The 922746-nt window shown below is 36.4% G+C and carries 792 protein-coding genes, 15 tRNA genes, 3 rRNA genes and 4 pseudogenes (2 of these 814 running past the window's edge); 447 read left to right on the top strand and 367 right to left on the bottom strand.

The window, feature by feature from the left end:
* Nucleotides 1–28, top strand: partial view of a hypothetical protein gene (locus E1750_RS10840; RefSeq protein WP_133276796.1) — the 3' portion only. Its footprint begins 263 nt before the window's first position; the window shows 28 of its 291 coding nt (coding positions 264–291); the start codon falls outside the window, past its left edge; the stop codon is at nucleotides 26–28.
* A gap of 166 nt (nucleotides 29–194) precedes the next feature.
* Here E1750_RS10840 and E1750_RS17760 read toward each other — a convergent pair.
* From E1750_RS17760 to E1750_RS10825, 4 genes are all read right to left on the bottom strand, one after another.
* Nucleotides 195–265 (bottom strand) — tRNA-Cys (locus tag E1750_RS17760).
* A 116-nt stretch (nucleotides 266–381) separates the two neighbouring features.
* Nucleotides 382–741 (bottom strand): dihydroneopterin aldolase, encoded by a 360-nt coding sequence (gene folB / locus E1750_RS10835; RefSeq protein WP_133276795.1) that lies wholly within the window; start codon nucleotides 739–741, stop codon nucleotides 382–384.
* 4 nt (nucleotides 742–745) lie between these two features.
* Entirely contained in the window at nucleotides 746–1045 is a 300-nt protein-coding gene (locus E1750_RS10830) for a type II toxin-antitoxin system RelE/ParE family toxin (protein ID WP_133276794.1), read from the bottom strand.
* Nucleotides 1038–1271, bottom strand: a complete 234-nt coding sequence (locus E1750_RS10825; RefSeq protein WP_133276793.1) for a hypothetical protein — start codon at nucleotides 1269–1271, stop codon at nucleotides 1038–1040. Before E1750_RS10825 ends, E1750_RS10830 begins: the two co-directional genes overlap by 8 nt.
* 109 nt (nucleotides 1272–1380) lie before the next feature.
* Between E1750_RS10825 and E1750_RS10820 the strand changes: the two genes are divergently transcribed.
* The 4 genes from E1750_RS10820 to E1750_RS10805 all read left to right on the top strand — a co-directional run bounded on the left by E1750_RS10820 (nucleotide 1381) and on the right by E1750_RS10805 (nucleotide 4763).
* Nucleotides 1381–3504 carry a glutamine--tRNA ligase/YqeY domain fusion protein gene (locus E1750_RS10820; RefSeq protein ID WP_133276792.1) on the top strand — a complete coding sequence of 708 codons (2124 nt, stop codon included), beginning with the start codon at nucleotides 1381–1383 and terminating at the stop codon, nucleotides 3502–3504.
* 279 nt (nucleotides 3505–3783) lie between these two features.
* On the top strand, nucleotides 3784–4137 hold the full coding sequence (locus E1750_RS10815) for a YtxH domain-containing protein (RefSeq protein ID WP_133276791.1): 354 nt from the start codon (nucleotides 3784–3786) through the stop codon (nucleotides 4135–4137).
* A gap of 18 nt (nucleotides 4138–4155) precedes the next feature.
* Nucleotides 4156–4506 (top strand): competence protein, encoded by a 351-nt coding sequence (locus E1750_RS10810; RefSeq protein ID WP_133276790.1) that lies wholly within the window; start codon nucleotides 4156–4158, stop codon nucleotides 4504–4506.
* 2 nt (nucleotides 4507–4508) lie between these two features.
* On the top strand, nucleotides 4509–4763 hold the full coding sequence (locus E1750_RS10805) for a DUF6327 family protein (RefSeq protein WP_133276789.1): 255 nt from the start codon (nucleotides 4509–4511) through the stop codon (nucleotides 4761–4763).
* Between the two features lie 34 nt (nucleotides 4764–4797).
* Here E1750_RS10805 and E1750_RS10800 read toward each other — a convergent pair whose 3' ends face one another.
* Nucleotides 4798–5799: an SPFH domain-containing protein gene (locus E1750_RS10800; protein WP_133276788.1), complete on the bottom strand. Its 1002-nt coding sequence runs from the start codon at nucleotides 5797–5799 to the stop codon at nucleotides 4798–4800.
* Nucleotides 5800–5875: 76 nt separating this feature from the next.
* Here E1750_RS10800 and E1750_RS10795 point away from each other — a divergent pair, with 76 nt between their 5' ends.
* On the top strand, nucleotides 5876–6514 hold the full coding sequence (locus tag E1750_RS10795; RefSeq protein ID WP_133276787.1) for an outer membrane beta-barrel protein: 639 nt from the start codon (nucleotides 5876–5878) through the stop codon (nucleotides 6512–6514).
* A gap of 86 nt (nucleotides 6515–6600) precedes the next feature.
* Here the strand turns inward: E1750_RS10795 and gltX are convergent, their stop codons facing one another.
* Nucleotides 6601–8112 carry a glutamate--tRNA ligase gene (gltX, locus tag E1750_RS10790; protein WP_133276786.1) on the bottom strand — a complete coding sequence of 504 codons (1512 nt, stop codon included), beginning with the start codon at nucleotides 8110–8112 and terminating at the stop codon, nucleotides 6601–6603.
* Between the two features lie 75 nt (nucleotides 8113–8187).
* Nucleotides 8188–8997 carry a Fic family protein gene (locus E1750_RS10785; protein WP_133276785.1) on the bottom strand — a complete coding sequence of 270 codons (810 nt, stop codon included), beginning with the start codon at nucleotides 8995–8997 and terminating at the stop codon, nucleotides 8188–8190.
* A gap of 75 nt (nucleotides 8998–9072) precedes the next feature.
* Here E1750_RS10785 and E1750_RS10780 point away from each other — a divergent pair, with 75 nt between their 5' ends.
* The 5 genes from E1750_RS10780 to E1750_RS10760 all read left to right on the top strand — a co-directional run bounded on the left by E1750_RS10780 (nucleotide 9073) and on the right by E1750_RS10760 (nucleotide 16798).
* On the top strand, nucleotides 9073–12429 hold the full coding sequence (locus tag E1750_RS10780) for a DUF4175 family protein (protein WP_227873875.1): 3357 nt from the start codon (nucleotides 9073–9075) through the stop codon (nucleotides 12427–12429).
* A complete protein-coding gene (ybeY, locus tag E1750_RS10775) occupies nucleotides 12426–12845 on the top strand; it encodes an rRNA maturation RNase YbeY (protein WP_133276784.1) in 420 nt (139 codons plus the stop codon). Before E1750_RS10780 ends, ybeY begins: the two co-directional genes overlap by 4 nt.
* Before the next feature lie 273 nt (nucleotides 12846–13118).
* Complete coding sequence (gene mnmG, locus E1750_RS10770) at nucleotides 13119–14990, top strand: tRNA uridine-5-carboxymethylaminomethyl(34) synthesis enzyme MnmG (protein WP_133276783.1); 1872 nt, start codon at nucleotides 13119–13121, stop codon at nucleotides 14988–14990.
* A 150-nt stretch (nucleotides 14991–15140) separates the two neighbouring features.
* Complete coding sequence (locus E1750_RS10765) at nucleotides 15141–15989, top strand: class I SAM-dependent methyltransferase (protein ID WP_133276782.1); 849 nt, start codon at nucleotides 15141–15143, stop codon at nucleotides 15987–15989.
* Nucleotides 15990–16234: 245 nt separating this feature from the next.
* A complete protein-coding gene (locus tag E1750_RS10760) occupies nucleotides 16235–16798 on the top strand; it encodes an OmpH family outer membrane protein (protein WP_133276781.1) in 564 nt (187 codons plus the stop codon).
* Between the two features lie 82 nt (nucleotides 16799–16880).
* Here the strand turns inward: E1750_RS10760 and E1750_RS10755 are convergent, their stop codons facing one another.
* Nucleotides 16881–17399, bottom strand: a complete 519-nt coding sequence (locus E1750_RS10755; RefSeq protein ID WP_133276780.1) for a fasciclin domain-containing protein — start codon at nucleotides 17397–17399, stop codon at nucleotides 16881–16883.
* Between the two features lie 267 nt (nucleotides 17400–17666).
* On the opposite strand from E1750_RS10755, the gene E1750_RS10750 reads away from it, so the two are divergent.
* The 4 genes from E1750_RS10750 to E1750_RS10735 all read left to right on the top strand — a co-directional run bounded on the left by E1750_RS10750 (nucleotide 17667) and on the right by E1750_RS10735 (nucleotide 22792).
* Complete coding sequence (locus tag E1750_RS10750) at nucleotides 17667–19934, top strand: helix-turn-helix domain-containing protein (protein WP_133276779.1); 2268 nt, start codon at nucleotides 17667–17669, stop codon at nucleotides 19932–19934.
* A gap of 135 nt (nucleotides 19935–20069) precedes the next feature.
* Nucleotides 20070–21725: a sensor histidine kinase gene (locus E1750_RS10745; protein WP_133276778.1), complete on the top strand. Its 1656-nt coding sequence runs from the start codon at nucleotides 20070–20072 to the stop codon at nucleotides 21723–21725.
* A complete protein-coding gene (locus tag E1750_RS10740) occupies nucleotides 21722–22354 on the top strand; it encodes a response regulator (RefSeq protein WP_133276777.1) in 633 nt (210 codons plus the stop codon). The genes E1750_RS10745 and E1750_RS10740 overlap by 4 nt, the downstream gene beginning before the upstream one ends.
* 114 nt (nucleotides 22355–22468) lie before the next feature.
* Nucleotides 22469–22792 (top strand): hypothetical protein, encoded by a 324-nt coding sequence (locus tag E1750_RS10735; RefSeq protein WP_133276776.1) that lies wholly within the window; start codon nucleotides 22469–22471, stop codon nucleotides 22790–22792.
* A gap of 71 nt (nucleotides 22793–22863) precedes the next feature.
* On the opposite strand, the gene E1750_RS10730 is transcribed toward E1750_RS10735, so the two are convergent.
* A complete protein-coding gene (locus E1750_RS10730; protein WP_133276775.1) occupies nucleotides 22864–23811 on the bottom strand; it encodes an HU domain-containing protein in 948 nt (315 codons plus the stop codon).
* A gap of 102 nt (nucleotides 23812–23913) precedes the next feature.
* Between E1750_RS10730 and dprA the strand changes: the two genes are divergently transcribed.
* Complete coding sequence (dprA, locus tag E1750_RS10725; protein ID WP_133276774.1) at nucleotides 23914–25026, top strand: DNA-processing protein DprA; 1113 nt, start codon at nucleotides 23914–23916, stop codon at nucleotides 25024–25026.
* A gap of 319 nt (nucleotides 25027–25345) precedes the next feature.
* On the opposite strand, the gene E1750_RS10720 is transcribed toward dprA, so the two are convergent.
* The 3 genes from E1750_RS10720 to trpS form a co-directional block, all read right to left on the bottom strand.
* Complete coding sequence (locus E1750_RS10720) at nucleotides 25346–25897, bottom strand: hypothetical protein (protein ID WP_133276773.1); 552 nt, start codon at nucleotides 25895–25897, stop codon at nucleotides 25346–25348.
* 14 nt (nucleotides 25898–25911) lie between these two features.
* Nucleotides 25912–26829 carry a hypothetical protein gene (locus E1750_RS10715; protein WP_133276772.1) on the bottom strand — a complete coding sequence of 306 codons (918 nt, stop codon included), beginning with the start codon at nucleotides 26827–26829 and terminating at the stop codon, nucleotides 25912–25914.
* A gap of 452 nt (nucleotides 26830–27281) precedes the next feature.
* The gene (trpS, locus tag E1750_RS10710) at nucleotides 27282–28253 is read right to left on the bottom strand and encodes a tryptophan--tRNA ligase (protein ID WP_133276771.1); all 972 of its coding nucleotides are present in this window, start codon (nucleotides 28251–28253) and stop codon (nucleotides 27282–27284) included.
* A 285-nt stretch (nucleotides 28254–28538) separates the two neighbouring features.
* Here trpS and trhO point away from each other — a divergent pair.
* From trhO to E1750_RS10620, 17 genes and pseudogenes are all read left to right on the top strand, one after another.
* Nucleotides 28539–29564 (top strand): annotated as a pseudogene (trhO, locus tag E1750_RS10705) (oxygen-dependent tRNA uridine(34) hydroxylase TrhO); the annotation flags it as partial.
* 115 nt (nucleotides 29565–29679) lie between these two features.
* Nucleotides 29680–30066: an IS200/IS605 family transposase gene (gene tnpA, locus E1750_RS10700; protein WP_133276770.1), complete on the top strand. Its 387-nt coding sequence runs from the start codon at nucleotides 29680–29682 to the stop codon at nucleotides 30064–30066.
* Nucleotides 30067–30486: 420 nt separating this feature from the next.
* Nucleotides 30487–31728 carry a peptidase U32 family protein gene (locus E1750_RS10690; RefSeq protein ID WP_133276769.1) on the top strand — a complete coding sequence of 414 codons (1242 nt, stop codon included), beginning with the start codon at nucleotides 30487–30489 and terminating at the stop codon, nucleotides 31726–31728.
* Nucleotides 31728–31958 carry a ferredoxin gene (locus E1750_RS10685; RefSeq protein ID WP_133276768.1) on the top strand — a complete coding sequence of 77 codons (231 nt, stop codon included), beginning with the start codon at nucleotides 31728–31730 and terminating at the stop codon, nucleotides 31956–31958. Before E1750_RS10690 ends, E1750_RS10685 begins: the two co-directional genes overlap by 1 nt.
* A 248-nt stretch (nucleotides 31959–32206) precedes the next feature.
* The gene (locus tag E1750_RS10680) at nucleotides 32207–33604 is read left to right on the top strand and encodes a hypothetical protein (protein ID WP_133276767.1); all 1398 of its coding nucleotides are present in this window, start codon (nucleotides 32207–32209) and stop codon (nucleotides 33602–33604) included.
* A 187-nt stretch (nucleotides 33605–33791) separates the two neighbouring features.
* Entirely contained in the window at nucleotides 33792–36854 is a 3063-nt protein-coding gene (locus tag E1750_RS10675) for a SusC/RagA family TonB-linked outer membrane protein (RefSeq protein ID WP_133276766.1), read from the top strand.
* Nucleotides 36855–36864: 10 nt separating this feature from the next.
* A complete protein-coding gene (locus tag E1750_RS10670; RefSeq protein WP_133276765.1) occupies nucleotides 36865–38484 on the top strand; it encodes a SusD/RagB family nutrient-binding outer membrane lipoprotein in 1620 nt (539 codons plus the stop codon).
* 26 nt (nucleotides 38485–38510) lie between these two features.
* Nucleotides 38511–39365 carry a DUF4397 domain-containing protein gene (locus E1750_RS10665; protein ID WP_133276764.1) on the top strand — a complete coding sequence of 285 codons (855 nt, stop codon included), beginning with the start codon at nucleotides 38511–38513 and terminating at the stop codon, nucleotides 39363–39365.
* Between the two features lie 289 nt (nucleotides 39366–39654).
* A complete protein-coding gene (locus E1750_RS10660; RefSeq protein ID WP_133276763.1) occupies nucleotides 39655–41004 on the top strand; it encodes a PSP1 domain-containing protein in 1350 nt (449 codons plus the stop codon).
* Nucleotides 40988–41467, top strand: a complete 480-nt coding sequence (locus E1750_RS10655; RefSeq protein WP_133276762.1) for a gliding motility lipoprotein GldH — start codon at nucleotides 40988–40990, stop codon at nucleotides 41465–41467. The genes E1750_RS10660 and E1750_RS10655 overlap by 17 nt, the downstream gene beginning before the upstream one ends.
* A gap of 9 nt (nucleotides 41468–41476) precedes the next feature.
* Entirely contained in the window at nucleotides 41477–43789 is a 2313-nt protein-coding gene (locus E1750_RS10650; RefSeq protein WP_133276761.1) for a penicillin-binding protein 1A, read from the top strand.
* A 165-nt stretch (nucleotides 43790–43954) separates the two neighbouring features.
* Entirely contained in the window at nucleotides 43955–44776 is an 822-nt protein-coding gene (gene blaOXA / locus E1750_RS10645) for a class D beta-lactamase (protein WP_133276760.1), read from the top strand.
* 33 nt (nucleotides 44777–44809) lie between these two features.
* On the top strand, nucleotides 44810–45508 hold the full coding sequence (locus tag E1750_RS10640; RefSeq protein ID WP_133276759.1) for a CoA transferase subunit A: 699 nt from the start codon (nucleotides 44810–44812) through the stop codon (nucleotides 45506–45508).
* Nucleotides 45509–45558: 50 nt separating this feature from the next.
* On the top strand, nucleotides 45559–46062 hold the full coding sequence (locus E1750_RS10635) for a hypothetical protein (protein ID WP_133276758.1): 504 nt from the start codon (nucleotides 45559–45561) through the stop codon (nucleotides 46060–46062).
* Nucleotides 46063–46181: 119 nt separating this feature from the next.
* A complete protein-coding gene (locus E1750_RS10630) occupies nucleotides 46182–46838 on the top strand; it encodes a CoA transferase subunit B (protein ID WP_133276757.1) in 657 nt (218 codons plus the stop codon).
* 48 nt (nucleotides 46839–46886) lie between these two features.
* Nucleotides 46887–47273, top strand: coding sequence for a hypothetical protein (locus E1750_RS10625; RefSeq protein ID WP_133276756.1), 387 nt, complete (start codon nucleotides 46887–46889; stop codon nucleotides 47271–47273).
* 129 nt (nucleotides 47274–47402) lie between these two features.
* Nucleotides 47403–48149 carry a lysophospholipid acyltransferase family protein gene (locus E1750_RS10620; RefSeq protein WP_133276755.1) on the top strand — a complete coding sequence of 249 codons (747 nt, stop codon included), beginning with the start codon at nucleotides 47403–47405 and terminating at the stop codon, nucleotides 48147–48149.
* A 38-nt stretch (nucleotides 48150–48187) separates the two neighbouring features.
* Here the strand turns inward: E1750_RS10620 and recA are convergent, their stop codons facing one another.
* The 9 genes from recA to E1750_RS10575 form a co-directional block, all read right to left on the bottom strand.
* Nucleotides 48188–49192: a recombinase RecA gene (gene recA, locus E1750_RS10615; protein ID WP_133276754.1), complete on the bottom strand. Its 1005-nt coding sequence runs from the start codon at nucleotides 49190–49192 to the stop codon at nucleotides 48188–48190.
* A gap of 74 nt (nucleotides 49193–49266) precedes the next feature.
* Nucleotides 49267–49821 carry a helix-turn-helix domain-containing protein gene (locus tag E1750_RS10610; protein WP_133276753.1) on the bottom strand — a complete coding sequence of 185 codons (555 nt, stop codon included), beginning with the start codon at nucleotides 49819–49821 and terminating at the stop codon, nucleotides 49267–49269.
* An 11-nt stretch (nucleotides 49822–49832) separates the two neighbouring features.
* On the bottom strand, nucleotides 49833–50177 hold the full coding sequence (locus E1750_RS10605) for a type II toxin-antitoxin system HigB family toxin (protein ID WP_133276752.1): 345 nt from the start codon (nucleotides 50175–50177) through the stop codon (nucleotides 49833–49835).
* Between the two features lie 110 nt (nucleotides 50178–50287).
* Nucleotides 50288–50926, bottom strand: a complete 639-nt coding sequence (locus tag E1750_RS10600; protein ID WP_133276751.1) for a hypothetical protein — start codon at nucleotides 50924–50926, stop codon at nucleotides 50288–50290.
* 88 nt (nucleotides 50927–51014) lie between these two features.
* Nucleotides 51015–51317: a helix-turn-helix domain-containing protein gene (locus tag E1750_RS10595; RefSeq protein WP_227873874.1), complete on the bottom strand. Its 303-nt coding sequence runs from the start codon at nucleotides 51315–51317 to the stop codon at nucleotides 51015–51017.
* A gap of 1 nt (nucleotide 51318) precedes the next feature.
* Nucleotides 51319–51657: a type II toxin-antitoxin system RelE/ParE family toxin gene (locus tag E1750_RS10590; RefSeq protein ID WP_133276750.1), complete on the bottom strand. Its 339-nt coding sequence runs from the start codon at nucleotides 51655–51657 to the stop codon at nucleotides 51319–51321.
* A 91-nt stretch (nucleotides 51658–51748) separates the two neighbouring features.
* Complete coding sequence (locus E1750_RS10585; protein ID WP_133276749.1) at nucleotides 51749–52258, bottom strand: acyl-CoA thioesterase; 510 nt, start codon at nucleotides 52256–52258, stop codon at nucleotides 51749–51751.
* Between the two features lie 225 nt (nucleotides 52259–52483).
* The gene (locus E1750_RS10580; protein WP_133276748.1) at nucleotides 52484–52867 is read right to left on the bottom strand and encodes a DoxX family membrane protein; all 384 of its coding nucleotides are present in this window, start codon (nucleotides 52865–52867) and stop codon (nucleotides 52484–52486) included.
* A 4-nt stretch (nucleotides 52868–52871) separates the two neighbouring features.
* Nucleotides 52872–54020: a DNA polymerase III subunit gene (locus E1750_RS10575; RefSeq protein ID WP_133276747.1), complete on the bottom strand. Its 1149-nt coding sequence runs from the start codon at nucleotides 54018–54020 to the stop codon at nucleotides 52872–52874.
* Between the two features lie 601 nt (nucleotides 54021–54621).
* On the opposite strand from E1750_RS10575, the gene E1750_RS10570 reads away from it, so the two are divergent.
* From E1750_RS10570 to E1750_RS10545, 6 genes are all read left to right on the top strand, one after another.
* Nucleotides 54622–55077: a hypothetical protein gene (locus E1750_RS10570; RefSeq protein WP_133276746.1), complete on the top strand. Its 456-nt coding sequence runs from the start codon at nucleotides 54622–54624 to the stop codon at nucleotides 55075–55077.
* A 154-nt stretch (nucleotides 55078–55231) separates the two neighbouring features.
* On the top strand, nucleotides 55232–56521 hold the full coding sequence (locus E1750_RS10565; protein ID WP_133276745.1) for a hypothetical protein: 1290 nt from the start codon (nucleotides 55232–55234) through the stop codon (nucleotides 56519–56521).
* Nucleotides 56522–56579: 58 nt separating this feature from the next.
* Entirely contained in the window at nucleotides 56580–58058 is a 1479-nt protein-coding gene (locus tag E1750_RS10560) for a T9SS type B sorting domain-containing protein (protein WP_133276744.1), read from the top strand.
* 1 nt (nucleotide 58059) lies between these two features.
* A complete protein-coding gene (locus E1750_RS10555; protein ID WP_133276743.1) occupies nucleotides 58060–60843 on the top strand; it encodes a PorP/SprF family type IX secretion system membrane protein in 2784 nt (927 codons plus the stop codon).
* A gap of 118 nt (nucleotides 60844–60961) precedes the next feature.
* Complete coding sequence (locus E1750_RS10550; RefSeq protein ID WP_165698036.1) at nucleotides 60962–70921, top strand: T9SS type B sorting domain-containing protein; 9960 nt, start codon at nucleotides 60962–60964, stop codon at nucleotides 70919–70921.
* 43 nt (nucleotides 70922–70964) lie between these two features.
* Nucleotides 70965–71927 carry a PorP/SprF family type IX secretion system membrane protein gene (locus E1750_RS10545; protein WP_133276741.1) on the top strand — a complete coding sequence of 321 codons (963 nt, stop codon included), beginning with the start codon at nucleotides 70965–70967 and terminating at the stop codon, nucleotides 71925–71927.
* Here the strand turns inward: E1750_RS10545 and E1750_RS10540 are convergent.
* Entirely contained in the window at nucleotides 71924–72691 is a 768-nt protein-coding gene (locus E1750_RS10540; RefSeq protein ID WP_133276740.1) for a hypothetical protein, read from the bottom strand. The two genes, E1750_RS10545 and E1750_RS10540, sit on opposite strands and share 4 nt — an antisense overlap.
* A gap of 210 nt (nucleotides 72692–72901) precedes the next feature.
* Between E1750_RS10540 and E1750_RS10535 the strand changes: the two genes are divergently transcribed.
* The 4 genes from E1750_RS10535 (at nucleotide 72902) to E1750_RS10520 (ending at nucleotide 77733) form a co-directional block, all read left to right on the top strand.
* Nucleotides 72902–74089: a phosphoglycerate kinase gene (locus tag E1750_RS10535; protein ID WP_133276739.1), complete on the top strand. Its 1188-nt coding sequence runs from the start codon at nucleotides 72902–72904 to the stop codon at nucleotides 74087–74089.
* A gap of 109 nt (nucleotides 74090–74198) precedes the next feature.
* Complete coding sequence (locus E1750_RS10530) at nucleotides 74199–76256, top strand: LysM peptidoglycan-binding domain-containing protein (RefSeq protein WP_133276738.1); 2058 nt, start codon at nucleotides 74199–74201, stop codon at nucleotides 76254–76256.
* 48 nt (nucleotides 76257–76304) lie between these two features.
* Entirely contained in the window at nucleotides 76305–77276 is a 972-nt protein-coding gene (locus E1750_RS10525) for a DUF4837 family protein (protein WP_133276737.1), read from the top strand.
* Nucleotides 77277–77286: 10 nt separating this feature from the next.
* Complete coding sequence (locus E1750_RS10520; RefSeq protein ID WP_133276736.1) at nucleotides 77287–77733, top strand: GNAT family N-acetyltransferase; 447 nt, start codon at nucleotides 77287–77289, stop codon at nucleotides 77731–77733.
* Between the two features lie 158 nt (nucleotides 77734–77891).
* Here E1750_RS10520 and E1750_RS10515 read toward each other — a convergent pair whose 3' ends face one another.
* The 6 genes from E1750_RS10515 to E1750_RS10490 all read right to left on the bottom strand — a co-directional run bounded on the left by E1750_RS10515 (nucleotide 77892) and on the right by E1750_RS10490 (nucleotide 82278).
* The gene (locus tag E1750_RS10515) at nucleotides 77892–78683 is read right to left on the bottom strand and encodes an OmpA family protein (protein ID WP_133276735.1); all 792 of its coding nucleotides are present in this window, start codon (nucleotides 78681–78683) and stop codon (nucleotides 77892–77894) included.
* Nucleotides 78683–80320, bottom strand: coding sequence for a S41 family peptidase (locus tag E1750_RS10510; protein WP_133276734.1), 1638 nt, complete (start codon nucleotides 80318–80320; stop codon nucleotides 78683–78685). Before E1750_RS10510 ends, E1750_RS10515 begins: the two co-directional genes overlap by 1 nt.
* 2 nt (nucleotides 80321–80322) lie before the next feature.
* Nucleotides 80323–81207 carry a DUF4349 domain-containing protein gene (locus E1750_RS10505; RefSeq protein WP_133276733.1) on the bottom strand — a complete coding sequence of 295 codons (885 nt, stop codon included), beginning with the start codon at nucleotides 81205–81207 and terminating at the stop codon, nucleotides 80323–80325.
* Between the two features lie 62 nt (nucleotides 81208–81269).
* Entirely contained in the window at nucleotides 81270–81674 is a 405-nt protein-coding gene (gene rnpA, locus E1750_RS10500; RefSeq protein ID WP_133276732.1) for a ribonuclease P protein component, read from the bottom strand.
* Between the two features lie 137 nt (nucleotides 81675–81811).
* Nucleotides 81812–82084 carry a type II toxin-antitoxin system YafQ family toxin gene (locus tag E1750_RS10495; protein ID WP_133276731.1) on the bottom strand — a complete coding sequence of 91 codons (273 nt, stop codon included), beginning with the start codon at nucleotides 82082–82084 and terminating at the stop codon, nucleotides 81812–81814.
* On the bottom strand, nucleotides 82084–82278 hold the full coding sequence (locus E1750_RS10490) for a hypothetical protein (RefSeq protein WP_133276730.1): 195 nt from the start codon (nucleotides 82276–82278) through the stop codon (nucleotides 82084–82086). The genes E1750_RS10495 and E1750_RS10490 overlap by 1 nt, the downstream gene beginning before the upstream one ends.
* A gap of 209 nt (nucleotides 82279–82487) precedes the next feature.
* On the opposite strand from E1750_RS10490, the gene E1750_RS10485 reads away from it, so the two are divergent.
* The 4 genes from E1750_RS10485 (at nucleotide 82488) to E1750_RS10470 (ending at nucleotide 85936) form a co-directional block, all read left to right on the top strand.
* Entirely contained in the window at nucleotides 82488–83222 is a 735-nt protein-coding gene (locus E1750_RS10485; protein ID WP_133276729.1) for a lysophospholipid acyltransferase family protein, read from the top strand.
* A 111-nt stretch (nucleotides 83223–83333) separates the two neighbouring features.
* Complete coding sequence (locus E1750_RS10480; protein ID WP_133276728.1) at nucleotides 83334–84068, top strand: lysophospholipid acyltransferase family protein; 735 nt, start codon at nucleotides 83334–83336, stop codon at nucleotides 84066–84068.
* 66 nt (nucleotides 84069–84134) lie between these two features.
* Complete coding sequence (locus tag E1750_RS10475; protein WP_133276727.1) at nucleotides 84135–85121, top strand: acyl-ACP desaturase; 987 nt, start codon at nucleotides 84135–84137, stop codon at nucleotides 85119–85121.
* A 161-nt stretch (nucleotides 85122–85282) separates the two neighbouring features.
* Complete coding sequence (locus tag E1750_RS10470; protein ID WP_133276726.1) at nucleotides 85283–85936, top strand: HD domain-containing protein; 654 nt, start codon at nucleotides 85283–85285, stop codon at nucleotides 85934–85936.
* Nucleotides 85937–86051: 115 nt separating this feature from the next.
* Here the strand turns inward: E1750_RS10470 and E1750_RS10465 are convergent, their stop codons facing one another.
* The 8 genes from E1750_RS10465 to E1750_RS10430 all read right to left on the bottom strand — a co-directional run bounded on the left by E1750_RS10465 (nucleotide 86052) and on the right by E1750_RS10430 (nucleotide 94453).
* On the bottom strand, nucleotides 86052–86447 hold the full coding sequence (locus E1750_RS10465; protein WP_133276725.1) for a hypothetical protein: 396 nt from the start codon (nucleotides 86445–86447) through the stop codon (nucleotides 86052–86054).
* Nucleotides 86448–86525: 78 nt separating this feature from the next.
* Nucleotides 86526–87644, bottom strand: a complete 1119-nt coding sequence (locus E1750_RS10460; RefSeq protein ID WP_133276724.1) for an ATP-binding protein — start codon at nucleotides 87642–87644, stop codon at nucleotides 86526–86528.
* A gap of 112 nt (nucleotides 87645–87756) precedes the next feature.
* Complete coding sequence (locus E1750_RS10455; RefSeq protein WP_133276723.1) at nucleotides 87757–89439, bottom strand: hypothetical protein; 1683 nt, start codon at nucleotides 89437–89439, stop codon at nucleotides 87757–87759.
* 82 nt (nucleotides 89440–89521) lie between these two features.
* Nucleotides 89522–90304 (bottom strand): enoyl-CoA hydratase/isomerase family protein, encoded by a 783-nt coding sequence (locus E1750_RS10450; protein ID WP_133276722.1) that lies wholly within the window; start codon nucleotides 90302–90304, stop codon nucleotides 89522–89524.
* Nucleotides 90305–90311: 7 nt separating this feature from the next.
* A complete protein-coding gene (locus E1750_RS10445; protein ID WP_227873873.1) occupies nucleotides 90312–91784 on the bottom strand; it encodes a sensor histidine kinase in 1473 nt (490 codons plus the stop codon).
* A gap of 82 nt (nucleotides 91785–91866) precedes the next feature.
* Nucleotides 91867–92424 (bottom strand): CopD family protein, encoded by a 558-nt coding sequence (locus E1750_RS10440; protein WP_133276721.1) that lies wholly within the window; start codon nucleotides 92422–92424, stop codon nucleotides 91867–91869.
* Between the two features lie 76 nt (nucleotides 92425–92500).
* The gene (gene hemH / locus E1750_RS10435; protein WP_133276720.1) at nucleotides 92501–93538 is read right to left on the bottom strand and encodes a ferrochelatase; all 1038 of its coding nucleotides are present in this window, start codon (nucleotides 93536–93538) and stop codon (nucleotides 92501–92503) included.
* A 42-nt stretch (nucleotides 93539–93580) separates the two neighbouring features.
* Complete coding sequence (locus tag E1750_RS10430; protein WP_133276719.1) at nucleotides 93581–94453, bottom strand: helix-turn-helix domain-containing protein; 873 nt, start codon at nucleotides 94451–94453, stop codon at nucleotides 93581–93583.
* A 228-nt stretch (nucleotides 94454–94681) separates the two neighbouring features.
* Between E1750_RS10430 and hemA the strand changes: the two genes are divergently transcribed.
* The 22 genes from hemA (at nucleotide 94682) to E1750_RS10320 (ending at nucleotide 116396) form a co-directional block, all read left to right on the top strand.
* The gene (hemA, locus tag E1750_RS10425; protein ID WP_133276718.1) at nucleotides 94682–95986 is read left to right on the top strand and encodes a glutamyl-tRNA reductase; all 1305 of its coding nucleotides are present in this window, start codon (nucleotides 94682–94684) and stop codon (nucleotides 95984–95986) included.
* 56 nt (nucleotides 95987–96042) lie between these two features.
* Entirely contained in the window at nucleotides 96043–97038 is a 996-nt protein-coding gene (gene hemC / locus E1750_RS10420) for a hydroxymethylbilane synthase (RefSeq protein WP_133276717.1), read from the top strand.
* Nucleotides 97039–97121: 83 nt separating this feature from the next.
* Nucleotides 97122–97667: a hypothetical protein gene (locus tag E1750_RS10415; protein ID WP_133276716.1), complete on the top strand. Its 546-nt coding sequence runs from the start codon at nucleotides 97122–97124 to the stop codon at nucleotides 97665–97667.
* A gap of 53 nt (nucleotides 97668–97720) precedes the next feature.
* Nucleotides 97721–98404, top strand: a complete 684-nt coding sequence (locus tag E1750_RS10410; RefSeq protein ID WP_133276715.1) for a uroporphyrinogen-III synthase — start codon at nucleotides 97721–97723, stop codon at nucleotides 98402–98404.
* A gap of 49 nt (nucleotides 98405–98453) precedes the next feature.
* Nucleotides 98454–99482: a uroporphyrinogen decarboxylase gene (gene hemE, locus E1750_RS10405; protein ID WP_133276714.1), complete on the top strand. Its 1029-nt coding sequence runs from the start codon at nucleotides 98454–98456 to the stop codon at nucleotides 99480–99482.
* 128 nt (nucleotides 99483–99610) lie between these two features.
* Nucleotides 99611–100162 carry a hypothetical protein gene (locus E1750_RS10400; protein ID WP_133276713.1) on the top strand — a complete coding sequence of 184 codons (552 nt, stop codon included), beginning with the start codon at nucleotides 99611–99613 and terminating at the stop codon, nucleotides 100160–100162.
* A gap of 123 nt (nucleotides 100163–100285) precedes the next feature.
* Complete coding sequence (locus E1750_RS10395) at nucleotides 100286–100666, top strand: hypothetical protein (RefSeq protein WP_133276712.1); 381 nt, start codon at nucleotides 100286–100288, stop codon at nucleotides 100664–100666.
* Between the two features lie 38 nt (nucleotides 100667–100704).
* Nucleotides 100705–101244 (top strand): GNAT family N-acetyltransferase, encoded by a 540-nt coding sequence (locus E1750_RS10390; RefSeq protein ID WP_133276711.1) that lies wholly within the window; start codon nucleotides 100705–100707, stop codon nucleotides 101242–101244.
* A gap of 97 nt (nucleotides 101245–101341) precedes the next feature.
* Entirely contained in the window at nucleotides 101342–101965 is a 624-nt protein-coding gene (locus tag E1750_RS10385) for a DUF3667 domain-containing protein (RefSeq protein WP_165698035.1), read from the top strand.
* Between the two features lie 60 nt (nucleotides 101966–102025).
* Nucleotides 102026–102859 carry a BRO family protein gene (locus tag E1750_RS10380; protein WP_133276709.1) on the top strand — a complete coding sequence of 278 codons (834 nt, stop codon included), beginning with the start codon at nucleotides 102026–102028 and terminating at the stop codon, nucleotides 102857–102859.
* Nucleotides 102859–103761, top strand: coding sequence for an oxygen-dependent coproporphyrinogen oxidase (gene hemF, locus E1750_RS10375; RefSeq protein WP_133276708.1), 903 nt, complete (start codon nucleotides 102859–102861; stop codon nucleotides 103759–103761). The genes E1750_RS10380 and hemF overlap by 1 nt, the downstream gene beginning before the upstream one ends.
* Nucleotides 103752–104696, top strand: coding sequence for a DUF4421 family protein (locus E1750_RS10370; RefSeq protein ID WP_133276707.1), 945 nt, complete (start codon nucleotides 103752–103754; stop codon nucleotides 104694–104696). The genes hemF and E1750_RS10370 overlap by 10 nt, the downstream gene beginning before the upstream one ends.
* 24 nt (nucleotides 104697–104720) lie before the next feature.
* Nucleotides 104721–105716, top strand: coding sequence for a porphobilinogen synthase (gene hemB, locus E1750_RS10365; RefSeq protein ID WP_133276706.1), 996 nt, complete (start codon nucleotides 104721–104723; stop codon nucleotides 105714–105716).
* Nucleotides 105717–105719: 3 nt separating this feature from the next.
* The gene (locus E1750_RS10360) at nucleotides 105720–106100 is read left to right on the top strand and encodes a c-type cytochrome (RefSeq protein WP_133276705.1); all 381 of its coding nucleotides are present in this window, start codon (nucleotides 105720–105722) and stop codon (nucleotides 106098–106100) included.
* A 189-nt stretch (nucleotides 106101–106289) separates the two neighbouring features.
* Nucleotides 106290–108164: a beta-N-acetylhexosaminidase gene (locus E1750_RS10355; RefSeq protein WP_133276704.1), complete on the top strand. Its 1875-nt coding sequence runs from the start codon at nucleotides 106290–106292 to the stop codon at nucleotides 108162–108164.
* A 7-nt stretch (nucleotides 108165–108171) separates the two neighbouring features.
* Nucleotides 108172–108651, top strand: a complete 480-nt coding sequence (locus E1750_RS10350; protein WP_133276703.1) for a methylated-DNA--[protein]-cysteine S-methyltransferase — start codon at nucleotides 108172–108174, stop codon at nucleotides 108649–108651.
* A 149-nt stretch (nucleotides 108652–108800) separates the two neighbouring features.
* On the top strand, nucleotides 108801–111098 hold the full coding sequence (locus tag E1750_RS10345; protein ID WP_227873872.1) for a glycoside hydrolase family 3 N-terminal domain-containing protein: 2298 nt from the start codon (nucleotides 108801–108803) through the stop codon (nucleotides 111096–111098).
* 51 nt (nucleotides 111099–111149) lie between these two features.
* Nucleotides 111150–111863 carry a 3'-5' exonuclease gene (locus E1750_RS10340; RefSeq protein ID WP_133276701.1) on the top strand — a complete coding sequence of 238 codons (714 nt, stop codon included), beginning with the start codon at nucleotides 111150–111152 and terminating at the stop codon, nucleotides 111861–111863.
* Between the two features lie 11 nt (nucleotides 111864–111874).
* On the top strand, nucleotides 111875–112327 hold the full coding sequence (locus E1750_RS10335; protein WP_133276700.1) for a hypothetical protein: 453 nt from the start codon (nucleotides 111875–111877) through the stop codon (nucleotides 112325–112327).
* The gene (locus tag E1750_RS10330; protein WP_133276699.1) at nucleotides 112314–113753 is read left to right on the top strand and encodes a nucleoside recognition domain-containing protein; all 1440 of its coding nucleotides are present in this window, start codon (nucleotides 112314–112316) and stop codon (nucleotides 113751–113753) included. Before E1750_RS10335 ends, E1750_RS10330 begins: the two co-directional genes overlap by 14 nt.
* A gap of 240 nt (nucleotides 113754–113993) precedes the next feature.
* Complete coding sequence (gene tnpA, locus E1750_RS10325) at nucleotides 113994–114455, top strand: IS200/IS605 family transposase (protein ID WP_133276698.1); 462 nt, start codon at nucleotides 113994–113996, stop codon at nucleotides 114453–114455.
* A gap of 339 nt (nucleotides 114456–114794) precedes the next feature.
* Complete coding sequence (locus E1750_RS10320) at nucleotides 114795–116396, top strand: fumarate hydratase (protein WP_133276697.1); 1602 nt, start codon at nucleotides 114795–114797, stop codon at nucleotides 116394–116396.
* A gap of 119 nt (nucleotides 116397–116515) precedes the next feature.
* Here the strand turns inward: E1750_RS10320 and E1750_RS10315 are convergent, their stop codons facing one another.
* Both E1750_RS10315 and E1750_RS10310 read right to left on the bottom strand, forming a co-directional pair.
* Nucleotides 116516–116926 (bottom strand): BrxA/BrxB family bacilliredoxin, encoded by a 411-nt coding sequence (locus E1750_RS10315; RefSeq protein WP_133276696.1) that lies wholly within the window; start codon nucleotides 116924–116926, stop codon nucleotides 116516–116518.
* A 109-nt stretch (nucleotides 116927–117035) separates the two neighbouring features.
* A complete protein-coding gene (locus E1750_RS10310) occupies nucleotides 117036–117791 on the bottom strand; it encodes a transporter (RefSeq protein WP_133276695.1) in 756 nt (251 codons plus the stop codon).
* 98 nt (nucleotides 117792–117889) lie between these two features.
* Here E1750_RS10310 and E1750_RS10305 point away from each other — a divergent pair, with 98 nt between their 5' ends.
* The 5 genes from E1750_RS10305 (at nucleotide 117890) to proC (ending at nucleotide 123888) form a co-directional block, all read left to right on the top strand.
* On the top strand, nucleotides 117890–119761 hold the full coding sequence (locus E1750_RS10305; protein ID WP_133276694.1) for an Nramp family divalent metal transporter: 1872 nt from the start codon (nucleotides 117890–117892) through the stop codon (nucleotides 119759–119761).
* A 372-nt stretch (nucleotides 119762–120133) separates the two neighbouring features.
* Complete coding sequence (locus tag E1750_RS10300; RefSeq protein ID WP_133276693.1) at nucleotides 120134–120445, top strand: DUF4286 family protein; 312 nt, start codon at nucleotides 120134–120136, stop codon at nucleotides 120443–120445.
* A 440-nt stretch (nucleotides 120446–120885) separates the two neighbouring features.
* On the top strand, nucleotides 120886–121665 hold the full coding sequence (gene rsmA, locus E1750_RS10295) for a 16S rRNA (adenine(1518)-N(6)/adenine(1519)-N(6))-dimethyltransferase RsmA (protein WP_133276692.1): 780 nt from the start codon (nucleotides 120886–120888) through the stop codon (nucleotides 121663–121665).
* Nucleotides 121655–123064, top strand: coding sequence for a magnesium transporter (mgtE, locus tag E1750_RS10290; protein WP_133276691.1), 1410 nt, complete (start codon nucleotides 121655–121657; stop codon nucleotides 123062–123064). The genes rsmA and mgtE overlap by 11 nt, the downstream gene beginning before the upstream one ends.
* Before the next feature lie 47 nt (nucleotides 123065–123111).
* Nucleotides 123112–123888, top strand: a complete 777-nt coding sequence (proC, locus tag E1750_RS10285) for a pyrroline-5-carboxylate reductase (protein ID WP_133276690.1) — start codon at nucleotides 123112–123114, stop codon at nucleotides 123886–123888.
* Between the two features lie 69 nt (nucleotides 123889–123957).
* On the opposite strand, the gene nhaA is transcribed toward proC, so the two are convergent.
* Nucleotides 123958–125133 carry a Na+/H+ antiporter NhaA gene (gene nhaA, locus E1750_RS10280; RefSeq protein WP_133276689.1) on the bottom strand — a complete coding sequence of 392 codons (1176 nt, stop codon included), beginning with the start codon at nucleotides 125131–125133 and terminating at the stop codon, nucleotides 123958–123960.
* Between the two features lie 278 nt (nucleotides 125134–125411).
* On the opposite strand from nhaA, the pseudogene E1750_RS10275 reads away from it, so the two are divergent.
* The 4 genes and pseudogenes from E1750_RS10275 to E1750_RS10265 all read left to right on the top strand — a co-directional run.
* Nucleotides 125412–126350 (top strand): annotated as a pseudogene (locus E1750_RS10275) (2-hydroxyacid dehydrogenase); the annotation flags it as partial.
* A complete protein-coding gene (locus tag E1750_RS18015) occupies nucleotides 126324–126761 on the top strand; it encodes a VOC family protein (RefSeq protein ID WP_394346305.1) in 438 nt (145 codons plus the stop codon). The pseudogene E1750_RS10275 and the gene E1750_RS18015, both read left to right, overlap by 27 nt.
* A gap of 37 nt (nucleotides 126762–126798) precedes the next feature.
* Nucleotides 126799–127182, top strand: coding sequence for a DUF4234 domain-containing protein (locus E1750_RS10270; RefSeq protein ID WP_133276688.1), 384 nt, complete (start codon nucleotides 126799–126801; stop codon nucleotides 127180–127182).
* On the top strand, nucleotides 127157–127621 hold the full coding sequence (locus E1750_RS10265; protein WP_133276687.1) for a DUF2752 domain-containing protein: 465 nt from the start codon (nucleotides 127157–127159) through the stop codon (nucleotides 127619–127621). Before E1750_RS10270 ends, E1750_RS10265 begins: the two co-directional genes overlap by 26 nt.
* 52 nt (nucleotides 127622–127673) lie before the next feature.
* Here the strand turns inward: E1750_RS10265 and E1750_RS10260 are convergent, their stop codons facing one another.
* Complete coding sequence (locus tag E1750_RS10260; protein ID WP_133276686.1) at nucleotides 127674–129476, bottom strand: GNAT family N-acyltransferase; 1803 nt, start codon at nucleotides 129474–129476, stop codon at nucleotides 127674–127676.
* Nucleotides 129477–129594: 118 nt separating this feature from the next.
* Between E1750_RS10260 and E1750_RS10255 the strand changes: the two genes are divergently transcribed.
* From E1750_RS10255 to E1750_RS10235, 5 genes are all read left to right on the top strand, one after another.
* Nucleotides 129595–130359 (top strand): exodeoxyribonuclease III, encoded by a 765-nt coding sequence (locus E1750_RS10255; RefSeq protein WP_133276685.1) that lies wholly within the window; start codon nucleotides 129595–129597, stop codon nucleotides 130357–130359.
* A gap of 47 nt (nucleotides 130360–130406) precedes the next feature.
* Nucleotides 130407–131348, top strand: a complete 942-nt coding sequence (locus E1750_RS10250; protein WP_133276684.1) for an OmpA/MotB family protein — start codon at nucleotides 130407–130409, stop codon at nucleotides 131346–131348.
* A gap of 93 nt (nucleotides 131349–131441) precedes the next feature.
* Nucleotides 131442–131756 (top strand): nucleotidyltransferase family protein, encoded by a 315-nt coding sequence (locus E1750_RS10245; RefSeq protein WP_165698034.1) that lies wholly within the window; start codon nucleotides 131442–131444, stop codon nucleotides 131754–131756.
* Nucleotides 131746–132093: a HepT-like ribonuclease domain-containing protein gene (locus E1750_RS10240; RefSeq protein ID WP_133276682.1), complete on the top strand. Its 348-nt coding sequence runs from the start codon at nucleotides 131746–131748 to the stop codon at nucleotides 132091–132093. The genes E1750_RS10245 and E1750_RS10240 overlap by 11 nt, the downstream gene beginning before the upstream one ends.
* Nucleotides 132090–133127 (top strand): aldo/keto reductase, encoded by a 1038-nt coding sequence (locus tag E1750_RS10235; RefSeq protein ID WP_133276681.1) that lies wholly within the window; start codon nucleotides 132090–132092, stop codon nucleotides 133125–133127. The genes E1750_RS10240 and E1750_RS10235 overlap by 4 nt, the downstream gene beginning before the upstream one ends.
* 162 nt (nucleotides 133128–133289) lie before the next feature.
* Here the strand turns inward: E1750_RS10235 and E1750_RS10230 are convergent, their stop codons facing one another.
* The 4 genes from E1750_RS10230 to panC all read right to left on the bottom strand — a co-directional run bounded on the left by E1750_RS10230 (nucleotide 133290) and on the right by panC (nucleotide 138091).
* The gene (locus E1750_RS10230) at nucleotides 133290–135251 is read right to left on the bottom strand and encodes a transglycosylase domain-containing protein (protein ID WP_133276680.1); all 1962 of its coding nucleotides are present in this window, start codon (nucleotides 135249–135251) and stop codon (nucleotides 133290–133292) included.
* A gap of 18 nt (nucleotides 135252–135269) precedes the next feature.
* Nucleotides 135270–136631: a DNA repair protein RadA gene (gene radA / locus E1750_RS10225; protein WP_133276679.1), complete on the bottom strand. Its 1362-nt coding sequence runs from the start codon at nucleotides 136629–136631 to the stop codon at nucleotides 135270–135272.
* A 216-nt stretch (nucleotides 136632–136847) separates the two neighbouring features.
* Nucleotides 136848–137198: an aspartate 1-decarboxylase gene (gene panD / locus E1750_RS10220; RefSeq protein ID WP_133276678.1), complete on the bottom strand. Its 351-nt coding sequence runs from the start codon at nucleotides 137196–137198 to the stop codon at nucleotides 136848–136850.
* Nucleotides 137199–137212: 14 nt separating this feature from the next.
* Nucleotides 137213–138091 carry a pantoate--beta-alanine ligase gene (gene panC / locus E1750_RS10215; RefSeq protein WP_133276677.1) on the bottom strand — a complete coding sequence of 293 codons (879 nt, stop codon included), beginning with the start codon at nucleotides 138089–138091 and terminating at the stop codon, nucleotides 137213–137215.
* Between the two features lie 78 nt (nucleotides 138092–138169).
* Here panC and E1750_RS10210 point away from each other — a divergent pair, with 78 nt between their 5' ends.
* The 14 genes from E1750_RS10210 (at nucleotide 138170) to E1750_RS10145 (ending at nucleotide 163235) form a co-directional block, all read left to right on the top strand.
* Nucleotides 138170–138976, top strand: coding sequence for a glycogen/starch synthase (locus E1750_RS10210; RefSeq protein ID WP_133276676.1), 807 nt, complete (start codon nucleotides 138170–138172; stop codon nucleotides 138974–138976).
* Nucleotides 138977–138997: 21 nt separating this feature from the next.
* Complete coding sequence (locus E1750_RS10205) at nucleotides 138998–140608, top strand: DUF4270 domain-containing protein (RefSeq protein WP_133276675.1); 1611 nt, start codon at nucleotides 138998–139000, stop codon at nucleotides 140606–140608.
* A 9-nt stretch (nucleotides 140609–140617) separates the two neighbouring features.
* Entirely contained in the window at nucleotides 140618–142465 is a 1848-nt protein-coding gene (gene glmS / locus E1750_RS10200) for a glutamine--fructose-6-phosphate transaminase (isomerizing) (RefSeq protein WP_133276674.1), read from the top strand.
* A gap of 269 nt (nucleotides 142466–142734) precedes the next feature.
* Entirely contained in the window at nucleotides 142735–145614 is a 2880-nt protein-coding gene (locus E1750_RS10195; RefSeq protein ID WP_133276673.1) for a TonB-dependent receptor, read from the top strand.
* A 35-nt stretch (nucleotides 145615–145649) separates the two neighbouring features.
* On the top strand, nucleotides 145650–147176 hold the full coding sequence (locus E1750_RS10190) for an SGNH/GDSL hydrolase family protein (protein ID WP_133276672.1): 1527 nt from the start codon (nucleotides 145650–145652) through the stop codon (nucleotides 147174–147176).
* A 247-nt stretch (nucleotides 147177–147423) separates the two neighbouring features.
* Nucleotides 147424–148935, top strand: coding sequence for a F0F1 ATP synthase subunit beta (gene atpD / locus E1750_RS10185; protein WP_133276671.1), 1512 nt, complete (start codon nucleotides 147424–147426; stop codon nucleotides 148933–148935).
* A gap of 84 nt (nucleotides 148936–149019) precedes the next feature.
* On the top strand, nucleotides 149020–149304 hold the full coding sequence (locus tag E1750_RS10180) for a FoF1 ATP synthase subunit delta/epsilon (RefSeq protein WP_133276670.1): 285 nt from the start codon (nucleotides 149020–149022) through the stop codon (nucleotides 149302–149304).
* Between the two features lie 329 nt (nucleotides 149305–149633).
* Entirely contained in the window at nucleotides 149634–152135 is a 2502-nt protein-coding gene (locus tag E1750_RS10175) for a glycoside hydrolase family 9 protein (protein ID WP_133276669.1), read from the top strand.
* 62 nt (nucleotides 152136–152197) lie between these two features.
* On the top strand, nucleotides 152198–153391 hold the full coding sequence (locus E1750_RS10170) for an aminotransferase class I/II-fold pyridoxal phosphate-dependent enzyme (protein WP_133276668.1): 1194 nt from the start codon (nucleotides 152198–152200) through the stop codon (nucleotides 153389–153391).
* A gap of 42 nt (nucleotides 153392–153433) precedes the next feature.
* On the top strand, nucleotides 153434–153835 hold the full coding sequence (locus tag E1750_RS10165) for a GxxExxY protein (protein ID WP_133276667.1): 402 nt from the start codon (nucleotides 153434–153436) through the stop codon (nucleotides 153833–153835).
* A 38-nt stretch (nucleotides 153836–153873) separates the two neighbouring features.
* Nucleotides 153874–154494, top strand: coding sequence for a dethiobiotin synthase (gene bioD / locus E1750_RS10160; protein WP_133276666.1), 621 nt, complete (start codon nucleotides 153874–153876; stop codon nucleotides 154492–154494).
* 89 nt (nucleotides 154495–154583) lie between these two features.
* Nucleotides 154584–155855, top strand: coding sequence for an adenosylmethionine--8-amino-7-oxononanoate transaminase (bioA, locus tag E1750_RS10155; RefSeq protein ID WP_133276665.1), 1272 nt, complete (start codon nucleotides 154584–154586; stop codon nucleotides 155853–155855).
* Between the two features lie 120 nt (nucleotides 155856–155975).
* Nucleotides 155976–157130: a beta-ketoacyl synthase N-terminal-like domain-containing protein gene (locus E1750_RS10150; RefSeq protein WP_133276664.1), complete on the top strand. Its 1155-nt coding sequence runs from the start codon at nucleotides 155976–155978 to the stop codon at nucleotides 157128–157130.
* Nucleotides 157131–157349: 219 nt separating this feature from the next.
* Nucleotides 157350–163235, top strand: a complete 5886-nt coding sequence (locus E1750_RS10145) for a T9SS sorting signal type C domain-containing protein (protein ID WP_133276663.1) — start codon at nucleotides 157350–157352, stop codon at nucleotides 163233–163235.
* Nucleotides 163236–163344: 109 nt separating this feature from the next.
* Here the strand turns inward: E1750_RS10145 and E1750_RS10140 are convergent, their stop codons facing one another.
* Complete coding sequence (locus E1750_RS10140) at nucleotides 163345–163821, bottom strand: regulatory protein RecX (RefSeq protein WP_133276662.1); 477 nt, start codon at nucleotides 163819–163821, stop codon at nucleotides 163345–163347.
* A gap of 331 nt (nucleotides 163822–164152) precedes the next feature.
* Between E1750_RS10140 and E1750_RS10135 the strand changes: the two genes are divergently transcribed.
* The 3 genes from E1750_RS10135 to E1750_RS10125 all read left to right on the top strand — a co-directional run bounded on the left by E1750_RS10135 (nucleotide 164153) and on the right by E1750_RS10125 (nucleotide 182400).
* Complete coding sequence (locus E1750_RS10135) at nucleotides 164153–173371, top strand: HYR domain-containing protein (RefSeq protein WP_133276661.1); 9219 nt, start codon at nucleotides 164153–164155, stop codon at nucleotides 173369–173371.
* A gap of 531 nt (nucleotides 173372–173902) precedes the next feature.
* Nucleotides 173903–177340 (top strand): T9SS sorting signal type C domain-containing protein, encoded by a 3438-nt coding sequence (locus E1750_RS10130; RefSeq protein ID WP_165698033.1) that lies wholly within the window; start codon nucleotides 173903–173905, stop codon nucleotides 177338–177340.
* A 254-nt stretch (nucleotides 177341–177594) separates the two neighbouring features.
* Nucleotides 177595–182400 (top strand): T9SS sorting signal type C domain-containing protein, encoded by a 4806-nt coding sequence (locus E1750_RS10125; RefSeq protein WP_165698032.1) that lies wholly within the window; start codon nucleotides 177595–177597, stop codon nucleotides 182398–182400.
* A gap of 103 nt (nucleotides 182401–182503) precedes the next feature.
* On the opposite strand, the gene bioB is transcribed toward E1750_RS10125, so the two are convergent.
* From bioB to pth, 4 genes are all read right to left on the bottom strand, one after another.
* On the bottom strand, nucleotides 182504–183604 hold the full coding sequence (bioB, locus tag E1750_RS10120) for a biotin synthase BioB (protein WP_133276658.1): 1101 nt from the start codon (nucleotides 183602–183604) through the stop codon (nucleotides 182504–182506).
* Between the two features lie 125 nt (nucleotides 183605–183729).
* The gene (locus E1750_RS10115) at nucleotides 183730–184692 is read right to left on the bottom strand and encodes a bifunctional riboflavin kinase/FAD synthetase (protein ID WP_133276657.1); all 963 of its coding nucleotides are present in this window, start codon (nucleotides 184690–184692) and stop codon (nucleotides 183730–183732) included.
* A 98-nt stretch (nucleotides 184693–184790) separates the two neighbouring features.
* Entirely contained in the window at nucleotides 184791–186878 is a 2088-nt protein-coding gene (locus tag E1750_RS10110; RefSeq protein ID WP_133276656.1) for a T9SS type A sorting domain-containing protein, read from the bottom strand.
* A gap of 122 nt (nucleotides 186879–187000) precedes the next feature.
* The gene (pth, locus tag E1750_RS10105; protein ID WP_133276655.1) at nucleotides 187001–187627 is read right to left on the bottom strand and encodes an aminoacyl-tRNA hydrolase; all 627 of its coding nucleotides are present in this window, start codon (nucleotides 187625–187627) and stop codon (nucleotides 187001–187003) included.
* A gap of 231 nt (nucleotides 187628–187858) precedes the next feature.
* On the opposite strand from pth, the gene E1750_RS10100 reads away from it, so the two are divergent.
* Nucleotides 187859–188989 (top strand): ATP-binding protein, encoded by a 1131-nt coding sequence (locus tag E1750_RS10100; protein ID WP_133276654.1) that lies wholly within the window; start codon nucleotides 187859–187861, stop codon nucleotides 188987–188989.
* A 120-nt stretch (nucleotides 188990–189109) separates the two neighbouring features.
* Here E1750_RS10100 and E1750_RS10095 read toward each other — a convergent pair whose 3' ends face one another.
* Nucleotides 189110–189718, bottom strand: a complete 609-nt coding sequence (locus E1750_RS10095) for a 50S ribosomal protein L25/general stress protein Ctc (RefSeq protein ID WP_133276653.1) — start codon at nucleotides 189716–189718, stop codon at nucleotides 189110–189112.
* Between the two features lie 77 nt (nucleotides 189719–189795).
* A complete protein-coding gene (locus tag E1750_RS10090; RefSeq protein WP_133276652.1) occupies nucleotides 189796–190737 on the bottom strand; it encodes a ribose-phosphate pyrophosphokinase in 942 nt (313 codons plus the stop codon).
* Nucleotides 190738–191139: 402 nt separating this feature from the next.
* On the opposite strand from E1750_RS10090, the gene E1750_RS10085 reads away from it, so the two are divergent.
* Together E1750_RS10085 and E1750_RS10080 are read left to right on the top strand one after the other, a co-directional pair.
* Nucleotides 191140–191219 (top strand) — tRNA-Leu (locus E1750_RS10085).
* A 236-nt stretch (nucleotides 191220–191455) separates the two neighbouring features.
* Nucleotides 191456–192580 carry an SDR family oxidoreductase gene (locus E1750_RS10080; RefSeq protein ID WP_133276651.1) on the top strand — a complete coding sequence of 375 codons (1125 nt, stop codon included), beginning with the start codon at nucleotides 191456–191458 and terminating at the stop codon, nucleotides 192578–192580.
* A gap of 34 nt (nucleotides 192581–192614) precedes the next feature.
* Here the strand turns inward: E1750_RS10080 and E1750_RS10075 are convergent, their stop codons facing one another.
* Nucleotides 192615–193487 carry an AraC family transcriptional regulator gene (locus E1750_RS10075; protein WP_133276650.1) on the bottom strand — a complete coding sequence of 291 codons (873 nt, stop codon included), beginning with the start codon at nucleotides 193485–193487 and terminating at the stop codon, nucleotides 192615–192617.
* Between the two features lie 184 nt (nucleotides 193488–193671).
* Here E1750_RS10075 and E1750_RS10070 point away from each other — a divergent pair, with 184 nt between their 5' ends.
* Complete coding sequence (locus tag E1750_RS10070) at nucleotides 193672–194265, top strand: FimB/Mfa2 family fimbrial subunit (RefSeq protein ID WP_133276649.1); 594 nt, start codon at nucleotides 193672–193674, stop codon at nucleotides 194263–194265.
* Nucleotides 194266–194320: 55 nt separating this feature from the next.
* On the opposite strand, the gene E1750_RS10065 is transcribed toward E1750_RS10070, so the two are convergent.
* The 25 genes from E1750_RS10065 to aspS form a co-directional block, all read right to left on the bottom strand.
* Nucleotides 194321–195313: a Gfo/Idh/MocA family protein gene (locus tag E1750_RS10065; RefSeq protein ID WP_133276648.1), complete on the bottom strand. Its 993-nt coding sequence runs from the start codon at nucleotides 195311–195313 to the stop codon at nucleotides 194321–194323.
* 83 nt (nucleotides 195314–195396) lie between these two features.
* Nucleotides 195397–195735, bottom strand: a complete 339-nt coding sequence (locus tag E1750_RS10060) for a type II toxin-antitoxin system RelE/ParE family toxin (RefSeq protein ID WP_133276647.1) — start codon at nucleotides 195733–195735, stop codon at nucleotides 195397–195399.
* Entirely contained in the window at nucleotides 195711–195875 is a 165-nt protein-coding gene (locus E1750_RS17755) for a hypothetical protein (RefSeq protein ID WP_165698031.1), read from the bottom strand. Before E1750_RS17755 ends, E1750_RS10060 begins: the two co-directional genes overlap by 25 nt.
* Nucleotides 195876–196038: 163 nt before the next feature.
* On the bottom strand, nucleotides 196039–196920 hold the full coding sequence (locus tag E1750_RS10055; protein ID WP_133276646.1) for a hypothetical protein: 882 nt from the start codon (nucleotides 196918–196920) through the stop codon (nucleotides 196039–196041).
* A complete protein-coding gene (locus tag E1750_RS10050) occupies nucleotides 196920–198353 on the bottom strand; it encodes an MBOAT family O-acyltransferase (RefSeq protein WP_133276645.1) in 1434 nt (477 codons plus the stop codon). Before E1750_RS10050 ends, E1750_RS10055 begins: the two co-directional genes overlap by 1 nt.
* Nucleotides 198354–198430: 77 nt before the next feature.
* Nucleotides 198431–199804, bottom strand: a complete 1374-nt coding sequence (locus E1750_RS10045) for an NADH-quinone oxidoreductase subunit N (RefSeq protein ID WP_133276644.1) — start codon at nucleotides 199802–199804, stop codon at nucleotides 198431–198433.
* Between the two features lie 90 nt (nucleotides 199805–199894).
* Nucleotides 199895–200263, bottom strand: a complete 369-nt coding sequence (locus tag E1750_RS10040) for a four helix bundle protein (protein ID WP_133276643.1) — start codon at nucleotides 200261–200263, stop codon at nucleotides 199895–199897.
* 78 nt (nucleotides 200264–200341) lie between these two features.
* Nucleotides 200342–201784 carry a complex I subunit 4 family protein gene (locus E1750_RS10035; RefSeq protein ID WP_133276642.1) on the bottom strand — a complete coding sequence of 481 codons (1443 nt, stop codon included), beginning with the start codon at nucleotides 201782–201784 and terminating at the stop codon, nucleotides 200342–200344.
* Between the two features lie 13 nt (nucleotides 201785–201797).
* A complete protein-coding gene (nuoL, locus tag E1750_RS10030) occupies nucleotides 201798–203669 on the bottom strand; it encodes an NADH-quinone oxidoreductase subunit L (protein ID WP_133276641.1) in 1872 nt (623 codons plus the stop codon).
* Between the two features lie 6 nt (nucleotides 203670–203675).
* The gene (nuoK, locus tag E1750_RS10025) at nucleotides 203676–203996 is read right to left on the bottom strand and encodes an NADH-quinone oxidoreductase subunit NuoK (RefSeq protein ID WP_133276640.1); all 321 of its coding nucleotides are present in this window, start codon (nucleotides 203994–203996) and stop codon (nucleotides 203676–203678) included.
* 1 nt (nucleotide 203997) lies between these two features.
* Nucleotides 203998–204540: an NADH-quinone oxidoreductase subunit J family protein gene (locus tag E1750_RS10020; protein WP_133276639.1), complete on the bottom strand. Its 543-nt coding sequence runs from the start codon at nucleotides 204538–204540 to the stop codon at nucleotides 203998–204000.
* On the bottom strand, nucleotides 204540–205085 hold the full coding sequence (locus tag E1750_RS10015) for a NuoI/complex I 23 kDa subunit family protein (protein WP_133276638.1): 546 nt from the start codon (nucleotides 205083–205085) through the stop codon (nucleotides 204540–204542). The genes E1750_RS10020 and E1750_RS10015 overlap by 1 nt, the downstream gene beginning before the upstream one ends.
* 149 nt (nucleotides 205086–205234) lie before the next feature.
* Nucleotides 205235–205822, bottom strand: a complete 588-nt coding sequence (locus E1750_RS10010) for an ORF6N domain-containing protein (protein ID WP_227873871.1) — start codon at nucleotides 205820–205822, stop codon at nucleotides 205235–205237.
* A gap of 104 nt (nucleotides 205823–205926) precedes the next feature.
* Complete coding sequence (gene nuoH, locus E1750_RS10005) at nucleotides 205927–206979, bottom strand: NADH-quinone oxidoreductase subunit NuoH (protein ID WP_133276637.1); 1053 nt, start codon at nucleotides 206977–206979, stop codon at nucleotides 205927–205929.
* Entirely contained in the window at nucleotides 206972–208021 is a 1050-nt protein-coding gene (locus tag E1750_RS10000) for a 2Fe-2S iron-sulfur cluster-binding protein (protein WP_133276636.1), read from the bottom strand. The genes nuoH and E1750_RS10000 overlap by 8 nt, the downstream gene beginning before the upstream one ends.
* A gap of 57 nt (nucleotides 208022–208078) precedes the next feature.
* Nucleotides 208079–208315, bottom strand: coding sequence for a DUF2442 domain-containing protein (locus E1750_RS09995; protein WP_133276635.1), 237 nt, complete (start codon nucleotides 208313–208315; stop codon nucleotides 208079–208081).
* Nucleotides 208296–208580 carry a DUF4160 domain-containing protein gene (locus E1750_RS09990; RefSeq protein ID WP_227873870.1) on the bottom strand — a complete coding sequence of 95 codons (285 nt, stop codon included), beginning with the start codon at nucleotides 208578–208580 and terminating at the stop codon, nucleotides 208296–208298. Before E1750_RS09990 ends, E1750_RS09995 begins: the two co-directional genes overlap by 20 nt.
* Nucleotides 208573–209940 carry an NADH-quinone oxidoreductase subunit NuoF gene (gene nuoF / locus E1750_RS09985; protein WP_133276634.1) on the bottom strand — a complete coding sequence of 456 codons (1368 nt, stop codon included), beginning with the start codon at nucleotides 209938–209940 and terminating at the stop codon, nucleotides 208573–208575. Before nuoF ends, E1750_RS09990 begins: the two co-directional genes overlap by 8 nt.
* A 1-nt stretch (nucleotide 209941) precedes the next feature.
* Entirely contained in the window at nucleotides 209942–210472 is a 531-nt protein-coding gene (locus tag E1750_RS09980; RefSeq protein WP_133276633.1) for a complex I 24 kDa subunit family protein, read from the bottom strand.
* A 50-nt stretch (nucleotides 210473–210522) separates the two neighbouring features.
* Complete coding sequence (locus E1750_RS09975) at nucleotides 210523–211761, bottom strand: NADH-quinone oxidoreductase subunit D (protein WP_133276632.1); 1239 nt, start codon at nucleotides 211759–211761, stop codon at nucleotides 210523–210525.
* Nucleotides 211762–211793: 32 nt separating this feature from the next.
* Nucleotides 211794–212315 (bottom strand): NADH-quinone oxidoreductase subunit C, encoded by a 522-nt coding sequence (locus tag E1750_RS09970; protein WP_133276631.1) that lies wholly within the window; start codon nucleotides 212313–212315, stop codon nucleotides 211794–211796.
* Between the two features lie 4 nt (nucleotides 212316–212319).
* Nucleotides 212320–212868, bottom strand: a complete 549-nt coding sequence (locus tag E1750_RS09965; protein ID WP_133276630.1) for an NADH-quinone oxidoreductase subunit B — start codon at nucleotides 212866–212868, stop codon at nucleotides 212320–212322.
* A 136-nt stretch (nucleotides 212869–213004) separates the two neighbouring features.
* Complete coding sequence (locus E1750_RS09960; RefSeq protein WP_133276629.1) at nucleotides 213005–213370, bottom strand: NADH-quinone oxidoreductase subunit A; 366 nt, start codon at nucleotides 213368–213370, stop codon at nucleotides 213005–213007.
* 222 nt (nucleotides 213371–213592) lie between these two features.
* Nucleotides 213593–213787 carry a cold-shock protein gene (locus E1750_RS09955; protein ID WP_035634121.1) on the bottom strand — a complete coding sequence of 65 codons (195 nt, stop codon included), beginning with the start codon at nucleotides 213785–213787 and terminating at the stop codon, nucleotides 213593–213595.
* Between the two features lie 128 nt (nucleotides 213788–213915).
* Complete coding sequence (aspS, locus tag E1750_RS09950) at nucleotides 213916–215673, bottom strand: aspartate--tRNA ligase (RefSeq protein ID WP_133276628.1); 1758 nt, start codon at nucleotides 215671–215673, stop codon at nucleotides 213916–213918.
* 153 nt (nucleotides 215674–215826) lie between these two features.
* Here aspS and E1750_RS09945 point away from each other — a divergent pair, with 153 nt between their 5' ends.
* Nucleotides 215827–216522 (top strand): hypothetical protein, encoded by a 696-nt coding sequence (locus E1750_RS09945; protein ID WP_133276627.1) that lies wholly within the window; start codon nucleotides 215827–215829, stop codon nucleotides 216520–216522.
* 273 nt (nucleotides 216523–216795) lie between these two features.
* A complete protein-coding gene (locus E1750_RS09940) occupies nucleotides 216796–217809 on the top strand; it encodes a TlpA family protein disulfide reductase (protein ID WP_133276626.1) in 1014 nt (337 codons plus the stop codon).
* Nucleotides 217810–218182: 373 nt separating this feature from the next.
* Here the strand turns inward: E1750_RS09940 and E1750_RS09935 are convergent, their stop codons facing one another.
* From E1750_RS09935 to E1750_RS09900, 8 genes are all read right to left on the bottom strand, one after another.
* Nucleotides 218183–218986 carry an aldo/keto reductase gene (locus tag E1750_RS09935; protein WP_394346304.1) on the bottom strand — a complete coding sequence of 268 codons (804 nt, stop codon included), beginning with the start codon at nucleotides 218984–218986 and terminating at the stop codon, nucleotides 218183–218185.
* A gap of 154 nt (nucleotides 218987–219140) precedes the next feature.
* Nucleotides 219141–220274: an adenylyltransferase/cytidyltransferase family protein gene (locus E1750_RS09930; protein ID WP_133276625.1), complete on the bottom strand. Its 1134-nt coding sequence runs from the start codon at nucleotides 220272–220274 to the stop codon at nucleotides 219141–219143.
* A 318-nt stretch (nucleotides 220275–220592) separates the two neighbouring features.
* Nucleotides 220593–224066: an efflux RND transporter permease subunit gene (locus E1750_RS09925; RefSeq protein ID WP_133276624.1), complete on the bottom strand. Its 3474-nt coding sequence runs from the start codon at nucleotides 224064–224066 to the stop codon at nucleotides 220593–220595.
* 108 nt (nucleotides 224067–224174) lie between these two features.
* Nucleotides 224175–225314, bottom strand: a complete 1140-nt coding sequence (locus E1750_RS09920; protein ID WP_133276623.1) for an efflux RND transporter periplasmic adaptor subunit — start codon at nucleotides 225312–225314, stop codon at nucleotides 224175–224177.
* Nucleotides 225315–225415: 101 nt separating this feature from the next.
* Entirely contained in the window at nucleotides 225416–225877 is a 462-nt protein-coding gene (gene tnpA / locus E1750_RS09915) for an IS200/IS605 family transposase (RefSeq protein WP_133276622.1), read from the bottom strand.
* 123 nt (nucleotides 225878–226000) lie between these two features.
* On the bottom strand, nucleotides 226001–227338 hold the full coding sequence (locus E1750_RS09910) for a TolC family protein (RefSeq protein WP_133276621.1): 1338 nt from the start codon (nucleotides 227336–227338) through the stop codon (nucleotides 226001–226003).
* Nucleotides 227338–227934: a TetR/AcrR family transcriptional regulator gene (locus tag E1750_RS09905; protein ID WP_133276620.1), complete on the bottom strand. Its 597-nt coding sequence runs from the start codon at nucleotides 227932–227934 to the stop codon at nucleotides 227338–227340. The genes E1750_RS09910 and E1750_RS09905 overlap by 1 nt, the downstream gene beginning before the upstream one ends.
* Before the next feature lie 109 nt (nucleotides 227935–228043).
* Nucleotides 228044–228559 (bottom strand): YceI family protein, encoded by a 516-nt coding sequence (locus E1750_RS09900; protein ID WP_133276619.1) that lies wholly within the window; start codon nucleotides 228557–228559, stop codon nucleotides 228044–228046.
* Nucleotides 228560–228742: 183 nt separating this feature from the next.
* On the opposite strand from E1750_RS09900, the gene E1750_RS09895 reads away from it, so the two are divergent.
* Both E1750_RS09895 and E1750_RS09890 read left to right on the top strand, forming a co-directional pair.
* Complete coding sequence (locus E1750_RS09895; protein ID WP_133276618.1) at nucleotides 228743–229717, top strand: polyprenyl synthetase family protein; 975 nt, start codon at nucleotides 228743–228745, stop codon at nucleotides 229715–229717.
* Between the two features lie 67 nt (nucleotides 229718–229784).
* Nucleotides 229785–230135 carry a hypothetical protein gene (locus tag E1750_RS09890; protein WP_133276617.1) on the top strand — a complete coding sequence of 117 codons (351 nt, stop codon included), beginning with the start codon at nucleotides 229785–229787 and terminating at the stop codon, nucleotides 230133–230135.
* Here E1750_RS09890 and E1750_RS09885 read toward each other — a convergent pair whose 3' ends face one another.
* Both E1750_RS09885 and E1750_RS09880 read right to left on the bottom strand, forming a co-directional pair.
* Nucleotides 230136–231467 carry an alkaline phosphatase D family protein gene (locus tag E1750_RS09885; RefSeq protein WP_133276616.1) on the bottom strand — a complete coding sequence of 444 codons (1332 nt, stop codon included), beginning with the start codon at nucleotides 231465–231467 and terminating at the stop codon, nucleotides 230136–230138.
* A gap of 81 nt (nucleotides 231468–231548) precedes the next feature.
* The gene (locus E1750_RS09880) at nucleotides 231549–232088 is read right to left on the bottom strand and encodes a hypothetical protein (RefSeq protein WP_133276615.1); all 540 of its coding nucleotides are present in this window, start codon (nucleotides 232086–232088) and stop codon (nucleotides 231549–231551) included.
* A gap of 119 nt (nucleotides 232089–232207) precedes the next feature.
* Between E1750_RS09880 and E1750_RS09875 the strand changes: the two genes are divergently transcribed.
* From E1750_RS09875 to E1750_RS09865, 3 genes are all read left to right on the top strand, one after another.
* The gene (locus E1750_RS09875) at nucleotides 232208–234985 is read left to right on the top strand and encodes a 2-oxoglutarate dehydrogenase E1 component (protein ID WP_133276614.1); all 2778 of its coding nucleotides are present in this window, start codon (nucleotides 232208–232210) and stop codon (nucleotides 234983–234985) included.
* A gap of 46 nt (nucleotides 234986–235031) precedes the next feature.
* The gene (gene odhB, locus E1750_RS09870; RefSeq protein WP_133276613.1) at nucleotides 235032–236261 is read left to right on the top strand and encodes a 2-oxoglutarate dehydrogenase complex dihydrolipoyllysine-residue succinyltransferase; all 1230 of its coding nucleotides are present in this window, start codon (nucleotides 235032–235034) and stop codon (nucleotides 236259–236261) included.
* A gap of 89 nt (nucleotides 236262–236350) precedes the next feature.
* Nucleotides 236351–237598: a TCR/Tet family MFS transporter gene (locus tag E1750_RS09865; protein WP_133276612.1), complete on the top strand. Its 1248-nt coding sequence runs from the start codon at nucleotides 236351–236353 to the stop codon at nucleotides 237596–237598.
* On the opposite strand, the gene E1750_RS09860 is transcribed toward E1750_RS09865, so the two are convergent.
* Nucleotides 237561–237998 (bottom strand): retropepsin-like aspartic protease, encoded by a 438-nt coding sequence (locus tag E1750_RS09860; protein ID WP_133276611.1) that lies wholly within the window; start codon nucleotides 237996–237998, stop codon nucleotides 237561–237563. The genes E1750_RS09865 and E1750_RS09860 overlap by 38 nt on opposite strands.
* Before the next feature lie 92 nt (nucleotides 237999–238090).
* Between E1750_RS09860 and E1750_RS09855 the strand changes: the two genes are divergently transcribed.
* From E1750_RS09855 to E1750_RS09840, 4 genes are all read left to right on the top strand, one after another.
* Nucleotides 238091–238858 (top strand): TatD family hydrolase, encoded by a 768-nt coding sequence (locus tag E1750_RS09855; RefSeq protein WP_133276610.1) that lies wholly within the window; start codon nucleotides 238091–238093, stop codon nucleotides 238856–238858.
* A gap of 60 nt (nucleotides 238859–238918) precedes the next feature.
* The gene (locus tag E1750_RS09850) at nucleotides 238919–240055 is read left to right on the top strand and encodes a 1-acyl-sn-glycerol-3-phosphate acyltransferase (RefSeq protein ID WP_133276609.1); all 1137 of its coding nucleotides are present in this window, start codon (nucleotides 238919–238921) and stop codon (nucleotides 240053–240055) included.
* On the top strand, nucleotides 240045–241073 hold the full coding sequence (locus E1750_RS09845; RefSeq protein WP_133276608.1) for an asparaginase: 1029 nt from the start codon (nucleotides 240045–240047) through the stop codon (nucleotides 241071–241073). The genes E1750_RS09850 and E1750_RS09845 overlap by 11 nt, the downstream gene beginning before the upstream one ends.
* Before the next feature lie 63 nt (nucleotides 241074–241136).
* Nucleotides 241137–241223 (top strand) — tRNA-Ser (locus tag E1750_RS09840).
* A gap of 104 nt (nucleotides 241224–241327) precedes the next feature.
* Here the strand turns inward: E1750_RS09840 and mtgA are convergent.
* Entirely contained in the window at nucleotides 241328–242068 is a 741-nt protein-coding gene (gene mtgA / locus E1750_RS09835; protein WP_133276607.1) for a monofunctional biosynthetic peptidoglycan transglycosylase, read from the bottom strand.
* Between the two features lie 128 nt (nucleotides 242069–242196).
* Here mtgA and E1750_RS09830 point away from each other — a divergent pair, with 128 nt between their 5' ends.
* Nucleotides 242197–244098 carry a S9 family peptidase gene (locus E1750_RS09830; protein ID WP_133276606.1) on the top strand — a complete coding sequence of 634 codons (1902 nt, stop codon included), beginning with the start codon at nucleotides 242197–242199 and terminating at the stop codon, nucleotides 244096–244098.
* A 77-nt stretch (nucleotides 244099–244175) separates the two neighbouring features.
* Here the strand turns inward: E1750_RS09830 and accC are convergent, their stop codons facing one another.
* The 6 genes from accC to pdxA all read right to left on the bottom strand — a co-directional run bounded on the left by accC (nucleotide 244176) and on the right by pdxA (nucleotide 249180).
* Nucleotides 244176–245522 (bottom strand): acetyl-CoA carboxylase biotin carboxylase subunit, encoded by a 1347-nt coding sequence (gene accC, locus E1750_RS09825; protein WP_133276605.1) that lies wholly within the window; start codon nucleotides 245520–245522, stop codon nucleotides 244176–244178.
* Nucleotides 245523–245618: 96 nt separating this feature from the next.
* On the bottom strand, nucleotides 245619–246095 hold the full coding sequence (accB, locus tag E1750_RS09820; RefSeq protein WP_133276604.1) for an acetyl-CoA carboxylase biotin carboxyl carrier protein: 477 nt from the start codon (nucleotides 246093–246095) through the stop codon (nucleotides 245619–245621).
* Between the two features lie 22 nt (nucleotides 246096–246117).
* Nucleotides 246118–247116 carry a beta-ketoacyl-ACP synthase III gene (locus tag E1750_RS09815; RefSeq protein ID WP_133276603.1) on the bottom strand — a complete coding sequence of 333 codons (999 nt, stop codon included), beginning with the start codon at nucleotides 247114–247116 and terminating at the stop codon, nucleotides 246118–246120.
* Between the two features lie 174 nt (nucleotides 247117–247290).
* A complete protein-coding gene (rpmF, locus tag E1750_RS09810; RefSeq protein WP_007137315.1) occupies nucleotides 247291–247485 on the bottom strand; it encodes a 50S ribosomal protein L32 in 195 nt (64 codons plus the stop codon).
* A 9-nt stretch (nucleotides 247486–247494) separates the two neighbouring features.
* Nucleotides 247495–248046 carry a YceD family protein gene (locus tag E1750_RS09805; RefSeq protein WP_133276602.1) on the bottom strand — a complete coding sequence of 184 codons (552 nt, stop codon included), beginning with the start codon at nucleotides 248044–248046 and terminating at the stop codon, nucleotides 247495–247497.
* A 90-nt stretch (nucleotides 248047–248136) separates the two neighbouring features.
* On the bottom strand, nucleotides 248137–249180 hold the full coding sequence (gene pdxA, locus E1750_RS09800) for a 4-hydroxythreonine-4-phosphate dehydrogenase PdxA (protein ID WP_133276601.1): 1044 nt from the start codon (nucleotides 249178–249180) through the stop codon (nucleotides 248137–248139).
* Nucleotides 249181–249237: 57 nt separating this feature from the next.
* Between pdxA and E1750_RS09795 the strand changes: the two genes are divergently transcribed.
* Nucleotides 249238–249825: a riboflavin synthase gene (locus tag E1750_RS09795; protein ID WP_133276600.1), complete on the top strand. Its 588-nt coding sequence runs from the start codon at nucleotides 249238–249240 to the stop codon at nucleotides 249823–249825.
* 471 nt (nucleotides 249826–250296) lie between these two features.
* Here the strand turns inward: E1750_RS09795 and E1750_RS09790 are convergent.
* Together E1750_RS09790 and mce are read right to left on the bottom strand one after the other, a co-directional pair.
* Nucleotides 250297–250370 (bottom strand) — tRNA-Ile (locus E1750_RS09790).
* Nucleotides 250371–250514: 144 nt separating this feature from the next.
* Nucleotides 250515–250916 carry a methylmalonyl-CoA epimerase gene (gene mce / locus E1750_RS09785; RefSeq protein WP_133276599.1) on the bottom strand — a complete coding sequence of 134 codons (402 nt, stop codon included), beginning with the start codon at nucleotides 250914–250916 and terminating at the stop codon, nucleotides 250515–250517.
* Between the two features lie 149 nt (nucleotides 250917–251065).
* Here mce and rbfA point away from each other — a divergent pair, with 149 nt between their 5' ends.
* Together rbfA and E1750_RS09775 are read left to right on the top strand one after the other, a co-directional pair.
* Entirely contained in the window at nucleotides 251066–251458 is a 393-nt protein-coding gene (rbfA, locus tag E1750_RS09780) for a 30S ribosome-binding factor RbfA (RefSeq protein WP_133276598.1), read from the top strand.
* Between the two features lie 3 nt (nucleotides 251459–251461).
* Nucleotides 251462–252661 (top strand): ABC transporter permease, encoded by a 1200-nt coding sequence (locus E1750_RS09775; protein WP_133276597.1) that lies wholly within the window; start codon nucleotides 251462–251464, stop codon nucleotides 252659–252661.
* A gap of 128 nt (nucleotides 252662–252789) precedes the next feature.
* Here E1750_RS09775 and dusB read toward each other — a convergent pair whose 3' ends face one another.
* Complete coding sequence (gene dusB, locus E1750_RS09770) at nucleotides 252790–253782, bottom strand: tRNA dihydrouridine synthase DusB (RefSeq protein WP_133276596.1); 993 nt, start codon at nucleotides 253780–253782, stop codon at nucleotides 252790–252792.
* A gap of 103 nt (nucleotides 253783–253885) precedes the next feature.
* Between dusB and E1750_RS09765 the strand changes: the two genes are divergently transcribed.
* From E1750_RS09765 to E1750_RS09745, 5 genes are all read left to right on the top strand, one after another.
* Nucleotides 253886–255091, top strand: coding sequence for a helix-turn-helix domain-containing protein (locus tag E1750_RS09765; protein WP_133276595.1), 1206 nt, complete (start codon nucleotides 253886–253888; stop codon nucleotides 255089–255091).
* 119 nt (nucleotides 255092–255210) lie between these two features.
* Nucleotides 255211–255564 carry a hypothetical protein gene (locus E1750_RS09760; protein ID WP_133276594.1) on the top strand — a complete coding sequence of 118 codons (354 nt, stop codon included), beginning with the start codon at nucleotides 255211–255213 and terminating at the stop codon, nucleotides 255562–255564.
* Nucleotides 255565–255601: 37 nt separating this feature from the next.
* Nucleotides 255602–256267: a GIN domain-containing protein gene (locus tag E1750_RS09755; protein WP_133276593.1), complete on the top strand. Its 666-nt coding sequence runs from the start codon at nucleotides 255602–255604 to the stop codon at nucleotides 256265–256267.
* Between the two features lie 29 nt (nucleotides 256268–256296).
* Nucleotides 256297–256779 carry a DoxX family protein gene (locus tag E1750_RS09750; RefSeq protein WP_133276592.1) on the top strand — a complete coding sequence of 161 codons (483 nt, stop codon included), beginning with the start codon at nucleotides 256297–256299 and terminating at the stop codon, nucleotides 256777–256779.
* A 1-nt stretch (nucleotide 256780) separates the two neighbouring features.
* Nucleotides 256781–257140: a hypothetical protein gene (locus E1750_RS09745; protein WP_133276591.1), complete on the top strand. Its 360-nt coding sequence runs from the start codon at nucleotides 256781–256783 to the stop codon at nucleotides 257138–257140.
* A 2-nt stretch (nucleotides 257141–257142) separates the two neighbouring features.
* Here E1750_RS09745 and E1750_RS09740 read toward each other — a convergent pair whose 3' ends face one another.
* Nucleotides 257143–257520, bottom strand: a complete 378-nt coding sequence (locus E1750_RS09740) for a DUF4345 domain-containing protein (protein ID WP_133276590.1) — start codon at nucleotides 257518–257520, stop codon at nucleotides 257143–257145.
* A gap of 210 nt (nucleotides 257521–257730) precedes the next feature.
* Here E1750_RS09740 and lepA point away from each other — a divergent pair, with 210 nt between their 5' ends.
* The 6 genes from lepA (at nucleotide 257731) to thiL (ending at nucleotide 263012) form a co-directional block, all read left to right on the top strand.
* Nucleotides 257731–259527, top strand: a complete 1797-nt coding sequence (lepA, locus tag E1750_RS09735; RefSeq protein WP_133276589.1) for a translation elongation factor 4 — start codon at nucleotides 257731–257733, stop codon at nucleotides 259525–259527.
* Between the two features lie 48 nt (nucleotides 259528–259575).
* Nucleotides 259576–260190 (top strand): hypothetical protein, encoded by a 615-nt coding sequence (locus E1750_RS09730; RefSeq protein ID WP_133276588.1) that lies wholly within the window; start codon nucleotides 259576–259578, stop codon nucleotides 260188–260190.
* Nucleotides 260190–261188 carry a DNA adenine methylase gene (locus E1750_RS09725; RefSeq protein ID WP_133276587.1) on the top strand — a complete coding sequence of 333 codons (999 nt, stop codon included), beginning with the start codon at nucleotides 260190–260192 and terminating at the stop codon, nucleotides 261186–261188. Before E1750_RS09730 ends, E1750_RS09725 begins: the two co-directional genes overlap by 1 nt.
* A 151-nt stretch (nucleotides 261189–261339) precedes the next feature.
* A complete protein-coding gene (locus E1750_RS09720; RefSeq protein ID WP_165698030.1) occupies nucleotides 261340–261561 on the top strand; it encodes an addiction module protein in 222 nt (73 codons plus the stop codon).
* A 3-nt stretch (nucleotides 261562–261564) separates the two neighbouring features.
* Nucleotides 261565–261867: a type II toxin-antitoxin system RelE/ParE family toxin gene (locus E1750_RS09715; protein WP_133276585.1), complete on the top strand. Its 303-nt coding sequence runs from the start codon at nucleotides 261565–261567 to the stop codon at nucleotides 261865–261867.
* A 95-nt stretch (nucleotides 261868–261962) separates the two neighbouring features.
* Nucleotides 261963–263012 carry a thiamine-phosphate kinase gene (thiL, locus tag E1750_RS09710; RefSeq protein WP_133276584.1) on the top strand — a complete coding sequence of 350 codons (1050 nt, stop codon included), beginning with the start codon at nucleotides 261963–261965 and terminating at the stop codon, nucleotides 263010–263012.
* Between the two features lie 46 nt (nucleotides 263013–263058).
* Here thiL and E1750_RS09705 read toward each other — a convergent pair whose 3' ends face one another.
* From E1750_RS09705 to E1750_RS17930, 4 genes are all read right to left on the bottom strand, one after another.
* Nucleotides 263059–263757: a response regulator gene (locus E1750_RS09705; RefSeq protein ID WP_133276583.1), complete on the bottom strand. Its 699-nt coding sequence runs from the start codon at nucleotides 263755–263757 to the stop codon at nucleotides 263059–263061.
* Nucleotides 263758–263768: 11 nt separating this feature from the next.
* The gene (locus E1750_RS09700) at nucleotides 263769–265802 is read right to left on the bottom strand and encodes an ATP-binding protein (protein WP_227873868.1); all 2034 of its coding nucleotides are present in this window, start codon (nucleotides 265800–265802) and stop codon (nucleotides 263769–263771) included.
* A gap of 134 nt (nucleotides 265803–265936) precedes the next feature.
* Nucleotides 265937–266191 (bottom strand): 3-oxoacyl-ACP reductase, encoded by a 255-nt coding sequence (locus E1750_RS09695; protein WP_133276582.1) that lies wholly within the window; start codon nucleotides 266189–266191, stop codon nucleotides 265937–265939.
* Nucleotides 266192–266371: 180 nt separating this feature from the next.
* A complete protein-coding gene (locus E1750_RS17930; RefSeq protein WP_227873867.1) occupies nucleotides 266372–267361 on the bottom strand; it encodes a LytR/AlgR family response regulator transcription factor in 990 nt (329 codons plus the stop codon).
* 376 nt (nucleotides 267362–267737) lie between these two features.
* Between E1750_RS17930 and E1750_RS09680 the strand changes: the two genes are divergently transcribed.
* Entirely contained in the window at nucleotides 267738–268268 is a 531-nt protein-coding gene (locus E1750_RS09680) for a DUF3575 domain-containing protein (RefSeq protein WP_133276581.1), read from the top strand.
* 90 nt (nucleotides 268269–268358) lie between these two features.
* Here E1750_RS09680 and E1750_RS09675 read toward each other — a convergent pair whose 3' ends face one another.
* Complete coding sequence (locus E1750_RS09675; protein WP_133276580.1) at nucleotides 268359–269900, bottom strand: glycine--tRNA ligase; 1542 nt, start codon at nucleotides 269898–269900, stop codon at nucleotides 268359–268361.
* Nucleotides 269901–269997: 97 nt separating this feature from the next.
* On the opposite strand from E1750_RS09675, the gene E1750_RS09670 reads away from it, so the two are divergent.
* Together E1750_RS09670 and E1750_RS09665 are read left to right on the top strand one after the other, a co-directional pair.
* Complete coding sequence (locus E1750_RS09670; RefSeq protein ID WP_133276579.1) at nucleotides 269998–270681, top strand: ComF family protein; 684 nt, start codon at nucleotides 269998–270000, stop codon at nucleotides 270679–270681.
* 128 nt (nucleotides 270682–270809) lie between these two features.
* On the top strand, nucleotides 270810–272480 hold the full coding sequence (locus tag E1750_RS09665) for an Ig-like domain-containing protein (protein ID WP_133276578.1): 1671 nt from the start codon (nucleotides 270810–270812) through the stop codon (nucleotides 272478–272480).
* Here E1750_RS09665 and E1750_RS09660 read toward each other — a convergent pair.
* The 6 genes from E1750_RS09660 to E1750_RS09635 form a co-directional block, all read right to left on the bottom strand.
* Nucleotides 272469–273236 (bottom strand): amidohydrolase, encoded by a 768-nt coding sequence (locus E1750_RS09660; RefSeq protein WP_133276577.1) that lies wholly within the window; start codon nucleotides 273234–273236, stop codon nucleotides 272469–272471. The genes E1750_RS09665 and E1750_RS09660 overlap by 12 nt on opposite strands.
* Before the next feature lie 131 nt (nucleotides 273237–273367).
* Nucleotides 273368–274129: a succinate dehydrogenase/fumarate reductase iron-sulfur subunit gene (locus E1750_RS09655; RefSeq protein ID WP_133276576.1), complete on the bottom strand. Its 762-nt coding sequence runs from the start codon at nucleotides 274127–274129 to the stop codon at nucleotides 273368–273370.
* Nucleotide 274130: 1 nt separating this feature from the next.
* A complete protein-coding gene (locus tag E1750_RS09650; protein ID WP_227873988.1) occupies nucleotides 274131–274439 on the bottom strand; it encodes a HepT-like ribonuclease domain-containing protein in 309 nt (102 codons plus the stop codon).
* 28 nt (nucleotides 274440–274467) lie between these two features.
* Complete coding sequence (locus E1750_RS09645) at nucleotides 274468–274758, bottom strand: nucleotidyltransferase family protein (RefSeq protein ID WP_133276575.1); 291 nt, start codon at nucleotides 274756–274758, stop codon at nucleotides 274468–274470.
* An 8-nt stretch (nucleotides 274759–274766) separates the two neighbouring features.
* Nucleotides 274767–276776 (bottom strand): fumarate reductase/succinate dehydrogenase flavoprotein subunit, encoded by a 2010-nt coding sequence (locus E1750_RS09640; protein ID WP_133276574.1) that lies wholly within the window; start codon nucleotides 276774–276776, stop codon nucleotides 274767–274769.
* A gap of 101 nt (nucleotides 276777–276877) precedes the next feature.
* Nucleotides 276878–277543, bottom strand: a complete 666-nt coding sequence (locus E1750_RS09635) for a succinate dehydrogenase cytochrome b subunit (RefSeq protein WP_133276573.1) — start codon at nucleotides 277541–277543, stop codon at nucleotides 276878–276880.
* 484 nt (nucleotides 277544–278027) lie between these two features.
* Here E1750_RS09635 and E1750_RS09630 point away from each other — a divergent pair, with 484 nt between their 5' ends.
* Entirely contained in the window at nucleotides 278028–279320 is a 1293-nt protein-coding gene (locus E1750_RS09630) for an aminopeptidase P family protein (protein WP_133276572.1), read from the top strand.
* Nucleotides 279321–279380: 60 nt separating this feature from the next.
* Here the strand turns inward: E1750_RS09630 and E1750_RS09625 are convergent, their stop codons facing one another.
* Nucleotides 279381–279743, bottom strand: a complete 363-nt coding sequence (locus E1750_RS09625; RefSeq protein WP_133276571.1) for a PIN domain-containing protein — start codon at nucleotides 279741–279743, stop codon at nucleotides 279381–279383.
* The gene (locus E1750_RS17750; RefSeq protein ID WP_165698029.1) at nucleotides 279733–279900 is read right to left on the bottom strand and encodes a hypothetical protein; all 168 of its coding nucleotides are present in this window, start codon (nucleotides 279898–279900) and stop codon (nucleotides 279733–279735) included. The genes E1750_RS09625 and E1750_RS17750 overlap by 11 nt, the downstream gene beginning before the upstream one ends.
* A gap of 251 nt (nucleotides 279901–280151) precedes the next feature.
* Between E1750_RS17750 and E1750_RS09620 the strand changes: the two genes are divergently transcribed.
* Both E1750_RS09620 and E1750_RS09615 read left to right on the top strand, forming a co-directional pair.
* On the top strand, nucleotides 280152–280952 hold the full coding sequence (locus tag E1750_RS09620) for a TIGR00266 family protein (RefSeq protein ID WP_133276570.1): 801 nt from the start codon (nucleotides 280152–280154) through the stop codon (nucleotides 280950–280952).
* Nucleotides 280953–281091: 139 nt separating this feature from the next.
* Complete coding sequence (locus E1750_RS09615; protein ID WP_133276569.1) at nucleotides 281092–281874, top strand: alpha/beta fold hydrolase; 783 nt, start codon at nucleotides 281092–281094, stop codon at nucleotides 281872–281874.
* Nucleotides 281875–281916: 42 nt separating this feature from the next.
* On the opposite strand, the gene E1750_RS09610 is transcribed toward E1750_RS09615, so the two are convergent.
* From E1750_RS09610 to E1750_RS09590, 5 genes are all read right to left on the bottom strand, one after another.
* Nucleotides 281917–284694 carry a PD-(D/E)XK nuclease family protein gene (locus tag E1750_RS09610; RefSeq protein ID WP_133276568.1) on the bottom strand — a complete coding sequence of 926 codons (2778 nt, stop codon included), beginning with the start codon at nucleotides 284692–284694 and terminating at the stop codon, nucleotides 281917–281919.
* 68 nt (nucleotides 284695–284762) lie between these two features.
* Nucleotides 284763–286247: an OmpA family protein gene (locus E1750_RS09605; protein ID WP_133276567.1), complete on the bottom strand. Its 1485-nt coding sequence runs from the start codon at nucleotides 286245–286247 to the stop codon at nucleotides 284763–284765.
* 113 nt (nucleotides 286248–286360) lie between these two features.
* Nucleotides 286361–287551: a glycine C-acetyltransferase gene (gene kbl / locus E1750_RS09600; RefSeq protein WP_133276566.1), complete on the bottom strand. Its 1191-nt coding sequence runs from the start codon at nucleotides 287549–287551 to the stop codon at nucleotides 286361–286363.
* 27 nt (nucleotides 287552–287578) lie between these two features.
* Entirely contained in the window at nucleotides 287579–290743 is a 3165-nt protein-coding gene (locus E1750_RS09595) for a UvrD-helicase domain-containing protein (RefSeq protein WP_133276565.1), read from the bottom strand.
* A 150-nt stretch (nucleotides 290744–290893) separates the two neighbouring features.
* Nucleotides 290894–291961 (bottom strand): type I restriction endonuclease, encoded by a 1068-nt coding sequence (locus E1750_RS09590; protein ID WP_133276564.1) that lies wholly within the window; start codon nucleotides 291959–291961, stop codon nucleotides 290894–290896.
* 189 nt (nucleotides 291962–292150) lie between these two features.
* On the opposite strand from E1750_RS09590, the gene E1750_RS09585 reads away from it, so the two are divergent.
* Complete coding sequence (locus tag E1750_RS09585; RefSeq protein WP_133276563.1) at nucleotides 292151–292369, top strand: helix-turn-helix domain-containing protein; 219 nt, start codon at nucleotides 292151–292153, stop codon at nucleotides 292367–292369.
* A 112-nt stretch (nucleotides 292370–292481) separates the two neighbouring features.
* On the opposite strand, the gene ade is transcribed toward E1750_RS09585, so the two are convergent.
* On the bottom strand, nucleotides 292482–294107 hold the full coding sequence (gene ade / locus E1750_RS09580; RefSeq protein ID WP_133276562.1) for an adenine deaminase: 1626 nt from the start codon (nucleotides 294105–294107) through the stop codon (nucleotides 292482–292484).
* Nucleotides 294108–294342: 235 nt separating this feature from the next.
* Here ade and recJ point away from each other — a divergent pair, with 235 nt between their 5' ends.
* The 7 genes from recJ to E1750_RS09545 all read left to right on the top strand — a co-directional run bounded on the left by recJ (nucleotide 294343) and on the right by E1750_RS09545 (nucleotide 302571).
* Nucleotides 294343–296040 carry a single-stranded-DNA-specific exonuclease RecJ gene (recJ, locus tag E1750_RS09575; protein WP_133276561.1) on the top strand — a complete coding sequence of 566 codons (1698 nt, stop codon included), beginning with the start codon at nucleotides 294343–294345 and terminating at the stop codon, nucleotides 296038–296040.
* A gap of 10 nt (nucleotides 296041–296050) precedes the next feature.
* Complete coding sequence (locus tag E1750_RS09570; RefSeq protein WP_133276560.1) at nucleotides 296051–297274, top strand: cytochrome c3 family protein; 1224 nt, start codon at nucleotides 296051–296053, stop codon at nucleotides 297272–297274.
* Between the two features lie 29 nt (nucleotides 297275–297303).
* Nucleotides 297304–298578, top strand: coding sequence for an MFS transporter (locus E1750_RS09565; RefSeq protein WP_133276559.1), 1275 nt, complete (start codon nucleotides 297304–297306; stop codon nucleotides 298576–298578).
* 139 nt (nucleotides 298579–298717) lie between these two features.
* On the top strand, nucleotides 298718–299602 hold the full coding sequence (locus E1750_RS09560; protein WP_133276558.1) for an IS982 family transposase: 885 nt from the start codon (nucleotides 298718–298720) through the stop codon (nucleotides 299600–299602).
* A 302-nt stretch (nucleotides 299603–299904) separates the two neighbouring features.
* The gene (locus tag E1750_RS09555) at nucleotides 299905–301338 is read left to right on the top strand and encodes a sensor histidine kinase (protein WP_133276557.1); all 1434 of its coding nucleotides are present in this window, start codon (nucleotides 299905–299907) and stop codon (nucleotides 301336–301338) included.
* Nucleotides 301338–302015 carry a LytR/AlgR family response regulator transcription factor gene (locus E1750_RS09550; RefSeq protein WP_133276556.1) on the top strand — a complete coding sequence of 226 codons (678 nt, stop codon included), beginning with the start codon at nucleotides 301338–301340 and terminating at the stop codon, nucleotides 302013–302015. The genes E1750_RS09555 and E1750_RS09550 overlap by 1 nt, the downstream gene beginning before the upstream one ends.
* A gap of 109 nt (nucleotides 302016–302124) precedes the next feature.
* Nucleotides 302125–302571, top strand: coding sequence for a DUF2062 domain-containing protein (locus E1750_RS09545; RefSeq protein WP_133276555.1), 447 nt, complete (start codon nucleotides 302125–302127; stop codon nucleotides 302569–302571).
* A gap of 16 nt (nucleotides 302572–302587) precedes the next feature.
* On the opposite strand, the gene E1750_RS09540 is transcribed toward E1750_RS09545, so the two are convergent.
* The 6 genes from E1750_RS09540 to E1750_RS09520 all read right to left on the bottom strand — a co-directional run bounded on the left by E1750_RS09540 (nucleotide 302588) and on the right by E1750_RS09520 (nucleotide 306982).
* Nucleotides 302588–303484: an AraC family transcriptional regulator gene (locus tag E1750_RS09540; RefSeq protein WP_133276554.1), complete on the bottom strand. Its 897-nt coding sequence runs from the start codon at nucleotides 303482–303484 to the stop codon at nucleotides 302588–302590.
* 353 nt (nucleotides 303485–303837) lie between these two features.
* The gene (locus E1750_RS09535) at nucleotides 303838–304683 is read right to left on the bottom strand and encodes a DUF5829 family protein (RefSeq protein WP_133276553.1); all 846 of its coding nucleotides are present in this window, start codon (nucleotides 304681–304683) and stop codon (nucleotides 303838–303840) included.
* A gap of 46 nt (nucleotides 304684–304729) precedes the next feature.
* Entirely contained in the window at nucleotides 304730–305482 is a 753-nt protein-coding gene (locus E1750_RS09530) for a UDP-2,3-diacylglucosamine diphosphatase (RefSeq protein ID WP_133276552.1), read from the bottom strand.
* A gap of 70 nt (nucleotides 305483–305552) precedes the next feature.
* A complete protein-coding gene (locus tag E1750_RS09525) occupies nucleotides 305553–306005 on the bottom strand; it encodes a 6-pyruvoyl trahydropterin synthase family protein (protein WP_133276551.1) in 453 nt (150 codons plus the stop codon).
* A gap of 32 nt (nucleotides 306006–306037) precedes the next feature.
* Complete coding sequence (locus E1750_RS17745; RefSeq protein ID WP_165698028.1) at nucleotides 306038–306214, bottom strand: hypothetical protein; 177 nt, start codon at nucleotides 306212–306214, stop codon at nucleotides 306038–306040.
* A gap of 3 nt (nucleotides 306215–306217) precedes the next feature.
* Nucleotides 306218–306982: an enoyl-CoA hydratase/isomerase family protein gene (locus E1750_RS09520; RefSeq protein ID WP_133276550.1), complete on the bottom strand. Its 765-nt coding sequence runs from the start codon at nucleotides 306980–306982 to the stop codon at nucleotides 306218–306220.
* A gap of 105 nt (nucleotides 306983–307087) precedes the next feature.
* On the opposite strand from E1750_RS09520, the gene E1750_RS09515 reads away from it, so the two are divergent.
* From E1750_RS09515 to E1750_RS09475, 9 genes are all read left to right on the top strand, one after another.
* Nucleotides 307088–307161: transfer RNA gene (locus E1750_RS09515), tRNA-Ala, on the top strand.
* A gap of 357 nt (nucleotides 307162–307518) precedes the next feature.
* Complete coding sequence (locus tag E1750_RS09510) at nucleotides 307519–307833, top strand: HPF/RaiA family ribosome-associated protein (RefSeq protein WP_133276549.1); 315 nt, start codon at nucleotides 307519–307521, stop codon at nucleotides 307831–307833.
* A 196-nt stretch (nucleotides 307834–308029) separates the two neighbouring features.
* Nucleotides 308030–310534: an AsmA family protein gene (locus tag E1750_RS09505; protein WP_133276548.1), complete on the top strand. Its 2505-nt coding sequence runs from the start codon at nucleotides 308030–308032 to the stop codon at nucleotides 310532–310534.
* 98 nt (nucleotides 310535–310632) lie between these two features.
* A complete protein-coding gene (trmB, locus tag E1750_RS09500) occupies nucleotides 310633–311310 on the top strand; it encodes a tRNA (guanosine(46)-N7)-methyltransferase TrmB (protein ID WP_133276547.1) in 678 nt (225 codons plus the stop codon).
* A 27-nt stretch (nucleotides 311311–311337) separates the two neighbouring features.
* Entirely contained in the window at nucleotides 311338–311970 is a 633-nt protein-coding gene (locus E1750_RS09495; protein ID WP_133276546.1) for a LysE family transporter, read from the top strand.
* 2 nt (nucleotides 311971–311972) lie between these two features.
* Complete coding sequence (locus E1750_RS09490) at nucleotides 311973–312305, top strand: MGMT family protein (protein ID WP_133276545.1); 333 nt, start codon at nucleotides 311973–311975, stop codon at nucleotides 312303–312305.
* Nucleotides 312306–312483: 178 nt separating this feature from the next.
* A complete protein-coding gene (locus E1750_RS09485) occupies nucleotides 312484–313608 on the top strand; it encodes an Mrp/NBP35 family ATP-binding protein (protein WP_133276544.1) in 1125 nt (374 codons plus the stop codon).
* 42 nt (nucleotides 313609–313650) lie between these two features.
* Nucleotides 313651–313890 (top strand): NifU family protein, encoded by a 240-nt coding sequence (locus E1750_RS09480; RefSeq protein WP_133278116.1) that lies wholly within the window; start codon nucleotides 313651–313653, stop codon nucleotides 313888–313890.
* 107 nt (nucleotides 313891–313997) lie between these two features.
* Nucleotides 313998–314324: a 2Fe-2S iron-sulfur cluster-binding family protein gene (locus E1750_RS09475; protein ID WP_133276543.1), complete on the top strand. Its 327-nt coding sequence runs from the start codon at nucleotides 313998–314000 to the stop codon at nucleotides 314322–314324.
* A 22-nt stretch (nucleotides 314325–314346) separates the two neighbouring features.
* On the opposite strand, the gene E1750_RS09470 is transcribed toward E1750_RS09475, so the two are convergent.
* The 7 genes from E1750_RS09470 to E1750_RS09440 all read right to left on the bottom strand — a co-directional run bounded on the left by E1750_RS09470 (nucleotide 314347) and on the right by E1750_RS09440 (nucleotide 320837).
* On the bottom strand, nucleotides 314347–315090 hold the full coding sequence (locus E1750_RS09470) for an SGNH/GDSL hydrolase family protein (protein WP_133276542.1): 744 nt from the start codon (nucleotides 315088–315090) through the stop codon (nucleotides 314347–314349).
* A 137-nt stretch (nucleotides 315091–315227) separates the two neighbouring features.
* Nucleotides 315228–316406, bottom strand: a complete 1179-nt coding sequence (locus E1750_RS09465) for an acyl-CoA dehydrogenase family protein (protein WP_133276541.1) — start codon at nucleotides 316404–316406, stop codon at nucleotides 315228–315230.
* A 139-nt stretch (nucleotides 316407–316545) separates the two neighbouring features.
* On the bottom strand, nucleotides 316546–317949 hold the full coding sequence (locus tag E1750_RS09460; RefSeq protein WP_133276540.1) for a carbohydrate porin: 1404 nt from the start codon (nucleotides 317947–317949) through the stop codon (nucleotides 316546–316548).
* Between the two features lie 64 nt (nucleotides 317950–318013).
* The gene (locus E1750_RS09455) at nucleotides 318014–318682 is read right to left on the bottom strand and encodes a hypothetical protein (protein WP_133276539.1); all 669 of its coding nucleotides are present in this window, start codon (nucleotides 318680–318682) and stop codon (nucleotides 318014–318016) included.
* Between the two features lie 218 nt (nucleotides 318683–318900).
* The gene (locus tag E1750_RS09450) at nucleotides 318901–319614 is read right to left on the bottom strand and encodes a tRNA1(Val) (adenine(37)-N6)-methyltransferase (RefSeq protein ID WP_133276538.1); all 714 of its coding nucleotides are present in this window, start codon (nucleotides 319612–319614) and stop codon (nucleotides 318901–318903) included.
* A 101-nt stretch (nucleotides 319615–319715) separates the two neighbouring features.
* Complete coding sequence (gene rimM, locus E1750_RS09445; protein ID WP_133276537.1) at nucleotides 319716–320240, bottom strand: ribosome maturation factor RimM; 525 nt, start codon at nucleotides 320238–320240, stop codon at nucleotides 319716–319718.
* A 15-nt stretch (nucleotides 320241–320255) separates the two neighbouring features.
* Nucleotides 320256–320837, bottom strand: a complete 582-nt coding sequence (locus E1750_RS09440) for a 30S ribosomal protein S16 (RefSeq protein WP_133276536.1) — start codon at nucleotides 320835–320837, stop codon at nucleotides 320256–320258.
* Between the two features lie 254 nt (nucleotides 320838–321091).
* Here E1750_RS09440 and E1750_RS09435 point away from each other — a divergent pair, with 254 nt between their 5' ends.
* Nucleotides 321092–321598 (top strand): DUF6252 family protein, encoded by a 507-nt coding sequence (locus tag E1750_RS09435; protein ID WP_133276535.1) that lies wholly within the window; start codon nucleotides 321092–321094, stop codon nucleotides 321596–321598.
* A gap of 91 nt (nucleotides 321599–321689) precedes the next feature.
* On the top strand, nucleotides 321690–322031 hold the full coding sequence (locus E1750_RS09430) for an RNA recognition motif domain-containing protein (RefSeq protein WP_133276534.1): 342 nt from the start codon (nucleotides 321690–321692) through the stop codon (nucleotides 322029–322031).
* Nucleotides 322032–322142: 111 nt separating this feature from the next.
* Here the strand turns inward: E1750_RS09430 and leuB are convergent, their stop codons facing one another.
* From leuB to leuC, 5 genes are all read right to left on the bottom strand, one after another.
* Nucleotides 322143–323204 (bottom strand): 3-isopropylmalate dehydrogenase, encoded by a 1062-nt coding sequence (gene leuB / locus E1750_RS09425; RefSeq protein WP_133276533.1) that lies wholly within the window; start codon nucleotides 323202–323204, stop codon nucleotides 322143–322145.
* Nucleotides 323205–323293: 89 nt separating this feature from the next.
* Entirely contained in the window at nucleotides 323294–324829 is a 1536-nt protein-coding gene (locus E1750_RS09420) for an alpha-isopropylmalate synthase regulatory domain-containing protein (protein WP_133276532.1), read from the bottom strand.
* Nucleotides 324830–324870: 41 nt separating this feature from the next.
* Entirely contained in the window at nucleotides 324871–325173 is a 303-nt protein-coding gene (locus E1750_RS09415; protein ID WP_133276531.1) for an antibiotic biosynthesis monooxygenase family protein, read from the bottom strand.
* A gap of 108 nt (nucleotides 325174–325281) precedes the next feature.
* Complete coding sequence (gene leuD, locus E1750_RS09410) at nucleotides 325282–325878, bottom strand: 3-isopropylmalate dehydratase small subunit (RefSeq protein ID WP_133276530.1); 597 nt, start codon at nucleotides 325876–325878, stop codon at nucleotides 325282–325284.
* A 170-nt stretch (nucleotides 325879–326048) separates the two neighbouring features.
* Nucleotides 326049–327443, bottom strand: coding sequence for a 3-isopropylmalate dehydratase large subunit (leuC, locus tag E1750_RS09405; RefSeq protein ID WP_133276529.1), 1395 nt, complete (start codon nucleotides 327441–327443; stop codon nucleotides 326049–326051).
* A gap of 665 nt (nucleotides 327444–328108) precedes the next feature.
* Here leuC and dnaE point away from each other — a divergent pair.
* The 5 genes from dnaE (at nucleotide 328109) to E1750_RS09380 (ending at nucleotide 336255) form a co-directional block, all read left to right on the top strand.
* The gene (dnaE, locus tag E1750_RS09400; protein WP_133278115.1) at nucleotides 328109–332689 is read left to right on the top strand and encodes a DNA polymerase III subunit alpha; all 4581 of its coding nucleotides are present in this window, start codon (nucleotides 328109–328111) and stop codon (nucleotides 332687–332689) included.
* A gap of 161 nt (nucleotides 332690–332850) precedes the next feature.
* Complete coding sequence (locus E1750_RS09395) at nucleotides 332851–334302, top strand: ATP-binding protein (protein WP_133276528.1); 1452 nt, start codon at nucleotides 332851–332853, stop codon at nucleotides 334300–334302.
* Between the two features lie 436 nt (nucleotides 334303–334738).
* Nucleotides 334739–335056: a thioredoxin gene (gene trxA / locus E1750_RS09390; RefSeq protein ID WP_133276527.1), complete on the top strand. Its 318-nt coding sequence runs from the start codon at nucleotides 334739–334741 to the stop codon at nucleotides 335054–335056.
* 100 nt (nucleotides 335057–335156) lie between these two features.
* Nucleotides 335157–336095 (top strand): DUF58 domain-containing protein, encoded by a 939-nt coding sequence (locus tag E1750_RS09385; protein WP_133276526.1) that lies wholly within the window; start codon nucleotides 335157–335159, stop codon nucleotides 336093–336095.
* Between the two features lie 86 nt (nucleotides 336096–336181).
* A tRNA-Asp gene (locus tag E1750_RS09380) sits at nucleotides 336182–336255 on the top strand.
* 179 nt (nucleotides 336256–336434) lie between these two features.
* Here the strand turns inward: E1750_RS09380 and E1750_RS09375 are convergent.
* The 4 genes from E1750_RS09375 to E1750_RS09360 form a co-directional block, all read right to left on the bottom strand.
* The gene (locus tag E1750_RS09375; RefSeq protein WP_133276525.1) at nucleotides 336435–337181 is read right to left on the bottom strand and encodes a coiled-coil domain-containing protein; all 747 of its coding nucleotides are present in this window, start codon (nucleotides 337179–337181) and stop codon (nucleotides 336435–336437) included.
* Nucleotides 337182–337515: 334 nt separating this feature from the next.
* Complete coding sequence (locus E1750_RS09370) at nucleotides 337516–337947, bottom strand: hypothetical protein (protein ID WP_133276524.1); 432 nt, start codon at nucleotides 337945–337947, stop codon at nucleotides 337516–337518.
* Nucleotides 337944–338399, bottom strand: coding sequence for a putative periplasmic lipoprotein (locus tag E1750_RS09365; RefSeq protein WP_133276523.1), 456 nt, complete (start codon nucleotides 338397–338399; stop codon nucleotides 337944–337946). The genes E1750_RS09370 and E1750_RS09365 overlap by 4 nt, the downstream gene beginning before the upstream one ends.
* A gap of 824 nt (nucleotides 338400–339223) precedes the next feature.
* A tRNA-Leu gene (locus E1750_RS09360) sits at nucleotides 339224–339305 on the bottom strand.
* Between the two features lie 107 nt (nucleotides 339306–339412).
* Here E1750_RS09360 and E1750_RS09355 point away from each other — a divergent pair.
* Nucleotides 339413–340801, top strand: a complete 1389-nt coding sequence (locus tag E1750_RS09355) for a dipeptidase (protein WP_133276522.1) — start codon at nucleotides 339413–339415, stop codon at nucleotides 340799–340801.
* 96 nt (nucleotides 340802–340897) lie between these two features.
* Here E1750_RS09355 and E1750_RS09350 read toward each other — a convergent pair whose 3' ends face one another.
* Nucleotides 340898–342253, bottom strand: a complete 1356-nt coding sequence (locus E1750_RS09350) for a saccharopine dehydrogenase family protein (protein ID WP_133276521.1) — start codon at nucleotides 342251–342253, stop codon at nucleotides 340898–340900.
* Nucleotides 342254–342415: 162 nt separating this feature from the next.
* Here E1750_RS09350 and E1750_RS09345 point away from each other — a divergent pair, with 162 nt between their 5' ends.
* Nucleotides 342416–342799 (top strand): DUF423 domain-containing protein, encoded by a 384-nt coding sequence (locus E1750_RS09345; RefSeq protein WP_133276520.1) that lies wholly within the window; start codon nucleotides 342416–342418, stop codon nucleotides 342797–342799.
* Between the two features lie 212 nt (nucleotides 342800–343011).
* Nucleotides 343012–344112, top strand: coding sequence for a DUF4407 domain-containing protein (locus E1750_RS09340; protein WP_133276519.1), 1101 nt, complete (start codon nucleotides 343012–343014; stop codon nucleotides 344110–344112).
* 74 nt (nucleotides 344113–344186) lie between these two features.
* Here E1750_RS09340 and E1750_RS09335 read toward each other — a convergent pair whose 3' ends face one another.
* The 10 genes from E1750_RS09335 to ruvC all read right to left on the bottom strand — a co-directional run bounded on the left by E1750_RS09335 (nucleotide 344187) and on the right by ruvC (nucleotide 351524).
* The gene (locus tag E1750_RS09335; protein ID WP_133276518.1) at nucleotides 344187–345530 is read right to left on the bottom strand and encodes an OmpP1/FadL family transporter; all 1344 of its coding nucleotides are present in this window, start codon (nucleotides 345528–345530) and stop codon (nucleotides 344187–344189) included.
* Nucleotides 345531–345737: 207 nt separating this feature from the next.
* A complete protein-coding gene (locus tag E1750_RS09330; protein ID WP_133276517.1) occupies nucleotides 345738–346424 on the bottom strand; it encodes a PH domain-containing protein in 687 nt (228 codons plus the stop codon).
* A 101-nt stretch (nucleotides 346425–346525) separates the two neighbouring features.
* A complete protein-coding gene (locus E1750_RS09325) occupies nucleotides 346526–346894 on the bottom strand; it encodes an MmcQ/YjbR family DNA-binding protein (RefSeq protein WP_133276516.1) in 369 nt (122 codons plus the stop codon).
* Nucleotides 346891–347292, bottom strand: coding sequence for a GNAT family N-acetyltransferase (locus tag E1750_RS09320; protein ID WP_133276515.1), 402 nt, complete (start codon nucleotides 347290–347292; stop codon nucleotides 346891–346893). The genes E1750_RS09325 and E1750_RS09320 overlap by 4 nt, the downstream gene beginning before the upstream one ends.
* A 162-nt stretch (nucleotides 347293–347454) precedes the next feature.
* Nucleotides 347455–348048: a hypothetical protein gene (locus tag E1750_RS09315; RefSeq protein ID WP_133276514.1), complete on the bottom strand. Its 594-nt coding sequence runs from the start codon at nucleotides 348046–348048 to the stop codon at nucleotides 347455–347457.
* Nucleotides 348038–348508 (bottom strand): RNA polymerase sigma factor, encoded by a 471-nt coding sequence (locus E1750_RS09310; protein WP_133276513.1) that lies wholly within the window; start codon nucleotides 348506–348508, stop codon nucleotides 348038–348040. The genes E1750_RS09315 and E1750_RS09310 overlap by 11 nt, the downstream gene beginning before the upstream one ends.
* Nucleotides 348509–348670, bottom strand: a complete 162-nt coding sequence (locus tag E1750_RS17740; protein ID WP_165698027.1) for a hypothetical protein — start codon at nucleotides 348668–348670, stop codon at nucleotides 348509–348511.
* A 21-nt stretch (nucleotides 348671–348691) separates the two neighbouring features.
* The gene (locus E1750_RS09305) at nucleotides 348692–349543 is read right to left on the bottom strand and encodes an alpha/beta fold hydrolase (protein ID WP_133276512.1); all 852 of its coding nucleotides are present in this window, start codon (nucleotides 349541–349543) and stop codon (nucleotides 348692–348694) included.
* Nucleotides 349544–349683: 140 nt separating this feature from the next.
* Complete coding sequence (hemW, locus tag E1750_RS09300) at nucleotides 349684–350925, bottom strand: radical SAM family heme chaperone HemW (protein WP_133276511.1); 1242 nt, start codon at nucleotides 350923–350925, stop codon at nucleotides 349684–349686.
* 2 nt (nucleotides 350926–350927) lie between these two features.
* Nucleotides 350928–351524: a crossover junction endodeoxyribonuclease RuvC gene (ruvC, locus tag E1750_RS09295; protein WP_227873866.1), complete on the bottom strand. Its 597-nt coding sequence runs from the start codon at nucleotides 351522–351524 to the stop codon at nucleotides 350928–350930.
* Between the two features lie 54 nt (nucleotides 351525–351578).
* Here ruvC and E1750_RS09290 point away from each other — a divergent pair, with 54 nt between their 5' ends.
* On the top strand, nucleotides 351579–352523 hold the full coding sequence (locus tag E1750_RS09290) for a lysylphosphatidylglycerol synthase domain-containing protein (protein WP_133276510.1): 945 nt from the start codon (nucleotides 351579–351581) through the stop codon (nucleotides 352521–352523).
* Nucleotides 352520–353641 (top strand): glycosyltransferase family 2 protein, encoded by a 1122-nt coding sequence (locus E1750_RS09285; protein ID WP_133276509.1) that lies wholly within the window; start codon nucleotides 352520–352522, stop codon nucleotides 353639–353641. Before E1750_RS09290 ends, E1750_RS09285 begins: the two co-directional genes overlap by 4 nt.
* Before the next feature lie 132 nt (nucleotides 353642–353773).
* Here E1750_RS09285 and E1750_RS09280 read toward each other — a convergent pair whose 3' ends face one another.
* On the bottom strand, nucleotides 353774–354250 hold the full coding sequence (locus E1750_RS09280) for a hypothetical protein (protein ID WP_133276508.1): 477 nt from the start codon (nucleotides 354248–354250) through the stop codon (nucleotides 353774–353776).
* A 42-nt stretch (nucleotides 354251–354292) separates the two neighbouring features.
* A complete protein-coding gene (locus E1750_RS09275; protein WP_133276507.1) occupies nucleotides 354293–354664 on the bottom strand; it encodes a hypothetical protein in 372 nt (123 codons plus the stop codon).
* Between the two features lie 57 nt (nucleotides 354665–354721).
* On the opposite strand from E1750_RS09275, the gene E1750_RS09270 reads away from it, so the two are divergent.
* The 4 genes from E1750_RS09270 to E1750_RS09255 all read left to right on the top strand — a co-directional run bounded on the left by E1750_RS09270 (nucleotide 354722) and on the right by E1750_RS09255 (nucleotide 359584).
* A complete protein-coding gene (locus E1750_RS09270; RefSeq protein ID WP_133276506.1) occupies nucleotides 354722–355222 on the top strand; it encodes a DUF456 domain-containing protein in 501 nt (166 codons plus the stop codon).
* Nucleotides 355223–355492: 270 nt separating this feature from the next.
* A complete protein-coding gene (locus E1750_RS09265; protein ID WP_133276505.1) occupies nucleotides 355493–357430 on the top strand; it encodes an alpha-L-fucosidase in 1938 nt (645 codons plus the stop codon).
* Between the two features lie 230 nt (nucleotides 357431–357660).
* Nucleotides 357661–358722, top strand: coding sequence for a family 43 glycosylhydrolase (locus E1750_RS09260; protein ID WP_133276504.1), 1062 nt, complete (start codon nucleotides 357661–357663; stop codon nucleotides 358720–358722).
* 199 nt (nucleotides 358723–358921) lie between these two features.
* Complete coding sequence (locus tag E1750_RS09255; protein ID WP_133276503.1) at nucleotides 358922–359584, top strand: queuosine precursor transporter; 663 nt, start codon at nucleotides 358922–358924, stop codon at nucleotides 359582–359584.
* 86 nt (nucleotides 359585–359670) lie between these two features.
* On the opposite strand, the gene E1750_RS09250 is transcribed toward E1750_RS09255, so the two are convergent.
* Nucleotides 359671–360048, bottom strand: a complete 378-nt coding sequence (locus E1750_RS09250; protein WP_133276502.1) for a heavy-metal-associated domain-containing protein — start codon at nucleotides 360046–360048, stop codon at nucleotides 359671–359673.
* A 108-nt stretch (nucleotides 360049–360156) separates the two neighbouring features.
* Here E1750_RS09250 and E1750_RS09245 point away from each other — a divergent pair, with 108 nt between their 5' ends.
* Nucleotides 360157–361023: a DMT family transporter gene (locus E1750_RS09245; protein WP_133276501.1), complete on the top strand. Its 867-nt coding sequence runs from the start codon at nucleotides 360157–360159 to the stop codon at nucleotides 361021–361023.
* A 137-nt stretch (nucleotides 361024–361160) separates the two neighbouring features.
* On the opposite strand, the gene E1750_RS09240 is transcribed toward E1750_RS09245, so the two are convergent.
* Nucleotides 361161–363209, bottom strand: a complete 2049-nt coding sequence (locus tag E1750_RS09240; protein ID WP_227873865.1) for a M16 family metallopeptidase — start codon at nucleotides 363207–363209, stop codon at nucleotides 361161–361163.
* A gap of 12 nt (nucleotides 363210–363221) precedes the next feature.
* Nucleotides 363222–364547 (bottom strand): M16 family metallopeptidase, encoded by a 1326-nt coding sequence (locus E1750_RS09235; protein WP_133276500.1) that lies wholly within the window; start codon nucleotides 364545–364547, stop codon nucleotides 363222–363224.
* Between the two features lie 269 nt (nucleotides 364548–364816).
* Here E1750_RS09235 and rplU point away from each other — a divergent pair, with 269 nt between their 5' ends.
* Nucleotides 364817–365242 carry a 50S ribosomal protein L21 gene (gene rplU / locus E1750_RS09230; RefSeq protein ID WP_103806943.1) on the top strand — a complete coding sequence of 142 codons (426 nt, stop codon included), beginning with the start codon at nucleotides 364817–364819 and terminating at the stop codon, nucleotides 365240–365242.
* A gap of 23 nt (nucleotides 365243–365265) precedes the next feature.
* Nucleotides 365266–365532, top strand: a complete 267-nt coding sequence (gene rpmA / locus E1750_RS09225; RefSeq protein WP_133276499.1) for a 50S ribosomal protein L27 — start codon at nucleotides 365266–365268, stop codon at nucleotides 365530–365532.
* A 115-nt stretch (nucleotides 365533–365647) separates the two neighbouring features.
* Here rpmA and cysK read toward each other — a convergent pair whose 3' ends face one another.
* Nucleotides 365648–366559: a cysteine synthase A gene (cysK, locus tag E1750_RS09220; RefSeq protein ID WP_133276498.1), complete on the bottom strand. Its 912-nt coding sequence runs from the start codon at nucleotides 366557–366559 to the stop codon at nucleotides 365648–365650.
* 152 nt (nucleotides 366560–366711) lie between these two features.
* Here cysK and E1750_RS09215 point away from each other — a divergent pair, with 152 nt between their 5' ends.
* Both E1750_RS09215 and E1750_RS09210 read left to right on the top strand, forming a co-directional pair.
* Entirely contained in the window at nucleotides 366712–367005 is a 294-nt protein-coding gene (locus tag E1750_RS09215) for a nucleotidyltransferase family protein (protein ID WP_133276497.1), read from the top strand.
* Nucleotides 366995–367342, top strand: a complete 348-nt coding sequence (locus tag E1750_RS09210) for a HepT-like ribonuclease domain-containing protein (protein ID WP_133276496.1) — start codon at nucleotides 366995–366997, stop codon at nucleotides 367340–367342. Before E1750_RS09215 ends, E1750_RS09210 begins: the two co-directional genes overlap by 11 nt.
* A gap of 6 nt (nucleotides 367343–367348) precedes the next feature.
* Here the strand turns inward: E1750_RS09210 and E1750_RS09205 are convergent, their stop codons facing one another.
* The 5 genes from E1750_RS09205 to ahcY all read right to left on the bottom strand — a co-directional run bounded on the left by E1750_RS09205 (nucleotide 367349) and on the right by ahcY (nucleotide 371094).
* On the bottom strand, nucleotides 367349–367567 hold the full coding sequence (locus E1750_RS09205; RefSeq protein WP_133276495.1) for a hypothetical protein: 219 nt from the start codon (nucleotides 367565–367567) through the stop codon (nucleotides 367349–367351).
* Nucleotides 367568–367754: 187 nt separating this feature from the next.
* Nucleotides 367755–368246, bottom strand: coding sequence for a hypothetical protein (locus tag E1750_RS09200; RefSeq protein WP_133276494.1), 492 nt, complete (start codon nucleotides 368244–368246; stop codon nucleotides 367755–367757).
* 168 nt (nucleotides 368247–368414) lie between these two features.
* Nucleotides 368415–368660, bottom strand: a complete 246-nt coding sequence (locus E1750_RS09195) for a hypothetical protein (RefSeq protein WP_133276493.1) — start codon at nucleotides 368658–368660, stop codon at nucleotides 368415–368417.
* A 176-nt stretch (nucleotides 368661–368836) separates the two neighbouring features.
* Nucleotides 368837–369535, bottom strand: coding sequence for a hypothetical protein (locus E1750_RS09190; RefSeq protein WP_133276492.1), 699 nt, complete (start codon nucleotides 369533–369535; stop codon nucleotides 368837–368839).
* A 242-nt stretch (nucleotides 369536–369777) separates the two neighbouring features.
* Nucleotides 369778–371094, bottom strand: a complete 1317-nt coding sequence (ahcY, locus tag E1750_RS09185) for an adenosylhomocysteinase (protein WP_133276491.1) — start codon at nucleotides 371092–371094, stop codon at nucleotides 369778–369780.
* A 230-nt stretch (nucleotides 371095–371324) separates the two neighbouring features.
* Between ahcY and E1750_RS09180 the strand changes: the two genes are divergently transcribed.
* The 15 genes from E1750_RS09180 to E1750_RS09110 all read left to right on the top strand — a co-directional run bounded on the left by E1750_RS09180 (nucleotide 371325) and on the right by E1750_RS09110 (nucleotide 398884).
* On the top strand, nucleotides 371325–371960 hold the full coding sequence (locus E1750_RS09180; protein WP_133276490.1) for a 4'-phosphopantetheinyl transferase family protein: 636 nt from the start codon (nucleotides 371325–371327) through the stop codon (nucleotides 371958–371960).
* A 50-nt stretch (nucleotides 371961–372010) separates the two neighbouring features.
* Complete coding sequence (locus E1750_RS09175; protein ID WP_133276489.1) at nucleotides 372011–372739, top strand: geranylgeranylglyceryl/heptaprenylglyceryl phosphate synthase; 729 nt, start codon at nucleotides 372011–372013, stop codon at nucleotides 372737–372739.
* A 211-nt stretch (nucleotides 372740–372950) separates the two neighbouring features.
* Entirely contained in the window at nucleotides 372951–373583 is a 633-nt protein-coding gene (gene pnuC / locus E1750_RS09170) for a nicotinamide riboside transporter PnuC (protein WP_133276488.1), read from the top strand.
* Nucleotides 373535–375655: a DUF4301 family protein gene (locus E1750_RS09165; RefSeq protein ID WP_133276487.1), complete on the top strand. Its 2121-nt coding sequence runs from the start codon at nucleotides 373535–373537 to the stop codon at nucleotides 375653–375655. The genes pnuC and E1750_RS09165 overlap by 49 nt, the downstream gene beginning before the upstream one ends.
* A gap of 2 nt (nucleotides 375656–375657) precedes the next feature.
* Nucleotides 375658–376059, top strand: a complete 402-nt coding sequence (gene arfB, locus E1750_RS09160; RefSeq protein ID WP_133276486.1) for an alternative ribosome rescue aminoacyl-tRNA hydrolase ArfB — start codon at nucleotides 375658–375660, stop codon at nucleotides 376057–376059.
* An 84-nt stretch (nucleotides 376060–376143) separates the two neighbouring features.
* Nucleotides 376144–376344, top strand: a complete 201-nt coding sequence (locus tag E1750_RS09155; protein WP_133276485.1) for a hypothetical protein — start codon at nucleotides 376144–376146, stop codon at nucleotides 376342–376344.
* On the top strand, nucleotides 376341–376607 hold the full coding sequence (locus tag E1750_RS09150) for a type II toxin-antitoxin system RelE family toxin (RefSeq protein ID WP_133276484.1): 267 nt from the start codon (nucleotides 376341–376343) through the stop codon (nucleotides 376605–376607). The genes E1750_RS09155 and E1750_RS09150 overlap by 4 nt, the downstream gene beginning before the upstream one ends.
* A 228-nt stretch (nucleotides 376608–376835) precedes the next feature.
* The gene (locus E1750_RS09145; RefSeq protein ID WP_133276483.1) at nucleotides 376836–379049 is read left to right on the top strand and encodes a TonB-dependent receptor; all 2214 of its coding nucleotides are present in this window, start codon (nucleotides 376836–376838) and stop codon (nucleotides 379047–379049) included.
* 446 nt (nucleotides 379050–379495) lie between these two features.
* Nucleotides 379496–386140 carry a polyketide synthase gene (locus tag E1750_RS09140; protein WP_227873864.1) on the top strand — a complete coding sequence of 2215 codons (6645 nt, stop codon included), beginning with the start codon at nucleotides 379496–379498 and terminating at the stop codon, nucleotides 386138–386140.
* Nucleotides 386141–386347: 207 nt separating this feature from the next.
* Nucleotides 386348–389497 (top strand): non-ribosomal peptide synthetase, encoded by a 3150-nt coding sequence (locus tag E1750_RS09135; RefSeq protein WP_133276482.1) that lies wholly within the window; start codon nucleotides 386348–386350, stop codon nucleotides 389495–389497.
* Nucleotides 389498–389741: 244 nt separating this feature from the next.
* Nucleotides 389742–393683 (top strand): non-ribosomal peptide synthetase, encoded by a 3942-nt coding sequence (locus tag E1750_RS09130; RefSeq protein ID WP_165698026.1) that lies wholly within the window; start codon nucleotides 389742–389744, stop codon nucleotides 393681–393683.
* Between the two features lie 79 nt (nucleotides 393684–393762).
* Nucleotides 393763–396363, top strand: a complete 2601-nt coding sequence (locus E1750_RS09125; RefSeq protein ID WP_133276480.1) for an amino acid adenylation domain-containing protein — start codon at nucleotides 393763–393765, stop codon at nucleotides 396361–396363.
* Nucleotides 396350–397153, top strand: coding sequence for a 4'-phosphopantetheinyl transferase family protein (locus E1750_RS09120; RefSeq protein WP_133276479.1), 804 nt, complete (start codon nucleotides 396350–396352; stop codon nucleotides 397151–397153). Before E1750_RS09125 ends, E1750_RS09120 begins: the two co-directional genes overlap by 14 nt.
* Nucleotides 397154–397278: 125 nt before the next feature.
* Entirely contained in the window at nucleotides 397279–398514 is a 1236-nt protein-coding gene (locus E1750_RS09115; RefSeq protein WP_133276478.1) for a metallophosphoesterase, read from the top strand.
* 73 nt (nucleotides 398515–398587) lie between these two features.
* Nucleotides 398588–398884, top strand: coding sequence for a thioredoxin family protein (locus tag E1750_RS09110; protein WP_133276477.1), 297 nt, complete (start codon nucleotides 398588–398590; stop codon nucleotides 398882–398884).
* On the opposite strand, the gene E1750_RS09105 is transcribed toward E1750_RS09110, so the two are convergent.
* Nucleotides 398881–399534 carry a polysaccharide deacetylase family protein gene (locus E1750_RS09105; protein ID WP_133276476.1) on the bottom strand — a complete coding sequence of 218 codons (654 nt, stop codon included), beginning with the start codon at nucleotides 399532–399534 and terminating at the stop codon, nucleotides 398881–398883. The two genes, E1750_RS09110 and E1750_RS09105, sit on opposite strands and share 4 nt — an antisense overlap.
* Before the next feature lie 78 nt (nucleotides 399535–399612).
* Nucleotides 399613–402885 (bottom strand): glycosyltransferase family 117 protein, encoded by a 3273-nt coding sequence (locus E1750_RS09100; protein WP_133276475.1) that lies wholly within the window; start codon nucleotides 402883–402885, stop codon nucleotides 399613–399615.
* Nucleotides 402886–403116: 231 nt separating this feature from the next.
* On the opposite strand from E1750_RS09100, the gene E1750_RS09095 reads away from it, so the two are divergent.
* Nucleotides 403117–403187: transfer RNA gene (locus tag E1750_RS09095), tRNA-Gln, on the top strand.
* Between the two features lie 94 nt (nucleotides 403188–403281).
* Here E1750_RS09095 and E1750_RS09090 read toward each other — a convergent pair.
* On the bottom strand, nucleotides 403282–404106 hold the full coding sequence (locus E1750_RS09090; protein WP_133276474.1) for a universal stress protein: 825 nt from the start codon (nucleotides 404104–404106) through the stop codon (nucleotides 403282–403284).
* 180 nt (nucleotides 404107–404286) lie between these two features.
* On the opposite strand from E1750_RS09090, the gene rimP reads away from it, so the two are divergent.
* From rimP to infB, 3 genes are all read left to right on the top strand, one after another.
* A complete protein-coding gene (gene rimP, locus E1750_RS09085) occupies nucleotides 404287–404751 on the top strand; it encodes a ribosome assembly cofactor RimP (RefSeq protein ID WP_133276473.1) in 465 nt (154 codons plus the stop codon).
* A 13-nt stretch (nucleotides 404752–404764) separates the two neighbouring features.
* The gene (gene nusA, locus E1750_RS09080) at nucleotides 404765–406018 is read left to right on the top strand and encodes a transcription termination factor NusA (protein WP_133276472.1); all 1254 of its coding nucleotides are present in this window, start codon (nucleotides 404765–404767) and stop codon (nucleotides 406016–406018) included.
* A 166-nt stretch (nucleotides 406019–406184) separates the two neighbouring features.
* Nucleotides 406185–409061 (top strand): translation initiation factor IF-2, encoded by a 2877-nt coding sequence (gene infB / locus E1750_RS09075; RefSeq protein WP_133276471.1) that lies wholly within the window; start codon nucleotides 406185–406187, stop codon nucleotides 409059–409061.
* Nucleotides 409062–409136: 75 nt separating this feature from the next.
* Here the strand turns inward: infB and E1750_RS09070 are convergent, their stop codons facing one another.
* A complete protein-coding gene (locus tag E1750_RS09070; protein WP_133276470.1) occupies nucleotides 409137–410234 on the bottom strand; it encodes a Fic family protein in 1098 nt (365 codons plus the stop codon).
* A gap of 184 nt (nucleotides 410235–410418) precedes the next feature.
* Here E1750_RS09070 and E1750_RS09065 point away from each other — a divergent pair, with 184 nt between their 5' ends.
* Both E1750_RS09065 and E1750_RS09060 read left to right on the top strand, forming a co-directional pair.
* Nucleotides 410419–412200, top strand: a complete 1782-nt coding sequence (locus tag E1750_RS09065) for a 1-deoxy-D-xylulose-5-phosphate synthase (RefSeq protein ID WP_133276469.1) — start codon at nucleotides 410419–410421, stop codon at nucleotides 412198–412200.
* A gap of 23 nt (nucleotides 412201–412223) precedes the next feature.
* Nucleotides 412224–413339, top strand: a complete 1116-nt coding sequence (locus E1750_RS09060; RefSeq protein WP_227873863.1) for a DUF3078 domain-containing protein — start codon at nucleotides 412224–412226, stop codon at nucleotides 413337–413339.
* Between the two features lie 3 nt (nucleotides 413340–413342).
* Here the strand turns inward: E1750_RS09060 and E1750_RS09055 are convergent, their stop codons facing one another.
* The 7 genes from E1750_RS09055 to E1750_RS09025 form a co-directional block, all read right to left on the bottom strand.
* Nucleotides 413343–414689 carry a deoxyguanosinetriphosphate triphosphohydrolase gene (locus E1750_RS09055; protein WP_133276468.1) on the bottom strand — a complete coding sequence of 449 codons (1347 nt, stop codon included), beginning with the start codon at nucleotides 414687–414689 and terminating at the stop codon, nucleotides 413343–413345.
* A 339-nt stretch (nucleotides 414690–415028) separates the two neighbouring features.
* Nucleotides 415029–415661: an NYN domain-containing protein gene (locus tag E1750_RS09050; protein WP_133276467.1), complete on the bottom strand. Its 633-nt coding sequence runs from the start codon at nucleotides 415659–415661 to the stop codon at nucleotides 415029–415031.
* A 134-nt stretch (nucleotides 415662–415795) separates the two neighbouring features.
* Nucleotides 415796–418201: a ribonucleoside-diphosphate reductase subunit alpha gene (locus E1750_RS09045; RefSeq protein WP_133276466.1), complete on the bottom strand. Its 2406-nt coding sequence runs from the start codon at nucleotides 418199–418201 to the stop codon at nucleotides 415796–415798.
* Nucleotides 418202–418303: 102 nt separating this feature from the next.
* A complete protein-coding gene (locus E1750_RS09040; protein ID WP_133276465.1) occupies nucleotides 418304–419254 on the bottom strand; it encodes a hypothetical protein in 951 nt (316 codons plus the stop codon).
* The gene (locus E1750_RS09035) at nucleotides 419251–419532 is read right to left on the bottom strand and encodes a hypothetical protein (RefSeq protein WP_133276464.1); all 282 of its coding nucleotides are present in this window, start codon (nucleotides 419530–419532) and stop codon (nucleotides 419251–419253) included. Before E1750_RS09035 ends, E1750_RS09040 begins: the two co-directional genes overlap by 4 nt.
* Nucleotides 419533–419586: 54 nt before the next feature.
* The gene (locus E1750_RS09030) at nucleotides 419587–420564 is read right to left on the bottom strand and encodes a ribonucleotide-diphosphate reductase subunit beta (RefSeq protein ID WP_133276463.1); all 978 of its coding nucleotides are present in this window, start codon (nucleotides 420562–420564) and stop codon (nucleotides 419587–419589) included.
* A 265-nt stretch (nucleotides 420565–420829) separates the two neighbouring features.
* Nucleotides 420830–421396 (bottom strand): DUF3109 family protein, encoded by a 567-nt coding sequence (locus tag E1750_RS09025; RefSeq protein ID WP_133276462.1) that lies wholly within the window; start codon nucleotides 421394–421396, stop codon nucleotides 420830–420832.
* A gap of 590 nt (nucleotides 421397–421986) precedes the next feature.
* Between E1750_RS09025 and E1750_RS09020 the strand changes: the two genes are divergently transcribed.
* From E1750_RS09020 to E1750_RS09010, 3 genes are read left to right on the top strand one after another with little or no spacing between them, the layout of a single operon-like run.
* Nucleotides 421987–422562, top strand: coding sequence for a MarC family protein (locus tag E1750_RS09020; RefSeq protein ID WP_394346299.1), 576 nt, complete (start codon nucleotides 421987–421989; stop codon nucleotides 422560–422562).
* Nucleotides 422563–422609: 47 nt separating this feature from the next.
* Nucleotides 422610–422813: a hypothetical protein gene (locus E1750_RS09015; protein WP_133276460.1), complete on the top strand. Its 204-nt coding sequence runs from the start codon at nucleotides 422610–422612 to the stop codon at nucleotides 422811–422813.
* A gap of 2 nt (nucleotides 422814–422815) precedes the next feature.
* Nucleotides 422816–423424, top strand: a complete 609-nt coding sequence (locus E1750_RS09010) for an FAD-dependent oxidoreductase (protein WP_133276459.1) — start codon at nucleotides 422816–422818, stop codon at nucleotides 423422–423424.
* 2 nt (nucleotides 423425–423426) lie between these two features.
* Here E1750_RS09010 and E1750_RS09005 read toward each other — a convergent pair whose 3' ends face one another.
* The 3 genes from E1750_RS09005 to E1750_RS08995 are packed head-to-tail and all read right to left on the bottom strand — an operon-like array spanning nucleotide 423427 to nucleotide 426027.
* A complete protein-coding gene (locus E1750_RS09005; protein WP_133276458.1) occupies nucleotides 423427–424995 on the bottom strand; it encodes a S41 family peptidase in 1569 nt (522 codons plus the stop codon).
* 1 nt (nucleotide 424996) lies between these two features.
* Nucleotides 424997–425425: a deoxycytidylate deaminase gene (locus E1750_RS09000; RefSeq protein ID WP_133276457.1), complete on the bottom strand. Its 429-nt coding sequence runs from the start codon at nucleotides 425423–425425 to the stop codon at nucleotides 424997–424999.
* Nucleotides 425426–425433: 8 nt separating this feature from the next.
* Entirely contained in the window at nucleotides 425434–426027 is a 594-nt protein-coding gene (locus tag E1750_RS08995; protein WP_133276456.1) for a HupE/UreJ family protein, read from the bottom strand.
* A 200-nt stretch (nucleotides 426028–426227) separates the two neighbouring features.
* On the opposite strand from E1750_RS08995, the gene E1750_RS08990 reads away from it, so the two are divergent.
* Entirely contained in the window at nucleotides 426228–426662 is a 435-nt protein-coding gene (locus tag E1750_RS08990) for a TerB family tellurite resistance protein (RefSeq protein WP_133276455.1), read from the top strand.
* A gap of 48 nt (nucleotides 426663–426710) precedes the next feature.
* Here E1750_RS08990 and E1750_RS08985 read toward each other — a convergent pair whose 3' ends face one another.
* The 3 genes from E1750_RS08985 to E1750_RS08975 form a co-directional block, all read right to left on the bottom strand.
* A complete protein-coding gene (locus E1750_RS08985) occupies nucleotides 426711–427919 on the bottom strand; it encodes a BaiN/RdsA family NAD(P)/FAD-dependent oxidoreductase (RefSeq protein WP_133276454.1) in 1209 nt (402 codons plus the stop codon).
* Nucleotides 427920–428167: 248 nt separating this feature from the next.
* Nucleotides 428168–428575 carry a GxxExxY protein gene (locus E1750_RS08980; protein WP_133276453.1) on the bottom strand — a complete coding sequence of 136 codons (408 nt, stop codon included), beginning with the start codon at nucleotides 428573–428575 and terminating at the stop codon, nucleotides 428168–428170.
* Nucleotides 428576–428701: 126 nt separating this feature from the next.
* Entirely contained in the window at nucleotides 428702–429361 is a 660-nt protein-coding gene (locus E1750_RS08975) for a glycerophosphodiester phosphodiesterase (protein ID WP_133276452.1), read from the bottom strand.
* Nucleotides 429362–429515: 154 nt separating this feature from the next.
* Between E1750_RS08975 and E1750_RS08970 the strand changes: the two genes are divergently transcribed.
* Nucleotides 429516–432227, top strand: a complete 2712-nt coding sequence (locus E1750_RS08970; protein ID WP_133276451.1) for a M16 family metallopeptidase — start codon at nucleotides 429516–429518, stop codon at nucleotides 432225–432227.
* A 78-nt stretch (nucleotides 432228–432305) separates the two neighbouring features.
* On the opposite strand, the gene E1750_RS08965 is transcribed toward E1750_RS08970, so the two are convergent.
* From E1750_RS08965 to E1750_RS08935, 7 genes and pseudogenes are all read right to left on the bottom strand, one after another.
* Nucleotides 432306–433958, bottom strand: a complete 1653-nt coding sequence (locus E1750_RS08965; RefSeq protein WP_133276450.1) for an alpha-amylase family glycosyl hydrolase — start codon at nucleotides 433956–433958, stop codon at nucleotides 432306–432308.
* A 77-nt stretch (nucleotides 433959–434035) separates the two neighbouring features.
* Nucleotides 434036–436453: a glycoside hydrolase family 31 protein gene (locus E1750_RS08960; RefSeq protein WP_133276449.1), complete on the bottom strand. Its 2418-nt coding sequence runs from the start codon at nucleotides 436451–436453 to the stop codon at nucleotides 434036–434038.
* Between the two features lie 62 nt (nucleotides 436454–436515).
* Nucleotides 436516–438354, bottom strand: coding sequence for a glycoside hydrolase family 13 protein (locus E1750_RS08955; RefSeq protein ID WP_133276448.1), 1839 nt, complete (start codon nucleotides 438352–438354; stop codon nucleotides 436516–436518).
* A gap of 194 nt (nucleotides 438355–438548) precedes the next feature.
* Nucleotides 438549–440855: pseudogene (locus E1750_RS08950) on the bottom strand (glycoside hydrolase family 65 protein).
* A 73-nt stretch (nucleotides 440856–440928) separates the two neighbouring features.
* Entirely contained in the window at nucleotides 440929–441582 is a 654-nt protein-coding gene (gene pgmB, locus E1750_RS08945; protein ID WP_133276447.1) for a beta-phosphoglucomutase, read from the bottom strand.
* A gap of 208 nt (nucleotides 441583–441790) precedes the next feature.
* On the bottom strand, nucleotides 441791–443122 hold the full coding sequence (locus tag E1750_RS08940; RefSeq protein ID WP_176582353.1) for an MFS transporter: 1332 nt from the start codon (nucleotides 443120–443122) through the stop codon (nucleotides 441791–441793).
* A gap of 671 nt (nucleotides 443123–443793) precedes the next feature.
* Entirely contained in the window at nucleotides 443794–444831 is a 1038-nt protein-coding gene (locus E1750_RS08935; RefSeq protein ID WP_133276446.1) for a LacI family DNA-binding transcriptional regulator, read from the bottom strand.
* Nucleotides 444832–445060: 229 nt separating this feature from the next.
* On the opposite strand from E1750_RS08935, the gene E1750_RS08930 reads away from it, so the two are divergent.
* The 5 genes from E1750_RS08930 (at nucleotide 445061) to E1750_RS08910 (ending at nucleotide 455592) form a co-directional block, all read left to right on the top strand.
* Nucleotides 445061–448147 carry a SusC/RagA family TonB-linked outer membrane protein gene (locus E1750_RS08930; RefSeq protein WP_133276445.1) on the top strand — a complete coding sequence of 1029 codons (3087 nt, stop codon included), beginning with the start codon at nucleotides 445061–445063 and terminating at the stop codon, nucleotides 448145–448147.
* 16 nt (nucleotides 448148–448163) lie between these two features.
* Nucleotides 448164–449765 carry a RagB/SusD family nutrient uptake outer membrane protein gene (locus E1750_RS08925; RefSeq protein ID WP_133276444.1) on the top strand — a complete coding sequence of 534 codons (1602 nt, stop codon included), beginning with the start codon at nucleotides 448164–448166 and terminating at the stop codon, nucleotides 449763–449765.
* Between the two features lie 17 nt (nucleotides 449766–449782).
* Complete coding sequence (locus E1750_RS08920; protein WP_133276443.1) at nucleotides 449783–450868, top strand: SusE domain-containing protein; 1086 nt, start codon at nucleotides 449783–449785, stop codon at nucleotides 450866–450868.
* 70 nt (nucleotides 450869–450938) lie between these two features.
* The gene (locus E1750_RS08915; protein WP_133276442.1) at nucleotides 450939–453815 is read left to right on the top strand and encodes an alpha-amylase family glycosyl hydrolase; all 2877 of its coding nucleotides are present in this window, start codon (nucleotides 450939–450941) and stop codon (nucleotides 453813–453815) included.
* A gap of 226 nt (nucleotides 453816–454041) precedes the next feature.
* On the top strand, nucleotides 454042–455592 hold the full coding sequence (locus E1750_RS08910) for a T9SS type A sorting domain-containing protein (RefSeq protein WP_133276441.1): 1551 nt from the start codon (nucleotides 454042–454044) through the stop codon (nucleotides 455590–455592).
* A 695-nt stretch (nucleotides 455593–456287) separates the two neighbouring features.
* Here the strand turns inward: E1750_RS08910 and acs are convergent.
* Both acs and E1750_RS08900 read right to left on the bottom strand, forming a co-directional pair.
* Complete coding sequence (gene acs / locus E1750_RS08905) at nucleotides 456288–458195, bottom strand: acetate--CoA ligase (protein WP_133276440.1); 1908 nt, start codon at nucleotides 458193–458195, stop codon at nucleotides 456288–456290.
* A 293-nt stretch (nucleotides 458196–458488) separates the two neighbouring features.
* A complete protein-coding gene (locus E1750_RS08900; RefSeq protein ID WP_133276439.1) occupies nucleotides 458489–459049 on the bottom strand; it encodes an acetate uptake transporter in 561 nt (186 codons plus the stop codon).
* 355 nt (nucleotides 459050–459404) lie between these two features.
* Here E1750_RS08900 and ppdK point away from each other — a divergent pair, with 355 nt between their 5' ends.
* Nucleotides 459405–462161 (top strand): pyruvate, phosphate dikinase, encoded by a 2757-nt coding sequence (gene ppdK / locus E1750_RS08895; RefSeq protein WP_133276438.1) that lies wholly within the window; start codon nucleotides 459405–459407, stop codon nucleotides 462159–462161.
* A 519-nt stretch (nucleotides 462162–462680) separates the two neighbouring features.
* Here ppdK and E1750_RS08890 read toward each other — a convergent pair.
* Nucleotides 462681–463928, bottom strand: a complete 1248-nt coding sequence (locus tag E1750_RS08890; protein ID WP_133276437.1) for an ABC transporter permease — start codon at nucleotides 463926–463928, stop codon at nucleotides 462681–462683.
* Between the two features lie 164 nt (nucleotides 463929–464092).
* On the opposite strand from E1750_RS08890, the gene purH reads away from it, so the two are divergent.
* From purH to E1750_RS08855, 7 genes are all read left to right on the top strand, one after another.
* Entirely contained in the window at nucleotides 464093–465619 is a 1527-nt protein-coding gene (gene purH / locus E1750_RS08885; RefSeq protein ID WP_133276436.1) for a bifunctional phosphoribosylaminoimidazolecarboxamide formyltransferase/IMP cyclohydrolase, read from the top strand.
* Nucleotides 465620–465673: 54 nt separating this feature from the next.
* Nucleotides 465674–466702 carry a rod shape-determining protein gene (locus E1750_RS08880; RefSeq protein WP_133276435.1) on the top strand — a complete coding sequence of 343 codons (1029 nt, stop codon included), beginning with the start codon at nucleotides 465674–465676 and terminating at the stop codon, nucleotides 466700–466702.
* A gap of 57 nt (nucleotides 466703–466759) precedes the next feature.
* On the top strand, nucleotides 466760–467587 hold the full coding sequence (gene mreC / locus E1750_RS08875) for a rod shape-determining protein MreC (RefSeq protein ID WP_133276434.1): 828 nt from the start codon (nucleotides 466760–466762) through the stop codon (nucleotides 467585–467587).
* Nucleotides 467580–468086, top strand: a complete 507-nt coding sequence (locus E1750_RS08870) for a rod shape-determining protein MreD (protein WP_133276433.1) — start codon at nucleotides 467580–467582, stop codon at nucleotides 468084–468086. The genes mreC and E1750_RS08870 overlap by 8 nt, the downstream gene beginning before the upstream one ends.
* Nucleotides 468083–470020 carry a penicillin-binding protein 2 gene (gene mrdA, locus E1750_RS08865; protein ID WP_133276432.1) on the top strand — a complete coding sequence of 646 codons (1938 nt, stop codon included), beginning with the start codon at nucleotides 468083–468085 and terminating at the stop codon, nucleotides 470018–470020. The genes E1750_RS08870 and mrdA overlap by 4 nt, the downstream gene beginning before the upstream one ends.
* Before the next feature lie 4 nt (nucleotides 470021–470024).
* Nucleotides 470025–471260 carry a rod shape-determining protein RodA gene (gene rodA / locus E1750_RS08860; protein WP_133276431.1) on the top strand — a complete coding sequence of 412 codons (1236 nt, stop codon included), beginning with the start codon at nucleotides 470025–470027 and terminating at the stop codon, nucleotides 471258–471260.
* 146 nt (nucleotides 471261–471406) lie between these two features.
* Nucleotides 471407–471808, top strand: a complete 402-nt coding sequence (locus tag E1750_RS08855) for a hypothetical protein (protein ID WP_133276430.1) — start codon at nucleotides 471407–471409, stop codon at nucleotides 471806–471808.
* A gap of 158 nt (nucleotides 471809–471966) precedes the next feature.
* Here the strand turns inward: E1750_RS08855 and E1750_RS08850 are convergent, their stop codons facing one another.
* Together E1750_RS08850 and E1750_RS08845 are read right to left on the bottom strand one after the other, a co-directional pair.
* Nucleotides 471967–472806, bottom strand: coding sequence for a DNA/RNA non-specific endonuclease (locus tag E1750_RS08850; RefSeq protein WP_133276429.1), 840 nt, complete (start codon nucleotides 472804–472806; stop codon nucleotides 471967–471969).
* An 11-nt stretch (nucleotides 472807–472817) separates the two neighbouring features.
* Nucleotides 472818–475082 (bottom strand): carboxy terminal-processing peptidase, encoded by a 2265-nt coding sequence (locus E1750_RS08845; RefSeq protein WP_133276428.1) that lies wholly within the window; start codon nucleotides 475080–475082, stop codon nucleotides 472818–472820.
* Nucleotides 475083–475274: 192 nt separating this feature from the next.
* On the opposite strand from E1750_RS08845, the gene surE reads away from it, so the two are divergent.
* The 4 genes from surE (at nucleotide 475275) to E1750_RS08825 (ending at nucleotide 479880) form a co-directional block, all read left to right on the top strand.
* Nucleotides 475275–476069: a 5'/3'-nucleotidase SurE gene (gene surE / locus E1750_RS08840; RefSeq protein ID WP_133276427.1), complete on the top strand. Its 795-nt coding sequence runs from the start codon at nucleotides 475275–475277 to the stop codon at nucleotides 476067–476069.
* Nucleotides 476070–476140: 71 nt separating this feature from the next.
* Nucleotides 476141–476413, top strand: a complete 273-nt coding sequence (locus tag E1750_RS08835; RefSeq protein WP_133276426.1) for a hypothetical protein — start codon at nucleotides 476141–476143, stop codon at nucleotides 476411–476413.
* A 45-nt stretch (nucleotides 476414–476458) separates the two neighbouring features.
* Nucleotides 476459–477571, top strand: coding sequence for a lipid-A-disaccharide synthase (gene lpxB, locus E1750_RS08830; protein WP_133276425.1), 1113 nt, complete (start codon nucleotides 476459–476461; stop codon nucleotides 477569–477571).
* 272 nt (nucleotides 477572–477843) lie between these two features.
* Complete coding sequence (locus tag E1750_RS08825) at nucleotides 477844–479880, top strand: ComEC/Rec2 family competence protein (RefSeq protein ID WP_133276424.1); 2037 nt, start codon at nucleotides 477844–477846, stop codon at nucleotides 479878–479880.
* Nucleotides 479881–479882: 2 nt separating this feature from the next.
* Here the strand turns inward: E1750_RS08825 and E1750_RS08820 are convergent, their stop codons facing one another.
* The 5 genes from E1750_RS08820 to E1750_RS08800 all read right to left on the bottom strand — a co-directional run bounded on the left by E1750_RS08820 (nucleotide 479883) and on the right by E1750_RS08800 (nucleotide 487692).
* Nucleotides 479883–480344 (bottom strand): thioredoxin family protein, encoded by a 462-nt coding sequence (locus E1750_RS08820; protein WP_133276423.1) that lies wholly within the window; start codon nucleotides 480342–480344, stop codon nucleotides 479883–479885.
* Nucleotides 480345–480387: 43 nt separating this feature from the next.
* On the bottom strand, nucleotides 480388–482193 hold the full coding sequence (locus E1750_RS08815; RefSeq protein WP_133276422.1) for a peptide MFS transporter: 1806 nt from the start codon (nucleotides 482191–482193) through the stop codon (nucleotides 480388–480390).
* Between the two features lie 6 nt (nucleotides 482194–482199).
* Nucleotides 482200–483711 carry a peptide MFS transporter gene (locus E1750_RS08810; RefSeq protein ID WP_133276421.1) on the bottom strand — a complete coding sequence of 504 codons (1512 nt, stop codon included), beginning with the start codon at nucleotides 483709–483711 and terminating at the stop codon, nucleotides 482200–482202.
* A gap of 77 nt (nucleotides 483712–483788) precedes the next feature.
* A complete protein-coding gene (locus E1750_RS08805; RefSeq protein WP_133276420.1) occupies nucleotides 483789–485465 on the bottom strand; it encodes a peptide MFS transporter in 1677 nt (558 codons plus the stop codon).
* Between the two features lie 52 nt (nucleotides 485466–485517).
* Complete coding sequence (locus E1750_RS08800; RefSeq protein WP_133276419.1) at nucleotides 485518–487692, bottom strand: S9 family peptidase; 2175 nt, start codon at nucleotides 487690–487692, stop codon at nucleotides 485518–485520.
* A 152-nt stretch (nucleotides 487693–487844) separates the two neighbouring features.
* Between E1750_RS08800 and E1750_RS08795 the strand changes: the two genes are divergently transcribed.
* The 4 genes from E1750_RS08795 to E1750_RS08780 all read left to right on the top strand — a co-directional run bounded on the left by E1750_RS08795 (nucleotide 487845) and on the right by E1750_RS08780 (nucleotide 490680).
* Nucleotides 487845–488096, top strand: a complete 252-nt coding sequence (locus E1750_RS08795) for a hypothetical protein (RefSeq protein WP_133276418.1) — start codon at nucleotides 487845–487847, stop codon at nucleotides 488094–488096.
* Entirely contained in the window at nucleotides 488086–488367 is a 282-nt protein-coding gene (locus E1750_RS08790; RefSeq protein WP_133276417.1) for a type II toxin-antitoxin system RelE/ParE family toxin, read from the top strand. The genes E1750_RS08795 and E1750_RS08790 overlap by 11 nt, the downstream gene beginning before the upstream one ends.
* Before the next feature lie 9 nt (nucleotides 488368–488376).
* Nucleotides 488377–489699, top strand: a complete 1323-nt coding sequence (locus tag E1750_RS08785; RefSeq protein WP_133276416.1) for a hydroxymethylglutaryl-CoA reductase, degradative — start codon at nucleotides 488377–488379, stop codon at nucleotides 489697–489699.
* A 63-nt stretch (nucleotides 489700–489762) separates the two neighbouring features.
* Nucleotides 489763–490680 carry a GYDIA family GHMP kinase gene (locus tag E1750_RS08780; protein ID WP_133276415.1) on the top strand — a complete coding sequence of 306 codons (918 nt, stop codon included), beginning with the start codon at nucleotides 489763–489765 and terminating at the stop codon, nucleotides 490678–490680.
* Between the two features lie 55 nt (nucleotides 490681–490735).
* Here the strand turns inward: E1750_RS08780 and E1750_RS08775 are convergent, their stop codons facing one another.
* The 6 genes from E1750_RS08775 to E1750_RS08750 all read right to left on the bottom strand — a co-directional run bounded on the left by E1750_RS08775 (nucleotide 490736) and on the right by E1750_RS08750 (nucleotide 496996).
* Nucleotides 490736–492835, bottom strand: coding sequence for a peptidylprolyl isomerase (locus tag E1750_RS08775; RefSeq protein WP_133276414.1), 2100 nt, complete (start codon nucleotides 492833–492835; stop codon nucleotides 490736–490738).
* Nucleotides 492836–492944: 109 nt separating this feature from the next.
* A complete protein-coding gene (locus tag E1750_RS08770) occupies nucleotides 492945–494204 on the bottom strand; it encodes a hemolysin family protein (protein WP_133276413.1) in 1260 nt (419 codons plus the stop codon).
* Nucleotides 494205–494206: 2 nt separating this feature from the next.
* A complete protein-coding gene (locus E1750_RS08765) occupies nucleotides 494207–494401 on the bottom strand; it encodes a hypothetical protein (protein ID WP_133276412.1) in 195 nt (64 codons plus the stop codon).
* Nucleotides 494402–494413: 12 nt separating this feature from the next.
* Complete coding sequence (gene lptC / locus E1750_RS08760; protein ID WP_133276411.1) at nucleotides 494414–494968, bottom strand: LPS export ABC transporter periplasmic protein LptC; 555 nt, start codon at nucleotides 494966–494968, stop codon at nucleotides 494414–494416.
* 49 nt (nucleotides 494969–495017) lie between these two features.
* Entirely contained in the window at nucleotides 495018–496268 is a 1251-nt protein-coding gene (locus E1750_RS08755) for a hypothetical protein (RefSeq protein ID WP_133276410.1), read from the bottom strand.
* A complete protein-coding gene (locus E1750_RS08750; RefSeq protein WP_133276409.1) occupies nucleotides 496265–496996 on the bottom strand; it encodes a type III pantothenate kinase in 732 nt (243 codons plus the stop codon). The genes E1750_RS08755 and E1750_RS08750 overlap by 4 nt, the downstream gene beginning before the upstream one ends.
* Nucleotides 496997–497093: 97 nt before the next feature.
* Between E1750_RS08750 and E1750_RS08745 the strand changes: the two genes are divergently transcribed.
* From E1750_RS08745 to E1750_RS08735, 3 genes are all read left to right on the top strand, one after another.
* Nucleotides 497094–497166, top strand: a tRNA-Phe gene (locus tag E1750_RS08745).
* Between the two features lie 52 nt (nucleotides 497167–497218).
* Nucleotides 497219–497500: a GIY-YIG nuclease family protein gene (locus E1750_RS08740; protein ID WP_133276408.1), complete on the top strand. Its 282-nt coding sequence runs from the start codon at nucleotides 497219–497221 to the stop codon at nucleotides 497498–497500.
* A gap of 100 nt (nucleotides 497501–497600) precedes the next feature.
* On the top strand, nucleotides 497601–497882 hold the full coding sequence (locus E1750_RS08735) for a GIY-YIG nuclease family protein (RefSeq protein WP_133276407.1): 282 nt from the start codon (nucleotides 497601–497603) through the stop codon (nucleotides 497880–497882).
* A gap of 85 nt (nucleotides 497883–497967) precedes the next feature.
* Here the strand turns inward: E1750_RS08735 and E1750_RS08730 are convergent, their stop codons facing one another.
* The 4 genes from E1750_RS08730 to tamL form a co-directional block, all read right to left on the bottom strand.
* Nucleotides 497968–498939 carry a tetratricopeptide repeat protein gene (locus E1750_RS08730; RefSeq protein ID WP_133276406.1) on the bottom strand — a complete coding sequence of 324 codons (972 nt, stop codon included), beginning with the start codon at nucleotides 498937–498939 and terminating at the stop codon, nucleotides 497968–497970.
* Between the two features lie 242 nt (nucleotides 498940–499181).
* Nucleotides 499182–500036: an acetyl-CoA carboxylase, carboxyltransferase subunit beta gene (gene accD, locus E1750_RS08725; RefSeq protein WP_133276405.1), complete on the bottom strand. Its 855-nt coding sequence runs from the start codon at nucleotides 500034–500036 to the stop codon at nucleotides 499182–499184.
* Between the two features lie 81 nt (nucleotides 500037–500117).
* A complete protein-coding gene (gene fbaA, locus E1750_RS08720; RefSeq protein ID WP_133276404.1) occupies nucleotides 500118–501185 on the bottom strand; it encodes a class II fructose-bisphosphate aldolase in 1068 nt (355 codons plus the stop codon).
* 64 nt (nucleotides 501186–501249) lie between these two features.
* Nucleotides 501250–503802: a translocation and assembly module lipoprotein TamL gene (tamL, locus tag E1750_RS08715; protein WP_133278110.1), complete on the bottom strand. Its 2553-nt coding sequence runs from the start codon at nucleotides 503800–503802 to the stop codon at nucleotides 501250–501252.
* A gap of 35 nt (nucleotides 503803–503837) precedes the next feature.
* Here tamL and E1750_RS08710 point away from each other — a divergent pair, with 35 nt between their 5' ends.
* Complete coding sequence (locus E1750_RS08710; protein WP_133276403.1) at nucleotides 503838–504569, top strand: TrmH family RNA methyltransferase; 732 nt, start codon at nucleotides 503838–503840, stop codon at nucleotides 504567–504569.
* 81 nt (nucleotides 504570–504650) lie between these two features.
* On the opposite strand, the gene porT is transcribed toward E1750_RS08710, so the two are convergent.
* From porT to E1750_RS08690, 4 genes are all read right to left on the bottom strand, one after another.
* Nucleotides 504651–505388 (bottom strand): type IX secretion/gliding motility protein PorT/SprT, encoded by a 738-nt coding sequence (porT, locus tag E1750_RS08705; protein ID WP_133276402.1) that lies wholly within the window; start codon nucleotides 505386–505388, stop codon nucleotides 504651–504653.
* Between the two features lies 1 nt (nucleotide 505389).
* The gene (gene ubiE / locus E1750_RS08700) at nucleotides 505390–506121 is read right to left on the bottom strand and encodes a bifunctional demethylmenaquinone methyltransferase/2-methoxy-6-polyprenyl-1,4-benzoquinol methylase UbiE (protein ID WP_133276401.1); all 732 of its coding nucleotides are present in this window, start codon (nucleotides 506119–506121) and stop codon (nucleotides 505390–505392) included.
* 122 nt (nucleotides 506122–506243) lie between these two features.
* Nucleotides 506244–506729 (bottom strand): dihydrofolate reductase, encoded by a 486-nt coding sequence (locus tag E1750_RS08695; RefSeq protein ID WP_133276400.1) that lies wholly within the window; start codon nucleotides 506727–506729, stop codon nucleotides 506244–506246.
* Nucleotides 506730–506735: 6 nt separating this feature from the next.
* A complete protein-coding gene (locus E1750_RS08690) occupies nucleotides 506736–507074 on the bottom strand; it encodes a 2TM domain-containing protein (RefSeq protein ID WP_133276399.1) in 339 nt (112 codons plus the stop codon).
* 240 nt (nucleotides 507075–507314) lie between these two features.
* Between E1750_RS08690 and E1750_RS08685 the strand changes: the two genes are divergently transcribed.
* Complete coding sequence (locus E1750_RS08685) at nucleotides 507315–507611, top strand: isoamylase early set domain-containing protein (protein WP_133276398.1); 297 nt, start codon at nucleotides 507315–507317, stop codon at nucleotides 507609–507611.
* Nucleotides 507612–507692: 81 nt separating this feature from the next.
* Here E1750_RS08685 and E1750_RS08680 read toward each other — a convergent pair whose 3' ends face one another.
* The 6 genes from E1750_RS08680 to E1750_RS08655 all read right to left on the bottom strand — a co-directional run bounded on the left by E1750_RS08680 (nucleotide 507693) and on the right by E1750_RS08655 (nucleotide 512487).
* A complete protein-coding gene (locus E1750_RS08680; protein WP_133276397.1) occupies nucleotides 507693–508118 on the bottom strand; it encodes an HIT family protein in 426 nt (141 codons plus the stop codon).
* 85 nt (nucleotides 508119–508203) lie between these two features.
* Complete coding sequence (locus E1750_RS08675; RefSeq protein ID WP_165698025.1) at nucleotides 508204–508872, bottom strand: DUF4844 domain-containing protein; 669 nt, start codon at nucleotides 508870–508872, stop codon at nucleotides 508204–508206.
* A 111-nt stretch (nucleotides 508873–508983) separates the two neighbouring features.
* Nucleotides 508984–509808 carry a thymidylate synthase gene (locus E1750_RS08670; protein ID WP_133276395.1) on the bottom strand — a complete coding sequence of 275 codons (825 nt, stop codon included), beginning with the start codon at nucleotides 509806–509808 and terminating at the stop codon, nucleotides 508984–508986.
* Nucleotides 509809–509870: 62 nt separating this feature from the next.
* Nucleotides 509871–510494: a bifunctional nuclease family protein gene (locus tag E1750_RS08665; protein ID WP_133276394.1), complete on the bottom strand. Its 624-nt coding sequence runs from the start codon at nucleotides 510492–510494 to the stop codon at nucleotides 509871–509873.
* A gap of 164 nt (nucleotides 510495–510658) precedes the next feature.
* Nucleotides 510659–511624: an electron transfer flavoprotein subunit alpha/FixB family protein gene (locus tag E1750_RS08660; protein ID WP_133276393.1), complete on the bottom strand. Its 966-nt coding sequence runs from the start codon at nucleotides 511622–511624 to the stop codon at nucleotides 510659–510661.
* 116 nt (nucleotides 511625–511740) lie between these two features.
* Entirely contained in the window at nucleotides 511741–512487 is a 747-nt protein-coding gene (locus tag E1750_RS08655) for an electron transfer flavoprotein subunit beta/FixA family protein (RefSeq protein WP_133276392.1), read from the bottom strand.
* Between the two features lie 239 nt (nucleotides 512488–512726).
* On the opposite strand from E1750_RS08655, the gene E1750_RS08650 reads away from it, so the two are divergent.
* From E1750_RS08650 to E1750_RS08575, 16 genes are all read left to right on the top strand, one after another.
* Nucleotides 512727–513704 carry a pyruvate dehydrogenase complex E1 component subunit beta gene (locus E1750_RS08650; protein WP_133276391.1) on the top strand — a complete coding sequence of 326 codons (978 nt, stop codon included), beginning with the start codon at nucleotides 512727–512729 and terminating at the stop codon, nucleotides 513702–513704.
* 111 nt (nucleotides 513705–513815) lie between these two features.
* On the top strand, nucleotides 513816–516302 hold the full coding sequence (locus E1750_RS08645; protein ID WP_133276390.1) for a DUF5686 and carboxypeptidase-like regulatory domain-containing protein: 2487 nt from the start codon (nucleotides 513816–513818) through the stop codon (nucleotides 516300–516302).
* The gene (locus E1750_RS08640; RefSeq protein ID WP_317126140.1) at nucleotides 516286–516906 is read left to right on the top strand and encodes a DNA-3-methyladenine glycosylase family protein; all 621 of its coding nucleotides are present in this window, start codon (nucleotides 516286–516288) and stop codon (nucleotides 516904–516906) included. Before E1750_RS08645 ends, E1750_RS08640 begins: the two co-directional genes overlap by 17 nt.
* 96 nt (nucleotides 516907–517002) lie before the next feature.
* Nucleotides 517003–517530: an inorganic diphosphatase gene (locus E1750_RS08635; RefSeq protein ID WP_133276389.1), complete on the top strand. Its 528-nt coding sequence runs from the start codon at nucleotides 517003–517005 to the stop codon at nucleotides 517528–517530.
* Nucleotides 517531–517664: 134 nt separating this feature from the next.
* Nucleotides 517665–520241, top strand: coding sequence for a sodium-translocating pyrophosphatase (locus tag E1750_RS08630; RefSeq protein ID WP_133276388.1), 2577 nt, complete (start codon nucleotides 517665–517667; stop codon nucleotides 520239–520241).
* Between the two features lie 112 nt (nucleotides 520242–520353).
* The gene (gene ruvB, locus E1750_RS08625; RefSeq protein ID WP_133276387.1) at nucleotides 520354–521376 is read left to right on the top strand and encodes a Holliday junction branch migration DNA helicase RuvB; all 1023 of its coding nucleotides are present in this window, start codon (nucleotides 520354–520356) and stop codon (nucleotides 521374–521376) included.
* A gap of 80 nt (nucleotides 521377–521456) precedes the next feature.
* Nucleotides 521457–521810: a four helix bundle protein gene (locus E1750_RS08620; RefSeq protein WP_133276386.1), complete on the top strand. Its 354-nt coding sequence runs from the start codon at nucleotides 521457–521459 to the stop codon at nucleotides 521808–521810.
* A gap of 2 nt (nucleotides 521811–521812) precedes the next feature.
* The gene (queG, locus tag E1750_RS08615; RefSeq protein WP_133276385.1) at nucleotides 521813–522829 is read left to right on the top strand and encodes a tRNA epoxyqueuosine(34) reductase QueG; all 1017 of its coding nucleotides are present in this window, start codon (nucleotides 521813–521815) and stop codon (nucleotides 522827–522829) included.
* Between the two features lie 80 nt (nucleotides 522830–522909).
* Nucleotides 522910–523344, top strand: coding sequence for a CBS domain-containing protein (locus E1750_RS08610; RefSeq protein ID WP_133276384.1), 435 nt, complete (start codon nucleotides 522910–522912; stop codon nucleotides 523342–523344).
* A gap of 153 nt (nucleotides 523345–523497) precedes the next feature.
* Nucleotides 523498–525783, top strand: coding sequence for an NADP-dependent malic enzyme (locus E1750_RS08605; RefSeq protein WP_133276383.1), 2286 nt, complete (start codon nucleotides 523498–523500; stop codon nucleotides 525781–525783).
* A gap of 88 nt (nucleotides 525784–525871) precedes the next feature.
* On the top strand, nucleotides 525872–526453 hold the full coding sequence (gene ruvA, locus E1750_RS08600; RefSeq protein WP_133276382.1) for a Holliday junction branch migration protein RuvA: 582 nt from the start codon (nucleotides 525872–525874) through the stop codon (nucleotides 526451–526453).
* Between the two features lie 36 nt (nucleotides 526454–526489).
* The gene (sov, locus tag E1750_RS08595) at nucleotides 526490–533632 is read left to right on the top strand and encodes a T9SS outer membrane translocon Sov/SprA (protein WP_133278108.1); all 7143 of its coding nucleotides are present in this window, start codon (nucleotides 526490–526492) and stop codon (nucleotides 533630–533632) included.
* A 162-nt stretch (nucleotides 533633–533794) separates the two neighbouring features.
* Nucleotides 533795–534175 (top strand): glycine cleavage system protein GcvH, encoded by a 381-nt coding sequence (gcvH, locus tag E1750_RS08590; protein ID WP_133276381.1) that lies wholly within the window; start codon nucleotides 533795–533797, stop codon nucleotides 534173–534175.
* Nucleotides 534168–534554 (top strand): VanZ family protein, encoded by a 387-nt coding sequence (locus E1750_RS08585; RefSeq protein ID WP_165698024.1) that lies wholly within the window; start codon nucleotides 534168–534170, stop codon nucleotides 534552–534554. The genes gcvH and E1750_RS08585 overlap by 8 nt, the downstream gene beginning before the upstream one ends.
* Before the next feature lie 20 nt (nucleotides 534555–534574).
* Entirely contained in the window at nucleotides 534575–535318 is a 744-nt protein-coding gene (gene deoC, locus E1750_RS08580) for a deoxyribose-phosphate aldolase (RefSeq protein WP_133276379.1), read from the top strand.
* A gap of 214 nt (nucleotides 535319–535532) precedes the next feature.
* A complete protein-coding gene (locus tag E1750_RS08575; protein WP_133276378.1) occupies nucleotides 535533–537656 on the top strand; it encodes a gliding motility protein RemB in 2124 nt (707 codons plus the stop codon).
* Between the two features lie 511 nt (nucleotides 537657–538167).
* On the opposite strand, the gene E1750_RS08570 is transcribed toward E1750_RS08575, so the two are convergent.
* The 4 genes from E1750_RS08570 to serB all read right to left on the bottom strand — a co-directional run bounded on the left by E1750_RS08570 (nucleotide 538168) and on the right by serB (nucleotide 540724).
* On the bottom strand, nucleotides 538168–538503 hold the full coding sequence (locus E1750_RS08570; RefSeq protein WP_133276377.1) for a type II toxin-antitoxin system RelE family toxin: 336 nt from the start codon (nucleotides 538501–538503) through the stop codon (nucleotides 538168–538170).
* The gene (locus E1750_RS08565) at nucleotides 538493–538702 is read right to left on the bottom strand and encodes a hypothetical protein (RefSeq protein WP_133276376.1); all 210 of its coding nucleotides are present in this window, start codon (nucleotides 538700–538702) and stop codon (nucleotides 538493–538495) included. The genes E1750_RS08570 and E1750_RS08565 overlap by 11 nt, the downstream gene beginning before the upstream one ends.
* A 218-nt stretch (nucleotides 538703–538920) precedes the next feature.
* A complete protein-coding gene (locus E1750_RS08560) occupies nucleotides 538921–539127 on the bottom strand; it encodes a DUF2283 domain-containing protein (protein WP_133276375.1) in 207 nt (68 codons plus the stop codon).
* Between the two features lie 361 nt (nucleotides 539128–539488).
* Entirely contained in the window at nucleotides 539489–540724 is a 1236-nt protein-coding gene (gene serB / locus E1750_RS08550; protein WP_133276374.1) for a phosphoserine phosphatase SerB, read from the bottom strand.
* Between the two features lie 208 nt (nucleotides 540725–540932).
* Here serB and E1750_RS08545 point away from each other — a divergent pair, with 208 nt between their 5' ends.
* Together E1750_RS08545 and E1750_RS08540 are read left to right on the top strand one after the other, a co-directional pair.
* The gene (locus E1750_RS08545; RefSeq protein ID WP_133276373.1) at nucleotides 540933–541280 is read left to right on the top strand and encodes a type II toxin-antitoxin system RelE/ParE family toxin; all 348 of its coding nucleotides are present in this window, start codon (nucleotides 540933–540935) and stop codon (nucleotides 541278–541280) included.
* The gene (locus E1750_RS08540; protein ID WP_133276372.1) at nucleotides 541267–541569 is read left to right on the top strand and encodes a helix-turn-helix domain-containing protein; all 303 of its coding nucleotides are present in this window, start codon (nucleotides 541267–541269) and stop codon (nucleotides 541567–541569) included. The genes E1750_RS08545 and E1750_RS08540 overlap by 14 nt, the downstream gene beginning before the upstream one ends.
* A 292-nt stretch (nucleotides 541570–541861) precedes the next feature.
* On the opposite strand, the gene clpX is transcribed toward E1750_RS08540, so the two are convergent.
* The 7 genes from clpX to E1750_RS08505 form a co-directional block, all read right to left on the bottom strand.
* Nucleotides 541862–543094 (bottom strand): ATP-dependent Clp protease ATP-binding subunit ClpX, encoded by a 1233-nt coding sequence (clpX, locus tag E1750_RS08535; RefSeq protein WP_133276371.1) that lies wholly within the window; start codon nucleotides 543092–543094, stop codon nucleotides 541862–541864.
* An 80-nt stretch (nucleotides 543095–543174) separates the two neighbouring features.
* Nucleotides 543175–543846, bottom strand: a complete 672-nt coding sequence (gene clpP / locus E1750_RS08530) for an ATP-dependent Clp endopeptidase proteolytic subunit ClpP (protein ID WP_133276370.1) — start codon at nucleotides 543844–543846, stop codon at nucleotides 543175–543177.
* A gap of 95 nt (nucleotides 543847–543941) precedes the next feature.
* Nucleotides 543942–544511: a hypothetical protein gene (locus tag E1750_RS08525; RefSeq protein WP_133276369.1), complete on the bottom strand. Its 570-nt coding sequence runs from the start codon at nucleotides 544509–544511 to the stop codon at nucleotides 543942–543944.
* A gap of 156 nt (nucleotides 544512–544667) precedes the next feature.
* Nucleotides 544668–545993 carry a trigger factor gene (locus E1750_RS08520; protein WP_133276368.1) on the bottom strand — a complete coding sequence of 442 codons (1326 nt, stop codon included), beginning with the start codon at nucleotides 545991–545993 and terminating at the stop codon, nucleotides 544668–544670.
* Nucleotides 545994–546110: 117 nt separating this feature from the next.
* Nucleotides 546111–546455, bottom strand: a complete 345-nt coding sequence (locus E1750_RS08515) for a phage holin family protein (protein WP_133276367.1) — start codon at nucleotides 546453–546455, stop codon at nucleotides 546111–546113.
* A gap of 198 nt (nucleotides 546456–546653) precedes the next feature.
* Nucleotides 546654–547415, bottom strand: coding sequence for an alpha/beta fold hydrolase (locus tag E1750_RS08510; RefSeq protein ID WP_133276366.1), 762 nt, complete (start codon nucleotides 547413–547415; stop codon nucleotides 546654–546656).
* A 72-nt stretch (nucleotides 547416–547487) separates the two neighbouring features.
* A complete protein-coding gene (locus E1750_RS08505) occupies nucleotides 547488–548201 on the bottom strand; it encodes a pyridoxine 5'-phosphate synthase (RefSeq protein ID WP_133276365.1) in 714 nt (237 codons plus the stop codon).
* 100 nt (nucleotides 548202–548301) lie between these two features.
* Here E1750_RS08505 and E1750_RS08500 point away from each other — a divergent pair, with 100 nt between their 5' ends.
* The 8 genes from E1750_RS08500 to murI all read left to right on the top strand — a co-directional run bounded on the left by E1750_RS08500 (nucleotide 548302) and on the right by murI (nucleotide 557108).
* Entirely contained in the window at nucleotides 548302–548961 is a 660-nt protein-coding gene (locus tag E1750_RS08500; RefSeq protein WP_133276364.1) for a CBS domain-containing protein, read from the top strand.
* Between the two features lie 48 nt (nucleotides 548962–549009).
* Nucleotides 549010–549894, top strand: coding sequence for an NAD kinase (locus tag E1750_RS08495; RefSeq protein ID WP_133276363.1), 885 nt, complete (start codon nucleotides 549010–549012; stop codon nucleotides 549892–549894).
* Nucleotides 549895–550108: 214 nt separating this feature from the next.
* Complete coding sequence (porG, locus tag E1750_RS08490) at nucleotides 550109–550738, top strand: type IX secretion system protein PorG (RefSeq protein WP_262709731.1); 630 nt, start codon at nucleotides 550109–550111, stop codon at nucleotides 550736–550738.
* A 4-nt stretch (nucleotides 550739–550742) separates the two neighbouring features.
* Nucleotides 550743–551483, top strand: a complete 741-nt coding sequence (locus E1750_RS08485) for an isoprenyl transferase (protein WP_133276361.1) — start codon at nucleotides 550743–550745, stop codon at nucleotides 551481–551483.
* Nucleotides 551416–554184: a BamA/OMP85 family outer membrane protein gene (locus E1750_RS08480; RefSeq protein WP_133276360.1), complete on the top strand. Its 2769-nt coding sequence runs from the start codon at nucleotides 551416–551418 to the stop codon at nucleotides 554182–554184. The genes E1750_RS08485 and E1750_RS08480 overlap by 68 nt, the downstream gene beginning before the upstream one ends.
* Before the next feature lie 35 nt (nucleotides 554185–554219).
* A complete protein-coding gene (locus E1750_RS17980) occupies nucleotides 554220–555707 on the top strand; it encodes an OmpH family outer membrane protein (RefSeq protein ID WP_133276359.1) in 1488 nt (495 codons plus the stop codon).
* A gap of 16 nt (nucleotides 555708–555723) precedes the next feature.
* The gene (locus E1750_RS08470) at nucleotides 555724–556224 is read left to right on the top strand and encodes an OmpH family outer membrane protein (protein ID WP_133276358.1); all 501 of its coding nucleotides are present in this window, start codon (nucleotides 555724–555726) and stop codon (nucleotides 556222–556224) included.
* Between the two features lie 107 nt (nucleotides 556225–556331).
* Nucleotides 556332–557108, top strand: a complete 777-nt coding sequence (murI, locus tag E1750_RS08465; protein ID WP_133276357.1) for a glutamate racemase — start codon at nucleotides 556332–556334, stop codon at nucleotides 557106–557108.
* Between the two features lie 222 nt (nucleotides 557109–557330).
* Here the strand turns inward: murI and E1750_RS08460 are convergent, their stop codons facing one another.
* A complete protein-coding gene (locus E1750_RS08460; RefSeq protein WP_133276356.1) occupies nucleotides 557331–557849 on the bottom strand; it encodes a gamma carbonic anhydrase family protein in 519 nt (172 codons plus the stop codon).
* Between the two features lie 28 nt (nucleotides 557850–557877).
* Nucleotides 557878–558876: a PorP/SprF family type IX secretion system membrane protein gene (locus tag E1750_RS08455; RefSeq protein ID WP_133276355.1), complete on the bottom strand. Its 999-nt coding sequence runs from the start codon at nucleotides 558874–558876 to the stop codon at nucleotides 557878–557880.
* A gap of 159 nt (nucleotides 558877–559035) precedes the next feature.
* Between E1750_RS08455 and E1750_RS08450 the strand changes: the two genes are divergently transcribed.
* The 5 genes from E1750_RS08450 (at nucleotide 559036) to E1750_RS08430 (ending at nucleotide 563879) form a co-directional block, all read left to right on the top strand.
* Entirely contained in the window at nucleotides 559036–559935 is a 900-nt protein-coding gene (locus E1750_RS08450) for a NifU family protein (RefSeq protein ID WP_133276354.1), read from the top strand.
* Between the two features lie 44 nt (nucleotides 559936–559979).
* A complete protein-coding gene (locus E1750_RS08445) occupies nucleotides 559980–561995 on the top strand; it encodes a thioredoxin domain-containing protein (RefSeq protein ID WP_133276353.1) in 2016 nt (671 codons plus the stop codon).
* A gap of 50 nt (nucleotides 561996–562045) precedes the next feature.
* The gene (locus E1750_RS08440) at nucleotides 562046–562399 is read left to right on the top strand and encodes a hypothetical protein (protein WP_133276352.1); all 354 of its coding nucleotides are present in this window, start codon (nucleotides 562046–562048) and stop codon (nucleotides 562397–562399) included.
* Between the two features lie 109 nt (nucleotides 562400–562508).
* A complete protein-coding gene (locus E1750_RS08435) occupies nucleotides 562509–563336 on the top strand; it encodes a mechanosensitive ion channel family protein (RefSeq protein WP_133276351.1) in 828 nt (275 codons plus the stop codon).
* A 15-nt stretch (nucleotides 563337–563351) separates the two neighbouring features.
* Complete coding sequence (locus tag E1750_RS08430) at nucleotides 563352–563879, top strand: hypothetical protein (RefSeq protein ID WP_133276350.1); 528 nt, start codon at nucleotides 563352–563354, stop codon at nucleotides 563877–563879.
* A 10-nt stretch (nucleotides 563880–563889) separates the two neighbouring features.
* On the opposite strand, the gene E1750_RS08425 is transcribed toward E1750_RS08430, so the two are convergent.
* The 9 genes from E1750_RS08425 to E1750_RS08385 all read right to left on the bottom strand — a co-directional run bounded on the left by E1750_RS08425 (nucleotide 563890) and on the right by E1750_RS08385 (nucleotide 572426).
* Nucleotides 563890–564192 carry a type II toxin-antitoxin system RelE/ParE family toxin gene (locus E1750_RS08425; protein WP_133276349.1) on the bottom strand — a complete coding sequence of 101 codons (303 nt, stop codon included), beginning with the start codon at nucleotides 564190–564192 and terminating at the stop codon, nucleotides 563890–563892.
* Nucleotides 564182–564415, bottom strand: coding sequence for an addiction module protein (locus E1750_RS08420; RefSeq protein WP_133276348.1), 234 nt, complete (start codon nucleotides 564413–564415; stop codon nucleotides 564182–564184). Before E1750_RS08420 ends, E1750_RS08425 begins: the two co-directional genes overlap by 11 nt.
* 42 nt (nucleotides 564416–564457) lie before the next feature.
* A complete protein-coding gene (gene tsaB, locus E1750_RS08415; RefSeq protein ID WP_133276347.1) occupies nucleotides 564458–565126 on the bottom strand; it encodes a tRNA (adenosine(37)-N6)-threonylcarbamoyltransferase complex dimerization subunit type 1 TsaB in 669 nt (222 codons plus the stop codon).
* Nucleotides 565127–565215: 89 nt separating this feature from the next.
* Nucleotides 565216–566508 carry an efflux RND transporter periplasmic adaptor subunit gene (locus E1750_RS08410; RefSeq protein WP_133276346.1) on the bottom strand — a complete coding sequence of 431 codons (1293 nt, stop codon included), beginning with the start codon at nucleotides 566506–566508 and terminating at the stop codon, nucleotides 565216–565218.
* Nucleotides 566509–566513: 5 nt separating this feature from the next.
* On the bottom strand, nucleotides 566514–567872 hold the full coding sequence (locus tag E1750_RS08405; RefSeq protein ID WP_133276345.1) for a TolC family protein: 1359 nt from the start codon (nucleotides 567870–567872) through the stop codon (nucleotides 566514–566516).
* Nucleotides 567873–567954: 82 nt separating this feature from the next.
* Nucleotides 567955–569070 carry an efflux RND transporter periplasmic adaptor subunit gene (locus E1750_RS08400; RefSeq protein WP_133276344.1) on the bottom strand — a complete coding sequence of 372 codons (1116 nt, stop codon included), beginning with the start codon at nucleotides 569068–569070 and terminating at the stop codon, nucleotides 567955–567957.
* A 149-nt stretch (nucleotides 569071–569219) separates the two neighbouring features.
* The gene (locus E1750_RS08395) at nucleotides 569220–570485 is read right to left on the bottom strand and encodes an ABC transporter permease (protein WP_133276343.1); all 1266 of its coding nucleotides are present in this window, start codon (nucleotides 570483–570485) and stop codon (nucleotides 569220–569222) included.
* A 2-nt stretch (nucleotides 570486–570487) separates the two neighbouring features.
* Nucleotides 570488–571732 (bottom strand): ABC transporter permease, encoded by a 1245-nt coding sequence (locus E1750_RS08390; RefSeq protein ID WP_133276342.1) that lies wholly within the window; start codon nucleotides 571730–571732, stop codon nucleotides 570488–570490.
* Nucleotides 571725–572426: an ABC transporter ATP-binding protein gene (locus tag E1750_RS08385; protein WP_133276341.1), complete on the bottom strand. Its 702-nt coding sequence runs from the start codon at nucleotides 572424–572426 to the stop codon at nucleotides 571725–571727. The genes E1750_RS08390 and E1750_RS08385 overlap by 8 nt, the downstream gene beginning before the upstream one ends.
* A 168-nt stretch (nucleotides 572427–572594) precedes the next feature.
* Between E1750_RS08385 and E1750_RS08380 the strand changes: the two genes are divergently transcribed.
* The 3 genes from E1750_RS08380 to E1750_RS08370 all read left to right on the top strand — a co-directional run bounded on the left by E1750_RS08380 (nucleotide 572595) and on the right by E1750_RS08370 (nucleotide 577537).
* A complete protein-coding gene (locus E1750_RS08380) occupies nucleotides 572595–574016 on the top strand; it encodes a DUF4403 family protein (RefSeq protein ID WP_394346303.1) in 1422 nt (473 codons plus the stop codon).
* A gap of 178 nt (nucleotides 574017–574194) precedes the next feature.
* Complete coding sequence (locus tag E1750_RS08375) at nucleotides 574195–574767, top strand: RbsD/FucU domain-containing protein (RefSeq protein WP_165698023.1); 573 nt, start codon at nucleotides 574195–574197, stop codon at nucleotides 574765–574767.
* 4 nt (nucleotides 574768–574771) lie between these two features.
* Nucleotides 574772–577537, top strand: a complete 2766-nt coding sequence (locus E1750_RS08370; RefSeq protein ID WP_165698022.1) for a GH116 family glycosyl-hydrolase — start codon at nucleotides 574772–574774, stop codon at nucleotides 577535–577537.
* Between the two features lie 24 nt (nucleotides 577538–577561).
* Here the strand turns inward: E1750_RS08370 and E1750_RS08365 are convergent, their stop codons facing one another.
* The 10 genes from E1750_RS08365 to E1750_RS08320 form a co-directional block, all read right to left on the bottom strand.
* Nucleotides 577562–577864 (bottom strand): hypothetical protein, encoded by a 303-nt coding sequence (locus tag E1750_RS08365; RefSeq protein WP_394346302.1) that lies wholly within the window; start codon nucleotides 577862–577864, stop codon nucleotides 577562–577564.
* A complete protein-coding gene (locus tag E1750_RS08360) occupies nucleotides 577854–578396 on the bottom strand; it encodes a DUF420 domain-containing protein (protein ID WP_133276338.1) in 543 nt (180 codons plus the stop codon). The genes E1750_RS08365 and E1750_RS08360 overlap by 11 nt, the downstream gene beginning before the upstream one ends.
* Before the next feature lie 2 nt (nucleotides 578397–578398).
* The gene (locus E1750_RS08355; protein ID WP_133276337.1) at nucleotides 578399–579085 is read right to left on the bottom strand and encodes an SCO family protein; all 687 of its coding nucleotides are present in this window, start codon (nucleotides 579083–579085) and stop codon (nucleotides 578399–578401) included.
* 11 nt (nucleotides 579086–579096) lie between these two features.
* Nucleotides 579097–579738, bottom strand: a complete 642-nt coding sequence (locus E1750_RS08350; RefSeq protein ID WP_133276336.1) for a hypothetical protein — start codon at nucleotides 579736–579738, stop codon at nucleotides 579097–579099.
* A gap of 77 nt (nucleotides 579739–579815) precedes the next feature.
* Complete coding sequence (locus E1750_RS08345; protein ID WP_133276335.1) at nucleotides 579816–580166, bottom strand: cytochrome C oxidase subunit IV family protein; 351 nt, start codon at nucleotides 580164–580166, stop codon at nucleotides 579816–579818.
* A 19-nt stretch (nucleotides 580167–580185) separates the two neighbouring features.
* Nucleotides 580186–581163: a cytochrome c oxidase subunit 3 gene (locus tag E1750_RS08340; RefSeq protein WP_133276334.1), complete on the bottom strand. Its 978-nt coding sequence runs from the start codon at nucleotides 581161–581163 to the stop codon at nucleotides 580186–580188.
* Nucleotides 581164–581205: 42 nt separating this feature from the next.
* Nucleotides 581206–581793, bottom strand: coding sequence for a cytochrome c oxidase subunit 3 (locus E1750_RS08335; protein ID WP_133276333.1), 588 nt, complete (start codon nucleotides 581791–581793; stop codon nucleotides 581206–581208).
* A gap of 2 nt (nucleotides 581794–581795) precedes the next feature.
* The gene (gene cyoE / locus E1750_RS08330; protein WP_133276332.1) at nucleotides 581796–582698 is read right to left on the bottom strand and encodes a heme o synthase; all 903 of its coding nucleotides are present in this window, start codon (nucleotides 582696–582698) and stop codon (nucleotides 581796–581798) included.
* Between the two features lie 140 nt (nucleotides 582699–582838).
* Complete coding sequence (locus E1750_RS08325) at nucleotides 582839–583054, bottom strand: hypothetical protein (protein WP_133276331.1); 216 nt, start codon at nucleotides 583052–583054, stop codon at nucleotides 582839–582841.
* Nucleotides 583055–583453: 399 nt separating this feature from the next.
* The gene (locus tag E1750_RS08320; RefSeq protein WP_133276330.1) at nucleotides 583454–584977 is read right to left on the bottom strand and encodes a GH3 auxin-responsive promoter family protein; all 1524 of its coding nucleotides are present in this window, start codon (nucleotides 584975–584977) and stop codon (nucleotides 583454–583456) included.
* A 220-nt stretch (nucleotides 584978–585197) separates the two neighbouring features.
* Between E1750_RS08320 and E1750_RS08315 the strand changes: the two genes are divergently transcribed.
* Together E1750_RS08315 and E1750_RS08310 are read left to right on the top strand one after the other, a co-directional pair.
* Nucleotides 585198–585992, top strand: a complete 795-nt coding sequence (locus tag E1750_RS08315) for a DUF2797 domain-containing protein (protein ID WP_133276329.1) — start codon at nucleotides 585198–585200, stop codon at nucleotides 585990–585992.
* A gap of 363 nt (nucleotides 585993–586355) precedes the next feature.
* A complete protein-coding gene (locus E1750_RS08310) occupies nucleotides 586356–587513 on the top strand; it encodes an ATP-binding protein (protein WP_133276328.1) in 1158 nt (385 codons plus the stop codon).
* Nucleotides 587514–587594: 81 nt separating this feature from the next.
* Here the strand turns inward: E1750_RS08310 and sppA are convergent, their stop codons facing one another.
* Nucleotides 587595–589355: a signal peptide peptidase SppA gene (gene sppA / locus E1750_RS08305; protein ID WP_133276327.1), complete on the bottom strand. Its 1761-nt coding sequence runs from the start codon at nucleotides 589353–589355 to the stop codon at nucleotides 587595–587597.
* A 137-nt stretch (nucleotides 589356–589492) separates the two neighbouring features.
* On the opposite strand from sppA, the gene folK reads away from it, so the two are divergent.
* Nucleotides 589493–590635: a 2-amino-4-hydroxy-6-hydroxymethyldihydropteridine diphosphokinase gene (gene folK / locus E1750_RS08300; RefSeq protein ID WP_133276326.1), complete on the top strand. Its 1143-nt coding sequence runs from the start codon at nucleotides 589493–589495 to the stop codon at nucleotides 590633–590635.
* Here folK and gldC read toward each other — a convergent pair.
* Nucleotides 590624–590959 (bottom strand): gliding motility protein GldC, encoded by a 336-nt coding sequence (gene gldC / locus E1750_RS08295; protein WP_133276325.1) that lies wholly within the window; start codon nucleotides 590957–590959, stop codon nucleotides 590624–590626. The genes folK and gldC overlap by 12 nt on opposite strands.
* Nucleotides 590949–591917, bottom strand: coding sequence for a gliding motility lipoprotein GldB (gene gldB / locus E1750_RS08290; protein ID WP_133276324.1), 969 nt, complete (start codon nucleotides 591915–591917; stop codon nucleotides 590949–590951). The genes gldC and gldB overlap by 11 nt, the downstream gene beginning before the upstream one ends.
* 210 nt (nucleotides 591918–592127) lie before the next feature.
* On the opposite strand from gldB, the gene nadE reads away from it, so the two are divergent.
* On the top strand, nucleotides 592128–592934 hold the full coding sequence (gene nadE, locus E1750_RS08285) for an NAD(+) synthase (RefSeq protein ID WP_133276323.1): 807 nt from the start codon (nucleotides 592128–592130) through the stop codon (nucleotides 592932–592934).
* Nucleotides 592935–593023: 89 nt separating this feature from the next.
* Nucleotides 593024–593653 carry a response regulator transcription factor gene (locus E1750_RS08280; RefSeq protein WP_133276322.1) on the top strand — a complete coding sequence of 210 codons (630 nt, stop codon included), beginning with the start codon at nucleotides 593024–593026 and terminating at the stop codon, nucleotides 593651–593653.
* Here E1750_RS08280 and dnaG read toward each other — a convergent pair.
* The 5 genes from dnaG to E1750_RS08255 all read right to left on the bottom strand — a co-directional run bounded on the left by dnaG (nucleotide 593650) and on the right by E1750_RS08255 (nucleotide 599231).
* The gene (dnaG, locus tag E1750_RS08275) at nucleotides 593650–595626 is read right to left on the bottom strand and encodes a DNA primase (protein ID WP_133276321.1); all 1977 of its coding nucleotides are present in this window, start codon (nucleotides 595624–595626) and stop codon (nucleotides 593650–593652) included. The two genes, E1750_RS08280 and dnaG, sit on opposite strands and share 4 nt — an antisense overlap.
* Nucleotides 595627–595739: 113 nt before the next feature.
* On the bottom strand, nucleotides 595740–596804 hold the full coding sequence (locus E1750_RS08270) for a hypothetical protein (RefSeq protein ID WP_133276320.1): 1065 nt from the start codon (nucleotides 596802–596804) through the stop codon (nucleotides 595740–595742).
* A 68-nt stretch (nucleotides 596805–596872) separates the two neighbouring features.
* Nucleotides 596873–597568 carry a hypothetical protein gene (locus tag E1750_RS08265; protein WP_133276319.1) on the bottom strand — a complete coding sequence of 232 codons (696 nt, stop codon included), beginning with the start codon at nucleotides 597566–597568 and terminating at the stop codon, nucleotides 596873–596875.
* Nucleotides 597555–598115, bottom strand: a complete 561-nt coding sequence (locus tag E1750_RS08260) for an RNA polymerase sigma factor (RefSeq protein ID WP_133276318.1) — start codon at nucleotides 598113–598115, stop codon at nucleotides 597555–597557. Before E1750_RS08260 ends, E1750_RS08265 begins: the two co-directional genes overlap by 14 nt.
* Nucleotides 598116–598253: 138 nt before the next feature.
* Entirely contained in the window at nucleotides 598254–599231 is a 978-nt protein-coding gene (locus E1750_RS08255; RefSeq protein ID WP_133276317.1) for a polyprenyl synthetase family protein, read from the bottom strand.
* Between the two features lie 312 nt (nucleotides 599232–599543).
* On the opposite strand from E1750_RS08255, the gene E1750_RS08250 reads away from it, so the two are divergent.
* Nucleotides 599544–600410 (top strand): hypothetical protein, encoded by an 867-nt coding sequence (locus E1750_RS08250; RefSeq protein WP_133276316.1) that lies wholly within the window; start codon nucleotides 599544–599546, stop codon nucleotides 600408–600410.
* Nucleotides 600411–600460: 50 nt separating this feature from the next.
* Here the strand turns inward: E1750_RS08250 and rlmN are convergent, their stop codons facing one another.
* Nucleotides 600461–601501: a 23S rRNA (adenine(2503)-C(2))-methyltransferase RlmN gene (gene rlmN / locus E1750_RS08245; protein ID WP_133276315.1), complete on the bottom strand. Its 1041-nt coding sequence runs from the start codon at nucleotides 601499–601501 to the stop codon at nucleotides 600461–600463.
* A gap of 91 nt (nucleotides 601502–601592) precedes the next feature.
* Here rlmN and E1750_RS08240 point away from each other — a divergent pair, with 91 nt between their 5' ends.
* Genes E1750_RS08240 through E1750_RS08230 form a run of 3 tightly spaced genes read left to right on the top strand, consistent with a single transcriptional unit; the run spans nucleotide 601593 to nucleotide 602780 of the window.
* Nucleotides 601593–601859 (top strand): hypothetical protein, encoded by a 267-nt coding sequence (locus tag E1750_RS08240; protein ID WP_133276314.1) that lies wholly within the window; start codon nucleotides 601593–601595, stop codon nucleotides 601857–601859.
* Complete coding sequence (locus E1750_RS08235) at nucleotides 601849–602139, top strand: type II toxin-antitoxin system RelE/ParE family toxin (protein WP_133276313.1); 291 nt, start codon at nucleotides 601849–601851, stop codon at nucleotides 602137–602139. Before E1750_RS08240 ends, E1750_RS08235 begins: the two co-directional genes overlap by 11 nt.
* Nucleotides 602139–602780: an O-methyltransferase gene (locus E1750_RS08230; protein ID WP_133276312.1), complete on the top strand. Its 642-nt coding sequence runs from the start codon at nucleotides 602139–602141 to the stop codon at nucleotides 602778–602780. Before E1750_RS08235 ends, E1750_RS08230 begins: the two co-directional genes overlap by 1 nt.
* 41 nt (nucleotides 602781–602821) lie before the next feature.
* Here E1750_RS08230 and E1750_RS08225 read toward each other — a convergent pair whose 3' ends face one another.
* The 5 genes from E1750_RS08225 to E1750_RS08205 form a co-directional block, all read right to left on the bottom strand.
* A complete protein-coding gene (locus E1750_RS08225; RefSeq protein ID WP_133276311.1) occupies nucleotides 602822–603385 on the bottom strand; it encodes a phosphatase PAP2 family protein in 564 nt (187 codons plus the stop codon).
* Nucleotides 603385–603828, bottom strand: coding sequence for a Sec-independent protein translocase subunit TatA/TatB (locus E1750_RS18010; RefSeq protein ID WP_133276310.1), 444 nt, complete (start codon nucleotides 603826–603828; stop codon nucleotides 603385–603387). Before E1750_RS18010 ends, E1750_RS08225 begins: the two co-directional genes overlap by 1 nt.
* A 72-nt stretch (nucleotides 603829–603900) precedes the next feature.
* Entirely contained in the window at nucleotides 603901–606144 is a 2244-nt protein-coding gene (locus tag E1750_RS08215; protein WP_133276309.1) for a M1 family metallopeptidase, read from the bottom strand.
* 46 nt (nucleotides 606145–606190) lie between these two features.
* Nucleotides 606191–606694, bottom strand: coding sequence for a DUF6702 family protein (locus E1750_RS08210; RefSeq protein WP_133276308.1), 504 nt, complete (start codon nucleotides 606692–606694; stop codon nucleotides 606191–606193).
* Between the two features lie 71 nt (nucleotides 606695–606765).
* A complete protein-coding gene (locus E1750_RS08205) occupies nucleotides 606766–607500 on the bottom strand; it encodes a hypothetical protein (protein WP_133276307.1) in 735 nt (244 codons plus the stop codon).
* 156 nt (nucleotides 607501–607656) lie between these two features.
* Between E1750_RS08205 and pepE the strand changes: the two genes are divergently transcribed.
* The gene (gene pepE, locus E1750_RS08200; protein WP_133276306.1) at nucleotides 607657–608367 is read left to right on the top strand and encodes a dipeptidase PepE; all 711 of its coding nucleotides are present in this window, start codon (nucleotides 607657–607659) and stop codon (nucleotides 608365–608367) included.
* 34 nt (nucleotides 608368–608401) lie between these two features.
* Here the strand turns inward: pepE and E1750_RS08195 are convergent.
* Nucleotides 608402–608474, bottom strand: a tRNA-Gly gene (locus E1750_RS08195).
* A gap of 208 nt (nucleotides 608475–608682) precedes the next feature.
* Between E1750_RS08195 and E1750_RS08190 the strand changes: the two genes are divergently transcribed.
* Entirely contained in the window at nucleotides 608683–610302 is a 1620-nt protein-coding gene (locus tag E1750_RS08190; protein WP_227873984.1) for a L,D-transpeptidase family protein, read from the top strand.
* Here E1750_RS08190 and E1750_RS08185 read toward each other — a convergent pair.
* Nucleotides 610297–611019, bottom strand: coding sequence for a murein L,D-transpeptidase catalytic domain family protein (locus tag E1750_RS08185; RefSeq protein WP_133276305.1), 723 nt, complete (start codon nucleotides 611017–611019; stop codon nucleotides 610297–610299). The genes E1750_RS08190 and E1750_RS08185 overlap by 6 nt on opposite strands.
* A 189-nt stretch (nucleotides 611020–611208) precedes the next feature.
* Here E1750_RS08185 and E1750_RS08180 point away from each other — a divergent pair, with 189 nt between their 5' ends.
* On the top strand, nucleotides 611209–613638 hold the full coding sequence (locus tag E1750_RS08180) for a DUF5916 domain-containing protein (protein WP_133276304.1): 2430 nt from the start codon (nucleotides 611209–611211) through the stop codon (nucleotides 613636–613638).
* A gap of 294 nt (nucleotides 613639–613932) precedes the next feature.
* Nucleotides 613933–615450, top strand: a complete 1518-nt coding sequence (gene gpmI / locus E1750_RS08175) for a 2,3-bisphosphoglycerate-independent phosphoglycerate mutase (protein WP_133276303.1) — start codon at nucleotides 613933–613935, stop codon at nucleotides 615448–615450.
* A 52-nt stretch (nucleotides 615451–615502) separates the two neighbouring features.
* Here gpmI and E1750_RS08170 read toward each other — a convergent pair whose 3' ends face one another.
* On the bottom strand, nucleotides 615503–616777 hold the full coding sequence (locus E1750_RS08170) for an acetyl-CoA hydrolase/transferase family protein (protein ID WP_133276302.1): 1275 nt from the start codon (nucleotides 616775–616777) through the stop codon (nucleotides 615503–615505).
* A gap of 324 nt (nucleotides 616778–617101) precedes the next feature.
* Here E1750_RS08170 and E1750_RS08165 point away from each other — a divergent pair, with 324 nt between their 5' ends.
* From E1750_RS08165 to E1750_RS08080, 18 genes are all read left to right on the top strand, one after another.
* Nucleotides 617102–617764, top strand: coding sequence for a hypothetical protein (locus E1750_RS08165; RefSeq protein ID WP_133276301.1), 663 nt, complete (start codon nucleotides 617102–617104; stop codon nucleotides 617762–617764).
* A gap of 61 nt (nucleotides 617765–617825) precedes the next feature.
* Entirely contained in the window at nucleotides 617826–618608 is a 783-nt protein-coding gene (locus E1750_RS08160) for a DUF2490 domain-containing protein (protein ID WP_133276300.1), read from the top strand.
* 7 nt (nucleotides 618609–618615) lie between these two features.
* Complete coding sequence (locus E1750_RS08155) at nucleotides 618616–619425, top strand: Fic family protein (protein WP_133276299.1); 810 nt, start codon at nucleotides 618616–618618, stop codon at nucleotides 619423–619425.
* Between the two features lie 103 nt (nucleotides 619426–619528).
* Nucleotides 619529–620203: a TetR/AcrR family transcriptional regulator gene (locus tag E1750_RS08150; protein ID WP_133276298.1), complete on the top strand. Its 675-nt coding sequence runs from the start codon at nucleotides 619529–619531 to the stop codon at nucleotides 620201–620203.
* A gap of 3 nt (nucleotides 620204–620206) precedes the next feature.
* Nucleotides 620207–621865: a peptidase domain-containing ABC transporter gene (locus tag E1750_RS08145; RefSeq protein WP_133276297.1), complete on the top strand. Its 1659-nt coding sequence runs from the start codon at nucleotides 620207–620209 to the stop codon at nucleotides 621863–621865.
* A gap of 4 nt (nucleotides 621866–621869) precedes the next feature.
* Nucleotides 621870–623219: an HlyD family secretion protein gene (locus E1750_RS08140; RefSeq protein ID WP_133276296.1), complete on the top strand. Its 1350-nt coding sequence runs from the start codon at nucleotides 621870–621872 to the stop codon at nucleotides 623217–623219.
* Complete coding sequence (locus tag E1750_RS08135; RefSeq protein WP_133276295.1) at nucleotides 623219–624628, top strand: TolC family protein; 1410 nt, start codon at nucleotides 623219–623221, stop codon at nucleotides 624626–624628. Before E1750_RS08140 ends, E1750_RS08135 begins: the two co-directional genes overlap by 1 nt.
* Nucleotides 624629–624669: 41 nt before the next feature.
* Complete coding sequence (gene map / locus E1750_RS08130) at nucleotides 624670–625488, top strand: type I methionyl aminopeptidase (RefSeq protein WP_133276294.1); 819 nt, start codon at nucleotides 624670–624672, stop codon at nucleotides 625486–625488.
* A 73-nt stretch (nucleotides 625489–625561) separates the two neighbouring features.
* Complete coding sequence (locus tag E1750_RS08125) at nucleotides 625562–626869, top strand: AAA family ATPase (RefSeq protein ID WP_133276293.1); 1308 nt, start codon at nucleotides 625562–625564, stop codon at nucleotides 626867–626869.
* On the top strand, nucleotides 626859–627371 hold the full coding sequence (locus tag E1750_RS08120) for a hypothetical protein (RefSeq protein WP_133276292.1): 513 nt from the start codon (nucleotides 626859–626861) through the stop codon (nucleotides 627369–627371). Before E1750_RS08125 ends, E1750_RS08120 begins: the two co-directional genes overlap by 11 nt.
* Nucleotides 627372–628136: a class I SAM-dependent methyltransferase gene (locus tag E1750_RS08115; RefSeq protein ID WP_133276291.1), complete on the top strand. Its 765-nt coding sequence runs from the start codon at nucleotides 627372–627374 to the stop codon at nucleotides 628134–628136.
* Nucleotides 628137–628143: 7 nt separating this feature from the next.
* Nucleotides 628144–631050: a DEAD/DEAH box helicase gene (locus E1750_RS08110; RefSeq protein ID WP_133276290.1), complete on the top strand. Its 2907-nt coding sequence runs from the start codon at nucleotides 628144–628146 to the stop codon at nucleotides 631048–631050.
* 69 nt (nucleotides 631051–631119) lie between these two features.
* Nucleotides 631120–631950 (top strand): restriction endonuclease, encoded by an 831-nt coding sequence (locus E1750_RS08105; protein WP_133276289.1) that lies wholly within the window; start codon nucleotides 631120–631122, stop codon nucleotides 631948–631950.
* A gap of 53 nt (nucleotides 631951–632003) precedes the next feature.
* Complete coding sequence (locus E1750_RS08100) at nucleotides 632004–633374, top strand: MBL fold metallo-hydrolase RNA specificity domain-containing protein (RefSeq protein ID WP_133276288.1); 1371 nt, start codon at nucleotides 632004–632006, stop codon at nucleotides 633372–633374.
* A 59-nt stretch (nucleotides 633375–633433) separates the two neighbouring features.
* Nucleotides 633434–633859, top strand: coding sequence for an HYC_CC_PP family protein (locus E1750_RS08095; RefSeq protein ID WP_133276287.1), 426 nt, complete (start codon nucleotides 633434–633436; stop codon nucleotides 633857–633859).
* Nucleotides 633860–633932: 73 nt separating this feature from the next.
* The gene (locus E1750_RS08090; protein WP_133276286.1) at nucleotides 633933–635960 is read left to right on the top strand and encodes a TonB-dependent receptor plug domain-containing protein; all 2028 of its coding nucleotides are present in this window, start codon (nucleotides 633933–633935) and stop codon (nucleotides 635958–635960) included.
* Between the two features lie 76 nt (nucleotides 635961–636036).
* Complete coding sequence (locus tag E1750_RS08085) at nucleotides 636037–636390, top strand: heavy-metal-associated domain-containing protein (protein ID WP_133276285.1); 354 nt, start codon at nucleotides 636037–636039, stop codon at nucleotides 636388–636390.
* Between the two features lie 163 nt (nucleotides 636391–636553).
* Nucleotides 636554–637231, top strand: a complete 678-nt coding sequence (locus E1750_RS08080) for a DedA family protein (RefSeq protein ID WP_133276284.1) — start codon at nucleotides 636554–636556, stop codon at nucleotides 637229–637231.
* Between the two features lie 56 nt (nucleotides 637232–637287).
* Here E1750_RS08080 and E1750_RS08075 read toward each other — a convergent pair whose 3' ends face one another.
* Nucleotides 637288–639660: a hypothetical protein gene (locus E1750_RS08075; RefSeq protein WP_133276283.1), complete on the bottom strand. Its 2373-nt coding sequence runs from the start codon at nucleotides 639658–639660 to the stop codon at nucleotides 637288–637290.
* Between the two features lie 675 nt (nucleotides 639661–640335).
* Complete coding sequence (locus E1750_RS08070) at nucleotides 640336–641154, bottom strand: N-acetylmuramoyl-L-alanine amidase-like domain-containing protein (RefSeq protein WP_133276282.1); 819 nt, start codon at nucleotides 641152–641154, stop codon at nucleotides 640336–640338.
* Nucleotides 641155–641224: 70 nt separating this feature from the next.
* Here E1750_RS08070 and E1750_RS08065 point away from each other — a divergent pair, with 70 nt between their 5' ends.
* Nucleotides 641225–641719, top strand: a complete 495-nt coding sequence (locus E1750_RS08065) for a GNAT family N-acetyltransferase (protein ID WP_165698021.1) — start codon at nucleotides 641225–641227, stop codon at nucleotides 641717–641719.
* Nucleotides 641720–641846: 127 nt separating this feature from the next.
* Here the strand turns inward: E1750_RS08065 and pruA are convergent, their stop codons facing one another.
* The 5 genes from pruA to xrtF all read right to left on the bottom strand — a co-directional run bounded on the left by pruA (nucleotide 641847) and on the right by xrtF (nucleotide 646536).
* Nucleotides 641847–643475, bottom strand: coding sequence for an L-glutamate gamma-semialdehyde dehydrogenase (gene pruA, locus E1750_RS08060; protein WP_133276280.1), 1629 nt, complete (start codon nucleotides 643473–643475; stop codon nucleotides 641847–641849).
* Nucleotides 643476–643759: 284 nt separating this feature from the next.
* Complete coding sequence (gene apaG / locus E1750_RS08055; RefSeq protein ID WP_133276279.1) at nucleotides 643760–644146, bottom strand: Co2+/Mg2+ efflux protein ApaG; 387 nt, start codon at nucleotides 644144–644146, stop codon at nucleotides 643760–643762.
* Nucleotides 644147–644225: 79 nt separating this feature from the next.
* Nucleotides 644226–645479, bottom strand: coding sequence for a type IX secretion system plug protein (locus E1750_RS08050; protein ID WP_133276278.1), 1254 nt, complete (start codon nucleotides 645477–645479; stop codon nucleotides 644226–644228).
* 81 nt (nucleotides 645480–645560) lie between these two features.
* Nucleotides 645561–646004 carry an exosortase F system-associated membrane protein gene (locus E1750_RS08045; RefSeq protein WP_133276277.1) on the bottom strand — a complete coding sequence of 148 codons (444 nt, stop codon included), beginning with the start codon at nucleotides 646002–646004 and terminating at the stop codon, nucleotides 645561–645563.
* Nucleotides 645979–646536 (bottom strand): exosortase family protein XrtF, encoded by a 558-nt coding sequence (gene xrtF / locus E1750_RS08040; RefSeq protein WP_133276276.1) that lies wholly within the window; start codon nucleotides 646534–646536, stop codon nucleotides 645979–645981. Before xrtF ends, E1750_RS08045 begins: the two co-directional genes overlap by 26 nt.
* A gap of 72 nt (nucleotides 646537–646608) precedes the next feature.
* Between xrtF and E1750_RS08035 the strand changes: the two genes are divergently transcribed.
* The 17 genes from E1750_RS08035 to E1750_RS07950 all read left to right on the top strand — a co-directional run bounded on the left by E1750_RS08035 (nucleotide 646609) and on the right by E1750_RS07950 (nucleotide 667601).
* Nucleotides 646609–647064 carry a GAF domain-containing protein gene (locus E1750_RS08035; RefSeq protein WP_133276275.1) on the top strand — a complete coding sequence of 152 codons (456 nt, stop codon included), beginning with the start codon at nucleotides 646609–646611 and terminating at the stop codon, nucleotides 647062–647064.
* 36 nt (nucleotides 647065–647100) lie between these two features.
* A complete protein-coding gene (locus E1750_RS08030; RefSeq protein WP_133276274.1) occupies nucleotides 647101–648132 on the top strand; it encodes an energy transducer TonB in 1032 nt (343 codons plus the stop codon).
* A 233-nt stretch (nucleotides 648133–648365) separates the two neighbouring features.
* On the top strand, nucleotides 648366–648800 hold the full coding sequence (locus tag E1750_RS08025) for a DUF2452 domain-containing protein (protein WP_133276273.1): 435 nt from the start codon (nucleotides 648366–648368) through the stop codon (nucleotides 648798–648800).
* Between the two features lie 47 nt (nucleotides 648801–648847).
* The gene (locus E1750_RS08020; protein ID WP_133276272.1) at nucleotides 648848–650353 is read left to right on the top strand and encodes a cryptochrome/deoxyribodipyrimidine photo-lyase family protein; all 1506 of its coding nucleotides are present in this window, start codon (nucleotides 648848–648850) and stop codon (nucleotides 650351–650353) included.
* Nucleotides 650353–651072, top strand: a complete 720-nt coding sequence (locus tag E1750_RS08015; protein ID WP_133276271.1) for a YqjF family protein — start codon at nucleotides 650353–650355, stop codon at nucleotides 651070–651072. Before E1750_RS08020 ends, E1750_RS08015 begins: the two co-directional genes overlap by 1 nt.
* 6 nt (nucleotides 651073–651078) lie before the next feature.
* Complete coding sequence (locus tag E1750_RS08010) at nucleotides 651079–651216, top strand: DUF2256 domain-containing protein (protein WP_133276270.1); 138 nt, start codon at nucleotides 651079–651081, stop codon at nucleotides 651214–651216.
* Nucleotides 651217–651303: 87 nt separating this feature from the next.
* Nucleotides 651304–652839 carry a cryptochrome/photolyase family protein gene (locus E1750_RS08005; RefSeq protein WP_133276269.1) on the top strand — a complete coding sequence of 512 codons (1536 nt, stop codon included), beginning with the start codon at nucleotides 651304–651306 and terminating at the stop codon, nucleotides 652837–652839.
* Nucleotides 652836–654131 carry a DASH family cryptochrome gene (locus tag E1750_RS08000; protein ID WP_165698020.1) on the top strand — a complete coding sequence of 432 codons (1296 nt, stop codon included), beginning with the start codon at nucleotides 652836–652838 and terminating at the stop codon, nucleotides 654129–654131. Before E1750_RS08005 ends, E1750_RS08000 begins: the two co-directional genes overlap by 4 nt.
* 61 nt (nucleotides 654132–654192) lie before the next feature.
* Nucleotides 654193–655149: an energy transducer TonB gene (locus tag E1750_RS07995; RefSeq protein ID WP_133276267.1), complete on the top strand. Its 957-nt coding sequence runs from the start codon at nucleotides 654193–654195 to the stop codon at nucleotides 655147–655149.
* A 115-nt stretch (nucleotides 655150–655264) separates the two neighbouring features.
* Complete coding sequence (gene rpsO / locus E1750_RS07990) at nucleotides 655265–655534, top strand: 30S ribosomal protein S15 (RefSeq protein ID WP_133276266.1); 270 nt, start codon at nucleotides 655265–655267, stop codon at nucleotides 655532–655534.
* A gap of 210 nt (nucleotides 655535–655744) precedes the next feature.
* Nucleotides 655745–657880, top strand: coding sequence for a polyribonucleotide nucleotidyltransferase (locus E1750_RS07985; RefSeq protein WP_133276265.1), 2136 nt, complete (start codon nucleotides 655745–655747; stop codon nucleotides 657878–657880).
* 178 nt (nucleotides 657881–658058) lie between these two features.
* A complete protein-coding gene (locus tag E1750_RS07980; RefSeq protein ID WP_133276264.1) occupies nucleotides 658059–658454 on the top strand; it encodes a hypothetical protein in 396 nt (131 codons plus the stop codon).
* Nucleotides 658455–658510: 56 nt separating this feature from the next.
* Complete coding sequence (locus E1750_RS07975; protein ID WP_227873983.1) at nucleotides 658511–660250, top strand: tetratricopeptide repeat-containing sensor histidine kinase; 1740 nt, start codon at nucleotides 658511–658513, stop codon at nucleotides 660248–660250.
* Nucleotides 660243–660989, top strand: a complete 747-nt coding sequence (locus tag E1750_RS07970; RefSeq protein WP_133276263.1) for a LytR/AlgR family response regulator transcription factor — start codon at nucleotides 660243–660245, stop codon at nucleotides 660987–660989. The genes E1750_RS07975 and E1750_RS07970 overlap by 8 nt, the downstream gene beginning before the upstream one ends.
* Before the next feature lie 593 nt (nucleotides 660990–661582).
* Nucleotides 661583–662446 (top strand): sigma-70 family RNA polymerase sigma factor, encoded by an 864-nt coding sequence (locus E1750_RS07960; protein WP_133276261.1) that lies wholly within the window; start codon nucleotides 661583–661585, stop codon nucleotides 662444–662446.
* A 378-nt stretch (nucleotides 662447–662824) separates the two neighbouring features.
* On the top strand, nucleotides 662825–663487 hold the full coding sequence (rpe, locus tag E1750_RS07955; protein WP_133276260.1) for a ribulose-phosphate 3-epimerase: 663 nt from the start codon (nucleotides 662825–662827) through the stop codon (nucleotides 663485–663487).
* Nucleotides 663488–663734: 247 nt separating this feature from the next.
* Nucleotides 663735–667601 (top strand): SdiA-regulated domain-containing protein, encoded by a 3867-nt coding sequence (locus E1750_RS07950; RefSeq protein WP_133276259.1) that lies wholly within the window; start codon nucleotides 663735–663737, stop codon nucleotides 667599–667601.
* Between the two features lie 73 nt (nucleotides 667602–667674).
* On the opposite strand, the gene E1750_RS07945 is transcribed toward E1750_RS07950, so the two are convergent.
* From E1750_RS07945 to mraZ, 17 genes are all read right to left on the bottom strand, one after another.
* Nucleotides 667675–668487 (bottom strand): zinc-dependent peptidase, encoded by an 813-nt coding sequence (locus E1750_RS07945; RefSeq protein WP_165698019.1) that lies wholly within the window; start codon nucleotides 668485–668487, stop codon nucleotides 667675–667677.
* Between the two features lie 49 nt (nucleotides 668488–668536).
* A complete protein-coding gene (locus tag E1750_RS07940) occupies nucleotides 668537–668956 on the bottom strand; it encodes a CBS domain-containing protein (RefSeq protein ID WP_133276257.1) in 420 nt (139 codons plus the stop codon).
* A 123-nt stretch (nucleotides 668957–669079) separates the two neighbouring features.
* Nucleotides 669080–669153 (bottom strand) — tRNA-Arg (locus E1750_RS07935).
* Nucleotides 669154–669247: 94 nt separating this feature from the next.
* A complete protein-coding gene (locus tag E1750_RS07930; RefSeq protein WP_133276256.1) occupies nucleotides 669248–669697 on the bottom strand; it encodes a GatB/YqeY domain-containing protein in 450 nt (149 codons plus the stop codon).
* A 195-nt stretch (nucleotides 669698–669892) separates the two neighbouring features.
* Nucleotides 669893–671899 carry a cell division protein FtsZ gene (gene ftsZ / locus E1750_RS07925; RefSeq protein ID WP_133276255.1) on the bottom strand — a complete coding sequence of 669 codons (2007 nt, stop codon included), beginning with the start codon at nucleotides 671897–671899 and terminating at the stop codon, nucleotides 669893–669895.
* Between the two features lie 39 nt (nucleotides 671900–671938).
* Nucleotides 671939–673318 (bottom strand): cell division protein FtsA, encoded by a 1380-nt coding sequence (ftsA, locus tag E1750_RS07920; RefSeq protein ID WP_133276254.1) that lies wholly within the window; start codon nucleotides 673316–673318, stop codon nucleotides 671939–671941.
* A 3-nt stretch (nucleotides 673319–673321) separates the two neighbouring features.
* Entirely contained in the window at nucleotides 673322–674047 is a 726-nt protein-coding gene (locus tag E1750_RS07915; RefSeq protein WP_133276253.1) for a cell division protein FtsQ/DivIB, read from the bottom strand.
* Nucleotides 674034–675383, bottom strand: coding sequence for a UDP-N-acetylmuramate--L-alanine ligase (gene murC / locus E1750_RS07910; protein ID WP_133276252.1), 1350 nt, complete (start codon nucleotides 675381–675383; stop codon nucleotides 674034–674036). The genes E1750_RS07915 and murC overlap by 14 nt, the downstream gene beginning before the upstream one ends.
* A 44-nt stretch (nucleotides 675384–675427) precedes the next feature.
* Nucleotides 675428–676516 (bottom strand): undecaprenyldiphospho-muramoylpentapeptide beta-N-acetylglucosaminyltransferase, encoded by a 1089-nt coding sequence (gene murG / locus E1750_RS07905; protein WP_133276251.1) that lies wholly within the window; start codon nucleotides 676514–676516, stop codon nucleotides 675428–675430.
* 35 nt (nucleotides 676517–676551) lie between these two features.
* A complete protein-coding gene (locus E1750_RS07900; RefSeq protein WP_133276250.1) occupies nucleotides 676552–677880 on the bottom strand; it encodes an FtsW/RodA/SpoVE family cell cycle protein in 1329 nt (442 codons plus the stop codon).
* 96 nt (nucleotides 677881–677976) lie between these two features.
* Complete coding sequence (murD, locus tag E1750_RS07895; RefSeq protein WP_133276249.1) at nucleotides 677977–679317, bottom strand: UDP-N-acetylmuramoyl-L-alanine--D-glutamate ligase; 1341 nt, start codon at nucleotides 679315–679317, stop codon at nucleotides 677977–677979.
* Nucleotides 679318–679401: 84 nt separating this feature from the next.
* Nucleotides 679402–680631 (bottom strand): phospho-N-acetylmuramoyl-pentapeptide-transferase, encoded by a 1230-nt coding sequence (mraY, locus tag E1750_RS07890; protein ID WP_133276248.1) that lies wholly within the window; start codon nucleotides 680629–680631, stop codon nucleotides 679402–679404.
* Between the two features lie 4 nt (nucleotides 680632–680635).
* A complete protein-coding gene (locus tag E1750_RS07885) occupies nucleotides 680636–682099 on the bottom strand; it encodes a UDP-N-acetylmuramoyl-L-alanyl-D-glutamate--2,6-diaminopimelate ligase (RefSeq protein ID WP_165698018.1) in 1464 nt (487 codons plus the stop codon).
* Entirely contained in the window at nucleotides 682096–684102 is a 2007-nt protein-coding gene (locus E1750_RS07880) for a penicillin-binding protein (RefSeq protein ID WP_133276247.1), read from the bottom strand. Before E1750_RS07880 ends, E1750_RS07885 begins: the two co-directional genes overlap by 4 nt.
* Nucleotides 684093–684443 (bottom strand): FtsL-like putative cell division protein, encoded by a 351-nt coding sequence (locus tag E1750_RS07875; RefSeq protein ID WP_133276246.1) that lies wholly within the window; start codon nucleotides 684441–684443, stop codon nucleotides 684093–684095. The genes E1750_RS07880 and E1750_RS07875 overlap by 10 nt, the downstream gene beginning before the upstream one ends.
* On the bottom strand, nucleotides 684440–685336 hold the full coding sequence (gene rsmH, locus E1750_RS07870) for a 16S rRNA (cytosine(1402)-N(4))-methyltransferase RsmH (protein ID WP_133276245.1): 897 nt from the start codon (nucleotides 685334–685336) through the stop codon (nucleotides 684440–684442). Before rsmH ends, E1750_RS07875 begins: the two co-directional genes overlap by 4 nt.
* The gene (gene mraZ / locus E1750_RS07865; RefSeq protein WP_133276244.1) at nucleotides 685323–685793 is read right to left on the bottom strand and encodes a division/cell wall cluster transcriptional repressor MraZ; all 471 of its coding nucleotides are present in this window, start codon (nucleotides 685791–685793) and stop codon (nucleotides 685323–685325) included. The genes rsmH and mraZ overlap by 14 nt, the downstream gene beginning before the upstream one ends.
* Before the next feature lie 379 nt (nucleotides 685794–686172).
* On the opposite strand from mraZ, the gene E1750_RS07860 reads away from it, so the two are divergent.
* Genes E1750_RS07860 through yihA form a run of 4 tightly spaced genes read left to right on the top strand, consistent with a single transcriptional unit; the run spans nucleotide 686173 to nucleotide 688232 of the window.
* Nucleotides 686173–686946, top strand: a complete 774-nt coding sequence (locus tag E1750_RS07860; RefSeq protein ID WP_133276243.1) for an alpha/beta fold hydrolase — start codon at nucleotides 686173–686175, stop codon at nucleotides 686944–686946.
* Nucleotides 686947–686981: 35 nt separating this feature from the next.
* Nucleotides 686982–687284, top strand: coding sequence for a nucleotidyltransferase family protein (locus E1750_RS07855; protein WP_133276242.1), 303 nt, complete (start codon nucleotides 686982–686984; stop codon nucleotides 687282–687284).
* On the top strand, nucleotides 687281–687622 hold the full coding sequence (locus E1750_RS07850; protein WP_133276241.1) for a HepT-like ribonuclease domain-containing protein: 342 nt from the start codon (nucleotides 687281–687283) through the stop codon (nucleotides 687620–687622). The genes E1750_RS07855 and E1750_RS07850 overlap by 4 nt, the downstream gene beginning before the upstream one ends.
* Nucleotides 687612–688232 carry a ribosome biogenesis GTP-binding protein YihA/YsxC gene (gene yihA / locus E1750_RS07845; RefSeq protein ID WP_133276240.1) on the top strand — a complete coding sequence of 207 codons (621 nt, stop codon included), beginning with the start codon at nucleotides 687612–687614 and terminating at the stop codon, nucleotides 688230–688232. Before E1750_RS07850 ends, yihA begins: the two co-directional genes overlap by 11 nt.
* A 95-nt stretch (nucleotides 688233–688327) precedes the next feature.
* On the opposite strand, the gene E1750_RS07840 is transcribed toward yihA, so the two are convergent.
* From E1750_RS07840 to E1750_RS07830, 3 genes are all read right to left on the bottom strand, one after another.
* Entirely contained in the window at nucleotides 688328–692806 is a 4479-nt protein-coding gene (locus tag E1750_RS07840) for a T9SS type B sorting domain-containing protein (protein WP_133276239.1), read from the bottom strand.
* 70 nt (nucleotides 692807–692876) lie between these two features.
* Nucleotides 692877–693440, bottom strand: coding sequence for an RNA methyltransferase (locus tag E1750_RS07835; RefSeq protein WP_133276238.1), 564 nt, complete (start codon nucleotides 693438–693440; stop codon nucleotides 692877–692879).
* Between the two features lie 72 nt (nucleotides 693441–693512).
* Nucleotides 693513–693980 carry a DUF1573 domain-containing protein gene (locus E1750_RS07830; protein ID WP_133276237.1) on the bottom strand — a complete coding sequence of 156 codons (468 nt, stop codon included), beginning with the start codon at nucleotides 693978–693980 and terminating at the stop codon, nucleotides 693513–693515.
* 152 nt (nucleotides 693981–694132) lie between these two features.
* Here E1750_RS07830 and mutS point away from each other — a divergent pair, with 152 nt between their 5' ends.
* From mutS to E1750_RS07815, 3 genes are all read left to right on the top strand, one after another.
* Complete coding sequence (gene mutS / locus E1750_RS07825) at nucleotides 694133–696739, top strand: DNA mismatch repair protein MutS (RefSeq protein ID WP_133276236.1); 2607 nt, start codon at nucleotides 694133–694135, stop codon at nucleotides 696737–696739.
* Between the two features lie 146 nt (nucleotides 696740–696885).
* Nucleotides 696886–696958, top strand: a tRNA-Gly gene (locus tag E1750_RS07820).
* Between the two features lie 331 nt (nucleotides 696959–697289).
* Nucleotides 697290–697375, top strand: a tRNA-Leu gene (locus E1750_RS07815).
* A gap of 68 nt (nucleotides 697376–697443) precedes the next feature.
* Here E1750_RS07815 and gldA read toward each other — a convergent pair.
* Nucleotides 697444–698340, bottom strand: coding sequence for a gliding motility-associated ABC transporter ATP-binding subunit GldA (gene gldA, locus E1750_RS07810; RefSeq protein WP_133276235.1), 897 nt, complete (start codon nucleotides 698338–698340; stop codon nucleotides 697444–697446).
* A 184-nt stretch (nucleotides 698341–698524) separates the two neighbouring features.
* Here gldA and E1750_RS07805 point away from each other — a divergent pair, with 184 nt between their 5' ends.
* From E1750_RS07805 to queA, 17 genes are all read left to right on the top strand, one after another.
* On the top strand, nucleotides 698525–699121 hold the full coding sequence (locus tag E1750_RS07805) for an outer membrane beta-barrel protein (protein ID WP_133276234.1): 597 nt from the start codon (nucleotides 698525–698527) through the stop codon (nucleotides 699119–699121).
* Between the two features lie 105 nt (nucleotides 699122–699226).
* Nucleotides 699227–700480 (top strand): dicarboxylate/amino acid:cation symporter, encoded by a 1254-nt coding sequence (locus E1750_RS07800; RefSeq protein WP_133276233.1) that lies wholly within the window; start codon nucleotides 699227–699229, stop codon nucleotides 700478–700480.
* A gap of 35 nt (nucleotides 700481–700515) precedes the next feature.
* The gene (locus E1750_RS07795) at nucleotides 700516–701436 is read left to right on the top strand and encodes a M28 family metallopeptidase (protein WP_133276232.1); all 921 of its coding nucleotides are present in this window, start codon (nucleotides 700516–700518) and stop codon (nucleotides 701434–701436) included.
* 365 nt (nucleotides 701437–701801) lie between these two features.
* On the top strand, nucleotides 701802–702665 hold the full coding sequence (locus tag E1750_RS07790) for a prephenate dehydratase (protein ID WP_133276231.1): 864 nt from the start codon (nucleotides 701802–701804) through the stop codon (nucleotides 702663–702665).
* 107 nt (nucleotides 702666–702772) lie between these two features.
* On the top strand, nucleotides 702773–703915 hold the full coding sequence (locus E1750_RS07785) for a pyridoxal phosphate-dependent aminotransferase (RefSeq protein WP_133278102.1): 1143 nt from the start codon (nucleotides 702773–702775) through the stop codon (nucleotides 703913–703915).
* Between the two features lie 3 nt (nucleotides 703916–703918).
* Nucleotides 703919–704770 (top strand): prephenate dehydrogenase, encoded by an 852-nt coding sequence (locus E1750_RS07780; protein WP_133276230.1) that lies wholly within the window; start codon nucleotides 703919–703921, stop codon nucleotides 704768–704770.
* 74 nt (nucleotides 704771–704844) lie between these two features.
* Entirely contained in the window at nucleotides 704845–705924 is a 1080-nt protein-coding gene (locus tag E1750_RS07775; protein WP_133276229.1) for a bifunctional 3-deoxy-7-phosphoheptulonate synthase/chorismate mutase type II, read from the top strand.
* 100 nt (nucleotides 705925–706024) lie between these two features.
* Nucleotides 706025–706549 carry a hypothetical protein gene (locus E1750_RS07770; RefSeq protein WP_133276228.1) on the top strand — a complete coding sequence of 175 codons (525 nt, stop codon included), beginning with the start codon at nucleotides 706025–706027 and terminating at the stop codon, nucleotides 706547–706549.
* A 339-nt stretch (nucleotides 706550–706888) separates the two neighbouring features.
* Nucleotides 706889–707866, top strand: coding sequence for a ribosome small subunit-dependent GTPase A (rsgA, locus tag E1750_RS07765; RefSeq protein WP_133276227.1), 978 nt, complete (start codon nucleotides 706889–706891; stop codon nucleotides 707864–707866).
* A 133-nt stretch (nucleotides 707867–707999) separates the two neighbouring features.
* Nucleotides 708000–708452 carry a D-aminoacyl-tRNA deacylase gene (gene dtd, locus E1750_RS07760; protein ID WP_133276226.1) on the top strand — a complete coding sequence of 151 codons (453 nt, stop codon included), beginning with the start codon at nucleotides 708000–708002 and terminating at the stop codon, nucleotides 708450–708452.
* A 50-nt stretch (nucleotides 708453–708502) separates the two neighbouring features.
* Nucleotides 708503–710413 carry a DUF3857 domain-containing protein gene (locus tag E1750_RS07755; RefSeq protein ID WP_133276225.1) on the top strand — a complete coding sequence of 637 codons (1911 nt, stop codon included), beginning with the start codon at nucleotides 708503–708505 and terminating at the stop codon, nucleotides 710411–710413.
* Nucleotides 710414–710418: 5 nt separating this feature from the next.
* Nucleotides 710419–712446 carry a DUF3857 domain-containing protein gene (locus E1750_RS07750; RefSeq protein WP_133276224.1) on the top strand — a complete coding sequence of 676 codons (2028 nt, stop codon included), beginning with the start codon at nucleotides 710419–710421 and terminating at the stop codon, nucleotides 712444–712446.
* Nucleotides 712447–712450: 4 nt separating this feature from the next.
* Entirely contained in the window at nucleotides 712451–714442 is a 1992-nt protein-coding gene (locus tag E1750_RS07745) for a DUF3857 domain-containing protein (RefSeq protein ID WP_133276223.1), read from the top strand.
* 89 nt (nucleotides 714443–714531) lie between these two features.
* Complete coding sequence (locus tag E1750_RS07740; protein ID WP_133276222.1) at nucleotides 714532–715146, top strand: hypothetical protein; 615 nt, start codon at nucleotides 714532–714534, stop codon at nucleotides 715144–715146.
* Nucleotides 715147–715205: 59 nt separating this feature from the next.
* Nucleotides 715206–715553, top strand: coding sequence for a nucleotide pyrophosphohydrolase (locus E1750_RS07735; RefSeq protein WP_133276221.1), 348 nt, complete (start codon nucleotides 715206–715208; stop codon nucleotides 715551–715553).
* Between the two features lie 123 nt (nucleotides 715554–715676).
* The gene (gene aroA, locus E1750_RS07730; RefSeq protein ID WP_133276220.1) at nucleotides 715677–716960 is read left to right on the top strand and encodes a 3-phosphoshikimate 1-carboxyvinyltransferase; all 1284 of its coding nucleotides are present in this window, start codon (nucleotides 715677–715679) and stop codon (nucleotides 716958–716960) included.
* Between the two features lie 150 nt (nucleotides 716961–717110).
* On the top strand, nucleotides 717111–718160 hold the full coding sequence (gene queA / locus E1750_RS07725; RefSeq protein ID WP_133276219.1) for a tRNA preQ1(34) S-adenosylmethionine ribosyltransferase-isomerase QueA: 1050 nt from the start codon (nucleotides 717111–717113) through the stop codon (nucleotides 718158–718160).
* 198 nt (nucleotides 718161–718358) lie between these two features.
* Here queA and E1750_RS07720 read toward each other — a convergent pair whose 3' ends face one another.
* Complete coding sequence (locus E1750_RS07720; RefSeq protein WP_133276218.1) at nucleotides 718359–719009, bottom strand: flavin reductase family protein; 651 nt, start codon at nucleotides 719007–719009, stop codon at nucleotides 718359–718361.
* 159 nt (nucleotides 719010–719168) lie between these two features.
* On the opposite strand from E1750_RS07720, the gene E1750_RS07715 reads away from it, so the two are divergent.
* Nucleotides 719169–721556, top strand: a complete 2388-nt coding sequence (locus E1750_RS07715) for a penicillin acylase family protein (protein ID WP_133276217.1) — start codon at nucleotides 719169–719171, stop codon at nucleotides 721554–721556.
* Between the two features lie 55 nt (nucleotides 721557–721611).
* Here E1750_RS07715 and E1750_RS07710 read toward each other — a convergent pair whose 3' ends face one another.
* Together E1750_RS07710 and E1750_RS07705 are read right to left on the bottom strand one after the other, a co-directional pair.
* The gene (locus E1750_RS07710) at nucleotides 721612–721977 is read right to left on the bottom strand and encodes a cupin domain-containing protein (RefSeq protein ID WP_133276216.1); all 366 of its coding nucleotides are present in this window, start codon (nucleotides 721975–721977) and stop codon (nucleotides 721612–721614) included.
* A 111-nt stretch (nucleotides 721978–722088) separates the two neighbouring features.
* Nucleotides 722089–723609 (bottom strand): helicase HerA-like domain-containing protein, encoded by a 1521-nt coding sequence (locus E1750_RS07705; protein ID WP_133276215.1) that lies wholly within the window; start codon nucleotides 723607–723609, stop codon nucleotides 722089–722091.
* A 370-nt stretch (nucleotides 723610–723979) separates the two neighbouring features.
* Here E1750_RS07705 and E1750_RS07700 point away from each other — a divergent pair, with 370 nt between their 5' ends.
* The 10 genes from E1750_RS07700 (at nucleotide 723980) to E1750_RS07650 (ending at nucleotide 732912) form a co-directional block, all read left to right on the top strand.
* The gene (locus tag E1750_RS07700; RefSeq protein ID WP_133276214.1) at nucleotides 723980–724801 is read left to right on the top strand and encodes a MotA/TolQ/ExbB proton channel family protein; all 822 of its coding nucleotides are present in this window, start codon (nucleotides 723980–723982) and stop codon (nucleotides 724799–724801) included.
* A 69-nt stretch (nucleotides 724802–724870) separates the two neighbouring features.
* Entirely contained in the window at nucleotides 724871–725479 is a 609-nt protein-coding gene (locus E1750_RS07695; RefSeq protein WP_133276213.1) for an ExbD/TolR family protein, read from the top strand.
* A gap of 19 nt (nucleotides 725480–725498) precedes the next feature.
* Nucleotides 725499–726065, top strand: coding sequence for an ExbD/TolR family protein (locus E1750_RS07690; protein ID WP_133276212.1), 567 nt, complete (start codon nucleotides 725499–725501; stop codon nucleotides 726063–726065).
* A gap of 41 nt (nucleotides 726066–726106) precedes the next feature.
* Nucleotides 726107–726898: an energy transducer TonB gene (locus E1750_RS07685; protein WP_133276211.1), complete on the top strand. Its 792-nt coding sequence runs from the start codon at nucleotides 726107–726109 to the stop codon at nucleotides 726896–726898.
* A gap of 232 nt (nucleotides 726899–727130) precedes the next feature.
* Nucleotides 727131–728054 (top strand): PstS family phosphate ABC transporter substrate-binding protein, encoded by a 924-nt coding sequence (locus E1750_RS07675; protein ID WP_133276209.1) that lies wholly within the window; start codon nucleotides 727131–727133, stop codon nucleotides 728052–728054.
* Nucleotides 728055–728066: 12 nt separating this feature from the next.
* Nucleotides 728067–729737, top strand: coding sequence for a tetratricopeptide repeat protein (locus E1750_RS07670; protein ID WP_133276208.1), 1671 nt, complete (start codon nucleotides 728067–728069; stop codon nucleotides 729735–729737).
* Nucleotides 729738–729847: 110 nt separating this feature from the next.
* On the top strand, nucleotides 729848–730480 hold the full coding sequence (locus E1750_RS07665; RefSeq protein WP_133276207.1) for a 7-carboxy-7-deazaguanine synthase QueE: 633 nt from the start codon (nucleotides 729848–729850) through the stop codon (nucleotides 730478–730480).
* Between the two features lie 45 nt (nucleotides 730481–730525).
* Complete coding sequence (locus E1750_RS17915) at nucleotides 730526–731278, top strand: DUF2059 domain-containing protein (RefSeq protein ID WP_227873982.1); 753 nt, start codon at nucleotides 730526–730528, stop codon at nucleotides 731276–731278.
* Nucleotides 731279–731305: 27 nt separating this feature from the next.
* On the top strand, nucleotides 731306–731704 hold the full coding sequence (locus E1750_RS07655; RefSeq protein ID WP_133276206.1) for an energy transducer TonB: 399 nt from the start codon (nucleotides 731306–731308) through the stop codon (nucleotides 731702–731704).
* Nucleotides 731705–731754: 50 nt separating this feature from the next.
* Nucleotides 731755–732912: an aminotransferase class V-fold PLP-dependent enzyme gene (locus tag E1750_RS07650; RefSeq protein ID WP_133276205.1), complete on the top strand. Its 1158-nt coding sequence runs from the start codon at nucleotides 731755–731757 to the stop codon at nucleotides 732910–732912.
* Between the two features lie 46 nt (nucleotides 732913–732958).
* On the opposite strand, the gene E1750_RS07645 is transcribed toward E1750_RS07650, so the two are convergent.
* Nucleotides 732959–733663: a class I SAM-dependent methyltransferase gene (locus E1750_RS07645; RefSeq protein WP_133276204.1), complete on the bottom strand. Its 705-nt coding sequence runs from the start codon at nucleotides 733661–733663 to the stop codon at nucleotides 732959–732961.
* A 94-nt stretch (nucleotides 733664–733757) separates the two neighbouring features.
* Here E1750_RS07645 and E1750_RS07640 point away from each other — a divergent pair, with 94 nt between their 5' ends.
* A complete protein-coding gene (locus E1750_RS07640; RefSeq protein WP_133276203.1) occupies nucleotides 733758–734252 on the top strand; it encodes a YkgJ family cysteine cluster protein in 495 nt (164 codons plus the stop codon).
* Nucleotides 734253–734315: 63 nt separating this feature from the next.
* Here the strand turns inward: E1750_RS07640 and E1750_RS07635 are convergent, their stop codons facing one another.
* Entirely contained in the window at nucleotides 734316–735488 is a 1173-nt protein-coding gene (locus E1750_RS07635) for an exo-beta-N-acetylmuramidase NamZ family protein (RefSeq protein ID WP_133276202.1), read from the bottom strand.
* Nucleotides 735489–735566: 78 nt separating this feature from the next.
* On the opposite strand from E1750_RS07635, the gene E1750_RS07630 reads away from it, so the two are divergent.
* The 7 genes from E1750_RS07630 (at nucleotide 735567) to rrf (ending at nucleotide 743049) form a co-directional block, all read left to right on the top strand.
* Entirely contained in the window at nucleotides 735567–736802 is a 1236-nt protein-coding gene (locus tag E1750_RS07630) for an ABC transporter permease (RefSeq protein ID WP_133276201.1), read from the top strand.
* Between the two features lie 305 nt (nucleotides 736803–737107).
* Entirely contained in the window at nucleotides 737108–737248 is a 141-nt protein-coding gene (locus tag E1750_RS17735) for a hypothetical protein (protein WP_165698017.1), read from the top strand.
* A 538-nt stretch (nucleotides 737249–737786) separates the two neighbouring features.
* Nucleotides 737787–739298, top strand: a 16S ribosomal RNA gene (locus E1750_RS07625).
* A 154-nt stretch (nucleotides 739299–739452) separates the two neighbouring features.
* Nucleotides 739453–739526: transfer RNA gene (locus E1750_RS07620), tRNA-Ile, on the top strand.
* Nucleotides 739527–739634: 108 nt separating this feature from the next.
* Nucleotides 739635–739708 (top strand) — tRNA-Ala (locus tag E1750_RS07615).
* A gap of 203 nt (nucleotides 739709–739911) precedes the next feature.
* Nucleotides 739912–742797 (top strand): 23S ribosomal RNA (locus E1750_RS07610).
* A gap of 143 nt (nucleotides 742798–742940) precedes the next feature.
* Nucleotides 742941–743049 (top strand): 5S ribosomal RNA (gene rrf, locus E1750_RS07605).
* Together the 16S, 23S and 5S rRNA genes with 2 tRNA genes alongside form the textbook arrangement of a ribosomal RNA operon.
* 589 nt (nucleotides 743050–743638) lie before the next feature.
* Here rrf and E1750_RS07600 read toward each other — a convergent pair.
* Nucleotides 743639–746431 carry an AsmA family protein gene (locus E1750_RS07600; RefSeq protein WP_227873981.1) on the bottom strand — a complete coding sequence of 931 codons (2793 nt, stop codon included), beginning with the start codon at nucleotides 746429–746431 and terminating at the stop codon, nucleotides 743639–743641.
* A gap of 127 nt (nucleotides 746432–746558) precedes the next feature.
* Nucleotides 746559–747140, bottom strand: a complete 582-nt coding sequence (miaE, locus tag E1750_RS07595; protein ID WP_133276200.1) for a tRNA-(ms[2]io[6]A)-hydroxylase — start codon at nucleotides 747138–747140, stop codon at nucleotides 746559–746561.
* Nucleotides 747141–747245: 105 nt separating this feature from the next.
* On the opposite strand from miaE, the gene E1750_RS07590 reads away from it, so the two are divergent.
* On the top strand, nucleotides 747246–748493 hold the full coding sequence (locus E1750_RS07590; protein WP_133276199.1) for a glycosyltransferase: 1248 nt from the start codon (nucleotides 747246–747248) through the stop codon (nucleotides 748491–748493).
* Nucleotides 748494–748526: 33 nt separating this feature from the next.
* Here E1750_RS07590 and E1750_RS07585 read toward each other — a convergent pair whose 3' ends face one another.
* Entirely contained in the window at nucleotides 748527–748748 is a 222-nt protein-coding gene (locus E1750_RS07585) for a DUF2683 family protein (protein WP_133276198.1), read from the bottom strand.
* 250 nt (nucleotides 748749–748998) lie between these two features.
* On the opposite strand from E1750_RS07585, the gene E1750_RS07580 reads away from it, so the two are divergent.
* Both E1750_RS07580 and E1750_RS07575 read left to right on the top strand, forming a co-directional pair.
* On the top strand, nucleotides 748999–752004 hold the full coding sequence (locus tag E1750_RS07580; protein ID WP_227873980.1) for a restriction endonuclease: 3006 nt from the start codon (nucleotides 748999–749001) through the stop codon (nucleotides 752002–752004).
* Nucleotides 752005–752008: 4 nt separating this feature from the next.
* On the top strand, nucleotides 752009–753952 hold the full coding sequence (locus E1750_RS07575) for a site-specific DNA-methyltransferase (RefSeq protein WP_133276197.1): 1944 nt from the start codon (nucleotides 752009–752011) through the stop codon (nucleotides 753950–753952).
* Nucleotides 753953–753984: 32 nt separating this feature from the next.
* Here the strand turns inward: E1750_RS07575 and E1750_RS07570 are convergent, their stop codons facing one another.
* The 6 genes from E1750_RS07570 to porU all read right to left on the bottom strand — a co-directional run bounded on the left by E1750_RS07570 (nucleotide 753985) and on the right by porU (nucleotide 763721).
* Nucleotides 753985–755229: an NAD(P)/FAD-dependent oxidoreductase gene (locus E1750_RS07570; protein WP_133276196.1), complete on the bottom strand. Its 1245-nt coding sequence runs from the start codon at nucleotides 755227–755229 to the stop codon at nucleotides 753985–753987.
* A gap of 109 nt (nucleotides 755230–755338) precedes the next feature.
* Nucleotides 755339–756982, bottom strand: coding sequence for a 2-oxo acid dehydrogenase subunit E2 (locus E1750_RS07565; RefSeq protein WP_133276195.1), 1644 nt, complete (start codon nucleotides 756980–756982; stop codon nucleotides 755339–755341).
* Nucleotides 756983–756989: 7 nt separating this feature from the next.
* On the bottom strand, nucleotides 756990–757988 hold the full coding sequence (gene pdhA, locus E1750_RS07560) for a pyruvate dehydrogenase (acetyl-transferring) E1 component subunit alpha (RefSeq protein ID WP_133276194.1): 999 nt from the start codon (nucleotides 757986–757988) through the stop codon (nucleotides 756990–756992).
* 152 nt (nucleotides 757989–758140) lie between these two features.
* Entirely contained in the window at nucleotides 758141–758623 is a 483-nt protein-coding gene (locus E1750_RS07555; protein ID WP_133276193.1) for a cytidine deaminase, read from the bottom strand.
* Between the two features lie 66 nt (nucleotides 758624–758689).
* The gene (porV, locus tag E1750_RS07550) at nucleotides 758690–759859 is read right to left on the bottom strand and encodes a type IX secretion system outer membrane channel protein PorV (protein ID WP_133276192.1); all 1170 of its coding nucleotides are present in this window, start codon (nucleotides 759857–759859) and stop codon (nucleotides 758690–758692) included.
* Between the two features lie 37 nt (nucleotides 759860–759896).
* On the bottom strand, nucleotides 759897–763721 hold the full coding sequence (gene porU, locus E1750_RS07545; protein WP_133276191.1) for a type IX secretion system sortase PorU: 3825 nt from the start codon (nucleotides 763719–763721) through the stop codon (nucleotides 759897–759899).
* 210 nt (nucleotides 763722–763931) lie between these two features.
* Between porU and gldJ the strand changes: the two genes are divergently transcribed.
* Together gldJ and E1750_RS07535 are read left to right on the top strand one after the other, a co-directional pair.
* Nucleotides 763932–765629 (top strand): gliding motility lipoprotein GldJ, encoded by a 1698-nt coding sequence (gene gldJ, locus E1750_RS07540; protein WP_133276190.1) that lies wholly within the window; start codon nucleotides 763932–763934, stop codon nucleotides 765627–765629.
* A 64-nt stretch (nucleotides 765630–765693) separates the two neighbouring features.
* Nucleotides 765694–766977, top strand: coding sequence for a UDP-N-acetylmuramoyl-tripeptide--D-alanyl-D-alanine ligase (locus E1750_RS07535; RefSeq protein WP_133276189.1), 1284 nt, complete (start codon nucleotides 765694–765696; stop codon nucleotides 766975–766977).
* A 37-nt stretch (nucleotides 766978–767014) separates the two neighbouring features.
* Here the strand turns inward: E1750_RS07535 and E1750_RS07530 are convergent, their stop codons facing one another.
* Nucleotides 767015–768013 (bottom strand): GntR family transcriptional regulator, encoded by a 999-nt coding sequence (locus tag E1750_RS07530; RefSeq protein ID WP_133276188.1) that lies wholly within the window; start codon nucleotides 768011–768013, stop codon nucleotides 767015–767017.
* A gap of 276 nt (nucleotides 768014–768289) precedes the next feature.
* Here E1750_RS07530 and galK point away from each other — a divergent pair, with 276 nt between their 5' ends.
* The 11 genes and pseudogenes from galK (at nucleotide 768290) to E1750_RS07475 (ending at nucleotide 777329) form a co-directional block, all read left to right on the top strand.
* Nucleotides 768290–769456, top strand: coding sequence for a galactokinase (gene galK / locus E1750_RS07525; protein ID WP_133276187.1), 1167 nt, complete (start codon nucleotides 768290–768292; stop codon nucleotides 769454–769456).
* A gap of 5 nt (nucleotides 769457–769461) precedes the next feature.
* The gene (locus E1750_RS07520) at nucleotides 769462–770511 is read left to right on the top strand and encodes a UDP-glucose--hexose-1-phosphate uridylyltransferase (RefSeq protein WP_133276186.1); all 1050 of its coding nucleotides are present in this window, start codon (nucleotides 769462–769464) and stop codon (nucleotides 770509–770511) included.
* 3 nt (nucleotides 770512–770514) lie between these two features.
* A complete protein-coding gene (galE, locus tag E1750_RS07515; RefSeq protein ID WP_133276185.1) occupies nucleotides 770515–771531 on the top strand; it encodes a UDP-glucose 4-epimerase GalE in 1017 nt (338 codons plus the stop codon).
* A gap of 71 nt (nucleotides 771532–771602) precedes the next feature.
* Nucleotides 771603–773291: a sodium/sugar symporter gene (locus tag E1750_RS07510; RefSeq protein ID WP_133276184.1), complete on the top strand. Its 1689-nt coding sequence runs from the start codon at nucleotides 771603–771605 to the stop codon at nucleotides 773289–773291.
* A gap of 141 nt (nucleotides 773292–773432) precedes the next feature.
* Nucleotides 773433–774503: an aldose epimerase family protein gene (locus tag E1750_RS07505; RefSeq protein WP_227873979.1), complete on the top strand. Its 1071-nt coding sequence runs from the start codon at nucleotides 773433–773435 to the stop codon at nucleotides 774501–774503.
* A gap of 146 nt (nucleotides 774504–774649) precedes the next feature.
* Complete coding sequence (era, locus tag E1750_RS07500) at nucleotides 774650–775531, top strand: GTPase Era (protein ID WP_133276183.1); 882 nt, start codon at nucleotides 774650–774652, stop codon at nucleotides 775529–775531.
* An 88-nt stretch (nucleotides 775532–775619) separates the two neighbouring features.
* Entirely contained in the window at nucleotides 775620–775823 is a 204-nt protein-coding gene (locus E1750_RS07495; protein WP_133276182.1) for a hypothetical protein, read from the top strand.
* Nucleotides 775820–776269, top strand: coding sequence for a PIN domain-containing protein (locus E1750_RS07490; RefSeq protein ID WP_133276181.1), 450 nt, complete (start codon nucleotides 775820–775822; stop codon nucleotides 776267–776269). The genes E1750_RS07495 and E1750_RS07490 overlap by 4 nt, the downstream gene beginning before the upstream one ends.
* 30 nt (nucleotides 776270–776299) lie before the next feature.
* Nucleotides 776300–776425 (top strand): annotated as a pseudogene (locus E1750_RS17910) (GTPase Era); the annotation flags it as partial.
* A 44-nt stretch (nucleotides 776426–776469) separates the two neighbouring features.
* Nucleotides 776470–776865 carry a hypothetical protein gene (locus E1750_RS07480; RefSeq protein ID WP_133276180.1) on the top strand — a complete coding sequence of 132 codons (396 nt, stop codon included), beginning with the start codon at nucleotides 776470–776472 and terminating at the stop codon, nucleotides 776863–776865.
* A gap of 164 nt (nucleotides 776866–777029) precedes the next feature.
* A complete protein-coding gene (locus tag E1750_RS07475) occupies nucleotides 777030–777329 on the top strand; it encodes a hypothetical protein (RefSeq protein ID WP_133276179.1) in 300 nt (99 codons plus the stop codon).
* Here the strand turns inward: E1750_RS07475 and E1750_RS07470 are convergent.
* Complete coding sequence (locus tag E1750_RS07470) at nucleotides 777306–777605, bottom strand: type II toxin-antitoxin system RelE/ParE family toxin (RefSeq protein ID WP_133276178.1); 300 nt, start codon at nucleotides 777603–777605, stop codon at nucleotides 777306–777308. The two genes, E1750_RS07475 and E1750_RS07470, sit on opposite strands and share 24 nt — an antisense overlap.
* Nucleotides 777602–778114 carry a hypothetical protein gene (locus tag E1750_RS07465; protein WP_133276177.1) on the bottom strand — a complete coding sequence of 171 codons (513 nt, stop codon included), beginning with the start codon at nucleotides 778112–778114 and terminating at the stop codon, nucleotides 777602–777604. Before E1750_RS07465 ends, E1750_RS07470 begins: the two co-directional genes overlap by 4 nt.
* A 340-nt stretch (nucleotides 778115–778454) precedes the next feature.
* Between E1750_RS07465 and der the strand changes: the two genes are divergently transcribed.
* From der to E1750_RS07450, 3 genes are all read left to right on the top strand, one after another.
* The gene (der, locus tag E1750_RS07460) at nucleotides 778455–779765 is read left to right on the top strand and encodes a ribosome biogenesis GTPase Der (RefSeq protein ID WP_133276176.1); all 1311 of its coding nucleotides are present in this window, start codon (nucleotides 778455–778457) and stop codon (nucleotides 779763–779765) included.
* Nucleotides 779766–779920: 155 nt separating this feature from the next.
* Nucleotides 779921–782686 carry an outer membrane beta-barrel protein gene (locus E1750_RS07455; RefSeq protein WP_133276175.1) on the top strand — a complete coding sequence of 922 codons (2766 nt, stop codon included), beginning with the start codon at nucleotides 779921–779923 and terminating at the stop codon, nucleotides 782684–782686.
* Between the two features lie 61 nt (nucleotides 782687–782747).
* The gene (locus E1750_RS07450) at nucleotides 782748–783191 is read left to right on the top strand and encodes a hypothetical protein (RefSeq protein WP_133276174.1); all 444 of its coding nucleotides are present in this window, start codon (nucleotides 782748–782750) and stop codon (nucleotides 783189–783191) included.
* Between the two features lie 71 nt (nucleotides 783192–783262).
* Here E1750_RS07450 and E1750_RS07445 read toward each other — a convergent pair whose 3' ends face one another.
* The 7 genes from E1750_RS07445 to E1750_RS07415 all read right to left on the bottom strand — a co-directional run bounded on the left by E1750_RS07445 (nucleotide 783263) and on the right by E1750_RS07415 (nucleotide 788002).
* A complete protein-coding gene (locus E1750_RS07445) occupies nucleotides 783263–783991 on the bottom strand; it encodes a DUF2490 domain-containing protein (protein ID WP_133276173.1) in 729 nt (242 codons plus the stop codon).
* 65 nt (nucleotides 783992–784056) lie between these two features.
* Entirely contained in the window at nucleotides 784057–784470 is a 414-nt protein-coding gene (locus E1750_RS07440) for an RrF2 family transcriptional regulator (protein ID WP_133276172.1), read from the bottom strand.
* A 74-nt stretch (nucleotides 784471–784544) separates the two neighbouring features.
* On the bottom strand, nucleotides 784545–785381 hold the full coding sequence (locus E1750_RS07435) for a TPM domain-containing protein (RefSeq protein WP_133276171.1): 837 nt from the start codon (nucleotides 785379–785381) through the stop codon (nucleotides 784545–784547).
* Between the two features lie 3 nt (nucleotides 785382–785384).
* Nucleotides 785385–785822 (bottom strand): TPM domain-containing protein, encoded by a 438-nt coding sequence (locus tag E1750_RS07430; protein WP_133276170.1) that lies wholly within the window; start codon nucleotides 785820–785822, stop codon nucleotides 785385–785387.
* 93 nt (nucleotides 785823–785915) lie between these two features.
* Complete coding sequence (locus E1750_RS07425) at nucleotides 785916–786509, bottom strand: LemA family protein (RefSeq protein WP_133276169.1); 594 nt, start codon at nucleotides 786507–786509, stop codon at nucleotides 785916–785918.
* Between the two features lie 87 nt (nucleotides 786510–786596).
* Entirely contained in the window at nucleotides 786597–786929 is a 333-nt protein-coding gene (locus E1750_RS07420; protein WP_133276168.1) for a MerR family transcriptional regulator, read from the bottom strand.
* 95 nt (nucleotides 786930–787024) lie between these two features.
* Complete coding sequence (locus tag E1750_RS07415; protein WP_133276167.1) at nucleotides 787025–788002, bottom strand: M23 family metallopeptidase; 978 nt, start codon at nucleotides 788000–788002, stop codon at nucleotides 787025–787027.
* 391 nt (nucleotides 788003–788393) lie between these two features.
* Here E1750_RS07415 and alaS point away from each other — a divergent pair, with 391 nt between their 5' ends.
* Entirely contained in the window at nucleotides 788394–791024 is a 2631-nt protein-coding gene (alaS, locus tag E1750_RS07410) for an alanine--tRNA ligase (protein ID WP_133276166.1), read from the top strand.
* A gap of 78 nt (nucleotides 791025–791102) precedes the next feature.
* Here alaS and E1750_RS07405 read toward each other — a convergent pair whose 3' ends face one another.
* Nucleotides 791103–791513, bottom strand: a complete 411-nt coding sequence (locus tag E1750_RS07405) for a hypothetical protein (protein WP_133276165.1) — start codon at nucleotides 791511–791513, stop codon at nucleotides 791103–791105.
* A gap of 294 nt (nucleotides 791514–791807) precedes the next feature.
* On the opposite strand from E1750_RS07405, the gene E1750_RS07400 reads away from it, so the two are divergent.
* From E1750_RS07400 to E1750_RS07345, 13 genes are all read left to right on the top strand, one after another.
* Nucleotides 791808–792596 (top strand): hypothetical protein, encoded by a 789-nt coding sequence (locus E1750_RS07400; RefSeq protein ID WP_133276164.1) that lies wholly within the window; start codon nucleotides 791808–791810, stop codon nucleotides 792594–792596.
* 9 nt (nucleotides 792597–792605) lie between these two features.
* Nucleotides 792606–793580 carry a GSCFA domain-containing protein gene (locus tag E1750_RS07395; RefSeq protein ID WP_394346301.1) on the top strand — a complete coding sequence of 325 codons (975 nt, stop codon included), beginning with the start codon at nucleotides 792606–792608 and terminating at the stop codon, nucleotides 793578–793580.
* Nucleotides 793581–793664: 84 nt separating this feature from the next.
* Nucleotides 793665–794165, top strand: a complete 501-nt coding sequence (locus E1750_RS07390) for a hypothetical protein (protein ID WP_133276163.1) — start codon at nucleotides 793665–793667, stop codon at nucleotides 794163–794165.
* Nucleotides 794166–794200: 35 nt separating this feature from the next.
* Nucleotides 794201–794533 (top strand): hypothetical protein, encoded by a 333-nt coding sequence (locus E1750_RS07385; protein WP_133276162.1) that lies wholly within the window; start codon nucleotides 794201–794203, stop codon nucleotides 794531–794533.
* Between the two features lie 27 nt (nucleotides 794534–794560).
* A complete protein-coding gene (locus tag E1750_RS07380; protein WP_133276161.1) occupies nucleotides 794561–796393 on the top strand; it encodes an outer membrane protein assembly factor BamB family protein in 1833 nt (610 codons plus the stop codon).
* Nucleotides 796394–796514: 121 nt separating this feature from the next.
* The gene (locus E1750_RS07375; protein ID WP_133276160.1) at nucleotides 796515–797948 is read left to right on the top strand and encodes a PD40 domain-containing protein; all 1434 of its coding nucleotides are present in this window, start codon (nucleotides 796515–796517) and stop codon (nucleotides 797946–797948) included.
* Between the two features lie 90 nt (nucleotides 797949–798038).
* A complete protein-coding gene (locus E1750_RS07370; RefSeq protein ID WP_133276159.1) occupies nucleotides 798039–799223 on the top strand; it encodes a T9SS type A sorting domain-containing protein in 1185 nt (394 codons plus the stop codon).
* A 101-nt stretch (nucleotides 799224–799324) separates the two neighbouring features.
* Nucleotides 799325–801097 carry an SBBP repeat-containing protein gene (locus tag E1750_RS07365; protein WP_133276158.1) on the top strand — a complete coding sequence of 591 codons (1773 nt, stop codon included), beginning with the start codon at nucleotides 799325–799327 and terminating at the stop codon, nucleotides 801095–801097.
* Between the two features lie 48 nt (nucleotides 801098–801145).
* Nucleotides 801146–802648 (top strand): T9SS type A sorting domain-containing protein, encoded by a 1503-nt coding sequence (locus E1750_RS07360; RefSeq protein ID WP_133276157.1) that lies wholly within the window; start codon nucleotides 801146–801148, stop codon nucleotides 802646–802648.
* A gap of 115 nt (nucleotides 802649–802763) precedes the next feature.
* Nucleotides 802764–802937 carry a hypothetical protein gene (locus E1750_RS17730; RefSeq protein WP_165698016.1) on the top strand — a complete coding sequence of 58 codons (174 nt, stop codon included), beginning with the start codon at nucleotides 802764–802766 and terminating at the stop codon, nucleotides 802935–802937.
* A 42-nt stretch (nucleotides 802938–802979) separates the two neighbouring features.
* Nucleotides 802980–804911, top strand: a complete 1932-nt coding sequence (locus E1750_RS07355) for a tetratricopeptide repeat-containing sensor histidine kinase (protein WP_133276156.1) — start codon at nucleotides 802980–802982, stop codon at nucleotides 804909–804911.
* Complete coding sequence (locus tag E1750_RS07350; RefSeq protein ID WP_133276155.1) at nucleotides 804908–805555, top strand: response regulator; 648 nt, start codon at nucleotides 804908–804910, stop codon at nucleotides 805553–805555. The genes E1750_RS07355 and E1750_RS07350 overlap by 4 nt, the downstream gene beginning before the upstream one ends.
* Nucleotides 805556–805605: 50 nt before the next feature.
* Nucleotides 805606–806226 (top strand): DUF4230 domain-containing protein, encoded by a 621-nt coding sequence (locus tag E1750_RS07345; protein WP_133276154.1) that lies wholly within the window; start codon nucleotides 805606–805608, stop codon nucleotides 806224–806226.
* A gap of 2 nt (nucleotides 806227–806228) precedes the next feature.
* Here E1750_RS07345 and E1750_RS07340 read toward each other — a convergent pair whose 3' ends face one another.
* Together E1750_RS07340 and E1750_RS07335 are read right to left on the bottom strand one after the other, a co-directional pair.
* On the bottom strand, nucleotides 806229–808262 hold the full coding sequence (locus E1750_RS07340) for a urocanate hydratase (protein ID WP_133276153.1): 2034 nt from the start codon (nucleotides 808260–808262) through the stop codon (nucleotides 806229–806231).
* Nucleotides 808263–808279: 17 nt separating this feature from the next.
* Nucleotides 808280–808468, bottom strand: coding sequence for a DUF5522 domain-containing protein (locus E1750_RS07335; RefSeq protein ID WP_133276152.1), 189 nt, complete (start codon nucleotides 808466–808468; stop codon nucleotides 808280–808282).
* A 28-nt stretch (nucleotides 808469–808496) separates the two neighbouring features.
* On the opposite strand from E1750_RS07335, the gene E1750_RS07330 reads away from it, so the two are divergent.
* The 4 genes from E1750_RS07330 to hemL all read left to right on the top strand — a co-directional run bounded on the left by E1750_RS07330 (nucleotide 808497) and on the right by hemL (nucleotide 811972).
* Complete coding sequence (locus E1750_RS07330) at nucleotides 808497–808823, top strand: hypothetical protein (RefSeq protein ID WP_133276151.1); 327 nt, start codon at nucleotides 808497–808499, stop codon at nucleotides 808821–808823.
* A 65-nt stretch (nucleotides 808824–808888) separates the two neighbouring features.
* Nucleotides 808889–809794 (top strand): 1-aminocyclopropane-1-carboxylate deaminase/D-cysteine desulfhydrase, encoded by a 906-nt coding sequence (locus E1750_RS07325; protein WP_227873978.1) that lies wholly within the window; start codon nucleotides 808889–808891, stop codon nucleotides 809792–809794.
* The gene (locus E1750_RS07320; RefSeq protein WP_133276150.1) at nucleotides 809787–810593 is read left to right on the top strand and encodes a glucosaminidase domain-containing protein; all 807 of its coding nucleotides are present in this window, start codon (nucleotides 809787–809789) and stop codon (nucleotides 810591–810593) included. The genes E1750_RS07325 and E1750_RS07320 overlap by 8 nt, the downstream gene beginning before the upstream one ends.
* Nucleotides 810594–810685: 92 nt before the next feature.
* Entirely contained in the window at nucleotides 810686–811972 is a 1287-nt protein-coding gene (hemL, locus tag E1750_RS07315) for a glutamate-1-semialdehyde 2,1-aminomutase (RefSeq protein ID WP_133276149.1), read from the top strand.
* A 78-nt stretch (nucleotides 811973–812050) separates the two neighbouring features.
* Here hemL and E1750_RS07310 read toward each other — a convergent pair whose 3' ends face one another.
* Nucleotides 812051–812515, bottom strand: coding sequence for a hypothetical protein (locus E1750_RS07310; RefSeq protein WP_133276148.1), 465 nt, complete (start codon nucleotides 812513–812515; stop codon nucleotides 812051–812053).
* Nucleotides 812516–812703: 188 nt separating this feature from the next.
* On the opposite strand from E1750_RS07310, the gene E1750_RS07305 reads away from it, so the two are divergent.
* The 9 genes from E1750_RS07305 (at nucleotide 812704) to E1750_RS07265 (ending at nucleotide 820098) form a co-directional block, all read left to right on the top strand.
* A complete protein-coding gene (locus tag E1750_RS07305) occupies nucleotides 812704–813177 on the top strand; it encodes a c-type cytochrome (RefSeq protein WP_133276147.1) in 474 nt (157 codons plus the stop codon).
* Between the two features lie 31 nt (nucleotides 813178–813208).
* Nucleotides 813209–815185 carry a Sec-dependent nitrous-oxide reductase gene (gene nosZ / locus E1750_RS07300; RefSeq protein ID WP_133276146.1) on the top strand — a complete coding sequence of 659 codons (1977 nt, stop codon included), beginning with the start codon at nucleotides 813209–813211 and terminating at the stop codon, nucleotides 815183–815185.
* Between the two features lie 115 nt (nucleotides 815186–815300).
* Entirely contained in the window at nucleotides 815301–815891 is a 591-nt protein-coding gene (locus E1750_RS07295) for a hypothetical protein (protein WP_133276145.1), read from the top strand.
* Nucleotides 815888–816310, top strand: coding sequence for a nitrous oxide reductase accessory protein NosL (locus tag E1750_RS07290; protein WP_133276144.1), 423 nt, complete (start codon nucleotides 815888–815890; stop codon nucleotides 816308–816310). The genes E1750_RS07295 and E1750_RS07290 overlap by 4 nt, the downstream gene beginning before the upstream one ends.
* Before the next feature lie 57 nt (nucleotides 816311–816367).
* Nucleotides 816368–817597: a nitrous oxide reductase family maturation protein NosD gene (locus E1750_RS07285; RefSeq protein WP_133276143.1), complete on the top strand. Its 1230-nt coding sequence runs from the start codon at nucleotides 816368–816370 to the stop codon at nucleotides 817595–817597.
* A gap of 122 nt (nucleotides 817598–817719) precedes the next feature.
* A complete protein-coding gene (locus E1750_RS07280) occupies nucleotides 817720–818112 on the top strand; it encodes a four helix bundle protein (RefSeq protein WP_133276142.1) in 393 nt (130 codons plus the stop codon).
* A 52-nt stretch (nucleotides 818113–818164) separates the two neighbouring features.
* The gene (locus E1750_RS07275) at nucleotides 818165–818908 is read left to right on the top strand and encodes an ABC transporter ATP-binding protein (protein ID WP_133276141.1); all 744 of its coding nucleotides are present in this window, start codon (nucleotides 818165–818167) and stop codon (nucleotides 818906–818908) included.
* Complete coding sequence (locus tag E1750_RS07270; RefSeq protein ID WP_133276140.1) at nucleotides 818905–819672, top strand: ABC transporter permease subunit; 768 nt, start codon at nucleotides 818905–818907, stop codon at nucleotides 819670–819672. The genes E1750_RS07275 and E1750_RS07270 overlap by 4 nt, the downstream gene beginning before the upstream one ends.
* 54 nt (nucleotides 819673–819726) lie before the next feature.
* A complete protein-coding gene (locus E1750_RS07265) occupies nucleotides 819727–820098 on the top strand; it encodes a group III truncated hemoglobin (protein WP_133276139.1) in 372 nt (123 codons plus the stop codon).
* 76 nt (nucleotides 820099–820174) lie between these two features.
* Here E1750_RS07265 and E1750_RS07260 read toward each other — a convergent pair whose 3' ends face one another.
* The 3 genes from E1750_RS07260 to E1750_RS07250 form a co-directional block, all read right to left on the bottom strand.
* On the bottom strand, nucleotides 820175–820729 hold the full coding sequence (locus E1750_RS07260; protein WP_133276138.1) for a fasciclin domain-containing protein: 555 nt from the start codon (nucleotides 820727–820729) through the stop codon (nucleotides 820175–820177).
* A gap of 79 nt (nucleotides 820730–820808) precedes the next feature.
* Nucleotides 820809–821972 carry a hypothetical protein gene (locus E1750_RS07255; protein ID WP_165698015.1) on the bottom strand — a complete coding sequence of 388 codons (1164 nt, stop codon included), beginning with the start codon at nucleotides 821970–821972 and terminating at the stop codon, nucleotides 820809–820811.
* A 54-nt stretch (nucleotides 821973–822026) separates the two neighbouring features.
* Nucleotides 822027–822620, bottom strand: coding sequence for a Crp/Fnr family transcriptional regulator (locus E1750_RS07250; protein ID WP_133276136.1), 594 nt, complete (start codon nucleotides 822618–822620; stop codon nucleotides 822027–822029).
* A 150-nt stretch (nucleotides 822621–822770) separates the two neighbouring features.
* Here E1750_RS07250 and E1750_RS07245 point away from each other — a divergent pair, with 150 nt between their 5' ends.
* The 3 genes from E1750_RS07245 to E1750_RS07235 all read left to right on the top strand — a co-directional run bounded on the left by E1750_RS07245 (nucleotide 822771) and on the right by E1750_RS07235 (nucleotide 826553).
* Nucleotides 822771–823148 (top strand): hypothetical protein, encoded by a 378-nt coding sequence (locus E1750_RS07245; protein ID WP_227873977.1) that lies wholly within the window; start codon nucleotides 822771–822773, stop codon nucleotides 823146–823148.
* 83 nt (nucleotides 823149–823231) lie between these two features.
* A complete protein-coding gene (locus tag E1750_RS07240; RefSeq protein WP_133276135.1) occupies nucleotides 823232–824071 on the top strand; it encodes a hypothetical protein in 840 nt (279 codons plus the stop codon).
* Between the two features lie 484 nt (nucleotides 824072–824555).
* Nucleotides 824556–826553 (top strand): TonB-copper family protein, encoded by a 1998-nt coding sequence (locus E1750_RS07235; protein WP_133276134.1) that lies wholly within the window; start codon nucleotides 824556–824558, stop codon nucleotides 826551–826553.
* Between the two features lie 5 nt (nucleotides 826554–826558).
* Here E1750_RS07235 and E1750_RS07230 read toward each other — a convergent pair whose 3' ends face one another.
* From E1750_RS07230 to nadA, 3 genes are all read right to left on the bottom strand, one after another.
* Entirely contained in the window at nucleotides 826559–827764 is a 1206-nt protein-coding gene (locus E1750_RS07230; protein WP_133276133.1) for a BamA/TamA family outer membrane protein, read from the bottom strand.
* 82 nt (nucleotides 827765–827846) lie between these two features.
* Nucleotides 827847–829373, bottom strand: a complete 1527-nt coding sequence (gene nadB / locus E1750_RS07225) for an L-aspartate oxidase (RefSeq protein ID WP_133276132.1) — start codon at nucleotides 829371–829373, stop codon at nucleotides 827847–827849.
* Between the two features lie 3 nt (nucleotides 829374–829376).
* On the bottom strand, nucleotides 829377–830303 hold the full coding sequence (gene nadA, locus E1750_RS07220; protein WP_133276131.1) for a quinolinate synthase NadA: 927 nt from the start codon (nucleotides 830301–830303) through the stop codon (nucleotides 829377–829379).
* 237 nt (nucleotides 830304–830540) lie between these two features.
* Here nadA and E1750_RS07215 point away from each other — a divergent pair, with 237 nt between their 5' ends.
* Nucleotides 830541–832352 carry a hypothetical protein gene (locus tag E1750_RS07215; protein WP_133276130.1) on the top strand — a complete coding sequence of 604 codons (1812 nt, stop codon included), beginning with the start codon at nucleotides 830541–830543 and terminating at the stop codon, nucleotides 832350–832352.
* Between the two features lie 84 nt (nucleotides 832353–832436).
* On the opposite strand, the gene E1750_RS07210 is transcribed toward E1750_RS07215, so the two are convergent.
* Genes E1750_RS07210 through ric (E1750_RS07190) form a run of 5 tightly spaced genes read right to left on the bottom strand, consistent with a single transcriptional unit; the run spans nucleotide 832437 to nucleotide 836660 of the window.
* On the bottom strand, nucleotides 832437–832868 hold the full coding sequence (locus E1750_RS07210; RefSeq protein WP_133276129.1) for an RrF2 family transcriptional regulator: 432 nt from the start codon (nucleotides 832866–832868) through the stop codon (nucleotides 832437–832439).
* 25 nt (nucleotides 832869–832893) lie between these two features.
* Complete coding sequence (locus tag E1750_RS07205) at nucleotides 832894–833610, bottom strand: anaerobic ribonucleoside-triphosphate reductase activating protein (RefSeq protein WP_227873976.1); 717 nt, start codon at nucleotides 833608–833610, stop codon at nucleotides 832894–832896.
* Nucleotides 833567–833737 (bottom strand): anaerobic ribonucleoside-triphosphate reductase, encoded by a 171-nt coding sequence (nrdD, locus tag E1750_RS17970; RefSeq protein ID WP_108723451.1) that lies wholly within the window; start codon nucleotides 833735–833737, stop codon nucleotides 833567–833569. The genes E1750_RS07205 and nrdD overlap by 44 nt, the downstream gene beginning before the upstream one ends.
* A 37-nt stretch (nucleotides 833738–833774) precedes the next feature.
* Nucleotides 833775–835886 carry a ribonucleoside triphosphate reductase gene (locus tag E1750_RS07195; RefSeq protein WP_133276128.1) on the bottom strand — a complete coding sequence of 704 codons (2112 nt, stop codon included), beginning with the start codon at nucleotides 835884–835886 and terminating at the stop codon, nucleotides 833775–833777.
* A 42-nt stretch (nucleotides 835887–835928) separates the two neighbouring features.
* The gene (gene ric, locus E1750_RS07190; RefSeq protein WP_133276127.1) at nucleotides 835929–836660 is read right to left on the bottom strand and encodes an iron-sulfur cluster repair di-iron protein; all 732 of its coding nucleotides are present in this window, start codon (nucleotides 836658–836660) and stop codon (nucleotides 835929–835931) included.
* A 350-nt stretch (nucleotides 836661–837010) separates the two neighbouring features.
* On the opposite strand from ric (E1750_RS07190), the gene E1750_RS07185 reads away from it, so the two are divergent.
* The 11 genes from E1750_RS07185 (at nucleotide 837011) to E1750_RS07135 (ending at nucleotide 849214) form a co-directional block, all read left to right on the top strand.
* A complete protein-coding gene (locus tag E1750_RS07185) occupies nucleotides 837011–837445 on the top strand; it encodes an RrF2 family transcriptional regulator (protein WP_133276126.1) in 435 nt (144 codons plus the stop codon).
* A 68-nt stretch (nucleotides 837446–837513) separates the two neighbouring features.
* A complete protein-coding gene (gene ric / locus E1750_RS07180; protein WP_133276125.1) occupies nucleotides 837514–838236 on the top strand; it encodes an iron-sulfur cluster repair di-iron protein in 723 nt (240 codons plus the stop codon).
* Nucleotides 838237–838612: 376 nt separating this feature from the next.
* Nucleotides 838613–839875, top strand: a complete 1263-nt coding sequence (locus E1750_RS07175) for an alginate export family protein (RefSeq protein ID WP_133276124.1) — start codon at nucleotides 838613–838615, stop codon at nucleotides 839873–839875.
* A 132-nt stretch (nucleotides 839876–840007) separates the two neighbouring features.
* A complete protein-coding gene (locus E1750_RS07170; protein ID WP_133276123.1) occupies nucleotides 840008–841483 on the top strand; it encodes an MFS transporter in 1476 nt (491 codons plus the stop codon).
* A gap of 64 nt (nucleotides 841484–841547) precedes the next feature.
* On the top strand, nucleotides 841548–843140 hold the full coding sequence (locus E1750_RS07165) for a magnesium transporter MgtE N-terminal domain-containing protein (RefSeq protein ID WP_133276122.1): 1593 nt from the start codon (nucleotides 841548–841550) through the stop codon (nucleotides 843138–843140).
* A 117-nt stretch (nucleotides 843141–843257) separates the two neighbouring features.
* The gene (locus E1750_RS07160; protein WP_133276121.1) at nucleotides 843258–844307 is read left to right on the top strand and encodes an MFS transporter; all 1050 of its coding nucleotides are present in this window, start codon (nucleotides 843258–843260) and stop codon (nucleotides 844305–844307) included.
* A 116-nt stretch (nucleotides 844308–844423) separates the two neighbouring features.
* Nucleotides 844424–846640 (top strand): molybdopterin oxidoreductase family protein, encoded by a 2217-nt coding sequence (locus E1750_RS07155; protein ID WP_133276120.1) that lies wholly within the window; start codon nucleotides 844424–844426, stop codon nucleotides 846638–846640.
* 16 nt (nucleotides 846641–846656) lie between these two features.
* Entirely contained in the window at nucleotides 846657–847226 is a 570-nt protein-coding gene (locus E1750_RS07150) for a 4Fe-4S dicluster domain-containing protein (protein WP_133276119.1), read from the top strand.
* Nucleotides 847227–847304: 78 nt separating this feature from the next.
* Nucleotides 847305–847820: a Rieske (2Fe-2S) protein gene (locus tag E1750_RS07145; protein ID WP_133276118.1), complete on the top strand. Its 516-nt coding sequence runs from the start codon at nucleotides 847305–847307 to the stop codon at nucleotides 847818–847820.
* An 18-nt stretch (nucleotides 847821–847838) separates the two neighbouring features.
* Entirely contained in the window at nucleotides 847839–848087 is a 249-nt protein-coding gene (locus E1750_RS07140) for a DUF6755 family protein (RefSeq protein ID WP_133276117.1), read from the top strand.
* Nucleotides 848088–848284: 197 nt separating this feature from the next.
* Complete coding sequence (locus E1750_RS07135; RefSeq protein WP_133276116.1) at nucleotides 848285–849214, top strand: glycerophosphodiester phosphodiesterase family protein; 930 nt, start codon at nucleotides 848285–848287, stop codon at nucleotides 849212–849214.
* Nucleotides 849215–849282: 68 nt separating this feature from the next.
* Here E1750_RS07135 and E1750_RS07130 read toward each other — a convergent pair whose 3' ends face one another.
* The gene (locus E1750_RS07130) at nucleotides 849283–851790 is read right to left on the bottom strand and encodes a M14 family zinc carboxypeptidase (RefSeq protein WP_133276115.1); all 2508 of its coding nucleotides are present in this window, start codon (nucleotides 851788–851790) and stop codon (nucleotides 849283–849285) included.
* 344 nt (nucleotides 851791–852134) lie between these two features.
* Here E1750_RS07130 and E1750_RS07125 point away from each other — a divergent pair, with 344 nt between their 5' ends.
* Both E1750_RS07125 and E1750_RS07120 read left to right on the top strand, forming a co-directional pair.
* Nucleotides 852135–852317, top strand: coding sequence for a hypothetical protein (locus E1750_RS07125; RefSeq protein WP_133276114.1), 183 nt, complete (start codon nucleotides 852135–852137; stop codon nucleotides 852315–852317).
* 84 nt (nucleotides 852318–852401) lie between these two features.
* Nucleotides 852402–852590: a hypothetical protein gene (locus tag E1750_RS07120; protein WP_133276113.1), complete on the top strand. Its 189-nt coding sequence runs from the start codon at nucleotides 852402–852404 to the stop codon at nucleotides 852588–852590.
* 154 nt (nucleotides 852591–852744) lie between these two features.
* Here the strand turns inward: E1750_RS07120 and lysS are convergent, their stop codons facing one another.
* Nucleotides 852745–854448 (bottom strand): lysine--tRNA ligase, encoded by a 1704-nt coding sequence (gene lysS / locus E1750_RS07115; RefSeq protein ID WP_133276112.1) that lies wholly within the window; start codon nucleotides 854446–854448, stop codon nucleotides 852745–852747.
* Between the two features lie 341 nt (nucleotides 854449–854789).
* Here lysS and lipB point away from each other — a divergent pair, with 341 nt between their 5' ends.
* Complete coding sequence (gene lipB / locus E1750_RS07110) at nucleotides 854790–855494, top strand: lipoyl(octanoyl) transferase LipB (protein ID WP_133276111.1); 705 nt, start codon at nucleotides 854790–854792, stop codon at nucleotides 855492–855494.
* 110 nt (nucleotides 855495–855604) lie between these two features.
* Here the strand turns inward: lipB and E1750_RS07105 are convergent, their stop codons facing one another.
* The 4 genes from E1750_RS07105 to E1750_RS07090 all read right to left on the bottom strand — a co-directional run bounded on the left by E1750_RS07105 (nucleotide 855605) and on the right by E1750_RS07090 (nucleotide 858978).
* Complete coding sequence (locus tag E1750_RS07105) at nucleotides 855605–856219, bottom strand: hypothetical protein (protein WP_133276110.1); 615 nt, start codon at nucleotides 856217–856219, stop codon at nucleotides 855605–855607.
* Between the two features lie 220 nt (nucleotides 856220–856439).
* On the bottom strand, nucleotides 856440–857321 hold the full coding sequence (locus E1750_RS07100; protein ID WP_133276109.1) for a hypothetical protein: 882 nt from the start codon (nucleotides 857319–857321) through the stop codon (nucleotides 856440–856442).
* A gap of 149 nt (nucleotides 857322–857470) precedes the next feature.
* Entirely contained in the window at nucleotides 857471–858079 is a 609-nt protein-coding gene (locus tag E1750_RS07095; RefSeq protein ID WP_133276108.1) for a hypothetical protein, read from the bottom strand.
* A 200-nt stretch (nucleotides 858080–858279) separates the two neighbouring features.
* On the bottom strand, nucleotides 858280–858978 hold the full coding sequence (locus E1750_RS07090; protein WP_133276107.1) for a ribonuclease HII: 699 nt from the start codon (nucleotides 858976–858978) through the stop codon (nucleotides 858280–858282).
* A gap of 298 nt (nucleotides 858979–859276) precedes the next feature.
* Between E1750_RS07090 and E1750_RS07085 the strand changes: the two genes are divergently transcribed.
* Nucleotides 859277–860686, top strand: a complete 1410-nt coding sequence (locus E1750_RS07085; RefSeq protein ID WP_133276106.1) for an APC family permease — start codon at nucleotides 859277–859279, stop codon at nucleotides 860684–860686.
* Nucleotides 860687–860848: 162 nt separating this feature from the next.
* On the opposite strand, the gene ald is transcribed toward E1750_RS07085, so the two are convergent.
* Entirely contained in the window at nucleotides 860849–861967 is a 1119-nt protein-coding gene (gene ald / locus E1750_RS07080; protein ID WP_133276105.1) for an alanine dehydrogenase, read from the bottom strand.
* A 201-nt stretch (nucleotides 861968–862168) separates the two neighbouring features.
* On the opposite strand from ald, the gene E1750_RS07075 reads away from it, so the two are divergent.
* Nucleotides 862169–862627: an Lrp/AsnC family transcriptional regulator gene (locus E1750_RS07075; RefSeq protein ID WP_133276104.1), complete on the top strand. Its 459-nt coding sequence runs from the start codon at nucleotides 862169–862171 to the stop codon at nucleotides 862625–862627.
* Nucleotides 862628–862870: 243 nt separating this feature from the next.
* Here the strand turns inward: E1750_RS07075 and E1750_RS07070 are convergent, their stop codons facing one another.
* The gene (locus E1750_RS07070; protein ID WP_133276103.1) at nucleotides 862871–864265 is read right to left on the bottom strand and encodes a S1C family serine protease; all 1395 of its coding nucleotides are present in this window, start codon (nucleotides 864263–864265) and stop codon (nucleotides 862871–862873) included.
* A gap of 544 nt (nucleotides 864266–864809) precedes the next feature.
* On the opposite strand from E1750_RS07070, the gene dapF reads away from it, so the two are divergent.
* The 5 genes from dapF (at nucleotide 864810) to E1750_RS07045 (ending at nucleotide 868894) form a co-directional block, all read left to right on the top strand.
* Nucleotides 864810–865613: a diaminopimelate epimerase gene (dapF, locus tag E1750_RS07065; RefSeq protein WP_133276102.1), complete on the top strand. Its 804-nt coding sequence runs from the start codon at nucleotides 864810–864812 to the stop codon at nucleotides 865611–865613.
* A gap of 39 nt (nucleotides 865614–865652) precedes the next feature.
* The gene (locus E1750_RS07060) at nucleotides 865653–866183 is read left to right on the top strand and encodes a GNAT family N-acetyltransferase (RefSeq protein WP_133276101.1); all 531 of its coding nucleotides are present in this window, start codon (nucleotides 865653–865655) and stop codon (nucleotides 866181–866183) included.
* A gap of 11 nt (nucleotides 866184–866194) precedes the next feature.
* Nucleotides 866195–867235 (top strand): endolytic transglycosylase MltG, encoded by a 1041-nt coding sequence (mltG, locus tag E1750_RS07055; protein ID WP_133276100.1) that lies wholly within the window; start codon nucleotides 866195–866197, stop codon nucleotides 867233–867235.
* Entirely contained in the window at nucleotides 867232–868149 is a 918-nt protein-coding gene (locus E1750_RS07050) for a DUF2279 domain-containing protein (protein WP_133276099.1), read from the top strand. Before mltG ends, E1750_RS07050 begins: the two co-directional genes overlap by 4 nt.
* A 109-nt stretch (nucleotides 868150–868258) precedes the next feature.
* Entirely contained in the window at nucleotides 868259–868894 is a 636-nt protein-coding gene (locus E1750_RS07045; RefSeq protein ID WP_133276098.1) for a peptidoglycan-binding protein LysM, read from the top strand.
* A gap of 295 nt (nucleotides 868895–869189) precedes the next feature.
* Here the strand turns inward: E1750_RS07045 and E1750_RS07040 are convergent, their stop codons facing one another.
* From E1750_RS07040 to dnaA, 4 genes are all read right to left on the bottom strand, one after another.
* The gene (locus E1750_RS07040) at nucleotides 869190–869912 is read right to left on the bottom strand and encodes an SAM-dependent methyltransferase (protein ID WP_133276097.1); all 723 of its coding nucleotides are present in this window, start codon (nucleotides 869910–869912) and stop codon (nucleotides 869190–869192) included.
* Nucleotides 869913–869944: 32 nt separating this feature from the next.
* A complete protein-coding gene (locus E1750_RS07035) occupies nucleotides 869945–870538 on the bottom strand; it encodes a Uma2 family endonuclease (protein WP_133276096.1) in 594 nt (197 codons plus the stop codon).
* A 90-nt stretch (nucleotides 870539–870628) separates the two neighbouring features.
* On the bottom strand, nucleotides 870629–871096 hold the full coding sequence (locus E1750_RS07030) for a low molecular weight protein-tyrosine-phosphatase (RefSeq protein WP_133276095.1): 468 nt from the start codon (nucleotides 871094–871096) through the stop codon (nucleotides 870629–870631).
* A 6-nt stretch (nucleotides 871097–871102) separates the two neighbouring features.
* Nucleotides 871103–872530 carry a chromosomal replication initiator protein DnaA gene (gene dnaA, locus E1750_RS07025; RefSeq protein WP_133276094.1) on the bottom strand — a complete coding sequence of 476 codons (1428 nt, stop codon included), beginning with the start codon at nucleotides 872528–872530 and terminating at the stop codon, nucleotides 871103–871105.
* 185 nt (nucleotides 872531–872715) lie between these two features.
* On the opposite strand from dnaA, the gene E1750_RS07020 reads away from it, so the two are divergent.
* A complete protein-coding gene (locus E1750_RS07020; RefSeq protein WP_133276093.1) occupies nucleotides 872716–873117 on the top strand; it encodes an acyl-CoA thioesterase in 402 nt (133 codons plus the stop codon).
* A 46-nt stretch (nucleotides 873118–873163) separates the two neighbouring features.
* Here E1750_RS07020 and E1750_RS07015 read toward each other — a convergent pair whose 3' ends face one another.
* The 3 genes from E1750_RS07015 to ribD all read right to left on the bottom strand — a co-directional run bounded on the left by E1750_RS07015 (nucleotide 873164) and on the right by ribD (nucleotide 875514).
* A complete protein-coding gene (locus E1750_RS07015; RefSeq protein ID WP_133276092.1) occupies nucleotides 873164–873775 on the bottom strand; it encodes an IMPACT family protein in 612 nt (203 codons plus the stop codon).
* 94 nt (nucleotides 873776–873869) lie between these two features.
* Nucleotides 873870–874478 carry an HAD family hydrolase gene (locus E1750_RS07010; RefSeq protein ID WP_133276091.1) on the bottom strand — a complete coding sequence of 203 codons (609 nt, stop codon included), beginning with the start codon at nucleotides 874476–874478 and terminating at the stop codon, nucleotides 873870–873872.
* The gene (ribD, locus tag E1750_RS07005) at nucleotides 874471–875514 is read right to left on the bottom strand and encodes a bifunctional diaminohydroxyphosphoribosylaminopyrimidine deaminase/5-amino-6-(5-phosphoribosylamino)uracil reductase RibD (protein ID WP_133276090.1); all 1044 of its coding nucleotides are present in this window, start codon (nucleotides 875512–875514) and stop codon (nucleotides 874471–874473) included. The genes E1750_RS07010 and ribD overlap by 8 nt, the downstream gene beginning before the upstream one ends.
* Before the next feature lie 117 nt (nucleotides 875515–875631).
* Here ribD and E1750_RS07000 point away from each other — a divergent pair, with 117 nt between their 5' ends.
* Nucleotides 875632–876165: a GNAT family N-acetyltransferase gene (locus tag E1750_RS07000; protein ID WP_133276089.1), complete on the top strand. Its 534-nt coding sequence runs from the start codon at nucleotides 875632–875634 to the stop codon at nucleotides 876163–876165.
* Nucleotides 876155–877060, top strand: coding sequence for a peptide chain release factor N(5)-glutamine methyltransferase (prmC, locus tag E1750_RS06995; protein ID WP_133276088.1), 906 nt, complete (start codon nucleotides 876155–876157; stop codon nucleotides 877058–877060). The genes E1750_RS07000 and prmC overlap by 11 nt, the downstream gene beginning before the upstream one ends.
* Nucleotides 877061–877181: 121 nt before the next feature.
* Here prmC and E1750_RS06990 read toward each other — a convergent pair whose 3' ends face one another.
* Nucleotides 877182–878423, bottom strand: a complete 1242-nt coding sequence (locus E1750_RS06990; protein ID WP_133276087.1) for an ABC transporter permease — start codon at nucleotides 878421–878423, stop codon at nucleotides 877182–877184.
* Between the two features lie 180 nt (nucleotides 878424–878603).
* Between E1750_RS06990 and hisS the strand changes: the two genes are divergently transcribed.
* Nucleotides 878604–879974, top strand: a complete 1371-nt coding sequence (gene hisS / locus E1750_RS06985) for a histidine--tRNA ligase (protein WP_133276086.1) — start codon at nucleotides 878604–878606, stop codon at nucleotides 879972–879974.
* Between the two features lie 68 nt (nucleotides 879975–880042).
* On the opposite strand, the gene E1750_RS06980 is transcribed toward hisS, so the two are convergent.
* The 4 genes from E1750_RS06980 to E1750_RS06965 all read right to left on the bottom strand — a co-directional run bounded on the left by E1750_RS06980 (nucleotide 880043) and on the right by E1750_RS06965 (nucleotide 892139).
* Nucleotides 880043–880240: a hypothetical protein gene (locus E1750_RS06980; RefSeq protein ID WP_133276085.1), complete on the bottom strand. Its 198-nt coding sequence runs from the start codon at nucleotides 880238–880240 to the stop codon at nucleotides 880043–880045.
* Between the two features lie 150 nt (nucleotides 880241–880390).
* Nucleotides 880391–886138, bottom strand: a complete 5748-nt coding sequence (locus tag E1750_RS06975; RefSeq protein ID WP_133276084.1) for a choice-of-anchor D domain-containing protein — start codon at nucleotides 886136–886138, stop codon at nucleotides 880391–880393.
* Nucleotides 886139–886471: 333 nt separating this feature from the next.
* On the bottom strand, nucleotides 886472–886684 hold the full coding sequence (locus E1750_RS06970; RefSeq protein ID WP_133276083.1) for a hypothetical protein: 213 nt from the start codon (nucleotides 886682–886684) through the stop codon (nucleotides 886472–886474).
* Nucleotides 886685–886736: 52 nt separating this feature from the next.
* The gene (locus tag E1750_RS06965; protein WP_133276082.1) at nucleotides 886737–892139 is read right to left on the bottom strand and encodes a reprolysin-like metallopeptidase; all 5403 of its coding nucleotides are present in this window, start codon (nucleotides 892137–892139) and stop codon (nucleotides 886737–886739) included.
* An 824-nt stretch (nucleotides 892140–892963) separates the two neighbouring features.
* Between E1750_RS06965 and E1750_RS06960 the strand changes: the two genes are divergently transcribed.
* Both E1750_RS06960 and dnaJ read left to right on the top strand, forming a co-directional pair.
* Nucleotides 892964–893554: a nucleotide exchange factor GrpE gene (locus tag E1750_RS06960; protein WP_133276081.1), complete on the top strand. Its 591-nt coding sequence runs from the start codon at nucleotides 892964–892966 to the stop codon at nucleotides 893552–893554.
* 81 nt (nucleotides 893555–893635) lie between these two features.
* Entirely contained in the window at nucleotides 893636–894751 is a 1116-nt protein-coding gene (gene dnaJ, locus E1750_RS06955) for a molecular chaperone DnaJ (RefSeq protein ID WP_133276080.1), read from the top strand.
* Nucleotides 894752–894863: 112 nt separating this feature from the next.
* Here dnaJ and E1750_RS06950 read toward each other — a convergent pair whose 3' ends face one another.
* Complete coding sequence (locus E1750_RS06950; RefSeq protein ID WP_133276079.1) at nucleotides 894864–895202, bottom strand: type II toxin-antitoxin system RelE/ParE family toxin; 339 nt, start codon at nucleotides 895200–895202, stop codon at nucleotides 894864–894866.
* Nucleotides 895192–895410, bottom strand: a complete 219-nt coding sequence (locus E1750_RS06945) for a hypothetical protein (RefSeq protein ID WP_133276078.1) — start codon at nucleotides 895408–895410, stop codon at nucleotides 895192–895194. Before E1750_RS06945 ends, E1750_RS06950 begins: the two co-directional genes overlap by 11 nt.
* Nucleotides 895411–895601: 191 nt before the next feature.
* On the opposite strand from E1750_RS06945, the gene E1750_RS06940 reads away from it, so the two are divergent.
* The 8 genes from E1750_RS06940 (at nucleotide 895602) to abc-f (ending at nucleotide 903654) form a co-directional block, all read left to right on the top strand.
* The gene (locus E1750_RS06940) at nucleotides 895602–896525 is read left to right on the top strand and encodes an ABC transporter ATP-binding protein (protein WP_133276077.1); all 924 of its coding nucleotides are present in this window, start codon (nucleotides 895602–895604) and stop codon (nucleotides 896523–896525) included.
* A 74-nt stretch (nucleotides 896526–896599) separates the two neighbouring features.
* Nucleotides 896600–897916 (top strand): ABC transporter permease, encoded by a 1317-nt coding sequence (locus E1750_RS06935; protein WP_133276076.1) that lies wholly within the window; start codon nucleotides 896600–896602, stop codon nucleotides 897914–897916.
* Between the two features lie 70 nt (nucleotides 897917–897986).
* Nucleotides 897987–899150: a sigma-54-dependent transcriptional regulator gene (locus tag E1750_RS06930; protein WP_133276075.1), complete on the top strand. Its 1164-nt coding sequence runs from the start codon at nucleotides 897987–897989 to the stop codon at nucleotides 899148–899150.
* 87 nt (nucleotides 899151–899237) lie between these two features.
* Nucleotides 899238–899933 carry a DEAD/DEAH box helicase gene (locus E1750_RS06925; protein ID WP_133276074.1) on the top strand — a complete coding sequence of 232 codons (696 nt, stop codon included), beginning with the start codon at nucleotides 899238–899240 and terminating at the stop codon, nucleotides 899931–899933.
* A gap of 30 nt (nucleotides 899934–899963) precedes the next feature.
* On the top strand, nucleotides 899964–900179 hold the full coding sequence (locus tag E1750_RS06920) for a DUF2007 domain-containing protein (RefSeq protein ID WP_133276073.1): 216 nt from the start codon (nucleotides 899964–899966) through the stop codon (nucleotides 900177–900179).
* Between the two features lie 80 nt (nucleotides 900180–900259).
* Complete coding sequence (locus E1750_RS06915) at nucleotides 900260–901063, top strand: Cof-type HAD-IIB family hydrolase (RefSeq protein WP_133276072.1); 804 nt, start codon at nucleotides 900260–900262, stop codon at nucleotides 901061–901063.
* Between the two features lie 110 nt (nucleotides 901064–901173).
* Entirely contained in the window at nucleotides 901174–901875 is a 702-nt protein-coding gene (locus E1750_RS06910; RefSeq protein ID WP_227873975.1) for an alpha/beta hydrolase, read from the top strand.
* Between the two features lie 144 nt (nucleotides 901876–902019).
* Nucleotides 902020–903654, top strand: a complete 1635-nt coding sequence (gene abc-f, locus E1750_RS06905) for a ribosomal protection-like ABC-F family protein (protein WP_133276070.1) — start codon at nucleotides 902020–902022, stop codon at nucleotides 903652–903654.
* A 65-nt stretch (nucleotides 903655–903719) separates the two neighbouring features.
* Here abc-f and E1750_RS06900 read toward each other — a convergent pair whose 3' ends face one another.
* The 4 genes from E1750_RS06900 to E1750_RS06885 all read right to left on the bottom strand — a co-directional run bounded on the left by E1750_RS06900 (nucleotide 903720) and on the right by E1750_RS06885 (nucleotide 908038).
* Entirely contained in the window at nucleotides 903720–904877 is a 1158-nt protein-coding gene (locus E1750_RS06900) for an ABC transporter permease (RefSeq protein WP_133276069.1), read from the bottom strand.
* A gap of 3 nt (nucleotides 904878–904880) precedes the next feature.
* Complete coding sequence (locus tag E1750_RS06895; RefSeq protein WP_133276068.1) at nucleotides 904881–905834, bottom strand: HlyD family secretion protein; 954 nt, start codon at nucleotides 905832–905834, stop codon at nucleotides 904881–904883.
* A gap of 57 nt (nucleotides 905835–905891) precedes the next feature.
* Nucleotides 905892–907280, bottom strand: a complete 1389-nt coding sequence (locus E1750_RS06890) for a TolC family protein (RefSeq protein ID WP_133276067.1) — start codon at nucleotides 907278–907280, stop codon at nucleotides 905892–905894.
* Nucleotides 907281–907546: 266 nt separating this feature from the next.
* Nucleotides 907547–908038, bottom strand: a complete 492-nt coding sequence (locus E1750_RS06885) for a YybH family protein (protein WP_133276066.1) — start codon at nucleotides 908036–908038, stop codon at nucleotides 907547–907549.
* Nucleotides 908039–908314: 276 nt separating this feature from the next.
* On the opposite strand from E1750_RS06885, the gene E1750_RS06880 reads away from it, so the two are divergent.
* Nucleotides 908315–909499, top strand: a complete 1185-nt coding sequence (locus tag E1750_RS06880) for a hypothetical protein (protein ID WP_133276065.1) — start codon at nucleotides 908315–908317, stop codon at nucleotides 909497–909499.
* A gap of 62 nt (nucleotides 909500–909561) precedes the next feature.
* On the opposite strand, the gene E1750_RS06875 is transcribed toward E1750_RS06880, so the two are convergent.
* The gene (locus E1750_RS06875; protein WP_133278093.1) at nucleotides 909562–909846 is read right to left on the bottom strand and encodes a GNAT family N-acetyltransferase; all 285 of its coding nucleotides are present in this window, start codon (nucleotides 909844–909846) and stop codon (nucleotides 909562–909564) included.
* Nucleotides 909847–910406: 560 nt separating this feature from the next.
* Here E1750_RS06875 and E1750_RS06870 point away from each other — a divergent pair.
* Nucleotides 910407–911072, top strand: coding sequence for an alpha/beta hydrolase family protein (locus E1750_RS06870; protein ID WP_133276064.1), 666 nt, complete (start codon nucleotides 910407–910409; stop codon nucleotides 911070–911072).
* An 82-nt stretch (nucleotides 911073–911154) separates the two neighbouring features.
* On the opposite strand, the gene E1750_RS06865 is transcribed toward E1750_RS06870, so the two are convergent.
* Nucleotides 911155–911670, bottom strand: a complete 516-nt coding sequence (locus E1750_RS06865; RefSeq protein ID WP_133276063.1) for a DUF2892 domain-containing protein — start codon at nucleotides 911668–911670, stop codon at nucleotides 911155–911157.
* A gap of 164 nt (nucleotides 911671–911834) precedes the next feature.
* On the opposite strand from E1750_RS06865, the gene rpmH reads away from it, so the two are divergent.
* The 4 genes from rpmH (at nucleotide 911835) to carB (ending at nucleotide 915617) form a co-directional block, all read left to right on the top strand.
* A complete protein-coding gene (rpmH, locus tag E1750_RS06860; RefSeq protein ID WP_008464848.1) occupies nucleotides 911835–911996 on the top strand; it encodes a 50S ribosomal protein L34 in 162 nt (53 codons plus the stop codon).
* Between the two features lie 99 nt (nucleotides 911997–912095).
* Nucleotides 912096–912260 (top strand): hypothetical protein, encoded by a 165-nt coding sequence (locus E1750_RS17725; protein WP_165698014.1) that lies wholly within the window; start codon nucleotides 912096–912098, stop codon nucleotides 912258–912260.
* Nucleotides 912250–912741 carry a DUF6169 family protein gene (locus E1750_RS06855; RefSeq protein ID WP_133276062.1) on the top strand — a complete coding sequence of 164 codons (492 nt, stop codon included), beginning with the start codon at nucleotides 912250–912252 and terminating at the stop codon, nucleotides 912739–912741. Before E1750_RS17725 ends, E1750_RS06855 begins: the two co-directional genes overlap by 11 nt.
* Nucleotides 912742–912764: 23 nt before the next feature.
* Entirely contained in the window at nucleotides 912765–915617 is a 2853-nt protein-coding gene (gene carB / locus E1750_RS06850; RefSeq protein WP_133276061.1) for a carbamoyl-phosphate synthase large subunit, read from the top strand.
* Between the two features lie 24 nt (nucleotides 915618–915641).
* Here carB and E1750_RS06845 read toward each other — a convergent pair whose 3' ends face one another.
* The 6 genes from E1750_RS06845 to E1750_RS06820 form a co-directional block, all read right to left on the bottom strand.
* Nucleotides 915642–916454 (bottom strand): LapA family protein, encoded by an 813-nt coding sequence (locus E1750_RS06845; RefSeq protein ID WP_133276060.1) that lies wholly within the window; start codon nucleotides 916452–916454, stop codon nucleotides 915642–915644.
* Nucleotides 916439–916915 (bottom strand): hypothetical protein, encoded by a 477-nt coding sequence (locus tag E1750_RS06840; protein WP_133276059.1) that lies wholly within the window; start codon nucleotides 916913–916915, stop codon nucleotides 916439–916441. The genes E1750_RS06845 and E1750_RS06840 overlap by 16 nt, the downstream gene beginning before the upstream one ends.
* A 20-nt stretch (nucleotides 916916–916935) precedes the next feature.
* Entirely contained in the window at nucleotides 916936–917397 is a 462-nt protein-coding gene (locus E1750_RS06835) for a tRNA (cytidine(34)-2'-O)-methyltransferase (protein ID WP_133276058.1), read from the bottom strand.
* A 64-nt stretch (nucleotides 917398–917461) separates the two neighbouring features.
* A complete protein-coding gene (locus E1750_RS06830) occupies nucleotides 917462–918028 on the bottom strand; it encodes a pseudouridine synthase (RefSeq protein ID WP_133276057.1) in 567 nt (188 codons plus the stop codon).
* 87 nt (nucleotides 918029–918115) lie between these two features.
* Nucleotides 918116–918397 carry a type II toxin-antitoxin system RelE/ParE family toxin gene (locus E1750_RS06825; protein ID WP_133276056.1) on the bottom strand — a complete coding sequence of 94 codons (282 nt, stop codon included), beginning with the start codon at nucleotides 918395–918397 and terminating at the stop codon, nucleotides 918116–918118.
* Nucleotides 918394–918621, bottom strand: a complete 228-nt coding sequence (locus tag E1750_RS06820) for a hypothetical protein (RefSeq protein ID WP_133276055.1) — start codon at nucleotides 918619–918621, stop codon at nucleotides 918394–918396. The genes E1750_RS06825 and E1750_RS06820 overlap by 4 nt, the downstream gene beginning before the upstream one ends.
* Nucleotides 918622–919112: 491 nt before the next feature.
* Here E1750_RS06820 and rmuC point away from each other — a divergent pair, with 491 nt between their 5' ends.
* The 3 genes from rmuC to E1750_RS06805 all read left to right on the top strand — a co-directional run bounded on the left by rmuC (nucleotide 919113) and on the right by E1750_RS06805 (nucleotide 921479).
* The gene (gene rmuC / locus E1750_RS06815; RefSeq protein ID WP_133276054.1) at nucleotides 919113–920483 is read left to right on the top strand and encodes a DNA recombination protein RmuC; all 1371 of its coding nucleotides are present in this window, start codon (nucleotides 919113–919115) and stop codon (nucleotides 920481–920483) included.
* Nucleotides 920484–920495: 12 nt separating this feature from the next.
* On the top strand, nucleotides 920496–920861 hold the full coding sequence (locus E1750_RS06810; RefSeq protein WP_133276053.1) for a 6-phosphogluconate dehydrogenase: 366 nt from the start codon (nucleotides 920496–920498) through the stop codon (nucleotides 920859–920861).
* 78 nt (nucleotides 920862–920939) lie between these two features.
* Nucleotides 920940–921479, top strand: coding sequence for a YceI family protein (locus tag E1750_RS06805; RefSeq protein ID WP_133276052.1), 540 nt, complete (start codon nucleotides 920940–920942; stop codon nucleotides 921477–921479).
* 5 nt (nucleotides 921480–921484) lie between these two features.
* Here E1750_RS06805 and E1750_RS06800 read toward each other — a convergent pair whose 3' ends face one another.
* Nucleotides 921485–922396, bottom strand: coding sequence for a TIGR01777 family oxidoreductase (locus E1750_RS06800; RefSeq protein ID WP_133276051.1), 912 nt, complete (start codon nucleotides 922394–922396; stop codon nucleotides 921485–921487).
* Between the two features lie 120 nt (nucleotides 922397–922516).
* Here E1750_RS06800 and E1750_RS06795 point away from each other — a divergent pair, with 120 nt between their 5' ends.
* Nucleotides 922517–922746: the beginning of a TetR family transcriptional regulator C-terminal domain-containing protein gene (locus tag E1750_RS06795; protein ID WP_133276050.1), read on the top strand. Its footprint extends 430 nt past the window's final position; the window shows 230 of its 660 coding nt (coding positions 1–230); it begins with the start codon at nucleotides 922517–922519; its stop codon lies off the right edge, out of view.

The raw sequence follows: 922746 nt of genomic DNA, 5'->3' as shown, positions 1-922746 counted from the left end.
AAAAGCAATAAATTTTATTTGGACATAAAATTATAAAAATTAACTATAATATATAGAGTTCATTTCTTGTCCAATACTAACAATTAAAACCAAGTTAGATTAGTTTCTTTATTTTGTATCTATATCATAAATACAACATCCTTTTCCTAAAAATTAAACATAAAAAAACCTCTCAAAAAGAGAGGTTAATTCAGAGGCATCGTCCGGATTCGAACCGGAGTAGGAGCTTTTGCAGAGCCCAGCCTAGCCGCTCGGCCACGACGCCAATTATTTATTGGTGTGCAAATATAAGTAAAAGTTTAAAAGTTTAAAGTTTAAAGTTTAAAAAATTTTGTTTCCTAAAATCTGAAATCAAAAATCGTTAATCTACAATCAAAAATCCTAATTCCTGTATTCTTCCATTTCTATCGTAACAGCTTCAACATCACCGCCAATAGGAGGATTCAGTTTAGAAACTGCCAAAGTAATTCTAGAAATAGAAGCTACTTCATCAAAAATTCTTTTGATAATTCGGTGAGCAACGTGTTCCAAAAGTTGTGATCTAATCGCCATTTCTTCCTCGACAATGCGGTTCAACAGCACATAATCTACCGTATCTTCCAGCTGATCCGAAAGAGCTGATTTACGTAAATCGGTTTTCACTTCTAAATCAACCGAATAATCAGAACCTATTTTTCCTTCTTCGATTAAACAACCGTGATAGGAGTAAGTACGGATGTTTTTTAGTTTTATAATTCCCATTTTTTTATTTAATTTTAGTTGAAAAAGGTAATATATGGTCGCTGATTATTGCTTCGATGTAAACAATTTTATTTTCTTCATCAACTTTAAAAAAGACTTTATAAGGAAATTTTTGTACAGGAATTTTTCTGATATTACCGAAATCAGTTTGATAAAAGGGATTTACTTTTAAAGATTCAATTACTTTTCTGACTTGATAATAAAATTTATCTCCTAGTTCATTTGATAAACTTTTATAATATAGAGCTATTTCATTCAAATCTTGTTCAGCCCAAAAAAGCATTTCAATAGCATATTTATCCATTGAAATTCCATTTTTTGTCTAAATCTTTCTTTACCTCTTCCCAGCTTCTGTAATCCTCTGGTTTTGAAGTTTTTATTCTATCCAAAACTATATCTTGTTGCCATTGAGGAACTGACTTATCTAAATTTTCAAATTCTTCATCAACCGAAACTTCTGGTTTATCTTTTAAATATTCCATAAAAGTATGGTAGAAATCATCTGGAAAACTAACTTTTACTTGTCTCATAACATTTGATGTTTATACAAAAATAGGAATAAATTTAATTCGAAGTCTATTATCTCCAAGTCTATTATCTATCATCTATTTTTTTACCTTTGCTAAAATTACAAAAATTATGTACACCGAAGAGAAATCACTTCATTTTATAGAACAAATTATCGAAGACAGTTTAGCTAGCGGTTTTCCACAAGATAAATTACGTTTCCGTTTTCCGCCTGAACCTAATGGCTATTTACACATTGGCCACGCAAAATCCATTTGTTTGAATTTTGGTTTGGGTTTAAAGTACAATGCTCCAGTCAATTTGCGTTTCGACGACACCAATCCAGCCAAAGAAGAGCAGGAATATGTGGATGCCATCAAAGAAGATTTGCTTTGGTTAGGCTTCAATTGGGCTGAAGAACGATATGCATCTGATTATTTTCAGCAGTTGTACGATTGGGCCATTTTGATGATAAAAAAAGGAAAAGCCTATGTTGACAGTCAATCTTCGTCAGCTATGGCGGCTCAAAAAGGAACACCAACCCAACCAGGAGTTGACGGACCGTATAGAAGTCGTTCAGTGGAAGAGAATTTGAGGTTGTTCGAAGGAATGAAAAACGGAGATTTTCCTGAAGGAAGTCACGTTTTACGTGCCAAAATAGATATGGCTTCGACCAATATGTTGATGCGTGATCCATTGATGTACAGAATATTACACCGTCATCATCATAGAACGGGAGACGATTGGAATATCTATCCAATGTATGATTATGCACACGGCGAAAGCGATTATATCGAGCAAATATCACACTCGATTTGTACATTAGAATTTGTGATGCACAGAGAATTATACAATTGGTTTTTAGACCAAATTTATGACGATACTTTAGTTAGACCCAACCAATATGAATTTGCGCGTTTGAATTTGAATTACACGGTAATGAGCAAAAGAAAATTATTGCAATTGGTTCAGGAAAATATAGTCAACGGTTGGGATGATCCAAGAATGCCAACGATTTCAGGTTTAAGAAGACGAGGGTATACACCATCTTCAATTCGAAAATTCTGTGATGTTATTGGTGTTGCCAAACGTGAAAATATCATTGATGTTTCGCTTTTGGAGTTTTGTTTGCGTGAAGATTTGAACAAAACGGCTCCAAGGGTTATGGCCGTTTTAGATCCAATAAAAGTCGTAATTACCAATTATCCTGATGGAAAAGAAGAACTTTTGGATGCTGAAAATAACCAAGAAGATGAATCGGCAGGATTTAGAAAAGTACCTTTTTCGAAAGAATTATACATCGAAAGAGACGACTTTTTGGAAGTGGCTCCAGCCAAATTTTTCCGTTTGTCTTTAGGTAATGAAGTGCGATTGAAAAATGCATATATCATTAAAGGAGAATCTGTTGTAAAAGATGCAGCTGGAAATATTACCGAAATTCACGTGACTTATGATACCGATTCTTTGAGCGGAAGTGGGAGTGAAGCATCTAAAAGAAAAGTGGCTGGAACCTTGCATTGGGTTTCCATCAAACACGCTATCGAAGCCGAAGTTCGTCTGTATGACCGACTTTTTATAGACGAGGCACCCGACAGTCATAAGGAGAAAAACTTCCTTGATTTTATGAATGCTAACTCGCTGCAAATCGTAAAAGGATTTGTAGAACCAAGTTTGTCTTCGGTTAAATCTGGAGATAAATTTCAGTTCCAACGCATTGGATATTTCAATGTAGATAAAGATGCAACTGCTTCTAAATTAGTTTTTAACAAAACGGTTGGACTCAAAGACGCTTGGGAAGAAAAAGGCAAAAAAGAGGAAAATAGCATCAATAATTCTTTGAAAGAAATCAATAAATATTTCAAAGTTGCCACAAGAGAAGAACGAATTGGGATTCGAAAAGCGATAGGGCAGACCTTGTCCGGAATTGCCAATTACAGTTTGCTGCAAAATTCATTCAAGAAGAATATCAACAACAATAAAAGTTCTTTGTTGTTTGCACAGTTTGTTTTGAAATATTCCAGCTTGAAATTTTCAGATTTTGATAAAGAGGATTTAACTAAATTGTATTTAATGTCTTTGAGAAGCGAATCGACTTTTGTTCGTTCGAGAGCACTTTTGAATTTATTGAATTTAGATTACGATTCTGATTTTGTAAATTCTTTCAAAGAAGAAATTTTGAAATTAAAATCCAATCCGACTAAATCAACAACCGAAAGAGAAGTCGAATTTATCGAACAAGTTTTAAATAAAGAATAACTATAGAAAGCGCTTTTAGGAGCGCTTTTATTTATTATATGTTTTTACGATTGTTTTATTAAATTTTATCAGTTTTATCAATCAAAAACGGCTTTCATAAGTTGATTTTAAAACGTTTTTTTAAGTTTTACATACTTTTTATCATTACGAAAAAGTTCTTAAAAATAAAGCGGTTTATTTGAGTTTTGTGTCGAATTTATTTCACTTTAACGCCTTATTAACATTAGTGTGTTGATAAAGTTTGTAACTTTAGGTATTATTAATTTAAATTCTAAAGCGATGTCAAATAATGCAGGAAATTCAGTATTGGCACTTTTATTAGGTGCAGCGATTGGAGCAGGAGTAGGAATTTTATTTGCTCCAGATAAAGGTTCAAAAACCAGAGAAAAAATCAAAGATGGTTTTGATGATGTGAAAGACAATTTGAAACACAAATACGAAGACGTGACACATCAGTTGCGAAAAAGATTTGAAGGATCCAAACACGATTTAGAAGAAACTTATGAAGAAATGGTTTCTAATATGAGTTACAAAACCGAAGACGTTATTTCTTTTTTGGAAACTAAATTGGCCGATTTGAAAGAACAAAACGCCAAGCTTCAAAAAAAACAAATGGCGAATCACGAAAATTAAATTCTTAAATACTAATTTATGGCTTTTGAAGAACTAAAAGAACATACCGAAGACATTCAAAAACAAGCGAAAGAGTATATCGAAAACAGCCTAGCCTATTATAAGTTATGGGGTTTTAAGGTGGCGATGAAATCGACCACGATGATGTTGAAATTCGCTTTAATTGCAATGAGTTTGATGATGGTTTTGTTGTTTTGTTCTATAGCTGGAGCTTTTTTTATCGGCGAAGCCTTAGATAGTACTGCATTGGGATTTTTGATAGTAGGAGGCGTTTATTTGGTTTTCTCGGGACTTTTATTTTTAGTTAAAGATAAAATCGTTGAAGGACCTATTTTGGAGAAATTTTCAGAAATCTTTTTTAACGACTAACTATGGGAACCAAAAAATATTCGTCCTACGCGCAAATTGATTTAGAGTTGGAAATTCTAAAAGTGGAGAAAGAACTCAATCTAAAAAGAATAGTTTTAGATGTTGAAAAGACAAAAGAAAGTATTTTGCCGCTAAATCTTATTAAAGGATTTGTTGGAGATTATAAATCGATTCTTTCGAACTATTCAGGAACGATAATCAACATAGCAGTTCCAATTTTAATCAATTGGTTCTTAAAAAGAAAAAGAGGCCGTTAAGCCTCTTTTTTTTGCGTAAAAATTGTTTATGATTTTATGCTTGTTCCGTTGGATTTGGATTTTCTGCTGGATTTGAAGTATCCGACGGATTATAATCAATCGCTGTAGTGCCTTGTTTTTTCACTCTTTTGGGTTGATTTTTCATTTGTTCGCCAATAATATTCGACGCTGTGAAACTGGTGACCATACTGTTGAGCATATCGCTGGCAGCTTGAGGAGAGTTAGGCAACAATATTAAATTGGAATTGGTGTCAGCTCCAATGGCTTGTAAAGTATCATAATGTTGGGTAATTACGATTAATGCGGAAGCTTCTTGTGAGTTGATTCCAACTTGATTTAGGACTTCAACACTTTCTACCAATCCTCGTGCAATTTCCCTTCTTTGATCAGCAATTCCCTGACCTTGCAATTTTTTACTTTCCGCTTCCGCTTTGGCTTTAGCCACAATTCTAATTCTTTGCGCTTCCGATTCGAACATTGCTGCGGTTTTTTCTCTATCGGCAGCATTGATGCGGTTCATTGCATTTTTTACTTGAATATCAGGGTCAATGTCAGTCACCAAAGTGTTGATAATATCGTAACCATAAGTCATCATCGCTTCGTTTAATTCGCGTTTCACGCCAATAGCAATATCATCTTTACGTTCAAAAACATCATCAAGAATCAATTTTGGAACTTCGGCACGAACCACGTCAAAAACGTAAGCGGTAATCTGATCGTGAGGATATTCCAGTTTGTAAAAAGCTTCATAAACGTGTTCTTGAATGACTTTGAACTGTACCGAAACTTTCATTTTGATAAAAACATTGTCTTTTGTTTTGGTTTCAATCATAACATCCAATTGTTGAATTCTAAGATTAACACGACCGGCAATTCGGTCAATTAATGGAATTTTTAATTGAAGACCTGAATTTCTCACGCTCAGGAATTTCCCAAAGCGCTCAATGATAACAGCGGTCTGTTGTTTGACAGTAAAAAAGGAGGACAGAAAAATAAAGAGTCCGAGGACCAAAATAACAATAAAAAAAGGATCCATAAAAATATAATTTAGGTTAAAAATCACTGTTAAATTACAAAAAAACTTTAGGTTTGCCGATGTTTAAAGCTATTTTATGAAAAAGATATATTTTACCGCTGTTTTTTTACAGATTACATTGTTTTGTTTTTCACAATATGATTATCGAGATTCCAACCGAATCGGAATTTGTTTTGGTGTGAATCAATTTACTTTAAACACAAACGATTTTCAAACAAAAGCCGGTACAGGTTGGAACGGTGGACTTTCGATGCGTGGCAATTATTATAACAATTGGGATATGGTGTATGCGATACAGTTTAGCGAAAACAATTTTTCGGTTGCCACAAACAGCGGATTTATTACCGAAGACACCAATTATAAATTAGCGTCTGCTCAAATTTCATTGATGTGGAGTTATAAAATTATCGAAAGCCATTTAAGTATAGAAATGGGACCATTGGTTCAAATTAATGGAAAGCTTGATGTGGAAAATGACAAAGAAAACAATATCATTACAGGAACTACTTTGTTGGCGAAAGATATTGTGGATATTTCTAAATTTAATTTTTATCCTGTAATAGGAATCACCGCCGGAGTTCGTCACTTTCGGCTGAATGTTTCTTACCAATATGGTCTAAACAATATACTTGGAAATTTAAACAGTCAAAATTTAGGTTATAATTTTAAAGGAAATCCAGGAATTTTGAATGGAAATTTGATTGTTTATTTATAAAGAAATACATCAATATTTTTAAATAAGAAAGCACAAAGGGTACTAGAATAATAGTGAACTTTGTGCCTTCTTTGTGAACTTTGTGTTTATTTTAAAGAATCTATTGCTTTTTCGATTCTTTGAATCGTTTCTTCTTTTCCAATGAGTTCCACGATGTCAAATAGGTGAGGACCTTTCAAAGCGCCAACTAAACTCAAACGAAACGGCTGCATTACTTTTCCCATTCCAATTTCGTTTTTCGTCATCCAATCTTTTACTATGGTTTCGATATTCAAGGAGGTGAAATCGGTTATTTCTCCAAGAACTGAAATCAATTCTTGCATCAAAGTTGGAGTTTCTTCCTTCCAATTTTTTCTTGCTTTTTCATCATAAGATATTGGTGCCACAAAAAAGAAATCACTCAAATCCCAAAATTCTGAAACGAAATTGGCCCGTTCTTTTATTAGTGAAACTATTTTTTCCAACTTAGCCAATTCGTAGGAATCTATACCTTTATCAGCAACAATAGGAGCAAAGGCTTTTGCCAAATCTTCATCATTTTGTTTCACTAAATATTGGTGGTTGAACCATTTGTTTTTCTCTGGGTCAAATTTAGCGCCCGCTTTGTGTACTCTATTCAAATCAAATTTTTGAACTAATTCTTCTAACGAAAATAATTCTTGTTCTGTTCCATCATTCCATCCCAATAAAGCTAAAAAGTTAACTACAGCTTCCGGAAAAAATCCTTTTTCTCTGTAACCTGATGAAACTCCTTCTGCAGTTTTCCATTCTAATGGAAACACAGGAAATCCTAATTTATCGCCATCACGTTTGGATAATTTTCCGTTTCCAATCGGTTTCAAAATCAATGGTAAATGTGCAAATTCAGGTGCTTCCCAACCAAAGGCTCGGTACAATAAAACGTGTAAAGGCATAGAAGGCAACCATTCTTCACCACGAATTACGTGAGAAGTTTCCATTAAATGATCATCAACAATATTCGCTAAATGATACGTAGGCATTCCATCACTTTTGAACAAAACTTTATCGTCCAAAAGATTAGTTTCAAACTTCACTTCGCCACGTATAATGTCTTTCAAATACAAAGTTTCGTCAACTGGAGTTTTAAAGCGAATTACATAATCTTCACCAGCAGCAATTCTTTTAGCGGATTCCTCAGCAGAAATTACTAATGAAGTATCCAGTTTTTCACGATTATGCCAATTGTAAATAAATGTTTTTCCTTGCTCTTCGTGTTGTTTTCTGTGCAAATCCAATGCTTCAGCAGTATCAAAAGCATAATACGCATTTCCGGAATTGATTAATTCATCAGCATATTGTTGGTACAAATGCTTTCTTTCGGATTGTTTATAAGGACCAAATTTTTCATTCTTTCCAATGGTTTCATCTGGAGCAATTCCTAACCATTCCAAGGCTTCCATAATGTATTCTTCGGCACCAGGAACAAAACGATTTTGATCCGTGTCCTCAATTCGAAGAAAGAAAACACCGTTGTTTTTTTTGGCAAACAAATAATTGAATAGGGCAGTACGCACTCCGCCAATATGTAAAGGTCCCGTTGGACTTGGTGCAAAACGCACTCGAATTGGGTTTGACATTTTATAAATTTTGGTGCAAAGATAATTAGAAGTTAGAAGTCAGAAGTGGGAAGTGGGAAGTTTTTGGAGAATAATTTATAGCATCAATCGAAATCCTTTAAAATCTTTTTTAATTTTTGAAAACGCTTCGATATCATCATTCATTTTTTTGGACAGCGTTTCAATAATGTAATTTTTCACCAAATGGGGTTTGGAATCGTAATATTGTTCCACGAGTAAACTATTGTAATTTAGATTTTCGGTGTCATAAGAAAACAGGGGAAAACCTTCTTTCATCAATAAAAAGTTGATTAAAAGTCGTCCAGTTCTTTTATTTCCGTCAACAAAAGGTTGATGAATCCAAATTTCTTGTGCCAAGAAAACCACTTTATCCAAAACCGAAGATTCACTTTTATTAACATTTTCAATCAAGTTTTCCATATTTTTCTGAACATCTTTAGGAGAACTTAAAGGTATTATCTTTTCTTTTTCAACGCCATTTTGTTTTATAGAAATCACGTTTTGACTAGCCTTAAATTGATTTTGTAGTTGTCCTTTTTCTTTGGCGTTCCTATAATAATCCTCATTCCAAAGACTTCCAATACTCAACCAATTCAATTCTAAAATCAATTTTGTGGATAATTCTTCTTTGTTTTTTACCGCCAAAAGCATTCTTTTCAATGCTCTGTACATTCCTTTTTGTTCTAAAATATCCGAATTTCTGATGTTATTTCCAGAAATGGTGTCGCTTTTGAATAATTCGGTAGTTTGCAAAAGTGATAATTGATTGCCTTCTAATCGGTTTGTGGTATAAACATATTCAAACAATTGTGCTTGCTCTTCTTCGAGAGAAGGAATCACATTTAATGATTTATACTTTTTTAATAATTCGATTAGTTTTTCCATTTTGTTAAAAATTAACTATTGTAAAAATACGCTTTTTTTCGATTATAATATTTTTAACATTGACTAAATTTAAAAATGGTTACTTTTAGCGGTTATAAAAAAACGTCATCAATTTTGGAACAATCGAAGCTTATATATCAAAAGCTAGAACTTTTTATTAGGAAGTTTTACACCAACGAACTGATTAGGGGAATTATTTTCTTTATCAGTTTGGGTTTGCTGTATTTTCTTTTTACGCTTGTGGTAGAATATTTTCTTTGGCTTAAGCCAATGGGAAGAACATTTTTGTTTTGGACTTTTATTGGCGTGGAAATTTTCCTCTTGTTCCGATTTATTTTATTTCCAATATTCAAACTATTCAAACTCCAAAAAGGGATTGATTATAAACAAGCATCTGCGATTATTGGAAATCATTTCACTGAAGTAAATGATAAACTGACGAATTTTCTTCAATTGTCGGATGCTGATTTGCATCAGAATAAATCGGAATTGTTATTGGCTTCGATAGAGCAAAAGGCAAATTCACTGCAGCCAATTCCTTTTGGAAATGCTATTAATTTTAATTCAAATAGAAAATATTTGCCTTTGGCAATCCTGCCAATTTTGTTTTTTGCATTTTTTTATGTTTCTGGAAATAGTAAAATACTTTCTCAAAGTTTGGATAGGGTAGTGCATTTCAAAGAGCAATTCATTCCTCCAGCTCCATTCGAATTTTTAGTTTTGAATCCAATTTTGCAAACCGAACAAAACAAAGATTTTATCATTCGAATACAAACTCTAGGAAAAATTGTTCCTGAAAATGCGATGATTTTTATTGGTGACGAAAGTTATTTTATGGAATCCACTAAAGCCGGAGAATTTCAATACCGAATTGAAAAACCAATAGCAAACGTTTTGTTCCACGTGGAGGCGAATGAGGTTTCTTCATCCGATTATGAGTTGAATGTGGTTACCGTTCCATCGATTGCCAATTTTGAAATGATTTTGAATTTTCCTTCTTATCTTAAAAAGAAACAGGAGATTATCAAAGGAAACGGAAACGCCATCGTTCCTGAAGGCACTCGTGTTACTTGGCAAATCAATACTTTGGCAACACAAAATGTAGTTTGGAAAAATTTGACTACCAGTTTTTCTTTTTCTAAATCGGATAACGATTTTACTTTATCGAAACAAATGGCTCAAAACACAGAATACCAAATTCTGACTTCTAATGAAATAGTAAAGGATTACGAGAGATTAAATTATCAGATTTCAGTAATCAAAGACCAGTTTCCAACTATCAATGTAAACAACGCTCCAGATAGTCTTAAAATCGACAAAAACTATGTTTTAGGACAAATTTCAGATGATTACGGCTTATCTAAACTTCAGGTGGTTTATTATCCTAAAAACAGGCCTGAATTGGTTAAACGTGGAACTATTGCAGTAAAATCTAATTTGTACGATCAGTTTATTTTTTCTTTTCCTAGTTCGCTTCCAGTAGAACAAGGAGTTTCTTATGAATATTATTTCGAAGTTTTTGACAACGATGCGATTCATAATTTCAAAAGCACGAAGTCATCTGTTTTCTCCAATCGTATTGCTACGGATGAAGAGAAGGATGATCTGCAATTCCAGCAGCAAAATGAGAGCATTAATGGTTTAGAAAAGTCATTGAAAAATCAGGACAAACAAATTTCCGAGATAGATAAATTGCAAAAATCCGGAAAGGAAAAAGAAAACTTTGAATTTAAAGACCAACAAAAAATAAATGATTTCATTAAGCGGCAAAATCAGCAAGATAAAATGATGAAGGAATTTGCTGAGAAAATGAAAGATAATCTTGACAAATCTAAAACGGACAAAAAAGACGAGTTCAAGGAAGAGCTACAAAAAAGATTAGATAATGTCGACAAAGATTTGGAGAAAAATAAAAAATTATTGGATGAACTGAAAGAGCTTAACGATAAAATCCAACAAGAGGATTTGATGGAGAAAATGGATAAGTTCAAACAAACTGCCAAAAATCAATCGAAAAGTTTGGAGCAATTGGTTGAATTAACCAAGAAATATTATGTTCAAAAAAAGGCAGAACAATTAAAAGATAAATTGGATAAGCTTTCGGAAAAACAAGAAGATTTGTCGAACAAAGACAAAGAAAACACTAAAGAAAATCAAGACGAAATCAATAAAGAGTTCGATAAAATTCAAGAAGATCTTCAAGAATTAGATAAAGAAAATAAGGAATTAAAAAAGCCTTTAGATATTCCCAATGACAAAGAACAAGAAAAAAGCATTGACGAAGATTTGAAAATTGCTTCAGATGAATTGCAAAAAGATAAGAAAGCATCGGCCAAACCGAAACAGAAAAGTGCTGCCAAGAAAATGAAGCAAATGTCCGAAAAAATGGAGCAAAGTATGGAAAGCGGTGAGATGGAACAAATGGAGGAGGACGTTGCGATGTTACGTCAAATTCTGGATAATCTTTTAGCTTTTTCTTTTTCCCAAGAAGACCTTATGACGAAATTCAAGAGTGCGAAAGTAGGTTCTCCAGCTTTCAATAAAAATCTTAAAATCCAACAAGATTTAAAATTGCAGTTCAAACATATTGACGACAGCTTGTTTGCAATGTCTTTGCGAAATCCAAAATTTGGTGAAAATATTACCAAAGAAATTGGCAATGCGCAATACAATTTAGATAAATCATTAGAGACTTTTGCAGATGCTCAAATTCCAAAAGGAGTTTCACATCAGCAATACACGGTATCTTCTGCTAATAAATTGGCTGATTTTTTATCTGACATTTTAAACAATATGCAAATGTCAATGTCTGGCGAAGGTCAGGGAAAACCCAAGCCCGGTCAAGGCGAAGGAATGCAATTGCCTGACATTATCAAAAAGCAAGAAGGTCTTGCCGAGAAGATGAAGGACGGAATGAAAAAAGGGCGGAAGCCCGGAGAAAAACCGGGCGAAGGCAAAGAAGGAGATAAAGGGAAAGAAGGCAAGAAACCAGGTTCTGAAGGTGAAAATGGTGAAGATGGTGAAGGCGATGCCAAAGCGATTATGGAAATTTACAAAGAACAAAAACAGCTTCGTGATGCTTTGCAAAAGGAATTGAGTAAACAAGGATTTGGCGGAAACGGACAGAATGCTTTAGACCAAATGAAGGAAATTGAAAAGCAATTATTAAACAAAGGATTTAAGAATGAAACGCTTCAAAGGATCTTAAATGTGAAGCAAGAATTATTAAAACTGGATAGCGCTATTCAACAACAAGGTCAAGAAAATAAACGACAATCTGAAACCAATAAAAAAGAGTTTTCTAATCAATCGAAACCCTTGCCGCCGGCATTATTGGATTATTTAAATAGCGTAGAAATATTAAATAGACAATCCTTACCTTTGCGCTCGAATTTTAACCAAAAAGTTCAAGAATATTTCGATAAAAAATGATAGAGTTTAATTACGAAACCGAATTTGCGCTAGACAATGAAGCGGCAATAAGCAACTGGATTTCTGACGTAATAGTATCTGAAGATAAAAAATTAGGAGAAATTAATTATATCTTTTGTGATGACGAGTATCTGCTACAGATAAATAAAGAGCACTTACAACACGATTATTATACTGATATTATTAGTTTTGATTACACTATTGGCAATGAAATCAGTGGCGATATGTTTATTTCCATTGAGAGAGTAAAAGATAATGCGGTTGATTTTAATGTTTCTTTTGAGGATGAATTAAGGAGGGTGATGGTTCACGGCGTGTTGCATTACTGTGGTTATAAAGACAAATCAGAAAGTGATGTGGTTTTAATGAGAAGTAAAGAGGATGAAAAATTAGCAATGTTTCACGTGGAACAATAAAGATTTTTGATCTTCGATTAACGATTTTTGATTTCAGATTTTGTGTGATTAAATAAATACTTTACATATCTTTTTCCTTATGGATAATATTTGTAAATTGTTTCACGTGGAACAAAATTAGAATCAAGTTTTTTAAGATATCTGAAATCAAAAATCGTTAATCTGAAATCATAAGCCAACTGTTTCACGTGGAACAAATATATAAATCAAAGATTTAGTTTTTTAGAAAGTAAATCTAAATTCAAAAATCGTTAATCAACAATCAGAAATCAAATGTTTCTAGAAGAATATGATGTAATTGTGGTTGGTGCAGGTCACGCAGGTTGTGAAGCTGCAGCTGCAGCGGCTAATTTGGGTTCGAAAACTTTGCTGGTGACGATGAGTTTGCAAAACATTGCACAAATGTCCTGCAATCCTGCAATGGGGGGAATTGCCAAAGGACAAATTGTTCGGGAGATCGATGCGCTTGGGGGGTATTCAGGAATTGTTTCGGATAAGACTGCGATTCAATTCAAGATGTTGAACAAATCCAAAGGACCTGCAATGTGGTCGCCAAGGGTTCAAAGTGATCGAATGCGCTTTTCTGAAGAATGGAGATTGATGCTCGAAGGAACACCAAGTCTTGATTTTTACCAAGAAATGGTAAGCGGTTTAATTATCGAAAATGGTAAAGTTAACGGTATTCGAACTTCGCTTGGAATCGAAATCAAGTCCAAATCTGTTGTTTTGACTAATGGAACGTTCCTGAATGGTTTGATTCATATCGGAGAAAAACAATTCGGCGGAGGAAGAGCAGGCGAGAGCGCTGCTTATGGAATTACCGAAGATTTAGTGAAAGCGGGATTTCAATCGGGAAGAATGAAAACAGGAACGCCACCGCGTGTAGACGGACGTTCCTTGGATTATTCTAAAATGAATGAAGAAAAGGGAGATGCTAAGCCTGATAAGTTTTCGTATTCAGATAGTACTTCGCCTTTGGTTCATCAGAAATCGTGTCATATGACTTATACTTCACTCGAAGTTCACAATATTTTGAGAGAAGGTTTTGATCGTTCGCCAATGTTCAACGGAAGAATTCAATCACTTGGACCAAGATATTGCCCATCTATCGAAGACAAGATAAATCGTTTTGCCGATAAAGAAAGGCACCAATTATTTGTAGAACCTGAAGGGTGGAATACTTGTGAAGTTTATGTGAATGGGTTTTCCACATCCCTGCCGGAGGATATTCAGTTTAAAGCTTTGAGTTCTGTTGTTGGTTTTGAAAAAGTGAAATTTTTCCGTCCTGGATATGCAATAGAATATGATTATTTTCCACCAACACAATTAAAACATACCTTGGAAACTAAGTTGGTCGACGGATTATATTTCGCTGGACAAATAAATGGAACCACTGGATATGAAGAAGCGGCTTCTCAAGGATTGATGGCGGGAATTAATGCGGCATTAAAAGTTCAGGAAAGAGAACCTTTTACTTTAAAAAGAGACGAAGCTTATATTGGCGTCTTAATAGATGATTTAATTACTAAAGGAACAGAAGAACCATACAGAATGTTTACTTCCCGTGCAGAATTCCGAACTTTATTGCGTCAGGACAATGCTGATTTCAGATTAACGCCAATGTCGTATGAAATTGGTTTGGCTTCCGAGAAACGTTTGCGTCGAATGGAGCACAAATTGAATGAATCCGAAAAAATGGTGGCTTTTTTCAAAGAAACTAGTGTAACTGTAGCTGAAGCTAATCCAATTTTGGAGTCAAAAGACACTGCGTTAATTACCCAAGGAGACAAGATGTTTAAAGTGTTTTCGCGTCCACAAATCGATTTGGAAGATATTATGAAGTTCGAGAAGGTAGCTAATTATGTCACTGAAAATAATTTGGATCAAGAAATTTTGGAACAAGCCGAAATTCAAGTGAAATATTCAGGTTATATCGAGAAGGAAAGAAACAACGCCAATAAACTGACTCGTTTAGAAGACGTAAAAATCCCTGAAAATTTCGATTACAACAAAATCAAATCAATGTCAATAGAAGCAAAGCAGAAATTGAGCAAGATTCGTCCCGTGACAATTTCACAAGCTTCAAGAATAAGTGGAGTGTCGCCAAGCGATGTTTCCGTCTTGTTGATTTATATGGGTAGATAATTTCAGATTTCAGAGTATAGATTTCAGATTGCATATTAATCTGAAATCAAAAATCGTTAATCTACAATCTTAAATCAAATTGTTCCACGTGAAACTACTTTGCGAAGGCTTGGTATTATTGAGAATTTAAAAAAAGAATAGAATAAATAAATGGACATTTCAAACAAAAAACATTTCCTTACTGTAAAAGATTATTCCGTTTCGCAAGAAACGTTCGATTTGTATTATGACGAAACTTTGGATATGCTAATTACGCATCCGCAACCGAGTTTGGAAAATTTGGGTAAATATTACGAAAGTGAAGATTATATTTCCCATACCGACAACAAGCGTTCTTTGTTTGAAAAATTATACCATTTTATAAAAAGTATTGCTTTAAAAAACAAACTCAATTTAATCAATTCACTTCAGCCACAAAAAGGAATGATTTTAGACATTGGAGCTGGAACAGGAGATTTTTTATCAGTAGCCAAAAATGATGGTTGGCAAACTGTAGGTGTGGAGCCAAGTGAAAGAGCAAAATCTATTGCGATAAACAAAGGAGTGTCCTTCGTTGAAGAAACTAGCGAATTAGAAAATCATTCTTTTGACGTGATTTCGATGTGGCACGTTTTAGAACACGTTCCAGATTTAGATAAACAAATCAAAGAATTGAAACGATTGTTGAAACCCACAGGAAGCTTAATTATTGCCGTCCCTAATTTCAAATCTTTCGACGCGAAACATTACGGAAAATTTTGGGCAGCTTTTGACGTGCCGATTCATTTTTGGCATTTTTCTAAAACAGCAATACAATTACTTTTCAAAAAAGAAGAAATGAAACTGGAAAAAGTCTTGCCAATGAAATTTGATTCTTTTTATGTGAGCTTACTTTCCGAAAAGTACAAATCTGGAAAAATGAATTTTATTAAAGCTTTTTTCATTGGATTACAGTCGAATTTAAAAGCAAAGAAGGATTTCGAGTATTCTTCACACATTTACATCCTAAAAAACAACTAAAAATCATTTTAAGGACTTTTAAGAGGTGTTTTTATAGCTGAAAGCAATATTTATTGTGTTTTTAGAGAAATGCGATTATTTCAAAGCTATTAAAGTCAATTCTTATAGGTTCAAATTATTAAATATGAAATTACAATAACAAAATCTTATGCTTAAATAGTTTCAGCATTTTTCTATCTTTTTGCTAATGCTGTGTATTTTTTTCTATTTTTGTTATCAAATCTAAAATTCAGAAAATTTATCAAATGAAAAAATCAGTATTAATTATTGCCCTTGCTATTTCGATAGTTTCTTGCAATAATAAACCAGCGGCAGAAGTTAAAGAAGTAAAAACAGCTTATGTAGACACTTCGGTTTTAATGAAGGAATACACAGCAACAAAAGACCTTGACGCGAAATACAAAGCCAAAGGAGAGGAAAAAGGAAGACAACTTCAAGCAGAAATCAACAGATTCAAACAAGAAGCTCAAAATTTTCAAGCACAAGCCCAAGCCAACGGTCAAGAATGGGCTCAGAAAAAAGGAGCAGAATTACAAAGAAGAGAACAACAACTAGCCCAAGCCCAACAAGCTTTAGCACAACAATTGCAACAAGAAGGTGGGACAGAAATGGACAGTTTAGTTTCGAATGTGAAAAAAGCCATCAAAGCTTACGGTAAAGAAAAAGGCTATACTTACATATATGGAACAGGAGATTCTAACGCTAGTATTTTGTATGCGGAAGACAAATTAGATATCACAAAAGATATTATCAAATTGTTGAATGATAAATACAATTCTTCCAACAAAAAAGAGGAAGTTAAAAAGTAATATTTTAGCTAAAAACAAAAAACGTTTTCAAATTTTGAAAACGTTTTTTTTTAACCTTTATGAATTAGCAGATTGTCATTTACTACTTTGGCAATACAACAGAATCAATAACGTGAATTACTCCATTTGACGATACAATGTCTACCGCTGTAATTGTCGATTTGTTCCCTTTTTCATCAGTTAGAATAACGTTCTTGCCATCAATTGATCCAACCAGTTTCCCTCCTTGAACTGTGGTTAAAGTTGCAGAACCTTTTCCAGCTTTGATAGCTGCTACAACAGCTTTGCTGTCTAAATTACCTGCAACTACGTGGTAAGTCAAAATAGCTTGTAATTTTGCTTTGTTTTCAGGCTTTAACAAGGATTCGACAGTTCCCTTAGGAAGTTTTGCAAAAGCTGCGTTTGTTGGCGCAAAAACTGTAAATGGACCTTTACCAGAAAGAGTTTCTACTAATCCTGCCGCTTTTACGGCTGCTACCAATGTGGTATGATCCTTAGATGCAATTGCGTTTTCAACTACTGTTTTGGAATTTTGAGCAATTGCGGTAATTGCGCTTAAAGTTGTAAAAAATACAACACCTAATACTTTAATAGATTTCATAATTTAATTTGTTTAATTGTTTTTAAATTTTATTAAACAAAAGTAGGATAATAATTCTTTGGTAAATGTAGTTTAACATATATTTATAGGATGTTTGATATTTGCCTACTATAAAGATCGCTCTGAAAATTAGCAGAAATTTTTTTGGTTTGTTAGTTACGACCTCTGTCAATATTTTTTATCGAATAGATTATCCAGTTTTATCCTTTCGTATTCACAGGATTGACAAACAATATTTTATATTTGTTATTTTTTAATATACGCCTTATGCAAGCTATTTCCGAAGCCGCCTTTTACACTTTAAAGTTTATCAATCAAACGCACCGTTCCGTTTTTCTCACCGGAAAAGCGGGAACAGGTAAGACCACCTTGCTTCGCGAAATTATTCAAACCACACATAAAAATACGGTGGTGGTGGCGCCAACAGGAATTGCTGCTTTAAATGCCGGTGGCGTTACGATTCACTCAATGTTTCAGTTGCCTTTTGGTGGGTTTATTCCCGAAAATTCATCACCTCATTTTTCCGAAAACACTAAATTTGAAACCAAAGCCACTTTGCGTAGGCATTTTAAAATGAGTGGTTTAAAAAAATCGGTGATTCGAAATATGGAATTGCTCATTATCGATGAAGTGAGTATGCTTCGTGCCGATTTATTGGATGCGATGGATTTTATGATGCAAACCGTCCGGAAAAAAAACAGGCCATTTGGCGGCGTTCAAGTACTATTTATTGGTGATTTGTTGCAATTGCCGCCCGTAATTCGCGATGAGGAATGGCGTATCTTGCGTAATTATTACAAAGGAAAATTCTTTTTTCATTCGCACGTCATTCAGCAAAATCCACCTTTATACATAGAATTGTCGAAAATTTTCAGGCAGACCGACGATGTTTTTATTTCGATTTTGAACAATTTGCGAAACAATAAAATCTCTTCTGAGGACGTCCTAAGCTTGAACAAATACGTTAATCCAAACTTTGATTTGAAAGCCAATAAAGGCTACATTACATTGACGACTCACAATGCCAAAGCCGATGCGATAAATGCCCAAGCCTTGGAAGATTTAGAAGGAAAACAGGTGGTTTACAAACCTTCGATCGTAGGGGATTTTCCAGATAAAATTTTTCCGGTTGACGAAGAATTAAAATTGAAAGTAGGAGCACAGGTAATGTTTGTAAAAAACGATTTGTCCTTTGAAAAAAAATATTTTAATGGCAAAATGGGAATGATAGAATCGCTTTCGAAAGAGGAAATTTTGGTTCATTTTCCCGAAGAAAATACCACCATCGAAGTCGAAAAATACGAATGGGAAAACATTCGCTACAAAGTCGATGAATTGACGAAGGAAATCGAGGAGGAGGTTTTAGGCACTTTTGTTCATTATCCCATCAAACTCGCTTGGGCAATAACGGTTCATAAAAGCCAAGGACTAACCTTTGACAAAGCTGTGCTTGATGTTTCGCAAGTTTTTCTTCCCGGACAAGCTTATGTAGCTCTATCGCGTTTACGCTCTTTAAACGGTCTAGTTTTGCTTTCGCCGCTGCAAATGAATGGTATTTCGAACGATCAAGAAGTGATGGATTATTCATTGAACAAAGCTTCGGATGAACTATTGAAAAATTCTTTGCATTTTGAAACCAAAAATTTTATCCTTAACTACTTGATCAACAGTTTCGATTGGACTGAATTGGCACAAGAATGGCGCAATCACAAATTCAGTTATTTAGAAAACTCCGAAAGTTCGGCCAAATCGAAACAGGCAATCTGGGCAGCAAAACAATTGGAAGCCATCGACAGGCTTATGGATCCATCCCAAAAATTCATTCAGCAATTGAATAAAATTTTCAGCACGGAAACAGTAGATTTGAATCACGTTTCGGAACGTTTTCAGGCGGCTTACAATTATTTCATTAAACCAATGGACGATTTGGTTTTTGAAATTCTTTGGAAAGTCGAAGAAGTCAAACGGCTCAAGAAAGCCAAAGCTTTTTATGATGAATTAATGGTGTTAGAAGAACTGCAAACCAAAGTGGTTTTGCGATTAATGAAAGCCAAATTATTGATAGAAACTGTCGTTGCCGGCGAAACGATTTCGAAGGAACGTTTAACTTCGGAACCCATCAAGAAGTATATTCGCCATAAAACCGAGGCTATTCAAGCGCAGTTCAAGGAAGTAAATGTCACTTTGATTGAAGATGAAGCCGATGTGGAACGCTACACCAAAAAGAAAAAAGAGCCGAAAGCACCCAAAAAATCTACGATTCAAGAAACCTACGAATTGTGGTTAGAAAAGAATTCTATTAAGGAAATTGCTGCGATTCGAAAATTTACCGAGGAAACCATTTTAGGACATTTAACCAAGTTGATAATTGCTAAAACCATCAGTATCAACGATGTTTTGCCCGAGGATAAAATCCAGGAATTGACCGAGGCTTTTTATGGCTACAAAGAAGAATCGATTTCGCCTCTGAAAGAAAAATATGGTGATAAATTCAGTTGGGAAGAATTGCGAATGTTTAAGGCGAGTTTGAATTAAATGATTGAACTCGAAAAACGGATTAATTTTATTTATTGAAGTATATTTACAAAACTTAAAATGATGAGGCGTTTCTATTTTATTTGAATCCAGCTCATTAAACAAAATAATGTTTCATTATTAAAATATATCTTAGTGAGCATCAGAACCTTGATATTGATTATAATTAACAGTCTAATTGCATTTGTAATTGTTGTTTTGGCTTTTGTTTCCTATCAAGAATTTTCAAAGGTTTTAGATGATCGTGTTTTGCAGCAATTAAATTCTATTAAAACACTCAAAAAAAAACAGATTGAACATTTAATAAAATCGGAATGGGAAAGGTTTGAGACGATCGAATTCTACAACCAAAATGTTGATAGTTCAATAATTCTTCTTCCTGCTAGTATAAAAATCAGCAGTGGAATTCACGATTTTACACCTTATTGTATTGATAAAAGAACAGCAATCGGTTTTGTATCTAAGACTAAAGGAGGTACAAAAATCAAAATTTTAGATAACAACAAGTTAAAAAAAATACTATTCGAACGAACAGGAATGGGGAGCAGTGGCGAATCCTACCTCGTCGGTAAAGATTTTCGATTGCGATCTCAATCTCGTTTTTATCCTGATAAAATCCCTTACACCCTTTCTGTTAAAAAAGAAAACGTTGCGAACGCTTTTAAAGGGAAAAACGGCAGAGGTGTTTTTGAGGATTACAGAGGTGTCGCGGTATACAGTGTGTCAAGCCCTCTAGAAATCCCTAACCTAAAAATGGTAATTCTTTCTGAAATTGATGTTGATGAAGTTACTTTGCCTTTAAAAAAATTAAGGGAAAGGTTGGTAATTTTAACTTTTGGTATTTTTCTTTTAGCTGTTTTTTTCTCACTTTTTCTTACAAGAATTATTAGCAGCCCAATAAAAAATATGCAAAAAAGTCTCCGAATTATGGCAGAAGGAGATTACAATCAAACGAATGAATTTATAAAAAATTCTAATGAGATAAAGGAAATGTTTGATGCGCTGGCGAATTTGAAAGTTTCTTTACAAGGCGCCGTAAAATTCTCCGATGCTATTGGTAAAATGAATTTAAATACCGATTATCAGTTAAAAAGTCCTAATGATTTGCTAGGCAAAAGTCTTTTAGCGATGAGAGATAAGTTGATAGAGTTTAGAAATAATGAAGAGAACACCCAAATTTTAGCCAAACGAATGTTAGTTAATAGTTTAGAAAACGAAAGACGACGATTATCACGAGAACTCCACGATGGAGTAGGCCCGTATTTAACCTCTTTGAAGCACTATATTGAAAATAAAGTTGAAAATGAATCGACGAAAACGGAAATGAAAAAAATTGTGGATGACACTATTTCTGAAATCAGATTGATGTCGAATGCTTTAATGCCGGCTTCCATAGATGATTTTGGAATAGGAGCAACCTTAACTAATTTTATAGAAAACCTTAAAAAATCAACTACTGTTAGTATCGAATTCGAAGATCTAACACAACAAGATAACTCAAACATTACCAACCATCAAGCCATTAATCTTTTTAGAATTAGCCAAGAGCTTATCAATAATTCTTTAAAACACGCTAATGCTAAAAACATCCGAATTACACTTTCAGAATTCGATGATTTTATTTCTCTTTTTTATTTTGATGACGGAATTGGTTTTGATAGCAGCACCGTCAAATTAGGTTTAGGAATTAGTAACATCAAAGAACGTGTTGAAATTTGCAATGGTACAATTGCAATCCATTCAATACCTGGAAAAACAACTTTTGAAATTGAATTACCCATAGAATTATGAACGAAATCAAATTAATAATTGCCGATGATCATCAGCTTTTTCGAAATGGGATCGAAGAACTACTTAGAAAGTATGACGATATACAGATCGTTAAGAGTCTTGCTGACGGATTTGATTTTATAGAGCTTATAAATAGCCAGTTTGATGCCGATATTGTATTGCTAGATATTAGTATGCCCACTGTGGATGGCTTTCAGGTTTTAAAAGAATTAAAAGCCTCAAACTCTACTATAAAACCGATTGTTATTTCGATGCACAATGACGGTAATTATATCGCAAAGTGCGCTAAAATGGGCGCTTACAGCTATCTTTTGAAAAACACAGATGAAGCTGAATTAATTTTAGCAATACGAACCGTTAGTCAAGGACGAAAATATTTTAGTGCCGAAATATCAGAAAAAATGATCAATTTCATGGCAACTAGCAGCATTAGTGAAAATGTTTTATCCAATAAAGAAACCGAAGTTTTAGGATTAATTTCCAAGGGATTAACAACCAATGAAATTGCTGCTAAACTTTTTGTTAGTTCGAGAACAATAGAAACCCATCGCGCCAATATTTTGAAAAAATTAGAGGTTAAAAATACTGCCGAACTCATAAAAAAAGCGACAGAAATGAATTTGCTATAACACATTATAGCCAAGCCTATCCGTATTTATACGGATATAAAAAGGTTAGTTTCACAGATTCCTAAAGACCTATTACTGATCGTAACTTTGTCAAGTACAAAAAAAGTAATAGTTATGAAAAAGTTAGCATTAATTTTAGGAGTTTTATTCCTGTCAGTAGGTGCATTTGCACAAGAAGGTAAAAATGTAAAAAAGAATGATTTAACAGGTCCTGCTTATAAAAATTATCAAGTTTGGATGGATAAATCAGAGCCAGTGAAAATTTATTCACAAAATAGTATAGCATCATTAGAAGGGCCAGCGTATAAAAACCAGCAACCTTCGAAAGAGACTCCAAAAGAAAACTTAGTAGAAGTGAAAATAGGTGGTAGTGAAAGACAAAAATTAACTGGACCTGCTTATAAAAACTACGGGCCTTGGACTCAAGGGTATAAATAAGTACAAGACTATATAGTCCGTTTGAAATAGCATAAAAAAAGAAACCCATTCATCTCGAATGGGTTTCTTTTTTATAGTGACTCAATCAATATCCAAGCATCGGGATTGACGGTATTTCGGATTTCTTGTTTCGCTTTTTCAGCTTCGGCAAAAGTGGCATAACTTCCGTAAAGAACAGGATATAATCCGTATTTATTTTGAGGAATTCTTCTCGCTTTATACCCTTGATCGGATAATTTTTGGAATACTTTTTCAGCATTTTTTTCTTCTCTGAAAGCACCCGCCATAATATGATACGACATTTTCGACTCTTTTACTGTAAGTGTTACAGCCGGAATTGGGTTTTCGATAAAGAAAGTGGCTTCTTGAATTTTGTTTTGAACTTGTTTTTGAACCGATTTTTCAACCATAATCGTTTCTTGGGCAATATGGTCTTGATAAGCTGGATATCCAACTGCGCCAGCAATACCCAATCCTAAAACAAAAACCGCTGCATATTTCAAATATACGCTTGCTCTTCTTCTTTCTGGAATAAGTTTGATAACTTCATTTTCCTCAATATTTTCTTCGAGAGCTTCGATTTTTTCTTCGAAAATTTCTCTTTTCACTACTGGCGAAACAAAAGCACTCAGTCCAAAAGAACTCGTCAAATAGTTGGTTTGCTCTGAAGGGGTGAAAACTAAATTATGATCAGCATTTAGGGAAAAATTACCCACATTTTTGATGGCAAAATATCCAGTTTCTTGCAAAGCTTTTTTCCAATTGAACACCTCATATTGAATTGCACTTACGGCATACTCATATGAAGTTTTTTCGGCCTGAGCAATATGATTGGCCAACAATCCATCGTTGTTTTTCAGATGGGCATTGAAAGAAATCACTTTTTTTGGAGGAAAAAAGGAATGGGAATTTTCAATTAATTGAGCGGACTCAATTTCAGTCAAAAAAGCTCCAAAACCAGGAACGGTTACACATTGGTAACGGTATAAAAGCTGCGAGATATAAGATTCGATGTTCATAGTTACAAAGTTATACATTGAAAATAGTTATCAAAATTTTATTCACAATTTTTATTAACAATTCCCATTTATTTTTATACTTTTCAACCTCAATTGATTAGTATGACAGACCAAGATTTATTTCATTTATTAGCTCTGCAACAAGTAGAAGGCGTTGGCGATATTATTGCCAAAAAATTAATCACTCATTGCGGTAATGCAACAGAAATTTTCAAAACAAAAACTTCTCAACTTGCCGTTATTGATGGAATTGGTTCTGTTTTATTGAAAAATTTAAAAGACAAATCGATTTTCGAAAAGGCGGAACAAGAACTTCAATTCATAAATTCAAACAAAATCAAGGTTTCCTATTTTCAGGACGAAAGTTATCCAGATCGGCTTAAACATTGCATCGACGGACCTGTTATTTTATTTACTTCAGGAAATATAGACCTCAAAAACAAGAAAACCATCAGTATTGTGGGAACGCGACAAATCACTTCCTACGGAATGGAGTTTTGCCGAAAATTGATTGAAGATTTGGCTCCACTTGAACCAGTGATTATTAGTGGTTTTGCTTATGGTGTCGATATTTTTGCACATCAATTGGCGATGGAACACAATTTGCAAACCATAGGTGTTGTAGCGCACGGTTTGAACCAAATTTACCCCAAAAACCACAAGAAATATGTTTCCAAAATGGAACAAAACGGTGGTTTTATGACCGAATTTTGGAGTTCTTCCAATCCCGAAAAGGAAAATTTTGTTCGTAGAAACCGCATCGTAGCGGGAATTTCAGAAGCCACAATCGTTATCGAATCTGCCGAAAGAGGCGGATCTTTAATTACAGCAAATATTGCCAACGAGTACAATCGCGATGTTTTTGCCGTTCCCGGTAGAACAACAGACAAATACAGTCAAGGCTGCAACAACTTGATAAAAACCCAAAAAGCAAACGTTTTGACAAGCGCCGCCGATTTAGTTTATATCCTGAATTGGGAGATTGCTTCGCAGGCTCGCAATGACAAAAAAGCGGTGCAAAAACAACTTTTCGTCACGCTTGAACCCGAGGAACAAAAAGTATATGATTTCCTCCTAAAAAACGGAAAAGAAATGATGGATATTATTGCCTTGAAATGTGATTTTCCGATTTATAAAATCTCGGGAATGCTCCTGAATATGGAACTGAAAGGTGTAATTCGGCCTTTGCCGGGGAAATTATTTGAGGCGATTTAATTTTGAAACATGTAAGTCATAAAAGGTTTAAATTTAATTGATTTATGGAACAAATTATAACTTATATGTTTTCTTACTAAAACCCCAATTTTTCTCTTAATCTAGCCAAAATGCCTTTGCTAATATTATCTTTTGTGTAAAGCTTTCTATTCATATCAACAAAAGTCCTAATATTTTTTTATGATTTAGCATTTTCTCTTTTTCATTCTTTTCAAGATTACATAACCTATGATTATGAAAAAAAACACTATAAATAGTACATGTGTATTAAGAATAATAAAATAATAATTACCGATGTTGATGTCCATAGAATTTTGCTTTAAAAGTTAATAATTCTGTAATAGTCTATGAAAAAAGCATTAAAATATGTAAAGTTTTCTTCTGTTCTTATTTTAGGAATTGTTTTTAATAATTTGTCGTCAGGGAATTCATAATAAAAGATATTTTGATTTAATTCATTTTTTATTAAATTGACCAAATCTAACACTTGACCAGAATAATCCTTATTAATGGAAATTTCGCTTTTGTTTAAATTGATATTTCCTTCTAGTTGTCTAATATGAAAAAAAGGTATTAAATGACTAATGTAAACAGATATTACATTTGATTTGTTAGAATCCAATATAATTTGAAAATTATATGACGGAAAATTTGAGCCCATTTTGAATTCGACTATTGATAATGGCTTAATTTTTTCATTTAATTTTTTTAAAAATAGTACTAACTCATCATCATCACATGAATGATTGAGATATACTTTTTTCATATAGAGCCTATGTTCTGTAGTATCATTATAATCTAAATCAAAAATAGATTTGTCTTTAGGATAGTAAAGATAAGCGATATTGTTCAAGAAATTTTCAATTAGCATATTTATATATAAATTTAATCGCAATCATCTGGTAGAAACCAATAAGCTTCGTAATCTTTAATTTCTCCACTAAAACCTAAAGGAGGAGTAAAACTGGCTCTACCACCAATAACATGTGTCCCATTAGTCATTTCATCTCGTATATACTCCCAAAGTTTTGCTTGTACTTGAGATTGAGATGCATCTGTAGCCAAAAAATAATATTTTGCTCTATTAATAGCGGTTCCTAATGCCAATGCTGTTAATTCAGCTGCTCTACCAGGAGATACATTTCCTCCGTTAGATGCTGAATTAATTGGCATCTCAAAATAGATGGGCTGAGGGAATAATATTGGAACAGCATTAAATGCTCCAGTAGCAAGGTCGCGGTAACCTATTACAGCTACAATGTTTTTAGTTGCGGAAGATTGCCAATTACTACCAATGGTAGAGTAGTTAAATGCTTGACAGCTAGGAGGCATTGGGGCAGGTTCAGGTTCTCCACCACCTCCATCACTAGGGGGAACCTGTTCAGGGTGGTTAGATCCAGAACATGCCCACCAAGTATATAACAGTGTTTCTCTTCCTGTTTCAAGATCGATTGAGAACCTGCCCCATAATTGACATTCGACAGCACTGGTTTTTGATGTTTTTGAAGGCTCTTTATATGCTGATTTTTCTTTATTTAGAATTAATTTATTGTTTATGTCATATAAGTGAAAACTATCTTTATTATAGCCATAACTATTTGTAGCAATAAATACTTTTAAATTATAATCGAAAGTGTTGTTCGATTTATTTTTGGTTACAAGAAGAAATGGATATAAATATTTTGATGAATTTGGATTTTTTAATCTCTTAATCAAAATGGGCTTGTTTGATAAAATTGGAATAGATAAGGTGTCGTTTTCAAAATAACCCTTTTCCCAATCTATTTCATTCGAAAAATACAAATTAGTTTTTAATTTAATTGGTGTGTTACTAAAATGTTATCTAGCCAGATTGATATTAATTAAATCAGCTTTGGCTTCACTAGCTGGATCTTCATTTGTACAGGAATTTAAGAATAACAAAGCGTAAACACTCATAAGTGTTACAATAAAAAAGACTTTTTTCATAATTATTTGGTTAAAGTTGTGAAGACTCTATTTCAGCAGCCTTACCAAAAGTATGAAATAAAAATTTATAACTTACCTTAGTAGGTGTTTTTTATGTTCTTTTTTATTACGGAACTCAAAAGCGTGATTCGACCTTTGCCGGGGAAAATGTTCGAGGCGATAAAAGATGATTACACTTGTAGAATAGTTACAAAACATTTGACACAAATTTTGACAAATTAATCTGTGCTAATTTGTGACCCGAGCGATAGAACAGGCAAAGCAAATCTGTGTCATAAATTGAATTCTTATTCAAACCCCAATTTTTCTCTCACTCTTCCTAAAACACCATTAGCTACAACTCCTGCTTTTTCTGCACCAATTTTCAATAAAGCATCTACTTCGGCGAGGTTGTTCATATAGTAATTGTATTGCTCTCTTTCTACTTTGAATTTTTCTATAATCAATTCAAATAAGGCTTGTTTGGCATGACCGTAACCATAATTTCCAGCCAAATAATTTTCTCTCATTGTTGTGATTTGCGCTGCATTTGCCAATAAAGAATAAAGTGCAAATGCATTGCAAGTATCTGGATTTTTAGGTGCTTCAAGTGGAGTACTGTCCGTTTCGATACTCATTATTTGTTTGCGTAAGGCCTTGTCTTCAAGGAAAATATTGATGTAATTATTGGCCGATTTGCTCATTTTTCCACCATTAGTTCCTGGAACATACATCGTGTCTTTTTGGATTATGGCTTCAGGAATTACAAAAGTTTCCCCCATTTGATGGTTGAAACGGGAAGCTACATCACGGGTTATTTCTAAATGTTGCAATTGGTCTTTTCCAACTGGAACAAATTGGGCGTCATACAATAAAATATCGGCAGCCATAAGCATTGGATAGGAAAACAAACCCGCATTGACGTCTTCCAATCTATCGGCTTTGTCCTTGAAAGAATGTGCTAATGTCAATCTTTGGAAAGGAAAAAAACAACTCAAATACCAAGACAATTCGGCTGTTTGTGGCACATCGGACTGACGATAAAAAACCACTTTTTCTACATTCAAACCGCAGGCAAGCCAAGCCGCTGCAGTACTGTAGGTGTTTGCTCTTAATGTCTTTCCGTCTTTTATTTGGGTTATCGAATGCAAATCGGCAATGAAAAGAAAAGATTCGTTTGCAGGATTATTTGATAATTCAATTGCAGGTATGATTGCACCAAGTAAGTTTCCTAAATGTGGAGTTCCCGTACTCTGAACTCCGGTGAGTATTTTTGCCATTGTAATTTTTTCTAACCGCAAAGTTCAAAAAGAAAGCGGATTTTGGATTTAAATAGGATGCAAAAATAAGTAAAATCTATTTAAAAAGGTAGAAGTGGGAAGCTAGAAGTGGGAAGTTTCATTTGTTGCTATTTATTGTTTTTTATCTGGCATATGTAATTTGCATATCATCATTGGTGTTTGCGACCAATTATCAGTTATGCTCATTTTATATTTCAATTTTAAAATTAAAATCTAAAATCCCTACCTTTGCAAAAAATTTTCTCAACTTAATCTGTTTATAGCATGCAACTGTACAACACCTTAAGCGCAGAAGAGCGAGCCCACTTGATTGATGAGGCAGGAAAACAGCGACTCACGTTGTCTTTCTATGCTTATGCGCATTTACAAAACCCAACCGAGTTCCGAAATGAATTATTTCTTGCTTGGAATCCTCTCGATGTTTTAGGCCGAATTTATGTTGCCAATGAAGGAATCAACGCCCAGTTATCACTTCCGGCAGATCATTTTTATGCGTTCAAAGACACCATAGAAAAGTACGATTTCATGAAAGGCATTCGGCTGAATATCGCCGTTGAACACGATGACTATTCTTTTTTGAAACTCACCATAAAAGTCCGCGACAAAATTGTTGCCGATGGATTGGTAGACGAAACTTTTGATGTGACCAATATTGGAATCCACTTAAAAGCTAAGGAATTCAACGAATTACTAGAAGACCCGAATACGATTGTGGTCGATATGCGGAATCATTATGAAAGTGAAATTGGTCATTTTACCAATGCCATAAAACCCGATGTGGACACTTTTAGAGAAAGTTTGCCCATTATCGAAAACCAACTATCGGAACACAAACATGACAAAAACCTTTTGATGTATTGCACCGGCGGCATTCGATGCGAAAAAGCCAGCGCTTATTTCAAACACAAAGGTTTCGAAAACGTCTATCAACTCGAAGGCGGAATAATTGAATACACACGACAAGTCAAAGCCGAAGGTTTAGAAAGCAAATTCATAGGCAAAAATTTTGTTTTCGATCACCGCTTGGGCGAAAGAATTACCGATGATATTGTGTCGCAATGCCATCAATGCGGAAAACCTTGTGATGTGCATACGAATTGTGCGAACGAAGGTTGTCACCTGCTTTTTATCCAATGCGAAGAATGCAAAACCGCTATGGAAAACTGTTGTTCATCGGAATGTAAGGAAGTCATTCATCTTTCGGAAGAGGAACAAAAGGAGATTCGTAGAGGTATTAAAAACGGAAATAAAATTTTCAAAAAAGGAAAATCTGATGTTTTAACTTTTAAAAAATAAATTATTATGTTCCCACGGTTGAAACCGTGGGCAATGAAAAAACTAAAGAAGAATTTCACTAAAACCATAACCCACGGTTTCAACCGTGGGAAACTAACAAAGAAAACACATGCCAAACTCGTATAATAAAATATGGATTCATGCCATTTGGGCAACAAAATTTAGAAATGAATTGATTGATTTTTCAATTGAAAAACAGGTTTATAGTTATATTCGTGAGGAATTAATTGAACTTGGATGTCCGGTTAGAATAGTTAATGGAATGCCAGATCATGTTCATGCTTTATTTTTATTAAACCCACAAAAAGCTATTACAGATGTTATTAAACAGGTTAAAGGAAGCTCTTCTCATTCTATAAATGGAGAAAACCTAATTCTTGAAAAATTTGCTTGGCAAACTGGTTTTGCTGCTTTTTCGGTCAGTGAATCTCAACTGGAAACGGTCTATAATTATATTAAAAATCAAACTCGTTGGGTGAAATTATTAAATTTTTAGAAATAGTAAAATTGAAACGCATAGAATCATAGAAAAAAGAGTTGGATAGCCCAGTTCTTGGGTTCACATAGCTATGATTTACTAAAATCAAGCGAAGCGTCTTAATAAAATTAATAAAAAACTATGATTCTATGTGTTTAAAAAAAATTAAATTGAATTACACCCAACGGGTTAAAAATCAAAAAAAACATCATTTAAACAAAAATGGTCAAGAGGAATATGATGAGTTTGTAAAATTACACGGATTATCTTGATTAATTTTTTGCTTAATTTTTCCAGATTAAAACTTTGGACAATGGTAAAAACAAATATATCATTCAATCAAAACCATAACCCAAGGCTTCAGCTTTGGTAAGCAGAAAGAACAACAAACATAACCCACGGTTTCAACCGTGGGAGATAGACATAATAAAAATTAATATGACAACAACTAATAAAATAGAATTAATGGCTCCGGCCGGAAACTTCGAATCGCTTCAGGCAGCCATCGATAATAATGCGGATTCGGTTTATTTTGGTGTAGAGCAACTGAATATGCGCGCTAGAGCAACGGTAAATTTCACTATGGATGATTTAAAAGAAATAGCCCGTCGTTGCGAAGCCAAAAAAATAAGAACGTATCTAACTTTAAATACCATCATTTATGACCACGATTTATCGGTTGTAAAAACCTTATTGGCCAAAGCCAAAGAGGCAAACATTACTGCCGTTATCGCTTCAGACCAAGCTGTGATTGCGATGGCGAGGGGCATTGGAATGGAAGTCCACATTTCGACGCAGTTGAATATCACCAATATCGAAACCATAAAATTCTACAGTTTATTTGCTGACACTATGGTTTTGAGTCGCGAATTAAGTCTGCGACAAGTAAAAAAAATCACGGAACAAATCGAAAAAGAACAAATTAAAGGACCAAACGGAAAATTAGTAGAAATCGAAATTTTCGGTCACGGCGCGCTGTGTATGGCGGTTTCCGGAAAGTGTTATTTGAGTTTACATTCGGATAATTCCTCGGCCAATCGTGGGGCTTGCAAACAAAATTGCCGCAAGAAATACACACTTACGGACCAGGAAACGGGTTTCGAAATTGAAGTGGACAACGAATATTTGTTGTCGCCAAAAGATTTATGCACCCTAGATTTCCTTGATCAAGTGATCGATTCTGGCATTCAAGTGTTGAAAATCGAAGGTCGTGGTCGCGCCCCAGAATATGTAGCAACAGTCATCAAAACCTATCGTGAAGCCATTGATAGTTATTACGAAGGCAGCTTTTCGAAAGAAAAAGTGGCGGTTTGGATGGAAGCTTTGGGTACGGTTTACAATCGTGGTTTTTGGTCAGGCTACTATTTAGGGCAAGAATTGGGCGAATGGAGCGATGTTTCGGGTTCGATGGCCACTCAGAAAAAAGTTTATGTGGGAAAAGGAACCCATTACTTCCCAAAAGCCGAAATTGGACAATTCAAAATTGAGGCTTATGACATTCAAATTGGAGATAAAATATTAGTAACTGGACCAAGTACGGGAGCTCAAGAAATGATTATCGAAGAAATGTATGTCAATGATATTGCAGCTGACAAAGCTACCAAAGGTGATGATTGTACGTTCAAATTGCCTTTCAGAATTAGAATGTCGGACAAATTATATAAAATAGTAGAAGCCTAATGGTTATAGTAACGCTTCAAAGAGCCAAATGCATTGGCTGCAATTATTGTGTAGAAATGGCTCCTGTTCAATTTCAAATGTCCAAAAAAGACGGGAAATCAGTTTTGATTAAAAGCGTCAATGCTAAAGGTTTTTTTACACTCAAATCGCCCGATCATTCCATAGCCGAAAGTTGTGAACTGGCCGCCAAAGCTTGCCCTGTCAAAATAATTTCTGTGAAGGAAACATAGGTATTTCTTTGATAGTCAATTGTAACGATTGAATTTATTAGCAAAATTAATTCTGGTTTTGATTGAAAATGTGTTGCTAAAACTGTACCTTTGAGTAGTACAAGTTGCAGCAATCTATTTCAATTATGTCGAAAATTAGTGCTCATAGTTGTAGAATTCTCTGTTTTATCACAATATTTTTATTGTGTTTGTCGTCTTTTGTTGCCTTTGCGCAATCTACGGAGAAACAAATTATACGGGTCGAAAAAATGGAATATGCTTTCAATCCAAACCTGATTGTAAACTATATTGACTTTGCTCCCATTTATACCTCCCGCGTTGTTTTGGCTAATGATTCTGTAGTGGCTGAAAAAATGAGGCTCAGTGTGCTTTCGGCCCTAAACAATCGATGGAATTCAACAGTTCTAAATCCTAAATGGGATCTGAATGCAGGATTTTTATTCAATAAACCGCCACGATTTAAATCAAAATTGCGAAAAGGAATTCCCGGAAGTTGGCATTTATTCTTGCAAGTTATTGACAACGGTCCTTATCCAATAGACGATGAACATTTCAAACCATTTCAAACTTTTCCTCTTCTAGAAACTTTAGACAAAGCCCCATATCATTTAAAAATCAAAGCCGTTATTTACGATGGTTCAAATGAGGCAGTTCTTTTTTCGAATGAAATGACGGTCAATTTGAAAAGAACAAAAATTCCGGTCGGACAAGTTTTGATCCAAAAAGTTCCCGCACTTACTGATTCTTTTTTACAAGCTTTTGATACTGCTATACAACAATTTTTTGCAGCAACTGAAACTCCATCAAAGACCTTAACACTTGATATTACTCCAGCTTGCTTGTTTTTAGGGGTTGACAAAACATTGGCCAAAGCCCAAAAATTAAACTTCGTTTCCAAAAACGATTCGGTTATCGAACAAATTCAATTGAAAAAAGAATGGGTGATGCTGAAGAATCATACGGTGCAAACGGGTCGGAAAAATAATTTTGAAAGCAATTTATTCAATTCTTCACTTACTCTTTTGACCGGCTTGGAGACCGATAAAATTAGAGAACGCGAATATCAAACTATTTTTGGGTTTACTGATTTGAAGGATAGTATTTCCTATTATTGTACTATTCCGTTTATAGAATCGGTCCGAGAAGAAAAATCACGTGAAGTTAGCAGGGATGATAATGGGCACAAAAGTTATACTACTTATTTGAATGGAAACAGAACAGTTACTCGAGTTGTTGACTCTAAAAGAACTCATTTTTTAGTGCGTGACCAAGACACCATAGGTAGTTTTAGGTTTATTTCCGGAAACGGTTCCAATTTCAAAAATACTATTCCCCAATGTTGGGATGGTAAAAAAGAATCTACAATAACTGATATTCCAAAATCGTGGTTTGCGATGATTTCAAACCAAAATAGTTATCCAAATCCGTATATTTTAGAAGGCGAAATCTATAAAACCCCGTTTAGAATTGAAAAATGTCTGGCGGGAAATCAAATAAACATTCAAATCAATAATCAAGACATTGCCAGCCTAAAAATTTACAATAACCTACCCGTTTTGGGTTTGTTATATGTTCCCATAGCAGACGAAAAAGTATTTTCGGTTGTATTAATGTTTTCGTCGCTGCCATTTGGTTCCTTAAACTAAAAGCATTCCTCAAGACAAAACAATGGCCTTTACATATTTGACTATCATACATTATTAGTCAATAATCAACACTTTTTTTAAATAAATAACAATTTTAATCAAAATTGTTATGATTTTGTTTTCAATATCTTGCTAACTAAATTTTTTTTATTAAGTTTACATAACTAATTAAAAAATTTAACTAACTATGAAGAAAAAGTATTTATTACTACTACTGTTTTTTGCTGGAATCCTTACAGGTTTTTCGCAAGACATAACAGTAAAGGGTAAAGTATCTGACCCGAGTGGCAATGCGTTACCGGGAGTTAATGTTCTTATAAAAGGAACAAAAAATGGTTCCTCAACAGGAGGTGATGGAACCTACTCCATCAAAGCTCCAAAAGGAGCTATCTTAGAGTTTTCATTCATTGGTTTTGACACCAAAGATGTGAAAATTTCTGGACCTTCAATGAATATTGTTTTGAACGAAGGTTCACAAACCTTAAAAGAGGTTACTGTAACTGGATCATTGGGTATTAAACGAAGTAAAAGCTCTTTAGGATATGCAGAACAAACTGTGGCCGGTAAAGATATCGAGCAAACTCAGCGTCCCAACTTCATTAATTCCTTACAAGGTCGTGTGGCTGGTTTATCAGTTGTATCTACTTCTGGAGCGCCAGGAGCATCAGCTGCTGTAACTCTACGTGGTGTAGGATCTTTGAGTGGAAACAACTCCCCGCTATATATAGTAGACGGTTTGCCAGTTTCAAATCAAACGTTGAACCAAGGATTGTTGATATCTGATCAGCCTAACCGTAACCAAGATTACACCAATCGTGGTGCCGACATTAATCCAGACGATATCGAATCTGTTACTGTACTAAAAGGACCAGAAGCAGCGGCATTGTACGGAATTGAAGCAGGAAATGGGGCTATTATCATCACCACCAAAAAAGGAAAAGCAGGAGTTGGCTCGGTTGAATTTTCGTCCAACACCCGTATAGAACAAGTATATCGTTTTGCTGATACACAAACGGTTTACCAAAGAGGGACAAATGGTTTGAATTCAACGGTTAATACTCAATCATTCGGTGAGCGTTACGCGCCTGGAACTAAATTATACGACAATGTTTCTAATTTCTTTGAAACCGGTATTGCACATCAAAACAACCTAACTTTTACAGGCGGTACGGAAGCTTTAACTTATCGTTTGTCTGTTGCAGATTTAAAACAAACAGGAGTTGTACCCACAACGGCTTACGATCGTTTGAACATTACATTAAACGGATCGGCCAAAATAGGTAAAAAGTTCAAGTCAGATGCTAACTTTTTATACTCAAAGTCAACCAACATTAAAGCCTCAAAAGGAGGTGGGAGTTTCTTAAACAGTTTATATTTGTGGCCAGCAAATGACGATGCAAGAAATTATTTGCAAGCTGATGGCGTAACTAGAAGAAGAATTACAGATTTATCAGTTTCTACTGAAATTGACAACCCCTACTGGGAGGTGTTCAAAAATCCTGCCGAAGACAGAACCAATCGTATGGTTTCTAACATTGGCTTGGTTTATGACCCTGCTTCTTGGTTAAGTATTACAGGTAGAGCTGGTTGGGACGTTACTGCTCAAGAAGGATTTAGAGCAACACATCCTCAATCAAATGCTGGATTATCTACTGGTGGTTTTATAGAAAATTATGTTTCGAACACCACTAATACGAATACTAATATTTTTGCACAAGCACGAAAATCATTCGGAAAATTTAGCACAAAATTAATAGTAGGTAATGCCATCAATTACAATTATCAAACTGTAAATTCGACTTCAGGGTCTAAATTTTTAGAGCAAGATTTCTTGTCAATTAACATCACTGATCCAACAACACAACGTTCTCAGCAACGAATCATTCGTAAGAAAGTGATTGGTTTCTATGGCGAGGCTACTGTTGATTATGACAAAATATTGGCCTTGACCTTGACAGGACGTAAAGACTGGACATCTACTTTGCCTTATGGCGATAATGATTTCTTTTATCCTTCGGCATCCTTAGCATTTAATTTTGCCAATATTGGCTCATTGCGCGAAAGCGATTGGCTAACAGTTGGAAAATTACGAGCCTCTTATGCTCAAGTTGGTAAAGATGCTTCAGCTTATGACATTCTATCTAATTTTCAGCCGCAACTAACTACTGGAGCAGGTTTTGCTTACGGTGTAACTGGTGCTAATGCAGATTTAAAGCCCGAATTCAAAAAATCATACGAGATTGGAACCGAGCTTAAGTTTTTCAAAAACCGTTTGGGCTTAGATGTTGCTGTTTATCGTCAAGAAACCGAAGATCAAATTATTCGTAACTTGCGCTTAAGCTACGGTACAGGTTTTGTGGTACAATCGTTTAACTTCGGTACAACTCGAGTTGAAGGCCTTGAGGCCACTCTTACCGCTATTCCTATTCAGACAGATAATTTTGATTGGAATATGATGCTTAACTTTACCAAAACTGATAGCGAATTGTTGAGTTTGCCATCAACCTTACCTGAATATTATGTGTCTGATACTTGGCTATATTCCAATGTGAGAGCCGGCGCAAGAGTTGGCAGTCCTCTGACCACGCTAACAGGAGATAATTATTTGTTTAACAATGCAGGTCAACCGCTAATTTCTGGTGCTAATGGAATGCCTTTAGAAAATAATAATTGGCCCGTTATTGGAGACAGAAATCCTGATTTTGTAATTGGCTTCCAAAATACCTTTAATTATAAAGAGTTTAGTTTAAGCTTCCTATTAGATATTCGAAAAGGTGGAGATGTTTATAATGGAACTGAATTGTTACTTTATTCTAACGGTCTTTCGACTAGAACATTGGATAGAGAAACCCCAAGAGTGCTAAATGGCATCGTTAGAGATGGTTTAGAAAATTCAGCGACACCAACTCAGAACAACATTCAAGTAACTCCTTATTACCAACAAGACTATTATACTACAAACTTTGTTGACGCAGATTTTATCGAAAAAGATGTCAACTGGTTGCGCTGTAGAGATATTACTTTATCCTACCGATTGCCAAGTAGATTTTTTGCAAAAAGTACGTTCTTCAGATCTATTGGAATTAACTTTACAGTAACAGATGCCTTTATGGTTACCAATTACACAGGAGCAGATCCAGCAGTAAACGGTCTTAACGCATCGACAGGTGGTGCCGGTGGTGCCGGTATGGACTATGGTGTGCTTTCGACGCCAAGAGGATTTAACTTTAATATGAAATTTGGATTCTAAAATATAGATTATGAAAAGAACAATGAAAATAAAAACATTATTAGTAGCTGCGGGCTTTGCTTGCGCTGCCATAAGTTGTGATGACATCACTGATTTAAATGTCAACCCGAGTTTTCCTACGGAAGTATCTCCTGTTAGTTTAATTGCTCCAATTCAGCAGCAGATGGCTAGAGGAATTCAATTTGATTCTCGATATTTAGGAAGTTACACACAGTACCATTCCGTTTCAACTGCAGGAAATGTTTGGGATAGATTAGGTTATTCACAAAACACGGATGCAGGTGGAGAGATTTGGAGAATGACCTATTTTGCTATGGGACTCAACATCACTCGTTTGCAAGAAGGAGCGATAGAAGCACAGCGTTATGACATTTTAGGCGCTTCGAAAGCTATGCGCGCTTGGTCGTGGCAAGTTACAACCGACTACCACGGTGATTTATTGAAGTTTGACCAAGTATTTACCCAACGTTTAACTTTCGACTATGATAACCAAGAAACCGCTTATGCCGAAGTGCAAAAAGTGTGTGCCGATGCTCTCGCAGATTTAGCTCGCACAGATGGCGGCGTAAATGCCTCTTACATGGCACAAGGCGATAAAGTGTACTCAGGCGATCGTTCTAAATGGATTAAGTTCGTCAATGGGATATTAGCTAGAAATGCAAATAATATTTCTAATAAATCGACTTATAACCCTGACAAAGTTATCGGATTCGTAGACAAGGCCATGGCAAGTTCTGCGGACGATTTCGTTATTAAATTCAATGGAAATATTACTGATGATTCGAACTTTTATGGACCATTGCGCAACAACTGGTCAAGTTTCCGTCAAACAGATTTTATTGTGAGAGCAATGGATGGAAGCATTTTTACAGGGGCAATTGACCCTAGAATGGCTAGAGTACTTGCGCCATCAGTGGGTTCGTCTGAAACAGCTCCAGCTAGTGCTGCAAATCCTGATCCTACAAAATACACTTACAATGGCAATCCTCTAAACACGCTTGCAGCTACCACTGGAACATCCAGAATCCCTAATTTATGGGGTACTTACTCTGTAGGGCTTTCTACTGATATTGGACGTTATTTATTCCGTAACAATGTAGATTTCCCGATAATGACTTACGTCGAAATGCAATTTATTAAAGCAGAAGCCCAATTCCGAAAAGGAGATAAAGCCGCTGCGCTTATTACCTATAAAAATGCTGTTTCAAACAGTATCGATTTTGTAAATAAATATACTATTGCAAGAACTACATTCCCAATTACTACTGCGATTTCTGCAGCTGAAAAAGCAGCTTTTTTAGCGAATGTAAATTTGATTCCAACAGATAATACAAAATTGACTCTTAGTATGATTATGATGCAAAAATATGTAGCATTGTACGGTTTTGGTTATTTAGAAACTTGGACTGATATGCGTAAAGCACGATATGGTACTGATATTTATCCAACATTAAATACCGTTCCTAATCCTGCCAATGGTGGTTTGTTCTTGGACAACAATGGTAAATTACCATACAGAGTTCGTCCACGATATAATTCAGAATACGTTTGGAATTTTGGCGCACTTCAAGCTATCGGAGGAGATAAAATTGATTACCATACTGTAGAAATGTGGTTCATGCAACCCTAATTAGTGTAATTCTTAAAAAAAAGTAAATGAAAAATAAATTTATAAAATTAACAAGAGCACTTTTACCTGCTTTGGTAGGTATTGCATTATTATCTTGTGATGATGAGCACGTGTTTCAACAATTAGAACAACCTGTAGCTGAAAATGCTGCAAGTGTAAAGTTTATTCACACCGCAGTTGGACCAGCAGGAACCAATTTTACCATAAATTACTTCGGTAATGATAATGTAAAATACACTCCGGTGGCTATTTCGACTGGTTTGCCAGTAGGTTTTGGTATTGGGGGTACATTCCCAGCATCAATTAATTACAGCTCTGTATTGGCAGGAAATCAAAAAATGAAAGTGGTTATCCCTGCGACTACTACAGTTCCTGAAAGTCTATTATTGACTCAGGATTTGAACTTAGAGGCGGGAAAACGCTATTCTAACTTTTTAGTTGGCTTTCCAACGTATACCAATTATACCATTGCAGATGATTTTAGTGTAGCATCAAATTCTACCTTATGCTATGTTCGTTTCATCAACGCAATTACCAATACACCCACTGCTGGATATGATCTTGTTGTTACTAAAACTGTACCTGCAACATCTACAACTCCTTCGGTTGTAAAGGAGGTCGCAAAATTTAGCAATATTGGTTATTTGGCTGGAAGCACTGCATTTATAGCAATGGAACCGAACTTGCAAACTGAATCAATTGCTTATGCAGTTCAATTGCGCACAGCGGGGACTACAACTGTAATTGCCTCAACGACAATTACCCCAAGAAGTAGTAGAATATATACTTTTTTCTCTAGAGGCTTCGTAGGAGGCTTATCTGCCGGAGCACCAAGCACGACAGTTAATGTTCCAGCGATTACTTTTTACACGAATAGATAATATTGTTTTGGTTAAGTACTTAAAGCCATCTTAGTTTTCTAAGATGGTTTTTTGTTTTAAATTTTTTAAACTTTTCAAGAATTCAACCTATTTCAAATCCTTGTTACCCCAGTTTGGTGGGATAAATAACACTTAAAATGTATTTCTTCAAACCTCTATTTCCGTAAAAAGAAATGGAGGTTTTTTGTTTTCGAAAACTTGAAAATCTAAAACTAAAAAAATACTATCTTTACAAACTTAAACGTTTAAGAACTTAAATTGCGCCCGTCGCAATACGACATATAAAATTATGGCATGTACAAGTTGTTCAACTTCTGATGGAGGCGCTCCAAAGGGTTGTAAAAATAATGGGACCTGCGGCACCGATAGCTGCAACAAATTAACGGTTTTCGACTGGCTTTCTAATATGAGTTTGCCCAACGGAGAAACCCCTTTTGACTGTGTGGAAGTTCGTTTTAAAAACGGAAGAAAAGAATTTTTTCGCAATACCGAAAAGCTAACTTTAAGCATGGGCGACATTGTCGCAACCGAAGCCTCTCCGGGCCACGACATAGGAATTGTGACCCTAACAGGCGAATTGGTTCGAATTCAAATGAAGAAAAAAGGTGTAAATCATAGCAGTACCGATATTCCTAAAGTCTATCGTAAAGCATCCCAACGGGACATCGATATTTGGTCAGCAGCACGTGATAAAGAAGAGCCGATGAAGGTTCGTGCTCGTGAGTTGGCCATAGCCCAAAAACTTGAAATGAAAATTTCTGATATCGAATTTCAAGGCGATGGATCCAAAGCGACGTTTTATTACACAGCCAATGACAGAGTCGATTTTAGACTTTTAATCAAAGACTTTGCAAAAGAATTCAGCACCAGAGTCGAAATGAAACAAGTTGGTTTGCGTCAAGAAGCGGCTCGTTTGGGCGGAATTGGGTCTTGCGGTCGAGAACTGTGTTGTTCCACTTGGCTCACTGATTTTAGAAGCGTAAACACCTCGGCAGCGCGTTACCAACAATTGTCTCTAAACCCTCAAAAACTGGCTGGACAATGCGGTAAATTAAAATGTTGTTTGAATTACGAACTCGACACTTATATGGATGCTCTAAAAGGGTTTCCAGACTTTGACACCAAATTAATCACCGAAAAAGGAGACGCAGTTTGTCAAAAACAGGATATTTTCAAAGGCTTGATGTGGTTTGCTTACACCAATGATTTTGCCAATTGGCACGTTTTAAAAATTGATCAGGTCAAAGAGATTATAGCCGAAAACAAACTTAAAAATAAAGTGGCTTCGCTCGAAGATTTTGCCATTGTAATGGTTCAAGAACCCGAAAAACACTTTAATAACGCCATGGGTCAAGAAAGTTTAACCCGTTTTGACCAACCTAAGAAAAAGAAAAAGCCGAATAAAAAACGCAAAAACGGGGATAATGCTATTGTTGCCAACTCCACCAATGAGGCCAATACAAAGAATGGCGCCAACAATAATGCGAATAGGAACAACAATAACAGACCCAATAATAACAAACAAAATCATAATAATAACAGGCCAAACAACAACACAAAACAGAACAATCCGAGTGAGAAAAAACCTGTTGTTGCCAGAAAACCTATAATTATTACTAAAAATGAGAATAAGGAATAGTGCCGTACTAGTTTTAGTTGTAATTCTCTTTTTTTCCTGCGACAAAAAAAGAGTTTTCGACGAATATAAATCCGTGGGAACAGCTTGGCACAAGGACAGTGTCGTAAGTTTCGATTTACCCCAATTAGATTCGACTAAACGATACAATCTTTTTGTAACTTTGAGAGACAACAACGACTACAAGTTCAACAATCTCTTTTTGATCGTGGGCTTAGAATTGCCCAACGGCTTTACAAAAGTAGACACACTGGAATATCAAATGGCCAATCCAGACGGTTCGCTAATGGGAGATGGTTTTTCAGACATCAAAGAAAATAAACTTTTTTTCAAAGAAAAAGTACGATTTAGAGGAAAATACAAAGTAAATATCAAACAAGCGGTTCGCGAAAACGGAAAAGTTCCCGGTGTAACAGCTTTGGAGGGTATTACAGAAGTTGGTTTTAGAATAGAAAATATAGAATAAGAAGGTATTATGGCTAGTCAAAAAAACAATATTCAAACAAAAAAAGTAGAAAAAGACATCAACTACTACAAAAATAAATTCTGGAAAATCTTCTTTTATGGACTAGGAGGATTGTTATTATTTTTCCTTTTTGCCTCTTGGGGACTTTTCGGATCTATGCCTTCATTCGAAGATTTAGAAAACCCGGATTCTAATTTAGCCACTGAAATTATCTCTTCAGATGGAGTCATTTTAGGTAAATATTTCGAAAAAAATCGCTCTCAATTAAAATATTCCGACTTGCCCAAAAACCTCGTTGATGCGCTAGTTGCAACCGAAGATGTGCGTTTTTACGAACATTCAGGTATCGATGGCAGAGGAACTCTAAGAGCTGTTTTTAGCCTGGGAACAAGCGGAGGAGCATCGACTTTGACCCAACAATTGGCCAAACAATTATTCCACGGTGAGGGCTCCAAGTTCCTTCCTTTTAGGATGGTCCAAAAAATCAAGGAATGGATTATTGCCATTCGATTGGAAAGACAATACACTAAAAACGAAATCATTGCGATGTATTGCAATGTCTATGATTTCGGTAATTATTCGGTAGGAGTAAGTTCAGCTGCACAAACTTATTTTTCAAAAGCTCCCAAAGATTTAACCATAGACGAATCGGCAATCTTGGTTGGAATGTTCAAAAACTCCGGTTTATACAATCCGGTTAGAAATCCGCAAGGTGTGAAAAACCGTAGAAATGTAGTGCTATCTCAAATGGAAAAGGTTGGAATTATTTCCGAAGATCAAAAGCTTAAACTACAAGCTTTGCCCATCACTCTACGTTTCAAATTAGAAAGTCACCGCGAAGGAACCGCAACCTATTTCCGAGAATATTTGCGCGATTATATGAAAAAATGGGGAGAGGAAAACAAAAAAGCCGATGGGTCCGATTATAACATTTACAAAGACGGTCTAAAAATATACACTACCATAGATTCCAGAATGCAATTGCACGCCGAAGAAGCCGTTGAAAAACACATGGCAAACCTACAAGAACAATTTTTTGAAGAAGCCAAAACCAACAAAAATGCTCCTTTTGTAAATATTTCGCAGGCAGAAACCGACCGAATTATGAAACAAGCCATGAAGGCTTCCTATCGTTGGACAGTAATGGCTGAAATGGATAAATCCGAGGAAGAAATCATCGCCTCTTTCAGTCAAAAAACCAAAATGAAAGTATTCACTTGGAAAGGAGAAAGAGACACCATAATGACGCCTTTAGATTCTATTCGATACTACAAACACTTTCTACAATCGGGTTTAATGGCGATGGAACCGCAAACCGGAAACATCAAAGCTTGGGTGGGCGGTATCAATTACAAATATTTCCAATACGATCACGTAGGACAAGGCGCGAGACAAGTAGGCTCCACATTCAAACCTTTCGTTTATGCCACAGCCATCGAACAATTGGGAATGTCACCTTGCGATACGATTCTCGACGGCCCATTTATGATTCGAAAAGGACGCCACCACGTAACCGAAGATTGGGAACCAAGAAACTCCAACAACAGTTACCGCGGAATGGTGACTTTGAAACAAGGATTGGCCAACTCCATCAACACCATTTCAGCAAAATTGATAGACAAAACAGGTCCAGAAGCCGTTATCGAATTGACACACAAATTGGGTGTAAAATCTCAAATTCCGGCGCAACCTTCGATCGCCTTAGGAGCAGTTGACATCACCGTCGAAGATATGGTGGCAGCCTACGGAACCTTTGCCAATCAAGGGGTGTATGTAAAACCGCAATTCATTTCACGTATTGAAGACAAAAGCGGTGTAATCATCTACGAACCCATTCCAGAATCGCACGATGTATTGAACAAAGACATTGCTTTTGCGGTAATCAAATTGCTCGAAGGAGTAACCGAAAGTGGTTCAGGAGCAAGATTACGTACGCAGGGTGGCGGAAGCGGCGACAATCGCTGGACAGGTTATCCGTATATGTTTACCAATCCAATTGCGGGTAAAACCGGAACCACTCAAAACCAATCCGATGGTTGGTTTATGGGAATGGTACCCAACCTAGTTACCGGAGTTTGGGTAGGTTGCGAAGACCGTTCGGCACGCTTCAAAAGCCTTACTTATGGTCAAGGAGCAACAGCCGCACTCCCGATTTGGGCCTATTTTATGAAAAAATGCTATGAAGACGAAAACCTCAAAGTGTCCAAAGAGCCCTTCGATAGACCTGCCAATCTTTCGATAAAAGTGGATTGTTACACCCGACGCGCCGTTGTGAAAGATACGACAGCCGTAGAAGAAGAAACAGAGGAATTCGAAATGTAACAGTCATTGCGAGGAACGAGGCAATCTCACTGGTTTTTGATTTGTTTAATAAGGAGCTATTTCCTGCTCTTCGTTACAATCTTATGTGCCGAACACCGGCACATAAGGATTTACACTGCTATCAGGGCTAGGGCATTTGTTTTCAAAACATAAACTAAAATATTAATGAAAAGAATAGTTTCTATTTGGATTCTTTTGATGAGTTTAACGATGACTTGTCAAACAAAAAACAGTCCGGAAAAAGAAACTCTTGTTCCTGAATTCAGCAAAATTCTAGACAGTTTAAAAGTTAAAGGAGCCGTATTAATCTACGATTTTTCAAAAAAAACCTATTATTCCAATGATTTTTCTTGGGCAAAAAAGGGTAATATTCCAGCATCAACATTTAAAATTCCCAATTCTATTATTGCGCTTGAAACAGGCGTTATAAAAAATGATTCCGCTATTTTTAAATGGAATGGAGAACAAAGATGGAATAAAAAATGGGAACAAGACTTAACGTTCAAAGAAGCATTTCAATTTTCTTGCGTGCCTTGTTATCAGGAAGTGGCACGAAAAATTGGTGTCGAAAGAATGAAAACCTATCTTAAGAAAATCAATTATAAAGAAATGATTTTTGATAGTTCAACCATCGACAATTTTTGGCTAGAAGGTGAATCTAAAATAACGCAAACCCAACAAATTCAGTTCCTAAAAAGATTCTATTTTTCAGAATTACCTATTTCAAAAAGAACAGAATCAATAGTAAAAAACATACTATTAATCGAGAAAACCGATGCTTATACCTTAAGCGGCAAAACAGGTTTATCCGTAAAAAACGAATGGTATAATGGTTGGTTCGTTGGTTATTTTGAGGCAAAAAACAAGGTTTATTTCTTTGCTACCAACCTTGAACCCATCAAAAAGGAAGCCTATAACGACGAATTTCTATCAGCTAGAATTATGGCGACGAAAACAGCTTTCAAAACCCTTAAAAATTTGAAATAAAATGCTTTTAATTGTTTAAATTAGTAACCAATTATGATCAACAAGAAAGTAAATAACGTTCAAGAAGCACTCCAAGGAATCGAAAACGGAATGACCCTTATGCTGGGCGGTTTCGGTTTATGTGGTATTCCCGAAAACTCCATTGCTGAACTCGTCAAAAAAGAAACCACCAATCTTACCTGTATTTCCAACAATGCGGGAGTCGATGATTTTGGTCTTGGACTGCTTTTGCAAAAACGTCAAATCAAAAAAATGATTTCTTCCTACGTTGGCGAAAATGCCGAATTCGAACGCCAAATGTTGACCGGTGAACTCGAAGTAGAACTCATTCCACAAGGAACTTTAGCCGAAAGATGTCGTGCTGCCCAAACCGGAATTCCTGCTTTTTTCACTCCCGCAGGTTTCGGAACCGAAGTCGCCATTGGCAAAGAAACCCGAGAATTCAACGGAAAAATGCACATAATGGAATTGGCTTTCAAAGCCGATTTCGCCATTGTAAAAGCTTGGAAAGGCGACACCGCAGGAAATCTAATTTTCAAAGGAACCGCCCGAAATTTCAATCCCTGTATGGCAGGTGCCGCAAAAATCACCATCGCCGAAGTCGAAGAATTAGTTGAAGCCGGAATGCTAGACCCCAACCAAATTCACATTCCCGGAATATTCGTGCAACGCATCTTTCAAGGCGAAAAATACGAGAAGAGGATTGAGAAAAGGACAGTGAGGGAAAAGTAGACTTCAGTTTTTAGTAATCAGTTCAATAAAAAGAAAAAAGTAAATTACAAATGAAAGAATACAACATAATACTTTTAATTCTTATACTTGCTTTTATTGGTTGTAAAAACGATAACGTTTCTAAAAAGAGCAAAACAGTTGAAGTAAAATCTAAGCCTATAAAAATTGATCAAAAAAACACTTTTACTGAGTTTTCTCAGAAAGATTATTCTTTAGTATTTCAATATTCTGCCGAGGAAGTTAATCAAGTAGTAGGAATAAATATTCTTGATAAAAAAACTATTAAATTTCATTTGGTGACTGAAACGCTTCCTTGTGATAAAGAATATTGGGGCATTGCAGAAAATAAAAATTGGAATCGTGATGGTGAAATTGATGAAGATGAAGATGATGGGTATTTTGTGGATGAGTACTTTAAAGAAGAAAAAGAATATCTTGTTGGAATTAGATTAGCTACCGATTTGAGTAAAGTAAAAATCAAATATGTCCAAAAAGACAGTTTAGAAACAGACTGTTTACCGATTGCAGGAATTATTATGAAAAGGATAAAATGAATATTATTTTTATTACAAAAACTTTAATGACCTTAAACCCCTCATATGGTTCTATAAAAATCTACGGTTCAGTTTGAAAAGAAAACTTATATGACTTATATGTTTCAAAAAACAAAACTATGCTAACAAAAGAAGACATCGCCAAACGCATCGCCCAAGAAGTCAAAGATAAATACTTTGTTAACCTCGGTATTGGTATTCCAACTTTAGTAGCCAACTATATCCCAAAAGGAATTGAGGTCGAATTTCAAAGTGAAAACGGCGTTCTCGGAATGGGACCTTTCCCTTTTGAAGGCGAGGAAGACGCTGACTTAATCAACGCCGGAAAGCAAACCATCACCACCTTAAAAGGTGCTTCTTTCTTCGATTCTGCAATGAGTTTCGGAATGATTCGTGGGCAACACGTCGATTTGACGATTCTTGGTGCGATGGAAGTAGCCGAAAACGGCGATATTGCCAACTGGAAAATCCCCGGAAAAATGGTCAAGGGAATGGGCGGCGCGATGGATTTAGTCGCTTCTGCCGAAAATATTATCGTGGCTATGATGCACGTGAACAAAGCGGGAGAAAGCAAAATCCTCAAAAAGTGTACTTTGCCTTTAACAGGCGTTGGTTGCGTAAAAAAGGTCGTAACCGAGTTAGCCGTTCTCGAAGTAACTCCAAATGGTTTTAAGCTCTTAGAACGCGCGCCAGGCATTTCTGTAGCCCACATCATCGCCTCTACTGAAGCTGATTTAATCATCGAAGGCGAAATTCCGGAAATGGTGATTGATTAATTTTTTTCTAACTTTACAATAATTAAAACTTCGCTTAATAGTCAAATTATGAAACGTTTTTTTAAAATAGTACTGCTCGCTATTGTATTGCAAAGTTTTCAATGTTCGGATTCGAATGAAGCCGACGATTCCATCACTGCTTCACAATTAGAAACCAAAAAACAGGAGATTCAAAATTACATCAACAGTTTTAGTTGTTCCGAATCTTTGGGTTGCGGATTTATTGCTTTTGGCTCAAAACCGTGCGGAGGCCCTTTGTCCTATTTGGTTTTTCCCAATAGTGTCAACCTGCCTAAACTGCAAGAAATGGTAAAAGCTTACAATGAAATGAACCGCCTTTATAATATACAAACTAATGCTGTGTCAGATTGTATGGTTGTTGCTCCTCCAACCGAAGTCAAATGTGTCAATGGCGTTTGCACCATTATCAAGTAAAAACTATAGTTTATAAACACTCAAAAGACAGGTTTAGTCGTGTTTTTTTGTGTTAGCTATCGGAAACTTCGAGAAAAACTTTACACCCTTTTTCGTTAGACCTAAACAGTTTTTCTTACTTTTGGCACTATGAGAGGAATAAAAATTATTTTTTGGATACTGTGGCGGATTTGGTTTTATGTCTTGATGGCGATTCCTATTTTGGTGATGTTTCCTTTTTTAGTCTTGTCCATTTTGACCGAAAGCGGCTATCCCTACTTCTTCAAAATGGCGCGAATTTGGGCAAGAATTATTCTTTTTGGCATGGGATTTTATTACAAAATTGAACGAGAACAGGAATTGGAAAAAGACACAAGTTATATGCTCATTGCCAACCACACTTCGATGACCGACATTATGTTGATGCTCGCTACGGTTAGAAAGCCTTTTGTTTTTGTGGGTAAAATGGAATTAGTTAAAATTCCCATTTTCGGGTTTTTCTACAAACGTACTTGTATTTTGGTGGATCGATCCAATTCCAAAAGCAAACACGGCGTTTTCGAAAGGGCTCAAAAACGAATTCTTCAAGGACTCAGTATTTGTATTTTTCCCGAAGGTGGCGTAACAGATAATAAGCATACGGTTTTGGATCCATTCAAAGACGGAGCTTTCCGATTGGCCATCGAACATCAATTGCCCATTGTTCCGATGACTTTTGGCGATAACAAGGAACGATTTTCTTTTAATTTTTTTAGCGGAAGCCCCGGTTTAATGAGAGTAAAAGTACATTCCTTTATCGAAACGGAAGGAAAAACATTGGTCGATAAGAATGACTTAAAAGAACAATCTTGGCAAATAATCCACAAACAATTATTGGTTTTTCAGAAGGAAACGTAAAAAAAAAAGAGTTCACCGCGGCGAAATCTTTTCTAATTTTAAGCATTATTTTCTTTGATCTTAGCCTTGATTTTTTCTTCTAATTCATCGGCTAATTCTGGATTGTCTTTGATTAAGGCTTTTACCGCATCGCGACCTTGTCCTAATTTGGTGTCACCATAACTGAACCAAGAACCCGCTTTTTTGATGATTTCAAATTCAACGGCCAAATCTAAGATTTCACCTGTTTTCGAAATTCCTTCGCCATACATAATATCAAATTCCGCAACTTTAAAAGGTGGAGCGACTTTGTTTTTCACCACTTTCACTTTGGTTCTGTTTCCAAGAACATTTTCACCATCTTTGATTTGTGTCGAACGACGAATATCCAATCGTACCGAAGCGTAAAACTTCAAGGCATTTCCACCCGTAGTTGTTTCAGGATTCCCGAACATTACGCCAATTTTCTCTCTCAACTGATTGATGAAGAAAACGGTACAATGTGTTTTGCTGATGGTTCCTGTCAGTTTTCTCAAGGCTTGTGACATCAAACGAGCGTGAAGGCCCATTTTAGAATCTCCCATTTCGCCTTCGATTTCACTTTTTGGTGTCAAAGCAGCCACCGAGTCAATCACGACAATATCAATTGCTCCAGAACGAATCAAGTTTTCGGCAATTTCCAAAGCTTGTTCCCCGTTGTCTGGTTGTGATATGATTAAATTTTCGATGTCAACGCCTAATTTTTCAGCATAATTTCTATCGAAAGCGTGTTCAGCATCTATGAAAGCGGCAATTCCTCCGGCTTTTTGAGCTTCGGCAATGGCGTGCAAAGTCAAAGTCGTTTTTCCCGAAGATTCTGGACCGTATATTTCGATGATTCTTCCTTTTGGATAGCCGCCTACTCCAAGGGCTAAATCGATTCCCAAAGATCCTGAAGAAATAGTTTCCACTTCTTCGATGGCTTTGTCGCCCATTTTCATTACGGTACCTTTTCCGTATGTTTTATCTAGTTTGTCAAGTGTAAGTTGTAGGGCTTTTAATTTGGCTTCTTTTTCTGAACTCATCGTTTCTCGTATTTAATTTTGTGCTTATCTTTTTGTAAAAATACTTCTTTTTTTGGAAGTGGCAAGGACTAATGTTAAACCAAAACCAAATCTTTTTTTCCTAATATTAATTTAGGCTTGTTAATTTTTAAAATCGATGATTTAATTTTTTCACTCTCTTTTTGTGGAATGGTTGTAAGGATTAAATCTTCTAATTTTATGCCGAATAATTTGTGAATTATGATTAAATCTTTGAGGTTAAAAGGATTGATTCCGTTGATTAATTCTGAAATATACGATTTACTATGTCCTAAAATTTGTCCTAAATCTTGTTGATTGATACCCAGTTCAGTCAGTTTTGATTTTATAATTTTTTTTCTGTTTGCCAAAAATTGTCTTTCCTGTTCGGCGATTAATTCGGCGGCGTCACTTTCTTGAATTTTTTTGTCTGTTATTTTGGAGTCCTTATTCCAAATGACTTTTTCGTATTCTTTAATTATCGCACGAAGTTGCGTTCTGCTTTGGGCCAATTCTGGGTTTTCTTTGGATAATACCCGTAATTTTCTTTCTATTATAAGCGCTTGCTCTAGTTCTAATTCGTTGGAAATAAACCCTTTTTGAAGTATTTTTTGGTAGGATTGTGTTTTCATAATTGTCTAAATTAATTGATCCATTCTCTTTCTTTCAACCATTTTTTGATGGTGTTTTTGTTGTTTCGAAATGTTTTTTCGTATTCGTCGTGCGAACCGGCCCAAACAATTGTTGCTTCACCGTTTTCTTCAAATTCTATCAACAGCAATGTTCGATGAATGTTGATGTCAAAAAAATAAAATCCATCACTATGCACACAATCAGCGTCGGGTCTTATCTTGAAAATATCGGATTGGTTGGTGAATTCGTTTTCTTCCAAGACTTTGATTAGATTTTCAATAGAAGCGATTAAAGGAATATTTCCCTTGTTTTTTCTTTTGAGTTTTTCTAAAATTTTCTTGCCGACAATTTCCATTAAAATCTAAATGCTAAAAACAAAGGTACAAAAAGTTCTAAAATAATTAGAACTTTTTTAATTATTTTTTTGAATAACTATAGTGTTCAAATATGTAACAATTGGACCAGTTATAATTCGTATATTTCTATGTTTTTGTGTTTTAATAATGTTCTTATCACACTGTGTAAAACATTTGTATTCCAATCTTCTTTATAGCTATAACCCCTATTTATATCAGAAGGATTGTCAATTGAATAGATTGAAAAATAAGAATTGTAAGCTCTTGTTCGAATTTTATCCCACGGAATTGCGATTTTTTTTTGATTGAAAACACCACTTACATTTAGTTCAACCCCGTTTTTTTTAACTAAAACATCGCCAATTGAAAATTCCTCATCGTTGAGATGCTTGTCAATGAAATCATTAACAATATCTTCAAAATAATAATTCCATAATTCGGTTAGAATATCACTATAAAGCTTATGAAGAATATTCTTTTTTCTACCAAAATACGATTTGAAACTAATTTTTATAACCTTGTTTTCTTTATTTCGAACAAATATTTGATATTCTCTTCCATAAGTAAATTCAAATCGAATCCAACGAATGCCAAACCTATAATCGGTTATTTCTTCTTTTTCAAAAAATGTAAACAACTTATTTCCGAAATCCTTGTCTTCAAAACTGAAGTTTTTCTCATTAAAAATTAACCGTCTTAGTTTGCCGTCAGTAAAACTTCGTTTGAAAACAAATTCTTTTTCTTCCATTGTATAAGTATGTTTTTAAACAAACAACGCCTTCAATTCGGTAGCATCGTGTGGATTTAATTTTCTTACCAGGACAAAAAGTTGAATTCTATTTAAAAGAAAAATTCACTTTTTTTCCAAGTCCAATTTCTAAAAGTTTGTATAGTGTTGATAGTTGGATATCGCTATGTCCGTTTTCAATTCTGGATATGAAACTTTTTTTGGTTCCCGTTTTTTCTGCAAGCTGTTCTTGAGTCAGATTAGCTAGAAGCCTTTCTTCTTTAATCATTTCGCCAATTGAAAATGCTTTTGCTTTAATTTCAAACTCGGCACGTTTTATAGAGCCAACTTCTCCATAACGCCTGTCCAAATGTTCTTCGAATGTTGTGGTGTTTTTTATCTTTGTTTCCATTTTATTTTTCATTAAAATATTCCGTTTTTAATTTCTCTGCTTTGTCAATTTCAGATTTTGGTGTCTTTTGCGTTTTCTTTTGAAAACCATTAAATAATACCACCAAGCGTCCTTCGTCAAAACAGCAAAATATTCTATAAATATTGTTGCCTAGTTCTACTCTAACTTCATAAAGTCCATTAGTTCCTTCTATGTGTTTCAGGAATTTTCTTGGAACTCTTTCAATTACAGTAATTAAAAAAAGGACTTCATCAATTTTATTTTTCGCTTTTTCGGTTTGCTTTTCAAAGAAATCTTCGAAGTAGTTTTTGTAAAAATGAATTTTCCTAATTTTTTCCATTAGGCAAAGTTAACTAATTGTGGAACAAAAAAGAATGTGTTTATTGTTTATTTTTTTCAAATATTAAGAAAGTCCTTAAAAATAGTTTGTTCTAAACAAACAACGCCTTCAATTCGGTAGCATCGTGAGGATTCAATTTTCCCGCTAAGACTAGACTCAATTGTTTTCTTCTCAAAGCGTCATCGTAGCGATTTTTTTCTAGTTTGGTTACCGGAACAATCTGCGGAACTTCAATTGGTTTTCCGGTTTCGTCAACGGCTACAAAAGTATAAATGGCTTCATTGGACTTAATTCTTTCACCAGATTTTTTTTCTTCAATCCAAACATCGAGGTAAATTTCCATCGAAGTGTTGAAAGCCCGAGAGACTTTGGCCTCAATAATGACCACGCTTCCCAGGGGAATAGCTTTGTTGAAAGCGACATGATTTACCGAAACGGTAACGGAAATTCTACGAGAATGTCGGCCTGCGGCAATACTTGCAGCTCGATCCATACGAGCCAATAATTCGCCGCCAAAAAGGTTGTTCAACGGATTCGTTTCGCTTGGCAAAACCAAGTCAGTCAATACAGTCAAAGACTCTGAAGGGTGTTTAGAAATCATAATTCGTTTTATAAAGTTATTGCACCGCAAAGGCACAAAGGCGCAAAATTTTTATTCTTATTACTACTGAATTTTTCTTGTTTTTTGTTATTCCGTTGGAATCTCAGATAGTGGCTTGATTTTGTTGCGATTCCTGCGGTCTTGAGAGCTTCGCCCGAACTGACGAAGCAGTGACAAATTAGAGACCTATATTTTTTTTGCCACAAGTATTGAAATTGCCTTTTTCTAACTGAACAATAGAACCGCTATTATGGCTGGAATAAAATAGATTACAATCGTTCTGGCTCCATCATAATCTTTAGCCAATCGCTGTCCGAAAAGCAACATCAGCAAAGTAATACTCGAAAAAACAGCGCCATATAATCCAAAAGTTCGTCCGTTGCTGACGAATAATTCGATACAGCCTACCACGCACAAAATGCCAGAAATCAATTCCAGCACCAAAATGTGCCCCAGGGCAAGAGCCACGACGTTTTTGAGACGTGTTTTGGCAAAGTGTTCTTTCAAAAAATCCAAATTATCTTTCCAATAAAACAATTTGTCATAACCGGATTGAATAAAAGTAATGGCTAAAAAAGCCAAAAGCAAAATGGAAGCGGCATTGCTCATAAACTTATTTTTTGTGTATTAAACGCGTGAGTTTGATGGATAAATCGGTCAGGATTATTTTGGCATTACCGTTGCGTTCAATGTGATACATCGCATCGGATAATTCGTTAAATATGTCGTTGATATTATTACCGTTGACAAATGGAGCAAATTTGGCTATTGTAAAATTTGGGACCGTAGGCTCCATATAAACCAAACTTGGCGTTTCATAATTAAGCAGCAAGGCCTGACGGAAAATATCAATACAATAGTGAAGAAATTTCTTTTGGGTTTCTCTTCCCAAAGCGGCAATTTGTTCACTCCATTGAATTAAATCAGCAATAACAGCGGGATTTCCTTTGGCCTTGAACGCCGCACGAACCCAAACGACAAACCATTGTTCGAAAGGGAATTCTTCGCTATCATCTTTGAGCAAATGCAAAGCCTTGTTGTAATTTCCTTGCGCTTGATGCGCTATTTTTGTAGCCAATTTGGTCTCGATATTTTCTCGAGAAACCAAGGCATCGGCGATGACTTTTTCGCTCAAGCCATTGAATTGCAACACCTGACAACGCGAACGTATGGTTTGAATAATATCTTCCTCATTTTCGGTGATTAAAATGAAAACTGTTTTTTCGGGTGGTTCCTCAAGTAATTTCAACAGCTTATTGGAGGCTGCAATGTTCATTTTATCTGCCATCCAAACGATCATGATTTTATAGCCGCCTTCGTAGGATTTTAAAGAAAGTGATTTTAGAATTTCCTGAGCATCATCAACTCTTATTTCGCCTTGTTTGTTTTGAACCCCCAAAACCGAATACCAATCGAACAAACCCCCATAAGGATTGTGGAGTACAAATTGTCGCCAATCTCCAATGAAATCAAGGCTTTTGGGTTTGGTTTTGACATCTTCGGTACTGACCGTTGGATACACAAAATGCAAATCGGGATGGGCAATTTTTTGGAATTTGAGATTGCAAGATTCATTTGAACCTGAATTTTCTCCATCCTGATTTTGACACAAAATGTATTGCGCATAAGCGATTGCCAATGGCAAAGTGCCACATCCTTCTGGTCCTACAAATAATTGTGCATGAGGAATTCTACCCAAATTGGCACTTCGTGTCAAGTGATTTTTTATATGTTCCTGTCCTAAAATTTCTGAAAACTGCATAAGGCAAATATAGCATAAAAAGTGGCAATACAGCATAGCATTCTAGTTATCTCTTTCTACTAAAATGCGTTATTTACTTCGTCTAGTTGGAGCATGTACCGCATTGAATTGTAGATTATTATTATCTAGAAAAAGGGTTTGATTTTTTTATGGATTTTAGTAAATATCGATAAAAGTCAAATTTATACGATGAAATACAAAAAAATGATAGGCAACGAAAATTATATAAAATTATTGTAGTTTTTTATAGATGTTTTGGTGAAATTTTATAAAAATGAATCAATTTAGGAGATATTTAGGTGGTGTTATTTCCAATTCTTACAAAATCAAAAAACAAAATAATCGACAAAATATATAAAAAAAACGATAAAATACTTAAATTATATTTTTTTGTAATCCTTTTAGTTAAATTTTATCATTTTTTTATCAATTTAGTAATAAATACTATAAATTTGTTTTTGTTAACATTATGCAGCGCTCAATTTTGAAATGAACACAACCGATAATTGGCTGCTAAAAGCGATGATGATATGCAACCCGAGGTTTTGGGGACAAGCGAGGCAAGTACTGCTGATCTAGTAAAATTAATAACTATTACAATATGAAAAGAAAAAGTTTAATTTTTAGTGTTTTTTTGACGATGATGTTTTGTTGCATTAGCGCTCAAAATAAAAATTCAAATGCGCCGCAAAGCATTTTAAGTAGATCTGCAAATATTAAAAAATATTATGATCTTAAAGAATTAAAAGAACTAAACAAAGGACAATTAATAGAGTTGTACACGGAACGTATGAAGGTTCTTGTGAAAGTATTGCCGTACATCGCTTTAGTCAAAAGATTTGGCGTTACTATGGCCGATGTGGGCATTCCGATGGATTCACAAAACAAAAAAAACTTTGAAAATCAAGAAGCAGCTATCGAAGATTTTCTCAAACAAACGGTTGAATTTCAGACCAAAATAATGCCGTATTCGGATAAAAATAATCTCATAACCGCTATTTTATTTTATGAAAGTACATTGAAGTCTTGGTATGAGATCGGCGAAGCGAATGAATAGCGAATGAATCATTCGAGTTCGTAAACTGACTTTGAATATCTGCTACAGCTTAATAGGCTGTTTTTTCATCTCAACTTAAATGTAAATTTTAAAAAACACAGGCAAAATAATTATACCTGCTTCAAGAAAGAATGTTAAATATAAATATGAACCCATGAAAAATTCTACTCGACTAATTGGAATGTTACTTTTAGTAATGTTTAGTGTGAACGCACAACAAGAAAAAGGAATTGTAGGGCTAACCAATTGGCTAACCAATTGGACTGAATTCAACCCTAACAAAGTTGATTATGGCGAAGCCAATGAAATATTGGCGGGATATATAACTCAGGACACCAAGTTGTATAAAAAAAATATTTATGAATTACAGGGTAATGTTTACATCGCCAATAATGTAACGCTTACCATCGAACCGGGAACGGTAATCATTGGTAATTATGAATCTAATGGAACCCTAATAGTCACAAAAGGCGCAAAGCTTATTGCAGACGGATCCGAGACGGATCCCATCGTCTTCACTTCCAATAGAAGCACCAAAAAAGCGGGTGATTGGGGTGGCATTATTGTATTAGGAAATGCGCCGACTAATAGATACGGGAACGCTGCTAATGTAAATTATGAATTAGATCCTTCACTATCCTCTTACGGCGGAAACGATTCAAACTCAGATTCAGGTATTTTAAGATATGTAAGAATCGAATATGCCGGAAAAAAAGTAAAAACCATTGGCAATCTGAACGCACTCTTGCTGGCCGGAATTGGCAAAAAGACCATTTTAGATAATATTATGGTGAGTTATTCTGCTGGAAATTCATTTGAAATCGACGGAGGGGAACTCAGTGTAAACAAATTGGTTTCCTTTAAATCCATTTCGAATGACTTTAAATTCAATTACGGAACCCAGTGTAATATAACCAATTCGTTGGCGGTTCGCTCTTCGTATTTGTCAAGTACCACAGGGTCGCGATGTATTGAGGTGGCTTCCTACACCAAAAAAGAAGAAGTTGATTTTACTAAAAATCAAACCTTGGTTACTGCTACCAATTTGACAATGGTCAATAACAGCAATAATTTGGTCAATGATATTCAAACCGGATTGATAAAAGAAGCCATTTATGTTGGCGAAAACACCACTCTTGATTTCAAAAAAACAGTGATTTCAGGATTTAATCCCGCAATTTTATTGAATTCAAATATATATATCAATGACGAAAATCTAAAAAAAATAAAATTAGTTGAAACCTATTTCAATTTATGCAAGGGCAATATTTTTTCAGAATACAATTCGAACAATGAAGATTTAGAAAACTGGTATGGCAATGTTGCCTTTTTTAATGTGTATTCAAAAGCTGAAAATCAGGAAACATTTATTGACTTTTTCAATTCAAAAATTCCAGATTACAGATTGCGAATGGGCAAAATTACTGCATCAAACGAAGACTAAAAGCGCCTTTGTTTAAAATAAAATATAAACTTGTTCGGCGAGCAGCAAATCTACTATTATGAATCGTTTTTTACCCAAGCATGTAGGAGTCAGGACAGACTTTGCAATAAAAATGGTATGCGCTATAGCAATCGTTTTTATTGGGAAAAACGAGGTATTTTCTCAAACAATAATTCCTGAGAAATTGCCTTTTACAAAGATTTGTTCACAAGCTAATTTTAATAGTTTTGAAGCCACATTTAAATATTCAGGTTTTCCCGCCTCGACGACTTTTTCGGTAGAACTTTCAGATGATAAAGGAAGTTTTTCAGCTCCTATCGCCACAACAACAATTGCTACCGCAGATGTATCCGCCTCAGAAAAAACAATCACATTTGCGGTTCCTACGACTATAAAAGGGTCTGAAACCTATAAGTTAAGAGTAAAAAGCGCCACTGGAATTTACAGCGGTGATTTTTATTCTTTTGATCAAAAAACATCATTCCCAGTTTATTTCAAGAAATTTTCTCAGCCGTTTTACATCAACAATCAAATGCCAAACCTAAGTCTTTGTAATGGCGGAAGCGTAAACCTAAGTATTGACAATCCTACGCCAAGCAACCCGAGCAGTTCCCCGGCCAATTTCTCGGAATTAAAATACAATTGGTATAAAAATAACGTTTTGATTCCCGGACAAACAGGCAATTCGCTGAATGTAAACGCCCTAGGACTTTATTATGCAGAAATAAATTATGGCTCCTGTACCGATGTAAACATTCGCTCACAAGAAGTCACCGTTAGCGGAACAGCAGGAAATGTTTCTGCAATTACTTCTAGCCTTTCGAACCCATTTTGTCCAAGTGCCGGAGCCACAACGCTCACAGCAACAGCAGGAAATACTTATGTTTGGAAAAAAGATAATGTTGTAATTCCAGGGGCAAACGCTCAAACCTATCAAACCAACTCAGCGGGCAAATATTCTGTCGATGTAGATTTTGGAGGCTGTAAATCTACGGCTACCATCGATTTACAAGTGAATACCATCTCGAGTTCTATCAATGTTCCAGAAATTAGTTCAATAAGTGAAGGAGGAACAAAAAATGTAATTGTTACTACCACTGCATTGAATCCAGTTTATAAATGGTATGCAAATGGACTTTTGATTCCAGGGGCTACCTCAAACTCCTATACTGTGACCAATACTGGAGCGTACAAAGTTAGTATTACTCAAAATTCGGGATGTATCATTACAGACGAAATTGCATTTACTGTAAACTCTATTGTTGACACAAATGCCGTTGAAATTCCCAATTTAATAAGCCCCAACAACGATGGTGTAAACGATGTGTGGAGCATTCCGCAAGCGTATTTGAGTGGAACAAATACCGAAATTCTTATCATGAATTCCTATGGAGATATCGTATTCCAAACCAATAATTACCTCAATAATTGGCCGGAAAGCGACATCACTTTTAAAAATATCAACCCAGTATTCTATTATATCATTACAACTTCTGACGGAAAATTAAAAAAAGGCTCGATTACCATTGTGAAATAAAATGAATAAATGTTTTATAGCCATATTACTTTTTTTAGGTGCAATGCAAACCCTCTTTTCGCAAGAAGATGGAGTTGTTGCACTGACACTTCCTGTGAGAAACTCATTAAAATTTAATCGGTACACCATCAATCCCACCTTTAGTTTTGTTCGGGAACAAAGTCCAGTACTTAGTTTTTATAACAAAAAGCAATGGGCACAATTTCAAGATGCCCCGCAAACCTATTTGTTTAGTTATTCCGGTCGATTGTTAGAAAACGAAGGCGCTTCAATTGGCTTTTTCCAGCAAAATTATGGCGTATTGACCACTTTTGGAGCTATGGCAAATTTTGCACATAATATCGCATTACAAGAAGATAGCAATTTGACTTTTGGTATCAATTTAGGGTTTTATAAAAGCGGCTTGGATGCAGGCAAAGTGATCACCAACTATCCCGATCCTGCTTTAAACAACATCCCCAAAAACAGCTTGATCACGGTGAGTCCGGGAATCAATTATGGAACCTATTTTTTTGATTTTGGTCTGGCGCTGAACAATCTTGTTTTATACAATCTTAAAACATCAGAAATAATCAAAGAAGATCCCGAAAAAAGCATCGTAGCTCATGTGATGTACACAGGTTTTATCGATTCGTATGGGTTTTTCGATAGAAGCAAATTTTCAGGATTGATAAAAACCGAATTCAAAAAAGACAAAACCATTGTTTCAGGACTCGCGATGCTCAGCTTAGTAAAAGGAATTTGGGCGCAAGCAGGATACAATTCGGTCTACGGTATTTCAGGCGGAATTGGGTTAAACATCACACCCAGAATAGCAGTAGAGTACAATTATGAAACAGGCACCGGAAACACTTCCACTTTTGGAGCTTCGCATGAAATAGTTTTCGCCTATAAATTTAAAAGCAAATCCTACGACTACGGCGAAGATGAGGATGAAGGATCAATTATTCCGGCCGCTGGAACTAGAACGCCTACTTCAGGAAAACCTATTTCCGACACATCGCACCAAGAATATCTTCAGTATAAAGAACAAAAAGAAGCTAAAATTAAGGCTGATGCCGATGCTAAAATTAAAAATGATGCTGCCGCTAAAGCCAAACTAGCCCAAGACGCTAAATTGAAAGCCGATGCCGATGCAAAAGCTAAATTATTGGCCGATGCTAAAATTAAAAATGATGCTGCCGCTAAAGCCAAACTAGCCCAAGACGCTAAATTGAAAGCCGATGCCGATGCAAAAGCTAAATTATTGGCCGATGCTAAAATTAATAATGATGCTGCCGCTAAAGCCAAACTTGCCCAAGACGCTAAATTGAAAGCCGATGCCGATGCAAAAGCTAAATTATTGGCCGATGCTAAAATTAAAAATGATGCTGCCGCTAAAGCCAAACTAGCCCAAGACGCTAAATTGAAAGCCGATGTCGATGCAAAAGCTAAATTATTGGCCGATGCCAAAATTAAAAACGATGCTGCCGCCAAAGCCAAACTAGCTCAAGATGCTAAATTGAAAGCCGATGCCGATGCAAAAGCTAAATTATTGGCCGATGCTAAAATTAAAAACGATGCTGCCGCCAAAGCCAAACTAGCTCAAGATTCTAAATTGAAAGCCGATGCCGATGCGCAAGCCAAACTATTGGCAGATGCCAAACTAAAAGCCGATGCCGATGCTGCCGCCAAAGCCAAACTAGCTCAAGATGCTAAATTGAAAGCCGACGCTGATGCGCAAGCCAAACTATTGGCCGATGCCAAACTAAAAGCCGATGCCGATGCTGCCGCCAAAGCCAAACTAGCTCAAGATGCTAAATTGAAAGCCGATGCCGATGCGCAAGCCAAACTATTGGCCGATGCCAAACTAAAAGCCGATGCCGATGCTGCCGCCAAGGCTAAACTAGCCGAAGAGGCAAGAGTAGCCGCATTGCCCAAAGACGAAAACGCAAAATCTTTAGATAAATTGACTAAAATAGTTGCCGATTCCAAAAAGGAACAACAAGTTTTATTGCAACAACTCAATGAAAAAGTATTGAATAAAGAAAAAGATTTGAAAGATTTAAAAGAAGAAAATGACCTGAGCGACAAAGGAATTTATAAAGAACCGAAAGCATTCAAGAGTGTTTCGGCCGAAAATTTGGAATTAGAAAATTTAAAATCCCAAATCGAATTGGTCAATCAAAATCAGCAAAACAAACTGGTTGAATTAGACAATTTATACAAAGAGCGAATTAAAAAAGCGGGGAATACCCCTGATGAAACCAATAAATCTTATTTGAAAACAATCGACGAGCTGAAAGCAGCGCATTTGACAGCGATTCGTTCCAATCAAGATTTAATTCTAACATTAGAAAAAATCAAGGTTGACACGGAAATTGAGAAAAAACGAAGAATCAAAAAAGCAGCTTTCGCTACCAATCAAGACCGCTATTTACAAGACGTGTACACTTTAAAACGAATCAAAGAGAAAACGCCTCTTAGTACAACACCACTCAAAGAAGCTGATTTTGATTTTGGAGAAAAACAGTCGAATGTACTCGTCTTGAAAGATATTAAAAACAAAGAAAAAGGATACTATTTGGTTATTGCTGTCCACGAAGATGTCGCAAAAAGAGATGAATTTTTGACAAAAACCGTGGCCTCCGGACAATCTAATATCGATTTCTTATACGATGTAAAATCAGGAAAATATTTTATTTACTATGATAAATTTGACTCCATCGGCGAGGCGCAAATGGCAATAGAAAACAAGGAAAATAAACCGTACAACAGCAAAATGTCTATGGTAAAAATTGAATAAAGAGAGGTTAAAATCCTTTCGAAAAGCCGTATAAAACAGAATTAATCTTATGCAGAAAACAGACTTTGAGCCCCAAAGAAGTCCATTTGAAGCGAAGAAAGCAATAAATTTAACTATCATGAAAAAACCTACTTTTTCAAGAGCCGCTTATGGTATAGTACTCCTAGTATTACTTTTAGGAAATTTGTCCTTTGGGCAAAATTTGGTTCCTTTTAGTGTTCGATACCCAGCCAAAGTACCGGGAGCAAGTGTAACCCTGAAGGGAGATATTCTTCAGATTGGTAATAACATTCTTAGTTTGCATAAAACCAATGACTACAATGGTACTTCTGATGATGAAAAGCAAAGTAATATAGTTGATGTAGATATCGATACCGATGCCACTACCTATAATTCGAGCAGTGCCGATTTAGTAGTTCCGAATCCGAGTTGTTACAAAGTAAAATACGCAGGCTTGTATTGGGGAGCCACGGTGGCGGGTGATATCAATATGACTCCTGTACGACCCATATTGAATGTAAAATTCAAAATGCCCACCGGCGGCTATGTCGATCTTGTAGGAGAAAAAATTTATAGAGGTACGGGAACTTGCCAAAACACCAATCAATATGCCTGTTATGCCGATGTCACCGCGTTGATTACGAGTCTAGGCGTAGGCAATGCTGGAGGAACTTATACGGTTGCTAATATTTCGACCCGAATAGGAGACCATAATGGTGTAAATTCGGAGGGGTTTTCTGGAGGTTGGTCGCTTTTTATTATTTATGAAGACCCTAATTTAAATAGCAAAAACATAACGACCTTTGATGGATTCAGCGGAATTGGGGTAAAAGGCATTAATCCCACGACCTGTGCCGACTTAAGTCCTTCGGTAGTTTATGATAAAGTAGATATCCCGGTATCAGGATTTCAAACCATACCTGTTGGTCCGGTTGTTTCGAAATTTGCTTTCGCAGTAATCGATGGTGATTTGGGTAACACTGGCGATTACATTCAATTTAAAGGTAGCGCTGCTGCTGCATTTTCTGGGAATATAAGTCTTTCATCTATTGCTCCGGTGACTGTTCTTAGACCTGCCACAAATTTTTTCAATAGTACAGTTACCATTTTTAATAATACAACAAATTCTCCCGAAATCTTTTTGGCGAGAAATCCTAAAAGTACCAATACCTTAGGTTTTGACGCAGGGATTTTCAAAATTCCAAATGCTTCCAATGCCATAATTCCCAATAATGAAACTTCGGCAACAATTCGAATTGGAACAAAACAGGAAATTTTTTATCTGTATTCTACCGCCTTTGCAGTTGATGTCATCGAGCCAAAAATTGTACTTACAAAAACGGTCTGGAATACTTCAGGGGTCAATATCGGCAATCAAACAGTTAATTTAGGTCAATTTTTAGATTACAAAATTACTTTTCAAAATACCGGAAACGACAACGTTACTGTTTTTGAAATAAAAGATATTTTACCAATCAATGTGATTTATTCTGGGCCTTCCTCTTTAACCTTACCGGCTGGAGTAACGCTTAAAAGTTGGGTTCCCGCCACAAGAACCCTTATTTTCAGCATTGATCCTTCAAAAGTTCAAGTAAAAACAACGCCAACTTCTATTCCGGTAACTTCGCCTTTGTACACCATCGTGATGCGAGTGCAAGTGGTCCCTGATTGTACTTTGTTGAGTAATGCGTGTTCGAACATTATCAATAACAAGGCATTTGCAAGTTATACCGGAGAGATTAATTCGGTTCCTTTTTCAGAAGAAAGTTTTGACACCAATTCCGGCTGTTTGTTAATTCCGCAAGCCACAAACTTTTTAGCCAATGTAGATGGTTGCGTTTATAAATATCCAGCTATTTTATGCGGCGCAAGTGTCGATATCAAAGCTGGCGATGGATACAACATTTATTCTTGGTCGAAAAGTCCCTTTTTGGCCGATGGCACTCCAACAGGTGCAGTTATTGGTAAGAATCAAACCCTTACCGTTACTGCTCCGGGTACTTATTATGTTTATGACACTGCCGTGGCGCCCTGTCGTTCGATTATGCAAGAGTTTACCGTGACTCCTTTTGGTGGAACCTTGACCAATCCTGTAATTCCATTTGCCGATGAGGTCTTGACCTGTCCGAATGACGGAAAAAAACTTCCTAACATTTTTTTATGTGGAGCCAATGCTATTAGAGATATTAAAACAGGCATTTCGGATGGTTCTGTAATCGTCTGGGAAAAATTAAATGAGGCTAGCTGTGCGGCGATTGGAAACACAAGTTGTGCCAATGAAAGTACTAGTTGCAGTTGGACTCAAGTGGGAACAGGACCAAATTTTCAAGTCAATGCTTCGGGTCAATATAGAGTTACTTTGAACTATGCAGGTGGATGTTTTAATCGGTATTATTTCAATGTGTATCAAAATTTACTCAATCCTACCGTAACCTCTAATGATATTATTTGTTCAACACCCGGAAAAATTACGGTTGGTGGCGTTCCTTCAGGATATGAATATAGTTTAAATGCAGCTGGCCCTTGGGTACCAACAAATGTGTTTCTTATAAATAGTCCTGGGAATTATACCGTTTATATCAAACAAACGGCTGTTAGCACTAATCCTTGTATTTTTTCTGTGCCCAATGTTCAAATTCGTCAAAGAAATTTTACGGTGACACCCATTATCAATCAACCTCTTTGCCACGGAGATAAAGGCAATGTAACCCTACAAATAAATGATGTACGTCCACAATATTATGTAACCGTAAGACAAGCTGGAGTAACCATTTTCAGTTCTGGTCCAGATTCAAGCAATTCCTACCACTTTAATAATCTAAATTCAGGCACCTATGATTATACCGTAACAACCGATGATGGATGTACAGCTACTTTAAGTGCAACAATAGTAGAGCCACCGGCAATTACAGCTACAGCAGTATTGACAAAGCCCTTGACTTGTACAGATGGCGAAATTACAGTTAGTCCGATAGGGGGTACGCCGCCCTATTCTTATTTTGTAAATAGTACTACCGTATTTCAAGGAACCCCTCAAATAGCAGTAAGCAATCCGCTTCCGCCAGGTGGAGTTTATACTATAAAAGTAGTCGATTCGAATAACTGTGAAACTACGACTTCAATTACAGTAGCGGCATCTTTGCCTCCTGTTTATTCGATTACTAAAACAGATTTGCAATGTTCTGGAACAAATACTGGAGGTATTACCATAAATGTAAGTAATACAAATGGCAATAATCTGAGATACAGCTTAGACAATGGGGTAACATTTTTCAATTCGAATGTATTTAGCAACTTGGTTGCAGGCAATTATGTGGTAATCGTCGAATATGCTTTGGCTGGTAATGTCTGCTTATCTGCCCCACAAACGATTACAATTGCACCCATAGCCCCTCTTACTGGCACTGCTACTATGACAGCTGCTTATACTTGCCTTCAAACTGCGACGATTACTGCTACAGCTAGCGGAGGAACCTCCCCTTATTTGTACAGTATCGATGGGGTGAACTTTGTATCGAGTCCTATCTTCTCTGGTTTGACAGCAGGAACCTATACAATTACTGCAAAAGACTCCAAAAATTGTACGGTTACCATCAATCCTGCTATCGTAATAGCTTCGGTAAAAGGGCCAACCGATTTAACAATAACAGCCACCGATTTGATTTGTCCCGAAAATGTGTCGCACGTAAATATTGCGGCTGTTGGTGGTCTTTCGCCTTTGCGATACAGAATAATTAGCGCACCGGCGACGTACACTATTACGTCGGTGCCAAGTCCTTATAATTCGGATGGGGAGTTCAAATATTTACCTGAAGGAGTTTATGTATTTGAGGTAAAAGACAGAAACGACTGTGTTTATCAAGAAACCTATAATCTTGTCCCTATTCCCCCTATTTCAGTTTCAGGAAAACTAATAAACAATGTGAAATGTTATAATACAGCAACAGGATCAATGCAATTTGATGTAGTTGGAAATTTTACAGGAGGAAGTAAAGTGTACTCCTATAGCATCACAGGACCGGTGAGTAGCTCGGCTAGTAATCAAACGGCTCCTACTATAATTGTAAATAATTTACCTGCTGGTATTTATATTTTCACTGCCACCGATAAGAAAACAGGCTGTACAGATAGTGCAACAGTAACCATAAGTCAACCCGCATTACCTTTAACTATAAGCAACACGGTTACCCCTATAAAATGCAATTCGAATGGTAGCGTTGTGATTGATGCCACCGGAGGATGGGGAGGAAACAATTATACCCTTTTGCAACCCAATGGAACCCAAATCGGACCTCAAACCAATAACGGTTTTTACAATTTAACCCAAACTGGAACCTATACGGTGAGTGTTACAGATGCTAACGGCTGTACAACCACTGCTACTTTTACATTGAATCCAGCTTTACCGCCTGTGGTCAATATCGCAGGTTCTGATTTGTGTTATGATTCCGTAAATCAAGCCACAATTATTGTCAATGCTTCTGGAGGGGTAAGCCCATATCAGTATAGTATCGATAATGGTATCCGTTTTCAAACAAGCAACACCTTTGCCAATTTAACTCCTGGAAATTATACTGTCCTTGTCAAAGATGACTTTGGTTGTACCTCAACAGCTCTGATTCAAAATATTGCACCGCAGTTGACAGTAAATACAATTTTAACCAAAGATTTAGACTGTTCAGCATCGCCAAACGCTCAGATTACAGGAACTATAACAGGAGGCACATCAGGATACAATTATTCGGTTTCTATAAACGGAGGTCCTTATAGCGCTCCCGTTGCTGTGATTGGAACTACATTTACTTATGCTGTGAATGCGGCATCAATATCCGCAGCTACAACTTATCAATTTCAAGTGACAGATGTAAATAATTGCCCTGCACTATCAGGAATAATTACCATCAATCCCCTTTCGCTACCAGACATTTCAGCAGTAACCCAAACGCAACAAATCTATTGCAATGGAGATAATTCGGCTGCCATAAATGTTGCTATAAATACAACTGTTGGCACTGGACCGTTTGTAATAAACGTATTGAATACTTCCACTGGCACTAATTATGGCACACAAACAACAGGTTTGGCTGCTGGTAATTATACCATTACTATTACTGATTCCAAATTGTGTACCGCTATAAAATTGATTACCATAAATGAGCCCGCTGCCTTAACTGCTGTAGTCAATCATACCGATATTACTTGTAATGGAACAGGAACCTCGATGGGGTCGATTTCAGGTACTCCAACAGGCGGTGTAGGACCATATACTTATACCATTACTAACAATGTTGGAGCTGTTGTAGGCCCTCCAACAATTGCCGGTGGAATTTATACTTTTGACATTTTGAATTTTGGAGTATATCAATTGAGCTTTACCGACGCCAATTCTTGTACGGTTACAAACAGCATTAATATTGCTTCGCCTCCTTCGGATTTAAATATTAATACTGCAGCAGGTCCACCATCTTGTTCCTCGGCATCAGTTATAGTAAGTGTAAACCCAATCATTGTAGGAGGGCCTTATCATTTTGCATTATTTCCTATATTATCCGCTTCGACTCCTCCTTATGAGTACGCATCGAATATGGGTTCTTATCAAAATGCAGATGTAGGATTCCCACTTCAGGCTACATTTTCAGGATTAAAACCTGGAGTAATCTATTCCTTTATCGTTTATGATGAAGCGACCAATTGTTATTATTTTAAACAAGCAACTTCACCAACCCAAACTTCATCTACCCTGACAAGTACTGTTAGTCCAAAAAATGTAAGTTGTCTTGGTGCAAATGATGGTTCGGTTGATTTTACATTTACAAATACCTATCCCGCATTGACGAATGTAACCTATCAAATATTTAATTCACAAACTAATTTGCCCACCACAATCCCTATTGGAACAGTGGTAGGATTAAATGGTGTTGGGATAACAAGTTCTGTTTCCAATGTTGGTCCTTTGGCTCCAGGCACTTATTATATTTTATTCCAAGAAAATAGCGGTGGCGCAAATAATGGCTGTACCAATGCTTCCGCAACATTTACAATAACCGAATCTTCATCGGCACTTGCGGTTAGTGCATCGGTTATAAAAAATCAAAATTGTACTGTTCTGGGGCAAATCAATGTGCTTGGACAAGGCGGAACCCCATCGTATACTTATCAAGTGTTGCCTGCGAGCAGTCCAGCGCCTGTAGCGAGTTCGCCCGGATGGCTTACCACAACCACATTCAATTTGGCCGGAAGCCTTTCAGGAGTTAATTATATAGGGTATGCAAAAGACGCCAATGGTTGTATAATAGGTACGCCAATTAGTATGTTTTCGGACCCAGTACCCATTATTGCAGCCTCAATAAACAATCAATGTTCTGCAACCGAAGGTAATTTTGCTATAAATGTTACGATGCCAACTTTAGGAATTGCACCCTATACTTTTAGCATAGATGGAGGTGCTTTTCAAGCGCAAACCGCTCCGTTTACCATTTCTAATTTGTCCTCTGGTGTGCATACTGTAGAAGTCAAAGATCGAAATGGCTGCGGTAATAAGGTGACTATAACCATTTTTAAACCACTTGGATTGACGCCAACGCTGACTTCATTGCCAACTTGTGCTACAAATGATGGAACTATTACAGTTGCAGGTGTAGGCGGGACAGGAATATATAGTTATGCGATTAGCCCTAGTGCACCTTCTATAACTTTGTCTGGAAATGTGTTTTCGGGAGTTCCAGCAGGAGCATATACTGTTACCATAACGGATTTAACCAGCTTATGTACCAAATCGGCGATAGTAAATTTACCTGTTCCAACTCCGGTTAGCTTCACTACAGCAGTTACCAATGTCAGCTGCAATGGCGACACCAACGGAACAATTACAGTTGCATTATTGCCGGGCAACAACAATCCGACTTATACTTATGAAATTATTTCACCTATAATTGTTGCTCCTCAAAGTTCGAATGTCTTTACAGGATTAGCCGCTGGAACCTATACTGTCAGAGTCAATTCGAGTAGAGGATGTTCCGCAACAGACAGTTCAGTAACGATTAATCAACCTTTGGCATTGGCAGTCGATCCATCAACAGCATTTACTCCGTTTGGTTGTCTGGCAAACAACAGCTTTAACGATGCGACTCTTACCATCAATGCCGCTGCTGGTTCGGGAACAGCGCCTTACACTTATAGTTTAGATGGAACAAATTATTTCCCTACTAATACCTTTACCATCGTCGATAATGGAACCGCTTACAATTTACCCATTTACATCAAAGACACTAAAGGCTGTTTAGCAACAAGTACCATCGCCATTACTCCTTTGCCCAAAATAACTGCTGCTACGGTGGGAATTTTGAGTCCTATAGATTGCAACAACACTGGTTTAGTATCGGTAACAGTTACCGGAGGATCGGGTAATTTCAGCTATCAAATATTACCCAATGGCTTGCCTCAAGTATCAAATAGCTTCACTGTTGTAAATCCGGGAAGTTATTATTTCAGGATAAGTGACAATACAACGGGTTGTTATTTCGACACTTCTGCTTTTGTGGTGGCTCCATTCGACACTATCGATGTTGTGGCTACTCCAATAACTCCTGTGACGTGTTTTGGAGATTCGAACGGCGAGCTTAGTATTGCTATTACAGGATATACTGGGGATTATTCGTATCAAGTTTTGGATAGTTCCAATGCGGTAGTTGGATCAGGTTTTGGTACTACAGCTACAAATCCAACTACTATTTCAGGAATCAAAGCGGGTAATTTCACGGTAGTTGTTACCGAGACAAATCCACCGTTTTGTGTAAAAACTTCGAATACCTTTACCATAGAATCTCCTGCTGTACCACTTTCGATCATCGCAACTCAAACCTCGAGTGTAACTTGTACTAATAATCAAGGCGCAATAAATGCGACTGCAACTGGTGGATGGGGTTCCTTAACTTATGAACTGGTGGGTCCAATAAATGTTCCATATTCAGCTAATGGATTGTTTTCCAATTTGATCGCAGGAAGTTATACCGTAAATGTAAAAGACAGTAAAGGATGTATTAGATCCTCCTTGCCAATAAATCTTAGTTTGCCAGCGCCTATTTCGATAGTTGCATCAGCAAATACTTCCGTTTTATCTTGTTATGGCGATACCAACGCCAGCATCACCGTTAGCAGCACAACGGGTGGTCAAGGCAGTAATTATTCCTATAGTTTGAATACTATTTCGGCAACACCTCCTACAAGTTCTGGACCACAAACCGCAACTGTTTTTGCTGGTTTAGGCGTTGGAACCTACACCATAACTGCCACAGATGGATGGAATTGTACTGCTGTTTCTACCCCTATTAGTATTTCTCAGCCCACAGAATTAAGTGTCAGCTTGGTATTGGCTAGTTCGCAAACTTGTTTGAGTCAAGCTAGGCTGCAATTGAGTGCTTCAGGCGGAACGGCTCCTTATCGCTATAGCTCTGATGGCATTTCGTATTCCACAACGAGCTTCAATTCTTCTGTTACAATTGCTGTTGCTCCCGGAACCTATCGCTATTATGTGCGGGATGCAAACAACTGTACAAGTTTTATTTCGAATGATATTGAGATTGTTCCAATACCAACCTTGTCTATTAATTTAGACATAACTAATGCAAAAATAAATTGTTTTGGAGACAATACCGGAGTTATTGTGGCTAAAGCAGAAGGCGGACTTGGGAATTATGTCTACACCTTATTGAATGGAAGTGGCACTGCCATAAGTCCTGCGCCAGTTCAATCTAGTCCGGGGGTATTCGTCCAACTTGCGGCCGGATCGTACCAAGTAAAAGTAGATAGTGGCGATTGTGTTAAAACTACGGCAACTATTACCATAAATCAACCTACATTGCCTTTAGTGGCGCCCTATTCCATAACAAATGTGACTTGTAGTGGAGCTGGAAATGGACAAATCGTTATTAATGCCTCAGGAGGAACTGGAACAATTAAATATGCTATTTCTCCAAATTTGGATCAGTTTTTTGATACAAACCTATTCAAAGATCTAAACCCAAATAACTATACGGCAATTGTTCAGGACGTTTTAGGCTGTTATGTTACTTTTAATTTCACCATCAGTGAGCCTCTGCCTTTGCAAGCAGCAACTGTTTCGGGATCCATTATTCCCGAGATTTGTTCCGGAGATAGTGATGGCCAATTTAGTATCGATATAAGCGGTGGAACATCGCCATACAAAGTAAGTTTAGACCAGCAAAACGGACCTTTTACCACTGGAGTTTTGGGTCAAACCCTTTTTGATTTCAAAAATATAAACGGAGGTTCTCATATTGTTTACGTTGTAGATGCGATGAACTGTAGCTATACTCTTCCCGCCGTACTTCCTGATCCGGTGACTTTAAAACCTGTGGCAATTGTAGATTATGATTGTTTGAATAATTTACCCAACAATACTGTTACGGTCGCCATTGACCCTAGCGTTTTGCCGGTAGATGTCGATTATGCTTTAGACGGAATACCACCATACCAAGCAAGTAATGTGTTTACAAAAGTGCCTGCAGGAGAGCATTTCATAAGTGCAAGACACACTAACGGCTGTATTCAGCAAACCCAAAAGTTTACTATTCTTCAAGTAAATCCGTTGGCAGTAAGCTTAGTAAATGGTGGAATAAATGAAATCGTTGCCACTACCACGGGCGGCTCAGGAAATTATCATTACACTTTTAATGGCGAATCCACAGGAACGACTAACACTTATATTATTTACAAAACTGGAAGTTACACCGTTGATGTTGTCGATGCTGAAGGTTGTACTGCGACCGATACCAAGGCTTTTACTTATATTGATATCGACATTCCAAACGTATTTACACCCGATGGTGATGGCAATAATGATACTTGGGGACCAACAAAAACCACCAATTACCCAGATTTAATCTACCATATTTATGATCGTTATGGGCGTAAAATTGCTACTTATAATGAAGGTCAATTTTGGGATGGAAAATACAATGGTTTCGAACTGCCATCCGGAGATTATTGGTATTTGCTAAAACTAAATAATGATAAAGACGAAAGAGAATTTGTGGGGCATTTTACTCTTTATAGATAATTCATATTCTAAGACTTATTTGTCTCAATAAAAACAAATTGTAATGAAAAAATTATTGCTATCCCTACTGCTACTCACCATAACTACCAGTTTTAGTCAAGAGTTAAACCTACCCGTTGCCACTCAATATTTGGCAGACAATCCATTTGTGATTTCGCCGACTTTTGCCGGCATAGGAGATAATTTTAGAATTCGAGCCAACGGGATGAAGCAGTGGGTGGGAGTTAAGGATTCGCCCCAAAATCAATCGGTTTATGCTGATTTCAGAATAGCCGATCAATCGGGGGTGGGTGCCTCATTTTACAATGATCAAAACGGCTATACGAGTCAAACAGGTGCCAAATTCTCTTTTGCGCATCATATCATTTTAGAATATTACTCTAGGCAATATTTGTCTTTTGGAATATCTTTTAATATCAATAATTTTAAAATTGATGTTAGCCAATTGGTCCCAAACACCTACGATCCAAACCTCAAAGACGATAGATTTACATCAAATAAAAACTTCGATGTTAGTTTCTTATATCGAAACAAAGAATTTTATTTGAGTTTTAATGCCGCGAATATTTTGGATAAAAACATTGATAATTTTTCGGGAATAAAGATTGAGCCTAGTACACTACGCAATTATCAATTGTATTCGGGATATGTAATTAAGACCCAAAATTGGACTGAATTGGAGCCTTCTGTTTTCTTTCAATATTACGAAAGCGATCGCCGTTCCAGCACCGATATTAACGTAAAATATAGAAAATACAACAACAACAATGATTATTATTGGGGGGGAATTACCTATCGTTTTTTAAATGATCAAATTCTTGCTCCCTTGACCGTAGGGCCTATGGCTGGATTTAAAAAGTCAGGCTTTTATTTTGGATATTCCTATCAAGTTACCTTAAATGAATTGGCAGGGTACAACTCCGGGACCCATATGGTTACGGTAGGTTTCGATTTTCTTGCTAACATTAGTAATTGTCCTTGTGCCCAAAGTCCGGTTCACGATTAATTTTGATTCAATTGCTGCATCAAAGCCAATTCCGTATCCAACTTGATTAATCCCCTTCTGGGTCGATCTAAGTCCAAGGTAATGTAGATTACAACACAAATTAAAAAGCAAAATCCAAAGATATATTTGCGATTAATTTTTTTCTCTAGTCCTGAATTATAGCCCATAAAAAAAGAAATAATTACCGAAAAAATCAACGATAAATACACAATGGTTTCGGGAACTTTCGAATTCAAGACCATATTCGATTTGGCTGCGCTATCGAGCATCTGATTTAATGCAGGCAACATCATATTCGATTGAATAAAATAGTCTTTGTCTTTGGCGTAAAACGCGGCTCTTTTCCAAAGTTTATCGCCAGCAAGCGCCGCTTCTTTCAAAGATGCAGCGAGTTTGGCTTCGTCATTGTCTAAAAGATAATACTCTTTGCGGGATTTCAAATACGACTGAAAGTCTTTTTGGAATTCAACCTTAATGCTATCGGGGTAAATATCCGAGCGTAAAACGGCTGTTCCAATACAGTTGGCTTCATCAATTAAATTGTCTTTTCTGTTTTCGTATCGGGAACCCGCCATCGCAAAGGTAAACCCTAAAATCAAGGCCAATAATCCTAACAAAGACGAGGAAATTTCAGCATTTTTATTATCTGATTTTGTTTTTCGTAACCCAATTCGATAGCCTGTACCCACAGCGATGAGCATCGAAAAAAACAAAATTAACACAATTATACCGGCATCGATATCATTTAAGAAAGAGTGAATCATAAGGTTGATAGTAAAAGAGGTTTGTGAAAAATTAAAACATAAAGATAAGCGTTTTAGCTTAAAATCAAATACGCAAATTTTTTTTAAATATATAACGTTTTCGCTAATAGACCTTGGCAATTTTTAAAAGATTCTTATTTTTTAGTTCCTGAAAAGTTATATCTTTGTTTTTCTTTCAAAATAATTAAATAGTAATAAAAATAATTTCTAATGAAAACAATAAACGATTTCAATTTCAAGAACAAAAAAGCCATAATTCGCGTTGATTTTAATGTGCCTTTGGATGAAAATTTCAATGTAACCGATGCCACTCGAATCGAAGCCGCAAAACCAACCATCGATAAAATCCTTGCCGATGGCGGAAGTGTTATTTTAATGTCGCATTTGGGAAGACCAAAAGGAGTAGAAAGAAAATATTCATTGGGCCATATCGTAAAAAAAGCAACTGAAATTTTAGGTCAGGTAGTATACTTTTCGCCTGATTGTATCGGAAAAGAAGCTGAAAAAGCTGTAGCAAATTTGCAGCCGGGACAAATTTTATTATTAGAAAACCTCCGTTTTTATAATGAAGAAGAGGCGGGAGATGTTGATTTTGCCAAAGAATTAGCCTCGTTTGGTGATATTTATGTCAATGATGCCTTTGGAACAGCCCATAGAGCGCACGCTTCGACAACCATCATTGCGCAGTTTTTCCCAGTTGAAAAATGTTTTGGATTGTTGTTGGCTAAAGAAATCGAAAGCTTAAACAAAGTTTTAAAAGATTCTCAAAAACCAGTAACCGCAGTTCTTGGAGGTTCTAAAGTGTCTTCTAAAATTACTGTAATCGAAAATATTTTGGACAAAGTTGATCATATGATTATTGGCGGAGGAATGACTTTTACTTTCGTTAAAGCCTTGGGCGGAAAAGTAGGCAATTCTATTTGCGAAGACGACAAACAAGAATTGGCTCTAGAAATCTTGAGATTAGCCAAAGAAAAAGGGGTTCAAATTCACATTCCCGTAGATGTCGTTGCCGCCGATGATTTTTCAAATGATGCCAATACACAAATAGTAGATGTTCGCGAAATTCCAGATGGATGGGAAGGATTAGATGCAGGACCAAAATCCTTAGAAAACTTCAAAAAAGTAATCTTAGCATCGAAAACGATTCTATGGAATGGACCTTTAGGGGTTTTCGAAATGGAAAATTTTGCTAAAGGAACTATCGCACTTGGAGACTATATCGCAGAGGCGACTGCCAATGGAGCTTTCTCACTTGTAGGAGGTGGAGATTCGGTTGCAGCGGTAAAACAATTTGGTTTCGAAGACAAAGTAAGCTATGTTTCTACCGGTGGAGGAGCAATGTTGGAGATGCTAGAAGGTAGGATTTTACCCGGAATTGCTGCTATTTTGGACTAAAAATTGCGTTTTTAACAATATTTAGTGAAATTTATAGTTATAACATATTAAATTTGCAACAAATAATTTTTTATAATTGTTTGTTGCATAATATGTTGATTATAAAATTATGAAGATAAAATATATAGCCCCACTCCTTTTTTTGTTTTTTTCCTTTCAATCGTTTTCGCAAAAGCACTCTGATAACAAATCGATTACAAAAACAGAAACCCAAAATGTCTATTTAGATTCCATCAAAAAAACGTTTGTTAATGACGCTCTTGCGGCTTGTGTTGACAGCCTTTGGTTGAAAGAATTAACAAATATCGATTTGTACACTGACCTTTCTGCCGATATTCAAAACATCAATATCGACGAAAAAGTAGACTACGAATTATCTACCGAATTGCTGAAACAAAGACTTGCAGCAATGGATGCAAAGTCGCCATTCAACATAGAATACAATCCCGGGCTAGAAAACATCATTAAATCCTTTTTGAAAAACAGAAAAAAATCATTCGGTCGATTGATGGCCATTTCAGAATATTATTTTCCTATGTTCGAAGAGGCTTTGGCCAAACAAAATATTCCTTTAGAAATCAAATATTTAGCCATCGTAGAATCGGCTTTAAACCCTAAAGCTGTTTCCAGAATGGGAGCCACTGGGCTGTGGCAGTTTATGTACCACACAGGAAAACAATACCATCTGACTATTGACTCTTATGTCGATGAACGCAGCGATCCCCTAAAATCGAGCGAGGCAGCTGCCAATTATATGGCAACGATGTACGGAATTTTTGGCGATTGGGATTTGGTTTTGGCTTCCTATAATTCCGGCCCGGGTAACGTTACTAAGGCAATTCGTCGTTCGGGTGGACAGCAAAATTATTGGAACATTAGAAAACATCTTCCGCAAGAAACACAGGGTTACGTTCCCGCTTTCCTAGCCACAATGTATATTTATGAGTACCATAAAGAACACGGAATCAAGCCGGACAGAGCCTTGGTTCAGCATTTTGCTACGGATACCATTATGATTAAAAAGCAAATGTCGTTCAAACAAATTTCCGATTTGCTCGATGTTCCCGTGGCAGAATTGCAACTTTTGAATCCGTCTTACAAAAGGAATGAAATTCCATTTTATCAAGATCAGCCTCATTTTTTGAGATTGCCAAAAGACAAAACTTCGCTTTTTGTTTCAAACGAAGACAAAATATATGCTTATGTGCAACGCGAAGCGGATTTTCGTGAAAAACCATTTCAGGTTCAAAAAGCCATTGTTTCGAATGATACTTTAAACTATACCACGCAAAGGGTTACACTTCCGAAAACCAAATATTATACCGTGAAACGCGGCGATAATTTAAGCGAGATTGCAGACAAATACAGTGTTACCGTTTCCGATATCAAAAGATGGAATAAATTAAAAGGAAGCACGGTGTCTCGCGGAAAAAGTTTGAAAATAGTGACCAATGAGACCGTCGTTCAAACAGTTAGAAAGGAGCCGAAAACCAACTCAGCTCCTGTAGAAATAAAAAACACCCAACAACTTGCTAATGCTGAAACAAAAATTAGCAAAGAAGATAAAGCAAACAAAACGATTAAAAACGATACTTTGGCTACAGATGTTGCGACAACTTATGTGGTTCAGAAAGGGGATAACCTAAGCAGTATTGCCAAAAAGAACAACGTTACAGTTGCCGACATCAAAGAGTGGAACCATCTTACAAGCGCATCCATTCAGTTAGGAATGTCGCTTCAAGTTTCAAAAATTGTAGAAGCTCCAAAAGAAGAAATAGCGGCGAATACAAAGACAGAAAATGTAGAATATATCGTTAAAAAAGGAGACAATCTTGGAAATATCGCCAAAAAATTCGGCAGCACTTTAGAGGATTTAAAACTTTGGAACAATTTGAATGACAACAATATTGTCTTAGGCGCTTCGTTGATTGTAGCCAAAAGTGAAGTGGCGATAGAAAAAGATTTGGTTGCCTCCACTTTCAGCAAAAAAGAAAATTTAGTTTCTGTTTCCAAAAGCAAAAACACCGATTATTTAGTCAAAAAAGGAGATTCATTGTATAGTATATCCAAAAAATATCCTGGCGTAAGTATTTCAGATATTAAAAAATGGAACAACATCAACGGGGAAGAACTTAAACCCGGAATGAAACTTAAAATAAACGGATAATACAATAATCTTATCTAACTTTGGGGTTTATTACAATATTGAAAAATAATGAATAAAGCCCATTTTTTATACCTTTTAGTTTCCTTTATCCTTTTTTCTTGCCACAAGAAAGAGGACAATTTGCCCCGAAAAGCCATCGGAAATATCAATACGATTTCCGTAATTATAGACGATCAGTTATGGAATGGCGAGATTGGCGAAAGTATTCGAAGCAAATTCGCTTCTCCCATCATTGGACTGCCTCAAGAGGAGCCACTTTTTACCATAAACCAATATCCTGCTAAACTGCTCGAAGGATTTATGACCGATAGTAGAACCATTATCGTCGTAAAAAAGGGCCTTAAAACCTTTTTTGAAATCAAGAAAAATCAATATGCGGCACCTCAAAATGTGTTTCACATCTCAGGGAAAACTAATGGTGAAATTTTAGAAATCATCGAAAAAAATGCTGCGCACATCATTCAAATCATCAAGGAAACTGAACTTACCGAAAATCAGCGGATTATCAATCAGTCGTTATTGAATACCAAACGTATTACCAACGCTTTTCATATCAACTTAAATGTTCCCAAAGGGTATTTGTATGCGCTTGAAAAACAAAATTTTATTTGGCTAAAAAAGGAAATTATCAGCGGAAATAGCAGTGTTTTGATTTATCAAGTGCCCATAAATTCGATTAAAAACACAGAAAATCTAATTGCCAACATCATAAAAACCCGCGATTCTATTGGTAAATTATATATATTTGGCACTGAACCCGGCTCCCATTTGGTTACTGAAGAAGGCTACTCACCCTATCTTTTTAAAATGCAATTGGATGGCAAACAAACTTATGAAATCCGCGGAACTTGGGAACTCAAAAACGATTTTATGTCTGGCCCATTTGTAAATTATGCCATTGTGGATCAGAAAAACAAGAGAGTATTAATTTTAGAAGGTTTTTGCTATTCGCCTTCGAAAGAAAAAAGAGATTCTATGCACGAGTTAGAGTCTATCATTAAGTCGATTAAAATTTTATAAAAATATGCCAATGAGTCTACAATGGGAAATAAAGGAATTCGAAAGCCTTACGGTCAACGAATTGTACGATATGCTGAGATTAAGAAGTGAAATTTTTGTGGTCGAACAAACTTGTGTTTATTTGGATTTAGACGGAAAAGACAAAAAAGGATTGCATCTTATGGGAAAATTCAAAGGAAAAATCGTGGCTTATTCTCGACTTTTCCAACCTGGAATTTCTTTTGACAATGCTTCAATTGGACGGGTTGTTGTCGATGCTAATTACCGAGACCGGAAATGGGGTCACGAATTAATGCAAAAAGCTATTGCCGGAATCCATAAGCACTTTGGCGAAAGCAAAATCACCATTGGAGCGCAATTGTACCTAAAAAAATTCTACGAAAGCCACGGATTTGTTCAAACCAGCGAAATGTATTTGGAGGATGATATTCCTCATATCGAGATGAAAAGGGAGTAGTTATAATTGGCTTAAGTCTACATTTACAATTTTTGTCATTTCGACCAACGGGAGAAATCACATAAGGAGAGCAACTAATGTGATTTCTCCCGCGTCGAAATGACAACAAAATCACATAATTAATTTTTAACAAATACTGTAAATAATAGAATTAGGCGTCATAATCGAGTAATAAACAATTCTACACGACGATCTTGGGCATCTTCAAGACCAAGCGGAAACTGATTTCCATATCCTTTGTAGGACATTCGATACGGATTGATCCCTTTGGAACGAAAATATAAAAACACCTTTTTGGCTCTGTTTTCGGAAAGATCGCGGTTTTGCGTTTCATTATCTATCGCGTCCTTGTATTTGGCCGAAGTACAACAAACGTGGCCTTTGATTTCGAATCGAACCGTTTTGTGTTTTTTTAAAATGAGAACCGTTTTGTCAAGTTCTTTTTTCGCAGTCGATGAAAGTTCACTTGAGCCCATATCAAATATAATGCGTTCTAGAACAATGTTGTCCCCAACTTTTGGGTTTTCCGGAAAAGCGGTATAAAATATTTTTTTAACAAATATCAAATCGACACGCCGGTTTTTATCACGGAATTCTTTTATATTTTTTTCGGAATTTTTATCCAAATCCACCTTACCTCGACCTTCGCAGATGTAAATTTTGTTTTGAGAAATACCTTTTGACATTAAAAATTGTTGCACAAAATCGACCCGCTTTTTCGATAATTTATCATTATAATCAATCGTTCCCCGATCGTCACAATAACCATAAAGCTGAATAGCCTCGTATTTTGAAAAATCTTTGGTGTTGATTATTGCAGTAATTGGCGCAAGATTATTGGGCGCCAAAGTGTATTTGTCAAATTCAAAATAGACCGATTGCACCGAATTTTCCTGAGCCGATAGAAAGCCAAAACAAAGTAGAATTAGTATTTGTAGGCGGCTGTTCATTACATTTTCAAGATGCTTTTATATTCAGAACTGTTATTCAAAACCGTTGTCGCTTTCTTGATTTCCGAATTGTTTTTTAAATAATATTGGTACAATCCTTCTTGATATTGGTAGCGTTTGATGATTTCGTCAAGAATTAAATTTTTGATTTCTGCTTTGTTTTTATCCAATAAAGTCTCTTCACTTTTTTGGAGCGCCAAGAGGAATTGCTGGTATTCTACTGTAATACTTTCGTCAATTTTTTCTTTTTTGGCTGTAGCCAAAGTGTTTTTCAAAGCCAATTCGGTTTCGGTATCAAAAGTATATTTCTCCGTTTTTAGAAATTGTTTGAAATTTTGAAAATCCGCATCCGAAAAAGTTGGAATTTTTTCTCCAAGAGTAGGATTTTTATAATAATAGCTCGTCACATAATTGAAAATTCCGTCGTTTTTGAGCAAAGCATTTGCAATTGGACTCGTTTTGGTTTCCTCCAATTCAATGTCGGGCTGGATTCCACCACCATCATACACTGTTCTCCCTTTTCGAGTTTTGAATGCGGTATAATTCTTGGCTTCGGTTTTTGTAGCGATTCCATTTTTGTCTTTGTGTGCATAATCTAATGCTTGAATACATCTTCCGGAAGGCGTGTAATAGCGCGAAATGGTCACTTTCAGTTGAGTGCCATAGGTTAAATCTACCGGCCGTTGTACCAAACCTTTTCCGAAACTTCGGCTGCCAATAACGACGGCACGATCTAAATCCTGCAAAGCTCCCGAAACAATTTCCGATGCCGAAGCGCTTTTTCCGTTGACTAAAATGGCCAAAGGAATTTCGGTGTCCACAGGTTCTTTGGTGGTTTTGTAGGTATTGTTGTGTTTCTCGATTCTCGATTTTGTGGTGACAATAATTTCGTTTTTGGGTACAAACAAATTGCAAATATTCACCGCTTCGTTCAGCAGTCCTCCCGGATTTCCTCGCAAATCAAGAACAATTCTTTCGGCTCCTTCTTTCTTCAATTGTTCCAAAGCTTGTTTGGTTTCATAAGAGGCTTTCTGATTGAAACGCGCCAAAACGATATAACCTGTTTTGTCGTCTATTTTGCCAAAAAACGGCACCGATTTAACTTCTACTTCATCCAAAACGATTTGAGCCGTATTGGTTTTGCCTTGTCGAAGGTATTTGACCTCGATTTTGGTGTTTTTGGCACCACGGAAAAGCTGTGAAGCGTCATCCTTGAAGTCGGCAAGAAGAACATCGCCAATTTGAATCACTTCGTCACCCGCTTTGAGACCCGCTTTATCCGCAGGAAAATTTTTATACGGTTCCTTGATGATTAATTTATCGTTTTTTCGAGTAATGACCGAACCAATTCCGGTGTACTCGCCTGTATTGTTGATCTTAAATTTAACTACGTCTTGTTCGTTGAAATAAACCGTGTAGGGATCTAAACTAGCCAACATTCCTTTGATGGATTTGTCCATCAAATCGCCTGGATTGGTCTCATCGACATAGTTTTTGTTCAACTCTTTGAAAAGGGTTGTGAATATTTCGATTTGCTTGGCAATTTCAAAAAAATCGTCTTTGAAACTAACGCCAACAAACAAAAATGCCGAAGCAATCGCCGGAAGAATATATTTTTTTTTGAAAAGAGAAGTCATTTTTATGTCGTTTTTTTCTTAAATCGTTTTCTAATAAAGTACACTGCTGCGGCTAAAATAATCAGAAAAGGCCAAATACTTAATAATCCGATGAAGAAACTTGAAATAGAATTGAAACCAGAACTGATGGCATTCCAAATTTTTGAACCATACGAAATTGTTGCACCAGCTTCATCGGCTACTGTTTTGTAGAATTCGATGGTTATCGTGCTCATCGAAATTTGACTTTGCATATACCGTAATTGTCCTTCTTTGGCTTCGATTTCTTCTCTAATGGCCGAAAGTTGGGCTTCGATTTCCAACATTTCCGAAACCTTGTTTGCTTTTTTCAAAAGTTCAAGATAGCGGGCTTCGAGTACTTTTTTGGCTTTCAAACGGGCATCAATGTCAATGTATTCTTCGGTTACGTCTTGCGATGAAATTTCTTTGTTATCGAAATAAGAAACGCCTTTTGAAATATCACTTAAAAAACCATCGAAATTTTTGCTGGGCACGCGAACGATTATTTTTCTGAAAATCGAGCCATAATCTTTTCCTTCGGTGTCATTTTGAATGATGGCATTGTGTTTTTTCACAGCCGTAATCATTTGGTTGTAAGTTGCCCCTAAATCATTGGTTTCAAATTTAATATCGCCCGTTTTGATGATTTTTTGTTGGATTTTTTCTGCAGCAACTTCATCAGCATTTGCAACAACCGGTTTAACGAATTTTACATGGTCAACATTTGGTGGTGGAGGTGGTGGGACATTTAGGTTTTCATTTACACTAATTTCATCTTTTGCATCTGCGTAAGCGTCAGCAACGATCATCTGGTCTGGAGCCTCCTCCGCTTTTTTACAACTAGAAAATGACACAATAAACACGAATAGGAAGAAAATATTTTTCATAGGATATGATTTAGTATATAATAACGTAAAAATAATGAATATTCGTATGAAAAAACGCTGGTTTATTCCTGATTTTTTAACTGCTGCACAAACTTTTCAAAGAGTTGAATCGTTTTGGTATTGATTTCATCGTAAGTCAATCGCTCCTTGGTTTGGTAAAAAAACATAAAAGCATATTTTTTGTCCAAATTGTCAGTCAGAATGTGTTTGTTCAATCGATAGGTTTCGCGAAGTACCCGCTTGAAATAATTGCGATCTACAGCCTTTTTAAAGTGCTTTTTGGAAACAGAAACACCCATTTTTAGCTTTTGTTCCGTCCCGAATTCTCGGGATTCGGGAATGCCATAATCACTTTCCACAAAAACCAGTCGCAAAGGATATTTGGACACGGATTTGCCTTTGGAAAAAAGCAAATCGATCGTGATTTTGCTTTTAAGCTTTTCGGACTTAGGGTAAGTGAAGTTCATTATTTTTTGAAAAAGGCAATGATTTTAGAAAGCAAAGGTACGATTAAAATGATAGCAGCTTGGAAAAGCAAAATATGATATATTTGAATAATTTCAATTTTTGGATTGCTTTCAAAAAACAGTTTCCGAGGTTTGGGCTAAAACAAATCGCTGTGTGTTCCTGTATTGATAAATAAAAGAGTAAGTTCATTGTCATTTTGTAGCCATATTAAAAGCCAATCGCCTTTGATATGACATTCCCAACAATTTTCATAATTCCCCGACAATTTATGCGGTTTGTATTTTTGGGGTAGAGTTCCTGTTTTTTCTAAAATGGAAACTACTTCAACTAATTTAGAAAGATCGTAACCTCTTTTTTTACAAAGTTTTACTTCTTTGTCAAATTGCCTAGTCGTTTTTACGATGTACATTAATCGTTGAGATTTTTAAAATAGTCAGCGGCACTTTTATGAGTAGTAACACGTCCTTTTTTTACATCTTCCAAAGATAAATCTATAGCCGATTTACGATCGATTGTTTTAAAAACGCCCAATGAAAGGATATAGGCAACTGTCTTTTTTGCTAGAAGGTTACGAGCGTCATAAGATAATGTTATTGTTGCCATAGCAGTAATTTTAGTAGTACAAAGATATAAAATATTTTAAAAATTGATAATTAGATAAAATTAGGTTTTTTAAGTAAGCCAATAATTTTTTTTTTAAATTATTTTTAAAATAGCAAAGGTACAATTAGATCCAAAACCGCATATTTGTTTGGGATTACAATTGAAGGCGAATAAAATTTAGTACTTTTGTGTGTAATTTTTTTTAGCATATGAATACAATTTTGTTATACCCAATAACACTTGTCTATTATTTAGCCTATTTGGTGGTTTTGTGTACAATTCATCCCCTGCAATGGATTGCTTTTAAAGCTTTTGGAGCAAGCGGATTGCAAAAATCGTTCGATTATACTGCCTATTTTACAATGAAATGCACGCATATTTTAGGTACAAGATACACTTTCGAAAACAGAGAATTAATCCCCAAAAACGTACCCATAATATTTGCCGCCAATCATCAAAGTTTGCTGGATACAGCAGGAATTATTTGGTATTTGCGAAAATTTAATGTCGCATTTGTAACCAAAAAAGAATTGGGCAAAGGCATTCCGGCGATTTCTTATAATTTACGTCATAACAACTATGTGCTTATTGACCGAAATAATCCCAAACAAGCCATCCCAAAAATAAAATCTTTAGCGGAATACATCGAAAAAGAAAAACGCTCCGCCGTTATTTTCCCTGAAGGAACCCGAAGCAAAACTGGAGAACCTTTAGAATTTGCCGAAAGCGGAATGAAAATTTTATGCAAATATGCACCTTCAGCCTACGTAGTTCCCATAACCATCAATAATTCTTGGAAAGTATATCAATACGGTTATTTTCCATTGAGTATGGGTCATCATCTTAAATTTACCGTTCACAAACCCCTTAAGGTAAGCGATTATGGCTTCGCTGAAATAATGGAAAAGACCGAAAAAACCATTATTGAATCAATTAAAGTTTAATTTTCACCCAATTTTTATTTTATGATAATCGATTATGGAGCTGGAATGTTGAGTCTTTCGAAAAAACCAGATTCAAAATATATTTCATAATTTCGCCAAAACATTAAAAAAATGCAAAAAATTATATCCTACCCACTGTCATTTATTGCAATTCTGTTGTTCCTATTGACCTTATTGATTTTTCACCCTATTCAGTGGATTTGTTTTAACATATTTGGCTATCAAGCCCACAAAAAAAGTGTGGATTACCTGAATTTTTTCTTGCTTAAAATTGGATATGTTTTGTTTAATAATTTTGAAATCAAAGGAAGAGAAAACATTCCTGCGGGAGTTCCTATTATTTTTGTAGCCAATCATCAAGGGATGTACGATATTATTGGTATGATTTGGTTTTTGAGAAAATTTCATCCAAAATTCGTTAGCAAAGCCGAATTAGGCAAAGGAATTCCAAGTGTTTCGTATAATTTAAGACACGGCGGTTCGGTTCTTATTGATAGAAAAGATCCCAAACAAGCCATTCCGGTGATCAAAGGATTGTCTGAATACATCGAAAAAAACAAACGCTCAGCAGTAATTTTTCCGGAAGGAACCCGCAGCAAAACCGGAAAACCAAAAGAATTTGCACAAAGCGGATTGAAAATATTGTGCAAATATGCCCCTTCTGCCTATGTTGTACCCATTACCATCAATAATTCGTGGAAATTCTTCAGATATGGTGCTTTTCCCTTTGGTTTGGGGAATCACATTGGCTTTACCATACATACTGCATTGGCCGTTAAAGAGTACACTTTTGAGGAAATATCTGAAAAAACCGAAAATGCTATCGTTCAAGGCATAAAACTTTAAAAAAGTGTACATTTGCAAATTCTTGGGTAAATCTGTGGCCTAAAACTCATTAAACCAAAAACAAAAATGTCAATAAAAAACATAAGACTAGAAGTGATGCAATTTCTAGAGAAAAATGTCAGCGCCTACGTTGACCAGTATTTAATTCCAGTTGAAAAGATTTGGCAACCTTCTGATTTTTTGCCTAATTCAGAAAGCGATAATTTCCTTGAAGAAGTAAAGGAACTAAGAGAAATATCCAAAGATTTGCCTTACGACTTTTGGGTTGCAATGGTAGGTGATATGATTACCGAAGAAGCTTTGCCAACCTACGAAAACTGGTTGATGGAAGTGGAAGGGGTAGATAATGAAGCTAGAAATGGGTGGTCTAAATGGGTGCGCCAATGGACCGGTGAAGAAAACCGTCACGGTGATTTATTGAACAAATACCTTTATTTATCGGGTCGTGTGAATATGCGCGAAATCGAAATGACAACGCAACATTTGATCAATGATGGATTCGATATTGGAACCGGAAGAGATCCTTATAAAAACTTTGTGTATACCAGTTTTCAGGAATTGGCGACTTATGTTTCGCACAATCGAGTATCGCAATTGGCCAAAAGTTATGGTGACACCAAATTAGCCAAAATGTGCAAAATGGTCGCAGGTGACGAGATGCGTCATCACTTGGCGTATAGCGAATTTGTGAACCAAATTTTCAAAATTGATCCAAGTGAAATGATGCTTGCTTTTCAATATATGATGAAAGCCAAAATCGTAATGCCAGCGCATTTCTTGAGAGAATCGGGACAAAAAATTAGTTCTGCTTTTGAACATTTCTCAGATTCGGCACAACGAATTGGAGTGTACACCGCCAACGATTATGTGGATATTATGCAAAAGTTGATCGATAAGTGGGAGATCGAAAAAATAGGCAATTTGACCGATGAAGCTGAAAAAGCGAGAGATTATCTGATGAAATTACCAGCTAGAATGGCGAGAATTTCAGAAAGATTGGTCATTCCACAAGAGTCATTTCAATTCAAATGGGTAGAACCTGCGCGATTATAGATTGCAGAATGTAGATTTCAGATTGGTTGGAATGCAAAGTTGATTTTAGGATTAACTTATTTGAAATTGCCATTGCTACTAAAATTGATTAAAATATTGAATTGCTGATTTTTGAATTTAAAACTTTAAAAATCAGCTTTTTTTATAAAAAAACTTGAAATATGGGTTATTCAGAAATAGTCAACAAAACCATCCTTTTTGTAAAGTCAAAGCTGGAAAATGCCGAAGGCGGACACGATTGGTTTCACATTGAACGAGTGTATAAAAACGCCTTGTTAATTGCCGATGGTGAAGTTTGTGATGCTAATGTGGTAAAATTAGGGGCTTTGCTACACGATATTGCCGACAGTAAATTCCATAACGGAGACGAAACTATTGGGCCCAAAATAGCCCGAGAATTTCTTGAAAGTGAAAATGTTGACGAAGCCACGATTCAGCACGTGATTAACATCATAGAAAACGTCTCTTTTAAAGGTGGAAATGCTGAAAAGTTATTCTCTTCTATCGAATTGGATATCGTTCAGGATGCCGACCGTTTGGACGCTATTGGCGCCATTGGCATTGCCAGAGCGTTTAATTATGGAGGTTTCAAGAACAGACCTTTGCACAATCCGAATATTGCTCCAAAACTCAGTATGAGTAAGGAAGAATATAAAAACAGTCAAGCACCAACAATCAATCATTTCTACGAAAAATTATTGTTGCTAAAAGACAAAATGAATACTGAAACTGGAAAACAAATAGCCAAAGAAAGACACCGATATATGGAAGGTTTCCTTTCGCAGTTTTATGCAGAATGGGACGGGGAGAAGTAGGATTTTAGCTTGTAGAATAATGATTGTCGAATTCAGATGTATCTTCACAAAATCAAGAATCTTTATTTATCAACACTAAATCTGAAATCAAAAATCGTTAATCTGAAATCATCAATCAAATTCCTTTTTCCTTCATTTCCAAAATCACATCCGAAGCATTCTTGAAAGTGGGTGCTTGCTCGATAATACTTCCCACGCGTTTTTTGTTGAGTTTGAATGTAAAATCGCCTTCGGTGGTAAATAGAATTGCAGTCAAAAACGGATTGTTCATATACGGAGCCAAAACAAAAAAAGCTTCTTCCAGTGAATGGAAACTTTCTATTTCTTCGGTTTTGTAACGTGCAGTAATAGACATACTAAGGACATCATTGTTCAAAACTGGGCGCACATAAATGTTCTTCAATTCGGTATCGCCAATGGTTTTTGCCAAAGTTAATTTGGCGTAAGTATGGTTTTCGATACTTTCTTTTACTTTTTCCCAGAATTGCGCAAATACAGGTTGGAAGGACATAGGTTGATTTTTTTTAATTTTTAATAATTGATTGTCAATTCAAACCTATTAGGTTTTAAAAACCTCATAGGTTTTGATTCAAATCAGATAATCCCAAAAGTTCTCTTTGTGAATCACTTGAGTTGTTTTTGGATGATACTTTTCGGTAAAAGACTTTGTAAATCGCACTTTCTGATTCGGATTGTATTTGATTTCAAAAGCCTCAATTTCGGTATTTTTTATCTCCAAATAATCAATTTCGGCTTGTTGGGTATTTCTCCAAAAATAAGTGTCTATAAACTGATTTTCATAGCCTAGTTTTTTCTTTCTTTCGCTGATTACAAAGTTTTCCCACAATGCACCAAAATCATCCCTCAACTCAATTGGGTTAAAGTTCTTGATAATTCGATTGCGTAAACCATTATCCCAAAAATATACTTTTCTCCCTTTTTTGAGTTCGTTATCTTGGTTTTGGCTATAGGCATTTAAGCTAAAAACAATAAAGTTTTTCTCCAGAATATCAATGTATTTTTCCACCGTCAATCGGTTTAATCCTAAATCATTGGCTAGAGAATTATAACTAATTTCGCTACCAATTCGGTACGCCAACATTTGTACCAACCGATGTAAAGTCGCAGATTTTTTTACGCCTTCCAAGTTCAGAATGTCTTTATAGAGAAAACCTTCGACCAAATCATTGAGGATTTTTTCTTCTTTTCCTGGATTACTGACCACTTCGGGATAATAGCCATAAACCAAACGATGCGGAACCAATCGGGTTTCTTCGATAAAATTAGAATGTTTGACCATTTCGCCGTAACTCAAAGGAAAAAGCTGTAATTCTTCTTTTCTCCCAACCATCGATTCCTTGGTTTTGTCTGCTAGTTCAAACGCGCTACTTCCAGAGGCGATCACTTGAATTTCGGGATAATTATCGACCATTCGCTTGATGAGTAAACCAATATTGTGAATCATTTGCGCCTCGTCAATAACCAATATTTTACTATCTCCAATTAAGGCTTTTAGCCTGTCGGTAGTGATGTTTTCTAGTAAAAGTTGAGTGTCGGGTTCATCTCCATTGAGCAACAAATAGGATTGGTCCTTAATGGTGTTTTTTATCAAAGAGGTTTTGCCTACTTGTCTTGCGCCAAATACCAAGATTGCTTTTCCTTTAAAAAGATAGCTGTCAATTTCGGTTTGGGAGGTTCTATTTATCATTTTGCACTCATTTACAATGCAAATATATAATAATTTGATATTACAATATCAAAAAAATATAATAATTTGATATTACAATATCAAAAAAGTATAATAATTTGATATTTTAAATTTACAAAGTTACTTTTAAAAGCTGTTTAGTACTTCCTTTTCTTCCTAAAAAGAAAATGGAATTTCCGGATTTAATGCCGTTTGCAACCATAAATGGAACTTCATTTTCGTCATCGTCAAGGATTTTTTGGTATTCGAAATCTCCTTTTTCATTAATTCGGATGAGGTTTACATTTCCAATTCCTTTAAATTGAATTCGATTGTTACTAATTTCTTTAATCTTTTCTTTGGCATTGATAAAGAAAAACACATCGTTAGTCTGATTTAATACCGAAGTATAGGATGTAAAACTAGAGCCGTCACCTGTTTGTCGCTTGTTAATATTTCTAGCCCAAATCAAATCACCTTTAGCACTAAGCTTTATACTAACAATATCGTCTAAATGATTGTAAGTTTGTTCGTAAATACCTCCATAGTTTATACCAACACTCACTCCTCCAAATGTCGTTCCTCCGTAATTGAACCCACCAACATTCGTTCCTCCCATACTAGGCGCACCCATTCCTGCAGAAAAACCTCCGCCACTTGAAGTGGTGTATGCTTCCTCAGCATTTAGGATAATTTCATTTTCTGCAGTTATTAATATATTTTTAAACTTTAAAGATTTTAGCTCCTTATCCTTAACTCTGCCGTACTTGTCCATAAGAAATTGTTCTGTGAATTTGCTAAATTTTGAAAAGCGAACTTCAAGAGTATTGGGGTCAATTTCAAAATAACTAACTCCTCCAAAATATTTGTCTTTTATGTCCGAGTAAAAACCGATACAAACCAATTTTTCTTTAAAAAAAAGGGTTTTCAATGAGCCTACAAATTGGTCACCAATATCAAAGGTTTTAGAAAAATCTTTTTCACCTTCGAATTTTGTTAATTCATATTGATATTTTCCACCTTCAGTTTTGGATTTTGCCTCTTTGGATATGGATTTACTTAGTAGGAAAATGGAATTTCCATCCTTGGACAAATCAATATTTTGAAAAATATACTTGCGATCTGCGACTTTTTTAATAAAAATCCGATCTATTTTTTTTGTTAATTGGTTATCAAATAGAAATAATTTTAAGGCTTCCGAACCAGTACTACTCATAAAATCTATGGCAATAGAAAATGAATTTTCATCAGACATTAGCGCAATTCCACTCGAGGTATCCGAAAAATAGCCATTGTTTTTATTGGCCATTTTTTTATCGTTTTTTTCGTAACAAATATCATTAAGTGAGAAGCTTCCATATTGTTTTAATTCATCACGAGTTAATCTAAATAACTCTTTACTTTCTGGTTTAAAATTATTTTTGCTTATTGAATTTGCATTACATATATAGGCTTTTTGATTTATGTCATAATACATATCAATAATTCTGAAAACAGTTTCCGTCTTAACAATACCCAGAGTGGAGGCATATTTATGTCCGTTGGTATGTGTTATTTGAAAATCGTATTCATTAAGTAGTTTTAGATTACTATCATAATGTTCAAAATAAAAACCTCTATTTGGTGAAATTCCTTTACCGTTATAGGAACGAACAATCAAAAACCCGCCAGTTCCATCTGCTTCAGATAACACAATTTGAGATTCCTTATATTCATCTTTAAACACTTCGCTTTTTTGAATTTTAAAGGGAATTTCTTGAGCAAAACTCGAAATAAACAACAACATAAATAACGACAAACAAATAATTTTTTTCATAAATAACTATAAATATTTTCTTAAACAGAAATGCAACTGAACACTAATCCCGAAGCCTCGGAACTGAACACCGCCAACTTTTTTATTTCCCTGTAAACTCCGCCTTTCTTTTCTCTAAAAAAGCGGTTGTTCCTTCTTTGAAATCATCAGTAGCAAAACAAGCTCCAAAATTTTTGATTTCAACATCAAAGCCATTGACTCCAGAAGTATAATTCGCGTTAACAGCTTCGATAGCTTTAGCAATAGCCACAGGGGAATTTCGCATTATTTTTTGAGCAATTCCCGTGCAGAAGCCAATAAGTTCCGATTGAGGTACGACTTGATTCACTAAGCCGTAATTTTTTGCGGTTTCGGCATCAATCATTCCGGCAGTTAGAATCATTTCCATCGCGCGACCTTTACCAATAAGTTGCGGCAAGCGCTGCGTTCCACCATAACCCGGAATCACGCCAAGTGAAGTTTCCGGTAAACCCATTTTAGCATTATCCGAAGCGATTCTAAAATGACAAGCCATAGCCAATTCTAATCCTCCACCAAGGGCAAAACCATTGATGGCAGCGATTACAGGAGTTTTCATATTTTCTATAAAATCGAATAAAAGTTGTTGCCCTTTTGCCGCTAGTTGTTCTCCTTCTTCAGTAGAAAAATGAGCAAATTCGGCAATATCGGCACCAGCCACAAATGCTTTTTCTCCGCTTCCGGTAATGATAACCACGCGAACATCTGGATTGTTATCAATTAATGCTAAGGTTTCGTGCAATTCTTGAATCGTGGCTTTGTTTAGTGCATTTAACTTATCGGGACGATGGATAAAAATGGTGGCAATGCCTTTTTCCTGTTCTAAAATGATATTTTCTAATGTCATATTGAATTTATTTATTGGTTATTGGAAGCGAAACAGTAAATGTGGTTCCTTTTCCTTTTTGTGATTCAAGGTTAATGGTTCCTTTGTAGTTTTCGATTATATTTTTGATGATACCAAGTCCCAAGCCCATTCCGCTGGATTTGGTGGTGAATTTAGGTTCAAAAATCCGATTGAAATCTGCTGCTGCAATTCCAATTCCATTGTCAGCAACCGTGATGATGACATTGTCGAACACTTTTTTGATATTGACACAAACGGCCTTGTTCTCTTGGTTTTCGGGAAAAGCTTGAATGGCATTTTTGACCAAATTGGTAATGATTCGTATGAGTTGTGTACGGTCTATTTTCGAAATAATTTCTTTTTCTTCGGCCTTAAAATGGATATAATCTTCGTTAAAGATTTCCATAGTCAGTTCGACCACCTCTACCACATTCAAGGTTTCGTCTTGTTGCGCCGGCATCGAAGCAAAGTTCGAAAATGCCGAAGCCACAGAACTCATCGTATCGATTTGCTGAATCAAGGTTTCAGAATAATCGTTGATTTTTTGTTTCAAGTTCGGGTCGTTCGGGTCGAATTTTCGCTGAAAACTTTGCACCGTCAATCGCATTGGCGTCAGCGGATTTTTGATTTCGTGCGCTACTTGTTTGGCCATTTCTTGCCAAGCTTCTTCGCGTTCGCTTTGAGCTAATTTCAAGGCGCTTTCTTCGAGTTCATCGACCATTGCATTATATGCATTAATCAAAAGGTTGATTTCTTTGCTGCTGGCTTCGAGGACGATTTTTTCGTTTTTCTGGTTTAAACTGGTTTCGCTTAATTTGTCCGAAATGGTTTTCAGCGATTTTGTAATGTAAGAAGACAAAAAATAAGCCACTGCAAAAGCCACCAAAAGCATAAAACTATACACTTGCGCCAAACCAATCAAGAAATTTTTAAGTTCTGTTTGGTAATAACTATCGTCCTCGACATAAGGCAAATTCAGGATTCCGAGAGGTTTGAATTTATCGTCTTTTATTAAACTATAGGAAGAACGATTCTTTTTGCCGTCGCTATTTTTAATGTCAACATAGCGTTTTTCAATAGAAGATTGAACTAGTTTTAGAATGTATTTTGGAATGGGTGGAGCTGCAGCGTCGATAGAAAATCTCGATTTCGAAGATTTTAATAAATGCCCATCCAAGTCATAAATGTTGATTTCGAGGTTGTGAATGTCTGATAATTCGTGAATTTTATCTTTGAATATCAGTGCTAAATTATTGGGCGTAAGCGGATAAGTAGTGTTAGTTAGTACGTAATTGATGTTCTCTTTGATGGCTCCTTCTTTGTATTCTAATCGCTCTTGATGGTACTGTTTTGCTTTATTCTTGAATTGAAAAATCGAAATGGATGCCAATAATACTGAAGCTACAATAATCATTACAATCATCGAAAGGAAAATCCTGATTCGCAACGAAAGCATTGATATCTTGAAGTTTTTAAGCATATTTTTTATTTTACCACAAAGACACAAAGAAGGCACAAAGTTCACAAATTTTTATAGTGTTCTTCGTGCGTCCTTTGTGAACTTAGTGGTTAGATTTTCTCTCACGAATTCGTTTATAAAATTGAAATCCCAACATAATCAATACGGAAAACAATATAATTCCGACCACGCCATAAATCCAATTGACGGCGTTTTTCAGGATGACCAAAAATACTACGGCAAACAGTATAATTGTAGCACCTTCGTTCCACAAACGCATATAATTTGTAGTGTATTTTACTTCGTCGTTTTGCAATTCGAGGTATATTTTATGGCATTTATAATGGTACAAATACAGCACAAAAATGAAGCCAAGTTTTACGTGCATCCAAGGCATTTGCAACCAAGCTTTTCCAATATCCGTAAAAAACAACATCCAAAACGCAAAAATACTCGCCAAAACCGCTGATGGCCAGGTGATAATGTACCACAAACGATAGGTCATTATTTTGTATTGTTTTTGCAAAATCTCCTTTTCGGGCGATGGTTTGTCGTTGGCCTCAATTTGATACACAAACAAGCGAACAATATAAAATAGTCCAGCAAACCAAGTGATGACAAAGATGAGGTGGAGGGATTTTAGGTAGTTGTATAGTTCCATTTGAATATTTATTTGAAGATTTGACAACTTTTTAAAAGTTGTCAAATCTGTTTAGTGCTTAAGTACGTTAACAACTTTAAACATTTCCCCCTTTGGGGGTTAGGGGGCTCCAATCATTAATCCAATTCGCAACCGTTTCACACCATTCATCAGCATCATTCAAACAAGGAATGGCCATAAAATTTTCGCCTCCGTTTTCCTTAAATTGGTGATTGGCTTCCATTGCAATTTCTTCCAATGTTTCCAAACAATCCGAAACGAAGGCCGGCGTAACTACTGCCAAATTCTTGATGCCTTTCTCCGGCATTTTGTTGACCTCAACATCGGTGTAAGGCGTTAGCCATTTGTCTCCAGCCAAACGAGATTGAAAAGTCTGGCTGTATTTTCCTTCCGGGATTCCCAAAAGTTTTACCACTTGTTTCGTGGTTTCGTAACATTGATGACGGTAGCAAAAGTCGTGTGCTGGTGAAGGCGTGTTGCAGCAAGAACCGTCAATTTTGCAGTGCGATTTAGTGATGTCTGTTTTGCGAATGTGTCGCTCCGGTATTCCGTGATAGGAGAACAATAAATGATCGTATTCAAAACCTTTCAAATGCGATTGAATAGAATCGGCAAGGTTTTTTAGATAGTCTGGTTTGTTATAAAAAGCCGGAACAATCGTAAATTTCATTTCCGGAAAATACTTTTTTCTATGCTCTTCGGCCAATTCTAAAATGGTCGTTGTCGATGCCATTGCGTGTTGTGGATACAACGGAAAAAGCATCACTTCGTTCACGCCTTTGTCGTGTAATTCCTGTAAACCAGATAAAAGCGAAGGATTTCCGTAACGCATTGCCAATGCAACCGGAATGTCAACTAGTTTTTTGACTTTTTCGTGCATTCTTTTGGAAATCACCACAAGCGGCGAACCTTCGTCCCACCATATTTTGGCATAAGCTGCCGCCGATTTTTTAGGCCTTGTTTGAAGAATAATACCTCGAACTAATAATGCACGCAACAAAAATGGAACATCAATCACGTATTTGTCCATCAAAAATTCATCTAAATACGGTTTTACATCTTTTGCGGTTGGGCTTTCTGGTGAGCCTAGGTTGACTAATAGTACTCCTTTCATATATTTTTAGATTTTTTCAGTTTTTTAGATTTTTTCAATTCCCTACATATTCGGATTAATAGCCATCAAATATTTTTTTGGAGTGGTGCCAAATTTTTTCTTGAAAGCCGCAATAAAATGACTTCCGGTGCTGTAGCCAATTTTTAAGCCCACTTCATTCACATTGTAAGAACCGCTGTCCAATAATTTTCGAGCTGAATCCATTTTATAATCGAAAAGAAAGCCATAAACCGTATCGCCATAAATTTGTTTGAAACCCATTTTTAGCTTTTTCAAGGTCAGTCCCACTTCATCGGCTAATTCCTGCAATCCCGGAGGTTCAGCCATATTGGCAAGAATTATCTCCTTGGCTTTTTTTATTTTCAAGACATTTTCTTCATCGATCAAAAACGGACATTGTTCGGCGTTTGGATCTTCGGTTCTATTGAAATACAGACTCAATAATTCGTATCCTTTGGCTTTATAATATAGGTTTTTTATTGACGGATTCAGATTGTAATGGAATAATTGGGTCAAAACAATCGCCATCGATGGACTAATGTCGCCTTCTTTATAATATTTTTTATCCTTATTATCCTCACTCAAAAAAGTTACGTAATTGGCTTCGGCTGAAAACAGATTATGAAATTTTTGAATGGAAATAATAACCGAAATCACCCAAGAATTTGGAGCGATTTCTAGGTTCAAGGGCAATTCTTTTTGCGGATTGTACAGCAACAGAGACTTTTCTTCTTTCAAATCCAAAGCATAGCTTCCTTGATTGAATAGAAACTTGGCTTTTCCTTTGAGTCCAAAGTGAAATTGAATCAATCCGCTTTTTACTTCGCGTTGCGTGCCATACACTTCATCACTGTCGTTTTGGAAACGGAATAAGGTAAAATCATCTTCAATTGTTATAATATCTTGCGAACTCATTGCGACATTTTTTTTTAATTAATATGATAATTATCAGGTATTTGTTAATAAATAAAATTTACATTTGTTTTATAAATGCCTGATTTCATTACAAAAATACTGTTTTTATAATTAATTTATTAGATTTTTAAACAAAATTCATTTGGCGATACAAATAGTACTTTAAGCGTTGTTTTAATAAAAACCATAAGTATAACTTTGCCAGTCCGATTCAGAAATAGATCATTTATGGAAAACCTAAACCTACCTAAACACAAAACTTTCTACTCCATAGGATTGAGTTACAAGAAAGCAGACGCCGAAGTGCGAGGTAAGTTTAGTCTTGATGCCAAAGCAAAAACCAACGTATTGCAGCAAGCCAAAGAAGAAGGCATCGAGAGTTTAATCGTGACATCTACCTGCAATCGCACCGAAATTTATGGCTATGCCGACCACCCGTTTCAATTGATAAAATTGGTTTGCGAGAACAGCAATGGCACTGTAGAAGAATTTCAAAAAGTAGGATTTGTCTATAAAAGCCAAGAAGCTATCGACCATTTGTTTCGAGTGGGAACAGGGTTAGACAGTCAAATTCTCGGCGATTTCGAAATTATTGGCCAGATAAAAAACAGTTTTGAAGAGTCTCGTTCCTTGGGTTTAATCAATGCTTTTCTCGACCGATTAATCAATACCGTTATTCAAACCAGCAAAAGAATTAAAAACGAAACCGAAATTAGTTCGGGCGCCACTTCTGTTTCTTTTGCCGCAGTTCAATACATTATTCGCAATGTTGAAAATATTGGCAATAAAAACATTCTGCTTTTTGGCACCGGCGAAATAGGTAGAAATACTTGCGAAAATTTAGTTAAGCATACTAAAAATGAGCAAATTACCCTAATAAACAGAACCAAAAGTACCGCCGAAATTTTGGCTGGAAAATTGAATTTAATTGTAAAAGATTATTCCGATTTACATCTCGAACTTCAAAAAGCCGATATCTTAGTTGTGGCAACTGGCGCACAAAATCCAACCATCGACAAAACTTTGTTGAACTTAAAAAAGGACCTTTTGGTCTTGGATTTGTCCATTCCAAAAAATGTAAATGCCAATGTGCAACAAATTCCCGGAGTCACTTTAATCCATATGGATTATTTATCCCAAATGACGGATGATACGCTCGAAAGAAGAAAACAGCACATTCCAGCTGCCGAAGCCATTATCGAGGATATGAAATTGGAACTTTATACTTGGATGAATGGCCGAAAATATGCGCCAACCATTCACGCATTGAAAGCCAAATTGAACGACATTGTTGCTGGAGAATTGACTTTTCAACGTAAAAAACTATCCAATTTCGACGAAGAACAAGCCGAATTGATCGCCTCTAGAATTATACAAAAAATCACCAATCAATTCGCCAGTCACCTCAAAGACGAAAACACTTCGGTTGATGATAGCATCGAGTTTATCGAAAAAGTATTCCAAATAGGACTGCAAACTCCACAAAAAACAACTTCGGCTGCCGAAGAAAAATACAAAATCAATCTGTCATAGTAAAAATCTAAACAAACCTTAATATCTTTATGGTTTAAAAAAAGAAAAAAGGTTTAATGAATTCAAAAAAAACAATTCGAATTGGAACTCGCGATAGCGAATTGGCGCTTTGGCAAGCCCATACCGTTCAAAAAAAATTAAATGATTTAGGCTATAAAACCGAAATTATTGCCGTAAAATCGCAAGGCGACATCATCCTTGACAAACCGCTTTACGAACTCGGAATCACCGGAATTTTCACAAAAACACTCGACATCGCTATGCTAAATGGCCAAGTCGATATTGCTGTGCATTCGATGAAAGACGTGCCAACGGCTTTGCCTATTGGGATTGTTCAAGCGGCGGTTCTCGAAAGAGCCAATACGTTGGATATTTTGGTTCACAAAGGAAACCTAGATTTTCTCGAAGGAAACGCAACCATCGCCACCGGAAGTTTGCGTCGTCAAGCCCAATGGCTGCATAAATATCCCAATCATACGGTAGTCGATTTGCGTGGAAACGTGAATACTCGAATGCAAAAACTGAACGAGAGCGATTGGAGTGGAGCCGTTTTTGCCGCTGCAGGTTTGGAAAGATTAGGCCTCACCCCCAGCCCCTCTCCAAAGGAGAGGGGAGCAAGTAGTGCTTCATTCACCATAAAAAGCCCCTCCTTCGGAGGGGTTGGGGAGGCTCTAGATTGGATGATTCCAGCGCCAGCTCAAGGAGCAATGGTAGTTGTTGCGATGGGAAATGATGAATTCACTCTCGATGCAATTTCTCAACTTAACGATATTGAAACTGAAATTTGCACCTATATAGAAAGACAATTCCTTAAAACACTCGAAGGCGGTTGTACTGCACCCATTGGCGCTTTGGCAAGATATTGCGAATTGGAAGACACCTTTGTTTTCAAAGGCGCGTTGTTGTCTATTGACGGAAAACAGAAATTGGAAATCGAAAAAATTGTGCCCGTTGAAGAATGGAAGAAATTAGGGTTCAATTGTGCCAGTGAGATTCTGGAAAACGGCGGAGCGGAGCTGATGAAAGTTATTAAGGAGAGTTTGAAGAAGTAAGTAGAAATTATTAAAATGGTTTTTGATGTTTTTTATTTGAGCAGAAATAATTTGTTTAATAATCTAAAAAAGAAACATTGTAAATGGTGAATGATTTTTTTAAACCTTTAATGGTAAATTTAACGGGCAAAATAGGCTGTCATTATGATGTTGAAAGTGTTTTACCTGCACATAATTTGGTTATAAAACCTTTATTAGAAAATAGTAGTTTTTCATATGTTTATGGTTTAAAAAAAAATGATGAAATAGTTAAACTTAATTCAGATATATTAATAAACGAAAAAGGAAAATATAAAATTGACATTTCAAAAGAATGTATAATTGGTCACGAAAAACTTTGGAATGCAACACGTTGGAACAGAGGTTCAATAATAATTGTGATTGAGAAAGATAAAATAAATTTTTCCGAAATTTTTAAAAACACATTCTATTTAGGGTTATTAAACACACCAAATTCTGGAAATACAATTTCAGCAATAAAGAAATGTAGAGAAGAAGCTGAAAAAGATAATATTGCAATCTGTTTTTCTGCATCTAACGGAATTGAATGGATTCAAATTTATGCAAAAGACAATACTTTTGCAGAAATTTTAAAAAATGCAAGAAGTAATTGTAAAATGATAAATTAAGACAAATCAATTCGCAAATAGCTAAAAAAGGGTAGCTATAGAACTTAAATTAAATGACTAAGCAACTCACCATTCTATCCACAAAAATACTGTCGAACGAACAACGACAAGCTTTTATTAATGCCAAAATTGATCTTTTGGAAGACAATTTTATAGCAATAACCAACACGGATTTTGAATTAAGCAATATCAATCAAAACCTTATTTTTAGCAGTCAAAATGCGATTTTAAGTTTGATGGAACAACCCCATTGGGAACAATTGCAATCTAAAACCGTTTTTTGTGTAGGTTTAAAATCCAAAGAATTATTAGAAAAAAATGGCTTTACGGTTGCCGTTTATATGGATTATGCATCGGAATTGGCCGAAATTATTACGTTGATTTACAACAAAGAAAGCTTTACGTTCTTTAGCGGGAACTTACGCAAAGAAACCTTGCCCCAAGCACTTAAAGCAGCTGCTGTAGAGTTTAACGAAATCGAAACTTATCAAACCAAGTTAACACCTTTTAAAATTTCTAAGGAAGAAAAATTTGATGGCATTATGTTTTTCAGTCCCTCGGCCGTGGAAAGTTATTTGAAGGATAACAAAATAAAAAACGAAATTTGCTTTTGTATTGGCGAAACCACTGCTGAAGCATTAAAAGGGGTTACTAAAAATATTGTTTTACCAGAAATTCCTTCAACAGAACTTTTGATAGAAGAAGTAATCCAAAAATTCAATCTCGATATTAATTAAACAATAAAAATGCTTTGCGCCTTAGCGTCTTAGCGGTAAAAAAAGAAAAATGATAAAGAACGATTTATTTTTAAAAGCATTACGAGGAGAAACTGTTGAACGCCCACCCGTTTGGATGATGCGTCAAGCCGGAAGATATTTGCCTGAATTCAGAGCATTGCGTGATAAATATGATTTTTTTACTCGTTGCGAAACACCGGAATTGGCTGCAGAAATCACCGTACAACCCATTCGCAGAATTGGACCAGATGCAGCGATTTTGTTTTCGGATATTTTGGTGGTGCCAAGAGCGATGGGAATTCACGTGGAATTGAAAGACAATTTGGGGCCGATTATCCCGAATCCAATCCGCACAATGGAACAAGTCAATCAAGTTTTTGTGCCAAACATTCAAGAAACTTTGGGTTATGTGATGGATGCCGTGAAATTGACCAAAGAAATGTTGAACGATGAGGTGCCATTAATTGGTTTTGCTGGTTCGCCTTGGACGATTTTCTGTTATGCTGTAGAAGGAAAAGGCTCGAAAAGTTTTGATACTGCCAAAGGATTTTGTTTCTCAAACCCAGTTGCGGCTCACACTTTATTACAAAAAATCACAGATACTACTATTTTATATTTAAAAGAAAAAGTAAAAGCAGGTTGCAATGCTATTCAGATTTTTGATTCTTGGGGCGGAATGCTTTCGCCAGTCGATTATCAGGAATTCTCTTGGAAATACATCAACCAAATCGTGGAAGCTTTGGCAGATGAAACACAAGTCATTGTTTTCGGAAAAGGATGTTGGTTTGCGCTTGGGGAAATGGGAAAAAGCAAAGCTGCTGCACTTGGAGTAGATTGGACTTGTACGCCGAGAAACGCCCGTTATTTGTCAGGTGGAAACATCACTTTGCAAGGAAATTTCGATCCGTCAAGATTGCTTTCGCCAATTCCTGTCATCAAGAAAATGGTTCACGAAATGATTGACGAATTCGGAAAAGATAAATATATTGCCAATTTAGGTCACGGAATTTTGCCCAATATTCCTGTAGATCACGCCAAAGCGTTTGTGGATGCGGTGAAGGAGTATAGACAAAAGTAGGTGATTCGCAGAGTTTCCTGCAAGGTTTTTTTCAAACCTTGTAGGTATATTGAGAACCATCATATTGAAAGTGATACCTACAAGGTTTGAAAAAAACCTTGCAGGAGAAACAACCAAATTTTAGAACTATGAAATTAGAAGTTTTAGAAAAAGACGGGTATTATCATATTTATAATAGAGGTATAAATGGGTGTTTAATTTTCGAAAATGATGAAAACAAAAAATTCTTTCTGAAACAATTTTCAAAATATCTATTGGGTAAAATCTCGATATTTGGGTATTGTTTGATGGATAATCATTTTCATTTGGTTATACGATTAAATGATGATGAAAAAATAGTAACCCAGGCTTTTTCGAATTTTTTTAATTCATATGCAAAAGCTTTTAATAAAGATATTGATAGGACAGGAAGTCTTTTTGAAAAACATTTCAAGCGAATAAGACTCAGCGATGAAGTGTATTTAAAACAATTGATACTGTATGTGCATTTGAATCCGAAACATCATTTAGGTTTTGATTTTAAAGAATATAAGTTCTCTTCTTATCAAGCATTTATTTCAGATAAAGAAACAAAAATTGAGAGAGAAGAAGTTTTAAGATTGTTTGGAGGTTTAGAAAATTTTATATTTTGTCACAATCAAAGAAAAGATTTTTTAACTGAAAAACATACTTTTGAGTAAATGGAAGTATTTTGTCTCCTGCAAGGTCTTTTTTGACCTTGTAGGTATGTTTAGAAAGGCCAGCTAAAAAGTAACACCTGCAAGGTTTAGAAAAAAACCTTGCAGGATAACATACAATATAAAATGCTAAACAAAGGCTTACGAGATCAGGAAAGTATTCGAATAGACAACATTCTAAAGGTTTTGCATTCAATGACTTTTGTGCCTAAGTTTTGGAACTTGGAAGATTTGTTGCTTCTCGAAAATGAGTTGAAAGATTTGGGAATGAATGTCGAAAGTCTTAATGATTTCGACGAAAAGCAATTGATTTTCAATTTGGAGCGACTTCATTTTGACTGGAATCATTTCGAAATATTCGCCGATTTCTTGATGGCTTTTTCGAAAGAAAGTCAGTTTGATTTTTCAGGAAAAGCCATTGCCATTTACGATTATGTCCAAAAGGAAAGCAAGGTCTTTTCGTTTGGAATTTTTAATAAAATAGCTGCTGCGAAAGCAAATTTATAATTAGAATGAATGAGTAATTTCAATCCATGCAAAAGCTTATGAAATTTAACAATTGGAGAACCGAAACTATTGACAAGATTCTTCCTGAAGAGTTTTTCGAACTTATATCTAAAAACAAAACGCATATTGAGAAGACGTTTCCTGTTACAGTTTCTAACTGTTTGGATCTTGCCAAAGCAACAGATTTTATAGATAATAATATACAGAAACAGGAAAAAAAAGAAAATTATTTTTTCTATATTAGAAATAATGAAACAAATAATTTGATAGGATATGTTTGTATTAAGAACATAAAATTAGATATTTCAAAATGCGAATTAGCTTATTTTATTGACGCAACTTTTGAAGGGCAAGGCATTATTTCCAAAGCGGTTTCACAAACCATTGAATTTTGTTTTGAGGAATTAAAAATGAATAAAATATTTATTTGTACTTCAAAAGTCAATAAAGCTAGCCAACAAATTGCATTAAAACATAAGTTTATACAAGAAGGGATTTTGAGAGAAGAATTCAAAAACCACGAAGGAGTTTTAGAAGACATTAATTATTACGGACTATTGAAATCAGATTGTAAATAAAATGACAAATTGTATAAACTGTAACCATCAAATTGTAGATGACTTTTGTTCAAAATGTGGACAACCAAAGAATATTAAAAGAATTAATTTTCAATATATGGTTCATGAAATTGAGCATCTTCTTCATTTTGAAAAAGGGTTCCATTTTACGGCTTGGCAATTAATAATTAAACCAGGTAAAACTATTCGAACCTATTTATTTGAAAATAGAAATAAATATGTAAAACCAATCGTTTATTTGTTTTTTGCATCTTTACTTTTCACTTTGTTCACCTCAATTTTTCACATTCAATATACTTACTTAAATGTGGGTTACATAGAACCATTAAAAGACAAAGTAAATTTAAAAACCATTGACAATTGGTTAATTAGTCATATTGCATACACCAACATTATTGTTGGATTCTGTATAGCACCTTGGTTAGTATTATTATATAGAAATAGAAAATTCAATATTTTCGAAATGATTGTATTGATGTCCTATGTTTTAGCGACAGGTTTACTGGTTATTGTACCACTAATTACGTTAGTTAAAATTACAAGTGCTTTTAGTAATTTGACTATTTTCTTTATTATTTATCAAATTTGGGCAATCGGACAGTTTTTTGGAGAGAAAAAGATATTGAATTACTTAAAATCTATGTTAGCATTTGTTTTAGGTGTACTAACTCACGTTGCCATCTTTTTTGTTATTGGATATATTAATAAATATTATATGTAATCCATGAAAGAACAGTTTTACCAATACATACAAAACCTTCAAGACCAAATGATTTAAATTATGACCAAAGAAACTGCCATTAAACTATTCGAACAAAAACAAATTCGTTCTATTTGGAGCGATGAAGAAGAAAAATGGTACTTTTCTATCATTGATGTATTGCAAGTTTTGATTGAAAACGATAGACCAAGAAAATATTGGAGTGATTTAAAATCCAAATTAATAAAAGAAGGAAGTGAAGTGTCCGAAAAAATCGGACAGTTTAAACTTCTTGCCGAAGATGGAAAGATGAGGTTAACTGACATTGCCGATACCGAACAATTGTTTCGTTTAATACAATCTGTTCCATCAAAAAAGGCGGAACCTTTCAAACTGTGGTTAGCTCAAGTGGGAAGGGAACGAATTGATGAAATTGAAGATCCAGAATTGGGTTTTGACCGACTTATGGGAACCTATCTCAAAAAAGGATATTCGAAAGAATGGGTAAACCAACGTCTAAAAAGTATTGAAGTAAGAAAAGACCTTACAGATGAATGGGACAAACGAGGAGTGAAAAAAGGACAAGAGTATGCCATTCTTACCGATGAGATTACCAAAGCTTGGAGCGGTTTATCGGTCAAACAATACAAGAATCACAAAGGGTTAAAAAAGGAAAATTTGCGCGACAATATGAGTAACCTTGAATTGGTTCTCAATATGTTGGCAGAAGCTACCACAACAGAAATTAGCAAGGAAAAGAAACCTAAAACTTTTGTTGAAAATAAAAAAATTGCCAAGCAAGGAGGCACAATTGCGGGAAATACACGCAAGCAAATTGAAGAAAAGACAGGCAAAAAAGTAGTCAATACCTTGAATGCTGCGAATTATTTGGAAAAGAACAAGGAATTAGAATAATGAAAAATAAATTCTACCAATACATACAAACCCTTCAAGACCAAATCTGCAAAGGATTGGAAGATGTTGATGGCACAACTAAATTCCGTGAGGATATCTGGAAACGACCAGAAGGCGGAGGCGGACGAACACGCGTGATCGAAAATGGAGCAGTTTTCGAAAAAGGCGGCGTCAATATTTCTGCCGTTCACGGAAAATTACCAGATTCGATGCAAAAATTGTTCAACGTGGGCGAAGCTGATTTCTTTGCTTGTGGATTGAGTTTGGTTTTGCATCCTAAAAATCCAATGGTGCCAACGGTTCACGCGAATTGGCGCTATTTCGAAATGTATGATGACAATGGAAAAGTCATTCAGCAATGGTTTGGTGGCGGACAAGATTTAACGCCTTATTATTTGTTTGAGGAAGATGCCAAACACTTTCACCAAACCTGTAAAACGGCTTGCGATAAACACAATCTGGAATTTTATCCAAAATATAAAAAGCAATGTGATGCCTATTTTTGGAACGCACATCGCAATGAAGCTCGAGGAATTGGCGGTTTGTTTTTCGATTATTGCAAAGCATCCGAAGAGATGTCAATGGAAAATTGGTTCAATTTCGTAACCGAAGTTGGCAACAGTTTTCTCGAAGCTTATGTTCCAATTGTGGAGAAAAGAAAAAATGTAGTATATTCGGATGCCCATAGAACTTGGCAGGAAATCCGTCGCGGTCGTTATGTCGAATTCAATTTGGTACATGACAAAGGCACGCTGTTTGGCCTAAAAACCAATGGCAGAATCGAAAGTATCCTGATGAGTTTGCCGCCACACGTACAATGGGTTTATGACCATCATCCTGAAAAAGGAAGCGAAGAAGAGAAACTAGTGGCAATATTAGAAAATCCTAAAGAATGGGTATAAAAACGTTTTGCTTTATTGTATTTGGGGGACTTTTTGGCTGCTACGCTCAAGAAAAACCTCTTTCAAATCCGTATTTCAAAGCGTACGATGATAATGTAATCGCCAGTATGTACTACTTGGATGTGTCCAATACTTTTCGGTTTGTAACTTCCATTTCTGATGGCAGCACATTAAAAGTAGATTTGATTCCCAATCATCGACAACAGATAGGCATGAGTGTTTCTTATAAATTTGTTGACGTTTCATACGGTATATCGCCTCAGTTTTTTAATGCCAATAAGGATAATGGTGACTCAAAACTTTTTAACATCAGTACCCGATTTATTGTAAAGCAATGGATGCAGACCCTTACTTTTATTAACCAAAAAGGGTTTTATGTGAATGAATTTGAAGTAAAATTCCCGTTTTCAGACATGAGATCGACCAAAATAGGAGGCATCACATCCTATATTTTTAATCCCAATTTTTCGCTCAAAACAATAGCCAATCAAAAGCAATGGCAGACCAAGAGTTCAGGTAGTTTTGTGCCTAATTTTGCCATTTTTTACACCAATCTTGATTTGAATGATGGGCCGCCCTCATCACAAAGTGATATTTTAGAAATTGCGTTATCACCTTCATACTATTATAATTTTGTCATTAATAACCAATTTTTAATATCGGCGGGAGTAGCTGTCGGCGGAGGAATTAATAAGGTAGACAGCCATATTTCGGGTGTTGTAGAATCGAACATAAGTCTTAAAACAGGCTATAATACCGATTCTTTTTTTGCGTTTTTAAATCTTAACTATTTCGCATTTGGCCAAAATAGCAATGCCAACATACAATTAAATGACAATATTTCGAGTATAAATTTCACAGTAGGGTATCGTTTTGCCCCACCAAAAAAGGTTGAAAAAATATTTGAAACAGTTCATCAAAAAACAGGGCTTTAAAACAAAATCTAAAATTTATTAAATATGTTTCCATTACACAGAGGTAGAAGATTAAGAACCAATGAAAGCATTCGTTCCTTGGTGCGTGAAACGACATTAAATCCAAGTGATTTTATGTTTCCAATGTTTATTGCCGAAGGCGATAATGTAAAAGTTGCAATTCCCTCGATGCCGGGAATTTTCCGTCGTTCGATAGATTTAACCGTTGAAGAAGTCAAAGAAATCTATGCTTTAGGAATTCGAGCGGTGAATATTTACGTAAAAGTAAGCGAGGATTTGAAAGACAATACCGGAAAAGAAGCTTGGAATCCAAACGGATTGATGCAACAAGCCATCAAAGCCATCAAAAAAGCTTGTCCTGAAATGATTGTGATGCCTGATGTGGCGTTAGACCCTTATTCGATTTATGGTCACGACGGAATTATTGCCAATGGCGATGTCGAAAACGATGCGACCAATGCTGCTTTAGTAAAAATGGCCGTTTCCCACGCACAAGCCGGAGCCGATTTCGTTGCCCCATCTGATATGATGGACGGCCGAGTTTTGCGTTTGCGCGAAGGATTGGATGCCGCAGGATTTCACAATGTGGGCATAATGAGTTATTCGGCCAAATACGCTTCGGCATTTTACGGGCCATTCCGCGATGCTTTGGACAGTGCGCCACGCGAAGCTGAGGTAGAAGTACCAAAAGACAAAAAAACCTATCAGATGGATTATGCCAACCGCATCGAAGCCGTCAAAGAAGCACTTTCAGATGTCGAAGAAGGCGCCGATATGGTGATGGTAAAACCCGGAATTGCCTATCTTGACATCGTTCGCGAAGTCAAAAATGCCGTGAATGTTCCCGTGACAGTTTTTCACGTTTCAGGCGAATATGCGATGATCAAAGCCGCTGCCGAAAGAGGTTGGCTCGATCACGATAAGATTATGATGGAACAACTTATGTGTATCAAAAGAGCGGGTGCAAGTTTAATTTCGACTTATTTCGCCAAAGAAGCGGCGATAATTTTAAATCAATAAAAAATGAAAAAAATTGTCTTTTTATTTGCCGTTTTAGCATTTGTCTCTTGCAAAAAAGAGAGTGAGGAATCCTTTGGAAAGTCTGGAACTACAACCGAAGTTCAAAAACCCGAAGCCTTAGGAAAAACTCTTTTTGAAGGAAAAGGAGCCTGCGTAGCTTGCCACAAACCCGATATAAAGCTGGTTGGGCCGAGTCTACAAGACATTGCCAAAATTTATAAAGAAAAAAATGGCGATATGATTAGTTTTCTAAAAGGCGAAGGAAAACCTATTGTCGATCCGTCGCAATACGAAGTGATGAAAGCTAATTTTGCCGTAACAAAAACATTTACAGATGAGGAATTAAAAGCCTTAGAAGCCTACGTATATTCGCATTTAAAATAATTTAAGTGTAGTATTGAGGGCAATAATGAGGAGCTTTTTCCTTCTGTCCACTATATCTTTTAGGGCGAACCCCGCCCTAAAAGGATGCCGTTACCATAAGGGCTAAGAAGAAACAAAAACCATTTCTATCGAAGTGGTTTTTTGCTTTTAATAAATCATTATATTTGAATACAGTATAAAACATAGATAATGAAATTAAAATCCTCAATTGCGCTGTTTTTTCTAATGGTTTTTAGCCTAAAAGCACAACACTCCATTATCCCAAATCCAGTTAGTTATGTTTCACAACAAGGAAGTTTTGTTTTAAACTCAAAAACAAAAGTCTATTTAGTAAACTCCAATCCCGAACTCAACAAGATTGTAAAATTGCATTTTAGTTCCGATTCCGGAAAAGGATACTCCGTCTCCGAGGAACGGCCCGCTAATAATGCCAGCCTCATCCGAATTGAATTAAACAAAATTTCGGAGCAAACCCTCGGAAAAGAAGGCTACTCACTTGAGGTTGGCGAGAAAGAAATTGTCTTAAAAGCAAATGCTGTCGCAGGATTGTTTTATGGGCTACAAACCTTCGATCAATTGGTTCCTATTGCTAAAAGTGCTGAAGAAAACATCGCAATTCCAGCTTGTAAAATCAAAGATTATCCGCGCTTTGGTTGGCGAGGATTAATGCTCGATGTAAGTCGGCATTTTTTTACCAAATCCGAAGTAAAAGAATACATCGATTGGATGGCAAAATATAAATTTAATACGCTGCAGTTGCACCTGACCGACGATAACGGCTGGAGAATCGAAATCAAAGGTTTGCCAAAACTGACCCAAATAGGCGCTTGGCGTGTAGCACGTTTTGGCTCATTTGGAGAAAGAGAGGCGCCAAAAGAAGGAGAGAAAACGCCCTACGGAGGTTTTTACACTCAAGACGACATTAGAGAGATTATTCGATATGCATCAGAGAAACAAATTACGATTGTACCCGAAATTGATGTACCAGGACATTCTATGGCCTTGCTGGCAGCCTACCCAGAATTATCTACCCTAAAAGAACCCAAAATGGTCAATCCAGGTTCCAAATTTGCCGAATGGCACGGCGATGGTACTTTTACAATGACTATTGAAAATTCTTTGAACCCAGCCGACGAGAAAGTATATTCTGTTTTGGACATTATTTTTGGAGAAATTGCTTCTTTATTCCCCGGGAATTATATTCATTTAGGTGGCGACGAATGTTATCACGGCTATTGGGAAAAGGACGAAAATTGTAAGGCGCTGATGAAAAGAGAAAATTTAAAAGACGCCAAAGAATTGCAAAGCTATTTTATCAAAAGAGTCGCCAAAACTATCAATTCCAAAGGAAAAAAAGTCATTGGGTGGGACGAAATTCTTTACGGAGGCCTAGCAGATGGAGCCGCCGTTATGAGCTGGAGAGGAATTGAAGGTGGAATAAAAGCATCCCAATTAGGGCATGAAGCAATTATGTCGCCCAACACTTTTGCTTATTTAGATTATGTTCAAGGAGACCCTTCGGTTGAGGTGCCCATTTACAGCAAATTGTCATTAAAAAAAACCTATGAGTTTGAACCAGCGCCTGAAGGTGTCGATTCAAAATTCATTTTAGGAGGTCAAGCAAACCTTTGGACCGAAGAAATCCCAACCATTCAGCACGCTTTTTACATGACTTATCCAAGAGCTTTCGGTATTAGCGAATCGGTTTGGAGTCCTTATTCGACCAAAAATTGGGAAAATTTTTCAGCTAGAGTCGAACAGCATTTCAAAAGATTCGATGCCATCGAAAAACCTATTTCTAAAGCAGTCTACGATCCAATTGTTACCACCAAAATGGTCGATGGAAAAATGATGTGTACGCTAGCCGCTGAATTGTCAAATGTAGAATTGTATTATACTATCGATGGTACTTTTCCGGCCAAATATTCTCCAAAATATACTCATCCTTTTGAGATTCCTAAGGGAGACATCACCTTTAGAGTGGTAGCCTATCGAAATGGAGTCCAAATAGGCAGAATGCTGACCATTAGTAGAGATTTACTTGAAAAAAGACTTGGGAAATAAAGCAAAAATGGAAACTGCATTCATTAAAACCCCTTTAGGAATTGCCAAAATAACGGGTGACCTAGAAGGCATTTCAGTAATTTCCGTTTCTGATGAAGGAACTATTTCTACAACAATTCCAGAAGTTTTACTAGAACCCATTGCTCAACTTCAGGATTATTTCGAAGGAAAAAGGACTGATTTCACTTTCAAATTAAATCCATCGGGAACCGAATTTCAACAAAAAGTCTGGGCAGCATTACTCGAAATTCCCTTCGGGAAAACAATGTCGTATCTAGAATTATCTAAGAAATTAGGAGATGTCAAAGCCATTCGTGCCGTGGCTTCCGCCAATGGAAAAAACCCATTATGGATTGTCGTTCCTTGCCACAGAGTCATCGGAACCGATGGTTCGCTCACAGGTTATGCAGGCGGTTTGTGGCGCAAAAAATGGTTGCTGGAACACGAAAATCCCACGAAGCAACAAGTGCTGTTTAATGGCCTATAAATTAAATGTATATTTGAAATATAAAAAACTAGATTATCGATTATTCTGAAAACCAATTCAAAAAATTATATATTTATTATTCATTTCTTATGAAAAAAACTGTTTATGTACTGCTATTTCTCTTTGAAACTTGTTTTATTTCTGCCCAAATGCCGATATATAAAGACCCAAAACAACCCATAGACGTTCGCGTAAGCGATCTCTTAAGTAAAATGACACTAGACGAAAAAGTGGCTCAAACCATGAGTATATGGCAAAAACGAAGCGAGTTTTTGTATGATGCAAATGGTAATTTTGATATTGAAAAAGCCAAAAAAAATATGTCATTTGGAATAGGAGAAATTAATCGTCCTAGCGAAAATCCAAATGGTTCTTTGAATGGAAGTTATGGTCGAAATCCTAAAGAAATGGCAGCAATTACCAATGCAATTCAAAAATTCTTTGTCAATAATACGCGTTTAGGAATCCCTGTTCTATTTCACGAAGAAGCACTTCACGGTTTACCAGCCAAAGATGCTACTAGTTTTCCTCAGTCTATAGCTCTGGCTTCGACTTGGGATGATGATTTAATAAAGCGTATTTTTACTTCAGTAGCTGCTGAGGTACGCTCTCGTGGAGCTCATCACGTTTTGGCGCCCGTAATTGATATTGCTCGTGATCCTCGATGGGGACGTTTTGAGGAAACTTATGGAGAAGATCCTTTCTTGGTTTCTCGAATGGGTGTTGCCGCAGTAAAAGGATTTCAAGGAGAAAATACGACAAACGGAATAGATAAAAATCATGTTATGGCTACTCTGAAACATTTAACAGGTCATGGACAGCCAGAAGCAGGAAATAACACTTCCCCTGCAAACTTAGGTGAGAGAGAAATAAGAGAAGCCTTTTTGCCTCCATTTTTTGCCGCTATTAAGGAAGCAAATGCGCAGTCTGTAATGGCTTCCTACAACGAAATTGATGGAGTTCCTTCGCACGCCAACACTTTTTTACTTAAGAAAATTTTGAAAGACGAATGGGGTTTCAAAGGCCTAGTGGTATCTGATTATGGTGCCATTTCGGAACTTCAAAGTCGCCATCATTTGACAGAAACTCAAGCCGAAGCGGGAATTTTGGCATTCAAAACGGGAGTCGATATTGAAACTCCGGATATTACGACATACCAATATTTGAAGCCAGCAATTGAGTCTGGAAAATTAGCTATAGAAATTCTTGATGAAACCGTTTCTAGAATCTTAAAAGCAAAATTTTCAATGGGGTTATTCGAAAATCCTTATGTAGATGTTGCCAATGCTGAAGTGGTTTCAAACATGGAATCAAGCAAGAAATTAGCGAAAGAAGCTGCCGATAAAGCCATTGTTTTGTTGCAAAATAACGATGTTTTTTTACCTTTGAATTTATCTAAAATTAAAACAGTAGCCGTTATAGGCCCCAATGCAGATCGCAAACAATTGGGTGGATATAGTGATTCTCCCAAATACGTTATAACATTATTGGAGGGAATAAAAAATAAAGTTGGGAATAAAGTAAAAGTGTCTTATGCCGAAGGTTGTCGGTTGATTGAAGAAAACCAATGGAACAGATGGTACAAAGATGCTATAACACCTACCGCAGAAACTGACAATAAAGCCCGTATCGAAGAGGCTGTAAAAGTTGCTGAAAATGCTGACGTTATCATTTTAGCACTTGGTTCAGATGAAGCATTAAATAGAGAAGGATGGGCAGAAAATCATTTAGGAGATCGATCCAGTATTGAACTTTTTGGACAGCAAAATGAATTACTAAATAGATTGTCAAAATTAGGAAAACCAATCGTTGTTACCTTATTTAACGGAGCTCCATTGGCCATTCAAAATGTACAAGAAAAGGCAAAATCTATTTTGGAATGTTGGTATTTGGGTCAAGAAGGAGGCAATGCCGTTGCAGATGTTTTGTTGGGTAATGTAAATCCAAGTGGTAAATTACCAGCAACTTTCCCACGAACTACAGGTCAAATTCCAGCCTATTACAATCATAAACCAACGGCTCGAAGAGGCTATCACTTCGAAGAAAATTCCCCGCTTTATAATTTTGGTTTTGGTTTAAGTTACACTAGTTTTACTTATTCTAAACCAGTTTTGAACAAGAACACAATCAAAATTGGTGAGAGTTCATCTATAAGCGTAACAGTTACAAATATTGGAAAAACAGACGGAGATGAAATCGTTCAAATGTATATTCACGATCTGGTGAGTTCAGTAACCGTTCCCGTGAAAGAATTGAAAGGATTTAAAAGAGTTTTGTTGAAAGCTGGAGAAAGCAAAACAATCACTATCGATATTACACCAGATACACTTTCGCTATGGGATTTGTCAATGAAATATACAGTAGAAGCTGGTGATTTTGAAATCTTGGTAGGCAGTTCATCAGCTGATAAAGACTTGCAAAAAGTGATTTTGAAAGTAGAAAACTAGTAGTATTTTTAAAAAAATAACTAACCTAAAATCTTTAAAAACATTTGCCTTATGATAGAAAAAATCAACCTCAACAACATCTTGTTTCTCGATATCGAAACAATTCCAGAAGTAGCCGATTTTAATTCTTTGGATGATGAAATGAAAGCACTTTGGGAAAACAAAACCCAATACCAGCGCAAAGACGAATACACACCAGAAGATTTTTATGACCGTGCCGGAATTTGGGCAGAATTTGGAAAAATAGTCTGTATTTCTGTGGGTTATTTTACTATCAAAGGTGATGTTCGGAATTTTCGTGTGACATCCTTTTTTGGAGATGAAAAGAAAATTCTGCACGATTTCATCAATCTGTTGAACAATCATTTCAACCAACCGCAACACGTTTTGTGTGGTCATAATGCAAAGGAATTCGACATTCCGTTCATCGCACGCCGAATGATTATTAACAACATTGCCATTCCCAACAAGCTGAATTTGTTTGGCAAAAAACCTTGGGAAATTCCGCATTTAGACACTTTGGAATTGTGGAAATTTGGTGATTACAAACATTTTACTTCCTTGAAATTAATGTGTAAAGTCCTTGGAATTCCTTCTCCAAAAGGCGACATCGACGGCAGTCAAGTAGGTCACGTTTTTTATGTGGACAAAGACATCGATCGTATTGTAACTTATTGTGAAAAAGATACGATTGCTGTGGCACAGATTTTCCTTCGGTTAAGGCGCGAAGATTTATTGATTGAGGAGGAAATTATTCACGTTTAAACAATTTCAAAATGTATAAAAAAATTATTCTTTTGGGATTAAGTCTTCTTGGATTAATTTCATTATTCCTGCCTTATAATAAATCTATTGCGATCGGTTGTGGTTTGGATGGTGAGTGCTCAACCTCTTATTATTTTGATCCTTTTATTAAGTGTTTATATGACTTTTTTACCTTATCATCCTTCTCTTATTTGGATATTTTTGGTTTTTTCTTGACTATTCTAGTAATTTTTTCAATTGTGTTTTCACCTGTTTTACTATTTTTTAATAGAAAAAATGTTAGTTTGTTATTGATTGTTTTAACATTAGGACTAATGTTAATTTCTATTTACAATTCTTACGATATGCTGGGATATGGTTGCTATGTAATTCTTTTTCAACAAAGTGTTCTTTTGGTTCTTACTATTCTTTTTAAAAAACAAAATATTACATTTACAAAAATTATAGATTATGGTATTAAGTAGATTTTGGTTGGTTATTTTCATTTCGTCGATTGCATTTGTGATTTTCAGTTTGTTTTCTGGCAACAGTTATACGATTGACAATGTTTTGAATGGAAAAAAAGACGATCCTATTTTGATTTCTGAAAAATATATCGATCAGATTCCTATTTTTATAAAAGACAGCATCAATAAATCGGAAGAAAAGACCTTTATTATCAATAGAGATACACTAAATGCTGATACTACTTATGTGTATAAAAATAAAGTAGTTAAAATTTTTAGTGGTGTTCAAAAATCTGATGGATTATTGCCCACTTGTAAAAGCACTTTACTCGATTTGATCTTGCCATTGATGGCCTATTTAGCCTTTTTCTGTGGCTTGATGGAACTTTTAATCATTTCGGGAGTGTCAGAAAAACTGGCAAAAGCCCTGAGTCCGGTATTTGTAAAAGTGTTTCCAAGTATTCCCAAAAATCACCCTTCGATTTCCTATATGACTTTAAATTTTGCTGCCAATTTCTTAGGGTTGGATTCCGCTGCTACTCCTTTTGGATTGAAAGCTATGGAAAGTTTACAAGAAATAAATCCCGAAAAAGATAAGGCCAGCGATGCGCAAATTATGTTTATGTGTTTGCATGCTTCAGGACTTACTTTAATTGCAACTTCTATTATTGGGTATCGCGCTGCCGCCGGCGCCAGCAATCCTGCCGACGTGATGTTGCCTTGTATTATTACCTCTTTTATTGGCACCATTGCTGCTTTCTTGATTGTTGGAATCAAACAAAAAATTAATTTCAAAAGTGCTTCTTTAGTTACTGGTTTAATGGTGCTAATAGCGGCCATTATCGGACTTTTAATGTACGTAAACCATCTCGATTTAATTGGCAAAAACTATTTCACTTCTAATCTTTCGGCTTTAATATTAGTAAGTATTATCATTTTTACCTTGATTTTTTCTTTCCTTAAAGAAAAGAAATTTACCGAGGCCAATACGACTGTTTATGAAGCCTTTGTGGTAGGCGCCAATAATGGTGTAAAAACAGGAGTTACTATTTTTCCTTATGTTCTGGGAATGTTGGTGGCAATTTCGTTATTTAGAAACAGTGGACTATTTGAAATTATTAGCAATTGGATTGCTTTTGCCTTTTCGAATATGGGAGTGAGCAAAGAAATCACTGATGCTTTGCCCGTAGCCTTATTAAGACCTTTTAGTTCTGCAGGTTCAAGAGGGTTTTTGATCGATTCGATGAATACTTTTGGTGCCGATTCTATGACGGGAAGATTGAGTAGTATTTTTCAATGCAGTGCCGAAAGTACCTTTTACGTGATTGCGGTTTACTTTGGTTCTGTCAATATCAAAAATACCCGATACGCTTTAGGAACGATGCTTTTAGTGGACGTGATTTGCGTGATTACAGCAATTTTTGTGGCGAGCTGGTTTTTTTAAAATTATAGGTTAGGCAAAAAAAAAGTGTCGAGCCGATGGCTCTTTTTTGATTGTGGTTTGCAGATGAAACTGGACTGAAGTCCAGCCTTACAAAATATGTCGAGCCGCTGGCTCTCAGAAACGCAATAGTTCCGTAGGAACGACAAATAGTAGCAACGGATTTTAATCCGTTGATGTAGCAACGACACATATTGTAGCAACGGATTTTAATCCGTTGATGTAGAAATATAAAAGACAATTATGGCAAACACCTATCATCAAGTTTATATTCAGGTTGTTTTTGCGGTAAAATACCGTGAAGCTATTATTACCAATGAATGGAAATCTACATTATTTGGCGTAATTGGCAATTTGATAAATGGAACAGGGTCTAAAACAATAATTGTTAATGGTGTTGAAGATCACGTTCATTGTTTTTTAGGTTTAAAACCAACAGTTTCTATTTCGGAACTAATGAAAACGGTGAAAGCCAAATCATCAAAATATATTAATGACCATCATTTGACCAAATCTAGATTTGAATGGCAGGAAGGTTATGGAGCTTTTTCTTATAGTCATTCTCAAATTGATGCCGTTTACAAATATATTCTTAATCAAGAAGAACATCACAAGAAACAAACTTTTAAAGAAGAATATTTGGAATTTTTAGATAAATTTCAAGTAACTTTTGATGAAAGATATGTTTTTGAAGACTTAATATGAGCCGAGCCTACGGCTCTTTTTTTTATGTTTTATTGTTTTCAACGGATTAAAATCCGTTGCTACAAAATGTACCGAGCCGACGGCTCTAAGAAGCCTGTAAAAATGTAAAAGTTCCGTAGGAACGAGATATCTTGTAGCAACGGATTTTAATCCGTTGGCGTATGATGAAACATATTGTAGCAGCGGTTTTAATCCGTGGGGAAATATTAATGTTGTCATTTTTATGGATTCAAATCATTTAATTTAAATCAATTCTAAAACATTAGTTGATATAAATCAGGTTTGACTATGGATACATTTCTTATCTTTGGCAATCTAAAATTTTAAATACCTTACATTATGGACTTTATATATCAGGATCCTTACCCCATTTTAAAAGACGATACCCAATACCGTAAAATCACGTCTGATTTTGTAAAAACTGAAAAACTAGGCGATAGAGAAATCTTGACAGTTGAACCAAAAGGATTGGAATTATTGGCTCAGGAAGCCTTGAATGACGTTTCTTTTATGTTGCGAACAGCACATTTAGAAAAATTAAAAGCCATTCTTGACGATCCAGAAGCGACGGACAACGATCGTTTTGTGGCTTATAATTTATTGCAAAACGCAGCGGTGGCGATTGACGGTGAATTGCCTTCTTGTCAGGACACCGGGACGGCGATTGTAGTGGCTAAAAAAGGCGAAAATGTATACACAGGTGTCGATGATGCCGAATGGCTTTCTAAGGGGATTTTTAACACTTATCAAGAAAGAAACCTTCGTTATTCTCAGATTGTACCCATCAGTATGTTTGAAGAGAAAAATTCAGGTTCGAATCTTCCGGCGCAGATTGATATTTATGCCAAAAAAGGAGCGTCGTACGAGTTTTTGTTCTTGGCAAAAGGCGGTGGCTCTGCCAATAAAACCTATTTATACCAACAAACAAAATCGCTATTGAATGAAAAATCTTTGGATGCTTTCATTCGTGCCAAAATAATGGATTTAGGAACTTCGGCTTGTCCGCCCTATCACTTGGCTTTAGTGATTGGAGGAACTTCTGCGGAAGCAAATCTAGCTGCCGTTAAAAAAGCCTCGGCAGGTTATTTTGATCATTTGCCAACTTCTGGAAATATGGCCGGTCAGGCATTCCGTGATTTAGAATGGGAGAAAAGAGTACAGTTAATTTGCCAACAAAGCGCCATTGGAGCTCAATTTGGAGGTAAATATTTCACGCACGATGTTCGCGTTATTCGTTTGCCACGCCACGCTGCTTCTTGTCCGGTTGGAATGGGAGTTTCGTGTTCTGCTGATAGAAATATTAAAGGAAAAATCACGAAAGATGGTATTTTCGTAGAACAATTAGAAGTAAATCCGAGCCAATTTTTGCCGGAAATAGCGCCACATTTGGAACCAGCAGTCGAAATTGATTTGAATCAACCTATGGCTGATATTCTGAAAAAACTATCACAATATCCGATTAAAACACGTTTGAAATTGAACGGAACTTTGATCGTAGCTCGTGATATTGCTCACGCCAAAATCAAAGAATTATTGGATGCGGGTAAACCAATGCCAGAATACTTCAAAAACCACCCTGTTTATTACGCAGGACCGGCAAAAACACCAGAAGGAATGCCATCAGGAAGTTTTGGACCAACAACAGCGGGTAGAATGGACGTTTATGTAGAAGAATTCCAAAAGAATGGAGGCAGTATGGTGATGCTTGCCAAAGGAAACAGAACTAAAACCGTTAAAGATGCTTGTAAAGCTTACGGTGGATTCTATTTGGGATCTATTGGAGGTCCTGCGGCTATTTTGGCCAAAGAGAACATCCTTTCGGTTGAAGTAGTTGATTTTGAAGAATTAGGTATGGAAGCCGTTCGAAAAATCACCATCAAAGATTTCCCTGCTTTTATTATCACCGACGATAAAGGAAATGATTTCTTTGAGAATTTGTAATCGTTAACCTAGCTCAAATTTAAAACCTCAAATTCGCAAATTTCATTGAAATCTGCGCATTTGAGGTTTATTTTTAGTTTTGTTTTTGTAAAAAGGAGGTTTTTTAATACCTAAAATTTTTAGCAAAACTCGTTGAAAGCATCTTTCAAATTGTCTGCTATCATTTCAGCAGGTCGTCCTTCGATGTGATGACGCTCTAGCATATGAACCAATTCGCCATCTTTGAACAAGGCAATGCTTGGCGATGAAGGAGGAAAAGGGAACATATGTTGTCTCGCAGCATCAACAGCTTCTTTATCAACTCCAGCAAAAACAGTCACTAAATGATCTGGTTTTTTGGTGTTGTCTAAACTCATTGCCGACCCTGGGCGAGCATTTCTTGCAGCACAACCACAAACCGAATTTACAACCACTAATGTTGTTCCTTCTGTTTTTATTGCGGCATCTACCGCTTGGGCACTATGTAAATCTTGAAAACCAACGGAAGTTAATTCAGCTTGCATTGGTAAAACCATTTCTTGTGGATACATATTTTTATTTTTTTAGATTAAAATTAGAAAGTGGCAAAGTTACAAAGATTCAAACCAAGTTGTAAGTTTGAATAATAAAGTTTTGTTATAGTTTGATAGCATCTTCTAACTAGGTTTTAAATCGAAACGAATAGCCCAAAGCAAGGTAATATTCCGGAGAATTGGCCGATAAACCAAATCCTCCTGAAACATCAAATTGATGATTAGGATTGAATAAATAGGTCAAACCGAGATCAAACCGGTGATCTGCCTCCCCAATTTGTGGTATAAATCCATAGAATTCGATGTAAGCCCCTATCTTTTCCGTCAACGAATATCCTGTTGTTAAGGTGTAGATAAAAGTGGGTTTTTTGTCAATTCCATTCCATTCGGCGCCCAAATTATAACTTAGGGTTTGCCTATCGCTTAGGGTGTGTTGCATCGTAAATCGAAATTCAGGATAATAATAATTGGCTCGATAATCACTCGAAGCTACTTCAGGGAATCCAATATGGGCAATCAGTGAAGTGGTTGGAATGATTCCTTTTTCTTCTAAAAGTCTTGTTTTGAAGCCAATTAAAATGGGGTTAATGCCAGAATAATTGAGTTCGTTTTCTCTAGAAATTACAAATTCGGTAATCAATCGCAATTCAAAATAATTGGTGATCCCAAAACGAGTTAAGGTCGAAGGCACAACAATTAGTTCGGATTGGAAATTATTCTTTTCATAGGAAAACCCATTTTCAAGCTGAAAATAGTGTCGGGGTGTAATAAATGGACATTCCGTTTGATCAGGCCTGTCAGTTTGAATAGAAGGTAAATCTTGGGCAATCAAATTGGTGTTTAGAACGGGCAACAAGAATAATAGAAAGAGCGATTTTTTCATTTTTTTCTATTTGAATTATTTTTTAGACAAATCTAAAAAAATAATTACTCATACAAAATCTTTTTGTATATATTTGCCTTACTAATTCAATTTCAGTCATGAGCAAATCTTTAGAAGAAGTAAATCAATCGGTAGCCACACAAAATAAAACCTCGACTTTCAGAAAAATTCTTGCCTTTTTTGGCCCCGCTTATTTAATTAGTGTGGGGTATATGGATCCCGGAAACTGGGCGACTGATATTGCTGGTGGAAGTCAGTTTGGGTATGCCTTACTTTGGGTTTTGTTAATGAGTAATATGATGGCCTTGCTTTTGCAAAGTTTGAGTGCCCGATTGGGGATTGTAACCCAACGTGATTTAGCGCAAGCTTCTCGCGAAACCTATTCGCCTTTTATCAATTATATTCTTTATTTTTTGGCTGAAATTGCCATTGCGGCTTGCGATCTAGCTGAGGTTTTGGGAATGGCAATCGGAATCAATTTATTGTTCGACATCCCGCTGATTGATGCAGTAATTATTACCGTTTTGGATACATTTTTATTGCTTTTCTTAATCAATAAAGGCATCCGAAAAATGGAAGCATTCATTATCGCATTGGTCGCTATCATCGGAATTTCATTTATTTTCGAAATGATTTTTGCCCAACCCGAGATGGGTAAAGTGGTGCAAGGGTTAATTCCGTCGATGCCTAATTCGGCTGCGCTTTACATCGCCATCGGGATTATTGGAGCTACGGTTATGCCTCACAATTTATATTTGCATTCTTCTCTTGTTCAAACCCGAAAATTTGACCGAAGTGTGGCGGGTATCAAACAAGCTTTGAAATACAATTTAATCGATAGTACGATTGCATTGAACCTAGCTTTTTTTGTCAATGCCGCGATTTTAATATTGGCAGCAGCCACATTCTACAAAAATGGAATGTTTGAAGTGGCCGAAATTCAAGATGCGCATCAGTTTTTGGCCCCAATTTTAGGTACAAAATGGGCCCCAATTTTGTTTGCCGTTGCCTTGATTGCGGCAGGACAAAGCTCCACCATTACGGGAACTTTGGCAGGACAAATCGTGATGGAAGGCTATTTAAATCTAAGGATTCAGCCTTGGGTAAGAAGAATTATTACCCGATTGATCGCGATTGTGCCTGCGGTAATAGTTATTTCTATTTTTGGCGAAAGCGTAACCGGAAAATTGCTGATTTTGAGTCAGGTTATTTTGAGTTTGCAATTGGGTTTTGCTATTATTCCGCTGATACATTTTGTATCGGATAAATCAAAAATGAAAGGTTTTCACATTAGTACATTGACTCAAATTGGTTCTTGGATTGTAGCTACCATTATTGTTTCCTTGAATGTAAAATTGGTGTATAATGAAATTGTGGGCTGGCTCGAAACTGCGGAAAATCCAATTGTTTTGTGGCTTACAGTGGTGCCTATGGCTTTCGGATTTTTGATTTTGCTGTTGTATATCGTGTTCAAACCTTTTATAACCAAAACTAAACTTGAATTTCAAAATCACTCTCCACATAATTTAGATCTCCAATTTTCAGATATTGCAAGGTATAATACAAAGCGTATTGCTATTACGGTCGATTTCACTTCTGCCGATGCGGTAGCGATAAACAGTGCCTTTGAATTGGGCGGAATCGAAGCTAAGTACACCTTGATTCACGTAGTAGAAACGGTGGGAGCGATGGTTTACGGTAAGAATATCGAAGATCACGAAACCTTAATTGACGAAAAATTATTGGCCGAATACAAGGAAATGCTTTCTGAAAAAGGATTTAAGGTGAAAACCAAATTAGGTTTTGGCAAACCTTATAAAGTAATTCCAGCGATCATCAACAAAGGAGGTTTTGATGTTTTGGTAATGGGTACGCACGGTCACACGGGTTTCAAAGATTTACTTTTTGGAACTACTGTCGATAAGTTGCGACACCAGATTTCGATTCCGCTATTTATTGTGAAAATTTAAATGAAAGTATTAAAAAAAAGAGTGTTTAGTATGTAATGAGTGTACTTTAAATTATCAATATTCTGATTTATAGTTGTTCAATTATTTTTTTGATACTTTATTTCATTTCTAGCCATTCAATTTCTATTTTGTGAAAGTGCAAAATTTATAAAACCATTGGTAAATCAACCATTATTCAATCCTTACAGTTGAACATAATATTTTCCATTTTCGTAAAAATTTACAATTTCTTTTGTAAACTCATCACGGTAGGCGCGGTGTTTCCTAATTTCTTTTAAATTTGCATTCATATAAAATGATTTTTATGGTTACCCCATTTCAGGGAAGTACAAATATCTTGGTACTTAAAGCTTCAACTTTAATATTTTTTAAATGATAATTTACAACGTTACCACAAACATACACGAAAGTGTTCACGACCAATGGATGATTTGGATGCAACACAAACACATACCGGAAATGCTGGCCACGGGAAAATTCTCTTCGGCCAAAATGGCACGCGTTTTAATTGAAGAAGAAATGGGAGGAATCACTTATTCGGTTCAATACACGACGGACAGCAAGGAAACTTTGCAAAAATATTACTCGGAAGATGCACCAACATTGCGTCAAGAAGGAGGTAAATTATTTGGAGAGAAAATGTTATCTTTCAGAACAGAATTAGAAGTGATTTTGGAGCGTTAAAAAGTGCTCAGTGGTCAGGTTTTAGTGTTCAGTTGAGATGGCAGTATTTAAAGATCAAATCATAATATGCGCCGAGCCTCGGGCTCTTTCTCTCTTGTTTAGCGTTGCTAACTGGACTAAATCCAGCTATACAAAATGTATCGAGCTGCGGCCTCTTTGAATCGCAAAAGTTCCGTAGGAACGATTCATATTGTAGCAACGGATTTTAATCCGTTGATGTGGGAACCAGCAATATTGTAGCAAGGATGCTAATCCGTTGATGTGGGAACCAATAAAATTGCAGCAGCGACCGGAAAGTGATCGTGGTTTATCCGTTGGACAGAAATAAATTTTAGATTGTATTTTAGTATTCAAATTATATAACGTTTCCCCCTTCGCGTCTTTGCGGTAAAATAAATTTAAAATTTAAGCGAGATTGCTTCGTGCCTCGCAATGACAATATGGAAAAAGTAAAAGCCAAAAAACACCTCGGGCAACATTTCTTGAAAGACGAAAGCGTAGCAAAAGCCATTGCCGACACCTTGAGTCTCGAAGGTTATGATGACGTATTAGAAATCGGTCCGGGAATGGGCGTTTTGACCAAGTATTTATTGGAAAAACCAATCAACACCTACGTTATCGAAATCGACACGGAATCGGTGGATTATTTGGATGCCAATTATCCCAAATTGCACGGAAAAATCATCTCTAAAGATTTCTTGAAATACGATGTCAACGAAGTTTTTGGCGGAAAGCAGTTTGCTATTATAGGCAATTTTCCCTATAATATTTCCACACAAATTGTCTTTCGCACTTTAGAATTGCGCGATCAAATTCCAGAATTTTCGGGTATGTTCCAGAAAGAAGTCGCCGAACGCATCTGCGAGAAAAAAGGGAGCAAGACCTATGGAATTCTTTCGGTTTTGGCACAAGCCTTTTACGATACTGAATATTTATTCACGGTCGATGAGCACGTTTTTATTCCGCCACCTAAGGTGAAATCGGGAGTGATGCGCATGCGAAGAAAAGAAAATTACAGTTTGCCTTGCGGTGAAAAATTATTTTTTACGGTGGTCAAAACTGCTTTCCAGCAACGCAGAAAAACCTTGAGAAATAGTTTAAAAACACTAAATTTGTCCGATAGTTTAAGAGAGGACGAAGTTTTTAACCTGCGTCCGGAACAACTTAGTGTCGAGCAATTTATCGCTCTGACCCAAAAAATAGAAGCCGATGGAGTTTAAAATCAGCAAAGAGCTAATTCAAGAATTAGAGCAACTTATTCAAAGTAAAAACGACCAGCAATTGGAAGTTTTATTGAATGATATGCACCATGCTGATTTTGCCGAAATACTAGATGAGGTCAGTATTGAGGAAGCAACCTATATTTTCAAGGTGTTGGATTCTGAAAAAACTGCTGAAATACTTCTGGAATTAGAAGACGATTTGCGCGAAAAAATATTGAGTCGACTGTCGCCAAAAGAAATCGCCGAAGAACTTGACGAACTCGAAACCAATGACGCCGCTGATATTATTGGAGAACTTTCAAAGGATAGAAAAGCGGAGGTAATATCTGAACTGCAAGATATTGAACATGCCAAAGGTATTGTTGATTTGTTGCGTTATGACGAAGATACTGCGGGTGGGATTATGCACAAAGAATTGGTTAAAGTCAACGAGAATTGGAACGTGATGACTTGCGTCAAGGAGATGCGAATTCAAGCCGAAAACATTTCCAAAGTACATTCCATTTACGTTGTTGATGATGATAATAAACTCAAAGGGCGTTTGTCTCTGAAAGATTTGTTGACAGCACCAACAACAAAAACGCCTATCAGTGAATTTTACATTCGAAAACTCAATTATGTAGATGTTGAAACGGCCGATGTCGAGGTGGCTCGAATAATGGATAAATATGACCTCGAAGCTATTCCTGTTGTAGATGAATTAGGGCGTTTGGTCGGTCGAATCACGATAGATGATGTGATTGATGTTATAAAAGATGAGATAGAAAAAAGAGATACCGAAGATATTCAAAAGTTTGGGGGTTTGGAAGCTCTTGAATTACCTTATGTTCAAACTAGACTTTTCGAAATGGTAAAAAAACGCGCCACTTGGCTTGTTGTTTTATTTCTTGGAGAAATGTTTACTGCCTCAGCTATGGGATTTTTTGAAGGAGAAATAGAAAAAGCAGTCGTTTTGGCATTATTCGTACCTCTTATTATTTCGAGTGGCGGAAACTCAGGTTCACAAGCTGCGACTTTGATTATTCGCGCCATGGCATTGAAAGAATTAGATCTAAAAGATTGGTGGTTTGTAATGAAAAAAGAAATCGCTTCCGGATTTTTATTGGGTTCTATATTGGGAATTGTGGGATTTATTCGAATTATGATTTGGCAGCAGACCGGATTGTATCAATATGGAATTCATTGGTTTGCTGTTGCAATGACGGTTTCCATTTCCTTAGTATTTATTGTTTTATGGGGTACACTTTCAGGCTCTATGATTCCCTTTTTATTAAAAAAACTCAAGCTAGACCCTGCCACTTCATCAGCGCCATTTGTGGCAACTTTAGTTGACGTTACTGGTTTGGTCATTTATTTTACAATCGCCTCATTATTATTGAAAGGCAAATTATTATAAAAAACCAGAATTATCTATTAGCGAACAACCAACAACTTAAAATTAAAATGAAAGTACATATTATCGGAGGAGGAAATCTTGGAGTTTCCATCGCATTGGGATTAACTCGATTTTCGAAAGGGCACCAAATCACAGTTACAAGACGAAATACAACAAGCATTCTCTATTTAGAAGAATTGGGTGTGACCGTTTCTAAAGATAACAAACACAACATTCAAGAAGCGGATGTGATAATTCTGACTATAAAACCGTATCAGGTAAGTACGGTCTTGGCAGAAATCCTTCCAGTAATTTCCAATAAAGTAATCGCTTCGGGCGTAAGCGGGTTATCGATTGAATCCCTTCAAAATAAAATAGGCGAATCGAACAGTGCTATTCGAATTATGCCCAATATTGCGGCTCAATTTGGCGCATCGGCAACCTGTATTGCTTTCAATGAAAAACACGCCATTCAAGCTCAAAATGTGGTAGACCTTTTCCAAGATTTAGGAACTGCACCTATAATCGACGAGAAATTGATGGATGCGGCAACGGTTTTGGCGGCTAGCGGAACGGCTTTTGCCTTACGTTATATTCGCGCTTCGATGCAAGCTGGAATCGAAATTGGTTTTGATTGGAAAACGGCTTTGGCCATTTCTGCCCAAACCGTAAAGGGAGCTGCCGAAATGATTATGGAAGAAAATATACATCCAGAACAATTGATTGACCGAGTTACAACTCCACAAGGCTGCACGATTGCGGGATTGAACGAAATGGAAATGCACGGATTCAGCTCGTCACTCATTAGAGGAATTAAGACCTCTTTGAAACAGATTAAGGGATAAAAAATGGTAAAAAATCAAAAAAGGGAATTGACTTTATGTTCAATTCCCTTTTTGTTTTTTATAAACATGCTATATAATCTTTGGTTTTTTAAGTTGTTTTGGGACAGCTTCGTTCAAAGTAAATTTCAGCCAAAGAAAACCCATAGTTCCCGCCACAAACGAGGCAATCAAAATTGCAATTTTAGAATAGGTAATCACTTCCTCTCCGTCATTTTTGAAGGCCAATAGTGTAATAAATATAGACATTGTAAACCCAATTCCACCCAGCATTCCAGCGCCAATAATGCTTTTCCATTTTAAATCTTGTGGCAATGCACACAGACCTAAACTCACGCCAATAAACGAAAAAAGAAAAATTCCCAAAGGTTTTCCCACTACAAGTCCAACAAGAATTCCAATTGAATTGGAGTGGCTCAAACCTTCACTCCAATTCGAATCGATGGCGATGCAGGTATTGGCAATAGCAAACAAAGGCAAAATGATAAAAGCCACAGGTTGGTGTAGCAAATGCTGCAAAATATAAGAAGGCGATTTCTTGCTGCCATCACCAAAAGGAATGACAAATGCCAATAGAACTCCAGTAATCGTTGCGTGAACACCCGAATTTAGCATAAAATGCCACATCGCTACGCCGCCAATTAAATAAGGAATTAGATTGTAAACCTTCATCCGATTCAGAATAAATAAAAACCCCATAATGCCCAAAGCAATGGCTAAATTGACAAATGCAATAGAGGTTGTGTAGAAAACCGCAATCACGATAATGGCTCCCAAGTCGTCAATTACGGCGAGGGCAGTCAGAAATATTTTTAATGAAGCAGGTACGCGACTTCCTAAAAGCGATAAAATTCCTATGGCAAATGCAATATCTGTCGCCATTGGGATTCCCGCTCCGTTTTGGGTTATGGTTCCATAATTCAACAACAAAAATAAACCAGCTGGGACAAGCATTCCGCCAAGAGCACCAAAAATAGGTAAAGCCGCATTCTTGATACTGGACAATTCTCCAAGATAGATCTCTCGCTCTAATTCCAATCCAATCAATAGGAAGAAAATTGCCATCAATCCATCATTAATCCAATGCGTGATGGAATGATGCCCAAATTCTGTGGACCAAAACGAAATATATTGGGTTTGAATGGAGGAATTAGCAAGAATAAGAGACAAAATCGTTACAAAAAGAAGAATAAGTCCGCCTGCTTTTTCGCTGTGAAAGAAGGAGTTAAAGGTTTTTGTTAATTTCATATTTTGATTGTTATTTCTTTTCTATTTAACAAACTTACGCAATTGCAACTCTAAATCCTTGTTAACTATTAATTTACAGACAAAAACGAGCCAGTAATTTGTCATTCTGACGAAGGAAGAATCTCATTTTGTTGATCAGTTTTGTTGGGATTCTTCCTTCGTCAGAATGACAAAGTTATTCAATAAAAATTTAAAATAAAACGGTTTAAATCCATTTACAAATCGAAAAATCGCAATTTTTTTGTTATTTTGGTAAATCAAAATTAGAAATACATTTTATGGACATCAAAATCCTTCATATCGATAGCAATCACCCACTGCTTTGGAATCAATTACAAGAAGCGGGATTTATAAATCACGAAGATTTCACTTCTTCGAAAGCGGAAATCGAAGCCAAAATTCAAGATTATCAGGGAATTGTCATTCGCAGCCGATTCAAAATCGATAAAACATTTTTGGACCAAGCGACCAATTTGCAATTTATTGCGCGAGTGGGTGCCGGTTTGGAAAGCATCGATTGTGAGTATGCATTGTCGAAAAATATTCAACTTATCGCCTCTCCCGAGGGCAATAGAAATGCCGTTGCAGAACATAGTTTGGGAATGATTTTATCACTTTTTAATAATTTGAATCAAGCCGACAGCGAAATAAAATCAGGTCATTGGAACCGAGAAAAAAACCGTGGTCACGAACTCGATGGCAAAACGGTAGGCATCATCGGCTATGGTAATATGGGAAAATCTTTCGCCAAAAAATTGCGAGGTTTTGAGGTTGAAGTTTTGTGTTACGATATTCTGGAAAATGTGGGCGATGCCAATGCCAAACAAGTTTCACTCGAAGAATTACAACAAAAAACCGATGTTTTAAGCTTGCACATTCCTTGGACACCCGAAACGGATAAAATGGTTGATGCCGATTTTATCAATGCTTTTGCCAATCCGTTTTGGATTATCAACACTTCGAGAGGGAAAAATATTGTCACCGCCGATTTAGTCGAAGCGATGAAAAAAGGAAAAATTCTCGGAGCTGGTTTAGATGTTTTGGAATATGAAAAGTTGTCCTTCGAAACACTTTTTACACACAAAGAAACTCCTGTAGCCTTTCGATATTTATTAAAAGCCAAAAATGTAATTCTCTCTCCACACATCGCCGGTTGGACATTCGAAAGTCACCAACGATTGGCACAAGTGATTGTCGATAAAATAAAAGCAAAATACTTTGCGAAACCCAATGAAACCGAGACGGAAAAAAGAGTTACTGGAATTGGCGGGTTTTTCTTTAAAGCCAAAGATTCCAAAGCACTTGTAGCTTGGTATGGCAAACATTTAGGTTTGCAAACCGATGATTATGGGGCTACTTTTTGGTGGAAAGATACTGCTGGAAACGATTGCTCAACCCAATGGTCGCCTTTTGCGAATGACACAAACTACTTCGAGCCAAGCCAAAAAGAGTTTATGCAAAACTTCAGAGTGCACGATTTAGAAAATTTATTAAAAAAATTATCAGAAGAAGGTGTAACAGTTGTAGGAGAAATGGAGACTTACGATTATGGAAAATTTGGCTGGATTTTAGACCCAGAAGGAAATAAAATTGAACTTTGGGAACCAATCGACAAAGCATTTCAATAATTTTTATATTTTTACCTAAACTATTAAAAATCAACCTATGGAAAACACCATTACCGAACATTGGAATCAGCCCAATAACCCAATTCCCGTATTCAAAGTCGATCCAGTCATTGTTTTAATACTCGGATTTATCACTTGCGGATTGTATCATATCTATTGGAATATCAAAGTGGCCGAAGTGTTGAATGCAGTCACAGGCCGCGAAGTAATTTCGTCGCCAATTGCTATTTTTGCAGGATGTTGTTTTCCTATCAACGTTTATTTCTTTTATTTAGCTGGAAGAGAAGGGTTGCCAGAAGTGTACAGACGCATTGGTTATCCGCAAAAAGACGATTCCACCTTATTGATTGTTTTAGGATTTTTCTTCCCGATGGCAGCTGCCATGATTGTTCAAAATGACATCAATAAATTATACAATTAATACCAAGTCAAAACGTAAAATTTACGGAATCATCGGCGCTTTCATAACGTTGATGGTTCCGTTTTTTTTAATCTATTTCGATCAGAATGCGCATCTTGAAACGGATCAGTCTTTGTGTCCGCTGAAAATGCTAAGTGGTTTTCCTTGTCCGGGTTGCGGAATGACAAAATCATTGGTTTATTTTTATGAAGGAGATGTATACAAAAGCTTGTATTTCAATATTTTTGGACCCTTGGTAGTTGCGTTTTGTGTTGCGACAATTATAGTTCTTAGCACAGAATTAATAACCAACAAGGAATATTTCAATCAGCTTCTTTTTAATAAAAAATTGGCCTATGGATTGGCTATTTTTCTAGCAAGTTATCATTTTATTAGAATTATTTATTTTATAAAAAATAATTCTATTGATGATATTTTGCGTCAATCGATTTGGAGGTAAAACCAATAGAATCTAAAATCTGCTCCCGAAGCCTCGGGACTGAAATCTAAAATCACTCTTCTTTCTCAGTCAATTTTCGTTCTAATTCTGCTTGAAATTCTTCCATAACTGGTTTTACGGTACTGTCCGGAAGGTCCGAAATTCGAATGTACATTAAACCGTCAATAGCGTTGTTGAACAATGGGTCCACGTTAAAAGCAATGACACGCGCATTTTGTTTGATGTATTTTTTGATTAAAACAGGCAAACGCAAAGCGCCGGGCTCTAATTCATCAATCAATTTGTCAAATTTATTCAAATCGGCTTCGGCTTCATCAAAAATAAAGTCCTTGTCGGCATCTTTTAGTTTGACTTTAAATTCTTTTTTAGGGTGAATGTATTGGGCAATGTAAGGATCATAAAAATTCGATTTCATGAATTCAATCATCAATGATTTCGAGAAATTCGAAAATTGATTGCTAATACTTACACCGCCAAGTAGGAATTTATGTTCAGGATGACGTAGCGTGATATGAATAATTCCTTTCCAAAGCAGGAAAAGAGGCATTGGCTTTTGTTGGTATTCTTTGACGATAAAGGCGCGTCCCATCTCGATTGAATGGTGGAGCATATCGTACAATTCGGGTTCAAATCGGAACAAATCGGTCAGGTAAAAGCCTTCAATGCCGTAATTGGGATAAATTTCTGAACCCAATCCCATTCTATAGGCTCCGGCAATTTTTTTGGCATCGCCATCCCATAAAAACAAATGACGATAATGGGTGTCGTAGGAATCAATATCGATAGATTCGTTCGTGCCTTCGCCAACTTCTCGGAATGTAATTTCGCGCAAACGACCAATTTCGTGCAGCAAATTGGGCATTTCTTCGGCTTTGGCAAAGAACACTTCGTAGTTTTTGCTTTCCAATAATCGGCAATCTTTTTCGCGTAAGGAATTTATTTCCGAAAGCATTTTATCTTCACTGGCGGCGCGAACTATTTGCTTCGGATTCTTGGGCAGTTTTAAATTGGGTTTGGGTAAAAAAGGAGTTTCTTTTTCGAACGGATTGGCCAACATATAGGTTTTTCGTCTCAAAAATTCTGAAAACTCTTCGATGGTGGTGAGTTCATTTTGCTCTGCTACCGAAATGGGTTTTCCGATACGAACTTTTATCACTCGATTTTTTTGAGTCAACAATTCCGAAGGCAATTTTGCGGTGCGCAAAGTGTCGCTTATTTTCGAAAGGAAATAAAATAAACTGCTGTTTTTAGCATGAAAATAAATGGGTACAACAGGAACTTGTGCTTTTCGAATGACTTTTATGGCGCCTTCTTCCCATTCTCTATCCACCATTAGTTTGCCGTCTTTATAGGTCGAAACCTCCCCGGCTGGAAACATTCCTAGGGGTTTTCCGTCTCTCAAATGTCGCAAGGTTTCCTTGATTCCAATCACGCTCGATTTGGCATCTTTGTGATTTTCGAAAGGATTGACTGGCATAATATACGGTTTCATCGGGTCGATACGATGCAAGAGAAAATTGGCAATGATTTTGAAATTAGGTTCTTTTTCCAACATTAATTTCAAAAGCAAAATACCGTCAATGCCACCCAATGGATGGTTAGAAATAGTAATATAAGCGCCATCTTTAGGCAAACGTTTGAAATCTTCTTCAGGAATTTCGAATTTGATTTGGAATTCATCTAAAATAGCATTCAAAAACTCCACTTCGCTCAAGTGTTTGTTTCTGTCGTATATTTTATTTAAGGTAGAAATTTTTAAAACTTTCATCAACAACCAACCCGAAAAAGTACCTAAAAGGCCGTACTTATCCGTATTTATTGCTTTGGCCACTTCTTTTGCGGTTACTAAACCCATATCTAGTTTATGATTTTTTGAGCAGGTAACAAAGATAGCAAAAAACTCCATTTTCTATCATTTTTAGCTATCAATCTTTATACTTTTGATTACTTTTGAAACTTAAATATAAAAAAGTATGAAAATCATTTCCTATAATGTCAACGGTATTCGATCCGCAATTTCCAAGGGTTTTATCGATTGGTTGCAACAAGCCGATCCCGATGTGATTTGTCTTCAGGAAATTAAGGCGACTCCTGAGCAAATTCCACTATTAGATTTTGAATTGGCGGGCTATCCTTTTCATTATTGGTTTCCAGCCACCAAAAAAGGCTATAGCGGTGTGGCTATTTTGTCGAAAACAAAACCTAATAATGTGGTTTACGGAACCGGAATCGAGCATATGGATTTCGAGGGAAGAAACATTCGGGTCGATTTTGACGATGTATCGGTGATGAGTTTGTACCTTCCATCGGGAACTAATATCGAAAGACTCGAGCACAAATTTATGTTTATGGATGATTTTCAAAACTATATTAACGAGCTTAAAAAAGAAGTTCCAAATTTGGTAATTTGCGGTGATTACAACATTTGCCACGAGGCAATTGACATTCACGATCCTATTCGCAATAAGAAAGTTTCAGGATTTTTACCCGAAGAAAGAGCTTGGTTGGACGGTTTTATGAAAAGCGGATTCATTGACAGCTTCCGACATTTAAACAAAGAACCTAATAATTACACTTGGTGGACAATGCGATTTCCTTCGGCAAGATTAGAAAACAAAGGTTGGCGCATCGATTATTGCTTAGTTAGCGAACCGTTAAAACAAAAAATCAAAAGAGCCGTTATATTACCGGAAGCCAAACATTCTGACCATTGTCCGAGTTTGGTGGAAATAGAATAAATTTAGCCAACCCTGACAGGGTTAAATAACTAAAAACAAAATTTAAAATGATAAAAAGAATTTCCCTCGGATTGCTGATTGTAGCCCTATCAACTTCTTGCGTTTCTAAGAAGATTTACAATGATTTAGAAAATAAATATGCCGATTTAAAGAAAGAAAACCGCAGCATTTCGGATGAAAATGCGGAGTTGCTCCAATCAAAAAACCAACTCGAATTAGAGCGTGACGCTTTGAATAAAGAGTTGGCCAAAGTCAAATCGGAACGCGAAAAAGCAGTTGCGGATTATGCGGCTTTAAATAAAAAAATGGATGTCCTAAAAGCGTCTTACGCTGCATTAGAAAAAAACAGCGATGAATCTTTGAAATCTAATATGGCTAAAAACCGTGAATTATTGGAGCAATTGGGAGCCAAAGAAAAAGCTTTAGCGAGAGAACAAGAAGAATTGAACAAAAAAAATCAACGTTTGCAAGAGTTAGAAGCTTTGATTGCGGCCAAGGAAGAAAGTATGCGAAAACTCAAAGAAACGCTTTCGAAAGCCTTGAATAGTTTTGAAGGGAAAGGCTTGACCGTAGAACAAAAAAACGGAAAAGTGTATGTTTCTATGGAAAATAAATTACTCTTCAAATCAGGAAGTTGGGCCGTTGGAACAGAAGGTAAAACCGCTGTTGTCGAAGTAGGGAAAGTGTTGGGTGATAACCCTGATATTTCGGTTTTGATTGAAGGACACACCGATGATGATCCTTTTGGAGGCTCAGGACCCATTGCCGACAACTGGGATTTATCAACCAAAAGAGCAACGGCAATTGTTGCTATTTTAAGCGAAAATAAAGCGGTCAACAAACAAAATTTAACCGCTGCCGGTCGAGGTGAATTCTCGCCATTGGCAAGCAATGCTACCGCCGAAGGAAAAGCCAAAAACCGTAGAATCGAAATTATCTTGACTCCAAGATTAGATGAAATTTCTAAGATGTTGCAAGATCTAGATTAAGAAAGCAGAAATTTAAAACTATTTAAACAAAGGTTCGTGATTTTTATGCGAACCTTTTGTATTTTTACCACCCTAATACTAAATAACGACAATATGATACATCCAAATTTTCAACCGAATATGCCTATCATAATTGATTTATTTAAAAAATATAATATACAAAACGCTTATTTTTTTGGTTCAGTTCTTACTGAAAAATTTGATAACGAAAGTGATTTGGATATTTTAATAAATTTTAAACCTGAAATCACCGATCCCTTACTAAAAGGTGAATTAATGTGGGATTTGCAATTTGCGATTGAAGATGCTTTTCATCGAAATGTCGATTTATTGCAAGAAACAACCCCTAAAAATCCCTATTTTATTAAGGAACTTCAAGAAACTAAACAGCTAGTTTATGAACAATAAGTATTATCAAGCGTTGCAAGCTATAAAAACGAGCATCGACAATATTGAGAACTTTATTGGAAATCCAAAATCGTTTGAGTTATATGATGGAAACATACTTGTTCAAGCAGCAGTGGAAAGGAATTTAGAAATAATTGGCGAAGCCACAAAACGACTTTTGGATATAGATCCAGCAATTGCAATTTCTAATACTCGCAGCATTATCAATACTCGAAACAAAATAAGCCACGGATATGACGAGATTGAAAACCCGCAAATATGGGGAATTATTATCAATCACCTGCCCCGATTAAAAACAGAAGTTGAAAACTTATTAAACGACGGAATAAACAAATGAAATACACCACTTTACCCAATACAGATATAAAAGTTAGTAAAATTTGCCTTGGCACAATGACTTTTGGAGAACAAAATACCGAGGCAGAAGGTCACGCCCAAATGGATTATGCCCTCGAAAATGGAGTCAATTTTTTCGACACTGCCGAAATGTATTCTATTCCTTCCAATCCAAAAACCTATGGCAGCACCGAGAAAATCATTGGAACTTGGTTTCAAAAAACCGGAAATAGAGATCAGGTAGTTTTGGCCTCTAAAATTGCTGGTCCTAACCCAAATTTCGGGTATATGCGGGAAAAAGTAGATTTTTCGGCAGCCAGTTTAAAATTTGCATTAGATCAAAGTTTAAATCGCCTTCAAACGGATTATATCGATTTGTATCAATTGCATTGGCCAGAACGCAAGACAAATTTCTTTGGGCAACGGGGATTTAAAGTACAACACGATGCTTGGGAAGACAATATTCAAAGCGTCCTTGAAACATTGGATGGTTTTGTCAAAGCAGGAAAAATAAAACATATTGGACTGTCGAATGAAACACCTTGGGGAATTATGCGTTTTCTGGAGGAAAGCAAATACCAAAATCTCCCAAGAATAAAAACCATTCAAAATCCGTATTCCTTATTGAATAGACTGTTCGAAACAGCTTCGTCAGAGATTTGCATTCGCGAAAATGTAGGTTTGTTGGCATATTCGCCAATGGCTTTTGGGGTATTATCCGGTAAATTTTTGTCAGGCGAAAAACATCCTAAATCAAGGCTCAGTTTGTTTCCTCAATTTGCCAGATACAATAGCGCACAATGTGCCGAAGCTACTCGATTGTATAATGAAATTGCGGTCAAAAACGGATTGACATTGACAGAATTGTCTTTGGCATTTGTAACCCAACAAGCTTTCTTGACTAGTACCATAATTGGCGCAACAACGATGGAACAATTAAAAGAAAATATCGCCACTTTTGATGTGGTTTTATCCGATGAAATCTTGAACGAAATTAATGCAGTTCAAGCAAGTATTCCGGATCCTGCTCCTTAATTTTTTAACCACAAAGTAAAATAAGAAGACACAAAGGCCGCTAAGAAATTTTTTAGAGGCTTTGTAAACCCGACAGGTTTCAAAAACCTGTCAGGTTTATTTGTATAAAAATACAACCTTTTTGTGAGCTTCGTGCCTTCTTCGTTTCTTTGTGGTTAAATTTTAAAACTCAAACGGCTCTTCCACAGCCAAAGAATCGACTGCAACTGAATCTTGCACCTTGATGTTCAAAAGGGAATGGGCATTTCCTGTCAACTGCAACGGATTGGCTATTCCTATGGTGTCTTCGGCAGTTAGAATTCCACGGCGTAACATCAAATTGCTTAGGAATTTTTGTTGTTGGTTGGCGAACGATTTCAGGTTTCCTTCGTTGTCAAATTGCCACATAAATTTCTTGGGTTTTGGAACGATGGTCGCTAGAAATAAACATTCTTTCAACGTTAAATCGGCTGGAGTTTTCTGGAAATAGAATTGTGCTGCTTCACCAATCCCATAGACATTGGGTCCCCATTCGATGATGTTAAAATACACTTCGAGCATACGTTCTTTGCTGGCAATTCGATTATTTTCGAGAATGTAAACCAACAGGATTTCTTCCAATTTTCGGGAAACTGTTTTTTCTCGGGTCAGAAATACATTTTTAATTAATTGCATACTGATGGTACTCGCGCCACGAGAAAATTTCTTGGTGCGAATGTTTTTGAGAATCGATTGCTTGAAAGCTTCGTTGATAAAACCCCGATGGGAGAAAAAAGAAGGGTCTTCAGAGGTTAAAACGCATTTTTGCAAATAAGGCGAAATTTGATCCAAAGGCGTGTAATTTGGATTATCAGAACCTACTAAAACAGGGCGTTGTTGCACGTTTTGAATGATGGCTCGATAGACAAATTCGCCGTTGAGTTTGTTCAGATTGGCTTCGCCGTATTTGGTAATTCGTAGATTTTCTTTCTTCAGTTTGCTGTCAAACACCAGTTTGTTAGGTTTGTTTTTATTGAACATAAAATCCAGTTTGTATTCGAAATTGCCTTGGGCTTCCATCCCTTGAAAATGAGTGAACAAACCATCGGGAAGCGAAACGATAAAATCTTGTGCTTTCATCTTCGGAATCGCCACTTTTAGTTTGTAAATAGTGTCTTTTTCGGTTTCGTATGCCAGATAAGGATGAAATTTTACTTTGTTGAATTGAATGGTCGAACTACTGTCAACCGAGACAAAATCGGAACCTAAGAGAAATCGATAATCGAATTTGGCATTTTTGATGACGACATCTTTGCTGGCAATTTTCTTGTGATTGATCATCAAATTGGCAATCGAAGCAAAACCGTCGATATGCAATTCTCCTCCCGATTTATCAATGTTTTGAATGTTGAGGCGAATGGAATCGAAGCTCGATTTCAGGCCGAAGCGTTCGTCAAGATAAGGCACTTTTATGGCGCCTGTGTCGATATTGAAGAATCGTATATCGGCTGTTTTGTTCCTAGGATCGGCCATTCCAGCGATGCGAATTCGTTGTGTAAATGCTTTGGTATTTACATTAATTTGAGTTTCTAATTGCTTGTTTTCTAATCGCAGTTTTTCGAAATTGATAGTCGTTTTTTTGCCATTATCATCGAAACGAAACGAAAGTTGTTCTACTTTCATATCGGTCGGCACTAAATTCAACACCTTCGAAATGATTCGAAAGGCAAATTGGGCGTAATCTCTTTTTTCGTTCGAATGGGTTTCGTTTTCTTCCTTTTTTAAGAATGCATCAAAATTGCGTCCCTTTTTATTTTTGACCAATTGTACATACCCTTTTTCGATTTCTAAGGTTCCTAATTGTACATCGCCCACCAACAATCGCCATAAATTAATGCTAGTTTTCATTTTATGGATATGGAAAAGCGTGTCGGCATTTTTGGGAACTAAAATTATTTCTGAAAAATTCAAACCCGAAAGTCCAACAAATTCAGCCTTTTTTATGGTAAAAGTACTGTTGTATTCGCTAGCCATTTTGAAGGAAGCTTTGGCAATGGTTTGCTCCAATAATTCATTTCTAAAAACAACAAGAGCTATAATTAGTGCTAAAAAAGTGGCTGCAATTATTTTTGCAGTTAGTATTAATTTTTGTTTTCGGGTTCTCATAAGGGGAAATAGGTATACTTATCCAAATAACTCACTCGCTACATCTTCAATCTTCGCTACCAATCGAATTTTTATAATGGTGTTTTTCAAGGCAATTTTATTGTATTTGGATACAAAAATAGTTGAAAACCCAAGTTTTTCGGCTTCTTGAATGCGCTGATCCACACGGTTTACCGGACGAATTTCACCTGATAAACCAACTTCTCCCGCAAAACAAAAATCTTTGTTCACCGCAATATCTTCATTGGATGATAAAATTGCTGCGACAACTGCCAAATCAATCGCAGGATCATCTACCGAAATTCCGCCAGTTACGTTCAAGAAAACATCTTTGGCGCCAAGCCTAAAACCTGCTCTTTTTTCTAATACGGCTAGAATCATATTCAGTCTTTTGGCGTTGTAACCCGTTGTGCTGCGTTGTGGCGTTCCATAAACCGCCGTGCTCACCAAGGATTGAATTTCAATCATCAACGGACGCATTCCTTCGAGCGTAGTGGCGATGGCAGTTCCCGATAATTCCTCGTCTTTGTGTGAAATCAATATTTCGGATGGATTCGAAACTTCACGCAAACCGTTGCCCAGCATTTCGTAAATTCCGATTTCGGCAGTAGAGCCAAAACGGTTTTTGAGCGAACGCAAAATGCGATACACGTGATTTCTATCGCCTTCGAATTGTAAAACAGTATCGACCATATGTTCTAAAATTTTCGGCCCGGCAATATTTCCGTCTTTGGTAATATGACCAATCAGAATCACGGGAACATTCGATTCTTTAGCAAATTTTATCAACTCTGCAGTCGTTTCCCGAATTTGAGAAATGCTTCCCGGAGTCGATTCGATATAATCGGTATGCAAGGTTTGAATGGAATCGATGATGACGATTTCAGGTTCGATGGCTTCAATTTGTTTGAAGATGTTTTGGGTTTTGGTTTCGGTAAGAATGTAGCAATTATCGCTGTTTGGCGTGATTCTTTCGGCACGCATCTTAATTTGTTTTTGGCTTTCTTCGCCCGAAACATAAAGGGTTTTATAAGGAAGTTTTAATGAAATTTGTAACAAAAGTGTGCTTTTTCCAATGCCAGGTTCGCCTCCCAAAAGGATTAAAGAACCGGGAACAATGCCACCACCCAACACACGATTGAGTTCGCAATCGAGTGTGTTCATTCGCACTTCTGGAGCGGAATCAATTTCGTTGACGCGCAAGGGTTTCGAAACTCTTTTCGAATCGGAATTTGTGGGTTTCCAACTGGATTTTTCTTCTTTTTGAATGATTTCTTCGACGATGGTGTTCCATTCTTTGCAGGAATTGCATTGTCCTTGCCATCTAGAATATTGGGCGCCACAATTTTGGCAAAAAAAGGAAGTTTTTACTTTTGACATTTTTTACAACTAAATTAAATCCAAATTTAGTCTAAAGTAAATGGAAATAAAAGATTTTAATTTATTTTTAAGTTTCAACTGTAAATGGTGCGAACGTTGATTTTTTTTAAAACCATTAAGGACATTAAGTTCGCTTCACTCGTTCCATTAAGCATACTGCAAACCTTAATTTTCTTATCCCGAAACTTCGGGACTAAATGGTTTAAAATTATAGATTTAGGTCAAAGAATTGTCGTTTTCGTTTGGGAAAACAATCCAAGGTTTGAAGGTTTTGGCTTCTTCGAACTCTAGCGTTGCATACGAAATGATGATGATAATATCGTCTTTTTGCACTTTACGAGCCGCTGGACCATTGAGGGTTATTGCACCAGAATTCTTTTCGCCAACGATGACATAAGTTTCGAATCGTTCGCCATTATTGATGTTTACAATCGATACTTTTTCGCCTTCGATCAGGTTTGCAGCTTCCATTAAAGCTTCGTCAATAGTGATGCTACCGATGTAATTTAAATCGGCTCCTGTAACTTTTACACGGTGAATTTTAGATTTTACTACTTGTATTTGCATGGCGCAAAAGTAAATTAATTTAATGAAATGGTGTCAATCAATTTGATTTTGTTAACAAAAACGGCAATAAATGCGCGATATTTCCTGTTTTTGTTTTTTCGCAAACAAGGCAAAAGGGTGTCCTCATCAGCGATTTGAAAATATTCTAAAGTAAAAGTGGGATGATTTTCGAATGCTTTTTGAACCCACTCGGTTACGGTTTTGGCACTAGAATTTTCAAATTTTTCTTTTGCTTTGGATAAAGTTTCAAAGATGATGGCCGCTTCTTGTTTTTCTTTTGGTGAAAGCAGTTCATTTCGAGAACTCATCGCTAGTTTGTTGGGCTCTCGAAAGATGGGGCAGCCAATCACGTTGACATTCATTTTGTTTTTAGCCACCATTTTTTTTACAATTTGCAATTGTTGAAAATCTTTTTCGCCAAAATAAGCGTTGGTAGGTTGCACAATTTCGAAGAGCCGTTTGACAATAGTGCCCACGCCATCGAAGTGTCCCGGTCTGAAGCGGCCTTCCATCTGATGTTCTAAACCGTCAAAATCGAAAGCTTGCGAAGCCGGTTTGCCCTCATAAATATCTTCAACTGCTGGGGCATAAACGATGATTTCGGGATTTAAAGCCTTGATTTTTTTTAGGTCTTCCTCTAAAGTTCTGGGGTATTTTGCTAAATCCTCGGGGTTGTTGAATTGGGTTGGATTGATAAAAATACTCACGACTGTGATGGGATTGTTCGCCATAGATTCTTGCATCAATGACAAATGACCTTGGTGTAAGGCACCCATTGTTGGGACAAAACCAATGGTGGATTCTGGGGTTGAAATAGATTTTAAATAGTCTATCAAAACTGCTTTTCCGTAGAAAATAGGCATAGGTGTTTTGTTGAAATAATTTGCAAACATAATATTTTAGTCCATAACTGCATAAAATTTTGTAATTTTGCATGGTTTTTATTGCCAATAAATTAAGTAATTTACAATATGGAAGATAAGAGGATATTATATGTATCATCTGAAGTGGTGCCTTATCTAGCTGAAAATGAGGTCTCTTCAATGTCTTACGAAGTGCCAAAAATGATCAATAATCAAGGCGGACAAATTAGAATTTTCATGCCGCGATATGGCAATATTAACGAAAGAAGACATCAATTACACGAGGTAATTCGACTTTCTGGGATGAATTTGGTAGTAAATGACTTAGATATGCCCTTGATTATAAAAGTGGCATCGATACCTAAAGAAAGAATTCAAGTATATTTTATCGATAATGACGAATATTTCAAACGGAAAGCCACATTTACGGATGAAGATGGAATGTTGTTTCCGGATAACGACGAACGTGCTATTTTCTTTGCCAAAGGCGTTGTAGAAACCGTAAAAAAATTGAATTGGGTTCCCGATATTATTCATGTTCATGGTTGGATGGCTGCTATGTTACCCATTTATATGAAGCATTTTTATAAAAATGAGGCTTTATTTTCGGATACCAAAATCGTAACATCGGTTTACAGCCAGTCTTTCGAAGGAGCTTTAGACATAGAAATGATCAACAAAATAAAATTTGATGGTGTGCCGCTTGATTCCATTTCAGATTTGGAAACCCCAGATTACGAAAATATTATGAAGGCTACCATTAATCATTCTGATGGGGTAATTATCGCTTCAGACAACCTCACTTCAAGTTTAACAAAATTTATAGAATCTTCAGGAAAACCTTTTTTACCTTTCGCCTCGAAAGATAAATTCGCTGAAACGTATTCTAACTTTTATAAAAATTTTGTTCTATAAATTAAATATTTTAAGGTAAACATGCATAATAATTCTTTTTTTAAGACCCTATTATTTTTTGTAAGTGTCGTTCTTTTTGTTTCCTGTGATAAGGAATATAGTGCCGTTGGAGATGCGTTAATTGGTGAAAATAATTTTGACTTGGTTAAATACAATTCGGCTGTGGCTGCTCATAATGAAAAAATTACTGCCATCCAATCCAATGGTCTTCAAGTCAATGCTTTGGGTATTTATGACAATCCTGCTTTTGGGAAAACCACAGCAAATTTTGCAACACAATTAACATTAGCATCGGTAAATCCTACGATTGGTCTTAATCCAGTTATTGACAGCGTGATGATAGATGTGCCCTATTTCAGCACAGTTCTTTCTACAGATGTGAGCGGGAATCGGACGTATGAGTTAGATTCTATATATGGAGCATCATTGGCTAAAATAAAATTGAGTGTATACGAATCAGGGCGTTATATGGGGACTCAAAGCGGTACGCCTCAAACTTTTTACACCAATCAAAATACAGAATTTGATAATTTAAAAATTGGAAATCGCTTGAATGACGATGCCAATACAGCACAAAACGACGCTTTTTTCTTTAATCCGAGAGAAAATCGATTCAAATCAACTACTTCTGCAGGAACAGAAGTAATCACAAGAACAGCGCCAAGTATGCGTATGCGATTGAACACTGCTTTTTTTAAAGATAAAATCATCAACGCTCCAGCGGGAAGTTTAACCACCAATGATGTTTTTATCAATTACTTCAAAGGATTGTATTTCAAAGTAGAACAATCAGGCGCTGATAAAGGAAGTCTGGCCATGATTAATTTTGCAAAAGGAACCATTACTGTTAAATATAAGGAAGAAACTTCGGCTACCGATAAAACACTCATCGATAAATCGATTGTACTCAATTTGTCCGGTTCCACGGCAAGTTTACTCGAACAAAGCAATACCAATGCCGATTATGGAACTGCCACAGCCAATCCAAATCGAGTTTTGGGCGATGAAAAATTATATGTAAAAGGAGGCGAAGGTTCCTTGGCCGTTATCGATCTATTTGAGAAAAAAGATTTGATAGGCTATGATAAAAACGGAAATCTAACAGGACCGAATGGAGTTTCAGACGAATTGGACAACATTAGAAAAGAAGGATGGCTGATCAATGAAGCTAGCTTGGTATTTAATATTGATGCCACAGCGATGAAAGATAGCTTCGAGCCACAACGAATTTATCTGTACGATTATACGAACAGTCGCCCGATTATCGATTATTTTTTGGATGGTACAACTGCTACCAAACCCAAAAAATCAAGATTGGTATTTGATGGTAATTTAAATTATAGTTCGGATACCAAAAGAGGATCCAATTATAAAGTTAGGATTACCAACCATATTAGAAATTTGGTAAAATATGCCGATTCTACCAACATTAAGTTGGGTGTGGCAGTTACAGAAAGCATTGATATTGCGAATTCTTATTCGCTGAAAACACCTTCAATTTGGATTGCCCAAGCACCAAAATCGAGCGTGATGAATCCTTTGGGAACAATTCTTTACGGAGGAAGATCAAGCTCGAATCCTACAGACAAAAACTTGCTAAAACTGGAAATATATTATACAAAACCTAAATAAACCAAAACTATGTGTGGAATTGTTGGCTACATAGGCTACAGAGAAGCTTATCCTATCGTAATAAAAGGATTGAAACGACTAGAATACCGGGGCTATGATAGTGCTGGCGTAATGCTGTTTGACGGCGAGAAAATCAAACTATCAAAGACTAAAGGAAAGGTTGTAGATCTTGAAGCAAAAACTTCGGAGGAAATTTCCACCAATGGAACCATCGGAATGGGGCATACCCGTTGGGCAACTCACGGTGTTCCGAATGATGTGAACTCACATCCTCACGTTTCAAACTCAGGAGATTTGGTAATTATCCACAATGGAATTATCGAAAATTATGCACCTCTAAAAGTGGAGTTAATCAAAAGAGGCTACGTTTTTCACTCCGATACCGATACTGAAGTGCTAGTTAACCTTATCGAGGAAGTTCAAAAAAAGGAAAATCTAAAATTAGGAAAAGCAGTTCAAGTGGCCTTGAATCAAGTATTCGGAGCTTATGCAATAGCTGTTTTTGATAAAAAGAATCCTGACGAAATTGTGGTTGCCCGATTAGGAAGCCCATTGGCCATAGGAATTGGAGAAGGTGAATATTTTATAGCTTCTGATGCATCGCCATTTATCGAATATACTTCGAATGCAGTCTATTTAGAAGACGGCGAAATGGCAAATATTAGGTTGCATAAACCCATGAAAGTTCGAAAAATCAAAGATGACTCTTTGGTTGATCCTTATATTCAAGAGCTTCAAATGAACTTGGAGCAGATCGAAAAAGGAGGTTACGACCACTTTATGTTGAAAGAAATTTATGAACAACCTAGTGTTATTACCGATACTTATCGAGGAAGACTTCATGCCAACGAAGGCATTATTCAAATGTCAGGAGTCGAAGATAATCTAGAAAAATTCTTAAACGCGGAGCGTATCATTATCGTGGCTTGCGGAACTTCTTGGCATGCTGGTTTAGTCGCCGAATATATTTTTGAGGAGTTTACCAGAATCCCTGTCGAAGTAGAATACGCATCAGAGTTTAGGTATAGAAATCCAATTATCAACCGACGCGATGTAGTAATTGCTATTTCGCAATCGGGTGAAACTGCGGATACAATGGCAGCCATCAAATTGGCCAAAGAAAAAGGCGCTTTTGTTTATGGAGTGTGTAATGTTGTGGGTTCTTCGATTTCGAGAGAAACTCATGCTGGTTCCCATACCCACGCAGGACCAGAAATTGGCGTGGCTTCCACCAAAGCCTTTACGACACAAATTACCGTGTTGATTATGATGGCATTGCGTTTGGCTAAGGCCAAAGGAACATTGTCTAATACTGATTTCCACAGGTATTTGCAAGAATTAGAAATTATTCCTGACAAAGTGAAAGAGGCTTTAGAGACCAATGCTAAAGCTAAAGAAATTGCGAAGGTTTTCAAAAATTCCCATAATTGCTTGTACTTGGGAAGAGGATATAACTTTCCGGTAGCCCTTGAAGGAGCTTTGAAGCTAAAAGAAATTTCCTATATTCACGCCGAAGGGTATCCTGCAGCCGAAATGAAGCATGGACCTATCGCCTTGATTGACGAGCACATGCCAGTGATCATAATCGCGCCTAAGCAAGGACATTATGACAAAATAGTAAGTAATATTCAAGAAATTAAGTCGCGAAGCGGAATTATTATTGCAGTTGTAACAAAAGGAGATACACAAGTACGTGGTTTAGCCGATTATATAATTGAAATTCCAGATACATCCGATGCCTTTTCGCCATTGATTACTACGATTCCTTTGCAATTATTATCCTATCATATCGCAGTGATGCGAGGTTGTAATGTCGATCAGCCTCGTAATTTAGCTAAATCGGTTACTGTCGAATAAGTAATTTATAAATACTTTCATACAAAGCGAGATTTTTGTCTCGCTTTTTTTTGGCCTTGTTTTTTTAAGAATCCACCAATTTCAAAATCTATTATTGTATGCGTGCATAATAAATCGCATTATTTTAACTTAAAAAGCGAAATTAATTTAATGGTTTTTAAAATTGCTAATTATAGTGGAATTATATATTATTAAAAATATTTGCTGTTTTTTTAATAATATCAAAAATATTTGTACTTTGGACGCATTAACTAACAAAATTCAAACAAATGAGAAGCTATTTACTTATTTTGTCATTGTTTTTTTGCGGCATTTCTTTCGCCCAAAATACGATAACAGGCACAGTTACAGAAACTAACAATCAACCCATTCCCGGCGTCAACATAAAAGTCGTTGGTGATAAGGCTGGAACGGTCACGGATGCTGAGGGAAAATTTACATTAACAACAGCACTAAACCCCCCATTCACCATCGAAGTAACTAGCGTGGGACACCAAACCAAAAAAGTAAGTGTTACTTCCAGCAATCAAAATATTGCAATTAAACTGGTGGATTCTGAGACAACTCTAGACGAAGTTGTGGTTTCGGCATCAAGAGCACCTGAAAGGGTTATGGAATCTCCGGTAACCATCGAAAGAATGGGTCTTAAGGACATCAGAAAAGCAGCGGCGCCAAGTTATTATGATGGTTTGGAAAATCTTAAAGAAGTACAAATGAACACGAGTAGTTTGACTTTCAAGTCTATCAATACTCGTGGTTTTGCCACAGTTGCCAATACTCGTTTTATGCAGTTGGTGGACGGAATGGATAATTCCTCTCCATTATTAAATTTTGTACTGGGCAATCTAATAGGTGTATCAGAAATTGATATTCAAAACGTGGAGTTATTACCCGGAGCTTCTTCGGCTCTTTATGGGGCAAATGCTTTCAATGGGATTATGTTTATGAATAGTAAAAGTCCGTTTACGTATCAAGGGATTTCCACTTATTTGAAATATGGAGCTACAAGCCAAGAAGCAGCCGGAACCAATAGTTTTTATGATTTTGGTATTCGAATGGCACACACTTTCAACAAATATTTTGCAGCCAAGGCCAACTTCACTTATATGCAAGGAACCGATTGGTTTGCTGTAAATTATGATGATAAAACGCGCCAAGGCGAGGGAATTACAAGAAGTGATGTGAATTATGATGGTATCAACGTCTACGGTGATGAAGCGTCAACAAACATCAAAGCGGTTGGACAGGCATTGGCAGAGAGAGGTTTAATCCCAGCAGCAGCCGTTAATTTGTTGCCTAATTACAATGTAAGTAGAACTGGTTATAATGAAGTGGATTTGACTGATAACAAAGCAGGGAACACAAAAATGGATTTTTCTTTTCATTTGAGACCACTGGGAGACGAAAGACTTGAGGTTATTTGGCAAAGTAAATTTGGTTTTGGAAATGCAGTTTATCAAGGGGCAAATCGATACTATTTGAATAATTTTTACATGTCGCAACACAAAATAGAAGTTAAAGGTAAAAACTTTTTTGTAAGAGGTTATACCACTACTGAAGACGGTGGAAAATCGTATGACATGCAATTTACAGGACTTAATGTAAATAATAAATGGAAAGATAATACTACCTGGTTTGGTCAGTATGCTGGAACGTTCGTGCAAGCCACTTTAGCTGGTCAAACGCCTGAAAACGCTCATATTTTGTCGAGACAAGTGGCTGATACGGGTCGATTCCTTCCCGGAACTCCTGCATTTCAAAATGCTTTCAATCAAGTTATCGCAGATCCAGATGTGCTGACAGGTTCTAAATTGGTAGATAATTCTAGAATATATCACGCTGATGCCAATTATAATTTTAAAGACATCATTAAATATGGCGAAATTCAAGTTGGGGGATCCTACCGACAATACCAATTGAACTCTTATGGTAGAATTTATACCGATGATAATGGTCCGATTAACTACGACGAATATGGTGTATATGCTCAATTTCAAAATAAATACTTAGAAGATCGTCTGAAATTTACAGGTTCAGTTCGTTATGATAAATCTCAAAACTTTGACGGAAGTTTTTCGCCTAGAGTTTCCTTAGTTTATGCCGGTGGGGCGCAAAAGCAGCACAATTTTAGAGCATCTTATCAAACTGGTTTTAGAAACCCAAGTACACAAGATCAATATATTGGTTTCAACGTGGGAAGTGCCGTATTAATAGGTTCGGCTCCTGACAATTTATTGAGATACACCGAAACTAGACCGGTTGCTAATGGTTCGCCAGCAGTGGGGCAAATTTACGCTGGAGGTTCATCTGTAACGATCACGGGTGAAAATGCTTATCTAAATTCCTACACTAGAGCATCGGTCAATCAATTTGCAGCCTTTATAGCAGCCAATCCTGGTAATACTCCTGGCGCAGCAGCATTACTTAGAGTAACTAATGTAAGCAATGTAAAACCGGAAGAAGTTCAGGCTTTCGAACTCGGGTATCGTTCTCAATATGAAGGAGTAAATATTGATCTTAATGGATATTATAATATTTACAATAATTTTATTGGTAATACTGTTTCTGTCGCTCCTTTGTATGGAACGGTTAGCGAAACTTTCAATTTTGCTCAAGGAGCAGCAGATCCAATTCCTTACGCGAGCAATCCCGCGGTTCAGACACTACACGCTCTAGGAAATGGCAATATAAGAGCCTTTCAGTTGTATACCAATACGGATTTAAAAATCCAATCTTTAGGCTTTGGAATCGGTCTTTCTAAAAGAATGTTTGGGTATTATGATTTCGGAATTAATTATAACTACGCACAATTTGATTTTGATCAAGCCAAAGATCCTGGCTTCGAAGCTGGTTTCAACACACCAAAGCATAAAATTAGAGCCTCTATTGGAAATGAAAAATTATTCAAAAACTTCGGATTTAACGCTAGTGTTAGATGGAATACTGAATATTTATGGGAATCAACCATGGTTGACGGTATGATCGAATCGGCAACAGTACTTGATGCTCAAATAAACTATGGCCTTCCAAAATTAAAATCTGTAGTAAAACTAGGTGCCACCAATCTTGGAGGGAAAGATTATATTCAAGTATTGGGAGCGGGTGCTGTTGGTCAACAATATTACATTTCTTGGACCATTAATCCGTAATTCAATCAGTCAACAACAAATAAAAATATAAGATTATGATAAAAAATTTCAAATGGTTACTATTGGTTGCCGCAACCTTTGTAGCATGTAATAATAATGACGAAGAGGTTGTTGTATATAATACATCCGATGGGATGATGCCAACTGCCGGAAGTGCTAATTTTTCAAAATTTGTTTCCTTAGGTAATTCATTAACTGCCGGATATTCGGACAATGCTTTATTTATCGATGGGCAAAAATCATCCTATACCTATATTATGGCGCAGCAGTTTGCAACAGTTGGTGGTGGAGAGTTCAAAGTTCCATTAATGGCCGATAACATTGGGGGTTTCAAAGTTAATGGCGTACCTGTGGCAGGTCCAAGATTGGCTTCAACCGGAGGAGCAGCTCCAGTGCCAGTAGCAGGAACTCCATCAACAGAGATTTTAACATCGATAGTTACTGGCGGACCCTATAACAATTGTGGTGTGCCAGGAGCCAAAAGTTTTCATCTACTTTCTCCCAGCTACGGAAGTGTAGCGGGACTTTCGACAGGAACGGCAAATCCGTACTATGTTCGTTTTGCGCCTAATGCTACTACATCTGTTTTGGCTTATGCCGTTTCTCAAACGCCAACCTTCTTTTCACTTTGGATAGGGAATAATGATGTTTTGGGGTATGCAACTTCAGGTGGAGATGGTTCCAATCCGATTACTCCATCAGCTGGAGCAGCAGGAGTTGGTTTCGATGCCACTTATGATGCTTTGGTCAATACGATTACAGCAGTCTCTCCAAAAGGAGTCATAGCCAATATTCCTTATGTGAACTCATTGCCATTCTTTACTTTTGTAGCAACAAATCCTGTTCCATTAAATGCTACTCAGGTTGCATCTTTGAATCAATTATGGGGTGGTTTAAATGCTATTTTGGCATCAGCTAATCAACCAGCACGTTTCCAAACACTAACTGTAAGTTCAACTAATCCACTTCTCATTGCAGACGATATGCTATCCTATGATGCAACACCTTTATTTACAGCAGCTTTACAAGGGCCTCCGTTTAATTTTCCAGCAGCTACAGCTGGTTTTTTAGGTACTTTGTATGGAAAAGCACGTCACGCTAGTGCAGCAGCAGCAACTAGGGATTATGTAGTATTGAGTTCAGCAGGCACAATTGGAACTACGCAGCCAGGATTTCCGCCAAACAATAATACCATCGGTGTCACTTATCCAATGGAAGATAAAGCGATTTTAAGCGCGGGAGAAACGGCATTAGTAAAAACTGCAACAGATGCCTATAATGCTAAAATTAAAGCGGTAGCCACCGCCAAAGGATTGGCTTTTGTAGATACCAATGCCTTGATGTCGCAAGTGTCTAGTACTGGAATTTCTGGAAATGGCTTCACCGTTACTGGAGCCTTTATTACAGGTGGAGGGTTTTCAACCGATGGGGTTCATCCGTCTCCTAGAGGGTATGCCTTAATTGCAAATGAATTTATTAAATCCATAAATAAAACTTACGGATCGAATTTAAAAGGTGTCGATCTAGGTAATTATAGAATATTGTTTCCGAAGACGCTTTAATTAGAATTCAATTGCTAATGATACAAACCATCACTCTTAAAGTGGTGGTTTTTTGGTTTATAGACTTTTTCATCCTTTTTTGCGGCGCTTTTATATACTTAAATGAAAGCTATAGTTTTTTTATAAAAAAAGTATTGATTTTTATATTTTAAAAAATTACCTTTGCGCACTGAAAAAGCATTTAGCCAATAGTTACAGCTAAGTGTACTTCATAAATCAGAATAGCTATTTAATAAATACATAAGCAATGTCAAAAGTAATAGGAAAAGTTGCCCAAATCATCGGACCAGTTGTCGATGTAGTTTTCAACGGTAAAGATGTTGAACTTCCAAAAATTTATGATTCATTAGAAATCACAAAAAAAGACGGAACTATTTTAGTTCTTGAAGTACAATCTCACATTGGTGAAAACACAGTTCGTACCATTTCGATGGATTCAACAGACGGTTTGAGCAGAGGTTATGAAGTAGTTGGAACAGGAGCTCCAATTCAAATGCCAATTGGCGCAGATGTTTTCGGTCGTTTGTTCAACGTTATCGGAGATGCTATTGATGGTTTAGGAAACTTACCAAAATCTGGCGAAAATGGAATGCCTATTCACAAACAAGCTCCAAAATTCGAAGATTTATCCACTTCATCTGAGGTTTTATTTACAGGTATCAAAGTAATCGATTTGATTGAGCCTTATGCAAAAGGAGGAAAAATTGGATTGTTCGGTGGTGCAGGTGTTGGTAAAACGGTATTGATTCAAGAGTTGATTAACAATATTGCAAAAGGTCACGGTGGACTTTCTGTATTCGCTGGAGTAGGAGAAAGAACACGTGAAGGAAATGACTTGCTTCGTGAGATGTTGGAGTCAGGAATTATAAAATACGGTGAGGAATTCATGCACTCTATGGAAAATGGAGGTTGGGATTTGTCTAAAGTAGATATGCCAGGAATGAGAGAGTCTAAAGCTACTTTCGTTTTCGGTCAAATGAATGAACCTCCTGGAGCTCGTGCTCGTGTGGCACTTTCAGGATTGTCTATTGCAGAATATTTCCGTGATGGAGCAGGTTCAGATCAAGGAAAAGACGTATTGTTCTTCGTAGATAACATCTTCCGTTTTACACAAGCAGGTTCTGAGGTATCGGCACTTTTGGGTCGTATGCCATCTGCGGTAGGTTACCAACCAACTTTGGCAACAGAGATGGGAGCGATGCAAGAGCGTATTACATCTACAAACAAAGGATCTATTACATCGGTACAAGCGGTTTACGTTCCTGCGGATGACTTAACGGATCCGGCGCCAGCAACAACATTTGCTCACCTTGATGCAACAACTGTATTGTCACGTAAAATTGCTGAGTTAGGTATTTATCCAGCGGTAGATCCATTGGATTCTACTTCTAGAATATTAGCGCCTCACATTATTGGTGATGAGCATTACAACTGTGCACAAAGGGTAAAAGAAATTCTTCAAAAATACAAACAATTGCAAGATATCATCGCGATTTTGGGTATGGAAGAGCTTTCTGAAGACGATAAATTAGCAGTATCAAGAGCGAGACGTGTACAACGTTTCTTGTCACAACCTTTCCACGTAGCAGAACAATTTACAGGTATTCCTGGAGTTTTGGTTGACATTAAAGACACCATCAAAGGATTTAATATGATCATTGATGGAGAATTAGACCACTTGCCAGAAGCCGCTTTCAACCTTAAAGGGACTATTGAAGACGCTATCGAAGCAGGAGAAAAAATGTTGGCAGAAGCGTAATTAAGTTGGAAGTCAGAAGTTAGAAGTTAGAAGTAAGATGCTTCTCTTCCATCTTCCATCTTCCATCTTCTAACTCTATAAAATATGTTATTAGAAATAGTATCCCCAGAAGCAAAATTATTTTCAGGCGAAATCACTTCCATTTCACTTCCCGGAGTCGATGGGTATTTTCAAATGTTGAATAACCACGCTCCAATAGTTTCATTACTTCAAAAAGGATTGGTGAAAATTGCAGCTTCAAGTTTCAGTTTTACCGACGAAGCAACCGAAGCATTGTTCACTAAAGTAAACGATCAGAACTACACATTAGCGATCAATTCTGGAACTATCGAAATGAAAGACAATAAAGTTATTGTTTTAGCCGACTAAGACAATTTGAATATAAAGAACTAAAAGCCAAGCAGTGATGTTTGGCTTTTTTGTTTTTTATTAAAAACTTTAAAAGCGGATTGTTTTGCTAAGAGCTTAGATAAATATCTTGGCGATGTACTTTTAATTATTGTAAACGCTGACTTAATAATATAAATGTTTAATTGTATTAAAGATTTGGGTAAAATTAATTCATTATGCTTCTGTGAATTTTATATTAATTGAAAGTAAATAATGAATCATAAAATGAATTTTAAGTATTAAAAACTAACATTTTGTTTATATAAATTTGGAGGTGTTATTTTTAATATTCTATAAATCAGCAAAAAATGAAGAAAATTTTAGTCTTATTGCTTTTTTCTCAAATCAATTTTGTGGCAAGTCAGATTGTGTATAGTGATAACTTTAATCAAGGAATCAACAATACAGCATACCCTTCTGCTGCTTATAGTACTAGTTTGGTAAGCGAAAATTTGCGAATAGTAGGCAATGGAACCGCGGGTGCTTATGCCGCGATAAGCTATGGTATTCACGATAACGGGGCTTTGAAGGATATCAATATATCAGGTAATAACAAACTTTATATTAAAGTTAAAGGAACAGGTGGTGCTAGTTTACGTATCGATTTGCAAGACAGAGCAGGTTTTGTAACCAATAGAAACGCCTCGTCCATCAGTTTGACTACAACATATCAAATTTTTGAGATACTTTACACTGGAAAATTTCAGGATGGTGGATATGGAGGTAGCCCTTGTACTAGTGCGGCTGCACCTTGCACGGTTAACAATACTACAATAAAAAATATAATATTTTTTGTAAATGATGCTACAGGAAAGTACAATGGAACCATTGACATCGATTGGATTTCATTTGGTCAGCCCTTAGAGGTTATTGCTCCCCCAATTTTTATACGCGCGAATCAAGTAGGTTATTTCAAAAATAGAGATAAAGCGGTAAATTTACTATCTACTACCGCCTTCGGACCACAAAATTATAAAGTATTCAATAGTAGTAATGTAGTCATTTTATCTGGAGTGTCGCCGTCAAGCTCCTATTGGTCTGACGCAGATTTGAATGGTGCAAAAATAGATTTATCTTCAATTGGCACAAATGGTACATATACCGTTAAAACAGATCAGTCCGAGATGACAATAACCATTGCCGACAATCCTCTTGAAGAATTATCCAATGCTTCGATACGCTATTTTTATTATAACAGAGCTTCATCCGAAATCACACCCACCAACGGCGGTGCCTGGGCAAGAAGTTCGGGAACGCCAGATGATTTGGTAAAAGTGCATTCATCAGCCGCTACACCAAATCGACCAACAAATACAACTATTGCATCACCCAAAGGATGGTATGATGCTGGTGATTTGAATAAATATATTGTGAATAGTGGTATTAGTACCTATACTTTGCTAGCAGCATTTGAAAATTATAAATCTCATTTTATAACCAAAAATTTAAATATTCCAGAATCTACAAATAATTTACCTGATATTCTTGATGAAGCGATTTGGAATTTAGATTGGATGCTGACCATGCAAAATAGAGTGTCCGATGGTGGTGACGGATCTGTCTACCACAAATTGTCAGGATTAGGTTTTGAAGGAGTGATAATGCCAGCCAATTATAATTTGCAACGTTATGTTATTGGAAGATCGACCTCCGCAGCACTAAATTTTGCGGCAGTAATGGCTATAGCTTCTAGAATTTTTTCCGATTATAATACGCAGAAGCCGGGCTATAGCGCAACTTTACTAGCGGCAGCGAAAGAAGCCTATACTTGGGCAAAAAACAACCCGTCTATGTATTTTACTGCAAATCCTAGTGGTGTTTCAACAGGAGCGTATGAAGATAATAATGTAAATGATGAGTTCCAATGGGCGGCAGTCGAATTATTTATTAGTACGGGAGAAGCCCAATATAACAACGATGTAAATTATTTTTATCTCACCAATCAAGGCGTTCCTAGTTGGCAGAGTACAAGTACTTTAGGGATATTGTCCATTGCAAATAACCTAACCAACCCCAATGTTGTGCAATTAAATACAACTCAAGTGTTAAATAAGTTAACGGCAATTGCAAATACATTAAAAAATAATGTTGCCAACAATGTAGTCGAAACCACGATGGACAATTATGACTATAATTGGGGAAGCAACGGGATGGCAGCCAATCAAATAGTTGTTTTATTAAGTGCTTACAAAGCGACCAATGACAGTTCATATTTGAATGCAGCCTATAAAGCTATGGATTATTTATTGGGAAGAAATGCGGTTGGAATTAGTTTTGTAACTGGTTTCGGAGAAAGTTCTCCACTAAAACCACATCATCGAATTTCTGAAGCTGATGGTATTGCATTGCCAGTGCCGGGCATGTTAGTTGGAGGGCCTCAGAACTCAAATAATGCAGACGGTTGCGCCTATGCAAGTACTACAAAAGCCGGAAAATATTCAGATACTTGGTGTTCCTATTCCACTAATGAAGTCACCATCAATTGGAACGCACCATTAGCTTACGCAACAAATGCTTTGCAATACTATCAAAATCAATCGTTAGCCATCAATGAAAATAAATCGACACCATTGAATAATTTGATTATCTATCCAAATCCCACAAAAGGGGATCTTCATATTGGAAGAAATAATAATTTTAATGATGTTTTAACCATTGATGGTTTTGATGTCAATGGGAAAACAGTTTTTAAAAAAGTACTTTCAAAAGACGAATCTGTTATCAATATTCATAGCCTAACCAAGGGAGTTTATTTTTTAAAAGTTAGTGATAAAGAGAAAGTAAATACAATAAAAATTCTAAAAGAATAATTTTATACTTAAGCTAATAATCGATTTTCTATTCGGATTTTTTTTTGTCTAACTTTGCCCTTATGAAGTTTCCAAAAAATCTCACCGCTAAACTTGAAACCCGTAAGCATAACAACGCTTTGCGAAAATTAGCTGCACCAAATGATTTAATCGATTTTTCGTCTAATGATTACATTGGTTTTTCGAAAAACAAAGCTATTTTTGAGGAAACGCACCAGTATTTAATGGATAACAATTGCATTCAAAACGGCGCTACAGGTTCTCGATTAATCTCAGGAAATCACAAAGTGTATCAAGAAGCGGAAGACTATATCGCAAAATTTCATCAAACGGAATCGGCCTTAATTTTCAATTCAGGTTACGATGCCAATGTGGGTTTTTTCAGTTCTGTTCCCCAAAAAGGAGACTTGATTTTGTACGATGAATTGTGTCACGCCTCTATTCGCGACGGAATTCAACTTTCGAACGCCAAAGCCTATAAATTCAAGCACAACGATTTTGAAGATTTAGAACGATTGATTGTTAATTTCAATGAGAGCAACAAAAGCAATAGGTCAAACTCTTCCATCTTCCATCTTCCATCTTCCATCTTTATCGTAACCGAATCCGTTTTCTCTATGGATGGCGATTGTCCGAATATGGAAGAATTGATCGCCGTTTCTAATAAATACAATTGTTATTTAGTGGTTGACGAAGCACATTCACTAGGGGTTTTTGGCGATCCCGAAGTCTCGGGAGGAGAAGGATTGGTTCAAATGTTAGGTTTGCAAGACCAAGTTTTTGCCCGAATAATGACTTTCGGAAAAGGATTAGGTTGTCACGGTTCCGCTATTATGGGCAATCAGGAATTAAAGGAATATCTCGTCAATTTCGCCAGAAGTTTTATTTACACTACGGGGCTTTCGCCACATTCGGTTGCCACGATTTTAATTGCCTACCAGCATTTACAATCAGAAAAAGAAAGCATCGAACAACTTAGAGATAATATCGTTCATTTCAATCAAGAAAAGAACCTATTGGGATTGAAACCACTATTTGTCAGAAGTAAATCGGCCATTCAATCGGCCATCATTCCGGGTAATCAAAACGTAAAATCCATCGCTGGTCAACTTCAGGAAAAAGGTTTTGATGTCAAAGCCATTTTGTCGCCAACTGTCCCCGAAGGACAAGAGAGATTACGATTTTGTTTGCACAGTTACAATTCGGCAGCAGAAATATCAGAAGTGCTAGGGTTGTTGAGCACTTTTGTATATTAGCCCACAGATTAAACGGATTTTACAGATTAACACGGATAAATAATGTCAAATTTACTTCATAAAGGAACTACGGATTCGATTTTAAAGACTTATTATGATGTTTATAACCAGTTAGGGTATGGTTTTTTAGAGAAAGTGTATCAAAATGCAATGTACTTTGAGTTAAAATCTTTAGGGTATAAAGTGGAAGCACAGAAACCAATTAAAGTCTATTTCAAAAATCAGTTAATTGGAGAATATTTTGCAGATTTATTGATTGAAGGCAAAGTAATTGTTGAACTAAAAGCTTGTGAACTCCTTATGAAGGTTCACTCCGCTCAATTAATGAATTATCTCAAAGCAACTGAAATTGAAGTCGGCTTATTGTTAAATTTTGGAGAAGACCCGGAATTTAAACGTATAATATATACAAACGATAGAAAACAAAATAAAAAAAATCCGTGATAATCCATTAAATCCGTGTCATCTGTGGCCCAATTTCTATGAAACTATTTATAACAGGAATATCAACCGACGTAGGCAAAACAGTTGCCTCAGCTATTATTGTCGAAGCGCTCCAAGCGGATTATTGGAAACCCATCCAAGCGGGAGATTTGGATAATTCGGACAGTCATAAAGTTAAATCCCAAATCTCAAATTCCAAATCCCAAATTTTTGAAAATAGCTATAAACTCAACACCCCAGCGAGTCCACATTATTCCGCCCAAGTCGATGGAATTACAATTGATTTGCATAAAATAACCGAACCTACTACGGAAAATCATTTAGTAATTGAAGGTGCTGGAGGAGTATTGGTTCCATTAAATGACAATGATTGTGTTATCGATTTAATCCAAAAAGACTATAAAGTGATTGTCGTTTCCAGACATTATTTGGGAAGCATCAATCATACTTTGCTGACCATCGAAGCCTTAAATAACAGAAAAATTAAGGTGGCAGGAATTATTTTTAGCGGAGGAGAAAATAAAGCGACAGAATCCATAATTTTGAATAAAACAGGAGTCAAATGCATTGGAAGAATCGAACAAGAACCTTATTTTGATCAAAATGTTATTAAAGAATACGCCGATTTGTTTCGAGAGAATCTTTTAAAATTAGACTAAAGAGAAGAGAACATAGAAAATAGATTTTATCTTTGTACCTCATTGAGACTAGTCTTTTCTCTATATTCTTTTCTCTATATTCTCTAAAAATGACTTTACAAGAAAAAGACAGCCAATACCTTTGGCATCCTTATACCCAACATAAAACGGCAGCACTTCCTATTGCAATAAAAAGAGGAGAAGGGGCTTTGCTTTGGGACGAAAACAACAAAGAATACATCGATGCCATCGCTTCTTGGTGGGTGAATCCGTATGGCCATTCCAATAAATTTATTGCCGATGCGATTTACAAACAACTAACCACCCTGGAACACGTCCTTTTCGGAGGATTTACGCACGAACCAGCGATAATTTTGGCCGAAAAGTTAATCGAAATTTTGCCCAATAATCAACAAAAACTATTTTTTTCGGACAATGGTTCGACTGCTGTAGAAGTGGCAATCAAAGTGGCTTTGCAATATTTTTTTAATAAAGGCGAAAAGAAAACTACGATAATCGCTTTCGATAATGCTTTCCACGGTGATACTTTTGCCGCAATGGCAGCTAGTGGCATTTCCTTTTTTACTGAGGCTTTTCAAGGAATGCTGATTGATATTGTTCGAATTCCCGTTCCAATCAAAGGGCGCGAACAAGACAGTTTCGATGCTTTGGCGAAAGCCATAAAAAATCATAATTGTGCCGGATTTATATTCGAACCTTTGGTACAAGGAGCGTCAGGAATGGTGATGTACGAACCAGAAACTTTGAATAAATTAATCCGAATTTGTAAAGAAAACAATGTACTCACGATTGCCGATGAAGTGATGACGGGTTTTGGTAAAACAGGAAAGACTTTTGCCTGTGATTATCTAACCGAACAACCTGATATGATGTGTTTGTCGAAAGCTTTGACAGGTGGGACAATTCCGATGGCAATTACGACATTTACAAAAGACATTTTTGATGCTTTTTATGACGAAGACATCAATAAAGCCTTGTTCCACGGACATACTTTTACGGCAAATCCAACAGGTTGTGCGGCGGCTTTGGCGAGTTTGTCATTGTTGCAAACCCAAGAAATGCAAGACAATATTGCTAGAGTAAACAAAAGACATTTGGAGTTTCAAAAACATATTGAATCGCATCCAAAAGTGACAACAACTCGCGTGCTCGGAGTCATTTTTGCTCTGGAAATACAAACCGAAACTGCCGCAAGTTACTATGGAAGTTTGCGTAATAAACTCTACGATTTCTTTATCGAAAATGGTGTGGTGTTGAGACCTGTGGGGAATATTGTTTACATTTTGCCTCCTTATGTCATCACAGACGAACAATTGCAAAAAGTGTATCAAGTAGTCGAAAAAGCATTGGAAATAGTTTAAATTTGCTGATAATTAAAAGACACGAATTCCACAGATTTCCACAAATTATTTTTTAATTCGTGAAATTTAAGAAGAATAAATTCGTGCTAATTCGTGAAATTCGTGTCAAAAAGAACAGCCTTGTCAAAAATTATCTCCATAACATCCATAGCATCCATTTCTCCGTTGGGGAATGACCCAAAGATGATTTGGGAAAATTATAAAAACAACCACCACTGTTTTACCGAACATTTTTTGGACCATAAAAACACCTTGGTTGCCAAATTGGATTCCGATTCCAATGCACTCGTTGAGGATTTAAGGCAATCGGATGTTAAATACAAGTCTTTAGATGCCTCTGTTTTGTATGCGATGGCAGCATCGCGTCAGGCGATTGTTAATGCGGGTTGGACTTCTAGCGACGGTTTCGGAATTAATATTGGTTCTTCTCGTGGCGCTACAGATTTATTTGAAAAACACTTTCAAGAATATTTAGAAACGGGTAAAGCTCAAACTTTGGCATCGCCTACAACTACTTTGGGCAATATTTCCTCTTGGGTTGCCCACGATTTGCAAAGTACAGGTCCCGAAATTTCACATTCCATTACCTGTTCCACGGCTTTGCACGCTTTGTTGAATGGAGTGGCTTGGCTTCGTGCTGGAATGGCGGACAAATTTCTGGTTGGCGGAAGCGAAGCGCCTTTGACCGACTTTACTGTCGCCCAGATGAGAGCCTTAAAAATTTATTCGAACAGTCAAGACGAATGGCCTTGTCGTGCTTTAGATTTAGAAAAAAAGCAAAACACTTTGATTCTTGGAGAAGGTGCCGCAGTGTGTTGCTTGGAAATTGGGCGTAAAGAAAACGCAATCGCTTATGTAGAAGGTATCGGTTATGCTACAGAAATTTTGGAACACAATATTTCCATTTCGGCAGAAGCGACTTGTTTCCAAAAATCGATGAAAATGGCTTTAGGAAATACCGATTTATCCGAAGTTGACGCCATCGTAATGCACGCACCAGGAACCAAAGCCGGCGATTTGACCGAATACAAAGCCATCCAGAAACTATTTGGAACTAATTTGCCAATGCTTACGACCAACAAATGGAAAATTGGACACACTTTTGGTGCTTCGGGAATGTTGAGTGTGGAAATGGCCATTTTGATGCTGCAACATCAGGAATTTATCGGCGTACCCTTTGCCGAAGTTCCAAAACCAAGAAAACAAATCCGGTACGTACTTATAAATTCGGTTGGTTTTGGAGGTAATGCGGTAAGTATTTTGTTGGGAATTTAACCAATAGAAAGGTAAAACGATCTTATTTGTAGGCGTTGCCATTTGCTATAAAAATTAACCCAAGCAACAGCAGTGCTTTTTTTTGATTGATTTACTACCTCTAAATGATTGATTTGACAAGTTTACAATCGATTATTATGATGATCTTGCAACCTCAATAGAATTGCTGATGCGGATGTGCCCCCACGTCGCAAAGCAATTAAATTTTCAATAGGATATATGAGAATATATTTACTTAACCTAAAAATGCGTGTTGCATTATTTTTTTTAATGATATTTTGTTTTGTATGTTCAACTTACGGGCAGACTTCAGGAGATTATCGGTCAGTATCATCTGGTAATTGGTCAACAGTAGGCACTTGGCAAAGACACAACGGAACTTCCTGGGTGGTCGCACCTGATTATCCTGGTCAATCTCTTCCCTGTAGAGTTTTTATAAGTGATAACACGACGGTGACCGCAGATGTAAGCATCTTTTCAAACAAACCCACAAGACTAGAATTTACTCCACTTGCCACTAACGCAGTTTTGAATATTAACCCAAATATTTCTATTGAGATCAATGGGAATGTGGTCATAGCTTCGCCGGGATCAGGAGTAAATTATGGGGACGCCATATTAAATGTGGGTGCAGGAAGTCTTGCTATAGGAGGGATTTTAAGTTTGAATGATACTCAGGGTCCAAATAACGATTGCGAACTTAGAATTGGTTCTGGCTCAGTAACAGTTTTGGGTACAGAGGCGCGTATGTTGGGTGTGGCTAATGAGAACGCGATTATTTTTGATGGTTCAGGTTTTTTCGTAACCAATGCGTCGACGATTTCTTTAAGTGGAGGTTCTCTTGTTGCTGGAACAGGAACGGTAGAATTTAATGGGACGGGTGTTCAAACGATAAATAATTATAATTTTAATAATTTAGTTTTATCGGGTTCAGGAATAAAAACAATCGTGTCCGGGGCGACCATCGCTAATAACTTAACTATAACAGGTACAGCAAAAGCTAGAATAACATCCAATTTTACAATTCCATCACTTATTTTTTCAGCAATAGGACAAACGGCATCCACTTACGGCTCTACCCTTTCTGTTGCTGCTGTGAAAAACGATACTTATTTTGATAATACCACGGGAGGGACAGGAATTATTACTGTTACAAACATTACACCAGACATTACACCGACAATTGGAACTTACACCTACACGGGAGTACCACAAGGGCCAAATACTGCCACTAATACTGGAACAGGAACAAGTTATACTTATAGTTATCAAAATTCAGGGGCGGCTGCTTATGGGCCAACAGCAATTCCTCCTACCAATGCGGGGAATTATACAGTAGTTGCTACGGTAGCCGCCAACGGTACTTATGCCTCCAGAACTTCAGCCCCAACGTTATTTACCATAGCAAAAAAGAATTTAACAATTACAGCTAATAGCGACTCAAAATTAGTGGGTCTTACCTATACAGTGGGCGCCAATTCAACTGCTTTTTCTTCGTTTGGTTTACAAAATGGCGAAACTATAGGAACAATTACTACCGCTAGCACAGGAGCAATAAATACTGCTATTGTTGGTTCATATCCTATTGTTCCATCAGCTGCTGTAGGAGGAACATTTAGCGCTGCAAATTATACTATTGGTTACACTAATGGCACATTGACCGTTTCGAATGCCTCTACCGGAGATTATAGATCAAGAGTTAGTGGCGTTTGGACAGATGTGAACACTTGGGAACGATGGGATGGTTCGGCTTGGGTAACTCCACCTGCCACATATCCATCGCAAACAACTGGAACAGGGGTGGTTTATATTAGCGACGGACACGCTGTTACTAGCGGAACGATTTTTGTTCCTGATGCAAATAGAGCATCGAGAATAGAACTTTCCGCGGGAACTGCTACTAGTTCACTAACTATTGATGGTACAAGCACACTTGGGGCATCTGGTGGAATAAGAATAAGACCAAGTACGTTAACGGGTGTTACTAGAACGATTAATGTAGGGAATGGGCGTCTTAATGCCGGAAATATTCTGATAGAGGATACAGGCAATGATGGTATCGATTCCGAAATAATAATAGGAAACGGTACCGTATACTTAGGAAACGGAAATGCCGCAATGGGAGGTAATAGTTTACGAAATGCGATTCGTTTTAGTGGCAGCGGCACTTTACAACTAGATGGCGGTAGTGGTCAAATTTTAGGGGGAACAATAGTTGCTGGTTCAGGACGGGTTTCCTTTTCAGATAGTGCAAATCAAAACATTGGTGCATATTCTTTCAACAATCTAACCTTGACGGATGCTGGTGTAAAAACAATTAATGCAGCTGCAACTATTACAGGTACTTTGACCATCTCTGGTTCTGCAAAGGCACAATTACCAACAGGTGCAAATATTCCAGTTAATTCCTTGATTCTTGATACTGATGGTAAACTACTCGGTTCTTGGGGTTCGACCGCATCTTCCCCTACACCGACATACAACGATGATTCGCATTTTAACACCAACACAACGGCTGGTATAATAACCGTTACCAAGTCTACTCCAAATATAATCCCACTCAGTTCCTATGTTTATAATGGCAACCAGCAAGGTTCAGCCAGCATTAGTGGAACAGGCACACCCACATTTAGTTATGTTAATTCGGGGGGGACAACCTATGGTCCTTCAGCAACACCACCTACTAATGCAGGTAATTATATTTTAAGTGCTAGTGTCGCTGCTAATGGTGATTTTGTAGCAAGAACTTTCGTTGATGCTCCTTTTTCTATAGCAAAGGCTCCCCTAACTATAACAGCGAATAATGGTCTAAAGGAATATCTAGATACATTTACCGTAGGTGCAGTTTCTACAGCTTTTACCTCTACTGGATTACAAGCTGGTCAGACTATTGGTACAATAACAACTGCTAGTACAGGTGCAGTAGGCAGTGCATTAATAGGAACGTATCCGATAGTGCCAACGGCTGCTATTGGTGGAACTTTCGCTGCCTCAAATTATACAATTACCTATACTGACGGAGCTTTAACTGTAAATCCTAGGATTGGGGATTACAGATCTGTGAGCAGTGGCAATTGGAATAGTTTAACAACTTGGGAAAGATGGACAGGATCTGCTTGGGCCACACCAATTGCTGCTGAAGGATATCCTGGACAAATTGTAGATCTACGAGTTGTTCATATACAACCTGGTCACAATATTAATGGTAACATTACAACCGTAGATCCAAGAAGAATTCGAGATCTGATATTTTTGGATGGCCCTAGCGCTAGCTCACTATCCATAATTGGCGGCAATTCGATAAAAGTTAATAACCAAGTAATAGTTCGATCAGGCGCAAATAGAGATATTAACGTAGGCGTTGGTTTCTTAAGTGTTGGCTCATTTAATTTTACTGATACAGGAAGCGATAGTATTGTTTCTAAATTGACTATAGGGACAGGGATAGTATTCGCTTCGGGCAATTTGGTTATGAATGGCTCTGCCCAACGCAATGTGGTTGAGTTTACAGGTTCTGGCTCATTGCAGTTTATAAATAGTGGTACAATGACTGGGGGATCACTCATTCCAAGCACGGGAACGGTATATTACAATTCGACTGGAAATCAAGCAGTTGGAACGTATGCGTACACTAATTTAGTTTTAGGTAATAATGGGATAAAAACAGTTTCAGCGACTACAACCATAGCTGCAAATTTAACAATAAATGGTACCGCATCTGCGAGCCTAAATACAGGCACAGTTTACACCATTGATTCGCTAACTCTCGGTTGTTTAGGAAGAGAAGATGGAAGTTGGGGTTCAACTAGTCCTATACCTATGCCAGCTTACACCGATGATACTTATTTTGAAAACACCACTGGTTTTTTAAATGTTGCAACAAATACAAGGCCACAACATGCTACTTTAGTAGTACAAACTTGTGAATTTCCCGGAAAAATTACAGTTAGTCCACCACCCATTATTGGAGCTACAAGTTATACTGTAGACGGAACTGTCCCCGATGTTGCGTTAATAACAAATACCAGCGGAGTCTTTTCAGGTCTAGCGCCAGGAGTTTATCAAGTTTATACCACTAGTGCTTGCGGAAATTCGCAACCAACATTGATTACGATTAACCCATTACCAACTAAGACTTGGAACGGGACCTCTTGGTCACCATCTGGTGCCCCAACGGCGGACCATAACATTGAATTTACTGGAAATTATTCAGAAAACACAGATGTCACCGCTTGTGCTTGTACGGTAAATTCCGGAACAGTAACTTTTCCGACGGGAAGGTATTTAAAATTAGGAGGTAAACTTACCGTAAATACACCTGGAACTTTAACTTTCGAGAATAATGCCAGTTTGGTGCAAACCACTAATTATATAGGAACGAATAATGGAAGCATCACCTACAAGCGAAATTTTAGCGGTGGACAATTTGATTATACCTACTGGTCATCGCCTGTTGCAAATCAAAAATTACTAGATTTATCCCCTTTAACAAAGTTGGATAAGTTTTATTCTTTTAATCCAACAGCAAATGATTGGGATCAAGCAGCCGATCCAGCAACTACGAATATGGCCATAGGAAAAGGATATATTATTCGTGGTGTGCCATCTGGCCCTTTGGTAAATTCATTCATTGGAGAACCTGTTAATGGAAATCAAAGCATCGCAGTTGTAGGCGGAGCATCCTCGAATCTTATTGGAAATCCCTATCCATCGGCGCTAGATGCAGATGCTTTTATCTTGGCAAATGCAAGCGCTATCGATGGAACCCTTTATTTCTGGACACATAATACTCCAATTGCTATTGGTACACCCAATCCAGGAACGGGACTTTATGCCTATTCAGGCAATGATTATGCAACTTATACTCTCGCAGGAGGCGTAGCAACTAAAGCAGGAAATACAACCCCTGAATGGGTAGATAGTAATAAAAATAGAGTGGTAGATTCAGGTGAATTTACAGACAACAATGGCAATGGCACATTAGATAAGGGGGAATGGATCGATGCCAATGTAATAGGTACATTGGAAACAGGGGAATGGACTGATTATAATAAAAACAATTTTGCCGAAACAGGAGAGTGGACGGATATTGATAAAGATGGTCGATTGGACTTGGGGGAGTGGACGGATTCAAATAACGATTCTGTTAAAGACTTTGGCGAATGGACGGATACAGACGGAGATGATGTTTTCGATACCGGTGAATGGGTCGATGCTAGTCCTGATAAAGTATTGGATTTGGGGGTCGAACAAATTTCTAATAAACCTACAGGCTATATTGCAGCTGGACAAAGTTTTTTTACCACTAGCACAAGTGCCGGAGGACCAGTAAACTTTACCAATGCTATGCGAGTAGACGGCTCAAGTCCTTCAAACAATTCCGATTTTTTTAAAACTAGAAATCTTAAAACTAAAACAAATACCAGCATCGAAAAAAATCGTGTTTGGTTGAACCTGACCAATTCAAAAGGTGCTTTCAAGCAAACTTTAGTCGGCTACATAACGGGAGCAACGAATTCTTGGGACAACCTGTATGATGGCGAAAGTTTTGATGGCAATGATTTTCTTGATTTCTATAGTATCAATGAGGAGAAGAATTTAACCGTGCAAGGTCGTGCTTTGCCATTTGACGAAAATGATGAAGTTAGCCTAGGATATAGAATTGACGTTGCAGGTAGTTTTACAATTAAAATTGATGAAGCAGATGGTTTGTTGAAAAATCAAGAGGTGCTTCTTGAAGACAAATTGACAAAAAACATCGTTAATCTCAAAGCGCAAGACTATATATTTAGCACCCTTGCCGGAACATTTAATGACCGTTTTGTACTCCGTTTTAAAGATAATACTTTAGGACTAAAAGATCCGGAAGTCCAATCCAGTCAGGTGTTGGTTTCCATCAAGAACAAACAGATAAAAATCAATTCTTTTGCCGAAACCATAGAAAAAGTCACAATCTTCGATTTAGCCGGAAGACAAATCTATCAAAAAGACAAACTAAGCAGTAACGAATTAATACTCGCGGATTTTATTAGCAGCCATCAGGCTTTGATTGTGAAAACAACTTTAGAAAATGGCAGTACGGTTTCGGATAAAATTATTTATTAGCTAAAGTAAACCAATAAAAAACCGGTTGAACCATTTTTTATGGTTTAATAGTCAAAAATAGTTGGTGATTTTTGATCTGCAATGCGGCCACTAAATACTCTAAAACTGATTACTGAGCACTATTTTCTAATTCCTTGACTTTATCATAAACTAAATTACTTTCAAAACCACGGCGAAGCAGATAATCACAGAATTTTTTTCGCTTTTTCAAGCCATTAGTTTCTCGAATGGAATCCCAATGCCTTTCGGCCAATGTGTGAAAGGTTTCCAAATATTCTTCGGGAGTGATTTCTTTTAGCGCAATATTGATGAGGGTTTGTGATATGTTTCTGAACTTCAATTCATTCACAATCCTAATTTTCCCCCAATGTTTGATTCGGTGTTTCCCTCTGGCAAAACTGCAAGCAAAACGCTCTTCACTGATAAAGTTTTCAGCAATGAGATGCACCATTATTTGGTCGATTTCGTCTGAATCCATTTTCATCGTCCACAATTTAGAAACGACTTCATCGTGACAACGTTCCTGATAGGCACAGAAATTTTCTATTTTGTGTATGGCTTCTTTTATAGTGAAAACGTCTTTCATTTAATTGATTCAAGTTTTGTGCTGAAAAACAGCGGTATAAATCATGGTGAACAAAGGTATTATTTTAAATTTTGTACAGAAATATTTTTATTATCACCAAAATTCAGTACTAAAACCGAAAACGATGTATTTTGTCGATTATATTATAGAATAGAGTAAAATTATTTTAACTTTAATAACTATTAGATGCTGATTTATAGCAATCTATGTGTTAAAAATTAAAAGTGTAATCCTTCAAACTAGTACAGCTAATTTTATTTTGGCGAACTACATTTTTTAAATGTATAAGTGGATCTTGTTTTAAAGAATAGTAATATTAAAATAAGTTGCTATGAAAAATTTTTACTTCTTCATTCTATTATTTTTCAGCTATTGTATTTGTTTTGCTCAAGACTTTGGTCAATTTGCCTCTGGAATACGGATTAATGGTTCAATATACAATACTACTGGTGATATTGGAATAACCCCTTTCCAAGACGCAAACTTAGGGACTTTTGGTGCCAATTCCCCTTGTGCTAAAATAACGGCTGGGGAAATTAAAACTTGGAAAAACATTTCGGCAAATGTGTGCGGTGCTAAAATTTATTGGAGAGTTTATCCAACTAGTGCTTCACCTTCAGGAAGTTTTAATTTTATTATCCTTCCTTTTGGTTCTAATTGTTCATCCGGTGTTTTTGCTGATGGCGTCGGTACTTGCAATACCGGTGACCAAAAATGGAAAGACTATTCGTTAAATATTGATTTCATTAGCGGTCTGGGCCCAAACAATTATATTCTTGAAATCTATTATGAATATACAGGTTCAAATTCGAGTACTTCAACTTGTGAAGCAACAAAATTCATTAGTAATTTCGGGTCAAATTTTAAGGCAAATTTTACAATAACAAGTCCAACAATTAGTTGTCCAGCGAATATTACTCAAAATATTGATTCAGGATTATGTTCAGCAAGTATCGTAACACAAAATCCCACAATTGGTGACAATTGTTTCATTAACAAACTGACATGGGAATTAACTGGTGCGACAACAGGAATTTCGCCTGCTACTGGAATTAATTATTTAGGGACTCAAGTATTTAATAAAGGAATTACTACTGTGACTTATATAGCTTCAGATGCTGCCGGTAACTCTGCATCTTGTAGTTTCACGGTGTCTGTAGTCGACAATCAACCACCAACCATAGCCACATTGGCTGCAATAACTGTCAATGCGGATTCAGGCATTTGTACCTATGCTAGTTCACAATTACCAGCTCCAACTGCATCTGATAATTGTACAACGGTAACCGTAACTCGTTCACCAGCGACTTTGTCAAAAGGGACAAACACAGTAACTTGGACCGCCACAGATGGAGCTGGCTTAACTGCGACTTCAACACAAACAGTGACCGTAGTCGACAATCAAGCTCCAACCATAGCCACATTGGCTGCAATAACTGTCAATGCTGATTCAGGCGTTTGTACCTATGCTAGTTCGCAATTAACTCCACCAACTGCATCTGACAATTGTACAACGGTAACTGTAACTCGTTCACCAGCGACTTTGTCAAAAGGGACAAACACAGTAACTTGGACAGCCACAGATGGAGCTGGCTTAACTGCGACTTCAACACAAACAGTAACTGTAGTCGACAATCAACCACCAACCATAGCCACATTGGCTGCAATAACTGTCAATGCTGATTCAGGCATTTGTACCTATGCTAGTTCGCAATTAACAGCTCCAACGGCTGCTGACAATTGTACAACGGTAACTATAACTCGTTCACCAGCGACTTTGTCAAAAGGGACAAACACAGTAACTTGGACCGCCACAGATGGAGCTGGCTTAACTGCGACTTCAACACAAACAGTGACTGTAGTCGACAATCAACCACCAACGATAGCCACATTGGCTGCAACAACTGTCAATGCTGATTCAGGCATTTGTACCTATGCTAGTTCGCAATTAACAGCTCCAACGGCTGCTGACAATTGTACAACGGTAACTATAACTCGTTCACCAGCGACTTTGTCAAAAGGGACAAACACAGTAACTTGGACTGCCACAGATGGAGCTGGCTTAACTGCGACTTCAACACAAACAGTGACCGTAGTCGACAATCAACCACCAACCATAGCCACATTGGCTGCAATAACTGTCAATGCTGATTCAGGCGTTTGTACCTATGCTAGTTCGCAATTAACTTCACCAACTGCATCTGATAATTGTACAACGGTAACTGTAACTCGTTCACCAGCGACTTTGTCAAAAGGGACAAACACAGTAACTTGGACCGCCACAGATGGAGCTGGCTTAACTGCGACTTCAACACAAACAGTAACTGTAGTCGACAATCAACCACCAACCATAGCCACATTGGCTGCAATAACTGTCAATGCTGATTCAGGCGTTTGTACCTATGCTAGTTCACAATTAACAGCTCCAACGGCTGCTGATAATTGCACAACGGTAACTGTAACTCGTTCACCAGCGACTTTGTCAAAAGGGACAAACACAGTAACTTGGACCGCCACAGATGGAGCTGGCTTAACTGCGACTTCAACACAAACAGTAACTGTAGTCGACAATCAACCACCAACCATAGCCACATTGGCTGCAATAACTGTCAATGCTGATTCAGGCGTTTGTACCTATGCTAGTTCACAATTAACAGCTCCAACTGCATCTGATAATTGTACAACGGTAACCGTAACTCGTTCACCAGCGACTTTGTCAAAAGGGACAAACACAGTAACTTGGACAGCCACAGATGGAGCTGGCTTAACTGCGACTTCAACACAAACAGTGACCGTAGTCGACAATCAAGCTCCAACGATAGCCACATTGGCTGCAATAACTGTCAACGCTGACCCAGGCATTTGTACCTATGCTAGTTCACAATTAACTCCACCAACTGCATCTGATAATTGTACAACGGTAACCGTAACTCGTTCACCAGCGACTTTGTCAAAAGGGACAAACACAGTAACTTGGACTGCCACAGATGGAGCTAACTTAACTGCGACTTCAACACAAACAGTGACTGTAGTCGACAATCAAGCTCCAACCATAGCCACATTGGCTGCAACAACTGTCAATGCTGATTCAGGCATTTGTACCTATGCTAGTTCGCAATTAACAGCTCCAACGGCTGCTGACAATTGTACAACGGTAACTATAACTCGTTCACCAGCGACTTTGTCAAAAGGGACAAACACAGTAACTTGGACTGCCACAGATGGAGCTGGCTTAACTGCGACTTCAACACAAACAGTAACTGTAGTCGACAATCAACCACCAACCATAGCCACATTGGCTGCAATAACTGTCAATGCTGATTCAGGCGTTTGTACCTATGCTAGTTCACAATTAACAGCTCCAACGGCTGCTGATAATTGCACAACGGTAACTGTAACTCGTTCACCAGCGACTTTGTCAAAAGGGACAAACACAGTAACTTGGACTGCCACAGATGGAGCTGGCTTAACTGCGACTTCAACACAAACAGTGACCGTAGTCGACAATCAACCACCAACCATAGCCACATTGGCTGCAATAACTGTCAATGCTGATTCAGGCGTTTGTACCTATGCTAGTTCACAATTAACTCCACCAACTGCATCTGATAATTGCACAACGGTAACTGTAACTCGTTCACCAGCGACTTTGTCAAAAGGGACAAACACAGTAACTTGGACTGCCACAGATGGAGCTGGCTTAACTGCGACTTCAACACAAACAGTGACTGTAGTCGACAATCAACCACCAACCATAGCCACATTGGCTGCAATAACTGTCAATGCTGATTCAGGCGTTTGTACCTATGCTAGTTCGCAATTAACTTCACCAACTGCATCTGATAATTGTACAACGGTAACTGTAACTCGTTCACCAGCGACTTTGTCAAAAGGGACAAACACAGTAACTTGGACTGCCACAGATGGAGCTGGCTTAACTGCGACTTCAACACAAACAGTGACCGTAGTCGACAATCAACCACCAACCATAGCCACATTGGCTGCAATAACTGTCAATGCTGATTCAGGCGTTTGTACCTATGCTAGTTCGCAATTAACTTCACCAACTGCATCTGATAATTGTACAACGGTAACTGTAACTCGTTCACCAGCGACTTTGTCAAAAGGGACAAACACAGTAACTTGGACCGCCACAGATGGAGCTGGCTTAACTGCGACTTCAACACAAACAGTGACTGTAGTCGACAATCAACCACCAACCATAGCAACCTTAACAGATATCACCGTTAATGCTGACCCAGGCGTTTGTACCTATGCTAGTTCGCAATTAACAGCTCCAACGGCTGCTGACAATTGTACAACGGTAACCGTAACTCGTTCACCAGCGACTTTGTCAAAAGGGACAAACACAGTAACTTGGACCGCCACAGATGGAGCTAGCTTAATTGCGACTTCAACACAAACAGTGACCGTAGTCGACAATCAACCACCAACTGCTATCTGTAAAAATATTTCGGTTAGTTTGAATGCCCTTGGAACTGCAAGCATAACAGCTGCTGACATCAATAATAATTCAACAGATAATTGTGGTATCGCTAGTTTGGTGGCTAGCAAAACTACTTTTAATTGTGCCAATTTAGGAACGAATTCAGTAACATTAACCGTCACAGATACCAGTGGAAACGTAAATTCTTGTACGTCAACGGTTACCGTTGTTGATGCAATTGCTCCTGTAGCTCTTTGCAAACCGTTTACATTAAATCTTGATGTTGCGGGAAACGCCACACTCCTAGCAACTGATATTAATAACGGATCATCGGATAATTGTTCTTTTACGAGAACCATCAGCAAAGCGAATTTCGACTGTAGCAATATTGGAGCCAATACAGTAACATTAACAATTACAGATGCTGCTGGGAATTCTTCGAGTTGCAACGCAACTGTAACTGTACAATCAAGTCTAGCAATTACTGCCACCTCTAATAGCGTGGTTTGTGCAGGTAATACATTAAAATTATTTGGCAATATTACATCGGGTGCCTTTGGAACTCCAACTTATTCTTGGGTTGGTCCTTTGGGATTTAGTTCTACTTCGCAAAATCCTAGTATTCCCAATGTATCTATGGGTGCAGCTGGAACTTATACGCTGACCGTTATTAATGGGAATGGATGTACAGCTTCACAAACGACAACTGTACTAGTAAATCCTGTTCCTAATGTGAGCATCAATCCTAGCTTTGCATCGGGTTTTGTTAAGAAATTTACGGGGTCGTTAGTTCTGTACACTTATACAGTTACAAATGTTGGCTTAGTATCTGATTCATTCAATTTGTCATACATTGCAGATTCTGATCCGATGGATGTAACAATGGACGTACGATTTCTTACGATGGGAGGAGCTGTAATTACTTCCACTCCAATGATTTCAGCGGGTGGGAATTACACTTTTCAATTAGAACTTTCTGTACAAGGTAATCAACCTAGGGTTTATAATCATACAGTGCTTATTGCAACTAGTAATTTATGTTCAAACTCTTCTGTTTCAGCGGATGCTTACACCTATGAATATAATGGAAACCAACCGCCGGCCGACAATGGCTCACAGCTAGAGATTTCTAAAGTGGCAATTGACAATACAACCGGAGTAGACATCACTAATGCTATTGTAGGAGTACCCTTTAAATATAAAATTACAGTGGTAAACAACAGTAACGGAGACGATGCTACAAATGTAGTTATTAATGACCTAGTGCCAGCATCCCTTTCTATAACTGATAATGGCGGAGGTATACAAACTGGCAATTCAATTAGATGGAATGTTGGATCTTTAACTAAAAAAAGAGCTGGGCAAAATACGGTTCAAAAAATTATTACAGTGGTGCCTAGTTGTAGTTCACTGCTATCAGTAAGCAATACAGCCAATGTTATAAGCAGCCCACCAGACAATGGTCAAGGTATCGGTGCTGCAACAGTTATTACTAACATTACTGATAATATTCCACCAACTGCAAATTGTAAACCAATCACTGTTTATCTTAATTCTGCTGGAGTGGCAACCATCACTGAGTCTATGATTAATAATGGTAGTACAGATAATTGTTCTATTCAATCTGTTACGATTGACAAATCCACTTTTAACTGTTCAAATTTGGGGGCTAATAACGTAATTTTAACGGTCAAAGATATTTCAGGAAATAGTGCTACCTGTACTTCAATAGTAACGGTGGTGGACAATCTGGCACCCGTTTTCACAAGTTGTCCAACGAATCCTGCATCTTTATGCGCAGATAATGCAACTTCATATACAAAAGTCGGTACAAGTTGGAATGCACTGGCAACAGACAACTGCACCTTTTCACTAGTTTATACTTTATCAGGAAGTACAACGGGAACTGGAACAAGCCTAAACGGAGTTGCGTTTAATGTAGGTACAACAACCGTTACATGGAAAGCTACGGACTCAGCTGGAAATGTTTCCAATTGTATATTTACTGTTACGATAAATGGTTTGCCAATTATTACCACACAGCCTATTACAGAGTTAGAATGCGAAGGAAATATAGTTACTTTTAAAGCTTTAGCATCAGGCTCAGGACTGACTTATGTATGGCAACGAAAATTACCTGCAGAGGCTGTTTTTAGCACCATTCCAGCTGAGGGAAATGTTTCTTATCCTAGTCCTGGTGAAATTCGGCTCCAAAATGTAGGTAGTGTAATGTCTCCTAGTGGAACACAATACCAAGTTATAATTACTAATAGTAACGGTTGTAGTATAACTTCCTCCGTAGCAACACTTTTAGTAAATGAAGTCACTGGAATTTCTCCGTCTGCAACAAATGTTACCCAATGTTATGGAACCAATTATTCCTATACCGTTTCAACATCTGCCCCACCTCCGGGATCGGTTGTTTCGTATCAATGGAAAAGTTCTGTAGCTTCAGGAGTATGGAATCCTGTGGTTGATGGAGTTCATTACTCAGGAGCTACAACGGCAACATTAAACATATTAAACGGTACTCCAGCACAATCAGCAGCGTACAAAGTGCAGGTCATTTTTACTTCTTCAGCCTCAACTTGTACTGTTACTACGGCTTTGACTAGACAGATTACTTTTCTCCCAGAAGTCACACCCCCAGTAGCTGCAATCACCCAACCCGATTGTTTTACTGCTACAGGAAGTATCTTATTAAGCGGTTTGCCTGCCATTGGAACTTGGACTTTAACAAGGACTGGCACTTCAGGTGCAACAACGACTGGAACAGGTTTTAGTACAACAATTTCTGGATTAACTGCAGGAACATACAATTTTACCGTGTCAAATGGAACTTGTACTTCCTTGCCTTCAGCAAATGTGGTAATAAACGTGCAGCCAGGCACTCCATTACGACCAACAATTGTTTCTTATACTTTACCAACATTTGCTGATAACGATGGAACCATAACATTAGGGGATTTACCATCGGGGAATTGGGTGCTAAATCAAATAAAAAATGGAGTAACAACAACCATTAGCGGTTCAGGTTCTCCATACACACTAACTGGACTATCTAATGGAAATTATGAATTTGAAGTAGTTGCCTTGTGCACTTCTCCAAGATCGCAGCTAACCCCTTTAACACCGATTCCCTATAATCCTCTAGTTTCTCCTGCTACAGATTTGAACTGTACTGGATTTACTGCTAATTGGCCTGCAACATTTGCCGCTACTGCTTATTTGCTAGATGTATCTACAGTCAGTAATTTTGCCTCTTTCATTTCGGGATATCAAGATAGAAATGTGGGTAATGTCTTGTCATTTGTTGTTTCAGGTATGCCAACGGGTCCTTTATATTATAGAATTCGCGCTAAAAATGCAACTTTAATAACTCTATATTCTGCTACAATAACAGTGACTCCACTTATCAATACCTATTCGGCAGGATCCTGGTCTTTGGGCACTCCACCGCCAACAATTGGAACACAAAACCTTGTTTTCAATACAGGATTTACGGCCACTGCTGATTTAGCGGGATGTTCATGTACTGTAAATTCAGGTAATGTAATTGTAAATTCAGGTATAACTGTAACCCTAAATAATGAAGTTAAAGTTTTAGGCGGCTCACTAACTTTTGAAGATTCCTCCAGTTTGGTGCAAATAAATAATGTTGCAAATACTGGAAACATAACATACAAACGCAATACCACCAGAATCACAAGAATGGATTATACCTATTGGTCTACTCCAGTAATGCCTCATACTTTAGGTAGTGTATCGCCGAATACCTCTGTGGACAAGTATTATTCCTTTAATTCCAATTTAAATGATTGGAAACAAGAATCAGCAGCTACGGCTATGGTTCCTGGGGTAGGTTATATCATTCGTGGCCCGCAAAATTTCACTATTAATAATCCTGCGTTTTATGAAGCACCTTTTGTCGGTGTGCCTAATAATGGACCTTATGCCGTTTCAGGAATTATTGCTGATAGATCGTATCTTTTAGGAAATCCATACCCATCAGCTTTAGATGCAGATGCTTTCTTAGACACCAATCAAAATGTGCTCGACGGAACGCTATATTTTTGGACGCACAATACACCAATAGCTGTTGGCACACCTGATCCGGGCACTGGAGTATATGCTTATTCAGGAAATGACTATGCTTCCTATAATCGGACAGGTGGTGTTTCTACAAAAGCTCAAGCACCTAGTAGTCTTACTCCGTTCACGGGAATAAACGATAATATTCCTTCAGGGAAAATTGCCTCAGGCCAAGGATTCTTCGGAGGGTCTAAAGTCACTTTGCCAAGCGGTCCTATGATTGTTTACGATAATAGCATGCGAGTAGGAGTAGGAACAATTACAGGAAACAATTCTCAATTTTACAAAACAAAAAATCCAAAAGCGAAAATTTATGTTCTCGAAAAACACCGCATTTGGCTAGACTTAACTAATACTCAAGGTGCTTTCAAGCAAACACTTGTGGGTTATGTTACTGAGGCGACTAACGACTATGAAGGACGATTTGACGGCGAAAGTTATGATGGAAACGATTTCCTTGATTTCTATAGTATTCTTCAAGATAAGAACTTAACCATTCAAGGACGAGCCTTGCCATTTGATCAAAATGATGAAATACCTCTTGGATATCGCGTAGCTGTCGGAGGAACTTTTTCAGTAGCCATTGGACAAGTGGATGGTTTACTATTAAATCAACCGGTGTTTATTGAAGATAAATTGAACAATACAATTCATAATCTAAAAGGAGGAAAATACACATTCACCACGGATGCAGGAACCTTTGATGATCGTTTTGTTTTGCGTTATACCGATAAAACGCTAGGCATAGATGAAGTGGTGGTTAACGACGGAATTATTGCATTATATTCGAACAATTATAAAACTTTAATTATTCGAAACACCCTTCAGGACGCCACCGTGAATTCGGTGACACTGTACAGTTTATCCGGTCAAAAAATCAGCTCTTGGGATGTAAAAGGTAGGGAGCAAACTAGTATTCAGATTCCAATTAAGAACTTGCCTACCGAAATTTATGTGGTTAAAATCAAAACCACGCAGGGCGATTTCAGCAAGAAAATTATTGTCAAATAATAGCAGTGGAAACCTTGCTTGACCACTTGAAAATTGTAGATGTCCTCATTCGATGGGGAATAACTGTGCGAATCTAGATGGAATCTTTTAAAGCAATAACAATATTCAAAAAGAACCCAAAAGCCCTGTCAGTGTTTCATTCCCTGACAGGGTTAATTTTTTAATATAAACCGCTTATTGCCATATTTTTTTTGCTTTAAATATATTCAACCATATTTCTTTCAATTTTTTTAACAGTATTTGTCTTCAATGGACCGCATTTCATTGACAAAGCATAGTGCTTTAACGACTAAAATGGCGCTTCACCGAATAAATTTTTAGGGAAATAAATTAGAAAGTACCTTTGTTTTTTTAAAGGATTGAATTCCCAAATTTATTTATTTTTTAATGCAGATTGGCAATAGTTCCCCATCAAAAACGAGGCAAGTTACCCCTATGAATTTATCAACCTACTTCCATTCCTTAATAAATTCTATATACACATCACAACCTTCAAAAGCTAGTCGCTGGATATTAGTGGCTTTTTTTGTTATGTTTCAAACAGTATCGTTTGGGGCTACAATTACTAGTACTGGGGCAGGAGGTAATTGGAATTCAGGTTCAACTTGGGTTGGGGGTGCAGTTCCAAGTTCGATTGACGATGTCGTGATTGCAGGTGTTGCTACGGTTTTAATAAATGCCGATACTACTATTTCAATTAATTCATTAACCGTTAATGGTACATTACGTACAGGAAATAACACCATCACTGTAGGAGTTACAAATAATGTTGTCGTAAATATAGGCGGAACTTTAGATTTGGAAAGTAATAAGGATGTTTTTCTTAAGGTTTTTGGGGATTATTATAATAATGGTTCTACAGATTTTTGGAAGGCATACGCAATTATTGCTGGTGATTTTATTAGTTCAGACACGTCTACTCTACAAGGAAACGGAAGGATTGCTGTGGGAGGTGATTTTATTGGTCTAATAACAATTACAGGGGGAGGTACTTCAGGTGAAGGAGAATTATGGCCAGTAAACCCAAATGCAACAGTTAGTATAGGGCCGGGGACTGTAGGTTCTGGCGTAGTTGCTGGAAATTTACCAACAGATCCTGTTTTAGGAGGATTGATTAACGAAGTAATATACGGGGGCACTTGTACGTCATTTTCCTTAACTACTCCACAAGACGTTGCTTTATGTACGGGAGCTACATCAACAAGTTTTACTGTAGCAGTAAGTCCAATTAGTTCGCCAACTTTTGTTTGGCAAGTTAATGCTGGAGGAGGTTGGGTTGATGTAATTAATGGAATAAATTATAGCGGAAACAATACTAATACGTTGATTGTTAGCAATGTAAATAATTCTTTTAATAATTACAGATACAGAGTTAAAGTAAAACAAGGATCTTGCACTAAAAACAGTAATACTGCAACACTGAATTGGGGATCAGAGGGAGGTGCATTAACTCCAATTTTGACAACAGTTTGTTCTGGACTGAATTCTACTACAATAAAATTAAATGGTCAAATTGGAAATATTTTGAGATGGGAATCTTCCACTAATAATTTTTCTACAGTTTCTTCAATTACAAACACAAGCCCTACTTTGTTAGTTTCTAATTTAAGCGCCTCGACAGTTTATAGAGCGGTAGTTCAAAGCGGTAGTTGTCCCTCTGTATATTCGTCGATAGCAACTGTTAATGTTAATGCTAGTACAGCAGCAACTCCTACTGCAATTTCTGCTACGAGTGTTGGGTGCGATACGTTTAATGCGAATTGGAACTCGCAAACTAATGTTTTGAGATACTATTTGGACGTATCAACAGTTAATGCATTTACTAGTTTTGTGGGAGTATACAATAATTTAGATATAGGAAATGTTAACTCTTATACAGTCACAGGTCTAAGTTCAGGGGTAACCTATTACTATAGAGTTAGGTCAAATAATGCTTGTGGAACTTCCTCCTCTTCAAATACGATCAGTGTAAGCTTAAATCTATCCTCAGTTGGTGGAACAGTAACAGGCGGAACGACAATTTGTTCGGGAAATACAAGTGGCTTATTGACCTTGTCAGGACAAACAGGGACTGTAGTTAAATGGCAATCGTCTGTAAGTCCATTTTCTATTTGGACCGATATTGCTAATACTGCAACAACCTATACTTCAGGAGCTTTGACATCGACAACACAATTTAGAGCTGTAGTTCAAAGCGGGAGTTGTGCTATCGCAAATAGCGCACCAACAAATGTAACTATATCTTCATCCAACTCCTGGGTTGGCACAACCAGTTCTAGCTGGTTTACAGCTACAAACTGGTCTTGTGGTAGTATTCCAACAGCTGCTTCTGATATAACGATCCCAAGTGGTACAACATTCAAACCAATTGTAAATGATACTAGTAAAATAGCCTTAGCCAATACTATAACTGTAAATTCAGGCGGTAGTTTGACTGTAAATGGCGGCAACACCCTAAAAGTGACAGACAAAGTAACCAATAATGGTGGAACAATCACCTTCGAAGATTCGGCAAGTTTGGTGCAAATAAATACCGTAACCAATGCAGGAAACATATCCTACAAGCGAAATTACACTGGTGGCGAAATGGATTATACATATTGGTCATCTCCGGTAGTCTCGCAAAATTTATTAGCACTATCTCCTACAACAAAACAAGACAAGTTTTTGTCTTTTAACGGAACAGATTGGGTTCAGGAAGTCCCGTCAGCAACCACGATGATAGTTGGAAAAGGCTATGCCATCAGAGGTGTACCACCGCCATCAGGTCCCCCAGTAGGTTTTGGTACTCTTACATTTAATGGAGTCCCTAATAATGGAACTAAAACTATTCCGGTTGTTGGAGCTGCATCGTCTAATCTTATAGGGAATCCGTATCCATCTGCGATAGATGCAGATAAATTTATATTAGCAAATAGTACTGTTATAGACGGAACACTTTATTTCTGGACACACAACACCCCAATTGCAATTGGGACACCTGATCCAGGAACTGGAGTTTATGCATATTCTGGCAATGATTATGCCACCTATACTTTATCAGGAGGAGTTGGAACCTCTGGGAATTTTAATGATATTAATGGAAATGGAATTTTGGATAGTGGAGAAGAAGTAGTTTCTAATAGACCAACAGGAAAAATTGCGGCAGGCCAAAGTTTTTTCACAACTAGCACTACAGCCGGCGGTACAGTTACGTTCACAAACGCAATGCGATTAGATGGTTCGGGAAATCCATTGAATAATTCTAATTTTTATAAAACTAAAAATCCTAAAGCCAAAACAGACGCCACTATTGAAAAACATCGAGTTTGGCTAAACTTAACCAATGAACAAGGAGCGTTCAAACAGACTTTAGTAGGATACATAACAGGTGCTACCAATACTTGGGACAAATTGTATGATGGCGAAAGTTTCGATGGCAATGATTTTCTGGATTTCTATAGTATAAACGAGGACAAGAATCTAACCATTCAAGGACGCGCTCTACCATTTGATGAAAATGATGAGGTGTCTCTAGGGTATAGAATTGCAGTAGCCGGAACTTTTACAATAAACATTGACGAAACCGACGGAAAACTAGCCAATCAAGACGTATACCTTGAAGATAAATTAACCCATACAACCATTAATTTAAAAAACGATAAGTATACATTCAGTACGCTTGCCGGTACCTTTGACGATCGTTTTGTGCTGCGGTACACCAATAAAACACTCGGAACCACTGATTTTGATGCTACTGAAAAAACTGTTTTGGTTTCAGTCAAAAACAAACAAATTAAAGTCAGTTCCTTTGGTGAAACTATCGATAAAGTAATCATTTTCGACCTGCTCGGACGAAAACTTTATCAAAAAGACAGCATCAACAGTAGCGAGTTTCTCTTAACAGATTTTAAAGCAAGTCACGAAACCTTGATCATTAAAACAACATTACAAAACGGAAGCATTAGTACTGAAAAAATAATGTATTAAAAACCAGATTTTAAAGTAAAATTGATCCCACTAGTAACTATAAAGCAGTTGTTAGTGGGATTTCTAATTCAAGGAAGTCTACAATTATCAGAAACGCCCATTCTTCCGATATTATTTATTCTTTTATGGATTACGATGGTGAAAGTGAGTTTGTAGTTAACAAATATTTATTTTTTTACTTTTTTAAAAAGGCTCTGAAAATCAATTATATTTGCATTCAATTCTTACTATTTACCATCAGTATTCAACTTATTATGAAAGCACTTTCCTTTTCTAAAAACAGATGTAGCTCTTTATTGGGGCTTATTTTTTTGCTATTCGCCACAGCAATTGCTACTGCAGCCACAAGAACAAGTACAGCAACCGGAGGGGCTTGGGCAACAGGTTCTACTTGGGTGGGGGGTGTTGCTCCTGCCGCAGGGGACGATGTAATTATAGCCACTACTGGCGCTAATAGCGTATCATTAGGAGCAAATGCTTCAATAACCAATGTCACCATAAATGCGGGAGCCACTTTGAATATTGCAAATAGAAGGCTGACTGTTGCTGGTTTTTTTACCAACAATGGAACGGTTACAGGAACTACTGGTCAAGTAAATCTAACAGCAGCTGGTAATTTCAACAATTCAGGTAGTTTCAATTTAACTACTGGTCGAATTTCAACGACCACTGGAAATTTTTCCAGCACAGGTTCATTGACCTATTCTGGGGCGGGTTTTTTGGTGTTAGGAGGTGCTTTTACGTATTCTGGAATCTTTACATTAGGTGCAGCGCAAGTGCAATTTATTGGCAATGCTGATCAATCTATTCCGGCATTTACTACTACAGGAATAGTTAGTATGCTCAAAACAGGAGGTACTGCCACTCTTACAGGAAATGTAACAGCTGGTGGTCTGACCTTAAATGGCGCAGGAGGAACATTAGATTTAGTTTCAGGCACCCACACTTTTTCGGGTGCATGGACAAGAACCAATGGAAATTTAAATGGTGGTTCAAGTTTGTTACGAATTGGGGGTAGTGCCACAGGTACAGGAGGAACCGGAATTTATAATTTAGGAACCGGAACAGTCGAATATTATGGAGGTGTTAATCAAACAGTAGCTCCCGTAATCTACAACAATTTGACACTGACAGGTACAGGAACAAAATCCATAGCAACGGCAACCACCACAGTTAATAAAGTACTTGCTATGGAAGGGCAGGCAGTTGCGTCGGCGGCACCAACGTATGCTGCCACAGCTACATTACAATATAATATTGCTGTGGCTCGAACTATCGGAGCAGAATGGATTACCCCATTTGCTGCTGCTGGTGGTGTAGTTATTAATGGAAATCAAAATACAACCCTAAATGGGGCCAAAGTTTTTAATGCAGGAATACCATTGACCATAAATAGTGGCGCAAAATTATTGACCGGAGCAAATAGTTTATCGCTTGGAGGCGATTTTATTAATAATGGAGGAACATTTACTTCAACCGGTCCAATCATTATTACCAATACAATGGCGACCCAAAGTATTGCAGGTTTTACCACAACAGGATTGGTATCGATGACTAAAACTAGCGGTACTGCAACTTTTACCGGAAATGTGAGCGGAGCAGGAATAACGATGAATGGAAGCGGTGGAACTTTGAATTTAGGATCCAGTTTAACACATACTTTTTCGGGAGCAGTCAATTTAACGGCAGGAACTTTAAACGGAGGCTCAAGTCTATTAAATGTTAATTTTACTGGGATAGCCTGGACAGGAACAGGATCCAATTTTAATGCTGGAACAGGTACCGTCAATTTTGGTGGAGCTGGTCAAACATTGTCAACGTCTTCTACATTTAACAATTTAACTTTTTCTGCCTCAGGAACAAAAACACTAACCGGATTGCCTACGGTAAACGGAATTCTTTCGATGGAAGGAACTTCTTCAGTTTCGGCAGCGCCAACTTATGGAGCCGCCGCTACATTGCAATATAATAGAACCCTTGCTCAAGTGACGGGCCCAGAATGGATAACTACATTTACCGCAACAGGTGGTGTGAGAATTACGAATATTGGGGTTATTACGGTCGCAACGGCCAATAAAGTCTTTAATTCAACCGTTCCTTTGAATATAGAAAGTGGCGCCACTTTGGCTAATGGCGGTTTTGCTATTTCTGGAGGCTCAACATTAAATGTTGCCGGTACTGGTGCGCTTCTGCTGAGTGGGTCAAGCATTTTTCCTGCTTTTGCAACTATTATTTTAGCGTCAAATTGTACTGTAAATTATAATGGTGCAGCACAAACTGTAGCGGTTCAAAATTATGGGAACTTATTGTTGAGTGGTTCAGGAAATAAAACCTTCGTCGGAGCGACTGCTATTGCTGGTGGACTTGGAATTAGTGGTACAGCAGTGGCTATTTTATTGAATGGCACCACTTCTACTTCCGCGTCATTAACTTTAGGAGGAGTGCTTCAAACGGCTTTGGGTTCTTATGGAGGTACTGGTTCTACGGCAACGAACAAGAATGGTACTTGGTTTGGAGCCACTACCACTGGGATTATAAACATTTTAACCGTTTGTTTACCTGGAACTTGGCTAGGAATTACCAACACCGATTGGAATACCGTAACAAACTGGTGCGGGGGGAATATTCCAAATGCGGGAACTAATGTAACCATCGGAATGGCTTCAAACCAACCGGTTATAGGAGTTTTGGGAGGGCTTTGCAATACTATAACTATTACAGCTGGTGCAACATTGACTATTTCTGGCTCAAACACTCTTAACCTGAGCGGCAATTGGACCAATAACGGGACATTTACTTCTAATACAAGTACCGTAATTTTCAATGGAACTACCAATCAAACAATAGGAGGATCAAGTGCGACAACCTTTACTAATCTAACTAATGCTAATAGCACTGCCATTCTTTCTGCCGCCTCACCCATTACTATTAAAAACATTTTGTCTGTTACCAATAGTACTTCGGTATTAGATATGGGAACTTTCGCTTTAACCGATGGAGGCGCTTTTTCGAATACTGGTAGTGGTACAATCAAAACTTCAAATACTTCGATAACACCGATACCATCAGGTAAAACTTGGACAAACAGTATATTTTATTCGAATCCAACCGGCGGACAAACCATTGTAGCCGGCATCTATAACGGGAATCCGTCATTAGAATTAGATAATACCTCTGGAACTCAAACTGCCTCAGGGAATATTGTCACAGGAGGTCAATTGAACATCGATAATGGTGGTAGTCCAGTTTTTGATATGAATGGAAATAATTTAACTGTTAATGGTTTAAATATTTTAAATTCTAATTCGGTTTTGGATATGAGAGGAGCAACATTGACCTATTCTTCGGCTTTAGCTATGGACGGTACAGTACGTTTTTCAGGTGCAACAAACGCGAAACCTTTTGCTTCGGGAACAGTAGAGTACTATGGTGCAACACAAACGGTAACCAATGGAAGCTACTTCAATCTACTGTTTTCAGGTGCAGCAGGTGTATATCAAATGACAACAGATATTGATGTGGTTAATAAATTAAATATTACAAACGGTGCGGTTACGCTAAAAGAGGGTTTAACTTTGTCCGTGGGAGATGCCGTTACGGTAGTTGTTCCTGGAACACTAACTATAGAAAACAATGCTAGTTTATTGCAAACTATTTTTACAGGAGCTAATGTTGGAGATGTAATTGTAAAACGAAATACTACTCCGGTCCTTGAATACGATGCTACTTTTTGGTGCTCGCCGACAACAGGAACACAGACACTACTCGATTTCTCGCCTGGCACTGATTCAGACAGGTATAACACTTACGACAGTGTGAATGATGTTTATGTTAACGAAAATGCTGCAACAGCAGTTTTCGGAAAAGGAATAGGCTATTCTATCCGTTGTCCAGCGACAACGCCCTCAACAGGTCCAGGAATTGTGATTCCACACCAATTTGTGGGAGTACCCAATAATGGAACATTCACCGTTCCACTTTTGACTCCTCCTGGTGATATTGGATTAAGCTTAATAGGGAATCCCTATCCATCAGCGCTAAATGCAGAGGATTTTATTACTGAAAATTTATATGATGCTACATTAAATCCAACAAACACCTTGAATGGTACGTATTACATATGGACTCATAATACGCGTTTGACAGGAAATGATTTCACAGGAGATGATTATTTTACTTGCAACATTTCAGGACCAACAGGGTTTGCTAATTTTGGAACAGGAAACAATACGCTTCCTACTGGCTTTATTGCTTCAGGGCAAGGATTTTTTGTAGAAAATGAAATCGCTGGAAATTTAAAGTTCAACAATTCAATGCGAGAAACAAAAAACAATGCTAATTTTTATAAAACTAAAAATAGTAAAAGAAGTGCCGATCTTGAACGTCATAGAATATGGATAAATATTACAGACAGTGCTCTAACAACAGGAAATCAAACTATGGTAGGTTACATCGAAGGTGCCACTAACAATTATGAATTTGGGTTTGATAGTTATTTATTTGACGATACAAAACCCTTATTAATTTATAGTATGCTTGGAACAGATACGATGGCGATACAAGGTAGAGCATTGCCTTTTTCGAATTCGGATACGGTGCCCATTGGATATTACACAAAAATAGCTGATAATGTGACCATCGCTATAAACAGTGTTGATGGCCTGTTTCTAGACAATCAAGATATTTTTCTGGAAGATAAAGTATTAAATGTAATTCACGATTTAAAATCAGACCCTTATATTTTTGCCTCTGCTGCGGGAACTTTTAATAATCGATTTGTATTGCGTTACACGGATGGAACCCTAGGTAACAAAGACTTTAAAGCAGAATCAAATAAAGTGGTTGTGTCTATAAAAAATAAGCAAATCAAAATTAATTCCTTTGGTGACACTATTGATAAAGTAACCATTTTTGACTTGCTCGGTCGACAAATTTATCAAAAGAACAAAGTGAATAGCAATGAACTATCTATTACTAATGTAGCGTCAAGTTCTCAAACGTTTCTAGTGAAAACTACTTTACAAAATGGTCAGATAGTGACAGAGAAAATCGTGTATTAATAATTGGAGAAACTTCACAAAAAAATCCCGCTAATTACGAATTTGTAACTAGCGGGCTTTTTATTTTAAGATAGGATAAATAATTTAATTATCCGTTTTGTTCTTAATTTTTAAGAGCCTCTTTTCCTTTGATAGTAGCTTCCACATTTCTTTCAATCGTATGTCCCGGGCGAGACCATTTTGGTTTTTCGCCAAGTGGAGCAAATTGAGAATCAGCTGCTTCTACCGTTTCGCGTTGGTGTACTTTAGCGAAAGGAGCCTGATTTTTCAGACCTAATATTTCGAACATTTTCATGTCTTCATTCAAATCATTGTTGGGTGTGGTAAGCAATTTGTCTCCTGAAAAAATAGAATTGGCTCCAGCAAAAAAGCATAATGCTTGACCTTCACGGCTCCAATTGATTCTTCCAGCCGAAAGGCGTACTTGGGTCTCTGGCATCACAATTCGGGTAGTGGCAATCATTCGTATCATTTCCCAGATTTCAACCAATTTTTCATCTTCAAGAGGCGTTCCTTCAACAGGAACCAACGCATTGATAGGCACAGATTCGGGCTGTGGGTCAAGGGTAGAAAGTGCTACTAGCATTCCAGCACGATCCTCGATGTTTTCTCCCATTCCGATAATTCCACCACTACAAACGGTAATATTGGTTTTGCGCACATTCTCGATGGTTTGCAAACGGTCTTCAAAAGCGCGAGTCGAAATCACTTCTTTATAATACTCTTCAGAACTATCAATATTATGATTATAGGCATACAATCCTGCTTCGGCCAATCGTTGGGCTTGATTTTCGGTAATCATCCCAAGGGTGCAGCACACTTCCATATCCATTTTGTTGATGGTACGCACCATTTCAAGAACTTGGTCAAATTCAGGGCCGTCTTTTACATTTCGCCAAGCAGCTCCCATACAAACTCGGGACGAACCACCTTCTTTCGCTTTGGTAGCTTGCACTTTTACGTCTTCGACAGTCATAAAAGGATTGGTTTCAATGTTAGTATGATAGCGTTTGGCCTGCGGACAATAGCCACAATCTTCAGAGCAACCGCCTGTTTTCAATGATATCAAAGTTGAAATCTGAACCACATTGGGGTCGTGATTTTCTCGGTGAATTGTCGCTGCGTCATAAAGCAACTCCATTAAGGGTTTGTTATATATAGCGATAATTTCTTCTTTGGTCCAGTCGTGTCTTGTAGTACTCATCGATTTTATTTTTTGTGCGTCAAAAGTAATTAAATTGTTCTAATTAAGCAAAGATGCTGTCCTGAAATAAGGGAACGAGCGATAAGTTGATTTTCGTAATAGCCGAAGGTTTCAACTGTTGGCGATTATTTTTGATTTTGCGAAGTATTATACTTTTTTATAAACGCTAATGAGGATTCTTTGTCTTTTTCTAATTGAATTTTTAACAAGGCAACGGAGTCGAATTTTTGTTCTGACCGCAAATGTTTTAGAACGGAAACTCTTATTTCTTGGTCGTACAAATCCCCGTCAAAGTCAAAATAATGTACTTCGATAGCTAGTTTGTCACCGGCAACGGTTGGATTGAATCCAATATTCATCATACCAAAAACTACTTTGTCATGGATAATACTTTTTACAACATACACTCCTTGCGCGGGAATAAGTTTGCTGTTTTCTTCGATTTGAAGGTTGGCAGTCGGGATTCCGATTGTTCTTCCCAATTGTTTTCCTTTGGTTACAATTCCTGTAATGAAGTATTCGTAGCCCAAATAATCATTGGCTAAGCCAATATTTCCTTCCATCAAAGCCTTTCTGATTTTGGTCGAACTTATGGAAACTTCCTCTATTTCCTGAACTGATATCTGTTCAACTTCGAAATTATATTGTTTGCCAAAAACGATAAGGTCGTCGATATCTGCCGTTCTATTTCTGCCAAAGCGGTGATCGTGACCAATAATTATTTTTTGGATATGGAATCGATCTACCAATACCGTTTTTACAAATTCCTCGGCAGTAAGTTGCGAGAATGCAGTGTCAAAGGGATGAATAACCAAATTCTGAACGCCAATAGAGGCTAATAAATCTATTTTTTCGCTAATTGTGTTGAGGATTTTTACTTCCGATTCCCCTTGCAATACCATTCGCGGATGCGGATAGAACGTGAGCACTAGACTTTCGTATTTTTCTCCCGAGGTGTGGGGATTGGTATTCTGCGTTAGTTTTTCTACTATTTTTCGGTGGCCCAAGTGGACACCATCAAAAGTACCCAGCGTAAGAATGGTTTTTTTTGAGCAATAGAATTCATTTATAGAATTGAAAATCTTCAAAGCATTTGTTTTTAGAATGCTGCAAATTTATGCTTTTAAAGCAGATAAAAAAAAGAGGATTGATACAAATCAATCCTCTTCATTCTAATGCATTTAAGCTATTCTTTAATAAATTGCAGTGTTTTGGTTTGACTGTCTTTGTCAATAATTATAAAATAAACGCCTTTACTCAAAGCGGAGGTGTTTATCGATAAATCACTTGCTGCAGCAACTTCCTTTCGGCTTATGATCTGACCTAAGCTGTTGTTGATAGTTAGGCTCTTAGGTAAGCCATATTCGCTCGGAATGTTCAGGTTGATATAATCTTTAGTAGGATTCGGATACAGGTAAATATCATTTGCGCTATCAAATGATGTGGTTCCTAAAGTGTTTGTCGTAAAATGCCAACGGCTTAATTGGCCATAGGAGGCTCCAGAGGCAATAGTAGTTGATCCTGCTGCTGATTTAATATTGTAAAAACCATTTCCACCTAAGCAGCAAATTCCATCAGCTTGTGAATCTTGTATGGTGAAAGTATAACATTGGTTGTTGGCTAACGTCCAGTTTTGTGTTATTAAAGCAGGCAATGGCAAAATCTCACTTGGTTTATCAGTGTATGGACCACCGCTATAAATGATTATTCCATCTTTATCTTTTAAATCCCAAGTGATTTCGGAGCCATAGAAATCCTGTTGCAAATTGAATACATAATTAGTAAAATTATAATTCACCGGAGAGAATGGTTCCGTATCAGTATTGTTGCTTGCTCTTTGGTCTGCGCTGCTATTGGTTGTTCCGATGCTTGCGGTCAAAATGCCATAGGAAGCAGTGTTAAGCAAAGTAACCATTGTAGATTGATTTGGTGCTAACGAACCTGTCCAGGCTTGCACTTGATTTGTTCCTCCTGCGATAGCATAATTTATTGTAACTACGGTCAGCGTAGTTGTACCTCGATTAGAGAGTGTTATTTTTTTATTGGTTGGTGCTGGCAAAGAAGCGCAATCTGACACATTTACCAAAGAATAATCTTTTTCAATTTGTAGTTCAGCATCATTGGCAAACAAGGGAATTGCAGTCCCTTTAGTCGAAGTTTTGAGGCTTACTCTTCGGGGAGAATTAGCCATCACGGTGGTGATCCTTGTTTTTTGGTCCGTGGTAAAAATGTTCATACAAGTATCATTAGTATAATCCATGTAGTTTTCAGGCATATCATTACCGGTCGAAGCTGCACAAGTATCATACGTACCACAGGAATAGTGCTCCCATCCTACTTGTGGAGTATCTGCGCAATAATCGGTAGCGGTACAATCTGGTTTATTTGTACTTTCATCACCATTCCCATCTCCCCAAATGTGTCGAAGTCCAAGGAAATGACCTACTTCGTGAGACATTGTTCGTCCTTTGTTATAGGGTGCCGCCAATATAAAGCCAGACCCAAAATCGTTGCTGCCAAAAACATCAAAACTTGCCACTACACCATCCGTATTTGCCGCGCCATTTGTAGAGCTGATCCCAGGCAAGGTCGAAGAGTCTGGAAATTGAGCATAGCCTAGCAAGGTGTTGTCTGTGAATTTTACCGTCCACATATTGAGATATTGGTTCGGATCCCAAATTGTCGCCGGTTTTACTGTAGATTCAAGATCAACGTCTTCCCAGGATGGCTGTGCAAAATTTATTCTTTCGATGCCATTAGTGGGGTTTCCGTTTGGATCTACTTTTGCAAGAACGAATTCAATTTCAACATCCGCTCCAACGAGATTTGCATTGAATCCCGGAGTACCTGCTTGTCTTCTATAATCTTGGTTTAAAACAGCAATCTGCGATTCTACTTGAGCATCACTAATGTTGGGAGCAGTACCAATGGCCTGACCGCTATGGATGATGTGAACCACTACAGGAATTGTAATTACCGCTGCTGTTTTAGCATTGGTTCTTGTGGCCATTTGTTTTTTTGCTAATGGAGCTAGCCAACTTTCAAACTGGTTTTCTTTGGACCTTTGTGGGTTTTTTTCTTGCAGAAATTGCTCGTATTCTGTCGAGATACATCTGATTTTTCCATTAGTTGGATTGGCAACAGCATTTTTTACCTCCTTGCCAAAGATAATTCTGTTTGTTGATGTTTTGTTTTGGCTATAGGCATTGCCAAGAATCAACAATCCAAAAAGGGCTAAAGTGAAGCGGGCAGAAACGGCAGAAAATATTTTCATACAACTTAATTTTTTTCAAAGATAAAAATTTGGACAAAAATATGGTCATTCGAACAGGTTTTAGATATAATTTAACAGTATCTACCTTCAAATGAGTGGTTTAAACCCTATAAAATGCTGATTTATTTGCCGTTGTAGGCCGACATGGTGTTTTCTATTCCTGCAGTTCCAAAGGATTTTATGATTTCCGATGCCAATTCTAATCGTTCCGGAAGAGCCGTTTTTTCGGTTTCATCCCATTCGCCAAGAACATAATCGACTTGTTTTCCTTTTTTGAATTCATCGCTGATGCCAAAACGGAAACGAATATAATCGGTGGTGTTTAATGTGGCTTGAATACTCTTTAGGCCATTGTGTCCGCCATCACTGCCTTTTTTTCGTATGCGTATAGCGCCAAACGAGAGATTTAAATCATCAGTAATCACCATAATATTTTCCAGAGGAATTTTTTCCGTATCCATCCAATATTTTACGGCTTTCCCGCTCAGATTCATATAAGTATTGGGTTTCAAAAGCAGAAAAGTTCTTCCTTTGAACTTGTATTCGGCAACTGCACCGAGTTTCATAGTTTCGAAGCTGACACCTTCTTTTCTAGCCAAAAAATCGAGCGCTTTAAAACCGATATTGTGTCGGGTGTTGACATATTCGGCACCAATGTTGCCCAAGCCGACGATTAAAAATTTCTTCATATTATCTATTTTGTCCTCTGTTTTTGTGTTCGAAAACAAGTTATTGAACCAATTTATCATTTTACAAAAGTAATAAAACTCGAACTGAATTCAATCCTGACTAAGTTCAAAACCCTTTTTAGGTAATGTAAATGAAGAAAATGGTGTTGAATTTATCGAAACGAAGCATAACAATATTTTATAAAAATTAATTTCCGTCACCATATTGACGCAATTAAATCAAATTACGTCAGTAATATGACGAAATTTGATAAAATTATATATATTTGTATCCTTAAGAACCTGGAATTTATGGAAATAAACAGATTAGCACTCGACTTAATTTTGCAAAAACTGCAGCCCAATAAAGTAATCGTTTTACTAGGTGCAAGGCGTGTTGGAAAAACGGAACTTATAAAAAAGCTGATTGAAAAAGTAGATGAAAAAGTGCTTTTTTTGAACGGCGACGATATAGAATCGCATAGTTTGTTAGAAATTCAGAGTACCGCAAATTTCAAAAGATTGCTTGGCGATACTAAATTTTTGATAATTGATGAAGCACAAGAAATACCTGCTATCGGAAAAAAACTAAAGTTAATGGTTGATACCATTCAAGATTTAAAAGTTTTGGTTAGCGGTTCATCAGCTTTTGAAATCAATAATCAATTGGGGGAACCATTAGTAGGACGCATGAAGACCATCAATTTATATCCAATAGCACAAATGGAATTTTCTAAAACCGAAAATTTTCTAGATACTCGCAACAATCTCGAAGATCGACTACTACTGGGTAGTTATCCTGAATTGAGTCATATTACTAATCGTGAGGCGAAAATAAGCTATTTGAAAGAATTAGTAAATACCCAATTGTTAAGGGATATTTTTGTTTTTGAAGGCATTAAAAAAAGAGACAAAATCATTGCTTTACTCCAAATAGTTGCCTTTAGGATCGGAAGTGAATTATCACTAGAAAGTATAGGGCGTGATTTGCAAATTAGTAAAAACACCGTTGAAAAGTATTTGGATTTGTTTAGCAAAGTCTTCATTATTTATAGTGTTTCTGGTTTCAGCCGCAACAGAGATAATGAAATCACCAAAATGAAGAAATGGTATTTTGTAGATAATGGTGTCAGAAATGCTATTATCAATTCGTTTAACCCATTAAATATGAGAGAGGACGTGGGCAAACTCTGGGAAAATTATTTGAATTCCGAAAGAATCAAAAAAATGAGTTATACCCAAAATTTTGTTTACCACTACTTTTGGCGCACCCATACTAAACAAGAAATAGACAGAATAGAAGAAAAAAATGAACAATTAGCCGCCTTTGAATACAAATACGGAAAAGCTAAAGCAAAAATCCCACCCGAATTTGCAAAGTCTTATCCAGAAGCGACTTTCGAAATTATCAATCAGGATAATTATTTAGATTATATAATGTAACGTGTATTTGTTTTCTTGGAGAGGCAGTTGTGTTGATGGTGGTTTTTTTGTAAAAACTCCCTAAAACAAAAAAAGCACCAGTTGTAGAACTGATGCTTTTTTGAAAAATTTCGAAAAATATTATTTTTTCTTTTTCCCTGCAGGTGCTTTTGCTGCTTTTGCTGCTTCTTGAGCTGCTTTCATAGCCGCACGTGAGATCTTCACTTGACAGATTACGGTGTTGTCTGGGTGCATTAACTTGAAGTTGTTTGTTTCAACTTTAGTTACATACAATTTGTTACCCATTTGAAGTTCTGAAATATTGGCTTCGATAAAATCTGGTAGATTTTTTGGCAAAGCTTTTACTTTAAGTCTTCTTTGGTTTAGACGTAAATCACCTCCTAATAATACACCTGGTGATGTTCCAACAATTTTAACTGGAACTTCCATAGTGATTTCTTTGCTTTCGTTTAATTGAAAAAAGTCAATGTGTAAAATTTTGTCAGATACTGGGTGTACCTGAATGTCTTGTAATACAGCATTGAAAGTTTTATCACCAAGATCTATCACAACAGTGTGTGCGTTTGGAGTGTAAACTAAGCTTTTGAATGCTCTTTCGTCTGCTGAGAAATGAACTGCTTGATTTCCTCCGTATAACACGCAAGGAACCGCTCCAGCATTACGTAAGGCTTTAGTAGCAACTTTGCCCACGCTTTCTCTTTCTGATCCTTTAATTGTAATCGATTTCATTTTAAAAAATTTATATAGTTATTATTAAACTCTTGTTGTTCTAGCGGTTTTGACTTCCAGCTTCCTACTTCCTTTTCCTACATCAAAAACTTCCCGCTAATGGAATTGTTGTGGTGTACCATGTACATTACTTCGGCAAAAAGAGGCGCACAACTCACCACTCTTATCTTTTTGGATTCCTTCTTTAATGGAATAGAATCGGTAACAATTAATTCGACTAATTTCGAATTTTCAATTTTTTCGTAGGCACTACCAGATAAAATGGCGTGAGTACAAATAGCTCTTACGCTTAATGCGCCTTTGTCGATCATCAAATCGGCGGCTTTCGCCAATGTGCCTCCGGTATCGATCATGTCGTCTACCAAAATTACATTTTTACCTTTTACTTCACCAATCAGCTCCATAGTGTCGATAATGTTGGCAGCTTTTCGTTGTTTGTAACAAATTACCACTTCCGACTCTAAAAATTTAGAATAGGCATAAGCTCTTTTGGAACCTCCCATATCTGGCGAAGCGATGGTTAAATTCTCTAAGCCCAAACTATTTACGTACGGCAAAAAGATGGTCGAGGCAAAAAGGTGATCTACTGGTTTTTCAAAGAATCCTTGAATTTGGTCGGCATGCAAATCCATGGTCATAATTCTTGTTGCACCGGCAGTTTCTAATAATTTAGCCACTAATTTAGCTCCAATCGGAACCCTCGGTTTGTCTTTTCTGTCCTGTCTTGCCCAACCAAAATAAGGCATTACTGCTGTAATATGTCTTGCCGAAGCACGTTTTGCAGCATCAATCATCAGTAACAATTCCATCAAATTATCGGCATTTGGGAATGTTGAGCAAACAATAAAAACGCGTAAACCACGAATCGATTCCTCGTATGACGGCTGATATTCTCCGTCACTATATCTTGACATTGTCGCTTTTCCTAAAGGAATTCCATATTCCTTGGCAATTTGCTCAGCGAGATGTACACTTTGTGAACACGCAAAAATTTTAGCTTCTGGCTCTAAATGGGACATTTAGTATGTTGTTTTTTATTCGATGCGATTGTTGAATTTTGTGTTGAATTCAAAAAAATATAAAAGCCTCGAATGTAGTTAGTTAGTGTGTTTCGTTTTATCGAGGTGCAAATTTAAGAATAAAATCGAACTCTGAAAGGAAAATTTCGAGTATTTTTATTTGAATCTTTAATTTTATTATTACATTTGCACCGTGTTAAAGGAAAAAGATGTTTAGCTACCACTAAATATCTCTTTATTGCGTGAAATAACTGTCGTTATTTCTGTCTGCTAAGCCCAGATGACTGTTTTACTTTTATTTTTTAAAATAAATCAGAAATTCTTAAAGCTGCAATTGCCCGGATGACTGTTTTACTTTTATTTTTTTAAAAATAAATCAGAAGTTCTTAAAGCAACTAATTTGCCCGGATGGCGGAATTGGTAGACGCGCTGGTCTCAAACACCTGTGGGAAACCGTGCCGGTTCGACTCCGGCTCCGGGTACAAAGGTCGCCTTTTTGGCGGCCTTTTTTTGTTTTTATAATCAATATTACGAGTACATCGCCAAGAATTGCAGAAAATGTGTCACAACTTTTCGTCCTTTAATAAAGGATATTGCATTAAAAAAAATATTTGTAGACAGAAAGAATCCATAAAAGTAGGCACAAGAAATCCACTTAAAATTTCTAGAGATAGTAAAAACAGAGTATTACATTTACCAATAATAGACCTTATTTTTTATGAAAGTTATACTTACGGGGGCGACAGGGGTTTTAGGGTCGCATATTATGTATGAGATTTTAGAATCTTTTGTTCAAAATGGCATTGATGGTACATTGTATTTAATTTCGCGTGCTAAGGGAAAGGTTTCTGCTAAAGAACGAATCAGCAAATTATTGTCTAGTAGTTATACACCAAAAAATCTCAAAGAAATAGGATTAGAAACGTTACATCAATATATCCAATTAATCGATGTCGATTTGAGCGAAGTTCCGGAAGCTTATTCTAATATAATACAGGGTGCTTATTTTATTCATTCCGCGGGTTTTGTCAATCTTTCGACCGATGAAGAACAACGAGATAAAATTTTTGAAGAAAATACTGCTTTCACCAAAACTATTTTCGAAACCTTTAGCCCTTTTATAACCAAGTTTATCTACATCAGCACTGCCTTTTCATCAGGGGAACGAAGCGGGATTATTGGGAATGATTTTCACAACCTAGATTTTGAACCTAGATTCAGAAATGCCTATGAAAACGCCAAATTCGAATCGGAAAAGTTTGTCATCGAACAAAGTAATTCTTTGGGATTGCCTTTTCAGATTTTGCGTCCGAGTGTGATTGGAGGAAAAATGATGGGAACAGAAAATAATTATTTTATTCCGAAATTTATGGTTTTCTATCTTTTGGCAAAGTTCTTCCATTTTACAGCTAACAAAAGTAGTAAACAATTAAATGTTCGCTTTATTGTTAATAGCGCGACAGGTTTAAACATCATTCCAGTGGATTATGTAGCCAAAATAATTTTCAATACTTTTCAACGTGAGGACATACAACAACTTAACATTGTGAATCGTACTAGTTTCAATATCGTGAGTGGATTGGAGTTAATTATGAATGAGGTAGGCTACTCTAATTTTTCGACCGTTTCGGACACTTTCGATTTCGATTATCAGAATTCTATCGAGAAAATTTATTATGAAAGTATTGGTAAACATTTGAAACCTTACTTTATTACCGATGCAAATGAATACGATACCAGTATGCTGCAATCGATTTTACCTATTCCGAATGTAGATGCTACTGCCTTAACCAATATGATACATTATGCTCGAATGCATAAATTTAAGGACATAAAGGTGTAATTTAAAAGTTGATTTTTTGATGAGTTCGAGCCGTTTATTTTAGAACTGAACGGTGTTCCTTGCGGTATTGCGAGGCGCTCTTGCCTGTAAATTCCTGAAAGGTTTTATTGAAATAGCTAAAATTATTGAATCCGCTTTCGAAACAAACTTCGGTTATACTAATTGGTTTTTCGGCCAATAGTTTCGATGCGTGAACCAAACGGTACTCATTGACAAACTTCGTAAAGGTTTTTTTGGTAATTTTTTTGAAATAGCGACAAAGCGAAGGAACCGTCATACTTACTAGCTCCGCGACTTCCTCAAGAGTAATTTGTTCTTGAAAATTATCTTTGACATAATTAAAAATAGTGTTGATTTTGTCATTGTCCTGCATTTGCAAGTTCATCGAAAAACCTTCGGCATTCAAAACTTTGAATTCGGTGGCTTCTTCCAATTCGTTTAAAATAGAGAGTAAGGTGAGCAGTCTTTCAAACGGTAACTGATCGGCCATTAGTTCTACTTTTTTTCCCAATCTTTTTTTGGTTTCACCTATAAAGACGAGGCCCGTTTTGGCTCTATTGAAAAGGTTATTGATGTTTTTTAACTCTGCCGTTCCAAAAAAGGTATTACCCAAGAAATCGGGTTTCATTTGGATTATAGTTTCTTTCGAATTCCCTGTTTTCTCGTCGGTAAATCCACAATGTGGTAAATTACTGCCTATTAGAATTAAACTTCCGCTAGTGTAATACGAGATATGACTCCCTATTTGGCGTTTGCCAGAACCACCGTTGACATAAACCAATTCGATTTCGGGATGGTAATGCCAAAAGTGAGCGGTGCTATTTTCGTTATCTAAATATTGTGACAAAGTAAAAGAACTTCCGAAGGATGGCTCTATAATTTCTAAGGTTGGGACAATGTTTTTCATACTGTTATTTTTAAAAACAATACAAAATTAACTCAAAATAACACATAATTACCAAATTTAACCTATTTCGTTTTCGTAAATGGTAATATAGTATATAAATAGGAAAAATGAGTGTTGTTTTGCTCTAAAGTACCGCTATATCTTTGCAGCAAACAAAATCATTATAAACTTAAAAATTAAAATTATGAAAAATGTATTTAAATTTAGTTTAGTGTTGGGAGTAGCATTATTCACTATGAACGTACACGCTAGTGATGTTGATTTTTCACTGGGCGTAAAAAAGGCAGAAGGTAAAATGATCACTTTTGCATTTACTGATATTAAAAAAATGGAGTTGACAATTTACGATGCTAAAAATGTCTTAATCTATACTGAAAAGTTGAATTCTGAGGAATTTATCAGTAGAACCTATGATTTGAAAGATTTGCCAGAGGGAGAATACTTTTTGGTAGCCGAATCGGAATTAAAAATTACTACTTATAAAATTTCGGTTGTAGGTGAAAAAGCTGAATTATCAGAAACTCCTATTTCGGAAGAATTTAAACCTGTGTTTATAAAAGAAAATGGGTTTGTAAAAGTGAACTTTTTAAATTTGGATGAATCGGCAACGGTAATCAAAATTTACGATCGTGATGATGTTTTAGTATTCGATAGTGGTGAGATGAATGATCAAAAAATTGCTAAGATTTTTGATATTTACAATCTTGATAATGAAGAGTATACCATTGCGCTTACAGATAACAATAAGACTTTTACTAAAACATTTTCTAAGTTATAGTAGCTTATCATACGAAACAAAGCAGCTCCATTTTTGGAGCTGTTTTTTTTTAGGGCTATAGGTTTCCCAATATTTTATCCATCACCCAACTGGTTTTTACAGCCGAAAAATCGGAAGAAGGATGCTGGCTGTTGCCCAGCAGCTGTTCGCGAATTCGTTCCACATGATGCAATTGCACGTTTTCAGGATGTTCGATAAACAGTTCCGTTTCCCCTTGGTCATTGGAAAGTATTATCGGGTCATTCTCGAAGATCGAAAAGGATATTTTGCCTTTGCTACCGGCGATTTCAACAATATCTTCTCGTTTTTGGCTGCCAAAATTCCAATTTCCATTTCCAGTGACTCCCGATTCGTGAAGCCAACAAGCCGTGATGGCATCTTTGGCGGAATACAAGCCTTGTTGGTTCAAACTATAACCCGAAACTTCCTTGATTTCACCCAAAAGAAATCCAAATAAATCCAAACCGTGACTTGCCAAATCATCAAAATATCCTCCAGGAGCCACTTTGGCATCGGTACGCCAATTGTACTCTCCCGACAAATCTTGTTCTGAAGCTGATTTGGTCAAATTCCATCGAATAGATCGCAGTTCTCCTATTTCATTATTATCAAGCCAAGTTTTTATTTGTTCGAAACGTGGTAATGTCCGTCTGTAATATGCCGTGAACAAGGGAATATTTTTCGCTTTAAAAGCTTCGTATATTTCGAGACTTTCTTTGTAACTAGGTGCCAATGGCTTTTCGATACAACAAATTTTCCCTACAGCAGCTACTTTTAAACCATAAAAATGATGTGTATCTGGTGGTGTGGCAATATAAATGGCGTCAATTTCGGGATCATTGATTAATTCATCTGCCTCCGAGTAGAATTTATTGATGCGGTGTCTTTTCGCATAATCGGCGGCTTTAACTGCATCTCTACGCATTACGGCTTCGATTTTGAAACCTGCAGTTTTTTGATAGGCTGGACCGCTTTTTAGTTCCGTCACATTGCCGCATCCTAAGATTCCCCAACGGATTGTTTTTGTATTTTCGGTGTTGTTTGGCATTCGAATATTTTTTTGTAAAAATAACAGAATAGCCGATAGTAGGAGTGAGGATAATGGATTATTTTGGGGGCGGTTGATAAAAATTAATCAACTTTGATACTTCTGGATTCCTTGATAGATTTTGGGGAACGACTACCGTGAAAAGCTCTCAAAACTTCAATTCTGTTTGGTGTAATCCTATAAATGATAAGATAGGAACCAAAAATGATATTCCGGTATTTTTTAGATTTAGTCTCTAAATGACGACATTCTGGATGCAGTAAATAATTTGTTGATAAATCTTCTAATGAAGCGTAAATTTCCGCAATAAAATAGTCGGCTAATTTTAATCCAAAAGTTGCCCAGCCGTATTCGTGAATAGAAGGAAGGTCAATGAAATCAAAAGGTTTTGAGGTTACTACTTTACGGCTTTCTTTCTCCATTCCTCGAAATGTTTTTTAGATTCATCTAAAGTATAAAAAACACCTTCCTCAGCCTCTTTTATCATAGAAGCGAATTTCTTTTGAGACATTGGTTTGCCTGGTGTGGCAAGATTGTTAGAATTTTCGTTTTTAGTTTTCATAAATGGAATGCTACTTATTTTCAAATGTATAAAAATAGTTCCAATAAATTATTTTTTTAGGGAATATATTCGGAATGAGAAAATTAGAGGTATATTGTTTTTTATGCATTTGTGTACACAGAAAAGATTTTCGCGCTAGCAGGATTGTCTGTCATTCTAATTTTTATTTCGTTGCAAAAAATTTCTCTATCACAACCTCCGTAAACATTCTCGCTCCCGCGTCATTCATATGGCCGCAGGAAGAGAAATAGTGGTCGCCTTGTACTGCATTTTCCAAATTGTGAATTTCAGGATAAATTTGGTTTGCTTTTGCAAAATAATCCAATCCTTTAACATTGGTACACATTGGCGTCATCACGGCGATTAGATTGTAATTATTTTGCTTGCAAATTTGTTTGATTTCCTCGTAATATTTATTGCGAATGGGTTTCAAAGCTCGGATATCATTTTTCATATTTCCGGGTTTGTTGCTTGTCAATGGATGATATCCTAAATGGTCCAAAATATTGGTGGGTTTGTCCGTTGCAGTTTGGTACATTTCACGGAAACCAATTAGCGCATCAAAATCGACATAACGATAAAAAGGAATATAGTACCACTCATTAAAGTTTTCAAGTTTTGAAAAATGATCTTTGATGACTTCGGAATGATGGATGTACGGCAAGAATTTTGCTGCAATCGCATCAGATTCTTTTTCGTTGCAAAGCCCTAAATCAGCTTCCAAAATCACGGTTTTGATTTTATAGTTGCGTTCTGCCATCAATTTTAGCATTAGCGAAGCTTCGAATAAATGCGCACCACTCATTCCGTAATTGAAAGTTTTAAGCCCTTTATTTTCAAATAATTCAGGCACAAAATGATTGTTGGCTCTGGAAGAACCCAAAATTACGACATCATAATTTTCAGCTTTCGAATTGAAAACCTTTTCCACTTTTCCACGTTGGGAAGAATGTAAATATACGGTTGTATATGCCCAATCTAGAACTACTAAAAGCACTAAAATAGTGAGTAGAATTTTGGCGACTACTATTATAAATTTCCTCATTAGAATTGAAAATAGATGAATTCTTTATAATCGGCATAAGTACCCAAAGCGATAATTGCCAAGAGACACAAAGTCATTTTCAGCCAGCTGTATTTTCCTGATATGGGTTCTATTTTGTAACGGCTGTTCCATTCTACCAAGACGAAAGCAAGAACCAGCAAAAGCAATTCGTGACTATACCGTTGGTTTTGAAGGAATTGTGAAGTAAAATTTCTGTTGGAGAAAATTTTACCGATGTAATCAAAAGCAATATGAATGGTGTTTGCCCTGAAAAATATCCAAGCGATACAAGATAACAAAAAGGTGGAGAGAATGCTAAAAAACACCTTTATCGAATTGAAATCCCAATGCAACTCGGCCGTTTCCATATTATTTCGGTTGGTTCCCAAAAGTAATGATGGCAAGAAATACATCGCATTGATAAATCCCCAAGCCAAGAAAGTCCAATTGGCTCCGTGCCAAAAACCGCTCACAACAAATATGATGAATACGTTGCGCACTTGTTTGATTTTGCTGCCACGGCTTCCGCCAAGGGGAATGTACAAATAATCCCGAAACCAAGACGATAATGAAATGTGCCAACGACGCCAAAACTCGGCAATGTCTCTCGAAAAATAGGGGTAATTGAAATTGCGCAATAAGTCCAATCCAAACAATTTTGACATTCCCAAAGCCATATCCGAATAGCCTGAAAAGTCGCCATAAATTTGGAACGCAAAATAGACCGCACCTAAAATCAGTGACAAGGAATTCATCGATGTGTAATTGTCAAAAATGGCATTTGCATAAGTTGCACAAGTGTCGGCAATGACGACTTTTTTGACCAATCCCCAAATAATTTGGTAAACGCCTTCTTTGGCTTTTTCGAAATCGAAGGTTCTTTTTAGTTTTATTTCAGGAAGTAAATGCGTGGCTCTTTCGATGGGTCCAGCCACCAAAAGCGGAAAATAACTCACAAACAAGGCATAATCCACCACATTTTTCTCGGATTGAATTCTTTTGTAATAAATATCAATTACATAGGACAGACCGTGAAAAGTGTAGAAAGAAATCCCGACGGGAAGAATCACATCTAGCAAAAGAGGGCTAGAATGGATGCCAATATTGTTCAACGCTTCCGAAAAGGAAAACGCAAAAAAGTTATAGTATTTGAATATGGCCAAGAAGCCAAGATTAAAGACGATACTTAGCCAGAACCAAAAATTTCGTTTGTTTTCTTGGGTGTTTTTTTCGATTTGAATTCCTGTAATATAACACAAAAGCGTGGAGAAGAGCAATAAAAATAAGAAGCGCCAATCCCAACAAGAATAAAAATAATAACTCACTACCACCAGAAATGTATTTTGAGCAGTTTTGGTTTTGCTAAAAACAAACCAATAGAGTAGAAAAACTATGGGCAGAAAAATAGCAAAAGTTAGCGAGTTGAAAAACATATTTACCTGTATAATGAAGACAAAAACCACCAAAATTGCTCTTGATGGTTTCTGAATAATTTATTTTCTATTTTGTATTAACAACCCAACAAATCCAACACAGCCGATGGGTAAAGACCTAAAACAATGTTCAGAACTATCGCAATAACGGCAACAGCTGAATACACAAATGGAGTTTTTGTAGTTTCTTCATTAGGCTCTTTGTTGTACATCGCCAAAATCAATTTGAAATAATACCCCACACTGATGATGGAGTTTATTACTGCTGCAATTACTACTATTAAATAACCTGCTTCAATGGTTTGAGTAAACAAAAACATTTTGGCAAAAAATCCAGCAAAGATTGGAATCCCCGCCATCGAAAGCAAAGAGGCTGTGAGTACCGCCGCCATCAATGGGTTGTTTTTTCCTAGCCCATTGAAGTTGGTAATATCTTCGTTGTTTTTGTTTTTACAAACATATAAAATCACTGCAAATGCCGCAATTCCAGATAGGGCATAAGCGGAAGTGTAATACAATAAATTGCTTGCCGAATTACTTATATTGAGCAAAGTCATCAACATAAAACCGGCGTGCGATATTCCAGAATAAGCCAACATACGTTTCACATTGTTTTGTCTTAAAGCCATCACATTTCCAACAGTCATTGAAGCAATAGAAATAACGATGATAATATTGATGTACGCATCGGAAAGATCGGCGTTCATGGCAGTTAGCAATTTATACAAAGTAGCCATTGCCACCACTTTTACCAAAGTACTCATCGTCGCAGTCGATAAAGTCGGAGCGCCTTCGTAAACATCAGGAGCCCAGAAGTGAAATGGAACAGCTGCTATTTTGAAAAACATTCCAATAGTCACTAATGAAATTCCGATTGGAAACCAAATCGGTAATTCGGCAGAACGAGACCATTCTGTGATTTCGGCAACATCAAAAGACCCCATTGCACCGTAAATAAAGCAAATCCCAAATAAGATGATTCCTGAAGCAAACGAACCCATCAAGAAATATTTCATTCCCGCTTCGTTACTTTTGATATTCAAACGGTCGCTTGCGGCTAAAATATATAGAGAAATAGAAAGGATTTCGATGCCAAGAAAGAACATTGCCAAGTTTCCGAAAGATACCATTGCCACCGCACCCGCGAGCATAAATATTTTTATAGCAATAAAATCGGATATTTTGGTTTGATGATTTTCGTAGAAATCGTGCGCTAAAGCAATCAAGAAAGCGGTTAGCACAATAAACAAAGCCGAAAATACAGCTGAAAATTTACTGACCACAATCATATTGTTGTAGTAAGTTGCAGGAGTGTTGTATTCGATGTAGGTGAATCTAAGAACTGCCAATAGTCCAATAATCGTTATAGGAACAATGGCTTTTCTAAAATTTAAAATTTCAAACAAAAGAGTTAATACTCCAAGTGCCGTGATTGCTATTAATGTGTTCATTTTTTGATTTTTTGATTTAGGACTTACGATTTAGGATTTGTGAAATTGGATTATAATTTACAAAAACCCTAACTCTTAATTTTCCAAACCCTAATTTTTTATATTATTTTTTTCTTTTACAGTTTTTATTCCAGCCGAAAAAATGGCAACCAATTCATCCGCTTCTTTAATTAATTTCTCAAGCTCAACATTATCACATTTTAGTTCCAATCCTTTTATAAACTCTAACCAAAACAAACTTTCATCAGCTTCTTCATCTACAATTTTTAATTTATTCAAAAAATCAGCACTTGATTTACCTCTACATACTGCTCTATAATTTGCAGCAACTGATGAGGAAGATTTAAAAAGTTGAAAAGAAATCACATCAACTGCTTTGCAATTATCTAATGACATTAAAAATTTAAAAACATTTAAGGCAAATTGTTTCGTTCGATTTTTAAGTTCTTCTTTAGTCATAATTCAAAAAATTAATTTAAAATTCTACTTTACTTATCCAACAAAAATCCTAATTCTTAAATCCTGAATCCTAATTTTTTAATTAAATCTATTGATCTGAGTTAAAATATTTTCTAAACTTGGCGTTATCAATTCCATAATGGGCTTTGGATACAATCCAAAGAAGAACAAAACCGAGATGATCATTACTAAAGACAAACCTTCGTTGAAAGTTACATCGGCAAATATTTTAGCATTCGTTTCACCCAACATCACGTGTTGAAACATTTTCAACATATAATATGCCCCTAAAATTATAGTAGTTCCTCCCAATACGGCAAACCAAATATTGACTTGCGATAGGCTATATAAAACGGTAAATTCTCCAACAAAATTGAATGTCGACGGCAAAGCAACTGATGCCAATACCAATATCATAAACATCGAAGTAAATTTTGGCGATTGGGCGCGAATTCCTCCCATATCGGCAATTTTTCTAGTTTCGTATCTTCTGAAAATAATTTCTGCTACAAAGAATAAACCAACTACAACAAATCCGTGTGCTATCATTTGTAAAACCGCACCGCGCAATCCGTCAAGTGTTAAGGTGTAAGCTCCGGCAGCAATCAATCCAACGTGTGCCATCGAGGAATAAGCCAATAATTTTTTCAAATCTTTTTGTCGTAAGGCTACAATCGAACCATAAATTACTCCTGCTATTCCTAAGCCGATGAATACGTTCATATATTCTTTGGCAGCCAAAGGCGCAATAGGCAATTGCCAACGGATAACACTATACAATCCCATTTTTAGCATAATCCCTGAAAGCAACATCGTTCCCACAGTAGGTGCTTTTTGATATACTTTTGCCTGCCAAGTATGAAAGGGAATCAATGGAATCTTGATGGCATAGGCCAAGAAGAAAGCCATAAAGATCCAAAACTGTTCAGTTGAAGATAAATTGAGTTTTGTCAAATCGCTAATTAAAAAACTGCCTGCTTTTTGATTCAGATAAACGAAAGCTACTAGCATAAACAAAGAACCAGCTAGGGTGTAAATAAAGAATTTTACCACTGCTTTTTTGCGTTCTTCGGCATCGCCATTGCCCCAAATCAAGGCAATAAAATAAATAGGTATTAAGGCCAATTCCCAGAAAACATAATATAAAAGTCCGTCTGAGGCAAGGAAAGTTCCCGACATAGCAAAGGACATAAATAGTATTAAACTATAAAATGCTTTCGCATTGGTGTATGTGTTTCCAAAAGAGGAAAAAATGATAATTGGAGTCAAAGCAGTGGTCAACAAAAGCATCGCCAAGGCCAATCCATCCGCTTGAAAGGCTAAATAAATTTTAGGATTGTTAATCCAAAGTTTTGTAAAACTTATTTCTTGGCCTAAATTGTATTGGCTTAGCAAACAAATAGCTCCTGCAAAAGCGGTCAAGCCAACAAGCAAAGCTACTTTTGGAGCCCATTTATCGCCTGAAAAATAAGTTGCAAATGCGCCAAGCAAAAGAATAATTAATAGTGTAGTTACATCCATTATGTAAAAATTATTATAAAAATAAATAAGTTAATATGGCTATAATGCCTATGACAAATGCAAACAAAAAGAAACCAATACTTCCATTGTTTACTTTTCTGCCGTGTCCAGCTAATTCATAAGTCGCTTTACCCAATCCAAAAACAATGGCCGAAAGTGTTTTTTCAACATATTCTCTAAAGAAATAAGATAATGCATTGATTGGTTTTACAAAAACAGCATCGTAAACTTCATCAACATAATATTTGTTGTATAAAACTTTCGCAAAACCGGTGATTTCAGTATCTTCACTTGGAATAGTATTATCTTTCAGGTATTTTTTGTAAGCAATTCCAATCCCGATTAACGCGCCAACGGTAGCAATCGCCATCAACATATACTCTGTAGAACCTAAAGTATGGGCTTCGTGGGACCCTTTCGAAAAGATTGGAGCCAAAAATTCGTTCAACCAGCTGTGGCCTGGCAAACTAATGATTCCTCCAAAGAAAGATAAAATAGCCAAAATAATTAATGGTACAGTAATCAAACTTGGACTTTCGTGTAAATGGTGTTTTTGTTCCTCAGTTCCTCTACACGAGTTGAAGAACGTTAGATAAATCAATCTGAACATATAAAAAGCAGTCATTATCGATGCAATCGAACCTACAACCCATAAAGTTGGACTAGCGTGAAAAGCGGTCATCAAAATTTCGTCTTTAGACCAGAAACCGGCCAAAGGAAAGATACCGGAAATCGCCAGTGAAGCGATAAGCATCGTCCAAAAAGTGATGGGCATCGCTGTTTTCAAACCACCCATTTTGCGCATATCTTGTTCACCGTGCAGTCCGTGAATTACTGAACCGGAACCCAAGAACAAACAAGCTTTGAAGAAAGCGTGTGTGATTACGTGGAAGACAGCTACTTCATAAGCGCCCAATCCTAATGCCAAGAACATTAAACCCAATTGCGAAACCGTAGAATAAGCCAAAACTTTCTTGATATCGTTTTGAACCAATGCAATCGTTGCGGCAACTAATGCTGTTGTTGCTCCGACAATTGCGATAATGTTTTGTACACTTGGCGCCATATCGAACAAGAAGTTCAATCGAGTTAGCATAAAGATACCTGCAGTAACCATTGTGGCAGCGTGAATCAATGCCGAAACGGGAGTCGGTCCAGCCATCGCATCAGGCAACCACGTATATAAAGGAAGTTGTGCCGATTTACCAGTCGCTCCAATAAATAAAGCTAATGCTGCCAATGCAATCCACAAATCATTGATGTCAGCTGCTGAGGTGATCGCCGTTTTTAAAGTTGTAAAATCTAAAGTGTTAAACATAGTCCCAACAATAAAAATTCCAATCAAAAACCCTAAATCACCAATTCTATTCATAATGAAAGCCTTTTTAGCGGCATCATTGTAGTCTTGGTTTTTATACCAAAATCCAATCAATAAGTAGGAGCAAAGACCAACGCCTTCCCAACCAATGAACATTACCAATAAATTACTTCCAATAACCAAAGTAATCATAAAGAAAATAAAGAGGTTCAAATAGGCGAAAAACGAATGCATTTTTTCGTCATCGTGCATATAACTGATAGAGTATAGGTGAATTAACGACCCAATTCCTGTTACAAACAACAACCATATCAATGACAAAGGATCAATCAGAAAACCGAAATTGATATCGAAACTTTGAACCGAAATCCAATCAAATAAATCGATAACAATCGGTTCTTGACCTGCGCTATCGAATAAATATAAAGTAACCGCAAAGGAAATCGCAACCGAAAGCGTTCCTACGATTCCCACGATGCTTTTGCCGGCATTTTTACCCAGAAAAACATTAAATAAAAACCCTAAAAAAGGAGCTAATAGTAAGACTAAAACTAAATTTGTATTCATCGATTATTATCCTTTTAAATTTTTTAATTTTCCAACATCAATAGTGCTCATATTTCTAAAGATGGATACTAAAATCGCCAATCCAACTGCAACCTCGGCAGCAGCAACCGCCATCGAGAAAAACACAAAAATTTGTCCTTGTGCATCTTGATGATAAGTTGAAAAGGCCGCGAACAAAAGGTTTATGGCATTCAACATAATTTCAATAGACATAAAAACAACAATTGCATTTCGTCTGTACAACACTCCAAAAACACCAATACAAAAAAGTATAACGGTCAGGAAGATATAATTTTCAATACCAACTTGGTTTAAAATATTATCCATATTATTTTTCTAATTTTTCTCTTTTAGACAATAGAACCGCACCAATCATCGCTACCAAAAGCAGTACAGAAGCAAATTCAAACGGCACCATATATTCGTTAAGCAATAATTTGCCTAACACTTGTATCGATTGATAATCTTCGCCAGTCACTTCATAGCTGTCATCCGCAATAGGTTTCGAATTCATAAAAATGGCAATCAAAACCAAGCACATCAAACAGAACAAAACAATAGCGCCAAGTCGAGTTACCCTAGGCTTGAACACCTCATTTTCTTTGTTCAAATTCATCAACATGATGGTGAACAACATCAAAATCATAATTGCGCCAATATAAACAATCAAGTTTACAAAGGCCAAAAATTGTGCATTTAGTAACAGATAATGTCCTGAAATCGAGGTGAAACAAATGACTAAATAGATAGCGTTGTGCATTGGTTTTTTGCTGTAAATAGTCAAAAATGCCGTTGCCAATGTAATAACAGACAACACACAAAACATAATTTGTATGGCGGTTGCGTTTGCTATATCTGGAATCTGTATCATTAGTTAACGTTTTTAAGTTGAGTATTATGGATAGCCATTTCTAAAGGCATGACTAATTTATCCTTTCCGAAAATAAAGTCTTCTCTGGAGTAATTCGCAGGAACCAATTCCTTCGAAATAGTCAAATAAATGGCGTCTTTCGGACAAGCTTCTTCACACAAACCACAAAAAATACAACGCAACATATTGATTTCATAAATCGAAGCATATTTTTCTTCGCGGTACAAATGTTTTTCGTCTGCCTTACGCTCTGCAGCTACCATAGTTATAGCTTCGGCAGGACAAGATAAAGCACATAAGCCACAAGCAGTACAGTTTTCGCGGCCTTGTTCATCGCGTTTTAACATGTGTTGACCGCGATACACCGGGCTAAATTCCCGAACTTGCTCCGGATAATTAATGGTTGCCTTTTTTCTGAAAAAGTGTTTAATAGTAATCCACAGGCCTTTTACGATGGCGATGAGATACATACGTTCGAAAAACGTCATCTCCTTGTTGGAAACTAGCTTTTTTCTACCGGAAAGTGATATTTCTTGTATTGACATTTAGATTTTAGATATTTGATTTAAAAATCTGATTTTCTTTTTATTTTTTGGAGCTTATTCCTGCTCTTCACTGTATCTTTTGTTCTGAACCCCAGAACAAAAGGATGCCGTTGCGATCAGGGCTAGTACTTTTTTTTATAAATCACGTTTTATTTTTTATAACCTATTTTATTTCGTTCCACTTTATTTTCATTCTTTTCCATCATTTCATCGAGATAAGAAAAAACCAATTCAATGTTCTTGTCGTGGTTATTAAGTTTCTTCTTTATTTCTTCGATTTCTAATTTAACACTTAAATTATTTGTCAAAAATTCTCGCATTTTTATAAAAGCTTCAACAATTTTAATGCTGAATTCTATCGCTCTGTCTGAGCTTAATACGTTTCCCAACATCATTGTTCCGTGTTCTGTGAAAACATACGGCAATGTTGAAGAAAATTTTAATTTATTGAGGTGGTCACAATTTGCGACCAGCTGTTCTTTTTCAATTGCTGTCAATTGAAACATAAAATTAGTCGGAAACCGTTTTATATTTCTTTTGACTTGTTGGTTCAATTGTTTAGTCGAAACACTATAAAGCGTTGCTAAATCAGAATCAACCATTACTTTTTGATTTCTAATCAGCAAGATTTTGCTCATTATGAATTCTTCTGTAACAACTAATTCTTTGCCCATAAAGTATAATACTTTTTTATTTCTTGAGGTAGTCACAGATTGTGACCACCTCAATTTGTTCATTTGCAGAATATTAACCCTTGAATCAGATTAATTTTCTATAAGTGGTCACAATCTGTGACCACCTTCTTTTTTATTTTTAAATTTTAAAACAGTCATTAGACTATTTAAAACCCGAAATAAGCTAACAGTTCTCCTCTCAAAAGCACAATCCCAGTAATCATAATATTGATAATCGACAGCGGAATCAAAATTCTCCATCCCAAATGCATCAATTGATCGTATCTAAATCTTGGAATAGTCCAACGAACCCACATAAAAAAGAAGATAAATCCACATAATTTCACAAACAAAGCTCCCATTCCTAATACATTGGCAAGGTTCACTCCATAGTTTTCAACTACCCAACTCATTCCCGGATAATTGTAGCCTCCGAAGAATAAAACTGCCAAAATCGTTGAAGAAACAAACATATTGGCGTATTCAGCAAAAAGGTAAAAACCCATTCGCATCGAGGAATATTCGGTATGATAGCCACCAATTAATTCGGTTTCACATTCGGCTAAATCAAATGGAGTTCGATTGGTTTCGGCAAAGGCACAAATCAAGAATATCAAAAAGGAAATAGGTTGGTAAAAAACATTCCAACCCAATCCGGCTTGTTGCTCCGAAATTTCTTTTAGGCTCAATGTTCCGGTCATCATTAGTAAAGCTACAATCGACAATCCCATTGCCACTTCATAAGACACCATTTGAGAAGCGGCGCGAACTGCTCCGATCAAGGAGAATTTATTGTTCGATGCCCAACCTCCAATCATAATGCCATAAACTCCAACAGAAACAATACCGATGATGTACAAAAGGCCCACATTAATATCAGTAGCTTGTAGCAAAATATCTCTCCCGAAAAGATGCAGTCGATCTCCCCAAGGAATCACTGCGCTGGTCATCAACGCGGTTGCCATTGCAATTCCTGGCCCAACTCTAAACAAAAATTGGTTGGGTGTATCAGGCGAAAATTCTTCTTTGGCAAATAATTTCAATCCATCGGCAAGCGGTTGAAATAATCCTCCCCAACCTGCGCGATTAGGACCCACCCTGTCTTGAAGAAATGCAGCCACTTTTCGTTCAGCCCAAGTTGAATACATCGCCATAAGCATCGTAACGGCGAAAACAACAAGAATTACAACGCTTTTTTCTATGATAAATGTACTATCCATTTTTCTCAGAATTTAATGGGTTACCGTCTATTTTTTCGTTGTAATCAATCTCAGCCATACTTATTTTTTTCCTGTCTTTTTCTCTTCCTAAAAGAATAGTTTCTTCTGTGTTTATGACTACTTTTTCTAATTTTTGAGTATAATTGTTCTGATTGATTACGGAGTCTTTTTCAAATTTTCTTGGTCCTTCAATAACCCAGTCGTTCAAATCTTTGTGGTCAAAACGACAACTGTTGCAAATGAATTCTTCAATTTCATGATACTCGTCTTTTCTGCCAGTCACTCTTTGAATCTCATTTCCAAACATCCAAACCGTTGTTTTTCCGGAACATGTTGGGCAATCTCTGTGAGCGTCATAAGGTTTATTGAACCATACTCTAGATTTGAATCTAAAAGTTTTATCGGTCAAAGCACCAACGGGACATACATCAATCATGTTTCCAGAAAATTCATTGTCGATTGCCTTTGAAATACAGGTCGAAATATTCGAATGATCGCCTCTGTCCATCACTCCGTGTACTCGGTCGTCTGTAATTTGGTCAGCCACCATCACACATCGATAGCAAAGAATGCAACGATTCATATGCAATTGAATATTCGGACCAATATCTTCTGGTTCGAAAGTTCTTTTCTCTTCTATGAAACGACTTTCTGATTTTCCGTGCTCAAAACTTAAGTTTTGCAAATCACATTCTCCCGCTTGGTCACAAACTGGGCAATCCAAAGGATGGTTGATCAACAGAAATTCGGTCACCGCTTTTTGCGCTTCCTGAACTCTAGGCGAAGATTTGGTTTTCACTTCCATTCCGTCCTGACAACCTGTTACACAAGAGGCCATCAATTTTGGCATGGGTCTTGGGTCGGCTTCACTTCCTTTGGAAACTTCCGATAAACAACAACGGCATTTTCCGCCGCTTCCTTCTAGTTTCGAATGGTAGCACATCGCAGGTGGAACTACTTCTCCTCCAATCATTCTGGCTGCTTGCAGGATGGTGGTTCCTGGGGCTACCTCAATCTCATGACCGTCTATGGTTACTTTCATAATCTTGTATCATTACTCCTTAAGAAATAAAAATGGAGTTTATATTAATTTTTTATATTATTCTAACAAACTTTCTACTGACAGGTCTTCATCTATTTCTTCCCAGTGAATTCCCTGCCCGTTACCAATAAAACGCCAGTTGTTTAGTTGCTTTTCTGTGGCTGATCTTAATTTTGAAAACCATTCTAATGGTACCGAAAGCTCTCTGCCGTCTTCTAAAAAAACAATCATTTTAGAATTTGAAAAAGCAACATTAATTGCGTTTTTTGATTTATTAATTATTAAAGAATTCATCCCATTTTTGTATTAATAGTTCTTTGTTTTCTTCAACTAAATTACGTATTTGTTTTAATTCGCTAGCGTTAAACCGATACGATTTTACTAATTCTACAAATTCGATATTGAATTTGGCGGTCTTTTCTCCTTTTTCAACGTGAACGTGTTTTGGCAAATGCTCATTGCTATAAAAGAAAAATCGAAATCCATCTATGTAAATTATTGTTGGCATATTTTCGCTTCTAACTTCTAATTTCCAACATTCGACTTTTAAATTATACATTAGCTTTAGAAACCAAATGCTTCACACTTTCGAAAGGTTCAGCAACGAAATGGTTTCTATTTTTTATTTTTTCTGGGAAACGAATATGATATTCAAACTCCTCTCTAAAGTGTCGAATGGCTGCTGCCACTGGCCAAGCAGCTGCGTCACCCAATGGACATATTGTGTTTCCTTCTATTTTACTCTGAATGCTCAACAATAAATCGATATCTTCTTCACGACCGTGACCGTTTTCAATTCTGTGCAATACTTTTTCTAACCAACCCGTTCCTTCACGACAGGGCGAACATTGTCCGCACGATTCGTGGTGGTAAAAACGAGAAAAATTCCAAGTATTTCTCACGATGCAAGCGGTATCATCATAAACGATAAATCCTCCAGAACCCAACATGGAACCCGTTGCAAAGCCTCCGTCACTCAAACTTTCATAAGTCATCAAACGGTCTTCGTTATTGGCTGTTTTATAAATTAAATGTGCTGGTAAAACAGGAACTGATGATCCTCCGGGAACAAAAGCTTTCAAAGGTCTGTCAGAACTCATTCCACCTAAATATTCATCAGAGTTCATAAATTCGTATACGCTCAATCCCATTTCGATTTCGAATACGCCTTGGTTTTTGATGTGTCCTGAGGCCGAAATCAATTTGGTTCCAGTAGAACGACCGATACCAATTTTAGCATAATCGGCACCTGAATTATTCACAATCCAAGGCACTGCAGCGATAGTTTCGACATTGTTTACCACCGTTGGATTGGCCCAAAGTCCAGAAACTGCCGGGAATGGTGGTTTGATACGCGGATTTCCTCTTTTTCCTTCCAATGATTCAATCAAGGCGGTTTCTTCTCCACAGATGTAAGCTCCACCACCAATTTGAACGTAAAGTTCTAAATCGTATCCGGTTCCTAAAATATTTTTTCCTAACCAGCCTGCTGCTTTCGCCTCGGCAATGGCTTTTTCTAAAATTTTGTATATCCACATATATTCGCCACGGATATAAATGTAAGATAGATTTGCGCCCAGAGCATAACTAGATGTAATCATCCCTTCAATCAATAAATGAGGGATATATTCCATCAAATAGCGGTCCTTGAAAGTTCCTGGCTCTGATTCGTCGGCGTTGCAAACCAAATGTCTCGGTTTTCCTGATTTTTTATCAATAAAACTCCATTTCATTCCAGCAGGGAAACCTGCACCACCACGACCTCTTAGTCCAGAAGTTTTCACTTCTTCAACCACTTCGTCAGGCGTTAATTTTTTCAGAGCTTTTTCCACAGAAGCGTAACCACCTTCTTTACGATACACTTCGTAGGTCTTGATCCCTGGAACATTTATTTTGTCTAATAATATTTTCTGTGACATATTATTTATCGTGTAACGTGATTTTATTATCTCTACAATCAGCTATAATCTGATCTACTTTTTCTTTGGTTAAGTGTTCTTTGTAAAAATCACCCAATTGCATCATAGGAGCGTATCCACAGGCACCTAAACATTCAACACCTCTTACTTCAAATAGCCCATCTGGAGTAGTTTCGCCAATTCCAACACCTAATTTTTCGCAGGTATAATCCATCAAATCTTCAACGCCATTCAAACAACAAGGCGAAGTTTGGCAAAACTCAAACATATATTTGCCAATAGGTCGTCTGTTGAACATCGTGTAAAAGGAAACTACCTCATAGACTTCAACAGGTTTTATCGAAAGTATTTCGGCAACCTTGTCTTGCAATTCAATACTCAACCAGTTGTCGTGCGCATCTTGAACTTCGTGCAAAACAGGCAATAAAGCTGATTTTTGTTTTCCTTCGGGATAATGACTGATCAATTCATTGATGCGGGTCATCAACGACTCAGTTATGTTTATTTCTTGTGTGTAATGTGTTCTTTCCATTTTTCTTTTAAATCTGAAATCTAAAATCGTTAATCAACAATCTGAAATCTTTATGCGTCTAATTCTCCGGCAATAACATTTAAACTGGACAAAATAACAATCGCATCCGAAAGCATAGCGCCTTTAATCATTTCGGGATACGCTTGATAATAAATGAAACAAGGTCTGCGGAAGTGCAGTCTGTAAGGGGTTCTGCTTCCGTCGGTTACCAAATAGAATCCTACTTCTCCATTTCCACCTTCGACAGCGTGATAGACTTCGGCAACCGGAACCGGAACTTCGCCCATTACAATCTTGAAATGGTAAATCAAAGATTCCATGTCAGTATAAACATCTTCTTTTGGAGGTAAATAATATTCAGGAACATCGGCATGAAATACATTTCCTTCCGGCATTTTTGCCAATGCTTGACGGATGATGCTCAAACTTTCCCAAACTTCTGCATTACGAACACAAAAACGGTCGTAAGTGTCTCCAGATTTTCCTACGGGAACGATAAATTCAAAATCGTCGTAAGAGGAGTAAGGATGCGCCACACGAACATCATAATCGATTCCGGCTGCACGTAAATTTGGACCGGTAAATCCGTAAGCCATTGCCATTTCGGCAGTAATTGGACCTACGTTTACGGTTCTATCAATAAAAATTCTGTTTCTTTCGAACAAGTTTTCAAATTCTTTCCAAGCGATCGGAAAGTCTTTCAAAAACACATCTAATTTTCGGAATGCCTCTGGAGACCAATCTCTTTCGAAACCGCCCATTCTTCCCATATTGGTTGTCAAACGAGCCCCACAAATTTCTTCGTAGATTTCGTAGATTTTTTCTCTAAATTGGAAAACATACAAAAAGCCAGTATAAGCACCGGTATCTACGCCAAGAATGGAATTACAGATTAAATGGTCTGAAATTCTCGCCAATTCCATCACGATAACCCTTAAATATTGGACTCTTTTGGGGATTTCTATATCCAATAATTTTTCTACGGTCATCCACCATCCCATATTGTTAATAGGAGAAGAACAATAATTCATTCTATCGGTAAGCGGAGTGATTTGATAAAAAGGACGGTTTTCGGCAATTTTTTCAAAAGCGCGATGAATGTATCCAATAGTGGGTTCGGCTTCCACGATTTTTTCTCCATCCATCAACAAGATGTTTTGAAAAATACCGTGCGTCGCTGGGTGAGTAGGCCCCAAATTCAGGATTGAAAGCTCGCTTCCGTCTTCGTTATGGCGCTCTTTCATTATTTTAGCATATCGATGCTCCGGTGGTAATAATAGTTCTGACATTTATGGAATGTGAAAAATTATATGATTTTTTTCTATCTATTTGATTGTGTTCTTCCAAAGAATCTATCGTCTTTGTCTGTTCTACCGCCATCTTCCATCGGGAATTCTTTGCGCATGGGGTGAGAAACCATTTCATCCATATTCAAAATACGTTTCAGATTAGGATGCCCTATGAAATTGATTCCATAAAAATCCCAAGTTTCTCTTTCCATCCAATTGGCTCCCGGAAATATGGTGGTTAATGTTTTTATTTCTGGCCTCGAACCATTAATAAAAGCCTTGATTTTAATACGTTTGTTTTCATACCAATTGTGCATATGATAAACAACGGCAAACTCTCTGTCTAAAGGGTTATCTGGATAATGAACTCCGCAGATATCGGTCAGGAAATGAAAACGTAATTCTGAATCATTTTTCAAAAAAAGTACAATGGCTGTGATTTTATCAGCGGTAACTTCAAACGAGAAAACATCTTTTTCTTGATTGAAATGAAAAACATTTTCGCCAAATGTTTCTACTAATTTGTCTTGAATTGCTGTGGTTTCTAGGCTCATGTTCTTATTTTATATTATAAGATTGCAATAATTCTTGATATTCAGGCGAACTTCTTCTTCGAACCGATTCGCTTTTTACCAAATCTTGTAATCGCATTACACCATCTACTATTTGTTCTGGTCTTGGCGGACAACCCGGTACGTATACATCTACAGGGATCACTTTGTCAATTCCTTGTAAAACAGAATAAGTATCGAAAACACCTCCTGAAGAGGCGCAGGCGCCAACAGCAATTACCCATCTTGGTTCAGCCATTTGTTCGTAAACCTGACGCAAAATAGGTCCCATTTTTTTAGAAATAGTTCCCATCACCAGCAACATATCGGCTTGTCGAGGTGAAAAACTCACGCGCTCGGAACCAAAACGTGCCAAATCATAATGAGAGGCCATTGTAGCCATAAATTCAATTCCGCAACAAGATGTAGCAAAAGGCAATGGCCAAAGCGAATTAGCTCTTGCTAATCCTACAACATCGTTTAAAGTTGTTGCAAAAAAGCCTTCTCCTGAAACTCCTTCAGGCGGGGCAACCATTTTTATATTTGAATCGCTCATCTTAATTTTAGATTTTAGATTTTTGTGAATATTAAAAGTAAAATCATTTTACAATCATTTTATTAATTTGAAAAATCCAAAATCTGGTAATTCCTCAAATTTTTTATTTTAATTCCCCTTTGGGATTAGGGGGCTTTTACTCCCAGTCCAGCGCTTTCTTTTTGATGATATAGAAAAATCCTATCAAAAGCAAAGTCATAAAGATGACCATTTTTACCATTCCGTCTAGTCCTAAGTCCTTGAAATTTACCGCCCAAGGATAAAGGAAAACGACTTCAATGTCGAAAAGCACAAAGAGAATGGCCACCACGAAAAATTTTACAGAGAAAGGGATTCGGGCATTACCTATAGATTTGATACCGCACTCAAAGTTTTCATCTTTGATTTCAGAGGTTCGTCTAGGGCCTAATTTTCCAGAAATTATAATTATTCCCACAACAAATCCAACTGCCAAAAGCATTTGCATGAGAATGGGTAAATAATCGATTTGACTTGTTTGCATAATGATTGGTGGTTTAGTAAAAATATCGTTGCAAAGATAAGTTTCAAGACATTATAACACAAACTAAAAAATGGATTTTAAATAGAAATAAAACACAATTAACGTATAATTATACATTGTTTAGTCTGATTTAAGTAAAAAGTAGTACTGAAAAACAAAAAAGCGTCCCGATTTAACGGGACGCTCTAAACATTCGTAGGCAATAAAAATGAATTTTTATGCTTAGATAACTGCTACTTTCGCAGCAACTTTTCCTTTTCTTCCTTCTTCTTCTTCATAACTTACTCTGTCTCCTTCGCGAAGTTCTTCCGCGCTGATTCCTGAAGCATGAACGAAGATGTCTTTTCCTGTTTCTTCGTCTGTAATGAATCCGTATCCTTTAGATTCATTGAAAAATTTAACTGTACCTGTACGCATTGTAATAGTAATAATAATTTATAATGTGGCAAATGTAATATTTAATATAATACGAAATATAATATTGCAAAGATTTTATTAAAATATTTGATATTCAACGATTTCATGCAAATATTATCGACGAACGGTTAATTATCGAGTTTAATCTTTAATTCTTTCAATTGTAAGTCATCAATCACCGATGGAGCATCAATCATCACATCTCGTCCCGAATTATTTTTTGGAAAAGCAATAAAATCACGGATGGTTTCTTGTCCGCCAAGAATTGACACCAATCGGTCCAATCCGAAAGCCAATCCGCCGTGTGGTGGTGCTCCATATTGAAAAGCATTCATCAAGAACCCAAATTGATCTTCAGCTTGTTTGGGGGTGAATCCTAGATATTTGAACATCAATTGTTGCGTAGCTTTATCGTGGATACGAATCGAACCGCCGCCAATTTCGTTTCCGTTCAAAACCATATCATAAGCATTGGCACGCACTTTCCCAGGATTGGTTTCTAATAATTGCATATCTTCAGGTTTGGGCGATGTAAAAGGGTGATGCATCGCGTGATAACGACCACTTTCTTCGTCTAATTCTAATAGCGGAAAATCAACCACCCAAAGTGGGGCAAATTCATTCGGTTTTCGTAATCCTAAACGATTGGCTAATTCCATTCTAAGGGCAGAAAGTTGCGTTCTGGTTTTGTCTGTAGGACCAGAAAGAATTAGTAGTAAATCGCCAGGTTTTGAATTGCATTTTTCAGCCCAATTTTTCAAGACTTCTTCGTTAAAAAATTTATCAACGGACGATTTTAGAGTTCCATCTTCATTGTATCGAACATAAATCAAACCTTTTGCTCCAATTTGAGGGCGTTTGACCCAATCGGTCAACTCATCCAATTGTTTACGAGTGTAATGAGCGCAATTTTCAACATTTATGGCCAACACTATTTCTGAATCGTCAAAAACAGGAAAACCTTTCGGTTCAAATGGTCCCCCTTCGGGAGTTAAAGGGCAAAATTCCATTCCGAAACGAATGTCCGGTTTGTCATTCCCATACATTTTCATTGCGTAATCATAGGTAATTCTCGGGAATTTTTCTACTTCGATTCCTTTGATTTCTTTCAATAAATGACGAGTCAATCCTTCGAAAACATTCAAAATGTCTTCTTGTTCTACAAATGCCATTTCGCAATCGATTTGTGTGAATTCCGGCTGACGATCGGCACGCAAATCTTCGTCGCGGAAACATTTCACGATTTGGAAATATTTATCCATTCCGCCCACCATCAACAATTGTTTGAAGGTTTGTGGCGACTGAGGCAAAGCATAGAATTGTCCTTCGTTCATTCGAGACGGAACGACAAAATCTCTGGCGCCTTCGGGAGTCGACTTGATTAAATAGGGAGTTTCTACTTCACAAAAATCCAAATCAGATAAATATTTTCGCACTTCCATCGCTACTTTATGGCGGAAAAGCAAATTGTTTTTTACAGGATTACGACGAATATCGAGGTAGCGGTATTTCATTCGAATGTCTTCACCTCCATCGGTTTCGTCTTCAATGGTAAAAGGTGGAGTGATCGATGAATTCAGTATATTTAGTTCAGTTACTAAAATTTCGATATCGCCGGTTGCCATATTGGCGTTTTTGGCTTCGCGTTCGATTACGGTTCCTTTGGCTTGAATTACGAATTCACGACCCAAGGTCTTTGCCAATTCAAAAACAGTTTTGTCGGTACGACTTTCGTCAAAAATCAATTGGGTTATCCCGTAACGATCGCGTAAATCGACCCAATTCATAAATCCTTTATCGCGCGTTTTTTGAACCCAGCCGGCAAGTGTAACTTCGGTATTGATATGTGAGGCATTCAACTCACCACAATTGTGACTTCTATACATAATCTAAATTTTAGACTGCAAAAGTAAAAACAAAAATCAACTTAATCTCCAAAACTCTCAACTTCATTAAAATATTCTATAAATTACTTTTGGATGTAGGAGCTGGATAAAAATAAATTATATTTGACTTTTTAAAAATTTAAATCCAACCTAATGAAAAAAACTATTCTTCTATTTTTGCTGGTTTTAACTCAAATTGGGGTCGCCCAAGAAAAAATATGGTTCAAAACCTACAGTGATACAATTTCTTTGGTCAATGATGGACAAGCGATAACCAAAGCGTTTACTGCCGATATTAAATCCATTAAGAAAGACTTCACTTTTAACATAAAAACGGTTTTGCACACCACTCCGTATCTTATTTATTTTTACAAAGATGCTGCCAATATTCCGTTTTGGGATCAAGTAATTCCAGAACAAAAGCAATTCTTTAATGAAATTGCAGGTAGTGAAGCCGAGGGAAAAGCCATTTTTGGGTTGTTTTTTAACGGATTCTATTTGCCTCACGAATTGGGTCATGCGTTTGAATACCAGCTCCAAGGGGAAACGATTGGTGGCTATCAAGGGGAATATTTTGCCAATACAATCGCCATTTTGTGGTGGAGAAAGCAGCATCGCGAGGCCGAATTAAAGCAATGTTATGAAGCTGCCAAAAAAATGTGGGCTAAATTACCCAACCCAATACCCGTAGGTTCAACTATTGAGGAGTATTTCACTAAAAATTATGAGCAAGCTTCGCAAAATCCTTATGTGTACGGCTACATGCAGTTCAAACAATTTATTGAAATTTATGAAAACCAAAACCTGCCTGATTTTGATACTTTCATCAAGCAGCAATTCAAAAAATAGTTTAGTCTTATCACCTTTCGTGCTGCAAGGTTCAATCAAAAAATGTAGCCAGCGGGCTGATGTATTAAAATTGAAAAGCTCGATTTTCCTGCTTTGCTAAATTATTATAAAACTATTTGATTTGTGGGTCGATTCTAGAATAGTAGGCAAGTATTTTGCTTTTTTTCTTTTCGAACTGGACTAATCCAATTGATACGTGGTAAAATAGTGTTAACATAAATTGGACTTTCCGAAAAAAAAGTAGTTTTGAACCTACTTTAAAAAACAGACATTATGAAAAATTTTTTCCTATTGGCATTTGCAATAATAATCAGTGGTTGTATCAATGCTCAAAATAAAAAATATATGACTTTTCAGGCAGAAATAGCCGATAGATTTGGGGATTATATTTCGTTTACCAACGATCAAAACAAATTGGTCAAAAAAATCCAAGTCAACAAAAATGGGACTTTCAAAGATACTTTGAGTGTTGCAACGGGTAGATACCTTTTTTCAGACGGAAATGAATATACCATAGTGTATCTCAAAAATGGTTTCGATTTAAAGATGAAGTTGGATACTAAAACTTTTGACGAATCGATTGTTTACTCTGGCAAAGGAGCTCCTGAAAACAACTTTTTGGCCAAGAATGCTTTATTTGAGGCAAAAAGCGATATTGCAAGCTTACTTACAGCTCCTGAAGCTGACTTTTTTGGAGGATTAGACAAGAAAAAAGCCGATGATTTGAGTCGTTTAGAAGACAAAAAATTGGATCCTGAATTTGTTAGCCTTCAAAAGAAAAGTATCGACGATAATTATAATGCAGTAGTCAAATATTACAAAAAAAATTACGAAGCTAATTTGGCCAAAAGCAAATTGAATAACACGATTTCGGCACCTTTTGAATATGAAAATCACAAGGGTGGAAAAACGAAATTAGAAGATTTGAAAGGGAAATATGTGTATATCGATGTATGGGCTACTTGGTGTGGTCCTTGTCGAGCCGAAATTCCTTCGTTGAAAAAGGTAGAAGAAAAATATCACGGTAAAAATATTGAATTTGTGAGTATTTCGGTCGATGTTGATAAAGACCACGAGAAATGGAAAACTTTTGTTAGCGAAAAACAATTAGGAGGGATACAACTTTTTGCCGACAAAAACTGGAATTCTGATTTTATGAAGAGTTTTGGAATTAATTCTATTCCAAGATTTATTTTGATTGATCCCGCCGGGAAAGTTGTAAAATCAGATGCGCCTAGACCTTCGTCAGCTGAATTGATAAAACAATTGGATTCGCTGTTGAACTAGTTGTAAGACTAGTTTTGACAAAAAGATAAAATGATTTGATTTTTGTAAAATTCAGTCAAATTCTTCGTCGAATATTTTTTTGGTAAAAACTATTTTTTTAAATTTACTACAGAGAAAGACGTTCATGATGACAGAAATTTGAGTGATAATTTAGAAAACAAATAGCTCTTTCTGTGTATTAAATCAATACTGTAGCGTCTATAAAAAAATCGGCTGTCGCAAGTTTTTGCAACAGCCGATTTTGAGTTTAATAATGGTCTAGTTTTGCTTGATTCCAAAATTAGATGATTTTGTTTTGTATAGTTTTTTTTCAAATAGACACTTAATTAGGGTCTGCAGAAACTAAAAACGCTAAAAAAAGAATTTATTTTTCTCATTTCCACTCCGGAAATTGAGTAGTATTTATATCCATCGATGCTATGGTTTGCATATCAGACGCCGTAAGTTCAAAATCAAAAATATTTAGATTTTCAATCATGTGTGCTTTTTGGGAAGATCTTGGGATGGCAATAACTCCCCGCTGGTAGTGCCATCTTAAGCATACCTGCGCAATACTCTTTTCATATTTTTTGCCGATTGCAGCGAGTGTAGGATTGCTAAATATTCCGCTGCGGCCTGCAGCTAGGGGAGACCAAGCTTCCATTTGTGTTGCAGAACCTTTCAAGAAAGGATATAAAATACTTTCTTGAAGAAAGACATTGGTTTCGATTTGGTTGATTGCAGGTACAATTTTAGCATAAGACATTAACTCCTTTAGTTGTTCAGGGTCAAAATTGCTCACGCCAATGGCTCTAATTTTACCTGCGGCGACAAGCTCTTCCATTGCCTGCCAAGACCCTTTTACATCTCCTCTCGGTCTATGGATGAGATAAAGATCAAGATAATCTACCCCTAATTTTTTTATGGAAGTTTCAAATGCTTTTTTAGTTTTTTCATAACCCGCAAAGTCAACCCAAAGTTTTGATGTTACAAACAATTTCTTTCTATCAATGCCACTTAGCCTGATTCCTTCTCCTACGGCGGCTTCATTGCCGTAAATATGAGCAGTGTCAATCAGACGATACCCTACTGAAATGGCTTCGGAAACACTTCGAACACCTACCGCATCAACAAGGGTATTTGTACCAAATCCTAGTCTTGGCATTTTTATTCCGTTGTTGAGAGTCACCGTTGGAATTGAAATTTCATTGTGGTTTTCGTGATTGGCGGCAAATAGCTCTGAACCTCCTAAGCCTATAAAGATTGTTGCTGCAGTAAATCTTGAAGTTATTTTTAAAAAGTCTCTGCGGTTTACCTCTTTACTGTTTTTTTTCATCATTTCTAATTTTTGATTATCTTCTAATCCTTATTTGAATGGCGTTTCCGATAGGGTTTTCACTAAAGAAAATTAAATAGCCACCACCACCAGCACCGCTTACTTTCCATCCTAAAATATCTTTTTTGTACACATCGATTTGAGCTAGAATATCTGGTGTTACCATATTTGGGAACATAGAAATTTGAGCTTCAAAGCTTTGCGTCATTGCTTTTCCAACAGCTTGTGCGTCCTGCTGTTGCAATGCTTTCCAACACGCATCGGTAGCTTTGCTTAACCATTGTGCTCCTTTTTCGTCTATTTGTGTATTTGCTAACACATCGTAATCCATTTCACGGGGATACAGTGGAATCATCCAAATGCGTTGTTCAATCCATTCTAACAAATCAGGTACCATTAACGTTTGTATGTCTGAAGGCCAATAAGTTCCTTCGTACAAATATTTATTTAAACCAGGCATTGTGATCCCAAGCGCATCTTGAGAGCCACTAACATATTTAGTTCCTGGAGGATTCTCAAAACAAAACAGGGTTTTTGCCAGCTTTTCTTTATCGCCATCAGGGATATCGGTATGCCAAAGTTCAATGGCTTTTTTTCGACTGCTGGTCGACATTCCGCTGCGGTCGTTAAATTCAAAATCGGGTTCAACACAAATTGTAATTACTGAACCACTTGCATATTTGCTCACATAGGGTTGATCGAGCCAACCTCCAGCAATATCAATACGATACGGTATTCTGCATTCTTGACGCAATGCTGTTGTGGAACGAGCGGGTAAATTGCCGTGAGGTATGCGTTTGCTAACGACGTATTCGATATTCATTTCTTTACACAACGCTTCTTTTTGAGGCGTATGGCCATCGGTGTTTACAAAGAAAATATCGGGTTTTAACGTATGTAGTTCTTCTAAAAAATCGAGTAATCCGCTTCCACGATTGATCCAAGCTTCTTTTACCACTTTTAATGAGTTAACCATGTACAACCGCTCCGAGTCGGGATTGATGGTTTTTCGAGCTTTCAATTCGTTGATGGTTTTATCCGAACCAATGCCTACATATAAATCGCCATGTTGCGCTGCCTCTTCAAAAAAGGCTATGTGTCCGCTATGTAGCATGTCATAACAACCACTTACAAATACTTTTTTATTCATTTTTTGTTATTAAGTTCAGAAATAATTATTTTTTTTCTAAAATGCAGTTCCTAAGGTCTTTTCGTCAAAAAAACGCTAAGGGCACAAAAGACCAAAAATACAAATTTTGAGCTATGAATTTCGGGTATGAGAAGTTATTTTTCTGGAGTGGAAAATCATCTTTATTAAAAATAGTTCCTTGAGTTGGGGTACCACAGCCTAAGCTTTGAGCACGCTTTGAGTACGCTTTGAGTGGGAGTTGTTATAACTGTGAAGACAAAAAACAAAAAAACCACCCAAAATAGAATCTTGAGTGGTTTTGAAATTTATGTTGAAAAGTTATTCCGCAGTAACTCTAGCCAATCTTCTATCACGCAACCAGTATTTGGTTCTTTTTACTAAATAGAACATAACCGGAACCATAATTAGTGTCAATACTGTGGCATACGTCAATCCGAAGATGATGGTCCAAGCCAAAGGTCCCCAGAATATTACGTTGTCACCCCCAATGAAAAAGTGAGGATTGAAATCGGTAATCAAGGTAAAGAAGTCAAAGTTCAATCCAATTGCCAAGGGAATCAATCCTAAAACTGCCGTTAAAGCCGTCAATAACACCGGACGCAAACGCGATTTTCCAGATTCGATGATGACTTCTTTGATTTCTTCTAAGTTTAAATCGTCGTGGCTTTTCAGTTTTTTATCGGTAACTTTTTTGTCTAATAATAAAACGAAGAAATCCATCAGTACGATTCCGTTTTTCACTACAATACCAGCCAGCGAGATAATTCCCATCATCGTCATTAGGATCACAAAATCCATTCCTGCAATGACATAACCATAGAAAACACCACTAAAACTCAAGATAACCGTGAACAAAATCACCACTGTTTTCGAAACCGAATTAAATTGAAGTACAATGATCAGCGTAATCCCTGCCAGCGCCAAGAACAATGCGTACATCAAGAAACTTTGATTTTTACCTTGCTCTTCTTGAACTCCAGAGAAGGAATAGCTAACATCAGCCGGCAATTCATAATGTTGCAATTCAGACTGAATTTGTTTGGTAATTTCATCCCCATTAAAACCGGTCAAAACATTCGAATAAATAGTCATTATTCGTTTTTGGTTTTTTCTTTTAATCTGATTGTAGGTTTTTGTTTTCTCAGTTTGAGAAATTGCCGAAATCGGAATTTGCTGAATTTGTCCGTTATTTTGGTTTCTGAAGGTCAACGATTGATTGAAAAGTATGTTTTCGTTCTTGCGCTGATCGTCCTGCATACGCATCACAATGTTGTAATCGTCATCGCCTTCTTTGTAAGTCGAAATTTCTTGACCGTAAACCGAACGACGCAAGGCAAAACCCAATTGTCCGGTTGAAACTCCCATACTTCCGGCGTTTGCTCTATCTACTTTTACCTGTAGTTCAGGGCTGTCTCTGTTGACGTCAATACTTAGTTTTTCGATACCAGGAATGTTTTTCGAATTGACAAAAGCAATCATTTTATCGGCTTCTTTCAACATCAATTCATAATCGCTACCTTTCAATTCGATACTAATAGGATAACCCGCTGGTGGTCCATTGGCATCTTTTTCGACCGTAATAGTGGCTCCCGCAATACCTTTAACTTTGGCGCGGATTTCCTCTAAAATATCCGCTGTATTAATCCCCTGACGGAACTTGAATTCAGAGAAACTGACGGTAACTTTTCCTTTGAAGGGTGTTTCTGCCGCTGAACCAGCATCGACATTTGGATTTCCAGCACCTATTCCCACTTGCGATACAATAGATTCGGCAAGGAAGTTTTTGTCGGTTTTGGGATCTACGTATTTTTCTAAAATACTAATGACTTGTTTCTCTACAAAAAGGGTTGCTTTGTTGGTTTTTTCGATCGAGGTTCCTTGTGGATATTCGATATAAGCAATCACCTGATTGGGAATATTATCCGGGAAAAACAATACTTTTCTCGGGAAAACCCCTAGTAAAATAAAAGAGAAAAACAACATTCCAATAATAGACACTAAGGCAATCCAAGAATTTCTCTTCGTTAGAATTTTGGCTAAAAACACTTTGTATTTCTCTTCCATTCTAGGGAAAAAACTGTGTTGGAAATCTTGTGTCCATTGGTACAATTTAAGGAAATACAACCACATTAGGCCTGTTGCCATCAACAATAAATGTCCAATTCCTCTTAAGAATTTACTGTCATACGTGTATTTTGACCCAATAAATGCCAAGAATATTCCGAAAGCCAAAAATAGAATCGTATAGAATTTCAAGCTCTTTTTCGAAATATTTCTATCTTCGGTATCCATCGAACCTCCCGTCATTGCTGCATTGACTACCATTGCCACAAATAAGGATGCGGTAAGCGTTACGGTCAAAGTCATTGGGAAATATTTCATAAATTTACCCATCGTTCCAGGCCATAAAGCGAATGGTAAAAACGCCATCAAGGTGGTCGCTGTCGAAGAAATTACAGGCCAAGCGATTTCGCCAATACCCACTTTGGAAGCGGTTACTCGATCCATTCCTTTTTTCATATTGGCAAATACGTTATCGACAACCACAATTCCGTCATCGACTAGCATACCTAATCCCATTACTAATCCAAACAATACCATTGTGTTCAGGGTTAATCCTAAAGCCGAAAGTATAGCAAAAGCAATCATCATCGATAACGGAATTGCTGCTCCTACAAACAAGGAATTTCGCAATCCCATTGTAAACATCAACACAATCATTACCAGAATTATCCCAAAAATAATGTGATTCGACAATTCATCCACCTGATGTTCCACACGAGAAGATTGGTCGTTGGTCATTTCGATTTTCAAGTTCTTTGGCAAATAAGTACCTTGGGCTTTTTCGATTCGTTCTTTCACCTGTTCGATTGCCGAAATCATATTTTGTCCCGAACGTTTTTTCACGCTAAGCATTACTACTTCGGTACCTTTTTCGCGAGCGTAAGTCGTTTTTTCTTTCTCTTTGAAACTCACTACCGCAATATCTTTTAGGTACACTGTTCCGCCATACGACTTCACGATGATATTCTCCAATTCTTTCGGGTCTTTGATTTCGCCCACGATTCGAATGTTATTTCTAGAACCTTGCGAAACCAAATTTCCTCCAGAAAGCGTCATATTTTCATATTTTACCGCATTCTGAATTTCGTCGAATGTCACTTGTGCAGCGGTCATTTTGAAAATATCTACCGCAATTTCTACTTCTTTGTCATCGACACCGAGGATATCCACTTGTTTCACTTCGGAGATTTCTTCGAGATCATCTTGAATTAGTTCTCCGTATTTTTTAAGCTGTTGGGTAGTGTAATTTCCTTGCAGATTGATGTTTAAAATGGGTACTTCCTCCGAAATGTTCAATTCGAATACATTGGGTTCGACCTTGCTGCCGTTGTCTAGATTGGGCCAATCCGTTTCGGCTTTGGCATTATCAACTTTGTCTTTTACTTTAACTTTGGCCGCATCAATAGAAACGTCGTCATCGAACTCAGCGATGATCATTCCGTAATCTTGAAACGAGCTCGAAGTGACTTTGGTGACACCACTAATGTTTTTGATTTCTTTTTCTAATGGTTTGATGACCAATTTCTCGACATCTTCGGCAGAATTTCCGGGAAATACTGAGGAGATATACACTTTGTTTTCGATGATTTCTGGGAAATCCTCGCGAGGCATTGTGATATAGGCATATACTCCGGTAATGACAATTAAAGCCGTTATGATATAAACGGTGACGCGATTGTCTACAGCCCAGTTTGAAATGCCGAATTTTTTATGGTTTATACTGTGCATTTTTTTATTTTTAGTTTAAAGTTTACTATTGTTTAAAGTTTAAGGTTTAAGGTTGTTTAAAATTGTTTAAGAGTTTAAACAATTAACCGATTAAACAATTAACCATTTTTAGAAATTAAGTTTCATTCCTTCAGAAACCGCATTGGCTCCCTCGGTAACAATGATGTCATTGGCCGATAGTCCGTTCAAAATCTCGGTTACATTGTCTGAAGATTGTCCAAGTTTTACGATTACTTTTTTGGCAACTCCTGTTTTTCCATTTGAATTGGTTACGATGTACACGTATTTGTTTTTTACATTATCTTCTTGAATCACATTAGTTGGAACAACTACGGCGTTTTTGCTTTCGTAATCGGTGATTTTAAGATTGGCTACTTGGTTCGGACGCAATAAATTATCAGGATTTGGAACGCCCACTTCAATACCAAAACTACGGTTGCTAGGATTGACAAAATTCCCAATTTGACGCACTCTTCCTTTATACGTTTTACCCAAAGATGTCAATAAAACATCCACTTCGGTGCCTATTTTTAACTTACCAATGTAGGTTTCAGGAACTGAAGTTGACACAAACATATTCGACAAATTCACGATACGCATCAATCCTTGTTGGCTTGGAGCTACCACTTGACCTTTTTCGACAAAAACTTGATCTATAGTTCCTGTAAATGGGGCTTTTATGATGGTTTTTGCTAATTGCGCTTTGGCTTGAGCCACGCCACGCTGAGCCGAAATCATTTGGGTTTGCGCTTGTAAATATTGCATTTCAGAACCAATTTTTTGATTCCACAGATTTTTTTGACGCTCGAATGTCGTTTTTGCCAAAGCATATTGATTTTCCAAGCTTGCCACTTGTTGACTCAAGCCAGCATCGTCAATTTTACCTAAAACTTGGCCTTTCGATACTCTTTGACCTGCTTTGGCATTCAACGAAATCAATGTTCCTTGATATTCGGGTTGGACCAAAATGTTTTCTTTAGTATCTACGCTACCTTGAATTTCAAGATAATGACTAAAAATGGTGTCTTTTAAGCTAAGAACAGAAACTAAGGCTTCGTCTTTTTTGACGTCTAAGGTGGATAACGCTTCATCAATTTTGGCTAAATCGGCTTGGATTACGGCTTTTTTGGCCTGAAGTGCCGAAACATTTTTAGAAGCAATTAAAGTGTCAATATTGGCATTGTCTTCTTTCTTTCCGCAAGAAAACAATGAAATTGAAAGTACTGTTAGTAGAATTATTTTTTTCATATTTTTAAGATTTTTTTGTTTTTGTTTTGTTCCATTAGGAACTTTATGTTGGTAGAAATTTGTATTAGTGATTGTGTTTTGTCCCGTAGGGACTATACTTTTTATATTAATTCCTTGAAAATGTATTTTTCGTCATATTCAATTTCAAAATTTTGCAATATTTCTAAATATTCTTCTAGAAAGGATTTTGTTTTGTGATGTTCTTCTTGATTTTGAATGTATCTGATAACATTATTAATTTGTGATTTGCTATATGAAAAAGCGCCATAACCCTCTTGCCATTCGAAATGTGTCTTCGTTAATTTATTTTCGTTAATCCATTTTGAGGAACTTTGCTTAACATCTTTCATCAAATCTGAAATAGATTGTGCAGGCCTAATGCCAATCAATATATGTATATGATCAGACATACCATTTATTGCCAATAATTTGTGGCTATTGTTTTGTGTTATTCCTGTTATGTATTTGTATAATTCCTCTTTCCATTCTGATTGAATAGTTCCTAGTCTATATTTTACTGCAAACACAAAATGAATGTGAATTTGGGTATAGGTATTTGCCATATTTATATAGTCCCTACGGGACAAATTTTTTAATTAATCATTTATTTGCTACCAACATTTAATCCCGACGGGATGAAAAAAATAGCATCGATTTTATATTTCAATATTCATAATCAAGAATTATTATTTATTAATTATTTTTTCTAAAGCGGCTTTTTTGTTGATGACATCGACCATCGATTGCAGGTATTTTTGCTGATTGGTGTACAATTGTCGTTGGGCGTCATTGTAGTCAAAACTTGACGACAATCCTTCAGTAAACTTTATTTGTTGCTTTTTTTCGATTCTTTCCGCAAGGTTCAAATTCGATTTGGCTGTGGCGTATTCTTCGATGCTAAATTCATAATCGCTTTTGGCGGCGGCATATTGTAATTTCAATTTTTGTTCCGCTTCTGACAATTGCGTTTTGGCCTGATCCAAAGCTATTTTGGCTTGCTGCGTTCGAGAACTTCTGGCCAAACTGCTGAAAATAGGCACATTCAAGCTTACGCCAACATTGGAATAATTGAACCAATTTTGGTTTTGAGTAAAAAACTGAAACTCATCCTTGAATGCAGTGTACCCAAAATTGACATTCGCTGCTAAGGAAGGCAAGGCTTTGCTTTTTTGTAATTTTAATTCCAATTCTCTTTGTTCCTGAAAATTCATAGCCATCTGATAATTGATGTTGTCATTGACATTAAAATCTCCGTTTATAAAAGCCATATCCAGATTAGAAACGGTTAATTTATCTAAACTGTCTGTCAGTTGCAAGGCGTCGTTAATGTCGACTCCTAAAGTGATTTTTAACATTTTGTACGCCACTTCAGCCAATCTTTTGTTGTAATTCAATGTGCTGTTGATGGAGGTGAGCGTGATTTGTAATTGCTCTACGCTTTCTTCTTCAATCAAGCCGTTTTTGAACGTAGCCTTAGTATCGGACAATGTTTTTTCTAAAGTGGCTTTATTTTTTTCGAGAATAGCGATGCTCTCTTCCGCTAATAAAACACTGCCGTACGCATTGATGACCGCCTCTTTAATTTCGGTATCGGTTTTAACTTTGGCATTTTCGTAATATTTCAAATAGGTTTTGGATGCTTGCAAAGCCACGATATACGAACCATCAAAAATCAATTGACTCAAAGTAGAGCGAGCGATCATATTGTGTTTGGTTCCAAAAGCAACTTCGGCATATTCGCCGGGATTTCCGCCAAAAAATTCCGCAGGTACTACTGATTTTTGCAATACAAAATTGTTAGTGTAATCCAAGCCTGCATTGATTTGGGGTAAACCTGCTGCGGTAGTTTCCCATTTTTTTTCTTTCGAAGCTTCGATATCTCTGCCTGCATTGATCGCCGAATAATTGTTGGTCAAGGCGTGACTTATGGCTTGTTCTAGGCTGAAAGTAAAGCTTTTCTTCGTTTCTTGCGCTTTTGCCGTAAAGGCCAAAACGATTAGGGGTATTAAAAATAATTTCTTCATTATAGGTGATAGTTTTCTAATTGTTTTTCTAGTTCGATAATTCCTGTTGGTGTTGCCATCGCTCGGGTATGATATTCTAAGGCTTGTAATTCGAGTTCATTCAATTCTTTTTCGGAACTGGTGTTACCGTGAATGCTAAAAATTAAGTTGTAATAAAAGCCAACATAAGTTTCTACGAGTACATTTTTTCGGTACAAACCTTGGTTGATTCCTTGTTCGATATTTTGTTTGAAAACAGCATTGCATTCGTTGATTTCTCTTGACATTACTTTGTCATAGATTTCAGGATAATGTTTTTTTAATTGATAGGAAGGGGAGGATTCACTAGCGTTAAACATTTCTTTGAACATCTTTCTGATTTTAAAATTTTCTTCGATGGCATTGTATTTTTGCGCTACAATAACATCAATACTTTGATGAATGGCTTTGTGCACGATTTCTGTAGTTTCGGCAATTAGAATTTCCTTATTGCAGAAATATTTATAAATGGTTTTTTTAGAAATACACATTTCGCAAGCAATATCGTCCATCGTGACGCTCTTGAAACCAAGTTTCAAGAACAAGTCGGTTGCTTTTGCTATAATTTTTTCTTTCATTTTTTTACTCAACTAGGGGTAAATCTTATTATTTGTAAATGTAATACGGAAACTTTTAAACGTAATATCGTTTCCAAAATAGTTACAATAACTTAACCTGTGGCAGTTCTTATATTGTAAACTCTAAATTGGCTTCTAGTTTTAAATTTTTTCCAAAACCAAACTTTTCTTTCGAATGATTGAAATTTTTGTCCAATCCAAAATCATTGCGGTTGATATCTCCTTTAATTTCGAAAGCCGCTTTTTTGGTTCCATTGTAATTGTTGATTCCAATAAATTCGGCATCAAGTTCAACCATTTTGGTCACATCTTTGATCGTCAAATAGCCTTTGAAAAAACTAATATTATTCTTGAATTTTTGAAAAGAGGTCGATTTGAACCGAATCAATGGTTTTTTAGTAGAGGAATTGCTGTTTTTATTTTGCAAGGATTCCACTGTTTTTGGGGAAGTAAACGAATTACTGTCTAAAGAAAATTCTACGGACGCATCTTCAATCTGATCCGCCACTAGGGACACAAAACCATCAAAATGATTGGTGTTGCCGCCTAAATAGGTTATTGTAGCATCTTTCGTTTTGATTAGCACATCAGATTGGTCCGAATCAAGAGTCCATTTCGTTGCCATAATTGGGTGGTTTTATTAAGCTAAACTGTTTTTTGTTTTAAAATATGCCGCAAATATATATAGGAAACTTTGAATACCAAAATAGTTTCCAAAGTATTTTTAAAAAATTATTCTAAATTTAAACTAATCCGTTTTTTAATTTAGTTTACATACTCTAAATTTGGAATTTAAAACTCAATCTACATGCTTCCCATCCTCGAATACCAAGAACAATTTTTACACTATTTAGCACAACAAAATTTCGACAAAGAACCTAGAAATCTATACGAGCCTGTAGATTATATTTTGCAACTTGGCGGTAAAAGATTGCGCCCTGTTTTGACCTTAATGACCGCCGATGTTTTCGATGTGGATTACAAATTGGCTTTGCCCGCGGCGATGGCGGTAGAAGTTTTTCATAATTTTTCCTTGGTGCACGATGATATTATGGACGATGCCCCTTTGCGACGGGGAAATACTACAGTGCACGAAAAATGGAATGTCAACACAGGAATTCTTTCCGGCGATGCAATGCTCATTTTGGCGTACCAATATTTCGAAAACTACCAACCTAAAACCTTCCGAAAACTGGCCAAATTGTTTAGTAAAACTGCCCTCGAAGTCTGCGAAGGTCAACAATATGATGTCGATTTCGAAACGCGGACCGATGTTACGATTCCTGAATATTTGAAAATGATTGAATATAAAACGGCTGTTTTGGTCGCTGCCGCAATGAAAATGGGAGCAATTATTGCTCAAACTTCTAAGGAAAACTCTAGATTAATTTATGATTTTGGGTTGAATCTCGGACTAGCTTTTCAGTTGCAGGATGACTATTTGGATGCTTTTGGCGACCCAAAAACCTTTGGCAAACAAGTAGGAGGGGATATTATCGAAAACAAAAAAACCTATTTGTATCTCAAAGCTTTAGAATTTTCGAAACCAAAGGAGCAAGAACAATTAGCGCAATTGTTTTCTCTCCAATTAGAGGATAGTTCCGAAAAAATTGAAACCGTCAAAGAAATTTTCAACAGAACGGGTGCTGCTCAAGCCACTCAAAAAGCCATTGAGGATTATACCTTGAAAGCCTTTGAAACCCTTGAAAAAATTGATGTTTCTCAAGATAAAAAAGAACTCTTGAAAGCTTTTGGTGATAATTTAATGAATAGAAAAGTATAAAAATTCATCAGGTGGCTGATTTCAGAAGGCAAATCTGAAATCTGCAACCTGCAATCTGCAAATTAAAATGTACATCCAACCAAAAAATATTGATTTACTGCTCGTCGAAGCCGAGAAGGAAGCATTGTACCTCAAATTGATTGAGCAAATCAATAAGGATTTTAATTTGGCCAACGAAGGAGTAGATTTCCCAAAAAGCATCTCGCCCGAAGAATTGAAAATTCAACTGCACGAAAAAATCTACCGGTTGATTCAGTACAAATTTGCCGAATATTTGAATCTACTTTACATTATAGACGTTTCCGAGGACCAAATAAAAAAATTGGATGGTTCGGATTTAGTAGTTCTAGCCGAAAATGTTGCCTTTTTAATCCTGAAAAGAGAATGGCAAAAAGTGTGGTTTAGGAATAAATATTAGCTACTGTAATTCCTTTTTAAGAATCACTTTATTCCATAATTCATTCCCGTTGATGTCAAATAAACTAAGTTTCATTTGCCGGTTCTCTTTATTTCCAGAGAACGAGATGATCCCAAAATTATGTTGAATAAATGCACTACCCTGAACTTTGTAGGAGTTGTTTTCCTTCAATGCTTTCTCCGATACCAAACCTGCGGTAAGCGGCGAAACCGTCCAATCGTATAGAGGATAAGTGCCTTCGCGAGGCAACATCGACATTTCAGCAAAGTGGCGATCCCCAGTCAAAAAGAAAACACCTTTTATTTTGTTGGCTGTAATTTCTTTGAGCAGTTTTTCTTTTTCTTCGGGATAATGTCCGTAGTTTTCGCTGTCTGGAACTGAATTGATGACTTGTCCGCCGATAACAATTAGTTTAAAACCAGCATTCGATGCGCTTAGAGCATCAATTAACCATTCGAATTGTGTCGTACCCAACATCGTTTTATCGCCAGTTGTTCTATCCTGAGGGGATCTAAAAAAACGATCGTCTAACAAGAAAAACTGTGCATCGCCCCAATTGAAGGTGGAGAAAACACCTTCGGTTTGTGATACTCCGATGCCATAACTTTTATTGGCCCAAAAATCTTTAAAGGATTTTTGCGTAATGTGTTTGTTATAAAAACTTCGGTCGCTATCGTTCGGGCCGTAATCGTGGTCATCCCAAATGGCATAATTTTGAGTTTTTGCCAACAAAGGTTGTATTTCCTTAATCGAACGCGAGTGGGTGTTGCGATGGTAAATCCCTGTTTTGCTGTCCCAATCGGCTTCTCGAAGGTAGGTGTTGTCTCCACCCCAAATCATTATGTCCGGATTTTTTTTGGTCAAACTTTCAAAAATAGAATAGCCGCTTCCATAGGGTTTTCCCGGTCGGTCCAAATCCGTTTCGTTGATGTACATGCAACTGCCAAAAGCTACCGTAAAATCGGGTGCATCTTCGCGCCATTGCCACAATTTTTTGGAAGAAAACGAAGTTTCATAGGGTAAAACCAGCTTTTTATTGTTGAGATACAGATTGTATTTGTATTTTTTCCCAGGTGTGAGCTTGTCTAAAATGATGTGATAGGTACAGCCATTTTCTTTAGCCGAATTATAGGTATCCGAATAGAAAATGGTGGTGGGTTTGTCTATTGCAAAATATTCTATTTTTACAGGAACATTCTCCTTGGTTTGCAGCCAAATCACCGCTTCTTTCATTTCGCAATAGCCCACCATCGGTCCCGATTGCAATAGATTATTTTGGGCCGAAAGGCTCGCCGATATATACAGAAAAACGAATAAAATATAATGTCTCATAACAATGGATTTAAAAGCTAAAAAAAAACAAAAGTAAGCATTGACCAAGGGTTTTAGGTTAGGCACAGGTTATGTTTTCGATTAAAAATAAGCTCTAACAAATGGAACAAATGGTTCTGCATCATAACGATCATCCTGCAAAAGATTGTAGCCCACCCCAATGGTAACATTACCGGTTCGATATCCAGCACCTACAATCAAACTGGTGTCCCAATAATCATCTGAATAATTCGAAAAACCTTCTTCTTGATAATTGACACGAGATTGATTTAATCCTACTGATAATTGAATTTGAGGTATTGGATTCACCAAAACAATCGTACTTATGCCGTACACAAACGATGAATAATAATTATTTGACGCCACATAATTCAGGTTCAAACCTGCTCCGAGAGCCACTGTTGGGTTGAAATTATAAATAGCACTTGGCGCTATAAAAATATCGGTGTAGCCTGATGAAAAATTTAATCCTAAGCCACCGCCAAACTGCACATTTTTCCAAAAATTACTCGGTTGGCTGGGAAGATTTGTAGGACCTTGTGCCACTGAAGAATTGAACTGATGGAGGAAAAGCAAAATAAATAATGATCTAAAAAGGGAAAAATGATGATTTTTTTTCATGGTTTAATGATTTTTTTAACATTTTATTACGTAAAAGTACGTAAAAAAATATATTATGTGTATTGATTTATTGTACTTTTGCCAAACTATTTTTAACAAAAAGCATATTAATTACAATTATGGATAGGTTTTCATTCTTAAATGCGGCTCATACCGAATTTTTTGCACAACTTTACGATCAATATTTAGAAAATCCAGATAGCGTTGAGCCAAGTTGGAGAGGCTTTTTTCAAGGTTTCGACTTTGGAATGGCAACCTACAATGGCGAAAATCCAGTAGCTCAACCAGAAGTTCAAACAGTTGCAGCGCCAGAGAACAATGCTGGCACAGAAAAACTACTGAAAGAATTCAAGGTGATTAAGTTGATTGATGCCTACAGAACCCGAGGTCATTTGTTCACCAGAACCAATCCGGTACACAAAAGAAGAACCTATTCGCCTACCTTAGATTTAGAAAATTTTGGACTTTCTAAAGCGGATTTATCCACTGTTTTTGATGCAGCAAGAACCATTAAAATTGAACCCTGTAGTTTGGCTGAAATTTTAGGTCATTTGGATAAAATTTACTGTCAATCCATCGGGGTGGAGTATATGTATATCCGGAACCCCAATGATATCAAGTGGATTCAGAGTAAAATCGGTCACAACGACAACCAACCCGATTTTTCTGTTGAAAAAAAGAAAGCCATTTTACACAAATTAAACCAAGCGGTAGCTTTTGAAAACTTCTTGCACACTAAATATGTGGGTCAAAAACGATTTTCACTCGAAGGAGGAGAATCAATCATTCCTGCTCTCGATGCCTTAATCGAACAAGCAGCCGAAAAAGGAGTAGAACATTTCGTAATGGGAATGGCACACCGCGGCCGATTGAATGTTTTGGCTAATATTTTCGGCAAATCTACTCAAGATATTTTTAGCGAATTTGATGGCAAGGATTACAACGACCAAGAATATTTTGATGGGGATGTAAAATACCATTTGGGTTTAAGTGCCGAGAAAAGAACGAGCTCAGGAAAAACCATTAATATCAATTTGGCACCCAATCCATCGCATTTGGAAACGGTTGGAGCTGTAATTGAGGGAATAACAAGAGCACAGCAAGATAAATATTTTCCAAACGACTTTTCCAAAGTATTGCCGATTGCCGTGCACGGTGATGCAGCAATCGCAGGTCAAGGACTATTATATGAAATCATTCAAATGTCGCAATTGGATGGGTATAAAACAGGTGGAACCATTCACGTTGTGATCAACAATCAAGTTGGTTTTACTACAAACTACCTTGACGCCCGATCATCGACCTATTGTACCGATGTGGCCAAAGTAACTCTTTCGCCCGTATTGCACGTCAATGCCGATGATGCCGAAGCCGTTGTTCATGCGATGTCCTTTGCTTTAGACTTCAGAATGGAATTTGGTCGAGACGTTTTCATCGATTTGTTAGGCTATAGAAAATATGGTCATAATGAAGGTGACGAACCTCGTTTTACACAACCCATTCTTTATAAAATCATTGCCAAACATAAAAATCCGAGAGATATTTACGCTGAAAAATTGTTGGCCGAAGGGGTTATCGACAGCACTTACGTAAAAGAATTGGAAACCGAATACAAATCGGATTTAGAGGTAAGTTTAGAAGAATCTCGTAAAAAAGAGTTGACGATAATCACTCCATTCTTGCAAAACGAATGGAAAGGTTTCGAAAGAGCTGGTATATCTCAAATGCTAACTAAAGTAGATACCTCGTACCCAAAAGCAGGGCTTACGGCTGTCGCCAATGCCATTTGTAATTTGCCAACCGATAAAAAATTTATTAGCAAAGTTCAAAAATTGATCAACGATAGAAAAACTATGTTTTTCGAAACCAACAAACTAGATTGGGCTATGGCCGAACATTTAGCGTATGGTTCGTTGCTAAGAGAAGGTTTTGATGTTCGTATTTCGGGTCAAGATGTCGAGCGCGGTACTTTTTCCCACCGTCACGCTGTTGTGAAAGTCGAAGATTCAGAAGAGGAAGTGGTTTTAATTAACCGTTTAGAAGGCAAAAAAGGGAAATTCAACGCCTTCAATTCACTATTGTCAGAATACGGAGTTTTAGGATTTGATTACGGATACGCCTTGGCAAATCCGAATGCGTTAACCATATGGGAAGCACAATTTGGAGATTTTTCTAATGGAGCCCAAATCATGATTGACCAATATATTTCTTGTGGAGAAGATAAATGGAACAATCAAAACGGTATCGTTGTACTTTTACCCCACGGTTACGAAGGGCAAGGAGCAGAGCATTCATCAGGTAGAATGGAGCGTTTCTTGCAACTCTGTGCCAGACAAAATATGTATGTTGCTGATTGTACAACACCAGCCAACTTCTTTCACTTATTGAGAAGACAAATGAAATTGAAATTCCGTAAACCACTTATTGTGTTTACACCAAAAAGTTTATTGCGGGATCCAAGAGTTGTATCAAGTATCGAAGAATTGGAACACGGTTCTTTCCAAGAAACCATCGATGATGAAACCGTAAATAAAGCAGAGGTTAAAACCTTAGTTTTCTGTACCGGTAAATTCTATTATGATATTACTGCCGAAAGAGAAATCAGAGCCAGAAAAGATGTAGCTGTAGTGAGAATCGAACAATTATTCCCGTTGCCTGCGGACCAATTGAAAGCCATTATCGCCAAATATCCAAATGCCGATGACTATGTTTGGGCACAAGAAGAACCAAAAAATATGGGAGCTTACGGATATATGCTAATGAATTTCAATTTAGTAAAGTGGAGATTGGCTTCCTTACGAGTTTCCTCGGCATCAGCCTCGGGAAGTTATACAAGATCTAAAAACCGTCATGCCAAAGCGATTAAAATGGTTTTCGAAAAAGATTATGTCAGATAGAATAAATATATATAAGAATTAAGATTCATAATTTAATATAAATAAGATGATTTTAGAAATGAAAGTCCCATCACCAGGGGAATCTATAAAAGAAGTTGAAATCGCAACTTGGTTAGTAAAAGATGGAGATTATGTCGAAAAAGATCAAGCCATTGCCGAGGTTGATTCGGATAAGGCAACACTTGAATTGCCTGCCGAAGCCAGTGGAATCATCACTTTGAAAGCAGAAGAAGGTGATACAGTAGCTGTTGGCGCCATTGTGTGTCATATTGATACTGATGCTGCAAAACCATCTGGTTCAGCACCAGTTGCCGAAGTTAAAAAAGAAGAAGCTAAAGTGGTTGAAGTAAAGAAAGAAGAAGTAAAAGTAGCGGCTCCAGTTGCCCCAACATCTTACGCTTCGGGAACTCCTTCGCCTGCTGCTAGAAAAATATTAGACGAAAAAAATATTCAACCTTCTGATATTATCGGAACTGGAAAAGACGGAAGAATTACCAAAGAAGATGCTATCAATGCTGTTCCATCTATGGGAACACCGACGGGTGGAAATCGTGGTTCAGAACGCACCAAATTATCGATGTTACGCCGAAAAGTTTCGGAACGATTGGTGGCTGCCAAGAATGATACGGCTATGTTGACTACCTTCAATGAAGTGAATATGACCCCAATCAATACTTTGCGAAATGAATATAAAGATGCGTTCAAAGCGAAACACGGCGGACTTGGTTTAGGATATATGTCGTTTTTTACCAAAGCAGTTACAAGAGCCTTGCAACTGTATCCAGATGTAAATTCGATGATGGATGGCGATTATAAAATTGCCTATGATTTCTGTGATATTTCAATAGCAGTTTCTGGTCCAAAAGGATTGATGGTTCCGGTAGTTCGCAACGCTGAAAACTTAACTTTCCGCGGCATTGAAGCCGATATCAAACGTTTGGCCTTGAGAGCTCGTGACGGTCAAATCACCGTTGATGATATGACAGGTGGAACTTTTACCATCACCAATGGTGGTGTTTTTGGTTCGATGTTGTCTACTCCTATTATCAACCCACCACAATCCGGAATCTTGGGAATGCATAACATTATTGAGCGTCCAATTGCTGTAAATGGCAAAGTAGAAATTCACCCAATGATGTATGTGGCGCTTTCGTATGACCACAGAATTATTGATGGCCGTGAGTCGGTTGGTTTCTTAGTGGCAGTGAAAGAAGCCCTAGAAAATCCAGTTGAATTGCTTTGTGACAACAATCCGAAAAAAGCTTTCGAATTGTAGTAGTATCAAATTCATAAATAGCAAAAATCCGTTTAGTTTTATTTCTAAACGGATTTTTTGTTTATTTGTCTTATTAACCAATATTTTTTATGGCATCAAATAAAAAACAAGCAGCAATAGGTTTTATTTTCATCACCATGTTAATTGATATTACGGGTTGGGGCATCATCATTCCTGTAATTCCAAAATTAATCAAAGAACTTATTAATGGTGATATTAGCGAAGCTGCAAAATATGGCGGTTGGCTCACCTTTGCCTACGCTATTACCCAATTTATTTTTGCGCCAATCGTCGGAAATCTAAGCGATAAATATGGTCGAAGACCTATTATTTTAATTTCATTATTTGGGTTTTCACTCGATTATTTATTATTAGCCTTTGCGCCAACCATTTTGTGGATTTTTATTGGTCGAATTTTGGCCGGAATTACCGGAGCCAGCATTACCACTGCTTCGGCTTATATTGCAGATGTGAGTACGCCACAAAACCGAGCTAAAAATTTTGGTATGATTGGCGCTGCTTTTGGATTAGGTTTTATCATCGGACCAGTCATTGGTGGATTTTTAGGACACTATGGTTCTAGGGTTCCGTTTTATGCTGCAGCAGCTTTGTGTATGATTAATTTTCTTTACGGTTATTTTATTTTACCAGAATCCTTATCTAAAGAGCACCGCCGTGAATTCGACATTCGTCGTGCCAATCCGATTGGAGCTTTCAAAAGCCTTCAAAAACATCCTTCGCTAATAGGGCTGATGGCGGCCATATTTTTATTGTATGTGGGTTCCCACTCCGTACAAAGCAACTGGAGTTATTTTACCATGTATCGATTTGATTGGGACGAAAAAATGGTTGGTCTTTCTTTAGGTTTAATAGGATTGCTTGTGGGTATTGTTCAAGGAGGCTTGGTTCGTTGGATCAATCCACGATTAGGCAACGAAAAAAGTATTTATTTAGGGATGGCATTATACACCATCGGATTATTTTTGTTTGCCACCGCCGATCAAAGTTGGATGATGTTTGCCTTTTTAGTTCCTTATTGTTTGGGAGGCATTGCCGGACCTGCTTTACAGTCGATTATAGCAAGTAAAGTGGCTCCATCTGAACAAGGTGAGATACAAGGTACAATGACCAGTTTGATGAGTGCTTCCACTATTATTGGACCTCCCATGATGTCCACCGTATTTTATTATTTCACGCACAAAGATGCGCCGTTTCAATTTGCTGGGGCGCCCTTTGTTTTAGGTGGTTTTCTAATGTTGTTGAGTACGATTATGGCTTATTTTTCGTTCAAGAAAAATGCTAAAGTAAGTATAAACAATGATTATAATAATCAATAATTCCTTTTCCTTTCATTAATATATCGGCACCAATAATGCCGTGAACAGGTTGGGCTTTGTAAGCAATCAAGGCTTCATTTACGTGAGATAAATCAAAAATTACTAGGTCGAATTTTTTGTATTTCCAACGGTTCATTTGCAAGGTATTGCCGGTCGCAATTTGAGTAAACATTCCTGTTGCTCCAGCTCCCGAAGCTTGCGTTTTCGAGTCATTGGCTTGAAGTTGAAATAACTCGATACTTTCAAAACCAATACAACTATTCGATGCGCCCGTGTCGAGAATAAAATTACCTTTCACGCCATTTATTTTGGCTTTAATGAGCAAATGTTGGGTTTTCGAGACCTTGAATTTTATTTTTTTGTATTTTTCTTTTTTGAGAATATAGGGAAGATAGTTCATACACAACGATTGAAAGTCAAAAGTAATCTAAAAATGAATAAAAGCGGAATTCAATACTTCAAAATTATACCTTTGCGGCTAAAATAAATTTGATGATCATTACCGATACACATACCCATTTATATTCGAATGAATTTGATGAAGATCGCAATGAAATGATTCAGCGCGCCATTGATGCTGGGGTTTCTCGGTTTTTTATTCCCGCCATTGACTCAGCTTATACCCAATCGATGTATGAATTGGAAAAAGGGTATCCCGAAAACATTTTTCTAATGATGGGTCTGCATCCCACACACGTCAAGGACAATTATCTCGAAGAATTAAAACACGTAGAAGAAGAATTGTCCAAAAGGAAATTCTTTGCCGTGGGCGAAATTGGAATCGATTTGTATTGGGATAAAACGCATTTGCCACAGCAGCAAGAGGCCTTTAGAAAACAAATTCAATTGGCTAAACAGTACAAATTGCCCATCGTGATTCATTGTAGGGAAGCTTTTGATGAAATTTTCGAAATCTTGGAAGCGGAAAAATCAACGGATTTGTTTGGAATTTTTCATTGTTTTTCGGGAACGTACGAACAAGCATTACAAGCCATTTCCTATAATATGAAATTGGGAATAGGTGGAGTAGTAACCTTTAAAAACGGAAAAATAGATACGTTTTTGGATCAAATCGATTTGAGTCATATCGTCCTAGAAACCGATTCGCCTTATTTAGCGCCTGTGCCGTATCGAGGGAAACGCAACGAAAGTAGTTATTTGGTCAATGTAGTGCACAAATTATCAGAGATTTATAAAGTATCAGCAGAAGAAATTGCAAGAATTACAACTGAAAATTCTAGGCTTATTTTTGGGATTTAACGTAGAATTCAACTATTTTTGATAAAAAATTTGTTCATTTGCCCTAAAAAACATCCTAATATGTCAAAATTTGACGCCATTCGTCCATTTTATGAAACTGAGGTAAACGACGCCATTCAAGAAGTGGTTCATCACCCGATGATGAAAGCCTTGATGAATTTTACTTTTCCAGAAACTCAGGACGAAGTATGGAAAGAGCAGCTGCTTCGCACGCATTCGACAAGGGATTTTCAATGCAACTTTATTTACAAGTCGCTACAAAAAGTACTAGAAAAAACATCCGATGGCTTGACGACTTCAGGGTTTGAGAAGCTAGAAAAAAACACTTCGTACTTATTTATCTCCAATCATCGCGACATCCTTTTAGACACTTCGCTGCTCAATGCTTGTTTGTTTGAACACAAACTGGTGATGACTGCCTCGGCTATTGGGGACAATTTGGTACAAAAATCATTTTTGAGAAAATTAGCCAGACTGAACCGTAATTTTTTGGTTCAAAGAGGCTTGTCACCGCGTGAAATGTTGCAAAGCTCCAAATTATTATCGGAATATATCAGTAAATTGTTGCAACACGAAAATCGTTCGGTTTGGATAGCACAACGCGAGGGCAGAACCAAAGATGGAAATGACGCTACGAACCCAGGAGTACTGAAAATGTTGGCCATGGCTGCTGACGAAGCGGAATTGATGGATTATTTCAAGAAAATAAAAATCGTTCCAGTTTCGATTTCCTATGAATATGATCCGACAGATGCTTTGAAAATGCCGCAACTGATGGCCGAAGCCAAACAAGAGATCTATGTCAAAGAAAAAAATGAAGACTTCGTCAATTTGATGAGCGGAGTGATGGGGCAAAAACGCCGTATTCATCTTCATGTTGGAGCCGTTTTGAGTACTGAATTAGATGAAATCAAAGGGCAACACGAAAATTCGAACAAGCAAATTCAAGCATTGGCACAGCTCATCGATGATTCTATTTTAAGCCATTATAAATTGTGGCCTACCAATTATATTGCCTACGATTTATTGCATAAAACTACTCAGTATAGTCATTTTTACTCCGAAAACGAAAAATCACTTTTTGAGCGAAGATTAGAAATGCGAATCGATCACAGTAATCCTCTGGCATTGCAAAGTTTCTTGGCGATGTATGCCAATCCCGTAGTCAATAAAATGAAGTACGAAAATGCAATCTAAAGCCAAAATTCTTTTGATTTATACCGGTGGCACAATCGGTATGATGAAGGATTTTGAAACAGGAGCACTCAAGGCTTTTAATTTTGGCAAATTGTTGCAAAAAATCCCAGAATTAAAACAATTGGATTGCGATATTGAGACAGTATCTTTCGATGCTCCCATCGATTCTTCGACTATGAATCCTGAAAAATGGGTTGAAATTGCCACCATCATCGAACAGAATTACGCCGTTTTTGATGGCTTTGTGGTGCTTCACGGTTCCGATACCATGTCCTATTCTGCTTCGGCTTTGAGTTTTATGCTCGAAAACTTGTCGAAACCTGTCATTTTTACGGGTTCGCAATTACCCATCGGCGATTTAAGAACCGATGCTAAGGAAAATCTAATCACTGCCATTCAGATTGCTTCTTTGCAGGAAAATAACCAACCCCTAGTGCGAGAAGTCTGTCTTTATTTTGAATACAAATTGTATCGAGGTAATAGAACGACCAAGATCAATGCCGAAAATTTCAATGCTTTTATTTCGCCCAACTATCCTATTTTGATAGAGTCGGGAGTGAATTTGAAGACATTTCCAGAATTGTTTTTGCCGAAATCGAACGATAAAAAGCTTAGGATTCACAAAAACTTGAATACTGGTGTTGTTATTATAAAAATGTTTCCTGGCATAAGCGAAGCGGTTCTATCAGCCATTTTTTCAATTACAGATCTCAAAGGTGTTATTTTAGAAACCTATGGTGCTGGAAATGCGCCGACCGATACTTGGTTTTTGGCTTTATTAAAAAAAGCGGTTGCGACTGGATTACACATCGTCAATGTGACCCAATGTTCGATAGGAAGTGTGAATATGGGAAAGTACGAAACCAGTACTGCATTGAAAGAAATAGGAGTGATTTCGGGCAAAGACATCACCACCGAAGCGGCGATTACCAAATTGATGTATGTGTTGGGACAAAATAGTTCTGCTGATGATTTTAAAACTTTATTCGAAACTTCATTGCGTGGAGAAATTTCATAAAAAGCGAATTTTAATTTTCTAAAGTCGAATTTTTTAGTGTTCTTTGCAACCTCAAAAATAAATAGAGAGGTGTCCGAGTGGTTGAAGGAGCAAGCCTGGAAAGTTTGTATATGGGTAACTGTATCGTGGGTTCGAATCCCATCCTCTCTGCAAAAGAAAATGCCTTTAGAATCGTATGATTTTAAAGGTATTTTTTTATGAGTAGCTGTCAGATACGATTCTCATAAAAAAAGCTAAGTCCAAATTGGCAAAAATTAATATTCAATTTTACCAATATGACGCATTATTCGAACAATTTTAGCTTTTCGGTTATTGATGTAAGAAGAGGAACTTGTTGCTGAATATTTCCTCGGATTGGGCAAAATGGCTGCGATGCCAGCCGCTTGTATTTTGGTTAAACTTTTGGCATCTTTTCTGTACCAATGCTGGGTGGCTGCTTGCGCTCCATAAATACCATTCCCCATTTCGATACTGTTGAGATAGACCTCCATAATGCGCTCTTTACCCCAAATTAGTTCGATTAAAACCGTGAAATATGCTTCCAATCCTTTTCGGAGATAACTTCTGCCTTGCCACAGAAAAACATTCTTGGCTGTTTGTTGCGAAATAGTACTTCCGCCCTTTATTCGTCGGCCTCTTTCGTTGTTTTTGTATGCTTTTTGCATAGCTGTAAAATCGAAACCATTGTGCGTCAAAAAAGTACCATCCTCACTAGCTATTACCGCTTTTTGAAGATTAGTCGAGATATTTTCAATGGGTTCCCAATCGTGGTTAAAATAATTTTCTTTGCCCGCTGATTTATTTTCTATGGTTCGAATCAGCATCAAAGGGGTGAATGGAACGGGAACAAATTTGTAGAGAACTACAAAAAAAATAGACAACCCAAAAAACCATAGCGTGGCTTTAAGTAGAAAACGAGTGACTTTACTCCTAAAAGTTCCCGCGTCTTTTTTTGCTGAGGTTTTTGTTTTTTTTGATGTTATTTTTGTTGCCATTAATCTGAAGCTGAATTTTTGTAAAAGTAAAAAAAAATGATTCAGTTTTACACAATTGAGTTTAAATTACTTCTAATTATTAGGAGTAAAATTTGTATTTTTAAAGCTTTAAAATTCCAAAATTCACAATGAAAAAAACAGCACTTATAACCCTGACAATAATGAGTTTAAACGTAATGGCGCAAAATGTAATGTCTCCCGACTTACTTTTAAAACTAGGAAGAGTATCCTCTTTAGGTATTTCTAAAGATGGAAAAAACATTATTTACAAAGTAGACATTCCTTCTGCCGAAGAAAATAAATCGACTTCTAAATGGTATTCTTTGCCCATAAATGGAGGAAATGCAACCGAAGTGGCTTCGACTAAAGAGCTATTGAATGATAAAAACGTTTCTCCAGACGGGAAATATATTGTTTATAATGAAGAAATCAAGATGGACAAAGTTCACGGAAAAGATTTTTATCCAGAACTCGAAAAATCGAATGTTCAAATCTACAATGGTTTGGATTATCGCCATTGGGACAAATGGAACGAAGGCAAATTCAACCACGTTTTTTATAAAGAAAACAAAGAAGGTGCTGCAGGAATTGACATTTTGAAAGGCGAAAATTATGATAGTCCACAAAAACCTTTTGGCGGTGACGAAGATTATATTTGGTCACCTGACAGCAAAAGCATTCTATATGTTTGCAAGAAAAAAGCGGGAACTGCTTATGCTATTAGCACCAATACCGATATTTACGAATACAATCTAGAAACGAAACAAACTATCAACCGAACGGAAGGGAACCTGGGTTATGATACAAATCCTAGGTTTTCTCCAACTGGGAATTTGTCTTGGCTGCAAATGAAACGAGACGGCTACGAAGCCGATAAAAATGACATTATTGTTAGTTTCAAGGGGATGAATATCAATTTAACAGCGCATTGGGACGGAACCGTAGAGAGTTTCTTGTGGAGTCAAGATGGTAAAAAAGTGTATTTTCAAGCACCGATTGATGGAACAATTCAACTTTTTGAGGTCGATTTTCCAGGTTTGACCAAAAAATCACCCCAAGTAGTTCAATTGACCAATGGCGATTTCGATATTTCTGGTTTAATTGGTTTGTCTGGTGATACAATTCTTGTTACCCGAACCGATATGAATCACGCAGCCGAAATTTTTTCGTATAATCTAAAGAAGAAAACTTGGCTTCAATTATCAAATGTCAATACGGAAACCTACAAATCATTGGCGTTAAGCAAAACAGAAAAAAGATATGTCACCACGACCGATGGTAAAAAAATGTTGGTTTGGGTGGTTTTTCCCCCGAATTTTGACGCTACAAAAAAATATCCAACCTTGCTGTATTGTCAAGGTGGGCCACAATCTCCGTTGACACAATTCTACTCTTTCCGATGGAATTTTCAATTAATGGCGGCCAATGGTTATATTGTAGTAGCACCCAATCGTCGCGGAATGCACGGTCACGGTGTGGAGTGGAACGAACAAATCAGCAAAGATTGGGGTGGACAAGTGATGGACGATTACCTATCGGCGATCGATGATGTAGCCAAAGAAAAATATGTAGACAAATCGCGTTTGGGTTGTGTAGGGGCCAGTTATGGGGGTTATTCTGCCTTTTATTTAGCTGGGATTCACAACAACAGATTCAAAACATTTATTGCTCACGATGGGGTTTTCAATACCCAAAGTATGTTTGGTACTACCGAGGAAGTTTTCTTCAATTATTGGGATTTTGGCGGAGCCTATTGGGAAAAGGATAATGCGATTGCCCAAAAAGCATATACAAAATTCAATCCAATTAATTTTGTATCCAAATGGAATGCACCTATTTTAATTATTCAAGGGGGAAATGATTTTAGAGTGCCAATTGGTCAAGCGCAAGAAGCGTTTCAAGCAGCACAAATGCTAGGAATAAAAAGTAGATTTCTCTATTTTCCCGAGGAAAATCATTGGGTTTTAAAGCCGCAAAATGCGCTGGTTTGGCATAGAGAATTTTATAAATGGTTGAAAGAAACCTTGTAAAAGCAGCTTTTTTTTACTTACAAAAAACCCCGTTTTCCATCAGAAAACGGGGTTTAATTACTATAATTGTATTGTTTTTATTCTAGATTATTCATCTTAAAACTGTCCATAAAGGCAGTGGTGTAATCCCCAGCTATGTATTTTGGATCATCCATCAATTGTCTATGGAACGGAATAGTTGTTTTAATTCCTTCAATTACAAATTCATCCAAAGCTCTTCGCATTTTGCTAATGGCTTCTTCACGGGTTTGTGCCGTTGTGATTAATTTGGCAATCATCGAGTCGTAATTTGGCGGAATGGTATAGCCTGAATACACGTGTGTGTCAAGACGAACACCGTGGCCACCGGGCATATGAAGTGTTGTTATTTTTCCTGGTGAAGGTCTAAATTCATTGTAAGGATCTTCAGCATTGATTCGGCATTCGATAGCGTGTAATTGCGGCAAATAATTTTTACCAGAAATTGGCACACCAGCAGCAACTAAAATTTGTTCTCGAATCAAATCATAATCAATAACTTGTTCGGTAATTGGGTGTTCTACTTGAATACGGGTATTCATTTCCATAAAGTAGAAATTACGGTGTTTATCGACCAAAAATTCTACGGTTCCTGCGCCTTCGTATTTAATGAATTCAGCTGCTTTTACGGCTGCTGCGCCCATTTTATTACGCAATTCGTCAGTCATAAATGGTGAAGGTGTTTCTTCGGTCAATTTTTGATGACGTCTTTGTACCGAACAATCTCTTTCCGAAAGGTGACAGGCCTTGCCAAAAGAATCACCAACAATTTGAATTTCGATATGTCTGGGTTCTTCGATAAGTTTTTCTAAATACATTCCGTCATTTCCAAAAGCTGCTGCTGATTCTTGACGAGCACTTTCCCAAGCTTTAAGCAAATCCTCTTCGGCCCAAACGGCGCGCATTCCTTTACCTCCGCCACCTGCGGTAGCTTTCAGCATTACCGGGTAACCCATTTCTTTGGAAAGTTTTTGTGCTTGTTCAAAAGATTCTAGTAAACCGTCAGAACCGGGAACGCAGGGAACTCCTGCGGCTTTCATTGTGGCTTTGGCAGAAGCTTTATCTCCCATTCTGTCGATCATTTCAGGAGAAGCGCCAATGAATTTTACACCATGTTCTTGGCAAATTTTAGAAAATTTGGAATTTTCAGAAAGGAATCCATAGCCTGGATGTATCGCATCTGCATTGGTAATTTCGGCAGCGGCAATGATATTCGACATTTTTAAATAGGATAAATTGCTCGGTGGCGGTCCTATACAAACTGCTTCGTCAGCAAATTTTACGTGCAAACTATCGGCATCTGCTGTAGAATAAACAGCTACGGTTTTGATGCCCATTTCTCGACAAGTTCGAATAATACGAAGTGCTATTTCCCCCCTGTTTGCAATTAATATTTTTTTAAACATAATCTTTTAATTAGATAATTAGACAATAGTCCATTAGACATTAAATTATGAAGCAAGAATAGAACTTCCAACTTCTAACTTCTAACTTCTAACTTTTTATGAGGGATCTACTAAAAACAATGGCTGATCGTATTCTACCGGGGACATATCATCTACTAAGATTTTAACTATTTTCCCAGAAACTTCAGATTCGATTTCATTAAATAATTTCATTGCTTCGATAACACAAAGTACATCACCTTTTGCAACAGTGCTTCCCACCTCAACAAACATAGGTTTATCTGGAGATGGTTTTCTATAAAAGGTACCAATCATAGGCGATTTTACTGTGACATAATTTGAGTTTTCAACCGCTGGAGCTGCTGGAGTGGCAGGCGCTGGGGCTATTTGCTGAGGAACTGCAACAGGTTGTAGCGCAGGTTGAGCCGGCATTTGAACATAAGTAGCTTCAGAAACGTTTCCTTCTAGAGTTGTTCTAATGGTGATTTTTACATCATCCATTTCTAATTTAACTTCGGCAACACCAGAATTTGCTACGAATTTGATTAGATTTTGAATTTCTTTTAAATCCATAATTGTTTGTTTTAATTTAATTTTATTTTTTGTCGTAAGCCCATTTTAGATAAATAGATCCCCAAGAGAATCCTCCGCCAAAAGCGGCAAATATAATTGTATCTCCTTTTTTAAACAAATGTTCAAAATCGCTAAGAACTAAAGGAAGAGTTGCCGAAGTAGTGTTTCCATATCTTTCGATATTCATTAATACTTTTGAATCTTCTAAGTTCATTCTGCTAGAGATGGCATCAATAATTCTCTTGTTGGCTTGGTGCGGTACTAGCCAGGCAACATCATCATTGGTCAAATTATTTCTTTGCATTATAATATCGCAAGCGTCCGACATATTGGTAACAGCGTATTTAAAAACTGTTTTACCGTCTTGGATAATATTGTGCTGATTGTCTTTTATGGTTTGCTCGGAGGCAGGAAATAGTGAACCGCCGGCTGTCATTTTCAAAAATTCTCTTCCGTCACCATCTGTTCGCAAGTATTCGTCTTGCAATCCTAAACCTTCATAATTGGGTTCGAATAGTGCGGCTCCAGCGCCATCGCCAAAAATAATGCAGGTGGCTCTATCGGTATAATCGACAATCGAGGACATTTTATCTGCACCAATGAGTAATACTTTTTTATATCTTCCAGATTCTATGTAGGCTGCAGCGGTTGACATTCCGAACAAAAAACTAGAGCAAGCGGATTGTAAATCGTAAGAAAAAGCATTTGTAGCGCCAATTTTGGTGGCAACATACGCCCCAGTCGAAGCCACGGGCATATCGGCAGTTGCGGTAGCCAATAGTACCAAATCTATTTCTAATGGGTCGATATTCGCTTTTTCAATAAGGTCTAAAGCGGCGTTTATAGCCAGAAATGAGGTTCCTTTAGTATCATCTTTTAGAATTCTTCTTTCTTTGATTCCTGTTCTAGTGGTAATCCACTCATCATTGGTGTCCACTAAGGTTTCAAGAATTTTGTTTGTCAGCACGTAGTCCGGAACGTAGGCTCCAACAGCTGTGATTGCGGCTGTGATTTTATTCATTATATTCTATTTTTTCTAGCCAAATGCTATTATTTAAATAAATTTCTAAAGGACTCGAAAATTACAATTTTTTTTTTAATCCTTCTTATTTTAATAGTTGTAATTTAACAGAAATTATAAACAACAAAAAAACTCCCACATGGTGAGAGTTTAAATATCATTTACAAAAAAGTATTAAGCAACAGCTACAGATTTATCTATAACAACTTGCCCTCTGTAATACATTTTTCCTTCATGCCAATAGGCTCTGTGGTATAAATGTGCTTCTCCTGTAATTGGACAAGTTGCGATTTGCGCTACAGTAGCTTTGTAATGTGTTCTTCTTTTATCTCTTCTTGTTTTGGAGATTTTTCTCTTAGGATGTGCCATTTTACTATATTATTTATCCGTTAATAGTTGCTTTAATTTGTCCCAACGTGGGTCAATATTTTCTTTGTTTTCTTCTTTTTTATGCTCTTTTTTTACTTCTTTTACTGTCATTTCCTTCAGCTTTGTCAGGGCTTCAGTTTGCAAACTCCCGTCTTTTATTCCGGGGTGAATTCGTTTTAGAGGAACTGAAAGCACAATCATTTCATAAATATATTGTGAAATATCGATTTGAAACTCTCCGTGTGGCAAAATGAGCAACTCTTCGTTGTCATTATTAAAAGCATCTCCAAAACGCACTATCAATTTCATCTTACCTTTAACAGGCAAATCAAATTCTTCGTTTGTCATATCACAAGGCACATTAACAGTTCCTTTGTGCTTAAAAGCCAACTCTAAAAAGTTGTTTTTTTTCTCTAAAACTACATTTACTTTGATGTCTGAATTATTAAATTCTTGATAATCAAAGATTTCAAAGAACGCCTTATGTATTTGATACTCAAAATGATGTTTCCCTAGCTTTAATCCTATAAAAGGAATTAAATATTCTTTCGTCTTGTTCATTTCAACAACAATTTGCCCGAAACTTCGGGAGTGCAAAGATATAAAATTATTGGAAATCTAATAATCTTATTTATCTTTTTTTATTTATATCTATTTTTCTTTTGTTTTCAGCGGTTTTTGACTGATTTCAGCGTACTCATTTCGGGAATTGAAAACATCAATAGCCAAATAAACTGCTTCTTTGAACGAATTATAGTCTGCAATGCCTTTGCCCGCGATGTCGTAAGCCGTTCCGTGATCAGGCGATGTTCTAATTTTATTTAAACCTGCCGTATAATTTACTCCGTTTCCGAAAGACAATGTTTTGAAGGGGATTAGTCCTTGATCGTGATAAGTTGCAATTACCGCATCATATTTATCATATTGATGACTCCCGAAAAAACCATCGGCGGCAAAAGGACCAAAAACTAATGTTCCTTTTTCGAATATTTTTTTTAAGGTTGGTTTTAAAATGGTATCATCCTCTTTTCCGATAACGCCTCCATCTCCGCAGTGCGGATTTAGACCTAAGACGGCAATTTTAGGTTTATTGATGCTAAAATCTTGAATTATGGTCTTTTTTATAGTTTCAATTTTTTTGACAATCAGTTCTTCGGTAAGATGCGATGCAACATCATTCAAAGGAATATGATCCGTCAATAGTCCCACTCTGAGATTGTCTTGAACCATCAACATTAACGCATTGCCTTCTAGTTCTTGATCCAGATAATCGGTATGTCCTGGAAATTTAAAATTTTCAGCTTGAATATTGTATTTGTTTATTGGTGCCGTCACTAAAACATCGATTTTTCCTTCCTTAAGGGCTTTTGTGGCGGCTACAAATGATTTGGTGGCATATTTTCCGACATTTTCGTCATTTACTCCAAAATTGATATCTACACCTTCTTGCCAGACATTCAAAACATTGATTTTTCCTAAAACAATTTGATCCAATCGATCAATACCTTGGAGCATCACGGTTGATTCAAGGGTCTTTTTTATAAAAGAAAGAATTTTTACATTGGCAAAAATTACCGGCGTACACAATTCTAACATTCGAGAATCTTCGAATGTTTTTAGAATAATTTCGCTTCCAATACCGTTTAAATCTCCAATTGAAATTCCAACTATTATATTTTCTGCTTTTTTTGTCATGACATCAGGGATTTATTGCTAATTTTGAAGTGCAAATTTAGTAAAATAAAATAAGAAATGTTTACAGGAATTATAGAATCCCTTGGCAAAGTTCAAGAAATTAAAAAAGACAAAGACAACGTTCATATTACTATCGAATCCTCCATCGCTGATGAACTTAAGATTGATCAAAGTGTTGCCCATAACGGAATATGCATGACGATAGTGGCTATCGACAACAACCTATATACAGTAACAGCTATTGCCGAAACCATAAAAAAAACAAATTTAGCACAACTTAATGTGGGTGATAGTATAAATTTGGAACGAGCAATGCGATTAGGTGATCGACTTGATGGTCATATTGTACAGGGACACGTAGATCAAGTGGGTACGTGTATTGTAGCCAATGAAACCAATGGCAGTTGGTACTACACTTTTGAATATGACGATGCTATCGGCAATATTACCATAGAAAAAGGTTCTATTACGGTAAATGGCGTGAGTCTAACGGTTGTAGATTCGAGAAAAAACCAATTTAGTGTAGCTATTATCCCGTATACTTATGAGCATACCAATTTTAATTCGTTTGAAATTGGTACTAAAGTAAATCTTGAATTCGATTTGATTGGGAAGTATATTTCAAAATTACATTCTAATAAATAAGAAGACAATAGTTCAAAAACAAAAAACTCCAACTTACATTGGAGTTTTTGTTTTTATATTGTAATTGTGAATGAAATAAATTCCTATAACTATGGCAAACAAGATGAAGATTAAAATGTTTTCATCTATAGGTAGACCAGGCGGCGGGGGCGGTTTCTTATGATTGGGAGCGGGTGGAGTAGGTCCTGCCACAGCAATAAGACTACCCAAAAGGAATAGCGCAGTAACAATAAACTTATTTGCAATAATTTTCATAATTTATTTAGAAAATAAATCGTTTTATAGAATAAAAAGTAGATTAAATGAATATATAACTTAAATATCTATAAAATAGTGTTCGCAAAGTTATTTTTATTTACCAATAAAACAATAGGCTCATCGTTTAAACGCACGTTTTTGACGATTAAATACAATAATTTAACACAAAAATAAAAAAAACCCCACAAAAACAAAGATTTGAAGGGTTTACTGTGGTCCCACTTGGAATCGAACCAAGCACCTACTGATTATGAGTCAGTTGCTCTAACCGAATGAGCTATAGGACCATTTATGCGGTTGCAAAAATAGTATTAATTTATATTTATTGCAACTATTTTTGAAGTAGTTTTCTCAATCGTATAAATAATATAATCCCTTATGACGAAACTTCTTGATTATTAGATTTCTTCAATACTATGTGGTAAATAAAATTATTTAATTTCTTGACACAATTCGATCAAGACACCGTTTGTGCTTTTTGGATGCAAAAAAACAACTAGTTTATTGTCTGCTCCTTTTTTAGGAGTTTCATTCAAAACAATAAAGCCTTCATTTTTGAGCCGATTGACTTCTGAAAAAATATCCTCAACATCAAAGGCGATGTGGTGAATGCCTTCTCCTTTCTTGGCAATAAATTTTGCAATAGGGCTTTCGGGATTTGTTGCTTCCAGCAGTTCTATTTTGTTAGGTCCACTGCTAAAAAAAGCGGTCTTAACCCCTTCGGATGCCACTTCTTCCTCTTTGTAAGCGGGTGCTCCAAATAATTTTTCATAAATTTTTGCTGTTTCATTTAAATTGGAAACGGCAATTCCGATATGTTCAATTTTTCTCATTTTTTTCGCAATTTTCAACGCTTTGTAATTATCCAAAGCTATCCGTAAATATAAGTAAAATAAGGCTTCGATAGTGCGCTTTTATTGTTAATAATCTAAACTTTAAGGCATAAATCTTTTGGGGCATAAAAAATTTGTATTTTTGCACAATGGAAACAAATAGACAGAAAAAAATAGGAGGCGTTATTCAAAAAGATTTGGTCGACATTCTTCAAGGTGAGGTGAGAAAAAACAGAGTGGCCAATTTGATAATTTCGGTATCTAAGGTTAGTGTAACTACAGATTTATCGGTAGCAACCGTATATTTAAGCATTTTTCCACAAGAAAAAGCCCAAGAAACTTTAGCCGGAATAAAGGCCAATTCTAAATTAATAAAACACGATTTGTCTCAAAGAGTGCGCCTGCAATTGCGTAAAGTCCCGAATTTGGTTTTCTTTTTAGACGATTCTTTAGATTATATCGAAAAAATAGATAATGCGCTTTCTAACAAAGAAAATCCCATTGAAAATCGTGATCTTTTAGACAAACGCAAGTTTCAATAAAAATTGAATTTCTCCCTCTACATAGCCAAACGTTATATTTTTAGCAGCAGTAAAAACAATGCTATCAATATTATCAATCGCATTGCCAGCATGGGAATCATCGTAGGTGCGATGGCGTTGTTCGTGGTATTATCTGTCTTTAGCGGATTGAAAGTTTTTAGTCTTTCGTTCTCGAATGATATCGACCCGGATTTAAAAATCAGCAGCACTTTAGGAAAATCTTTTCTAATTTCACCAACCCAAGAAACGCAAATTAAGAACATTGGAGGGATTGCTTCGTACAGTAAAATAATCGAAGAACGGGTTTTATTCACTTTCGACGGCAAACAAGAAGTTACCTATTTGAAGGGGGTCGATGCGAATTACAACAAGGTGAATGCCATAAAAAAAACGCTGTATAATGGCGAATGGTTACAACCAGACACCTACGAAGTTGTAGCGGGTTACGGAATCGCTACTGCTTTTTCGATGGGATTGCTGGATTATAATAATTCACTGGAAGTTTTAGTGCCAAAACCAGGCAAAGGAGCAATAGAAAATCCTGAAGATGCTTTCAACAAAGTAACCGTGATTCCTGTTGGAATTTATGCCATCAGCGAAGATTTAGATTCTAAATACGTCTTTGCAGATTTGGGATTGGCACAAGAATTACTGGAATATAAACCCAACCAAATTTCGGGGATAGAGTTAAAGATGAAGAAAGACGCCAATGAAACAGTCGTCAGTAATTCATTACAAACTATTTTTGACAACAAAATTACAGTCAAGAACAGAGCTCAACTTAACGAATCCTTGTATAAAATGTTGAATACCGAAAATCTTGCGGTTTATTTGATATTTACCTTGGTCATCGTAATTGCGCTTTTCAACCTGATTGGTGCATTAATTATGATGATTTTAGACAAGAAAGGAAACCTAAAAACACTACTCAATCTTGGAACCGAAATCAAAGATTTGCGCAAAATATTCCTCCTGCAAGGCACGTTATTGAGTGTTTTTGGTGGAATTATTGGATTGCTTTTAGGAATTGCAATCGTCTTGCTACAGCAACATTTCGAATTGATAATGATTACACCAACACTGGCTTATCCAGTGATTTTTTCTATCGAAAACGTATTGATTGTTTTGGCAACCATTGTCACGCTTGGCTTCATTGCTTCGTTGATTGCCAGTAGCAGAGTGAGTAAGAAATTGTTGGATTAAAACTGAATACAATCCAGCCTTAGAAAATAACCAATCCAATGGCTCTTGTAGTAGAGTAAGAGTTCCATTTGAATGACAAATTTTGTAGCAACGGATTTTAATCCTTTGAAATGTAGGTAAAATGATTTTTATACCAGTTCATATCCGACATACGCTTCCTCAATCTCATTCAAATGAACAAATAATTCTTCGGGTTTATCGAGCGTTACCAGCTTTTGTCTAAAAGTTTTAAAAGAATGAATTCCTTTAAAATAATTCGTATAATGCGGACGGGTTTCTACAATTCCGAGTCGTTCGCCCTTCCAATCCATTGCCCAAGTTAGGTGATTCCGAACGGCTTCGACTCTATCGGAAACAGTTGGTTTGGCCAAATGTTCGCCTGTGTTGAAGTAATGTTTGATTTCGTTGAAAATCCAAGGATAACCAATGGCGGCGCGACCTATCATAATGCCGTCTATTCCGTATTTGTTTTTATATTCCAATGCTTTTTCAGGAGAATCAATGTCGCCGTTCCCGAAAATAGGCATCGTGATTCTAGGGTTGTTTTTCACTCTAGCAATGTGCGACCAATCGGAATGGCCTTTGTACATTTGGGCACGAGTTCTAGCGTGAATACTCAAAGCGGCAACACCAATGTCTTGCAAACGCTCGGCAACTTCATCAATATTGATGGAATCATCGTCCCAACCCAAACGGGTTTTTACGGTAACCGGCAAATGCGTGCTATCGATAACGGCTTGCGTTAAGCGAATCATTAAATCGACATCTTTTAGAACTCCTGCACCTGCTCCTTTGCAAACTACTTTTTTTACTGGGCAGCCAAAATTAATATCAATTATGTCCGGGTTTACTGTGGAAACTATTTTTGAACTAAGCGCCATCGCTTCTTCATCTCCTCCGAAAATCTGGATTCCAACCGGCCTTTCGTAATCGAAAATGTCTAATTTCATTCGGCTTTTGATGGCGTCACGAATTAATCCTTCAGAGGAAATAAATTCGGAATACATCAAATCGGCGCCGTGCATTTTGCACAATCTACGGAATGGTGGATCGCTCACATCTTCCATAGGTGCTAGAAGTAACGGAAAGTCAGGGAGTTCTATGTTGCCAATTTTTATCAAGACTAATTTTTTTGCAAAGATAGTTAAGATTCATTAGTAATAAAATTTAATATTGGGAATGCTATTGTAACCATTTTAAAGTTATTTTTACAAAAACTTCATTATGCTTTTTCAGTTTGGTTTTTATAGTTCGCTCTTGCTTATTTCTTTTTCACAGGGAATCATTTATGGTGTATTATTGTTGGTAAAAGCGGTTAAAACTGAAAACAAATCCAACTATTGGCTCAGCCTTTTTATTTTTTTATGTAGTTCATACATTGCACCTTGGATGCTTGGTTTTGCCGGTTGGTATGACAATCAACCGTATCGAGATTTCCTGTTTTATACCCCTTTTCAGCATTTATTCCTGATTGGGCCTATTATTTTTTTTTACACTCAAAGTTTGTTAAATCCTTCTTTTAAATTTACAAAAAAGGAAGCGTTTCATTTAATTCCCGGATGCGCCTACCTTTTATACAGCCTAATAATTTGGGTGTATGACAAATTCATTTTTGGCGATTATTACTTCTATAAGGACGGCGCAGATAAAGATTTTGCAAATTGGTACCAAAATCTTGGATTGTTGTCTATGATTATTTATTTTGTTCTGAGTATTCGGTATTACAACATTTACAAAAAACTAATATTTCAGGTGGTGAGTTTTGCAGATGCTATTTTGTTTAAATGGGTAAAAACCTATTTAATTGCTTTTTTGGTGATGCTACTTTTGCCAATTGTTTTTGATATTATTGGATTAGTGTATCCAGAAATCCAGTCGTATCAGGGAAGTTGGTGGTTTTTTCTCCTTTTTTCGATTGTAATGTATTACATAGCGATTACAGGTTATTCCAATCCTATAAACTCAACAATTCCTTTCAAAATGTCATTTTTTGATAAGAATCCTATTGTACTATTGAATGAAAATCAAACCAATCCATCAGAAAGTATAATTGATATTGAACACGAGGTTTTTGAAGAAACAAATTCGCCCGAAATCACTTATTGGAAATCGAAAATTGAAATCGCAATCCAAGGTGAAAAACTGTTCGAAAATCCCGAATTGACTCTTACTGATGTTGCGAAAAAATTAGAAACCAACGCAGCGGTCATTTCCAAAACAATCAACCAAGGTTTTCAAATGAATTTTAATGATTGTATCAATAATTATCGGACTGAAGCGGTCAAAATCAAATTTGCCAACGGCGAGCACAAAAAATCTACCTTATTAGGAATTGCTTTTGACTGCGGATTTAATTCAAAAGCTACTTTTAACCGTGCTTTCAAAAAAAACACAGGAAAAACGCCAAAAGAATTCTTAGAATCACTGTAATACTAGTAAAAACAATACTTCACAGAAACTATACAATTGGTCTCAAATCATAATTTGAAGCGATTGGTAGCGGTCAATTGCCCAATTTTGCCCTGTTATTAATCATTAAAATTCAAATTATGAAAACAATTATTGCCGCTTTGGCTCTCTTAATTTTGACCACTTCTTGTGGTGTTTTTGGCTCTTTAAATTCAAATACATCCATTAAACCTAAGGAAACTTTTGTTTTAGGAAACAACAAACACGGTAGTTTTAAAACACGGTTAAAAAATGAAGGGGTAACAACCTTAAAAATTTATAAAGCACCAATTGATGGCGGAACTCATTCCCCTATCTTGATAAAACCGCAAGAATCTATAACCGTTAAAACAGAAAAAAACGCCGCCTTAATTATAGAAAATACAGGAGATGAATATGCCTCTGTAACATTGAAAGTAAAAGGCGATTTGAATTTAGGTATGACTTATAAGTAATCCAAACAAATAGTAATAATCAAATAAAAACAGCATTATGACAAAATTAATTATCGCAATAGTATTGACATTATCATCAATTTTTGCAAACGCACAACTTAAAGGTTCTGGTAAAATTATCAGCAAAACCTACAACTACAAGAACTTCGACAAAGTCAGTTTTGAAGATTTAGACGGTAAAATCGAAGTCGAAATTGGAAAACCTTGGAGTATTACTGTAACCATCGATGAGAACCTCGAAAATCTATTAACTTTTACCGAAAATCAATCTGAAATGGAATTAAAAGTTCGGTTTAAAGAAAACAAGAACAATAAAATGTATATTGAAGAGACAAATTTCAAAATCAAAATAACGATGCCCGAAGCCAGTGTTATAAAAAATACTGGGAATAGTGATATGGTAGTCAAAAATGTTTTTGGCCGCTACTTTAGATTAGAAAATACTGGAAATGGCGATAGTAAAATTAGCGGAACAATAGATTCTTTAGATATTAACAAAACCGGAAATGGCGATGTAAATACCGAAAATTTAATAGCAAAAAAAGCAACTTTAAAAAGTACCGGAAACGGAAATCTAATTGTAAATGTTTCTGAGGAACTTTCGGCAAAACTTACTGGAAATGGAGATATCATCAACAAAGGAAAAGCCAAATTTGATGCCAATTCTAAAAAATCAGGCAACGGAGATTTAATCGTAAACTAGAACTTCAAACACACTTAAAACTATTAATTATGACGATTTTACAAAAAATAACAAAACCAATTCTTTTGCCTCATTGGGCGCAAGATTTAATTTTAATGATTCCAAGAGTTGTTTGCAGCTACCTTTTAAGCGTTGAATTTGGATCGCCAAAATTTGGGTTGCCGTGGTCCAATCCAGATTATGGATTAGGATTATTTGAAGTCGCCTTCTGGTTTCCAGAAGATGTCGCTCAATATGGCGGAATTTTTGCAATTTTCCCGGGGTTTTTCGCTTGGATGGGTGCTTTTTCTGAGGGTTTTGGCGGAATTATGCTAGCCTTGGGAATACAAACTCGAATCGCATCTTTTCTCATTCTATGCACAATGCTAGTGGCTATTTTTATGCAACAAATTCAAAATGGCTTATGGAATTGTTTGCCCGCAATGGGTTTCCTCTGGATTGGGGTCTTCTATTTGATTGTAGGATCAGGAAGATTTGGAATTGATTATTTACTAACTAAAAATAGATTTTAAAATGAAATTCTTAACTATCATCGCCGCCGCAACTTTTTTATTCTTTGCTACAAGTTGTGTACAAAAAACAAAAAAGCGAACTGTGGTCTATACTGTTGATGTATCAAAAGTAAATAATGTCGAAAAAGTAGGTATTCGCGGTTGGGATGCTCCTTTGTCCTGGAACGAAGATTTTCCTATGAAAAAAACTACCAAATCGCATATTTACCAAGTTGCCATAACAAGCAATACCGGCAGAATTTGCACACAATTTAAGTTTGCTGTAAATGATATTATTGAAGAGGGTGAAAACCGAAAAATCTATTTCGATGCTAAAAAAGATACCACTTATGTTTCCTTGACCTTTGGCAAAAAGGAGTGAAACTATTCAACGGAATCGGAACACCTCTTGTATTGAAACAAGGCATAACCTCCTAAAATCAACTCACCCGCTGTTCCTACTATAAAAATGGGCGTAGGTAATCCGTCAATTATCATAGCGATAATACGCCCAAATGCAAGACCTAACATAAAAATCATATTCGAAATTGTAGCAATTTTCCAAAAAGCAGACTTCAAAATTCCAATCGTCCATAGCGTTGCAAAAGCGAAATACAAACCCATTATAGCCTTAAAAATGGAATGTTCGTCAAAAGATGAAATTTCGACATCAAATAGGAGGCTGGGATGAAATCCGTAAACCATCGCTATTGCAAAAACAATAAGGGCGGAAATAATAAGATGCAACTGTATAAAAATCATCGCTGTAGTAATCTAAAAAAGATTTAAAATCTAAATGTATCAAAAAATAGCATTCACGAACCAAAATATTTAAAATTTAGGACAGGAATCATTCTTAAAATTTGACTCTAAAAAAAGAGTATCCGCAAAAACTTCGGCTAATAATATAAACTTTGCGTTATATTTGCAACCTAAATGCAGTAGCATTGGCTAAAATTACAGGAAAAGAGAATGAAAAACATACGGAATTTTTGCATTATTGCACACATTGATCACGGAAAGAGTACGCTTGCTGATCGACTTCTTGGCGCTACACAAACTGTAACGGCTCGTGAGGAAAAGGCACAATTGCTGGATAATATGGACCTGGAACGCGAACGTGGGATTACCATAAAGAGTCACGCGATTCAGATGGAATACAAATACAAAGGCGAGGAATACATCCTCAATTTGATTGATACTCCGGGTCACGTTGATTTTTCGTATGAAGTTTCCCGTTCGATTGCGGCTTGCGAAGGGGCGCTTTTGATTGTGGATGCAGCGCAAAGCATTCAGGCACAAACCATTTCGAATTTGTATTTGGCTTTGGAAAACGACTTAGAAATTATTCCTATTCTGAACAAAGTCGATTTACCAAGTGCTAATCCAGAGGAAGTAAGCGACGATATTGTCGATTTATTAGGATGCAAAATCGATGAAATCATTCACGCTTCGGGAAAAACAGGCTTGGGTGTCGAAAATATTTTGGCAGCTATTATTGAAAGGATTCCTCCCCCAAAAGGCAATGTTGATGAACCGTTGCAAGCTTTGATATTTGACTCGCATTACAATCCTTTTCGCGGAATTGAAGTTATTTTCCGTGTAAAAAACGGCGAAATCAAAAAAGGTCAGAAAATAAAATTTATGGCCACCGACAATGAATATTTTGCCGACGAAGTGGGGACATTGAAATTGAATCAGGTGCCAAAAAATGTGATATCTGCTGGTGATGTGGGCTATTTGATTTCAGGTATTAAAGAAGCGAAAGAAGTAAAAGTTGGTGATACCATTACCGATGCTAAAACGCCAACCACCAATATGATTCAGGGTTTTGAAGATGTGAAACCAATGGTATTTGCCGGAATTTATCCTGTAGATACGGATGATTTTGAAGAGTTGAGAAACTCCATGGAAAAACTCCAATTGAATGATGCTTCCTTAGTATTTACAGCCGAAAGTTCGGCCGCTTTAGGTTTTGGTTTCCGTTGCGGATTCTTAGGAATGTTGCATATGGAAATCATCCAAGAACGATTGGAACGTGAGTTCGATATGACCGTAATTACTACCGTTCCCAACGTTTCCTATCTGGCGTATACCAAAAAAGAACCAGAAAAATCTTTTGTCGTAAACAACCCATCGGATTTGCCAGAACCTTCAAAACTAGATCGAGTTGAAGAACCATACATCAAGGCTACAATCATCACAAAATCAGATTTTGTGGGGAACGTAATGTCTTTGTGTATTGAAAAACGCGGACTAATTACCAACCAAACCTACCTAACAACGGAAAGAGTAGAGTTAAATTTCGATATGCCACTAGCCGAAATTGTATTCGATTTTTACGACCGTTTGAAAACCGTTTCCAAAGGATATGCTTCCTTTGACTATTCTCCTATTGGAATGCGAACTTCCAAATTGGTGAAACTTGATGTGCTATTAAATTCGCAATCGGTTGATGCGCTTTCGGCTTTAATTCACGAAAGTAATGCCTATGATATCGGTAAAAAAATGTGCGAGAAATTGCGACAATTAATTCCAAGACAACAATTTGATATTCCGATTCAGGCAGCAATCGGAGCCAAAATCATCGCCCGTGAAACCATAAAAGCACTTCGTAAAGACGTTACTGCCAAATGTTATGGTGGAGATATCTCGCGTAAACGTAAATTATTGGAAAAACAGAAAAAAGGAAAAAAACGGATGAGACTGGTTGGAAATGTTGAAATTCCACAAGAAGCATTTATGGCTGTTTTGAAGTTGAATGATTAGAAAAAGTGTCAGTATCGGATTGTAAAAGTTGTTATCTAAATTCAAAAAATGGATTTTATTAGACTTGAATCACAGTTAAAAGAACGATTACAATTTCCCTATTTTTGGGGTAGAAAACAATCAGACGATTGGGATGCCAAAACAAATTTCATTTATTCAACCTATACTTTCGAAAAGTTAATTGAGGTTACGTCAAATTTTACCCAAGATGAAAAAAATTATTCCTTCAACCGATGGTATAATTTTTGGTCCGCAATGGCAGTTGAAAAAATGTTTTCTTTGCATAAAAAGGTGGCGCCTAACCTAAATAAATATGACAAATTAATCGATTTTTCTATCAACAAAATTTCCTTTGACCATAAAACCTCGATATTCCCAAAAGGGTTCAATAAACCGATTGATTATGCCAAAAAAAATCCATCTGAACTAATAACTTGGCTGTATCTGAACCAAAGCCAAGACGGAAGAAAACATCTTGAAAATAGATTGTTCCTTGTGATGTATGATCAAAACGGGGCGCATTGGAAATTAAAATCGGAACTGGGATTAATTAAAAATAAAATCGATGAGTATATGGCTCAATTCGATGAAAATAACCTTATTTCTATCACATTAGAAAGTAAAAAAATCATATCCGACATCATTTGGATAGAAAATGAATAATGAATTATATAGGCTCAAAACAAAAACTTTCTTCATTCATTTCAACCACAGTAAATTCAACTGTTGGCGGTGATTTATCACAAAAAACGTTTTGCGATTTGTTCGCGGGAACCGGTATTGTAGGTCGAAGCTTCAAGAAAGACGTCAAGAAAGTAATCAGTAATGACCTAGAATACTACAGTTTTGTGCTGAACAAAAATTATATCGAAAACCACGAATCATTCGATTACTCTGCTTTGATTGAAGAATTGAATGCATTACAGGGTGTTGAAGGTTTTGTTTTTAATGAATATTCTGAAAACGGAACATCAAAAAGATTGTACTATTCTGAAAATAACGGAAAAAAAATTGATGCCATTCGTCAAAAAATTGAATATTGGAAAACTTCAAATCAAATCCATTCGAATGTATATTATTTTCTTTTAGCTTCTTTGTTAGAAAGTGCCGACAAAGTCGCTAATACTGCTTCGGTTTATGGCGCCTACTTGAAACACATTAAAAAATCAGCACAAAAAGAATTGATTTTAGAGCCTGCATTGTTCGAAATTAATGCCAACAAACACGAAGTTTATAATGAAGATAGCAATGCTTTAATCCAAAAAATAGAAGGCGATATTCTGTATTTAGACCCACCTTACAATGCGCGTCAGTACGGGGCTAATTATCATATTTTGAATACTATAGCAAAATATGATTCCTTTATTCCAAGAGGGAAAACTGGTTTGCGCGAATACAACCGGTCGAATTATTGCAGCAAGTCTCAAGTGAAAAAATCATTTGAAGATTTAATAAAAAACGCTTCTTTTCGCTATACTTTTCTAAGTTACAATAACGAAGGCCTCATGTCTGCAGAGGAAATTAGAAACATAATGTCGAAATATGGCCAATATGATTTGGCTACAACCGATTACCAAAGATTTAAAGCCGACAAAACCGAAAATCGTAATCATATTGCCAACAGCACCACTGAATTTCTACATATTTTAGAAAAAAGCTAAGACCAAAAAATGGGTTTGATAGATCGAAAAGTGTTTGTGTATGTATTAAGTTTTTGGATTAAAGAGAATTAGGTAGTAAGATTATAAAATGGTGATGAAAATTATTAGTTTATTTTGTTTGTGGTATTATGTTTTCACTAACTTTGTTTTTATGGAAACAATTAAACTGAACATCGATTTGAATGTCAATCAATTGATTGAAGCTGTGAAACAACTTTCGCCTAAAGATCGATTGAAAGTGAATGATGCCATTTGGAATGATACTATGGAAATACCCGTTGAACATCAACGAATTGTTTTAGACCGGATGGCAAAAGCAAAAACCAATCCTGAAAGACTTTTAGATTGGGACGAGGTATCAAAAGGGCTTTAAAACTTGAGATTTCATTTTAAAATAGATACGGATGCTTTAAATGACATCGAAGAAACATTCGAATGGTATGAAATGCAGTCGAAAGGATTGGGGTTGCGTTACAAGAATCAAGTGAAAAAGCAAATTAATGCTTTGAAAAAAAATCCATATCTCTTTAGTATAAAATACAACCAAATTCGGTGTAGAAAAATTGAAAAATTTCCATTCTTGATTCATTTTTTAATCAATGAAAACACAAAATTTGTTACTGTTTTTGCCGTTTTTCACACTTCAAGAAATCCAGAAATTTGGAATAATAGACGCTAATAATGCAAACTTTAGCGGCGTAAATTATCAGTTTATAATTTAAAAATTTACCTTCTCTTATTTGTACCTTTGCAAAACTCAATAATAAAACTACAATGATAGAAGATAAATCACCGCAACGCACAAGTATCGCTCAACTTGGAGAATTTGGATTAATTGACCATTTGACTAAAAACTTTCAAATTAACCAATCTTCGACATTCAAAGGGATTGGCGATGATGCAGCTATATTGGATTTCAAGGACAAAAAAGTAGTAGTTTCTACTGATATTTTAGTCGAAGGTGTCCATTTTGATTTGAGTTATATGCCTTTAAAGCATTTGGGATATAAAGCCGTTGTAGTCAATGTGTCCGACATTTGTGCAATGAATGCCAAAGCGACACAAATTCTAGTTACGATAGCTGTTTCCAACCGGTTTCCACTTGAGGCTCTAGAAGAATTGTTCGAAGGAATTACACTCGCAGCCAATGAATATAAGGTAGATGTTATAGGTGGTGACACCACTTCTTCTCAAAAGGGAATGATCATCAGCGTCACTGTTATTGGCGAAGCAGACGAGAATGAACTTGTCTATAGAAACGGAGCTGGACAAACCGATTTACTCGTTGTCACAGGGGATATCGGCGCAGCCTATATGGGATTGCAAGTATTGGAGCGCGAGAAACAAGTTTTTCAGGTAAACCCTAATTCGCAACCTGATCTGGATGCGTATGCTTATTTAATAGAGCGCCAACTGAAGCCTGAGGCTCGAAAAGACATTCGGACATTATTACACGCCTTAGAAATAAAACCAAGCGCGATGATTGATATTTCGGATGGATTGTCGTCGGAAATTATGCATTTGTGTAAACAATCGAATGTAGGTTGCAATTTATATGAAGACAAATTACCACTTGACCCTCAATTTATGAATGTTTGTGAAGAATTCAATCTTGATGCCACAACCGTAGCCATCAACGGTGGCGAAGATTATGAATTGCTCTTTACCATAAAAATGGAAGATTTCGAAAAAATAAAAGGAAATCCAAACTTTACCATTATTGGTCATATGACTCAAGAAAGCGAAGGAATCCATTTGGTAACTCGCGCCAATACCCGAATTCCTTTGAAAGCTCGTGGCTGGAATGCTTTGAGTGAAGAATAAAAAAAACGGCTTCTAAAATGCCGTTTTTTGGTTAATTTTATAAATACTAAAACAATATACCTCTGTCTTTAGCTTCTCGCACTAAGCCAATATCGGTTTCGTCTTTTGTATTTAGTAATTTTTTCAAATTCATTTTTCTTTTTTCGATGGCGCTCAACGAAATGGGGATGTATTGCGGAATATCTTTGGTTTTTGTTCCTTTAGACAGATGAAAAAGAATTTGTTTATCAAAAAGATCAATTTCAATTGTTTCAAATTCGGACTGATCGAGCATTTTTTGGATGGATTGGCTGTAATAAATTTCATTATTGATCACCTTGTTAAAGCCAAAAAGAAGTTCGTCGAAAGTCAAATCATTTTTGATAACTAATCCAAGTGGATTTATTGCCTCTATTATCGTTCTGATTTTGAGCAATTCGGTGTACATTGTGAGCAAAATAATTTTGCAATTGGGCATGTATTCATTCAATAATTTAGCTAAATCTTCGCCTGAAAAAATACCTTTTTCATCATAAGAAGGCATGCTAATATCTAAAAAAGCGATGTCAAAAGCCCTTGTTTCTGGGTTTGTTATGACATTATACCCTGATTCGCAATCTTTTGCTTCGGTAATGAAAAACTCATATTCCTTAGGATTGTATCGGGTAATCGCATTTTTGTACCCCTGAATTATAAATGGGTGATCATCTACAATCAATATGTTGTTTTTGATTGTTTCTATTTCAGTAGTTGAATCCAATGTCATTGTATTGTGATTTATGATTTTTTAATGGGTACGGCGACCATAATTTTTGTTCCCTCTCCTTTTTTTGATTGAATTTCAAAAGTACCTTCGCATTCATTTATTCTAGAAAGCATGTTTTGCAGCCCGATTCCCTTTTTCTTCTTTTTTACATTAAATCCAACACCGTCATCGCTAATATGCAAAAACAATTCGTTATTTCCTTTTTTAAATTCAACTTTTATGTTGCGAGCGTTAGCATACTTATTGATGTTCTGAATGGATTCCTGAACCACACGGTATAAATTGATTTTGATCGCGTTACTCATCAAATCCCATTTGATAGTGGAATCAATTGAGGAAACCAATTTTGCCTTGAACGTCTTTTTTTGTTCTTCGAGTAGTTTTTCTACTATGGCCACGAAGTTATTAATTAAATCCGATTTTTCCCTACTCAAATCATGTGAAATTTCGCGGATATCTTGTTCGATATTTTTCAATTCCGTTAAGTAGCTGTCTCTCTGCTCTGACGCAAGCTCATCATTGAATTTATTCAAACTGTCTAAGTTCATTCGAACCCCAAACATTCTGCCCAAAACCCCATCGTGCAATTCTTGCGCCACACGTTTTTTCTCAATCACCCGAATAGTTTCAACATCATTTTGTTGCGAAATCATCAAATTATAGATTTCCTCGTTAGCCTTTTGTTGCTCTTGCTTGTATAATAATTCTCTGTTTTTGGCCTTTTGTGCTTTGATGATATACAAAAACAAGCCTAATATTAAGATGCCGCCAAAAATATAAACCAAGTTCCGGTTTTGAACCGTCAAATCCGTGTTTTCTTGTTTGATTTCATCGGTTTCATATTCAATACGTGAAAATTTATCTGCAATTTTTCGGTCTGCTTTTTGTAAACTATCGTTAATATGAATGTATTCTTTGTTGTATTCTGTTGCTTTTGTTGGTTCTATGATTGCCAATTGCTTGAGTGGCAATAAATAATTTCTTTTGTTTTTTGAGTTTTTTGCAGTTATCATTGCCTCGTTTGAATATTTCGACGCTTTTACCTTATCCCCTTGGGCAGCAAAGTACTCAGATAAACGTATTTGATTAACAATAATACCTGTAGTTAACTTCAAGCTATCTCTTAGTCGTAAAGATTCGTAAAAAAGACCAGGTAGTCCTTTTTTTTCTTTTAACTTAAAGCGAGAATAGCCTAAATTATCTAATAGCATAGCATATAATGGTGGTTTGTATAGTAAAATGTCTTGTTTTTGTTTTAGACCTTCTTCAAAATAGGGTATGGCTTGCTTGTCTTTGTTGAGATTCTGATAAACTAAACCTAAATTATTCAAGGATGTGGCTCTAGATTGGAACTCTATGGGGGTAGGGGCTTTATCTAGTCCTTGTAACGCTTTGTTATGGTATTCAATCGCTTTGGCAAATTCTCCAAGTTCATTGTATATTAATCCTAGAAGGTTATTGGATTCATAAACAATATCATTTGCTGTTTCTCCTTTGATAGCTTTTAAAGCTTTAAAAACAGAGATTTCACTACCTAGTAGGTCACTTTCATTAAATTGAAGTAAAGCTATATTTAGTCGAGTTCTGGAAGCGTTGTAATTTTCTTTGAGATTAAGATACTGTTTCTCTGATTTAAAATAATTTACAAAGGCTGAGTCGGAAACTCCTTGGGAACCATAATAATCACCTAAGTAACTATAAGCTTTGGCCATACTAAGGCTGTCCCTACTAATTTTTGCCTTTTGCAAAACAATGTTGGCAATTTCACGGTATTTATTCCAATCGTTTAAGTTATAATACCGATTGGCTATTCTAAACAAATTGGTTCTTTGTAAAGAATCGTTATCCTGCTCGATAACTATATTGAAGGCTTTTTGTATGTATTCCTGTCTCTTCTTTGTAGTAGCGCCAAAATCATTTGCTTTGGTGAGGTAGCTAGAAAGACTATCCTCTGGGGAATTTGAAAGTGAATTAACTGCACTTTTCTTGGTACATCCAAGAACTGTCAGTAGAGAAATTATTATTATGTAATAGTTTTTTTTCAATTAGTATTTTTGAGTATTGTCAAAAATACTAAATAAAACATATAAACATAAAAAAAGGTTATCAATAATTTTGACAACCTTTAAATATATAGTAGAAATTAAAAGAACGTTAATTTAATGTTCTAGTTAAAAAATTAATCTAATCTTACATTTCCTCCAGCCATTCCTGAACCAACAGCATCTAGTCTTACATTGCCTCCAGCCATTCCTGAACCAACAGCATCTAGTCTTACATTGCCTCCAGCCATTCCTGAACCAACAGCATCCAGTCTTACATTGCCTCCAGCCATTCCTGAACCAACAGCGTCAGTTTTTGTTTCAGGTGTTGTGAAAGACGTTAATATCATTACCAAAATTAGTAGTCCGCTTGTTAAAATTGATTTTTTCATAATGTGGGGTTTTTATATTGTTAATAAGGTTTTACTTAGTTGTGTGTCCAATGACTACCACTGGATCACGGTGTAAAACTACATAGCATATTTGTATTAACGCACTGAAAACGGGCGTTTATGGTAGAATGCGTTCGTTTGATAGTGAATGACCCTCAAATTTGGGTGGATGAATATTTCTTATATTTCCAAATAATTGCCATTGGCAAAATCCGAGATAATGGCATCGATGTTTTCCTTGTAAGATTTAGAAAACGGGATTTTTGTAGTAGTGTTTTTGATATAGCAGACGGCATTTCCGGTATGAATTCTAGAAATGTAACTGCTATTTACAATATAACTGTTGTGAATTCTTGCAAATGGAGCCGATAAAATGCCTTCAAAATGTTTCAATGTTTTGAAAGCGGTAACCATTTCACCCGTATTTAAGTGAATATCCGTTGAGTTATTATCGGCTTGGAAATAGCAAATGTCTCTTGCGTCGATGTACCGATAGTCGCCGTAGGATTTGATACATAGAATAAGTGGTTGTTCTGAGATGGGAACGAGCCTCTGTTTTGGAATATGTAGAATGGTATCTTCTTCAGACGATGACTCTTCGTCAGGACTATTAGTTGTTTCAAGATCGGCTGGTTCTTCGAAAGTAGATGTTTCAAGAGCAGTTGTTTCTTCAGGAATGGGAGCTGTCTCCTCCTGTTTGTCTTCTTCAAAATTATTTAGAGGTAGTTCTGGTTTTGGAACAGTTGGCTCGTTGAATATTTGTTTTTCAACTACGAAAGAAGAAGGCTCTTCGTCAACTGTTTTTTTTATTTTTAAAATAAATTTTATAAAATCGATTCTTTGCACCGGTTTAATCAAATAATCCGCTACTTCATACTGTATAGCGTCAAAAGCTAGTTCTTTTTTAGAAGTGGTAATAATTACTTTCGGAACAACCTTAAGATACCGATACAACTCGTTGATGAGCGCCAATGACAGGTTAGTCGATGTATCGGCTGGATCAATTTCGAGGAAAATTAATTTGGGATTGTGTTCTAGAATTAGATGGAGACCATCGGCATAGTTATTGGCCGAAGCTACAAAGACAAGCTCCGAAAAACCATCAGCAATCGCTTTAGTTTTCAAAACACTTTCTTGATTGTCGTCAATAATAATGTACGGAAAATTCATCAATGTTTTGTCCTAATTCGTTAGGCATAACATTAGATTCTCGAAGAATACACTTCAAATTATTAAGTATTTCTGGTAGTTTTGGGGAAACTAGTTCAATAGAATCTCATATTTTTTCTTAAAAAAACCCTATTTAACAAGCTAAAAATAAGCATTTACCTCTTTTTCTATTTAAGTTGTTAATATTTTATTAACAAATGTTAACAGAATTGGATGAAGTGCAAATAAATCCGATAAAGTACACAAACTCCGTTGATGTAGTTGCTATTTATTAATATGTTAAAATTCATATTTTAATGTAGAAATCATAATATTATATGTAAAATCTGAACAATTTCATTTAAATTTGAAAACAAATTAAAATCAATCAAAAAATATGAAAAAATTATTAGTAGTACTTAGTTTGTCTTTTTTTACAATTGGTTATAGCCAAGAAAAGCCAAAAGCTGATTTTCCTAAAAATGAAATCAAAGGCAATGCCTTATTCTTAGTCGCGGGTGCCTTTGAGGCCACTTATGAACGAATTATTAATGAGGAAACTAGTTTTGGTGCTTCTGTTTTTTTAGCAATTACAGAAGATTTTGACACTAAATTTGCTTTGACACCTTACTATCGCTTCTACTTTGGCCAAAAACCGGCAGCTGGATTTTTTGTGGAAGGTTTTGGAACTTTAAATTCATATGAGGATTCTTTTTACACGGGCGAAAATAGTTCTTATAATTATTATAAAGAAGTTTCCAGAACTGATTTTGCCCTAGGATTTGGTTTAGGTTCTAAGTGGATCACCAAAAGTGGATTCTTGTTTGAAATAAATGCTGGTGTGGGTCGAAATTTATTCAATAGTAGCGATACTGATCACGAAATTGTTGGTCGAGGGGGAATTACATTAGGTTATAGATTTAACTAAAAAATGCTCCATTTTAGGTGAAGCATCTTTCGAATTAAGTATACATAAGACCTCAAAGGTTTCAAAAACCTTTGAGGTCTATTTTTTAAACTACATCTTCATTAACCAATTTTTCATCGAAACTTCATTTTCGATGATTGATTTCAAGTCGGTAATCGCCACGCGATCTTGTTTCATTGAATCCCTATGACGAATTGTTACCGTTTGATCTTCGATAGTTTGATGATCGACAGTAATGCAGAAAGGAGTTCCCAAAGCATCTTGTCTTCTGTAACGTCGTCCTACGGCATCTTTTTCGTCATACGCTACATTGAAATCCCAACGTAAATCATCGATGATTTTATGAGCGATTTCAGGCAATCCATCTTTTTTAACTAATGGTAAAATAGCTGCTTTTGTTGGTGCTAAAACGGCTGGTAATTTCAGAACCGTTCTTGTTGAACCATCCTCTAAAGTTTCTTCTTTTAAGGAAGTGGCAAAAATCGCCAAGAACATTCTATCTAGTCCTACAGATGTTTCCACCACATAAGGAACATAATTTTGATTCAATTCAGCATCGAAATATTGTAATTTTCTGCCTGAATATTGTTCGTGCGCTTTCAAATCGAAATCGGTACGAGAGTGAATTCCTTCTAATTCTTTGAAACCAAAAGGGAAATCGAATTCGATATCAGCAGCTGCATTCGCGTAATGCGCCAGTTTTTCGTGATCGTGAAAACGGTATTTTTCTTTTCCTAAACCTAGAGACAAATGCCAATTCAAACGTGCGTTTTTCCAATGTTCGTACCATTGCATTTCTTTTCCAGGTTGCACAAAAAATTGCATTTCCATTTGTTCGAATTCACGCATACGGAAAATGAACTGTCTAGCTACGATTTCATTTCTAAACGCTTTTCCAGTTTGTGCAATACCAAAAGGAACTTTCATTCTTCCTGATTTTTGAACGTTTAAGAAATTTACAAAAATTCCTTGAGCTGTTTCCGGACGCAAGTACAAATCCATTGCGGTATCGGCAGAAGCGCCTAGTTTGGTACCAAACATCAAGTTAAATTGACGCACTTCGGTCCAATTTCTAGAACCGGATTCTGGACAAGCTATTTCTAATTCTTCGATTAAGGCTTTTACATCTTCCAAATCACCAGCTCCTAAAGAACGGCCCATTCTTTCGAGGATTTCTCTTTCTTTGGCTAAATATTCAACCACTCTTGCATTGGTGGTGATGAATTCTTGTTCATTGAAAGCGTCTCCAAAACGAACTTTCGCTTTTTCGATTTCTTTTTTAGCTTTTAGATTTAGCTTTTCGGCATAATCTTCAATCAAAACATCGGCTCTGTATCTTCTTTTGGAATCTTTATTATCGATTAAAGGATCGTTGAAAGCATCGACGTGACCTGAAGCTTTCCAAGTCGTGGGATGCATCAAAATTGCCGCGTCAAGGCCAACGATGTTATCGTTCATTTGAACCATCGCTTTCCACCAATATTCGCGTATGTTCTTTTTTAATTCTACTCCGTTTTGTGCATAATCATAGACTGCACTTAAACCATCGTAAATTTCGCTTGACGGAAAAATAAATCCGTATTCTTTTGCGTGCGAAATCACATTCTTAAATAAATCTTCTTGTTTTGCCATAGTGGTGCAAAAATATAAAAAGTGAACTTAAAAAAAGAAACATTTTTGAAGTTTGAAGCATCGATTTTGCTATTTTTATAAATAATATCTCTAATTTATGTTGCAAAGCCTAATCAATCTCTTTTTTCCGCCAGTTTGTGCTGGATGTCATTCGTTTTTGGTGTCGAATGAAAAAGTGATTTGCACGGTTTGCCGACATAATATTCCGTTGACGAATCATCATTTGAATCCTGAAAATGAGGCTTTCAAAAAATTTTATGGTAGAATTCCAGTTGAACACACCTCTGCATTATTGTATTTTCATCAAAAAGGAATCGTTCAAGAATTAATTCATAACCTGAAATATAAAGGTCAAGAGCAGATTGGTACTGTTTTGGGTGAATGGTATGCTGAAGATTTGAAAAATTTGGAAATCATGCAATCGGTAGATGAAATTATTCCTGTGCCTTTGCACAAACGAAAGTTGAGAGAACGGGGTTATAATCAGGTTACCAATTTTGGAAAAACGCTTTCCGTTGCTTTGGATATTCCATTTGATTCCAATATATTGGTTCGAAATGTATATTCGAAAACCCAATCCAAGAAAAATTTATTGAATAGAAGTGAAGGTATAGACACTATATTCGATGTTGTTTTCACCGAAAAAGACCACAATAAACATTTCCTCTTGATTGACGATGTGCTCACGACTGGTTCGACTTTGGAAGCTTGTTCGCACGCCTTATTGAAAATTCCCGGTGCACGAATTAGTATTGTTTGTATGGCAATGGCGCATAGCTAAGTTTCTATAAATCTCAGCCCTGTCAGGGTTTTGAACCCTGACAGGGTTAAAGCGGCTAATAATTTCATAAAAATTTCAATTACAGCGAATATAATTGTTATTTTGTAGTTTCTAAATATTCTTGCATTATGTTGAAAAACAACTCTAAATATTTTCTATTTCTATTCGTATTAATTATGGCAAGTTGTGCTAAAAGAGGTAGCATTACGGGCGGTTCGAAAGATACACTAGCTCCGATTTTGAAGGCCAGTTTTCCTAAAAACTTCAGCACCAACTTCAAAGGAAGCGAAATCAAATTGACTTTTGACGAATTTGTCAAGTTGAAAGATATAAAGAAGCAGTTAATTATTTCGCCGCCGATGAAGAACGAGCCACTAATTTTACCCACGACTGCAAGTAAAACTATAACGGTGAAAATAAACGACACTTTGCAGCCCAACACTACGTATAGCTTCAATTTTGGGCAAAGTATAGAAGACAACAACGAAGGAAATCCTTATAATCAGTTTAAATATGTGTTTTCTACTGGCAGTATTATCGATTCGTTAACTATTACTGGAACGGTAAAAGATGCCTATACAAAAGATGTGGAATCCTTCGTTTCGGTGATGCTGTATGAGGTTAATGATAAATTTAATGATTCGGTGGTTTACAAAGAATCGCCAAGATATATTACCAACACGCTAGACAGTTTGAAGATTTTTAAATTAGAGAATTTAAAAGTCGGAAAATACCTGCTTGTAGCGATGAAGGATTACGGTTCTAATAATAAATTTAATCCTAACAAAGACAAAATAGGATTTAAGAAGCAGTTTATTACCATTCCGAATGATACTGTTTTTGAACTGAAATTATTCAAAGAAGTGCCTCCTTTTAAAGCCCAAAAACCTTTTCAAATATCAGGAAACAGAATCATTGTTCCTTATGAAGGAAAGGCAAATGGAATTAAATTAGCGTTAAAAAATAAAAACGCCGATTTGTCAACAATTGTGACCCAGTTTCCCAAAAAGGATTCGCTACAAATTTGGATTAAGCCTGCGAAAACCGATTCTCTGTCATTGGCAATTTCAAAAGAAAAATACGCTAAGAATTTTAGCTTTAAAATCAAAGAACAGAAAAAAGACAGCTTGAATATTACCACTACGCAAAATAGTAATGTTAGTTTTAGGAGTAAATTTATTTTAGAAAGTGCAACCCCGTTGGTAAAAATTGACAATTCCAAAATGAAACTCATTACTAAAGATTCAACGGCGGTGGCTTTCACGACCAAATACGATGAATTTAATCAACAGCTACAATTTGATTTTAAAAAAGAGTTTTCAGAAAACTATACGATTATAATGATGCCCGGCGCAGTGACGGATTATTTGGATCAATCGAACAAAAAGAATTCCTTTAGTTTGAACACTAAAAGTGTCGAAGAATATGGCAATCTGAAAGTGAGTTTGCAAAACGTAAAACGTTTTCCTGTATTGATTCAGTTGACCAACAAGACCGGCGAAGTTTTAGCAACAGAATATAGCGAAAGCAATACAAAAGTCGAATTTAGCTTGATTGACCCATCGCTTTTTTCTCTTAGAGCAATTTATGACGACAATAAAAATAAGGAATGGGATTCAGGAAATTTCCTAGCGAAACGGCAGGCCGAAGAAATAATTTATTTTTCGAAGGAAATAGATGTTCGCGCTAATTGGGATGTAGAACAAGTTTTTGATTTAAGTATTCCGTATAGTCCGGAACCTATAAAAAAGGTGAAGCCTAAGAAAGACCTGAAAAAAAAATCTAGATCAAGTTTTTAGTTCAAAGGAATCTTTGTCGTTAAGGAAGTCTAGTTTGTTTCTGGTTTCTTGCAATTTTTCTTTATTTAATGTTACGATGAAAATTCCATCGGTTTCTTGTGGTTTGAGAACGTCATTTCCAAGAAAATCAACAACTTGTGAATGTCCATTGTATTCATAATTGTTATCGTCAAAACCCGTTCTGTTTACCCCGATAGTATAACACATATTTTCGACCGAGCGTGCTTTGAGTAAAATATCCCAGGCATTCACGCGAGGTTTTGGCCAATTGGCAACATATAGCAATAGATCATAATGTTCGACATTTCGTGCAAAAACAGGAAAACGCAAATCATAGCAAACCAGCGGACAAATTTTCCAGCCGAGATATTCCACAATTAATTTTTGCTTGCCTGAAGTATAGACTTGGTTTTCGCCCGCTAAGGTAAACAGGTGTCTTTTGTCATAAAATTTGATCTCTCCTGACGGAAAAACAAAAACCAATCTGTTGTAGAAATTATTAGTTTCCTTCATAATCAAACTCCCCGTAATCGCGCTATTCTTGGCTTTCGCCAACGATTGCATCCACGAAACAGTTTCGCCTTCCATTGTATCAAAAACAAGCTCAGGATTCATTGTAAATCCGGTGGTGAACATTTCGGGAAGTACAATCAAATCGACATTTTCAGCAATGGTGTTGATTTTTTCTTCGAAAAGATTTCGGTTGGCTTTTGGGTTTTCCCAAGTTAAGTTGGATTGGATTAAGGCTACTTTCATTTTATAAAATTACTAAAAAATGGCACACAGATGACACCGATCAAACAGATTTACATAGATTTCAAATTTAATCTAACAAAAAAACGCCTCGATTTCTCAAGACGTTTATGTTATAAACTGTTTTTGAAATACTATTTCAAACTTGCAGAAAGATATTCTCTGTTCATACGAGCGATGTTTTCTAAAGAAATTCCTTTTGGACATTCAATTTCGCAAGCTCCAGTGTTGGTACAATTTCCAAAACCTTCCAAATCCATTTGACGAACCATATTCAATACACGATCAGTGGCTTCAATTTGTCCTTGTGGTAATAAAGCATATTGAGATACTTTTGCTCCAACAAATAACATGGCTGAGCCATTTTTACAAGTAGCTACACAAGCACCGCATCCGATACAAGCTGCTGCTTCAAAGGCTTTGTCTGCATCCTTTTTGTTCACTAGAGTGGCATTCGCATCGATTGTGTTTCCAGAAGTATTTACAGATACGAATCCACCGGCTTGTTGAATTCTTTCGAATGAAGATCGGTCTACTACTAAGTCTTTTACTACTGGGAAAGCAACACTTCGCCAAGGCTCAATCACGATGGTATCGCCATCATTGAACATTCTCATATGCAATTGACAAGTGGTGATTCCTGTGTCTGGTCCGTGCGCTCGTCCGTTGATATACAAAGAACACATTCCGCAAATACCTTCACGACAGTCGTGGTCGAATGCTACTGGCTCTTTTCTTTCGTTTACTAGTTGTTCGTTCAATTGGTCTAACATTTCCAAAAACGAACTGGCTGTAGAAACATCATTCAATTTGTATGTTTCCATTTTCCCATTAGCTTTGGCATTTTTCTGACGCCAAATGTTTAGGGTTATATTGATATTTTTTGCTGCACTCATTTTATTCTATTTCTTTAATTAAATTGTCTATTTGAAATTCTAATTCGTTTAAATATTTTGTTATAATTTCCCAAACTATTTCATAATCAACACCAGTATAATCGTGAATCATTCGGTTTCTTAAATTTTTCATATCAGCCCACAATATTTGAGGGGTTCGAATTTTAAAATCCTTATCTATATTTGAACTTGCTTCTCCGATGATTTCAAAATTCCTAACAACCGCATCAACTGTTTTTCTATCTTTTGTAAAATCTTCATAAGAATACCCTTTGGTATACTCTTGAATTCTTTGGGAACACTCTTGAATGTCTTGAAGTAATAATTTTTAATCTCTTTTAGACATAGATTAAATCGGGCTTAATAAATTCAAAATATCGTGGTTTAATGCCATTTCTCGAAGCAACATCAGTTTTTATACCTAAATAATCTTCGATTTGATCTGCCATTCGGAAAAATTCAATACCCATTTTTCCATTCAATTCAATCATCACATCCACATCGCTATCTTCGGTTTGCTCATTTCTGGCATACGAACCAAACAAAGCAATCGCTGCAACAGGATATTTTTGTTGCAGAATTGGCTTTAGTTCCGTTAGCTTTGTTTTTATGTCTAATTGAGTTCTCATTCTAAAGACTACTTATAGTTACGAGCCGCTATTTTGATAAATTCGTAATTCAAATCTTCTTTATGCAGTTCCTCTTTGCTGATGTCATCGCCTTTGTATTCCCAAGCTCCAACAAATTTAAAGTTCACGTCATCACGAAGTGTTTCTCCTTCTGCATCTTGGTATTCTTCACGGAAGTGACCTCCACAAGATTCGTTTCTTTGTAAAGCATCGATAGCCATCAATTGTCCTAATTCGATAAAATCAGCTACACGAAGTGCTTTTTCTAATTCTGGATTCAATTCGTCTGCGCTTCCAGGAACGTAAACATCTTTCAAAAATTCTGCTTTCAAAGCTGCAATTTCTGATATAGCTTCTGTTAAACCTTTCGCAGTTCGTCCCATTCCAACTTTATTCCACATAATCAAACCTAAACGTTTGTGGAAATGATCCACAGTTTTAGTTCCGTTATTGTTTAAGAATTTGTCAATTGAATCTTTAACATTCTTTTCGGCAGCTGCGAATTCTGGCAAATCAGTAGAAATTTTTCCAGTACGAATATCATCAGCTAAATAATCTGAAACCGTGTAAGGCAATACAAAATAACCATCAGCAAGACCTTGCATCAAAGCCGAAGCTCCTAAACGATTCGCTCCGTGATCCGAGAAATTAGCTTCTCCTGCAACGAAACAACCTGGAATAGTAGATTGTAAATTATAATCGACCCAAACACCACCCATTGTATAGTGCACCGCAGGATAGATTTTCATTGGCGTTTCATAGGGATTCTCATCGGTGATTTTCTGGTACATAGTAAACAAGTTACCATATTTTTCTTCTAACCATTTTTTACCTAAAGTCACGATTTCTTCTTGCGAAGGATTGTGATTTCCTTTAGCGAAAGCCGCTTGTTTTCCTTTAGATTGAATCTCAGTAGAGAAATCCAAATAAACCCCTTCGTTGGTATCGTTAGCTTCGATACCGTGACCAGCGTCACATACTTCTTTGGCCGCTCTCGAAGAAATATCTCTAGGAGCCAAATTTCCGTAAGATGGATATTTTCTTTCTAAATAGTAATCTCTATCTTCTTCGGCTATTTGTGAGGCTTTCAATTTTCCTTCACGAATGGCTGCTGCATCTTCTTTTTTCTTAGGAACCCAAATACGTCCAGAGTTTCTTAACGACTCCGACATCAAAGTCAATTTAGATTGATTGGTTCCGTGAACTGGAATACAGGTTGGGTGAATTTGAACATAACAAGGATTGGCAAATAAAGCACCTTGTTTGTGCACTTTCCAACCAGCTGTAACATTCGATCCCATAGCGTTGGTCGAAAGGAAATACACATTTCCGTATCCTCCGGTTGCAATAATGACAGCGTGAGCAGAATGTCTTTCTAATTCTCCTGTAACCAAGTTACGAGCTATGATTCCGCGAGCTTTTCCATTTACTTTTACCAATTCCAACATTTCGTGGCGATTGTACATCTCTATTTTTCCTAGACCAATTTGTCTAGAAAGCGCAGAATAAGCTCCTAATAACAACTGTTGTCCAGTTTGTCCAGCTGCATAAAAAGTACGTTGCAATTGAGTACCACCAAATGAACGGTTGTCTAAATATCCTCCGTAATCACGGGCGAATGGCACTCCCTGAGCCACACATTGGTCGATGATATTTCCAGAAACTTCAGCTAAACGGTGTACGTTTGCCTCACGCGCTCTGTAATCTCCACCTTTGATTGTATCATAAAACAAACGATAGATACTGTCTCCATCATTTTGATAATTTTTTGCAGCATTGATTCCTCCTTGCGCAGCAATCGAGTGTGCACGACGTGGAGAATCTTGGTAGCAAAATGCTTTGACATTATAACCCATTTCAGCAAAAGAGGCTGCAGCAGATGCTCCTGCCAAACCTGTTCCTACTACGATAATGTCTATTTTTGGTCGGTTGTTTGGAGCAACTAACTTTAAGTGATCTTTATAATCAGTCCATTTTTGTGAAATGTGACCTTCAGGTATTTTAGAATCTAGTTTCATAAGTTGATAGTTATTTTTTTTATCGGTCTTATGTAATTCGCATAACTAAACTGATTTTTAGCAAACCATTTGAACTATGCTCATTTCATTATAGATTGATATTAATGATTAAAATGATGAAATAGTGCAATGAAAATAAATCCAAAAGGAACTACAATTGCAAAAGCGTAGCATATAGAATGCAATGATTTTCCAATTTTATTATCAAATCCTATTGATTGCAAAGAAGAAGTGAATCCGTGCCAAAGGTGAACCGACAGCAACAAGAAAGCAATACTATACAATCCGGTGCGAACTGGACTCACGAATTTATGAATCAATTCTTCATAGTATCTCGTTTCGTTAATTTCATTTACCGCGATGTACTTATAATTCATTTCGGCAAACCAAAAATCGTACATATGCAAGCCTAAAAAAGCCAACACAACCACTCCGGAAATAATCATATTTCTGGAAGCCCAAGAGGCATTTGCAGCTCCATTATATTTCACATAAGCAACGGGTCTAGCGCTTCTATTTTTTAGTTCTAAAACAAAACCCATAACAAAGTGAAAAACAACTCCAGCAATTAAAACCGGTTGCATAACAAATTGGATTAAAGGATTGTACCCCATAAAATGTGACATCGCATTAAACGATTCGGCACTAAAAACCGAAACCATATTAATAAAAAAGTGGAGCGATAGAAACATAATCAAAAAAAGTCCTGAAAGCGCCATTGCCACTTTTTTAGCTATTGACGACTTCAATATTGCAGATTTTGCCATAAGTAATTTGAATATAATTTGTTAAAAATGTACGCAAAAATAAAGGAAATCCAAGTGATGCACAACCTTTTTTCGTTATTTATAATTATTCTTTTTTTCTGAATTTAACTTAAAATTAAAGCCGCTAACAACCCGTAAATCAGTAAATAATGCGAAATTTACAAATAAACCAATTAATGTTCCTAAGTTTTAGTTTTAATTTAATATTTGTTTAATTTTATACTTGGGCAATTATTTTCTCCGAAACCCCTTTTTTATTGCCAAAGTTTCTACTTTTGAATACTCAAATTTGTATTGAAATGAAATTAGCTTTTCCGAAATGCAATTTAATCGCCTATAAAGCTTAGAATAATTGCAGATGACCAATAAAAAACAATAAATATTTACATATGAAATCGCCATTAACAAAAAGTTTGAGCAAGCAAACCTCTTGGAGTAAAAAGGCGATACCTTGTCTAACCAATAAAAAACAAAATTTATACCTATGAAATACCATCAAATAGACCGACAACTTTACATAAAAAATCGCGCAAAATTCACGGCTCAAATGAAGCCAAATAGCGTAGCAGTTTTCAATTCAAACGACATTTATCCCGTTTCGGCCGACAGCACGTTGCCTTTTGCACAACATCGTGATATTCTCTATTTGAGCGGCGTTGACCAAGAAGAAAGCATTTTATTGCTTTTTCCGGATGCGCCGTATGAAAACCAAAGAGAAATGCTTTTCCTAAAAGAAACCAGCGAACACATTGCCATTTGGGAGGGCGAAAAACTAACCAAAGATCGCGCTTTTGAAGTTTCGGGAATAAAAACCGTGCATTGGTTGCAAGATTTCGAGAAAGTTTTATTCGAAATGATGACCTATTCCGATACGATTTATATTAACACCAACGAGCATTATCGCGCCACCGTTGAAACTGAAACCCGAGAAGCCCGTTTTGTAAAATGGTGGAAAGCCAAATATCCTGCACATCAGGTTGCCAAAAGCAATCCGATTTTGCAACGAATACGTTCCGTTAAAGAGACTGAAGAATTAGATTTAATTCAAACTGCCTGCGATATTACCGAAAAAGGGTTCAGAAGACTACTTCCTTTTGTAAAACCCAATGTGATGGAATACGAAATCGAGGCCGAACTGATTCACGAATTTATTCGCAATCGTTCCAAGGGTTTTGCTTATACTCCTATTATCGCTTCTGGAAATAATGCCAATGTTTTGCACTATATCGAAAACAACCAACAGTGCAAAGCCGGAGATTTAATTTTATTGGACGTTGCCGCCGAATACGCCAATTATTCCAGCGATTTAACCCGAACAATTCCTGTTTCAGGACGTTATTCCGACAGACAAAAAGCGGTTTACAATGCCGTTTTGAGAGTAAAAAATGAAGCTACTAAAATGCTTACTCCCGGAACACTTTGGAAACAATATCATTTTGAAGTAGGTAAATTAATGACTTCGGAGTTGCTCGGATTAGGGCTTATCGATAAAGCCGATGTGCAAAACGAAAACCCAGATTGGCCAGCCTACAAAAAATATTTTATGCACGGCACTTCACACCATATGGGATTGGACACCCACGATTACGGAAAACTAACTGAACCGATGCAAGCCAATATGGTTTTCACCGTAGAACCTGGAATCTACATTCCTGCCGAAGGATTGGGAATTCGATTAGAAGACAATGTGGTGGTTCAAAAAACGGGGGAGCCATTTAATTTAATGCGCAACATTCCGATTGAAATTGAGGAAATTGAAATGCTTATGAATTCTTAAATTAGATAAAAGAGAATAGAATATACAAAATAGACGGTTTGCAGCGATGCGAACCGTTTTTTATTCCAATAAAATCAGGTCGATTTCTTTAATTTTTTTAAAACCTTTATCAGATGTAATCAAAGGGATTTGAAAAATAATAGCTGTAGAAGCGATGATTGCATCGGGAAGCTTTATCGAATGCTTTTGTTTTAATAAAATCGTTTGATGTTTGATGTCGTCATTAAAATTAAAAATAAAAGAATCTTTCAAGAGATGTTTTAGAGCATTTTCTTCATTTTTAGAAATATTTTTATGCCCTAGAAGTTCAATTTCTGAAATAAAAGAAACTCCAAAAACATACTCTAAAAATGGCTCAATAAATGGTTTTCCTTCGTGAAGATTGATTAAAAAATTAGTGTCTGCCAAAAAATCAATCTTCATTTTTTCTTTTCTCTAATTGATATTCAAGTCCATCCAAATCCCTTTTTAGTTTCCCAAAATGAGCAGACAAATTACCTTTAGAGACAGGTTTTACTTTTTTTTCTAAAAAAGACTCGATTTCTTTTTTAGCATTTTTCTTTTTTATAATCAAAACCATAATTCAAATTTTTTTATAAAATTAGCGAAAATTTGCTTTCAATTTCCAAAATAGATTCTTAAAATCATTAAATGTTTTTCAAATCACTATTTAAGATTTTCTTAACGAGCAGTAATTTAAGCAATTTTTTATTTAACAAATAATTAATGTGCTTCAGATTGTTATTGCGCGATTACTTTCAAAATCCACAAAAAAACAGTAACTTTTACATCCTTTTTTAGACCTATTGTTTAATTCAAAAAAAGATAAAAATGAAAGCACACGAAATAGATTTCCAAATTTTTGGAGAAGAAATGCAATATGTTGAAATCGAATTAGACCCACAAGAAATTGTCATTGCCGAAGCAGGAAGCTTTATGATGATGGACAATAATGTCCAAATGGAAACCATTTTTGGCGATGGTTCCCAACAACAAACGGGGATTTTCGACAAATTGCTCAGCGCAGGAAAACGCGTTCTTACTGGTGAAAGCTTGTTTATGACCGCCTTTATCAATCAAAATAATTTCAAAAGCAAAGTTTCGTTTGCTTCTCCTTATCCCGGAAAAATCCTTCCTATTGATTTGACACAATTTCAAGGGAAATTCATCTGTCAAAAAAGCTCCTTTTTATGTGCGGCCAAAGGCGTAGCAGTGGGAATCGAATTTTCTAAAAAATTAGGTCGTGGCTTTTTTGGTGGAGAAGGTTTTATTATGCAGAAAATCGAAGGAGACGGAATGGCATTTGTGCATTCAGGTGGAACTTTGGCGAAAAAAGAACTTGGAGAGGGCGAGATTCTAAAAGTAGATACGGGTTGTCTTGTAGGTTTCACTCAGAATATAGATTATGATATTGAATTTATAGGCGGAATTAAAAATTCAATTTTTGGTGGCGAAGGTTTGTTTTATGCCACGCTGCGAGGTCCCGGAACGGTTTACATACAGTCATTGCCTTTCAGCCGCCTAGCCGATCGAATTATTGCTTCGGCACCAAGAGCGGGAGGAAATAGTCGTGAGGAAGGCAGTTTACTTGGTGGATTAGGAAATTTATTGGACGGGGATAATAAATTTTAAAACGTTCTAGATGATAATTATAAACGGTTTGCTGAGATGTGAGCCGTTTTTATTTTACCATATAAGTCATATAAGAAAAACTTAATTGACTTATATGGTTTAAAAATTTTAGCCTTATTTTTGCTCCAAGTTTAAAACAATGAATCAAATCCTATACAAAAACACGAAAATCTCCTATTCCGATTCTGGAAAAGGCAATGCTATTGTATTGCTTCACGGATTTTTGGAAAACCAAACGATGTGGCAGGATTTGGTTCCTGAATTCAGTAAAAAAAACCGCATCATCACCATCGATTTGTTGGGTCACGGCGAAACAGACTGTTTGGGTTATGTTCATTCTATGGAAGACAACGCCGAAGTAGTTCAGTCCGTTTTGTCAAAATTACGAATCCGAAAAGCGATTTTTGTTGGGCATTCTATGGGCGGTTATGTAGCTTTGGCTTTCGCCGAAATGTTTCCTAAAATGGTAAAAGGCTTGGTTTTACTCAATTCGACTTCCAAGGCTGATAGCGAGGAACGAAAAGCCAATCGGGATCGTGCCATCAAAGCGGTGAAGAAAGAGTATGCTACTTTTGTCCGACTTTCTATCTCCAATTTATTTAGCGAAGAAAATCGCGAAAGAATGACAGACGAGATCGAAAAAGTAAAAATTGAGGCTTTAAAAACTCCTTTGCAAGGCATTGTCGCTTCGCTCGAAGGAATGAAAATCAGGAACGATCGCGAACCTATTTTGCATTCAGCGACTTTTCCAATGCTATTGATTTTAGGTAAAAAAGACGGCGTTTTAAATTATGAAGACAATCTACAGCAAATTGAAAATACAACTGTAAAGCTAGTCACTTTTCCCGACGGACATATGAGCTATATTGAGAATCGAGATGCACTGAAAGCCGTTTTATTGGAGTTTTTTAAAAGTGTTTAAAATCACTTCGCGAACTTCGCGAAACCTTTGCGCGCTTTGTGGTTAAACTTTTTCTTCGAAAGGTTTTGTTTCATCCAAAATTTCATCCAGCAACAAAACCATCTGTTCTAGATATTCATTTAAAATTGCTGTGTCTATGGTCGTGTTTTCTTCTTTTCCGTCTTTGAAATTGAAAGGTAAAAACCCCGATTTCAAGTTTTTGAACGAAATAATTCCCGCTTCTATCGGTTTTCCATTCGCTTCATTTTCATACATAAAAGCATACGCTAAAATCTGAATTATCTTGTCATTTTTGATTTCTTCTGTTAATCCGTTCCAAGATATAAGCCTAACATTAGTTTTTTCGACTTTGCCGGTTTTATAATCGATAATTCTTATCCTTGTCGTTCCATTTTTTGGCGTGCGTTCTTCGATTCGGTCTACTGTTCCTTTGATTTTTATGGGAAATGGCAGACTTGGATGTTCCAAAATTCTTTCACAATCTTTTTCTAGATGAAGAATTTTTATCGCATCTCCTTTTTTGAGGCTTTCCAGTTCGACTTTCAAAAAATTAGAAACATTCCGTTTGGCCACTTCAAATGCCAGAAGATTTCTTCCTTTTTTGATTTCGCCTTCTTTGTAAACCAATTTGAATTGTTTCAAGACTTCTGCGTCCAAAAGTTTGAAGCAAGCTAAAATATCATTTTCAGACAAAAACTTGCCGATAAATGGAGTGTATAAAGCTTCCAAGGTTCCGTGAATAATTGTTCCCAACGTATTCAAAGCGATATTTTCCTCGACTTCTTCCACTTCACTAATGCGCAAAACCCTTTGGAAATAAAACTGTATGGGGTTTCGGACAAAACTGGTTAAACCCGTTGGTGAAAAACCTCTTTCGGCTATTTCTTTCAAACGCAGCATCACCGATTCCGATTTTGGAATTACGATAGGTTCATAGGCGGTTTCGGGTAAAACAGCATTGTAAATTTCGTGAGTAAGTATATGTTTATCTTGTTTTTCGACTTCCAATTGGGTAATAAAGCGGCTTTTTTCACCGGCATCCAAACCTTCGCTTTCAGTATTGTATAGTAAATAAATGTTTTTGGCGCGTTGCAACAAATGGTAGAAATGATAGGTGTAAATAGCATCTTTTTCTTTGAAAGTCGGTAAACCCAATTCCCGTTTCACGTCATAGGGAATGAATGAATTTTGGGCTTTTCCTGCTGGAAATTTTCCTTCATTCATTGAAGTGATAATTACGGTTTCAAAATCCAAAACACGACTTTCTAAAACGCCCATAATTTGCAACCCATTTAATGGTTCCCCTTCGAAAGAGACTTCAGCTAAATCTATGACTTGTTTGTAAATGGAATGAAGAGTTTCGATTGTATCGATGTGTGAATGTTTCGAGTAGTAATTAATGAGTTTGTTTATTGTTTTGAAAAGGCTATAAACAAAAGCTTTAGCGATTTTCTCCTCTTCATTATCCTTGTTTAAATTAGATTTGATGGTTAGTAATAAACTAGAAATCGCTTCTAAAACAGGAATCGAACCGGCTTCCCATTTTTGGAATAATAAATGAAATAAATCAGAAGGATGTGGTTGCAATGCCATCAATTTATGATGAGGAATAAAGGTGTAATTGTTCTGATTAATAAATGCAACGACCGCATTTGCGTTTGCATAAGGTTCTATCAAAGGATGTGTCAAAACATCCAATACATCTTTATAATACAGGACGTAGCTTTTGGCATTTCTAGCCAAAGCATTCGCGTGCATTTTGAATAATTTTGCAATTAAAAGCTGTGCGGGGTTGTTCTTGCTGGAGTATCCCATCGTGATATTCAATGCGCCAACTGTTGAGGGTAAAGAATACAAAAGGGGTGTCAGCAGGTTTTCCTCTCCAAGAACCACGGCAACTTTGTCCAATGTTGTATTTGGATTATCCTTGATAATAGTTTCTATAATGTTGCCGGTAATTTTGGCTTGACCAATACTTTTTGGTGTGCCAATAACTTGAATGTTTTTAGACATTGAAAAATCGTCCACAATCCATTCGAACGGGTTCGATTTATAGTGCTTCCAACTTGATTTGAATCGTCGTACAAATAGTCCTGCGTCGTGATATGGATCGTTTAGAAAAGTTTGATCTGCATCCCAGAAGATTTCTGCTTGCTCCGATGCGATTAAATGCTGGATAATGCGCTCTTCGGCAGCATTTAAAGCGTTGAAACCTGCAAAAACATAACTACTGTCTTTTACAGTATTCGAAAAATGATTGAGATTATTTACGGCTTCTCGGTAGATTAAGCCTTGATAACCTATGCCTTTATGTAGCAAATGATCGTAAAGTGATTGGTAGTAATTGGGTAATAATTTCCAGAAATTGATATACTTTTCTAGCAATTGGGTTTTGTTTTCGACTTCTATTCCCCATCTCTTGATGTCTTCAATGTCTTTTAAGTACGAAAGGACGTGTACGGGGTCTAATAGATAGCGATCGATTTCATTGAAATCTTGTAATAATGTTTTAGCCCAAATCGCAAAAAGCTCAAAAGATTCTTGTTTTGGTTTTTCGGTAGCCGATAAGTAAACTTCATAAAATTCGAACAGTAATTCTATCGCATCAATACTACGTATGCCTGCAATGTCTTGAATAAATTCTTCAATACTAACAATCTTTGGAGAAAAGATAGTAGTCGAAACTTGTTTTTTTAGGGCTTCTACAAGAAAGACCTTGGCTCGCTTGTTGGGCAAAACCACTATGGTACTGGATAATTTTTCTGAATAATTATCGATTAAAACTTTGGCAACTTTATCTAAAAAAGAAATTTCTATCATTTTATAAATATAAAAAAAGCCGTTCAATTAAGAACGGCTTTTTAATAAATATATTAGGTTATCTTATCTTATTTAAGATTAACTTTCATTCCATCAACACCACCAACGTAGATAACTTCAGTTCTTCTGTTTTTAGCTCTACCTTCTTTAGTTTTGTTGCTAGCAACTGGTTTGCTTGGACCATAACCTTTAGAAGTGATGTTCTCAGGTTTAATTCCGTTTTGAACCATTAAATCAACAACTGCTTTAGATCTGTCTTCAGAAAGTTTTTGGTTTAATTTTGCACCACCTGTACTATCTGTATGTCCTTGAACTTCCCATTTAGCTGTAGGATAGTTTTTAAGAATATTTTTAATAGCATCTAAACTCTCATTAGATTTTACATCAGCTGTATTGAAAGTTGCTTTTCCTAAATTGAAGTTGATAGCTCTAGCTTGAGTTCTAAGTTGCTCGACAACTTCTTGAGTTACTTCTGGACAACCTTTGTTGCTAGCAGGACCAGCTACGATAGGACAATTATCTTCTAAATCTGGCACACCATCTTTATCAGCATCCAATACTGGACAACCACCATTCGATTTTGGACCAGCTACAGTAGGACATTTGTCATCTTTGTCAGCAAGACCATCACCGTCAGTATCAGGACAACCTTGGAAAGCAGCTAAACCAGCAGTATCTGGACAAGCATCATCTTTGTCAGCAATTCCGTCTCCGTCTTTATCAGGACAACCATTCAAAGCAGCTAAACCAAATTCAGTTGGACAAGCATCGCTTCCGTCAATGATTCCGTCACCGTCAGTATCAGGACAACCGTTGAATTGTTTTAAACCAGCAACTTCTGGACAAGCATCATCTTTGTCATAGATTCCGTCTCCGTCAGTATCTTTACCTCCAAATTGGAAAGTAATACCTAAAGAGTGTTGGAAATGAGAAGGCGCTTTAGGAGCATAGATATCTCCCATTTCAGAACGATCTTGACCAAGTAATTGAGAAACTTTATAAACAGTTGCTAATTGCAAACCTACATTTTCAGTAAACCAGAAAGTTAAACCTGCTCCTGGATTCACAGATCCGAAACTGTTATCTCCTAACCAAGTATAACCTCCACCAAGACTTAACGAAGGGTCAATAGTTTTAGAACCGATTAGAGACATAAAGCTATATTTCGCGCTTAATTCTACACCATAATACATTAAATCTCCAGGGTTAGTAGTTACATAACCTGCAGAATTATGATCAGGGTTTGACGGATCAAAAACAACAAATTTATCAATTTTGTTGATAGATCCTTTAAGTCCAACTGAGAAATTATTTCCAATTGCTCTTTCTAAACTAAGATAAGATACAGAAGGAAGAATGTTCCAGTTTTGACCTACAAGAAATGCTTGAGATACGTGAGAATCTAACCAGTTGTTTCCTCCACCAGCGCTAGCTCGTGTGTCAACTGCATTTACCCCAAACGAAAGAGCCCAAGGATTGTTACTGTTTTGTGCTTGAGAGCTCATGGCAAACACCATCATTACAGCAAGTAAAAGTTTGTTAAGATGTTTCATACTTAATAAGTTTAATTACAATTTAGTTAATTTTAAAGCAAAAGTAACACGTAATTTTTTAACTACAAAATAAAAAGTTAAAAAAAATACAAAAAAAAGCGTAAAAAATGGAATTAAATGACATTTAGACTTTTTCCAACCTCCACAAAGGCTTGAATTGCACTATCGAGGTTGTTTTGGCTATGAGCGGCAGACAATTGCACCCGAATTCGTGCCTTATCTTTAGGAACCACCGGAAAAAAGAAACCAATTACATAAATTCCCTTTTTTAATAACTCGTTGGCCATAGTTTGCGCTAATTTTGCATCATATAACATTACAGGGACAATAGCCGAATCACCCTCTATAATATCAAATCCTGCTTTTTTCATTCCGGATTTGAAATAATTCGTGTTCCATTCCAGCTGGTCTCTGAGAGTAGTATCTTTTTCTAATAATTCGAAAACCTTTATTGAGGCTCCTACAATAGCTGGTGCCAATGAATTCGAAAACAAATAGGGTCTTGATCGTTGACGCAGGAGTTCGATGATTTCTTTTTTGGCTGTAGTATATCCTCCCATAGCGCCACCAAGTGCTTTTCCTAATGTGCCAGTTATGATATCTACTCTTCCCATTACCCCTTTGGCTTCAAGCGTTCCTTTTCCCGTTGTACCAATAAATCCTGCAGCGTGACATTCGTCTACCATAACCAATGCATCATACTTATCGGCTAGGTCACAAATTTTATCCAAAGGCGCTACCAGTCCGTCCATAGAGAAAACTCCATCGGTAACTATTAACTTGAAACGAGCTCCTGTTGCATTGGCTTTTATCAATTGCTGCTCTAAATCTTCGATATTGCTATTTTCATAGCGATAACGTGCTGCTTTGCACAATCGAACTCCGTCAATAATCGAGGCGTGATTCAAACTATCTGAAATGATGGCGTCATTTTCATTTAATAAAGGCTCGAATACTCCCCCGTTGGCATCAAATGCTGCAGCATAAAGAATGGTGTCCTCGGTGCCGTAGAATTCCGAAATCTTTTTTTCCAAGGTTTTGTGAATATCCTGTGTTCCGCAAATAAATCGAACTGAAGACATTCCGAAACCGTGTGTATCCATCGCATCTTTTGCAGCTTGAATCACTTCGGGATGGGATGAAAGCCCCAAATAATTATTGGCGCAAAAATTCAGTACTGTTTCTCCATTTACCGTAATTTCGGCTCCTTGCGGTGAAGTGATGATTCTTTCTCGTTTGAAGAGGCCGTTTTCTTCAATGGTTTGAAGTTCAGATTGAAGGTGTTCTTTTATTTTTCCGTACATATTTTTTAAATTTTATTTCAAAGTTTTTTACAAATTTATCACATTGATTTCTTCTCCTATATATACAATCGATTTTTTTAACACTTTGTAACCCATTAATTCAATGGCATTTTGATAATTTTCTAATTGTAATCGATGTTTAGCGTTGTACAGTCCTGTTTTATAATCCAATAAATAAACCTCCTTGGCTTTAGTCAAAACCATTCGGTCAGGTTTTATCGTTTTGCCTTCTTTTTGAATAATAGTTTGCTCATTCAAGACTTGGCTGCCCTCTTCAAAACAAATTGAAAGCTCGGAATGATTCACAATCTCTTGAATCGTTTTACAAACTACCTCTTTTTGATTGACTGTAATCAAACCACTTTCGATGGCTTTGGTAATGGCCAAATCGACATCCTTTTTAGTTGCTACAAAAGATAAAACTTCGTGAACAACATTTCCGTACTCGATCGCTTCTTGTTGGTGAGTTCCCCACATTATCGATTCTTTTTGAGCGATTTTAATGTTTTTTGAATCCAAAATTGCTGCTACCTGCGGAATGGCTTTGAATTCTTTTTGTGCTTTGGTTGCTGAGGAAATTCGTTCTGAATGCCCAAAATCATACGCTAATTGCGTTTCATCAAAATTGGATTCTTTGGTTAAATAATCAATAAAAAAACTGGCCATATTATTGGGGTAGTTTCCTTCTTTATTAGCCTTGAAAAGGCTCGAAATAACATACAATTGTTCTTCGGCACGGGTCAGTGCCACATACAAAACATTGATATTATCCAGCAATTGTTCCTGCGATTTTTCGATATAGGTTGCTTTGGCGGCTGTGCCAAAACCCTCTACGGCCTTGCTATTATCAACTAGTACTTTGGGCAAACCAAATTCTTCCTGATCGGCCGAAAGCCATAGTTTATCTTTTTTTTGTAAGCTATAATTTTCTTCGGCAAACGGAAAAATAACCACAGGAAATTCAAGCCCTTTTGATTTGTGAATACTCATAATCTGCACCGCATCGCTTCCTTCGGGTGATGGAATCTTGAATTTATCCGAACTTTTGTCCCAATACTCCAAAAAATCGCTGATTCCTGCATTATTTCGAACATCTTTTTCCAAAACAATGTCAAGAAAATGCTGAATGTAAGCCGTATTTCTTTTTGAAGGCAAAACGGCTTTGATAATGGTTTCTACGGCCTCATACAAGGATTTTTTTCGAATATCAGAGAAGGCAAGTGAAACGCCAAAAGTCATAAGCCATTCCTCGAAATCAACCTCATTCATTTTCATTCCTGCTAAGATAAAGTCGTGAATTGGCATTTTTTCTCGATTATTTCGTGCCAAATATTCTAAGAAATACGCTTTTGATTCCGCATCCTTATTGTTTTTTAAGTATCTCAAAAAGTGCAAGATAAATCGAACTTCGGTAGCATTTTTTATCAATAAAGATTCGGACGAAAGCATCGGAATGCCCTGTTCAACCAAGTAATTTGCAATCGCTGTTCCGTTTTTATTATGACGTACTAATACCACAATATCGCTGAATTTGAATCCTTTTTGCTTTACTTCTAGAATTGTTTTTAGAGTTGCCCTAACATACAAATCCATTTTGTTTAATTCCTCTTCCTCTTCTGAATCAGCCTCTTTTTCGATTAGTGGAAGAAAAGAAATATTGACATAACCACCAGTTTTGCTGTTGCTTTTTTGGTAGCTATGGTTTTCGTACAAATCTTTGTAATCTCGTCCCGAACCTTCGGGATCGAATTTATGGGACAACATTTGAAAAAAACGATTGTTAAAATCGATAATTTGCGAATAGGAACGGTAATTTTTATCTAAATGTTCTAAAACTTTTTCGGGATTATTGAACGGATTATAACTTTTGCTCAATTCGATAAACTGCTCGGCTTTTCCGCCACGCCAGCGGTAAATAGACTGTTTTGGATCGCCTACAATCATCAAGGTTCCTTTTTCACCGTCGAATTCACTCGAGGTCGCATTATCAATCAGCGGAATCAGATTCTGCCATTGCATTTCGGAAGTATCTTGAAATTCATCGATGAAAAAATGGCGGTAACGTTCGCCCAAGCGCTCGTAAATAAATGGCGCAGGCTGGTTTTGAATTTCACTATGAATTTTGGTATTGAACTCGGAAATAGAAAGTACGTTTTGTTCCTTCTGAATTTTATCCAATTCTTTGCTGACGGTATTTAGCAAAGACAGTGGCGTTATGTTTTTCAGGAAGGCTAGGTAAAAATCTCTTTGTTCGAAATTTTTATAAATTCCTGCGAGAATTTGCAATAGTTCTGGAATTATATTTTCAATAATTGCTCGGTCCTTGGCGGTTTTATTGATGGAAATATCCTCAAATTCACGAAACAATTTATTTTTCGGATTGAATTTTCGTTCTGCAATACTCTGAAGATGATTTGGAAACGTTCCTCTCGAAAAGGATTTGATATCAATGGCATTTTTTTCAATCAATTGCAAAGCAGTTTCAGCCAAGGATGCATTTTCCTCTTCTAATACTTTGGATACTTCGGCGAGTTTCTTTTTTATTTCGACAAAGTCGGTGATCGTTTTATCTTTAAAATGCGCTATTTCTTCGCGATTATTTTCGTTTTGAATTAACTTGCCTACTTCAAAAATTTCTCTGGAAATATCCCAAGACTTATCATCATCGGTTTTTTCCATCGTGAAATCGACGAGCAATTTGGTCAATGTTTCGTCTTCGCCTGCCTGCGCAATCAAGGCATCGACGGCCTCCGTCAATAGATTATCACTTTCCAAAGAGACTTCAAAATTCATTTGCAAGCCTAAATCGTGAGCAAAAGCACGAATCACTTTGTGGGTGAATTTATCGATTGTCGAAATATCAAAAGCCGCGTAATTGTGAATAATATGCTTGATGATTTGCTGTGATTTAGTTTTGATTTGGACGATAGATAGTTGGGTTTCTTTGGCCAAATCTTGCATCAAATCCTGTGCTTTTTGACTTGGTTCGTCTTTGGCAAATTCAGATAAACTGCCCACGATTCTACTTTTCATTTCGTGAACCGCTTTGTTGGTAAACGTTATGGCGAGAATGTTGCGATAGGCATCATTTTTAGGCGCGACAAGAATAATTTTCAGGTATTCTTTCACCAGCGCATAGGTTTTTCCGGAACCTGCCGATGCGTCGTATATGGAGAATGAGGGTCTTTGCATTGTGATTTTTGATTAATCAGGATTAAAAGTAATACAAAGATTGCTAACTTTCTATTGTTTTTAAATCTTAATCTTTGAAGTCAATAAATTCCACAAAAAAACCTTTGGCTTGGCCAAAGGCATTTGTTTGCATTTCAATGAAAAAGATTTTTACTTTTCGTATAACTCAATAGTCTTCAAAAGTTCTGCGGAAAACTTAAAAATATCGTCCAAGGTTTCTATTTCATTTTTAGTCTCTTTTTTGTTTTCATCGAACAATCCGACGAATTTTTTTCCTCCATTTAAGTGCAATCGGCAAACTACTTTTCGATTATTGTCATCCAGAAAAATGGCAAAATAGGACTGTGCATCTCGATAAGTAATTCTTGTTGCTGGAATTTTTTGTCTTAAAATTGTCTTTACGATTAAAAAGCCTTCAAGTTCTTCTTCGGTTGTATTCACTTTGCTAATATCTTCCAGATTTTGTTCTGCAGTAATTTCATTTGAAGTTTCAGATTTATTTTTTTCATCCTCTTTTGACAAGGCATTTTTCAATCTTTCGGTTATTAAATCACTGATGTATTGTTGAATAGATTTTTTTGTCAATTCTGTAAATTGCTCTAAAACTCTTGCAGTTACAACACTAGGGTAAACTTGTTTCGCAAAATGTTTGACAAATTCTGGAGTTGGTTCTGTAAGTTCTTTGTTCAGCAAATGTTTCAGTTCGTTCATAAATTTCATTTCGCTTGCGGTATTTACAATGCTTTCTGCATCAAAATTTGCTTTGTGAAATTTTTTCAATTCCTCAATTTGATTGTCTTTTATTTCTGTAATATTAAATTCTAAAAATGGTTTTTCATCCATTTTATTTGGCATCACTAAATCGGAATAAAATCGATAAACGATTCCATTTGTCAATAAGCCGAACTTTGCTTTTGAAACGTGAAAATATCTTAAAAGTTGTCCGTCGTGAACATTCAAATTTTGCCTCCAATCTTTACATTCAACCAAAATTGTTGGATTTCCATCTTTGAAGATTGCATAATCAATTTTCTCCCCTTTTTTAATTCCTATGTCTGCGATAAATTCAGGAACTACTTCCAGTGGATTAAAAACATCATATCCTAAACTTTGTAAGAAAGGCATAATGAATGCATTTTTTGTCGCTTCTTCGGTTTGGATGTTGTCTTTATGCTTTGTTCTGTCTGCAATTAATTTAAGTTGGTCTTTTAAATCCATGGTTATGATCTTTTAGTTGTTAATTAGTTCGTCCCTTTTTCAAATTTTCACTCAAATTTATCAAGATGAAACCGCAATACTTTACGGCTTTCCACATTTGAGCAAAATAATTTTATAGTTATCGTAAATGATAACCATATTAGACAAATATATAACAAATTTTGACTTGTCGTAAATGATAATTAAAGTTTGAAAGAATCTATACAAATACAGGTTGGCAAACGAATTCAGAAGATCCGAAAAGAGAAAAATATCTCTCAACAGGATTTGGCTGCCAAATGTAATTTTGAGAAAAGTAATATGTCTAGATTAGAAGCTGGAAGAGCAAATGCAACACTTTCGACCCTCGAAATAGTGTCCAAAGCTCTAGAAATAAATACAATCGAATTATTCAAGTTTAACGATTAGTAAAGATTTAATCCGTTTCAAAAAGTTGTCAAAATTTTAAGACATCGCAAAATGATCGAGGATCTTCCAATGTCAATACTAAAAAAAACTTTGCGACCTAGCGTCATTGCGGTTAATTCTCCACCACCAAGTCCACAAACGAAAAAGTATTTCCGCTAAATAATCCTTTATCGGATAATTTCAAATCGGGAATAACGAGCAAAGCCATAAACGAAAGCGTCATAAAAGGTGCTTTCAAATTGCTTCCGAGCGCTTTCGCCATTGCATCAATTTCCTGATATAATTTGCCAGTTTCCCAACCGTTTTTGTCGCTCATAATTCCCGCAACGGGCAAGGGTAGGATTTTGTTTTCGGCTCCATTCACGGCGCAAACTCCACCCGTATTTTTTATAATTAGATTGACGGCATTGCAAATATCTTCGTCTGAAGTTCCAACCACAACAATATTATGACAATCGTGCGCCACAGAACTAGCAATCGCCCCTTTTTTCAAACCAAAATTCTTGATGAAAGCAATGGCTGGTTTTGTATTTTCATAACGATTCACAACCGCCATTTTCAAGATGTCGTTTTCCGTGTCTGAAACGATTTTCCCATCAACAATAAATGATTGATGATGAATTTCATTGGTAATCAATTGGCCTTCCAAAGCTTCGATAACTCTAATTTTTGAACCTGACCCTGAAACGGCAAAATCACTCATTTCTTTGGAAGTAATGTTAAAATTATTTGGGGTTTCAAAGGGAATATGTTTTACAAATGATTCACCATTATTGGCAATTAATTCGCCATTGATATAGGTTTTCAACACTTTAAAATTAACCAAATCTTCAACCACAATAAAATCGGCAGCATCCTTTTCTTGCAATAAACCCACGTTCATTTTGTAATGATTCACGGGATTTACACAAGCGGCTTGCAGGATTTTGAAAATGTCAATTCCTTTGGCAACAGCACGAGCACAAAGTAAGTTGATGTGGCCTACAATCAAATCGTCGGGATGTTTGTCGTCGGAGCAAAACATCATATTCTCATAATTTTCTGGAAGTAAATCGATGAGTGCTTCAAAGTTTTTAGCGGCACTTCCTTCGCGAATGAGGATTTTCATTCCAAGGGATAATTTTTCTTCGGCTTCTTCAAAAGTAAAGCATTCGTGGTCGGTAGAAATTCCTGCTGAAATGTATTTTTTTATCGGTTCGCCTCGTAGTCCCGGAGCGTGACCATCAACGGGCTTATTGAAATGTTTTGCCCACGCAATTTTTTTCAAAACCTCTGCATCATCGAATAAAACGCCGGGATAATTCATCATTTCCGCCAAATAATAAATATCGGGCGAAGCCATCAATTCCTTGATTCCTTCTGAATCGATGGTGGCTCCAGCAGTTTCGAATATGGTAGCAGGAACGCAAGAGGGAGCTCCAAAATGAAATTTTAAGGGGACTTTTTTGCCGTTTTCGATCATGTAAAAAACGCCAGATTTACCTAAAACATTGGCAATTTCGTGTGGATCGGATATCGTGGCGACCGTTCCGTGAAGCACGGCAATTTTTGCAAATTCAGAAGGAACGAGCATCGAACTTTCGATATGAATGTGGGAATCGATAAATCCGGGAAGAATATAGTGTTTTTTATCGTGATTTTTTTCGATAATCGATATGATTTTCCCGTTTTCGACCGTGATTTCTCCAGCATAAATGCGTCGGTTTTGGATGTCGACAATTTGTCCCTGAATTTGCATTTGAAATGATTTAAAAATAGCAATTCAAAAGTACTGCGATTTTGTATTTTTTCTGAAGGCTTTCCCAAATATTTACAATTTATTTTCTTTTGAACTGTTATGATTCATCAGCCTTAAACCGTGAATTGAACTTAATCTTAAAGGTTTTTCTGTTTTTAAAAATAAAATTGATTAATATTGTTTTAGATTTTAATTTTCCCTCAAACAGCATCAACTTTTAAACTATAAACCCTAAATGCGCTGGACCATCAAACCAAAACCTTCTGAAGAAAAGGTCAAATTACTTGCTGAAGCTTTGAACGTCGAGGAATTTGTAGCAACACTTTTGGTTCAACGCGGTATTGAAACTTTCGAACAAGCCAGACAATTTTTTCGTCCCACTTTGGCCGATTTGCACAATCCATTTTTGATGAAAGATATGGAAAAAGCGGTTGAACGCATTGAATTGGCTATCGAAAAAGGCGAAAATATTCTTGTTTTCGGAGATTACGACGTCGATGGAACGACTGCTGTTTCTTTGGTTTCCTCTTATTTGAAAACCTATTATCCGAATGTCGCTACCTATATTCCCGATCGTTATGACGAAGGTTATGGCATTTCTTTCAAAGGAATTGATTTTGCTGACGATAATGATTTTTCGCTGATTATAGCTTTGGATTGTGGTATAAAATCTATCGATCATATCGCTTACGCCAATGAAAAAAACATCGATTTTATCATTTGCGATCACCACCGACCAGGGAATTCGTTGCCCGAAGCCGTGGCGGTTTTGGACCCAAAACGGGAGGATTGTACTTATCCTTATGATGAATTATGCGGTTGTGGCATTGGTTTCAAATTGATTCAGGCATTGGGTGAAAACCGAAACCAAACCATTGAAGATTTGACACCCTATTTGGATTTGGTAGCGACAGCCATTGCTGCCGATATTGTTCCGATGACGGGCGAAAACAGGATTTTGGCTTATTTTGGTTTGCAAGTCATCAATTCTGATCCGAGACCTGGATTTAAAGCTTTGATTCATCAAATAAAAAAGAAAACTTTAGATATAACCGATGTTGTTTTTATCATCGCACCCAGAATTAACGCAGCAGGGCGAATCAAACACGGGAATCACGCTGTGGAGTTATTGACGGAATTTGACTTTGAACAAGCCCAACAATTTGCATCCGAAATTGAAGCTTATAATTCCGAGCGGAAAGATTTAGACAAACAAATTACCAAGGAAGCGCTTAATCAAATCATAGAAAATAGCGAAGAAAAACGTTTTACGACGGTGGTTTTTCAGGAAGATTGGCACAAAGGTGTGATAGGAATTGTGGCTTCGCGATTGATAGAAACCTATTATCGTCCGACCTTAGTTTTTACTAAAAGTGGTGATAAATATGCGGCTTCGGCACGCTCTGTTAAAGGATTTGACGTCTATAATGCCTTGGAAGCTTGTTCGGAACATTTAGAACAATTTGGCGGACATATGTACGCTGCCGGAATGACTTTGTTGGAAGAAAATTATTTGGCTTTCAAAAACGCCTTCGAAAAAGAAGTGGAACGAACGATTCATCCCGATATGTTGACGCCAGAAATTGCCATTGATGCCGAAATTAATTTAACGGATATCACGCCAAAACTGACGCGGATTTTGAAACAATTCGAGCCTTTTGGACCTCAAAATATGACGCCTGTTTTTGTGAGCAGAAAAGTAAATGATACAGGTTATGCCCAAAGATTGGGAGCCGATGAAGAACATTTGAAACTGTATGTGCGTCAATCCCGAAGTCTCGGGACGGAAGGAATGGCTGCTATTGGTTTCGGATTAGGAAATAAAATAGAATTGACTACGAATAAAAAGCCGTTTGAAGCGGTTTATTGTATTGATGAAAATGAGTGGAATGGCAAAACTTCCGTTCAATTGCGGTTGAAAGATATTAAGTAAATTGGCTCTAATGAAAAGAATGATCAAGTCTTTATTTTCGGTTTCATTGCCCTTTGTGCTGCTTTTGCTATTGTCAAATTGCGCCCATCAAGACAAGGAATATGTTGACTTGCGAGGTAATCAATATGCAGGTTCGGAAAGCTGTATGGAATGTCATCCAAAAATTTATAATGAGGCGCTGAAAAGTTCCCATTATAAAGCGTCGGCAGCGGCATCGATCAAAAATGTTTTGGGGAATTTTAGTCCAGGTTATAACACCTACAGCTATGACAAGGATACCAAAATGGTAATGGAAAATAGAAATAACGAATTATTTCAGGTGTATTACAAGAACGGTAAAGAAATAAAAGCGTATCGTTTTGATATTGTAATGGGAGCCAAAAACGCACAAACATCATTGTTTTGGGACAAAGACATTGTTTATGAATTGCCCTTGTCTTATTATACTTCAGTTAATAATTGGGGTACGAGTCCAAGTTATCCGCCCAACCAACCCAGTTTTAGTCGCGCGATTTCGATTGATTGTTTTGAATGTCATAGTTCCAATATAGAGCTGAAGCATAAAAATACTGAAACCGAAAATTATTTTGGAACCGAAATGAAAATGGAAACCATGAAAAAGGAATCTGTGATTTTTGGTATTGATTGTGAGCGATGCCACGGCCCAGCAAAAGCGCATGTAGATTACCACAAGGAAAATCCTGGATTAAAATTGGCGAAACATATCGTTACACACCAATCGCTTAATAATCAGCAAAAATTAGCGCGATGCGTGATTTGTCATTCGGCAGCCACGAATTTAGAGTCTCGGTTCAAATTTGTTCCGGGAAAATCAATGGCTGATTTTTATAACGTTTCTATTCCGAATCCTGCTGCTAATTCCGATGTTCACGGCAATCAATATGGTTTGCTTTCTCAAAGTAAATGTTTTCTTGAAAGTAAAACGATGGATTGCACCAGCTGTCACGATTCGCATACGACGGAAATAGAAAGCCTGTCGCGACAATCCGAAAAATGTTTGAGTTGCCATAGTGAGGTCAAGAAAAATTTTTGCCCAATCAAAGTTCCTAGTGGATTTGCTTTGAAAGACAATTGCATTGATTGCCATATGCCCAAAAAAGCGTCGGGAGTTATTGGGTTTTACCTTTCAGGAAAGTCCGAAATGTCTCCTTATTTGTTGCGAACGCACAAAATTGGTATATATCCAGAAGAAACTCAGAAAAAAAATTTCTAAAAAGAAATAGTAGATAGGAAATAAAAATTATGGAAGTTAAAGTTAGAGATGCCTACGCAGCCTTGCGATATAGAGAATTCAATCTATTTTTATTATTGCGTTTCGTCATGGTTTTCGCCTGGTCGATGCAGTTTATCATTATCGAATGGGAAGTTTATAGTTTGACCAAAAGTGCCCTTTCACTGGGGATGATTGGATTAATGGAAGTAATTCCCGCTATCGGAATGGCTTTGTTTGCTGGACATATCGTCGATCAAAAGGAGAAAAAAGGAATGCTTTTGAAATGTATTTTCGGATTTGCAATTATAAGCCTCGGGTTGTTTTTATTGACTTGGCCCAAAATAGTAAGCGAATGGTCGACGGAAACTATTTTATATTCTATTTATTTTCTGGTCTTTTTAGGTGGTTTGGTGCGCGCTTTTCTGGGGCCAAGTGTTTTTTCGCTAATGTCTTTAATCGTTCCTAAAAAAGCCTATCCCAATGCAGCCACTTGGAGTAGTTCGGTTTGGCAAATTGGTTCGGTTGTTGGGCCTGCAGTGGCGGGATTTTCGATTACCTGGATTGGCGTGCATTGGTCGATGTGTGTTATTTTTGCGTGTTCTGTCTTGGCTTTAATGTTGTTGACTCAAATTTCAAAAAAACCTATTTTGAATCCAAAAATTGGAGAACCGGTGATGGAAAGTTTGAAAGAAGGCATAAAATTCGTTTATACTAATAAATCAATTTTAGGAGCTTTAACGCTTGATATGGTGGCGGTACTTTTTGGTGGAGCTGTAGCGCTTTTGCCTATTTTTGCCCAAGATATTTTGAAAGTGGGCCCCGAAGGATTCGGAATTTTAAGGGCTGCGCCAGCGGTGGGAGCTTTATTAACCATGTTTGTTTCGGCGCATTTGCCTTTTTATAAAAATGCCGGAATCAAGTTGTTGGCAGCTATTTTTGGGTTTGGAGTTTGCATTATTGTTTTTGGACTATCGACTTGGTTTTGGTTGTCGGTTTTTGCCTTGTTTATGAGTGGCGTTACTGACGGTATTTCGGTAGTAATTCGACAAACGATTTTGCAGCTCAAAACACCCGATTCTATGCGAGGTCGAGTAGCGGCGGTAAATTCGATTTTTGTAGGTTCATCGAATGAATTAGGTGCTTTCGAAAGTGGATTGACGGCTAAATTGATGGGCACAGTGACTGCGGTTGTTTTTGGCGGAAGTATGACACTTTTAATCGTAGTTTTTACAGGGATTAAATTGCCGGGATTTAGAACTCTGGATTTGCAAAAAGACTTGGACGAACACGAAAATCACAAATAATTAAATGTTTACCATATAAGTAGCATATAAGTAAGTTATAACCCGTTGGGTGTAATTATTTGAAGTAAAATAAATTGAATAAATATTGGTCAAGATACTGAAATTCAGTATCTTGAAGTCGCCAAACAAACCAATATTTATGTCAAATATAGTAAAAAAATATTTAAGAGTTTTAGAAGTTATAAGTTCTTTAAATTGTGAATTAGAATTTAAGACTGGTGTCGGAAGAAAACATAAAATGTCTGATTTAGAGATAGTTGCATTAAGTTTAACTGCGGAATTTATGTCAATTGACAGTGAAAATTCTTTATTTAAAGAGATAAATAAACAACAAATTCCTAACTTAATTGACCGAAGTCAGTTCAATAAAAGAAGGAGAAAATTATTTTTCTTTTTAGAAGAAGTTAGATTAAAATTAGCATCTCATTTTTTAGAATTTGAAAATTATTTCATTGTTGATAGTATGCCATTGGAGATATGCAAATTTGCTCGTCATAACAGAATTAAAATCTGTAAAAAAGATTTTGAAACTGCTCCGTCTAAAGGATTTTGTGCCTCACAAAACAATTGGTTTTATGGTTATAAACTTCACGGTGTTTGTTCAATAAATGGTGTTTTTCATTCATTAGATATTACAAAAGCTGAAGTTCACGATGTCAATTTTTTAAAAAATATAAAAGAACAAATGTCTGATTGTGTGGTTCTTGGCGATAGAGGATATTTATCTGAATCAATTCAGTTAGATTTATTTCAAACAGTAAATATCAAATTGGAAACGCCAAAAAGAACAAATCAAAAAGACTATACGCCTCAACCTTATGTCTTTAGAAAATCAAGAAAAAGAATTGAAACATTATTTTCACAATTGTGTGACCAGTTCAAAATTAGAAACAATTATGCTAAATCTTTTGAAGGATTTAAAACACGGATTTTAGCAAAAATAACGGCATTAACATTGGTTCAATTCATCAATAAATTTATTTTTGATAGACCAATAAATAATATTAAGAATCAAACAATTTAATTACACCCAACGGGTTAAGTTATATTCTACTTATATAGTTTTAAAAATCAAACTTCTTCACTACAAAAGTCTCGCAATCAAAATCACCATAAGTAAAATAACTAATCTAATTGACTAGATTCACATATTCGGAGTTTTCACCAACTATGTTTATAAAATTCCACAAAGATTTTACTTGAAAACAATATAGTATAACTTCCCTTGCCCAAACTATCCCATTTTATTTTTAATGCAGTTTTGTAATTCTAGTTTTACGCTATAATTCTTTTAAACAAAACTATATTTACGAATAAATTATCTTTATGGAAGCAATAAAACTTTTTACCCAAAAAAACAAAAAAGGAATCATTCATTTGGTTGTTTTTGCCATCGCTATTTCTCTTATCATAAGTGTTTTTTCTCATTTTATGTACAACCTTTCGAAATCATATACAGCCTTAGGTGCGATTCTTTATTTTTATATCCATTCGCGGTTTTTACTACCAATACTGATCGAAAAAAAGGCTTTAAAAATGTATTTTTCACTAACATTAGGTTGTTGCATCTTCTTAAGTGTAGCCATTTGTTGGTTTATGGCTTTACACTCCAGTTTTGTTACTTTTCATGAAGATTATTCACCGACTCATCCAACAGATTTTTTAGACAAGGCTTCAATAATAAACTTTCTTTCTATCTTTTTTCCAATACTTATCATAGTCGGATTCTGTTCATTTATATACTATCTGTTAATTCATGACATAAAAAGTTTTTCTCCCCATTTAGAAATCCTTTTCAATCAAATATTCCTGATGAGTATTTTTTATTTTGCTGTATTTACACCTCAAATGGGAACTAAAGAAAACCTATCCGTAGCGCTACTATTATCCGTATTTTATATTAATACTTTTTTAATCACACCTGTTTTATTGGAAGAAAAAAAGAAATTCCGTTACAGTTTTTTATTGATTTTACTTTCTTCCGTTTTCTATATTTTAATATACAAAATTTTAAGTAACCCTTTTCGAGATACTAATTCTGGAGAAGATGTTTTCTATGTATTTCTTACCTTGAGTTCTATCTTATTCATAACACTATTTTTATCTTTCCTATACGGCTATATTCGTATCAAAATAAAAGCAAATCAAAAGTCATTTGAATTAAAATTAGAAGCCAAAGAATCGGAGTTAAGTTTATTAAAATCTCAGGTCAATCCTCATTTTTTATTCAACTCACTAAATACTTTGTACGCCACAGCTTTGACCGAAAATGCACCAAAAACAGCGGAAAGCATCGCCAAATTGGCCAGTTTGATTCGGTACATGCAAGAGGATATCAATAAAGATTTTATTCCACTTCAAAATGAAATCAAATACCTTCAAGATTATATTGCTATTCAAAAATTACGTTGTGCGGTTGAACCGGAAGTTGAAATACAATTTGAAAATTTTGAAAATCATTCTATTAGTCCTGGACTATTGATTCCCTTTGTTGAAAACGCATTTAAATACGGAATTGACCCATCTACGCTTTCAAAATTAAAAATTTCTGTAGTTTGTGATGACAACAAAATAACTTTCGAATGCATCAATAGTTATGATGAAAATTATAAAACCTATTATAAGGAACAAGGATTTGGTATCGGAATCGAAAATGCAAAACAACGATTGGAGTTAGTTTATCCAAAAAAGCATACTTTTGAAATAGTAAAAGAAAATGGTAACTTTTCTATTAAAATAGTTATAAATACTTCAATATAATGATAATAGCCATTGCAATAGACGATGAACCCAAAGCGATTGAGGTTATAAAATTCCATACCTCTAAAATGGAAAATTTAGATCTGATTGCTCACTTTTACCAGCCAAAAGAAGCGATAGCGTTTTTAAAGCAAAATCCTGTTGATTTGATTTTTTTAGATATCAATATGCCTAATATGTCTGGATTGGAAATGTTGGGAGCGTTACGATTAAAACCAAATGTGATTTTCACAACAGCATATGCTGATTTTGCTCTCGAAAGTTATTCTTATGGTGCGATAGATTATTTACTAAAACCATTTGAGTTTGACCGATTTCAAATAGCGGTACAAAAAGTAGAAGAGCGCATTTCGTTTCAAAAAAATAAAAATCCTTTCTTTTTTATAAAAGATGGCTTTAAAAATATTAAAATCAAATTCGACGAAATTTTATATATCAAAGGTTCTGGTAATTACTTGGATATTGTCCTGAAAGAAAAAACATACTGTCCAAGAATGACTTTTATTGAACTCATTGAAAAGTTACCCACATCGGAATTTGTGAGAATACATCAATCGTATATTGTTAATGTAAACACTATTGATAGAATTGAAAACAATCACGTTTATGTAGAGAAACATGAAATCCCTATAAGTGGGAGTTATAGAGAATTATTTTTCAAACGATTAAATTTATAAAGTAGCTAGTATTTCTTCACTTCAAAAGCCACTTCATCAAAAACGTGATAAATAAAAAAACTAATTTAGATTTGCAAAAAAATTGAAGGAACATGAAAACCATAAATAATTGAAAGCTAGATTAAATAAAGTAAAAGACAAAACTACCGCACTTTTAAAGCAAGGTTTAACTCCAAAGGAATTGAGTCAGAGCATTATTGTTTCGGGATTGCTTTCGATTATTCCGATTCTTGGCGTCAGTACTTTTATGATTACTACAGTTGGTCTGAAGCGAAAATTGAATTTACCCCTAATGATTTCGCTCAGTTATTTGATGTGGCCAGTTCAGATTTTTTTGATAATTCCTTTTATAAGAGTTGGCGAATTTATTTTTTCTGTTCCTCGCAATCATCATACAATCGAAGAAATTATCAGTTCTTTTCAAAGTAGTTTTTTTCAAACTCTGAGTCAGCTTTCCTTTGAATTACTTTGTGGTTTGGGCGGTTGGCTACTAACCGCAGTTCCAGTTGCTATTGGAATTTATTGGGTGTCGCTTTTGTTTTTGAAAAGAAATTAAACAGACAAGTAATTTATTATTCAATTGGAATATAAAAATCAACAATAGCGATTTTTTCAGGATGCTCATTGAAGTTGTTGTGGTAAATTTCAAATGGATTTCGGTCTGCTTTTTTATATCCATTTTCGTTCATCCAAATAAAAAGACCCGTCCAAGATTTTTCAAATTCATCGAGTCCAATTTCAAAATGACCTACTATACACTTCCCTTTTTCGATAGTGGTCAAGCCAATTTCGCCCTCAATTTCGGTTTTTTCGTCTAAAATAAGGCAAGCACTCCTCCGCACTTTATCGGGTTCGGTGATTTTGTAACTGTCGTAATAAATGGTTGCCATTTTCGAATCTTCCTTCAAAAGACCTTTTGGGATTGCCCACTGAACGAGTTTGGCGTACGCATTTTCTAGGCCAATGTGTCCAATGTGCGTGATATAAGCCAAATCCAATTTTGGCATTTCTTTGATTTCAACTTTTGCATTCATTTTAATCCAATTGATGAGGTTAATACTGTTGCAAATGTATTCTTCAAATAATCCATTTTCTTGTCCATTCTTGCTTTCAACTTGACTAATCTTGCTAAGTTTTGGCTTTGATTTTTTAAATTCAGAAGGACTGAGTCCGTAAAATTTTTTGAATGTTCGTGTAAAAGAAGAGTTGCTGTTAAATCCGTATTGAAGAGAAAGTTCGGTAATACTTACGGTTTTTTGATGCAAAAGTGTCGATGCTGTTTTTTCAATTCTTTTGCGAGTAATGTAGGCATTTAGCGTTTCATTAGTTATCGCTTTAAAAATGCGATGCAAATGAAATGGAGAATAAAATCCAATTTTAGCAATGGTTTCTAAGGATAATTCCGAGTCCAGATTTTCATCAATATAAAGTAATATGGCATTTATTCTTTTGATGTAATCTTCGTTCATTTTATTGGCTCTACTAAGTTGTGAATGAAATATTTATATAAAAATGTAGTTATTAACCCGTTGGGTGTAATTCAATTTAATTTTTTTAAACACATAGAATCATAGTTTTTTATTAATTTTATTAAGACGCTTCGCTTGATTTTAGTAAATCATAGCTATGTGAACCCAAGAACTGGGCTATCCAACTCTTTTTTCTATGATTCTATGCGTTTCAATTTTACTATTTCTAAAAATTTAATAATTTCACCCAACGGGTTAGTTATTAATCTAATTCAGCATCTATTTTTTTAGTTGGCAGACTGCCATTTATGCGTCTCAAAAAAAAATGGCTCACCAAAAGTGAGTATGGTCTTTTAATTGAAAAAAAATGTGCCTGATTTTTTATTAATTTTTAAAACGACTTTTTTTGAGATGTTAATTTCTCTGTTTTTATAGGTATTAATGAGTCGGAGTTTTAAATTGACAATTTCAACAGTATCCATCGTTTCATCTATGGTGTAGTAAATGGTGAAATCTTTGCTCCCGAATGCGTTTCTTTTTTTTCTCATGTTGTTTAACAAACAAAACTCTTCCAGCAACTTGAGGTCTTTTGTGTTAATTTTAATGTTTATAGATTCAAATTTTGAAAATTCTCGTGGATAAGTTCGTCCTTTCGAAAGTTTTTTATTAAAACTCTCATAAGTCATAGTATGTGTAATTTCGTACTTATCGAACCCCAAGTATTCTAAATATTCGCTTCGATATTCGATAGTGCTTAATTCTAGGTTAGTTTTATTGTCATGCAACTTAATTGAAGAATACCAAGGAATTGAATCTTCTAATTTTATTTGATCGGTGATTAATGCGATACCTTGCTTTCTAGCTTTTTTGATTAGTTCAAGTTGCTCGCCAATTTTTTTAGTTTTAAATTCAATGCCAATATCTCCGAATTTATCTCCGAATTTGCCGTTTTCATTAGGCTGAAATAATTCTAAGGTGGCCGATTTTCCGATGAAATATTTTCCTTTATAAGATTCTTTGTTTGTGGTAGTACTTATTTCTTTGCAAATAAATAAGGTATCTTTTATAAAACTATTGGTAAATATGTTGTTGTAAGTTTCGGAGTCAATACACAATATTATTGTGTTGCAATCAGGTAATTTTCGCTGCTGTGTGAACGCTACGTTAACAACTAGTAATGTTATTATTATGAATTTCATGAAATAAGCGTTAATTAAAATTCGGCATTGCAACAATTAAATGATATTATAAAGCAAACTTCTTCAATTCAAAAGTTTCTCCATCAAAAACACCGTAGGTAAAATAACCAATCCAATCGCCTAGATTCACATATTCGGAGTTTTCGCCAACAGCAATTTTCATTGGCAAATGACGGTGCCCAAAAACAAGGTAATGGTACTGTTTGGTTTCCAGTTTTCTTTTGGCATACAAAATGAGCCATTCATTTTCTTCGCCCAAAAATTTCACATCTTCATCGCCTGAAATGAGTTTATTTTTTACCGATAGATAATGACCTAGTCGCACACCAATATCGGGATGCAACCAACGGAATAACCATTTCGAGAGTGGATTCGTAAAGACTTTTTTCATTCGTTTGTAGCCTTTGTCGCCAGGGCCTTTTCCGTCGCCGTGACCAATTAGGAAGGTTTTTCCGTTGAAAGTATATTCCTGATTGTCTCGATAAATAGGAATGTTCAATTCTTTCTGAAAATAATCATTCATCCACAAATCGTGGTTGCCCACAAAGAAATAAATAGGAATTCCGCTGTCACGAATTTCGGCCAATTTGCCTAAAACTCGAACAAAACCTTTGGGAACCACTGTTTTGTATTCGAACCAGAAATCGAATAAATCGCCCAACAGGAAAATCGCTTCTGCATCTTTTTTGACTTCGTCGAGCCAAGCCACAAATTTTTGTTCTCTCGGGAAACTCAATTCAGCAGTGGGCGCACCAAAATGCTGGTCGGAGGCAAAATATATTTTTTTGTTGGGTGTCATTTAAGAAATGTAGCTTTTCGAAATTTGAATTAATATTTTGGAATTTGGAATTTAAAAAATTTGGAATTTCTTAATGATTATCACTGGCGAACCATTCGGCAAAGGATGATTCTGTTTCTTGTAATTTCAAAGAAAAAAGATTGATATTTTCAGGCAATCTACTAATAATCCTTTTCGAAAAATCGACTACCATATTTTCGCTTGTAGGCTGATAATCGACCAGAATTACGTGATGTCCGCGAGATTTTAGTTCATTGGCCAATTCGATATGTGGGGTGTTTTGATTGAAAACGGTAGCGTGATCAAATTGATCTACGATTTCCTCTTTTACAATTTTTTTCAAATCAGTAAAATCAATCACCATTCCATTTTTTACGTTCGACATATCGTTGATGGGTTCGCCTATAACCGTAACTGATAATTTGTAACTGTGTCCGTGTACGTTTTTGCACTTACCATCATAACCGTAAAGGGCGTGACCGGTTTCGAAACCAAACTGCTTAGTAATCCTGATTTTGCTCATTTTATTTTTATTTGTGTGCAAATTTAGTGAATCTACTCCTTTCTATCCGATTTTTTTGCCCGATAATACATCCAGTAGGCGAGACCGGCTAACACCACCAGAGGAAGAAATGAGCCGATAAGTACGCCAAGTTGATAGGCGTCGTCGGGTGAATTTTTTATTTTTTCTTCGATAGTCGGTTGTTGCAAAAGTAAAATCAGGGCCTTCATTATTTATTTTTTAAATTGATTCAAAGCATTTCTAGAAAAATCAGAAAGCACTAGTTTTCCCGAAATTTCTGCCCTTTCGTATAATAAAGTATTCCAATTTTCGGTTCCCTCCCAAAACACTTTCTTCATTTCGATCAATGCTTCAGGATTGTATTTTGCTAATTTATTGGCGAAAGCCTCGATTTCAGTATCTAATTCGGTTGTGGTTTCAAAAACTTTGGCAAATAACCCTTTATCGTTTGCCCAAGCGGCTGTTTTCCATTCGGTTTCCAAAGTCATTTCAGTCATAGCAGTTTTTCCAATTTTTCGACTAACAGCGGGTTCTATCACAAAGGGTCCAATCCCTATAGCTAATTCCGATAATTTTATAGCACTTTCTTGGGTCGCCATAGCATAATCGCAGGCGGCAATAATACCAACGCCTCCGCCAACCGCTTTTCCCTGAATTCGACCTATAATTATTTTCGAACAGTTGCGCATGGCATTCAATACATTGGCAAAACCCGAAAAAAATTGGGTGGCTTCTTCTGCATTGGATACAGCCAAAAGCTCATCGAATGAAGCGCCCGCGCAAAAGGCTCCTGAACCGCTACTTTTTAAAATAATTACGGAAACAGTAGAATTATTGCTCAAAGAATGGAGTTCATTAGTCAATCGATTCAGCAATTCAGTCGGAAAAGAATTGCTCGCAGGATGACCGAATTCCAAGGTTGCGATAGTATTTTCGATTGTAGTTATAATAGAACCGTTTGGGTTTTGAGATTGCATTGGATTGATTTTGATGTAAAGTTAAAAATATTAAGTAAAGCAAGTTATTTTTTTTTGAAATTTGGATTGTGCTGTAATTATGTGTTATATTTGCGCAACAATTTTGGGGATGTAGCTCAGCTGGTTAGAGTGCTTGCCTGGCAGGCAAGAAGTCGTGGGTTCGAGTCCCATCTTCTCCACAGTTTAATTAGAATTTTAAAAACCCTTCCTTTTCTATGAGAATTGGAAGGGTTTTTTAATTTAGTTTTTTGGTGATAATCCTATTATCGAACTACTTATGTTAATTATCCTGACATGCATCTGAATATTGGTTCTTTTTCTTTTCATATTTTGACATTTATTGTTTTTTATCCGTCCTGTTTAGTTCGCAGATCATCATTGCTGATTATCTCATCGATTACTACTTTATTTTGGTATTCGATGATTTTTAATTGTGACTAATTATTGCTTATGCTCATTTCATAAAGTTTTATTAACACCACCGTTTTTGTAAAAGTATCTTACTATTTTTGAAACAATCAATAAATAATTTACTTATGAAAATTCAATTTAATACAGACAAGAATATTGAAGGTCACGAAAGATTGGAAAAATTTTTTAGTTCCGAATTAGAAAAAGATTTGGCGCGTTTTGATGATAAAGTGACTCGAATTGAAGTGCATCTTGGTGACGAAAATAGTGATAAAGGCGGAGTTAAAGACAAACGTTGTATGATTGAGGCTCGACCCGTAAAGTTGCAACCTATAGCAGTAACCGCTTTCGGTGATTCAATCGAAAAGGCCTTTTTTCTAGCCTCAGAGAAAATTAAAAAAGTCTTGAGCACCGCATTCGACAAACAACAAGTACGCTAAATAGCAATAGAAGTGTTTTTTGTTAATTCGACAGGAACAGTCTAGAAAGTCTTACTTTTTAGACTGTTTTTTTATTTCTATTCGGCAGCGTAAGGACTATTATTTCTTTTGTTTTAATGGAAGCGAAGTTTGTTACCCAGAAAACCATGTATTAGTAAATAAAATACTATCTTTAGGCTTGATAAAATGAAGTATAATGAAAAAATTATTCGACAAAGTAAAGCGTTTGTTTTCTTCTAAAGGATTTAAAAAAGTATTCAAAATTCTTCTGTATTTCGTTCTTGGGTTGTTTGCTTTGATTGTCATCAGCGCCATCGGTTTGCGAATTTATTTCGAGATGAATAAAACGGAGATCGTTGGGAAAATCAACACTCAAATCAACGAAAACATCAATGGCGAAGCCAAAATCGGGGATATTGGGTACAAGTTTTTAATCGGATTTCCTAATTTTACGGTTGTTTTAAAAGAGGTCGAACTGAAAGACAGTTTGATTGCCATTCATAAAAGGCCAGTCCTGAAAGCAGGAGAAATTGAAGTGCGTTTGAATGTTTTAAAGTTGTTAAAAAAAGAAGTCAACATTCGTAAAATAGTCATCATCGACGCCAAAATTGATTTGTTTGTAGACAAAAACGGAGTCAGCAATTCCAATATTTTTAAACCTAAAAAATCAAAAACTAAAAAGTCGAATAACACCACGACAATCAATGAGGTTTACCTGAAAAATGTCAACTTTATTTCCGAAAACCAAAAGGGGAATAAATTGTTCCATTTTGATGTAAAATCCCTAAAATGCAAAATTCTCTACACCGAACAAGGATGGAAAACCGATGTTCGGCTAAATACTTTTGCCAAGAGTTTGGCGTTCAATTCTCTGAAAGGAAGTTTTGTCAAAGACCAAGAGATTAGCGGTGACTTAATCGTTAATTTTTCTCAAGAACTAAATAAAATTAGTATCGTTACTCAAGGCTTTAAAATTGGTGAGGATGATTTTAAAATAAAAGCTAATTTCAATGTTGGAAAAGGAAATTCTCTTTTTGACATTGATATCAGAACCCAAATTAAATGGGGGAATGCTTCCAAATTGTTGGCCAATAATATCAGTTCAAAACTAAATAAGTTTGCACTAAATGATCCACTGCAGGCTTCGTGTGTGATCAAAGGCGATATGAGCGTAAAAGGCGATCCGGAAATTGTGGTCAATGCAGAGATCAAGGATGACGAATTGACAACACTGCAAGGCGTGGTAAAAGAATGCAGTTTCCACGGAAAATTTACTAATAATTATAAAAATGGCTTGGGTTGTAATGACGCGAATTCTGCCGTAATCGTCACTGATTTCAAAGGGATTTATAAAGAAATTCCGGTTAGTATTCCATCGGCGATCATCAATAATTTAGAAAAACCTGTGGCGACGGGTAAATTGAATACCAATTTTGAGCTGCCCAAATTAGGCAGTTTCATAGATGAAGATTTCATCACCTTTACTGGCGGAAAAGTCAAAGTGAATTTTGATTTTAAAGTGGATATCGTAGATGTAAAATTGCACAAACCTAAGTTTACAGGGGCAATCATTGTAAAAAAGGGAACACTTTCAGTAAAAACTAAAAACATGCATTTTCAAAATACCGATATCGAACTCTATTTTACTGAAGAGGCTTTATTGATTAAGAAAATCAAATTTCAGAACAAGGTCAACACTGTTTTTATGGAGGGCAGGGTGGATAATTTCCTCAATTTGTATTATGATGATCCGGAAAAATTGAATTTAAATTGGAAAATTTATAGCCCATATTTAGATCTTAAACAAATTGTTGGTATTTTGACCTATAATCATCAAGGGAAGCAGCCAGCAGTATCCAAAAGTAAAAAACCATCTTATGATCTTCGAGAGGTACTCCGAAAAGCGCAGGCCACACTAGAGATTCAAGTAGATAAGTTGACATACAAAAAAATGATTGCCGATGATTTTAAGGTTAAAATTGTTTTAGCAAAAAAAGGTTTGTTTGTCAATAATGTTTCAATTCAAGGTTCTACAGGCAGTACATTAAATTTTGATGCGCAAGTAATTCCGCAGGGGAAAACGGTACTTTTTAAAACCAATATACAATTAACAGACGGAAATGTGTCTCGATTTTTAGCCTCGTTCAATAATTTTGGAGTAAAATCGTTTACGCCCAATGATATCAAAGGGAATCTTTCATTCAAGGCCTCACTCATTGGAGTTCTAAATCAAGATCGAGAGTTACTGCCAAACACAATAAACGGAAACCTGGTGTTTAGAATTAAAGATGGAGCCTTATCCAATTTTGAACCGATCCAAAAAATAGGAAAAATTGCCTTTCCCAATAGAGATGTTAAAAATATTACCTTTAGTGATTTAGCAGCTTCAGCCAGTATAAAAGGAAACTTGGTAGACCTAAAAGACTTAAAAGTCACTTCTAATGTTTTGAATATTGATGCTAAAGGAACCTATTCGTTAGCGAATTCAGGTACAAATCTAGCGGTGAAAATACCTTTGCGAAATCCAAAAGACGATTACAAAATAGCCGATCAAAAGGGAAGGGATGCAGTACGATACAAAGGCATTGTTGTTAATTTGCTTGTGGTTGACGGAAAAGATGGACAAACTAAAATAAAATTAGGCAAGCCGTCAGACGATAAATCTAAAGAAGAACAACCGAAAACTACTAAGACAAAATAGTATTTATACAACAGCGCAATTTCAGCTAATAAATTCCCTAATTTTGCCAACTTAATTATTAGATCAAATAATTCGGTATTTAAATATTCAATAGTAGCGTGGGAAGTAAAAATAAGTTAAAAAGATTCAAGGAAAACGAAACGTTCAACAATGTTTTTCAACCAAGTAGAGAGGAAGTCGTAGGCGATTTATTTCCGCTCAGAGGCAAATGGAATGCCGATTTTTTCAAAAATGAGAATCCAATAGTTATCGAATTGGGCTGTGGCAAAGGAGAATATTCCGTTGGTTTGGCTGAGAAATACCCTGCTAAAAACTTCGTTGGTATCGACATCAAAGGTGCTCGTTTTTGGCGCGGTGCCAAAACTGCTGTCGAAACAGGCTTGCATAATGTGGCTTTCATTCGTACCCAAATCGAATTAATCAATCATATTTTTGCTGAAAATGAAGTAGACGAAATTTGGATAACTTTCCCTGATCCGCAAATCAAATACAAACGCACCAAACACCGAATGACCAATTCGGAATTTTTGCAATTGTATAAAAAAATCCTCAAAAAAGACGGCGTTGTCAACCTGAAAACCGATAGCGAATTTATGCACGGATACACTTTAGGATTACTTCACGGCGAAGGTCACGAAGTATTGTATGCCAATCATAATGTGTATGTAAACGAAGGAAGTCCAGAGGAAGTTACTGCTTTTCAGACTTTTTATGAAAAACAATATTTGGAAATAAACAAAGCCATAACCTACATTCGATTTAAGATAAAGGATTAGCCATTTTTTACAGCTGTGACATTATAGATGAATTACATAACGCCATTTTTTTTCGGTTTTCTTAGTGCTGTTGTCGGGATTATTCCGCCGGGTTTGATTAATATGACTGCGGCCAAAGTGAATCATAAAGAAGGTAAAAAGAATGCATTGTGGTTTGTGTTTGGAGCGGTCTTCATCATTGCTATCCAGGTTTTTTTCTCTATTATATTTGCAAAAATTATTCATCGAAGACCCGATTTGGTTGCATTATTACGCGAAGTTGGTCTGGGCATATTTTCAACTTTGACGGTTTATTTTTTTTGGTTGGCCAAAAAACCCAAGGATAAAACCAAAAAACTCGGTGCCAAAAGCGTAACAAAACGATTTTTTCTTGGGATGTTGCTCTCTGCGCTCAACTTTTTCCCCATACCGTACTATGTTTTTGTTAGTATTTCCTTGGCTTCGTATCATTTATTTTCATTTGACACGACTTCCATCTTAATCTTTGTCAACGGAGTTGTAATAGGTTCGTTTTTGGTTTTTTATTTTTACATTTCGTTTTTTAACAAAATTGAAAGTAAAAGGGATTTCATTATGAAAAACATGAATACCATAATTGGCAGTATTACGGGCTTGATTTCAATCATTACTTTGTTCAATATTTTAGAATATTATTGGTAAAATTGGAAAAATCAAACGACAATTTTTTTGAAAAAGTGTATGCGATTGCACGGCAAATTCCATACGGAAAAGTGACAAGCTATGGCGCTATTGCAAAAGCATTAGGAACCGCTCGATCGGCCAGAATGGTGGGTTGGGCAATGAATGCAGCCCACAATCTCGAGGATGTTCCAGCACATCGCGTGGTGAATAGAAAAGGATTACTTACCGGAAAACACCATTTCGAAGGGACAAACCTAATGCAACAATTATTGGAAAGTGAAGGAATTATCGTGGTAGAGAATCAAATTATAGATTTCGAGAAGCATTTTTGGATACCTGAAATCCAGATTTAATATTTTTTTGAAATAAAACCAATAAATCTAGCAATCAACGCTACAATAAATCCTTATTAAAACATTTATTTTAACAACTTTTCTTGGTATCTTTGCACTCGTAAAATTATAATAGAATCAGTTTAAATAAAAATATTATTTCAATAGAATCTGTTCAATTGTAAACGATAAAAAAGAAATGAAGTTAGATAAAAAAGATATTCTTCAAGCTTTAGAAACTATTACTGTTGCTGGAGAAGGAAAAAACATGGTCGAAAGCGGTGCTATTGCCAACGTGGTGACCTTTGCCGATGAAGTTATTATAGATTTGGTATTGCACGTACCTGCTATGCACATTAGAAAACGTGCCGAAGACGACATTAAAAAGACGATTTTAGAAAAGGTTTCTCCTGAGGCCAAAATCACCATCAATGTCAAAATAGAAGCACCCGAAAAAACGATAGCTCCAGACAAATCTATTCCTGGAATCAAAAATATTATTGCTGTTGCTTCCGGAAAAGGTGGGGTTGGAAAATCTACTGTGACAGCCAACTTAGCGGTATCTCTTTCTAAAATGGGTTTTTCGGTTGGAATTCTCGATGCCGATATTTACGGGCCATCAATGCCCATAATGTTTGATGTGGAAAGTGCAAAACCTTTATCTGTAGAAATTGATGGAAAATCAAAAATGAAACCTATTGAAAATTACGGGGTCAAAATTCTTTCTATCGGATTTTTTACGCCTCCAAGTCAAGCCATTATTTGGCGTGGGCCAATGGCTTCAAAGGCGTTGAACCAAATGATTTTTGATGCAGATTGGGGCGATTTAGACTTTTTACTAATCGATTTACCTCCGGGAACAGGCGATATTCATTTGTCGATTGTTCAAGCTTTGCCTATCACAGGTGTAGTGGTGGTCAGTACACCACAAGCCGTAGCACTTGCCGATGCCCGAAAAGGAGTTTCGATGTTCCTTTCGGAAGCTATCAATGTGCCCGTTTTAGGAATTATTGAAAATATGGCTTATTTTACACCTGCTGAATTGCCTGAAAATAAATATTATATCTTCGGGAAAGAGGGAGCAAAAAATCTTGCCGACGATTTACAAGTATCCTTTTTAGGAGAAGTTCCATTAGTGCAATCGGTGAGAGAAGCCGGAGATTACGGACGTCCAGCAGCACTACAATCGGATTCAATTATTGAAGATGTTTTCAACGAAATTACCAGAAATGTGGTGCAAGAAGTGGTGAGTAGAAACGCCAATTTACCCGTTACCGAGGTGGTCAAAATTACCACTATGGCGGGATGTTCTTCTAAAAAATAGTTAGTATACATGAAAAATGAGGTCGTAAATAATGAAAATCAAATGAATACAGAAGAATTAACTGCTAATGTATTAACTGCACTCGATGAAATTCGACCTTTTTTGAATTCGGATGGAGGTGATATTCAGCTTGTATCTATCGAAGCCGGTAAACACGTCACTGTTCGATTGCAAGGGGCATGTACGCATTGCAGTGTGAATCAAATGACACTAAAAGCCGGTGTGGAAACTACAATCAAGAAGTATGCACCACAAATCGAAACTGTTGTCAATGTGGCATAAATAAAATTTTTAAAACGACCACGCTTGGTGCTTGCACGAGCTTGGTCGTTTTATTTTTTGTAAAAACGAATAGTTCGAGTTCCGAACCTAGAACGCCTTGTTAAGAAATGGATATTACAATTAAAATAAAAAACCGAAAAGGTGAACTACACGAAGTAAAAGCCCCGACGGATATGTCATTAAATTTGATGCATATTGTGCGCGCTTATGAACTGGAACCTAACGGAACCATCGGTTTGTGTGGAGGAAATGCCATGTGCCATACTTGTCAATGCTATGCCACTAATAACGTAGATTTACCTGAAAAGAAAGAAGCGGAACTAGCCACCCTTTCGAGATTACCCAATGCCAAAACCAATAGTAGGTTGAGTTGTCAAATTCCTGTAACTCCCGCTTTGGAAGGACTCGAAATAGAAATAGCACCCTTGTTTTAGAGATTTGTTTTGTAGTGCAACTTCAATTGTGAATTACCAAATTAGCTTTTGGAAATAGTCGCGTTACAAAATTAGAATAGGCCAATTCCGAGGGATGTAAACCGTCCGAAGCGACCAACAACGGATTTATTAAACCCTGCCTAGTAATGTCTGTAATAGTGATGAACTCGATGTTTCTCTCGGTGCAATATTTTTGTGCAAAAGCATTATAATTGTCAATTTCAGTAGAAACCTTGGATGGGTTCGTAAGTGACTTTCCAAAAGGGGTATACGCATAATCCGGAATCGAAACTACAATTACATTCGATTTGTCTCCTCTTGCTAGGGAAATCGCTTTTGTTACTAATTCAGGAAATTCATTTTCATATATCGTAAAGGGTCGGTTTTGATATTGGTTATTAACTCCAATAAGCAAAGTAACTAAATCATAATTCGAAGGAAGATTTTGACTGTTTATCGCCGAAATTAAATTGGTTGTAGTCCATCCCGTCGTTGCTATAATTTTTAGCGCGTAGGTGTTTTTTGGATTCTGATCGCCTAGTTTTTTTCGTAATTGTTCGGGAAATCTGCACGTTTCACAAACACTTTGGCCTATTGTATAGCTGTCGCCCAGTGCCAAATAATTCAACTCTCGCGGTAGATTTGTATCTACTGCAACCGGTGGTGCAGTGATGGGTTTTGCTGGTGTGATCGGATCGTCACTGGTACAATTGGCGAAAGCGAGGACAAACCATAAAGCGGCTATCTTAACAATGCTATTTTTCATTACAACTACCATTTTATAATCGATTTCGTTTATGAATCTCTGCTAGAAACACTTAGGTAATTGTAAAATTAAAAAGCTTCTCGTTACCAAGAAGCTTCTGTACTATAATTTATGAATAGTTTAATAGTTGTTTACCACTATTTGAATGCTGGAATGCCTGTAATGTCTAGTCCGGTAATCAATAAATGGATGTCATGCGTTCCTTCGTATGTAATTACCGATTCTAAATTCATCATATGGCGCATAATCGAATATTCGCCCGTGATTCCCATTCCGCCCAGCATTTGTCTGGCTTCTCGGGCGATATGAATTGCCATATCTACATTATTTCTTTTCGCCATCGAGATTTGTGCAGTTGTCGCTTTGCCTTCGTTTCTCAATACACCTAATCGCCAAGTCAGTAATTGTGCTTTGGTGATTTCGGTAATCATTTCGGCTAATTTCTTCTGTTGTAATTGGGTTCCGGCTATGGGTTTGTCAAACTGAATTCTTTCTTTGGCATAACGCAAAGCGGTGTCATAACAATCCATTGCTGCGCCAATCGCTCCCCAAGCAATGCCAAAACGAGCGGAATCCAAACATCCCAACGGTGCTCCCAATCCTGATTTATTGGGCAATAAATTTTCTTTGGGTACTTTTACATTATCAAAAATCAATTCGCCGGTTGCCGAAGCACGAAGCGACCATTTATTATGTGTTTCTGGAGTTGTAAATCCTGCCATTCCGCGTTCTACAATCAATCCGTGAATTCTTCCTTCTTCATTTTTGGCCCAAACTATGGCAATATCTGCAAAAGGTGCATTCGAAATCCACATTTTGGCACCATTCAAAAGATAGTGGTCGCCCATATCTTTGAAATTGGTAATCATACTTCCCGGATCGGAACCGTAATTGGGTTCAGTCAAGCCAAAGCAACCCATAAATTCACCAGAAGCCAATTTGGGTAAATATTTCATTCGTTGTTCTTCATTTCCGTATTTCCAAATGGGATACATTACCAAAGAGGATTGAACCGAAGCGGTAGAACGAACGCCCGAATCGCCTCTTTCGATTTCCTGCATAATCAAACCATACGAAATATGATCTAAACCGGCACCACCATATTCCTCGGGAATATAAGGGCCAAAAGCACCAATATCGGCCAAACCTTTGATGATTTGTTTTGGAAATTCAGCTCTTTGAGCGTAGTCTTCTATAATGGGAGAAACCTCCCGTTTTACCCATTCGCGAGCCGAATCACGGACTAATTTGTGTTCATCGGTCAGTAAATCATCAAGATGGTAATAATCGGGTGCTTGAAATAAGTCTGGTCGCATAATTCAAATGTTTATTTCACAAATCTACAGAAAGAAATATAACAAAACAATAGCAAAAAGTTATATATCTAAATCTTTCTGATTTTGAAGACCAAGATGAAACGGTTCTTAAAAAATATTTAAAAGGCACAATAGCCTTTTACCAAATCCAATATTCCATTTTAACGCCGATGTATTGTCCCCAGTTTTTGCTGCCACTTTGTGCCAAATAAGGAGAATAAAGATTGTCCGCTGCGAATTGATTATAATGAGCAATACTATAAACGAATCTAAAATGAGGTCGTTCCCAAACATCTCGGTTGGCAGTTGGAACCAAGGTTGGGGCGATAGTAAATTTGGTCATTTGAGCAAAATCCTGAGTACCATCTTTGCGCCAAGCAAAATCGAGTTCGTGCAATACATGAAACCAATCAGTGACATAATACGTTCCCCTCGCTCCAAAGGAAATGTCTTGTTTTCTGTTGAATAACATTTGTTTCCCTAAATAATCGGGTGCTTTGTTGAGGCTGTCGCTCGCGCCTCTGCTTTTGGTGTAAATGGCATAGGCATTCAGAGAATATTTTTTACTTAAATTCAACAAAAATGTTTCCGTAAATGCAAAAGAATTGGCTTTCCTAAAGCTGTTGGTTTCCAGGTTTGGTGCGCCATAAGTGGTGTAAGTTCGGCTGCTACCTCCATCGCCACCATTGGCAATTCCCGAACCATAACGCAGGCTGATCGCATTAAAAGAGCCCGGAAGTTTGGTCGAAATGCTTTTGTTGTATTTGGCTCCCAAAACAAATCCATAATCTGCGGGATAACTGTATTCTGAAGTGGCATCTTTGGCTATTCCTGATGGAAGGCGTTGGAATTCACCCATCAATTTCACATATCCTTGTTTGACTTGAATTTCGTGTTCTAAAATCGAAATGTATCTGTTTCGCAATCCTAATGTTGGCGTTCCGTTGACGATATTCAGATAGAAGTTGGGTGGCAATGTCGAAGTTGTATCAATAGAACCCGTAAAAATAACCGAGAACTTAGTGTTTTTATGCTGTATCCCCACGCCTTGTCCGGAATGATCATCAAAGTAAAAATGGTCGATAATGTGAATGTCATCGCCGCGGAACAATCTCGCACCGGCCCAAACACTCCATTCACTACCGTTGATATTTTTGGCTTCGGCAAACAATTCGGGTAAAGCGGTCGTGATGCCACCAAACGATTTGTTGGACACATTGCCTATGAGTTGTCCTTGCGTGGTGTAAAAAGCAAAACGTGCTTGCACACTGATTTTGGTAGATTCTTTCCCAGCAATTTTAGGATTAAAGTGTAATCCTGTTGCCAATTCTAAGTAATCATTTTCTTCGAATCGACCGCCAATAGACCCCATTCCGTTGAGGTTGAGCGATTGTGGGAAAGCGGCTTCTGTTCCTAAACCATAACCTATTCCCGCTCTACCATAACTACCAATAGAAAATAATTTGTTAGAAATAACAGGTGATTGGGCAAATAATCCCAGTGAGAAAAATAAGGTCAAAAAGAGGAGGAGTTTTGGTTTCATAGTTTTTGGTAAGTTGGTTAGGGTTATTATGTTTTTATTTGAAGCGTGCATTGAGCGACTAGCTTTATTGTATTCTTGTAATCTTTTCAGAATCTGATGTTACAAATCCTTTCACATAAATATTGTCTTTTTTTATGGTTATACTGATTGTAAAATGAGATTTGTCTTTGACTATTTGATTTTCGGATATATTGAATTCTACAACTCCATTTCCCTCTCCACTTGCTGTTATATTCAGACTTTCCATATTCAAAGAAATAATTTCGTTTACTGTAAATTCAGCGTAATTATTTATAACACTTTTCAATGTGAACACTTTGGTTATTAATACTTTAACTTGTTCTCCATTGACTGGGATATTCATTGGTATTTTATGTTCAAAACTATCTCCAATTTTAAGCGGATTTTTTGGAAAATCAATATCTGGCTTTAAATCTTTAAAAGCAGATTTTACTGCATTTTTTGTTGGCTCGTTCAGGTTTGGATTAATTATAGTATCAATATTAAATTTATTATCCTCAGAAAGTAAACCAATAATTATTGTTTTAGATAATGGACTTAATCCTTCTTTTCCATCTCCAGAAACAATTACTTCTCCAAACTTCATTGTTGCAGGAAACAGACCGCTTTTATTTGCTTTTTTAGTACTAGTAACTCTTGTAATCCTTGATATACTTTGACTTTTGGTTGTTTTGTTGTTTACGGTTGTTTCGTTAATTGAAGAAATATCCATTTGCAATGAATAAGTTTTCTCTGGATGGACTTTACTCTGAAAGCTAAAAGTGTCTTGGCTATAAGAATAAGAAGTTATTAGAATTAAAAAAAGGATTAGAATTTTTTTCATAGTTCTTAGGTAATGGCTTTTCTAAAGCTTGTTGCTATTCAAACCAAATTTAAGAAATTATCTATTAAATAAATTAAAATTGTCGAGAAATTATTCAAAGGGTAGCATTACATCTTCAAATAAAAATCCTTTGTCAAGGCGATGTATTCTGGAGTGTAAATGTGTCGAGAAGTTTCGATGATTAATTCATCAATAGGGAAGTTGGTAATTTCATTTCGGCCAAAAGCCAAAAGACTGCGTTTGATTTCGGAAGTGGGCGTTCCTTTTACGCGAGTAATTTTTATGGGAAACAATTCCTGTCCTTTGGCTAAAGTCAAGAAAGTGGACTCTTCTTTGAAAGGAATAATAACGGAGAAAATCCCGTTTTCAGAAAGTAATAAAGCGGCAGCTTCAATCAAATCTTCGAAAGGCATTGCATCTTGAAAACGCGCCAAATCGCGTTGGTCGTTACTGGATTTGTAATCTTCGCTATAAAAAGGAGGATTGGAAACGATTAAATCGTACTCGTCTTCGGGTTCTTCGACAAATTCGTCCAAGCCAGCGTGAAAACAAAACAAACGGTCATTCCAAGGGGAATTTTCAAAATTATCGGTTGCTTCTTCGTAGGCTTCTTCGTCAATTTCTAAAGCATCGATTTGTTCTGCCGAACTTCTTTGCGCCAACATCAAAGCAATGATTCCAGTTCCTGTTCCAATGTCTAAAATGCTGAAAGGATTGTTTTCAAGAGGAGTCCAAGCACCAAGAAGAACGCCATCGGTGCCAATTTTCATTGCTGTTCGGTCTTGTTCAAGAGAGAATTGTTTGAATTGGAATTTGGACATAAAGATTTCAGATTTTTCAAAAATTAAACCATTAAGAAAATTAAGGGAATTAAGAAAAAAACTTAATGAACCTTGATTTTCTTAATGGTTCAAAAAAAATATTAAATATACATCTCGATTAATCCTTCCGGTAAATCCATAATGACTTTTTTGTTTTCTCGGTCAATTTTTACCAAGAAATGGTCAATCATCGGAATCAGGATTTCTTTTCCGTCTTTTAAAACTTCAAATAGCGGTTGAGCCGTAGTGTCGTTGATGGATTGAATTTCACCAACAAATCCCAAACGCTTGTCTTCGACTTCAAAACCAATTACTTCGTGGAAATAGAATTTGTTGCCGGTAAGTTTGGGCAACATTTTAAGGGGAAGATATAAATCATTTCCAAGAAGAGCATCGGCTTCTTCTTCGGTGTTTACATCTTCGAAACGAATTCGGAGAAAATCGTTTTTGTGTAGCGAGCTAGTTTCAATAAAAAAAGGAACCAAGTGTTTGTTGCATTCAACAAACACTGATTCCAAGTTTTCGTATAACTCCGGTTCGTCTGTGTCTAAATAGGCTAGGACTTCCCCTTTGAAACTAAATTTTTTGGCGATTTTGCCTAAATAGAAACAATCTTCTTTACGCATTTTCGCCTACTAAAATTATGCTTCTGGTGTTTCTTCAGTTGCTTCTTCAGCAGCAGGAGCTTCTTCTGTTACTTCTTCAGTAGCAGCTTCAACTTCAGCAACTTCTTCTTCAACAGCAGGAGTTGCAGCAGCAATAGCATCTGCTTCTGCTTGTGCAGCAGCAGCTAAACGTTTTGCGTTTACTTCTTGTTCTGCTTTGAAAGCTTTGGCTTTAGCATCAGCTTGCGCTTTAGTTAAACCGTCTTTTTTAGCATCCACTTTTCCAGCTTTTGCTTCTAACCAAGCCGCTAATTTTGCATCAGCTTGTTCTTGAGTCAAAGCTCCTTTACGAATACCTCCATCAAGGTGGTGTTTCAATAAAGCTCCTTTGTACGAAAGAATTGCTTTTGCGGTATCAGTTGGTTGAGCACCATTGTGCAACCATTTTACTGCGCTATCCAAGTTCAATTCGATAGTTGCAGGGTTTGTGTTTGGATTGTAAGTACCAATTTTTTCTAGGTATTTACCATCTCTTTTTGAGCGAGCATCTGCTGCTACAACCCAGTAAAACGGTTTTTGTTTTTTACCGTGTCTTTGTAATCTAATTTTTACTGACATAATCTAATGATTAAATTTTGAGGTACTCGACCTCGATTAATTAAGGGTGCAAAGATACACTTTTTATCAATAAATACTAATTCAATTTGTATTTTAATGAATAGTAATGTATTATGTCGATTTTTCAGCTAAATTTTCTGTTCACTTTCGATTTATAATTTAAAATACTATACTTTTGTTTTGATAAATGGTGCAAAAATTATGAATTGCGCTTAGCGAATTCCATTTTCAAATAAAAAAAATAGTATCTTCAAATGAAAAAACAGTTTCTATATTTATTTCTAATCCTTGCTTCTGTTTCTTGTACTGACGAAGTAAAGTTCAATAATCCTGCTTTTGAAGGACAGAAAGACAATGTTTTTTGGAGAGCTGTTGATACTAAAGCTTCTATTGGTGTTGGCGGTGCCTTAAAGATTGAGGCCTATACCAGAAATGAAGTGGTCACCTTGAAAACGACTTCTGCAAACGTTGGAACCTATTTTTTGGGAACTGGCTCTCTTAATACAGCTTCTTACGTTTTGAAAGATGCTAGTGGAACAGTTACTTTTTCGACTGGAGCGGGAATTGGCGAAGGCGAAGTCGAAATTGAAGAATTTGATGCTGTAAATAAAACAGTTTCGGGGACTTTTAAATTTAATGCGGAGAATGTTGATAACAATCCACTCGCTGGACCTTTTTTGAATTTTCAGTACGGTCATTTTTATAAAATACCGCTAATTGGCTCGGATGCAACTCTGATAACAGCCCCCGCAATTCCTTGATTTTTAAATAAAAAAAGCATAAATAAGCTAATGTATAGTAGATTAGTAAAAAATAAGACTACATTTGCCACAATATACTAAATAAGTACTTATGAATATTTTTGTTGGAAGCCTTCCGTTCAGTATTGAGGAAGCAGATTTAAGAGAGTCTTTCGAGGCTTACGGTGCAGTTGATACTGTAAAAATTATTACTGATAAATTTACTGGAAGAAGTAAAGGATTCGGTTTTGTTGAAATGCCAAGCGACGAAGAAGCTCAAAAAGCTATCGATGAGTTGAATGGAGCGACTGTACAAGGTCGTACTATTGTTGTGAATAAGTCTGAGCCAAAACCAGAAGGCGAAAGAAGAAGTTATAATAACAACCGTGGTGGAGATTCACGCGGAGGTTATGGAAACAATCGCGGTGGTGGCGATAGAGGAGGAAGATATTAATATTTTTTTTCAATCATAAAAAAAAGGTGTCAATGAAAATTGACACCTTTTTTGTTTTGTTTTATGATGATAGAGACGTTGCGATGCAACGTCTCTACAGATAAATTCTATTTATAAATTGGCCACCAACCAATCGCCAACTTCACTAGTCGAATAGGATTTGGCGCCGTTAGCTACTAAATCTTCGGTGACAACTCCTTGTTCTAATGATTTGTTGACAACCGCTCTAATGGCTTCGGCTTCGGCTTTCAATCCGAAAGCGTCTTCAAACATCATCGCTGCTGATAAAACAGTCGCCAATGGATTAGCAATATTCAATCCTGTCGCCTGTGGATACGATCCGTGAATGGGTTCGTACAATGAAGTGTGTTCTCCCACAGAAGCTGATGGCATCAATCCCATAGAACCTGAAATAACGGAGGCTTCGTCAGTCAAAATATCTCCAAATAAATTTTCAGTAATTAATACGTCATAAGAGTTTGGCCATTGCACCAATCGCATAGCAACAGCATCAACAAATTCATAAGAAACGGTCACTTCTGGATAATCTTTTTCCATCGCTTGCACGGTTTCTCTCCACAAACGTGAGGTTTCTAAAACGTTGGCTTTATCTACACAACACAATTTTTTAGAACGTGTCATAGCTAATTCGAAACCTTTTTTTGCTAAACGTTGTACTTCGGCTCTGGTGTAAACACAGTTGTCGAAAGCTGTTTCTCCACCGTCTTTTCTTCCTTTTTCACCAAAATAAATCCCTCCGGTTAATTCTCTTAAGAAAACCAAATCTGTTCCTTCGATTCGTTCTCTTTTTAATGGAGAATTGTCAATCAAAGACGGGAACGTAAAGGTGGGACGCACATTGGCAAACAAACCTAATTTTTTGCGCATCAACAACAAACCTTGCTCTGGTCTAACAGGAGCACTTGGATCGTTGTCGTATTTTGGATGTCCGATAGCGCCAAACAAAACGGCATCAGCTTTCATACAGATGTCGTGCGTTTCGTCAGGATAAGGAACTCCAACGGCATCTATGGCACAAGCTCCTGTCAATGCAGGTGTCCAACTGATCTCGTGGTTGAATTTTTTAGCAATAGCATCTGAAACTTTTACAGCTTCATTTACAACTTCTGGTCCGATTCCGTCTCCGGCTAAAAGGGCAATGTTTAATTTCATTATTTTGATAGTATAATTATTATTTATTTTTTATTCCAAAACAGTTCGGAAATTACTTCGTCAATTGGCACTTTGTTCTCGAGTGGAATTTAATTTTTTGAATTTACTCCATCTATGTTCAACATTTTTTGGGTTGCTTTAATGGCAGCTACAGTTTGGTCGGAATCCAATCCTCGGGTCTTGAATTCTTTTATGCCATTGGTCCAAGTGATAATCGTTTCGCAAAGCGCATCCGAACTGCTTCCGGGTGGAATTCGAACGGCATAATCGATTAGTTTAGGCAAAGTCATCTTTTTACTTTTATATATTTTGGTCAAAGCATTCATAAAAGCATCAAATTGTCCGTCCCCTTGGGCATTTTCTTCAATAATTTCGCCGTCAATTTTCAAACATAGTGTGGTTGAAGGTCGCATTCCTTTGGAGTGAACTAACACATAAGACTCAATAACGATTTTATCTTCGTAGGTTTGACTGTCTAAAACATCGGAGATGATGTAAGGCAAATCTTCTTTGGTAACTGTTTCTTTTTTGTCGCCTAATTCAATGATACGTTGGGTAACCAATTTCAAATCTTCTTGATTGAGTTGTAATCCTAATTCCTGAAGATTTTTTTCGATATTGGCTTTGCCTGAAGTTTTTCCCAAAGCATATTTTCTTTTTCTACCAAAACGCTCTGGAAGCAAATCATTGAAATACAGATTGTTTTTATTGTCGCCATCGGCGTGAATACCGGCAGTTTGAGTAAAAACATTGTCGCCTACAATAGGTTTGTTGGCAGGGATTCTGTAACCCGTAAAAGTCTCAACCAATTTACTCACCGAGTACAAAGACGATTCTTTTACCCTGATTTTTACCTCGGGCATAAAATCATTGATCACGGCAACGGTGCTTTCAAGAGGCGCATTTCCAGCTCGTTCTCCCATTCCGTTTACCGTTACGTGCAGTCCGTGAATACCTGCTTTTACGGCTTCAATCGAATTGGCAACACTAACATCGTAGTCGTTATGAGCGTGGAAATCAAAATGAATATTTGGGTATTTCGGGATGATTTTTGAAATAAAAGCAAAAACTTCTGATGGAATAAGTACGCCTAAGGTATCAGGCAACAAGATTCTTTTGACCGGTTGCTGTGTTAAAAAATCCAAATATTGAAAAACATAGTCAGGAGAATCGCGCATTCCGTTACTCCAATCCTCTAAATAAACATTGGTTTCAATGTTGTTTTCTTTGGCTGATGCTATGGTTTGAGCAATTTCGGCAAAATGTTGTTCCGGCGTTTTCTTTAATTGATAAGTCAAATGGTTTAAGGAACCTTTGGTCAATAAGTTTTGAACTTTTGCTCCTGATTTTTTCATCCAATCTATCGAAAGTCCGCCATCGACAAAGGTTAAAACTTCAACGCGATGGGCATATCCTTTAGATTCAGCCCAAGACATAATGCCTTTTACGCCTTGAAATTCGCCTTCGCTTACTCGAGCCGAGGCAATTTCGATTCTGTCCACATTTAATTCTTCCAGCAAAAGTTGCGCTATGGTTAATTTCTCTGCTGCTGAAAACGATACTCCCGAGGTTTGTTCCCCGTCACGAAGCGTCGTGTCCATTATTTCAATTGTTCTTCTTTCCATTGTAATGTGATGCTAAGCAATCGGTAATGAAAACTTATTTGTTATTTTTTATTCTCTAAAATCATTTCAAAATGTTCCACTATCGGAAACGGATCGTAATAATGATGGAGTAATTTTTTCCATTCTAAATAGTGGCCGGATTGTCTAAAACCAATTGTGTGGTCTTCTAGTTTTTCCCAATCAACTAGTAAAATGTATTTGTTTTCTTGTTCGATGCACTTTCGTAAACTATGTCCATAATATCCTTGAATTGAACTTATAAATTGACTGGCAATCTCAAAATCTTTTTCAAATTGTTTTTCCTCTCCTTTTTTTACCAAAAGGGTCGCTACTTCTAGAATCATAATTTAATGTATTCCTTATGTTTTTGTAAACCATTAAGAGATTAAGAAAATTAAGTTTTTGTCTAAATGAACTTTAATCTTTTAATGGTTAAATTTTTACAATTTCAATTAATAAGGCAATTGGTCTGCAAATTCCACAATCTCTTTTTTGATATTTTGCAAATAATCGATATCATCAAAACCGTTGAGCATATTGTTCTTTTTGTAACCGTTGATGTCAAAAGATTCTTTTTCGCCAGTACTTTTAAGAGTAATAGTTTGTTCAGGAAGGTTGATTTCTAATTCTGTTGTTGGATCAGCTTCAATTGCTTTGAAGATTTTGTCTGCAAATTCAACGCTTACCTGAACTGGCAAAACGCCAATATTCAAACAGTTATTTCTGAAAATATCAGCAAAAAAGCTAGAAACTACCGCTCTAAATCCGTAATCGTAAACCGCCCAAGCCGCGTGTTCTCTCGAAGAACCAGAACCAAAGTTCTTTCCGCCAACAAGGATTTTTCCGCTATAAGTTGGGTTATTTAAAACGAAATCAGTTTTTGGAGAACCGTCATTATTGTATCTCCAGTCACGGAAAAGGTTGTCGCCAAAACCAACACGTTCTGTCGCTTTCAAAAAACGAGCAGGAATAATTTGATCCGTATCTACATTTTCTATAGAAAGTGGAACTGCGGTACTTGTAAGTATATTAAATTTATCGTAAGCCATTTGATTTGTGATTTTTGATTAACGATTTTTGATTTTTGATTTTCCTTATTGAAAATAAATCTTTAATCGCTAAAAAATTTGTAAAATGTATTTTGTAAAATTATGTTTATAAATATGTAAATTGGGTGAAATCTGAAATCAAAAATCGTTAATCTACATTCTGAAATCTTTTAAATAAGCTCTCTTGGATCGGTCAAAACGCCTGTAACAGCAGCGGCAGCAGCCATATACGGACTTGCCAATAAAGTTCTTGCACCTGGACCTTGACGACCTTCAAAGTTTCTGTTGGAGGTACTTACCGCATATTTTCCGGCAGGAACTTTATCATCATTCATCGCTAAACAAGCCGAACATCCCGGCTGACGCAATACAAAACCGGCTTGGTTTAAAATATCGAGAATTCCTTCTTCTTTGATTTGTGCTTCGACCACGTGTGAACCTGGAACCAACCAAGCGGTTACGTTTGCCGCTTTTTGTCTTCCTTTTACAATCGAGGCAAAAGCTCTAAAATCTTCAATTCGGCCGTTGGTACAACTTCCCAAGAATACGTAATCAATTGGTTTTCCAATCATCGCTTCACCTTGATTGTAACCCATATAAGCCAAAGATTTTACATAAGTTTCTTCGCCTTCGGCAACATCTTTTGCTCCCGGAATACTTTTAGAAATGCCTAATCCCATACCAGGATTGGTTCCGTAAGTAATCATTGGCTCAATATCTGCAGCGGAGAAAGTAATTTCTTCGTCGAAAGTAGCATCGGCATCGGTTTTCAATGTTTTCCAATAGGCAACTGCTTTGTCCCAAGCTTCTCCTTTTGGCGCATATAAACGACCTTCCAAATAATCGAAAGTGGTTTGGTCAGGGGCGATCATTCCGCCGCGAGCACCCATTTCGATAGTCAAATTACAAACCGTCATACGACCTTCCATTGTCATATTTTCGAAAACACCTCCAGCATACTCTACAAAATATCCTGTAGCACCAGAAGTTGATAATTTCGAAATGATATAAAGCGCCACGTCTTTCGGAGTCACTCCCAATTGAAGTTCACCGTTTACGTTGATGCGCATTTTTTTAGGTTTTGGCTGCATAATACATTGCGTAGAAAGCACCATTTCTACCTCAGAAGTTCCAATTCCGAATGCAATTGCTCCGAAAGCGCCGTGAGTAGAAGTGTGTGAATCGCCACAAACAATGGTGGCACCCGGCAAAGTAATTCCGTTTTCAGGACCTACCACGTGCACAATTCCATTTTTTTGATTTCCTAAACCCCAGTGGCTAATGCCATATTCTGCAGAGTTTTCTTCCAAAGCCTTCAACTGATTGGCAGACAAAGCGTCTTCAACCGGCAAGTGTTGGTTTATAGTTGGTGTGTTGTGATCGGCTGTTGCAAAAGTGCGTTCTGGGTATAAAACCGAAATTCCTCTTTCTTTCAAGCCTAAAAAAGCAACAGGACTCGTAACTTCGTGAATGAAATGACGGTCGATAAAGAACACGTCCGGTCCATCTTCAATTTGACGCACCACGTGCGAATCCCATACTTTGTCGAATAATGTAGTACTCATTTTAACTATTTTTTAAATGTGTTTCTGGTTTTTTAAAACAATGGGAGCAAATTTAATAAAAGAATAGTAGTGGTCAATGTGTATAATTTATTTATATACGATGCCCAAAATGGTTTTACGACAGCATCCAGTGTCTATTTTTTAGATTGGGTTGCACTGGGCTACTTTTATTTCGACTTTAATTTTTAGTCCAGTCTTTACGGTAGGTTCGAATTCTACTGATTTTTAGGTTTGCGATTTTATCAAAATTATATTTAAAATAGCTGTTTTTGTTGAAAAATATTTATTGACAAGTAAAATATGATTCATAATCTACAATCATTAGGCTGTGATTGGTTTTATTCAATTGTTTGATAAAGTTGCTTTTCTAGGTTTTTATTTGAAAAAATGACTCCTAAAATCGCTTTTTTTAGTAGAGAAAGAATCGTTTTTTTTGATAAAATACTACGACATCCAAGTACTAGATTTTAATGAATTATATCATTTTTAGGTTTTGTCTTTTGTTAATAACTTCCAAAAGGTTTTCGTCTAAAAAAATCTAAATTTGAATTTCATTATTTGAATTCACTATTAATTTTAAAACGTTTATAACCAGTTAAAAAAACCAGTCAAAAACTTTTCAAGTTTTGGCTCCCTCTCCTTTGGTGAGGGCTGGGGTGAGGCTTATGTACTTAATATTCGATACCGAAACTACAGGTTTACCTAAAAAATACACCGCACCTATTTCTGATACAGACAACTGGCCAAGATGTATTCAAATTGCTTGGCAGTTACACGATGATATGGGTAGAGTCATCGAACATCAGGACTTTTTGGTCAAGCCTGAGGGATTTAATATTCCTTATGATGCCGAAAGAATTCACGGTATTTCGACTGAATTGGCGCAAGCCGAAGGTGTTCCATTAGCCGAAGTTTTAGAAAAATTCAATATTGCTTTATCGAAAGCCAAATTTATTGTGGGTCAAAATCTAGGTTTTGATGTCAATATTATGGGTTGCGAATTTTATAGATTGGGTGTCGAAAGTCCAATGAGTTCGATGCCAATTCTGGACACTTGTACCGAGGTGACCGCCTCCTTATTGAAATTGCCAGGAGGTCGTGGTGGAAAATTCAAACTACCAACATTAACAGAATTACACCAATATCTTTTCAACAAACCTTTTGCAGAAGCACACAATGCTACTGCCGATGTCGAGGCAACCACGCGTTGCTTTTTCGAATTGATTCGTACCGAAGTTTTTACCAAGCAGGAACTAGAAGTTGAACAGGAATATTTCGAGGATTTTCAATTAAAAAATCCCAGAGAAATTCAACTTATCGGATTGCAGCACATTAATCTAAAGGAAGCATCCGATAAAATTCGTCAGCAATTAGGGGGTAAGCAAACGGCAACCATTTCGAAACAGGAACTTTCGGATAACAGACAAAGTTTAATCGACACTGATTTTGTGCATTTACACAACCATACTCAGTTTTCGGTTTTGCAATCGACCATTAGTGTTGCTGCCTTAGTCAAAGCGGCTTCACAACAGAAAATGCCTGCAGTGGCAATGACCGATCACGCCAATTTGATGGGGGCTTTTCACTTTGTTCGTGATATTTTATATCATAATAAAGCGGCCGAAACTAAAAATAAGGAAGCCGTAGAAAAAGGCGAAGAACCAACCGAAGTTCCAATGAAGCCTATTGTGGGTTGTGAATTTTTTGTTTGCGAAGACCATAAAAATAAGTCCGTCAAAGATAATGGCTATCAAATTGTGCTCTTGGCAAAGAATAAAAAAGGCTATCATAATTTGGCTAAAATGTCCTCCATTGCGCACACCGAAGGTTTTTACTATGTGCCCAGAATAGACCGAAAAGTCATTCAACAATACAAAGAAGACATCATTGTTCTGTCGGGAAATCTCTATGGTGAAATTCCTAGTAAGATTTTGAATTTGGGCGAAAACCAAGCCGAAGAAGCCTTGCTGTGGTGGAAACAAGAATTTGGCGACGATTTTTATATTGAAGTAATGCGTCACAATCAGGAAGACGAAAATCGTGTAAATGAAGCCTTAATTTCATTGGCAAGAAAGCACGGGGTCAAAATTGTGGCAACCAATAATACTTTTTATATAGAGAAAGATAATGCCAATGCGCACGATATTTTATTGTGTGTAAAAGAAGGCGAAAAACAATCTACGCCAATAGGTCGTGGACGAGGCTATCGTTTTGGCTTGCCCAATCAGGAATATTATTTCAAGTCAGGCGAGGAAATGAAGCAACTTTTCAATGATTTGCCGGAAGCGATTTTGAATATTTCCGAAATTGTCGAAAAAATTGAAATTTACAACTTGGCTCGTGAAGTTTTGCTTCCAAAGTTTGAGATTCCAGCAGAATTTAATGTTCCCGAAGATGCCATCGATGGTGGAGTTCGAGGCGAAAATGCCTATTTGAAACACCTTACTTTTGAAGGTGCAAAGCTAAGGTACAAGGAAATTACTCCAGAAATTCAGGAACGATTGGATTTCGAATTGATGACTATTGCCAACTCAGGTTATCCGGGTTATTTCTTGATTGTGCAAGACTTTATCGCCGAGGCTCGAAAAATGGGGGTTTCTGTAGGTCCTGGTCGGGGTTCTGCCGCAGGTTCGGTGGTGGCCTATTGTTTGAAAATCACCAATATCGACCCGTTGATGTACAATCTGCTTTTCGAAAGATTCTTGAATCCGGACAGGGTTTCACTTCCCGATATTGATATCGATTTTGATGACGAAGGACGTAGCAGCGTAATGGATTATGTGATTCGAAAATACGGTCAAAAACAAGTAGCGCAGATTATCACTTACGGTAAAATGGCCACCAAATCGGCAATTCGCGATACGGCTCGTGTGTTGGATTTGCCTTTATTCGAAGCAGATAAAATAGCCAAATTAATTCCGGGGATGATGCCGTCCAAATGGAATTTAGCTCGTTTTTTGAACGAAAAAGAAGAGTTAATCAAGAAGACAGTTCGGCCTGAGGAATTTGAAAAAATAAAGGAATTAATTGGTCTGGCCAATGAAGACGATTTAGGTGGAGAAACCATTCAGCAAGCCAAAGTTTTAGAGGGAAACCTTAGAAATACTGGAATTCACGCTTGTGGGGTGATTATTACGCCTAGTGATATAACCGATTTTGTGCCAGTGGCAACCGCCAAAGATTCGGATTTATTTGTCACACAATTTGATAACTCGGTGGTAGAAAGTGCGGGTTTGTTGAAGATGGACTTCTTGGGTCTGAAAACCCTAACATTGATTAAAGACACTGTAAAACTGGTCAAATACAGAAGCAATATTGATCTGAATCCAGACGAATTTCCGATTGATGATGCCAAAACCTACGAGCTTTTTCAACGGGGTGAAACGGTGGGGATTTTCCAATATGAAAGCCCAGGAATGCAAAAATATATGAAGGAATTGAAGCCTACGGTTTTTCCTGATTTGATTGCGATGAATGCGCTGTATCGCCCGGGACCAATTGCGTATATTCCGAGTTTTATTAAACGGAAAAATGGCGAAGAGCCTATAGAATATGACTTGGACGATTGCGAAGAATTATTAAAAGATACCTATGGAATCACCGTTTACCAAGAACAGGTAATGCTTTTGTCCCAAAAATTGGCAGATTTCTCCAAAGGTGATGCTGACGTTTTGCGTAAAGCAATGGGGAAAAAGATGATTGATGTGTTGGCGAAAATGGAACCCAAATTCATCTCGCAAGCGATGGCAAAAGGACACGCCAAAGACAAATTAGAAAAAATTTGGAACGACTGGAAAGCCTTTGCGGAATATGCGTTCAACAAATCGCATTCTACTTGTTATGCTTGGATTGCCTACCAAACGGCTTATTTGAAAGCGAATTATCCAGCCGAATATATGGCAGCAGTTTTGTCGAATAATATGAGTGATATCAAGCAAGTCTCCTTTTTTATGGAGGAATGTAAGCGAATGGGATTGAAGGTTTTGGGGCCTGATGTAAACGAATCCTATTATAAATTCACAGTAAATGACGATTATGCCGTTCGTTTCGGGATGGGAGCGGTAAAAGGAGTGGGTTCTGGAGCCGTGGCGACCATTGTCGAGAACAGAAAAACCACAAAATACAAATCGATTTTTGATTTGACCAAACGTATCGATTTGCGTGCGGCGAATAAAAAAGCATTAGAAAATCTAGCTTTGGCTGGTGGTTTTGATTCCTTTACCGGGGTGACTCGAGCACAATACTTCCACGATGACGGCGATGGAATTACGTTTTATGAAAAGGCCATTCGCTATGGAGCGAAGTTTCAGGAAAACGAAAATTCATCGCAGGTGAGTTTGTTTGGCGAAAGCAGCGATGTGCAAATTGCCGAACCTGTTGTGCCTCCATGTGAAGATTGGAGTACCATGGAAAAACTCGCCAAAGAAAAAGAAGTGGTCGGGATTTATATTTCAGGACATCCCTTGGATGATTTCAAATATGAGATGAAATATTTTTGCAATTCTAGGCTGGAGTCGCTCAAAGATTTGAACCAATTTGTGAACAAGAATTTAACTTTTGGCGGAATAATTAGTAATGTTCAACACCGAATTGCCAAGAATGGCAAGGGCTGGGCTATTTTTAATCTCGAAGGGTACGACGAAAGTTACGAGTTCAAAATTTTTGGAGAAGAGTATATGAAATACCGTCATTATTTAATTCCCAATAGTTTTACCTATATAAAAGTATTAATTAAAGAAGGTTGGCCAGATAAAGAAACTGGAAAAAAAGGGGAGCCTAAGATTCAGTTTTCTGAATTTAAAATGCTGCAGGATGTGTTCGAAAATTTTGCCAAAAGAGTCAGTGTTTTTTTGGATGTCAAAGACTTGAATCCAGAATTGATAGCTAAAATGAGTGCCGTTTTTCAGGCCAATAAGGGGAATAATGCAGTCACATTTGATGTTATAGAGCTCGAATCCGCAAGGAAACCGGGCGAAATGTTGGTCAATGTTCCAAAATTAGAAGAAAGCACAAACACAGACTTGTTCGAAGATGAAATTCCGGATGAGGCCGTAATTTTTGCAGACGATTTTTCTGAAGAAGAGGAAATGGATATGGGCGAGCCTACTGCTTCGGTTGAATCGGCAGCAGAGGAAACCAAAGTGATTACTCGGATTTCGATGCCCAGCCGCAAATTGAAAGTAAAGATTTCGAATGAACTTTTATTCGAATTAGAGAAGTTGCAACTTAATTTTAAGTTGAATTAAAATACTTACTTTTGAATTATTAAAAGAAATACTCTCTTAGCAAAAGTTCAAATTAGTTTGAAGACTTACAAATCTTATTTGATGGTTATTTGATAAAGAAGCAATATATTTACACGAACCCCTTATAAATAAAGGAAAGTTTATTTGACGGTTATTTGATTATGGAGGAAGAAAAGTTAATAAATATAGTAAATGATTTGGTAAAACAACCTAGAGAGAGTGAATGGGTTGAATTTAAATATAACTATCATTCAGCAGAAGAAATAGGAGAACGAATAGCTGCATTAGCTAACGGAGCTTGTTTGCATAATCAACCATTTGGTTATCTTGTGTATGGAATAGAAGATAAAACACATAAAATAATAGGAACAACTTTTAATATTAAAACAGCTAAAAAAGGCAAAGAAGATATTGAAAGTTGGTTAATAAATAGGCTAGAACCTAAAATTGATTTTAGAACCCACTATTTTGAATACACAAAGGATATAAATATCTCATTACTAATTATTCCAAGTTCGGTAAATAGACCTATAAGTTTTCTTCATAAGTCCTATATAAGGATATCAAGTTATACAAGAAACCTAAATGAGTTTCCAGAAAAAGAAGCTAAAATATGGAGAAAAGAGCCTGTTAAACCTTTAGAAGAAATACTAATAAAGCAAAAGCTAACTTCCAGCGAAGTTATTAATTTGCTTAACACACCAACTTATTTTGATTTATTAAAACTGCCTTATCCTAACAATCAAGAAGCAGTTATTGAAAAATTTGTTTCTGAGAAATTTATAAAAAGGAACAAAGAGCTGTATGACATAACAAAATTAGGAGCAATTTTATTAGCTAAAAATCTAGACGAATTTGAAGAAGTAGGCAGAAAAGCCGTTCGCGTTATTGTTTACAAAGGAAGCAACAAGATTGATACGGTTAGAGAACAAATAGGAAAACGAGGGTATGCAGTAGGTTTTGAAGGGTTAATCGATTGGATTAACGGTCAACTTCCAGCAAATGAGGAAATAGGTAGAGCTTTACGAAGTGAATCTAGAATGTATCCTGAAATCGCAATAAGGGAACTTGTGGCAAATGCTATTATTCATCAAGACTTTAGTGAAAAAGGGTTTCCAATGATAGAGATATTTTCCGATAGAATTGAAATTTCAAATCCAGGACTTCCATTAATAACACCACAACGATTTATTGATGAATATATATCAAGAAATGAAAGATTAGCTGATGTATTGCGAAGATTTGGTATGTGTGAAGAAAAAGGAAGTGGGATTGATAAAGTGATTTTTTATAATGAAATGTACCAATTGCCAGCTGTTGATTTTATTATTTCTGAAAAGCGGACAAGAGTTACGATGTTTAGCTATAAAGACCTTAATAATTTAGACAAGAAAGATAAAGTAAGAGCTTGTTACCAACATGCTTGTTTGCGATATGTTTCGAATGACATAATGACAAACCAAAGCTTAAGAGAGCGTTTTCAAATAGAAGAACAGAATTCAGCTATTGCCTCACGAATAATTAAAGAGACTTTAAATGAAGGATTGATTAAAGATGATGATCCGTCAAGCAATTCAAGAAAGTATAAAAGATACATTCCTTTTTGGGCTTAAGAATTATTCGACAAAAAATGAAACTATTATTCCAAAAAAAGTTTGAGTTAAAAATCAATAAATTCAGAATAGATGGATTTATAAACAAAAAAAGCAATCTTTAACGCCCCGTGCCACTACTGGCAACCTCTGCAAGTGCAGATTGTACAACGTTAAAATTGCTGCTGCAAATTATAGAAAAAATGCTATAATATAGGAATAAAAGGCAATAAAAAATTAACAAAAGTTGTATTATTTTAATTATTTCTGCACCAATAAGACCAGCCACGCTTCACATTTGAACAGCGCGCGCGGGCTGGTTTTCGATTTTTTAGACAACTAAATGGATAAATTAAACCAATTTATAAATAGGCAAATGCAATGCAAGTTTGGGTAGCCAACTCAAATGTTTCCGTATCTTTGCAGTACAGAAAATCAAATTTTAAAAAATAAAAATATGGCATTAGCAATTACAGATGCTACTTTTGAAGAAGTAGTGTTGAAATCAGACAAACCAGTTATGGTAGATTTTTGGGCAGCTTGGTGTGGACCTTGTAGAATGGTTGGCCCAATCATTGATCAACTTGGCGAAGAATATGAAGGTAAAGTAGTCGTAGGTAAAGTAGATGTTGATGCAAATCAAGAATTCGCTGCCAAATATGGCGTGAGAAACATTCCAACTGTGTTGGTTTTTCATAATGGAGAAGTAGTAGGAAAACAAGTTGGAGTTGCTCCTAAACAAACATATGCAGACAGTTTAGACGCTTTGTTGTAAACTAAAGATCATTATTCTTAAAGATAGGTTTGACGAAAGTCAAGCCTTTTTTTATAGTCTTAAATTTTTTAATCATTCAATCTTTTAATACATTTGGTATATGAAGATCGAATCCCAAATAGAAAAAATTTCCAGTTTCCAGCATCTTGAAATGTTGGCGAATCAAATTGTGGAAGGCTTTATTTCGGGGATGCACAAAAGTCCTTTTCATGGTTTTTCGGCTGAATTTGCAGAGCATAAAGTGTATAATGTGGGCGAAAGTACCAAACATATCGACTGGAAATTGTTTGCTAAAACCGATAGACTCTACACCAAAAAATTTGAGGAAGATACTAATTTGCGGTGTCATATTATTATCGATAATTCCTCGTCGATGCATTATCCAAAATTGGACAACAAAGAACTATTTTACCAAAATAAGATAGGTTTTTCGGTTTTGGCTTCGGCAGTTTTGATGAATATTCTAAAGAAACAGCGCGATGCTATTGGTTTAAGTGTGTTTTCAGATTCCTATGAATATTATTCGCCAGAAAAGGGTAGCGATCGCCATCATCGAATGATATTGAATGCGCTTGAAAATTTACTAGAGCGACCCAAAGTTCAAAAAAGAACAGATACCATTACCTTTTTGCATCAAATAGCCGAAAAAATTCATCGGCGCTCGATGATTATTCTTTTTACCGATATGTTTCATCCCGAAGCTTCAGGAGGCAATGAAGAAGCCTTATTTACTGCCTTGCAACATTTGAAACACAACAAACACAAAGTAGTTTTATTTCACGTCATCGACAATAAAACCGAGTTGAATTTCGATTTTGATAACGCGCCAAGAAAGTTTATTGACCTTGAAACAGGAGATGAGGTAAACATTTTTGCCGATAATGTGAAGGAAGAATATGAAAAAGGAGTCCATAATTACTTCAAAAAATTGGCTTTGACCTGTTCCCAGAACAAAATTAAGTACGTTCCGGTAGGTGTTGCCGATAGTTTTGATAAAATATTGACCACATATTTGGTTGAAAAACAAAACTTTGGATAAAACGGCAAAAAAATATCAAATGTTTTTTGAATAAACACTTGTAGAAACAAAAATCTATAGTATATTTGCAACCGCAATAAAGCAGAGGTTTGGTAGTTCAGTTGGTTAGAATACATGCCTGTCACGCATGGGGTCGCGGGTTCGAGTCCCGTCCAGACCGCTAAATTGGGGAGAAGCGATTCAGAGATGAATCGCTTTTTTGCCCCATAAAAGCATCTAAAATAGTTGTGTTGTTTTCGCTACGACTTTGTAACTCGTAGCACGGTTTAGTAGTTAGACCAATGAAAAGCTGTCCACTTTGTGGGGAGCTTTTTTGATTTATGGAGTTTTCTTGTCATTTCAATTTACGGTGGTTAACTTTTTCAAGTCAATAGGCTCTCCATTCACATTGTAAAATTCATATTTAAATTTCAACTTGCCATCTATTTCTTCAATTTCAACTTGCATCTGATATGAACCATCGGCCCATTCCACAATGACATCATAACAATAATTGCCAAATCCAAAACTACTTGGAAGGTTGCTTGAGTAAATCAGTTTTTTCGATTTAAGATTCAAAGTATGAATCTCAATGTTGTCATAAGAGCCAATATCTTCGTTGTCAATTGGGCGGTTCATGAAATCAAGCTCTCCCTTGGTTTTCTTCGTTTTTCCTTTTTCTTTTGGTTCGTTATAAACATCTTTGATAGAAAAAATTACATCCTTCAGTGCGTTTTTGCCAATATTCATAATTATAAACCTAATTTGATGGCTGTACATTAATCGATGAACCTTTTTTTTGTTTCCTTCTACTGTCACGCCTTCGCCAAGATCAACACTCGTAATTTCTAAAACAGGGATATTATGTGCTTTGGGATGCCCAAAGGGTTCTGAAGTAAAATTTTTGATATTTTTTTCAGATTCAAAAATCTTCCTAGTTTTCTCACTTAATTCTTGATTTAAACGTTCAATTTTTTTATTTGCCTTTTCAAGTTCCTTTTCGGCAAGATCTACTTTTTCATTGGCATCAAAACTTCCATTGAAGAAAAAATAGATGGAAAGTCCCATCAAAACAAAGCCTAGGAATGCCAGTATTAATGTTAACATAAGTGATTTTTTTTTCATTACAAAAATTGGTATGAGAATTATTAAATTCTAAATTATTTTCGATATAAAAATATGTTAAAATACTTTATTCAATACACTATATATCAATATAATGTAAATTTTTTATTAACTAAAAAAACTTTAACAAAACTGAAAGACTATACGCAGCAAATTCTTAGGAAGATTAGAGACTATTTTAGGTATTAATTCTATATTTTGTAGAAACTTCAAACACAAAGTGGTTTAATCATTTTCTATGAATATAATTGAGTAATACTAGTAATACTCAAAAAAAGTAAAAATGAATTTAGGTTTAATGGTTATTTTATTGTGTTTATTTTGAAATACCCATTTCATTAATATAGTATGGACTATTGACAAATTTCTCATTATTTTCCATTTGAATATAGAATGGGTATTCCGCAAAGGCTAATAAATATTGGTCATATAATACACTTATTGCATACAAGCTTGTACTAACTTCTATTTTTTGGCCTTGGTTATTTGAGCAAAAATAATTATTATATCCATCGCCATTAAATTCGGCTCTATCGATATGATACTTTTTCACTACATCAAAAGTAGTAATTTCGATAGTTGAAGTTTTGGAATTAATTTCAACACAAATACAATTATTATTGGATATTTCCTCACCCGTTAGGATATTTGCAATTGTTCCATTATTGATATTTTCACCAATAATGAGGTCTTGAGCATTGCTATTTAAACTAAATAGTGCTATTGCAAAAAAAAGTACTTTTTTCATTTTTGATTTTTTTTCATTTTTTTGACTGTAGCATAATTTTTAGTTTTAGTGGGTTTTATTTTATAAACATAATAAGCAAATTCTTGTTCGGGCATTTCGGTATATCCAATAATTCCTTGGTCATTAACATCATCAGAATAGCAAATTTTTATTTTTTGAAGTTCGTTAGAACACATTACTATTTTATCATTGATTAATTTTCCATTAACATCATACCATTTATAATCATATTTTTCAGTAATATTATACATTACTTGACCATTTTCGATGGTAAGGGTGACAACACCTAGTTTAAAATCAATTATAAATTTTGAAGTTAATTCCGAGTTTATGACTTCGCCTGTTTTTAAATTTGTACAAACACCATTTTCATTTGCTTCGGCATAAATTGTTTCTTGAGCATTTACACTTAATCCTATTGCTAATAAAGCAATCATTACTAATTTTTTCATTTTTCATTTTTTAATTAATGATTTAGACTAAATCTCGTACTTATACCAAACTAGACCTACTTAGCAATTATTTAACAACAAATTTTATTATTTATTGTAATGATATATATTCAATATTGTATGATGCAAAAGTGCAAAGTTTATCAATTAAGGTAATAACCAAAATACAGGTATTTATGACCAATATTACATTTTTAGTCTTTTGAAATTTTTGGCTTTAATTATAACCATAATGGTGCGGAAGTGTTAACAATCCTAAAACAGTGAGAAATGTTTAGACACAAGGTAATACCCCCGAATACAGAGCAAAAAATTAACCGAGAAAGTTTATTTTATAGGGGGAGGGGGTCTCTTTAATGAATTTATTTTTTGAAAAGTTTTAGGGTTTTTTATAAAACTAGTTTATATGTCGCAAAAAAAAGCAATTTTTAGATTACAATGTTTACAGACAACATAAGCCTATAGCAGCCCTTTTTTAATTTGAAGAATTTAACGATTTCTGTGTCGTATTTATTTTTCGACCTAAAGCCATAATATTACAAAACAAAAAAAGGAATAAGAATTCAATAGCAGTTGGGGAATTCTTTCTGTTTAATATTTATATATTAATCACAACGCTAAAATAAAAATAAATTGAAATAAAAAACGGTAGTTGTTCAGGCTACCGTTTTACGTTGTTCAAACGTTGGTTTAAAATAGGCATCGTAAACCTATTACAAATATATAATTTTTTTATTGTTTTTAGAATTGTCGGGCAATAGTCGGGCAACTCTATAAACTAAAAAATGCAACTATCTAATATTAAGATAATTGCATTTTAAAAGTGCGGATAATAGGACTCGAACCTACACGCCTTGCGGCACCAGATCCTAAGTCTGGCATGTCTACCAATTTCACCATATCCGCGAAAATGTGAGTGCAAATATAAGCATAAGTTCTAACTTTCAAAGTAATTTATTAAAAAATATTCAAGGTCTTTTTTGTACTTTTGAAACTCTAAAAATTATCAAATTATGGAAACCATAAAATCATACGTTGATGAACACAAAAATCGTTTCATCGACGAATTAATCGAATTATTAAAAATCCCTTCTGTTAGCGCCGATCCAGCTTACCATCAAGATATTATCACTACTGCCAATGCTGTAAAAGCTAGTTTAGAGCAAGCCGGTTGCGATTTTGTAGAACTATGCGAAACGCCTGGAAATCCAATTGTGTATGGCGAAAAGACAATAAATAAGGACTTGCCGACCGTTTTGGTTTACGGACATTATGATGTACAACCCGCCGACCCTATCGAATTATGGACTTCTCCAGCATTCGAACCTGTGATCAAAAAAACCGAAATTCATCCTGATGGCGCCATTTTTGCTCGTGGTTCTTGCGATGACAAAGGTCAAATGTTTATACACGTGAAAGCATTCGAATATATGATTCAATCCAATACATTGCCTTGCAACGTGAAATTTATGATTGAAGGCGAAGAAGAAATAGGCTCTAAAAGTTTGGGTTGGTTTGTAGAGCGCAATCATGAAAAACTCAAAAATGACGTCATATTAATTTCTGATACCGGAATGATTTCGAACCAACAACCTTCAATTACCACAGGTTTGCGTGGTTTGAGTTATGTAGAAGTTGAAGTAACGGGACCCAATCGCGATTTACATTCTGGATTGTATGGTGGTGCTGTTGCTAATCCCATTAACGTTTTGGCAAAGATGATTGCTTCGCTTCACGACGAAAATAATCACGTAACCATTCCTGGTTTTTATGACAAAGTCGAAGAATTATCATTGGAAGAAAGAGCCGAAATGGCCAAAGCACCTTTCAATTTAGAAAACTACAAAAAAGCATTAGACTTGAATGATATCTATGGTGAAAAAGGCTATGTAACCAATGAAAGAAATTCTATCCGACCAACACTTGACGTAAACGGAATTTGGGGCGGATATACTGGAGAAGGTGCTAAAACTGTTATTGCGAGTCAGGCTTTCGCCAAGATTTCGATGCGATTGGTTCCGAATCAAGATTGGGAAGAAATCACCGAATTGTTTACCAAACATTTCATTAGCATTGCTCCAGCAGGAGTGAAAGTAAAAGTAAAACCGCATCACGGCGGACAAGGTTATGTAACACCAACGGACAGCATTGGTTACAAAGCCGCCAATAAAGCCTACACCGAAACCTTTGGAGTTCCAGCCATTCCAGTACGTTCCGGAGGAAGTATTCCAATCGTCGCCTTGTTCGAAAAAGAACTAAAAAGCAAAACCATCTTGATGGGATTTGGACTAGACAGCGATGCCATTCACTCGCCAAATGAACATTTCGGAATATTTAATTACCTCAAAGGAATTGAGACGATTCCGTTGTTTTTTAAATATTTTGTGGAAATGAGTAAGTAGGTTTTTGCCGCAAAGGCCCGAAGTCACTAAGAAAAATTCAAAATCCGTTCATTCTTAACTGAGTGAACGGATTTTTTGTTTAGTCCAAAATATTTTTCAAGCATTATATCCTAAATAAGGAACCGTTTCCTCCTTGAATACAACCCCATATTCTTCTAATTCTTTCAAAATAGGCAAATACACTTCTTCTCGAATCGGCAATTGCACTCCGGGAGTTTTTATCTTTCCGTTTAGGATTAACAAGGTTGCCATTGCAACGGGTAAGCCGACAGTTTTTGCCATTGCAGTATAGGTTTGGTCTTCGCCAAGGCAAACCATTTTGGAATCAATTTGAAGTTTTTTGCCGTTCAGCTCGTAGCCAAATTTATGATACATCACAATCATATCTTTGTCGTTGGGTTGCAATGTCCAACTATCGCTCAAGATTTTTTCGAGAATTTGAGCTGGAGTGGCATCTTTTAAACCTACTAATTTGTCGGGATTGAATAAATCCAATTCTAGCAATTTGTCCCACATAATATCGTCTTGATCAATTTTCAGAATCAAACGCATCTTGATTTCGACAGAATCAGTCGGGTGATAGGGCAAGAATGAATTCACGAATTGCCGATAACTCATAGTTTCGGAACCTTCCATTACATAACTATCATCGGTCATTCCGAGTTGCACAAACATATTCCAGGCTTTGGAAAAACCCACTCTGCGAATGGTTCCTCTGAACAAAGTCAATACGTCATTCAATCCATAAACATCCAAATATTTCAAGGAATCACGGTTCGAATAGGCTTCAAATTTACCATAACCTTCAACCTCAAGGAATTCGGTTCTGCGGAACAAATTGCAATAGGGAATGTATTTGTAAGTTCCTTCCTGAAGAAATTTTGCAGCGCCGCCTTGTCCGGCAAGAACTACATTTCGTGGGGCCCAAGTGAATTTGTAATTCCACAAATTCGTATCCGATTCTGGGGCAACTAGTCCACCACAGAAGGATTCAAACAAAAGCATTTTTCCTCCTTTAGCCTTGATTTCATCAATCACTTTCATCGCGCTCATATGATCAATCCCGGGATCGAGACCAATTTCATTCATAAAAATTAAATTGTTTTCTTGTGCCAAAACATCTAATTCCTGCATTGCATCGCTTACGTAAGAAGCAGTAACCATATGTTTTTTATAGGCGATACAATCTCGGGCCACTTCAATATGTAGATGTGCCGGCAACATCGAAATGACGATATCTGCTTTTTGAATGGCTTCTTTTCTTTGAATTTGGTCAAAAATATCTAATGAAATGGCAGTTGCATTGGGATGATTATTCGTTTTATTCTGTGCAGTTTCTAATGATAAATCTCCAATAAGGAGCTGCAAATTCTCTTCATCTGATTTGTTTAAAAGATATTGAATCAAGGAAGAGGCTGATCTTCCAGCGCCGATAATTAGAATTGTTCTCATTTTGCATATATTTAACACAAACATACATAATTGTTGTATTTATAACAAATGATAGTTGACTAAAAACTAAAAGAAACCAAATAGTATTGCAATTAAAGTATCGCATTTATTTTTTTAGTTATGGCAGAATACGATACTTTTGCAAGACAAAATCTAAAAAAAATGGACAAAAAAATAATTTCTACAGCTGCAATTTTTGGAATGTTGGCGATCATCTTAGGAGCATTTGGCGCCCACGCCTTAAAAAAAGTTTTGTCTATTGATGAACTAGCTACATTTGAAACCGGAGTTAAATACCAAATGTACCACGCCTTGTTTCTCTTGTTTATTGGGCTATCAAGCCTTGCAGAAAAAGCAAAGAAAACAATTTATAATTTAGTGGTTATTGGCGTGATTTTCTTTTCGGGTTCAATCTATTTATTGGCTACAAACGGACATTTTATTCCTTTTGATTTTAAAGTCATTGGATTCGTAACTCCTATCGGCGGCTTGTTACTAATCTTGTCTTGGGGCGTTTTATTAGTTACTATTTTAAAGAAAAAATAATACTATTTTCAAGGGTTGAAACCTAGAAATTTCTCAATTTCATTAGTCTTTTTAAAAGAACGAGTCACGCCAGAACGTGGCTCTTTGCTTTTTTACATAAAGATACTGCCAACAACAAAATGTAACTTTCTCCGTTATTAGGCTACTAATTACAATCAATCAAAATCAATCACTCCTGTGCCCGTAAAGTGGCACACTAAATCAAAATCAAAATGCTACAACAATTTTTCATCCTCTGTTCCGGAGCCGATAAAAATCTCCTCGAAGGTTGCTCTGCAGGCGAAAAAACCAAATATGTAGGTATTGGCGCCACTGTTTTCTTCACTGCCGTTATGGCTTTCATTGCCAGCTCTTATGCGCTGTTCACGGTTTTCGACAATCCGTTTATTGCGATGGGATTTGGTATTGTTTGGGGATTGTTGATTTTCAATTTAGACCGATTTATTGTTTCTACTATTCGAAAAAGAGATCGTTTCAAAAGCGAATTTTTGCAAGCCAGTCCGCGAATTGTTTTGGCAATAATCATTGCTATCGTGATTTCGAAACCCTTAGAAATAAAAATTTTCGAAAAGGAAATCAATACTGTTTTATTGAAAGAAAAAAATGCTATGGCTTTGAATAACAAAAAAGAAGTCGCCAATTATTTCAAATCGGATGTAGATAAAAACAAAGCAGAAACTGACAGGTTGAAAGCAGAAATTGCTTTAAAAGAAAAAGAAGTAAATACTTTATACGAAACCTATATTTCTGAGGCCGAAGGAACGAAAGGTACAATGAAATTAGGCAAAGGACCCGTTTTTAAAGAGAAAATAGCCAAACATAATTTGGCTTCCGCCGAACTGGATTCTATCCGAAAAAACAACTTGGCTAAAATTGCTGTCAACGATAAAAAAGCTCTTACGCTTCAAGCTGATTTAGACAAAAAAGTTTCAGAAACCCAACCTATAATCGAAGGTTTTGATGGTTTAATGGCGCGAATCAACGCGTTGAATAAACTGCCATTGATTCCGTCTTTGTTTATAATGTTGTTGTTTTTGGCTATCGAAACTTCGCCAATCATCGCCAAATTGTTGGCGGCAAAAAGCGAATACGATTATAAGTTGGAAGATTTAGAAACAGCACTCAAAGCAACTTTAGCGCAAGACAAATACCAGCGCGATTTGTTGGTAAAAACTAGCGCATCGATGCATGATAAAGTGTATGAAGACATTGCGCAGGACAAAAAACTCTACGATTTGCAACGTCAAAAAGCAACTGAATTATTAGAACTTCAAGCGCATAATTTTGTGGAAAAACAGAAACAAACGATGTAATTTAATCCAAAATAAAAAGCGGCTCTGCCATAGAAACCGCTTTTTACTATCAATTGAACTAAAAGAATTCCTCGTTATTTAGAAAATTTATATGAAATTCCGACCATTATTAAATCGGTTGTCATATCATAAGCTACATAAGAGGCAGGAATAGCGCCATTTGGATTAGACGGAGAAATAGCCATTGGATTAAGGATTTGTCCGTAAGTTTTTCCATCGCTCACACCGTGGTGATACATTGCGTCTAATGAAATATTTTTGCTGGCATTATAACTAAATCCAAATTGGAATGCGTTGGCAATTATGGCTGTTGCTGGAATGTTGAAAAAGGCTACATCATAATTTATAGGATTTGAGCTGTAAGTATAGCCTAATCTCAAAGGTAATTTTTCGATTCCTTTATATTGAATACCTGCCGAAAAGATAGATACATTATCCCAACCGAAACCTTTCACTGAAGCTGTTTCTGTCCAACCTGTTTCCGAAAAGCCATTGGTGTTTTTATAATCTACAATTCTATAATCCATGGCTAAATCAAAATCACTTTTTGAATACCCAAGTCCGAAAGATAAAATAGCAGGATAATCCATATCGAATTTATTGCTGCCTGTTGTATTGTCTAAATAGGTGTTTTCGAATTCAAAATCGCTCATATTTTGAGTTGTTTTATAGGAAACGCCCGCTTTGAATCCAGTTTTGGTATCATAAAACAAACCAAATTGTGCTCCAAAACCAGTAGTTGATGCTTTATTAGTCGATGGATAACCTGCCATTGATGGATTTGCTGTTGGGTTAGGCATCAATTCTAAGGTTCCATAATTGAAGGTAGGTTCGATACCAACGGATAATTTATCGGTTATTTCATAGGCCCAAGTTAAACCTATTTGCAACAACATATAATCCGATTCTACTCTGCCAAAACCACTCGCTTGTTGCGGATAATTTACAGGATTAGAATTTTTTGTTGAGTCAAAGCTTGAGCTCAATGGGTTATTGGTTTCTTCAGGAAAGGTGACACCAAATCCACTAATTCCAAAAGCAGAAAATCCAAAGCTATGTTTGCTTCCTTCTTTCCCCCAAACCATTGCTAAAGCGGGCATGGGAGAAACTCCTCTATCATCTTTTGTAGTTCCGCTTACAGCAGGAGAACCAGGTCCCATTGCTCCTGCAGGCAAACTTGAACTTAATTCGGGTGAAGAATAAAATAGTCCGATGTCAAACTTAATAATTTTGTCGTTGAATGCCGAAATAGAGGCTGGATTCCATTGCAATGCTCCAGAAATATCTAGTGGTTGCGCCGTTGATGCGCCTCCCATCGACATATTGAAAGCGCCGACGCCCTGCATAATATGACCCGCTTGCGAAAAAGCAAAGGTCGAAAAGAGTACTAATCCAAATTGTAAAATAATTTTTTTCATGGTTAAAGGTTTTGATTACTATTTTGAATTCTTACTAAAGGAATGGGTTTAATTATAGTAGAATAAAACCCATTGATTTAATAGGTTAAATGTAATTCAAGTAAACAATTACAAGTGTAACTTATGTTACACAACCAAACAAAATATCAAAAAAAATCCCGATAAATGAGAATTTATCAGGACTTCTGGTCGAAAATAGGGTTTGAATTACATATAACTCAAAATTTGCTTTTTAAAAGCGTCATATTCGCCTTGTAAAATCAATCCGTTATCGAGGAGTTTTTTATAGTTTTGAAGCTTGGCAAAAAGTTCGTCTTGCGATAATTCACTTGACAACTTTTCTGTGACAGTAGCTGTGTTTTCAGCAATCGGTTCTGTATAGTTTGAAACCGCGGGCATCAATTCAGCAAAACTCACCACTTCTTCCGCTTCTACTTCTTCGATTTCTTCTGGTATAAATACGGGAATTTCCGTTTTAACCTCTTCGGCAACGACAGGGTTTTTCAACAAATCCAATTGCTCTTTGGCGAAAGTAGAAATCTTTCTAGCTTGAATTTTAGGGATATAATCGATAGAAACTTGGATTTGTGTTTTCGTCGAAAATGAAAATTCGGAACCTAAAATGTTTTCTTTCATAAAAGTTCCTTCAATTTCGTCCCAAGTAAAATCAGTAAAATTCATCGAAAGCCCCATATTTTTTGGCTGACAAATGATGATTCTTTTATTGGTGACCACGATACTGTCAGGGAAAACGGTAATAGCCGGTTTTTTTTGCACGGCGATGTATCCTATTTCTTCGTTTTTCATCAATAAATCATTCAGTTTGGAAGTGATTTTTTCGATGGCTTTTGGGTCTTGCTCTTCGTTTAAGAATTTTTTAAGATTATCAATCATATTATTTTATTTGAATTGTGTTCAGAAATTTTTAGCAAAAGTAATGCCTAATTTTCTACTTCTCAATACAATTTTTTTCAAAAAATACACGAAGTTTTGAATTAATCCATTTCAAGAATTTCTGCTTGTGTTTTTTTGGTTAAACTATTAAAAATCAAATCATAAGAATCATCTATCAATTCCTTGATAAATTTATCGGGTAATTCGTTGTTTATGACAACCGTATTCCAATGTGTTTTGCTCATATGAAATGCCGGCTGAACGTCGCCGTATTGGCCGCGTAATTCTTGTGCATAATCGGGATTACACTTCAAATTTGCGGAAGGCTCGCCTTTTTCCCATTGCAATAAAGAAGAAAGCGCAAACATTTTTCCACCCACTTTAAAAACTAAAGTATCGTGATCGAACGGAAAATGTTCGGTAGCTCCTTTTTTTGAAAGGCAATATTCGTAGTAGGTTTCTAGGTTCATATCGTTATTTTTTCCATCATTTTTTCTGGATGTGCCAATGCCTTAAAACCGAATTTCTCATATAAATAGTGGGCATCAGATGTTGCCAATCGCCAAATTTTAACCTCTTTTAAAACCGGTTCTTTCATCATTGCATCAATTAATATAGAAGAATATCCTTTTCCTCGCTGTTCCTCAGCTATAAAAACATCCATCAAATAAGCAAAAACCACATAATCTGTGACCACTCTGGCAAACCCAATTTGGACATCATTTAAATAAATACCAAAACAAACTGAACTGTCAATAGTGGTTTGCACTTCGTCAATAGTTCTTCCAGCTGCCCAATAAATGTCCTTCAAAAAGTTTTGAATGAAGGGAATATTTAGTTTTGTTTTATCGGTTGAGATTGTAATCATACTTAATTATTTTAAACACTAAGGACACAAAGTAGGCACTAAGGACACAAAGCTTAGCGAACTTAGTGCCTACTTTGTGTTCTTAGTGGTTAATCCAATTCCAAATTTAAGTAAAACAAATCACGCGCAATTCCATCCGTTAAAAATTTTCCTTGTTTATTATCATTTTTGAATTAACTGATTGTTTATTTTTTCAAATTTTTCAATTAATTCATTTAATGATTTTTGTTGCTTTTTAATTGTTTTGGGTCTAAAAACAAACCAATTTAATGCAATCCACGCCAAAGTAACGCCATAGGTAACTGTTGCCCAAAGCATTGTCATACGACAAGTATATTCATACATATACAAACAAATCCCAATACTCAACAAAATAAAATATGCATTCAAAATTGTTGTTTGTAAAAAACGTTCTTTCTCTTTTAATTTTAGTAATTGTTGTAAATGTTGTGACGTATCCATTTCATAATTATTACTTTTCAAGAAAGTTGCCATTTTATTATAAACAAATAGATATAAAAACATTGCAAGTATTATGCATACAATACCAATCTTACTTGTGATGAATTCTGGTTTATAATAATACCAAATAAACAATAAAAAAGCAGTTGTAAATAATAAAGTAATATTTGCCAAAAGCAGTTTTCGAAAACTCTTCTTTTTGAATTCTTTTGTTTTTTCAAATAGTTCTTTGGGGTCTGGAATATCCATTTTTTGTTTGTTCCATAACTCTTTAAAATCAATATTAGTGTTCATAGTTTTCAAATTTTTTAGTCAATTTTTCTTTAATACGGTGAATCTTTACTCTAACGTTTGATTCAGAAATACCAACAATAGAAGCTATTTCCGCTTGTTTAATATCTTCCAATTCTAATGAAATGATTAAACGGTCAATCTCAGGTAATTCAGCAATGCATTGATACAAAAAATTATATTTTGGTTCATTATTAATTGATGGTACTTCTTCTAATTCTAGCGGCAAATCAGACTTAGCCATCCTATTTTGTTTTTCAATTTGTCGCAAACAATGATTGGATGCTATCCGGAAAATCCAAGTTCCTATTGAAGATTCGTTTCTGAAATCTGGTAATTTTTGCCAAACGGTTATAAACGTTTCCTGCGCAATATCTTTTGCCCAATCATGATCGTTTACGTATCCCATACACAAACGGAATATTCTTTGCCAATAGGTTTTGTATATTTCTTCAAAATCCATTTATAGGTCTTTTGATTTTTTAGTTTTTTTTGCAATAATCATCATTACAAATATAGCTATGCCAATAGCAAATCCAACTGCAGTGTCTTTTAATGCTACACCCATTGCGGTGCCAATTCCTGCTGACATCGCAAGTATCGAAATTGTAAATGGTTTTTTCATTTTAATGTTTTTTTTAATTAATTATTTGGTTATAAAAGTATTAAGTTCATTGTCATACCAATCTTTATCATCGTACATTATAAAGTGTAAGCCTTTGGTGGCATAGACTAATTGAGCCGTTTTAAGGTTTTTGTATTGATCGTTCATTGCAGGTTTTATATTGGCAAAACTTGGCTCTAACAACACTAATGTTGGACATATTATGCCAGCTATTTTTTCTCTCAAATCAGTATTTGAAAAATCACAAAACATTTCGGCAAATGTTTTTCTATCCGATTTTATTGTCCAATTTAAAACCAAATCTTGTTTTGAAGTATCTGCCAATAATTGAGGCATCATCATTTTTTGCATTTGATAAAATTGATCTTCAGATACTGCCATCATTCGGTTTACTGTTTCACTACAATCGTTGTTTGCATTTGACTTAAAAGAAGTATTCCACACTGCAGACAAGCAAGGCAACGCATCAACAACAATTATTTTCGAAAGTAATTCAGGATAATCAGCAGCAATAGCCATTGCCAACCCACCGCCCATACTGTGTCCAATTACTATTGGCTTGTTTATTTTGTTTTGTTTGATAAAATCTGCAATATCTTTTTCCCAGTTATTGAAGGTGGCATTGTCCCGTGGAGGTGTTCCCGCAAAACCTGCCATTGTCAGAGTGTAACAAGTGTGCGTTTTTTCAAAATTGATTTTGGTCTCATTCCAAACTTCCGAGGAACAACCAAAACCAGGAATAAAAATAATGGCTTGATTTCCTTTTCCAGAAACTTTTACATCAAAAGAATAGGGCTTGCTTTGAGCATAACTTTCAGAATAAAATAGTGCAATAAAAAGCGTAAGTACAAAAGATAATTTAATTGATTTCATAATAATTGTTTTTTAGTTATTTGCCCTTTTGATACGATAGATTTCAAAATGTTACAATACAACTAAAAAAAACAAATTTATCCTCGATAAATTAAATTACCCTTCAAGTCAAGTTTAAATAATATTCTCAAAAAATACTGCTAAATAGGATTAATAAAAAACAAATCACTCGCAATTCCATCCGTCAAAAATTTTCCTTTTTTGGTTGGTTTTAGAATCTTCTCGATACTTCCCGATTGCATCGGGACACTCGAAGTGACGATTTCAAGCAAACCGTCATTTATAAATTTCTGCGATTGCTTTTGCAAATAGTCTGAATATTCGTTTCCAAATTCGTCCGAAATTCTATCCAAAGAAACGCCCCAAATGGTTCGCAATCCTGTCATAATATATTCGTTGTAACGGTCGGTTTTGGATAAAATTTCCATTTCGTTGGGTAATTTATTTTCACCCAAAGATTTCAAATAAATAGCATTATTCGAAACATTCCAACTCCTGGAAATGCCATCATAACTGTGCGCCGAAGGACCAATCCCGATGTATTTTTTTCCCAACCAATAGGCCGAATTGTTCTTCGAAAAATAATTCTCTTTCCCGAAATTCGACAATTCATAATGGATAAAACCATTTGCTTCAAGTGTTGCGACCAAAATCTGAAAATGTTCTTGCGCTAAATCATCGTTTGGTTTTCCGATTTTACCAGTTTGGATAAGTTTGTTCAAAGCGGTTTTGGGTTCGACCGTCAAGGCATAACTCGAAATGTGCGGAATGCCATAACTCAACGCTGTTTCAATGTTTTTCTTCCACTTTTCGTTGCTCATTCCTGGAATTCCATAAATCAAATCGAGGGAAATGTTGTCGAAATATTGAGTTGCGATTTCAAGACATTTTCTTGCTTCCGCCGAATTATGGGCGCGATTCATCATCGTTAAATCGTCTTCAAAAAAAGATTGAATTCCGATAGATAGCCGGTTGATTCCAATTTTTGAAAGTGCAATCAAATAATCTTCAGACAAATCATCGGGATTGGCTTCGAGCGTGATTTCGGGATTTTCTGAAACTTTGTAGTTCTTATAAACTTCTTCAATCAAAAATCTGCAATCTGCAATCTGCAATGTAGAAGGTGTTCCGCCACCGAAATAAATGGTTTCTATCATTTCCTCTTTGTCACTTCGAGCGGAGTCGAGAAGCCCATTTTTTCTCATTTGAATTTCTTTAGCCAAGGCCAAAACCATTTCGTCTTTCTTTTTCATTGAAGTTGAAAAATGAAAGTCGCAATAATGACAAGCCTGCTTGCAAAAAGGGATGTGGATGTAGATAGCCCCACCCGACCTCCCCGAAGGGGAGGAGGTGAAACTGGAAATGTATTTTGAATATAACATTCTTATTGATTCTTTTTAGGAACATTAATCGACAAACTATTTCCCCCTTTGGGGGTTAGGGGGCTATTCTGCTTCACAAAAGCATCCCAACCGGTATAACTTTTCGCACCAACCACTTTTCCTGAATTGAAAAAATGACAAACTGCGGCCGCTAATCCATCGGTAGAATCTAGATTTTTTGGTAATTCTTTTAAGCCTAAAAGTTGTTGGAGCATTTTTGCAACTTGTTCCTTGCTAGCGTTTCCGTTGCCGGTGATGGCCATTTTTATTTTCTTGGGTTCGTATTCGGTGATGGGAATGTCTCTCGAAAGTCCCGCCGCCATTGCCACGCCTTGCGCTCTTCCGAGTTTCAACATTGATTGTACATTTTTTCCAAAGAAAGGTGCTTCAATCGCTATTTCATCAGGATTGTGTGTGTCAATTAGTTCGATGGTGCGTTCGAAAATGATTTTCAATTTTTGATAATGGTTGTCATATTTAGACAATTGCAATTCGTTGAGTTGAATAAATTGCATATTTTTTCCTACTACTTTTATGATTCCAAAACCCATAATGGTGGTTCCAGGGTCGATTCCTAATATGATGCGTTCGTTTGCCAAAAGATTTGTTTAAAGTTTAAAGTTCAAAGTTTAAAGTTTTGTTACTTTGCAACAATGATTTCAATATCCCACAAAGCTAAACAATTCCTCATACTTCTTATCAAACTTTTGATTGTTGGCGGTGCATTTTATTTTATTTACATCCAATTGGCGAATAACGACAAACTGGATTGGGAGAAATTCATCATTTTGTTCAAAAAAAACCAATCGATTGCTGGAATCAGCTTTATCTTGTTGTTGAGTGTTTTGAATCGCTTTTTCGAAATTTTGAAATGGCAGAATTTGGTTTCTTATCTTCATAAAATTTCTTTGCTAGAATCCACTAAGCAAGTTCTAGGTGCTTTGACTGCTGGATTATTTACTCCAAACGGTCTGGGAGAATATGCTGGAAAAGCATTGTTTTTTGATAAAAAATCCACCAAAAAAATTATATTTTTGAATTTGATTTGCAACGGAATCCAAATGATTTTATCTGTAGTTTTTGGTATATTTGGATTGTTATATTTCAATGCCAATTACAATATCATTACTTCAAAAACAGTTCTAATTCTGTTTGGAATTTGTTTTTTGCTTTTTGGAATTTTATTTTTTTCGAAGAAAATAGATATCAAAGGGTATTCCATCGAAAAACTGATTCATAAAATCAATGAAATTCCGAAAACCATTCATCAGAAAAATATCTTTTTGGCAGTTTGCCGATACTTGGTTTTTTCACATCAATATTATTTTTTGTTCTTGGCTTTTGATGTCGATTTGCCTTATTTGACAATGATGGCAACCATTGCGAGTGTATATTTTCTAGCTTCTTCTTTGCCTACATTCCAGTTTTTGGACTTTGCTGTCAAGGGAAGTGTTGCCGTTTATTTCTTTGGAATATTAGGAATCAACGAATGGATTGTGGTTTTTATAAGCACGCTGATGTGGTTTTTGAATGTAGTTTTGCCAGTTATTATTGGGAGTTATTATGTAATGAATTTCAAAACTAAAATAACACAATGATTCTTGTTTTATACATAATTATGCTGCTATATTGTCTGTCAATAATTGCCCTAATCTATGGATTTACCAAAGTCAATTCCTTTGATTCTCTTTGGCTAGAGCCAAAAACAAAATTCACGATTATTGTTCCTTTTCGGAATGAAGCGGAAAATCTGCCAAGTCTCTTAGACAGTTTTTCAAAATTGAGTTATCCGATGGAATTTTTTGAGGTAATTCTGGTTGATGATGATTCAGATTATAGATTGCAGATTGCAGATTGCAGACCCGACACACAGCGAACTGGCGAAGCATTTCAGGTTTCAGTCATAAAGAATATTCGAATTTCGAATTCGCCAAAGAAAGATGCGATTTCAACAGCAATACAATTGGCTAAAAATGATTGGATAATCACAACTGATGCAGATTGTGTTGTTACCAAAAACTGGTTGTCAACATTGGACAATTATATTCAGCGTCACGATGTTTCGATGATTGCGGGTGCTGTGACTTATGATTATGAAAATTCTTTTTTACATCATTTTCAGCAATTGGATTTGGCCAGTTTGCAGGGCGCAACGATTGGGAGTTTTGGCATAGGAAAAGGATTTATGTGCAACGGTGCTAATTTTGCTTACACCAAATCTTTTTTTCAAGACTTGAATGGTTTCGAGGGAAATGATAAAATTGCTAGTGGTGACGATGTGTTTTTGTTGCAAAAAGCTATGGCAAAATGCCCCGCGAAAGTTCAGTATTTAAAATCTGAAAATAACATTGTCATTACAAAGCCGGTGAACGATTGGAAATCCTTGTTTCATCAAAGAGTGCGTTGGGCTTCGAAAACAAGTTCGTATCAAAGCAGGTTTGGGATTGGTTTGGGATTGGTCGTTTTCGGTGGGAATATTGGTTTGTTGTTTGTTGTTTGTTGTTTGTTGTTTGGGATTGGGAACATTTTTTTAATGTGTTTTTTGCTGTTGGCGAAATTTTCAGTTGACTTTGTTTTAATACATAAAACGAATGGTTTCTTAAAAAGCAAAACGCAATTTTTTGTAATAAGCAGTTTGTTGTATCCTTTTTTTAGCGTGAGTGTGGCTTTGTATGCAGCGTTTGGAAAATACGAATGGAAAGGGAGGCGATTTTAGGACTCCTAAAGCCCTAGCCCAGATGGAAACGGCATCCTTTTGTGGCGTCCCGAAACTTCGAGAGCCACAAAAGATATAGTGAACAGATGGAAGATGCTCCAGATTCCTACTTTCGTCGGAAATGACAAGCTCTTACTCCACCTTTAAAATAACCGGAAGGATAAATTGTGTTTTTACAGGAATTCCGCGTTTGATGGCAGGATTTATTTTTGGGAAATTGATTAAACGCGCTTTGAGAATACTATCGATTTTGATGGTGTCGTAGGCTACGGAATCCTTGGGAAATTGAGGTTCAAACTCTAAGGTTGAATTGGGCAAAATGGTCACTTTTACTTCGATGGTATCGAGTTCGGGATACAGAATCGACAAGGTATCTACTGCTAATTTTTCTTGAATGAGCTGGGTCATCACTTCAAAAAAACATTCTTTACGTTGGGCTTTGTTTTCAATTTTTTCGCAATAAACTACCGACGGAAATTCATCAACTTCTTTCCAATTGATGGCTTTGAGTTCTTTTTGTAATAAATCCTTTTCTGAAGGCACTTGCTTGTCGAAGTACTGACAGGAATTAAAAAGTAAAAAGAGTATCAAAAAATAAAATGGCCTCAATGTTTTGCTTTTGAATTGGAATAATATTTTATAAAAATACAATTATTTCTTTTGTGTTGGCTTCGAAAGCAAATAATCTTCGTATTTTTCGGATAGCCACTTCTTTTTACTTGCGGCTGCCACCTCTTTCTCTTTGGGATACAATTTGGCTAATCGATCTGAATAAGTACCGATTTGTACAGTATAAGTGTAAAATTCTTGCTTCGTTAAAAGGATATTGGGATCGAATTTTTTCTCATTAAATTCGAAAAATAATTTTTCGAAATCTTTCATTGTATAATTCAATACCTTTGTTTTATTCGCTTTGTAGATGGAGTCCTTCAAAACGTCGTCGGCCGTATTTTGTGTCTTTTCTTGCGCCGAAACCGAGTTCAGAAAAGCAAATAGGAATGCGAATAGTATAATTTTTTTCATGGTGGATTTGAGATGGAATTTCAGTTCTTAATTCACAAATTTACATAATTTTATTTTATGGATTTAGTGCTGCTAATTATCGGTTTTGTGTTAATGATTTTAGGTATTTTTGGCAGTTTTATGCCAGTTTTGCCTGGTCCAAGTTTGAGTTGGTTGGGATTGGTATTGCTTTATTTTACTACCGCAATTGAAGTAAATTACTGGATTCTTGGTATTAGCCTTGTGATTACAGTCCTAATTTCGGTGTTGGATTATGTGATTCCAGCCAAGGGAACCAAAAAATTTGGCGGTAGTTCGTATGGTATTTGGGGAACGAATATTGGATTGGTTGTAGGTATTTTTGCTCCGATTCCTTTTGGTTTTATCATTGGACCTTTTTTAGGTGCTTTTATCGGTGAACTGATGTACGATTACAAAGACCACGGCCGCGCTCTGAAAGCTGCCACGGGTTCTTTTATTGGGTTTTTAGCTTCTAGCTTTATGAAATTTGTCGTTTGTATGGTGTTCTTGGGACTTTATATCTGGATTGTCTGGGAGCATAAGGCTATCCTTTTTTGAAAATTTCAACTTTATGCAATCAAAAATCGTAAACAATATAGATTGCAAATTTAAACTGCTGTCAAGAGTGTGCAAAGCGAATCTTTAAGCTAATAAATTATCTTTTCAAAAAATCTAAAAGGGTCGGATTTAATGCTTATGTAGCCCAGTTATTTTACTAAAAATAGAAATTGACTTAGCTAACGCCCTTTTTTGACCTACTAGACACATTTTGCCATTTGAAAAATAGCTATTTTTACTAAGTTGTAAATATTTATTATTGGTAGTTCGATGAGAAAAAATGTACTGTATCGGTGTTTGTGTTGCTTTACCCTATTAGCCATTCCCGCAAATTTGGATGCTCAAACCACAGCTTCAAAAGCTGCTTCAGAATTAAAACCTTTGACCAATTCAGATTTTGAAACGGGTGATTTGACGGGTTGGAAGCATTGGAGAACCAAATTTTGTAGTATATCTAAGGACGCCTATTCTGGCAAATATGCCTTGCAAGTTGGTCCTGAAAGAGCTTTTGGAGTACAGGAGGTCAAAGTAAAACCCAATAGTCTTTATCGAATTTCCGCTTTTGTAAAAACCGACTCGGGAGCTGAAGAAATTCAGCTTAAGATCAGTGATTATGGTGGTGCTTCGCTATCTGTTTCTAGTGCTTTGACTGCATACACTAAGGTAAGTCTTGATTTTCAAACAGCCTTTTCGTCGGACAATCTGTTGATTTCTTTTATACATCCTACAGGCAATGGAAGTGGTTTCGCCGATCAAATCGAATTAACTTATTTAGGGGAAGCTCCTGCGCCTAAGATTCAAGAGTTTGTGAAGATTCCGGAAAGAATATTAAAAGAGGATGTGGGCGTTTCGCAATTGCCTAATGAAAAAATGAAATGGTTTCTCGATGATAAGTTCGGTATGTTTATTCATTGGGGCGTTTACGCTGCCATGCCCGAGGGTTCAGAATGGGTAAGACATACAGAAGCCTGGGGTCAGGAATATTATCAAAGAAGGGCGCGGGATCCAAAAAAAGGCTTTACTGCCGCTAAATTTGATGCTTCGCAATGGGCTGATATTGCAAAAAAAGCGGGGATGAAATATATGGCAATGACTTCTCGTCATCACGATGGTTTTGCACTTTTTGACAGTAAACATCCTTCGAGCTGGACTAGCAAAAAAGACCTTGGACGTGATTTAGTAAAAGAATACACCGATGCTGTACGAGCATCGGGACTACACGTAGGATTGTATTATTCTCCGATGAGTTGGCGTTATCCGGGCTATTATGATGTAACTGGAAAAGATTGTAAGCCTAATGTATGGGGCTATAAGACAGCTGCTTGGCATAAAGCCGATGCCAAAGATATGAAAGAGGAAGTGTATGAGCAGGTTACAACACTTTTTAATGATTATGGAAAAATAGATTATATGTTTTGGGATGGTGGTTGGTTAAGCCAAACGGTAAATCGTGAGGTGGAACTCGCCTTTTGGGATCCGGGAAAATATCAAAATCCCAATAATGAGTGGCCTATTAATGAAAAGTTTATTACCAAAGAAGAAGGCACTAATAAGCCATTGGGTATTATGGGCTTGGTGCGTAAATTTCAACCTGATTTGGTGGTTAATGAACGTTTCTCTTGGGTGGGTGATGTTCATGCTGAAGAAGGAGGTAGCGCCACTTCTGGTGATATTCGATACGAGCAATATGGCGAAAAATGTTTAAGTCTTCAAAAAGGGGGTTGGGGATACAGACCCAATGGAAAAGTTTTCAGTTTTGAAGAGGTAGCCGTTTTTTTATCAAACTGTGTGGTTAGAAACATCAATTTACTGTTGAATGTTGCACCAGACCGAGAAGGTGTTATACCACAAAATCAGCAAGAGGTGCTTTTTCAAACAGGTAAATGGCTGTCAAAGGTCGGTGATGGAATTTATGGTACTCGCGGCGGTCCGTGGCAACCACTATTTGGGGAGTATGGCTTTACCTTCAAAGGCAATAAAATCTATTGTCACATTTATGAAGGATACCGTGATTTTAAATCGGGAACTTTTACAACCCAGTCGCTAGCTAATAAAAAAGTAACGAAAGTGATTAACCTTTACGACGGAAAAGAATTGCTGTGGACCAAAAATAAAAACAAAACCATAACCATAGCGGGAGTGGATTACAGCTTAAATTCAGCTGCCACATTGCTAGAAATTACGCTGGCTGAGCCCGTATTTAAATAAATGGTGCCATTAGTTCTTGTAAGTAAGGTCCAAGCGATTAAGATAGAAATTTTCAAACATTTTAAACCATTAAGACTTAACAACTGAAGAAAGCGTAATTGCTTTAGACGTCCTAATAGCTTGGAAAACAATTAGTATGTACAGCATTTCAAGTTCAACTAAGTTTTAAAATGGTGCTGTTATTTACGGATTTTATATACTATTTTTAAAAATAATACCTTCCAAAAAATATGAAACGAATTTTAATTGTGGCGTTGCTGATCTATTTTTCTAGTGTAATGCAAGCGCAGCAAACCAATTTTAAACCAGCTCAAGTTTGGTTAGACAATAACGGAACCCCCATAAATGCGCACGGTGGCGGTATTCTTTTTCATAATAACACCTATTATTGGTATGGAGAGCACAAGCTGGAAGGGAAATCGGAAGCGCAGTTTGCCGATGGCGGCATACATTGCTATTCATCTGCTGATTTAATCAACTGGAAAGATGAGGGTTTGGTTTTAAGCGTAGATTATAAAAATTCAAAAAGCGATCTTTCTTATGGATGTATTCTCGAAAGGCCGAAAGTCGTTTACAATAAAAAAAACAAGCAGTTTGTAGCCTATTTTAAACTGTACTTAGCCGGCCTGGGGTATGTAACAAGTAATGTAGGAGTTGCCGTTGCCGATCAACCGACGGGACCATTTATTTTTCATCATAAATTTCATGGCGCTGATTCACCCAATGGTTCAGGTGATTTTTCGATGTTTAAAGATGATGATGGTAGTCTTTATCACTTAACAGTTCGCAAACCTGACAAAGCTTTTGTCATTGCCAAGATGGATAGTGACTACTATTATCCCGAAAGTAAATACACCATTTGCAGAGGTATTGAAGCCCATACTGAAGCTCCGGCGGTCATAAAAAGAAACGGAGTTTATCATCTGTTGGGTTCTGGTTCAACGGGTTGGAAACCCAACCCAGCACGATATTATACGGCTAAAAACATACTTGGCGAATGGACAAACCAAGGCAATCCTTGTGCTGGTTATAATCCTTTAGATAATCTTGGGGTTGAGAAAAACTTTGGCTCACAGTCAACATTTATTTTGCCTGTCCAAGGTAATGAGGATAGTTTTATAGCTATGTTTGATATTTGGCAACCCGATAAACCTATTACAGGCAGGTACATTTGGCTACCTATTGATTTCCTTGAGGGAAAAATCTCAATCACATGGAGAGATTCTTGGAATTTGAATGTGTTTAAAAATGCTGTTGGACAGCAAATCGATACTATTCCCACAAAGAATTAAAGCAGTTTTTGGATGTTGGTGGAAGTCACTGAACTAATTGTTTTCAAGCTGCAATAGGGTTAGAAAAAAGTTTGGCAAAATGGCGAGATTGTCTCGTATTGCCTGATACTGTTAATTTGAATTAGTAGTGATAAGTAGTAATAATTTTTTTAAACTTACTATTTCAAAAAATACTACTTTTGATTTCAAATCAATTTTTATGTTCGAGTCCAAAAAAGATATTGTGTACGTTATTCTGGCCGGTATATTCATTACCAATGCTGTTGTTGCGGAATTGATAGGGGGAAAGCTTATTCATGTAGGTTCGGCGGTGATGAGTATTGGAATTCTACCTTGGCCAGTAGTTTTTGTAACAACCGACTTAATCAATGAATATTTTGGCGAAAAAGGAGTGCGTAAACTTTCCTTAATTACCGCAAGTTTGATTGGGTATTGTTTTATCCTGCTGTATTTTGCGATACGAATTCCAGCTGCTACCGGAATCAGTACAGTGAGTGACGCTCAATTTTTTGCCGTTTTTGGTCAAAGTCAATGGATTATTGTGGGGAGTATAACCGCTTTTTTAGTTTCACAACTTATCGATGTTACTATTTTTCATTTTCTTAAAAACAAAACGGGAAATAAAATGATTTGGCTCAGAAGTACCGGTTCTACAGTGATTTCTCAGTTGTTCGATAGTTTTATCGTTCTCGGTATTGCCTTCTGGGCAACAGGAATTATGACCACCGACGTTTATATAACTTCTGCCTTTACTGGTTATTTTGTAAAGTTGATTATAGCCATCGGTATGACGCCTATGGTTTATTTAGGTCATTATTTAATCGAACATTTTTTAGCAAAAAAACATCCAACTAACTCATAGTACTAAAATTTAAATTTGCAGTCATCAAAATAAAAAAGCTTCTCCATCGAGAAGCTTTCTTTATAAAACTAACTTAAGGTTTCGTTTTACAATTTCATATTAGAAACTTTATATGTTTTGCCGTCGGCGACGGCTTCGACAACTTTAGTTAATTTTTCAGGGTTTAGTACTGTTTTGTCAAAAGAAACAGTGGCCAATTCTTTATCAAAATCTACTGTAGCATTTTGAACACCCTCAAGGCCATTTAATTCTTCCTGAATGGTTTTGGCACATCCTATGGCACAAGTCATGCCTTTGATGGTGAAACTTGCTGTTTGTAAGTTTGCGACGGCAATTTCTTTTTTCACTTTTGGTGCTGCTGTTCCAGTTGCTGCATCTGAAACGGCTTCAGTTGATTTTTCTTTACAACCCACAAATAAAAGGCTTGCAAGTAGCATTGCTGATATGGATTTGATTACATTCATTTTTATTGGGGTTTAAATATTTAAAAATTCAATTTTAGTAAACAAATTTACTAAAAAAAGTGCCGGTAATTCATAAAATAATTACAATTTTGAGCCAAAATTTAGTTTATGAATTCGAAACAGTTGAAATGGGTGTACCTGATAACGCTTGCCTTAATTTGGGGGAGTTCTTTTATCTTGATTAAGAGAGGTTTAGTGGGGTTGACGCCTTTGCAATTAGGTTCGTTGCGGATTATTTTTGCAGCCATTTTTTTGTTGCTAATTGGATTCAAAAGTCTATGTAAAATTCCGCTACATCAGTGGAAATATATCGCTTTGACGGCTATGTTGGGCACTTTTGTTCCGGCTTTTCTTTTTGCAATTGCGCAAACTCAAATCGACAGTTCTGTCAGTGCAATTCTGAATTCGCTTACGCCTTTAAATACCATGATTTTAGGCGGGTTGGCTTTTGGTTTGAGTTTTAAAAGGGCTCAGATTTTGGGGGTGATTATTGGATTAATAGGAACATTTTTGTTAATTATAAACGGAGCTATTCATCATCCGGAGCAAAATTATTATTATGCAATTTTGGTTATTATAGCCTCGATTTGTTATGCAACGAATGTCAATTTAATCAATAAATATTTATCCGATTTGAGTCCGCTGAGTATTAGTACCGGTAATTTTTCGGTTTTGTTGTTTCCTGCTTTAGCGATTTTGTTTTTCTCTGGTTTTTTCGATCTAATAGCGGTCGAAAGTGTTCAGCATTCGGTATTGTTTATTATGATTTTAGGTGTTGTGGGAACGGGAATTGCCAATATACTTTTCTTTAAAACAATACAAATTTCATCGCCTGTTTTTGCCACTTCGGTAACGTATTTAATTCCAATAGTTGCTTTTTCTTGGGGATTATTAGATAAGGAAATGCTGACTCCAGTGCAGTTTTTAGGAGCTTTTATTATTTTGGCTGGGGTTTATTTGTCGGCTAAGAAGTAGTTTTCAGGTTGCAGATTGGCAGATTTCATGCATGCAGATTTCAGATTTTAAACAATTATAAAAAACAAAAACCTCTTGAGAAATCAAGAGGTTTTCGCTGTACTAATTTCTAACTTCTGTCTTCCGACTCCCAACTTCTATTGGAAATCAGCGTCAGATACTCCTTCATTGATTTTTATTTCGGACATTTTTATATCCAATTCGAAACCGACATTTTGGATGATATTGAAAGGAACTTTTACACCTTTTACTTCCCTGTAATCTAAGTAGGTAGTCATTTGAGTCATTTTATTTGCGCCTTGCTCCACTGTCTTGGCTTCAGCAACTTTGAGTCCTGATTTGGTATCATAATACATCGTTGTTTTTCCGTTTGGAATTGCATAAGCATCATTTCCGTTGATGGTTTCAATGCCGCTAATTGCAAGTCCAGTTTTCTTGGCAAGTTGTAATTCTTCAAATGGTGTTGCACTAGCTTTCATTTCAGCTAAAGCATCTCCTTCAACGTTTTTTCGTTGTCCTTGTTGCTCCACATAAGCTCCTTTTTCGTTCACTACTTGTTTCATCAAACTCATTGGTCCCATTGCAATTTCAACTTTAATTTTGCCTTTTGCATCAATTTTATTGGTAAATGTCAACGGTGATGGCGCTTGCGGAATTGTTGTAGATCCGGCCATTGCAATTGTTTTTACAGAAGCAACTGCTTTTTCGCCACCAATAGCTTTGATGTAATTATCCAAAACGGTTTTGGCTGTTAGACCTGCTGGAATTTCTTTTTTAGCAACGGGTTTTTCTATAGGATTTCCGTATTTGTCAAAATAAAATATTGGAATTTTTAGTTTTTCCAGGCCTGGAATCACATCTGAGCCTTTACCTGTGATTACAATTCGAGTGTTGTCGACTAGGAAATATTTATTGGCGGCAAGCTGCACCTGCTCGGGAGTTACGGCATTTATGTTTTTGATGTAATTCTCATAAAAGTCTGCTGGAAGATCTTCGGTTTCAATGTTTAAAGCATATCGAGCAATAGTTTGAGGTTTTTGAACTTGCATTACAAAACGACCAATGTATCGTGCTTTGACGTCATTTAGCGCTTGTTCGGTAACTTTTTCGGTTCTAATTTTTTTGATTTCATTAATAAATTCAATTACTGAACTGTCAGTAACCATATTTCTAACAGCTGCTGTTGATATCACTTTCGAATCATATTTTCCAGATCCAATTTCTGCATAGGCGCCATAAGTCCAACCATGTTTTTCTCTTAAATTTTGGAATAAATAACTCTCTCCTCCGCCACCAAGAATGTACGTTGCAATTGCAGATGAAAAGAAATCAGGATCGCTCATTTTTAAATTTATAGTATTTACTAGGGCAATTTCAGATTGCACAGCAGCGGGCATGTCTATAAAATTTATTTGAGTAAATTCAACATTTTTTGGCGAAGGATAGGTCGTTTTTGGAGTGCTTCTTTTTTCCCATTTACCAAATAATTTTTCAACAAAAGGTTTTATTTTATTGTATTTTACATCTCCAATGATAACTAGATACGCATTTTCAGGAACAAAATAATTGCGATAATTAGCTTCAACGTCAGGAAGTGTTATGTTATTGATTGTTTCTGCTGTTACAAATTCACCAAATGGATGATTTTTTCCAAAGGCTAAAGCACTAGTAACTCTATTGGAAATTGCTGTAACACTCTTTTCTTGAGTCTTAAGGGCTTCAAGCATTTTAGCTTTTTCTTTATCAAATTCTACTTGTGTAAAATTAGGATTTAAGGCGCCTTCTGCCATTAATTCTAGGATTCGATCGGCATATTTAGAAAGAGAACTTGCATAAGCTCCACTTGCGCTAAAGTTGACATTCGCACCTAAAAAGTCTATCTCTTCGTTAAAAACGTCTTTGGATGTTTTTTTAGAGCCATTTCCGATTAAACTGCTGGTAATTTGGTCGATACCTTTTATTTTACCTTCTACAAATGGGGCATTATCTAAAGTAAGATTATAGGTTACTCTAGGCAATTTGTGGTCTTCGACAACCATTACTTTCAAACCGTTTGAAAGGACAAAGGTTTGTGGTTTTTTGATGTTTACCACTGGCGCTTTTCCAGGTTTTGGTTGCGGACGGTCTTGTGCTTGCATAATTCCGGTTATGAACAGAATGAATAATAATATACTTGTATTTTTCATGATAGGGATGTCTTAGTTTTTAGCTTTATCAGTTGAAGGAACGTAGTCTAAAATCAATCGCTGATTTGGATTTAAATACTTTTTGGCTACTTCCCGAATTTCTTCTCGGGTTATAGAATGGTATAATTCAATCTCTGAATTAATCAAATTGATGTCTCCGTAAAGCATATAATATTTTGCTAAGTTTTCAGCAATTCCTTCAAGGTTAGAATTCGCATTTACAAATTGATTGTCAAAAGTGTTTTGTAGTTTTTGATAATCTTTTTCGGAAATCAGATCGGTTTGAATTTTAACAATTTCCTCATCCATTTCTTTTAATAGGTCTGTCAATGTATATGGAGCCATTGGTAATCCAAGGATCATATACGTGCCATAGTCTTCTTGACTTAAGCCAAAAGCAGCAATTTCTAATGCCATTTTCTTCTCGTCGACGATTTTCTTGTACAATTTTGAACTTTTTCCGCCACTTAAATAGGAAGAAATTAAATCCAAAACCCTAGCATCTCTAGTTTTCATCGATGGGGTTCTGTATGCGGTTATAACTGCTGGAATTTGAATATTTGGGTCTTGGTAAGTAGCTTTTATAGTCTTTGTTATGGGTTCTTCGGTAAAAATTTGTTTTTTCACAACTTCGCCACTTGGAATAGCACCAAAATATTTTTTTATCCATTCTTTGGCTTGAGCAATGTCAATTTGACCTGCAACGACTAAAACAGCATTTTTAGGAACATAGAATTTTTTGAAAAAGGCTTGAAATTCTTCTAATTTTGCTGCGTCTAGGTGTTCCATTGAGCCAATAGGTGACCATCGATACGGATGATTAATAAACATATTTTTCTTGACCTCAGTTTGCCAGTTACCATAAGGTTGATTGTCAAAACGCGTCCGCTTTTCTTCTTTAATAACCTCATTTTGAGTATCGACTCCAATCTGATTAATGACAGGATGCAACATTCTTTCCGATTCCATCCAAAGCCCTAATTCTAGATTGTTCGATGGGAATACTTCGTAATAGTACGTTCTGTCATCTGTAGTGTTGGCGTTGTTTATGCCTCCATTTGACGATACTTTTTTCATCCATTCGCCGCGTTTAATATTTTTAGTCCCCTCGAAAAGTAAATGTTCAAAAAAGTGTGCGAATCCTGTTCTTTCGGGGTTTTCGTCTTTTGCACCTACATGATACATTACCGAAGTTACGACCGCCGGAGCGGAAGAATCGTTGTGCAAAATAACGTGTAATCCGTTATCTAAAGTATATTCTTCAAAATCTACTTTCTGTGCCGAGGCAATTCCTCCCAGCAATAGTGCAGCACTTAACGCCATTATTGATTTTTTCATAAGGATTAATAAATTTTATTGTTTGCAGTTGGTAATCGAAAGCTGTTTTTCGTTACATCAAAAATACTTTTTTCTTGAGCGTGAAGACATTTTTTTTCTGCTTTATACAAAATTTAACAATTGTTGAGTGAAAATACAGGGTTTGCTGTGGGCAAAACTGCTTAAAAACAGCAGTTTACCCAATTCAACTATTTTTTTATAGGAACTAATTGCAGAATAAATATTTCTTTGTATATTTGCAGCCTTAAAAATTTATAAAACAATTTGTTATGTATGCAATCGTAGAGATAGCAGGGCAACAATTCAAAGTTAGCAAAGACCTAAAGGTTTACGTTCACCGTTTGGCAAATGAAGAAGGAACAAAAGTTTCTTTCGATAAAGTGTATTTGTTAGACGACAACGGATCAATCACGATAGGCGCCCCAGCTATAGAAGGAGCTTCAGTAGAAGCCAAAGTGTTACAACACTTAAAAGGAGATAAAGTAATCGTTTTCAAAAAGAAAAGAAGAAAAGGTTACAAAAAGAGAAACGGTCACCGTCAGTATCTTACCCAAATTGTAATCGAAGGTATTTCAGTATCAGCTCCTAAAAAAGCCGCTGCTAAAAAAGAAACTGTTGAAGTAGCTGCTGAAGAAGTAGAAGCTCCAAAAGTAAAAAAGGCTCCAAAAGCTAAAAAAGAAGAGACACAAGAATAATAACAATATAAAACTAGTACGTCATGGCTCACAAGAAAGGTGTCGGTAGTTCCAAGAATGGTAGAGAATCAGAATCGAAACGTTTAGGTGTTAAGATTTTTGGTGGACAAGCTGCTATTGCAGGGAACATCATCGTAAGACAAAGAGGTTCAAAACATAATCCAGGTGAAAACGTTTACATTAGTAAAGATCACACCCTACACGCAAGAGTAGATGGAGTTGTTCAGTTCCAAAAGAAAAGAGATAATAAATCTTATGTATCAATCCTTCCATTCGAAGTTGAAGCATAATTAATTTTCTCCATGTATTCAAAAACCCGTTTCGTCAGAAGCGGGTTTTTTTGTTTTAAAAAAAGCTGCAATCTAAAAGCTTCTAGGCTTTCAAAGGCTGTAAGCTTTGTAAAGGTTAAAACAACCCTTCGATTGATAAGTATCTTTCGCCAGTATCGTAGTTGAAAGTAAGTACAACCGCTCCATCAGGAATCGTCTCTAGCTTTTTGGCAACGGCTGCTAATGAGGCGCCAGTCGAAATTCCGACAAGAATTCCCTCCTCTTTTGCAATTTTTTTGGCGAATGCAAAAGCATCGTCTTTGCTGACTTGTATTACTTCGTCAATGTATTGACCGTGATAGTTGGCTGGAATAAACCCAGCTCCAATGCCTTGCAAAGGATGAGGTCCGGGAGTTCCACCACTCAATACGGGAGACAATTCGGGTTCAACTGCAATTACTTTCAAATTAGGAAATTTAGCTTTCAGCACTTTTGCAACACCCGTGATGTGTCCGCCAGTTCCAACACCTGTGATGATATAATCTAAACCACCTGGGAAATCGGCAAGAATTTCTTGAGCAGTAGTTCTTTCGTGAACTTCAACATTGGCTGGATTGTCAAATTGTTTTGGTGACCAAGCATTGGGTGTTTCTAAAACTAATTCGGCAGCTTTTTCGATTGCCCCTTTCATCCCTTTCTCGCGAGGCGTAAGCACAAATTCGGCTCCGTAAATTTCCATTAATTTTCTGCGTTCTACACTCATTGATTCTGGCATTACCAAAATCACTTTGTATCCTTTGACCGCAGCAACTAAAGCTAAACCAATTCCTGTATTTCCAGATGTTGGTTCGATAATTACGCTGTCGGCATTCAGTAAACCTTTGCTTTCGGCATCTTCTATCATTGCTAAAGCAATTCTATCTTTGATGCTGTTTCCGGGATTTGATTTTTCTAATTTAATCCAAATTTCTTTGCTGTTTCCAAACAACTTGTTGATTTGAACCACAGGTGTGTTTCCGATGGTTTCTAAAATGCTTTTCGCTTTCATATTTTGTTTTTTTATGATTGAAATAAAATAGTTATCATTTTTTAAGTAATGGCTAATTTACGTAAAAATAAACTTTAGATGAGAGGGAGGAGAAAATCAATTTGTTATTTGTTTTGAATTTTTAATTAAATTTGTAAAAACCAACTAAAAACATGAGTCTAACTACTTCTCAAATCAATATTATAAAGGATTTTTTTTCAAAGCAACCCGTTTTGAAAGCCTATCTCTTTGGTTCGTACGGAAGAGGAAGTGAAAACAAAGACAGTGATATTGATTTATTGGTAGAACTAGATTACAGCCAGCCCATTGGTTTAGAATTCATTCAAATGCAATTGGATTTGCAAAAATTACTGTCTAAAAAAATAGATTTAGTTTCGGCCCGAGGACTCTCAAAATACATTCAGCCTATTTTGGATAAAGAAAAAAAACTAATTTATGCAAGATAGATTAGGCGATACTGTTCGCTTGCATCACATCGTAGATGCTATAAATGAAATAGAAAACTATATACAAGATGTGGATTTTGATCATTTTGTAAAAAACTCGATGATGTTTAACGCTAGTTTACGTCAACTCGAAATAATTGGAGAAGCTAGTAACCGACTGTCTGAAAAGATTTTAAACGATAATTCTTCTATCCCTTGGGCAAGAATTATTGGTCTTCGAAACCTTGTCATTCACGAATATTTTGGTATAGATGATTTGACCATTTGGGATGTCATCAAAATAAATCTTCCTGATTTAAAAGAGAAAATTTTGGTTTTGCTGGAAGAGATGAGGTAGATTAATTTAGAATTGCAATATATTTTTGGAATCTACTTTGGTGTAGTTTTCTTCTCTGTACGCAAAATCTTGAAAGTTTTTATGATGTTTTTCTAACCTTTCGATTATTTCGGGATTCGTAATTTCTTTATTTTGTTCAATTACTTCTACATCAAATGCCTTCAAAATTTTTTTGATGATGGCAATCTGAGAAATGTCTGTTATGTTTACAGAAAGTGTAGTCATTTGGATAAGTAATCAATTGAAATACCTGTATTTAAAATATTTTGAGTTTGTTGGTGGGAGCTTGATTGTTTAAAAAAAATCCTAGACTTTTGGGAGATAGGAGTTTTGGGGTTTTATGTTTATGAAGTTGGTATGCTTTGGACAGTTGTGAGATAAATCTGCATAGTTGGTTTCGTTTTTCCTAGTCTTATAGGCTAATTTGAAATTGAGGTTTCCCAAACGCATCATTTTTTTGCCCAATAATAGGTGAAAAAAATGGATAGTCGTCATCATTCCTATACATTAAAAAATAGAAGCCTTCAAAACTTTTTTTCAATATCCCATTAGTAGTAAAACCTTTTTGTTTTTCCATTTGATAAATTATATAATCATAATTTTCTTGGGAATTTGTGTAATAATTTCTCACTTCTAAGTCAATATATTTTTTTGTGTTTTCATCCCAATATTTTTGAGTTTTATATTCAAATGAGCAAAGGTTTTCATTATCAGACCATTTATATACTGTAAATTCTGTTGAACCTCCATCAACTTTTGATGTTTTTTTTAATCCTTTATTTTGTAAAAAGCCATCTAATGTTGATAAATCACATTTTCTCAATAATATTAAATCGTTAAAATTTAGAGTATTTTGAGCAAAAGAAATATTTGAAATAATAAAAATAAAGAACATTTTTTTCATAGAGTAAAGATTTATGAAATTAATTATTCCATTACTTTAATGGAATGAAAATTTAAAATTATGATAGAAAAAGATTAATAATGAACTTAAAAATCATCAACATTATTAAAAAAAAATGACAATTTTGAAAGTGAAACAAAAACTACGAATTTCGTATAGTTATTTAGATCAAAGCTTTAACTCTTTTATTAAAAAATTAGAATTGTATGACCAAATTGCATAGACTTTAAATTCTGAATTTTTTGAATATAACTTAGAAGAATTATCATTAAATTTTGTGGTTCTAAAATCTACTAAATAATTAGTAAAATCTTTTTCGTTTGAAGGAACAATAAACACTTTATATGTTTTGTCTTCTATAGTTTTTGTTTCTCCAATTTCGTTTTTTAGATATGAAGCTTCTTCAAATGTCATATTATTTTATTTTTAGTTGTTATTTTATTTTTAGTTGTGTCAAACTTTAGCATAACGCCAGCTTAAAGAAGGTGGAGAAAAGTATTCTCGTAAAACTTGAAAGATATAAAATAAACTTTAAATCTGACATTGAAAACACAATTGCTTATCCCTTATAAAATTTATTTGATTCAATTTTATTCAAAATTTAATCTAATTTTTATTGATGATTCCTTATTAACCCATTTCTCAACAGTTTTAATTAGGTTCTCTATTTTACGAAAATATTCTTTAATTGTTAAGGAGTTATCATCGTCAAGAATCATCCAGTTGTTTTCATTAAAGTTATTTTTACTTAAATCAGTTTCTTCTTCAAAAGACAGAAAAACACATTTTTTTTGATCAAAATCAAAATCTCTAGTGAGATTTCGATATGTAAAAATATTAAGTTCATTTTTGATATCAATTGGAAAAAGAGGGTGGTTAATAATTTCATTTAATCGGTTGGTTTTACCGTAATAAAAACCCGATTTAACCATTATTCTTTTATTTTTTGAATTATCATCAACTAAATATTTAATTCTTTTACTTGCATAAATTGGTTTAAGAATGACGGTTCTTTCTTCAGTAAAAATATACATAAATAGTTTTATTTTTTTTAATTCTTCTAAATATTCAATTACAATATCATTTTGTTTATCAAGGATTTTTTTACTTGTACCGAAACGATCATAGAGTAAATATGCGATATAAACAGATATAAAGACTTGGGTTACATTTATAACTTCAATGATTTTAGAAACATTATCCGAAGAAAGATATTCATTTAGAACAAGTGTCGAAATTATAATAATTAGCAAAATTAAAAAGATAAAGATATAAATAAATTTTCTCATAAAGGTGGCATTAAATTGGCAGCTGAGATTCCTAATAGGTGTCTGTAATACTATACTTCTGCTAAAGTACATTAAATTTCTACAAATATAACTTCTAGATTTTTAATAACTTTACGGGAAGTCGTAAAGGCAATTTATTTTAAAAAAAAATAATTCAAAAAAAACCCTCACATCCCGAAACTTCGGGACTGCAAGGGTTCTAAAATTATAAGAGGAGATTCCCGCCTGCGCGGGAATGACAGTTAATACCTGTAATACTCCGGTTTAAAAGGTCCTTCAACCTTTACACCAATATAATCGGCTTGATCAGAACGCAAAGTTTCTAGTTCAACGCCTAGTTTAGCTAAGTGCAACATCGCTACTTTTTCATCTAAGTGTTTTGGTAGCATATATACTTCATTGTTGTAAGCCGCGCTGTTTTTCCACAGTTCGATTTGAGCTAGAGTTTGGTTGGTAAATGAGTTACTCATTACAAAACTTGGGTGACCTGTAGCACAACCCAGGTTTACCAAACGACCTTCGGCCAAAATGATAATGTCTTTTCCAGCAATTGTATATTTGTCCACTTGTGGTTTGATTTCGATTTTTGAAGCACCGTGGTTTTTGTTCAACCAAGCCATATCAATTTCGTTATCAAAATGTCCGATGTTACAAACGATAGTTTTGTCTTTCATTTGTTCGAAATGAGAACCCAAAACGATGTCTTTATTTCCAGTTGTAGTGATGATGATATCCGCATTACCTACAACTGTATCTAATTTTTTTACTTCATAACCGTCCATTGCAGCTTGCAAAGCACAAATCGGGTCAATTTCGGTAACCGTTACAATGGATCCAGCACCTCTAAAAGAAGCAGCAGTTCCTTTTCCAACATCACCGTAACCACAAACCACAACTCTTTTTCCTGCCAACATAATATCGGTAGCACGACGAACGGCATCAACTGCAGATTCTTTACAACCGTATTTGTTGTCAAATTTAGATTTAGTAACTGAGTCATTCACGTTGATAGCTGGCATTGGTAAAGTTCCCGCTTTTACTCTTTCGTATAATCTGTGAACACCAGTAGTAGTTTCTTCAGACAATCCTTTGATTCCAGAAACCAATTCTGGGTAACGATCAATCACCATATTAGTCAAATCGCCACCGTCATCCAAAATCATATTCAATGGTTTTCTGTCTTCGCCAAAGAACAATGTTTGTTCGATACACCAATCAAAAGATTCTTCGTCAAGACCTTTCCAAGCATAAACTTGAATTCCAGCAGCAGCAATCGCAGCAGCAGCCTGATCTTGAGTGGAGAAAATGTTGCAAGAAGACCAAGTCACTTCAGCGCCAAGAGCGATTAGTGTTTCAATCAAAACTGCAGTTTGAATCGTCATATGTAAACATCCAGCAATACGAGCACCTTTAAGCGGTTGTTCGTCTTTGTATTCTGCACGAAGTGCCATCAAACCTGGCATTTCAGCTTCGGCTAATTCAATTTCTTTTCTTCCCCAAGCCGCTAGAGAAATGTCTTTTACTTTGAAAGCCACATAAGGCATAGTCGTTGTACTCATTTATAGTATATTTGTAATTGTAAAATTTTTTGCAAATTTACGCAATAACTTTAGAATTTAAAAAGCATTCGGGAACATTTATGAAATGTTTAATAGCCTAATCTTTTGAATTTTAATGAAATAATTTATTTTTTTAAGGAGCTAATCCTGCTGTACACTATATCTTTGTTGCCGAACACCGGCAACAAAGGATGCCGTTTCCATCAGGGCTATGAAATTTCGTTGTCACTATGCCACTTTATAAAACGATTAACTATAATTCCACAACTCAAATCCTAGTTTGGGAAATCACCGAATCCCTAGAGGAATTATTGGGCAATGTAGTGCTGAAAGAAAAAACCCAACTTCGATTAAACGCAATGAAATCCGAAATGCACCGACGGGCTTTTTTGAGTGTGCGTTTGCTTTTGCAGGAAGTTGGTTATACAGATTTCGAATTGCATTACGACCAATTTGGAAAACCTTATTTCAATGATGGAAAACACGTTTCCATCACACATTCGCATCATTTTTCGGCGATTATTATCAGCGATGAAACCGTAGGCATCGACATCGAAATGCAAAGAGAAAAAATCATTCGGATTGCCGATAAATTCGTAAACAAAATTGAATTGAATCGCCTAAGACGTTTTGATGCCGAAGATTATATCAAAAAATTGACGGTAAAATGGGGAGCCAAAGAGGCAATCTTCAAAATCCGAAACGAAAAAGGAATTTCTTTCAAAGACCATATTCAAGTCAATTCATTTGAAATCGGCGACCAAAAAACAACCGCAATTCTTGAATTCGAAAATATAAAACAAGTATTCTCCATTTACTTTGAAGAATTCGAGAAATTTACTTTAGTGTATGCCTTTGAAAATTAAAAATTAATCCGAGCCAATCTGTAAAAATCCGTTTTATCTGTGCGCCAATAATGACAAACATCTACAACAACATTCTAAAATCAAAAGCCAATAACGAGAAATTGCTCGCCATTCTTCTCGATCCCGATAAAATCGATTTGAATACGGTTCCAGTTTTGGTAGAAAAAATCAATCAATCACCCGCAACCCACATCTTCATTGGCGGCAGCGTAGTACACAACAATATAATCGACGAATTGATTCTACAAATAAGGCAGTTCTCGCAGGAGGCCTTGCCGATTGTTCTTTTTCCTGGAAATCCATCGCAGATTTCAAACCAAGCCGATGCTATTTTGTTTCTTTCATTAATTTCGGGCAGAAATCCTGATTTTTTAATCGAACACCAAGTCAAAGCAGCTCCAATCTTAAAAAATACCAATCTCGAAATTATTTCCACTGGATATATTCTCATTTCAAGTGGAACCCAAACTGCCGTAGAACGCGTGAGTCAAACGAAACCTTTAGACAGAAATAATTTTGATTTAGCATTGGCAACTGCCCAAGCCGGCGAAATGTTAGGCAACAAACTCATTTATCTCGAGGCTGGAAGTGGAGCGAAAAACGCCGTTCCTATGGAAATGATTAAAAAAGTATCTCAAAACATCAATATTCCATTAATTGTAGGCGGTGGAATTGTAGATTTGCAAGGAATTCAAAATGCCTATTATGCAGGAGCTGATTTGGTGGTTATTGGAACAGCGTTCGAAAAGGATGTTAATTTTTTTAATCAAAAAACGTAGAGACGTTGCACTGCAACGTCTAAACACATTATAAAGGCATTGCATTGCAATATCTATACACATTATAGAGACGTTGCACTGCAATATCTAAACACATTATAAAGACGTTGCAGTGCAATATCCATACACATTATAAAGGCATTGCATTGCAATATCTATACACATTATAGAGACGTTGCACTGCAACGTCTCTACCGAAAATGAAAATTAAATGATCGAATATTTTTTTTCTCAATACAAAACCTACGAAACTATCGATATTGCGCTCGAAATTACGGGAGCAATCTTCGGTTTAATCAGTGTTTGGTTCGCCAAGAAAGATAATATTTTGGTATTTCCAACAGGCTTAATTAGCACATCAATTTATGCTTATTTGCTTTGGCAATGGGAGCTTTTGGGTGATTCAATGATAAATGTGTACTATTTTATAATGAGTATTTATGGTTGGTATCATTGGACACGTAAAAAAGGGAATGCGGTCGAGTTTCCTATTGCTACAATGACCAATAAAGAAAAAATGGCTGCAGTCTTTATTTTTGTGTTAACAATCATTTTCGTTAGTATTGTATATCTTTATTTTGATAAATTTACAAATTGGTATTCCTATATCGATACTTTTTTGACTGGACTATTTTTTGTCGGGATGTGGCTGATGGCAAAACGAAAAATCGAAAATTGGATTTTTTGGATCATTGGCGATATTATTTCCATTCCTTTGTATTTTGCAAAAGGATATACATTTACTAGTTTTCAGTTTTTAATTTTTACAATTATTGCTATATATGGTTATTTAGAATGGAAAAAAATCTTAAACAAGTCCGAAATATTGGAGATTCAGAAATAATAAAAATAGCCCTTTTCGGTCCAGAATCTACTGGAAAAACTACTCTAGCAATTCAACTCGCTGAGCATTTTGAAACCGCTTGGGTTCCTGAGTTTGCGCGTGATTATCTTCAAAAAAAATGGGATACGACCAGAAAAATATGCGAACTAAGCGATATGCTTCCCATTGCTTTTGGTCAAACACAACTAGAAAACGAAAGTCTTTCAAAAGCAAAATCTTTCCTTTTTTGTGATACCAATTTAATGGTGACCAAAGTTTTTTCAGAAGTTTATTATAATTATTGCGATCCACTGCTGGACAAAGCCGCACGAAAACACGAATACGATCTATTTTTTCTAACCGATATTGATGTCCCTTGGGAAAAAGACGATTTGAGAGATAAACCCGAAGGTAGAGCCGCTGTTTTTAAGGCTTTCAAACAATCATTGATCGCTAACAAAAAACCATTTATTGTTCTTAGTGGCGATAAAGAGTCTCGTTTAAAAAAAGCAATCGGCATTCTTGAAGAACTAGAAAAAGCAAAAAAACTTGGGTTTACCTCGGCAGATTTTCTTCAAGTAAGAGAACATGGTATCCCATTAAAAAAGATATTCAGACAAATTGATTATTACGAAAATGGCATTGCCAAAGCAGTTTTGGTCAAACCAGCGCTAGTTTCTAGTGGTATTGTAAAATATTCAGATCAGGAGATTAATCAAAAAGCGCAATTTTTTGATGCCAACAAAACGAATTTGAAATTAATAAAATTCGTGCCCGCTTCAGGTGCTGCAAGCAGAATGTTTCAATTTTTGAACGAGTTTCTGAATGAATTTGATTTCGAGAAGGAGAGTATTAATGCGTATATCAATAGAAAAAAAGCTGCTGAATTGCCCGTTTTTATAGTTGGATTAGATAAATTTCCTTTTTTTGAAGAGATATCCTCAAAATTAAAAGAAGTACATTCTAATTTTAATACTTTAGATAGAGAAACGAAAAATTTCTATTTTATTAAAATGATGCTTTCGACCGAGTATTTTAATTATGCGAACCAGCCCAAGGCGACACTCCCTTTTCATAAGTACAAACAGCATATAGCCACGCCTATCGAGGAACATTTGTATGAATGTACCAGGTATTCGAGTGCGTACGGTCATTCAAATTTGCACTTTACTGTGACCGAAGCGCATCAAACTGGTTTTGAAAAGGTCATTGAAAATGTAAAAAGAAAAGTCGAAACAGAAACTCAAACTCAAATAGAGGTTAGTTTTTCGTATCAAAATAAAGCCACCGATGTCCTTGCTGTTGACGATTCGAACCGACCTTTTCGCGAAGCAAGCGGAAAATTACTTTTTAGGCCGGGAGGACACGGAGCCTTGATTGAAAATTTGAATAATCTGGAAGGGGATGTGATCTTTGTCAAAAACATCGATAATGTTATTCAAAGTCATGTCGAGATTAATACTTTATATAAAAAGGGATTGGCTGGAATTATGATAGAATTGCAACAACAGATTTTCGATTATTTGCGCGCTATCGATGAGGGCCAAGAAATTGATGTGAAAGAAATTGTTGCATTTGCCAAGACCCGATTAAACAGTAAAGTGTCCAAAAAAGTTTTTAAATACACCTTAGAATATCAGAAACAATATATCAAAAAAATGTTGGAAAGGCCCATTAGAATTTGTGGGATGGTGAGAAACGAAGGTGATACCGGTGGAGGTCCGTTCTGGATTCGAAATCAAAAAGGCACTGTTTCTTTACAAATTATCGAAACCTCGCAAATAGACTTGAAAAATGTAGAACAAGCCACAATTTTTTCTCGTTCCACCCATTTTAATCCTGTTGATTTGGTTTGCGGCATCAAGAATTACAAGGGGATTAAGTTTGATTTATTAGATTTTGTCGATGCCAATAGCGGTTTTATTGTGAAAAAAAACAAAGACGGAAAGCCTTTAAAGAGCTATGAATTACCAGGATTATGGAATGGTGCGATGGCAAAATGGATTAGTGTTTTTGTTGAAGTCCCTTTAATTACATTTAATCCCGTAAAAACCGTCAACGATTTGCTGAAGGAACCGCATCAACCACAATAATTTTGGAAACCGAAAAAATCATATCCGAGTTAGAATTCAAAGCCGTGCGCAGTAGTGGAGCTGGTGGACAAAACGTGAATAAAGTTTCCTCGAAAGTAGTACTGTCTTTCGATTTGAAAAATTCCCAAGCCTTGTCAGAAGAGGAGAAAGCCTTGTTGGAAACTAAACTTTTTTCGAGATTAACATCCGAACAAATATTGATTTTGAATTGTGACGAAGACCGAAGCCAACTTAAAAACAAGGCAATTGTAATAAAACGTTTTTTGGATATAATCACTGCTGGACTCGTAGTTCCAAAAATTAGGAAAGCCACAAAAGTCCCTAAATCAGTTATTCGAAAAAGAATCAAGGACAAAATGAATCTATCCGAGATAAAGAAATCGCGCAGGAAACCAGATTATTAATTGTTTCAAAAACTTTAAACTTTAAGCTTGGAACTTCAAACAAATAATTATTTATTGTACATTTGTTTTGCAAATTTGATAAAAATGGAAACATTACTTATAAACACCAAAAACTCTAGTAACGCTAAATTTATTTTAGAGTTAGTCAAAAAACTTGGAGAAGAAGGAAGAATTTTAAGTGCTGAACAACAGGAGGATTATTTTCTTGGAGCGATGATTTTAAATGAAAAAACAGGGGAAAAAGTTTCAAGAAATGAAGTTTTTGAAAAACTAAACAAAAAATGATTGTAACTTTTGACAAAAGTTTTAGTAAAAGTTTAGATAAGATTGGAAACGCAATTGCATTAAAAAATACTTCAAAAGCAATTGAAAAATGCGAAATGGCAAAAAATATTTCAGAAATTCCTAACCTCAAAAAATTAAAAGGATACAAAAATTATTATCGCATAAAAATTGGCGATTATAGAATTGGTGTTGAAATTGAAAATGAAACAATCGATTTCATTTTGATTACGCATAGAAAAAATATTTACAATCTTTTTCCGTGATTTTTTTCAAAATTGTTTAACAATTAAAATTTTGTCTATATTTGCAACCGTCTCAAAGGGGTGCTCTAAATTACGAGCTGAGATTATACCCAACGAACCTGAACAGGTAATGCTGTTAAGGGAAATAGATTTCAAGATGAAGTGCACGTCATTCGAAAAATCTGAACAAATCATTTTTTAATTTAACAAAAGAATAATTCCCCCTTTTATTCGTAAAACTATTTACGGATGAACCATTTATTTTATGCACAAAGTACAAAGACGAAACCTTCTAATTTCTTGTTAATTCGTCTATTTTCTATTTTCTATTTTCTATTTTCTATTTTTTCTTTCTCACAAGAAAAACAAAAAGACACCACCAAAGTAAGTCAACTCGATGAAGTCCTAGTTTCGGCGGTTCGAGTCACCACAAAAACGCCAGTAAGTTTTAGTAATTTAACCAAAAAAGAGATTGCACCTCGCAATTTGGGGCAAGATATCCCGGTTTTGATGAACTATTTACCCTCAGTTGTTACTACCTCTGATGCTGGAAACGGGGTGGGATACACCGGAATCCGGGTTCGTGGTAGCGATGCCACCCGTGTAAACGTAACTATCAACGGAATACCCTACAATGACTCCGAAAGTCACGGAACCTATTGGGTCAATATGCCTGATTTTGCCTCTTCACTAGAAAGTATTCAATTGCAACGCGGTGTAGGAACTTCGACCAATGGAGCGGGCGCTTTTGGAGCCAGTTTGAATATGCTAACAGATAATTATGCCGTGAAAAGCACAGGCGAAATTTCGACTTCATTTGGGAGTTTTAACACCAATAAAAATACCGTAAAATTCAGTACTGGCCTTATGAACGATCATTTTGAGCTGGCAGGGCGTCTGTCTACGCTAAAATCGGATGGTTATGTTGATAGAGCGAGTTCCAATTTGAAATCGTATTTCCTACAAGGAACCTATGTGGGCAAAACGACTTTAATAAAAGCCCTAGTTTTTGGAGGCCAAGAACGTACTTATCAATCTTGGAACGGAATCGATGCCGCTACCTTGGCAACGGATAGAACCTATAATTCAGTAGGAGAGAAATTCGATAGTAATGGCGTTTTCGAAGGGTTTTATAATAACCAAGTCGATAATTACAATCAAGACCACTATCAATTGCATTGGAACGAAAAAATCGCCAACCATTGGAGTACAAATCTAGCTTTGCATTACACCAAAGGGAAAGGATATTATGAAGAATTTGTTGATGATTGGAAATATACAAATGTTTATTATGCCGATGATTCACAGTTTACTTTTCTGGGATTAGATCCAATTACCGTCGACGGAAAAACCATAACTTCGACAGATTATACTCGCAGAAAATGGTTGGATAACGATTTCTACGGTACGACATTTTCTGCTAATTATAAAGCTGAAAAATTAGATTTCATATTCGGTGGAGGATATAATAAATACGAAGGCGATCATTTTGACCAAATTCTTTGGGCGCAATTTCCTTCCAATAGTCAGCCGGGTGCTATTTATGATTCGAGTTATTCGACTAAAGCCGACGGTACTGTTTTTGCAAAAGCCAACTATCAGATTTCAAGTAAAATAAGCTTATTTGGCGATTTACAAGTCCGAAATGTACACTACAAGACCGCTAGTATTGAAACGGGAGTGGTCAATGATAATTTCAATTTTTTCAATCCTAAAGCGGGTTTGAATTATGATATAAACACAAAAAACAAATTGTATTTATCGTATGCCAGAGCCAATAGAGAGCCAAATAGGTCAGATTATCAAAACGGAAATCCAAAACCTGAAAAGCTCAATGACTATGAATTGGGTTGGAGGTTCAAGTCAGAAAAAATTCAACTCAACTCTAATGTCTACTATATGGGTTACAAAGATCAATTGGTTTTAACGGGAGAGCTCGATAATGTGGGTAATCCGATTCGTCAGAACAGTGGCGACAGTTACCGATTGGGATTTGAGGTTGAAGCGGTAATTCAACTTTCTGAAAAATGGCTATTGCAGCCCAATTTTACCTTTAGCAGCAACAAGAATGTCGATTTTATTTCGGATGTAAATGGCAGTTTAACCAATTTGGGCAATACCAATATTGCGTATTCACCTGATTTTATTGCCGGAAATATGTTCACTTTTTTGCCAATTCCCGCCGTTCGATTGAGTTTGTTATCTAAATACGTCAGCGAACAATATATGAACAATCTTGACGATGCCAGTGGCAAATTGAAGGATTATTTTGTAAATGATTTGAATGCCACTTATGAAATTGCGACCAAATCAATTTTTAAATCTATTGCGATTACAGCCTTGGTCAATAATATTTTTAATGTAGATTATATTTCCAATGGAGCCGATTATGGTGGTGGATATGTGTATTATTACCCTCAAGCAGGAACTAATTTTCTGGTGGGGTTGACGTTGAAGTTTTAATTTTTTTTAATTTTTTGTTTAAATCCTGATGGTCTAAGGCTGTCAGGATTTTTAATTATAAACCCGCTACAGATCCCATTTACTTCAACTCGATTTTGTCTCAAAGGGCATTGTTGGCCAATACTTTGGCCCGAAAAAGGATGTACTCGACATTGTCGCAACAGCACCGGGATTAGGGTGTACGCATTAAAAATGATTTAATAAGAATTAGTATGCAAATTCTAGCATAAGACTTAAAAAAATTAAAAAAAAAATTTGCAAGAAAAGAAATCATTTTTTGACAGTTACTAATAATAATCTAAAAAATGTTATTCAACGATTTTTATAGCTTTATATAGAAAATCTAAGTTTTACTGAATTTATTTTCTTTTTTTTGTATAGACTAATTTATCCTCTTGGGATGGCTGGTTCATTTAGGTCCTAAATTTAATTTTACAATAATTAAAATGATTACACCTACTAGCAATAGCTCAGATAAAGGCATTAAAGGCCCCACTATGCAGTACCCGAACAGTACGCTGCACGAGCTTTTTGCTGAGCGAGCCAAAATACAGCCAGATTTTATAGCACTTGAATTTGAAGACAAACAATTTACTTATAATGATGTAAGTGAAATGGCGAATCAAATGGCTAATTATCTGTGGTCTCAAGGTTTGCGACCTGGTCAAATAGTTGGAATTGCATTAGATAGAACACCAGAATTGATTGCCTGCTTTTTTGCAGTATTACAATGTGGCTCCTCGTATGTGCCTATCGACACTTCATATCCAGAGGAAAGAATTAAACTAATAATTGAAGATGCTGAGGCGGCTATTTTTATTAGTAAAAAGGCGAACTTAATTTATTCTAAAAATACATCGTCTTTTGCAATTGAAGATGTTTTAGAATCAATGTCCATCTTGCCAGCAATTCCTTTGGACTTAAAAGTGAGCAGCTATTCAACGGCTTATATAATGTATACTTCCGGCTCTACCGGAAAGCCAAAAGGGGTTCAGGTGGCACATTACAATTTAATCAATGTGATTTATTCGATGGCCAAGGCGCCCGGAATGCAAAGCGATGATAGAATTTTTGCGGTAACAAGTATTTCGTTTGATGCGATGGTAGTAGAAACATTTCTGCCTTTATTATTTGGTGCTTGTATTATTCTTGTTAATGAAGAAACCAAAAGAGATGGAAATTTGTTGTTAAAGAAAGCTGTAGAAGATAAAATCACCATTTTATTTCAAACACCTAGCATGTGGCAAATTCTTATCGACACTGGTTGGGCAACCCCATTGCCTATTAAGGCTTTTACAGGCGGAGAATCCTTAACAAGATCTTTAGCCGATGACATACTGGCCAGATGTGATGAATTATGGAACCATTATGGCCCTACAGAAACATCTGTTTGCTCGCTAATTTCTCAAGTTTTTGCAAATAATGAACCGGTTACCATTGGAACGCCAGTGGCAAACACAACTATTTATTTGCTAGATTCCAACAAAAACGTTGTAAATCCTGGCGAAGTTGGCGAAATTGTAATCGCAGGTGATGGAGTGTCTTTAGGCTATTTAAACCGCCCTGAACTCAACAATGAAAAGTTTTTGACGAATCCTTTTGAAAACCTTTCGCATAGCAAAATGTACTTTTCTGGTGATCTGGGAAAGCTTTTGCCTAATGGGCACCTTCATTGTCTTGGAAGGATAGACGATCAGGTGAAGATTAGAGGAAACCGTGTTGAATTAGGAGAAATCGAGTCAATTATTAATAATCTTCCTGAAATTAAAAAAGCCGCAGTCATAGTGAGCAATCGTATGGGTGCCGAACCAAGTTTAGTTGCTTACCTTCAGTCGATAGACGCCAAGCGAGATACCAGCAGTATTCGTCAAAAACTTGAAAATCTGCTTCCTGCATTTTTGATACCATCATTTTTTATGTGGGTTTCTGATTTTCCATTGACCACAAATGGAAAAATCGATAAAAAAAACTTACCTGCTCCAGAATACCTTCGACCAGATTCAGCGCCAATTTTAAGGAAACCAACAACAAAAATTGAAAAAGAAATTGCAAAAGTTTGGACTGAAATGCTACAAATACCAATTATTGGCATTGACGATAATTTTTTTGAATTAGGTGGTACTTCTCTTTTGGCTCAAAGAGTAGCAACTAAATTAAGACAACACTATAATTTACAAATACCTGTAACCAAAATATACCAATATCCAACCATAGCTGAATTGTCTCATTTTTTGACTTCCGATACAATGCAAGTTGAGTATTTAAATTCTTCGAAACCTAAACAACAAAGACACTCTAGTGATGTAGCCATTATTGGCATGTCAGGAAGGTTTCCAGGAGCTGATTCTATCGAAGAATTATGGGACATTTTAAAGGTTGGCAAAGAAACCATTACTTTTTTTACCGAAAATGAAATTGACCCAAGTATTCCTGAATCATTGCGTAATGATCCTCTATATGTTGCCGCTCGCGGAATTTTACCAAAAGCTAACACATTTGATGCCGATTTTTTTGGAATAAATCCAAAACTAGCAGAAGTCATGGATCCGCAACAACGTTTGTTTTTGGAAATTTCATGGGAGGCTCTTGAACAAGCGGGTTATTTACCGCGACACTTTACCGGGTTGATAGGTATCTATGCAGGTGCAGGGACCAATACCTATTATAAAAAAAACATTCTTAATAATACCGATGTTTTAGAGCAAATTGGACATACACAAGCCGAGACTGTAAATGAGAAAGATTATATTGCGACAAGAACGGCCTATCATTTGAATATAAAAGGGCCTGCTGTCAGTGTTCATTCCGCTTGTTCCACTTCTTTACTTGCTATTGCTCAAGCAGCTGAAGCTATACGAAATGGACAATGCGAAATCGCTCTTGCGGGTGCCTCAAGTATAACTTCGCCGGTTTTTAGCGGCCATTTGTATCAGGAAGGATCAATGTTAAGTGCGGACGGCCATTGTCGCGCCTTCGATGCTTCCGGCAAAGGAACCGTTTTTAGCGATGGAGCCGGAGTGGTCCTTCTAAAAAGTTTGGAAAGTGCTGTAAATGATGGTGACAAAATCTATGGCGTGATCAAAGGGATTGGAATTACGAATGACGGCGGAAACAAAGGCAGTTTTACAGCCCCAAGTGCCGAAGGGCAAGCCGCTGCTATTAGTAGCGCACTAAAAGACGCGCAGCTTTCACCAGATACTATCAGCTATGTAGAAACGCACGGTACGGCAACACCTATAGGCGACCCGATAGAGATTGAAGGTCTCACAATAGCTTATGGTAACCAACCTAGAAATGGATATTGCGCAATTGGATCGATAAAAACCAATATGGGGCATCTTACGGCAGCTGCTGGAGTCGCAGGGTTAATAAAAACAATCTTGGCCATGAATAATAAACTTATTCCTGCATCACTTGGTTTTGAAAAGCCTAATCCAGCAATCGATTTTGAAAATAGTCCTTTTTATGTAAATGCTAAATTAAGTAGTTGGAATTCCGATACCCCCTTAAGAGCTGGCGTGAGTTCGTTTGGAGTCGGAGGAACTAATGTGCATCTTATTGTCGAAGAGTATCCTATTGAGCAAAAAGTTTCAAGTTCAAGTCGACCAGTCCAATTACTGATGTGGTCCGCAAAATCTGATGTTAGCCTAAAAGGATATGCAACTGAATTAGGTAAATTTATACAATCAAAGCCCGATATACAATTGGCTGACATCGCTTATTCACTAAATAAAACACGTGATACTTTTGCACATAGAAGTTTCCTTGTGTATAGCGACAGCGGTGCAGCAAGTCAAGAATTACTTTCGAAAGAAAATAGCACATTAAAAACTGCTGTTTTAAAAGTTGTTCCCAGTGAAATCGTATTCCTATTCCCAGGACAAGGAGCACAATTTTCGCAAATGGGAATGAATCTTTATAAAAACGAAACTGTTTATAAGGAAGCTGTAGATAAATGTTCTGAGTTTTTATTGGACGAATTAAAACTAGACATTCGTGAAATTTTATTTCCAGAAATAGTTACCGCTGACACAGAAGCTAAATTGAAAGACACTCGTTTCACACAGCCTGCTTTATTTGTAACTGAATATGCGCTATCTCAACTTTGGTTAAGCTGGGGAATTAAGCCTACAGCGTATTGTGGTCACAGCATTGGCGAATTTGTCGCAGCCCATTTAGCGGGAATATTTAGTTTAGAAGATGCACTTCATTTAATTGCAACAAGAGGTCGATTGGTAAGTGAGCTTCCTCAAGGCAGTATGCTGTCGGTAAGACTTTCAGAAGATAAATTGAAGGAAATTCTTCCAGAAACCCTTTCCATAGCTGCAATAAATTCTAATGTTATCTGTGTTGTTTCGGGTGAAAATGAAACAATTGCAGAATTTTCAAATGTATTGGATCAAAAGGAGATTGCGAACAAGCTGTTATTTACCAGTCACGCGTTTCATTCCAAAATGATGGACCCTATTTTGGAAATTTTTGAAGCTGAAGTAAAAAGAACACAACTACATAAACCGAATCTGCCTATCGTGTCTACTGTAACAGGAACTTGGTTGAAGGATGATGAAGCTACAAATCCGCAGTACTGGACGAACCATCTACGCAATACCGTGCGATTTGCGGATGCCACAAATACCTTGTTAAAATTAGAAGACATTTTGTTTTTAGAAGTGGGCCCAGGACAAACGCTAACTGCTTTGACAAAACAGCAAGGAGCAGGCAAAATAATTCCTGCTTTTACTAGTTTACTCTTACCTAAAAACCAAGAAACGGAATATCATAGTATTTTAAACACCCTCGGGGAGCTTTGGCTTCAGGGGATTAATCCTGATTGGGATGTCTTTTATGCATCTCAAAATAGACAAAAAGTGAATTTGCCAAGCTACGTTTTTGATCGTAAATTATGCTGGGTAAATCCGCCGATGGCTCAATTGCAAATTTCACGTGCTATTCCTATTGAAAATCAAAATTTAATCAGTTCTGTAGAAGATAATAAGTCTATGAGAAAATCTACCATCCTTGACAAAATAGCGTCCATAGTCAGCCAAACATCAGGTGTAGATTATCCTCAAGATGCATCTTCTTTGAGTTTTCTTGACCTTGGACTAGATTCATTGACCCTTACGCAGCTTGCGATCCGATTAAAGAAAGATTTTAAACTCTCTATTAGCTTTCGACAACTAAACGAAGAATTTAGTTCGCCATCGCTTTTAGCAGATTTCTTAGATCATCAGCTTCCGAAGGAAGAATACAACGAAAGCCTTTCATTGCAATCCATTCCTACCTCAGGTTTGCATAGTACCAGCAACCAGAACACGCCATTGAACAATCAAAATAATTCAACTTTAGATGCAATCGTACAACAACTCCAGCTATTAGGAAAACAAATAGAACTGCTTCAAGGAAATAGTGCGTCAGACTATAAAAATGAAATAGACAAGACACCTTATGGTTCACAGAAGGAGTTAATCACATCAGCAGCTATAGAAGAAGTACGCACTCCCGAAGAAATTGCAGAACATCAAAAACCATTTGGAGCAGCGCCTCGAATAGAAAAGCAAGCAAAGGAATTGAGCTATTCGCAAAAAGAATATCTCGACAAGCTTATTGCTAGTTACACAAAAAAAACAGCTGCCAGCAAAAGTTCTACTCAAAAATACCGACCAATAATGGCCGATCCTCGGGTGGTTACAGGCTTTAAACCTTTAACTAAAGAGATAGTGTATCCCATTGTTGTTGAGAAATCAAGTGGAAATCGACTTTGGGACTTAGATGGCAATGTTTACCTTGATGCTTTAAATGGATTTGGATCATGCATGTTTGGTCATCAAGCCGATTTTATAAAAGAAGCCCTTCATCACCAAATTGAAACTGGATTTGAAGTTGGACCACAGCACCCTTTGGCAGGTGAAGTTTGCGAGCTACTCTGCGAATTTACCAAACACGATCGAGCTGCCCTATGCAATACCGGATCTGAGGCCGTGTTAGGAGCTATGCGTATCGCGAGAACAGTAACAGGCCGATCGCTGATTGTTGCCTTTTCGGGTTCGTACCACGGTATAAATGATGAAGCGCTGGTACGCGGTTCAAAAAAATTAATAACATTCCCTGCTTCGGCTGGAATACTGGCTGAATCTGTTCAGAATATGTTAATTTTAGAATATGGCACACCAGAAAGTTTGCGGATCATTGCCGAAAGAGCAGCTGAAATAGCAGCTGTGCTTGTTGAACCGGTACAGAGCAGGAGACCCGAGTTTCAACCCGTAGCATTTTTGAAAGAACTTAGAGAACTGACTGCAAAATTTAGTGTTGCCCTGGTATTCGATGAGGTTATCACAGGTTTCCGAATGCATCCTGGTGGCGCTCAAGCCTTATTTAATATCCAAGCCGATATTGCAACTTATGGGAAAGTGATTGGCGGAGGACTTTCAATAGGAGCCATTACCGGTAAACGAAAATATTTGGACGCTTTAGATGGTGGGCATTGGGATTATGGCGATCATTCTATTCCCGAAGTTGGGGTAACTTATTTTGCTGGTACCTTCGTAAGACATCCGCTAACACTTGCGGCTTCCAAAGCATCACTTTTGCATCTAAAAGAACAAGGTCCTGCATTACAAGAACGGTTAAACGATATGACAAGTCGTTTAGCATCTGAATTGAACTCCGAGTTTATACAAAAAGGTTTGCCAATGGTTGTGAATCATTTTGGCTCTTTATGGAGGCTAAAATTTAATGATGACGTGCTTTATGGTGATTTATTATTTGCCTCGCTACGAGAAAACGGGATTCATATTTATGACGGATTCCCTTGTTTTATGACAGAAGCTTTTGAAGATAAAGATGTTTTGCAAATCATCAATACTTTCAAAAAATGTATTGAGGAAATGGTTTTGGCAGGATTTTTTGGCAATACTAAATCCGAATCCGAAAGGGTACTAAAGGAATCCGAATCAGAAACAAATAAGGCCGTAATTATTGATAATCCGCCAATGCCTGGCGCAAGATTAGGACGAGATGAAGATGGCAATCCAGCGTGGTTTATCGAAGACCCAAATGCTGAAGGAGAATATATTAAAGTTGCTATTTAAAAAATTTAAAATAGTTGACATTTAAACTTTTAGTAAGATTATATTTGTAAAAAAAATATGGATAGTAAGAGCGCTTCAACAATTAAAAAAACATTGTTTATCCCAAGTATAGGAGAAGTAAAAAAGTAAGGAATCAATAGTGCGCTTATCAAAAAACAGTAATGATTGTTACCTTTAATTACCCGAACCAAAAATTTATTAAATCAAATGAATAACCCAGAAGAAAGACCAAAGTTTAATCCTTTTGCAGGTCCCGAAATAGAAAAAGCCATTTATACCACAAAATCACAATCTGAAATATGGACAGCTTGTTCTTTTGGGGGAGATGATGCAAACAAAGCGTATAAGCTGTCATTTACCATAAATTTTGACGGACTATTGCAGATTCCAGCAATGGAACGAGCTATTCAGACTATTGTAAATCGCCACGAGTCACTTCGTGCCGCTTTTAGTAAAGATGGCCTTTATATGTCTATTTTCAAAGAACTGTCTGTTGGTATCAAAAAATTGAATCTTTCCAATTTAGATCAAAAGGAGCAAGATGACGCATTTGAAAAATATAAAGACCAAGACGCTCATTATATTTTTGATCTTGTTAATGGTCCCTTGATTAAAGTGGGCTTAATTACGTTTTCCGATACTAAACATAGTGTAGTATTGACAGTGCACCACATCATTTGCGACGGTTGGTCAATTGGAATTATATTACAAGAATTAGGGATAATTTATTCTGCTATAGTTGAAAACAAAACTCCGTTATTACCAGAATTGACAGCTTTTAGCACGTATGCAAATGAGGAGCAATCATTTTTGAATAGCAATGAATTTGTCGAGACAGAAAAGTATTGGCTCAATATGTATGAGAAATCGGTACCTATGTTGAGTCTACCAACAGATAATCCTAGACCCTCACCACGAACTTATGAAAGCGGGCGTTCAGATTTTAGATTAGATTCAAATTTATCATTAGCAGTTAAAAAAACCGGATTAAGCGTTGGTGCTAGTTTTGTTACCACTTTATTGGCCGGATATGAGGTTTTTTTATACCAATTAACGGGGCAAAGTGATTTGGTAGTCGGCGTTCCTTCTGCAGGACAGCCTACAAACGGCATGGACAACTTAATTGGCCACTGCGTGAATTTATTACCATTACGAAGTAACCCAACGCCAACTATTAGTTTTATAGACTACTTAAAGAAACGTAAAACAGAACTGTTTGATGCAGATGATCATAAACATTTTAGTTTTGGACAACTATTAGAAAAGCTTAATGTGCCACGTGATCCCTCAAGAATACCGCTGGTTCCTATTACTTTTAATTTGGATCTTGGTATGACAGATGGTGTTGCTTTTTCTAATCTTAATTTCGAGCTAATAAACACTCGTAAATATTTCGAAAATTTCGAAATATTTCTTAACGCGACAGGTAGCGATAGCAATCTTGTTTTCGAATGGTCGTATAATAAATTCCTTTTTAGTCCAGAAACTATAAAAAAAATGATGGAATCGTATGTAGAAGTGTTGCAAAATATCGTTACGGACCCATCACAAACCTTGGAACAAATTACTTTTCAGGATTACACAAGCATCTATTCCAAATTAAATGATACAGAAGTTGTCTATCCTAACTTATCATTATCAGAATTGCTGAGCAAACAAGCCGAAATCTCGCCCAACAACGTTGCTCTTGAATACGATAATACAAAAATAACCTACTACGATTTGCAAATTAGAGCAAATCAGTTTGCACATTTCTTAACTGCTCAGGGAGTTCAATCGGGTGATTATATAGCGGTCTCCTATCCACGTAGTCCAGAATTAGTATATGCAATTTTAGGAATTATTCAATGTGGAGCAGCTTATTTGCCGCTGGATCACGAATATCCAGCCAAGCGTGTCGAATATATGATGGAAGACTCAGCAGCCAAATTTTTGGTCACGAGTAAAGCATTGTCTTTGACCTTGCCCAAATGTCCGAATACTCTTTTAATAGATGATGCTATGGCATCCTTAGATCAGTACCCAACAACAAAACTTCCGGTAGAAGTAAATCCAGAAAATGTTTTATATCTGTTGTACACATCCGGTTCTACTGGCAAACCAAAAGGAGCCAAAATATCCAATAGAAACGTAGTCAATCTGCTTTTTGCCTTAGAAAATGCGCCAGGCATAAAAGAAACAGATAGAGTTCCCTTTATTTCCACAATTTCTTTTGATATTGCCAGTTTTGAATTGTTTTTTCCTTTATTCAAGGGCGCTACAGTGGTCTTGCCTGATCACGAAACATCCAAGGATGGAACCTTATTGTACGAAATGCTCGAAAGGGAAAAAATATCACTGATGGTAGGTACGACAACTACTTATGTTATGCTCTGTGATGCCGGATGGTCTAAAAAATTACCTATAAAAATATGGTGCTGCGGCGAACCACTGCCTATACCAGTGGCAAAAGAACTATTGAAAAGAGGGGATGAGCTTTGGAATTTGTACGGTCCAACGGAAGTCACTATTTTTTCCTCTTGCAAACATATAAAATCTGAAGAAACATTGATTTCAGTGGGAGGTCCCATTGCAAACATGCAATATTACATTGTGGATGAACAGTTAAATCTGCTACCGCCGAATACCGTGGGCGAAATTGCCATAGGTGGGGTTGGAGTTGGAAAAGGATATTTAGGAAGACCAGAATTGACAGCCCAAAAATTTATTCCAAATAAATTTTCTACAGCAGTAGGAGATATCATGTATCTTTCAGGTGACATAGGAAAATTACTTCCGACTAATGAAGTGGTATGTTTAGGACGAGTAGACCATCAAGTTAAAGTGAGAGGGCATCGAATAGAAATTGGTGAAATAGAACAGGCCTTATTATCAATCGACGGCATTAAGTCAGCCATTGTTTTAGCAAAAACAGATATATTGGTTGCTTTTGTTACAGTAAATTCAGAAATCATAAATGAGCTTGAGGCAGTTCGAATCTGGCGAAATGAATTGGCATCACAATTACCCGCTTTTATGCTGCCGCACGAATTTCATATTTTAGATAAAATGCCGACCACACTAAATGATAAAGTAGATCGAACGGCTCTTTTAGAATATAAACCTAATGCAGAAAGTAAAGAAGAATATACCGGTCCCCGAACGGATCAGGAAATGTTGGTAGCCGAAATTTGGGAGGAACATCTCAAAAAAGAGCGTATCGATATTTTTAGCAACTTTTTTGAAATAGGAGGGCACTCTATTATTGCAGTAACAATTGTGGTTAAAATTCAGAAAAAGACCGGTATACGCATTCCGCTTTCTGCGGTATTCCAAAATCCAACAATTGAAGAATTTGCAAAATTATTAAATAAATAAAATAAAGGATAACAATTTTAAAAACTAACCTATTGGATATGAATAATTTAAAAACAGTTTTTATTATTTTCGTTTTCAATAAAGAGATAGAAAAATATACCTAATTTAAATTTTATTATACTAATTTTGATTTAGGTATTAATCAAAAATTTACATAAGCAGAGTTTCTATTTAAAAATCCAATCGCAATTTGAAGATTACAATGAAGGATCAACCTCAAAATACAATTTTAAATCAAGCACAGATGCTCTCTACAGATTCCGAAAGTGTAATTTATACTACAAAGTCGCAATCTGAAATATGGACTTCTTGTTATTTCGGCGGCGATGATGCAAATAGGGCTTTTAATCTTTTGTATGCCTTAGAGTTTGATGGCCTCTTGAATATTCCCGCAATGGAACTTTCAATCCAAACTTTGGTCGATCGTCATGAGTCACTTCGTGCGACTTTTAGTCCTGATGGTGTTTATATGTCCATTTTCAAAAAGCTGGCTGCTACTATCCAAATTCTAGATATAACTGATATGGATCTTGAGTTGCAAAAAACTGCTTTTGAGAACTTTACCAACGAAGAATCCTGTTTTGTTTTTGACCTTGTCCACGGACCACTTTTTAGAGTAGGAATAATCAAATTTTCTGACAATAAAAATAGTTTAATACTTAATATTCATCATATTATTTGCGACGGTTGGTCGATAGGACTTATATTGGAAGAATTAGGTGTTATTTATTCCGCCTTAGTTGAGAATAAAACACCACAATTAGCAGAACCAAATTCTTTTAGTGACTATGCAGAGGAGGAACAATTATTTTCGAATAGCAATGAATACAAGGAGGTAGAAAAGTATTGGTTTTCCCTTTATGAGCAATCTGTTCCTGTACTAGATCTTCCAACTGACAATCCTCGGCCATCGCTTCGCACGTATGAAAGCAAGCGATTAGACTTTTCATTAGATGCGCAGCTACTAGACTCCATAAAAAAAATTGGTTTTAGCGCAGGCACAAGTTTAATTACTACTATATTAGCTGGCTTTGAAATCTTTTTGCATCAAGTAACTGGCCAGAATGACATAGTAATTGGGGTTCCTGCGGCGGGACAGCCCGTAACTGGAATGAACGATTTAGTGGGTCACTGTGTCAATTTACTTCCTTTAAGAAGTAATCCTGTGCCAAACACCAGTTTTATAGAGTATCTTAATAAACGAAAAATCGAATTATTTGACGCTTACGATAACCAGCAACTTAGCTTTGGTCATCTGCTACAAAAGCTCAACGTAGCCCGTGATCCCTCTAGAATTCCTTTGGTGCCGGTGGCATTCAACCTAGGCTTAGGATTGACAGAGGACGTCGTCTTTTCAAATCTTACTTTTAAATTAAAAAATACGGGGCATTCTTTTAATACTTTCGAAATTTTTGTTAATGCTAGTGGTACCGAAAAAGATCTTGTTTTAGAATGGTACTTCAACAAGAATCTTTTCAAACCCGAAACCATCCAGAACATGATGGCCTCGTTTGAACTAGTACTAAAAAGAATAGCCGAAGACCCTTCACAAAGTATTGAACAAATAACATTTTCGGATTATCGACACAAAAAATTTGAAATAATTGGGTCGAAAATGGACTATCCTAAGAGTACGTTGCATGAACTTTTTGCCCAAAAAGCGGCAGAAGCTCCGATGGCAATAGCCCTTGAATTCGAAAACCAGAAGGTCACTTATGGAGAGTTAAGTACAAAGATCAATCAAATGGCAAATTACCTGTGGTCGCAAGGTTTGCGGCCAGGCCAAATTGTCGCAATATCTTTAGATAGAACGCCCGAACTCATTGCAACTCTTTTTGCTGTAGTACAATGTGGCGCTTCCTATGTGCCAATTGATACGAATTATCCAGATGCTCGACTCAACTTGATGATTGAAGATTCAGATGCAGCCTTTTACATCGGCTTAACCGCTAAAGAAAACTTTCCAAACAATGCAGTGGCACTTACTATTTCCTCGATTTTGGAATCGATGGTTGATTTTTCTTTAGAACCAGTAAATCTTAAGGTTCCCACAGAATCTGCTGCCTATATTATTTACACTTCAGGATCTACAGGAAAACCCAAGGGAGTTCAAGTGGCACATTGCAACGTTATTAACCTCGTGTATTCGATGGCTAAAGAACCAGGAATATCAGCGGCCGATAAAATCTTTTCGATCACGACCATCTCATTTGACGCTATGGTGATGGAAATTTTCTTACCACTACTACACGGAGCTTGTGTGGTACTAGTCGATGAAGAAACGAGAAGGGATGGAAATCTATTACTAGAAAAAGCTGAAAAGGACAATATCACAATGATGTGGGGAACATCGAGTATATGGCATATCCTCATCGATTCCGGTTGGAAAAAACCATTAAATATCAAAGCGCTTATTGGCGGAGAACCAGTGCCTATGCCATTGGCTCACGAATTACTTTCAAGATGTAAAGAATTGTGGAATATATATGGCCCAACAGAAACCACCGTCTGCTGTTTTCTTACCCAAATAACCGTCGAAGATGATCCAATAACCATCGGTACACCTATAGCTAATACAACTGTTTATTTGCTCGATGCCAATAGAAAACCCGTAAATGAAGGGCAAGTAGGAGAAATAGTAATAGCAGGTGATGGAGTTTCTTTAGGATATCTCAATAAGCCTGAACTTACTAATGAGCGTTTTTTGACTGATACATTCAACACCGTATCAGGCGGCAAAATGTACCTTTCGGGTGATTTAGGAAAACTCCTACCCAGTGGTAAGATGCAATGTTTAGGACGTATCGATCATCAGGTAAAAGTGAGAGGATATCGAATAGAATTAGGCGAAATAGAGCAAGCACTATTGTCTGTCGATGCAGTAAAATCGGTAGTTGTTATTGCTGAAAAAGACATTCTAATTGCATTTATTGAAGCTGATCGTAAAATCAAAAATGAGCAGGAGCAAATTCGATTATGGCGCAATGAATTGGCCTCACAACTACCCTCGTTTATGGTTCCGCACGAATTTAATATCTTAGACCAATTGCCTACTACACTGAGCGGCAAAATTGACCGCAAAGCATTATTAAATTATAAATCAGATAAAGTAGTTGAATACACAGCGCCTCGAACCGAAACGGAACTAATTGTAGAAAACATTTGGAAAGAAAGTTTGAACCGAGACAATATTGATGTTTTTAGTAATTTCTTTGAAATAGGGGGACATTCATTAATCGCAGTTAGAGTAATGAACAAAATCGAACAACAAACGGGAAAAAAATTGCCACTTTCGGCTTTGTTTGAACACTCTACTATCGAAGAGCTCGCTAAACTAATAGACACTGATCGTGAAATTTATTCTGACTATTTAGTACCTATCAAACCAAATGGTACCAAACCTCCTCTTTTTATGGTGCACGGCGGCGGGCTCAATATTTTAAATTTCAAGCATGTGATTAGCCATTTCGATGATGATCAACCTGTATATGGCATTCAAGGGATTGGACCTAATGGCTATGAAAATTGGTTTCAAAGTATCGAAGAAATGGCAGCTCGTTATCTTGAATCAATTGTAAAAATCAATCCCACTGGGCCTTACGCCTTAGCTGGATTTTCGTTTGGAGGTGTCGTAGCCTTTGAAATGGCTCGTCAGTTAAAGCAAGATGGCAAAAAAGTAAGTATTGTTGCTTTGTTAGACTCGTATGTAGATGCATCTTTTTATTATCCCTCGCTGTGGCAAAAAAACCTCCTAAGATATTATGATCGCACGTACAGAAGGCTGGATTACCTATTTCAAATGCTCACCAGTTGGAAAGCATTTAAGTTGAGAACCCAAGCCAAAAAAGAGCATATCCTAAAAATGTATTTTGGTAAAAAGGACGTTTTGTCTGAAGAGGAAGCTTTGGCACTTGAAGAATTTGCTATTGCGAATAGTAGGGTTTACAAAATTGTGAATCGCTATCAACTACAACCACAGGATTTTGAAGTAGATCTATTTCGAGCCAAAGATGATTTAGAGTACAAAATAGACGCCGAGCATATGGGATGGAAAAAAGCAGCCTTGAAAGGGGTGCATATCCATAATGTTCCAGGTAATCATCTAAGCATAGTAGACCCTCCAAATGATAAAGTCTTAGCAAGAATGGTACAAAATATTTTAGATGAAAGGCACGCAAATAGTTGATTTTTTATTTCTAGTGAAAATATAAAGAAGTTTCAATAGCGTTCGATTAGAACTTGGAATCGCATTCAAAAAAATATCTATGATACAACCAATAGCTAGTATAAATAGTAAGGAAACAGACACCATAGTAGATCTTTTCGTGCAACAAGTGGCGCGAACTCCAGATGAAATAGCGGTTGTTTTCAAAGATCGACAGCTTACTTATGGTGAACTAAATACGCTATCAAATCAGCTTGCTCACTATTTAATCCTTGAAAAAAGTCTAGTTAGCGGTGATTTTGTTGGACTGATGCAAGACCGAAGCGAAATGTTGATTGTCAGTATATTGGGCATTCTTAAATCAGGCGCTGCCTATGTCCCAATAGATCCGACCTATCCCAAACAAAGAATAGAATATTTGCAACATGACTGCAATTGTAAATTTACCTTAGATAATGAATCTATTGCCAATTTTTTAGCGGCAAAAGAAAATTATGCTGCTACTGCCCCTTCTGGGGTATCTTTAAAACCGAACGACTTGGCCTATATAATATATACTTCAGGAAGTACCGGTAAACCTAAAGGAGTAATGATTGAACATCAAAATCTTTTGCATTACTTATGTAGTGTTAGTGACTATATTGATGCCAATTCCAACCATTCCGGCTGTTTCGCACACCTTTCCTTATCTTTTGATGCGAGCATTACCGAAGTTTTTCTCTCGCTACTATTTGGCAAGAAAATAGTTGTAAGTTCAGGAACTGGATTAAAAATTTTTGATGATGTTAATTTGTTAAAGTATGCCCCTTATGATTTTATAAAACTAACGCCTTCGCACATAAGCATACTACTTTCTGTCATAGGTAAAGAGCCCCGAAACCAACTAGTTACTAAATTTATTATCGGAGGCGAAGCCTTATACAATTATCATATTAATCAATTCAGATTAGCGGGCATAGATGCCAAAATCGTTAATGAATACGGACCAACTGAAGCCACGGTGGGATGTAGTGTCTATGAATTCAATATTTTTGATACTCCCCAAGCTAGTGAAAGCATTCCTATTGGTAAACCAATTTCAAATAGTCAAATTTATGTTTTAGATGAAAATAAGAATCTTTCGCCAGCGGGAGAAATAGGTGAAATTTACATCGCAGGCAACGGAATAGCAAGAGGATATTTTAATCGTGAAGAGCTAACTTCAAAGAAATTTTGCAATAACCCATTCGACGCTAGAACCAAAATGTATAAAAGTGGGGATTTAGCGAAATGGTTACCCGATGGTAATCTTATGTTTTTTGGAAGAATTGATGAACAGGTCAAAATTACAGGGCATCGCATTGAATTAGCCGAAATCGAGGCTGCTTTAATAGCGATACCACAAATAAAGCTTGCTTGTGTGGTACTCGATGCGCATGTGGGTTCCGAACCACGTCTTATTGCCTACCTTCAACCCACAAATAGTATAGATAAACATCCTAATCTCCGTGAAGAATTATCCAAAGTGGTACCAAGTTTCATGATTCCTAATATTTTTATGTGGGTCAGCGATTTTCCGCTAACTACAAATGGAAAAATTGATAAAAAAAGCTTACCTGCCCCAGAATATATCCGAGAAAATGTAGATACACAACTAAGAAAGCCAGGAACGGAAATTGAAAAAGAAATCGCAAAAATGTGGAGTGAAGTTCTTCAGCTAAAAGAGATTGCAATTGATGACGATTTTTTTGAAATGGGTGGAACCTCAATTATGGCAGTACAAGTTGTAGCTGAGATAGAAAAAAGCACGGGCAAACGTTTTCCTTTATCCGTATTGTTTGAATATTCAACTGTAGAAAAATTTGCTAAACTAATAGATGAAGATGCTGAACATCAAGCAGATTGTATCGTTCCCATAAAATCAAACGGAAGCAAAGTACCTCTTTTTATGGTTCACGGCGGTGGTCTCGATGTTTTGTATTTTGCCAATATGAGTAAACACTTAGATGAGGATCAACCTTTTTATGGCATCCAAGGTGTTGGCACTAAGAGTTTCGATGATTGGTACACCTCTGTCGAAGATATGGCAGCAAATTATATTGAAGCAATACTTAAAGTAAACCCAAATGGCCCATATGCAATAGCCGGTTATTGTGTCGGTGGAATAGTCGCATTTGAAATTAGCCGACAATTGCTGCAACAGGGAAAAAACGTTAGTTTAACCGCAGTTCTGGACTCCTACGCTGATTCCTCCTACTACTATAAAACATACCAACAAAAAAAAATAATTAGACACTATCTTCGCACGCGAAGACGACTACTGTATTTAACAGAAATGCTCACGAGTGTGAAGGCTTTTAAGAAGCGATTAAATGCCAAAAAAGAGTATATCCTCAAGAAACATTTTGAGGAGAATAATACGCTATCAGAGCAGGACGAACTGGCATTTCAGCGATTTGTGGAGGCGACAGGAATGATGCATCGTATCCTTGACCAGTATCATCTAAAGCCACAAAGTGTAAAAATAGATGTGCTACGATCCAAAGATGATAATATGCGCGGGGTAAGTCCAAAACACTTGGGTTGGAAAAAAGCGGCACGTAAAGGAATTATAATACACGATATACCGGTTAGTGATTTCGATATGCGAATAGCTCCCCACGACAAAATTTTAGCTACCATGCTTCAAGATCTTTTAAACGAAAGACATGCCGGAATCTAAACTTTTTATTTCAGCTATTACTATAGAAGAACAGAAAGCTTCGTCACTCAACACTTATTCATTGGGCCCAGATGATGTGCTAATTTATACGTTGCATTTGCCAGAATACATTGAATTAACAAAAGAGTTAATTCATTTTCTAAATGCCGATGAACTGGATCGAGCCAACCGATTTTATAGAGAAAAAGACCGAAATCAATTTATTATTTGTAGGTCTATTTTGAAAATTATTTTAGCGGAGCACGCCAATACAGAGTTAAAAAACATTACCCTTGATTATCACTTTAATAAAAAACCATACCTTGGTTCGCACCCTTGGCTGCATTTTAATATTTCGCATTCCGAGGACTTCGCGGTGATTGCCATTTCGAAATGCAAGTTGGGAATCGATGTCGAATTTGTATCTAAAGATTTCGACTACCTGCCGCTCCTTCCCGAAGTCTTTACCGAAAATGAAATTCTATTTGTACAAGAGGCCGAAAATAAGGAATATGCATTTTATTGTCTATGGACCCGAAAAGAAGCCTTTGTAAAGGCAATAGGCCAGGGAATCAATGATGATTTTAAAATTGTTCCCGCACTAAATGGGCAATATAATATTCAGTCGGCAGAAGCCAATTCTGATCAAAACTGGTACATTTATGGTGTTGAGTTGGCAGAATGCTATTTGGCCGCAGTAGCTTTCCAAAGCTTACCAACAGGTTCAAAAAATATAAAAGTCTGTACTGTGCCAAAAACAGTTGAAGATTTATTAGAGTTAACAAAATCAACAGATACTAAATCTCAATAGGAAACAATTGAAAAAGAGAATGCACTTTTTTGAAAAAGCAACTATTCTTACTAGTTAAAGTTTTTATAATGAAGTCATTTCGTTTCTTCATTCTTCGTTAATTTGCACAAAAATTTAGATCCTAGATGTTATCACGCCTTTTAATTCCTTTGGTGTTGCTTTTTGTAATTGAAATCTATGCGTTTCAGGCATTTCGAACCGTAGTGAAAGCGAAACCATTTGTAGTTTCCTATATCGTAGTAAGTGCCTTAGTCTTAGCTTATATTATTTATTCATTTACGCAATTTGATCGTAAAATTGGACAAACGCCACAAACCATGCAAACGATGGGCTTGCTCTTGATGGTGTATTTGCCTAAAATCATTTTGACTTTAGTATTGTTTGGCGAAGACATTTATCGCGTAGGCTATGGAGCCATCAATCATTTTGCGAATTTCGATGACAATACTAATTTTCTTGCTTCAAGGCGAAAATTTGTCAGTCAGATTGGATTAGGGATTGCCGCTGTACCTTTTTTATCGTTAATCTATGGTATTACCACCGGAAAATACAATTATAAAGTCATCAAGCAGGCCATATTTTTCCCTGATTTGCCCGATGCTTTCGACGGTTTTACGATAACCCATATATCCGATGTGCATAGCGGTAGTTTTGACAATCCGGACAAAATTAATTATGCTATTGATTTAATCAATGAACAAAATTCGGATATGATTCTGTTTACTGGCGATATTGTCAATACTCATGCCAAAGAAATGCACCCTTGGATAGATACTTTCAAAAGAATTAAAGAACACAAATACGGAAAGTATTCTGTTTTGGGCAACCACGATTATGGCGAATATGTTTCTTGGCCAACTGAAGCAGACAAAGAAGAAAATTTCCAAAACATTAAAAAATTATATGGCCAAATCGATTTTAAATTGATGTTGAACGAGCATACCTTTATCGAAAAAGAAAATGACAAAATAGCCTTGGTTGGAGTAGAAAATTGGGGAACAAATTTCAAAAAGGTAGGCGATATTAATTTGGCTTCGGCTAATTTGGATAAAGATGATTTTAAAATATTGATGAGTCACGATCCAAGCCATTGGGATTGCGAAGTGAAAAATCATCCTAATAATTATCATTTAACCTTGTCTGGTCACACACATGGAATGCAGTTTGGAATAGAAATTCCGGGCGTAATTAAATGGAGCCCCATTCAATACATTTATAAACAATGGGCTGGTTTGTATGAGAATATGGGAAGGTATATCTATGTAAACCGAGGATTTGGTTTTCATGCCTATCCGGGAAGGGTTGGGATTATGCCCGAAATCACTGTAATCCAACTAAAAAAAGGTAAGAATGTGGCATAATTCGTTTAAAATGCTACATTTGTAAAATAAAAGCTTTTTTCAATAGATTTAAAAAATTAAATTCATTGGTTTTATGTCAAAATTTGGAGAACTTATAAGCACCCAAGTCCCTGTGTTGATCGATTTTTACACAGATTGGAATGAATCATCCGTATCGATGCATCCTGTAATTAGAGATGTTGCCGCAGCTTTGGGCGATAAGGCCAAAGTGATCAAAATTGATGTGGATAAAAATCAAGAGTTAGCCGAAGCATTGCGCATCAAAGGACTTCCTACTTTGATGATTTATAAAGGGGGTCAAATGATATGGAGACAATCAGGAGAACTCGATGCCAATTCGATCATCAATTTGGTTCAGGAACACTTTTAGGTCAATTTTTCAAAAACAAATCCTTTTTTAGTTAAAATTTCTAAAACTTTAGGCAAAGTGTATTCCAATCTTGGAAAACCTTTTACGCTGTCGTGAAAAACGATAATACTTCCTGATTTGGTGTTTTTCAATACGTTTTCAGTACATTTTTCAGCCGAAATAGAAGTGTCGAAATCAGCGCTCAAAACATCCCACATTATTATTTTATAGCCTAGTTCTCGCAGTTTTTTGGCTTGTGAGGATTTTATTTTGCCGTAAGGCGGACGGAAGAGTTTGTTGTTTGTTGTTTGTTGTTTATGGTTTGCAGACTGACCACTAATCGCCGAACACTGAATACTATTTTCTAAATATTTAGCGGTCGATGTTTTCCAACCATTCAAATGATCAAACGTGTGATTTCCTACAGTATGTCCGTTAGCAATTACTTTCTCGAAAATTTGAGGATGTTTTTCGATGTTGTTGCCAATGCAGAAAAAAGTTGCTTTGGCTTTGTATTTTTCTAATTCTTGCAAAACCCATTCGGTTATTTGGGGCGTTGGACCATCGTCGAATGTCAGGTAGATTTTGTTTTCAGCATTGGGGATTTCCCAAACATAATTGGAAAATAGTCTTTTAATAAAACGGTTTGTTTTTACCCAATAGAAATCCATTATTCGAATGTTTAAATGCAATAAAAAATGTAGCGTTATTATGTAATAGCGCTACATTTGGTTTTTGATTCAATAAATTTATTCTCTATCTCGTCCAAAACGGTCAAACATTTTAATATAGGTATTAAATGCCGGTCTGCTTTGGTTGTACATTTGCACATCGCCACTTTCTTTCATTACCGTCAATAAACTTCGGTAGCGTTCGATATCAGTAACGATGTCAACGGCTAAATCGACTTGATCCGCCGAGCTTAGCGTGCCATAATAATTCAAGTTTTCGTGGTATTTTCCAATCAATTTTTTGAGCAATTGTTGCGCTTTTGCTTTTTCACCTACTTCATAATAGCCGCGTGCAAAGGGTTCTATCATCGAATAATAACCAAATTTTTCGACAGGCATTTCCGTAATCGACAATTCGATTACTTTTTTGGCTTGGTCTAGTTTTCCTTCGGCAATTAACTTGTCCATTAATCTGGACAGCACCGAGCGGTATGAAATGCTGTTTTTTCTGGTTTCAGGGTCGTGATAAATGTCTCCTTTGCTATTACCCCAATCCCATTTCATTACAATAGAATACATTTTGTCGGCATCAAGACCTCCCATATCCATTGGGTTTGTGTCTTTGTCAATTTTCGTTTTTAAAGGAACCAATTTGTAAATCATCCCTTCCAGTTGAAGGTAGTTTTTCATCCAAAGGTAATCTTCGTCCTCAAAAGCACCGGGACTAAAATAAACAGGTCTTTTCCAGTTGTTGTTGGCGATCAAGTCCAGCATCATCAAACGGTTTTTGTACAAGGCATTGCCCTTGATGTCAATGTCAATGTAGGAAACAATGGAATCATTGTATTTTGCAGATACAACTTTGTTTTTGATGATGTTGTTTTTGTCAACAGGAATCCTGATTTTATTGGTAGGATAAAAATGAATCGTTTGTCCGTTTTGAAGCTCGACTGTGGATTTTGGGATTTTAATAAAATTGATAAAATCTTTGATTTCCCAACGACTTTCTGATTTCGGAATATAAGCAGTGTAATCTAATTTGTCGCCCACATATTGGTCGTGTGTAAAAGAAATGGGCAAGGGATTCGATTCGTAGGTTTTGCTTTTCATTTGGTCAATATACCAGTCGGTCATAAAGAGACTTGTATTGACAATTTTTACATCGGTTCGAACGTGTTCGATTTCTTGGGCGTACCAGAGCGGGAAAGTGTCGTTGTCACCAATAGTGAATAAAATCGCATTCGGGTCACAGGATTCTAAATAGGCTTTTGCCAATGCGGTTGCAGTGTATTTTCCCGAACGATCGTGGTCGTCCCAGTTTTGGAACGCCATCAAAAAAGGTACGGCAATTAAACTGGCACCAATGACTATTGGACCAGCAATTTTTGAACTCAAATAGTTCTGGGCGCTTTCGTACAAGGCATACACCCCAAACCCTATCCAAATAGCGAAAACGTAGAATGAACCTACTAAGGCATAATCTCTCTCGCGTGGTTCAAATGGTCTTTCGTTGAGGTAAATTTTCAAGGCAAGGCCCATAAAAAGAAACAAAACTAAAAGGACGTAGAAACTTTTTCGGTCCCGACTGGCGTGATACATTATTCCGATGAGACCCATAATCAATGGCAAAAAGAAATACACATTGCGTCCTTTATTATTCAGCACGTCCGAAGGCAAGTTTTGTTGTGTTCCTAAATGCAATTCGTCTATAAATGTAATCCCACTGAGCCAGTTTCCATCCTGATAGTCGTATTTTCCTTGAATGTCATTTTGACGTCCAACAAAATTCCACATCAAATACCTGAAATACATATAGCCAAATTGGTATTCGGCCATAAATCGCAAATTGTCAAAAGTGCTTGGTTTTTCGACGATTAAATAATCACTATAGGTACGCAAGAATTTGACATAGTCATCATTGTCGAGTTCTTTTTGGGCGTAGGCTTTTCGGAATTCGACAACCGTTTTTTCGATTTCATTTCGGAGTTGAGCCGTCGCACGGCCTAAATCCTCTTCCGAAAGTTTGCTGGGGTCAACACCATATTTAGACAAGTCGTCCTCATAAGGATAATCAGGGTTTAGTCGAAATTCAGGTGGATTGGAGAAACTGATGTAATTGGCAATATTATCGCCGCTCCACAATCGAGGAAGAATGGTCTTATGATTGTCGTCGCTATTTTGCTCTGCATTTTTAAAATTATTTACAATAACGTATTTTCCTGTTGTATAATCTCTCTCGTAGTTAGGGGCTTTGTCTAAATAGGGATTGTCTTTATCTAAACCTGAAAATGCCTCTGTATATTGTGGTCCGTAGAACAAGGGATTCGAGCCGTATTGTTCGCGATTATAATACGCTAAAACTTCTCGAGCATCCGAGGGTTTGTTTTCATTAATGACTGTATCGGCATTAGCACGAATGGGTAACATCATCCAAGTCGAAAAACCGATCAAGATGAAAAGGATGCATAAAATCAAGGTGTTGGCTTTGATCAGTCCTTTGGATCGTGTGTATTTTAGACTAAAGTAAAAGAAAGCAATCAGCAGTAAAAAAACAAAAATCGTCCCGGAATCGAAAGGTAATCCCAATTCGTTGACCATAAAAACTTCGGTTTTTCCAAAGAAGGCCATCGTCAAAGGCAATAATAATTTAAATATAAATAATAAAATAGCCACCACAACAATATTGGCAATAATGAAATTCTTGATGGTTACTTCTTTGTAATGTTTGAAATAATAAAGAAAACCAATAGCTGGAATGGTTAATAATGCCATAAAATGCACTCCAAAAGTAAGTCCAACTACCAGAGAGATCACCAAAAGCCATTTGTTGCCTTTAGGAGAATCCATATCTTGTTCCCAGCGCAAACCCAACCAAAATAGCAAAGCTATAAATAAGGAAGCCATAGCATATACTTCGGCTTCAACAGCACTTGCCCAGAAACTATCCGAAAAAGTATAAGCCAAAGCGCCAACAAAAGAGCTACCTAGAATGACAATGGAATTATTTTTATTTATTTCACTGTACTGCGAAATTATTTTTTTCAGAATCATCGATGAGGACCAAAACATAAATAGAATCGTAAAGGCACTCGAAAATACAGACATCATATTGACCATCAAAGCTATATGTTGGTTGTCAATGGCAAACATTGAAAAGAACGCGCCAATCATCTGAAACAAAGGGGCTCCAGGAGGGTGTCCTACTTGAAGTTTTGCCGAAGTAGCAATATATTCTCCACAATCCCAAAAACTCATTGTGGGTTCAACTGTCAGTGTGTATACGAGTAATGCGATTAAAAAAGCAAACCAACCTGTGATGGTATTCCATTTATTGAAGTTAAATGTAGTCATATTTTGATGCTGAGATTTTAGTTTTTTTGCGATTACAAAGAAAATGTTTTTTTATTGAAAGACACCTGCATTAACAAAAATTTCCATAAACATAACTGTTTTATTGTGATATTGCCCTTTAAAAAATGGGGTGTAATGGAGGCGAATAAAAGTTTTTTAATAAAAAAAGAATAAAAATTTGTAAAAATTAAAATTTGTATTAAATTTGCACTCGCTTAACAGCAACGGTATTGGTCTATGGTGTAATGGTAACACAACTGTTTTTGGTGCAGTCTTTCTAGGTTCGAGTCCTAGTAGACCAACAAAAAAAAACCTCTCACAATCAGAGAGGTTTTTTTATGCAATATAGTGACACAACGATCTTGTTAGCGGGTCAATTATAATTATAGACCAAAATCAAATCTTAAATGTTATTACGGGTTTCACTGCGTGATTCACCATATCCTCACCGAGGCTTCCATTAAAAAAATGAGCCAAACCCGTGCGTCCGTGCGTGCACATTCCTATCATATCAGCATGAACGCTATTGGCAAAATTGATAATTCCGTTTTCGATGTTGGTGTCATTGTAAATATGTGTAGAATAATTATCAATATCGAAATTGGCTAAATAATCCTCCATTATTTTCTCAGTCCGATGGGTGGTTTTGAAAGAGGCGGGGGTGCAAATGGTCACGAAATAAAGTTTAGAATTAAATATTTTGGCTAATTCAAGCATTTTGCGAAATGGTTTTTTGGTCTCTTTTGAAAAATCAGAAGCAAAGACAAAATGGTCTGCCTTGAACTCTTTCGTCCCCTTTTTGATGACCAATACTGGAATCTTGGAGTACCGTACGATTTTTTCAGTATTCGAACCCACTAGCAATTCATTGAATCCCGAGGTGCCGTGAGAACCCATTATAATTAAGTCTGCGTGATTTTTTATGCTAGCATCAATAATGCCTTCGTCGACTTTTTTAAATTCGATAGATTCATAAATCTCAAGGCCTTTCAAAAAAGGAGAATCCATCAGTTTTTCGAGCTTTTCAATGGCTTTGTTTTTAAAAAAGATGATCTCTGGAATGCTATTGCCATTGCCAAAAGCATCAGTAGCTTGATGTGGTAATTCGAGCAAATGCAAAAGTATGATTTCGTAATTATTTTTTTGGGCGAGTTGAGCGGCTACTTTTAACGCTTCAACTGAATAATCAGAAAAATCGACAGGTACTAAAATCCGTTTCATAACAATAAGTGTTTAAAAAATTGGACAAAAGGAGCAATAAATTTGCTTGATTAAATTTACAAATTTTTTTCAACATAATGCCATGATTTTTGATTTATAAAAAATAACACTATATTTGCACAGTTATTTATTAAAAAACTAGATAATGAGGCACGCATAGCGTGCCTCTTTTTATAAAATATGACATTTAAAGATAAAGTAAACGGCCTATTAATTGAGGGATTGAACGATAAACCATCGGTTTTTCTGATCGATTTGACAATTACAGATAGTTTCAAAATTATCGTGACTCTAGATGGCGATAATGGTGTGGCTTTGCAGGATTGTATTGACATAAGTCGCGCAATCGAAAATAATTTGGACCGCGAAGAGCAAGATTTTTCGCTAGAAGTAGCCTCAGTTGGAGTGGGTTCGCCATTGAAAATGGTTCGCCAATACAAAAAAAATGTAGGCAGAACCTTAATTGTGAAATTAGCAACCGAAACTATTGAAGCAGAATTAGTTGAAGCTAATGATAATTTTATAATTTTGTCGTGGAAAGCCAGAGAAGCCAAAAAACTAGGAAAAGGGAAGGAAACGGTTCAAAAAAGACAAGAAATACCGTATACAGAAATAAAAGAAGCAATTGTTACAGTAACATTTTAATTAAATAGTTGGCATGGAAAATTTAGCATTAATCGATTCATTTTCAGAGTTTAAAGATGATAAACTTATTGATCGTGTAACGCTTATGGCGATATTAGAAGATGTGTTTAGAAATGCATTGAAGAAAAAATTTGGTTCAGATGATAATTTCGACATTATTATCAATCCCGATAAAGGAGATATGGAAATCTGGCAAAGAAGAGTAATCGTTGCCGATGATGATTTGGATTTAGAACATCTTGAAATTACCTTGTCTGAAGCTAGAAAAATTGAACCTGATTTCGAAATTGGAGAAGAAGTTTCGGAGGAAGTCAAATTAATTGACCTTGGAAGAAGAGCGATTTTGGCTTTGCGCCAAAACTTGATTTCCAAGATACACGAACACGACAACACCAATCTTTACAAACAATTCAAAGATTTGATTGGCGAAATTTATACTGCCGAAGTACACCATGTTCGCCCAAGAGTAGTAATTTTGATCGACGATGACGGAAATGAAATCGTTTTGCCTAAAGAAAAACAAATTCCATCTGACTTTTTCCGCAAAGGAGACAATGTTCGTGGTATCATCGAAAGTGTGGAATTGAAAGGCAATAAACCGCAAATTATTATGTCTAGAACTTCTGAAAAGTTCTTAGAAAAATTATTTGAACAAGAAATTCCAGAAGTTTTCGACGGATTGATTATGGTGAAAAATGTAGTGAGAATTCCAGGCGAAAAAGCGAAAGTAGCCGTAGATTCTTATGATGATAGAATTGACCCAGTAGGCGCTTGTGTGGGAATGAAAGGATCTCGTATTCACGGGATCGTACGTGAATTAGGAAACGAAAATATTGATGTAATCAATTATACTAGCAATATTCAATTGTATATCACTAGAGCTTTGAGCCCTGCAAAAGTTTCTTCTATCAAAATCAATGAAGAAACCAAAAGAGCAGACGTATTCTTGAAGCTTGAGGAAGTCTCCAAAGCTATTGGTCGAGGTGGACACAATATAAAATTGGCAGGTCAATTGACAGGTTACGAACTTGACGTTATTCGTGAAGGTGATGTGGCCGGTGCTGTCGCAGATGAAGATGATGTGGAATTAACAGAGTTTTCAGACGAAATTGAAGAATGGGTCATCGAAGAATTTGCAAAAATTGGTTTGGATACTGCCAAAAGTATTTTGAATCAAGATGTAGATGATTTGGTAAGAAGAACAGACCTAGAAGAGGAAACGATTCTAGATGTAATGAAAATTCTAAAAGAAGAATTTGATAGTTAGTCAATTCTTCAAAAATTAAATTTTAAACCTTATTTTTCCTCTCCAACAGAGAGTTAGTGTGAGGAACAAATAAAAAAACATCATACTGATTTCTTTCTTCATTGCGGTAACGTATCAAATTGGGAAGGGTTAAGGTGAGAAAAAAAGGTAATATTAAAAAGGTTTTATGTCTGAAGAAAAAGTTATTAGAATAAGTAAAGTTTTAGCAGAATTAAATATTTCTTTCGGAACAGCAGTCGAATGTTTGAAAGGAAAAGGGATAGCTATTGAAGCCAATCCAAATGTTAAAATTTCAGACGACGTGTATAACGTTTTATGTAAAGAATTTGCCGGGGATAAAGGCAACAAAGTGGCTTCATCCGAAGTCAGCAAAGAAAAGCTGAAAGAAAAAGAAGCTTTGCGTTTGGAACGTGAACGAGAAATCGAGGAAAAACGTAAACAAGACGAGGAACGCGCCAGAAGTCAAGAGGTGATTAGAGCCAAAGGGTCTATTTCGGGGCCAGTACACGTTGGGAAAATTGACCTTAATCCTAAAAAAGCAGTTGAAGCGCCAAAACCACAAGCTGTTGTTGAAAAAACTCCAATTCCTGCTGTTGAAATTCCTAAAGAAAAACCTGTGACTAAGGAACCAGTTGCAGTTGAAGCTCCACAGAAAGAAGCGGTATCAGAAAAAGCAATTGTTGAAAAAATAGAGACAAAACCCGTTGCCGAAATAAAAGAAACTAAGCAGGAGGCGGAAGCGCCTAAAAAAGTCGCTGCAGTGGCAATTGAAACTCCAGCTGAAGAGACAATAACTACAAAATATACCAAATTATCGGGCGCTACATTAACAGGTCAAACGATAGATTTATCTCAGTTTAATAAACCTAAGAAGAAAAAAGAAGACCCGAAAATTACGCCTAACAAACCTGGAACTCCTGGAGCTCCCGGAAGTGCGGCTAATAATGCCAATAAAAACAAAAGAAAACGGATTGCACCTAAGCCAGGTGCGCCTAGGCCGCCAGCAGTTCCTGGAGCTCCGGGTGCGCCAAATCCAAATAAAATCACTCCAAATGCTGGTGGGTTTAATGCCAACAGAGGAGCCAGACCTGGCTTCGTAAAAGGAGGCAGACCAGCAATCACTGCAAAGGTAGAGCCAACCGAAGAAGAAGTTAAAAACCAAATTAGAGAAACTTTAGAGAAACTTCAAGGAAAAGGGAGCAAATCTAAAGCCGCTAAATATAGAAGAGATAAAAGAGAAACGCACCGTCAAAAATCAGATGACGAGCAAAGAGCGTTAGACGAAGGTAGCAAAACTATAAAAGTTACCGAGTTTGTAACCGTTGGTGAAATCGCCATTATGATGGATGTGCCAATTACTAAGGTTATTGGAACTTGTATGTCACTCGGAATTATGGTGACTATGAACCAACGTTTGGATGCAGAAACATTGACTATTGTTTGTGATGAATTTGGATACGAAGTCGAATTTATCACGGTAGATATCGAAGAGGCCATTCAAGTGGTTGAAGACAAAGAGGAAGATTTAGTTTTCAGAGCGCCAATTGTGACCGTAATGGGTCACGTCGATCACGGTAAAACCTCTTTATTGGATTATATTCGTAAGGAAAATGTTATCGCGGGTGAATCAGGAGGGATTACACAGCACATTGGGGCGTACGGGGTAACTTTAGACGATGGTCAAAAAATTGCTTTCCTTGATACACCGGGTCACGAAGCCTTTACAGCGATGCGTGCTCGTGGAGCTCAAGTTACCGATATCGCTATTATCGTTGTAGCTGCCGATGACGATATTATGCCACAAACCAAAGAGGCGATTTCTCACGCTCAGGCTGCTGGTGTTCCTATTATTTTTGCCATCAATAAAATTGATAAGCCCAATGCTAATGTAGAGAAAATCAAAGAAAAATTAGCAGGAATGAATTTACTTGTTGAAGATTGGGGTGGAAAAATCCAATCGCACGATATTTCAGCTAAATTTGGTACAGGTGTTAAAGAATTATTAGAAAAAGTATTATTAGAAGCGGAGTTGTTGGATTTAAAATCCAATCCAAATAAATCAGCTCAAGGAACCGTTGTCGAAGCGTTCTTGGATAAAGGAAAAGGATATGTTTCTACAATATTGGTACAACACGGAACTCTTAGAGTGGGAGATTATATGTTGGCCGGAAAACATCATGGTAAAATCAAAGCCATGCACGACGAAAGAGGTAATGTTGTGAAAGAGGCAGGTCCTTCAACACCAGTTTCAGTTTTAGGATTGGACGGCGCTGCAACAGCAGGGGACAAGTTCAACGTTTTCGAAGACGAGAAAGAGGCCAAACAAATTGCTGCTAAACGTTCTCAATTAATGCGTGAACAATCTGTGCGTACTCAACGTCATATTACATTGGATGAAATTGGACGTCGTATCGCTTTGGGTCAATTTAAAGAATTGAACATCATCCTCAAAGGGGATGTGGATGGTTCGGTTGAAGCCTTATCGGATTCGTTCTCTAAATTATCTACGGACGAAATTCAAATCAATATCATTCACAAAGGGGTTGGAGCGATCACTGAAACCGACGTAATGTTGGCTTCTGCATCGGATGCAATCATCATCGGATTTAATGTTCGTCCTGCTGGAAATGCCAGACAATTGGCCGACAAAGAAGAAATCGACATCCGTTACTATTCTATCATTTACGCAGCTATCGACGACTTGAAAGATGCGATGGAAGGAATGTTGGCGCCAGAAATGAAAGAGGAAGTGCTTGGAACTGCCGAAGTTAGAGAGTTATTCAAAATTTCTAAAGTGGGAACCATTGCCGGATGTATGGTTATGGATGGCAAAATTGCCAGAAATGCCAAAATCAGAATCATTCGTGAAGGTGTTGTCGTTCATACTGGTGAATTAGTTGCCTTGAAACGTTTCAAAGACGATGTCAAAGAAGTGGCCAAAGGTTACGATTGTGGTATTCAAATAAAAGGATACAACGACATCGAAGAACGAGACGTTATCGAAGCCTTCCACGAAGTAGCCATCAAAAAGAAATTGAAATAAAATTTGGAACTATTGATAAGAAATCCCGAGCAATCGGGATTTTTTTTAGCAATTTATTTCAGCATGCCTACAATCTTAAAGATGCAAGTCATAGCTTCGACTTCTTCCTTCTCCTTTTGGAATCAAAATACTTTTTTCGGCCAAATCTTGTAAATCTCTTGTGGCAGTTGCTCTCGAGGTTTTTGTGATAGAAACATATTTTAAAGCTGTCATTCCTCCTTCAAAACCAGCAAAACCGTTTTCAAACATTTTCAAAACAGCTTTATTTTGTCTTTCATTCATTTGATTTTTAAAACGGTCTATAAATTTCGTTTTACCTAATGTAAAAAGTACATTTTGTTTGGCATTTTTCTGGGATTCTAAGACCAATGTAGAAAAATAAAGAATCCAATCTGTAATTTCTAAAGTTCTTTGAGCTTGCTTTAAGGATTCGTAATATTGTTTTTTGTTCTGTTCAATAGTACTTGAAAGACTCATCAAAACAGGGCGATTCAAAGATTCCGACAAACATTTTTCGGCAAGGGCTCTACCAATTCTGCCATTACCATCTTCAAATGGATGAATGCTTTCAAAATACAAATGCGAAATGGAAGTTTTGACTAAAGCTTTTTTAATATCGGTGGGTTTTACTTCAAAATCAGTGTACCAATCGATAAAATTTTTCATTTCAACCGAAACATGGCTAGATGGCGGAGCTTCAAAATGGATAATTTCTTTACCATAAGATCCTGAAACAATTTGCATAGGTTCCTCTCCACTTCTATACTCGCCAGGATTAACGCGCTTGGAATATTCCATCAGAATAGCGTGCCATTGTTTTATTGAGGATTCAGTCAGCTTTTCAGCATAGGAATTTCGAACCGTGACCATCAACTTTCCAATTCCTTGTGCGTTTTTGTCTCTAATTTGACCAAAATCTCCAAAGCCAAGATTTTTCTTAATTGAAGACATTACATCTTGTCGGCTAAAAAATTCGCCTTCAATTTCCGAAGTCTTGACAGCCTCCGAAATCATAAATTGCAAAATAGTTTCTTGCTGAATCTCGGTTGATAACGAATCGACAAGTCCTTTTAGCTCCCCGGTTTCCAATGCAAAATCCATACACAATACATCTATTACAGCATCGTTATATTTGAATTTTGTCCAATCGGGTAATTGCCAGTTGTATTTCATTGAGGCATTTATTTGTGTTAATCGCCTCAAATATAATCATTTTTTGAGGCGATTAGTAAAAATAATCGCCTCATTTATTAGAATTAGCCAATTTTAAGGAAGAATTATGTTCAGAATATAATTTGTCATACGCTTTCAAAAACAAATTTCAAATTAAAATCGTAAATTCGCTTTTTAAATTAAAATGAAAAGCAACATACTCGAAAACATCAACAATCCAACCGATTTACGCCAACTCGATGAAGCACAACTTCCGCAATTGGCGCAAGAATTGCGTGATTTTATTATTGGTGTTGTGGCTGTTAAAGAAGGTCATCTCGGCGCAAGCCTTGGCGTTGTTGAACTCACGATTGCTTTGCATTATGTTTTTGATACGCCCAATGATCTCTTGATTTGGGACGTAGGGCATCAAGCTTATGGACACAAAATTTTAACCGGAAGAAGAGAAAATTTCCACACCAACCGCCAACTGAACGGAATTTCCGGTTTTCCAAAACGAAGCGAAAGTATATACGATGCTTTTGGAGTGGGACATTCGTCGACTTCGATTTCGGCAGCTTTAGGAATGGCGATTGCTTCTAATTTAAAAGGCGATTTCGAAAAACAACATATTGCTGTCATTGGTGATGCTTCCATAGCATCGGGAATGGCGTTCGAAGGATTGAATCACGCTGGAGTTACCGATGCTAATTTATTGGTGATTCTCAATGATAACGCCATCGGGATTGATCCAAGCGTTGGTGCATTGAAAAACTATCTCACTGCTGTGAAAGAAGGGAAAAACCCGAAGAAAAATAATATGATTCGGTCTTTGAATTTTGATTATTCAGGACCCATTGATGGACATGATATTTTTGCAGTTATCAAGGAATTGAAAAGACTGAAAGAAGTAAAAGGACCTAAATTCCTTCACATTATTACCACAAAAGGGAAAGGTTTACAACAAGCCGAAGACGATCAAGTAAAATACCACGCTCCCGGAAAATTTGATGCTGCAACTGGGGAAATCCATCCAAAATCTGATGGAAATCTGCCGCCAAAATACCAAGATGTTTTTGGTTTGACGCTCTTAGATTTGGCAAAAGTCAATGAAAAAATTATTGGAATCACGCCTGCAATGCCGTCAGGAAGTTCGTTGAAATTTATGATGGACGCTTTTCCAAAACGCGCTTTTGATGTGGGGATTGCCGAGCAGCACGCCGTTACTTTATCTGCCGGAATGGCGACCCAAGGAATGGTCGTTTTTTGCAATATTTATTCCACTTTTTTACAACGAGCCTACGATCAAGTCATTCACGACGTGGCTTTACAAAATTTACCAGTCATATTTTGTTTGGACAGAGCGGGCTTGGTTGGCGAAGATGGAGCTACGCATCACGGCGTTTTCGATTTGGCTTATTTGCGTTGTATTCCCAATATAATCATCTATTCGCCTTTGAATGAAATAGCGTTGAGAAACATATTGTACACGGCGCAATTGGGTTTGAATCATCCTATAGCTATTCGTTATCCGCGAGGTCGTGGTCAAATAGTGGATTGGCAATCCCGACAGTTCGGGACGTATGAAAAAATTGAAATTGGGACTGCAAATTGCCTGCAAAATGGAATGAATATCGCTGTTCTATCCAACGGAACCATTGGCAATAATGTGACTTTGGCATTGGCTGAAATAGATTATCCCGAAAATTTTGCACATTATGATTTTGCTTTTGTAAAACCTTTGGATGAAAATATGTTGCATTTCATTTTCAATACCTTCAACGATATCATTACTATTGAAGATGGTGCTATCAAAGGTGGTTTTGGCACAACTATTGTTGAGTTTGCAGCTGAAAATAAGTACAGTTCTAACATAGTTACACTTGGAATTCCTGATGAATTCATCGAACAAGGTTCTGTTGATGAATTACAACAATATTGCAAAATTGACGTTTCAAGCTTATCCATTATGTTTTCTAACTATTAAAAATACAACAAAAAAAGTTAACAATGAAGTTCTATTTTTTCTTCTTTCTGTTTCTACTCCAGCTAATCTCAAAACCTCTTTTTTCTCAAAACCCAGTCCCTGTTTATAAAGATTCTATTCCAGTTTCTAGGGACACCATTCAAGTTCCTACGGATAGCATTCAAGTTTCTAGAGACTCGGTATATTCTATTTTGGAGGCCAAATTTATTCCAAAAACAAAATTGGTTGTAAAGCCAACTAAGGCGCTTAAAGTCACAAAAAAGCAACCAAGAATACCTGTGACAGTGTCTAATTGGAAAAACAAAAATATGATTGGCTTTGATTTAAGTCAAATTGCCTTTGTCAATTGGAATGCAGGGGGAACTAGTTCTGTGTCGGGATTGTTAAAGGGAGAATTTACTCGAATACGATCTGAGGTGAATAGTGAGTGGGTAAGCGAAATGGGATTTAGGTATGGTCTTAACAAACAAGATGGTCTAGACTTACGAAAAACAGATGATGAATTCCGTTTCAACTCAACATATGGTTATCGAAAAGACACTCTTTCGCACTGGTATTATAGTGTAAAGTTGAATTTCAAGACCCAATTTTCCGACGGATATAAGTATCCCAATACCGATAATGCAATTTCAAAACCGTTTGCGCCAGCGTATACTTTTTTAGGAGTTGGAGCTAATTATTATATTAAAAAAAAGGTGTTTGACATCTATATATCTCCCCTAACTCTTAAAAACACTTTGGTTTTAGATCAAGAACTCGCCAATAGTGGCGCATTTGGGGTTACTGAAGCAACCTATGACGCTAACGGAAATGTCATAAGTCCAGGAAAAAAGTCGAGAACCGAAATGGGATTTTTATTTACCAATTATTATAAAAAAGAAGTCTGGAAAAACATCACTTTAGAAAACCGACTGAGTTTATATACGGATTATATCAACAACTTCGGAAACATTGATGTAGAATGGAGAGCTCAATTGGAATTTGTTGTCAATCAATATGTCAAAGCAAACATTGGCTTGCATTTGATTTATGACGACGATGTAAAAACGATTGAAGAAATAAACGGTCAAGATGTCGAATCAGGCGCCAAAGTACAGCTAAGACAAGCACTTGGAATAGGAATGGTCTACAATTTCTAAGGATTAATTGGTTTTTCGACCGTTAATGGTTTCGTATAATTCTAGTGCGTTTCCATCGGTCAAAAGGGAAACAAAATGGCAAATATGAAGCAGTCTTTGGTACAAATCTTCTTTTTCTTCTAAGAATTTTTCAGGTAACATTTTCAGTAATAATTTATCATAATTAGACGAATTTCCTTCGAATTTGTTGTTGAAAGCGGTAATGAATTTGTCCAACAAGGTTTGAATAATTTGGTAGCCAACAATTTCTTTTTCAATCACTTCGCGACTTTGATAGATGTTTTTCACGCTCAATTTGATGATGTCATCCATCTGCACTTTGTATTTGCTTTTATCGGTCAACGCATACGGGAAACGCCCTTCTAAAATGGCTTCTTCATTTTCAATAAATACCTTCACCGCATCGTTGATTAAACTGCCAATAGCCAAGGCGCGCAAATAACTAATGCGATCTTCTTTGGTGGTTAAGGTATTGTATTTTGCAGCATCGATGCTGTCTTTAACTAGTTTTATCAAATATTCTAAAGCAAAATCCTCGGATACCAGCCCTAAGTTGATTCCATCTTCAAAATCGATAATCGTGTAACAAATATCATCTGCCGCTTCGACTAAGTAAGCTAATGGATGTCTTTCGAAACCTATGTCTTCTCCATCTTTATTGGGAATCATACCTAATTCCAGTGCTACATCCTGAAAAAAAACTTTGTCATTTTGAAAGAATCCATATTTTTTGTCGGCAATATTGGAAGTTGGTTTTTTGGGTAAACTTTCCTTGGGATATTTCATAAATGCGCCTAGAGTTGCATAGGAAATTCGCAATCCACCTTCAATTCCGGGACGACTGGCTGTAAGTACCGAAAAACCATTGGCATTGCCTTCAAAATCGACTAAATCCTGCCATTCTTTGACCGAAAGTTGGTCTTTGTATTGTTGCCCTTTTCCAATCGAAAAATATTCGCCAATCGCTTTTTCGCCCGAATGACCAAAAGGCGGATTTCCGATATCGTGTGCCAATGAAGCTGCCGCAACGATGGCTCCAAAATCATTCGCCTGAAAACCGTGAACGGCCTTTAAATGGGGGTATTTTTCGATAATTTTTTTGCCAACCAATCTGCCGATGGAGCGTCCTACAACCGAAACTTCTAAACTATGCGTCAATCGTGTGTGCACAAAATCGGTTTTCGAAAGGGGAATCACTTGTGTTTTGTCCTGCAAACTTCTGAAAGCCGACGAGAATATAATGCGATCATAATCCACTTCAAAACCCAAGCGCGTGTCGTCTTGTTCTATTCGTAATCGTTTGCTTGTGTCGCCTTGGCGTTTTAGTGATAAAAGTTGTTCCCAGTTCATTGTGCGTTTTTAGTTTTAGCGAATATATGAAAAAGGAGTTATTTTAAATAAAAACAGTCATCAAAATTGACTCTCGAACCTTTTTTTGCTATTTTTTAAATAATTGAAAACAAGCATTTTGCTGCGGTATCTAGCCAAAAATCATAACATTTTATAAAAAATTAATTTTTAATACAAAATTATAATATCTTTGTAGAAGGATTTTACATCAATAGATGTTTAAATATTTGGATTGGGGTGTGCCCGGTCGATAACAAAGACTGATTTATCAGTCTTTTTTTTATGGAAATAATTTTAATCCGTGTCGATTTCTGTTTTAGAAAATCAACAAAAACTAAATCACCAAGTTTTAGGCTTGCTTAATTGATAGCCATCTTTTTTAGCAACTTTTTCTTCAAATTGACTTTCTACAAGTTTTTTTCGTCCTATTGTCAACGAACCTTTTGCAATCAAGGCAACGGATTGATTGTGACGTTTTGGAGGGAAAGCAACAAAAACTCGTTTGCTTTTAAATATTTCGTGTACCGCTCTCATCGGTGGCACTAAATCACTATCGCCAGATATTAGCATTGCCATATCATATTTATCTTGATAAGCATCAATTAATATATGAGTTGCTATATTGACATCCGTCATTTTTTCATTAAATTTTGGCCAAACATTTTTACATCGTTTACATTCAATCGTATCGGATTGGTAATTTCCATAAAATATGTTTACCCCAACACTTTCTAAAGCTTCTATATAAGTATTTTGTCTTTTTTGTTTGTCAGGATTATTACTGACTCTACTGGTAAAATACTTTACATCAACCAGTTCTTGATTTGAGTGTAATAAATTATGAACTAATAGATTTAAATTTAACCACTTGCAATAATCAAAACCAGCATCTAACATCCCGAAATATAAGTTAAAACCATCTACATAAACGATAACTCTTTCTTTTTTTGTTAAAATAGTTGTTTTACTCATACTTTATATATTATATTTGCAACACAATAACAACACTAAAGATAGCATCTTTAGTCCGACGCCTCGAAAGAGGCGTTTCTATTTTTTACAAATTTGGTTTTTAAAAGAATACTGATAAATTCTAAATTATCTCATTAACTTCCGCACATTTCGCAATCTTCCGGTCCGGCATTTTTGGCCATTTCAATCATTGCTCTATATTCTTCGGCAGTCATTTCAACTGTTGTGGTAGTGGCTTCTACTTCTTCTGCAATGGGAGCTGGAGCTGCTTTTTTGTCATTATTCAAGGTAAATTTGATCGCATCCACCGCCGATTTAGTTCTCAAATAATACATTCCCGTTTTCAATCCCGATTGCCAAGCGTAGAAGTGCATTGAGGTCAATTTCGAATAATTAGCATCTTGCATAAACAAGTTCAATGATTGCGATTGGTCAATAAAATAACCACGTTGGCGCGACATATCGATAATGTCTTTCATCGACATTTCCCAAACGGTTTTGTACAATTCCTTCAAATCTTGTGGGATATCAAGCGCTTGTACTGAACCGTTATTACGCATCAATTCTTGTTTCAAAGTTTCGTTCCAAAGACCGCGCTCTACTAAATCGTGTAACAAATGTTTGTTCACCACAATAAATTCTCCTGATAAAACTCTTCGGGTGTAAATATTTGAAGTATAAGGTTCGAACGCTTCGTTGTTACCCAATATTTGCGATGTCGAAGCTGTTGGCATTGGCGCAACCAAAAGTGAGTTTCTCACTCCGTGTTCCATCACTTCTTTTCTCAAAGAAGCCCAATCCCATCGACCCGAAAGTTCTTCGTCTTTCATTCCCCAAAGGTTGTGTTGGAATTCACCTTGCGAAATTGGAGAGCCTTTAAAAGTGGAATAAGGTCCTTCTTCTTTGGCCATTTCCATCGAAGCAGTTACAGCGGCAAAGTATAAGGTTTCGAAAATTTCTTGATTTAATTTTTTGGCTTCGTCGCTTGTAAACGGCATACGTAGCATAATGAAAGCATCGGCAAGACCTTGAACTCCAAGTCCTACAGGGCGATGTCGAAGGTTAGAATTTTCGGCTTCTTTTACTGGATAATAATTTCTGTCGATTACTCTGTTCAAGTTTTTTGTAACACGCTTGGTTACATTGAATAATAATTCGTGGTCAAATTTTCCGTTTTCAACAAACATTGGCAACGAAATAGAAGCCAAATTACAAACTGCAATTTCATCTTTGGAAGTGAATTCCATAATCTCGGTACACAAATTCGATGAACGAATGGTTCCAAGATTTTTCTGGTTCGATTTTCTGTTGGCTGCATCTTTGTACAACATATAAGGAGTTCCTGTCTCGATTTGAGATTCTAGGATTTTCTCCCATAATTCACGGGCTTTTACAGTTTTTCTGCCTTTTCCTCTTTCTTCGTAGGAAATGTATAATTTTTCAAATTCTTCTCCGTAAACGTCATACAATCCTGGACATTCATTGGGACACATCAAGGTCCAATGAGCATCTTCTTGCACACGTTTCATAAACAAATCCGATGTCCACATTGCAAAGAACAAATCTCTGGCGCGCATTTCTTCTTTTCCGGTATTCTTTTTCAAATCCAAAAATTCGAATATATCAGCATGCCAAGGTTCTATATATATTGCAAAACTTCCTTTGCGTTTTCCTCCACCTTGATCTACATAACGTGCCGTGTCGTTGAAAACTCTCAACATCGGCACAATTCCGTTTGATGTTCCATTAGTACCACGAATATAGGAACCTGTCGCACGAACATTGTGTATAGAAAGTCCAACACCACCAGCCGATTGTGAAATTTTGGCGGTTTGTTTCAGTGTGTCATAAATACCGTCGATACTGTCGTCTTGCATAGCCAAAAGGAAACAAGATGACATTTGCGGTTTTGGCGTTCCTGCATTGAATAATGTTGGAGTGGCGTGAGTGAAGAATTTTTTCGACATCAAGTCGTAAGTTTCTATTACTGATTTCAAATCGTCTAAGTGAATTCCAACCGAAACACGCATCAACATATGTTGCGGACGTTCTACAATTTTACCGTTGATTCGCAACAAATACGAACGTTCCAAAGTTTTGAAACCAAAATAATCGTAGTTGAAATCTCTATTGTATATAATGTGTGAATCCAAGTATTCAGCGTTTTCCATAATTACTTTATGTACTTCTTCTGAAATCAGAGGTGCTTTAAGATTCGTTCTCGGATTGATATAATGATACATTTCGTTCATTGTTTCCGAGAATGATTTTTTGGTATTGGAATGTAAATTCGAAATTGCAATTCGAGCTGCAAGTTGAGCATAATCGGGATGTGCAATGGTCATCGAAGCCGCAGTTTCGGCAGCAAGATTGTCTAATTCTGAAGTAGAAACACCGTCATACAATCCTTCGATTACTCGCATCGCCACTTTTACAGGTTCTACTAAACCATTCAGTCCGTAGCATAGTTTTTTAATTCTATCCGTGATCTTGTCAAACATTACAGGCTCTTTGTGGCCATCTCTTTTTACTACGTACATAATTTTTCAGTTTTTGTGAAATAGACAATCCCTTCTCTATTTCGGGGTATTTGTGATTCATTTTGGGAAGCTAATCCCGGTAATTTTTTTTAACAGGATTAATTATTTAAAAAAAGAATATTTTATTTTATTAAGTTCTATTAATTTATAGTTATTATCAAGGGTCTTCTCCTCTATAATTAAGTTATTAGAATCATATATATAATTTACGTATTTAGGTGGGCGATATGAATTTGTTGTTTTATTTGTTTTATTATCTGTAAAAGAAAAACCTATCGTATAAATCGTCATCTGTGTATTATTCCCTCTGTTATCATAATCAAGAACAAATTTTCCGTTAATTTGCTTATCAACTTCAACTACTTTCCCTACACTATTAAACTTTCTAGAAACGATTCCATTAGAAATAATTCTCCCTTCTTTATCGTAAATAAATTTATTCTTTGGAATTGAGCTTATTGATCGTTTATCATCATATCTGTTAAATATTGAACTGGCTCCAAGACTATCTCTTTTATATATAATCCTTCCATTTTGGTATTCATATATAGTATAATTACAAAAGGTTTCCCTATTATCAGAAGTAGCACATCTTGATACTTCGTTTCCATGTTCATCATACTGGTAGGTAGTTTCTCCGTTACTCTCTTTTTCTTTTATTAGTTTATTGGAATTATTATAAAAATAAAATGTTGTATCAATTCTACCAGTTGGAATGTTTGTTTCTAATGGAGCCATATTTTTTGCCTTATCTTCTATAGTCCACCCTTCTTTTTGTAATAAATAATTTTTATTTACTATACTTAAATATGTAGGTCTTATTAAATAAATAATATTTCCATTTTTATTAAACACCTCTGAATATTCTAGTCTTACCCAATTTGTTTTTCCACTGTCTATGTTTACTTTGTAATGTTCAATTTTTTCAATATTTTTTACTTTTATAATTGAATCACGATTAAAACAAAAAATATCATTTTCAAAATTATTTAAGGGTTTTGTCTTACAACCAACAAAGAAGAACAAAAATAAAATTATCACAACTTTTTTCATTTTCTCTTGTTTAAAAATTCTAAAATTTTTATACTATCATCAAATGTTGTTGATTCTTTCCCCTCAGTTTTCCAACATTTATTTTCATATTCCTCAAGAATCATAAAGTCTTCTTCGTTATATTCATGTTTTTTATAGTTAATTTCATAAACTACTATAGAGAATATTAATGAATGCATCTTAAAATTATCCCCATAATAATTTGCAAAATTAAAACCACTAGTAGGATTACCCCAATACTTTTGTATTGTTTGTTCAAAGATGATTGCTTTACTCATATTTTCTATTTTAATATTAATTCAACTTTTTCAAGAATTTAAAACCTAAAAATTTTAAAAATCAGCGTCGAAGCTAATTTTTTGAGCGTCAGAATCGGTATTCATAACGCCTGTTTTTTGGTATTCGGCTACTTTCTTTTCGAAGAAATTGGTTTTTCCTTGAAGCGAAATCATATCCATAAAATCAAAAGGGTTTGGCGTATTGTATTCTCTCTTACATCCTAATTCTACTAGCAATCTATCGGTTACAAATTCTAAATATTGCGTCATTAGGGTGGCATTCATTCCAATCAAACTCACCGGAATCGATTCGGTGATAAATTCTCTTTCGATGTCTAATGCATTGACGATGATTTCTCTAATTCTTGCTTTGGGTACTTTATTTACTAAATGGTGATTGTGTAAATGCACGGCAAAATCACAGTGAACGCCTTCGTCACGCGAAATTAATTCGTTCGAAAAAGTTAATCCCGGCATCAAACCACGTTTTTTCAACCAAAAAATAGAGCAAAAACTTCCAGAAAAGAAAATTCCTTCAACAGCTGCAAATGCAATTAATCTTTCGGCAAAAGAGTCTGATTTTATCCATTGCAATGCCCATTCTGCTTTTTTCTTGATGGCAGGAAATCTTTCGATAGCGTTGAATAGTTCGTCCTTTTCGGCTTCGTCTTTTACATAAGTGTCAATCAAAAGAGAGTAGGTCTCGCTGTGAATGTTTTCCATCATAATTTGGAAGCCATAAAAGAATTTAGCCTCGGCATATTGCACTTCGTTAACGAAATTTTCAGCTAGATTTTCGTTTACAATTCCGTCTGAAGCAGCAAAAAAAGCAAGAATATGTTTGACAAAGTATTTTTCGTCTTCACTTAATTTATTATTCCAATCGTTTAAATCTTGAGCCAAATCAATCTCTTCGGCAGTCCAAATACTGGCTTCTGTTTTTTTGTAAAATTCCCAAATATCATGGTGTTTGATGGGGAAAATAACGAATCGATTTTTGTTTTCCTGTAGAATTGGTTCAATTTTTGACATTAGTATTTTTATGTTTTTTTTGAAATTTTAATGAATTATTAAGCTTTTCGTAGACCACAAAGATTGTGAATTCTTACGGTTTTAAAAAGTCAAACTTATTCACAATTGGCTTGAGTTTTTAACAAAAAGATAGGATTTGATTATTTTTCATACAAATTATAAATATATGAAAATCAGCGAGATAAAAATTAAAAATAAGTCTTAGCTACTGTAAAATATGAGATTTCTTTTTTTGCTGAAAATCTAAAAAATAGTTTTAATAAAATTATTTTTTTAACTCTTCAGCCACTTTTTCGAGTTCTAAATACCAGTCTTCTCCAAATTTTCGGATGAGGGCTTCCTTTACAAATTTGTAAACCGGTACTTCGAGTTCCTTGCCCAAAGTACAAGCATCATCACAAATTTCCCAACGGTCATAATTTACTGCAAAAAATTTGGTAAAATCTTTGACGCGAATAGGGTATAAATGACAAGATACGGGTTTTTTGAAGCTAACTTCACCTTGATTGTAGGCTTGTTCGATACCGCAGAGGGCCGTTTTGCCGTCAAAGATGACGTAGGCGCAATCCTTATTATCAATTAAAGGTGTTTCGAGATCGCCATCAGTGCCTTTGGTCCAAGTGCCTTGCGCTTCGATGGCGGCATTGCCTTCTTTGCGAAGAAAAGGTTTTACTTTAGGATAAATTTCCTCGAGAATTTTGGTTTCGTCCTCGCTAAGAGGCGCGCCAGCATCGCCATCGACGCAACAAGCGCCTTTGCAAGCTGATAAATTACAAACAAATTCTTTTTCGAGAATGTCTTCCGATACGATGGTTTTTCCTAGTTGAAACATTTTGCAAATATACGCTGCAATTCTGATTTTCGAATATTAAATTTTTAGTTTTTAAGCGGAACGCAATTATTGTTAAAAGTTTAAACCACATAGGATAATTTTTATTTTTGAATTGAAAGGCGCTTCGCTTATCATAGCTATGAGTAAATAAAATTCCTATGTAAACCCGTTGGGTGTAATTCAATTTAATTTTTTTTAAACACATAGAATCATAGTTTTTTTATTAATTTTATTAAGACGCTTCGCTTGATTTTAGTAAATCATAGCTATGTGAACCCAAGAACTGGGCTATCCAACTCTTTTTTCTATGATTCTATGCGTTTCAATTTTACTATTTCTAAAAATTTAATAATTTCACCCAACGAGTTTATGTAATACTTTTTATATCATAATTTCCTTTATACTATGTGGTTAAAAAACAGTATTCATAGACGTTTTTTTTTAATCAAAAATTACTGGAGTAGCAGAGAGCACCGTAGTTTGAAATCAATACAATGAACACGCTATCTTGATGCTTTCGGTAAAAAGCAGTACTTATTTGTGAGTTAACTGCATAGAATAGACTACTTTTGCAGCAAAATTTGTGAATTATGGAATTGGATATAAGAGAAATTATTACCGTAGGAATGGTGCTTTTTGCCGTAATTGATATAGTAGGATCAATTCCTATCATTGTTGGTTTAAGAGCGAAGCACGGTCATATCGAATCGGAGAAAGCTTCCTTGGTAGCGGGATTGATTATGATTGTGTTTCTTTTTGTTGGTGAGGAATTCTTAAAATTGATTGGCATCGATGTGCATTCCTTTGCGGTGGCGGGTTCATTCGTTTTATTTTTTCTAGCCTTAGAAATGATATTAGGAATCCGATTGTACCGTGACGAAGAGGCCAATTCGGCTTCGATAGTTCCACTTGCGTTTCCGTTAATTGCTGGTGCTGGGACTATGACGACTTTACTTTCATTACGGTCTCAATTTCATACTGTGAATATAGTCATTGCGATATTCTTGAACATTATATTGGTTTATTTCGTTTTGAAGTCGTCATCCAAAATTGAGAAAATGTTAGGGAAAAACGGTTTAGGTGTGGTCAGAAAGACTTTTGGAGTGGTACTTTTGGCAATAGCTGTTAAATTATTCGCCGCTAATGTTAAAGGTTTATTCGTCTAAAATATATTTTTATAAATTTACCCCACTTTATTACAAAAAAATAATATATGAAACTTTTTACTAACATATTGGTCGTTTTGGCAATCGGGCTAATCATTTTCAATATAAGCCTACTTGATTTCAAAAGTCCTTTTGAAGGAAATAGTATGATTGCGTTTATTGGAATTGCTGCTTCGTTATGCGCTATTTTGATTCTTTTGATATTCAGAATGTCAAAAAGCATCGAGGAAAAAATGAAAGATAAATTTTAAATATGTTTGATGTTTTAATTATTGGAGGTGGTGTTTCGGGAATTTCCTCCGCTTTGGTTTTGGGCTCTGCCAAAAACAAACCTTTTGTCGTTGATAAAAAAATAGCAATTTTAACCCATCAAAAAAGCTCAAATCTTCAGGAAGCAGTTATAAACAATGCCTACGGAATTCCCGCTGGTAAATTAGGAGCCGATTTATTAGCCGAAAGTATTCAACATTTATCTGAAACCTATCCACATATTATTCAAATTCCGAATGAGAAAGTGCTGAAAATCGAAGGCGAATCCTCCGAATTTACAATTACTACTAATAAGAATATTTATAGGTCCAAAATCGTTATTGTGGGGGTTGGCGCTGCCAATACTTTTGCCATTGAAGGTTTACTGCAATACGTTGAGCCAAATCGAAAAACACCAATCGAAAAACAAAGAATTCAGCTCAAAAACACGGATTATGTTGTAGTTGAAGGCATTTATGTTGTGGGCACTTTGGCGGGTTTGCGAAGCCAAGTGGCGATTGCTGCCGGAAGTGGCGCTGCCGTGGCTACCGATATTCTGACTATGTGGAATGAGGGCATTCCAACACAAGCTCACGATAGTATTAAGAAATAATCCTATTTCAAAACCTTTTCAATCATCGCGTCCTCTTTCAACAGAATTTCATAAAATTTGCTTTCATTGAATAACTGTCGGGCAAATTCTGCCGCCAAATAGCGTTTTACCAAGGCTTTGTTCGTGTCCAAATTCATATTTATTCCATTCCTGAAAAGGTATTTTTGGAAAGCATTGAAATACAAATCCGTTCCCTGCATTTTTACTTTAAATTGTTCGAAAGCTAATCCTTTAAAAGCATTTCGATTCTGATCCAATTGTTCAAAAACAAATTGTCCCAAAACGCCTGTTTGCAATAAATAGACGGTGTGTTCTTTGCTGGGCTCTAATTCAAGTGGCACAAAAACGTCGGGTACGATACCGCCGCCACCATAGACAATTTTTCCTTTAGGTGTTTTGAATTTCGGAGTATTTGGTGTTTTTATACTGTCTTTATAGTACAATTCACCACTTTTGAATCGCAATTCGGCTTCTTTCAAATAATCTTCATTGCCTTTTGTGTATGGCTTTTGAATCGAACGCCCCGTCGGAGTGTAATATCGGGCAATCGTCAATCGAACAGCAGATCCATCGTTGAAATCCATTTCTCTTTGCACCAATCCTTTGCCAAAAGAACGGCGCCCTACAATCGTTCCTCTGTCATTATCCTGAATCGCTCCCGCCAGTATTTCGCTCGCCGATGCGCTATTTTCGTTGATTAAAACAAATAATCGGCCGTTTTCGAAACTGCCCTCTTTTGTAGCATAGGTTTTTTCCAGTGTGCCATTTTTGTCTTTGGTAAAAACAATTAATTGTTTGTCGGTTAGAAATTCATCAGCGATAGCCACAGCTTGCTCAAGATAGCCTCCGCCGTTGTCCCGAAGGTCAATTACAAGCGATTTTGCGCCTTGCTCTTTTAATTTGGTCAAACCTTGATAGAACTCTTTGTAAGTGCTTTCGGCAAATCGATTGATTTTGATGTAGCCTGTCGTGGGGTTCAATAACAGCGCTGCATCAACACTTTTTATGGGAATGACACCGCGTTTGATTTTAATATTTAATTTTTTGTCCTCCGTTTTTCTATAAATGGTGACCCAAATTTCGGAACCTTCTTTTCCTTTTAGTTTTGAAAAAAGACTGTCGGTGGGGAGTTTACGTCCGTACAATTTTGTTTTATCGGCATACAAAATGCGGTCTCCTGATTTGATTCCCGCTTTTTCAGAAGGGCCGTTTTCGACGGTTTTAATGATAGCTAAGGAATCTTTGTACATATAGAAATTCACTCCAATACCCACGAACTCGCCACGCATACTTTCGGCAACTTGGGCTTGCTCGCTGGGCGGAATATAGACCGAATGTGGGTCCAATTGTGCTAAAATGGTTTTGATGGCTCGGTTGGTGATCGTATCAGCATTTACTTTATCGACATATTCGTTATCGATAAAATCAAGCAATTTATTGAGTTTGTTTTTGGAATTATTTTTAACGAAAATTTGATTTTGGCTGGGAAAATTAAGCCATCCGCCCATAAGAATTCCAAAAGCAAGCGCTCCGGAAAGTAGTATGGGAAAGTATTTGGGATTGATTTTCATTTTAGTCTAAAACTTCAATTTGCTCTACGATAACCCCAGCTTTTATCAGAAAATCTACACCCGATGTGTCTCGGTATCCCAGTTGATAAACTACTCTTTTTATCCCTGATTGATGAATCAGTTTACTGCATTCTTTACAAGGAGAAAGCGTAATATAAAGTGTGGCTCCTTCACAAGTTTGGGTAGATTTGGCTACTTTTAGAATCGCGTTGGCTTCGGCGTGAAGTACATACCAATTGGTTAAACCGGCTTCGTCTTCGCAGCAATTTTCAAACCCCGAAGGTGTTCCGTTGTATCCGTCAGAAATAATCATTTTATCGCGAACGATTATGGCGCCTACTTGTTTGCGTTTGCAATAGGACAAAAGGCTCCATTCTTTGGCAATTCGAAGATAGGCCTTGTCGTATTTATTTAATTTTTTCTTTTCCATGTTTCAATTTATCTATTCCAAATTTCACTTTGGATAATCATTGGCAAAACCACTCCAATTACAAAAGCCGACATCACTAAGGTCCAATCTCGTTTTGAAAAGCGGAAGACCGTTTGGACAATATAAGAAAGTATCAGCACCATAAAAACTACAATAATTTGAGAAGATTCGATTCCCAAAGAAAACTCGGATAAAGGTAATAGTTTAGAATTTGCTGAACCTCCTACCAAGGTCTTGAAATAGCCTGCAAAACCCAATCCGTGTACAATTCCGAAAAATAAAGTTACAAATCCAATGACACTGATGCTTTCTTGTTTGGACGATTTTCCAGCTGTGAAAAGATTGAAAAAAGCAACAATAAGAATCGTTATTGGTATTAAAAATTCGACCAAATTGACTTTGATAATGACCACTCCAAAAACCGATAACAGCAATGCCAATGTGTGTCCAATGGTGAAGATTGTGACTAAAATCAGCAATCTTTTCCAATCTTTGAAGGCGTAAGGAATTGTCAATGCTATTAAAAATAAAATGTGATCGTAAGCATAAAGGTTTAAAATATGTCTTAAACCTTTCTCAAAAAAAATCCAAAATTCTGACATTATAAATGGTTTAATAGATTAGGGGTTGTCAAACTTACAATTTATTTTGAAATTAGTTTTATTTGATACTGTTAAAAGCCTATTGTGACATCATTTATTTTATTCAAACCAAGAAATAGAGGCCAAAATAATGACATTTGATAATTGAAAAATATCGAAAATATGTTGTATCTTTATATGGCAATTTAAAACTTAGTATTATGTCAATAGCACAATTATTTGATAGCGAATTCAAACACCGAATCAAAGGTCGTTTTTCCGCGGCAGTTAGGGTGTTGTATGCAGACGGTGGGAAATTTGATCCTGACGAAAAAAAGTTTTTAGACAAATTAGCCGTAAAACTGGATATTTCAGAGGAAGAATATAAAGAGATTTTAAAAAACCCACTAAAATATCCTTTAAATCCTCCTTATTTATACGTAGAAAGACTCGAGAATTTATACAATATATCCAGAGTGGTGCACCACGATCATCATCTGGGGGACAAGCAAGAAACTCTTTTACGGAAATTTGCCGTAGCTCTTGGTTTTACTGCGGGTAATGTCAATTATATTGTTAGTAAAGCATTGGCATTAGTAGATAAAAAAGTTGATTTGGATACTTTCATTTACGAAATGCAAAATATGAACCGATAGAAAAGTCCTGTTTTATTCTAATTCTAAAATAGAGATGATGTGATGTCGTTAGATGGCATTTGCTACAATAAAACCACTTGTCCAAGCATTCTGAAAGTTAAATCCTCCAGTCACTGCGTCAATATTTACAATTTCTCCTGCAAAATAGAGGTTTTCGTGGAGTTTGCTTTCCATCGTCTTGAAGTTGATTTCCTTCAAATCGATGCCGCCTGCAGTGACAAATTCTTCTTTAAATGTGCTTTTTCCATTGACTTGAAAACTAGAATTTGTCAGTTGATTGGCCAAGTTTTGCAGTTGGATTTTAGACAAATCAGCCCATTTGGTATCATCAGAAATATTCGAAGCCAAAACCAGACTTTCCCAAAGTCGATCGGACAATCCGAATGGGGATTTCTTGGAAGCCGCTTTTTTGGCGTGCTCCTGTTTCAACTCTTTTAGGATTTTTTCGGCATCATCGGTGTCAATTTCATTCAGCCAATTGACGAAAATGGTAAACTGGTAATTCTTTTCGAATAATATCCGTGCGCCCCAAGCCGATAATTTCAAAATCGCTGGACCGCTCATACCCCAATGCGTGATGAGCAAAGGACCGGTTGAGGTCAATTTGGTGTCTTTTACTTTTACCGAAACCTGAGCCGAAACTCCCGGTAATTCCTTTATTCTTGGGTCTTTGATGTTAAACGTAAATAAAGAAGGAACGGGATTCACGATGGCGTGACCAAAAGTTTGCAACATTTCCCATATTTTCGGGTTGCTTCCCGTAGCGAGAATTAGTTTTTCGGTAATATAATTTTCGTTTGGAGTTTCAATTTTCCAGAAGTTGTCTTTTTTGAAAATTGATTGCACGCTTTGCCCCGTCAAAACTGCAATTCCGAGTTTTTGAGTCGCTTGAATGAAACAATCAATAATGGTTTGCGAAGAATTCGAGACTGGAAACATACGGCCATCATCCTCAATTTTAAGTTCCACACCGTGATTGCTGAACCATTCCACCGTATCGCCTGAGCAAAATTGATGGAAAGGACCGCGCAATTCTTTCTCGCCACGAGGATAAAATTTCACTAATTCGTTGGGTTCAAAACAGGCGTGCGTCACGTTGCATCTTCCTCCGCCAGAAATTCTGACTTTAGATAATACTTCGTTTCCGCGTTCAAGAATGGCAACTTTTAGGTTCGGATTTTTTTCTACAATATTAATAGCCGTAAAAAATCCTGCTGCGCCACCGCCTACAATGATTATGTCAAAATTTTGGTTCATATTCTTCTTTTTAAACCATTAAGGTCATTAAGATTTATTAAGTTGATTTTTTATGTTTTGGCGTGAAATCTTTTTAAACCATTGCGGTTATAAAAAAATAAAGTTTGATAATCGTTTTTCTTCAAATCACTACGAAACAAAGAAGATCAAAAAAACAACAATTCTTAATTTTCTTTATGAACTTAATGGTTGATGTTTTGTCTAACAAAATATCATCTATTTTTTTAAACCATTAAGATTCATTAAGTTCATTCATCTGCCAGTCTAGCAAAATATTCATTTACTAACGGTTTTGTAGATTTTGTTATATTAGTTGTGTTGAAATTAATTAGTAATCCTTGTGGAATGCTCAATAACTTCATATAGGTTAATAGTTTAGCCTCGTCTATTGGATGGAATTTCTCTACTGTTTTCAATTCAACTATGACACAGTCATTTACTAATAAATCTAATCTCAATGGATTCGATAACTCCAAATCATAGTAGTCAATATCAATATTAATTTGTTGTTTAACAATGTATCCATTTTTTTCAAGTTCATATTTCAAGCATTCTTCATATATTTTTTCCAACAAACCGGGGCCAAGTTTTTTATGAACTTTTATAGCAAATCCAATAATTTCATAAGACAATTGTGTTATTTCTTTTTTTGTCATAAATCAATTATTTAGTGAGTACTTAATTTAATTAATTGTTTAGTAAAATTATATTCTTTTTTTCAAACCATTAAAATTAAATTGTCTACAATTCTTAATTTTCTTTATGAACTTAATGGTTTCAAATTAAATTCTATCTGGGAAATCCGAAATAATTCCGCTTACCTTAAATGATTTTATTTTTTGAATGTCATCAGTTGAATTCACTGTCCAAGTGAAAACTTCAAAGCCATTTTCTTGCATCAAAGCTACGTTTTCTTTGGTTAGCAATCTAAAATTGGGATGAATGGAAAATGCTTTTATTTTTTTGGCGAAAGCCAAAGCTTCTTCAACAGATGCTTCGGTTAAAACTCCAATTCGAATTTTGGGTTGCAACAACTGAACTTCTTCCAGCATTTTCCAATCAAAACTGGAAACCAAAAAGTCAATGTATTCCCAATTTTTCTTTAAAATATAATCTGAGATTAAGTCAACCACGGGTTTTGCGGTCCCAATTCCTTTAAGTTCAATGTTGACAAAACAGCTGCGATGAACCAAGTCTAAAACTTCGGTCAATGTTGGTATTTCTAATTCTTTTAATTGTGAAGAAGTAAAATTTTTGACAAATCCTTTTCCGTTGGTTGTTCTATCGATGGTTTCGTCGTGAATCACCATTATTTGATCATCTGAACTCAAATGCACGTCGAGTTCGATGCCATCAACATTTAAATTAATCGCTTTTTGGAAAGAAATTATGGTGTTTTCTGGTTCGTGTCCTTTGGCACCGCGATGTCCAATTCTCTTCATTGTACTAGTTTTTGGATGCAAAAAACTGCAAATTATTCAATTTAAGCTATTTAAATGTATATTTTTTCTTAAAAACGAGATGGTTACTTAAAAAATACCCGATATTTACCTTACTATTTTTTTAAATCAGAGTATAAATTTAAAAATTACATCTATGCAAAAGACCATTTTAGCTTTCTTATTAACAGGTATGTTGGTAAGTTCAAGTTTTGCGCAAGCACCAAAATTTGTCACTTCAGTCGAAGGGATTAAAGAGTATAATTTGCCCAACGGCCTTAAAATTCTTTTGATTCCTGATGCAGCACAATCCAATGTGGTTGTCAATATTGTGTATAATGTGGGTTCAAGACACGAGGGTTACGGCGAAACCGGAATGGCACATTTATTAGAACATATGCTTTTTAAACGTTCTTCGAAGTTCAGTGAAATAAAAAAAGCTATCGCAGATAAAGGCGCTTGGGCCAACGGGACGACTTGGTATGACAGAACTAATTATTATGAAATTCTTCCTGCTACGGATGAAAATTTGAATTGGGCTCTAGAAATGGAAGCGGACCGGATGGTAACTTCGGCTAATTTGCAATCAGATTTAAATACAGAGTTTTCAGTTGTTCGAAATGAGTTTGAAATAAGAGAAAATGATCCATCAGGGATTCTTCGGGAAAGGGTGTTTTCTTCAGCTTATCTTTGGCACAATTACGGGAAGAATCCCATTGGAAGTAGGGAAGATATTGAAAGAGTAAAAGAAAGCTCTTTAAATAATTTCTACAAAAAATATTATCAGCCCAATAATGCAACCCTAATTGTTGGTGGTAAATTTGATGAAAACAAAACTTTAGAATTAATTTCAAAATATTTTGCCATAATTCCAAAATCAAAACATATTATTGAACAAACCTATACTGTTGAGCCACCGCAAGATGGAGAGCGTTTTGTCGAATTAAAAAGAAATGGGGATATACAATATGTGGCAATGGGGTATCATATTCCTGGTTTTTCGGATAAGGAGTATGCTGCAAACAGTGCTTTGATTTCGATTCTGACCAACAATCCTTCTGGGGCTTTGTACAAAGCTTTGATCGATACAAAATTGGCAACTAATGTTTACGGGTATAGCATTACACTAAAAGATCCAGGGTTAAGTTATTTTGCTTGTGACATTCCAAAAGACAAAGACCTAAAAATAACTCAAGAGGCTTTTCTGCAAACAATGAATGCGGTGCCAAAAATGACTTTTACCGAAGATGATTTGAAAAGAGCCAAAAATGAATTGTTAAAACAATTTGAAAACACCTATAATAAAACAATCGATTTATCCATTGCATTAACAGAAAATATTGGAGCAGGCGACTGGCGATTGTTCTTTATGGATAGAGATAATATTGAAAAATTGACGCTTGCCGATATCCAAAATGTGGCTAAAAAATATTATTTGCAAAGCAATAGGACCTGGGGAAGGTTTATTCCAGAAAATAATACAGAGCGCGTAAAAGTAAGCGAAACACCTGATATTGCAACGTTGACAAATGGATATAAAGGAAAAGCGTTAGAGGCAAACAAGGCCACTTTTGAAAGTTCAGTGGCTAATATTTTAAAAACAACCGAAACGGGACAATTAGCTTCGGGCGGAAAATATTCACTGCTGGAGAAACCATCAAAAGGAGACAAAATCGAGGCCCGATTTTTACTGCGAATGGGAGACGAAAAATCATTAGAAGGCAAAAATTTAATTGCTAATTTAACTGCAAAAATGTTGAAATTAGGAACTAAAACTAGAAGTAAAAAAGACATTAACGATCAATTAGATCAATTCAAAACTAATATTAATTTCCAAGGAAATGTCGATGGATTGTATTTTGATGTAAGTACTGATAAAACTAATTTAAATAATGCTTTAGTGCTGCTAAACGACATTTTGAGAAATCCAATTTTCGACGCCTCCGAATTTGAAAAGATGAAATTAGAAATGAAAAGCGGATTGGAGGCAAATAAAAGCGAACCTGGGGCATTAGCAGGCGAAGCAGTCGATAAGAAAACAGCCTTATATCCAAAATCTCATCCTTACTATTCCCAAACTTCTGATGAAAAAATAGCGGAATTAAATAAAATCACTTTAGAAGATTTGAAAAAATATTATACAGATTTTTACAATGGCAGTAACAGTAAAATTGCATTTGTGGGAGGAATCGAAAAGAAAAGCATAAAAACGTTTATGGCAAAAACATTAGATAATTGGAACGCTAAAATAGGGTATACTAGAATTCCAACTCAATATTTTGAAGTTAAGGCGTACAATAACACTATTCAGGTAAACGATAAAACCAATGCTTTTGTATTAGGGAAAATCAATTTGAATATTGGTATGAATGAACCGGATTACCCAGCTGTTGATATGGCCAATGAAATGTTAGGTGGAGGTGCTTTTCTGTCTTCTAGAATACCAGAGCGTTTGCGAGAGGTGGAAGGAATGAGCTATGGTGCGGGTTCTTTTGCATCCGGTAATGGAATTGATAAAACGGGAGATTGGGGCGTTTATGCTTTCTTTAATCCGTTGTATAAGGAGAAATTGGACAATGCGTTGCGAGATGAAATTCAAAAAGCGCTAGATAAAGGTTTTACAAAAGAAGAATTTGACGCTTCTTTAAAATCGTGGCTACAACAACGTCAAACATCACTTGGTACCGATGAATTTTTAGCACAACAACTTAGAGAATATTTAGATCAGAATAAAACATTTAAAACCTATGCTGATTACGAAGACAGAGTAAAAGCTTTGGATGTGGCAAAGGTAAATGCAGCGATGAAAAAGTATTTTGACAAGCAAAAGTTTGTCCTGATTTATGCGGGGGATTTTACCAAAAAATAAACTTTTTACAACAAATAAAACGAGGTTTTCTTATTCAGAAAACCTCGTTTTATTTTATAGAATAGGAATTTGGGGTTATTATTTTTCCAATAAAACAATATCAAATTCGGTGTCGACACTAACTTTTCCATTCGAAACCGCCACTTTTTTTCCGGAATAAGCATCGGTTAATTTGGTTCCGTTTTCGAAAATGGTGCCAACTGAAATTTCTTTTGGTCCTTTTGCCAAATCCAAACCAACAATAACATTGTCAGTGAAATTGTCTTTGGTAAAAGTTCGGCTAAAAACATAAGGACTTGCCGAAATTTCTTGGTGAATTCCTGCTCCAATGGCTGGATGGTTTTTCCTGAAATTGCCCAGTTTTTGCCAATGCAAAAGCACTTTTTGAGTTTCGGGATTGGATTTTATGTCCTCCCAATTCATCATCGAACGCAAAGTCGCATCGCCTGTAGTTCCCGGAATGTCTAACGAACGAGCGCTTTCGTCACCATAATATACTTGCGAAATTCCTGGGGCAAGCAATAATTTTGTGCCGCTTTCGATTGTTTTTTCTCTTTTCTTGTCATACGGATAACTGTCGTCGTGCGAGGAAACATAGTTCATCACTGTGTTTCCTTTCAAGTCATTTTGAAGAATGGTGTTGTATTTAGAAAACAAAGGTTCGTAATTCATTTTGGCTTCGTTTCTAAAGTCAAAATTGATTAAACCAGAAAAACCATTTTCAAAATAGTTGACTTTTTTATCCCCAAAATCGAATTGTTTTTTGGCTCCAATGTTGTAGCCATAGACTTCGCCAACCGTAAAAAACGGATTGTTGTCCAATACTTTACTTGGATTATTTTTTTTGAAATCGGCAAAGGCGGCATCACAAACTTTCTTGAAATCGGCCCAAACATCTTCATAGGTGTGTTTGGCGGTATCTACCCGATAGCCATCAATTCCATAATCGGTGATGTAATCCGACAGCCATTTCATAATGTAATATTTGGGTGCGCGTGGATAAGCTGTTTTGGCAAAAAAGGCATCCAATTCGGCAATTTCTTGTTCGTAACGGCCTTCTTTTTTCCATTTTTCGATCAAGAAAGGGGGCAAAGCTACGGCTTTATTGCTTTCAGTTTTTACGTCGGGAAGATTTTCTACTAGAGTACAATTAATATAGGTGTCGTAGGATTTATAGGTGCATTTTGGTGAAGTTCGAACCCAATCATTCGGATAAACGGAATCTTCAGCAGTAACAGGCCCAGTATGATTAATTACGGCATCCAACAAAATGCGAATTCCTTTGGCGTGTGCTTTTTGAACCAATTCAGCCAAATCTTTTTTGTTTCCAAAACTCGGGTCCAAAGTGGTCCAATCTCTTGTCCAATACCCGTGAAAACCATAGGTAAAACCCGTTCCTTCATCGACGCCATCGTGAATTTGTTCTACAACCGGTGTCATCCAAATGGCAGTTATCCCTAGTTTTTCGAAGTAGCCTTCATCCAATTTTTGAATTACGCCTCGAATATCGCCGCCTTCAAAACCTCGTAATTTTGCAGTTGGTTTGTTTCGGTTATAAGTTTGGTCGTTGCTTTTGTCTCCGTTGTTAAATCGGTCGATTAAAAGAAAATACACATTGGCACTTTCCCAAACAAAAGGAGTTTTTGGGGTTGTCTGCGCTGTTTTTGTTGAGGAACAACTGGAGAAAAATAGCGATACAATGGCTATTAAAAGTAGAATTGATTTTTTCATAGGTCTTTTTTTTGAACCATTAAGAACATTAAGGGGCCTTAAGTTTTTCTTAATTTTCTTAATGGTTTAGCTTTTTATTATAATTGAATTTTAATTTCCATTTCCGATGCTTTTGTCCAAGAAACTGGAATTTCTATCTTGTTTTTAACAGTGTTGAATGCTATAGTTTTACCGTTTAAGTTAACAGATTTGGCTTTTATATTGTGGACAATCAGCGAAACATTTTTATCAGAATATTGGAAGTTTTTTCCAATTTCTGAACTCAATTTGATGACTACTGTTTTGCCATTGGTATTACTATTGAAATTTAATATTTCAAAGGCTCCTTTTTCGAAAGCGTTTGCCGTTGTTCCATCATCATTGTATAATTTACCTGAACTTTGAGCTGTTTTTGCATCAAAATAATAATGCAAATCGAAGTTATCCAAGGAATATTTCGATGTGTTTTGAATGGTTTTTATCATCGGAATAAAAGCACCACCACGAACAAATACAGGAATATGGTCTTCAACAACTTCAATAGTTGAGGTTGTTCCTGCCGACTTTTCTTCATCGGAATAAAAATCAAACCAATTATTATTTTTTGGAAAATATACCGAAGTTGAAGTCATACCAGATTTCGTTATTGGAGTCACCAAAAAATCATTTCCCCAAAGATAGGTTTCGCAAACCGTCAATAATTTCGAATTATTTGGTTCTTCAAAAAACATTGGACGCATCAAAGGGGTTCCTTTTTGATTGTTTTCGAAAGCCAACGTGTAGTTGTAAGGCAAAAGTTGGTAACGCAATTCCACTTGTTTCTTGGCTTTTGCTTTGGTTATGATGTCTTTTCGAGCCACTTCCGAAGCTACTTCTTCCTGTGCGTGAGGACGAAATATCGGTTGGAAAACCCCGTATTGCAACCAACGAAGATATAATTCGTTGTCGAAATAATCGCCTGCAAAACCACCTAAATCCGAGTGCATATAACCCAGTCCCTGCATTCCCATTTGGAGAGAAATCTCCATTTGGGATTGCAATCCACCCCAAGAACGACTTACGTCGCCAGACCAAGGCATCATTCCGAAACGTTGTGAACCCGAATATCCGGCACGCATTAATATAAATGGACGCTGATTTGCGAAGTCTTTTTTGTAACCATCAGCAATTAATTTTGCCCAATTGTGTCCGTAAACATTATGGACTTCGTCGGCTTTTCCGCCAGCAGTTACTGCTTCGGAAGGGAATACTTCGGGTTCACCCAAATCGCCCCAAAGTCCGCCAACGCCTTGATTAATGAGTTTTTTGTAAATATTCCAGAACCAATCCTTTCCATCAGGTTTGAAAATGTCTACGATTCCGGTATTCCCAAAATAGAAATCATAGGTAAAAGGTTTTTCTCCCGACGCTTCGGGATGGTCTGTTGCAACCACTTTTTTATCTACGGCTTCTTGCCATTTTTTGGAAGTGGTGAGCACAAAAGGTTCTGTAATGAGAACTGTTTTTATGCCTTTGGCATTCAAATCGGCCATCATTTTTTCGGGATTTGGGAAGGTTTCTTTTTCCCAATCCAAGTTGCCCATTGTGCCTTTCATACCTTTCCCAAACCAATATAGATCAAGTATTATGGCATCGACAGGAATTTTATCGTCTTCAAATTTCTTAATGGTTTTTTCGACTTCTTCCTGCGAATGATAACCAAAACGACTGGAGAAATTCCCCAAAGTCCATCGCGCTGGCAAAGGTTGTTTTCCAGTTAAATCAGTATAATTTGAAATCAAATCAGTCCAGGAATCACCCACAATTACTTGGTAGGTTTTTCGACCAGAAATAGTTTCATAAGCTAAAGTATTGTCTTTTTTGCTGTCTAAATCCAAGTAACCTATTGCTGAATTGTCAAAATGAACGGCATACATTTTCGATGACAAAACCATTGGAACCGTGAAATTCATCAACTTAGAATAGGTTTCGTAACCATAGTCTGCTCTGTTGTACAAAGCTAATTTATTGCCTCGACGGTTCATTCCCAATGCGCGAGCGCCACCTCCATAAAGCATTTCGTCAGGCGAAATACTAAATTGTAAAACTTCGGTCGAATCGGCTTTTATGTTGCCTTTTACATTTTCTAACGGAATATGTTTTTGTTTGAAATAGCCATTTTTCTCTGAAAGCAAAAGTTTTTGTTGGTTGAAATACGATATTTGAAAAGGCGATTTTTGGATGGTAACCACAATTCCTTTGGTGTAAAGGCTTATTCTACTTGGTGTTTTAATGACTTTTGAAATTCCTTTTTTTGGAACGGCAACTACAGCTTCCGAAATGGGATTAAAATACTCGCCTTTTGGAATAAAAGAGGTTTCTACAATTTTTTCGGAATAGGCTTTAATCAAATACACACCATCGGAAGTATTGATTTCTAATGTATTGTTGGATTCTTTGAAACTTTCGAACTTTCTGTTTGTATTTTGGGCAAAAGAAAGTGAAGTGATGAATAATAAGAAAAATATTTTTTTCATTGTTTTTGAATTTAAACCTGACAGGTTTTTGAAACCTGTCAGGTTTGGTAGTTGTAAATCCGTTATTTCAATTCCAATATCAAAACCGATTTGGGTTCCAAGGTGATTTCGCTAGTCACATCCATTATTTTTTCAGTGATGACGTCTTTTCCCATCTTATAATTTCCAATGTTTTCTTGGAAACGGTTGGTTTTTATAGTCTTGGTTTCTCTGCTATTGTTAATTAAAATCATTACAGCTTGCTCAGCATCGTATCTGAAATAGACATAGACATTATTTTCGGGAATATAGTGCGTCATTTTCCCGGAATGAATCACAGTTTTTGTTTTTCTCCAATTGAATAATTTGGAAGTGAAATTGAAATACTCGTTTTGCATTTCAGTTCTCCCCGCAGCGGTAAATGCGTTATTACTGTCGCCATCCCATCCGCCGGGGAAATCTTGTCGAATGTCTGCGTCGCCTTTGTCTTTATTTCCCGCCATTCCAATTTCGGAACCGTAATACAATTGAGGAATTCCCCTTGTAGTGGCTAGCAAAGCCATTGCCATCTTGTATTTGTTTAAATCATTGTTAAACATATGATTGATACGATGTGTGTCGTGGTTTTCGGCAAAAATCAAAATGTTGTCTGGGTTTGGAAACAGAAAATCATTGGTAAAATTGTCGTAAATTTTAATCATTCCTTTGTCCCAACTGGCTTCATCTTCATTGAATGCGGAATTGATAGCCCCAAGTAATGTAAAGTCCATCACCGAAGGCAAATTGGAATTGAAGTTTTGGATGGCGGCAATTTTACTATCTTTTTGCCAATAGGCTGCGTGTGATTGATTGAACATCCAAACTTCACCCACAATGTTAAAATTCGGGTATTCGTCGGTGATGGATTTCGTCCAAAGGGCAATCCCGTGGGGATCGGAATAATTATAAGTGTCCACCCTGAAACCATCCAAGTCAGCATATTCTATCCACCAAATAGCGTTTTGGGTGAGGTATTTTAAAACCAAGGGATTTTTGATGTTGATATCGGGCATCGATGGCACGAACCAGCCGTCGATACATTTTTTTTTGTCTAATTCCGAGGCGTGAATGTCGTGAATAACGGTGCGTTTGTGATTGGTTTCGGTGTAATTTCCAATATAATTAAACCAATCTTGAGTCGGTAAATCCTTCATCATCCAATGTTCAATTCCCCAGTGATTGGTCACATAATCCATCACCAATTTCATTTTGCGTTGGTGCATTTCGCTGGACAACCGCACATAATCTTCGTTAGTGCCATAACGAGGGTCTATTTTATAAACATCAGATTGCCCGTAGGTGTGATAGGAATATTGCGCATCATTGTCTTCGCAAAGTGGGGTGCTCCAAATGGTTGTTGCTCCCAATTCCTCGATGTAATCTAAATGATTGATAATGCCCTGAATGTCGCCGCCGTGCCTGCCTCCAGGTAAAGCTCTATTGTTTTTCTCCTTTGTTGAAATATCAGAATCATTATTTTTTTTACCATTCGAAAATCGGTCTGGCATGATCAAATACAACATATCCGAAGCGTCAAAACCTTTGCGATTGGCTGAGTCTTCTCTTCGTTGTTTTAGGGAATATTTGTGGGTAAAAGCGAGCTTGTCTTTTTCTTTAAAAATCAGAGAAAAATCTTGAGGACTAACATTTTCTGTGTTGATGGTGACAAAAAGATAATTCGGATTTTCGGTTTTTTCAACTTTTGAAAGTGGAATTGCATTTGAAGTTGAAACAGTATATTTTGCTATGTTTTTGCCGTAAACCAAAATTTGTAATTCAGGATTGTGCATCCCGGCATACCAAAACGGAGGTTCTATTCTTTCGATTTGTGCTAACATAGTTGATGTCGTAAAAATTATGAACAATAAAAATAGTTTTTTCATTTGGAATAATTTTATTTTTTTTAAACCATTAAGAAATTTCGTTTTTTTTTAAAAACTATGTGGCGAAACCATTTTAGAATAAGAAAATATTTAAAACGTCTAATTAATAAATAAACCATTAAGAAAATTAAGTGTCATTAAGGCATAAACTTAATTTCTTAATTATCTTAATGGTTTAAAACCTTGCTTTTCAGCTATACCGCCACCAAACTATTTGGTTTCACTAAAACCGCTTCGTCGTTAACAAAAACAGTCAATTCTTTTGAACCTTCGAGAGTGAATTTAGTTTCAGAATGATCGACTACCACTTTCAAAATTTGGTTTCTAAAATTGATTTTAAAGGAATAACCCTCCCATTCTTTTGGGATTTTCGGAGAGAAATGAAGCGCGTCATTTTTCACTCGCATTCCGCCAAAACCTTCCACAATACTCATCCAAGTTCCCGCCATAGAGGTAATGTGACAACCTTCTTCCACTTCTTTATTGTAATCGTCAAGATCTAAACGTGACGTCCTTAAATAAAACGTGTAAGCCATATCCATTTTATCCAATTTTGCTGCCTGAATCGAATGCACGCAAGGAGAAAGCTAACTTTCGTGAACGGTAAACGGTTCGTAAAAATCGAAATGTTTTTCTAATTCTTCTCTCGTAAAATGATCTTCGAAGAAGTAAAAGCCTTGCAAAGTATCCGCTTGTTTGATGTAGGGCGAACGCAACACTCGGTCCCAAGACCATTTTTGATTGATAGGTCGTTGTGATTTATCTAAATCTTTTACGGGAACTAAATGTTTGTCCAAGAAGCCATCTTGTTGCAAATAAACACCGTGTTCTTCAGAAAAAGGAAAGTACATATTGCCCGAAACTTTTTTCCAGTCCTGCAATTCTGCATCCGATAATTTCACTTTTTCGATGATGCGTTTGTGGTCTGATGGGTATTCCAAAGACACTTTCAGAATTTGTTCGTGTGCGTAATCGATACACCATTTGGCTATATAATTGGTGTAGAAATTATTGTTTACGTTATTTTCATATTCATTTGGACCTGTAACGCCAAGAATTACATATTGATTTTTGTCTGTCGAAAAATTAGCTCTTTGATGCCAAAAACGGGCAATTCCTATTAATACTTCCAGTCCTTTTTGGGGAATATAACTGTAATCGCCGGTGTAACGGTAGTAGTTGAAAATTGCAAAGGCAATCGCGCCATTTCTATGAATTTCTTCGTGTGTGATTTCCCATTCGTTGTGACATTCTTCGCCATTCATCGTCACCATTGGATACAAAGCCGCTCCGTCTTTGAATCCCAAATTGTCTTTAGCATTTTCAATGGCTTTGTCCAATTGATTAAATCGGTAGGTCAATAAATTTCTTGCCACTTCCTGGTCTTTGGTCGCCATATAAAACGGGATGCAATAGGCTTCGGTGTCCCAATAGGTTGATCCGCCGTATTTTTCGCCGGTGAAACCTTTTGGTCCAATATTCAAACGAGAATCTTTACCAGAATACGTTTGGTTCAATTGAAAAATATTGAAACGAATGCCTTGTTGTGCTTTCACATCGCCTTCGATGGTGATGTCTGACATTTCCCAAATTTTGGCCCAAGCCGAAATTTGTTCGGCTAATAATGCCTCGTATCCTTTTGCTAAAGCTGTTTTTATTGCGTTTTCGGCCGCTGAAAGCGTATTGTTGTGATTCAAGGAAACAGTATAACCTGCAATTTTCTGAATCGATGATTTTTGACCTTTAGCGATAATGACATCATACGAAAATTGGATTTTATCGGTTCCCGTTTTGATGTTTGAAGGTGAGATATTGCCATTTTTATCATTTACAAAAATGCTGTTGTGCATAAAAGTAGTGGCCTTGAAATGGGTTTTGAAGGTTTGAGCAGTTACAAAGGCTTCATTTCCGCTTCGTTTTACATCGAGTGGCTCCCAAAATTTCTCTTCCCAGTTGGCATCTTCATTGGTTACACCCGCGTCAACATAAGGTTTGTACACTATTTTAGTGTCTTTGTTGATGGCGGTGATTTCATAGTTGATGACACCCACTTCATCCAAATCCATACAAAGAAAACGACGAATGTTTACGCCAATTTCAGTTCCGTTTTGCAAAGTGGCTTCAAAGGAACGGTTGTACCAACCTTCTTTCATATTCAACTCACGACGGAAGTTTTTCACTTCCTTGCAGGCATTCAAATCTAGGATTTCGTCGTTGATTTCGATGTCAATTCCAATCCAATTGGGCGCGTTGAGTACTTTGGCAAAATATTTTGGATAGCCATTTTTCCACCAACCCACTTTGGTTTTATCGGGATAGTAAATTCCGGCGATATAACTTCCTTGAAAAGTTTCTCCGCTATAGTTTTCTTCAAAATTCGCACGTTGTCCCATTGCTCCGTTGCCAATGCTGAAAAGGCTTTCGGACGATTTTACGTTTTCGGCATTAAATCCTTCTTCAATGATGGACCAATTGTCTGCTTTTATATAATCTTGGTTCATTTCTTCTGTTGTTTTAGGTTTAAGGTTTCAAGTTTCAAAGGTCTTAACCTGAAACTTGGAACTTGAAACAAATTTATTTAATCAGTGTATCAATAAAAGTTTTATCCATTTGGGTAAAATCTTTAAAAATGTATTTTGCTTCGTGCAAGGTGGAAGCTTCGCCAATGCCTACACTTACCATTCCTCCGATATTTGCCGCTTGAATTCCGGCAACCGAATCTTCAAAAACGATCGAATCTTCGGGTTTTATATTTAGTAATTTGGCGGCAAGCAAGAAAACTTCCGGATCGGGTTTGGCGTTTGAAACGTCATTTCCGTCGACAATAGCGTCGAAATAGGATAAAGTTCCTGTTTTTTCGAGAATCGGCCTGGCGTTTTTACTCGCAGAACCTAGTGCTATTAATTGGTTGCGTTCTTTCAAATAGTTTAAAATAGGCATCACTCCCGGCAAGATTTCGCTTTCGTCCATATCGACTAAATAGGATAAATAATCTTCGTTTTTTTGAACTAGCCATCGGTTTTTGTCCTCTTGCGAAGCTTCTACCTTGCCTAATTCTAAAATAATATCAAGCGAGCGCACGCGGCTGACTCCTTTTAATAATTCGTTGTTTTCGTGTGTAAATTCGAAACCTAATTCATTGGCGATTTTTTTCCAAGCAAGAAAATGGTATTTTGCGGTATCCACAATTACGCCATCAAGGTCGAATATAAATGCTTTTGTATTCATTAAATTCATTGTAAATTAGTAGTATAGTCTGCCTTAGCAAACTAAGTTTATTTTAGTGTTTTTTAAACCATTAAAAAAATTAAGTTGTCATTCTTAATGAATTTTATTCCGATTGCTATCGGGACGTATTGGTTTAAAAGGGAAAAACGACTTTGTTTTATCAGTCACAGTATTTCTTTTTGGAATTAGCAACAAACCCCCAAACAAATTATTTGGTGTTTGCTTTATGTTCTTTAACAAAAAATACGGCCAAACCTGCAATCAACATCGAAACGCCCGCGATGACAATAATGGCCATCGGAAAACCTCCAAACAAAGCAAGGATAGTACTTCCTAATACTCCTGCAGCAATTTGGGGAATCGTGATTGTGGCATTAAACAATCCCATATAAACGCCCATTTTATCGGCTGGTAAAGAACCGGATAACATAGCATAAGGCATCGCTAATATCGCTGCCCAAGCCAATCCTACTCCAGAAATGGATAACAACAAAATGGTTTTATCATGTACAAAAAACATCGAGGCCAAACCAATTCCTCCTAACAAAAGTGAAAAACTATAGGTTTTTTTTCGGCCAATGGATTTTGCGATGGTCGGAATTAGTAATGAAAATAGGGCGGCTACCGCACTATAAAAGGCAAATAATACGCCGGTCCAGTCTCCAGCTTCGTTGAAACCAATAGATTTTGGATCTAAGGCTTCAGGGCCCCATACTTGATTCGCTATAGCTCTGGTGGTATATACCCACATTAAAAATAAGGCAAACCAAGAAAAGAATTGCACAATTCCCAATTGCCAAAATATTTTTGGAGCGTTGGAAATCAGTTTTAAAATGCTGGTTTTTTCAGTTACCGTTTCCGCCTCTAAATCAATGTCATTGTATAAAGCATGTTCTTTGGGAGCGTATTCTTTTGTTCTGAAAACAGTCCACAAAACAGTAATTAGTAAAATGGAGCCCCCAATATAGAAAGACCAAATGACAGATGCGGCTACTTTTTCGCCCGCAGCGGGAACATTGGCAATTCCTGCTTTGGCAAGAATCCATGGTAATAATGAACCGAAAACAGCGCCAAAATTGATTAAAGCACTTTGCAAAGAATAACCTAGATTTTTCTGTTCATCATTGACCATATCGCCAACAAGCGCTCTGAAGGGTTGCATGGTTACATTAAATGAAGTGTCCATTAAGAGCAGCATTACAGCACCAAAGATTAAAGGCGGCAACAAATAGGTAAAGTATTCGGCGTTGGGCATAAAAAACATAGCCAAAGCCGAAACAATTGCACCAAAAAAGATAAATGGGATTCTGCGACCCAGTTTTGTCCAGGTTTTGTCGCTAGAAAGACCAATGATGGGTTGGACAATAAGACCAGCGAGTGGCGCTGCCAACCAAAAATAACCAATACTGTGAACATCAGCGCCAAGGGCCTCTAATATTCTGCTGGTATTGCCATTTTGTAGTGAATATCCAATTTGTACTCCAAGGAATCCAAAGCTTAGATTCCAGATTTGCCAAAAACTTAAATCGGGTTTTTTCATTATCGTATATTGTTTTAAATGTACGATAAGCCTTATGCTTATCAAAACGTAACTTATTTTTCGAAGTAAAAGTAACTGTTTTGAATTGTGTAAATATAATAAAAGATGTTAGAAGTTAGAAGTTAGGAGTTGGAAAAGTATTTATTTCAAAAACTACAACGTAATAGTGTGAATAAGTTTTAGTTACAATAACAATTGAAATCGCAATAACAATGGCAATGATAAATATAAATAGGGATTAGAACGCGATTGAATATTATAATTAACCCCTTGGGTGAAATTATTAATTTTCTAGATATAGTAAAATTGAAACGCATAGACACATAGAAAAAAGAATGGTATAGCCCAATTCTTGGGTTCACAAAGCTATGTGTGCTATATAAAGTGAAACGCCTGGAATTATATAATTAAAAACTATGTTTCTATGCGTTTAAAAAATTTAAATTGAACTCGTTGGGTGAAATTATTAAATTTTTAGAAATAGTAAAATTGAAACGCATAGAATCATAGAAAAAAGAGTTGGATAGCCCAGTTCTTGGGTTCACATAGCTATGATTTACTAAAATCAAGCGAAGCGTCTTAATAAAATTAATAAAAAAACTATGATTCTATGTGTTTAAAAAAAATTAAATTGAATTACACCCAACGGGTTATAATTACTATTGATTTTTTTAAAGAGTCGATTCTCTTTCGATCAAATGGGTTTCGATGACAACCGTTTTGTATATTTCTTCTTGTTCGTCTTCCGATTCGTTTTCTTCTTCTGCTTCTAGTCTTTCGATGAGGATTTTGGCGGCAACGCTACCCATTTCGGCACCGTTTTGGCTTACTGTCGAGATAGTAGGAGTTGAATATTTGGATATAATTCCATCAGTAAAGGCAATAACTGCTAGGTCTTCAGGGACTTTTATGCCTATTTTATGCGCCATTTTGATGATGGTCACAGCAAAGAGTTCGTTTACTGCAAATACAGCATCGATGGCCTTGTCTTCGATCAGTTGGCCAATTATAATTTCGCAGTTATCGACATTTTCAATTTTTATAATTAAATTTTCGTCAAAGGGCAAGCTATTGTCTCTTAGTGCTTTGATGTAACCATCGGTTCTAAACTTACCTACGCTTACGTAATCTACCGTAGTGACCAGCGCGATTTTCTTTCTTCCTTTGTCTATCAAACTTTGTACGGCTTCGTAAGCGGCCAATTCGTCGTTGATAATGACTTTGTCGCAAAGGATATCATTGGTCACTCTATCAAACATAACCACGGGCATGCCTTGGCTAATTACTTCTGTAATATGATGGTAATCGCCTTTGAATTGGGTTTCTTTAGAAAGTGACATGATAAACCCGTCGATGCTGCCATTGGCGAGCATTTCCATATTGAGCACTTCTTTATCAAAGGAATCGTCCGACAAGCAAATGATCACGCTGTATCCGTGTTCGTTGGCCACGTGTTCTACGCCATTGATGACGGTAGAAAAAAAGTGGTGTACGATTTCAGGAATAATAATCCCGATGGTTTTTGTCTTCCGGTTTTTTAAACTTAGCGCAATATTATTGGGCTTGTAATGGTAGAATTTAGCAAAAGCCTGCACTTTGAGTCTCGTTTCTTCGCCAATTTCGAGACTGTTTCTTAATGATTTTGAAACCGTCGAAATCGATACGTCGAGTTCTTTTGCGATTTGTTTTAAGGTTACCTTCTTTTTCATGGTTTAAAATGGAATAAAAATCATTTTTCGTAATAAAGATAAAATATTTATCAGATTATGGTAATTATATAGGGGCAAAATTATTAAAAACCAAAAACTTTTCAACACTATCACGTTTTCGTAACCGTTTTAAATTTTACCTTTGTCGTAAGTATTAATAATTATCTAATTTTGAAGTTCGAAGTAAAGGTAATTTCAAACAAAAACCTAATTAATTTAAACAAAAAGTATGAAAACAATTTACAAAAAGTTGTTATTATTATTGCTCTTCTTGCCGTTTAGTGTTCTTGCACAAGGAACATTAGGAGGAACTGTTGTAGATTCAAAAACGAATCAACCTATTCCGGGCGTGAATGTAGTAATCGACGGTTCCACTGTAGGAACACAAACTGATTTTGATGGTAAATTCAAATTACCTAAAGTAAATAAAGGAGATAAAATTGTTTTTTCATTTATCGGATACACCAGTCAAACAGTGACGTATACGAATCAACAAGCATTGAATGTAAATCTTGTGGAAGAATCGAATGAGCTGAAAGAAGTTGTAGTTCAAGTAGGTTATGGTTCTGTGAAAAAGAAAGATGCCACTGGAGCGGTTGCTGTGGTAACGGCAAAAGATTTTAATAAAGGAGCAATTTTCTCTGCGGATCAATTGTTAGCGGGAAAAGCTGCAGGTGTAAGAATTACAAACGGTGGTGGTGCTCCCGATGCTGGGCCAATTATCAGAATTAGAGGTGGTTCGTCATTGAATGCTTCGAATGACCCTTTGATTATCATTGACGGCGTGCCAATAAGTGACGCGGGAACAAATCCATGGTCTCTTATTAATCCTAATGATGTGGAGAGTTTCTCTGTGTTAAAGGATGCATCTGCCACTGCAATTTATGGAGTAAGGGCTTCTAATGGGGTAATTCTTATTACTACCAAAAAAGGAAGTTCAGGAGCAGCGCAATTTAATTATTCCGCAAATATCACTATGGGAAAAGCACTTAATACCTTAGATGTTATGGATGCGTCAGATTTCACACGATTTATTCAACAATATCATCCTACAAAGACAAATCTTTTAGGGGTTGATGACCCAACAACTCTTGTTACTGATGACCTTTCTACGCCGCAAATTGAGGGTAGAATTTTAAGTGATACAAATTGGCAAGATGAAATTTTGAGAACATCGATTTCAACCGATCATAACTTTAGTGCGAGAGCTAATTTATATAAAAAAATACCATTTAGAGCATCTATAGGTTATACAGATGTTGAAGGTATTGTAAAAACCAGCGAGTTTAAAAGACTTTCGTATTCGTTTAAGATGACTCCAAAATTTTTAAATGATGATTTAAGGGTGGATGTTAACGCTAAAGGAACGTATTCAAATAAAAATAATGTGGATGAAGGAGGTGCATTTGGTGGAGCAGCGGTTATGGATCCTACCAAACCCGTATACGGCGACTCATTTGATAATAAGTTTGTAGGCTATTATCAGCAAACTAGTTTAAGTGGGAATAGAGATCAAAAAGTTGGGCCAACAAATCCTTTGGCATTATTAGAACAAAGAAGAGGGGTTGATAATGCATTTCGATTTTTAGGTAACATCGAGTTTGATTATAAACTCCCGTTTTTACGAGACCTTAGAGCGGTAGTAAATTTAGGTTTAGATGCTACAGCAAGAGATTATAAAGTAAATTTTCAAGAAAATGCACTTGCTACTTATACTTTCAATCAAGGAACAGATCCTAAAACAAATTACCTTTTTAATCCTGGTCAAGCAGAATTTTTTAAGGCAACTGCGACAAATAAAACGATGGATTCGTATTTAGCGTATTCAAAAACACTAACTGGTTTTGTCAATAAAGTGGATGCTCAAGCAGGATATTCCTATCAAGATTTTAAAACAGATGGAAATTCAATTTCTTATAGAAATAATGTAGATACAGGAATAAGAGAGGAATTTATTAGTGATGTTAATAATCCTAATAACAGAGAATATAGACCTCGAAATTTACAAGCCTTTTTCGCAAGAGGAAACGTTGATTTGTTGGGGAAATATTTATTAACTGCTACTCTAAGAGCTGATGGATCATCTGTTTTTGCAGAAAATCAAAGATGGGGTTATTTTCCAGCTGTGGGTGCAGCATGGAAACTAAAGGAAGAATCATTCCTAAAAGAATCAAATTTTGTTCAAGATTTGAAGTTAAGATTAGGTTGGGGAAAAACGGGACAAGCATCGCTACCGGGAGGTGGTACTATTCAAAGGGAGTACTACCCTTATTTACCGACTTTTATTCCTGGAGACGCTGCTAGTCAATATTTACCGGGGGTAATTCCATATACTGTAGGACCATATAATGATGAATTAACTTGGGAAAAAACATCTACATATAATTTAGGTGTAGATTTTGGTTTATTTACAAACAATATTCTTACGGGTAGTGTGGATCTTTATCAACGAAAAACAAATGATTTGCTAGCTATTGTTCCTTTAGCTGCCGGTGATACAGGAGGAACTGAATATTTGAAAAATATTGGGTCTTTCGATAGTAAGGGATTTGAGGTGACTTTAAATGTTGATGTAATTAAAACAGATGATTTGTCTTTAAGTTTTGGAGGTAATATCGCATACAATTATAGCACTATTTCTGATTTAAAGGAAATAACTAGGACTAGTGCTGGAGGAGGTATTGGAGGTACGGGAAATAATTTAGCGTATCACGCTGTGGGATACCAACCATATTCCGCTTTCGTTTATGAACAAGTTTATGATGCAAGTGGTGAACCTATTGTTGGGGCCTATGTTGACAGAAATAAAGATGGTAAAATAAATGACTCAGATGAGTATTATGTTGCTTTGCGCCCTAATTGGACCTATGGTTTTAATGCGACTTTTGGATATAAAAACTTTGATTTGACGGCCAATTTTAGAGGCCAAGTAGGAGGTCAAGTTTACAATCTTAAAAAACAACAAAACGGGTTTATACAGGCTGCAATTCCGTCCCAAAGTACAGAATACATACAAAATGTTTTGAATTTCTATAACGGAACAGCTAGCCCTCTTTTTGATACATATCTCGGAAATGCAGAACGTTCTGATTATTTGCTAGAAGACGCTTCTTTTTTACGTTGTGATAATATTTCTTTAGGATATAAATTTGCAAAATTTGTAGGTAAATCATCCTTAAGAGTGAGTGGCACTGTTAATAATGCATTTTTAGTAACAAATTATACGGGCCAAGATCCAGAAAATTTTGACGCAATTGACGGGAATTTTTATCCAAGACCAAGAACATTTACTTTTGGAGTAAGTCTTGACTTTTAATTAAAAAAATAATAGTATGAAAAATTTTAAAAAGTATACTTTAGGATTAGGTTTGGTCCTATTGCTAACAAGCAGTTGCATAGATGATTTGAACATTGAGCCCAAAGGTTCTGCTAAATCATTAGATCAATTACTTCAAGAACAACCAACTTTAGCGGGACTCGTTTCTAAAGTTTATGGATCGTATGCGCTTTCGGGACCATCAGGACCAGGAAGCACTGATACACCGGGTGATGATCCAGGAGAATCTCCATTCTTGAGAGGGATTATTAATTTGCAGGATTTTACAGCAGATGACATGAAAAACCGTTGGGGCGATAATGGACTTGACCAATTGACTACTGCCTCTAACTGGGATGCAAACAACAAGTTTATGCGATATATGTACAATCGTATTTATTATACTGTTCCTCAAGCGAATCAGGTTATTGCACAATTTAAAAATTTTGATGTTTCAAATAAAGACCAAGTAATAAGCGAAATGCGATTTTTGAGATCCTTAGCTTATTTCTATCTAATTGATTGTTTTGGGAAAGGACCTCTTTTGACCGAAGCTGATTTAGGAAGCAAAGAGCTAAAAGAAGAATCTACCAGAAAGCAATTGTATGATTTCGTTGAATCGGAACTCTTAGACATCGAAAATAAATTGCCTCAACGACTAGGATATGGTCAAGCAAGTAAGGGGGCAGTGAGAATGTTATTGGCAAAACTATATTTGAATTCTGAAGTTTATATAGGGCAAAGTAAATATGCTCAAGCTTATAAATATTCAAAATTAGTAATAGACGAAGGAGGTTATACATTGGCACCAAATTTCAGAAGTTTATTTTGTAGAGACAATGATGTTACTGATGCTAAAAATGAAATTATTTATGCCCTAATCGCAGATCCAATTGTAAGTCAAAGCTATGGTAATACAACTTATTTAATTAATGGTAGTTTGAACGATGCAACAATGACTGCCCTTGATTATGGAAACCCCGGCGGAGGAACTAATGCTTGGGCAGGACATCGCGCTACAAAAGCTTGGTATGGTTTGTTTGGTAGTAGTCCTGCTGCTTTAGATGCTTCACCAGATGAGAGAGCTCATTTATTTTGGACAAATTATTTAAATGCCGACCCTACAAAACGACATAGTTACGAGATGACTAACTATAAAACGTGGACAGACGGTTATCCTTCAATAAAATTTACAAATGCCAATTTTATTGGAACTGTAAGTCCTAATTCTTTTGCTGGTACTGATTTCCCTTTGTATAGATTAGCTGATGCTTATTTAATGCTAGCAGAAAGTATACTAAGAGGAGGTGGCGGTTCAACTGCTGACGCTTTAAATTATGTGAATTTAGTTAGAGTAAGATCTAAAGCCACACCAATAAATGCAAGTCAATTGACTCTTGACTTTATCTTGGATGAAAGAGCCAGAGAACTCAATTTTGAAGGTCATAGAAGAACAGATTTGATTCGTTACGGTAAATTTACTGGTGGTAGTTATTTATGGCCGTGGAAAGGAAATGTTAAGGATGGGGCTTCAATTCCTGCTCATTATAATTTATTCCCTATTCCTTTAAAAGCACTTGAAGCTAATCCAAAATTAACCCCAAACCCAGGGTATTAATATTAAATTTTGTATAAATGAAAAATATATTAAAAATAACATTTTTTGCAATTTTGCTTATTTCGATAAGCTCTTGCACAAACGATAAAGATCCTGTGGCCACCGCAAATGGTTTGAATCTAAAATCTTTAACTCCAAGCGGCCCTTTCATTTTGTCACCTATAGGGGGTGATAATGATGTAACCACAATAGCTTGGGATGCTGTCGACAATGGTGTGCCAACCAGTCCATCAGTCTATGAAATACAAATAGCAAAAGCAGGAACTAATTTTGCAAAACCTATTATTGCCAGTCCTAGCTCTACAGACATTACCTATATTTGGAAAGAAGGATACTTAAATTCATTACTGTTAGAGAATGGGTTTTTGCCAGATGTGGCCGCTGATTTAGATGTAAGGGTAAAATCTACACTTGGTATTGAATTCAATACTTTTGTTCAATATTCTAATGTTATAGCTATAAAAGTAACTCCATTTTCACAAGCTACTTTTGCTTTTACAAAAGTTGGGGCAGATCCAGCGCTTGCACCAACAACACTTTCATCAGGACTTTTCACTACTGATACGGAAGGATATTCTTGGTTAGAACCTGGAGATTATAGATTTTATACTTCTGTGCAAAACAAATTTCAAGCATCTAACCCATTTTATGGGAATGGCGGAAGCGGTACGCTAGTTTTAAATGGCCCAGCAATCAATGTGACCACCGCCGGATATTATTTGATTAAGGCAGATATTGGTGTTACTCCAACAGCTTATTCACTTACGCCAATTTCCGCATTGGGAATTATTGGTGATGCTAAAATTTTTGGTTCCCTTAATAGTTTACCGTCTATGACATACGATCGTGCAGATAATAAATGGAAAATCACGATCGTTCTAAGGGGAGCTAGAGGCTTTAAATTTAGAGCTAACAATTCTGATGTTATTAATTTGGGCTTAGGTAATGCAGGTGCTGGATCACCTAACTATGCTGGAACACTTATGCAATATAATGGTATACCTATCAAAGTTCCCGGACTTTCAACGGTTACACTTCCATACGCAGTAACCCTTGATTTAAGCAAACCGCGAGATTATAAGTTTACAATGGTAGCACAATAGTTTATTTCTTTCAAAAAAGGGCTGTTATTTATTGATATACAGCCCTTTTTATCTTTTAACAAAACAAATTATGAAAAAAGTTTTTTTTTTATTTTTACTTATCACCTCAGCTTGTTTTTCACAAACCACAACTGTTCCCGCTCCTGCATTGGCAGATGGACCTGTGACTATCAACTTTAACAAAGCTGGTACGCCATTGGCAGCCACAACGGTAATCTATGCCCATATTGGCGCCACAGTAAATGGAACACGATGGTCAAATGTTAAAGGAGTGTGGGGAACTACCAATGCGCCTTTGATGACATTAGTGTCTGGAACAACGTACAAGTTAGATTTAACGCCTGATTTATATACCTATTTTGGCGTGCCAACAACAAGTTCAATTACTGAAATTTGCGTTGTGTTCAGAAATGCGACGGGTAGCGTACAAACAACTCCCGATTATTTCCTTCCAGTAGGTGATTTTCAAGTTTCGTTGACTTCGCCGGTTGCAAACAGCACAACAATTATTGGTTCAGGCGGCAGTTTAGTGATTTCGGCAACAAATACAAATGGTAGTGCTAATTATAAATTATTAGCAAACGGAACAAGTATTAATACTTTTGCTGGTTCTGCCTATTCTTTTACAGATAGCAACATTCTTGTTAATAAAAGCTATGACTTGCAAATCACTCAGGGAACAACTACTTTTTCTCGAAAATTCTCAGTAATTGTCAACCCTGGTATTGTTTCTGAAACAATACCTGCAGGTTTAGTGGATGGAATTAATTATAATGCTGGCGATGCTACCAAAGCAACCTTGGTTTTAGATGCACCGGGCAAAGATTTTGTGTATGTGGCGGGAAGTTTCAATAATTGGCAACCGGGTACAACTTATGCTATGAAAAAAGACGCCACTGCAGGCTCGACCAAATTTTGGTTAGAACTTACAGGCTTGGCCTCAGGAACCAATTACACCTATCAATATTGGGTAGTCGATGAAACTCCGATAGCGGGTTCACCTGTTTTGGTAAAAACTGCTGATCCTTACTCTACTTTAGTGTTAAATAAAGACGAAGATCCATTTATTCCAGTAGGAAATTATCCAAATCTTCCCGCTTATCCAGTAGGGCAAGATCGAGAAGTTACCGTTTTGCAAACCGGACAAACGCCTTATGCTTGGAGCACAGCTACAACCAATTTTGTAAAACCGGATAAGGATAAATTGGTTGTGTATGAAGTTTTGGTTCGAGATTTTGATGCCAACCGAAGCTATCAAAACCTAATTGATCGTATTGATTATTTCAAAAATCTGAAAGTCAATGCCATCGAATTAATGCCGGTAATGGAATTTGACGGTAACGAAAGTTGGGGATACAACACTTCCTTTCACCTGGCTTTAGACAAGGCCTATGGGACAAGTGCCAAGTTAAAACAGTTGATCGATTTGTGCCATCAAAACGGAATTGCAGTAATTCTAGACGTAGCTTTGAATCACGCTTTTGGCAGAAATCCAATGGACAGAATGTGGATGAACGATCCTGATGGCGATGGTTGGGGCGGTCCCGCTGCTGACAGTCCTTACTTCAATGTCATTCCAACCCACAGCTATAATGTTGGTAATGATTTTAACCATCAGCAGTCGAGAACAAAAACTTATGTGAAAAGAGTGGTAAAACAATGGATTGAAGAGTATAAAATTGATGGTTTCCGTTGGGATTTGACCAAAGGATTTACTCAAAATTGTGCTAGTGGAGAAACTTGTACAAACCAGTATCAGCAAGATCGAGTAGATGTGCTAAGAGAATATGCCGACTACTCCTGGAGTTTAGATCCTACGCATTATGTTATTTTTGAACATTTGGGCAATGATAACGAAGAGCAACAATGGGCCAATTATAGAATAGGCGAGTCTCCTAGTAAAGGTGTGATGATGTGGGGAAAAATGACCGAAGCCTACAATGAATTATCGATGGGCTATAACAATACTAAAAACAATATCGAAAGAATGGGTTATGATGCCCATGGTTTCTCAGGAAAACGAGTAATCGGATATCCAGAAAGTCACGATGAGGAACGCTTGATGTACAAAAATATAACCTTTGGTAACTCTTCGAATCCGGCTCATAATGTAAAAACATTAAATACGGCTTTGTCTAGAATGTCTGCCGTGGGTGCAGTTTCTTTGTTAGTTCCTGGGCCAAAAATGATTTGGCATTTTGGTGCTTTAGGCTGGGAAACGTCTATTTGGGCTTGTAATAATGGTTCCCTAAATACCGATTATGATGGAGGAGTTCCTCCAGGAGATTGCAAATTAGATAAAAAACCACAACCCCAATGGGTCAATAATTGGTTGGGCGATGCCAATAGAAATAAAATCTATTTCGATTGGGCTAAAATGATTAATCTGAAAACAACTGAGCCAATATTTAATGTTACTGTCACTGCCAATAGTGGTTTTGATATTCAATCTGGAAGCACCATTACGCCAAGATTATTCCTTTGGGACAATACCTTGCCTTCTACTCAACTGAAAAACGTAGTAGTTTTAACTAATTTTGATGTCAATACACAAAACGTGATTCCCGATTTTCCATATACTGGCACTTGGTACAACTTGATGGATAATGCTACTATTGAAGTGACTAGTACAACAGCAACAATCGCTATTGAAGCGGGTGGATTTAGAATCTATGGTAATAAACCTTCAACTTTAGGAACAGACAGTTTTGAAGTAAATGGTGAAATGTATCTGTATCCTAATCCAACTTCTAATTATTTTACCCTAAACGCCACTGCGGCTAAAGTAGAAATTTATGCCATTTCAGGACAATTAGTCAAGAGTTTCAAGGGTGATTTGTCTAAAGAAAACCAATACCCAATCAATGATTTGAAGCAAGGAATGTACCTAGTGAAAGCATTAAATGAAAACAACGAACTAAAAGTGATGAAGTTGCTAAAACAGTAGTTTTCTTCTTTTTGATTACAATGGCTGCCCCGAAAAGGCAGCCTTTTTTTTGCTGTTTTTTTAGACAATTTTAATAGGTTGTGTCGACGTACATCAAATATATTCAAAAAAATAAAATCTTATCAACACGAAAACGTGGTAGTTGGTTTTTTTTTGAAGGATTCGTTTTTTATACGGCTGTTTTTTATACTTTTATAGGGTATTAATCTAAAAAATAATAATAATTATGAAAACAAAATTATTTTCTTTCTTGATGTTTTTGTTAGCGTTTACCGCGACAAATGCTCAAATTAACTCTGTTGCTATTGTAGGAGAGGGTGTTGAGGCCAACGGATGGCCTGGACAAGCTAACAATCCTGGACCTATCGATAAACACCAACTCACAAAAGTAGTAGGTACTACCGATGTTTGGCAAATAACAAATTTTAAATTAGTTGGGGGTTCTGTAAAATTCAGAGCGAACAACTCGTGGGATGCTGCTCCTAATGGAGGAAACTGGGGAAAACCGCTTACTGGATCGGCTTTTCCTATTGGTGTTGGAGCTGAAAACAGTGGGGGTAGTCAAAATATTCCTGCTGTAGCTGGTACTTATGACATTACTTTTAATTCTACAACTGGAAATTATAACTTTTCTGGAGGACCGGCTATTGCAGTTGTGAAACTTTTAGGTACCGCTACTACACCTGCTACAGGAATTACAATGGATACTGCAGATGGTATTACCTATACTTTGGGAACCACAACACTTCTGGCTGGAAATGCTCAGTTCAGTGTTGATGGTGTTATAGTAGGAGCAACCGCATTCCCTTCTGGAACTGCTACTGGTGTGCCTACTGATTTTATTCCAGTTGTTGCTGGTAAGTATACTTCTGTTACTTTTAATAAAGATAGTGGAGCCTACACATTTGTCGCTGCACCGGTATTCAACTCTTTAGCCATAGTTGGGGATGGAGCTGGTGGATGGCCTGGCGACCCTGGTGTACCAAATCCTGATGCAAATGTATTGACTACTACTGATGGTATAAATTATGTAATAAAAAATGTTGCACTTACGGTTGGTGGAATAAAATTCCGTCAAAATAACAATTGGACTGATACAAACTGGACTGGTAATGCTTTCCCTATTGGAGTGTTGCAAGTTCCAGGTGGTAATATAGCTGTAAACACCGCTGGAAACTATGATTGTTTCGTTAACGTAGTCTCTGGAGTATATCGTTTTTCATTAGTATCTCAACCACCTGTATCTCTAGTAGGGCCAGGAGCAGGAGGATGGCCAGGTGGTACCACACCTTACCCTGATACAAATGTTATGACAACAACTGATGGCGAAAATTATACCTTAAATAATTTAGTGCTTACTGATGGGCCAATTAAATTCCGTCAGGATTATGCTTGGACCACAAGTTGGGGCGGAACAGCATTCCCTACAGGAACACCATCAGGGGATAATTTAAGTGCAACAGCTGGTACATGGAATGTTACTTTTAAGAGATCAACAGGTGCGTACACATTTACATCTTCTTTAGGTGTTAATAAATTTGATGCTGCAAGTTTCAAAGCGTATCCTAACCCAACAAGAAGTAGCTGGAACATTGTTTCAGGTAACGAAGACATCACTTCTGTGAGAGTATTCGATGTTTTAGGAAAAGCAGTTTATACTAAATTTGGTGCTGATAAAGAAGTGAATGTTAATGCTTCTGAACTTTCAAAAGGTGTATATTTTGCTAAAGTAGCTACTGCCAATGGCGAATCTACACTTAAATTAGTGAAAGAATAAATAAATTAAGTTAATGCTAAAATCCCTTACTGCACCTTGTGGTAAGGGATTTTTTTGTTATTATAGGTACGGTTTTTAGTAGCAAAAATAAAACTAACAACTCCGTTTGTCAGGCTGCAAAGCGTCCCTACTCTCGCGTTTAGCCATCTTAGTTCAAGACCCGTCAAATAGCCTTTTAAATAAATAGCCAAGCAATAGTTAGTGTATTTATATAATAACTATATAGTAAGCTTACTATAAGCTTATAGTAACTTTATAGTAACTTTATAATAAGTATATTTAATAGCAAAGCTTACGCTACGGTAAGTTATATTTATAGAATAAAGGCCTTACTTATGACACCATGCTCGACTTGACAAAGTGCCATTCTGCTTAAATCGAGAGTGATAAATACAACAAAGGCTGTCCGAAAATGTCGGGACAGCCTCTTGTTTTATTAAAAAATAAAAATATACCTATTGGGTGTAATTATTAAAATTTCAATTAATGGATTAAATAAAAAATTAAACCAGATAGAAATGAAGAAAAAAAAGAATTGGATAGCCCAATTGCTTCGCCTGTTCGCTAGCGCTCGGGTCTTGGGTTCGAATAGCTATGTTTTCTCAAATAAAGTAAAATGCCTTTTAAAATCACAATAAAAATATTTCTATGTGGTTAAAAAACTTTAACAATTGAATTTCACCCAACGGGTTAGATTACAATTTTCCTTCTTTTATTTCATCCACAATTTCTGGATTCAACAAAGTGGTGGTGTCTCCAAAATTGGAGAAATCACCTTCGGCTATTTTACGCAAAATACGACGCATAATTTTTCCCGAACGGGTTTTTGGCAAACCGGAAACAAACTGTATTTTATCTAATTTGGCAATTGGTCCAATGTGATCCGAAATGTGTTGGTTGATCTCTTTGGTCAAGTTGGTTCTATCGCGATATTCTCCAGATTCTTTTAGTATGACGTATCCATACAAGGCATTTCCTTTGACATCGTGTGGGAAACCTACAACAGCACTTTCTGCAACGGCTGGATGCTCATTGATAGCATCTTCGATAGGCGCAGTTCCTAAGTTGTGACCTGAAACAATAATAATATCGTCTACACGTCCTGTAATTCTATAATAACCAACTTCGTCACGCAAAGCTCCGTCTCCTGTAAAATATTTACCTGGGAAGGCGCTAAAATACGTTTCTTTATACCGGTGATGATCGCCCCAAATAGTTCTCGCGATTCCCGGCCAAGGAAATTTAATGCATAGACTTCCTGCAACCTGATTGTCTTCGATTTCGTTGCGTTTTTCATCCATTAGCACCACCTGAATTCCAGGTAATGGCAAAGAAGCGTAGGTTGGTTTTGTTGGAGTAATAAAAGCAAGTGCCGAAATCAAAATACCTCCTGTTTCGGTTTGCCACCAAGTATCCACCAGCGGACAACGTTTGCCACCAACGTGGTCATTGTACCAGTGCCAAGCTTCCTCATTGATCGGCTCGCCCACAGAACCAATCACTTTTAGCGATTTTAGCGGATATTTTTGAACATATTCTAAATTCTCCTTTGCCAAAGAACGAATCGCTGTTGGCGCAGTATAGAATTGGGTTACTTTGTGTTTTTCAATGATTTCCCAAAAGCGGCTATAATCAGGATAGGTTGGAATTCCTTCAAACATCACGGTTGTAGCACCATTCAATAAAGGACCGTATAAAATATAGGAATGTCCGGTAATCCAACCAATATCGGCTGTACACCAGAACACATCATTTTCCTCGTAATTGAAAACATTTTTAAACGAATAGGCAGTGTACACCATATAACCCGCGGTGGTATGGACCATTCCTTTTGGTTTTCCGGTCGAACCCGAAGTGTACAGTATAAACAAAGGATCTTCGGCATCCATAATTTCAGCCACATTATTATCTGATGCCGTGTCTAAAAGAGGTTGTAGCCATTGGTCACGACCTGGTTTCATGCTAACCGAAGTATTTGTTCTTTTGACTACCAAAACCGTTTCGACAGACTTACAATTGGTAAGTGCATCGTCGATAATTCCTTTCAAGTCGATCGTTTTTTCGCCTCTAAATCCACCATCCGATGTGATGACCATTTTGCATTCACTATCATTGATTCTTGCCGCTACCGCCGAAGCCGAAAAACCTGCAAAAACTACAGAATGAATAGCGCCAATTCTGGCACAAGCCAAAACCGAAACGGCAATCTCAGGAATCATGGGCAAATAAATGCAAACTCTGTCGCCTTTTTGTATGCCTTGTTCCCGGAGTACATTGGCCATTTTAGCCACTCTTACATACAAATCGTTATAACTAATGTGTTCGGCCGCATCATTTGGATTGTTGGGTTCGAAAATAATCGCTGTTTTTTCGCCACGCTTCGAAAGGTGTCGGTCCAGACAGTTTTTCACAATGTTCACTTTGGCGTCAACAAACCATTTTATTTTGGCTTCGGCCATGTCAAACTCGACAATTTTTTCCGATTCTTGGTACCAAGTAAAGTTTTCTGAAGCAATCTTGCTCCAAAATTTTCTCGGTTCGCGAACCGATTTATTGTAGTGTTTGAAGTATTGTTCTAAATTTTCAATTTTGTAATAGCTCATTATCCAATTGTTTATAAGTGTAAATGATAATTTTTTTATCGGTCTCAAATATAGTTTAAAACTATGTATTTTCAGTGCATTTTACTTTCAGGATCTAAAAACTTTACCACAAATTTCACAAATTTTCACCAATTGATTTGTGGTAATTTGTGAAATTTTCGGTCAACAAGTTTAATATGGTAATCAAGGTTATTTGCTTTCTGCAAAGTTAATTAACCAATGAAACAAGTTTAAATTCTATTGCAATGGCAACGCAGCTGAGCCTATTGTTATAACCATAATGGCACTTTTTATTATAAAGGCAATATTTTTCTTCCGATTTTCTCATTGATTACAATGGCTGCACCTTCATAAAAAGCGAAAAAGCCACAAAGAATCCCTTCGTATCCGGCAATGGTATGGATCGTTTCGCTTCCAGTGAAACTAGCCGCCGATAGCAGGGCAAATAAAATAACCAAGGAGCCAAAAATAAGTTTGCCAATGGTGTTGCCGTTCAATGTACCAATAAAGAAAGCTAAGGTAAACAATCCCCAAAGTCCCAAATAACATCCCATCGATGCGCCATCAGGTTTTGTAACGCCCATCAGGGGAAGTGTCCAAAGGGCAACAAGTGACAACCAAAAGAAACCATAGGAGGTAAAGGCAGACATTCCAAATCCATTTCCTTTTTTCCATTCCATAACCCCAGCTATGACTTGCTGAAGCCCACCAAAAAAGAGCCCCATCCCCATAATCATCGAATTGAGTTCAAAAAAACCTGCATTGTGAATGTTTAATAAAATAGTAGTCATTCCGAATCCAAAAAGGCCTAATGGTGCTGGGTTGGCAGTGGTGTCTTTGATAATTTGTTCCATAAGTTTGATTAAAATTTAAAGTTGTGGTTTGGTTATTTTTAATTTTTTAACGAAAAAACGGTCGCATCCTTGCTATAGAATTCACAAATATATCAAACCTCTGCGGTTTTTTAATACATTTTTTAAAATTCATCAATTTCGTGAAAAGGATTGTTAGAGAGGACTTCAAATGGATGTCAAAAAGCAGTAAAATTATAAGCTAACGATTCGATTTTCTCAGATTTTTAAATGCGGAATAAAAGAGAGCTTTTTATCTTGTTTTAATATGACAATTATCATTTTTTATTACTGTCAATGGGTCTACCTTTGAGAAAAATATAACAAAAGAATATAAAAACAAGTAAAATTTATTAAAATGACAAAAGAGAAAAAAGCCCCAAAATATGTCTATTCTTTTGGAGGCGGTAAAGCAGATGGAAATGAATCGATGAAAAATTTATTGGGAGGAAAAGGAGCCAATCTTGCCGAAATGGCGGGACACCCTAACCTAATGTTGCCCGTCCCTCCGGGATATACCCTAACCACCGAAGTATGTACTGCTTTTTACGATAATAAAAAGAAATACCCAACCGAATTACAGGGGCAAGCTGATAAAGCCTTGGCAGCTGTTGAAAAATTAATGGGCAAAAAATTTGGTGATGTAGAGAATCCTTTATTGCTTTCTGTTCGTTCTGGTGCCAGAAAATCGATGCCCGGAATGATGGATACCGTTTTGAATATCGGATTGAACGAACAAACCATCGAAGGAGTGATTAAACAATCGGGTGATGCACGTTTTGCTTATGATGCCTACCGTCGTTTGATTATGATGTATGCCGATGTGGTAATGGAAAAAGCAGCCGGAATTGAGCCTAAAGACGGAAAAGGAATCCGTAAAGTATTAGACGAAAAACTGGAAAAAGTAAAACATAAAAAAGGCTATCAGTTTGATACGGATTTAACCGTTGCCGAATTAAAATCTTTAGTAAAAGAATTTAAAGCTACTATTATTAAAGTACTTGGCCAACCGTTCCCAGAAGATCCAAACGAACAATTATGGGGAAGTATCGGCGGTGTATTTAGTAGCTGGATGGGAAAAAGAGCCATCGAATACCGTCGTATCGAAAACATACCTCACCAATGGGGAACTGCTGTAAACGTACAAGCGATGGTTTTCGGAAATATGGGAGATTCAAGTGCTACCGGTGTTGCCTTCACAAGAAATCCGGGTAATGGAGAAGATTATTTTTATGGTGAATATTTAATCAATGCTCAGGGAGAAGATGTGGTGGCAGGAATTAGAACTCCCGCGCCTGTGAATGACAAATCTAAAAATGACCAAAGTAAGGACTTGCCAACACTTGAAGAAGTGATGCCAGCAGCCTACAAACAATTGTTTGAAATTCAAAATAGATTAGAAAATCATTACAAAGATATGCAAGATATAGAGTTCACTATCGAAAAAGGAACGCTGTATATGTTGCAATGTCGTATCGGAAAACGTAATGGTGTTGCTGCTGTAAAAATTGCCAGCGATATGTATAATTCAAAATTGATTGATGCCAATACAGCTGTAATGCGTGTAGGACCAAACCAATTAGTAGAATTGTTGCTCCCGATGTTGAATCCTGATATTCAAAAAATAACCAAACCCGTTGCCAAAGGATTGCCTGCTGGACCTGGTGGAGCTATAGGCCGTGTAGTTTTCTCATCGAATGATGCTGTAGAATGGGCTAGCCGTGGCGAGAAAGTAATCTTGGTGAGAGAAGAAACTTCTCCCGAAGATGTGGATGGAATGCACAAATCCCAAGCCATTCTAACCACAAAAGGTGGAATGACATCACATGCCGCTTTAGTAGCCAGAGGTTGGGGAAAATGTTGTATTGTAGGTTGTAATGATATCCAAATCAACAGCGAAACCAAATCGTTTAAAGCCAATGACGGTACTTTTATCAAAGAAGGTGATTGGTTGAGTTTGGATGGAACAAAAGGATTGGTGTATTTAGGTAGTATGGAATTAGTGGATGTGGATTTAGACAAAAATCAATCCTACAAAAACTTAATGAAATTGGTGGATAAAACCAAAGTAATTGGCGTTCGTACCAATGCTGAAACTCCTGGAGATGCTGAGCAAGGCGCAAGATTTGGAGCCGAAGGAATCGGACTTTTCCGTACTGAACATATGTTTTATGGCGAAGGAAGTGACCAACCTTTATTCTTATTACGCAAAATGATTGTGAGTAAAACCGAAAAAGAAAGAAGAGAAGCTTTGAACGGTCTATTCGTATATGTGAAAAAAGACATCAAACGAACTTTGGGTGTTATGAGTGGTTTCCCAGTGACAATTCGTCTGTTAGATCCACCATTGCACGAATTTGTTCCTCACGATAAAGAAAAATTAGTTCAGTTGAGCAAAGAATTAGGAATTAGTATGAGTGTGTTGAACAGAAGAGTTCTTGCGTTACACGAAAATAATCCAATGCTTGGCCATAGAGGTGTTCGTCTAGGAGTAAGTTATCCTGAAATCACCGAAATGCAAATTAGAGCCATCTTCGAAGCATCGGCTGAGTTGGTTCAAGAAGGCAAAAAAGCAATGCCGGAAATAATGATTCCTGTGACTTGTTCTAAAAACGAATTGAAAAATCAAAGAGAGATTGTAGATGCCGTTTACAAAGAAACTTGTGAAAAATTAGGAGTTAAAAAAATCCCGTACTTGTACGGAACAATGATCGAAATTCCTCGTGCTGCATTGAAAGCCAATAGTATGGCAGAAGAAGCTGATTTCTTCAGTTTTGGAACCAATGACTTAACGCAAATGAGTTTTGGATTCAGTCGTGATGATATCGGTGGATTCCTTCCTAAATATCTTGACCTTGGTATTCTTCCAGATGATCCTTTCCAAACTATCGATCAAGAAGGGGTAGGTGAGTTGATAAAAATTGGTGTAGAAAGAGGCCGTCAAACCAAACCAAACCTAAAAGTGGGTATTTGTGGTGAGCACGGTGGAGACCCTGAAAGTGTAGTTTTCTGTCACAAAATCGGAATGAACTATGTAAGTTGTTCTCCTTTCCGTGTGCCGATTGCACGATTAGCAGCAGCTCAAGCCGCTTTACTATTTCCAAGAGAAAAATAAGCATAACCTGTATTTTTTATAATGAAAAACGGCATCCAGAAACGGATGTCGTTTTTTTTAAATTTAGAATTAAAAGGCATGCTTTTTTTTAGATTAATAATATTCACACCTCTTATTTCTAAAAAATAACGAGTTTTTGAAATAGACTTCTCTAAAAAAATTGTGCTGTTAATTTGTGTTTTTTGGATAGATGGTTGTACAAGTTGATGATTTTGCAAAGGCAATTAGGGGCTGAATATAGTGAATATCAGCTTTTCTAACTCCCTGTATATAATTCCTTCTTGCTTCGTTGGCTTTTACTAAATTGGTACTGTCCCAAGAAAAGAATTGAAAGACAAAATCAATTTGTATATCGATTTGATACAAAATATCGAGGTTAGATAGTTTTCAATTTCTGTAAACATAGATTATAATAAAGGCGCAAAAATGTACATTTTTGCGCCTTTATTTATTTTGTAAAATTCAACTATAATTGATGGATTCAGCCTGAACTCTAAACTAAAAACCATAAACTTTCGTCTACATTCCTGTTCTAATCGCTTCTACAGGATCGAGTTTCGAAGCGGCAATCGCTGGCAGAATTCCAGAAATTAAACCAATAATTGCAGCCAGTCCTGTTCCTAAAAGAATGTTACCCATTCCCAAAATAAATTCAAATTCCAATGCTTTGGTCAAAATCATGGCGATAATCCAAACGAGAAACAAGCCGATAATCCCGCCAATAACCGAAAGAATAATGGCTTCAAACAAAAATTGAAATAATATAAATCGGTTTTTGGCTCCAAGAGATTTCTGGATTCCTATCAGATTGGTTCTTTCTTTTACCGAAACAAACATAATATTGGCAATACCAAAACCTCCTACAAGCAATGAGAATCCACTGATAATCCATCCCACAACATTCATTTGAGAAATAATTCCATCTATAAAATCGGTAAATCCAGAGAAAACATTAATAAAGAAATTGTCCATTTCACCGGATTTCATTCCTCTAAAATTTCTTAATTTCTGAGTCACTTCAGCCTTGTAAGCATCCATATCGACTCCTTTTTCTGGCTTAAAAATAATGACATTGACCAAGCCTTCATTGTTGTCACCAAATTGTTGTCGGACAAAATTTACAGGAATAAAAGCCGAACTATCATTATTGTCAAACATCCCCGCACCTTGTTTTTTTAGCACGCCAATAACCGTAAACCGTTGCCCATACAAACGTACTTTTTTGCCAATTGGATCGCTATCTTCAAACAAAGATTTTGCTATATCATCCCCAATAACCACCACAGGAGCTGCAGAATTGGCTTCGGATTCGGTGTAAAAACGCCCTTCTTCAAATTCCAAACCTTGTATGTCGATAAACTCGTGCGAAACAGGCACAATATTGATATCGGTCACGGTATTCGAGCCGTATTTTATCGATTCGCTTTTCGTGAAAATCTGATACCCCATTTGCTCGGTATTGGTCATTGCTCCTTTCATGTAGATATATTCATCGTATTTCACATTCGGAAATTGCTCTCTTTTCCATCGAGGAATTTCCGAGGGTCCAAACGACATTTTCATCAAATAAATCGTGTTTTTATCTAAAGAGCTCAAATCTTTAGTGATTTTTCTATCCAATGAATCTACTGCAGCGAGTACGGCAATGATCGAAAAAATACCAATGGTGACACCAAGCAACGACAATAAAGTACGCAGTTTATTGTTTCGCAACGCATTCATCGCAAAGCGAAAACTCTCAGATAACAGTCGAAAATAAACTAGCATAAAACGGGAATTTGTGTTATTGTAAAATTCTAAAAATTTTCTTCATAATCCTAATGAAAAATCAATATCTCATAAGTAGCATTTTTTAAGATATTGTTACAGAAATAGATTTGAATTTTCCCTTCAAAAAAACTACTTTTGCACCACAAAATTCTAACTACACAATGAGCACGACAAAAACAATCCAATCTGCATTAATTTCAGTCTTTTCAAAAGAAGGTTTAGAACCTATTATAAAAAAATTACACGAGCAAAATGTAACCTTTTATTCCACTGGAGGAACCGAAGAATTCATCAAAAACTTAGGAATTCCAGTTGTTCCCGTAGAAGATGTTACTTCTTATCCATCTATTCTTGGCGGAAGAGTAAAAACCCTGCACCCAAAAGTTTTTGGTGGAATCCTAAATCGTCAAGACAACGAAAGCGATGTGCAACAAATGAAGGAATACGATATTCCGCAAATCGATTTGGTGATTGTGGACTTGTATCCTTTCGAAAAAACAGTTGCCTCTGGCGCAAGTGAAGAAGATATTATCGAAAAAATAGATATTGGTGGCATTTCATTGATTCGTGCTGCTGCCAAAAACTTCAAAGACACCGTAATCATCCCCTCTGTGGCGGAATACCCGTTGCTTTTGGATTTGATTAGCACACAAAATGGCGCTACCACATTAGAAGACAGAAAAATGTTTGCTACCAAAGCATTCCACGTTTCTTCTCATTATGATACGGCAATTTTCAATTATTTCAATACTGACGAAACTATTTTCAAAACCAGTATTGAAAAAGGGCAAATCTTAAGATATGGCGAAAACCCTCACCAAAAAGGATTCTTCTTTGGCGATTTTGAAGCGATGTTCCAAAAAGTGCACGGAAAAGAATTGTCATACAATAATTTATTAGATGTGGATGCAGCCGTAAATTTGATTAACGAATTCAAAAACGACGGTCCTACATTTGCCATCTTGAAACACAACAACGCCTGCGGATTGGCGACAAGACCAAGCATTAGCGAAGCTTATACTGCAGCTTTGGCTTGCGATCCAACATCAGCTTTTGGCGGAGTTTTGATTGCTAATACAAAGATAGATGTTGCAACAGCCAATGAAATCAATAAATTATTCTGCGAAGTAGTAATTGCGCCAAGTTATGACGAAGCCGCTATTGCTATTTTACAAGAAAAGAAAAACAGAATTATTTTAATTCAAAACGAAGTAGCATTACCACAAAAACAGGTGAGAACTTGCCTCAACGGAATTCTAGTTCAAGAGAGAAACAACATCACAGATACTAAAGCGGACTTAAAAGTCGTTACACTATTAGCGCCTACTGCACAAGAAGTCGAGGATTTAGTTTTTGCTTCTAAAGTTTGTAAAAACACTAAATCGAACACCATTGTTTTCGCCAAAAACGGCACTTTGATTTCATCAGGCACAGGTCAAACCTCAAGAGTTGATGCTTTGTTGCAAGCTATCGAAAAAGCACGTATATTTGGATTTAGCTTAGAAGGTGCTTCGATGGCGAGCGATGCTTTTTTTCCATTTCCGGATTGTGTTGAGCTTGCTAAGAACGCGGGAATCACAGCTGTTATTCAACCGGGCGGTTCGATTAAAGATGAATTGAGCATCGATTATTGCAATGAAAATAAAGTTGCAATGGTATTTACAGGAACACGTCATTTTAAACATTAATTTGTTTAGCTTTGTACATTATTTTTTTTATAAATTTTATACCCTTACACACTTATGGGATTTTTTGATTTCATGACCGAGGATATTGCAATAGACCTTGGTACCGCAAACACTCTAATCATTCACAATGATAAAGTCGTAATTGACAGCCCTTCGATTGTTGCTCGTGATAGAGTTTCAGGAAAAATCATTGCTGTTGGCAAAGAAGCTAACATGATGCAAGGGAAAACCCATGAAAACATTAAAACGATAAGGCCATTGAAAGATGGTGTAATTGCCGATTTTGATGCTTCCGAAAAAATGATAAGCATGCTTATCAAAAGTATTCCTGCCTTGAAGAAAAAAATGTTTACTCCAGCATTGCGCATGGTAGTTTGTATTCCTTCTGGAATTACTGAAGTGGAGATGAGAGCGGTAAAAGAGTCCTGCGAACGTGTCAATGGTAAAGAAGTTTATTTGATCCACGAGCCAATGGCAGCTGCGATTGGTATTGGTATCGACATTATGCAACCCAAAGGAAATATGATTGTAGATATCGGAGGTGGAACCACAGAAATCGCCGTAATCGCTTTAGGCGGAATTGTTTGCGACAAATCGGTTAAAATTGCGGGTGACGTTTTTACCAATGACATCGTGTATTATATGCGTACGCAGCACAACCTTTTTGTGGGAGAAAGCACTGCCGAAAAAATAAAAATTCAAGTTGGAGCCGCTATCGAAGATTTAGAAACTCCACCAGAAGAAATGTCGGTTCAAGGTCGAGACTTATTGACTGGAAAACCAAAACAAGTATCGGTATCTTACCGAGAAATAGCCAAAGCCCTAGACAAATCGATACAACGAGTAGAAGATGCGGTAATGGAAACTTTATCACAAACCCCTCCAGAATTAGCTGCGGATATTTACAACACCGGGATTTATCTTGCTGGCGGAGGATCGATGTTGAGAGGTCTTGACAAAAGAATTTCACAAAAAACAGATTTACCCGTTTATATTGCGGAAGATCCTTTGAGAGCGGTAGTTCGTGGAACCGGAATGGCACTCAAAAATCTAAGTAGATTCAAAAGTGTTTTAATCAAATAAAAAGTGTAATTAAAGATAAGGAGTTTATAAGTTCAACAATTATTATACCGCTAAGCAATGCAGCAAATATTTAATTTTATTTATAAAAACAGTACTAAATTGCTGTTTTTGCTGCTTTTGGGCATTTCGTTATTTCTTTCCATTCAATCTCACTCCTATCATCGGAGCAAGATTATTAGTTCGGCTAATTTTATGACTGGTGGAGTATATGAAAGAATCAATTCCTTTAGTGAGTATTTGAATTTAAGAACCGAAAATGATGCCCTTGCTCAAGAAAACGCAAAGTTGAGAAGTTTACTTTTTGCTAAAAAAGACACGACTGCAGCAGCAAAATTAGACAGCATAAAAGGAATTTCACCCAAGGATATCATCGTTTCGAAAGTAATTCACAACTCCTTTACTTCTCAAGAAAACTATTTGACATTAAATTCCGGCAGCCTGCAAGGCGTGCAACAAGATATGGGTGTTATCAATAGTTTAGGAATTGTGGGAATCATTGACAATACCTCAAACAACTACGCTACTGTCATTAGCATTTTGAATACCAAATCTCACATCAATGCCAAACTCAAAAAATCAAATCATTTTGGTTCTTTAGGATGGGATGGAAAAAATACTGGTTTTGTCCAATTGACAGACGTTCCTCGATTAGCTTCTATTAAAAAAGGCGATACTATCGTAACGGGGGGACAATCGATCATCTTCCCTGAAAATATTAACATCGGTACTATTGACAGAATAAAAATTGACAATCAGACTCATTACTATACCATAGAAGTCAAATTATTCAACGATATGACTAATCTGGGTCATGTATACATTATAAAAAGTAAAAATCGCGAAGAAATTATCAATCTAGAAAAAAAATCTGAAAAAGATGAATAGTGCTGTAATCGCAAATATTTTTCGTTTTTTACTGCTGTTGGCTGTTCAAATTATTATTTTCAATAATATGAACTTTTTGGGCTATATAAGCCCATACCCCTATATTCTTTTTATCATTTTATATCCAGTAAACGGCAATAAATCGGGGCTTTTAGCAGCTAGTTTTCTACTAGGACTTTTTATGGATTTATTTAGCAATTCGTGCGGATTTCATACTACGGCTTGCATCATTTTGGCTTATTACAGACCGTATCTTTTTAAGTTTGCTTTCGGATTAAGTTACGAATACCAAACCATCAAGATGAATGATGTGCTCACACCCGAACGATTTACTTTTCTATTGCTATCGGTATTTATTCACCATATCACCTTGTTTACATTAGAGGCTTTCAAATTTACTTTAATCCTAGAAATACTACTTCGAACCCTATTGAGTTCAGTATTTACCCTAATTCTGTGCATCATTATCATATACCTTACTAAGCCGAACAGACGATGAGAAAAGTGTTGCTTCCTTCAATGATCATTATTGCAGCGTCATTACTGGTATTACGCCTTTTCTATTTGCAAGTTATCAATGATTCCTTCAAATTAAAGTCGGATAACAACGCCATAAAAATTCAATACGACTATCCCGAAAGAGGTTATATCTACGATAGAAACGGGAAGTTAATGGTGGCCAACCAGCCATCCTATGATATTATGGTGATACCAAGGGAAGTAAAAAATCTGGACACTTTGGAATTTTGTCAACTATTAGCCATAACCAAAGAGGATTTTATAAAAAAAATTGAAAAAGCAAAAGTTTATAGTCCGCGATTGCCCTCCGTATTTTTGGCCCAATTGAACAAAAGTGAGTTTGCTGCCTTTCAGGAAAAAATACGCAACTATGAAGGTTTTTATTTTCAAAAACGATCTCTTCGGGATTATCAAGTCAATTTTGGCGCCAACATATTTGGGGGTATCACCCAAGTTAACGACAAAATAATCGAAAAAAATCCTTATTATAACAGCGGAGATTTAATTGGAAAACAAGGCGTTGAAGAAAGTTATGAAGAGATTTTACGCGGTATAAAAGGTGTAAAATACATTCAAAAAGACAAATACAATCGGGAAATTGGTTCCTTCAAAGAAGGAAAATATGACACCATAGCCGTGCAAGGTGAAGACATCCATTTGACCGTCGATATGGAACTTCAAAAGTATGGTGAAGAATTAATGATTAACAAGAGAGGCGGAATTGTGGCTATCGAACCCAAAACAGGGGAAATTTTAGCCTTAGTCACAGCGCCCAATTATGATCCCGCCATTTTAGTAGGACGTCAACGTTCGAAAAACTATACCATGCTGTATCGCGATTCTATAGCCAAACCACTTTATGATAGAGGATTATTGGCGGAATATCCTCCAGGTTCCCCTTTTAAAATATTGACAGGATTGGTTGGTCTTCAAGAAAATGTAGTGGATACTCATACTACATTTATGTGCAACCACGGTTTTGCTTATGCTGGCGGAAGATTCCAAAGATGTCATTGTGGTGGTGGTTCGAGAGACCTAAATGTTGGGATTTACAAATCATGTAATGCCTATTTTTCGAATGTCTATTTGCGAACTATCGGTAAATACAAAAGTACCCCTTATGCAGTCGATGTTTGGAGTAATCATGTCAAAAGTTTTGGTCTCGGACAATTTATGGGCTATGATTTACCAACAGGAAAAAAAGGCAAAATACCCAATTCAAAAACCTATAAAAAAATATATCCGGGTTGGGGATATAGTGGAAAAACCATCATATCCAATGCCATCGGTCAAGGTGAGGTTTTGCTAACACCCATTCAATTGGCCAATATGATGTCGGCTGTCGCTAACGAAGGATATTATTATACGCCTCATATCATCAAAAAAATTGAAGGAGAAAAAATAGACAAGAAATTCACCACTAAACACCTTACAACCATTGACAAAAGCCATTTCAAACCGATGATTCAAGGTTTGTTTGATGTATATAATTTTGGTACAGCAGCTGGTTTACGTGTAGAAGGAATTGACATTTGTGGAAAAACAGGAACTGCCGAGAATTTTGCCAAAATAAATGGCAAAAGAACTCAGCTAGAAGACCACTCTATTTTTGTAGCCTTTGCTCCTAAAGACAATCCGAAGATAGCAATCGCAATTCTGGTTGAAAACGGAGGTTTTGGATCTACCATAGCCGGTCCTATAGCGAGTTTGATGATTGAAAAATACCTCAGAGGAAAAATCACGAGAACCGATTTGGAGAAAAGAACATTAGAAAGAAGTTTACAGGACCGATATGCTAAATTAGGTGGACTTTCTGAAGTCGTAAAGAAAGAAATGAGAAGAAAGGATTCGATAGCGAAAAGCAAAATCGTAGTTCCAAAAGTGAAAATTGATACTACTAAAAAAATAAATTAGTAAAATGAAAAATCAAAGTTTAACCAATAACATCGACTGGATATGCATTACTATTTTTATAGTTTTGGTACTATTGGGTTGGTTGAACATTTATTCCTCCTCGCTTTCCTCAATGGAAGGCACAGCGGTAAAACAATTTATTTTTATTTTACTGACCATTCCCTTGATTTTTATCATTCTCTATGTTGACGGCAAGTTTTACGAAAAGTATGCTACTATTATTTATGGAATAGCGTTATTGTTATTGATAGGCTTATTTCCTCTGGGGAAAACCATTGCTGGTCAGCGTTGCTGGTACGGTTTTGGCAGTTTCACCCTTCAACCATCAGAATTCGCTAAGGCTGCCACAGCATTGGCATTGGCTAAATATTTGAGTGACTCCCAAATCAATTTAAAGGACGTCAACAGGCAAATTCAAGCTTTGGCTATCGTGTTTTTGCCGGTGATGCTTATTCTACCTCAACCTGACCCGGGGAGCGCGATGATTTACAGTATCTTTTTTATTGTTTTGTACCGCGAGGGATTGCCTGGTTGGTATTTGTGGACAGGTTTTTGTGCCATCTTACTCTTTGTACTTACACTCGTTTTACAACCGCAGTACGTGATTCTGCTTGCCCTAATAGTTATTATACTGATTCATTTCAAATCCCGATTGGCCGATAGAAACATCGTTTTGAGTAGCATCCTTTTTGTTTTGATTTCGGGCTTTGTTCTGTCTGTAAATTATGTGTTTACCAATGTTTTCAAACAACATCACCGCGATCGTTTCAACATTTTACTAGGAAAATCGGTTGATATGAAAGGGATTGGATATAACACCAATCAATCTGAAATTGCAGTAGGTTCAGGAGGTTGGTTCGGCAAAGGATTTCTGGAAGGCACCCAAACCAAAGGCGGTTTTGTACCGGAGCAACACACCGATTACATTTTCACAACAGTAGGCGAAGAATGGGGTTTCATTGGTTCACTAATCGTCGTTGGCCTTTTTGCGGGATTATTTCTCCGTATAATTTATTTAGCCGAAAGACAAAAAACAAAATTCAGCCGAGTGTATGGCTATTGTGTGGCAGCCATTTTATTTATCCACTTTTTTGTGAATATTGCTATGGTTTTGGGTGTTTTTCCAACCATTGGAGTGCCATTACCTTTCTTTTCGTATGGAGGTTCAGGACTTTGGGGCTTCACCATTTTGCTCTTCATTTTTATAAAAATGGACGCCAATAAGGTGAATGAGTGGTAGTGAGAGTCGGAGACATTCGCACAGAATCCTATAAACAACAATATCTATTATAATGAACACTTCGGAGAGCGGATTAGAAAGACTATATTTTTACTATAAAACCATTCACTCATTACCATAATATGAAAAATTGCATATTTCTATTTATGTTCATTTCCTTTGTGAGTTGTGATCCTTATGATAACAGATTGACAATTATAAACAGAACAAACCTATCTCTAGTTATTAGTGACAGATTATGGTCTAAAGATACTTCTATTTATAATAACAAGATAGCGATTGATAATTTTGAGTTTTATGAATATCAAGTCTTACCATATAGTAGTAAAAAAATTACCACTTCTGGGAGCTGGGATAGAGGTTTTAAGAATGATACATTAGTAATTTTGATCTATAACAAAGAAGCTATTCTTAAAAAACGTGTTGAAAAGCCATCTGAGAATTATGATATTGAGCAAATAATATATGTGTCACGTAATTATATAAAAAAGAATGATTGGAAAATCAATGTTAATCCAAAAAAGACATCTAAAATAGTTAGACTATAATTTACCCAGATGTATGAAGTCTTCTCGCCAAGGAGAAAGTTATTAAAAGTCGATTGTGCTGTGCAAATGTCTCCTGACTTCGTACCCACAAAATTGAGCAAACAAAACAAGTCAAAAAGCCACGTTCTTAAAAAGGATGTCGCTTTATTTTTGAAGAACTAAAAACTCCAAGCCTTATAATCGCTATTTTTCTCTAAACTTTTTTCGATTTTATCGTCTAGTTTGGGAAAGAAATCAATTCCTGTGATTTTTTCGATGCTGTCCACAGAAACTACAAATTCATATAATGGTTTGTTGCTTTTGGCGTTTGGAACCAAAAAAGCGATCATTTTGTATTGTCCGTTAGAATTGTCCAACAAAATTTTATAAAAATAATTGGGAACCAAAACTTTCTCTTGACCAATTGTTTTTAGATTAGGTTGTAAAACTCCCGCCGTAACGACATAAACGCCATCATATTTAGTAGCCCAATAACGTACTTTTTGCTCTAATCTGTTCCAAACTCCACCATTGAAATCATGTTTTTGAGGCGAAATATTCGAAGTAAAAAAAGTATCATTATAAGCATTAATAGCAAATTCCATATCACCAGCCGGACAAAGATGCCCTTTGTCATAGCCCGATTTTTTATAATTGCGCCAATCGGCTGAGCCTGTTTTTACTTTTGGGTCTTCGATGAAATAGGGCCTTTCGAAATTGCTGCTTCTCACATAACTTTTTTTCAATTCATACGCAACCCATTCGGCTTGTTCGTATTTTTCATTGTACGATAAAGTATAATAATAGTGTTTCACCATTTGATTTGTGGTGGAACTGGGCAAATAATCGAACAATGGTTTTTGACTTACTGGCTCGCTTGCTACGTCTTTACAACCAAAACTCGAAGTTGATACTAATCCAAACAAAAAAACACTGAATATTACAAAACGAACAACGCTCCAGAAATTTAATTTGAATTTCTGAAGCGTTACTATTTTGTTCACTGCTGGTATATTCATTAAAACCGGCTTTATGACTTAACTTGTTTGTCTTTTTTTAATGTAATTGGAGTCGATTTTTTCAACACGGGTTTTGCTTGCAAATCGTCTAAAATATTCAAGGCTTCTTCGACATAAACATCTTTAGACAAACTCTCGTGCCATCTTTCTCTCTTTTCTTTCAGAGAAATATCGGCTTTCATAGCTTCGGCTTCCTGCGGCAAAGAAGAAAACTTTAATTGATAATCGTAATCTGCGATTGCTTTAAACTTTTTATTGGTTTCCTCAATGGCTTTCTGATTCTTTTTGAAGTTTTCGAATTTTAAACTATAGTTATTTTCTTTGCTTCTTTCGTCGATCCATTTGGCATTTTCTTCAATCAATTTGAATTGTTGATTTTGCGCGATTCTGTTTTTACTGTCGGCGATGGCTTTGCTAAATTTGGCGTTGTTGGTCCAAAGATTATAAGGAGCAGCGTCTATTTTGTCCCAAGGCATCGCATTATCTACATCGCGTTCTCCCATTTTTAGATAGGCATAGCGGTCCGGCATAACCACATCGCTGCTTACCCCTTCAAGTTGGGTCGAACCTCCATTGATTCTATAAAACTTTTGGGTAGTCGTTTTCAAAGCGCCTAAATCACCTTTGTCACTGCTTCGCACAAATTGATTCAAATCGATTACATTTTGAACCGTCCCTTTACCATAAGTTTGCTTGCTACCAATGATAATGCCTCTTTTGTAATCTTGTATGGCTGCGGCCAAAATCTCAGATGCCGAAGCCGAAAAACTATTGACCATTATTACTAAAGGCCCATCCCATTCGATTTTTTTATCACGATCATACAAAACTTCTTTTTGTCTGCCGGCCGATTTCACTTGTACGATAGGCCCTTGTTCGATAAATAAACCGGCAATATCTACAACGGTCGACAGTGAACCTCCACCGTCATCACGAACATCAAGAACGATTCCGTTGACTCCTGCTTGTTTCAATAATTCAACTTCTGCAGCAACGTCTTTTCCGGCGTCACGACCATTTCTGTCTTCGAAATTAATATAAAATTTAGGCAAATAAATGACACCATATTTTACGCCATTTCTCTCTACAATACTCGATTTAGCATAGGTTTCTTCAATTTCTACAATGTCTCGAATGATCGATATGGTTTTGATAGAACCATCTACTTTTTTCACAGTTAAGCGAACCTCAGATCCTTTTGGCCCTTTGATTTTTTTAACCACATCGTCTAAACGCATTCCTACAATATCGACCGGTTCATTTTTACCCTGAGCGACTTTCATTATCACATCGCCGGCCTCGAGTAGTTTTCCTCGCCAAGCTGGACCTCCCGAGATAAGTTCGGTAATTTCAGTAAAATCATTTTTCTTTTGAAGACGCGCTCCAATTCCTTCAAATTTACCGCTAATGCTCACATCGAAACGCTCTTTTTCTTCGGGTGGAAAATAATTTGTATGCGGATCAAAGCGTGCGGTTATCGAATTGATAAACACCGAAAACCAATCATCGCGGGTTAATTCCTTCATAAAACCAAAGTATTCATCTAAGGATTTTAAAGAACTTTCGCGTGTAATTTTTTCTAGTTCTTCAAAAGATTTAGGCTTTCCATCGGTCGAGGCGTCTTTATCTGTGGGGATTGCCGTGTCAGCAAACTCTCCAGGCTTCAGAATATCTGAATCATTTTTGTTCTCTTTTTCGACAATTCCTTTTTCTTTATTTTCTTGAATTTTCAAACGGTCGGTCAATGAAGAAAGCGTCGACAACTTGATTTGCTTGCGCCATCTTTCTTTTAATTCCGCTGCATTTTTGGCATACGGCGCCTTTTCATAATCGGTATTGAAAGTTTCATCGATTGAATAATCAAAGGGAGAACTGAGGATCTCTTTGTATAAACCCTTTCCTTCGTCCATTCTTTTCATCAGACGATTGTACGTCAAATTGAAAAAACTCAAATCTTTACTGAGTAATTGATCGTCTAGAAGCAATTCGTATTTAGCAAATTCGTCAATATCCGATTGCAAGAAAAATCGCTTCGAAGGGTCTAAAGCTTCAATGTAATCTTTGTAAACGCCTTTAGAAAAGACATCATCAATTTTCGCGGGATTATAATGCCCTTTTTCTATTACAAACGTCAATAATTCTAAAAGCATTTTGTCCTTTTCGGGATCTTCGCTTTTAAAAGAATTCATCTTAAACGCAAATAAAGTTGCCGAAACTAAGACAACGGCTATGAGGATTTTATAATTTCTTTTCATAAAGTTAATAATTGTATCCATAAATATTCAAAATCCAAATTACGGTAAAAACTATGCCATCGTTAGTATAACCTCCTATAAAATTTTGTTAAAGATATAAAATTGTTCTTTTTATAAAAGGAATAATCTTCGAACACGATTAATTTTGTTTCTTTGCTAACATAAATTCAGATTTTTTTTAGAAATAAATTGTAATTTAAAACCAGATTAATTGTGAATCAAGACAAGCCACTTATTTTAGTAACCAATGATGATGGGATTTCGGCACCTGGCATCCGCGCTTTGATTTCCGTTATGAAAGAAATTGGGACGGTCGTGGTCGTTGCCCCGGACAGTCCACAAAGTGCCACCGGACATTCGATTACCATCAATAACACCTTGTTTATCAATAAAATTTCTGGTGATACCGAAGCTATTCAGGAATACAGCACTTCTGGAACTCCTGTGGATTGTGTAAAATTGGCCACTAACGAAATCCTGAAAAGGAAACCCGATTTGTGCGTTTCCGGTGTCAATCACGGTTCGAATTCCTCTATCAATGTGATTTATTCCGGAACGATGAGCGCTGCTGTTGAAGCTGGAATCGAAGGCATTCCCGCCATTGGATTTTCACTTTTGGATTATGGATGGAATGCCAATTTTGAACCCATTAAATCCTTTATCAAATCGATTACCTTAGAAGTTTTGGAAAAAGGACTGCCCGAAAGTGTGGTTTTGAATGTAAATTTTCCAAATTTGGAAGAAAAAGAAATCAAAGGAATAAAAATTTGTCGTCAGGCAAAAGCCCTATGGATTGAAAAATTTGACAAGCGAAAAACACCTCAAGGCAGAGATTACTATTGGCTAACGGGTGAATTTATCAATGAAGATCAAGGCGAAGATACCGATGAATGGGCACTTGCCAATGGCTATATTTCTGTAGTCCCTGTGCAATTCGACCTGACGGCCCATCACGCTATTCAGCAACTTAACACCTGGAAATGGAATGAAATCGCCACTGACAAATAGTTTGCGATAGCAAACACCAATATATGAAAGCGATACCATATTTGACCGCTGACAAATAAAAATTTACAAATATGAATAAAAAAGATATATTGATTGGTTTTGTAATAGGAATAATAGCTTGTGTTTTGGGAATTTTCCTCTTTGTTACTTTTTTTACTGACTTCGATTTTATGTCTGGTATCCAAAGTATGAAATCGGAAGGGAAATTGGGCAAATTAATCACCTTGGGCGCAATTCTTGATTTAATTGCCTTTGGCATTTTGCTTAAAATGAATAAGGAAATGATGGCTCGAGGCGTGGTTTTGGCAGTAATTTGCATCGCGATTTTCACGATATTTGCATAGCTCTTTTATAGCTTCTGAAAAACTAATTTTTGATTAAACAGTATAATGAAATACTACATTATTGCAGGGGAAGCTTCGGGCGATTTGCACGGTTCCAATTTGATGAAAGCCTTGTACAAAGAAGATCCTACCGCCGATATTCGGTTTTGGGGAGGCGACTTGATGCAAAATGTGGGCGGCGTTTTGGTCAAACATTATCGCGAATTGGCTTTTATGGGATTTGTAGAAGTCTTGTTTCATTTGAAAACTATTCTCAATAACATCAAATTTTGCAAAAAAGACATTTCAGATTTTCAACCCGATGTGCTGGTTTTCATCGATTATCCGGGTTTTAATTTGCGGATTGCCAAATGGGCGAAAGAACAAGGTATTAAAACACATTATTATATTTCACCACAAATTTGGGCTTGGAAAGAAAACCGTATTACCGAAATCAAACGCGATGTCGATAAAATGTATGTAATTCTGCCGTTCGAAAAAGATTTTTATGAAAAGAAACATCATTATCCCGTGGAATTTGTTGGTCATCCTTTGATTGACGCCATTCATAATCATCCAGCCAAAGATTCGATTGTTTTTAGAACAGAAAATCAATTGAATGACAAACCTATTATTGCCATTTTGCCAGGCAGCCGCAAACAGGAAATTACCAAGATGCTATCGGTGATGCTGAGTGTTGTTAAGGAATTTCCCGATTACCAATTCGTGATTGCTGGTGCGCCCAGTCAAGAATTTTCATTTTATGAAAATTTTATTACCAATGAAAACATCAAATTTGTTTCGAATAAAACCTATGATTTGTTGAGTAATGCCACCGCAGCACTCGTCACTTCGGGAACGGCAACATTAGAAACAGCGCTTTTCAAAGTGCCTGAAGTGGTTTGTTATAAAGGAAGTTGGATTTCGTACCAAATTGCCAAGCGCATTATTACCTTAAAATATATTTCCTTGGTCAACTTGATTATGGATGAGGAAGTGGTGACCGAATTGATTCAAGGAGACTGCAACACAAAACGCATTCGTGAAGAACTGCAGCAGATTTTAGATACCAAGTACCGTCAAAATCTATTGAAAAAATACGAGGAATTAGAAAATAAATTGGGCGGCATTGGTGCCAGTGAGAAAACGGCAAAATTGATCGTAGGAGATTTGAAATAATTTGTTTTTTCGAAACATCAAGATTTTCAAAGTTACTTCGTATTAACTCGTTGGGTGAAATTATTAAATTTTTAGAAATAGTAAAATTGAAACGCATAGAATCATAGAAAAAAGAGTTGGATAGCCCAGTTCTTGGGTTCACATAGCTATGATTTACTAAAATCACGCGAAGCGTCTTAATAAAATTAATTAAAACCTATGACTCTATGTGTTTAAAAAAAATTGAATTACACCCAACGGGTTCGTATTAAAAATTTCGTACTTTTATCATTATGAAAGTATTACAATTTCCTTTGGCAAGAATTACAATAGGTTTTATCATAGGAATCCTCTTCGCCTTTTATTTTCAACCGAGTCCACAATTTTCCTTTATATTACTTTTCATCACCTTTTTTGCTTTCGCCACAGCGCATTTCATAGCAAAAAATAAAGTTGTAAATCCAATCTATATTGGTCTTGCTACTTATTTTCTTGCTTTTAGCATTGGCACGACTACACAAATTATTCATACCAATGCTTTTCAAAAAAGCAATTATATACACCACAAAGCACTATTCGACAAACCGCATTCGGTGACGGTTACCATTAGAGAAAAACTGCGTAGTTCTAGTTACAACGACCGCTATATTACTATCGTAAACCAGGTAGATCAATCCGTAAAAACGGGAAGAATTTTATTGAATATTCGAAAAGACAGCCTAAATCACGCTTTTGAAATTGGGACCCATTTGCAAATCGACGGAAGTTTATACAAAAATGAACCGTCCAAAAATCCGAACCAATTTGATTATGGCAAATACCTCGAAGGCAAAAAAATATATGCACAAATGTATGCCGATGCGTCGGACATCAAAATGGGTTCAATTATCGAAAAAGATGTTTGGTATTATACCTCAAAACTGCGAACGAAAATCATTCGGAATTTAGAAAAAATCCAATTCAACAAAGCAGAATTGAATGTTGCCATTGCCTTGATTTTGGGACAACAACAAGATATTTCGCCGGAGATTATCAAGGATTATCAATTTGCTGGTGCAGTACACATTTTGTCTGTTTCGGGATTGCATATTGGATTTATATTGCTGTTTGTTACTTATCTTTTGAAGCCATTTCCCAACACTAAAAGAGGTTCGTTTATCAAGTTGATAATTATTCTGGTTTCGCTGTCGTCCTTTGGATTAATTGCCGGTTTGGCTCCCTCGGTACTTCGCTCGGTTACGATGTTTTCGTTTGTGGCTATCGGGATGTATCTGCGACGAAGCACGAATATATTCCATACTTTATTAGTCTCGATGTTGCTTATTTTACTCTTTGAACCTTCATTTTTGTTTGATGTGGGCTTTCAATTGAGTTATATTGCCTTGTTTTTTATTCTTTGGTTGCAACCTTTATTGTCGCAACTTTGGACACCAAAAAACAGTATTGTGTATTACTTTTGGGAAATTTTGACCGTTTCTTTCGCAGCACAAATTGGCACTTTGCCCTTGAGTATTTATTATTTTCATCAATTTCCGGGCTTGTTTTTCCTGACTAATTTGGTAATTCTTCCGTTTCTGAGCGTGATTATGGGCTTGGGTGTTTTGGTTATGGTTTTGGCAGCCTTCGATTATGTTCCTATTATTTTAGCCAAATCATTGGAATGGAGCATTTACTTTTTAAACAAAATTATCAATACAATCGCCTCTTTTGAGCAATTCATCTTTCGGGATATTCCGTTCAATTGGCTGTTGCTATTGAGTTTGTATTTATTGATTATCAGCTCCATTATTTGGTTCAAAAAACCGAGTTTCAACAGACTAGCTTTGACATTAGTTGCCCTAATTATTTTACAAATTTCATATTTATCCAAACATTGGATTATTCAAAATCAGAATGAATTAGTGATTTTCAATTCAAAGAAAAGCACTCTTATTGCGGAACGAAAGGGGGATAAGGTCAGTTTGTATGCCAATGACAGTCTTTTGAAAACTGTCTCAAAAAACAAAACATTTTCAACTTATTTGACAGGGAATTTTAGCCGTTTGAGTTCAAAGAAAAAATTACAAAACCTGATGTACTTTAAGGGAAACAAAATCCTGATTTTGGACAGTTTAGGAGTGTATCCGACGTCCATTCGTCCAGATATTGTGGTTTTTACTCAATCTCCAAAAATAAATTTGGAACGGTTTTTACAAACCACAAAACCTAAAATAGTTGTAGCCGATGCCTCGAATTACAAAACCATTCAAAAATTATGGAAAGTGACTTGCTTAAAAGCAAAAATCCCTTTTCACGCTACTGACGAAAAGGGATTTTATAGATTAGAATAAACTTATTTTGTTTTCAGAATTTTATCGGCTTCTGCTAACCAAGCTTTTGGCCCACCAGCAACATATCCTGTACTTCCTATACCTGTAAAACTTGGTTTACCGTTTTTCTGTTTGGCAGTTGCAAAGTAAACAGTAGGAAATCCTTGTATGCCGAATGCTTGTTGTAAGCCAGCATTTTGAGCTTTTATAGCATCAGATTGTGGAACACTTCTTGGGTAATCCAATTCAACCAAAACCACGTTTTTCTTTGCCCAAGTGGCGAAATCTGGCGTTTTCAACACTTCTTTTTGCAAGCGAATGCACCATCCACACCAATCGCTTCCTGTGAAAAACAACAACATTGGTTTTTTGGTTTTATTGGATACCGATATGGCTTTGTTGATGTCAGTTTCCCATTTTAGTTCTTGTGCCTGAACAGCCAAAGAACTCATTACCACTAATACGGTTAGAATTATTTTCTTCATTTTTATATCATTTAGTTTATTTTTCTTAACAAAAACAGTGCCGTTATTTTACACCGTGCATCAATTTTTTGACCACGGGTCCCATAACAATCGCAAAGAAACTAACCGCAATAGAAATTAGTGTCAGCATCCAAAAGAAGTAACTTAGTCCGTGTTCGTTGGCAATTTTATCGATGTTTTCGCCAAACATTCCTGCTCCTTTCATTCCGATGGCGACCGCAAGATACCAAACTCCAAACATAAATGCAATCATTCTGGCAGGAACCAATTTACTAACATTAGACAATCCTACTGGCGAAATGCACAACTCGGCCATCGTGTGAAAAAGATACACTAGAATCAACCAAATCATACTCACTGAAGCGGTTTTGGCTCCGGGTGCAATTCCGTCGGCTCCAAAAGCGATGCAAGCCATTCCTAAACCCAGCAGAGCCATCCCAATTCCGTATTTGTAATTGGCTGACGGATTGTATTTACTTTCCCACCATTTCGAAAATAAGGGTGCGAGAGAAATAATGAATAATGAATTCAAAGTCGAAAACCAGGTTGCAGGAACTTCGGTCAAAGGTTCTGTTACTTTTTCGATTTTTAAAAAGGCTAAAGTTTCGTCCGACAAAGAAAGGTAACCTGCAGTGTAATAATCTTTGGCCAACATCCATAAAGCTATAGTCCAAATAATCACAAAACTGCTACTTAAAATCACCGAAGCCAAGGTGTATGTTTTGAAAGTTTGTTTGAATAATAAAGTCAAAACCCAAGTAATAATGGTCAATGGTAAAATGGTCATCAAGGAATTTACTACCAAAAAAGTGACACTCCACTTGCCTTCCAAAACTCGGTTGGTGTAATCCGAAGCAAAAATGGTTAAACTGTTGGGGGATTGTTCGAAAATCGCCCAAAAGAAAATAGTCAGAAAGGCGAAAAATGTTACCGCCATTAATTTCTCTCTTGTGATTTGGGAATATTGAGTGAATCTGTACACTAGCAATCCAATAAATAAAATCAAAGCCGTAAGAATGGCAATCGAGTTTCCATTATCTCCCAAGAAACTAAAAACATCTATTGTTCCTTTTGAAATTTTGGAAATTGGCGCATTCAAAATCCAAAGCAATCCCAAAGTCGCCATTACACCTATTAATCCTAACTGAATTGACGTGAACGGATTTCTTTTGTCTGAATCCGCTATTTCTATTTTTGCCTTGCTGGCTGCATTTGGCTTTAAGCCGATTTCACCAAAAATACTTTGCGATAACCAAAACTGTAACATTCCGAAGAACATAAAAATTCCTGCCAATCCAAAACCGTAGCTCCAACCCACTTTTTCGCCTAGATACCCACAAAGCAATATTCCGAAGAACGCTCCAGCATTGACACCCATATAAAACAAAGTGTAGGCTCCATCTTTTTTGTCGGGACGATCTTTGTACATTTCAGAAATAATGGAAACCATATTCGGCTTGAAAAATCCGTTACCAAAAACCAGCAAAACCAAACCGAGATAAATAGAAAATTCGGTTTCAACCGCCATTGAAGCGTGTCCTAAAGTCATTAAACTCGCGCCAATAACCACAGCTAAACGATAGCCAATTTTTTTATCGGCAAAATAGCCACCCAACATTGTGGACAAATAAACCAGTCCTACATAAGACCCAAATAAGGAAGAAGCGGTTTCTCGCGTCCACTCCCAACCGCCATCCATTGCGGATGATGTCAAGAATAAAATGAGTAAAGAACGCATTCCGTAGAAGGAAAATCGTTCCCACATTTCGGTAAAAAACAAAATGAATAAACCTGGCGGATGTCCTAAAACTGGGTTCTTGAAAAATTGGTCAGTGGTGTTTGGAGTCATAATCTTTTATTTTACTTCCTGCATTAATTTTTTCACCCAAGGCGAAATTAGTATCAAAACTACACCCGCAATCAAAGCATAAATAGCGAGTTGTTTGTAACCATCGGCATAGACAATTAGTTTTTCTAAATTTGTAGCATTCTCAGAGGCATCAGCAATATTGGCACCTAATATTCCTGCAAAATATTGCCCGTAAGCACTCGCCAAATACCAAATACCCATCATTACGGCCTGCGTTTTTTGAGGAGACAATCGAGACATCGCACTTAGCCCAATTGGGGACAGACACAATTCACCAAAAGTGATGATAAACCAACCGAAAGTGAATAAATTAAGTGATGTTTTTCCGCTTGGGTCGGCAAAAAATTGGGTGTAATAAAATACCCAAAAACCACCAGCGAGAAACAGAAATCCAAGGCCGAATTTAACTACTGTATTGGGTTCAATTTTTCTGGCATTCATCCAAATCCAAAGCAGCCCCACCACAGTAGCAAAAGCTATCACAAATAAAGAATTGGCCGAATTGTTGACTCCATTTGGACTCACTTCAAATCCCAACAATGTATTATGCAAATTATTGACAGCGAACAAACTCAACGAGCCTCCACTTTGCTCAAAAAACGCCCAAAAGAAAATAGAAAAAACAATTAGGACAAAAGCCGCAATCAGCTTTTTGTTTTCGGCAACAGAAAAATTACGCATTTCGTATACTAAATATAGTAAAGATACAGGTCCAATTACCATCATAAAATAATCAGTGTAAACCGTATTGGCCACCATCAAAATAATTAACGGAATGATGGCAAGGGAAGCAATATATGTAACCACTTCTCTTATTCTTCTTTTTGATTTTTCTAAATGCAACAATGGAGAAAGTCCAATTTCACCTAAACTTTTTTGGGTTTGGGTAAAGGTCAGTAAACTCACAAGCATTACAATGGCTGCAAAACCAAAGGCAAAATTCCATCGCAAATGTTCCGGAACAAATCCGCTCCATAATGAACCTTCGGCAACCGCTATGCAAATGTATCCTCCAATTAGAGCTCCAATATTTACACCTGCATAAAACAAAGAAAATCCAGCGTCTTGTCGCACATCATTCTCTTTGTACAATTGACCTACCATCGAGGAAATGTTGGGTTTGAAAAAACCAGTTCCAACGATTGTAAAACTTATGCCTAAGAAAAAAAAGTTTTTCGGGTCTAATGAGAGGATTACACTGCCCACAATCATCAACAGTCCACCCCAAAATAAAGATTTTCTTAAACCTAAAATTTTATCAGCAAACAAGCCTCCAATAAACGGAAATGCGTAAACAAAAGCCTGAGTCGCTCCGTATTGAAGATTAGTCGTTTTTTCGTCCATCATCAATTGGCTGACCATAAAAACCGCCAACATTCCGCGCATTCCATAGAAACTAAACCGTTCCCACATTTCGCTAAAAAACAAGTACCACAATTGTTTGGGATACTTGCCTTTGAAGTTTTGTATTTGCTCGATAGTTAAATTTTGTTCCATAGTTTTCTTAATTAAAAAACAAACCTACAGGAATCTCCTGTAGGTTTGAAAGGTATAAAAAAATAATTTAAATTTTGTTAACGAACTCCGTGCATCATTTTTTTCAAGAAAGGTGTCAATGAAAACAAAATTATGGCGGCAAGCCCTGTCAATACAACAAACACCATAAAAAACTCATACAAATTATGAATTTCAAATCCTGCAAAAACGGGATTATGATCGCTAATCTGATTGGCTGCCAATACTTTTAATTGCTCGGCAGTAGGCGTGATAGTTTTGTCTAAAACGGCTTGCAAATCGATTCCGAGTTCTTTGGCTTTGATAAATTTATCTCCTGTTGCTGGCATAATGGAACCTAATGTTCCTGCTAATGCATAACCTGAAGCATTAGACAAAAAGAAAACGCCATATAATAATGAAGAAAAACGTTTTGGAGACAACTTTCCTACCAATGATAAACCTATTGGCGACAAGCATAATTCAGCACAAGTTTGAATTAAATACAAAAGAATCAACCATTTGATAGCCAAAAGTCCATTATTACCTAAATCTTTTACATTGTGCGCAATGATGAAATAACTCAAAGCAATCAATGCCAATCCAAAAGCTTGTTTCATTGGAGAAATAGGTTCTCTGTCTTTGCTTCGTAAATAATCCCACAACATACTAAACGGAATAGCAAAGGCCACAACAAATAATCCATTGAAAATTTGAACCATTGAAGGAGGCATATTCCAACCAAAGAAGCTTCTGTCGGTTTGGTTATCGGCGATAAAAGTCAATGAAGATCCTGCTTGCTCGAAAGCTGCCCAAAAGAAGATGATAAAGAACGCAACGATATAAATTACAAATATTCTATCGCGTTCGACTTTCGTCAATGAAGTATCGGAAACAATTAATCCTGCCAATGTTAAACCACTGGAATAAATCAAGGTGTAAATTAAGTTTTGATCAAAAACAAAATGAATAACGGCCCCTAAAGCCATAAATACAATTCCTGCGGTAATCAAAGCCTTTTGTGAGAAAACTGCTTTTTGAGATTCTCCTTCTTCAAAATCAGAGGCTTCATTTTTGGATGGCAATCCGCCAAGTGGCCTTCCTTCTGGAGTGACTACATATTTATCCTTCAATACATAAAAAATGGCGGTTCCAATAAGCATAGCTATTGAAGCTGCCAAAAACCCGTATTTGAACGCGTGAATATCGCGAATTCCCTCAGCATCTTTTACATCACCGACAATTGGACAAATCAATTGACCTAGAAAAGCGCCTAAGTTGATTCCCATATAGAAAATGGTAAAAGCGGTATCCAACTTACTTTTTTCTTGTTTGGGATACAAACTCCCCACCATACTTGAAATATTAGGTTTGAAAAAACCATTTCCAAAAATAATTATTCCCAAAGCTGACCACATTAATAGATTGGCAAGGCTTAAATTGGTTCCAAAAACACTAGCACTGGCAAATAGTAAAAATTGCCCAATGGCCATCATCAAACCACCCAATAAAATACAGTTTCTATTTCCAAAAAAACGATCGGCGATGAAACCTCCCAACATAGGTGTCAAATAACACAATCCCAAGAATCCTCCGTATATTAATGATGCATCTTCCTCTTTCATCATTAACGAATTCACGAGGAATAAGGTTAGAATGGCTCGCATTCCATAGAAATTGAAACGTTCCCACATTTCGGTTCCGAATAATACCCAAAGTCCTTTTGGATGTCCTGTTTTTACTGCTGCTTCACTCATTTTATTTATTGTGGTTAAGATTATGGTTATAAATTAGATGTATTGGTAGATTCTATAAATTATTTTGTATAAAAGTAGTCATTTTATTGAACAATTGTATTCTTGTTTTTCCGCCATAAATTCCGTGATTTTTATCGGGATATATTTGGGAATCAAATTGTTTATTGGCTTGAATTAGGGCTTCCATCATTTGCATCGAATTTTGCACGTGTACATTGTCGTCGCCCGAACCGTGAATTAGCAAATATTTCCCCTTAAGTTTACTCACAAAATTTATGGGAGAATTATCGTCATAACCGCTAGGATTTTCTTGAGGCGTTTGCATATATCGTTCGGTATAAACGCTGTCATAAAAACGCCAATTGGTTACCGGCGCTACGGCAATCGCCATTTTGAAAACATCATTCCCTTTCAAAATACAATTACTCGACATAAATCCTCCATAAGACCATCCCCAAATACCGATTCGAGATTTATCGACATAAGGATAATTTCCTAAAACTTTTGCCGCATCAATTTGGTCTTCGACTTCGTATTTTCCTAATTGTTTGTAAGTGACTTTTTTGAAATCGGCTCCTTTGAAACCTGTTCCGCGACCGTCAACACAAGCTACAATGTAGCCTTGCTGCGCCAACATCATAAACCAATAGTCGTCGTGACTATTCCATTCGTTATTCACTTGTTGCGAACCGGGTCCAGAATATTGATACATAAAAACAGGATATTTCTTAGATGGTTCAAAATCTTTTGGCTTGATTATCCAAGCATTCAGTTCATTTCCTCTCTCGGTTTTGAGTACGAAAAACTCTTTCTTGGGCAAATTGTAGTCTTTTAATTTGGTTGCCAAAGCTTCGTTATTTTCAATAACCTGAATTTGTTTTCCTGTTTTAGAATCATTCAGCGTAAAAGTAGTGGGTTGAGAAGCACTCGAAAAGGAATTGATAAAATATTGAAAATTGGGGCTGAAAGTAGCGGCGTTAGTTCCTAAATTTTGAGATAATCTTGTTTTATTTTTCCCGTCTAAACTGATTCTATAAACGTCTCTGTTGATAGAACCATTCTCTGTCGATTGATAAAAAACTGATTTGGTTTTCTCATCAAAACCATAATATTCGGTCACTTCCCAATTGCCTTTGGTCACTTGATTGATTAATTTCCCTGTTTTATCGTACTGATAAATATGATTGAAACCGTCTTTTTCGGAGGTCCAAATAAAATTGTTGTTTTCTAAAAAGGTCAAATTATCTTTATCGATAAAGTCTATATACGATTTGTCTTTTTCATTGAAAACTACTTTTGTTGCTCCCGTTGTCCCATCAACAAAAAGTAAATCCAGATTATCCTGATGACGATTTAGAATTTTTGCCGATAAAATATTGGCATCTTTCGTCCATTCGATTCTTGGAATATAAAAATCATTGTATTGACTTAAATCTACTTTTTTGGTGGTTTTGGAATCGACATTATACAAATGCAAGGAAACGGTGGAGTTCTTTTCCCCTGCTTTTGGGTATTTGAAGGTTTCAATTTTTGGATACAAGTCTTTACTAAAAATTGACATCGAAAATTCAGGAACTTGGCTTTCGTCAAAACGAATAAACCCGATTTTTTTGCTGTCTGCACTCCAATCGAAAGCGCTCACAAAGGCAAATTCTTCTTCATACACCCAATCCGTGATTCCGTTGATGATTTCATTTTTCTTTCCGTCGGTGGTGATTTGAGCATTGGTTTTGGACGCTATGTCATAAATAAAAATATTATTCTCTTTCACATACGCAATCTTTTTCCTGTCAGGCGAAAAACTAGGCTCCTGAACCTGTTCTAGAACTTTATATAATTCTTTCGTTTCAATATCATACAGAAAATAATCAGCAGTAAAGGAATGACGGTAAATCGGATTGGTATTATTGGCTATCAATACTTTTTTTTCATCCGAACTAAAAGCATAACTATCGATTCCTCCGAATAATTTACTTTGATTTTTAGTGTCGATTAATGTGCTCACTTTTTTCAAAGTAGCAAAATCAAATACGTCAATTTGCAAGCTTCGGCTCGCTTGATCAAAATTTAAAACCGTATATTGATTGGTATTTTTCATCGATTGCAATTCAACCATTCCTTTGGGTTGAAATTGTCCGGTATAAATAGCTTCGACAGTGATTTTTTGTTGTGCAAAAACAGAAGTTAACAACAACAAAAACAGTAGGTTAATCTTATTTGAAATCATTACTAGTATTTTAATTTAAAAGTGTCCAATTTTAGTGAAAATTTTACAATTATTTCACATTCGGACTGTTAAATGTTAAAAAAAAGAAACGAGATGTAAAACTCAGTTGGAAACCAATTTTTTACTAATTTTGAATTCTATAAAAAATGAATATGGAAACTATCAAAATCGAATTTCAATCCAGTATAAAAGAAAAACTAATCGAATTTTTGAATTCTTTCTCTGCAACCGAATTGCATATTGTTGAGGAAGATAGTCCAATTATTGAGGACAAATCTTTTTTAGAGTATCGAGATAGATTGCATTTAGCCGTGAAAAAATTTGAGTCTGGAGAAAGCAAATCGAGAAGTTTGGAAGAGCTTGATGAGTATTTAGAAAAAATAATTTCTGAATATGAAAATTGATATAGATGATGAATTCTTTGATTTGCTAGGTGACATAGTTCGTTTTATAGCCAAAGACAAACCTCTTGCAGCAAGAAAATTCAAAAAAGATTTAATTTCTGCAGTTAGAAAAGACTTGAAATTCCCCGATAATTACAAAAAGTCTTTATATTTCAAAGACGACGCCTATAGAGATTATGTTTTCAAAGGCTATACGATTTCGTATCAAATTTTTGAAAACAACAAAACGGTTCGTGTTTTTGGAATCATTAAAAACAAATATTCCTATTAAAAAAAATAAATGTCAAAATCGATCGCCGGATTTTCGAAATTATCCAAAGAAGAAAAAATAAACTGGATTGCCAAAGAATACTTTTCCAGCCCTCAAGAAGCCATTTCTATCCTAAAAAACTATTGGAATTCAGACGAAAAACTCCAAAAGTTACACGATGAATTTATCGAAAACACGATAAGCAATTTCTACATTCCGCTTGGTGTGGCACCTAATTTTTTGATTAACGGAAAATACAACAGCATTCCGATGGCGATTGAAGAAAGTTCGGTTGTGGCAGCGGCCTCAAAAGCAGCAAAATTCTGGTCTACTCGCGGCGGTTTTAAAGCTACCGTTATCAATAGCGAAAAAATTGGTCAGGTTCATTTTATTTTCAAAGGCGACGCATCGAAATTGGAATTATTTTTTGGGCAAACAAAAAGTAAATTTTACTCCAATACGGAAAGCATTACCAAAAATATGCAAAAACGCGGCGGCGGAATTTTGGATATCGAATTGCGAAACAAAACCAATTTGTTGCCGAATTACTATCAATTGCACGCTACTTTTGAAACCAAAGATTCGATGGGCGCCAATTTTATTAATTCGTGTTTGGAGCAATTTGCCAAAACATTGAAAAATGAAGCGCAACTATATGATTTATTTTCTTCAGCAGAAAAAGACATTGAAGTGGTGATGAGCATTCTTTCGAATTATGTTCCCAATTGCATTGTTCGCGCCGAAGTTTCCTGTCCTGTTGATGACTTGGTCGAAAAACATATCGAAAACCCGAAAGCTTTTGCTGAAAGATTCGTTCGAGCAGTTCAAATTGCCGAAGTCGAACCGTTTCGAGCCGTAACCCACAACAAGGGGATTATGAACGGAATCGACGCCGTGGTGCTTGCTACAGGTAATGATTTCCGTGCCGTGGAAGCTGGAATTCACGCTTACGCTTCCCGAAACGGAAGTTATTCGAGCTTGTCACACGCCAAAATCGAAAATGGTATTTTTAGTTTTTGGTTAGAAGTTCCTATGGCTTTAGGAACCGTTGGCGGCTTGACTAGCTTGCATCCTTTGGTGAAATTATCCTTAGAAATGTTAGAAAATCCATCGGCACAAGAGTTGATGCAGTTTGTAGCAGTGGCAGGATTGGCACAAAATTTTGCTGCTTTGCGTTCGCTAACCACCACCGGAATTCAGGACGGACATATGAAAATGCATTTGAATAATATCCTTAATCAATTTGAAGCTAATGACGAGGAACGTGCTTCGATTCAGAAACATTTCAAGCACCATGTCGTTTCGCATAGTGCGGTTGTTGAATATATTGAAATTTTAAGAAGACCTGTTTAATTTAAATCTTTTCGACACCCTGTCAGGGTTTTGAACCCTGACAGGGTATTTTTAATTTACCCTATGATAAAAGAATTTTACAGCAACGGAAAACTATTAATTACAGGAGAATATTTGGTTCTTGACGGCGCAAATGCTTTGGCTTTGCCTACCAAATTCGGACAAAAACTGATTGTCGAAAAAGGGAATAATCAAGAAATTAATTGGACAAGTTATGATGCAGATGGAAGTCTTTGGCTAGAAGAAACTATTTCATTCGAGGATATTATAAAAGAAAAATCTCTCGCATCACCTGAATCTGTAAAAAACACTTTAATCGAAATTTTACGGCAAGGTTATTTATTAAATCCAGACTTTATACAAAAATCGCAAGGGTTTCAAATTCGAACAGAACTCAGTTTTCCAAGAAATTGGGGTTTGGGAACTTCCTCTACTCTGATAAATAATATCGCACAATGGCTAGAGATTAATGCCTTTGATTTGCTTAACAATAGTTTTGGTGGCAGCGGATACGATATTGCCTGTGCTCAAAATGACAGTCCTATTTTGTATCATTTAGACAATGGCAAGCCAGTAGTTGAAACCGTATCATTTGAACCTAAATTTGCCGAAAATTTATACTTTGTCTATTTGGAAAAAAAACAAAGTAGCAAAGCCGCTATCGCATCGTATTATAACAACAAAAACGAAACATTAGCTAAGAACATTATTGCGAGCAACAAAATTACTTCGGCGGTTTTACAGGCAGAAACACTTCAAGAATTTGCTTTGGCATTAGAAGAACACGAGGCCGGAATGAGTACTATTCTCGAAATGCAAACCATAAAGGAATCCTTATTTCCCGATTTTAATGGTGTCATAAAAAGCCTTGGTGCTTGGGGTGGCGATTTTGTTTTAGCGATTTCAAAAGAAAATCCTGCCGACTATTTTAAAGAAAGAGGTTTTCGCACGATCGTTTCTTATAATGATATGATATTATAAAAAATCCCGTTTAGTGCAGTACTAAACGGGATTCCATCTTTATTTAAACTTCAATCTAATAATTGAATTGTTTTCTGTTGTCTTTGATTTCAGCTTTGTCTTTTAATGCTGGCATCACTCTGTTGAAATCTCCTGCGCTTTGTGCTTTCAATTTGGCCACATAAGCTGTATGATCTTTCAAAACGGGTGCTTTTACTGTGCTGTTATTTTTCACTACATACACACCTGTATTTCCTTCGATTGGAGCCGAAAGTTTACCAGCGCTCAAGGCAAATGCATTTCCGACTACTTTTGGCTCTTGTCCAACACCGCCAGTAAGTACTGGATTTTCCATAGTTACATCTATAGCTTGTTGTACTGTTGAACCTGCAGCTTTAGCAATCGCTTCGAGCGAAGTTCCCGACATTTTGGCTTTGATTAATTCGGCTTTTTTCTTGTTCTTTAAAATTGGTTCCACATAAGAACGAACCATATCAACAGCCATCAATCCTTCTGGATTTACTTTTTTAATTTTTGCAATAACATTACCCAAATTGGCTACTTCAAATCTTTTTACTGCACCAACAGCAGTTTCGTCCTCGAATGCCCATCTCACGATATTTCTTTGGTTACCCAATGGACCAAAAGATTCGTCCATTGCCTTTACAGTCACTGGAGGTGCAACGGTAAGTTTCATTGCTGCAGCCGTTTTTGCAAAATCTTTTTCGTTAGCATCCATTTCGAATTGAGTTGCTTGTTCGAAAATTTTGTTTGATGTTACTTCTGAAGCTTCTACTTTTTGAGCTACAGTAGCAAGGCGAATTCCGTCTTGTTTGTCTGTAACCTTAATAATATGGTATCCAAAATTAGTTTCTACCAATCCCACTTTTCCGATAGGGTTCCCAAAAACAAAATCATTGAAAGGTTTTACCATTTGATTTGGTCCAAAGAAACCTAAGTCTCCACCTTGTTGTGAAGATGAATCATCCGAAGCGGTAAAAGCTAACATCATAAAGCTATCTGGGTTAGCATTGACTTGCGCTAATATTTGTTCTGCTTTCGCTTTGGCTTGTTCTTTTGTTCTTTTCTCTTTTTGATTTGGAACTTGTGTTCCTTCATAGCTAATCAAGATATGACTTGCTTTTGCATTCACGCCTACTTTTCTGCCTAATGATTTAGATAGACAATAGTATTTTCCGAACATATAAGGCCCATAAATTTCTCCTGGAGCTAAGTTGTATAATTTATCGGCATCAACAGCTGGTAAGTCTTTTTTGGCTACATAGGTTGAATCATAAGGAACATCTGAGTTTGAATTTACAAATTCAACCACATTAGTAGCCGATTTGAAACCTGGCAATGTATCATTTTTTCCGGTTTTAGTATTGTAAACAACACTTCCTGTTAACAAGGAATTGATTTTTGCTTTTATTTCCGCTTCGTCTGCAGGTGAAGCTTTGTCTTCAATCAGAACATATTCTAGTTCTCTTGTTTCATCCGACTTGTATTTCTTTTCGTTCTTTTTCATAAAAGCAACAATCTCATCGTCTGAAATTTTTACATCGCTGTCTTTGATGGTCGAATACAATCCGGCAACATAGGAGAAGTTTACTTTGTTGGACTCCATTTCATATTTCAATTTTCCTTCACTGTCTGTGGTGTAAGCGCCTGCTTTTATCATTGTAGCGTACATCTGATATTTTGCGTTAAGCTCAGCATCCTTTTCGGCATTCTTCAAATAATCCGCAATTTGAGGATTGGTTTTAATAGCTTCCTTGAATTTGGCCTCATCAAAAACACCGGCAGCATTCAAAAACATTGGGTTTTTTCCAATATTTTGATCTGATTTCAACACTTCCATTATATGTTTTGCTCCTACTCTTAATCCTAATTTATCGAATTCATTTGTTAATAAAGCAATAGACACTTCTTGATCCCAAACTCGGTTCGCGGCTGCTGTTGGAGTAATACCTTGCTGGCTTTTTTCGACATTACTAACTTTAATTCTAAACTCTTCGAAAGAAATATCTTTACCATTTACACTCCCAACATCGGTTGAGCCTTTGACCAAATTATTTTTATTGAATAAACTTGGAACTAAAAATGCAAATAAAGCAAATGCAATAATTATTATAGTTAATGCGGAACGTTGTCTAATTTTTTGTAAAACTGCCATTTTAATTTATATTAATTTTTATATTCAGTCTGCGAAAATACAATTATCTAATTAATAATTATAGTACTCGCGTTATAATTTACAAGTTTTTTTGATTTATTAAAAAAAATCAATCTTTTACTGTCATTTTGACCAATTCGATTTTCTTATTGGTGGCTTCTTCGATGATAAAATGGTAGTTCCCAATGGTAACTGCATCCCCTTTCTGAGGGATTTCTTTTGTTGAATCTACAATAAAACCGCCCAATGTACCGTAAGAATCACTTTCCGGAATGTCTAATTTGTACACTTGGTTTATATATTCGACATCGAGTCGGGTGGAGAAAACAAAAACGCCTTGTTCGAGTTGTTTTTCGATCAATTCCTCGTCAGAATCGTGTTCGTCTTCAATCTCGCCAAAAAGCTCTTCAATAATATCTTCTATGGTTATAATTCCAGAGGTCCCTCCGTATTCGTCGAGAACAATGGCAACACTTTTCCGTTTTTTGGTAAGCAAGTTCATCGCGTCTTTTATGTAAATCGTTTCGGGAACAAATTCCACCGGGATCAGAATCGATTTGATGTTTTTTGGTTTTTTGAATAAATCAAAAGAATGAACATAGCCTACGATATCGTCTAGCGAACTGTTAAAAACAAGAATTTTCGAGTAGCCTGTTTCAATAAATAATTCTTTTAATTCTGTAATAGAATCCAATAAATCGATAGCAACGAGCTCGGTTCTTGGCGTCATAATATCGCGCGCTTTTACTCCGGAAAAGTCTAAGGCGTTTTGAAAAATTTGAATCTCAGAATCCATTTCTTCATTATTTTCGACTGTGCTCATTTGCTCGGTAATATAGTTTCCAAGTTCGGCTTTGCTGAAATACAAGGGGACCTGATCGCCTTCGGTTTTGAAAAATTTCATCAAAACAAAATCGGAAACCCAAATGAAAAATGAGGAAATAAAATAAAATAAAAGGTAAAAAAAGTAGGCCGGAAGCGCAAAAAACTTCATCAGCGAATTGGCATAAATTTGAAAAAAAACTTTAGGCAAAAACTCGGCGGTAACCAAAACAATGATTGTGGAAAGAATCGTTTGCAGCAGAAGGTTCAGAAAATCAGACAAATGCACTCCCAGATTTTCTATCCAAAGCATTAATAAATCACCCATAAAAAACCCGTACACCACCAATGCTATATTATTTCCAATGAGCATTGCGGCAATAAACTTTGATGGTTTTTCGGTGAGTTTGGTTAGGATGGAGGAAATGAAATTATCCTGTTTTTTTTCTATTTCGAGATAAATTTTATTCGAAGAGATAAAAGCAATTTCCATTCCTGAAAAAAACGCACATAGTATTAGACATAAAATGATAATACTAATTTCCATAATTAGGAATTGGTGTTTCTATCTTCAAACTTTTTGGCAAACTTTCTTCTGAAGAAAAACATAAAAATAGAAAGTGCTGTGATTCCTAAAAAAAGATAGGCTTGCTCTCGTTCTTTGTCCCATATTTCAGCAGCTCTAATTGCAAAAATGATTGCGGCAACAAGATAAATATACTGGGTAAACTTTAAATATTTCATACTGTACTATTTTTATTCGTCTGATTCGATTTCTCCGGCAATTTTCTGCGAGTTGATGACCTTAAAATCTTTACTAAAATCGATTCCTTGACCTTTGGAAGATCCTTTGGCATCGGTAAATTTAAAGCTTTTTTCAGTAAAAAACCATTCGTTTTTCTGATCGAAAAACAATTGGTCCGTTTCTAGAATTTGTCCGTCTTGTGAAGTGATTTTTACATTCCCTTTCAAATCGATAATATTGGTCAATTTGTATGAGGTTGCATAATCGGCAAGAATTATCGTTCTTTTATTGTTTTTGTCATATAAAGTCACGTCTATACCTTTCGGAAAATCGGTAAATGGAAAATCAACATTGGCAAACTCCATCATTTTGGGACTTACCAAAATCGCTGTGATTCGACCTGAATCGGTGTATTTTAAATTAATTTTTTCAGCTTCGCCACTAGGCACAAATTCCGATAAGTTACTTTTTTGAATTTCTTTAAAATTGCTTTCACAACCCCATACAATCCAGCCAGCGATACCAGAGAGGAGAAAAAGGATAGTTTTTGTTTTTTGTAAATTCATTGGTTCAACCTAACAGAATTCTATGAAAATAGTATCACAACTGAATTGCTTAACGGTACTTACTTTTTACGAACCATTTGTCGTTAAGCGAAAATCCCAAGTTTAGAATAATATAATTTTCCTGCACCAAATTATTCGAGGTAGTTCCTTTCTTTCCGAATTGCAAGCCTAAATTCAAATTAGTCAAGGAACCGGTAATAGGCAAACCAGCTCCTAATGTCATTCCAACATCATTGATAGAAGTTGAATTGACAATGAGTCCTGTTTTTTCATATACAAAACCAGCTCGGTAGGTAATCCTTTTAGCATAACTAAAAAACGGGTTTACCGTAGGAGTAAAATAACCTCCAAAACCATAGCGTTGGTATTTACTGTAGGTTACATTATCCAAAGTATTATACGTATTATACAATTTACCTACATCTTGAACGGCGAAATCGGCTCCAAAAACCCATTTTTTGGCATCTCCAATACCAAAACCTAGAGCCCATTTTTGCGGTAAATTCAGATCTTTTTTGGTCGTAACCGAGTCATAAGAATCGACTGAAGAGTAATCGTAACTCGAATTTATAGTCACAGTACCAATTGTTCGTTCGTTATTAGAAACCAAAATGCTTTTTGGAGTATAATAAAAACTGCTAAACAAGGTCAATTTATCTTTCAATTTATACTGATACATCAGTCCAAAGTTCAAATTCAATCCCGATAAGGTAGTTACATTCAATTCACGCGAGCCCACAGGCACGAATGGAATAAACTCGACACTATTGGTATTGATTTTTCCAAAATTATAATAAGCCGTTGCACCAATACTTAAGTTAGGCATAATTCGATATCCTGTTCCTAAAAAAACTCGGTTCATACCACCCCAACCATTGAAACGTTTGCTGTTTTGTGAACCGTCATCGTAGATGTTTTCTATATTATAGCCAACAGAAGAATAGGGAATCAGACCAAAACCTGCACCAAATTTTCCCAATGGAACTGCTAAAGCGATATAATCTAAGGTTGTTCTTCGGGTAACAGCATCAGAGGAGCCAGATTTTTGTTTTTTATAATCGGTACTTGCTGCTATAGCAAAATTGGTCCATTTTAGGTTGGCAAATCCAGCTGGATTTTGAAAATTGATACGTGTACTATCAGGAATCATTGATATTCCACCCATCGAGCGACTCTCGACATTGCCATTAAACTTGGCCTCTCCAATGCCATAGAAGGAGTAAGGCGAAGAAGTTCCTGCTTGCGAAAAAGATAGTAATGACAACAATAAACAAGAGCTTATTAAAAAATTTTTAATCATTTTTTGATTTTATATTGAAATGTTTGATTCAAACTTTCGAGTAGGAAATTTGAATTGGCAAATATGGTATTTTTTAATCGTTTAGCCAAAAAAACTGTATCTCCACCCGTTAAAATTATTATAAATTTTGAATATTGACTCTTTAATTCATTGATGTACCCCTCAATTTCGTAGACCAACCCATTTACGACTCCGGAATGAATCGATTCTGACGTTGATTTTCCTATAAAATGCTTGGGACTTTCCAATGACAACAACGGTAATTTCGCTGTGAAATTATGGAGCGATGCGTAACGCAATTGCAAACCGGGCGCAATGGCACCACCGAGATAATTATCATTTTCATCAATAAAATCGTAAGTCACACAGGTTCCGGCATCGATCACCAATCTATTTTGTTTTGGATATTGAATTGTCGCTCCTGTAGCAAGAACCATGCGGTCAATGCCGAGGGTTTGTGGCGTTTCATAACAATTGACAAACGGAAAAGCATCGGAATGGGAAATAAAATGAACGTTCAACCTCGTTTCGAAGCGAACAAAGGCTTCTTTTTCGACCTTAGATACGGATGCAACGACTAAATCGGTAGTATTTTTATATTTTTCTAAAATATTTTGAATACTTTTTTCAAGTTCCGTTTTCAGAAAAGCAAAGTGTTCTAAAAGGGTATTATCCTCAAATACAGCGGCTTTAATTCTGGTATTTCCAACATCTACGGCTAGAATCATAATCTAATTTTAAAGTTGCTAAGGTACGAATAGATTTTTTTTAATAATTGTTTTGGATAAATTAAAAATGGTTCTATATTTGCACCCGCATTAGCACGGTACCTTAGCTCAGATGGTAGAGCAATGGACTGAAAATCCATGTGTCCCTGGTTCGATCCCTGGAGGTACCACGAAACCCACTCAAACGAGTGGGTTTTTTGTTTTTGTTACTACTTTTGTCAAATGCATCAACTTTACATTCTATATTCTCCATCTTCTGCTAAATTTTATGTTGGTGAAACATATAATATAGATGAAAGAATTCTAAAACATAATCAACACTTCTATACTGGTTCTTTTACAAAAATTGCAAATGACTGGGAATTAGCTTTGCTCTTTAATTGCCAAAACAAAGAAGATGCTGTTTTCCTTGAAAACTTTATTAAGAAAATGAAAAGTAAAATTTTTATCAAAAAAATTATTGACAATCCTTCTATTTTAGAAGATATTTTATCCAAAAAATAAAACCTATGTGTCCCTGGTTCTCCCGAAGCTTCGGGACTGGAGGTACCACGAAACCCACTCAAACGAGTGGGTTTTTTGTTTTTGTTACTACTTTTGTCAAATGCATCAACTTTACATTCTATATTCTCCATCTTCTGCTAAATTTTATGTTGGTGAAACATATAATATAGATGAAAGAATTCTAAAACATAATCAACACTTCTATGCTGGTTCTTTTACAAAAATTGCAAATGACTGGGAATTAGCTTTGCTCTTTAATTGCCAAAACAAAGAAGATGCTGTTTTCCTTGAAAACTTTATTAAGAAAATGAAAAGTAAAATTTTTATCAAAAAAATTATTGCCAATCCTTCTATTTTAGAAGATATTTTATCCAAAAAATAAAACCTATGTGTCCCTGGTTCTCCCGAAGCTTCGGGACTGGAGGTACCACGAAACCCACTCAAACGAGCGGGTTTTTTGTTTTTAATTAATTTTGTGTAATATTATTTTCTTTCAAAATCTGATTGAATTTTTCTTCCTTCCCTTGTTTTTTCATTTCGACATAAATAATGCTAATCAATTTTTCAGCATCGGCTCTGTAGGGAGATTTCAGATAAACATATAGATTATAGGCCTTGCACATATTTTCTAATCCCTTTTCATAGTTCTGCAAATTAGTGGTATACACGTTTCCTATTCCATAATAAATTTCCGGATTATTTTTATCTAATTCTGACAGTTTACCATAGGCCTCAATTGCTTTTTTATATTCTTTTTTATACTGATATACTATCGCAATATTTTGCAAAGGCATTAACCCATTTGGATCAATTTCTAAGGACTTTTTGTAACACTCTATTGCCTTGTCGTAGTTATTTAATTTCCTATAATTCAGCCCCAAATTATCCCAAGCAAAAGCAAATTCTGGATCTTCTTTTACTGCTTTTTCAAAATAGACTATCGCTTGCTCAGAATTCTCTTTTTTGATCTCATCCATTCCCTTATTATAGTATTCGATAGCTTTTTTATTGTCGGAAAATGATTTAGCACTGCGTTTCTCATTACTTGCAATTTTTTCTTTAAGAGCCTTACAGTTAGTCATCATATACCTTTCTAATTCATAGTAATATTTTTTATATTCTTCCGAATCCTCGTCATTATTAAAAGAAATATTAATTTGTTTTTTTCCGTTTTTTACTTCTATTTTTTCTTTTGAAACATCAATTCCAAGTAGTTTTGAACCCATTTGATAAGCGCCTGTTTGTTTGTCGATACATTCGCTGATATCCATCGCAATTTCATTTTTTGGTCTGTTGTAAGTAGGTATTGAATCAACACAATTACAGCCGTTCTCAGACAATTCTTTTAAAAGCGTTTCAGAACCTACATGTTTAATTTCTTGAGAATTTCCTTTATAAAAAAGGGCAATTGCAATTATTAACACTATGCTTTTTTTCATTTTTATTTTATTTTAATGTTTTAATAAAGTTCCCCCTATAATTCGATATGCCTTTATAAAAATGCAAAAATCGCTTGAAACTTGTAAGAATCCAGATAGCGAACCGGTTAAATTTAACAAATTAAAACTTGTAAAAAACACGACCGATAGCAATGCTACTAATTTTTTTAATTAAATAAAGGTATAAAAAAAACACAAAGCATTCACTTTGTGTTTTTTTGTATTTGTGTATTTGTAAAAAACTATCTCACCTCGATATTCTGAATCAAGTCGATATACAAATTGATTTTGTCTTTCAATTCTTTTCTAGGTGTGATAAAATCTAGAAAACCGTGTTCCAAAACGAATTCGGCAGTCTGAAAACCTTCCGGTAAATCTTTTCCAGTAGTGTCTTTCACAACTCTTGGCCCAGCAAATCCTATTAAGGCTCCGGGTTCTGAGATGTTGATATCACCAAGCATCGCATAAGAAGCAGTGGTTCCTCCAGTAGTTGGATCCGTGCATAACGAAATGTATGGAATTTTAGCATCGGCCAATTGCGCTAATTTTGCCGAGGTTTTGGCCAATTGCATCAACGAATAAGCTGCTTCCATCATTCTTGCTCCACCTGATTTTGAAATCATTAGAAATGGGACTTTGTTTTTGATAGAATAATCGATACCTCGGGCAATTTTTTCTCCCACAACAGCACCTATGGAACCTCCAATGAAGGCGAAATCCATGCAGCAAACCACTAAATCTTTTCCTTTTGATTTTCCAACTCCGGTTCGAACGGCATCATTCAATTTGGTTTTAGAAATGGTGTCTTTCAGTCGGTCGGAATATTTTTTGGTGTCGACAAAACTCAAAATATCCTTAGAAGTCATTTTGGCATCTAATTCCTTGAATTCGTTGTTGTCAAACAATATTTCGAAATATTCTTTGCTGCCAATTCTTACGTGGAAATCATCTTCAGGACTTACAAATAGGTTTCGAGCCAACTCATCGGCATCGATAACTTTTCCGGTAGGGGACTTGTACCAAAGACCTTTTGGAATATCCATTTTGTCTTCGGTGGCAGTTGTAATTCCTTTTTCTGTTCTTTTAAACCAAGCCATGTTTATTTCAGATTGCAGATTTCAGATTGCAGATTTCAGATGACACTAAGGAATCTAAAATCTGCAATATAAAATCTAAAATTATAGAGTATTTACGTTGTTCAAGTCAGCAAATGCTTGTTCAAGTCTTGCATTGAAAGTTACTTCACCTTCACGCAACCATTTTCTTGGATCGTAATATTTTTTGTTTGGAGCATCAGGACCTGTTGGGTTTCCAATTTGAGTTCTCAAATAGTCGATATTGTTTACCATTGAGTCACGAATTCCTTCTGTGAAGGCAAATTGTAAATCGGTATCGATATTCATTTTGATTACACCATAGCTGATACCTTCTCTGATTTCTTCAAGAGTAGAACCTGATCCACCGTGGAAAACGAAATCCACTGGGTTGTGACCTGTGTTGAATTTGTTTTGAACATAATCTTGAGAATTTTTTAAGATTTTTGGAGTCAATTTTACATTTCCTGGTTTGTACACACCGTGCACATTTCCAAAAGAAGCGGCAATTGTAAATCTTGGGCTCACTTTTGATAATTCCTCATAAGCATAAGAAACTTCAGAAGGTTGAGTGTATAATTTAGAACTATCTACATCTGAATTGTCAACACCATCTTCTTCACCACCAGTAATTCCTAATTCAATTTCTAGAGTCATTCCCATTTTGCTCATTCTGGTTAAATATTCTTTACAAATGGCAATGTTTTCCTCGATTGGTTCTTCAGACAAATCGATCATATGCGAAGAGAATAATGGTTTTCCTGTAGCTGCAAAATTAGCTTCAGAAGCATCTAATAAACCGTCGATCCAAGGCAATAATTTTTTGGCACAATGGTCTGTGTGCAAAATTACAGTTGCTCCATAAGCTTCGGCCAAAGTATGAATATGTTTTGCTCCTGCAATTGCTCCTGCGATTGCTGCTTTTTCTCCTGCATTAGAAAGTCCTTTTCCTGCATTGAATTGTGCTCCACCATTCGAAAATTGAATAATAACTGGTGCATTCAATTTTACCGCTGTTTCTAGCACTCCGTTTATTGTGTTTGAACCTGTAACGTTTACTGCTGGAAGGGCAAATCCTTTTTCTTTTGCATAGTTGAAAATTTCTTGAACTTGATCTCCTGTAGCTACGCCTGGTTTGATATTGTGTGACATTGTAAATTGTTTAAGTTGTTTTTATAAGTTGTTTACAGTTTGCAAAAATAAGAAATTAATAGCATTAGAAAGGATAATTTATTCCAAAATTAAACACAGAATGTGCGAAATCGTAATCGTAAAACCAACGTTTGCCCATTTCATTAGCAGGATTAAAGGTTTTGAATCCTAAATCAAATCGAACCACAAAAAAATCTAAGTCGTAACGAAGTCCAAATCCTGTTCCGAGCGCAATTTCTTTCAAATCCTCAATTCCATCGAAAGTAGCGGGCTCGTAGGTGGTGTTATCCAGCACGTTCCAAATATTGCCCGCATCGGCAAAAAGAGCCCCTTTTATTTTACCGGCAATTTTAAATCTGAATTCAGCACTCAAAGCAATTTTCATATTAGCTTCATTGAAATCTAATATGGCTCCGGTGCTCCCTGGCCCCAAACGATAAGGTTCCCAAGCTCTATTGTCGTTAGATCCTCCCGCAAAATAGCTTCGTGAAAAAGGAATATAATCGGAATTTCCATAGGGTATGGCAATGCCAAAAAAACTTCGAACGGCCAATACTTTTTCTTTGGAAAAATCCCAATATTTAATAAAATCGAATTCGGTTTTGATGTATTCAGAATATTCTAAGTTGAAGATTTCGAAATTGCCATTTTGATTTTTAGGCAAACTTGAGGCATTGGCAATCAATGTCAAAAGTGAGCCAGCAGATTCAATTTTGGTTCTGAATTGATAAAATGAATTGTCCTTAGAGTCCGTTTTGGTGGTTTTTGAAAATGAATAACCGGTAGAAAGGATAAAATCATTTTCGGTTAGTCGCACTCGGCGTTCCTCGATGCCTAAAACGGTACTGTATTCTTCTTGAGGTACCGGTATAACAAGGGTTAAAACATCATTGGTAAACCCTGCGGTTCCTTGTTCAATAATCAAATCGCCGGTGCTAGGATCCACATAACTAGGATTTGTATTGTACGTTTTTGAAATGGTATTTAACTCATTATAAGATGATTCGTAGACATTGAAATAGTTTTCTGGATTCAAATTCCGAATATATTGCACATTAAAAATATCAAATCGGGCGGTATTGTTCTTTTTTGGATTCCAATTATAAGCCAAAACTCCCGTAACATTTTGCTTGTCTAGACCAATATTAGTTTGGTTCGAAAAACCAGTCGATAAAAGGGTAGAGGGTATCATACTTTTGGGAATGATTTTTTCCGTTTTGAATGGGAACCAAATCCTTGGGAAGCTTAGTTTTGCATTGAGTCCATACTCCGAAACATTAAAAAATCGACTATCTGGATTGGCCAAATCTTTGGAAGATCCTATGTTTCCTCTGGCCGAAAGTTCCAATGTTTCGGCTCCGTTGAGCACGTTTCTGATGGTTTCAGAAAGGCTTCCCGCGATACCGATGTCTTGAATATTCGAATGGGTTACATCGAAAGTGGTGCCTAAACTGTATTTTTTTCGGGGTGATAAATACACTTTGGCAATCAATGATTGAGCGGTTGTATCTCTTTTGTCCACTTCGTACAAAATGGTGGGATAATTGAATACTTTTAGGTTGTTCAAATACCGTGTGGTCAAAACCGTTCTGGTGTCGGCAAACAGGCTTCCTTTGGTGATAAAAACGGCATCGGTTATCGCTTTGGGTTTGTATTTTAGCTTGGAGTGACTGTATAAATTGAAATTATTATAGGTGGTACTGTCGGTAAATACATTACTATTATTAGTGGCCGAATAATCGGTGTAAATGTTTACATCGCTTATTTTGTATATTTTGAAAGGCTCCGTCCTGGTCGTGTCTTTGTCCTGAAAAGAATAATCTTTTATGATTAGATTGACATTTACTTTTTTATTGTTATTGAGCGTGTCCAGATCAAAAGTGACATTATTAGACTGAAAATGATACACGCCATTGTTTCTGAAATGGGTGGTAATTCTGTTTTTTTCCTCTTCAAAATCTTTTGTGTTGTATTGTTTGCCCGCTTGAATGAAGCTGTTCATTTTCTTCGTTGCATATAGTGAATCCAATGCGGGAGTCTGAATTTTTGTAGTCAAACTGTCTATAAAAAAAGGAACACCGGTTGTAATCGTATATTTTATTTTGGCTCTTTTTGGACTCAAACTGTCCAATTTAAATTTTGAATTAACGTTGAAGAATCCATTATTAAAATAGTAATAATTAACTCTAGACAACGACTTGGAAGATTTAGTGGTATCAATAATCACCGGCGGTTCTCCTACTTGCTTTAGGAAATCATCTACACCCTTATATAAAAAGGATTGCCCCAAACGATCCACTTGTTTTGCCGAAAGCCATTTCGACATGCGTTCGTATTTTCCCGGATGTTTGGTGAATTTGGCCTGATAAGTAGAATCCGGATTTGGATCGGCGAGATTAAATAAATTAAGCCGCAAATGATAGCCCAAAAAAGTAGAATTGGGTTTTTGATACAACTGATTGCTGACCTCTTCATTCGTGCTAGGCTTCTCGTTGACGAAAATCTCATTTTTAGTAAGACGCTGTTTGTGGTTTGGAATTCTCTTCTCAGCATCGCAAGCTGATATAATTATTCCAATTACAATAAATGTTGTTATTTTTGTACTGATATTTTTCAAATGCCCAAATATATTATCCAAAAGTACATTATTTTATGCTTAGTAAAAATCAAATAAAACTTATTACCAGTTTACAGCAAAAAAAACAACGCAATACACACCGCTTGTTTTTTGCCGAGGGCATAAAAGTAATTCAAGAATTGTTAGAATCAAAGTTTGAATTGGAACATTTATTTACCACTCAAAGCGATTTTCAAGAGGTCTCTACGGATAAAAAAGTAGTTATAGATGCAGGAGATTTGAAAAAAATTTCCGCATTGGCAACACCAAATACTTGTTTGGCAGTTTTTAAAATTCCTGTTGAAAAAAAAATAGTGGAATCGGGATTAATCATTGCTCTCGATGCTGTTCGGGATCCTGGTAATCTTGGTACAATTATGCGATTGTGTGATTGGTTTGGCATTGACCAAATCATTTGTTCCAAGGAAACCGTCGATATTTACAATCCAAAAGTGGTTCAAGCCACGATGGGTTCTATCGCTAGAGTCAATGTAACTTATGTTGATTTGGAAACTTTTATAAGTCAAACTCAAGTGCCTGTTTTTGGTACTTTTATGGAGGGTGAGAATATTTACAAAACTAATTTACCATTAGAGGGAATTATTATTATGGGCAATGAAGCCAACGGAATTTCACCTGAAATTGAAAAATTAATTACCAATAGACTAAGCATTCCTCGGTTTGGTACTCTTCAAAAAACTGAAAGTTTGAATGTAGCTACGGCAACAGCCATTGTTTTGAGCGAATTTCGACGAGCGATAATCTAGTAGTCAAGCGTTCTGCAATTAGTACATAGTGTGACTGCGACCTGAACACCTGTCTGCCGATAGGCGGGCTGCACTTTTTTTCTAATGAAAAGTAAAATTAATCAGAACCGCTCTGGTTTTCAACGATTCAATATTGCCGGTCCAAGGACTAGTTTCTCCGGGAGGCATAGAAGTGTCCTGAATCAATTCGTTACTTAATCCAAAAACACCTCGGATGGAAGGCGAGAAAATGAAGTATTCCGAAAAAATATCAATACCCAAGCCCAATTCGTAATTGGTTGTCCACGATTTTACTCTAAAACGGTCTTCGTAATTGTCGTCTATCGATTTGGCATTGCTAGACAAATTGAGAGTTGCCGAAACACCACCCACTAAGTAGGGCCTCACATTGCCTGTTCTTAGCGATGAAAACTTCAACAGCAAAGGGAAATGGATATAGGTGCTATTTACTTCCCGCAGTAAATCTGATGGAGTGGGCGCAGGGCTACTGACGAAATAACTTGGTTGGTATTCTAAAATTCTTTGTGTGTAGTACAATCCAGGTTCAAATCGAAAGTCAATATATTCCTGAAGCCTCAAATTGGCTACAAGTCCCACATTGAAACCGTTAGTCTTTTTTACTTGAATATCCTCGCTTACTGTTTTATAATCAATTTTAAAATCGTAAGAATTGAAACCCAAAAAGAAACCAAAATGCAGTCTTTTTTTTTGAAAATTTTCTAGATTTATGATCGGATCCTTGCCAAACAATTTATTAGGCGATTGGGCAAGCCCGGTGGTGGCGATGAATAATAAAAGTAAAACAACTATTTTTTTCATATTATTTTTTGGAAGCTGAATAAATGGTTGCTACTCCAAAAGTTTGAGGAAAAGCAACTACATCTATAAACCCAATTTTTTTTAAAATATTGTTCAAGGCCTCGCCATAAGGAAAAGCTGCTGCCGATTCTGATAAATAACCGTAAGCCACATTGTCTTTAGAAAATAATTTTCCAATAATAGGGAGGATGTTTTTACTGTAAAATGTATAGCCTTGTTTGTAGGGCGTTTTATCTGGTACCGAAGTTTCAAGGATAACAAAAATGCCATTGGGTTTCAAAACTCTCAATATTTCTGACAATCCTTTTTCGAGATTTTCGAAGTTTCTAACCCCAAAAGCTACGGTTATCGCATCGAAATAATGATCTTCAAATGGCATGTTTTCAGAATCCGCCAAGACCATTTCTATTCTTTTTGACAAGTTTTTATCGTTGATTTTTTGTTTTCCTACTTCAAGCATCCCTGCCGAAATGTCTAATCCTATGATTTTTTCCGCTTTGGTTTGCGACATCAAAATGGCCAAATCTCCAGTGCCTGTTGCAATATCCAAAATAGTTTTTGGATTGGTTTTAGATACCATTTGCAGAACTTTTTTGCGCCATTTCACATCAATTCCAAACGAAATCACCCGATTGAGATTGTCATAATTACCTGAAATGGTATCAAACATGGAGGCGACCTGCTCTTTTTTGCTTAAAGTAGAATCTTTATAGGGAGTTATGTTTTTTGACATTTTATGAAATTTGATGGCAAAGGTAAACTAGATTTTTGGATAATACTTATTTAACTGAAAATTCATCGGCTATTTTCAAATATTTTGACAAATAGAATCCGTTGAAATCCAATAAAGGCGTCTTACTTTCTTCTGACAAATGTTTGAAAACTGTAATCATAAAGATGTTTTTCGTCTTTTGGATGGAAATTTTCTGAGGCTAATTCCCAAATTTCTGGGTCAACAGCAGGAAAATAAACGTCCGCATCGAAGGCGTGATGTACTCGAGTAATATCCAGCTGATCGGCTAGAGGAATAGATTGTGCGTAGATTTCTCCACCGCCTATAACAAAGATGTTTTCCGATTTTGGGCATACAGCAATGGCGCTTTCTAGATCTTGTACGACAATGCATCCTTCATAAGTAAACTCTTTTTGTCTGGTAATAATGACATGGGTTCTATTTGGAAGCGGTTTCGGGAAACTTTCAAAGGTTTTTCGACCCATTATAATATGGTGTCCTGAAGTGATTTCTTTAAACCGTTTGAAATCATTGGGTAAATGCCAAAGCAAATCGTTGTTTTTTCCCAGAGCATTGTTTTCGGCAACCGCTGCAATCAAAATAATCATTGGCTATTAGTGTTTAATGGAAGAATCATCTTCTATTTGGTTTTGCAATTGTTCGATTTTCTGTTGCTGTTTGGCCATGAGTTTTTCGATTTGTTCTCTTTCCCAGTTTTTATTCATAAAACGATCTGTGATATACACTTTTATAAAATGAAGAATAAACAAAAAAGCCCAGAAAGTAATGACCCAAATTGCCCAATTGGACTGAATTCCAAAAATCAGAAAATGATTGGCAATAAACATAAAGATGCTTCCCAAAATAAATAATACGAAGTGGAAGTACAGACCTTTTTTTTGTTTTAGTCTTCTTCTAGCGTACTCATATTGCTCGTGAAGTTCTTTTTCCATAATTGCAAGATTTAGATTATAAAGGTAAAAATATTTTTCAAATTTAATTATTTTTCATTGAAGAAAATGAATCGAGAAAACGTTTTATGATTTTGAATACGAAAAAATATTTTACTTAAAAATAAGAATCTAATTCTTTTTTAGGAAGTTTATTGTCATACCCATAAAAGTTCATCTCAAAAGTTGAAAGTTAAAAAATCTATTTTACATTTGCCCCATAATTCTAAAAATGAAATAGTTATGTCTATCAAGAAACAAGTTATAAAAACAAAACCAGTTTGTAAAGTTACATTTTCAGTTGAAGCAAAAGAAGCTAATACTGCTTCGGTAGTAGGAGATTTTAACAATTGGAATCCAGCCGAAGGTGAATTGTCAAAATTAAAAAACGGTACTTTCAAAGGCGTTTTTGATCTAGCGAAAGATGCTTCTTACGAATTCAAGTACCTTATAGATGGTGCTTATGTAAACGATTCAGAAGCTGATTCTTATCAATGGAATGAATTTGCTGGAACAGAAAACGGTGTTGTAACTGTTTAAAACAAAATATAAATCCGCTGAAAAGCGGATTTTTGCTTTTTATACCAATAGTTTTTGCCATAATACGAACTGGAGCAAAAACTAAAGGGCTCCTTTTATCTTTTCGATTATCGAAGCGTATTCCTGATCCGAAAGCGTGGTTTTTTGTGGGTTCATTTCAAAAACACCCCCAAAGCCATAATCGTTTTTGTATTTTGGAACTACGTGCATGTGTAAATGTGAAATTGTATCGGCGTAGGCTCCGTAATTAATTTTGTCAGGGTTAAACGCGGCTGCAATTGATTTTGCTGTTCTTGCCACATCACTCATAAAAGCACTGCGTTGGTCGTCGCTCAATTCGTGAAACTCTACACCGTGGTCTTTGTAAACCACATTGCAACGACCTGCATAAGATTGCTCTTTGAATAAAAATAATTGTGATACTTCTAAATCACAGATTTTAATCATTAAATTATGTAATGTTTCGTTATTTTGACAATACAAACATTCTGAAACTGGAGTTGGCATAGTGGTGTTTTTATGTAAATGATTTTATAGTTGTTTACTAGAATTTATGGTTACAGATTGTAAACCTATTGGGTTAGCATCTGCATTATTTTTGTTCTTTTAATTGTTTTAATCTTTTTAAAGCTTTTGCTAAATCGTATTCCTCTTTTGGCAATTCTTCTAGTAGTTCATAATCAAGAAATCTATATCTTTTTATCCCTGCACCTTTGTCAAGTAAATTAAGTTCAGAACATTTTACACATTTAATTATGTCAATCTCAAAACTTGGAAAACTATTATCTCTTTCTAAAATAAAAGTTTTTAATTGAGTTTTGCAGTTTGTGCATTCTGTAGAAATAATCTCGTGTCTTTTTCTTTCTTCCGCTAATACTCTTTCAGAATCTTCTTTTTCAGCTTTTTCGTGGTCATAATCTTCAATTCCGTAAGTCCAAATATTCAATTTTTCATTAATATTTGGAATGTTGAAGATTTTAGCAATCTCATCAAAATAATCCACAACAAATTCACTTTCCTCTGTATCTAATTCATCTGTTTTAATTTTGTTGAAATAATGTTCGAAAAGGTTTTCAATTTCTTTGTCTGATTTTTTTGTATTTGATGCAGAAATTAAATTTGTTAGTAAATCATTAAAAGATTTTTCAAGCGTAACGCATAGACTTTTTTCAGAAGGATTTAATCCACGATTTTCCCACTCCTCAACAGAGAATTTTTCCTTGATTTTTAATTTTTCTAACTCTAAAACCCAATTATTCACAATTTTTTCTTTAAAGTTGATGCCAACTAGTTGATAGACCTAACAAAAAACACCACTATCTACCCTCGTTTGAGTTTCTTTTATATAACAAAAGTGTGGTTTGTAAAAAAATCAAACCGCAACACTTCCTTTTATAGCGTCGTATGGTTCGTAACCTACCAGTGTAAAATCCTCAAAAGTAAAGTCGAAAATGTCATTTATAGCTGGATTCAAAATCATTTTTGGTAACGCTTTTGGTTCGCGAGACAATTGCAATTCAACTTGCTCAAAATGGTTATTGTAAATGTGTGCATCTCCAAAAGTATGAATGAATTCGCCCACTTCTAAGTTACAAACTTGAGCAATCATCATCGTCAGCAAGGCATAAGAGGCGATGTTGAAAGGCACACCAAGAAAAATATCAGCACTTCGTTGGTACAATTGGCAAGATAATTTTCCGTCTGAAACATAAAATTGGAAGAAAGCATGACAAGGAGGAAGCGCTGCTTTGTTATTGGCCACATTTTCGGAAAATGATTTAGAGGTATCTGGCAAAACACTAGGATTCCAAGCCGAAACTAACATTCTTCTGCTGTTCGGATTGGTTTTTAATTCTTGAATTAGATCAGCGATTTGGTCTATTTCTTCACTGTTCCAATTGCGCCATTGATGGCCGTAAACTGGACCTAAAGCACCGTTTTCATCCGCCCAAGCATCCCAAATTTTTACTCCGTTTTCTTGTAGGTATTTGATATTGGTATCTCCTTTTAAAAACCAAAGTAGCTCGTAAATTATTGATTTTAGATGTAACTTTTTGGTTGTCACCATCGGAAAACCATCTGCCAAATCAAATCGCATTTGGTATCCAAAAACGCTTTTGGTGCCTGTGCCTGTTCTATCTCCTTTTTGATTGCCGTTTTCTAAAACGTGTTTAACTAAATCGTGGTATTGCTTCATTCTTGGTTTAATCGGTTAATCGGTTAATCGGTTAATCGGTTAGCCGATTAAACAATTTGTTACTATCTTTTCGAAATTTCGTCTCTAATTTTTGCCGCTTTTTCGTAGTCTTCGTTTTGAACGGCTTGCTCCAACAATTCGTTTAATTGTTCTAAACTGTGTTTTGCGTATAAATTGCCCGACTGATTGCTCTCTTCTTCTTGTCTGAAAGTTTCAGGATTAGAAAGTGCATCGTCAATTTCTTGTGAATCTTTTTCAGGATTCAATGGGTTTGCTTTTAAGAAAATGCCCGCTTTGTCCAGAATGTTTTTGTACGTAAAAATGGGTGCGTTAAATCGCAAAGCCAAGGCAATGGCATCTGAAGTTCGAGCGTCGATTATTTCTTCGATTTTATCTCTTTCGCAAATGATACTAGAGTAAAAAACGCCATCAACCAATTTGTGAATGATGATTTGTTTGACCACAATATCAAAGCGATCGGCAAAATTTTTAAATAAATCGTGAGTCAGCGGGCGCGGTGGTTTGATTTCTTTCTCTAGGGCAATGGCGATAGATTGTGCCTCGAATGCGCCTATGACAATGGGTAATTTTCGATCTCCGTCCACTTCGTTCAATATCAAGGCATAAGCTCCGTTTTGGGTTTGACTGTAAGATATTCCTTTGATGGATAATTTGACTAAGCTCATTTTGTGAATTGAAAAAGCAGCTTGTGCTTGTTTATAAATAGTTATTTTTAATTAAAATAATGTGCAATTTTAATCAAAATATATGGAACTAAAAAGCTACCTAAAGCAAAGATACGATTATCTTATTTTTAGGCAGCTATTTTGGTATTAGAATTATAAAATTTTTAATTCTGTGCTTTGAAAGCTTTTAGTTTTTCGATCAAATGCGGCACAACCTCAAAGGCATCGCCAACTATTCCATAATCGGCTACTTTGAAAAAAGGTGCTTCGGGATCGGAATTGATGACTACTTTCACTTTTGAAGAGTTTATTCCCGCAATATGCTGAATGGCTCCTGAAATTCCCACGGCGATGTACAAATTCGAAGCTACAGGTTTGCCGGTTTGTCCCACGTGTTCTGAATGAGGTCTCCAATCTAAATCGGATACTGGTTTCGAGCAAGCGGTTGCTGCTCCGAGTACTTCCGCCAATTCTTCAATCATTCCCCAGTTTTCAGGACCTTTTAATCCACGCCCGCCCGAAACAACGATGTCTGCATCGGCAATAGAAACTTTTCCAGAGCCTTTTTCTACTGATTCTACTTTTATTCCAAAATCATTTTCACTCACAGTGGGATTAAAATCTTCAGTGGCCATATTTGAAGTGTTTTCGAATATACCGTACGAGTTTTTGGCTAAACCAATAATTTTAATATCGCTACTAATTTCGGTGCTATTGAAAGCTTTGTTCGAAAAAGCAGTTCTTCGAACTTGAAAAGGCAGATAACTTTCGGGAAGTCCTACTACATTGGAAGCAAAACCTGCTTCGAGTGCAACAGCAACTAAGGGAGCGAGGTAAATACTATCGGTGGTCGAAGACAGTACCACCACCGAGGCATTTTCTTTTCGCGCTGCTTGCTGAATAACATCAGCGTAGGCTTTGGCTGAAAAGCCTACTAATTTATCGTTGGTGACCTTCAACACTTTGTCGACTCCGTATTTTGATAATTCCGAAACATCTTGGGTGTTTATGCTAACCGCCGTAACGGTTGTTCCTAATGATTCAGCAACTTTTTTTGCATAAGAAGCCAATTCGAATGCAATTTTTTTGAATTTTCCTTCTGCAGATTCTGCGTATATTACTATTGACATAATTATTTTAGATTTTAGATTAACGATTTTAGATTTATGATTTAAAAATTTGACTAATGATTATTTTTTGCAATCTGCAATCAAAAATCGTTACTCAAAAATCTGCAATCAAATTCTTAAATCACTTTTGCTTCGTTGTGTAATAAATTAATTAGTTCATCTATATTATCAGCTGCAACTAATTTCACGGCTGATTTTGGAGCTGGTTTTTCAAATTTTACCGCTTTGGTATGGACCGAAGCTTCTACTGGCTCAACAACCGTTAAGGTTTTTGCTCTAGCAGTCATAATTCCTCTCATATTCGGAATACGCAAGTCTTTCTCTTCGACCAATCCTTTTTGTCCTCCTATTATTAATGGCAAACTCGTCGAAACCTTTTCTCTTCCGCCGTCAATTTCGCGAATTGCTTTTGCATTAGTAGCCTCGATTGTCAATTCGGTACAAGAATTTATAAAATTATAGCCAAGAATTGCGGCAACCATGCCAGGAACCATTCCGCCATTATAATCTAAAGATTCTTTACCAGCAATCACTAGATCATAACCACCATTTTTAATCACTTCGGCAAGTTGTTTGGCAACAAAAAAACTGTCAGTTGGATTTGCATTGACACGAATGGCATCATTAGCACCGATAGCCAAAGCTTTTCGCAATGTAGGTTCTGTGTCTGGACCTCCAACATTCACAACGGTTACTGTCGCCGCTTGTTGTTCTTGAAACCAAATGGCTCGAGTGAGTCCAAATTCGTCGTTTGGATTGATGACAAATTGAACCCCATTGGAGTCAAATTGCGAATCATCATGGGTAAAATTGATTTTTGAAGTAGTATCAGGAACGTGGCTGATGCAGACTAATATTTTCATAATTAAGGTTTAAATTGCTAAAATGATGCACAAAATTAGAATATTAATTGGAATAATATACTATGCGTGCATAATATTTTTCAACAATTATATCGATTTCGTAATTTTTTTTATTTTTTTGATTCTCTTTGGGTAAAATTAATTGGTAAAGAGTTTCGATTTTAAAGTTAATTTATGTAGTAAAGTGATTTAAAATATTTATTTTTGCGCTTCGAAATTACAGAACATTTATGAAAACTATGAGAACGATACAATTTAGAGAAGCCATTTGTGAGGCCATGAGCGAAGAAATGCGTCGCGATGAGTCCGTATATTTAATGGGTGAAGAAGTGGCGGAATACAATGGTGCTTATAAAGCGTCAAAAGGAATGTTAGATGAATTCGGGGAGAAGCGTGTAATTGACACTCCTATCGCTGAGCTCGGTTTTACTGGAATTGCAGTAGGTTCGGCTATGAATGGTTGTCGACCGATTGTAGAGTATATGACCTTCAATTTTTGTTTAGTTGGAATAGATCAAATTATCAATAACGCAGCTAAAATGCGTCAAATGACCGGAGGTCAGTTCAATGTGCCAATCGTTTTTCGTGGGCCAACTGCTTCTGCGGGACAATTGGGTGCTACACACTCTCAAGCTATCGAAAATTGGTTTGCAAACACTCCAGGTCTTAAAGTAGTGGTGCCTTCTAATGTGTATGATGCCAAAGGACTTTTGAAATCTGCTATTCGCGACAATGATCCTGTAATTTTTATGGAATCAGAGCAAATGTACGGTGATAAAGGTGAAGTTCCAGAAGGAGAATATACCGTTCCAATTGGTGTTGCCGATGTGAAAAGAGTAGGTACTGATGTGACTATCGTTTCTTTTGGAAAAATCATCAAAGAAGCTTATATCGCTGCTGATGAATTAGCCGCAGCAGGAATTTCTTGCGAAATTATCGATTTGAGAACCGTTCGTCCTATGGACAAAGATGCTATTTTGACTTCGGTTAGAAAAACAAATCGCTTGGTGATTCTTGAGGAAGCTTGGCCATTTGCGAGTGTTTCTTCTGAAATTACCTATATTGTTCAAGAACAAGCTTTCGATTTTCTTGACGCACCTATTCAACGTATTACAACTGCTGATACTCCAGCGCCTTATTCGCCAGTTTTGCTAAAAGAATGGTTGCCTAATGCGGACGATGTTGTCAAAGCCGTTAAAAAAGTAATGTATAAATAAGCTGTTAAACTTTTCGGAATATTGGAAGATTAAATCAATCTAATATCAGAAATCAACTATATTTGAAACTTCATCAGAGCTTAAAATTTGATGAAGTTTTTTTTTTTGATTATGAACAAGAATTTTTTGTTATATCTGGTTGTAGTAGTTGGTTTTGCGAACACGCTATTTTCACAAACTAAAGTTAGCGGTCTCGTGGTAGATGCATCCAATAAACCCATTCCTTTTGCCAATGTCGCCTTCAAAAACTCAAGCGAAGGTGTCGTTTCTAGTGAAGACGGAGTATTTTATTTAGAATCTCCCAAAAGTTATAAAACCATAATTATTACCTCTGTAGGCTATTCCGATCGGGAAATTGATTTGGAGAAAGCCATCAATTATAAACTAAAAATTCAACTCAAGGAGATTCAAACTTTGAACGAAGTCGTAGTTTATCGAGGAAAAACCTCCAAAAAGAACAATCCAGCTTTAGATATTCTCCGAAAAATTTGGGAAAGAAGACGCAAAAACGGCCTTCATTTGTTTGATCAATACCAAATGGAGAAGTATGAAAAAATTGAATTTGATATGAACAGCATCGATAGCGCTTATATGAAAAACAATTTGTTCAAAGGAATGGAATTCATTTTCAAACAAGTCGATACTTCAAAAATAACGGGAAAAACCTACTTGCCTATTTTTATCAACGAGGCCTTGGTCGATGTTTATGGAGACAACAAATTGAAAAAGGTCAAAGAAAAAACAAAAGCCAATAAGACTTCTGGATTCAATGGCAATCAGCAGATTTTAGCTTTTGTAAATGATTTGTACACCGATTTTGATATTTATGACAATCACCTGAATTTTTTTGACAAAAGTTTTACAAGTCCACTCTCGACAACCGGAATCGATGTGTATAATTATGTCCTCAGAGATAGTGCTTACATCGATAACAAAAGGTGTTTTAATATTGTTTTCTATCCACGACGCAAAAACGAATTGACTTTCAAAGGCGATTTTTGGGTAAGCGATACCACTTTTGCCATCAAAAAAATAAATATGGCCGCCACTCGAAGTGCCAATATCAACTGGGTGAAAGACATTTATATCGAACAGGAATTTGAGGTCATGAATGATTCTATTTTTCTGATGACCAAAGATTATATGATGACCGATTTCGCACTCAACAAGAAGGAGAATTCGAAAGGCGTTTACGGCAAACGAACTTCTTTGTATCGAGATCATCAATTCAACATCGAAAAGCCTGAAAAGTTCTACCGAGAGGAAGTCAATTATTTAGACAAAGACGTCTACAATAAATCAGATGAATATTGGGAAGAAAATCGATTCGAAAGCCTTACCAAAGACGAAAAAGGAGTCTATAAAATGCTGGATACTTTGCAAACGGTCAAAAAATTCAAGCAATTGTATAGTTTGGTCGAAATCATAGATAGCGGCTACATCCATTTGGGGGAGTTGGATTACGGACCTATTTATTCCGTAATTGGACAAAATTCCGTCGAAGGATTACGCCTTAGAGCCGGAGCTAGAACCTATTTTGGGCCTAACGATCCGTGGCGTGTTCAAGGCTATCTCGCTTATGGATTCAAAGATGATAAATTCAAATACGGACTGACCGGTAAATGGATGCTGAATCCTAAAAATCGTTTTATTATTTCTGCCGGAAATCGGCGCGATATCGAGCAAATTGGGGCTTCGCTCACGACAACCAATGATATTGTAGGAAGGAGTTTTGCTTCTTCGGGCTTGTTGGTTGTTGGGAGTAATAATAAATTGACCAATGTCAATTTGAGTAATGTTGAATTTGAAATGGAACCCATCAAAAATTTAACTTTTTTGGCGGGTGTTTCCTATCGAACCTTAATTTCGGCTTCGCCCGAATTTAGTTTGGATTATTATACTGATTTGACTCAAACCACTATTCAGAGTCAGGTCAAACAATCCGAGGTGAATTTTCAAGTAGAATATACACCCAATCGGATTCCGGTGGCTTTTGGCGTCGAACGATACAATGCAGATAGTCCTTTTACCAGCATTTTTGTCACCTACAGTCAGGGTTTCAAAAACTTATTTTCAAGCGATTTCAATTACAAAAAGTTGCAATTGTATTACAAACAACCCATAATTATTGGCCCATTAGGACGCTCCGATATTATAATCGAAGCCGGAAAAACTTTCGGGTATATTCCTCTCGGTTTGATGAGCGTGGTTCCGGGGAATCAGTCCATTTTCAACATTGCCAATACATTTAACAATCTCCAATTTTACGAATTCGTTACCGATCAGTATGTGACTTTCAAATGGGATCACGATTTTCACGGACGTTTTTTTGCCCGAATTCCTTTTATGCGAAAACTCAATTGGCGCGAAAACATTGGCTTTCGTTCGGTTTACGGGACGGTTTCAGACGACAATAGAGCGATCAATGCGTCGGGTTTAGTCTATAATGCGCCGGACAAAGTATATTGGGAATACAGTGCGGGCATTGGCAATATTTTCAAATTATTCCGTATAGATTTTTCCTGGAGAGGCAGCTATTTAGATATGCCTGATGCCAATAAATTTGCCACAAAAATCTCTTTTGGATTTTATTTCTGATATGAATAAGGCCATCAAATATCTTTCAGAAACAGACCTCATTTTCAAACTCATTATTGAAAAGTATGGTTTGCCAACAATTCCCAAACGACCGCAAGGGTTTGAAACTTTAGTGTTATTAATTCTCGAACAGCAAGTTTCTATCGATTCAGCCAAAGCTACTTTTTTAAAATTAAAATCAAAACAACCACAATTTATTCCAGAATCGCTACTTTCTTTTTCGGACGAGGAGTTTCGTAGTCTTGGCGTAAGCCGACAAAAGACGTCCTATATTAAGGCATTATCCCATTCGATAATCAACCATCACATTGATTTAGAAAGTCTGGCAACTAAATCGGCTGAGGAAGTTCGAGAAGAATTAATCAAAATCAAAGGTATTGGCCATTGGACCATCGACATTTATTTGATGTTTTCGCTTCAAGCGCCCGACATCATTCCCCTTGGCGATGTCGCAGTACTAAATACCATCAAAGAACTACTTGACATACACGACAAACATGATATGGAAATTTATGTTTCCAAATGGAGTCCGCACAAGTCTTTGGCAACTTTTCTGTTGTGGCATTATTATTTGAGTAAAAGGAATAGGAAAGTAGTGTATTGAAAGGTTGTTTAAACGCTGAAATAGGCTATTTATCGATTTTATGTTGCAGAAGTTCTGAGTTTATCTATTTTTGCACCAAATTAAAAATAAACCAAAATGTTAAAAGACAAATACAAATCCTTTGATGTTCTTATAGAAATACCAAGAGGAAGTAGAAATAAGTATGAATATGATTTCAAACTCAAGAGAATTCGATTCGACAGAATGTTGTTTTCTTCGATGATGTATCCGGCAGACTACGGATTTATACCACAAACATTGGCCTTAGATGGTGATCCACTAGATGTTTTGGTTCTAATCAACGAGCCTACTTTCCCGGGTTGTGTGATGGAAGTGAAGCCAATCGGCGTTTTCCACATGGCCGATGATAAAGGACCAGATGAAAAAATTATTTGTGTACCAGTATCAGACCCAATTTGGAATTCATTGAACGATTTAGCAGATATTAATCCACATTTACTCAAAGAAATCGAACATTTCTTTCAAGTCTACAAAGATTTGGAGCACAAAATTGTCGATGTAGAAGGTTGGGGTGATTTGAGTCAAGCATTGGACATTATAGAGGAATGTACCGAACGTTTTAATCAACTTGAGAATAAACCGGACGATTTATTTAAGATTTAGTAAAATATTATAAATATTTTTTTTGATAAAGCAATATTCATGCATTTGAGTATTGCTTTATTAGTTTCAATATACTACGTTTGCATTGAAACATAATAATTTCACAACCTCAAAATTAAATTAAATTTATTTTTATGAACACAATTATGATTTACGTGCCAATAATTTTGGCATTAGTAGGATTGGTTTTTATGGCGATCAAAAGAGCTTGGGTTTTAAAACAAGATGCCGGTGATGGTAAAATGGCAGCAATTTCAGAGTATATCCACGAAGGCGCTTTGGCTTTTTTGAAAGCAGAATACAAATTGATGACGGTATTTGTTATAGTTGCCAGTATCGTTTTGGCAGGACTAACTTTCTTGCCTGGGAATTCATCGCATATTTTAATTGTGGTTTCTTTTATTTTTGGCGCTATTTTCTCTGCTTTTGCTGGGAATTTGGGAATGAAAATAGCAACAAAAACCAATGTTAGAACCACACAAGCAGCCAGAACGAGTTTGCCACACGCTTTAAAAGTGTCTTTTGGCGGCGGAACGGTTATGGGTTTAGGCGTTGCTGGATTGGCCGTTTTAGGACTCACAGGTTTTTTTATTATCCTTTATAATGTTTATATGGGTGGCGTTTGGACTTCCACCGAAGATATGACTACTGTTTTAGAAACTTTAGCCGGTTTCTCACTTGGTGCCGAATCTATTGCTTTGTTTGCCCGTGTTGGTGGTGGAATTTATACAAAGGCTGCCGATGTTGGAGCGGATATTGTAGGTAAAGTTGAAGCTGGAATTCCTGAAGACGATCCGCGAAATCCGGCAACTATCGCTGATAATGTGGGCGACAACGTAGGAGATGTTGCGGGAATGGGAGCCGATTTATTTGGTTCTTATGTGGCAACTGTACTTGCTACAATGGTATTGGGTAATTACGTTATCAAAGATATGGGCGGAAACATTCAAGATGCTTTTGGCGGAATTGGGCCTATTTTATTACCAATGGCTATCGCAGGTTTCGGAATTTTGTTTTCTATGATTGGAACTATGTTAGTGAAAATCACCGATAATAATGCGAAAGAAGCTGAGGTTCAAAAAGCACTTAATATTGGAAACTGGGTGTCAATTTTATTGACAGCCGCTTCATGTTATTTCTTGATTGACTATATGTTGCCTGAAAAAATGAACATGAATTTCTTTGGTGAAGGGATCAAAGAAGTCGCTTCGATTAGAGTTTTTTATGCTTCCATCGTTGGATTGGTAGTGGGTGCAATTATATCGTCGGTTACGGAATACTTTACTGGTTTGGGAACAAAACCTGTTTTGGCCATTGTTGCCAAATCATCCACGGGTGCGGGAACTAATATTATTGCAGGTTTGTCAACAGGAATGCTGTCCACCTTTCCTAAAGTAATTGTTTTGGCATTAGCCATTTGGATTTCATATTTTTTTGCAGGATTCTACGGTGTTGCTTTAGCTGCTTCAGCTATGATGGCTACAACGGCGATGCAATTGGCAATCGATGCTTTTGGCCCAATTTCAGATAACGCTGGTGGAATAGCCGAAATGAGCGAGTTACCTAAAGAAGTTCGTACCAGAACCGATATTTTAGATTCTGTTGGAAATACAACCGCAGCTACTGGAAAAGGATTTGCCATTGCTTCGGCTGCGATGACTTCGTTAGGTTTGTTTGCAGCTTATGTTACATTTACAGGTATCGACGGTATCAATATTTTTAAAGCACCCGTACTATCAATGTTGTTCATAGGGGCAATGATTCCGGTAGTTTTCTCCGCTTTAGTAATGAATTCAGTAGGAAAAGCCGCTATGGATATGGTGAACGAAGTGCGTCGTCAGTTTAGAGAAATTCCAGGAATTATGGAAGGAACAGGTAAACCTGAATACGCAAAATGTGTTGATATTTCGACTAAAGCCGCTTTGCATGAAATGATGTTGCCTGGAATTTTAACTATAGGTTTCCCAATAGGAATTGTCTTGATTGGTAAATTAGTGTATATGAATGACGCCAACTCCAATGCAATGGTAGCCGAAATGCTTGGAGGTTATATGGCGGGAGTTACGGTTTCTGGAGTAGTTTGGGCTATTTTTCAAAACAACGCCGGTGGAGCTTGGGACAATGCTAAAAAATCTTTCGAAGCAGGCGTTTTAGTGGATGGATTAATGAGTTTCAAAGGATCAGAAGCGCACAAAGCAGCTGTAACTGGCGATACGGTTGGAGATCCGTTCAAAGATACTTCTGGACCATCAATGAACATTTTGATAAAATTGACTTGTTTGATTGGATTGGTAATAGCGCCAATTTTGGGCAATGGCAATGCCGCCGAAAATAAAGTGATGAAATGTTCAATGGAGATGAAATCATCTAGCGCTGCAGGAGGAATGATGGGCAAATGTGACATGTCTAAATGTGCCACAATGACCAAAGACGAATGTGCCAAAATGTGCGACGAAAAAGGATGTACTCCTGAGCAAAAAGAAATGTGTATGTCACATTACGATGCTAACGGAAAATTTATTGCTCCAACGACCGAAAAAGCTTGTTGTGCTAAAAAAGAAGCAATGGAAAAAAATATCAAAGTTGAACTGTCTAATGAAAACGGAAAAGCAAAAGCCAAAGTAACTACTACCGAAAACGGAAAGGATAACATTCAGGTTTTTGAAGGTTCATTAGAAGAAGTGAAAGCTAAAGTGGAAGCTTTGAAATAGTAGATTTTGCTTCTATATTTAATCAAAATGCCTCGCAATTAGACTGAACCCAAAAGTTTAGACACTATTTGGGGGTATTTTTATTGGCGGATATCTTTGTTATATTTGTAAAATGAATGAAAATTTAGACCCAACAAACAGCCACTATAATCCTGAAGAACTGGATCTCGAAAAGAGATTAAGACCCTTGTCTTTTGACGATTTTGCAGGTCAGGACCAGATACTCGAAAACCTGAAAGTATTTGTTCAAGCGGCCAATCAACGAAATGAAGCCCTGGATCACGCCCTTTTTCACGGACCTCCAGGTTTAGGAAAAACTACTCTGGCCAATATCTTGGCCAATGAGTTGCAAGTAGGTATTAAAATTACCTCCGGCCCCGTTTTAGATAAACCCGGGGATTTGGCTGGTCTTTTGACAAATCTCGAAGAAAGAGATGTTTTGTTTATTGATGAAATCCATCGTTTGAGTCCCATCGTCGAAGAGTATTTGTATTCGGCAATGGAAGATTTCAAAATAGACATTATGATTGAATCGGGTCCAAACGCTAGAACTGTTCAAATCAATTTGAATCCGTTTACCTTAATTGGTGCCACCACGCGTTCTGGATTATTGACTGCTCCAATGCGAGCCCGTTTCGGAATATCCTCTCGTTTGCAGTATTACACCACCGAACTTTTAACGACCATTGTCGAAAGAAGCGCATCGATTCTTAAAATGCCCATTTCTATGGAAGCCGCTATCGAAATAGCAGGTCGCAGTAGAGGAACACCTCGTATAGCCAATGCTTTGTTGCGTAGAGTGCGTGATTTTGCGCAAATTAAAGGAAATGGAACCATCGATATCGAAATTGCTCGCTATGCCTTAAAAGCGTTGAATGTCGATGCCCACGGTTTAGACGAAATGGATAATAAAATTCTAAACACTATTATTGATAAATTCAAAGGGGGTCCGGTGGGTTTATCTACTTTGGCGACAGCCGTATCCGAAAGTAGCGAAACCATCGAAGAAGTCTATGAGCCTTTCCTAATTCAGGAAGGTTTTATTATGCGGACACCTAGAGGAAGAGAAGTGACCGAAAAAGCATACAAACATCTTGGCAAAGTGAAAACTAATATTCAGGGAGGGCTTTTTTAATGGAAAGTTGGAAGAGGGAAGCTAGGAGATGGAAGCACTTCCAACTTCCGACTCCCAGCTTCTAACAAAAAAACAAAAGTATGAGTTTTAAATTCGAAAAGTTAATCATCTGGCAGAAATCAATGGATTTTGGAGAAGAAATTAATGCTGTCATTAAAGAATTTCCAAAACATGACATGTTTAATCTTGCTTCCCAAATGTTGCGAGCTTCAGACTCTGTAGCGCTAAATATTTCCGAAGGGTCAATAGAGCAATCTAATGCGGAGTTTAATCGATTTTTAGGCTATTCTGTCAGATCATTAGCCGAGGTAGTTACTTGTTTGTATAAAGCAAAGCGAAGGAACTACATTAATGATGCCGTTTTTGATAAACTTTATAAGGATTCATTTGATTTGATGAATATGACTATAGCATTTAAATCTAAATTGAAATAGTTATGATTCCCGCTAATTCCCAACTCCCATCTAGCAGCTCTCATCTTCCAACTTCTAGCTCCCATCTTCCAACTTCTAGCTCCCATCTTCCTGCTTCCCGCTATACTTCTTTTATTAAGGCCGAATCTAAACGCCTCGGCTTTTTGTCTTGTGGCATATCCAAGGCGGGTTTTCTGGAGGAAGAAGCGCCTCGATTAGAACATTGGCTAAATAAGCAAATGAACGGTCAAATGTCCTATATGGAGAACCATTTTGACAAACGTTTAAATCCAACTTTATTAGTCGATGATGCCAAAAGCGTGGTTTCTCTTTTATTAAATTATTTCCCTTCTGAGCTTCAAAATGAAGACTCTTATAAAATTTCTAAATACGCTTACGGACAGGATTATCATTTTGTCATCAAAGAAAAACTGAAGGAATTACTCCATTTCATTCAAGATACTATTGGGGCAGTTTCAGGTCGAGCGTTTGTCGATTCGGCTCCGGTTTTAGACAAAGCTTGGGCGGCCAAAAGTGGGTTGGGTTGGATTGGTAAAAACAGCAATTTACTAACCCAAAAACTAGGCTCTTTTTATTTCATCGCTGAACTTATTATTGATTTGGAATTAGATTATGACACACCTACTACCGATCATTGTGGTGCTTGTACAGCCTGTATTGATGCTTGTCCCACCCAAGCCATTGTAGCGCCATATGTGGTGGATGGAAGCAAATGTATTTCCTATTTCACGATCGAACTCAAAGAAAACATTCCGACTGAGATGAAGGGAAAATTGGATGATTGGATTTTTGGTTGCGATGTCTGCCAAGAGGTTTGTCCTTGGAATCGATTTTCGAAAGCACATAGCGAACCCCTTTTCAATCCGAATAAGGAGCTGCTTTCTATGTCCAAAAAAGATTGGCAAGAAATTACCGAAGAAACCTTCAAGACAGTTTTTAAAAACTCTCCATTAAAAAGGACGAAGTATTCAGGGATCAGTAGGAATATCGATTTTTTGAAAGAAACGAAAAACCGATAGATTATTTCTAAATATTGGGTTACTATGTTGGTTAATTAAAAAAAAATTATAATTTTATAATCAAATTAAACTTTACTATTATGACAGTCAATCAAATATTAGCGAAAAAGGGAAAAGAAGTCTATTCGGTATTGCCTACAATTACAGTTTACGACGCTTTGGTGAGTATGAGCGAAAAAAACATTGGAGCGATTTTGGTAGTAGAAGATACTATTTTGAAAGGGATATTTTCGGAACGGGATTATGCACGGAAAATTGCTTTAAAAGATAAATCGTCGAAGGAGACTTTGGTGCAAGAAATTATGGCAAGCGATGTAATTACAGTAAAACCAGATGACAATTTGGAATCTTGTATGGAGTTGATGTATACCAAAAAGATCAGACATTTACCTGTTTTAGATAATGAAACCATAATTGGAATTATATCCATCGGTGACGTTGTAAAATCCATTATAGATTTACAAAAAGAAACAATTCAGTACTTGGATTCCTATATCAGTGGAGGAAAATCATAAACTATTATCAAAGAATTATTCAAATAGCTGCAAAATTTGCAGCTATTTTTTTTATTACTGAAATATCTGTTTTTGTACGACAAAGGGGCATAAAAAAGCCGGCTGTTTGGTCTAAATCTGTTATCTTTGGGTGTCAGAATTAAAATTAAAGTAATGGATAAGAATAGTAAACGATTAGAAGCATTATTATATCATGCAAAACCTACACCTGGAAAAATTCAGGTTGTCCCCACCAAAAAACATGCCACCCAAAGAGATTTATCCTTAGCGTACTCACCCGGAGTTGCTGAACCTTGTTTAGAAATTGCTAAAGATGTAAATAATGTATATAAATACACTTCAAAAGGGAATTTAGTAGCCGTAATATCAAATGGAACTGCCGTTTTGGGTCTTGGCGATATTGGTCCAGAGGCTTCAAAACCCGTGATGGAAGGCAAAGGATTGTTGTTTAAAATCTTTGCAGGCATCGATGTCTTCGATATTGAAGTGGATACCAAAGATGTAGAAGAATTTATTCAAACCGTCAAAAATATAGCACCCACCTTCGGAGGTATCAATCTAGAAGATATCAAAGCGCCAGAATCATTCGAGATTGAAAGAAGATTGGTCGAGGAGCTAAATATTCCCGTGATGCACGACGATCAACACGGAACAGCCATTATCTCATCGGCAGCATTAATTAACGCTGTGGAATTGGCCGGAAAAAAAGCTGAAGATTTAAAAATGGTCGTTTCTGGAGCAGGTTCAGCTGCTATAGCTTGTGCCAATATGTATGTCTTATTAGGCTTAAAAGTCGAAAACATATTGATGTTTAACAGCAAAGGAGTTTTAACCAAAGACAATCCCAATTTATCCGAAATGCAATTGGTTTATGCTACCGATAAAGTACCAATGAGTCTTGAAGAGGCTTTGGTAGGTGCGGATATTTTTCTCGGCTTATCCTCAGGCGATATTATGACACCGAAAATGTTATTGGGAATGGCCGATAATCCTATTGTTTTTGCGATGGCAAACCCAAATCCAGAGATCAATTATCATTTGGCAATCGAAACGCGCAAAGACATTATTATGGCAACTGGCCGTTCGGATCATCCTAATCAAGTGAATAATGTGCTTGGTTTTCCCTATATTTTTAGAGGAGCGATGGATGTTCGGGCAACTAAGATCAACGAAGAAATGAAAATGGCCGCTGTTCATGCTCTCGCTGCTTTGGCGAAAGAGAGTGTTCCGGAACAAGTGAATATTGCTTACGGTGCCACAAAACTGACCTTTGGTCGCGATTATATCATTCCTTCGCCTTTTGATCCAAGGTTAATTGCAAAGGTCGCCCCAGCGGTGGCGCGAGCAGCCATGGAATCTGGTGTAGCCCAAAATCCTATTCAAGATTGGAAAAAATACGAAGAGGAGCTGTTGGATCGTATGGGAAGCGACAATAAAATGGTGCGAATGCTTATCAATAGAGCCAAATCGAACCCCAAAAGAATTGTCTTTGCCGAAGCAGATCATTTGGATGTGCTCAAAGCGGCTCAAATTGTATTTGAAGAAGGAATCGGATTCCCCATATTGTTAGGGAAAAAAGATATTATTCTGGAGTTGAAAAAAGAACTTGGTTTTGATGCCGATGTTCCCATTATTGACCCTAAAACCCAAGAAGAAGTTACTAGAAAAAATAAATTTGCCAAAGCCTATTGGAAAACCAGACAAAGAAGAGGCATTTCTTTATTTGATGCTGAAAATTTAATGCGCGAACGGAATTATTTTGCCGCTATGATGGTCAATCAAGGCGAAGCCGATGCGCTATTGACTGGATATTCCAGAAGTTATCCCTCAGTAGTAAAACCGATGTTGCAGCTAATTGATAAGGAGCCTGGGGTATCTCTAATTGCAACAACCAATATGATGATGACCAGCCGTGGTCCGATGTTTATGTCGGACACCGCCATCAATACGAATCCAACGGCAGAAGAATTGGCGAAAATTGCTATTATGACTGCTAAAGTGGCCAAATTGTTCGGAGTTCAACCTGTGATTGCCATGATTTCATTTTCGAATTTTGGATCTTCAACCAATGATAGCGCAAGCAAAGTGCGAGAAGCGGTGGATTATTTGCACAAACATCATCCGGAGATGATTATTGATGGAGAAATTCAAGCTGATTTTGCACTGAATCAAGATATGTTAGCGGCTAAATTTCCGTTTTCAAAATTAGCGGGCAAGAAAGTAAATACCCTAATTTTCCCAAATCTTGAAGCAGCAAATATTACGTATAAACTATTGAAAGAATTGAACAAGGTCGATTCTATTGGGCCTATAATGTTAGGTATGGGCAAACCGGTACACATTTTTCAATTGGGTGCCAGTGTCGAAGAAATGGTCAATATGGCAGCAATTGCAGTAATTGATGCACAAGAATTAGAAAAGAAAAAATCTAAAAAATAGATTATTTTTTAGGGAATAGCAGGACTTATATAAATTTGGCAAAAATTTATATAAGTTTTGTTATATTTGGGCACATTTATAGCGTTGTATGATAGCACATTTGCAAGGAAAACTGGTTGAAAAAACACCAACTCAAGTTGTAATCGACTGCGGAGGAATAGGGTATCAAGTGAATATTTCCTTGCATACCTATTCGCTGCTTCCGGCTACGGATTATATCAAATTGTTTACCCATCTTCAAATTAAGGAAGACTCCCATACTTTATTTGGTTTTGTAGAAAAATCAGAGCGAGAAATTTTTAAATTATTATTGTCGGTTTCCGGAATTGGCGCCAGTATCGCCAGAACTATGTTGTCGTCATTAGATCCCAAACAAATTACAAATGCCATTGCCTCTGGCGATGTGGTAACCATTCAATCCATAAAAGGCATTGGGAGCAAAACTGCCCAAAGGGTGATACTCGATTTGAAAGAAAAGGTGCTAAAATTATACGATTTAGACGAAGTTTCGATGTCACAAAGCAATACAAATAGAGATGAAGCGTTATCTGCTTTGGAGGTTTTAGGTTTTGTTCGCAAAGCATCCGAACGAGTTGTCGAAAAAATCATCAAAGAAGCTCCGGAGAGTACGGTTGAATTTATTATTAAGCAAGCTTTAAAAAACTTATAAAAGTTGAAGTTATACCCTATAAACAAAGTATCTTACGTGTATAAAATTGCTGCGTTTTTATTGCTATTATTTTGTGGTTTTGTTTCGCAGGCTCAAGTAAATCCGGTCCCTCAAGACACGGTTCCTGCGGGATATTCTACCGGAAAAATTGAGATTAAAGACCCTCAAAGTATTGTTAAGGCGTATTCCTACGACCCCGCGACGGGCATGTATATTTTGTCGAAAACCTTTGGAGACTTCGCCACGAGTTACCCTTCGATTTTGACTCCAAAAGAGTACGAAGACCGAGTAAGAAAAGAATCGATGCGCAACTATTTTCGAGATAAACTGGATGCGATCGACGGTAAAAAAGGCGATAATGACCAAGCAAAGAAAGACTTATTGCCAAGATATTACATCAAATCAGGGCTTTTTGAAACGATTTTTGGTAGTAATACCATCGACATCAAGCCAACGGGATCTGTCGAAATGGATTTCGGTCTCCGATACACCAAACAGGATAATCCCGCATTTTCTCCAAGAAATAGGTCGGTAATAGCATTCGATTTCAATCAGAGAATCAGTATGAGTTTAATGGGGAAAGTAGGAACCCGACTCAATGTCAATGTCAATTACGACACCCAATCTACTTTCGACTTCCAAAATTTAGTCAAGTTGGAATACACGCCCACTGAGGACGATATCATTCAAAAAATTGAAGTCGGAAATGTCAATATGCCTTTGAACAGTTCCCTAATTAAGGGAGCTCAAAGTTTGTTTGGAGTAAAAACCAAATTGCAATTTGGTAAAACCAGTATTACGGGCGTTTTCTCTGAACAAAAATCACAAACCAAAACCGTAGTTGCCGAAGGTGGCGGAACGGTGCAGGACTTCGAATTATTTGCTTTGGATTACGACAATGACCGACACTTTTTCCTTTCGCAATATTTTAGAAATAAATACGATGCAGCACTCAAAAACTATCCCTTCATTGATAGTAGAGTGCAAATAACCAGACTTGAAATTTGGGTGACCAACAAGCAAAATCGAGTCACCACGACCAACAACAATCTCAGAAATATCATTGCGCTTCAGGATTTAGGTGAAGCACAATTGACGGGTTTACAAGACAGCGAGGTGGTCGTTTTAGACCCTTCAACGGGAATGTTTAACAATCCCATCGACTCGCCTGCAGACAATACCAATAATGACTATGATCCGGCGCAAATCGATGCGGGTACTGGTTTGTTGAACAAAAATATCCGTGAAATTGCTACTTCTGGTTCTGGGTTTAATGTTACTGTCAATGAAGGGGCTGATTACGGTAAACTTGAGAATGCCCGAAAATTGAATGCCAACGAATATACTTTTCACCCTCAGTTGGGGTATATTTCCCTGCAACAGCGATTGGCAAACGATGAAGTACTGGCCGTGGCTTATCAATATACCATTGGAGAGAAAGTGTATCAAGTAGGGGAGTTTGGAAATGATGGAGTCGATGCAACACTTGTAACTGGAACCTCGCAGGCAGACCAAGCCATTATTTCTCAAAGTTTGGTGTTGAAAATGTTGAAAAGTAATTTGACCAATGTCAAAAATCCGGTTTGGAACTTGATGATGAAAAATATTTATCAAATTCCGGGAGCGTATCAGTTGAAACAAGAAAACTTCAGATTCAACATCCTGTACACCGATCCTTCGCCAATCAATTATATTACACCAGTCACGGGCAGCTCGTTTCCACCCAATCCAACGCAAGGAAATGAAGTGGCTGAAACTCCTTTGTTGAAAGTTTTCAATTTAGATAAATTGAATTTTAATAATGACCCACAAGCTGGCGGGGATGGTTTCTTCGATTTTATGCAGGGAATGACAATCGACACTCAAAACGGTCGTATCATATTCACCACCAAAGAACCTTTTGGTGAATTGTTATTCTCCAAATTATCTAATGGCGCTGGCGAAGATTACAAGGATGGCAACACCTACAATCCCAATCAGAAAAAATATGTGTTCCGAAATATGTATGCCAACACACAAGCCGGAGCATTGCAAGACGCAGACAAAAACAAATTCTTGTTGCGAGGAAAATACAAATCGACAGGTGGAGATGGAATTCCAATAGGGGCTTTCAACGTGCCTAGAGGTTCGGTGGTGGTTACTGCCGGAGGAAGAGTTTTGGTCGAAGGAATTGATTATAGCGTGAATTATCAACTGGGAAGAGTTCAGATTTTGGACCCATCACTTCAGGCTTCGAACACGCCAATTAGCGTTTCATTAGAAAACAATTCTATTTTTGGACAGCAAACCAAACGATTTTTTGGTGTTTATGTCGAACATCAAATTTCGGATAAATTTTTACTTGGAGCCACTTTTTTGAAATTGAACGAAAGACCCTTTACTCAAAAATCGAGCTTCGGACAGGAGGTAGTCAACAATAATATGTTTGGTTTCAACGGGAACTATTCATCGGAAATTCCCTTTTTTACGCGATTGGTCAATAAATTGCCAAACATCGATACCGATGCGCCTTCCAACCTTTCGATACGAGGTGAAATTGCCTTTTTGGAACCTGATGATCCAAAAGGGAACAGTTTTCAAGGAGAATCAACCATTTATGTAGATGATTTTGAAGGTTCGCAATCTACTATCGATATGCGTTCGCCATTTGCTTGGAAATTATCATCAACCCCTTTGAACGATACCGAAAGTCAGTACGATTTTAATGCCACTGCCAATGATTTGAGCTATGGTTTCAAAAGAGCAAAATTAGCTTGGTACACTATTGACCCGGTATTTTATACAACTAAACCATCCGGAATTTCGAATGATGATTTGTCATTGAATACCACTAGACGAATCTTTAGCGAAGAGTTATATCCACTCACCGATATCGCCGTTGGACAATCGCAGGTGGTCAATACTTTAGACTTGACTTATTTTCCTGCTGAAAGGGGCATGTACAATAATGCGACCAATGTGTCAACCAATGCCAAAGACAATTTTGGGGGGATTATGCGTTCGTTGAATTCGACCAATTTCGAACAGGGAAATGTAGAATACATTCAGTTTTGGGTATTGGATCCTTATGTTGGTGCAGGTGAAATTCCAAAAACCAACACGGGAAAAATTTATTTCAATTTAGGGGAAATTTCAGAAGATATCCTGAAAGATGGAAGAAAGCAATATGAAAATGGCTTGGGTCCAGATCAAGTAAAAGTAAATCCGCAACCGCTTTGGGGTGATGTTCCCGCTTCGCAATCCTTAATTTACGCCTTTGATGTGAATACCGCGAATCGAACCAATCAGGATTTAGGTTTGGACGGTTTGCCAGGGGCAAAGGAAGCAGCAATTTATACCAATCACGCTGCAGAACCCGATCCGGCAGCCGATGATTACAAATATTATTTGAACAGCACTGGAGGAATTATTGACCGATACAAACAATACAATGGGGTCGAAGGAAATTCTGCTGTTGATATAAATGATGCCAACCGAGCGGCAACTGCTGAGCCCGATGTAGAAGATATCAACCGCGACAATACGATGAATACCATCAATGCGTATTATGAATACAGTATTGATATGAAACCGAATATGGCCGTGGGGCAAAATTATATCACCGATATTCGAAATACCCAAATCACGATGGACAATGGGCAAGTGACAGATGCCCGATGGATTCAATTTAAAATCCCGGTCACACAACCCGAAAACACCATTGGAAACATATCCGATTTTAGGTCCATTCGATTTATGAGAATGTTTATGACCGGTTTCAATAGTAATGTTACAGTTCGTTTTGGCGCCTTAGATTTAGTAAGAGGCGATTGGAGAAGGTATGCCAACACTTTGGATGCTAATGATCCAGATCCAAACGATGACAAAACCACTCTCGATGTCCTCGCGGTAAATCTTCAAGAAAACAATGACAGATGCCCTATTAATTATGTCATACCTCCAGGGGTGCAACAAGAGCAATTGTACAATGCGAATTCTGTCATCAATCAGAATGAGCAATCCTTGTCGCTTCGAGTTTCAGGCGATGGTCTTGAACCAGAAGATTCGAGAGCTGTGTTTAAAAACGTAAGTGTCGATATGCGACAGTTCAAAAAATTGAAAATGTTCTTGCACGCCGAATCTTTACCAGGTGAAATCGCCCTTAGCGACAATCAGATGGTCGGTTTTATTCGTTTCGGTAATGACTTCAATCAAAACTTTTACCAAATTGAAATTCCTTTGAAGGTGACCCAAGCCGCTCCTTCAGTTGGGACGAATTGTGGGGCTTTGAGTGCCGAGACCGTCTGGCCCGCCGAAAACGAAATCGATTTGTCATTGGCTTTGCTAACTCAGCTCAAAATTGAAGCGATGAGCATCGATCCAAGTACTTTGCCAGCGGATGGAATTTATTACAAAAATGAAGACGAATTAGATCCTTCATTGGCAGGAAAATCGAATAAATTGAGAATCGGTATCAAGGGAAATCCTAATTTTGGCTTGGTTCGAAATTTAATGCTAGGGGTAAAAAATAACGATCGACAAGATTTAAAAGGCGAAGTGTGGTTCAACGAACTGCGTGTTGCCGATATGGACAATAGTCGTGGTATGGCTGCGGTATTGAATGTGGATACTAATTTTGCCGATTTTGCCACAATTTCAGCAACAGGTAGAAAAAGTACTATCGGATTTGGGGGAATCGAACAAGGTCCCAACGATAGAAATCGAGAAGATACACAGCAATACAATATCGTAACCAACTTCAGTTTAGGGAAATTATTGCCAGCCAAATGGAAAGTGAATTTGCCTTTTAATTATGCCATTGGCGAAGAAACCATTACTCCGGAATACGACCCTTTTAATGCCGATATCAAATTGAAACAACTGTTAGATAACACGACCGATGCGGATGAGAAGGACAACATCAAAAACAGAGCAGTCGATTATACCAAAAGAAAAAGTATCAATTTTATTGGGGTACGAAAAGATAGAGGTGCTGAACAAAAGCAACGCGTATATGATATAGAAAACTTTACTTTTTCGCAGTCGTTTAACGAGGTGGAGCACCACGATTATGAGATAGAGCAGTTTACCAATCAGGAATCCAATACAGCGGTAGATTATGGTTTTAGTTTTCAACCCAAACCCATAGAGCCCTTCAAGAAATCAAAATTCACGAAGAAAAGTAGCTATTGGAAAGCCTTAAGCGATTTCAATTTCAATTATTTGCCTACCAATTTCAATTTCAATACCAATATTTTACGACAATACAATCGTCAGCAATTCCGACAAGTAGAATTGGATGATAAAAGTATTGGTCTGGATCCTTTGTACAGAAGAAATTATGCGTTTAATTATAATTATGGATTTAATTATAATATGACTAAAAACCTGAAATTCAATTACAAAGCCTCCTCAACGAATATCGTCAAAAATTATTTGGATGAAAACAATGTGCCAATTGATGATTTGAACATTTGGGATAGTTATTTCAATGTGGGGCAATCTAATTTCCATATGCAACAATTGGTCTTGAATTATGAAATCCCATTAGACAAAATACCGGTATTCAGTTTTATAAAGGCTAATTACTCCTACACGGGCGACTACAGTTGGCAGCGCGCTTCGGTGGCATTGTCTGAAATCAATATTGGAGGTGTTGATTATAATCTAGGAAATACCATTCAAAATGCCATTTCTCACAATATAAATGCGAATTTGAACATGGATTTGTTTTACAAATATATAGGATTGACAAAGCGTTCGGCATTAAAACCAAAACCAAAAGCAGCAGCACCGAAACCGGGCGAAAAACTAACGGATACCAATGTTAAAGAGCCCCGAAACAATGATTTTGTCAATGGATTAATCGGTATTCTGACTAGTGTGAAAACCATTCAAGCGAATTATACTAAAAATAGCGGGACTGTTTTGCCAGGATATACTCCCGGAGTTGGTTTCTTTGGAACCTCAAAACCAACTATTGGATTTGTTTTTGGAAGTCAGGACGATGTGCGCTACGAAGCGGCCAAAAACGGTTGGCTTACGGCTTATCCCGATTTTAACCAAAACTATACGCAGGTAAGCAATGAAATATTTAAGTCAACGGTAAATATAGATTTGTTGCCCGATTTGAAAATTGATTTATCACTAGACCGATCTTATTCGGAGAACTTTTCAGAACAATACGATGTAAGCAATGGGATATATAATTCGAGATCTCCCTATAATTATGGAATGTTTTCGATTTCGACTATATTGATAAAAACTTCGTTTTCGGCTAGCGACGAAAATACATCGGCAGCTTTTGATGATTTTAGAAGTAATAGATTGCCAATTGCCAACCGATTGGCGACAGAAAGGGGAATTGACATCAATAATCCAGCTAATATTGATGCCGAAGGCTATCCTAAAGGTTTTGGCAAAAACAATCAGGCAGTGTTGTTACCCGCTTTTTTGGCTGCCTATTCAGGCGAAAGTGCTTCGAGTGTTTCACTGGGGATTTTCAAAAGTTTTCCGGTGCCCAATTGGGCGATTAAATACAATGGTTTGATGCGTTATACTTTTTTCAAAAACAATTTCAAACGATTCTCATTACAACAAAATTATAGAGCGTCCTATACGATTAATGCCTTCCGTTCTAATTTTGAATATGATAAAAACCCGAATGGGGTCGATTTGGGTGGAAATTATTACAACCAAACTATTATGTCGAACGTGAATTTAGTAGAGCAATTTAATCCACTTCTTCGAATGGATTTCGAGTTGAAAAATTCATTAAAAATCTTAACCGAAATCAAAAAAGATCGGGCATTATCGATGAGTTTTGATAATAATTTATTGACCGAAGTCAAAGGAGTAGAATATATCGTAGGAATGGGCTATCGCATAAAAGATGTTATTTTCTCTTCAAGCCTAGCCGATAATCCGACAGGAATTATAAAAAGTGATATCATCATAAAAGCCGATTTGTCGTATCGTAACAATAAAACTATCGTTAGGTATTTGGACTACGATAACAATCAATTAGCCGGTGGGCAAGACATTTGGTCAATAAAACTAACCGCTGATTATTCTTTTAGTAAAAACTTGACGGCGATTTTCTATTATGACCATGCGTTTTCGCAAGCTGTTGTATCGACATCATTTCCCTTGACCAACATTCGTTCTGGGTTTACATTGCGATATAATTTCGGAAATTAATTTTGGCATCGGAAGCAATTTTTGAATAGAAGATTGCTACATTTGCGCAATGAAATTTCCAACAAAAGGCCAATGGCAATAGCAACGGAAAAGTCTAAAATATATTAATTTATAATCTAGGATTTGCAATTTAAAATCTGCAATCTGCAATCTAAAATAATTATGAGCGTACCAGCAAATTTAAAGTACACCAAAGATCACGAATGGGTAAGCATTGACGGTGACATCGCAACAGTAGGAATTACTCATTTTGCGCAGAAAGAATTAGGTGATATTGTATATGTTGAAGTAGAAACTTTGGACCAAACCTTGGATAAAGACGAAGTTTTTGGAACCGTGGAAGCGGTCAAAACAGTTTCGGATTTATTTCTTCCATTAGCTGGAGAAATCATCGAATTTAATGATGATTTAGAAAGCAATCCTGAAAGTGTAAACACTGATCCTTATGGCGCTGGCTGGATGATCAAAGTGAAAATTGCCAATCCGGCGGAAATAGATTCGCTACTTTCGAGCGAGTCCTACAAAGAACTGATTGGTGCGTAAAAAGGTCTTTTTGGTCGCAGCCTTGTTTTGGTCAGGGGTTATCTTGTTTTTTTGTTTAGAAAACGCCAAAGATATTCCGCAAATAAGCCTGCCCTATATCGACAAATTCGTACACTTAGTTTTTCATTTTGTATTTACCACCCTTTGGTTTTTGTATTTTAAAAAGAGATGGAATAGTTCTAATTACTCCAATTCGCTGATTTTGTCCTTTGGTTTTTCGCTTGTTTTTGGAATTTCCATCGAACTGTTGCAGCAATATGTTACCTTGACCAGAAGTGCCGATGTAATTGATGTTTTAGCGAATACCATAGGAGCGTCTTTGGCTATAATTTCTATCATTTTGTTGAATTCGTATTATAGGATTATTGATAAAATCTAACGCAAATAATAAGATACCCGATGAATATCAAGCAGTATTTAGATTCAACTTATTTAAAAACACCTTCACAAGCGGGACTTACTGAGGCAGAAAACACCATTATTGCCAAAGAATTTATTCAAGAGGCCATCGATGAACATTTCAAGCTGATTATGATTCGCCCTGATATGGTTTCGTTGGCCAAAACAATGATTACCGGAGCCAATTCCGCTGTTCAAATAGGAACCGTAATCGATTTTCCAGAAGGCAAAGCAGGACTAGAGGCCAAATTAGCCGAAGCTACTCAAGCGATTCAGGACGGAGCCGATGATCTCGATTTTGTTTGCAATTACGAAGCTTTCAAAGTCGGAAATGTAGATTTGGTCAAAGAAGAAATTCTAAAATGTACACAATTAGGCTTAGCCAATAACAAAGTTGTCAAATGGATTATCGAAGTGGCAGCACTCACCGACAAACAAATTATGCAACTTTCGGCCTTGATAAAAAACTTGGTTATCACTCATTTTAAAGAAGAAAATTACCCTTCCGTTTTTGTGAAATCCTCCACTGGTTTTTATAAAACAGAAAATAATTTGCCCAACGGCGCCACGGTTCCTTCCATTATAATTATGCTTGAGAATGCCAATCCACTTCCAGTAAAAGCGGCAGGAGGTGTCAGAACCTATGAGGAAGCGGTCGAAATGATTCGGTTGGGGGTGAAAAGAATTGGCACTTCAGGAGCTAAAGCCATTGCCAATGGTCAAAAAGCGGAAGGAGGTTACTAAATAAATAGTTCTACTGGAAAAGTTGTCAACATTCATTTTTTTTAAACCATTAAGGACATTAAGTTTACTTCTTTTTTGTCATTAAGCATATACTGCAAAACTTAATTTTCTTAATGCGCTAAATGGTTTAAAATAATGTACTTTTATTTATTAAATGGTTGTAATTTTCGCAACAAACCCAGTATTGTCAAATAAGTTAATAATTTTGAAAAATATGAAAAAAGGATTGTTGGCCTTAGTTTTATCGTTTTGCACCTGTGCAACTTTCGCTCAAGAAGAGAAAATTGGTGTCAAACAATCGGTGGTTTCTGCCAATCAATTTCCTGTTTTTCCAAAATGTGAATCTTTACAATCCGCAGCATTAGAAAACTGTTTTTATAATGAGGTGCAAGATTTTATATTTCAAAATTTTGTAGTTCCTGAAAATTTAGTTCAAAATAATTTCAAAGGCAATGTAAAAGTCCTATTCGAAGTAGATAAAGAGGGCGTTTTCAAGGTTATTTATGTCAATGCTGTCGATGACGCTTTGATAAAAGAAGCCAAAAGGGTTTTTGCTAAATTTCCAAAGATTAAACCTGCCACCTACAATGGGAATCCCACTTTTTCTCAATACAATATTACCATAACTATCCCTTTGAAAAGTAAAGAACAGCAAGCTTCTGAAGCCATTGCTTTGGCAGAAACTGCAAAAGTAATTCCTAAACAACTTACAGAATTGGATAGTATTGTCTATAAAAAATTCAACAATCCGCAATTCAACAGTCATTTGAATGTGCCCTTTTCCCACAGTTATTATGCGCATTTCGATCCTGCGATGAATCAAGTGGGAGCCAATAATCACACCGCTTCTAAACCGTATACTTATGTAGAAGTGGCCAAATATTACAATCTTATCGAAGCAAACGAAAAGATAAAGAAAAACAAAACCAGCTGGTGGGGACGGAAATTGTGGAATGAAAATTTAGTCGAAATTCAAGGCGAAGACTATTGGTTTATCGTCAATCCAATTTTCGATTTGCAATTGGGTACAGCTTCGGGCAAGAATCAAGTGAACACCTTCGTTAATACTCGAGGCATCAATTTGAGTGGGGGATTGGGGAAACAACTTAATTTTACCACAACCATATACGAAAGTCAAGGGCGTTTTGCTGATTATTACAATCGGTATGCTGAAGCAATTAGGCCTGCAGGCGGAAATCCGGCGATTATTCCTGGAATTGGAATTGCCAAAGATTTCAAAACCGATGCCTACGATTTTCCTTCGGCTGATGCCAATTTGACTTTTGCCCCAGCGAAATTTATCGATCTGCAATTGGGTTATGGTCGCAATTTTATTGGCGATGGCTACCGTTCGATTTTCGAAAGTGACGGAGCAAGTCCGTATCCTTACTTTAAAATCAATACCAATTTTTGGAAAATAAAATACACTAATACCTATATGTGGCTCAAAGATGTACGCCCTGAAGTCACACTCGAACGGACGTATGCTACCAAATATATGGCGAATCATTATTTGAGTTTGAATATCACCAATCGCTGGAATCTAGGGCTTTTCGAATCCGTGATTTGGACCGATACCAATAACCGAGGTTTTGATATGCACTTTGTGAATCCCATTATTTTTTATCGTTCGGTCGAGTTTACGTCCTCGGCTCGAACGGGAAATGCTGTTTTGGGTTTGAGTTCTAAATACAAATGGAATAATAATGTAGCGCTTTATGGGCAGTTCCTTTTGGATGAATTTTCGCTTGGCGAAGTAAAGAACGAAAAAAACAGTTGGAAAAATAAATTTGCCTATCAGCTTGGGGTGAAATATTTCAATGCCTTCAAAGTCGATAATTTATTGTTGCAATTGGAATACAATCACGTCCGTCCGTATGTGTATTCGCATAGCGTGCCGATTACTAATTACGGACATAATAATCAAAATATTGGACATCCTTGGGGAGGTAATTTTCAAGAACTTCTTCTGATTGGGCGTTACCACAAAGGGCGATTGTATGCCGATGCCAAAATCACTTTTGGCACCAAAGGCTTGGATTTTGACACGATGGCAGACAGTAAAAATTACGGAGGAAATATCTACAAAGATTATGATGTCAATAGACCTTATGATTCGGGTGTGAAAGTAGGACAAGGAAACAAAACCAACATTTTCATCACCGATTTACAAGCCGGATATTTGGTCAACCCAATGACCAATATGAAACTTTTTGGTAGTTTTATTTATAGAAACTTTAACCCAAATCAAAACACTGCAACAGTTTTCAGCGAAAGCACCACTTGGTTTTCATTAGGCATTCGTTCGGATGTGTTTAATTGGTATTTTGATTATTAGAGGTTGGGTTTAAAATTTTGTTAGATTGATACACAAGCGTGACGCTTGCGCCAGCAGGGGGATATTATGAAAGCAACTACTATTGCAAAAGGGAAGATAGTTGGTAATGCGATAAAAGTGAAGAAAAAAGATGGAAAATAAATATTTGTTACATAGCTTTCTCTATCTGCTGGGAGCATATATTTACTATAAAATTCATAAATGGTGGCAGAATGAACCAAAAGAAAAAAAATCAAATAAAGACTTTAAATTTATGATTTTTTTTAAAAATTGGACAATAATAATAATGCTACTTTTGGCATCATTAGTTTCAATTATTAAATCTATAAAATTGAATTAAATTAAATATTAAGATTATTATCCCCGCTCTCCGAAGTCTTCCATAAAAAAAACGTTCTTAGAACTCGGGATTGCTCTGTGATGGTCTCCTGACCTCGCAGCCACTAACGAGAGCAAGTAAAATAAGTCAAGACAAAACAAAACCTCGTAATTTGCGAGGTTTTGTTTAGTTTTATTCATCTTCAGAAATATATTTTAGTAATTCGTCGAGTTCTTTTTGCGAGAGTGATTCTTGGTCGCTTTTATCGTAAATAGAGAGTAAATAAACAGTTTCTTTAGAGATGACAATATGCGTAATTACTCTTGCTCCACCGCTTTTACCTTTTCCTTTTGAGGTAATGGCTAGGCGTATTTTGTAGCAGTTCTTGCCTAAAGAAGTTCCTTGAGATGGATTGTTTTCCAGACTTTCCAAAAACTCGGAAAAATCGTTTTTCAGGGAAGGGAATTTTTTAGCCAGTCGCTTTAATTCCTTTTTAAAAGTAGGAACGGCAATAATATTATAGCTCATTCAACAAATCTTTAGCGGGGATTCCTTTTAATTTTCCGGACTTAATTAAATTAAGCTCTTCTACAGCTTCTTTTAGCTCTTCCATAAGCAGTGCTTTTTCTCCGGAAATTGGATTGGCTTTTTTTACAAAAACTAGGCTACGCAATACTTCTAAACCAAAATTGGCTTTATTATCTGGGATGTCTACTAATACTTTCATAATTTATAATTTAAGTGTGTACACTTATTCTATTGCACAAAGATAAACAAAAGTTGTGGTTTTCTATTTTAAAAAAAATCCCCGCTCACCGAAGTCTTCCATAAAAAAACGTACTTAGAACTCGGGATTGCTCTGCGATGGTCTCCTGACCTCGCAGCAACAAAGTAAACACAAAAAACCCAGCAAATTGCTGGGTTTTTGTATAAAGAACAGCATGTTTATACCGCCATTTTAGGCAGTTGGTTAAAAGAAAACGAAGAAACTTCGGTTTGTTGTTTCGCATGTGCAATAGTCATAGAAACAATGTTGCCGTTTTCATCTAGTTCAATAATAGTGTTTTCGTTGAGGTCTTTGGTCTCTACTATTTTATGGTCAATAAAATAAACCAAAAGGGTGTCAGTATCGTCAAAATAAGCAACTCTCATAATTCCTAAGGTTTAAAGCTTCTGTTAAAAAAAGCGTTGTGAATTGTTAAACTGTCTTCTAAAATAATAATTCTCAAATATTTATTAACTTCTTCAATATAAGCCCATCTTCTAATTCTTCCATCTTCATCCATCGCATTGTATGACTTCAAAAACGGGATGCTTAAAAACAAACTCCATTCATTCTAATTTAATATCTTTTCTATCGTCTCTTTCACGTGTAAACAAAAAACATTGAGTGAATTTCATTTGCATAAATTGTTTTCCAAAACAAAGATAAATTAAATAGTAAGTGAAAAACCGAAGACTTTTTCAATTCAAATAAAAGACAGATTCAAAAACTATTTAACACGATAGGCATTTACTCCTGCATCATATCAATATGTCGGTCGTGGTAACCTAATAAATATAAAACTCCGTCAAGACCAAGACTTGAAATTGAAGTCGAAGCACTTTCTTTCACTTTTGGCTTAGCGTGAAAAGCAATTCCTAAACCAGCTAAATTCAACATGGGCAAATCATTCGCACCATCACCAACAGCAATGGTTTGATTGATGTGAATCCCTTCTCTTTCGGCAATAGCTCGCAGATATTCAGCTTTCTTCGCTCCATCCACAATTTCACCCAAATATTTTCCGGTTAGTTTACCGTCTTTAATTTCCAATTGATTGGCGTACACATAATCTATTCCCAATTCCTTTTGCAAATAATCACCAAAATAAGTGAATCCTCCAGAGAGAATAGCGGTTTTATAACCGTAATATTTCAAGGCTTTCATCAAGCGGTGTGCGCCTTTGGTAATCGGCAAATTGATGGCTACATTATGCAAAACATCTTCGCTCAAACCTTCTAGCAATGCCATACGTTTTTTGAAACTTTCGCTAAAATCGATTTCACCATTCATTGCCGATTCGGTGATGGCTCTCACTTGTTCACCAACTCCTGCTAATTCGGCTAATTCATCGATTACTTCGGTTTGTATTAAAGTTGAATCCATATCAAAACACACCAAACGGCGGTTTCTTCGGTACATATTGTCTTCTTGGAATGAAATATCAACATTCAATTCACCAGAAACTTCCATAAAACGCGCAGTCATCGCCGCCTTGTTCACGATGGTTCCTGTCACCGATAATTGCACACAAGAACGAGGATACTCTTCTATATCAACCACCGAGGTTCTGCCCGTTAATCGGATAATAGAGTCAATATTTAAATTTTGATCCGACATAATTTTGGTCACGGCGGCCAATTGCACAGCAGTCAACTTTTCGCCCAAAACATTGATGATGTAGCGTTGTTTGCTTTGGCCTTTGACCCAAATTTCGTAGTCTGGAATCGAAATCGGAATAAATTTCACCTTAATTCCCAATTCATATCCTTTGAATAGTAAATCCTTTAAAACGCTGCCCGAACCCGAACCTGCTTTTACTTCAAATAAAATTCCTAGGGAAAGCGTATCGTGAATATCGGCTTGTCCAATATCTAAAATGGTTGCGCCATAAGTCGCCAAAATAGCGGTTAAACCCGCAGTTACCCCAGGTTTGTCCTGACCAGAAACTTTTAATAAAATAATCTCTTTATCTACTATTGCCATTTGTATTGATTTAATTTAAGCGGAGCAAAAATCGACAATCTATTGGTTATAAAAAAGGATATTGAAGGTTTTTTTGGGAGAAGGAAAGCAAGATTGGATTTCTTGATGCGAACTCATAAATAAAGTAAAATTAAACCAAATCGATTGCATTACAAAAATTTTGCATTAAAAAAGTTGCCCATTAAGACTACTTATGTAAATTTGCATAATGGAAAACAGAATTACTTATAGAACAGTTATTTCGTATAAATCATATTTTGAGGATTTTCTTGAAAAGCAAAATCCAAAAGTGAAAGCGAAAATTGCTTGGACTTTAAAATTAATTGAAGAAATTCAACAAGTTCCAGAAACGTATTTAAAGCATATTGAAGAAACCGACGGACTTTATGAAGTTAGAGTTCAACAAGGAAGTGATATTTTTAGAGTTTTTAGCTTTTTCGACGAAGGAAAATTAATTGTATTAGCGAATGGATTTCAGAAAAAGACACAAAAAACACCAAAAAAGGAAATTGTGAAAGCATTAATAATTAAAACTGAATATTATGAAAACAAATAAGGACACAAAAACACTTTCTCAAATTATTAATGAACAATTTGGAGCAATAGGAACTATTGAGAGAACGGAATTTGAAGAAGGCTACGAAAACTTTAAATTTGGGGCTTTAGTTCACGACGCAAGAATTGAAAAAGGTTTGACCCAAGAACAACTTGCAGTTAAATGTGGCACTAACAAATCTTATATTTCAAAAGTTGAAAATAACGTAAAAGATGTAAGAATTTCAACTTTACAAAGAATAATAGAAGTTGGACTAGGTGGAAGATTAAACTTATCCATAACATTGTAAAAAACCTCGCACAAGTCCTACTCAACAAACATTAATGATCTGAACTATGTACAAGTCAATTGGGTATGTAATGCGTACTAAATTACCATTTGCAACAAAGAGACGCTTTGGCAATAATTGGAATTGAAATTCTTTTTTATATCATCAAAAACAGGTTTTAATTTTTTAAAGCTCCCATTCTAAACAAATAAAGCCCAAAAACATCCGTTTTTGAGCTTTATTTTGCTTGTTAATGAGTTTGAAATAAAAAGATTTGACCACTTTTTGAAAGTTGTCAAATCTCTCAAATGAATTACGAAGCGATTTCCAATCGTTTCAATAAGTTTCTATTCAAGGTTTCTTTGGCGTAATCCACGTCGATTTCTAATATTTTATCATCGGAACTTGGTAATTCATACATCGCATCGGTTAGGATGGCTTCGCATAACGAACGCAATCCACGGGCTCCGAGTTTATATTCTAAGGCTTTTTCAACAATAAAATCCAAGGCTTCGTCTGTGATAGTGAATTCTACCTCGTCCATCAAAAACAATTTTTGATATTGCTTGATTAACGCATTTTTGGGTTGAGTCAAAATCGCTCTCAAAGTAGCTCTGTCCAAAGGATCCATATGCGTCAACACCGGCAAACGACCAATGATTTCTGGAATTAATCCAAAATCTTTGATGTCTTTCGGGATAATGTATTGCAACAAATTGTCTTTGTCGATATTGTCTACATTTTTGGAAGTTGAATAACCAACGGCTTGACGATTCAATCGTTTAGAAATGATTCGCTCCACTCCGTCGAAAGCACCACCAGCAATAAACAAGATATTTTGAGTGTTGACCTCAACAAATTTTTGGTCTGGATGTTTTCTTCCTCCTTTTGGCGGCACATTCACCACCGTTCCTTCTAATAATTTCAACAATGCTTGTTGCACCCCTTCGCCAGAAACATCACGTGTGATGGATGGATTGTCACTTTTGCGGGCAATTTTATCAATTTCGTCAATAAAAACGATACCTCTTTCGGCTTTAGCCACATCATAATCGGCGGCTTGCAAAAGACGCGTCAAAATACTTTCGACATCCTCTCCCACATAACCCGCTTCGGTCAACACAGTCGCATCGACAATGGCCAAAGGGACGTCCAACATTTTTGCAATGGTTTTCGCTACCAATGTTTTCCCAGTTCCGGTTTGACCCACCATAATGATGTTGCTTTTTTCAATCTCCACTTCGTCGTGCAATTCTTGTTGCATCAAACGTTTGTAGTGATTGTAAACTGCCACAGCCATCACTTTTTTAGTTTGGTCTTGACCAATCACATATTGATCCAAGAACGCTCTGATTTCTTTGGGTTTTCTCAATACCAAGTCCGTTGGCAAATGATTTTTACCGCTTGATTTTAATTCTTCTAATACGATTCCGTGGGCTTGCTCGATGCATTTATCACAAATGTGTGCATCGATTCCGGCAATCAATAAATTGGTTTCCGGTTTTTTTCTACCACAAAACGAACATTCTAATTTTGGTTTTGCCATTTTTTTGAGTTGGAAGTTGGAAGATGGAAGATGGAAGATGAGAAAACTCCCAACTTCCAGCTCCCAGCTTCCAACTTTATTTATCTTCTTAACACTTCATCAATCATTCCGTATTCTTTGGCTTCATCGGCAATCATCCAATAATCGCGCTCGCTATCGGCATACACTTTATCAAAGGATTGTCCTGAATGTTGCGAAATAATTCGGTATAATTCGTCTTTTAATTTCAACATTTCACGCAAGTTAATTTCCATATCCGAAGCAACGCCTTGTGCTCCGCCGGACGGTTGGTGAATCATTACTCTTGAATGAGGTAAAGCTGAACGTTTTCCTGCTGCCCCAGCACATAATAAAACAGCTCCCATCGAAGCGGCCATTCCGGTACAAATTGTAGCAACGTCTGGTTTGATGTATTGCATTGTATCATAAATCCCCAATCCTGCATAAACGCTTCCTCCTGGAGAATTCAAGTAAATCTGAATGTCCTTTGAAGCATCGGCGCTTTCCAAGAAAAGCAATTGCGCTTGCACAATGTTCGCAATTTGGTCATCGATTCCTGTTCCTAAGAAAATAATTCGATCCATCATCAATCTCGAAAAAACGTCCAATTGCGAAACATTCAACTGACGCTCTTCGATAATATAAGGCGTCATATTTCTTGGATTCATTGCCGCTACGATTTTGTCGTAGTACATGGCGTTTACACCTTGGTGTTTTGTAGCAAATTTTTTAAATTCTTTACCGTAGTTCATATTTGTTTGTTCTAAGTTTTACGTTAATACTGTATATTTATTTTATCAAAGGTCGTACCTCTTTGTTTTATGTGACAAACTGTCTCTTTTCTTTTTTACTCTTTAGCCAGTAAGTACAATTCTTTTTTTAAATCAGATTCCATTTTTTCTATTGATTCTCTCATTCGAAAATAAGGATAAATAGTTATTATAAAAATCACAAAAATTGTAAAAAAGACATTAACAATTATTTTAAAAAATGACAAACTCTCTCCTAATAAATAAAATTGATTAAGTATTTGGTTCATATTAAATAAAAAAAACAAAATTAATGCCGAATATATTACTATTTGAAAACCATAAAAGAATTGCATAAATGAATCAAATCCATTAATTTTAACATCAATTTTAGTTTTCCTATTAAAATCTGTAAATGTCCCAAAAGCAGTCACTAGAACTTTATCATCACTAGCATTGGTTAGATTTTTTCTTACTTCAAATCCTTTAATATTCACTTTACCTATAAACATACTTTTACTTGAATAACTACCTCTCATAAAGCTACTTTTATCTTCATATAAAACTACATCCAATTTTTTAACTACATCATTAATCGGCAAAGAAATCTCAATATTGAAATTTTCAATTAATTTTATCTTTCTCAAAAAAAGAATCCATTTATCCATATAACAACCTATATTTAATTATAAACCAAATATATAAGCGAAAAACTCTCATATAAATTGTAACTAAAGTTGGAATTAATTCCGAATATATTCAAATAAAAGAGCGTCAAAAAAAATAATCTTTTGACGCTCAAATATACTTATTTTTTTTTGAACTTATTCTCCGTAAGATGCAGCAATAAATTCTTCGTAAGTTACTTCTTTAGTTGTTGGATTTGCTTTTTCTTTGAAAATTTCCAATAACTTCTCGGCAACCACTTGGTCAGAAAGTCTTTTTACCTCTTCTTGGTTCGACAAAACTCTTGCTACAATTCCTTGAACTTCTTCGTCAGTAGGATTCGTTTGCCCGAATTGTGCCATTTGCTGACGGATTGATTTTGTGGTAAACGCTTTCAAATCTTCGAAAGTAATTTTAATATCTGATTGTGCCAATGCTTTTCCTTCGATCAATTGAAAACGCAATCCTTTTTCAGAACGTGCATATTCTACTTCGGCTTCGGCTGGCGATAATTTTTTCTCCCCAACGGTTTGCAACCATTTCTTTAGAAATTCAGCTGGCAAATCGAATTTAGTATTTTCGATTAAAAATTCGGTTACATCACCCAATAATTTTTGGTCTGCTTGTGCAGCAAATTGAGATTCGGCATCTTCTTTGATTTTAGCTTTTAAATCTTCTAATGACGCTACATTTCCGGCACCAAACAATTTATCGAACAAATCTTGATTCAATTCTGCCAATTCAGACACCGTAATGGCTTCGATTGTAAAGTCAACATCTATGTCCAAACCGTGAACATTATCGTGCCCTACTTTCAGATAATCCATCAATTGATGATCATCTTCGAATAAGCCTTTTGTATTTACGGTTACCACATCACCTACTTTTTTACCCATAAATAAATCTTGAGTCGCTTTATCTTTAAAAGTAGCTAATGCAATTGTAGTTGTGTTTCCTATTCCTGCGGCTTCATTGGTAAAAACCCCTTTCAAATCGGCTCCTTCAACAACCACTTCCTGAGCAATTGGTGTACCAAATTGTTTTTGGATACGAGCCACTTGACCGTCAATTAATTTATCATCGGCAGTAACTACATATTTTACGATCTCATTTTTGGCATCTAAATCCAATTCGAAATTAGGAACCAAACCGATTTCAAATTCGAAAGTCAATTCCTCGGCATCCCAATCTAAATTTTCGTTCTCTTTGGCAAGCGGAGTTCCTAAAAGATTCAATCTTTCCGACTGAACATAACGCTCTAATGCCAAATCAACAACTTTTTTTACTTCTTCTTGTTTGATGGCTTTTCCGTATTGTTTCGCAACAAGATCTTTTGGTACTTGCCCTTTTCTAAACCCTTTAACGGTTGCCAAAGGCATTTTTTCGTTTATTCTTTTGGCCACTTGACCTTTGTAATCCATGTGCACAACTGTCATTACAATTGTCTCGTTTACTGCGTCTAATGCTACTCTTTTGATATCCATCTTCTTCTTTAATTTACATAATAAAATTGGGTTGCAAAAATATAAAATTTTCGCAACCCAAACAAGTTTTTAAACTATTGTATTTTAGCCCCTTATTTTATCTGAAATTGATGGTGTTTAGTTGTCTTCTCCAATAATATTGAACACAATGGACTGACAAATCGAGAGAATTACACTAAAAAGAATAGCGGTCCAAAATGAATTGATCTTAAATCCACCGACTAATTCTGAACAGAGCATTATAATTATTCCATTGACAACAAAAAGAAATAAACCCAAAGTTAGAATTGTTGCCGGCAAGGTAAGAATCGTTAAAATGGGCTTTACAAATATATTGAGCAAGCCTAAAACCGCTGCAACGATGACTGCAGTGGTAAAATTGTCGACTTCTACGGTTGACATCAAACTCGAAATAAGCATCACTAGACCTGCAGTAATAAAGATTTTGAAAAGTAGCTTCATAAGTATTTTATTAAATGAACATTAATTTTTACAAAACATGCTGTTTATAGAAAATGTGCTTTGACTCTTTCAAATGTAAAAAAAATATTCTAAAAACTACTTTTTTAAAACCAAATTAATCCCGAACATCCTACAAATGAGTAAAAATAAAGCTGTCTTTAGCTTTGCCTCTACCTTTTGCCCAAAATCTCTTGTGTATTATTTTAAAAAAGCATTTGCAATTTCGTAAAACATTTTAGGATTTTCGGCATGAAGCCAATGACCCACATTGGGGATCGTTTCGATTCTGACATCCGAAAAATGACGCTGTATCAGCTCGAAATCTTCGTCAAGAATATAATTCGAATTCCCGCCACGAATAAAAAGTGTCGGATTGCCGAAACTTGCGTTTTCTGGAAGCGACTTTCCTATTTCTTCAATTTTAGTATTAAAAACTGGCAAATTAAATCGGAAAGCCAATTGCCCCGGTTCAATCCAATACAAACTCTTCAACAGAAATTGGCGTGTACCAAAATCCGAAATGTGTTTTGCTACTACTTCTTCGACTTCGTTTCGGCTGGGTTTAAGTGAAAAATCGACTGCGTTCAATCCTTCAAGAATCGTTTGATGGTGTGGCGGATAAAATTTGGGCCCGATATCGGCAACGATCAATTTTTCGACCATTTCTGGGTGTTCGGCAGCAAAAAGCATGGCTGTTTTTCCGCCCATCGAATGTCCTAAAATAGTTATTTTTTCGAGAGAATTGGCTCGACAATAGTCAAAAACATCTTGAGCCATTAGTTCGTAACTAAACTCATCTGAATGAAAACTTCGACCGTGATTGCGCAAATCTAACAAATGCACTTGAAAACCATCGGCAGCAAATTGCTGTCCAATTGTTTTCCAATTGTCAGACATTCCGAGAAATCCGTGAAGGATTAAAAGTGGTTGTCCTTCGCCTTCTATTTTTGAATATAACATTTTGAGACTTTTTTTACCACAAATTATCACAAATTTTAATTCGTGTAAATTAGTGGAATTCGTGTTTTGCTTTTATTTCAGTTTTTGCAAATACATATTCACTACATTGTCCAAACCCAGGTAAATGGCTTCGGAAATAAGTGCGTGACCAATGGAAACCTCCAATAATCCGGGAATATTTTCTTTAAAAAACTGAATGTTATCCAAACTCAAATCGTGTCCCGCATTGATTCCTAATCCCAATTCATTAGCCAAAACAGCCGACTTCACATAAGGATCGATTCCGCTTTTATTTCCTAAACTGTATTTGTGTGCAAACGCTTCAGTGTACAATTCGATTCTATCCGTACCAATCATTTTAGCCCCTTCAATCATTTCGAGAACAGGATCGACAAATATTGATGTTCTAATACCGTTTCGCTGAAATTCTTGAACCATTTCGATCAGAAAATCTTTGTGTTTTATCGTGTCCCAACCTGCATTGGAAGTGATGGCATCGACAGCATCGGGCACCAAAGTGACTTGATCGGGTTTGATTTCGAGAACCAAATCGACGAAACTATTTTCTGGATTTCCTTCAATATTGTATTCCGTGTACACTATAGCTTTCAAATCACGTGCATCTTGATAACGAATGTGTCTTTCGTCAGGACGAGGATGAATCGTAATGCCTTGACCTCCAAATTTTTGAATATCTGCCGCCACTTTTAATACATCGGGAACATTTCCTCCACGAGCGTTTCGTAGAGTAGCTATTTTGTTAATATTTACGCTTAACTTTGTCATTAGAATAATTTTCAGTCTTAGTTTGGCAAAAATACAAAGTAAAACTAGCTGTTATTCTATAAATTTTAATTATTTTGCATCAAATTTTCAGACCGACTTTATGACGGAAATTACCAACTATATCACCAATGATTACAAAGCCATAGACAGTCAAGAAACTATTGCTACTGTTCAAGACTTTTTCGACGAATGTTCTTTTTCACATTTTCCGGTGATTGAGGAGGGAATATACATAGGCAGCATCGCCTCAGACGATCTCGAAACTTTTGATAGTTTCAAAAAAGTGCTGGATTACAAGTACACCCTCGAAGGTTTTTTTGTAAGAGAAAATATGATTTGGCTGGATGTTTTAGAAGTTTTTGCGAAAAATCATTCGAATTTAGTGCCTATTTTGAATGAACAAAATCAATACTTGGGTTATTATGAAATAAATGATATTCTAAATTTCTTTCACGAAACCCCATTTTTACAAGAAAATGGAGCAATCCTAGTGGTACAAAAAAAGACTCTAGATTATGCTATTGGAGAAATAACCCAAATCATTGAAAGCAATAATGGTAGAATTTTGGGATTATTCGTTTCGGCATCCACTAGCGAATATACCCAAGTCACTGTCAAAATAAATTTAGGAGTAATGAACGAAATTATTCAATCCTTCAGGAGGTACAATTACGAAATTATTTCTGAACATTTCGAAGACAATTACATCAACACCTTGAAAGAGCGCTCAGATTATTTGGACAAATACCTTAACATGTAATCCTCACCCCAACCGTCTCCAATGGAGAGGGAGCAAAGTATAAATAAAATGAAAGTAGCTATATTCGGCAAATACTATCAAAACAGCACGGAACCGATTATAAAAGACATCTTTGTTTTTTTAAATTCGAACAATGTTGAAATGGTTATTGAATCTTATTTTTTGAATGTTTTATACGAAAAAAAGATTGTCAAAAAAGAGTACAAAACTTTTTCCTCCCATTCAGAGCTCAACAGTAGTTTTGACATGCTCATCAGTATTGGTGGTGATGGCACCATTTTGAGAGCCGCAGCCTTAGTGCGCGATTCTGGTGTCCCAATTTTGGGCATCAATGCCGGAAGATTGGGTTTTCTGGCTACTGTTCAAAAAGAAAATATTGCAGCGTTTATGCAATTTATAATCGAAAAAAAATACACCCTTTCGAAAAGAACCTTATTGAGCCTAACATCTTCGCCGGAAAACGAATCGATTCAAGAAATTAATTTTGCTTTGAACGAAATTTCAGTGAGCCGAAAAGACACCACTTCGATGATTACCATAGAAACGCATTTGAATGACGAATATCTGAATTCGTATTGGGCAGACGGCCTGATAATAGCTACCCCAACAGGTTCGACTGGCTATTCGATGAGCTGCGGCGGCCCAATATTAACGCCTGATGTTCAAAGTTTGGTGGTTACCCCAATTGCACCACATAATTTAAATGTACGCCCACTTGTAATCACCGATGACACCACAATAAAACTTAAGATTTCGGGTCGCGAAGAGCATTATTTAGTGTCATTAGACTCCAGAATTACATCAGTAAATAACAATACCATACTTACGATTAAGAAAACCCCATTCCAAATTAATATGGTGGAAATCCCTGACGAGACCTTCTTAAAAACACTAAGAACCAAGCTGTTTTGGGGCGAAGACCGCAGAAATTAAATCTAATTCGCTTCGCCATATACAATATCGTACTTTTTACCGTTTCTGTAATAATGAAACAGTAATTTCCCAGAAATTTTGCTTCGAATTACCAATAAACTACACATTTACTATAATGAGTATTGATTGGCGTTGATAATTATTATATTTGCACGCAATTTTTAATTAAATGTATAAATTTTTCAAACTTATTTTTTTGTTTTGTTTCATTTCGATGAACGCACAAATTCATGAAGTTGGTGTTTTTGTTGGCGGAAGCAATTATATAGGCGATGTTGGATCGACAACCTATATTGCTCCAAACCAACCAGCAATGGGAATTTTATACAAGTATAATAGAAATCCGAGGCTTGCCTACCGATTTTCATTGAATGGCGCTTATTATCAAGCTGACGATCTCGATTCTAAGGAACCAGGGAGAAATCAAAGAGGATATCATTTTAGAAATAGTATAAAAGAAGTATCTTTAGGCCTTGAATTTAATTTTTTTGATTTTAACTTGCACGAAGTTGAAAGAAAGTATACGCCTTATGTTCATTCCGGAATTAACTATTTAAGAATTCGTGATAGCCATTTAGATTCAAGCAACATTGTTACACAAGAAAGAATAGGTGCGTTTGCCATTCCGGTGACAGTCGGAATAAAATCGAATGTATGGCCACATTTGATTTTGGCACTGGAAGTTGGAGCAAGGTACACCTTTACTGATAATTTAGACGGAAGCAATCCAACAGACGACAGTTGGACAAAATTTGGAAATATAAATAATAACGATTGGTATGTTTTTTCAGGGCTAACACTGACTTACACCTTTGGAAACAAACCTTGTTATTGCGCAGAATAAAAAAATGAATTTACTAGACGAAATCGACATAAGCAGATTGCCAAATCACCTCGCTATCATCATGGATGGCAATGGTCGTTGGGCAAAAAAACAAGGCTTTCTGAGGGCATTTGGCCACGAAAAAGGCTCAAAATCGGTCAAAGATAACATAAAAACCTGCGCCGATTTGGGAATCGAATACCTTACTTTGTATGCGTTTTCAACAGAAAATTGGAACAGACCCAAAATAGAGGTTGAAACTTTAATGAAATTATTAATCAAATCATTAAGGAAAGAACTCCAAACTCTGCAGGAAAACAACGTCAAAATGAACGCTATTGGCAATTTAGAAAAATTACCCAAATCAGCTCAGGACGAACTTTTCGACGTTATAGAAAAAACAAAGCACAACACAAAAATGACACTCACCCTAGCATTGAGCTACGGTTCAAGGGAAGAAATAGTAAATGCTGTAAGAAACATTAGCGATAAAGTTAAAAATAATATAATTTCAATAGACGATATTGACGATTCAATTATAAATGAGCATCTTTACACCCAAAATTTACCCGAGGTAGATTTATTAATTAGAACAAGTGGAGAGCATAGAATAAGTAATTTTTTGTTATGGCAAATTGCCTACGCAGAGTTATATTTTACTGATGTATTATGGCCGGACTTCAAAGAGAAAGATTTATATGAGGCTATCATTAGTTATCAAAAAAGAGAGCGTAGATTTGGAAAAACAAGTGAACAAATTAAATAATTTTTTAGTGTTACAAAAAAGCATAAAGTTACTCCTAGGCCTTTTGATTTTTGGAAGTTTTTCGCAAATTAAAGCACAAGACAGAGTACCATTCGACCAAGGAAAAACCTATATCCTTGCCAAGGTTGATATCGTAGGAAAAATAAGTTTTAACCCCAATACTGTAACCACATTTGCTGGCCTCGAAAAAGGACAGGAAATAACCGTTCCAGGTGAAGAAATTAGCAATGCCATCAAAAAACTAGGAAAACTTGGTCTTTTTGATGAAATTACGTTTTATATCAATAAAATTGAAAAGGACAGTATTTACCTTGATTTGCATGTCGAAGAATTACCTAAATTAAATGAGGTAAAGTTTGTGGGCGTAAACAAAAGCAAAATAGAAGGACTTATCAAAGACAATGGTCTTACTAAAGAAAAAGTAGTTAACGAAAATTTAATTACCACTACCAAATATTATATCGAAAATAAATACAAAAAAGACGGGTTTTTCAATACCAAAGTCAACATAAATACCGTTATAGATACTTCAATGACCAACCATGTGAACATGGTAGTAAAAATTGACAAAGGATCGAAAGTCAAAATCAAAGACATTGTATTTGAAGGAAATAAAGAGGTTAAGTCCGAGACTCTTCGCGCTGCTATGAAAGATACGAAGCGAAAAACCTTGATAAGTCTAAAAACATCGAAGTTCATTCAAGCCAAATACAATGACGATTTAGAAAAAGTAATCGCAGCCTACAAAGAAAGAGGCTATCGCGATGCCCGCATACTTTCAGACTCTGTTGCTTATAACGAAGACTTAAAAGCTTTGATGATAAAAATAAAAGTTGAAGAAGGCAATAAATATCGATTTGGAAATATCAAATTCCTAGGCAATACTGTGTATTCTGACGAGGGACTGCTTGGTATGTTAGGCATCAAAAAAGGAGATACGTACAACGGAGTTTTATTAGAGAAAAGAATCGCCGATAAAACAAAACCTGATGGTGATGATATTACCAATTTATACCAAAATAACGGTTATTTGTTTTCCAATATTAACGCAGTAGAAACCAAGACAGCCAACGATTCTATCGACTTTGAGATTCGAATTACCGAAGGGCCTATTGCTTATTTCAACAAAATAACCATTTCCGGAAACGACAAAACAAACGACCACGTAGTGTATCGAGAATTGAGAACAAAACCAGGAGAAAAATACAATAAAGATTTATTGATCAGAACCATTCGTGAAATCGGGCAATTAGGATTTTTTGATCCGGAATCAATCGAGCCGAAATTCAAAAACGTAGATGCAGCCGCAGGTACTGTAGATATCGACTATCCTTTGACTGAAAAAGGAGCAAGCCAAATAGAACTTCAAGGAGGTTATGGCGGAGGTGGTTTCATCGGAACTTTAGGCTTGTCATTCAATAACTTTTCGGCTAGAAATCTATTCAATAAAGAAGCTTACAAACCCCTTCCTATGGGTGACGGTCAAAAAGTATCTTTGCGATTACAAGCAAGTTCCTATTTTAGAACCTACAGCTTATCCTTTTCGGAGCCTTGGTTTGGCAGACAAAAACCGGTGCAGTTGAATACCTCTTTTTCGTACACGCAGCAGTTTTATAATAACTTCCAAACCCAAAGAGTGGACAAAAGTCGTAGTTTTAATATCTTGACGATATCGGCTGGAATATACAAACGACTTACCGTGCCAGATGATTATTTTGGATTGTCACAAACGGTTAGTTACCAACATTATGATCTACATAACTACAATACCGGATTATTTACCTTTGGAGACGGAGCATCTAGAAACTTAGCTTATACAATAGGGCTATCAAGAAGTAATAAAGGTATCAACCCAATATTTCCAATTTATGGAGCTGAATTTAGTATAGTTGGTAAATTTACACTACCTTACTCTTTGTTTAATGGCGTAAATTATGCCACATTGGGCGACCAAAAAGAATACAAATACATTTATTCAGGCGCTTCATATACCGGTACTAATGGCATTAGAGTAAACAGCGGGGATTATTTAGAAGCAATCCCAAGTCAAACCAATCCAACTCCAAACAGTGTGTCGGATTATCAAGATGCCGCGGCCGACCCTGCAAAAGTAGATCAGAAAAAATACAATTGGTTAGAATATTACAAACTAAAATTCAAAGCAGATTGGTACACAAAAGTACTTGGAACTCCAAAAAGTCCGCTTGTATTGCGCGCTTTAGTTGAGTTCGGATTCCTAGGAGCCTACAACCAAGATAGAGGAATTATTCCATTCGAAAGATTCTTTTTAGGAGGAGACGGAATGCAAAACTTCGCTATGGACGGAAGAGAAGTAATCGCTTTACGAGGGTATCCTAATAGCTCTTTAACACCCGTAAATAGTCTTGGCGAACCCGTTGGCGCAACAGTTTACAACAAATATTCTTTGGAATTAAGATACCCAATAACCTTAAAACCATCGGCGTCGATTTATGCCTTAACGTTCCTAGAAGCAGGTTCCTCTTTCGATACTTTCAAAAATTATAACCCTTTTGCTTTGAGTCGCTCTGCTGGTGCTGGATTGCGTGTTTATATGCCTGCCTTCGGATTATTGGGAATAGATTTCGGATATGGATTTGATGGATTGCCTTTGCCAAACGGTTTACTAAGACCACAAGCTAATGGTTGGGAAACACACTTTATCATAGGACAACAATTTTAATAGTTGGATATAAATTTTTCTAATACAGTAAAGTTATGAGAAAAGGATATTTATTTATATTTTTGGCTCTATTTGTAGCAAATTCGATACAGGCTCAAACTAGAGGTACAAAAGTAGGTTATATTGACATGGAATACATTTTGCAAAATGTTCCAGGTTACACCGAAGCCCAAACCCAACTAGAACAAAAGGCCCAAAAATGGAAGCAAGAAATTGAAGCCAAAAAAACAGAAATAAGCAAACTAAAAGAAGCGCTAAAAGCAGAAAAAGCCTTGCTGACAAAAGGCTTGGTCGAAGAAAGAATTAGCGAAATAGCGTTCCTTGAAAACGAGTTATTAGACTATCAACAAAAAAGATTTGGTCCAAATGGAGACTTAATGACCCAGAAAAATGGTTTGACAAAACCCATTCAAGACCAGGTTTTTTCAATTGTGCAAGACATCGCCGAAGTAAAAAAATATGATTTTATTTTTGATAAAACTTCCGACATGACGATGCTTTTTGCCGCAAGAAGATATGACATCAGCGATCAAATTGTTCGTATTTTGAATAAAACCGAAAAAAGAGAACAGCTAACCAAAAAACAACTCAAAGAAGAAGCCGAAAAAGAAGCCAAGGAAGAAGCCATGTACGACAATCCTGATTTGGCAAAAAAACAAAAATCATTAGATGCAAAAAAAGCTGCTCGCGATGCCGTAATTGCCAACCGATTGTTAGCCGAAGAAGAACGAAGAAAAGCGGCAGAAGAAAGAAAACAAAAAATCATTGCCGATAGAGCAGCCAAAAAAACCGGTACGGTTGCACCTGCTGCTGCGAACACAGCTAGTCCTGCTGCAAGTCCCGCGGATAAAGAATCAGCTGCGGCGGCCGCCAAGCAAGCGCAAGCCGACGCTAGAGCAAAAACACTGGAAGACCGCAAAAAGCTAGCAGAAGAAAATAGAAAAGCACAAGAAGAAAAAAGGCAACAAATTCTTTCGGACAGAGCAGCCAAGAAAACGACCGGTACTCCGACACCCTCAGCAGCCCCACCAACTGCAGGAAATGAAGCCGAGACGAAAGCCACGAAGGCTGCAGAAGCCTCAACAGCTGCTGCAGAAGCAAAACAAAAACAAGCCGACGCCCGAGCAAAAACGCTTGAAGACCGCAAAAAAGCAGCGGAAGAAAGTAAAAAAGCACAAGAAGCGAAAAGACAACAAGCCCTAGAAGCTAAAGACGCAAAAAAAACTGGCACGGTTTCTGAGAATACTGTAAAAGAAGATACTAAAACCAATACGGAAGCAGCCAAAACTGTTCCAGAAACTGCTGCGACGAAAGAAACAACAACTAAAACAGCAGCAGAAATTGAAAAACAAAAACAAGCCGATGCCAGAGCAAAAACTATTGAGGATCGGAACAAAATAATCGAAGAACGCAAAAAGGCGCTGGAAGAAAAAAGAAAAAAAATACTAGAAGATCGAGAAGCCGCTAAAAAAGCGCAAGAAGAGAAATTAAAAACAACAAAAGAGAATACAAACAATAATTAATTAATAATTTAAAACGATGAAACAAATCAAAACTTTACTAATTGCTGCAATACTTATTTTAGGAGCCAGCCAAACAATTAATGCGCAAGCGAAGGCAGCTCACGTGGATGTAAGCGACATTATGACAAAAATGCCTGCAATGATTGACGCTCAAAAACAATTGGAGACCTTGAGCAAAACCTATGATGCAGAGTACAAAAAAATGGCTGAAGAATTTCAGACAAAACTTAAAAAGTATGACGCAGAGGCTGCAACAGTAACCGATGCAGTAAATGCAGAACGTCAAAAAGAGGTTCAAGATATGCAAAAAAGAATCCAAGATTACGGACAAAATGCACAAAAAGAATTGCAAACCAAACAAGAAGAAATCACTAAACCTATCTACGAAAAAGTAAGAGCTTCTATCCAAAAAGTGGGTAAAGCCAAAGGTTTTCAATATGTTCTTGACGGTTCTACACTTTTACTTGCAGACGGACCTAACTTAACTGTAGACGTTAAAAAAGATTTAGGTTTCTAAGAAAAATCTAGTAAACTCACAAAACGCTCAACAAAAAAAATGGTTGAGCGTTTTTTTTATACGATCAATTTTAGGATTTTAAAAAAGTTGCACCTAACTTTGTTGTTATGGATAACAATCGCCCAATAGGAATTTTTGACTCTGGCATCGGAGGTACTTCTATTTGGGCTGAAATTCATCAATTGCTTCCCCACGAACAAACCATTTATTTAGCCGATAGCAAAAACGCCCCCTACGGTCAAAAATCGAAAGCCGAAATTATTGCACTAAGTATCAAAAACACCGAATTCTTGCTTGGTTTGGACTGCAAATTAATAGTAGTGGCTTGCAATACCGCCACGACCAATGCTATTCAGGAATTGAGAGCCAAATACAACTTGCCCTTTATCGGGATTGAACCCGCCATCAAACCTGCAGCGACCCATTCGAAAACACAAACCATCGGAATTCTTGCCACGCAAGGCACTTTGAATAGCGAACTTTTTAATAAAAATGTCGAAAAATTTCAGGATACAAAAATCATCGAACAGGTAGGTCACGGCTTGGTACAACTCATCGAAAACGGAAAAATAAACTCGCTTGAAATGATACAATTACTAGAATCCTATCTCGCGCCAATGATCGAAGCTAACATTGATTATTTGGTCTTAGGATGCAGTCATTATCCTTATTTGATTCCGCAAATCAAAAAAATTCTTCCGCCGCATATTCAGATAATCGATTCAGGAGAAGCAGTCGCGAGGCAAACACAAAATGTTTTGAAAGAAAAAGTAGGCTTTTCATCGATTGAAAATAGAAAACCAATTTTTTATACCAACTCCAATCCAAAAGTGCTGTCGGATATTTTGAGAAACCAATATGAAATAATTGAAAAAGATTTTTGAAGACCATAAGATATTATGTAGGGCAAACTCCGCAGTTATTTTGTTACCACGAATTACACAAATTTGCACAAATTTTAGTGCTTCTAAAAATATAATTACACAAATTTAATCTGCCTTTGGCAGATTAGTGGAATATTATGACATCTAAATTTGTGTAATTTGTGTAATTTGTGTAATTTGTGGCTGATTTTTTAGCTTTGAAACTGTTGCTTTGTCTCAAAGTTATTCTTGCGGCTTATACCAACTAGAATACATCACATAATTATTGGCAATACGCTCAATCTCGCCTGCAAAATCGGACTGATCAATCTCTTTGACTTTTTTAGCCGGAACTCCAGCATAAATACTGCCCGATTCCACCACTGTGTTTTGAGTAACAACAGCACCAGCAGCAATTATAGAATTACTATTCACCACGCAATTATCCATCACAATAGCTCCCATTCCTATCAAAACATTATCGTGAATGGTGCATCCGTGAACCAAAGCATTATGTCCAATAGACACATTATTTCCGATAATTGTAGGGTGCTTTTTGTAGGTGCAATGAATGATAGCGCCATCTTGAATATTCACTTTGTTACCGATGGTTATAAAATGGACATCGCCGCGTACAACAGCATTGAACCAAACGCTGCAAGAATGCCCAAAACTAACTTCACCAACAATAGTGGCATTTTCGGCTACATAACAATCCTCAGGAATAGCAGGGGTTTTTCCGTTGACAGATTTTATTAGCATATACAAATTTAATTTTGATGAATTTTGCTTAATTAATAGCAGGACAATTACAATGGTATTTTTCGCGTTTGCAATTTAGATCAATTCCCAACGTAATTTGATGAAAACCTCCAGTGTCAAAATTGACATCTCCAGTAAGGTAAGAATAAGTATAGGCAAACATAAATTTCTTATAATTTACCCCAAAAATTGGAGTGAAATATTGCAATTTTTGCGAGGAAACACCGCTTCCGCTCAAATATTCTGCACCATCAAAACTGGTTCTGTACGATAAGGCGGCCCAAAGTTTTCCGAATTCGAAATTTTTATAAGCCTTCATATTGATATCAATCGACTTTTCTTTAGTTTGATCCACCAACTGAAACATTAGCGATGGCTCCCAAAGAATTTTGTCTGCATCCCCAAAAACATAACCCGCACTCAACAAATACTTTCGCAAATTGGCACTTTCAAATTCGGTATAAATTTTTCTTTTGGTTTCAATAATATTCTGTATTGTTCCGTGCACATAAAAATCGAGATAATTGTATGAGGCCCCGATATCCAGATTGAAATAAGAGGCATCTTGCACTATAATTCCGTTGATAATAGGGTCAAAATCTCCTGATTGCAAAAACTCAGTTTCATCCAATTGGCTTTGAGAAAAATCGGCACTCATCCCAAAGGACAACTGATTCAAATCAATCTCATCACGAGAGAACATCAAATGATGCGCATAAGTCAACTTGGCACCTTTTTGAGAATGATACCCATTTTTATCATTAAAAAGAATAATCCCGATACCCGATTTTTCGCCGACTCTTCCGTTATAACTTAGCGTTTGCAGCGCCGGAGCATCCGTCTGATCGAACCATTGTTTTCGTGCGGTAAGTCTGATTTTATCACAATTTGCAGCACCAGCCATCGAGGGATGCAGCAAATAATAATTGTCAGACAAATAGTCAGAATAGACAGGAATTCCTAATTGCGAAAAGGAACTGTGTGCTATAAAAAATAGAACTATAAAAATCTTAAATGTATGATTCATTCAAAAAGTATTATATTTAGAATTGGGGGCTCAATTAAATAAAAAACAGAATTACATTTTAACTTAAAACGTTTTATACGTTAATTTATTCTTTAAAAAATCAAATATAGTCAATAGTGGAAAATATCTTTGTTAAATTTGTAAAAAATTAAAAAAATTATGTCAAAAATAACCATCAAAGAAACGCAAAATCCAAGTATTTTAAAATTTGAATTCGAAGATTTCATCACTAATAACGAGAGTTTTGAATTCAAAAATATCGATGAGACCAAGAATTCTCCGCTTGCCCAACAACTTTTTTACCTGCCGTTTGTAAAAACAGTTTATATCTCTGGAAATTTTATTGCCATCGAAAAATTTAGCATAGTAGAATGGGAAGATGTAAAAGATGCTGTGGCGGAACAAATCGAAAAATTTGTTGCCGACGGAGGCGTCATTGTTACTCCATCTGAAAACAAAACACAAAAACAACCCATCACTGTTTATGGCGAAACTACTCCAAATCCTTCCGCTTTGAAATTTGTAGTAAGCAGAATGCTGACCAAAAGTGCCGTTGAATTCAAAAATATCGATCAAACCGAAGCTTCACCATTGGCCAAAGAACTTTTCAAATTTCCGTATGTAAAAGAACTTTTTATCGACGAAAATTATATTTCAGTAACCAAATACGACATCAATAACTGGGATGAAATCACGTTGGAATTGAGAACTTTTATCAAACAATACATCGAAAACGGAGGAACTGTACTTGACGAAAGTTTGATTGTTGCCAAAGCCGAACAAGAAAAAGTGAAAAACCAAGAATTCGATCATCTTGATGTCACTTCCCAACAAATCATCAATATTTTAGAAGAATATGTAAAACCAGCCGTTCAAGCCGATGGTGGAAATATCGCTTTTGAATCCTATGATGAAACGGATAAAATTGTAAAAGTAGTTCTTCAAGGTGCTTGCAGCGGTTGCCCTTCTTCTACTTTTACTTTAAAAAGTGGCATAGAAAATATGCTGAAAAGTATGTTGAACGACGAAGAAATTAAAGTGGAAGCTGTCAACGGATAAAGCGTTTTCAGTTTCCAGATTAGAGTCAACAAATTTCTCAAATAATGAATTTACTTTCTCAAGAAACCAGTCCGTATTTACTGCAACACGCTAACAATCCTGTGCATTGGAAAGCTTGGAATGTCAATTCATTGGCCGAAGCCAAAGAAAAAAATAGCCTCATTATCATAAGTATTGGGTACTCGGCTTGCCATTGGTGCCACGTTATGGAGCACGAAAGTTTCGAAGACCAGAAAGTGGCCGAGGTCATGAATAAAAGTTTCATCAACATCAAAGTCGATCGCGAAGAACGCCCTGATGTAGATGCAGTCTATATGAAAGCCGTTCAGCTGATGACTCGTCGCGGCGGATGGCCGTTGAATGTGGTTGCACTTCCCGATGGCAGACCCATTTGGGGAGGAACTTATTTCAGGAAAGAAGAATGGATGGAAACTCTAGGTCAATTGCAGCAAGTCTATCAATCGAATTCTGAAAAAGTGATTGATTATGCCGAGAAACTGCATCAAGGAATTCAATCTTTGAGTATTGTCGACAACTTGAAATCTGAATCTGAATTTCACACCACTGATTTAAGTCTATTAGTCCAAAAATGGAAAGAAGATTTCGATTTGGATTTTGGTGGAATGTCTCGTTCGCCAAAATTTATGATGCCCAATAATTATCATTTTTTAATGCGTTATGCTTTCCAAAAAAATGATATGAAGCTATTCGATTTTGTTAATCTCACTTTAACTCGAATGGCTTACGGAGGGATTTTTGATACCGTTGACGGTGGATTTTCGCGTTATTCCGTAGATAACAAATGGCATGTTCCGCATTTCGAAAAAATGCTTTATGATAATGGACAACTCGTTTCGTTATACTCTGACGCCTATAAATTGACCAAAAATCCTCTTTATAAAGAAGTGGTCGAAAAAACGCTGTCCTTTATCGAAAGGGAATTAATGAGTCCAGAAGCTGGGTTTTATTGCGCACTCGATGCCGATAGTCTCAATTCCGAAAATCATCTCGAAGAAGGTGCTTTTTATGTTTGGAAAATTCCCGAATTGAAGACCATTATAGGCGATGATTTCGAATTGTTTAGTCAAGTGTTCAACATCAATTCCTTCGGATTGTGGGAAGACGAAAACTATGTTTTGATTCAAAATAAAAGTCTCAAAGACATTGCAAAAAGTAATACTATATCCGAAGCAACACTTCAAAAAAAGAAACAATTTTGGGAGAAAATCCTTTATATCAAAAGAGAAAAAAGAGCCAAACCGAGATTAGATGATAAATGTTTAACTTCGTGGAATGCTATAATGCTCAAAGGTTTTGTTGACGCCTACAAAGCATTGGAAAATGAAAACTATTTGAATTTGGCATTGAAAAACGCCGATTTTATACTCAAAAATTTGTGGTCAAGTGAAGGCAATTTATACCATAATCACAAAAACGGAAAAAGTACCATCAACGGATATTTGGAAGATTATTGCTTTGTGATTTCTGCCTTTATCGCTTTGTATGAAGTGACTTTTGACGAAAAATGGCTTCAATATGCCAAACAATTGACCGATTATAGTCTGGAACATTTCTACGATGAAAAATCAGGTTTTTTCACCTTTACTTCCAATTTAGATGAAGCCTTAATCAGTTCTCATTTCGAAACCGAAGACAATGTCATTCCTGCCTCGAATTCGGTTATGGGGAAAAACCTATTCCAACTGAGTATCTATTTTGAAAACTCCTTTTACGAAAAAGTAAGTTTGCGAATGCTACAAAATATCCTTCCAACTATCGAATATCCATCTGCTTATTCGAATTGGATGGATTTGGCTCTGCATTTTTCTGAAGAGAATAAGGAATTGGCCATTTGTGGGGAAAAGGCATTAGAATACGCTAGCAAAATCAACGCTTTGTATTTGCCGAATATCGTTTTGGCTGGACTTGAAAAAGTAACCAAACTTCCCTTTTTGAAAGACCGTTTTGTTGCTGAGCAAACGCTATTTTATCTTTGCCAAAACAAAACCTGCGCTGCTCCAAGTACTGATTTTCAGAAAATTGTTAGTAATTTAATTTAAGTTAGGATAAAATTCCTTATTATTGTTAACTAATTCTAAACCAATACACAATGGGAGTATCATCATTTTTCAAAAACCTATTTGGCAAAGCCAATATAGACGTCGATTCGATTGCTAATCAAGCCGAAAGTTTCACCTCAGAAGCCATTGCGAAAACAAAAGAAGCCGCCACTCCACTTGTGGACAAGGTAGAAGATTTAGCAGAAACTGCAAAGGAAAAAATAATGGAATATGTACCCGCTGCCGAGGAAACCATTGACAACATCATTGCGACAGTGAAAGAAAAAGCTAGTGAATATGCTGATAAAGCTGAAGATTTAGCCAAAAGCACTACTTCGGAGACAGTAAAAGAAAAAATAACGGATTTAACTAGCGATTCAGACGCTGTAAAAGTTGTCGAATAAGCGGTGCAAAAAATCGATGAAAACAAAAAGTAAGTATACAAATTTATAAGTATATTTGCCTATAAATTCAGACCTTCTCCTTTTGAGAAGGTTTTTTATTACACAAAATATGACAGTCAATACAGAAAACATCGCCAATTATGCCGAAACTTTTATCAAAGTTTTAATCGATTATTCTCCAAAATTGATTTCGGCTTTTCTAATCCTTTTTGTCGGACTTTATGTGATTCGAGTGATCAACAGACTCATTCGAAGAATCATGGTAAAAAGGGAACTCGACCCCACATTAACCAAATTTCTTGCCGATATTCTACTTTGGGTTTTGAGAGTATTGTTGTTCGTGACTTTCATCTCGAAACTTGGAATCGAAACCTCATCTTTTGTTGCCATTCTAGGTGCAATGGGACTTGCCGTGGGTTTATCGCTTCAGGGTTCCTTGTCCAATTTTGCGGGTGGAATGTTGATTATTCTTTTCAAACCCTTCAAAGTAGGCGATACGATTGAAGCAATGGGTATGACAGGAACGGTAAGCGAAATCCAAATATTTGTAACCAAATTAATCAATGCCAACAACCAAACTATTTTTATCCCAAATGGTTCGTTGTCGAATGGCACGATTATCAATTATTCCTTGCAAGGATACCGCAGAGCCGATTTGACGCTTTCGATTTCTTACGATACCGATATTAAAAAAGCTAAAGACATCATTACCACCGTTTTGAACAAGAACCCAAAAGTATTAAAAACGCCCGAAGCCGAAGTTTGTGTAAAACTTTTGACCGACAATTCGATTCAACTCGCCGTTAGACCCTGGGCCAACAACGCTGATTTTGGCGCCGTTTTCTCTGAAACTTTGGAAAGTTGTAAACTAGCGTTTGATGCCGCCGGAATTGTGATTCAGCCTTTTGTGAAAGAAGCATCAGCAAAGAATAAGTAAAGAAATCAGGAGTTTATGAAAAAGGCGAAAGAGAGTATTAATATTTTAAAAAGAAAAAATATTATAAATTTATATTTTCTAATATTTTTTCAGTTTCTAATTCTTGTTTCTTGTAAGAGAGATGAAACAAAACATTTTTTATATTCAAATAATGGCAAGTCAAATTTTTATGAAATTATTTACCTTAAAGACAAAATAATTTTAATAAATAATTCGTCTGTTAATAATATTATCAATAAGGACACTTCAATTTTTACAAAGAAAAAAGGTCAATATTTTTCAAGTCACAAAGGAACTAAAAATGATAAAGAGTCTTTAATAATGTCTATTTCTAAAGATACCGTTTATGAATATCAAAATATAGGGAAGTTTTTTTTGTATAAGATAGGCAAAAATGGAAATGAGACATTTAAAGCAGTATCTATAAATGTTGATAGTTTAAAATTCAAACTTAAAACAAGCATTTATTACGATACTAAATATAACATTTTTATGATTGAAGAATTTATAAATGGCAAAACAACTCAATGGAAAAGTTACTGACATTTGACGTTTATAAGCGTTTTAACCATTTATCGGGATTTATCGCGGAATGAAAAACTCCTAAAATCCATATCGTATTTTCATCTTTTAGGAAACGAAAATGAATTGTATACGGAAATGTTTTTGCCACAGCTATTTGAACATCTTGATACCTTACTTGAATAGCTTCTGGATTTTCAGCGATGTAATTAATTTTTTCTTTTACTTCTTTCAAAAATCGAACTCCTAAGCCTTTTTGAGCGCAATTGTACCAATTTACAGATTCTAAAATATCTTCTTTAACAAAAATAGCGTACTTAACTTTAGCGCGCATTTTCTATGTCTTTCCAAAATTGCTCTTCATCAATTAACAACTCGGGATTTTGTTTAATGGATGCCACTCGTTCAGAAACAATATCTTTTTGCCATTGCGGAATATCATCTTCAACATCCATAGGCATAATGATTACTTCTACTGTTTTGGCAGTAAATCCCTCGGGAAGTACCACATTAAAAGTATTGTTTTTTACTTCAATAAATTGTCGGATAGCATTCATAACAAAGGATTTAGATAGAGTTCTTCAAACAAAGATAAACAATTATTTCTTCGAAACGGTCATCATAAAATCCTTCAAATAATAGGGTTCAAAATAAGCGACATCTACAAAGTCGTTTTTTTGGTGTTTTTCAAAACTTAGCAAACTCATTTCTCTAGCTGATGGATATTTGATTTCTTCTAAGAAAATGAAGTTGTCCTTGGTCAAAACTGGTTTGCATTTCTCGGCACAATCGCCTACAAAATAGAGCGTTTCCTGTAAATCTTCAAAGGAGTTTTCGGTGATAATTTCAGCTTGAACGACTCTTTTGCTTTCGAAATTTGGAGTAAAAATAGCGCTATACACTTCCATTCTTCGAGCATCGAGCATCGGAATTATCAATCCGCTGGAAACCTTGGCTTGCGAGGCTAAAACCTGCAAAGTATCTACTGCAATTAGCGGAATATCCAAGGCAAAGCACAACCCTTTCGCAGCAGAAACACCAATACGCAATCCGGTGTAAGAACCTGGACCTTGACTCACAGCAATCGCCGAAATGTCTTGATAAGTAATTCCAACTTCTTTGATAATTTCTTCAATAAAAACGTGCAAACGTTCCGCGTGCGAATAGCCTTCTTCGGCAATTTCTTTGCATAGAATTGTTTTTCCGTCTTTTGCTAAAGCAACAGAACAATTCTTGGTAGCGGTTTCGATGTTTAAAATATAGGACAAAAGGTTTGTGGTTTAAAGTTTGTGGTTTGTGGTTTGTGGTTTCGCTAAAAACTTTAAACCCTAAAACTAGATTTACTAATTACTGAACACTATTTCTTCTCTTCCACTTTATCCGTAGTCACTTTATCACCAGAATTCAATTCTTTCGAAACAGTAGTGTAGGGTCCTGTGATCACGACATCTCCTTTTTTAAGACCTGTGAGCACTTCAATATTGGTATCGTCTTGAATTCCCGTTTTGATGATGCGGATTTTGGCTTTGTTTCCTACTTTTACGAAAACACATTCTAGTTTTTTATCGCTTTTGGGTGCGGCCTTTTTCTCCTTATCCTCTTTGTCGTCCACTTGAAATGATTTTACTGGAATTGTATCCGATTTTACCACTACCGAACTAATGGGCACCGCCAAAACATTAGGTCTTGTTTTGGTAATAATATCAACAGTGGCGGTCATTCCGGGTCTGAAAGGCGAATAAGTCGCAGGTTTACCTTCTAATAAATCTTGGTAAGATTCTTTTAAGATTCTAACTTTCACTTTGAAATTGGTCACCTGATCGGCCGTTAGCGTCGAACTAGCTGAATTGGAAATACTCGTTACAATCCCCTTGAATTGTTTTTTCAAATAGGCATCTACTTCCACTTTGGCTTCATTACCCACTTTTATTTTGACGATGTCATTTTCATTTACATCGACTTCCACTTCCATATTATTGAGGTTGGCCACGCGTAGAATTTCGGTTCCTGCCATCTGTTGGGTTCCCAAAACTCTTTCGCCCAATTCTACATTAAGAACCGAAATTGTTCCATCGGCTGGCGCGTAAATAGTGGTTCTTCCTAGATTATCTTTAGCCTCATTTACCGTGGCTGTGGCACTTTGCACATTGAAATAAGCGGATTGTTTGTTGGCTTTGGCTACTTCAAAACTCGCGATTGCTTTGTCCCAATCCGATTTAGAAATAATCCCTTTTTCGAATAATGTTTTGTTACGATCATAATTAGCTTTGGCTTCCTTAAACGAAGCATCAGCTTGACTTAATCCTGCTTTGGTTCCCGATAAATTAGAAAGTGTACGATTGTATCCGGAGGTGTACAAATCAGGATTTATTTTCACTAATAAATCGCCTTTTTTTACCACTTGCCCTTCGATTACATTCAAAGCGATGATTTCGCCTGAAACTTCAGAGGAAATTTTGACTTCGATTTCGGGTTGGATTTTCCCAGTGGCTGATACCGTTTCGACAATTGTCGTGTTGTTGACACTAGCAATTTCAACCGATTTGCCTTTGTCTTTGCTTCCTATAACTCCCGATTTGGATAGTACAATCAACAAAGCAATAATCGCAACGGCTGCTCCAATTACTATATAAATAGTTTTTTTTGACATAATAATTAATTTTTAATGATTGGAATTCCAAAATAGAATTCCAGTATTTTTATTTTGAAAATGTAATCGTATTTGGTTCTCAATACTTCAGACTGCGCCACGGTATATAAGGTTTGCGACTGATTGAAATCGAAAGAATTCATCATTCCTACGGCATATCTTTCTTTGGCATACTTATACGCTTCTTCTCTTGCTTCTGCCGAAATAATTGCAGATTCATAGGCATTCAAACCACCTTTGGCATCGGTAAAAGCCGTGTAAACATTTCTTTGCAAAGCTAATTCTTCTTGCTCCACCGCAATTTTAGATTTTTCAAGATTTACTTTCGAACGCTCTACATTGTTTTTTGCAGCCCAACCATTAAAAATTGGTATTTGCAATTGGGCTCCAAAAGCCTGCCCTTTATTATCTGTAAATTGTTGACTGAAAGGATCTGCCGGTTTCGAAGTTTGGGTTTGAAAATCGAAAGTGTTAGCATAGGAAATTCTAGTATTAATGTTATAATACCCCTGCAAAGTAGGTTGAAATCCTCCTTTGGCAATAGCAACATTCTTTTGGGCAATTTCTAAATTGGTTTTGGCAATTTTCAATTCCGTTCTAAGTTCCTTTGCTTTGTCATAGATTGCCAAAGGAGTTTGTGCCAAGATATTATTTTCGTCTTTGACATTCGTATCATCGGTTACGTCAAAATCATAAAACTCTTTTAATTGTAACAATTGAGCCAAACTCAATTTAGAAATTAGCAAAGCATTTTCGGCATTAATCACTCTTTGATTATCGGAAGCCACCGTCGCTTTAATATCTAATAAATCGCCACGTGGCACTGAGCCCGCCTTTACTAATTCTTCCGACCGAGCCAGTTGTTTTTCGTTATTCGCTTTTTGCTCTTGCTGTACTTTTAAGTTTTCCTTATTAAACAACACTTGTAAGAAAGCGTTGGCCACATTTAGCGCTACATCTTCCTGCATTTTAGTGAGTTGATATTTGGCAGCAAGAATCGAAAGATTGGCTCTTCGTAGCGTATTTTGATTTTGCATTCCTTTGTAAATATCAAACCCAACACCTGCTCCAAAAGAGGAATATTGCGTAGTTTGATTACGCAAAAGTCCCGTAGTAGGGTCTTGGTTCAAACCAATATTCCACGAATGGTTTGCATTGGAATTCAAGGATGGAATAAAATTTCCGATAGCTCCTTTTTTATCAATATCGGCTGTTTTGGTATCTAATTCGGTATTTTTAATTGAAATATTATTATCTATAGCGTATTTTACGCATTCTTCCAAGGTCCATTTTTTGGTTTGAGCCTGAATCGTCAAGCCAAACAGCAAGATAACAGCGAGCGAGAAATAATTAATTTTTTTCATATATTTAGAATGAAAGCGCAGCAAAGGTACTACACAAATTTAACATTTATTTTATAACATACATACTTTTTACACAACAGGTTTAGGGTTTGGGAGCCTCGGTAATCAAGCCTTGATTCCATACTTTGATTTTATCCGAAGATTGAATACCGCTAATTACTTGAACATAAATTCCATCACTCACCCCCAAGACCACGTCTTTTCTTTGAAATTTTTGTTTGCCTGTTTCAACTTCGACATAAGGTTTTTGTGTTTTTTTATCAAATTGAACTAAGGATTCTTTCAAAGCCTGCACTTTATCGGCTTTGGCTAAAATAATTGAGGCATTGGCACTCAATCCCGCCCTGATAAAAGTATTGTCTCTATTGGTTAAAGTAGCTTTTATTTCAAATTGAATAGCTCCGTTCTCTGTTTTTCCTTTGGGGGCAATATAGGTCAAGACAGCATCAAATTTTTTGTTTTCGATCGCTCCGACCGTAATTTCGATAGGCATGTTTAATTTAATTTTCCCTACCTCAGATTCATCCACTTTACCCACAAATATCATTCTTCCGATATCGGCCACACTAGCAATGGTAGTCCCTTCATTGAAATTATTACTTTCGATCACTTGATTTCCTACTTTTACAGGAACATCCAAAACCATTCCGTTTACCGTAGAACGAATCAGCGTATTGGCATAATTACCCATACCATCCGTAGTTCCGGTTTTGACAATATCATTACTTTTTTTGGCTGCAGCATAATTTTGTTTGGACTGTTTGTAGGCTACTTGAGCCGCATCGAAATCATTGGCAGAAATAACTCCTTTGTCAAACAAGGTCTTTTGTCTTTGGAATAATTTCTCTTGGTTATCCAAATCAATCTTGGCCGATTGTACTTGGTTTTGAGTGTTGTTTAATGAGGATACATTGGCAACGACTTTAATTTTGGCTATCATATCCCCTGCTTTTACAGATTCACCCGCCTTGATGTAGACCGACTCAATGATTCCTGAAATATTAGGTTTAATCAGTACTTCTTCGTCGGGGACAATATTTCCCGTTGCCAAAGTACTTTTAATTATGGTCTTCACTTCCACTTTATCGGTTTCAAAAACGATAGGCGATTCTTGGTTTTTGGCATATAGATAATACAATGCACCGACAAAAACTATTGCTATAAGCACTAATACTGTGATGGTTACTCCTTTTTTCATTTTGATGGTTTTAAGCCCCTAGCCAACCCTCCCGAAAAGGGAGGGAGTCAAGACAGATTAGATATTTGTTTTTATTTTATAATTTGTTTCTTGTTTACAATTCTTATTTTATACTCCAACAATTCCCCCTTTGGGGAGTTAGGGGCAACCTATTCTGCTCTCAAGGCGTCGACTGGCTTGACATTTATGGCGGTTTGTGCCGGAATGAATCCAGCCAATAAACCAGAGCCTATCAAAATGAGTAAGGCAATAAAAACAACTACTAAATCAACACTTGGATTTATAAACATCATCCCCTCAGAGGGCATAGTTGCTAATATCATATTCAGAATTGCTAATAGTCCGGTAGCGACGGCTATTCCAAACATACCCGCAATGATGGTTAGAAAGATGGCTTCCAGTAGAATTTGTGATCGAATTGCGCCCGGAGTTGCCCCTAAGGCTCGTCGGATACCGATTTCATTAGTCCGTTCTTTGACCACAATTAGCATAATGTTCGAAATTCCGATAATTCCGGACAGCAACACTAATGTTCCTACGAAATAGGCAATGAACTTAAGAACCATAAACAAATCCTGCACTTTTTGAAACTCTTGAAACAAATCAAAATTTCCTACCGCTCTCTCATCCTCGGGATGAATGGTGTGTCGCTCTCGCATGAATGCCAATATTCCCGGCTTCAATTCGGTGATAGAGGCCTCGTCTTTGGCAGTTAGCGCCATCCAACCCACTGTATCTCCAAAATTGAATGCTTGCTGAAAAGTGGTAAACGGAATAAAAACGTTTTTCTGGGCTTGCTCTCCATTTCCACCGTTATTCCCTTTGGATTTATAAACACCCACTACCATAAAATTTATCCCATTTATCTTGATGTAGGTCCCAATTACCTCTTCCTCATTCTTATACAATTCAGCAATAACGCCTTTGCCAATTATAGCCACTTTGCGTCGAGATACGATATCTTGTTGATTGACAAAACGCCCTTTGACGATTTCCATTTGCTCTTGTTTGATCAACTCCGGATAATCTCCATAAATAGTGTACGCACCCGTTTTTGTTCCTCTTATAACATTGCTTACCCCATTAAAATCGCCCAATTGATTGCGCGGCGAAACATATAAAAGGTCTGGAAATTTTTGCTTTAATGCCTCAACATCATTATTTTTAAAATCAAACTGTCTTGTTTTAGGCAAGCCTTTGTAGGCTTTCGATGTTCCTTGGGTCCACATAAACATTGTATTTGTGGCAATACCATCAAATCCTTTTTTGACACCATTTTCCAATCCATTCGAAGCGGCTAATAAAATAACCAAAATAAATATACCCCAAAACACTCCAAAAGCTGTCATTAGCGTTCGGAAGGTATTGGCTGTAAGTGCCTCTAAAATTTCATTCCATTTTTCTCTATCAAACATAATTATTCGTCTCTAAGTGCTACAATGGGTTTAATTTTTGCGGCACGATACGCCGGAATAAATCCAGCCAAAGCTCCGGCAATCACTAAAACAATTAAGGTTGATATTGCCACAGCAAAATCGACTTGTGGATTCCTAAAATATTCACTTTCAGCTTGAGGCCCTATAATTTCTAACAAAGTCAAACCTGTTAATAGTCCGATAAACCCAGAAATGATGGTAATAAAAATTGATTCGTGCAAAATCATCCCGATGATCGAGACTGGCGACGCTCCTAATGCTTTACGAATTCCAATTTCTTTGGTTCTTTCTTTTACAATAATCATCATAATATTACTAACGCCCACGACACCAGCAATGATGGTACAAATTCCTACCCACCAAAAAAACAATCGGATATACAAATTCAAATCATAAAACTTCTTCGCCTCAACAATAGAATTATTGATCCCGATGGCACTTTCATCATCTGGCGCGATCGAATTTTTCCCTTTTAGCAACAGACCTAAATCGGTAGTAAATTTGGTCGCTTCGGCAACGGCTTCTTCATAACTTTCCTTTTTTTGTAAAGTGTAAAACAATACACTCACTTTGTCACCGATACCGTATACCTGCTGAGTGGTTGACAATGGCAAAAACACTCTGCCTTCTTCTCTTTCGCCTCCGGGGTCCGTAAAAACACCAACTACTTTAAAATTGATATTATTCACTGAAATTTTTTCGCCAATAGGATTTTTTCCTTTAAAAAGGTCTAAATTCAATTTTTGACCTATAACTGCTACTTTTTCATTGTGAATCAAATCATTGGTATTGATGAATCGCCCCTGAATTACAGTAGCATTTTCGATGGCCAAATAGTCTGGATTTACCCCTCGATACTGATAATTACCTGATTCTTTTCCGTATACAACAGTGGCGCCCCAAGCATTATAGGTTGCCCCATTTTTGTCAAATAAATCACCATATTTCTGAACGGTAATATCATAATCACTATTTCTAAATTGAATTTGCCTTCCCGGATTCATACCTTTAAAGGCTTTGGTGGTAGTCCCAGACCATACCTCTATAATTCCAGCTGCATCGCGTTCGAACTGTTTTTCGATTCCATTTTGCAAGCCTTTTCCAACCCCAAGCAGAATCACCAAAATAAAAATACCCGAAGCCACAGAAAGTCCGGTGAGGAAAGTCCTCAACTTGTTCTTGGCAATCGCCTCGAATATTTCCTGCCAACGTTCAATATCAAACATAAGAAGATGCTCTAACTTGTTCTACCATTTTATCATCGATGATGAGTCCGTCTTTCAGGACCACATTTCTTTTGCACATAGCGGCAATATCGGGTTCGTGGGTGACAATCAAAATGGTTTTTCCCTCATCATTGATACCTTGAATGAGTTCCATTACCTCGTAAGAAGTCAAAGTATCCAAAGCCCCTGTAGGTTCATCGGCGAGTAATACTTTGGGATTCGATGCCAACGCTCTTGCAATAGCTACCCTTTGTTTTTGCCCTCCCGACAATTCATTGGGCAAATGATGGGAATGCGAGGCCAAACCGACCTTTTCAAGATACCGCAGTGCAATTTCGTTGCGTTCCTTTCGTTTTAATCCCTGATAATACAGAGGCAAAGCAACATTGTCTAAGGCCGTTTTGTAATTGATTAAATTGAATGATTGAAAAACAAAACCCAAAAATTGATTTCGATATCGCGATGCGATGGTTTCATTTAGTTTTTTGATAGGTACTCCGTCTAAAGTATACTGACCTGAGTCTGCCTCGTCTAGAATACCTAGAATATTCAGCAAGGTAGATTTACCCGAACCTGACGACCCCATAATGGCAACGAGTTCACCCTCTTTGATATTGAAATTGATTCCTTTTAGCACGTGCAATTCAGAACTTCCTATCGTATACGACTTGTGTACATCTTTAATTTCAATCATTGTAGCTACTTTTAAACAAATTTAAATATTCAATAGAAAAATTTTAACAAGAAAACGTTAAAGGTTTAATTCTATTTTGGTATAAGACATAATTTATTCAAATATGTTACAAGACAAGCTGAAAAATATATTCATTTTCTTAATTTTGTTTCTTTAAATCCAAATAAAATGTTGAGATTCCTTTCTGTTCTAGCCGTTTTCCTCGTTATTTTCATCCTTGCAAGTTGTTCTACATCCAATAAAATTCAGGCTTTGAAACCAGAACCCGATGATGCCAGCCCATTAGTTTACGAAACCGCAGCTTCTTTTATTAATTTACCGATTAGTGTAAAACTTAAAGATATCGAAAATCAAACCAACACGCTTTTAACAGGTTTGATTTACGAAGACACCAACATCGAAGACGATAATATCGAGATGAGAATTTGGAAATTGGCTCCAATTACCATCGAAAATGATAAGGAATCCGGAAGCGTCGGGACGGGTGGAAAAATAAAAACCGTTCTCCCATTAAAAGCGCAGATAAAATACAGAATTGGCACCAAAACATTAGGTGTCGAATTGTACAATACCAAAGAATTCAATCTCAACGGCGTGGTAACATTAATGAGCGAGGTGGATTTAAACAATTGGAAACTTAGCACCAAAACCAGCTTGCAGTCCCTGAATTGGAACGAAAGTCCCACGATGACAGTTTTTGGTAAAAATATGCCGGTCACCTACCTCATCAATCCTGCTGTAAAACTTTTTAAATCAAAAATCGAAAAGAAAATCGATGAATCGATTGAAAAATCGATGGATTTCAAACCCAATGTTTTGGCTGCTTTAGAAAAAATCTGTACCCCTTTTCAAATGAGCGAAGCCTACGAAAGTTGGCTACGCATTAGTCCTATTGAAATATATTCGACCAATGCGGTACTCAAAAATGACAGTTTTTTGATGGAAATGGGAATGAAATGCACGATGACCACCTTGATCGGAAATAAACCTGAATCAAAATTTGATGCAACCAAAATTAGTTTGAAAGCTGTTGCCAAAATTCCGAACCAAATCAGTGCCAATATTGCGGCGGTTTCGACTTTTGCAGAAGCATCAAAAATTATGACTAAGAATTTTGTTGGACAGGAATTTGGCTCTGGCAGTAAGAAAGTAACCGTTCAAAAAGTAGCTATTTGGCACAAAGACAACAAAATGGTGATTGCTTTAGAGGTTTTGGGAACGGTAAACGGAACTATCTATTTAACTGGTTTTCCGCAGTACAACGAACAAACCAAAGAAGTATTTTTTGACCAATTGGATTACGCCTTAGACACCAAAAATAAATTAATGCGAACTGCCAATTGGCTAGCGCAGGGCTTGGTATTGAGAAAAATTCAGGAAAGTTGCCGCTATTCTATTGTTCCTAATTTGGAAGAAGGCAAACAAAATATTATGACTTATCTAAAAAATTATTCTCCAATGCCCGGGGTATTCGTTAACGGAAAAGTAGATAATGTACAATTTCAGAAAATCCAATTGACCAACAAAGCTATTATTGCGTTTATAAAAGTGAATGGAACGGTAAATGTTTCCGTAGATGGGTTGAAATAGCGTTCAGGTTGCAGACTTTAGATTTCCGATTGAAATTGCAATTACTAGTGCTTTTGTTTATTCTACTATTTAGTTTGAAAAGATAATTCACAATCAAATACGGATAAAATTGAATTAAAAATTAAAATAATTTGATTGTATTTTTACCTTTATTGTAAACTATCCAAAAACCAAAACCGTGATTCAAAAAACATTCCTATTCGTCTCCGTATTGCTGCTGTTTTCTTGTACAAAAACAATTCCAAAACTAGAAGAAGTTCTTCCTTCAAATTCTGAAAATTGGAAAACCGAAGTGGAAAACACCATACAATTATTTGGTCATAGAAATTGGATTGTGGTTGCCGATGGTGCTTATCCCAAACAAAGTAATCCTGCCATAAAAACCATTACTGTCAATGCCGATCAATTGGAAGTAGTGAAATTTGTGCATGAATCAATTGAAAAAACCGCACACGTTCAAGCCAATATTTTTGTAGATAAGGAAATGGCTTTTGTGCCCGAAAAAGACGCAAAAGGAATTGACCAGTACAGAACCGACCTCCATAAAATTTTGAATTCAAAAAACCTCAGCACCAAATTGCACGAGGAAATCATTGGCGAACTCGATAAATCTGCGGAACTATTCGACGTTTTAATCATCAAAACAAAATTAGCAATTCCGTATACTTCTGTATTTTTTCGATTGGAATGCGGCTATTGGAATGCCGAAGCAGAACAAAATCTACGAACCAACCTAAATGCCAAAAAATAAAACGATGAGCGATTCAAATAAAAATACTTGCGATCCCAATTCTGGTTGTTGTTCTCCAAAAGAAGTTGAAGATACTTCAACAGAAAACGGCATTCAAAGAAGAGACTTTTTGAAAGCAATGGGATTAGCCACTGGCGGTGTCCTAATTGGTTTTCCCGCTTTTGGAATGTCAAATTCAAAATCAGATTATACTATTCCAATCGATAAAGGCTTGTCGCCAGAATGGCACAAAAGTCTGTACGAAAGAGGTATTGCAGAAGTTTATAAAGGAAAAGAATTAGCTTATATTGGAATGCCTATTGGCGGCATTTGCACCGGAACAGTGTATCTAGGTGGTGATGGTAAGTTATGGCTTTGGGACATTTTTAATGAAACTAAAGAAGGAATAGTTGATAAAACCTATAAAAATTGGCAAGGCAAAAAAGAAATAAAACCGAGAGATGGTGCCAATTATATTTTTCAAGTGGCTCCCGAATATCCGTTTGAACAAGGATTTGGCATCAGAATACTACAAAATGATACCGTTTGGAATAAAAATTTGGACTTCAAAGGTTTTGAAGATATCAGCTTCAAAGGGCAATATCCAATGGCAGAAATCAGTTATCGCGATGCCAAATTGCCTGTTAACATCGACTTGCAATCTTTCTCCCCATTTGTTCCACTAAACATAGACGAGTCCAGTTATCCCGCCACCATTATGCGTTTTACAGTAACGAATACTAGCGACAAAAAGGCCACTGTCGAACTTTCGGGCTGGTTAGAAAATGCGGTCCTGAATAATTCAGAAAACAACAAAGATTTAAAGTTGGTCAATACTATCGAAAAAGTAGCTGGAAACACTACTTTATTTTGTAGCGCCAATACCAATTCCGAAGTACTAAAAAAACAAAGCGATTTTGGCAATATGGCTTTAACGCTCTACAATTCGGGCAAAAAAAGCAAAGCCGAAGCTGGAATTAAAATCAACAGCACAGTACTTTTTCCAGAAAATGAGCAAAACACTGCCGAAGCTGTTCACGGAGAGCAACTAGTTGGTGTGTTAAGTAAAACCGTGAAGTTGAAACCTGGTAAATCAAAAGTAATTACCTATATTGTTAGTTGGTATTTTCCGAACCTTGTTCTCCCTCAAAATAAAAATTCAAAAGGAGAAAATAAAGGCAGATTGTATGGCAAACGTTTTGCCAATGCGGCAGCCGTAACAACAGCGATTGCCAAAAACTACGACTATTTATACCAAAAAACCGTCGCTTGGAAAAACTGTTTTTATGACGATGCTACTTTGCCACATTGGTTCTTAAACCGAACTTTTTTAAACACTTCCATCCTTGCCACCGAAACGAGTTTCTTGCTAGAAGACGGTCGTTTTTGGGGTTGGGAAGGCATTGGATGTTGTTCTGGAACTTGCACACACGTTTGGCATTATGCACAAGCTTTAGGTCGAATTTTTCCTGAATTAGAAAAGAATTTACGAGAACGAACCGATTTTGCCGTAATCGACACTACCTCTGGAGGCATTGATTTTAGAGGATCGTTGGCCAATAAATATGCCGCCGATGGTCAAGCGGGAATTGTTCTAAGAGCTTATAGGGATTATTTGATTTCTGAAAATAACGCTGCTTTTTTAGAAAAAAATTGGGACAATATCAAACTGTCTTTGCAATATTTAATCAATTTAGATGCCGAAGAAGGTGGCGTTGCCAATGGAACAATTTTTGGCGAACAACACAACACCTTAGATGCCGAATGGTATGGCAATGTACCTGTAATTACTTCTTTATACTTGGCGGCATTAGCGGCTTCGGTAGAAATGGCAATCGCAATTAAAGATACAAAAGCCGAAAAAGAATACGCAACCATACTCGAAGCTGGAAAAATAAACATCGAAAAATTGTTTAATGGCGAATTTTTCATTCAAAATGAAGACCCAAAACACAAAAAAGCAATTGGAATTGGTTCTGGCTGTTATATCGATCAGGTATTTGGACAAAGTTGGGCACATCAACTAGGATTAGGTCGTTTGTACAATAAAGAAATGATTAACAAATCCTTAGAATCATTGTGGAAATATAATTTTGTCCCCGATATGGGAGCATTACGTGATAGTATTTCGCCCAAACATAACGGACGACCTTATGCCTTGGCGGGAGATGCTGGTTTGGTTATGTGTACTTGGCCATTGGGAGGAAAAAGAGATGACTGGGAAAAACATTGGCAGTTTGGCTACTTTAATGAAGTTATGACTGGTTTCGAACATCAGTTGGCAAGCCATTATATCTGGGAAGACAAATTGGATTATGGATTATCACTGGTGAAAGCGGTACACGAGCGCTATGGTGCCACCAAAAGAAATCCTTATAACGAAATAGAATGTAGCGACCATTACTCGAGAGCGATGGCAAGTTATGGTGCTTTTATTGCCGCTTGTGGCTTTACCTACAACGGACCAAAAGGGCAATTAGGCTTTACTCCAAAAGTGAATCCTGAGAATTTCAAAGCCGCTTTTACTGCAGCAGAAGGTTGGGGAAGTTTACAACAAACCAGAACAGCCACTTCTCAAACTAATAGCTTAAAACTAGCTTACGGAAAATTAAAAATTCAACAAATAGAAGTTGGGTTAGTAATAGGAAAAACCCCTAATTCTCTCAAAATGAGCTTTAACGACAAACCTCTAAAAACTTCTTTTAAAAATAGTGAAAACAAAATCATTGTTGCTTTTGAACCTATCGAAATAAAAGAAAATGAGGAAATTAAAGTGACGATAGGGCTCTAATATCGGTCAGTATTGAGCGATAAATCACAGTTTCTTTTTTCGCATTCGATAAATATAATATCCAATGCCGCCAACCAACAAATAGGGAATCACCATAAGGTACACGATACCATCATTGACCGCTTCGGCTTTTACTTTATTACTTTCGCCTGCTAGAGCAGCTCGGCACATAGCACATTGAGCGAAGGATGAAATTCCAAAATACAAAAAACAAATTCCAAATAGAAAAGACTTTATTATGAAATTCGGAATTTGGGATTTTAAATATTGAATTATTCCATTTTCACTTCTAACTTCTGACTTCTGACTTCTAACTTTAGTTGACATAATACGGTGAAATCATTAAATAAACTACAACTCCGGTTACAGCAACATACAGCCAAATAGGAAAAGTGATCTTGGCAATTTTTTTATGAGTGTCAAATTTTTCGGCCAAAGCACGAACATAGGATATTAAAACCAAAGGTATAACCGCAACAGACAAGAGAATATGCGACACCAAAATGAAATAATAAATCGGTCTGATGATACCTTCGCCTCCAAATTTGGTAGACTCAGAAGTCATATGGTAGGCCACATACATCACTAAAAAAACGATTGATAACGAAATAGCAATCGTCATCAGTTTTTTATGCAAGGCAACTCTTCCGTCTTTAATAGACAAAACTGCAGCGACCAAAACAACAGCGGTTACTCCATTTATCGTTGCATAAATAGGCGGCAAAAACGAAAGTGGCTCTACATTATATCCAAATTCTTTTAATTTAACGCCAAATAAAATCGCAACCACTACCGGAATTAAAATAGAAACGACGATAATAAACGTGTTGAATCTTTTTTCGATTGATTTATCTTCCATAATTATTCTTTTAATAAAATTGCTATATCCTGCTGAATGTCTCTAACTCCTTTTTTGTCTAAACCGTCATAATATAAAATTGGATTCCCAAAATCGTCTTTTCGGCACCGAATATTCCCGTTTTTGTCGATTAGTGCAAACAAGCCCGAGTGTTCAAAACCCCCTTTTACATTTTTGTTTTCGCCAGCGTACAGATTAAATCCTTTATTCGCCAAGTCAAAAATAGCTTTCTTTTCGCCCGTCAGGAAGTTCCAGTTCGATGATTTTACTCCTAATAATTCTCGATGTTCCTTCAAAACGGCTGCAGTATCGTGCTCCGGATCGATGGTTATAGAAACAATTCCAAAATTAGGATTACCAAAGAAGGTCTGCTCTAATTGCAACATACTTTGATTCATCTTGGGACAAATTGTGGGGCAAGTGGCAAAGAAAAACTCTAGTACAACGACTTTCCCTTTGTATGTTTCATTTGTAATCTTTAGGTTATCCTGATTGACTAATTCAAATTTAGGCGCCGGACCAATTTTTTCCAAACGGCCGGTATTTGTCGTTGCATTCGAGACTTTGTCTAATCGATCGCCTTTTACCACTTCACCATTTTGAAAACGATCTACAATTTTAGGAACTGCATAAATTCCAAAAACCAAGATAATAAAAGAAATTCCGATATAGGATTTGTTTTTAAACATGAGGATACGTATTACAGTTTTTTTGATGCGTTGTGGTTTTTCTTGAGGGCTGCGCGATATTCATACAAAATCACCTTGAAATCATCTAACATTTCGTTACTCAGTTCCGATGGATGAAAAGTGTTGTACCCTTCTTTGTACCCTTTTTTCTCTTTTCTTCCGCGAAGGTTTCTTTCTTTATCAACGATATAAACATTTGGCGTGCCAAAATCCTGATCTAGTTTTCCAACTAATTTCAGTTGCTTGTAAAAGGATTGTATCTCTTCTGTAGTCGTAAATACAAAATGCCATTGACTCACATCGGTGGTAGCGCCTAAAGCGTCGACAATTTTTTGAGCATCAGCTTCTGTGCCCAATGGACAAACCACAACAAATTGCAAATCTTTGAAACTGTGGTACCGTTGGTAAATTTTGGCATTGAGATTGAAATAATTCCCTCTATTCCTCAAGAGATTGGTTCCTGAAAAACCAAGAATAGTTATTTTACTATTTAGACTTACTTTTTCATTTTTCAGTGATTTCCAATTGCCAAAATCAGCAACTTTGGGCGTGATGACAGGTAATTTTGTAAAACTATTGACTCCTGAAGCAAAAAAAAGATAGGCAACAATGGGTAAGACAAAAAGGACAAAGAGTACAATATTTTTTTTCATAATTGTGCCAAGTAAATAAAGTGTAAAAATAAAAAAAGGCACGCAAAGCGCACCCTTTTTATCGAATTAATATTTTGTTAAAAATTCCACTTGATGGTCGAATTCTTAAAAACCTCAAAAACATAATGCCCTTCAGTCAATAAAATGAAAAGCAAATACACCACTAAAAATATTAGAGGAAAAATAACCGCATATTGCAAAGAGGTTCTTTCGCCTTCCATGTGCATAAATGCGTAAACAATATAGTAGGCTTTTAGCCCAGTTAAAATAATGAATATCCAGTTTAGCAAGTTTAGTCCTAAAAAACTGTTGTTATGAATAATTGGTGGCTTTACAATCCCTAAAAACACCTCTACGATGGTTACTATTGACAATATTCCAAATACCGTCCAAATTCTTTTTGTGTTAGAAACGTGTTCGTGTGACATAATAATTTCTTTTTGTAAATTAAACTAGATAGAAAACGGTGAATACAAATACCCAAACTAAATCGACGAAGTGCCAATACAATCCGACTTTCTCTACCATCTCATAACTTTTTCTTTTCTCATAGGTTCCAAGTAACACATTAAAGAAAATGATGATATTAATAACTACCCCAGAAAACACGTGGAATCCGTGAAAACCTGTAATAAAGAAGAAGAAATCAGCAAATAATTTGCTGCCATATTCATTTCTAGTCAGATTTGCGCCTTCTACTACCAAACTAGCGTCTTTCAAACGCAGTTCTGATTCCGCTCTAGTTAGAATCGTTTTTTTCTTATTAGCATCAATATGCTCCGTTCTTATCAAAATAGTAGGATTTGCCTTGAAACCCGCCTGCACTTCTGCAACAGAGTAGGCTGGCAAACTAGGTTCGCTCATAAACCATCTCCCTTTATCTCTAGTCAATTGTTCTCTTTCTTCCGGCAGGGTTACAGCGAAATCTGCGAGTGCCACTCGATGTCCTTCTGCATCTACAAATTGAAGTAAACTTCCTCCTTTGGTTTCAACAGCACCATATTCCCCTTTGATGAAGTTTTTCCATTCCCAAGCTTGTGAACCAACGAATATTAAACCTCCAATAATAGTTAAAAACAGATAAATGACTACTTTATCCTTTTTCATTTGATGGCCCGCATCAACAGCTAGCACCATAGTAACTGATGAAAAGATCAGAACAAAGGTCATAAATGCTACATAAAGCATCGGTTGAGGATTGCCGTGCATAAACGGAAAGTGCGTAAACACCTCATCGGCTAAAGGCCAAGTTTCAATAAATTTAAATCTTGAAAAACCATAAGCGGCAAGAAATCCCGAAAATGTCAACGCATCCGATAGGATAAAAAACCACATCATCAATTTGCCATAGCTAGCTCCCATTGGTTGGTTGTCTCCACCTCCCCAAACTTTTTCTCCACTATTTGCAGTTGTTACTGTACTCATAAAAAAATTTTAGTTAAAAGTTTTCAAATCTACAATTTTTTCTTAATCAAAGAAAAATAAAAATAAAAATAAATAAATCCACAATAAATCCAGAAAATGCCAATACATCGCACCGAGCTCGATACCAAGTGTTTGAGATGCATTATACCTGCCTTTCAATTGTTTAAAAATAATAATCAAAAGCGCGAGCAATCCGCCGGCAAGATGCAATAAATGCACCACCGTAACGATATACAAAAAGGTAGTCGTAATCGAACTTTCGGCTCCAGTAAAATAATAGCCACTTGCTACAATTTGACCAAAACCTACAAATTGCAACACCACAAATAGAATTCCCAACGCTAAAGTTGCCAATAGCCAAGAGGTTGTGGTTTTTTGCAGGTCCTTTTGAATGGCTTTTTTGGCCAAATGAAAAGTTACACTACATCCGATTATCACTGCTGTACTAAAATAAAATGCGGTGGGTAATTGAAAATCTTTCAACCAATCGGCTCTGGATTTACTTACCACAAACGCACTTGTTAGTCCAGCAAACATCATAATCATACTGATCATGGCGAACAACAACAGCAATTTATAGGATCTTGCGGTTCTCAATTTATGCTCTTCAGCGGTCATTATCGTTGTCATAACTATCTTAAAAATTTGTCAAATATATAAATAAATTGCAATAGTGTAATATAAGAAACACTTACTAACATTAGTGTTCTAGCCGATTTAGCCGTTCTGGACTGATACAATTTCACGGCATAATACAGCATCCAAAGTCCGAGCAAAAACACCAAAACTGCCGCAACTGGCGAAATAAATAATTGCCCCGTATAACCCAATGAAGGCAAAAGTGAAGCGATTATCAGCCAGACAGTATACAGTATAATTTGCAAAGCCGTTCCTTTATCTTTGTTTCCCGTTGGCAACATAAAGAAACCTGCTTTTTTATAATCCTCATACAAAAACCAACCTATCGCCCAAAAGTGCGGAAACTGCCAGAAGAACTGAATCAAAAATAAAGTCCCCGCTTCGATGCCAAAATTACCCGTCGCAGCTACCCAGCCCAACATAAACGGAATGGCTCCCGGAATCGCACCAACAAAAACCGACAAAGGAGTCACTGTTTTTAGTGGGGTGTAAATGCTTGTATAAAAAAATATCGAAATCGCACCAAACATCGCCGTTTTAGGGTTGATGGTGTATAATAATGCAATTCCAATAATCGTCAGAATACTGGCCACAACTACAGCCACTTTGGGCGCCATTCTTCCTGAAGCAACGGGGCGATTTTTGGTCCTGTCCATCAAAGCATCAAGGTCTTTTTCGATAACCTGATTGTACGCATTTGATGCGCCTACCATACAATAACCACCGATGGCTAGCTTGAGCAAAACCACCCAATCCAAAACTTGAAAATCAGCTACTCCAAGCAAAAAACCCGCAATCGAAGAAAAAACAACACTAATCGCCAAACCGGCTTTAGTAATGGCCTTGAAATCGACATATATAGATTTTAGGGAAATGGAACTAGATGTACTACTCAAAGTCAGTTGGGTTTATTTTAAAACTTTTGCAAAAGTAGTTTATCAAAAGGGAATAGGCAAAAAACAATTCATAAAAAAGGATAAATATCATTTCAAAAACAAAAAAATTTAATTAACTCTTTTTTTGAATCAGGGTTTCTTTACAATACCTCATTTTCAGCTGCTGAAAACGGATGCTTTTTTCGAAACTCCGCCATTTTATCATAAAAATTCCCGGAGATGGGGTATCCTCTTTTTACTAGCTCTTTATAGGCAATGAGCACTGAATTCGGCTCATACTCTTTCCAAAAGAAAATCACATAACTCAAATCTAAACTTGGAATTGTTTCTAAAGATTCCTTTTCGATGGTTTTCATAAAACAATTTTATTATTTTGAACCAAACTTAAAAGCAATAAAATTCAAATCCTTACGACTTTCCTCATTTTGGTGATTTTTTTTAAAATATAAAACCACAACTTTTGTTTATCTTTTTTTTGGAAAAACAATTTTACGCATCATAAGACATAAAATTATGCAACCTATAAATAGTGCACCATACGCCGAAGATGATTAACAATTTTAGACGGTAAAAGGGTATTATCCTATTTTTGAAAATATTCGAATTGCTCATCCTAAATTTTTCCCTTCTGGGGTACATTTTATAATCGAAGAGGATAAAAAGGAAATCCTTATCATTGCGATTCCGTACAATAAACAAGATAAAAGCAAAATTATTAAACGATTGTGATATAAATAAAAGTCTCCTTTTAGTAATTAATGCACAATCAGCTGCATATTTTTCAATTGTTCCAAATAATCTCGTTCGTTCGATAATCTCGGAATCTTGTGTTGACCGCCTAGTTTGTGTTTTTCTTTCAGCCAATCATAGAATAAATTAGGTCTGGCAAGATTAATTATCAAAGGATTCAATGTCATATTGTTGTAACGTTTCGCCTCGTAATCCGAATTTAAAGATTGCAAAGTTTCGTCCAATACTTTTTGGAAATGAGCAATATCGTCTGGGTTTTTCTTGAATTCGATAATCCATTCGTGAGCGCCTTTTTCTTTGTCTTTCATAAAAACGGGAGCAACGGTATAATCCACCATTTCGGTTTTAGTAATTTGACAGGCTTTGGCAATGGCTTGATCTGTATTTTCGACCATCAATTCTTCGCCAAAAACATTGATGTGATGTTTGGTTCTTCCTGTTACTCTAATCTTATAAGGACTCAAGGAAGTAAAACGCACCGTGTCACCAATCATATAGCGCCATAAACCGGAATTGGTGGTGATGATAATGGCATAATTTTTAAAAAGTTCCACCTCCGATAATCGAACCGTTTTCTGATTCGGTGTTCCAAAAGTATCCATTGGAATAAATTCGTAGAAAATACCGTAATCTAACATCAACAGTAAATCGCTGGAATAATTCAAATCTTGGATCGCAAAAAATCCTTCGGAAGCATTGTATATTTCGTAATATTTGAAATCTTTTTTCGGTAAAATCTTTTGATATTGTTCGCGATACGGTTCAAAATTTACTCCGCCGTGAAAATAAACTTCGAGATTGGGCCACAATTCTAGTAAATTCCCTTTGCCGGTTTCTTCCAATAATTTATTCATTAAAACCAATAGCCAGGAAGGAACTCCTGCAAAACTCGTTACATTTTCATTTTTGACTTCGTTGATAATCGCTGGAATTTTGGTTTCCCAGTCGCTCATCAATGAAATTTCTTTGTTTGGAGTGCTGCTAAAATCAGCCCACATTGGCATATTTTCAATCAAAATGGCCGATAAATCGCCAAACAAAGTATTATTGTCTTCATAAATTTGGGCACTCCCGCCAAGCCGAAGGCTTTTGCCTAAAAACATTTCTGAATTTTCGTTGTTGCTCAAATACATACACAGCAAATCTTTGCCTGCTTTGTAGTGGCAATCTTCTAAGGCTTCAGGGCTTACGGGGATGAATTTACTTTTGGCATTGGTGGTTCCGCTAGATTTGGCAAACCATTTGATGGGCGTTTCCCAAATAACATTTTGTTCGCCCTTCCTTGTTCTTTCAATCAATGGCTGTAATTCTTCATAGGTAGAAACGGGCACTCTTTCAGCAAAAGTAGTATAGGAATTTATAGAAGTATAATCGTATTGTTTTCCTATTACCGTGTTTTGAGCTGATTGAATCAAATTCATCAACAATTCTTCCTGAACTTCGTTCGGGTACTTCAAAAAAAGTTCTATTTGATGAATTCTTTGTTTAAGAACCCAAGAAGCAAGCGAATTGATAACAGGTATAGGCATGGAGATTTATGATTTTAGAGTGCTGATTCTAGATTTTAGATTTGATTATCTATTTACAAATACTAACTTTGCATTCGTATCAAAAATAGTGTTTTTTTATAAAAAACAATTCTATTTACCATAAAGATTCTGATGTAGATGTGGTTTTCAATAAAATGAAATCTAAAATTCGCACTTCAAATCTAAAATCAGAAATCGTTAATCTACAATCAGAAATTAAATGACCTACGAAGGCACGCTTACCAAAATGCAGACCGAGTTTGCAAATCCAATTCAATATTATTTGGTTTTTGACAATAGTTTTTTGAATGTGAATCAATTGCTTGACAAAAAACTTGAAATCAATTTTGTGGGATACCAATGTTTGAATTGTGGCAAAAAGAAGAAAATTTTCCGACAAGGGTTTTGTTACGATTGTTTTTATTCGAGCCCAGCCGTTGGCGATTGGATTATGAAACCCGAATTGAGCACAGCGCATTTGGGAATTCAAGACCGGGATTTGGTCTATGAAGAAAAAGTACAATTGCAACCCCATATTGTGTATTTGGCGTTGTCCAGCGAAGTAAAAGTAGGAGTGACTCGTAAAACTCAAATGCCAACAAGATGGATTGACCAAGGCGCATCTCAAGCGATTGCTATCGTAGAAGTTCCGAATCGGTATCTGGCGGGAATTACGGAGGTGGCGTTGAAAAATCATTTTGCCGATAAAACCAATTGGCGCAAAATGCTTCAAAACGATGTGGAACAAGTCGATTTAATTGCCGAAAGGTTGAAAGTGGAGAATTTAATTCCCGCCGAAGTTCAGGAGTATTTTTACAATGAGAAAAACGATTTATACGAGATGCACTTTCCTGTTTTGGAATATCCTAAAAAAATAAATAGTTTGAGTTTGGAAAAAACGCCGAATTTTCAAGGAAAATTGATGGGAATAAAAGGACAATATTTAATTTTTGAAGACGGAACCGTTTTTAATGTCCGCAGTTCTGAAGGCTTTGTGGTGCAAATTAATGTTTAAAAAAAAGCCCTTTCAATCCAATGGCATAGGACTAAAAGGGCAAACTAGTACCACTAAAGATTCTAATGGGGACATTCTGACCATTCAATTCAATTTTTTTTCAAACCAGGCAGTACATTAAGGTTCGTTAAGAAGTTTTAAATCTTAATTTTCTTTGCGTTCTTAATGCTTTAACTTTTTATACAAAATCCGGTAAAACCAATTTTTTAGAAAACACAAGTTCCATAAGAGATTTTTCTACATCTAATGTATTCTCAATTTAATAGATAGTGTATTTTCAAAATAAGTAATTGTGTATTTTCAAAGTGTAGTATAGTGTATTTTCAAAATTAGTGTTATATTTGTAATTGTAAAACACATAAAATGAGTGCAATTAGAAGGATAAAAGCTGAAATGGATATTTATAAGACTAAGTATCCAATTTTGGCATTAACAGGGCCAAGGCAATCTGGTAAAACTACTTTTTTGAAAACACAGTTTTCCGATTATCAGTATGTCAATTTAGAGAATATAGACAATAGAAATTTTGCTTTAGACGATCCAAACGGCTTTTTGAAGCAATACGGCAACTATGTCATTTTTGACGAAGTACAACGTGTTCCACATTTATTTTCGTATTTGCAAACCAAAGTTGATGAGGACAAAATTATGGGACAATATATTTTGTCTGGTTCTCAAAATTTTCATTTGATGCAGAATATTACTCAAAGTTTAGCAGGAAGAGTGGCCATATTCAAGCTATTTCCTTTTGATATTGATGAAATGAAGGCTGCGGATTGGTTGAATGATGATTATGCAGTTACGCTTCAAAGGGGTTGTTATCCCGCTATTTATGATAGAAATATCCTTTCTAAAGTTTTTTATTCCAATTACATTCAAACCTATGTAGAACGCGATTTGTCGGAACTCATTCTTGTTAAAGATTTAAAGCAATTTCGCAATTTTATTTCACTTTGTGCTGCACGGGCGGGACAATTATTGAATTTAAACTCCTTGGCTAACGAGTGTGGAATTTCGCAACCTACAGCAAAATCCTGGATTTCGGTTTTAGAAAATAGTTATATTGTGTATCAATTGCAACCCTACTTTTCTAACTTTAATAAACGAGTTACAAAGAGTTCGAAATTGTATTTTTATGACACAGGATTATTGTGTTTTTTATTAAAAATAACCGAGGCGGATAGTGTGAAATTAAGTTCGCTAAAAGGAAACTTGTTTGAAAATTTTATCGTTTCGGAATATGTAAAAAAAAACTACCACAATAATTTGCTTCGAGATTTATGGTTTTGGAGAGATGCTGTCGGGCACGAAGTAGATTTAATATGGCAGGAAACTGAACGGTTAAATTTAGTCGAAATCAAAGCGTCAGAAACGATTATGTCGGATATGTTTAAGGGGTTGACCTATTTCGAAAAATTAAAGCCTGATTTAATTGAAAGCAAAACGCTTGTTCATACGGGTTTGTTTGATCAAAATAGAACTTTAGGAAAAGTGACCAGTTGGGCGGCTATAAGTTTGTAGTGCTTTATTTTTTTATAGGTTTAAAAAAAAGCCCTTTCAATCCAATGGCATAGGACTAAAAGGGCAAACTATTAAAAAAAATTATTGAATATTAATTTCAAATGGCAGCATCGCCTGGATTCCTTTACGAGTTTGAACTCTTTTGATTTGTTCCATCAATCGAAAGGTTTCTTCACCCAATTCTTCTTTGATAAACGATTCTTTCGATTGTGCAAAAGGCAAACTTTTGAAAATGTCGTTTATATCTTTTTCGTATTCCGGAAAGTTTTGAGTGCTGTATTTTTTGGTTTTGGATAGGCTCGCTGCTTCTTTTATGGCGGCGTCCAAACCACCAATTTTATCCACAAGCCCTATTTTCAAAGCTTGAGAACCCGACCAAACTCGCCCCTGACCAATAGAATCGACTTGGGCAACAGTCATCCGTCTTCCTTGAGCAACGTGGGATATAAATGTTTTGTACACGTTCTCTACACCTTCTTGTGTCACGGATTTGAATTTTTCATCCATTGGTACAAAAGGGCTGTACTCCGCAGCGTTTTCGTTGGTTTTGACTTGTTCGGTATGAATGCCAATTTTTGTGGCCAAGGGCGTGAAATTGGGCAAAACCCCAAAAACCCCAATGGAACCCGTAATGGTATTATTTTCGGCAAAAATTTTGTGGGCATTACAAGCGATATAATAACCGCCGGAAGCGGCATAATTCCCCATAGAAACCACTACGGGTTTTACTTTTTTAGTCAATTCGATTTCACGCCAAATCAAATCCGAGGTCAAGGCACTTCCGCCTGGACTGTCTATGCGAAGCACAATCGCTTTTACATTTTTGTCTTTTCTGGCCTCGATTAATGAGCGATTCATCGAGCCTTCTCCAATGGTATTGATGTCGCCTTCACCTCCTGTAATTTCGCCTTGAGCGTAAATAATGGCAATTTTATCTTGGGCATCAGAGATTTCGGCGGTTGTCGCTACTTTTTGAGCATATTCTACAATGCTTACTTTGTTGTAATCTTCGTCTTTGTCCACTTTCAATATTTTTCGAATAGCATTGTGGTATTCGTCTTCGTAAGCAATCACATCGACGAGTTTTTCGGCTTTTGCCATTTCGGGAGTTCTGGCTAGTAAGTTGTTTGCAATTTCGTTTAATTTGGCCACTGAAATATTTCTGCTTTTCGAAATGTCTTCTAAAACTGAACTCCAAACTGAATTCAACAACGACAACGTCTGTTCTCTGTTGGCATCACTCATTTTATTCTCTAAAAAGGGTTCGACGGCGCTTTTGTATTTTCCGTGTCGAATCACTTCCATTTTAATACCTGATTTTTCTTGTAAATCTTTGAAAAACATCAATTCTGCCGATAAACCTTTGAAATCGAAATCGCCTACAGGATTGATATAAATAGTGTTGGCAACCGAATTCAAGTAATACTCGTTTTGCGAATACGCATTGGCGTAGGCCATCACAAATTTTCCCGATTTTTTGAAGTCTTCCAAGGCGCTTCGCAAGGCTTTTCTTTGGGCCATTCCCAATTCGGAATCACCATTCAAAATGGATATTCCTTTGATATCATTGTCTGTTTTTGCATTTTCAATCGCATTGAGAATATCTGATAGTCCTACTTTTTCACCATCGGCTAAAATGGCGACCCAAGGATCTTTGTATTTTCCTGCATAGTCATCGGTGATATCGTTTAATTTTAATTCAATTACCGAATCGCTTTTTACCGCTATTTCTTCCGATTCCCCTCCGAAAACGGCTGCAATAAGCACAATGCCAAAAAAGAATAGCATCAAAAAAACAAATAAACCAACGATGGTGGCCAAAACATTTCCTAAAAATCTCATAATAATATTTTTTTAATAAGTAGTCAAAAGTGTTGCTATGTTACACTTATTTTATGAAAAATTTGCAAAAAATAGTTATCAACACGCAGGCAAATATAGTTTAATTCTAAAATTGTTTTAGTTAATTTGTGCGTATTATGAAATCACAAAATCAAGTCATTTTATCCCTCGGAACCAATCAAGGCAATCGCCTTCGAAATATAGAAAATTGCATTCAATTGATTCATCAGGAAGTGGGGACGGTAATCAAAATTTCAAAGTTGTACGAGTCGCCGTCTTGGGGTTTTGAGAGCGATGCATTTTACAATTGTGCCTTGGTTTTGCATACTTTTTTACCTGCAGATGCTGTTTTATCAAAAATTTTGGAAATCGAAAACCAATTGGGGCGCATCAGAACTAGCTCGTCAGAATACCAATCCCGTTCTATCGATGTTGATTTGATTGCTTTCAACGAGGAGATTATTGACAGCGAAAATCTTCAGGTGCCTCATCCGTTGATGCAAAACAGGAATTTTGTTTTGATGCCAATACTGGACTTGAACTTAAACTGGATTCATCCCATTTTTCATAAAAAAGTTGCCGAGTTGATCGAAATTTCACCGGATAAAAGTGTATGCACAATAGTTCATGACCTCGAAAACCCTTTGGATTCGATTCCGCTGGAGCAGTTCAATTATATTGCTTTTGAAGGGAATATTGGAGCAGGAAAAACAACTTTGGCTACGAAAATTGCCGAGGACTTTAACGCTAAAACAGTTTTGGAACGCTTTGCCGACAATCCGTTTCTGCCTAAATTTTACGAAGATCAAAATCGCTACGCTTTTCCGCTTGAAATGTCCTTCCTTGCCGACAGGTACAAACAATTGTCGGATGATTTAGCACAGTTCGATTTGTTCAGCGATTTTATTGTGGCCGATTATCATATTTTTAAATCCTTGATTTTTGCCAAAATTACCTTGGCAGAAGATGAATATCGATTGTATCGCACCCTTTTTGATATCGTGTACAGGGAAATGCCAAAACCAGATTTGTACGTGTATTTATATCAAAATACAGAGCGATTGTTGGCCAATATTAAAAAGCGAGGCAGGGATTACGAACAAAATATTCCAGCGGATTATTTAGACAAAATTAATTCGGGTTATTTGGATTACATCAAATCTCAAACCAATTTAAATGTGCTAATTATTGATGTTTCAGATCGAGATTTTGTAAAAAACCAAGAAGATTACCTTTATATTTTGTCCGAAATTCAACAGAAAATCAGCTTACTTTCTTAATTCTAATTTCTCGGCAAAATAATCGCAAAAATCTTGCATCGTCGCCGACATTTTTTCGTCTCCGGTAGCTTTTTGAAAGGTTTCGGTCATCGAAAGTAAGGTTTGGTGAAAGAAAATTTTCATTTCATCGACAGACATATCTTTGGTCCATAATTCGATACATTTTGTGGTTTTTTCGTCGCTGTTCCAAACGGAAAGTATGAATGCTTTGGCCTGCTCTAATTCGACACCACCTTCGACTGCGGCCCAAGATAATTTTTCGGGAATTCGGTTTTCGTCTAATTCAATGTTTATTTTAATCTCGGAGGTGTTGTTATTCGCCATTTTTTTTGGGTTTATATTTAGATTGTTCAAATAATTCTTTCGCATTCATTTGTAGCATTTTTTCGAGGGGTACAGCCTCATTATTTTTCATAAAAGAGCGTACCATTTGCCAGCCGATCCAAGCGCCAACTCTCCCGGGAGATTCATTGTCGATTTCGAGATAAAATTTCGAAAATGGGGCGGAGTTGATGAATCGATTCCCTAATTTTTGATCGTCGCTGTAGAGCAATTCGTTTTCTAGAAAGTAGCGCCACATATAGCCTTCGTTTTCTACGCACCACTTATTTTGTTCTACGGTATAACCCATTTTGTCGGCATCGGTATAATCGGGGAGTAGGAGGTCTTTTAGGTACAATTGTTTCCCATAATACACCATTTGGCTCAATAACGAGCTGTCCTGAGGCGGAGCGATTTTATGTGTCGAAAAACTCGAAACTACATCTGGCATCATTTGTTTTTGCTCGAAATTCTGTTTCAAATAGTTGGGAAATTGATAAAATTTATGTTCTTTTCCTAAGTATAATTCTAGGGCAATAATCAGCAAACTATCCGTATAAATCACTTTATTGTTGTAATCCATTTCGGCGATAACTGTGATGACTTTTGGTGTTTTAGTTTCCGGGAAATAATATTTTAGGTGTTTGAAAAGAATGTTCAGGTCTTTTTTGACGGGTTCGAAATTGGAATATTTTTTTTGCACTTCTGTGTATAGTTCTCGCCACAGTGGATTTTGCATTTTTTCTAACCAAATGCTGTCTGGTGTTTCTTTTGCAAAGAAATAGGGAAAATCTTTTTTTAGTTTGTTTAAATTGGTGGGAGGAGTTTCAAAAAAAGCTTGGTCAAAGCGCTCCACTTTGATTTCGACGGGAATTTTTTCGACCGCTTTTTCCACTTTTGTTTTCTTGTCGCAAGAAGCAAAAGCAATTAGTATGGTAAGTAGTAAAAGGATTTTTTTCATTTTGTTTGTGTTAGCCCTGATAAAAGTGGAAATCCTTGTGAAAATAAATGCTAATTTTTCTTGCAAAAAATGAGCGACCACTGGAAGCTTATTTTTTGTTTAGAAAAATAGTTTTTATTGAATAAGATTGCAACGGATAGCAGGAATAGCTCCTAAAAATTATTATTTTTGCAAATATACAATACCTACCATTTAAAAACCGTATCAATTATGTCTAAAAAAAGCACTATTCAGGTCGAAAAAGTAAATGCACACATTGTCAATTGGTTAAAAACCTATGCTGAAAACGCAAAAGTTAATGGATTTGTTGTGGGGATTTCGGGAGGAGTCGATTCGGCGGTTACTTCTACGCTGTGCGCGCAAACTGGTTTGCCTACTTTGTGTGTGGAAATGCCGATTCATCAAGCGCCTAGCCAAGTAAATCGCGGTCGGGAGCATATCGAACAATTGATGACAAGATTTTCGAATGTGACTACTATTGAGGCTGATTTGACCGCTGTTTTTGAAAATTTCAAATCTATTGTTCCAACTGTGCCTGATTTAGACAAAGTGAATTTATCTTTAGCCAATACTCGTGCGCGTTTGCGAATGACTACTTTGTATTATTTTGCTGGAATTCACGGGTTGTTAGTAGCTGGAACTGGGAATAAAGTAGAGGATTTTGGTGTTGGTTTTTACACTAAATACGGCGATGGTGGAGTGGATTTGAGTCCAATTGCGGATTTAATGAAGTCGGATGTGTATGCTTTGGGGGAATATTTGCAAATTCCCGCCTCAATTTTACAGGCTTCGCCGACGGATGGATTATTTGGTGATGATCGAACCGACGAGGATCAATTGGGAGCGAGTTATGACGAGTTGGAATGGGCAATGCTGGAGGAAGAGCAAGGAAAATCCGCTGATGATTTTGCTGGACGGGAGAAAATAGTCTTCGAAATTTATAAGAAATTGAATGCCAGCAATCAGCATAAAATGCGTGAAATTCCTGTTTGTTTCGTTTCAAATGATATTAAGTAGTATTTTCCTAATATTTTTTATGAAGTTTAAAGTTTTTTATTTAACTTTACGTATTCGTAAGTACAAACATTTCTAAAAAATTTTAAATTATGATCAAAGTTTGTTTAGCCAATAACCACCCCGTAGTGCATTTCGGTGTAAAATCGTATTTCAAAGATCACGATTCCATCTCGATTGTAGCCAATGTTGGAAATTTTTTAATGGTAAGAGACATCCTCCTGACTAAGGAGATTGATGTATTGATCTTGGATCTGGAATTAGAAGGTCTTTCAAGTATTTTTGAAGTTAAAAATATTTTGAAAAATTTTCCAAAGACAAAAATCATCATTTTTAGCGACCTTTCGGAACAAATATATGCTCCAAACGCCATAAAAGCTGGAGTTGCAGGTTTTGTTTCTCAGAAAGAAAAACTAGAAACTTTAGGACAAGCTATTATTAAAGTGAATCAAGGTAAGATTATCATTGATGAAACTGTTAAGAAAAACCTTGCTCTTATCGCCAAGCAAAACAAAAGTGAGCGTTTGTATCGCAAACTTTCGAATCGCGAAGTCGAAGTTTTACGCTATTTGAGTGATGGTAAGAAAAACAATGAGATTTCTAAAATCTTGAGTCTTAACGAAAAAACCATTAGTACCTATAAACTCAGATTATTGCAGAAATTGAATGTTACTAATTTAGTAGATTTGGTAAACAAAGCCAAAACTCTAGAAATAGTTTAGTTATAGCGAGACATTACTCTTCCCAATTTTTTCGAAAAGGAATTGATGAGTTTGGAGTAATCCATCACCGTCGATAAAAGCTCAATGTTATCAGAATTTGATTCTGATGATATTGAGTTTTTTAATTCTTCTATGATTCTATCCACTAAATACCATCTTAAAGTTAGAATAGTTTCCGATACATATTGGCCAATGGTTTGGTCCTTGGTTTTTGGGAAAATATTTTGTCCTTCCCAGTTGTGCAATACAACTCTTTCGTCGGCCATGACAATATCGGTTACTTCCTGAGCAAAATCGGGATGCAAATGCATTAAATAGTGTTCGACACTAAACGTTTCATTTTGATTTAGGAAATCAATTAGGTTGTTGTAAATAGCTCTGAATAAAGGATTGGCAAGTTCTACCTCGTCCTCTTGTAAGCTTAAATATATTCGTTGAAATACTTTATAGGCTCTTTTTTCAGTAAATTCTCTTATTTCGCCCTCTTCGTCGGTTTTCAAAAGGACATCTTCAAATTCTTGGGTGCTATTTCCGTATAACAACAGAATTTCGATAATTTTTCGTTCCAAGCCATAAAGAATATCGATTTTTTGCACCTGAATTGGCGATTCATTTTTGACAACTTCAAAAGCTTTTTGCTCTTGTTTTTGCTTTTTTCCTAGTTCAGAAATGTCTTTTTGAACCAATTGCGCCAATGTACTCACCAAAACTTGCTCCGAAATGTCCATAATGCGAGCACATTCCTGAACATAAATTTCTCTTTGAATCCGGTCTGGAATTTTAGAAATACTCACCACCATATCCCGAATTAAATCGGCTTTTTTGATGGGGTCGTTTTTGGCATCATTCATCAATAGTGAGGCTTTGAACTGAATGAAATCTTTAGCATTTTCGTCTAAATACTTGACCAATTCCTCGTAAGGCGTCTTCTTTGCAAAACTATCGGGGTCTTCGCCATCGGGAAAAGCACAAACTTTTACGTTCATTCCTTCTTCGAGAATCAGGTCGATTCCTCTGATAGATGCGCGTAATCCTGCAGCATCGCCGTCAAAAAGGACAGTAATATTTTTGGTTAATCTGTTGATTAAACGAATTTGGTCGGGTGTCAAAGCCGTTCCTGACGAGGCTACTACATTTTCTATTCCCGCTTGATTGAACTGAATGACATCGGTGTATCCTTCGACCAGATAGCAGTTATTTTCTTTGGCAATGGCTTGTTTGGCTTGGAAAATTCCATACAAGACTTTGCTTTTGTGGTAAATTTCACTTTCGGGCGAATTGAGGTATTTGGCGGCTTTTTTGTCATTCGCTAAAATTCTTCCGCCGAAACCCAAAATCCTTCCCGACATACTCTGAATAGGAAACATTACTCTGCCTTTGAAACGGTCGAATGGTCGGTCATCCCGAGGGATAGTCAGTCCGGTGCTTTCCAGAAATTCTAATTTATAGCCTTTGCCCAAAGCCTCTTTGGTAAATGCATCCCAAGTTTCGGGCGAGTATCCAAGCGCAAATTTCTTTATGGTTTCGCCTGTAAAACCTCTTTCTTTGAAATAGGAGAGGCCAATAGCTTTGCCTTCTTCTGAATGCAAAAGGGTGTTGTGAAAATAATCTTTGGCAAATTCCGAAACCAAATACATACTTTCGCGAACATCAGTATTGGCTTTTTCCTCGTCCGTTTGTTCGGTTTCTTCGATTTCGATATTGTATTTTTTTGCCAAATATCGAATGGCTTCCGGATAAGTAAAATGGGAATGTTCCATCAAGAACGCCACAGAATTCCCACCTTTTCCTGAGCTAAAATCTTTCCAAATGCCTTTGGCAGGTGAGACCATAAACGATGGGGAGCGCTCGTCCGAGAAGGGACTCAAGCCTTTGAAGTTGCTTCCGGCACGTTTTAATTGTACAAAATCGCCAATGACTTCTTCAACTCGAGCAGTTTCGAAAACAGAATCTATGGTGGTTTTTGAAATCAATTTATTTACTGTTGAAATTGGAAAGTTTCAAAGATACAAGTTTTGCAGGAAAAAAAACGCTGCACGCGGTTTAAAACCCGTACAGCGTTTAGAAAAAAAACTAATCAAAAATTTTAATTGAAGTCGAAGCGCAATCCCAATGAAATATTGTTTTGATCGACTGGATTATTTTCGAACAATGGATTCAAATCATATTTCAAATACAAACTCGTCGCTCTGTATCCAAGGTAAGTGCTCACTCCATAAATAAAATCATTGGCGTTGAAATCACCTTTGGTTTTTATTCTTACCTTATCATCGTCAACGCTGTAGAATAATTTTTGTTTCGACTTTATTCGAAAACCACCGTAACCGCCAATTCCGAATCGCACCCCTTTATGCGTGTTGAAATGACTACTGCCTTGGTTCGATTTGTTCTTGGAAAAATCAAATTCTAAATGAAGTGGAGCGACCAAATACACATTTTTGAAACGGGAATCAGCTAAATCGTATGGGAAAACTTCTAGATTGGTTTGGCTATTTAGACTTGGAACGAAGTATCGATTGTCTGTCGGGCAAAGGTTATTGTACATTACCGAAAAGCCATATTTCAAGTGCAGTAAATTATCGTATTTGAAGATTCTTGTATTATTTGTAAAGCCCCATTCGAAGAAATGCGATTGCCAATAATAAAAATCGGAGTTGGCAACGGCTTTGTTCGTGACAAGATTATTGGCGCCGAAAGCTAGCACAAATTGCGAAGTGGTTCTTTTTTCGTGTCTTTTAAAGTTGTCTTTCGTTAATTTTGCAGGAATAACTATGGTATAGGTTTGAGTGGAATCGGTTGCTTTTATTTTGCCTTCGACTTTTTGTTGCACAAGATTGTTTAGTTTTTCTTGTTCGATAGCCACTCTAGTTTCAATGTTTTTGGCTCTTGACTCTGCTAGATTTTGTTTTTCTTTGTCGGCTTCTTCTTTGCTGATTTGACCTTTTTCTAATTTTGCATCAACAGCTTCAACTTCCAGTTTTAAAGCTGCTTTTTCTTCTTTTGTAATGTTTTCAATTTTAGTGGCGATGGATTTTACTTGAGATTCAAAGGGTTTTTGCGAGTGTTCGCCTTTGTTTTTCGTGTCTTGGCCTTGCGCATTGCAGGCAAAAAGTAAAATAAATGCTGTTAGGTAAAAGATAATTTTTGTCATAATGTAAAGATTTTAATTGTTCGATTTTTGATTGCTTCGCCAGTTCGCTTTGGCTCGGGTGATGATGATTATTGATTGTTTCTGTTGGCCAAAGCTTCTTTGGCTTCTTTGTATTTTTTGGTTATGGTATTTAATGCCTTTTCTCGGAATGAAACTTGTAATTCACCGTCAACTTGATTGAGGAGAGCGGTCGAATTTATTTTGATAGAAGACTTATTTGTTTCTGGATTTGGTTTTTCTACTGAGGCCAATAAAGAATCTATATTTGTCGAAAGGCTATTTTTATTTGCAACACTAGTTTCATTTTGGTTGCTCGGTTGTGATAATACAACAATTTCGTCTTGCGTTTTGATAATCTGAGTAGCAATATTGGTTTCTTTACTTTTTGCTATTTGAACTAAGGGTTTTTCATTCTGCTTCGAAATGGTTTTAGAATGTTTTAGTTGTTTTGTAGGAGAGGTATTTTCGATTTCCTCTTTTTCATTTAGGCTTTGGTTTTCAATTACAACAGTGTTTTTTTGATTTTCGATTAAGGTTTCCTTCGGGTTAATAATCAAATTGCCAATGAAACAAATTCCCAAAATACTTGCTGCAACGTACAGCCAAATGAATTTGCGTTTAGGTTTTTGAATAGTCTGTTCGCCATCACTGAAGTCTGCAGCTGATAGCAACGAATCCAACTTGTCCCAAGCCATTTCTGTTGGTTTGATTTCACGGGAATTCAATTTTTCTTTGAATTGTGTTTCTAATTTATGCTGTTCCATTGCTGTAATTTTTTAGCGTCAGTATTTGCTCTTTTAATAATTTGCGAGCGTGTGACAATTGCGATTTCGAGGTTCCTTCGTTAATTCCCAACATATTCGAGATTTCCTTGTGTTTGTATCCTTCTATGGCGTATAAATTGAAAATTATTTTATAACCATCGGGTAAACTGTCAATTAAAAACTGAATATCGTCGACTGAAAATTGACTTTCGATGTTGTTGAAGCTTTCTTCTAGATAATGTTCCTCATCCAGAAAATTAAGCTTTTTTTGAACCCTAATATGCGAAATGCATTCGTTGATCATAATTCGTCTGATCCAACCTTCGAAGCTTCCCTTGTTTTCAAAATTTTTCAAATGCGAAAACACTTTCATAAAAGCGGTAATCATAACGTCTTCGGCTTGATGTAAATCTTTTATATATTGCCGGCAAACACTTAACATTTTCGGAGAAAATTTGGCATAAATCTTTTGTTGGGCCGAGCGATTATTCTCGATGGCCAAACGAATGATTTCATTTTCTTCTTGGTTAAACTGAATTACTTTCAATTTTGTTTATTAAAGTGTTTCTATAAGTAAGACGAGTTGGATGGCAAAAAGGTTGCATCAACAATCAAAAAAAATGGATAAAAATTGAAAACCTTACTAAAATCAAGGTTTGAGAAGGTATTTTTTTAGTGCAAAAAATTATTTTTTTCTTTCGATAACGTAATTTACCATCAAAATCAGGGCGTCTTTGAATTCGGATTTAGGGTAATTATCTAAAAGTTGTAAGGCTTCTTGCTGGAATTGCGCCATTTTTTGTTCGGCATACACCAAGCCATTATTGTCTTTTACGAAAGCAATTACTTCTTTTACACGTTTTTTGTCTTTGTTATGATTTTTTATTGAATTGATAAGCCAAGACTTTTCTTTGGGAGTGCAATTATTTAAAACGTGAATCAGCGGCAAAGTCATTTTTTGTTCCTTGATGTCAATTCCTGTTGGTTTGCCAATGGCATCATCGGTATAATCGAACAAATCATCTTTGATTTGAAATGCCATGCCGATGAGTGTGCCAAAATTTCGCATATTTTCGACCTGAACTTCATCCTCAATCACTGATTTGGCCCCCAAAGCACAACAAGCGGCTATTAAAGTCGCTGTTTTTTTTCGGATAATTTCGTAGTACACCTCTTCAGATATGTCAAGTCTTCGAGCTTTTTCTATTTGCAATAGTTCGCCTTCACTCATTTCGCGAACCGCCACCGAAATGATTCTCAGTAAATCGAAATCGCCGTAGTCGATAGACAAAAGCAAACCTTTTGAAAGGAGGTAATCACCTACAAGTACGGCAATTTTGTTTTTCCAAAGGGCATTGATCGAGAAAAAACCTCTCCGCCGATTACTATCATCGACTACATCATCGTGAACTAAAGTGGCAGTGTGAATCAATTCGATGACTGAGGCGCCGCGGTAGGTTCTTTCGTTTACGATTCCGGCAGAAACCATTTTGGCAGTCAAAAAAACAAACATCGGTCGCATTTGTTTACCTTTTCGATTGACGATGTAATAGGTGATTCTGTTGAGCAAAGCCACTTTTGAAGACATCGATTCGTAGAACTTTTTTTCGAAAAGTTCCATTTCTTTAAAAATAGGCTGCTTTATTTGAGAGGTAATGTTCATTTAGGTTTCAAATATACTATTTTCGATTAAAACAACGTTATCTAAAGAATGTAAATGAGGGTGATTGTTATTCTATATTTATTTTCTTGAGGCCTTTTTTACACTTTTTATGTTCAACAGTTTCGTTTCTTCAAGAATCGACTTGTTGCATATTTCTGACTAAATATTGTAAATAGTAGTAAAAGGGTGCTGTTCATCGATTTGAGAAAAGCGTTTTGTTTAAGAATCATTTATTTGCGTAAATTTATTGGCCCCAATTAAACCTTTTATTAATTTTTCTATCAAAAAGTAAAACCTTAAAAAAAATTTATTATGAAAACAAAAATTTTTGCATTTATTACAATGCTTTCTATTGCATTTTTTATTGGATGTAATAATGAACCAGTTAACGAGGCTGCGCCAGTCAGCACCATTACTGTTGATGAAACTCTCGTAAATACGGATATCGACGCTAGCGTTGACGATGTTGCGATTATTGCTGAGGATCAGTTTGATACTCAAAAAAGTTTAGGATTCAAGACAAGCGAACCTTTTAAAAGTATTTTGCCTGCCTGTGCAACTGTAACTTCTGTGTTGACCAATGATACTTACACAAGAACAATTGATTTTGGAACTCAGGGCTGTGCCTTACCAAATGGAAATGTTGTTAAAGGTAAAATTATTATCAGTTTTTCTAAAAATTTTGCTACTCCAATACGAACAATTTCTTATAAATTAGAAGGTTTTTATCACAACGGTAATCTAATTGAAGGAAGTAAAACCCTTACGCACGAACTTAAAACTTCGGACATTTTAAACACAATTCATCCAGTTACGACGCATTCTATTGATATAAAAATTACTTTTCCTGATGGCAAAATTTATACCAGAACAGGAACAAGAGTTCGAGAAATGGTCGAAGGATTTACCTCTATTACTAATTGGGAAGATAATGTTTTCAAAGCTTGGGGCTATGATATTACTACATTTCCTAATGGTTCAAAATACACACGTACAGTGCAAAAAACAAGCCCTCTTTTAGTAAAAATGAGTTGCAGAATGCCTTTTCCAGTATCTGGCGTCGTAGAAATTTTGAAAAATGATCTAAAAGCAACTCTTGATTATGGAAATGGAGAATGTGACGATTTAGCAACAATGACAGTTAAAGATGTTGTAAAAGAAATTCATCTTAAAAAATAAGACAATAATAATAGTGTTTAAGAACGTCCCGATGAAATTTGGGGCGTTTTTTATGCTTCTTTATTGGCCAATTGCCCGCAGGCTGCATCAATGTCTTTGCCGCGACTTCTGCGTACTTTTACTATAATTCCCGTAGCCTCAAGTGCTTTGATGTAGGCATTGATGGATTCTTCTGCAGCTTGTTGAAACTCACCATCATCGATGGGATTGTATTCGATAAGATTGACTTTGCAAGGAAAGTATTTACAGAATTTGACCAAAGCATCGATAGAAGCTTTATCGTCATTAATGCCTTTCCAAACTACATATTCAAATGAAATTTTACTCTTAGTTTTTCGATACCAATATTCCAGGGATTCGCGTAAATCTGCCAATGGAAAACTCTGGCTGAAAGGCATAATCCGCGAACGAATTTCATCAATAGCAGAATGTAGTGAAACAGCTAAATTGAATTTTACTTCATCATCGGCCATTTTTTTGATCATTTTGGGAATCCCAGAAGTCGAAACCGTGATGCGTTTTGGGGACATTCCCAAACCTTCGTCTGAGGTAATCATTTCGATGGCTTTCATCACATTATTGTAATTCATCAAGGGTTCGCCCATTCCCATAAAAACGATATTCGACAACGGATGATTGTAATACAAACGACTTTCTTTATCGATGGCAATAACCTGATCGTAAATTTCGGCAGGTTCCAGATTTCGCATTCTTTTGAGTCTTGCCGTAGCACAAAAATTGCAATCCAAACTACAACCCACTTGACTCGAAACGCAAGCTGTGGTTCGAGTATTAGTTGGAATCAAAACACTTTCTACCACCAAACCATCGTGCAAACGAACTGCATTTTTTACCGTTCCGTCTTCGCTACGTTGCATTTTATCCACTTTGATGTGATTGATGACAAAATGATTTTCGAGCATTTCGCGAGTGGCTTTTGAAACATTGGTCATATCCTCAAAACTGTGAGCGCCTTTGCTCCACAACCATTCATATACTTGGTTGCCGCGAAAAGCTTTATCGCCATTGGCAACAAAAAACGCACGTAATTCTTCTTTGGATACCGCTCGAATGTCTTTTTTTTCCATCATTGTGCAAAGTTAGTGACTATTTTGAATAATATTGAATTTTGATAGGCTTCAAATTATATTTTGTAACTTTGTTTTTGTAAAATAAGTAATTATGGGACTTCCAGAATTAAAACAGAAAATTCAAATGCAAATCGAAGAGGCTGACGAACGTTTGTTGCGTATCGTTTCCTCGGTTTTTGATAATTATTTGAATGAGAAATGCAGTGATGATGCACAGGTAAATTTGATGTCAATAGAAGAAAAAAAAGCGATACACGAGGCTCTTATTCAAGTTGCTAATAAACAGACTATTGCTCACGATTTAGTAATGGAAGAAACAAAAGAAAGGTATTCGAAATATTTCAAAAATGAAGATTGAATGGACTTTATTAGCCAAAATAGATTATTGGAAAAATATTGAATATCTTGAAAACCATTGGTCTGAAAAGGAAGTTTTGAATTTCATTAATGAAATCAATCATTCTCTGAATTTATTAGAAAAAGGGAATGTGATTTTTATAAAATCTGACTATTCGAATGTTTATAAAATGGTGGTAATAAAGCAAATTACTATTTATTATTCCATTGAAAAAGACAGTCTTTTCTTGTTGCGATTTTGGAATAATTACCAAGATTTGAGTAATTTTAAATTAAAATAATGCACTTCATATCCCCAGAATTAGAAAATTATATCGAAAAACATTCCGAGAAAGAGCCCGAATTGTTGGCGGCATTAAACAAGGAAACCTATCAGAAAGTTTTGTTGCCACGAATGTTGAGCGGTCATTTTCAAGGACGCGTTTTGAGTATGTTGTCCAAATTGATTCGTCCAGTAAATATTCTTGAAATCGGTACGTATACAGGTTATTCGGCTTTGTGTTTGTGCGAAGGAATGCAGGAAAACGGAACGCTTCACACGATTGACATCAAGGAAGAATTGGTCGATTTTCAACGAAAACATTTTGATAAATCGCCTTGGGGAAGCCAAATTGTACAACATCTAGGCGAAGCTTTGGATATAATTCCAACATTGGACACGAAATTTGATTTGGTTTTTATCGATGCCGATAAGGAAAATTACATCAACTATTTTGAATTGATTGTGCCCAAAATGAACAAAGGTGGAATCATTCTTTCGGATAATGTACTATGGAGTGGAAAAGTGGTTGAGCCACTGGATCCAAAAGACTTCAGCACCAAAATATTATTAGAATATAACCTTTTGTTGAAAAACGACCCGAGAGTGGAAACCGTTTTATTGCCTATTCGCGATGGATTGACGGTGTCGAGAGTGTTGTAATTTAACCCTGTCAGGGTTTTTGAACCCTGATAGGGTTGAAATTATCCGGCAAAATATTTCTGTTGCGCTGTTCGATATAGTTTGAACATCAAAAAACCCAAAATGGCACCACACAAATATCCTGAAATAATATCCAAAGGATAATGTAATCCCAAGTAAATTCGGCTATAAGCGAACATTAAAGGCCATAAAAAGAGCAGCCAAAAGGAGTTGAAATCTTTCTTAAAAATTAGGTATAAAAACGTGGCAACTCCCATAGAATTAGCGGCGTGACCAGAGAAAAAACTATAAGAAGTTCTGGATTGCACTATTCGAATGAAGGAATTGATTTCGGGATTGTTGCAGGGACGCAATCTTTGAAATCCGTTTTTGAAAACGTTGGCCGTTTGATCGGTAAGAATCACCAAAAGCGTTACGAAAAGCAGTAAAAATAAGGCTTGTTTTATTCCTAATTTCCTGAAAATTATATAAAATAAGAAGAGAAAAAACGGAATCCAAGAAGTTTGTTTGGTGATTATCAACCAAAATCCATCGTAGGTTTCGGAGCCAAGACCATTTAGAAAGATAAATGCTTCTTGGTCTAGAGAAATGATTTTTTCCAACATTATTTTTTGCGTTTTATTGGACCAATAGCGTCTTCAATTTCCTCTTTCTTATGGAGTTCATCTTGTGCTAAATCCGCTTTGACTTTTTCTATGTCGGCTGTACTTGTAAGATTTTCCTCTGTTACACTACTTTTGACATTGTCGATTTCCGTGGAAAAGTTATCTGAAATTCCTTTTAAAGGATTGGAATCGCCAATTAAATTGGTTTTAGCATTATTAATTTCAGAATTGATATTATTGGTCAAGTCGCTCAACATATTTTGGTCGAATCCGTTGGCTTCGGCTCCTTTTTGTATTTCATTTTTGATGTCGTTGGTCGCGTTTTTCAATTGTGCCATTGCTTTGCCCATCGTGCGCGCCATTTCAGGTACTTTATCAGCACCAAAAAGCATTAGAACGATAAACATTATAAAAATTAATTCGCCTCCGCCAATTCCAAACATAATCTATTTTTTAGGTTGCAAAGTTACAAAGATGTCAGGATACAAATTAATGTATTTTGAAATAAATTAACATTAATCAAATTTCGATTTTACTTCTGTTTTTGGCCAAGTATTATTGGTCAGATTGATATCGGCTGTTTCTAATTTTGGATCGATCTGGATGGTTTTGATAATTTTTTCGGTGGCAAAAACTCGTTTGGCTGTTTGGTTGTTTTTTCGCCAAATCTGCGCAGGAAATTTAAAATTTTCTTTAGTATTGTCCTCGTAAACAATCTCACCAATAATCGGCATCAACATTCCACCTGGTTTGTCAAACTCTACTTCGTAAAAGTATTTTGGAGTTTTCATCGTTGCTTTTTCGTTTTCCGAAAAATTTCGGGCAACATAATCGGCAAGAGGTTGGATAGCATCGACCTTAAAAGCTTGTTTTTTATCTGCACTTAATTCAAGATTACTGTCTGAAACCAAGTATAAAAAGGGACCGCTTTCTTTGCCAAAACGTCTTTTATTGATAGTAACATCTTTGAGGTCTTTTGTTGGTGTATCGCTCACATAATATTGTTTCACCTCTTTAATGCCGATGTCTACAAAATCTGTGGTGTAAAACCAGCCTCTGAAAAACCAATCTAAATCTACGGCAGATGCATCTTCCATTGTTCTAAAAAAATCTTCAGGAGTAGGATGTTTGAATTTCCAACGGTTGGCGTATACTTTAAAAGCATAATCAAATAATTCTCTTCCCATGATAGTTTCTCTCAAAATGTTTAGTCCAGTTGCCGGCTTACCGTATGCATTGTTTCCAAAGTCGATTATGCTTTCTGAATTAGACATAATGGGCTCTAAGGATTTTTGTTCAGAGCTCATATAAGGTACAATAGCTTTAGCAGGACCTCGTCTCGAGGGAAAATTAGTTCCTAACTCTTCCTGAGCCATATATTGCATAAAGGTATTGAGACCTTCATCCATCCACGACCATTGACGCTCGTCTGAATTGACAATCATGGGGAAAAAGTTATGTCCCACTTCGTGAATGATTACACCAATCATTCCGTTTTTGATTTGTGTGCTTGTCACTCCATTTTCGTCTGGGCGTCCAAAATTCCAACAAATCATAGGATATTCCATACCTTGATCTTCGGCAGAAACGGATACAGCTTTTGGATAAGGATAGTCGAAAGTGTGTGCAGAATAACTTTTTAGTGTATGAGCAACCATCAATGTGGAAGTTTCACCCCAAAGCGGATTACTTTCTTTTGGATAAACCGATTCGGCCATTACGATTTTTCCGCTCATTTGAACCGCCATAGCATCATAAATGAATTTTCTGGAAGTAGCAATTCCAAAATCCCTGACATTTTTGGCGCTAAATTTCCAAGTTTTTTTCTGGTCTGAAAATCCTTTTTCGGTGATTTCAGCCTCGGCTTGGGTCACAATGACCACTGGTTTGTCGAATGTTTTTTGAGCTAATTCGTAACGTTTTACCTGTTCCGCTGTAAAAACCTCTTTTCTATTCAGCAATTCTCCGGTTGCATTCAAAACGTGGTCAGCGGGAACGGTAATATTGACATCAAAATTACCAAACGGGAGTGTAAATTCTCCACTGCCCCAAAACTGCATATTTTGCCAACCCTCGACATCATTATACACAGCCATTCTTGGGTAGAATTGGGCAATGACATACAGTTTATTGCCGTCTTTTTCGAATAATTCATAACCTGATCGACCGCCGTCTTGTCGATAATTATTGATATTGTACCACCATTTAATCGAAAAAGTTAATTTATCTCCTGTTTTCATTGCAGTTGGCAATTCGATGCGCATCATGGTTTGATTGATAGTAAAAGCCATCTGATTTCCTTTGGAATCCTTGACATATTCGATTTTGAAACCACGGTCTAATTCTTCTTTTAAAAATTTATTGGCAAATTTATTTGGAGTGTAAACAGCCTCAGTTCTTTGGTTTTCAGCAAGGGGCGAAAGCGAATTTTTTGCCGCTTGATTCTGGTCCAATTGCACCCATATGTAATCCAAAATATCGGGAGAATTGTTGTAATACGTCACTGTTTCAACACCACTAAGTCTTGAATTTTTGTCGTCCAACTCAATGTCTATTTTGTAATCGGCTTGCTGCTGATAATATGCCGGACCTGGCGCTCCAGAGGCGGTTCGAAACATATTTGGCGTTGCCAATAAATCATACATTTGGCTGAATTTATTAGTGTCGACTCGACTAGATTCTGTGGCGGTTTTGTCAGCGGGAATAGTTTGAGCTAAGGCAAATAATGGCAAAAGAAATAGTGTAATTATATTTTTCATAGAAGGAGGTTTAGTATAGTTGAAGGATACCTGGTATGTTTATCGATTAGTATTTTATGGATTTAGAAGTGATGGCGTTGGTCAAAAGAAAACTTTTTTTCTCCCCTGAAACAATAACATTGATTCTGTTTTGTTGGTCTGAAAACAACTCAATCAAAATGGTGTTTTCGATATCGAGAGTTTTTATTGGCGAAACATTTTTGACGCTCAGATAGCAGACAATTTCATCGCCTTCAATTTCTTGGCTCAAAAAATTCATTGGTTTGAGCTGATTGTTTACTTTAATAACAAAATGGCTAGCCACATATTCCTTGAGTAAGTTTACATCTTCGGGCTCTTGTTTTTCTTCTCCTAAAGACATTTTTTTGTTGTATTTTTTGGCAAGTCCTTTGTTGATGTCCTCGATGTGAATTCTAGCCGTAATTTGCAACATTTTCTTTTCTTGCGCATATTCAATTTGATAGAGCGCCATATGATATTTATGAACACGGGCTGCGGTTAAGCTTAAAAATAGGATGGGTAGGATTATATATAAAATAGGTTTTTTCATTTTTCAAAAATAGTAAAACTTATGAGATAATAGTTTTTAGGGTAAAAAAAAGGGAAATAACTTTGGAATCACTATTCTTCGGTGCGAATTTTATTGAATTGTAGGGCCAAAGGAACAATTAAAAACTCAATTTTGGTTTTGTTTTTAGTTTTTAATGCTTCGGCAAATCCATTATTTTCAATGCAATAATATTGAAATCCTTTGATATAATCTGCGGGGATTTTCAAGGTTTGGGTAAAATAAGCGTCGTCCGTGTAAAGGGCATTCATAATAGATAACGAACGTAATTTTTTTTCTACCTCTACATCTTTTTTGAGCATTTTGGTTCGTCCTGAAATGGCGTTGAGCAAAGGGTCCAAACCCATTGGATTCAATCGCATCGATGAAGCGGTGGCCAATTTTCTTTCGGCTGGAGTATATTTTTTGATGCCTTTGGGAGAAATTCCCAAGGAAACAGCATTGATTTCAGGATAGTTATTGACTTGTACTTCTTTGAGTTCAGTGGTTTTTGAAATCATTTTGATGATGACAATGTCGGATTTTAAATCGGACTCTTCGATACTTCTTCGGTGGTATTCTAAATTGACAGCGGAAAAAACCAATAAATCATCGGCTTTCGCCAAAATGTAAAACTCACCATTGCTGTCGCTCATACTACTTTTTTCGTTGACCAAATTCATAATATTCACGCCTTCGACACTGCCCGAGGCGACGCTAATTTTTCCGTGGATTAATTTTTCTACACCCGTTTGGCCGTAAGAAAATTGGCATAGTACAAATAATATTAGGAAGTCAAATTTTCGCATTCGCTGATTTTCTCTTTTTTACAATGGTAAAAGTATCTCAATACATTCCAAATTATATATTAAGGACTTCGTAAGAATTTGTTAATTTAAATTTTAGAAAGTCGTGATTCAGTGACTGATTTTATATCTTTATGGCCAATTTATAGGACAAAGATTATGAGTAAAAATGCAATTATCGCCAGTACATCAACGCTGCACGGAGGTGATTATTTAGAGTATTTATTGCCTGAGTTAGGTATTCATTTTAAGAATTGCAAAACCATTCTTTTTATTCCTTTTGCCCGACCTAGTGGCATTACACACGAGGAATATACAAAAAAGGTCGCTGTGGCTTTCGCCAAAATTGGAAAGGAAGTCAATGGAATTCACGAATTTGATGATTATTCTACGGCTATTAAAAATGCTGAAGGTATTTTTACAGGTGGTGGAAATACTTTTTTATTGGTTGCTCAATTGTACGAGAACAAGATTATGAACCTTCTTGCTGAAATGGTACAAAGCGGAATTCCTTATTTAGGAACTAGCGCGGGCAGTAATATTTGTGGCTTGACAATGCAAACCACCAATGATATGCCGATTGTTTATCCGCCAAGTTTTAAAACGTTGGGGTTGATACCTTTCAATTTGAATCCGCATTATTTGGATGCTGATGTGCAATCAAAGCATATGGGGGAAACGCGAGAAACAAGGATTAAGGAGTTTCATTCGTTTAATTCCATTCCAGTTTTAGGATTGCGAGAAGGCAGTTGGTTAGAGGTTAAAGGCGATACCATACTATTAAAAGGGAATTTGTCGGCTCGATTGTTTCTGCAAAATCAAATTCCAGAGGAAATAGTCAGCGGTTCTGATCTGAGTTTGTTGAAATAAAAAACCTCATTCGCAGGGCGGATGAGGTTTTTAGAGCGAAAGACGAGGCTCGAACTCGCGACAACCAGCTTGGAAGGCTGGAGCTCTACCAACTGAGCTACTTTCGCATTACAACGGTGCAAATATAAATAATAAGTTGGCTTGTTTGCAAGTTTTTTTTTGAAAATCTTCCAAAAAAGCATATTTTTTTCATAATCGTTTTAAAACGAATCTTTTATAAATGTATTATTTTTAGAACTTAAATAGGAATCGATATTCTATCTTCGCAGGATTAAAAATCATTTTAGTTTTTAGCGTTCCAAATAGGCAAGACTTATGAAATCTGTATCTACTGACATGTTAATATGGCGCGTTCGAATAGGGCAATTTTTTATTGTTGTACTATTTTTTGCCTTTTTCAGTTGTGAAAAGGAGGTAAAAAAGCAAAAGCCTATTCCAAAACCGATTGTCATTCCGCTCATTCAAGTCCAAGGCAAATCGGTGATGATCGATACTGTGATGCTGAATACGTATAGCAGCAAAAATCTCAAAGAGTTTTATTTGTACACCCGATATCGATCGGTTTGGCAATCTCAAAAAAACAGAAATAGTATCTTGGAAGAACTTTCAAAAGCCGAGGAAGAAGGCTTAAAATCTTCCCATTACAACTACGCTTCATTGATTAAATATGAAAAAAAATATGCCGTTCTAAAGGATAAAGAAAAAGCAAAATACGATGTTTTACTGACGCATAGTTTTCAAAAATTTATTTTGCATTTGACCAGAGGAAGGATGAATCCTAGTTACATGTATAAAAATTGGGATCTGAAACAAAATGAGATTGACATCAATGAAACCCTGGCTCGAATGCTGAAAAGTGATTCCTTAGGCTATAAAATAAAGCAACTGAAACCGAATCACCTTGTTTATAAAAGTTTGAAAAAAGCGTTAGCAATTCTAAACAGCTATCCAGAAGATGATTTCAATCCAATTGCATTCGAGAATAAAATTATACTGAATGATACGAATCCGTCGGTTGTCGATATTAAGAAACGATTGATTTACTGGAAAGAGATGGAAGCTGTAGATAGTCTTTCTATTATTTACGACAGTGAAACGATGGAAGCGGTACAAAAATTTCAGAGTCGTCACGGTTTGGCTGCGGATGGAGTTATTGGAAAAGGAACTGTTGACGCCCTTAATTTTTCGAAAAGACAGCGAAAATCACAGATTTTAGCTAATTTAGAAAGATGGAGATGGTTTCCGAAGGATTTGGGGGATGAATATGTGCTGGTCAATATACCCGATTACAAATTGGTAATAGTCAAAGCGCAAGACACGATGCGAACACATAAAGTTGTCGTAGGTAGGGACAAAAGGCCAACTCCGGTGCTGTCTTCAAAATTGAATAGTGTGCTGCTGAATCCCACTTGGACCGTGCCTCCAACGATTTTGAAAGAAGATGTCATTCCTGCAATTGCTAGAAACAGAAGCTATCTGGCACAAACGAATATGAAAGTATACAATCGGCAGGGACAGCAAGTAAGCGCTAGTAATTGGCAACTTTCGAATGCAAAATCCTATCGCTATGTGCAAAGTCCGGGCTCGTTTAATTCATTGGGAATGGTCAAGTTTACTTTTCCAAATCGGTTTTCGGTATATTTGCATGACACCAATCATCGCGATTTTTTTGCGAAGCAAAAACGGTGCTTGAGTTCTGGCTGTGTGCGAGTGGATAATCCCCTGAAATTAGCGCAATACCTGCTCGATGATCAAGAATCGTGGGATGCCGAAAAAATAGCGAATATTGTTGAAACTCAAAAAACAAAAAACATAAAAATTTCAAAAGAAGTCGCAATTCATATCTTATATTGGACTGCTTGGAGTGAAAATAATCGTTTGATTTTCAGAGAAGACATTTATAATTTGGATGCCGACTTGTACGGAAAATTATGAAAATAGGGGAGAGTTTTTTTCTAAGCTCCTTGAAGGATGGTAAATGAACAAATAAGATTTATTCTTGATGGTATTAACAATTTCAGCGAGCAGTTCTTGTGGAATCGCAGGACAACCTTGACTTCTGCCTAATCTTTTGTTGCATTTTATAAATGAATTGGAGACATAATTTGCTGAATGCATCACTACGCCTCTTGCTCTTGCGTGGTCATTGATTCCTTTTTCAAGCCCATCTAGTTTGAGCGACATGCCGTGTTTTCCTGTGTATACTTCTCCGGTGAGATAGATACCTAAACTACTTTGATACGAACTATTGGAGTTCGAAAAACGGTTCGCAAATTCCTCGCCCGTATTTCTTCCGTGGGCAACTAAAGAATTGTATAAAACGGTATTTGTCTCTAAATCGATTACCCAAAGTCTTTTGGTATTCGACGATAAGCTAAAATCCACGAGGGTTATGATATTTTTCTCGACCAGCCCTTTTTCTTTTAACAAATAAAAACCTTTGAGTGCTTCTCTAAAACTTTCAATATGAGGGATGTCAAACTGATTGGTAGTCAGTTTGTTGTATGTGATTTCTATGTTAGAATCTGAACTTGGATTTAAATCCGTTACAATTGCTTTATTTTCAGACTTCAGGGGTGTGGTGAAATCTTTTTTGTTAGAATATAAAGAAATTAACAGTAATAATGCAGCAGGAAATATCTTATAAATCATTGATAACGTATAGGTTAGACATTTTTGTTTGGGACTGCAAATATACTTCAAGAATTTTTTTAAGAGGATGATTTTATGAAAAAAATAAGATTTTGTGGTTTTTAATTCAAATTAGACCAAGATTTTAAATGTATTTATTTTGGCTTTTGTGTTAATTTTACTATTTTTGCTCAACCACAATCTTAATTTATGCCCAAATTTTACTCAAGTTATCTCCTTTTTTTTATTTTACTAAATTTTTGTGCTTTTGGCCAAAAAAAGACACTTCAGGCAAAATATACCAACGAAAGCATTAATATCGACGGAAAAATTACTGAAGAAGCCTGGAAAACAGCTCCGCTTGCCACAGATTTTATTATGTACGAGCCTGATAATGGCAAACCCATCAGCGAAAGTAAAAAGACTGATGTTAAAATACTATACGATAATACTGCAATTTATGTTTCAGCTATTTTATATGACGACCAACCTACCCAAATTTCACGAGAATTAACCAATAGGGACGAGTTTGGTGTGGCTGATGTTTTTTCGATTTTTGTCAACGGAAATAATGACGGACAGCAAGATTTCCGCTTTTTTGTTAGTGCAGCTGGCGTTCAGATGGATTGTTTGGCAACTGAAACCTCTGAAGATTATAATTGGGATGCCATTTGGGATAGCAAAGTAAAAATTACCGATATTGGTTGGGTGGTCGAGATGAAAATTCCTTACGCTGCTTTGCGATTTTCCAAGGCTGCCAAACAAACTTGGGGTCTTAATTTTACCCGTGAAATCAAGCGAGGAGATCAAGACCAGATTTACACCTGGAGTTTTGTAGATGCCAAAATTGGTGCTGTGATTACCCAAGAAGGAATATTGGAAGGTATCGAAAATATCAAAACACCCACCCGACTTTTCTTTATTCCTTACACTTCGGCTTACTATCAAAAAGACGATTATGCCGCAGATAAGACTTTCAAAGTGGGGATGGATATCAAATATGGCATCAATGACGCCTTCACCCTCGATGCGATTTTAGTGCCTGATTTTGGGCAAACCAAATTCGACAATGCCATTTTGAACCTGGAACCATTCGAGCAACAATTTGACGAAAACAGAGCTTTTTTCACCGAAGCAACTGATTTGTTTTCAAAAGGAAATCTTTTCTACTCTAGAAGAATTGGCGGTGAGCCAACGACCGAACCGATCGTGGCAGCGAATGAAGAGGTAACCGAATATCCGAGTTCGACCGATTTATTGAATGCAGTAAAGGTTTCGGGCAGAACCGAAAAAGGGCTCGGAATTGGAGTTTTGAATGCCATTACCGAAAAAACATTTGCCACGATCGAAAATACAGATACTGGCGAAACACGAAAGGAAGTTATTGAACCCTTGGTCAATTATAATGTGTTGGTTTTAGATCAAAGATTCAATCAAAATTCATCAGTTTCGTTGATAAATACAAGCACTGTTCGGAATGGTGATTTTCGCGATGCCAATGTTTCCGGCCTATTATTCGATTTAAATACCAAAGCCAATACCTATAAATTGTCGGGAGATTTCAAATATAGCACCGTTAAGAATAATGATTTTTATTCCCTTTTGAATAATGGGTTGGAAAATTACGATGGTTACAAAACACAATTGAGTTTTGCTAAAACTAGCGGAAAATACCGTTATATGTTCTCTGGGAAGTACCTTTCTGAAAATTATGACATCAATGACTTGGGGATTATTTTTGTGAATAATTACCATTCAGGTTATGCGGAGATGAGTTATAGGATTGTCAATCCAACCAAAAATTTTAACTCTTTCAAGGCTTCACAAAATATTAATTTAGAAATTCAAAATACGACCGGGAAGTTTCAAGAAGCGTGGTATCAAGCTAAGTTTTCGGCTATTAATAAAAAAAATCAATATTGGGAAGGGAAAATACAAGCAAATCTTTTCGATCGCTATAATTTTTATGAGCCGAGAGTGTATGGTGAATATGTTTTTGTGCCAAAGAGCTTCGTTTCGTATTTGTACTTTGCATCCAACGATAATAAAAAGTTCTCCATAGATATTGACGGTTCTATCGAAAAATTTAACGAAGACGGCAGAATTATTTATGCCATTTCGCCTGCAATTAGCAACCGATTCAGTGATAAATTTTCCTTATCATACAACCTGATTTATACCCGAAAAGTCAATGATCGCGGTTGGGTTGGATTTGATGGTGACGATATCATTTTTGCCGAGCGTAACCGCGAAATTGTAGATCATTATTTTACAGGTAAATATTCGATTACCAATAAAATGTCCCTAAATCTAGTGGCAAGATACTATTGGTCCTATGCCGAAAATCACGAGTTTCTAACCTTGCAGGACAATGGTCATTTGACCACAAATACCACTTACGACAAAAATAAAAATCGGAATTTCAACTCCTGGAATTTTGATTTTTCGTATTCTTGGTGGTTTGCTCCAGGCAGTGAATTGGCGGTTTTATATCGAAATTATGCCTTAGAAAGTACCAATATTGTGGAAAAAAACATTCAATCTAATCTTGATAATGTATTTGACACGAATCTGACCAGTATTTTTTCGATTAGTCTTCGCTATTATATCGACTACAATTCCCTTCGTAGCAAAAGATAAAATTTTAGGCTCAAAAGCCTGAACTCAGGAGGAAACGGTTTTTTTTAACAGTTCTACAATCTGGTATTTCGTTCTAATCATTTCTTTCCTTGGGATTTTGCAAAAATTGCAAAAATGGCCATTTTTTTCTACATGGTTTTCGAAGATTTTTCTTTGCATTTATGGTATAAAAAAGCAGATTTTACAACAGATTTTTAAGTATTTGTTGTAGTTCTCTTTTTTATATATAATAGTAGTTTTGACGCACTTATATTTTTTCGGAAAGGGTTATCTTTGTATAAAAATTTTAGTAATATGAGCAAAAAAGTAATCCTTATGATTCTTGACGGTTGGGGGAATTCTCCCGATCCAAAAGTATCCGCAATAGACAATGCCAATATCCCTTTTATCAAAAGTTTGTATACAAAATATGCAGTTGGGCAGCTAAGAACCGATGGTTTAAATGTAGGTTTGCCAGAAGGGCAAATGGGGAATTCCGAAGTGGGACACATGAACCTGGGTGCTGGTAGAATTGTCTATCAAGATTTGGCCAAAATTAATTTGGCTGTAGAAAATAATTCAATGGCGCAAGAACAAGTGTTGATTGATGCTTTTCAATACGCCAAAGATAAAAATGTTAACTTACACCTGCTAGGACTAGTTTCCGACGGTGGCGTGCATTCTCATACTTCGCATTTGCGCGGTTTGATCGATGCCACACAAGCTTTCGGTTTAGAAAAAGTATTCGTTCACGCTTTTACGGACGGTCGTGATGTGGATCCAAAATCGGGAGCCACTTATATCCAAAATCTGGAAAACTATATTGCAAATACTTCTGCGAAAATTGCTTCGGTAGTGGGAAGATATTATGCAATGGACCGAGACAAACGTTGGGAGAGAGTGAAAATCGCCTACGATTTAGTAGTAAACGGAACGGGAAAACAGTCTAAAGACGCTGTAAAAAGCATCGAAGAAAGTTACGAAAATAACGTAACCGACGAATTTATCAATCCAATTATAATGGTGGACGAAAACGACCAACCATTGGCTACAATCAAAGAAGGAGATGTGGTTGTTTTCTTCAATTTCAGAACCGATCGAGGTCGCGAATTGACCGAAACCCTTTCGCAAAGAGATTTCCACGAGCACAACATGCACAAACTCAATTTGTATTATGTAACGCTTACCAATTACGACGAAACCTATGAGAATGTAAAAGTAGTTTACAACAAAGACAACGTAACAGAAACATTGGGTGAAGTTTTAGAAAAAGCCAACAAAAAACAAATCAGAATTGCCGAAACCGAGAAATATCCACACGTGACTTTCTTCTTTTCTGGTGGTAGAGAAATTCCTTTTGAAGGGGAATCAAGAATCTTGAAGAACTCACCAAAAGTGGCTACCTATGATTTAAAACCGGAAATGAGTGCCTATGAATTGGCAGATGCCTTGGTTCCAGAATTGAATAAAGGTGAAGTTGATTTTGTATGTTTGAATTTTGCTAATGGCGATATGGTAGGACACACTGGAGTGATGAGTGCAGCCATTCAAGCCTGTGAAGCGGTTGATAAATGCGTAGAAAAAGTAATTACTGCGGCTTTGGCCAATGATTATACCACATTGATTATTGCCGATCACGGAAATTGCGAAACGATGATTAACCCTGATGGTTCGCCAAATACGGCGCATACGACAAATCCAGTTCCAATTATTTTGGTGGACAAAGAATTGAAATCAATTCAAGATGGCGTTTTAGGAGATTTAGCTCCTACTATTTTGGATTTGATGCAAATTGAAAAGCCAGCTGTGATGACTAGACATTCACTTTTGTAGCAAATACGATTTAGTTGAAACAATTAGTCCCGCAATTTGCGGGACTAATTTTTTATTTGCCAGAGACTAAAGCATAATATTCTTTGTCAATCCACTCTTGATGGTCGGGATGAGCGATTTTTACCATTTCAGCAACGCGTTGTTTCAGTGTTTTTCCGTACAAATTGGCAATACCATTCTCAGTAATTATGTATTGAATGTGCGATCGGGTGGTCACCACTCCAGCGCCTTGTTTCAAAAACGGAACGATTCTGCTATCGCCATTTTTGGTGATAGAAGGCAATGCAATAATCGCTTTTCCTCCTTCACTCAAAGAAGCGCCACGAATAAAATCCATTTGGCCACCAACGCCAGAATACATTCGAGGGCCAATAGAATCTGCACAAACTTGACCTGTTAAATCGACTTCGATAGCTGAATTGATTGCGATCATTTTTGGGTTTTTTCGAATTCTAGCCGTGTCATTCACATAGGAGGACTCTTTCATTTCTACAAAAGGATTGTCATTGACAAAGTCATATAAACGTTGGGAACCAATTAAGAAAGTTGCCAATGCTCGTCCTCTGCCTACGCCTTTGAAATTGCCGTTGATCACATTGCTCTCGATTAAATCGATGACGCCATCCGAAAACATTTCGGTGTGCAGTCCCAGATTTTTATGATGGGTTAGTTTTGCCAAAGCCGCATTCGGAATAGATCCAATACCCATTTGCAAAGTGCTTTCATCCTCAATCAAAGAGGCGATATAAGAACCGATTTTGTCTTCAGACGGGGTGGTTTCTTCCATCGAATGGCTATAAATTGGCATATCCACTTCTACTAAATAATCAATTTCGGAGATGTGAACTATTCCATCGCCAAAAGTTCTAGGCATTTGTGGGTTTACTTGCGCTACTACTATATTGGCACATTCAATAGCCGCTAAACTAGCTTCTACCGATACGCCAAGGGAGCAATAGCCGTGGCTGTCAGGAGGAGAAACGTGTATAAAAGCTACGTCCAAGTTCAACACTTTTTTTCGAAACAAATAAGGTAATTCGCTAAGGAAAACGGGAGTATATGAACCGTTGCCTGTTTTTAAAGTGTGCCGAACATTCGCTCCAATAAAAAAAGAATTGACGTGAAAGCTTTCCGAAAGCTCAGGATTTGCGTAACGCGCTTCTCCTTCGGTGTGCAAATGACAGACTTCCACATTGCGCAATTCCGAGGCTCGTTCGGTCAAAGCGTTCGATAAAATGGTTGGCGCAGCTGCCGCCGCTTGAAGGTATACGCGGTCGCCAGATTTTACAATTTTTACCGCTTCCTGAGCAGATACATATTTGTTCATAATGATAAGTTTATATGAATATTGCACTATAAATTTAGCAAAAATTAGGTAATAATTCAAATTTATTACAATAACTTCAAAATATTTTTTGAAAAAGATATTCTAGTGTGTCGAGTATTGTTGTGGCTCTATTTTTGGCAGGAAGTCCCGTTTTACAGTGGCTAGCGGGGGAGATAGAGGTATTCTTAAGAATACTATTTACATAAATAAAAGTTAAAGTTTCATAATTAATAGTAATACTATCATATTTGAGTATATTTGTATCAATAAAAGGAGACGAGCCGAACACTCCTTAAGAAGTAGGCGAAACAAAATACTATCATTATGAATGCAAAAAAGGTAATACTCGGTTTATTCGTTGGAACTACATTATTAGTTTCTTGTAATCAAGCTTCTCAAAAGCTTAATGAAGTGAAAGAAGTAACAATTTCGCAAGCCAATCAGGAGGTTCAAAAAGTAATTGATCAATTGGGTTTAGTTTATGTTGAAGAGGGCGCTCAAGACATCATTACTTATGATGAGGTAAATGCTGCTCAACAGGCTTGGTGTGATGCTTTAGTAAAAATAGGAAAACTGAAGGAAGAAGGAGGCGATTACAAAGGATATGCTACTGCAGTTCTTTCCGAAGCATATAACTACGATTATGGAAAAGTGTTCTTTAAGCCAACCTTAGCTTTTGGCGATCAAACATTTAGAAATGACAAAGCAGGTGCTTTAGCTTACTTTGTTGGAGGGGATCCAAATTATCCAGATGACAAAGGATTTGCTTTGAAACCTTGGGTTAAAGCACGTTATGATAATGCTGGTGAAAAGAACGAGGGTATTCAGATTTATGGTTCAGTAGCCATAACAATGGGAAATGTTTGGGTAACCGATAAAGACGGCAATGAAGTTATGGTAGATAAAACTTGGGTATTCAAAAAAGGGAAAGACGGAAAATTACGTATTATTGTACATAAATCAGCTTTGCCTTTTTCTCCCAAATAGAAATGAAGAGGGCTGATTCAAAAAAAATCAGCCCTTTTTTAGTTATAAAATAGAAAGTACAATGAAAAATACGCCAATAGTTTTACTGTGTTCGCTACTTTGTTTGTTTAGCTTGAATGCCCAGAACACGCGGATAGTCGACAAAAATGATATCGGTTGGTACGCTTTTTTCGGAACCTTTAAGGTTGCCGAAAAATTCAGTGTTCATTCCGAATATCAATGGCGTAGAATAAATTACATTTCAGATCAACAGCAAAACTTATTGCGATTGGGAGTAAATTATCAAGCAAATCCCAAATTGCAATTAAGATTAGGATATGCTTGGGTAGAAACCTATCCGTATGGCGATTATGCGATTAATGCGCTAGGGAAAGATTTTACAGAACATCGAATTTTTCAGATGGCAACGCTGAACGATAAGATTTCAAAATTTGAATTATCACATCGGTTTATGCTCGAGCAAAGATTTGTCGGTAGATACACTAAGCCAGAATTAACGGTAGAAGATGAGTATGTTTTTATGAATCGGATTCGCTATATGTTTAGAATTCAAATGCCGCTGAAAGGAACTGAAATAAAAAACAAAACGCCCTACATTGCCGCTTATGATGAAATTTTGATTGGATTTGGAGAAAATGTCAACGAAAATATTTTTGACCAAAACCGCTTCGGATTGTTATTGGGATATCGCTTCGACTCTAATTTTAGAATAGAAGGAGGCTACTTGAATCAAACGCTGCAACTAGGCAGGGAAGTCAACCAAAGCAATGTTTTTCAGAGCAATAGTGGGTTTATAATCAATACGTTACTTAATTTTGATTTTACAAAAAAATCGTCTAAATAAATTTTAAATGATTCTTTTTCCAACGAGTATTATAGCAGTAAATAGCGATAAGATAAATCAAATCGAAGATTTATCGAAAGCTATTTATCGTTTAATAATTTACAGTCGAGACCATTTTGATGACGATTTACTCGACATCTATTTGGATGGATTTTCAAATTTGAGAGACTTACTGTCCCTAAAGAATGCTCAAATGGAGGCGCAAAACGAAGAAGAAGCCGTTGAATATTTAAGCAATTTAAAACAATCATTAGAATTTGTAATTCAAGAGATTCTCGACAACAACGACTTCGAGAAGGAAATACAATTGTTTCAGCTTTTACGATTAATTTCGCCTGAAACTAACAAAATTCATCCCAATAAATACCGCCAAACGACCGTTCAAATTGGGAGTCATATCTGCCCTGAACCCCATTTGATTTCCGGTTTAGTTTCGCAATTATTTTTTAATTGCAGCCAAATCAAATCGCCGATTATCAAAGCCATCTACTTGCATCACGAACTAATTCGAATCCATCCCTTCGTGGACGGAAATGGTCGCGTAACTCGAATTGCAAAAAATTGGATATTGATGTATCATATGTATCCTCCTATTTTTATCAATGATGCTACCGAAAAAAAGGAGTACATCGGCACTTTGAGCAAAAGTTTTACCGAACTGGATAGAAATCCAACGGCTTGGAACGAATTTACCAACCTTTTTTTCGAACAAGAACTCAATAGATTGATACTCAACTTAACTTTTTTATACGACAGTATCAATACGATAGGCAAGGCAAGAAGAAATAGTCAAACTACCCCATTCGATGGCCACTAGTGATTGTCATACACCCAAAGAGAGTTTATTTAATATAAATTTAATACTAAAAATGTCAAACTTGATAGTATTACTATTATATTTGCAAAAAAAATAAATAAATGTGGATCAGATTTTAGCAAATATTAAAATTCAGGTTAATACAAAGCTTTTTGTAAAAGACCCTGAAACTTCTGCACTAGGCAAAAAAATTATTGAAGAAAGCATCATTCTTATCGATAGCATCGGTTTTGAAGATTTTACTTTTAAGAAATTAGGAGAAAAAATTGGTTCGAACGAAAGCTCTATTTATCGCTATTTCGAAAGCAAACACAAAATGTTGTTGTATCTCTCTTCGTGGTATTGGGGTTGGATAGAATATAAACTGGCGTTCGCCACCATCAACATCGACAATCCTATGGAACGGCTTAAAAAGGGTATTGTCGTGGTAACAGAAAAAATCGAAGATGACGCATCCACTTTACACGTTAACGAAGCGATTTTGAATAAAATCATCATACAAGAATTCACTAAAACTTTATTGACCAAGGAGGTCGACGAAGAGAACAAGGAAGGCTTTTTCTTGGTTTATAAAAGAGTCATTAATCGGATTTTAGAAATGATTCTTGAGGTCAATCCAAATTACGAATTTGCAAAAAGCTTGTCGTCCTCGATCGTTGAAGGGGCGCTGCATCAGCATTTTTTAAAAGACCATTTAAAAACCATAACCAATTGCAGCGAAAGTATTAGTCCAACCGATTTTTACATCAACTTAGTAGAAAATTTACTTAAAAAATAAAAAATGACATCATTAAAACGATTATTCAATCTCTTAGAATTAGACAAAAAAGATGTTTCTCAAATCTTTTTTTACGCCATTTTCGCGGGAATAGTGAGTTTATCACTTCCGTTAGGAATTCAGTCTATTGTCAATTTTATTCAATCGGGTCGCGTGAGCGCTTCTTGGATTGTTTTGGTCATTCTCGTTGTTATTGGGGTGGCTTTGGTAGGTGTGTTGTCCTTAATGCAATTGCGAATCACTGAGAATTTGCAACAAAAAATGTTTGTTCGGTCTTCATTCGAATTTGCCTCTCGATTGCCTAAAATCGAATTCAAAGAACTTTATGATTATTATCCGCCAGAGTTAGCCAATCGTTTTTTTGACACCTTGACCATTCAAAAAGGAACTTCAAAATTGTTGGTCGATTTTTCGGCGGCGATTCTACAGATTGTATTTGGAGTTATTTTATTATCGCTTTACCACCCGTTTTTTATGGTTTTTGGAATTTTATTAGTAGTTCTATTGTTTGTTATTTTTAAATTTTCGTATCAAAAAGGGACCCAAACCAGTTTGAAAACATCTAAAAGTAAATATAAAACGGCAGGTTGGTTGCAAGAAATTGCCCGCAATAATTTTAGTTTTAGAAATGAGTTGAACTACGATTTTGCATTAGAAAAAAACAATACAATTGTCAAAGATTATTTATACAGTCGTGAGAATCATTTTGCTGTAATCAAAAAACAATTCACTCATCTCATTCTTTTCAAAGTTTTAATCACAGCGAGTTTGTTGGTAATCGGAGGGTATTTGGTTTTGAGCCAACAAATGAATATTGGGCAATTCGTAGCGGCAGAAATTATCATTTTATTGGTAATAAACTCAGTCGAAAAAATTGTTCTGGGTCTGGAAACGTTTTATGATGTCTTGACGGCGGTCGAAAAAATAGGTCAAGTAACTGATATGGAACTCGAAGCAGAAGTTGAGGTGGAAGCTAAAAGTTGTTATACCAATATAAGCTTGGAGGCTGAAAAAATGGGATTTCAATTTCCTGGAACTACTTTTGGGATTTTAAAAGACATCAATTTAAAAATAAATCCAGGCGAAAAAATTATAATTGACGGTGAAAATGGTTCTGGAAAAACAACCTTAATTCGTGTTCTTTCTGGCCTTTTGCATCATACCTCTGGCAACTTGTTTATCAATGATGATACCTTTAGAAAAATTGATGTGAAACAATATCGGGCTAGGATTGGCAGCATCATTCAAGGGGAAACTCCATTTGAAGGAACTATTTTAGAAAATATTACTTTCAATGACAAAAATATTACCAACGAAGATCTAAAATGGGCTTTGGATGCGGTGCAACTTACGGGCTTTATAAAAACATTGCCCAAAGGTCTCGAAACTAGAATTTTCCCAGAAGGCAAGGAACTTTCCGCATCAAATGCCCAAAAAATATTATTGGCGCGAAGTATTATACACAAACCCACTATTTTGTTTTTCGAAGAACCAACCGATAAAATGGATGTGCAAGTGGCTAATGAAATTATCGATTTTATTACTTCTGATGTGAATAAATGGACTGTTATCGTTTCCTCTCAAAACCCTCATTGGTTGACGAAATGCACCAGAGAAATTACAATGCACAAAGGAACGATACTATCTGACTCAAAAAATTAAGAATATGCTAAATTTATCCGACAAAAACTCCATTCAGAATAGTACTTTAGAAAAATATTCTACAGTAAAGAATTTGAGCAACAGGCCTCATTATAAGATCTTAAACCGAATCATACTCATAGTTTCGATTTTAGGTATCATTGCGTTTTTCCTTCCTTGGACTCAGAATATTTCGGGCTCCGGAGCGGTGACCACTTTAAAACCCAATCAAAGACCACAATCCATTCAGTCGGTTATTTCGGGGCGAATAGAAAAATGGTATGTTCAGGAAGGCGATTATGTAAAAGTAGGCGATACCATTCTTTTTATATCTGAAATCAAAGAGGATTATATGGATCCCAATTTGGTGAAAAACACCAAAAATCAGGTCGATGCCAAAAGACAATCTTTGGAATCCTACGGTTCAAAAGTAGCTACATTGGCAGTTCAAATGCAATCTATCGAACGCGAAAAAGTGTTGAAACTAAAGCAAGCGGATAACAAAATCCAACAAGCCGCCTTGAAAATAAAAAGTGATAGTATGGATCTTGTGGCAGTGCGAACCCAATTGAAAATTGCCAATACGCAATTCAATCGTTCTGTGCAATTGAACAAAGAAGGGTTGAAAGCCCTGTCCGACGTCGAAGAAAAGCGTCTGAAACTCCAAGAAGTGGAAGCTAAAATCATCACACAAGAGAATAAATTTTACACCAGTAAAAATGAATTCATCAATGCCGAAGTAGAAATAAACAGAATCAATGCTGAGTATGCCGAGAAAGTTTCTAAAGCGCAAAGCGACCAATATACAGCCTTGAGCAATCAATACGATACAGAAGCGCAAGTGAACAAACTGGAAAATCAATATGCTAATTATAGCATTCGAAACGGAATGTACTACATCAAAGCGTCGCAAAGCGGCTACATTAATAGAACATTGCAATCAGGAATTGGCGAGAATATCAAAGAAGGGACGCCAATAGCCACTATAATGCCATCAAAATATGATATCGCGGTAGAGTCTTTTGTAGATCCTGTAGATTTGCCCTTAATCAAAAGAGGTGAAAAAGTACGGGTATGGTTCGACGGTTGGCCAACAATTATATTCTCGGGTTGGCCTGATATGTCCTACGGTACGTTTGGGGGAGAAGTCGTAGCGATCGAAACCTTTATCAGTGACAACGGCAAATTCAGAATCCTGATAGCCCCCGACAAAACCGAAGCCCCTTGGCCCAAACAGTTAAGCATTGGTTCCGGTGCACAAACTTTAGCTTTGCTCAATACCGTACCAGTTTGGTTTGAATTATGGCGAACCCTCAACGGATTTCCTCCTAACTATTATCAAGGCAAAGAAAAACCAACTAAAGAAAAGAAATAATGAACAAGTTTTTTTTACTATTTACTTTATTGGTAACTGCGCTGCACAGTCAAACCAAAACGGAACCGCAATTGCCAGCCAATCTCAAAGAAATGAGTTACAACGAGTATTTGGGTTTTGTGAAAAAGTACCATCCGTTGGTGAAAAATGCGAACCTAGAAATCAGTAAGGCGCAAGCCAATTTGATGATGGCGCGTGGAGGATTTGACCCTAAATTAGAATTGGATTATAACAAAAAACAATTTCAAGGAACGGAATATTATTCGATAATGAATAGCAGTTTCAAAATCCCGACTTGGTATGGAATTGAGGTCAAAGCGGGTTTCGAAGATAATGAAGGTTATTATTTGAATCCACAAAATAAGACTCCTTATAACGGTGTTGCTGCCCTAGGAATCAGTGTTCCTATTGGTCAAGGATTGCTTATCAATCAGCGAATGGCGGATTTGCAAAAAGCCAAAATTCAAGTCAAACTGAGTCAGGCCGAGCAAAAACTGATGGCTGTTGCTATTTTGTATGATGCCTCAGTGGCCTATTTTAGCTGGAAGAAAAACTACGAGGAGTATTTGTTATATCAAACCTACAGCACCAATGCCCAAGTGCGCTACAACGGTGTGGAATCTTTGATAAAACAAGGAGATAAACCCGCAATCGACAGCGTCGAAGCCGGAATTGTGGTCAAAAATAGGCTGTTGTCTCTCGAAGATTCGAAATTGAAATTAGCCAAAGCCAAACTGGAATTGTCGAATTTTCTCTGGTTAGAAAACAACATTCCGTTAGAATTAGCCGAAGCCATTATTCCGGAGAAAAAATTGGGTCAAACCATTCAGGAAACATTAAATGTTAGTGATTTGGTCAATCAAGATTTTTCGTTATTGAACCATCCAAAAATCGAAGCCTTGCAAAGTAAAATCGATATGTTGACCGTCGAGAAAAGGATGAAGGCCAATATGCTTTTGCCAAAGATTGACGTGGGTTATTCGTATTTGGCTCAGCCAGACCCTACCATTCCTAATAATAATGAGAATTATAAACTGGGAATTGATTTTTACTTTCCCTTATTTCTTCGAAAAGAGCGCGGAAGTTTGAAAATTGCCCAGTTCAAAATACAAGAATCTGAGTTCAATCGTGATCTCGAAAAATTGCAACTGACCAATAAAATTAGTGCTCAAAAAACAGAAATTGAGTCCTTGACCAAGCAGCAAAAATTAGTCAATAATTTGGTCGATGATTATGATAAAATGCTAAAATCCGAGGAGCGTTTGTTCAATATTGGCGAGAGTTCTTTATTTCTTATTAATACCCGAGAAAATAATTTGGTTAGCGCTCAGCTTTCTCAAATTGCTCTTGAAAACAGGTTTTATACGTCCAATTCGGAACTGTATAAAATTATGGCGAATCCGAATTAAATAATTTTTTAATTGTATTTTTGCCGTCTGAAAATTGAAATATGATTATCCAAAAAACAAGAGAGGAAATCGAATTGATGCGCGAAAGTGCCTTAATCGTTTCTAAAACACTCGGAATGATTGCTTCCGAAATCAAAGAAGGCGTTACCACATTGTATCTTGACAAAAGAGCCGAAGAGTTTATCAGAGACCACGGTGCTGTTCCAAGTTTTCTAGGTTTATATGGATTCCCGAATTCGCTTTGTATGAGTCCAAACTCGCAGGTGGTTCACGGAATTCCGAACAACAAACCCTTAGAAAGTGGCGATGTTATCTCGGTAGATTGCGGTGCATATAAAAATGGATTTCACGGCGATCACGCCTATTCTTTTGAAATTGGCGAAGTAGCCGAAGACGTAAAAAAACTTTTGCGTGTCACCAAAGAATCTTTATACGTAGGAATCCGCCAATTGCGTGCTGGAAATCGGGTGGAAGATGTGGGCAATGCCATTCAAAAATATACCGAAGGCCACGGATACGGTGTGGTTCGAGAGCTTGTAGGTCACGGTGTGGGTCAAAAAATGCACGAAGACCCAGAGATGCCCAACTACGGAAAACGCGGTCGTGGCAAACTTTTAATCGAAGGAATGGTCGTTGCCATTGAGCCAATGATCAATATGGGAACCAAAAATATCAAGCAACACAAAGACGGTTGGACCATCACCACCGCCGACGGAAAACCTTCAGCTCATTTTGAGCACGACGTAGCCATTATCGACGGAAAACCTGAAATTTTATCCACGTTTGCCTATATCTATAAAGAATTAGGCATCGTGAGCAATGAAGAAGATGAATTTAGAAAAGTGCCTTTGGTTATTTAGAAATTAATTTTACAAAAAATAGACTTTGCTTCTAAGTTGAAAAAAATAACTACTTTTATAAAAAAATAGTATAATGAGATTAAAACTTCAAAATATTGGAATTATTGAAGAAGCCGATATTAATGTTGACGGAATTACGCTTATTGCAGGTCAAAATGATTCTGGGAAAAGTACGGTTGGAAAGGTTTTGTATGCTTTAATTAGAGGTGTAAATATTGATGAAGACCGTTTTAATGCTTCTAAAAATGAATTTGTAAGAAATAGAATTCGGGACATTAGAAATCTTTTGTTAAGAACGAAACTTTCAAACAGTGAAGACGAAAAAATTCAAGAGCAATTTGTTTCATTATTTTTAGAAAATCGTGAATCTTCATTTGGAAGATTCATTTATAGAATGAATATTGATGACTCTGAAAAGGTCGATACTCTTATATATGAGCTTGACAATCTAAATGAATTATATAACAGTTTTTCAAATGAATCTACTCAAGTTCAATTGAATACATTTATTAATGATATTAGAAATCGAATTTCAATTACAAGTGATTCTTTTGAGGTATTACATTATGAATTAGAAACTTTTTTTGAGAATGAATTTGGAAATCAGATAAAGAATAAATTTTTAAAAAGTAGTTCTTTTATAAAAATTGAAGGAGTTGAAAAAAAAACAATCACATTTGACGAGAAAATTAACTTTCAAGGGTTTGATACTGTTTCAAATTTTCATTACGACAATGTTTTTTTTATTGAATCTCCAATAAAATTGCAAGACAGAAACATTTTACGTTTAGATAATTTAGTCCGTGATAAAAACCAACATCTCAACAATTTAATTTTTCAACTTAAAAAAGAGCAAAATATTTTTTCTGATACACGAAATGATACAGAAAAACTAAATAAAATCATCTCAAGAATAATAAAGGGAGAATTTGGGTTTAATTCAAAGAATCAATTAATTTTCAAAAAAGAAGAGTTTGAATTTGATTTAATTAATGTGTCAACTGGAATAAAAAGTTTTGGTATTTTGCAATTGCTTTTACAAAAAGGAGTTTTAAACTCTAATTCTTTGTTAATCATTGACGAACCTGAGGTGCATTTGCACCCAACTTGGCAAGTAAAATATGCTGAAATTTTGGTTTTACTTTCAAAAGAATTTGCAATACCAATAGTTTTAACTTCCCATAGCCCCTATTTTATTGAAGCTTTGGAAAGATATTCGAAAAAATACAAATACGAAAAATCAACAAATTTTTATTTTGCAAAGAAAAACGAAGATGGTTTGTCGTCTAAAATTGTTGATGTAACTGAAAACATTATGCCTATTTTGAATTCTATCTCCGAGGCTTTTTATGAAATTCAAGACATAAACGATGAAGATTAAAGACATTGAAGATCTTTTTGAAAAAAATGTTTCTAAAAAAACATTAACTCTTATATCATTAGACAAGGACAATCAAAAGGTTCTAGTTAATTCGCGAAAATTAGTTTTTGACTTTGATGAAATAGTCGATACAAATGATATAACGGAAGGAACAAAAGAAAAGCTAAAAACTTCCGACACAGTTTATTTTAAAAACAATAAAATTACTTTTGTGGAATTTAAAAGTGGTGGAATTGGAGAACGTGATTTTAGGTTAAAAGCAACAGAGTCTATAATTTCTCTTTACAATTTTGTATATAAAAACGGAATTAAAGATAAATTATGTTTTCCTAACGATACTTTTGAATTTTATATGGTTTATGATAAAAAAAATCCTAGTTCGGCTACTAGGCTAGCTTTTTTTATAGCAACTGAAAGAAAGCTCCAAATAAAATACAAGCATTTATTTTCAAAATATCACATTATTGACAATGTTAAATTTCAAAGACTTTTTAGGATATAAATGAAAAAAATCTTTAAACTCATCCTCAATACCATTCCGCGTCCAATCTTAATTCGTTTGAGTTATGTGGCACGTCCAATAATTGCTTTTACGTTAAAAGGGACTAATTTTACCGATCCGATCGACGGCAAAAGTTTCAAATCGATGTTGCCGTATGGATACGAAAAACAGCGCGAAAACGTCCTTTCGCCAAGCACACTTTCACTCGAAAGACACCGTTTGTTGTGGTTGTATTTAAAAAACGAAACCGATTTTTTTACCGCTCCAAAAAAAGTCTTGCATTTTGCACCGGAACAAATTTTTTACAAACTGTTTCGCAAGCAAAAAAATCTCGATTACACCACCACCGATTTACTTTCACCACTAGCCGATGTAAAAGCGGACATTTGTAATTTGCCTTTCGAAGACAATCAATACGACCTCATTCTTTGCAATCACGTCTTGGAACACATTCCAGACGATACCAAAGCGATGCAAGAATTGTATCGTGTTTTGAAACCGGGTGGAATGGCCATTCTTCAAATTCCTCAAGATTTGAAAAGAGAGGTTACCTTTGCCGATGATTCCATCACAGACCAAAAGGAACGTGCCAAAATCTTTGGTCAATACGATCACGTTCGCATTTATGGTCGAGATTATTTTGATAAATTGCGGAGTATTGGTTTTAAAGTTATTGAGGAAGATTACACCAATAAAATTGCTCCCGAATTGGTTGAAAAATATTGCTTAGCCAAAGGTGAAATCATTCCGGTTTGTTTTAAATAAATAGCAGTTGAAAACCGATAATTCATTTCTTTTTTGCTTTGATATCAGTTTTGAGCAAAAACTAAATTGCTACATTCCTACTGCTTATATCATCAATAAAGTTGCTGAAATTTCGTATCTAGACAAGAAGGCAAGCCCAGATGTTTTGAAGAGTTTTGGGGTTGTTTTGGATGATTTAGATGCAGTTACAAAAAAAGTCCTGACCATTTGCGAAGATTTAAGACCCGAAAAAGTTTTTAAAAAGTTCAGTAAAAACTGTAAAGCCGCCAAAACGATAGATGACCTACTCAAAGACTCTAAATTGGAGTTTGGTATTCGTCAGTTTACTAAAACCAATCTAGATCAATTTTATAGCCTAGTAAAGAGAGAGAATTTTCCTTTGTCAATGAATTTGGACAGGGAAAAAGATTTTAGAACGAGTCGAGTGACTACGGATCATTCTTTTCTGGAAGCGCAACTCCATTTTGATAAACACGAAAATGGCATTACATACACTTTAGCATTATTCGATAATGATACTGTTTTTTATCCCTCTGATGCAAAAATCGAGATACTTCTTGATGAACCCAGTTGGCTAGTTATCGATAGAAAACTTTATCATTTGCTCCATATCAATTCAAAAAAGATAACTCCTTTTTTGACAAAAAAATCTTTTGAAATACCCTCAAAATTAGTCGCGGATTACTTTGAAAAGTTCATCAAAGATATGGCCAAGAAAGTGAGCGTTATGGGGACTGGTTTTGAAATTGTAACCCGCCAAGTGATTACTTCTTGTGCGGTTCAAGTTGTTCACGATTTCTTCAAAAACAATTATAAATTCCAGCTCTTATTCGATTATAACGGCTATGTTTTTGAATCTACAAAAGCCAAAAAGACACATTCCGCCATCGATTTGACCAATTTAGATAGCATAAAACTTATTCAATACAAACGATCGGAATCTGAAAATAATTATGTTGAAAAATTGGGGCAGCTTGGCCTTTCAAAAAGTGACGATGGATTATTTTGGCTTTCGCCAAAAGACGAAAAGAAGGATTCTTACGTAACGATTCAGTGGTTGATTGAAAATCAGGAAACATTGAAATCTTTTGGGTTTTCGGTAGATCACTTAAAAATTGACAGTAAGAAAATTGATACACAGAAAGCTGTTATTCAATTTGCCAATGAATTAAATAATGATTGGTTCGATATCAAAATGAAGGTGGTTTGCGATGCATTCGAATTTAATTTTTCTGAAATTATTTCGAACATAAAAGACCGTAACCGACTCTTTCTTTTGCCAAATGGAAATTACTTTTTAATTCCAATAGAGTGGATGACTGTTTACGCCTCAATCGCAAAAGTGGCAAAAATTAAAAACGGAAACCTATTTATACCAAAAAGTAATTTTGCTGTTTTGGAGGGGATTCCTGAACTTAGTGAAGCTGTCAATTTGCAAACCAATATCGACTATCAACCTTCGTCATTGGTTAAAGCAACTTTAAGACCTTATCAAATCGAAGGGGTCAAATGGCTTTTGGAACATTATAACAATGGTTTGGGTGCCTGCCTAGCCGACGATATGGGATTGGGAAAAACGCTGCAAACTTTAGCTTCATTGGTCGCTGTTCAGGAGCAATTGGAATTTAGTAAAACCCAAGATGTTCAGCTGGATTTATTTGGAAACGAAATTCCTATCGCAAAGGAGTATCTAAAAGCTTTGGTGGTTTTACCTTCGTCATTGGTTTTCAACTGGTATAATGAAGCCCGAAAATTCACGCCACATTTTAGAAGAGTACAATATGTCGGAAATGAGCGGAAACTATTAGCAAGGAAATTAGAGAAATATGATTTGATTTTTACTAGTTATGCTGTGGTTTCTCGAGATATTTCAGTTTTAGAAAAATACAATTTCAGGTATTTGATATTGGACGAAAGTCAGTACATCAAAAACAAAAATTCAAAAATATTCAAAGCGATTTCTCAATTAAAAGCCAGTCACAAGATATCCTTGAGCGGAACTCCGATAGAAAATTCCTTGGATGATTTATGGTCGCAAATGCAGTTTATCAATCCTAATATTTTGGGAAGCTATCCTTTTTTCGCAGAAAACTATAAAATTCCTATCGAGAAAAAACAGGATGAAAGTAGCTTGTTAGAATTAAAAAATATCATTAGTCCTTTTATTTTAAGACGAACTAAAGAACAGGTTTTGAAAGACCTACCGGAACTCTCAGAGCAAGTTTTCTATTGTGAAATGGAGCCTGAGCAAGCCAAATTGTACGAAGAAGAAAAGTCAAAAGCGAGAAATGCCTTATTGAAAGCGGACGGTTCATTGGTCGATAAAATTAGTATTATCAACACCCTGATGCGACTGAGGCAGTTGAGCAATCATCCCAAAATGATTGATGATAAATCTGAAATGGATTCGGGAAAATACATTGCAGTCACTCAATATTTGGAAACTTTGGTGCAATCGAATCAGAAAACAATTGTTTTCAGTTCGTTTGTGTCTAATTTGAATTTTTATAAATGCTGGTGCCAACAAAACAAAGTCGATTTTTGTGAACTTACCGGTGAGACAGCCTTGAAAGAACGAGAATTACAAGTCAATCGTTTTCAAGAGAACGATAAAACGCTTTTGTTTTTTATTTCCTTGAAGGCTGGCGGTGTGGGTCTCAACATCACCAAAGCTTCTTATGTGGTTTTCTTAGATCCGTGGTGGAATCCGTTTGCAGAAAAACAAGGCATTGGACGCGCTCATCGAATAGGGCAACTGAATAAAGTAAATGTGATTCGGTTTATCGCAAAAAATACTGTAGAGGAGAAGATTATTAGCCTCCAAGAGCGAAAAAAGTTGTTGTCAGACGCTCTTTTGGATGAGAATTTTATTGGTGCAGAAATTGAAGATCATTTGGATTTTATTTTAGAATAAGCGTTTTTTTGTTCTTTTTTTGTACCTTTAGTATTGTAATCGAATGTGTCGATTATAAATTACTAGCAGATGAAAGTAGTAAAATATTCTGGCGATATTGTTGATTTTAACCCGGTTAAACTCAAACAATCGCTCCTAAAGTCTGGAGCTAGTCCTCTTGTTGTTCAAACTATTCTGCAGACCATTCAAAAAGAAATCTACGAAGGCATTTCGACCAAACAAATCTACAAAATGGCTTTTGGGCTGCTCAAAAAAGCCTCTAATTCGCATGCAGCAAGATATAATTTGAAGGAAGCCATTCGTTTATTAGGACCGGCTGGTTTTTTCTTTGAGAAATACGTTGCTCGTCTCTTCGCTTCAGAGCAGTACGAAACTAAAACCAATTTGATTCTTCAAGGAAAATGCGTTTCACACGAAATCGATGTTTTGATAAAGAAAGACCATTTCATTTCGATGGTGGAATGTAAATTTCATATGGGCAAAGAAGCCAATTCTGATGTAAAAGTGCCCATGTATATTTTGTCGCGGTTTAATGATTTGAAAGACAGACAGCATATTATTTTCTCCGGAAAAGAATCCATTTCAGGATGTTGGATTGTGACCAATAACCGATTTACCGCCGATGCTATTGCCTTTGCCAAATGTTCCGGCTTGAATTTATTGAGTTGGAATTATCCCGAAAACAATAATATTAGTACCAAAAATGCAGATAATTTTCTGTATCCCATTACTTGTTTGACCACTTTGTCATTGGCTGAAAAAGACCGACTGTTGGTGCTTGATGTCATTTTGGTAAAAGAAATCATGCACAATTCCGAGTGTTTAGAGAAAATAGGATTGAGTACCAATCGCATCAAAAACGTCTTGAAAGAAGCCTCAGAATTGTGTGAATACCTATAGAAATTATTATTTAATAAAGAGGGCGAGATTGCTTCGTTCCTCGAAATGACATCATGAAAGTAAAATTCATTGGCGGAGCAGGAACAGTTACCGGATCCAAAACTTTAATAGAGAGTAATGGTATCCGAATCCTGATCGACTGCGGACAGTTTCAAGGCATTAAATCCTTAAGAGAACTCAATTGGGAACCTTTGCCAATATTGCCTTCAACAATAGATTTCGTGCTGTTGACCCACGGTCATATGGATCATTGCGGTTGGTTGCCAAGACTAGTCGACCAAGGTTTTAAAGGGAAAATATATTGTACAAGTCCCACAAAGGATATTGCCAAACTGATTCTTTTGGACAGTGCTAAAATTCAAGAGGAAGAAGCGTTTAAGGCTAATAAAGAACACTATTCGAAGCACGAAATTGCCGAACCGCTGTACGATATAAAGCAAGCCGAAGCTGTTTTTCCGCTTTTTAGAGTGATAAAAACCAACGAAAAAATCCCTTTGGATGCCGAAATTTCAGCAGTTTTTACCAATGCGGGACATATTATTGGTGCTTGTAGTATCACATTAGTTTTAGAAAATAAAACTTTAGTTTTCTCGGGAGATATTGGTCGTGACAATGATATCTTGATGTACCCTCCAACAAAGCCCAAAAAAGGCAACTACATTTTCTTAGAAAGTACCTACGGAAACCGCCTTCACCCAGAAACCGATGCGAAGGCGGAACTCGAAATGTACATTAACAATACAGTTGAAAAGGGCGGAACTATTATTATTCCGAGTTTTGCAGTAGAACGGGCGCAAACTATAATGTACTTGCTATGGCAACTCAAAACAGAAGATAAAATACCGAATATTCCCTATATCATTGATACTCCGATGGGGATTCGAGTTTTGGATATTTTTGAAAATAACAGAAAATGGCATAAATTATCCGAGCAAGAATATGTAGGCATGTGTAAAATGTTTACGATGAATGCTGATTATGAAGAAACGATCGAAACCATTTACAATCCAGAGCCCAAAGTAGTAATTGCAGCAAGCGGGATGATTACAGGCGGTCGGGTTTTGAGTTATTTGGAGCGCTATATCGGTTTGCCTGAAACCACAGTAATCATCATTGGCTATCAAGCCGAGGGAACACGTGGCCGAAAATTATTGGAAGGCGCCAAAGAAATTAAATTTTACGGTAAATATTATGAAGTAAAAGCGACTATACTCGAAATCGAAGGCTTGTCGGCCCACGGTGATCAACAAGATTTATTGAATTGGCTTTCTGAATTGGAAAACATTCCGAACGCTTTCGGGACTCAAAAAGTATTTTTGGTTCACGGAGAAAACGAAGCCTTTGAAGAATTAAGTCATAAAATCAATGAAAAATATGGTTTTGATTGCGTTATTCCTCAAATGAATCAAGAGTTTGAATTATAGCAAATTAATTTTAACGTTTATTTTAAAGCTGTCGATTTATTTAGTTGTAATTTCGCAGTATGAATTTCAAAAAGCACCTCAGTTTTGTTTTGGCAGTTTTCCTGTTGGTTTCCAATACAGGATTTGCCATTGACGTGCATTATTGTGGGGGAGAAATCGCTTCGGTTAACCCAGTTTTTTATAAAAATTACGAATCTCTTATTGCAAACGAAGAAAGTTGCTGTGCTCCGAAAACCATAAATATTCTTGAAAAAAAAGGGAGCTGTTGCCAAGACAAATTAATTCACTTTGAGAAAAAATCAGAGAATGTCACTATCAATTCACCTTTATTTCAAGCTGAATACAATTTCATAATAGTCAAATGGGAGTCTGTGTTTTTTGCAGAATATTCAAATTTCGAAAACAATCGCATCAGGCCGTATTATTGCGATGCCAATGCGCCACCACTTTTCAAATTATACCATCAATACATTTTCTACGCCTGATTTTAATGTTTTTATAAAATCTATCCCTTTTATTGGGTAGAGGTTACTATTAAAAAACATTAAAACGTAATACATGAATAAACAAATTTCAATACTTTTATTGACCTTGTCGTGTGTGTTTATATCCTATTCTCAGGACACCTTGCAGGCAGTAAAAGTAGTTTCAAAAAACAAAGGCTTACAAAAATCCTCCAAGATTACGGCCAACACGACCTTGGTCACGAGCAAGGAATTACTCAAAGCCGCTTGTTGTAATCTCGCCGAAAGTTTCGAGACCAATCCTTCGATCGATGTCAGTTTTTCGGACGCACTCACGGGAACCAAACAAATCAAAATGTTGGGTTTGACGAGTCCTTATTTGATGATTGCCGAAGAAAATATCCCTTCGGTTCGTGGTGCTTCACAAGCGTATGGGCTTTCATTTACACCTGGAACCTGGATCGAAAGTATCCAAATTACAAAAGGTGCTGGCAGCGTGGTCAACGGATACGAAAGTATTTCTGGACAAATTAATACCGAATTAATCAAGCCGCTAAATGACATTCCATTCTTCTTGAATGCGTATGGTTCTACCGATTCTAGATTCGAATTGAACACTCATTTCAACGCCAAAATATCCGATGATTGGGCAACGAGTTTGTTTGTTCACGGCAACACAAGAGCGGCCAAAAACGATATGAATAACGATGGTTTTCTCGACAATCCGTTGGCAAAACAAGTCAATATAATCAATCGATGGCAATATGCTTGTGCCGAAACGGGTTGGGTAAGTTTCATCAACTTACGGTATATGAATGACCAAAAACAATCGGGCGAAATCGACTTTGACCCTGATATTGACAAAGGAAAAACTAATCTTTGGGGCTCCGAAATCAATACCGAGCGCTTTGATGTTTCGTCAAAAGTGGGCTATGTTTTCAAGGATATGCCGTATCAAAGTATTGGTTTTCAAAATGCATTCAACAGCCACAATCAGGAATCTTATTATGGATTAAATCTATACAATATCAAGCAGAGCAGCTTTTATTCGAATTTAATTTTCAACTCGATTATCAATAATACGATGCATAAATTCGCTACCGGTTTCAACTTTGCTTATGACAAATACCAAGAATTTGTGAACGTGAACGACTACAGCAGAATCGATAATTCGATAGGTGCTTTTTTTGAATATACCTATGATAACGATTCCGATTTTAGTTTAGTGGCTGGTGGTAGAGTGGATAATCACAATCGTTTGGGGACATTTTTCACTCCGCGACTGCACATTCGATACAACCCTTGGGAGAAAGGGGTTTTGCGCGTTTCGGCCGGAAGAGGAAAACGTACTGCCAATATTTTTGCCGAAAACCAATCGCTTTTTGCCAGTTCGAGAACCTTTGCTATTTTGGATACAGATGGCAAAACTTATGGTTTAGATCCAGAAATCGCTTGGAATTACGGATTGAGTTTCAGTCAGAAATTCACCATCTTTGGCAAGAATGCCGACGCAGGTTTCGATTTTTACAAAACCGATTTTACAAAACAAGTTGTGGTCGATTTATATACGGCGCCAGCAATTCCAGGAACTCATCAGGTTTTGTTTTACAATTTAGACGGAAAATCCTTTGCCAATAGTTTGCAAATTGACTTTAATCTTGAAATAGTAAAACATTTTGATTTGCGAACAGCGTACAAATATTACGACATTCAAACCGATTTCTTGAGCGGAAGAAGTGAAAGACCTTTGCAAGCCAAACATCGATTTTTTGCCAATTTAGGATATGAAACCCATATTGTTGAAAAAGGGAAACAGTGGAAATTCGATTTTACCTACAATTGGATGGGGCAACAAAAATTACCTGAAACCGCTTCAAACCCGGTCGAGGATAGGCTTCCTGAGTATTCGCCTTCGTTTTCTTTGATGAATGCACAAATTACTCGCACTTTTTCTTCTACTTTTGAAGTTTATATGGGTGGAGAGAATATTGGAAATTACAAGCAGGAAAAAGCCATTTTGGGCAGCGAAAATCCTTTTGGTCCAACCTTTGATGCATCGATAGTTTATGCTCCCATTTTTGGTCAAATGTATTATGCGGGCTTGAGGTTTAAAATTAAATAATGGAAATGGCAATGGTCATTTCAATGGCAATCCCGAAAGGTCGGGACAATTTTATAACAATTAAAAAATCAAAAATATGAAAAATCTATTTTTAGGAATGATGTTATTAGTACTAACTCTTTCTGTACAAGCTCAGACTAAAAAGAATAAAAACGCTAAATATACCGTTGAAGTCAATGGCAATTGCGAACAATGTCAGAAGCGAATTCAAAAAGCGGCGTTCTCCGTTAGCGGAGTGAAAATGGCCAGTTGGAACATCGAAACGCATCAATTGGATGTGACGCTAAACGAAGAAAAAACATCCATTTTGGCAGTTGAAAGTGCGCTCGCAAAAGTCGGTCACGACACCAAAAATGTAAAAGCCACCCAAGAAGATTACGACAATCTGCATAGTTGTTGCAAATATGAAAGGTTGGAACCTAAGAAGTAAACTTGTCAATTCGTTCGGAAATGATGTTTTGAATCTTTATAAAGTTTACAAATCAAGATAGGTTTTATTAAATATTTATTAAAAAATGCATTTCCATTGCCTTGATAGTGGTGTTTTGCCAAATTATATTTACTTTCACAACCGAGAATTTTAAAATATTTTTATGAGTAATTTCGATTGGACACAACTGATAAATCCTGAGTTTTACATTTTAATGGAAATTGGTGGAATAAAAATTGGATTAATAGTAATCCTTTTCATCATTTTTGCCGAGACAGGATTGTTCGCCGGATTTTTTCTCCCAGGAGACAGTTTGTTGTTTTTAGCTGGGATTTACAGCGAATTATTAACACGACAAATTTCAGTTGGGAACGACTTTGTTAATTTGGTCTTTTTATCATCTTTAGTTTCTTTAGCTGGTATTTTAGGCAATATGGTGGGCTATTGGTTTGGTGTCAAAGGCGGAACTTATCTTTATAATAGAGAGGATACTTTTTGGTTTAAAGAAAAATATTTGTTGCAATCCAGAGATTTTTTTGAAAAATATGGAGGCAAAGCCATCGTTTTTGCACGGTTTCTGCCCATTTTCAGAACTTTTGCTCCGATCGTGGCGGGAATTGCAGGAATGAATAAGTCAAAGTTTGTTTTTAATAATATTTTGGGTTCCGTGCTTTGGTCGTTCAGTATGATTTTTGCAGGACATTATCTTTCGGATTTATTCAAAAATCAATTTGGGATTGATTTGAAAGCACATATTGAAATGATTGTGATCGGAATTGTTCTCTTTACAACTGCCCCGGTTTTATGGAAACTGCTCAAAAAAAGAGTGGTTCATAAATAGTAAAATTAAATCTTAAATAAACTCCGTTTACGAATTGTGAACGGAGTTTTTTTTGTTTATTTTGCTGAAATGCTAAGTTTTTTTTGTTCAGATATAAATTGACCATCGACAGTAAATCCTTCGATGAGTACTTGAATTTCTTTTTGATTTGAATTAGGAAATTTAACTTCGAATAGTTGTTCCGCATCTAGAAAAACATTTGGGAACCACTGCATAGCGCCAAAAATGTCATATTCTTTCCAAAATGCAAATTTGGTCGTTTGAAAAGCTTTGGTTTTCGCAAAACCCAGTTTAGTTACGATTGAGTTGTGTTTGCTTTTCATGTATTTTGTATTAGCCCCTTTTTTTAGATAAATTTTTACCGTTCCATTGCCATTATTTGCTAGGACAGAGGTGTTAAATCTATCAATATAAATTTCATCCACAGCGCTCAGTTCCAAATCAAATAAAATATTCAAGTCAAAGATTTGAACATTGTCTATAAATATAGCAGGGGCCATATTAATTGCAGTATTTGTAAGTTCGTCTCTTGTGCTGCGAATGTACACTGTAAATTCCTCATTAACGCCGGTTAGGTAGCCATTTCTACCTAAAAAAGTTAAGGCAGTACCATATTCTTTTTCGCCAATTTTGTATCCTTTTGCCGTCGAATTGTTCATGTCGTTTTCATGCGTCAAGATTGATTTTTTGTAATTGTTATTAACCGCAATTTCATTCAAGGCAATGGTCTTTTTTTCTAAATCTGCATCGGCAAAATAGTAGATATTTTTTAAGTCTTTTGTTTCAGGGCAAATCGGTGCAGTAAAATTTAATTTATTGCGGTAGTCTTCTTTGGCATTCAATATATTAACAACGATTTTGGTTTCGATTGGGATATTGCTTTCGTCCATTAATTCGAGCATATAAGCGGTTGAATCTCGAGCAAAAAAATTGTCAAAACTGAATTTGTTATTGCTGTCTACTGTTGCTTCCTCAAATATATTATCCTTCAGGGAAATTAGCATGGCTTTGTACTTTTTTTTCGGATTCAGAGCTTTTACAACCGAACCATTAATGGTTACTCCCTTGGTGAATTTATAAATTTCTTTCGGTTTGTTGGTGCTAATATTGTTCCAATGGTACTTGCTTTTTTCCTGATTCAGCAGTAATAATTCCATATCATTTGCTCTGGTGACATTTTGTCGATCATAATAAGTATAGCTGCTGGCAACCGGTTTTTCTAAATACGCATTCAGGTACAAACTACCCAAAATTGAATTTTTTTGATCGTTGCTACGGCTGTCTTTTGGCAATACGCTGATGCTCAGATTGGCTTCTTTAGCGGGCACTTTTCCGTAAAGAATAATATCGCCATTGGTTGCGAAACTTGATTCTAATATAGGGGCAGCTTTCACAGCTTTGTTGATATAAACTAATCTTTCTGCAATTTCGTTTAAATTTTCATCTATTATTCGAATGCTATTCACACCATTTGGTAACTCATTTTTATCGAAAGTCAAGATTTGAATGGTGTTTTTATCATTGAAATTAAATTCTTTTTGAATGTGTTTTCCGTTTTGATGAACTAGCAAAATGTAGTTCTTATTTTGATATAAATTCGCCCCATCTGTATTGGTTTTTACCGAAACCTCCAAAACATTGTTCGGTAAATTGTTGTTGTAGCTTATGGCCATACCCGAATTGCTAGGTTTGGGTAATTGTTTTTGCAATTTGAGTTTGTCTGTGGCAATTTTCACAGAGTAAGTTTCATTCAAATCAGGAGTCAATTCCAATTTTCCGTAACCCATTTTGTTGGTAAAGAAAGTTGTGATGGTTGCACCTTTGGAATCTACCACAAATCCCTCCATAATTTGAATGCCAATTTCGTTGCAATCTTTGATTTGAATGCCAATAGTATTGTTTATTCCCTTAATAAAAGCGCCACTTTCTGAGTTGAAACTTATGGATGCAGTATTGAAATCCGCTTGATTTATTTTTAAATTATAAGGTTCATTTTTATTGATAATTTCGATGGTTTGAACAAAAGATTCGTCTTCCATAAAATTATTCATCCAATTAGTATAAAAATGAAAACGGTATTTACCCGAAGGCGTTTCCTTATCGAAAGTGGCGATTCCGTCAAATGTACCAAAATTTGCAGCCAATAATTGTCTTTGAATTTCTTTGCCTGCAGTATCATAAATGACCATTTGAATATTAGTAGTGTTTAGGTTGGGTACACTGCTCTGTTTATTGAAAACATAACCTTTAAAAGCGATGTTTTCGTTAGAAACATAGATTGTTTTGTTGAATTGTACGTGAATATTCTCTCTCTCGAAATGGAAATAATCTTCTAAATTGGTTTTTATTTTTTGTGAATTTTCTGCATTTTGAGAGAAGATTAGTGTTGTTGTGAATAGGATAAGAATAATGCTAAATGCTTGTTTCATTTTTGGGGTTTTAAGGCTGCTGAAAAATACAAAAACTATTCTTGATTTTAATATAAATTTATAAGGAAAATCCTGCTCTTGGTTGGAGCAGGATTTTGTGGTTAACTTTTTTTCAATAAGTTGTGCATCGGTTGCCAAAGGCAATTAACTGATATAGCACTTTTGTTTTGAATAAATAAAACATTAATCTGTTTTCAACTCTTTTCTGAAAAGTTTCATTCATTAGTTGAATTCAAGCGACTATAAATACTTGTTTTATAAATATCATAAATTGAACAACAAAAATAAGGTGAAGCAGAAACAAAAAAGAAAACTAGATCGTGGTTCGCCTCGCTTCGTATCACTAAATAGAAAATTAGAAAATAGATCAAAATATAGGCTGCTATTTTGAACCATTTATTTTTTGAAAATAGAAAATAGAGTGAGAACCACAGTAAAAATGTAAAAATCATATCTACAACTGAGCTTTGGAAAGTAATAGCTGAAATAATGCCGCCTAGAATAACAAATAACATTGGAAATCCTCCAAAGTTATTTGGAATCACAATGATACATAGTAAGAATACACTCCATTTTGTTACTGAATTATCCATATTAGTTACAATTTTTAATGTTTTGAGGTGAATTATTTGTTGTTGTGTTTTGACTTTTATCGAAAGGCAGTATCTGAAATTTTCACAAAACCCGCAAAACCATAATTCCCGCATCTTTTTTGATGCCTTGCAGGTAGTCGGCTAATGGTTTTTCTGAAATGACGACTTTTTTGAGTGAGGATGAAGCGTGAAGCAAATGAATTCGATCCTTGACAAGAATTGCAATTCCTACGTGGTTGCAGTCTAATCCTTCGATGGTAGAAGTCATTGCAATAAAATCACCTTCTTTTATCTTGCTTTCTACAGAGGCTACTTTTGTCTTTTCTATTTGTGATAGCCGCTTTTTGTTGATTTTTTCTTCGTTTTGAACAATCGTTTTCAAGGTTTTTTCATCATTAATTTTAGGATACAGTTTTTGATTTTTGCTCATAAAATGAACTTCTTTGTTGGTGATTTCACCACCAATTTCCAAAGTGATGTCTTTGATAAAATTGTTTTTTTCGGCTTGTCGTACCCATTCTGTAAAATAATGCAGGCGCGAAGCATATCCGTCTATTTTGTTATTTCGATACCGTAATTGCGTTAAAATCTCTTGAAAATCAGCATAAGAATTGGAGTTTCCCTTTTTGGTTAGATACAAAGCCAACACATTTTCATCGAAAGTAAAGCAGTCTAATTCGCTTAAATTACACACTAATTGTTCGGTCTCATTGATTTCCAAAGTAGAGGCGACATAAGGAGTTTTCAGAAAACTTTTGGCAATTCTAAGCACAGTTTCCGATGGAGTTTCGGCTAATTCTATTTTGTTTTTTTCAATGAAAATGGCTTCGTCTTTGGTTTGAGAAAAGATAGGGAAAGCGAGAAGACCAAATAAAATAGCGGAGAATACTTGATTTTTCATAGAAGAAATGTATTGGATTTCAAAGCTACAAAAAATGATTATATTTGAACGAATTCTATTTCAAACACTTATGAAAACTGTTCAAAAAATTACGATTGAGAAAACAACAAATCAAAACGATTTTGATTTCTGCGCCTTGATGATGGCAAAATCGGATCCGTGGATTACCTTAGAAATGGATTTCAATTTGTGCGTTCAAGCCTTTGCAGGAGCATCAAAAGAGGTGTATGTAGTTAGAGCAGAAAACGTAATTACTGGTTTTGTAATTCTACAGATAGAAGGAACTTTTAAAGGATATATTCAAACGATTTGTATCAATGAAGACTTTAGAGGAAAAGGGATTGGTACAAAACTTTTGAATTTTTGCGAAGAACGTATTTTGAAAATTTCACCCAATATCTTTATTTGTGTTTCCTCGTTCAACACCAGAGCGCTTCAACTTTATACGGATTTTGGTTTTAAAGTCATTGGCGAATTACCCCATTTTATCAAAGAGGGATTTACAGAAATTTTACTTTGGAAGACTTTTGGTCCTAAAATCGGTCATCAAATTCCAAAAGACTAGTCCGAGGATTAATTATATAAACGCAAAAACTCCGAAGCTATTCAACTTCCGGAGTTCTTTAATTTCGTACTTCGTATTTCGCGCCTCACACTTTGTACTTCGTATATCTAACCTCGTACCTTTAAAATTATTCTCCCAAAAATGGGTATCTATAATCTTCCGGAGTTACGAACGTTTCTTTGATGGTTCTTGGCGAAATCCAACGCAATAAGTTCAAGGCCGAACCCGCTTTGTCATTAGTTCCTGAGGCTCTTGCACCACCAAAAGGCTGCATTCCCACAACGGCTCCAGTTGGTTTGTCGTTGATGTAAAAATTTCCGGCTGCGTTTTGTAAAGCGATGGTAGCTTCCTCGATGGCATAACGATCTTGACTGAAAATTGCGCCAGTTAATGCATAGTCTGAAGTAGTATCAACTAGTTTCAAAGTTTCTTGCCATTGGGCATCTTCATAAACAAAAATCGTCATTACGGGGCCGAATAATTCGGTTTCCATTGTGCTGTAATGCGGATTTGTGGTTACGATTATGGTTGGCTCAATAAAATAACCAACAGATTTATCATAGTTTCCACCCACTATAATTTCGGCATCTTCATCTTTTTTGGCTTGGTCAATATAACTGGCCAATTTATCGAAAGAACCTTCGTGAATAACGGCCGTAATGAAATTTCCAAAATCTTCTGGCGAGCCCATTTTCATTGATTTCACATCGGTAATCAATTGTTTTTTTAGTTCCGGCCAAAGGCTTTGTGGCACATAAGCTCTGGACGCTGCGGAACATTTTTGTCCTTGGAATTCGAAAGCACCACGAACAATTCCAGTCGAAACTTGTTTTACATTGGCACTTGGATGCGCCACAACGAAATCTTTCCCACCGGTTTCGCCCACAATTCTTGGGTAGGTTTTATAATGGTGAATATTAGTTCCAATTTTGGCCCAAATATCTTTAAAAACGTGTGTAGATCCTGTGAAATGTATTCCTGCAAAATCACGACTTGCCACAACCGTGTCTGTAATCATCAAAGCATCGCCAAAAACTACGTTGATAACACCATCAGGAATTCCGGCTTCTTTGAAAACATCAATAATAATTTTTGCGGAGAATACTTGGCTGTCGCTTGGTTTCCAAATCACAACATTACCCATCATCGCAGCACTTGCAGGAAGATTGGCGGCAATTGCAGTGAAATTAAAAGGAGTAACAGCATAAACAAAACCTTCGAGCGGACGGTATTCCAATCGGTTCCATACATCGGAATTGGATTTTGGTTGATCGGCATAAATTTGTGTCATAAATTCTACATTATAACGCAAGAAGTCAATCAATTCGCAAGCGGCATCAATTTCGGCTTGAAAAATATTTTTGGATTGCGCAATCATTGTTGCAGCATTTATTTTCGCTCTGTAGGGTCCGGCAATCAATTCGGCAGCTTTTAAGAAAATGGCGGCGCGTTGTTCCCAAGCCATATTGGCCCATTTTGTTCTAGATTCTAAAGCGTTAGCAATGGCTTTTTCGATATGCGATTTTTCGGCAAGGTGATAGGTTCCCACAACGTGTTTATGGTCGTGCGGCGCTGTCATGTTTCGGGTATTTCCGGTTCTGATTTCTTCGCTTCCGATGTATAATGGAACGTCGATAGTGGTATTCCACATGGTTTTATAAGCGGCTAGAACGGCAGCTTTTTCCGGAGAATTTGGCGCATACGATTTTACAGGTTCGTTTACGGCTTTTGGCACATTGAAAAATCCTTTTAGCATATAATTGTATTTGAGTTTTTTAAAAAATTTTCACAAAAGTACAAAGGATTGTTTTAAAAACTTGTTGTTGATACGTTAAATATGTTGATTATACTTTGCCAATAGCCCAGATCAAAATGAAAACCCCGCAGAGCGAAAAGCTATTTTTTCTTGTGATTGCAAAGCGACCAAAGGAAGCTCCTGCAATTGCATTAGAAAAAAAGATTTTCGAACGAGGAGTTGTAATGAAGTGCTGGAAAAAGCTCCAAATAAAATGACTTCTATAAAAGATGGCTTATGGAATCTTAATTCATTGCAAATGGAACGCACAATTTGAAGGTGGGCACAATTACTTTGAAATTTTTGGTGGAGGTAAAATTGATCATGTTGAAATAGCCTTTCATTGCGCCGTAGGGCGAGGCCAAAAGGCAACTGGAATTGTACGTATGCAATTCGCCTGGCCGCAGAACGGGTTTTTTGCCAACTACGCCTTCGCCATCGACGATTTCGATATTATTGAGTGAATCGAAAATTTCCCAGTGGCGGGATATTAGTTGCACCGAATCTTTACTGTGATTTTCGATAGTGATTTGGTAACTAAAGGCAAAATGAATTTTGTAGTTTTTGAAGTAAGTACCTTCAAAACTAGTCAAAACCGAAATTTTTATGCCTCTTGTAATCTGAGAAACCATAGTAAACTGTTACGAATAAGTTGAATTAGGGCAAAATTACAAAAAAAAGACGAACTAGTACTTTTTTGCACAATGTTTTTTAATCAGTAACCACATTAGAATTGGCTGAGGCTTTGCCTATTACTCGCGTATAGCGGTCGGTGTTTTCGCGATAATACACTAAAATGGTGTAGTCGTTTTCGGTTTGCCAATAATTCCCGTCGATATTACTTTCGCCATCGATATTGCCTTTATCGTCTGCGACTTGGTATTGAAAATTAGTGAACCCTTGTTTGATGAGAATGGCTTTTTCGTAGAGTTTGGTTTCAGTATTGAAATCCATTTTGTATTCTGGCGATAGGCTGTAATTGTTGAACATTCCCGTGATGTAAATGCCTTTGTTTTTCATATATGCCGGAGCCGAAAGGCTGAAATAAACCCAAGCATAATCGGCTTCGATTTCGTTTCGGACTGCGCCCAAGTTCCGTACAACAAAATTTCCATTGACATCCGGAGTGACCGAATAAGGTAAATTGCCTCGGGCATTATGGGTGTACAAATTCGAGTTATAAATTCCGTTAGTGGAATTGATTCTCGAGATATTGTTTCCTGCCGATCGGATGTTGCTATTGTCGAAATACAAAAATTCATTTCCTGCCCAAAACTGGGTTTCGGTATCGTATTTATAAATTAAATCATTGCCAATGGTGTATTGAGGAACGATGTTTTTGATGGCGGAATTGATTTGTCCGTTTTGGAATAGGGCAATTTTTACATTCTTGATGGGCGTTTGAAAATTGATGAGCAGCGACTTTATGGTAAACTCGATATTGTGTTTGAAATCCAACAAATTAGCGGTTCGCGCTCGTCTGACGCGCATAGGAATGGTTACGACATCTTCATATATGATAAATCTTCGGGATAAAACAACCTCACGACTTTCGTCTAAAATTTTCAGAATGTAATTACCACTGAGGCGCAGCTGCATAAACTGATTGGGAATGGGCAAGATGTAATGCGAATAGATTTGCAGCGTATTGACCGAGTTTTCGTATTGAATGATTCTTTGTCCGTCAAAACCGGTCATGTAGTCTGTTTTTGGAATATCAGTAGGTTTCCAATCGTAATCGCAATGCACGATCTCGAAATAATAATTGGCTTCGTTGCCAAATAAATCATCAAATTGGAATTGAAATCCATCGCCTAATTTGAATATGGGAACCACATTTTCGTTGCTTTGCACAAAAGAAGCGGTTTTGATATTATACGGCGGAACAACCTCAGTTTCTGTTTGTGCAACTGCCGAACTGACAATAAAAATCAGTATTATTTGTAGAAAAATATCTTTTAACATAGCTTCAAGTAATTGGAAAACTGTAAATGTAACGAAATAGAGGTCAATTTTAGTAGCGCATTTGAATCTTAATTTCTGGTCTTATTGTTTTTGCTTTTGATAATAAAAAGCAGGAAGAAACAATAGCAAAAAAATGGGTTGAATGAGAAATCGTCTCACGTAAAACAAGCCCATTTTGTTGGGTTCTCCATTTTTTAAAAGAATAAAAAAGAAAGCGCCTATTAGAATTACAAAAAATAAAAGGTACAAAATCGATGCAAATTTTATGGCATCTATATCCTTGAACAAAACGTAAATTATAGCTAATGACAAAGCCGTATTGAGAAAATATCTGAAAAATAAGCCTGCAAATAACTGGATGTTGTCAACTACCGGAACGGTTAAATTGTAGTAATCCCCCTTGAAATAATCCAAAAAGGGATCGTAAAATAAGTGGTCTTCGTAGGCTCGGATTAGCGCTAAAGCCACCACAAATACCAACGCCAATGCAATTCTTATTTTATGATTGAATAGTTTTTTTAGCATATTTTGAAAATTTATTGACCCAAATAATCCATAAAATAAAAACCACTCCGTAGATAAACAAAGGAAAGACTACTCCGTGCAAAAAGTGTTGCTGCTTGGGATAATAGTACATAAAAACACATAACAAAGCAATTCTTATCACGTTGAGAATATGAATAATTAGGCTTCCGCCGATAATATACAAAACAGTAGGTTTTAGTTTTCCCGAAAACGCAATGATGAACGACGCAAACAAAATGATAACACTCAGGGCGTTACAACCTTCTATAATGCGTGCCATCGGTTTATGATTGTAATATAAATTTACTGCGGGTTCTTTAGAATTGGGAAGGGTTTTTACATCGCAATTGAAGAAAAGCAGTACATCCTCCGTTTGTTGTGCAACTAGTTTTGTAAAACTATCCGTTTCATTTTGGTTGACATCAAATCGCCCAAGATAACTTTGGTAAATGAAGGTTAAAAGCAAATACGTCAGCAAAAATTTACCTAAAAACAGCAAAAAGGGTTTGTAGAGAATAAAATATTTTTTCAAAATACAATTTTTAACAAATTTAAATAAAATTAAATAGTGGCATTTAAATACTTTTACAAAAAAAATCGCACTATGACTTTCGAAGCATTAAAACCCAAAGTAACCGAAATTACTTCAAATTCTACCATTTCAAGAGAAGAAAAATTATTGAAAATATGTGAATTGCTCAGCAACTCCATCGATTATTACAATTGGGTAGGTTTTTATTTTGCCAATCACGCGACCAAAACCCTGCATCTTGGCCCGTATGTGGGTGCCGAAACGGATCATACGGTAATTCCTTTTGGGAAAGGTATTTGCGGACAAGTGGCGGTTTCTAATGCTAATTTTGTGGTTCCCGATGTAGCTGCGCAAGACAATTATATTGCTTGTAGTTTTACGGTAAAATCCGAAATTGTGGTACCACTTTTTGTAAATGGAGAAAATATGGGACAAATAGATATTGACAGTCACGTTATCGATCCGTTTACCGAAAAAGACGAAAGATTTTTGGAATTTGTGAATGAGGAAATTGCCAAAATGTATTAAAATTAATACATTTGATTCTTAATTTATCCTCATTTTATGAAATCCATTCTATTTGCTTTGCTGTTACTTCTCGTTCCAAAATTGTGTATTTCACAAGGTATTACCGATAATGACCAAGTCTCCTATCTCGATGAAAATTTTAAATTGGGTACAGCTGATAATTACCGTTATGTGGAAGTAATTAAAAATTACAAATTTGCTGATAGCGCCACTTATCAAGTACGGGTTTATTATAAATCGGGTAAAATTCAAATGAGAGGTGCTACCTCAAATCGAAATGTAATTCGCAAGACTGGGAATTTTATTTATTATTATGAAAATGGTAATAAAAAATCTGTAATTAATTATCTCGATAACAAACCGTTAGGTGAATTTTTTGAATTTTACGAAAATGGTAAAATAAAATATGTTGGTGAGCAAAGCGATGACGAAAATGTAGCTATTCCAAACAAAAAGATAAAACACTTTTGGAACGAAAAAGGAGAACAAATTGTAACCGATGGTTTTGGTTATTTGGATAATGAATACGGCAAAGGAAAGTTAATCAATTATGTGAAAGATAGTATTTGGACAGGTTCTATTAATAAAACAAAATCCACTTATATCGAAAAATATGACAAAGGAACATTTATCTCAGGAGTATGTATTGACTCCAACAAAGTAGAAAACAAATACACTTCATTTGAATCCAAACCCAACCCTAAAAAGGGAATGGCTGATTTTTATCAATACATTGGAAAAAATTATAAAACTCCCAATATACAAGGTCTAAAAGGTAAAGTTTTTGTGACTTTTGTTGTTGAAAAGGATGGTTCGTTGGTTGATTTCAGAATTCTTAGAGATTTGGGTTATGGAACAGGTGAAGAAGCCATTCGAGTTTTGAAAGGTTATGGCAATTGGATTCCCGGAGAGCAAAGAGGGCAAAAAGTGAGATGTTTTTTTAGTTTACCTATTTCCATCCAAAGCCCCTATGAAAGGAATTATGAACAGGAGAATGGTTTGAATAATTTTTCTTCTCAAACAACAACAGCTAGACGCCATTATAATAACTCTTTAAACAAATATTAAATTTGATTTCCTTTTAAAAATTAATTTTAAAAACCTTTTCTTTCAAACTCTCCAAATTCAGTTGGGGAGTTTTTTTTTGCTTCCATTTAACAAAGTTTTTTGGAGTTAATCCCTTTTTTTTAATTTTATTTTATACATTTGTTTAATAATTGTAAAAAAAAATTAAACAAAAGAATTTGATTTTCAATTTTCAACTTTAAGAATAGAATCTAATCGAAGTTACAATAATAAAAATGGAAAACACCAAACCAGATAACATTGTATTTTCAGAAGAAAAGGGATACAATGCCAGTATATTGCCTTACGCGACCAATGTAGGGGCGCCTGCCATCAAAACCGAGGACTTGGTGGCTTGGAAAACGAGAGGAATTCATCAAGTTAACAAAGAGTTCGAAAACAAGTTTAATGAACTCAAGCAGCACTACAATAAACTGATGGAAGAATACGAATGGAACGATTTGGTGTACAACGCCAAGTTTTCATTTGAGCCCGTTATTGGCGAAATCTACCATTTATACACTGGAGAAGACGGTCTTCATTTCCTGTCACTGATTGGTCCAACCGAATGGGACAAGGAGCATATTGCTACTTTTAAACTAAATAGTGATAAAAAGTGGATCAAATATGAAGCCAGTGATCGCTTTTCTAAAAACGAAATTCATTGGTAGTAATTTAAAATAAAATCCAATCTAGTTCTTATTTCACATCCTAAGCTTTGAATAAAATTCCGATAAATATTGTTTGGTTTAAGCGAGACCTGCGTTTTACAGATAACGAAGCTTTATTTCACGCGCATCAATCAGGTTTGCCACTTTTGCTGGTGTATTGTTTCGAACCGTCTGTAATGGAATATGATGATTCCGATACTAGGCATTGGCGTTTTATCTACGAATCGTTGCAGGATTTGCAAAAAAAATTAAACAATATCGATAGAGAAATCTATATTTTTCAGAGTGAAATTCAACCCATTTTTTCATCTTTACTCGAACAATACGATATTAAAACTGTTTTTTCACACCAAGAAATTGGCAACAAAATTACCTATGACCGAGATATTCTGATGCACGATTTTTTTCAGAAAAACCATATCGAATGGAAGGAATTTCAGATGCACGGTGTCATCCGGAAATTAAAATCTAGACAAGATTGGGACAAACGATGGAAGGCCGTGATGCGAGATACACCAAAAATGCTCCAAGAAACCGATTTGAATTTGGTTGCATTAGACAATGATTTTTACACCACTTTAAAAGGAAAACCTTTGTCATCTGAAATCACTACGCCCAACAAAAATTTTCAGCAAGGAGGAGAAAATCTGGCTTGGCGGTATTTGGATAGTTTTGTTAAAGAACGCTATGTCAATTACAGTAAACACATTTCGAAACCTGCTTTGAGTCGCAAAGGCTGCAGCCGATTATCGCCTTATTTGACTTACGGAAACATCAGTATGCGAATGGTGTATCAGTATACAAATCAGTTTTACGAAACGTCCAAAAATAAACGCGCCATTCTCAATTTTGTGTCTCGCCTGCATTGGCATTGCCATTTTATTCAAAAATTTGAAGACGAATGTCGCATGGAATTCGAAAATGTAAATCGTGCCTACGATGCATTGGTCAAACAAAAAAATGAAACCTACATCAAAGCTTGGCAAGAAGGAAAAACCGGCGTTCCAATTGTCGATGCTTGCATGCGATGTTTGGTGGAAACGGGTTATATCAATTTTAGAATGAGAGCGATGGTGGTTTCCTTTTTCACCTTCAATTTATGGCAAGATTGGCGCGAATTGCATTTTTTGGCAAGACAATTTCTGGATTATGAACCCGGAATTCATTATCCGCAAATCCAGATGCAATCGGGAACGACAGGTATCAACACGATTCGGATTTACAATCCAATAAAAAACTCCGAAGAACACGATTCCGAAGGTGTTTTTATCAAACAATGGATTCCAGAATTGGGCGAAGTTCCCATTGCCCTGCTGCACGAACCTTGGAAAATGAACGAAATGGAACAACAATTTTACAATTGCAAAATCGGACAGGATTATCCGGAACCTATCGTAAACATCGACGAAACCAGAAAACAAGCTAGTGATATTGTATGGAGTTTTCGCAAAAAAGACGAAGTGAAATTGGAAGGAAAGCGTATTTTACACAAACACGTCAGCCATCCGAATACCAAAACGCGAGTAGTTAAATCTAAAAAAGTAAGCAAATAATGGCAATATTTTTAAAAGCAAATTGGGAAAACATCATTATGGCCAACTATGTTATTGATCCTAAAATTCTAGGTCCATTTTTACCCGCTGGAGTCGAATTGGATCTATATAACGGGAAATGTTATATCAGTTTGGTGGGCTTTATGTTCAAGGATGCCAAATTATTCAATGTTCCGATTCCGTTTTTTGGCAGTTTTGAGGAAGTTAATTTGCGATTTTATGTAAAACGAACTGATGAAGAGGGGCTGACCAGACGAGGAGTTGTTTTTATCAATGAAACGATTCCTTATCCCATTGTAGCCTGGATGGCCAATAAACTGTACAACGAGCATTACACGGTTGTGCCTACCAAACATAAAGTGGTAGTAGAAAATGAGACAAAGAAAGTGCAGTTTAATTGGCTTTTAAATAATAAGTGGAATTCGATTGGGCTAGAAGCCACTGTTGAGTCGCTGCTTATGGAGCAAAGCTCGCTCGAGCGTTTTATTTATGAGCATTACTACGGCTATACTAAAATTAATGAACACGAAACCGAAGAATACAAATTGCAGCATCCGAGTTGGAAGGTGAGTGAGGTATTGGATTATGTGGTAGATTGTGATTTTGAAGAAATGTATGGTCAATCATTTGCAATTCTAAACCATACCAAACCAGAAGCAGTTTTCATTGCCGACGGATCGGCAGTGGCTATTGAATGGAAAAGAAATAAACTCAATTGATCAGAAATGAAAGGCGTTAAAAAACAAAACCTTCCCAATAAAATTTGTGTCGTTTGCCAAAAGCCTTTCGCTTGGCGCAAAAAATGGGAAAAAGTCTGGGACGAAGTAAAATATTGCAGTGATAAATGTAGAGGCAATAAGTAAAATATATAAATCATTAAGGGCATCATAAATATTAAGAAAGACGAAATGAATCTTCATTTTCTTAATGGTTAAAAAAACACAAATCAAATGCAAAAAACGCTAAGATTAATTCTCGGTGATCAATTGAATATAAATCATTCTTGGTATCAAACCCAAGACGATTCGGTCATTTATGTTTTGATGGAAATCCGTTCCGAAACAGATTATGCCACACATCACATTCAGAAAATTGCTGGATTCTTTGCGGCTATGCAAGAGTTTTCTAATGAATTAATTCAGCAAAATCATCAAGTGATTTATTTTCATTTGAATGCGGCAACCAATTTGCAAACCTTTGATAAAAATATCCAATATTTAATCGAAAAAGAGCAATTCACCCATTTCGAATACCAATTGCCAGATGAATATAGATTAGACGAATTATTGAAAAATTTCTGCAAATCGCTTTCCATTACAACTTCGGTTGTGGATTCAGAGCATTTTATGAGTTCCAGAACTGAATTAGGCGATTTTTTCGAAGGCAAAAAGACGTTTTTGATGGAAAGTTTTTACCATAAAATGCGCAAAAAGCATAATGTTTTGATGCAAGGCGACAAACCATTGACCGGAAAGTGGAATTATGATGGAGAAAATCGAAAAAAATTACCCAAAAATCACAAACCAACTCCGCCTTTGGTTTTTAATAATGATGTTTCAGAAATTGTTGCTGAAATCAATAAAACAAACATTAAAACCATTGGAACTATTGATGCTAAAAATTTTGTTTGGCCTATAAACAGGAAACAATCACTTGAATTATTGGAGTTTTTTGCCACCGAATGTTTGTCGCTTTTCGGAAGCTATCAAGATGCGATGACGCCGAACGAATGGTCTTTGTATCACGCACGATTGTCGTTTTCGATGAATTGTAAATTGATTTCCCCTTCCGAAGTCATCCAAAGAGTCATTCAAGAATGGGAGCATCGTCCGGATGCAATAGAATACAATCAGTTGGAAGGTTTTGTGCGACAAATTATTGGTTGGAGAGAATATATGCGAGGCATTTATTGGAACAAAATGCCCGATTATGCTTCGATGAATTTTTTCGATAATCAAAATAAATTACCCGATTGGTTTTGGACGGGAAAAACCAAAATGAATTGCCTGAAAGACGCCATCCATCAATCTTTGAATTTTGCCTATGCGCACCATATTCAACGCTTGATGATTACAGGGAATTTTGCGCTTTTGGCTGGAGTTCATCCTGATGAGGTCGACGCTTGGTATCTTGGAATTTATATTGATGCCATCGAATGGGTCGAAATTACCAACACGCGCGGAATGAGCCAGTTTGCCGATGGCGGAATTGTAGGCACAAAACCCTATGTAAGTTCTGCGGCCTATATTGACAAAATGAGTCATTATTGCGGTTCGTGTTATTATAAAAAAGCCGTAAAAACTGGCGATAAAGCCTGTCCATTCAATAGTTTGTATTGGAACTTTTACGACAAAAACGAAGATAAACTAGGTAAGAATCCCCGAATTGGAATGATGTATAATGTGTGGCGAAAAATGCAACCCGAAGCCAAAGCCGAATTGTTGCAACAAGCCGATTATTATTTGAAAAATATAAATGAATTATGAAAACCAGTATCATTTGGTTTAAAACCGATTTAAGAGTAGAAGATAATGAGACGCTTCTAAAAGCCATAGCGCAAAGCGAACAAATAATTCCGGTGTATTGTTTTGACGATTCCCATTTTGAAACCACCGCCTACGGATTTAAAAAAACGGGAAGCTTCAGAGCGCAATTTTTATTAGACTCGGTAGAAGATTTCGATAAAAATCTACGAAAATTGGGTTCCGGTTTAGTGATTCTGAAAGGAAAACCCGAAGTTGAACTGGCTAAAATAGTTCAAGAATATAAAGCACAGAAAGTGTTTGCCAAACGCGAAGTGGCTTTCGAAGAAAAGCAAACCGAAAAAGTAGTACAAGCCGAGCTGTTTAAATTGCGTTGCGAATTAGAAACATTTAGCACAAGCACACTTTATCACGCCGAGGATTTGCCTTTTTCTGTGAAAGATATTCCAGATGTTTTTACCAATTTTAGAAAGAAAATCGAGAAAGAATCTAAAATTAGAAGTGTTTTTAGAAAACCGGAACAAATCAACTCGCCAGAAATACCACAAATGAAATTGCCGACTTTAGAGGATTTGGGGTTGGAATTTTCTAAAATAGATTCTCGTGCAGTTATGCAATTCAAAGGTGGCGAAACAGAAGCTTTAAAACGTTTGAATCATTATTTTTTTGAAACAAAAAGTTTGTCCACTTATAAAGAAACCAGAAACGGAATGATTGGTGCCGATTATTCGTCAAAATTTTCGGCTTGGTTAGCTTTGGGTTGTGTTTCGCCGCGATTTATATACGCTGAGGTCAAAAAATATGAAAAGCGATATGGCGCGAATGATTCTACCTATTGGTTGATTTTTGAATTGTTGTGGCGCGATTTTTTCCGGTTTATGTTCAAAAAACACCAAACCAAATTTTTCTTGTATTCTGGAATCAAATCGGAGACAATCAATTCGAAATCCTTACGTGAAAAATTGCTGTGGCAATGGGTAAATGGTGTGACCAACTCTGATTTTATTAATGCCAATATGCGCGAATTGAAGCAAACTGGTTTTATGAGTAATCGTGGTCGGCAAAATGTAGCCAGTTATTTTTGCAATGAATTGAATATGGATTGGCGATTGGGTGCGGCCTATTTTGAGGAAACACTTATTGATTATGATGTTTGTAGCAATTGGGGCAATTGGGCGTATTTGGCTGGAGTAGGGAATGATCCTCGCGGTCATCGGTATTTCAATATCGAAAAACAAGCCAATGATTATGATAAAAATAGAGCTTTTAGGGATTTGTGGTTGCAAAAAAAATAATACAAAATTTTGAGTATATATTTTTGAAATTAGTATGTTTGTAGTCTAAAGATTATATTTAATGAAGACCAAACTATTTGCTATTCTATTCCTTTTAGTTTCAAAACTTTGTATTGCGCAACTTTCTCCCAACGACAAGAAAATTTACCTTGACTCTACTTGGACTGAAACGTCCCAAGAAAATTCTAAATATTATCGAATAGTCAAAGATTATTATTTGGATCAAAAAGAATATAAGGTTTTGGTTTATTATAAAAACAATCAACTAAAAGAAGAATCTATCCTTAATGGTAAAGATGGTGGGTCTCCGAACGGAGAGAAATTAAATTATTACGAAAACGGTAATAAACAAAGTGTTTCAACTTATGTGAATGGAAGGCCAACAGGTAAGTCCATAAGTTGGTATGAAAATGGCAATAAAAGAGAAGAAGGAGAATATACGGGGAATTATGAAATACCGGGCAAACATTATAGGTTAATTCAATATTGGGATGAAAACAATAATCACTTAATTGAAAATGGTAATGGATTCTATTCTTGTGGGGATAAAGCGAGTTTTCTGGAAACCGGATCTTACAAGGATGGTTATAAAGATGGTGTCTTTGAAGGAAAAGATTTCAAGCTAAACGCTTTTTACAAAGAAAAGTATGAAAACGGTAAGTTCATTTCGGGAACTAGAGTTTTTTCTGATGGCACGAAAACAGATTATTTTGAGATGGAAAAAAGACCATTTCCAAAAAAAGGTATGCAAGATTTTTACACGTTTATTGGAAAAAATTTCAATTACACCAACGAGTCGTTTAAGAATAAGGTACAGGGAAAAATAATTCTCAATTTTGTTATTGATAAAGAAGGACAGATAGTTGAGCCGAAGATATTAAAAGGCCTAGGTTACGGTCTTGATGAAGAGGCAGTTCGGGTATTGCTTAAATATGGAGATTGGATTCCCGGAGAGCAAAGAGGAATGAAAGTAAGATGTTCATTTTCACTGCCATTAGCCTTACAAGCTGTTCGTTAAAAATAAAACTATTTAAATTCTCGTATCACTTGTAATTCCAAAAATAAAAACTACCTTTGCACACGAATTAAGAAAATCTTGATTCATACATAACAATCATTTAAATAATATTAGCATGTATTTAACAAAAGAAGTTAAAGAAGAAATCTTCGCTAAACACGGAGGAAAAGCAGAAAACACTGGATCTGCAGAAGGACAAATCGCATTATTCACGCACAGAATTACACACCTAACTGAGCACTTGAAAAAAAATCGTCACGATTTTAACACAGAGCGTTCATTGGTACTTTTAGTAGGTAAAAGAAGAGCGTTGCTTGATTACTTGAAAAAGAAAGAAATCAACAGATATCGTGAAATTATCAAAGTATTGGGTATTAGAAAATAAACAATATAAAAAAGAGGTGCGTGAGTGCCTCTTTTTTTTAGCCCCCTAGCCCCCAAAGGGGGAATATCGAAAGATATTTTTTATAAGCTCCCCCTTTGGGGGTTGGGGGGCTAAAAAGTTTGGTTTTTCATTGGAACACAACAACTACAACAACACAACTATTCTGCTGACAGGCAGATCACCAATGTAAAATTAAAAAACGGAAAAATTATGATTCCACAAGTTTCAAAAGAGATTATCGATTTAGGAGATGGCAGAAGCATCTCAATCGAGACCGGAAAATTGGCCAAACAAGCCGACGGTTCAGTAGTAGTACAAATGGGAAATGCAATGTTGCTAGCAACAGTAGTATCGGCCCGTAAAGCAAGTCCAGGAGTAGACTTCCTTCCTCTTACGGTAGATTACCGTGAAAAATTTGCAGCAGCAGGACGTTTTCCTGGTGGATTTTTCAAAAGAGAAGCTAGACCTACCGATGGTGAGGTATTAACAATGAGATTGGTTGACCGTGTATTGCGTCCGCTTTTCCCAGATGATTACCACGCCGAAACGCAAGTGATGATTCAATTGATGTCTCACGACGAAGATGTAATGCCAGATGCCTTAGCAGGTTTAGCGGCCTCAGCAGCCCTTGCTATTTCTGATATTCCTTTTTCAACTTTAATTTCTGAAGTACGTGTTGCACGTGTAGACGGAAAATTCATTATCAATCCAAGTCGTGCTCAGTTAGAATTGTCAGACATCGATATGATGATTGGTGCTTCGACAGATTCTATCGCAATGGTAGAAGGAGAGATGAAAGAAATTTCAGAATTGGAAATGGTAGAAGCGATTAAATTTGCTCACGAAGCGATTAAACTTCAAATTGTTGCTCAAGAGAAATTGGTTGCCAAAGTAGGTAAAAAAGAAACTCGTACTTACGAAGAAGAAAGAGAAGACGAAGCAATTTACGCTAAAGTAAAAGCGGCGGCTTACGATAAAATTTATGCTATTGCAAAAGTAGGTTCTGGCAAACACGAACGTTCTGCTGCATTTGATGCTGTAAAAGACGAAGTTAAAGCTTTGTTTACTGCTGAAGAATTAGCTGAAAACGGTGATTTAGTTGGAAAATATTTCTACAAAACCAATAAAGAAGCGGTTCGTAATGTGATTCTAGATTTAGGCTTACGTCTTGATGGAAGAAAAACTACCGAAATCCGTCCGATTTGGGCTGAGGTTGATTATTTGCCATCAGTTCACGGATCATCAATATTTACAAGAGGAGAAACTCAAGCATTGGCAACAGCCACTTTGGGAACTTCAAGAGAAGCGAATCAAATAGATTCTCCATCTGAACAAGGAGAAGAAAAATTCTATTTGCATTATAACTTCCCTCCATTTTCTACAGGAGAAGCAAAACCACTAAGAGGAACGTCAAGAAGAGAAGTAGGTCACGGAAACTTGGCTCAAAGAGCCTTGAAAAATATGATTCCTGCGGATTGTCCCTATACAATTCGTATAGTTTCAGAAGTATTGGAATCGAATGGTTCTTCTTCTATGGCAACAGTTTGTGCTGGAACCTTGGCTTTGATGGACGCAGGTATACAAATGGTAAAACCAGTTTCTGGAATTGCTATGGGATTGATTACTGACGGCGATCGTTTTGCTGTATTGTCTGATATTTTGGGTGACGAAGATCACTTGGGAGATATGGACTTTAAAGTAACAGGAACTGCTGACGGAATCACGGCTTGTCAGATGGATATTAAAATCGAAGGATTGAAATACAACATCATGGAAGAAGCTTTGGCTCAAGCGCGTGAAGGTCGTTTGCATATCCTTGGAAAAATCACCGATACATTGGCAGCTCCAAAAGCAGATGTAAAAGCGTATGCTCCAAAAATTATCACAAGAACAATTCCTGGTAACTTTATTGGTGCTTTGATTGGACCTGGTGGAAAAGTAATTCAAGAATTACAAAAAGCTACGGGAACAACGATTGTTATCAACGAAGTAGACGAGCAAGGAGTTATCGAAATTCTGGGTACAGATCCTGCTGGAATTGAAGCGGTATTGGCCAAAATCCAATCGATCACTTTCAAACCACAAATGGGCGAAGCTTACGAAGTGAAAGTAATCAAAATGCTTGATTTTGGTGCGGTTGTAGAATATACTGCGGCTCCTGGAAACGAAGTATTGCTTCACGTATCAGAACTAGCTTGGGAACGCACAGAAAACGTTTCGGATGTTGTGAAAATGGGCGATGTATTCCAAGTGAAATACTTAGGACTTGATCCAAAAACACGCAAAGAAAAAGTGTCCAAAAAAGCACTTTTGCAAAGACCTCCACGTGAGGAAAGAAAAGAGTAATCAAATCTTAGTTTACTAAAGGTTCTTTTATAGGAAAACCCGTTTCATTCGTTTGAATCGGGTTTTTTGTTTTTGTCCAAAATTTTTGTAGTATTTAATTGTAAAAACAGCAGTAAATTAGTTTTTATTTCAAAAAAAAAATATCTTTAGCCCTATTAATTTTAAAATATAGTTTACCATGGTATATACAGTAATTCAAAACACAAAAATTAACTCTCAAGTTTTTACATTTTCAAGCCCAGAAACAGTTAGCTACCCTGTAGCACCCCTAGTTTCGGCAAAATTCTACAGCCCAAACGGTGTTTTAACTCTGAAAATCAGAGCTACTTTGTATATGAATTCCGATGATACGGTTGCTCCTAATGTTTCAACACCAACAGAATCTGGCGATACTTTGACGATTAATTTTGACTATGATTTCTCAGAAGTAACACCTGAAACCTGTGATGTATATTATATAGAAGTAGATTATACCTCTGAAACAGTGGCGAATATAAAAACTATTATATCCTATATGATCAACGAAGATCCACAAGGTTCGAGAGGGACAGAAACAGAAGTTTCCTATCCCTAATTGCTACAAGAAAAACAATCCTTTTTTTACCCAATTTGAAAATAATCGAAATGCATATGTCCAAATTTAAAGTTGTGCTCCTTTTCGTTGCACTTTTTTCTCCTATTTTGATTCAATCTCAAAAAACAACATTTGAAGAAGAGCTAAAAAAGGACATTTTTAAAAAAGCTAGCGCTTTAAAAACAAATACAAATTTTAATAAGGCTCAAACTTTCTACTTTAAAAAAAACTGGGATTCCACTTTGGTCTATTCAATGAAATGTTTAAATGCTAAACCTAAAAGAGATCTTGCTGATTATTGTCATGTTTTCAGGGGAGTTAGTTTTAGAGAGTTAAAACTGTTTAAAGAAGCTAAAAAAGAATTTTTATTAGTAACCATTAATTTTCCTATTTACAATTTTATATACAGTAGCCTTGGTTCGGTTTGTTTAGAATTAAACGAATTCGACAAGGCTATTTTTTATTATCAAAAGGCCGATTCTTATCCTAATAAGAACTCAAATAATAGTGATAAAAATATTGTTTATGAGAATTTAGGAGTCTGTTATTTGCATTTAAAACAGTTTGAAAAAGCAGAAAATTATTTTTTTAAATTCAAGGAAATCAAAGAAAAAGAAAAAGATACTATCAATCTTTTTAAAGTCTACACTAATATTGCCAATTTATATTACGAACAGTATAAGGACCTACAGGCTATACCTTATTTCGAAAAAGCCTATACCTTGTCTCAAAAAGTAAAGGATTTTAATATAAAAAGAAAGGCTGCATTAAATATGGCTGCTGTTGAAGAAAATAGAGACAACTTCAAGCAAGCCTTAGTCTACAGAAAAGAATTTGAGAAATGGAAAGATTCTATCAACGACCAAAATAAAATTTGGGCAGTAGCTGATTTTGAGAAAAAGTTTGCTGTAGCTCAAAAGCAAAAACAAATACAAGTCCTTGAAGTAGAAAGTCAATTAAAGGAGAGTCAACGAAATTGGCTGTTTTTCTCTGCAATTAGCATGTTTTTATTGTTAACGTCGGGAGTATATTTCTATGCACAAAAGGTTAAAAATGCCAAAATAATCCTCCTTCAAAAAAACAAACTCGACGAACTCAATGCTGCCAAAGACCAACTTTTCTCCATCGTAAGTCACGATTTGCGTTCCTCTGTTAATGCGCTGAAAACAAGTAATGCCAAATTATCGGAAACATTGGAAACCAAAAATTACGACGAATTAAACCAATTAATTATTCAAAATAGTGGCATTGCCAACGGAGCTTATAGTTTGTTGGACAACTTATTGCATTGGGCACTGTTGCAAACCAAGCAATTGTATTTTCATCAAGAATCGGTGCATTTGTTCTCGATTATTCAGCAAATCGAATACAACTACAAACCTTTACTAATAGACAAATCCATTACTTTTGATACTTCTGTTGCCAAAAATATTTTTATCTTCGTGGATCTCGATTCGCTAAAAATTGTGCTTCGAAATTTGCTAGATAATGCCATCAAATTTTCGAATGAAAACGGCAAAATCAGTTTTTATATCCAAGAAGATAATCCCAAATCCTGTCAACTTGTCTTGGAAGATAATGGCTTGGGAATGGATGAAGAAACTATTAATGAAATCCTGAAAGACGACGAATTATTAGTCAAAAAAGGAAAGTCCGAAGCCATTGGAACTGGGCTCGGAATGCAGTTGTGCAAACAAATGATCAAGAAAAATGGAGGAACAATTCGAATAGAAAGTGAACTCCACAAAGGAACTAAAATGATATTGACGTTACCAAAAACAGAACAAAATGGATAATATCAATGTATTAATCATAGAAGACACTCCCGAGCAAAGTGATGCACTTTCCAAGGTGTTGTTGGCTAATAATTACAATGTTGTGGGTATTGCCAGAACTTATACCGATGCGTTAAAACTGTTTTATTCGCAAACTATCGACATCATTGTAATCGATGTGTTTCTTGACGGCAAACCCGACGGAATCACTTTTGCAGAGACCATCAACATTATTCCAAATGCTTCCAAACCATTTGTGTTTTTGACTAGTTCCCAAGATCGACAAATTTTTGAAAGAGCAAAATTGACCAAACCATTCAGCTTTTTGATGAAACCGTTCAATGAATTGGAAATTCTTTATGCTTTGGAAATGGCTGTCGAAAAATTCTATGAGCAAAATAATGTCTTTCTTAGTGAAGATCAAGATACCGTCATCAGCAATGATTTTCTGTTTATAAAAAAGAAAAATGCGCTTAAAAAAGTCGCTATCAATGCCATACTTTATATTGAAGTTGAGGACCGTTATTGTAATATTATTACCGAAGGCGAAAAATTTGTCATTCTAATTTCGTTGACCAAAATCAGTGCTTTGCTGGATGCTAATACATTTATTAGAACCCATCGCAATATTATGGTCAACGTTTCGAAAATTGAAGAAATTATCCTTGCAGACAATCTCGTTGTTTTGAAAGGTGGGCATAAAGTAAATCTGAGTAATTCCTACAAAGACTTCATCAAAAAAATGAATATTTTGTCGTAATTCATTGTCGTATTTTCGTTTCAAAAAATGATGAAATCCGCTCCTTGCCGAGCGGATTTTTTTTATGATTACAACTAAAATGTATTTCATGACAGTAAAAATGCATTTCGTGACAATGGGGTACAAAAAGCCGAAAACCCAATGTACATTTGACTATCAAAACAACATAAAAACATTCATTATGACAGTTTCAAATAGCCACCTACCTATGTTAAAATTTTTCTCCCTTTGCCAAAGATTCGTGACAAATCCATTTTTTGGAGTACTGGTGTCATTGATCTTAATTCTTCCCAGTCTGTATGTAATTTTAGGCGATGTAACCATTTTCAGAAAAGAATACGTTTTCCTAGCCGTCGGAATTCCCTTGTATGTCGGCTCATTGAATAAAATTTTCAACAACATTTTAAATAGTGACAATAAATAAGCTCGAATAAAAGTAAGTTTTTTTTAATTATTTTTTTTTAGTAATTCCCGTTTCATTGGGGTTGAAACGGGTTTTTTTGTATAAAAAAAATAGTACGCCTTTTTTGTAACTTTTTTGAAACTCTGAGCGTATAACCATTCGTACACTTAAAAATTGAGGAGACAAAAACATGAGACAACTTAAAATCACCAAGCAGGTAACCAATCGTGAAACTGCATCATTAGACAAGTACTTACAGGAAATTGGAAAAGTGGATTTAATCACTGCCGATGAAGAAGTAGAATTGGCACAAAAGATTAAAGCTGGCGATCAAAGAGCTTTAGAAAAATTGACCAAAGCCAATTTGCGTTTCGTAGTTTCGGTAGCTAAACAATACCAAAATCAAGGTTTGACACTTCCCGATTTGATCAACGAAGGGAATTTAGGTTTGATAAAAGCAGCACAACGTTTTGATGAAACACGTGGTTTCAAATTCATTTCGTATGCCGTTTGGTGGATTCGTCAATCGATTTTACAAGCTTTGGCCGAACAATCTCGTATCGTTCGTTTGCCTTTGAACAAAATTGGTTCTATCAATAAAATCAATAAAATGTATGCTTTGTTAGAGCAATCTAACGAAAGACCACCAACAGCGGAAGAAATTGCCAAAGAGTTGGATATGACCGTAAATGATGTAAGAGAATCAATGAAAAATTCGGGTCGTCACCTATCAATGGATGCTCCGTTGGTTGAAGGGGAAGATTCAAACCTTTACGATGTATTGCGTTCAGGCGAATCGCCAAATCCAGACAGAAGTTTGATTCAAGAATCATTGCGTACCGAAATTGAGCGTTCGTTAGAAACACTAACTCCAAGAGAAGCCGATGTGGTGCGTTTGTATTTTGGACTTGGCGATCAGCATCCAATGACTTTAGAAGAAATAGGGGAGACTTTCGACCTGACTCGTGAGCGTGTGCGCCAAATTAAAGAAAAAGCCATTCGCAGATTGAAACATACTTCAAGAAGTAAAATATTAAAAACTTACCTAGGATAAATTCCAAAAAAACAAATTCCAAATTCCAATCTCACAGTTTTGGAATTTACTTCGTCAGTTCGCACTTCGTGCTCGTGTGGAATTTCAAATATTGGAATTTTATAGTTAACGACGGTCTGATTAACTGTTCGTTTTTTGATTGATGATTGAAACTCCGGCTGATTACCGGAGTTTTATTTTTTGCACGGCAAATAAAACTCTCGGTCAGTTCGCTTCGCTCGGGTTTAGCTTCGCACAGTTCGACTTTCAGTCTCGAGTCCGGAGTTTTATTTTTTTAACCTGAACTTGTTTCAGGTTCTCTAATTATAATTTACTTTTGCACAAATAACAATAACTAATTTCAGTATTAAAAGATGCTGAAATAAATTCAGCATAATAATGAAAAATACAATTATTGCACCTTCAGTTCTTGCTGCTGATTTTGCCAATTTGCAACGGGACATCGAAATGATTAACAATTCTGAAGCCGATTGGTTTCATATTGATATTATGGACGGTGTTTTTGTTCCTAATATTTCCTTTGGAATGCCTGTTTTGGCAGCCATTGCAAAACACGCTAAAAAAACGATCGATGTTCACTTGATGATTGTGGATCCAGACCGATACATTAAAACTTTTGCCGATTTAGGGGCAAATATTTTGACTGTTCATTACGAAGCTTGCCCTCATCTGCATAGGACACTTCAAGCGATCAAAGCCGAGGGGATGAAAGCAGGAGTAGCTTTGAATCCTCATACCAATATTGATTTGCTAGAAGATGTAATTCAAGACATTGATATGGTTTGTATTATGAGTGTGAATCCTGGTTTTGGAGGACAATCTTTTATCGAAAACACCTATTCTAAAGTAAAAAAATTAAAAGATTTAATCCATCGAAAAGGAGCAAATACCATTATCGAAATTGACGGAGGTGTTACCAATAAAAATGCCAAACAATTGACAGAAGCGGGAGCTGAGGTTTTGGTTGCTGGCAGTTTTGTGTTTAACGCTGTACATCCTACCCAAACGATTGCTGATTTAAAGAAACTGCTTAGTATCTAAATTTATAACTCCTTAATAATGATAATCCGAAGCCATACACTTCGGATTTTTTTTGTAAAAATTGCTTCTGTTCAAATAGCAGTTATGTTAAAAAAAGGTGATTTTATATTTAAATTAAAGTGCATTTAATGTTAAAAAGGTTAATAAAACCCCGATTTTGCCTAATATCGTTAACCTTTTGATAGTATTAAACTGCATTTTATTTCTAGCGGCGACACTACATTTGTTGATTAAAAAACGACAACAAATGAAAAAAAAGTACATCAAGCAGGTACTAGTTACCGCACTATTACTGTTCCATTCTTATTCTGAGGCTCAGACACTTTTACATTATTGGAATTTCAATACCAATACTTCCGTGGCTGCGATTACAACTCCAACAACAACCAACGTTCCAGGCGCGTCATTAAATGCGATTATTTCCGGAAGTAGTATAATTGATTTTGTTGGAGGAACCGGATCAAACTTTAATCTTTTTAATTTCAATACCCAAAATGGGGATCCTTCGGGGGCACATTTGCGTTTTAATACTCCAATTGGGAGCGCTTTAGTTTTCGCACTGCCTACAACTGGGTATCAAAACATTGTTGTGAAGTACGCAGCAAATCGTTCGGGTTCAGGTGCAGGAACCCAAGTTTGGTCGTATACCGCAGATGGGACAACCTACAATGCTTTTACAAATGTGATACCTAGCAGCACTGATCCTGCTTTAGTAACATTGGATTTTTCTGTCATTACCGCTGCAAACAATAATGCCAACTTCAAACTAAAAGTTGAGTTTCAACAAGGAAATGGAGGCTTAGTTGGAAACAATCGATTTGATAATTTTACAGCAGAAGGTACTAGTTTTAGCAGTGGTCCAGACGCAATTGCTCCTATTGCTACTATGCTTCCTGCGAATGGAGCTAGTAATGTAGCTTCAAATGTAAAACCAACAATAGCTTTTAACGAAAATGTTAGATTATTGAACAACGATGCTATTTCAAATACCAATATTGATGCAGTTGTTGAATTAAGATTGGGCAATCCTTCAGGAGCTTTGGTGCCTTTTGATGCTACTTTTGCAGCCAACACAATCACTATAAATCCTACTTCACTTTTATCCAATAATCAAATGTATTATGTAGCCTTATTGCCTAATGCCGTTGAGGACGAAAGCGATAATGCTATCACAGCGCTACAATCAGCTAGTTTTTCAACAGCGATTCCTAATGTATCGTTATCCGTAAGTAGCAATGTGGGTACCGAAGCTGGAACCACAAATGTTACAGTTACGGCAACGGCTTCCTCTGTTGTCAATGCTGACCAAACAGTGAATCTTTCTGTTGCAGGAACTTTTATTACTGCGGGTGATTACACGTTAAGTTCTAATCTTATAACCATTTTAGACGGTCAAACCACAGGAAGCGTTTCATTTACAGTTGTGAATGATGCCTTAGTTGAGAATACTGAAGCTGCTACTGTGACGATAAGTAATCCGTCATCAGGAATTATACTAGGAGCAACTACTGCTCAGTCAATAACTATTATCGATAATGAAACGCCTTTAAATATAAATCTTTCGAATTACGTTAGAGTAGGTCGTTATAATTTGCCTGAGCCAACTCGTACCACTGCTCCAACAAATAATTTGTTAGCGCAAGAAGTATCGGCAGTAACCTATAATTGGGATACAGACACACTTTTTCTTATTGGTGACGGAAGCACAGCCATTGTTCAGGTTTCTAAATCAGGGCAATTGATCGATACGATGACTTTGGCACAAGGAACCAGTCCGCAAGGAACTGAGTTTTATGATACAGAAGGAATCACTTATATTGGTGGAGGCCAGTTTGTATTGTGCGAAGAACGTGATAGAAAGTTGGTTAAATTCACTTATGTTGCGGGCTCAACTCTTATCAGAACTGCTACTCAAACAGTAACTATTGGTACACCAATTGGGAATGTGGGAACCGAGGGGCTTTCATATGATCCACTAACTTCTGGATATATTGTTTTAAAAGAAACTACCCCAATCGGTGTTTTTCAAACAGGAGTTGATTTTGCTGCAGGAACAGCTACCAATGGTTCGGCTTCAACTGTGAATTCTACGAATCTTTTTGATCCCGCTTTGATGGGTCTTACCGATGTTGCCGATGTTTTCGCAATGTCTAATATCCCATCGTTAAGCAGTTTGCCTTTGTATAATAATTTGCTGGTTTTGAGTCAGGAAAATGCCAAAATTGTAAATATTGACCGAAACGGAGTTATTGCCAATAGTTTGACTATTGTATCAGACCCCGGAAATCCATTAGATGTTGCCAATCAACAGCACGAAGGGCTTACTATGGATCGTGATGGTATTTTGTATGTTACGAGTGAGAATGGCGGTGGGGATATTAATCACCCTCAATTGTGGGTTTATGCTCCTTCTTCATTGCAAAATCTAGCACCAACGGCTATTGCCTTGGCCAATACCACTACCACTCTTGTAGAAAATTCAAATACCTCTGCAGCCCTCAAGGTTTCGGATATTATTGTAACCGATGATGGCTTGGGTACCAATAGTTTTTCTTTATCGGGTGCTGATGCCAATTTTTTTCAAATTATTGGGGCAAGTTTGTATATCAAAGCCGGAACGGTGTTGGATTATGAAACGAAAACAAGTTATAGTGTTACCGTCAATGTTGACGATACATCAATTGGAACTACTCCCGATGCGTCGGTTAATTATGCATTAACTATCACTGATGTGACGAACGAAATTGCTCCGGTTGTTGCGGTAACCGTTTCAGAAGTAGCTCCTTGGTCAAGTGGTACCGCATCGGTCACGGCAGATTGGTTTGAAGTGACTAATAATGGCGCTACTGCTCTTGATATTACCGGTTGGAAAGTGGATGACAGCTCCAATTTATTTACCTCCGCTTTAGCTTTAACAGGTATTACAAGTATTGCACCTGGAGAATCGGTCATTTTCTTAGAGACTGGCGCTACAAATGCAGCAACAATTGTAGCCAATTTCAAATCGACTTGGTTTGGCACAAATGTTCCTGCTAATTTGCAAGTTGGAACTTATACAGGTGCTGGAATTGGATTAAGTACGGCTGGTGATGCCGTTAATTTATTTGATGCTTCAGGAACGGTAAAAGCGAATGTTAGTTTTGGTGCAGCTACCACAAACTTCACTTTTAATAATGCTACGGGTTTAAACAACACAGCAGTTACCACTTTGAGTCAAGTTGGAGTTAATGAAGCATTTGCAGCTAAGAATGATGTGAATCAAATTGGATCACCTGGAACGGTGGGTAAATTGTTTATTTCAGAAGTGGCGCCTTGGTCTAGCGGAAGCAGTCCAGTTGCCGCCGATTGGTTCGAAGTTACGAATACTAAAGCCGTAGCCGTTGATATTACAGGTTGGAAAATAGATGATAATTCACAATCTCCCGTGGGTGCAGCAGCATTAAATGGCATTACTAGTATCAATCCTGGAGAATCGGTAATCTTTATTGAAACTACTGATTTGGCCGGAAAAACAGCAGCTTTTTTAAGCAACTGGTTTGGTTCAAATCCTCCTGCAGGTTTAAGAATAGGAAGTTACTCGGGTTCTGGCGGTTTAGGAACCGGTGGTGACCAAGTAAATTTGTATAATGCGACAAATACTACTCCGCAAACTTCAGTATTATTTGGTGCATCACCAGCTGTAGCTCCCTTTGGTACTTTTGATAATTCAGCTGGGCTAAACAGTTTGGTAAGTCCAATTACTCCATTGAGTGCTGTAGGTGTAAATGGTGCTTTTGTTGCAGCAAATAGTGCGGTAGAAATTGGTTCGCCGGGAACTTTTATCTTATCAGGTGGCAGTTTGTCAACGAACGATTTTTCTGTAAGCGAAAGTTTTAATGTCATTGCTTATCCAAACCCTTTTGATACAGGATTTCAATTGGATTTAAAAACAACTAGTACTGATGAGGTACATATGAAGGTCTATGATATGAGCGGAAAATTGGTGGAAGTTCGAAAGTTGGACACATCTGAATTGAAAAATATAAATACTGGAAATACTTATACTTCGGGTATTTATAATGTTATTTTGACACAAGGACAAAATGCCAAAACAGTACGTGTGATTAAAAAATAGGTTGAGTATTTATTCTAATAAACCCTCGTCGGAGCAATCTGGCGAGGTTTTTTAGTTTTTAATAAATCTTCAATTATTCAAAATTGTTTTCGTCGTAATTAATCATCGATGAAACATCTTGATACAATTCGGGGTAGTTGATTTTAAAAAGCTGAGGCGTTTCAAAGAAATGTTCTAAAATTACTGCAATGAATTCAAAACGATTTTCATAAGCATATTCTCTGAAGTATCCTTGTTCAGATAATTTTTTGTTCAGATTTGCATCATTGTAATAGGTGATGACTTTATTATATTGGTCATAAAAAATGATAGCACTTGGATCGTTGCTCTTCAATCCATGAAAATGAAGTATATGCGAAAATTCGTGAAGACCTAGATTGATATTGTCGTTTGTTGTTTGATGTCCAAGAATAAAATCTTCCCAAGAGAAAACTACCGCTTTCATTTTGGGATTGAATTCACCTTTGTGAAATTGTTGTTTTGAAGTTGAAAAATACGCAGATGGATATACTATTATTTTAGTAAACAAATCAATAAGATAGTGCCTCATTCCAAATGTCAAGGAAATATAAGTAGCAGCAATAATAATCTTCATTTCATCGGTGATTAGAATTTCTTCCTTTCCGATAAATGGATACTTTTTTATGAAAGAAGCTACTCGATGTTCAAAATATATTTTATTTTTTGGTGTCAACCGTTTAAAAAACAAAAACTCTTTTTCTATAATTTGTTTTTGAATTTTGGTCAGTTTTTTTGGAAAAAGGTAGAAATGAATATATAATGGTTTGTTGAAAATCAGCATATACGCTGGCTCTACAATTCTATACAAGATTAGCAGCAAAAATAATATCCCAATATAAATTAAAACTAAATGGTAGATAATCATAATTTAGGGATAGAAATAGGTGGTGAGTTCGAGCAAATTTATAGATGTTTTAATATTGGTCAATTAAATATTTGATTAAATCAGTTGTGGTGACAATGCCTACAAGTGCACCGTTTTCTATAACCGGTAAGGCGTGAAATTCGTTTTTAGATAAGATTTCAGCGGCCTCTTTTATAGTTGTTTCAGGAAATATTGTCGTCAAATTTTTTGTCATTACTTGTTCTACCGAAAACATATTGTAAATCGTGATATCAATGGTGTTTTCCTCATCGTCTAATTCGTCTGCAAAGGATATTCTGAGTAAATCGGTATAGCTTAACATACCGATTATTAATTTGTCTTTTACGACAGGAATATGGCGAATATGATGTTTTTTGAAAAGAGATTCGGCTTTTGTTAAAGTATCCGAAACATTTAACTTAACGACATTTTTTGTCATTATGGTCGATACAGGAACTTTATGTTTCATATTTTAAAGTATTAAATTATACCTTAAAGTTAGTGAATTTAATGCCAGTATAAAATGACTTTTGTCAAGAAATTGTCGAAAAAAAATGAGTGCTATTAAGAAATAAACAGCACTCATTCTTTGTGACCTCGGAGGGGTTCGAACCCCCAACCCTCAGAGCCGAAATCTGATATTCTATCCAGTTGAACTACGAGGCCATTATGTATTAAAATTCCAAATCTAAAAAGCCAAATTCCATTTGTTCATTTTATGTAAATTGGAATTTGGAATTTTCTTTTTGGAATTTACATTCTAAGTTAATAGTTTTTTCACAATTGTCGAAATAGTTTTTCCTTCGGCAGTTCCGCCTAGCTGAGCTGAAGCTATTCCCATCACTTTTCCCATTGAAGCAATACCTGTTGCGCCAGTATCGGCGATGATTTTTGCAATAATGGCTTCTACCTCGTCCTCGCTCAATTGCGCAGGTAAGAATTTTTCGATTACGGCAATTTGTGCTAGCTCTGGTTCGGCAAGATCCATACGGTTTTGCTCTGTAAAAATTTTAGCACTGTCTTTGCGGGTTTTTACCAATTTTTGAAGTAATTTAATTTCGTCAGCCTCTGAAATTTCTTCCTTGGATCCTGTTGCTGTTTGAGCAAGAAGTAATTCGGATTTAATGGCTCGTAGCGCTTCTAAGGCTATTGTATCTTTGGCTCTCATGGCGGTTTTTATTTCCTCCATAATTTGTGTTGATAGGCTCATAAAATGTATTAATTATAATTTAGATGGCAACTAGAAGATTAAGAAAATCCTTTTTTGGTTCTATTGCAATCGGGTGTACAAATTTATAGTTTTTTAATCGAAATTACAACTCATCTGCATCTTAGTAATGGGTTAAAAAAAAATAACCCGAAAATATATTAAATTTTCGGGTTAGGTAACTTCGGTTTGAATTGGTTAGTCTACATTATCATGTAAAAAAGAATTGTTTGATCTCAATTGTAAGTCGTCATTGCTATCTGTACCAACTGAGATTCTTGAATTTGCGCCTGGTATCTGTAATTTTGTAAGATCTATATTTTGTCTTTTATAGGCAGGTACTCGTTCAAGTTCGTCAATTTTTGAGATGTTGTTGTGAAATTTATAATTGAATTCTTTTAATTTTTTCCTTCTTTCATCTGTTCTTAATTTCATCGATTCCTGAATGGTCATATCCATTGGAGAAATGGTGTCTAAAGCCGAAATAGCGTGGTCTACTTCCTCCAATTTTTTCATAGTGATGTTCAGTTCTTCGGGAATAACTTCTTCAACAACTGCGGCCACTGTGGGTTTAGAGTTTAACAAAGAATTTTCAACATCAGTATATTCTTCAAGCGTATAGCGAATAATTCCATTGTCAGTCAATTCGGTTACCGGAACAAATTGCACAGGCTCATTAACTTTTATTTCTTTAGTTTCGTTGCTGAGTTCAAAAATTGATTTTGGTTCTTCTCTCTTCGGAGTTTCAAATTTTATTGGTTCAGACTTGAAAAGTGGTAAGTCAAAGGATAGTGTGGCTTGCTCTTCTTTTTGGAAAATTTTAGGCTCAACGACTTCAATTTGTTTCACTTCATTCGAGGAAATTACAAAATCTAAATCTTTTATAGGAGAAACAATTTCGAAGGTTACATCTAGGTTTCTAATGAATTCATTCATCCCCACGAGTTCTTCGCTTTGAAGCACTACTTGCATAGGCTTTACTTCGATGATTTCTGCTTGAATTTCTGCTGGAGCGGATACTATTTGTTCTTCTTCTAATAATTCAAAAACTATTCTTTCTTCTGTTTTATCTATTGGAGCCTCCGTTTTAGCTATTGGACTTTCTAGGTTATTAGTGTAGGTAGCAACAGTTTTATTGGTTAAATCATAAACGTTTTTTTGATCGTCTCCAAGGGTATGGATTATTTTTGTTGGTTCTACATTTACGATTTCACGTTGTTGTTCGATATCAAAACCTGTAGCTATTATGGTTACCGATATAGAATCTCCAAGTGATTCGTCTTCGCCAACACCCATAATAATATTGGCGTTGTGACCTGCTTCATTTTGGATATAATCATTGATTTCGCCTATTTCATCAATAGTAATTTCATCAGAACCAGAAACGATGAGCAACAATACGTTTTTAGCTCCTGTGATTTTATTGTCATTTAAAAGAGGTGAATCTAAAGCGGAAATAATCCCTTCTTTAGCTCTATTTTCTCCAGTGGCGATAGCTGATCCCATTATGGCAGTTCCGCTATTGGCTAAAACTGTTTTGGCATCTTTCAAATCTATATTTTGTGTGTAATGGTGTGTGATCACTTCGGCAATCCCTCTAGATGCAGTAGCTAAGACTTCGTCTGCTTTTGAAAATCCGGCTTTGAAACCTAGATTACCATATACTTCTCTTAATTTGTTGTTGTTGATGACGATAAGAGAATCTACTTGTTTGCGCAGTTTATTAATTCCGATTTGCGCTTGTTCAAAACGAACTTTTCCTTCAAATTGAAAAGGCAAAGTCACGATTCCTACGGTAAGAATGTCTCTATCTTTGGCCAATTGAGCAATTACTGGCGCTGCACCTGTCCCGGTTCCTCCACCCATTCCGGCTGTGATGAAAACCATTTTGGTGTTACTATCAAGCATTTTCTCAATTTCTTCGATGCTTTCGATCGCAGATTGTTGTCCCACGTCTGGATTTGCTCCAGCTCCAAGACCTTCTGTTAGGTGCACACCTAATTGAATTTTGTTTGGAACAGGACTGTTATCTAAAGCCTGAGAGTCGGTATTGCATACAATAAAGTCTACGCCTCTAATACCTTGCTTGAACATGTGGTTTATAGCATTGCTTCCGCCTCCGCCTACACCGATCACCTTGATTACATTTGATTGGTTTTTTGGTAAATCAAACGAAATACTGCCAAATTCTGAGTTGCTCATCATCTTATGGTTTTTATTATTTTGTTAATATAATTTGTTTTTTTATTCTGCGTTGTCTAGGAATTCTTTTATTTTTCCTAAATAATTATTCAGGTCGAAAAAGTTCTTTTTGGGTGGTTGGTTGTTTGTTTTTTTGTCTTCTTTTTGCAATTGCACCTCCTGAGTTTTTTCTTCGATTGGTTCCTCTTCAATGATTTCTAATTTCGGTGGTCGAACCATTTTCGATTCGTTATATTTTTCGATTTTGATAGCACTTTGGGTATTGTTTTCAATGCTATTCATCACCAAACCAACAACCGTTGCATAAAGAGGACAGGAGATTTCTTCATCGGAATTTCCAGCCAAATGCTCGTTCGGATATCCAATTCGCGTATCCATCCCTGTGATGTATTCTACCAATTGTTTGATGTGTTTTAGTTGAGCGCCACCGCCGGTCAATACTATGCCTGCAATCAGTTTTTTTCTAGGATCGTCGTGGCCATAATCTTTGATTTCGGTAAAAACTTGTTCGATAATTTCAACTACTCGAGCGTGAATTATTTTTGACAAGTTCTTCAACGAGATTTCTTTTGGTTCTCTGCCTCTTAAACCGGGAATGGACACAATTTCATTGTCTTTGTTTTCGCCAGGCCAAGCAGATCCAAATTTAACTTTCAATAATTCAGCTTGTTTTTCGATAATGGAACATCCTTCTTTGATATCGTCGGTAATCACATTTCCTCCAAAAGGAATTACAGCCGTGTGGCGAATAATGCCATCTTTAAAAATGGCTAAGTCCGTTGTGCCGCCACCAATATCGATCAAGGCGACTCCTGCTTCTTTTTCTTCTTGGCTCAAGACTGCATTGGCCGATGCCAAAGGTTCTAATTGTAATCCTGACAATTCAATATCGGAACTTTGTACGCATCGTGCTACATTTCGGATCGAGGAGGCTTGTCCTACTACCACGTGGAAACTGCATTCCAGGCGTCCGCCGGACATACCAATTGGTTCTTTGATATCGGATTGACCGTCAATTTTATATTCTTGTGGTAAGACGTGTATTATTTCTTCGCCGGGAAGCATGGCCAATTTATTTACCTGTCCAATCAATAAATCGATGTCGCTATGACTGATGACTTCTTCGGCATTGGTTCTAATAATATAATCGCTATGCTGAATGCTACGAATGTGCTGACCTGCAATTCCTACAACTACATTATTGATTTTGTATCCTGATTTAGTTTGTGCTTCGAGTACCGCTTGCTGAATGGATTGGATAGTTTGGGTGATATTATTGACAACACCTCTAGCTACACCAAGGCTTTTGGATTTTCCAACGCCCAAAATCTCCAGTTTACCATATTCATTTTTCTTGCCAATCATGGCAACAATTTTTGTGGTGCCAATATCTAGACCTACTGCAATATTTTCTTTTTCCATTTTCTATTTTTTAGTACAAACCACTTGTTGTGTAAATCTCAGGTCGATTGTTTTGTATTTGTATAAAGAACTATCTAAAACTGCTTTCTGAAAAAAAGCTTTGTAATTATTGAATTTTGCTTGCATTCTTATAATTCCACCAAAATCTATTTGATAATTATAATTTCTGTTAAGCATTTTCAAGCTTCCGTTTGGCATAATCTGTACTCCAATGATGTTTTTTTTCAAAAACTCATCGTCGTATATTATCCGTAATAACTCGGCTAATTTTTCGCTGTTTTTTTTATTTATTTCCCCTGAAACAAGTGGAACTCTAGCCGTATAATTTGATGATAAAGGCATCGTATTTCCTTTGTAATCAATATAAAAAGAGTTTTCCCCATTATAAACTCTGGCTATCGGAGTTTTTTGTTTCACCACTGCTTTTAATACCCCATTGACACTAACAAAAACATCCGATTTTTCAATCATTTCATGCTTGTTTAGTCTTTTTTCCAATTTATTCAAATCTAATTTATCTTTACCTATACTTTTAGCATCTACATTATTTTCTATTAACAATTTATTAACCGTTTCTTGCGTAATAAATGGCGCGTTTTCTCCTACGAAAATCACCTCTAATTTGGTCAATTTTCTATGATAATTTCTATCGGAAGTAAACGAATACAGAAATAGTACCAATGAAAACATCAGTATTAATCGAATATTTGTCCAATTAAATAGTTTCATGGAGTGCTTTTTTTATACTTGTTACCATTTCACCAATATCTCCCGCACCAATAGTCACAATTACTCTGGCGTCACTTTTTAGTATTGTAGGAATTAATTCCTGTTTCGACACTAATTTTTTGGTATTATTTTCCATTTTTCCTAATAACCAATCGGAAGTAATTCCTTCCATTGGCAATTCTCTTGCAGGATAAATATCTAACAAAAGAATTTCATCGAATGCAGACAAACTTTTAGCAAAATCATCTGCAAAATCTTTGGTTCTGCTAAACAGGTGGGGTTGAAAAACAGCCAGGACTTTTTGATTGGGATATAATTCTCGAACCGCTTGATGCACCGCATTTATTTCGGTGGGATGATGCGCATAATCATCAATATAGACTAAATTTTCGGTTTTTATTTGATAGGAAAATCGGCGTTTGATTCCTTTAAATGAACGCAGGGCATTAGCAATGTCTTCGGTTGGGAGGCCAAATGTTTTTGCCATTGCCAATGCCATTAGTGCATTCATTAAATTGTGTTTTCCAGGCAAACTGAATTCTAAATTTTGTACTATTTCTGTTGGTGTTTTTACATCAAAAACATAGTGACTCTTGATAATTCTAATATTGAAAGCCTTGAAATCGGCCTCTTCATTTACCGCGCAACTAACGCCTTTTAGAGGAAGTTGATTGGTGATGAAAAGTTTATTTTTATCCTCTATTTTGTCCGCAAACTCCGTAAATGAGGCTTCGATGGCCGATTTATCGCCGTATATGTCTAAGTGATCGGCATCCATCGACGTAACGCAAGCAATGTCGGGGTGCAAGTGCAAAAACGAACGGTCAAATTCATCGGCTTCGACCACCGTTACTGTTTTTCCGCTGCCAATTAGGTTGGAATTGTAATTTTCTACAATTCCTCCTACAAAGGCCGTTACATCGACACCACTTTCGAATAAAATATGACCTAGAATACTCGAGGTGGTTGTTTTTCCGTGTGTTCCTGCTACTGCAAAACAGAAAGTGTCTTTGGTTATAATTCCCAAGACTTCAGCTCTTTTGCGTACTTCATAGTTTTTCTCCAAGAAATAATTCCATTGTGAATGTGCTTTTGGAACTGCAGGAGTAATGATGACTAGCGTATTTTCGGGTTGGTAGTCGTTTGGAATTAAATCGATTTGATCCTCGAAATGAATCGCAATTCCAAGTTGGTTAAGTTCTTTAGTAAGCTCTGTTTCGGTTTTGTCATAACCAGACACATTTTTTCCAAGGCCTTTGAAATAGCGGGCCAAAGCGCTCATCCCGATGCCTCCGATTCCGATGAAGTAGACGTTATGTATTTGGTTTAGATTCATTTTTTATTTGCCCAATAGGCGTTAAGACACAAAGTCTCTTTTTATTATTCTATCAATTTTTCAATTTCATCTACGATCTCTTTTGTAGCGTTTGGCAAAGCCAATTGTTTTATGTTTTTGCTCAAAAGTTCCTGTTTACCGATATCTTTCAGCAAGGCTTCGAATACCAGACTGAATTCCGAGTCGAGTTCACTTTCTTTGATCATCATCGCGCCTTTTTTATCGACAATCGATTGTGCATTTTTGGTTTGATGGTCTTCGGCAACATTGGGCGATGGAATAAATAGTACCGGTTTTCCAACGATGCATAATTCGGAAACCGAGGATGCTCCCGCCCTTGAAATTACAATATCGGCAGCGGCATATACCAAATCCATTCGGTCTATAAAGGCTAAAACCTGAACGTCGCCGGAATGGTATTTTTTGTAATCTTCAAAATATAATTTTCCGCATTGCCAGATAACCTGAACCTCTAGGGATTCGAATTTCCCCAATTCTTTCTCAATTAATTGGTTGACTCTTCTCGCACCTAGACTTCCGCCTAGAACCAGAAGTGTTTTTTTAGTAGCGTCCAAATTGAAATAGTGGATGGCTTCTGCTTTTTTGCTTTCGATATCTATTAAATCCTGACGCACTGGATTTCCTGTCAAAATCATTTTTTCTTTTGGAAAAAACTGCTCCAAATTTTCGTAAGCAACACAAATTTTGTTGGCTTTTTTGCTCAGTAATTTGTTGGTAATTCCCGGAAAGGAATTTTGTTCTTGAATTACTGTCGGGATTTGTAATGAATTGGCCATCTGCAATAGGGGGCCTGAAGCAAAACCGCCTGTTCCAATTACGACATCAGGCTTAAATTTTTTTAGAATTTTTCTGGATTTCCATAAACTGTCCAACAACTTGAATGGAAACATAGCGTTTTGCAAAGTCAATTTTCGTTGCAAACCAGCAATCCAAAGTCCCTCGATTTTGTATCCTGATTGCGGTACTTTTTGCATTTCCATTTTGTCTTGAGCTCCCACAAAAAGAAATTCGGCATTAGGGAAACGAGACTTTAGTTCATTTGCAATTGCCACCGCAGGATAGATATGTCCTCCGGTTCCGCCACCACTTAATATGAATTTTAATTTTTTCATTTTTCCTAAAATTTTATTTTCAACCAAACAATTTCTTATTTATTCAGTACAGCATTCATTGGATTTTTGGATTGATCTTCGATGGAATAGTTCCCAGTTTCATTGTCAATTCCTACGTCATGTCTTTGGTCGTAGTCCTCTTCTTCTTCTTCAGCTAATTGCTTATCAATTAGTTTTTTTAAAGCGGCATCTCTTTTTGCTTTTTCTTTGTTTTCTTCTGCTATTTCCTCTTCTTTTTTTGTTACATTAATGATGATTCCCAATGCGATACAAGACATCCAAATGGAACTTCCTCCGCTGCTGATTAGTGGTAAAGTTTGCCCTGTTACTGGCAATAGTTCTACTGCAACAGCCATATTGATCATCGCTTGAAAAATCATTGGAAATCCAAGTCCGACCACCAAAAGTTTTCCGAACATTGAGTTGGCTTTATGAGCGGCAATTACAAATCTAAAGAACAACAGAAGATAGAGCGCCAAGATTCCGAATCCACCAATGAGTCCCCACTCCTCTACAATTATGGCATAGATAAAATCGGATGAGGATTGAGGCAAAAAATGCTTTTGCACACTTTTTCCTGGGCCAAGTCCATATACGCCACCTGATGCAATCGCGATTTTAGCTTTCTCTATTTGGTAGTCGTCTTCGCCAGGTTTGTTTGAAGTGAAATTTTCGATTCGGCTTTGCCAAGTACTTACCCTGCTAAAAAGGTGAGAATCCGGGAATGCTTTTGAAAGTAAAATAAATAATAGTAATGCTGCGACTCCTGCTCCAATGATAAAGCTTAAATATTTTATGGGGTACTTACCAACAAATGTCAACATCAAAATCATAGAGAATATCAAGGCTGTAGTCGAGAAATTAGCCGGTAATATTAGTGCCAATGTTACAAATACAGGCAGCCAAAGATCTCTCAGCGAAGATTGGAAGCTGATTTCTTCTTCTCGTTTTTTTGACAAATATCTGGCAACAAAAATGAGCAACACTATCGTGGCCAAAGTCGAAGTTTGAAATGATATTCGAATAAAAGGAACCTGAATCCATCGGCTGGCATTGGCTCCGGCGATTACCGTTCCTTTTATTAAAGTATAACCAAGCAAAATCCAAACTACGGGCAACGCAAACAAAGAAATGCCTCTGTAGTAATGGAAAGGAACTTTGTGTACCCAGTAAATAATGATGAGACCAATAAAAATGTGAGCCAAGTGTTTTAATAAATAACTGATGGTATTTCCGGTGCCTTGACCAATGTAAGCCAAATTACTACTCGCACTAAACACAGGCATAAACGAAAACAAAGCCAATAAAGCCACGAATGACCATATTACTCTGTCTCCTTTTAAGTTGTTTACCAGTTCCTTCATTTTAAGGTACGATTTTCGATATTTGAAATACGATATTTACTATTTAGTTTTCAATTTTGTAATTAGATTGTAGCGATATGCTTCTGCAATCTATAATTATAAATTTCTAACCGCTTTTTTAAATTGATTGCCCCTGTCTTCGTAATTTTCGAACAAATCGAAACTTGCACAAGCTGGAGATAACAATACGGTATCTCCTTTTTCAGATAATCTTTGCGCCATATTTACAGCGTCTTCCATATTATTGACCTCAATCATCATATCGACCACATTGCCAAAAACATCGATGATTTTTTTGTTGTCAATTCCTAAGCAAATAATCGCTTTGACTTTTTCGCGAACCAAAGACATCAATTCGTTGTAGTCATTTCCTTTATCAACGCCTCCTACAATCCAAACTGTTGGGGTATTCATACTATCTAATGCAAAGAAAGTTGCGTTTACATTGGTCGCTTTAGAATCATTGATGTATTGCACATTTTGAATTTTTAGCACTTTTTCTAAACGATGTTCTACTCCTTGAAAATTGGACAAACTTTCTCTAATTGTAGCATTTCTAATTTTCATCAATTTCGCTACAGAAGTGGCAGCCATTGCATTTTTCATATTATGCTTTCCTTCAAGTGCCATAGTTTCGGTTTCCATTGTGAATTCTTCTTCGTTGATGATGTTTGCTTCCATTGTTTTTTCTTTTATAAATGCTCCTATTTCGAACGTTTTTGTTAGTGAAAAAGGAATTAATTGGGCTTTAGTTTTGTTGTTTTCTAACCAGTTTGAGATGGCTTCATCATCGGCATCGTAGATGAGATAATCCTCCTCAGTCTGATTCATTGTTATTCTAAATTTTGATGCGATATAATTTTCATATTTGTAATCGTATCGGTCTAAATGGTCTGGGCTAATGTTGGTGATTATAGCGATATGCGGTTTGTAATTTATGATACCGTCCAATTGAAAACTGCTTAATTCCAGTACGTAGCTGTCGTATTGATCATCGGCCACCTGCCAAGCAAAACTCTTTCCGATATTGCCACCCAATCCCACATTCAATCCGGCTGATTTTAGCAAATGATAGGTCAACATCGTTGTGGTTGTCTTGCCGTTGCTTCCTGTTATTCCTATCGTAATGGCTTTGGTAAACGGTGCTGCAAACTCTATTTCTGAAATCACAGGAACTCCTTTTTCGACCAATTTTAGTACAATAGCTGATTTTTTTTCGGGAATTCCGGGGCTTTTCATCACCACATCGGCATTCAAAATCAAATCTTCGGTATGCTTTTCGTCTTCCCAAGCTATTCCATTCTGATTCAGAACTGCTTTGTATTTTTCTTTTATTTTTCCAAAATCTGACACAAAAACATCATAGCCTTTTTCTTTACCCAGAATGGCTGTACCAACGCCACTTTCGCCACCACCAAGAATTACTAATCTTTTCATTTTCTATTATTTATATTTGGCAATTTTCAAAAATTGTCAAATTTTATTCTATTCTAACTACCCAATTCGGGAGTTAGAGGGCTTCTATCTCAATTTTAATGTGACGATGGATAAAATGGCTAACATAATGGCCACAATCCAAAAACGGGTTACAATTTTACTTTCGTGATAGCCTTTCTTTTGGTAATGATGATGCAACGGCGACATTAAAAATATTCTACGGCCTTCGCCAAATCGTTTTTTAGTGTATTTGAAATAAGCCACTTGCAAAACCACAGAGAAATTTTCGGCTAAAAATATTCCGCAGAAAAAGGGGATAAGCAACTCTTTACGCACAGCTATGGCCAAAACTGCAATGACACCACCGATGGTCAAACTTCCGGTGTCGCCCATAAATACCGTCGCGGGGTAGGAGTTGTACCATAAAAAACCAATTAAAGCACCAACAAAAGCGGAGATAAATACCGTCATTTCTCCCGAATAGGGAATGTACATAATGTTCAAGTAGTTCGAAAATATGATGTTTCCAGACACAAAAGTGAATATTCCTAAAGCCAGAACCGATACTGCCGAAGTTCCCGCTGCTAGACCATCAATTCCATCCGTGAGATTGGCTCCGTTTGAAACTGCAGTGATGATAAAAATTACCATCGGAATAAAGATTAGCCACGCCCAGTTTTCGTAACCTTCGCCTGTCCAAGCCAATAATTCCGCATAATCGAATTCGTGATTTTTCACAAATGGAATGGTGGTGGCTGTCGATTTTTCGTAAATAGGAGCTTGTTTGATAACATTTTCTGTGTTCGTTTTGAAGATGTCGCTAGAAGCTGTATCCGTTCGTATGGTTACAATTGGATTGAAATACAATACCGAACCCACGATCAGACCCAAGCCTACTTGCCCAAAAACTTTGAAGATTCCTTTTAAACCTTCTTTGTCTTTTTTGAATACTTTGATGTAGTCATCGATAAAACCAATCGTTCCCATCCATAAGGTCGTTACAATAAGTAGGACGATATAAATGTTTTGAAGCTTTGCAAATAGAAAAACAGGAATTAATGTGGCAAAAATGATGATCAATCCACCCATTGTCGGTGTTCCTTTTTTTTCATTTTGTCCTTCAAGACCTAGTTCGCGTACTGTTTCGCCAATTTGTTGTTTTCTTAAAAATGTCACCACTCGTTTTCCGTAAATTGTGGACAGCAGTAAGGAAAGCATAAAGGCTAAAGCCGATCTGAATGTGATATATTGGAATACTCCTGCTCCAGGAACGTCCATTATTTTGTCTAAATATTCAAATAAGTAGTATAACATATTTCTATTTATTGAGTTGGTTTAGTAATTCAGTTACGGTTTTCATATCGTCAAAGTCGTGTCGCACCCCTTGTATTTCCTGATAGGTTTCGTGGCCTTTTCCTGCAATTAGAATAATATCATTGGGCTGTGCCAATTGACAAGCGGTTTTTATAGCTTGCTTTCTATCGGTTATCGAAAGTGATTTCTTAAAATGCTGCGGGGCTACTCCTTGTTCCATTTCCTGGATAATTGCTTCCGGGTCTTCATTACGAGGATTGTCGGATGTTAATACCACTTTATCGCTAAGTTCAGTGGCAATGCCCGCCATTATAGGTCGTTTGGCTTTGTCTCTGTTTCCGCCACAACCCACCACAGTAATCAATTGTTCGTTTTTTGTTCTAATGTCATTGATGGTTTTCAATACATTTTCCAGCGCGTCTGGGGTATGAGCATAATCTACAATCGCTGTAATATTGGTCGAAGAAACAATGAATTGAAAACGACCCGAAACGCTTTCTAAATCAGATAGCAGTCGAAGAACCTCGAGGTTTTCCATTCCTAATTGGATTGCAGTGGCATAAATGGCTAAGAGATTATAAGCATTGAAAGTACCTATGAGTTTTACCCAAACTTCATTGCCATTTATTTTCAAGAGTAAACCTGAAAGTTGGTTTTCGAGGATTTGTGCTTTAAAATCTGCGTATGATTTTAGCGCATAAGTCAATTTTTTGGCCGAAGTATTTTGCAACATCACTTGCCCATTTTTATCATCAATATTTGATAGTGCAAAAGCGGTTTTTGGCAAATGATCAAAAAATGATTTTTTCACATCGCGATATTCGGCAAATGTTGGATGGTAGTCTAAATGATCGTGCGATAAGTTGGTAAATATTCCTCCTACAAAATGTAAGGCTTCGGTTCTTTTTTGATGAATTCCGTGGGAACTTACTTCCATAAAACAAAATTCAACTCCTGCGGCAACCATTTCATTCAAATAGTAATTGATGGTTAACGAATCGGGTGTGGTGTGGGTCGCTTTGTATTCAATTTGGTCGACAATTATTTTAACTGTGGACAATAATCCCACTTTGAAACCTGCTTTTTGAAACAATTGAAACAATAGGGATGCAATAGTAGTTTTTCCGTTTGTGCCGGTAATTCCAACAAGTTTCAGCTTTTCAGATGGATTATTGTAGAAATTAGCAGCCATAAAAGCCATTGCTGTATTGGTGTCTTTGACTTGTATGTAGGTAATTCCAGTTTGTAAATTTTCAGGCAAAGTATCGCAAACGACCGCAATTGCACCATTTGTAATTGCAGTTTCAATAAAATCGTGACCGTTCGAAATCGTGCCTCTGATGGCTACAAATACATCGTTTTTAGCAATTTTTCTGGAGTCAAAGTCTATGGTATGAATAGCGATATCTGTCGAACCTTTGACCGATTCGATAGCGACTTTGTATAGTATGTCTTTTAAAATTATCACGATAATTCTAGTATTATTGTTGCATTTTTATCTAATGGTTCTCCGGCTTGGATCGATTGTTTTTTCACCTTTCCAATGCCTATAATTTTTACTTTTAATCCAAGATTTCCAAATAAGGCTACGGCGTCCATTCCTGCCATTCCTTTTACATTGGGTATTGTTGACTTCGTCTCTTTTTGGGTTTGGGCAAAATAGGCGTCGTAATCTTTCTCTTGTTTTAAAATTTTTCTGTCGATGTTTTTGATTTCATTGGTTGAAGGAGCATCGGTGAAAATCTTTTGTGCTATTCTCTTGAATACGGGTCCTGCGACATCAGCTCCATAATAATTGTTGTTTACTGTGCTCGGTTTGTGAACTACCACAATACAAGAATACTTGGGATTGTCTGCCGGGAAATAGCCTACGAATGATGAAGCGTAATATTTTTCAGAACCACCGTTTTTGGCGTAATTTACCTGAGCGGTACCTGTTTTTCCAGCCATCGAAAAATCTTTCGAGTAGAGTGCTTTTCCTGTACCTTTTTTAACCACATTCGCCAAAACTGCTTTCACTTTTTTTATAGTTTCCTTCGAGCAAATTTTGGGGTTCATCACCACAGTATTGTATTTTTTGATGGTTTTGTCCCATTGTTTCACTTCAGAAACAATTTGTGGTTTGACCATTTTGCCATTATTCGCTACGGCATTATAAAAAGTAAGGGTTTGCAAAGGGGTAACCGAAACTCCGTAGCCAAAAGCCATCCAAGGAAGTGAAAGATTAGACCAATTTTTGTCGGTAGGTTGAGGTATAAACGGGGCGCCTTCGCCTTTGAATTCCAAGCCTAATTTTTTGTTCAATCCAATGGCATTGATGTGATTGACAAATTCCGAAGGGTTGTTTTTGTAATTATTGTATACTGCTTGAACCATTACCGTATTCGACGAAACTTCAAAACCTCGCGCTAAGGAAATTTTGCCATAACCACCCTCGTGTGAATCTCTAACCGATTTACCGGAATATTTAATAACGCCGCCATACGTATTGAAAACAGCGCTAGTATCAATTTTTTTGTCTTCTAATAGAATCATTAAATCCACTAGTTTGAAGGTGGAACCCGGTTCGTGAGATTCAGCGTAGGCGTAGTTTGTCGTTTCATAATACGCACCATTTTTATCCCTTCCTAAATTAGAAATCGCCTTTATCTTTCCCGTTTTCGTTTCCATCACCACAGTGCAACCGTGGTCTGCTTGGTACAGTTCCAATTGTTTTAGCAAGGCGTGATGTGCAATGTCTTGAATGTACACATCGATGGTCGATAGCACGTCATAACCGTCCTGTGGGTCCACCTCGTTTGCGTCGCCTATCGGTTTCCATTGCCCTTTCGCTATTTTTTGTTTTAATACTTTACCGTCTTTTCCATCAAGATATTTTCGGTATGCCCATTCAATACCTTTACCATCTGGACTTCCATCGGGATTTTTTCTTTCGTATCCAATGGTTCTTTCTGCAATTTCACCAATGGGATGTTCTCTGATGGTCTCTTGTTCTATAATGATTCCGCCTTTGTAAGCTCCTAATTTGAATAAAGGAAAACCTTTGATTTTTACAAACTCGGTATAACTCAAATCGCGAGCTATTAAATAATATCTGTTTTTATTGGCTCTCGCTTTTCGCAATTCATTCTGGTAGAAACTGCTTGGTTTGTTCAGAAGAACCGACAAAGAATCGGCTAATGGTCTGATGTTTTTTTCGAAGGCTTCCGTTTTTGGAGCCACCGCGTCAAATCGGATTTCGTAATTTGGTATGGAAGTGGCTAAAAGGCTTCCATCGGCAGAATATATATTGCCCTTATTGGCAGGAATGACAAAATTTTTAACAGTTCGATCTTTGGCTAATTTTCTGTAATAGTCGCCTTCGACCCATTGAATATTGGTCAATTTTATGGCAATAGCAATAGCCATCATAAAGATGACGAACGCTACCAGATAAATTCGGTATGAAATATTTTTATCTTCTACTGCCATAATTTCTGAAAGAAATTTTTATCTTCTACTGCTTTTTTGACTTTTATTTTGGTTGGTGGAACTGTCGATGGAAATACTTTTCTTTCTACCATTTTTTCTGATACGGTCGATTCCATTTTCAATTTCATTAGTTCGGAACGCCGATCCACAAATTCGGAGCGCAACTCTTTTACTTGATTGCTGAGCTCGGCGATCTTAAATATTTTTTGTTCAAAACGCTGGGTGTTGGCTATCATAATAATGGCCAACGCAATAAGAAAAACAATAAACCGCCAGCTTTTTATCGCATCATCATTGATGAGTAGGCGTGCTTTTAGTATGCCGTACACTCCGTTTTTCATTTTTTTTCAGCTATTCTTAATTTGGCACTTCGCGCTCTATTGTTCAACTTTATTTCTGCATTATCTGGAACAATCAGTTTTTCAATGATTTTAAAAGGAACTGAAAAATTGCCAAAAAAATCGCGTTCTGGTTCGCCTTCAAACATTCCGTTTTTGATGTATCGCTTGACCAATCGATCCTCTAAGGAGTGGTAAGAAATCACGCTGAGCCTTCCGCCGGGATTTAAAATTTCTAATGATTGTTCTAAAAATTCTTTCAAAACATCCATTTCTTGATTGACCTCAATTCGGATGGATTGATAAATTTGGGCCAAGACTTTATTTCGTACTTTTTCGGGTAAATATTTTGCTAAAATCGCTTTCAATTCTTCAGTGGTGTTGATGGGCTGGTATTCTCGTGCTTCGATGATTGTTCGCGCCAATGCAGGAGCAATTTTCAATTCGCCGTAATCCCAAAACACTCTTCGCAAATTGGCGTCATCATATTCATTGACTACTCTGAAAGCGTTCAAATCGTTTTTTTGACTCATTCGCATATCTAAATCGGCGTCAAAACGAGTTGAAAACCCTCTTTCTGCCACATCAAATTGGTGGGAGGAAACCCCTAAATCAGCCAAAATTCCATCGACACCTTTCACCCCGTAAAACCGTAAAAACCGTTTTATGAATCTAAAATTTTCATTGATGAGCGTAAATCTTTCGTCGGGCAAAGCATTGGCCAAAGCATCTTCATCTTGATCAAAAGCAAACAATTTTCCGTTGGGGCCCAAGCGATTCAAAATTTCTCGTGAATGTCCGCCGCCACCAAAAGTTACGTCAATATAAACACCGTCCGGCTTGATATTCAGGCCGTCGACAGTAGGATGTAGCAAAACAGGATTATGATATTCCATGGTCGTCGTTTGAATTACCCATTACATCTTCGGCTAAATCTGCAAAATCTACATCTTCACCACTAATTGATTTTTCGTATAAATCTTTATCCCAAATCTCAACAATATTCACTGCCGATGAGAAGACTACTTCCTTAGAAATACTGGCGAAACTCACCAAATCTTTAGGCACCAACAATCGTCCTAAAGCATCGATTTCAACAATTTTTACTCCAGCGGTAAATCGGCGAATGAAATCGTTATTTTTTTTGACGAAACGGTTAAGGGTGTTTATTTTTTGCATCATCAAATCCCATTCTTCCATCGGATACAATTCCAAACAAGGTTGAAACACAGAGCGTTTCAAAACAAATCCGTTTTGAAGCGAGGAAGCCAATTGCTTTTTCAAAGGGGCGGGCATTAGTAGCCTTCCTTTGGCATCGACTTTACATTCGTATGTTCCTACAATTGAAATCAAGTTAAAAATTCTTTAAAAGATGTAGAGCAAAAATATAAAAATATTTACCACAATTTACCACAATATACCACTTTGTTAATAAGTTTTACCACTTTTACAAAAGAATGCTTAGTTTTTAGTCAATCAGAACGTTAGCTAATTTAGAGTGGGTGATTGCGAAGGGTTAAATTCTAGATGAATTCAGTAGGAAAATGAATCTTAAAAATACTTTTCAAAGGAGGTAGAACGTATTTTTTTTTGATGCCAAATAGCTGTAGACTTTGTCGATTTTTTACTTTCGGTGGCGGTTTGGATTAAAATATATAAAATTTTGCTCCAAGATTTATTTTTAAGTTATAAAACCTATCTTTGCCTCAATTGAAAATTCGCTATAAAACGTATGGAAAAATACTTTAAGAAAGAAGGCAGGTACAGCTTTTATGAGGCTGGAGAAGGAACTCCGATTGTTGTCTTACATGGTTTAATGGGAGGTTTGAGTAATTTTGATGCTGTTGCCAGTTATTTTTCCGAAAAAGGGTATAAAGTTATAATTCCGAATTTGCCTATTTACACACAGAGTATTTTGAAAACGAATGTAAAAGCGTTTGCAAAATATGTAAAGGATTTTATTACGTACAAGGGCTTTGATAGAGTGATTTTATTGGGAAATTCATTGGGAGGACATATTGCCTTGTATCACACAAAAATGTATCCAGAAAAAGTGGCTGGACTTGTATTGACAGGGAGTTCAGGGCTTTACGAAAGTGCAATGGGAGATAGTTATCCCAAACGAGGGGATTATGAATACATCAAAAAGAAAGCAGAAGATGTTTTTTATGACCCAAAAATAGCCACCAAAGAACTCGTTGATGAAGTCTATGCTTCGGTAAACGATAGAATAAAATTGATAAAAACACTGACGATTGCTAAAAGTGCCATTCGGCATAATATGGCGAAAGATTTACCCAAAATGCACGTGCAAACATGCTTGATTTGGGGTAGAAATGACAGGGTTACGCCTCCGTCGGTTGCCGAAGAGTTTAGTGAATTATTGCCCAATGCTACTTTGTATTGGATAGAAAAATGTGGTCATGCAGCGATGATGGAACACCCAGACGAGTTCAATCGCTTGCTTGAAGATTGGTTGACGCATACTCACTTGAAGGCACACTAAAGGAATTTGCCGAATTTTTTAAACAAGTTGTCAAAATGGAAAAACAAATAGAAACTAAACTACCTCAAATTAAAAACGTGTTCACCAAATATGGTGCAGAAAGGGTGTTCTTGTTTGGCAGCGCGGCAACCAATAAATTCAATGAGAATAGTGATGTTGATTTCTTGTATAGCTTTTCTGAAGACTTGGATTATGAAACGTATGCTAATAATTATTTCAGTCTCTTGGAAGAATTACAAGCTTTATTGAAGACACAGGTTGATTTAGTGGCAGAAAAAACTTTACGAAATCCTTACCTCATTGAAAGTATCAATGAAAGCAAAATTCAATTATTATGACAACACGGGAGGAAAAGAAACTGCTTCTTGATATTGTTGAATCCATAAATTCAATAGACGAACACCCGGAAGGCAGAAGGATTCTCGAAGAATATTTGTCAAATAAAACCAAGAGAAGAGCTGTAGAAAGAGAAATTGAAATTATTGGCGAAGCCATGTCGAAACTCTTGAAAACAAACCCAAATATTTCAATTTCATATTCGCGAATAATTGTTGATTTAAGAAACAACGTAATTCATGCCTATGACGCTGTGGATGATATTTTAATTTGGAAAATAATCAATAAAGATATCCCTCTGTTACTAATTGAAGCAAAAACACTATTAGATGAAAATTAATACCGCCGAATTTATCGTAAGCAATTCTCAAGTGGATAAATGTCCAAAAGACTTTTTGCCAGAATATGCTTTTATTGGCCGTTCGAATGTTGGGAAATCTTCATTAATCAATATGTTGACCAATCATAAAAATTTGGCCAAAACATCGGGAAGACCCGGGAAAACTCAGTTAATAAATCATTTCAAAATCAATAACAATTGGTTCTTGGTCGATTTGCCAGGCTACGGTTATGCCAAAGTTTCGAAGAAGACTAAATCTGTTTTTCAGCAGTTTATCACCGATTATTTTGAAACCAGAGAGCAACTCGTTTGTGCTTTTGTACTAATTGACATTCGTCACGAAGCTCAAAATATTGACATTGAATTTATGGCCTATATGGGCGAAAGCGAGATTCCGTTTTGTATTATTTTTACCAAAGCGGACAAAATTAGCAAGACAAAAATAGATTCGCATATTGCAGCTTATAAAAAGAAAATGTTTGCCAACAATTGGGCCGAAATGCCACAATATTTTGTCACTTCAGCCACTGAATCAACTGGAAAAGAAGAAGTGTTAAGCTATATCGATGAGGTCAATCAAGAAGTTTTCAAGAATAATAGCGAGTTTTAAAATTATTTTCCAAAATCTGGCAGTTCGAAAATCCAGCTATTTTTGATTTCATGATCAAATTTCACTTAAATGTGTACCCCTTGAGTGTCATTTTACTACCTTTTTAGCGAAAAATGACCTTTTATTTCTGGTGTACCATTTCCTAAATTTAAGATATACCAATAATCGTCGGCGGGCAATGGAGCACCATTGTACATTCCGTTCCAATTTTTATTGATCGCGTTTAGCGTTGTTAGATACTTTCCAAAACGATCGAATACTTGGACTTCGGCCTGCGGGTATTTTGCCACGCCTTTTATTTCCCAAACATCATTATAAGAATCGCCGTTGGGTGTGAAAAATTTTGGAACTCCTACTAGTATAATTTCTTGATTCACGGTTCCACAGCCGTTTTTATCATTGACATAGACGATATGAACTCCAGCGGGAACATTAGTAAATACATTCGAATCTTGCCAAAAGCCATTGGGTTCATCTAAACTGTATTGGTAATCTCCTGGACCGGTTGCGGTGACGGTGACCGTATTGACATCGGTTAAATCTACAACATCCACAGTAAAATCGGCCACATTCGAAGCGGTGACGGTTATGGTTCGAATACTGCTACAACCTGAATTATTGGTCACTTCAACCGTGTAGATTCCCTCTTCGTTTACAGGCAGTGTGGGCGAATTAGTGCCAATAGATTTCCCATCTTTTTCCCATACATAATCATAATCAGTGGTCGGTGTGCCATCGGTTATTGCAGCATCAAGTGTTACAAAAAAAGTAGCAAGATTGGAACAAACCAATTCATTATCAGCGCCATCTAAATTCAAATCGATCTTGGGAGTCGGGTTGATTATAAAATTCAAAGTGGTGGTTGCGGTACAAATTAGGTTTAATGGATTTTCAACTTTAACCGTAACATTTTGTGTATTAGTTACAAATGGATTGGGCAAAGGACTAGGCAATAACACATTATTTTGGTCGTAATATTTGACCTGCATTCCCGTTTGACCTCCGAGAATAGTAGTTTCGAAGGTTGAGGTATCAAAAGCAAATTTTCCATCTTGATTGATAGGATCAGCTTCGTCATCGCAAGTAGTAGTTAAGCTTGAAGGAACCGTAAATGCAACAGGCGAATTATCGACTATAAAGGTAATGTCGGTTTCATCATAGCAGGCTTGAAGTGTAGCATTGGTTACGACCGCTTTGATGGTTTGCGACTTTGAAGCAAAACTGGATGGAAATGGACTTGTGATTAAAACTCCGTTGGCATCTTTTAGGGGATTGTTGGCTTGGTCAAAATAAGTTACGTTAACATTAGTTTGTCCTTTTAATAAATCCGATTCGAGTGAAGTCGTATCGAAAGGGAAAATGCCATCCGCATTATCGTCGCATTGCCTCGGAATGGGTACTGCATTGGCAAAAGGCAAGGCTTCGACATTTAAAGTTAAATAGGGGCCTAAACCGTAACAAGCATTGTCTAAATCGCTGTCGATGCGGATCCAAATGTCTTGCGAATTAGGATAACCAATGTTTCTGTAGTTGGAAATATCGGAAATCACATTCAATTCCGCCAAAGCATCCGCTTCGTTTTTATAGTAATTGATAGCATAAGTTTGATTAGTTGGGAGTAATGCTAAGATAGTTCCTTTAGTAGATGAAAAATCGAAAGTGGTTATTCCGTCACGTTTATTGTTGTTGATAGTATTGTTTCCATTGGCATCCAAAAAATCATCGCAAACGGGTGCAAATGGAATTTTATAAGTAGGCGGAATATTTGTGGCAGGTACTTTCAAAGTGATTTTGGCAACACTTGAACAGCCCGTAATTTTATTCGAAATTCTAGCCCAAACATCCATTAATGTTGGCGTTGTGTTTTCGAATGCCAACGGATTTACAATTAAATCAGCTGAAATAGCATTAGTGGCTCCGTTTAACGAACTGTAATACGTAAAAGTTTCATTGGCGAAATTGCTGGAAATGTCAGCATTTTTTACTGTTAAATTGAAGTATGTTTTTCCATCGACAACTAAATCGGTATCGCATTGAATTATAGTAACGTCATTTACGATGGGCAATGGGTGAACAACAAAATTCAAAGTGGTAGTGGCAAAACAACTCGGATTTATTGTGTTCTCTACTTTGACGGTTACAATTTGACTAGTTGTTAAAAAAGGATTGGGAAGAGGACTTGATAATGGGTTGCCATTTTTATCCAAATAACTCACTTTCATTCCGGTTTGTCCACCTAAAATAGTTGTTTCAATATTTGAAGTATTGAAAGGAAATTTTCCGTCTTGATTCGACGGCATGGGTTCGTCATCGCAAGCCGTTGTTACAGTTGCGGGAACAGCAAACGCTTCAGGCAAATCGTCTACAATAAATGGAATCGTTGTTTTGTTAGCGCATTTCAACGTATTATTTTCGGTAACCACCACTTTAATGGTTTGTGATGTAGTCGCGAAATTGGCAGGAAACGGACTAGTGATTAATTTTCCAGTAGCATCTTTTAAGGGATTGTCCAAGGAGTCGAAGTAGGTTACGGTAACATTGGTTAGCCCATTTAGCAAAGTAGATTCAAGAGTTGCTGTGTTGAAAACAAAAACTCCGTCTTGGTTATCGTCACATTGTCTTGGAATAGCAACAGGATTAATATTGGGCAACGGATTTACAGTTACAGTCATAGGAGTTCGTGCCGAACAGCCATTATCAACATAATAAGTGGTAGTAGCATTAAGTATAGGTGTTGTAAAACTGGTCCCCGTTTGTAGCAAAGTCCCCCCGGTTGCAGCATCATACCAATTTATTGTTCCCGATGTAGAACTGGCTTGTAGTGTCGTTTTTTCTCCAAAACAAATGGCACTTGGTGGAGTTATGGTCAGTTGAGACATTTTCATTGCCGTACTCGCCGAAATCTGAAGCACAGGATCGCCAGGCATACCACCATATTCTACTATGTAGCCTTTCGGTTGATAATCTCCATTTGGATCGCCAGTGATTGTCAAGTCATTCCAAGATCCAGTTATACCTACCCCTGGAGCAGTGATATGTGCATAATCTTCTTCACGGCCTAAATATTGGTTTGGTTCGTTTGTGTTCCATTTCGCGTAATTGGGCGTGGAACCATTGACTAATCCGTTCCAAAAAACGATTCCTGTTCCACTATTGGCTAAGCCTTCAGGTCCTGTGACCCATTTCCAAGTTCCTTCAATTTCTTGGTCGGTTCCGCCAATCCAGCCAGCTCCTGAGGCTTGTTCACCAGAAATTTGGGCTTCTTCTGCAGATAAAATAGTTGCTAAATAGCCTTTTAAACCGTAATAATTGAGGCCTTCCGCTGCCACTTTTGCACTGGTCCAAGTGATACCAATTAGTGGAACGTATTCATAGTAATGACCTGTAGAGGGCAAAAAATTGGCCGATCCAATTGTAATAGAAAAATTTCTATTGCCTGTTGGGCTTGGTGATGAATTGCTAAATTCAACATCTTTGATAGCCGAAACAAAGTCTGTGTAAAGTATTTTATTTCCTGTAGGGCTGTATAATTTTAGTTTTCCAGCTGTTGCATCCCAACTGCTTGTAATGTTTGAATGAACTGTTGGATTAGCCAGTGTTAATTGGTCTTGACCGTTGGCATAACCCGAAGAGATCTGAATGTAAATCGCGTCTGTGCTTGGCTCTGCAGGGTCGCTTGTTATGGAAATGGTTTCCACAATTTTTAAAGACGTTCCTGGGCAATAGGTTTGATTTCCTGTTGCTGTGATTACTGGGGGTGCGATTGGAGCAGCTGTTTTACTACAGTTTTCTGAGAAAGTGGCTGTGGCGTCTTTAAATGCCGACCAATTGGTGTCGGAAAATGTTTTGTTATCTACTTGTATGCAGTTTAGATTTGGGTTGTTTCCTCCCCGAAAATACAAAATACCATTACCACCGTTTTTTAAATTAAGGCTGGTTAACTGATTATTGTAACAATATAAAGTAGTTAAACCAAAATTTTTAGAAACATCTAAACTTTTTAAGTTATTATTGAAACAAGACAAGACAAATAAATTAGTGTTTTTTGTGAAATCTAAATTTGTTAATTGATTCTCAGAAAAATTCAAATAGTTTAATACCGAATTCTTAGAAACATCTAAACTCTTTAATTGATTAGAATCACAATATAGTTTATTCAAAACGGTATTATTAGAAACATCCAAACTCGTTAATTGATTAAAGGAGCAATTTAAATTAGTTAAAGCTGTGTTTTTAGAAGTGTCTAAAGTTGTCAGTAGATTATTTGAACAATCTAAATTAGATAATACGATATTTTTAGATAAATCGATACTAGTTAATTGATTCCATAGACAATTAAAATTTTTTAGATTTTGGAAATCTTCAATTCCTTTTAAATCAGTTATTGTTTTGTATGATACATTCAAATCTGTTACGCCACTCACATTTGCAGTAAGCACTTTCCCATCAATTGCCCCACTATCAATTCCTAAACCAATCAACGCCTTCTCAAAATTCGCATCAGGAATTAAAGTATATTGGGTATAACCCAAAAAATTAGAGAGTAGTACGACGAGAAAAAACAACTTTTTCATTATGTGTTTAGTTTCTTAAACGATGGTGTAAAAATAGTAAAGGATATGTGAATAATCAGATTTCGATTAGTTATTTTATGCGAAACTCCCCCGTCGGGGGTTGGGGGGCTTTCATTTTTTTAAACAAATCCCAAACGACTATTCCAGCACTTACGGAAATGTTTAAAGAATGTTTGGTGCCCAATTGTGGGATTTCGATACAACCATCACAAATAGCAACTGCATCTTGAGAAACTCCAAATACTTCGTTGCCAAAAACTAAAGCATACTTTTTGTCCTTTTCAACAGTAAAATCTTGAAGAAAAACAGCACTTTCTACTTGTTCGATTGCCAATACGGTGACTTTTTCGTCTTTCAATTTCTGGATCACTTCAAGCACATTGGTATGATGTTCCCAAGCTACAGTTTCGGTAGCGCCAAGTGCGGTTTTGTGTATTTCCTTGTTGGGAGGCGTAGCTGTTATGCCGCACAAATATATCTTTTCAACCAAGAAAGCATCAGCTGTTCTAAAAACGGAGCCAATATTATGCAAGCTGCGAATGTCATCCAGCACAAGGATAATTGGCGTCTTTTTGGATTGTTTAAAATCTTCAATTGATTTTCGGTCGAGTTCACTGTTTTCTAGTTTTCTCATTGTTTTGAACGGTATTAAATAAAAAAAAGCTTCCAAAATTAAGGAAGCTTTTTTAGAATAATAATTTAAAATTTAGCTTTTCGGAGCCTCAGCAGCAAGTACATTTCCTTTGATGGTCAAGACTTTCGAAGGGGTTCCTGCCGCATTTGAAGTGATTGTTACGGTTTTTGTGAATGGTTGTCCAGCTCTTGAAGTATCGTATTTTACGCCAATTACACCTTTCGCTCCAGGTGCGATCGGTTCTTTAGAATAAGAAGGAACAGTACAACCACAAGAACCAGCAGCATTGGTTATGATTAATGGTTTGTTGCCATTATTGGTGAAAACAAACTCTCTTTTGCCATCTGAATTCGCAGCAATCGTACCATAATCGATGGTTTCAGATACGAAAACCATTCCCGCACCTTCTACTTTAGGTAAGGCTGGTGCAGTTGTTTTTGCTGTCGCTTTTTTTACAGATTTGGTCGCTTTTGAAGTTTCTTGGGCATTAGAAAAAGTGAATGCCAACAGCGCTATTGAAAGAGCAATAATTTTTTTCATCGTTATTTTAATTTAAAATTGAGAGACAAATTTATAGAAAAAATCGAAAATTCAACTTAAAAATTGCTTAAATATGTTTTAAATTTATGGAGTGTTCGAAATTCGGCATAAAATATATAAATTCGCCTTCTATTAAATTTAAAATACAAATTTTGTCAGCAAAAGAAAAAGTGGTCAAGGAAACGCCTTTAATGAAGCAATACAACGAAATCAAAAGGAAATATCCGGATGCCTGTTTGTTGTTTAGAGTCGGAGACTTTTATGAAACCTTTGGCGAAGATGCCATTCGGGCCTCGAAAATTCTGGGGATTACATTGACCAAACGTGGCGCCGGCTCCGAAACCGAAACCGCTTTGGCGGGTTTTCCGCATCATTCCATTAATACCTACTTGCCAAAATTAGTCAAAGCGGGACTTCGTGTAGCGATTTGCGACCAACTCGAAGATCCAAAAATGACCAAAACCATCGTGAAACGTGGCGTTACAGAGCTTGTAACTCCGGGTGTTTCGATGAATGATGAGGTGCTGCAATCGAAGACCAACAATTTCTTGGCAGCCGTTTATTTTGCCAATAAATCCATCGGAATTTCGTTTTTAGATGTTTCTACTGGTGAATTTCTCACAGCGCAAGGCAATGCTGAATATATTGATAAATTGTTGCAGAATTTCAGTCCCAGTGAAGTTCTAGTACCTAAAAATAATAAAAATGATTTCCGGGAAACTTTCGGAGAGGATTATCATAGTTTTTATCTCGAAGATTGGATTTACAAAGAAGATTATGCTTTCGAGACTTTGACCAAACATTTTCAGACGGTTTCACTCAAAGGTTTTGGTGTCGAAGAATTGAAAGAAGGCATTATCGCTTCGGGAGCGATTTTATATTATTTATCCGAAACCCAACACAACAAAGTGCAACATATTACGGCGATTCAGCGCATTGCTGAAGACGCCTACGTTTGGATGGATCGATTTACGATTCGAAACCTTGAATTATATCACAGTTACAATCCCAATGCGGTGACGCTGCTGGATGTTATCGACAAAACGCTTTCGCCAATGGGTGGGCGTTTGCTCAAACGCTGGTTGGCTTTGCCTTTGAAAGATGCGAATAAAATACGAAGCCGCCATCAGGTTGTTTCCTATATGAAAGAAAATCAGGAAGTGTTGAAAAACATTCAAAAGCAAATCAAACAGATTTCGGATTTGGAACGTTTGATTTCTAAAATTGCCGCCGGCAAGGTTTCGCCACGTGAAGTTGTATATTTAAAAGAATCTTTAGATGCTATTATTCCAATAAAAACTTTGGCATTGGCTAGTCCGCAAGAAGCCGTGAAAGTCATTGGCGACAGCCTGCACAGCTGCGATTTACTGCGCGAAAAAATAAAAACGGTTCTCAATCAGGATGCGCCAGTGGCTGTAGCCAAAGGGAATGCAATTGCCAAAGGGGTTCACGCTGAATTGGATGAATTGCGTGCCATATCGACCTCGGGAAAAGAATTTTTGGAAGGAATTGAAAAACGAGAATCTGAACGAACTGGTATTTCATCCTTGAAAATTTCCTTCAATAATGTTTTTGGCTATTATATCGAAGTTCGAAACACGCATAAAGATAAAGTGCCCGCAGAATGGATTCGCAAACAAACTTTGGTCAGCGCTGAACGTTATATTACTGAGGAACTAAAAGAATACGAGACCAAAATTCTGGGTGCCGAAGAAAAAATTTATAAAATTGAAGTCGAATTATTCGAGCAATTAGTTTCTTGGATTGCCACTTATATCAAACCGGTTCAAATGAATGCCAATTTGGTGGCGCAACTCGATTGTTTGTGTTCGTTTACGCAATTGGCGATTGAAAACAAATACGTTTGTCCAGAGCTCGACGAAACATTCGAATTGGATATCAAAAACGGCAGGCATCCCGTTATCGAAAAACAACTGCCCGTTGGCGTGCCTTACATTGCCAATGATGTTTTCTTGGATAGAGAAACGCAGCAATTGATAATGATTACAGGGCCTAATATGTCGGGTAAATCGGCTATTTTGCGTCAAACGGCTTTAATTGTACTCTTGGCTCAAATGGGAAGTTTTGTGCCGGCAGAGCGTGTTCGAATGGGAATTATTGATAAAATATTTACTAGAGTAGGAGCAAGTGATAATATTTCGATGGGCGAATCTACTTTTATGGTCGAAATGAATGAAACTGCTTCTATCTTGAATAATATTTCCGATAGAAGTTTGGTGTTGTTGGACGAAATAGGACGCGGAACCAGCACTTACGATGGAATTTCCATCGCTTGGGCCATTGCCGAGTTTTTGCACGAACATCCTTCGCAACCCAAAACACTTTTTGCCACGCATTATCACGAGTTGAATGAAATGAGTGAATCCTTACCGAGAATACAGAATTACAATGTTTCGGTCAAAGAACTAAAAGACACCGTGCTTTTTATTCGAAAGTTAGTAAAAGGAGGAAGTGCGCACAGTTTTGGAATTCACGTAGCTAAAATGGCGGGAATGCCACAAATCGTGATTTTGAAAGCGCAAAAGTTGTTGAAGAAATTGGAGAAAGATCATTCCAGCGATGCCCTAAATGGAATCAAATCGGCTAAAGAAGATATGCAAATGAGTTTCTTCAATCTTGACGATCCTTTGTTGGAAGAAATCAAAGACGAGATTTTGAGTCTAGATATCAATAGCATTACCCCTATGGAAGCCTTGATGAAACTCAACGAAATCAAAAGAATGCTGACAAAAAAATAGTTTCTCATAGTTTAAAGATTAGGTTATCAGAAGATTATATTTTGTCTGTGTTTTTTTTGCAAAAAAGGCTTGTGTAATTGAATTAATGTCTTAAATTTGCATCCGCAATACGATTAAGTGTTGAGTTCTTTTACAGAATGAAAAATGCGAAAATAGCTCAGTTGGTAGAGCGCGACCTTGCCAAGGTCGAGGTCGCGGGTTCGAGCCCCGTTTTTCGCTCAAAACCATACGCTTAGTAGATGGTAGATTTAATTGATTTTCAATTAGATTTAAAATCAAAAAGTAAAATGCTCGGATGGTGCTGTATTTAATTAATTTTTTCTAAAAATTAGATATAACATCAAATTAGTAAAATGCTCGGATGGTGCTGTATTTAATTAATTTTTTCTAAAAATTAGATATAACATTAAATTAGTAAAATGCTCGGATGGTGCTGTATTTAATTAATTTTTTCTAAAAATTAGATATAACATCAAATTAGTAGAATGCTCGGATGGTGCTGTATTTAATTAATTTTTTCTAAAAATTAGATATAACATCGAAAAGTAATGCTCGGATGGTGAAATTGGTAGACACGCTGGACTTAAAATCCAGTGAACAGCAATGTTCGTGCGGGTTCAAGTCCCGCTCTGAGTACTTAGTTAAACCGCAAAGAATTAATTTTTAATTCTTTGCGGTTTTTTTTATTCCAAAATTTGCCGTCATTACTTCGTCATTTCCCTGAAAACCGCTTCCAGATTTTTATTTTTCTGATTCAATTGTAGAGTTTTCAAGGCATTGGCATTGGCAAAATCAAAAACGGCAGGACGCATATCTTTATCGGCATTGAAGGTCAATTCCCAAATAGTGTCTTGAGTGTTTTTATAAGTAGTAAGATTTTCGATTTTGGCAATCAATTGTTCCTCGACGGTTTTGTCAAATTCCACTTCGATGATTTGCTGTTTTTCCTCCGAAATTAAGTTGTCAAGTTTTTTGTCGGCTACAATTTTCCCTTGGTCAATAATAATGACACGGTCACAAATGGCTTCGACTTCCTGCATAATGTGTGTCGAAAGAAAAACAGTTTTGTCTTTGCCCACATTTTTTATCACATTACGAATTTCGACTAATTGGTTCGGGTCTAAACCTGTGGTTGGTTCGTCGAGAATCAAAACATCTGGATTGTGCAATAAAGCATTTGCCAATCCTACACGTTGGCGGTAGCCTTTGGACAATTGCCCTATTTTCTTGTGGCTTTCATTGGATAAACCCGTCAATTGAATTACTTCTTCAATTCTGGATTTGGCTACTTTATAAACATTGGCATTGAAGGCCAAATATTCTCTTACGTACAAATCCAAATACAGCGGATTGTGTTCCGGAAGGTAACCAATGGATTGTTGGACAGATTTGGATTGCGAATGGACATTAAATCCGTTTACAATCGCATCGCCCTCATCGGCAGCAATATAAGTGGTCAATATTTTCATTAAAGTCGATTTTCCGGCGCCATTGGGTCCCAAAAAGCCGACAATTTCTCCTTTTTTGACAGCAAAAGAAACGTTGTCCAAAGCTTTTTGAGCACCGTAACTTTTTGATATGTTATTTACTTCTATTGACATTTTTTTTTATTTGTAGCAAAAGTAAACAGAAAATAATGGAGTGCTAAATCAAATTATAGATTTTGTTGTCTTTCTTACAACTATTTTTTATTTAGATTAAAACTCGATAAAGCATCTTGAAATAATTTATAAGAAATATGGCATGGTTCTTGTTAAAATCATATTAAATTTTAAACAAAAAAAAATGAAAAAAACATTAGTAATTCTTGCATTGGCTATGTTTAGCTTTGCAAACGCTCAAAAAGGTACGTACTTAGTATCAGGGAATGTGAGTTTTTGGTCTAATAAAGACTCTAATCAAGCAAGTGAGTCCAAGTTTGATAACTTTAATTTTTCTCCAAAAGTAGGATATCAGTTCAAGGATAATTGGACAGTAGGGGTTGAAACTGGATTTTCATCTTCTAAAAACAAATACACTTATCAAGAAAATGAATCGAATAATCAGGAAAGAATAACTAAAAACTTTTCAGCAGGAGCTTTTGTCCGGTATTCAAAATCACTTAGCCAAATGTTTTTGTTATATGCTGATTTAGGTGCAGGTTACAAAAATCTTAAAGAAACCAACACTAATTCTTTTTCTTCAACAACTACATTTGATGGTTTTTATATGAGTTTTGCGCCAGGCTTGTTTCTAAATATTAAAAATAATTTTGGATTAAACTTCGGTATTGGAGGTTTGACATATTCAAATATTAAGAGTAATCAAAATAACGCAAGTGATAGTAATTTTTATTTCAATTTTGGACAATCATTTAACATAGGGATTTCTAAAAACTTCTAACAGATAAACTTGATAAAGGTTACAAAAGCATTCGTTTTTCACGGATGCTTTTTTATTTGGGAAAATTTCATTTAGATTTATATATTTACCTAAACTTTATGAATTATGGCAAAGCAAAATACCCCTTTGAGTATTTTTTTGAAGAATTACAGTGATATTTTATTGCTTTTGGGAGGGATTCTGGCAGGAAGCATTTTAGGATTGGTTTTCGGGAAAGGTGTAGAAGTGATAAAACCTTTGGGCGATATTTTTCTAAATATGTTATTCACCGCCATCATTCCATTGATTTTCTTTACCATTGCGACCTCAATTGCGACTTTAGAAAAAACAGAAAAATTGGGGAAATTATTTAGTATTATGTTAGCTGTTTTCTTGGGAACTGTAATTGTTTCTGCAGTGGTTATGATTCTCGGCGTTTTGCTGTTCCCGATTCATCAAGAGATTATCCTTTCGAAAGTACCATTAGAAACGATTCAAGAAAGCAATGTTGGAACCCAAATAACACAATTGCTTACCGTCAATGATTTTTCTGAATTGTTGACTCGGAAAAGTATGTTGGCGCTGATATTATTTTCTTTTTTAATAGGCTTTGCCACTTTGCGATCGGGTGAAAAAGGACAAACTTTCAAAAACTTCCTGAAGTCGGGCGATGAGGTGATGAAACAATTATTGCATTTGATTATGAAAACAGCTCCAATAGGATTAGGAGCTTATTTTGCTTATCAAGTTGGGATTTTTGGACCACAGTTATTTGGTACTTACGCCAAACCTTTAGGGCTTTATTATGCTGTTTGTGGTTTTTATTTTATTGTGTTTTTTAGTTTATATGCTTTTATGGCTGGAGGTAAAAAGGGACTAACCGTTTTTTGGAAAAACAATATCACACCTTCTTTGACCGCTCTGGGAACCTGTAGCAGCATTGCCACAATCCCGGCGAATCTAGAAGCTGCCGAAGAAATGAAAATTCCTAATCACATCAGTCATATTGTAATTCCGTTGGGTGCGCCTTTGCATAAAGATGGTTCTTCTACGGGCTCTATTATCAAAATTGCAATTCTTTTCGCTATGTTTGGCAAAGATTTTACAGAACCTAGTACTTTGCTTTTAGCCTTGGGAATTACGGTTATTGTTTCGGTGGTCGAAGGGGGAATTCCAAATGGAGGGTATATTGGGGAAGTTTTAACTATAACTGTTTATGGGTTACCAATGGAACAAGCCTTGCCGGCCGCAATGATAATAGGAACCTTGATTGATCCGATGGCAACTTTGTTGAATGCCAATGGCGACTTGGTAGCTACGATGTTGGTCGCTCGAATTTCTGAAGGGAAGAAATGGCTTTCTAAAAATTTAGTAGCATAACAAATAAAAAAGAAACAAACAATTCAAATTCAACTATGAAAAATTCATTTATTATTTCAGTTTTCTTATTTGGAATTTTAGTTCAAGGGCAAGAAAAACCGATGATCCAACAAGAGGAAATTGCTAGAATTGAAAGTGTCTTGGCCTCCGATAAAATGGAAGGAAGAGCTATTTTTACGCCGGGTATTGATTCGGCTTCCGTATTTATCGAAAATGAATTCAAAAAAATGAATCTTCCTTTTTTTAAGGAATTAAAAAACTACCGACAAGAATTTGTTGCTCAAGGCAAAGCCGCAAATAATGTGATTGGAATGCTCCCTGGTAAATCCAAACCCGATGAATACGTTATTTTTTCGGCGCATTATGATCATTTGGGAATGAAGAAAAATGGGGAAGACAAGGTCTTTAATGGGGCCAATGATGATGCTTCGGGAACTACGGCGGTAATTGCGTTGGCAAAGTATTTAAAAGAATTAAATCAAAATGAGCGGACCATTATTTTTGTAGCTTTTACAGGAGAGGAAGTAGGGGGATTTGGCTCGAAATATTTCTCTGAAAATATGGATGCTAAGAAAGTTGTGGCGATGTTTAATATTGAAATGATAGGAACAGACAGTAAATGGGGTAAAAATTCAGCTTACATAACGGGTTTCGAAAAATCTGATTTTGGCACTATTTTGCAACAAAATTTAAAGGGATCTAACTTTAATTTCTATCCAGACCCTTATCCAAAACAGCAACTTTTTTATCGTTCAGACAATGCGAGATTGGCAGCTTTAGGAGTACCTGCGCATACAATTTCTACCTCCAAAATGGATTCGGAACCCAATTATCACAAATTGAGCGATGAGGTTTCATCTTTAGATTTAGCGAATATGACCGAAATTATAAAATCAATTGCAATTAGCGCTCAAAGCATAATAAACGGACAAGATACTCCATCAAGGATAAAATAGGGAAGGGGCATTTGCGGTCAAAAAAGAATTTTTGATACAGAAAACGCTCGTGCTGAATTCTTAAAATGATAATTTGAGGCTTTTTTTTTAAACATTATACAACGAAAAACTAGTTTTATCGACAATTCTTTTTTTTGACTAACAAAACCAACTTTTTTTTTGGGTTAATTAAATAAAATTTATAAATTCGCAGAGGATTTTTAAAAAAATCGAGATTTTATGTCAACTAACCGTTTTTATTTTAGCAATACTTACTATTTCTTCTTTAGGAAGTAAGGATTGTCTATGGTTATTTGAAAGATTATAAAAACAAATAAAACTAATATACAATCCTGATGAAAATCAGGATTTTTTTTTGAATTATTATGAGTACAATAATTGCGATACAGGGTATAAAAGGTTCTTTCCACCATCAGGTGGCACAAGAATATTTTGGCAATGAAGTTGAGGTGGATGAATGTTTGTCATTCGACAAATTAATTGACAGTGTATTGTCTGGTAAATCGGATCAAGCGGTTATGGCGATTGAAAATTCTATTGCAGGACCAATTATCCCCAATTATGCCTTAATTGACAAAAACAATTTGCACATTATTGGAGAACATTATTTGGATATTCATCAAAATTTAATGGGGTTGAAAGGTCAGAAAATCAAAGATATTTTAGAAGTGCATTCGCATCCGATGGCGTTGTTGCAATGTATGGAATTCTTAAAAAAATACCCAAAAATTAAATTAGTCGAGGACAAAGATACTGCTGAAACAGCGCGTAGAATTCAAAAAAAACAACTTTCAGGAATAGCTGCGATAGCCAGCAAAACGGCAGCCGAAATGTATGATTTAGAAATTATAGCCCCTGAAATTCAAACGATTAATAATAATATGACTCGTTTTGTTATTATCAAAAAGGAGAATTCATTTGTGCCAAAGGACGAAATTAATCGCGCTTCCATCAAATTCGAATTGGATCACAAGAGAGGTAGTTTGGCAGCAGTTTTGAATGTAATGAGTGATTGCAAACTGAATCTAACCAAAATTCAATCTTTGCCAAAAATTGAAACCCCTTGGAAATATTCCTTTTTTGTGGATGTGACTTTCGATAAATATGAAGATTACGCCAAAGCAAAATCATTGATGGAAATTATGGCAGAATATTTCAAAGTATTAGGAGAATATAAAAATACAAAACCAAGCCCCCTAGCCCCCGAAGGGGGAATTATGGAGCAATAAAATAGTTAATTTTTGATTTAAAAAACGACAAATTGAAAGATTTACAAAAAAGCATTATTTCAGAAAATGCGACTGTCACGGCTCCCTACCCTTCGGGGAGGGTTGGGGTGGGGCTCGCAAAACGTTTAGATATAGTTGAAGAATACTATTTCTCATCAAAATTGAGAGAAGTGAGACAATTGGCTTCCGAAGGGAAACCCATTATCAATATGGGAATTGGTAGCCCAGATTTGAGACCGTCACAAGCGGTTATTGATGCCGTAACATTGGCAATGCAAGAAGAAAATGCGCATCAATATCAAAGTTACCAAGGATTGCCGGAATTGAGAACTGGAATGGCTGATTTTTATCAGAACAATTATGGAGTTGCCTTAAATTCTAATACGGAAATTTTGCCTTTGATGGGTTCCAAAGAAGGAATTATGCACATTTCATTGGCATTTTTGAACGAAGGAGATCAGGTTTTAATTCCAAATCCAGGATATCCGACTTATTCTTCGGTGACTAATTTGGTTGGTGCAGTTCCAGTTTATTATGATTTAACAGAAGCAAACAATTGGGAACCTGATTTCGATGCTTTAGAAAAGTTAGATTTATCGAAAGTGAAAATAATGTGGTTGGGTTATCCGCATATGCCAACAGGAGCAAGAGGAAGTCTAGAATTGTTCGAAAAATTAGTGGCTTTCGCCAAAAAGCACAACCTATTATTGATTAACGACAATCCGTATAGCTTTGTTTTGAATGACAAACCGATGAGTTTGTTACAAGTCAAAGGTGCAAAAGAAGTTGCTTTGGAATTAAATTCCTTGTCAAAAACCTTCAATATGGCAGGTTGGCGCGTGGGAATGGTTTTAGGAAATGCTGCTTGTATTGATGCGGTTTTGAAAGTAAAAAGCAATATGGACAGCGGAATGTTCTTCGGAATTCAAAAAGGAGCGATTGAAGCTTTGAAAAGTGATCCATCTTGGTTCGATTCGATGAATGCCGTTTATAAAAAAAGGAGACTTTTAACAGAGCAATTGGCCGAGAAGCTAGGTTGTGAAGTGTATAAGGAAGGTGTTGGATTGTTTGTTTGGGCAAAATTGCCAGCAGGAATCTCATCATCAGAAGATTTTATTGATAAAATATTATACGAAAAATCAATTTTCATTACGCCGGGAACCATTTTTGGGTCAAATGGTGAAGGGTATATCCGATTTGCACTTTGTGTAAAAGAGGAAAAAATACAAGAAGCAATAGATAGATTTTAACAAATGAAAGTACACGTAATAGGAATAGGATTAATTGGCGGTTCGATGGTTTTGGACATCAAATCACTACATCCGGATGCGACTATTTATGGAATTGACACTAACGAAAGTCATTTGGCAGAAGCCATTACTCTTGGAGTGATTGATAAAGTAGGAACATTTGATGATTTGGCGGAAGCCGATTTTGTAATTGTTTCAGTTCCTGTGGATGTTGCCTTGACTCTTATGCCAAAAGTCTTGGATGCTATTGGTGACAATACGATAGTTTTTGAAGTGGGTTCTACCAAAATACCAATATGTGAAGCGGTGGCAAATCATCAGAGGAGAAGAAATTTTATTGCCACGCATCCCATTGCGGGAACGGAATTTTCGGGACCTTCGGCGGCTATAAAAAACTTGTTTCAAGGGAAAACCAACATCATTTGTGAAGTCGAGAAAACGACATTCAAATTACAGGAAAAAGCCTTGGATTTGTTCCGAAGTTTGGGAATGAGAATTCGCTATATGGATCCAAAATCGCACGACAAGCACATTGCTTATGTATCGCATTTGTCGCACATTAGTTCGTTTATGCTAGGAAAAACGGTAATTAATAAGGAGAAAGACGAACAAGATATTTTTGATATGGCGGGTTCTGGTTTTGAAAGTACAGTGCGTTTGGCCAAAAGTTCACCAGCGATGTGGACGCCGATTTTCAAGCAAAACAAAAAGCAAGTGGTAAAATCATTGGAAGAATACATTTCCAATTTAACACTTTTCAAAGAATTATTGGCGAATGACGATTTCGATGCCATTTTCAATGAAATGCAAAGTGTGAATAAAATCAAAGAGATATTAAACGGAATGAAAAAGTAGTCAGTTTGCAGATGGCAGTTTGCAGCAAAAAAGAACAATAAACAACGAACAATAAACCACAAATAAAAAATAAGATGGAAAACAAGAAAGAAATGAGAAATTGGTTGAACGAATTCAATTTGACTCATCCATTTGTAATTGCAGGACCTTGTAGTGCTGAAACAGAAGAACAAGTTTTGAAAATTGCTCACGCTCTGAAAGATTCAGATGTAAGTGTTTTTAGAGCAGGAATTTGGAAACCAAGAACGCGTCCGGGAGGATTTGAAGGTGTGGGCGAAATTGGATTGAAATGGTTGAAAAAAGCAAAAGCCGAAACTGGAATGCTAATGGGAACCGAGGTTGCCACAGCGGCACATTGTAAATTAGCTTTAGAAAATGATATCGATGTTTTATGGGTTGGTGCTCGTACCACTGCAAATCCGTTTGCGGTTCAAGAAATTGCCGACACATTGGCTGGAACGAATAAAATCGTTTTGATTAAAAACCCAGTAAATCCAGATATGGCTTTGTGGTTGGGTGGTGTAGAACGTTTGTATGCTGCTGGAATCAAAAATTTGGGAGTTATTCACAGAGGTTTTTCTACTTACGAAAAAACAAAATACAGAAACATTCCTGAATGGCAAATTGCTATCGAATTGCAAAACAAATTTCCTGATTTACCATTAATTATCGATCCATCTCACATCACAGGAAACCGCGATATGATTCTTGAAGTGACCCAAGAAGCTTTGGATTTGAATTACGACGGTATGATTATCGAAACGCACAATGATCCTGAAAATGCTTGGTCTGATGCTGCTCAACAAGTGACTCCAGATGCTTTGAAACAAATTTTCAAAGATTTAAAAATCAGAAAATTAAGTGGTGATAGTGATTTCGAAAATAAAATGACAAAATTAAGAGCCAATATCGATGTGTTGGACGCCAATTTATTGGAACTTTTAGGAAAACGTATGAAAGTAGCGGACGAGATTGGTCAAGCCAAAAAAGAGAACAATGTAGCGGTTTTGCAAAACAATCGTTGGAATGAAATTCAAGCCAAAATGGTTGCCGAAGGCGCTAAAAAGGGATTGACGGAAGAGTTTATTATAAAATTATTCAGAGGAATTCACCAAGAAAGTATTGAACACCAAGAGAAAATATTGAATTCTTGAGTAGAATACAATCAATAAAATTTTTATTAAATACTGTTATTTAATTGTAGGATTTTTTATATTATTGCAAAATAATATATAACCTAATAAATTAAAACAAATGAAAAAAATTATTTTAGTAGTAGCAATGCTAATTTCTGGCTCCATGGTAAATGCGCAAGTTGATGTTATCAGCAAACACAACGGAGAAGTTGTTAAGGGAAAAGTGGTAAAACTCGAGGAGTTTACGATTATTTTCAAATATGACGGGGAAGATGCAGAAAATACTATCAGTAAATATGCAGTTGAAAAAATTGTTTATGGAAAATCAGGAAGAGTCGAAGAAGTGACTGAAAAAATTGTTGTTTCTAATGAAGATGACTGGGAAAAAGTAATAATCTTAGAGGATAAAGCATACATATCGGGTCTTAAGAAAGTATTGGAAGTACGAGGAAAAACAGGTTTGATCAATTATCATACCGGAAATACAGGTGACATTAAGGCTGAAATGAAATTAAAAAAAGCAGCTGCCGTTTTAGGCTGTCCGTTTGTATTAATGACTTCTGACAAAGCTACAACCGGTAACAATTCTAATCAATTGGGAGGCACGCAAGCTATCAAAACAGGTATTGGATATAAATACTAGATTTTCGGTTTCGAAAAATTGAAGGAGACCACTTTTTTAGTGGTCTTTTTCTTTTAGAAAAGGGTTTCAATGTCATTTGAAAGGTATGTAGAAGAATTTATTATAAAATTATTCAGAGGAATTCACCAAGAAAGTATTGAACACCAAGAGAAAATATTGAATTCTTAATTCGTGTTTTTATTAAAATTGAAGCCCCATGCTTTTTAAAAAGTATGGGGTTTTTGTTTAGCGGAATCGAAAAACTTCAAACTTTAAACTTTAAACGAAAAACAATCATTTATCTTTGCAAAGTCTGGGTTTTAAATCTAAAATCTGAATTCGTAAATCGTGAATCAAAATATGACAGGAACCGTTTATAAATCTACAGGAAGTTGGTACACCGTAAAATCCGATCAAGGCGATTTTATCGAATGTCGTATGAAAGGGAAATTCCGCATCAAAGGCATCAAAAGCACCAACCCCATTGCAGTGGGCGATATCGTAGATTATGAACTCGAAGAAACTTCGGATGCTGTTACGGGAACTATTCACAAAATTCACGACAGAAAGAATTATATCGTTCGAAAGTCGGTAAATCTTTCGCATCAAATGCACATTATTGCGTCGAATATTGACCGTGTTTTTCTTTTGGTCACTATCAATAATCCACCAACAACCTTCAATTTCATCGACCGATTCTTAGTTACCGCTGAAGCATATGGAATTGAAACCATATTGGTTTTCAATAAAATTGACACTTTCGACGAGGCGACTTTGGATGAACAATTGTATATGCAACATGTTTATCAAGAAATTGGATACCAATGTTTGCGAGTTTCTGCTACTGAAAATAAAGGAGTCGAGGAATTAAAACAATTGATGATTGGCAAAGTGACGATGTTTTCGGGGCATTCAGGAGTTGGAAAATCGACTTTGGTCAATGCTTTGGAACCGACTTTAAATCTAAAAACTAAAACCATATCCGAAGCTAGCAAGCAAGGACAGCACACGACGACTTTTGCCGAAATGTATGATTTGTCTTTTGGTGCTCGAATAATTGACACACCAGGAATCAAGGGATTTGGGATTGTCGATATGGAAAAGGAAGAAATAAGCGGCTATTTTCCAGAGTTTTTCAAGTTGAAAGACCAATGCAAATTCAATAATTGTTTGCACAAAGAAGAACCGCATTGTGCCATAAAGAAAGCTTTGGAAAAAGACGAAATAGCTTGGTCACGCTACAATAGTTACCTGAAAATCCTCGAAGGCGATGACGAAAATTACCGAACCGATTCCTTCGATGAAGATCGAAAAGCAAGCGATGAAACCAGGAAATAAGCCCCTAACCCCCAAAGGGGGAATCCTAGTAGTGCTCTAAAAATGATTTTTAAATACTTGTAAGGTGTAAAAAGATGAATTGTCAAAAAATAATTTTTAACTTCAAATTCCCCCTTTGGGGGTTAGGGGGGCTATGAAAACCGTAATCCAAAGAGTTTCCTCCGCTTCGGTAACTGTCGATGCTACAATCGTAGCCGAAATCCAAAAAGGATTATTGGTTTTAATTGGAATTGAAGATGCCGATAATCAAGAAGATATTGTTTGGCTTTGCCAAAAAATAGCCAATCTCCGCATTTTTGGGGACGAAAATGAGGTAATGAACTTATCTGTAAAAGATGTTGATGGCGGAGTAATCGTTGTTTCGCAATTTACTCTTCAGGCATCGACCAAAAAAGGCAATCGCCCTTCTTATATTAAAGCGGCAAAACCCGAAATTGCCATTCCACTATATGAGCAATTTGCGCAACGAATTGAAATTGAATTAGGTAAGAAAGTACAGACGGGCATTTTTGGAGCCGATATGAAAGTGGCTTTGGTCAATGATGGTCCGGTGACAATTTTAATTGATTCTAAATTTAGAAATTAACTTTTTTTTATTCCGAATTTTTTTTAATTTCGGTTTAAAATTGCCCCCAAATGAAATTTAAGTTAGCTTACCTTGTTTTTTGGCTTTCAGCCACGCACTTTTACGCACAAAAATCCGAATACACTACTTTGTTAATTCCCGACAGCTTAAAGCAAAACGCCAATGCAGTCGTACGTTTAGACCAAACCGATATTCTTATTTCCTCTCAACGAAATATGAATGTCAAACAAAAACGAATAGTTACTGTTCTTAACGAAAAAGGACAAGGCGCGGTAGATGCCTATGAAAATTACGATAAGAGAACAACAGTTGAAAATATTCAAGCGACTGTTTTTGATAGTTTTGGAAACGAAATTAAGAAAATAAAAAGAAAAGATTTCAAAGACCAAATTGCGGTCGATGGTGGCACACTTTTTTCGGATGGTCGCATTCTTTATTTGGATTATACACCAATTCTGTATCCCTATACTGTGGTTTATGAATCGGAAGTTGAAACTTCGACGACCGCCTTTGTTCCGCAATGGTTTCCTCTAACAGATTATCTTTTAAGTGTCGAGAAAAGTGTCTTGAATGTAACTTATCCTGAAAATCTTGGTTTCAGAAAGAAGGAAATGAATTTTTCCAACTTCAAAATAGTTAAAAATGTCGATACATCCACGCAACTTTCATACACGGCTACCCATATTTTAGCGCAGAAATACGAGGATTATAGCCCAAATGTAAGTCAGATTTTTCCAAGAGTAATGTTGGGATTGGAATATTTTAATCTTGAAGGAGTGGATGGAAATGCAAAGACTTGGAAAGAATTTGGCAAATGGTGGTCGGAAAAAATCTTAGTTGGAACCGACGAATTGCCGGACGAAACTAGGTCAAAAATGAAGGCTTTGGTTGGTGATGAAAAGGATCCCATTAAGAAAGCCAAAATAATTTACAAATATGTTCAACAGAAATCGCGCTATGTCAGTATTCAAGAAGGAATTGGAGGATGGAAACCTATGCTTGTCAAAGATGTAGACCGTCTGGGATATGGCGATTGCAAAGCTTTGTCTAATTACACTAAATCACTTTTGAATGCTGTAGATGTTCCGTCTTTTTACACTAAATTATATGGTAGCAGAGACAAACAAAATATTGAATCTGATTTTGTTTCACAGCAAGGGAACCATATTATTTTGACGATTCCAAATGGGGATAATTACGTTTTTTTAGAGTGTACCAGTCAGGATGATCCTTTTGGGTATCAAGCAAACTTCACCGATGACAGAGATGTTTTAGTGATAAAACCTGAGGGAGGAGAAATCATTAGAACCAAAACATACGAAAACAAAGATAATGCTCAAATCAGCAAAGGCAGCTATTTTTTATCGGAAACGGGCAATTTTTCAGGAAAAATTGAAATAGTTTCGGAGGGTTCTCAATATGGTCAGAAATTCCGTTTGGAAACGACACCACCCACCGAAAGGGAAAAACATTATAAAGATTATTGGGATAATTTCAATAATTTGAAAATTGATAAGACTGCTTTTTTAAATGATAAAGAAAAAGTCATGTTTACAGAAAAGGTCGAAATTAGTGCGGAACATTATGGTACTTTTTCTAATAATAAACTAATTTTTGTTTTAGATGCCTTCAACCAAACTTCAGGGGGCGTCAAAAGAATTCGAAACCGAAAAACCCCGTTCGAAATATCAAGAGGTTATTATGACAATGATGAAGTTGCCGTGACCTTGCCCGCGGGATTTTCTGTTGAAGCAATGCCTGCAGCTTTTGAATTGAACAGCAAATTTGGTGAATACAAAACCGAAATCATTAAAAAAGACAACAGCAATTTGATTTACAAACGGGCTATTCTGATTAAAAAAGGAGTGTACAAAAACACCGAATACGATGAATATCGTCTATTTATGGAGCAAATTACAAAAAACGATAACGCAAAAGTCATTTTAACAAAAAACCAATAAATCTCATGAATCCCTTGAAAACCAACCTACTGGCAATTATTTTGTTTTTTACCTTTTTTTATTCAATTAGTAATGCCCAAGAATTCAAACTCGGCAAAGTTTCAATCGCAGAACTTCAAGAAAAAGAGCATCCCAAAGACCCGTCGGCTGCAGCAGCCATTTTATTCAAGAAAGGAAACGTAAGTTTTATATACGATCAAAACGAAGGTTTTTTGATGGTTACCGATGTCAAAACTAGAATTAAGATTTACAAAAAAGAAGGCTACGAATGGGCCAATCAGGAGGTAAGTTACTATATTGAATCTGGAGCATATGAAAAAGTTAGTTTTTCGGATGTAGCAACCTACAATTTGGTAGAGGGCAAAATTGAGAAAACAAAAATGAAAAGTGATGGAGAATTTGTAGAAAAAATTAACAAATATTGGAGTCGAAAAAAAATTGCGATGCCTAATGTAAAAGAAGGTTCCGTAATCGAGTTTAGTTATTCCCTGCGCTCGCCGCGCTACGGTTCCTTCAGGGACTGGTATTTTCAAACTAGTATTCCTGTTAACTATTGCGAGTATCATACTTATGTTCCAGAATACTTTACTTACAATTCCAATCACAAAGGGTTTTTAGCTCCAAAAATATCAGTCGAAAAAAGATCAAATTCAGTTATATTGAACAATAGAGAAAGGACAGGTGGAGGCTATACCCCTGTTACAAGCTCCACTTGGCAAGACAAAATAGATTTTAGTGAAACGCATACGACCTATGTGTCAGAAAATTTGCCCGCTATAAAAGACGAAGCTTTCGTGAATAATATTGATAATTATACCTCAAGTATTTCTCATGAATTATCGATGACTAAATTTCCGAATTCAATAGCCAAAACCTATTCAACTGACTGGGAATCGGTCGTAAAGACCATTTATAATTATGATGATTTTGGTCCCGAGTTGAATAAAACCGGCTATTTTGAAGATGACATTACAAAAATATTGACAGGTTTGACCACCCAGCCCGAAAAAATCGAAGCAATATTTAATTATGTTAAAACGAATGTAAAATGGAACAATTTCAAAGGTTACTCTTGCAATGATGGAGTGAAAACAGCGTACAAAAGTAAGACAGGAAACACGGGCGAAATCAATTTGATGCTCACAGCAATGTTGCGTTTTGCAGGCCTAAATGCCAATCCAGTTTTAATTAGTACTCGCGACAACGGCATAACTTTTTTTCCAAGTAGAATGGCTTTTAATGCTGTAATTGCAGCAGTCGAAACCCCAGAAGGGATGATTTTGTTAGATGCAACGGAAAAATATGCTGTTCCCAATGTACTTCCGCTTCGTGATTTAAACTGGTTTGGCCGATTGATTCGAAAAGACGGAACATCGACCGAGGTGGATTTGATGCCAAAAATACTTTCTAAAGAAGCAATTAATATGAGTATTGTTCTGAAAAGTGATGGCTCGGCGACTGGCAAAATAAGAAAATTGCTTTCTGATCACGAAGCCTTAGGGTTTCGAAAAGAAAATCTTTCTGCGACCAATGATGCTTACTTAGAGAAGTTAGAACGCGAAAATGGCGATATCGAAATATCAGATTACACCCGAGAAAGTGAATTGGAATTGTCAAAACCTATCGTTGAAACCTACTATTATAAAGACACAAAAGACATCGAAATCATCAATGATAAAATTTATTTTTCGCCGATGCTTTTCTTGACAGCAAAAGAAAACCCATTCAAACAAGAAGTAAGAGAATATCCCGTTGATTTTGGATATCCAAGTCAAGGCAAATATAATATTTTGATCGACTTGCCCGAAGGATATGTTGTAGAATCAATGCCGGCACCAATGAATATTGCTACGGGTGAGGATATCGGTGGGTTTAAATTTATGATTTCCAATACCGATTCAAAAATTCAGTTAGCCATAACATCGACGATAAATTCAGCTATTGTACCCGCCGATTTTTATCCTGTTTTGAAAGCGTATTTTCAGCAAATGATCGACAAAGAAAATGAGAAGATAATTTTAAAGAAAATATAAGACGATGAAAGCCAGTTTATCCCTTGTTTTTTTGCTTATCCTTCTTTTGCCGAAAGGCCACGCACAAGAATTCAAATTGGGAAAAGTTTCCATAAAAGAGTTGGAAGAGAAAACCTGTCCAAATGATACAACAGCGCCAGCCGCAATTTTATTTAATAAGGCCAGAACTTTTTTTAGCTATGATGCCACTAACGGCTTTAGTATTAATACTGAAAATACATTTAGAATAAAAATTTATAAAAAAGACGGATTAAAATGGGCGAATTATAAAAAGGAATATCGCCTAGGTTATGAGAAACTCCACGATGATAGATTGGAATTTAAGGATTGTGTAACCTATAATCTTGAAAACGGCAAGATTGTTAAAACTAAATTAAATAGTGAAGGTAGTTTTAAAACCTCAATCAATAAGTACTGGGGAGAGATCGCCATTACAATGCCAAATGTAAAAGTAGGTTCTGTTATAGAGTTTCAATATGTTTTAAAGTCAGAAAACATTGTAGAATTTCCAGCATTTAATTTCCAACAAGACATCTTCGTCAATTATTCTGAATATACGACTCAAATCCCTGGCTTTTTTACTTATAAAGCCATCGCAAAAAGATCTTCTGAACTACAATTTGTGTCGAAAGTTGAGCGAGGTTCTCTCACATTTAACTCTAAAGTCAGTGCAATGAGTTCAGAAGGGGTTAGTTTTGAACAAGTCAAAAATACCTATAGTGCTTATAATATTCCTGCTCTTAAAGAGGAACCATTTGTAGACAATATTGAAAATTATCGTTTGTCTATTCATCACGAGTTGGAAAAAGAACAATTTTATCAAGAGCCTGTGAAAAATTATTCTATGACTTGGGATGGAGTTGCCAAAACAATTTATGAAGACAAAGATTTTGGTAAAGAACTCAAAGAAAGGGAATATATCAGCCAAGATGTTGCCAATATTATCAAGGATGTAGAATCCCCAGGCGAGAAGTTGGATATCATTTTTAAATTTGTGCAGAACAAAATGAATTGGAACCATAAAAATGGATATTACACCGACAAAGGAGTCAAGAAAGCCTATATCGATGGTACAGGGAATGTGGCCGAAATCAATTTTATTCTTTTGGCAATGCTCAATTATGCTGGAATTTCTGCAAACCCAGTCCTATTAAGTACAATAGAGAACGGCATACCTAAATTTCCTAACAGAACTATCTTTAATTATGTAATTGCAGCTGCTGAAATTGATGGAAAACGAATTCTATTAGATGCAACTAATAAATATACCACCCGTAATGTTTTGCCTCTCCAAACCTTGAACTGGACAGGTAGATTGCTTCGTGAGAATGCTACTTCTGAAGAAATCCAATTGGAACCAAAATCTCCATCTAAGAAAGTAACAAATATAATAGTAACACTGGATGAAAACGGAAAATTATCTGGAAAATACAGAGAGTTTAGAACGGATTACGAAGCCTTTACATTTAGAGAAAAATATGCAGGAATGAATCAGTCAAATTACCTCGAAAAATTAGAAAACGATTTTCCGGGCATTCAAATTAGCGATTATTCAATAGAAAATAGTACTGTAGTTTCTAAACCTACCAATGAGAATTTTAATTTCACTTTAGACAATCACTTGGAAAGTATTGGAGATAAAATATACATCAATCCACAACTTTTTTTGGCAGAAACCAAAAACCCATTTGTTCAGGAGGAAAGAGAATTTCCTATTTATTTTGGCTATCCTACTCAGGAAAAATTCAATGTAAATATCGAAATCCCTAAAGGTTATACTGTGGAATCAGTTCCAAAAGGAGTCAAATTACAAACCAAAGAAAATATTGTTTCTTTTGTCTTCAATGCGGCCATTTCAAATAATGCAATTCAAATAGCAATGGTAAAAGAAAGTAATAAGCAGCTAGTATCTTCTGGGTATTATGCCGATCTAAAAGCCTTTTTTCAGCAAATGATCGACAAACAAAACGAGAAAATAGTTTTAAAGAAAATATGAGATAAATTTTAGTCGTCTAAATTTTCTATATTTGTTTACAGCCAACCCTGTCAGGGTTCAAAACCCTGACAGGGTTAAAAAAATAAGCTATGGAAATTAAGGAACCAATTATTCACGGCAACTACTACCATATTTACAATCGTGGAAATAATGGGAACGACATATTTCTTGAAAACGAAAATTACTATCATTTTCTGCGATTGTATGCAAAATATATTGAGCCTATCTCCGAAACATATGCGTGGTGCTTATTAAAAAATCATTTTCATCTTTTAGTACGAATCAAAGAAAAACGTGAAATAGAACAAAGTCAATTGTCGTACACAACGACCGAAAAGCCTAAAATTATTGATCCATCAAGACAGTTTTCTCATTTGTTCAATGCGTATACTCAGTCGATAAATAGGCGTTATAATAGAACTGGGAGTTTATTTGAAACTACTTTTGAAAGAAAATTGGTAACTACTGAAAAATATTTTCAACAACTTATTTTTTATATTCACAATAATCCAGTGCATCATGGTTTTGTAAAACAAATGAGTTTATATCCTTGGTCTTCATATGAAACTATAATTTCGGATAAACCCACAAAACTAAGGAGAGAGGAAGTTATTGGATTATATGGCGATCTAGAAAATTTTATTTTTTACCACAATCGGCAGCAAAATTTAGACGAAATTAGTAATTTATTAATCGAATACTAATCTTTACAACCCACCCTGTCAGGTTTCAAAACCCTGACAGGGTTTTATAAAAACAGCAAATGAACCTAAAAAACTCCCAACTAGCCGTTGACACTTGGATCAAAGAACACGGCGTTCGCTACTTCAACGAACTCACCAATATGGCACAATTGACCGAAGAAGTAGGCGAGGTAGCCCGAATTATCGCCCGTCGTTACGGCGAACAATCCGAAAAAGAAAGCGACAAAAATAAGGATCTTGGCGAAGAACTAGCCGACGTGGTTTTTGTGGTTTTATGCCTAGCCAACCAAACCGGAATCGATTTACAAGCCGCTTTCGATAAGAAAATGGACTTGAAATCGGTGCGTGATAAAGACCGCCACAAGAACAATGAGAAACTTGCCCCCCAACCCCCAAAGGGGGAGTAAATGTAGCGCTTTATAAAAAACCAGAAATAATACATTTTTGCTTAATGCAACTTAATTTTCTTAATGGTTTAATTTTTTGTTTTTCTCTGCCTATATTTGCGCTTCGTTGTCAAAAAAATAGAAATGAATTTACATCTGCAATCTGCAATCTTAAATCTTACATCTGAAATCTCAATAACCGGCTCAAAATCCGAAACCAACAGACTGTTGTTGTTACAGGCTTTATTTCCGAATATTACTTTGGACAATACTTCCAATTCCGATGACAGCGAAGTAATGCAAAAAGCATTGTCCTTAGACTCCCAACTTCCAATTTCCAACTCCCAGCTTATAGACATTCATCACGCTGGAACAGCAATGCGTTTTCTTACCGCCTATTTTGCTGTGAATGAAGGACGCGAAGTGGTTTTGACAGGCTCTTCTAGGATGAAAGAACGACCGATAAAAGTTTTAGTTGAGGCTTTGCGACAATTAGGAGCGCAAATATCGTATGAAAATGAAGATGGTTATCCGCCCATTCGAATCAAAGGACAAAAAATCACCAAAGACAAAGTTAGTATTCCTGCCAATGTGAGCAGTCAGTACATTTCTGCCTTATTGTTAATCGCCCCAAAATTAGAAAACGGTATCGAATTGACTTTGGCGGGTGAAATCACATCTATTCCTTATATCAAAATGACCTTGGCATTGTTGAATGATTTGAATATTCAAACCAGTTTTGAAGGCAATGTAATCAAAGTCTATCCAAAACAAGAAGTAGAACCAAAATTATTGACAGTTGAATCCGATTGGAGTTCGGCTTCTTACTTTTTTAGTATAGTAGCTTTATCTGAAATCGGCACACAAATTACATTGTCTAGTTATAAACAAAATAGTTTGCAAGGTGATAGTTCTTTGGTCGAAATTTATAAAAAATTAGGAGTTGAAACTATTTTCGAAAACAACTCAATTATCCTTCAAAAAATAGCCGTTCACGACCCCTTCCCCTATGGGGAAGGCTGGGATGGGGCTAATACTCCCGACATTGCACAAACCATTGTGGTAACTTGTCTTGGTTTGGGGATTGGTTGCCATTTGACAGGACTTCACACCCTGAAAATTAAAGAAACCGACCGTTTGGAAGCGCTTCGAATCGAATTGACAAAATTGGGAGCAAACATTTCGGTAACCAACGATAGTTTAACACTTGTTGCCACAAAAGAAATCAATTCGAATGTGAAAATTGCAACCTATAACGACCATAGAATGGCGATGGCATTTGCGCCATTGGCCTTAAAAGTGCCTATCATTATCGAAAATGCCGAAGTGGTTTCAAAATCCTATCCTGATTTTTGGGAAGATTTAAAAAATCTTGGTTTTAGCTGCGCTCCGTTCGGCGATGCCTCGGGTCAAATTTCCGAATTATAAAACTTCGGGACTTGGCGTCTTTGTGGTGAAAATGAAAATAAACAGCAAAACACTTGACAACACCTATCTCACCATCGTATATTTGCAACCGTTTGAAGTTGAAGCATCAAAAACTTCCAACTTCCGACTTCTAACTTCTAATTTTATCAAATGAAATTATCACATTTTCAATTCCATTTACCAAAAGAACTTCTTGCAGAATATCCAGCCGAAAACCGTGATGAGTCACGATTAATGGTTATCGATCGTAAAAAACAGACTATTGAACACAAAATGTTCAAGGATGTTATCGATTATTTTGACGAAGGGGATGTTATGATTCTAAACAATACTAAGGTTTTTCCAGCCCGTTTGTATGGAAACAAAGAAAAAACAGGAGCCAGAATCGAGGTTTTTTTACTTAGAGAACTCAATGCAGAACAACGACTTTGGGATGTATTGGTCGATCCAGCTCGTAAAATTCGTATTGGAAACAAATTGTATTTTGGTGATGACGATTCATTGGTTGCCGAAGTAATTGACAATACCACCTCGCGCGGTCGAACTTTGCGTTTTCTGTATGATGGGTCTTATGATGAATTCAGAAACAAATTGACAGAATTAGGAGAAACTCCAATCCCGAAATACATCAACCGTGAAGTAACTCCTGAAGATGCCGAGCGTTATCAAACGATTTATGCTAAAGAAGAAGGCGCTGTAGCAGCACCAACTGCTGGTTTACACTTTTCAAAACATTTATTAAAACGACTTGAAATAAAAGGAGTAAAATTTGCCGAAGTAACACTTCACGTAGGTTTAGGAACTTTCAATCCTGTAGAAGTAGAAGATTTATCCAAACACAAAATGGATTCGGAAGAGTTGAAAATCACTCCTGAAGCCTGCGAAATTGTAAACGCCGCAAAAATGACAAGAAATCGTGTTTGTGCCGTGGGAACAACCTCCATGCGCGCGATCGAAAGCTCGGTTTCTTCACAAAAAACACTAAATCCTTATGACGGATGGACCAATAAATTCATTTTCCCTCCACACGATTTTAGCGTGGCCACTTGTATGATTACCAATTTTCACACACCAAAATCAACTTTATTAATGATGATTTCTGCTTTTTGCGGACATGATTTAATGAGACGTGCCTATGATGAAGCCATCAAAGAAGGATACAAATTCTATTCCTACGGCGATGCGATGTTGATTATATAAATAGTAGTATAAAATATTTTTGAAGAATCTCGTCGGCAATGGCGAGATTTTTTTTGACGTTTCCCAATCTCGATAGCTATCAGGAGGGCTATTTGCTATATCTTTTTTAGTCCCGATTGGCATCTGAACTTCACAAAAGGATGTCGCTACACACGAGCGGAGCGAACTGACCAAGCAATCCCTAACGCAACTCCAAGTCTAGTCCGCTTTAGAGTCAAAAAACGACTTTGTAGGTATGTCTTTTCGGGCGTATTGAAAACGGTCCACCAATTTTGGCAAGCAGTAACCGTCGAGCCCGTTCAAACTAATGACATCGCCTTTGTCTATTTGCAACCAACCGTCTTCGTGGAGTAAATCTTCTTCGAAAAACAACTTTTCGATAGAAGCAATGACATGAATTGTGTCATTTTCCTTGATAAAATATTCATTGATATATTTACAGTACAACTGCACCGGACTGCCTTTTACAAAAGGAATTTCAATCGCCTCCTTGTATTCTTCGACCAAATTGGTTTTGTCAAACTCTGAAATCCCCAATTCATAATTAGCCGAGGTATGATGCGCATCCGCAATCATCGCAACTGTAATATGATTCACAGTAAAAAAACCGGTTTCCTTCAAGTTTTTATAGGTATCTCGCGGCACCGTAGTTGGTCGCATAATGAAACCAATTAAGGCAGGCTGACTCCCTAAATGGGTTACGCTACTAAATATGGCTACGTTCGGTTTTCCGTCTGCCGATTTTGTTGCGATCAGATTTGCCGATTTATATCCCGTGCACGAATTGATTAAATTCAGCCGTTCGACCTTTTCCATTTTGGAAATTTCTTCTTTAGAAACTTTTTTCATACTTCCTGTATTTTTGACAAAGATATATTTTGTTTAACAAAATAAAAAATATATTAAACAAAAAATAAATTCAACCCAAATATTGCATTCTTGGCTCTCCCAAATTAATTAGTCAAACTACCGTAAATCTTATATATTTGTTTTTCTAATGGTTTAAAAATGAAAATACTTAAAAAAGTTCTTCTTGCTGTCCTAAGCTTGATTTTAATAGTGGTTCTGGCATTGGTCTTATACTATTTCTACGCGAAACCAACCTATGAAGGAGAGCAAAAACTCAAAAACATTCAAAAAGAAACCACCGTGTATTTTGATGATTTTGGGGTTCCGCACATTTACGCCAATTCTCAAAAAGACGCGATGATCGCTTTGGGATATGTTCACGCTCAAGATCGATTGTGGCAAATGGAATTGTTACGTCGCATAGCTCCCGGGAGACTTTCGGAAATGTTTGGTTCGAAATTAGTAAAAACGGATCAATTCTTTGCCGGTTTGGGTATCGATGAAAATTCCGAAAATGCAATCGCCCAATTAGACAAAAAATCCGAAGCCTATCAGCTGGGAATGGCCTATATTGATGGCATCAATCAGTATATGGAAGAAGGGAAAACACCTGTTGAATTTCAGGTATTGGGTTTGAAGAAAGATAAATTCACTTTGAAAGATGTCTATAACATTTTCGGATATATGGCTTTTAGTTTTGCAATGGCTCAAAAAACAGATCCATTATTGACCGATATTCGAAATAAATTAGGTCCGGAATATCTGAAAGATTTTGGTTTAGACGGTTCATTGGGCATCACTCAAATCAAAAACTTCGACGGAAGAGCAATAGAATATGCCGAAATTTCGAAGGCGGTAGCCAGTTTGCTCGATAATTCGCCAGTTCCTGCTTTTATTGGAAGCAACAGTTGGGTTATTGCACCCGAGAAAACGAAAAACGGTAAAGTAATTTTTGCCAATGATCCGCATATTGCTTTTTCGCAACCTTGCACTTGGTACGAAGCGCATCTTGTCGTGCCTGATTATGAAATATATGGCTATTATTTGGCTGGAACGCCTTTTCCACTTTTGGCACACAATCGCGAATATGCTTATGGGTTGACCATGTTCGAAAATGACGATCTCGATTTGTTTCAAGAAGAGACAAATCCAAATAATCAAAACCAATACAAATCCGCCACTGGATTCCAAAATTTCACCATTCGACAAGAAACTATTAAGATAAAAGATAGTTCCGATTTGGTTTTAGAAGTGCGAGAAACCCAACACGGCCCTATTGTGAATGATGTATTAGACGGAATCAAGGGCACGAAACCCGTTGCGATGTCTTGGATTTATACTCAGCAAAAAAATCAGATACTCGAAGCGGTTTTTGCGCTTTCTCACGCTAGTAATTTAGAGAATTTTAGAAATGGAGTTGCACTAATAGCCGCGCCAGGATTGAATATTATGTATGGCGATGCCAAAGGAAATATTGCTTGGAACACTTCGGGCAAACTTTATAAATTGGACAAATCGGTCAATCCAAATTTTATTATGAATGGCGCCAATGGCATCGATGACCAAAAAGAGTTCCTAGATTTTTCTAAAAATCCGCACGCCATCAATCCAAGTTGGAATTACATTTACTCTGCGAATAATCAGCCCGAAGCAGTTGAAGGCTATTTGTATCCCGGGTATTATTTGCCTCAAGACCGAGCCAAGCGAATTTCAGAATTATTGCAACCCAAAAGCGATTGGACTAAAGAAAAGGTGGAGAAAATGATGAATGATAACACCTCTTCAATTGCGCCAAGTATTGCGGCTAATTTGATTATGGTATTGGATGCAAAAACTTTGTCAGAAAATGAAAAGCAAGCAGTTTCGATTTTGAAAAGATGGAAAGGTTCCAATAATTTAAATGATAGTGCACCTACAATTTACCAGAAATGGATTTACCACTATTTGAAAAATACATTTCAAGACGAATTAGGCGAAACGGACTTTAATATGCTGCTCAGTACACATAGTGCCAAACAAATTATTGAGGCACAAAGCAAGAATGAAAACTCCATTTGGTGGGATGATGTTGCTACTAAAAATAAAAAAGAAACCAGAACAGAAATTCTCAACAAATCCTTTCACGAAGCGATGAAAGCACTCGAAAATCAATTGGGGAAGGAAGTCACTACTTGGACTTGGAATCGGGTGCACACCTTGGAGCATCAGCATCCTTTGGGGCAAGTGGCTGCTTTGAGAGCTGTTTTTAATGTAGGTTCTTTTGAAGTTCCCGGTTCGACAGAAGTGATCAATAACCTGTTTTTTAGTTTCACAAATACTGGCGAGTATCAGGTAAAAGGCGGTCCATCAACCCGGAGGGTAATCGATTTTTCGGATATTGAAAATAGTATGAGTATTTTACCCACAGGACAATCTGGAAACCCGTTCAGCAAACATTACAGCGATCAGGCAGAAATGTACAACACTGGCAAGTTCAGAAAAATGAAAATGAACGAGGAAGAAATTATTAGAACTTCGACAAAATTGGTTTTTGTGCCAATGAATTAATAAAATTTCAACCCTGTCAGGGTTTTGATCCCTGACAGGGTTGAAGTTGTTAAATTTATTCTTCCTCCCGATGCACTTTGGTAAAATCGAAAGCGGGAGTACAAATCGCGATATATTCACAAGGCTCGTCAAATGGGTTGGAGTATTGAACACGCGTATTCTTTTCGATTTTAATCGATTGTCCTGCTTCGAGAATGACCGTTTCGCCTTCGATGATAAATTGCTTTTTCCCTGATATAATATAGGTATATTCCTCGAATTCTGGGGTCTGAAAAGGTTCTTTCCACTTCGGTGGCGCAATCATATGCGCAATAGAAATCGCTGAATTGTTTGTCGTTGGTACCCCGTGATGTTCTTCGATGAGTTTTCCATCGGTAGTTGGGACCACAAAAGGATTTTTTTGTATTATATATTTTTTCATTTTTGTCATGGCGAAAAGTTGCGATGCAAGCGGCAAACTAATTTCATTTATATTAGTAATTTGTTTTTAAAATCGATGAATTGACTTTCGCCATTGCCATTGTTGTTGAAATCATTTCTTCATTATTTTACTTAAGATACTAAAAGCACCCCGAATGAAGGTCGCGCTAGTCAAAACTTTCAAAACTGATTTCCCCACTACCGCAGCGGTGCTTGGCTCGTTGGTCGCTTTTTTTTCAGCGGCTTTTGTTTCCTCTTCTTTGGCAACTTCTTCTTCGACCACGGCAATTTTTTTATTCAGCATTTCGTAGGCACTTTCGCGGTCGATGAGCTCGCTGTATTTTTTGACCAATTTTGATTTGGAATTGATTTCTTGGATTTCACTTTCGGTCAAAACGTCCATTCTGCTAGTTGGAGCACGCATCATCGTCGCTGCCAGCGGCGTTGGAATTCCTTTTTCGTTCAAGGCAGTCACCAAAGCTTCTCCAATTCCAAGACTAGTCAATACTTCATCTGTTTTGTAAAAGTCAGAGGATGGATAATTATCGGCAGTTTGCTTGATGGCTTGGCGGTCATTGGCAGTAAAAGCTCTCAAAGCGTGCTGAATTTTCAATCCCAATTGTGCCAAAACACCACTCGGAACGTCCATTGGGTTTTGGGTTATAAAGTAAACGCCAATTCCTTTGGAACGGATTAATTTGACAATAGTTTCTATTTGATCCAACAACGTTTTGCTAGCTTCTTTGAAAATTAAATGCGCTTCGTCTATAAATAAGACCAATTCAGGTTGGTCGGCATCGCCTTTTTCTGGCATTTGTTGGTAAATCTCTGCTAATAAGCTCAACATAAATGTCGAAAAGAGCTTTGGTTTGTCTTGAATATCGGTCAGTCGTATGATGTTCACATATCCCTTGCCGTTCTCGTCAAAACGCAACAAATCGTTGATGTCAAATGACATTTCTCCAAAAAACAGATCGGCACCTTGTTGTTCGAGTTCGATTATTTTTCTGAGAATAGTACCTGTAGTCGAGGTAGAGATTTTGCCATAACCTTCTTCAATTTCAGCTTTTCCCTCTTCGGTAATGTAATTGATTACCTTTTTGAAGTCTTTCAAATCCAAAAGCGGCATTTTATTATCATCGCAATATTTGAATATCACCGAAACGACTCCGGCCTGTGTGTCATTCAAATCGAGAATCCGTGAAAACAATACAGGTCCAAATTCTGAAACAGTCGATCGAAGACGAACGCCGCTTTGCTCGGACAAAGACAATAATTCTACAGGAAAACTGGCTGTTTTGAAAGGAATATTGATTTTGGCGTGGCGTTCAGTGATGAATGATTTTTCTTCACCTTCTTTAGCTATTCCACTAAAATCGCCTTTGATGTCCATCATCAATACGGGAATTCCAAAGGAGGATAATTGTTCGGACAGGACTTGAATGGTTTTGGTCTTGCCGGTTCCCGTGGCGCCAGCAATTAATCCGTGTCGATTGAGGGTTTTCAATGGAATTTTTACAGGGGCATCGGCTAGGGCCTCACCATCGAGCATGGCGCCGCCAAGAATTAGACTTTCGCCTTTAGAAACATACCCTTCGTTAATTATTTTTTTGAAATTTTCTATTCTGTCCATGAGTTTCTCGTTTTAATCCAACGCAAGATATTATTTTTTTTCGAGCTACAAGACAAAAAATTGCAGTTTTGATGCGATTTAGTACTGATTGTTGGGCCGAAATAGCCCTTCTGAAAAAGTAGAAATGCGTTGAAATATTATATTTAAAAATCATAAAATGCTGTTAATTTTTTTGTAAAATATCTAATTTTCACAGTCTAATTAATTTTTGTGTAAATCAAAAACCCGCCCTCAGGGAATAGCCAATATTAATTTACTTAAATTAACACAAAAAAAGTTTTTTTATTTAAAGTAAAAAATTAAATTTGCTCCTCAACAAAGTTTTTTATAACTAAAAAATAAATTATTAAAACTATTAAAATTAAAAAAAATGGCAAACGTTAAAAAAGAAAAAGGCGCAGGTTTAGGAGGAAGTATTTCATTGATCATTATTGCATTGTGTATTTTTTCAGGATGGATAATCTGGAATTTTATTATGGGTGATGGGGCAAATTTTGAAGGAGGAGTAAATACAGGACATCCACTTCCAGGGAATTATTTAGCAATGGTATACAAAGGAGGTCCTATTGTACCAGTTTTGATGGGATTATTATTAATGGTAATTGTATTCTCTTTCGAACGTTATGCTGTAATATCTAAAGCTGCTGGAAAAGGAAATCTTGATAAATTTATGGCAGATGTTCAAAAAAGCATCAAATCAGGAGATATCGACGGAGCTATCGCAGCTTGTGACAAACAACAAGGTTCAGTTGCTAACCCAATTAGATCAGCTTTAGTGAAATATCTAGAAGTAAAAAAAGAAGGAATCGATAGTGAAGCGGCTGCTGAAACTCTGCACAAAGAAATCGAAGAATCTACTTCACTTGAAATGCCAATGTTAGAAAAACACATGACTATTCTTTCTACTTTAGTTTCTCTTGGAACTCTTGCAGGATTATTAGGAACAGTAACAGGTATGATTAAAGCATTTGGTGCATTGGCAAGTTCAGGGACTCCTGACCAAGCGATGTTGGCAAATGGTATTTCTGAAGCACTTATCAATACTGCAACAGGAATCTCTACTTCTGCATTAGCAATTATCGTTTATAACTTATTTACTTCAAAAATCGATACATTGACTTATTCTATCGACGAAGCCGGTAACACCATCGTGAATACCTACAGACATTATAGAGGTACACTAACTAAGTAATAATAATTTTTATGGAATTAGCGCTATAGAAGTATACGCTAATTCCCTAATCATTTAAAGATAAAATTAATGGCTGTAAAAACGCAAAAAAAAGCAACGTCTATTGATATGACGGCTATGTGTGATGTGGCATTCCTTTTGCTGACCTTCTTTATTTTGACCGCAACGGCCAAAATTCCAGAAGCACTGCCTGTGGACACGCCGCAATCTACCGTACAAACCAAATTACCCGAATCGGATTTGGCTACACTGACCATTGGTAAAGGAAAAGTGTTTTTTGATTTGAAAGGACGAGAGGTTCGTAAAAGAACACTCGAATTAATGGGTCAAAAATATGGTGTTGAATTTACGGATGACGAAAAATCAAAATTTGCCTTGATGGAAGGAATTGGAGTGCCAATTCTAAATTTGAAACAACTGATTGCTATGAAAACTGCTGAGCGTAGTAAAGCAGGTCAGCCGGGCGTTCCAAAAGATTCACTTGATAATCAATTGGCAGAATGGGTTCAAAATGCGCGAATTGCGAATATTGAGTTGAATGACAAAGAATTGCAAATAGCCATAAAGGGAGATGCAAAGGAAGAATATCCATCTATTCGTAAAGTCATGGATATTTTACAAGACCAAAAAATCAATAGCTTTAGTTTAGTTACTGGTTTAAGAGGAAAGAATTTTTAATTAAAAAAAATACACTAAAATGGCTGAATTAAATACAGGCGACGGTGGTGGCAAAAAAGGAGACAAAAAGGTAAGGAGTAAAAAACAAAATTCCAAAGTAGATTTAACTGCAATGGTGGATTTGGCCTTCTTATTGATTACGTTCTTTATGCTTACTACGACCTTGTCTAAACCTCAATCGATGAATTTGGGGTTGCCAGATAAAGATGATCCTACTAAAAAAGAGGAAAATATTAAAGTAGATGAGAATCGAACCGTGACTATTTTGTTAGGAAAAGACAATAAGTTGGTTCGTTTTGTAGGTTTGCTGGCAACTCCAGTTGCTGGTGGAGCTCCTAAGGATTTTACTTATGGTAAAGAGGGAATTCGTAAAGAGCTTATCGATAGAAAAGCGAAAGTATTAGCGTATTCTACTGCATTGGGAAAACCAAAAAACGGGATGATTGTGATTATTAAACCTAGTAAGAAATGTACTTACAAAAATTTAGTAGACATACTGGATGAAATGGCAATTGTAGATGTTCCGACCTATGCAATTGTAAATGAATTTACACCTGAAGAAGCAAAATTGTTAGAAGGAAAATAAGATTGAATCTTACATACCCAATAACCTAATAATTAAGAAATATGAAATTAGATTTATTAAATAATAATTGGCTTGAAATTGTTTTCGAGGGGCGTAATAAAGCGTATGGTGCTTACGAGTTAAGAAAATCAATTACCAAGAGTACAGTTAGAGCCTTTATCATCGGGACAATTCTTTTTGCTGTTTTGGTTAGTATTCCTACGCTAATGCGTTTGATTCCAGATCGCCAAGAAGATAATACCCTTGATACGAAAATAACGGCCGTAAAGATGCCTCCTAAAAAGGAGAAACCAAAAGAAAATCTTCCACCGCCACCGCCACCACCACCAAAAGTGGATCAGGTGAAATTTGTGAAACCTGTAGTGGCAAAAGCAGATGAGGTTGTTGAAGAGATTGCTGTTGTAAAAGATCTTAAAGATAAAAACATCGGTAAAGAAACCATCAAAGGAGATCCAGATGCTGAACTAACTGTGGAACCTGTAGGAACTGGAGTAGCCGCTGTTGTTGAAGAAGACAACACCGTATATAACACTGCAGGAATCGAGGTTAAACCAGATTTTCCTGGAGGAATGGATAAATTCAACCAATTTGTGGCGAAGAATTATCAAACGCCAGAAGAAGAAGGTCTTAAAGGAAAAGTTTATGTAACGTTTGTAGTTGAAAAAGACGGATCGTTAACAGATATCAAAGTTTTGAGAGATATCGGTTACGGTACAGGAAAAGAAGCGATACGTGTGTTGAACAAATGTCCGAAATGGACTCCGGGAGAACAAAATGGTAAAAAGGTGAGATGTACTTTCAGTTTACCAATTAGTATTCAATCTGCGGAATAATGTTTAAAAATTTTATCAAAAATTTTCAGGAGAAATCGCCGAAAGAGCGATTTCTTCTCGTTATAGGCTTAACCGTTTTTCTAGCGTATTTCGTTTTAGGATTGATTTTTATTCTCTGGAAAACGATGCCAGTGAATATGGAATTGCGTTATCGAATTGCATTCGGACTGCTTTTGATTGTATATTCTTTTATTCGATTTTTTAGGATTTTTAACTCAAATAATGAATAGCTATGTTTAAAGTTAGCAAGGTTTTTATAGCAGGATTGGTTGGTCTGTGTTTTGTTATGTGTAACAGATCGGATAATTCAAACAACAATAAAGAATCTATTTTAAAGGGGTCGACCTCGATTCTAGTCGATGAAACCTTGACGCCAATAGTTGAAGATCAGGTGGCTATTTTTGAAAGTAAATATGATGCTAAAATTAAAATTGTACCCAAATCAGAGTCAGAAATAGTTGTCGAATTATTTAAGAATAAGTCGGGAATCGCAATTTTAACTAGAAATTTAACAGTTGACGAAAATAAAATCTTTGTTCAAAAAAAAATTACGCCAAAAATCACTAAATTTGCAACCGACGCAATTGCTTTTATTTCAAGTAAGAGCAATAATGACACACTTGTTGAGTTAAAGAGTGTAATCGATTTTATGAAAGGTAAACAAAACACCAAGGTTAAAGGCTTGGTTTTTGACAATCCCAATTCTAGTACGGTTCGATATATTAATGAGCTTGCAGGAGTAAGTAGTGTTCCTAAAAATGGAGTGTATTCCTTTAATACGAATGACGAAGTCATTAAATTTGTGGCTCAAAACGATGGAATGATTGGTGTGGTTGGAGTGAATTGGTTGACCCAGCCAATGCCAAATATGCAAACGTTCGTGGACAAGGTCAATGTTTTGAGCGTTAAAGGCTTGAAAAGTAATGCATTTTATTCGCCAAGTCAGAATAATATCGCAGAAGGCAAATATCCTTTGGCACGTGATTTGTTTATCATCAATGCACAAGGTTTTTCAGGTTTAGGAATGGGTTTTGCATCCTTTGTAGCCGGAGATATTGGGCAGAGAATAATCTTGAAATCAGGTTTATTGCCAATAAATATGCCTGGCAGAAAACTCAACATTAGAAATGAAATTAGTAACGATAAGAATAAATAAATATAATACCAAATGAATACACTTAAGATTTTTAGTATAGCCTTTTTAACATCGACGACTGTTGGATTTGCTCAAGATATAAGCCAAGCGAGAAAAGCGATTGATGGGGAACAATATGAAAAAGCAAAATCGATGTTGAAATCGATTATTAAAACCAGTCCGATTGATGGAAGAGCTCATTTCTTACTAGGAAATATTTATCTTATTCAGAATGTGAATGATTCCGCCAAAGTGGCATTTCAAAAAGGATTGGCAGGAACCGATGGTGCTAGGTTAAATAATATCGGTATCGGGACAATGGATTTGGATAGTGGCAATTCTAGTGCTGCTGAAGCCAATTTTGCTTTGGCGTTGAAAGATACCAAAAAGAAAGATGTCGAGGAATTGACGGCTATCGGTAGAGCCTACACTTATTCGACCAAGCCTAATTACAAGAAAGCAATTGAATATTTGAATAGAGCCAAAACCATAAATCCAAATGATGCTATGGTCCAATTGGCTTTGGGAGATGCTTTTTATGGGGATAAAAATCAAAATGAGGCGTATGCTGCTTACAGAAATGCTTTTCAATTTGATCCAACTTTATTGAGAGCTAAAATGCAATTGGGAGTGCTACTGAAAGGTGCAAAGTCCTATGATGAGGCTATCAAATCTTTTAATGAAGTGATTGCAATCAACCCAAATTATGGCCCTGTTTACCGTGAATTGGCCGAAACTTATTATAAATGGGGAAGAAATAAGCCTTCTAAATCTACCGAATATATGCAGTTGGCTTTTACCAACTATGAAAAATATATGAATCTTACAGATCGTTCTATACATTCAAGAATGCGTCGCGCTGACTTTTTGGTACTTTTAAAAGATTATAAAGCACTGGAAGAAGAAGCCAATAAGATGATTGAAATGGATAAAGTAAATCCTAGAATCTTCCGTTATTTAGGATATTCAGCTTACGAGAACGGGAATGCAGAAGGTGCAATAAAAGCGTTAGAAAGTTATATGTCTAATCCGGATAATAAAATTATTGCCAAAGATTATTTGTATTTAGGAACGGCAAAATTCAAAAAAGGATTAAGCGCTGATGGTTTGTCAGTAGATCCAGCTTTGTACAATTCCGGTTTGAATGATATTAAAAAAGCGATTGAAATTGAACCTTTGATCATTGAAGATTTGAATGAAGTTGGTAAAAAAATCTTTACCTTAAAATTATATAAAGAGGCGATTCCAGTGTTTGAGTTTGGTACAACCAATTCAGAATACAAAAATTATGTTGATGATAATATTTATTATGGTTTGTCAATATATTATGCCAACAATAAAAAAGATGTAAAACCAGATCCAGCGCAATTGCAAAAAGCAGATGTCGCTTTCGGAAATGTAATCACTGCTTCGCCTTCGTACCAGGACGCTTATCTTTATAGAGCGAGAACCAATAGTTTGATGGGTAATGACGAAATGACTATCAAATATTATGAAACCTATGTCGCAAAAGTTTCAGAAAAAGGCCCTGAGGAATTAGCAAAACCTACGACAACAAAAAAAGTAATAGAATCGTATAACAATATTGCTGCTAGTTATGCCAATACGGATAAAGTAAAAGCAATAGAATATTTGAATAAAACGCTTTCGATTGACCCAACGAATGCTTATGCTACTGATTCATTATCTAAATTGAAAAAGTAATTTTCTAAATAGATGGATACCAAAGCCGATAGTTTTAAATAACTATCGGTTTTTTTATGTAGTTAAGTCAACGTTTATAATTCACTATCTTTGCACTTTAAACAAACGAAATGTTATCAAAAGAAATACAATTAGAAGTCAACAGAGGGGCGATGCTTCCGCTAATGGAAGAGTTTTATACCATTCAAGGGGAAGGTTTTCATACAGGAACCGCCGCTTATTTTATTAGAATCGGGGGTTGCGATGTGGGTTGTCATTGGTGTGATGTCAAAGAAAGTTGGAATGCCGAATTGCATCCGCCAACAAGTATCGATTGGATTGTTGAAAATGCAAGCAAGTACGCCGATACTGTTGTGGTTACCGGAGGCGAACCTTTGACTTGGGATATGACTTTATTAACGCAAAAATTAAAAGAGCACAACCTTAGAGTACATATCGAAACTTCTGGGGCTTATAAACTTAGTGGGGAATGGGATTGGATATGCCTTTCGCCTAAGAAAAACAAATTGCCAACTCAAACGGTTTATGACAGAGCGCACGAATTGAAAGTGATAATTTACAACAAACACGATTTCATTTTTGCCGAAGAGCAAGCTGAAAAAGTCAACAAAAATGCGATTTTATTTCTCCAACCCGAATGGAGCAAAAAAGAAGAAATGACGCCACTTATTGTTGATTACGTAATGAATAATCCGAAATGGCGTGTATCTTTACAAACACATAAATATTTGAATATTCCTTAAATGGAGTTGTTTTGTCGACCAATATAAAAGTTAATCCCCAAATAAATGAAAAAGTTTTTGTTATCCATTGCCTTCCTATTAATGGCCCAAATTAATATTGCTCAAGACGCCGCTTTCAAAGCAGATGTATTAAAAATGATGTCCTTAAGTGGCTCTGATGCAGGAATGATATTGGCTAAAAATCAATTTTTAAAAATGATTCCGGAGGCTAATCAAGCTGCGTTTAGTAAGGATTTTGAAGCAATTTTGCCTGGTTTTTATGACAAAGTCGCTAAAATTTATATGGAAACCTACACTCCCGAAGATATTAAGGAAATGATTGCATTTTATGAAAGTCCTTTGGGTAAAAAAATGAATAAAAACGCTGCGGTAATTACGGAAAAGTCAATGCAAGCAGGACAAGAAATGGCGAAGGAAATGTTTGGAATAGTTAAGAATTACAAAAATTCAAGTTCTAATCCTGTTTCAATGAATAGTTCAGATAATACGGTTTATAATACAGCTGGAATTGACGTAAAACCTGATTTTCCGGGTGGTATCGATGAGTTTACCAGATTTGTTGCGAAAAACTTTAATCCTCCAAATGTAGCTGGATTAAAAGGTAAAGTTTTTGTGACTTTTGTAATTGAAAAAGACGGCTCTTTGACGGATATCAAAATCCTGAGAGATCTAGGTTACGGGACAGGGAAAGAAGCCGTTCGGGTTCTCGAGCTTTCCCCGAAGTGGATTCCAGGCGAGCAGAATGGTCAAAAGGTACGATGTACATTTAGTTTGCCAATTTCAATAATGGCTAAGTAAAGATTTTTTAAGCGAAAAAAAATTCATATGCAAAACTTTTTATTCCTAGCAATTGCTCTGTTTGCATTTCAAATGGTTTCTGCCCAAGAGTCCACAAATGTTCAAGATGAAACTATTTATTATACTGCGGACTTAGAAGTTAGACCCGAATTTTATGGAGGTATGGCTATTTTTATTAAATTTATTGGGACTAACTATCAAGTGCCGGATGTTAAAAATCTAAATGGAAAAGTTTTAGTGACCTTTGTAGTTGAAAAAGACGGGTCTTTAACAAATTTTAAAGTTAGGAAAGATTTAGGATATGGCACGGGTGACGAGGCTATTCGGGTGTTAAAACTTTCACCTAAATGGAAACCTGGGGTACTAAACGGAAAAAATGTTAGATGTGCCTATAGTTTGCCAATTAATGTGATGGGTAAATTATAAATTACCTAATCATATTTTGGTATTATTTATATTTACAAAAAAACCTAAAAATGAAATCCCAATTCAATCTCGATCCAAAAATCACTTTCCTCAACCACGGTTCATTTGGTGCTTGCTCAAAACCCATTTTTCAGGAATACCAACGGTTGCAGTTGGAACTGGAAAACGAGCCCGTTCATTTTATTCAAAAAAAACAGGCCGCCTATTTAAAAATTGCGAAAGAGAGATTAGCCAAATTTATCGGTTGTAATGCCAATGATTTCTTTTTTACGCCAAATCCAACCTTCGCCATCAATACCATTATGCGAAGTTTAGATTTAAAGGAAGGAGATGAAATCCTCAGCACAAACCACGAATATGGCGCAATGGACCGGACTTGGAATTTCTATTGCAAAAAATCGGGAGCCAAATACATTCGACAAAGCATTGCGCTTCCGGTAGTTTCTAAAGAACAAATTCTCGAAGAATTCTGGAGTGGTTATACTTCAAAAACCAAAATAGTTTTTCTCAATCAAATCTCAAGTTGTACTGCTTTGATTTTTCCTGTCAAGGAAATTTGCGATAAAGCACGCGAGTTGGGGTTGATTACTATTATAGATGGCGCTCACGTTCCGGGTCAAATGGATTTAAATCTAACTGAATTAAATCCAGATTTTTATACAGGTACCTTGCACAAATGGATGCTGGCTCCTAAAGGAAGTTCTTTTTTGTATGTGAAGCAGCGTTTTCAGGAAATGTTAGATCCCCTTGTGGTAGGATGGGGTTATGAAAGTGTCAGCCCGGGCGAAAGTCAATTCTTAGATTATCAGGAATACCAAGGCACGAGAGATATTTCGGCATTTTTGTGTACTCCAAAAGTGATTGATTTTCTGGAAGAAAACGATTGGCAAACTGTGGCAAAGAAATGCAAACAGCTAGTTTTTGATAATTACCAACGATTTTGTGATGTACTCAATACACAACCGATTTGTCCAATTACCGAAGAATTTCTTGTTCAAATGGCGAGTATTCCCATAAAAACCTCAAATCCTGCTGAATTGAAAGAATTGCTTTTCAATAAATATAAAATCGAAATTCCGGTAATGCCTCTGAATGGCAATTATTTTTTGAGATATTCTATAAATGGGTATAACTCTCAAGAAGATTTAGATATTTTATACAAAGCATTGCAAGATATTATTGCTACTACCAATTTGATTGAAGTTTAAAACTTATTAAATTTTTTTCTTTCGTCTTTTTTCTTTGTTCTTTTTTCTATATCGAAAGCCTCGCTAAATAATCAAAATGTTCTCCTTCTTGAATCAATTCACATTGTAATCCATTGGCGAAAGCTGCATTTTGCAAGCTGTTGTAATCAAGATATAACCACGGAAAAGTAGTTTCGGTTTCATTTTTATAGGACACAGTAAAAGTCAGTTCACCATAGTAGCCATCGCCTGTAATCCACTTTCCGCCATCTTCATCATCGTCAAACATATAGATAATGTCGGAGGAATCGATTAATATTTGACCATTTGGGGTTAATAAACTTTTTAGTTTTTGCAAAAACTTGGGCGTTGCTGCCAAGGTTCCAAAAATTCCCGTACCATTCATTAATAAAAGAATGGTGTCAAATTTTTCGTTTTCCAATGTCAGCATATCTTGAACTTTGGCATTTTTCAAACCGCGAAGCTTGCAAGCCTGAATGGCATTTGGCGAAATATCTATTGAAGTGACGTCGAGATTTCTATCATTCTGTAAAGTTAAACTATGGCTTCCCGCACCGCATCCTACATCGAGAACTTTGCCTTTGGCCAATTGCAAGGCTTTTTGTTCTAACTGTGGCATTTCATTATAGGAACGAAAAAGATAAGCAACGCTCATTTCGTCCGATTCAGAAATGTTGGTTTCGGTGATTAAATCCTCAGGCGAATTGTCAGTCTGAAAGTCGAGTATGGCTTTTCCGAAAAGGTCTTTCATAGTCATTGCGAGGAACGAAGCAATCTCTCCTCGGGTTTTTAGTTATTAATGTAGAAGTTGCTTACTTTTGCGGGCTCAACTTTAAACTTTAAACTTGAAACAAATTCTAAACAATCTTCCTAAAGACGCCAAAGATAAGCATATCGAAAACAAAAAGTATTTTGATAAGTTGAAAAAAAAGCAGCCTAAAAATTTGGATTATGTAATGCAGGAATTGCACACCGCCGAATTCAAAAAAACGGATTGTTTGCAATGTGCGAATTGTTGCAAAACCACAGGGCCATTATTCACATCGGCCGATATTGAGCGGATTTCAAAACATTTGCGACAAAAACCACAACAGTTTATCGATCAATATTTACGCATAGACGAAGACAAAGATTATGTGCTGCAAAGTGTTCCTTGTACTTTTTTGGATAGCGACAATACTTGCTTCATTTATGAGGTTCGTCCCAAAGCCTGTCGCGAATTCCCACATACCGATAGAAAGAAATTTCAGCAAATCGCTGATTTAACATTGAAAAACGTGGCAATTTGCCCGGCAGCTTTCAATATTGTGGAAGAAATGAAAAAGAAAATGCCTTTATAATTTATTTTTCGATAATTTGTCCAGTTTCGGCTCCCTCTCCTTTGGTGAGGGCTGGGGTGAGGATTAATAAATCAAATACTTATTTCTAATTTCCTCAAAATCCCGTAATCCTTTTTCCCAGCTTTTTCTAATTTCTTTTTCTGAAGTCCCAGCTTCAATTTGCTGTTGCAATTCTTTGGTTCCCGCAAGTTTTGTAAAAAATGAATTAAAGAATTTACTTTTATCCGAAGTTGCATTGTAGGCTTTGAGTAACCATTTCAATTCCAATTGGCTTACTTTGGCCACAGCCGACAAATCTTCTCCATAGCATATTTGGTCTCTGTGCATCGGTTCTTTCGCTCCAAAATTAGGTTTCGGAATAAAACTAAAATCGCTTTTTGGCAAAAAAGGGGAGCCGTAAATTTGGAATTGTTGCTCCGTTCCGCGACCCACGCTCACATTGGTTCCTTCAAAAAGGCACAAACTAGCGTAAAGATTTATAGATTGATCATTGGGTAAATTGGGAGAGGGTTTTACCGGCAAACTATAACTCATTTTCCGGTTGTAATTCAGGCAAGGAATGACAGTCAATTTACATTGTGCGCCATTTTGAAGCCATTTTTCGCCATTAATCATTTTTCCATATTCGCCAATCGTCATTCCGTACAAAACGGGAACAGGGTGCATTCCTACGAAACTCGTAAACTCTTTTTCCAGAATTGGCCCATCCACAATGTTTCCATTTGGATTGGGTCTGTCTAAAATTAAAAGTGGAATAGCATTTTCCGCACAAGCCTCCATTACATAATGAAGAGTGGATATATAAGTATAAAAGCGTAATCCTACATCTTGTAGATCAAAAACCATTAGGTCAATTCCAGCTAATTGGGCTGGTTTTGGTTTTCGGTTATCACCATAAAGTGAGATAATAGTCAAGCCGGTTTTGGCATCTCTGCCATCGATTACGTGTTCGCCAGCATCGGCAGTACCACGAAAACCGTGTTCTGGAGCAAAAATAGTTCGTATCTTAATGTTTTTCGATTGCAAAAAATCAACCAAATGAGTTTTGTCCGATAGAATTCCGGTTTGGTTGGTAACAATTCCAACTTTTTTACCTCTTAATAAGGGCAAATAGGCTTCGGTATTATCAGCGGCAGTTTGTATTGCTGAAGGATTTGGGCTTCCCTTTTTCTGGGCAGTGCAGGCAACCAAAAAAATCAGGAAAAACAAAACGCTAGCGTAGATGGAATTTTTCATAAAACTATTTTTAATCTGTGTAAAACTGTGTATTCTGTGGCAAAAAACTTTATGTATATTTGTGGCAAACTATACATTTTGAACATAGAATATTTCTTAGCCAAAAGGCTTATAACTGCCAAAGATTATAAAAGTAGCATTTCTGCGCCAATTATCAAAATTGCCATATCAGCAATTGCCATTGGAATGATTATGATGATTGTTTCTGTGGCGACTGGAATCGGATTGCAACAAAAAATTCGGGACAAAGTTTCCGCTTTCAATGGCCATATCATCATTTCTAATTACGACAATAATCAATCCGAAGTCACGCTAGTGCCCGTTTCGAAAAACCAAGATTTTTATCCAAAATTCAATTCAGTACCAGGAGTAAGCCATATTCAGGCCGTAGCCAGCAAAGCCGGTATAATAAGAACCGAAACGGCTTTCGAAGGAATAATTCTAAAAGGAGTGGGCACCGATTATCAATGGGATAATATAAAGGAGTATGTCGTTTCAGGTAATTTGCCCAATTTTTCAAAAGCGCTGAATCAAGAAGTATTGATTTCACAACTATTGGCCAACCGCCTCAATCTAAAAGTCGGCGATGCTTTCAATACCTTTTTTATTAAAGACGATCATAATAAATTGCCCAATATCCGAAGGTTCAAAATTGTGGGTATTTTTAGTTCTGGATTTCAAGATTTCGACGCTACTTATATCATAGGAGATATTCGACATATTCAACGCCTCAATAAATGGGAAACCGATCAAGTGGGCGCTTTTGAAGTTTTTGCCAATGACTTTAGCAATATCAAATCAATTGGCGAGCAAGTATACCAGCAAACCTCCTCAACACTCGACACCAAAACCATAATCGAAAAATACAGTTACATCTTCGAATGGCTCAAACTCTTCGATTTAAATATCATTGTCATATTAGTAGTGATGATTCTAGTCGCTACAATCAATATGGTTGTCGCCTTATTAGTGCTCATTCTCGAACGCACCCAAATGATTGGAATACTCAAAGCAATCGGAGCCAACAACTGGTCGGTACGCAAAATATTTCTATACAATGCCTTCTATCTTGTAATAAGAGGACTGTTTTGGGGCAATCTTATAGGCATCACGATGCTGCTCATCCAAAAGTATTTTGGAATAATTCAGCTAAACCCCGAAAATTATTATGTCAATCAAGCGCCAGTCGACATCAATTTGTTGTACATAGTACTTTTAAATCTACTTACCATTACCGTTTGTTTTCTAGTATTATTAATCCCCTCCTATATAATAACCAAAATTTCCCCGGTAAAAGCCATTCGTTTCGATTAATTACTGTCATTGCTAGGACTGAATTTTTCTAGGAGCTATTTCCTGCTGTACACTATATCTTTGCGGCCGAACCCCGGCCACAAAGGATGCCGTTTCCATCAGGGCTAGGGCAAAAGTTTCTACAAATACGTTTCTCCTAAATAGAAGAGTAAATAGTTCTTGTTAATAATCCGCAACGATTTTTCCAATAAATCATCAAGCTAACCGGTAACTACCTTCGTTTTTCGTCTCCCTCTCCTTGGCAGAGGGTCGGGGAGAGACTTTTTTAGGCTATTTCGAGATATATATTAGTTTTCATACTTAATTTGTTCAAGGGAGTCCCAGAAAATTGGCGTCTTTTTTACGGGCAAGGCAATACGACGAATCCTCAAGACGGTTCAAAACCGGTAGGATTCTCAAAAACCACAGGTTCAAAATCAGAAAACTTCAAAAAAGACGGTTTGTAAATACCCAAAAACCAATGATTTAAAAAATACTTTCAAAAAAGATTGCAAAAGGCCTTGTATAACTCAAAAAACGTACTACTTTTGCAGCCGCATTCAAGCAGACGTTCATAGAAAACCTGACAAACGAAACGAATTAAAGTTGAAAAATTATTTTCAAAAAAGATTCAAAAAAGTTTGTGAGATTCAAAAACAGAAGTTACCTTTGCACCCCGCTAAAAGCGCAACGTTAATTGAAAGACTGATAAGAGAAATGAGAAGAAAAGAAAAAAAATATTTTTCAAAAAAACTTTTCAAAAAGCTTGCCAGAATAAAAAGAAGTTGTACTTTTGCACCCGCTAAACGAAAGAATGGCGATAGTAATAAAAAACGAAAGTTCTTAGACATATTGAATTGACAGCCGTTTTGGTTTGTAGAGACGTTGCACAGCAACGGCTCGAATGAATTAAAACAATAATAAAGAGAGTAAGAGAATCGGAAGATTTAAAAAACCACTAGAATTTGAGTCGAATAATAAGTAAGTCGCAAGACTAAATAATATACGATGAAGAGTTTGATCCTGGCTCAGGATGAACGCTAGCGGCAGGCTTAACACATGCAAGTCGAGGGGTATAGTAGCAATACTAGAGACCGGCGCACGGGTGCGTAACGCGTATGCAATCTACCTTTTGCAGAGGGATAGCCCAGAGAAATTTGGATTAATACCTCATAGTATGTGAGAATGGCATCATTTTCACATTAAAGTCACAACGGCAAAAGATGAGCATGCGTCCCATTAGCTAGTTGGTATGGTAACGGCATACCAAGGCTACGATGGGTAGGGGTCCTGAGAGGGAGATCCCCCACACTGGTACTGAGACACGGACCAGACTCCTACGGGAGGCAGCAGTGAGGAATATTGGACAATGGGCGCAAGCCTGATCCAGCCATGCCGCGTGCAGGATGACGGTCCTATGGATTGTAAACTGCTTTTGCACAGGAAGAAACAACATTACGTGTAATGTCTTGACGGTACTGTGAGAATAAGGATCGGCTAACTCCGTGCCAGCAGCCGCGGTAATACGGAGGATCCAAGCGTTATCCGGAATCATTGGGTTTAAAGGGTCCGTAGGCGGTCTTATAAGTCAGTGGTGAAATCTCCCCGCTCAACGGGGAAACGGCCATTGATACTGTAGGACTTGAATTATTAGGAAGTAACTAGAATATGTAGTGTAGCGGTGAAATGCTTAGAGATTACATGGAATACCAATTGCGAAGGCAGGTTACTACTAATGGATTGACGCTGATGGACGAAAGCGTGGGTAGCGAACAGGATTAGATACCCTGGTAGTCCACGCCGTAAACGATGGATACTAGCTGTTGGGGGTAACTTCAGTGGCTAAGCGAAAGTGATAAGTATCCCACCTGGGGAGTACGTTCGCAAGAATGAAACTCAAAGGAATTGACGGGGGCCCGCACAAGCGGTGGAGCATGTGGTTTAATTCGATGATACGCGAGGAACCTTACCAAGGCTTAAATGTAGATTGACCGGTTTGGAAACAGACTTTTCGCAAGACAATTTACAAGGTGCTGCATGGTTGTCGTCAGCTCGTGCCGTGAGGTGTCAGGTTAAGTCCTATAACGAGCGCAACCCCTGTTGTTAGTTGCCAGCGAGTGAAGTCGGGAACTCTAACGAGACTGCCAGTGCAAACTGAGAGGAAGGTGGGGATGACGTCAAATCATCACGGCCCTTACGCCTTGGGCTACACACGTGCTACAATGGCCGGTACAGAGAGCAGCCACTACGTGAGTAGGAGCGAATCTATAAAACCGGTCACAGTTCGGATCGGAGTCTGCAACTCGACTCCGTGAAGCTGGAATCGCTAGTAATCGGATATCAGCCATGATCCGGTGAATACGTTCCCGGGCCTTGTACACACCGCCCGTCAAGCCATGGAAGCTGGGGGTGCCTGAAGTCGGTGACCGCAAGGAGCTGCCTAGGGTAAAACTGGTAACTAGGGCTAAGTCGTAACAAGGTAGCCGTACCGGAAGGTGCGGCTGGAACACCTCCTTTCTAGAGCCTTAGTGTTAGTAGTAATACACGCTAAGGAAAGAAGACGAAAAATTTAAATGGAAAGAATCGAAAGATTCCATTACTCTCGCTGTTAGTTCAAATAATACAGGTAGAGACGTTGCGCTGCAACGGCTTTGCAATTTAAGTAAAACAGAGTCTCGTAGCTCAGCTGGTTAGAGTACTACACTGATAATGTAGGGGTCGGCAGTTCGAGTCTGCCCGGGACTACTATTTTAACTTAAAAGAAAGGAAATTCTAGAAGTTGGAATTCACCAAGAGAAATTAGAGAAGAATTAGAAATCTAAAATCTGAATTCAAAAATCTAAAATTGAAATTGGGGGATTAGCTCAGCTGGCTAGAGCGCCTGCCTTGCACGCAGGAGGTCAACGGTTCGACTCCGTTATTCTCCACAAAAGCCCCTCCTAACCTCCCCAAAGGGGAGGAACAAAGAGCAATCGGCTCTCCCCCTTCGGGGGAGCTGGAGGGGGCTTAAAGTTCATTGACATATTGAGATAAAAATATTTAAAAAGTAGAAAGCATTTTGTAGAGACGTTGCAATGCAACGGCTCAAACAGAATAAACAAAACGGTCATTCTTAAATGAATGATTAGTACAATAAGCAAAATAAGGGCGTATGGGGGATGCCTAGGCTCTCAGAGGCGAAGAAAGGCGTGATAAGCTGCGAAAAGTTACGGGGATTGGCACACACGATATGATCCGTAAATACCTGAATGGGGCAACCCACTATGTTGAAGACATAGTACACCGATAGGTGGGCGAACCCGCTGAACTGAAACATCTAAGTAGGCGGAGGAGAAGAAAACAAAAGTGATTCCGTAAGTAGTGGCGAGCGAACGCGGATTAGCCCAAACCAATGTTGTTACGGCAATGTTGGGGTTGTAGGACCACGACATTTCTTGCACAAAGAATTAGAATCTACTGGAAAGTAGAGCCATAGAGAGTGATAGCCTCGTATAAGTAATAAGTGTAAAGGATAGTGGTATCCTGAGTAGGGCGGGGCACGTGAAACCCTGTCTGAATTTGGCGGGACCATCCGCTAAGGCTAAATACTCCTGAGAGACCGATAGTGAACCAGTACCGTGAGGGAAAGGTGAAAAGAACCGTGAATAACGGAGTGAAATAGATCCTGAAACCATACGCTTACAAGCGGTCGGAGCCCTTTCGTGGGGTGACGGCGTGCCTTTTGCATAATGAGCCTACGAGTTAACGTTGCTGGCAAGGATAAGTGGTTAAGCCACGGATCCGTAGCGAAAGCGAGTCTGAATAGGGCGCTTTAGTCAGTAGTGTTAGACGCGAAACCGTGTGATCTACCCATGGGCAGGTTGAAGCTGTGGTAACACACAGTGGAGGACCGAACCGGTTGTCGTTGAAAAGACTTCGGATGACCTGTGGGTAGGGGTGAAAGGCCAATCAAACTCGGAAATAGCTCGTACTCCCCGAAATGCATTTAGGTGCAGCGTTGGTCATAAAGTTATATAGAGGTAGAGCTACTGATTGGATGCGGGGGCTTCACCGCCTACCAATTCCTGACAAACTCCGAATGCTATATAATGTTTACCAGCAGTGAGGGCTTGGGTGCTAAGGTCCAAGTCCGAGAGGGAAAGAACCCAGACCATCAGCTAAGGTCCCCAAATATATGTTAAGTTGAAAGAACGAGGTTTGTCTGCCCAGACAGCTAGGATGTTGGCTTGGAAGCAGCCATTCATTTAAAGAGTGCGTAACAGCTCACTAGTCGAGCGGACGAGCATGGATAATAATCGGGCATAAACATATTACCGAAGCTATGGATTTTGCATTAATTTGCAAAGTGGTAGGGGAGCATTCTAACAGGGTAGAAGGTGTGTTGTAAAGCATGCTGGACTGGTTAGAAAAGAAAATGTAGGCATAAGTAACGATAATGCGGGCGAGAAACCCGCACACCGAAAGACTAAGGTTTCCACAGCTATGCTAATCAGCTGTGGGTTAGTCGGGACCTAAGGCGAACCCGAAAGGGACAGTCGATGGACAACGGGTTAATATTCCCGTACTACTGTTAACTGTGATGGGGTGACGGAGTGATGAAAGTACCGCGAACTGACGGAATAGTTCGTTGAAGGCTGTAGCTATAGAATTTGTAGGCAAATCCGCAGATTTTGGCAAAGGCTGATAGTACTCGGCGTCTTCGGACAAAGAGATAGTGTACCTAAGGGCTTCCAAGAAAAACCTCTAAACTTCAGGTTAATAGTACCCGTACCGCAAACCGACACAGGTAGTCGAGGAGAGAATCCTAAGGTGCTCGAGAGATTCATGGCTAAGGAATTAGGCAAAATAGACCCGTAACTTCGGGAGAAGGGTCGCCAGCAGCAATGCTGGCCGCAGTGAAGAGGTCCAGGCGACTGTTTATCAAAAACACAGGGCTCTGCAAAATCGTAAGATGAAGTATAGGGCCTGACACCTGCCCGGTGCTGGAAGGTTAAGAGGAGATGTTATCTTCGGAGAAGCATTGAATTGAAGCCCCAGTAAACGGCGGCCGTAACTATAACGGTCCTAAGGTAGCGAAATTCCTTGTCGGGTAAGTTCCGACCTGCACGAATGGTGTAACGATCTGGACACTGTCTCAGCCATGAGCTCGGTGAAATTGTAGTAACGGTGAAGATGCCGTTTACCCGCAGTGGGACGAAAAGACCCTGTGCACCTTTACTATAGCTTAGTATTGACCTTGGATAAATGATGTGTAGGATAGGTTGGAGACTGTGAAGTGGCGTCGCTAGGCGTTGTGGAGTCATTGTTGAAATACAACCCTTTGTTTATCTGAGGCCTAACCCCATATTGTGGGGGACATTGCTTGGTGGGTAGTTTGACTGGGGTGGTCGCCTCCAAAAGAGTAACGGAGGCTTCTAAAGGTTCCCTCAGTACGCTTGGTAACCGTGCGTAGAGTGCAATGGCATAAGGGAGCTTGACTGAGAGACATACAGGTCGATCAGGTACGAAAGTAGAGCATAGTGATCCGGTGGTTCCGCATGGAAGGGCCATCGCTCAAAGGATAAAAGGTACGCCGGGGATAACAGGCTGATCTCCCCCAAGAGCTCATATCGACGGGGGGGTTTGGCACCTCGATGTCGGCTCGTCACATCCTGGGGCTGGAGAAGGTCCCAAGGGTTGGGCTGTTCGCCCATTAAAGTGGCACGCGAGCTGGGTTCAGAACGTCGTGAGACAGTTCGGTCTCTATCTACTGTGGGCGCAAGAAATTTGAGTGGATCTGATTCTAGTACGAGAGGACCGAATTGGACTAACCGCTGGTGTATCTGTTGTTCCGCCAGGAGCATCGCAGAGTAGCTACGTTGGGAAGGGATAAGCGCTGAAAGCATATAAGCGCGAAACCCACCACAAGATGAGATTTCTTTTAAGGGTCGTGGGAGATGACCACGTTGATAGGCTATAGATGTAAAGGCAGTAATGTCATAGTCGAGTAGTACTAATAACCCGTAAGCTTATGTACACCTTTCCAGCCCCCTAACCCCCAAAGGGGGAACAAAGGGGCTGGGGAAACTTTCTAATACTTTTTATATTCTTTATCTCAGTATGTTAAGATATTGTGTAATGTTGATTAGCAAAAGCTAGTTACCCATTGCAAAACGACCTTAAGGTGGTTATTGCGGCGGGGCTCACCTCTTCCCATCCCGAACAGAGTAGTTAAGCCCGCCTGCGCAGATGGTACTGCAATTTGTGGGAGAGTATGTCGTCGCCTTTCTTTTGAAAAACCCTGTTCTAACGAACGGGGTTTTTTTGTTTTATAAGAAGTTTAAAATACCTGAAGCCCGCTGGGATTCCTCCTCTTACTATCAAATGTCACCTTTCTTTAAATCCTCATCATTTATTTGGTGAGGATTCTTTTTGTGTATTTAAAAAAAAATAAGGTAAAATTTAGGGATCAAGTCTAAAACCTGTGGAATGATAAAAATTAAGCGTAAATAGTAGTTGGCCTATGGAATAATTTGACCAATAGTCTATATAAAATAGTTCAAAACGCATTGCTATTTGTCAGTCGGTAGGAGTCAGTGCGCATAAGAAGCGTGACAAACTGGCTCGTTAGATGGGGTTAAAATATAATTTTTTTTGGTATTATTTTATATTAATACCACTCAGAATTATGATTTAGAAAGGGTATTATATAACAAACTGGTAGTAGTTTATGAGTTGGTGAGGGATGGAAGCGGCATCCTTTGTTTTCTTTCTTTAAGAAAACAAAGATACAGCGTACAGCCCGACAGCGCTGGAGCTTGCGGAGGTGGTGGCACGCCATAAAAAAACCAATCTATTGCTAGATTGGCCTTTTGGTTTTATTCCGTGTCTTTGTCTTCTGTTTCCTCTAAATCTTCAGTTTTTCGACCGACTTTTACCTTAGGATTGTCTTTGTTTCCCGTGATGGTCATCGGTATTCCAAATAGACCGAAAGGGGGCAATCCTAATCTCATTTTGATGTTGAAGCGTCCATCCAAACTTGTGGTCCCTTCTATTCTAGGTCGGAAACCGGCAAATTTGAATTTGAATCTTTCCAAAGTAATAATGTTGTTCTTGATGGAACTTTTAATCACGACTTTGGATAATTCGGGATTGTTCATTTTGTCGTGATTGGTTTCCTTTGCCACGGCACTAAACATTTTCATTCCGTGTAGTTTGATGTCTTTGACGGAAACAATTCCATTGCCAACCAACGATGGATAAACGGGTTCCATATTCGCATTCAATCTTCCTTTGAGTTTGTATTCGAGCGAAATGGTTCCCTCGGCTTTTTCGGCGGCGCTAGCCATTTCTCGGAATATTTTTATTTCGTTGTAGGCTCTTTTGATATCAAAGTCGGCTGCTTTGATGTAGTAGTCGAATACTGCTTTTTTGGGAGTGCTAGCTTCATATTTAGCGTTCATAGTAACCGGACAGCCTATTAAATTGAATCCGGTATTTTGCATTGTCAACACTCCTTTTTTAATGTTCACGGAACCTTTAGCGTCTTTGAGACTGAGTTCATTGAAGTTTACTTTTTGGGCATTGGCTTGGAATTTCAAATCTAAATTGGAAGGAATCATAATTACGCCGGTTTCCACTTTGGCGGTGGTGGATTTTTTTTCAGGCAATGTAGCTGGTGCCGGATTAGTTGTAACAGCCGTCGTTTCCGACATAAATTCATCGGCATTAATGTAGATTGAATTTAGTGTAAATGCTCCTCTTAAAATTCCAGTTTTGGTGGTGGCAAAATTGAATACATTTTGCAAATAGCCGTTCATTCTAAAATCAGATTGTCCGTACGCTGCCAAGAAATTGTTGAAAGACATTTTGTCTTGGTTGATTTTGAAAACGCCCTCTTTGATGAGAAATTTTTTGGGCAAATATTCGGTTGCAATTAAAATATTTCTAAGTTCTAATGTGCCTTTGTTTTGCAATTTGCTGTAATTTCCTTTTTCGGCATCGCTTTGTTTGCCTTTTAGCGAAACGTCCGCTTTTACAAAACCATCTACATCCAAGCCTTTTTGGGAGAAAACTTGATAGATTTTGCCAATGTCTAGTGTCCCTTTTGCTTTTATGTCGTACGCGAGATCTTCGAAATTAAATAAATTGGCTTCTACAAAAACGGGTTTCCCCTCGAAGGTGAATTCAGCAGGTTTTAGAATAACTTTCAAATCGCTGAAACTGCCATTTTTGTTTTCGATGGTAGTTAAAATATTGATGTTGGTAATTGGATTTGGATAGTATTGGGTTTTTATGTAACCGCTTTTCAAATTGATATTGGCATTTGTAATGGGAAATTTTCCGTTCTTTTGATCGTATTTTCCTTTGGCGGAGCCTTCGCCAACTAGCATTCCTTTTAATTCGAAATTGGTTACTCCAAGTGCTTTGTTTAGCTTTTCTAAGTCGATTTTTGCATTGAAGACGGCATCTATTTCAGGGTTTTTCATCCCTTGAACAAACACTTTTGCCTTTAAATAATCCTTGTTGATGTTGAGCGAAATGCTTTTTGTATCAACAATTAAAAGTTCTGGATTTAGTGAAGGCAAACTTGTGGATAAATCCAAATTTAGGTTCGAAACCGGGAAAGCACTTTTGTCATAATTGACATATCCATCTCTTATTTTTAAATCTAAATTGAAGTCTGGCGCGATGGCTTTCGATTCGATATAATTTCCTTTTAAGGTAAGTAGTACATCGGTTTTGCCCTTAAGTTCTGTTTTACTCAGCCAAGCGTTGTATTTTGGGGGCAAAGCTGTAAATAAATGCTCAAGCTCGCTATTATTCGATTTGACTATAAAATCCATATTGTAGCCGTCTTTCAAGAAATCGAATTTTCCTTTGAAGTCGACAGGAAGTTGGTTGATCATCAGGTCGTTTTGCTCGAAAACAAAGGAAAGCGAGTTGACATTGATTTTGGTAATCAAATCGGCATCTACCTTTTTGTTCATCAAATACTGTTCGTTTTCGTACAATAAATTGAGTTTGTCAATTTTAGCTTTCGAATATAAATCAAAAACATCCTTGCTCAAATCGCCTTTTCCGAGATAATTAAAACCAAAGGAATCGAAATGAAGATTGGTTGATTGGTCGTCGTAAGTCAATTGGCTGTTGATGATTTCAATGCGTTCCAATTTTATGGCTGACGATTCTTCTTCTTCTTTCTTTTTGTTGTCTTCTTCTGCAATATAAACGTTGTAATTGGCCAATCCTTCTTTATTGACTTTGATATTTATGGTCGAATTAGACAAATATATTTCATCGATGTTTATGGATTTTCCAAAAATCAAACTTGGAATATTGATTCCGAAGGAAACTTCTTTGGCGTCAATCAATCGTTCTTTTTGAAATGGAGCCGAACCGTTGAGTTTAAAATCATTGAGAGTCAAGGTCAATGAAGGGAAATGTTTAAAAAAAGAAACATTCACATCGGAATAATTCATTTCTCCAGCCAATTTTTTGTTGGCAGTTTTTTTGATTTCTTCCTTGATTTTGTCGGAGAAAATGTAAGGAGTAACAAACAGCAGCCCAAGAATGACCGCAAGGCTTATTACCATATATTTTGCCGTTTTAACCAAAATTGATTTTACTTTAGAAGCCTCCATATTTGCTGTTGTTATTTTGTCTAACAATTTTAAAACTTAACAAATAGTCTTATTTAGTTTTAAAAATGTAGTACTATTTTATGCAGTTTCGGCTCGTTCTCCTTTGCTTCGGCAGTTCGCTTTCGCTTATGTATAAAGGGCTGGGGAGAGGATTTTATCCGTGAACCGTTTCGGTTTTTCCGTAATTGGTAATTAATTTTCCTTCAAAATCGAGCCATTCCGCCCAACGTTTGTCCACATCTACTTTCTCTGAATATTTTCTGGCAAAACCTAGAAAAGTGGTGTAATGTCCCGCCTCGCTAATCATTAATTTTCTGTAAAACTCGGCTAATTCTCGGTCTTCAATGTTTTGGGATAATACTTTGAAACGCTCGCAGCTTCTTGCTTCAATCATAGCCGAGAAAAGCAATCGATCAACAAAAGCGTCATTTCGGCTACCGTCTTTTTTCATAAATTTGAAAAGTTCGTTTACATAATGGTCTTTTCGTTCTCTGCCTAATTTCAATCCACGTTCCTTGATGATATTGTGCACCATTTGGAAATGTTCCAATTCTTCTTTGGCAATTTCCAACAAATCGGTAACCAACTCTTCGTGCTCCGAATTGTAGGTGATGATGGTAATGATGTTGGTCGCTGCTTTTTGTTCGCACCAAGCGTGATCGGTCAAGATTTCTTCGATGTTCGATTCAACGATATTGACCCATTTTGGATCGGTAACTAGTTTTAATCCTAACATTTTTTCTGTGTATCTAAATTATTTACAAAAATACAGTTTTTATTTATTCGATAACAGATTGATTTTCGGATTATTTCCCTTATTTTGTATAGTAATTATTAATTTATGAATGTAATTCAGCGCGTTTTAATTATTGGTTTTGTTTGGCCAGAACCCAATTCATCGGCGGCCGGAGGAAGGATGGTACAGTTGATTTCCGTTTTTGCAGCCCAAGGTTTTGAGGTTACTTTTGCCAGCCCAGCAATGGATAGCGATTATATGGTTGACTTGGAATCTCTAGGTGTTACTAAGAAGTCCATCGCTTTGAATTGTTCCAGTTTTGATGTTTTTGTACAGGAATTGAATCCTTCAATCGTTTTGTTTGATCGTTTTATGATCGAAGAACAGTTTGGTTGGCGTGTTTCCGAAAATTGTCCTGATGCTTTGCGATTATTGGATACCGAAGATTTGCATTGTTTGCGCCTGGCACGCCAAAAAGCATTCAAGGAAAAGAGATCTTTTTCAACAGATGATTTATTAATTGAAGATAGTGCCAAAAGAGAAATTGCAAGTATTTTGCGTTGCGATGTTTCCTTGATGATTTCTGAATATGAAATAGAATTGCTGCAAAATGTTTTCAAAATTGATGCTGATTTATTGTATTATTTGCCTTTGTTGTTGGAACCGATTGACCATTCAACTAGCCAAAATCTTCCTTCATTTGAAAATAGAAATAGCTTTGTTTTCATTGGCAACTTCCTCCACGAACCCAATTGGAATGCGGTGCAATATCTAAAAGAAACGATTTGGCCACTCATCAGAAAGCAAATGCCGGAAGCTGTTTTGCAAATTTACGGAGCTTATCCTTCTCAAAAAATAGTGCAATTACACCAACCAAAAGATGGTTTTCATATTATGGGTCGAGCCGATGATGCCCAAGAAGTGGTGCGAAATGCGAGAGTAGTTTTAGCTCCTTTACGTTTTGGAGCCGGAATTAAAGGAAAATTACTAGAAGCAATGCAATGCGGAACGCCTAGCGTTACGACAACTATTGGAGCTGAATCAATGTGTGGCGATTTGCCTTGGAATGGCTTTATTGCTGACGATCCTCAAGTTTTTGCCAAGAAAGCGATGGAATTGTATCAAGACAAAATACTCTGGCAAAAAGCCCAAAAAAATGGTTTTGAAATTATAGAAAAACGTTATTTGAAATCTTTATTCGAGGATGATTTTGTTGAGCATATTTTAAAAGTGCAAACTCGTTTAAAACAACATCGTATGAATAATTTTATGGGTGCACTATTGCAACATCATACTTTAACAAGTACAAAATATATGTCGCGATGGATTGAGGAGAAGAATCGGAAGGGTTAATATGTGAATTATTTTCAGCTATTGGATTGATGATTACTTTATACTTTTCCATAACTCTTCAGCAGAAGTCATAACACGACCTTTTTCATTTCTTGCTTTATTTATTTTAGCAACAAATTCAGGGTTGTAGGGGCTTTTGTCTTTTTCGTCTACAAGTTCAATCTCATTGTTTTCTTCATAAAAAACTTTAGCAAGGGCTAAAAATGCTTTGCCTTGTTTGGTTCTCTCGTCAATTTTTAAAGTGATTGTTGTCATAATTATGAATAATACAAAACAAATATACAAAAGGGATTTATTTTTATTTCCAAATAGAGAAACAAATTGTATTCTTGAAATTTATAACTGAATTTTAAAATCGTTTTTTATAAACTTTAAAATGAACTATATTTGCTATTGAACTAAAACAAAAATATAGTAAACAAATAGAAATATAAAATATTAGCGTTTCGCTTTAAAATCCCGCTCCTGAAAGGTCGAAAATTTCAAATAGCACGGGGAAGTAAGAGTGGAAACGCCTGCGGTAAAGCGTGGGCGTTCCTTTTGCTTTGTGCTATCGGTATTCGACCACCGCAGGAGCAAGCATTGGGAATTAGCTCACGCCTCTTTTTACCCTAATATGGTCGCAAAACAATTTCAATACGAAATACAATCTTATCAAGAGGACTGCATCAATAATATAACAAGTCTTTTTGAAAATATCCACCAACATAATAAGTTTGGTGATATATTTTTTGAGCACCACAAAACAAACAAGTATAATTTTCCTGTTACCGACAATCATAACATTGATGTAATGATGGAAACTGGAACAGGAAAAACGTTCACATTTATTAAAACCATTTTTGAACTGAGCAAAAACTTTGGTTACAAGAAATTTATTGTTCTTATTCCAACCGTTCCAATTCGTGAAGGCACCAAAACAAACTTAGAAGACACAAAAGATTATTTTAAAAGTTTTTATGCCAACGAAAAAGAAAAGGAAATTGAAACTTTTGTTTACGAAGGAGGAAACCTTTCAGCTGTAAAACAATTTATTGGCACTTCACATTTGTCGGTTTTAGTAATGACCCCAAGTTCGTTTAACAGCCGTGACAATATCCTAAATCGTCCATTAGAACGAGAAATTAATACACCTGAATTGTTTGTAAAAAATCAAGAACCGCCCAAATCGTATTTAGAATGTTTGAAACGCTTACATCCTATTGTGATTATGGACGAACCGCACCGCTTTGAAGGAGATGCATTTAAAACATATTTCAAAGGTTTTGACAATTACTATTTGCGTTTTGGAGCAACATTTCCAAAGAAGAAAGATAGTTTGCCTTTATCAAACGTGGCTTATGTGTTAGACAGTATTTCATCTTTCCGACAAAACTTGGTAAAGAAAATTGTGGTTTACACGCAAGACGTAATTGAAAATAAAGATACTCTTATTGCTATTGACAACAAAAAGGCAATTGTTAGCACATTAATCAATGGAATTATTGCAAAAAGAGAGTTGGGAATTGGTGCAGTTTTCAACGGAAAAACCATCAGAAAAATAAACAAAGACACAATTGTTTTAGGAGACGACACCATTGAAAAAGTTGATTATTCTTTGTCGGACGAATCATTACGGACAATGATTGCAGCAACAATTAAGATACATTTCGAGAAAGAAAAAACATTGTTTGAGCAGGGAATTAAAGCACTCACTTTGTTTTTTATGGAAAGTGACATCAGTCTATTTCGAGGCGTAAATCCAAAAATTAAAAACATATTTGAAGAAGAATACACAAAGCAATACAACGATTTGATAGTAACACTTGACCAAACAAGCGATTACTACCAATACTTGCAAAACGATTTTGATAGCGATAACTCTTTGCAAGTTCACAAAGGTTATTTTTCGGGCGATAAAGGAAACGGAGACGAAAAAGTAAAAGTAGGTATTGATGAGATTTTAAGAGACAAAAAGAAATTGCTTTCGTTTGAAAGTTCCTCTCGTTTTATTTTTTCAATTTGGGCTTTGCAAGAAGGCTGGGACAATCCAAATGTTTTTACCATTTGCAAACTCTCCAATCAAGGAAGCGAAATTTCCAAAATGCAACAAATTGGACGAGGGTTGCGGATTAGTGTAAATCAAAATTTGCAACGTAACACACTGAAAAATTTGAATGACAATCAAGAGGAATTTTGGAAAATCAACAACCTTGACGTTGTGGTTTCAAGTAAAGAACAAGGTTTTGTTGAGGCAATTCAAAACGAAATTTTAAGCAATTCATTTTTGATTTCGGAAACATTTACAGAACAAGAATTGATTAAAATTCTAAAAGAAAAATCGGGTTTTGATGATGATACAATTATTACTTTAGTTGATGATGTATTGAAAGACAAAAAAATGATTGTTCGCAAGGCAATAGTTGACGGACAAAAAATTTACGAAAAATCACCTGATTTTTCTTCTATTCTCAAAGAACAAAATTTACCAGAAGAACAAGTTAAAGCAATAGAAAGCTTGTTCGCTACAGACACAAATATTTACATTCAAAAAGCTGAGAAGAAAAAAGAGAAAAAGAAAATTTATATTAAAGCTTCGCACCTTAAAGAGTTTCAAAACTTATGGAACGCTATCAATAAAAATGCTTTTTATATTTTGGAATCTTTGAGCGAGCAACAAGAAAATTTATTAGTACAAAATATTAAAACACAAATTGAAGCCGTAAACATTGAGGAAATCTTATTGCAAACCATTCGCGCAGAACTTAATGTAAATAAAATTGGTGAGCAAGGTTCAATAACTGAAAAGCTAACCAATACAGTTTCTTATAAAAGCAAAATTGATTATTTGGAGTTGGTTCGCACTTTATCAAACAATACCAAAACTCCAATTTCTTTTGTTGTAAAGGTTTTTAACGCTTTGAGCAACGATTTCAAGAATAAAATGCTCTGCAATAATCCCGAACAAGCCCAAAGAGAAATTACCGAAATAATCCGAAAAAACTTAATTGCAATGCTTAAAGCAAATATTAAGTACGACGGAATTAACGGAACAGCCTTGCCAAACGTATTCAAAACCGAAAAAGGAAAAACCTATTTAGATACGGGAAGCGTTGGCAAGTTTCAAAAAGACATTTCAAGTAATTTTTCATTGAAAACAAAATGGGTATTTGAGGAATTAATTGAATACGATAGCGATTTTGAATTAGAAATTATAGAAGACCCCGATATGGACAGTATTGAAATTTTTGGAAAACTGCCAAGACTTAAAATTAAAACCCCATTAGGAGACTACAACCCCGACTTCTGCTATGCTATTAGAAGCACTGATGGCAACAAAATATTCCTTGTGGTGGAGGCTAAAGGCTACAAATCTTCTACAGCAATCCCCGAAGATGAAAAAGGGAAAATTGATTTTGCCAAAAAATATTTTGAGGCACTTGGCGAGTACTACAAGAACGAAAATATTAAAATTTCATTTAAAGAACGTATCAATAAAACACAATTAGCGGCATTGATAAACAACGCATAAAACAATGGCAAAAGAAGAATTTATAAACGCAGGATTTACTATTGTAGGAGCAGAAGACAACGAAAACAAATTGTTGAGTTTTCTGAAAGAAAACTACCCCAGCGTAATTCGAGACAACGAAATAAACATAGAAGAACTAAAAACTGTTTTGGGCTTGCCTATTGACGAAAAAGTAAACGGGTACGGTTTAAATTTTGTAGGCAGAAACTTTGCAAGAGCTAAATATGCTCAAAAAACAGAGAAGGAACTTCGCTTAAATACCACATTGAGCAAAGAAATTGACACTACACAACATTTGGTTTTGAAAGGCGATAATTTGGATAGTTTGAAAATTCTGAAAAACCATTACAGCGGAAAAATCAAGTGTATCTGCATTGATCCACCATACAACACTAAAAGCGAAGAATTTGTCTATCCAGACAAGTTCGACAAAGAAGAAGCTGAAGTGTTGGGTTTGGCGAACCTGAGTGAAAGCGATTTTGAGAGAATGGACTTTAGTTTTAAAACTAAAAAGAGCCACAACGGTTGGTTAGCGTTTATGTATCCACGCCTTTTGTTGGCAAGAGATTTATTGAGCAAAGATGGTGTTATTTTTATATCAATTGATGAAAATGAACATGCTCAATTAAAGCTTCTTTGTGATGAAATTTTTGGAGATGAGAATTTTGCAGGTGATATTGTTTGGAAAAACAGCAGTAAAAATGACCAAGCTTATGTTTCCATGCAACATGAATATGTACTTGTATATGCAAAAAGTAAAGTTTATAATATCGGAAAGTGGGAAGAATTAAAAGAAGGACTTCAAGAAATTTATAAAGCTTTTGATGCTTTAAAGAAAAAACATAAAAGTGATTGGCAAACAATACATGAAGAAGGATTAAAATGGTATAATCAATTTCCCAATTCAAATCCAGTGAAAGACAGTAAACATTATAGTTGGATGGATGAAAGTGGAGTTTATTTTCCTGATAATATTGCAGGTCCCAATCACGGTCAATATGTTTATGATGTATTACATCCAATAACTGGAAAAATTTGTAAACCTCCAGCAAGCGGTTGGCGTTTTCCTGAAGATACTTTAAAACAAAGAATAAGAGATGGATTGGTTCATTTTGGTAAAGACCATACTGTTGTACCAAATAATAAAACATATCTAAAAAATACTGAATATCAAAGCATAACAAGTTTAAAATTTAAAGATGGTCGTGTGGCATCAAATTGGTTAAAAAATCTTTTTGGAGTCAAGGATGTTTTTACAAATCCTAAAGATTGTGGTATATTATTGAGTTTTATGAAAGCTATATCAGTTAAAAATGGAGATATAGTCCTTGATTTTTTTGCCGGCTCCGGCTCAACAGGTGAAGCAGTAATGCAACTTAATGCAGAAGATGGGGGTAATTGTAAATTTATTTTGTGTCAAATTGACGAGCCAATAAAAGAAAATAAACCAGCATATAAATTTTGTATAGATAATAACTTACCTCCAGTAATTTCAAGCATTACCATAGAACGCTTAAAACGTGCAGGGGAAAAAATAGCAAAAGACATTGAAGCAGCAAACAGCAAAGTAGGTCTGTTTGAAGAAGATAAAAAACAAGTTCCTGATATTGGTTTTAAAGTGTTTGACAGCATTGAAGCGCCTAAGCTAAAAGTGGATGAAACAACCAAACAAATTTCAATTATTGAAAATGAAACGGATGCTTTAAGTCGCATTTATAATATGATTTTCACCATAGGTTTAGACGAACCCTCACAAGTCCCGGAAATGGTTCTTGAAGATTGCATTTATAAAATCGGTAATCATTATTACATAACCAACTGCGATAAATTAAACAGTTATGATTACTCAAATGCTATTAAAAATGGCAAAGTTTTTATTGACGGTTGGACAGCAAGTTTGAATGGAACATTGCAGAATTATAAAGAAGATGTGAAGATTATTTTTTAAGGCACTGTTGCCCTAAAAGGTTTACATAAATATCATTGTAATTCATCAATCAATTCCGCCACAATTCGTCCTGATTTCATTGCTGCGTTTATCGAGCCATTCAATAAATGATCCCCGCAAATAAAAAGATTTTCGTTGATTTTAATTTCTGAATTAGGTACTTCATTGGAGACTTTTTCTTGATTGGGCAAGGCATAATTGATGCGGTAGGTTTTCAATAGTTTCCAATCATCCACTTGGTTGCCATACCATTGTTTCAGTTCGGTTTTCATATTTTCGGCTAAAGTGGCGTCGTCAATAGCTGGAATACCATTGTATGAAATTGAAATCAACACTTTTCCACTTGGAGCATATTGACTGGAAATATTGGATAGTACCGTCAAATTATTTGCCCATTTTTTATTGGTGGCAGCATTTAAAACCACAACCGCTTTTTGGGTCGGAGCTATTTTCGCTTCAAAATAAATATTGGTTACTTGGTGGAAGTTTTGTTTTGTTTTCGAAATGTAAGTATTGGCAAGACCAATAGCTTCGGTAGCAATAATGATTTTATCCGCGTCTAAAATTGTCCCATCTTCGCAAATGATTTTGTTGTTCTCGATTGCACTAACTTTCACATTGTATTGAATTGAATTTTCTGGAAGCATTGCCACCAATTGTTTTGGAATTTCTTCCATACCCAATTCTGGAATAGCAGCATCACCTTCGCAGAACATTTTCATAACAAAATCAAACATAGTACTCGATGTTTTCAAATCGTTTTCCAGAAAAATACCTGAAAAGAACGGTTTGTAAAATCGATTAATCATTTTTGAACTGAAACCATACTTTTTGAGTTGCGCACTAGTTTCGATTTCTGGTTGTTTGAAAAGATTTGAAAGAGAAATATTCACTAATTTTTTTTTCAGAAAAAAGGTGTTTATTTTATCTTTTAAAGAACCAACTGGCGCAAATAAGGTAGCAAATGTTGCCGTTGGACGCCGAAACGGGTCGGCAATTTCGAATTGTCCTCCATCATAAAGTACCGTGGCGCCCGGTAGAAATCGTTTCAGATTTAATTTTTTGTAATCCAATAAGGCTTTGGTTTCTGGATATTCCGTTAACAAAACCTGAAAACCTCTATCGAGTCTGAAACCATCAATGATATCGGTTTTGATTCGGCCACCAGCTCGATCGCTTGCTTCCAAAATTTGAACTTTGTACCCTTTTTGGTGTAAATAAACTGCAGCCGTTAAACCTGAAATTCCTGCGCCAATAATAGTAATGGTTGGTTTCATTTATTGAGTTTTGTTTAAGATTTCAAAATTAATGATTTAAACTTTCTAAAATCAAAAATCCCGTTCTGATTTCTCAAAACGGGATTTCTATTTATAAAGTAACGAGCTATTAGGCTAGCATCGTCACAGGGTTTTCGATATATTGTTTCAAAGTTTGCAAGAACTGTGCTCCGGTTGCTCCGTCGATAGTTCTGTGATCGCAAGCTAATGAAAGCATCATTGTATTTCCAACTACAATCTGACCATTTTTCACCACTGGTTTTTCTACAATCGCTCCAACGGATAGGATAGCAGAATTCGGTTGGTTAATGATGGAGTTGAATTCGGTAATGCCAAACATTCCAAGGTTGGAAATCGTGAAAGTACTTCCTTCCATTTCGGTAGGTAATAATTTTTTGTTTTTGGCTCTTCCTGCAAGGTCTCTTACGCTTGTTCCAATTTGTGACAAACTCATACCATCTGTAAATGGCAATACTGGAACAACTAATCCGTCTTCAACAGCAACTGCAACACCAATATTCACGTGATAGTTGATGATTATCGATTCAGCAGTCCATTGTGAATTGATTTTTGGGTGTTTTTTCAAAGCCAATGCAGAAGCTTTAATTACCATATCGTTAAAAGATACTTTGGTATCTGGAACGCTATTGATAATCGCTCTTGATTTCATTGCTTCGTCCATGGTTACCTCAATTACCAAGTTGTAATGTGGTGCAGTGAATAAAGATTCGGCCAAACGCTTGGCAATAACTTTACGCATAGTAGAGTTTTTAATCTCTTCAGTGGCAATTTGTCCTGCTGGAACATAAGGTTTTGATACTGGTGCAGCAGATTCTGATTTTGTAGGAGCAACTTCCTGCGTTCTGCTATCGGCTACCTGCGAACTGCTTGCTGGGGTAAAATTCTCCACATCACTTTTGGTGATACGTCCGTTTTCGCCAGAACCTTTTACTTGAGTCAATTGAATTCCTTTTTCGCTGGCAATTTTCTTTGCCAATGGCGAAGCTAGAATTCTTTGACCGTCAGCTGGTGCTTCTTGAACAATTGGTGCTGCGGTTTGTGCAGCAGCTGCGGCTTTCACTTCTTCAGCTGGAGCGGCTGCAGGTGCAATTCCTCCGCTAGCAATAATTCCACTAACGTCGGTCCCTGCGGGGCCAATGATCGCTAATAAGCTATCAATTGGAGCAGATTCTCCTTCTTGAATGCCGATGTATAATAAAGTTCCCTCGTTGAAAGATTCGAATTCCATTGTGGCTTTATCCGTTTCGATTTCGGCAAGCATATCACCTTCGGCAACTTTATCGCCTACTTTTTTCAACCAAGTGGCTACAGTTCCTTCGGTCATCGTATCGCTCAAACGAGGCATAGTCACCACGACCACTCCTGCTGGTAAAGCGGCTGAAGTTGTTGTTGCTGGAGTTGTAGTTTCGGTTTTAACTTCCGTTGTTGCTGGAGCGGCTTCTGATGCAGGAGCAGCAGTTGCACCTCCGGCGATTAAAGCTGAAATATCTTCGCCTTCGTTTCCGATAATGGCCAATAAAGAATCGATTGGGGCAGTTTCACCTGCTTGAATTCCGATGTATAAAAGAGTTCCTTCGTTGAAAGACTCGAATTCCATTGTTGCTTTGTCGGTTTCAATTTCAGCTAGCATATCGCCTTCGCTTACTTTATCACCTACTTTTTTTAACCAAGTTGCTACCGTTCCTTCCGTCATTGTATCGCTCAAACGGGGCATTGTTATAATTGTTGCCATAATTGATTTATAATTTATGAGGGGTGAATGGATAGTTTTCTTGTTCGTAAACTACATCGTATAGCTGCTGGATTTCTGGATAAGGAGACTCTTCGGCAAATTTCACACATTCTTCGATTAAATCTTTTACCCTTTGATCGATGGCATCAATTTCGGCGTCTGTAGCGTATTTTTGATCTTTGATTACATCTAAAACTTGAGTAATTGGGTCAATTTTTTTGTACTCTTCTACTTCTTCTTTCGAACGGTACAATTGTGCATCCGACATCGAGTGTCCTCTGTATCGGTATGTTTTCATTTCTAGGAAAGTAGGTCCGCCTCCTGTTCTTGCTCTTTCAATAGCTTCGGTCATCGCTTCGGCTACTTTTACAGGATTCATTCCATCCACTGGTCCGCAAGGCATTTCATAGCCTAAACCTAATTTCCAGATATCAGGATGATTGGCAGTTCTTTCGACAGATGTCCCCATCGCGTATCCATTATTTTCTACGATGAATACTACGGGTAAGTTCCACAACATCGCCATATTGAAGGCTTCGTGTAACGAACCTTGTCTCGAAGCTCCATCACCAAAATAAGTCAAAGTTACTCCACCTGTATTGTTGTATTTATCTCCAAAAGCAATTCCAGCTCCCAAAGGAATTTGTCCTCCTACGATACCGTGTCCTCCATAAAATCCGTGTTCTTTTGAAAAAATGTGCATCGAACCACCCATTCCTTTGGAGGTTCCAGTCGCTTTTCCTAAAAGTTCAGCCATTACACGTCGCGGATCTACACCCATTCCTATAGGTTGCACGTGATTTCGGTAGGCGGTAATCATTTTGTCTTTTGTCAGGTCCATAGCGTGTAGCGCTCCCGCTAAAACGGCTTCCTGGCCATTATATAAATGTAGAAATCCTCTGATTTTCTGTTGAATGTACAATGCGGCAAGTTTGTCTTCAAACTTTCTCCAAAGGAGCATGTCTTCATACCATTTTAAATAAACTTCTTTTGTAACTTCTTTCATCTGAATTGATTCTTTAGCAATTAGTTGTTGCGTTATGATTGTAATTGAAAACGAGTAGGGTTTAGCTCCCTAAATTTGCAAGCTGCAAAAATAGAACATTATGGGGAAGTAGTAAAATTTAAAATAAACTTTTAGTATTTATTTTGTTTATTTTATAGAAATTTTTTGTCAAACATCAAAGGCAGTAGATTTTTGAGCGAATCCGATTGGTATATGGAGCCTATTTCGCCCATAAAATAAATGTCAATCGGATAGTCCTGTTTGATCTCATATTCGGCTATGGATTGTCTGCAAGAACCGCAGGGAGGAATGGGAGCGTTAGTCTGATGGGTATCAGAAGCCGCTGTAATTGCCATTTTTAAAATTTTTGCATCGGGATATAGCGTTCCTGCCTGAAAAACGGCAACACGTTCGGCACATAGTCCCGAAGGATAAGCTGCATTTTCTTGGTTTGACCCTAAAACGATGTTTCCATTATCTAATAGTAAAGCCGCCCCAACTCTAAATTTTGAATAGGGAGCATACGCATTTTTTCGCACTGCAATGGCTGCTGCCATTAGATTTTGAATGTCAGTTGGTAATTCTGAAAGGGTATCAAAAACCGAAAATTGCGCAGAAATAGTGATGTTTTTCATTGGTATTAGTGGAAAAAAAATCCAAACTTCATAGAAATTTGGATTTGTTGTTATTTTTTATGTTTACTAATATTCATCGTATTTGTCTCCGAAATTAAAGGTAAGCGAGAACCGCAAAGTGTTTTCCAATGGATTTCTAACTTTAGAGGTTGAAAACAAATAGGAAACATCCACTTTGATTGCGGAATATCTAAATCCTGCTCCTAGAGAGAAAAACTGTCTGGCTCCTTTATCAGGATTTTCGTGAAAATATCCAGCTCGTAACGCAAAGGAATCTTGATATAAATACTCAGCACCGGCAGAATAGGTAACTTCTTTCAGCTCTTCGCTGAATCCGCCTGGAGCATCCGAAAAGGATTCTAAAACTCCCGAGAACCAACCAATACTTTGATAGTTTTCATTATTTTGATTTCTTTCTTCGGTGGTAATGGTGCCATCTCCATTTAAATCAGGGTCTTGCGGAGTTGGTACTAATAATTTACTGACTTCTACATTCAGTGCAACTTTATTATAGTCATCCAAAATAAAATCGAATCCACCTCCTAATTTCATATTGGCAGGCAAAAAGTTGGTGCTAGACTGGGTGTTGTCATAGCTCATTTTCGGACCTAAGTTTTGAAGGTTGAATCCAGCTCTCCATCTTCCGTTGAAATCGCTAAAGGATAATTCTTCGGTTTGGAAAAAACCAGCCACATCCACCGCAAATGAACTTGCAGAGGAAGCGTCGCCTACGTCTGAAGCAACTTTTAAATTCGAATTGATAAAACGCGCACCAACAGCCATCGAGAATTTCTCGCTTAATTTTAAGGAATAGGATCCGTCGAAAGCAAATTCGCTAGGCGAAACTACTCTTGGTATTTCATTTGGATCACCAGTTTCGCGCAATTCGATATCCCCCAATCCGAAGAATCGAAAACTACCGGCAAAGGCACTTCTTTCGTTGATTCGGTTGTAATAATTGAGTTGCCCCAACGAGATGTCATTGACCAAATCCGTAAGATAAGGTGTATAGCTTATAGAAAAACCTGTTTTGTCTATAGCGAAGGCATATTTTGCAGGATTCCATTGTTGCGAATACGAATCAGCTGACGAAGCTACTCCGTTATCGGCCATACCAGCGGATCGAGCATCGGCACTTATTAATAAAAATGGGACTGCAGTGGTAATAACATTTTCCTGAGCTTTTGCGATAGTTAGCGCAAATAAGCACACAAAAAGTAGAAGAAATTTTCTCATTGGATTTGAATAATAATTGGACAAATATAGTATTTTATTAAAGTATTACAAGTTTTTCAATTTTTTCAGCTTTCGAGTTGGTTAGGTTCGATTTTACCGTAAGTCTATACACATAAACCCCTTTTCCTATTTTATTTCCAAAGTCATCTTTGCCGTCCCAACTGATCTCTTTTGAAAGGAAACCTTCGGTTGTAATTATTTGGTTACGCGTCCAAACGACCTTTCCTGTTATGGTTATTACCTGAACTTGAACTTCCAATGGTTCGTAGGGTCTGTTATGCGAAAACCAAAATTCAGTATAATTTACAAACGGATTGGGGTAATTCAAAACATGTGTCAATGTTATGGCTTCGTTGCCCACCACTACAAACTGAATTTCAGCGGTAATCGGGTTGTTGTACACATCCCAAGCCTTGAAAGTTATAGTGTGGAGCCCAACTGATAAATTTCGCAACGGAAATCGTAAGTTTCCTTTGGTAAAATCATTCAGACTGGTTTGATAATAATCGTTCAATATGTAAGGATTATCTACGTCGCCGTCTAATATTGCTACAATATCGTGACCAATTCCGCTCGCTGTATTGATTCCGCTTTCGTCCTCTAGATTGGCTACAAGGAATGGAGATTCGTTTGTAGTCCCTCCGGAGACAAAAGTTTCGTCGTTCATATATAACTTCACTCTTGGATTAATATTGTCTGCTACTGCATTTTCATTTATTCCGCCTACTTTTATGCTGGTATCAAAACCGGCTTGATTCTCGAATTGTTGATTTTTTTTAGCATAAAAACTAATTTTTCCGTTCGAAATTGGAATGCGGATATCTCTAGGAACAATAAAACTAAATTCGAACTGTCCGTTTACTATCGATGCATTGCCTCTGAAAATGGTTTCTCCTATTTCATTGAAGGGCATCGTAGGACTATTTCCGTCATTGTTCAAAGTGCTTCTTGTGATGAATTTATCGAAAACTGCTGTCGATAATTCACCGTTATAATTGGGTATTGGCAGATTGTTTTCATCTACAATTTCACCAGAAATTTTCATTTTCGCCAATGATTTGAAATCGTCGATGGTTTGTGAAACAGGAATGTCATTTACTTTCGTTAGTCGAATTTTTGGTTTGGCAATGGCAAGCTTCAATGCGGGGTCTCCAATGTAAAATACCACATTAGTCGAGGAATTGGGATTGCTGTTTTTGGAAAGTCGGAGGGCTTCGGCTATCGAAGTATAATTATTTGAGCCGTATGAAAATAAATTTCGTGCCAAGACATCATTAAAATTTTCTGCGCTAAATTGGCCAATTTCACGAATGGTGGTAATCATAGAAATGGCTCCGCCTTTGGGATTCCAATACGTGTATTCGCCCGCTGTGGGTCTCGATGGATTGTCAAATCGCGAAAAATCGCAAGTAATGGTAATAAATAAAGGGTATTTGTACTGATTGCTTAAATTTTGCCCATCGGATTTTTCCCATAGGCGTTCGCTCGCAAGGCCGTCCTCGCCACCATGACCTAAATAGTTCACCACCAAAGATCCTTTTTCGAAGGCGCTGAAGAAATCGTTTCTAGCTTTAGGATAACGCGATCCTCCAGCAGAAGCTTCCTGAACATAGGAGTCCAAAAGCACTTTGTTCACATTCAAAAATGGTTTTTCGAAGGTGATTTTATCAGCTAAAGTATTTTGTCTGTTTTGCAAGCTGGCGTCTGATGATTTATCGGAATCGTCACTCACCATCACATAATTGTTTCTCCAATTTCCATACGATTTCACGTCATGATACTCGATTACTTTGTTTACCATTTCGTCTGCTTGCGAACTGTTGTCATTGATCATTCGGCCCACCGCAATGTCAATTCCTCCAAAAAAACCGCCGATATCACCCTCATTATTATCCATCAATGCGTAGAAGTCATCCGATGCATAGGAGGATTCTCCTGTGGTATTGCTATTCAATGCGTGATATATGGGTACGATATTAGTGTTGTTCGGAGTTTTGTTTTTATAATCATAGGACGCATCTCCAAAGAGATTGACATATTTTATTCTTTTGTCTGCAGCTGAGGCATTTTGATACACGTATCTTATACAATTTCTAATGGCTGCAATGTCTTGCTTGCCTGAAGAAAATTCTTGATAGATGGTTTCAAGGCTAAGTACTTTTACATTCAAATTGGAGTAAGAACGGTGAAAATCAGCTAGTTTTTCGGCTTGACCGGCTAGGAAAGCAGGTGCTATTATGAGGTAATCTAAATCTTGAAACTGTCCCTGGGTGTTTTTGAAAAGAGTTCCTTTCAGGTTTTGATTGGTTATTTTTGTTTTACTCGTTTTCAATGGAGTGTAATAATCTGCGGGGTCTACGGCAACATATTTTCGTAGTTGTCCTAAATTAGCCTTAAATGAAAACGATGCTTGATTGGCGTTTTCTAATTTGGTTGCATTATAAATGTCAGTGACATCCCAAACTTGCGAAATTCCAATGGCATTCGACAGTGCATAACTTACAATTCCTAAGCTAGCATACGATAAATCATATTGAAAAAGAAATTGTTTGCCATAGCCTTGAAGTTTTCGTTTGGCGGTCAGTATAATTTTGTCCAAGTAACCTTTCGACCCTGGGACGCTGTTGTTATTGTAAGACAATTTTATTTTTACATTTTCTGAGGCAGGAAAAGTTGTGTTGCCCGGCAAAGACGCTGCATTAAATAAAATTCCGGAATATTGCACTAGCGCAGGAAACGACATAGTTCCGATCTCAAGTCCATTGGCCGAAACCTTAAAACTTGTGGGTGTATAGGCTACCGAAGCGGTGTTGAGGCTTACTTTTATAGGCGTAGCAGTGTCTACATTGGGAAAACTAAACGAAAATTCTTGGTCTTGGTTGATATCAAACACTTCGCCAAACCACTGTCTTCCCAGTTTTCCAATATTGGTTAAGTCTAGCTCGTAAAATTGACGGTCGTCAAAAGTGCTTAAATTCAAGGTGCTGCTGCCAGATGGCTGCGCCATCGTTGCCATTCTTTTCCCGTCATTGCCTTGTATGGTAATATAATAGTAAGATTTGGTGTCGTACAAGTTAAGGTTGGTTTGACTTTCATCATTCCAAGTGTCGACGCCTTCTGCATAGAATAAAATGTAATCTTCATTGTCAAAAGCACCATCGCTTTCGCCAATGATTTGAATGGCGTTTTCAGTTAAGTCTTCGGGGTAAAAAGTAGCATTCGATAGGGGAAGCATGCGGCCTCCGTTGCCATAAATTTTTAATTTTCTTGGGTCGATACCGTTGATATTGAGTCCCAATTGCTGCAAAAACCCTCTTGAAATTTTATAGACACCAGATTTTTCTATATAAAACTGATGCCAATCTCCGGTGGCTAGAACAGAATTTGAAATTGCTGCCGCTGCTTTAGTTTGTGAAATGCGCGATGCGCTACTATTATTTAGGGTATATGAAAAGGATTTAATTCGTTTGTAGCCAAAATCGTCCTTGATAATAGGTGAAAGTACAAGGAACGCTTGTTTTAGGTCTCTTGATTCGTTTATTTTTATAATTGCAGAAGCCGTTTTTGGGATATTTAATGGGTCTAGGTCGCCAATTTGAGTTTCGTTTAGGGGCTCATAAACTATATTCGACAACTGAACATTATTTCCAAGTGAAGAATCATTCAAGTTGTATATGAAAAAAAGTGCCTTTTTACCTGAGTCATAATTGAAGCTGTTTCCCGCAAATTGTGGGATATTTAGTTTGCTTTCACCAAAAAACATTTCTTTCTTTTCAAGCCATTCTAGTGTTAGGTCTCCTTTGATTTGCGCAAAAGAAACGAAAGGAATTAGGAATAAATACGCTAAAAGTGTTTTTCTCATAATTTTGTAAAACGCAATAATTAGGAATATATTACGGGGAGTAAAAATATATCATTTAGTGTAATTTTAATAATAAATAATATAAATTTGCGTTTGTGTTTTGTGATATACAGAAAGAATACACAGTTCAGTTTATTAAATAAAAAAATGTTGTTGTGGTTTAATGGTTAATTATTATATTGCACCACTCAAATTTTAACCTACAAAAAAATGAAAGTAAATAAAATTATGGCCTTACGTTTGATATTATCAATGATTTTGATCGTTGGTTTTTCTAGTTGTAGCAAAAAATCTAGCTCCAAAGGCACTTCCCAAGGAACAGGTTGGAATGTAGATAGTAAAAAAGGATCTCCAAGTAAAAAACAAGAAGCTGGCCCCGGTTTAGTGTTTGTAGAAGGAGGAACATTTACTATGGGAAAAGTTCAAGATGATGTTATGCATGATTGGAACAACACCCCTAATCAACAGCACATTCAGTCCTTTTACATGGACGAAACCGAAGTAACCAATGCGATGTATTTAGAATATTTGGATTGGACCAAAAAAGTAACCCCACCAACAGATGAAAGGTACAAAGATGTGTATCCAGGTGCAGTACCAGACACTTTAGTTTGGAGAAACAGATTGGGTTATAACGAAACGATGACCAACAATTATTTAAGACATCCTTCGTATTCGCAATATCCTGTTGTTGGAGTCAATTGGATTCAGGCAGTTGAATTTGCAAAATGGAGAACCAATCGTGTAAATGAAGCGTTACTAGAAAAAAACGGATATCTTAAAAAAAATGCTAAAACATTGGACGTAACCGCTGATAGCAATTTTGATACCGATACCTATTTAATCTCGCCAACATCTACTTATGGTGGAGATGCACAAATTGTTTTGCCCGGAAAATATGCTGATAAAAAAGGTGGCATTCGTCAACCAAAAGCGCCAAAAGGCGGAAAAGTGGTTCCTCCTACTAATATTTATGCACAACGTTCCTCAGGTATTTTATTGCCAGAATACAGACTTCCAACGGAAGCAGAATGGGAGTATGCCGCTGCTGCCGATGTAGGACAAAGAGAATACAATATTTATAAAGGACAGAAAAAATACCCTTGGTCTGGTAGCTACACGCGTTCTGGGAAAAGACAAAACAAAGGCGATCAATTGGCCAATTTCAAACAAGGAAATGGAGATTATGGTGGGATTGCCGGATGGTCTGATGATGGTGCTGATATAACCAACCAAGTTAAAAAATATCCAGCTAACGATTTCGGCTTGTATGATATGTCTGGAAATGTAGCCGAATGGGTTATGGACGTGTACAGACCGATTGTAGATAATGAAGCGAATGATTTTAACTATTTTAGAGGAAATCAATACACCAAAAATAAAATTGGTAAAGACGGTAAAGTGAAAATTATCGGAAAAGATAGTATTCAGTATGCCACCTTAAGTAATGGTAAAAAAATAGCTACTAGTTTTCCGGGTCAAATTGCTCAGGTTCCAGTGGATGAAAACGAAACTTATCTGAGACAAAATTTCGATAAAAGCGATAATATCGATTACAGAGATGGTGACAAGCAATCTACAAGGTACTATAATTTTGGCGATTCAGAGACGGATTCTAAAAAATTGAAAGACGATAGAGCGATGTACAATTCTCCTAAACACAATGTTAAGGTTGATAGTTTAGGGAATATGGTCAGAAACTACGATAAAAATAACAAGCGAACTACTTTGATCGATAATAATGTCAGAGTTTACAAAGGTGGTTCTTGGAGAGATAGAGCCTATTGGCTTGATCCAGCCCAAAGAAGGTATTTCCCTCAAGATATGGCTACGGACTACATAGGTTTTAGATGCGCCATGTCTAAAGTTGGGGCTAAGTCTGATAAAAGAAAAACCGCTAGAAACTAATCTTTTAAATAACAATACGAAAAGCCCTTTGATTAGGGCTTTTCTTTTTTAAAATCATTATCAGATGGATATTTCATACCTTCACAGTTTGTTTTTAGAAAGCCATTCGGTTGGCATTGACAGCCGAAAAATCCAGCCTAAATCCCTTTTTGTAGCTATCAAAGGGGACAATTTCGATGCCAATACTTTTGCCAAAGAAGCGCTTGACAAAGGAGCTTCTTACGTAATTATTGATAATCCAAATTATTACATCGACCAAAGGACTATTCTAGTAGAAAATAGTTTGATGGCACTTCAGGAATTAGCCAAATTTCATCGACAATATTTGAAATTACCTATTATTGCTCTTACTGGCAGCAACGGGAAAACGACCACCAAAGAATTGATACATGTTGTGCTTTCTAAAAAATACAGAACTAAAGCCACTGTTGGAAATTTGAACAATCATATAGGTGTGCCTTTAACTTTATTGTCTTTTGATCAGCACACCGAAATCGGAATTGTAGAAATGGGTGCCAATCACCAAAAAGAAATAGAATTTCTCTGCGAATTAGCCCAGCCTGATTATGGTTATATTACCAATTTTGGAAAAGCACATTTAGAAGGTTTTGGTGGCGTAGAAGGGGTTATCAAAGGCAAAAGTGAGATGTATAATTACATCGCAGCCCATTCTAAATTGGCTTTTATTAACTTAGAAGATAAAATTCAAGTAGAAAAATCAAAGGCATTTCAATCCTATTCCTTCGGTATCAATAGAGAAAATGCCGATGTGGTTATCAGTACAATCAAGGCGAATCCGTTTGTTGCAATTCAATATGCGGACCTTCTGATTCAAACCCATTTGATAGGCTTATATAATGCCAATAATATCAATGCGGCGCTTACGATGGGTAAATATTTTGGCGTTGAAGATCAGGATATCAAAGCGGCATTAGAAAGTTATATCCCCGAAAATAATCGTTCTCAAATGATAACCAAAGGAACGAATCAGATTATTTTAGATGCTTATAATGCCAATCCGAGTAGTATGGCAGTTGCGATCGAGAATTTTTTGCAATTGGATAATTCAAACAAGATTTTGATTTTGGGCGATATGTTCGAGCTAGGTGAGGATAGTTTTGTTGAGCATAAAACCTTGGTGAATTTGTTAGTGAAGCAAAAGGATGCGACTGTGTACTTTGTAGGTAAAGAATTTTATAAGCACCAAATGAGCAGCGAGAACTTGCATTTTTTTGAAACATTCGATGCTTTTTCTAACTTTTTAAAGAATTTGTCCATAGATACTAGTTCGATATTGATAAAGGGATCCAGAGGAATGGCTTTGGAGCGCACTCTTGAGTTTTTGTAACAGAAACTGCTACAATAAGCTGCAACTAGTACATTTTTTATAACGAGTTTCTAAGGATCAAATGGCATTTATTTTCTATTTGATCCTTATTGTTTTTTAAAACCATTTGCGCTAGAACTCTTCCCATTAGTTCAAAATTGGTGGAAATGGTTGTGATGCCGTTTTCGATAATTTTTTTTAAAGGTGTTTCGTTGTACGAAATAACGCCAAAATCCTGACCGATTTTCAAATCCTGATTTTTTGAGGTTTCGATGACTCGTACCAAATCTCGATCGTTGGGAATAATATAAACCTCCCCTTTTTGTAATACTCTATTTTTGAATTCAGTGATAATTTCGAAAGCGAAACCATAATCCCTACAAAAATCTTCAAACCCCAACTTCATTCCTAAAGGCTCGCGAAAGCCGGGAAAAATTAAGATAAGTTTCTGGTATTTATTCAATTTGATTTTCCCTAAAACCAAGCAATTGTAGATGTCTTTTTGATGGTTTTGAAAAATCGCAGGGTAGAGTTTCAATTCGGGATTGGTTTGGTCTAGGATAAAGACTTCGTCAACTGGTAGGGTTTGAATAGCTGAGGAGGCTCCAACTAAATTTGTTGGCATAATAATGTATTTGGTGTAATTTCCGTTGCTCTCATCGATTAGTTTTTGGAAGACTTTAGTGTTGAAATGATGGAAATAAATATCAACTTGAACGTCTTTCCCTACCTGCAGGAGGAAGGAATTATAGAGGTCTTCTTTGAAGCTGTTCAGCTCGTCAAAAAGCACGAAAATACGATGCTTTATATTGATTTCAGTGGTCTTAACGTAGTAGCCTTTACCCAGAATTGCGTAGATTACGCCCCTTTTTTTTAGTTCTTCATACGCTTGCAAAACGGTGTCGCGTGAGAGTGAAAACTCAAGACACACTTTATTGATAGAAGGTAATTTTTCATCTTTTTTTAACTGACCGGAATCAATATTTTTTTCGATGGAGGAAATGATCTGTTTGTATTTTGGTATTCCTCGATGGGGTTGAATATGTATGAATTTCATGATGGATTTCTATTTTATTCAAAATTACAACAAACTGGTAGGTACTGGTGTGTAAAAGTAAATAATTATTTTATTTTTGTTTTTCATATTTAATAAAAATTCAAACTAAATAAAACGTTTATCCTATTTTGATGTAAGTATTATTATGGATTTATTTTTTTTAGTAAGGTTTTAGAGGCGAGTATTTTCATTTCGTTCAGAAGATTGTTTTTGTCACAGATGGCATCAGTAGTATAATAGGGAAACCTTCAAGTATAGTATTTAAATAGTTAGATTATGAATGAGATTTTGGTAAAAAAAACAACTGATTTTTTTCAACAAAAGTTTAATTCCGTGGCAGATAAAGTGGTTTTGTCGCCCGGAAGAATAAACATTATCGGAGAACATATTGATTATAATGATGGATATGTTTTGCCTGCCGCAATCGATAAAATTATTTGTTTTGCTTTCGAAAAAAACAATACAAACACGGCTAATATTTATGCTATTGATCTCGACGAGTCGGTAGGCATCGATGTTACACAAGAGCCGCAATTGACCGATGTGGTTTGGACCAATTATTTGAGAGGAGTTTTGTTGCAATTGAAATTGAAAGGATTCAAAGTTGGTGGTTTTAATTGTTCGTTCAGTAGTAATATTCCAACTGGCTCTGGGCTTTCGTCTTCAGCGGCTTTGGAATGTGGCTTTTTATATGGTATAAACGAAATGTTCAATTTGGGTATTAAATCAATTGATATTGCCCTAATGGGACAAAGCGCAGAGCATTGGGTGGGCATCAATTGTGGTATTATGGACCAGTTTTCTAGCGTTGTGGGATTAGAAAACAAAGTGATCAAAATCGATTGTCGCACTTTAGACTACACCTATCACGAAGCCAACTTTGTTGATTATTCTTTGATTTTGTTCGATAGCAATGTGAAACACTCTTTGTTTACCTCTGAATACAATAACAGACGCCTTGAGTGCAATGAAGGACTGCGAATTATTCACGAAAATTTTCCTCAGATTGAAAGTTTCCGCGACTGCGATGTTGATCAATTGATTAGTTTAAAATCTAAAATGTCGGATACTGTTTTTAAAAGAAGCTTGTATGCTGTAAAAGAGATCAAACGCGTTATTCAGGCTTGTGAAGCCCTCGACAAAGGCGACATTGCGACTTTAGGAAAATTGATGTTCGAAACTCACGATGGTTTGTCCAATGATTATGAAGTAAGCTGTGTCGAGTTGGATTATTTGGTAGATTTAGCCAAAGCCGAAGAAGATGTAATTGGGTCGAGATTAATGGGAGGCGGATTCGGAGGATGCACGATTACTTTAGTCAAAAAAGGAAGCGAAGCAGTCATTAAAGAAAAATTCACCAAATTGTACTTCGAAAAATTTAATATAGATTTGAAAATTTATGATGTTAAAGTGTCAAACGGTACATCATTGTATAATAATTAACGGACATGAAAAAATTTGATATCTACGAAGATCCGCACAGAAGATTTAATCCTTTAATCAACGAATGGGTTTTGGTATCTCCGCATCGAGCCAAGCGCCCGTGGCAAGGCCAGAAAGAAACCGTTGCCGATGATAGCAGACCGGAATACGATCCGGAATGTTATTTGTGTCCCGGAAATGTACGAGCCAACGGAGAGATAAATCCACAGTACACCAGTTCGTTTGTGTTTGAAAATGATTTTGCTGCCTTAAAACAAGAAGAAATTGAGTTTGAAGAAAGTCAAGACGCTACTTTCTTTAAAGCCAAACCTGAAAGAGGCATTTCTAGAGTGGTCTGTTTTTCGCCAAAACACAACATAACCTTGCCAGAAATGGATTTGCCCACTATAGCAGACATCATTCGCACTTGGCAAAAAGAATATACCGATTTAGGAAATGTAGATTATATCAATTACGTTCAAATTTTTGAAAATAAGGGCAGTGTGATGGGGTGCAGTAATCCGCATCCACACGGTCAAATTTGGGCGCAGTCATCCTTGCCAACTCAAATCGAAAAAACACAAAATAGTCTAAAAGCGTATTTTGACAAGAACGGAAGTAACTTGCTTTTAGATTATTTAGAAAAAGAATTAGAAGCCAAAGAACGAATTGTGATCGAGAACGAACATTTTGTGGCTTTAGTTCCTTTTTGGGCAATTTGGCCTTTCGAGACTTTGATTGTGAGCAAACGTCACGTTACTAAAATAACCGATTTTACTCCGGGAGAAGTAATTACGTATGCTTTGATTTTAAAACAATTGACTGCCAAATACGACAATCTTTTTGAAACCTCTTTTCCCTACTCATCCGGAATTCATCAAGCGCCAACAGATGGTCTCGAACATCCAGAATGGTTGTTTCATATGCACTTTTATCCGCCATTGTTGCGTTCGGCTTCGGTTAAAAAATTTATGGTCGGCTACGAAATGATGGGCGAATCGCAACGGGATATCACAGCTGAAAAAAGCGCTCAAATGTTAAGAGATTTGTCTGACATTCATTATAAAACCAGATAATTTATGAAAGTATTAGTTACAGGAGGGCTCGGTTTTATTGGTTCACATACGGTTGTCGAATTGCAAAACGTAGGATTTGAAGTGGTTGTAATCGACAATCTTTCGAATACTACTGAAGATGTTTTAAAAGGTATTGTTGCCATTTCTGGCAAAGAACCTATTTTCGAAAAATTAGATTTACGAGAAAAGTCATCAGTTCAAGATTTTTTTCAAAGACATCAAGATATTAGTGGAGTGATTCATTTTGCGGCTTCAAAAGCGGTCGGCGAAAGCGTTACGAATCCCTTGTTGTATTATGAAAACAATATTGCGTCTTTGGTTTATTTGCTTCAAGAATTAGAGAAAAAAGAAGAAGCTTATTTTATATTCAGTTCGTCTTGTACAGTCTATGGCCAAGCCGATGTAATGCCCATTGACGAAAACGCTCCGATCAAGCCAGCGATGTCGCCTTATGGCAATACCAAACAAATAGGAGAAGAAATTATTACAGATGTTACCAAAATTAGTAATATAAATGCTATATTGCTTCGCTATTTTAATCCTATAGGTTCACATCCTTCTGCCGAAATAGGCGAGTTGCCAGTTGGTGTTCCTCAGAATTTAGTCCCTTTCATTACTCAAACAGGTATTGGCTTGCGAAAGGAATTGATGGTATATGGCAACGATTATCCCACCATAGATGGTACTTGTATTCGCGATTATATTCACGTGGTCGATTTGGCAAAAGCCCATGTGATTGCTTTACAGCGTTTATTATCTAAGAAAAATTCAGATAAAATTGAAATTTTCAATTTAGGAACAGGTGTAGGAAGTTCTGTTTTAGAAGTAATTGCGAGTTTTGAAAAAGTGAGTGGCAAACCATTTCCTTACAAAATAGTCGACAGGCGAGAGGGTGATGTGACATCAGCCTATGCAAGCACTAGCAAAGCAAATGAAATTCTGGGTTGGAAAACAGCATCTTCCTTAGACCAAGCCATGGAAAGTGCTTGGAAATGGGAACAAAAAGTAAGAACAATATAAGCTTTAACATATTTTATTAGCATAAACATTTATAGTATTAACCAAATTAAATCACCAACAAAACCAAAATTATGAATACATTACAAATTGCCGACTATTTAGTCTTTCTCGTTTACTTTTTTATCGTAGCAGGCTATGGCTATTGGATTTACAAACGAAAACAAACTGCCTCTCATACTGCTTCTCACGATTACTTTTTAGCCGAAGGATCTCTTACGTGGTGGGCTATTGGAACATCTTTAATCGCATCCAATATATCTTCTGAACAATTTATTGCAATGTCAGGAAATGGATTCAAAATGGGTTTAGCCATTGCAACCTACGAATGGATGGCGGCTTTGACCTTGGTTATTGTAGCCATATTTTTTATTCCAGTGTACTTAAAGAATAAAATCTACACGATGCCTCAGTTTTTGCATCAACGATACAACGGAGATATAGCGATGATTATGGCGGTGTTCTGGTTGTTATTGTATGTAATTGTAAATTTAACCTCAATACTTTATTTGGGTGCATTGGCCATTAACGGAATTTCTGGTATCAACCTCGATTTGTGTATGTATGGTTTAGCTTTCTTTGCCATAATTATTGCGCTTGGAGGTATGAAAGTAATTGGTTATACCGATGTTATTCAGGTAGTGTTCTTGATCTTCGGAGGGTTGGTAACCACTTATTTGGCTTTAGATAAAGTGGCCGAATTAAACGGACAACACGGAATGGTTCAGGGATTCAATTATATGATGGATCAATCGGGAGACCATTTTCATATGATATTTAAAAAAGACAGCCCCAATTTTCCAAGTTTGCCAGGACTTACAGTCTTACTTGGAGGTATGTGGATTGTAAATTTAAATTATTGGGGATGTAACCAATACATCACGCAACGAGCGCTTGGGGCCGATTTAAAAACGGCTAGAAGTGGTATTTTATTTGCTGCTTTCCTGAAATTATTAATGCCTGTGATTGTAGTTTTACCGGGTATTGCGGCTTATGTAATTTATATGAAAGGCGGTTTGCAAACGGAATTATTAGGACCTGATGGGGTGTTAAATCCAGATCGATCGTATCCAGTATTATTGAATTTATTGCCTGTGGGTTTAAAAGGATTGTCGTTTGCAGCCTTAACTGCCGCGGTTGTAGCTTCATTGGCAGGTAAAGTAAATAGTATTTCTACCATTTTTACTTTGGATATTTACAAGAAAAAAATTGATGTAGATTGTAGTGAAAAGAAAATGGTTCGTGTGGGTAAATTGACCGTTTTAGTGGCGATGTTGCTCGCGGTAGTGATTGCTCCTCATTTGGGAATTGACAAAAAAGGAGGTTTCGAATTTATTCAAGAGTACACCGGTTTCGTAAGTCCAGGTATTTTTGCAATGTTTATCCTAGGATTCTTCTGGAAAAAAACAAGTTCAAATGCGGCTATGTTTGCCACTATTGGAGGTTTCGCTTTGTCAGTTTTATTCAAATTCTTGCCTAAAATGATGAATTTAGAATTTTTACATTCATCTGGTTTTTCGGCTTTAGTGCCTCAAGAAGACGGAACAAGTATATATGAAATTCCATTTTTAGATCGAATGGGATTTGTATTTGCTATTTGTGTTGGAGTAATGATTATTATTAGTTTAATCGACGAAAAACGTGGCGTTAAATCTAAAGGATTGGAAATTGATTCTTCAATGTTCAAAGTAAATAATTCGTTCTTGGCAGGAGCCTTGCTCATTTCCGGAGTGCTGGTTGCGTTATACACCATATTCTGGTAGAATGACAATTTCAATAGAACAAGGTTTAAATTAATGGAACAGAAAACTTCAGCGTATTTTTTATGCTGAAGTTTTTCTTTTTTCAGCAAATTGGTTGCGACCTTTTCGCAAAGTATGGAAGACAAAATTGATATTAAAAAAATGATGAAGAATACAATTGTATCTAACGAAAATTTTAAAAAGCAAATAGACAACCAGGAAGTTGCTCTGTTCAATTTGAAAAACAAGAACGGTTTTGTTTGTCAAATCACCAATTATGGAGCAAGAATTGTCTCGTGTTTTGTGCCTATAACGGATAATTCCGCCCTAGATGTCGTTTTGGGGTATGACTCAATTGATGATTATCTAAAAGATGATTTTTACCTTGGAGTTATAGCCGGTCGTTATGCTAATAGAATTGCAAAAGGTAGGTTTATGCTGGATGGGACAGACTATTCATTAGCTGTAAATAACGGGGAAAACGCACTCCACGGTGGGCAAAAGGGTTTCGATAAAGTGGTTTGGAAAGCAAGGCTTTTTGCAAATGAAAATGACGAAGAATGTCTCGAGCTTGCGTATCTTTCAGTTGATGGGGAAGAAGGCTATCCCGGAAATCTGACAGTAAAAGTGAATTATTCGCTAACTAATAAGAATGAAATAAGAATCGATTACACCGCTGAAACAGATGCCAAAACCGTAATTAATCTGACCAATCACGCGTACTTCAATCTAAAAGGAGCTGGAGAGGGACTTGTTACTTCGCACGATTTGGTATTAAATGCAGATTATTTTACACCAACCGATGCCGGTGCAATTCCGACGGGAGAAATTCGGACTGTATCGAACACTCCAATGGATTTTCGAGTGCCTCATAAAATAGGAGAACGCATCGAAGATGATTATATCGAATTAATTCAAGGAATTGGATACGATCATAATTGGGTTTTAAATAAGGAAAACGATGTGTTAAGTCAAGTTGCAACTGTTTCAGATTCTGCTTCAAGAATAACAATGAAAGTATATTCAACTGAGCCGGGAGTGCAATTTTATTCGGGGAATTATTTGAACATTCAAAATGGTAAAAACGGCAAGTCCTATCCAAAACGTTCAGGATTTTGTCTCGAAACGCAACATTTTCCCGACTCGCCAAATCACGATAATTTCCCAAATACAATATTGAATCCTAACGAAACCTATAGCCAAACTACAATTTATCAATTCGAAGTTAAGTAAAGCAGCATATATTTTATATTGTAAATCGTAGATTCCATTGTACCTTTGTAGCCGAAAAACAACCTCTTGGGTTGACATTCTTTAGGAATAGGAATTGAAAAGCCATTTTTACTGAGTGGCTTTTTATAATTATAAAATATAATGTTATGGCACATAAAGCAGGTTTTGTAAATATCATCGGAAATCCAAATGTGGGGAAATCCACTTTGATGAATGCCTTCGTGGGCGAAAGATTATCCATCATCACCTCGAAAGCGCAAACTACTCGACATAGAATTCTAGGCATCGTAAACGGCGAAGATTTTCAATTGATTTTGTCAGATACTCCCGGAATCATCAAGCCCGCTTACGAAATGCAGGAATCGATGATGAACTTCGTGAAATCCGCTTTTGAAGATGCCGATATTTTGGTTTATATGGTCGAAATTGGTGAGCAAGAGTTGAAAGACGAAGCTTTTTTCAATAAAATCATCCATTCCAAAATTCCAGTTTTATTGCTTTTAAATAAAATTGATAACTCCAATCAAGAGCAATTGGAAACTCAAGTTGCTTTCTGGACAGAGAAAGTTCCCAATGCCGAAATTTATCCCATTTCAGCTTTACAAAATTTTAATGTTCCCGAAGTTTTTCAAAGAATCATCGCGTTATTGCCCGAATCTCCCGCGTATTATCCTAAAGATCAATTGACAGATAAACCAGAACGTTTCTTCGTAAACGAAACCATCCGTGAGAAAATCTTGTTGAATTACAGCAAAGAAATTCCATACGCGGTCGAAATCGTAACCGAAGAATTCTTCGAAGACGAAAATATCATCCGAATTCGTTCGCTGATTATGGTGGAACGTGAAACTCAAAAAGGAATCATTATTGGTCACAAAGGAATCGCCCTAAAACAAGTAGGAATGGAAGCTCGTGCCGATTTAGAGAAATTTTTTGGCAAACAAATTCACATCGAATTGTATGTAAAAGTCAACAAAAACTGGCGAAGCAACGCGAATATGTTGAAAAGGTTTGGGTATAATCAGTAGTTTTTTGTTTAAAGTTTCAGGTTTAAAGTTTAAAAAACAAACTGTTTCTAAAAATAATGATTAACTTTGAGAATAAATAGTTGTAAAAATGCTTATAGAAAGAACAAATAAAGAAATAATTATTAGACTTCCGTCTTTTGTTGACACTACTGGACTTCAAAGTTTGGTGGACTATTTGACCTACAAAGAAGCGACTTCCAAATCGAAAGCCACACAATCTGATGTTGATGCTTTATCCCAAGAAGTGAAAAAAGGGTGGTGGGCTGAGAACAGAAACCGATTGGTTAAATGAAAATTGTCGTCGACACTAATATTATCTTCAGTGCGCTTCTTAATTCTGATGGAATAATTGGTGATTTAATTTTTAATTCCAGCAAACATTTTGAATTTTATAGTTGCAGTTATATGCGATTTGAAATTCAGAAGCATTGGGAAAAATTAAAGAAAATCTCAAAATTATCAGACGACCAATTAGAAGTTTCTTATTTACAAATCCTTACTAAAATAAAATTCATCAACGAAGAAATTATTCCAATTGAAATTTGGTTGTCTTCAGAAAAAATCACAAAAGATATCGATATTGATGACACAGATTTCGTAGCATTAACGAGATTTTTGAAAGCCACTTTATGGACAGGAGATAAAGTTCTTTATAACGGACTAAAAGAAATTAGTTTCAAGAAAGTACTGAATACCTCTGATTTATTGGAGTTGAGCAATATCAAAAGAAGTAAATAATTTTTTTCAGGTTTTTAAAAATAGGCAAGAATGGAAGCTCGCCCCGATTTAGAGCAATTTTTTGGCAAACAAATCCATATTGAATTATATGTAAAAGTGAATAAAAACTGGAGAAGTAACGCGAATATGTTGAAAAGGTTTGGGTATAATCAGTAATGTGATTTGTTTTCAAAAAAAATATAACTAAAAATAGAAATTCTATGAATTTTGTAAAAAACTTAATTTTTTTATCACTCTTATTACTTTTATTTTCTTGTGATCCAACTGCTGCATCATTTATTATTAACAATAGAAAGGATGAAATCACTGTAAAAGTAAAAATTGATCAAGTAGCGATTGAAAAACTAAATAAAGAATATATTGAAAAAGGTTTTATGGTAGGTGAAGAAACCCTTGATGACTATGAAGTGAAAATTGATTCTTCTGAAACGTATATGTTTGATATGAAAAAGGGTATAAAACCTGACTATTTTGGCATTAAAGAGATTGAAATTTATTCCGGAGATACATTGATTCTGAAATGTAGAAAAGATCAAATGCAAAAGCTTTTTACAAGTGGGCAAAATAACGAAGGTTATAATTTAGTAATTAATTAATTTTCTACGATTAGATTATTGCCCCGATTACAACGAAAATCCTTTTTTGAGGTTTTTTTACCGAAAAAAAGATGGAGGTGTAAAGCTGGAAATAGCTCCAAAAAAACTTTTTCTCAAAAAATATCTATATATTTGTCAAATAGTAACATAAAAAATCTCGTATTATGATACAATTGGTGGAAGAATATGATAAATACGTTTCTAATTTACCTGCTTTAGTGAGTAATTCGTATTTCAAGGCAGAATATTTTATTCAAAACTTGAATTTAAAAAATGCTACTTATTATCGCAAATTAAAAGAAAATAACTTTACGCCTCAAGAAATAAAAAAAATCACAGAATTGCTATTTCCAGAGGAAGTTTTATTGCAAAAACTTCAAAAAAGCGAGGAAGATATAAAGTCAGGAAGAGTTATGGAACACAATGTTGTTATGGCAAAATTACGTTCTAAGTATCGTGTTTAAGCCTATTGGATTCTTAGCATTATTCCAAAAAACCGACAAATAAATAATTTTGTTCTCGATTTTATAGAATAAGTAGGTTTGTTTTGCAATTAAAAACTGTCTGTACTTTGTTTTTTTATATTGACTTCCTACTTCCAAATTATTGGAAATAATTATCAACGAAGCTTCTGTTTTGTCCAAGAAATCATTGGCTTCTTTCAGAGTGAATTTGTTACTTATGTAGTCTACAATTTCTTCAAAACTTTCTAAAGCGGTTTCTGTCCAAATGATTTTCATAAAGTTGGCTCTTTTAATTCCAAAATCTCCAAAAACTTTGCTTCCAATTCATTCATTTGTCCATTGCCTTGGAATCGGATTTGTCTTGCGATGAAATACAGCAAAAACCAAACGATAACCATTAGCAACATCACGATCAAATCCATCGCGGTGGGTTGTTTTAAGACATAGTCGGAGTAGGCGATGGCGCTGAAAATCACAAAAATTCCCGCTACCATAAAGTGCAGAAACATAAAAAGCGTCCACAACGTAGGGTCTGGACCAAACAATCCTCGGATGTGAGTTTCGTTATTTTCTTTGGCTTCCAATTCCAAGTGCAAATGAGGTGACCAATATTCGCGTTTAGATTCGGGCATATTTATCCAAATGTGATTGTGTTTCGTTTTTAAATGATAATCTTTGGAATTCGTCAGTTTAAATTGCTCGAATTTTTGACGTACGGACGCAATGTTTTCATTCACATCTTTGTAAAATCGAAGCCGAAGTCTGATTTCATTATTGGCATCCATAACAACAATTTTTTAGGTTAGACTATTATTTTAAACCACATAGATTTAATAGAAAAACATAAATTACAGGTTTTAATAGGTATTTTATTTACACATAGTTTTGAACACTATGTTAAGCGAAGCGACTTTCTATTAAAAAAATCATTTTTCTATGTGGTTTAACTTTAAAAAAAATGAATTTAAGTTAAAAGCACTGCAAAATAGTAAAAAAATTGATAGTATGGTATTTAACACTACCTTTGCAAAAAATTAAAAATACTTTATTGTTTGATTTTAAGCGCATAATGATTTTGGTTAGCCAAAATCTAAAATCTAAAATCTGCAATCTAAAATCAAAAAAATGAATAATATTGTTGCGATAGTAGGAAGACCTAATGTGGGGAAATCAACCCTTTTTAATAGGCTGATACAAAGAAGAGAAGCTATTGTAGATTCAGTATCTGGGGTGACCCGAGACAGAAACTACGGTAAAAGCGAGTGGAACGGAAAAGAATTTTCTGTAATTGATACCGGAGGATATGTCCGTGGATCGGATGACGTTTTCGAAGGTGAAATCCGTAAGCAAGTAGAATTGGCCATCGATGAGGCCGATGTCATTATTTTTGTGGTGGATGTCGAAGAAGGCATAACGCCAATGGATGATGCTGTAGCCAAAATGTTGCGCAAGATTACAAAGCCAGTTTTATTGGCTGTAAATAAGGTTGATAATGCGATGCGCGAAAAAGATGCGGTCGAATTTTATAACCTTGGGTTGGGCGAATATTTTACATTTGCCAGCATTTCTGGAAGTGGAACAGGGGATTTATTAGATGCTTTGATCGATGCTTTTCCAGACAAACCTGAACCTGCAAAAGAAGAAGTAGTTTTGCCTCGTTTTGCCGTTGTGGGTCGTCCGAATGCTGGAAAATCAAGCTTTATTAATGCATTGATTGGAAAAGATCGTTTTATGGTGACGGACATTGCGGGAACTACTCGTGATGCGATCGATACCAAATTCGACCGTTTTGGATTTGAATTTAACTTGGTCGATACTGCCGGAATTCGACGCAAAGCGAAAGTGAAAGAAGATTTGGAATTTTATTCCGTGATGCGTTCGGTTCGAGCCATTGAACACGCCGATATTTGCATTTTAGTAATTGATGCCACTCGTGGATTCGAAGGTCAAGATCAAAGTATTTTTTGGCTAGCCGAAAAAAACCGAAAAGGTGTCGTGATTTTGGTAAACAAATGGGATTTGGTCGAAAAAGACACGATGTCTACCCGTGATTACGAAGAAAAAATCCGAAAAGAATTGATGCCATTTACCGATGTGCCTATTCTTTTTGTTTCGGCATTGACCAAACAACGTTTGTTGAAAGCCCTGGAAGCTACCGTACAAGTTTATGAAAACCGTCAACAACGAATCGCCACTTCAAAATTCAATGAATTTATGTTGAAAGTGATTGAAGCCTATCCACCGCCAGCGACAAAAGGAAAATATGTGAAAATCAAATATTGTATGCAATTGCCAACATTAACACCACAATTTGTGTTTTTTGCCAATATGCCGCAATATGTAAAGGAACCTTACAAACGGTATCTTGAAAACAAAATCAGAGAAAACTGGGATTTCTCAGGAGTTCCCATCGATATTTATATTAGAGAAAAATAAACTTGAAATCCCGAGCCATCGGGATTTTTTATGGGTAATAGTAGGTAAAAGGGATACGATTTTTACTAAAAAAAACGTTTGTATTAATGTTTTATATTTATCTTTAAACCTTTGTGCTTTTTCTGAGTCAAAGTCTTTTTTATCCTGAATTCTACATGTCTAAATATTTTTGTTTTTCTATACTTTTCTTTTTTTTACTTACGTCAAATGCGCAAAATGATATCAATGTCAGCGGAACCGTTTTAGACATCAATACTCAATTGCCTATTGAGTTTGCTACCGTATTTTTTTCAAATGTTAAAGATTCGACGGTAATTGATTATACTACTACGGATAAAAATGGGGTATTTAAATTGAATACAAAAAAATACGAAACCCCAGTTTTTTTAAAAGTAAATCATACGGATTATCAGACTTTTGTCGAAGAACAACCTAGCCTTTTAGAAAATAAAAATTTCGGAAAATTATATTTATTAAACAACAAATACGCCTTGAATGATGTTGTTATTGTACAGGAAGTTCCGGTTCGAATAAAAAAAGATACCTTAGAATTTAATGCTGCCTCATTTAAAGTCCGTCCGGATGCCAATGTAGAAACCTTATTAAAGCAATTGCCCGGAGTTGATATTGATAGTGATGGTAAAATCACCGTAAACGGCAAAGATGTGACTCAGTTTTTGGTCAACGGCAAGCCATTTTTTGATAAAGACGGTGCAATGGCATTGAAAAATTTGCCGGCGGACATTATCAGTAAAATTCAGGTCTCCGATTTCAAAACCAAAAAAGAAGAATTGGCAAAACAAGAATCAACTTCCGACTTTGCGAGCATCAATATTACAATTGACGAAAAGAAAAACAAAGGTGTTTTTGGTAAATTTTTAGCGGGGTACGGGTCTAGTGATCGGTATGAGAGTAGCTTTATTTTAAACTTTTTTAATAACAAACAGAAAATAAGTGTTCTCGCTTCCTCTAATAACATAAATGCAACTGGTTTTTCGATGGACGACGTGTTTGATAATATGGGAGGAGGACGGAATAACAGAAAAGATGTTACAGCATCGGCAGGAGGAAAGGGTATTACACAATCTAATATTGCCGGCTTCAGTTATTCTGACGAATGGTCGAAAAAAATGGAAGCAGTAGGAAGCTATGATTTTAAGAATACTACGAACACCAATGAAAGCAAAGCAAAACAACTTAACTTTTTGCCGGCGGGAGCCAATATAACCGATTCAGAATCTAAAACTAAAAACGAAAATACTACCAATAAAACAAATTTTGAATTAGAATATAAAATAAACCCTACAACGAGACTGATCTTTACACCAAATTTAAGTCAAGGTCATTCAAATAATAGCACTATTTTTTCCAGTGATACTCAAAACGATAAAGGAGAGGCATTAAATGAAAGTGATTCAAGATCAACCAGAGACAACAATAATTTTCTTTTTGGGAACACCATCAATTTCAATAAAGTGTTCAAGAAAAAGTCCCGAAATCTAAGTTTTGTTTTTACCAACACCAATAGTGCGAATGATTCCGACGCATTGATTGTCTCCAAAACTGTTTTTTTTGTAAATAACAGACCCAATATTGAGCGAAATCAGAATAGTTTGACCAACACAACTTTAGGGTCGTATTCAGCCGATTTAGAATTTACAGAACCAATTACGGACTCTTTGCGTGTTAGAGTTGGAGTAGATTTAGATTGGAGTAGGGACGAAAATGACTTGAAAACCTATGATTTTGATAGTGCGTCCCAATCCTATACCGATTTAAATGAGTCGCAATCTAATTTTTTATCGTCAAGTCGAAATTCGGTGCGGCCGAAAGTGGGTGTGACTTACGAGAAAAACAAGTACACCTTTAATTTCAATTCGAGTACCTCTGTGACGGATTATGACAATCATTCCTTGTACTTGAATAAAGCAACAGATTTGAATCAAAAGTATTTTCTTCCCTTTACCAATGTACAAATTAGATATAAAATAAGTCGTTCTAAGTATTTCTCGATGAAATACGATTATAGTAATTCGCTTCCCACGCCATTGCAATTGATGCCTGTTGCGAATTTGGCAAATCCGTTAAACACCATTATTGGTAATCCAAATTTGAATCCCACTGAAACGCAAACGGCTAGTATTAGTTTCAAAAACTATAATTTTAGAGCTCGAACAGGCTATAATATTTATTTAAAATCAGATTTTTATCAGAATGAAATCGTATCGACTGCGATATTTGATGCCAATGGAAAAAAAACCACTACTTATTTCAATATCGATGATACTTTTTCGACCTCATTTGGCGGAAACTGGAATCAGAGCATCAAAAAAGAGGCTCACGTCCTGCGGTATGGTCTTTCTTTAAATGGAAATTATTCTTTTGACAAAGGATTTACAAATGCGGTATTTTTTAGTACTCGTGCCATTAGAGTGACGCCTGGAATTTATGGAAGTTATGATTATGGAGAACTTTTAACTATTGCGCCCTCGTATCGGTTTACTTACAACGAGACTCGATATGAAAATTATTTGATCGATGCCAATTCGACTGTTTTGCACAATGTAAATTTGCAAACGACTACCTATTGGCCAGAAAATTGGGTTTTCGGGAATGATTTTGGTTATACTTACAATTCTAATATTTCAAGTGAATTCAAAAAGGATTTCTTTTTGTGGAATACCAGTTTGTCGTATAGTTTTTTTGATAAGAAGATGATGTTGAAAATGAAAGTCTATGATGTTTTAAATCAGAATCAAAGCGTTACCCGAAATTTGTCGCCCACAGCAATTCGCGATGAAGAAAATACAGTTCTCAAACGCTATGCTATGTTTTCACTAACTTATAAAATGGGAGAATTTCGCGGTAAAAAGAAAAAGGGCAAGGAACGTGAAAAGCAGAAAGACGAGGATGAAATTTAATCTCAATTAAACCATTTTTTAATTGCAGTGTCTAAAAAGTATAACTTAAAAAAAACATAAAATGAAAAATTTATTTATTGCAGTACTACTACTAGTTGGAGTTTCTAATTATTCGCAAGAAGCAAATGCTCCTAAAAACAAAAAAGAAAAAGGTTCGAAAGAAATGAAATCTCCCGAGCAAAGAAACGAAGCTATGTTGGCTAAAATGACTACCGAATTGAATTTAGATGCGAAACAACAAGCGCAAATCAAACCGATTATTGCAGAGCAAAGTGTGAAAATGGACGCAATGCGAGCTCAAATGAAAGCCAATAAAGAGAATAATGTTGAGCTTTCAGATGCGGATAAAAAGGAGATGAGAAAAAAACGTATGGCAGATAAAGAAGCAACCGACAACAAGATTAAAGCCATATTGACTCCAGATCAATTTGTAAAATACCAAGCAATGCAAGAAGCTGGAAAAGCAAAAATGCAGGACCTGCAAAAACAAAAAGCGGGAGAATAAAGAAACCTTTTTTAATTTTGCTGAAAAGTCCCAACTTATATTGTAAGAAGGGACTTTTTTTAGGCTGTCTTTTACAGATAAATTTTGTGAAAAAATGTAAAGCGAATGATGTCCCGGTCAAAATAATCAACGCCGCTGGCACGTTGTTGAAAACTCTTTAAATAACCCAATTCAATGGCGATATTTTTGTTAACACCATAATGTAAGGCAGCATAAATTCGGTTTTGGTCAAAGGTATTTTTTATTATATTTTTTCCGCCATTGATCATTAGTTCGTCATAAATAATGGCTTTAAGAAATTGATGTTCTTTTTTCCAAAAAGTATAATCTCCTTGAATTCGATATCTAAATCTCCAAAAAAAAGTCGTTCCTGGCAGTAATTCCTCCTTATTTGCATTTTGAAAAAATCGTTCTTCCACCTGAAAACGTTGTTGCAAACTAAAGTTCTTAAACTCTTGCTTCCAAATCAAATCTTGTTGACCACGGTATTCAGGCAGATTAAAGTCAGGTTGGATCTCGGGATCTTGAGTAGCGGTAGAAAAATAGGCAAATCCCGCTCCTAGTTCAATTTCAGGATTCATTTTAAACCGCCCTTGAATTCGAAACTCATATAGGTTTTCTTTGACTGGGTTTAAAAAGATACGATTGTCAAATTCAGAATGTACAGTCCATTTGTCGTTTAAGGTCAAAATATTGTAATATCGGGTCCAAAGCAAACTTTGGTGATCTACATTTTTTTCGGTTTGGGCATGTAAAGTAAAACAAATAAATACTAAATAATAAATTCTTAAATGCCTCATTTTTTTAAATTTGACGGCAAATATATAATTAATTCTATAAAAATGGTAGAGTTTAAAAATATTTTTTATTTATTAATCAAAGAAGCAATGGTAATACTTTCCATCGCGGCCAAGGTCTTTTCTCGAACGGCAATAAATCCTAGTCTTAATAGGCATTCCGACTCGGTTTTGCAGTCCAAACAAGGCTCGTAAAAATTTAAGGAAGCACAAGGAAGAAGCGCAATTGCACCATCAAATAAGCGATGAATATCCGCCAGTGTGATGGTGTTTTTGGATTTTATGAGATAGTAACCGCCTAATTTTCCTTGTTTGCTACTCACAAAATGCCCCCTTTTAAGCTCCAATAAGATTTGTTCCAAAAACTTTTTGGGAATATTGGCAGCTTCAGCAATTTCAACAGTTCGGGCAATATAACCTTCCTCTTGCTGGGCTAAAAATAGCAAAGCTTTAAGCGCATATTTTGTTTTTTGTGATAGCATTAATTTTAAATAGGATGGTTTATAGACTGAATACTAATCCCGAAGCCTCGGGACCGAATACCGATTACTTAATTCTACCAACTTCCGCTGCTTCCACCGCCAGAAAATCCTCCTCCGCCGAAACCGCCTCCAAAGCCGCCACCACCAAATCCTCCTCCAGAAGAGCCTCCGCCAAATCCGCCGGAACCGCCGCCAAATCCGCCACGACCCAAATTACTTAAAATAATGACATCTAGCAAACTTGGTCCGCCACCGCCAGAATTTCCTGAATTTCCTCCTCCGCCTCTTTTATTTTTGGAAGCAAGAACGAGAATAATTACCACAATGATAATCAGTGGTAAAATTGGAAAATTTTTGTTTTTATTTTGTTTTCTCTCGCCTTTGTATTTGCCTTTGAAAACATCAAACAGCGCATCGGCACCTTTGTCTAAACCTCTGTAATAACTTCCGGCTTTAAATTCAGGAATGATAATGTTTCTGATTATTTCACCGCCAATACCAGCTGTCAGTCGGTCTTCCAATCCATAGCCAGGGTTGATGGCAATTTTTCTTTCGGCTTTTGCCAATAAAATAACGACGCCGTTATCGTCTTTTTCTGTTCCGCCAATCCCCCAAGTTTGTCCCCATTTTGTGGCTAAAAGACTTACATCTTCGCCTTTCAGACTTTCGATGGTAATGACTACAATTTGAGTCGTTGTCGAATCAGAATAGCGAATGAGTTTTTCTTCTAATTGTGCTTTTTCATCTGCACTTAGCACCTTGGCATAATCATAAACCGAAGTTTGAAAACTAGGTTTTTCTGGAATTGTAAATTGTGCAAAACTGACAGTGAAAGTAAAAAAACCAAGTAAAAAAAAGGTAAACGGAAAAATCCCTGTAGAATTTGGAATTATATTTTTGGAATTTTTCATTTTTTAACCTTTAGATATTTCGTTTGATAATTCATTCGTGTCACTTTCGTGATAAGGGAAGTAGTGTTGCAATTTTTCACCAGCTCTTGTGATTCCGTCTATTAATCCTTGCTTGAAGTTTCCAGACTTGAATTGGGTCGCCATAACATCTTTGGTACAATCCCAGAAATCGGCAGGAACAACTTCGTTGATGCCTTTGTCACCACAAATTACAAATTGATGATCTTCTACGGCAACATAAATCAAAACCCCATTTTTGAGTTCGGTGGCATCCATTCCTAAATCGTGAAAAACTTCCAAAGCTCGGTCATAATGAGCTTTGGAAGTTGTTTTTTCTATATGAACTCGAATTTCGCCAGAAGTTTCTTTTTCAGCCATACGGATAGCTTCAACAATCGCTTGTTCTTCTTCTTTGGTTAAAAAATCTTCTACTTTTGACATTGGTGAAATTTTTGAATGAAGATAAACGATTTTTGATTACAGAATTAAAACCTCTAAAATCAAAAATCGTTAATCGAAAATCTGAAATCGTTTTTAGAATTTTACTTCAACTGGTTTTTCAGCTCCTGCAACTGCTTGAAAATAAGCTTTTTCTTTAAATCCAAAAATCCCTGCGAACAATGAATTTGGAAAGGTTTTAATATGCGTGTTATACGGTTTAACCGCTTCGTTAAAACGCGTTCTAGCTGTTAGAATTTGATTCTCTGTACTTGCCAATTCGTCTTGTAGTTTCAAGAAATTCGCATTGGCTTTCAATTCTGGATAGGCTTCAACAGTTAATAATAATTTAGATAATGAACTACTTACACCACTTTGTGCTTGGTTAAATTGTGCCAATTGCTCCGGTGTAATATTTTTTGGATCCACAGTTACTGATGTAGCTTTTGCTCTAGCCTCGATTACGGCTGTCAAAGTTCCTTTCTCGAAATCAGCAGCTCCTTTTACGGTATTTACCAAGTTGCCTATAAGGTCATTTCTTCTTTGGTAAGACGTTTGTACGTCACCCCAAGATTGTTCTACAGTTTGATCTAAAGTCACTGCAGTGTTGTTTATTCCTTTAACCCAGCCATAAATTCCGAAAATCACGACTGCTCCAATAATCCAAGGTAAAAATTTTTTAAAATCCATTTTTGTTTAATTTAAAGTTTAGTATTTATTTTCTGTTTTTAAAATCTGCAATCAAAAATCTGCAATCAAAAATCTGCAATCAAAAATCTATAGTTCATTCTTGATATTCGTCAACTGTACTTTTATGCTTTCCAGTTTGCTGATAATGTCAAACTTGTCCAATGTTTTCTTTTGTCCTTCTTTCAAATGTGTTCTGGCACCTTCGAGCGTGAAGCCTCTTTCTTTCACCAAATGATATATCAATTGCAGATTTTTCACATCTTCGGGTGTAAACATCCGGTTGCCTTTGGCATTTTTCTTGGGTTTCAGGATGTCAAATTCACTATCCCAAAAGCGAATAAGTGAAGCATTGACATCAAAGGCTTTAGCCAATTCCCCAATGCTGTAATATCTTTTGTCTTTGGATAACTCTATGTGCATATCTATGATTTAGTTCAATTATTTTTGTAAATTCCTCCCTCTTCAAACTTCCCTCTTCAAACTTCCCTCTTCAAACTTCCCTCTCCCAGCTTTTACTAGTCAAACGACTGATTTTCCTGATCGGCTAATTGTGCAATAGCAACATATTCCACCGCCGAAATATTGCCGTAATAAAAGTTCAACGGATTCACTACTTTCCCATTTTTGTGCACTTCATAATGCAAATGAGGCCCTTCTGACCTTCCTGTGCTTCCTACATAACCTATAATGTCACCTCGCTGAATACGTTGACCCGCTCTACATTTGTATTTGCTAAGGTGCGCATATAAAGTTTCATATCCAAATCCGTGTCGAATTACGATGTGATTGCCAAATCCCGAAGCGGTGTTATCGGCTCTTTCTACAACTCCATCACCTGTGGCAAATATTGGTGTTCCTGTTTTGGCTGTAAAATCCATTCCCTCGTGCATTTTTCTAGCCTTGGTAAAAGGATCTGTTCGATATCCAAAACCAGAAACCATACTTTTCAAATTTTCATTTTTCACTGGCTGAATTGCAGGAATCGCAGCCAATAATTTATCTTTTGCTTTGGCCATTTTCAAAATTTCATCCAACGATTTCGACTGAATAGCAAGCTCTTTTTGAAGGACATCGATTCTTTTGGTAGTGTACATCACCAATTTTGAATTGTCAAATCCTTCTAATTCCTTATAGCGATTCGCTCCCTTATAACCTGATTTACGTTCCTCGAGCGCGATAGGCGAAGCGTTAAAATAGACCCGATACAAATTGTTGTCGCGATCCTCGATTTGGTCAATTACATTTTCAATTTGATCTATTTTTTTATTCAAAATGGCATAACGAATTTTCAAATTTTCAAGTTCTCTCGCCTGAATTCTGTTTTTCGGGGTTTCAAAATATGGAGTATTCAGCAAAAACACTACACTTAAAAAACCAAACAAGGCCGAGGCCACTAAAAACAAAAAAACAACGCCAATTTTCTTTCTCGTTTTAGTAATAATCTTTCTATAGGCTAGATTTTCGGAATCGTAATAATATTTTACTTTCGCCATATTTTAAAATACCCTATTTTTGCACATCGAAAAAAGTTAGTCGAACAAATTTAATAAATGTTTCAGGTTTTTCTCGTCTTTTTGCATAATTTTATCAAAAGGCCAAAATCTGCCAACTGAAATCTGCCAACTGCAAACTTTTTTTCGTGCCTTTTCCAGCTATTCGTTGCAAGTTCTCGTCTTGAAAATCTTTTTTTCTAATGAGCCAGCAGGAGCTTCCTTTGGTCGCTCTGCCATCTCAAGAAAAAATAGATTTCAAAACTTCGAAGCTTTCCACTATTATCTGGGGCAAAATGACAAAAAGACAAATAAAAAACTCTGTGCCTTAAAGCATTAGTGGCAAATAACTAAAAAATGAGGATGAGATTGCTTCATTCCTCGCAATGATATTATGAAATCACAAGACGTACGCAAACAATTTCTAGATTTTTTCGAAAGCAAAGGACACTTAATCGTTCCTTCAGCTCCGATAGTGCTTAAAAATGATCCAACCCTGATGTTCAACAACTCGGGAATGGCACAGTTCAAGGAATATTTCCTTGGCAACGGAACACCGAAAAGCAAAAGAATTGCCGATACGCAAAAATGTCTTCGCGTTTCAGGAAAGCATAATGATTTGGAGGAAGTTGGAATTGACACTTACCACCATACGATGTTCGAAATGTTGGGCAACTGGTCCTTTGGCGATTATTTCAAAAAAGAAGCCATCAACTGGGCTTGGGAATTGTTGACCGAAGTCTATAAAATACCAAAAGACATTTTATACGTTTCCGTTTTTGAAGGAAATGCAGACGAAAACGTGCCTTTCGACCAAGAAGCCTATGATATTTGGAAAACCTTAATCGATGAAGACCGTATAATTCTAGGAAACAAAAAAGACAATTTCTGGGAAATGGGTGATCAAGGACCTTGTGGCCCGTGTTCCGAAATTCACGTAGACATTCGTTCTGCCGAAGAAAAAGCATTGGTTTCTGGAAAATCATTGGTAAACAATGACCATCCTCACGTAGTCGAGATTTGGAATAACGTTTTTATGGAATTCAACCGTAAAGCCGATGGTTCGTTAGAAAAATTACCAGCACAACACGTCGATACTGGAATGGGATTCGAAAGATTGTGTATGGTTTTGCAAGGCGTTCAATCGAATTATGATACGGATGTTTTCACGCCGCTTATCAAAGAAATCGAGTTAATCACCGGAACAAAATACACGATCAAGGCTTCCAATGAACAAGAAGATAAAGTAAATATTGCCATTCGTGTGATTGCCGATCACGTTCGTGCTGTAGCGTTCGCTATTGCCGATGGTCAGTTGCCTTCGAATACGGGTGCAGGTTATGTGATTCGTAGAATTTTGCGTCGCGCCATTCGTTACGGTTTTACGTTTTTGGGTACCAAAGAACCTTTTATTTTTAAATTGGTCGAAACATTGAGTCACCAAATGGGAGATTCATTCCCAGAAATAAAATCACAAAAAACACTTTGCAGCAACGTGATTCGCGAAGAAGAAAATTCTTTTTTAAGAACTTTGGATCAAGGTTTGGTTTTATTGGAAAACATTATTACCAATTCAAATGACACCGTTATTTCTGGAAAAAAAGCTTTCGAATTGTTTGATACTTATGGTTTTCCAATCGACCTGACGGCTTTGATTCTTTCGGAAAAAGGATTGAGTTTAGATGAAACCGCTTTCGAAGCCGAATTGCAAAAACAAAAGGAACGTTCTCGTGCAGCATCCAAAGTAAAAGCGGGAGATTGGCAAATTTTAGCGGATGATGATGAGCAAGAATTTATAGGCTACGATTATACCGAAGCCAAAGTTAAAATTACCAAATACAGAAAAGTAGATAGTGTAAAAGACGGTGAAATTTACCAATTGGTGTTCAATATGACGCCATTTTATCCAGAAGGAGGAGGACAGGTTGGAGATGTTGGAGTGCTGGAAACCGCCAACGGAGATGTGATTTATATCATTGATACCAAAAAGGAAAACAACCAGATCATTCATTTTGCCAAAGAATTGCCTGAGAATTTAAGCGAAATTTTCAAAGTTATTGTTGGCCCAGATTTAAGACGCAAATCGGCTGCAAATCACTCGGCGACCCACTTGATGCATCAAGCGTTGCGGACTGTTTTGGGAACTCACGTAGAGCAAAAAGGATCTTTGGTTAATCCGAAAGCGCTGCGCTTCGACTTTTCTCATTTTTCTAAAATGACAGACGAGGAATTAAGTCAGGTAGAAGATTTTGTGAATGCAAGAATTCAAGAACAATTGCCTTTGATCGAAAGAAGAAGTATTCCTATCCAGCAAGCTTTAGACGAAGGCGCAATGGCTTTGTTTGGAGAAAAATATGGCGACACTGTTCGCGCCATCAAATTTGGTGAAAGTATGGAGTTGTGTGGTGGAATTCACGTGAAGAATACCGCCGAAATTTGGCATTTCAAAATTGTTTCGGAAGGTGCAGTGGCAGCGGGAATTCGTCGTATCGAAGCGATTACTAGCGATGCGGTGCAAACGTATTTTGAAAACCAAGAAAGCACTTTGATAGCCGTTAAGAATGCATTGAAAAATCCTCAAGATGTGATCAAAGCCGTTCAATCGCTACAAGACGACAATGCGAAATTGAAAAAACAATTAGAAGGACTGTTGAAAGACAAAGCCAAAAATATGAAAGGCGAATTGGCTCAAGAATTACAGGAAATTAATGGAATTCAATTCTTGGCAAAACAAGTCGATTTGAGTCCGGAAGGAGCTAAAGATTTGGCGTATGAGCTGGGAACTTTAGGTGCCAATATTTTCCTAGTTTTGGCCACAACCACCGAAGACAAACCAATGTTGAGTTGCTATATTTCGAAAGAATTAGTTGCCGATAAAAATTTGAACGCAGGGCAGGTGGTTCGTGAATTGGGTAAATTCATTCAAGGCGGAGGAGGAGGTCAACCATTTTTCGCTACGGCAGGAGGAAAAAATGTGACAGGAATTCCTGAAGCTTTGGCAAAAGCTATTGATTTTGTGAAGTAAAAATTCAATTAAATATAATAACTAACAAAGGGTTTGACAATTGAATGTCAAACCCTTTTTTTAGTTAAAATCGGAGCCTTATTTAGGCTGAGCAGCTTCTTTTTGAGCTTTCTGAGCTTTTTGAGCTCCTTTGAAAGCTTTGAACTTTTCGTCACCTAATTTTTCTTTTAAATTGTCATTTTCAGAGATGACAAACTCTCTATCCTTAGCTTTTCTCTCTTCATCGGACAATGAAGTATCTTCTTTTAATTTTCTAGAAAATGCAGAGCGCGCCGCAGCACTTTTACGAACAAGTTGCTGTTCTTCAGCCGTAAGACCAGCGACTTTGAATGCCTCTTGCAAATCGGCTTCTTTTTTAGCTTTAGCAGCTTCTTTTTCTTCCTTAGACATTGTTTTTTCTTGTGGAGCTTTGTCCGCAGTTTTTTCTTGAGCTTGAACTGCAGTAAAAGAAATGCAGAATGCAAATAATGTTGCAAATAAATTTTTCATTTTGTGTTTGATTTTTGGGTTAATTAATAGTACTATTTTAGTACAATGTTGGACAAATATAAAAAAATAATTGGAGGCTATTTTCAAAAAAATAATTTTTAATTCCTTTTTAAGATGTTGGACAGTACGAATCAGAAATCTTGCGTCAAAAATGAAAAATCATGTTTTTAGTTCGTAGTTTATCCGAAAAAATGGGTTTGTATCGGCAAAAATTGCTGTCCTTATTTTTTTGAAGTTGATTTGCGAACCAAATCAGCAAGCTGATTTTTTGAAGAGAATCCGTATTCAACTTTTATGAAAGCAGCTTTACCCTATATTTTAATTTTAGTCTTGGTTTTTAACACGCTTTGTTCTTGTTCCACCGAAACTGTAGAACAAGTGCCAATGCTAAAAAGCATCGTTGAGATTTCCCTAGATGGCTCTTCGACGACAACCAGCCTCCGTTATAATGCGAATAAAATTGTAAGTATCGATATGGCAGATACTTTTTTAGAGTTTCAGTATTCCGAAAATTTTATTACAAAAATTATTGAAACCAATAAAATATCATCTCAAAAAAACACCCTCGATTATACATATGTGAACGGTGTTTTAAGCAAAATCACTTCGTCTGCTCATTACGAAATCATTTACAAATCGAATAAAGACGGAACAATCTCTTATGAAAAATGGAGTAAAGACGCTACTAATTTGGCAGTGCGGGATTATTATGGAACTTTGGTTTTTCAGAATGAAAATCTAGTCAAAATAGAAAAAACAGTAGAGGACAAACAGAAAAAAATGCTCCTAACAACGACTGTAAATTGTGCTTTCGATAATCAAAAAAATGCCTTGCGAAACATTTTGGGTTTCGATAAATTATTAGATTTTTCCAACTCCATTTCGCTCAATAATTGCATCCTAAGCACTCAAAGTACTACTGAAAAGTATTTAGATGACAATCAGATTGTATCTTCCATAAAAAGATGGGACAGTAAAATTCAATACAATTCCGATGGATATCCCACTGAAATTGTTTCAGAAAAAGGGTTCTTTGGCCAAGCCAACGCGAAACATTTAAAGTCACAATTATTCTACAATTAATTTTTATCTTTGAAAAAAGATTCAATGCAATTCCGAACTAAAATTTCCATTCCACAAAGCGATTTCAAAATTGATTACCATTCCAAGATTGTGTCAATTGGTTCCTGTTTTGCTGTGAATATGGCAGATAAGTTCGACTATTTCAAGTTCGAAAATACGTGCAATCCTTTTGGGATTATTTTTAATCCCGTTTCTATCGAAAAAATGATGTATCGCATCCTGAATCAAAATTTTTTTACAGAGGAAGACATTTTTTTTCATAACGAACTTTGGCATTGTTACGAGCTGCATTCTGATTGCAGTAATCCGAATAAAGACGAATTTCTCGTGAATTTGAATGCTGTTTTGAAAACTTCATTGACACAACTATTTCAAGCTTCGCATATAATAATCACCTATGGAACTTCTTGGGTGTATCGAAATATTGAAAGCAATACTATTGTGGCCAATTGTCATAAAGTGCCTCAGTCAGCATTTTCAAAAGAACTTTTAACTGTTGCAACGATTGAAAAATCCATTCAAAACACCATCGATTTCATTCGGAAAATCAATCCAAGTGCCAAGTTTATTTTTACCGTTTCGCCAGTTCGGCATCTCAAAGACGGTTTTGTCGAAAATCAAATCAGTAAAGCGCATTTAATTACAGCAATTTATCAAATTTTGGAATCTGAAATCTGCAATCTAAAATCTGCAACCTACTTTCCTTCCTACGAAATCATGATGGACGAACTGCGCGATTATCGTTTTTATGCAGAAGATATGATTCATCCCAGCCCAATGGCAATAGATTACATCTGGCAACGATTCGCCCAAACCACAATTTCTGAAGCTACTCATTCGATAATGAATGAAGTCGAAACCATCCAAAAAGGATTAGCGCATAGACCATTCCATCCGCATTCAGAACAACATCAAAAGTTCTTGGATTCTTTGAATCAAAAAATTGCTTTTTTGAAGAAAAAAATGCCTCATTTACGATTTTAGTCAAAATACGTAATTTGCCGTATTGACGCACTTCATTAATAATCAGAGATTTGTTTTTATTATTAACCAATAAAACTTCTGATTATGAAAACTTCAATTTTAAAAACAGTACTTGTTTTTTTAGTTGTACCATTTGTATCTTGTACGAATGATGATTCAACTGACAGTTCAACTGCTACTTCTGCAGATAAAACCAGCTTCAAATTAAATGGGACGCTCATTACAGCCGATGAGTCAACGGCAACGCATTATACCAACTCCGTTGCCGGCGGTAAATATATAGACGTATTTGTAAGCAAGGGTGGCAAAGACGTACTGGAATTCCATTTTCCAGCTGTCGCGGGAACCTATCCTGCCCAACAAAATTTTAATATGACTACTTCTTGGCTAACCTATGAAGCCAATGGTGGAGTGGCATTTCCAGCAGATTTCTTCCATTCGACCTCGGGCGAAATCAAAGTGACTACTTTGGATGTAGCAGGCAAGAAAATTCGAGCCACTTTCAATTTTGTGGGCAATAACTCTACAACAAATGCAACCATTACCGAAGGTGTTTTAGTTGTCAATACAATCACTGTTCAATAATGAAGCGGCTATATGTATGCGTAATTGTAATCTGTTTGACAGTTACGACCTCCGTTTTTGCTCAAAAACAACTGCTAACAGATGAAGAACAGGTTGGTGAAATGGTGACCAAAGAAATGGACGAACTCTTTCAATCCAAAGATTTTTTAAAACAAAAGGATAAGAAATTCAAGGATGTCAAAGGTACAATTGTGACCGATATTGGAGTCATTCAAAGCGGTAAAGTGTCTACTTTTTTCAAAGTAGACAGCGATATCAAGAATCCAATGTTTACCAACTTTCTGTCGGACTATGTTTTAGACCATAAATTTTATTTCAAACTTCAAAAACAACAGCGCTATAAGGTGCGCTATTCCATTACTTTTTAATATTACTAACTAAAAACGCAAAAAAAAATGAAAAAATTAGCAACAATTCTGTTAGCTATCTGTTTGATGGCAGCCGGACCCTCATCGGCACAATTTGGAAAATTATTAGATAAAGCTAAAGCAAAAATAAGTGGAGGTGGTTCTGCAGCAGGAAAAAAATCGGGCAGCTTTGCCACCGTTTGGGAATCCGAATTCGAAAATAAAGCGACAAGGTTGGCGGTTTGCGGATACGACGGAGAAATTGTTATTGGTACAGATGATAATTCGGCTTCTGTATTAGACGCAAGTGGGAAAGCCATGTGGAACGGAGATTACAAAAAACTAACCACTAATGGTACCAATAAATCCGAATACCAATACACGCAATGGCGATCTGATAAGGGCGGTTATCTTTTCCTTTTTGATGAACGAAAAATGGGTACCGATAGAGTGGCTTGTTTGGATATTCAAACCGGAAAGGAATTATGGAATTCCGAAGCCTATCAAAACTTGATTCCAAAAGGAACCAAGGCTGAAGATGGAGCCGATCAAGGAGAACTGGAAACTGTAAAATACATCTCGGAATTAGATGCGTTTATGATTTCTCAAAAAGGATCCATTATTTTGGTAAAAGCCAATACAGGCGAAAAAATTTGGGAAACCAATAGATTCAAAGGTGGCGTTGGAAAATACATTTACAACAAAGAAAAAAACGAAATTATTTTGGCCAATTTCAAGCCAACGGCTTTGGGCGCTTTGTTTGCTGGATTCAAAAATCAATTGGTTAGAATCAATGCTTCCAATGGTGAAATATTATGGGACGCAACATTCGTAGGAACAGTAGAAAAAGAATTGGTAACTCGCAGAGCTATATTGGATATGTGGATCAAAGACAACAAAGTTTTTCTATATCTCAATGGTTTAATGGTTTACGATTACAATAACGGGCAAAAACTATGGGAAGCCATTTATGAAAATGATATGGATGGCGGCGGCGGCGGAATGTTCAGTAATACCAAAGAAAAAAAATACTACCGAACCATTGCCGAACCATTATTTACGGATAATGCAGTGTATATCGTGATGCTGGGAACCCGCGACAGAACAAAATATGTCGAAAAACACGATTTATCTTCCGGTAAATTATTATGGGCTACCGAGAAAGTAGCAGGCGCATTTTGTGTTCCGAATATTTACAAAACAGGAAGCAAAGTATTGATACAAATAGGCGGAAAAGTACAAGTTCAAGAGTATCGAATGGAAAGTAGATCAGATGGTATGGGCGGAACATATAAACAGCAAGTGCCCTATATTTATTGGGATTACAAAGCGCAGAAAAACGGCTTGGTTTGTTTGGACGACGCTAACGGGAAATTGGCTTGGCGTTCGGATAAATTCGACAAACGAATTACCGATTTGATTTTATATGAAGATAAAACCGTTTTTGCAGGCGATGGAGACCAGTTTTATTGCTATGAAATTGCTTCAGGAAAATCATTATTCGATGTGAAACACGACGATGCGGGTGTGGGAAAAGCGACAGATGTAATCGATTTTGATGATAAAGTGGTCGTGCTTTCCGAAAAAGGATTGGCGGCTTACAACAAGAAAGACGGCTCAAGAGCATACGCCACCGAAAAAATAAAAGGCGTGGATTATTTTTATCACATAGGAGATAATTATTTCTTGAGAGATCAAAGAAACAGCAAAAACATCATCTACGGAATCGATATGAGCAATGGGGAAACCAAAGGATCGGTGCAATCTAAAGGAAAAGGAGGAAGTCCTCAATATGGTGATGGCATCGATATTACATCCGATGGAGAATACATTTTTGCTTTCAAAGGCAGAAAAGTAGAAAAAATCAAAGTGAACAATTAAGCGTTTTTAGTTGTAATGAAAAGGGTTGTGGATTGATTTTCATAGCCCTTTTCTAATTCAATTCTGCCAAAAACACGATGCTTGATAAACTTAATTTTCTTAATGGTTTAAAAATATTCAAATGAAAAAATCTATATATTTTCTTCTGTATTCTTTGTTCTTTATTCTCGCTTCTGCGCAAGCCCAACAAATTCAATGGGCGAGCAAACTCATTAAATTTTCAACCGATCTGGGAGGGAAACAAAACAGCATCAAACGAATTTTAGGCAAACCCGATGCTTTTCCGCAAGGTGGTGCTTCGGCCAATGCTTGGATGCCCAAAAGAGCTCTCGATGGAAGTGAAACCATAGAAGTGGGTTTCGAAAAACCACAAACCGTAAAACAAGTCGCTGTGTTTGAAAACTTGAATTCGGGTTGCGTGACCAAAATTTCGGTGGACAATGGTTCGGGAAATTATGAAACGGTTTGGACCAGAAAAAGGGATTGGAAAACGCCCACTTTCAAATCGACAGCTTCTGCAGATCACGCGTATTATTTTGGTCGAAAAAGAAGAAAAGTACAAGAGGTTCCTGATGTTTTCAATCCAGGAATCGAATATGCCATTCTACAAAATGCGGTGTCGAATGTTGTGGCTGTCAAAGTCGAATTCAATTTTGCACTATTGCCAGGCGCGAAACAAATAGACGCTATCGGTATTTCGGATTCAGATACTCCTATCGAAGTAAAAATCAATACTATTCCTGTTTTCGACAATTTACCAAAACCGGAATCTTTGGAGTTCGAAAATAGTGAAGTTTCCAATGTAATGGTTTCGCAAGATGGACAAAAAATTTTCTATTCGGCTTTTGCCAATGGCAAAGACGTTGTTTTTTCAAGCCGTAAACAAGCGGACGGAAAGTGGGCAAAACCTCCCGTGGCAGAACCAAGTTTGAGTTTGAATGACGATTATAATTATATGGAATTTTATAGCGATAATTTTATCCTCAAAGGTGGCGTGGAATACACGAAAAACACGACAGAAACAGGTTTTGAATTCTTCGAAAACAAAAACGGAAATTTCCAAAGTCTGAAACCACTGAAAATTGCCGCCTACAACAATTATGAAAAAACCGCCGATATTACCATCACCAACGATGGTAAAATCATAATAATGGGAATCGAAACCGACTTCACCCAAGGTGGAACCGATTTGTATTTTGCCAACCAAAAAGAAGACGGAACTTATGGGCTGCTTCAAAATATGGGTAAAGTCATCAATTCAGCCGCCGATGAGGGAATGCCACAGTTGTTGTCCGATACCAAAACGCTGTTTTTTAGTAGCATCGGTTTCAGTAGTTATGGAAATTATGACATCTATGTTTCTTACCGATTGGACGATAGTTGGAAAAAATGGTCGGAGCCCATCAATCTTGGAAATAAGATAAACAGCGATGGTTTCGAAGGCTCTCCATTTTATGATGAAACCACCGAAATGCTTTATTTTACTAGAATAATAGAAGGAAAATCGGCTATTGGCAGGGTCAAGATTCCAAAAAGTGAGCTGATGAAAAACTGATTTTTGAAATTTAAAAAATACGAATTTTTTCGTATTTTTTTGTTTTTGTTCGCTGCCTATTTTTGACTTATAATTTTTAAAACTATTATTATGAGAAGAATATTTACTTTACTATTGGTGCTGTTTTTAAACACGGTGACCAAGGCACAATGGACAAAATGTAACAATCCAGCTGGGGCGCTACCTTATTCATTAACAATTCAGAATGACACACTTTATCTCGGAACTTTAAGCAATGGTATTTATCGTTCTACAGATGGAGGGTTCAATTGGACACAAATAAACAATGGAATAACTAGTATGCAAATATGGAATATAGCCTATGTCAATGGTGTTCTTTACGCGAGTTCTACAAACGGAACGGTTTTTAAGTCGCTAAATGGCGGAGATAACTGGGTTTTGTCGAATACTGGAATTAGTTCGACAACTATAATTAGGAATTTTGCTTTTTTCAATAATAAGATATTCGCCACTTCAACAAATAAAGGAGTTTATATTTCGTCTGATAATGGAAGTTCTTGGGCTCAACACAATTCTGGAATTGTAGGTTTAGTTGCAGAACCTCTATTAATAGTTGATACTGATTTGTTTGTAGGAGTCAATCAAAAGGTTTACAAATACGATAGTGTAAATCAAAATTGGATAAGTAAAAGTACTGGAATTCCGAACAATACAGTGGGCTCCTTGGCTTACATAAAAGATAATTTGCAAAACATAAGCTTATTTGAAGCAACTGTTAATACGAACGATGTCACAATATCAACGAATAAAGGAGACAGTTGGACAGTTGCTAAAAGTGGACTGCCGAGTGTTGGTGTTTATTCCCTTCTAGGCATTGGAACTGAGGTATATTTAGGAAATGATTATGGCGTCTATAAAACTACTAATCAAGGAGTTAGTTGGGTTGATGTTTCGGGATTTACTAATGCTAGTCCAGCCAAATTTCTTTGTAAGAGTTCAACTGATTTGTATGTGATACAGGAAGCGAAGCTCTGGAAAAAAAGTTTAGCAAGTTTAAGTGTTTCAGATCAAGTTATAAGTGTTCAGAATGTAAATTTCAAAATCTACCCCAACCCATCTTATGGTAATTTCAATATCGAAGTGACTGAAAATTTAATAGGAGCAAAAGCCACTATTTACAATCTTCTAGGTCAAAAAGTCAAAGAATTTGAATTGAAATCTATGACTACAAATCAAAATTTAAACCAAGGAATTTATCTTCTGGAAATTGAAAAAGAAGGAAATAAAACCACCAAAAAACTGCTTGTAAACTAGGGTTTTAGAAAATCATTTAATTGAAAAATACGACAGTTGTCGTATTTTTTTGTGTTTACAAAAGTCATTTCTTTGACCTATAACTTCCAAATACTTTAAAGATGAAAAAATCATTACTATTATTCGTAGTTTGCTTTTTAAGCTATTTTGCAAATGCACAAACTCCTTCCTTGACTTGGGTAAGACAAATGGGGAAATTTGGTGGGTTTGTAACTCCACGGGCCAGCGTTGTTGACGCATCGGGCAACGTAATCACAACAGGACTATTTAAAAATAGTATAGATTTTGACCCCGGCGCTGGTGTAAGCACTTTAACATCGGTCAATAATCCAAACACCGCTAATAATCAAAATGATATTTTCATTTCTAAAGTTGATTCAAATGGCAATTTTGTTTGGGCAAAACAGTTAGCAGGTATTGAATTAAAAGATGCTACGGCTGTTGGTGTTGACGCTGCTGGTAATGTTTATACCACTGGGTTTTTTTATGGCACAGTAGATTTTGACCCTGGTGCTGGTGTAAGTAATTTAACTTCTAAGGGATACAATGATATTTTTATTTCGAAATTAGATGCTTCGGGTAATTTTGTTTGGGCAAAACTAATGGGAAGTATATTTGGAGATAGTGGCTATGCTATTACAGTAGATCCAGCTGGGAATGTGTTTACAACAGGAAGTTTTTCAGACACTTGCGATTTCGACCCCAATGCTGGAGTTAGTACAATGACTGCTTTGGTAGAAAATATTTTTATTTCAAAACTAGATACCAACGGCAATTTTGTTTGGGCAAAATCAATGGGCGGCATTGCTTACAACAGAGGTAGGTTAATCACATCAGATGCCGCAGGGAATGTCTATGTGGGCGGAACTTTTGGCGGAACCACTGATTTTGATCCCAATGCGGGTGTGGCTAATTTGACCAGTGTAGGGTCATTTGGTGGTAACGAAGATATGTTTATTTTAAAATTAGATTTGAATGGTAGTTATGTTTGGGCAAAACAATTTAGCGGTACTGGAACTAAGTTTTTAAAAGGAATGGCAGTTGATGCTTCAGGCAACATATTTACTGCTGGAATGTTTTCAGGTACAGTTGATTTTAATCCAAGTGCAGCAGTTGCCAATTTGAGCGGCCCCACTTATGGTGATGACGGTTTTATTTCAAAATTAGATGCAGCCGGTAATTATGTATGGGTAAAACAGCTTGAAGGAACTATTAGAGATGTAGCTTCTTTAGCTCTTGACACGGCTGGTAATATTTACACGACCGGAAACTTTTATTCAGATTCACCAACTGATTTTGATGTAGGAGTAGGAATTTATAATTTATCGATTATGCATCGATTTGGTGATGATACATACATTTTAAAATTAAACGCTTCGGGAAGTTTTGTATGGGTAAAACAAATTGGCGGGGTTCCGAGTGTAACCGCAGGCGCTGACACCATAGGGAAATCAATTGTAGTGGATGGTTCTGGAAATATATACACTACAGGAACATTTGGCAGCAGTACAAGTGATTCTGGAGATTTTGATCCCAATGCAGGAGTTGCTCTTTTAACTCCAACAGGTGGTTCAGCCGATATGTTTGTGCATAAAATGGGTCAAACTGCATTAGGATTATCAAAAAAACCAATTGAAAGCAAGATCACCATTTATCCCAATCCATCATCGGGTATTTTCAATATCGAAATTGACGAAAATTCAATTGGTGCAAAGGCGACTATTTATAATCTTTTAGGTCAAAAAGTAAAGGAATTCGATTTGAAAACAACAACAACAACAACAACAACAAACCAAACTTTAAACAAAGGAATTTATCTTCTGGAAATTGAAAAAGAAGGTAATAGAACGACTAAAAAACTGATGGTGAAGTAGGTTATGTGAATGCCATGAAATCGTTTATTAACAATAAATTAAAACAAGATGAGGACAACATTACAACAATTAGGGCTATTGATTTTGCCAATTTTTGCTTTTGCACAATATGGCGTTTTAGACACTTCATTTGATTTAGATGGGAAAAAATATTTTGGCTTTGCAACACCAAATGATTATGGTGAATTTGTATTGGTGCAACCGGACAATAAAATTATTGTTGGAGGCAGATCTTCTTTGACGGGTGGTGCTTTGTCATTTTCATTGGCACGGCTTAATTCAAGTGGCTCTTTTGATAGCTCTTTCGGGACAAGTGGAAAAGTGACAACATCCTACGGAACGGAAGGTTTTGAAGCAATTTCAGGAGCATTACAACAAGACGGGAAAATTGTGGTTGCAGGAAATTCATTTACCAATGCGAGTTTGGGATATTCACAAATTGCGGTGGTACGATATAATGCAAATGGATCGTTAGATACTACTTTTGATTCAGATGGCTTGGTTTTTACTCAAATTCCAACATCGAATGAAGATTTTGCAAAAGCGGTTAAAATTCAGCCTGACGGGAAAATTGTTGTAGGTATTCAAACCAAAGTTAATTCTAATTTGGATTTTGCTTTATTACGATATAACTCCGATGGAAGTTTAGACACAACTTTCGATTCCGACGGGATCGTTAGAACCATTTCGCCAAAAACTGAAGCAGTCTATGATATTGCCATTCAAAATGATGGAAAAATTGTAGCAGTTGGCTATCAAAGCAATGCAAATGATGATATCTATGTTGCGAGATATTTGCCTGATGGAAGTTTGGATGCCTCATTTGGTTCTAGTGGTTTTTTTAAGTATGATTTTGCTTCGAATCATAATTATGCAACCGCTGTAGCTATTGCATCCGACACTAAAATTGTAATAGGAGGAAGGTACCAAAATGGAGCAATTTTTAGCTCTTTTGTAGCAAGATTAAATTCAAATGGAACTTTCGACACCAGTTTTGACTTGGATGGGATAGTAATTCAAACCACAGATGAAACCATAAGTGATGTTTTGGTACAATCGGACAATAAAATCATAACAGCTGGTACCTCAAATGGAAAATTTGGCGTTTGGAAATTGAATACTAGTGGGGTTTTCGAAAGTACTTTCGGAAACAGCGGTAAAGTGGAAACTGTGGTCAATATTAATACTTGTTTTGCAAATAGTGTTGCACTACAGCCCGATAGTAAGATCGTAGTAGTGGGAAGTACTTATGGTAGTCCGTTTACCAAATACGGAGTGGTACGATATACAAACGATGTCCCATTATCAACAAATTCGTCTTTTGCGGGCAAGGCAGAAATCTATCCAAATCCTTCTACGGGAAATTTCAACATTCAAATCGATGAAAATTCAATTGGTTCAAAATGTACTATTTATAATCTTTTAGGGCAAAAAATAAAAGATTTCGAGTTGAAATCGACAACTACAAACCAAACAGTAAACAAGGGAATTTATCTTCTGGAAATAGAAAAAGAAGGAAATAAAACCACCAAAAAACTAATGGTGAATTAATTGAAAAGAAAATATGGTTTACATCTTGATACTAATAGTAGGGGCGCTTTGTTTTGTAATACTTGGCTTGGTGGCAAGTTTCAAAAAGAGTAACTTAGACTTCCAGAGGCGGATAATGCTTCTAGAAGAAATTATTTTGGATATGAAATCCAATTTGGAGAATCAAAATCAAAAAGTGCAACTTTCAGAGGATTTAAGAGTTAAACTTAAATCTTCAAACGAGAGCTTGAGCAATTCCATTTTTAATTTGAATTGCGAAATATTTGAAGAATTGTATGCCAAAAGATAAGTTGGAGATATTTTATTATATTTATGCTATAAAAGTCATTTTATGAAAAAATATTGCTACTTATTAATTCTTCTAATAGTTTCATTTTCAGCCAATGCTCAAAAGTCAGAGCACATTATTGATAGTTTAAAAAAATCTCTTAATAAAGGAAATAGTAGTAAGCAGTTTAAGACACTGACAAACTTGTCAGATGAATATAGTAACAGTGATTTAGATAAGGCTGAATATTATTCGTATAAAGCTTTAAGCAAAGCCATAGCAATTAAAAACGACTCTTTTGTTGCGCTATCGTATAACAATATTGGCAATATTCATCAGTACAAAAGCGAACTTGATTCTGCATTATATTTTCATAAAAAGGCATTGCAAATTCGACAAAAGAACAAAGATTTTATAGGAATTGCTGACTCTTACAATAATATCGGAATTGTTTTCGACACAAAAGCTCAGTTTCCTCAGGCTTTGACAAATTATTTTAAAGCCCTGCATTATTATGAACTAAATAAGAATTTTGGAAAGCAAGCAATGGTCAATACCAATATTGGTATTGTATACAAAGCTCAAAAAGAGTACAAGAAAGCACTAGTTTATTATCAAAATGCCTACAACTTATATCGAAAAGCTCAGAGTGAGATTGGCATAACAATTTCGTCGGGAAATTTAGGTTCCATTTTAATAAATTTCAAAAAATATAAAGAATCTTTAAAATATTCTGAATTAGCCAAAAACGGTTATAAAAAACTGGGCTATGATCGATATGTTTGTTATCCTATTTTTAATATAGCAGTAGTCTATGATAGTTTGCATCAATATGAAACGGCAAACAAATACTATGTTGAAACAATTCAATTATACCAAAAGTATAATAATTCTTTCGAAATAGCTGAAGCTACGATTGCATATGCAAACTGCTTGACGAAGCAGAAAAAATTTGAAGAAAGTATTGCATTTTCGCATAAAGGAATTGATTTTGCAAAAAAATCTCAAGCTCATTTATTACTTATCGAAGGCTATAAAAATCTTTCTAAGGCTAATGCTTCAATAGGAAAGTATAACGATGCGTATTATTATTCAACTTTATATAACACTGGTAAAGACAGCCTCTTTGCAGAGGAGAAAACAAAAGCTGTTTTTGAACTCGAAACAAAATACCAAACCGAAAAGAAAGAAAAACTCTTACTTGAAAAAGAAGCCGAAGCCAAACAAAAACAGATATTACTAATTGGACTTTCACTTTTAACTTTTTTCATCGCACTAATTGGCTTCTTAATTTACCGCCAACAAAAACTTAAAAACACACAACAAGCTCAGGAATTTGAACTCAAATCCGCAATTTCGCTCATAGAAAGCCAAAACAAATTGCAAGAGCAACGCTTGAATATTTCCAGAGATTTGCACGATAATATTGGAGCACAGCTTACTTTCATCATTTCATCGGTCGATAATATCAAATATGCTTTTGAAATTACAAACGAAAAATTAGACAACAAACTATCCAATATTTCCAGTTTTGCCAAAGAAACTATTTTGGAACTTCGGGACACCATTTGGGCAATGAATAGCAACGAAATCACCTTCGAAGACTTAGAAATCAGAATTAATAATTATATCGAAAAAGCCAAAGAGGCCAAAGACCAAATCAGCTTTTCGTTTGCTATTGATGAAATTTTAAAGCCTCAAAAGCTCACGTCTATACAAGGAATGAATATCTACAGAACCATTCAGGAAGCGGTCAACAATTCGATAAAATATGCCCATGCAAGTGTAATTTCTATCAATGTCAAGCCAATTGAAAATCGAATAAAAATAACGGTTCAGGACAACGGTCTCGGATTTGATGTGAAAACTATCGAAAAAGGGAACGGCTTGCTCAATATGCAAAAACGTATTGAAGAAATTGGCGGAGAATTCCATCTTTCCTCTTCGAATGAAGGGACTCAAATAGAAATAGTGCTTAAAAACAAGGAGATATGATAAAGATAGCTATCGTAGATGATAATTCATTTTTAATAAAAACGGTTCAAGAAAAACTATCCTTTTTCGAGGATTTCTCTCTGAAATTTACTGCCATAAATGGTCTTGATTTAATCGAGAAATTAGAAAAAAACCACACTATCGATTTGATATTGATGGATATCGAAATGCCCAAAATGAGTGGAATTGAAGCTACTTGTTTGGTCAAACAAAAATACCCTCAAATCAAAATCATTATGCTCACCGTTTTTGATAATGATGAAAATATTTTCAATGCTATCAAAGCGGGTGCCGACGGTTATTTGCTTAAAGAAGTTAATCCTAAAGAGTTGCATCAAGGGATTATTGAAACGATGAACGGAGGTGCTACAATGACGCCATCCATCGCGATGAAAACACTGAAATTGTTTAGGAACCCCATTGTTTTCGAAAGCATTTCAGACCAAGAGCAGTACAACTTAACACCTCGTGAAATCGAAGTTCTCGAACAATTGAGCAAAGGATTAAAATACAATGCCATTGCTGAAAATCTGTTTCTTTCAGCAGGAACCATTCGCAAACATGTAGAAAACATCTATACTAAACTACAAGTTCACAACAAACTCGAAGCGGTTCAAAAAGCCAAAGACAATAAGTTGATTTAACTTTTTTAAATTCTATTTCAATATTTTATTTACTTTTATAAAAAAAAGAAATGAAATACAGAATCATCATCGTCCTTGTTGCCATAGTCTCCATTTTTCTACTTTTTAAATTCTGCGATTTCAAAAAAGAAGACGAATCCACCATCGATTACAACACGAATCTGATTCAGCAACAAATTGTAAACGTTGGAAAACTCGTGGTTACCGAAGGCCATTTTGCCGAAGTGGTCACTTATAAAGACCAAGAGAAATACTTTATGGATATGGTTTCTTTCGAGAAGAAAGCCATCGTAATTGTCAATGCCGATGTGACGGTTGCCTATGATTTGCACCAAATGAAATACGATATCGACGAAAAAAACAAAATTATCACCATTATCAATATCCCAAAAGAAGAAATAAAAATAAGTCCGGACATTAAGTATTATAATGTAGAGCAAAGTTCAATGAATCCTTTTACTGGCGATGATTACAACAAAATAAGCAAAACCGTTCGAGCTAATTTGTCGAAGAAAATCGAGAAATCTTCTTTGAAATCCAATGCCAAAAACCGATTGATTTCTGAACTTTCGAAAATGCTGATTCTCACCAATACGATGGGTTGGAAACTCCAATATGACGGTCAAGTAATCGAAAAAGAATCCGATTTTAATCAGAAAATTAAAGGGTAATTTTACTTTTCAAACAAATCATCGTTTACTATATTTGGCAAAGTTACTTTCAACAAAGGTTGTGTTTCCATCGCCCTTTTTATCGCAAAAATAGCACCTTCATTTCGTGCCCAACTTCGTCTTGAAATTCCGTTGTTGACATCCCAAAAAAGCATCGATTCGATCCGTTTTGAAGCTGCCTCAGAACCATCGAGGACCATTCCAAATCCGCCATTAATCACTTCGCCCCAGCCTACGCCTCCACCATTATGAATGGAAACCCAAGTGGCACCGCGAAAACTATCGCCAATTACATTCTGAATCGCCATATCGGCAGTAAAACGGGAACCATCATAAATGTTCGAGGTTTCTCTGTATGGTGAATCCGTTCCCGAAACATCGTGATGATCGCGGCCTAAAACCACGGGGGCTATTTCGCCTTTAGCGATCGCCTGATTAAAAGCTTCGGCAATTTTCATTCTCCCTTCGGCATCGGCATAAAGTATTCTAGCTTGGGAACCCACAACCAATTTATTTTCTTGAGCTCCTTTTATCCAGTGGATATTGTCCTGCATTTGCTGTTGGATTTCGACTGGTGCTGTTTTTGCCATTTCTTCTAAAACTTCACAAGCAATGGTGTCTGTTTTTTGTAAATCTTCTGGTTTTCCTGACGCACAAACCCAACGAAAAGGTCCAAATCCATAATCAAAACACATTGGACCCATAATATCCTGCACATAACTCGGATATTTGAAATCGATTCCATTTTCGGCCATAATATCAGCACCAGCACGAGAAGCTTCTAGTAGAAAAGCATTTCCATAATCAAAAAAATAAGTCCCTTTTGCCGTGTGTTTATTAATCGCATTTGTATGTCTTCGCAAAGTTTCCTGTACTTTTTCTTTGAATAATTCCGGATTATTGGCCATCATTTCATTGGCATCTTCGAATGAAATTCCTACGGGATAATACCCGCCAGCCCAAGGATTGTGCAATGAAGTTTGGTCGGAACCCAAATCGATATGAATATTTTCTTGGTCGAATTTTTCCCAAACATCGACCACATTTCCTAAATAAGCGATAGAAACAATTTCTTTATTGGCTTTCGCCAAAGCAACTCTTTTGACCAATTCGTCAATATCTTCTATTATTTCGTTGATCCAACCTTGACTGTGACGAATCTGGGTAATTTTTGGATTAACCTCAGCACAAACGGTGATACATCCCGCAATATTTCCCGCTTTGGGTTGTGCGCCAGACATTCCACCCAATCCTGAAGTGACAAATAAACCGCCTTTGGGATTGGTTTTTATTTTTCTAAAACCATTGAGAACCGTAATTGTAGTTCCGTGGACAATGCCTTGTGGACCAATGTACATATAACTTCCTGCGGTCATTTGTCCGTACTGCGAAACGCCAAGTGCATTCATTCTTTCCCAATCGTCCGGTTTAGAATAATTCGGGATGACCATACCATTGGTCACTACAACTCGTGGAGCTTCTTTATTTGAAGGGAATAATCCCATCGGGTGACCCGAATAAATCGTGAGGGTCTGTTCCTCGGTCATTTCCGATAAATATTGCATAGTCAATAAATACTGAGCCCAATTCTGGAAAACAGCTCCATTTCCGCCATACGTAATCAACTCGTGTGGATGTTGCGCCACGGCATAATCCAGATTGTTCTGAATCATCAGCATAATAGCTTTTGCCTGTTCGCATTTTCCGGGATATTCCGAAATGGGACGGGCATACATTGTATAATCGGGACGAAAACGGTACATATAGATACGGCCGTAAGTTTCTAATTCCTCGGCAAATTCTTGAATTAATACGGCGTGATGTTGTGGCTCAAAATAGCGAAGCGCATTGCGAAGTGCCAGTTTTTTTTCTGCTGCAGAAAGAATTTCTTTCCTTTTAGGAGCATGATTGATGTTGGCTTCAAACGGTTTTGGAAGCGGTAAAATAGTTGGAATTCCCTGTTGGATTTGTTCTTTCAGCCCCCTAACCCCCGAAGGGGGAACTCTGTTAGGCTTTATCTCGTGTAAATTACTCATATAAAAGTCGAATTATTTTATTCATAATCTCTTCTTTTTCCCCCTTTGGGGGTTAGGGGGCTTTCATAAGGACAATGCCTACAACCACTTTTACAGCAATACCCTCTTTTTAAGTGGTGTTTCTCGGTAAAACATTTGTAACCCTCGGGAGTATAATAAAAATCTTCTCCTTCGATTAATAATTTTTCATTACTTTGTTCTTTCATAAGGGCAAATTTATATACTTTACAGCAAATGTTTCTAATTGTTACCAAATATTTAATACCGAAAGGCTATCGCGGAATGGCTGTTTTTCCGTTTGTTTTTGTGAAATTCAGAATGGATAAAGAAAATGTAGTATTTATAAATCACGAACAAATTCATCTGAAACAGCAACTCGAATTGCTGATTATTCCTTTTTTTGTTTGGTATATTATCGAATTTCTAATCCGATTGGGACAATTTAAAAAATGGAGTTTAGCGTATCGAAATATCAGTTTTGAGCGCGAGGCTTACGCCAATGAAAAAAATATGGATTATACAAAAAACAGGTCTCTTTGGACGTTTTTCAAATATATTTAACGCTATTGTTTTTAAAGCAAAAATCATCCTTTTCTAACGTATCTTTGCAGCAAATCTCGATTGTTTTGCAAGACATCTTAACTCAAGAAATACTATCTCCCAAAGACAACATCTCCGTTTTTATTAGACGTGAAGACCTAATTCACCCCTTTATTTCAGGCAATAAATTCCGAAAACTCAAATACAATTTGCTTCAAGCAAAAGCCGAAAATCAAAACAGCTTACTTACTTTCGGCGGAGCATTCTCCAATCATATTGCCGCCGCCGCTTATGCCGGAAAAGAGCAAGGATTCAAAACTATAGGAATTATTCGCGGAGATGAATTGGAAAGTAAAATTTCAGAAAATCCAACTTTGAAATTTGCTCAGGAATGTGGCATGCAATTCAAATTTGTCACTCGAGAAGACTATCGCCAAAAAACTGAAGACTATTTTATTGAAAACTTAAAACACGAATTTGGCGATTTTTATCTTGTTCCAGAAGGGGGAACTAATACATTTGCGGTTCAAGGTTGTGAAGAAATTTTGTCTAAAGCAGATTCGCAATATGATTTTGTTTGTTCAGCTGTAGGAACCGGTGGCACCATTAGTGGTTTAATCAATAGTATTTTGCCACATCAGAAAGTTTTAGGTTTTCCTGCTTTGAAAGGTGATTTTTTGAATGATGAAATTCGTAAATTTGCACATAATGAGCATTGGGAATTAATTTTGGAGTATCATTTTGGCGGTTATGGTAAAGTGAATCCCGAATTAATCGCTTTCATCAATCAGTTTTATAAAGTAAATCAAGTTCCCTTGGATCCCATTTATACAGGAAAGCTGGTTTTTGGCGTTATGGATTTAATTGAAAAGAATTATTTTCCTGAAAATTCTAAAATCTTACTCATTCACACCGGCGGTCTTCAGGGAATCGCAGGGATGAATATTAAATTGAAAAACAAGCATTTGCCAACAATAGAAATAGATGTATAAAAAAATAGTACTCTTAGTTGTAATTTTATTTTTAACAGGTTGTAGCAACTCAAAATCTGTTATTGTAACTCCAAAAAAGACGGCGACTAGCCAGAAAAAAGTATCTGGTTCCGAAGTGATTGAATCGACTTCAAAAACGGTGGTTACTTCAGATTTGATCAATGGCTATGTTTTTCATTACAAAGATATTGCAATGAGTAATATGAAGAATTATGGCATTCCCGCGAGCATCATATTGGCTCAGGGAATTTTGGAATCTGGTGCCGGTCAGGGTAAGTTGGCCACAACCGCGAACAACCATTTTGGAATAAAATGCTACACCGATTGGAAAGGTGAAACGACGCTACACGATGACGATGCAACTCAAGAATGCTTCCGAAAATATGGCAATGCAGAAGAATCCTATCAAGATCATGCGGCTATAGTTTCCAAAAGAACACGGTATGCTTCGTTGTTTAAATTGGAAAAAGGCGATTATAAAGGGTGGGCAAAAGGTTTGAAAGCCGCAGGATATGCCACAGATCCTAAATATCCTGAAAAATTAATTAGTTACATCGAACGCTATCATTTGGATCAATACGACAATCAGGTTTTGGGCAAAGCTTATTTTTTAGACAAAAGCCAAAATGCAAGGGCTGTCGTTGTTAGTGATGAGAAAGCAAATCTGTACGAAGTTAAAAAAGGGGATACCTTATATTCCATTTCCAAAAAATTTAATATTTCCATCGAAGACTTAAAAAAACAAAACAATATTTTTGACAATGCCATTTCAATAGGTCAGAATCTAAAAATTCAATAACAATTTCAATCGCAATTTCAATGACAATCACAATGTCAATTGAAAAAGTAAATCTAAAATCTAAAATCGTTAATCTGAAATCTAAAATCTAAATGTTATACCAAAGAAGCAGTCAGCTTTTTGCAGAAGCAGAAAAAGTAATTCCCGGTGGAGTAAATTCACCAGTTCGTGCCTTCAAAGCAGTAGGAGGAACACCCATTTTTGTCAAAAGTGCCAAAGGAGCCTATCTGTATGACGAAGATGGAAACAAATTAATAGATTATATCAATTCTTGGGGCCCCATGATTTTGGGTCATGCTTTTCAACCCGTTGTTGATGCCGTAATTGAAAAAGCAAAACTCGGAACTTCCTTCGGAATGCCAACGGAAATTGAAACTAAAATCGCGGAATTAGCTGTTGCTATGGTGCCCAATATCGATAAAATACGTTTTGTCAATTCAGGTACCGAAGCTTGTATGAGCGCCATTCGATTGGCTCGTGGATTTACCAAAAGAGATAAAATAATCAAATTTGCGGGTTGTTATCACGGTCATTCCGATTCGTTTTTGATACAAGCAGGAAGCGGAGCTATTACTTTTGGTTCGCCAAATAGTCCCGGAGTAACCGCCGGAACTGCAAAAGATACTTTGCTTGCTAAATACAATGATTTAGACAATGTAGCCACTTTAATCGAAGCCAATAAAAACGAAATTGCCGCCATAATTGTAGAACCAGTTGCCGGAAATATGGGTTGTATTCCACCCAAAAAAGGGTTCTTGGAAGGCTTGCGCCAATTGTGTACAGAAAACGATATTCTCCTCATTTTCGATGAGGTAATGACGGGATTCAGACTCGCTAGAGGTGGAGTTCAGGAATTATTAAATGTCGATGCGGATATTGTTTGCTTCGGAAAAGTAATTGGTGGCGGTTTGCCAGTTGGTGCTTTTGCGGCTCGAGCAGAAATTATGAATTATTTAGCTCCACTTGGACCAGTTTATCAAGCGGGAACTTTGTCGGGAAATCCTTTGGCAATGGCTGCAGGATTGGCGATGTTGCAAGCATTGGATTCTGATCGCGAAATTTTCAAAAGATTAGAAGAAAAAACGGCTTATTTGGCTGCTGGAATTGATAGCGTATTAAAAGCCAATAAGGTCGAATTTACGATTAATCGAGTAGGTTCAATGATTTCGGTACATTTTGATGCTGCTCCAGTTTTCGATTTTCAAACAGCTGCAAAAGGCGATAATGAAACCTTCAAAAAATTCTTTCACGGCTTGTTGCAAGAAGGAATATATATTGCTCCATCAGCTTATGAAACTTGGTTTATCACCGACGCACTCACTTATGAAGATTTAGATTTTACCATTCAAGCTATCGATAAAGTTTCTAAAACTTTTTAGTAATAAGAGGACATAAAAAAACTTCCGGTAACCAGCCGGAAGTTTAACAAACTAACCAATTCTACTAACTATTATTACTTAACCTTGTCTTTGTCTTTGACCTTGATTTTTTCCTTGGTGATTTTCTTTGTTTTTTCCCGGTCTTTCTCCTTTATGATGTTCTTTTAGAGCGCTCCATTTTTCGAATTGCTTCGCATTCAGAATTTTTTCTACTCTTTTTTTAGTTGCAATTTGTTCGTCAAGCATTTTCATTTGCATAGCGAAACGTTCGTCTTGCGTAGGTTCTACTCCTTTTTCTTTTTTGGCTTTCATTTCAGTCTTCATCGCTTCTTTTTTGGCCATATTCTCTGAAATAATAGCGCTCATTTCTTTTTGTTGCGCTTCATTTAAGTCCAAATCCAAAGTCATCTTTTTGAGCATCAATTGGCTTTGTTGTTCAGGTGTAAATTGCTCCATTTCACTTCCTTGATGTTTTCTGTTTCTTTCTTGTGCAAAAATGGTTGTCCCAACCATTAGTAGTGCGATAACAATTAATTTTTTCATTTTAAATTATGTTTTTTTAAATTATAGCAATAGGACTTTGAAAAGTTTTAAAGGTTTAATTTTTAACAAAATTTTTTGTTCAGCACTGATAGTCAATGAGGTGAAAAAATGAAAAAGTATGATTGCAATCATAATTATTCGTTAAAACAATTCGCAATTTTGTTCTAGAAATTTTTAAACTAACTTTTATGTACAAATTATCATTATTTATTGTTGCCGCAGCATTATTTGCTTCGTGTGGAAAAAAAGAAAATACTACAGAAGATTTTTCAACAGGAGCAGCAGCTACCGAAACGTCAAAGGATGCCTCATCTTATGATCCCAAAAGAGGGCTTGGAAAATACACCACTGTCGAGCTTGGAGCTACAATAGATGCAGCGATGGCGGCCGAAGGCGAAAAAATTCAGTCCGTAAAATGTTCTGCTTGTCACAAATTGACAGATGAAAAATTAGTTGGACCGGGTTGGAAAGGGGTTTCAACTCGTCAAAAACCAGAATGGATTATGAATTTCATAACCAATCCTGACCCTATGATTGATAAAGATCCAGAGTTACAAGCACAATTAGAAATTTGTTTGGTGCGTATGCCAAATCAGTCCTTAACCGATACTGATGCTAGAAATATTCTTGAGTTTATGCGCAAAAACGATGGCGTTAAATAAGAAATAGTAAACAAATTAAAACCAAAATGTAATGAACAACACATTTACAAAAGCGGGTATCGCCATAGTTTTGGTAGCCGCATTTTTTAGCTCTTGCAAACCCAAAAATTCAGGCGATGCAGTTAGTGGTGATGCAGCGCAAAAAGCGTACGTAGCACCTGGAAAATATGACGAATTTTATAATTTCGTTTCAGGTGGTTTTAGCGGTCAAGTGAGTGTTTATGGCTTGCCAAGCGGAAGATTGTTTAGAGTAATTCCAGTTTTTTCTGCCGATCCGCAAAGTGGTTATGGTTACAATGAAGAAACCAAGCCAATGCTAAACACTTCGCACGGTTTTGTACCTTGGGATGATCAGCATCATACTGAATTATCACAAACCAACGGAGAAGTCGATGGACGTTGGCTTTTTGCCAATGCCAATAATACGCCTCGGATTGCACGTGTCGATTTGAAAACATTTACTACTAAAGAAATTATCGAATTGCCCAATAGCGCCGGAAATCACTCTTCTCCTTTCATTACAGAAAATACTGAATATGTGGTTGCGGGAACTCGTTTTAGCGTTCCACCGGACAATGTAAATGGTGATATTCCTATCAATACCTACAAAGAAAACTTCAAAGGCTATTTGAGTTTTGTAAAAGTAGGGAAAGCTGGTGAACTAGATATTGCTTTCCAAATTGAGGCTCCAGGAGTAAATTTCGATTTAAGTCACGCTGGAAAAGGGAAATCTCACGGTTGGTTTTTCTTCTCTTGCTACAATACCGAACAAGCCAATACTTTGCTTGAAGTGAATGCTTCTCAAAAAGACAAAGATTTTATTATGGCTGTCAATTGGAAAAAAGCCGAAGAATATGTCAAAGCGGGAAAAGCTAAAAAAGTGGCTACCAAATATGTGCACAATAGTTATGACGAAAAAACACATACTGCCAAATCTGAAATGAGAACCGAAGTTTTGGTTTTGAGTGCCAAAGAATTAAAAGACATTTGTTATATGATTCCTTGTCCAAAATCGCCTCACGGTTGTGATGTCGATCCTACTGGCGAATACATTGTAGGTTCTGGAAAATTAGCTGCTTTGATTCCTGTGTTTAGTTTTGATAAAATGCAAAACGCCATCAAAAACAAACAATTTGATGGAGAATACGATGGAATTCCGGTAATTAAATACGAAGCTGCATTGCACGGTGAAGTTCAAAAACCAGGACTTGGACCATTGCACACTGAATTTGACGGAAAAGGAAATGCCTACACTACTTTCTTCGTTTCGTCTGAAGTGGTAAAATGGGACATCAAATCTTTGAAAGTTTTAGATCGAGTTCCTACTTATTATTCTGTTGGACACCTTTGTATTCCTGGCGGAGATAGTAAAAAACCTTTCGGAAAATATTTGATAGCTTACAACAAAATCACCAAAGACAGGTATTTGCCAACAGGTCCAGAATTGGCTCAAAGTGCTCAGATATTTGACATTAGCGGTGACAAAATGCAATTGATTTTAGATTTTCCAACCATTGGCGAACCGCATTATGCGCAAGCAGCACCAGCCGATTTGATTCGAAATAACGGTCAGTTGAAATTCTATAAAATTGAGGAAAACAATCATCCTTTTGTAACCAAAGGCGAAAAAGAATCGAAAGTTGTTCGAAAAGGAAATAGAGTTGACGTTTATATGACATCTATTCGTTCGCATTTTGCTTCGGATAATATCGAAGGAATAAAAGTAGGTGATGAGGTGTATTTCCACGTGACGAACTTAGAGCAAGATTGGGATGTCCCTCACGGATTTGCCATAAAAGGAGCCGATAATGGTGAATTGCTAATAATGCCAGGAGAAACTTGTACCTTGAAATGGATGCCTAAAAAAGTAGGTATAGTTCCATTCTATTGTACGGATTTCTGTAGCGCACTACACCAAGAAATGCAAGGTTATGTTAGAGTGTCTCCGGCAGGAAGCACTATCCCATTGACTTTTAGTTTGGGTACAAATGTGCCAGCGACTAAATAATTAAAACAAGCTTAACTTTTTTCGAACCATTAAGAAAATTAGGAATATTAAGTTACACATCTTAATCAACTTAAATTTCTTAATGGTTCATTTTTTTACTTTAAGAAAATTAATTATGAACACGAATAAAATTTCTTTGGTTTCAAAAGTGTTGCTTTTGGTTACAGGATTGTTGTTTATTGGTTCTTTGTTTGTGCCAATGTGGCGCATAGAATTAGAAGCGCCTCAATACCCCGAAGGTTTAGTTTTGCAGTTGCACGCTAATAAAATTGGTGGCGATGTGGCAGTAATCAACGGATTGAATCATTATATTGGAATGGCCACCTTGCATACTGAAAACTTTTTTGAATTTACGATTTTACCCTACATTTTCGGCGCTTATGGACTTGTTTCTATTGTTTTAATTCTCATAGCGCGTAGAAAAGCAGTTCTGATTTTTTTAATTTCGTATGTAGTATTTGTGGTTCTAGCCGCCGTAGATTTTTACAGATGGAATTATGAATACGGGCATAATCTCGATCCAAATGCCGCGATTGTTGTTCCTGGAATGGCATACCAACCGCCACTACTCGGTTACAAGCAACTGCTTAATTTTGGTGCTTATTCTATTCCTGATACCGGAGGTTGGATGCTGGTGCTGGCAGGAATTCTTCTTGCAACGGTAGTTTTACTTGAATTTAAATTTTTCAGAAAAGCAAAACCATGAAACATTATTTTTCTATGCTAGTTCTCTTTTTAGCAGTATCTTGTGGTCTAAAAGAGGCGCAACCCATAAAAATTAACGTCGATAATTGTGATTTTTGCGGAATGAGCATCGCCGATGGAAAATATGCAGCCGAAGTAATTACGGAAAAAGGCAGAGCTTACAAATTTGATGACATTTCGTGTATGATGAATTATTGCAAAGAAAATTCCAATACCAAAATGGGCGCTTATTTTGTAAATGATTTTGCGCAAGACAATGTTTTAATTCCAGCCGAAACTGCTTTTTTCCTTTCAGGAGGTGCGATTCAAAGTCCGATGAGAGGTGGAATTATAGCTTTTTCTAAAGAATCGAATGCCAAAGAATTTGCAACAAAACTTAACGCTGAACCTAGGGCTTGGAAAGCTATTTTATCGAAATGATTTTAGAGCACCTTTGTCAAAGTTTTAAATTTTGACAAAGGTTATTGATACCAATTAATGAAAAAATCCTTTTATATATTCCTGTTGTTTTCAAGTTTTCTTCAAGCTAACTTGATTGAAGTTGGCGTAAATAAACCTGTAAAATCAATCAAGAAAGCGATTTTAATTGCAAAAGTGAACGATACTATTTTGGTTTACAAAGGCGTTTATCGAGAAGGCAATATCGTCATTAATAAAAAAATTGTTTTCATCGGCAAAAACTTTCCAACATTAGACGGTCAAAAAAAATATGAAGTTTTGTCTGTTAAAGCCGATGGTGCACTAGTAAAAGGCTTTAAAGTAATCAATTCAGGCTATGGAACTTTGGAAGATCCTTGCGGCATAAAAGTCTACAACCGAAAAAATGTTGTGATTCAAAACAATATTCTCGACAATAATTTCTTCGGGATTTACATTCAAAACGGAACCAATTGCATTATCAAAAACAACAAGATAAATGCATACGGAAAGCAGGAACAACTCATAGGAAACGGAATTCATTGCTGGAAAAGTGATAGTCTTCAAATTACTGCCAATAGTGTTTCAGGTCATCGCGATGGGATTTATTTTGAATTTGTTACAAATTCAGTCATCTGGAGAAATATTTCTACGCATAATGTTCGCTACGGTTTGCATTTTATGTTTTCGAATGATGATGCCTATATTTCGAATGTTTTTAAAAATAATGGTGCCGGTGTTGCGGTAATGTATACCCAAAGAGTGAAAATGTTCAATAATTATTTCGAAGAAAATTGGGGTGATGCTGCTTACGGTTTGTTCCTAAAAGAAATTTCGGATAGTTATATCATCAGCAACAAATTTGACAAAAACACATCTGGAATTCATATGGAAGGAACAAGTAGAATTCTTGTCGAAAAGAATATTTTTGAGGCCAACGGTTGGGGAATGAAAATTCAGGCAAGTTGTATGGATAACGTCATCAAAAACAACAATTTTGTTGGAAATACTTTTGATATAAGCACTAACGGAAGTCTTGTTTTAAATACTTTTGACAGCAATTATTGGGACAAATACGAAGGATACGATTTAGACAAAAACGGCATTGGAGACGTGCCTTTTCGACCCTTGAGTTTGTTTGCTGTTCTTACTGAAAATAATCCTTCGGCGATGTTGCTGTTCCGAAGTTTTATGATTACACTTTTAGACAAATCCGAGAAAATTTTGCCCAGCATAACTCCTGATAATTTTATTGACAAAACGCCTTTAATGAAAAAGTTTTCAGGTTGAGGGTTACGGGTTTCGTGTTGTGTTAGCGCTATAGTTTGGGAATATTGTTATTATTGAGTAATCTTGTAGCGAGAAGTTTTACTCCCAATCCGAAAATAATATTAACCCGCAACGAAATAAATATGGCTACAATTAACACATTTGAAGAATTAGAAATTTGGCAATTAAGTAGGATAATCTGTCAGGATGTCTGGGATTTATTTGAAAAAACTACGCTCGGTAAAGATTTTGAACTAAAGAATCAAATGAACCGCTCATCAGGTTCGATAATGGATAATATTGCAGAAGGTTTTGAAAGAAATGGCAGAAGAGAATTTATTAATTTTTTGAGTTATTCCAAAGGTTCTTGTGGTGAATTAAGGTCCCAACTGTATAGGGCTTTTGATCGAAAGCACATTAATAAAGAGGAATTTGAATTTTTAACAATAAAAACGGTAACTGAAAGCAAAAAAATTGGAGCTTTTATGTCTTATCTGGTAAAATCCGATAACAAAGGGAGTAAGTTTGATAAATAAGTCATTTGTTTAACCCGCACGAAACTCGCAACTCGCAACCCGCAACAAAAAAATGATTGAAATTAAAAATATTTATAAAAAATTCGGGAAATTAGAGGTTTTAAACGATGTCAATCTTTCTTTCAGCAAAGGAGAATGCATTGCGCTAATTGGTCCAAATGGTTGTGGAAAAACCACTTTGATAAAAAGTATTTTAGGAATGGTGATTCCTACCAAAGGCGATATTATGTTTGACCAAAAATCGATACTTAAAAAATATAAATATCGGGAACAAATAGGATATATGCCGCAAATAGGGCGTTATCCTGATTATATGACGGTGGGCCAAATCATTGAAATGATTAAAAAAGTCCGAAATTCTGATGCTGTTTTGGACGAAGATTTAATAAAAGCTTTCGAACTCGAAAAGATATTCGACAAACAAATGCGGACACTTTCGGGAGGAACAACCCAAAAAGTAAGTGCCATTTTAGCGTTTTTATTCAATCCCGATGTGTTGATTTTAGACGAACCAACGGCGGGTTTAGATCCATTGGCATCCGAAATTTTGAAGGAAAAAATAATCAAGGAGCGAGAAAAAGGAAAACTCATCCTGATTACTTCCCATCTTTTGAGCGAATTGGACGATATGATTAGCCAGATTATTTTTATGCAAGATGGCAAAGTCCATTTTCATAAAACGATCGCCGATTTATTGGAATCCACAGGAGAACAAAAAATTTCAAAAGCCATTGCTAGTATTCTAAAACAAAAGAAACACGTAACTCACAACCCGAAACTCGCAACCTTATTATGAACAGAATCATTAAAATCATATTTCTCGACATTCTAAAAAACAAGATCGTATTGGGTTACACTTTGATTCTGGCCCTACTTTCTTGGAGTTCATTTGGATTGGAAGACAATTCAGCCAAAGGATTACTCACCATTTTGAACGTGATTTTATTCACGGTTCCATTAGTTTCCATTCTTTTTGCAACAATTTATTTATACAATTCATCGGAATTTATAGAACTTTTGCTTAGTCAGCCTGTAAAACGAAGAAAGATTTGGTTGAGTTTATTCCTAGGATTGTCATTGTCTATGGTCGCTGCATTCTTTATTGGTGCCGGAATTCCGTTATTGATTAATGCCCCCGATAGTGTAGGAATAATGATGATTGTAGTAGGCTGTTTGATTTCGGTAATATTTGTGGCTTTGGCCTTTTTGAGTTCGATTCTCACCAGAGACAAGGCGAAAGGAATCGGAATCGCCATAATGACGTGGCTATATTTCGCCTTGCTTTTTGATGGATTGGTTTTGTTCTTATTGTTTCAATTATCAGACTATCCAATCGAAAAAGCGATGGTGGCGGTTACCGCTTTTAGTCCAATAGATTTGGCGCGAATCCAGATATTGTTACAGCTCGATGTTTCGGCAATGATGGGGTATACTGGAGCCATTTTTAAAGATTTTTTTGGCACCGCAATGGGATTGACCGTTTCCTTTGTTTTATTGTGTTTGTGGGTAATTTTTCCGTTTTATATTTCGCTTAAAAAGTTTAAAAACAAAGATTTGTAATTTAAACTAACTTCAAATGTTTTTAAAAACTTTGGGGTTTAATAATTAAATTAAATGAAAACAGACATCAAAAATAGGGCCGATATAGAACGGCTTGTCTATGCTTTTTATCTCAAAATAAAAGCGGACAAGACCATCAGCTATTTCTTTGATGAAGTGGCTCAGGTAGAATGGGAAAAGCACACGCCGAAAGTCTGTGATTTTTTTGAAAACATTCTATTCTATTCTGGGAATTATGAAGGGAATCCTATGGTAACTCACGAAAAACTCAGTCAAAAAAGTAAAGTGACCGCTGCGCATTTCAATCTGTGGAATCACTATTTCATCAGTACTGTCGATGAATTATTCGTTGGAGTAAAGGCGGAGGAAATTAAGGAACGAGCCATCAAAATCGCCGCAGCAATGATGTATAAAACTTTGGCTTGAACTAATTGATAAAGAAAAAGCGTGTGTTTTTCGAGACACACGCTTTTTTTAACCAAGATAAGATGAATTAGTAATTTTATTTTGGCAATAATACGTCGCCAATCACGTGAATTATTCCGTTAGAGGTTGGTATTGAGGCTAGTATTTCTGATCCATTGACAAAAGTTTTATCTCCTTTTTTAGTGATTTTCACTTTTCCACCAAAAACCATATCAAATTCTTGTCCTTCTTGCATATATTCAACTTTCAAAGTGCCAACATAGGTGTGGTATCCTAGAATATTTTGTAAATCCCCTTTTTTCTCTGGTTTCAATAATCCTTCTACAGTTCCAGCAGGTAGTTTGTCGAAAGCGGCATTTGTAGGAGCAAAAACGGTAAATGGGCCAGCATTACTTAACGATCTTACCAAGTCTGCTGCTTTTACAGCCGCCACTAAGGTAGTGTGGTCTTTGCTTCCAGAGGCAACTTGAACGATGTTTGGTGCCGAGTTCGAATCGACGACTGCTTCTTGTCCTGTTGTGGTAGCTTCGGTGCTTTCGGTTGTGCTTTCGGTTGCGGCTTCACTATTTTGTTTGCAACCAAAGGCAGTAAACAAAACGGCAACTAGTAATAAGTGAATTGTTTTTTTCATAATCTAAATTCTTTAGTTTTATTACACAAAGCAATTCAATTTCAGGCATTTATTTTATGACTGTAATCATAAATGATGTTTATTTTTCACTTTTTTTAGAGTAAAAAGTGGTCAGTACAATCCCTACAAATAGCACTATTGCCACAACAAAAAGGGACTCATTTGTATACGGAATAATAGTGTAGCTAAAGGAAGATATTCCCTGAACGGCTAAGATGATTTCATTCAAAACGACGCCTATAGTTAGTAAAATCAAACCGTTTTTTAATTTTTTTGTTATGGGAAACAATTGATTTGCGTAGATAAAAAACAAAACAAATAAACTAATCACAGCCAATAACACGAGATGCAAATAGGCAATAACAATAGGTCTGAATCCGAAGGCTAGTTGGCTTACCACTGGAATTGTCGAGCCCAATTGAAGTAGTAATTTGACACTAAAGGCAAAACTAATAAATACTAACAGATATCGGAAAATAGGCGCGAAATTTTGCAGTATATTTTTTCGTATTTTTATTAAAATCACCACAAATTTGAACCAAGCATAAACTTGAATTAGTGCCGAAAGTACTGTAATTATATAAAGAATTACAGGCAAATCCAACCAAAGAATCGATAGGAGGTAGGCCGGAACGCAGGTTATGGCAAATAAATAGAAACTGCTTTCAAAAAAGGGATGTTCGGGTTTTCGGAGGTTTAAAAAGCCGAAAATTAAGCCCATACAAGCAAAGAAAAACCAACCGTTGTATTGAAAATGTAAGTAATAGTAAACGGATGATAAATATAAATCTTGAACAAAGTTTTTGCTAGCCATCATATAGGCCAAATAAAAGGTGCCCAAAGACGAAATTACATTAAAAAACAAGGCGGCTTTAAACCAATTTTTGGCTAATAAATCGGAATCTAGTGATTTTAAATCTTTGTTGAATCGGTAAGCAAAGACATAGGAAACTACAATGGAAGCGGTCGAGAAAATTATTGAGATCATCCCGTAGCCTTGAATGATAAAAAAAACCAACATTCCATAGGCACAAATCAGGTTGGCAATAATGAGGTTTTTGTATTTTTCACCCGAAAAAACGGCAATTTTAGTTTGAAGATAATATACCATCAACACCATCAGGGTATGACTCAGCCAACCTGCGAAAGCAAAATGAGAATGGGAATGTTGCAAGTGTTTTTGGTCAAGATATGGAAATTCAAAACCAATTTTATAACGCATCAAAACGCCTAGTGTGGCCACAATGCACAAGTTTAGTAAAGAAAGTTTAAGCCAAAATTTGATATTCAATGGCATCTAATAATATATTTTGTGGTTGACGATTTCTACTTTATTGTTTGCTTTCATTCTGGTAAAAACCCGTATTACCGTTTCTACTCGAAGTCCGGTATAATTGGCAATTTCTTGCCGGGTATAAGGAATCAAAATTTTTTCATTGGAACAACCTGATTTTTTCTTAAAGGAATTCAAAAAAGCGACAATTCTAAATTCGGGTTTTTGATTGATGATTTCTTTTGAAGTCTTCGACTTCGAATGGATTTTTTGTGCCATTAAAACCAAAAACAGCTTTTGTATAGAAGGATATTCGTCCAGAATTTTAAGAAATTTTTCCTTAGATAGTTTCAGGATGGTACTGTCCAAAATGGCAACCGCTTTAGCTGGATAAGTTTCATTGATAAATAATGGCGGTTCCCCAAAACCGTCTCCACAACAAAAAATTCCTTGAGTAAATTCCTTGCCTTCGTCATTTGAATTGAACATTCTGACACTTCCATCCATAATTTGATAATAAAAGTGAGCCATTTCATCTTCTTCAAAAATGATTTCGTTCTTTTTATATTTTTTAGCAACCGCTCCCCAAGAGTAAAGTAAATCAATGTCTATTTGCATAAATCAAAGTAGCTATCTGTCAGTTTAAAACAATTAAAATGGTAAAAATGGCGCGTTAGCGCAAATATATTAGGCATAAATATATATAAAATATGATTAGAATCATAAGGATTTTTTTAGTTCAAGCTTTATATTTGCATCGTGAAAAAGATGTTATTCCTATTGGCGATATTTATATTACTGAAACCAGTACTTCCGGTATTGGACTATGTCGTTAATTATGAATATATTACCAAGGTACTCTGTGTCAATAAAGCGAAGCCAAAACTGCAATGTAACGGTAAATGCCATTTGATGAAGGAATTGGCCAAGGCTTCAGATCCCGAGGCTTCGGGAGAAAAACCAATTTCCTCAGACAAAAAAACAATGATTCAAGAATCGGAAGTGTTGTTTTATGAAGAAATCAATTCTTTCACCCTTACAGCCATTTATTGTGACAAAAAGCAGCATGCAACTGCCAACTATTCGAACTCATACTCCTATTTGAGTAGTGTTTCAGTCTTTCGACCACCCATTTTCATTTCTTAATTTTTCCCAGTTTTTTACAATGGCATTATTCAATAGCGATACTATTGATGTGCTTTTTATTATCAAAATTTAAATAAATAGAAATGAAATTTTTAAGAATATTACCATTGGTTTTAGTAACCATATTTGCATCCTGTACTTCAGATAAAAATGATACTTCAGTTGACGAATTAGAAGGAATGACCCAATTTAAAGAAATCTCCAACACCACACATACCATAGAATTGTACAAACATATGGGCGGTTTGGAGCAAGGTTTCAACGAGATTGCACTTAAAATAAAAGACAAAGCGACCAATCAATACATAAAGAATGCGACTGTTTCTTGGATGCCCGTGATGCATATGACAATGATGAGCCATTCTTGTCCTAAATCGCCCGTGACCAAAGTTTCTGCTGAAGGTTCTGTTTATGAAGGCTATATTGTTTTTCAAATGGCGCAAAACGCAACAGAATATTGGGATTTAAAAGTAGACTACACTATTGGAGGAACTGCTTATACGATGACTTCTGTTATTGATGTTCCGGCTTCGGCGAAACAAAAAGTAAGCTCATTTATGGGTTCAGATAACTCAAGATATATTGTAGCTTACGTGGATCCGCATCATCCAAAAGTAGGAATCAACGATATGGTGGTAGGAGTTTGGAAAATGCAAGATATGATGACTTTTCCTGTAGTAGATAATTACAAATTGAAAATTGACCCTAGAATGCCAAGTATGGGCAATCACAGTTCCCCGAACAATGTCGATGCAACCCAAACCGTTGCTGGAGATTTATACAACGGAAAATTGTCGCTTACGATGACGGGATATTGGAAATTGAATTTGCAATTGCTCAATGCATCCGGAACTGTCTTGAAAGGCGAAACGATTACCGATGCTGTTCCAGCAAGTAGTATTTACTTTGAAATAGAGTTTTAATAAACCGAGTTTAATTAAAAATTTTTAACCACATAGATTTTTAAACAATGTTGTTCGATTAAAATTGTAATGAAACTAAAATCTCGAACAAATATAGTCCCTACGGGACATTAGAGGTCGAATGACTTGTTTTTTGACTACCAATATTTTGCTCCTAACGGAGCATACCTTGTAGAGGTTAAATGTTGGTAGCGAGAGGATTACGAATAGTAAATTTGTCCCGTAGGGACTATACTTGCATTTCATCGGACAAGAGTGATTTTTAAATATAATTTAAAAGGATTTTACTTCGTCAGTTCGCTTCGCTCGGGTCATAGGCATTTTAATTACTCATAGCTATGACATCTATGATAAGCAAAGCGTCTTTCTATTAATTTTTTTTTCTATGTGGTTTAAACTTTTTAATATTAATCGAGTTCAGGTTTATAATCAATAGTCTTTGCCAGGAATTCAACTTTGGCAAAGATATTTTACCATTTTTCAGATGAAAAACTTTATACTTTTTATAGGCTTGTGTTGCTCTATTTTCCAAATTAGTTTTGCTCAAGAAAAACCAACAGATACGATAATTCCAAAGGATTTAAAAGAAGTTATTGTAATTGGAAAAAAGGCACAATTGTATCAACAACAAGCCAAACCATTGGCTACAATTGACGAGTATTTGCAACAATCGACCAAGGTGGATATGATTCGTCGGGGGAGTTACGCTTGGGAACCTTTGATCAATAGTATGCCTACCGAAAGAACGTTGGTAACCATCGACGGGATGCGGATTTTTGGCGCTTGTACCGATAAAATGGATCCGATTACTTCCTATGTCGAGGTTTCTAATTTGTCTGAAGCGACAATACAATCAGGGCAACAAGGTGCTTGTCACGGAGCAACAATAGGTGGTTCTGTCGATTTGCAAAGAAACCGTACTGGATTTTCCGATTTAGGCTGGGATACGGCTATAAATGCTGGTTTTGAAACCAATAGTCAGCAAAAAATTATTGGTTCAGCCGTAAATTATTCGGATAAATCGTTTTATGTAGACACCGATTTTATGTTTCGAGATGCCGAGAATTATACCGATGGAAAAGGTCAGGAAGTGTTGTTTTCGCAGTTTCGGAAATTCAATATATCGGCAACATCTGGGTTTTCTTTTGATAAAAATAAATTACTCGAAGGGTCAATAATTTATGATAAAGCGACTGATGTGGGTTATCCCGCTTTGCCTATGGATGTTTCCTTGGCCGAAGCCTTAATCACTTCACTGAAATTGGAATATGTTCCTGAATCATCTCGTATTGAAAACTGGGAAACCAAAATATATTACAATACCATCACGCATAAAATGGATGATACCAAGCGACCTTCGGTTCCCATTCATATGGATATGCCGGGTTGGAGCGATACTTTTGGATTTTATTCGAAAGCAAAAGGAGTTTTCAATAGCCATCATTTTATGGTTGATTTAAACTCATTTTACAATCGTTCGGTGGCTGAAATGACGATGTATCCGGAGGATTCTAATGAAAAATTGATGTTTATGTACACTTGGCCAGACGTGAGAACGATTTATACGGCCTTGTTTTTAGAAGATAATATTGCCTTGAATTGCCATTCGAGTTTGAAATTTTCGACCAGTTTAGCCAATCACTTTAATCAGGTTGCCAGCGAGTTGGGATTAGAAAGTTTGCAGATTTTTTATCCGAATATGAAAGATAGCAAAAACCGAATTTTACCGAGTATTTCTGCTAATTATTCCTATGATGAAAATGGTTTTGCGTATGGTTTTGGCTTGGCGTATGGCGAACGAGCGCCCTCGGTTTCGGAAGGCTATGGGTTCTATTTATTCAATAGTTTTGATTTGTTCGATTACATTGGAAACCCAGAATTAAACAATGAAAATTCGCTTGAAGGAAGCGTTTCTGTAGGCTATAAAACTCAAAAATGGAGTGCAAGAATGTCGTCTTCCTATTTTCATATTTCTAATTATATCGTGGGGAAACCTGATGATTCTTTGATTCCGATGACCATTGGGGCAAACGGCGTGAAAATCTATACCGCATTAGATTATGCAACAATTTTCAACACCGATTTGAATTTGGAATACCAGTTTTCAACCAATTTGAAATGGAAAGGCCAATTGGTGTATAGTTATGGAAAAGATTTCGAGGATCGAAATTTGCCTTTCATCAGTCCGCTGCGGTATTTTTCATCTTTAGATTTCAGAAAAGGAAAATTTACGTCAGAAATTGCGGTTCAGGGAAATGCTACTCAAACCCAATACAGTCCTTTTTATGGAGAAGACAGAACGCCAGATTTTGCTGTTTTGAATTTAAATGCAGGCTATTCTTTTACTTTCGAAAAGTTGAAATGCAATGTCAAAGGAGGAATCGAGAACCTTTTCGACACCTATTATTCGACTTTTTCAGATTGGAATAATATTCCCAGAAAAGGTAGAAATTTCTTTTTGAATGTTGCGTTTGGTTTTTGATAGGATTAAAAAACCTCTCCAATTTTTAGATAAACATTGGTGAAATCCTTGCTAAATCCTACATCAAAGGCAACATTTACTTTGGTATATTTGTTGAATTTCAGCCGAATTCCTGTACCAACGGCGGGTTGCCAATGGGTGAAATGTTGCGTATCATAATCAGAGGCTGAGGTCGTGTTGGCAAATACAACTCCACCTACAAAACCGTTTCGCGTAATATTAAATCGATATTCCGATTCTAGGAAGATAATGGCATTGCTTCGATATCGATCTTTTTGAAGTCCGCGCGAAGAGCTAGCTGTTCCTGGTTCAGCCCGAGTAGAAGGCAAATCGAAATAGGGAACTTTACCTGATAAAATAGTCCAATAATACGATCGTACAGCAAGAACACTGCGGGCGAATGAAAAAGGAAAATATTTTCGAACATCGATAAAAAGCGATTGCCAATTGGTGTCACTCCCTAAGCTGGGGTCATTGTACAAATAAGTTACACTCGAATACATTCCTTCTTGCGGATTGTTGATGTTTTTTCTGCTGTCATACACCAAGGGAATCGAAATACCAGAGGAAATGGATTTGTACTTTTTTCCAGCTGAAAATTCTGGATGGTTATTTATAAAATCACTGTTTAGGATTTCGAGATCGTAATGTTTATCAAACTGATAACCAATTCCCACAGCAAAATTAGGCATAATTCCTCTCAGAACATTTTGATGGAACCGAATCTGTTTGCCATCGACTAAGGTTTCATTGTTTTCAGAGGTATTTCCTCCCAAACCCCAAGTATCTTGCGGGTAGTTTAAAATAAAATATTCGCCAACAAAATTCCAGCTGTTGTTTTTAAGCCAAATCGTAGGATATAATTCGATGCCGTATTGATTATTAAATGAAATATAAGGTATCAAATAAACAGTCGAATCATTGGTATTGGATTTATCTCCCATCAAAAATGTAGCATTAAAGGACGAAACGAGCACCCTTCCACCAGCATTTTTAGTATCGGTGGGAAAAAACGAAAAATGGACTTTCTTATTTTCGATTTTTTCTTGACTCTTATTGATTTTGAATAATTGAATCAAATAATCAATACCGTCTTTTTGAACTAAGGTGTCTTTATTGGGAGTAACAAAATAAGTATCCTTGTCTTGAGCTGTAATGTCAAGAGCGAAAAGTAGAAACAGTAGTAGTAAAAAAATGAATTTATTTTTCATTCTATAAATCTAATGAAAATCAATTAAAATATAAATTCATCAATTCATTTTTAATTACAGTCTGTTGAATTTATTTTTCACCTTAAGAATTCACCTTAACAAAACCACCGCAATTTTCTTTTCGATCGATAGATTGTTGCACTATAAGTGTTCCAATGGTTATCAAATTTTGCAGCTCACATAAATCAGCATTGATTTGATATTGGTTTATTTTTTCTTCGATTTCCGTTTTCCAAAGCGTGAGTTTGTCTTTGGCTTGAAGCAAATCAACGTCATTCCGAACAATTCCAGCATTTTGACGCATCAAAAGTTGTAATTCTGCTTTTCTTTTGGCTACATAATCGGGATTGATTACTGGTTTTGGAACCAATTTCCAATCGGTAACTTTTCCCTCAAATTGGCTTTTGTCGAATGTAGTTTTGGCCAAATAAGTATATATTTTATCCGAATACACTAAGGCTTCTAGAAGAGAATTTGAAGCGAGTCTATTGCCACCGTGCAAGCCCGTTCGGGAACATTCGCCACAGGCAAATAAATTTTCAACAGAGGTTTTCCCCGTTTTATCGACCACAATTCCGCCGCAAAGATAATGTTGCGCAGGAACTACTGGAATCCAATCTTTTGCTAAGTCAATCCCTAATTTTTGGCAATGTTTATAAATCATCGGAAAGTGCTTGATAAATGCCTCCATATCTAAATGGGAACAATCAAGATACACACAATCGTCACCTGATTTTTTTAATTCTAAATCGATGCATTGCGATACAATATCACGCGAAGCCAAATCACCTCGGGAATCATAATCAGGCATAAAACGATGGCCGTTTTTGGTACGCAAATAAGCCCCAAAGCCACGAACCGCCTCAGAAATTAAGAAAGAAGTTCCAGTTGATGCATCGTATAAAGCCGTTGGGTGAAATTGGATAAATTCCATTTCTTTGATACTAGCTTTGGCTCTATAAGCCATTGCAATTCCGTCTCCTGTAGCAATTACTGGGTTTGTAGTGTGGCCATATAAATGTCCAATTCCACCAGTAGCAAGCAAGGTAAAATCAGACTGAAATGTTAGAATCTCATTTGTTTTTTCATCTAAAACGTAAGCACCCAAACAGCGATTATGTTCGGTAATCAAATCGATGGCCAAATGATAATCCAAAACTAAAATATTGTCTTTTTGGTGCACTTGATGCGAAATGGCACGTTGAATTTCCTGACCTGTTTGGTCTTTATGATGTACGACTCGATTTTCGGAGTGGCCGCCTTCTTTTCCTAAATCTAAAGTTCCTTTGCTATTTTCGTCAAATTTTGCACCCCATTCGATTAATTCTTTTAATCGTTTTGGGCCTTCGGTAATGACCATTTTTACTACTTCTTCATCACACAAACCGTCTCCACAAATCAAGGTGTCTTCGATGTGTTTTTGATAGGAATCCACCATTTTATCGGTCACAATAGCGATGCCGCCTTGAGCATATTTGGTGTTGGATTCATCGGCATTGGCTTTGGTTACAATCGTAACTTTTTTATCTGGAAATTCCTCCGCCATTTTAAGCGCAAAGGTCAATCCAGCTACGCCAGAACCAATAATTAAGTAGTTTGTTTGGATCATTTATTAAGATAGTTCAAGCATTCGTTCAATTGGAATCAGTGCTTTTTTCATTATAGTATCAGGGACAAAAATTTCGGGACTTTCGTGGAGCAAACAGTTGTACACTTTTTGTAAAGTATTCATTTTCATATAACCACATTCGCTGCAAGCGCAAGTATTATCTTCGTTTGAAGGTGCTGGAATTAAAATTTTATCCGGTACTTCCTGTTTCATTTTATGAAGAATACCAGCCTCGGTGGTAACGATAAATTTGTTGCTCGGATTTGTTTTTACATAATTGATCATCCCTGCAGTGGAACCAATGTAGTTGGCTGTTTTTAGAATGTGCGTCTCCGATTCGGGATGCGCAATGATTTGAGCGTCTGGATTTTGCTTGTATAAAGCAATGAGCTTATCTAATGAAAAAGCTTCGTGAACCACACAAGCACCGTCCCAAAGCAACATTTCTCTACCCGTTTGTTCCATTACATATTTGCCTAAATTTTTATCTGGTGCAAAAATGATAGGTTTGTCTTTTGGAATTGAATTTACGATTTTTACGGCATTCGATGAAGTAACCACAATATCGGTCAGGGCTTTTACTTCGGCAGAACAATTGACATAAGTGATGACAATATGATCGGGATGCGCCTCGGTAAATTTCTTAAAATCTTCAGGCGGACACGACTCAGCAAGGGAGCAACCTGCTTTCAAATCCGGTAGAATTACTTTTTTGGTCGGATTTAATATTTTGGCGGTTTCGGCCATAAAATGTACACCAGCAAAAAGAATGATATCCGCTTCGACTTTCATCGCTTCTTGTGACAATCCTAAGCTGTCACCCACATAATCTGCTACATCTTGAATATCGGATTCTTGATAATAATGGGCTAAAATAACCGCATTTTTTTCTTTTTTTAGTTCTAATATTCGTTCTTTAAGATTTTTCATTTCTTACTAAAATTTAGTATTGCCAGAGGAATTACATTATTTTACAAATATACACTTATTTAAAAAAACAAAAAACTCAAATTATGTTTTGTAATTGCTATAAAACGATAGGAATATACGTGGTTTTCGGCTAGTCTGTGATAAAAGTACGTGACCGTATGATAATTATCAGTTTTTGTGTTGATTGCTTTTGTGATATTTGCATCTTAAACCATAAACAAATTATTTAACTACATCATGACAAATAAACAGTTACATACATTTCATATTCCAGTGATGGGATTGGCTTTCACCATTGATAGTCCAATTCGAGTAGCAAAATACGGAATATCATCGGTTATTGCGCTTGCGGATGATGAACTAATTGAGAAAATGAGAGCTTTTTACAGCGAAAAATTCGATGTTCCTTACCAAGAAATAACCAAAAAAATTCAGGATTATCGCGCTGAACGAATTACTTCGTATTTGAACTTAGTCGATACCATTGTAAAAGAAAAATTTGAAAATTTCAAGACGGAATTATCAGAGAGCAAACAGGCATTAGAAAATTATATTGCAATGTTGCCGAACAAATCGGAAATCAAAGAAGGATTAGAGCATCTTTTAGAAGACGGAATGGCTTTGAAAGAAAACATCAAAAAGTACCTCGAAGAGCACATTTATCGTGGAGATATTGATGTCAACATTATGACAAAGTTGGATAAAGACAATTTTGCCAATGGAGAACAATTGCCAGTAGAATTCAATGATGCACACGCGGCGCTTCGTGGTTTTGCCAACAGTAATTTGACGTCTTCCATCGTTTTGTCGGCGGGAATGAATCCAAGGTTATTCGCTTATTTCGAAAGTTTTCCTTGCTTTTTTCCAGATGCAAACAACCAATTGAAAAAGAAAATTATTCTGAAAGTAAGTGATTACCGTTCGGCAATGATTCAAGGAAATTTCTTGGCTAAAAAAGGGCTTTGGGTTTCGGAATACCGTATCGAATCAGGTTTGAATTGCGGTGGGCACGCTTTTGCTACCGACGGATTTCTATTAGGTCCGATTATGGAAGAATTCAAACATAAAAAAGACCAATTGGTACAATCTGCTCACGATATTATGGTGAAAGCCTTGGCGCAAAAAGGATTGCCAATTCCTTCAACTCCTTTGGAATTGAAAATTACGGTTCAAGGCGGTGTTGGTACTGCTGAAGAACACGATTTTATGATGGAGTATTACAATGTGGATGCCGTAGGTTGGGGAACACCGTTTTTATTGGTGCCAGAAGCTACTTCGGTTGACGCTGAAACTCGTGAATTGTTGCAAAATGCCAAAGAAAAAGATTTGTATTTAAGTCATATTTCGCCGTTGGGAGTGCCGTTTAATACTGTTCGAGGTACTTCAAACGAAATGTTCAAACAACAACGTATTGATGATGATAAAGCAGGAAGCTCGTGTCCGAAAAAGTTTTTAGCGCTGAGCAAAGAGTTCGGTCCCGAAGGAATTTGTACCTCGTCTAAGAAATATCAAGATGTAAAATTAGACGAGTTGAACGAAATAAAAGAAACTTTATCGCAAGAAGCGTATGATAGAATGAAATTCGATATTACCGAGAAAGCTTGTCTTTGTGTTGGTCTAGCCAATGCCTCTTACCTCGAAAATGACATCGAAATAAAAGGGCAGTCGCAAGGTGTGATTGTTTGTCCAGGGCCTAATTTGGCTTATTTTGACAAAGAAGTTTCGCTTTCGGAAATGGTGCGACATATCTACGGCAATTTTAATGTGATGACGGATCCAAACAGACCCAATTTATTCATTAAAGAGTTAAAGATGTATATTGATTATTTGAAAAATGACATCAAAAACATTTCGACTGAAATTAATGCTTCGCAAGTGAAGAAATTGAAAGCCTTCAAAAGTAATTTGTTAGAAGGTATTGGCTTTTACCAAAACTTTTTTGCGAATTCAAATTATTTTGAAAGTAGTATTGAAGCAATCCAAAACCAATTGGAATATTACACCAATGAGCTAATTGGAGTTGAAGTGCCAGAATTGGTGGTCGCTTAATATTTTTAAATTAAAGTCTAAAAAAGTAGTTTTTATATTATTATTGACCTCAAAGAGTTTTATTTTCTTTGAGGTCATTTTTTTTTATGTCAAAAACGAATCGCCAGAATTGATATCCAAAGCAAGTTCTTCGAGGTAAGTGCTCTCGAGCATTTTGGCAAGATCTTCTCGGATGCTTTTGAATTTTTTGTTAAGCGGACAAGGGCGTTCCTGTGAGCAATGATGTAAACCTAAGCCACATCCCGTAAAAATAACATCGCCATCAATGGCTGTCACAATTTGAGAAAGACTTATTTTTTTTATATCTTCTTTCGGGATTTCAAAACCGCCACCGATTCCTTTGATGGATTGCACAATTCCTTTTTTGGCTAAAACTTGCAAAATTTTGGCCGTGAAAGACAAAGGAGAATCAATATTTTCGGCAATTTCTTTTATCGTAACTCTTTTATTCTCGTACGATTGTGTTGCGATATAGATGGTGGCACGAATGGCGTATTCACAGGTTTTTGAAAACATTTTTTTTGAGTTTAAGCAATAATTATTAATCTCTTATGCTAATCTTTATTGTTGGTGTGGATAATTTTTCGCAATCAATTTTGTTGTTGGAATGATTTAGTTTTGATAAGGTTTCAACATTGTTTTTAAAATATTGAATGTAATAATTGCCTACATAATTTTTGCTTTCCAAAAACTGAATCATTGCGGTCAAATCGTTTTCTGTTAACAAGTCAGAATGGTAGGTGGTTCGAACTTCAAAAGGAATTCTGCTTTCTAAAATTAAATCGAAAGTTTCTTCAAAAGAATCATACAAATCGGATTTGGTTATCGATTGAAATTTTGATTTAGGCGCTTTGTAATCTAATGCGATGTAATCGACCCAATTTTGATTTAGTAATTGTTGCATTACTTCTGGCGAACTGCCATTGGTGTCAATTTTTACCAAAAAACCCATTTTTTTGACCTGGCTAATGAGGTCAATGATTTTTTTATGCAATAAACATTCGCCTCCGCTAAAAACGACAGCGTCTAACAAATTTTTTCGAGACTGTAAAAACGAAAGAATTTTTTCGAAAGAAAGACTTCCTTTTCCGAGCACAATCTCGGGGTTATAACAATACAAGCAACGCATATTACAGCCTGCAAACCAAAGAATGCAGGCTGATTTATGCGGATAATCTAATAAAGTGAAAGGTGTTAAGCTGTAAATGGGCTTACTAACATTTTCCTTCAGTAAAATGAGTTCGTTGTTTGTGTTCACCTTTTTTTCCAATATTAAAACTTTCTACGGGTCTGTGATAGCCCATTACGCGTGTGTAAACCAAACATTTTGTTCTCAAATGCTGATTTTCCTCTAAAATCGGATTGGTTTTGGTTTCTGTTTTCATATTTACTTTTTAGTTTATAATGGTTTAAAGTTGAATGTTATTTTGATTTTTCTTTTTTCAATTTTTCAAATTCAATTAAGGTATCATCACATTTAGGGCAATATTCGTGCTCTCCATTCAAATAGCCGTGAACAGGACAAACACTAAAGACAGGAGTAACTGTGATGTAAGGCAACCTAAAGCTGGAAACCACTTTTTTGACAAACTGTTTACAGGCTTCTGGCGAACTCATTTTTTCGCTCATATATAAGTGGAGCACAGTTCCGCCAGTATATTTGCATTGCAATTCGTCTTGCAATAATAAAGCTTCAAAGGGGTCTTCGGTGTGATCGACAGGAATTTGGGAGCTGTTGGTGTAATAAATGTTGTCTTCTTGTCCGGCTTGGAAAATGTTTGGGAAACGTTTTTTATCTTCTTTGGCAAAACGATAGGTAGTTCCTTCGGCTGGCGTGGCTTCCAAATTATATAAATTTCCCGTTTCTTCTTGAAATTCTTTCATTCGATTGCGAATATGATCTAGAATTTCAGAAGCAAAATCAATTCCTGATGCAGAAGTAACCGTATCTTTTCTTCCTGTAAAATTCACAATCATTTCGTTGATTCCGTTGACACCAATCGTAGAAAAGTGGTTTCTGAAATGTTGCAAATACCGTTTGGTATACGGATACAAACCTCTATCGTACATTTCCTGAATAAACACGCGTTTTTTCTCCAAAGTCGATTTGGAAATGTATAATAATTTGTCCAATTGTTTGAATAATTCGTCCTTGTTTCCTCTGTACAAATAACCCAAACGCGCCATATTGATGGTCACAACTCCAATACTTCCAGTCATTTCGGCGCTTCCAAAAAGACCGTTTCCGCGTTTCAATAATTCACGTAAATCGAGTTGCAAACGACAACACATACTGCGAACCGCATTGGGTTTATAGGCATTTTCGTTTTCTATTTTTTCTCCATTTTCGTCTAATTTGTATTGGCTTCCGATGAAATTTTGAAAGTACGAGGAGCCAATTTTGGCGGTATTTTCGAAAAGCAAATCGGTGTTTTCGCCGTTCCAATCGAATTCTTCGGTGATATTTACTGTGGGGATTGGGAAAGTAAAGGGTTGTCCGTTGGCATCACCTTCGGTCATTACCGTATAATAAGCTTTGTTGATGAGGTTCATTTCTTTTTGGAAATGCTCGTAACGCAAATCGGTAACTTTGGTAACGCCACGTTCTTGAGCTCTAACCAAAAGGTCGTGATTGAAATTATTTTCAAAGAAATGGAAGTCGTTTTTAGTTGGAATTTGAGTTTTCAAATCTTCTGGAACTACCCAATCCAGTGTGATATTGGTGAAAGGTGATTGTCCCCAACGCGCAGGAACATTCAAGTTGTAAACAAAACTGCGAATGGCTTTCAATACATCGTCAAATCCTAAATCGTCTTTGAAAACGTAAGGAGCTAAATAGGTATCAAACGAACTGAATGCTTGGGCGCCAGCCCATTCGCTTTGTAAAATTCCCATAAAATTGGCCATTTGACCTAAGGCTTCTCTAAAATGTGAGGGTGCTTTGCTTTCGACACGACCACGAACTCCGTTGAATCCTTCGTTGAGCAAAACGCGTAAACTCCAACCTGCACAATAGCCAGTTAGGCAATCTAAATCGTGAATGTGAACATCGCCATTTCTATGCGCGTACCCTTCTTCTTTGGTATAGACTTTGTCCAGCCAATAATTAGCAATAATTTTTCCTGCTACATTATTCACTAATCCCGCATTGGAATAAGAAGTGTTCGCATTAGCATTGATACGCCAATCGGTTTGTTCTATGTATTCTGCAATGGTTTGTGAGCTATCGACATAGGTAGTGTCTTCATTGATACCTGCTACGTGTTCCCGTTGTAATTTTCGGGTGTGACGGTACAACATAAAAGAGCGCATTACTTCAAAGTACTGTTTTTCAAAAAGACTTTTTTCGATTAAATCCTGAATTTCTTCGACTGCCCAAGTTTCTTTGTATTGCAATCTTTTCATTACATCTTCAAAAACACTTTCGTCAAAGGCAATGGTTGCACTTTTGAAACTTTTTGTGATGGCATCTTCAATTTTGAAGCTCTCAAACGGTTTGTAATCGCCGTTCCTTTTGATAACGTACTTTTCCATAGTTTTTACTGGTTTTGGTTTTTATGTTGGGTTGTGGTTGTTTTATTCTTCTGTCGAGAAAAATTTCTCTAGCGCTTTGGCTTTTGGAAATAAGATATTGCTTTCTAAATGGATATGTTTGTGTAAATCTTGCTCAAATTCTTGCAACATAGCATAGGTTACTTGGTAGGTATTGCAAGCCTCTTCGGGTGGCGTGTAATTATTGGTCAAAGCCGAAATTGCTCTAAATCGTTCGCCTTCGGTTTCATGTTCGTTCATCATTGCAGAAATCGGATTTTTTACAGTTTCAAAAAAAGGTTTTCCGATGGTTCCGTGACTTTTTGTGGCATTAATCATTTCTTTGACAAATGGAAAAAGTATCATTTCTTCCTTTTTCATATGTGATGCTAATTCTTTTGCACCTTCTTTGAAAAGAGCATTTATTTCGCATAATTCAGGATGATTCACTCCGTGAACGTTGCATAATTTATCCAAAAAAGGAATTAGAGCTTGAGTTTTTTCTTCGACATATCGATGGTGTGTTTTTTCGATATAATCTATCAATACATCCAAAGACCAACAATCAAAATCATTTTCAGAATCATTTTTTGTAGCTAAAACAGCGTTTAACTCGTGTAATAATTGGGGTTCGTTTAGATTCATTTTTTTGCAAACTTCATCAATGGTTCTTTGCCCTTTACAGCAAAAATCAATTTCGTATTTTGTAAAAATTTCAGCAGTTCTATAGTCCTTGGCTACAAAATCACCAATAGTTGTTATTTCTTGTAAGCTCATGGTTAATTGTTTTAATAGTGGATTAATAATCAGTGAATTGGCTTCTGATTTATAATTATTTTTCTGGGTATAATTCTACTTATTATTATAATTATATCCTATGATTTAAGTCATATTCTCTTTTTTTTATCATTTATTTATTAACAGGAGGTTGATAAAAAATGAATCCAAATTCAGGGAATTTTATTCAATAGTTCTTGCGAAAGAATTAAAAATTAATTATGCCATAGGGTATGATTAAGATCATAAAACGCAACTTAATTGGGTGCTTATTTTGCATAAAATAAATAACGGATATTTTTGTCCGTTATGCGAATTTATGTTGTATCTTTGTCTTCAAATAATAGAAAATGTTTTCAAAAGCTTGTGAATACGGTATTAGAGCATCAATTTTTATTGCTGAGCAATCGCTGTTGGGCAAAAAGGTGGGTTTGAAAGAAATTGCGTTGGCAGTTGATTCACCTGAGGCTTATACTTCGAAAATATTGCAAGAGCTTTCTCGAAATTTTATCATTAATTCTGATAAAGGACCTCACGGTGGTTTTTCTATGAACCAAAAGCAACTTGAGGAAGTAAATTTAAGCGCCGTAATCAATACGATCGATGGTGATGCTATTTATAATGGTTGTGGTTTAGGATTAAAAAAATGCGGGGATGACGAGCCTTGTCCGTTGCACGGGCAATTTAAATTTGTCCGAGAAGAACTTAGAAAAATGCTGGAAAATACATCAATCAAATCGCTGTCAATGGATCTCAAAGAAGGATTAACCTTTTTGAAACGTTAAAAAAAAAATTTGCAATAATAATGGACAATTTTGTCCGATAATAAATACTAACTTAAAATACAAAAAAAATGAATATTCAAGAAAATCAAATTATTGGTGAATTAGTGGCCAAAGATTATCGTGCGGCTTCCGTGTTCAAAAAATACGGAATAGATTTTTGCTGTCAGGGCAACAGGAACATTGCTGATGCCTGCGATAAGAAAAAAATAGATTCAAAAATGGTGTTGCGTGATTTAGATGTCATAATTCAGGGACAAGAAGACAGAACCATAGACTATGCTTCTTGGCCGCTGGATTTATTGGCTGATTATATCGAAAAAAAACACCATCGTTATGTAGTTGAAAAAACGGCAGAGATTTTACCTTATTTGGATAAAATTTGCAGAGTTCACGGGGAACGCCATCCTGAATTGTTTGAAATTAAGGAACATTTCTATGCCACTGCTGGCGAATTGGCGATGCACATGAAAAAAGAAGAATTACTATTGTTTCCCTTTGTTCGAAAATTGGCAAAAGCCCAACACGAAGGTTGTAAAGTGGAAGGCGCTCCTTTTGGAACGGTGCAAAATCCGATTGAAGCCATGATGCAAGAACATTCAAACGAAGGCGAACGATTTAGGAAAATTGAAGCCTTGAGCAACAATTACACTCCACCACAAGATGCTTGCAATACTTATGGAGTGGCAATTGCATTGCTCAAAGAATTTGAACAAGATTTACACCTGCACATTCATTTAGAAAACAATATTCTTTTTCCAGGAGCCATTGAATTGGAAAAAGAATTGTCGTAAATGCTATCAGAATCATTCTAAGTTTTTACCGAAAGTTGTGCAAAAACAGAAAGAACACTAATTATCAGAAGGGTAGAGGTTGAGCAGTTTTCAAAACGATTTGCTCCCTAATACTTACATTAAAGCCGTTTCGAAATGTATATTTTAAAACGGCTTTCCAAAGAAAAATAGATTCGCCAGGATTGAATTTCTTTCTTTTATATTAAAATATGACTTCTGTCATAATAAAGGACATTTTTGTCTAGTAATTTTGCAAAATAATTTAATGCCTTTTGGAGGTCATTTGACGTATTAGCCTATCAAGATATTTTTTTTAATTTTATTTTTTATAAAGTCTATTTTTGATAACAACATAAATTTTAATTTAACTGAATATATGAATACCTTAAAAACAATCGCTTTATCAATTATCGGACTGGCAGGAATGAGCGCTTTCGCCCAAGAATTCGACGCCAACTTACAACTTCGTCCACGCTACGAATACCGAAACGGTTTTAAAGCACCAATTTCTAACGGAGAAAGTCCAACTTCATTTATCGCACAACGTTCTCGTTTGAATTTAAACTTCAAACAGGAAAAAATTAAATTGAAATTATCACTTCAAAACATTCGAACTTGGGGAGATGTTACCACGACTTCGCAAGCGGACAAAAATGGGACAGCCGTTTTTGAGGGTTGGGCGCAATATGAAATCAATTCAAAATGGAGCAGCCGTTTGGGACGTCAGGTTATTTCCTATGATAATCAGCGTATTTTTGGAGAGTTAGACTGGGCACAACAAGGGCAAAGTCACGATGCGGTCCTGCTAACTTTTCATCCTGAAAATCATCAATTGGACCTTGGATTTGCTATTAATGCGAATGCTGAAAACCTAATTGAACCAACAGCGGCATACACCACCAGTTACAAGTCAATGCAATACGCTTGGTATCATACTCGAATAAACAAATTGAACACGAGTTTATTAATGTTGAATACGGGCTATGAATACGGTCAACCCAATACCCCATTGGATGTCGATTACAAGCAAACCTTTGGAACGTATCTTTCCTTCAAAGAAAAAAAATGGGACACTAATTTAGGTTTGTATGGACAAACAGGAAAGAGTACCAATAAAAATGTTAGCGCTTGGTATGCTGGAGCCAATTTGGGATATGCAGTTACCGAGAAATTCAAGGCAGGGCTCGGCTATGAATTCCTTTCGGGAAAAAATCAGGATGATACCAGTAATTCCATAAAATCTTTTAGCCCTCTTTTTGGAACCAACCACGCCTTTAATGGGTTTATGGATTATTTTTATGTAGGAAATCATCAAAATAGTGTAGGGCTTCAAGACGCTTATTTGACTTTGAATTACGCTCAAAACAAATGGCAATTCACTTTGATGCCACATTATTTTTCCGCACCAGCCACAGTTTTGGATGCGTCAAATAAAAAAATGGATGATTATTTGGGAACGGAGATCGATTTTACATTTAGTTATGCACTTCATAAAGACATTAAAATCAACGGCGGATATTCTCAAATGTTTGCCACTGCTACTTTAGAGCGGCTCAAAGGGGTTACTAATCCTGCATCAACTAATAATTGGGCTTGGCTAATGATTTCCTTTAATCCCAGACTATTTTCATTGAAATAATTTTCAACGCATTCAAAAATAGGGATTTATCTTTTTTTTAAAATACTTTTTTTAAACAAAAAAAGACATTTTTATCCTTTTTTAAACGATAAACTTGTACTTTTATAACATTTTAAAATTTAAATTTCGATTATGAGTAATTTATCACAATCGCACAAAATATTGTTTTTAAATACATTAGCTTTCACCATTTGTTTTGCGTGTTGGACATTAAATGGAGTTTTGGTGACCTTCTTAGTCGACAAAGGCATTTTTAATTGGACTGTAGTCGAGGTGGGTTGGTTGCTTGGTATTCCTATTTTATCAGGGTCGATTTTTCGACTGCCCGTCGGAATTTTGACGGATAAGTTTGGTGGTAAAATTGTTTTTTCGTCACTCTTGTTGCTTTGTTCTGTTCCGTTATTGCTCTTGCCATTTGCAGATTCTTTTTGGAGTTTTGCCGTTTTGAGTTTCCTTTTTGGATTGGTAGGAACCAGTTTTGCAGTTGGAATTGGGTTCACCTCGGTCTGGTATCCTCAAAATTGGCAGGGAAGAGCTTTGGGAATTTTCGGAATGGGAAATGCGGGTGCGGCCATCACTACTTTCGTTGCGCCCACTTTATTGAATTTTTTTTCGAAAAATGACCCAACAGATGGTTGGAAAATGCTGCCAATAACCTATGCCATTGTGCTGGTTATGATCGGGCTTATTTTTATCTTTTTTGCCAAAAACAAAAAACCTTCTGGCGATTCCAAAAATATCAAAACGCTTTTAACCCCGTTGAAATCGGTTCGAGTTTGGCGATTTGGAGCCTATTATTTCTTGGTTTTTGGTTGTTTTGTGGCGTATTCGCAATGGTTATTGCCCAATTTTATGAACGTGTACCAAACCTCATTGGTTATGGGAGGACTGTTTGCCACAATGTTCAGTTTGCCATCGGGCGTGATTAGAGCTTTGGGTGGGTATTTGTCGGATAAATTTGGCGCTCGAAAAGTAATGTATTGGGTTTTGGGTTCTTCGATAGTAATTAGTTTTTTATTGATGTTTCCTAAGATGGAAGTGTTTACAGCGGGACCGGGTGTTCTCGCTGCAGAAAGCGGAATAGTTACCCAAATCTCGGCTACCGAAATCAAAATTGATGGAAAGGGACAAAGTATACATTCAAAAGAAAGTATAGAAAACGGAACCACATCGATGTTACCGATTAAAAATTCCTGGCAAGAAATTGTAGTCCAACAAAATCAAGAAGTCAAAAAGAAAGAATTGCTAGCCAAAGGAATTACTCAAATTAAGTTTGAAGCCAATATGTGGGTGTATTTGGTGCTGGTAATTCTGATTGGGATTTCTTGGGGAATCGGTAAAGCCGCCGTTTTCAAACACATACCAGAATATTTTCCTAATGAAGTAGGCGTAGTGGGAGGAATGGTCGGATTGATCGGTGGTTTAGGTGGTTTCGTAGGTCCTATTATCTTCGGATATCTCTTGAATTCTACCGGACTTTGGACTAGTTCTTGGATTTTTATTTTTATTATTTCGGTGCTTTGTTTGCTGTGGATGCACCGTACGATTATCAATATTTTGAGAGTGAAATCGCCGAGTTTTACCAAAGATATTGAGCACAATCATTAAGGAATTACAATGTCAATGATGAATTTCAAAGACAAAATTAAATATTAATTTAAATACTATCAATATGAAAACTTGGCTAGACAAATGGGAACCTGAAAACGAAGAATTTTGGGAAAACACGGGAAGTAAAATTGCTTGGAAAACATTGACGATAACTACATTATCATTGATTTTGTCTTTTGCCTCTTGGTTTTTGATGAGTGTAATAGCCGTCAAATTGCCTGGACTTGGATTTGGTTTTTCAAAAGATCAACTTTTTTGGCTAGCAGCCATACCCGGTTTGGCAGCAGGTATACTAAGAATTATTCACACCTTTATTTTACCCATTTTTGGTACAAGACACGTGGTGGCTTGGGCTACGTTGATTAAATTAATACCGGTTATAGGCATTGGGTTTGCCGTGATGGATGTCAATACACCTTTTTGGGTCTTTGCCGTTTTGGCATTTGCCTGTGGTTTTGGCGGTGGTGATTTCTCTTCCTATATGCCAAGCACCAGCTTGTTTTTTCCAAAAAGATTGAAAGGGACCGCGTTGGGAATTCAAGCCGGAATCGGAAATTTTGGAGTGTCACTGGCACAGTTTGTTACTCCACTAATATTGAGTGTGAGCATTTATGGAACAGCTTCGGTTTTTACAAGTATTGATGCGAAGGAAACCCTTAGTGTTTTCCAAAATTCAACCATTGAAAAACAAAAAGAAGTATTCACTGATTTAGATGCCGAAGTGCAAACCAAAATTCTAGCGAATGTAAAAAAACCAGTATTGGATTCGGTTACTGCTGCAGTTAACTCGTCTGATAATGCCATAATATTTGCCGCTTTGCCTTTAAAAGTAAAATCAAAAGCGATTGCTAATGCCAATCCAAAATTGGCTGAGAAAATTTTGAACAAAATCAGTCCCGACAATGGAGCGGTGCAGAACAAGGATATTTACATTCAATCCGCTGCTTTTTGGTTTATTCCTTTTCTTCTAATTTTGTCTGTTATCAGTTGGTTTTACTTGAAAAGCATTCCGATGCATTCTTCTATCAAAGAGCAAATGGATATTTTCAAAAACAAACACACTTGGTATTGCACGATTACTTATATGATGACTTTCGGAACATTTGCTGGCTTATCGGCTGCCTTTCCGTTGATGATTAAATTTTTGTACGGAGATTTTCCCAATGCTCCCGATCCATTGGTGTATGCTTTTTATGGGCCATTGATTGGTTCTGCTAGCCGAATTGCTTTTGGATTTGTTGCCGACAAAGTAGGGGGCGCTATTTTGACTACTATCACTGGAATTGGAATTCTAGCTGGAGCGGTAATCTTAGTAACTCAAGGATTGGTTTCGCCAACAAGTATGGATCAGTTTCCGCTGTTTGTGGGAGTGATTCTAGCAATGTTCTTCTTTACCGGAATTGGCAATGCGGGTACCTTTCGTCAATATCCAATCATTTTTGCTGAAAACCAACGTCAAGCGGCTGGTGTGATTGGTTGGACTGCCGCGATTGCAGCTTTTGGTCCATTCATCTTTTCAAAATTAATTGGGAATAATATCACGATCAACGGAACTGTAAATCAGTTCTTTATTGGTTTAATTGTTTTTACTATCTTAGCAACAATAATAAATTGGTGGTTTTATAATCGTCGAGGATGTGAAAGACCAAGTTAGAGTTAATAATCCAAATTCTTATATCTGCTAGATTCTTTGTAATAACAAATGGTGTTGCGGATTTAGATAATTGCAAAACACTTTGGAAATTTTGTTTAAACAGCATTAGTACATTTTATGAAAAACAAAACCTTTAATACCAAAGCACTTTTAATCGCAACTGGACTTTCGATTTTTATGATTGTCCTTGTGTTTTTTGGTTCCAGAAATTTACAAAATTTTGATGCAGCATTAATCACGTATTTATTCGGAACTGTTTTTGCCTTCTTCGGCATTGTATATCGGTATTCGGTTTGGCTGCAAAGACCGCCCACTTGGATTTATTTCAAACGCGGAATTACCTATCTGATAACCGGAAAAGTGTTTTCGCATTTTTGGTTTGCCACCAAAGAATCTGTAGAGAATATTGCGTTTCAAAAGTTTATTTATCCCAGAGGAAAATACCGTTGGGTTGCCCATTTTATGATTGCGGTGGGTTGTACTTCAGCTTTTTTGATTACCATTCCGCTTACTTTTGGATGGATTCACTTTGCGATGGCGCCCAACACTATTTCTACCTATGAGGCGTACTTTTTTGGTTTCAAGGTGATGGATTTTGAATTGGATTCGATAATTGCTTTTTTGACTTTTCACGCCTTGAACTGGTCTTCCTATTTGGTAATTTTTGGATCATTGTATTATTTAAGAAGACGTTTGACCAATCCCGGATTAATCGCAACCCAAACTTTTGAGGGCGATTTGTTGCCACTTATATTATTAATTGCTATTTCGGTAACTGGTTTAGGATTGACTTATTCGTATCAATTTATGAAAGGATTTGCCTTTGATTTCTTGGCAGTACTTCACGCAGTTACAGTAATTATGTTCCTGATTTGGATTCCGTTTGGAAAGTTTTTTCATATCATTCAGCGTCCGGCGCAAATCGGGGCGCATATTTATAAAAAACAAGGAATGAAAATGGGAATGGCGGTTTGTCCCCACACGGGCGAAGAGTTTGCCACCAAATTGCATATTCAGGATTTGAAAACGGTTACAGAACAATTGGGCTTCGATTTTTCGCACGAAGACGGAACCTCGCATTTGGATTTGAGCCCAGAAGGAAAAAGATCCCGATTGGCACAAGCCCATTTGAAAGCCAGATTGGAAGGCGGGAATTTATTTGGATAAAGCCCTCCAACCCCCGAAGAGGGAGTTGTTGTAGCAAAAATAAGAAGCTAAAAAAAACAAAAAAAACACCCAAAACTAGTTCCTCCTTTGTGGGCTAGGGGTCTAATAATATAAAAATGGCAAAATTACCAGTAGCAGAGGAAAATATTGTAACTAAATTTGGTCCTCACAAAAATTATAGCCCAAAAGATGGCTATCCGGGAAGAGATGAGCCAGATGCATTGGTAAAAACACACTGTTGTTTTTGTGGGATGCAATGCGGGATTCAATTGTCGGTCAAAGACAATAAAGTCGTGGGTTTTGAGCCTTGGATGGAATTTCCGTTTAATGAAGGAAGATTGTGTCCAAAAGGTGTACAACGGTATTTGCAAAACAACCATCCCGACCGTTTGATGACTCCTCTGAAAAGAGTGGAAGGACAAGGATTTGTGCCTACTTCTTGGGACGAGGCTATGAGCAAAACGGTTTCCGAAATCAAAAGAATTCAAGAAAAATATGGCAATGATGCCTTTTCGATGTTGTCGGGAGTCTCATTGACGAATGAGAAAAGTTACCTTGTTGGAAAATTTGCTCGTGTGGCGCTAAAAACCAAAAACTTAGATTACAACGGGCGTTTGTGTATGGTGAGTGCTGGTGCGGGCAATAAAAAGGCATTTGGTCTGGATAGAGCTTCGAATAATTATTCCGATTTAGAATATGCCGAAGTGATTATTGTGGCTGGAGCCAATATTAGCGAAACTTTTCCAACCTTGACACACTGGATCTGGAAGGCCCGTGATCGCGGTGCCAAAATTATAGTGATAGACCCGAGGATGATTCCGCTGGCGAGAACTGCCGATATTCATTTGGATGTTCGACCCGGAACCGATTCGGCTTTGTATGGTGCAATGCTGAAATATTTGGTCGATCACGATATGTTAGACCACGATTTTATTGACAATTACACATCTGGTTTTCAGGAAACAATCGATGCCGTTAAAGACTATACCCTAGAATGGGCGGAAGAAGTAACCGGAATTGATAAAAATAAAATACGCGAAGCCGCCGAATTATGGGGCAAAGCCAAAACCAGTTTCTTGCTTCACGCCCGCGGAATCGAACACCATTCGAAAGGAGTGGACAATGTTTTGGGTTGCATCAATTTGGTACTTGCTACCGGAAGAATAGGTAGACCCTACTGCGGTTACGGAACCATTACCGGTCAAGGAAACGGTCAAGGCGGTAGAGAACACGGCCACAAATGTGATCAGTTGCCGGGAAACAGAGATATTGAAAATCCAGAACACCGCAAGTATATTTCGGAAGTCTGGGGAATCAACGAGAAAGATTTGCCTGGAAAAGGGCTTTCGGCTTACGAAATCATCGAAGCCATTCACCGTGGAGAAATAAAGGGATTGATTTCAATTTGTTTCAATCCATTAGTGTCTTTACCCAACAGCAATTACGTTCGAGAAGCTTTAGAAAAATTGGAATATTATGTGTGCATTGACTTTTTCTTGAATGAAACTGCGCGCCACGCCGATATGGTGCTGGCTGGTTCATTACAGGAAGAAGAAGAAGGAACTACCACTTCTGCTGAAGGAAGAGTGATCCGAATTCGTCAAGCGGTTACTCCTCCGGGCGATGCTAGAACAGATACTTCTATTATTTTGGAGATAGCCAAACGGTTGGGAGCCGAAGATAAATTTACCTACGAAAACAGTGAAGCCATTTTCAACGAATTGAGAGTAGCCTCGAAAGGCGGAACTGCAGATTACAACGGCATTACTTACAAAAGAATTGAGGATAATATGGGCGTCTTTTGGCCTTGTCCAACCGAAGACCATCCCGGAACGCCAAGATTGTGGGAGGATAAAAAGTTTAAAACACCGGACGGAAAAGCACATTTTAATCCAGCTCCTTATAAACTTCCAGGCGAAGTTGTAGATGCTGATTATCCTGTTGTTTTGACTACCGGTCGTGTGGTATCCCAATATTTGAGCGGAACACAAACCCGAAGAATCGGAAAATTAGTCGATCAATATCCTGAACCTTTATTGGAAATTCATCCAAAATTGGCACAACAATACGGAATCAAACAAAGAGAATTAGTAAAAGTTTCCACCCGACGCGGTCAAGGAATTTTTCCGGCGAATATTGTAGAAACTATACGGGAGGACACGGTTTTCATCCCGTACCACTGGTCTGGAAAAAAATCGGCCAATCAATTAACACCGGGAACCTTAGATCCCATTTCTAAAATTCCAGAGTTTAAAGTATGTGCTTGTCATTTGGAACCGCTTAAGGAAATTGCGGCACCTTCAACAGAATCAACAGCGTATGCAAGTGTTTAATCTATAAAAGAGCAATATGAATTACACCAGTTTCAATAAAAACGAGGAATTTTTTGTAGATATGCAGCGTTGCATTGGTTGTAAAGCCTGCGAAATGGCTTGCGCTGAATGCGAAACGAACGGTCACGAAACCTTGATCCACGTGAATTATGTCGATCGGGCGGCAACAATTCAAACCACCGTTCAGGTTTGTATGCACTGTGACGACCCAGTTTGTGCCAATGTATGTCCCGCCGATGCCATTTCTAAAGACGAAAACGGGATTGTGCACACTGCCAACACCGAAAGATGTATTGGTTGTTCGAATTGTGTCATGGCTTGTCCTTTTGGCGTACCCAAAAAAGAGGAGTCCTATGATTTGATGATGAAATGTACGATGTGTTATGACCGAACCAGCGTGGGTAAAAAGCCAATGTGTGCCACAGTTTGTCCAAGTGGTGCTTTGTTCTACGGAACAAGGGAAGAAATCAAGGAAATGCGTCCGAACAGTTCTCCCATCAATACTTTTATTTTTGGAAAAGAAACCGTCAATACCAAAGTCAATATTATGATGCCAAAAGGAAGCACGGAACTTATAATATATTAGTAGTTCCTGCCACCCAAAGGGGAACTTCACAGGACGTTAAAAATTAAAAACAGATAACCGAAAACAGATAACTGTCTTATGTCAAAAGAAGATAATTTAAATAAAAATTGGAAGAAAGACTTTCCAATTCTCAAGCAGCAAGCAACCAATGTAAGCCGTCGTGATTTTGCAAAATTCCTAACCCTTGTCTCAGGAGGATTGATGGTGGGTAGTGGACTCGTAGCTGCCAAAGCCTATTTGTTACCCAAAGAAGAAGTAGAAGGCGAGCATTTTGTTTGCAAAAAAGAAGAAATTCCGGTGGGAGGAACTCGAGCCTTTGTTATTGAAGGGAGTACAATCCCTTATATTTTGATTCACCTCGAAAGCGGAGATTTCAAAGCGTATGAGCAAAAGTGTACCCATTTATCGTGCTCGGTGTTTTACAAGCCGGGAACCGAAGTTATTTACTGTCCTTGTCATAATGGTTCATTTGATGCTAAAACTGGTGAAGTTTTGGCAGGCCCTCCACCAAGAGCTTTACCAAGTTTAGAAGTTTTTTTCAAGGGAAATGACATCTTTGTGAGAGCTTCGCATCAAGAAGAAAAAACAGTTTAAAAACGAAAATAAAAAGCTATGAGTACTTTTAGAACCAGTCAAAATCAGGCGAATCCCAACAAGCTGAATAACATTCTTTCAACCTTGATATTCATTTTAATTTTGAATGTCACCATCCAAATTTGGTTGTTGTATGCTTCGCTAAACAACGCTTTAGAAAACAATCGCGAAATACTAATTCCTGCTTTTATCGCCTCTTTAATTCTGTTTTTGATAGGATTTGGATGGTTGTATTATTTGCCTTCTGGAAACAATACTAAAAAGTAATTTTTTTACCCAAAACCATTCTGCTTGCTGCAAAGTGAGGAACAGTGAAGTGTTTTTTACTTGTTTATTTAGGTGGAAAGGAGTAAAATAGTATTCTTCCGGAGAATCGGTATTATCGTTAGCATTAAGTTAATTAAACTCAAATTTTAATTTTTGACTATTGAATTGGCTACTTTTGTACGCTAAAACAAAACGATATGTTCATTAAATCAAAAGGCTTCATTCTTCCCTTATTTTTGCTGCTTTTTTTAGACAGCTTTGCACAACAAAACGAATATTTGTTGCGATTCAAAACACCTAAACAGTTGCATCGGTTTTTGAGTTATTCCGATACATTTATTCCCTTAGTGAGTGCGCATCGCGGCGGTCCTGTGAAAGGTTTTCCAGAAAACTGCACAGCAACATTTGCCAATTCCATAAAATACAATCCTACAATCGTGGAAACCGATATAGCCTTGAGTAAAGATTCGGTTTTGGTGATGATGCACGACAATACATTAGACCGAACCACCACGGGAACGGGCAAAATTGACGATTATACCTATCAAGAATTGCAACAATTGTTTTTGGAAGACAATGATGGCAATCAAACACCTTATAAAATTGAGACATTGGACGAGGTTTTGAAATGGGGAAAAGACAAGGTGATTTATAATCTCGATGTCAAGAAAGGGGTTCCGATGCAAATGATTGTAGATGCCGTTCGAAGAAACAAAGCTGAGGCGTATTCGGTTATCATTACCTATAATGCGAATCAGGCTGCCGAAGTAGCTATATTAGCTCCCGACTTAATGATTTCAGTTTCTGCCAGAGGGAAAGAAGATGTAGAACGTATGGAAAATCTAGGCGTTAAAGCCGAAAAAATGGTTGCTTTCGTAGGCGTTTCAGAGCCAAAACCCGAAGTGTATCAATATTTGCACGACCGAAAAATAGCTTGTATTTTGGGAACGATGGGGAATATTGATAAAAGTGCTGCTGCCAAGGGCGATGATTTGTATTATAAACTGATAGAAAACGGAGCCAATATTCTTTCATCCGACCGGCATATCGAAGCGGGAATTCAATTAATGAAGTATGCCGATGATAAGAAATTGAAGTCGAAGCATATTAAAATTCGTAAAATCTAATCAAGTAAAAAAGGCGTTTCATAATCGAAGCGCCTTTTTTGTACTTGTAAAACCAAAAGGTTTCAAAATTAATTTACCAAGAACAAAGCATTGCTGAATAATAGGATTCCGTTTTCCCAAAATCCTCTAAACAGTGGGTTGTCCACCATATAAATCACCGCACCTTCGCCTTTTTTGTCCACCGCATAACTGACGGTTTCGGTTAGTTTTTTCTTCATTTCGTGACCAACAAATCCATAGCTTAAATACTCCTTTGGCACGTATGCGACATTGATTGATTTTTTCAACAACGGATAACACTTTTCACCGGTTTTAAGGCTGTAGTACGAATCACCAAGTCCGAAGGCCATTGGGTAGGTTTTGTCGATTTTGTTTTCGATAATTGCCCCCGGAATAGAACCCGAAATCGCTCTGCGTTCTGAACCTTCAAAATCTAGGAAACGTTTTTTCAATTCCAATTCCTTTTCTTCTTTCACCGATTTTTCCTTTTCTTCGGTTGTGGCAAATGGACTTAAAGCGTAGCCTTCTCTGTCTTCAAATAATGAAATTGCGGCGTTCATTGCAATCACTCTTCCACCATTTTTGATCCAAGCATCAATTTGTGTTTTTTGGTCATTGGAAAGATCGTAATAGCCATCGGCCAAAATTAATGTGTTGTAATTGTATAATTTCACTCGACTGAAATTGGCTGTTTCTACAATGCTCACCGGGTAATTGATGGTTTCGTCGAGATAAAACCAGGTAGCGCCAAATTCGGTCGAATTCACGCCTTTTCCCGACAATAAAAGTATTTTTGGAGCTTTTAGTAAATTGAAGTTTTCTCCTCCCAAATCTTTTGAGTTGGATGAAAATCCCGTAGCAATACAATTGTAATCGGATTTGACTTTTACAATTTCGCTAACTGTTTTTTCAAAATCGACTATTTTTGGATTTTCGGCCTTGCTCACAATCAATCCTCCAGGTTCAATGGTAATATCACCAAAGACAGCCTTTTTCATTGCCGATCTCACCTTGATGCCCGCCTGATGTAATGCAGCAATAACTTGGGCTGAGGTTCTGTTATTCCAAGGAATATGAAAGGCGTAAACTGATTCTGGAACATTTTTTGCCACAACCGCAAGGCCTGGTTTGGTCTTGATGTTGATATTGTTTTTCACGGCATAGGCTTCTACTCCGTACGCAAGTGGAATAGCCCAAGCAGTAATATCGTAGGATAAACTGTCATTCAATTTTTGATTGGGTTCAAAAAGCACCTGAGTCAAAACGGCTCTGGGTTGATCCACTTTTATAATCAAATCGTTGGGTTCAATTTTGAAACTCTTATTCTTTTTGGATTGGTAATGAAAACCAGATTCGTTGGCAGTAGCATCTGCATAAGCAAAATCGATATTGTTTTTCTTCAATAAAACGGCCATTTGTTCGAGTTTTGGATTGCTCTTCATAACGTACGTTTTGTATGTTCCTTTGATTTTTTTTCGGGCATTGTTATTAAAATCTCTAAACCCTTTAATCAAGGCATCTTTTTGTGAGGAGGCACTTTCTACGATGGTTAACACTGCTGTGGCGTGATGCGTCAAGCGGTCTTTTATAGTGACATTGGTGCCATTTTCCATTGTGATTTCTCTTCCAGCGCCTATTCCTCCTTGTTCCAGTGTCATTCCTACTGCACCATTGTACGTGGGGTAGGTGTCGCCATAACTGGGATAAAATAAATCGAATCGTTCCCTAGTATTGTACATCCAATTTTGTTTGTCAAATTTGGCTGAGATGTTTTTTCCTAAAGTCGTATGAAAATCTTTTTGATATTGTTCGATAAATTCGTGCAAAGGTTCGGCCGATGGTGGGAAAAAATAGGGAGAATTATAGCCCATTTCGTGCACGTCGGTATGTACCTGTGGCATCCATTGATTATATATGGCAATGCGTTGTTGGGTTTCGGCTTGAGTTTGCCAAGCCCAATCTCGGTTCAAATCAAAAATGTAATGGTTGTATCTGCCACCTGGCCAAACCTCCATATGCTCTCTATCGTATAAGCCTGGATGTGTTTTTTTGCCTGAAATCTCGCGCAACCAATTTCCGTAACGCGAGTATCCATCTGGATTGATGCAAGGATCCAGGATAACGATGGTGTTTTTTAACCAAGTTTTTGTCGCTTCATTGGTTGGGTTCAAAAGTTCATAGGCTACGGTCATGGCGCTTTCGGTGCCAGCAAATTCATTTCCGTGAACATTGAAACTCAACCAAACGATTACTTTGTCGTCAACGCTGGCTGTTTTGGTATCGGACATTCCGATGGCTGCGAGATTGTTGTTTCTGATTTGTTCCAAGTTCGCCAAGTTTTCGGGAGTCGAAATGAAAAATAAATTCAAATCTCGTTGCTCGGCAGTAACGCCATATTTTTGCTTTTTGATAAGTTTGGATTCAGTGACCAAATAATTGAAATAATTTTCAACCTGATGGTAATACGTGATTTGATTGCCGTAGTTGGGTATGTAATCCGATGGGCTTTTGAGTTGTGCGGTAATTGTGTTAAGAAAGAAAACTAAAAATAATACGGTATAGCAATGTTTTTTCATAATGGGGGTTGAATTAGGAACCTGCCAAAAATACTTATTAACTTTATATTGACCTAAAAAACACAATAAATAGTAGAAACTATCGCAATAAATTTATTTAAGTGGTTTTAATTCATAAATTAAGCAAAAAAAGTGAAGGAATTCAATATATTTTGTAATATTATTTTTATATAAAAATAGTATTTATGTATTTTAACGGTAATTTTATGCATTTTATCGTATTTTTTTATAAAACTTATGATTTTTTAAATTACATTTGAATTACGATTATAGTGTAAGTCTGTTAACGGACTGAAACAAAATTCTCGTTTTTTATAAGTTGCAGATTTCTTAATTGTTATAAAATGTCGTTGGAGATCTGCAAATTTGCTAACGAAAGAATAAAAATCGGTAAAAGAGATTTTGAAACCTCTAGTCCAAAGGATTTTGTGCTTCTCAAAACAGAAAAAGTACAACAAAAGAATTTGACCATCAGTCAGTACAGTTTTACCAAAATTAAAGAAGAAACCAAATTGCAACAAATATAAAATAATCGATCTCCCTTGTAGCGAAGCCCCCCTTCGCAGCAAACGGGAATCAAACAACCCAAACCTACAAAAAATACAACGCTAATGTTATTGATAAACTTATACCTCGTAATTACCTATATCGTATCATTTGAAATCGCCAATAAAAAAGCAAATAATGGAGACGGCTGGGACGTTGAACTATTGACAACATTTATACTATTCCCTTTGGTTATGCCCATTCTGGTACTATTGGAGATTCACGCTTATCTTACTAAAAAATCGTTGTTCTAGTGATTCGTAATTCGGTAGATTGCGCGCCGGGCAAGTGATTGATCAATCCTATAAACTGTGATGGACTAAAAATTTAGCTGCAGTACTACGGATAGGAATAAAAAAAGGAGCTTCAACAGAAACTCCTTAAATTAGTATTAATTGGAGGATAAACTTATCCCACCAATTCCATTATTTTACTCTCACCAACAAGACTTACTTTAATCAAATTGTGTTTGGATAAACCTTTGGTGGCGGCATCCCATTTTTTACCGCTCAAATCCGATTTGATTTTCAATACTCCCAAATCCATTTTGTTGTCATTGGTTTTGAGTAAATCTAGAATCAATTTTTCCTCATTGGTTAATTCAATTTGAACTTGTTTTTTCTCCGGACGCATTTGCGGAAACAATAAAACTTCCTGAATAGAAGCATTATTGGTCAAGAACATCATCAATCGATCCATTCCAATTCCTAAACCAGAAGTGGGTGGCATTCCATATTCTAAAGCTCTCAAGAAATCCTCGTCAATCGTTCCGGTAGCTTCATCATCTCCTTTTTCAGACAAACGCATTTGATCTTCAAAACGTTCTCTTTGGTCAATTGGGTCATTCAATTCCGAGTAAGCGTTTGCTACTTCTTTACCACAAACCATCAATTCGAAACGTTCGGTCAAATCTGGATTGTCACGGTGTTCTTTGCAAAGCGGCGACATTTCCTTTGGATAATCGGTAATGAAAGTGGGTTGAATATAATTTCCTTCGCATTTCGCTCCAAAAATTTCATCAATCAATTTTCCTTTACCCATAGTTTCATCCACATCAATTCCCATTCCACGAGCCGCTTCGAATAATTCAGCCTCGCTTTTGCCAGAAATATCAAAACCAGTAAAATGTTTGATAGAATCGGTCATCGTCACTCGAGCATAAGGCGCTTTGAAACTAATTTTATGTTCGCCAAAAGTAGCTTCACTAGTTCCATTGACGCCAATGGCACAATGCTCTAGTAAACGCTCGGTAAAATCCATCATCCAGTTGTAGTCTTTGTAGGCTACATATATTTCCATAGCGGTAAATTCTGGGTTGTGTGTTCGGTCCATTCCTTCGTTACGGAAGTTTTTCGAAAACTCATACACACCATCAAATCCACCAACAATCAATCTTTTCAAATACAATTCGTTCGCAATACGCATATAAAGCGGGATGTCCAACGAGTTGTGGTGCGTGATAAAAGGTCTCGCCGCAGCACCACCAGGAATCGATTGCAAAACAGGAGTTTCAACCTCCAAATAGCCCGCATCGTTAAAGAAACCACGCATCGCGTTGAACAATTTAGTTCTTTTGATGAACGTCTCTTTTACATTATGATTCACAGTCAAATCCACATAACGCATTCTGTAACGCAATTCCGCATCGTTGAACGCATCGTGCACTTTTCCTTCTTCATCCACTTTGGGCAAAGGCAGCGGACGTAACGTTTTACTCAAAAAAGTAAATTCATCTACACGAATACATTGCGCACCCACTTTTGTGGTAAACAATTCCCCTTCAATACCAATAAAATCGCCCAAATCGGTCAATTTTTTGAATACTTGGTTGTACAAAGTTTTATCCTCACCCAAACACAACATATCACGATTCACGTACAATTGAATACGTCCTTCGCTATCCTGCAATTCGGCAAAACAAGCTTTTCCTTGGTCTCTCACGCTCATCAAACGTCCGGCAACAATCACCTTCTTGCCTTCCTCAAAGTTTTCTTTTATTTGTTTTGAAGTATGATTTACAGGAAAAAGATCGGCTGGATAGGGGTTAATGCCCAAATTGCGCAAGCCTTGTAGTTTTTCTCTTCGGATAATTTCTTGTTCGGATAATGCCATTGGATTCTGATTTTTAAGAGTGCAAAGATAACAAATAGATTGCAGATTTCAGAAAGCAGATTTCAGAATTTTCAGGAGCAGAAATATGGATTTTTCAATAGGCAGTCGTCCCGCTATTCGCTCTATCTTTTGTGCCGAACACCGGCACAAAAGGATGCCGCTACTATCGGGGCTAAGCGACAACTTTTTGTTTTTCATAAAACCTTTCCAAAAAAATACCAATAATTTAAATCCGTGCCAATCCGTTGTATTTGCGTCTTATCTATTAAATCAAAAATCAACATTCGTTAATCATTAATCTTAAATCTATCCTTTGTAACTTTGCAATTCAAAATAAGGCAATGAACAAAACCATCCAACTGCAAGATTTAGGACTCCAAGATTATAAAACTACTTGGGAATACCAAGAAGAATTATTCAAAGGCATTGTCGATTTGAAAATCCAAAACCGAAATTCTAACTCCCAACTTCCAACTCCCAACTTCCTGCTTTTAGTTGAGCATCCTCACGTTTATACGCTGGGGAAAAGTGGTGACTTGGAAAATTTATTGCTCAACGAAAAACAACTCGAAGCCAAAGGCGCGACTTTCTACAAAATCAATCGTGGTGGCGATATTACCTATCACGGTCCCGGACAAATCGTGGGTTATCCTATTTTAGACTTGGAAAATTTCTTTACAGATATTCATAAATACCTGCGTTTTCTTGAAGAATCTATCATCCTGACTTTGCAAGAATACGGATTGGAATGCGGACGAAGCGAAGGCGAAACAGGCGTTTGGCTCGGACTGGGAACACCATTTGCGAGAAAAATTTGTGCTATGGGTGTTCGTGCTTCTCGTTGGGTAACGATGCACGGTTTTGCCTTAAATGTAAACGTAGATTTGGGTTATTTCGACAACATTATTCCTTGTGGAATTCGTGGCAAAGCGGTAACTTCCCTAAACGTAGAGCTCGGTGTAGAAAAAGTCGATGAAGCCGAAGTGAAAGCAAAAATTCTGAAACATTTCACTCAATTATTTGAAGCAGAGTTTGTGACAAAATAGGCCACAGATGACACGGATTGAACAGATTGTCACTGATTTATTCGGGGATTAATAATTCATTGTTCTCGCTGCACACGCAACGAAACTCTTGCTGTTTGTGGTTGTTTTTCTTAACTTATCCAAGTTCTCCAAGAGTCAACTATTTTCCATTTTCCATTAATTTTTTCCAAATAAATAGATTTTCCACTTCCACATAGACGTCCACAATAATGGCTCAATTCTACATATGCTTTTTTATTATCTAAAGAAAAAATGGGGATAGTTATTTCGTAAAAATCAAATGATTCTTTGGTATTCTTTTTACCAATTTCTTTTTCTCTTGTTGTTAAATTAAATTTATCAAAAAGAACTTTGTCAATTTTAAATATTTGAGGATTTGAATTTTGATTGACCAGAGTCAACGAATCTTTAACATTAAAAAAACCTATTTTTCCATAATGTAGCAAACTTTCTATTGAAACATTCCCAAATGGAGGTGGCGGTGGCTGAGAGATTTCACCTTTTTTAGTTTTTTCAGGAATATAAATTCTTAATTTGGTCAATTCTTCACAAAGCATTCTTGAATCTTTCCCATTTTTCAAAACTTCTAAAGTGTCTTCAATAATTATTGTTTCAACAATTTGATTAATATCTTTAATTTTTGAATCTTCAAAATCGGTTTCCACGTTAGAATTTTTGCAACTCAAAATAGAAATGAAAGCAAAAAGTAAAATTGTATTTCTCATTTTGTCGGATTTTTAACGTTCCTAATCTGGTGCTCGATTGCATCGAGTACCTGCTTACTTTTATAAACTGAATAAAGCGTTTGCAACGCGGCTCTTTTCACTTGTTTTTTTATTAACCGCGTTGCAAACGCTACGTTTTTTGTCTTTTAATTTATGTAGGTACTCGATGCAATCGAGCACCAGAGAACGTGGACAAACGAGTGCTAGCGGGGTAGTTTTTTCATTCAATCCAAGTTAATTTCGATTCAATTAGTTTCCATTTGCCATTTTCATTTTTTAATATTGCTTCTCCACCTTGATAAATCATTCTAAAATAAATTTTAGCATAATTCATTTTCTTGTCAAATATGATTGAATAAGCTTCTGGATAAGTTGTTAATTGCCAATATCCTCCCCAATGTCCATCATATATTTTTATATAATTTTCGATGAACTTTTTTCTATTTTCCTTTTCATCATTGGGCGAAATTTTTGTGTCTGTAGAATCACTTAAAAAAAGACTAATTTCTTTTTCGTAATTGTTATTTAAAAAGACAATTTTTCTACTTCTAATATTGATTTTTGGTCTAAAATTAAGTATTGAATCCCTTTTTATAAACTTTAGATTTTCAAATCTTATGTTGTTTGGATTGTATCTTTCAATAACTCTTTCAGATAATTTTCCATTGTTCTTTTTTAGTAAATTTTGCTTTATAGAATCTGACAATTTACTTTGGGATATTCTTAAAGGAATATATTGTTCAACTTCTTTTTTTGAATAATATATTTTGTCCGTAAAAAATATTTTCAATCTATTTTGAACAACATAATATTTTACTTTTTTATAAATTTTATTTCCAAATTCTGAACCGCCAAGTTTTTGTATTCGACTTGGATTATAGAATTCAATATATGCATTATAAACTTGCTTCAAAGTGTCATTTAGAATATTTTCTTCTTCTTTTGATAAAGGCTTTATATCATTTTCCCATTTCAAGAAAAATTCTTTAAGTAATTCTTTTGAATTAGTTTTATATGCAATATCTAATTGCTTTTTTTCAATACTTTGAGATTGAGCAATAAATGATATTACTAATAAAAATATGGTTGTTAGGTTTTTCATAAAATTACTGCAAACGTCCCGCTACTACAGCGGGTTTGGGACTAAATTAAGCTCTATTTTCGGATTTGCCAAATATTCCCAAATACAAAACCAACTTTCCATTAAGCCAATTGCCCAAATCCGTTGTAGTAGCTGTTGGCAAATCGGTTTTATTTATGTTCAATACTTATGTTAAAGTACTTTTTAATAAAAATAGTTGTCTTTTCGATTTCAGTGGCGTTTAATTCAAGATGTGAAAAAATATACTTTTTATTATTATGAAGGTTTAATCTAATATCACTTTCGGATAATACTATACTTTCAATATGTTCAATTTCAAAACTATTTATTTCTTTTCCGTTTTCTAAATACAACTTTCCGTTATCATTTTTAACTAATACTGATGGAATAAAAATTAAACCCTTAAAAATAAAAATCAATCCTGATATAAAATAAAGTACAGATAATAATTTTTCATTTTCGGTTATAAAGAAAAATATTATTGAAAAAAAACAATAAATTACACCGAAAATGAAAGGTATAATACTATAATAATTATCGTTATTACTTTTTATTCTGATTTCGTTTTCAGGTTTGTTTTTTGAATATCTAATGGATTCAAAAATATCAATAATATATAAAAACGGTATAAAAAGAGGTAAACATTCACTGAAATTTGGAATGTATTTGTTTATATCAATAAATATTGACAACGTAATAATGAGTAAAAATATAGTTGTAAATATTAGACCTAGTTTATCTTTTTTTTGAAACTTCATTCCTTTGTTTGTTTCTTTCGTTTTTTCAAACTGTTTGCCAACTACATTATATACGCATAAAATTACCAGTTTTTATTCCAAATGGGTATGTTATGCGCAAGTTTTTACTAGTATTTATGCGGATAATTTTTAATTTATGCAACACAAATATATAAATAATTCTTTACAAATCATCAAAAGAATTTTTATTAAAAAACAACCTAAATCTCCAATTTCAACTGCTCGGGCAACAATCTGAAACTCATTCGGTGGTATTTGGTAGTGCCGTATTTTCGGATGGCTTCACGATGTTCCATAGTAGGATAGCCTTTGTTTTTCTTCCAATTGTACATCGGGAATTCCTCGTGAATAGCGTTCATATATTCGTCGCGATAGGTTTTTGCCAAAACGGAAGCGGCAGCAATACTCAAATATTTCGAATCGCCTTTTATAATACTTTGGTTGGGAATCGATTTCAAAAATTCGATTTCTTCTTTTGTAAATTGTTTTCCAAAACTGTTTTTTAAACCCAATTTAGCATTCAAAGCGCGATTGCCATCCACGATTATGAACTCGGGAGTGGTGTTTAATTTCAAAATAGATTCCTGCATTCCTTTCATCGAGGCATTCAGGATATTGATTTCGTCAATTTCTTTCGGATGCAAATGCGTTACAGCAAACGAAACAGCGTATTCTTCGATAATGGGACGGAGTTTTTCTCGGATTTTTTCAGACAGTTGTTTGCTGTCGTTTAGTTGTTCTAATAGAAATTTTATAACATCCGTTTTAGCTCCCTCTCCTTTGGAGAGGGTTGGGGACAGGATCACAGCTGCCGCCGTAACGGGACCAGCCAAACAACCGCGACCGGCCTCGTCGGTACCGGCTTCTAGAATGCGATTCGAAAAATTTGTATGCAGCATTTGGAACTATTTGAAGACAAATATTAACATTTTTTGCGAAATAGTAGGTTTTAGATTTGACAACTTTCAAAAAGTTGTCAAATCTTGTGGTGTTGGACCGCGTGAGGGATGGCAGTGGAGCTCTTTTTATCAATTGCCACGGGTTTAAACCCGTGGCAATTGATAAAAAAGCGAGAACGTACAGCCCGACCCGAAGTTTTTCACGAAGGGGCACGCCCAAATAAAACTGCTTTTTTATCTATTTTCTGAAATTTCCAAAAAAAGTATATCTTTAGCCAACCAAAAAAACCAAAATAATATGCAAGACAACAACGAAGAACATTTTAAAAGAGAACTCGGATTACTAGACGGAACAATGCTCGTGGTGGGCTCGATGATTGGTTCGGGAATATTTATTGTAAGCTCAGACATCGCTAGACAAGTAGGTTCGGCAGGATGGCTTACTTTAATCTGGGTGATTTCGGGATTAATCACAATGATTGCTGCAGTAAGTTATGGCGAGTTGAGTGCGATGTTCCCCAAAGCAGGCGGGCAATATGTGTATCTCAAGGAAGCTTATAATAAACTAATTGCTTTTCTCTATGGTTGGAGTTTTTTTGCTGTTATTCAAACAGGAACGATTGCCGCAGTAGGTGTAGGTTTTTCAAAATTTGCAGCTTATTTAGTACCGCCTTTAAGCGATGAAAATATTCTTTGTGAAATAGGCTCTTTCAAACTCAATGCGGCTCAAATTGTTTCAATAGTAATGATTGTTTTATTGACATACATTAATAGTAGAGGAGTAAAAAAAAGTAAAATAATGCAAACCGTTTTAACAATTATCAAGATTTTGTCTTTGTTTGGTTTGATTGTTTTTGGTTTTCTTTTGGCTGCCAAAGCCGATATTTGGAATGCAAACTGGGCTGATGCTTGGAATACTCGTTCCTTTAATGTGGATAATGGTTCTTGGATGCCAATTGGCGGGACGGCTTTAATTACCGGGATTTCGGCAGCGATGGTAGGTTCTTTGTTTTCAAGTGATGCTTGGGTTGGTGTTACTTTTATTGCTGGCGAAATCAAAAATCCAAAGCGGAATGTGGGGCTAAGTTTGTTTCTTGGCACTTTTATAGTGACCATTATTTATGTCTTGACTAATTTGATGTATCTTGCAGTTATTCCGTTGGACGAAATAGCAACTGCAAAATCTGATAGAGTTGCTGTCGTGGCTTCCCAATATACTTTTGGTGATATGGGCACCATTATTATTGCAGTAATGATTATGATTTCGACTTTTGCCTGCAATAATGGTGCAATAATGGCTGGAGCCAGAGTATATTACACAATGGCAAAAGACGGTTTGTTTTTAAAGAAAGCGGCCAGCCTAAATGAAGCTAGTGTGCCAGAATATGCTTTGTGGGTACAATGTATTTGGGCTTCGGTTTTGTGTTTGACAGGAAAATATGGTGATTTGCTCGATTTTGTAATCATTATCGTATTGATATTTTACATATTGACAATCTATGGAATATTTATTCTACGCAATAAAATGCCCGATGCCGATAGACCTTATAAGGCTTTTGGTTATCCTTTCTTACCGTTGTTGTACATTGTAATTGCGTCGGCTGTTTGTGTTTCGTTGTTGTTGACTAAATTCTCGACTTGTGGCTGGGGTGTTTTGATTATGCTAACAGGAATTCCAGTGTATTATATGACTAAACAGAAAGAGTAGTGCTTATTTGAAATAGATTTCACAAATTAATCTGTGGGAATTTGTGAAAAAATCTGTGTCAAGCTTGTGCATTTTAATACAAAAATCCGTCTCGTTATACAACTTGACGGATTTTGAATTTTATAAGATTTAAGTCTTACTATTAATAAATTATAGGCTTCACTAGTTCTGCAATACGCTGTCCACGTTTTCGAATGGCAATCCCCAAGCTTGGGCAACTCCTTCATAAACTACTTTTCCGTTGGCTACGTTGAGTCCTTTTTTCAATTCTTCGTTTTCAGCACACGCTTTTTTCCATCCTTTGTTGGCCAATTGCAAAGCATAAGGTAAAGTAGCATTAGTTAGAGCCAAAGTAGAAGTATAAGGAACGGCTCCTGGCATATTGGCAACACAGTAGTGAACGATATCATCGATGATGAATGTTGGATTTTCGTGGGTTGTTGGAGTACAAGTTTCGATACAACCGCCTTGATCTACCGCAACATCAACTACCACAGTTCCTGGGTGCATTAATTTTAGCATATCGCGAGTGATTAAGTGAGGCGCTTTGGCTCCTGGAATTAATACGGCTCCAACAATCAAATCGGCTTCGGCAATAGCTTCGCGAATGTTATAATGATTAGACATAACTGTAGTTACATTGGCTGGCATAATATCGGCCAAATGACGTAAACGAGGTAAGCTTACATCCATAATCACGACCCTTGCGCCGAATCCGGCAGCCATTTTTGCGGCTTGTGTTCCTACGATTCCGCCTCCTAAAACCAAAACTTTTGCTGGTGGAACTCCCGGAACACCTCCAAGAAGGATTCCTTTTCCTTTCATTGGTTTTTCAAGATATTTTGCGCCTTCCTGAATAGCCATTCTTCCAGCAACTTCTGACATAGGTACCAATAAAGGCAAACTGCGATCTGATTTTTCTACTGTTTCGTAGGCCAAACAAACTGCTTTTTGCTCGATCATTGCGTGAGTCAACGGTTCGCAAGAGGCAAAGTGGAAATAGGTGAAAAGTAATTGATCTTTTTTGATTAATGGATATTCCGAAGCGATCGGTTCTTTTACTTTGATGATCATCTCGGCAATGTCATAAACAGCTTCTATGGTCGGTACTATTTCAGCTCCAGCCGCGGTGTATTCCTCGTCGCTTAGACCGCTATTTTCGCCAGCGCCTTTTTGGACATAAACTAGGTGACCGTTTTTTTTGAATTCGGCTACTCCTGCCGGTGTAAGTGCTACACGATTTTCGTTGTTTTTGATTTCTTTTGGGACTCCGATGATCATAATGTATAAGATTTTATTGTTAGTGAATAGTATCGCAAAGTTAGTATTAAAGTAAATGCACGTAGTTTTATACATAAAACTAAGAAAATATTTATTTTATTTATTATATTTGGATAAAATATTTCTTTAAAGAGTGCAAATGGTATTTCGAAAACGAAAAAACAACTATTAAAAGAGGATTCATTTAATTTTTTTTAAAATATGATACTAGACGAAACCGACAAAAAAATCTTACGACTGCTTCAAGAAGATGCTCATTTGACCTTGAAAGATATTGCGGGAAAAATAAATCTTTCGCTGACACCCGTTCACGACCGGATGAAACGGATGGAAAAAGAAGGGATTATCGAAAAATACGTTACGATTTTAAACAAAAAAAAATTAGGCCAAAACCTAATTATATATTGTCAAGTGACCCTAATCAAGCAAACACACGATATTTCGGAAGGCTTTAATCAATCGATTATGAATATGCCTGAAGTTTTGGAATGTAATTTTGTTTCAGGAAATTTCGATTATTTGCTCAAAGTAGTCTTGCCCGATATGGAAAGTTACCATTATTTTCATCAAAAAAAATTATCGGTTTTGCCTGAGGTTTCGCTGATAAATAGTTTTTTTATTATCTCCGAAGTCAAGAGCACAACAGTTTTGCCGATATAAAAAGAGAACCGCAGATACAGAGATTTTTAAATTAATCTGTGCATCTGCGGTCTGTTTTTACTCTATTTTATGAGTTTATTTTAAATGATAATGCAACTTGAAATGTTGTGCATATTTAATTTTTTCAAACCATTAAGGTCAGTAAGTTTGCTTCGCTTTTGTCTATAAAGATATCCTGTAAAACTTAATGCTCTAAATGGTTTAAAATATTTGCACTTCTTTTTACACAAAAAACTGTAATATCTAAATGATAATTCGGATGATTTCTCCTCTTTTATTGATCATTTCCATTTGAACGCTTTCGTTTTCAGCTTTAGTATTGAAAACTCTCGAAGCCGATTCGATGTCCTTGATTTTGATATTATCAATGCTCAAGATGATATTTCCAATGAGGTCTGCCTCGTATTGTTTTAAGTTTTCATTGGTAACCGATTTTATTTTCACTCCATCGGCAAGACGAAACCTTTTTTTGTCGTTGGCATCGATATTTTCTAATTCTAAACCTTTAAATTCAGAACTGAAAATTTCGTTTTTACTCAAAACTACCGAGGCTACTTTGTTTTTTCCTTCTCTGATATACATAACTTCCACCTTATCGTTGGGTCTTTTGGTGTTGATATAACCCGAAAGATCGGCATAAGTTGCAATGTTTTGATTGTCAAGCTTGACGATGATGTCACCTTTTTGCAAACCGGATTTTTCGGCTCCCGATTTTTTTCTGACATTACTGATATAGAATCCTTGCGTTTCACTTACGCCCAATTCTTTGGATGCTTTCGCGTTCAATTCGCCTCCTTCAACCCCCAGAACGCCTCTTTGCACATTGCCAAATTCTATCAAATCATCGATTATTTTTCGAGCATTATTCGAAGGAATGGCGAAAGAATATCCAGTATAACTTCCTGTTGGAGAAGATATCATAGTGTTGATTCCAATTAATTCACCTCTAGTATTTACCAAGGCACCACCACTGTTTCCTGGGTTTACAGCTGCATCAGTTTGGATGAAAGATTGAATGCCACTGGTGTCTAAATTTCTGGCTTTGGCCGAAATAATTCCTGCCGTAACGGTCGAAGTTAAATTATAAGGGTTTCCAACGGCCAAAACCCATTCGCCAATTTTTACCGAATCCGAATTGGCAAAAGTGGTATAAGGTAATTTATCCTCGGCATTGATTTTTAATAAGGCAATGTCCATTTTCGAATCGGTGCCGATGAGTTTGGCTTTATACGATTTCTTATTGTTCAGGGTGATTTCGATTTCGGTGGCATCTTTGATCACGTGATTGTTAGTCACGATATACCCGTCTTCCGAAATGATTACCCCGGAGCCTGTCCCCACTTGTTCTTGTTGCTGTCCGCCTTGAAAACCGTAGAAATATTCCAATATTGGATTGGAAACGGTGGTACGCGAAACATTTTTTACGTGAACGACGGTGTGTATAGTCTTGTCGGCGGCTGCAGTAAAATCGACAGCTTCAGCAGATAAACCCACATTCCGTCCAAACGATGGTTCGGCTTGAGTTACAATTGAATTTTTCGAAAAATAGCCATTGTCATCAAAAAGTAATTTATAGGAGGCTAATGTTACAGCTCCGCTTAACAATGACACTAAAAAAAGATTGGAAAATCGTTTCATTTTAATTAGTTATTTAAGAATTTACACTGTAAAATTATGAATTTTGTTTTTTCAAAAAAGCAGTTTAACGCTCACTTAACAGACTTTAACGTATCATTAATAATTTGGTTTGTGCCACGAGGTCCCAAAGACACCAAGACAAAGAAGTTCCAAAAAATGGTATAGTAATCGTTGGGATAAATTTGTGATTTAAGGAATTGCGTTTTTAATTAAAACTTTTTATGCTTGAATCTTTGCGACAGAAATTAGCCACGGCATTCACTGTTAAAAAAAGTTGACACAGATTTGCTTCGTCTGTTCGCTATCGCTCGGGTTACAAATTGACACAGATTTCAATTTATTTTTATTACACGAATTATTAAAACAACTAAAATTCGTGGAATTTAATTTTAAAACAAATACAATTTGTGCTAATTCGTGTAATTGCTTCGCCAGTTCACTTCGTTCGTGTCGTGTCTGAGAATTTTAAACGCGAATGCCCTGGAAATTAACTTAATGTTTTCAATTCAAATTTGTACTTTTGCAGTTCTTAAATTGAGCCAAAATGCAAATAGAATTTTACAAATACCAAGGAACCGGAAATGATTTCGTGATGATTGACAATCGTTCTGGTTTTTTCCCAAAGGAAAATAATGAACTCGTGGCGCGTCTGTGTGATCGACGTTTTGGAATTGGTGCTGACGGCTTGATTTTATTAGAAAACAACCCGATGTCCTCCATAATCGCTATGCCGTCCGATTTCCGGATGGTCTATTACAATTCGGATGGAAATCTAAGCTCAATGTGCGGCAATGGTGGCCGTTGTATTGTTGCCTTTGCCAAAAAACTGAATATTATCCAGAACAGCTGTATGTTTATGGCTGCAGATGGTTGGCATCACGCTTCTGTTGACGAGAATGGCGTTGTCTCTCTTAAAATGATTGATGTGACGGATATAAAAAAAGAGAGCGATTATACTTTTATGAATACCGGCTCGCCGCATCACGTGCAATTGGTTGAAGATTTGGAACATTATAATGTAAAAGAAAACGGAGCTGCGCTTCGTTACGGTTCATTATACGGAAAAGTAGGAAGCAATATCAATTTCGTAAAAAAAATTAATGAGGATACGTTCTCGCTTCGCACTTACGAAAGAGGGGTTGAGGATGAAACTTTGGCTTGTGGAACTGGCGCAACCGCAGTTGCCATTGCAATGAATGCTACAGGACAAACCGATGCAACTTCGATTAATTTGAACGTGGAAGGCGGAAAATTAGCCGTTTCTTTTGATAAAAAGGGGGATATTTTTACCAATGTTTTCTTGATTGGTCCGGCGGAATTTGTTTTTAAAGGGGTGGTTGAGGTTTAAAAACTTCTAACTTCTAACTTCTAACTTCTAACTTTGAAAATGATCACACTAAAAGGCGAAAACATCTACCTCCGAGCACTCGAACCCAATGATTTGGAGTTTGTATATGCTATGGAAAACGACCAAAGCATTTGGGAAGTCAGCAATACGCAAACGCCTTATAGTCGGTTTTTGGTGAAGCAATACCTCGAAAATGCACATCAGGATATTTATGAAGCCAAGCAATTGCGATTGGCGATTTGTCAGGATGAAGATTTTCCAGCCCTTGGACTAATCGATTTGTTTGATTTTGACCCCAAAAATAATCGCGCAGGAATTGGCATCGTCATTCAAGGTGCTGAACATAGAAAACAGAATATTGGGTCCGAAGCTTTGGAGCTTTTGATTCGATATGCTTTTTATCATTTGAACTTGCATCAATTGTATGCAAATATTGGAACAGAAAATGCAGCCAGTTTGGCACTTTTTGCTAAATTTGGATTCGAAAAAATAGGCACCAAAAAAGATTGGAATTTAGTGAAAGGCCAATATCAGGACGAAGCTATTTTTCAGTTAATTAACAAAATTTAAATCATATCGTTTTGGATAAAAAGAAAATCATAACCATCGTATCTGTTGTTTTAATGTCAGTTTTGCTAATTTATGGAGGAATTTTGGCGAATCAAGTTTTTTCAAAAAACACTAAGTTTTCCCAAAAGGAGTTCTACGTTCAAGTGCCAACGGGCTCAAGCTATGAAGATGTCAAGAAAATACTGGAGCCCTTGGTCGAAAATATGAATCGTTTTGAAATGGTAGCCAATAAACGAAGCTATCCCGAAAACGTAAAACCAGGTCGGTTTTTATTGACTAATGGGATGAATAGTTATCAGTTGGTTAAAGCCTTAAGGAGTAATGTTCCTGTAAAATTGGCTTTTAATAATCAGGAACGATTAGAAGATTTTGCTGGAAGAATAAGTTCACAAATCGAACCCGATAGCTTATTGTTAATAAATACATTTCAAGATTCCACTTTTTTAAAAGAAAATAATTTTACTAGCGAAAATGTTTTTGTAATGTTTATTCCCAACACTTATGAAGTGTATTGGAATATTTCAGCTGAGAAATTTCGGGACAAAATGATCAAGGAATATCATAATTTCTGGAATAAAGAGCGAACCGAAAAGGCAGCAAAACAAAGTTTGACACCTGTAGAAGCCACTATTTTAGCTTCGATTGTACATAAAGAATCGGTCAAAAAGGACGAAAGACCGAGAATTGCTGGAGTATATTTGAATAGAATGAAATTGGAAATGCCGCTTCAAGCGGACCCTACTGTTATTTTTGCAAAAAAATTGAAGGACAATGATTTCAAGCAAACAATCAAAAGAGTCTTTTACAATGATTTGTTTTTGAATTCGCCTTACAATACCTATAAAGTGATTGGGCTTCCGCCTGGACCTATTGCTATGCCTGATATTACCGCACTTGAAGCAGTTTTGGCACCAGAAAAACACGATTTTATCTATTTCTGTGCCAGTGTGGATCGTTTTGGATATCACGAATTTGCTGCAACTTTGCCAGAGCATAATGTGAATGCCAAGAAATATTCGGATTGGATTAACGGCCAAGGAGTGGCAAGATAATTTTGAAGCATAGACAATACATTAGTTTGTTTTTGTTGGTGTTCCAAAGCGTTTTGGCGCAAAAATCATTCGATAATTTTTTCAAACCGGCCGATTCTTTACATCAGAAAAGACAAAATTCGGTCTTCATTTCAGAAGCAGTTGTAGGTTCTGCGGCTTTGATTGGGTTAAATCAACTTTGGTATGCCGATTATCCTAAAGCCGATTTTCATTTTATCAATGACAATTCCCAGTGGTTGCAAATGGACAAATTAGGGCATCTCTATTCGTCTTACCACCTAGGTCGTTATGGTGCCGAGGCTTTAAATTGGAGTGGTGCTAGCAAGAAGAATCAATTGCTTTATGGAGCCGGTTTGGGATTTGTGTTCTTAACCGCTGTTGAAGTGATGGATGGCTATTCAGCCGAATGGGGAGCATCTGCGGGCGATATCTTTGCCAATGCGGTTGGAACGGCCTTGTTCGTTTCTCAAGAGATAATTTGGAAAGAGCAGCGTATTATTCCCAAATTTTCATACCATAAAACGCAATATTCAGATTATAGACCTGATGTTTTGGGAAGTACTTTTTCGGAGCAAATTCTCAAAGATTATAACGGACAAACCTATTGGTTGTCGGTCAATTTATATTCCTTTACTAAAACTTCAAAAATACCCAAGTGGTTGAACCTTGCTTTTGGTTACGGAGCAGAAGGGATGATTAGCGGAAATGGGGGAGATTTTGCCTTAGTACTAGACCAAAAAATAGAAAAAAACCGACAATTTTACCTCAGTTTGGACGTCGATTTGACAAAAATCGAGACGAAATCACATTTTTTGAAGACTTTTTTTTCCGTTTTTAACACGATAAAAATTCCAGCGCCAACGATTGAGTACTCGCCTCAGAGCGGTTTCAAGTGCTATGCTTTTTATTTTTAGAAAAGTTTAACAGCTTGATTTTCAGTTATATTTTTGGTTTTTGGCATTTTTGAGTATCTTTGCACCGCAGAAATTTCAAAGGGTGACAGCGTTTGAAGAAAAACATTTTATGATAAACAAGTGGACTTTTTATGCCAGTTTGACTCTTATTATTGCCTTTTTAAGCGCGGGTTTTAAACCTGCAAATTCAGATGCTAGCGATTGGTTTCTTATCAATGAAAACGACGAAGCACACTACTTATTTCCTTCAGAAAAACCAGATGAATACACCAGCTTAAACATTCCTTATACAGGAAAATTTTTTGTGGGATATAAGGAAGCAATTGCTCATAAGGAATCTCAGGGGAAATACAAAAAAGTAAATTCTTTAGGGTATTTGGGGAAATACCAGTTCGGTGAAGCAACCTTGAAAACGGTCGGAATTCACGATAGTAGCCGGTTTTTAAATAGTCCCAAAATGCAAGAAAAAGCTTTTGTGACTCTTCTTGCTCAAAATAAAGCGATTTTAAAGGATGTTATTGATAAATATGAAGGTCAAGTCGTTGCCGGAATATTGATAACAGAATCGGGAATTTTGGCCGCAGCACATCTCGGTGGGCCAGGTTCGGTTAAAAAATTCTTTAAGTATGACGGCAAACGCTATTTCAAGGATGCCTATGGTACCTCGATACGAAGTTATATGAGAGAATTTGGCGGATATGAAACTTCAGGAATTGAAGCTGATAGTAACGCTAAAGTGCAATAAATATAAAGAGATTAAAAATGCAGGTTCTACTGGGTTTTGTGTGAGAATAAATTTGAAATTAATTTAAACCACATAGAAAAGTAGTCGAAATTGTTAAAAAAGATTGACATAGAAAATTCTTTTTGCACATAGTGCTTTGCATACTATGCAAAAGCGAAGCTTTCTAAAAATAAAATCTACATCCTGATAGCTATCGGAACCTTATTAAAAACTATGTGGTAAAAAAAACTTCACAACATTTCCAGTAATACCAAAATGCAAAACCATCAGCAACAGTTGATGGTTTTTTTGCTTTTTACATTTTATGAATGATAAAAATGGTCGGCCGATTGTGTAAATCTACTTTTATTTTTTTCCAATCTGCAGCTCTCATTGTTTTGATGAATTCGGTAGGTAGAGTAATGTCTGTAGCAACACAAATAAAGGTCGCTGGATTCACAGCCTGAATGATATCCTCGAGCATTTTATTATTACGATACGGAGTCTCTATAAATATCTGAGATTGATTTTTGTCTTGTGATAACTTTTCTAAATTTTTCAGAGCGCTTTTTTTCTCGGCTTTGTCGATTGGAATGTAGCCGTTGAACGCAAAACTTTGACCATTCATACCAGAGGCCATAATTGCCAATAAAATGGAAGAGGGTCCAACCAATGGCACTACTTGGATTCCTTTCTCATGCGCCAATTTCGCAATGACAGCGCCAGGATCGGCTACGCCTGGACATCCGGCTTCACTCATTAAGCCCACATTTTTTCCGGCTAAACATGGTTGTAGCATTTTTGCGTGTTCAGAAACTTCGGTGTGTTTATTCAAAGCACTTAATCGTAAGGAAGCTTGAATCTTTTCGGGTTGAATGCTTTTTATAAATTTTCGAGCCGTTTTTTCGTTTTCGACAATATAATCCTCAATGAAATCGATAGTTCTTTTGATGGTTTGAGGCAAAACATCATTGGGGTCACCCTCGCCTAAAGTGGTTGGGATTAAATAAAGTTTTCCAAGAAGGGGGTTTGATTTCATTTATTAAATACAATTCTATAATTTGCGTGAGATTATTTTACTTTCTTGAAAACATCTTCAACTTCAATTTTCATTTCTGGAAAAAGAATACTTTTTATTATTTCACCTTCTGAAAATGGTTTTGATCCAATATATTCTCCATCTTTAAGTGTATAAACCAAAACAATATGTTCTTCGGGTTCAACAATCCAATATTCTTTTACGCCACTTTCTTGATATAAATTAAACTTGGTATCGACATCGTGTTTGCTGTTTTTTGGCGACAAAATCTCTACTATTAGGTCCGGAGCGCCATTACAGCCTGTGTCATCCAATTTATTTTCATCACAAATAATGCACAAATCTGGTTGTACTACGGTAGTGTTTTTTTTTGCAGATTTTATAGGCAATCGAACATCAAAAGGAGCAACATATACGCTGCAACTATGGTTCTGAAAAAAACTATAAATTTTCCAATTCAAATTTTGTGATATGGTTTGATGATTTCTGCTCGGCGCAGGACTCATTTTTAGGATAAAACCTTTTATCAATTCTACACGCTCGGAAAATTGCCATAGCAAATAATCCGAATACGTATAGGTTTTTGTTAAATCTAAATCCGAAAAGTTTTTTACTATGGTTGGCATAACGAATTCGTTTTTTACAAAGTTAAAAAAAAACTATCAATTGTTTTCTTGCTTTTTATGAAGTAGCAAAAAGTAAAGAGAAAGGGTGGTTTAGCAATGTTTTTCGATGAGTTTTTTTGCAATAACCTCACAAGTTTCATCCAGCATTTTATAGACTGATTCAAAACCGTGGGCTACTCCATAATAAGGGTCTGGTACATCTACATTTTCATCGGGAAACAATTCATTTAAAATGAGCTGTACCTTTTTTGTTTGTTCCAAATTGTCGGCAAGACGTACAACATCCTGATAATTAGCAATATCCATAACATAGATGTAGTCAAAAGCATCAAAATCATCTTTAGTAAATTGTCTGCCTCGCTGTTGCGAAATATCGAGCTTGTGCTTTTTGGCAATGGCTATAGAGCGTGGGTCAGGGTGCCGGCCAATATGCCAAGCACCTGTTCCTGCAGAATCCACTAGGAATTTTTTTTTGGGAAGTTTTGAAGCTAAAATTCCTTCAGCTAAAGGAGATCTACAAATATTCCCCAAACAAACCATTAAAATTTTGATGGACATAAACGTTTATAGCGTTAGTTTTTTATTGATGTCTTCGACAAATTTTTTAAATTGCTTATCAGTGGCAACTAAATTATCAACGGTTTTACAAGCGTGCAAAACGGTTGCGTGATCGCGATCGCCTATTTGCGAGCCAATGTTTGCCAAAGATGCTTTGGTGAATTTTTTGGCAAAAAACATAGCCAATTGACGGGCTTGAACAATATGTCTTTTTCTGGTTTTAGATTGTAATGTTTCTACATCGAGTTGGAAATAATCCGATACAATTTTTTGAATGTAGTCGATAGAAATTTCGCGTTTTACATTTTTTACGAACTTTTCAACAACATTTTTGGCGAGTTCTATTGTTACTTCTTTTTTGTTAAAAGAAGATTGTGCAATCAAAGAGATTATTGCCCCTTCAAGTTCTCTAACATTCGATTTGATGTTTCGAGCCACATATTCAATGATATCTTCTGGAATTTCGACACCATCGCGATACAAAATATTTTTGAGGATTGAAATTCTGGTTTCGTAATCAGGTTGGTGCAATTCTGCCGACAATCCCCATTTGAAACGGGACAATAAACGTTGTTCGATGTCCTGCATATCAACAGGAGCTTTGTCCGAAGTTAAGATAACTTGTTTTCCGTTTTGGTGTAAATAATTGAAAATATGGAAAAACACGTCTTGCGTTCCTGATTTTCCCGACAGGAATTGCACATCGTCAATGATTAAAACGTCTATCAATTGATAGAAATGAATAAAATCATTTCGGTTGTTTTTCTTAACGGAATCAATATATTGTTGGGTAAAAATTTCGGCCGATATGTATAAAACTGTTTTTTCTGGATATTTATCTTTGATTTCAACTCCAATAGCGTGCGCTAAATGGGTTTTTCCTAAACCGACTCCGCCAAAAATTAATAAAGGATTGAATGAAGTCCCACCTGGTTTATTGGCCACAGCCATACCGGCAGAACGTGCCAATCTGTTGGAGTCTCCTTCTAAGAAATTGTCAAAACTATAGTTCGCATTCAGTTGTGATTCGATCTTAAGGTTTCGAATCCCGGGAATTACAAAAGGATTTTTGAGTTCTGGATTTAGATTTTTGTATGGAGCATCAACATCTTGTGGTTTCATAGGCACACGATTCGAACTAGGTAATTGTTCCGTAAACGGTTGTTTATTACCATAAGTGTTTTCCATTTTAATTTTATAGAGTAACTTTGCATTTTTCCCGAGTTCTTTGGTTAGAGCTACTTTCAATAATTTAACATAGTGTTCTTCTAGCCATTCGTAAAAAAATTTACTTGGTACTTGAATGTAAAGTGCATTATCGGTAAGTTCAACTGACTTGATGGGTTCGAACCAAGTTTTGTACGCTTGGTCGGGTATATTATCTTTTATAAAAGAGAGGCAGTTTTCCCATACTGATTGTGCAGTCTTGTTCATAAATTTGGTTAAATTATTTCGTTCTGTAATGTTTTTCTATAAAAAAATATGATAGGTAGGGTCTATTTTTTTGGGATAACAAATATGTGAATAAAATTAGCTAAAAAAAAATATTTTAGATGTAAATTTTACAAAATATTGTTGTATGGAGTGTGTAATTTTTTAATTTTTAAAAGCAAAATTTAATGGAATATCATCAAACTCAAATTCGAGTTCGTTACTCAGAAACCGATCAAATGCGGGTTGTTTATCACGGAAATTATGCCCAATATTTTGAGATAGGAAGGGTCGAATGGCTTAGAAACAAAGGAATATCATATAAATGGATGGAAGAAAACGGAATTATGCTCCCTGTCGTATCGCTCAGCATGAATTATAAAAAACCGGCTCGATATGATGAACTTTTAACCTTAAAAACAATTCTGAAAAATAGGACGACTGTTAAGATTGAATTTGACTATGAACTTTACAACGAAAGTGATGAGTTATTAACAACTGGCAATTCTATTTTGGTTTTTGTTGATATGAAAACAGGCAAACCTATGAGTCCGCCTCAATATATTTTAGATGTATTAAATAGAACTTAAAAAAAGGTGCCGTTTTTTAAAAAAATGACAAAAACAACTCTTTTTTTTAATTTTGTTTCAGTTGTTTAATTTTGACTTCAAACATAGAATCAAAAATGTCGAAAATCATTTCGGCATTTTTTTTTCGGGTCACAATTTCGATTTCGCAACTCATTTCCATAGTTTGAGCCACTATTTCCAGTTTTTTTTCTTTTACTACCCGCATTACTTTATTTATGTTTTTATAATCGAATGCAATAATAAAATGAATATTGATGGTTTTTTCGATTATTTCAGCCGATTCTAATGTCATTTGAGCGGCAGTTCGATAAGCCGAAATCAAGCCGCCAACTCCCAGTTTGATACCTCCAAAAATTCGGACAATCACCACCAAAACATTGGTTATGCCAAAAGATTGAATTTGGCCATAGATGGGCATCCCGGCGGTATTACTTGGTTCACCATCGTCATTTGCTCTATACATAATAGAATGGGTTCCTAGTTGATAGGCATAGCAATAATGAACAGCATTGGGGTGTTGCTTTTTTAAAACATCCAAAATGGGCTTAACTTCGGCTTCAGATTCAATTGGAAAACTGTAACCGAAAAATTTGCTGTTTTTTTCTTTGAAAAGAATTTCATCCGAAGGAAAGGCGATGGTTTTATAGGTGTCTTGCATTTTTAATGGCAAAATTCAAATTCAAAATCAATTAGTAATAGAAAGGGCTTGATTTTAATGCTTTGTTTTTCATTGCTATTGCCATTGAATTTTTTTACAATTCAAATTCTTTTTTCTGGAATAAATCGACCACATCTTCCTGACCCACTTGAAGATTCCAAACTTGAATTCCAAGTGCAAGTGCTGCATCGGTATTCTCTTTTTTGTCATCAACAAAAAGGGTGCGTTTTGGCGATAATTCGTGGTTTTGTATTAAATATTCAAAGATTTCTGCATCGGGTTTCCGCATACCCATTTCAAACGAAAAATACACTTTTTCAAAACATAAGTAAAAATCTTTAGTAAAGGATAGGCCGTTTTCGCGCTCGAAAGTGTCGATATGAATCGAATCGGTATTGCTCAATAAAAACAATCGGTATTTTTTGGCGAGTTTTTGAAGGAATTCTAAACGGCGCAAAGGAAAATCCAACAGAATAGAGTTCCAAGCGTAAAGAATCTCTTCTATCGATGCGTTTGGCAGCTGTTTTTGGAAGCCGGCCAAGAAATTTTCTTCGGAAATTTGCCCTTTTTCGAATTGTAGATTCAATTGATTCAAGTCCTCATTCCATTGGGTTAATCCCAATTTTTTCAGTTCAAGAATAGGCGCTTCTTTATCTAAATTGATAAAAATATCTCCAAAATCAAAAATAATTGTATTAATCATTATTTCTAGAAATTAAAAGTAAGTCATTTGTTATGGCGAGAGAAGTGTTCTTTTTTAGCGCTAAAAATGGCGCTTTTATCCCAGTTTCAAAGCGACAATTTCCATTGAAAATACGTGCTTCATCCCAAAGATTTTCGTCGATAAAAGTTTGTATAGTTTGCGAACCGCCTTCAATAATTACCGATTGAATTTGGTGTTTGTACAATACATTTAATAGCTGTTCGGCCAAATTTTGTTTAAAGTCGATGACCTCAAAGGTAGTGTTTTCTTCATTAATTGCGATTGATGCATTCGAAAAAATGATGGTTTTCGATTGGTTGTCAAATAGATGATTGTCTTTTGCAATCCGATTATTTTGGTCTAAAACGATTCGGATAGGGTTTTTACCAGTCCAATCTCGAACATTCAATTTTGGATTGTCGTCAATAGCAGTCTGCGTTCCCACGAGAATTGCCTGTTCTTCGCTGCGCCATTTGTGCACTAACTGACGTGAAAAGGTATTGGTAATCCAAACAGGTTTTTGTTCTGACTTGGTCAATGGCGCAATAAAACCGTCCTGACTTTCGGCCCATTTCAATATAATAAAAGGTCTTTTCTTTTTGTGAAATGTAAAAAAGCGTTTGTTAAGCTCGTTACACTCGGCTTCGAGTAAGCCAACAGTAACATTTTTTCCGGCTTCGATTAATTTTTTGATTCCGTTTCCAGCCACTTTTTTATTGGGATCCACTGTTCCAACCACCACATTTGGAATCCCGTTTTCGATGATCAAATCACAACAAGGCGGTGTTTTTCCGAAATGACTGCAGGGTTCCAAGCTTACATAAATTGTCGATTTTTTCAGCAACGACTTGTCTTTTACGGAATTTACGGCATTCACTTCGGCGTGTGGTTCCCCCGATTTTTTATGCCAGCCTTCGCCAATGATTTTGCCATCACACACAATAACGCTACCTACCATTGGGTTAGGATAGGTTGTTCCCAAACCATTTTTGGCAAGTTCGAGACATCGGCGCATATATTGAGTATGTTTTTCCACAAAGGCAAAAGTAATGATTTTGAGTTTAGTCCCGAGATTTCGGGATTAGTTTTGAAACTTTAGAAAATTACCATAAACAATAGCTATTTTTGTGTTACAGAATCAATATTTCAAAGAATGGAAAATTGGATTATTAGAAAAATTGAAAAGAAAGACAATCCTGCGGTTGCCAGTTTAATACGCGCTGTTTTTGACGAATTGAACATTCCGAAAGTAGGTACTGCGTACGCTGACCCTTATTTGGATTTGATGTTTGAGGAATACAACAAATCAAAATCGGTTTATTTTGTAGTAGAAAGTGAGGGCAAAATTCTTGGTGGAGCTGGAGTAGCGCCACTTGAAAATGAAGCCGACACCATTTGTGAATTACAAAAAATGTATTTTCTGCCCGAAATTCGTGGTTTGGGAATAGGAAGCCAAATGATGTACAACTGTTTGCAAGCCGCCAAGGATTTTGGTTATAGAAAATGCTATCTCGAAACGATGCCATTTATGCACGATGCCCAGAAACTCTACAAAAAAGTAGGTTTCGAATATATTTGTGCGCCAATGGGAAGTACAGGCCACGTTTCTTGTCCTGTATGGATGTTGAAGGAATTAGCCCCTAAGCTCGAAGAGGGAACAAAAAATAGCATTGCAAATGAAAATTAAACAATACAGAACCCAATTTATTCAGGAGCTTTCGGCCATTTATGATGCTGGAGAAGCGGAAAGTTTTTTCTATTTGATTTTGGAAGAAAAGCAAAAGCTGAAAAGAATTGACTTTGCTTTGGATCCTGATTTGACTTTTTCTGATGATGAAATTGAGATTTGGAACTCCATTTTAGAACAACTGAAGCAAGAAATTCCAGTGCAATACCTATTAGGGAAAACCAGTTTTTATGGTTTGGATTTTGAAGTCAATGAAAATGTCCTGATTCCAAGACCCGAAACCGAAGAATTGGTGGAATGGATTATACAAAGTGGGAAGATGGAAGCGGGAAGAGGGGAGCGGGAAGATGGGAGTAAAAATTTAAAAATTTTGGACATTGGAACGGGGAGTGGTTGTATCGCTATTTCGTTGGCTAAAAATATTTCAAATGCGGAAGTTTTCGCTATTGATGTTTCGGAAAAAGCATTGGCAACAGCCCAGAAAAATGCCGAAATTAATGAAGTCAAAGTGATTTTTATAAATACCAATATTTTAGAGACGGATGATTTAGAAAAACTTCCCACTTCCCACTTCCCACTTCCCACTTATTTTGACATTATCGTTTCGAATCCTCCTTATGTTCGAGAGTTTGAAAAAGAGGAAATCAAGAAAAATGTCTTAGACAACGAACCGCATTTGGCACTATTTGTTGATGATAATGATGCCCTTGTTTTTTACAGAAAAATAGCCGAATTAGCCCAGAAAAACCTTTCTCCAAACGGACAATTATTCTTCGAAATCAATCAATATTTAGGGAAGGAAATGATAGGATTGCTCGAAAATATGGGTTTCAAAAACATTGAATTGCGCAAAGATATTTATGGGAATGATAGAATGATTCGAGGCACAATTTAAGTGTTCGGTGATCAGTTTTTGAGTGTTCAGTCTTTTGACCACTTCATTTTTTTGTAAATTCGCAAAAATTCTCTGCTACAAACTGCAGCCAACTGACCACTAAAAACTGAACACTGCCAACTTATTCGTATCGCAACGCCTCGATAGGATCCAATTTAGATGCTTTTACGGCTGGATATAGACCCGAAACTATAGCTACGGCAAAACTGGTTACAAACGCCGAAATAATCGCTCCCCAAGGAATTACAAAAGCAAAATCAATGGCCGATGCAATAGCAAATCCAATCGATATTCCAAAAATTATTCCCACTAATCCGCCCATTTGACCTATTAGTAAGGTCTCAATAAAAAACTGAAATGCAATAGTGCTTTTTTTGGCGCCCAATGCTTTTCGGACTCCAATTTCTCGGGTGCGCTCGGTAACCGAAACCACCATTATATTCATTAATGCAATCGAAGAACCTAGAATAGTGATGATGCCAATAAGCCAAGATGCAACGCCTAAATATTGTGTGATGCTTAGGATTCTGTTGATCAGATCGTCACTTCTTACGATGGCAAAATTATTGTCTTGCACCGGATTTAATTTCCGAATTCTTCGCATCGTGCTGTTGGCATTATCGATGGCTTCGTCTAAAAAATCTTTTTTATCCACCATCACACTTAGGGTATAGTTGATGTTGGGCGCCGTAAACAGCGATCGCGCCAGTTGGATTGGGATTAAAACTCTTAAATCTTGGCTGTTGCCAAAGGTGGAACCTTTTTCTTTTAACACGCCAATAACCTTAAATTTGGCGCCACGAATGGAAATGATTTTGTCGATGGGGTTGACATTTTTGAGTAATCCTTTTTCAAAATCAGAGCCCACGATGCACGAATAGGTATTGTTTTGAATGTCAAAGCTTGTGAAATTTCTACCGGAGCTTGTTTCTAAACCCGAGTTAACCATAAAATATTCATCGACACCCACCACTTTATTTTCGGGATCGGTTTTTTCGGATTCAAATTTTATTTCAGCCGTTGAAGTCGCTGTAAATGAAATAGAAGTCTCTGTCAGCGGAAATTTATATTTGTTTTTGAAAGCTACGGCTTCGGGATAGGAAATGATCGGATTTATGATTTCCCGTTCTTCGCCACCCCGTCTTCTCGAAGTGTTTTCGTATTGATTGATATTGAAAGTATTGGCTCCCATCGAAGCAAAATCCGAAGAAATGGTATTTTCTAAAGCCGTAACCACTGTCAAAATACCGACTAAAGCGGTAATTCCAATGGCGATAATCAAGACCGTAAGTATGGTGCGCAGCAATTGGGTTCTGATGGAACCAAAAGCAATTCGGACGTTTTCTCTAAATAATTTAAACATAGTACGTATTTGACACGAAATTACAATTTTTGTTACAAGTTTGCCTTAGAAGATGTGATTTTTATTTTAAAAACAAGATATTTGCAACGTGAAGTAGGAAGATGGAAGTAGGGAGATGGAAGTTTAATGCTCCCAGCTTCTAACTTCCAACTTCTAACTTCGGACTGTAAACTTAAAAAGATGGCATCAAAACCAAGCATTCCCAAAGGAACCAGGGATTTTTCACCCGCTGAGGTGGCAAAACGTCACTATATTATCGCAACTATAAAGAGCAATTTCGAGAAATTTGGTTTCCAACCGATTGAAACGCCTTCGTTCGAAAACTCCGAAACCTTGATGGGGAAATATGGAGAAGAAGGTGATCGTTTGATTTTCAAAATTTTGAATTCGGGTGATTATTTGGCGAAAGCCGATGCTGCATTACTGCAAAATAAAGAAAGTAATAAGTTGACTTCAAGCATTTCTGAAAAAGCGCTTCGCTATGATTTAACCGTTCCTTTTGCAAGATATGTAGTACAGCACCAAAGTGAAATTGAATTTCCTTTCAAAAGATATCAAATCCAACCTGTTTGGCGAGCCGATCGTCCGCAGAAAGGGCGTTTCAGAGAATTTTTTCAATGTGATGCCGATGTGGTAGGCTCGAAATCCTTGTGGCAAGAAGTCGAATTGGTGCAATTGTACGATTCGGTTTTTACCCAATTGGGTTTGGAAGGTGTGACGATAAAAATTAATAATCGAAAAATCCTGGCTGGCATTGCCGAAGTCATTGGCGCCCAAGATAAATTAATTGATTTTACGGTGGCTTTGGACAAACTCGACAAAATTGGAGAGGACGGTGTCAAAAAAGAAATGATCGAAAAAGGAATTGAGGAATCGGCGATTGAAAAAGTGCAGCCGTTGTTTCATTTTTCAGGAAGTATTTTGGAGAAAATGGATCAACTTTCGACATTATTGGCTGAATCGCAGGAGGGAATGAAAGGTGTGGCAGAGTTGCAATTTATTTGTGACAATGTAACAAATCTAGGTTTGAATAAAGCCATTTTAGATTTAGACGTAACCCTAGCTCGCGGATTGAATTATTACACAGGTGCTATTTTTGAAGTAGCGGCACCCAAAACCGTCGCGATGGGCTCGATTGGAGGAGGAGGAAGATATGATGATTTGACCGGTATTTTTGGCTTGAAGGATATGAGCGGAGTCGGTATTTCTTTTGGTTTAGATAGGATTTACCTAGTTCTTGATGAATTGAATTTATTCCCAGAAACAGTGACTTCGACTTCAAAAGCCTTGTTTATCAATTATGGTGAAAAGGAAGCGTTTTATTCGATGCAAGCCATCATAAAATTGCGCAGTTATGGCATTAAAGTGGAATTGTATCCTGATAAAGCCAAGGTGGGAAAACAATTTCAACACGCCGATAAACGCGGTATCTCTTATGCTGTAATTGTGGGAGAATCTGAAATGAACGAGGGGAAATTCGCTCTGAAAAATTTAAATTCCGGGGAACAGGTTTTAGTCAATTTTGAAGAGCTAAAAGCAGCTTTGGAATAAAATAGTATGCAGTATAAAAAAAATGCCTCGAAAATTTTTCGAGGCATTTTTGCTTATAAAAAGAAGAGTTAGGCTTTTTTAGCACAACAACTTTTAGCAGTTTTATCACAACTGGATTTGGCTTCGGTCGTAGCTTTTGTTTTCTCTTCGGTCGTAGCTTTTTTAGCTTCTTTCTTAGCTGATGTTTTAGCTGCTGGTTTTGTTTCTTGAGCGCTAATGCTTATCGAGAAAAGCGCTAGTGCTACTACAGTAAATAATTTTTTCATTTTGTATCAATTTAATTGTTATGGACTAGGAATAATTTCCAATAGGGTTAACAAATATAACAAGAAAAATGTATAAGCAAGTAGCAAACAAGTTAATGTTTCCTTAATTAATCTGGTTTTTGGTTTGATGTTTTTTTCCAAAATATCAATTTATTTGATGATGATTTTTTTACTCAGTTCGCCGTGGTTAGTCATTAATTTTGCGATGTAAACCCCTCTACTAAGATCTTTTATTGGAACCTGAATATTTTGTTGATTTTGATTTTCGATTTTCCAAGAAGCGATCGATTGACCATTAATAGCGAACAAACTAACTTTTTCGATAGTATCAGTAGTGTAATTGCTGATGGCTAGAGTGTTAGTATTTTGAATATGCCTCATGTTGATTTTATTGGCTAAGGCATTGTTTTCATCTACGCCTAAAGTTGTTTTATTAATTAACGATTTGTCTTTAAAACGCAAAGAAAAACGACTGTTATTTACTCCCGCAGGCAACGAGACTTCAAAGGCATTATTCTGAATTTCGTTATACGTATCCGTTGTACCGTCATAGAGGTATACCTTTTGTTGTGGGTCAAAATTTTCGAGAGCATCAATTGTAAAGGAAACTTTGCCTTCGACATCGGTTTTTATACCGATAGGGTATGAGGCATCTTCGTTGAAGTAGCCTTCACCTTGAATTACCAATTGATTTTGACCATTCAAGAAATACATATCGTTTGGAATTTCATCGAGGCTAATGGCGTCGTAACCATAATCCATTTGGCTCGAAGCTTTTTCGTTCATAAATCCTAGTAATACTTGGCGATGGTAGTTGTTGTTCGAATTAAATCCTAAACGAACTCTTTTTATAGTGTCTTTTTGAGGCGTATCATTCGAATTATTGTTCCAGTGATCTATGGTTGCTGTCTTTGATGAATTTGGACGGGACTTGTACATTATATTCGAATTAATTGCATCGTTCTCTTTAAAGAAGGCTCTTTGATTATTTTTGAAAACTATAGAACCTCCAGAGCCCACTTTTCCGTTAACAAAGAAGCCTTGACCCACGGGAATATATCGGTTGGGAATTCCTCTAGAACTTGTTCCAGATTGATTAATGAAATCGACTCCTGACGAAACTGGTGCAACTCCACCGATCAGATTTCTAACAGCATAACCGCCTTGATAGTCTTTTAAAACATGGGTATTATTACTAGCGTAGTGTTCCCAGAAATATAATGTACCATCAATTCCCTGATCTACTGAACTCAAATTATCATTTATGAAGGCAACGGCATCCAAAGCAGAGGGATACGGATTTCCTGTTAGTAACAATTGGTCCGATGCTACTGTATTGGTATTAATTAGGCCGTTATTAGGTTTGCCTACGAAGGTGTAATTCTGTGTTCCTGAGCCTCCACTGCCTTTCATAGTGAAACCAAGGCCTACTGGTATTACAGTTGTTTCGCTAATTTTATTCCAGTTGGCATAAGCATTCGTTTTGTTGTCAAAAGTGTAGAGCCAATAGCGGGCAATACTCATAGCTGTAGTTGCGTTGCCGGCAAGACCATTATAGCCTCCGATCCAATTGATTTCTCTCGGGATGGCATTGAAACCATCTTTCATCATGCCTTTAACAGTGTAATTGGTGTTATTGGCAGTCGAATTTATCGGGCTGACAGGCGAACTCCAATAGTTATAATTATAGGTATTGGCCTGACCTTGTTGGTCTCTTTCGACTGACCCGGAGCTGGTTACATCCAAATCGCAATCAAGGGTTTGAACCAACTGCGACATTCCAACCAAATCTATTTTACCATCTAATTTTAAATAATTTGTAACTTCAATTTTGGTATCATTCGAGGCTGTAATTGTGTTGATATTGACCATCAATCCTAAAACAGTTTTGTTTCCTGTTGAGCTTACATTATGTGATGTTTTAACGATATTCCAATTTACAGGAGTTACACCATCTACAATCGAAAGACTGTTAGGTAAATCCTGAACGGTGTTATTCAACCAAGTTGCAGCAGTTTGCCAAGAGCCATTTGAGGCAGACTCATAGGGTAGTGGTGCTGTCTGTTTGTTGACGGTGATTAGGTTTTTTAATGCTAGTGTAAAATTGTTAACCGATTCATCTTTGGCATTGGTAAAGGTATATCTAGACATAGGGTAATAGGCCTTTAAAGCAGTCCAAGGAATTGGCATAATATCATTTTTGGTAATAGTACTTGGGATTATACTTCCAGTTGTTGCACTTCCATAAATTTTAATTTCTTGGTTCATCACGTATCGCATTTGGTTTTCGGTCAAGGCGACATCCCAAACTCTTATTTCGTCAATTGTTCCACTAAAATAGGCAACAGGAGTAGTTCCCGAGCCATTTGCAGCTGCAACCAAAAATGAGTTGGTGCTTGAGATAGGAGGGGGCAAAGTCGCTGTATTATCTAGAACTCCATCTATGTATAGTCTTGCGGTAGTTCCGTTGTAAATAACGGCTACATTATGCCAAATGTTATTGGGTATAGTGGTGTTTGACGTAATACTTCGCAAGGATCCATTCATCCAGCTCATAACTAGTTTTCCTGAAGCGTTTATTGTTAAATCATACCCTTGAGTATATGGCGTGTTTCTTTTAGAAAATATTGACATATTTGCTGATACCGTAGGTTTGATCCACGCAGATACTGTGAAATTAGTGTTTAAATTTAAAACATCTCCTCCATCTAAGTAATCTGATGTACCATTAAAATCTACAGATCTTGTAAATCTTCTTTCTGAGGCATATCCAAAAGTGATATACCTTACACCGTTAAAATCAAAATTTGTTTCTAAATTATCCCCTACTAGGTTCATAATTCTATATTCTGCAGATGGCGAAAAAACGGGTGAAGTAGAAATAAACATTAAAAAATCGCCAGGAGGGTTTATTGTTGCCGCAACTACAGCTTTTGGTATAGAAATTTTTACGGTTCCAACATCTCCTCCGGATTCTACCACTTTCCACACCCTATTTATGCCTATAAAGTCTACTTTAGTAGCTATTGCACTAACACCAGAGCTCAAATCAACCACCACTGGAGGAGTTTGTGTTAATACAGCATTATTGTGCCCCCAAATTAAAAACCTTTTGTCTCCTGCAAAGGTGTTTGTATTTGCGGAGTTTGTATCTGCAATTGTTGCAAGCCCCATAGTAATATCGTCTACAGTATATTCGGTTTTAGATTGTTTTTGATTTAATTCCGATTTATCATCTCTACCAATACCCGCTATGTTCGTATTAAAACCTGTTGCTTCCGGATAAATAGTTGTTCCATCAGAATTTACGTAATTAAGACTGGTGCTATTGACGCCTAATGTGATACCGTATTTTAGTGCCAAATAGGTTTCAACTTTACGTCTATCGGCATCGGTGTTTCGGGCATCATAAGTAATAATCTCTAATACATCGCCTACTAAATCGGCATCATAGAATTCGCTTCTTCCTATATAATATTTAGTATTTCGGATATCTTTGTATGTTGTATTAGAATTAGGAATGATTGTAATATTTGAAGTTGTCAGTTTTACGCCATTATGAAAAATATCCATAAAACCACCAGCGCCAGCTATTCTTTTTCTTGGATTAAAAATATTGGCTCCCGAATACGATTTTGGTTGTGGCGCTAAATCAATTTCACCCTCACCATAATAATTTCTTGACCCTTGATTATATGACACGACCTCGTTATCATATCTGGAAGTTTGAGAACCCAAGGAAAAACCTGTTATGTCTTGATTTGATACACCTTGAGGGTTAACATCAACATCATCTCCAATAAAAACGCTGTATGAGGTTGAATTTCTGGTAACGATACCCGTTTTAAGGGCAATAAAGACATCGTGATTATTGAATCCTTGACCTCCATATAAGGTCGAACTACCATTGAAACGAATTACGGGATTGAAGTTTACATTATCAGTAGCATTGTTCAAAAAAACAGGCTCTAAACTTGTCTTTGCACTGGCGTTTCTAGTGCTTCCAAGGGCTTTGTCCCTCCAAGTGCTTACAAGACTGTTGTTTGCAATGGTGCCAATTTCGTTATTGGCTTTTAGCCATAATTTTAAATTTGTTGTTACGCCTCCCGGTGCCACGGCAATAACAGGTGCTGCAGCAACTGTTACCCTTATATTAAAATTATACGGACCTTCATTGGAATCATTATTTCCGAGTACCACTGATCCGGTAAATGTTCCTGTTGTACTTGGTGTAAAAGTTACTTTAAAACTTGTGGCTTGACCACCAGCTATTGATGATGTAACCATATTTGTTATCGCAAAACCTATTCCTGTTGTAATAGTGTTTCCAGTAAAACTTAAAGTGGAGGCAGTGGGGCCGAAATTGTACACAACAAATGGTATAGTTATAGGAACGCCTACAAAAGTAGTTCCGAAATCAGTGAAATCGACGGTGCTTGGGGTAATGTCTCCGTCAGGTATCGAGACATCGTTTCCTAGTACATCAATTTCTCTACCTGTTGAAACTGTACCAACGCCTTGTATGGTAAAATCGTAATTGGTTTCGTCCGAATCATTACTAAGTAAGGATATTATACATACAGATTTACCAACAATTACAGGGGTAAATGTTACAGTAAAAGTTGTTGTTCCTCCCACAGGCACCACTGATACAGGGGGTTGTGTAATCGTAAAAAGTGCTGCGTTAGGACCAATAACTCGTACCATTGGAGTATCGGTTAAGTTTAACGGAAGTAAACCCAGATTTTGTATAGTGAAAATTCGTGCCACTGGAGTTCCAATCGTAGTACTCCCGAAATCAGTACCAAATGCAGGGTCAGGGCCATATGTATTATCTAGTATTGATTGTGCGGGGGCGCCGTAATAGATATTAATTTCGGAATCTGTGGCTGTACCTTGCAAGCTAAAATTATAAGGGTTTTCGTTTGTGTCGCTATTGTATATTGTAAAAGTGGCATCGTGTACCCCGGGAGATGTAGGTGCGAATGTAAAGACAATATTCGCTGTTCCCCCAGAGGCAATGCTTGTGGGTGGCGGCGTAGTTAAGGTAAAACTACCTGCATTTGCTCCTGTAATGGTATAGGTGCCTACGGTTAAAGGTCCTGCTCCCGTATTTCTAACAACAAAGGTTCTTGTTGTACTGGTATTTATAGAGATACTCGGAAAAATTGTAAAATCTGTCGCGCTTGGAGTTGTGTCTCCATCTACGATTGAAACACCATTACCTTGAATATCAATTTCTGGAAACAAAGTTATAGGGGTACCTACTATTTTAAAGTCGTCAAAAGCAATACCAGAAGCGTTAACAGTTCCGTCTGAAGCAAATTTTATTCTAAATTTCACATTACTATTGTTGTCGAAATTGATATCAGCAGCAGTAAGATTAATCGTTTTTGCTATCCAACCATTCGTATTACCAGACCAGCCATCTAAATCATTACCTAAGGTATATATTTCAGTGTCTGAATAAAAACCATCCCCCACGATACCTAGAATGCTCCAAGTTCCTCCTCCGTCGGTTGAGTATTCTACGTTTGCACCATCCCAATACGCTTCGGTGTTATACCAAACATTAAAAGTTAAAATTAGGTTGGTATAATTAGTAAGGTTTACCACTGGACTAGTTATACTTGATATGGTGTTGCCGTTGTACACATTGCTACCTGTATATATATTGGAATACATGTAATTACCCGTTGCGCCTGTAGCGTGAGTTGCTACAGTACCATTGGTCCATCCACCTGCTCCAGAACCTGTTGAGGCAGATACCCAAGCGTTGTTTCCTGTTCCTGTGCTAAAATTGGCATTGAACAATGTCGTTTGTGCAAAAGTTATTGTGCTTATTAACATAAAAACAAAGCACAGTAATGATTTCGTAAAAAGGGTAATTTTTTTCATGACTTTGGGGCAAAAGGATGAATAAATGATTTGCTTAACCAAATTTAGTTGACCTGTATATTTGTTTAAGTATTCAAATGTAGAAAAGAATATTCAGAAAAAATAATTTTTTATCGATTAAATGCGTTTTATATCGATGAAATACACAATTATCTAAAAAAAAGTAAGAAATAATGTATATTTACAATTAATTTTAGCTCGTTGGTTAATTGGAAATAAAAGAAAATAAAAAAACAGTTCAAGCAATCCGTTTTCGGATTGATTGAACTGCAAGTCAAATTTTTAGTGTTTTTTAAGCGCACTAAAATGGGGTTTCTAGCGGTTTTTTGTATATTATGGGCGAAGAGCAATTGTTTTTTGAAAGTTCTCTTTTTGCAATTCAAGGATTAGTTTGGTCCCATAAATCAAACTCACCAGGCATAAGCCGCAGGCAATTTTGCTATAGACTTCTACATATTTGGCTTCATCTGATAATTTTGCAATAAGAATTGTACTGACACAGAAGGCCAAGACGGTGATGTATTCTTTTATTTGTTTGGTTTTCATTTTTTTTTCTTCTTAATTTTAGTAGTCTTTAAGGCCTGAATAGCAATTTTGTTTAATTTGCAATTTTCTTGTTTACGACTTTCTTGTCTGCTGAAGTGATTTTTACAATTAAAACCTCATTTGCAAATCGTGCGCTTTCAATACTAGTTTCGTTTGAATTTACTTTCGATTTTTCGATCATTAATCGTCCTCTGACATCAAAAAGTTGCACATTATCTATTGCTGTATTATTTGATTTGATATGGATAGAACCGTTGTTTTTGAAAACCACAATGCTATTTTCATCGAAAACTTGCGCGTTGATTCCCAATGTTTTTTGGTATTTCAAGGTGAATCTTGTGTTCGATTGTCCCGCTGCTGCTGTAAATGTATATGAGCCTGTTTTCAAATCAGTTTCTGTTCCAGTTTCGCTATCGTTCAGAATGATATCTTGATTTCCTGCAAATAAACCGTCTACATGGTCAATACTTATCGAATATTCACCAGCATTCGCTGCAGTAAAACTCAAGGGTACTTCATCGGATCCATCAAATGGCAAGGCTCGTCCTTGGATAACATAATCAGAATTGTCCAGTATCGAATTTAAAGCAATTGCTCCATCGTTATAATATTTTCCGTCATATTCATCGACGCCCTGAGTCGCATTAGTCGTATAACTTACAGCCATTTGCGAAAAATTACCAGTTGCGCTAGTCGCATTTAACCATATCGTACTTCTTTCGATTTCTTTTGTTTTGAAGAATTGATTGGCATTATTAGCAATTCGCTGTCCGTTATTGAAAGTAACTGAGGTCGAAGAATTTAAAGCTTCAACAAAAAACCCTTGTCCAGTTTGAATTATGCCAAGCGGGTCCACAACTTGGGCTCCTCCGTTAGAAGCAAATACTCCATTAGTCCAAGTGGAATAGGTTGGATTCGATAATCCATTTGTTTTTCTCCAGAAATATAAAGTGCCCGTAATTTTGGTATTATTATCAGCAACAAATTGAGTCATACTTATGGGAGAAGGATACGGATTTCCAACTAAATTAAATCTTTTTCCCACCCCTCCATTAGTCATCGTGAACGGAATCACTCCATTATTAGGAACCCCTATAAAGCTTCCGTTCCATATTGTTGGCGTAGTTGGGTGTGTGTTCGGCATACGGATTAAATAGCCTTTTCCAAGCGCAAAATTAGTGGTTGAAGGACTTGCAATAGCAGTGTACAAATTGGTTGATGTATCATAGCCATAAAATCTATTTACAGTCGTTGCCGGAGAAAAAGATTGTAAAAATAAGCTCGCATTATTAGTGACAGGTGATGACCACGCAGTGTAATCCAGACGCATTAGTGCTGAACTATTTCTTTTTACAATAATATTTCCTGAATTGGCAACATTCGAAGTTTGTATCAAATTGGCATTATTATTCAAAGTAAAACTTCCTGAACTAACGGTTAAAGCACCATTTAAAGTTACGTTATATCCAGACGGAATACTAACAACAGCGTTATTATTTACAGTCAAAGAACAAGCATTGATATTTGTAGCCTGGCTATAATCGCCTGATATTAAGACTGATTTCGTGCCGGTGGGAGCTCCATTAGACCAAGCCGAACCGTTCCAGGTAGTACTATCAATCGATAAAACCGCAGAGCCGCTATTTGTGGGGCTCAAGCATCCCTCGGCGCTAGTTACAGAGACCAATGTATAGGTAGTAGTCAATGTTGGAGCAACAATAATGGCAGATCCGCTGGTATAGTTGCTAACGGTAAAATTGCTAGTGCCATTGGTGTAAACCACAGTATATGGTGAAACACCGCCAATAATTGTTACTTGTATATTCGAATTAGTTCCTGAACAAACGGATGCAGTTCCAGCAATAGCAGCTGACATGGTATTGTTTACAATGATATTTTGGGTCTGTACAGATGTATTTCCGTGTCCATCATTATAAGTCCAGGTGACTACAGTTGTGCCTTGTGTGGTTATTGGAAATACGGTTGCTGTAGTTGCAGTGATAGTGCCGTAACAATTACTTGTGGCCGCTGGCACCGCTGGAGTTACTGAGCATTGGGCATTTACATCAGGTAAATTACTAACATTAGGGGTTGGCGCTGTGCAAATAAGAGCGCTTACGCTAATATTGTAGGTTTGCCCACCTAAAAGAGCTAGGTTAATACCGCTGATTGAAAATTTAAAACTATCTGGATTCGCATTTGTTCCATTGTTGGTGTAACTTATTAGGTTGTTATTGAGGTCTGCTTGCGTAAAAGTTCCACCTACAGCCATTGCAATATTATTGCGTTTTAAAATTCCGTTTATAGGTAGTTTAGTAACCGTATAGATTAATTGCGCTGTAGTAGCCGCAGGTTGTGTCGCTCCTAATTGTGCTTGTGTGATGCTCGCAGAGGCACCTTGAACGACGCTTAGTGAATTATTAGCTAGGGTAATATTATTTACAATTTGCAATTTTCCACAAATAGATACTTGAAAGTCTGTAAATGTTCCTCCAGAAGTATTTGCACCTCTATCTGTAGCTAATAAAACCCAAGTGCCTAAGGAACTTGTACCATTGAATTTACTCAAGGATTGACTCGCTTGTTGTGTTCCACTCATAGCTGGAGTAGTTCCACTACAAGTTGGTGCCGTAGTTCCAGCATCATCAAAATGGACATCAATATTAGCTCCAGTACAATCTCTATTGTAGATTTCTGCAAAAATACCAGTAGGACCACTAAATTGCATTTTTATATCTGCCAGCGAAGCGTGTGTCGCTTTTACATAAAAACTTACTTTGCTGACAATAATATTATCTGGAACATCCATTCTCGCACTTACAGCATTTGTCGAGTTAAGTTCCCAAGTAAAGTCATTATTTTCATAATATTTGTTCGTATAAGTTTTGCAAAAATCACTAGCAATTTGAAATACAAATGTTTCTGAATTTGCTCCAGTTACACAGGAATTCAAAGGTCTAACCCTCCAATAATTAATTGTTCCTGATGTTAAACTAGCGGTTTGATAGGAGTTGGTCGTAACTGTTGCTGTTTCTAGAATTGCTGCAAAAGTTGGACTAGCGGCTACTTCTACAATATAAGATGATGCGCTGGCTATTGCTCCCCATTGTAATAAAACTGAAGTTTGTTGATTCGCAGCTCCGTTTGTTGGCGAAGTCAATGTTACGTTTGCAATGTTGTTATCAAATACTTTTAGTGTTAATGGTAAATTGATATTGGCATTTGTCGATGTGCCATTTGCATTAAATGAATAACTACCTGTTGCAACATTTGCTATACCAGACACAGTCATTGTAACCGTCCCTGCTGTACTTCTAGTAGTTGGTACAAAAGTAGCAATCGCTCCAACGGGTAAACCAACGGCTGAAAATGTTGTTGTTTCCGCAAAACCTGGCGCAGGCGTATAATTTAATGTATAAACAGCATTAGATGGTTTACATACAGAAACAGTTGGTTGTGTGCTAGTCAAATCAAAAGTGTTTGCTTTAATTTCGAAATTTGCATTAGATATATCAAAGAAAATATTGGCGGCAGCCTCTACTTTAATTCTATTATTTTTGCCAATATTGTTAGGAACTGTAATGGCTTGCGTTCCATCATTTGGTGTGTTGGATAGCAGTGTTATTGGATACGTTAAACCGCCATCGGTTGATAATTTGATATTGACATTTACGGAGTAAGTAGCAGTATTTGTGCTAGCAACATTCCAAGTTACAGTTTGTGATGTTCCAACATACCATATAACCGATGTATTTGGAGCGGTTACAATAAATGGACCAGCAGTACCAACGGTAACAGCTACATTATCCTGGTTCGTTTGGCCACCTATTGGGTTATTATCCCTGACGGTTAATCTGAAATTTAATGTTCGTCCTACACTGGGCAAAACTTCCCAAGTGGGCGTTGTATTGCTTATGATATCGTTAAGATTCGGAAACGTTCTTGCCGGCGAAAGTGTTGGAATAATCGACCTAAAAGTAGGTTTGGTTGTACTTGTAGAAACTGGCGCTACATTACCAGAACTTGCAGCGTCCATTTGTTCCCAACAATAGGTTAGTCTGGCAGCATCTCCAGCATCGGTATCAGTAGCAATTCCAGTCAAAATAAAAGGGGTTGATTTTGGGATTGTACGATCTGGAACAGCAGTTATTACAGGTTCATTATTACCAGTGAGAGTTTCAACTTCACAGGTGTTTGCATTAACAGTTACAGTCATTTGTTGAATACTGTAGGCATGAAAGTAAGCATCTGCATCCGCTTGAATATTTGGCGGACAAATTCCGGCGTAGGACATAATTGTTGTGCCACTACCTGGTTCCATAGATGATGCGGCCGAATTTTGACACGAATTGCTTTGGGTATGTGTAGCGCCAAACTGATGGCCCATTTCGTGAGCTACATAACCTATATCAAACTGGTCAAATTGTGGCGTTACAATTCCAGTAACACCTTGTCCTTTGGTACTAGCGGCACACGGAACAGATAGTGAGGCAATTCCGCCGCCACCAGTGCTGAAGGCGTGACCTATATCGTAAGCTCCAACTCCAAGTAAACCAGTAATATTTGCAGTATTTGCTCCAAGCATCTGTGATCCATCGTAATTATCATACGGATCTGGATCCGGTGAAGCGTCGATATTGACATTGTTTCTATAAATCAATCGATCATTACCAGAAACAACCTGAAATTGAATACCTAAATCCGTTTTGAACACACTATTCACACGGGTAATAGTGGTGTTTATTGCGGCCAATGCTCCCGCAACAGTGTTGCCATAGTATGCGGTATATTCTGAGGTACAGGCAACGGCGAGGCGATAGGTTCTTATTTTACCATCGATTACATTAGTCGTTTTAGCGGTACTAGTAGTTTTAGCCTTCGATAATTCAGGCATAACATCAGTAGGCATATCTGCACCACAAGTAAATACATCTTGACGATTTTTAGTATAATCTTTTTTGTTATAGACAATATAATCAATCGTATTGTTTCTTTCAATAGGATCTATATAAATAGATTTTTCTCCTGTTATTAATCCGTTGAACCCACTTGGGGAAATACTTATGTAGATTTTATTCAGTTCGTTTTTAGTGCTGACGCCATAGAAAGATTGGATTTCTGGATATTTAGCTTCTAAATCAGGATGTAAAACACTAATTTTTTCTACACTAAAAGTTTCCATTGTGCCATCCTCCTTAGGGAAATCCATTAGCAATGGGGTATTCGTTTTTTTGCCAGTAGTATTTATGGTTGCTTTTTTAAAATTTGATTTTAAAGATTTAAAATCTAAGGTTAAAATCTGGTATTTACTGGGAATGTTTTTTGGGTCTATTTTAACCCTCGCTTTTGAAGTTTCTGATGTGTTTTTTAAAGTCCAATTATTAATGGATTGCGCAGCCGAAAACTGAAAAATGATTATTATTAACAATAACGATAAATAAGTAATTCTTTTCATAAGTGATAGATTTAGAGTAACAAACCTAAAACTTATATTTTAAAAAACAAAATAAAAAATCGTTTAAATGCGTATTTTATCGATGAAATACATATAATGCGAATTATTTGTAAGTAATAATTGATTTATATGTTAACAAAACTAACTGAATCTTGGCGCAAAATATCCAAAAGGATAATAACAATACGTTAAATACACTGTTTTTTGTGCGAAGATGCGGAATATCATTTGCTTAGGATGTGAAATGGAGTTGAGTTATTCATCATTAACAACAATGGGGGCTTTAGTGGTCTACAGAATAGCAGAGTCAAAAAACTTTTAAACAACTAGTATAAGGAGCAAACAAAAAAAAACTTCGTTTGAACAAACGAAGTTTTTTTTAAATATAATACATAGTGAATTAATAATAATTTAAAGCTTTCAAGCCAACCTTTCCTTGTTTTTTTACAATTTTGTAATCCTGACAAATGTAAATAAACTAAAACGTTATAGTCTTAAAATTATATTAAATTTTCCCGCTGCTATTCTAATTTTTAACTCCAATGCGAAAGTGCTAGCCTTAAAAAAAACTGATGATTCAGTTGAAATTCTTATCGATGCCTTTTTTTGCGCCAAATTTTTCTTTAAAAACCTACTGTATCGTGGTTTCAGAACAATGTATACTTTTATTTTTCAAACATCAAAAAGTCTAGTGTAGTGGTAATATTATTGTCTAAAATGCTTTGATTTAGCGGTAAAATGTAACCTGGCTTATTTTAATGAATGACAATTTGACATTTTTCAAGTTTTGGCAGTACTTTTGCAATCCATAGAAAAGATTAAAAATGAAGTTTACCAATTTTTTTAAAAACAATACAAGAATGACGACTGAAAACAAGCTAAACGACGAAATTGTTGATCCAACACCCATCGAAAATAATACTGACGCTTTGGATGCCGCAATTGAAGAAAGAGTAGAAGAAATATCTAGAGAAGAACAATTATCGCAAGATTTAGCCTCAGAAAAGGACAAGTTCATACGGTTATTTGCGGAATTTGAAAATTACAAACGCCGAACGGCCAAAGAACGTATCGAGTTGTTTAAAACAGCCAATCAGGACGTATTATTGTCTTTGCTTCCCGTGTTGGACGATTTTGACAGAGCTTTATCCGAAATCAAAAAAACGGATGACAATATTTTGATTCAAGGAGTAGAATTGATTCAAGAAAAATTAAAAAATACTTTGGTATCCAAAGGATTAGAGCAAGTAGATATTAATGCTGGAGATACTTTCGACGTCGATTTTGCTGAAGCCATTACTCAAATTCCTGCTCCCTCTCCTGAAATGAAAGGAAAAATTGTTGATGTAATAGAAAAAGGTTACAAATTGGGTGACAAAATTATCCGTTTCCCAAAAGTGGTAATCGGAAATTAAAAAAAAATCATAGTATTACTTCCAAATTCCTATTCATCTAATTGGAATTTGGAATTTAAAATTTTGGAATTTACTTTATTTATGAAAAAAGATTTTTACGAAATACTTGGCATTTCTAAAGGTGCTGATGCTGCCGAAATTAAAAAAGCTTACCGAAAAAAAGCAATCGAGTTTCATCCCGATAAAAATCCGGGTAACGCTGTGGCTGAAGAAAATTTTAAAGCTGCTGCAGAAGCTTATGAAGTACTGAGTGATCCGCAGAAAAAAGCCAAATACGATCAATATGGACACCAAGCTTTTGATGGTTCGGGAGGTTTTGGCGGTGGTCACGGCGGTATGAATATGGACGATATTTTCAGTCAATTTGGCGATATCTTCGGAAGCGCTTTTGGCGGTGGCGGAGGTTTTGGCGGAGGCGGAGGACAACGTCGTGTCAAAGGAACTAATCTGCGAATTAAAGTGAAACTGACACTAGAAGAAATTGCCAATGGTGTCGAGAAGAAAGTGAAAGTAAAGCGAAAAGTTCAAGCCAAAGGAGTTTCTTATAAAACGTGCTCTACTTGTAACGGTCAAGGTCAAGTTATGCGGGTGACCAATACGATTTTAGGTAGAATGCAATCGGCTTCCACTTGTCCAACTTGTGGTGGGTCGGGTCAAATATTAGACAAAAAACCTTCTGAAGCTGATTCGCAAGGAATGGTTATGGAAGACGAAACAGTAACCATAAAAATCCCTGCTGGTGTGGTTGACGGTATGCAACTTAAAGTTTCCAACAAAGGAAATGACGCTCCGGGCAATAGCGTTCCAGGCGATTTAATAGTCGCTATCGAAGAAATTGAGCACGAATTCTTGAAACGCGAAGGTGAAAATTTGCATTACGATTTATATATCAGTTTCTCGGAGGCGGTTCTTGGAATTTCTAAAGATATTTCGGCTGTCAACGGAAAGGTGAGAATAAAATTAGACGAAGGTATTCAATCTGGAAAAATCCTGAGATTAAAAGGGAAAGGAATTCCAAATATTAATGGATATGGCAACGGAGATTTGTTGGTACACGTAAATGTTTGGACCCCAAAAACGCTCAATAAAGAGCAAAAACAGTTTTTTGAAAACAATCTCGAAAACGAAAATTTTATTCCACATCCTGAAAAAAGCGACAAATCCTTTTTCGAAAAAGTGAAAGATATGTTTTCATAATTTTAAATTATGATAATTTTTCCCATCCTTGTGAAAATAAGGGTGGGTTTTTTATGTAAAAACATTTTTCTTGCTTTGTTGGTATTCAATATTTGAATTGGAGTGAGGCTTTTTATCCAAAAATAGATTTTACTAACTTCAAAAGGGTGTGTTTTGTAATTGTGCTCTCTTCTGATTTGTCATATATTTTTACCAAGTAAACGGTAAAATTCAATTCTTTTTCTTCAACTAAATAGGATATTATTCTATATCCAGCACTTTTTCCTTTGACTTTATCCGAATTAGCAAGTCTAATTTTATACAAACCAGCTCCAAGATTTTCGCCAAGTTTTGGGTTTTGTAACAATTGTTGTTCTAACTCCAGAAAATCATTTTTTAGGCTCGGAAATTTTTTATTGAATCTTTTGAAATCAGGAATAAAACTCCGTAGAGGAATAATTTTATTTGTCATCCCAAAGATCATTTACGGATAAAGGTTTAAGTTTTCCTTCTCTAATTTGCTTTACTTCTCTCAACCCTTTTTCAATATCTGCTAACAGAGTATTGTTTTTATCCTTTTCGTTTTCTGAATTTACAAACTCTACAAACGAAAAACCTTTGATGTATTCTAGTAAAAGTTTGGCTTGTTTCGAATTTTCTTTAATTTTTACGATAACCATAACATTTTTGTTTTAGAATTACAAAGTTACAAAAAAATACTATTGCTGTATTTGCTTAATTTTTCTTTTAGAAAACTTGTATGACAAGGTGGGTTTTTTTGTTTTATTTAACACCTTATTAGCACTATTTTTCTATTTTTACACACCTGTTGCCGAAACTGCCCAACAGATGAAATAAATCAAAAATCAGTATGAGTTCTATACTTGAAGTAAACAATGTTGTTAAGAAATATGGCGATTATGTTGCCTTGAACGCCGTTTCGCTTACTGTTCCCAGAGGCAGTATCTACGGGCTTTTAGGTCCAAATGGCGCCGGAAAAACTTCTCTAATTCGTATCATCAATCAAATTACAATGCCCGATAGTGGCGAAATTATTCTTGATGGTGAAAAACTAGATCCTAAACACATTTCTCATATTGGCTATTTGCCTGAAGAACGAGGATTGTATAAAAGTATGAAAGTGGGGGAACAGTGTTTGTATTTAGCCCAAATGAAAGGACTTTCGAAAGCCGATGCCAAAGCGCAATTGGATTATTGGTTTGATAGATTGGAAATTCAAGGCTGGTGGAACAAAAAAATTGAGGAACTTTCCAAAGGAATGGCGCAAAAAGTACAGTTTGTAGTTTGCGTTTTGCACAAACCCAAATTATTGATTTTTGACGAACCCTTTTCTGGTTTTGACCCCGTAAATGCTAATGTCATTAAGGATGAAATTTTAGAATTGCAAAAACAAGGTTCGACTATTATTTTCTCGACCCACCGAATGGAAAGCGTCGAAGAGTTATGCGATCACATTGCCTTAATCCACAAGTCGAATAAATTGATTGAAGGAAGTTTGGACGAAGTGAAACGAAAATTCCGCACCAATAGTTTCGAAGTAGGGATTTTGTCCGATAATGTTGAGGGATTGATGTATGACATTACCCAAAAATTCAAAGTGGGACAAACAAATTTCAAATCACTTAATAACGAAATCAAACTCGAAGTGCAATTAGGGAATGCCTTGCCAAATGAGTTGTTACACCTTCTAACACAAAGAGGGCAAGTAACGCATTTTATGGAAAAAATTCCGAGTGTCAATGATATTTTCATTCAGGCAGTAAGTGACAAATAAAATCTAAAATAAACTAAATCCCAAAATCCAATTATTTGGAATTTGGAATTTTTTAAAATTGTAATTTCCGAATAATGAGTATCATATCACTAATCATAAAAAGAGAGTTTATTGCCAAAGTGCGCAATAAATCATTCATTGTAATGACCTTTTTAAGTCCGTTGCTTTTCGTAGGAATCGCCGTTTTTGTTGGTTTTCTTAGCACAATGAAAGCCGATACCAAAAAAATTGCCATTCACGATGAATCGGGTTTGTTTGTCAATGAATTTTTATCCTTGAATAAATCCGAAGCCGAATATAAGTACGCCGATTTTTCAGCAGTAGAGGTCAATTTCCTCAAAGACAGCATTACAAACGAAAGCTACGAAGGCCTAATTGTTATTCCAAAAGTGGCAAACGACAAGGATTTTGAAAGTAAAATTCAGTTCATTTCTAGTGAGAGTCCTAGTATTTCATTTGTAGAAAATGTACAAGATATTATTGCCAAAAAATTGACCAAACAAAACTTCGAGAAAGCGAATTTAGACACTTTGGCCATCAAAAATGCAGAGGCTAAAGTCAATATAGGTTTGGTAAAAGCATCAGGAGAAAAAACGGTCAAAGGACTAAACGAAATCAAAATTGCCATCGGCGGAGCTTTCGGATATCTCATTATGATGTTCATCATTATCTACGGCAATATGGTAATGCGCAGCGTTATCGAAGAAAAAACCAATCGCATTGTCGAAATTATTATTTCATCGGTAAAACCTTTTCAACTGATGATGGGGAAAATCATCGGAACTTCATTGGCAGGGCTACTTCAGTTCTTTATTTGGGCAATTATTGGGTTATCGATGATGCTAGTCGCCTCTTATTATCTGGGACTAGAAACCTGTCCAGCGCCCAAAATTCCGTCAGAAGCGATGCAAACTGCGCATTTACAAATGACCGGGACCGCACAAATGTATGTGCAGGAATTATGGCAAATGCCCATCGCCACGATCCTAATTAGTTTTGTAATTTATTTCATTGGCGGCTACTTTTTATTCAGTTCTTTTTATGCAGCCATCGGAGCCGCGGTAGATAACGAAACCGATTCACAGCAGTTTCTTTTGCCGATTATAATGCCATTAGTATTGGGAGTTTATATCGGTTTTTTTACCGTAATCAACGATCCTCACGGAACGATCGCTACCGTATTTTCTATGATTCCGCTCACATCGCCTATCGTAATGCTGATGCGAATTCCATTTGGAGTGCCTTGGTGGCAATTAGTGCTTTCGATTTCAATACTATTTGCAACCTTCTTTTTAGTGGTTTGGTTTGCGGCCAAAATTTATAGAGTCGGAATATTAATGTACGGCAAAAAACCATCTTGGAAAGAATTGTATAAATGGTTACAATATTAAATTCCAAATAATAAATTCCAAATTCCAATAGTTTGAATTTGGAATTTTTAAAATTTGAAAATTACGAAGTATGAGTAAAATATTAATCATCGAAGACGAAGCCGCTATCCGAAGAGTATTGACCAAAATACTTTCCGAAGAGAATGATTCGTATCAAGTCGAAGACGCCGAAGATGGAGTTGTTGGACTCGAAAAAATAAAAAACAACGATTACGACCTCGTTTTGTGCGACATCAAAATGCCCAAAATGGACGGAGTCGAAGTATTAGAAGCGGTCAAAAAAATAAAACCGGAAATCCCAATGGTGATGATTTCAGGTCACGGCGATATGGAAACGGCTATTCAAACGATGCGTTTGGGCGCTTTTGATTATATCTCAAAACCACCCGATTTGAACAGACTTTTGAATACCGTTCGCAATGCTTTAGATAGAAAACAACTCGTAGTCGAGAATAAAATTCTAAAGAAAAAAGTCAGCAAAAACTACGAGATGATTGGCGAAAGCGAACCCATCAATCGCATCAAATTGATGATTGAAAAAGTTGCTCAAACCGAAGCCCGAGTTTTGGTCACAGGTCCCAACGGAACCGGAAAAGAATTGGTTGCCCATCAATTGCACGAGAAGAGTGCTAGAGCAAACTTCCCATTAATTGAAGTGAATTGCGCTGCCATTCCAAGTGAATTGATAGAAAGTGAATTATTTGGTCACGTGAAAGGCGCTTTTACTTCGGCGGTAAAAGATAGAGCAGGTAAATTTGAAGCGGCGGATAAAGGAACCATTTTCTTGGACGAAATTGGCGATATGAGTCTTTCGGCTCAAGCCAAAGTATTACGGGCGTTGCAAGAAAATATGATTACTAGAGTGGGCGCCGACAAAGACATCAAAGTCGATGTTCGTGTCATTGCAGCCACCAATAAAGACTTGAAAAAAGAAATCGCCGAAGGTCGTTTCCGGGAAGATTTATACCATCGATTGGCTGTAATTCTAATTAATGTGCCTTCGCTGAATGAAAGACGAGACGATATTCCCTTGCTAATGGCCCATTTTGCTGAAAAAATCGCTTCTGAACAAGGAAATGCGGTCAAACATTTTTCCAAAGAAGCTATCAAATTATTGCAAGAATACGATTGGACAGGGAACATTCGGGAACTCCGTAATGTGGTCGAGCGATTGATTATCTTGGGTGGAAATGAAATCTCTGAAACTGACGTGCAATTGTTTGCTAGTAAATAAAAACTATCAAAAAAATCTAAATAATCTAAAAAAGCAAAATAAATTGTTTTAGATTTTTTAGATTTTTTAAATTCTTTAGATTAAAACATGAAACTAAAAAAAATAAACGAAAACCTTCAAGAAAACCTTCAAGAAAACGGTTTGACCGATGCCAATGAACTGCAACAAGAAACTTTTTCGACTCTAAAAAGTGGTGCCGATTGTCTAGTCATTGCACCAAACGGAAGCGGAAAAACAACGACAATTGTAATCAATGTGATTCAAAAATTGGCTGGAAGCACCGAAGAATCGCCACGTGCCTTGATTGTTGTGGAGGACAAAACCAAAGTACTCGAAATGGTGGCCTTGTTTGAATCGTATGGCAAAAATTCAGGGCTTGAAGTGTATGGTGTACACGACAAAGGCGATATGGATTACGACAAAAACTATGTTTCTACCGGTATCGATATTCTGATAGGCACTCCCAATAAACTGAATGACATGTTCAGTACGGCTGGATATAATGTCAACCGATTGCGGATGTTTATTATAGATGATGCTGATACCTTATTGAAATTGCGTCACGAAACCAAAATTATGCGCATTTCGAGCAGTATTGCCAAAACCCAACGCATCATCTTTACCGATGCTCTTACCGAAAGAATCGAAATTCTAGTCGATAAAATGTTGGTAGAACCTTATGAATTCGATTTTGAAGAAACCGAAGATGACTTTGAAGAGGATGATTCAGCAGAAGAATCAGATTTTGAAGAAGACGAAAACGATCTGGAGGAGGAAGAATAATTTTTTCAACAACAAAAAACAAACAATACTATGGGATTAATGAAAGTGTTTTCGGGAAGTGAAATTTTGGCAGTTTCCCTTAAAAGTAAAATAGAAGCAATAGGAGTGGAAACCGTCATTAGAGACAACAATCAATCCAATGTATTTCCAAGTATGGAAAATACAAAAGCAGTCGAATTATTCATTCAAGAGACTGATTTTGCAAAAGTTAATCCTGTAATTGAGGAATTCAGGTTGAGTATTTAACTGCTCCGCAAAGTCTTCGACTTTGAGGATGTGTTTTTCAGTCTCCGACTGAAGAATAAAAACAAATTAAAGTACAAGTAATGAAATATAAAATGCTAGTGGTCGATATGGACGACACTTTGTTGACCGATGACCACGAATTATCAATCGAGAATAAATCAATGCTCTTGAAAGCCCAGGAAATGGGAGTTTATGTCGTATTGGCATCAGGAAGGCCTACATCGGCAATGATTGATTATGCCAAAGAATTGCAATGTGACCTCAATAATTCCTTTATGATTTCGTTCAATGGTTCTACAATTACAGACCTAAAAGAAGATAAAATCCTTTTCGAACATTCCTTGACCAAAGAACAAATTCATTCCATTTACGATTTCAGTCAGGAAAACGATACTCATATTATTACGTATTTAGATGGGAAAATTATCAGCGAAACGAGTTCAGAGTATATTGATGTCGAAAGTACTATCACTGGATTAGAATTGGTTATTGTTCCTAGTTTTAAGGATGCCGTAACAACTTCGGCAGTGAAATGCTTGTTGCTCGAAGAACCCAGTTATCTCAAAACTGTAGAACCTTTACTAAAAAATGCTATGCCCGATTTGAGTGTCTGTATGTCGAAACCCTTTTTCCTAGAAGCCGCACCAAAGGGTGTTGACAAAGGAGCAGCGGTCGAGATTCTTGCCAAAAAGCTCAATATTCAACCAAGCGAAATTATCGCAATTGGAAATGCAGGAAACGATTTATCAATGGTGCAATATGCCGGATTGGGCGTTTGGGTCGATAATGTCGATGCCGAATTAAGAGCTTTTGCTGATGTGATTGTTGCTTCCAATAATGACCACGGCGTGGCTGAGGTGGTGAGGAGGTTTATTTTGGAATAATCATTATGGAAACTTTCCGATCCATATTTCTAAATCTATTAGTACTCTTTGGTGGAATATATTTACTATATGTTAGTTATGTTTATTTCAATCAAGGAGAAATGATCTTTATGGCAAATAAACTGCCAAAAAATTATAAGTTTGAATTCAAACAGGATTTTGAAGAAGTAAATATTCCATCATTTGATGCTAAAATACTGAATGGTTTATTATTCAAAACACCAAATACTAAAGGCTTGGTTTTTTATCTTCACGGAAACGCAGGCTCTCTCGACAGCTGGGGTTCAATCGCCAAAAATTATACTGATTTAGGATATGATATTTTTATTTTGGATTATAGAGGTTTTGGAAAAAGCGAAGGAGAAATAGAAAATCAAGATCAAGTTTATCAAGATTTAACTTTTGCGTACAATAAATTAATAACAAAATATGATAGAAATAAAGTTGTGATAATTGGGTATTCGATTGGAACTGGATTAGCAACACATTTAGCATCATTAGAAAATCCTAAAAAGCTAATTTTACAAGCACCTTATTATAATTTTATTGAGTTTTCAAGTGGAAGAGCACCTTTTGTTCCAGATTTTTTGAAGAAATTCAAATTTGAAACTAATAAATATATCGTAAAAGTAAAATCACCCATTTATATTTTTCACGGAAATAAGGATCAAGTTATTTCTTTTGATAATTCAATTCGACTGAAAAAGCTTTTGAAACCAAATGATAAAGTTTATATTTTGGATGGTGAAGACCACCTGGGAATAAATGAAAATTCAGATTTCCAAAGAAAATTGAAAGTGATTTTGGAATAATTGATTTTTTAAAACTTAAAAACAATTCTCCATCCCTAAAATTGCCCAATTCCTTATTTAAGCTATCTTTGCAGCTTTCAAAAAAATAAGAGATTTGACAACTTTTAAAAAGTTGTCAAATCTTCTAACTTCTAACTTCAAAAAATGATTACAGTCAACGATATTTCCGTACAATTTGGCGGATCCACTTTATTTAGCGACATTTCTTTTGCCATCAATGAAAATGACAAAATTGCCCTTATGGGGAAAAATGGTGCTGGGAAATCAACTCTTTTGAAAATTATTGCTGGCCAAAGCAAACCTTCAACTGGGAATATCTCTGCTCCAAAAGAAGCCGTAATTGCCTATTTGCCTCAGCATTTATTGACTACAGATGGCGCAACGGTGATGGAGGAAGCTTCGAAAGCATTCGGAGAAATCTTCTCAATGAAAGCCGAAATCGATGAAATCAACGAGCAATTAACCATTCGCACTGATTACGAAAGTGATGCGTATATGAAATTGATCGAAAGAGTGTCGGACTTAAGCGAGAAATTTTATGCCATCGAAGAAGTGAATTACGAAGCTGAGGTCGAAAAAATATTAACAGGCTTGGGTTTCGAGCGTGAAGATTTCAATCGTCAAACCTCGGAGTTTTCGGGAGGTTGGAGAATGCGAATCGAATTGGCCAAAATCCTCTTGCGAAAACCAGATTTGATTTTGCTGGACGAGCCTACAAATCATATGGATATCGAAAGTATCCAATGGTTGGAAGATTTCTTGATTAATTCGGCCAAAGCGGTTGTGGTGATTTCGCACGACAGAGCTTTTGTCGATAATATTACCAATCGTACTATTGAAGTGACAATGGGACGAATTTATGATTACAAAGCCAAATATTCTCATTATTTAGAATTGCGAAAAGACCGAAGAATTCACCAACAAAAAGCCTATGATGAGCAACAAAAATTTATAGCCGACAACCAAGCTTTTATTGATAGATTTCGTGGTACTTTCTCTAAAACCGATGCAGTGCAATCGCGTGTAAAAATGCTGGAAAAATTGGAAATTGTAGAGGTCGATGAAGTAGATACTTCGGCTTTGAGATTGAAATTTCCACCTGCTGCTCGTTCGGGACAATATCCTGTGATTGTGAAAGATATGTCGAAATCATACGGAGATCACGTGGTTTTCAAGGATGCAAATATCGTCATCGAAAGAGGACAAAAAGTAGCTTTTGTAGGTAAAAATGGGGAAGGAAAATCGACGATGATCAAAGCTATTATGAAAGAAATTGGCGTGGATAGCGGTTCGGTTGAAATTGGTCATAATTCGCAAATTGGGTATTTTGCCCAAAATCAAGCAGCCTTGTTAGACGAAACTGCTACCATTTTCGAAACCATCGATGCCATTGCCGTTGGCGATATTCGAACTCAAATCAAGAATATTTTGGGAGCTTTTATGTTTCACGGTGATGATATTACCAAGAAAGTAAAAGTGCTTTCGGGTGGCGAAAAAACGCGTTTGGCAATGATAAAACTATTATTAGAACCTGTGAATTTATTGATTCTCGATGAGCCTTCGAATCATTTGGATATGAAAACCAAAGACATCATCAAAGATGCACTTCGCGATTTTGATGGGACTTTAATATTGGTTTCGCACGATAGAGATTTTCTTGATGGTTTAGCTACGAAAGTTTTCGAATTTGGACACAAAAGAGTAAAAGAACATTTTGAGGATATATCCGGATTCTTGGCACACAAAAAAATGGATAGTATGAAAGAAATCGAGAAGTAATTTTCTTTCTAGAAATATAAAAAGTCCGATGCTTAATGTTAAAGTATCGGACTTTTTTATTGATTTTAGGCTTTTTTCAAAATGCTTTTCCTTTTGAAATACAAAGCAATATAAGATAGAACAGCACAAACCGCACCAATAATCAACAAGTTGTAAATGGCTCCGTACGTTTGCGAAAAGCTTCCTCTTTCAACAATCAAAATCCGAAAGGCTTGCAAAAAATGGGTTAGCGGAATGCTATTGGCTATGCCCTGAATCCAAACCGGCATTTGGCTTAAAGGCCAAGTAAAACCACTAAGGATAAAGCTAGGCGTTGCAACAACCATCAGTATTTCGGTTGCTTTTAGCTGGGAAGGAACCATTATACTGACCATTATTCCCATAAAACTCACTGCCAAAATAAATATTCCAGCCACAAATGTAAGTGGGAACAATTTATCAGACAGCGGAATTCTAAACCAAAATGTAAAGAGCACATACATAATCCAAATGCCAAAGCTCATTATCAGATACGGAATGATTTTGACGCATATCAATTTGAACAGTGAGGGGCATTTTTTTACTAGTTTTTTAAACGTGCCATTTTCAAATTCTGAAGCGAATGACAACGCCAATCCCAATAATAAAACTTGTTGCAAGACCGCTGCCAAAACTCCCGGCCAAAGAAAATACATATAGTTGGTACTTCGGTTGTACTTTTTGATGAAGGTTGTTTTGAAAGGTTCATATTGTGAACTAATCAGATTTTCGGGTGTACCTTGTTTTCTTAATGTTTCCATTTGAACACCTACCTTGAAAGTTCCTAGGCAAAGTTGTAAAGCAGACGAAGAATAATTCGCCGTTAAAACATTTGATGCGTTAACGATTGTTACTATTTCGGGATATTTTTTCGTAAGCACCATTTTTTCGAAACCTTTTGGAATAATCACTACGCAAGTAGCCTCTTTGTCGATGGCAATTTGTGCTAGATTATTTTGGTCATAAAGCAGGTCAGCAATACTTAGTACTTCATTGTCCTCAAACATTTGTATGGCTTTCGAACTCATTTCGCTACGGTCTTCATCCACTACGATTATTGGCAAATCGGTCACTTTTCCTTTTCCATAAACATAGCCTAGCAAAATTCCATATAAAAGGGGAGCTCCAATGAACAGAAGCCGAAGGATTTTATTTTGCCAGAACATTTTGAATTCTCTCTTGAGAAGCGCGGTGAAATCTTGCATAGTTTATAGCGTTAGGGTTACCGTTGCTTTAGTGATTAATTCCTTGGCCTCATCGGTATTTAATGGCGTTATTTTTATTTCGAATAGACTTTCCTGCATTTCAAAATCAGGATAAGCGGTTGCAATATTTCCGTAAGCGCCTAATTGTTTTATGGTAGATACGACTCCTTTAATTTCCTTTTTGTTATAAAAAACCACAACGGGTATTTCTTGACCTTTCTTGATTTTAGCCAATTTGCTTTCGGGAACTGTAAAGCGGAAATAGGTACTATTGCTTATATAACCATTAAATAAAGTATAACCCGGCAGGGCCAATTCACCCAAATTGAGTGTGATGGTTTCGATGCTCATATCTTGAGGCGCAATTACGAAACGTTCTTTGTCGGCGGTTGCTACTTCTTGTAAAGCGCCATAGGCTCGGTCTTGTTGTCCTAAAGCCATCGTCTGTTGCTCGATTCGCGCTCCTTTTTTTGCATCGTCCAGTTCTGCAATTACGGCATTGTATTGTGCCTGAGCTCCTTGATATTTGGCAAAAGCTTCGTCAAAGGTTTGTTGTGAAACCAAAGAATCTTTAAGCATATTACTAAGTCTTTTGATTGATTTTTGGGCGAATTCATATTGCTCTTTTAAACCCATTTTTTTGGCTTCCAATTGTTTCAATTGATTTTCGGTAGCTCCTTTAACCGCCATCGAATATTGTGCTTTTGCACTAGTAACTGCGCCTTGAGCTTGACTTTTTTTAGCATCCACTTCTGGAATATCTAGAATGGCCAGCGTATCTCCTTTTTTAACAAAATCGCCTTCTTTGACAAATATTTTTACAATTTTACCCGGAATCTTGCTTACCACCGTAATCTGTTCGTTTTCTATTTTGCCCTGGATAATGGTTTTGTCCTTGGTTTTATCACAGCCGATCAATAGAAATAAAAAGAATAGTATTTGGATTGATTTTTTCATAGCATTTATGTTTAACTTTTTATAAAATGGGAGCGTATAACTAAAAAAAATAAAAAATTATTTGTCTAACTTTTTAGACAATTCACCAGTTGCAATAACGGTTTCTATAGCCGCTAATCGTTGTTCGATTATGGTGTTTACTTTATTTACAGCACTTTTGAAGGAGTCATTTTCGGCTTCTAGTCGTTCAGAAATCGTGATCAAACCCTCTTTATATTGTTTTACGGCTAACTTCAAATTGTTGGCTGCTACTTTTTCTTGCTGGGCTGTGATGTCAATTTTTTGATTTAAAACTGTATAATTTACATAGTTGTTTTCTAATAATAAACCCAGTTTTTCTTTGGTATCGTCGATTTGATTTTGTACTTGTTCGATATTGATTTTGGATTCGTGTATTTTATGCTTTCTTTCAAAACCTGCAAAAAGTTCCCATTTCATTCCCGCACCAATTATCCAATTGTTGCTTATGGTGAGGTCGTTTAGTCCCAAATACAGGGCTTCGTTGATGCCCGTAATGACTTGAGTGGTCGCTTTGGCATCGAATAAACTCGAGTAGGTCAGTCCACCAAAAGCGCCTAATGTAGGTAAATAAGTGCCTTTTTCTTTTTTTAATAAAAATTCATAAGCAGATTTAAAGGATTCTAATGCTTTGATTTCTTGCTTATTTTCGGTGCTTAAATTTTGATCTGCTATAATGTAAGGAACTAGTGAATAGCTAACTTGTTCAATTTCTGTTGGATTGTAACCTGTTAAATAAGTTAATTTTTTGTACACCAATTTTCGTTTACCTTCTAGTTCTATTTTTTTGGAATCCAATTCTAAGCTGGCTAATTTTATTTTATCTCTGTCATACGGGACGGCTAATCCTTGTTCGATGGCTTTAGTTACTCGTTTTGTTTCCGTTTCCAATCGAAGGCTGCTGTCGTTTATCAGTTTTTCGATGGCGGTTAAAAGTGATAATTGATCGAATGTGTTGATTACCTCTTTGATGATGACATCTTTTTCAGCCTCTTTTAAAAATTCGGTTCCTTTGGTTTTTTCTTTGATTGCTTTGGCACCATTTTCTATTTGTAAACCAGTAAATAAGATGGTTTTCGCTATTATACCAGCATTGAAAATATTGCCGTAATTATCGAAGGATGTTTTGCCATCAAAAACGGGAGCGCCAGGAATCGGTATTGAAGCGGAGATGGGAAGATTGACCGATAGTTTATTGTCAAAATACAAATATTCTGCATTGGCTTCAATTCTGGGGATGTATTTGTTCCAAACACCTTTTTCTTGTAACTCTAATTTTTCAATTTCAAGTTCTTTGTTTTTGATGGAACTACTTTTTGTTAAAGCTTTATTTATGGCTTCTTCAAGAGAGGTAGAAACCACTATTTGTGAAAATGAATTGGCAACACAAAAACAAAAAGTAACTATAAAGAGGATCTTCTTATTCATAACAACTATTTTTTAGATAAAATAAGCAGTAACAAGGGATTGCTAATGTAATGAAAAAAAGAATATCCTAAAGTTAGTCAATTGTTAAGAGCGTTTTTTTTTTTTAACTAGTTAATTCGTAGCTGTCGCCAAAAGAGTAATCAGACCAACAAAAAATATAACAATTTAAGCGCGGTGGTTATAGTGTTGTAGGATTCTGTTAAAAACGAAGAAACCGTCTTGAAATGCTTCAAAACGGTTTCGTTGTTTAATTTTTAAAACTATTTTTAGTTCTTGCTATCCGAAGCTGCCATATCTCTAATGCAGACAAATTTGCCGTTTCTTTTTTCGAATAAACTGAAATAGTTTCCGCTACCGGTTGTAGTATTTGTTGAATCCACTAGTTTGAATTGACCAATTTCAGTGACATTAATTCCATCGTTCGATACGTGTACCTCGGTTGTGGTAAATGAAATTTTGACACCTTTTTTCAAACTTTCCATATCCTTTTTTAGGTATTCAATAATAGAATCTTTACCTGTTATAGGTTCTCTTCCGATAAAAAAACTTTTTGCATCATCGGCATAATAGGTAATGCTATCGGTATTTTTCGCATTGTAATGTGCTGCAAAAGTATTTTCTATAGCCTGAATTTCCATTTTTATTTGTTCTTTGTCAACTACCGGAGCAGCAGTTGTTTCTTCTGCTTTTTTATTGCAAGAAATACTTAAAGTGGTCAAAAAGACAAAAGCACCTAAAATTAAAACCTTGTTTTTCATGATTATAGTTGATTAAAATTATTTGATAAGTTGATGTTGAAGAGGTTATTGCTAACAAATTTAATTTATTAATTGGTAAGTTTTTGTTTTTTTTAGGTTTTTTTATGCCAAGCCATACATTGAATATATTTTTAAATGAAATTTTTTTTAAATCTGCTTGCGAGTTGAGACCTACTGTTTAATATTTTAGAGTTATTTTGAAGTATAAAAAGTAATTATTTGTAATTTAGCATAATTATGAAAGATCATTAATAGAAAAACTATAAAAATAAAAAGATGAAAAATAAGTTTTTAGCAATCGCGATAGTACTAACAAGTTTGCTCTCTTCTCCCGTATTTGCGCAAAGCAAGGATGAGCCTGTAACCTTGGGTTTGCCCGGAGATGATTTGGATTTATATGCTGTAATGGAAGTTTTTCAAAAATCAAAAACCATAGAGGGGTTTGAGAAATCAATAAATGAAAAAGATTCAAAACTCAATAATCTTGATTTAGACAAAGATAACAAAGTCGATTTCATTAAAGTAATTACCAATAAAGATGGTGATTCTTTCGAATTTATTTTGCAGGTTGCGGTGAGCAAAACCGAAAATCAGGATGTAGCAGTTATTTTGGTATCAAAAGATAAAAGCGGTCAGGTTTCTGTGCAAATCGTAGGAGATGAAGATATGTATGGCAAAAATTATGTGATTGAGCCCAAAGGGTCAACTTCAGGTGGAACGGCGAATCCAGCGTATACTGGCGGAAGCTCTGAAACGATGAATTTGCCAGCTCAATCTACGACCACGACAACAGTGGTTCAATCCGCGCCGATTGTACAGTATGTGTATTCCCCCGCTTATGTTCCGTATTATCCGCCCTATTATTATGGATATTATCCTCCTTATTATTTTCCAATTGTGCCTATTGCACGCGCTATTTTTTGGGCTAATAATTGGGGTTGCCACGGCGGATATTATGGTGGATACCACGGTTCGGTCAATATCAATATCAATCACATAAATCATTATAATAATTATAATAATAATTCGAGAAATAGGTCCAATACAGTGGCCAACAATAAGGCCAATGGCAACTATGGTAATCGTCCAGCAACGGGAAACAATGGGAACAGAGCCAATAATGCTTCAACCCGACCTGCTACAGGGAATGCATCTGTGAATCGTCCTTCGGCAGGGAATTCAGCTTCAACCCGACCATCTACCCGACCATCGACGGGGAATTCGGCGGCTACAAGACCCTCAACAAGGCCTACAAGTCCATCAGTTTCGCCCTCAGATCGTCAATCATCTGGTGGTGCATCCAATTATTCTCGTCCTTCTACGTCTAATAATTCTTTTAATAGTGGTAGTAGTAATCGCAGTAGCAATCGTAGTAGTGGAGGAGGTAGTAATTATAGTGGTGGCGGACGTAGCGGTGGTTTTAGTGGTGGCGGAATGCGTGGCGGCGGCGGAAGAAGATAATTGTAACTCTAATTTGTTTGTAAAAAAAAAGGAGGCTGTTTTAAACGAAACAGCCTCTTTTTTTATATTCTTATTCCCGGCGGAAGTAATTCTTTATAGACAGGATTCTTTTTGAAGAAAACTACAATTTTCGGAAGGATGGGAACAACTTTCAATTTTCGTTCAATAGCAATTGCCATTATTTCTTTGAGCACATTCGAAATGAACAATTCGTCCTCAAAAGCATCGGGAATATTGATTTTCGTTAAGAATATTTTTTTCTCTTGAAATGAATATTCCACCGTTACTAAGCCTTGTTCGGTTGTGGTTTCAAATTGTCTGGCAAAGGTATTGTCTTTAATTTCTATAAGCACTGCGGTTTCCATACTAGTATATTTAATTATTTGGCGCTACTGCCAAAGCTGTTTTTAAATCAGAATTGATTGTAAGGGGGCGAAATCAATGTTTTGTTTTTTGAAGAAAAAAACTTTTGCAAAGGTAATGATTTGATATTCAATTTCAAACGATTTTGATAGGTATGTCGGTCTGAGAATTTCTTTGTCAGGCAATACTCATAATGTTTGGATGTATTTTAAATTAAATGGTTTTACTGGAAATGTTGTGAACTTTTTTTACCATAAAGTTTTTATTTTTAGAAAGCTTTGCTTTTGCATAGTATTCACAGCACTATGTGCAAAAAGAATTTTCTATGTCAATCTTTTTTAACAATTTCGACTTCTTTTCTATGTGGTTTAAATTAATTTCAAATTTATTCTAACACAAAACCCAGTAGAACCAATTAAATCAAGAAAATAGGTTAAACGATTAGTTGTTTTAATTTATTGCTAAAATTGGGTTGAAATGCATTTTGGTTCGAATAAAAAAATTAATTTTATGCGCAATTCATCATTTAGTTTAAATTATAATTATGGGTAAAATTCCAGTTTATTTTATGCCGGGATTGGCGGCGAGTTCGACTATTTTCGAGAGGATTGTGCTTCCGGATAATCGTTTTGAGATAGTGCTTCTTGAATGGGAAATTCCAGTGGATAATGAAACTTTGGTTGATTATGCCAAACGAATGGCTTCTAAAATTACACATCCCCATCCGGTTTTGATCGGTGTTTCTTTTGGTGGGATTTTAGTACAGGAAATGTCGAAATTTATCGAGGTTCGAAAAGTAATTATCATTTCGAGCGTCAAAACCAATTTGGAATTTCCTAAAAGAATGAAAGTAGCCAAGGCGACCAAAGCCTATAAATTGATTCCAACTCATTTGATTGCTAATATCGAAAGTCTATCTGCGTTTTCATTTGGAAGTAAAATCAATCAACGTCTCAAATTGTATGAAAAATTTCTGCGGGTTCGGGACAAGCGTTATTTAGATTGGGCGGTAGAACAAGTTATTTTGTGGGAAAGAACCGTGGCAGACGGCAGCGTAATTCATATTCACGGTGATCAGGATGATGTTTTTCCGATAAAAAATATTCGAAATTGTATTGTTGTCAAGGGAGGGACACATGTGATGATTCTTACCAAATACAAATGGCTGAATGAAAATTTGCCGAAAATCATTTTGGAATTAAAAAATTAGCCACGAATTACAAGAATTTTCACAAATTGAATTAGTGGAAATTAGTGTAATTCGTGGCTTAATTGATAGCTCTTGCTGTGAATTAGATTTTCTTCATTTGCTCCTTCATCATTTTAATCTGATCGGTGAGCATGTTTTGTTTGTCTAATTTTTTCGCCTCATTCAATAAATTGGTCGCTTCGAGCTTTCTTCTTCTAGACATTGCAATTCCGGCTAGATTCAATTTAGCTACTGCCAAATCCATATCCATAGACAATCCGAGTTCGATGGCTTTCTTAAAGAATTTTTCAGATTGATTAATGTTGGTTTGCGACAGCATAATTCCGTGCAAATAATTGAAATAACCTTGCTGTTTTCGGACCAAAGCCCCTTCGGGATTTTTGATGTAAGCCAACCATTTTTTGGCTCCTTCGAAATCTTGTTTTCTTAATTTTAGAAAGGCCAAAAGAATGAATTCGTTTTTGAAATAAAGGAAAATTGGAAAAGCAGTCAATAATATAAGGAAAATTCCATTGCCAATATTAGATTCTGTAAATTGCCAAATCGCTGCAACTACCAGAAGGCCAGCGATAATAAGTTTAATATTCTTGTGAAACATAGTATGTAGATTTATAAGAGCAAAGATAGCAAAAGGAATTAAAAAAAAAATTATAAAACCACTTGCCAGAAATAAAAGTCTTTGTATATTTGCACTCGGTTTTGGAATAACGGAATCCAAAACAATCTAAGACACATAAATACATTTTTTAAAGATACAAAGCAATGAGCAAAAGAACGTTTCAACCATCGAAAAGAAAAAGAAGAAATAAGCACGGATTTATGGACAGAATGGCTTCTGCAAATGGAAGAAAAGTCCTAGCTCGTCGTAGAGCCAAAGGAAGACACAAATTGACAGTTTCTAGCGAACCAAGACATAAAAAATAATGATTTTATAAAAATCAAAATTTAGCCGTTACTTTTTTTAGTAACGGCTTTTTTTAAACTTATTTTTTAAAATTGTAACTTTGTAAAAAAATAAAGTGTATGGAAGTTTTAAAACCACAAAATAGAAGTACCGATGAAATTATTCGCTATTTGTTAGAAATAAAAAAGCAAATAGTAGAAGAAAGTAAATCATTTGCAAAAACAGAAGATTTTCAAGTTATTAGACAGAAATTGAAAGAGTTAAATAAAAAAAATGAGCTATAATTTTTATTTTGAAGGAGGTCAAAATAATAGTTATTTCTTTGAAACGGTTGAAGGAATACTGTACGAAGTCATTTTTAAGTTTACGCCTTATCTGTTTGATTTAAAAAATGTTGAAATAATTGAAAACACTTTTGAATTTTCACTTTTATTGAAATACAATCCTAATTCAAAATTGCCTTCCAATGATAAAAAAATAGGAGCCACTGTCGTGGCTATTTTTATGGATTTTTATGCAAAAAGAAGCAAAGCAATTTCCGTTTATATCTGCGATTCAGCAGATGGAAAAGAGTTAGTCAGAAAAAGAAAGTTTGATCAATGGTTTCTAGAATATAATGATGAAACATTTGTAAAAGTGGATGAGATGTTGGTAGATAAGCACAATAATAAATTCCCAATATCTTTAATTTTTTCAAAATCAAATCCATACAGAATAGAAATTTTTGAAGCATTTGTTCAAATGTCGATGAATAATAGAAAATAAAATAAACAACAAACAACTACACTATGCCAAAAGACAATTCCATAAAATCGGTTTTAATAATAGGTTCAGGTCCAATCGTTATCGGTCAAGCTTGCGAGTTTGATTATGCAGGTTCGCAGTCAGCGCGTTCTATTCGTGAGGAAGGAATTGAAGTGATCTTGATCAACTCGAATCCGGCAACCATTATGACCGACCCTTCGATGGCTGATCATATTTATTTGAAACCACTAACCACCAAATCGATTATTGAAATCCTAAAAGCACATCCTCAAATTGATGCTGTTTTACCAACAATGGGAGGGCAAACCGCTTTGAACTTGTGTTTAGAGGCCGAAGAAAAAGGAATTTGGCAGGATTTCGGTGTGAAATTGATTGGGGTTGATGTAAACGCTATCAATATTACCGAAGACCGTGAGCAGTTCAAACAATTATTGAAGAAAATCAATGTGCCTTCGGCGCCTGCAGAGATTTGTACTTCTTATCTTCGAGGAAAAGAAATTGCACAAGAATTTGGTTTTCCATTAGTAATCCGACCATCATTTACTTTAGGAGGAACTGGAGCAGCTATTGTGTACAAAAAAGAAGATTTTGACGAACTTCTAACACGTGGTCTAGAGGCTTCTCCTATTCACGAAGTATTGATTGACAAGGCTTTGATGGGTTGGAAAGAATACGAATTAGAGCTTTTGAGAGATAAAAACGACAATGTTGTTATTATCTGTTCTATCGAAAATATGGACCCAATGGGAATTCACACAGGAGATTCGATTACTGTTGCGCCAGCGATGACTTTATCGGACACCACTTTCCAAAAAATGCGTGATTATGCCATTTTGATGATGCGTAGTATCGGGAATTTTGCTGGAGGGTGTAATGTGCAATTTGCCGTTTCTCCTGATGAAAAAGAAGATATCGTGGCGATTGAAATCAATCCACGTGTGTCTCGTTCCTCGGCTTTGGCATCAAAAGCAACAGGGTATCCAATTGCAAAAATTGCTTCGAAATTGGCTTTGGGTTACAATTTGGATGAATTGCAAAATCAAATTACTAAATCAACTTCAGCTTTATTCGAACCGACTTTAGATTATGTAATTGTAAAAATACCGCGTTGGAATTTCGATAAATTTGAAGGTGCCGATAGAACTTTGGGACTTCAAATGAAATCGGTTGGTGAGGTAATGGGAATTGGACGTTCGTTCCAAGAAGCTTTACACAAAGCCACTCAATCTTTGGAAATTAAAAGAAATGGTCTTGGTGCTGACGGAAAAGGATATACCAATTATGAGCAAATTATCGATAAATTGACGCACGCCAGTTGGGATCGTGTTTTTGTGATTTATGATGCTATTGCTCTGGGAATTCCATTGAGCCGCATTCACGAAATCACTAAAATTGATATGTGGTTCTTGAAACAATACGAAGAACTATATACTTTAGAAAAAGAAATTTCTAGTCATAATCTAGAAACTTTGCCAAGAGAATTGCTTTTGGAAGCGAAACAAAAAGGTTTTGCCGACAGACAAATAGCGCATATGTTGGGATGTTTGGAAAGTCAAATTCACGCATTACGTATGACGATGAACATCAACCGTGTGTTCAAATTGGTTGATACTTGCGCGGCGGAATTTACAGCAAAAACGCCTTATTATTATTCCACGTTCGAAGCGGAAATCGAAAAAGCGAATGGAGAACGTTACGTTCACAACGAAAGTATTGTAACCGATAAGAAAAAAGTAATCGTTTTGGGTTCTGGTCCGAATAGAATTGGTCAAGGTATCGAATTTGATTATTCTTGTGTTCACGGCGTTTTGGCCGCCAAAGAATGTGGGTACGAAACCATAATGATCAACTGTAATCCCGAAACGGTTTCGACGGATTTTGATACTGCCAACAAATTGTATTTTGAACCTGTATTTTGGGAGCATATTTATGATATAATCCAACACGAAAAACCAGAAGGTGTAATTGTGCAATTGGGTGGACAAACGGCTTTGAAAATTGCTGAAAAATTAGCCAAATACGGAATCAAAATCATTGGAACTAGCTTTGACGCCTTAGATTTAGCCGAAGATAGAGGGCGTTTCTCTGATCTTTTGACTGAACTTAAAATTCCTTTCCCACAATTCGGTATTGCTGAAACGGCAGATGAAGCCTCGGCTTTGGCAGATAAATTAGATTTTCCTTTGTTGATTCGTCCTTCTTATGTTTTGGGTGGTCAAGGAATGAAAATTGTGATCAATAAAAAGGAATTAGAAGAACACGTAATTAGTTTGTTAAAGCAAATTCCAGGCAACAAATTGCTTTTAGATCACTATTTAGATGGTGCGATAGAAGCCGAAGCCGATGCGATTTGCGATGGCGAAAACGTGTACATTATTGGAATTATGGAGCATATCGAACCTTGTGGTGTGCATTCAGGCGATAGTAATGCGACTTTGCCACCGTTCAACTTGGGTGAATTTGTAATGACGCAAATCAAAGATCATACTAAGAAAATTGCTTTAGCTCTCGAAACTGTTGGTTTAATCAACATCCAATTTGCGATAAAAGACGATATTGTTTACATCATCGAAGCCAATCCTAGAGCTTCACGAACAGTGCCCTTTATTGCGAAAGCCTACAACGAACCCTATGTAAATTATGCTACGAAAGTGATGTTGGGCGTAAATAAAGTCACTGATTTTACATTCAATCCTCAACTAAAAGGATATGCGATTAAGCAACCAGTTTTCTCTTTCAGCAAGTTTCATAATGTGAACAAAGCCTTAGGACCTGAAATGAAATCGACTGGGGAAAGCATCTTGTTTATTGACGATTTGAAAGACGACCAATTCTACGAATTGTACTCAAGAAGAAAAATGTATTTGAGTAAATAAGATCGTATTAAGATCAGATTATTATTAAGCAGGATTATCTTTTTCATATCGAACTCGATAAACCTGCAATAATTTTTCTAATTCAGAAAATGTGATTTCTAAGTCGTCTATTGAAATTTCCTCATCATTAAAAGCTAGGCGACTTGTAGCACTTTTACCAATACTTTGACAATAAACCCGATCATGATGAATCCTATCCCAAGTAGTTAAATTCTCGTTTTTTAATTTTATCCCTTGATTATTAATAACTATTTGGGGGCTTTTATTTTTAATTTTTTTAAATTGATCATACGTTAAATACAAGCCTAATACAATAAATATTAAGCCAATGTATTCTTTTTCTAATAAGAAATAACCACCCAATACACTTATACCTAAATAAAGAAATAATAAAAATATAAGTGTAAATCTTGAATAATAAATTACTGTTTCTTTTGGGACTGAAACATCATCCTTATAAATATCTTTTTCAAGAAATTTTTTCTCCAACTGTTTCAATTTTTGCTTTTGTTGATAATCTTTAAACTCTGTTTTTTCAAACCAACTTCCACTAGACCAAATGAGTTGCTCCTCGACTGCTTTTCTTTCTAACTCATTGATATTTCTAACATTCTCATAAGCCCAAATTTTCCATTTGACTACAAAGTAACTCCATACCAACCAACCTAAAATAAATCCTAGAATAAAACAAACCGGATATATCCAACCTCCACAAATCCCCTTAAAAGAAAGAAAAAATCCAAAACCAATACATCCAAAAGTAGCGATCATTGGCAAATACTTTAATTGCCATCTACCTTTACTTAATGCCTGCTCAACAGTTACTTTTCCTTCCATAAAAAATTATCAAAATTAATTTCACCCTCTCCCTTGATGTTTTCGAGATGCTTTTCAAAAACAACAAACTTTCTTTGATATATTTCATATGAGCAACAAGCACCTAAAAACCCTTGAAATTTATGATAAACAATTATATCATTTTTCTCAAAAGCTTTTTGTTTTGGAAAAATAGGAAACAATAAAATAGATCCTAAAATCCCAACCAAAAAAACACCTCCAAAAACATATCCTAAAAGTGCAATTATTGGTGTAATGAAATAATACATAAAATAAACAGCTATTTTTTTAAAGGGTTTCACACTCATAAAGAAATAAACAAAACCACTTGCACAAAGAATAATTTTCAAAGCAAAAACGATTGCTTGAATTAAACCATAACCGATTAATTTACTTATTAAAGAATGAATTATTAGTAAAATTAAAAGGAAAAAATGAAATTTAAATATCTTGTTTTTCATAAATCTGAAATCAAAAATCGTTAATTTGAAATCTTCAATCCAATCTGCCTTTTCGCTTCCCCAACCACAAAGGCAACGGAATTAGCAATATTAAAACTTCTAATTAATTTTGACATCGGAATGGTCAAATGATTTTCGAATCGAGCTAAAACTTCTTGGCTTAAACCCACACTTTCTTTACCAAAAACCAACCAATCGCCATCTTGAAATTTGGCTTCATAAATGGATGTTTTGGCGTGTGAACTCATCAAAAAAACTCTTGACCTATCAGGAATCTGCGAAATCCATTCTTCGATATTTTGGTATTCGGTCACATCCAAATGCACCCAATAATCGAGTCCGGAACGTTTCAGGTTTTTATCATTGATGACAAAGCCAAAAGGATGAATCAGGTGCAAACGGCTTTCAGTACCCACACACAAACGACCAATATTCCCGGTATTGTTGGGGATTTCAGGTTCGACTAAAACGATGTTTAACATTTTTGTTTTGGATTTTGGGTTTTGGTTTTTGGGTTTCTGTGTTAGTTCAAATTACTTTAAAAATTTATAACTCAAAACTCATAACTTCTCTCACTTCTCCCGCTTTTAAATCATTCAAATGTACGTTTCCTATTCGAATACGCACCAATCGTAAAGTAGGAAAACCAACGGCGGCGGTCATTTTTCGCACTTGACGAAACTTCCCTTCGTTGACCGTAATCGAAGCCCAAGAAGTGGGTCCGTGGCGTTCGTCTCTTATTTTTTTGCCTCTCGGACCAAAATCAGGAATTTCAGGAATGAGTCGCGCTTCACATTTTTTGGTTTGGTATTTCTCACCGTTAAACCCAATTTCGACACCTTCTTTCATTTTATCAATCGCTTCTTGAGTGATTATTCCATCGACTTGTACATAATATTCTTTGTCCACTTTTTTGCTACGAACTTGTTCGCTCATTTTACCATCAGTAGTCAGTAGGAGCAGCCCTTCGGAATCTTCGTCCAAACGACCAATGGCCATCGTTCCTGCCGGAAAATCGTATAATTCACCCAAAAGTTTTTTCTTTCGTTTCAATTCATAAATAAATTGACTCAAATAGCCGTAGGGTTTGTGGAGGATGAAATGGCGGTGCATTTTAAGGAAAATAATAATTTTTAAAAAGAAAAGAACAAGAAGTCCTTAAGTGAATTGTGGTTATGAAATACTAACTATTTAATTGCTTTACAACATTGGTTCTTGCCGGTTGTCCCAGAAATAAGACAACTGAATTGTTTCTTTGTTTATTTCGTAAAACAACGAACATTGCTTGCTAATAGTAGCTTTTCTAACCTTATTATTAAAATTAGAACTTTTATAAATATAGGGTTGATTAGAAATGGATTGAATTACAGAATCTACTTTTCTTATAAACTTTTTTGCAGGCAGAACACCAAATTTTGCTTCAATATAAAGTACAATTACATCAAAAGTGGTTTCGGCGTTTTCTGACCATATCACTTTCATAAATTATATTTGGTTTTGTATTTTTCCATAACTTCTTCGTGAGTAGAAAATTTTCCTTGCGTAAATTGTTCTTGACTTTCAAGTATTCCAGCTTTTACGTGTTCTGGAAGTTCTTCCCAAAAATCCCCTTCTTTATCTTCAAAAGTAATTTTTGCTCTGATGGCAATCGCAATTTCTTGCAACATACTTTTGTATTCCTCTTGGGTTTCAATAACTACTCTCATAATCTTTGTTTTTACAAATATACAAATTATTACAATTGTGTTTTTGGTTTACACCTGCATATGCATAGAAACGAAAAAATGATTCAATCTAACCTATCACGAACTAAAAAGGAGCATTTTACTTTATGATATCACTCTTTATTCTTTTTTAAAACTAGAAAATTATCTGCTATTTTGTCATAATAATCTCTTCCTTGTAAGAATTTTTAAAGTTAAGGAGAAAATAATTAGCCACATTACGGTTTTTCTCATTGTAACTAAAGTTTTTTTTATTGATTTTTGCTAAGATTAAAATTTCTAATCTTTAATCTTATCATAATAATCCGCCGCGGTGGAGTAGATGTAAATCTTTAGTCCTGCTTCGGTGGGACTTTTTTTTTAGGATTTCAAATAATATTGATTAATTTTAACAAATAATCACGAATCAAAAAATACTTGTACGGACAGGTCCCGACCTGCACCTACGGAATCCAAACAAAAATCAATATTTTATGCCCACCCTACTCCCTTTTTTATTAATTTTCATTATCGCTCTCGCAGTCGGAATCTTTATTGGCAAACTTATTTTTTCGGCACGATTTCAAGTCGAAAAAATTAGTCTAGAAGAGAAATTAATCGCTACCAACAACCAAATTGACCAAATCAACCAACAATTTGCATTCGAAAAAAATGCTTTCGAAAAGCAATTAGGTATCGCCAATACTGAAAAAGAAACCATCCGTAACGAGAAAGATAGCCTCGCTCTACAATTGACCAAGAAAGAAGTTGATTTTGACAATCTGTGGCAACGCAACAAGGAACAAAAAGAAGAAGTCGAAAAACTGCAGGAAAAATTCACCAAGGAATTCGAGAATTTAGCGAACAAAATATTAGACGAAAAATCGAATAAATTTACCGAGCAAAATAAGGAGAATATGAAAAACATCTTGTCGCCTCTGCAAGAAAAAATTCAATTGTTCGAAAAGAAAGTCGATGATACTCATAAAGAAAGTATTGATTATCACGCCGCTTTACGCCAACAAATCCTTGGTTTACGCGAAATGAATTTGCAAATGAGCAAAGAAACTTTGAACCTGACCAAAGCGCTGAAAGGTGATAGCAAAATGCAAGGAAATTGGGGCGAATTGATTCTAGAAAGAGTGCTCGAAAAGTCAGGATTAGAAAAAGACAGAGAATATTTTGTGCAACAATCGCATACTAACTCCGAAGGAAATAGAGTTTTTCCTGATGTTGTCATCAATCTTCCTGACGGCAAAAAGATGATTGTCGATTCGAAAGTGTCGCTGACCGCTTATGAAAAATACATCAACGAGGAAGACGACAATCTAAAAATGGGCTTCCTGAAAGAACACGTCAATTCTATCAAACGACACGTAGAACAATTGGGCGATAAAAACTACCAAGATTTATATCAAATTGAAAGCCCAGATTTTGTTTTGCTTTTTATTCCAATGGAACCTGCCTTTGCACTTGCACTCAACGAAGACACCACTTTGTATAATAAAGCGTTCGAGAAAAACATTGTCATTGTGACGCCTTCGACCCTTTTGGCTACCTTGCGTACCATTGATAGTATGTGGACCAACCAAAAACAACAGGAAAATGCCTTTGAAATAGCGCGACAAGCGGGGGCTTTGTATGATAAATTCGAAGGATTTGTCGCCGATTTAATTAAAATTGGCAAAAAAATAGACGAAAGCAAAGTCGAATACCAAGGCGCAATGAACAAACTCGTTGACGGAAAAGGAAACCTCATTATCAGCGTCGAAAAATTGAAGAAAATGGGGGCTAAAGCCAAAAAAGCATTACCCGATAACATTTTAAACAGAGCTGGAAAAGACGAAAATATAGAACTGAATTAAAACAAAATAAGGATGAAAAAATTTTTAGGAATTCTAATTGGAATGGCAATTGTATCCACTGTTTGTTACTTTGCATTTGTCTACTATGCGACCTATAGCGAAGGCGTTCGCTCTGGCGAATTGATTAAATTCAGCAGCAAAGGAATGGTTTTCAAAACCTATGAAGGCGAATTGAGTCAAGGGATTTCCGGTGCGCAAATTTTTAGTTTCTCCGTTTTGGATAGTGACGAAAAAGTTATCGCCGATTTGAAAGAATTGGAGGGACATTATGTGAAATTGACCTACATCGAACGGTATAAAACATTTCCTTGGTGGGGTGATTCTGTCTATTATATAAAAGAAGTAAAAAAGGAAAATTCTCCCTTTAAAATAAAATAGAAGATTTTATTTTTTTGGCGATTTCACATACAATCGACGGATAAATTTCCTAACTTTAGAGGAATCAAATCGGTCGATATGAAAAAAAATATCCTTTTTCTGCTTTTTTTTATATTCCAGTACACCTCCGCACAGACTGAAATGAGAACAGCATCCGGGATCATCAGTTTTGAAGCATCGGTCCCTTTTTACGAAGAAGTAACGGCAACAAACAAAACTGCGGTCTGTATTCTAGAACTGAAAAATGGGCAACTATCGAGTAGGGTTCAAATGAAAGATTTTCGTTTTAAATTGTCTTTAATGGAGGAGCACTTTAATAAAAAATACTTGGAAACCGACGACTATCCACAAGCCTCTTTCAAAGGAATTATAGAAGGGTTCAACATTAACATCATTGGTGAATCGCCAAAAGAATTCAAGTTGAAAGGAGACTTAAAAATTCATGGAAAGTCTAAAAAAGTTAATTCGGTAATCTTTCTAAAAAAAGAAGGGAATGGACTAGAAATTGTTGCTGAACTTCAAGTCAATACTAAAGACTACAACATCGCTATCCCCGAAATATTGCGAATGAAAGTAGCGGAAACAGTACAAATAAAATATTATTTTTTCGTAAAATAATAGGCTTACAATAGGCAATTTTTCAAAGCTTCCTCTAGGTTTTTGAAGCGGAATTGAACCCCCATTTTTTCGATTTTTTCAGAAGAAACTCTGCGACCTGTCAAGAGAATTTGAGCCATTTCACCCAAAGCAATTTTCAGAATAAAAGCAGGGACAGCCGGCAACCAAATGGAATAGCCGTAGATTTTTGCCAAAGCTTTCGAAAAAAATTCATTAGTACAGCTATCATTTATGGCTGCGTTGTAAGCACCCGACATTTGGCCGTTACGAACAGCTTCAAGATAGATCGCGGACAAATCATCAATATGAATCCAAGGCATATACTGTTTGCCTGACCCCAATGCCGACCCTAAATTCAATTTGAAAAGCGGCGCCATTTTCTTCAAAAAACCATCTTCTTTACCAAGCACGAGCCCAGTCCGGATTTTAACCGTTCGGATGCCTAAACTTTGAATGGTATCGGCGGCAGCTTCCCATTTTTGGCAAGTAGAACCTAAAAAATCAGAGACAGCGGGACTCGATTCGGTGCAAATTTCAGAGCCGTTTATCGCGCCATAAACTCCAATTCCAGAAGCCGAAATGAAGGCATCTAGTTTTTTATCATTGCGCTTCAAAACATCATAAATCAACTGAATGGATCTTTCCCTGCTTTCGATGATAGCCAGTTTTCTTTTCGAGGTCCATCGCTTGTCAGCAATGCCTTCGCCAGCCAGGTGGATGATATAATCCGCCTTCAGGACTGCTTTTTCATCAATCTGCCCCCGAGCTACATCCCATCGGTAGTAAAAAACATCAGCACTATTTTGTTTTAAATTCCTAGTTAATACTGAAACAGAATATCCAGACTGAATCAACAATCTAGTGAGATTCCTTCCAATAAAACCTGTACCTCCGGTAAGCAATACTCTCTTTTTCATAGTACAAATATACACAATTTGAGGTTAACTCAAAAAGATTAACAAAATATTTTGTTTAATTTTTATTGTTATTTATTAAACAATTTATATATTTACCAAATAATTTAAATAAAAACTCAGATGGCAACCAAAAAAACACCTAATACGAAAGATAAAATAGTGTCTTTGTATATGAATTATCGTTTAGAAAACGCCGATAGACCAAAATCCGTTTACCTATTTGCTAAAGAAAATGGTTTCACCGAAACTGAATTCTATTCCTATTTCGGAACCATCGAAAGTATTGAGAAAGAAATTTTCAAAATGTTTTTTGATAAGACAAAAGAATTGATTGAAAAAGATTCGGCCTT

This window comes from Flavobacterium nackdongense (genome assembly GCF_004355225.1).
Taxonomy (GTDB): domain Bacteria; phylum Bacteroidota; class Bacteroidia; order Flavobacteriales; family Flavobacteriaceae; genus Flavobacterium; species Flavobacterium nackdongense.
This window is presented reverse-complemented; position numbering and strand designations above follow the sequence as displayed.

Bases quoted from the DNA above. Each gene is read 5' to 3' on its own strand.
- folB (WP_133276795.1), bottom strand. From the start codon at position 741: ATGGGAATTATAAAACTAAAAAACATCCGTACTTACTCCTATCACGGT.
- E1750_RS10830 (WP_133276794.1), bottom strand. From the start codon at position 1,045: ATGGATAAATATGCTATTGAAATGCTTTTTTGGGCTGAACAAGATTTG.
- E1750_RS10825 (WP_133276793.1), bottom strand. From the start codon at position 1,271: ATGAGACAAGTAAAAGTTAGTTTTCCAGATGATTTCTACCATACTTTT.
- E1750_RS10820 (WP_133276792.1), top strand. From the start codon at position 1,381: ATGTACACCGAAGAGAAATCACTTCATTTTATAGAACAAATTATCGAA.
- E1750_RS10815 (WP_133276791.1), top strand. From the start codon at position 3,784: ATGTCAAATAATGCAGGAAATTCAGTATTGGCACTTTTATTAGGTGCA.
- E1750_RS10810 (WP_133276790.1), top strand. From the start codon at position 4,156: ATGGCTTTTGAAGAACTAAAAGAACATACCGAAGACATTCAAAAACAA.
- E1750_RS10805 (WP_133276789.1), top strand. From the start codon at position 4,509: ATGGGAACCAAAAAATATTCGTCCTACGCGCAAATTGATTTAGAGTTG.
- E1750_RS10800 (WP_133276788.1), bottom strand. From the start codon at position 5,799: ATGGATCCTTTTTTTATTGTTATTTTGGTCCTCGGACTCTTTATTTTT.
- E1750_RS10795 (WP_133276787.1), top strand. From the start codon at position 5,876: ATGAAAAAGATATATTTTACCGCTGTTTTTTTACAGATTACATTGTTT.
- gltX (WP_133276786.1), bottom strand. From the start codon at position 8,112: ATGTCAAACCCAATTCGAGTGCGTTTTGCACCAAGTCCAACGGGACCT.
- E1750_RS10785 (WP_133276785.1), bottom strand. From the start codon at position 8,997: ATGGAAAAACTAATCGAATTATTAAAAAAGTATAAATCATTAAATGTG.
- E1750_RS10780 (WP_227873875.1), top strand. From the start codon at position 9,073: ATGGTTACTTTTAGCGGTTATAAAAAAACGTCATCAATTTTGGAACAA.
- ybeY (WP_133276784.1), top strand. From the start codon at position 12,426: ATGATAGAGTTTAATTACGAAACCGAATTTGCGCTAGACAATGAAGCG.
- mnmG (WP_133276783.1), top strand. From the start codon at position 13,119: ATGTTTCTAGAAGAATATGATGTAATTGTGGTTGGTGCAGGTCACGCA.
- E1750_RS10765 (WP_133276782.1), top strand. From the start codon at position 15,141: ATGGACATTTCAAACAAAAAACATTTCCTTACTGTAAAAGATTATTCC.
- E1750_RS10760 (WP_133276781.1), top strand. From the start codon at position 16,235: ATGAAAAAATCAGTATTAATTATTGCCCTTGCTATTTCGATAGTTTCT.
- E1750_RS10755 (WP_133276780.1), bottom strand. From the start codon at position 17,399: ATGAAATCTATTAAAGTATTAGGTGTTGTATTTTTTACAACTTTAAGC.
- E1750_RS10750 (WP_133276779.1), top strand. From the start codon at position 17,667: ATGCAAGCTATTTCCGAAGCCGCCTTTTACACTTTAAAGTTTATCAAT.
- E1750_RS10740 (WP_133276777.1), top strand. From the start codon at position 21,722: ATGAACGAAATCAAATTAATAATTGCCGATGATCATCAGCTTTTTCGA.
- E1750_RS10735 (WP_133276776.1), top strand. From the start codon at position 22,469: ATGAAAAAGTTAGCATTAATTTTAGGAGTTTTATTCCTGTCAGTAGGT.
- E1750_RS10730 (WP_133276775.1), bottom strand. From the start codon at position 23,811: ATGAACATCGAATCTTATATCTCGCAGCTTTTATACCGTTACCAATGT.
- dprA (WP_133276774.1), top strand. From the start codon at position 23,914: ATGACAGACCAAGATTTATTTCATTTATTAGCTCTGCAACAAGTAGAA.
- E1750_RS10720 (WP_133276773.1), bottom strand. From the start codon at position 25,897: ATGCTAATTGAAAATTTCTTGAACAATATCGCTTATCTTTACTATCCT.
- trpS (WP_133276771.1), bottom strand. From the start codon at position 28,253: ATGGCAAAAATACTCACCGGAGTTCAGAGTACGGGAACTCCACATTTA.
- tnpA (WP_133276770.1), top strand. From the start codon at position 29,680: ATGCCAAACTCGTATAATAAAATATGGATTCATGCCATTTGGGCAACA.
- E1750_RS10690 (WP_133276769.1), top strand. From the start codon at position 30,487: ATGACAACAACTAATAAAATAGAATTAATGGCTCCGGCCGGAAACTTC.
- E1750_RS10685 (WP_133276768.1), top strand. From the start codon at position 31,728: ATGGTTATAGTAACGCTTCAAAGAGCCAAATGCATTGGCTGCAATTAT.
- E1750_RS10680 (WP_133276767.1), top strand. From the start codon at position 32,207: ATGGAATATGCTTTCAATCCAAACCTGATTGTAAACTATATTGACTTT.
- E1750_RS10675 (WP_133276766.1), top strand. From the start codon at position 33,792: ATGAAGAAAAAGTATTTATTACTACTACTGTTTTTTGCTGGAATCCTT.
- E1750_RS10670 (WP_133276765.1), top strand. From the start codon at position 36,865: ATGAAAAGAACAATGAAAATAAAAACATTATTAGTAGCTGCGGGCTTT.
- E1750_RS10665 (WP_133276764.1), top strand. From the start codon at position 38,511: ATGAAAAATAAATTTATAAAATTAACAAGAGCACTTTTACCTGCTTTG.
- E1750_RS10660 (WP_133276763.1), top strand. From the start codon at position 39,655: ATGGCATGTACAAGTTGTTCAACTTCTGATGGAGGCGCTCCAAAGGGT.
- E1750_RS10655 (WP_133276762.1), top strand. From the start codon at position 40,988: ATGAGAATAAGGAATAGTGCCGTACTAGTTTTAGTTGTAATTCTCTTT.
- E1750_RS10650 (WP_133276761.1), top strand. From the start codon at position 41,477: ATGGCTAGTCAAAAAAACAATATTCAAACAAAAAAAGTAGAAAAAGAC.
- blaOXA (WP_133276760.1), top strand. From the start codon at position 43,955: ATGAAAAGAATAGTTTCTATTTGGATTCTTTTGATGAGTTTAACGATG.
- E1750_RS10640 (WP_133276759.1), top strand. From the start codon at position 44,810: ATGATCAACAAGAAAGTAAATAACGTTCAAGAAGCACTCCAAGGAATC.
- E1750_RS10635 (WP_133276758.1), top strand. From the start codon at position 45,559: ATGAAAGAATACAACATAATACTTTTAATTCTTATACTTGCTTTTATT.
- E1750_RS10630 (WP_133276757.1), top strand. From the start codon at position 46,182: ATGCTAACAAAAGAAGACATCGCCAAACGCATCGCCCAAGAAGTCAAA.
- E1750_RS10625 (WP_133276756.1), top strand. From the start codon at position 46,887: ATGAAACGTTTTTTTAAAATAGTACTGCTCGCTATTGTATTGCAAAGT.
- E1750_RS10620 (WP_133276755.1), top strand. From the start codon at position 47,403: ATGAGAGGAATAAAAATTATTTTTTGGATACTGTGGCGGATTTGGTTT.
- recA (WP_133276754.1), bottom strand. From the start codon at position 49,192: ATGAGTTCAGAAAAAGAAGCCAAATTAAAAGCCCTACAACTTACACTT.
- E1750_RS10610 (WP_133276753.1), bottom strand. From the start codon at position 49,821: ATGAAAACACAATCCTACCAAAAAATACTTCAAAAAGGGTTTATTTCC.
- E1750_RS10605 (WP_133276752.1), bottom strand. From the start codon at position 50,177: ATGGAAATTGTCGGCAAGAAAATTTTAGAAAAACTCAAAAGAAAAAAC.
- E1750_RS10600 (WP_133276751.1), bottom strand. From the start codon at position 50,926: ATGGAAGAAAAAGAATTTGTTTTCAAACGAAGTTTTACTGACGGCAAA.
- E1750_RS10595 (WP_227873874.1), bottom strand. From the start codon at position 51,317: ATGGAAACAAAGATAAAAAACACCACAACATTCGAAGAACATTTGGAC.
- E1750_RS10590 (WP_133276750.1), bottom strand. From the start codon at position 51,657: ATGGAAAAAATTAGGAAAATTCATTTTTACAAAAACTACTTCGAAGAT.
- E1750_RS10585 (WP_133276749.1), bottom strand. From the start codon at position 52,258: ATGATTTCTAAACACCCTTCAGAGTCTTTGACTGTATTGACTGACTTG.
- E1750_RS10580 (WP_133276748.1), bottom strand. From the start codon at position 52,867: ATGAGCAATGCCGCTTCCATTTTGCTTTTGGCTTTTTTAGCCATTACT.
- E1750_RS10575 (WP_133276747.1), bottom strand. From the start codon at position 54,020: ATGCAGTTTTCAGAAATTTTAGGACAGGAACATATAAAAAATCACTTG.
- E1750_RS10570 (WP_133276746.1), top strand. From the start codon at position 54,622: ATGAAAAGAAAAAGTTTAATTTTTAGTGTTTTTTTGACGATGATGTTT.
- E1750_RS10565 (WP_133276745.1), top strand. From the start codon at position 55,232: ATGAAAAATTCTACTCGACTAATTGGAATGTTACTTTTAGTAATGTTT.
- E1750_RS10560 (WP_133276744.1), top strand. From the start codon at position 56,580: ATGAATCGTTTTTTACCCAAGCATGTAGGAGTCAGGACAGACTTTGCA.
- E1750_RS10555 (WP_133276743.1), top strand. From the start codon at position 58,060: ATGAATAAATGTTTTATAGCCATATTACTTTTTTTAGGTGCAATGCAA.
- E1750_RS10550 (WP_165698036.1), top strand. From the start codon at position 60,962: ATGAAAAAACCTACTTTTTCAAGAGCCGCTTATGGTATAGTACTCCTA.
- E1750_RS10545 (WP_133276741.1), top strand. From the start codon at position 70,965: ATGAAAAAATTATTGCTATCCCTACTGCTACTCACCATAACTACCAGT.
- E1750_RS10540 (WP_133276740.1), bottom strand. From the start codon at position 72,691: ATGATTCACTCTTTCTTAAATGATATCGATGCCGGTATAATTGTGTTA.
- E1750_RS10535 (WP_133276739.1), top strand. From the start codon at position 72,902: ATGAAAACAATAAACGATTTCAATTTCAAGAACAAAAAAGCCATAATT.
- E1750_RS10530 (WP_133276738.1), top strand. From the start codon at position 74,199: ATGAAGATAAAATATATAGCCCCACTCCTTTTTTTGTTTTTTTCCTTT.
- E1750_RS10525 (WP_133276737.1), top strand. From the start codon at position 76,305: ATGAATAAAGCCCATTTTTTATACCTTTTAGTTTCCTTTATCCTTTTT.
- E1750_RS10520 (WP_133276736.1), top strand. From the start codon at position 77,287: ATGAGTCTACAATGGGAAATAAAGGAATTCGAAAGCCTTACGGTCAAC.
- E1750_RS10515 (WP_133276735.1), bottom strand. From the start codon at position 78,683: ATGAACAGCCGCCTACAAATACTAATTCTACTTTGTTTTGGCTTTCTA.
- E1750_RS10510 (WP_133276734.1), bottom strand. From the start codon at position 80,320: ATGACTTCTCTTTTCAAAAAAAAATATATTCTTCCGGCGATTGCTTCG.
- E1750_RS10505 (WP_133276733.1), bottom strand. From the start codon at position 81,207: ATGAAAAATATTTTCTTCCTATTCGTGTTTATTGTGTCATTTTCTAGT.
- rnpA (WP_133276732.1), bottom strand. From the start codon at position 81,674: ATGAACTTCACTTACCCTAAGTCCGAAAAGCTTAAAAGCAAAATCACG.
- E1750_RS10495 (WP_133276731.1), bottom strand. From the start codon at position 82,084: ATGTACATCGTAAAAACGACTAGGCAATTTGACAAAGAAGTAAAACTT.
- E1750_RS10490 (WP_133276730.1), bottom strand. From the start codon at position 82,278: ATGGCAACAATAACATTATCTTATGACGCTCGTAACCTTCTAGCAAAA.
- E1750_RS10485 (WP_133276729.1), top strand. From the start codon at position 82,488: ATGAATACAATTTTGTTATACCCAATAACACTTGTCTATTATTTAGCC.
- E1750_RS10480 (WP_133276728.1), top strand. From the start codon at position 83,334: ATGCAAAAAATTATATCCTACCCACTGTCATTTATTGCAATTCTGTTG.
- E1750_RS10475 (WP_133276727.1), top strand. From the start codon at position 84,135: ATGTCAATAAAAAACATAAGACTAGAAGTGATGCAATTTCTAGAGAAA.
- E1750_RS10470 (WP_133276726.1), top strand. From the start codon at position 85,283: ATGGGTTATTCAGAAATAGTCAACAAAACCATCCTTTTTGTAAAGTCA.
- E1750_RS10465 (WP_133276725.1), bottom strand. From the start codon at position 86,447: ATGTCCTTCCAACCTGTATTTGCGCAATTCTGGGAAAAAGTAAAAGAA.
- E1750_RS10460 (WP_133276724.1), bottom strand. From the start codon at position 87,644: ATGATAAATAGAACCTCCCAAACCGAAATTGACAGCTATCTTTTTAAA.
- E1750_RS10455 (WP_133276723.1), bottom strand. From the start codon at position 89,439: ATGAAAAAAATTATTTGTTTGTCGTTATTTATGTTGTTGTTTATTTCG.
- E1750_RS10450 (WP_133276722.1), bottom strand. From the start codon at position 90,304: ATGACATTAGAAAATATCATTTTAGAACAGGAAAAAGGCATTGCCACC.
- E1750_RS10445 (WP_227873873.1), bottom strand. From the start codon at position 91,784: ATGCTTAAAAACTTCAAGATATCAATGCTTTCGTTGCGAATCAGGATT.
- E1750_RS10440 (WP_133276721.1), bottom strand. From the start codon at position 92,424: ATGGAACTATACAACTACCTAAAATCCCTCCACCTCATCTTTGTCATC.
- hemH (WP_133276720.1), bottom strand. From the start codon at position 93,538: ATGAAAGGAGTACTATTAGTCAACCTAGGCTCACCAGAAAGCCCAACC.
- E1750_RS10430 (WP_133276719.1), bottom strand. From the start codon at position 94,453: ATGAGTTCGCAAGATATTATAACAATTGAAGATGATTTTACCTTATTC.
- hemA (WP_133276718.1), top strand. From the start codon at position 94,682: ATGGAAAACCTAAACCTACCTAAACACAAAACTTTCTACTCCATAGGA.
- hemC (WP_133276717.1), top strand. From the start codon at position 96,043: ATGAATTCAAAAAAAACAATTCGAATTGGAACTCGCGATAGCGAATTG.
- E1750_RS10415 (WP_133276716.1), top strand. From the start codon at position 97,122: ATGGTGAATGATTTTTTTAAACCTTTAATGGTAAATTTAACGGGCAAA.
- E1750_RS10410 (WP_133276715.1), top strand. From the start codon at position 97,721: ATGACTAAGCAACTCACCATTCTATCCACAAAAATACTGTCGAACGAA.
- hemE (WP_133276714.1), top strand. From the start codon at position 98,454: ATGATAAAGAACGATTTATTTTTAAAAGCATTACGAGGAGAAACTGTT.
- E1750_RS10400 (WP_133276713.1), top strand. From the start codon at position 99,611: ATGAAATTAGAAGTTTTAGAAAAAGACGGGTATTATCATATTTATAAT.
- E1750_RS10395 (WP_133276712.1), top strand. From the start codon at position 100,286: ATGCTAAACAAAGGCTTACGAGATCAGGAAAGTATTCGAATAGACAAC.
- E1750_RS10390 (WP_133276711.1), top strand. From the start codon at position 100,705: ATGAAATTTAACAATTGGAGAACCGAAACTATTGACAAGATTCTTCCT.
- E1750_RS10385 (WP_165698035.1), top strand. From the start codon at position 101,342: ATGGTTCATGAAATTGAGCATCTTCTTCATTTTGAAAAAGGGTTCCAT.
- E1750_RS10380 (WP_133276709.1), top strand. From the start codon at position 102,026: ATGACCAAAGAAACTGCCATTAAACTATTCGAACAAAAACAAATTCGT.
- hemF (WP_133276708.1), top strand. From the start codon at position 102,859: ATGAAAAATAAATTCTACCAATACATACAAACCCTTCAAGACCAAATC.
- E1750_RS10370 (WP_133276707.1), top strand. From the start codon at position 103,752: ATGGGTATAAAAACGTTTTGCTTTATTGTATTTGGGGGACTTTTTGGC.
- hemB (WP_133276706.1), top strand. From the start codon at position 104,721: ATGTTTCCATTACACAGAGGTAGAAGATTAAGAACCAATGAAAGCATT.
- E1750_RS10360 (WP_133276705.1), top strand. From the start codon at position 105,720: ATGAAAAAAATTGTCTTTTTATTTGCCGTTTTAGCATTTGTCTCTTGC.
- E1750_RS10355 (WP_133276704.1), top strand. From the start codon at position 106,290: ATGAAATTAAAATCCTCAATTGCGCTGTTTTTTCTAATGGTTTTTAGC.
- E1750_RS10350 (WP_133276703.1), top strand. From the start codon at position 108,172: ATGGAAACTGCATTCATTAAAACCCCTTTAGGAATTGCCAAAATAACG.
- E1750_RS10345 (WP_227873872.1), top strand. From the start codon at position 108,801: ATGCCGATATATAAAGACCCAAAACAACCCATAGACGTTCGCGTAAGC.
- E1750_RS10340 (WP_133276701.1), top strand. From the start codon at position 111,150: ATGATAGAAAAAATCAACCTCAACAACATCTTGTTTCTCGATATCGAA.
- E1750_RS10335 (WP_133276700.1), top strand. From the start codon at position 111,875: ATGTATAAAAAAATTATTCTTTTGGGATTAAGTCTTCTTGGATTAATT.
- E1750_RS10330 (WP_133276699.1), top strand. From the start codon at position 112,314: ATGGTATTAAGTAGATTTTGGTTGGTTATTTTCATTTCGTCGATTGCA.
- tnpA (WP_133276698.1), top strand. From the start codon at position 113,994: ATGGCAAACACCTATCATCAAGTTTATATTCAGGTTGTTTTTGCGGTA.
- E1750_RS10320 (WP_133276697.1), top strand. From the start codon at position 114,795: ATGGACTTTATATATCAGGATCCTTACCCCATTTTAAAAGACGATACC.
- E1750_RS10315 (WP_133276696.1), bottom strand. From the start codon at position 116,926: ATGTATCCACAAGAAATGGTTTTACCAATGCAAGCTGAATTAACTTCC.
- E1750_RS10310 (WP_133276695.1), bottom strand. From the start codon at position 117,791: ATGAAAAAATCGCTCTTTCTATTATTCTTGTTGCCCGTTCTAAACACC.
- E1750_RS10305 (WP_133276694.1), top strand. From the start codon at position 117,890: ATGAGCAAATCTTTAGAAGAAGTAAATCAATCGGTAGCCACACAAAAT.
- E1750_RS10300 (WP_133276693.1), top strand. From the start codon at position 120,134: ATGATAATTTACAACGTTACCACAAACATACACGAAAGTGTTCACGAC.
- rsmA (WP_133276692.1), top strand. From the start codon at position 120,886: ATGGAAAAAGTAAAAGCCAAAAAACACCTCGGGCAACATTTCTTGAAA.
- mgtE (WP_133276691.1), top strand. From the start codon at position 121,655: ATGGAGTTTAAAATCAGCAAAGAGCTAATTCAAGAATTAGAGCAACTT.
- proC (WP_133276690.1), top strand. From the start codon at position 123,112: ATGAAAGTACATATTATCGGAGGAGGAAATCTTGGAGTTTCCATCGCA.
- nhaA (WP_133276689.1), bottom strand. From the start codon at position 125,133: ATGAAATTAACAAAAACCTTTAACTCCTTCTTTCACAGCGAAAAAGCA.
- E1750_RS10270 (WP_133276688.1), top strand. From the start codon at position 126,799: ATGGAAAACACCATTACCGAACATTGGAATCAGCCCAATAACCCAATT.
- E1750_RS10265 (WP_133276687.1), top strand. From the start codon at position 127,157: ATGACATCAATAAATTATACAATTAATACCAAGTCAAAACGTAAAATT.
- E1750_RS10260 (WP_133276686.1), bottom strand. From the start codon at position 129,476: ATGGGTTTAGTAACCGCAAAAGAAGTGGCCAAAGCAATAAATACGGAT.
- E1750_RS10255 (WP_133276685.1), top strand. From the start codon at position 129,595: ATGAAAATCATTTCCTATAATGTCAACGGTATTCGATCCGCAATTTCC.
- E1750_RS10250 (WP_133276684.1), top strand. From the start codon at position 130,407: ATGATAAAAAGAATTTCCCTCGGATTGCTGATTGTAGCCCTATCAACT.
- E1750_RS10245 (WP_165698034.1), top strand. From the start codon at position 131,442: ATGATACATCCAAATTTTCAACCGAATATGCCTATCATAATTGATTTA.
- E1750_RS10240 (WP_133276682.1), top strand. From the start codon at position 131,746: ATGAACAATAAGTATTATCAAGCGTTGCAAGCTATAAAAACGAGCATC.
- E1750_RS10235 (WP_133276681.1), top strand. From the start codon at position 132,090: ATGAAATACACCACTTTACCCAATACAGATATAAAAGTTAGTAAAATT.
- E1750_RS10230 (WP_133276680.1), bottom strand. From the start codon at position 135,251: ATGAGAACCCGAAAACAAAAATTAATACTAACTGCAAAAATAATTGCA.
- radA (WP_133276679.1), bottom strand. From the start codon at position 136,631: ATGTCAAAAGTAAAAACTTCCTTTTTTTGCCAAAATTGTGGCGCCCAA.
- panD (WP_133276678.1), bottom strand. From the start codon at position 137,198: ATGCAAATACAAGTAGTAAAATCTAAAATTCACCGTGTAAAAGTTACA.
- panC (WP_133276677.1), bottom strand. From the start codon at position 138,091: ATGTTTGCAAATTATTTCAACAAAACACCTATGCCTATTTTCTACGGA.
- E1750_RS10210 (WP_133276676.1), top strand. From the start codon at position 138,170: ATGGAAGATAAGAGGATATTATATGTATCATCTGAAGTGGTGCCTTAT.
- E1750_RS10205 (WP_133276675.1), top strand. From the start codon at position 138,998: ATGCATAATAATTCTTTTTTTAAGACCCTATTATTTTTTGTAAGTGTC.
- glmS (WP_133276674.1), top strand. From the start codon at position 140,618: ATGTGTGGAATTGTTGGCTACATAGGCTACAGAGAAGCTTATCCTATC.
- E1750_RS10195 (WP_133276673.1), top strand. From the start codon at position 142,735: ATGAGAAGCTATTTACTTATTTTGTCATTGTTTTTTTGCGGCATTTCT.
- E1750_RS10190 (WP_133276672.1), top strand. From the start codon at position 145,650: ATGATAAAAAATTTCAAATGGTTACTATTGGTTGCCGCAACCTTTGTA.
- atpD (WP_133276671.1), top strand. From the start codon at position 147,424: ATGTCAAAAGTAATAGGAAAAGTTGCCCAAATCATCGGACCAGTTGTC.
- E1750_RS10180 (WP_133276670.1), top strand. From the start codon at position 149,020: ATGTTATTAGAAATAGTATCCCCAGAAGCAAAATTATTTTCAGGCGAA.
- E1750_RS10175 (WP_133276669.1), top strand. From the start codon at position 149,634: ATGAAGAAAATTTTAGTCTTATTGCTTTTTTCTCAAATCAATTTTGTG.
- E1750_RS10170 (WP_133276668.1), top strand. From the start codon at position 152,198: ATGAAGTTTCCAAAAAATCTCACCGCTAAACTTGAAACCCGTAAGCAT.
- E1750_RS10165 (WP_133276667.1), top strand. From the start codon at position 153,434: ATGTCAAATTTACTTCATAAAGGAACTACGGATTCGATTTTAAAGACT.
- bioD (WP_133276666.1), top strand. From the start codon at position 153,874: ATGAAACTATTTATAACAGGAATATCAACCGACGTAGGCAAAACAGTT.
- bioA (WP_133276665.1), top strand. From the start codon at position 154,584: ATGACTTTACAAGAAAAAGACAGCCAATACCTTTGGCATCCTTATACC.
- E1750_RS10145 (WP_133276663.1), top strand. From the start codon at position 157,350: ATGAGAATATATTTACTTAACCTAAAAATGCGTGTTGCATTATTTTTT.
- E1750_RS10140 (WP_133276662.1), bottom strand. From the start codon at position 163,821: ATGAAAGACGTTTTCACTATAAAAGAAGCCATACACAAAATAGAAAAT.
- E1750_RS10135 (WP_133276661.1), top strand. From the start codon at position 164,153: ATGAAAAATTTTTACTTCTTCATTCTATTATTTTTCAGCTATTGTATT.
- E1750_RS10130 (WP_165698033.1), top strand. From the start codon at position 173,903: ATGTTTCAAACAGTATCGTTTGGGGCTACAATTACTAGTACTGGGGCA.
- E1750_RS10125 (WP_165698032.1), top strand. From the start codon at position 177,595: ATGAAAGCACTTTCCTTTTCTAAAAACAGATGTAGCTCTTTATTGGGG.
- bioB (WP_133276658.1), bottom strand. From the start codon at position 183,604: ATGAGTACTACAAGACACGACTGGACCAAAGAAGAAATTATCGCTATA.
- E1750_RS10110 (WP_133276656.1), bottom strand. From the start codon at position 186,878: ATGAAAATATTTTCTGCCGTTTCTGCCCGCTTCACTTTAGCCCTTTTT.
- pth (WP_133276655.1), bottom strand. From the start codon at position 187,627: ATGATAAATTGGTTCAATAACTTGTTTTCGAACACAAAAACAGAGGAC.
- E1750_RS10100 (WP_133276654.1), top strand. From the start codon at position 187,859: ATGGAAATAAACAGATTAGCACTCGACTTAATTTTGCAAAAACTGCAG.
- E1750_RS10095 (WP_133276653.1), bottom strand. From the start codon at position 189,718: ATGAAATCGATTACAATTAAAGGATCAGAAAGAGAAAGCGTGGGCAAA.
- E1750_RS10090 (WP_133276652.1), bottom strand. From the start codon at position 190,737: ATGTCCCATTTAGAGCCAGAAGCTAAAATTTTTGCGTGTTCACAAAGT.
- E1750_RS10080 (WP_133276651.1), top strand. From the start codon at position 191,456: ATGAAAGTTATACTTACGGGGGCGACAGGGGTTTTAGGGTCGCATATT.
- E1750_RS10075 (WP_133276650.1), bottom strand. From the start codon at position 193,487: ATGAAAAACATTGTCCCAACCTTAGAAATTATAGAGCCATCCTTCGGA.
- E1750_RS10070 (WP_133276649.1), top strand. From the start codon at position 193,672: ATGAAAAATGTATTTAAATTTAGTTTAGTGTTGGGAGTAGCATTATTC.
- E1750_RS10065 (WP_133276648.1), bottom strand. From the start codon at position 195,313: ATGCCAAACAACACCGAAAATACAAAAACAATCCGTTGGGGAATCTTA.
- E1750_RS10060 (WP_133276647.1), bottom strand. From the start codon at position 195,735: ATGGAGAAAGAAAGCCGTAAAGTAGTAACCTCAAAACCTTTTGATTTC.
- E1750_RS17755 (WP_165698031.1), bottom strand. From the start codon at position 195,875: ATGAAAACTAAAAACGAAAATTCTAACAATCTTGCCACACCAGGCAAA.
- E1750_RS10055 (WP_133276646.1), bottom strand. From the start codon at position 196,920: ATGAGGAAATTTATAATAGTAGTCGCCAAAATTCTACTCACTATTTTA.
- E1750_RS10050 (WP_133276645.1), bottom strand. From the start codon at position 198,353: ATGTTTTTCAACTCGCTAACTTTTGCTATTTTTCTGCCCATAGTTTTT.
- E1750_RS10045 (WP_133276644.1), bottom strand. From the start codon at position 199,804: ATGAACACATTAATAGCAATCACGGCACTTGGAGTATTAACTCTTTTG.
- E1750_RS10040 (WP_133276643.1), bottom strand. From the start codon at position 200,263: ATGACTAAAGAAGAACTTAAAAATCGAACGAAACAATTTGCCTTAAAT.
- E1750_RS10035 (WP_133276642.1), bottom strand. From the start codon at position 201,784: ATGGATGTAACTACACTATTAATTATTCTTTTGCTTGGCGCATTTGCA.
- nuoL (WP_133276641.1), bottom strand. From the start codon at position 203,669: ATGAATACAAATTTAGTTTTAGTCTTACTATTAGCTCCTTTTTTAGGG.
- nuoK (WP_133276640.1), bottom strand. From the start codon at position 203,996: ATGGATAATATTTTAAACCAAGTTGGTATTGAAAATTATATCTTCCTG.
- E1750_RS10020 (WP_133276639.1), bottom strand. From the start codon at position 204,540: ATGATACAGATTCCAGATATAGCAAACGCAACCGCCATACAAATTATG.
- E1750_RS10015 (WP_133276638.1), bottom strand. From the start codon at position 205,085: ATGTCAATACAAGAAATATCACTTTCCGGTAGAAAAAAGCTAGTTTCC.
- E1750_RS10010 (WP_227873871.1), bottom strand. From the start codon at position 205,822: ATGAACAAATTGAGGTGGTCACAATCTGTGACTACCTCAAGAAATAAA.
- nuoH (WP_133276637.1), bottom strand. From the start codon at position 206,979: ATGGATAGTACATTTATCATAGAAAAAAGCGTTGTAATTCTTGTTGTT.
- E1750_RS10000 (WP_133276636.1), bottom strand. From the start codon at position 208,021: ATGAAAGTAACCATAGACGGTCATGAGATTGAGGTAGCCCCAGGAACC.
- E1750_RS09995 (WP_133276635.1), bottom strand. From the start codon at position 208,315: ATGAATTCTTTAATAATTAATAAATCAAAAAACGCAATTAATGTTGCT.
- E1750_RS09990 (WP_227873870.1), bottom strand. From the start codon at position 208,580: ATGTATAATTTAAAAGTCGAATGTTGGAAATTAGAAGTTAGAAGCGAA.
- nuoF (WP_133276634.1), bottom strand. From the start codon at position 209,940: ATGTCACAGAAAATATTATTAGACAAAATAAATGTTCCAGGGATCAAG.
- E1750_RS09980 (WP_133276633.1), bottom strand. From the start codon at position 210,472: ATGGAAAGAACACATTACACACAAGAAATAAACATAACTGAGTCGTTG.
- E1750_RS09975 (WP_133276632.1), bottom strand. From the start codon at position 211,761: ATGTCAGAACTATTATTACCACCGGAGCATCGATATGCTAAAATAATG.
- E1750_RS09970 (WP_133276631.1), bottom strand. From the start codon at position 212,315: ATGAGCCTAGAAACCACAGCAATTCAAGACAAATTAGTAGAAACATTT.
- E1750_RS09965 (WP_133276630.1), bottom strand. From the start codon at position 212,868: ATGAGCGATTCAAATATAAAAATGGTTGCCCCGCCTGAAGGAGTTTCA.
- E1750_RS09960 (WP_133276629.1), bottom strand. From the start codon at position 213,370: ATGCAAACAAGTCAAATCGATTATTTACCCATTCTCATGCAAATGCTT.
- E1750_RS09955 (WP_035634121.1), bottom strand. From the start codon at position 213,787: ATGCGTACAGGTACAGTTAAATTTTTCAATGAATCTAAAGGATACGGA.
- aspS (WP_133276628.1), bottom strand. From the start codon at position 215,673: ATGTATAGAAGTCACAATTGTGGTGAGTTGAATGCCTCACATATCAAT.
- E1750_RS09945 (WP_133276627.1), top strand. From the start codon at position 215,827: ATGAAAAAAACTATTCTTCTATTTTTGCTGGTTTTAACTCAAATTGGG.
- E1750_RS09940 (WP_133276626.1), top strand. From the start codon at position 216,796: ATGAAAAATTTTTTCCTATTGGCATTTGCAATAATAATCAGTGGTTGT.
- E1750_RS09930 (WP_133276625.1), bottom strand. From the start codon at position 220,274: ATGAATAAAAAAGTATTTGTAAGTGGTTGTTATGACATGCTACATAGC.
- E1750_RS09925 (WP_133276624.1), bottom strand. From the start codon at position 224,066: ATGCACAGTATAAACCATAAAAAATTCGGCATTTCAAACTGGGCTGTA.
- E1750_RS09920 (WP_133276623.1), bottom strand. From the start codon at position 225,314: ATGAAAAAAATAATTCTACTAACAGTACTTTCAATTTCATTGTTTTCT.
- tnpA (WP_133276622.1), bottom strand. From the start codon at position 225,877: ATGGCAAATACCTATACCCAAATTCACATTCATTTTGTGTTTGCAGTA.
- E1750_RS09910 (WP_133276621.1), bottom strand. From the start codon at position 227,338: ATGAAGAAATTATTTTTAATACCCCTAATCGTTTTGGCCTTTACGGCA.
- E1750_RS09905 (WP_133276620.1), bottom strand. From the start codon at position 227,934: ATGAAAGAAAAAATTATAGCAAAAGCAACCGACTTGTTCTTGAAACTT.
- E1750_RS09900 (WP_133276619.1), bottom strand. From the start codon at position 228,559: ATGGCAACGAAATGGACTCTTGATTCGGACCAATCTGATGTGCTAATC.
- E1750_RS09895 (WP_133276618.1), top strand. From the start codon at position 228,743: ATGCTTCCCATCCTCGAATACCAAGAACAATTTTTACACTATTTAGCA.
- E1750_RS09890 (WP_133276617.1), top strand. From the start codon at position 229,785: ATGTACATCCAACCAAAAAATATTGATTTACTGCTCGTCGAAGCCGAG.
- E1750_RS09885 (WP_133276616.1), bottom strand. From the start codon at position 231,467: ATGAGACATTATATTTTATTCGTTTTTCTGTATATATCGGCGAGCCTT.
- E1750_RS09880 (WP_133276615.1), bottom strand. From the start codon at position 232,088: ATGAAAAAAAATCATCATTTTTCCCTTTTTAGATCATTATTTATTTTG.
- E1750_RS09875 (WP_133276614.1), top strand. From the start codon at position 232,208: ATGGATAGGTTTTCATTCTTAAATGCGGCTCATACCGAATTTTTTGCA.
- odhB (WP_133276613.1), top strand. From the start codon at position 235,032: ATGATTTTAGAAATGAAAGTCCCATCACCAGGGGAATCTATAAAAGAA.
- E1750_RS09865 (WP_133276612.1), top strand. From the start codon at position 236,351: ATGGCATCAAATAAAAAACAAGCAGCAATAGGTTTTATTTTCATCACC.
- E1750_RS09860 (WP_133276611.1), bottom strand. From the start codon at position 237,998: ATGAACTATCTTCCCTATATTCTCAAAAAAGAAAAATACAAAAAAATA.
- E1750_RS09855 (WP_133276610.1), top strand. From the start codon at position 238,091: ATGATCATTACCGATACACATACCCATTTATATTCGAATGAATTTGAT.
- E1750_RS09850 (WP_133276609.1), top strand. From the start codon at position 238,919: ATGTCAAAATTTGACGCCATTCGTCCATTTTATGAAACTGAGGTAAAC.
- E1750_RS09845 (WP_133276608.1), top strand. From the start codon at position 240,045: ATGCAATCTAAAGCCAAAATTCTTTTGATTTATACCGGTGGCACAATC.
- mtgA (WP_133276607.1), bottom strand. From the start codon at position 242,068: ATGGCAACAAAAATAACATCAAAAAAAACAAAAACCTCAGCAAAAAAA.
- E1750_RS09830 (WP_133276606.1), top strand. From the start codon at position 242,197: ATGAAAAAAACAGCACTTATAACCCTGACAATAATGAGTTTAAACGTA.
- accC (WP_133276605.1), bottom strand. From the start codon at position 245,522: ATGTTTAAAAAAATATTAATTGCAAACAGGGGGGAAATAGCACTTCGT.
- accB (WP_133276604.1), bottom strand. From the start codon at position 246,095: ATGGATTTAAAAGAAATTCAAAATCTAATCAAATTCGTAGCAAATTCT.
- E1750_RS09815 (WP_133276603.1), bottom strand. From the start codon at position 247,116: ATGAATAAAATCACAGCCGCAATCACAGCTGTTGGAGCCTACGTTCCG.
- rpmF (WP_007137315.1), bottom strand. From the start codon at position 247,485: ATGGCACATCCTAAGAGAAAAATCTCCAAAACAAGAAGAGATAAAAGA.
- E1750_RS09805 (WP_133276602.1), bottom strand. From the start codon at position 248,046: ATGAACAAGACGAAAGAATATTTAATTCCTTTTATAGGATTAAAGCTA.
- pdxA (WP_133276601.1), bottom strand. From the start codon at position 249,180: ATGACAAAAAAAGCAGAAAATATAATAGTTGGAATTTCAATTGGAGAT.
- E1750_RS09795 (WP_133276600.1), top strand. From the start codon at position 249,238: ATGTTTACAGGAATTATAGAATCCCTTGGCAAAGTTCAAGAAATTAAA.
- mce (WP_133276599.1), bottom strand. From the start codon at position 250,916: ATGAGAAAAATTGAACATATCGGAATTGCCGTTTCCAATTTAAATGAA.
- rbfA (WP_133276598.1), top strand. From the start codon at position 251,066: ATGGAAACAAATAGACAGAAAAAAATAGGAGGCGTTATTCAAAAAGAT.
- E1750_RS09765 (WP_133276595.1), top strand. From the start codon at position 253,886: ATGCTTTTTCAGTTTGGTTTTTATAGTTCGCTCTTGCTTATTTCTTTT.
- E1750_RS09760 (WP_133276594.1), top strand. From the start codon at position 255,211: ATGAAAACAATTATTGCCGCTTTGGCTCTCTTAATTTTGACCACTTCT.
- E1750_RS09755 (WP_133276593.1), top strand. From the start codon at position 255,602: ATGACAAAATTAATTATCGCAATAGTATTGACATTATCATCAATTTTT.
- E1750_RS09750 (WP_133276592.1), top strand. From the start codon at position 256,297: ATGACGATTTTACAAAAAATAACAAAACCAATTCTTTTGCCTCATTGG.
- E1750_RS09745 (WP_133276591.1), top strand. From the start codon at position 256,781: ATGAAATTCTTAACTATCATCGCCGCCGCAACTTTTTTATTCTTTGCT.
- E1750_RS09740 (WP_133276590.1), bottom strand. From the start codon at position 257,520: ATGATTTTTATACAGTTGCATCTTATTATTTCCGCCCTTATTGTTTTT.
- lepA (WP_133276589.1), top strand. From the start codon at position 257,731: ATGAAAAACATACGGAATTTTTGCATTATTGCACACATTGATCACGGA.
- E1750_RS09730 (WP_133276588.1), top strand. From the start codon at position 259,576: ATGGATTTTATTAGACTTGAATCACAGTTAAAAGAACGATTACAATTT.
- E1750_RS09725 (WP_133276587.1), top strand. From the start codon at position 260,190: ATGAATTATATAGGCTCAAAACAAAAACTTTCTTCATTCATTTCAACC.
- E1750_RS09720 (WP_165698030.1), top strand. From the start codon at position 261,340: ATGGAAACAATTAAACTGAACATCGATTTGAATGTCAATCAATTGATT.
- thiL (WP_133276584.1), top strand. From the start codon at position 261,963: ATGATAGAAGATAAATCACCGCAACGCACAAGTATCGCTCAACTTGGA.
- E1750_RS09705 (WP_133276583.1), bottom strand. From the start codon at position 263,757: ATGACATTGGATTCAACTACTGAAATAGAAACAATCAAAAACAACATA.
- E1750_RS09695 (WP_133276582.1), bottom strand. From the start codon at position 266,191: ATGAAAAAATCAATTTTAACAAGCGGACTACTAATTTTGGTAATGATA.
- E1750_RS17930 (WP_227873867.1), bottom strand. From the start codon at position 267,361: ATGAATTTTCCGTACATTATTATTGACGACAATCAAGAAAGTGTTTTG.
- E1750_RS09680 (WP_133276581.1), top strand. From the start codon at position 267,738: ATGAAAAAATTATTAGTAGTACTTAGTTTGTCTTTTTTTACAATTGGT.
- E1750_RS09675 (WP_133276580.1), bottom strand. From the start codon at position 269,900: ATGGCAAAACAAGAAGATTTATTTAAGAATGTGATTTCGCACGCAAAA.
- E1750_RS09670 (WP_133276579.1), top strand. From the start codon at position 269,998: ATGTTGCAAAGCCTAATCAATCTCTTTTTTCCGCCAGTTTGTGCTGGA.
- E1750_RS09665 (WP_133276578.1), top strand. From the start codon at position 270,810: ATGTTGAAAAACAACTCTAAATATTTTCTATTTCTATTCGTATTAATT.
- E1750_RS09660 (WP_133276577.1), bottom strand. From the start codon at position 273,236: ATGAAAGTAGCCTTAATCCAATCCAACTTAACTTGGGAAAACCCAAAA.
- E1750_RS09655 (WP_133276576.1), bottom strand. From the start codon at position 274,129: ATGAGTGCAGCAAAAAATATCAATATAACCCTAAACATTTGGCGTCAG.
- E1750_RS09645 (WP_133276575.1), bottom strand. From the start codon at position 274,758: ATGAGAACTCAATTAGACATAAAAACAAAGCTAACGGAACTAAAGCCA.
- E1750_RS09640 (WP_133276574.1), bottom strand. From the start codon at position 276,776: ATGAAACTAGATTCTAAAATACCTGAAGGTCACATTTCACAAAAATGG.
- E1750_RS09635 (WP_133276573.1), bottom strand. From the start codon at position 277,543: ATGGCAAAATCTGCAATATTGAAGTCGTCAATAGCTAAAAAAGTGGCA.
- E1750_RS09630 (WP_133276572.1), top strand. From the start codon at position 278,028: ATGAAATACCATCAAATAGACCGACAACTTTACATAAAAAATCGCGCA.
- E1750_RS09625 (WP_133276571.1), bottom strand. From the start codon at position 279,743: ATGAAGATTGATTTTTTGGCAGACACTAATTTTTTAATCAATCTTCAC.
- E1750_RS17750 (WP_165698029.1), bottom strand. From the start codon at position 279,900: ATGGTTTTGATTATAAAAAAGAAAAATGCTAAAAAAGAAATCGAGTCT.
- E1750_RS09620 (WP_133276570.1), top strand. From the start codon at position 280,152: ATGAAAGCACACGAAATAGATTTCCAAATTTTTGGAGAAGAAATGCAA.
- E1750_RS09615 (WP_133276569.1), top strand. From the start codon at position 281,092: ATGAATCAAATCCTATACAAAAACACGAAAATCTCCTATTCCGATTCT.
- E1750_RS09610 (WP_133276568.1), bottom strand. From the start codon at position 284,694: ATGATAGAAATTTCTTTTTTAGATAAAGTTGCCAAAGTTTTAATCGAT.
- E1750_RS09605 (WP_133276567.1), bottom strand. From the start codon at position 286,247: ATGAAACATCTTAACAAACTTTTACTTGCTGTAATGATGGTGTTTGCC.
- kbl (WP_133276566.1), bottom strand. From the start codon at position 287,551: ATGTACGGAAAAATAAAAGAACACCTTCAATCTGAACTTCAAACCATT.
- E1750_RS09595 (WP_133276565.1), bottom strand. From the start codon at position 290,743: ATGCAAAGACCCTCATTCTCCATATACGACGCATCGGCAGGTTCCGGA.
- E1750_RS09590 (WP_133276564.1), bottom strand. From the start codon at position 291,961: ATGGATTTAAAAGACCAACTTAAATTAATTGCAGACAGAACAAAGCAT.
- ade (WP_133276562.1), bottom strand. From the start codon at position 294,107: ATGCAAATTCAGGGACAAATTGTCGACATCCAAAACCGACGCATTTAT.
- recJ (WP_133276561.1), top strand. From the start codon at position 294,343: ATGCGCTGGACCATCAAACCAAAACCTTCTGAAGAAAAGGTCAAATTA.
- E1750_RS09570 (WP_133276560.1), top strand. From the start codon at position 296,051: ATGAAAAGAATGATCAAGTCTTTATTTTCGGTTTCATTGCCCTTTGTG.
- E1750_RS09565 (WP_133276559.1), top strand. From the start codon at position 297,304: ATGGAAGTTAAAGTTAGAGATGCCTACGCAGCCTTGCGATATAGAGAA.
- E1750_RS09560 (WP_133276558.1), top strand. From the start codon at position 298,718: ATGTCAAATATAGTAAAAAAATATTTAAGAGTTTTAGAAGTTATAAGT.
- E1750_RS09555 (WP_133276557.1), top strand. From the start codon at position 299,905: ATGGAAGCAATAAAACTTTTTACCCAAAAAAACAAAAAAGGAATCATT.
- E1750_RS09550 (WP_133276556.1), top strand. From the start codon at position 301,338: ATGATAATAGCCATTGCAATAGACGATGAACCCAAAGCGATTGAGGTT.
- E1750_RS09540 (WP_133276554.1), bottom strand. From the start codon at position 303,484: ATGAACGAAGATTACATCAAAAGAATAAATGCCATATTACTTTATATT.
- E1750_RS09535 (WP_133276553.1), bottom strand. From the start codon at position 304,683: ATGAAATTCATAATAATAACATTACTAGTTGTTAACGTAGCGTTCACA.
- E1750_RS09530 (WP_133276552.1), bottom strand. From the start codon at position 305,482: ATGACACCCAACAAAAAAATATATTTTGCCTCCGACCAGCATTTTGGT.
- E1750_RS09525 (WP_133276551.1), bottom strand. From the start codon at position 306,005: ATGAGCAAAATCAGGATTACTAAGCAGTTTGGTTTCGAAACCGGTCAC.
- E1750_RS17745 (WP_165698028.1), bottom strand. From the start codon at position 306,214: ATGAAGGCCCTGATTTTACTTTTGCAACAACCGACTATCGAAGAAAAA.
- E1750_RS09520 (WP_133276550.1), bottom strand. From the start codon at position 306,982: ATGCAATCTCAAAACCCAAACGGTTCTATTATAACTACAATCGAAAAT.
- E1750_RS09510 (WP_133276549.1), top strand. From the start codon at position 307,519: ATGAAAATTCAATTTAATACAGACAAGAATATTGAAGGTCACGAAAGA.
- E1750_RS09505 (WP_133276548.1), top strand. From the start codon at position 308,030: ATGAAAAAATTATTCGACAAAGTAAAGCGTTTGTTTTCTTCTAAAGGA.
- E1750_RS09495 (WP_133276546.1), top strand. From the start codon at position 311,338: ATGAATTACATAACGCCATTTTTTTTCGGTTTTCTTAGTGCTGTTGTC.
- E1750_RS09485 (WP_133276544.1), top strand. From the start codon at position 312,484: ATGAAGTTAGATAAAAAAGATATTCTTCAAGCTTTAGAAACTATTACT.
- E1750_RS09480 (WP_133278116.1), top strand. From the start codon at position 313,651: ATGAATACAGAAGAATTAACTGCTAATGTATTAACTGCACTCGATGAA.
- E1750_RS09475 (WP_133276543.1), top strand. From the start codon at position 313,998: ATGGATATTACAATTAAAATAAAAAACCGAAAAGGTGAACTACACGAA.
- E1750_RS09470 (WP_133276542.1), bottom strand. From the start codon at position 315,090: ATGAAAAATAGCATTGTTAAGATAGCCGCTTTATGGTTTGTCCTCGCT.
- E1750_RS09465 (WP_133276541.1), bottom strand. From the start codon at position 316,406: ATGCGACCAGACTTATTTCAAGCACCCGATTATTACCATCTTGATGAT.
- E1750_RS09460 (WP_133276540.1), bottom strand. From the start codon at position 317,949: ATGAAACCAAAACTCCTCCTCTTTTTGACCTTATTTTTCTCACTGGGA.
- E1750_RS09455 (WP_133276539.1), bottom strand. From the start codon at position 318,682: ATGGATATTTCTTCAATTAACGAAACAACCGTAAACAACAAAACAACC.
- E1750_RS09450 (WP_133276538.1), bottom strand. From the start codon at position 319,614: ATGTCCAAATTCCAATTCAAACAATTCTCTCTTGAACAAGACCGAACA.
- rimM (WP_133276537.1), bottom strand. From the start codon at position 320,240: ATGCGTAAAGAAGATTGTTTCTATTTAGGCAAAATCGCCAAAAAATTT.
- E1750_RS09440 (WP_133276536.1), bottom strand. From the start codon at position 320,837: ATGTCAGTAAAAATTAGATTACAAAGACACGGTAAAAAACAAAAACCG.
- E1750_RS09435 (WP_133276535.1), top strand. From the start codon at position 321,092: ATGAAAAAACAGTTTCTATATTTATTTCTAATCCTTGCTTCTGTTTCT.
- E1750_RS09430 (WP_133276534.1), top strand. From the start codon at position 321,690: ATGAATATTTTTGTTGGAAGCCTTCCGTTCAGTATTGAGGAAGCAGAT.
- leuB (WP_133276533.1), bottom strand. From the start codon at position 323,204: ATGAAATTAAACATTGCCCTTTTAGCCGGAGACGGAATCGGACCAGAA.
- E1750_RS09420 (WP_133276532.1), bottom strand. From the start codon at position 324,829: ATGGAAAGAAGAACAATTGAAATAATGGACACGACGCTTCGTGACGGG.
- E1750_RS09415 (WP_133276531.1), bottom strand. From the start codon at position 325,173: ATGATTCTAGAAGTAGCGACCCTTTTGGTAAAAAAAGGAGAGGAAAAA.
- leuD (WP_133276530.1), bottom strand. From the start codon at position 325,878: ATGGCTTACGATAAATTTAATATACTTACAAGTACCGCAGTTCCACTT.
- leuC (WP_133276529.1), bottom strand. From the start codon at position 327,443: ATGAGTACTACATTATTCGACAAAGTATGGGATTCGCACGTGGTGCGT.
- dnaE (WP_133278115.1), top strand. From the start codon at position 328,109: ATGTACTTAATATTCGATACCGAAACTACAGGTTTACCTAAAAAATAC.
- E1750_RS09395 (WP_133276528.1), top strand. From the start codon at position 332,851: ATGGAGGAAGAAAAGTTAATAAATATAGTAAATGATTTGGTAAAACAA.
- trxA (WP_133276527.1), top strand. From the start codon at position 334,739: ATGGCATTAGCAATTACAGATGCTACTTTTGAAGAAGTAGTGTTGAAA.
- E1750_RS09385 (WP_133276526.1), top strand. From the start codon at position 335,157: ATGAAGATCGAATCCCAAATAGAAAAAATTTCCAGTTTCCAGCATCTT.
- E1750_RS09375 (WP_133276525.1), bottom strand. From the start codon at position 337,181: ATGTTAACATTAATACTGGCATTCCTAGGCTTTGTTTTGATGGGACTT.
- E1750_RS09370 (WP_133276524.1), bottom strand. From the start codon at position 337,947: ATGAAAAAAGTACTTTTTTTTGCAATAGCACTATTTAGTTTAAATAGC.
- E1750_RS09365 (WP_133276523.1), bottom strand. From the start codon at position 338,399: ATGAAAAAATTAGTAATGATTGCTTTATTAGCAATAGGATTAAGTGTA.
- E1750_RS09355 (WP_133276522.1), top strand. From the start codon at position 339,413: ATGGAAACCATAAAATCATACGTTGATGAACACAAAAATCGTTTCATC.
- E1750_RS09350 (WP_133276521.1), bottom strand. From the start codon at position 342,253: ATGAGAACAATTCTAATTATCGGCGCTGGAAGATCAGCCTCTTCCTTG.
- E1750_RS09345 (WP_133276520.1), top strand. From the start codon at position 342,416: ATGGACAAAAAAATAATTTCTACAGCTGCAATTTTTGGAATGTTGGCG.
- E1750_RS09340 (WP_133276519.1), top strand. From the start codon at position 343,012: ATGCTACAACAATTTTTCATCCTCTGTTCCGGAGCCGATAAAAATCTC.
- E1750_RS09335 (WP_133276518.1), bottom strand. From the start codon at position 345,530: ATGAAAAAAATTATTTTACAATTTGGATTAGTACTCTTTTCGACCTTT.
- E1750_RS09330 (WP_133276517.1), bottom strand. From the start codon at position 346,424: ATGATTGATAATCTTAAAAAATTCTTAAACGAAGAGCAAGACCCAAAA.
- E1750_RS09325 (WP_133276516.1), bottom strand. From the start codon at position 346,894: ATGAACCTAGAAACCTACTACGAATATTGCCTTTCAAAAAAAGGAGCT.
- E1750_RS09320 (WP_133276515.1), bottom strand. From the start codon at position 347,292: ATGATTACAATCTCAACCGATAAAACAAAACTAAATATTCCCTTCATT.
- E1750_RS09315 (WP_133276514.1), bottom strand. From the start codon at position 348,048: ATGAACACTAATATTGATTTTAAAGAGTTATGGAACAAACAAAAAATG.
- E1750_RS09310 (WP_133276513.1), bottom strand. From the start codon at position 348,508: ATGGATTTTGAAGAAATATACAAAACCTATTGGCAAAGAATATTCCGT.
- E1750_RS17740 (WP_165698027.1), bottom strand. From the start codon at position 348,670: ATGAAAAAACCATTTACAATTTCGATACTTGCGATGTCAGCAGGAATT.
- E1750_RS09305 (WP_133276512.1), bottom strand. From the start codon at position 349,543: ATGAAATCAATTAAATTATCTTTTGTACTTACGCTTTTTATTGCACTA.
- hemW (WP_133276511.1), bottom strand. From the start codon at position 350,925: ATGTTATATTCAAAATACATTTCCAGTTTCACCTCCTCCCCTTCGGGG.
- E1750_RS09290 (WP_133276510.1), top strand. From the start codon at position 351,579: ATGATTTCAATATCCCACAAAGCTAAACAATTCCTCATACTTCTTATC.
- E1750_RS09285 (WP_133276509.1), top strand. From the start codon at position 352,520: ATGATTCTTGTTTTATACATAATTATGCTGCTATATTGTCTGTCAATA.
- E1750_RS09275 (WP_133276507.1), bottom strand. From the start codon at position 354,664: ATGAAAAAAATTATACTATTCGCATTCCTATTTGCTTTTCTGAACTCG.
- E1750_RS09270 (WP_133276506.1), top strand. From the start codon at position 354,722: ATGGATTTAGTGCTGCTAATTATCGGTTTTGTGTTAATGATTTTAGGT.
- E1750_RS09265 (WP_133276505.1), top strand. From the start codon at position 355,493: ATGAGAAAAAATGTACTGTATCGGTGTTTGTGTTGCTTTACCCTATTA.
- E1750_RS09260 (WP_133276504.1), top strand. From the start codon at position 357,661: ATGAAACGAATTTTAATTGTGGCGTTGCTGATCTATTTTTCTAGTGTA.
- E1750_RS09255 (WP_133276503.1), top strand. From the start codon at position 358,922: ATGTTCGAGTCCAAAAAAGATATTGTGTACGTTATTCTGGCCGGTATA.
- E1750_RS09250 (WP_133276502.1), bottom strand. From the start codon at position 360,048: ATGAATGTAATCAAATCCATATCAGCAATGCTACTTGCAAGCCTTTTA.
- E1750_RS09245 (WP_133276501.1), top strand. From the start codon at position 360,157: ATGAATTCGAAACAGTTGAAATGGGTGTACCTGATAACGCTTGCCTTA.
- E1750_RS09240 (WP_227873865.1), bottom strand. From the start codon at position 363,209: ATGAAAAATACAAGTATATTATTATTCATTCTGTTCATAACCGGAATT.
- E1750_RS09235 (WP_133276500.1), bottom strand. From the start codon at position 364,547: ATGAAAAAATCAATAATGGCGTTAAGTGCTGCACTATTGCTGGGAGGA.
- rplU (WP_103806943.1), top strand. From the start codon at position 364,817: ATGTATGCAATCGTAGAGATAGCAGGGCAACAATTCAAAGTTAGCAAA.
- rpmA (WP_133276499.1), top strand. From the start codon at position 365,266: ATGGCTCACAAGAAAGGTGTCGGTAGTTCCAAGAATGGTAGAGAATCA.
- cysK (WP_133276498.1), bottom strand. From the start codon at position 366,559: ATGAAAGCGAAAAGCATTTTAGAAACCATCGGAAACACACCTGTGGTT.
- E1750_RS09215 (WP_133276497.1), top strand. From the start codon at position 366,712: ATGAGTCTAACTACTTCTCAAATCAATATTATAAAGGATTTTTTTTCA.
- E1750_RS09210 (WP_133276496.1), top strand. From the start codon at position 366,995: ATGCAAGATAGATTAGGCGATACTGTTCGCTTGCATCACATCGTAGAT.
- E1750_RS09205 (WP_133276495.1), bottom strand. From the start codon at position 367,567: ATGACTACACTTTCTGTAAACATAACAGACATTTCTCAGATTGCCATC.
- E1750_RS09200 (WP_133276494.1), bottom strand. From the start codon at position 368,246: ATGAAAAAAATGTTCTTTATTTTTATTATTTCAAATATTTCTTTTGCT.
- E1750_RS09195 (WP_133276493.1), bottom strand. From the start codon at position 368,660: ATGACATTTGAAGAAGCTTCATATCTAAAAAACGAAATTGGAGAAACA.
- E1750_RS09190 (WP_133276492.1), bottom strand. From the start codon at position 369,535: ATGAGAAAATTTATTTATATCTTTATCTTTTTAATTTTGCTAATTATT.
- ahcY (WP_133276491.1), bottom strand. From the start codon at position 371,094: ATGAGTACAACGACTATGCCTTATGTGGCTTTCAAAGTAAAAGACATT.
- E1750_RS09180 (WP_133276490.1), top strand. From the start codon at position 371,325: ATGCCACTTTATAAAACGATTAACTATAATTCCACAACTCAAATCCTA.
- E1750_RS09175 (WP_133276489.1), top strand. From the start codon at position 372,011: ATGACAAACATCTACAACAACATTCTAAAATCAAAAGCCAATAACGAG.
- pnuC (WP_133276488.1), top strand. From the start codon at position 372,951: ATGATCGAATATTTTTTTTCTCAATACAAAACCTACGAAACTATCGAT.
- E1750_RS09165 (WP_133276487.1), top strand. From the start codon at position 373,535: ATGGAAAAAAATCTTAAACAAGTCCGAAATATTGGAGATTCAGAAATA.
- E1750_RS09155 (WP_133276485.1), top strand. From the start codon at position 376,144: ATGGAAACATTACTTATAAACACCAAAAACTCTAGTAACGCTAAATTT.
- E1750_RS09150 (WP_133276484.1), top strand. From the start codon at position 376,341: ATGATTGTAACTTTTGACAAAAGTTTTAGTAAAAGTTTAGATAAGATT.
- E1750_RS09145 (WP_133276483.1), top strand. From the start codon at position 376,836: ATGAACCATTTATTTTATGCACAAAGTACAAAGACGAAACCTTCTAAT.
- E1750_RS09140 (WP_227873864.1), top strand. From the start codon at position 379,496: ATGATTACACCTACTAGCAATAGCTCAGATAAAGGCATTAAAGGCCCC.
- E1750_RS09135 (WP_133276482.1), top strand. From the start codon at position 386,348: ATGAATAACCCAGAAGAAAGACCAAAGTTTAATCCTTTTGCAGGTCCC.
- E1750_RS09130 (WP_165698026.1), top strand. From the start codon at position 389,742: ATGCTCTCTACAGATTCCGAAAGTGTAATTTATACTACAAAGTCGCAA.
- E1750_RS09125 (WP_133276480.1), top strand. From the start codon at position 393,763: ATGATACAACCAATAGCTAGTATAAATAGTAAGGAAACAGACACCATA.
- E1750_RS09120 (WP_133276479.1), top strand. From the start codon at position 396,350: ATGCCGGAATCTAAACTTTTTATTTCAGCTATTACTATAGAAGAACAG.
- E1750_RS09115 (WP_133276478.1), top strand. From the start codon at position 397,279: ATGTTATCACGCCTTTTAATTCCTTTGGTGTTGCTTTTTGTAATTGAA.
- E1750_RS09110 (WP_133276477.1), top strand. From the start codon at position 398,588: ATGTCAAAATTTGGAGAACTTATAAGCACCCAAGTCCCTGTGTTGATC.
- E1750_RS09105 (WP_133276476.1), bottom strand. From the start codon at position 399,534: ATGGATTTCTATTGGGTAAAAACAAACCGTTTTATTAAAAGACTATTT.
- E1750_RS09100 (WP_133276475.1), bottom strand. From the start codon at position 402,885: ATGACTACATTTAACTTCAATAAATGGAATACCATCACAGGTTGGTTT.
- E1750_RS09090 (WP_133276474.1), bottom strand. From the start codon at position 404,106: ATGAAACGGATTTTAGTACCTGTCGATTTTTCTGATTATTCAGTTGAA.
- rimP (WP_133276473.1), top strand. From the start codon at position 404,287: ATGACATTTAAAGATAAAGTAAACGGCCTATTAATTGAGGGATTGAAC.
- nusA (WP_133276472.1), top strand. From the start codon at position 404,765: ATGGAAAATTTAGCATTAATCGATTCATTTTCAGAGTTTAAAGATGAT.
- infB (WP_133276471.1), top strand. From the start codon at position 406,185: ATGTCTGAAGAAAAAGTTATTAGAATAAGTAAAGTTTTAGCAGAATTA.
- E1750_RS09070 (WP_133276470.1), bottom strand. From the start codon at position 410,234: ATGAAATACAACTGGCAATTACCCGATTGGACAAAATTCAAATATAAC.
- E1750_RS09065 (WP_133276469.1), top strand. From the start codon at position 410,419: ATGAAAAGCAACATACTCGAAAACATCAACAATCCAACCGATTTACGC.
- E1750_RS09060 (WP_227873863.1), top strand. From the start codon at position 412,224: ATGAAGTTCTATTTTTTCTTCTTTCTGTTTCTACTCCAGCTAATCTCA.
- E1750_RS09055 (WP_133276468.1), bottom strand. From the start codon at position 414,689: ATGAACTGGGAACAACTTTTATCACTAAAACGCCAAGGCGACACAAGC.
- E1750_RS09050 (WP_133276467.1), bottom strand. From the start codon at position 415,661: ATGAGTAAAACAACTATTTTAACAAAAAAAGAAAGAGTTATCGTTTAT.
- E1750_RS09045 (WP_133276466.1), bottom strand. From the start codon at position 418,201: ATGTACGTAGTAAAAAGAGATGGCCACAAAGAGCCTGTAATGTTTGAC.
- E1750_RS09040 (WP_133276465.1), bottom strand. From the start codon at position 419,254: ATGAAAAAAGTTGTGATAATTTTATTTTTGTTCTTCTTTGTTGGTTGT.
- E1750_RS09035 (WP_133276464.1), bottom strand. From the start codon at position 419,532: ATGAGTAAAGCAATCATCTTTGAACAAACAATACAAAAGTATTGGGGT.
- E1750_RS09030 (WP_133276463.1), bottom strand. From the start codon at position 420,564: ATGTCAAAAATTGAACCAATTCTACAGGAAAACAAAAATCGATTCGTT.
- E1750_RS09025 (WP_133276462.1), bottom strand. From the start codon at position 421,396: ATGTTTCAACTAGGAAAAACCATCGTATCGGAAGACATTCTCGAAAAA.
- E1750_RS09020 (WP_394346299.1), top strand. From the start codon at position 421,987: ATGGAATTGGATATAAGAGAAATTATTACCGTAGGAATGGTGCTTTTT.
- E1750_RS09015 (WP_133276460.1), top strand. From the start codon at position 422,610: ATGAAACTTTTTACTAACATATTGGTCGTTTTGGCAATCGGGCTAATC.
- E1750_RS09010 (WP_133276459.1), top strand. From the start codon at position 422,816: ATGTTTGATGTTTTAATTATTGGAGGTGGTGTTTCGGGAATTTCCTCC.
- E1750_RS09005 (WP_133276458.1), bottom strand. From the start codon at position 424,995: ATGAAAATCAATCCCAAATACTTTCCCATACTACTTTCCGGAGCGCTT.
- E1750_RS09000 (WP_133276457.1), bottom strand. From the start codon at position 425,425: ATGGAAAAGAAAAAATTAAATAAATACGACAAGGCCTATCTTCGAATT.
- E1750_RS08995 (WP_133276456.1), bottom strand. From the start codon at position 426,027: ATGTCAGAATTTTGGATTTTTTTTGAGAAAGGTTTAAGACATATTTTA.
- E1750_RS08990 (WP_133276455.1), top strand. From the start codon at position 426,228: ATGTCAATAGCACAATTATTTGATAGCGAATTCAAACACCGAATCAAA.
- E1750_RS08985 (WP_133276454.1), bottom strand. From the start codon at position 427,919: ATGAACCAAAATTTTGACATAATCATTGTAGGCGGTGGCGCAGCAGGA.
- E1750_RS08980 (WP_133276453.1), bottom strand. From the start codon at position 428,575: ATGACAAAAAAAGAAATAACACAATTGTCTTATGAAATTATTGGATTT.
- E1750_RS08975 (WP_133276452.1), bottom strand. From the start codon at position 429,361: ATGAAGAGAATTGGACATCGCGGTGCCAAAGGACACGAACCAGAAAAC.
- E1750_RS08970 (WP_133276451.1), top strand. From the start codon at position 429,516: ATGCAAAAGACCATTTTAGCTTTCTTATTAACAGGTATGTTGGTAAGT.
- E1750_RS08965 (WP_133276450.1), bottom strand. From the start codon at position 433,958: ATGAAAAAATCAATTCTACTTTTAATAGCCATTGTATCGCTATTTTTC.
- E1750_RS08960 (WP_133276449.1), bottom strand. From the start codon at position 436,453: ATGAAAAAAATATTTTTCTTATTATTCATCACTTCACTTTCTTTTGCC.
- E1750_RS08955 (WP_133276448.1), bottom strand. From the start codon at position 438,354: ATGAAAAAACTATTTTTATTGTTCATAATTTTTACGACATCAACTATG.
- pgmB (WP_133276447.1), bottom strand. From the start codon at position 441,582: ATGAATACAAAAGCATTTATATTCGACCTTGATGGCGTAATTGTGGAT.
- E1750_RS08940 (WP_176582353.1), bottom strand. From the start codon at position 443,122: ATGAAAAAACCCGATTTAAGTTTTTGGCAAATCTGGAATCTAAGCTTT.
- E1750_RS08935 (WP_133276446.1), bottom strand. From the start codon at position 444,831: ATGAAAAAGAAGGTAACCTTAAAACAAATCGCAAAAGAACTCGACGTA.
- E1750_RS08930 (WP_133276445.1), top strand. From the start codon at position 445,061: ATGAAAACAATTTACAAAAAGTTGTTATTATTATTGCTCTTCTTGCCG.
- E1750_RS08925 (WP_133276444.1), top strand. From the start codon at position 448,164: ATGAAAAATTTTAAAAAGTATACTTTAGGATTAGGTTTGGTCCTATTG.
- E1750_RS08920 (WP_133276443.1), top strand. From the start codon at position 449,783: ATGAAAAATATATTAAAAATAACATTTTTTGCAATTTTGCTTATTTCG.
- E1750_RS08915 (WP_133276442.1), top strand. From the start codon at position 450,939: ATGAAAAAAGTTTTTTTTTTATTTTTACTTATCACCTCAGCTTGTTTT.
- E1750_RS08910 (WP_133276441.1), top strand. From the start codon at position 454,042: ATGAAAACAAAATTATTTTCTTTCTTGATGTTTTTGTTAGCGTTTACC.
- acs (WP_133276440.1), bottom strand. From the start codon at position 458,195: ATGAGCTATTACAAAATTGAAAATTTAGAACAATACTTCAAACACTAC.
- E1750_RS08900 (WP_133276439.1), bottom strand. From the start codon at position 459,049: ATGGAACAAATTATCAAAGACACCACTGCCAACCCAGCACCATTAGGC.
- ppdK (WP_133276438.1), top strand. From the start codon at position 459,405: ATGACAAAAGAGAAAAAAGCCCCAAAATATGTCTATTCTTTTGGAGGC.
- E1750_RS08890 (WP_133276437.1), bottom strand. From the start codon at position 463,928: ATGCTAGTTTATTTTCGACTGTTATCTGAGAGTTTTCGCTTTGCGATG.
- purH (WP_133276436.1), top strand. From the start codon at position 464,093: ATGAGCACGACAAAAACAATCCAATCTGCATTAATTTCAGTCTTTTCA.
- E1750_RS08880 (WP_133276435.1), top strand. From the start codon at position 465,674: ATGGGATTTTTTGATTTCATGACCGAGGATATTGCAATAGACCTTGGT.
- mreC (WP_133276434.1), top strand. From the start codon at position 466,760: ATGCAGCAAATATTTAATTTTATTTATAAAAACAGTACTAAATTGCTG.
- E1750_RS08870 (WP_133276433.1), top strand. From the start codon at position 467,580: ATGAATAGTGCTGTAATCGCAAATATTTTTCGTTTTTTACTGCTGTTG.
- mrdA (WP_133276432.1), top strand. From the start codon at position 468,083: ATGAGAAAAGTGTTGCTTCCTTCAATGATCATTATTGCAGCGTCATTA.
- rodA (WP_133276431.1), top strand. From the start codon at position 470,025: ATGAAAAATCAAAGTTTAACCAATAACATCGACTGGATATGCATTACT.
- E1750_RS08855 (WP_133276430.1), top strand. From the start codon at position 471,407: ATGTTCATTTCCTTTGTGAGTTGTGATCCTTATGATAACAGATTGACA.
- E1750_RS08850 (WP_133276429.1), bottom strand. From the start codon at position 472,806: ATGAATATACCAGCAGTGAACAAAATAGTAACGCTTCAGAAATTCAAA.
- E1750_RS08845 (WP_133276428.1), bottom strand. From the start codon at position 475,082: ATGGATACAATTATTAACTTTATGAAAAGAAATTATAAAATCCTCATA.
- E1750_RS08835 (WP_133276426.1), top strand. From the start codon at position 476,141: ATGAATAAAAAAGATATATTGATTGGTTTTGTAATAGGAATAATAGCT.
- lpxB (WP_133276425.1), top strand. From the start codon at position 476,459: ATGAAATACTACATTATTGCAGGGGAAGCTTCGGGCGATTTGCACGGT.
- E1750_RS08825 (WP_133276424.1), top strand. From the start codon at position 477,844: ATGAAAGTATTACAATTTCCTTTGGCAAGAATTACAATAGGTTTTATC.
- E1750_RS08820 (WP_133276423.1), bottom strand. From the start codon at position 480,344: ATGAAGAAAATAATTCTAACCGTATTAGTGGTAATGAGTTCTTTGGCT.
- E1750_RS08815 (WP_133276422.1), bottom strand. From the start codon at position 482,193: ATGACTCCAAACACCACTGACCAATTTTTCAAGAACCCAGTTTTAGGA.
- E1750_RS08810 (WP_133276421.1), bottom strand. From the start codon at position 483,711: ATGGAACAAAATTTAACTATCGAGCAAATACAAAACTTCAAAGGCAAG.
- E1750_RS08805 (WP_133276420.1), bottom strand. From the start codon at position 485,465: ATGAGTGAAGCAGCAGTAAAAACAGGACATCCAAAAGGACTTTGGGTA.
- E1750_RS08800 (WP_133276419.1), bottom strand. From the start codon at position 487,692: ATGATTTCAAATAAGATTAACCTACTGTTTTTGTTGTTGTTAACTTCT.
- E1750_RS08795 (WP_133276418.1), top strand. From the start codon at position 487,845: ATGGAAACTATCAAAATCGAATTTCAATCCAGTATAAAAGAAAAACTA.
- E1750_RS08790 (WP_133276417.1), top strand. From the start codon at position 488,086: ATGAAAATTGATATAGATGATGAATTCTTTGATTTGCTAGGTGACATA.
- E1750_RS08785 (WP_133276416.1), top strand. From the start codon at position 488,377: ATGTCAAAATCGATCGCCGGATTTTCGAAATTATCCAAAGAAGAAAAA.
- E1750_RS08780 (WP_133276415.1), top strand. From the start codon at position 489,763: ATGATAAAAGAATTTTACAGCAACGGAAAACTATTAATTACAGGAGAA.
- E1750_RS08775 (WP_133276414.1), bottom strand. From the start codon at position 492,835: ATGGCAGTTTTACAAAAAATTAGACAACGTTCCGCATTAACTATAATA.
- E1750_RS08770 (WP_133276413.1), bottom strand. From the start codon at position 494,204: ATGGAAATTAGTATTATCATTTTATGTCTAATACTATGTGCGTTTTTT.
- E1750_RS08765 (WP_133276412.1), bottom strand. From the start codon at position 494,401: ATGAAATATTTAAAGTTTACCCAGTATATTTATCTTGTTGCCGCAATC.
- lptC (WP_133276411.1), bottom strand. From the start codon at position 494,968: ATGAATTTACAAAAAACAAAAACTATCCTTTTTCTCCTCTCTGGTATC.
- E1750_RS08755 (WP_133276410.1), bottom strand. From the start codon at position 496,268: ATGATTAAAAATTTTTTAATAAGCTCTTGTTTATTGTTGTCATTACTA.
- E1750_RS08750 (WP_133276409.1), bottom strand. From the start codon at position 496,996: ATGATTCTAGCCGTAGATGTTGGAAATACCAGAATTAAAGCCGCTGTA.
- E1750_RS08740 (WP_133276408.1), top strand. From the start codon at position 497,219: ATGCATCAACTTTACATTCTATATTCTCCATCTTCTGCTAAATTTTAT.
- E1750_RS08735 (WP_133276407.1), top strand. From the start codon at position 497,601: ATGCATCAACTTTACATTCTATATTCTCCATCTTCTGCTAAATTTTAT.
- E1750_RS08730 (WP_133276406.1), bottom strand. From the start codon at position 498,939: ATGAAAAAAAGCATAGTGTTAATAATTGCAATTGCCCTTTTTTATAAA.
- accD (WP_133276405.1), bottom strand. From the start codon at position 500,036: ATGGCTTGGTTTAAAAGAACAGAAAAAGGAATTACAACTGCCACCGAA.
- fbaA (WP_133276404.1), bottom strand. From the start codon at position 501,185: ATGTCACACAATATCAAACCAGGCGTAGCTACAGGAGATCAAGTTCAA.
- E1750_RS08710 (WP_133276403.1), top strand. From the start codon at position 503,838: ATGCTTAGTAAAAATCAAATAAAACTTATTACCAGTTTACAGCAAAAA.
- porT (WP_133276402.1), bottom strand. From the start codon at position 505,388: ATGAAAAAAATAGTTGTTTTACTTTTATTATTCATCGCCACCACCGGG.
- ubiE (WP_133276401.1), bottom strand. From the start codon at position 506,121: ATGTCAAAAAACATAACTCCCTATAAAGATTCTACTTTAAGCAAAAAA.
- E1750_RS08695 (WP_133276400.1), bottom strand. From the start codon at position 506,729: ATGATTATTTTGATTGCAGCGGTTGCCGAAAACAATGCTCTGGGAAAA.
- E1750_RS08690 (WP_133276399.1), bottom strand. From the start codon at position 507,074: ATGGAAAAAGAACTTCACGAGCAATATGAGTACGCTAGAAGAAGACTA.
- E1750_RS08685 (WP_133276398.1), top strand. From the start codon at position 507,315: ATGTCTATCAAGAAACAAGTTATAAAAACAAAACCAGTTTGTAAAGTT.
- E1750_RS08680 (WP_133276397.1), bottom strand. From the start codon at position 508,118: ATGCCAACTCCAGTTTCAGAATGTTTGTATTGTCAAAATAACGAAACA.
- E1750_RS08670 (WP_133276395.1), bottom strand. From the start codon at position 509,808: ATGAAGCAATACCACGATTTAGTTAAACACGTTTTAGAAAACGGCAAT.
- E1750_RS08665 (WP_133276394.1), bottom strand. From the start codon at position 510,494: ATGAGCTTAGTCAAATTATCCATCAAAGGAATATCTTACAGTCAAACC.
- E1750_RS08660 (WP_133276393.1), bottom strand. From the start codon at position 511,624: ATGTCAATAGTAATATACGCAGAATCTGCAGAAGGAAAATTCAAAAAA.
- E1750_RS08655 (WP_133276392.1), bottom strand. From the start codon at position 512,487: ATGAAAATATTAGTCTGCATCAGCCACGTTCCTGATACTACTTCAAAA.
- E1750_RS08650 (WP_133276391.1), top strand. From the start codon at position 512,727: ATGAGAACGATACAATTTAGAGAAGCCATTTGTGAGGCCATGAGCGAA.
- E1750_RS08645 (WP_133276390.1), top strand. From the start codon at position 513,816: ATGAACAAGAATTTTTTGTTATATCTGGTTGTAGTAGTTGGTTTTGCG.
- E1750_RS08635 (WP_133276389.1), top strand. From the start codon at position 517,003: ATGTTAAAAGACAAATACAAATCCTTTGATGTTCTTATAGAAATACCA.
- E1750_RS08630 (WP_133276388.1), top strand. From the start codon at position 517,665: ATGAACACAATTATGATTTACGTGCCAATAATTTTGGCATTAGTAGGA.
- ruvB (WP_133276387.1), top strand. From the start codon at position 520,354: ATGAATGAAAATTTAGACCCAACAAACAGCCACTATAATCCTGAAGAA.
- E1750_RS08620 (WP_133276386.1), top strand. From the start codon at position 521,457: ATGAGTTTTAAATTCGAAAAGTTAATCATCTGGCAGAAATCAATGGAT.
- queG (WP_133276385.1), top strand. From the start codon at position 521,813: ATGATTCCCGCTAATTCCCAACTCCCATCTAGCAGCTCTCATCTTCCA.
- E1750_RS08610 (WP_133276384.1), top strand. From the start codon at position 522,910: ATGACAGTCAATCAAATATTAGCGAAAAAGGGAAAAGAAGTCTATTCG.
- E1750_RS08605 (WP_133276383.1), top strand. From the start codon at position 523,498: ATGGATAAGAATAGTAAACGATTAGAAGCATTATTATATCATGCAAAA.
- ruvA (WP_133276382.1), top strand. From the start codon at position 525,872: ATGATAGCACATTTGCAAGGAAAACTGGTTGAAAAAACACCAACTCAA.
- gcvH (WP_133276381.1), top strand. From the start codon at position 533,795: ATGAGCGTACCAGCAAATTTAAAGTACACCAAAGATCACGAATGGGTA.
- deoC (WP_133276379.1), top strand. From the start codon at position 534,575: ATGAATATCAAGCAGTATTTAGATTCAACTTATTTAAAAACACCTTCA.
- E1750_RS08575 (WP_133276378.1), top strand. From the start codon at position 535,533: ATGAAAAAAGGATTGTTGGCCTTAGTTTTATCGTTTTGCACCTGTGCA.
- E1750_RS08570 (WP_133276377.1), bottom strand. From the start codon at position 538,503: ATGAGCTATAATATTATTGCCGTTCCTACTTTTAAAAAGGAATTAAAG.
- E1750_RS08565 (WP_133276376.1), bottom strand. From the start codon at position 538,702: ATGAAAGTATTAGTAGACATCCCAGATAATAAAGCCAATTTTGGTTTA.
- E1750_RS08560 (WP_133276375.1), bottom strand. From the start codon at position 539,127: ATGAGAGTTGCTTATTTTGACGATACTGACACCCTTTTGGTTTATTTT.
- serB (WP_133276374.1), bottom strand. From the start codon at position 540,724: ATGGCAATAGTAGATAAAGAGATTATTTTATTAAAAGTTTCTGGTCAG.
- E1750_RS08545 (WP_133276373.1), top strand. From the start codon at position 540,933: ATGGAAAACAGAATTACTTATAGAACAGTTATTTCGTATAAATCATAT.
- E1750_RS08540 (WP_133276372.1), top strand. From the start codon at position 541,267: ATGAAAACAAATAAGGACACAAAAACACTTTCTCAAATTATTAATGAA.
- clpX (WP_133276371.1), bottom strand. From the start codon at position 543,094: ATGGCAAAACCAAAATTAGAATGTTCGTTTTGTGGTAGAAAAAAACCG.
- clpP (WP_133276370.1), bottom strand. From the start codon at position 543,846: ATGAACTACGGTAAAGAATTTAAAAAATTTGCTACAAAACACCAAGGT.
- E1750_RS08525 (WP_133276369.1), bottom strand. From the start codon at position 544,511: ATGGATAAATGGATTCTTTTTTTGAGAAAGATAAAATTAATTGAAAAT.
- E1750_RS08520 (WP_133276368.1), bottom strand. From the start codon at position 545,993: ATGGATATCAAAAGAGTAGCATTAGACGCAGTAAACGAGACAATTGTA.
- E1750_RS08515 (WP_133276367.1), bottom strand. From the start codon at position 546,455: ATGAAGCTACTTTTCAAAATCTTTATTACTGCAGGTCTAGTGATGCTT.
- E1750_RS08510 (WP_133276366.1), bottom strand. From the start codon at position 547,415: ATGTTATATTCAAAAATAGAAGGCGAAGGACAACCACTTTTAATCCTT.
- E1750_RS08505 (WP_133276365.1), bottom strand. From the start codon at position 548,201: ATGACAAAGTTAAGCGTAAATATTAACAAAATAGCTACTCTACGAAAC.
- E1750_RS08500 (WP_133276364.1), top strand. From the start codon at position 548,302: ATGACGGAAATTACCAACTATATCACCAATGATTACAAAGCCATAGAC.
- E1750_RS08495 (WP_133276363.1), top strand. From the start codon at position 549,010: ATGAAAGTAGCTATATTCGGCAAATACTATCAAAACAGCACGGAACCG.
- porG (WP_262709731.1), top strand. From the start codon at position 550,109: ATGAACGCACAAATTCATGAAGTTGGTGTTTTTGTTGGCGGAAGCAAT.
- E1750_RS08485 (WP_133276361.1), top strand. From the start codon at position 550,743: ATGAATTTACTAGACGAAATCGACATAAGCAGATTGCCAAATCACCTC.
- E1750_RS08480 (WP_133276360.1), top strand. From the start codon at position 551,416: ATGAGGCTATCATTAGTTATCAAAAAAGAGAGCGTAGATTTGGAAAAA.
- E1750_RS17980 (WP_133276359.1), top strand. From the start codon at position 554,220: ATGAGAAAAGGATATTTATTTATATTTTTGGCTCTATTTGTAGCAAAT.
- E1750_RS08470 (WP_133276358.1), top strand. From the start codon at position 555,724: ATGAAACAAATCAAAACTTTACTAATTGCTGCAATACTTATTTTAGGA.
- murI (WP_133276357.1), top strand. From the start codon at position 556,332: ATGGATAACAATCGCCCAATAGGAATTTTTGACTCTGGCATCGGAGGT.
- E1750_RS08460 (WP_133276356.1), bottom strand. From the start codon at position 557,849: ATGCTAATAAAATCTGTCAACGGAAAAACCCCTGCTATTCCTGAGGAT.
- E1750_RS08455 (WP_133276355.1), bottom strand. From the start codon at position 558,876: ATGAATCATACATTTAAGATTTTTATAGTTCTATTTTTTATAGCACAC.
- E1750_RS08450 (WP_133276354.1), top strand. From the start codon at position 559,036: ATGTCAAAAATAACCATCAAAGAAACGCAAAATCCAAGTATTTTAAAA.
- E1750_RS08445 (WP_133276353.1), top strand. From the start codon at position 559,980: ATGAATTTACTTTCTCAAGAAACCAGTCCGTATTTACTGCAACACGCT.
- E1750_RS08440 (WP_133276352.1), top strand. From the start codon at position 562,046: ATGGGAGTATCATCATTTTTCAAAAACCTATTTGGCAAAGCCAATATA.
- E1750_RS08435 (WP_133276351.1), top strand. From the start codon at position 562,509: ATGACAGTCAATACAGAAAACATCGCCAATTATGCCGAAACTTTTATC.
- E1750_RS08430 (WP_133276350.1), top strand. From the start codon at position 563,352: ATGAAAAAGGCGAAAGAGAGTATTAATATTTTAAAAAGAAAAAATATT.
- E1750_RS08425 (WP_133276349.1), bottom strand. From the start codon at position 564,192: ATGCGCGCTAAAGTTAAGTACGCTATTTTTGTTAAAGAAGATATTTTA.
- E1750_RS08420 (WP_133276348.1), bottom strand. From the start codon at position 564,415: ATGAATGCTATCCGACAATTTATTGAAGTAAAAAACAATACTTTTAAT.
- E1750_RS08410 (WP_133276346.1), bottom strand. From the start codon at position 566,508: ATGTCAAAAAAAACTATTTATATAGTAATTGGAGCAGCCGTTGCGATT.
- E1750_RS08405 (WP_133276345.1), bottom strand. From the start codon at position 567,872: ATGAAAAAAATTAATTATTTCTCGCTCGCTGTTATCTTGCTGTTTGGC.
- E1750_RS08400 (WP_133276344.1), bottom strand. From the start codon at position 569,070: ATGAAAAAAGGAGTAACCATCACAGTATTAGTGCTTATAGCAATAGTT.
- E1750_RS08395 (WP_133276343.1), bottom strand. From the start codon at position 570,485: ATGTTTGATAGAGAAAAATGGAATGAAATTTTAGAGGCACTTACAGCC.
- E1750_RS08390 (WP_133276342.1), bottom strand. From the start codon at position 571,732: ATGTTTGATATTGAACGTTGGCAGGAAATATTCGAGGCGATTGCCAAG.
- E1750_RS08385 (WP_133276341.1), bottom strand. From the start codon at position 572,426: ATGATTGAAATTAAAGATGTACACAAGTCGTATACGATAGGAAGTTCT.
- E1750_RS08380 (WP_394346303.1), top strand. From the start codon at position 572,595: ATGTTGAGATTCCTTTCTGTTCTAGCCGTTTTCCTCGTTATTTTCATC.
- E1750_RS08370 (WP_165698022.1), top strand. From the start codon at position 574,772: ATGAGCGATTCAAATAAAAATACTTGCGATCCCAATTCTGGTTGTTGT.
- E1750_RS08365 (WP_394346302.1), bottom strand. From the start codon at position 577,864: ATGTCAACTAAAGTTAGAAGTCAGAAGTCAGAAGTTAGAAGTGAAAAT.
- E1750_RS08360 (WP_133276338.1), bottom strand. From the start codon at position 578,396: ATGGAAGATAAATCAATCGAAAAAAGATTCAACACGTTTATTATCGTC.
- E1750_RS08355 (WP_133276337.1), bottom strand. From the start codon at position 579,085: ATGTTTAAAAACAAATCCTATATCGGAATTTCTTTTATTATCTTGGTT.
- E1750_RS08350 (WP_133276336.1), bottom strand. From the start codon at position 579,738: ATGAAAAAAAATATTGTACTCTTTGTCCTTTTTGTCTTACCCATTGTT.
- E1750_RS08345 (WP_133276335.1), bottom strand. From the start codon at position 580,166: ATGTCACACGAACACGTTTCTAACACAAAAAGAATTTGGACGGTATTT.
- E1750_RS08340 (WP_133276334.1), bottom strand. From the start codon at position 581,163: ATGAGTACAGTAACAACTGCAAATAGTGGAGAAAAAGTTTGGGGAGGT.
- E1750_RS08335 (WP_133276333.1), bottom strand. From the start codon at position 581,793: ATGACAACGATAATGACCGCTGAAGAGCATAAATTGAGAACCGCAAGA.
- E1750_RS08325 (WP_133276331.1), bottom strand. From the start codon at position 583,054: ATGAAAACCATCGAAAAGGAATCTTTAGAAACAATTCCAAGTTTAGAT.
- E1750_RS08320 (WP_133276330.1), bottom strand. From the start codon at position 584,977: ATGCCTATACCTGTTATCAATTCGCTTGCTTCTTGGGTTCTTAAACAA.
- E1750_RS08315 (WP_133276329.1), top strand. From the start codon at position 585,198: ATGACCTACGAAGGCACGCTTACCAAAATGCAGACCGAGTTTGCAAAT.
- E1750_RS08310 (WP_133276328.1), top strand. From the start codon at position 586,356: ATGAGTGCAATTAGAAGGATAAAAGCTGAAATGGATATTTATAAGACT.
- sppA (WP_133276327.1), bottom strand. From the start codon at position 589,355: ATGAGATTTTTAGGAAATGTTTTGGCCACCATCGTTGGTTTATTTGTT.
- folK (WP_133276326.1), top strand. From the start codon at position 589,493: ATGAAATCACAAAATCAAGTCATTTTATCCCTCGGAACCAATCAAGGC.
- gldC (WP_133276325.1), bottom strand. From the start codon at position 590,959: ATGGCGAATAACAACACCTCCGAGATTAAAATAAACATTGAATTAGAC.
- gldB (WP_133276324.1), bottom strand. From the start codon at position 591,917: ATGAAAAAAATCCTTTTACTACTTACCATACTAATTGCTTTTGCTTCT.
- nadE (WP_133276323.1), top strand. From the start codon at position 592,128: ATGTCTAAAAAAAGCACTATTCAGGTCGAAAAAGTAAATGCACACATT.
- E1750_RS08280 (WP_133276322.1), top strand. From the start codon at position 593,024: ATGATCAAAGTTTGTTTAGCCAATAACCACCCCGTAGTGCATTTCGGT.
- E1750_RS08270 (WP_133276320.1), bottom strand. From the start codon at position 596,804: ATGACAAAAATTATCTTTTACCTAACAGCATTTATTTTACTTTTTGCC.
- E1750_RS08265 (WP_133276319.1), bottom strand. From the start codon at position 597,568: ATGGAACAGCATAAATTAGAAACACAATTCAAAGAAAAATTGAATTCC.
- E1750_RS08255 (WP_133276317.1), bottom strand. From the start codon at position 599,231: ATGAACATTACCTCTCAAATAAAGCAGCCTATTTTTAAAGAAATGGAA.
- E1750_RS08250 (WP_133276316.1), top strand. From the start codon at position 599,544: ATGAAAACAAAAATTTTTGCATTTATTACAATGCTTTCTATTGCATTT.
- rlmN (WP_133276315.1), bottom strand. From the start codon at position 601,501: ATGATGGAAAAAAAAGACATTCGAGCGGTATCCAAAGAAGAATTACGT.
- E1750_RS08240 (WP_133276314.1), top strand. From the start codon at position 601,593: ATGGGACTTCCAGAATTAAAACAGAAAATTCAAATGCAAATCGAAGAG.
- E1750_RS08235 (WP_133276313.1), top strand. From the start codon at position 601,849: ATGAAGATTGAATGGACTTTATTAGCCAAAATAGATTATTGGAAAAAT.
- E1750_RS08230 (WP_133276312.1), top strand. From the start codon at position 602,139: ATGCACTTCATATCCCCAGAATTAGAAAATTATATCGAAAAACATTCC.
- E1750_RS08225 (WP_133276311.1), bottom strand. From the start codon at position 603,385: ATGTTGGAAAAAATCATTTCTCTAGACCAAGAAGCATTTATCTTTCTA.
- E1750_RS18010 (WP_133276310.1), bottom strand. From the start codon at position 603,828: ATGTTTGGAATTGGCGGAGGCGAATTAATTTTTATAATGTTTATCGTT.
- E1750_RS08215 (WP_133276309.1), bottom strand. From the start codon at position 606,144: ATGAAAAATATAATTACACTATTTCTTTTGCCATTATTTGCCTTAGCT.
- E1750_RS08210 (WP_133276308.1), bottom strand. From the start codon at position 606,694: ATGAAAAAACCTATTTTATATATAATCCTACCCATCCTATTTTTAAGC.
- E1750_RS08205 (WP_133276307.1), bottom strand. From the start codon at position 607,500: ATGCGAAAATTTGACTTCCTAATATTATTTGTACTATGCCAATTTTCT.
- pepE (WP_133276306.1), top strand. From the start codon at position 607,657: ATGAGTAAAAATGCAATTATCGCCAGTACATCAACGCTGCACGGAGGT.
- E1750_RS08190 (WP_227873984.1), top strand. From the start codon at position 608,683: ATGAAATCTGTATCTACTGACATGTTAATATGGCGCGTTCGAATAGGG.
- E1750_RS08185 (WP_133276305.1), bottom strand. From the start codon at position 611,019: ATGATTTATAAGATATTTCCTGCTGCATTATTACTGTTAATTTCTTTA.
- E1750_RS08180 (WP_133276304.1), top strand. From the start codon at position 611,209: ATGCCCAAATTTTACTCAAGTTATCTCCTTTTTTTTATTTTACTAAAT.
- gpmI (WP_133276303.1), top strand. From the start codon at position 613,933: ATGAGCAAAAAAGTAATCCTTATGATTCTTGACGGTTGGGGGAATTCT.
- E1750_RS08170 (WP_133276302.1), bottom strand. From the start codon at position 616,777: ATGAACAAATATGTATCTGCTCAGGAAGCGGTAAAAATTGTAAAATCT.
- E1750_RS08165 (WP_133276301.1), top strand. From the start codon at position 617,102: ATGAATGCAAAAAAGGTAATACTCGGTTTATTCGTTGGAACTACATTA.
- E1750_RS08160 (WP_133276300.1), top strand. From the start codon at position 617,826: ATGAAAAATACGCCAATAGTTTTACTGTGTTCGCTACTTTGTTTGTTT.
- E1750_RS08155 (WP_133276299.1), top strand. From the start codon at position 618,616: ATGATTCTTTTTCCAACGAGTATTATAGCAGTAAATAGCGATAAGATA.
- E1750_RS08145 (WP_133276297.1), top strand. From the start codon at position 620,207: ATGACATCATTAAAACGATTATTCAATCTCTTAGAATTAGACAAAAAA.
- E1750_RS08140 (WP_133276296.1), top strand. From the start codon at position 621,870: ATGCTAAATTTATCCGACAAAAACTCCATTCAGAATAGTACTTTAGAA.
- E1750_RS08135 (WP_133276295.1), top strand. From the start codon at position 623,219: ATGAACAAGTTTTTTTTACTATTTACTTTATTGGTAACTGCGCTGCAC.
- map (WP_133276294.1), top strand. From the start codon at position 624,670: ATGATTATCCAAAAAACAAGAGAGGAAATCGAATTGATGCGCGAAAGT.
- E1750_RS08125 (WP_133276293.1), top strand. From the start codon at position 625,562: ATGAGATTAAAACTTCAAAATATTGGAATTATTGAAGAAGCCGATATT.
- E1750_RS08120 (WP_133276292.1), top strand. From the start codon at position 626,859: ATGAAGATTAAAGACATTGAAGATCTTTTTGAAAAAAATGTTTCTAAA.
- E1750_RS08115 (WP_133276291.1), top strand. From the start codon at position 627,372: ATGAAAAAAATCTTTAAACTCATCCTCAATACCATTCCGCGTCCAATC.
- E1750_RS08105 (WP_133276289.1), top strand. From the start codon at position 631,120: ATGAAAGTAGTAAAATATTCTGGCGATATTGTTGATTTTAACCCGGTT.
- E1750_RS08100 (WP_133276288.1), top strand. From the start codon at position 632,004: ATGAAAGTAAAATTCATTGGCGGAGCAGGAACAGTTACCGGATCCAAA.
- E1750_RS08095 (WP_133276287.1), top strand. From the start codon at position 633,434: ATGAATTTCAAAAAGCACCTCAGTTTTGTTTTGGCAGTTTTCCTGTTG.
- E1750_RS08090 (WP_133276286.1), top strand. From the start codon at position 633,933: ATGAATAAACAAATTTCAATACTTTTATTGACCTTGTCGTGTGTGTTT.
- E1750_RS08085 (WP_133276285.1), top strand. From the start codon at position 636,037: ATGAAAAATCTATTTTTAGGAATGATGTTATTAGTACTAACTCTTTCT.
- E1750_RS08080 (WP_133276284.1), top strand. From the start codon at position 636,554: ATGAGTAATTTCGATTGGACACAACTGATAAATCCTGAGTTTTACATT.
- E1750_RS08075 (WP_133276283.1), bottom strand. From the start codon at position 639,660: ATGAAACAAGCATTTAGCATTATTCTTATCCTATTCACAACAACACTA.
- E1750_RS08070 (WP_133276282.1), bottom strand. From the start codon at position 641,154: ATGAAAAATCAAGTATTCTCCGCTATTTTATTTGGTCTTCTCGCTTTC.
- E1750_RS08065 (WP_165698021.1), top strand. From the start codon at position 641,225: ATGAAAACTGTTCAAAAAATTACGATTGAGAAAACAACAAATCAAAAC.
- pruA (WP_133276280.1), bottom strand. From the start codon at position 643,475: ATGCTAAAAGGATTTTTCAATGTGCCAAAAGCCGTAAACGAACCTGTA.
- apaG (WP_133276279.1), bottom strand. From the start codon at position 644,146: ATGGTTTCTCAGATTACAAGAGGCATAAAAATTTCGGTTTTGACTAGT.
- E1750_RS08050 (WP_133276278.1), bottom strand. From the start codon at position 645,479: ATGTTAAAAGATATTTTTCTACAAATAATACTGATTTTTATTGTCAGT.
- E1750_RS08045 (WP_133276277.1), bottom strand. From the start codon at position 646,004: ATGCTAAAAAAACTATTCAATCATAAAATAAGAATTGCATTGGCGTTG.
- E1750_RS08035 (WP_133276275.1), top strand. From the start codon at position 646,609: ATGACTTTCGAAGCATTAAAACCCAAAGTAACCGAAATTACTTCAAAT.
- E1750_RS08030 (WP_133276274.1), top strand. From the start codon at position 647,101: ATGAAATCCATTCTATTTGCTTTGCTGTTACTTCTCGTTCCAAAATTG.
- E1750_RS08025 (WP_133276273.1), top strand. From the start codon at position 648,366: ATGGAAAACACCAAACCAGATAACATTGTATTTTCAGAAGAAAAGGGA.
- E1750_RS08015 (WP_133276271.1), top strand. From the start codon at position 650,353: ATGGCAATATTTTTAAAAGCAAATTGGGAAAACATCATTATGGCCAAC.
- E1750_RS08010 (WP_133276270.1), top strand. From the start codon at position 651,079: ATGAAAGGCGTTAAAAAACAAAACCTTCCCAATAAAATTTGTGTCGTT.
- E1750_RS08005 (WP_133276269.1), top strand. From the start codon at position 651,304: ATGCAAAAAACGCTAAGATTAATTCTCGGTGATCAATTGAATATAAAT.
- E1750_RS08000 (WP_165698020.1), top strand. From the start codon at position 652,836: ATGAAAACCAGTATCATTTGGTTTAAAACCGATTTAAGAGTAGAAGAT.
- E1750_RS07995 (WP_133276267.1), top strand. From the start codon at position 654,193: ATGAAGACCAAACTATTTGCTATTCTATTCCTTTTAGTTTCAAAACTT.
- rpsO (WP_133276266.1), top strand. From the start codon at position 655,265: ATGTATTTAACAAAAGAAGTTAAAGAAGAAATCTTCGCTAAACACGGA.
- E1750_RS07985 (WP_133276265.1), top strand. From the start codon at position 655,745: ATGATTCCACAAGTTTCAAAAGAGATTATCGATTTAGGAGATGGCAGA.
- E1750_RS07980 (WP_133276264.1), top strand. From the start codon at position 658,059: ATGGTATATACAGTAATTCAAAACACAAAAATTAACTCTCAAGTTTTT.
- E1750_RS07975 (WP_227873983.1), top strand. From the start codon at position 658,511: ATGTCCAAATTTAAAGTTGTGCTCCTTTTCGTTGCACTTTTTTCTCCT.
- E1750_RS07970 (WP_133276263.1), top strand. From the start codon at position 660,243: ATGGATAATATCAATGTATTAATCATAGAAGACACTCCCGAGCAAAGT.
- E1750_RS07960 (WP_133276261.1), top strand. From the start codon at position 661,583: ATGAGACAACTTAAAATCACCAAGCAGGTAACCAATCGTGAAACTGCA.
- rpe (WP_133276260.1), top strand. From the start codon at position 662,825: ATGAAAAATACAATTATTGCACCTTCAGTTCTTGCTGCTGATTTTGCC.
- E1750_RS07950 (WP_133276259.1), top strand. From the start codon at position 663,735: ATGAAAAAAAAGTACATCAAGCAGGTACTAGTTACCGCACTATTACTG.
- E1750_RS07945 (WP_165698019.1), bottom strand. From the start codon at position 668,487: ATGATTATCTACCATTTAGTTTTAATTTATATTGGGATATTATTTTTG.
- E1750_RS07940 (WP_133276257.1), bottom strand. From the start codon at position 668,956: ATGAAACATAAAGTTCCTGTATCGACCATAATGACAAAAAATGTCGTT.
- E1750_RS07930 (WP_133276256.1), bottom strand. From the start codon at position 669,697: ATGAGCCTATCAACACAAATTATGGAGGAAATAAAAACCGCCATGAGA.
- ftsZ (WP_133276255.1), bottom strand. From the start codon at position 671,899: ATGATGAGCAACTCAGAATTTGGCAGTATTTCGTTTGATTTACCAAAA.
- ftsA (WP_133276254.1), bottom strand. From the start codon at position 673,318: ATGGAAAAAGAAAATATTGCAGTAGGTCTAGATATTGGCACCACAAAA.
- E1750_RS07915 (WP_133276253.1), bottom strand. From the start codon at position 674,047: ATGAAACTATTTAATTGGACAAATATTCGATTAATACTGATGTTTTCA.
- murC (WP_133276252.1), bottom strand. From the start codon at position 675,383: ATGAATCTAAACCAAATACATAACGTCTACTTCATCGGAATCGGAGGC.
- murG (WP_133276251.1), bottom strand. From the start codon at position 676,516: ATGAAAAAATTAAAATTCATATTAAGTGGTGGCGGAACCGGAGGACAT.
- E1750_RS07900 (WP_133276250.1), bottom strand. From the start codon at position 677,880: ATGAAGGAACTGGTAAACAACTTAAAAGGAGACAGAGTAATATGGTCA.
- murD (WP_133276249.1), bottom strand. From the start codon at position 679,317: ATGAAAAGATTAGTAATTCTTGGTGGTGGCGAAAGTGGCGTTGGTACA.
- mraY (WP_133276248.1), bottom strand. From the start codon at position 680,631: ATGTTATACTACTTATTTGAATATTTAGACAAAATAATGGACGTTCCT.
- E1750_RS07880 (WP_133276247.1), bottom strand. From the start codon at position 684,102: ATGGCAGTAGAAGATAAAAATATTTCATACCGAATTTATCTGGTAGCG.
- E1750_RS07875 (WP_133276246.1), bottom strand. From the start codon at position 684,443: ATGAAAAACGGAGTGTACGGCATACTAAAAGCACGCCTACTCATCAAT.
- rsmH (WP_133276245.1), bottom strand. From the start codon at position 685,336: ATGGAATATCATAATCCTGTTTTGCTACATCCTACTGTCGACGGCCTG.
- E1750_RS07860 (WP_133276243.1), top strand. From the start codon at position 686,173: ATGGAAAAATACTTTAAGAAAGAAGGCAGGTACAGCTTTTATGAGGCT.
- E1750_RS07855 (WP_133276242.1), top strand. From the start codon at position 686,982: ATGGAAAAACAAATAGAAACTAAACTACCTCAAATTAAAAACGTGTTC.
- E1750_RS07850 (WP_133276241.1), top strand. From the start codon at position 687,281: ATGACAACACGGGAGGAAAAGAAACTGCTTCTTGATATTGTTGAATCC.
- yihA (WP_133276240.1), top strand. From the start codon at position 687,612: ATGAAAATTAATACCGCCGAATTTATCGTAAGCAATTCTCAAGTGGAT.
- E1750_RS07840 (WP_133276239.1), bottom strand. From the start codon at position 692,806: ATGAAAAAGTTGTTTTTTCTCGTCGTACTACTCTCTAATTTTTTGGGT.
- E1750_RS07835 (WP_133276238.1), bottom strand. From the start codon at position 693,440: ATGAGAAAACTAGAAAACAGTGAACTCGACCGAAAATCAATTGAAGAT.
- E1750_RS07830 (WP_133276237.1), bottom strand. From the start codon at position 693,980: ATGAAAAAAATTATTGCTCTTTCAATAGCGCTGTTGGCATTCACTTTT.
- gldA (WP_133276235.1), bottom strand. From the start codon at position 698,340: ATGTCAATAGAAGTAAATAACATATCAAAAAGTTACGGTGCTCAAAAA.
- E1750_RS07805 (WP_133276234.1), top strand. From the start codon at position 698,525: ATGAAAAAAACATTAGTAATTCTTGCATTGGCTATGTTTAGCTTTGCA.
- E1750_RS07800 (WP_133276233.1), top strand. From the start codon at position 699,227: ATGGCAAAGCAAAATACCCCTTTGAGTATTTTTTTGAAGAATTACAGT.
- E1750_RS07795 (WP_133276232.1), top strand. From the start codon at position 700,516: ATGAAAAATTCATTTATTATTTCAGTTTTCTTATTTGGAATTTTAGTT.
- E1750_RS07790 (WP_133276231.1), top strand. From the start codon at position 701,802: ATGAGTACAATAATTGCGATACAGGGTATAAAAGGTTCTTTCCACCAT.
- E1750_RS07780 (WP_133276230.1), top strand. From the start codon at position 703,919: ATGAAAGTACACGTAATAGGAATAGGATTAATTGGCGGTTCGATGGTT.
- E1750_RS07775 (WP_133276229.1), top strand. From the start codon at position 704,845: ATGGAAAACAAGAAAGAAATGAGAAATTGGTTGAACGAATTCAATTTG.
- E1750_RS07770 (WP_133276228.1), top strand. From the start codon at position 706,025: ATGAAAAAAATTATTTTAGTAGTAGCAATGCTAATTTCTGGCTCCATG.
- rsgA (WP_133276227.1), top strand. From the start codon at position 706,889: ATGACAGGAACCGTTTATAAATCTACAGGAAGTTGGTACACCGTAAAA.
- dtd (WP_133276226.1), top strand. From the start codon at position 708,000: ATGAAAACCGTAATCCAAAGAGTTTCCTCCGCTTCGGTAACTGTCGAT.
- E1750_RS07755 (WP_133276225.1), top strand. From the start codon at position 708,503: ATGAAATTTAAGTTAGCTTACCTTGTTTTTTGGCTTTCAGCCACGCAC.
- E1750_RS07750 (WP_133276224.1), top strand. From the start codon at position 710,419: ATGAATCCCTTGAAAACCAACCTACTGGCAATTATTTTGTTTTTTACC.
- E1750_RS07745 (WP_133276223.1), top strand. From the start codon at position 712,451: ATGAAAGCCAGTTTATCCCTTGTTTTTTTGCTTATCCTTCTTTTGCCG.
- E1750_RS07740 (WP_133276222.1), top strand. From the start codon at position 714,532: ATGGAAATTAAGGAACCAATTATTCACGGCAACTACTACCATATTTAC.
- E1750_RS07735 (WP_133276221.1), top strand. From the start codon at position 715,206: ATGAACCTAAAAAACTCCCAACTAGCCGTTGACACTTGGATCAAAGAA.
- aroA (WP_133276220.1), top strand. From the start codon at position 715,677: ATGAATTTACATCTGCAATCTGCAATCTTAAATCTTACATCTGAAATC.
- queA (WP_133276219.1), top strand. From the start codon at position 717,111: ATGAAATTATCACATTTTCAATTCCATTTACCAAAAGAACTTCTTGCA.
- E1750_RS07720 (WP_133276218.1), bottom strand. From the start codon at position 719,009: ATGAAAAAAGTTTCTAAAGAAGAAATTTCCAAAATGGAAAAGGTCGAA.
- E1750_RS07715 (WP_133276217.1), top strand. From the start codon at position 719,169: ATGAAAATACTTAAAAAAGTTCTTCTTGCTGTCCTAAGCTTGATTTTA.
- E1750_RS07710 (WP_133276216.1), bottom strand. From the start codon at position 721,977: ATGAAAAAATATATAATACAAAAAAATCCTTTTGTGGTCCCAACTACC.
- E1750_RS07705 (WP_133276215.1), bottom strand. From the start codon at position 723,609: ATGGACAGAATAGAAAATTTCAAAAAAATAATTAACGAAGGGTATGTT.
- E1750_RS07700 (WP_133276214.1), top strand. From the start codon at position 723,980: ATGGCAAACGTTAAAAAAGAAAAAGGCGCAGGTTTAGGAGGAAGTATT.
- E1750_RS07695 (WP_133276213.1), top strand. From the start codon at position 724,871: ATGGCTGTAAAAACGCAAAAAAAAGCAACGTCTATTGATATGACGGCT.
- E1750_RS07690 (WP_133276212.1), top strand. From the start codon at position 725,499: ATGGCTGAATTAAATACAGGCGACGGTGGTGGCAAAAAAGGAGACAAA.
- E1750_RS07685 (WP_133276211.1), top strand. From the start codon at position 726,107: ATGAAATTAGATTTATTAAATAATAATTGGCTTGAAATTGTTTTCGAG.
- E1750_RS07675 (WP_133276209.1), top strand. From the start codon at position 727,131: ATGTTTAAAGTTAGCAAGGTTTTTATAGCAGGATTGGTTGGTCTGTGT.
- E1750_RS07670 (WP_133276208.1), top strand. From the start codon at position 728,067: ATGAATACACTTAAGATTTTTAGTATAGCCTTTTTAACATCGACGACT.
- E1750_RS07665 (WP_133276207.1), top strand. From the start codon at position 729,848: ATGTTATCAAAAGAAATACAATTAGAAGTCAACAGAGGGGCGATGCTT.
- E1750_RS17915 (WP_227873982.1), top strand. From the start codon at position 730,526: ATGAAAAAGTTTTTGTTATCCATTGCCTTCCTATTAATGGCCCAAATT.
- E1750_RS07655 (WP_133276206.1), top strand. From the start codon at position 731,306: ATGCAAAACTTTTTATTCCTAGCAATTGCTCTGTTTGCATTTCAAATG.
- E1750_RS07650 (WP_133276205.1), top strand. From the start codon at position 731,755: ATGAAATCCCAATTCAATCTCGATCCAAAAATCACTTTCCTCAACCAC.
- E1750_RS07645 (WP_133276204.1), bottom strand. From the start codon at position 733,663: ATGAAAGACCTTTTCGGAAAAGCCATACTCGACTTTCAGACTGACAAT.
- E1750_RS07635 (WP_133276202.1), bottom strand. From the start codon at position 735,488: ATGAAAAATTCCATCTACGCTAGCGTTTTGTTTTTCCTGATTTTTTTG.
- miaE (WP_133276200.1), bottom strand. From the start codon at position 747,140: ATGTTAGGATTAAAACTAGTTACCGATCCAAAATGGGTCAATATCGTT.
- E1750_RS07590 (WP_133276199.1), top strand. From the start codon at position 747,246: ATGAATGTAATTCAGCGCGTTTTAATTATTGGTTTTGTTTGGCCAGAA.
- E1750_RS07585 (WP_133276198.1), bottom strand. From the start codon at position 748,748: ATGACAACAATCACTTTAAAAATTGACGAGAGAACCAAACAAGGCAAA.
- E1750_RS07575 (WP_133276197.1), top strand. From the start codon at position 752,009: ATGGCAAAAGAAGAATTTATAAACGCAGGATTTACTATTGTAGGAGCA.
- E1750_RS07570 (WP_133276196.1), bottom strand. From the start codon at position 755,229: ATGAAACCAACCATTACTATTATTGGCGCAGGAATTTCAGGTTTAACG.
- E1750_RS07565 (WP_133276195.1), bottom strand. From the start codon at position 756,982: ATGGCAACAATTATAACAATGCCCCGTTTGAGCGATACAATGACGGAA.
- pdhA (WP_133276194.1), bottom strand. From the start codon at position 757,988: ATGAAAGAAGTTACAAAAGAAGTTTATTTAAAATGGTATGAAGACATG.
- E1750_RS07555 (WP_133276193.1), bottom strand. From the start codon at position 758,623: ATGAAAAACATCACTATTTCTGCGCAATTTTCGGTTTTTGATACCCTT.
- porV (WP_133276192.1), bottom strand. From the start codon at position 759,859: ATGAGAAAATTTCTTCTACTTTTTGTGTGCTTATTTGCGCTAACTATC.
- porU (WP_133276191.1), bottom strand. From the start codon at position 763,721: ATGAGAAAAACACTTTTAGCGTATTTATTCCTAATTCCTTTCGTTTCT.
- gldJ (WP_133276190.1), top strand. From the start codon at position 763,932: ATGAAAGTAAATAAAATTATGGCCTTACGTTTGATATTATCAATGATT.
- E1750_RS07535 (WP_133276189.1), top strand. From the start codon at position 765,694: ATGGATATTTCATACCTTCACAGTTTGTTTTTAGAAAGCCATTCGGTT.
- E1750_RS07530 (WP_133276188.1), bottom strand. From the start codon at position 768,013: ATGAAATTCATACATATTCAACCCCATCGAGGAATACCAAAATACAAA.
- galK (WP_133276187.1), top strand. From the start codon at position 768,290: ATGAATGAGATTTTGGTAAAAAAAACAACTGATTTTTTTCAACAAAAG.
- E1750_RS07520 (WP_133276186.1), top strand. From the start codon at position 769,462: ATGAAAAAATTTGATATCTACGAAGATCCGCACAGAAGATTTAATCCT.
- galE (WP_133276185.1), top strand. From the start codon at position 770,515: ATGAAAGTATTAGTTACAGGAGGGCTCGGTTTTATTGGTTCACATACG.
- E1750_RS07510 (WP_133276184.1), top strand. From the start codon at position 771,603: ATGAATACATTACAAATTGCCGACTATTTAGTCTTTCTCGTTTACTTT.
- E1750_RS07505 (WP_227873979.1), top strand. From the start codon at position 773,433: ATGATGAAGAATACAATTGTATCTAACGAAAATTTTAAAAAGCAAATA.
- era (WP_133276183.1), top strand. From the start codon at position 774,650: ATGGCACATAAAGCAGGTTTTGTAAATATCATCGGAAATCCAAATGTG.
- E1750_RS07495 (WP_133276182.1), top strand. From the start codon at position 775,620: ATGCTTATAGAAAGAACAAATAAAGAAATAATTATTAGACTTCCGTCT.
- E1750_RS07490 (WP_133276181.1), top strand. From the start codon at position 775,820: ATGAAAATTGTCGTCGACACTAATATTATCTTCAGTGCGCTTCTTAAT.
- E1750_RS07480 (WP_133276180.1), top strand. From the start codon at position 776,470: ATGAATTTTGTAAAAAACTTAATTTTTTTATCACTCTTATTACTTTTA.
- E1750_RS07475 (WP_133276179.1), top strand. From the start codon at position 777,030: ATGATACAATTGGTGGAAGAATATGATAAATACGTTTCTAATTTACCT.
- E1750_RS07470 (WP_133276178.1), bottom strand. From the start codon at position 777,605: ATGAAAATCATTTGGACAGAAACCGCTTTAGAAAGTTTTGAAGAAATT.
- E1750_RS07465 (WP_133276177.1), bottom strand. From the start codon at position 778,114: ATGGATGCCAATAATGAAATCAGACTTCGGCTTCGATTTTACAAAGAT.
- der (WP_133276176.1), top strand. From the start codon at position 778,455: ATGAATAATATTGTTGCGATAGTAGGAAGACCTAATGTGGGGAAATCA.
- E1750_RS07455 (WP_133276175.1), top strand. From the start codon at position 779,921: ATGTCTAAATATTTTTGTTTTTCTATACTTTTCTTTTTTTTACTTACG.
- E1750_RS07450 (WP_133276174.1), top strand. From the start codon at position 782,748: ATGAAAAATTTATTTATTGCAGTACTACTACTAGTTGGAGTTTCTAAT.
- E1750_RS07445 (WP_133276173.1), bottom strand. From the start codon at position 783,991: ATGAGGCATTTAAGAATTTATTATTTAGTATTTATTTGTTTTACTTTA.
- E1750_RS07440 (WP_133276172.1), bottom strand. From the start codon at position 784,470: ATGCTATCACAAAAAACAAAATATGCGCTTAAAGCTTTGCTATTTTTA.
- E1750_RS07435 (WP_133276171.1), bottom strand. From the start codon at position 785,381: ATGAAAAATTCCAAAAATATAATTCCAAATTCTACAGGGATTTTTCCG.
- E1750_RS07430 (WP_133276170.1), bottom strand. From the start codon at position 785,822: ATGTCAAAAGTAGAAGATTTTTTAACCAAAGAAGAAGAACAAGCGATT.
- E1750_RS07425 (WP_133276169.1), bottom strand. From the start codon at position 786,509: ATGGATTTTAAAAAATTTTTACCTTGGATTATTGGAGCAGTCGTGATT.
- E1750_RS07420 (WP_133276168.1), bottom strand. From the start codon at position 786,929: ATGCACATAGAGTTATCCAAAGACAAAAGATATTACAGCATTGGGGAA.
- E1750_RS07415 (WP_133276167.1), bottom strand. From the start codon at position 788,002: ATGGCGAAAGTAAAATATTATTACGATTCCGAAAATCTAGCCTATAGA.
- alaS (WP_133276166.1), top strand. From the start codon at position 788,394: ATGAAATCACAAGACGTACGCAAACAATTTCTAGATTTTTTCGAAAGC.
- E1750_RS07405 (WP_133276165.1), bottom strand. From the start codon at position 791,513: ATGAAAAATTTATTTGCAACATTATTTGCATTCTGCATTTCTTTTACT.
- E1750_RS07400 (WP_133276164.1), top strand. From the start codon at position 791,808: ATGAAAGCAGCTTTACCCTATATTTTAATTTTAGTCTTGGTTTTTAAC.
- E1750_RS07390 (WP_133276163.1), top strand. From the start codon at position 793,665: ATGAAAACTTCAATTTTAAAAACAGTACTTGTTTTTTTAGTTGTACCA.
- E1750_RS07380 (WP_133276161.1), top strand. From the start codon at position 794,561: ATGAAAAAATTAGCAACAATTCTGTTAGCTATCTGTTTGATGGCAGCC.
- E1750_RS07375 (WP_133276160.1), top strand. From the start codon at position 796,515: ATGAAAAAATCTATATATTTTCTTCTGTATTCTTTGTTCTTTATTCTC.
- E1750_RS07370 (WP_133276159.1), top strand. From the start codon at position 798,039: ATGAGAAGAATATTTACTTTACTATTGGTGCTGTTTTTAAACACGGTG.
- E1750_RS07365 (WP_133276158.1), top strand. From the start codon at position 799,325: ATGAAAAAATCATTACTATTATTCGTAGTTTGCTTTTTAAGCTATTTT.
- E1750_RS07360 (WP_133276157.1), top strand. From the start codon at position 801,146: ATGAGGACAACATTACAACAATTAGGGCTATTGATTTTGCCAATTTTT.
- E1750_RS17730 (WP_165698016.1), top strand. From the start codon at position 802,764: ATGCTTCTAGAAGAAATTATTTTGGATATGAAATCCAATTTGGAGAAT.
- E1750_RS07355 (WP_133276156.1), top strand. From the start codon at position 802,980: ATGAAAAAATATTGCTACTTATTAATTCTTCTAATAGTTTCATTTTCA.
- E1750_RS07350 (WP_133276155.1), top strand. From the start codon at position 804,908: ATGATAAAGATAGCTATCGTAGATGATAATTCATTTTTAATAAAAACG.
- E1750_RS07345 (WP_133276154.1), top strand. From the start codon at position 805,606: ATGAAATACAGAATCATCATCGTCCTTGTTGCCATAGTCTCCATTTTT.
- E1750_RS07340 (WP_133276153.1), bottom strand. From the start codon at position 808,262: ATGAGTAATTTACACGAGATAAAGCCTAACAGAGTTCCCCCTTCGGGG.
- E1750_RS07335 (WP_133276152.1), bottom strand. From the start codon at position 808,468: ATGAAAGAACAAAGTAATGAAAAATTATTAATCGAAGGAGAAGATTTT.
- E1750_RS07330 (WP_133276151.1), top strand. From the start codon at position 808,497: ATGTTTCTAATTGTTACCAAATATTTAATACCGAAAGGCTATCGCGGA.
- E1750_RS07320 (WP_133276150.1), top strand. From the start codon at position 809,787: ATGTATAAAAAAATAGTACTCTTAGTTGTAATTTTATTTTTAACAGGT.
- hemL (WP_133276149.1), top strand. From the start codon at position 810,686: ATGTTATACCAAAGAAGCAGTCAGCTTTTTGCAGAAGCAGAAAAAGTA.
- E1750_RS07310 (WP_133276148.1), bottom strand. From the start codon at position 812,515: ATGAAAAAATTAATTGTTATCGCACTACTAATGGTTGGGACAACCATT.
- E1750_RS07305 (WP_133276147.1), top strand. From the start codon at position 812,704: ATGTACAAATTATCATTATTTATTGTTGCCGCAGCATTATTTGCTTCG.
- nosZ (WP_133276146.1), top strand. From the start codon at position 813,209: ATGAACAACACATTTACAAAAGCGGGTATCGCCATAGTTTTGGTAGCC.
- E1750_RS07295 (WP_133276145.1), top strand. From the start codon at position 815,301: ATGAACACGAATAAAATTTCTTTGGTTTCAAAAGTGTTGCTTTTGGTT.
- E1750_RS07290 (WP_133276144.1), top strand. From the start codon at position 815,888: ATGAAACATTATTTTTCTATGCTAGTTCTCTTTTTAGCAGTATCTTGT.
- E1750_RS07285 (WP_133276143.1), top strand. From the start codon at position 816,368: ATGAAAAAATCCTTTTATATATTCCTGTTGTTTTCAAGTTTTCTTCAA.
- E1750_RS07280 (WP_133276142.1), top strand. From the start codon at position 817,720: ATGGCTACAATTAACACATTTGAAGAATTAGAAATTTGGCAATTAAGT.
- E1750_RS07275 (WP_133276141.1), top strand. From the start codon at position 818,165: ATGATTGAAATTAAAAATATTTATAAAAAATTCGGGAAATTAGAGGTT.
- E1750_RS07270 (WP_133276140.1), top strand. From the start codon at position 818,905: ATGAACAGAATCATTAAAATCATATTTCTCGACATTCTAAAAAACAAG.
- E1750_RS07265 (WP_133276139.1), top strand. From the start codon at position 819,727: ATGAAAACAGACATCAAAAATAGGGCCGATATAGAACGGCTTGTCTAT.
- E1750_RS07260 (WP_133276138.1), bottom strand. From the start codon at position 820,729: ATGAAAAAAACAATTCACTTATTACTAGTTGCCGTTTTGTTTACTGCC.
- E1750_RS07250 (WP_133276136.1), bottom strand. From the start codon at position 822,620: ATGCAAATAGACATTGATTTACTTTACTCTTGGGGAGCGGTTGCTAAA.
- E1750_RS07245 (WP_227873977.1), top strand. From the start codon at position 822,771: ATGTTATTCCTATTGGCGATATTTATATTACTGAAACCAGTACTTCCG.
- E1750_RS07240 (WP_133276135.1), top strand. From the start codon at position 823,232: ATGAAATTTTTAAGAATATTACCATTGGTTTTAGTAACCATATTTGCA.
- E1750_RS07235 (WP_133276134.1), top strand. From the start codon at position 824,556: ATGAAAAACTTTATACTTTTTATAGGCTTGTGTTGCTCTATTTTCCAA.
- E1750_RS07230 (WP_133276133.1), bottom strand. From the start codon at position 827,764: ATGAAAAATAAATTCATTTTTTTACTACTACTGTTTCTACTTTTCGCT.
- nadB (WP_133276132.1), bottom strand. From the start codon at position 829,373: ATGATCCAAACAAACTACTTAATTATTGGTTCTGGCGTAGCTGGATTG.
- nadA (WP_133276131.1), bottom strand. From the start codon at position 830,303: ATGAAAAATCTTAAAGAACGAATATTAGAACTAAAAAAAGAAAAAAAT.
- E1750_RS07215 (WP_133276130.1), top strand. From the start codon at position 830,541: ATGACAAATAAACAGTTACATACATTTCATATTCCAGTGATGGGATTG.
- E1750_RS07210 (WP_133276129.1), bottom strand. From the start codon at position 832,868: ATGTTTTCAAAAACCTGTGAATACGCCATTCGTGCCACCATCTATATC.
- nrdD (WP_108723451.1), bottom strand. From the start codon at position 833,737: ATGAAAACAGAAACCAAAACCAATCCGATTTTAGAGGAAAATCAGCAT.
- E1750_RS07195 (WP_133276128.1), bottom strand. From the start codon at position 835,886: ATGGAAAAGTACGTTATCAAAAGGAACGGCGATTACAAACCGTTTGAG.
- ric (WP_133276127.1), bottom strand. From the start codon at position 836,660: ATGAGCTTACAAGAAATAACAACTATTGGTGATTTTGTAGCCAAGGAC.
- E1750_RS07185 (WP_133276126.1), top strand. From the start codon at position 837,011: ATGTTTTCAAAAGCTTGTGAATACGGTATTAGAGCATCAATTTTTATT.
- ric (WP_133276125.1), top strand. From the start codon at position 837,514: ATGAATATTCAAGAAAATCAAATTATTGGTGAATTAGTGGCCAAAGAT.
- E1750_RS07175 (WP_133276124.1), top strand. From the start codon at position 838,613: ATGAATACCTTAAAAACAATCGCTTTATCAATTATCGGACTGGCAGGA.
- E1750_RS07170 (WP_133276123.1), top strand. From the start codon at position 840,008: ATGAGTAATTTATCACAATCGCACAAAATATTGTTTTTAAATACATTA.
- E1750_RS07165 (WP_133276122.1), top strand. From the start codon at position 841,548: ATGAAAACTTGGCTAGACAAATGGGAACCTGAAAACGAAGAATTTTGG.
- E1750_RS07160 (WP_133276121.1), top strand. From the start codon at position 843,258: ATGAAAAACAAAACCTTTAATACCAAAGCACTTTTAATCGCAACTGGA.
- E1750_RS07155 (WP_133276120.1), top strand. From the start codon at position 844,424: ATGGCAAAATTACCAGTAGCAGAGGAAAATATTGTAACTAAATTTGGT.
- E1750_RS07150 (WP_133276119.1), top strand. From the start codon at position 846,657: ATGAATTACACCAGTTTCAATAAAAACGAGGAATTTTTTGTAGATATG.
- E1750_RS07145 (WP_133276118.1), top strand. From the start codon at position 847,305: ATGTCAAAAGAAGATAATTTAAATAAAAATTGGAAGAAAGACTTTCCA.
- E1750_RS07140 (WP_133276117.1), top strand. From the start codon at position 847,839: ATGAGTACTTTTAGAACCAGTCAAAATCAGGCGAATCCCAACAAGCTG.
- E1750_RS07135 (WP_133276116.1), top strand. From the start codon at position 848,285: ATGTTCATTAAATCAAAAGGCTTCATTCTTCCCTTATTTTTGCTGCTT.
- E1750_RS07130 (WP_133276115.1), bottom strand. From the start codon at position 851,790: ATGAAAAAACATTGCTATACCGTATTATTTTTAGTTTTCTTTCTTAAC.
- E1750_RS07125 (WP_133276114.1), top strand. From the start codon at position 852,135: ATGTCGTTGGAGATCTGCAAATTTGCTAACGAAAGAATAAAAATCGGT.
- E1750_RS07120 (WP_133276113.1), top strand. From the start codon at position 852,402: ATGTTATTGATAAACTTATACCTCGTAATTACCTATATCGTATCATTT.
- lysS (WP_133276112.1), bottom strand. From the start codon at position 854,448: ATGGCATTATCCGAACAAGAAATTATCCGAAGAGAAAAACTACAAGGC.
- lipB (WP_133276111.1), top strand. From the start codon at position 854,790: ATGAACAAAACCATCCAACTGCAAGATTTAGGACTCCAAGATTATAAA.
- E1750_RS07105 (WP_133276110.1), bottom strand. From the start codon at position 856,219: ATGAGAAATACAATTTTACTTTTTGCTTTCATTTCTATTTTGAGTTGC.
- E1750_RS07100 (WP_133276109.1), bottom strand. From the start codon at position 857,321: ATGAAAAACCTAACAACCATATTTTTATTAGTAATATCATTTATTGCT.
- E1750_RS07095 (WP_133276108.1), bottom strand. From the start codon at position 858,079: ATGAAGTTTCAAAAAAAAGATAAACTAGGTCTAATATTTACAACTATA.
- E1750_RS07090 (WP_133276107.1), bottom strand. From the start codon at position 858,978: ATGCTGCATACAAATTTTTCGAATCGCATTCTAGAAGCCGGTACCGAC.
- E1750_RS07085 (WP_133276106.1), top strand. From the start codon at position 859,277: ATGCAAGACAACAACGAAGAACATTTTAAAAGAGAACTCGGATTACTA.
- ald (WP_133276105.1), bottom strand. From the start codon at position 861,967: ATGATCATCGGAGTCCCAAAAGAAATCAAAAACAACGAAAATCGTGTA.
- E1750_RS07075 (WP_133276104.1), top strand. From the start codon at position 862,169: ATGATACTAGACGAAACCGACAAAAAAATCTTACGACTGCTTCAAGAA.
- E1750_RS07070 (WP_133276103.1), bottom strand. From the start codon at position 864,265: ATGAAACGATTTTCCAATCTTTTTTTAGTGTCATTGTTAAGCGGAGCT.
- dapF (WP_133276102.1), top strand. From the start codon at position 864,810: ATGCAAATAGAATTTTACAAATACCAAGGAACCGGAAATGATTTCGTG.
- E1750_RS07060 (WP_133276101.1), top strand. From the start codon at position 865,653: ATGATCACACTAAAAGGCGAAAACATCTACCTCCGAGCACTCGAACCC.
- E1750_RS07045 (WP_133276098.1), top strand. From the start codon at position 868,259: ATGATAAACAAGTGGACTTTTTATGCCAGTTTGACTCTTATTATTGCC.
- E1750_RS07040 (WP_133276097.1), bottom strand. From the start codon at position 869,912: ATGAAATCAAACCCCCTTCTTGGAAAACTTTATTTAATCCCAACCACT.
- E1750_RS07035 (WP_133276096.1), bottom strand. From the start codon at position 870,538: ATGCCAACCATAGTAAAAAACTTTTCGGATTTAGATTTAACAAAAACC.
- E1750_RS07030 (WP_133276095.1), bottom strand. From the start codon at position 871,096: ATGTCCATCAAAATTTTAATGGTTTGTTTGGGGAATATTTGTAGATCT.
- dnaA (WP_133276094.1), bottom strand. From the start codon at position 872,530: ATGAACAAGACTGCACAATCAGTATGGGAAAACTGCCTCTCTTTTATA.
- E1750_RS07020 (WP_133276093.1), top strand. From the start codon at position 872,716: ATGGAATATCATCAAACTCAAATTCGAGTTCGTTACTCAGAAACCGAT.
- E1750_RS07015 (WP_133276092.1), bottom strand. From the start codon at position 873,775: ATGCAAGACACCTATAAAACCATCGCCTTTCCTTCGGATGAAATTCTT.
- E1750_RS07010 (WP_133276091.1), bottom strand. From the start codon at position 874,478: ATGATTAATACAATTATTTTTGATTTTGGAGATATTTTTATCAATTTA.
- E1750_RS07000 (WP_133276089.1), top strand. From the start codon at position 875,632: ATGGAAAATTGGATTATTAGAAAAATTGAAAAGAAAGACAATCCTGCG.
- prmC (WP_133276088.1), top strand. From the start codon at position 876,155: ATGAAAATTAAACAATACAGAACCCAATTTATTCAGGAGCTTTCGGCC.
- E1750_RS06990 (WP_133276087.1), bottom strand. From the start codon at position 878,423: ATGTTTAAATTATTTAGAGAAAACGTCCGAATTGCTTTTGGTTCCATC.
- hisS (WP_133276086.1), top strand. From the start codon at position 878,604: ATGGCATCAAAACCAAGCATTCCCAAAGGAACCAGGGATTTTTCACCC.
- E1750_RS06980 (WP_133276085.1), bottom strand. From the start codon at position 880,240: ATGAAAAAATTATTTACTGTAGTAGCACTAGCGCTTTTCTCGATAAGC.
- E1750_RS06975 (WP_133276084.1), bottom strand. From the start codon at position 886,138: ATGAAAAAAATTACCCTTTTTACGAAATCATTACTGTGCTTTGTTTTT.
- E1750_RS06970 (WP_133276083.1), bottom strand. From the start codon at position 886,684: ATGAAAACCAAACAAATAAAAGAATACATCACCGTCTTGGCCTTCTGT.
- E1750_RS06965 (WP_133276082.1), bottom strand. From the start codon at position 892,139: ATGAAAAGAATTACTTATTTATCGTTATTGTTAATAATAATCATTTTT.
- E1750_RS06960 (WP_133276081.1), top strand. From the start codon at position 892,964: ATGAAGTTTACCAATTTTTTTAAAAACAATACAAGAATGACGACTGAA.
- dnaJ (WP_133276080.1), top strand. From the start codon at position 893,636: ATGAAAAAAGATTTTTACGAAATACTTGGCATTTCTAAAGGTGCTGAT.
- E1750_RS06950 (WP_133276079.1), bottom strand. From the start codon at position 895,202: ATGACAAATAAAATTATTCCTCTACGGAGTTTTATTCCTGATTTCAAA.
- E1750_RS06945 (WP_133276078.1), bottom strand. From the start codon at position 895,410: ATGGTTATCGTAAAAATTAAAGAAAATTCGAAACAAGCCAAACTTTTA.
- E1750_RS06940 (WP_133276077.1), top strand. From the start codon at position 895,602: ATGAGTTCTATACTTGAAGTAAACAATGTTGTTAAGAAATATGGCGAT.
- E1750_RS06935 (WP_133276076.1), top strand. From the start codon at position 896,600: ATGAGTATCATATCACTAATCATAAAAAGAGAGTTTATTGCCAAAGTG.
- E1750_RS06930 (WP_133276075.1), top strand. From the start codon at position 897,987: ATGAGTAAAATATTAATCATCGAAGACGAAGCCGCTATCCGAAGAGTA.
- E1750_RS06925 (WP_133276074.1), top strand. From the start codon at position 899,238: ATGAAACTAAAAAAAATAAACGAAAACCTTCAAGAAAACCTTCAAGAA.
- E1750_RS06920 (WP_133276073.1), top strand. From the start codon at position 899,964: ATGGGATTAATGAAAGTGTTTTCGGGAAGTGAAATTTTGGCAGTTTCC.
- E1750_RS06915 (WP_133276072.1), top strand. From the start codon at position 900,260: ATGAAATATAAAATGCTAGTGGTCGATATGGACGACACTTTGTTGACC.
- E1750_RS06910 (WP_227873975.1), top strand. From the start codon at position 901,174: ATGGCAAATAAACTGCCAAAAAATTATAAGTTTGAATTCAAACAGGAT.
- abc-f (WP_133276070.1), top strand. From the start codon at position 902,020: ATGATTACAGTCAACGATATTTCCGTACAATTTGGCGGATCCACTTTA.
- E1750_RS06900 (WP_133276069.1), bottom strand. From the start codon at position 904,877: ATGCAAGATTTCACCGCGCTTCTCAAGAGAGAATTCAAAATGTTCTGG.
- E1750_RS06895 (WP_133276068.1), bottom strand. From the start codon at position 905,834: ATGAAAAAATCAATCCAAATACTATTCTTTTTATTTCTATTGATCGGC.
- E1750_RS06890 (WP_133276067.1), bottom strand. From the start codon at position 907,280: ATGAATAAGAAGATCCTCTTTATAGTTACTTTTTGTTTTTGTGTTGCC.
- E1750_RS06885 (WP_133276066.1), bottom strand. From the start codon at position 908,038: ATGAAAAACAAGGTTTTAATTTTAGGTGCTTTTGTCTTTTTGACCACT.
- E1750_RS06880 (WP_133276065.1), top strand. From the start codon at position 908,315: ATGAAAAATAAGTTTTTAGCAATCGCGATAGTACTAACAAGTTTGCTC.
- E1750_RS06870 (WP_133276064.1), top strand. From the start codon at position 910,407: ATGGGTAAAATTCCAGTTTATTTTATGCCGGGATTGGCGGCGAGTTCG.
- E1750_RS06865 (WP_133276063.1), bottom strand. From the start codon at position 911,670: ATGTTTCACAAGAATATTAAACTTATTATCGCTGGCCTTCTGGTAGTT.
- rpmH (WP_008464848.1), top strand. From the start codon at position 911,835: ATGAGCAAAAGAACGTTTCAACCATCGAAAAGAAAAAGAAGAAATAAG.
- E1750_RS17725 (WP_165698014.1), top strand. From the start codon at position 912,096: ATGGAAGTTTTAAAACCACAAAATAGAAGTACCGATGAAATTATTCGC.
- E1750_RS06855 (WP_133276062.1), top strand. From the start codon at position 912,250: ATGAGCTATAATTTTTATTTTGAAGGAGGTCAAAATAATAGTTATTTC.
- carB (WP_133276061.1), top strand. From the start codon at position 912,765: ATGCCAAAAGACAATTCCATAAAATCGGTTTTAATAATAGGTTCAGGT.
- E1750_RS06845 (WP_133276060.1), bottom strand. From the start codon at position 916,454: ATGGAAGGAAAAGTAACTGTTGAGCAGGCATTAAGTAAAGGTAGATGG.
- E1750_RS06840 (WP_133276059.1), bottom strand. From the start codon at position 916,915: ATGAAAAACAAGATATTTAAATTTCATTTTTTCCTTTTAATTTTACTA.
- E1750_RS06835 (WP_133276058.1), bottom strand. From the start codon at position 917,397: ATGTTAAACATCGTTTTAGTCGAACCTGAAATCCCCAACAATACCGGG.
- E1750_RS06830 (WP_133276057.1), bottom strand. From the start codon at position 918,028: ATGCACCGCCATTTCATCCTCCACAAACCCTACGGCTATTTGAGTCAA.
- E1750_RS06825 (WP_133276056.1), bottom strand. From the start codon at position 918,397: ATGAAAGTGATATGGTCAGAAAACGCCGAAACCACTTTTGATGTAATT.
- E1750_RS06820 (WP_133276055.1), bottom strand. From the start codon at position 918,621: ATGAGAGTAGTTATTGAAACCCAAGAGGAATACAAAAGTATGTTGCAA.
- rmuC (WP_133276054.1), top strand. From the start codon at position 919,113: ATGCCCACCCTACTCCCTTTTTTATTAATTTTCATTATCGCTCTCGCA.
- E1750_RS06810 (WP_133276053.1), top strand. From the start codon at position 920,496: ATGAAAAAATTTTTAGGAATTCTAATTGGAATGGCAATTGTATCCACT.
- E1750_RS06805 (WP_133276052.1), top strand. From the start codon at position 920,940: ATGAAAAAAAATATCCTTTTTCTGCTTTTTTTTATATTCCAGTACACC.
- E1750_RS06800 (WP_133276051.1), bottom strand. From the start codon at position 922,396: ATGAAAAAGAGAGTATTGCTTACCGGAGGTACAGGTTTTATTGGAAGG.